Origin of the sequence: Arthrobacter nitrophenolicus, assembly GCF_045833485.1 — a bacterium.
Lineage (GTDB): Bacteria > Actinomycetota > Actinomycetes > Actinomycetales > Micrococcaceae > Arthrobacter > Arthrobacter nitrophenolicus.
This window is the reverse complement of sequence record NZ_CP174504.1, coordinates 1,870,746-2,774,318: the sequence shown is the minus strand read 5'-3', so window position 1 is coordinate 2,774,318 and position 903,573 is coordinate 1,870,746. Positions and strand designations below refer to the sequence as shown.

Genomic DNA, 903,573 nt, shown 5'->3' with positions numbered 1-903,573 from the left:
CCCTGGCGGCGGCACAGTTGGCGTAGTAAGCGGCAGCAGGAGCGGGCGCCGGAACAACGGGGGCCGGAGCAACCGGGGCAGGTGCAGGTGCGGGTGCAGCCGGAGCCGGAGCAACGGGTGCGGGAGCCGGGGCCGCGGGAGCTGGTGCCGCAGCCGCCGGTGCAGGCTCCGCCGGAACCGGTGCCGGTGAAGGGGCTGGAGGCTGGGCGTTGGTCGGCGCCAGCTGTCCGCTGCAGTCGGCCAGGATCCGGGCCATGGCGTCGTGCTCCGCCTGGGTGACCCACAGCCCGTAGGTGGCCTTCACGGAAATCTGCCGGGCGACGTACTCGCACCGGAAGCCCTTGTTCGGCGGCAGCCAGGTGGCGGCGTCGCCGTCGCCCTTTTTCTGGTTGGTGGGGCCGTCCGTCGCCTGCAGGTTCAGCGGGTCATTGGCGAACGCAGTCCGCTGTTCCGTGGTCAGTTGCTGGGCGCCCTTCTGCCACGCATCGCTGAGTGCCACCACATGGTCGATCTGGACGGCACTGCTGGTGGCCTGCCCGCGCAGGAAACTGATGCTCCTGCCCGTATACGGGTCATCGAGCATGCCCGACTTCACCTTGCACGGGACGCTGTTCAAGTAGCTGACGGCCGTGAGGTCACGCTTGAGCATGTCGTTGCGGGTGTCGCAGCCGTTGCGGTCCACGTCCGCCCACGCCTGGCCGAACAGCGCCCGGTCGTACCCCGTCTTCGGCGCCCTGCCCTTGATGGGAAGGGTGGCCAGCAGGTCGATCGCCCGGGTGGCGAACGCGGGCTGCTCCTTCGGAGCGGTGACAGGCACGCCGTGCGCCACCAGGTACGGCGTCTCCGGATCCAGCGGTGCGCCCGTCTCCTGGGCAGTGGGAACGGACGACGGCGCCGCGCTGGCTGTGGCGGTTGGCCTCGCCGTGGCTGCGGCGGCCGACGCGGTGCTTCCCGAGGCGGCAGCTTCCAGGTCCGCGGTGGAAACACGCGGCATGGTTGCGCCGCCGGCGAGGAGGAGGGCAAAGGACGTGGCGAGTGCGACGGCGCCGGCCTTCCGTGTGGCAGGCAGCCACGCCCAGGAACGGCGTCCGGTCAGGAGGACGTACAGGCCTGTGAGCCCGGCCGAGATGGCCAGGAACACCAGCGCACCGCCAAGTCCACTGCTCAGCGCCCCCAACAGCATAAAAAGAGCGGTAATGACTCCAACAATGATCGTGGAGGCGAGCGGTTTGCGCGGCGGTCTGGGCGCAGGTTGATAAGGACCCCTTAGGGTCTGGTATTCGGACATCATTTCCCCATTTATCTGAGCCCGAAAAGGCCCCGCAATTGCCGGGCTTGCTGCTAAACGCGACAAATGATTCGCCGTTGAGCCTATTGGCCCGGCCCTGAGTAATTCCCGTATTCCGGCTTTCCTCGCTGAAGATTGAGCAGCCCTTGAGCTGATCTTGATCCTGCTTGTCGCACTTGGGTTTTTGGGCTTAACAATTGGGGTATCCGCTCGGCCGGGTAATGCTTGTCTTCGCCTTTGGTGCGCCCTACCGTGAAGGGAAAAGCGGCCGAAGTGCAGGTGCGGGCATGCGGACTCATGGGGCGTGGTCACGCTGCCTCCTCCTGTGCTTGCTGGGTTTTGGTCTTGCCGCCGCCCCCTCCCCTCCTGCCTCGGCTCCCGCCGCGGAGTCCCCCACCTGGGAACAGACCCGCGAAACCCTCGATGCCTTCCTCCGGGAACAGATCGAGGCCCTCGGAATCCCCGGTGCCGCCGTCGCCGTCGTAAAGGACGGGAAGCAGGTGCACTCGGCCGCATTCGGCCGCGCCGATGACTCCGGACGGCCCATGACAGTCTGGACGCCGGTCCTGCTCGCGTCCACCAGCAAGTCCCTGACCGCGATCGCGGTGATGCAGCAGGTGGAGGCCGGCCGGCTGCGGCTGGATGAGCCGGTACAGACCTACCTGCCCTGGTTCACGGTTGATGACAGCCGGTCTGCGTCCATCACGGTGCGGCACCTGCTGCACCAGGCCAGCGGCATGGCGTCCAGGGACACCGCCTTCGAAGCCTACCTCGACCAAGGCCCGGAGGCCTTGGAGGAAAGCGTCCGGGCCCTGGCCGATGCCCCCTTGGCCAGGAATCCGGGCGAGACCTTCCACTACGCCAACGCCAACTACAACATCCTGGGCCTGCTGGTGCAGACGGTCTCCGGCCAGCCGTTCGGGCAGTACCTGGAGGACCACGTCTTCGGGCCGCTGGACATGGCGAACAGCCACCCGACCCGCGCCGCCGCCCGCGCCGGAAACGCCGCAGCCGGCTACTCACGCTGGTTCGGCTCCTCCTGGCGCCAGACGGACGTGCCCGCTCCCTCGTCCGGGATGCCCTCCTCCACGCTGTACTCATCCGCGGAGGACCTGGGCCATGAGCTGATCGCACTGCTCGACGGCGGCCGTTACGGTACCGCGCAGGTCCTCCGGCCCGGAAGCGTGGAGACGATGTTCGAGCCGCGCGTGCAGGTCGAAGGGTCCAAAGAGTACGCGATGGGCTGGTACACCCGTCCGCTGGTGGAGACGGCCGGCCCTGGCTCGGCCGTACCCGAGACGGCGCTGCCCCGGCTCCTTGAGCACCAGGGCGAGTGGGGCAACAGCCACACCTATCTGGGCATGGTCCCGTCCTCGGGCCTGGGGGTCGCGCTGGTTATCAATGCCAACGACGCCGCCGCACCGTCACGGCTGAAGGCGATCGACACCAATGTCCTGCGGATCCTCCACGGCCAGGAGCCGGTGCCGGCCGTCATCCACGAGGACTGGCTCCAGCGGTACAGCTGGGCGGTGGCCCTTGCCTTGCTGCTCGCGGAGCTGCTGACCCTGTGGCTGGGCGCGCGGTACCTGCTGCGGCAGCGACCTGCGCGCTTCCCCGTCGCCTACGTGGTGGCCGCCCTCGCCCTCGACGCCTTCGTCCTTTGGCTGTGCCTGGACTACGCCCCTGCCAGGTTCGATACGCACCTGCTGGTAGTCATCCGGCAGTTTCCCGACGTCGGACTCTTCCTGGTGCCGGCGCTCGCCCTGGCCATCGCCTGGCCCGTCCCGCGGACACTGCTGCTGCTCAAGCTATCGCGGCCAGTGGCAGCAGTCGGTGGGCCAGCCAAACGCTACCCCTCGCAGGCCACGCCGTCGGAATCGCCATCGAGTCCGGAACGGTAGCCGGGGGAACCGGCGTACAGCGGTGCTGCTCCGGCAGCCACCACGTCCGCGCAGCTGGCGTAGTAGATGGCAGCGGGGCCGGTCCCGGCGGACGTGGGTGCCAGCTGGCCGGGGCAGCCGGCAAGGATACCGGCGATCGTGTCGTGTTCAGCCTGTGTCACCCACAAGCTGTACCGCGCCTTCACCGACACCTGCCGCGCGACATATTCGCACCGGAAGTCCTTGCTGGGCGGCAGCCAGGTGGCGGCGTCGCCGTCGCCCTTCTGCTGGTTGGTGGCGCCGTCCGTTGCCTGCAGGTTCAGCGGGTCATTGGCGAAGGCTGTCCGCTGTTCCGTGGTGAGCTGCTGGGCACCTTTCTGCCAGGCGTCGCTGAGCGCGACCACGTGGTCGATCTGGACGGCGCTGCTGGTGGTTGTCCCCCGCACGAAGCTGATGAGGGTTGCGGTGTAGGGGTCGGCCAGCAGTCCTGATTGCACCTTGCACGGCACGCTGTTCACATAAGTGATGTCCGTCAGGTCCCGGTTGAGGATGTCGTTCCGGGTGTCGCAGCCGTTCTGGTCAACATCCGCCCAGGTGGCCCCGAACAGGGAGCGCTCGTACCCCGTCTTCGGCGCCCTGCCTTTGACGGGCAGGGTAGCGAGGAGGTCCGCAGCGTCAACGCCCTCCGCCGGCTGCGCGGCGGTGGCGTCCTGGGTGTCGACGGCAACGGCCGGCACCCCTGGGGTGAGGAAAGCAAGGACAAGGGCAAGCACGACGGCGGCCCAGCCGCGTTGCGCTGTCGACGGCAGCGTGGCGGCGGGCGAGGTGGTGTGGCTGGACATGGATTCCCCAGGTTGTGTGCGCGATGATGGTCGGCGGAGTTCGCTTGACTGCTCACGCGAGCGACGAGCCTACGTGCCTGCATTGGCTGCAAGGGCCCATTTCCGCTGACCTCAGCCAAATCTTCCCGACTCCTGCGCCAATCCTGCGCTGCGGGCGGGTTTCAAAACCTACTCGCCGGTGGGTTGGTGGTGTTAAATGTGGGAGGCCCCAACCTGGTGGTTGGGGCCTCGACCGTGATGTGTTGTCCGGCGGTGTCCTACTCTCCCACACCCTCCCGGGTGCAGTACCATCGGCGCTGTGGGTCTTAGCTTCCGGGTTCGGAATGGGACCGGGCGTTTCCCCCACGCTATGACCGCCGTAACCCTTCGACCCGCACCCTGTTATGGGGGTGGGGAAATCTATTGTGGTTACAACGTGCTCCGGTTAGGGAGCTGTGGTGTTGTATTCAGTTATGTTCCTGCAACGGTGAACCCTTGTTGGGTTGTTGGTTGGGAACCACATAGTGGACGCAAGCAGTTGTGTTTTGTTTGTGGTGTAAGTTGTTGGCCTATTAGTACCGGTCAGCTTCACGAGTCGTTAGTCCTCGCTTCCACATCCGGCCTATCAACCCAGTGGTCTGGCTGGGGGCCTCTCACACACGAGGTGTATGGAAATCTCATCTTGAAGCGAGCTTCCCGCTTAGATGCTTTCAGCGGTTATCCCATCCGAACGTAGCTAATCAGCGGTGCACTTGGCAGTACAACTGACACACCAGAGGTTCGTCCGTCCCGGTCCTCTCGTACTAAGGACAGCCCTTCTCAAATTTCCTGCGCGCGCAGCGGATAGGGACCGAACTGTCTCACGACGTTCTAAACCCAGCTCGCGTACCGCTTTAATGGGCGAACAGCCCAACCCTTGGGACCTACTCCAGCCCCAGGATGCGACGAGCCGACATCGAGGTGCCAAACCATGCCGTCGATATGGACTCTTGGGCAAGATCAGCCTGTTATCCCCGAGGTACCTTTTATCCGTTGAGCGACGGCCATTCCACAATGTACCGCCGGATCACTAGTCCCGACTTTCGTCCCTGCTCGAGATGTCTCTCTCACAGTCAAGCTCCCTTGTGCACTTACACTCGACACCTGATTGCCAACCAGGCTGAGGGAACCTTTGGGCGCCTCCGTTACTTTTTAGGAGGCAACCGCCCCAGTTAAACTACCCATCAGGCACTGTCCCTGACCCGGATTACGGGCCGAAGTTAGATGTCCAAAGTGACCAGAGTGGTATTTCAACGATGACTCCACCCGAACTGGCGTCCGGGCTTCAACGTCTCCCACCTATCCTACACAAGCCACTCCGAACACCAATACCAAACTATAGTAAAGGTCTCGGGGTCTTTCCGTCCTGCTGCGCGTAACGAGCATCTTTACTCGTACTGCAATTTCGCCGAGTTTATGGTTGAGACAGCGGGGAAGTCGTTACTCCATTCGTGCAGGTCGGAACTTACCCGACAAGGAATTTCGCTACCTTAGGATGGTTATAGTTACCACCGCCGTTTACTGGGGCTTAAATTCTCAGCTTCGCCTTGCGGCTAACCGGTCCTCTTAACCTTCCAGCACCGGGCAGGAGTCAGTCCGTATACATCGTCTTGCGACTTCGCACGGACCTGTGTTTTTAGTAAACAGTCGCTTCCCCCTGGTCTCTGCGGCCCCGATCCCCTCCCGGACGCATGGTCCGTTCAAGGTTGGGGCCCCCCTTCTCCCGAAGTTACGGGGGCATTTTGCCGAGTTCCTTAACCATAATTCTCTCGATCGCCTTAGTATTCTCTACCTGATCACCTGTGTCGGTTTGGGGTACGGGCGGCTAAAACCTCGCGTCGATGCTTTTCTCGGCAGCATAGGATCACCAAATCCCCCCAAACGGGGGTCCCATCAGATCTCAGGCATTATGAGTGGCGGATTTGCCTACCACTCGCCCTACATCCTTAGACCGGGACAACCATCGCCCGGCTCGGCTACCTTCCTGCGTCACACCTGTTAATACGCTTGCCTCCCAGGATCAGGTCCTGCGCTCCACCAAAACCCTTCACCCACAAGGGGTGTCGGGCAGGTCTCGGGCAGTTAGTATCCCCTGTTCAACATGGGCGGTTTTTCGCCGGTACGGGAATATCAACCCGTTGTCCATCGACTACGCCTGTCGGCCTCGCCTTAGGTCCCGACTTACCCAGGGCAGATTAGCTTGACCCTGGAACCCTTGATCATCCGGCGGACGGGTTTCTCACCCGTCTTTCGCTACTCATGCCTGCATTCTCACTCGTGTAGGCTCCACCGCTGGTTTCCACCGCGACTTCACTGCCCACACGACGCTCCCCTACCCATCCACACTCCTGAACCACAAAGGCTTAGAACACGTGTGAATGCCACAACTTCGGCGGTGTACTTGAGCCCCGCTACATTGTCGGCGCGGAATCACTTGACCAGTGAGCTATTACGCACTCTTTTAAGGATGGCTGCTTCTAAGCCAACCTCCTGGTTGTCTGAGCAACTCCACATCCTTTCCCACTTAGCACACGCTTAGGGGCCTTAGTTGGTGGTCTGGGCTGTTTCCCTCTCGACTATGAAGCTTATCCCCCACAGTCTCACTGCTGCGCTCTCACTTACCGGCATTCGGAGTTTGGCTGACGTCAGTAACCTTGTAGGGCCCATTAGCCATCCAGTAGCTCTACCTCCAGCAAGAAACACGCAACGCTGCACCTAAATGCATTTCGGGGAGAACCAGCTATCACGAAGTTTGATTGGCCTTTCACCCCTACCCACAGCTCATCCCCTCCATTTTCAACTGAAGTGGGTTCGGTCCTCCACGACGTCTTACCGTCGCTTCAACCTGGCCATGGGTAGATCACTTCGCTTCGGGTCTAGATCACGCCACTCACACGCCCTATTCAGACTCGCTTTCGCTACGGCTGCCCCACACGGGTTAACCTCGCGACGTAACACTAACTCGCAGGCTCATTCTTCAAAAGGCACGCCGTCACAGTTACTATGCGATTACTCGCGACTGCTCCGACGGATTGTAAGCACACGGTTTCAGGTACTGTTTCACTCCCCTCCCGGGGTACTTTTCACCTTTCCCTCACGGTACTGGTCCGCTATCGGTCATTAGGGAGTATTTAGGCTTATCAGGTGGTCCTGACAGATTCGCACGGGATTTCTCGGGCCCCGTACTACTTGGGATACTCTCACAGGCGGCACAAACGCATTACGGTTACGGGACTAACACCCTCTCTGGCCGGCCTTTCAAAACCGTTCACCTATGCGCGCACATCACACCCCACCAGCCCGGCAGAACTGGTATGGAAAGTCCCACAACCCCGACCATGCAACGCCCGCCGGCTATCACACATGGAACGGTTTAGCCTGATCCGCGTTCGCTCGCCACTACTAACGGAATCACTATTGTTTTCTCTTCCTGCGGGTACTGAGATGTTTCACTTCCCCGCGTTCCCTCCACGCACCCTATGTGTTCAGGTACGGGTCACCAAGTCACTCGCGCGCTTGGCGGGGTTTCCCCATTCGGACACCCTGGGATCACAGTCCGGTTATCGACTCCCCCAGGCTTATCGCAGATTCCTACGTCCTTCTTCGGCTCCTAATGCCAAGGCATCCACCGTGTGCTCTTAAAAACTTGACCACAAAAGATCAACAACAAAAACACTCGAGAGAACCACAGAAACCAACCACACCAAAAGTGCGGCCAGATCCAGGTTCCAATTCTTGGAAATTGCTTATCCATGAAAAACCCTAGGGCTCCTCATGGAAGATGCTCGCGTCCACTATGTAGTTCTCAAACAACAACCCCACACCACACACCCCACACACCAGCCCCCACAAAAAAGGGGCCAACAGCGCGCGGAACGTCATGGCAGGGAAACCAGAAACAAACAAACCCAGGGAACCAAAGCCCCCCGGCCCTGTTGCCTCAGGACCCAACAGTGTGCCAAACACGAAACCACCCAACCCCCGGCCCCGCCGTTCCAGGAGCACCGCTTATTCCCAAGGAAAAAACGATGTCCGTACTAGACAAGAACCAGAACCAGGCAACCGCTATTTGTTGATATTCCACCCATGAGCACCCGCCGCAGAACTTGCGTCTGCGCAACGGGCGTACTCCTGACAACACCACACCCCGCCATACAGCAGAGAATGATAGTTGTGAGGCGCTCCTTAGAAAGGAGGTGATCCAGCCGCACCTTCCGGTACGGCTACCTTGTTACGACTTAGTCCCAATCGCCAGTCCCACCTTCGACGGCTCCCTCCCACAAGGGGTTAGGCCACCGGCTTCGGGTGTTACCAACTTTCGTGACTTGACGGGCGGTGTGTACAAGGCCCGGGAACGTATTCACCGCAGCGTTGCTGATCTGCGATTACTAGCGACTCCGACTTCATGGGGTCGAGTTGCAGACCCCAATCCGAACTGAGACCGGCTTTTTGGGATTAGCTCCACCTCACAGTATCGCAACCCTTTGTACCGGCCATTGTAGCATGCGTGAAGCCCAAGACATAAGGGGCATGATGATTTGACGTCGTCCCCACCTTCCTCCGAGTTGACCCCGGCAGTCTCCTATGAGTCCCCACCATCACGTGCTGGCAACATAGAACGAGGGTTGCGCTCGTTGCGGGACTTAACCCAACATCTCACGACACGAGCTGACGACAACCATGCACCACCTGTAAACCAGCCCCAAAGGGGAAACCACATTTCTGCGGCGGTCCGGTCCATGTCAAGCCTTGGTAAGGTTCTTCGCGTTGCATCGAATTAATCCGCATGCTCCGCCGCTTGTGCGGGCCCCCGTCAATTCCTTTGAGTTTTAGCCTTGCGGCCGTACTCCCCAGGCGGGGCACTTAATGCGTTAGCTACGGCGCGGAAAACGTGGAATGTCCCCCACACCTAGTGCCCAACGTTTACGGCATGGACTACCAGGGTATCTAATCCTGTTCGCTCCCCATGCTTTCGCTCCTCAGCGTCAGTTAATGCCCAGAGACCTGCCTTCGCCATCGGTGTTCCTCCTGATATCTGCGCATTTCACCGCTACACCAGGAATTCCAGTCTCCCCTACATCACTCTAGTCTGCCCGTACCCACCGCAGATCCGGAGTTGAGCCCCGGACTTTCACGGCAGACGCGACAAACCGCCTACGAGCTCTTTACGCCCAATAATTCCGGATAACGCTTGCGCCCTACGTATTACCGCGGCTGCTGGCACGTAGTTAGCCGGCGCTTCTTCTGCAGGTACCGTCACTTTCGCTTCTTCCCTACTGAAAGAGGTTTACAACCCGAAGGCCGTCATCCCTCACGCGGCGTCGCTGCATCAGGCTTGCGCCCATTGTGCAATATTCCCCACTGCTGCCTCCCGTAGGAGTCTGGGCCGTGTCTCAGTCCCAGTGTGGCCGGTCACCCTCTCAGGCCGGCTACCCGTCGTCGCCTTGGTAAGCCATTACCTCACCAACAAGCTGATAGGCCGCGAGTCCATCCAAAACCACAAAAGCTTTCCACCAACCACCATGCGATGGAAGGTCATATCCGGTATTAGACCCAGTTTCCCAGGCTTATCCCAGAGTCAAGGGCAGGTTACTCACGTGTTACTCACCCGTTCGCCACTAATCACCGGTGCAAGCACCGGATCATCGTTCGACTTGCATGTGTTAAGCACGCCGCCAGCGTTCATCCTGAGCCAGGATCAAACTCTCCGTTGAAGTAAAACAAAAACAGACACAACCAAAACCAGTGGAAATAACACCAGCAAAGGCTGCACAAAATTTGAAACCAGCTGTAAAACCAAACCAATGCCACAGGGGCGGCACGATCCGGCAATTCAACCAATCACATTACATAATCGGTATCAACAAACTTGGCACACTATTGAGTTCTCAAACAACAGACACACCCGGCACCACCACCAGCATCACAGCCAGCGGATCGCTCCGGAGCAACTTTTCAAAGTTACCGGCTTTCAAAGAACTTTGCAAATCAGCGTTTCCGCGATCCGCGTCCCTCTCAAACCGCCCCAACCAGTTTCCGGCGCCCTGACGAGCCACCAGTATTGGTCTTAGTTTTAGGGGGTTTGGCCGCCCGCGGTAACCAGCTCTTCGCTGTCTCCCCCGCGGCGACTCAGAAAACAATACACGCCCCCGAACCCCACCGCAACCCGACCCCACCACCCCACCAAAACCCCGCAAACACGCGCCAAAACCACCCACCACAACCCCCAAACCACCACCCGCCGTCGCAATAACTTCCTGTGGGCTGCAACACAGTGGACGGCGAGGAGCCCACCCGATTGAATCGGGCACGGATAGTCGGGCGGAAGCCGATGCCGGTGAACAGGATTGAAGGGAAAGGGGTAACCGTGATCGGAATTCTCAACCGGCTGGTAGGACTCATTGAGGACCACCTGACCGAGGAACTGGACCTCGCCGGCCTGTCGGGCAGCCTCGGCACCAGCGAGTACCACCTGCGCCGGATGTTCTCGTCACTGGCGGGCATGCCTCTGTCAGAGTATGTCCGGCGGCGCCGGATGGCAGTCGCCGCCGCCGAGGTCCTGGGCGACGGCGACCTGCTGGGCATCGCCGTCCGCTATGGCTACGGCTCAACGGAGGCATTCAGCCGGGCCTTCCGGGCGGTACATGGTGCCGGCCCTGGCGAGGTCCGCCGGAACGGCGGCCCCCTTCGCACACAACCGCAGCTCAGGTTCCGCCTGACCGTAGAAGGGAACAACCCCATGGACACCCGCATCACAGACCGGCCCGCGTTCCGGCTCGTGGGCCACTCGGCCCGCGTTCCGCTCATCCACCATGGCGTCAATCCGCGGATCCAGGAGCACATCGCTTCACTGCCAGCATCCGAGCACCTCCGCCTCAAGGCACTGAGCGACACCGAGCCGGCAGGGCTGCTCCAGGTGAGCGCGGACGTGGACCCCGACTACACGGAGGGCAGCGAATTGACCTACCTCCACGGCGTCGCCGTGGGCACTGCGACTCCTGCACCGGAGGACCTTGATGCAATCGAGGTTTCAGCGGGCACCTGGGCGGTGTTCCGCATTGCGGGCCCCTACCCGGCGGCCCTGCAGTCCGCGTGGGCGGCGACCGCCGCCGACTGGTTCCCCTCCAACCCGTGGCAGCTGAGGCCCGGACCCTCCATCGTGGCTGTCCTGGAGCGCGCCGCCGACTTCAGCACCGCAACCTGCGAGCTGTGGATGCCGGTGCAACGCGCCTGACCAAAACCGAGTGGACTGGCGCGTTCCACGGCGGCGGGCCGGGGGCGGTTCAGGCTGCCCAGCCCACTTTCCGGAGCCAGTCCGTGAGAAGCGGCAGGACAACCGAGCTCTGCATCGCCCCGAGGTGGTCCAGGCCCGGCAGGACCCGGACGTCCCAGCCGGCCTGGACGAGCTCGTGCTCATGGGTGGCCAGCGGGTCACCGATCCGCACCTGCACCCCGCCCCACTGCGGCGAGTAGTCAATCCGGTCTTCCGCTCCGGCGAAGGCCAGCCGCGGCAGGCCGCGCGGGACCGGGGCCGCGGCGTCGTCGAAATCCTGCAGGGCCTCGTAGAGGGTGAGGAACTGGCGGGTCTGGTCCGCGTTGGTTTGGATGGAGGCCGAGTCCCAGTCGCCGGGTTCAACCTCCGCGGCGGGCACCGGCGGCTCCCCGGCTGTCCGCGCCGCGGCGTCCCGTACCGCTGCCTGGTGGGCGGCACGGGTCACGGCCAGCATGCTTTTGTACGGCCCGTCGAGGGGCGGAAACCCTCCCATGGCAAGAGCGCCGAGCCGGTCGGTCCGGAGGGCGAGCTGGAGGCCGCACAGTCCCAACCAGGAGTAGCCGTAGTAGGCGAAGGTGGTTGATACGGCGGCGTCGGCGATGGCAAGAAGGTCGGCGGTCACGTTCCCAGGGGTCAGCGTGTCCGGGGCCGGGAAGGCCATCCGGTGCGCCTCGTAGTCCACGGCGATCACCCGGTTCGCCGCGGAAAGCCCCTGGACCAGGTTCGGCCCCAAGTCCGGGTCCGCGCCCCACTGCCGGATGGTTTCGGCTTCCTCCGCCGAGTGTCCAGCCAGGGGCACCGGCAGCAGGAGGTCCGGCCCGGTCCCCTGGATGGTGACGGGAATGGTGCTGCCGTCATGCAGGACAGCAGCGGCGGTTGGTGCCATGGCTACTCCCTTGGTTGAGGACCGGCGGCACGTTCCCCTACTCCCCCATGCCGGGATGCACCGGAACGAAGTCCACCTTGTTGCCCGGGTTCTTGCGCCCGGCCTTCGTCCGGTCGAATCCCCGCGCGTCGAGGCCGTTCTTCGCCCTGAATTCCGCGAGTGCGGCGTCATAGGCCTTGTTGAGTGCCTGCCCCGAGAATTCCCCGGTGCTGCCGTCGGCGAAGTCAATCCGGATGCGGACGCTGGCCGGGTAGTGCCGGGTCATCCGGACGAAGCCGTCCGCGTCCTGCTGAAGAGTGATCAACGGATCCTGCTTTCGTCGGTGAATCGGCTTCAAGTCTCGCAGGGTTCTTCCCGCCCGGGAGCGCGCCCCGCCTAGGGTCCCGCGACGTCCTGGACCACCTCGTTGCGGCGCAGGAACCAGGGCTTGAACGGCGGATCAAAGCGGGCGAACCGGGGAGGGCCCACCGGAGCCAGCCCGGCCAGGGCGATCGCTGCCAGCAGCCCCTCCGTATGGCGTTCAAACGCACGGCGTGAGCCGCTGCCGGAGAAGCGCGCCGCCGCAGCAAGGGACCCGGGCACTGCCCGCACTATCACTTTGGGGTCCGTGGGGGCGGGAGCCGTTTCCGCCTGCGTACCCGCAGGGAGCACGAAGGCCACAACGTATTCCGCGGGTGCGTTGGGCTCCCCGACGAAGGGGCCGCTTTGCAGCACGGGGGCGGTCATCGCGAGCTTCTGCGGCGCCCCGCCCTCCTGGATCACCGGAGCGGTCATGGCCAGCTTCTGGCCGGCCCTGTTGTTCCCGCTGATGTAGTTGAAGAGGCGGCGGAACGCGACGTTGCCCGCGCGGTCGAAGGCTGCCCTGACCCTCACCTCGGCCACGGCATAATCGGGATAGCGGCGCAACTCGAAATGCGGGTAGCGCCGGACAAGTTCGTAGGGCTGCTGCTCGGTCATGGTCCTCCAGAGCCTACGCCCGCGCGGCAGAAGCAGGCAGACCCGCAGGTGACGGACGTCAACTCCAGAATGCTTGCCTTGCGCAACCAACCAGGAGCATAATCGTTAGCAGAACTAATTAGCACTGCTAACGATCACCGCCAGGAGGCGCACCCGACCAGATGACCGCCAGCCAAACGAAAAACCGCGCCCAGCACACCTCCCCCGACACCCTCGCCATCGACCTCCGCACCGCCGTGATGCGCACTTCGCGCCGGCTCCGCGTTGAGGCAACCGGCGAGGTGATCACCCCCGGCCAGTACACCGTCCTGGCCCTCCTCAATGGCGACGGCCCCAGCACCCTCCGCGCCCTCGCGGACAGCGAACACGTGCAGGCACCGTCCATGACCCGCATCGTCAACGCCCTCGCCGACCAGGGATTCGTCACCAGGACACCGCATCCCGACGACGGCCGCCAGGTCCGCGTGGACATCACCGACGCCGGCCGGGCAGTCCTCGCGGAGGCGCGGGAACAGCGCACCGCCTGGCTGGCGCAGCGCGTGGCCGGACTCAGCGAAGAGGACCGCGGGATCCTCAGCCGCGCCGCCCTCATCATGCAGGAGATGAGCGGCCGATGAGCGCCGTGTTCCGTGCCCTCGAAAACCGCAACTACCGGATCTGGGCCGGCGGCGCGCTGGTGTCCAACATCGGCACCTGGATGCAGCGGATCGCCCAGGACTGGCTGGTCCTGACCGTCCTCACCAACCATGACGGCGCCGCCGTCGGCATCACCACGGGCCTGCAGTTCCTGCCGGTGCTGCTGCTCGGCCCGTACGGCGGCGTCCTGGCCGACCGCTACCGCAAGCGCAGGATCCTGCTCTGGACCCAGCTGGCCATGGGCCTCACCGGCCTGGCCATCGGGCTCCTGGTGGTCACCGGCACCGCGGAACTCTGGCACGCCTACCTGGCCGCCCTGTGCCTGGGCATCGCCAGCGCCATCGATGCCCCCGCCCGGCAATCCTTCGTGTCCGAACTCGTAGGCCAGGACAACATCTCCAACGCCGTGGCCCTGAACTCCGCCTCGTTCAACACCGCCCGGCTCACCGGCCCGGCCATCGCCGGCGTCCTCATCGCCTGGGTGGGCACCGGACCGGTCTTCCTGCTCAACGCGGCCAGCTACGCCGCCGTCATCATTTCGCTGTTCCTGATCAACACCTCCGCGCTGGTCCCGTCCGTCCGGGCCGAGCGCGGCAAGCACCAGGTGGCCGAAGGGGTCAACTACGTCCGGCGCCGCCCGGACCTGATGCTGATCATGGTTCTGGTGGGCATCCTGGGCGCGTTCGGCATGAACTTCCCCATCACCAACGCGCTGATGGCCACCACCGAGTTCGGAGTGGGGCCGGGAGAATTCGGCCTCCTCGGCTCCATCATGGCGGTGGGCACGCTGGCCGGCGCACTGCTCGCCGCGCGCCGGTCCGGCCCCCGGCTGCGGTTCCTGCTGGGCGGGGCGCTGGGCCTTGGTGCCTTCACGCTCCTGGGCAGCGTGTCGCCGTCGTTCTGGCTCTACTCCGCCGTGCTCATCCCCGTGGGCCTGGCGTCCATCACATTCCTGAACAGCTGCAACACCAGCATCCAGCTCTCCGTGGAGCCGCAGTTCCGCGGCCGCGTGCTGGCGCTCTACCTGGCCATCCTGCAGGGCGGCACCGCCGTCGGCGCGCCGCTGATGGGCTGGATCGGCAGCGAATTCGGCGCCCGCTGGTCCGTGGCCGCAGGCGGCATTGTGGTCCTGCTGACCGGGCTGGCCGCGGTGGTGGTGGTCAGCCGCAGGAGCCGGCTGACCTTCCGCGGCGCCCTCCGGGTCGCATTCAGCGGCAGGCGCGAGCCCGCCGTCTAGCACCGGCCGGTCACAAAAGCGGCCCTCCCCCGCATAACCGGCGCTGCCAAGCAACGGTTGTGCGGGGCAGGGCCGCTTATGCATCTGCCCGCACACATTTCAACGCACGACGGCGACGCCGGACTTCCGCGGCCCGGCACCTGGGTGGGAGGTGCTGCGGGCCCGAGGCGCCGGCGTCGTACGTCTCTTATGCGGCGGGATGCCTACATGGACGAGATGTTGAGGATGTTGCCCTCGCTGTCGAGGAACCAGGCGCCCTTGCCCACGTCTTCCATGGTGGCGACGCCGTTTTCAGTCTTGAGCCCGGGCTGGTCGTACTCCTCGAAGACCACGCCGCGGCTGCGCAGTTCCTCCACCTCGCGGTCGAAGTCCTGCGTTACCCAGCCCATTTGGGTGTTCTTTGCGGTGCCGGCATTGTCCGTCTGGTAAAGGAGGAACGTGGTGTTCCCGGACTTGTAGATCAGGTTCTCCGGGCCCATCTCCTGGACCGGTTCAAGGCCCAGCTTGTCGCGGTAGAACTCCCGGGCCCGGCTGATGTCCTTCGCGGGCAGTACAGCCATTGCGTCCAGATCCTTGAGCATGGCGAATCTCCTTGCTGCGCTTTTGATGGCGATGCTCTCCCCCTGTGCCGGCCGTGCCGTTTCCGGAACAGGCCGCGTGCCCGCCCTTTGCGCCGACTGCCGGGGCGGCCACCTGGGATCCGAACCGCTGCGCCAGCCATCATCAGCGCGGGAGTCCCCGAAGCTTACGTAGCCATTATGGAACCGATTCGGCGGCGGGGATAGGGCAAAATGTGGCCATCGGTGTTTCGGCTCAGGGGGTCTTGGCGTGGATAAATCGGTGCCGCTCGAACGCATGGTTTTCTTCAGCGACGCGGTGTTCGCCATCGCCCTCACGCTCCTGGCCCTGGACCTGAAACTGCCCCTGGGCATCCCTTCCGAGCGCCTGACCGCCGAGCTGGCGGGCGCCGTTCCGGAGCTGCTGGCGTTCGCCCTTTCGTTCCTGATCATCGCGCGGGTATGGATGTCCCACCACAACGATTTCTTCCGCATCCGGGACTTCAACCCGCAGCTGGCGTGGCTGAACATGCCGCTGCTTTTCTTCATCGTGATGCTCCCCGCGCCCACCGCCGTCCTGAGCGATTACGGCGGGAACCCCAGTCCGTGGCCCAGCGTGCTGTATGCGGCCACCATTTCCGGCGTCTACCTGACGCTTGCCGGCATGTGGACCTACGCGTGGCGCAAGGGCCTGACCGATGACACGGTGAACGAGACCGAGCACCGGCGCGTGTTCCTGGCCAGGCTCACTGCCCCCGCGGTGTTCCTGCTCAGCATTCCGGCCGCGTTCGTGCTGGGCAGTAACACCCCGTTCCTGTGGTTCCTGATCATCCCCGTTGCCCTCCTGGCCCGGCGGCTCACGGCACGCCACTCACCGGCCGCCACCCAGTAACGGCGCAGTAACGCCTTCCGCGGCATAATGCCGCAGTGAACGAGGGCCTGCGCCGCGCGGCCGCCCCAGCATGGGCGGCGGTCCTCGCGCTGCTTCTGTCCGGGTGCTTCGCCGGCAGCAATGACGACGGCGGTGGCCCGGCGTCCGGAGGCTCCACAAGTTCCGCAGGCTCACCGGCATCCGCGAGCGCAACCGCCGCTCCCGCCCCGGACCTGCCACCCCCGCAGCCGCCCGGTCCCCCGGCGCCGGGCCAGGCGCCCGCCGCTCCGGCGCCGAACCCGCCACCCCCGCAGCCGCCCGGTCCACCCGCGCCCAACCAGCCGCCCGCACCGGAGGCCGTGGTCCTCGACTGGCTTCCCATCGGCCCGGTGGGACGCGGCGACCCCGTCTGGTACGTAGACCTGAAAGGCCTGAACTGCACCAGCCAGGGAGATCCCGCCACAGCCACCACCATGCTGGAACTGGCGCCGACGCTGTGCCTGGGTCTCAACGGCGACCAGGCCGCCTGGGAGAGCGGCGCGGCGGCCCTCGCCACGATCCCCGCACCAACCCTGGCCACATCCGACTGCTGGTCCGTGGCTGCCTTTGAAGTGCTGCAGGACATCGCCGGGTTCCGGCGGCAAAACCCGGCCGTCCCCTTCACCCTGGCCCCGAGGCCGGGCACGGCCTGCCCGCCGGACCTCAAATTCCTCGAGGACGATGCGCGGAACTCCCCGCCCGCCCCCATGTGCGCGGGCGCCCCGGTGGTCCTGGTGGGAACCCTTGAAGGCCTGCCGGCAGGTTCGGTCCGGTCCGTCAGCGTGGGAACGGCCATCGCAGCCGTGGGATTCAGGAACAGCCCGGACGATTTCAACTATCCGCCCGGCGACCTCTACTTCCTGGCCCCGCCCATCGAAGCGGCGGGCCCCGTCACGGTCAGCATCGCCGTGGCCGACGCCGACTATACGGTGCAGGGGACCGTCACCCTTGACTACGCGGACCCGCAGACGTGCCTGCCGCCGTCGGGCACGGCATCATGACCGAGGACAAGGGCGACGAGCGGTCCTCCTGGTCGCGCGCCTTTGGCGTGATCTCCGCCGTCGGCCCGCCGCTGACGGTGGCAACGGCGCTGCTCTTCTACTTCGGCTGGGCCCGGGCGGAGGCGCAGGCCGCGTACATGGGCTTGAACGTGAGCCTGTTCGGGTACTCGGTGCAGGACTACCTCCTGATCAGCATCAACCCGCTCTTTGTGCCGCTGGTGTCCATCCTGGTCCTGGCCGTGGTGTGGCTGGCACTCGACCGCTGGCTGCGCCGGCACATCGCCGAGGACAGCGGCAGGGCGGTGATTGTCCGGGCGGCCGGGATCGCGGCCCTGCTGAGCGGGCTCCTGGTGGGCATCAGCCTGCTGGTGGCCATCATGGAGCGTGCCAGGGCTGCGCTTTACACGCCGTATCTGATGGCTTTGGGCGTGCTGGTTGCCACCTGGTGCGTCCATCTCCGCCGCCTGGGCCGGGAGGATACACGTCCGGCCCTCACCACCGAGCAGCACGCGGTGGAAACCACTCTGGTCCTGAGCATCGTGACGCTGCTGCTCTTCTGGGGCACGGCCGACTTCGCCCAAGCACTGGGCCGGCGGCTGGCGGTGGACTACGAACAGGGCGTGCAGTTCATGCCCCGCGCCGAGGTGTACTCACCCACGCCGTTGGGCATCGGTTCGGCCGCGGTCTCGGAGGTGAACGTTGGCACCGCGGACGCGGCCCTCTACCGGTATGACGGCCTGCGCCTGCTGGTGCTCAGCGGCGGGCGCTTCTTCTTCCTCCATGACGGCTGGACGCCGCAGAATGGAACGGTGATCGTCCTTCCGGACGACAACTCCGTCCGCATCGAATTCAGGAGATGATCCTGGCCATGGACTACGCCAAGGACCCGCGCGTTGACCAGTACATTGACGCCCTCCCCGAGTGGCAGCAGGAGGTCTGCCGAAAGGTCCGCGACCTGGTGCATGCCGCGGATCCCGAGGTGGAGGAGACCATCAAGCGCACCGTGCAGCCCTACTTCGTGCTGAACGGCAATATCTGTGCGCTCCTTGCCGCGAAGGACCACGTCAACGTGTTCCTGTACGACGGCGGCCTGGCCCCGGACCCGCAGCACATCATCACCGGCGGGCACGGCAACCAGACGGGGCGGACCATCGCTTTCCACCAGGGCGATCCTGTCAACGAGGAAGCCCTGCTGGACATCTTCCGGGCCGTGATCGCGGACAACCGGGCAGGCGGCTGGCGGAAGATCAAGGGCGGCGCGTAGCGTCAGATCAGCGCCCCGAAGGCGTGGTCCAAAGCGATCCGCACCGTTCCGTGCAGGGCCGCACGGTCTGCCAGCGTCGAGGCCGCCAGGCGGGGATGCTGGGCGTCGAACTGGTCCAAGGCCTGATCGAGCAGGGGTAGGAGGACGTCGCCTGCTCCTGCCGGACCGCCGGAGAGAACGACCATCTGGGGGTCCAGCAGGGTGGCGACGACTGCGACCACCCGCGCAGTCCGCTCGGTCACGACGTCCACCACATCCCGCGCCGCCGCATCGCCGTTCCGGGCGGCAGTGAGCACCATTTCGGCTGTGACGTCGGCCGGGACACCGGCACAGAGACGCACGAGGTCGCTCCCGCCCGGCGCTGCGGGACGCTCGCCATCCACGACCTCGGCGGCAGCAACTGCTCCCAGCTCACGGCACATGCCGCCGATGGCGTCAGTGTTTCCCACGCCTTCCACAAGCTGCAGGAACCGCATTTCACCGGCGGCGCCGCACCCACGGATCAGGTTCCCGCCCAGGAAGATGCCGGCGCCCAGCCGTTCGCCGGACAGGAGCACAACGACGTCGTCGATGCCCTGTGCCACCCCCAGCCAGCGCTCGGCGACGACGGCAAGGTTGGCGTCGTTGTCCACCAGCAAGGGCCAGTCGAAATCAGGCCGGAGTGCCAATCGCAGATCCAGGGCCGCCAGCCCGGGCAGGTAGGACTCCAGGGCCACGGCATGCCCGTCCGTACGGACCGGAGCGGGAACCGCCATGCCGGCCGCCAGGACGCGGTCGGGCTCCACGCCGGACTCATCAAGGATGCTGTGTATCCGCTGCCGGACGGTCAAAAGCCGCTCGGGGGCGGCGACATGCTCATCGCGCCAGCTTTCCAGGTGCTCGGCAATCACCGTTCCGGCAAGGTCGGATAAGCAGATGTGCAGCTTGGTTGCGCCAAGGTCGATTCCCACGACGTACCCGGCGGAGGCCTTCAGACCGAAGCGCCGCGACGGTCGTCCGGCCCGCGTGGAGCCGGTTCCTTCCACTTCTTCCAGCCAGCCGAGGGCGAGCAGCTCGTCGCAGACGGCCAGAACCGTCGGCCGGGAAAGACCGGTTGCCTCCATCAGGCCGGAGGCATCCAGCAGGGGCCCGGCAATCACGGCGTCAAGCACAGCGGACGCGGAAATCTTCCGCAGCACGGGAACCGTGGCTTCCGTCTTTTTTGTCCCGCTTCCCATGCCCCACCCCTTGACCGATGCACCGCCGGTACCAATACTAGTCATGGAATTATTAAAGGCCCTTATAAATTTAGTTCCGGCGAATGCACACCCCAGCCACATCACCAGGAGAGCAATGAAGCGTCACCTCAAAACAAGCTGCGCCGCCGCAGCCCTCGCGGTAGCGGCGTCGGCCGTCGCCCTCGCCCCCGCCACTGCGGACGTGGAGCAGCCACCAGGGGCACCGGGAGCCTCCGCCACGTGGACGAAGGGCGATAAGGAAGGCGTCGGCACGTCCGTCAGCACAGCCTCAAAGGTCTGGTACACTCTGACCGAGGGGACCCTCAGCGAGGTCTACTACCCCCGCGCCGATACCCCGAACACCCGCGAGCTCCAGTTCGCCATCAGCGACGGTTCGCACCGGCAGCTGGAAAATGAAGGCACCACCCGCCGCGTGGAACTGGCCGACCCGCAGGCACTGACCTACCGGCAGATCACTGAGGACAGCGCGGGCCGCTGGCGGCTCACCAAGACCTACGTGACGGACCCGGAGCGCTCGTCCGTCATGCTCGGCGTCACCTTCGAAGTGCTCGACGGCGGCGAGTACCAGCTCTTCACCCTGTTCGACCCGTCGCTGGCCGGCACGTCCGGCGGGGATACCGGCAGCACCACAGGCGGCGCCCTGGTGGCCGAGGACCTGTCCATCCCTGACACCCCCGTGGCCTCGGCCCTGGTGTCCAGTGCCGGCTTCAGCGCCACCAGCACCGGATACGTCGGGACGAGCGACGGCGGCACGGACCTGGCCGCCGACGGCAGGCTTGATGCCACCTACCCCGCCGCGGGCACCGGAAACATCGCCCAGACCGGCCAGATCCAGCTGACCGGCGCGAAAACGGAGTTCTCCCTGGCCCTCGGCTTCGGCGCCACAACCGACGAAGCGCTGCATACCGCCAACGCCACGGTCAAGCGCGGCTACGCCAAGGTGTCCAAGGACTACACCAAGGAGTGGAAGCAGTACCTGGGTTCCCTGGACAAGCCCGCCAAGACACTGGAGGGTGACCTGCGGACGCAGTACGACGTCTCCCTGATGACCGTCAAGTCCCACGAGGACAAGACCTTCCCCGGCGCGTTCATCGCCTCGCTGACCACGCCGTGGGGCCAGGCCGCGAGTGCCGAACAGCACCGCGAGGGTTACCACGCCGTGTGGGCGCGGGACATGTACCAGTCCGTGACAGCCCTGCTCGCCGCCGGCGACGAGGACGCGGCCCGGCGCGGTGTCGAGTGGCTGTTCAAGTACCAGCAGCTGCCCGATGGGCATTTCCCGCAGACATCCAAGGTGGACGGCACCGTGGGCCAGAACGGCATCCAGCTGGACGAGACGGCGTTCCCCATCCTGCTGGCCAACCAGATCGGCCGCACCGACGCCGACTTCTACGCCAACGAACTCAAGCCCGCCGCAGACTACCTCGTTGCCGCCGGGCCCAAGACCCCGCAGGAACGCTGGGAGGAGACCGGCGGGTACTCCACATCCACTCTGGCCTCCCAGATCGCCGCCCTCGCCGCGGCCGGCGACATCGCCGAGAAGAACGGCGACGCCGGTTCCGCCGCCATCTACCGGGCAACCGCCGACGAATGGCAGCGCAGCACCGAAAAGTGGATGTTCACCACCAACGGCCCGGTGGGTGACGGCAACTACTACCTCCGCATCAGCGCCAGCGGCAACCCGAACGACGGCGCCGTCCGCGACTGGGGCAACGGTGCGGGGGTCCATCCCGAGAACGCCGTCCTGGACGCCGGATTCCTGGAGTTCGTCCGGCTCGGCGTGAAGCCGCCGGCCGACCCGCACGTGGCAGACTCGCTCGCCGAAACCGACGCCTCCATCTCGCAGGACACCCCCGGCGGCCGCATGTGGCACCGCTACACCTATGACGGCTATGGCGAAAAGGCCGACGGTTCACCCTGGGACGGCACCGGCATCGGCCGGCTGTGGCCCCTACTGACGGGTGAACGCGGCGAGTATGCCCTGGCGAACGGTGAGGATGCGCTGCCCTACCTGGCCACCATGCACTCGGCGGCCAACGACGGCTTCATGATCCCCGAACAGGTCTGGGACCAGGACGAGCCCACCTCCTACGGCCACGAACTGGGCCGCAGCACCGGCTCGGCCTCCCCGCTGTCCTGGGCTATGGCCCAGTACGTCCGGCTCGCCGCCGGCGTGAAGCACGGCGCCCCGGTGGAAACGCCGCAGAACGTCGCCAGCCGCTACGCCAACGGCGCCATCGCCGAACCGGCCCTGGAGATCGCGTCCCCGGCGCAGCTGAGCACCTCGGATTCGGACAGCACCACGGTCTCCGGCACCACCTCCGCAGCCAAGGTGTACATCTCCGTCAACGGCCAGGTGGTGGAAGCCCCGCTGACCCCGGCCGCCGGAGGCAGCTCCACCTTCTCCGTGGACGTCGCCCTGCCCGGCACCAAGAACAACGTGACGGTAGCCGCGGTGGGCGCCGACGGAGGCACCGCCGTCGAGGAACGGACCGTGCTGCACTACGGCACCCGCATCGGAGGGCTGCAGGACCCGGCCGGCGATGACAACGGCCCGGGCACCTACACGTACCCGACCAACCCGGTCTACGTGCCCGGCGCGTTCGACCTCACCGCCGTCGACGTATACGACGCCGGCGACAAGTACGCGTTCGTCAGCACCATCGCAGGCAACGTCACCAACCCGTGGGGCGGCCAGGGGATCTCGCACCAGCGGATCAACGTCTACCTCAGCAACGGCGATGCAACGGCCACCCCGGCGCTGCCCGGCACCAACGTCAACGTCGAGCACGCCTGGGACTCCGTCGTCGTCACCGATGGGCGGTTCGACGGCGCCGGCGTCTACGGCCCAGACGGGACCCGCACCTCGGCTGTCAGCCTGCTGGCGGTGCCGGAAGCGAAGCAGATCGTCACCATGGTGCCCAAGGAGGCGCTGGGAACCCTCGATCCGGCGTCGGCGAAGTTCGCGGTGGCCATGTTCGGCAACGCCGAATCCGGCGAAGGCATCGGCAACGTCCGGCCTGTCTACGACGGCGCCTACTGGGCAGCCGGGAACCCGTCTTGGATCAAGGAGTGGCGTTTCGGCGGCGGCGCCGGCGTCTTCGACGGCGGCATCGCCTCCCGGGACACGGACACCAGCGATCCCAATGCACTGGACGTAATCGTCCGTGAGGGCCAAAGCCAGGCCAACGTGCTGGACTGGCTGGCGGGCTCACCTGTGGTGGTCCCGATGGTGGGGCTCACACCCTAGGCATGATCCCCAAGGCGGGGCCGGAAATATCCGGCCCCGCCTTTTCTTGCCATGCCCGCATAAATACCGGAAGGAAAAACCAGACACAGAAATTCGACGGAGAAATCCGACCAGTTGTAACCGGAATGATTTAGAACAGGGGAAAAGCAATGAAGCATTACCTCCGTCTTGTGGCGGCAGCCTTCGCGCTGCTGCTCCTGCTGCCGGCAGCGGGCCAGGAGCCTGCCGCCGCGACAGAACAGACCGGCTTTACCGCCACCGGCGCCGACCTGCGGACCTGGTGGCACAGCAACGACGAATACAACACCACCTCGCCCACCTCGAACGGTGCAGTCCGCCGGTCGTCTTCCTATGAGGTGCAGGTGGCCACAGCCGCCGCACCCACCACCCGCTACGACTCCTTCACGTACATGAGCATCCCCCGCAGCGGGAAGGGCAAGATCAATTACACGGAACCGGACGGGGCCGAGTTCTCCTCGTCCGCCCGCCTTTCCATGAGCTGGTCAAGTTTCGAATACGCAACCGATGTCTGGGTGGACGTAAAGCTCCTCACCGGCCAGGCCATCACCTCCACGGAGCAGGTAACCATCCGCCCCAGCAAGTACGCCTTCGAAAAGCAGCTTGTGGACAGCAGCACGGTGCGCGTGAAGGTGCCCTACGCGGCGTCGGGATACCGCTTCTCGGTCGAGTTTGCCCCGCAAAACTTCACCGCCTACAACGATATGTCCGGCACCAGCGGGGTCCTGACGGAAGACCCCGGCGGGGACAACCGCGCCATCCACACCGAACCGCGGAATTCGATGATGATCTTCGCCGAGCCGGTCCTGACCGGCGCCGAGGCGGAGCGGGTGATTCCCACCGCCGCCTCGGGCACCGTCAAGTACCCGGAGGAAGGCCTGGTCAACAACCTGGAGCAGGTCACCGAAGACATCATCTACTTCCGCCCCGGAACCTACTACATGGGCTCGGGATACCGGGCCGAACTTCCGGCCAACGTCAAGTGGATCTACCTCGCGCCGGGAGCCTACGTCAAGGGTGCCTTCTACTTCGGCAACTCCACTCAAGGCGTCTACAAGGTCACGGGGCGCGGCGTGCTCTCCGGCGAGCAGTACGTCTACGAGGCGGACACCGCCAACGGCTTCAACCACAGCAGCGGCGTAAACTGCCACAACACCTGCGTCAAAATGCTGCAGTTCTCGTCCTCGTCCAGCATGCAGCAGTACCTGGACGTCGAAGGCATCACCATCAGCGAGCCGCCCTACCACTCCTTCGTGATCTACGGGCCACCGAACGCCTACGACATGGAAATGCGGGTGGACAACTACAAGCAGGTGGGCAGCTGGTACTGGCAGACGGACGGCCTGGAGCTCTACGAGGGCAGCCGGATGAACAACACCTTCTTCCATGCCAATGACGACGTCCTGAAGCTGTACCACAGCAACGTGACGGTGGATAACACGGTGATCTGGAAGAACGAGAACGGCCCTGTGATCCAGTGGGGCTGGGAGCCGCACACCATCGAGAATGTGGTGGTCACGGACACGGACGTGATCCACAACCGGATGTACTGGAAGGACGCCAAGTACAACACCTGCATCATCAATTCGTCCTCGTACTGGGGAAACATGGGCGCCACCAACACGGCGGACACCGCCAAGACGGTCAAGAATTTCCGGTTGGAGAACATCAACGTCGAGGGCACCACCAACTGCGCCGTCAGGATCTATGCGTTGGCCAATACCGAGAACATCCACATCAAGAACCTGAAGATCGACGGCTGGAACGGACTGGACTACACCTCCCAGGCCAGCCACCTCAAGCGGTACTCGGACACATCCAGCGCCAAGGTGGCGCTGGGCAACGAGACCGTGGACAGCCGCGGCATCAAGCTGGAGAACTACAGCGTGGGCGGCACCGTCATCGACAAAACCACGTCCAACTGGAGCGATACGCAGCCCGGCAGGATCGCCTTCGACGGCGAGAACTGGGACAACTGGAATGCCTGGTAGATAAGGGGATCAGCTGCCCGCGGCCGCCACCGCGGGCAACTTGCCGTGCACGAACGCCTGGATGGCCAGGACGGCTGCGCCCCGGCACCAGTCCACGTTGTCCTTGGTGCCCAGCACGATGGGCGGGGTGCTGGCGCGCGGATCGCGGTCCAGGGCAAGGCCCTCGCGCACGGCGTCCTCGGCCACCGAGGCGAGCCGTACGCCCTCCCCCGCAATGATGATCCGTTCGGGAAGCGTCAGGTTACAGATGGCGGCGAGGAGCCTGCCCAGGCCCCGCCCGCCGTCGTCCGCCACGCGCCTGGCCGCCGGGTCTCCTGCCTCGGCAAGATCCAGGGCTTCCTCGTACCCCACCGTCCGGCCCAGCGCCGCGGACACGTGCCGGGCAATCGAATCGGAGTTCAGCACGCTCGTGGCGCAGCCGCGGTGCCCGGCGTAGCAGACGGGTCCGGCGGGGTCGAGCGGCCAGTGCCCCACGAGCCCGATGCCGTAGTCCTTCCCGGTGACGATTGCGCCGTTGGCCACCAGCCCGAAGCCGGTTCCCACGCCAAGGGTGACAACGGCGAAACGGTCGTCCTCGCGGCCCTCACCAAACCAGTGTTCGTACTCGGTGAAGGCCACCAGGTCGTTGTCCACCAGCGTGGGAATCCCGGTGGCCGCGCCCACCAGCTTCGCCAGGGGCAACTCGGTCCAGCCAAGGAATTTTGCGTCCACCACGTACTGCCGGTCACGGATCAGGCCGCCGATGCCGAGGCCGATGCCGTCTATCTGCAGGCCCTCGCCCAGGTCTGCCGCCAGGCCGGCAATCTGCCCGACGACGACCTCGGGGCTCCGGTCCGTGATGGCAAGGGTACGGTGGTTCTGGATTTCCCCCCGCAGGTTGGTGCGGGCCGCGATGATCTCGTTCTCGCGCAGCTTCATGCCCACGAAGTGCTTCGCGTCGATGTCGACGTCCAGGAGCCGGGTGGGCCTGCCGACCCGGCCGTCGTTGTGTTCGCCCACCTCGCGCAGCAATCCGCCCTCCAGCAGCGGCGCGCTCAGCCGGCTCAGCGACCCGGGTGAGAGCTTTAGCCGGCGGGCCACGGCCGCCCGGGAAATGGGTCCCCGGCGCAACACCTCAATGGCTACCGGAAGGGACGCGTCTGTGGGCGGCACCGACCACGCTGATGGACTTTTCACTCCTCCATCTTGGCATGCCATTTTAGTTTTGTTACACAACTAATACTGCTCAATATTTGTTACTCGGGCCCTCTTGACGGCCCTAATAGTTTTGGAACAGAATAAATGCCAGCCCGGAGGCGGGAACTGAAACGTGGACCAATGGAGGTCAGTCAGCATGAACAAGCAGTGGAAGGCGGCGTCGGCGATTCTCGCGGCGGCGGCCATCGCGACAATGGGAATCTCGGGGTGCTCGGCACCCGCAAACGAGCCCGACGGAAAGACCCTCAAGGTCTGGTGGTGGGAGAACGACGACAGTGCCCTGGCCACCGGCTGGAACCGGGCCATCGAGATCTTCGAGGAAAAGCACCCGGACGTCACCGTGGAGTTTGAACTCAAGACCTATGAGCAGATGCAGCAGTCCGGCCAGCTCCTGCTCGACTCCAACGACGCACCGGACGTCCTGGAATACCTGAAGGGCAATGCCACCGCAGGCGTCGTCTCCCAGGCCGGGCTCCTGACCGACCTCACCGACGTCGCCAAGGAACGCAACTGGGACCTGGACAGCACCGCCCAGGACGTGGGCCTGTATCAGGACGGCGTGATGGGCTCCGGCCAGCGGTACGGCATCACCAACTACGGCGAGTACGTGTCGGTCTGGTACAACAAGGACCTCTTCGCCCAGCAGAACATCCAGGTCCCCTCCTCCGTGCAGGAACTGGAGCAGGCGATGGACAAGTTCGCCGGGGTGGGCATCACTCCCCTGGCTTTGGGTTCCCAGGACTACCCCGGCACGCACCTGCTCTATGAACTGGCGCTGGCCAACATGGACAAGGACTCCTGGTCCGCCTACCAGCAGTTCGAGGGCGACGTGGACTGGACCGCGTGGGAGAAGGCCGCGCAGACCGTGCAGGACTGGACCGCCCGTGGCTACATCAGCAAGGACTCCACCGGCATCGCCGCCCAGGACGCCGGAAACGCGTTCGTGGCCGGCCAGTACCCAATCTTCGTCTCCGGCACTTGGTGGGCCGGCAGCTTCGCGGACGAGATCAAGGACTTCGAGTTCGACCAGTTCCTGTTCCCGGGCACCGACCTGCACCCCGGCTCCGGCGGCAATCTCTGGGTTGTTCCCGAGAAGGCCAAGAACAAGGAACTGGCCTACGACTTCATGGAAATCACCATGAGCCCGGAGATCCAGAACCTGCTGGGCAACGAGGGCGCGGTCCCCGTGGCCGCCGAAGCGGACGCCATCACCAGCCCGATCGGCAAGCTCACCACGCCGCGATTCAACGAACTTTTGAATGACGACGACGGCGGCCTGGGCTGGTACCCCGACTGGCCGGTCGCGGGCCTCAACGACGTCCTGGTCGCCCAGACCAGCGACCTGGTCCAGGGCAACGTGACCCCGCAGAAGGCCGTGGAGAACATCAAGGCGGCTTACGAGCAGGGCAAGCCCAGCAAGTAGCCCGGCACCCGCAAGCACGACCGCACCAGCACGTGGCGGCGCACCCAGGTGCGCCGCCACCGCAAAGGAAACATCATGACAGCACTTCCCCCGGCCCCGGCCGCCCGAACCCGGCAAGCGCCGCGACAGCTGCCCCTCCGCGTCCCCCGGCGCAGATCCGCGCAGGAGAACCCGCGCGGCTACTGGATTTACCTCCTGCCCGGGGCCATCGGCTTCATCGCCATCGTGGCCATCCCCTTCGGCATGAACCTGTACTACAGCCTCACCAACTGGCGCGGCGTGGGCACCCCGAAGTTCGTGGGCCTGGACAACTATGCGCGCCTGGTGGCCGACCCGGCGTTCTGGGCGTCCTTCCTGCACAGCACCGCCTTCATCGTGGCGATGGCGGTGGTGCCGACGGCGCTGGGCGTCTTCGTCGCGGCTGTCCTGTTCGACTACATCGCCCCGAAGTTCGGCGCCAGGACGGCGAGCATCCTTCGGGCCACGTTCTACCTGCCCCAGATCCTGCCCATCGCGGTGGCCGGTGTCCTCTGGAAGTGGCTGTACCAGCCGCAGTACGGCATCCTCAATACAGTCCTGGACGGGGTGGGCCTGGGCTGGCTGAAGCAGAACTGGCTCGGCGACGCGGACACCAGCATGCTCGCGGTGATGAATGTCCTGATCTGGCTGCAGATCGGCTACACCGTGGTGGTGTTCATGGCCGGGCTCTCCCGTGTTGACCCTGCCCTCTACGAGGCAGCCGAGATCGACGGCGCCGGCTGGTTCCAGCGCTTTTGGAGCATCACCATCCCGCAGCTGCGCCCGGAAATCGCCGTGGTGCTGATCACCACCTCCGTGGCAGCACTGAAGGTCTTCGCCCCCATCTACGTCCTCACCAGAGGCGGGCCCGGGACCAGCACCATCGTTCCGGCCTATTTCTCGTACTCAAACTTCTTCACCACCACCCAGGTGGGCTACGGCGCCGCCGTCGCCTCCCTCCTGGCGCTGCTGGTCACCATCATCGCGATCGTGCTGCTGCGCTACCAGACCCGCAACGCCGAGGGATTCGACAAGTGACCACCACAGCCCCCGCCCCAGACACGGCACCCGCCGCCTCAACCCCGCAACAAAAACCGGCTCACAGCACCCGGAGCGCCAGGAACCGGCGCGGCGTCAACGGCTGGATCATCCTGGCCCTGCTCGCCGTTGCCGCCCTCCTGATGGTCTTCCCCTTCTGGCTGGCCCTCGTCAACGCGTTCAAACCCTCAGGCGAATACATCGACGGCGGCCCGATCGGGATCCCCACGCAGTTGGACTTCACGGCGATCATCGACTTCTGGGCGGGCGTCAACTTCAACCAGAAGCTGCTGAACAGCGTCATCCTCTCCGGCAGCGTGGCCCTGATCGCCGCAACCCTGAGCCTGCTGAGCGCCTTCGCCATCGGCATCGGCAGGATCCGCGGCAGGGTGTGGATCCTGGCCGTGTTCATGCTCGCGTTCACCATCCCGCAGGAGGCGCTGGTCTACCCGCTCTTCGTACTCTCCCGGGAACTTAACCTCTACGACTCCCTGCTCGGCGTCACCATCATCCTGGCCGTCCTCCAGAGCGCCTTCGGCACCTACATGCTCGCCTCAGTGCTGGGCTCCTTCCCGCTGGAGGTCCTCGAAGCGGCACGCCTGGACGGTGCCACCCGGTTCCAGATCCTGCGGCTCATCGTCCTGCCTCTCACCCGCTCCACCCTGGCCGTGCTGGTGACGTTCTTCTTCATCTGGACCTGGAACGACTTCTTCCTTCCCCTGGTCCTGCTGCCCTCGGCCGCCAACCAGACTGTCTCGGTATCCCTGGGCGCGCTCAGCGGCCAGTACACCTCCGACCCCACGGCCCTGGCGGCCGCGTCCATGGCCGGCATCCTGCCCGCACTGATCTTCTTCCTTCTCTTCCAGCGCACCCTCATGCGCGGCGTCAACATCGGAGCCATCAAGTGACCCTCCAGCCCGCACTGCGGCATCCCAGCCTCCGTCCGAACGACGAGTGGTGGAAGGCCGCCGTCGTCTACCAGGTCTATCCGCGCAGCTTCGCCGATTCCAACGGCGACGGCATCGGCGACCTCCGCGGCGTCATCGGCCGCCTGGATCACCTTGAGGAACTGGGCGTCGACGTTGTCTGGCTGTCCCCTGTGTACGCCTCGCCGCAGGACGACAACGGCTACGACATCAGCGACTACTACGCCGTGGACCCGGCATTCGGCACCATGGAGGACCTGGACGAACTGATCGCCGGCCTGCACGCCCGCGGCATGAAGCTGGTGATGGACCTTGTGGTCAACCACACCTCCGACGAGCACGCCTGGTTCCAGGATTCCCGTTCCAGCAGGATAAGCGCCAAGCGCGACTGGTACATCTGGCGCGACCCCCGCGACGGTGCGGTGCCGGGTCCCGGGGCGGAGCCCAACAACTGGGGCTCGTTCTTCTCCGGCCCCGCGTGGGATCTGGACGAAACCACCGGGCAGTACTTCCTGCACCTGTTCTCCCGCAAGCAGCCGGACCTGAACTGGGACAACCCGGACGTCCGCAACGCAGTGTACCGGATGATGAACTGGTGGCTGGACCGCGGCGTGGACGGGTTCCGGATGGATGTCATCAGCTTCATCTCCAAACACCCCGGCCTGCCGGACGGGCCGGTGGGCGACGGCCAGGCCTGGGGCGACGGGATCCCGTTCTACGGCTCCGGCCCCCGGGTCCACGAGTACCTGCAGGAAATGCACCGGGAGGTATTCGCCGGCCGGGACGCGGACCTGATGACCGTGGGCGAGATGGTGGACGCCACCCCCGAACTGGCAAGGCTGTACACGGACCCGAACCGGAAGGAACTGGATATGGTGTTCCAGTTCGAGCATGTGGGCCTGGACCACGGTCCGGGCGGAAAGTTCACCCGCAAGCAGCTGGACCTGGTGGCGCTCAAGCAATCGCTGGCGAAGTGGCAGGATGCCCTGGCGGACGTGGGCTGGAACAGCCTCTACTGGAACAACCATGACCAGCCGCGGGCCGTCTCGCGCTTCGGCAACGACTCCGCGTACTGGTACGAGTCCGCCACCGCCCTGGCCACGGTCCTGCACCTGATGCGCGGCACGCCCTACATCTACCAGGGTGAAGAGCTGGGCATGACCAATATGCAGTTTTCCGGCATCGGCGACTTCCGCGACCTTGAAAGCCTGAACTACTACCGCGAGGCCATTGCCCGCAGCGGCGGCAGCCGGGCAAGCGACATCCTGGCCGGCCTCGCCGCGGGCGGCCGGGACAATGCCCGGACCCCGGTTCAGTGGGACAACAGCAGGAACGCCGGCTTCACCACGGGCGAGCCCTGGATCCCCGTGAACCCCAACCACGCCTGGCTCAACGCCGCCGCCCAGCGCACCGATCCGGACTCCGTCTTCGCCTGGTACCAGAGCCTGGTCCGCCTGCGCCATGAGGAACCCGCCGTCATCGACGGGCTGTTCACGTTGCTCTACCTGCAGGACCCGCAACTCTTCGCCTACACCCGCACCGGCCCGGACGCCACCCTGCTAGTCCTGGCCAACTGCTCCAGTGAACCGCTGGCCCTGGACTTCACCCTTGCCAGGGATATCGCCACGGCATGGGCACAGGCAGAGGTTCTCCTTCACAACCGGCCCGGCCACGACTGGAACAGGCAGGAACTGCTGCCCTGGGAGGCCGTTGTGCTCCGCCGCCTTTCCTAAAGGCACCACCTTCTACCGGTCCCATCCAACGAGAGGAACCATCATGCCCGGAACAGGGCTCGGACGACTGGCATACTGCATTGCTGCGGCAGCCGCCGTCGTCATCACCAGCACGTCCACCGCGATGCCGGCTCAGGCACGCACCAATCCGGCCTCGCAGGCACCAGCAGCGCCATCCGCCGAGCGGCCAATCGAGACAGCGGACAACGGCAACCTGCACACCTGGTGGCATGACAACGGGGTCTTCAACACCGAAGGTCCCACCGGGGACAACGAGGTGCGCCAGTCTTCCATCTACGACGTCCAGGTAGCCTCGGCCAACCAACCGGAGAAGGCCTACGACGCGTTCACCTACATGAGCATCCCCCGCAGCGGAAAGGACAAGGTCGGCTATACCAAGGAAGACGGCGCCGAGTTCTCCTCCCAGGCCGGCCTGTCCATGAGCTGGTCCAGCTTCGAATATGCCAAGGACGTCTGGGTGGACGTCAATCTCAAGACCGGCCAGACCATCACGTCGGCCGACCAGGTCCAGATCCGGCCCAGCAGCTACAACTTCGAAAAGCAGCTCGTGGACGCGGACACCGTAAAGATCAAGGTGCCATACTCCGACGCCGGATACCGGTTCTCGGTGGAGTTCGAGCCGCAGCTGTACACGGCGTACAACGACATGAGCGGCGACAGCGGCAAGCTCACCACCGAAGCCGAGGGCAACCGCGCCATCCACACCGAGCCCCGCAACTCGATGATGATCTTCGCCGAGCCCAAGCTCCGGGGCGAGCAGAAGGAGCGGCTGATTCCCACGGAGGAGTCAGGCAGCATCCACTACCCGGCTGAAGGTGAGGTAACCAACCTCAACACCGTTACCGACGACATCATTTACTTCAAGCCCGGCACCTACAGCATGGGCTCGGACTACCATGCCGTCCTGCCGCCCAACGTCAAGTGGGTGTATCTGGCCCCAGGCGCCTATGTGAAGGGAGCCTTCCGGTTCTTGCACGACAACCAAAGCCAGTACAAAGTCACCGGCTATGGCGTCCTCTCCGGCGAGCAATACGTGTACGAGGCGGACACGAACAACAATTACAACCATCTCAGCGGGGCGTCCAACTGCCACTCATCGTGCGTGAAGATGCTGCAGTTCGCGTCAGCCGACGCCGAGCAGAAGCTGGACCTGCAGGGCGTCACCATCAATGAACCGCCCTACCACTCCTTTGTGGTCTACGGGAACGAGCAGACCTTCCACATGAACGTGGAGAACTACAAGCAGGTGGGCAGCTGGTACTGGCAAACGGACGGCATCGAGCTGTACAAGGGCAGCAGCATGAAGAACACGTTCTTCAACTCCAACGACGACGTACTGAAGATGTACCACAGCGACGTCACCATCGATAACACCGTGATCTGGAAAAACGAGAACGGACCCGTGGTCCAGTGGGGCTGGACGCCGCGGAACATCGACAACGTGAACGTCACCAACACCTCAGTCATCCACAACCGGATGTACTGGAAGGACGTCAAGTACAACACCTGCATCTTCAATTCCTCCTCTCACTGGGAGGACATGGGATCCACCACCAAGGCGGACCCCACCACCACGGTCAAGAACATGTCGTTCGAAAACTTCACGGTTGAGGGCATGGCCAACTGCGCCATCCGCGTCTACGCCCTGTCCAACACCGAGAACATCAACATCAAGAATCTCAAGATCGATAGCTGGAACGGACTCGACTGGACCTCCCAGGTCAGCCACCTCAAGCGCTACACCAACCCCGCCGGTGAAAAGGTCACCATCGGCAACGAGGTTCCTGCCGGCAACGGCCTTGCCCTGGAGAACTACTCGATAGGCGGCGAAGTAATCGAGAAATCTGCAGGCAACTGGGCCGACTACCAGCTGGGCCGGCTCGGCTTCGACGGCGAGAACTGGGACAGCTGGAACGCCTCTAAGTCCACGCCCTAACGGTCTGGTTCCAACAGCGTCTCGGGGGCGGTTAGCCGAACAAACGGCTGACCGCCCCCCCTTTGATCTCCGCTCAAGCCTCCCTACGGAAAGGACCACCATGACCTTCAAGCCCGGCACGGCCGGCCATCTCATTGGCATCGACGTAGGCGGAACCGGCATCAAAGGCGGCATTGTCAACGTCGCCTCCGGCACCCTTACTGGACCTTCAATCCGGATGGAGACACCCAGGCCCGCGACCCCCTCCGCTGTGGCCGCCGTGGTGTCCATCCTTGTTGCCGCACTCGAGGACATGCCTGGCTGTCCCCGCAGCAGCCAGCCGGTGGGAATCACCTTCCCCGGTATCATCCAGAACGGCATCGCCCGCTCGGCGGCCAACGTGGACAGCTCATGGATAGGAGTCGACGCGGCTGCAGTCTTTTCCGCCGTACTCCAGCGGGACGTCGTGGTGTTAAACGATGCCGATGCCGCAGGGCTTGCCGAAGCCACGTGCGGTGCGGGCCGGGGAATCCCGGGAACAGTGCTGGTCATCACCCTTGGGACGGGGATCGGCTCCGCCCTGGTGTTCGACGGCAAACTGGTGCCGAACGCGGAATTGGGCCACCTCGCCATTGACGGCTTCGCGGCGGAAATTGCTGCCTCGGCCGTGGCCCGCGAGCGCGACGGCATCACATGGGCGGAGTACAGCGTCAGGCTGCAGCGCTACTTCTCCCACCTGGAGTTCATCTTCTCCCCTGAACTGTTCGTGGTGGGCGGCGGGATATCGGCATGCGCAGACCAGTACCTCCCGTTGCTAAACCTGCGGAGTCCGATCGTGGCCGCCCGCTTGCAGAATGAGGCAGGAATTATTGGCGCCGCACTTGCAGCCGGGGAACCCGCACCGGCTCCGCTACTGCCGGCATCCCTGCTGCCTACGTAGCGTCAGCCGCGGTTCAGGTACCGCAGCAGGACCACCCCGTTGCCGAAACGGCGGCTTTCCACCAGGTCCAGGTCCGCGGTGAAGTCGGGCGACTGGAACACCCGCCGGCCCTGGCCCACCACCACCGGATTGACGTAGATCCGGAACTCGTCCACCAGGCCGTGGCGCATGAACGTTCCGGCAAGGTCGGCGCCGCTCATAATGAGGTCGCCGCCGGCTTCCGCCTTCAATGCCCGGATTTCCTCGGGAACGACGCCGGCAAACACCTTCGCGTTCGGGCCCGCCGTGGCGAGGGTGCGGGAGAACACGAACTTGGGCAGGCGGCGCCAGATGCCCGCGAACTCGTCCATGGCCGGGGTGCTGTCCGGATCCTGGTCCGCCGTCGGCCAGAATTCCTCCATCAGCTGGTACGTGACCCTGCCCTCGATGATCCCACCCATCGCACCAATCTCGTCATTGAAGTGCCGGTGCAGTTCCTCGTCCACCCGGTGCCAGCTGATGTCCCGGTCCGGGCCTTCGAAGAACCCGTCCACGGACACGGCGTTGGACAGGATGATCTTTCCCATGGGTCCCTACTTCCTGATTTCCGCCTGCCGCAGCCGGACGACGTCCTCCACCACGTCGTCCGGAAGGGGATGCTCTGCGGTGAAGCGGATGGTTCCCTTGGACAGCGAAAAGCCCGCCAGCTTGCCGGCCACTGCTTCCACCACCTCGGGCGAGAACGGAAATACCGAGAGGTGTTTCGCGGCGGCCACCACTCCCAGCAGGGGCTTTCCGTCCAGTTTGAGGGCGGGCATGCCGTAGCTCATGCCTTCGGTGGCCTCCGGCACCAGCTGCCGGGCAATGTCAATGACGTGCTGCAGGCACTCGCGGTCCGCTTCCGGCAGCTCCGCCATTGCATCGTCGATGACGCCCACGGCCCTAGCTCTTCTTCTTTGCGGCGACGGCGGCGGCCAGCGATGCCAGCCCGCGTTCGAAGTCGGACCCCACCATCTTGTCCATGTTGACGAAGAGGGCGAATAGCTTGGCCGGGAGTCCCTTGTTCTCCCCGGTCATCACCCAGCGGACCTCAGTGCCGCCCGGCGCTGGCGTGAACGTGAAGGTGGTGGGGTTCAGCGCCTTGAAGGGTTTGGTGAATTCCAGCCTGACGTTGATGCGGTTGGACGGCACCGACTCGACGATCTGCATGCTCCCGCTGCCGGCCTTGCGGTTGCCGCTCCACTCGTAGCCGGCGCCCACGCCCGAGTCCGGGCCGAAGTAGCGCCTGCTCATGCCGGGGTCCACGGTCTCCCAGGGGGACCAGGCGGTCCATTCATGGAAGTTGTTGACCAGCGGGAAGATTTCTTCGGGGGCTGCGGGTATGACGGCGCTGCGCCGGACTTCATATGAGGACATGGCCCCAGCTTAGGAGCCGGGGCCATGCCTGGATAGATCAGCGGAGAACTACGTTGACGGGTTCCTTGCCGTCCAGCAGCAGCCCGATCTGTTTCCTGATCAGCCGGACCATCCGGGGGAACATTGCCGAGCTGGCGCCGCCCACGTGCGGTGTGATCAGCACGCCGGGCGTGGTCCACAACGGGTGGCCGGCCGGCAACGGTTCGGGGTCCGTGACGTCCAGCGCCGCCCGCAGCCGCCCGGACGAGGTTTCCGCCAGCAGCGCGTCTGTATCGGCCACCGGGCCACGGGCCACGTTCACCAGCAGCGCGCCGTCCGGCATGGCCGCCAGGAACTTCGCGTCCACCAGCTGCGCGGTCTGCTCGCTCAACGGGACGCTGACCACCACGATCTCGTGCAGCGGCAGCTGCTCGTACAGCGAGTCGATGCCGTACACCGTTCCGCGGCCGTCCTCCCGGGCACGGCTTCCCATCCGGGTGACCTCGGCCTCGAACGGCAGCAGCCGGGCCTCGATGGCCTTGCCCACTCCCCCGTAGCCCACCAGCAGCACGCGCCGGTCCGCCAGGCTGGCGCGCTGGGTGTTGTCCCAGGTGCCGGACGCCTGGTTCCGCACGAAGTCCGGGATCCCGCGCTGGCTGGCGATCATCATGCCCACGGCGAGCTCCGCCGTCGACGTCTCATGGACGCCTGCCGCGTTGGCGAAAACGCAGCCGGCGGGCAGGACGTCCGCGACGCCGTCGTACCCGATGGACTGGCTTTGCACCAGCCCGACGTCCACGCCCTCCAGCGCGGCCAGCGCCGCCGGCTTGCCCATATAGCCGGGGACCAGCAGGTCCAGCCGGCCCTCCGGGGCAGGACCGGCCAGGTCCCAGAGGACAAAGTCGACGCCGTCCGTCGGCTCGAGAGCGTCCAGCAGCTTCTGGTCGGGCAGGCACACCCGGAGCCGCGCGGTCACGCGGCAACCATCAGCTTCACGCCTGCAGCGGTCAGCGCCGTTTCGATTTCCCGCGGCGGCGGCGCATCGGTCACCAGCACGTCCACCGCATCGAAACCCGCCAGCCGGGCCAGCGCGTACCGGAGCATCTTCTGGTGGGTAGCCACCACCACCACCTGTTCTGCCGAATTCATAAGGGCGATCTTAGTGGCGCGCTCCACGTCCCGTTCGATGTAGAACGCCTCGTCATGGATGCCGCTGACGCCGATGAACGCCGTCTTGGCACGCAGCCCGGCGGCGGCCGTGACCGTCATGGGGCCGTTGAACGCCTGGCTGTCCAGCAGCAGCTCCCCGCCAAGGCAGATGGTCCGGGCGGAGGTGAGCTGCAGGCAGCGCTGGATGGCAGGTGCCGAGTGGGTGATGATGGTGCCGGTGAAGGACGCGGGCAGCTCGTGGGCAATCTGGTACGTGGTGGTGCCGGCGTCCAGGATGATGGCGTCACGCTCACCGATCATGGACAGGCACGCCCGGGCCACCCGCAGCTTGGCGTCGGCATCCTCCCGGACCCGGGCGGCGAAGTCCGCGTTCTGCCCGTGCCCCTGCACGGCGCTGACACCACCGTGGACCACCCGGACCAGCCCCAGCTTGGACAGCACCCGGGTGTCCCGGCGCACCGTCATGTCCGAGACGGCGAACCTCTCTGCCAGGTCAGTGGTGGAAATGAACCCCCGCCGGCCGAGCTCGTCCAAGATGCTGCGCTGACGGGACGTCAGCGGCGCCTCTTCGCGTGCGATGCTCATGGCCCCTTCTTTCCTGCCTAGATCCCGGACACCTGCCCGGCCCGGTGTTGCACTTCCAACACCAAACCTACTTAATGACCTACCCCGGCACCGGCATTCGTAAGCTCAACGGGGCGGCCTTCCACGATGGAGCGCTCGGCCGCCAGGCCCATCCGGACCGACTGCAGGCCGTCGGCAACCGTGACTTCCACCGGGCCTTCGCCCAGGATGGCCTTCCGGAACCCCAGGTGCTCGTAGTAGGTGGAGCCGTGGTGTGCGCCGGCGGCCAGGACGGCCTCGTCCACCGGAACCTCGTGCTTTTCCGGGCCCAGCGGCGAGCGCGGGCTGAATTCCACGGTGGCTTCGGCTTCGTCACCGGGGATCCAGTGGCTCCCGGCCACCGGGATCAGGGTCTCGATCTTTGCAGCGTCACCCACGATGGAGATGCGCTCCTGGAACTTGGACCCTTCGGCGAACATGGACAGTTCCAGCATGGCCCGCTTGCCGCCCTTGAAATCGACGATCACGTAGGCGTTGTCCACCATGTCCGAGACCCGGCCGTCGTACACCTCGTCCATGTGGTTCACGTCGTGCCCGCCGCTGGCGTAGACGCGGGTGGGTTCGTCCTGCAGGATCAGGCGCATCAGGTCGAAGAAGTGGCAGCACTTTTCCACCAGGGTGCCGCCGGTCCGCTCGGCGAAGCGGTTCCAGGCGTCCACCTTGTGCAGGAACGGGAAGCGGTGCTCCACGATGGACAGCATGTAGATGTTGCCGAGCTTGCCGTTGTGCGCGGCCTGGATGACCTCCTGCACCGGCGGCATGTAGCGGTATTCCATCGCCACCCACACAGGTGCGGTGTAGTCGGCAGCCAGCTGTTCGAGTTCGTCCGCCTGGGCGGCGCTGGTGCACACGGGCTTTTCCACCAGGACGGGCAGGTTGGTCCCGCTGGCGAAGATGTCCTTGAGGATGCCCAGGTGGGTGTCATTGGGGCTGGCGATCACCAGCGCATCCACGAGGCCCGAGGCAAGCAGGTCCTGGTGGGAGGCGAAGGTCTGCACCTCATAGCCGATCTCCTTCGCGGTCTCTTCCAGGGAGGACGGCGTGGGGTCGGAGACTGCGGTGATCCGGCTTCCCGGGATCAGTGCGAGGTTCCGGACATGTTCGCGGGCCATGTGGCCGGCCCCGATGAGGCCATAACGGATGGTCCGGACCGTTTCCGCAGAAGGCAATGACATGAGCTGCTCCGTTTCTCTACGTTGAGTGGGCGGGACCGCGGCGTTGCATCCCAAACAGAACTATACAGAAAGTGTTGTTATTCCAACATAGCGTGTGTATATTTCTTCAGTACCAGCCGGAACTACAACGAGGTGGAACGTGCCCCAACCGTCAACTGGAACCCTGCTCTTCGTAGGCTGCGCCACCCTGGACTCCATCGCCCTGGTGCAGGACTACCCCGCGGCGGACAGCCGTACGGTCGCATCCGACTTCGCGACGGCGGGCGGCGGCCCGGCGGCAACGGCCGCCGTTGCGGCGGCGCGGGCCGGAGCCCGGACCGCCTTCGCGGGGGTCCTGGGCACCGACGAGGAAGGCGACCGGATCGTGGCCGGCCTCGAGGCCGAGGGCGTGGACACCTCCGCCGTCATCCGCGACGCCGGCGTCAAGACCGGCGCCAGCGTGATCGTGGTCAGCCGGGCCACCGAGAGCCGCGCCATCGTCACCCGGCCTGTCCCGCCCGTCAGTTTCCCCGCCGGCAGCCGCTTCGCCGAACTGCTGGCGTCCGCAGCCTGGGTCCACGTGGACCACCTGGGCTGGAACGCCGTGGCCGGCGCTGGCGCGGACGGCCTGAAGATCAGCGTGGACGCCGGAAACCCCATCCCGTCCTTCAGCCCGCGGGGCGTGGCACTGTACGTCCCCACCATCGAAAGGCTCCGCGCCGAGTACGGCGAGGACCTCTCCCCCGGGGACCTCCTGGGGAAGGCTGTGGACGACGGCGCCTCCGCCGTCGTCGCCACCGCCGGCTCCGAGGGCGCCTGGGTCCTGGAACGCGGCGGCGAGTCGGTCCACGTTCCCGCCACACCGGCCACCATCGTGTCAACCCTGGGCGCCGGCGACGTGTACCACGGCGCCCTCCTCGCCGCCGTCGCGGCGGGCCTGCCCCTGGTGGACGCCGCCGCTTTCGCCGGGCGTACCGCCGCCGCATCCTGCGCGGGGCTGGACGGCCGTTCCATGATCCCCCGCCAGACCATCAGTCCTGTCCCTGCCTGACCATCGTTCCCACCACAACGCCTAGCTGAAAGAAGCAGCCCATGAGCCCCACAGACCTTTCCCCGCTGCAACGCCCGTCCGGCGCGTTCGCCATGCTCGCCGTGGACCAGCGCGAAGCCATGCGCAACATGTTCGCCGAGCACACGGACCAGCCCGTCACGGACGAGGACCTGCGGAACTTCAAGCTCGAAGCCGCCCGAATCCTCACCCCCTACGCCTCCGGCATCCTGATCGACCGGCAGTTCGCCCTGGACCAGGCCATCGAGGCCGGCGTGGTGGACCCCAACTGCGGCCTCATCGCCTCCGCCGACCACTTCGAATCCGCACACGACGAACTCGTGGGTGAGGTGACCATCGACCGGCTGGTGGATCCGCAGAAGTACGCGGCCCTGGGCGTGAAGGCGCTGAAGCTGCTGGTGCTGTACCGTCCGGACGAGCCCGCCGAAGGCCGGGTGGAGATGGTGCGCGAGTTTGTGGAGCGGTGCAAGTCCGCCGGGCTGATCAGCATCATCGAACCGGTCTCCCGCAAGCCCCTGGCCGGCGGTGACTTCGACTGGAACGCCGGCATCCTGGCCGCCGCCAAGGAACTGGGCAGCCTGGGCGCCGACCTGTACAAGGCCGAGGTCCCCTACAAGGGCCAGGCCTCCGAAGCCGAGGTCCGCGCCGCCTGCGCCGAGCTCACCAAAGCCATCGACGGCCCCTGGGTGGTCCTGTCCTCCGGGGTCCCCGAGGACGTGTTCCCGGACGCCGTGCGGTGGGCCTGCCTGGAAGGCGCCAGCGGCTTCCTCTCCGGACGCGCTGTCTGGGCGTCCTGCATCGGCGCCCCCGACGTCGTCGAGTCCCTGTCCACCGACGCCGTCCGCCGGCTGCAGCGCCTCTGCGCGGTGGTTGACGACGTCGTCTCCAGCCAGCGGACGAATGCATGAGCCCAGCCTTCAACCTCCCGGGGATTCCCGTCACCGCCCGGTGACCCCCCATCCAGCCAGCAAATAAGGCACAGCAACACTCAACGAGGAGATTATTGTGAGTCAGATTTCACGCAGGCAGGCCATGGCCGTCCTTGGAGCCCTGGGATTCGGCGCCACCGCGGCAGCGTGCGCCGGACCCGGCGGCTCCACCACCCCCGGCGGTGCCACCGGCCCGGCTGCCCCGGCCACCGGCGACATCACGGGCAAAGTGTCCTTCGCCCACTGGCGCGGCGAGGACAAGGCAGTGTTCGACGAACTGATCAAGCGGTTCGCGGCGATGCACGACGGCGTGGAGGTGGCCCAGGACATTTCCACCTCCAACGACTACAACGCCCAGGCGCTGCAGAAGCTGCGCGGCGGCTCTATCGGCGACGCGTTCGCCACCTTCCGCGGCGCACAGTTCAAGAACTTCACCGAAGCCGGCATCTACACCGACCTCAAGGGCAGCAAGGCCGTCTCCAACTACGAGGACAGCCTGCTCTCCGCAGGCAAGTCGGGCGATAACGTGCTCGGCCTGCCCTACCAGGTGGTGTTCCCGATGCCCATGGCCAACGTGGACCTGTTCGACAAGGCCGGCGCCGACCTCGCCCCCAAGGACTGGGACTCCTTCCTGGCCATGTGCGAGAAGCTGGCGTCCTCCGGCGTCGTACCCATCTCCTGGCCGGGCGGCGACGTGGGCAACGGCGGGCAGCTGTTCAACTGCATGGTCGCCAACAACGCGCCTGTGGACGACGCCTGCGCCCAGATCGAACAGGGCAAGCTCAAAGCCACCGACGACTGGTTCATCAAGATGCTCAACCAGTACAAGGACCTGGTTCCGTTCCTGCAGCCCAACGCCACCGGCACCGCCGTGGAGCCGGCGCAGAACCTGTTCTCGCAGGGCAAGGCCGCCATGCTGGCCACCGGTTCCTACCACATCGCCGCGGTCCGCGGCCTGGGCGCCCAGTTCCCCATCGAGCTGGTGTTCCCCAACACCTCGGACGGCAACGCCAAGTACGAAGGCGTCTACAACGCCACCTTCATCCTGGGCGTCAACTCCGCGAGCAAGAACCAGGCCGCCGCGGCGGCGTGGATCGACTTCCTGTCGGAGCCGGAGAACGCCGCCTACTACGCCAACGAGACGGCGCAGCACGTGTCCGTGAAGGACGTGGAGTACACCAACCCGGACCTCAAGCGCCTGAGCCCGTGGCTGGAGAAGAAGACCGCCCTGGCCGCCCGGTTCCAGTTCCTGAACCTGGATGTCCGCAACGCGGTGGAGGCCAGCGCCACGGCCGTCATCTCCGGCACCAGCCCGGAGCAGGCAGCCGAAGCCGCCCAGAAGATTGTTGACGAGCGGCTATGAGCACCCCCACCGGAACGGCGGCCAAGCGGAAGACGCCGCACCGCCATACCGGCGCCGACGAGGCCAAGGTGCGCCGCCGCTCCCCCACCCGGGTGAATCCGGCGCTGTACCTCTTCCCGCTGCCCGCCGTCGCCGTCATTGCCTTCTTCCTGGTGATGCCCACGCTGCAGGCCTTCCAGTACGCCATCACGGACTGGAACGGCTTCTCCGCGGCCTTCAACTACGTGGGGCTGGACAACTTCGTCCGGGCGTTCACCAGCGACTCGCTGTTCATCAACGCAATGACCAACAACCTGAAGTTCATGTTGCTAGTGGTCATCGCGCAGACGGCGTTCTCGCTGATCCTCGCCCTGCTCCTGACGAAGAACTCCCGCGGCAGCATCCTGCTCCGCGCCCTGTTCTTCTTCCCCACCATCCTGTCCTCCGTGTCCGTGGCCTTCATCTGGAAGTTCATCTACGACCCCAACTTCGGCCTGGCCAACTCGGTCCTGGGCTCAGTGGGCCTGGAGGCCCTGCAGGGCTCCTACCTGGGCAACAACGCCCAGGCCCTGTACTGGGTGGCCGTCACCCAGGTGTGGTTCCACGCCGGGCAGATGATGGTGGTGTACATCGCCGGCCTGCAGTCCATCCCGCGTGAACTCTACGAGGCCGCCGAAATGGACGGCGCCGGCCGGTGGCAGCAGTTCAAGTCCATCACCTGGCCGTTCGTGGCCCCGGCAACGGCCATCGTGGTGGCCTACACCACGGTCCAGTCGTTCAAGGCCTTCGACCTGATCCTGGGCATCGCGGGCAACCCGCCCAAACAGTCCCTGGACATCCTCTCCACGCGTATCTACAGCACCTTTGCCAACTCGGAGTTCGGCTACGCCGCGGCCCAGTCGATCATCTTCATGGCGATGATCGCCCTGGTCACCTGGCTCCAGCGCCGGCTGCTCCGGCTGACCCCGAAGGGGGAATGACAGCATGCTCGCCTCAATCAGCCGCCGTGCCATCCTGGGCATCTACGCCATCATCATCATCGTTCCACTGACGGTGGTCGGCTTCGGCAGCTTCAAGTCCACCCAGGAACTGTTCGCCGGACCCTTCAGCCTGCCGCAGTCCCTGTCCCCCGCCAACTACGCAGAGGTCATCGGCGGCCAGGACCTCGGCACGTCGTTCTGGAACAGCGTCATCGTCACCGCCATCTCCGTGCCGCTCACCCTGTTCCTGGCCAGCCTGGCCGGCTACGCGGTGTCCCGCCTGAAGGGGTTCGTGTCCTGGGCCATCTTCGGATTCCTGGTCCTCGGCATGGCCATCCCGGCGCAGGCCAACATGGTGCCCCTCTATGTGCTGTTCGGCCGGCTGGGCCTGCTGGACAACCTGGCGGGCCTGGTCCTGGCCAACGTGGTGTCCACCCTGCCCATCGCCGTCTTCATCCTGGGCGGGTTCATGAGGACCCTGCCCAAGGAGCTCTATGAAGCATCCTCGATTGACGGGAGCGGGCCCTGGAAGACCTACGCCTCCATCGCCCTGCCGCTGTCCGCACCGTCCATCGCCGCCGCCGCGATCTTCCTGTTCGTCATCCACTGGAACGAGCTGCTCTACCCTCTGCTGTTTATCCAGTCCCCGGGCAACCGCACCCTGCCGCTGGCACTGCTGAGCTTCCAGGGCGAGTTCCAGACCGACTACCCGCTGCTCTTCGCCGGCGTCATCCTGGCCTCCCTGCCCGTGGTGGTGGCGTACGTCTTCCTGCAGCGGTACTTCGTTGCAGGTATCACCGCCGGCGCCAGCAAGGGCTGAGCACCCCGGCCCCCTGCCCGCCCAACGAAAGGCACCATCCGTGAATTTGAAATCAGCCGGCCACCTGGTGAACGGCACCTGGCACTCCGCCGGCAGCACCAAGGACGTGACGGACCCCGGCAACGGCAGCACCGTGGGCGAGGTGGCCTGGGGCACCGGCGAGGACGCAACCCGGGCCGCGGACGCCGCGGCGCAGGCATTCGGGTCCTGGTCCCGCACCACGGCCCGGACCCGGGCCGACCTGCTGCGCAACGCCGCAGACCTGCTGGCCGAACGCCGCGACGAACTCGCGCACACCCTGGCGCTGGAGGCAGGCAAACGGCTCCCCGAAGCCCAGGGCGAAGTGGACTTCTCCGTGGAATACTTCCGCTGGTTCGCCGAGGAAGTCCGCCGCGCCACGGGCACCATCAGCCCGCCCGAATTGCAGGGCCGCCGCCACCTCAGCAGCCGCAAGCCCATCGGCGTGGCCCTCAGCCTCACGCCGTGGAACTTCCCGGTGTCCATCCAGGCCCGCAAGCTCGCCGCCATGCTCGCCGCCGGCTGCACCGTGGTGGGCCGGGTGTCCGAGAAGGCGCCGCTTGCCGCCACCGGCCTGTTCGAGGTCCTGCACGACGCCGGGTTCCCGGCCGGCGTGGTCAACCTGGTCCACGGTCCCTCCCGCCAGATCACCGCCACCCTGCTGTCCCACCCCGCCGTGCGGGCCGTCAGCTTCACCGGTTCCACCGGCGTGGGCCGGCAAATCATGGCCTCCGCCGCCGAACGCGTGGTCCGGCCGCTGCTGGAACTGGGCGGCAATGCCCCGTTCATCGTCTTCGAGGACGCGGACCTGGACGCCGCCGTCGAGGGTGCAGTGCTGGGCCGGCTCCGCAACACCGGCCAGTCCTGCGTCGCGGCCAACCGCTTCCTGGTCCAGGACAGCATCGCCGACGAGTTCGCCGCAAAGCTGGGTGCGCGCTTTGATGCCATGAGCATCGGGCACGGCGTTCCCGACGGCGGCGCACCGGTCCCGGACCTGGGCCCCGTCATCGACGCGGACCGGGTGTCCGCCGTGCAGGCGCTGGTGGACGACGCCCTGAACCGCGGCGCGCGCCGCGTCACGCAGCGGACCGACGTGCCCGGCACGGGGTCCTTCCTGGCGCCCACGCTGCTGGCGGATGTTCCCGACGACGCCCCGCTGGTTGGCGAGGAAGTGTTCGGCCCGGCTGCCGGCGTCGTCACCTTCGCCACGGAGGACGAGGCAATCCGGAAGGCCAACGCCACCGAAATGGGCCTCGCCGCCTACGTGTGGAGCGGCAGCCCGAAGCGCGGCTGGGAAATCCCGGAACGGCTCGAGGCCGGCATCGTGGGCGTCAACGACCCCCTGCCGTCCGTGGCGTTCGCGCCCATGGGCGGCGCCAAGCAGTCCGGCCTGGGCCGGGAAGGATCAAGCCTGGGCCTGGAGGAATTCGAGGAGGTCCAGTACGTGGCCTGGAGGCCGTAAGGTGCTGACGACCGGGCTGGTGCTGGGCGCCGTGGTGGTGGGGGCCGGGATGCAGCGGATCACCGGCATGGGCTTTGCCCTGGTGGCCGCCCCGTTCCTGGTCCTGCTGCTGGGCCCGGTGGAAGGGGTGGTGCTGGTCAACGTGTGCGGGGCCGTGACGGCCGGCGCCATCATCTTCCGTGTGGTCCGGGACGTCGACTGGCACCGGTACCTGTGGCTGGCGGCCTCGGCCCTGCTCGGCATCATCCCGGCGGCGTTCCTGATCCGGCTCATCCCGGCAGCGGTCCTGGAGATCTCCATCGGGGTGATCCTCGCCGTCGGGCTGACCGTCCTGCTGGTCCTCAAGTCCGCCACCCTTCCGCCGCGGCGGCGCTACCTGCTCACCGCCGGCGGCCTGAGCGGCTTCATGAACACGGCCGCCGGCGTGGGCGGCCCGGCGGTCAGCATGTACTCCATCGCCACCCGGTGGCAGCACAAGTCCTTCGCTGCCACCATGCAGCCCTACTTCTTCACCATCGGCGCGCTGTCCCTGATCTCCAAGGCGGTCACCGCCCCGGCCACCTTCCCCGTCCTGCCCTGGGGCATGTGGGTGGCCGTCGCCGCCGCCTGCCTGGCCGGGCTGGTCCTGGGCGACGTGGCCGCAAAGTTCGTCCCCGCCCGCGCAGCGCAGATCCTGCTGATCATCCTGGCCTACCTGGGCGCGGCCGCCACCATCATCCGCGGCGTGCTCGACGCCATCGGGTAGCCCCTCCCACCGACACAACCACTTCGCACCTGCACCAGAGAGAGGAAACAACATGACGTGGCTGAACAGCGCCGCTCACGCACGATGGCTCGAGGCCGAGACGGACCGGCTGATCAATTTCGCTGCGGCATCCAAGGTGCCCACGGGATTCGGCTGGCTCGACAACTACGGCAAGGTGTTCGCCGACAAGCCGACCCATCTCTGGATTACCGCTCGGATGGTCCACAGTTTTTCCGTCGCCGCCCTGCTGGGACGGCCCGGTGCCGGGACCCTCGTGGACCACGGCATCGCGGCGCTCAACGGCGTCTTCCATGATGACGAGTTCGGCGGCTGGTATGCCGAGGTCAACGACAACGGACCGGTGAACGACACCAAGTCCGGCTACCAGCACTCCTTCGTGCTCCTCGCCGCCGCCAGCGCCGTTGCCGCAGGGCGCCCCGGCGCGCAGGAACTGCTGGATAAGGCGCTGCATATCGCCGACACGAAGTTCTGGGACCACGAGGCCAACATGTGCTTCGACTCCTGGAACCGGGACTTCACCGAAACCGAGGCGTACCGCGGCGGGAACGCGAGCATGCATTCGGTGGAGGCGTACCTGATCGTCGCCGACGTGACCGGGGAGAACCGCTGGCTGGAACGGGCCCTGCACATCGCCGAGGTGCTCATCCACCAGTTCGCACGCAACAACAACTACCGGGTGTTCGAGCACTTCGACCCGGAGTGGAACCCGATGCCGGAGTACAACACCGATGACCGGGCCAGCCAGTTCCGTGCGTACGGCGGCACCCCCGGCCACTGGGTTGAGTGGGCGCGGCTGCTCCTCCACCTCCGTGCCGGGCTCGAAGCCCGCGGACTGGCGGTCCCGGACTGGCTGCTGGAAGACGCCCGCGGCCTGTTCGACGCCGCCATCCGTGACGCCTGGCAGCCGGACGGGAACCCCGGCTTCGTCTACACGGTGGACTGGGAAGGCAAGCCGGTGGTCACCACCCGCATCCGCTGGGTGCCCGCCGAGGCAATCGGCGGAGCGGCAGCCCTCTACATCGCCACGGGTGAACAGCAGTATGCGGACTGGTACGAGCTGATCTGGGACCACGCCCGCGACTGGTTCATCGACTACGAGCACGGATCCTGGAAGCAGGAACTGGACGAGAAGGGCAACGTCACCTCCACCGTCTGGTCCGGAAAGGCGGACATCTACCACCTCTGGCACTGCCTGGTGGTCCCGCGCCTTCCGCTGGCGCCCGGGCTCGCCCCGGCCGTGGCGGCAGGCCTGCTGGACGCCCGGATCAGTGCACCGGGGGCGGGCAGGTAACGGGCTGGCAGGCACAGCCGGGACATAGCCGGAAAGGCGCGTGAAGGGGCCGTTGTCATGTACGTGACAACGGCCCCGATCCTGTAAATTTAAGGGAGGAATTTGTCCGGCCGATAACGCCGCGTTCCGCCCCCTCCCCCTTGAATGGATCCCTTTCGCATGCCTTCCGCGATGCCCGCGCCCGCCCCTGCCCGATTCCCCTATGCCGCGATGGCGGTCCTGGCCACCATCGCCTTCACCGCCATCACCACAGAGCTGCTGCCGTCCGGCCTGCTGCCGCAGATCAGCAGCGGGTTGAACGTGTCCGAGCCCGTGGCCGGCTACCTTGCCGCCGCGTACGCCGCCGTCATAGTGGTCACGGTAGTTCCGGCCGCGCGGCTGCTGGCGGGGATCCCCCGGCATGCCCTGCTGGTGGGCCTGGTGGTCACGTTCGCGGCCAGCAACGCCTGGGTGGGCCTTGCCCCGGACTTTACGACGGCGATGATCGCCAGGATGGTGGGCGGCCTGGCGCACGGCCTGCTCTGGACCACCATGGCGCCGTTCGTCACCCGGGTGGTTCCGGCGGACAAGGTGGGCAAGGCCCTGGCCATCGTCTTCAGCGGCAACAGCCTGGGGCTGGCCATCGGTGCGCCGCTGGGCACCGCGCTGGGCGGGTTCCTCGGCTGGCGGGCCGCGTTCCTGGTGCTGGCTGGGTTCGGCCTGGTCCTGGCGGTCCTGGCCTTCTTCCTCCTGCCGCGGGTCCGGCGGATCTCCGACGCTGCCCGCCCCTCCATGCGCCGTGCCGTCGCCCAGCCCGGGGTGAAGGCGGTGGCCACCGCCTGGCCGCTGCTGGTCCTGGCGCACTTTGCGCTGTTCACCTACATCGCCCCGTTCGTCCGCGAAGCCGGCCTGCCGGACTACGCCATCAGCCTTTCCCTGACCGTCCTGGGCGCCTCGGGCCTGCTGGGAATCTGGGTGGCGGGCCTCACCGTGGACTCGCATCCGCGGCGTTCGCTGATCATCACGACGGCGGCTATCGCCGCGTCGATGTTCCTGTTGCCGCTGGCTTCGGGGAACCTTCCGCTGGCCCTGGCGCTGATGACGGTCTGGGGTGCGGGGCTGGGGGCCATCGGCATTTACAACCAGGCGGCCATCCTACGCGCCGGCGGCGAGTACCAGGAGGCGGCGAACGGCCTCACCGTGCTCACCATCCAGCTGGGCATCACAGTCGGCGCCCTGTATGGCTCCGGCGCGTTGGTTGCCGGCGGTCCGCTGCTGGTTCCGATTGCGGCAGCGCTACCGGTGGTGGCCGCGCTGGCCATCACCCTTGGGGGTAAGCGGCATGCCTACCCGCCGGGCCCCCGGGAACAGGTGTGGCTGGAGCCCCGGCCGGTGGCGGAGCACGTACGCACACCGCTGCGTGACTAACTCCGCTATGACTAGGGAAATGACAAATCAGTCAAGAAATTCATGCTGACCCGTAACCTCTGTGACCCGGATTTCGATTCATACAGTAGCGGGGGGAAAACCGCAGTTGATCGCAATCCATGAAAATTTCGACAACGGAGGGTCTCATGTCTTTCTTCACGTATTCCGGCAACAAGCTGGCCGCCACCGTGCTAGCCGCGGGTGTGCTGGTGGTCGGCGGGACGGGGGTGGCGGCCATCGCCGACTCGCTCCCGGACGCCCCCTCGGTGACGGCTGAGTCGCCGTCGCCCACACCCACTGCCACTGAAACGGAGTCCCCGGAGCCCAGCCCCACGGCAACCGAAACCGAATCTCCGGAACCGAGCCCCACGGCAACGGAAACCGAATCCCCTGAACCAACCCCAACCGAAACAGAGACGGCCTCGCCAAGCCCGTCGCCCACTGAAACGGAGGAGCCGGACCCGGAACCCACCTCTGATGGCGGCGGACCTGACGCCACCGGCCCGGCTGCGTACGGACTGTGCAACGCATTCAGCAACGGCGGCCTGAACGAGACCTCCACCGCCTTCGCGGCACTGGCGGAGGCTGCGGGTGGCGAAAGCGGCATTGAGTCCTACTGCGCCACCGTAGCTGCTCCCGAGGACGACGCGGATGAGACCGTCGACGCTCCGGAGGAACAGGAACCGGCCGAACAGCAGGTCCAGGAGCAGCAGGTCCAGGACCAGCGCCAGGGCGCCGGGCAGGGCCAGGACGCGAACAACGGATCCAAGTCCGATAACGCCAGCGGCAACTCCGGTGGCCAGGGCGGCCGCGGCCAGCGGTAGCCTGTCAGCAGGGACGGTGCCGCTCCGGGATTTGCTCCCGGGGCGGCACCACCGGCAGGTGCCCGCCCGGGCAGCCGCCGCAGGGGGATGGATGCACAAGCTCAAGGATGAGGCAGCGACGCCCGGTCACGCCGACGAGGGCACCTTTTGTGCTGTCTACCAGGAGTTTTCGCCCGCGGTCCTGAGCTATCTCCGCTCGCGCGACGTTGAGGACCCGGAAGCAATGACCCAGGAGGTCTTCCTGGCTGTCTATGCCAGGCTTGGCGACCTGCACGGCGGGACCAAGGGACTCAAGTCCCTGGTGTTTTCCATCGCCCACGCCCGCTACGTGGATGAGCACCGGCGCCGGGTGAAAGCGCCCTGGACCACCGGGTACGACCCCGAATCCGACCCCCGCTGCAGCACCTCGGCGGAGGACCAGCTGCTGGCGGCGGAAGGCTCAGACACCGTGAAGGCGATGCTCGGAACGCTGGAGCACGACCAGCAGGAAGTCATTGCGCTCCGCGTGGTGGCGGACCTCTCCGTGGAAACCACGGCGGAAATCATGGGGAAGACGCCGGGAGCAATTAAGCAGCTGCAGCGGCGGGCACTGTGCCGGCTGAGGAAACTTCCTCCCACCTTGAGAGAAGGCACGCCATGACCAGCCAGGACCACCGCCACCAGCGCGGGCTCGACGACGAGCACAGCGTGGACGCGCTGCTGGCCGAAACCGGATTCCAGGACGACGCGGAACTGCGGGACGTGTTGCTGCAGATCCGTGGTCTCCGGACACTCGACGTTCCGCCGCCGTCGGCCGGACTTGCTGCGCTTATGGATCAGGACGCATCACCGGGGGACGTGGTCCGGCCGCTTGCTACCGCTGCCCGGAAACGGAACCGGGCTGTCTTCACGTCGCTGGCGGTAGCCGCTTCGCTCGGTATCGCCGGCGGTGCAGCGGCGGGAAATGAGACCCTGCGGCACGGCGCGGAGGGAACCATCAGCAGCATCGTGGGGTGGCTCCTGGCCCCGGCCCCCGCGGAGCCGCCACCCGCAGTGCCCCCGGAGGCACCCGGCACAGGCGCCGCCGTCGTACCCGCTCCTGTTCCGACGCCTCCGCCGGGAAGCTTTCCTGCCGGTCTTGTCCCCGACGACGGACCCGTCCAGTCGGGCGAACTGCCCGCCGCGGGACCGGAAGCCGTGCCCGCCCATCCCGTTCCGGCCGGACCGCCGGAGTTCCGTTCGGAGCCACCCGCCGCCCTTCCCGATCCTGCAGGCAACCGGCCGGAGATTCCCAACCAGCACCCTGAACCCGGAAACCCGGGGTCAGCCGCCAAACACGAAAGGCAGCCGCCGGCCGCCACGGAGCCTCCGGGCCAGAACGGCGGGGCCACGGCGGACACGCAGGATCCTGGCAAGCCGCGCCCTGACGTCCAGCCGCCCCTTCCACTACGCAACCCGGACCCGGCGCGGTAGCGCTGACGCCGGTCATCCGCCGCGCCCGGTGCTCGTGCGTTCCTGACACACGCTATTGACCGCCCTTGTAGCCCGCCAGATACTTGGAGTGCCGTTGCCAATCGTGCCTGTTGAAGGCGTGCTCTCCACATCCAACCCAGCCGGATCAACGAGGACCCGGCACCCTATCTGGCGAGGTCAGACCATGGAACAAGGCCATTCAGAAGACCGGATCAACGCGGCGCTGTCGGAGTTGCGCGGCCAGCTCAGCGGCAGCCTGCTCCAACCGGGCGATGCAGGATACGGGGACGCGCGCCGGGTCTGGAACGGCATGCATGACCTGCATCCCCGGGCCATCGCACTGGCAGGTTCTGTGGCGGACATCGACCCCGTCCTGGCAGCAGCCCGCACCACAGGACTGGTCCTGGCGGTGCGGGGAGGCGGACACAATGTGGCCGGCCACGGGAGCGTGGAAGGCGGCCTGGTCCTGGATCTGGGCAGGCTGCGCGAGGTTGCGGTGGATCCGGTCACCCGCCTGGTCACCGTGGAGCCGGGTGCAACCCTGGCGGACGTGGACAGGGCGACCGTGGAGCACGGCCTGGCGGTCCCCATCGGCGTCATCAGCGCCACGGGCATCGCCGGGCTGACGCTCGGCGGCGGCGTCGGCTGGCTCACCCGAAGCGATGGGCTGGCGCTCGACAACCTGAACTCCGTGCACATCGTCACCGCCGCGGGCGACCACCTGCGCGCCAGCGAGCATGAGAACGCGGACCTGTTCTGGGGAGTGCGGGGCGGCGGCGGCAATTTCGGCGTGGTTTCGGCGTTCACGTTCCGGGCACGGCCGCTCCCCCAGCCTGTCCTGGGCGGGAACCTCTTCTACGCTCCGGAGCACTGGAAGGACGCGCTGGCGGGTTTCGAGACCTGGAGCCGGGACCTGCCGGACGAGATGAACCCGATTGTCAGCTTCATCGCTTTTCCTGCGGAATTCGGACTGGGCAACGCCGTGTGGATGGTCATCGGGTGCGCCTGGGCGGGGGCCGACCAGGAGCCCGGCCTGGACCTGATCGGCAGGCTGCGGAAGCTCGCGCCGCCGGACCAGGAGGAGGTGGGCCCGGTTTCCTGGCTCGAGTGGCAAAGCGCCATGGACAGCCTCTTCCCTCCGGGTGCGCGGGGCTATTGGAAGAACGTCTCCTTCTCCCGGCTGGACGGGGAGGTCATCGACGTGGTGGCAGGCATTGCCTCCGAAGTGCAGTGGGAGGGCACCGGAATCGACATCCACCTCCTGGGCGGGGCCTTCAGCCGGGTCCCGGAGGAGTCCACCGCCTACCCCAACAGGTCCTCAAGGTTCCTGATGAACGTCTACGGTTTCTGGTCCGACGCGGACGACGACGAGCGCCTCACCGAGTTTGCGCGGCAGGCACACGCACGGATGCAGCCCTTCGCCGAACAGGGTGAATACCTGAACTTCCTCGGCGGCGAGACCCGCCAGGACCCGCACGCCGCACGCCTGACCTACGGGGCGGACAAGTACGAGAACCTTATTGACCTCAAGCAGCGGTACGACCCCGGCAACCTCTTCAGCCGGAACCACAACATCCAGCCGCGCCAGCCGCCCGCTGCCCCCTAGCATCCGTTGGGCAGCGCGGAGAAGGTAAGCGCACCGGGCAGAGCTCACCACGCCCGGCTCGCTGATGTACACCTAGGGCCCACGACGGCGGCCCTCCCCTTTGCAGGGACGGCCGCCGTCGCGGAGGTAATCATCTGTCCCAGGCTATCCCCGGGGGATGCGGACGATGACCGGTCCGAGTCGGTCCGCGGTCAGCGTCACCTTCAGTACCTGGCCGTCGAAATCCACGGATCCGCCGGGCCCTGCCAGTGAGGCCTTCGCCAGGGCGAACCGGTCCGGCCCCAGTTCGAGTGCAGCCTCAGCTCCCTCGCCTTGTGAGTCAACAAAAGCCACAACCTCCGTCCCCCGGTCCACCCAGCGGATCCAGGGATCACTCTGGCTTTCTGCCGGAGCGTCCTCGAGCGGCCGTCCGCCCACCAGGTACTGTTTGGCGTTTGCCATCCAGCGTCCAAGGTCGGTGAGCGCCTGGCGCTGGATCTCGGGGATGGTGCCGTCGGCCCGTGGGCCCACGTTCAGGAGGAAGTGACCACCGCGGGAGACGACATCCGTCAGGTGGCGTGCCAGCTGCTTTCCCGTGAGTGACTGCTCCGGGCCTTCCACCTGGTTGTAGCCGAACGAGAAGCCGATGCCACGGCAGTTTTCCCACTGGGATTCGGACTCCGACTGGGAGGAATGCTCATACTCACTTGTTGCGTAGTCCTTGTGCGTGGCGCCCCAGCGGTCGTTGACCACGCCCTCCGGGTTGGTGGAGTAGAAGTGCTGGAAAAGCGTGCCAAGCCCATGCCCGCCAAAGTGCTTGCCGGCGTCGGGCCATTCGATGTCGTTCCACAGGACATGGGGACGGTATTTGTCCACCAGGTCCACGACGTGGTTGTATGCGTACTCGGCATAGCCGGCGTCTTTGGGCCTGGCGGTGTCATGGACGCTTTCGCTGGTGATGTGCGGGGGGAAGGGCCGCACGTGCCAGTCCAGCCCGCCCGAGTAGTACAGGCCCAGCTTCAGGCCCTTGGCCTCGACAGCACTTGCGATCTCGCCGATCAGGTCCTTCCGGGGACCGCGCCGGACGGTGTTCCGCTCCCCCGTTCCGGGAGCATCCCAGAGGGCGATGCCGTCGTGGTGCTTGGTGGTGGGCACCACGTAGTCCGCGCCCGCAAACTTGAACAGCTCCACCCAGTCCGCGGGATCGAACTGTTCCGCTTTCCACTGGTCCAGGAAGTCGTCGTAGTCCCCGCCGCCGTAGGTCTCCTTGTGGTACTGCTGGGCAGGACTGCCGTCAATGCGGATGGTGTTGTAGTACCACTCCGCGTAAGGATTATGAGTGAACCATTTCCTGTCATCGTCGATGGTGCCCAAGGCTCCGATGGGTTCCGCCCAAGCCGGGACTGAATAGGCACCCCAGTGGATGAAGATGCCGAACGGAGAGTTCTGGAACCACTCCGGCGTGGGGCGGGACAGCTGCTGCCATTCTTCAGGGCTGGCCGATTCATTGGTCATTCTGAACTCCATTCTTGAGGTGGAAAAGTCGTGGAAACGGGAAGCAGGGTTAGTGGACGGGGCGGGTCAGCGTCCGCCGAAACCGCCCATACTGACGCCTTTGACAAGCTGACGCTGCAGGAGGATGACCACCAGCAGGCTGGGAAGCACTGCCAATGTTGCTGCGGCCATAAGGGGTCCCCAGTCGGTCCCCCTCTCACCCGAAAACATGGACAGGCCCAGCGGGATGGTCGCCTGCGAGACGTCGTTGATCACAATCAACGGCCAGAGGAAGCTGCTCCAGTAGTCGATGAAGCTGAAGACTGCCACCACTGCAAGTGGCGCGCGAACGAGCGGCAGGATGACGCTCCACAGGATGCGGATCGAGCCTGCCCCGTCAATCCGGGCTGCTTCCTCAAATTCCTCCGGCAGGGAAAGCAGGAACTGGCGGATCAGGAATGCCCCGAAGGCCCCAAACGCGAAGGGGACAATGAGGGCCGTCGGCGAATTCACCAGCTCCAGCTTGTTCATCATGATGTACAAGGGGATAACCAGGACTTCCTGGGGCAGCACCAGTGTTCCCAGGAAAACCAGGAACAGCTTGTCCCGGTGCTTGAACTGCATCCTTGCGAAAGCGTATGCGGACAGCAGGGACACCACCGTGGTCAGCGCTGCGCCGGCAATAGCCACCAGGAAGCTGTTGATGATGACCCGGCCAAAGGGGATGGCCGTCCAGGCGGTGACATAGTTGGACCATTCCACCCTTGAGGCCAGGAAGCTTGCCCCGGTGGAGAAAATTTCCGAGGTGGGCTTGAGGGACGTGGCAAGCATCCAAAGGAACGGGAAGAAGAAGACCAGCCCCACGAGGATAGCGCCGGCACGGCTGATGTAGTGCCCCGGGTGCTTCTTTTTCCGCATACCTGGGCTGTGCCAGCGATGGGTGGTGGGCTTGTCCGTGGCCGGCTTGGCCAGCGTTTCAGTTGTCATAGTTGACCAGCCTCTTCTGCTGGGAGAACTGCAGGGCGGTGATGAGCATGACGATCACGAACAGCGCCCAGGCGAGCGCCGAGGCGTATCCGAGTTTGTCGAAGGAAAAACCGTTGCGGTACAGGTAGAGCACGATCGTGTTGGTGGATTCGCCCGGTCCACCGAGTGTGAGCAGGTAGGGCTGGGTGAACACCTTGAACGACCCGATGATCGTCATCACCGTGCAGAAAAAGAGCGACGGCGAGAGCATGGGAAGCACCACCCGGAAGAACCGCTGCCACGCACCTGCGCCGTCGATGCGTGCCGCTTCCAGCAGGTTGGGCGAGATGCCGTTCAGCCCGGCGCCCAGGACGATGATGTTGTACCCGATGCCCTGCCATACGGACATGGCGATCAGGGATCCCATGGCCAGTTGGCTGTCACTCAGCCAGGACGGGCCGTCGATGCCGAAGTTGGCGAGGAAGCTGTTCACCACGCCGTCATCGGTCAGCATCAGGCGCCACACCAGTGCGTTGGCCACCATGGGGGTCACCACCGGGATGAAGAACAGGACCCGGAAGAAGGGTCCCCAGCTGCCGAGGTGGTGCAGCCAGGTGGAGACGGCCAGCGCCAGGACGAGGTTGAGTACGGTGTAGCTGACGGCAAAGAACAAGGTGTTGCCCAGGACTGTCCAGAACACCGGGTCCCCGGTGAGCATGCGGGCGTAATTGTCCAGCCCCACGAATTCAGGCGCGCCGAACAGCGGCCAGTCGAACAGGCTGATCACCAGGGAGGCGACGAGCGGCAGCACGATAAAGACCAGGAAACCGAGCATCCCGGGGGCGAGGTAGGCTGCGGCCAGCCGTCCATGCCCGGGAGTACCGGCCGGCTTCCTTCCGTTTTTGACAGCAAGCGTCGGTAGAGCAGTCATCATTGACCTTTTCCGTGAAGGGGGCAGACTCCCGGAGGGAGCCCGCCCCCGGGGAAATTTACTTGGCGGAGTTCATGATCGTGGCGAGAAGTTCCTCTGCGGTCTTGCTGCCGCGGAAGCCCTCCCCGGAGTATTGCGTGAAGGTTGTTTCCACCTGGTTCCAGTTGGGCGTGGTGACCAGCGGGCGGCCGCTCTCCAGCAGGGCTTCCACCACCGCCACATCAGCTTCCGGCTTGTTGCCGGCCCAGTCCTTGACCGCCGATTCCACGGACGGCACTGTTCCGCGGGCTGCACCCACGGCGCCGACCACCTCAGGCGTGGTGATCTTCATGATGTTCTGGAAGGCTGCTTCCTTGTCCTTGCAGGATGCGGCAATGGCGAACGCGGAGCCCTGGATCATGCCGATGCTTTTACCCGACTCGGAAGGGACCACGGCGATCCCTACCTTGCCCTGGGTCTTGGTCGTGAGCATGTCATACATCCAGGGTCCATCAATGATCATGGCCGCCTTGCCACTCATGAACTGCTGCTCCGGGACGTCAGTGCCGTCGGATGCCTGCGGAGCGTTGGCTACCTTCTCCTTGGCGGCAAGGTCGAAGGCGAATTGCTGGTCCTTCACCAGGCCTTCATTGGTCAGGTCCAGCTGCCCGTCCTTGACAGGCTCGTTGCCGTTCGCGAACGCAATTGGCAGTCCCGGCCCGGAGCCGAAGCCGGGCGGAACGGCGAGACCCGCCACACCGTCCTTGGTCAGCGCCTTCAGGTCTGCGACGAACTGGCTGGTGGTGTAATTCAGTGTCGGTTCCTTGACGCCCGCCGCGGCCAGGAGGTCCTTGTTGTAATAAAGGACCACGGGCTCCGCGTCGTAGGGGATGCCCCGGAGGGTCCCCTCTACCGTCAGGCCGTCAATCATCGCCTTGTTGTACATGGAAACGTCAATGTTGTTGCTCTTGACCAGGTCGTCCAGAGGAACGGTCAGGTCCTTGAGTTCCTGGGCCCGGGCTGCCTGCGTGGTGATAATGCATGGGGCGCCGGAACTCGACAGCCGGGTCTTGACCTTCGTCCAGTAGTCGTTGAAGCTCGGCCCCTCGAGGGTCAGATTGAAGTCGGGATCCTTCTCCTTGGCGGCGTCGATAAACGCCTGCCACTGCGCCCGGTCGTTTTCGTTGGTGATCCAGGTGTACATCGAGGAGGCTTCCTTGCTCTCCCCCGATGACCCTGCACTTGAAGAACCACAGGCAGTGAGCGCGGTGGCAGCAACCGCGGCCGCCGCTGCTGCACCGAGAAGACGGCCGGTAACGCGTTTGTTCAACACGGTGAATGTCCTTTCGTAGCTGGGGACAAAGGCTGCCCGGCGACGTCCTCGTTGCCTGGCTGATGTGATCCCCGCAACCTTTGTATAACCAACAGAATGACCCGCACCCGCAACGGAAGTCAAGGAATCATCTGATCTTTCTTTGCATCAAAACCAATTGCCGCGTCGAATAGTCGCAGTTTGATCCGCATTTGGTAAACAAGGTCAGACGAATAGCAGGTTATCGAACAGCCTCACTGTCAGCCAAAGCCCCCAGCGGATCCGCCTCGCGCCCTTCAAGCCCGGACTCCGGAATGGCGGTCACGTAGTCCTCGACGGCGTACAGGTGGTTTGCCATCCGCGTCCTGGCCCGGTCCACGTCGTGCCGGCGCAGCGCCTCCAGAATGCCAAGGTGCTCACGGTGCGTGGCGAGCAACCCCTCATTGTCATGGATGGAACGCCACATGCGTCCCCGGATGGTGTTGGTGGACACGGTTTCGATCAGCGCGGAGAGCACATGGTTGGCCGACGCCTCCGCAACCAGCCGGTGGAACTCCACGTCGCATTGCATGGCAGCGGCATGGTCGATCCGTGCGGCGTGGATTGCGGCGTGGGCCCGCTCCAGGATGCGTTCAGCTGCATCGAGCTGCTCCTCGCCGATCCGGATGGCAGCCGCCGCCGCGGCCTCGGTCTCCAGCGCCCGCCGGACGGTGTGCACCTGGTTGGCCCGCTCGCCATCCTGCAGTCCCACCCAGAACTCCATCGCCGAAAGCAGTGCAGCGGGCTCAAGCCGGGTCACGAAGGTGCCTGCCCCCTGCCGGGTTTCCAGGATGCCCATGGTGGACAGTGCACGGACACCTTCCCGAAGCGAGCCGCGGGAGACCTGCAGTTCGGCAGCCAGGTCTTTCTCGATGGGCAGCCTGTCTCCGGGCCGGAGCCGGCGGGAGGACAACATCCGCTTGACGCCGGAGATCACAACGTCTGTCTGCGACATCGAACCGTTGGATGTACCACTGGTCATGGCAGCCGCCTTTCTGGGTGCACTTTCAGGGGGCTTCGCCCCATTTCTTCTTTCATCAGATGTATTGCTTGGAAAAAGGATGATGGTCCTATATTCTCATCAAATACTTCCAAATACATCAGATGATGCTCGCAACGTTGCTGGACCATCTTCTTCATAGCCTGAACCTGGAGGGCTCACCTTGCCACACATCACCGGATATGACGTGTTCGACGTGCGTTTTCCGACTTCGCTGACTGCCGACGGCTCGGACGCCATGAACCACGACGCCGACTACTCTGCAGCCTATATAGTCCTCACCACGGATGATCCTGCCGTTTACGGCTGTGGTTTCACCTTCACCATCGGACGAGGCAACGAAGTCTGCGCTGCGGCCATGGAGCTTCGGGCCCGCCCCCTCCTGGGACGGGATATCGACGCAGTCTGTGGAAGCCTTGGAGGGACCTACCGCAGCCTGAAACAGGATTCGCAGCTCCGCTGGCTCGGTCCGGACAAAGGCGTGGAACACCTTGCCCTGGGCGCCGTAATGAACGCGGTATGGGACCTGGCGGCACGGCGGGCAGGAAAACCGCTGTGGCGACTCCTGGCGGATATGCCGGCCGAGGACATCGTCGACGCCGCAGACCTTACGTACCTCTCGGATGCGCTGACCCGGGAGGAGGCCTTGGAGATCCTGGCCCGGCTGGCTCCCACCCGGGGTGAACGCATCCAGCAGCTGACCGAAAGCGGCTACCCGTGCTACACAACGTCTGCAGGCTGGCTCGGCTACTCTGACGAAAAGCTCCGGCGGCTTTGCCAGGAGGCCGTGGACCAGGGGTACCGGCACATCAAGCTCAAAGTTGGCGCATCACTGGAGGACGACATCCGCCGCCTCGGAATCGCGCGCGAGGTAATTGGACCGCAGGGCAACCTCATGATCGACGCCAACCAGGTATGGGACGTCCCACAGGCCATCGACTGGGTCAAGCAGCTGGCGGAATTCAATCCGCTCTGGATCGAGGAGCCCACCAGCCCAGACGATGTCCTTGGCCACGCGGAAATCCGCAGGGCCGTCCAGCCGATCGGGGTGGCCACCGGGGAGCACGGCATGAACCGCGTGCTCTTCAAGCAACTTTTCCAGGCCGGGGCAGTGGACTACTGCCAGCTGGACGCCTGCCGGCTGGCCAGTGTGAACGAAGTGCTTGCCGTCCAGCTGATGGCAGCCAAGTTCGGTATCCCGGTCTGCCCGCACGCCGGCGGCGTGGGCCTGTGCGAACTTGTCCAGCACCTCTCGATCTTTGACTTCATCGCCATCTCCGGCGACCTCACAGGCCGGGTCACTGAATTCGTGGACCATCTCCACGAACATTTTGTTGATCCGTGCATCGTCCGGGACGGTGCCTACGTCATGCCGGCAAACCCCGGCTATTCGGCGGAGCTCAAGGCACAGACACTGCAGGACTATGCCTTTCCCTGGGGCGACTATTGGGCCGGAACGGACGCAGGACGTGCGGAACAGGAATGGCGGACCGGCAGCGCTGGCCGCGGCATTGCGTTCGCGGGTGCACGGGCTAAGGCTGAGGCATGATCAACTACACCCTGACCCACCCGGGCCTGCTGGCTGCACTCGCCGAATCCGGCCACGGTTCGCAGATCCTTATTGCTGATGCCAACTACCCCCACAACACAGGTGCGCCAGCGTCGGCACGACGGATAGCCTTGAACCTGCGGCCGGGCCTGCTGACAATCGACCAGATCCTTGACGTCCTGATCGACGCCGTCCCCATCGAGGCGGCAGCCGTGATGACGCCGCCCGACGGGAGCTGGACGGAGGCGGTCAAGGGTTACGGTCAGTCCCTGGGCGGCGCTGTCCCCGTCACCTCGTACCAGCGTTTCGATTTTTATGATGCGGCGCGTTCACCGAATGTGGCTGTCGTCATCGCCAGCGGCGATACCCGGCACTATGCCAACCTGCTGCTGACAATCGGTGTCCGGCCCGAAGCCACGGCATAGTGGAGGCCCCTGCATGAAGGTCATAGATTCGCACGTCCACGTTTGGGACCCGGCAGTACTCGCCTACGACTGGCTGGCCAACAACCCTGCCCTGAACCGGCCCTTTCTTCCGCAGGACCTTCCGCACACTCCAGCCAACACCCTGGCGGCCGTATTTGTGCAGGCAGACTGCCGGGACGACCAGGCGCTGAAAGAAGTGGACTGGGTATCCGGCCTGGGCAGCAGCTGGCCCACTCTGGCCGCAATCGTGGCCTTTGCCCCGGTCAGCAGCGGGGACAGCGTGGCCGAGGACCTTGACCACCTGCTGCAGCGCCCTTTGGTCCGCGGAGTGCGGCAGCTCCTGCAGGACCGGGACGAATCCTTCGTGCTGCATCCGGACATGCTTGCCGGCGCGCGGCGGGTGGCCGAAGCGGGCCTTGCCTTCGACGCCTGCATCCGCACCGGCCAGCTTGCCGCTCTGACCGCGTTCGCCGACCGTGCGCCCGCGCTTCAGATCGTGCTGGACCATATGGGAAAGCCACCCATCGCCAGCGGCGCCTTCACGGAGTGGAGCAGCGGGATGCGTGAACTTGCCCGCCGGCCCAACGTCGTCGTCAAGATTTCCGGAGCCGGCGCAGAATCCGACCGGACCCGGCCAACCGGGCCACAGGCACTGCCGTACATCAGGGAAACGCTGCACCTTTTCGGTGCCGACCGCTGCATGCTTGGGAGTGACTGGCCCGTCTCACTGACAGGAGCGGCCGCCTACCAGGAGTGGATCACCACGGCAGAAACAGCGCTGGCCGGTGCGTCCGAAAGCGAGCGCGAAAGTGTCTCCTCCGGGACCGCGGCCAGGGTGTACCGGTTGGCGGAGGGAACAGAACAGGCCATTACGGAAGCCAGGAAACAGGAGAAGGACTGAGAATGCAGGCAGAAACCCGCACCATCCCCGGTACCGGCATTTCCCTGCCGGTGCTCGGCTTCGGGGCAGCGCCCATTGGCAACCTGTACCGGCAGGTGCCGGAACAGGAGGCGGCCGACGCCGTTGCCGCCGCCTGGGAAGGCGGCATCCGCTACTTCGACACCGCACCGCACTACGGGCTCGGCCTTTCGGAGCGCCGCCTTGGGGCGGTCCTGGCCGGCCAGGACCGCGGCACCTACGTGCTCAGCACCAAAATTGGACGCTTACTGCGGCCAAATCCGTTCCCGCACGGCAAGGACACCGAGGGCTTCGACGTCCCTGACGATCTCATCCGGGTCCGCGACTATTCCCGCGACGGTGTGCTGCGCTCCATCGAGGAAAGCCTCAAGCGGCTGCGAACCGACCGCATAGACATCGTCTACATCCACGACCCTGACGATTACTGGACCGAGGCGGTGGAAGGTGCGGCGCCTGCCCTATCAGCCCTGCGGGATGAGGGCGTGATCCGTGCCTGGGGTGCAGGCATGAACCAGGCCGGCATGCTCCACCGCTTCGTCACCGAAACAGACATAGACATGGTGATGCTCGCCGGCCGGTACACACTGCTTGAGCAGGGCGCGGCAGCGGACCTGCTCCCGGCCTGCCTTGAACGCCAGGTGGGCGTGGTGAATGTTGGCGTCTTCAATTCAGGCCTGCTTTCCAAGGAGCGGCCCGCCAGCGATGCCACCTACAACTACGCCCCCGCCCCGCCGGAACTCCTGGACAGGGCGAACCTGCTGGCGGACATCTGTGAATCGCACGGGACCACGCTGCCGGCCGCAGCCCTTCAGTTCCCCTACCGCCATCCCGCCGTAACGGGTGTGGTCCTGGGCATGCGGACGCCGGACCAGGTGAAGCAAAACCTGGACCTGGCGGCACAGTCCGTCCCTGAGTCCCTCTGGGACGAACTCCGGGACCGCGGCCTGATCACCTGACCGGGACACCCGGCTGACCTCGGCAGTAGCCGAACAAGCACCAAGGAAAGAAGGACCAATGCAATTTGCGCGCATAGGTGAGCCGGGCAAGGAAGTCCCCGCCCTGCTGCACCAGAACAAGTACTATTCGCTGGAACCGGTGGCGAAGGATATCGACACCGACTTCTGGGAATCGGACGGACCGGGGCGTGCCGCCGCTGCCCTCGCCGCGGGGGAGCTGGATGAGCTCAGCGTTGACGGCGCCAGGATCGGGGCACCCATCGCCCGGCCCTCGTCCGTCATCTGCGTAGGCATGAACTATGCAGCGCACGCCGCCGAATCAGGGTCCGCACCCCCGACGGTGCCCATCATTTTCCACAAAGCACCCAACACCGTGGCGGGGCCCTACGATGCCGTGGCCATCCCCCGCGGCTCCACCAAGACCGACTGGGAAGTCGAGCTGGGCGTCGTCATCGGCCGCCGGGCCTCCTACCTGGAGTCGCCACGGCAGGCACGGGACCACGTTGCAGGCTACGTCACCGTCAACGACCTCTCCGAACGCACCTTCCAGCTCGAGGTATCGGGCGGCCAGTGGTCCAAAGGCAAGAGCTGCGCCGGCTTCTGCCCCACCGGCCCCGTCCTGGTGACCCCCGACGAAGTCGATCCCTCCGACCTAACGCTGCGCAGCTGGGTGAACGGCGAAATCCGCCAGGACTCCTCCACCCGGGACCTCATTTTCGGCGTGGAGCAGATCATCTACGACCTCAGCCAGTTCCTGGTCCTTGAACCCGGCGACCTCATCTGCACAGGCACCCCCGAAGGCGTTGCCCTGTCCGGCAGGTTCCCCTACCTCAAACCGGGGGACGTCGTCGAAATCGAAGTCGCCGGGCTCGGACGCCAGCGGCAGGAATTCTTCCAGGGCTAGCCGCCAGGGACACGAAAGGAACAAACAATGGAGTTTGCGGGACTTAAGGCGATCGTCACCGGAGGGGCGTCGGGCATTGGCGCCGCCACCGCCGCGCTGCTCAAGGAGCGCGGCGCCGCTGTAGCGGTACTGGACCTGCAACCGGAGCAGGCGGGCCACGGCCTTATCGCCATTCACTGCGATGTTTCCGACGACGGCTCTGTCCGCCGCGCCGTCAAGGAGGCGGCGGACAGGATGGGCGGCATCGACATTGTGGCCAACAACGCCGGTGTGGGTGCCCAGGGCACCATTGAATCGAACGACGACGACGAATGGCATCGGGTCTTCGACATCAACGTGATGGGGATGGTCCGCGTTTCACGGGCCGCCCTCCCGTACCTGCGCGAGTCCAGCCATGCTGCCATCGTCAACACCTGTTCGGTGGCCGCGACGGCCGGACTCCCCCAGCGTGCCCTCTACAGTGCCACCAAGGGGGCGGTGCTTTCGCTTACATTGAGCATGGCAGCGGACCACCTGCCCGAAGGCATCAGGGTCAATTGCGTGAACCCGGGCACCGCGGACACACCGTGGATCGGCCGGCTCCTGTCCACAGCCCCGGACCCGGCAGCGGAGCGTGCGGCGCTGGAGGCGCGGCAACCCCATGGCCGGCTGGTCACGCCGGAGGAGATTGCGGCCGCGATCGTCTATCTGGCCAGTCCCCTGGCGGGTTCCACCACCGGCGTCGATCTCGCAGTGGACGGCGGCATGCAGGCATTGCGCTTGCGGCCCCGTCCCGCCGCATCGTAGGCACACCAGCAGTAGCACTTATGGCCCCGCTGAATCCACGAGGCAGCCCACCTGCAGGGAACGGTTCCAGATCTAGGTCCGCCGCGTGCCGTCCCACCTGCGCTGGCGCAGCTTCCGGCTGGCCACCAGGGAGCCGCCCATGAACAGCACGCCCAGGACCACCGCGGCCACGCCCACGTAGAACCAGCCGCCCCGGGTGAAGACCATCAGCGCAACACCGGTGATGCCCAAGCCCTTGGCGGCGATATCCAGGTACAGCTGAACCTTCGGGGAGTCCATACGTCCACGATAATCCCGGCGGGCTAGTCCCTGAGGCTTCTGTCCAGGAACGCCAGGGTCCGGGTCCACGCGTCCTTCGCGGCATGGGCGTTGTACCTGGCGGGGGTGCTGTCATTGAAGAAAGCGTGACCGGTCCGGGGATAGACGACCGCTTCGAAATCCACGCCCGCGGCGGACATTTTCTTCTTGAGCTCCGGCAGTTTGTCCACCAGCGCCCGGTCCTGTTCGCCGTAGAAAGCGAGGACGGGACAAGTGATCCGGCGCAGCTCTTCCCCGGTGAAGTCGGCGCTGCCGTAAAACGGCACCGCCGCACGCAGCCGGGGCTCGCGGGTGGCCAGCGCAAAACTGTAGCCGCCACCGAAGCAGAACCCCGTGACTGCCACCCGGCCGGCCAGGCCCGGTATTCCTTCCAGGTGGTTGAAGCACACCTGCAACGCCTCGAGGGTCCGTTCGGCAAATTCCGGCGAGTCCAGCGGGGACGTCAGCTTCCGGAGCCTCGGCTGGACCTTGCTGCGCTGTTCGGGGTCAGGATCTGCGAGGGCCCGCAGCACCTCCCCGGCCACCTCGGGCGTCATGCCGATGTCCGTCATGACATCGGGCACCAACACCAGGTAGCCCTCGGCGGCGTACCGGTCCGCGACGTCCTTGATGTGGTCCACCAGGCCCCAGATTTCGTGGATCAGCAGCAGGCCGGCCTTGGGCTGGCCTGGGGGTTCGCTGATGTAGGCATGCACCGACGTTGCTGCGTTTCCCAGAGTCATCATGTTTCCCATGGGGCCAGCATGGCACGCTGTCCCAGCGCTTCCTAGGGGTTCCTACGCTTCCCGCTGCCGCCACAGCAGGCTGACGCCGAACGTCACCACGCACAGGACCAGCATGGCCAGCACCATCCGCCCCCAGCTTTTCTGGTCCACACCGCCGGCCGCGAAGACGCCGATCATCACGGTGGCGGTGATGGCACCGACGTACCGGCAGGTCTGGTAGATTCCTGCGGCCACCCCGCGCTCCTGCGGCCGGACGGACACGAACATGCCCTGGTTGGAGGCGATCCCCACTGTTCCGTAAGGCACGCCCATCAGGGCGGTCATCACCACCACCAGCGGGATCGCCAAGGTGCCCGTCAGCAGCCACATCAGGCCTGCCACAGCGGTTAGCAGGACGACGCCGGCCAGGAGCACGCGCCGTACCCCGAACCTTCCCATCGCCTTGACCGCCCACGGCGTGGCAGCCACGGACATCGCGGCGAGCGGCAGCATCAGCAGGCCTACGACGCCGGGATCATAGCCGCCGGCTTCCTGCAGCAGCTGCGGCAGGCCGAAGAAGACGAAGTAGTAGACGCTGCTGAACACCGCGAAGGCCAGGTACACCAGCATCAGCGGCCGGTTCCGGCCGAGCAGACGGAGGTCCAGGAACGGCCGGTTGAAGCGGAGCTCGCGCCAGGCGAAGAGGGCGCCGATCGCTGTTCCGGCGCCCAGCATCCACCAGCGGTACCCTGGCAGCACATTGAGCGCGGCCATCATCACCAGCATCAGCGCGGCCACGAACGCCAGGATCCCGGGAATGTCGGAGTCCCGCAGCAGCTCCACCACGCTCCCCCGCTCCCGGGCCTCGTCCGGCGGCGCCGCCCGCCGCACGATGAGCAGCGCGGCCAGCGCGAGCGGAACGTTGACCAGGAACAATGCTTCCCACCCCACCAGGCTGACCAGCAGTCCGCCGACAACGGGCCCGACGGCGGCCGCGGACGTGTTTGCCATCTGCAGCCGTCCCAGCGGGCGGGCCGGCTCCATCCCGGCGCGGTGCGCGATGGCACCCACCATCACCACCGCGCTTGGGTAGGCGGTGGCCGTGCCGAGCGCCATCACCGCCCGGGCAACGCAGAGGAGGGCGAAGTTCGGGGCGAACGGCGCCAGCGCACAGGTGACGGCCACCAGGGCCATGCCCAGCATGAACATCCGGCGCGGCCCGAACCGGTCCGCCAGCCTCCCCATCACCGGCTGGCCCGCCGCGGAGGCCAGGTAGAAGGAGGTGACCACCCAGGTGACGGCGGCGACGTCGAGCCCGAAATCGGCGCGGAGCACCACCAGGGCCACGGCGATCATGGAGGAGTTGAGGGGGTTCAGTGCCGTGCCCAGGCTGAGGCCGGCGACGGCCAGGGCAGTCCGGGGGTTGTTGCTCACGGTAACAGTCTGGTGCAAGGTGCGCCCGGGACGCGACTTTCGCGGTCCGGAGGGTCACCCGGCCGCTGGGCTGTTACTTCCCGGCCGGGGTCAGCGGGAACAGGGCGTCCTCAACCGTGCCGGTCAGCTCCCGGATGAGCTCCGCCTGTTCCGGTTCCTCGAAGCCCTCGGGGTTTTCGGTGTAGATCACCAGCGCGAAGGTGGAGCCGCGGTAGGTCAGGAGCGCGGCGTCGTGGAGGTCCCCGTCCATCTCCCCGTATTTGTGCTGCACCTCGATGCCGGCGCGGGACCCGGCGGGGATGAGGTCATCGTTGTTGGTGTCCTGCATGTAGCCCAGGAGCTCGGCCGTGTTGGCTTCGTTGAGCAGGTCCCCCGCATGCAGTTTCTTGAGGACCAATGCCATGTCTGCGGCGGTCAGCAGGTTCTGTTCCGGATCGTAGGTGACGCCGATCGAGGCCGCATAATCAATCAGCCGGGGATAGCCCACGGCGTCCATCAGCAGCAGCCACGAATCATTGTTGCTCTGGTTCACCATGGCTTCCATCTGGAAGGCGGCGTCGTAGTCCCCCATCGGGTCATCGAGGCCGGCTTCCCCGGTTTCGACCAGGTGGTAGAAGGCTGCCGCGGTGATCAGCTTGGCGGTGCTGGCGGCCGTGAACACGTCTGTGTCACCGAACGTCAGAGCGGCGTCGCCCGAGACGTCCGCCAGCGCGACGCCGATACGGTAGTCGCCGGCTTCGTCGAGGATGGACTCAACCTTGTCCTGCAGCGAGTCGGGCGCGGCAGCCACCGGCTCGGCCGGGACCGGGGCGGCGGCCGTGGGGGCTGCGGTGCCGCCGAACGGCTCGGACCGGACCACGGCCAGGGCGATGGTGGCCACGATGACCAGCGCGACGGCGCACAGCAGGAGCGCCACCTTCTTCCTGCCATGGCGGACGGGACGAACTTCCTGCTCTACCCGAGGCTCTACTGGGTGCACCGGCATAGGGGCTCCTGTCACAACTCAACAATCTGGGCATCACGTCCCAGCACGCGATGTGATGCCGATTAGATCACCAGTTGTTGGGAGCCGGCTGATAGCCCGCCGGAGTGTTGCCCGGGTCGATTCCGACACGGCAATTCACTTTCGACCCGCAGGTTCCCTGTCGCGGCCCAAATTTCAGGGGCGCCAGGGAATCTGCGCGTCGAAAAGCAGAGTCTGCGTCAAAGAGGATGTGCGCGTCGAAACCCAGGATGCGCGTCGCAGGCCTGCAGCTACGCCCTGGTCCGGGCTGCGAGCGCCGTGTCCAGGAACTCCAGGTGCGCCGGCCTCACCGCAGCCACGCTGCCGGCGTATTCGGGGTGCTTGGCAAGGAACTTCTTGATGAACGGGCACACGGGGACAATGCCCGTTCCGGCGGCCACGGTCTCGTCCAGGGCCACCGTGGCCAGCCGGCCGGCCAGTCCCTGTCCGCCGTATTCCTCGTTGACCACCGTGTGGTAGAAAATCCGTTGCGGCGACCCGCCGCCGTCGTACGCCTTGTACGCGGCCTTCCCGATCACGTTGCCGGCGTCGAGGATTTCGAAACGCTCGCGTTCGGCGTTGTGGCGGATGGTGATGTCACTCAAGGGGATCTCCTTCGATGCGGTGTGGCCTCTGCACAGCCTAACGCCGGAGTTGCCCCCGCTATTTCAAGGCGCGGCTCCGCAGCCCTGCTGGCGCACCAGCCCGTGGGGAACGGCCGGGTGGGCGCGCACCACGTAGCTTCCCTCGCCGACCTCCGTGACCATGATGCCGGTGCCGTACCGGTTGGCGGCTTCCTCCACCATCCGGACCGCATCGGCCAGCGCCGCGGACGCCTCCTGCGGCTCCCGTACCCGGACTTCCACCATGCCCGTGCACCGCGTTTCCTTTGCTGGCTCCGCGGCGGGCATGGATCCCGCCCGGGCCGGCCTAGCCACGGGCGGCCCCCATGCCGGGCACGACGGCGGCTTCCGCGGCGGGTGCCGCATCGCCGTCGCGCTTCTCCCCGGCCTGCTGGCCCGTCCGCGGAGTCCCTTCCCCCGCCAGCCGGCACGCGGACAGGCCGGCGGCGGCGGCCCACGCCTGCGGAGACCCGGCGTGGTGGTACTGCACCGGAACCGGAAAGTCCTGCCTGGAGAAGCCGCCAAACAGCTCCGGCAGTGTGTTGCCGAAGTAGGCTGCGGCGTCGCGGAGGCCGCGCGCCACGGTGGCGGCCTGGTCGCGCAGACCGTAGGACGCCATGCCCTCGGCGGCCAGCATGGTGTCATGCGGCCAGACGGAGCCGTTGTGGTAGGACAGCGGGTGGTAATTGTGCTGCCCTTCGGCAAGGGTCCGGATGCCCCAGCCGGTAAAGAAGTCGGGCCGCAGGAGCCGAAGCGCCACTGCGCGGGCGTCCTCCGGATACAGGATCCCGGCCCACAGCAGGTGCCCGGCGTTGGACGCCAGCGCATCCACCTGCCGGCCTTCGCCGTCCACCGCCAGTGCCGGGAAGTCATGCTCCGGCATCCAGAAGTCCACCCGAAAACGGACCTTCAGCTTGTCCGCGAGGCTCCGGAGCTGCCCTGCCCAGGCGGGGTCGCCCCAGACCTCGGCCGCGAGGCGGGAGCATTCCCGCAGGCCGCGCCAGGCGTACCCCTGCACCTCGGCCAGGGCGATGGCACCCACAGGTTCGCGGCCGTCCGCCCCGGCCACGGCGTCGTGCGAGTCCTTCCAGCCCTGGTGCAGGAGCCCGCCGGGATCAGGGGCGTAGCGGAGGAACCCGGTGTCCCGCAGGCCGCCGTCACCCAGCATCCACTCCACCGCCGCGCGCGCCGGCTGTTCCATGTCCCGGAGAAGCTGCGGATCGTCCACCCGGCCCAGCGCCATCAGGAACAGCGGGGTGGAATCCACCGTCCCGTAGTAGCGGCCATACGGTACGGCGCCCAGCTGCGCCAGCTCGCTGACCCGCAGCTCGTGCACCATTTTGCCGGGCTGCTCCACCCTGGCGGGGTCATGGACGGTCCCCTGCGTGGCGGCCAGGGCGCGGAGGACGTCCGGAAGCAGGTCAGGGCGGTCCTGCCGCGCCAGCAGCGAGGCCAGGACCGAGTCCCGGCCAAAGAACGTGAGGAACCAGGGCAGGCCGGCGGCCGGGATGGTCAGGTCCGGCCGCAGCGGGCAGGGCATCAGCAGCGAATCCAGGTCCCGGAGGCTTTGGCGCCTGAGCGCACTGTCCTCCTTGGGCTGCGCGGACTTCCCCTGCGGGACGTGCTTTCCGGACGAACCGGGGCGTGGCACGCGGGGCTCCGGCGCTGCCGGCTTCGGCCGCAGCGGCGCGGTGGTCAGGGCAGTGATGGTCAGCGCCTGTTCCCCTCCGGCTTCCAGGGGAAGGTCCCAGGTCAGGGTTGCACCCACGAAACGCCCGGCCACCGGCTCACGGCGGACCGACGGTGCAATGCTGGCCGTGACCCTGATACCTGCCTCAAAGGTGCGGCCCGCGAGGGTGTGCGTGTAGTCGAAGGTCAGGGAACCGTCGTCGATCACGGTGAGGCTGCTGGCAGCCGCGGAAAGGTCGAAGGTCCTGCCGTCCGTGCGGACCGTGAACTGGTCCGCGAAGTCGGTGCCGGCGCCCAGGACCAGGTGTGCGGTGACGGGCTCCCGACCGAGGTTGCGGATGGCCAGGGTCTCGGTGAGGCCGCCCGCGTCCAGCTCCTGGGTCCGGACGACGAAGAGGTCATGCGTCTGGTTCCGCCGGCCCTCGGGGCTCATGGCGATGCGCCGGCGGCCCGGTTCCGAGACGCTGCCGACCTCCCAGAAGGCAGACCGGTCGATCTCCAGGATCCAGCGTGAGAGCAGCCGGGTGTCCGCCACGTAGAGGCCCTCGGTGCCGAGGGCGGCGGCCTGCGCGCGCCCGATGCTGCCATCAGGGGCGCCGCGCATCATGGCGCCGTGCGCCACCAGGACGGAGACGGCGGACGGAGGTGCGGTGGCGGTCACAGGGCGCTCCTTTGATAGGTGGTTTCCAGTGCCAGCGCCGCGGTCCAGCTGAAGCTCCGGGTGCCGTGCGCCGCACCCGTCCAGGGGTCGACGTATTCGGGAAAGTCGTGCTCCGCCGCGAGCTTGCCGATGTTGCCGCGCAGGAAGTCCGCCTGGCCGGTCCGTCCCAGCCGGTCCAGGGCCTCGGCCACCAGCCAGGTCATGTTGAACCATGCCGGTCCGCGCCAGTACAGCGCCGGATTGTGGTCCTCCGCGGTGGCGTCGTAGCTGGGCACCATCAGGGCGCCGCCGCCCAGGAAGCGCGGTCCGTCCAGGGTGGCAATTAGTTCGTCGGCATGGGCCTGGCCGGAAAGCAGCAGCGGCATCAGCCCGTTGACGGTGGCCTTCCGCACCACGGCTCCGGTGATGGCGTCCCGCGCGGAGTAGCAGCCGAGCTCCGGAACATACAGCTGCTCCAGCGCCTCCGCCGTCCGCTGCGCGCGCTCGCGGTGGACTCCGGCGGGCAGCCCCAGTTCCGCGGCAATATCCGCGAGCGCCAGCTCTGACACCGCCAGGAGGGTGTTGAAGAGCGGGTCCTCCATCAGGAAGGGGTAGTCCCGGTCCTCGTCGTCGCAGCTGTGGTCCCGGTAGCGTTCAGCCATCCAGAAGTATTTGCCGTACTCCTTCTGGCTGGGGCGCTCTCCGGCGTCGGCGTGCTGCAGGTCCGGCCGGTTCAGTGGTGTGCGGCAGTCATCGGGGATTCGTGCCATCACGTCGTCCCACAGTGGGGAGTTGTCCGTGCCCGACTCCCACGGGTGGACGATGCAGGCCAGCCCGGATCCGCGGCGGTCCCGGCGGCCGGTGAGGTAGCCGTGCCAGCGCACCAGCTTGGGGTAGCTCCGTTCGAGGAAGGACCGGCGGCGTGATTCGGCGGGGTCCGCCTGGTGGATTTTCCAGACCGCCCAGGCGTGGTTGGGCGGCTGGACCAGGCCCGCCGTCTCGGCGTGCCGGGGTGCGCCGGGGATGCTGGTGGACTGCCAGAAGGACGCGCCCGGCGCGTAATCCTGGTCCCGGTGCGGATCGAAGACGATCTGGGGCAGGCGGCCGTCGTCCCACTGCCCGGCGAACAACGCGTCCATTTCCTGCCCTGCGCGGCGGGGCGAGACGCGCCGCAGCCCTACGGCGATGAAGGAGGAGTCCCAGCTCCACTGGTGCGGATACAGTCCCGGCGCCGGAACCGTGTGGGTGGTGCGCCAGTTGGCTTCCAGGACTGCGGTGCCGAGGGCGGCAATCCGGCGGGGGTCCGCGCCGCGCCCGTCCGGGGCAGCCATCCGGGCATCCCGGGTGTGGCCGCCGCTCACAGGTACCGCCCCAGCAGCGAGGGAACGCGGGGAAGGACTTCGGCCGCGGGACCGGACAGCCTGGACTCCAGCGCCACCGTCCCCTGGTAGCCGATGGATTTCAGCGTGGCCCCAAACAGTGCCCAGTCGATGTGGCCCGCCCCGGGTTCCAGCCGGTTGGAGTCGCTGGCCTGGACATGGCCGATATAGTCCGCCGCTTCCTGCAGCGCCTCCGCCGGATCACTTTCCTCGATGTTCATGTGGTAGGTGTCCGGTGCCAGCTTCACCGCGTCCTGGCCGGCGAACTTCAGGAGCCGGACGCCGTCAGCGAGCCGGTTGACCATGTGGTCCTCGTAGCGGTTGAGGGGTTCCAGGTAGAGCTCCACGCCTTCCGACGCCGCGTGCCCGCCCAGGTGTGCCAGGGCCTCGACCAGCACGGCGGTGTCCTGCTCCTCGGTCCTGGGCGGCACGAACGGGGGCAGCCGCCTGGAGAACATGCCGTACGAGGCCGGGGTCATGACGCCGCGGCCGCCGATCTCGGCCATGACGCTGAGCTGGGATTTCAGCTGCACGACAGCGTCCTTCCGGAGTTCGTCGTCGAACGCGCCGATGAAGTGGGACATCTCCACGCAGGCCGTGGGCATCACGACACCCGCAGCCCGGGCGCGGCGCAGCTCCGGGAGCCTCGCCTCGAACTCGAGGTTGCCGGCTGAGCGGAGCTCGATTCCGCCGAAACCCCATTCCAGCGCGTGGTCGAACTTCTCCTCAAGGCTGGCGCCTGGAAGGTGTTGTTCCTGGACGGTGATGACGGTCATGAGAACTCCAATACAACCTGGAGCGCGGACTGGGGGTCCGTGTCCAGTAGTTCGTAGGCTTTGGCGGCGTCCGCCAGGGGAAAGGTATGGGTGACGAGGGAGGGTGCGTCCACCAGCCCCTTGGCCAGGTGGTCCACCACCGTCTGCTGCAGCCGCGGAACGGTCCAGCGGGAACGGAGCCGGTTGGGCACGGAACCGATCTGCGAGGCCAGCAGTTGGACACGGTTGTGGTGGAACTCCTCGCCGAAGCGGACGCCTGTGGCCTCGCCCTGGTAGAATCCGGCCGCGATGACGGTGCCGTCCGCGCCCACGGTGCGGGTTGCCTCGTGCAGCGCGCGGTAATTGCCGCTCAGCTCGATGGCCACGTCCACGCCGGCTCCGCTGGTGATCCGCCTGATGTCCCCGGCGAGCTCCGGTGACGGGCTGAGGGCATGGCCGGCACCCCACTGCAGCGCGTGCGCGCGCCGGTTCTCGATGCCGTCGACGGCGATCACGGCCGCCCCGTTCAGGACGGCAAAGCGGGTGGCCAGCAGCCCGATGACGCCCTGGCCGAAAATCGCCACCGTGGAACCCGGGCCAAGGTCCGCGGCGAGCACGGCGCTCAGGGCGATGGCACCCACGCGGACGAACGCGCCGGCCAGGGGGTCCATCCCATCCGGCAGGACGTGGCCGCGCAGGGTCTCCGCGGCGAGGATGCCCTCATCCCGGTGCCCCCAGATCCCCCAGACGATATCGCCCGGCTTCACGGGCGGGTCCGATTCGGCGGCATCCGACACCGGCGCTGCCGGTGGCGCAACTTCCACCACCTCGCCTACTTCGGAATACCCCCAGCCATCCAGCGGATAGTTCAGCGCTTCCCGGCCCGGCTGGAAGAGGCGCGACGCCGGATCCCACACGGAGGTGAGGTACGGATTGGTGCCGCGGTAGGCAGTGAGCTCGGTCCCGGCCGAGATGCCGGAGTAGATGGTGCTTACCCTCGCCTGGCCGGGTTCGAGGGGGACGGACGGCTGGTCAACAACAGCCACGCTGCGGGGCGCGGCGATGCGGAGAAAGCGGGACACTTTCAGTTTTGTCCTTCGGTTCGTGGAGGCTGTCATCCTGTGACCTATCTGACATTAGCATAAGCACTAGCCCACTTGTGCCTAGTTGTTATACAAAAACTGCAGTATGTTTATCCCGTGCTTTCGGTCCCGCAGCACAGCCGGCCGTGCACCTGGCGGCCGAGGTTGCGGCGGACCGTCAGCTGTTACCAAACGCCGGACAGCAGGGTTTGGAGGGAGACAGGTGGACAACGGCGGCAAGCCAACGCCGGTACTGGAGATCGGCGGCACGCATGTAACGGCGGCCCTGGTGAGCAGCCCTGGCAATAGGGAACAGCAGTGGGCCGTGGTCCCGGACAGCGTGGTGCGGCGCGGCCTTGACGCGAACGCTTCCGCGGACACCCTCCTGGATGGCCTGGCGGCCGCGGCACGGGACATCGGCGCTCGCCATGACGGCTGCTGGGGTGTCGCGCTGCCCGGCCCCTTCGACTATGCGAACGGGGTGGCCCTGTATGAGCATGTGGGCAAGTTCGACCAACTCCGCGGCGTGGATATCAGGGCCGGGCTGCGGTCACGGCTGCAGGACGCGATGAGGAGCGCCTGGTTCCTTAACGACGCCGACGCGTTCGGCATCGGCGAGGTGGCCCTGGGTGCTGCCGGGGACAGCCGCCGGGCCGTGTGCCTCACGCTGGGAACAGGTGTGGGTTCGGCGTTCCTTGCCGACGGTGTTCCGGTGAAGGCCGGGCCGGACGTGCCGCCGGACGGCAGCTGTTACCTGCTGCAGTACCGGGGCCGCCCGCTTGAGGAGACCGTCTCCCGCCGGGCGATCCGCCGCGCCTACGCTGCGGAGATGCCCGACGCCGGCGCCCCGGACGTGCGAGCCATAGCGGAGGCGTGCCGGGCCGGCGACGCCGTGGCCGTGGCAGTCCTTGGGCGCGCCTTTGCTGCCCTTGGCGAGGCCGTGGGCCCGTTTCTGTTGCGGTTCGGTGCGGAGGTCCTCATCGTAGGAGGCTCCATGGCCGGCTCCTGGGACATCGTGGAACCGGCGGTCCGTCAGGGGCTGGTGGCGGTACATCCGCAACTGGCTGCGCTGCCGCTCCGGAAGGCTGCGCGGTCCGAGGAAGCCGGGCTGGTGGGGGCCGCCTGGTGGGCGTGGACCCGGGAGTTCGGCCGGAGGCAGGCAGCTCGGAGGGAAGTCCGGGCCGAACCTTAGGCACAGCCCTCAGGCGGGCCGGCCGACAACCCTGGCGGGCAGGTCCGTTTCGGTGCCGCGGACGTAGGCCTTCACCGTGGCCAGCTTCTGGCCTGTCCCGGCACCGTGGGGGCGGATGGTGTAGGCACCCACGGCGGCGGGAATGATGAAGGTTTCGGCGTAGTTCACCACGAACGGCTCGAAGCGGCCATCCGGGCTCTCCACCACGGCTTCGGGGCCTTCCACCAGGTTGAGGACATTGACGGTGCCGCGGGTGTGGTGTTCCACGGTGCCGGTGAACCAGTGCCGCCGCACCTCGATGAACTCGAGTTCGTGCAGGCCTGTCCGCTCCTCGGTCCAGCCCGGGCCCGAGCCCAGCTCCTCCACCTGGTCCAGCAGTTGCTCCTTCACCCATACCGTGTCGCGGTCCCACTGGATATTCCGGCTGGCGTGGTCCACGTGGATGGGCCGGGGCCTGCCGTCCAGTCCCACCCGGTCCCAGTCCCACATTTTGAAGGTAAAGATGTAGGGCGTCGCCGAGATCTCCAGCACCATCGAGTTGGCGCCGGACGCATGCACCGTGCCGGCCGGGATGGAGAAGTGGTCGTGCTTGCGCGCCGGAAAGGCGTTGACGTAATCCTCCGCCGGGAAGTGCGTGCCGCCGTCGGACGCTTCCTTCAGCGCCCTGACCATGGCCGCCGGGTCCGTCCCGGATTTGAGCCCCAGGTACACCACCGCGTCAGGGCCGGCGTCCAGGAGGTAGTAGCTCTCGTCCTGCGTGTAATGCATGCCGAACCGGTCCTGGATGTAGTCCGTGAGCGGATGGACCTGCAGCGAGAGGTTGCCGCCGCCCATGGTGTCCAGGAAGTCGAAGCGGATGGGGAATTCAGCGCCGAACCGGGCGAAGGTCTGCGGTCCCAGCAGCGCAGCGGGCTGGGTGAACACCACGTTCAGGGATGGCAGTTCCACCACCTGTCCGCCCACGTCCAGCAGGATGCTGTTCTCCTCCGGAACGCAGTCGAAGCACCAGGCGTAGTTGTCCGCCTCCGCGTCCAGTCCGATGACCTTCTTCATCCACTGCCCGCCCCACACGCCGGGATCGAAGAACGGCACCACGCGGAACGGTGCCGCGGCGGCCGCGGCCATCCCGCGGTGGAACGTCTCCCCCGTGATCAGCGTGGCCCCGGCGATGCTGCGGTTGGTGTCCAGGACGTAGTCGACGGCGGGGAACATCTGCCGCTTGTGCCGGTCCGCCACCCGCCATTCCACGAAAAAGCTGCGCTTGTACTTGCGCAGGTTGTCCTCGTTGGTGTTGTGGCAGCGCCAGTTCGGGGCCCCGGCTCGCTGGCGCTGCTGAAGTTCCCAGCGCGCCATGTCCGCGAGGACCAGCGTGCGCTCGGGCAGCGGCACCAGGGCGGCTCCCCAGCCCACCAGGACCACGGGAACGTCCGACGCCGACACCCGGGTTGCCAGGCCGGCAAGCCTTCCGGCGTCGTAGAAGTCGGCAAGGGTGTGATGGCTCAGGACGCCAAAGACGCGGTCGTCCGTGAGGTTGGCGGCGATCAGGGCGTCGATGTCCGCGATGGGCAGGGCGGCAAGGTCCTCGACATCCAGGATCCGGTGGCCGGGCAGCGCTTCCGCAATAGAGGCTTTCAGTTCATCCAGCCGGACGCCCGGGTAGGTGTCCACCACCACCGGCTTATCCGCACGGGCCGCTTCCTGCCAGGCTGCGTGTCCGGTCCAGGCCTGATGGTGCCCTGGAACGGTGACGGTGGGAAATTTGTCGTAGCTGCTGGCGGGAAAGGGGCTCATGGACTTCCGATCGGGAAAGCGGTCTTGATAACGTTGCCGGCACGTCGGCGGCCCACCCGGGGCTGCGTAGCTGGCGGAGGGCAGGAGCCGGGATGCGGCGGATGGTTTCGTACGGTCACTCGTGGATTGACGGGGATGGCGCGTCCGCGCCGTCGTTGCGCCTGGCCGCCCGGGCAGCAGCAGGGCTGGGACTGGAGCTGGACAACCGGGGCGTCGGCGGCAGCAGCAGCACCGGAACAGCCGCGCTGGTCCGGGACGCCGCTCCCCCGCCGGCCGCCCTCTACCTGCTCATGACGGGACTGAACGATCTTCGCCTGGGCGGCGAGTCGCCGTCGTCCCTTGAAAACTATGCCGGCGCGCTGCGGACCATCCTGGCCGCCTTCCGGCGGGCGGCCCCGGGGGCGCTGGTGGTTGCCGTGGCGCAGCCTCCGCTGCTGGACTTCAGCCTCCACGCTCCCCACAACCGGGGCTCGAACGGCCTGGTGAATGTGTACAACGACCAACTGCGGCGGGTGGCGGAAAGGTTCCCCGGCGTGGTGGTTGCGGAGGCCGACGGCTGGGACGCGGGCACCATGCTGGCGGAGGACACCGTGCACGCCAACGACGCGGGCCACGAATGCCTGGCCCGCGCCGTTGTGGCGGCCGCTACTGCTGCATGGCAATGACGAGGCCCGCCCACGTCTGGGGCACGGCACCCAGGCCGCGTCCGTTGTCCGGGTTCCAGTACTCGGCCCAGCCGCTGGCAACAGCGCCGGCTTCCGTAAGCTTCGCCAGCGACGCCGCTTCATCGTCCATGCCCTGGCGCCGGAAGGCCTGCTGGAACAGGTAGTTCAGCGGCGGCCACGCCGGGCCGCGCCAGTAGGTGTCCGGGTCGTACGCGGGGTGGGACCTGGCCACATTTGCGGGACCGTAGGGTGCCCCGAACCGGGCGGGGTCTGCCAGCTGCGCGAGGGCGGCCCTGGCTTTGGCACGGTCTGCGGTGACCAGGGCTCCCATCACGCCGTCGCTGATGGGGATGCTGACGGACGGGCCGCCGCCCACCACCGCAAGGTCTGACCAAAGCTGTTCGCTGTCATCCCACAGCTGTTCGTCCATGGCCTCCGCGAGCGCCGCCGCCCGTGCTTCGAGTTCCGGGTCGCCGGTGATGGCGGCGAGCTCGCGGAGGTTGAAGGCGGTGTAGGCGTTGAAGGCCGCCGGGCAGGCGACGAAGCTCGTGGACCAGCACGCGGCGCCGTCCGCCGAGAAGGACACCTCCGCCATGCGTTCCTTGTTCCAGGCTGTCCGTGCGGACCGGCTGTAGCCGTCACTGGTCCTGCCCGGGGCGCCCCAGTCATCCCAGCGCGGGGAATGGTCGTTTCCGGCTTCCCACGGATGGACAACATAGATGAGGCCCTCGGGTGTGCGCCGGTTCTCCCACAGCCAGTCCAGCCCCGCCCGCGCCCTGGCAAGGGTGGCGGCTGACAGCTGGATGCCGGCGTCGGACATCACCCTTGCGGCGTGCCCGAACATGGGCGGCTGGGTCAGCGAGGACGTCCCGGGAAGGGGACCCAGCCAGGTGTCCGGCCCCGCTCCGCCGTAGCGCATGTGCGGCACCATCCCGCCGGCAAGCTGGCCGGCAAGGACGGCGTCCAGTTCCTGGGCGGCCGCCCTGCCGTCACCCAGCTTCGCCCAGAGGACTGCATGGAAGCAGGAGTCCCACAGCCACAGGTGCGGATAGGTTCCGGGGTTGGGCACCGAGTAGCCGTGCTCCGCGCGCCAGTGCGCCGCCAGGAGACCACGGACGGTCTCCCGGAGGCCGCTGGTACCTGCCCCTGTTGCGGACGCCATCAGCCTTTCTCCGCGCCTGCGGTGAGGCCCTCGGTGAGGAGCCGCTCCGCGGCGAAGAAGATGATGATGATGGGCAGGGTCAGGATCACCGAGCCCGCCATCAGCACGGTGGTGGGCACCTCGATGCTTCCTGCCAGCTGGGACAGGCCCAGCGAGACCGTCCAGCTGGGCCGGGTGTTGACCAGGAACAGCAGCGCGAAGAGGAACTCGTTCCACGCGATCATGAACACGAACAGGCCGTTGGAGATGATGGCGGGCATGGCCAGCGGCAGGCTGATCCGGCGCAGGACGCCGAGCCTGCTGGCGCCGTCCAGGGCGGCGGCTTCCTCCAGGCTGGTGGGGATGGTGTCGAAGTAGTTCCGCAGCATGTAGATGGTCACCGGGATCACCTGCGCCACGTAGACAATCAGCAGCGCCACCAGCTGGCCGCGCAGGCCCAGGCGGGTGAAGAAGGTGAACAGGGGGATGGCCAGCAGGATGCTGGGGAACAGGTACACGGCCAGGAACAGGGCGCTGACCTGGCGGCGGCCGAAGAAGTTCAGCCGGCTGATGGCGTAGGAGCCCGGGATGGCCACCAGCAGCGAAATCAGCACCGTGCCCAGCGCCACCAGGGCACTGTTGCCCATGAACCTCAGGAAGCCCTGGCCGCCGTCCTCCTGCGGCGTCATGATGCTCACGTAGGAGCCCCAGTCCAGTTCGGCGAGCGGAATGACCAGTGAGCCCGGGTCCCGCAGGAGCGAGTCCAGGGGCCGGATGGACAGGATGAACATGTAGTAGAACGGGAAAAGCGTCACCAGCACCAGGCCGACGATCACCACCCAGCGCAGCACGCCGAAGATCCTGGTTTCGATCACGTCCCGCGTCCAGCGGGACCCTTCAGGGGGCCGGGGCGAAGAGGCCGGGCGCCGTGTTTCGACGGGAACCGCCATCAGGAGACCTCCTCTTTCTTCGCGAAGAACTTGATGTAGACGCCCACGAACAGGCCCAGGATGAGGGCCAGGACCAGTGCCTGGGCGGATGCCGCGCCAATGTCGCCGCGGGCGGTGAGGTAGTTGAACACGGTAACGGCCACCACTTCGGTGCCGCCGCCACCGCCGGTGAGCAGGTAGATGTCATCGAAGCTGTTGAACGTCCAGATGAAGCGCAGGACGGACAGCATGGCCATGGTGGGCAGCAGCTGCGGCAGGATGATGTGGAAGAACCGCTGGATGGGCGTGGCGCCGTCCACCCGGGCCGCCTCCTCCAGGCTGTCCGGCACTGCGTTGAGCCGGGCGGTGAGGAACAGGAAGGCGAACGGGAAGGACCGCCACCACTCGAACACGATGACCGTGATCAGGGCTGTGGGGATCTGGAACTCCAGGCCCAGGAGGGAGACGTCCCTGACCCGCTCGCTGAGGAACGGAATGGCTTCCTCCCAGCCGAACAGCCGCTTCCCCCAGTAGTTGACCAGCCCGAATTGGGGATCGAGCATGGTGGTCCAGGTGAAGGTGACGGCCACGATCGGGGCGACGTACGGGATGAGCATGGAGGCCCGGATCAGCGTCCTGCCCTTGAACGGCTTGCGCAGGGCGAGGGCGGCTATCAGGCCCAGGATGATGGCCCCGGCCGTGCCCAGGATGGAGTACGCCAGGGTGGTTGCCAGCGACTGGAAGAAGCTGCTGGAGAAGACGTTGTCGAAGTTGGCCACGGTGTACGGGCCGAAGATCCCTGCCGTGCGGATGTTGAGGATCCGCACGCGCTGGAACGCCAGCACCAGGGTCCAGAGGATGGGCAACACCACCATGACCAGGACCAGCACCAGCGTTGGGGACAGCAGGGTGAGGCCGGCGCGCTGCTCCTCGCGGGCCATCGGGGAAAGCTTGCGGCGCCCCCGCAGGCCGGCGGCTGATGCCGCCGGTCCTGCCGGAGCGTCCTTTTGGGTGGAACTCACTGCAGCGAATCCTTGATGGACTTGAGGGAATCGGCCGCCTGCTTGGCTGCGGTCTCGGGATCAACGCCGCCGGAGGTGACGTCGCTGACGGCCTTGGCGATGGGCAGCTCACCCAGGGCAGCGCCCACCAGGTCGCCCTGGCCCTGCGTGATGCCCCAGCGCTTCAGCTCATCGGGACCCTGCTCCAGCACGGAGAGGACGTCCTCGGAGTAGAAGTTGCCCAGCGGTTCCTTCTTGTCCACGCCGGCGGGCATCGTCTTCCACTTGTCCGCGTATTCGGTGGGGTTGTCGGCGGTGCCGGCACGGACCGGAAGGCGTCCTTCCGGAGCGATGGAGAGCCAGTCAACGTAGCCCTCGGTCATGAAGTACTCCACGAATTTCCGGGCGGAGTCGCTGGCCGAGTCCTTGGTGACCGTCCACGAGACCACTTCGCCGAACTGGGCGGGCTGGTCGCCGTCGGGGCCCTGGATGCCGGTCACGACGCCGGTGTTCTTGGCCAGGAAGGCGGGGTCCGCGGCGCATTCGGGGCAGGTGGGGGCGGCGTCGTTGCGGAGGCCGGCCATTTCATCCAGCAGGAAAGTGGACCAGATGGCCATCGCTGCCTGCCCGGCGAAGTAGGAGGCTCGGACGGTGTCCACGTCCTGGGCGCCCGGCACCGAGTAGTCCTTCAGCATGTCGCGGTAGAAGGTGAGGGCTCCCACGCATTCGGGGCTGTCGAAGGTGATGTCGCCCTGGTCGTTGACCATTTCGCAGCCGTTGCCCTGCGCGATGTGCTCGAAGGTCTGCTGCGTGAAGGCCTCGCCCGGCTTGTTGGCCGCGGCGATGCCCGCCAGCTCAGGCGTATCCAGCTTTTGTGCTGCCGCCTTGATGTCGTCGTAGGTCTTGGGCGCCGTGAGGCCGGCCTTCTCGAACAGGTCCTTGCGGTAGTACAGGAGCTGCTGCCACGAGGAGTCCGGCACTGACAGCTGCTCGTCGCCGTCGCGCGTCAGCTCAAGGGCACGCTCGGAGAAGGTGCCTTCGCCGAGGCTCTCCACGATCGCCTTGTTCGTGTCGCTGTCCACCAGGTCATTGGCGGCAAGCGTGCGGACCTGCGCCAGCGAGATGGAGCCGATGACGTCGGGAAGGTCGCCTGCTGCTGCCGACGAGGTGAGGACCTGGTTGAACTGGTCCTCGGGGACGCCCACCAGGTCAACCTGCACGCCGGTGGCCGCGGTGAATTTCTCGATAATGGCCTCGGTCTTGGCCACGCGGTCGGGCAGGGTGTCGGCGGTCCAGACGGTGATGGGTTCCCCGCCGGTTCCCCCTGTGGGCCCGGTGTCCGAACCCTCGTCCTGCGTACAGCCCGCCAGCATTGCCACGGCCAGCGCTGCTGTGGCAACGGCGGCCACCGTGGATCTGCCTCTGGTTCTCATCACTTCGATGCTCCTGTCCTAGGCGGCGCTTTTGATGCCGCGTCCTCGCGCATTCGGCGCCTGTTCCTGCCGGGACCGCCGACTTTGGCTGTCCGGCACAGCGGGTGCTGCTTACCCGCCGCGGGCTGTGAGCACAGTCACAGGCACCGAACTTGTGCCTAAAGGCTATCCAGATGTTGTCTAGCTGTCTAGCATTAGCTGCAGACTCATTCGACATGTTGATGCACGAGTTGTGCCCTATTGGCTGCCCGGCCAATAGGATTGCGAAAGTGCCTTTTCGACCGTAGGAGCAGCAAATGTACGTGGGACCCGGGGATGTCCTTCACTTGGTCAGGTCCGGAAAAGCAGTCACCCGCGGCGACATCCAGGAAGAGACCGGCATGTCCCGGATGACGGTGGCACAGCGCGTAGACGCCCTCCTGAAGGCCGAGCTGATCCGCGAGGCCGGTGCTGCCAGGCCTTCCGGCGGACGGCGGCCCACCCACCTTGCCTTCAACCTGCAGCATTCCTTCACCATTTCGGCAACGGTGGAAACAACGTCCAGCCGGGTGGCACTGACGGACCTCGACGGCACCGTCATCGCCGACGAACACGTGGACACCGCCGTCGACGACGGGCCGGAAAAGGTCCTGCGCGCCATCATGGACGCGGCGCAGCGGCTGCTGAAACAGACCAGGACCCCCGTGTCCAAGGTTTCCGGCGTGGGCCTGTCCATTCCCGGTCCCGTGGATCCGCATACCCTGCGTCCCAGCCAGCCGCCCATTATGCCTGGCTGGGACGCCTACCCCGTCGTGGAACTCATCCAGGACACCTTCGACGTTCCGGTACTGGTGGAGAACGACGCCGACGCCATGGCCGTCGGCGAGTACACCGCCGGTTTCAAGGGCACGCCGTCGCTCTGCCTGGTGAAGGCGTCCACCGGCATCGGCACCGGGCTGGTGATCAACGGCGAGATCTACCAGGGCGTCGACGGCGGCGCGGGCGACATCGGGCATGTCCGCCACCCTGCATTCTCGGCATTGCAGTGCCAGTGCGGCTCCTTCGGCTGCCTGGCGGCCGGCGCCAGCGGCGGCGCGATTGCCCGGCAGCTCACGGAGCTGGGGATCCCGGCGTCGTCGGGCAAGGACGTGCGCCAGCAACTCCTCGCCGGAAACCTCGACACGATGCGGCTGACCCATGAGGCCGGCCAGCGGCTGGGCGAGGTGATGGCCACCGTGGTGTGCCTGCTCAACCCGGCCGTGCTGCTGATCGCCGGGGACCTTGCCTCGTCGTCGCTGATCGGCGGCATCCGCGAGACGCTGTACCCCATGTCCCTCCCCCGGGCCACCCGGCACCTGGACGTCCGGCTGGCGGCCCTGGGCGAGGATGCAGGCATCCGGGGCATGTCCTCGCTCCTGGTCAACCAGGTGTTTTCGCCTGCAGCGGTGAACGCCCGGCTCTCCTGACCATCGCTGGTGACTTCCGTCCGCAAGCCTTGTAGTGTCGGCAGCGGACGGCAAAACCCGGCGATTTCGATGGCAAGGAGCGGACCATGGCAGTCAACGACGACGAAGCACAGGTACTGGACCAGTGGAGCAACCGGCTGGCGCAGGCCCTGCAGATCCTGGACCTGAAAGTGGACCACGAGCTGCTCCTGGACCTGGCCCGCAAGTCCGCGGGCAACGTCATCCACGCGGCAGCGCCGGTCACCACGTTCCTGGTGGGCTACGCCGCCGGGCTGGACGCGGGGACGGGCAGCGCCGGAACGCGGGAGGCGTCGTCGGCTGCCGTGGAGAAGGCCGCCGGGGTCGCTTTCCAGCTGTGTGAGGACGGGCCCGACGGCGGTCCGGCCAGCCGGGGCTGGGCGGACACCGGGCAGTAACCAGCCGGTGGTTGAGCCTGTCGAAATCAGGGTTTCGACAGGCTCAACCACCGGATACGGGCTCAACCCACCGGTTAGCCCCAGGCGGTGGGCTCCTCCTCCAGCACGGGCACAGGTTCGAGCCGGACAATAACTGCCTTCGACGCCGGCGTCTGGCTTCCCTCCGCCACGCTTTCCAGCGGCACCAGCACGTTCGCCTCCGGGTAGTACGCCGCCGCGCAGCCGCGGGCCGAGGGATAGGACACCACGCGGTAGTTCCGCAGCACCCGGTCCACCCCGTCGGAGTACACGCCGTGGATGTCCACGTGCTGCCCGTCAGACAGCCCCAGTTCCGCCAGGTCTGCGGGGTTCACGAACACCACCTCGCGGCCTTTCTTGATTCCGCGGTACCGGTCGTTGTGGCCGTAGATGGTGGTATTGAACTGGTCGTGCGAGCGCATGGTCTGCAGGATCAGGGTCCCCGCAGGGCGTTCCACATGCTCCAGTTCATTGACCGTGAGGATTGCCTTGCCGGTGGGCGTGTTGAACGTCCTCGAGTCGCGGGGGCCGTTGGGCAGGATGAACCCGCCGTCCTGCCGGACCTTCCGGTTGTAGTCCTCGCAGCCGTTCACCACGTGGGAGATGTGGTCCCGGATCAGGTCATAGTTCTTTTCAAAGCCGGCCCAGTCCGCGGAGGTCCGCCCGCCCACGGTGGCGGCGGCGAGCCGGCAGACGATGGCCACCTCGGAGAGCAGGCCCGGGGCCACCGGCTCCACGGTTCCGTGCGAGGCGTGCACGGCGCAGACGGTGTCCTCCACGGAGACAAACTGCGGCCCGGACTCCTGCCGGTCGATCTCCGTCCGGCCCAGGGTGGGCAGGATGAGCGCCTCGGCGCCGGTGACCGCGTGCGAGTGGTTGAGCTTGGTGGAGATCTGGACGGACAGCTCCGTGTTCTCCATCGCCTCCTCCGCGGCGTGCGTGTCCGAGATGGCGCCCACGAAATTGCCGCCGAGCGCGATGAATACCTTGATGCCGCCGTCGCGCATGGCCCGCACGGTCTGGACGGCGTCCAGGCCGTGCTCACGGGGCGGTTCAAAAGCGAACTCCTGCCCCAGGGCGTCCAGGAAGGCGGGGGGCATCTGTTCCCAGATCCCCATGGTCCTGTCGCCCTGGACGTTGCTGTGCCCGCGGATGGGTGAAGCGCCGGCGCCCGGCTTGCCCATGTTGCCGCGGAGCAGGAGCAGGTTGATCATCTCCTTGATGGTGGCCACGCCCTTTTTCTGCTGCGTGATGCCCATCGCCCAGGTGATGATCACCCGGTCCGCTGCGACGTAGCGGGCCGCCAGTTCCTCGATCTCCTCCAGGCGGAGCCCGGTGGCTTCCAGCACGGTGGCGTCGTCCAGCCGGGCAAGGTGGGCCCGCAGCTCCGCCAGCCCGTCACAGTGCTCCTCGAGGAATTTGTGGTCCAGCACGGTCCCGGGATGGGCGTCTTCGGCTTCGAGGACGCGCTTGGAGATGGCCTGCAGCAGCGCCATGTCCCCACCGATCCGCACCTGCAGGAACTGGTCGGCCAGGTCCGTGCCGCGCCCGATGATGCCCTTCACCTTCTGCGGGTTCTTGTACCGCATCAGCCCGGCCTCCGGCAGCGGGTTGACGGCCACGATCTTGCAGCCGGCTTCTTTGGCTTCCTCCAGGGCGGTGAGCATCCGCGGATGGTTGGTGCCCGGGTTTTGTCCCATGACGATGATGAGGTCAGCTTTGGCGAAGTCGTCGTAGGACACCGTTGCCTTGCCCACGCCGATGGTCTGGCCCATGGCCCAGCCGGAGGACTCGTGGCACATGTTGGAGCAGTCCGGCAGGTTGTTGGTGCCGTAGGCGCGGATGAACAGCTGGTAGAGGAAGGCGGCCTCGTTGGAGGTCCGGCCGCTGGTGTAGAACGCGGCCTGGTTGGGGTCAGGGAGCGACGCCAGCTTATTGGCGATGATGCCGAATGCCTGGTCCCAGCTGACCGGACGGTAGTGGTCCTCCCCCGCCGGTTTGTACACCGGTTCGGTGAGGCGGCCCTGCATGCCCAGCCAGTATTCCGAGCGGTCCCGCAGCTCGCTGACAGGATGTCCGGCCCAGAACTCCGAGCCGATGACCACTGGCGTTGCCTCCCAGGTCACCGCCTTGGCCCCGTTTTCGCAGAACTCGAACGTCTTGCGGTGGCCCGGGTCCGGCCAGGCGCAGCTCATGCAGTCGAAGCCGTCCTTCTGGTTCAGCGCCAGCAGGGTCTTCCGCGACCGCTCCACCCCCATGTGCTCCAGCGCCGGCTTCATGGAGTAGTAGACGCCGGGCACTCCGGCAGCCCAGGATTTTGGATGGCCGGTCACTTCCAGTTCGGACTCGTCGGCTTCTTCGACCTTCGGGTTCTTGCGCGTCACGCTGCACACTCCTCGGCTGATTCCTGGTCCCCATTACCCACGGCATCCGCCGGCGGACCAGCTTCTTCCACAGTTGTTCAGCGGGTCATGGAAGTCAAGGGATGCACGACGGCGGCTCCTGCCTGGCGTAGGCTGGTTCCCGCGGCTGAAGCAAGCGGCTGCGGGACCCACTGCGCGGAGCTGCCTTCTACATGTCCGACGATCTTGCCCTCGCCGCCCTGGCGGCATCTTCCTTTTCCCTGCCCTCATTGCGGGACGGCCAGCTGGCCGGCATGAGCGCCCTGGTGGCCGACCGCGACGTCCTGGCCGTGATGCCCACCGGGTACGGCAAATCCGCCATCTACCAGGTGGCCGCCCAGCACCTGCACAAGACGACCGGACGCCCCGCCGTCGTGGTGTCACCCCTCATAGCCCTGCAGGAGGACCAGCAGGATGCCTTGGCCGGGGACCTTGGCCCAGGGGCCGCCGTCGTCATTAATTCGTCGCACAGCGATTCCGAGGTGGAGGCCGCCTGGCAGGCTGTCGAGTCCGGGAAAGCCACCTTCGTGTTCCTGGCCCCCGAACAGCTGGCCAAGAAGGAGACGGTGGACCGCCTGGCCGCCCTGGACATCTCCCTGTTCGTGGTGGACGAGGCACACTGCGTTTCCTCCTGGGGCCACGACTTCCGCCCCGACTACCTTGGCCTGGGCAGCGTCCGGGAACGGCTGGGCAACCCGCCCGTGGCGGCGCTCACCGCCACCGCGGCACCGCCCGTGCGGGACGAGATCGTGGCCCGGCTGGACATGCGGAACCCGCTGGTGCTGGTGCACGGTTTTGACCGGCCCAACATTTCCCTGGATGTGGTCCGCCACCATGAGGACAAGGGCAAGCGCAAGGCCGTGCTTGAGCAGGTCGCGGAGTTCGCGCGGGACGGGCACGGGCTGCTCTATGCCGCCACCCGGCAGGACACGGAGAAGTACGCCGCCAAGCTTGCCGGGCTGGGGCTGCGCAGCGAGGCGTACCACGCGGGCAGGTCGGCCGCGGACCGGGAGAGGATCCACGAGCTGTTCCTCCATGACGGGCTGGATGTCGTGGTGGCCACCACCGCCTTCGGGATGGGCATCGACAAACCCAACGTCTGCTTTGTGGTCCATGCGGACATTCCGGAGTCGCTGGATGCCTACTATCAGGAGATCGGCCGGGCAGGGCGGGACGGGAAGCCTGCCGCGGCGGTGCTGCACTACCGGTCCGAGGACCTGGGCCTGCGGAAGTTCTTCACCACCAGTTCACCGGACCCGGAACGCCTCCTGGCGGTGCTGAAGGTCCTCAAGGCCGCGCACGCGGCCACGCCGAAGTCATCCCTGGCCGAGCTGACCGGTTTCCCCGCCCGCCGGGTCACCGGGCTGCTCAACCAGCTTGAGGAGGCGGGCGCCGTCGCCATCGGCAGACGGGGCGTCCGGCTCGCCTCCAAGGCCAAGCTGCCCGCCCTGGTGGAGGACGCCGTCGAACTTGCCGAGGCGCGGCAGCGGGTGGAGCAGTCCCGTCTCAGCATGATGCGGGCCTACGCGGAGACGGACGGCTGCCGGCGGCAGTTCCTGCTGGGCTACTTCGGTGAGGACCTGCCCGACCCGTGCGGCAACTGCGATGGCTGCGCCGCGGCGTCCGGCCGGCAGGGGGCGAAGAAGCTCGCGGACGATCCGTTCCCGCTGCAGTCCACGGTGGTGCACAAGGAATGGGGTCCCGGCCTGGTCATGCGGCACGAGGATGACGTCATTACCGTCCTGTTCGAACAGGAGGGATACAAGACCTTGTCGCGTTCGGCCGTCGTGAAGCATGAACTGCTCAAGCCCGCGTAGGCTTGAAGGACACTGACGACGAAAGGCCTGCCGCGTGGAAGTACCCTCCATAGTCTGGATCTTGACCATCGCAGGAATCGTTGGCCTGCTGGCCTTCGACTTCTTCTTCCATGTCCGGAAGGCCCACACGCCGTCCCTTAAGGAAGCCGCCGTCTGGTCCGCCATCTATGTGGGCATCGCGGTGCTCTTCGGGCTTGGGGTGCTCATCCTGGGCGGCACCACCATGGGCGCGGAGTATTTCGCGGGGTACATCACGGAGAAGGCGCTGTCCGTGGACAACCTTTTCGTCTTCCTCATCATTATGGCGAGCTTCCGGGTGCCGCGCGCTGATCAGCAGAAGGTACTGCTGTTCGGCATTGTCTTCTCCCTGATCGCCCGCACGGGGTTCATCCTCCTGGGCGCCGCGCTGATCAACAGCTTCGCGTGGGTGTTCTACATCTTCGGCCTGATTTTGCTGATCACCGCCGGCAACCTGCTCAAGCCGGGCAGCCACGACGACGACGAGTCCGAAGGCCTGGTGGTCCGGCTCGCCAAGAAGTACCTCCCGGCGTCGGCCCACTACGACGGCGACAAGCTCTTCACCATGGAGAACGGCAAACGGGTCCTCACCCCTATGCTGCTGGTGATGGTGGCGATCGGCGGCACGGACATCCTGTTCGCCCTGGATTCCATTCCGGCAATCTTCGGCCTGACCCAGAACGTGTTCATCGTGTTCACCGCCACGGCCTTCTCCCTGATGGGCCTGCGGCAGCTGTTCTTCCTGATCGACGGGCTGCTGGACCGGCTGATCTTCCTCTCCTACGGCCTTGCCGCCATCCTGGGCTTCATCGGCGTCAAGCTCATCCTGCACGCGCTCCACGAGAACACGCTGCCGTTTATCAACGACGGCGAGCACGTGAACGTCGTGGAGGTGAGCACCGGCGTTTCGCTGTCCGTCATCCTGGGGGTCCTGGTGGTCACGGTGGTGGCCTCCATCTTCAGCCCCAAGGGCAAGGCCAAGAACGCCGTCTCCGGAGCCAAGCGGCATGCCGTGGAGTATCTGGACCTCAACTACGAGACGGACATGGTGGAGCGGGACAAGATCTTCGCCCGGATGTGCCGCGAGGAGGACCAGATCCGCAAGCTTCCGGAGAAGTACAAGCGGCTGATCCGCAACGAGACCGAGTTCCTGGAACTGCTCCGGAGCGCCCACGACGAACACGACAAGGCCCAGGTCCGCGCGGACGCCAAGGGCTGACCCGCCCGGCACAGCAGGGGCAGCGGACGACGGCGGGAGGTCCCGCCGTCGTCCGCTGCCCTTTGAGCGGGTCTACTGCGGCTCGCATGCCTTCAGCGATCCGGCGTGCTGGCGGGCTCCGTCCGCGACGAAGTGCCCGAAGGTGTCATAGTCAAAGGCCTCGGCCACACCCTTGTAGTAGTTCACGTCCAGCGTGCCCGCCGTCGCCTCGGTGGAGACGATGATGCCTACGCAACTTGCGCGATTATTTGCTGCCTGGGCCGGGGCGGCCCCGGCGGTGAAAGCGAAGAGCCCTGCTGCGCAGAGCAGGGTGAAACGGCGGACGTGGGTGTTCTTGGCTTGACCTCTTCACAACGATGGGGATCCCCATCAAAGGCTGGCATTGTCTGCGGCCGCCGCCGGCAGTCCGGCGGAACAACCAGACGGACCTTCGTTGCCCCCAGTGCGCGGACCAGACGCGGCGTCCCGTGACGGGAACGCCTTCGGCTACCACTGCGGGCGTGCTGACCAATGCGCGCCCGTGAGAAGAGTACTGCTGCTGCCGGCCGGCGTCCACGGGTTTTTGCCCGCCCCGGGGGCCGGGACGGGCGTATCCAGCTGCGGTTGAGCTACCGCCCGAGCCGGGCCGCCTCGCTGGCCAGTACCCTGATCCTGGCCCAGTCCTTGGCGGCGACGGCGGCTGCCGGAGTCAGCCAGCTGCCGCCCACGCAGGCAACATTCGGCAGCTTCAGGTAGTCAGGCGCGGTGGCCAGGCTGATGCCGCCCGTGGGGCAGAACCGGACGTGCGGGATGGGTGCCCCGATGGCTGACAGGTAGCCGGGGCCGCCGGCAGGACCGGCCGGGAAGAACTTCATGGTGTCCAGGCCCTGTTCCAGGACCGCCATCACTTCGCCCACCGTGGCCACGCCCGGCAGCACCGGGACGTCCAGGGCGAGCATCGAGCTGAGCAGGGCGGGGGTGACGCCGGGGCTGACCAGGAACCGGGCGCCCGCCGCCACGGCGGCATCGGCCTGCGCCGGCGTGAGGATGGTGCCGGCTCCCACCAGGATCTCCGGGACTTCAGTGGCGATGAGCTTCAGCGATGTCAAGGCTGATTCGGTCCGCAGCGTCAGCTCGATGATCTTCACGCCGCCGTCGGCCAGCGCCCGGGCCAGGGGGACGGCGTCCTGGGGTTCGTCGATGGTGACCACCGGAATCACCGGTGAGACGTTCAGGACGGCGGAGGCATCAGCCATGGTTGATCTCGTTTCCCAGGCCTTCCGGCCCGTTGTTTTCCAGAATGCGGTACCAGTGCAGCAGCAGTCCGGTGAAGCCCTCGTGCTGTGCCAGGTCTTGGTCGAAGGCGGGCCGGAAGCCCAGCAGTGCCGGCACCACGTCCTCCGGCATCCGGGTGGCTGGCAGGACGGCATGCAGTCCGGCGGCAAGCGGATCGTTGAGATCCGCCGCCGGGGTGATTGCCACATGCCGCATCCAGGCCGCAATGGCCAAGGCGGCCCAGCGAGGTTCCCGCCCGGCGTCGAAAGTTCCCCGGATGGTGGGGATCAGGCGCAGCCCGATTTTCTGCGACCCGTCGCTGCCCACTTTCGCTGTGGTGTGCCCGAGTGCGGGGTTGGCGAAGCGGCGGAGCACCTCGGCACAGTACTGCCCGCCGTCCAGCCCGGCAGGCAAGGCAATGGTGGGGAGCGCTTCCTCAAGCATCATCCGGCGGCACGCGGTGCGGAAGGCGGGGTCGGCGACGGCGTCGCTGATGGTTTCCTTCCCCGCTGCGAGGCCGAGGTAGGCCAGCATTGAGTGGCTGGCGTTGAGCAGCCGCAGTTTGGCGGCTTCCCAGGCGGGCACATCGGCGCTTAAGAAGGCGCCGGCGTCCTCCCAGCGCGGGCGGCCGGCGGCAAAGTTGTCCTCGATGACCCACTCTTTGAAGGGCTCGGCCACCACGGCCGCTTCATCCCGCAGTCCCAGTTCGTGTTCGACGGCGGTCAGGTCGCCTTCCGTACTGGCCGGCACCATCCGGTCGACCATGGTGCTGGGGAAGGTCACGTTGTCCTGGAGCCAGGCCAGCAGCGGCCCGCTTTCCGCTGTGGGAAGGGAAGCAGCGAAGCCGCGGACCAGTGTCCCCGTCAGTTCGCCGTTGCCCGGCAGATTGTCGCAGGACAATACAGTGACCGGACCTGCCCCGTTCAGGGCGCGTTGCTGCAGTCCGCGGGTGATCTGGCCGATGGCGGTCCGTGGCGGTTGACCGGCGAGATCAGCCTGGATCTCGGGGTCGTCGAGGTCCAGGGTGTGGGTCCGGGGATCGAAGCGGTAGCCCTTTTCCGTGATGGTGAGCGTGACCACCTTGGTGGCTGCAGCGGCGATCCGTTCCACCACCAGTTCCGGGGTGTCCCGGCCGGAGATGGCTTCGACGATACTGGAAACGACGCGCGCCGGGGCTGCGCCGTCGCCGCGTTCGGCCACGGTGAAGAGCCCGTCCTGCGGGGCTAGCTGCCTGGCCACGGTGTCCGAGCGCTGGGTGACGCCGATGATGCCCCATTCGTAGTCGCCGGCAGCGAGCATGGCGTCTTCGGTGAACACCGCCGTATGGGCGCGGGCGAATGCGCCCAGGCCCAGGTGCACGATGCCCGGCTGCAGCTTTCCGCGTTCCAGTGCCGCCTGCCGGCCGTGTCCGGCCAGGGTTTCAAGGCTTAGGCGTGCGATGGCAGTTCTCCCTTCACGGAGTCATGTGCGGCCGCGGAGACCCCCGCGGCGGCATGCGCCCGCGTCTGGTCAAAGGAGGGGATGAATCCTGTTCCGCCCTTGCCGCCCACCACCAGTGACGATGCCGCGGCACCGTAGCGGGCCGCCGTCGGGAAACTGTCCCCCAGCACCAGCCGGGCGGTCAGCGTTCCCACGAAGGAGTCTCCCGCGCCTGTTTGGTCCACCACGGCCGGGGCAGGGATCGCAGGGACCCAGGTGCAGCCGTCGGCCGACTCGAGCTGGACGCCCTCGGCCCCGCACGTGACGGCAACGAGTTCCGTGCCCTGCGCCAGCAGCTTGCCGGCTGCTTCCCGGGGCGACGAAGCCCCCAGGAGTGTGCTTGTTTCGCCGGGGAAGCTGGGCGTGACCAGGAAGGCCCGGGGCGCGAGTTCGGCGAGTACCGCCGTCGCGTCTTCCGCGGTGGTGAGGCGGGGACGGAAGTTGGGGTCGAAGACAAAACGCGTGGCCAGGCCCGCGGCCTTGACGACGGCGGCGCGTGACGTGGCCGAAACCGCGCAGGCGATGCCGCCCGCGACGACGGCGCCCGCCGACTCGAACACGCGGGGGTCGACGTCGTCCGGGGCCAGGGTGGAGCCGACGCTGCCGCTGCGGGCATAGGAGAACTCACGCTGGCCGTCGGGGTCGCAGTGCACCAGGTAGACGCCCTGCTGCCCAGACCGGAACTTCAGCAGGTCCGTGGAGATGCCAAGTTCCGCGATCCTGGCGGCGATCGCCTTGCCCAGGTCGTCGTCGGTCAGGACCGCGAGAAGCCCCACCCGTGCGCCGGCGGCCGCTGCGGCCGCCGCCACGTTGAGGGCGTCGCCGGAGATACCCAACTGCGCAGGAACCCCGTGGCCGAAGGCCTGGTCGGTGGCGACTTCCACGAGGATCTCCCCCATGGCCACCACATCAAAGTCATCCCGGGTTGCTGCTGCGTTCACCAGTCGTGCACCGATCCGTCGAGCCGGCGGTTGACCGGCAGGTATTTGGGGTCGAAGGGGAAGCGCGCGGCGGCTTCCTCGTCGAACTCTACGCCGATGCCGGGAGCATCACCCGGATGCATGTAGCCGTCGTTAAAGGCATAGGAGGTCTTGAAAACCTCGTTCGCCGGCTCCCGGTGGCCCATGTATTCCTGGATGCCGAAGTTGGGGATGCTCATGTCCACGTGCAGCGCCGCGGCGAACGATGCCGGCGAGAGGTCACCGGCTCCATGCGAGCCGGAGCGCACGCCGTAGAGGTCCGCGAGCGAGAAGATCCGCCGCAGGTGGGTGATGCCGCCGGCGTGGGACACCGAGGTGCGGATGTAGTCGATCAGGCGTTCGGTGATGAGCTGCTGGCAGTCCCAGATCGAGTTGAACACCTCGCCCACCGCGATGGGAGTGGTGGTGTGCTGGCGGATCAGCCGGAACGCCGACTGGTCCTCCGCGGGGGTCGGGTCCTCGATCCAGAACGGGCGGTACTGCTCCAGGGAGGCGCCTAGCCGGCCGGCCTCGATGGGGGTGAGCCGGTGATGGACGTCGTGCAGGACGTGGATGCCGTAGCCGAACTGCTCCCGGACGTGCGCCATCATCTTCGGCGCGAAGTCAAGGTACGCGGTGGTTTCCCAGGTGTCTTCCTGCGGAACGTTGCTGCTGGCGGGTTCGTAGAGCTTTCCGTCCACCGGGGCGATGCCGTAGGTCTTGTCCAGGCCGGGGACGGCGGCCTGGGCCCGGATGGCCTTGTAGCCGAGGTCCAGGTGGTGCTGGAAATCCTCGCTGAGGTCCTCCAGGGTGGTGCCGCTGGCGTGGCCGTAGACCATCACGCCTTCCCGGGCGGCGCCGCCGAGGAGTTCGTACACCGGCATGCCGGCGGCCTTGCCCTTGATGTCCCACAGGGCGACGTCGATCGCGGCGATCGCGGTCATGGTCACCGGTCCGCGGCGCCAGTAGGCCCCCTTGTAGAAGTACTGCCAGGCGTCCTCGATGCGGCGTGCGTCGCGGCCGATCAGCAGCGGGCACAGGTGGTCGGCAAGGTAGGAGGCCACTGCCAGCTCCCGGCCGTTGAGGGTGGCGTCGCCGATGCCGGTAATGCCGTCCTCGGTCTCAATTACGAGGGTGACATAGTTCCGTCCGGGCGACGAAACCACTACCCGTGCGTCGGTGATCTTCACTGGTTGGTCCTTCAAGTGTTTTTTGGAGAGAGGCAGTCAGGTCGCAGTAAGTGCCGTTATGAGCCGCCATAACGGCCCTTACTGCTACTCAGTTGGGTTAGCGGTCGGACGTGACGCTCTGGCCCGCGTGTGCCTGGGGAAGCGCCCAGTCCGCGTATTCGCGACCGCCCAGTCGGCGGGGTGCGGTTTCCGGAAGCAAGCTGAGGCAGACCACGCTGACCAGGATGAGGGCCGAGACATAGATGGCCACGCCGCCAATTGAGCCTCCCGAGGCTGCCAGCAGGGCAGTTGCCACCACGGTAAAGGGTCCGCTGGCGATCATGGCGCCAAACTGCCACACCACGGAGACGCCGGTGTATCGGCCCTGGACCGGGAACAGCTCAGGGTAGTAGGAGGCCTGCGGGGCGTAGGTTCCTGCGTGGCCGAGTGCCAGACCTGCGATCAGGATCGCCACGATGGGGAGTGGGTCGCCGCTGGCGATGGCGCTAAAGGCAGGCCAGATGAGGACGAGGTTCAGCACTGCGGCGCCGAGGAAGATCTTTTTCCGGCCGAAACGGTCGGTGAGGTGTCCCCAGATGGGGATCATGATCAGTTCGGCCACGATGGCGATAATGATCGCCTGCAGGACGAAGGCAGAATCATTGCCCAGATGCTTGGAGTAGGCCACCAGGAACACGGTGTAGAAGGGGAACACTGCAGCCTCAACGAACTTCGACCCCATACCCAGGAGGACCTCACGCCGGCTGTTCTTGAAGACCACCTTCATGGGGGCTTGCTGGGCTGCGGCGTTCTCCTTCACGGCCTTGAAGGTTTCCGATTCATCCACCCGAAGCCGGATGTACAGGCCTACGGCCACCACCAAAATGCTCAGGAGGAACGGGATGCGCCATCCCCAGGCGAGGAACTGGTCCTCAGAGAGCTGGGTGGTCAGGAAAGCGAACAGTGCGGAAGGCACAAGGTACGCAGCAGGTGACCCCAACTGGACCAAACTGGCGTAAAAACCCCTGCGGTTGGGCGGGGCCGCTTCGGCTGTGAGCAGGACAGCGCCGCCTTGTTCACCGCCAACGCCAAAGCCTTGGATCAGCCTGACGAAGACGAGGATGACAGCAGCCCAAAGGCCGATAGTTTCGTAGGTGGGAAGCAGCCCGATGGCGAACGTACCGAGGCCCGTGAGCAGGAGCGTATAAACGAGCGCCTTCTTCCGCCCGATCCGGTCCCCCACCATGCCCCAGACAATGCCACCCAAGGGCCGGGCAAAGAAGCCGACAGCGTAGGTGGAGAAGGCGGCGAGGGTGCCCAGCAGGGGATCGATCTCGGGGAAAAAGATCTTGTTAAACACCAGCGCGGAGGCTGTGCCATAGATGAAAAAGTCGTAGTACTCCGCCATCGTGCCTATGAAGGATGCAGCAGCGGTGCGCCGCACCTTCTTGATGTCGTGCTGCGCCGGCGCGCCGGCAACCGCACTGGTTCCTGGCCTTGAAACGTCCATTATTTTGCAGTCCTTCTTCCTTGGAGGCTGGGGATCCGGCAGGCCCGTCATTTCGGTCGCTCTGCTGGAGGAAAAGAGGTTTTGTTTAGGATGCCCGACACCTCTAGGTGCCGTTTGCTGACTACCATACAAGCACTACCATTCTAGTTTGTCAACGGTAGCTAGACTGGTTCCATGGCAACCGGCAAGAGCGATAAAGGGCAGATTCCACGGCTGTCCGTTCGCGACCAGACACTCGAGGCGCTGCGGCGCCGAATCATTTCACTGGAGCTTCCTCCCGGCGAACCCCTGTCCGAAAATGAGCTGGCCCAGGAGATGGGCGTCAGCCGTACACCCGTCCGCGAAAGCCTGATCCTCCTGCGCGAGGAAGGCCTGGTGCAGGTTTTTCCGCAAATTGGTTCCTTTGTGTCCCTCGTGGACCTTTCCAGGGTTGCGGAGGCCCAGTTCGTCCGCGAAGCCATCGAATGTGCTTCCCTGCACGACTTTGCAGCCGACGCCGCGGGAATTTCCGGCCTCCGCGACATCCTGGCCAGCCAGCGCGATGCCGAAGCCAAGGGGGACATCGAGGAGTTCTTCCGGCTGGACGAGGATTTCCACCGCGAACTGCTGCGCCTGGCCGGCCATGAATCGGCCTGGACGGCGGTCAACTCGGCAAAAGCGCACCTCGACAGGGCACGACGGCTCAGCCTGATCGACACGCGTCCGGTGTCCACCCTCATCGAGCAGCACACCGCGGTGGTGGATGCCTTGGAAGCCAGGAATGTTGCCGAGGCGGACAGTTCGCTGCGGCTGCACCTGCGCGGCGTGTTCGAGGACGTTAAACGGATCCAGGCCTCCTCCCCCGACCTCTTTTCCGACGGCACCGCCCGCCGCCCCGTCCGCAGGAACGTCGCCCGGCTCTCCTAGGGCTGTATTGTCGGCCCCTCTTGCTACGTTTGAAGCAGGTGTAAACCAGGGCCCCAGGAACCGTCCTCCGGCCCGGCTGTCAATGGGGAGGCCCCATGTTTCTGCTCGAAGCTGCCAGCGCCGGCACGGCGCCGGACCTGGTGTTTTCCGCCAGCGATCTGGTGGCCGCAAGCGAGTGTGAGTACCGCGCGCTCCGCATCCTGGACGAAAAGCTGGGCCGCGTCCCGAAAGCCGACTTCCCCGCCGATGAGATGCGCGTCCGGGCCGGTGAACTGGGCGACCGGCACGAGCGGGCGGTCCTGGCCAGCCTGATCCGGAAATACGGCGAGTGGGACGCCAGCCGGGGTGCCGGGGTGTACTCACTGGACCGCGGGGATAACCTGCGCGGCGAACTGCAGGCCAAGCATGCGGAGACCGAGCTGGCGCTCCGGTCCGGAGCCGACGTCGTTTTCCAGGCCACGTTCTTCGACGGCGAGTTCCTCGGCTACGCCGACTTCCTGGTGAACGAGGCCGCAGGAACCGGGAACCCCGGGCGCTACGAAGTCTGGGATACGAAGCTCGCCCGGCACGCCAAGGTGGGCGCCCTGCTGCAGCTCGCCGCATACGGTGACCAGCTCATCGGCATGGGACTGGATCCCTCCCCCGTCGTCACGCTGGTGCTGGGAACCAGGGTGGGCGAGGACTGGCTTCGCAGCAGCCATTCCCTCCCGGACCTGCTTCCCGTTTTCCGCGAACGGCGCCGGCGCTTCCGCCAGCTGACGGCCGCCCACCGGGCTGCCGCGGTCCCCGTGGAGTGGCAGCAGCCCGGCGTTGTGCACTGCGGCCGGTGCGACTACTGTGCCGAGCAGGTTCAGGTTCACCGTGACCTGCTGATGGTTGCCGGGATGTCAGTGGTGCGGCGCCGGAAGCTGCACGCCGAAGGCATCACCACCATCGACCAGCTCGCCGCCATACCGCCCGAACAAGCCCCTGATTCCGTGGGAAGGCTGCGGCGGCAGGCCCGCATGCAGCTGGGACTGGACCAGGTTGCCGGGTCACGGACCTTCACCAAGGACGGGCACCCGCACACCGTGTCCTACACGGTCCTGCCGGACCACACCATCACGTCGCTCCCCGCCCCCAGCCCGGGCGACATCTTCTTCGATTTTGAGGGTGACCCCCTCTGGCAGGACCCCGCCACCGGCGTGTGGGGCATCGAATACCTCTTCGGCGTCATCGAGGCCCCCGAGCCCGGTGCCGCCGGGACCCCCGTCTTCCGCCCATTCTGGGCCCATTCCCGGTCCGGGGAACGCCGTGCCTTCCTCGATTTCCTTGCCTACGTGGAGGAACGCCGGGCCCGCTACCCGGACATGCACGTCTACCACTACGCCCCCTACGAAAAGACGGCGCTCCGGAACCTCTCCCTGGCCCACCAGGCCGGCGAAGAGACGGTGGACGACTGGCTCCGGCACGGCCTCCTGGTGGACCTGTACGCCACGGTCCGGCATTCGCTGCGGATCTCCGAGGCGTCATACTCCATCAAGAAGCTCGAACCGCTGTACATGGGTGACAACCTGCGCTCCGGCGACGTCAAGGATGCCGGCGCCTCCGTCGTCGCCTACGCCGCCTACTGCGCGGCCCGGGACGCTGGCCACCAGGAGGAGGCGGACAGGATCCTTGCCTCCATTTCCGACTACAACCAGTACGACTGCCTGTCCACCCTCCGGCTCCGGGACTGGCTGCTGGAAATCGGGGCACGGGCGGGGGACGCGGCCGGGGAAGCCGGGGCCCGGGCCACGGAAGACCGGCCGGGAACCGAACCCGCGCAGCCGCTGGCCGGGCGGGAACGCCGCGACGCCGTGGACGAGGCACCCGAGGAGGCCGCACTCCGCGAGTACCTGGCAGGCCTGCCGGACAACCGGCCCTGGACCGACGACGAGCGGGCCCTGGCCATGGTGGCAGCGGCCACCGGCTACCACCGCCGGGAGCGCAAGCAATTCTGGTGGCAGCATTTCGACCGGGTGGAGGCGCCACTCGAAAACTGGTCCGAGCAGCGGAACGTGTTCGTGGTGCAGTCCGCCGAGGTGTCATCAGACTGGGCCTTGGCCAAGCCCCGGGAGCGGATGCGCACCCGGGTTCTGCGGCTGCGCGGCACCATGACGGAAGGCTCGGATTTCCGTCCGGATTCCACCTGGTGCCGGCTCTACGATGCTCCACCGCCGGACGGCATGGCGGCACCGGATGCCGCCCCCGAAGCCAGGGCCTACACGTTCGGCACCATGATCAACGAGCTCTCCCCGGCGCCGGACAACCCGGAACATACCCTGATCACCATCGCGGAGCGGGAATCGAAGAAGGTGGCAGCCTACCCGCACCTCCCCGTGGCACTCACCGAGGACCAGCCCCTGGCCACTGCCAGCATCGAGGCAGCCATCGCCGACATCGCCCGGTCCGTGGGATCGTCCCTCCCGTCCCTGCCCGCCCAGCCGGGACTGGACATCCTGCGGAAGCAGCCGCCCCGGTTCCGCTCGCTGCCCGGCCCCGCTGAAGTCCGGCACGGCCCGTACGGTTCTGCCGATTACGCCGCCGCCATCACAGCATCGCTCCGGGACCTGGACCGGTCCTACCTTGCCGTCCAGGGACCTCCGGGTACGGGTAAGACCTTCGTCGGCGCCCACGTGATCGGCCGGCTTGTAGCCGAAGGCTGGAAGGTGGGCGTGGTGGCGCAGTCCCACAACGTGGTGGAAAACCTGCTGTGCCGGGCCGTCGAGGTTGGCGGCGTTGACGCGGCGGTGGTCGGCAAGAAGCTGGCTGCACCGCATGACGTTCCGTGGACATTAACGTCCGACGGCGACGTATCACGCCTGCTGGCAGCGTCCGGCGGGTGCCTGGTGGGCGGGACAGCGTGGACCATGACCGGAAAGGAAGTTCCCGCCGGCTCCCTGGATCTGCTGGTGATTGACGAAGCGGGACAGTTCTCGCTGGCCAACACCCTTGCGGTGTCCCGTGCCGCCCGCCGGCTGCTCCTGCTCGGCGACCCCCAGCAGTTGCCGCAGGTGACCCAGGGCGCACATCCGGAGCCTGTGGACGAGTCCGCTTTGGGCTGGCTCGCCGCCGGCCACGCAACCCTGCCCGGATGGTTGGGCTACTTCCTGGCGGACAGCTGGCGGATGCACCCCGAACTGTGCCGGGCGGTGTCACAGCTCAGTTACGAGGGGAAACTGCAGTCGGCCCCTGCGGCGTCGCTGCGTGAGCTCGAAGGGCTTCCGCCCGGCGTCGAAACTGTGATCGTGGACCACACCGGCAACACCACCAGCTCCAGGGAGGAGGCAGCCGAAGTGGTCCGGCAGGCACAGCGCCACCTGGGCCTGAAATGGACGGCGGGTCCGGAGAGTGAAGCGCGGCCGCTGGACCAGCAGGACCTCCTGGTGGTTGCTGCCTACAACGCACAGGTCCACCTGATCCGGAAATATCTGGAAGAGGCCGGCCTGCCCGAGGTCCGTGTCGGAACGGTGGACAAATTCCAGGGCCAGGAGGCGCCGGTGGTCCTTGTTTCGATGGCATGCAGTGCCGTGGCGGAGGCTCCCCGCGGGGCAGAGTTCCTGCTGAACCGGAACCGGATCAACGTAGCCGTATCCCGCGGCCAGTGGCGGGCGGTCGTCATCCGCTCCCCCGAGCTCACCAGCTACATGCCGCACCGGCCCGCTGCACTGGAGGAACTTGGCGCCTTCATTGGGCTCAGCCCGCGCGCGGAGTAGCGGCGGGAGGGCCTGGAGGCAGCCGCCGGTCAGCGTGCCCGGAAGTTGTTGAAGCCTCCCTCGGCCGCGGTGAGGGATTCCTCCACGCGTTCCACCCTGCCCGGGGTCCGGTCTGATTTCAGCCAGTCGAGGAGCGCAGCGACCTGCGGCTCAGGCCCCTCCGCAACCACGGCAACCGAGCCGTCGCTGACGTTTCGCACCTCGCCGGTCAGGCCCAGTTCCTCGGCCTTGCCCATCGTCCAGAAACGAAAGCCAACCCCCTGCACCACGCCGAACACGCGTGCGCTGAGCCGGACCGTTCCGGTCGGGGAACCACCCGGCGCTGAACCCGCCGGTGAACCGTCGTGGCCGGCCATGGAGAGCCTCCTCAGGAGCGTCGCCCTACCCCAACCGGGTAGCAGTAGGTGTCGTTATGGGCGGCCAAAACGACAGCTACTGCGACCCAGTTGGGCGGAGCGGACCGCTTAGTTGATGGTGATGTCGCGGGTGGCGTGGTTGTAGCGGATGGTGACCGTGCCACCGGGGTGGTGCAGTTCGTGGTTGGGACCATCGAACGTGCCAAATGCGCCGTAGTTCTCGTCCCACGAACGGTTCAGGGCGATCTTGAAGGTGTAGAAGCCGGCCGGCAGCTCGGCGCTCTTCTTCCAGAGCTGGTCCAGGAAATCGAACTCCATCTGTGCTTCGTCGTACTGGGGAGCCCAGTTCTCCGGTGCGCCCAGGATGGTGTTGAAGTCACCGGCAACGGCCACGGCTTCGGGCTGCGGGTGGGTCTCAACGTCCGGTCCCTCGAACCCCTCCGACGCAACGGAACCGGCGGCAACAGGCTGCTTGGCCGCCGTCTTGCCCTTGACTGCCTTCACTACCGGCTCAACGGCTTCTTCAAGTGCCTTCGCCGCCTTGCCCACGGCAGCGGCGGCCTTCTTGGCCGGGGTCTTCCTGGCGGTGGTCTTCTTGGCCGGCGCTTCCTTGGCCACGGGCTCAACGGGAGCCGCGGTCACCTTCCGGACGAATCCTTCGGGAGCGGTGGGAACCGGGGTGTCGGCAGGAACCGGCGTGCCGGCGTCGAGCGCGGTGGCGAATGAAACCGCATCGGGGTACGCCACGGTGGCACGCATGCCGTCCTCGGTGATGGTCCAGCCGGAGCGGCCCTTCACCAGCCAGCCGGCCTTGACCAGTTTGGCGGTGGCGGTGGTGAGCGTCTTGTGGCCGCGGGGAATTCCGCCGCTGAGCAGTTCGGCTTCGTGCTCGTTGAACGGCACGCGCGCGGTCGCCTCGGCGAGGACCTGGCCCGCGTTCAGTGCATCGCCTGACCACACGCCTTCGGTCAGGACATCCAGGACGGTCTTGAGACGAAGGTAAGTGTTTTCTGCGGTGGACTTGGCCATGATTCCCCTTTTATGAAAGCGATCGGTCATAGGCATCTTGCCAACTGCCCGTAAAATCGCGCGACTTTAATTGGTTAACTCTGCGTGTCGTGACCGACTATGAAGCGGATCCCGCATCAAAGTGAGGCGAAGGTCTCGGGTAAGGGCTGTTGCATAACCCTCATAGCGCCGGCATGGGTGCCGCCCTGCAATCCCCGGACACGCCTGCGGCACCCAGTTTAGCGGCACCGCCCTGCAGTTGTTGCCTGGGACACAGCAGCGTCAGGGCGCGACTTCCCCGCTGTTCAGTTCCTCCAGCAGTTCGGCCTTGCGCTCCTCGGAGGCAAAGGACGAGTGGATGGAGTTCGCGGCCAGGCGGGCCTTGTCAAAATCGGACAGATCGAAGACCGCCTTGAGCTGGGCAAAGTTGTCGTCCACGTAGCCGCCGAAGTACGCCGGGTCATCCGAATTGACCGAGACATTCAGCCCCGCGGCGAGCATCGCCGGAAGCGGGTGGTCGGCGAGCGTGTCCACGGCACGAAGCCGGACGTTGGACAGCGGGCAGACCGTGAGCGGGGTCCGCGCGGCAACGAGCCGTTCCACCAGGTCGGGATCGTCCATGCAGCGGATGCCGTGGTCAATGCGTTCCACACCCAGGACATCAAGGGCTTCGATGATGTACGACGCCGGCCCTTCCTCCCCTGCGTGTGCGGTCAGCCGCAGGCCTGCTTCGCGGGCCTTGGCGTAGAGCCGTTCGAACTTGGCGGGAGGATTGCCGACCTCGGCGGAGTCCAGGCCGATCGCCCCGATGGGCGCCTCCATGGCGAGCAGTCCGTCCAGGACCTCCAGGGCCGAGTCCTCGGGGAGGTCGCGCAGGAAGGCTGCGATCAGCATGGTGGAGATGCCGAAGTCCTCCTGGGAAGTGGCCAGCACCGATGCCACGCCGTTGACGCAGGTTTCGAGGGAAATGCCGCGGGAGAGGTGCGCCTGCGGATCCATCATGATCTCGGCGTGGCGGACGCCGGCGGCTGCTGCGCGCTCAAGGTAGGCGTGGGTCATGGCCGCAAAGTCCTCTTCGGTCTGCAGCACGGCCATGTTGGCGTAGTACAGGTCCAGGAAGGACTGCAGGTCGGTGAATTCGTACTTTTGCCGCAGCTCGTCCAGCCCGGAGTACGGCAACGTGATGCCGTTGCGTTCGGCCAGGGCGAAGATCAGCTCCGGCTGCAGGGTTCCCTCGATGTGCAGGTGCAGTTCGGCTACCGGGAGGACCCGGGCCGGGGCGCCGCCTTCTGATTCGTCGGCTTCGGTTCCGGGCGCGGCGGTGGCGCCGGCAATGTTTTCCATCCGGTCAGGATAGTGCCCCGGCAGATTTCCCGCCCACCGGCGGAACACCGGAGCTTTCGACACTCCCGGCCAGATCTCGATTTGATAACCCCACGGCCATGTCCTAGCGTGAAATGCATACCCGTCCAGCGGGTGCATGAATGCCCGGTGCTGCCTCCACCAGAACTGCCCAGCGGCAGCCACCGAAGTTGACCTCTATTCGTCAGGGGCGGGCAGTGGCGCGACGATCTCCGGGGACGGAACCAGCGCCGGTGGCCTTCAGGAGCATCACCACATGAAAAACACCACTTTCCGTACTGTCGCGCGCCGTGGAGCCACCGTGGCGGCCATTTCCGCCGCCGGCCTGGCACTTTCGGCCACGGCAGCCAATGCGACCACCAGCACCTCCACCTGGGATGCGTTGGCGCAGTGTGAAAGCGGCGGCAACTGGGCCACCGACACCGGGAACGGCTACTCGGGCGGCCTGCAGTTCAGCGCCAGCACCTGGTCAGCGTACGGCGGCACCGGCTCGCCGGCGGACGCCAGCCGCGAGCAGCAGATCGCCGTGGCGGAGCAGGTCCAGGCCTCGCAGGGCTGGGGCGCATGGCCGTCCTGTTCTGCCCAACTCGGCCTGAGCGGCGGCGCCACCGGGACCTCAGCTGTCCAGCAGGCGCCAGTCCAGCAGGCACCGGTCCAGCAGGTGCCGGTCCAGGCTGCCCCCGTCCAGGCGGCGGCAACGGTTCCCGCCGCCAAGCACGCCACCGCAGTGGCCCTCAGCGGAGAGACCTACACGCTGGAAGCCGGGGACACCTTGAGTATCGTGGCGGACAAGCTGGGCATCCAGGGCGGCTGGCAGCAGCTCGCGGACGCCAACCTGGACACCATCTCGGACCCGAACCTCGTCTTTGAAGGCCAGGTCCTCCAGCTTCCCGCATAGAAGCTGCCCGGCAGCCCGTGGCTGCCCAGCCCTCCGGGGCTCCCCAAGCAGGTCGGCGATAGACAAATTCCGTTGACCAAAAAGACGACGCCGGCACGCCCCCACGAGGGGAGTGCCGGCGTCGTTCCTTTAATCCGGTGAGCAGGGCTTAGCCGGCAGGCAACTCGCGGACGATCCGGACCTTCCAGGCGGAGTCATCGCTCGTGTCCAGCAGGGCAACGGTGCCGTGGGCCAGGTTCAGCGCCACCCGCTTGACGGCGAGCAGCTCCAGGTACAGGTGCTCGTTCATGCGGCTGGGGGTATCGATCATGTACTTCACGGCGTCCCGGACCTTGCGGTAGTTGGCGCTGCGTTCCCGGTGCATGTGCAGTTCCAGGGCAGACTTCTGCTTGATGCGGGGTTCGTGCCGGTTGAGCAGGGTGACCGCGGTATGGACCCCCACCACCAGGGCAAGTGAAACCACGTAGATCCACCAGCCGCTGGAGAGCAGGAACAGCGGCAGGTTGCCGATGGCCACGATGGCTATCACCACGCGGAGCGCTGCGATGCGGCGCATGGTCTTGGCGACGGCGGCGATGCCGTCGCGGAAGCGGTGCTGCTCCTTGCGGGCGGCGTGGGGATCGATGGTGAACTCATCGAGGACAAGGATGCCCTTTGCTTCCGGAGCCAGCATCTGCCCGAAACGGGGCATGCTGGGGTGGGCGTGTCCGGTGGTCTTTTCAGGTGTTAGTGTCATGAGGGAGCTTCCAAAACGCGGGGGTGGTTGCGGAGATCTTAGTGGTTTTAACCTCCCCCCGTATGCATGGGTCCACTATTTGGACACCCGGAAGGCTGCCCCTGTGGCCCGCGGCACTGCAATTGGAACATCCGCCGGGTGCCGTCAGACTGAATAAATGCAAACCTTCCTCCCGTACCCTGACTTCCGGCAGAGCGCCGCAGCACTGGACACCGCCCGGCTCGGCAAACAACGGGTCGAGGCGCTCCAGACGCTCCGCGCCCTGGTCATTCCCGGATACGGCTGGCAGACCCACCCTGCCATCCGCATGTGGATGGGCTACGTGCCGGCGCTGACCATGTACGGGCTGGCAATGGTGGATGAATGGACCCGCCGCGGCCACCCGGACAACACCCGCGCGAACATCACCGAGTTCGCACCGCAGGCTGCACATCCGGACTACGCCGGCAAGATTCCGATGCCCCCGTGGCTGGGCGATCCTGACGTCCACCTCAGCCACCGCTCCAAGCTGGTCCACAAGGAACCCAAGTTCTACAGCCCGGTCTTCGCCGACGCGGTGCCGGACATGGATTACGTGTGGCCGGAACCCCGGCATGAGTTCTTGCCCCGGGAACCCGAGGGCGAGATTCTGTGGATCCTCCGCGATCCCCACGACGACGTCGATCCCCAGTCGCTGGACACGGTGGCGCTTCCGCCCGTGAGCGGCAGCATCGCCGCGGCAGCCGGCGCGGACGACTACTCCCCCGTCTACCTTGAGGAGTCTTCGCGCCGCCCGTCCAGGCAGCCGCGGAAGGCCCCGGCCAAGCCGCAGGCGAAGAAGCCCACGCGGAAACGGCTGGCGCAGGAGGAGGCCTTCTCCACCCTTCCGGGCAAGACGCCGGTGGCTGTCCCGTTCGAACACGGACAGAAGTTTGCGGTGGGCCAAGTGGTGGGGCGGCCCATCACGCTCGAGGACGGCCGGTTCGGCCGGCACTTCGAGGTCACGGAGATTATTGACCGCTCCGCGTTCGCGTACCCGGCCCTCCTCCAGGATCCGCGCGTTTTCTTCGCCGTGGAGGCTCCCTAGCCATGACCATCCTGCTGGCCGGCTGCGGCGACCTTGGTACGGAAGCGGGCCTTCGATTCGCAGCGCTGGGGCACCGGGTGGTGGGCTGGCGCCGCTCCCCCGGGAAACTGCCTGCCGCCATCGAAGGCGTGGCGGCTGACCTGGGCGCTCCGGACCTTCCCGCCGTCCCCAAGGACACCACCGCCGTCGTGATTGCCGTTGCCGCCGATGCTCCCACGGAGGACGCCTACCGCGCGGCCTACCTGGGTGGCGTCACGAACGTGCTGGACGCCCTGGAGCGCGACGGCGTGCGGCCGGCGCGGGTGCTTTTTGTCTCCTCCACGGCGGTCTACGGCGATGCCGGCGGGGGCTGGGTGGATGAGGACACGGTCCCGGCCCCCGGTGGGTTCTCCGGGCGTGTGCTGGTTGAAGCCGAAGATGCGCTGCGGGCGCGGCTGGCGGGAACCGGAACGGCGGCTGTGTCCCTTCGGCTCGGCGGCATCTACGGCCCGGGCAGGACGCGGCTGATCGACCAGGTGCGCAGCGGTTCAGCCGTAATCCCGGAAGATGTCCGCTACACCAACCGGATCCACCGCGACGACGCTGCCGCAGCCATTGTCCACCTGGTGTCCATGCCGGCCGACCCTGCGCCGGTCTACATCGGCGTGGACGACGATCCCGCCGACCTGGGCAGTGTGCTGCGGTTCCTGGCTGCCGCCATGGACCTGCCGCATCCGCCCGTGGGTGATGCCGGACCGGCGCGCGGCGGCAACAAGCGCTGCAGCAACGGCCTGCTGCGGGGCACCGGCTTCACGTACGCGTTCCCGTCCTTCCGCGAGGGCTACCGGGACATCCTGGCCGGCAACGGCGTCCGTCATCCGTAAATGACGGCGGCTCCCCCGCCCCGGGGTTAGCCGGCGGCCGCGCTAGGATCCCGCGGTCGGGTGCCAGTACCGCAGGCCGCCGCTGGTTTCTCCGGCAGGCGTGACGTCAACCATGGCATACGGGAACGCCCGGCGGTCCGACTCGTCAGGTCCGCGGCCGCGGACGTCCGAACACCACGTACCGGTGTTGATGTACCGGGTGGAGCAGTCCTCCAGCGGGGACTCCAGCGCCCTGTGGGTGTGGGCTGAAATGTACCAGGCGACCCCGGAGCGCGAAGCCTCGAGGGTACGGGCGAACCGGCCGGCAGCGGCAGGGGCCTGCTCGCTGGCGATGCTGCGTCCGGCGGCCGCAAGGACCATGCGGGTAGCGGTGCGCGGGACAGCCGACACCGTCCGGAACCTTGACAGGCGCGCCAGTTCCCGAACGAGGTCCTCGTCGAGGGCAAGGCGCCGGGACTCAGACTGCAGCAGTACGTCGTAGGCGTCCGACCGGACGCGCCGTTCTGCCCGCTCGGACGCCAGGCAGGCACGGGCAACGGCGCCGGCACGGCTCAGGCGTGACCCCGATGGTTGGGCGTGCCAGGCCGCAAGCGGAGGCAAATCCAGCCCGTCGGTGCCGTTGACCGCCGTGCGGAGCAATTCCGGGATGCGGTGCAGGGCATGGTGCTGGTGGCCGTGCTCCGCGACGAGCACGCCAGGAACATGCAGGAACCACGGGTGGACACGGACCCGCCCGGGCTCCACGGGTGACAGCAGTTCCGCCAGGCTGGCCGCCACGGAGGGCCGGGCCAGCTCCACGTCATGGTTGCCGCAGACGAAATGCAGCTGCACGCCGAGGGCCGCGCACTCCTGCAGCGTCCGGAACGTGTCCACGTGCTGGTCCAGGATGGACTTGAGCCGGGCCAGGCTCTCGTCCTCGCTGAACCCGGTCAGTTCGAACGTGTCACCGACGAAGACCACGTGCCGCTCCCGCCCCCGGGCCGCCAGCACCTCGCGCCGGAGGAACCCGGGCAACTCCCTGCCGGGGTGGCGGGGATCGTCGTCGGAGTCATCCAGGTGAAGGTCGCTGAGGAGCCACCACCGCGCCGCGCGGCTCACGTGATCAGCTCCCATACGCGCGGAACGAAAAGAAGCAGGAAGACCGTCCAGACGGCGGCGACCGCGATCCGGCTGACGGTCCGGTTCGCGTGCCGCGGGCCTGCGGATTGCTCCGGATCCTGTCCGGTATGGCGCACCTCAAGCGTTATCAGGGTGGTGAGCAGGGCGGCCGCAGCAAGCACTCCGGGGAAATCGATCATGCCGGGGCCTCCTTGCGTTCCCGGGCCAAGCAGGCGAGGACAGTGATGGCACCCATCGCGACCACGCACCCCTGCCACGACCACACGGTGAGGTAGAACATCGCCGTGGAGACGGCTGTCAGCGCGGCGATGCCAAGCGCCACGACCAGCAGCGCTGCAAGCGCGGCGTCGGTCACCGGCGTCAGCCGAACCAGTGCCTGCCCCGGGAGCAGGACGAGGACGGTAAGAGCCACCAGCGCCTGGAGCGGTCCGGGCAGCCCCACGAGGGTCACCACTGACAGTGCGACGGCAGCGAGGCCAAGCGCCAGGGTGGGCCGGCTGATTCCGCCGTTCATGGTGTCATCCGGTAGACGCGTGCCTCCGCATTGCTGAATGCGAGCCTCACGCCGTTCTGGGCATCCAGCCACTCCTCCAGCTCGGCGAAGCCCTCCGTGGTGCTCTCGCCCTGGAGCACGATACTGGCCTCCGACGAGCGCAGGAACATCAGGAAGCCGCCTTGGGCATTATGCCGCACAAAGTTGTAGACGATCGGCCCGCACGTCGCCGCCGACAAGTCGGGAGAGCACAGGTCGTCGATGGTCCGGTACTGGTGCTCCAGATATGTCTGGTCCCGCCAAGGTGTTGGGTGCGCAGCCGAAATGATCGCCGAGCCTGGCGGGGCCAGGCTCTGCACGGCGGTGACGGCCGCCATTTCACTGTCACTGAAGAGGTCATACTCTGCATTGCCGAACCGGCCCGTCACATTGAGCACGGCCAGGACCACGAAGGTGAGCACCAAGGCCGCCGCCCTGCGGATGGAGAGGCGAAGGCTGCCGTCGGGCGGCAGCAGGGCTGAGCAGGCCAGCAGGGCAATGAAGGGCAAGGCGAACAACGAGACGCGGATCAGCATTTCCCCGCCATAGGACTGCACGGGAAAGAGCATCAACGGCGCAGCCGCGAGGATGGCCACCCGGATGTCCAGCCGCCTTCTGCGCCATTCGCGCACCGCCCCGGCCGCAGCAAGCAGCCACAACACGACCGTGAGACCCACCCGGAGCTGCACCACCAGCAGGTGTCCGGGGGTACCGCCCACACGTTCGACGACGTTCGTCGCCACCGCGCCCTGGAAGCCTGCGTCCTCTATCGGAGGGTGGCCAGCGAGGTAGGCACTCGCGGGATAGACGAACCACAGCACCAGCACCACCGCGGTGATCAGGGGCAACTGGCTGGGCCAGACACGGCCGCTCAGGGTGAGGGTGGTGATGGCGAACAGCACCATGAATGGAGTCAACTGGTGGCTCGCGAAGATCACGACAACGAGCAAGAGGACCATCGCGAGGGCAGCCACCCGGTGTCCCGGCCGGGAATCAGCGGGCCGCCGCTCCTGCCACCAGGCCGCCAGGTCGGCGCGCCTGAAACCGCGGAACCTGGGCGGCAGCGCGGCCAACGGGCCGACGAGCAGCGCGACGATCACAAGGTACAGGAAAACACCGAAGGCCTGCGGAGACAGGTAGTCCTGGTCCTGCCAGTTGCCGAGGCAAAAGATCCAGAGCACCAGCCAGCGACGCCTCGGGTCATTCGTGAGGTAGCGCATGACTACGCCGACGGCGGCAAGCCACAGAAAGACGTTGAGCACCGGGGCCCACAGGGCAACGCTTACCGGATCAAGGCCGGTCGCCGCCAGCACCGTGGCCAGAAGTGCGAAGAAGCCCGGCCAGTTGAAGTACGCGTCGATGCCCGGATCAACCCGCTGCATATCGGACAGCGCGTCGGCGATGCCAAGGTGGCGGAATGCCACCTCTCCCCGCGGTACGTCGGTCACGAACAGTGCTGTCCCGAAGAGGACGAGGACGAGCACCACCACCAGCCAGAGCATGACCACGCGGTGCGCCGGACCCACGGCGTCCCCCCGAAGCGCCACGACGAAGGCAACGTTCAGCAGCACGACACCCACCCAGAACGGCCAGGGCAGCATCGCCACGAGCCCCAAGTCGCTGGTGACGGGCAAGGTCACCGCTGAGGCGGCCCCCACGGCGAGGGCCAGCGACACGAGGCCTGCCAGTGCGCACCAGATGTCTCGGGGCTTCCAGCGTTGCTTGGTCTCTTCGGGCAGCTCGAGCGTGCTGATCATCGCACCTCTCTCGTCACGCCCCGCAGGATCGCGAGGAGCCGAAGGCCCACGGCTGCGGCCCCAACGGTCAGTACCACGAGCCAGGCGAGGGCCATCGCGGTCGAGCCTTTTTCAGCGGCCCACAGCGCGGCGGTGCAGAGCGCGACAGCCAGCGTCACCCCCACCGCTATTCCCTCCATGTACCGGCCACGTGCCCGGCAGACAGCGTTGTAGGCCTGCAGCACTGCATACGCGACCACGCCGGCCGCCAAGAGCCGGAGGGCGTCGGCTGATGCGTCCGCGTATTGCTCCCCCAGCAGGTGGAGCAGCGGGCGTGCGAAGAGGACAAGGACGACGGCGGCCAGTCCGCCCACGGCGAGCGACCACCGCAGAGTGGCCCAGGTGGTCGCCACCAGGCGGTCAGGTTCCCGCACGCCCTCCGAAAACTGGACGATGCCCATCAGCATCGGAGCGGTGTAGGCGGCCCACGCCATCATCCATGCGGGATACCAGTAAGCGGCGGCCTCCGGTGCCACCATGTGGGCGAGCAGGAGCGGCAGCAGCAGTCCAGGTGCGCGCTCGCTAAGGGTAAGAAGCTGGTTCGGAATGCCCAGCATCAGCACTGAGCGGCCATGTACAAGACGCAGCGTTGGCCGGGGCTTGTAGCCGATAAGCCTCCTCAGCTGTACCGCCCCGATGACCGCTGTCACGGCGGTCCCGAGGGTCCAGCAGGCCATCAGCATGTCCACCGGGGCGGGATGCGCCTGCCAGGCCACGAGGGCAATGGCCGCGAGCGAGACCAACCCGCCCACGGTGTACCGCAGGGTGGCGCTGGCGCCCCGCCCCAGCGCCACGAGGGCCTGGTCCATGACCGTGCCCATTGTCCCCGTGATGGCAGCCAGGAGGAACATGAGCCAGAAGAGAACAGAGACCGAGGCAGTCTCCGGCGCCACGGTCGCCTCCAGCACGAGGTAGCCAAGGGCCAGCACGGTGCTGGCCACCGCCACGATGCCGAACGCCGCATCCAGCACCCGGGCAGGCGGTTCACCCCGCCCCACCGAGACGATCACGGCAGACCCGGCGCCCAGGATCGCCAACTGCGCGCAGATCAGCACCGCGGACACGGCTGCCGTGGTGAGCCCGACCTCACGCTCGGCGGCCGCGTGCGCGGCCACGATCCAGAACGCGAAGCCCGAGCCGGTCTGGGCGGCCTTGGCCAGGATGAGGCCGAGCGAGCTGCGCAGCGCGGAGTGCCGGACCAGGGTCGAGATGTCCGTTGCAGCAGCCCCCCGCTCGCCCCTCACGATGCGAAACCCTTTACCAATCCCGCGTAGTTGTACCAGCAGAAGGCGGCGTAGTACCGCAGCCAGCGCGGCTGGCCGGCGGCGAGGCTGAGGGCGCTGCCGCGGACCGCCGCGGCAGCGGGCAGCAGGGCCAGCCTGGCACCGCGCCAGCCGTGCTTGCGGATCATCTTTCCCAGCCCCGTTCCGTCCATGAGGAACTGGTCCAGCGCGAAGTCGAAGTCGTCGGCGGCAAAACGGTGCTCGACGAAGACTTTGCGTGACACACCCGTCCGCAGCCCCGACTGCCGCATCCGCCAGCGCAGTTCGATGTCCTCGCCGGACTTGAAGGAGTCGTCGAAGCCCACGCCCATCATCAGTTCCCGGTCGACGATTGTCGCCACAAGGCCGAACCAGTTGCGGCTGCGGCCAGTGCGGTGGTGGTGGGCCAGCGCCTGCCCCCAGTAGCCCGGTCCGGCGACGCTTTCCAGTCCTGCCTGGAGGGCGTCGTACCTGTCCTCCACCAGTTCATCGAGCAGGTCGGCCACGCCGTTTGGTCCAAAGACGACGTCCGCGTCGACGAGCAGGACCCAGGGCGTGTTGCTGCTTCGGACACCAAGCGTGCGGGCCCAAGGCAGGCCCCGCCCCTCGTCGCTCACCACCCGGGCTCCTGCCGCCCGGGCGATCTCGACGGTGCGGTCGGTGGAGAGTCCGTCCACCACGATGATTTCGGCGACCCCTGACTGGCGCAGGGCCTCCAGGCAGCGCGGGAGCAGGTGTTCTGCGTTGCGCGCCGGAACAACAGCGGTGACGTCGGCAGTGCTGTGACCCACGGCCCCCACCCCTTATGCCTGCTCGTCGAGGACCGCCGGCAGCAGCTCCTCAAGATGGCGGACAATGTCATCGGATGCCTGGTCGGCCGACCACGCGGCAGGCACCTGCAGCAGGTGGCAGGGACGTCCGTCGAGCGCCTTGCTCAGCACGAGCCCCTTGGCCGCGAAGTGCTCGCGCCAGGGAACGACGGACGTGGCGGCCAGGCCGGTCACCACCCGCTGCGAGAAGCTTGCCATTTCGATGTGGAAGTTGCCCATCATCCGGTCAACCATCCAGTCGGTGCTCTTCTCCAGAATCTGTGTATGGCTGCCTTCGTACCGCTCGATGTAGATGGAGGCCGCGAGTGGTGCCGAGGTGGTCACTTGCCGTCCGGGAAACGCTGCTCCGGCGTCAACCATGCGGTGCTCGGGGGACCATTTGCGGGAGAAGTCCGCGAGCCGCGGATAGCGGATGACGTAAGGGTGCACCAGCGTGGTCAGGCGGCCAACGCTCTGCGAGAGCGACGACGGGACGAGGGGTTTCCGGACACCTTCAAACAGGTGCGGGTAGATGTTCCGGTGGTGCGGCTTGATGAACATCGGCTTGGCGTAGCCGAGCAGGGTGGCGTCCTCGGCGAGGAAGGCCCAGTCGTCCCCCATGAACGACCATCCTTCGCGCCGCATCAGCTTCGCGGCGGTGCTCGTCTTGCCGGTGCCTCCGGCGGCAGGAAGCGCGATCGCGTGGCCCCGGTAAGCCATCGTTGCAGCATGGATCATCGCGGCTCCGCGCTCAACCATGGCGGCATCGAGGACGGGCACTACGGACGTGAGCAGTTCGCCTGCGCCGTGGATGCGCCACTGCTCCGCGTCCCGGACCACCTGGACCCGGTCGGCATTGAAGCGCACGGCGTTCTCGGTGTACGCGAGCTCGTGCTCAAGGTGGCCCGCATCCGGCATCGGCTCCGGCCGGTCATCCACCACGATGTGGGCTGGCCGTTCGGAGTCGGTGGCGAAACACGCCAACATGGTCTTGAGCTGGTGGGCTGCCGGCGCCTGTGCATCAACGCTGATGTTGATGCGGCCGTGGATGTCAAAGTTGAGTGCTTTGGTCTGTCTAGTGCGCATGTTCGTCCCCTGTCTAGATGATGTGTTGGTCGGATGGTGTTGCTGGACTGGACGGTGTCGGCCCCCGAGCCTTGCCGACGCCGTTCACTGCACGTCCCGCCATGGACTCACTCCGGCCAGGACCGGCTGGTTCAGGGGGCGACCAGGCACACGGCCAAGCTGGCGTCCGCGGAGGTAGCCTGCCGATGTATAGGCCACTACCGCAACGAAAGCAGCCGCGCGGCCCAGTCCCGAGGGATCTCCGCGGGTCCAGTCGTAAATCCCTGCAAAGAACGCCCGGGGAAGGATGCTGCGGACGTACCTGCGTTCCGGGCCGAGGGCCCGCTTATGCCCCACGACCTGGCTGACCTGGGCCTTCGAGATCCCCTCCGACCAGGACCGTGAAAGCATGTAGCGGATGGTTCCCCGGCTTGCCGGAACATGGTGGCGCACCAGCGCCGCCGGTTCGTAGACGATCCGGCTCCCGGGGGAGCCCATGGTCGACCGGATGCAGATCTCCGTCTCCTCGCACCCCAAAGGCGTCGAGCCCCGCCGGCCGAGGGAGTGGTTGAAACCGCCCACCGTTCTGATCACATTAAGCCGGAAGGACATGTTGGCACCGATGACGTTTCGAACTTCGGATGCCACCCGTGGCAGGCCCCGGTGGCTGCAGCCGACAATCCAGTCGAGCTCTTCGCCAAAGAAACCAGGCCGCCCCGCTTCCCAGAGAGGTTCCACCCGGCCGCCCACGCCCAGCACCTCGGGATCGTCATAAAGGGCCATCAGGCGTTCAAGCCAGTCCGGCGCCGCCACGGCGTCGTCATCGAGGAAGGCGACGACGTCCGAGTCCGCCAGGCCCACACCGGTGTTGCGGGCCCCGGAGAGCCCACGCGGGCCGGTGTTCCTCGCTACGGTGATATCGTCGGCCGTCTTTGCCAGCCGCTCGTAAAGTTCCTCGTTGTGGTCGATGACCACTATGACTTCCTTCGGTGCAAGGGTTTGCCCCCGGAGCGACTCGATGACATCCAGCAGCCAGTCCCAGCGCTCTGCGGTGTAAGCGCAGATGATCACTGAGACGGTTGGGGAAGGTAGGTACTCCATGTCAGGCCACGCTCACAACAGGAAGAACGCTCTGCGGATCCGTGGGTGTCCGCGGGAAACTCACACTGGCGTAGGCGTACTTCACGCGGCGCAGGGCCTCCGGCCGTGCACCGGCGGTGGGTGAATCCCACAGGAGACATTCGTGCGCCATCGTCCCCAGGACCCGCCAGCCGTCCCGGAAGGTCTGGAGGTTGGACACTCCGGAGATGCGGTCCAGTTCGAAGCTGGGGACCTCGGCGATTCGAAGGCCCGCCCTGGCGGCCCGGACGATCAGCTCCGTCTCGATTTCGAACCCGTCGGACTCGAGCTGCAGGACATCCAGGCACTCCCGCCGGAAGGCGATGTAGCCGTAGCAAAGGTCGGAATAGTTGCTGTGCAAAACCGCGTTGGCCAGCCCGGTCAGCGCCCGGTTTCCGGTGCGCCGCAGCCATGTCAGGTCCTCCGACCCCCCACCGGTGACATAGCGGGAACCCTTGACGAAGTCATAGTCGTGCTGCAGTGGAGAAACGAACCAGCCGATTTCCTGCGGATCCATGCTTCCGTCGGCGTCCAGCATGACGATGATGTCACCGGTCGCGGCAGCGAATCCGGACCTGAGCGCCACACCTTTGCCCTTGCGCTTTTCGTCCACCACCTTGATGTCCTGGCGCACTGCCCGCGCCACTTCGACGGTGTTGTCAGTGGACCGGCCGTCGACGATTACCACCTCATCGACGTACAGAGGCATACGCCGAAGGACCCAGGGAATGTTCTGGGCCTCGTTCAAGGTCGGGATGACCACGCTGATCGACGCCCGCACCGGCGCTGCTGCGAGCTTAGAGAGCGAAATGGGGGGCTGAGTGGAGATAGACATATGCCTCACCTCTTCTTGGCGTGTGGAAAACTCTGGCCAATGGGGAAGCACTGCTGAGTCAGCGCTTGTTGGGCCTTGGCAGTTCCTTGGCCCGGGGTAGGTCGAGCATAGAGTCGGCCAACCCGAGTATTCACCAGTAATGAGTACTCGCCTTTTTAGTCGCGTCCTACTGGAGGGAAATGCCTCTTCCAGAAGCTAGGAGGGCGGGGGCAAGGCTGTTTGATCCATGCGGTACGTTGGGTAACCCGTCCCATGAGCACGTTAGGTAGGGTGGGTACCCCGCCGCTGAGGCGAGGGTGGGCCATGTGAAGGGATCTTGCTGTGGACGAACACTCGAACGCCGGATCCCTCTGGCCCAGCCCGCCAGAACTGCCACTGCCCACCATTATGGACCAGCGCTGGACAGACGCAATCTTCCTCCACTGGCGTATCCCGGAGCCAGAGGCTGCCCGCTTCATGCCGGCGGGAACCCGGCCGGACGTGTTCGACGGGTCGTCATGGGTGGGCCTCATTGGATTCCGCATGCGGAAAGCGGGCATCGGACGGGGCCCGGCGATTCCGTACCTGGGCACTTTCAACGAGGTCAACGTCCGCCTCTACTCCCGGGAAGCGGACGGCACGCGCGGCGTAGTGTTCCTCAGCCTGGACGCAGACCGGTTGCCGGTGGTCCTGGCGGCAAGGGCGGCGGAAATCCCCTACGTCTGGTCGCGGATACACCACCACCGCTGGAGTGCGCCAGGGACCACGGGCAACGGCGCCCAAGGCTACACCGTCCGCCGCTTCAGGCAGGGCGCGCGGAGCAGGTTCAGTGTGGTGCCGCACTTCAATGCGGCAGTGGACGATCCCTTATCGGTCCATCTCACGGCGCGTTTCGGCATGCACGGCACTTTCAGGGGCCGGACCATCTACATTCCGAACTCCCACGAACCGTGGCCGCTGTACGCGGCGGAACTGCATGATCTGGACGACGGCATCGTGGAAGCTGCCGGGATCAGAGTGAGCGGCCCGCCGGAGTCAGTCCTCTATTCTTCGGGGGTGCGCAGCCGGTTCGGGCGGCCGCGAGTCGTTACGGGGAAGCGGCAGTAACGGCATGCGTACCCTGGGCCGGCGGTAACCTCGGGCCCGAGGCAATTTTCGGGCCCTTGGCAGGTCAGGCATCGCGCCAGCCCTGCCCCTCACTGAAGGTCGCCACCAGCGTGCCAACGCCCGGCTGCAGTGAGTTGGAGGGATCGAAGTACAAGGATGCCTCGGCGGCCCGGCTGTGCGAGATCAGCTGTTCCGCTTCCAGCTTGGCCTCCGGCACAGTGGCACCGATGATGCCGGTGCGGGCGGGGAGCTCGGTGGTGTGTACCACCTCGGCACCGGTCTGGGTCAGCGGAACGGTGGTACCCGAGTTGATCTCATCATGGGGAAACTCAAACTCGGCATCATCGGACGCGGCGGGGATGGTGTACTCCAGGAAATAGGTCATGATCCACCATTGCAGAAAAGCCTGCGCTGCCGAAAGTCCGCCGCGCGCGCCCCAAGCACAACGTATTCCCACGTCAACAAGGCCCTCCTATACTTGCCGCATGTTGATGTCGCTGTGGTTCGGCGTCATAGCATCCAGTGCACTGGTTCTGGGTGCCTTTATCGGTGTCCGGTTTGAGCTGCCCAAGCGGCTCCTGGCTATGCTGCTCGCGTTCGCCGCCGGGGCGCTGATCACTGCACTGGCCTTCGAACTGTTCGAAGATGCCTATGAACATGGCGGGATCATCCGCGCGGCCATCGGTCTTATAGGTGGCGCGGTGGTGTTCACGGTCCTCAGCGCACTTCTGGACCGCTGGGCGCAGCCCGGAAAGCCGGAGCAGGCGACACCTGCGGACGAGTTCCAAGGCAGCGCCAAGCTCGATACGGATGCTGCCGCGTCCGATAAACGTGCCACTTCTGCCTCAACACGAGGAGCGGCAGGGCTGGCATTGCTGGCCGCGGTCACCCTGGATGGGGTGCCGGAGAACGTCGCCCTGGGGATCGCGCTTGGTGAAGGCACCGGCGGGCTGGCCCTGCTCGCCGCTATCTTTGTCTCCAACTTCCCCGAAGCCCTGGTTGGTTCAGCCTCCATGCGGAGCCAAGGACGCTCAACGGGCAGCATCCTGGCTCTCTGGTTGGGGTGCGCGGCCCTGCTGGTCATCGCCGTTGTTGTCGGCGCAGGGCCGCTGTCCGGGACGGATCCTCAGGCCATCTCGATACCGCTGGCGTTCGCCGCCGGCGCCGTCATCGCATCCCTGGCAGATACCCTCATGCCGGAGGCCTACGAACACGGCGGCCCGGCGGTGGCCCTCAGCACGGCAGCCGGGTTCGTCCTGGCCTTCACCCTGTCCTTGGCCTAGGCCCTACCGGACTATTTCCCCAGTCCCGCCCTGCGGAGCGCTTCTGCCATGGCCGTGTTCGCCGGTTCCGGCCTGAGCGACGATCCACGGCCGCCGCCGGAGGTGTTCCGGCCACCGGTCTTTTGCGGGTCCTGCCGCCTGCGGGCGGCGTCCTGCCGCGCCCCGCGCTCGGCAGGCTGCGGCCGTCCGCCTGACCTCTCCGCAGCGGGCTTGCCCGCGCCGGCACCCCGGGAGCCCTTCGCACCTCCGGCGGGTCCGTCGTCGAGCCTCAACGTCAGGGAGATCCGCTTCCGCTCCGGATCCGCCTCCAGAACCTTCACCCGGACCACCTGGCCGGACTTCACTACCTCGCGGGGATCAGACACGAACCGGTTGGCCAGGGCGGACACGTGGACCAGGCCGTCCTGGTGGACGCCAATATCCACGAAGGCCCCGAACGCCGCCACGTTGGTCACGGTGCCCTCCAGCACCATCCCCGGCTTCAGGTCGGAAATTCTTTCAATGCCCTCGGAGAAGGTGGCGGCAGCAAAGGCAGGGCGCGGGTCCCGGCCGGGCTTGTCCAGTTCGGCCAGGATGTCCGTGACGGTGGGCAGGCCGAAGGTGTCATCCACAAAGTCCCTGGCATCCAGCGAGGAAGCGGACGCAGATCCGGCGGCCACCAGAATCTTCCGCGCCACCGCGTAGGACTCCGGGTGGACGCTGGACGCGTCCAGCGGCTCCGCTCCCCCGGTGATCCGCAGGAAGCCCGCGCACTGTTCGAAGGCTTTGGCTCCCAGCCTGGGGACCTTCTTCAGGTCGGTGCGCCGGGCGAACGGGCCATGCTCGTTCCGGTACGCCACGATGTTTTCGCTCAGCAGGGGCCCGACGCCGGCCACCCGGCTGAGGAGCGCGGGCGAAGCGGTGTTGACGTCCACTCCCACGGCGTTCACGCAGTCCTCCACCACGGCGTCCAGGCTGCGGTCCAGCTTCGACGCCGTCACGTCGTGCTGGTACTGCCCCACGCCGATGGATTTGGGGTCGATCTTCACCAGTTCCGCGAGCGGATCCTGGACCCGGCGCGCGATGGACACCGCGCCGCGCAGCGAAACGTCCATGCCCGGCAGCTCGGCGGCTGCGAGCGCGGATGCCGAGTACACGGATGCGCCGGCTTCGGACACCACCAGCTTCTGCGGCTTCCGGTCCACGTCCGGCAGGAGCTTGATCAGCTCGGCAGCGAGCTTGTCCGTTTCCCGGGATGCGGTGCCGTTGCCGATGGCCACGAGTTCGACGGCGTGCTGGCGCGCCAGCTTCACCAGGGTGGCCAGGGCTTCGTCCCACTTTTTCGCGGGGGCGTGCGGGTACACGGTGTCGGTGGCCACCACTTTGCCGGTGCCATCCACCACTGCGACTTTCACGCCTGTGCGCAGGCCCGGGTCCAGGCCGAGCGTGGCACGGTTGCCGGCGGGGGCTGCCAGGAGCACGTCGCGCAGGTTGGCGGCGAAAACGCGGACAGCTTCGTCCTCCGCTTCGGCAAACATCCTGCCGCGGAGGTCCGCGGTGAGACGGGCCAGCACGCGGGACCGCCACGCCACCTGGGCGGTCTGCATCAGCCACGCGTCGGCGGGCCGGCCGCGGTCGGCGACCCCGAGGCACCTGGCCACCGCAGACTCGTACCGGGAACGGGCGGCGGCGAGGGCGTCGTCGTCCGCGGGATCCGCCTCGGCGAGGTCGAGCTCGAGGATGCCGTCCTTCTCGCCGCGCAGCAGCGCAAGGACCCGGTGCGACGGCATCCCGGCGGGGGCCTGCGCGAACTCGAAATAGTCCGCGAACTTCTGGCCGTCCGCTTCCTTGCCCTTCTTCACGCGGGACACCATGCGGCCCTGCGTCCAGAGCCGCTCGCGCAGGGTTGCGGCCAGGTCGGGATCCTGCGCCGCGCGCTCCACCAGGATGGCGCGGGCACCCGCGAGCGCGGCGGCGGCGTCGCCGATCGCGTGCTCGGTGTTGAGGTATTTCGCCGCCTCCTGCTCGGGCTGGAGGTCGGGCCGCTTGAGGAGGGCCTCGGCCAGCGGTTCCAGGCCCGCTTCCCGGGCGATCTGTGCCTTGGTGCGCCGCTTGGACTTGAACGGCAGGTAGATGTCCTCCAGCCGGGACTTGGTGTCCGCGGCGAGGATCGCTGTCTTCAGTTCCGGGGTCAGCTGGCCCTGCGCCTCCACCGCTTCCAGGACGGCGCGACGGCGGTCGGCGAGCTCGCGGAGGTAGCGCAGGCGCTCCTCAAGGTCGCGGAGCTGGGTGTCGTCCAGGGTGCCGGTGGCCTCCTTGCGGTACCGGGCGATGAACGGGACGGTGGATCCGCCGTCGAGCAGTTCCACCGCGGCCTTGACCTGCCAAGCCTTGACGCCCAGCTCGGTGGCGATTTGAGCGTAAATAGCATCGTCGCCCGTGGGCGCTGCAGAGGGAACGGAAGAGGGTGCTTGCGGCAGTTGAGTCACCAGAACATCTTGCCTTACCCGCCTGCGCCGCTCCACTGCTGCCGGCGCAGCGCCCCGGAGCTGGGGTGGTTTGGGCCCGGCGCGGGTATTCCGATCAGGCCCGCAAAGTGCTGTAGTGGAGGTGCCGTCACTGGGACAAAGCTCGAGGAAGAGGCCGCCATGCGGGAACTGCTGATTGTGTTTCAGGAGGGGTTCGAGGAAGCCAATATCACCGTGACGGTGAATGGTAAACAGGCGCGGCGTGACCTTGGCGTGTCCACCAATCCGATCCTTGGCATAGCGTCCGAGGTCTCCGTGGAGCTGCCGGCGAAGGGCGCCCAGGTGGGCGTGGAGGTGACCAACCGCGGGCTCAAGGCGATCACGAAGGTGACCGGCAAGCCGAAAAGCGTGCTCGTATCGATCGAGGACGGCAAGCTGGTGATGAAGGAAGGAACCGGCCGGGAAGCCGTTTTGTAGGCCTGTTCAGCCGGTGCGGCAACTGCCGGTGGCGGGGGTCTGGTAAAAGTAAATTCGATGGAGTAGCATCTGATCACCGCCGGCTTCCAGAGGGGTCCGGCGGGCCACATCAAAAACGTAAGTCGGAAGTCGTCGGATGGCTTCCGGCTCCGCTGCCGGGACAGCACACCGCGCAGCAACGACGGCGGCACCCACTGCAGGTGCCGCCGTCGCCATGTGTCCGGGCTGACTAGCCCTGGTAGGCGGGGTAGTCGATGTACCCCTTAGCGCCATCTGCATAGAACGTGGACGGATCCGGCTCGTTGAGGGGAAGGGCTTCCTTCCAGCGCCGGGCAAGGTCAGGGTTGGCAATCGCGGGCCGGCCCACCACCACAGCGTCCGCGTGGCCGTCGGCAACGAGGTTCACTGCCTCGTCCCGGGTGGTGACCACGCCGAAGCCCGTGTTGACCAGGAAGGTGCCGCCGAACCGGGCGCGGAGGTCCTGCACGAGTTCACCGGTGGGTTCGTGGTGCAGGATGCTCAGGTAGGCGAGGTTGAGCGGGGCGACGCTGTCCACCAGGACTTCGTAGGTGGCGCGCACATCGGCCGGGTCGGTCTCGGCGATACCCTGCACGTTATGCTCCGGGGAGATCCGGATGCCCACGCGGTTGGCGCCCAGCGCTGCCACCACGGCGTTGACCGTCTCGATGACGAAGCGGGCCCGGTTTTCCGGCGAGCCGCCGTAGCTGTCATTGCGGACGTTCGAGTTGGGGGCCAGGAATTCATGGAGCAGGTAGCCGTTGGCGGAGTGCAGCTCCACGCCGTCGAAACCGGCTTCGATGGCGTTCACCGAGGCGTCGACGATCTCCTGGATCAGCAGGGGCAGTTCGTCGGTGGTGAGGGCGTGCGGGACGGGGTACGGCTGCTTTCCGGAAGGTGTCCGGACTTCACCCTCGATGGCGACGGCGCTCGGCGCGACCAGGGGGACGCCCCCGGTGATGTCCGGGTGCGAAACCCGCCCGCCGTGCATGATCTGCGCGAACATCCGGCCGCCCTCGGCGTGCACGGCGTCGGTGACCTTCTTCCAGCCGGCGATCTGTTCCTGGGTGAAGATACCGGGCTGGCCCGGGTAGGAGCGGCCCGCGGGGCTGGGGTAGGTGCCTTCGCTGACGATGAGGCCCAGGGAGGCGCGCTGGCGGTAGTGTTCGGCGACGAGCGGACCGGGGACGCCTTCCTCGCCGGAGCGGAGCCGGGTCAGGGGCGCCATGACCAGGCGGTTGGGAAGTTCAAGCTCGCCGAGGGTGAGAGGGGAAAACAGCATGCGCAGTTCCTTTCGAAGGCTAAAGACGTACTGCCCATGCCAACTGGGGCGCGCGTGCAACTATTCCGGATGCGACCGGAATCACAACCTGTTGGATGCTGCGGAACGGGCTAACGGGATGCAGCCGCGCCGGGGCAGCCCTGGCCCTGCGGGTTGGCGTTGCAGTCGTCGGCGTAGTTGCGCGTCAGCGAACGCCAGACGCTGACGGTCTGGGGCGGTGCACTGAACTGGCCCTGGCCGGGGATGGGCAGCGGCGGGCCGGCGTTGACGGAGTACGTTCCCTGGAAGGACGTGGTCAGGACAACCTGGAAGTCGCCGGTCTGTCCATAAGCGTGGCTGGTCCGGGTCTTTTCACCCCAGCGGTCCTGCGGCAGCGGGCCTCCCATGGAGGGCTGGGGACCGAACACCGTGCCGTCGCCGTAGTTCCAGGTGTACTGGACCGGGGTGGCGACCACATGGACGGCCTGGCCGAACATCGTGATGTCGAACTGCTGCTCTACCGCCTCGGCGTAGAAGTTGGTTTCAGCGCCGCGGAGCGTGTGCGGGCTTGGTTGCGCTGTGACGGTTCCCGCGTTGATGGGCAGGTTCTGGAATTCCCGCTGGATGTCTGCGGCTATGCGCGGCAGCAGGTCCTCCGGCGCTGCGTCGTAGAGGCAGGTGGGCCCGGAGTGGTGCGCCCAGACGGCACCCGGCACTCCCCTCGGCCGGGACAACCACATGACCGGGATCCCGTCTTCACCGTCGGCGCCGTCCTTGCACTCCAACTGCCGGCCCAAGCAAGGGGTATCGAAGTCTCCCCCGCCAAGATGGCACTGTAGTTCGTATTTGTACTCGTTGGGATCGGTGTTCACGGCGCCGGGTTCAGCGCGTACTAACTTGCCGGTTTCGTTATCTTTCACCCATTGATCAGCGCCGACGTACAGGCCCCTATCTTCGTATCCGACTGAAATATCGGCGTGCGCAACTATTGGGGCGAGCACACTTATCAGCGCTGTTAGACAGACAACTTCCAGTCCCCTGGCTTTCATCTCGGACTATCTAATTAGACCGAGGTCTGTCATTGTCCAGCCTTGAGGCGCAAAGGTGGCCGCTGCACGGCTTCCCGTGTTTGTGGCTGCAGTGGGAGCTTGGTGCAGACTGCCATCCGGATTTCTGATTTCGATGGCTTGTTGAATGACTTGAACTACGGCATACGGCTCTGCGTCAGGTTCAATAGTCGCGGTAATTGCGGGCGTATCAATCCCGCCTCCTGATATCCAACGACCCTCGCCCCAGGCTTCCTCCACCCCGTCCTTCAAACCTGTACAAAAAACACAATTCGGCCCGCTGATGATTGCCAAGCTTTCCGTATCGCCCGTTTCGTAGGCATAATCCAAAACCTCATACCAGTATCGAACGAAAGCTTCGAGGCCTTCCTTCGTCTCGGTCTTAGCCACCTCGGGCATGACGGGAACCGGGACGTTTTGGGCTGGGCCGGAGGCGTCGGCGGGCTTGTAAGCGGCGGTGGGTGACGGGGTAGGCGTTGGCGAGGCGCTGGTGGTGGCCAGGCTGGTCGACGCAGGAGTGGTGGTCCCGCCCTGTCCGGGCGACTCCCCGGAATTGCATCCGGCGAGTCCAAGGGAAAGAGCAACTGCCAGGCCGAGCGCTCCAGCCCGGAAACCACGCGACATAACAACGTTGTGTAAAGCCATGGGCCGCTATTCCCCCAGTAGTTATAAGACGGCGTGCTCCGGACAGTGCCTTAAGGGTAGCCCACGTCACAATTAGTCGACCAAACTTATCCACAGGCAAAGCCCATAAGGAAAGCCGGTGCAGGCAGGCACCGGCTTTCCTTATCGGCGAACGGCCGTCAGCGCACTAGACCGTCACCGCTGGGCAGGCAGGACCAGCTTCCCGGTCTTGTCCGTGGACAGGGCGAGCGACGAGACGTACTGCGGGCCGCCGTCGGGCGCGTCCTGGGCGGACCGGACCATGTCCGGACGCTCGAACTCGATCCCCGTCACGTGGCAAAGGAGCTTGGCGTCGCTGGGGTTCCCGTCGGCGTCGAACATGGGCAGGTCGATGCCGTCGTCCGTGCGCCGGAGGTAGTAGCGGCCGCGGGTCAGCACGGCCAGCAGCGGCGGAAGAACCAGCGCCAGGCCCACCGCGAAGATCGGCGAGTACGGCTGGATGGCCGCCCCAAACGCGCCGAAGAACACAGCGATGGAAATTCCGGCGGACAGGAGCATGGACACGAAGCCCACCGGGTTCACGGCGTAGAGCATCCCCCGGCGGAACTCGGGCACCTTCGGGGAGATCTTCAGAAGGTACTTGTTGATGGCGATATCGGACGCCACCGTCACAACCCAGGCCATGGCGCAGTTGGCGTAGAAGCCCAGGATGGTGTTGAGGAAGTCGAACATGTTGGCTTCCATCAGGACCAGCGCGATGGCAAGGTTCACCGCCACGAACACCATCCGCCCGGGGTAGGTCTTGGTGATGCGGGTGAAGCTGTTGGTCCAGGCCAGCGACCCGGAGTAGGCGTTGGTCACGTTGATCTTGATCTGCGAAATGACCACCAGCACCACCGCGAGCGCCATGGCCAGCCAGGCCGGCATCATCTCCCGGTAGACGCCCAGGAACTGGTGGACAGGTTCGTTGGCCGTCGCGGAGGCGGCAGGATCGAGGGTGGCGATCAGGTAGATGGCAATGAACAGGCCAACGATCTGCTTGATGGCACCGAAGATCACCCAGCCGGGCCCGGCCAGGATCACCGCCCGCCACCAGGCGCCACGGTTGGCGTCGGTCCGTGGCGGCATGAAGCGGAGGTAGTCGATCTGCTCGGCGATTTGCGCCATGAGGGACAGGCAGACGCCGGCAGCCAACATCACCGAGGCAAGGTTGGGCCCGCCGTCGCCCGATTCACCGGTGTAGGCGAAGAAGGTGTCGATGCTCTCCGGGTGGGACACCAGGAGATACCCCACGGGCACCACCATCAGGAGCAGCCACAGCGGAGTGGTCCACACCTGCAGCTTGGCCAGCGTGTTCATCCCGTAGATCACCAGCGGAATGATGATCACCGTGGACGCGAAATATCCCAGCCACTGCGGGATCCCCAGGCCAACCTCGAGTCCCTGCGCCATGATGGAGCCTTCAAGCGCGAAGAAGATGAAGGTGAACGTGGCAAAAATGACGTTGGTGACCACTGATCCGTAGTAGCCGAAGCCGGAGCCGCGCGTGATCAGGTCGAGGTCGATGTTGTAGCGCGCCGCGTAGTGCGCCAGCGGGAATCCGGTGGCAAAGATGATCACCGCGGCCACCAGGATGCCAAGGATCGCGTTGACAGTGCCGTAGGCGATTCCGATGTTCGCCCCGATCGAGAAGTCGGCGAGGTAGGCGATCCCGCCCAGGGCGCTGGTGGCCACCACGCCCGCGCTCCACTTCCGGTAGGACCGCGGAGCAAACCTCAGCGTGTAGTCCTCCAGGCTTTCCTTCGTGGCGTTGAGTGCCGCGGTGTTGCCACCCGCGGTGTTTGGCGGGGCGCTTCCGACGACGGCGGCGGCAGGCGGTGCCGGCGCCTCCAGAAGCTGCGGTGTCCGTTGGTCGTTGCTCATCTGTCAGGGTCGCTTTCGTCCGGGGAGGGGGTCCGGTGCGACGCTATCCAGCCGGAAAGACAGTCCAGTCACGGACCTGTTTCCGCTGTGTTAAGTCTTGACCAAAGCTGTCAACAAAACCGGCGGCCAGCCGTTGTGGCCATCCCACAAAAACACGCGGGCAGTGCAGAACTAGCGTCGGCAGGGAAGCTATCCAAGCCAGCCGGAGGACCACCTATGACGACTCAACCGCAACTCCTGAAGCATCCAATCCTTGAGACCGCCCGCGAGCAGGTCCTGGAACAGGGGCGCGGCCTGTCCGAAGCCCAGCTGGTGGAAGTCCTGCGCCTGCCGGACGAAGCCCTTCCCGCTGCCCTTGACCTCGCCCACCAGGTGCGCCTGAAGCACTGCGGCGAGGACGTGGAAGTGGAGGGCATCATCTCCATCAAGACCGGCGGCTGCCCCGAGGACTGCCACTTCTGCAGCCAGTCAGGCCTCTTCGACTCCCCCGTCCGCGGCGTCTGGCTGGACATCCCGGAACTGGTCAAGGCCGCCAAGGAGACGGCCGCCACCGGCGCCACCGAATTCTGCATCGTCGCCGCCGTCCGCGGACCGGACATCAAACTCATGAACCAGATCAAGTTCGCCATCGACCGGATCAACGAGGAAGTGGAGATCAACATCGCCTGTTCCCTGGGCATGCTGACCCGCCGGCAGGTTGACCAACTCGCCAGCTGGGGCGTCCACCGCTACAACCACAACCTCGAAACGGCGCGCAGCTACTTCCCCCACGTGGTCACCACCCACACCTACGAGGAGCGGCTGGAAACCTGCGCCATGGTCAAGGACGCCGGCATGGAACTGTGCTGCGGGGCCCTCATCGGCATGGGCGAAACACTCGAGCAGCGTGCTGAACTCGCGGCGCAGCTGGCCGCCCTGGACCCGCACGAGGTCCCGCTGAACTTCCTCAACCCCCGGCCGGGCACCCCGCTGGAGAACCAGCAGGTCATGGACGGCAAGGACGCCCTCCGCGCCATCGCCGCCTTCCGCCTCGCCATGCCCCGCACCGTCCTGCGCTACGCCGGCGGCCGGGAGCTCACCCTCGGCGACCTCGGCACCCGCGACGGGCTGCTGGGCGGAATCAACGCCGTCATCGTCGGCAACTACCTCACCACCCTGGGCCGGCCCGCCACCGCCGACCGCAACCTCCTGGTGGACCTCAACATGCCCATCAAGGAACTCCAGAAGACGCTATGAACCGGGCTTCGACGGGCTCAACCACCGGCGTTACACCAACCTTCCGCACCTTCTGCGGGCACTGCGGCGTATCCACCGAGAAGGAAGCGTACGACGGCGGCAGCACCCCGCCGTCGTACCCTCACCCGGCGTGCGCGGCGAGGCTGGAGCTGGAGCCCCCGCGCTTTTGCGTCCAGTGCGGGCGGCGGCTCAAGGTCCAGGTTTCCCCTTTGGGCTGGTGGGCCCGCTGCTCGCGCCACGGCCAAACGTCCGCTCCCGCTGAAAGCGGCTGAGGCAAAACCGGCAACCCTCTGGCGCGTTTCTACAATGAGTAGAAGAATGGCTTCATGATGTTTGAACACGCAGACGGCCAACCCGTACTCGAACTCACCGACGAGCAGTCATGGCACCTTCTGGAGAACACCAAGCACGGCAGGCTGGTGGTCTCGGTTGCGGGCGAGCCGGATATCTTCCCGGTCAACTACGTCACGGCGGAGCGGAAGATCTACCTCCGGACGGCGCCGGGCAACAAGCTGGCACAGCTGACCATCAATTCCACGGTGCTCTTCGAGGCGGACGGCATCGTCTCGGACGAGGCCTGGTCAGTGGTGCTGCGCGGAACCGCCCGCGTGCTGAACAAATCGGCAGAGCTGGAGGCCGTGGAGGCGCTGGGCCTGAAGACCTGGGTGCCCACGCTCAAGGACTTCTACGTGGAGATCGAGCCGAAGTCGGTCAGCGGCCGCCACTTCGTGTTCGGCGAACAGCCCGAGCGGGAGATCTGACCGCTCCTAGACTTGGAGTATGGCGGACAAGCTGACTCCGGAGCGGCGCAGCTGGAACATGTCCCGGATCCGGGGCAAGAACACCAAGCCCGAACTCCTGGTGCGCAGGCTGCTCCATGCCAAGGGTTACCGCTACCGCCTGCACGGCAGGTCCGGTACGTCGCGGCTGCCCGGCAACCCGGACCTGGTGTTCGCAGGCCGCCGCAAAGTCATCTTCGTGAACGGCTGTTTCTGGCATTTCCACGATTGCCGGGTTGGGCAGCACGCCCCAAAGGCCAACGCGGAATTCTGGGCGGCGAAGCGCTCCAGGACGAGGGAGCGCGACGCCGGCCAGCGCCGCCAGCTTGAGGACGCCGGGTGGGAGGTCCTCACCGTCTGGGAGTGCGAGCTCAAGGACGGCTCAGCGCTGGAGGACCATCTGGTGCGCTTCCTGGAAAGCGGCACTGATCGGCCGGCCTCTTGACGGTATTCAGCTGCGCCGCGCCAGCAAGGCGTTTCGAAGTGCGGACGCGGACGAGTCACTGCTGTTGATGCGCCAGTCGGCCTCCTTCTGCAGGTGGAACCATACGAAGCCCACCACGTCAGGCTGGGCTGCCAGGTAGGACACCAGTTCGGTGTTCCAGGCGGCCTTGGAACCGCCCAGCTCGGTGGAAGCCGTCTCCGCGATGAGGATGGGCTTGCCTGGAGCCAGCGTCCGGAGCTGGGCGATGCCGGGGCCGAACAGGTCCTGCGGCATGATCCAGCTGCTCCACGTCTGGGACGTGCCCCAGTTGTAGCCGTCCAGGGCAACCACGTCCACATAGCCAGCGCCCGGGTAAAGGCCGGCAAGGTCTGTGGATCCCCAGTAGGGAACGTTCGGCGACCACACCCATTGCACGTTGCCTGCTCCGGCAGCCGCCACAAGATCGTGCACGTGCTGCCAGGCCGGAATGTAGTCGCCGGACTGGTTTCCGTTGACCCCTTCGGACCAGGGGTACCAATTCCCGTTCATCTCGTGGGCAAAGCGCATCATCACGGGCTTGCCCCAGGCAGCGAGGGCCTGGCCCCACTCGGTGATCCGGGCATCGAAATCCCCGGCCGCAATCCGGTCCAGCGAGTACGCTGGCTGGTTGACGCCGCCGCCCCAGGCCCACGGCTCCCAGGTCACAAGCGGCTCCGCCCCCCGTGCGTGCACCGCGTCCAGCTCTGCCAGGGGCGGGGCCTGCCGGAAGTCCTTGTAGATCAGGACCAGCGAGGGACTCTCCCCGGCGAGATTGGCCACCTCATCCAACTCCGCCGCTGCCATGGCTCCCCCGGCAGTGCCAACGCCGAAACGCAGCGGGTCAGTGCTGACGGCGGGTGGCTGGGGCGCGGGTACAGGCGCTGCCTGCACGACGAAAACGGTGGAGGCCTTGATGGAAGAGGTCTTGGCCGTGATGGTGGTGCTCCCGGCGGCGCCAGCGGGAATGGTGATGCCGGCGCTGAAGGCACCGGTCGCCGTGGTGCGGAACTGGAACGTGGCAGAACCGACGATCACCGTTCCCGTGGTGGAGGCCTTGAACCCCGTACCGGAAACCGTGACGGCGGATCCCGCCGGACCGGTCCCCGGGTTGACTGCCACCTGTGCGGCAGGAGCGCCGGCTGCGGCCGGCTGCACGCCGGACAGAGCGAGCCCGGTCCCAAGGAAGACAGCGACAACTAACGTCCTGAGCATTCGAAACAAGGCACCCATCCCCAGCTGACGGGCGGCCGGAGCCGCGATGTTTTCGTGCAGGAAGCACTGGCTCAAGTATTGGGCGCAGGTCCCGCCCTCCCATCAAGAAACCCACAATTCTCCCCGGAAAGCCCGCCGCAAAATGGCCGCAGACCTAACCTGAAAGGGCACAGCACCACCAACCCGCGACGTTTCCGTCAATGGTTCTTCCCAGCTGAAAGGAGCGTCGTGAGCGCCTCAGATGATGCCCCCCGGCCGTTGGTGGACCAGTCCGTACTCGACCGGCTCCTGGAGGAACTGGAGGAGGACGAGGGGTACTGCAGGGTCTTCGTGGACAACTTCATCGAGTGCCTGCCGGAGCGCATCGACCGCCTTCGGCTGGCCCTGACCACCGGGGACCTGGACGGCTCGGTGGATGCAGTCCTCAGCCTGAAGACGTCAAGCCAAATGGTGGGAGCCGAGCGGCTCGCCGGCCTTGCCTTGGACCTCGAGGGCGCAATCCGCACCGACGCACGCACGTCCGATGCCGCCGTCGTCCTTCCCCGGCTGGCCGCCACGTTCCTCCGCCCCATCAACCTGTGCAGCGAACTGACGACGCACCGGCTGCAGGCTCAGTGCTCGCTTGGAGCCAGCCGGTAGCCCACGCCGCGGACGGTTTGCAGCCAGCGCGGCTGCTGGGGGGAATCGCCAAGCTTCTTGCGGAGGTTGCCCATGTGGACTTCCACTGAGCGTTCGTCGGCCTCGCTGATGTAGCTGCCGACGTCGTAATCCTCGTCCCGCAGCCTGCGCACCAGGTCCGCCTTGGTGCGGACCGTCCGGCCGGCCTCGAGCAGGGCATGGAGCAGTTCGAACTCGGTGCGGGTGAGGTTCATTTCCTTGCCGTCCACCACGACGGTGCGGGAAGCGTAGCTGAGTTCCAGGCCGTTGTGGCTGTAGTTCCCGCGTTCGGAGTGCCCGTTGCCCTCCGCAGCCTCCACCGTGGACGCCTCGGTATCCGCACCTGACCGGGGCCGGCGCATCATGGCGGCGATACGGGCACGCAGCTCGCGCGGACGGAACGGCTTGGTGAGGTAGTCGTCCGCGCCGGACTCCAGCCCGATCAGGGTGTCCAGTTCTTCGGTGCGGGCCGTGAGCATCACGATATAGGCGTCGGAAAACTCGCGGATCTGCCGCGATACCTCAAAGCCGTCGATGTCCGGCAGGCCGAGGTCCAGGGTGATGACGTCCGGGTTCAGGGTCTTCGCGATGAGGACGCCCTCCGCGCCGCTGCTTGCCACTGTCACTTCGAAACCGGCCTGGGTCAGGACCGTGCGGACCAGTTCCCGGATATCATGGTCATCCTCGATGACCAGCCCAACGCGTGCATCACTCATAGTGCCCCCTCAGCAGCCAACGTCAGAAGTATAGCTGCCTGCGGATATCCTGCTGCTATGGCCCTTTACACCCTCGCGCGAAAGTCGCCACGCAATGACTGATCCCGTCGCCTGGTCCTCGGGACGGCTGCGATTCTTCCGGCGTCCCTTCCACGAGTACCGGCTGCGGGACCGCGTAGCACTGAGCCAGATGCCGCTCTTCGTGACAACGTGCCTGACGGCTTTCCTGGTGTGGGTGTTCTTTCCCCAGGGCATGGGCAACCCCTTTTTCGTCGCGTTCCTGGTCTCCCAGCTCGTGCTGATGGCTTCCTGCTACCTCGTTCCGTGGGAGCGGCTGCCGTACACGAGTTTCCTGGCCATTCCCGTGCTTGATTTCGTCTCCATCGGTCTGGGGCGGGAAGGCGGCCTGGAGAGCCTGACCAGCATCGGCCTGCTCGCAGTGCTCCCGGTGATCTGGCTGTGCGCCTCCGGCTACTACCCCAGGCTGGCCCTGTGGCTGGCGTTCCTCGCCCCGCTGGCCATCCTGTGGGCGCCCCTGCTCATCAAGGGGACCTTCACCGCGCAGGACTTTGCGCGGACCCTGCTCCTTCCCGTCATCACGCTCGGAATCGGTGTGTCCGTGAGCGTGCTGACGCTGAGCATGATGCGGCAGCAGCGTGAGCTGGAGGAAAAAGACGCCCAGCTCCAGGCCAACCTCCGCACCAGCCAGCGGCAGGAATCGCTCCTCAATACAGTCCTGGACACCGCGCATCTGGGCGTCCTCGCCGTGGATGCCGACGGCCATGACGTCCTCATGAACCGGAAACAGCGTGCCAACCACGTCCTGGCCAGTCCCAAGGACAACCCGGACCCGAACGAATCCCAGCTCCTGGTGTTCGGACCAGACCGCAAAACCCTGGTTCCCGTGGAAGACCGCCCGGTCCGCCGCGCCGTGCTGGGCGAAACCTTCACGGACTACCTCGTGTGGCTGGGTGACGGCATGGAGCAGCGCGCCTTCGTAACGACGGCGCGTGCCATGAAGGATCCGGACGGCAAGTTTGCCGGCTCGGTGATCGCCTTCAGCGACGTGACGGACCTGGTGAACGCCCTGTCCGCGAAAGACGACTTTGTCTCCAGCGTCTCCCATGAGTTCCGCACCCCGCTGACCTCCATCCTGGGCTACGTGGAGATCCTGCTGGCCGACGACCAGGCGGAGTCAGACCGGGAGATGCTGGAGATCATCCGGCGGAACTCCGAGCGTCTCCTGACCCTGGTGTCCGACCTGCTGGCGAGCCGCAACGGCCAGCTGATTGTCACTCCGCACACAGTGGATGTTGCCGAGCTGGTCCGTGCCAGCGTGTCCTCCGCGCTGCCCAAGGCCGCAGTGGCCGGAGTGGTCCTGGCGGCCGAGACGCCGGACAAGCTGGAAGCCCATGTGGACGGCGCCCGCATCTCCCAGGTCCTGGACAACCTGGTGTCCAACGCCATCAAGTACTCCCCCGACGGCGGGAACGTCCTGGTCAGCCTGGCACAGGAGGACGGCCACCTGGCCTGCAGCGTCTCGGACACCGGCATGGGGATGACCGCGGAGGACACGTCCGAAGTGTTCGCCAAGTTCTTCCGCACCAGCAACGTGCGCCGCACCGCCATTCCCGGCGTCGGCCTGGGCCTGCCCATCAGCAAGGCAATCGTCGAAGCGCACGGCGGGACGATCGAGGTGGACAGCCAGCTGGGCAAGGGCACCACCTTCACGTTCCGGGTCCCGGTCTAGATTTCGACAGGCTCAATCACCGTTGGTTGAGCTTGTCGAAACCCGTGGTGGTTTCGACAGGCTCAACCGCCGAATGCTGCCGGACCACTTCTCCCCAGGACTGCCGGGCCAGCTCCCGGACGGAGGCCAGGATGTCCGACGGTGGCAGGGAAAGGTCCAGCGGAAACTCCACGATGTCGATGTCCGTGTTGAGGATCCGGCGGAGCTTCATCTCCCCCGCACCCGCGTAGACCAGCCAGGCGGTGGGCACGGCCAGGGCGGTGCAGTGTGCAAGCATCTGGTAGTGGTCGGCCGTCAGCGAGGCGCCGGCATCCGAAGCCGCCTTGTACTTGGCGTTGTAGACCACCACCGGCCGTCCGCCCAGCAGGTGCACGGCGTCCGGACGGACCTGCAGCCTGTCCGTGTCCCGCACGGCCTCGCTCAGCAGCGCGTTGTACCGCAGCCGCAGCTCCCCCGGGTATTCCGCCATGGCCGCCCGCAGGGCTGCGCCGACGAAGTCCTCGAACACCCGGGCCATGTCCACCACGAACGAGGCCGTCTGCTGCCCGCCCTCGCCCGCTTCTGCCGATGCGTTGCGCAGGATCACTTCGGCGAGCCGGAGCACCGCGTGGTAGCGCAGGTTCATCCGGGTGGGTTTCCACGGCGGCAGCGGGGCGCCGGCGGCAAGCCGTGTGACGTCGTCGAGCTTTCCCTTCAGCTGGCGGAGCCGGCTCAGCACCTCCGGGCGGACCCCCGGAACCTGCCCCATCCGCTCAAGTGCGGCGCGCAGGATCCGGTTCTCGGCGATGTCCTCGGTGAACTCGTCATAGGAAACTTCAAGGGGCACCAGCATGCCCGGCCGCCGCGAGATCTGGTCCGAAATCCGGATCCGGCCCTTGACGGTCCGCAGCGACTCGTCCACTGTCAGGTAGCCCTGCAGCACGCCGCGGCCCAGGGCTCGCTCCGCCAGCTGTGCGAGCGACTCGGCCAACGCGCTCCACAGCCCGCCCTCCTCGGCGGCGGCAACGGTGTCAGGCCGGAAACCCTGGTCAGCCGCGTAGCTGAGCAGGAACAGGAGCCGGCTGAGCCCCAGCCGGTCCTTGGGCCGCACATCCAGCTGGACCGTGGGCGTGCGGACCGAGCCCACCTTGCCCACCGGTTCGATCCGGTACAGGCCCATGCCCATGGGAGAGGCCTTCGCCAGGCCGCTCGAATTCACGAACGAGGCGCTGGCAGGGTCCAGACGTTCCACGATGCCCCGGGACAGTTCGTCCAGGACCAGATGCCGCCGTGATGCTGCGCGGCTACCCTGCTGCAAGGCGTCCCAGCAGCTGGTCCAGCCCGAAGCGCTCTTCCAGCTGCGCCCGGGTGAGCTGGCCGTGGTAGTGCTCCTCCAGCAGCGGCATCAGCTCGTACTTCCAGATCCGGCGCAGCCCGGCGGGAGTCTGGGCCGCCGGCTTCATGAAGTAGGACGGGCCGATCATCAGGTCACGGTCCCACTCGTCGATGGCACTGTTCAGGGCATCCAGCAGCAGCGCCGGGGTGGTATCCAGCTGCCGGGCCTGCAGGAACCGGAGCAGCGAGCCCTTGACCGGTTCGGTCTGCGGGTGCAGTTCGATGAAGGAGAACCGACGGCGGATGGCTGCGTCCATCATCGCGATGGAACGGTCCGCGGTGTTCATGGTGCCGATGATGTAGAGGTTGTCCGGCAGCGTGAACGGCTCGTTGGGGCTGTACTGCAGGTAGATGCGGTCGTCCCGGTACTCCAGCAGGAAGTACAGCTCGCCGAACACCTTGGCCAGGTTGGCCCGGTTCATCTCATCGATGATCAGGAAGTAGGGCTTCTTTTCGTTGCCGGGCTTGGCGGCCTCCTCCGCGAGGCGCCGCAGCGGTCCGGCCACCAGCTTGAAGGACACCTGGCCGTCGTCTGTCTTGTCCGGCCGGTAGCCCTCGAAGAAGTCCTCGTAGGCGTAGGACGGGTGGAACTGCACCAGTTTGACCCGTTCGTCGGTGGTGTCGTCGGCCAGCTCCGCGGCGAGGTGCTTGGCCAGGTACGTTTTTCCGGTGCCGGGCGGGCCGTAGAGGACCAGCTGCCGGTTCTCCTCCAGCAGGTCCGCGATCTCCTGCAGGGGTTCCAGCCCCATGTGCAGCGAGTCGGCGAATTCGGGGGTCAGCCGGCGGAAGCCTTCCTGGACCGGAGGTACGACGGCGGCGCCTTCCGTGTCGCTGTCCGGTTCCGTTTCGGCTTCCGGCGGCAGGAGGGCCTGCAGGGCCGGCATCACGCGGGTCACGTCGACCACGATGCCCGCGGTGGCCAGCTGGCGCTGGACGTGGCGGGGCAGGCTCGCCGTAGCGTGCCCCTCGTCAAACCAGCGGACCTTGCGGCGCAGCCGCCGGTTGTCGTCGTTGTAGTCGGGTTCGCCCAGCACGCCGCCCAGCCGCACGGCGCCGGCGTGCTGGTACAGGACCAGGTCGCCCGGTTTCATGACGGTCAGGAAGGCGAAGACGGCCGTCTTGGTGTCCTCGCGTTCCACATAGCCAAGGTGTTTGTAATCCTCGTCCACCGCGTGCTGCACCACTCCGGCGGTGACGCCGGGGTCCAGCAGCCGGAGGTGTTCGACGTCGAGCGTCACCTTCTCCTCGCCCTGCCAGGCGGTGAGCAGTTCGGTGTTGTCGCCGTGGGTCCGCAGCAGCCAGGCCCGGTGCCCGGGGTCGCCCACCTTGCGCCATTGGCTGACCAGCTGCCGGGCGTACCAGTCGATGCGCTGTCCTGCCTGCTCGTCGAGGTGCAGGCGGATGCGGTGGATATCGGCGGTGATGTCCTCTTCGCTGTCGCCCTTTGCCCCGCCCACCAGCGAAGCGAAAGCATCCCGGATTTCCTGCCGCTCGACGTCGGCCACCACGGGCTCGAAGTAGCTGGGCCAGGCCAGGAATTCGATGCTGCGGCGGATGGCGGGCTGGTCGTCCGGGGTGCCGGCCGCCAGGGCATGGAACTTCAGCGGGTCCAGCAGCGCCGCGGTGATGCTGGTGGGCGGCTGCTGGTCCACGTGCTGCACGAAACGGCACAGCCATTTCAGGTGGTCCCAGATGGTCCAGTTGAACTCCGCTGTCCGGTCCCTGATGACGCCGTGGTCCGTCATGCCCTGGTAGAGCTCTTCGGGCAGCTCAAGGGGAGGCTCCAGCCATGACGCAGCCTCTGCCACGCGGGCGCGCTTGACCTTCAGCGACTTCACCTCGTGGGCCAGCGGCAGGGACTGCAGGAAGAGCAGTTCGACTGCCAGCTGCTTGGCTTCCCGGGACGCGCCGTCGAGGTTTTGCCGGAGGTTGGTCATCATGGGCGCCTTGGGGTCCGGCGCGCCGCGCTCCAGCCTCTCCGCCAGCTCCGCCGCCGCCTCCGAGGTCCAGGTCAGGGTCCGCCCGTCCAGCGCCGACGGCTTGCCCTGCAGCCCGGGGCCGAGGACGAACCAGGCCGCGTCCTCGATTTCCCGGGAGATGCCGGGGGCGCGGGTCATGGCAGCAGTGGAGGCGGGGGTCATGGATCCAAATTTACAGGGTGAAGCTGGACGGCCGCTCCACGCCTACGCAATACTGCTGGCCGGAACCACCGGCACCCCGCCTCCTGCCGCTTGGCTACTTGGCCCCGGGCAGCCGCTTGCGGCCAAAGATGAAGTAGCCCATGGGCCCGATGAAATTGATGAAGGACGCGGCCCGCCATGCGGCTTTCGGTCCGTTGATCTGGGCGGCGGGCCGCCGAGAGATGTCCCGCTGCGCTGCCACCAGCAGCGACATCTGGGCGATGCCCACAATGATGGTGCCCGCCTTTGCCGACGGGGACATCTCCTTCCAGGTCTTCTTCTTCCTGGCGGGGCTGGTCTTGTTCTTGGCCATCTGGGTTTCCTTTCGCTCGGGTGGTTCCAGTCCAGTCTGCCCGCTGGAGTGTTGTCCAGAGGCTTAGTGCCTGTAGGGGGCCATTCTGTCCTTTTGCTCGGGCGTCAGCCGCTGCACCCTGCCGGTGGCCTCATCCACAAACGCCAGGTGGCTGCTGGCCTTCACGCAGTCCTCCCCCGTGACGGGGTCCTGGATGAGGTAGTGGATGTCGAAGCTGGCACCCTTGACGGAGCCGATCCACACCTGCACCACTGCGGGGACGTTCCGGTACTCGAGGGTCCGCACGTAGCGGATCTTGTGGTCCACCACCAGGGCCATGGTGCCGTCCGGGACGGCGTTGAACAGCGAAACCTTGGGCTCGATGCCCGGCAGCCCCGCACCCTTCGGCGGGCCGAAGGCACCGATCCTGGCTTCCTCCAGCATCCGGACGATCTGCACGTTGTTGATGTGCCCGTAGGCATCCATGTCGCCCCAGCGCATCGGTACCAGGACCTCGATCCGCTCATTACCGTTCCTGCTGTTGTCCTGCCCCACGTGGCCTTCCTGCGCGCTCAGCTGTGTACCGCCGTCGAATCGTCTTCCGGCACCTCGCCGGCGTCCGCCCCAGCGAACTGGGACATGTACAGCCGGTGGTAGGCGCCTTCGGCGGCAAGGAGCACCTTGTGGTTCCCCTGCTCCACGATCTTGCCGTCTTCCATCACCAGGATGGTATCGGCATCCCGGATGGTGGAAAGCCGGTGCGCGATGACGAAGCTGGTCCGGTCCGAACGGAGGGCCGCCATGGCCTTCTGCACCAGGAGCTCGGTACGGGTGTCCACGGAGCTCGTGGCTTCATCGAGGATGAGCAGGGAGGGGTTGGCCACGAACGCCCTGGCAATGGTGATCAGCTGCTTCTCGCCGGCGCTGACGTTGTTGCCTTCCTCGTCGATGACGGTGTTGTAGCCCTCGGGCAGGGCACGCACAAAGCGGTCCACGAACGTGGCCCTGGCAGCGGCCATGATCTCTTCCTCCGTGGCGTCCAGGTTGCCGTAGCGGATGTTGTCGTAGATGGACCCGCCGAACAGCCACGCGTCCTGCAGCACCATGCCCACCTTGGAGCGCAGCTCGGAACGGCTGAGGTGGGTGATGTCCACTCCGTCCAGGGTGATGGAGCCGGAGTTCAGCTCATAGAACCGCATCACCAGGTTGACCAGGGTGGTCTTTCCGGCACCGGTTGGCCCCACGATGGCCACCGTGTTTCCGGGCTCCGCGGTGAAGGACAGGTTCTCGATGAGCTTCCGGTCCTCGGTGTAGCTGAACGTGACGTTCCGGAATTCCACGTGCCCGTCGGTCTTGGCGGGCAGGTGTTCGGTGGGGGTCTCCGGGTCCTGCTCGTCCGCGTCCAGGAATTCGAATGCTCGTTCCGCGGAGGCCACGCCGGACTGGAGCATGTTGGCCATCCCGGCCATCTGGCCCAGCGGCTGGGTGAACTCTCGGGAGTACTGGATGAACGCGGTGGCGTCGCCCAGCGACATCGACCCGGAGGCAACCCGCAGGCCACCCACCACCGCGATGCCCACGTAGCTGAGGTAGGAAACGAACTGCATCACCGGGAAGATGATGCCGGACACGAACTGGGCGCCGAAGCTGGCCTTGTACAGGGCCTCGTTGCGTTCCTCGAACCGCTCCAGCATGTCCGCGTCCCGGCCGAAGACCCGCACCAGGTCGTGCCCGGAGAACGACTCCTCGATCTGGCCGTTGAGCGTGCCGGTGTTCTTCCACTGCGCAGCGAACAGCTTCTGGCTGCGCACCCCGATCATGCCGGCGGCAACGCCGGAGAGGGGCAGTGCGATGAGCGCGATCAGGGCCAGCTGCCAGGACACGATGAACATCATGATCACGATGCCCAGCACGGTGAGGACGGAATTGATCAGCTGGGCGAAGGCCTGCTGGAGCGCCTGCTGGATGTTGTCGATGTCGTTGGTTACCCGGGACAGGACGTCGCCGCGCTGGCGGGTGTCGAAATAGTTCAGCGGCAGGCGGTTGAGCTTCTTTTCGGTGTCGTCGCGAAGCCGGCGGATCACCTTCATGACGATGCGGTTCAGCACGTAGCCCTGCAGCCAAAGGAAGATGTTCGCCACGAAGTACATCAGCAGGACGACGGCGATGAGCATGGTCAGCTTGTCGAAGTCGATGCCGGCACCGGGCACCAGTTCCATCCGGGCGACCATGTCCGCGAAATTGTCCTGGCCCTGCTGGCGCAGCCCGTCCACGAACTGTTCCTTGCTGACGCCGGCGGGAAGCTGCTTGCCCACCACGCCGGCGAAGATGACGTCCATCGCCTGGCCCAGGATCTTGGGGGCGATGACGTTGAGCACGACGGCGACGATCACCATGCCCACCACCACGTAGATGCCCAGCGCCTCGGGTTTCAGCAACCCCATCAGCCGCTTTGCTGACGGCCAGAAGTGCTCTGCCTTCTTGGCGGGCATCCCGCCGAACATGTCGCCGTCGGCCTCGGAGGGCTTGTACTCCTCCTCCACGAAGTCGTCGTCCTGCAGCACCCCCGCACCGGGGGCGGATGCAGCCGGTCCTGGCGTTTCTTTGATGGACGTGGAGTCCTTCTTGCGGGGGCTCATGCCATTTCCTCCACGCTCAGCTGCGATTCAACAATTTCCTGGTAGGTGGGTGATGTTTCCAGCAGTTCCTCATGGGTTCCACGGTCCACGATCCGGCCATTGTCCAGCACCAGGATCTGGTCTGCCTCGGTGATGGTGGACACCCGCTGGGCCACGATGATGACCGTGGCGTCCGCGGTGGTCTGCTTCAAGGCGGCGCGCAGGCGGGCGTCGGTGGCGACGTCGAGGGCGGAGAACGAGTCGTCAAACAGGTATACCCGCGGCTTGGTGACCAGTGCCCGGGCGATGCAGAGCCGCTGCCGCTGGCCGCCGGAAACGTTGGTTCCGCCCTGGGCGATCCTGGCGTCCAGGCCGTTCTTCTTGTCCCGGACGAACGATTCGCCCTGGGCTACCCGCAGCGCGTCCCAGAGTTCCCGGTCCGTGGCCTCTGACTTCCCGAACCGCAGGTTGTGCTCGATGGTGCCGGAGAAGAGGTAGGGCCGCTGCGGCACCAGGGCCACCCGCTTGGTGATTTCCGCCCGGTCCAGCCTGCTGACCGGGACACCGTCCAGGAGCACCTCGCCCTCGACGGGGTCGTAGAGGCGGGGCAGGAGCGAGAGCAGAGAGGTTTTGCCCGCACCCGTGGATCCGATGATGGCCACGGTCTGGCCGGGCCTCGCGGTGAAGCTGATGTTGCTCAGGACCGGCGACTCGGCGCCCGGGTAGGCGAAAGTGACGTTGCGGTATTCCACCACCCCGGCCAGCGCGGCCGGAGCCTTTGGCTGTTCGGGATCATGGATGGAAGGTTCGACGGCGAGGACCTCGCCGATGCGGTCGGCGCAGACCGAGGCGCGCGGGATCATCATGGCCATGAAGGTGCCCATCATGACGGCTACCAGGATCTGCAGCAGGTACTGCAGGAAGGCAGTCAGCGCACCCACCTGCATGTCGCCGGAGTCCACCCGCTGGCCCCCGAACCACAGCACCGCGGCGGTGGACAGGTGCAGGATCATGCTGATGGCAGGAAACATCAGCACGAACAGGGCGCCGATCTTCAGCGACACATCGGTGAGCTCCCGGTTGGCCTCGCCGAACCTCTCCGTCTCGTACGGTTCCCGGACAAAGGCCCGCACCACCCGGATGCCGATGATCTGCTCGCGGAGGACCGCGTTGATGCGGTCGATTTTCTTCTGCATCGAACGGAACAGCGGCATCAGCCGGACCACCAGGTACCCCACCACCACAGTGAGGAGCGGCACCGAAACCCACACCAGCCAGGACAGGTTGAGGTCCTCGCGCAGGGCCATGATGATGCCGCCAATGCACATGATGGGCGTGGCCACCATGAAGTTCAGGGCCATCAGCATCAGCATCTGCACCTGCTGGACGTCATTGGTGCCGCGGGTGATCAGCGTGGGTGCGCCGAAGGCGTTAACGTCCTTGGCCGAGAAGCTGGTGACCTTTCGGAACACGGCGCGGCGCAGGTCCCGGCCCAGGGCCATGGCTGTCTTGGAGCCGAAGTACACGCCGGCGATGGCGGTCCCCACCTGGACGAACGCCACCAGCAGCATCACCATGCCGGTGCGCCAGATGAAGTCCGTGTCCCCGCGGGACACCCCTTCGTCAATGATCTGCGCGTTGAGGCTGGGAAGATAGAGCGCGGCAATGGTGGAGGCAAGCTGGAAGGCGATGACCGCCACCAGGTAGGGCGTGTACGGCCTGGAAAACCTCCGTATGAGGGTGAGGAGCATGCCCGCGGATCCTTAGGGATAAAGTTCGGTAAGAAGAGGGGTTAAGTAGTAGCAGCCGGGGCTGACATCCTTAGCCTTCTCACTCTACGAAACTCCTCCCCGGCGGGGAACAAACCGTACAGAAGATCATCCGCGGGGAGTACCGCGGCAGGTTACCTGGCCGCTGGGGCAAGTTCCGGCGTCGTACTTTCCGCCTCCACTGCAGGCTGGATGTCCACGGTGCGGCGCAGCGGCTTTTCCTTGATGAAGAGGACTGCTACCAGTGCCACCGCGGCAACCGCGGCGGAAATCAGGAACACCTCTGCCGTGGCATCACCGTACGCGGCACGCATGATCTCGCGGACCGGTTCGGGCATGTGTGCCAGGTCCAGGCTGCTGCCGGCGCTGCCGCCCTGGACGGGGATTCCGGCGGCGGCCATTCCCCGGGTGGCCAGTTCGCTGACCCTGTTGGCGAGGACGGCACCCAGGACCGAGACGCCGATGGCGCCGCCCACCGAGCGGAAGAAGGCCACCGAGGCGCTGGCGCTTCCGATGTCGGAGGCTCGGACGGTGTTCTGCACAGCCAGGACGAGGTTCTGCATCAGCATCCCCAGGCCGAGGCCCAGGACTGCGGTGAAGACGCCTGCGTGCCACAGTTCGGTGGTGTGGTCCATGGTGCCGGACAGCCCCAGCCCGCCGATCAGCAGGACGGAACCGGCAATCAGGTAGCCCTTCCACTTTCCCGTCCGGGTGATCAGGAGCCCCGAGGCCACGGAGCCGGCAAGGTTGCCGGCAATCATGGGCAGGGTGAGCAGGCCTGCCTCGGTGGGCGTGGCGCCGCGGGCCACCTGGAAGTACTGGCCCAGGAAGGTGGAGGATCCGAACATGGCCACGCCCACTGCCACGGAGGCCAGGATGGCCAGCGCCGTTGTGCGTTCGGAGATGATCTTCAGCGGAATGATGGGCTGTTCCACCTTGGACTCCACCAGCACCAGCAGCGCCAGGAGGAGGACGCCGCCTCCCACCATCAGGGCGGACTGCCAGGAGATCCAGTCGTAGTAGTCGGGGTTGCCCGCGAAGGACACCCAGATCAGGAGCAGGCTCACGCCCGTGGTCAGCAGGATCGATCCCAGCCAGTCGATCTTCGCCGGGCGCCGGACGTGCTGGATCTTGAGGGTGACCTGCAGCAGGATGAGGGCGACGACGGCGAGCGGCACGCACACGAAGAATGTCCAGCGCCAGCCCAGCGGGCTGTCCACGATGAAGCCGCCCAGGAGAGGACCGCCCGCGGTTCCCACGGCCATGACGGCTCCCATGTAGCCGGAGTACTTGCCCCTGTTCCGGGGCGGAATCATGGTGCCGATAATGGCCTGGGCCAGGGCCGTGAGGCCGCCCATGGCAATACCCTGGATCACCCGGGCACCCAGCAGCAGCGGGATGGTTTCGGAGAGTCCGGCCATGACCGACCCTGCGACGAAGATGACGATGCTGAGCTGGACCAGGACCTTCTTGTTGAACAGGTCGGCGAGCTTGCCCCAGATGGGTGTGGTGGCGGCGTTGGCCAGCAGGGCGGCGGTGATCACCCAGGCGAAGTCGGTCTGGGTGCCGTGCAGGTCGGACATGATGGTGGGCAGCGCGTTGGCCACGATGGTGCTGCTGAGGATGGCGGTGAAGAAGGCTGCCAGGAGCCCGGTGAGGGCCTCCATGATCTGGCGGTGTGACATCTCCGGCGCTGCCACAGGTGGCGTGGCGGCGGTGTGGGCGGGGGCTGCGGCTTGGCTAACCATGTTTCTGCTCCTCTGGAGTTGATGGGATGCCGGCCGCCGTTGCCCGGGCTGATTTCTTGAGTGATTCGGTGAGCTTGTGCAGGGTTTTCGCCGTGTTGCCGGCGTCCGCCTCGCTCCAGTCACGCAGGTAGTCCTGCAGGATTGCGGTCCGCTGCTCCTCGATCTGCCGCAGCTTGTCCTTTCCGGCCGGTGTGAGGGCCACCAGCTGGGCGCGGCCGTCCTCCGGATCCTGCCGCCGGACCACCAGGCCCTGCTCCTCGAGGTCGGCGATGTGGCGGCTGAGCACGGGGGCACTGACGCCCAGCCGTTCCGCGAGCTTCGTGGCCCGGGACTCCCCCTCCCCCACGAAGCGCAGGACGCCCTGGAGGGCCACTCCCGTGTCCTGGCCGCGGACACCGGCCGCGGCGATGCAGCGGACGGCGCGTTGCAGGTCGAAGATCTGGTAGACGAGGTCTGCTGCCGTGTCCGGTGCTACTGCCATGACCCAGGCACTCCTTACTTGTTTGCCTGAAGCAACTATATACGAAATTGATTGCTTTAGGAAACTATCTGCTTCTGAGACAAGAAAAACCCCGGCTCCGTGATGGAGCCGGGGTCTGGTGCCGGTTCTGTTTCTGGTCAGCCGTCCAGGTGGGTGGGCGCGAACATCTTGAGGAGGGTTTCAACCACGACGACGTTCGGCCCGTCGGCGGCAAAGCCCGCCCTGAGCGCGTCCCCCACATCCTCGGGGGCCACCCTGATTGCTGGTACGCCGAAGGCTTCGGCGAGCTTGACGAAGTCGGGGCGGGCCAGCTCAGTGGCGGTGGCCTTGCCAAAGGCGCCCACCATGTATTCGCGCAGGATGCCGTAGCCGCCGTCGTCCACTATCAGCCAGGTGACCGGCACGTTGTGCTGCCGGGCCGTGGCGAGCTCGGAGATGGAGTACATCGAGGACCCGTCGCCGGACACGGCCAGGACCCGCCCCGGCTTGCCGAGCGTTTCCAGTCCCACCGCCGCGCCGATTGCCGCGGGAAAACCGTAGCCCAGGCCGCCGGCACCCTGCGCGGAATGGAACTGCCCTTCCCGCGCATCCCAGCAGGACCAGGCCCAGTACGCCGCGATGGTCATGTCCCAGAACGTCTGCATGTCCGCCGGCACCGCCTCGCGGATATCGGCCATGAATTTCAGCTCTTTGCCCAGGTCCTGCGACTCCAGCCGGGCTTTGACCTTAGCCAGTGATTCCTTGACCAGCTCCTCAGGCGGCACCCCGTGCCAGCCCGGTTCCACTGCCCTCTCCGGACTCAGCGCTTCGTCCAGGGCGGCGAGCGCCTGGCCGGCGTCGGCACGGATGCCCAGGCCGGGGCGGTTGGACTCCAGCACGCGGGGTTCGGCGTCGATCTGGATGATCCTGCCGCGCGGTTCGAAGGTGAAGTAGTTGGACGTGACCTCGCCCAGCGACGAGCCGATGACCACCAGCACGTCCGCATCCTCAAGCAGGTCCGTCATGTGGCGGTCCTCGATCCAGGACTGCAGGGACAGCTCGTGGTTCCACGGGAATGCGCCGTTCCCGCCGGGGGTGCAGATCACCGGCGCGCGCAGTTTCTCCGCGATGGACAGCAGCGATTTTTCGGCACGTCCACGGCGGGTTCCGCCGCCTGCGATGATCGCCGGACGTTCGGCCGCTTCCAGCCACTTCACCGCCTCGCGGACCAGCTCCACCCGGGGAGGGTTGTCCGCGGCTTCAGCCAGGGCGTCTTCCACCGGCGGGACCATGATCGGGTCCAGCAGCACGTTCTGCGGGATCTCGATCCAGACCGGCCCCTGCGGCGAGGAGATCGCCTCGGTCCAGGCGTCCTGGATGGCGGACGGGATGCCGGAAGCATGCTGGATCAGCCGCTGGCTCTTGGTGACGTTCGCCGCCGAGGCCTTCTGGTCATCGAGCTGGTGCAGCATGCCCTTGCGGCGGGCACCCAGCCCTTCGAGCGGGATCTGGCTCGCCACCACCACCATCGGGACGCCCGTTGCATAGGCCTCCTGCAGGCCGGCCAGCGAGGTCAGCGCACCGGGCCCGGTGGAGAGGAACAGGACCCCCACCTCACCGGTCGCACGGGAATACCCGTCCGCCGCGAAGGCGCTGTTGTTCTCCACCCGGGAGGAGACGAACTGCAGGTTGCCCCGGCCCATGGCGTCGAAGAGGCCAAGCGCATGCTGGCCGGGAATGCCGAAGACGGTCTTCGCGCCCAGCGCCTCCAGCGTCTCGACGACGAGGTCCCCTCCGTTGCGGGCACCGGTTCCCTTGGTGGGGGCTGTTGTTCCCGGGTCGAAATCGATCATGGCCCTACTCCTTGCCGGCGGCCGCGAAGCCCGCCGGCCGGCGGATGTCCTGTCCCAGCGCCTGGGCAGCATAGCCGGTGGCCGCGCCGAACCGGTCGCCGGGCACCGCCTTGTCTGCCATCAGGGTCACCAGTTCGTAGGCGACGTGGCTGGCGGCGACGCCGGTGATCTCCGCGTGGTCGTAGGCGGGGGCCACCTCCACAACATCGGCGCCCACCAGGTTCATGCCGCGGAAGCCGCGGATGATCTCCAGCAGTTCCCGGCTGGTGATGCCGCCGGCCTCGGGGGTGCCCGTGCCCGGCGCGTGCGCGGGATCAAGGACGTCAATGTCCACTGAGATGTACAGGGGGCGGCTGCCGATCCTGTCCCGCACCTTGGCCACGGTCTCCAGGACACCCTGGTAGTAGACGTCCGCGGAGGTGACGATGCCGAAACCGAAGCGGTGGTCGTCGTCGAGGTCCTTCTTGCCGTAAAGCGGGCCGCGGGTGCCGATGTGGCTGATGGCCTCGGTGTCCAGGATGCCCTCCTCGACGGCGCGGCGGAACGGCGTGCCGTGGGTGTACTCGGCGCCGAAGTAGGTGTCCCAGGTGTCCAGGTGGGCGTCGAAGTGCAGCATGGCAATGGGTTCGCCGGCCCGCTCAGCCGCGGCGCGGAGCAGGGGCAGCGCGATGGTGTGGTCACCGCCGAGGGTTACCAGCTTGCTGCCGGTCGCCGTGAGGTCCAGCGCATTCTGCTGGACGGTCTCGATGGCCTCGTTGATGTTGAAGGGGTTGACCGCCATGTCGCCGGCGTCTGCCACCTGGACATTTTCGAAGGGGCTGACGTCCCAGGCCGGGTTGTACGGACGGAGCAGGCGGCTTGCCTCGCGGATATGGTTGGCGCCGAAGCGCGCGCCCGGCCGGTAGGAGACGCCGGAGTCGAAGGGGACGCCCACCACCGTCACGTCGGCTTTGGCTACCTGGTCCAGCCGGGGAAGGCGTGCATAGGTGGCGGCGCCGGCGTAACGGGGAATGCGGGATGAGTCGATGGGTCCAAGGTTGCCGTTGGCTTCGATGCGCAGCTCTTCCATGGGAGGCCTCTCCTTCAAGGAGTCGTGTAACTGATGTGACTGCCATCATACACCTCGGTTTTCCTATGCGCATCAAGTGTTTACCGAAGCGGCCTTTGACGCGACGCACTCCAGGACGGCACGCGCAACAAAGGGGGGCAACGTCACGCGCGGCATGCTTTTGGTAGCCACAGACAGGCCGAAGCGCGTGATTTCAGGAATCCGCAGGGAGGCTTGCGGCAAAAGGCTGCCTCACGTGACGCGGCGGGCCCGCGTGGCTACGGGAAGGAACGCGCGGAAGGGGCTAGCGGCTCGCCGCCGGAACCAGCACCCAGAGCACCTCAACCGGCTTGTCGGTGGGGTTGATCCAGGTGTGCGGTTCACGGCCCGGGAAAGTCACCGTATCTCCGGCCTCAAGGTCATACTGTTCGTTCGTGAGGATCAGCCGGATGCTGCCTTTGATCACGTGAAGCACATCCACGTCGCAGTCCACGGCGTAAAGCTCCGACTCGCCGCGGCCGTGCGGCTCAATGCAGGCCTGGATGATCTGCAGGCGCCGTTCCGAGCGGGCGGTCAGCAGGCGCTCCACGATGCCCTGGCCGCCCAAGGAAATCCGCGGGCCGTCATTGCGCTTGGTCAAATGGGTTTCCGGTGCGGCGAAAAGGTCCCCGATGGAGATGGACAGCACCTGGCACAGGGTGACCAGGGAGGCAACGGACGGGGACGTAAGGTCACGCTCAACGCGGCTGAGGAACCCCTTGGTCAGCCCCGTCGCGTCGGCAACCTGCTCGATGGTTAGCCGCTGGGACTGCCGGGCGGCCCGGATCCTGGACCCGATGGCAACGGGAACGTTGCTCGGCTCAACTGGCAGTGCCTTCATGTACGAACCTTTCATTGCCGGCAGCCCCGGCCCACTCTGGAGCAATACTAATGGCCGGTCTCCACTGTGACGCCTCCAAGGCGCGCCAGCCGTCGGCCCAAGGCTCCGCCCTTGACTGTTACTGCCGTCACAGCCTAACCTTTGGAAAACATTCGTTGCCTCTCAGGCAATTACGGGAACCCCCTCCCGCCAATTTTCAGCAGCGGCTCCGGCCGTCCCCTTCCGGATACAGCCACGGCTGCCGAACAGCTCCAAGGAACCCAACATGGACGTAAGTGTCATCAACATCGCCATCGTGGTGGTGTACCTGCTCGCAATGCTGGCCTTCGGCTGGTGGGGCAAGTCCCGCACCAAGAACAACAGCGACTTCCTGGTGGCAGGCCGCCGCCTCGGACCGTTCCTCTACACAGGCACCATGGCCGCCGTCGTCCTGGGCGGAGCCTCAACGGTGGGCGGTGTGGGGCTGGGCTACAAGTTCGGCATCTCCGGCATGTGGCTGGTGGTCGCCATCGGCGCGGGCGTTCTGCTCCTGAGCCTCCTGTTCGCCGGAACCATCCAGAAGCTGAAGATCTACACGGTCTCCCAGATGCTCACGCTGCGGTACGGCAGCCGGGCGACGGAAGCCTCCGGCATCGTCATGCTCGCCTACACGCTGATGCTGTGCGCCACCTCCACCGGTGCCTACGCCACCATTTTCGTGGTGCTGTTCGGCCTGGACCGGGCACTCGCCATTGCCATCGGCGGCGCCATCGTCCTGGTCTACTCCACGGTGGGCGGCATGTGGTCCATCACGCTGGCTGACCAGGTGCAGTTCGTCATCAAGACCGTGGGCATCTTCTTCCTGATGCTGCCCTTCACGATGAATGCCGCCGGAGGCCTTGACGGGATCCGCAGCCGCGTGGACGAGAGCTTCTTCCAGATCGACGGCATCGGCCTGCAGACGATCATCACCTACTTCGTGGTCTACACCCTGGGCCTGCTCATCGGCCAGGACATCTGGCAGCGCGTCTTCACCGCCAAGACCCCCGGCGTGGCGCGCTGGGGCGGAGCAACCGCCGGCATCTACTGCATCCTCTATGGCGTTGCCGGCGCCCTCATCGGCATGGCCGCCAGCGTTGCCCTGTCCAACATCGAGATCGCTGCCAAGGACGACGTCTACGCGGAAGTGGCCCAGAACCTGCTGCCCGTCGGCATCGGCGGCCTGGTCCTGGCCGCCGCGGTTGCCGCCATGATGTCCACCGCCTCCGGTGCACTGATCGCCGCCGCCACCGTGGCCCGGGCCGACGTCCTGCCGTTCGTGGCCAGCTGGTTCGGCAAGGACATCAACACCGAGGACACGGACAACCCGGAACACGACGTCAAGGCCAACCGCATCTGGGTCCTTACGCTGGGCATCATCGCGATTGTCATTGCCATCATCACCAAGGACGTTGTGGCAGCCCTGACCATCGCCTACGACATCCTGGTGGGCGGCCTTCTCGTGGCGATCCTCGGCGGCCTGGTCTGGAAGCGCGGCACCGGCATCGCCGCAGCCGCCTCCATGGCAGCCGGCTCTGTGGTGACGCTGGGCACCATGATCATCCTGGAAATCAATGCCAAGGCACCGCTGGACGGCATCTACGCCAACGAGCCCATCTACTACGGCCTGATCGCCTCCGCCGTTGTCTACATCGCTGTCTCGCTCGCCACCCCGCCCACCGACCCGCAGGTGATGCGCAACTGGCAGCGCCGGGTCTCCGGGCAGGAGTCGGAGGAAGCCCCGGCCGAGGCTGTCACCGCCCCCTGACCCATTAGCCACGCACGACGGCGGCGCCTCCTTTCGCAATCCAGCGAAGGGAGGCGCCGCCGTCGTCAGTCGTTATTCGGTTTCGCGGACCTCGTCAGGGTCGTCCAACGGAACGGGCCGATCCTCGGCGTCGATGATGACCGGAGGCGCCTGGACCACCGGCTCCTCCTCGTCCAGGAATTCGTCCTCTGCATCCCAGTCGTCCTCATCTACCGGTGCATCCTCGGCGTAGTCGTAGGCGGGGTCCGCTTCGACGGCGTCCAGGTGCGGCATGTCCGGGTGCTGTCCGGTGGTGCTCATAATCCAACCTCCGTTTGTTCGCCTGACGTGCTCTTTTCGTGAGGGCGCTGGCTGCGCCACACCTTCATCACAACACCGCGCGGCAGGCGGGTCAATAGTCCTGCGGAGCCCTTCGCGGGCCTGCGGAACCGGTTCGGATTGAGGCGGACCGAAACCTTCCAGCGAGGTTTACCGGCCAAAAAACCCCGGATATTCGCAGTAAGCTGGGCTCTGCAATGGGGCCGCACCATGCCCTGTCCAGCCCAGGAGTTTCCGTGTCACAGCACGCCCAGCCGAACCCACCCCGCCCCTCCCCCGTACCCTCCGCTGCCGCCATGCCGGCCTCCGGGTCGGGCCCGGCACGGCAGCAGGGTGCCCAGAGGGAACCCTCGGCTGCGGACATCAAACGGTGGCGCCAGTACCTTGCTGACGAACGCGCCGAAGCGGCCGTCTACCGCGACCTGGCGCAGAACCGGGAGGGCGAGGAACGCGAGATCCTCCTGGCACTGGCCGAGGCCGAGGGCCGGCATGAGGCCCACTGGCTGGCACTGCTGGGCGACCAGGCGGGCAAGGCCACGCAGGCCTCGTTCCGCAGCCGGTTCGTCGGCTTCCTGGCCCGGCATTTCGGCTCGGTGTTCGTGCTGGCACTTGCCCAGCGGGCCGAGGGCCGATCCCCGTACGCAAAGGATCCCAACGCCACCGATGCCATGGCCGCCGACGAGCAGATCCACGAGGAAGTGGTCCGCGGCCTGGCGACGCGCGGGCGCAACCGCCTCGCCGGAAGTTTCCGCGCCGCCGTTTTCGGCGCCAATGACGGACTGGTCAGCAACCTCTCCCTGGTGATGGGTATGGCCGCCTCCGGGGTTGCCAGCAGCGTGGTGCTGCTCAGCGGCATCGCAGGCCTGCTCGCGGGAGCCATGTCCATGGGCGCCGGGGAATTCATCTCGGTCCGTTCCCAGCGCGAGCTGCTGGCTGCCACCCGGCCCACCCAGGTCACCCTGGCCGCCGCCCCCAAACTGGATATCGAGCACAACGAACTCCTCCTGGTCTACCTGGCCCGGGGTATGTCCCATGAAGCGGCCGAGCACCGCGTCCAGGAACGCATGGGGCTGTTGTCCTGCGACTGCGATCCGAGCCTGTCGCTGCAGCCGGAACTGCCCGAGGACGAGGACCAGCACGAGGCCGTCGGCACCGCGTGGGGCGCCGCGCTGTCCAGCTTCTGCTTCTTCGCCTCCGGCGCGATCGTCCCCATCCTGCCGTTCATCTTCGGCCTGACCGGGGTGGCGGCCCTGGTGGTGGCCGGCGTCCTGGTGGGCCTCGCCCTGCTGGGCACCGGCGGCATCGTGGGCCTGCTCTCCGGCACGTCCCCCCTGACCCGGGGACTGCGCCAGCTCGGCATCGGGCTGGGAGCAGCCGCCATCACCTACCTGCTGGGGCTTGTCTTCGGCACCGTGGTGGGTTGATGGCAGGCATCGCGGCCTGGGCGCGGACCCTATGACAGAGTCCCGTCCGCCGCGCCACGCCGGCGACGCACCCCGCACGGGGCTGGGATACCGGTCCGTGCTGGCCGGGGCACTCCTGCTGGCGGCAGTGTTCGGCGGCGCGCTGGCGCTGGACGATCCCCGGGTCAAGCATCTCCTGGACGTCCGGATCGGCCCCGGCAATCAGCAAGCCAAGCCGAGGGAAGGCGGCAACCCGTCCGGCGACGCCGGTGCGCCACAACCTGCCGAAGCCCGCGTTGGCACTCCTCCCCCGGGCCATGAGGAAGCAGATTCCCCGCTGGGTACCCCCGTCCCGCCCGCCGTCGGCAGCGACTCCTACCGTTTCCTGGCCGTCAACGGAGACGGCAGCCCCGTGGGGTATTCACCCTGCCGTCCGCTCCACTACGTGGTCAATGCGGATCTTGCCCCGGCCGGCTCGGAGCAGCTTGTCCCTGACGCCATCGCCACCATCTCGGCAGCAACCGGGATTTCATTCATCTATGACGGCACCACGGGAGAGCAGCCCTCGCCGCAGCGGCCGCCCTACCAGCCTGACGCCTACGGCGAGCGCTGGGCGCCGCTGCTCATCGCCTGGACCACGCCCGAGGTGGCCCCGCAGCTCGCGGGAAAGGTGATCGGCACCGGCGGCAGCACCCATTTCAGCTACGACGGCGGACCCAAGACGTTCGTCACCGGCGGGCTGGACCTGGATGCGCCGCAGATGGCCAACGAACTGCTGAATCCGGACGGCCACCTCTACGCAACCGCCGTGATCCTGCACGAGCTGAGCCATGTCATGGGCCTTGACCATGTGGAGGATCCCCGGCAGCTGATGTACCCGGAAATCGGCACACCGGAGGGGCTGTCCGCCGGTGACCTCAACGGCCTTTACGAGTTAGGCAAGGCGCAGTGCCGGAAGGACCTCTGAGCAGCGGGACTTGGCGCGGCTAGCCCCGCAGGAGCGCCACGGCGTCGTCCACCGTGTCCACCAGGAATATCCGCTCCTCCATCGCCCGGCCTGCCGCCATGGTCCGCAACAGGGGCCACGCCGGATACTCGTGTTCCCAATGGCGCCTGCCCACCAGGACCATCGGCGTGACCTTTTCCCTGGCCCCGTAGTAGTTCTCGCATGCGTCCTGGAAAATCTCCTGGATGGTGCCTGCCGCTCCGGGCAGGAAGACGATGCCGCCCTGGCACAGTTCCAGCAGGATTGCTTCGCGGATGGCGTTGGCAAAGTACTTGGCAATGGCGGTGGCGAAATAGTTGGGCGGCTCATGGCCGTAGAACCAGGTGGGGATTCCCAGTGACGGCGTTCCGCCCGGATAGCGTTCGACGACGGCCGCCGCCGCGCGTGCCCACGCCGAGACCGAGGGACGGAAACCGGGAACGGCGGCGAGCATGTCCAGCGCAGCCGGGAGCGCGCCGTCGTCCGCCTGGCTGAGGTAGGCGCCAAGGTTGGCCGCCTCCATGGCGCCCGGTCCCCCGCCGGTGGCAACGGAGAATCCGTTCTGTGCCAACAGCCTGCCGAGCCTTGCCGCCGCCGCGTAGTCCTCGCTGCCACGCTGTGCCGCGTGCCCGCCCATGACGCCCACCATGCGGCGCCCTGACCAGGGAGGGGATGCTGCCAGTTCTTCCAGCGCGTCGCCAATGGCATGGTCGTGCAAGGCAGAGGCAAGCGTCGCGTCCACCCGGTGCCGCAGCCCGGGCTGGATGCTCCACTGGTAGATCCGGGCATCGGGCAGGTCCTCGTAGCGCGCTTCCGCGAGGCCCGCATAGAGCTCCCCGGGCGTGTACAGCGTGGAACGGTACGGATTGAAAGGCACCCCCGCAAGACGGGGAAAGATCAGCGCCCCGCGCCGCCGCAGGCCGTCCTCCACGCCGTCGTCAAATGTGCAGCCCATAAACAGGGCGCCCGCCACATCCAGCCCGTCCAGGACAGCGGACCTGCCCCGCAGGTCCAGGGACTGCGCATGCCAGCCCTGCAGGTGCACCGCGCCGGCGGACACCAGCCGGTCAAAGCTTTCGAGGTCCTCCACCTCCAGGCTGTGGGGATTGGGTCCAAGGTTCCCGGACAGATTCATGCGCACCGCCACCTTCCACTGCTTATCCCCACAGCGTAGGCCACCCACAAAGCAGCGCCCGAGACCGCTGCCCCGGCCGCTGCCACCCTTGACCCTGCTATCGCGCCTGCTACGATCAGGGAAGAAAGTATGTCCTATCAAGAGAACATATGGCGGCAAAGCGGCCGAAACACCTTACGGGGCAGGCTGGAACCGCACTGTAGAACAGGAACGAAACGTGGCGAACAAGCTGGGTCTCAATATCGACCGATCCTCCCCCGTACCCCTCTACCACCAGGTGGTGCAGGGCATCGAGGCCGCGATCTACAGCGGTGTCCTTGAGCCGGGAAGCCGGCTGGACAATGAGATCGACCTCGCGGCCCAGCTGAACCTGTCCCGCCCCACCATGCGCAAAGCCATGGATGAGCTTGTCCGCTCCGGCCTGCTGGTCCGCAAGCGCGGAGTGGGAACCCAGGTGGTATCCAGCCAGGTGCGCCGTCCACTGGAGCTGTCCAGCCTGTATGACGACCTCACCAACAACGGCAAGAAACCCACCACAGACGTCCTGAGTTTTTCCCACATCGAGGCGGACGACGCCATCCTCGCAACACTCCAGCTTCCGGAAGGATCGAAGGTCTACCACTTCACCCGGCTGCGGAAGGTTGGCGGCAAACCCCTGGCCCTGATGGAGAACTGGGTCCGTGATGACATCGCGGAGATGGACCAGGCCATGCTCTCCTCCGAAGGCCTTTACTCCATCCTCCGCCGCGGCGGCGTCAACTTCCGGCTAGCCACGCAGCGGATCGGGGCCATGACCGCCAACGAATACCAGGCCTCCATGCTCGAAACCGTGGAAGGATCGGCCCTCGTGACCATGGAGCGCACAGCGGTTGACGACACCGGACGCCGGGTGGAAACGGGCCAGCACGTGTACCGCGCCGATTCCTACAGCTTTGAAATGACACTCGTACAGCGCTAACCCGCAAGGAGCACACTCCATGACCAACTGGGTCTACCCCCTTGGCACCGCCGCCGACGGCAAGTGGGACGTCTCGATCGGCACCTCCGATTCCTCCCTCACCGTGGACGGCTGGGCACACACGGGACTGAAGGTCGCCACCCTCGCCGCAGGGTCCGACGTCGTCCTTCCCGCCGCGGATGAGGAACGCATCGTAGTGCCGCTTCAGGGATCCTTCACCGTAACGGTCGACGGAACCGGCTATGAACTTGGCGGCCGCGCCTCCGTCTTTTCCGGCCCCAGCGACGTCCTGTACTCGGGAACCGGCAGGGCAGTGTCCATCAGTTCCGCCGCCGGCGGGCGTGTGGCCGTTGCCACCGCGCCCGCCAGGAACTCCTACCCCACCCGCCTGGTGACGGCCGCCGAGACTCCCGTAGAGCTGCGCGGTGCAGGAAATTGCTCCCGCCAGGTCCACAACTTCGGCACGCCCGCCGCGCTGGAGGCGGACCGTTTCATCGTGTGCGAGGTCCTCACCCCTGCCGGCAACTGGTCCTCCTACCCGCCGCACAAGCATGACGAGGAGAAAGAGGGCGAGACGCGCCTCGAGGAGATCTACTACTTCGAGACCCAGGTGGCTGCCGGAGCTGCAGCACCGGAGGACGCCGATGCCATCGGCTACCAGCGCGTCTACGCCTCGGATGAACGGCCCATCGACGTTTCGGCAGAAGTCCGCACCGGCGACGTGGTCCTGGTCCCCTACGGCTGGCACGGCCCCGCGATGGCTGCACCCGGCTACGACCTGTACTACCTCAACGTCATGGCGGGGCCTGGCCCGGTGCGCGAGTGGCTGATCAGCGACGACCCGCACCACGGCTGGGTCCGCCAAAGCTGGGACAACCAGGACATCGACCCGCGCCTGCCGTTCGGCGGCTGACACACCTGCCGCCGCCGGGATAGGCCGGGCGCTGACATCCCTCTGGCCAAAAACTCAGACCGGGGAGGGCTCCGCTTCCTTCACGGGTACGGGTGCGGGGACCTCGGCACGAGCCTGGGTCTGCTTCGCGGCTGCCGCCGCGCAGGCCATGACTGCCAGGCCCAGGCCCAGTAGGGTGATGCCGGCACCCGCCCAGATCGGTGACGTGTAGCCCAGTCCTGCCGTGATGGTGACGCCGCCGAGCCATGCGCCCAGGGCGTTGCCCACGTTGAAGGCACCGATGTTGGCGCCGGAGGCCAGGGTGGGAGCGTTGCTGGCGTACTTCATCACGCGCATCTGCAGGCCGGGCACCGTGGCGAATCCGAAGCCGCCCATCAGCAGCAGTGAGGCGATGGTCAGCGCCTGGCTGCCCGCCGTCAGCGCGAAGACCACCAGGACCACGAAGAGGGCTGCGAGCACCACCAGCAGGGTGCGGTCCACATTACGGTCTGCAGCTTTGCCGCCAAGGGTGTTGCCGGCGAACAGCCCGACGCCGAAGAGGATCAGAAGCCAGGGAACGGCAGTGGCGGCGAAGCCGGATACTTCCGTGAGCGTATAGGCGATGTAGGTGAAGGCACCGAACATGCCGCCGAAGCCGAGGATGGTCACGATGATGGAGAGCCAGACCTGGCGGGAGCGGAAAGCCGCCAGCTCGCGGCGCAGCCCGCCCGCCTCGGCCTCGGCTCCGGCAGCCTTCGGCACCAGGAACAGGATTCCGGCCAGTGCCGCCAGTCCTATGACGGCGATGGCCCAGAACGTGGCGCGCCACCCAGCAGCCTGTCCCAGCAGGGTTCCGAAGGGCACACCCAGGACATTGGCGGCGTCAGGCCGGTGAACATGAGGGCGATGGCGCCTGCCTTCTTGCTGGGAACCACCATATCGGCCGCCACCACGGCTCCGATGCCGAAGAAGGCTCCGTGCGCGAGTGCCGCGATGACCCGGCCAAGCATCATGGGCCAGTAGTCGGCGGCAGTGGCGGACAGCAGGTTGCCGGCAATGAACAGGACCAGCAGGGCGGCGAGCACGGGCTTGCGGTCGAGGCGCGTCACAGCGGCGGTCAGCCCGAGGGCTCCCACAACCACAGCCAGCGCATAGCCGGAAATAAACCAGCCGGCGGAAGCTTCGCTGACGCCGAAATCTGCTGCCACCTCGGGCAGCAGGCCCATGATGACGAATTCGGTGAGACCGATCCCAAAGCCGCCGAGGGCTAGGGCTAGAAGGCCGAGAGGCATGCGGACGCTCCTTTGAGCTGTACGTGTCGGGGGAACGCGCCTAGAATAGTTGCAGGCGCGGGATTTATTGTTGCACATGCAAATATCCCGCGCAAGCAACTATTTCCGTATCCGCTGGCGGCCGCCTCCCGGCTCCCAGCCAAAAGGAGTAAACACCATGGGCATCAAGGACGACGCCGTCGAGGTCCGCGCGCAAGGATGGCGGACCCTGGCGGCACTTCACGGCCTGATTGAAGGCGAACTTGAGCGTGCCCTCCAGGCCGGATCGAAGCTCTCAGTCGTGGAGTACACGGTCCTGGACGCACTGAGCCGCCAGGACGGCTGGCACATGCGGATGCAGCAGTTGGCCCGCGCCACAGCCCTGAGCCCCAGTGCCACCACCCGCCTGGTCAACCGGCTCGAGGACCGGGGGCTCCTCACCCGGATCCTGTGCGACGATGACCGGCGTGGCATATACACCGAGCTGACGGCAAACGGCAGCAGCCTCCTGGCGGAGGCCCGTCCCGTGCATGACGCAACGCTGGAACAGGCACTTAACGAAGCGCAGGACATCCCCGAACTGGCACCCCTCGTGGACGCCCTCCCCAAACTGCACGCAGTGAGCTGACCGGCTTTCCCTGCGTATCAGGGCATCCGGCTCGGCACCGCGCTTGCCACCCTTACCGGCAAGCCGCTCGCCAGCGACTCCTGGGCGGCGTCGGCAACCCGCGATGCTGCCACGGCGTCCTCGGGGGTGCAGGGGTTTTTCCTGCGCCCCAAAATCAGCTCCACGAATGCCTGCATTTCCGATCTGTACGCCTGGTCGAAGCGCTCCGCGAACGTTCTGTGTGGCTTCCCCGCCGGAAAGGCGACACCGGGTTCGGCGGAAACCATCGCCGACCTGTCGTCCAGCCCCACCACCAGCGATGCGGCCGAGCCCTGGATCTCCAGCCGGACATCGTGGCCCGCCCCGTTGTAGCGGCTGGCGGAGACGGTCCCTACCGTGCCGTCGTCGAACGTCACCAAAGCCAGCGCGGTGTCCACATCTCCCACGGACCCGATGGCCGCGTCACCGTTGTTCGAACCCTTGGCGTACACCTCCACGATCTCGCGGCCGGTCAGCCAGCGGAGGATATCGAAGTCGTGGACCGAACAGTCACGGAACAAACCCCCGGACGTGGCCAGGAACTCGACAGGCGGCGGCGCCACGTCGCAGGTGACGGCCCGGAGCGAATGGATCCAGCCCAGCTCCCCGGCCCGGAAGGCGCGCCTGGCCTCAAGATAGCCGGCATCAAAGCGCCGCTGGTGGCCGACCTGGACCACTCCGTTGTTGCTGCGGATGTAGTCCAGCACGGGCAGGGCGTCCTCCACGTTCATGGCGACCGGCTTCTCGCAAAAGACGGGAATCCCCGCATCCACCCCGGCGCGGATCAGCTCGGGGTGGGTCCCGGTCCCGGTCGCGATCACGAGCCCCTGGACCCCCGAGGCGAGCAGCGCCTCCACGGACGGCAGGAACTCGGCATCAAGTTCGGCCGCCACGTTGCGCGCGTGCTCCTCCGCGACGTCCGTCAGCCGGAGCCGGACGTCGATTCCGTGGAGGAGTCCATTGAGCGCTGCGATGTTGTTGGTATGCATCACCCCGATCCGGCCCACACCGACCAGGCCAAGCACTACGCTTCTCATGGCTTTTCCTCTGCGTAGACGCTGAAGGCGGCCCGGAAGGCGTCAAGGGCCGCGGTGCTGTCATCCTTCGCCCAGGCTTCCATGCCAACGGTTCCCTCATAGCCGGCGTCTGCGAGCGCCCGGGCCACTGCCCCGTAATTGATCTCCCCGGTGCCGGGTTCACAGCGGCCGGGCACGTCCGCCACCTGGATCTCACCGATGTACGGCAGGGCGGACCGCACCAGTTCGATCAGGTTTCCCTCCCCCAACTGGGCGTGGTACAGGTCCAGCATCATCCTGGCATGCGGATGGGCGGCCGCTTCCACCAGCGCCAGCGTGTCCTTGGCCCGCGCCAGGGGGATCCCGGGGTGGTCCAGGATCGTATTGAGGTTTTCCAGGCAAAAGGTTACGCCGTGCCTTTCGCCCAACCTCCCGAGCCGTTCCAGGGTCCGCGCACCCGTGGCCCACATGCGGCCGGTGGAACGGTACACGGGGCGGGCGGCCCGGCCGTCCACCAGTTCGCCGGGGTGCACCACCATGCGGCTGACCCCGAGTTCCAGGGCAGTGGGAATCAACGCTTCGGCGGTGCGGACCACGTCGTCGGCAGTGTCCGGGTCCACCAGGCTGCCGGCCGAGTAGCCCGTCATGGAGGAAAAGACGGCACCGGTGGCCTTCAGTGCCTGGAGGTCCTTGCCACGCGAATCCCAGATCTCGACGTCGAATCCGGCCTCGTGGATCCTCTTGACCCGCTCAACAAACGGAAGGTCGGTGAAGACCATTTCCGCGCAGACCGCGAGGCGCATCAGACGGCTGCCTTCTCAGCGACGGGAACCGGGGCACCGCTCTTGACGGACTCGATGCAGGCGAGCGCCATGGCCAGCGCCCGGCGGGCGTCGGCAGCCCCCGGGGTGAGGGTGACACCCGACGACGGTACGGGCCCGCCGTCGCGCTTTGCCCGCACTGCCGCGGCGAAATCGGCGAGTTCGTCCGTGTATGCCTGGCGGAAGAGCTCGATGTTGAGCCGCGGGGTATCTGCGGAAAGCCCGTCCGCGGTGTAGCGGCGTGCTGCTGTTTCCGTGGAACGTCCGGCCTGCACCATGCCTTTCGAGCCGAAGACCTCGCCGCGGATGTCATACCCGTAAAGTGCGCTGAAGTTGGCCTCGGCCACTGCGATGGCGCCGTTGCTGTACCGGATGGTCACCACGGCGGTGTCCAGGAAACCTTGGTCACGCAGGGACGGCTCCACGAGCGCATCGGCCACAGCGTAGACTTCCACGGGCTCGGCACCCTCATTGAGCCAGTTGAGGGTGTCAAAGTCGTGGATGAGGGTCTCCAGGAAGATGGTCCAGGCGGGCACCCTTGCTGCATTGGGGATGCTTCCGTTGCCGGGATCCCGTGTCAGCGAGCGCAGGAGCTGCGGTGTCCCGGCAACACCGTCCGCCAGGTCTTTCTTGGCGGCCCGGAAATCGTCCGCGTACCGGCGGTTGAAACCGATCTGGAAGTGCACGCCCGCTTCCTCTACCGCGGTGAGTGCGGCGTCGAGCTCCTCCAGTCCCTGCCCGCCCGGCTTTTCGCAGAAGACGTGTTTCCCCGCAGCAGCTGCCTGCGCAATCAACGGGGCATGGAAGCGTGCAGGGCTGGCAATGACGACGGCGTCGATGTCCGGGTCGGCCAGGAGGTCGTCTGCGCTGGCCGTGACCTTTGAGGTGCCAAGTTCCCCGGCCAGTGCACGGGCGGATTCGACGTTGGGGTCTGCGATGGCGGCCAGAATGGTGCCCGGGACACGGCGGGCGATGCTTTCCGCATGGAAGGCGCCCATCCAGCCGGAGCCGATGAGCCCGATCCGGACCGGGGCCGCGCCTTGTGGTGGATCCTGGATGATGTAAGCCATTGGCTCGTCCTTTCAAGTAGTCAGAACAGGTGGAAGTTCAGTCGGGTGAGCGTCCCGGGAATCCAGAACGGAGGACACCCGCAGGCGGCCGGGCCCGTCCGGATTCTCCGGCGGGCCCGGCGCAGGTGTCCTGCTACACGTGCCGCGGGCTGTCTTCCTTCAGCGACTCGGAGGTGTGGGCAACCTCGGCCTGGACCTCCTTGACCACGTCGCCGTGTCCGCCCAGCTGTTCAAGCTCGTGGGCGAGTTCGGCGAGTTCGGCGCCACCGGCCATCTGGGCGGTGAGCTCGTCCAGGGTGATGTCCTTCTTGTCGTAGTAGCCGATCGACTTTCCGCGCTTGAGCAGCAGGAAGCGGTCCCCGACAGGGAAGGCATGGTGGGGGTTGTGGGTAATGAAGATGACTCCAAGGCCGCGGTCCCGCGCCTGGAGGATGTAGCGCAGGACCACGCCTGACTGCTTCACGCCGAGGGCCGCCGTCGGCTCGTCCAGGATCAGGACCTTGGCGCCGAAGTACACCGCCCGGGCAATGGCGACGCACTGCCGCTCACCGCCGGAGAGCTGGCCAATGGGCTGCTCGACGTCGCGCAGGTCGATGCCCATGTCGGCGAGTTCCTTCTTGGTGACGTCCTTCATCGTCTGGACGTCCAGCTTCTTGAAGGGCCCGAAGCCGGTGGTCAGCTCCGAGCCCAGGAAGAAGTTGCGCCAGATGGGCATCAGGGGAACCACGGCTAGGTCCTGGTAGACGGTTGCGATGCCGACATCCAGGGCGTCCCGCGGCGAACTGAACTTGCGCTCCTCCCCCATGACCTTCAGGACGCCTTCGTCGTGCTGGTGCAGCCCGGCGATGATCTTGATCAGGGTGGATTTGCCGGCACCGTTGTCGCCAAGGACGCAGGTGACCCGGCCGTTGTCCACGGCCATCGTGACGTCGGTGAGGGCGACGATGCTGCCGTAGTGCTTGCCCACGCTCTCCAGGGAAAGCAGGTGGACGGGGGTGTGGGTCAGCGGGTCCTTCTCATCCTTGAGGAGCTGCTGCTGGTCGATTTGATTGGCACTCATGGTTATCAGCCCTTACTTGCGTCTGCGCGCCGCTTGACGATCAGGTTCACGATGGTGGCCAGGAGCAGCATCAGGCCCAGGAAGAACTTGAACCAGTCGGGGTTCCACTGGGCGTAGACGATACCTTTGTTGGCCATGCCGAAGATGAAGGCGCCGATCGCGCCACCCACTGCCGAGCCGTAGCCGCCCGTGAGGAGGCAGCCGCCGATGACTGCGGCGATGATGTAAAGGAACTCGTTGCCCACGCCTTCTCCGGACTGCACGGCGTCGAAGGCGAACAGGTTGTGCATGCCAAGGACCCAGCCGCAGAAACCGACGGCCATGAAGAGGCCGATCTTGGTTGCCTTGACCGGCACGCCCACGGCACGTGCGGCGTTCGCGTCGCCGCCTACGGCGAATATCCAGTTGCCCACCTTGGTCCGCAGCAGCACCCAGGATGCCACGGCGACAAGCGCGATCCAGATGAAGACAGTGTTGTTGACGTCCACGCCGCCGATTTTGACCGAGGAGGCGAAGACCGCCCGGGCTGCCTGGTAGCCGTCCATGTCGGAAATCGACGGGGAGGACACGCCCCCGCCGATCATGCGGGTCAGTCCGAGGTTGAGGCCCGTCAGCATCAGGAATGTGGCGAGGGTGACGATAAAGCTCGGCAATTTGGTCTTCATCAGGATCCAGCCGTTGATGAAGCCGATGCCCAGGGACACGACGAGCGCCAGGACCACGCCCACCCACACGTTCATGCTGAAGTACCAGCTGAACATGGAGGCGGTGAGGGCGGAGCTGATGACGGCGACGCCGGTGGAGAGATCGAACTCCCCGCCGATCATCAGCAGTGACACCCCAACTGCCATGATGCCGATGGTGGAGCTGCCGTACAGGACGGTGGCAAAGGCGTTCGGCTGGATGAACGTCTGTGAGACGGAGGCGAAAAAGACGAAGAGGACGATGGCGCCGACGAGGGCGCCCACTTCGGGACGTGCCAGGAGCTTCTGGAAAGGGTTGCGCTTGATGAGTCGCTCGTCGCGCAGCGCCGGGGGCTTTGTCACGCTCTGGGTGATGGTCATGATGGTTCTCCTACCTAGGGCCGGGTCCGTGGCCCGGGGCCGCGGACCCGGCGGGAGGGGTGTCCCTAGCGGACACCCTCCTTGGCGAATTCGAGGACGGCGGGAGCGGTTTCCTGATCAACGATCGAGGGACCGGTCAACACAGGCTGGCCGCCGCCGACCTGGAAGCCGCCGCGCTTGGCCTGCCAGAGCGCATCAATGGCGCCGTAGCCCTGCAGCCACGGCTGCTGGTCCACCGTGAAAGCGATCTCGCCGTCAACAATTTTTTGGGCGAGTTCGGCATTCATGTCGAAGGAGGCGACTTTTGCTTTGCTCCCGGCGCTGGTCACGGCTTTCAGGATGGTGAGTGTGTAGGGTGCGCCGAGACCGATAATGGCGTCAGCGTCGGCGGTTGCCTGGAGTTTGGCGGTGACCGTTGAGGAAACCTGGGCCATGTCGGTGCCGGGCACGTAGAGGATTTCTGTTCCGGCCACTTTTTCCTTGACACCGGCGCATCGGGCTTCGAGGCCCACATGCCCCTGTTCCTGGATGACGCAGATGGGGTGGTCGAGCCCCAGTTCGCTGAGCTTGGATCCGACGGCGGCACCGGCGAGTTTCTCGTTGGAGCCGAAGTGGGTGAAGGCGCCAAGCTGGGCGGAGACAGATTCGCCGGCATTCAGGCTGACAACCGGGATGCCAGCGTCGGTCGCCTTTTGCAGGGCGTCCTTGAGGGCGTCCGGCTTTGCCAGTGTTACTGCGATGCCGTCGACCTTCTGGTCGATTGCCTGCTGGATCAGCTGTGCCTGGCGTCCGCCTTCAGGGTCCGAGGTGTACAGCAACTCCACATTGTCCTTCGCGGAGGCTTCCTCCGCGCCCTTCCGGACGATGTCCCAGAAGGTGTCCCCCGGAGCGGCGTGGGTGATCAGGGCGATCTTCATGCGTTCAGTGGTGGCAACCTGGCCGCCGCCCGTGGTGCCGGCTTGCTCAGTCCTGCCGCCGGTGCTGGAGCAGGCGCTCAAAGCCATCATGGGTGCAACCGCTGCCACCAGGGCCGCTTTCCGCCAGGAAAACTTCTTCACGATAAATCTCCTTTGATTCAGGCCCTCACGCACGCTTCCTTACGTGCATTCTTTTGCCTTCCCCTCGATCATGGTGACCCGGTTCACAAAAGTCAAGACTTTGTCCTGTCATTAGCATGTTCTTACGTAGGAAAAGCCTTGTGTCTTAAACACGCAATGCCCCGCTGAGAGAGTTCTCAACGGGGCATTGCGGGGCGTGGTGGGACAGGAGTCTGTCCGCTACACGCGTCCACCTGCGGGGACTTCCGCTGGGGCACCTGCCAGGTTCTTGAAGTAGTGTTCCAGGTCCTCAAGGCTCTTGTCCTTGGTCTCCGGAACGTACTTCGCCGCAAAGGCAATGGCCCCCACGCCCAGGACTGCGAACACGAAGAAGGTGTTGGACAGCCCTATCGCGGCGAGGAGCTGGGGGAAACCGAAGCCCACCAGGAAGTTCACGATCCACAGGACAAAGGCGGACGCTCCCATGCCCAATCCGCGGATCTTTAGCGGGAAGATCTCAGACAACATAAGCCAGGTCACCGGAGAGATGGCGCCCTGCTGGAAGGCAAGGAACGTCACTGTCAGCGACAGGATGACGAAGCCGCGGGCAGCGCCCTCTGGCAGGATCAGTGAGAAAAGGCCAATCAACAGCAGGGCCGACGTCGTTCCCACCTGCCCGGTGATGAGCATCCGCCTGCGCCCCACCCTGCCCAGCAGCCAGATGCCCACGAAGGTGGCGAGGACAGAGATCACGCCGTTGGCGATGTTGGCCGTCAGCGCCGCCTCCCGGCCGAACCCGGACTCGGCCAGGATCTGGGTGCCGTAGTACATGATGGAGTTCACGCCGGTGATTTGCTGGATGACCGCCAGGCCCAGGCCCACGAAGAAAATCCTGCGAAGCCACGGGATGCCCAGGTCCTTCCACGTGCCCATCTTGGACTTGTAGTCCTCCACGGCCATCGCCTTGACCTCTTCGAACTCCGCGCGCGCGTCCTCCTGCGAGCGGATGCGCTGCAGCACGCTGAGGGTCTCGCCGAAGCTGCCCATCGAGGCCAGCCACCGCGGGCTCTCCGGCATGAAGTTCATGCCGATCCACAAGGCAATGGCCGGCAGGGTGGCGATGACGAGCATCCAGCGCCAGATGCCGCCGGACTCTCCGAAGGTGTTGCCCAGGTAGGCGTTGAAGATGAAGGCGAGCAGCTGGCCGGTGACGATCATCAGCTCGTTCTGGGTGACGATCCGTCCGCGGCGTGCGCTGGGGGAAACCTCCGCGAGGTACACGGGGACGGTCACCGAGGCACCGCCGACGGCGAGGCCCAGCACGAACCGGGCGGCGATCATCACCTCGGTGCTGGGTGAGAACGTGCAGGCAAGGGTGCCCACCAGGAAGATGATGGCCAGGACCATGATCATCTTGCGCCGGCCATTCCGGTCAGCGAGACGGCCGCCGAACAATGCGCCGAAGGCTGCACCGAACAGCAGCGACGACGTCACCAGGCCCTCGGTCAGCGGCGTCAGGCCCAGGTCCTCCTGCATATACGGCAGGGCTCCGTTGATGACGCCGGTGTCATAGCCGAACAGCAGGCCGCCGAACGTGGAAATGATGGTGACGGTCCGGAGCGCCTTTTTGTGGTTGCCGGGCTGCTTCCCTGCTTTTGGCGCCGCGGATAAGGGGTGCGCCTCACTCATGCAGTGACCTTCTGGACGTACTGCTTCATGGTCTCCAGCTGGTAGCGGGACACCTCTTCGGCGTTCTCGTCCTCGGCGAAAACGCTGGAGACCATAACGGTGTCGTCCCGGTCCAGGAAACCGATCTCGTTCAAACCGCCGAAGAACTCATCCCAGTTGACGTCGCCGTCGCCGATCTTCAGGTGCTGGTGTACCCGGACCGGGTTGCCCGGCGGGTTGGTGATGTAGCGAAGGCCGTGGGAGGCATGGTGGTCCATGGTGTCCGCCACGTGGACCAGGCGCAGTTTGTCCCCTGCGGCGCGCATGATATCCAGCGGCGAGTTCCGCATATGGAAGCTGTGCGAGGCGACGTACACCATGCCCACGTTCTTGGAGTTCACACCACGGATCACGCGGATGGCGGCCAGGCCTTCCTCCACGAAGTCGTCAGGGTGCGGGTCGATGAGCAGGTCGATGCCTTCCCGCTCGATGATGGGCAGCAGTTCCTCCATGGAGCGGTAGAAGGCGCGTTCTGATTCCTCGGCCTTTTCCGGGCGGCCGCTGAACTCGGTGTTCATGGTGCTGACGCCAAGGTCAACCGTGATCTGGATGGCGCGCTTCCAGTAACGGACCGCCGCCTCGCGGGCGCCCTCGTCCGGGCCGGACCAGCGGAGCACCGGGAGTACGGAAGCGATTTCAATCCCCGCGTTCCTGCAGGCCTTGTTCAACTGGCCCACCAGTTCATCGTCCGCTTTGGGGTGGTTGTAGAAGGGGATGAAGTCCGCATGCGGCGTCATCTGCATGTATTTGTAGCCGAGATCCGCTACCACCTTGGGAAACTCGAGCAGGCTGTGCGAGTGGTGGAAGGGTGTGGGGTCAAGGGCTATTTTCACGTAAAACACTCCATCGTGGAACAGTAAGACTGAAGGAGTTTTTGTCCGGATACGGCGGGCTGCAACGCCCTGAAGTCGCTTTATCTGGACAAAAACTCCCAGCGGCGGCTACTTGTACAGGTCCGGCTTGGCAGCCAGCTTCACGGCCACCTTTTCGCCGTTCTTCTGCGCTTCAACGCCGGCTTCGCAGCAGGCGGCGGTGGCGTAGCCATCCCAGGCCGAGGGTCCGCCGATTTCACCGTTCAGTGCCGCGTCCACCCAGGACTGGATTTCGACGTCGTATGCGGCACCGAAGCGTTCTTCGAAGCCGGGGGTGACGTTGCCGCCCCAGTGGCCGGCGCTGCGCGTGTAAGGACCCTGGTCCCCGCCGATGCTGACAATGCCGTCCTCGAAGGACGCCTGGGTGGCCACCTCGTAGCCGAACTTGGCGTTGACGAAGATTTCGACGTCGGCCAGGACACCTGATTCGGTTTCAAGCAGGACGTGCTGGGGATCGTGCTGGCCGGAGGGGGCGTTCCTGCTGGCCTTGCCAAGGCGGACCTGGACGCTGGTGATTTCCTCGCCGGTGAAGAAGCGGATGGCGTCGAACTCGTGCACCACGGAGTCGTTGATCAGCATTTCGTTGGTGAAGCCCTCTGGCGTGGAGGGGTTGCGGTGCTGGTGGTGCAGCATGAGCAGCTCACCGAGTTCGTGGTCACGGATGATCTTGCCCAGCGAGGCGTATTCGGCGTCGAAGCGGCGCATAAAGCCGACCTGGATGCGCTTGCGGCCGAGCTCAACCTCGGCCTGGACAATCTTCCAGGCCGATTCGGCGTCCGGGGTCAGGGGCTTTTCGCAAAGGATGGGGATGTCCTTGGCGATGGCCTTGAGCAGGATGTCCTCGTGCAGGAATCCGGGGGTTGCGATCAGGACGGCGTTGACGTCGCCGTTGTTGAGCGCTTCCTCGGCGTCGGCCAGGGCGACGGCGCCCGGGATGCCTTCGACGGCGGCCTGCGCACGCGCCAGGTCGACGTCGACGACGGCGGCAACTTCGGCGCCGTGGATGCGCTTGTTGAGGCGCTGGATGTGGTCGGCGCCCATGCGTCCGGCACCGATGACGGCTACGCGGAGGGTTTCAGTCATTGTTCTGTCCTTCGATGTCTGTGGTGGGTGAGGTCAGTTGACCGCAGTACGGGATCCGCAGGAGAGCAGGTAGTTCCGGGTCCGCTTGGCGATGGGCATGGGCACATCGAACGCGACGGGGTACATGTCCTGCTCCACGATGCCGAAGATGGGCCGGTTCAGCGCCTCCACCGCTTCAATGACGGCGCGCAGGTCCGGCAGCCCGTTCGGGGGTTCGGTCATGACGCCGGCCAGGTTCGCTGCCGCCCAGGTCATGTTCTCCTCGTTGACCTTCTTGAGGATCTCCGGGTTGATCTGCTTCAGGTGCAGGTAGCCGATCCGGTCCGGGTAGTTCTTTATCAGGTCCAGGCTGGACGCTCCGCAGTATTCGGCGTGTCCGGTGTCGAGGCAGAGGTTCAGGTACTGCGGATCGGTGGCGCCCAGCAGCGTCTCGATGTCGGCCTGGGCGCCGACGTGGGAGTCGGCGTGGGAGTGGAACTGCTGATTCAGGCCGAAGTCTTCCAGCAGGGTCTTGCCAAGGCGGTTGTGGCCTGCGAACAGGTCGCTCCAGGCCTTGTCGCTCAGTGTGCCGCTTTCCACTGCTTCGCCGGTGACGTCGTCCCGCCACATCGCCGGAATGACCACCATATGTTCACCGCCCATGGCCGCGGTGAGTTCGGCGACCTTGCGGGCTGGTTCCCAGGCGGTTTCCCACTGGTCCAGGCCGCGGTGGAAGGCGGTGAAGACTGTACCTGCCGTGACCTTGAGGTCGCGCTGCTTCAGCTCTTCGGCCAGGCGGGTGGGGTCTGTCGGGAGGTAGCCGTAGGGGCCGAGCTCGATCCACTTGTAGCCGGATTCGGCCACCTCGTCGAGGAACCGCTCCCACGGCGTCTGCTTGGGATCGTCCGGGAACCAGACACCCCAGGAGTCCGGAGCGGTACCGATTATCAGCTTGTTCTCAGTCATTGTCAGTTCCTTAGGAGGGTTTCGACAGGCTCAACCACCGGAAGCCGTTAGTTGGAGGGGAAGTTGTAGGAGGCGCCGGAGGCGTGGTGGGTTTCGGGCCAGCGGGAGGTGATGACCTTGCCGCGGGTGTAGAAGGAGACGCCTTCGGGGCCGTAGATGTGCTTGTCGCCGAAGAGGGAGGCTTTCCAGCCGCCGAAGGAGTGGTAGGCCACCGGGACGGGCAGGGGCACATTGATGCCGATCATTCCCACGGTCACGGAGCGCTGGAATTTCCGGGCTGCGGCGCCGGAGGAGGTGAAGATGGCGGTGCCGTTGCCGTAGGGGTTGGCGTTGATCAGTGCGATGCCGTCCTCGAGGGTGTCGACGCGGACGACGACCAGGACGGGGCCGAAGATTTCCTCGGTGTATGCGGTCATTTCGGTTTTGACGTGGTCGAGGACGGTGGGGCCCACCCAGAAGCCATCTTCGTGGCCGGGGACCACGAGGTCGCGGCCGTCCACGACCATGGCCGCGCCGGCGGCTTCGGCTTCGGTGACGATCCGGACGATGCGCTCCTTGGAGGCGGGGGTGATGACCGGGCCCATTTCGGCGTCGGGGGCGGTGCCGTTGTTGACCTTCACGGCCAGGGCGCGTTCTTCGACCTTCTTGACGATCAGGTCCGCTGCGTCCCCGACGGCGACGGCGACGGAGATGGCCATGCAGCGTTCGCCGGCGGAGCCGAAGGCGGCGGCGGCGAGGTGGTCGGCGGCGTTGTCCAGGTCGGCGTCGGGCAGGACGATGGCGTGGTTCTTCGCCCCGCCCAGGGCCTGGACGCGCTTGCCGTGCTTGGTGGCGGTCTCGTGGACGTACTGGGCGATGGGGGTGGAGCCGACGAAGGAGATGCCGTCCACGTCCGGGTGGGTCAGGAGCCCGTCGACGGTTTCCTTGTCGCCGTGCAGGACCTGGAACACGCCGTCGGGCAGGCCGGCTTCCTTCCAGAGCCTGGCGAGCAGCAGCGACGGGGAGGGGTCGCGTTCGGAGGGTTTGAGGATGAAGGCGTTGCCGGTGGCGATGGCCATCGGGGCCATCCACAAGGGCACCATGACGGGGAAGTTGAACGGCGTGATGCCCGCGACGACGCCGAGCGGCTCGCGGAAGTTGAAGACGTCGATGCCGGTGGAGACCTGGTCCGAGTAGTCGCCCTTGAGCAGGGTGGGGATGCCGCAGGCGTACTCGATGACTTCCAGGCCACGGCCGATCTCGCCCTTGGCGTCGGAGAGGACCTTGCCGTGCTCTGCGGTGATCAGCGCGGCGAGGTCGTCGACGTGGGCGGCGACGAGTTCGCGGAACTTGAACAGCACGGCGGTGCGCTTGGCCAGGGAGATATCACCCCAGATGTCGGCGGCCTTGCGGGCAGCAGCGACCGTAGTTTCGAGGTCGGCACGGTTGGCCAGCCGCAGCTCTGCGCTGACCTGGCCGGTGGCCGGGTTGTACACGTTCGTAGTGCGGTCGCCCTCGCCGGCGGTTTCGGCGCCGTTGATGAAGTGGTTGATGACAGTGGTTTCGGTGGTGGTGGCAGTCATGGGGCTCTTCCTTGAGTGATGGAAAGGAGGTCAGCCGAGCAGTTTGCGCTGGCGGGCTTTGTGGTCGGTGTAGGTCTGGAAGGCCTGTTTCGTGGAGTCCAGTTCGGAGACCTGGGAGACGGGAACATCCCACCAGGACTCGGAGGACGGGGCGTCCAGCAGCGGGTCGGATTCGACGTGGATCAGGATGGGCCCGGTGCCCTCGGGTGCGGCCTTGGCATCGCGGATCGCCTGTTCGAGTTCGGCGATGACCTTCTCCCCCGGCTCCACGCGGATGACCTTCACACCCAGGGACTCGGCGTTCAGGGCCAGGTCCACCGGCAGGGTGTCGCCTTCGTCGAAGCTGTGCTGTTCCTGGTTCAGCGCGCGGTACTGGGTGCCGAACCGCTGCGATCCCAGGGATTCGGAGAGGGATCCGATGGAGGCGTAGCCGTGGTTCTGGATCAGGACCACGATCAGCTTGATCCGTTCGGCGACGGCGGTGACCAGTTCGGTGTGCATCATCAGATAGGAGCCGTCCCCCACCATAACGACGACGTCGCGCTGGGTTCCGCCGTTGGCGGCTTCAGCCAGCGCCGCGCGCTTGACGCCCAGGCCGCCGGGGATTTCGTAGCCCATGCAGGAGTATGCGTATTCCACGTGGTAGCCGAACGGGTCACGGACCCGCCACATCTTGTGCAGGTCGCCAGGCAGTGACCCCGCTGCACAGATCACCACATCCTTCGCGTCCATGGCGCGGGAAGTGGCGCCGATGATCTCGTTCTGCGCCGGCAGCGGGGTGTGGCGGGTGTCGAACACCTCGTCCACGGTGGTGTTCCACCGCTGCTTCTCCGCCGCGACCTTCTGCTCCAGGTCGGCGCCGACCCGGTAGCCGCCCAGGGCTGCGTTGAGCTTGGCCAGGGCCTTGCGGGCGTCGGCGACGATCGGCAGCGTGGTGCCGTGCTTGTACGCGTCGATCGCGGCGACGTTGATGTTGATGAACTTCACGTCCGGGTTCTGGAACGCGGTCCGGGACGCGGTGGTGAAGTCCTCGTAGCGGGTGCCGATGCCGATGACCAGGTCCGCTTCGGCGGCGATGGCGTTCGCCGCCGTCGTGCCGGTGGAGCCGATCGCGCCGAGGGACTGGGCGTGGTCCCAGGGCAGGACGCCGACGCCTGCCTGGGTGTTGCCTACCGGGATCCCGGTCAGCTCCACGAACCTGGCAAGCTCATCCGCGGCGTAGGCGTACAGGACGCCGCCGCCCGCGATGACCAGGGGCCGCTTCGCAGCCCTGATGGCTGCTGCGGCGCGGGCAATATCCTGATCGTCGGCGTCGGGCCGGCGGATCCGCCATTCCCGCTCGGCCAGGAACTCATCGGGCACATCGAACGCCTCGGCCTGGACGTCCTGCGGCAGCGAGATGGTCACGGCGCCGGTTTCGGCCGGGTCGGTCAGGACGCGCAGGCCGTGGTGGAACGCGGAAAACAGCTGCTCCGGCCGGTTGACCCGGTCGAAGAACTTCGACAGCGGACGGAACGCGTCGTTGACGGTGATGTCGTACGCGTAGGGCTGCTCCAGTTGCTGCAGCACAGGGTCAGCGGCGCGGGTGGCGAACGTGTCGGAGGGCAGCAGCAGCACCGGCAGCCGGTTGGTGGTGGCCAGCGCAGCACCGGTCAGCAGGTTGGACGAACCCGGGCCGATCGAGGTGCTGATCGCGAAGGTCTGCCGGCGGCGCGTGTGCCGGGCGTACCCGACGGCCTGGTGGACCTGGGCTTGTTCGTTCCGGCCCTGGTAGTACGGCATGATCGTCGGGTCAAGCTGCTGGTACTGCTTCAGCGCCTGGCCCACACCGGCCACGTTGCCGTGCCCGAAGATGCCGAACGTTCCCGGGATCAGCCGCTCCCGGTAGTCAACGCCGTTGACCGTGTCCACGGTGTACTGCTTGGAGAGGTATTCGACGACGGCCTGGGCCACCGTTATTCTGCGGGTTCCTGTTTTTGTTCCCATGGCTAGTTCTCCGGGATTTCTGTGGTGTGGTGCAGCAACGAGGCAGCCGTGGCGACGGCGCCGGCGACGTCCCCGTCCTGGGGGTAAAGCAGGGTGCGTCCGACGGTCAGGCCCTGGACACCCGGCAGCGCCAGGGCAGCCTGCCAGCTGGAGAAGACCTCGTCCTGGGTTCCTTCCGGGTCGCCGCCCAGCAGCACGGTGGGCATGGTGGTGGCGGCCATGACGCGTTCCATGTCAGCGACCACCGGCAGCTTCATCCACGTGTAGGCGCTGGTGGAACCGAGGCCTTCGGCGATGGCGATCGACTTGATGACCGCGTTGGTGGACAGGTCATTGCGGACGCGGCCGTTTTCCCGGACCGACAGGAAGGGTTCCACCATGGCGATCAGCTTACGCTCGGCCAAGGAGTCGATGGCCTTGGCGGTAGCCTCCAGCGTCACCACGGTGTCCGGATCTCCCAGGCAGATACGGGTCAGCATCTTTCCGCCGTCAGCACCAAGCGCTTCCAGGGCGGCCGCTGTGTGGCCGGTGAAGCGGTCATCGAACTCGTTGACCAGGCCGGCGAGGCCACCCCGGTTCATCGAGCCGAACACCAGTTTTCCGTCCAGGGCGCCCAGCAGGAGCAGGTCGTCCATGATGTCCGGGGACGCCAGGACACCGTTCACGGCGGGGTTGGCCAGCGCAATCTGCAGGCGGTCCAGCAACTGGCGGCGGTCCGCCATCGCTACCGGATCATTTCCTACCGCGAGGGCACCGCGGGCCGGATGGTCAGCGGCGACGATGAAGTTCTGCCGGCCGGACTTCAGCCCGGGGTGGCGGCGGCGGGACGTGGCAGCCCGGGCGATGGCTTCCGGATCCTCAAGGCGGATGGTGCTCAGGTGCTCATAACGGCGCGGGTCATCATCCACGGCATTGTTCGAGGCGATCGGGGTGAGGGTCACAGGGAAGCTCCTTCAGGAATGGCAACACCGGGAACCGTGCCCGGGACAGCGCGGCCGCGTTCGGCCAGCAGCGAGGTGACCTCGTCCGGCGTCGGCATGGCATCAGCGCAGGACAGCCGGGATGCGACGATGGCACCCGAGGCGTTGGCGTAGTCCAGGACCTGGGCCAGCGGCCAGCCGGACAGGAGACCGTGGCAGAACGCGCCGCCGAAGGAGTCACCGGCGCCCAGCCCGTTGACGGTTTCTACCGGAACCGGGGCGGACACCACCCGTTCGCTGCGTGTCTTTGCCATCACGCCCTCGGCTCCGAGTTTGACGACAGCGATCTCGACGCCGGCGGCCAACAAGCGGTCCGCCTGCTCGTCCGGAGTGCCCTCACCAACGGCAACCGCGCATTCCTTATCGTTGCCGATGGCCACCGTGACGTGCGGCAGGACGTTGGCGACCTCGGCGCGGGCCTCTTCCTCTGACGCCCAGAACATCGGCCGGTAGTCCAGGTCCAGGACGGTGAACTGGCCTTCAGCCAGGCCGGTCCGCGGGCGCGCCTCGTGCGCGGCAATATGCGCGCTGCGGCTGGGTTCCTGGCAGAGGCCCGTCACTGTGGACCAGAAAATTCCGGCTTCGCGGATGGCGTCCAGGTCCAACTCCTCGGCCTTGATCTGCAGGTCCGGAGCTGTTGGGAAACGGCCATAAAAGTACAGCGGGAACTCGTCCGTAGCGGGTTTGATTGCGCAGAACGTGACCGCCGTCTGGAGTGCCTGCACCGGGGAGACAAACGAATCGTCCACGCCGAACTTTGCAAGTTCACGGTGCAGGTACGTGCCGAAGGGATCATCACCCGTGCGGGTGATGACTCCGGTGCGGCGGCCGTGCCGGGCAGCGGCGACAGCCACGTTCGCCGGTGAACCGCCAAGGTATTTCCCGAAGGACGTGACGTCCTCCAGGTCCACCCCGATATCGTTCGGGTAGATATCAACGCTGATGCGCCCGATCGTGAGAAGCTCGTGGGTCACGGTAATCGCGGACCTTTCTGGTGTGGAACTCTTGTCCTCGACAGGACACGAACTCCGGGGCTGGGATGCCGTGGTGGAGACCACATGGCAATACTTTGCCCCAAAACCAATGTCCTGTCAAAAGTTTGTACTGACATACTTACAACAAGCGTTATTTGGTTCTTCCGGCGGGGCCGCATTTCTTCGGAACCGCCAGCTCGCCCGTGACGTATTGCGCCCGCCCGAAGCCGAACGACCAGTCGCCGGCAGTATTTTCGACATACCCGATAAAGACGTCCTCGCCGGAAACGCCCACGCCGGCCAGCTTTTCTGCCACCGCCGCGAAGAGCCGCTGCTTGGCCTCCTGGGAGCGGCCGCCTTGGGTGAAGATCTGGATCATGACCACTCCCCTGGTGCGCTCGAACCCGAGGCCGGCATCCTGGGCGAAGATCTGCCCCTGCGGATGCTCGGTCAGGATGTGAAAGTAGTCCCGCTCCGGAATTCCATACTCTGCCAGGATGGCGTCGTGGATTCCGCGACTGAGCGTCTGCAGTTCCGCGGCGGTGCGCCCTTCATTGACGTCAATGCGGACAAGAGGCACGTTGATCTCCTTCATTTATTTGTCCTGACATACTAACAAAGCTGTGGAAGATGGAACAAGGATCCCCCAGAAATCGACGGGTTGGGTATTGAATCCACGAACCGCCAGGCGTAGTCTTAAACAACCAATAGGTTGATAAAGCAGTTAGTTGATTAGAAAGCCGCTATGGACTCCGACAACATGGCATTGGACTCGGCCTTTATGGCCCTGGCCGATCCTGTCCGGCGGAGCATCATTGCCCGGCTCAGCCGGGGCCCGGCCACCGTGAATGAACTGGCGGAACCATTCGAAATTTCCAAACAGGCAGTTTCGAAGCACATCCAGGTCCTCGAGCAGGCGCAGCTTGTCACCCGCACCAGGGACGCCCAGCGCAGGCCCGTCCACCTGAATCCCGCACGGCTGGAGGCGCTCACCGCCTGGATCGACCAGTACAGGCTGGTCCGCGAGGGGCAGTTCCGCAGCCTGGATGCCGTGCTTCAATCCAGCGCCGGGCATGACGGCGCCAAGGCAAAGGACAAGAAATGACCAACGCACTGAAGCTCTCCGTCCCCGAAGGCGTCCCCTTCATCGACTACGAGCGCGAGTTCGATTTCCCCGTCGCGGACGTGTTCCGGGCCCACAAGGAGCCGGACCTGATTGTGCAGTGGCTCGGCCCGCGGGGCTACAAGATGGACATCGACCACTACGACTTCCGGACCGGAGGCAGCTACAGCTACCTGCACACGGGACCGGAAGGTGTCCCCTACGAGTTCAAGGGCATCTTCCATACGGTGCGCGAGAACGAATTCGCCATCCAGACCTTCGAGTTCGGCGGCTACCCAGACGTCGTGAGCCTGGAATTCATGACGTTCGAGGACCTGGGCAACGGCCGGACGCGGCTGCGCGGACACTCGGTCTACCCCAGCCAGGAAGCCCGGGACGGGATGGCCCAGTCCGGCATGGAGGGCGGCCTGAGCGAGGGCTACGAGCGGCTCGACGAACTGCTGAGCAGCGCCAAGGTTTAGCAAGCAGAAGTACGACGACGTCCGGCGCCTTCCGTGGAGAAGGGCGGGTTCTAGCGGTCGTTGCAACACCCAGAATTTTTGGGAGTTGCAACGACCGTGTCGTCTTTAAGGGAGAAGCCCGCTGGGCGGCGGAGATATTCGCAGGAGCAGAAGGATCAGTTCTTTGCGGCCCTCGATCGGGTTCAAAATGTCAGTGCCGCCGCGAGGGAACTCGGTTTCAATGTGATGACCTGTCACCAATGGATCCGCAAGGCTGGTTTGCCCCGGGGCAAAGTACGGAAGCAGTCGGTGCACCGGAAGTACACGGCTAGGCAGAAAGAGCAGTTCTTCGCCGTGTTCGACCGTCTTAAGAGCACCACGGAGGCTGCAAAGGAACTCGGGCTGAATCCCAATACGTGCGCCGCGTGGGTGCGGAAAGCCGGGCTGAAGGGTCAGGGAAAGCCGGGGACAGGTCCACACCCTGGAAGGGACGAGTTCTCCCGGCTGCGCAACGCCGGCGTGAGCCGACGGAAAGCTGCCGCGGCAGTTGGTATTCATTTACGGACCGCTGAGGAGTGGGACCAGGGAATCCGGAAGTCCGGCGGACGACGCATTTATCCGGATGGCCGGGTGGTCGACTACAAACGTGGTGTGATCACTATGACCTCTGCCGCCGGCACAACAGAAACGGTCCAGGTCCCGGTGGCCGCGCTGGAGAAACCTATCCACCCGCGGTACCTCAACGTCAAGGAACGGGAACTTATCCGGGACCTGCAGGCCGCCGGATCCTCGGTGCGGGCGATCGCCCACGCCCTCGGCAGATCGCCCTCAACAGTCAGCCGCGAGTTGGCCCGAAACACCGATCCGCGGATGGGCTACCTTCCCCACGGTGCACATCGGAAGGCAACTGCCCGGCGGGCCCGGCCCAAGACAGCCAAACTCGCGGGCGAGTCGGACCTGCGTAAGTACGTGAAGGACAAGCTGCTCCTACGCTGGTCTCCGGAACAGATCAGCCACACGCTGGTCGAAGAGTTCCCCGACAACCCGGAGATGCGCGTGAGCCCAGAGACGATTTACCAGGCCCTCTACCTCCAAGCCAGAGGCGGACTTAAACGTGAGGTGCAAGCAGCTCTGCGGACCGGCCGGACCCGGCGAAAACCCCATGCCACCGCTGATCAGCGCACTCCCAGGTTCACCGACCCCATGATCATGATTTCCGAACGTCCGCCCGAGATCGAGGACCGCGCCATACCGGGGCATTGGGAGGGGGACCTCATCACTGGCGCCCACAACCAGTCCGCGATCGCGACCCTGGTCGAGCGCACCACCCGTTACCTAATGCTCGTCCACCTGCCAAAGGACCACTCTGCCTCAACCGTCCGTGACGGCCTCATCAAAACCATGGCCACCCTTCCGGCGCACCTTCGGGGATCCCTGACCTGGGACCAGGGATCGGAAATGGCTGCCCACAAATCCTTCACTCTCGCCACCGACATGCAGGTCTACTTCTGCGACCCCGCAAGCCCGTGGCAACGCGGCTCGAACGAGAACACCAACGGCCTGCTGCGCCAGTACTTCCCCAAAGGCACCGATCTGTCTGTCTTCGGACCCGAGGACCTCGAACACGTCGCCCAGGAACTCAACGGCCGCCCACGCAAAACGCTCGGCTGGAAAACTCCAGCCGAGCGTTTACGTGATTTACTACTAACCACCTAACCAGCAGGTGTTGCAACGACCCCTTGAAACCGCCAAGGCGCCGGACGTCGTCGTACTTAAAACAAACGCGGGGTCACTTCCGGCCCATCCCAAGGAGAATATTGGGCCGGGAGTGACCCCGCGTCGATATCTGGATCTATTAGAGGGCTGCGTAAACCTCGCGCAGCAGCTTGGCGGTCTCGGACGGCGTCTTGCCGACCTTCACGCCTGCGGCCTCCAGGGCTTCCTTCTTGGCCTGGGCGGTACCGGCGGAACCGGAGACGATGGCACCGGCGTGGCCCATGGTCTTGCCTTCCGGCGCGGTGAAGCCTGCCACGTAGCCGACAACCGGCTTGGTGACGTTGGCCTTGATGAAGTCGGCGGCACGCTCTTCGGCGTCGCCACCGATCTCGCCGATCATGACGATTGCCTTGGTCTCGGGGTCAGCCTCGAATGCGGCCAGCGCATCGATGTGCGTGGTGCCGATGATGGGGTCGCCCCCGATGCCGATGGCGGTGGAGAAGCCGAGGTCGCGCAGTTCGTACATCATCTGGTAGGTCAGGGTGCCGGACTTGGAAACCAGTCCGATGGGGCCCTTGCCCGTGATGTTGGCGGGGGTGATGCCCACCAGCGCCTCGCCCGGGGTGATGATGCCGGGGCAGTTCGGTCCGATGATGCGGGTGACCTGGTTGCCGTCGGCGTCCACCTTGGACTGGGCCAGGGCCCAGAATTCGGCGGAGTCCTGGACCGGCACGCCTTCGGTGATGACCACTACCAGGCCGATGCCTGCTTCGATAGCTTCAACAACAGCGTTCTTGGTGAATGCCGGCGGAACGAAGACGATGGAGACGTCGGCGCCGGTTTCCGCCATGGCTTCCTTGACGGTGCCGTAGACGTTGATTTCCTGGTCGCCGTGCAGGACCGTGGTGCCGGCCTTGCGGGCGTTGACGCCGCCAACAATGTTGGTTCCGGCCTTCAGCATCAGGGCGGTGTGCTTGGTGCCTTCGCCGCCGGTGATGCCCTGGACGATGACCTTGGAGTCCTTGTTCAGATAGATAGACATGGTGCGTCCCTTTACTTAGCTGCGTTGGCGAGCTCGGCGGCCTTGTCGGCGCCCTCGTCCATGGTGGCGGCCAGGGTAACCAGCGGGTGGTTGGCCTCGTTCAGGATGCGGCGGCCTTCCTCGACGTTGTTGCCGTCAAGGCGGACTACCAGCGGCTTGTTCGCGGTGTGGCCCAGCTCGGCCAGTGCACCGACAATGCCCTTGGCGACGGCGTCGCAGGCGGTGATGCCGCCGAAGACGTTAACGAACACGGACTTGACCTGCTCGTCACCGAGGATGACGTCCAGGCCGGCAGCCATGACCTCGGCGGAGGCTCCACCGCCGATGTCCAGGAAGTTTGCGGGCTTGACGTTGCCGTGGTTTTCACCGGCGTAGGCAACGACGTCAAGGGTGGACATTACAAGGCCGGCGCCGTTGCCGATGATGCCGACTTCGCCGTCGAGCTTGACGTAGTTGAGGTCCTGCGCCTTTGCCTTGGCCTCAAGGGGATCGGCAGCGTCTTTGTCCTCAAGCAGCGCGTGCTTGGCGTGGCGGAACTCCGCGTTTTCGTCGAGGGAGACCTTGCCGTCAAGGGCGATGATCTCGCCGGCGCCGGTGCGGACGAGCGGGTTGACCTCCACCAGGGTTGCGTCTTCCTTCTTGAAGACGTCCCAGAGCTTGAGGATGACGTCGGCCACCTTGCCGCGCAGTTCCTCAGCGAAGCCTGCCGTGGCGACGATCTCGTCCGCCTTGGCCTGGTCGATGCCGACGGCGGGGTCGATGGCGACCTTGGCCAGCGCCTCCGGGCGTTCGACGGCGAGCTGCTCGATTTCCATGCCGCCTTCAACCGAGCACATGGCCAGGTAGTTGCGGTTGGCCCGGTCCAGCAGGACGGAGAAGTAGAACTCTTCGGCGATGTCCGCACCCTGGGCAATCATCACCTTTTTGACGGTGTGGCCCTTGATGTCCATGCCCAGGATGTTGGTGGCGTGCTCAAGTGCCTCGTCAGCGGACTTTGCGACCTTCACGCCGCCGGCCTTGCCGCGGCCGCCGATCTTGACCTGTGCCTTGACGACGGTGACGCCGCCAATCTTTTCGGCAGCTGCCTTTGCTTCTTCTGGGGTGTACGCCACGATGCCGGCCAGCACGGGTACACCGTGCGCCTCGAACATATCGCGCGCCTGGTATTCAAACAGGTCCACGGTTTAGTGTCCTTCTACGTCGAAGTAGTTTCTATACAGCCGGACACCATCGATAGACGATGACCGGGCTGCGGATTGCACGCACCGGCGGCCTGTCTGGAAACGAGCCACGCGGCGTAATGCTCCTCTGGGAACTCTAGTCCTTTATGGGGACCGGCCCGTCCCAGACTACCGCTTATGTGAGTAAGGACACTATTCTATGAGGCGTAGAAAAACCGCGGATTTACGGGGTTTTTGAGCCCTCGGAAGGCGCCGGGGAGGCCTCTTCACCGGGTCCGGGAATCAGTTCGTAACGCTCGGTTGACACGAAGAATCCGACGCCGGCAGAGACGTTTCCGCATGCCACGCCGCCGTTGTAGGCCGAACACCGCAGCCCGTTGCGTTCCAGGTTCTGCCCCTCGGCCAGGACCGGCAGCTGGGCCAGCGGACCTGTGCGGCTACCGTTGGGCCCGTAGGTTGCCTCCATTTGTGTGACGCCGGACCGGCACTCCCCGTACCAGGCCTTGTCCGGAGTGAGCAGCGCGACCCCGCCCAGGTAGCCCAGCCCGGTTCCGGCACAGTCGTCCCTGACGTCGTCCGCGTCGGGCTTGGGGTAGGTTGCCAGTTCGCAGTGCGCAACCGGGACGATGGCAAGCCTGTTGTTTGCTGAATCGCTGTAGCCGTTTGTTTCGTACGGGAGGTTGATGTGCTCCCCGCGGGCGGACGTGAGGGAGCAGGCCACAGTGCGGTCTTCGGTGATGAACGAGAGGGTGTCCTCACCGTTCGAGAAATCCTGGGGGCTGGCCAGGGCGGCCTGTTCCAGCTGGTCCATCGGCGCGGGCGGGGGCGGCGGCACGTAGCCGGGATCCTCAGTGGTGACAGTGCACCCGGTGGCAGTGGCCAGGAAAAGGGCGGCGAGCATCCCCCAAACAGTCCGTCGCATGCGCTCCATTATGCCCGCCAGTGGCGCTGCCCGAAGTCATCTTCCCCAGCCCGCGCCCTACTGGGGCACTTCGACACGGACACGCCGCAGTCCGGGCCCGTTTTGCGAATTTCGCCGCCCAAAGTGGCCCACGACGGCGGGGCCACCTTAAGTCGGAAGGTCTTTTCTGGCGCGCCTAAGCACCGAGCTTGCATCAGGTTTTGGCAGGGCTCTTAGGCGTCCAGTTTGGTCAGCGGCGCGTAGCGAAGCAGGAGGCGCTTCTCGCCGCCGTCGAATTTCACCTTGGCCACGGTCTTGTCCCCGGCCCCCTCCAGGGCCAGGACGGTCCCGTTGCCGAAGCTTGTGTGGTTGACTTTGTCCCCCACGCTGACGGCGATGATTTCCTTTTGCGGCTGCACCCGGTTCCGGGCGATGACTGCGGGGACGTCGGCGTTGAACCCGGCCGAGGGGTCGGCATTGGCTCCGCGGGAGGTGCCCGCACCCCAGAACGATCCGCTGTACTTGCCCGAGCCGATAGACCCGCCGCCGCTCCAGGCCGCTTGCCTGCTGGTGCCTTCCCGCTTCCACTCCAGAAGCTCGGCGGGGATTTCCTCGAGGAACTGGCTGGCGGGGTTGTACTGGCTCTGTCCCCACATACTCCGGACCTCGGACCGGGTGACGTAGAGCCGTTTCCTGGCGCGGGTGAGCCCCACGTAGGCCAGCCGGCGTTCTTCGGCCAGTTCCTTGGGGTCCGTGGCGGAGCGCTGGTGCGGGAACAGCCCGTGCTCCATGCCGGTCAGGAACACCACGGGGAATTCGAGGCCCTTGGCAGTGTGGAGAGTCATCAGGGTGACGACGCCCAGCCGCTTGGCTTCGGCCACCGCGGAGTCGATGTCGGCGCCCGGGGCGTCCGGGATCTGGTCCGCGTCGGCCACCAGGGACACCTGCTCCAGGAACGCCTCCAGCGTCCCTTCCGGGTTGTCACGCTCATATTCACGGACGACGGCGACGAGTTCGGCCAGGTTCTCCACCCGGGACTCGTCCTGGGGATCGGTGCTTGCCCGCAGTGCCGCCAGGTAGCCGGTCTGCTCCAGGACCGCTTCAAGTGCGGCGGCCGCGCCGGACCCGGAAGCCACCTCGGCGAGGTCGTCCAGCAGCTTCACGAAGCCAAGGACGGCGTTGACGGAGCGGGTGGCCATGGCCGGGGCCTGTTCGGCACGGCGGGCTGCGGCCATGAACGAAATCCGCTCACGCTGGGCAAGGGCGGCGACGGCGCCTTCGGCGCGGTCGCCGATCCCCCGCTTGGGTTCGTTGAGGACCCTGCGGAGGTTGACGTCGTCGTCGGGGTTGACCAGGACCCGGAGGTACGCGAGGGCGTCCTTGATTTCCTTCCGCTCGTAGAAGCGCGTGCCGCCCACTACCTTGTAGGGCAGGCCCACCCGGACCAGGACGTCCTCGATGGACCGGGACTGTGCATTGGTCCGGTAGAAGATGGCGACGTCGCCCGGGCGCAGGTTGTCCTCGTCCTGGAGCCGGTCGATCTCCTTGGCGATGAACTGGGCTTCGTCGTGCTCGTTCTCGCCCACATACCCGATGATTTTGTGGCCTTCCCCTTCCGCGGTCCACAGCCGCTTCTCGGGGCGGTTGGGGTTGCGGGAGATGACCGAGTTGGCCGCACTGAGGATGTTCTGCGTGGAGCGGTAGTTCTGCTCCAGTTTGATGGTGCGGGCCTCGGGATAGTCCTTCTCGAATTCGACGATGTTGCGGATGTCCGCACCACGGAAGGCGTAGATGGATTGGTCCGAGTCGCCCACCACGGTGAGCTCCGACGCCCCGGGCCCCTCCCCCACGATCTCGCGCACCAGCGCGTACTGAGCATGGTTGGTGTCCTGGTACTCGTCCACCAGGACGTGCCGGAACCGGCGGCGGTAGGACTCGGCGAGCGCCGGGAACGCGCGGAACATGAAGACGGTCTCGGCGATGAGGTCGTCAAAGTCCATGGCGTTGGCCTGGCGGAGCCGCTGCGTGTAGCCCTTGTAGACCTCGGCAACGGCCTGCTCGAAGGGATCGTTGTAGTTCGCGGCCGAGGCGTAGGAATCGGCGTCGATGAGCTCGTTCTTCAGCGCCGAGATCTTGTGCTGGATGGCTTTGGGGGCGAACTTCTTGGGGTCCAGGTCCAGGGCCTTGGACACCTGGGTGACCAGCCGCAGGGAATCCGCTGAATCGTAGATGGAGAAGTTTGATTTCAGGCCCACATTGGCAGCCTCCTGGCGCAGGATCCGCACACAGGACGAGTGGAAGGTCGAAATCCACATGATCTTGGCGCGGCCACCCACCAGCGCCTCGACGCGCTCCCGCATTTCCGCGGCGGCCTTGTTGGTGAAGGTGATGGCCAGGATTTCGCCATGGTGGGCACGGCCCGTGGCAATCAGGTAGGCAATCCGGTTGCTGAGGACGCGGGTCTTGCCGGAACCCGCACCGGCCACGATCAGCAGCGCGGAACCGGCGTGCTTGACCGCTTCCTCCTGCTGCGGATTGAGCCCTTCCAGGAGCTTGGCGGCATCGAGCCGGGGCCTGCCATGGTGCTGCCGGTCCGGCCCGGCACCCGGGTGCCCGCCGCCTGCTTCATGGATTCCGGCAGGGTCCCCGGCGGGAACGCTGCCACCTGGACCGGCCGCCGTGGCGAGGCCGTCCGGGTGCGCCTTGGTGCGGGCAGCAGCTGCGGGAGCGGCCTTGAACGGTCCGTCAGAGTACGGGTCAAACAACATATCCATGGTGCCTACAAGTCTAGGCGGTGGGACCGACACCCACTTCCGGCCTGTGGATTACGCCACGGAATCTGCCGGCATTGCCCCGTCTCCCCGGCTTAGGCCACCGAGGCCGACTCGAGGGCCGCACGCAACTCCCGCACCGCCGTCGTGCCTCCTGCCATGAACCATTCCAGGCCGTTGACCCGGACGGTGTCCACGGCGCCACCGGCGGCGCGGACGATGGCCTTGCCCGGCAGCCAGTCCCATTCCGGGCAGCTGTGCTGGAACCAGCAGCCCAGCTGCCCGTCCGCCACCCTGCCCAGGTCGCAGGAGCCCGAACCCAGCATGCGCAGGGTTGCCGCGGAGGTTGCGGCGGCGTGCCACGGCATGGCGCACATCGGGTCCATCAGCCAGCGGGGATGGATGTAGGTGGCGGCGCCCAGTTCGGCGACGGCAGTTCCGTTGCGTTGGCCGCGGTTGTCGTGGAAGACCGTGAGCGGTTCCCCGTTGAGGGTGGCCGGGTGCGAGCGCCCGCCCAGCCAGAGCTTGTCCTCCTCCGGCTGGTAGATGGCCCCGAGCAGCACGTCGGTTTCGTCCTTCAGGGCAATGGCGGAGCACCAGTACGTGGAGCCGTGCAGGAAGTTGTAGGTGCCGTCCACGGGGTCGATGACCCAGGTCCGCCCGCTGCTGCCCTGCACGGATGCGCCCTCTTCACCCAGGATTCCGTCCTCCGGCCGGCAGCGCTGCAGCTGCTCCAGCACGTAGGCCTCGGCGGCGTGGTCCGCGGCCGTCACAACGTCGGAAATGGATGTCTTCTGCTGGGACTGCAGCCCGGCCATCCGCATCAGGAGTGCCAGCTGCCCGGCCTCCCGCACCAGGGCTGCCGCCAGCTGGTGGTCGTCCAACGAAGGGTCAAGTTCAACAGCGCTGTGCCGGCCAATGGTCATGGCTTCAGTGTATGGGGCGGAATAATGGTGCCATGGCCAAGACCCCTGCCCAGCGGATCAAGAAGCACGGCGCCAAGGCGGCGGTGCCGCAGCACCACCTGCCGCCGGTGATCAACCCGACCACCAGCCGGACACCGGAAAAAGCCCAGAGCAACAGCAACCTGATCCTGATCGCCGGCGTCGTGGCCAGCCTGTTCCTGTTCTGGTACCTGCACCTGCTGACCCTGGACCAGCTCCGGCAGCTGACCGGCGGGCTGGCAATGCCGGACTCGCTCATCGGCGGCTTTGACCCTGCCTACATCGGCCAGCTTCAGGCGGTGATGGACGCTGACGCGCTCGGCCAGCTCAACTACGTTCACAAGACCGCCGGCACGCTGTTCCCGCTGATCTTCGGCTTCACGTGGCTGCTGCTGATCGGCACCAACGTCGCCCGCAAGGCGTTCCGCTGGGCGCTGTGGGCGCTGCCGCTGCTGTTCGTGGTGGTCCGGCTCTGGGGCAACGTTGCCATTGACGGCGTCCTGGCTGCCGAAGCGCCCGACGCCGGCCAGGTTGCCTTGGCGTCCGGCCTCACCATTGCCGGGTGGGTGCTTTTGGTCCTGAGCCTGGTGGCAGGCGGCGCGGCCGTGCTGCTGAAGGCGCGGAGCAAGAAGGCTGCTAGCTGACGGCTGCTGCCGCCCGGGCCTGCTTCCGGTGCCGGTGCACCCGCTGCGCAATCACCAGGCCCGCCGTCGCCATGCCCACGGTGACGGGGTAGCCCATGATGCGCTCGAGTGTTCCGGGCTCGGGAATGTCCATCCTGGTCAGGCCGCCGGTCACCAGCGCGGCCAGGGACACGCCGCCGCAGGCCAGGATGAACCAGGCCATGGCCGACTTCCGCAGCCAGAGGATGCCAAGCACCAGCAATGCCGCGGCACCGGCCAGGAAGTACATGATGGCACCGGTGAAGTGCCAGCCGGAGCCGGCGTCCTCGGGAACCAGACCCACAATGACGGTGCCCGCCCCGGCTGTTCCGGTCAGGATCCGCACCCAGACCGCTGCGAGCCACGGCTTGCTGCGGCCAGGCTGTACCCGCGCCCCCGCCCGCGCCGCCACGCACAGCAGGCCCGAGCTCAGCAGGATGGCACCCAGCAGCATTCCCAGGCCCTGGACCACGAACGACGCGTTCATGAGCCAATTCAGCGGGGAGCAGACCTCCCGCCCGTCGAAGATGCCACAGTTCAGGGCACCCAGGTCGCTGATGTAGCCGGTCCGCAGGTCATAGGGACGGGGGCCGGCCCATGCCGCGATCACCGCAGCTTCGGCGGCGAAATACTGCAGCACGCTCAACACCGACCACGCACCGATGTACTGCCGGGTGGACGCGGTATCCGGAATGAACGCCGCCGCGGGCGCCGTGGACGGTGCTGGAGTCATGCCTTGAGCGTAGTACGGCCTGGCACCTTGTATGCTGGTATGCGTGTCCGTTCGGACGGCCCTGCCGGTCCTGTCGGATGCAAGCCCTCGTAGCTCAGTGGATAGAGCACGGCTCTCCTAAAGCCGGTGTCGTTGGTTCGATTCCAATCGAGGGCACTTGAACGTTCCTCCCCCGGAGTTCGAACTCCGCGCCTACCTGCTGGGGCCCGCTGCGGGTACTGCCCAGAAAGCAGGCCTGTGGACGGTCGAACGCGACATGCTGGACCGGGCCAACGGCACCCGCGGAACCTTCACCGGCGTCGTACGCTTCGTCCCCGACGACGACGGCGGCCTGGCCTTCCGCGAAGAAGGCACCATGCGCTGGCCCTCCTTCACCGGCCCCGCCTTCCGGGAATACCTGCTGCGGCCCGCCGGGCGGCCCGACGCCCTGGACGTGTTCTTTCCCGACGGGCGGCCCTTCCACCGGATGAGCTTCACCCCGCAAGCCAACCTGGACAACCACTGGTGCGATCCCGACACCTACCGCGTGGCCTACACCTTTAATGGCCCTGACCGCTTCAGCTACAGCTGGGACGTGACCGGACCGCGCAAGGACCTGCTGCTGACATCGCACCTGGTCCGGGGCGGGGCCGCATGAAAGCCCGCATCGTGGTGTCCGCCGTCTGCGTCTTCGACCCCTCCGGCCGGCTCCTGACCGTCCGCAAGCGCGGCACGGAAATGTTCATGCATCCCGGCGGCAAACCGGAGGCCGGCGAATCAGCTGTCCAGGCGGCAGCCCGTGAGCTCGCCGAGGAAGTGGGCATCGTCATCGATCCGCAGGACCTGGAGCTGATGGGCGTCTGGATCGCGGACGCCGCGAACGAGGCCGCGACGGATATCGAGGCCACCGTGTTCCGGGCACCCGGCACCTGGCAGGCGCACCCGTCCGCCGAAATCGCCGAGATCCGCTGGCTGGACCTGGCTGCCCTCGACAACGGCGCCACGCTGCCGGCGAACCTGGCCCCGCTGCTGACGGACCATATCCTTCCGGAACTGGCGGCGGCGCGGGACGCAGGCGCGTAGCCGGCGCATAGTCCGCGCCGCCGGCGGAACCCCTACAGCTCGGGGACTGCCTCCTGCGCCACGGCTGTCGCCTCGGCAAACTGGGTGCGGTACAGCTCCGCGTAGCGGCCGTCGGCGGCGAGCAGCTCGGTGTGGGTGCCCCGCTCCACGATCCGCCCGTCCTCCACCACCAGGATGGCGTCGGCGGCGCGGATGGTGGACAGCCGGTGGGCAATCACGACGGCGGTGCGCCCCTCGAGTGCGGCACCCAGGGCTGCCTGCACGGCTGCCTCGTTGGTGGAGTCCAGCGCCGCGGTGGCTTCGTCCAGGATGACCACCCGGGGCTGGGCGATCAGCAGCCGGGCAATGGTGAGGCGCTGGCGCTCACCGCCCGAGAGCCGGTAGCCGCGCTCCCCCACCACGGTCTCCAGCCCATCCGGCAGGGACCGGATCATCGTCTCCAGCCGTGCCTGCCGGATGACGTCCCACATGTCCTTCTCGGTGGCGTCGGGCCGGGCCAGGCGCAGGTTGGAGGCGATGGTCTCGTGGAAGAGGTGGCCGTCCTGGGTGACCATGCCCAGCGTGTCCCGGAGGGAGTCGAAGGTGGCGTCCCGCAGGTCCAGGCCGGAACCCGGCAAGCTGCCGCCCAGCCGGACGGCGCCGGAATCGACGTCGTACAGCCGGGCCAGCAGCTGGGCGATGGTGGATTTGCCGGCGCCGGAGGACCCGACCAGCGCCACCGTCTGCCCGGGTTCCACCCGGAAGCTGATACCGTGCAGCACTTCCTCGCCGCCGCGGGTGTCCAGGGTGGACACTTCCTCCAGTGAGGCCAGTGACACCTTGTCCGCGGACGGGTAGGCGAAGCGGACGTCGTCGAATTCCACGGACACGGGACCCGGCGGTACCGGAACGGCGCCGGGCTTCTGCTGGATCAGCGGTTTGAGGTCCAGGATCTCGAACACGCGCTCAAAACTGACAAGGGCGCTCATGATCTCCACCCGCGCGTTGGAAAGCGCCGTCAGCGGAGCGTACAGCCGGGTGAGCAGCAGAGCCAGGACCACCACGTCGCCCGCGGCCAGCTGGCCGGTGATGGCATACCAGCCGCCCAGGCCGTAGACAAGTGCCAGGGCAAGGGCGGAAACCAGCGTCAGTGCCGTCACGAAGGTGAACTGCAGCATGGCCGTCCGGATGCCGATGTCACGGACCCGGCCGGCGCGGACGGCGAACTCCCGGGATTCGTCGGCCGGCCGGCCGAACAGCTTGACCAGGGTGGCGCCCGGGGCGGAGAAGCGTTCGGTCATCTGCGTGCCCATGGCCGCGTTGTGTTCGGCCGCCTCGCGGCGCAGGTCCGCCAGCTTCGATCCCATCCGCCGGGCGGGGACCAGGAACACCGGCAGCAGGACCATGGCCAGGACCGTCACCTGCCACGAGGTGCCCAGCATGACCGCCAGGGTCAGGACCAGGGCCACCACGTTGCTGACCACACCGGACAGGGTCCCCGCGAATGCGGACTGGGCGCCGATGACGTCATTGTTCAGGCGGCTGACCAGGGCGCCCGTGCGGGTGCGGGTGAAGAAGGCGATGGGCATTTTCTGGACATGGTCAAAGACGCGGGTGCGCAGGTCGAGGATCACGCCTTCGCCGATGGTGGAGGACAGCCAGCGGTTGACCAGGCCCAGGCCCGCCTCGGCCACAGCGACGACGGCGATCAGCAGGGCCAGCCGGATGACCTCGCCCTCGCTGGCGCGTGCCACGATGGCGTCCACCACCTGGCCGGCCAGGACCGGGGTTGCCACGGCAAGGAAGGCCATCGCAACGGACATGGCCACGAAGGCCAGCAGTTTGCCGCGGTGCGGCCGGGCAAAGGCCAGGACCCGCTTGAGGGTTTCCTTGGAGAACGGTTTGGATCCGCTCTTGGCCCTGACGAGGTTGTAAAGGGAACCCCGGGCCACCTGTTCCATGCTCATCGATACTGCTCCGCGGTCAAAGTAGTTCCCTAACTGTCGGTCCTCATGCTGCTTGAGATGTGCTGCTTGGTGACCGTGCCGTTGTCCAGTTCCCAACGTACATCCAGCCGGACGTTCTCGAGCAGCCTGCGGTCGTGGGTCACCAGCAGCAGGGCACCCTCGTAGCTGTCCAGTGCCTCTTCGAGCTGCTCGATGGCCGGCAGGTCGAGGTGGTTCGTGGGTTCATCCAGGACCAGCAGGTTCACGCCGCGCGCCTGGAGCAAGGCCAGCGCGGCCCGGGTGCGTTCCCCTGGCGAGAGGGAATCAACGGGCCGCCCGGTGTGGTCGGCCTTTAGGCCGAACTTGGCCAGCAGGGTGCGGACCTCCGCCGGGGTCATGTCGCCAAGGACTTCCCCGACGGCGTCAGCTAAGGCCAGGTGCCCCTGCAGCAGCCCGCGTGCCTGGTCAATTTCGCCGATGGCAACGGAGGCGCCCATGGACGCGCTGCCGGCGTCGGGCTCAACGGCGCCGAGGAGGAGGCGGAGCAGCGTGGACTTGCCTGCACCGTTGGGACCGGTGATGCCGATCCGCTCCCCCGCGTTGAGCTGCAGGTTGACCGGTCCCAGGGTAAACCCGCCCTGGCGGACCTCGGCGTCGCGGAGGGTGGCTACCACGGAACTGGACCGCGGGGCCTGGCCGATGGAGAACTGCAGCTGCCATTCCTTCCGCGGTTCTTCCACCGCATCCAGCCGCGCGATCCGGGATTCCATCTGCCGGACCTTCTGCGCCTGCTTTTCCGAGGACTCGGTGCTGGCCGCGCGGCGGATCTTGTCGTTGTCCGGGCTTTTCCGCATGGCGTTGCGGACACCCTGGGAGCTCCACTCCCGCTGGGTCCGGGCACGGGACACCAGGTCGGCCTTCGTGGCGGCGAACTCCTCGTACTTCTCCCTGGCGTGGCGGCGAGCGACTGCACGTTCCTCCAGGTAGGCGTCATACCCGCCGTCGTACACCGAGACGGCGTTCTGTGCCTGGTCCAGCTCCACCACGGTGGTGACGCACCGGGCCAGGAACTCGCGGTCGTGGCTGACCAGGACCACGCCGCCGCGCAGCCCCTTTACGAAGTCCTCCAGCCTGGCGAGCCCGGCCAGGTCCAGATCGTTGGTGGGCTCGTCCAGGAGCACCACGTCGAACCGGCTCAGCAGCAGGGCAGCCAGCGCCACCCGGGCGGCCTGGCCGCCGGAGAGGCCGGTCATGGGGGCGTCGGCGCCCGCTTCCAGGCCGAGATCGGCGAGGACGGCCGGGATGCGGTCGTCGAGGTCGGCGGCGCCGGAGGCCATCCACCGGTCGAAGGCCCTGGCGTAGGCATCGTCGGCGCCCGGTGCGCCGCCGCCCAGTGCCTCCGCAGTGGATTCCATGTCGGCGGTAGCTTGGGCGCAGCCCGTGCGGCGGGCAATGTAGGCTGCCACGTTCTCCCCCGGCACCCGCTCGTGCTCCTGGGGAAGCCAGCCCACAAACGCGTCGGCCGGAGCCATGCTGACAGTCCCGGCCTGCGGCTGGTCCGCACCGGCGAGGATCCGCAGCAGGGTTGTCTTGCCAGCGCCGTTGGCGCCAACCACGCCCACAACATCGCCGGGAGCGACGGTCAGGGAAAGTCCTGCAAAGAGCTGGCGGTGGTCATGTCCGCCCGCGATGTCCTTGGCAACAAGGGTTGCAGTCATTGGTCCATCCTTTCACCGGTCCAGCCCGGTTTCCTGCCGGAGCAGGGCCGGCGCCGCCGTACGGATCCCGGGGATCCCGGCGCAGGGCATGAAAGAACCCGCTGGTCCGGACTTGGGGGGTGTACGGACCAACGGGCTCGACCATCAAGCATAGTCGAAACAGCACCGGCGGTAAAATCGGCGAGGTTTGGCGGCACGCTAAAATTGATTCACCGTCCGTTCTGCAGAGAGCACCCCATGATCCTTCCCGCCAAGGCGTTCCAGCGCTGGCTGCAAGGCATCGCCCCCGATGCCAGCACAGCAGACGTCTGCAGGGTCTCCGGGATAAAGAGGACAACGCTCGCCCAGCAGCTGGTCAGGGGCAAGGTCTCCGTTACCACCGTGGTCAGCATCGCCCGGGCCTACAGCGTCAATCCGGTCGCCGCACTGGCGTATTTCGATGACTACCGCGAACTGGCCGGCCCGCTCCCGCCGCCTACCCGCTGCGAGCTGATCAGCCAGATTTCGACCCCGGACCTGCTGCAGGCAGCGCTTGCGCGCCCCGCCATGGACCCCGCGGGGAGGCCACGACCACAGCCGCCCGCCCTCAGCCCCGCCCCGCATGCAACCTCCGTGAAGAACTGGGTGGACGCCATTGACGACGGCGAGGTGCGGCACCGCGTCTCGGCTGCCACCGGGGTGGCGCCCCAGAACTACTCCGCCCAGCTGACTGCCAACCGGCTCTCCCCGGAACTTGCCCTCGCAACCTCGCGGGCAGCCGGGGTGGGGCCCACAGGGGGCCTGGTGGCCACCGGGCTGATCACGGAGGAAGAGGCAGGCTGGCCGCCGGGTGCGCGCCAGGCGGCCCTGGACAGCATGTCCGACGGCGACCTCACCACCCTTGCCGGGGACCGGCTCCAGGCGCTGGGGAAAGTACTGCGGCGCCAAGAGCAGGACCAAGCACAGACAGAAAAGATCTGGGAGAACCTGGGATGATTGAAATCCTTCAATGGGCCACGCTGGCCGTCTGCGGCCTGACCGCCATAGCGCGGGTACCCAGCCTGCTGCGGGGTGAGAACCGGTCGCCCTTCTATATCTTCGCCCTGATGACCCTCGCCATCCTGCTGAGCATCGAGGCGCCCTACGTGGTGATCGACCAGGCGCTAGGCGGGATCAATCTGGCAAACCTCCTCCTGCGGTTCGTCATCTTCGCCACCATCTTCTTCCTGGGCATCCGCGTCACCAAGGGGTTCGGTGCCGAGGGCGCCTACCGGCTCATCACCGGAAGGGCGGGGATGATCGTACTGCTGGCCATCTCCGTGGCGATGGTGGCCGTGTTCTTCCTCATGGACACCGCAGGATCGTCGGCAGGGCTCGTGGGACCGGCCCGGCGGGACGCCCGCAACGCCGTCCTGGTGGAGTACTACGGGGCAGCCGGCCGGGCCTACCCGTCCTATATTTCGCTGGTGCTCCTGCCTGCCATGGTCCGTGCAGTGCGGAGCCGCCTGCCCGTCCTCGTGCGGATAGCGGCCGGGCTCCTGGCGCTGGGCGGAGTCGCCATCGCCCTCTCACTGCTGTTCCCGTTCATTCCCCGGTCCTGGGACGCCGTGGAGTTCGTGGTGAACTACACGGCGGTGCTGTGCTTTGTGATCGGGCTTGCGCTGATCTGGGCCGCAAGGGTGCAAAACGGCAAGAGCATGGGCAGGCAAAGGACATCTACCGAAAAGTAACCAAGCGGCTTTCACAAAATCATTAGAATGTGAAACAATCATGAATGTGTGAAGGTGGGACCGAGGGGCGTTTACGAACGGGGATAAATTCTTGAACGCTCCCTGTCCCGGGGGCCTTTGCACACATTGGGGGGATGAGTGGTGGCGGCCGTTGGGGACCGCCCCCACTCAGCCTATTTAAGGCCCATTTCGCTTGAGTTTTTGGCCAGATATGGCGACTTCAGGGGCCTTGAAGTCGCCATATCAGCCCAGAAATTCTGTGGAACTTATGCGCGGGTGAACCTCAGCGTGACCAGCTGGAACGGGCGCAGCTGCAGGGTGGCACCACCGGCCCCGGCCTCTACCCCTGGTGACTGGACGTCCCGCTCCAGCAGATCGACGGCGCGGACAGCCGCTGACGCAAAGTTGGCAGTGACCCTCCCGGTGGAGCGCTCCCCCAGTGACTCGTAGAGCCTGGCGATCACATCGCCCGACCCGTCCTCAGCCAGCTTGACCGCTTCAATCACCAAGGCTGGGTTGGTTACCGAGAACAGCGGTTCAACGGGCGCGGCCCCGCGGACCATCCGGGGTGCGAGGTTGGTGCGGTAGCCCTCCTGGACAGCCTCGGCAATGCCGGCGCCGGGACGAATGGTGACGGTCAGGTCATGAAGCCCGCGGTCGGCCTCCGGGTCCGGGAACTTGGGAGCGCGCAGCAGGGACAGGCGCACGGTGGTGGTGGTGCCGCCGTCGGACTCCCTGACGTTCCTGGCCACGTCATGGCCATAGGTGGACGCGTTGGAGACCGCCACCCCGTAGCCGGGTTCGGCAACGTGGATCCAGCGGTGCGCGCAGATCTCGAACTTCGCCGCCTCCCAGGACGTGTTGATGTGGGTGGGCCGGAAGACGTGCCCGAACTGCGTCTCGGCAGCCGAGCGGTCGGCCCGGATGTCCAGGGCGAACCCTAGCTTCAGAAGCTTCTCCCGTTCCTGCCAGTCCACCGAGGTGGTGATCGACAGCGACGGACTCTCGGGCGCCAGCGTGATCCGCTGCGTGATCGAAGAGGCTCCGGCCAGCCGTTCCACCACCACGACGGCGGCCCCGCCTTCGCCTTCCAGCCGGACAGATTCCGCACCGGTCAGCGCAGTGACGTTGCGCCGGTAGAACTCGTCGATGTCCCAGGCATCCCATTCATTGGGCGTGTCGCGGTGCAGTTCCAGCAGGTTGCCGTACTGGTCAGGGGCGATGGCCTCCCGGCCGCTGGCGTAATCACGCAGGGATGTCAGGAGGCCGTTCGCGTCCAGCACCGCGCGGATGACGCCGTTGTCCAGAACGTATCCGCCTGCTTCGGCCGTTGCGCTGACGGCTTCGGAAGAAAAGGCCGGTTCTCCCGCCGCCAGGGCGGGCACGCCATCCCTGGCATGCGGCGCGGCATTGAGGAGGAACTCCCGCTCCCCCGAGCCGAGCACCGCAGCAGCGGCCTGGCCGATCAGCGCTTCCAGTCCGGCCTCGATCGCCTGGTAGTTGCGCTCGGCATCCTGGTGGACCCAGGCGATGGAACTGCCGGGCAGAATGTCGTGGAACTGCTGCAGCAGCACCAGCCGCCAGAGGCGCTTCAGCTCAGCGGCCGGGTAGGCGTAGGCGCCGTCGGTCCGGACCGCTGCCGTGGCGCACCACAGTTCGGCTTCCCGCAACAGGTGCTCACTGCGCCGGTTGCCCTTCTTGGTACGGGCCTGGCTGGTGTACGTTCCGCGGTGCAGCTCAAGGTACATCTCCCCCACCCAGACGGGCAGCGAGGTGTAGTCCTGTTCGGCCTGCCGGAAGAAACTCTCCGCGGACCCGATCCGGACCTTCGGCGATCCCTCCAGGTCGGCGGTGCGGGCCGCAGCGGCGAGCATTTCCCGGGTAGGTCCGCCGCCGCCGTCGCCGAAGCCGAAGGGAACCAGTGACACTGTTCCCCGCCCGTGGTCCCGGTAGTTCCGTTCGGCGTGGGCCAACTCCCGGCCGCTGAGTTCGGAGTTGTAGGTGTCCACCGGGGGGAAGTGCGTGAAGAGGCGGGTACCGTCAATGCCCTCCCAGTTGAAGGTGTGGTGCGGCATCCGGTTGGTCTGGTTCCAGGAGATCTTCTGGGTCAGGAACCAGCGGCTGCCTGCGGACTTCACGATCTGCGGAAGTGCTGCGGAGTATCCGAACGAATCCGGCAGCCACGCTTCACGGCATTCGATGCCGAACTCCGACAAGAAGAAGCTCTTGCCCTCCACGAACTGGCGGGCCATGGCCTCGCCGCCGGGCATGTTGGTATCCGATTCCACCCACATGCCCCCTACGGGCACGAACTGGCCGGAACATACCTTTTCCCGGATCCTGCTGAAGAGCTCAGGGTAGAACTCCTTGATCCATGCCAGCTGCTGCGCGGATGAGCAGGAGAAGACGAAGTCCGGGTTGTCGTCCATCAGTGACACAACGTTGGAAAACGTCCGCGCGCATTTGCGCATGGTTTCCCTGACCGGCCACAGCCAGGCGGAATCGATATGGGCATGGCCGGTGGCAACCAGCTGGTGGGCGGATGCATAGGCAGGCCTGGCCAGGACGCCGGCAAGGGCTTCGCGGCCGGCAGCTGCCGTTCCGGCAACGTCGTCCGGGTCCATGACGTCCATCATGCGTTCAAGGGCGCGGAGGATTTCGTGCCGGCGGGGAAGCTCCAGCGGCAGTTGCTCCATTAGTCCTGCCAGGGTCCAGACGTCCTGCTGGAGCTCCCATACGGTCTGGTTCAGTTCAGCGATCGCAATGGTCCCCAGCCTGTACTGCGGCGCCGTTCCGGCAGTGGACTTGTCCCCGTAGGGGGTTGCGGCAAAGGTCCAGCCCTGGGCAACGTCGGGATTTGCCGCAGCTTCCACATAGAAGTCCACCGCCATGCCGCCGCCCAGCAGTTTCAACGGGATGTACTGGTTCCGCGGCGAGACGGCCTTGATGATGGTTCCGTCCGGCCGCCAGGCGATGCCCTCGCACTGGAATCCCGGCGTCTCGATGGTGAATCCCAGGTCCACCAGCACTTCCACCGTGGTGTCCGGTTCTGTGCCCCAGGATTCGGGGACCTCACCCTGGAGTCGAAGCCACTTGGTGCCCCACGGTTTGCCCCAGGCGGCGCCATGCTCCTGCGGGTGGAATTCCTGCCGCATGGCCTCCAGTGCAGGGACCGGTTCGTCCGGCACATCGCAGCTGCTCAAGGCAAGGGGGAGGATCCGGCCGTAGACGGAAGGGGTGATGCGCTCACGCACAAACCTGTGGAGGCGGACTTCCGTTATCCGGCGGTCATCATGCAATGTGTGCCCTCTTTTAGAGTGTGGAAGTGGACCATGGTGTCCATTCGATGGACAAATCTACCCGCTAGTAGCCTCTTATCCAACCCCTCCAGGATCATCCGTGGGCATCTGCAACCGCCTCAGGACGCCGGAACCTCAGCCACCGGCCTGAGCACCCGTGCGTCGCCGGCGTACACGTTGAGGCTGGTTCCCCTGCTGAAGCCCGCCAGCGTCAAGCCGCTCGCCTCCGCGAGTTCCACCGCCAGGCTGGACGGCGCGCTGACCGCGGAGAGCACGGGAATTCCGGCCAGGGCGGCTTTCTGCACCAGTTCAAAGGATGCCCGCCCGGAGACCTGCAGCACCGTGCCGCGCAGTGGAAGGAGGCCTTCGCGCAGGGCCCAGCCCACCACCTTATCCACGGCATTGTGCCGCCCCACGTCCTCACGGAGGCAGAGAAGCTGGGCGCCGCCGTCGTCATTGATCCTGAACAGCCCGGCCGCGTGCACTCCCCCGGTCTCCTCAAAGACGCGCTGGGATTCCCGCAACAGCGCCGGCAGCGACGCAAGCACGTGCGCGTCCATCGTGACGGGATCGTCCTGGGGGCTGTAGTGCGAGGATTTCCGGACCGAGTCTATGGAGTCCGTACCGCAGATGCCGCAGGAACTGGAGGTATAGACGTTGCGTCCCGTGTCCGGAAGGGGGACGTCGGGCCGCAGCTGGGCTTCCACCACGTTGAAGGTCTGCATGCCGTTTTCGTCCTCGCCGGCGCAGAACCGCAGGGACACCAGCTGGTCGGCGCTCCAGATGACGCCCTCGGACACCAGGAATCCAGCCACCAGGTCAAAGTCGTCGCCCGGAGTACGCATGGTGACGGAGAAGGACATCCGTCCCAGCCGGATCTCCAGCGGTTCCTCCACCGCCAGGACGTCCTCCCGGTGCCGGACCGGAAACTCGAGGGCCTTTGGCGAGCCGTCCAGCAAATACTTGTGCACCTTGCGGCGCTGGGTTACGCGTCCCATGCTTCCTGCCTGTTCATAGCTCCATCATGGCAACCGCAGTGCCCCCGCTCAACCGAAGCGGGCGGCTGCCCGGAACGCTCGGGGACTCCTGCGGGGCGGGGACATCCTGCCTACCCAAGCAGGGCACTCCAGTCCACCGGACCCGCAGGCGGCTTGGCTGCAGCCCGGCCGCTTTTCGGCTTCGCTTTGGCGGGGGTTGCCTCAGGCGCGGGAATGGGCGGGCCCCAGGGCAGCGCAAAGGCCGGCACGGGTTCGCCCAGCTGCACGCCGTGCGGCGGCACCACCATTACCCCGTCAGCCGAGGCCAGCCCACGCATCATCCCCGGCCCCGTGTGCTGGGCAGGCGACGCCATGCCGTACAGGAGGCGGAACGGCATCAGCCGCGTGCGGCCGGGATCCGGTTCGATTACTGTGCCGGAGGGTACCTGCTGCACGGCCGGCATGGTCCCGTGACCCAGTGCAGCGAGCAGCGGAGCACCTACCGTGCACAGCGCCATCATCGCGGCCAGCGGATTGCCCGGCAGCCCCAGCACGAACCGGCCGTCCGGCAGCTCGGCCAGCACGGCGGGGTGGCCTGGCCGCATGGCCACGCCGTCGACCAGGAGCCGCCCGCCCAGCTCGGCCACCGCCCTGCGCAGGTGGTCGGTGCCGGAAGGTCCGGTCCCGCCGGTCGTAATCACGACGTCGGCAGGCAGGTCCGGCACGCCCGGCACCTCCGGAACCACGTCCTCCAGGGCCGCGAGCCATTCGGGATAGGAGTCACCGATTTTTTGCTGGCCGCCGGGGATGCCGCCCAGCATCGTGACCACTGCGGGAAGCTGCGGACCGAACGTGTCCCGCACCTGGCCCGGAACGGGAAGCCCCTGCGCCACCACTTCGGAGCCTGTCAGCAGGAGCCGCACCAGCGGTTTGCCCTGGACACGCAGCTCGTCGTATCCGCCGAGGGCCGCAAGGGCCAGATGGGCCGGGTTCAACTCCACGCCGGCAGCCACCAGGAGGTCGCCTTCCAAGGCTTCCTCGCCTGCCTTCCGGATGTGCTGGCCTGTTCGGGGCTCACCCGGGCGGGCACTGCCGCCCGTTGTCAGGATGGGCAGCCCGTCATCGTCCTCGGCGAGTACGGCATTCTCGCTGCGGAGGACGGCCTTCCCTCCGGGTGGTATGAGGCCGCCGGTCACGATGGGGCTGGCCTGGTGCGGCGCCAGCCTGGTCCCGGGCTCGGCGGGAATCCAGGGCCCTGTCCCGTTGACGACCCACCCGTCCATCGCGGAGGAGGCATAGTGCGGCATGTCCTGCAGTGCCACAATGTCCTGGTCCAGCCTGCGTCCCAGGGCCAGCCCGAGTGCTACAGGCCCGGCAGGGATCGGCGTGGCGGCATCAAAGGCTGCCTGCCGGGCTTCTTCCCAGGTGTGGGCCAGATGGTGGTGCGCTTCCTGCCCTTCGGATTCGCCAGCTCCTGAGGGGGCGTCCTCGGTCATTCGCCGGGGGTCCCGGCGGCTTCAGCATCGTAGTCGGCGGCCAGGGAGCGGGCCACGGCAAGGGCCGAGTCCATGGAGGCGGCGTCTGTTGCATGGCCTGCCCCGGAGGCGAGGCCGGCGGCGTAGCCTGCAATGAAGGTGGTCAGCGGCGCGGCCGGGCGCACTACAGAATGGGCGGCCACTCCGGCAAGCGAGAGAATGGCATTGACATCCACCTGGACGTCTTCGAGTTCATAGGCCTGGAGCAGTGACCTGCACCATTCCTCCAGCGTCTCTTCCTGGCTTTTCATGAACTGCCTCCCAAGTTAACTGCGGCTGCGCCGGCCCTGGTCATCGTCCTGGTGGCCGGCGGCAATCCCTAGCGCGGCGGCATCGTCCCATGTGTCCACATCGGCTGTGGCCGCGGCGGGTACGGTGACAAGCTGCACGTCCAGACTAGCAAGGAGCGAGCGGACGGAGCCGTTGATTAAGGCTCCCCGGGCAGCGAGATCCTCCACGGCGTTTTTTAGCCCAGCCGTGCGATAAAAACCGGCGAGCGGCTGGGCCCTGCCATGGGGCGTGCCGTCGTCGGTTGCGGCCATGACCACGTCCGGCTTGCCGGGGCCATCAGCCGGTTCCGCTGACAGTGCGGAGGAGAGCCGGACCACGGCGTCGGCCACCAGTGGCATGTCGCAGGCAAGCACCAACGTGTACTCGGCTTCTCCCCCGCCCCGGGACAGTACCTCCAGCCCCGCAGCGATGGCGGCGGCGGGACCGGAAAATTCGGGCTGCTCCCGGCAGGATAGGACGGTTTCCGGCAGGCGCCCCGGATCCGGTCCGACCACCACAGTCCGGCGGGCACCGGACGCCGCATCGAGGGAACGTTCCAGCAAGGTGGCGCCACGGAAAAGCAGGTGCTGTTTGGGTACTCCGCCCAGCCGGGAGGACCGGCCTCCGGCGAGGATCAGGGCATCAAAATGCGGCAGCGGATCTTGCACGGTTCCAGCCTAGCCAGCGCAGGCAGGGACGCATAAACAGGAAAGGACCCGTCAGGCAGCGCGCTCCGGCAGCAGGAACGGGTCCCACGCGGGGGTGGGCTTCTCCAGTTCCTTGATCTGCCAGATGGTGCCGCGCGGAGGTTCCGGAACGAACCGGAGCTTCCAGCCCATTTCCGCGGGAGTGTGGTCACCCTTGGCATTGTTGCAGCGGAGGCAGGCTGCCACGAGGTTCTCCCAGGAGTCGGCTCCGCCGCGTGATTTTGGGTGGACGTGGTCGATCGTGTGCGCAGCCTTGCCGCAGTACGCGCACTTGTGCCCGTCGCGTCTCAGCACACCCCGGCGGCTGACGGCGGTGGCCTGGTTGTAGCGCGGGCGGATGTAGCGGTTGAGGAGGATTACCGAGGGGCGGCCCAGTATTTCCTGTGGACCCACCACGGGGTCGTCCCCTTCGGCCACCACGCTCGCTTTGCCCGTGAGCACAAGCACCAGCGCCCGGCGGAAAGTCACAACCGCCAGCGGTTCATATCCAGCATTCAGAACGAGAGTGCGCATGCACGTACCTCTTCACGGCCGCACCCGTCAGGGGCACGAGGGCCGGCTGCCCTCGGCATGTCCGGGCTATGGATCGACATCACAAGAGTAAACACAGAAGCGCATTATCAGGTAATCGCCGTCCCGGAAGAATTGTCCCGGACCCGCCAGCAGGCCACCGCCAACGGCGCAAGCACGCGCCTGCCCGAGGCGGCTGCCGCTGCAGTTTAAAAGGGGAAGGACCCCTGTCTTGCGGGCAGGGGTCCTTGCTCCATCGCCGGCCGTCGGGGGCTTCGGCCGGAAACGGAGGGTTCTAGTCGACGCGGATGAACACCGGGCCGGAGCCAACGTTGGCGCTGAAGACAACAGTCTGGTTGCCGTTGTAGCCGCCGTGGACTGCCTGGCCGTTGCCTGCGTAAACAGCGATGTGTGCCATGCCGGCGCCGCCGTCAGCGTAGTAGATCAGGTCGCCGGGCTGGGCCTCGGCCGCGCTCACGGTGCGACCCAGGGACAGGTAACCTGCGGGCCAGTCGTGGAAGTTGATGCCGACCGCGGCCAGGGAGTTGGTAACCAGCATCGTGCAGTCCTGCATGACACCAAGCTGGGCGTACGCGGCGGACAGGATGGCTGCGCCCTTGCCGCTGGCGGAAGCCGGTGCGGCGGGGGCCGACGCAGCGGAAACGGTGGCGGTGACCTTGGGAGCGGCAGCCGGCTGGGCAGCGGGGGCAGGGGCCGGCGCGGCTTCCTCCACCTCAACCTCGGGTTCTTCCACAACCACGGGAGCAGGCGTGGTGGTCACGGCCGGCTTCTCGTAGGTGATGGCGATGGTGGAAGCCGCGGAAATGGGCGCTTCGATAGCGGATTCAACTTCCAGGGCGGACGCCGGGGCCGAGTCGCGCTGGAAGTTGGCGTCGGCAGCGTTGGCCGCGATGCCGCTGGTCAGGACGAGACCGGAAGCCGCGGCGATCACGGCGGCCTGGCGTCCTACGCCGCCGGCGTTGTCGCCCACAGCCTTGGCAATGATGGCGATCGAGCTGGTTTTAGTGACCTCGGCGCGGTGCCGTGCGGTAGCACGAGTAGTCATCAGTTCTCTCTTTCGATTTCCTCGGGCCTGTGGGCAACCGAGAGTTTGGACGCGCCGGCATCTTGGGGGTACGTCGGCGCGCCCCGAACGGGGATGGTGATCTAGCGAAAAATTGCGGGCAAAGAAATAGTTCCCGGGGCCGAAGCCCCAAGAACTATTAGCCTGCGAGGGTGTAGAAGGAGGAGGAGCCGGTGGCGGCTACGGAGTGCAGAAGCGTCCCCTGGGAAGGGTTGAGGGCGCTGATCATCATGCCGTTGCCGACGTAGATGCCGACGTGCGCGCCGCCGTTCTGCATCACCAGGTCACCCGGCTGGGGGGTGGAGGTGGGGGTCATGGCGGTCCATGCGTTCACGCGGGGGATGCTGATGCCGGCCTGGGCGTAAACCCACTGGGTGAAGCCCGAGCAGTCCCAACCGGAGGTGGGGCTGGTGCCTCCCCAGACGTAGGGGCTGCCGATGCCGGTGTAGGCGATGGCGGCGAGGCCGGAAGTTGCCGCAGAAGCGGTGGCAGCAACAGCCTTTTCCGCCACGGTCGATGCGGTGGAAGCGGCGGCCTCGTCCTCGTCGTCAGAGGTGGACTGCGGGGTCACCCGTTCGACAACGGGAGCGGCGACGGTGGTGACCACCGGCCGCTCGAAGGACACGGTGGCGGTGGGTGCTGCGGTGACTGCAAGGGCGGTCTGCGCGGAACCGGACTCGGTGGAAGCGGAGATGCCGGCGGTGGTGTCCGCGGCGGTGGCCGGCAGTCCCATGCCAAGGACAAGGCCGGACGCGGCTGCAACTACAGCAGCCTGGCGACCCACTGTCCCGGCGTTGGCACTAACGGCCTTGGACACTGCGTCCAAAGGGTTGGTACGAACCGGTTGCGCACGGTGGCGCGCAGAATTCTGGCGTGAAGACACGAAGGTAGCCTCTCCCAATGCCTGCGAGGTGAGCTGTCGGATTCGGATGGGAGTCACCCGGCCGCGCCGCTTCAAGGAAGCTTTGCGACTTAACCCCAAGGCCTTCCGTGAAGAAGGCCAAAATTGGTTCCCCCGCCCCTGCCAGACGATGAAATGCGAACGGACCTTGAGCGGTGGCAGAGTTAGGCAATCCGCACAAGAGCGTCAACTTCGGAAAAGTTGACGCGAGTTAGACGGTACAGGAGTTTCGAGCGAATGTCACATTCAGGTCACGACTGGTCACGCTAATTCGAGAGTCAGCCATCATTTGACTAGAGCCAGCCTGTCGGATCCACGACTTCGCCGTTGACCTGCACTTCGAAGTGCAGGTGGCAGCCGGTGGAGGCTCCGGTGGTGCCGCTCAGTGCCACAACGTCGCCGCGCGAGACCGTCTGGCCTTCGGACACATTGAACGACGAGAGGTGGTTGTAAGTGGTCTCCAGGCCGTTACCGTGGTCGATCACCACACGGTTGCCGCCACCGAACTGGTGCCAGCCGACGAACGTTACGGTGCCGGTGGCGGCCGCGAGGACAGAGGTGCCGCACTGGGCAACATAGTCCTGACCGCGGTGGAAGTCGCCGGATCCGCCGGTGATGGGGCTGACGCGGTAACCGAAGGGGGAGGCTGTGCTCATCGACGCCAGCGGGGCGCCCAGGCTTCCTGCGGAAGCGGCCCGGGAAACGGCGCCGGCGGACTGTGCGCTCAGGAGCTGCTTGAGCTTGCCGTCCGGGTCTGCCTGGGTCACGACGGCCGAGCGGCTGAAGTCGATCTGGGCCCCGGCCTCGGCAGAAATCGCGGGCTGCGGGGTGACGGCCGAGGCTGCAACTGGAGCTATGCCCGCCTCATCGGTGGCCATGACCGGGCTGGTGGCCGGGACAGTGACGGTGAGCACCAGGCCGGTGGCAGCCAGGGCCACGCCGGCCTTCTGGCCAATACCGCTCGCCGAGGCAAACTCGGTGATCTGCCGGAACGGACCCCGACGGCGGCGCGCATCACGGTGGAGATCGCGGGGGCGCTCCGTGTGGATGACTTCGACGACACGCGGCGCCGAAGCGGGGCCTGCCGCGCGGCGGCGCCCCCTGGAGGTCTGCATGGACAAGAAGGATTCCTCTCTGGAAAGCCTGCGAAGTTAGCTGTCGGATTCGGGTCAGAGAGTTCAAAGACCCGGTCCGCCGTAAGCAAGCTTCGGCACAGAGATATCCCGCTGAGGGATTCCTTCACTGGAAGAGGCTTGCTGCTGACGGACTTCACCCCAAGGCAGTCCCCCGCTGCCGCTTGTGGTTCCCCCGCCTCTGCCAGTTATTGACTCGTGCTCCCGATCCGCTGGCAGAGCTCGGCTCCGGATCAGGTAACGCTTTTGTATCAACGCTCGGTTCAACTATAGGGGCTTAAGGCCCTTGGTAACAATTCCGTTATCTTGGCGTTACCGACGTCACGCTGCGGCGGAAAGACTTCCTAGCGGACGTGAACGAACACGTGCGCGGCAACTTCAGGCGGAAGTTCCAGGGCGCCTTCAATGCCCGGCACCCGGACCGAGATGTAGTCCCCCACGCGCTCCAGGGTTACCGCGGCGCCCGGGCGGATGCCGCCCTCATCAAGCTGGGACAGCAGTTCCGGCTCTACCTGGATGGGCTCCGCCAGCCGGCTGACCGTGACCTCCGACGCAGGCCCGTAGGACTTCATGGCTTCCAGGAGGCTGGTCACCGTATCGGTGGAGGCAAGGGAGGGCTGGCCACCAAGCGCGGCAAGGCCCGGAATCGGGTTGCCGTATGGCGATTCGGTGGGATGGTCCAGCATCTCGTAGATGCGCCGCTCCACCCGTTCGCTCATCACATGCTCCCAGCGGCAGGCTTCGTCATGCACATAGGCCCAGTCCAGCCCGATCACGTCGGCCAGGAGCCGCTCCGCCAGGCGGTGCTTCCGCATGACCTCGGTGGCGCGCTTGCGGCCGATTTCGGTGAGCTCCAGGTGGCGGTCGCCGGAGACCACCACCAGCCCGTCACGCTCCATCCTGCCGATGGTCTGGGACACCGTGGGACCCGAGTGGCGCAGGCGTTCCGCGATACGGGCCCGCAGGGCGACGATGTTCTCTTCTTCCAGCTCCAGAATGGTCCGAAGGTACATCTCCGTAGTGTCGATCAGATCCGTCATCCAGCTCAGCTCCTCGAGCGCAGTACCTTGCGTTGTCCCACCGTATCGCTGTTCACCGCGACGTAGTCCGTTGGCTAGCTTAGCCTATTTTGACTTAGTCCGAATAGTTGGAAGCCGCCCGCGAGGCCGTCTCAGTGGCTGGACTATGACGGTTCCGGTTCCCGCCCAAACAGCTGTTCAGGCAGAATGGGAAAGGCCTTCGATGCAGTCATCGCCGACTGCGCGCCAGCGACCATCCACCCGTCCGGACCTCAGCCGCGTCCACGCCGAAATTGGAGCCCCCGTGAGCGAACCAAGCATCACTATTCCTGCCGACCTCCTTCCCAAGGACGGGCGGTTCGGCGCCGGACCTTCCAAAGTCCGCCAGGAGCAGATTGATGCGCTGTCCGCCGCATCGAAGAACATCCTGGGCACCTCCCACCGGCAGGCACCGGTCAAGAACCTTGTCGGTTCAGTCCGCGAGGGCCTCAGCCAGTTCTTCCGCGCCCCGGAAGGATACGAGGTTGTCCTGGGCGTGGGCGGTTCCACTGCGTTCTGGGATGTTGCCAGCTTCGGCCTGGTGGAGAAGAAGGCACAGCACCTGTCCTTCGGTGAGTTCGGTTCCAAGTTTGCGGCCGCCACCAACAAGGCGCCGTTCCTGGACGCCTCCTCCATCATCAAGTCCGAGCCCGGCACCCGGCCCGCGGCGCAGGCAGAAGCCGGCGTTGACGTGTATGCCTGGCCGCAGAACGAGACCTCCACGGGCGTAGCCGCTCCGGTCAAGCGGGTGGCAGGTGCGGATGAGGGTTCCCTGGTGCTGGTGGATGCCACCTCCGCGGCCGGCGGCCTGGACGTCGATGTGGCGGAGAGCGACGTCTACTACTTTGCCCCGCAGAAGAACTTTGCCTCCGACGGCGGCCTGTGGCTTGGGCTGTTCTCCCCCGCTGCCCTGGAGCGCGCCGCGCGGATCAAGGCAAGCGGCCGCTGGATTCCCGACTTCCTGGACCTGCAGACGGCCATTGACAACTCGCGCCTCAACCAGACGTACAACACCCCGTCCCTGTCCACCCTGGTGACCCTGGACGCCCAGGTGCAGTGGCTGAACTCAAACGGCGGGCTGGACTTCGCTGCCGCCCGGACGGCCGACTCGGCAGGACGCATCTACAGCTGGGCCGACGCCGCCGAGTTCGCCACGCCCTTCGTGGCCAACCCGGATGAGCGCTCCAACGTCATTGCCACCATCGACTTCGATGAATCCGTGGATGCCGCCGTTGTAGCCAAGGTCCTGCGCGCCAACGGCATCGTGGACACTGAGCCGTACCGGAAGCTTGGCCGCAACCAGCTCCGGATTGCGACGTTCGTTGCCATCGAGCCGGATGACGTCTCCGCACTGCTGGCCAGCATCGACTACGTGGTGGGCGAACTCCGCAAGTAGCCTTTCCTTAAGTAGGACGGCGCCGCCCGGGTTTCGCCCGGACGGCGCCGTCTGTGTTTCCCGTCAAGGGGACGTCCAGCAGTTACTCCCTGCCGGCGTCGTTCGCCGAAGGCTGCGGGGCAGGTTCATCCGTGTAATCGGCATCGGAGGCGTCGGATCCGGTGAACCCGGCATCAGCGTCAGGTTCCGCAACCGCTGCGCCGGACGCCGGTTCGCTGTCAGCTTCGGTGGCTTCCGGCTCCTGCTGCTGCTCGTCCTCCGGCCGGACACGCTCAGCCCACGGCACCCACTCCGGAGCGAGGATCGAGTCCTCGGACGGCAGCAGGCCCAGCTCGCTGACGGTGACCACCTTGGAACGGGAGTTGCGCGTCACCACCGCGTACCACTGCCAGCCCACGTAGCCCGCCAGCTTGGACTCGAACAGGTGCGTGACCAGGCGGTCGCCTTCGCTCTTGGCTGCGAGGTGCCGTCCGATGTCCGCGGCGGCGGTGATGCCTTCCAGCGCGGTGCGGGCCGTCTCCACGGCACCGGCGAGGAAGGCGTCCGGCTTGCCGGTCCGCCATACTGGCACGCCGGCCCGGCGCTTGGGCGCGTTCCTGGCCACCGCCGGGGCTGTTCCCGCGGCAGGAGCGGTCGCGGCGCCTGCAGTGTCCTGCACCTGCGTCTGCGGCTGTTCAGCTTCCGGACTCATCGGCTGCTAAACGTCCAGCTCGTCGGCAACCTTACGCAGGGCAGCCGCGATGGCCTTGCCCTTGTTGCCTTCCGGGTATTTTCCTTTGGACAGCGTGCCGGACAGGTTGTCCAGCACGCTCACCAGGTCCTGGACCAGCGGCGCGAGGTCCCGGGCGGAGGGCCGCTTGGCCTTGGCGATGGACGGCGTCTTGTCCAGCACCCGCAGGCCCAGGGCCTGGGCGCCCTTGCGGCCGTCGGCCACTCCGAACTCCACGCGGGTGCCGGCCTTGAGCTCCGTCACGCCCTCAGGCAGCGACGATTTGGGCAGGAAAACCTCCTGGCCGTCCTCGCCTGCGAGGAACCCGAAGCCCTTGTCCTTGTCATACCACTTGACCTTGCCGGTAGGCACGTAATCAACCTTCTTCTTCTACTGTCATGAGACACAGCCAGCCGCCACCGCATCCGCATTGTTGTGCGGGTTCAAGGTATGGCCGCTCTAACCGTGTTGGTCTGTATCCTTCAAGGTTATCCTGCCCGGTGCCCTATTCACGCTTTCAACAGGGGCCGGGTAACAGCGTTCACGCCGGGCGCCCGGGGCGCTGTAGCGTTACGTCCATGACACCCTCGCGCTACCGGCGGCCCATCATGATCGCGGCCGCAGTCATTGCAGTGCTTTCCCTGGCGGCAGTGGGAGCAGTGATGGCCCTCGCTTTTGCCGGCTCGGTGGCGCCGTCATGGGTGACCTACGCGGCGCTGTACGGCCTGCCGGTGGCGTTCCTCCTCATGCTCTTCCTCGTCCTCGACAGTGTTGCCGGGCGGCGCCGGGCAGGAAAGCCGGACCAGCGGTAACGTTGGGACTGATGTCCCTCATACGCGCGCTCGGCAAGGATCTTGAGTCACGCAGCGACGACTCGTTGCGTGCGCTGTTCGCCGCGCGGCCGGACCTGCTCTCCCCCGCTGTTCCCGATTTCTCCGCCCTCGCTGCCCGGGCAAGTTCCCGGGTCAGCGTCCAGCGGGCCCTTGAACGGCTCAACCGGCCACAGATGCAGGTGCTGGAAACCCTTCACCTGTGCACCAACACGGATACCGAGCACAGTGCTTCTGCCGCTGGGCTGCGCAAGATGATCTCGGGTGCCACCGTGGCCACCGTCGAGCAGATCCTGGCCGGGCTGCAGGAAATGGCACTGGTGCACCGGGCGGCACCTCCGCACGGGACGCCCGCCTCCGCCTCGCGGCAGCACTATTACCTGCCGGTCGGGTGCCTCAAGGACGTTGTGGGGCTTTACCCGGCGGGCCTGGGCCGGAGCTACACGGAACTGGTGCGCCTCCAGCCGGCGTTCGCCCAGCGCGCCGTCCAACTGGTTTCCGAGCTGCACCACAGCGGCGCCGCCATCCAGGACGCCACCACCCCCATGGAGGCAGCCCTCGCACTGCAGCACTGGACGTCCTCTCCCGAGGCGCTGAAAGGCATCCTCGCCGGTGCGCCGGAACGGACGACGGCGTTGCTCGGCAGGTTCCGGAACTGGGCCATGGGTGCCGTCCCCCAGGCGCAACGCAAGGCGTCCGTCACGACGGAAGGCTCCGACGTCGGGCCGATTGACTGGCTCCTGGCCCGCGGCCTGCTGGTGCCGCTCGATGCGGCACACGTGGAGCTGCCGCACAGCGTGGGACTGTCCCTGCGTGGTGGCGTGATCATCGATGACTTCGCCCTTTCACCGCCTGTCCCGGAACTGGGCTGGACCACTGCCGTGCTGCGGAGGAACGCGGCGATGAGCGCCATCTCCGAGACGCTGAGGCTGGTGGGTGAACTCCTGCATGCAGTACGGGAGCAGCCCCTGGTGACGCTGCGCAGCGGCGGGGTGGGGGTCCGGGAAACCCGCCGGCTTGCCGAGCTGCTCCGTGTTGAGCAGGCCCGGGTTGGGCTGCTGCTGGAACTGTGCGGGCTGGCGGGCCTGATCCGGCTGGACGTGGACTCGTCGTCCTGGGTCCAGCCGCCGGAGCTCGAGTGGCTTGGCTTGCCGCGGCAGGAACAATGGCTGTGGCTGGTGAACGCCTGGCTGGCCAGCGAAAGGGTCCCCTCCATGGTGGGCCAGCCTGTCAACGGCGCGCAGGGACTGCCCGCTGGACACCGCACCGCTGCCGGCAGCACCATTGTGCCGCTGTCCGCCGAGCCGCAGCGCCCCGACGCCCCGGTAATCCGCAAGCGCATCCTGGAGATCCTGCACGAACTCACCACTGAAGCCGTGGCGCAGGACGGCGCGGCTCCCGTGCTGGACGCCGCCGCCGTCCTCCAGCGCGCTGAGTGGGCCCAGCCCCGGATGGCGCGGCGGTTCAGTTCGCTGATCCGCGGGGTTCTGGCGGAGGCCGAACTGCTCGGGCTGGTGGGGTCCGGGGCGCTGACGCAATTGGGCAGCGCCTTCGCGGAGGACCACCCGGACGCGGCACTGGCGATCCTGGGTGAACACCTTCCTGCTGCCTTGAACCACGTGCTCCTGCAGGCGGACCTCACGGCCGTCGCTCCCGGCTACCTTGCCCCTGAACTGACCGAAAAGCTCCTGGTCATGGCCGACGCCGAAGGCCAGGGGCCGGCCACCATCTACAGGTTCACGGACAGCTCCGTCCGCCGCGCGCTTGATTCCGGCTATGACGCCCCGGGGCTGCTGGAGTTCCTGCGGGAGCACTCCGCCACCGCGGTGCCCCAGCCGCTGCAATATCTGGTGGAGGACACCGCCTCCCGGCACGGCCGCGTGCGGGTGGGGCAGGCGGCCAGCTTTATCCAGAGCGAGGACGAGGCGGCCCTGCTCGAGCTCCTGTCCGGGCCCAAGGCGGCCGGGCTGGGGCTGGTCAGGATTGCGCCCACGGTCCTCATCTCCACGGCACCACCGCGGCAGGCGGCCCAGGTCCTGCGAAGCCTGGGACTGTCGCCTGCCGTGGAAGGGACTGAGGACCCTGCCATCAGGCTCCGGCGGAACCCCGTTCCGCAGGAAAGCCTCCGTCCCGTCTACACGCCGCCCCGCTCGGCTCCGGCGGACGAGGACGTGGCTGCCCAGCTGGCGGTACTGCGCCAGGCGGGCGCCGCCGTCGTACGCCAGCCCGGCGGTGACCATGCCGGCGAAGCGGCCACGCAGCTGGGGCTGGAGGTACTGCAGCGGGCCATCAGACTGAAGCAGCGGATCAGCATGAACGTGGTGGACAGCCTGGGGAATGCCAACCTTGAAGTTGTTGTTCCCCTCTCCGTAAGCGGCGGACGCGTCCGGGTGTTTGACCCTGCAAAGGAGACGGAGCGCGTCCTGTCCATCCACCGGATCATCGATGTTGAGGCCGCAGAGGAACTGCGCCAGTGAAGGACTCCCCCGCGTGAACGACGGACCCCTGATCGTCCAAAGCGACAAAACCATCCTGCTTGAGGTGGACCACGAGCTGGCCACCGAGGCGCGGCATGCCATCGCCCCGTTCGCAGAGCTGGAACGGGCGCCCGAGCACATGCACAGCTACCGGCTCACGCCGCTGGGCCTGTGGAACGCCCGGGCCGCGGGACTCGACGCGGAGAAGGTGCTGGACACGCTGCTGAAGTACTCCCGGTTCCCCGTGCCACATTCGCTGCTGATCGATATCGAGGAGACGATGTCGCGGTACGGCCGGCTCCGCCTGGAAAAGGATCCCCAGCACGGCCTGGTGATGCGGACGGACGACTACCCGGTCCTCGAGGAAGTGATCCGGGCAAAGAAAATCCAGCCCCTGCTGGGGCCCCGGATCGACGGCGAAACGGTGGTTGTGCACGCGTCCCAGCGGGGGCAGCTGAAGCAGCTCCTGCTTAAGATCGGCTGGCCGGCGGAGGACCTGGCGGGATATGTGGACGGGACCCCGCACCTGATCGCGCTGAACGAGGACGGCTGGCAGCTGCGGCCATACCAGCGGCTGGCCAGCGAAAACTTCTGGGCCGGCGGCAGCGGCGTGGTGGTGCTGCCCTGCGGTGCGGGCAAGACCCTGGTGGGGGCGGCAGCCATGGCCACCGGTTCCACCACCACCCTGATCCTGGTGACGAACACCGTTGCCGCCCGGCAGTGGAAGGACGAGCTGCTGAAGCGCACATCCCTGACCGCCGACGAGATCGGCGAGTACTCCGGTGCGGTCAAGGAAGTCCGGCCGGTCACCATCGCCACCTACCAGGTCCTCACCACCCGGCGGGGCGGCCTGTATCCGCACCTGGAACTGGTGGACGGCCACGACTGGGGCCTGATCATCTACGACGAGGTGCACCTGCTGCCGGCCCCGATCTTCCGGATGACGGCCGACCTGCAGGCAAGGCGCCGCCTTGGGCTGACCGCCACGCTGGTCCGGGAGGACGGCCGGGAAGGCGAGGTGTTCAGCCTGATCGGGCCCAAGCGCTACGACGCCCCGTGGAAGGACATTGAGTCCCAGGGGTACATCGCCCCCGCGGACTGCGTGGAGGTCCGCGTGGACCTGTCCAAGGATGAGCGGGTGGCCTACGCCATGGCCGACGACGCCGACAAGTACCGGCTGTGCTCCACCTCCGAATCCAAGACCCAGGTGGTGGAGGAACTCGTGGCCAGACATGCCGGGGAGCAACTGCTCGTGATCGGGCAGTACATCGACCAGCTGGATGACCTCGGCGGGCGCCTGGGGGCTCCCGTCATCAAGGGCGACACCTCCGTGAAGGTACGCCAGCGGCTTTTTGACGAATTCCGCGCCGGCGACATCCAGACGCTGGTGGTGTCCAAGGTCGCCAACTTCTCCATCGACCTGCCCGAGGCCTCCGTGGCCATCCAGGTGTCCGGCTCCTTCGGGTCCCGGCAGGAGGAGGCACAGCGGCTGGGAAGGCTGCTGCGGCCGAAGAAGGACGGCCGGGCAGCACGCTTCTATTCGCTGGTGGCGCGGGACACCCTGGACCAGGATTTTGCAGCGAAGCGCCAGCGGTTCCTGGCAGAACAGGGCTACGCGTACCGGATCATGGATGCCAAGGACGTCGGCCAGCCGGGCTAGCTACCGGTGACCATGGTGGGCATCAGTCGAAGTGAACCCAGTATTTAGGTGTCCCAAAACATCCTTCTGCGGTGACCCACATTTCCAGCGGGACGTCGTTGTCACGGTATGGTCCCGGGCGTACACTCAAAGCGCTGGGTTACATATCGGTAACAGGTCCTGAGCTCAGATCAGGACCAGGGCTTGGCTTCCGCTGCCTGGTCCGCCTCACAGAACGTTGCACTCATGCACGCACTGCCCAGCTTTATCCACGGCGCACCTCCAGCAATGACGGCTGGCTCCGTGCTGCCCAGCCGACTTCGATCCGCCGCGAAGAAGCGACGACCGGAGTAGTCCGGCCGTCACCCCTTCCAGGGGCGACGGCCGATCCAATATTGGGGAGAGTTGCTGGGGGATCAACGGGCGGACCACCGGGTCACGCCTGGTTTTCATCGGCCACTTAGATAGTGAGCGTCACCCATGAAAAACATCACGCGCGCCCGCTGGGGCGCTGGACTCGCCTGTCTAGGGTTTGTCCTTGCTGGAATGACCGGGGCACAGGCTGTGCTTCCGGACAGCACCTTCGAAGGCAATGACGGAAACCTTGTTGTAAATACCGCAGGGAATATTGACTGGGCCAACGTACCCGGCCGCAGCACAGGTGTAGACCGGGACCCCGGGCGGACTGATAATTCGTTCGGCCAGGGCACCAAAGAGGATGATCCAGCCACTACGGTAGTCACCGGTTCCATTCCTCCGAACAAGAACGACCTCACCCGCTTCTACGAGGCGTCTGAGCAAGCAGCGAACGGGGATATCTTCCTCTACCTGGCTTGGGAGCGACTGGTCAACATCGGCAACGCCAACCTGGACTTCGAGATCAGCAAGAATCCCACAGCGGGCTTTACTTCGGCGTCCACGGGAGACGTAGACCTCAACCGTACCGCGGGCGATCTATTGGTCACCTATGATTTCGCTGGCAGCGGCACACCGACGATTGGACTCAATACCTGGCTCACGGCGGGTAACGGCGATTCTGCGGACGACTGCTTTGCCGCCAATACTCTGCCTTGTTGGGGCGAAAACAAAAACCTGACAAACCCACCGGCCGGCGTACCTCCAGTTGCTGAAGCTGCCGTAAACACAGTCTCAGTCACTGAACCAATCGCGGGCGGTACTCTCGGCATCGGCTTGTTTGGTGAAGCCGCCATCAACCTGACCGACGCCGGCGTGTTCGAGGAAGGCGAATGTGAGGCATTCGGCAGCGCATTTGTTAAGAGCCGGTCCTCCTCGTCGTTCCCCGCGGAGCTGAAGGACTTCATTGCGCCAGTTCCGGTCAACATCAGCAACTGCGGAAGCATCACCATCAATAAGGTGACTCAAGACGAGCCCGTGCCCGGAACGAAGTCCTTCGACTACACAACGACCAACCTGACGCCTGCCAGCTTCTCCTTGGTCAACGGTGGCTCCCAGGCTTACAACGGACTTGCTGCAGGAACGTACTCCGTCACGGAGGGTGCCCAGACTGCACCGTGGAGCTTTGTGTCCCTAGTTTGCAGCACGGCCACCGGCGTGACTATCACAGGACAGCAGGTATCGATCGTGCTCGGCCCTGGCCAGAACGTCACTTGCACCTACACCAATAAGTTCACCAAAGGCCAGCCATCCATCACCACCGCCCAAGACTTGATCCCGAACGACAACCTGACACTATCCGGAGGAATCGGCACACCAACGGGAACCGTAACGTTCAACCTCTACTCCCCGAGTGATGCGACCTGCGCGGGTACCCCGGCGTACACGCAAACGGTCAATGTCTCCAACGGGACCGCAGCCACCACGAACACCACGTTCCATGCCACCGCAGAGGGAACCTGGCGCTGGGCATCCAGCTACAGCGGCGATGCCTTCAACGACCCGGCAACGTCTGCTTGTGGTGTTGAGCAGTTCACCATCGACAACAGCGTCCCCTAACCCGCGACCCTAGTGGCGGGGTTTCCGGCGGATGTCGGGGACCCCGCCCTCTCGTGCAGGCCACCTCCATTCCGCCCATCCAGGGTGGAAACTGGAGGCATGCACCCACGCAAAACCCCTGAGGTTCCCCTTCCCGGCCAGGAATCGGTCTGGGACTATCCACGGCCGCCCAGGGTTGAACCCAGCAACGAACGGGTCCGGATCGTCCTGGGCGGGGAGCTGGTCCTGGACACCACGGACTCTCTCCGGGTTCTTGAAACCAGCCACCCGCCTGTCTACTACTTCCGCCGGCAAGACTTCCGGCCGGGGTCCCTCATCCCTGCCGACGGCAGCAGTTTCTGCGAGTTCAAGGGGCCTGCCAGCTACCTGACCGTCGTCGGCGGCGGAATTGCTGCGGAACGAGCAGCCTGGTTCTATCCGGAGCCCATGGCCGGCTACGAGGAGCTGGCGGACCGGGTGGCTGTGTATCCGGGGAAGATGGACTACTGCGAGGTGGACGGCGAGCGCGTGCGCCCGCAGGCGGGCGGCTTTTACGGCGGGTGGATCACGCACCGCGTGGCGGGCCCGTTCAAGGGCGGCCCGGGCACCATGGGCTGGTAGCCACTTTCCAGTCAACGTCCAGACAACTCCCAGAGACTGGGAGCATGATGGGAGCATGAACAAGACCGGCCCCGAAGCCAAGCTCCTCGTTGTCGACGATGAACCCAACATCCGTGAGCTGCTCTCCACTTCGCTGCGTTTCGCCGGGTTCGAGGTTGTCTCCGCCGCCAACGGCCGGGACGCGCTGGCCGCCGCGGATACGCACGCGCCCGACCTGGCCGTGCTGGACGTCATGCTGCCGGACATGGACGGGTTCACGGTGACCCGGAAGCTCCGCGCCTCCGGGAAGCACTTCCCTGTCCTCTTCCTCACGGCCAAGGACGACACCGAGGACAAGGTCACGGGACTAACGGTGGGTGGCGACGACTACGTCACCAAACCCTTCAGCCTGGACGAGGTGGTGGCCCGGATCCGCGCCGTGCTGCGCCGCACGCAGCCGCTGCTGGACGACGACGCCGTCATCCGGGTAGGAGACCTTGAGCTCGACGACGACGCCCACGAGGTGCGCCGCGGCGGCACCGTTATTGAACTCTCCCCCACCGAGTTCAAGCTGCTCCGCTACCTCATGCTCAACCCCAACCGCGTGCTGTCCAAGTCACAGATCCTCGATCACGTCTGGGAGTACGACTTCAACGGCGATGCGTCGATCGTTGAGTCCTACATCTCCTACCTCCGCCGGAAGGTGGACATCGATCCCGAGGCGCCGGCCCTGATCCAGACAAAACGCGGCGTGGGCTACGTGCTCCGGACGGCAGAAAAGCGCTGACCTTGCTGGATCGGTGGAAGTCCTCCTCCCTGAGGACGCAGCTGGTGGCCATGATCATGGCCCTGCTGATTGTGGCCTTGACGGTGACCGGGGCCGGCACCCTCGCGCTGCTGCACAGCTACCTGCAGGGCCAGGTGGATGAGAAGCTGAACGCGGCCGTCGGCGTGGCCCGGAACCAGGGCTCGTTCAGCCAGCTGCAGGCACCCAATCCGGTGCCCACGGATTACTCCCTGCTCCTGTTCGCCCCCGGCGAGGACCCCATACCGTTCGGCGGCGACCCCAATATCCACCCCGACATCAAGTCCATGTCAGTGGTGGCGGCACAGGCACGGGGCGTGGTGCCGTACCAGGTCCGCGGAACGGACGGCGAAAACTGGCGGGTCGTCGCCGTTCCGGTCCAGACCAACCAGGGCGCCGGCGTCGTGGTCATTGGCCTGCCGCTGCAGAGCGTGGACGACGTCCTCAAACATGCCAGCCTGGTGGTCACGGGCGTTGGCCTGCTTACCCTGCTCCTGGCTTCCCTGATAGCCTCCTGGACCGTGTCCCGGGCATTCCGGCCCCTGGCCAGGGTGGAAAAGACGGCGGCAGCGATTGCCGCCGGCGACCTGTCCCGGCGCGTGGAGGTGGAGAATCCAGCCACGGAACTCGGCAGGCTCAGCAGTTCGCTGAATGCCATGCTTGCGCACATTGAAACAGCGTTCGCGGCCCGCACAGCCTCGGAAGCGAGGATGCGGCGGTTCGCCGCCGATGCTTCCCACGAGCTGCGGACGCCGTTGGTGACCATCCGCGGTTTTTCGGAGCTGTACCGGCATGGTGCCCTGGCCACCGACGAGGACGTGGCCACCGCCATGGGCCGGATCGAAAGCGAAGCCAAGCGGATGGGATCCATGGTGGAGGACCTGCTGCTGCTGGCCCGGCTGGATGAACAGCGTCCGCTGCAGCAAAAGCCGGTGGACCTGCAGCTGATTGCGCACGACGCCGTAGTGGACACCCAGGCCAGCGACCGCTCGCGCGTCATTTCATTGACCGGGCTCGACGGCGGCCCCGCCTCCCCCGCGCCAGCGCTCGGTGACGAAGCCAAGCTTCGCCAGGTGGTGGGCAATCTGGTGGGCAACGCCCTCCGCTACACCCCCGAGGGCAGCCCCATCGAACTCGCCGTGGGCGTCCGGCGCGCGAACGGTGAATCCCTGTCCGTCATCGAGGTCCGTGACCACGGGCCCGGGATATCGGACGAGGACGCCTCCAAGGTGTTCGAACGGTTCTACCGGGCGGACACTTCCCGGACCCGTGAAACAGGCGGCAGCGGCCTGGGCCTGGCCATCGTTGCCGCGATCGTGGGCTCCCACGGCGGTTCAGTCCGGGTGGCCCAGACCGACGGCGGCGGTGCCACCCTGGTGGTCAGCCTGCCCTGCCGTGAGGACCACCCGGAGCAGGCCGATGCCCAAGGCAGCGACGGCGAGGTTATCCACATATAGCGTTCGCCCTTGGCGCGGGGCGCACGGGCGTCCCTAGGCTCGTTGCAGTACCCGGAAAGGCCGGGCGGGGAAGCTTCTGCTGCCCACCATCGCGAAAGGCACTGCCATGAGCATCATCTCCGTCGATACCGACCTGCTGCAGCTGAAGTCCGCCAACGTGCAGGCAACCGTGGACAGGATCAGCGCTGACGTCCAGGCCATGAAGCACGGACTGGATGAACTCCAGGGGTCCTGGCGCGGCTCTGCCGCCACCAACTTCCAGGCCCTGATCGCCGAGTGGACAATGACCCAGGGCCGGGTCGAGGCCGCCCTGGCATCCATCAACGCCGCCCTGGCATCCGCTGCCGCCACCTACGCCCAGGCCGAACAGGGCAACACCCAGCGTTTCAGCTAGCCAGCCAGGCGGGCGGTTGTGCCTCCGCGGCGTGCGTTTTAGGCTTCCGGTGTCCCCTGGTGGAACCGGAGGCGCCAGCGGTCTCCGTCCAGGACCCACAGCGAACTCCGAAGGACGGTTCCGGAGCGGGTAAAGCTCCGGTAGGTCAGCAGGACGGCGCCGGTCCCGATCCGGTCAGCGCCCAGGATCTCAATATCGGTCCGCTCCCCGGGATCCTCCTCAAGCGCCATCATCATGGCATCGCGCGTCCACACCCGCCCCGAGCTGCCGATCTCCATAAAATCAGGGTGCAACAGGACGGCCGTGCGGCCGATGTCACCGCGCACCAGCGGGCCCAGCAGCTCACGCTCCAGCTCCTCGACGAGGGCTTCGGGCAGCGAGGCCTGACGTTTGGCTTCAGCGACGTCGAAAGCGTCGCTTTCGAGCTGGCTGAACAGGTCAGGTTCGTCCACGCTTCCCGGAGGAAGGGACCCCGGTGTCCGGCCGGATCCGGCGGCACCGGGAGTGGTGGCAACCGGCTGCGTCCCCGCACCCTGCCGCGCTTCCGGAGCTGCCTCTGCGGGCCGGGATTCCGGTGCTGGCCGGGATCCCGCAGCGGCAGCTCCGGAAGAGGGGTGGTGTCCGCCGGGGAAACCCGGACCTGAGCGCGCGGCAACGCCTTGCTGATAGGCCGTGGCCGCAGCACGGGCGCGTTCATCAGCCGCCTCATTCAGCTCGTGCCCGGCGTGCCCCTTGACCCATTCGAACGTGTACTTTCGGCCGGAAAGCTCCCGGTCCAGCTCCTTCAGGAGCTCGACGTTCAGGACGGGCTTGCCGTCGGCCTTGCGCCAGCCTTTGCGCTTCCATCCCGGCATCCACTTGGTAATCGAGTTGATGACGTATTGGCTGTCGCAGAGGATCCGCAGGTCCTCCCCCGGAAGATGGGCTGTGGCGCGCAGAAGGTCCAGCACCGCCATCAGTTCACCCTGGTTGTTGGTCCCGTGGGGCCAGCCACCAGCGCGCCAGCAGTCGTCATTCACGTACCAGGCCCAGCCGGCCGGGCCGGGATTTCCCAAGGCCGAACCGTCAGCCGCTGCAGTAATCGTCACCGGTCCATCCTGCCAGACCGGCGCGACAATGGCGGCACGTGCCAGCTTCCCCTGCGCAGCGCGGAGCCAAGACAAGTGGGAAAACGTTTACCGAAAGTTCTTGACGGGCGGGAGCCATTCGGGAAACAATCGCAGTACTACTCGAGAAAACGCTTTCTTATTCCTGGGCATGGGTGCTTCAGAGGAGGAAGGCGGCATTCAGGAAGGCACATCAATGACGATTCGGACTGTGAGCCGGCGGAAATTCCAGCTCGGCGCAGCGGCCCTGGCCCTCTCCATCCTTGCTACCGGCTGCGGTGCGCCCGGCGGCTCAGGCGGCAACGAGCAGGTCACCCTGCGCTTCGCCTGGTGGGGCAACGAATACCTCAATGCCCAGACCGAAAAGGTCATCACCGCTTTTGAGGCGAAGCATCCCAACATCAACATCGAATCAGAACCGGGCGAATGGTCCAGCTACTGGGACAAGCTCGCCACCAAGACTGCCGCGAATGATGCTCCCGACGTCATCCAGATGGACCAGAAGTACATCGCCGAGTACGGCGGGCGGGGTGCCCTCCTGGACCTGGGAAAGCAGGACGGGATCGACACCTCAAAGCTGGACAAGGAAGCCCTGGCGTCAGGCCAGTACGACGGTGCGCAGTACGGCCTGAGCACCGGCCAGAATGCCTATGTCATCATGGCCAACACCAAGGTCTTCGAGGCGGCGGGCGTACCCCTCCCGGACGACACCACCTGGACCTGGGACGACTTCATGGAGACGGCTTCGAAGATCAGCGCGGCTGGTGACGGGAAGAACTACGGGGCCGCGTACGGCAGCAACGAGGCGGACCTGATCATCTGGCTGCGCCAACATGGCGAGAACCTCTACTCCGCCGACGGCAAACTGGACTTCGACACGGCAACAGCTGCGTCCTTCTGGGAGCGGCTGGAGGAGCAGCGCGATTCCAAGGCCAGCCCGCCGGCAACCGTGGCCACCGAGGATTCGGGCGCCGGCCTGGAGGAAAGCCTGTTCGGCACCAACAGGGTCGGCATGGCCTGGTGGTGGACCAACCAGCTCGGTTCGCTGGAGTCCACCACGGGCAGCAGCATCAAGATGCTCCGCGCTCCCAGCATTGACGGATCCGCCGCGGACAACGGGATGTACTACAAGCCCACCATGTTCTGGTCCGCCTCGTCCCGCTCCAAGCACCCCGACGAGGCCGCCACCTTCATCAACTACCTGACCAACAGTCCCGAGGCAGGCGCCATCCTGATGACGGACCGTGGCGTGCCCACCAACCCGGAGATTGTCGAAAGCATCACGCCTGACCTGAAGCCCGCAGACACAACCGTGGTGTCCTTCCTCAAGGACATTGCTCCGGACATGAAGGACGCACCGCCGGTCCCGCCGGTGGGTGCCGGCAGCGTGCAGAACGTCATCAAGCGGTACACGGACGAAGTTCTCTACGACCGGCTCACTCCCCAGGCTGCCGCCGAAGCCTTCAAGAAGGAAGTGGAAGGGATGCTCTCGAGCGCACGGAAGTAACCTCCCCCTGGCATCACCCGACAACAAAAATGCGGCCCCTCGAAAGAGGGGCCGCATTTCTTGTAGCTGCGGGACTGGCCCGGCAGGAAGGCTAGAAGCCGCCCATGCCGCCCATGTCGTCGCCGCCGCCGACAGGAGCGGGGTTCTTCTCCGGCTTGTCGGCCACGACTGCCTCAGTGGTGAGGAACAGGCCGGCGATGGAGGCCGCGTTCTGCAGGGCAGAGCGGGTCACCTTGACGGGGTCGTTCACGCCGGCAGCCAGCAGGTCGACGTACTCGCCGGTGGCGGCGTTCAGGCCGTGGCCTGCGGGCAGGCCACGGACCTTGTCCACCACAACGCCGGGCTCCATGCCTGCGTTGAAGGCAATCTGCTTCAGCGGGGCGTCGATGGCAACACGGACGATGTTGGCGCCGGTTGCTTCGTCGCCGGAGAGCTGCAGGTTGGCGAATGCCTTTGCGCCGGCCTGGATGAGGGCCACGCCGCCACCGGCGACGATGCCTTCTTCAACGGCAGCCTTTGCGTTGCGCACGGCGTCCTCGATGCGGTGCTTGCGCTCCTTCAGCTCAACTTCGGTTGCGGCGCCGGCCTTGATGACTGCAACACCGCCGGCCAGCTTGGCCAGGCGCTCCTGCAGCTTCTCGCGGTCGTAGTCGGAGTCGGAGTTTTCGATCTCGGCACGGATCTGGGACACGCGGCCAGCGATCTGGTCGGCGTCGCCGGCACCTTCAACGATGGTGGTCTCGTCCTTGGTGACAACAACCTTGCGTGCCTTGCCCAGCAGTTCCAGGCCGGCGTTCTCCAGCTTGAGGCCAACCTCTTCGGAGATGACCTGGCCGCCGGTGAGGACGGCGATGTCGGCCAGCTGCGCCTTGCGGCGGTCGCCGAAGCCCGGAGCCTTGACGGCAACGGACTTGAAGGTGCCGCGGATCTTGTTGACGATCAGGGTGGCCAGGGCCTCGCCCTCGATGTCCTCGGCGATGATCAGCAGCGGCTTGTTGGACTGCATGACCTTTTCCAGGACAGCAACCAGTTCCTTGACGTTGGAGATCTTGGAGTTGACGATCAGGATGTACGGGTCCTCGAGGACCGTTTCCTGGCGCTCTGCGTCGGTGACGAAGTAAGCGGAGATGTAACCCTTGTCGAAGCGCATGCCTTCGGTGAGTTCGAGCTCCAGGCCGAAGGTGTTGGATTCCTCGACCGTGATGACGCCTTCCTTGCCAACCTTGTCCAGGGCTTCGGCAATCAGGGCACCGATTTCGTCGTCACCGGCGGAGATCGAGGCGGTGGCGGCGATCTCTTCCTTGGTTTCGATTTCCTTGGCGGAGTTCAGCAGCTCGGCGGTGACAGCGTCAACGGCCTTTTCGATGCCGCGCTTCAGGGACAGCGGGTCGGCGCCGGCGGCAACGTTGCGCAGGCCTTCCTTGACCAGGGCCTGGGCCAGCACGGTAGCGGTGGTGGTGCCGTCGCCTGCGACGTCATCCGTCTTCTTGGCAACTTCCTTGACCAGCTCAGCGCCGATCTTCTCGTAGGGATCATCCAGCTCGATCTCCTTGGCGATGGAAACACCATCGTTGGTGATCGTGGGGGCGCCCCACTTCTTTTCGAGGACGACGTTGCGTCCACGCGGGCCGAGGGTGACCTTAACGGCGTCGGCGAGGGTGTTCAGGCCCCGCTCAAGGCCGCGGCGTGCCTCTTCATCAAATGCAATGATCTTGGCCATAACGGCAGTGGTCCTTTCGGGACGGTCGTTAAGAATGAACCTTCGCTGCAGTGCCCGCGACGGACGGTCCTTTGCCGGCGGCCTCTGTATGCCTCCGGGTGCGGACCTCACTCCAGTCAGGTGTTTCTTCGCTCTTTGCCCGGTGCCGCGCGCCGCCGGCTTGAAGCAGGCTTTGCGTTAGCAGTCGGTACGTCAGAGTGCTAAGTCAATAATTAGCACTCCCTACGTGAGAGTGCAAGCGAAAGGCGCCGGAAGCGGCGGGGCGGCGGGGTCTATTCGCTGACGGCGATCAGCTCGTCAGTTCCCAGGGCGGCCCGCTGTCTCGCTGCCGCTGGGGGCCGGCAGGTTGTCCGCACCATAGGTGAAGACCGAGAAGTTCGCCGTGGTGATGTCTCCGTTGGCGTCGAACGCGACGGGGCCGGATTCGCCGTCGTAATTGATCCCCGCGCCCGTCGCCAGCCCGGTGACGCAGTCCTTGTAGGTGGAGCAGGCGGGGGCCTCGGCGGACCCGCCGGCGCTGCCGCCGGACACACTGAGAAGGTTGGCGGCGATGGAACGGCCGGCGTCGTCCTGGGCCCTGGCCGCGGCCAGGGCCGCGAGGGTGACGGCGTCGTAGGTCTCTGCGGCGAAGGAAACATCCTTCAATTGGCCGTCGACGGCGAGCAGCCGTTCCTGGAATCCGGCGGAGGGAAGCTGGCCGGGGACCACTGCACGGGCGCCTTCCAGTGCTTTGGCGCCCAGCTTGGACCCGTAGCGGGCGAAGGCTCCGTCGCTGAGGATGATGCGGGGCCCGTCGATCCCGGCATTGTCCAGTTCCGCGAGTGCACCCTGGGCTCCTTCGCGGGCCACCAGGATGACGGCATCGGCGTCGGCTTCCCCTGCCGCGCCGGCGGCCTTGCCCGCCTCCCCCGACGGGAACTCCTCGCATGCCGCCACCTCCAATCCGGCCTGGGCCGCCGCCTCGGAAATGGCATCGGCAACGTCCTTGCCGTAGGCCCCTTCCTGGTACACGACGGAAACGGAGGCCGCACCGGCATTCTTCGCAAGCTTCACCAGGACGGGTGCCTGGGCGACGTCCGCGGCGGCAGTGCGGAAGTAGTAGCCGCCGGAGTCCGTCCCGGTAAGTCCTGCTGCGGTGTTGGCCGGCGAGATCAGCGGCGTCCTGGCACGGGAGAGAACATCAATGACGGCGGGCGCGTGGCTCGAATCGGTGGGTCCAATGACAACGTCTGCCTTGCCCGCCACCAATGCATGTGCCTGTGCCGCAGCATCCTGGCCCGCCTCGACCGGCAGCAGTTCCACCGGCCTGCCCTTGTGCCCGCCGGTCGCGTTGATCTCCTTGACCGCGAGCTTCGCCGCGGCAAGCTGGGAGTCATTGAGGAAACTGCTGTCACCGGTGCTGTCCAGGACCAGGCCAACCCGCAGGATGCCATCGCCGGACGCCTCGACTGATTCCACCCGGGCGTTGCCGGTGACACCGGAACAAGCGGTGGCAGCCAGGAGGGCGCACGCGGAGAGGGCGAGCGCCGGACGGACATGGACGGCGGAAAGGGGAAAAAGCTTCACTCGGCGGGCCGGACGCTTTCGGCCTGCGGGCCCTTCTCGCCTTCGCCGACTTCAAGCTCAACGCGCTGCCCCTCATCCAGCGCGCGGTAGCCCTCACCCTGGATGGCGGACCAGTGGACAAAGATGTCGTCTCCGGATCCGTCAACGGTGATGAAGCCGTAGCCCTTTTCCGCGTTGAACCATTTCACGGTTCCCTGTGCCATGCTGACCAACTCTTTCCGTAGAGACCGGGGACCCAGGAGCCCGAATTGCGCTTGCCTGCCCCGGACCGGACCCTGGACTTCACTTTAGCCAATGCCGGGTTTGCCCTGCAGGTGTCCCGGAGTGGGGCCGGGAATAGTTATTCACGCGTAACCGGCCGAACGGCAATGCTTAGCGGTATCCGGGACCCAGCACCACAACCAGGGGAACCTGGAAGTCGGTGCTGCTGACCAGCGTGCTGACGCCCAGCAGCCGCGCAAGGGCCTGGGCGTTGGCCAGCTGTTCAGGTCCTGCGTAGAAGATCGTGGAACCCTGCTGCGGCGCTCCGGCCCAGTTGCCAACCTGCCCCAGGGTCCAGCCGTCCGCCTGGACGGTTCCGCCCACCCGGCCGGCCAGGCCTGCCGTTCCGGTGGCGTTGAAGACGGCGACGGGCTGGGTCCGGTCAAGGACCACCTGCGCCTGCGCCGCCGTGGTGACCTCCGGTACTGCCTCGGGGCTGGGCGACGGCCCGGTTGACGCCGATGGCACGGCGTCCGTGGTGGGCTCCGGCGTGCTCTCGGGAGTAGCGGAAGGCGTTGTGCCCGTTTCCGCCAGCGGGGCCGCTTCCTGGCTGGAGGATACCTGCGCGCCAGTGCCGTTAAAGCCAAGTTTGGGAAGGATCAGGAACGACACCAGCCCGATGGCCAGCGCCGCCACCCCTACTGCCAGGATGGGCCAGAGGCGTACCCGCGAGGGTGCGGAAGCAGTGCGGTGCACACCTTGCCGCTGCGGGTTTTCCGGGACCTTGTCGAATTCGTCGCGGGCGTATCTGGTCATGGCTGACTTCCTTGGGAAATTGCTGCTGGGGGCGCGGGGGTCCTAGGCGTCGGAGCCCAGGCGCCGGGCAGTCCGGGCCCGGTGGCGGGACGTACGTAGTCTACGCAGTCTCTTGACCAGCATGGGATCGTGGGCGAGTGCATCCTCGCGGTCGATCAGGGCGTTCAGCAGCTGGTAATAGTGGGTGGCAGAGAGGTCGAAGTGCTCCCGGATGGCCTGTTCCTTGGCCCCTGCGTACTTCCACCACTGGCGCTCAAGCGCCAGCATCTGCTGCTCGCGTTCGCTGAGCGGTGACTCGCGCAGCCTGAAGTCCGCCAGCAGGGTGTTCCGTGGTTCCTGCTCCGGCAATTCCTCGGGCAGATGTTCCCGGGCCGGTTCCGCCACGGCACACTCCTTCGAGGTCTAGGGGAAAATGTCCTACCCCCATGCTACGGACGAATAACAGCCTTGTCATTTGCGCCGGAGTCCTGTCCGTGGCCCGGCGACTCAACTCCCCTGCAAGAATGGGACGGTGCTTGAATCAGACGCCTTGTTCGAACTGGACCAGGACCCTGCCGGAACGGACGGGTTCGCAGAACTCGCGCGGCGTCCGCTTGCGGACCTCGTGGCTCCGGACTGGGCCGGGGCGCTGGCAGGAGTGGAATCCGAGCTTCGTGCCGTCCTCGGTTTCCTGGCGGATGAGGTGGCGGCGGGGCACCAGGTGCTGCCGTCGCCGTCGAACGTCCTGCGCGCGTTCCGCCAGCCCCTTGCCGGCGTGAAGGTCCTGGTGGTGGGCCAGGATCCCTACCCCACGCCGGGTCACGCCGTCGGCCTTTCATTCTCCGTTGACAAGCGCACCCGGCCCATCCCCCGCAGCCTCGCGAACATCTACCGTGAACTGGAGGCGGACCTCGGCATCCCGGCCCGGGTCCATGGCGACCTGTCCGCCTGGGCGGAGCAGGGCGTGCTGCTGCTGAACCGGGTGATGACGGTACGCGCCGGTGCCGCGGGCTCGCACCGGGGCAAGGGCTGGGAGAAAATCACGACGGCGGCCGTCGCCGCAGTTGCCGCCCGGCAGTCCCCGGACGGCGCACCGATGCCGCTGGTGGCGCTGTTGTGGGGCAAGGAGGCCGAGTCCGTCCGGCCGCTGCTGGGCGATACGCCGGTGGTGTCCAGCGCCCATCCGAGCCCGTTGTCCGCGTCGCGCGGTTTCTTCGGTTCCCGGCCCTTCAGCCAGGTGAACCGGCTCCTGCGGGAGCAGGGTGCAGGGGACGTAACCTGGGAGCTTCCACCGGTTCCTTAAGGTTAGGCTTGCCTTATGAGCACTGTTCCCGCCGCCACCACCGCCACCAAAAAGAGCCGTCCCCAGATCAGCCTTGAAGTGCTCCGCCGGGAACAGCTCTCGCTGCACATGGTGCGCATCGTGGCCGGCGGGCCGGGCTTTGCCGACTTCGTCAACAACGGCTTCGCGGACCGGTACGTGAAGATTGTCTTTCCGCAGCCCGGCGTCGAATACCCCGCTCCCCTTGACCTGTGGAGCATCCGGGACACCATGCCGCGCGAGCAGTGGCCCTACACCCGCACGTACACTCTGCGCTGGGTTGATCCCGCTGCCCGGGAACTGGCCATAGATTTCGTGGTGCACGGCGATGAGGGGCTGGCCGGCCCTTGGGCGGCCAAGGCCGAGCCCGGCGATCCGCTGACCTTCACCGGTCCGGGTGGCGCCTACAACCCAAACCCGGAGGCTGACTGGTACCTGTTTGCCGGCGACGAGGCAGCACTGCCTGCCATCGCGGCAAGCCTGGAGGCGCTGCCTCCGGAGGCGACAGGCCTGGCCTTCCTCGAGGTGGATTCCGACGCCGACGTGCAGCCGCTCTCCGCACCCGCCGGCGTGAAGATCACCTGGCTGTTCCGTCACGGCGTACCTGCCGGGTCCAGCGACCAGCTGGTCAGCGCTGTGGCCGGCGCCGAGTGGCCGGCCGGGACGGTGGACGTTTTTGCACACGGCGAGCGGGGCTATATGAAGGCTCTCCGGGAGATCTTCTTCGCCCAGCGCGGCCTGGAACGCAGGCAGGTGTCGCTGTCCGGCTACTGGGCGCAGGGACGCGTGGAGGACGTGTTCCAGGCCGAAAAGAAGCTCCCGGTCGGCCAGATCTGACCCGCGGCCCCGCAGCCCGGAACCGCCCGCGTGCCGGACTACCGGCGGCGGGCGCGGCGCCGCTCGTTGCTCGCCAGGCTCCGGGTCAGGGGCCGCGCAAGGGTGTCGCCCAGGACAATTCCCCCGGCCGTTCCCAGCACAATGGCGCCCGCGCTCAGCATGCCGCCGGCGCCCAGCAGGATCTCGGCCTCCTCGATGGTGAGCACGTACATGGAACGGAAAATGGTGAGGCCCGGAAGCAGGATCAGCGCCGCGGGGACTGCCACCACCAGCTGCGGCGCCCCCAGGCGGAGGGCGACCACGCGCGCCAGCAGGCCGATCACCACTGCGGCGAGGGCGGGCGAGAAGCGGTCACCGATGCCGAGCAGCCCGCCGCCCAGCAGGACGAAGTAGCCGGCGACGCCCACAGCCGCGGTGGGCAGCAGGAGCTGCCAAGTGGTTTGTTCCGTGATGCCGATGGCCATCACAGCCACCGCCACAAGGATCACCAGGACCCACAGGTCATAGGCCGGCGGGAACGTCTGGGTGACGTCGATGCGCTGCATCCCCGTCAGTTCACCCACGACAAACGCGACGGCGATGCCCGCAACGATGGCGCCGAAGGTCAGCAGCGTTGACAGGAACCGCCCGGCAGCCGTGACGGGGAACCCGTTGATGGCGTCCTGCACGGACGAGACCAGGCGCCCGGTCGGAAGCAGCAGGAGGATGCCGCCCACCACCACGATCGCCGGCGAGGTGGTCAGGCCGAACTGCCAGAGCAGGAGGGCCAGCTGGGTCACCACGAAGGAGCAGCTGGCGGTAATGAAGAAGTCAGGCACGCGCCACCGTCCCAGCTGGCGCGCCAGCAGGCTGATGGCGATATTGGCAACGAACGCGATGGCCGAGGACACCGGGCCGCCGCCCAGCACGCCCACGAACGCCGCCGCGAAAATGCCGAAGGCCACTGTGACCATCCAGCGGGGAAAGGGCTTGGGGCTGGTGATTGCCTCGTTCAGCCTGCGGATGGCCTCGTCGCGGCCCACTCCCCCGGCCACAATGTCAGTCACCAGCTGGTGCACTTTGGCCAGGCCCGCATAGTTGTTGGTCCAGGACCGCACCACGCGCAGCAGCGCAATGGGCGTCTGGTCCTTGGGGGCGTAGTTGATGCCCACGGACTGGTTGGTGATGTCCACCTCGATGTTCTTCAGCCCCAGTGCCGCGGTGACCGCGATGATGCTGGTTTCCACCTCCAGCGCGCCGGCGCCGTAGCGGAACATGGTCTCGGCCAGGTGCAGGGCGAAGTCGAGCGTCTTGCGCGCCGAGGTGTCCACGCCACCCACCTGGATGGTGGGGTTTGCGTAGGGACTGCCGGCCAGACGGTCCACGATGCTGAGCGGCGCCGTCGGCGGGTTTTCGCCCTGGACCAGCCGGCGCAGCATTTTCTTGGCCGCAGCGTTCTGCCTCATCTGGGCAGCCGTCAGCGGCTGCGTCTTTGGCAGCCCGTCGGTGTGCGGCCGGACCCCGGGATATCCGGCGCCGGAACGTCCGGCTCCGGCGCGTTCCGGTCCTGTGGTGGCCGGTTCAGGCTTTGCGGGCTCAGGTTTTGCCCGCTGCGGGCGGTCTGCCGCGGGGCGCTCGGGCCGGTCGGTCATGGGTTCCCTCCTCCCGGGGCGGTGTGGATACGGTGCGGAGTGCCGGTCAGGATGTGCGTTTGCCGGGCAGCCTGCCCAGCACGGTGCGGGCCGCCGCGACGGCCGCCCGCGCAAGCCGGTTGGCATGGAACACGGCTGGCCGGACGGGCATCGCGAAGCCACCCACCAGCTGGACCACTTCGCCGCCGAAGCCCTTCTTGAACTCGTAGCCGCCGTGGCCCTCCTGGTCCTGGCCGGAGATGCCGAACGTTCCGTAGAAGTTGTAGCGCGGGTAGCCCTTTTCCAGGGCGTGCAGCATCATGCCCCAGTACAGTGACGTGGCGCCGTTGAAGTAGATGTAGTCCTGGACGGTGCCACCGATCACGCAGACCACCTCGTCGCCGTAGCAGACGAAGTGGATGGCGGCCACCGTGGCAACGCCCACGGAGTCCGGGAACCGCTCGATGTCCTTGAGGCTGCGCTCGTAGCTGTCCACCAGGTCCTGGACCACCTTGAGCCGGTTGGCTTTCTTCTTGCTGCCGGTCTCTTCCACTTCGCGCCGGAGGTCGGCGGCAGTGGCGGACTCAGTGGCCAGGCGGTCGGTGATGGACTTGCGGTAGGCCGGGATGTCGATCTTGGCCATCATGAGCTTGGTGAACTCGGGGGACGTGGTGCGGAGCAGGTGCTCGTAGTAGGCCCGCTCGCGGTATACGAAGCCCTTTTCGTCCCCGGCCCGGCTCAGGGCGGCGTAGAACTCGTCCAGCGTTTCCAGCGTGGCCTGCTCGAGGAACACACCGTTCTTCTCTGCCTTCCGGATTGCCTTCCGGGTGCGGTAGCTGGTGCTCATGATCAGCTCTTCCGCGTCCCGGATGCCTTCGAGGCTCTTGATGAACATCCAGTTCACGTTCACGAAGTCCATGTCCAGGCCCTGGTGCCGGAACCCCAGCTCCTCCAGCTGCGCCACGAGGGGACGGTTGTCCAGCACTTCGGGGTGTTCTGCACCGTCCTCGTCCCGGGCAATGTAGTGGACGTTCGGGAAGATGCGCAGCTCGGCGGCCTTGCGTTCGGCGGCTCGCTTCCGCAGGAGTTCGACGACGGCGCGCACCAGTTCCGTGTCCGCGTAGTCCACCAGCGGCCCCTTCGCGCATTCGCAGACCGTGTAGCCAAGGCGCGTCGTGGTGTAGTTCAGCTTGCCGGCTGCCACGAGTTCGCCGCCACTGCGCACGCCGAAGAGTTCCACCTCCTGGCCGCGGGCACGCTGGAACCGGGCAAAGTCGACGGACTGCAGGAAGCTGTTCTGCGGATGCTTCAGGGCGAAGGCCTCGAACTCGGCATCGCTGAGGACCGCGAACTCAAGGCCGGTGGCGGTGGGGACTGGATTCAAGGGGTTACCTTCTTCGGTGTTCTCGCGGCGTGGCAGTGCGCCGCGGTGCGGGAGGGGCTTGGGGCGGCGCAGTGCCGGTGCCGGCGCCGCGGGACAGGTGGGGGTCAGTAGAACTGCTGGCCGGTCCGCGCCGTTTCAATCCGGCGGAACACCCTTTCTGCGCCCTTGACCCAGAGACGGTGCCGCAGTGGCGAGAGCACGTAGTCGTGGCAGCCCACGAAGTCCGTAACCGTTTTGGTGAAGCTGGTTTTGAACATGCCCATGCCGTAAAGGTTGTGGCTCTTGTCCTTGATCCTCGAGGCCGGTGGCGTGCCGCAGAAGTCGTACTCGATGCAGCCGAGTTCCTGCATGCGCCGGATTGCTGCCCACTGCACCAGGTGCGAGTCGCCGTATTGTTTGCGGTTCTGGATGGAGCCGCCGTCCTTGTAGGTCGCTTTGGCGCCGTAATTGATCACGAAGGCGCCCACACTGGGCTTGCCGTCCTCGTAGGCAAAGAAGAAGTTCCCCTGGCCCCGGTTGCAGAATTCGTCCCAGAAGGCGGCGTAGTACTCATAGCTGCGCAGCGGCATCGAGCCCTTGGCCTTGACCGTGTCCGCCATGAGGTCGTACAGGGCGCGGTACGTTTCGGGCCCCTGTTCCATGCGCACAACTTCGCAGCCTTCCCGTTCGGCCCGCCGGATCGCATTGCGGGCGCGGGAGGAGATGTTTTTGAAGACTGTTTCTTCGGATCCGGAGATGTCCAGCAGGGCGGTGGAGTCGTTGGACTGGATGTTCGGCGCCTTGACCAGTCCGGCGGTGGCCAGCTGCGCCCGGGCATCAGTGGAGTCGATAATGTCCGGTTCGATCTTGATGGTGAAGACGTTGAGTTTGCGCCCGCGGGCAAGCGCGGCGCAGGCTTGCAGCGCAGCCTTCAGATCTTCCGCCGCGGCAAGGTCCGGGCCTTTGATCAGGTACCACAGCCGGCCGAGCACGGGGAACTTCTTTTCCAGTACCAGGTTGTAGCTTGCTGTTTCCGGGTTTTCCAGCACCAGGAAGCGGACCTTCCAGCCGCTGCCGTTTTTCACCGTGGCGTAAGCGGCCGACTGCAGCATGTTGCCGCCGTTCGGGTTGGCCGTGACGTGCTTGTCCCAGTTTTCAATTTCCTCGGCGGTGGCAAAACGTGCGGTGAATTCTCGCAAGGGGGCCGTGTCCAATCGGGTTGATGCGCGGTTTCGGTACTCGTGGATGTGTGCGGACATGCAGCCTCAAGTCTAAAGCCTGCGGATGGACCGGCCTTCCGCCTTGACTCCGGCACCGGGGCTCGCAAGGGTGGAAGGATGCAGCAAGACCGGGAACAGTTGAAGCCGCCGCCGGAAGAAAACGCGGTGCCGTATCGCGGCGGGGTCCAGGCGGCCGTGCTGGCCGGCTTGCTGGCAGCGTCCTTCCTGGTCGCGGCGCTGGGCGGGCTGGCCACCATCAACAACGTGGAGGGGTGGTACTCCACGGCGGATAAAGCACCCTGGTCGCCGCCGAACTTCGTGTTCGGACCGGTGTGGACCGTGCTGTACACGGCCATGGCCGTTGCGGCATGGCTTGTGTGGCGGAAGAGGACAGCGAAGACCAGGCCCGCGCTGACCGCCTACGCCATCCAGCTCGTACTCAACCTCGTCTGGACGCCGGTGTTCTTCGGCCTGTATCCCACGCTGGGCACCGCTGCCTTGTGGCTGGCGCTGGCCATCATCCTGGCGCTGATTGCCGCGGTCACCATTACTGTCCTGCAGTTCGGCCCGATCAGCAGGACTGCCGGCCTGCTCCTGCTGCCCTACGTGGCGTGGCTGGTGTTCGCCGCCTCCTTGAACTGGTGGGCCGCCGTCCACAACTAGCTGCGGGCGGCCGGCGGGATCGAGACGTCCCAGGTCAGCATTCGACGACGTTGACGGCGAGGCCGCCCATGGCGGTTTCTTTGTATTTGTCGCTCATGTCCTTGCCGGTTTCGCGCATGGTGATGATGACTTCGTCGAGGGAGACGCGGTGGGTGCCGTCGCCCCAGAGCGCCATTTTCGCGGCGTTGATCGCTTTCGCGGCAGCGATCGCGTTCCGTTCGATGCAGGGCACCTGGACCAGCCCGCCGATCGGGTCACAGGTCAGGCCCAGGTTGTGTTCCATCGCGATCTCCGCGGCGTTTTCCACCTGCGCCGGGGACCCGCCCATCACCTCTGCCAGGCCCGCCGCGGCCATCGACGACGCCGAGCCGACCTCGCCCTGGCAGCCGACCTCCGCCCCGGAAATCGAGGCCTGTTCCTTGTACAGCACCCCCACCGCGCCCGCGGCCAGCAGGAACCTGACCACCACACCGTCCCGGTCCTGCCGGGTGGCTTTGTCCATGCCCGGCGCGAAATGCAGGGCGTAGAACAGCACCGCCGGGATGATCCCGGCCGCCCCGTTCGTCGGCGCCGTGACCACCCTGCCGCCGGTCGCGTTCTCCTCGTTCACCGCCAGCGCCACCAGGTTCACCCACTCCTGCCAGTACCTGGGATCGAACGGGCCCGCGTCCCACGCAGCATCCCGGTCCTGGCTGTCGCCGCCGGGGTTTGCGCTTTCCTTCTTGAGCCGTTCGTACCAGTCCGGGGCGCGGCGGCGGACCTTCAACCCGCCCGGCAACACCCCTTCACGCTTGAGCGAGGTGGCCACGCAGTTCTCCATCACGGACCAGATCTGCAGCAGCCCGGCCCGGATCTCCTCCCCGGTCCGGGAGGCTTTCTCGTTGACCAGCATCACGTCGGCGATGCCCAGCCCGGTGTCCCGGCAGTGCGCCAACAGTTCCGCAGCGGTCCGGAACGGCAACGGCAGTTCCTGCTTGGAGGCCTCAAGTTCCTGCTGCGCGGCGTCCTCTTCGCCTTCCCGGACGATGAACCCGCCACCGACCGAGAAGAACGTCGCCGCATGCAGCACCTCCCCGGCCGCGTCGGTGACCGTGAACGTCATCCCGTTCGTGTGCCGCGGCAGCACCGTCAACGGCCGCAGCACCATGTCCTTCACCCCGTACGGCAACGGCACACCCTGCCGCCGGCGCCGGCGAGGTTCAACACCCCGGTTTCCGCGATCGAGGCCAGCCGTTCCTCCACCTCACCGGGCAGGATCAGTTCCGGATGGTAGCCCTCCAACCCCAGCAGGATCGCGGTCATCGTCCCGTGCCCGTGCCCGGTCGCCGCCAACGACCCGTACAAATCAACCCGCAACCCCGCCACGGACCCCAGCCCGCCCGAAGCCTTCAACTCCTCCGCGAACACCGCAGCAGCCCGCATCGGCCCCACAGTATGGGACGACGACGGACCGATCCCGATCGAAAAGAGATCAAAAACGCCAACAGCCATGTGCGTGGTTCCTAACTAAACAAGTGGTCGGGATGGAGCGGGCACGTCACCAGGCGACGTGCGCACCAGGGCCGGCGGAGCCGGACTTTTCGAAAGCCTGCGTCAAAGCGAGGAACGAGCAGCAGGCGTGAAAATGTCCGGTCCGCCGGTCCCGAAGGTGACCGCCGACGCGGAGGATGCCGGTCCCACCGGGCCAAAGGCAACCACGGAGCGCATGGCAGTGCCGGTCTGGCCGCCCCGGAGCCAGCCGAGGGGTTTCGACAAGCTCAACCACCGGCTTTCGGTGCTACTTGGCTCGGCGGTAGAACGGGAGTTCGACTACTTCGAACGGCTCTGCCTTACCGCGGAGGTCGATGTGCAGTGCCGTACCGGGGGCGGTGTGTTCGACGTCGACGTACGCCATGGCCACCGGGTAGCCGAGGGTGGGTGAGGGCTGCCCGGAGGTGACCTCGCCGACGGGAACGCCGTCCTTAAGGACCGGGTAGTGGGCACGGCCGGCACGGCGGCCGAGTCCCTTTAGTCCGACGAGGCGGCGGCCGGAGGTCGTTCCGGCACCGGCTTCCTTCTTGGCGGCCAGCGCGGCCTTGCCCACGAAGTCACCCTCCTTGGACAGCGCGACGACGGGTCCCAGGCCGGCGGCGAACGGGTCGCCCTGCAGGGAGAGTTCGTTGCCGTAGAGGGGCATGCCGGCTTCAAGGCGCAGTGAGTCGCGGGATGCCAGGCCGGCCGGGGTGAGCTCCCCTTCATCGGCGATGGCGATGAGGGCCTGCCACAAGGCGGGTGCGGCATCGTTGGGCACGAAAATCTCGAACCCGTCCTCCCCGGTGTAGCCGGTGCGGGCCACCAGGAGTTCCTGCCCTGCACCGCCCACCAGGAGCGGGACCTCCACTGCGGCGTAGTACTTCAGGTCCGTGACCTCGTTGTGGCTGGCGGCGGGGACCAGGCGGAGCAGCAGTTCCTCGGCTTTGGGCCCTTGCACTGCGATCAGCGAGGTTTCCGCTGATGCGTCCCGCACCTGGACGTCGAAGGATGCCGCCCGGTCGGCCAGCGCCTCGGCAACCACGGTGGCGTTGCCGGCGTTGGGGACCACCAGGAAGACGTCGGTCCCGTCCGCGGCAGCGGGCCGCCGGTATGTGATGAGGTCGTCGATGATGCCGCCGTCCTCGTTGCAGATCAGCGAGTACTTGGCTTTGCCTACCGGCATGGCCGAAATCTTGCCCACCAGCGCGTAGTCCAGGAAGGCTGCGGCTTGGGGGCCGGTGACCCAGACTTCGCCCATGTGGGAGAGGTCGAACAGCCCCGCGCTCTTGCGGACGGCGTGGTGTTCGGCCAGTTCGGAGTTGTATTTGAGGGGCATCTGCCAGCCGCCGAAGTCGGTGAAGGACGCGCCGGCCTTCTTGTGCTGCTCGTAGAGAGCTGTGTAGTTCTCGGTCATGGGGATCCTTTCGGGCCGGAGGTTGAGCCTGTCGAAACCCGGGTTTCGACAGGCTCAACCACCGAAATCAGTTTTCGAACTCGGAGAGCGGCGGGCAGGAGCAGATGAGGTTGCGGTCGCCTGCGGCGCCGTCGATCCGGCCGACGGGCGGGAAGTATTTGTCCTGCCGGAGGTGGTGGACCGGGAACGCGGCCTGCTCGCGCGGGTAGGCGCGGTCCCAGTCGGAGGACACGACGGCGGCTGCCGTGTGCGGTGCCCGGCGCAGCGGGGAATCGGCAACGGCGAAGTCGCCGGCGGCGACCTGGTCGATTTCCTTGCGGATGGTGATCATCGCCTCGATGAACCGGTCGATTTCGGCCAGGTCCTCGGACTCGGTGGGTTCCACCATCAGCGTCCCGGCCACGGGGAAGGACAGGGTGGGGGCGTGGAAGCCGAAATCGATCAGCCGCTTGGCCACATCCTCCGCGGTGACCCCGGTCTTCGCGGTGAGCTCGCGCAGGTCCAGGATGCACTCGTGCGCCACGAGCCCGCCCTCGCCGGTGTAGAGCACGGGGAAGTACTCGTTCAGCCGGGACGCCACATAGTTCGCCGCCAGCAGCGCCGACTTGGTGGCCTCGGTCAGGCCCTGACCGCCCATCAGCTTCACATACGCCCACGAAATGGGCAGCACGCCCGCGGAACCGAACTTCGACGCCGAGATGGGGACATCGTTCCCTTCGGTCCAGGTGGCCGCGTTGCCGGGCATAAAGGGTGCGAGGTGTGCCTTCGCTGCGACGGGTCCGACGCCGGGCCCGCCGCCGCCGTGCGGGATGCAGAAGGTCTTGTGCAGGTTCAGGTGCGAGACGTCCCCGCCGAACTTGCCCGGCTGCGCCAGGCCCACCAGGGCGTTCAGGTTCGCGCCGTCGATGTACACCTGCCCGCCGGCGGCGTGCACGGCATCGCAGACCTCACGGACGTCCCCGTCGTACACCCCGTGCGTGGACGGGTAGGTGATCATGATCGCCGACAGGGCGTCCTTGTGCGCCTCGATCTTCGCGTACAGGTCAGCGTGGTCGATCGTGCCGTCGGCTGCGGTGGCCACCACGACGACCTTCATCCCGGCCAGCACCGCCGAGGCGGCGTTGGTGCCGTGCGCGGAAGCAGGGATCAGGCACACGTTGCGCTGGCCCTCACCGCGGGAGCGGTGGTAGCCGCGGATCGCCAGCAGGCCCGCGAGCTCGCCCTGCGACCCCGCGTTGGGCTGGATGGACACCTGGTCATACCCGGTGATCTCGGCCAAATCAGCCTCCAGGCCCGTGATCAGCTCACGCCAGCCCTCGGTCTGCGAATCCGGGGCGAACGGATGGATCGAGGCGAACTCCGGCCACGAAATGGCCTCCATCTCGGCCGTAGCGTTCAGCTTCATCGTGCACGAGCCCAACGGAATCATGGTCCGGTCAAGCGCCAGGTCCCGGTCCGACAGCTTCCGGATATACCGCAGCAGCTGCGTCTCGGAGCGGTGCGTATTGAACACCGGATGCTGCAGGAAGGAGGAGGTGCGTTCGACGGCGGAGTCGAGTGCAAAGGCTCCGGTGGAGCCCACTGCCTCGCCGCCGAAAACCGACGCGACGGCGGCGACGGTCGCCGTCGTCGTGGTTTCGTCCACGGAAATACCCACGGTATCGGCGTCGATGAAACGCAGATTGATGCCCTTGGCCTCCGCGGCAGCGACAACCTCCGCTCCCCTGCCGGGGACGCGGACCGTGACGGTGTCGAAGAAGGAACCGTGCAGGACCTCCGCGCCGGAAGCCTTCAGGGAAGCTGCCAGCGTGCGGGCGTGGCGGTGCGCGGTCTGCGCGATCGCTTTCAGTCCCTCGGGACCGTGGTAAACGGCGTACATCGAAGCGACGATGGCCAGCAGCGCCTGGGCGGTGCAGATGTTGGACGTGGCCTTCTCGCGGCGGATGTGCTGTTCGCGGGTCTGCAGGGCCAGACGGTAGGCGGGGACACCGGCGTCGTCCTTGGAGACCCCCACCAGGCGGCCGGGCATCGAACGCTCCAGGCCCTTCTGGACTGCCATGTACGCGGCGTGCGGGCCGCCATAGAACAGCGGGACGCCGAAGCGCTGGGCGGAGCCGACGGCGATATCCGCACCCTGCTCGCCGGGAGGGGTGATCAGGGTCAGCGCCAGCAGGTCGGCGGCAACCGTGACAAGTGCGCCGCGCTCCTTGGCCTGCGCGATCACTGCCGAGTGGTCGAACACCCGGCCCGAGGCACCAGGCTGCTGCAGGACCACACCGTTGATGGCACCGTCCGGCAGGCCTGCAGACAGGTCGGCGATTTCCACCTCGAAGCCCAGGGCTTCCGCGCGGCCCTTCACAATGGCGATGGTCTGGGGCAGGCAGTCGGCATCCAGGACAGTCTTGCCGTCCCGGGCATCCTTGTTCTTATTGGCCCGGCGCATCATGAGGACGGCCTCGGCCACGGCGGTGGCTTCATCCAGCAGGGACGCGTTGGCGATGGGCAGTCCAACAAGGTCCTGGACCATGGTCTGGAAATTCAGGAGCGCCTCAAGCCGGCCCTGCGAAATCTCGGGCTGGTACGGGGTGTAGGCGGTGTACCAGGCCGGGGATTCCAGGATGTTGCGGCGGATCACCGGCGGCGTCACGGTGTCGTAGTAGCCCTGCCCGATCATCTGGACGGCAGTCCTGTTCTTGGCCGCAAGCTTGCGCAGCTCGGCGAGCGCCTCCACCTCGCTCAGTGCCGGGGACAGTTTCAGCGGCGTATCCTGCCGGATGTCCTTGGGCACGGCCCGGTCAACGAGGGCATCCACGGTGTCGTAACCGACGGCCTTGAGCATGGCGCTGACATCGGCCTGGCGGCGGGCACCAATGTGCCGGTCAACGAAAGTGGCGGTGGCAGGGGCCGGGGAAACGGTCACGGGGAACTCCATGAGTCAGGCGGCGCAGGGTACGCCGCAGCGATTCGGGTTCCTCCCCGCTCTGTATTGGACCTGAGAGTTTCCGCGTTGCCAGCTTGCGCATGGCCCCGCTTGCACCGTCGGTGAACACAACAGCCCCGGGTTTCCCGCACTGCGGGTCACCCAGGCGGACTGCCTGCTGCTTTCCAGAGGCGCCTCGCCGCGGCGGTACATGGGCCTGTGAGATTCCTGGGGAGGGTTTGCTCCTACGGCGCCTGCTGTACTATCCGGCAGAACTCTCCCGCCGCAGATCAAGGGCTATTCATTTGGGTTGCTGTGCGGGGGCCGGTGACAGCTCCCACAGCCCCCAATTGTCCTACGCCACCGCGGCTGGGGCAAATGGCCGGCTACCGCCGCAGGCGTTCCAAGGCTGCCAGCAATTCGTCCACATCCGCGGCCGCACCGCCCGGCGGTACCGGCCCCACAGACAGCATGGCGTTGAAGTAGAGCCCATCCCCCATGTACAGCACTGCTTTGGCCAGGGCCGGGCCGACGTCGGCCGCGATCTCGTCGAGCCAGCGCTGCTGGATCGCTGCAAACCGGCGGCGCGTTTCCTCGTGCGCCACCTCCGCCAGGCGGGTTGCCGCGACGATCGCGCGGTCCAGCGGGGTGTCGGCCCAGACGGATGTGCGGATGAAGTAGGCCGCAGCCCCCTCCCCGGCGGCTGCCATCGCATCGGCGTCGGCTCCCGCCAGCCCGTCCAGCCGGTCCAGCAGCACCTGGATCAGGGCTTCCTTGTTCGGGAAGTGGTACAGCAGTCCGCCTTTGGACACTCCGGCCTTCGCCGCGACGGCGTCCAGGGTTGCCGCGCGCTCCCCCACCTCAATCAGGAGGGCTTCAAAGGCGTCAAGGACCGCTTCACGGGCTACGGGCTTTCGGGGCATGCGTCTAATCATGCCCGTTGGAGCGGTGGCCCCTCCAACCGGACCGGATTCGTAACTATACCGTCTGGACGGTATAGTTATCGCATGACAACTTCCGCAGCAACCACCAGGACCCCAACGGCACCCGCCGGCGGCCCGGCCGTCCGGGCGCCCTGGCGCGACTGGCTGGCCCTGGGCTTACTGATGTTCCCGGTCCTCTTGGTTGCCGTGGACAACACGGCACTCACCTTTGCCCTGCCCGCCATCGCCCGCGCCCTGGAACCCACCGGCGTCCAGCTCCTCTGGATCGTGGACGCTTACCCGCTGGTGCTCGCCGGCCTGCTGGTGTCCATGGGCAGCCTCGGTGACCGCATCGGCCGGCGGAAGCTGCTGATTATCGGCAGCATCGGCTTTGCCGCCCTGTCCGCGGCCACGGCTTTCGCCCCAAGCCCCGCCTGGCTGATCGCCGGCCGGGCATCCCTGGGATTCTTTGGCGCGATGCTGATGCCATCCACGCTCTCCCTGATCCGCAACATCTTTCCGCAGCCCAGCCGCCGCAGGCTGGCGGTAGCCATTTGGGCCGCCGGTTTCTCCGGCGGCGCGGCCCTGGGACCGATCTTCGGCGGCTGGCTGGTGGAGCAGTTCTGGTGGGGCGCAGTGTTCCTGGTGGCCGTGCCGCTCATGCTGCCCCTCCTGGCCTTCGGCCCTTCCTTCATTCCGGAGTCAAAGGATCCCGCCCCGGGCCGCGTGGACGTGCCCAGTATCCTGCTGTCCCTGCTGGTGATGGTTCCCCTGGTCTACGGCATCAAGGAACTGGCCACGGAAGGCGCCGGCCCGGCGGCCATCGCGGGCATCGCCTTCGGCCTGGCCATGGGCGCAGTCTTCGTGCGCCGGCAGCTGCGGCTGGCCAATCCACTCCTGGATATGCCCCTGTTCCGGAACAGGGTGTTCAGCATGGCCATTACGGCCAACGTCCTGGCCCTCTTTTCCTTCAACGGATTCATCCTCTTCCTGGCCCAGCACCTGCAGCTGCTTGAGGGCATGTCCCCTTCGGCAGCGGGCATCGCGATGATCCCGGCCCTCGTGGCCACGGTGGTGGCCGGGCTGGCCGTAGTTCCGCTCGTGCGGCGCGTTCGGCCGGGGTTCGTGGTGGCCGCCGGGCTGGCCTTCAGCGCCGCGGGCTACAGCATGGTCAGCTTCGGAAACCACGACGGCGGCCCTTCACTGCTGCTGGCAGCCCTGCTGGTGCTTGCCCTGGGAGTAGGCACGGCCGAGACCATTTCCAATGACCTCATTTTGGGGGCCGCGCCGCCGGAGAAGTCCGGTGCCGCCGCTGCCATCTCGGAGACCGGCTACGAAGTGGGCGCACTCCTGGGCACCGCGGTACTGGGCTCGATCCTGACGGCTTCCTACCAGCACAATCTCCGGCTGCCGGACGCCCTGGCGGAGTCGGCATCCGCGGGCGCCATCCACAACGCCGGCGAAACCCTCGCCGGTGCCATGGATGTGGCCGCCGCCCTGCCTGCACCCCTGGCGGACGCGGTGCGACAGGCCGCGGCGGCCGCCTTCGACTCCGGTGTCCACGTCACCGCGGCAATCGGGCTGGTACTGATGGCCGCGGCGGCGGTCCTCGCCGCCGTCGTACTTCGCAAAGTCCCAACAGCCGCCTAAGGCGGAAGGCCTGGAGGGTACAAAAAAGCGCCCGGCGCCGGAGATGAACCTCCAGCGCCGGGCGCTTGCTGTGGGCCGGCGCTCCGCGCCGACGGACTACTTGGAATCCGGAGCGGTCACGCTGGCCGTGGGCTTCATGGTTTCGGCGTTCACCATCCAGGCGAACTGCTCCAGCTTGAGGATGAACTCGTGCAGCAGGTCGGCCGTAGTGGGATCCTCCTCGTCCACCTCATCATGGACCTTGCGCATGGTGCCCACGGCAGCTTCCAAGGCGGCGACGATCCGTTCGATCGCATCCTTGGTGCTGATCAGGCCGTCGGGGAACTGCGCCAGGCTGGTGGAGGCCGAAACCGTCGAACTGCGGCCGTCCGGAAGGGCGTGAAGGGCTCGCATGCGCTCGGCCGTATCGTCGGCGAACTGGCGCGCGGCGTCGACAATCTCGTCAAGCTGGAGGTGGAGGTCACGGAAGTTGGTGCCCACAATGTTCCAGTGCGCCTGCTTGCCCTGGATGTGCAGCTCGATCAAGTCGGCGAGCACAGCCTGCAGGTTATTGGTCAGTGTCGGTGAAGCTTTCATGGGTCCTCCTCGATTGGTCCAGTAGTTGCGACGGTACCAGTCCCGCCGGAGGCTGGAGCAGGGCCGAAGGAAGATTTCTCAGTGAGCTTACTAATTTGCCGCCAGCGGTCATAAACGAATGTGATTCATATTTCCCCTTGCGCTTCCACGCCGGTGCCCCCATACTAAATGAACGTCATTCATATAGTGACCGCGGTCATAAAGTCTTCCAGAAAGTGGTGCCATGACAGAGACACTCCGCACCAGCACGTCCCCGGCCGGCTCCGGCAAACACACTCCCGGCAGCGGCGGAATCACCGCCAAAGGACTGAAAGGCGGCCAGCTGGGGCTCCTCGCCGTCGTCGTCCTCGGCATTTCCACCATTGCCCCCGCCTACACCCTCACCAGCGCACTGGGACCCACCGTCAATGAAGTCGGACTCCAGCTGCCTGTCATCTTCCTGATCGGGTTCATCCCCATGATCCTGGTCTCGCTCGCCTACCGGGAACTCAACGCCGACTCCCCTGACAGCGGCACCACCTTCACGTGGGTTACCAAGGCCTTTGGCCCGTGGGTCGGCTGGATGGGCGGCTGGGGCCTGCTCGCCGCCAGCATCATCGTCCTGTCCAACCTCGCGGGCGTGGCCGTCGATTTCTTCTACCTCTTCCTCTCCCAGCTCACAGGCTCCGCCGAACTGGCCGACCTTGCCGACAACAAGGCAATCAACGTCCTGACCTGCTTCGTGTTCGTGGCCCTGGCCGTCTGGGTCAGCTACCGCGGCCTGCACGCCACCAAGCTGGTGCAGTACGGCCTTGTGGGGTTCCAGCTGCTGGTCCTTGGCCTATTCGTGGCCATGGCATTCGCCAACTGGTCCGCCTCAGAAACGGCCATCCCCTTCAGCTGGGACTGGTTCGACATCACCAAGGTCGAAACCTTCAGCCAGATAGCCGCCGGGATCTCGCTGTCCATCTTCGTGTACTGGGGATGGGACGTCTGCCTGACCCTCAACGAGGAAACGGCCAACGGCAAGAAAACAGCCGGTGTGGCCGGTACCCTGACCGCCATCATCGTCCTGGCCATCTACCTCCTGGTCAGCATCGCCACCATGATGTTCGCCGGCCTCGGAGATACGGGCAACGGGCTGAACAATGAAGACAACCACGAGAACATTTTCACGGCCCTCGCCTCGCCCATCATGGGCCCGTTCGCCATCCTGATGTCCCTTGCCGTGCTGTCCAGCTCAGCCGCCTCCCTGCAGTCCACCTTTATGTCCCCGGCGCGCGGCCTGTTGGCCATGGGCCACTACGGGGCCCTGCCGGAGCGGTTCGGCAAGGTCAGCAGGAAGTTCGCGACGCCGGGCTTCGCCACCGTTATCGCGGGCGTTGTTTCTGCCGGGTTCTATGCCGTCATGCACGTGGTCAGCGAGAACGTCCTGAACGACACCATCGTGTCACTGGGCCTGATGATCTGCTTCTACTACGGCCTGACTGCCCTGGCCTGCGCCTGGTACTTCCGGCACAGCGTCTTCAGCAGCGCACGCAACTTCATCCTGCGGCTGCTGTGCCCCGTTCTTGGCGGGGTGGGCCTGTACGTGGTGTTCCTCCAGACCGCCGTGGACAGCCTCGCACCCGAGTTCGGCAGCGGTTCGGAGGTCTTCGGCGTCGGCCTGGTCTTCGTGCTGGGCGTCGGGATCCTGGCCATGGGCGCGGTATTCATGCTAGTGATGTCCAAGGTGCGGCCCGGCTTCTTCCGGGGCGAAACCCTGAAACGGGACACCCCCGCCCTGGTGGTCCCCGAGTAGGAATCCGCATCCAGCACTAAAGAAGGTGCCGTACCCCCGGATCCGGGAGTACGGCACCTTTTTGCCTTGCGACGGCGGACGTGTCACCAGAAGTGCGCCACATCAACCACCAGGCGGGAACCGGAACCCGGGCCATCCAGGGTGAACACCCGGAACGGAAGGCGGGCACGGACGCCGAGTCCGAGGTTGGTGTACCCCTCGTAGCTGCCGGCCCAAGCCACCTGGCGGAAGGTCTGGTAATTGGCAACGTTGGTGAGTTCAGCCTGATTGGCGGGGTTGTACGTGGGCTGCCCGGTTTCCGGATCATAGGCGGGGGCATTGACCGTGACCTGCAGCCGGGCGCCGCCCCGGACGGGGACCGTGAAGCCGGAACCGTCCTGGACCACGTTCGCGACGTAACGCACGTTGTAGCCCGTTTCCGGGCCGTTGAGGTCCACCACCAAGCGGTCGAAGCAGTAGTGCTGCCCGGTCCGGACGTTGGTGACGGATGCTTTGCCGAACGAGTCTTCAGCTTTGGCCAGTGACCCCCACACCAGCCCGCAATACGAGGTGGTTGCCGAGGCGGGCCCCGGAACCAGGATTCCCAGCCCGACGGCCATGAGGATAGCCGTGAGCCAAATGGAGAGTTTTTTCATTGTGGAGCCACCCAGGGAAGGAGCGATTGGATAGCTCAAGACTAGGAGCCCCGGGCGCGCGAAACGAGGCCTGTGGCCGCTTCGGCGCGCAACCGTTAGCCTCCGGCGGCCAGCATTAAGAGGCCATAAAAGCGGCACCCATTCCTGGCCTTTCTTGACCCTTCCGGTGCCGTTTCTGCATCAGGCCGTTACCGGCGGTAACGGCGGTCAGCCTTCACATTCAATGCAGTACTTCAGGCCGTTCTTCTCAAGCGCCACCTGGGACCGGTGGCGGACCAGGAAGCACGATGAACAGGTGAACTCGTCCTGCTGCTCGGGAACGACGATGACGGTCAGTTCCTCATTCGAAAGGTCGGCGCCGGGCAGGTCGATACCTTCGGCGGTGTCGTTCTCATCGAGGTCTATGACCGCGGTCTGCGCATTGCCGCCCCGTGACGCCTGGAGGGCCTCGAGCGAGTCAGCCGGAGACTCTTCTTCCTGCTTGCGTGGAGCATCGTAATCGGTAGCCATAGCCTTCACTTTCGTTGCTGCGCAGCGCCATTTCCGGCACCTCAGTGAAGCAGTTTAGGGCATGATCCCGTCACCAGCGCAATAGTGTGTTCATTCGGACGCCGGCGCAGCATCCGCCACGGATTCGCCGTGCGCGGCGCGGGCCTGGCCTGCTCCAACAGCCACGCCGCTGAGCGCGGGGAGCCAGCCCCAGCGGGTGGCATCGGCCATGGCGCCGGCGGCCTCGTCCGGCGACTCGTAGGTGAAAGTGCCGGTCAGCCAGGTGCGAAGCCGCAGGAGAAGGTCAGCTGTCATGCCTGCAACCTATGCGGCGATTGTTGTGGGCACGTTTCCCGCCGGTCTCGCAGCCGTTAATCCGTGGCGGTTTACCGGGCGTGGTCCTACGCTGAAAGCGCGCCGGCCCCATCAGCCGGAGTACAGCGTTGAAGGAGGCATCATGGCAGCGAAGCTCAACCGCACGGCACTTGCCCAGGCCCGCCAGCTGATCAAGGAAGGAAAGGTGGAGCGGGACATCCGGGATGACTGGAGCGAGCACGCCCCGTCCACGGACCAGGAAAATTCGTTCATCGACAAGCACGGCTTCAAGGACTTCGCAGCGTGGCACCTGGGCCGCGACGACGAAAAGTCGGAGGGTACCAAGGGGAGCGTCAGCTTTCCCTACGGGGACTTCAGCAAGGTGCACCGGTGCGCGGTCATCTCGCTGGAGGGAAGGGCCGCCCAGTACGGCCACGACGACATCCGCGATGCGGCGCGGAAGCTGCTGGAACTGATGGACGGGGACTGAGGCTGCGGCGGTTCCGGGCTGGCCAGAGAGCGGTGTGCGGCTAGGTGGCTGCGGTGAGGTCCGACGCCGTATCCGCCTGCGAGCGCTGCCGGCGGCTGAGCAGGATGAACGGCGCGGCCAGCAGCTGCACGGCGCCGCTGACTGCCAGTGATGCCGGGTAGCCGTAAAGGTCTGCGCTCCGGCCGAGCAGGGGCTGCACCACCACGCCGCCGCTGGAACCCATCAGGGAATCGAAGCTGAGGACAGTGGCGCGCTGCTTGGACGCAATCATGTCGTTCAGGTACGCCTGGCGCACCGGCGTGCCTGCCGCGCCCACCACTGCCCACAGTGCCAGCAGGACCAGGGCCAGCCAGAAAGTAGTGGTGAACAGCAGCACCACCAGGATCACTGAGCTGACCACGTTGCTCACGATCAGCACGGTGGTGCGCCTGCGCACCCGTTGCCGCACGCGGGGCGCCATCCAGCCGCCCACGATGTCCGCCCCCGCCACGATGGCAGCCGCCAGCCCTGCAACGGCGTAGGCCCGGGGGTCACCGAACAGCTGGAGCAGGTAGGGCTGCAGGGCATAGAACACATAGAAGCCCACGCCTTCGGTGAATGGGGCTGCCAGCATGATGTACCGCACCGGCGGGTGCTTGAAGCCGCCGTCGATCGAAGCCTTGAGGACGGACCGGGTGGCCCGCAGGGGGTGCGCCGACCGCTCCGGCGTGAAGCCGACGTCGCGCATCAGCAGGAACGCCACGGCAAACATGGCCACCAGGACGCCCACGCGGATCAGGAACGGCACACCGAGGTCGGTGGCCTGGGCGATCACGCCGCCTGCCACGGAACCGCCCAGCATTGCCACCCCGGACACCATCTGTCCGCGCCCGAGCACCGCTTCCAGGCCGCCGTCGTAGCCGGAATAATGCAGGGCATCCACCAGCCAGGCTTCCACCGCGCCGGAAAAGAAGGTGAAGCCCAGGCCCAGCAGCACGGAGACAACAGCCCACCACAAGAACGGCGCTGACCACTGCCAGAGCAGGTAGTACAGGAATGTGGACGAGGCAAGGGTGATGGTGCCGAGCAGGAATGACACCCGCCGGCCCCAGCTGTCCGCCACAACGCCGGTAGGCACTTCGAAGAGCACCATGCCGGCCGTGAAGAAGGCGTTGGCGGCAAAGGCTTCGAGGTTGCTGAGCCCGGCGTCGAGCAGGAACAGGGTGTTGATCCCCCAGATGAAGGACGTCGCAAGGGTGTTGCCGAGTGTCAGGGTCAGGTAGACCCGCTGGATCTTCCGTGCGGCCGCGTTCATCGGGAGGAAAGGCTTAGGAGGGGCTGAAACTGGCGGGAACGGGATCGTGCCGCAGGTAGCGGCGGGTGAACCGGCCGGTTCCGGCGGTCAGCGCCCTGAGTTCGACGGCGTAGCGCAGCAGTTCCTGGTCCGGCACCTCCGCGCTGATTTCGGTCAGCCCGTCCCCGGTGGAGGTGGTGCCGGTGAGCCTTCCCCGCCGGCCGGACAGATCGCTCATGACGGAACCGACGTGCTCGTCCGAAACGGTGATGCCCACGGATGACACTGGCTCCAGGAGCTGGATTTTTCCGGCTGCAGCCGCCTCCCTCAGCGCCAGCGCGCCGGCGGCCTGGAATGCGGCGTCGGAGGAGTCAACGCTGTGCGCCTTGCCACCCACCAGCGTTACCCGCACATCCACCACCGGGAATCCTGCCGATACTCCCTTCTCCATCTGTGCCCGGACACCCTTCTCCACGGACGGGATGAAGGTCCCGGGGATCACCCCGCCAACTGTCTTGTCCAGGAACTCAAACCCTCCGCCGCGGTCGAGCGGTTCCACCTCGATATCGCAGACGGCATACTGCCCGTGGCCGCCTGACTGCTTCACGTGGCGGCCGTGCCCGGCGGAGGGTGCCGCGAATGTTTCCCGAAGCGGGGTCACCACGTCCACCGTGTGCAGCTTCACGCCCTGCTCGCGCAGCCGGTCCAGCACCACCTCGGCGTGTGCCTCGCCCATCACCCACAGGACCAGCTGGTGGGTTTCGGCATTCCGTTCCACCCGAAGGGTGGGGTCGCCGGCCGCGATCTTGCCCAGGCTCCGCGCCAGCGCGTCCTCGTCGCTCCGGGAATCCGGTTCCACCGCCACCGGAAGCAGCGGCTCCGGCATCTCCCAGGTGGCGAGGATCAGGGGCTTGTCCCGGGAGGAGATGGTGTCCCCTGTTTCGGCGCTTCCCAGTTTGGCCAGTGCGCACATGTCCCCCGCAACGCAGTACGGCACGGGCCGCAGGGTTGCACCGAGAGGCGAGTAGATGTGGGTGACGCGCTCGTCGGTGTCGTGGTCCTGGTGGCCGCGGTCCGCAAGCCCGTGCCCGCCAACATGCACTGGTGAGTCTTCACGCAGCGTCCCGGAAAAGACCCGGACAAGGCAGATCCGCCCCAGGAACGGGTCGATGGATGTCCGGACCACCTCGGCGGCCAGCGGTCCGGCGGGGTCGCAGGCCAGCGACCCCTCCGGTTGTCCCGCCAGGTCGGTCACCCCCGGCAGGCCGCGCTCCGTTGGCGGCGGAAAAGCGCGGACCAGCACTTCCAGCAGTTCGGCCGTTCCCAGGCCGGTCAGCGCCGACGCCGGAAGGACCGGAAAGAAGGAGCCCCGGGCCACAGCGGTTTCCAGGTCATCGATCAACACTCCGGTGTCGATGTCCTCGCCGCCCAAATAGCGGTCCATCAAGGACTCATCCTCGCTCTCGGCGATGATTCCCTCGATCAGCTCGCCCCTGGCCGCCTCCACGCCTGCCAGTTCGCCGTCGTCCGCCTCGCGGTTGCCGGGAGTCTCCCCTGCCGAATAATCGGTGACGGTACGGGACAAGAGCCCTAAGAGCCCGGTAACGTCGCCGCCCGTCCGGACCGGGACGTAGAGCGGAAGGACGCCCTCGCCGAACGCCTTTTGGCACTCGGCGAGGGCGCCGTCGTGATCAGCCCGCGGATGGTCCGTCCGGGTAATCACGACGGCGCGTGGCAGCCTCGCCTGCTCGCACTCCGCCCACAGGGCAGTGGTGGTGGCGTCGATCCCGTCGACGGCCGAGACGACGAAGAGTGCGGCATCCGCGGCCCGCAGCCCGGCGCGCATCTCGCCGATGAAGTCCGGGTAGCCGGGAGTGTCCAGCAGGTTGACCTTGATGCCGTCCACGAGCAGGGGCACCAGCGAGAGCGTGACGGAGCGCTGCTGGTGGACGGCGGCAGGATCGGAGTCACTTACGGTTGTGCCGTCGGCGATGGATCCTTTCCGCGTGATCATGCCGTTGGCGGCAAGCAGGGCTTCAATGAGCATAGTTTTGCCGGCACCGGAATGGCCGACCAGCGCAATGTTGCGGATCCTGGCCGGATCCTCGGCCGCAATTCCCGCGGAGCCGTCCAAGCGGCGTGTTTCCGGGCCGGTCCTGCCGCCGGATGTCCTCGCTGTGTCCTTCGTGCCTTTCACCGACATGGGATCCTCCTGGCGTCTTTGCCCTGCAACCCGTCCTAGCGTGTCCTCTGATTCGACACCCTGGGACGCGTTACGGCAAGAGCGCCGGCGGCCCGGAACCCGCAATGTGCCCTGTTACGGCATGAATGCGTACAGAGGCTACTCCCTGGCCTTGCGGGTGGCTGCGTCATTGGCCTTCTGCAGCGCCTTGACCAGTTCGCCCTTGTCCATCTTTGAGCGGCCTTTGACATCCAGCTTCCTGGCGAGCCGGAGCAGGTGCTCCTTGGAGGCATTGGCATCCACTCCGCCGGCGGTGGGCTTGGAGGATTTGACGCCCTCCTCGGCCCGTTTGTCAGAAGGGCCCTTCTTGCCCTTGGGTTCCCAGTGGTCCCCCACCTTCTCGTAGCTGTGCTTCAGGGACGCGTAGGCGGCGCGGGCGGCGCGGCTCTCATCGTTGCTGTAGGACTCCAACGCCGAATCGTAGGTCTTGGCGAACGTGTCCTGGGCTTTTTGCTCCGAGCGCTGCAGCGTGGACGGAAGCTCGTCCTTGCGTGCGTGCTGGTTTTTTCCGGTCTTGGGCATGGCACCCATCCTCCTTTTATCAGCAGGCTGATCATTTGAAGATGACACCAGCTTAAGCCCGGCCGAGGAGCATGCCCCCAACTTTTCCCGGAACCCTTGCCAGCCAGATACTAAGCATGCTTATGGTATGGGGGCACTGGTTGTCCATCGGGTCCATGGGCGGACGGCCACAGCGCTCCGGGAGTTACTGCGGCCGTGGAACCAAGGGCCGTTGAACCGATGAACTGCAGCATTCAGTATCAGAGCAACAGTGAGGAAACGGCCCCATGTACCTGCACACCCAACTCCTGATCAATGAAATCGCCGCCGATGAGCCGGACCCCGCCGCAGCGAACGCCCTCCAGGAGGGCCTTGGCGGGCAATTCGGCGAAATGCGCACCATGATGCAGTACCTGTTCCAGAGCATGAATTTCCGCGGCGACGCGGCGGCAAAGCCCTACAAGGACCTCCTCCAGGGCGTTGGAACGGAGGAGATCAGCCACGTCGAGCTGATTGGAACCACGATTTCCCAGTTGCTGGACGGTTCCCCGAGATACCAGGGCAAGAAGACCGACCCCGTGGACGAGCCGGGCGCAAAGGGAGCCACCCCGCTGAAGATCGCCCTCGACACAGGCAACATCCACCACTACCTCGTGGGGGCCCAGGGTGCGCTGCCGGTCGACTCCGTCGGCAACCCCTGGAGCGGTTCCTACGTGTACAACAGCGGAAACCTGGTCCTGGACCTGCTGTACAACCTGATGCTTGAATCCACCGGCCGGCTGCAGAAGTGCCGGATCTACGAAATGACGGACAACAAGACCGCCCGGTCCACCATCGCCTACCTCATCGTCCGGGACCAGGCCCATGAAAACGCCTTCGCCAAGGCCCTCGAAAGCCTCGGCGTGAACTGGGGCAAGGTCCTGCCCATCCCCAAGACCAAGGCTGAACAATTCCCGGAGGTGAAGAAGCTGCTGGACCAGGGCCTCCAGAGCATCCAGTACACGTTCAGTGCGGACAACCTCAGCGAGGCCGGCAAGCTCTTCCGGGGCGCGTCCCCGTCCAATGACGGAACGGAACTGCGGACCGATGTCATGCCGGAGGGCGCCCCGATGACCATTTCGCCTGAACGCCGGGAGGAGTTCTCCCCGGGGCTGGACCCTGAACTCCTGGCACTGATCCAGGCGACGGCCGAGGTGGAACTTCAGGAGGCTGACAACCCCCGGGTGTCCGGGAGCTAGGAGTTGGCCCCTCGGCGGGTTCTCGTGGAGCCCCCTGTCGGATTCGAACCGACGACCCCCGCTTTACAAGAGCGGTGCTCTGGCCAACTGAGCTAAGGAGGCATGCCCTGGCGGGCGGGCGCCGTGACGGCGCTAGATAAGGTTAGCCCAACTCCCGCCGGTGGTAAAAACGCCGGCGGCCGGGGCAGGCCGCACCGAAGCGGACAACAAGGGGCCCGTTCCCGGAACAGTTTGATGTTCCGGGAACGGGCCCCTTCTGTAACAGTCCGACGGCGTGCAACAGTCCGACGGCGTGCAACAGTCCGGCGGTGCTACGCCTTCGCGTCGATCGCAGCCTGGATGTCGGCGTTGAGGTCGGTGGTGCCGTCCCACTGCTTGCCGTCAATGAAGATGGTGGGCGTGCCGGTGATGCCCGTGTTGGACGCCAGCTGGGTGGAGTACTTCACGTAGGGACGGAAGGTCTTGTCATCAACGCAGCTGTTGATGTCCGCACCAATGTCACTGGCCAGTGACTTGAGCTTGTCGTCCGAGAGGCCCTCACCGCCTTCGGCAGGCTGGTTGGTGAACAGGACGTCGACGTATTCGGCATACTTGTCGGGCGCCTGGTCAGCCACGCACGCGGCGGCGTTCGCTGCGCGGGAAGAGTAATTGGTGCTGGACTGGCGGTCCAGGAAGCCCAGCGGCCGGTATTCAAGGGAGATCTTGCCCTCGTTGCGGAGCCCGGTGAGCGAGTCGTTGTAGGTGTCCTCGAAGCGCTTGCAGACGGGGCAGATGAAGTCGATGTAGGCAACGATCTTCACCGGCTGGCCTTCTTCGGCCTCGGCACCAGGGGCCACCACCGGGTTGGGGGCGTCCTGCTTGGCCGGAACGTTGGCAATGTCCACCGTGGCCGCATCCGTGGACTTCACCTCGGTGTTGGCCAGCAGCGTCACACCGCCGTTGACGTTGCCGTTTGCCGGCACCGGGCCCTGGTCTGCGATGGGCGTGTTCTGCCGGATGCTGGTGGTAACCACCAGGGCCACGACCGCCAGGATGGCCACCACCGCCGCCACGATGCCCCAGCCGATCAGCAGCTTGTTGCGCTTGTCCTTCTTGAGCTGCGCCTCCCGGATCAGGCGCGCTTTCTCGCGCGCCTCCGCGGTTCGCTCAGCCTTGGACTTGCGTACTTCGTTTGCAGGGCTCATGTGTTCCTTGGGTCGATCGACGTAGGGGGTCCACTTCGTGGCACACCCCCATTTTAGGGGAGAAACCTGAGAGCTTGCCCCTTCAAGTATTCCTACGGCTTGACCAACGGACGAATAGCACCGATGATTCCGTCCCGTTAGGGTGGGGAAAGAGGCACAAGCAACCCCAGGGGGCCGCAATGCAAACACCCGTCCAGGAAAAACCCGCCGCTAAAGCTGAGGCCGGCGCCGCCGGCAGGAGCCATGGCAGGGTGACGAAATACGACTTCATGGTGGTCTCCAACAGGCTGCCCGTTGACCGCTGCGCCGCCGGCGAAAGCGGGGATGACGGTTCAGGCTGGCGCCGCTCGCCGGGCGGCCTGGTGACCGCGCTGGCCCCGATGATGACAAAGACCGACGGCGCATGGGTGGGCTGGCACGGTGCACCCGATGAAACGGTAGAGCCCTTCAGCCACGGCGGCATGGACCTGGTGCCCGTCCAGCTCAGCACCGACGATGTGGAGCTGTATTACGAGGGCTTCTCCAACGCCACCCTCTGGCCGCTCTACCACGACGTCATCGCCCCGCCGGAATTCCACCGCACCTGGTGGGACACCTACCGGAAGGTCAACCAGAGGTTCGCCGACGCCGTCGCCCGCCATGCGGACCACGGCGCCACCGTGTGGGTGCAGGACTACCAGTTGCAACTGGTCCCCCGGATGCTGCGCCGGGCCCGGCCGGACCTGCGGATCGGGTTCTTCAACCACATCCCCTTCCCGCCACCGGAGATTTTCGCGCAGTTGCCCTGGCGGCACGCGATCATTGACGGCCTCCTCGGCGCCGACCTGGTTGGCTTCCAGCGGGTCAGCGACGCGGGGAACTTCATGCGCTCGGCACGGCGCTTCCTGGGGGCCAGCGTCAAGCAGCAGCAGGTGCATGTCAAAGGCCAGGACGGCGAGATCACCCACATCGCCCGGGCACAGGCGTTTCCCATCTCCATCGACGTCCAGCAGATCAGCGAACTTGCGGCCAAGCCTGAAATCATCGAGCGGGCACGGCAGATCCGCCAGGACCTGGGAAATCCCAAGACCATCCTGCTCGGCGTGGACCGGCTGGACTACACCAAGGGCATCCGGCACCGGCTCAAGGCATTCGAGGAACTCCTGGCCGACGGCAAGCTCAAGGTGGGCGACGCGACCCTGATCCAGGTGGCTTCCCCCAGCCGTGAACGCGTGGAACAGTACCGCCTGCTGCGCGAAGAGGTGGAGGGCACGGTGGGGCACATCAACGGCACCTACGACACCATCGAAAACACCGCCGTCCGCTACCTGCACCACAGCTACCCGGTGGAGGAAATGGTGGCCCTGTACCTGGCCGCCGATGTCATGCTGGTCACCGCCCTGCGGGACGGCATGAACCTCGTGGCAAAGGAATACGTGACCGCCCGGACCAATAACGACGGCGCCCTGGTCCTCAGCGAATTTGCGGGTGCTGCCGACCAGCTCAAGCAGGCCCTACTGATGAACCCGCACGATATCGACGGCCTCAAGAGCACCATCATGCGTGCCGTGGAGTTGCCGCCCCGCGACGCCGCCAGGAGGATGCGCGCCATGCGGAAGCAGATTCTTGAACACGACGTGGACGCCTGGTCCGCCGATTTCCTCCGGGCCCTGAACGAAAAGGTGGTCCGGGATGACTCCTGACGGCAGCACCGGAACTTTCCTGGCGCTCTCCCCGGAGCTCCGGCAGGCCGTCCGGCGCGTGGCCGGCACCGATCATCTGCTGGTGGCCATGGACTTCGACGGGACCATGGCGCCCATCGTGGCACACGCCGACGACGCACGCCCCCTTCCCCGTGCGGCCGCAGCGTTCGCGGGGCTGGCCGCGCTGCCGCGGACGACGACGGCCCTCATCTCAGGCCGCGCCCTCGCCAGCCTGCGCGCCGTCGCTTCGCCGCCGGTGGAGTCACTGCTCATTGGCAGCCACGGGGCGGAAGCCTGGCTGGGGCCCGGCTCCACCGGGCTCACGCTTGATGTTCAGCAAAAGGAACTGCTGGCCGAGGTCCGCGCCATCCTTGCTGAAATTGTGGCCAACGCCCCCGGAACCATGCTCGAGGACAAGCCGGCAGGGGTGGTGCTGCACACGCGCCAGGCAGCGGACGACGTTGCCGCCGACGCCGTGGCTGCCGCGCGCTCACTGCTGCAGGACCGCAAGGGCGTGTTCCTGAAGGACGGCAAGCGGGTCCTGGAGACCTCCGTCGTCAACGCTTCAAAAGGCGAAGGCGTCACATTCCTGCGGCAGGTCACAGGAGCCACGGCAGTCCTGTTCGCGGGCGACGACACCACTGACGAGGACGCGCTGGCACGGCTGGAGCCCGGCGATGTGGGCGTGAAAGTGGGCCTGGACTTCACCCAGGCCCAGTACCGCGTGGAGGCGCCGGTACATGTGGCGGAGCTGCTTGAGGCGCTGCTCCAGGAGCGGAGCCTTGCCGTGGCGGAAGAGGATCCGCAAGAGGCGCAGGGGTAAAAGGTGTCCAGGACGACATGTGACGTCCGTAACATTTGCAACAATAAACAAGGCGTCTGACATACTCTTGCTTGTGATGTGGCGCACAGACACCGTGCGGCGTCACTCGGTGCGTTGCGGCCAGTCCGCAGTTCACCTTGCAACACAAAACTGAACAAACATGAACCATTCACAACGGATCGTCCGGCACGTACCTGCCGGTGAAGGGATTGATAACTGTGGCTACAGTTACTTTTGATAACGCTACGCGTCTGTACCCGGGCACAGAAAAGCCCGCCGTCGATAAGCTCAACATCGACATCGCCGATGGCGAATTCCTGGTCCTCGTGGGACCCTCCGGTTGCGGTAAGTCCACCTCCCTGCGCATGCTCGCGGGCCTCGAGGACGTCAACGCCGGCCGCATCCTGATCGGTGACCGCGACGTCACCGATGTTCCGCCGAAGGACCGCGACATCGCGATGGTGTTCCAGAACTACGCGCTGTACCCGCACATGACTGTGGCCGACAACATGGGCTTCGCCCTCAAGATCGCCGGCGTCTCCAAGGAAGAGCGCGCTGAGCGCGTTCGCGAAGCAGCCAAGCTCCTCGACCTCGAGCAGTACCTGGACCGCAAGCCGAAGGCACTCTCCGGCGGTCAGCGCCAGCGTGTTGCCATGGGCCGCGCCATCGTGCGTAACCCGCAGGTCTTCCTCATGGACGAACCGCTCTCCAACCTGGACGCCAAGCTGCGCGTCCAGACCCGTACGCAGATCGCGTCCCTGACCCGGCGCCTCGGCGTCACCACGGTCTACGTGACCCACGACCAGGTCGAGGCCATGACCATGGGTGACCGCGTGGCTGTGCTCAAGGACGGCCTGCTGCAGCAGGTTGACACCCCGCGCAACCTCTACGACCGTCCCAAGAACGTCTTCGTTGCCGGCTTCATCGGCTCCCCCGCCATGAACCTGCTGGAACTGCCCGTCGTCGACGGCGGCGTCCAGTTCGGCGGCACCGTCTACCCCGTGCCGCGCGACGTTCTCGAAGAGGCTCACGGCTCCACCGTGACGCTTGGCAGCCGTCCCGAAGACCTGGAAACCGCGCCGCACGGCGAGGGCCTGAAGGTTGAGGTGGACGTCGTCGAAGAGCTCGGCGCCGACGCCTACGTCTACGGCCACACCACGCTGGACGGCAAGGACCACGACATCGTGGCACGCGTCGACGGCCGCCGTCCCCCGATGAAGGGCGAGGCCATCTACGTTCGCCCGCAGTCGGGCCACGTGCACCTGTTCGACACCAAGACCGGCCTGCGCCTCGGCGACTAAATCGCGTCCTAACCGACGGCGGCCCACACCCTTTTAGGAAACGGTGTGGGCCGCCGTCGGCCTTTAACTGCACCTGCCGGCGATTTAGGCGCCCACCGCCAAGTACGGAAGAATTGAACCATGACCGAGGAATACAGCGCCCAGTGGCACGACGAACCCACCGACTACGCGCAGATCGGAAAACTGCCGCGGTTCGTGGCGGCCAGTGCCGATGACGGGAAAGCCGCCTCGGTCTCGTCGCTCAACATCACCGCCGCTGCCGCGGACCCCGAGTTGCTGGACCTGCCGTGGCACATCGCTTTGGAGGACTGGCCGGCTGAATACCTGGCGGCGCTGCCCCGCGGTATCTCCCGGCATATCGTCCGCTTCGCGCACCTCGGCGGCTCCGTCATCGCCATCAAGGAAACCTCCGAGCACGTGGCACGGCACGAATACCACATGCTCCGCAAGCTCGCCCGGCTGGACGTGCCCTGCGTTGAGCCGGTGGCGGTCATTACAGGCCGTGCAACCCCGGACGGCCGGCCGCTCAACCCGGTCCTGGTCACCCGGCACCTCAAGTTCTCCATGCCGTACCGCGCGCTGTTCTCCCAGATGCTCCGCAAGGACACCCTGACGCGCCTCATCGACGCGCAGGCGCTGCTCCTGGTGCGGCTGCACCTGATCGGGTTCTACTGGGGCGACGTGTCCCTCTCCAACACCCTGTTCCGCCGCGACGCCGGCGCCTTTGCCGCCTACCTGGTGGACGCGGAAACCGGTGAGCTGTACCCGGACCTCTCCACCGGCCAGCGCGAATACGATCTTGAAATCGCGCGCGTCAACATCGCCGGCGAACTCATGGACCTCCTGGACGGCGGCCTGATCGAGGAAAAGGTGGACCCCGTGGCCACCAGCGAACTCATCATGGACAGCTACCGCCGCCTCTGGGCGGAGCTGACCGAGAAGGAGTCCTTCGAACTCGGCGAGCGCTGGCGTGTGGGTGCCCGCATCCGCCGGCTCAACGAACTCGGCTTCGACGTCGAGGAATACGCCATCAAGACCACGCAGAACGGGTCCACCATCCAGCTGCAGCCGAAGGTGGTGGACGCCGGGCACCACCAGCGGCGCCTGCTCCGCCTCACCGGCCTGGACGCACAGGAAAACCAGGCGCGCCGCCTCCTGAATGACATGGACTCCTTCCGGGCCGACAACAACCCGGACATGGATGAGGAATACAGTGCCCACCTGTGGGTCAGCCAGGTTTTCGAGCCGATCGTCCGTTCCATTCCGCGCGACATGTCCGGCAAGCTGGAGCAGGCGGAGGTGGTCCACGAAGTCCTGGAGCACCGCTGGTACATGTCCGAGAAGCAGGAACGCCACATTCCCCTGGCCGAGGCGGTCCAGTCCTACATCGACTCCATCCTCCGCCACCGCCGGGATGAAGCAGCTATCATGCTGAATCCGGACACCGGGCTGCTGAAGATCCTTGAGGTGGAGACCGAGGAGTCCCGGTATGGCGACGAGGAGTCCATCGACGAATACCCGGACGCGGACGACTAAGGCAGGATCGCTTTGCCCGGGTTCAGGATGCCCTCAGGGTCGAACAGGTCCTTGATCCTGCGCTGAAGCTGCCGCAGCGGCTCCGGCTGCTCCTGCCCCAGCCACCGCAGCTTGTACTGGCCCACGCCGTGTTCGCCCGTAATGGTGCCGCCCATGTCCAATGCTGCCGTAATGGACTCGTCCAGGGCCCGCTGGAGCCGCTCCATTGCCCCGGCATCCACGCCCTGGCCGTCCCGCTCAATCCAGAAGGTGGGGTGCAGGTTGCCGTCCCCGGCATGGGCCACCACCTTGAGGTTCACGTTGTGGCGTGCGGCCATGTTCTCCAGCTCGCCGACATAATCCACCAGGCGCGAACGCGGCACGGCCACGTCCTCGCCTACCCGGTACTCATCGTCAACCTCGGCGCCCCTGCTGTGCCGCCGGAGCTCCACCAGCCGTTCAGCCTCGGCGTTGGCTTCCGCAGTCACCACTGCACCGCCTGACCGAAGGACTCTGCGCACCACCTCCGCCTCGGCTTCGGCGCCGAACCCGTCCGTCTGGACCAGGAGGAGGGAGCCGCCCCGGGCGGTGAGGTTCGACCCGTGGATGTCGTCCAGCTGGGCCAGCGTGCCGCCGTCGAGCAGTTCCATGATGGCGGGCTGGACCCGCGCCTTGCCGACCGCCAGGACCCCTGCGGCGGCCACCCGGAAGTCGGGGTAGAAGGCTGCCACCGTATGCACCTCGTGGGGCAGGTACTTTAGGCGCACGGTGATGCCGACGACAATGCCAAGCGTCCCTTCCGAGCCGACAAACAGGCCCGTCAGGTCATAGCCCGCCACGCCCTTGAAGGTCTGGTGGCCGGTATGGAGAAGGGAACCGTCGGCAAGCACCACATCGAGGGCCAGCACCGAATCCCTGGTGACCCCGTACTTTGCGCAGCGCAGCCCGCCGGCGTTCGTGGCCACATTGCCGCCGATCGTGGACGTGCGGAAGCTCGCAGGATCCGGTGCGTACATGAGGCCATGTACGGCGGCGGCCTCATTGAGTACTGCGTTGACCACTCCGGGTTCCACGACGGCCGTTTCGTCATCCGGGTTCAGCGCAAGGATGTGGTCCATCCGCTCCAGCGACATGACAATGCAGTTGCGCGTGGCGTGGGCGCCTCCGGATACGCCGGTCCCAGCTCCCCGGGCCACCACCGCCACGCCCCTGGCCGCACAGCTGCGCACCACGGCCTGGACGTCTGCAACGGACTGCGGGAATACGACGGCGAGTGGCAGGTGGAAGTCGATGACGGGCGCCTGGTCCACGGCGTACCGGCGAAGCGCGGCTTCCCTGACGTCAACCTGTCCGGGGGCGAGCATGCCCTCGAGTTCATCAACCACGCTGCCCACAAAAGCCTCCATCCGGCGTCGGATCCGTCTCCTCAGTCTAGGGGCAGCAGCGCACGCACTTCGTAACCTTCCCCCCGCACTTGCAAGCGCTTCCACTTGTGACCTGCAGAAACAAGATTATGGGAGCTGGTTCCATACGTAACCACATGGAAGCGTTTTCATTTTTTGCGTTCACCTGTCTAAGCTGTCAATCATGTCTATCGAAACTGTGACCCCCGGCACTTCACTCGATGCGGGCCCGCTGACGCTGATCCACGCTCCGGACGCCGTGCCGGGCTGGTGGCGCTCTGCCGTGATCTACCAGGTGTACCCGCGATCGTTCCGGGACTTCAACGGCGATGGCATAGGCGACCTTGCCGGCATCACTGAGGAGCTCCCGCACCTGGCGGACCTCGGCGTGGACGCGGTCTGGCTCTCGCCCTTCTACCGCTCTCCGCAGCGCGATGCCGGCTACGACGTCAGCGACTACTGCGACGTGGATCCGATTTTCGGCACCCTCGGCGACTTTGACGTCATGATGGCCGAGTCCCACCGGCTGGGACTGCGGGTCATCGTGGACCTGGTTCCCAACCATTGCTCCGACCAGCACGCCGCTTTCCAGGCTGCCCTGGCGGCGCCCGCCGGCAGCCCGGAGCGCGAGATGTTCATTTTCCGCGACGGCACCGGCCCCGGCGGCCACGAGCCGCCCAACAATTGGCAGTCCCACTTCGGCGGGCCGGCCTGGACCCGTGTTGCCGGACCCGACGGCCAGCCGGACCAGTGGTACCTTCACCTCTTCGATTCGTCCCAGCCGGACTTCAACTGGGACAACCCCGCGGTGCACGCCGAGTTCGAACGCGTCCTCAGGTTCTGGCTGGACCGTGGCGTCTCCGGTTTCCGCGTTGACGTTGCCCACGCGCTCGTCAAGGCTCCCGGGCTGCCGGCCTGGGGCGGACGTGCGGATGGCGGGAGCAGCGACGGGTTCCCAGGCCACGAGGCACCCATGTTCGGCCAGCCCGCTGTCCATGACATCTACCGCTACTGGCGGCGGATCCTGGACGAGTACGGACCGGACCGGATCCTGTGCGCCGAGGCCAGCGTGGACCTGCACCGGTTGGCCCACTGGGTCCGCCCGGACGAAATGCACCAGGCATTCAACTTTCCGTACCTCCACGCAGGCCTGGACCTATACCGGCTGCGCTCGGTGGTCACGGATTCTCTGACGGTCCTGGACGGGGTGGGCGCACCCAGCACGTGGGTGCTGTCCAACCACGACGTCGTCCGGCACGCCACCCGCTTTGGCTATAACGGGCTTGGCCCGCGTGACGGCGACGGCATTGGCCCGGCGGACCCCCAGCCGGACCATGACCTCGGCAGGCGCCGTGCAGCCGCCGCTTCGCTGTTCATGCTGGGCCTGCCCGGCGCCGCCTACCTGTACCAGGGGGAGGAGCTTGGGCTGCCCGACGGCGTCGACATCCCCGAGCACCAACGGCAGGACCCCACGTTCGCGCGGACCGGCGGGGAACGCCTGGGCCGTGACGGATGCCGCGTTCCACTCCCCTGGCGTGCCGCGGACAAGCATCTCGGCTTTGGTGCCGGAGACACCCCCTGGCTGCCGTTTCCGCCGTCGTTCCCGGCCTTGGCGCGGGACGTCCAGGCCGCTTCGCCGTCGTCGCACCTCTCGCTGTACCGGAACATCCTTCGGATCCGCCGCGACCTGAACCTGGGCCGGGGCTCACTCGCTTGGGCGGAGAACTGGTGCACCGGCTCCTCATTGGGGTACGTGAACGGCACTACGCTGGTGCTTATGAACCTCAACCACGAGCCCCTGGAAATGCCCGCCGGGCAGGTCATCGTCCGCAGCCTTCCCTCGGAGTCCGGCACGCGCCTCGCCTCTGGCGAGACTGCCTGGATCCAGCTTGGATCCGGCGCCGCAGCAGACTGAGCATGGCGGGCATCAAGGAGGTAGCAGCCAAGGCGGGCCTGTCCGTTGCCACCGTGTCCCGGGCGTTGAGCGGGAAGACCAACGTGTCGGCGCGGGCCCGCCGGCTCGCCCAGGAGGCTGCGCAGGAGCTGGGCTTTGTCCCCTCTTACCACGCTTCCAGCCTCGCTTCGGGGCGCAACCACAACATCGGGCTAGTCGTGCCACACGTGCACCGGTGGTACTTCTCCTCGGTATTGGAAGGCGTCTCGGAGACACTGCTGGACGCCGGTTACGACCTGACGCTGTACAACGTGGGCGAGCAGCCTGAACGGCGCAGCAGCGTGCTCAACGACTTCCTCCTGCGGAAGCGACTGGACGCTGTAATTGCGGTTGCACTGGTGCTCAGCGAAGAGGAGATCCGGCAACTGCTGGCCGTTCACCGGCCGATTGTGGGCATCGGTGGTGCGCTGCCGGGTGCTTCCACCATCCGCATCGACGATGAGCGGCTGGCACGGGAGGCGACGGACCACCTTATCCGGCTTGGCCACACCCGGATAGCGCACATGACAGGCGACGCCGCACTCGACCGCGACTTCAAGCTGCCGGGAATCCGCCGCAGCGGCTTTGAAAAGGCGATGGCAGCTGCCGGCCTGCCGCTGCGCCAGGAGTGGCTGGTACCGGCCGATTTCACCATCCAGGGAGCCTACGCGGGTGCGCGCCGCCTGCTGGGGACGGCAGCGGAGCGGCCCACGGCCGTTTTCGCTGCTTCCGATGAAATGGCTGTTGGCATCATCCTCGCAGCTCGCGACTTTGGCCTGCAGGTTCCGCACGATCTTTCCGTGCTGGGCATGGACGGGCACGAGCTTGGTGAGACGTTCGGGCTGACCACCATCAGCCAGGACCCGCGGGGGCAGGGCCGGCTGGCCGCACGTACCGCTCTTGGCTTGCTGGGCGACGGCAGGGGGAAGTCCGACGGCGGTGCTGCCCACAGTGCCACCGACCACGAATACCCGACGGACTTCATCATCCGGACGAGTACAGCTGTCCCGCCTGTGCAGGCCTCTACCGGTACGGCGTAGCTGCGCCGCCATCAGCTGCCGGCTTTAGCTGCAGTTCCATCACCAGTTCCCGGGCTGCCGGATCCAAAGGGTAGGGCTCCCGCCTTCCCGTGTCCCTGAAGCCATGGCGCAGGTAGAAGCGCTGGGCACGCATGTTGTCCTCATGCACTCCAAGCTCCAGCAGGTCCGCCTGCAGTTCATCCCTGGCTGCGGCAATGCACCCGCGCAGCATTGAGTCAGCCAGTCCGGTGCCTCTCTGCCGGCCTGCCACGAAGACGCTGAGCAGTATCGCCTGGCGGGGCCGTTGCGGGTCCTGGGGTTTTCTTAGTGCCACCCACATCAGCGCCTCAAAGCGGCCACGGCCCGGAGCGTCGCAAGCAACGAAAGCAATGTTTCCCGGGCTGACCATCGACGCCGTGCGTGCCTGCCACTGCCCGTCGGTCTGGCGTGACGCCGATTCGAGCGGCTCAACATATGCCGTAGGTGTGTCTGCGAGCATTTCCAGGCGAATATCCCGGTAGAGCGCCCAGTCCCCTTGTTCCAGTCGACGGATTTTGGTCATTCAGCGCCCATGAAGCGTGCATACCTCGTCAGGATTTCCGGCCAGGCGCCGGCGTATTCGGCACGTACTGCAGCAGGGTCCTCAGCGCCTTCCCACCCGTCGTGGAATACGCGTACCTCCGTTCCCTGTTCCACCGTTCTAAAGACAACAAGGAGCTCGGTGGACCACAGGGCAGTGGTGCCTGGGTGCCAGGTGGCATGGAAGGAAAATGGCGGCTGCCAGTCATCAAGTGTTCCCCAGATGCTTGTCCGGCCGTCGTCAGCCGTCTCGAGGATGAGGTTCTCTTCAAACTCAACGTACGAGTCAGCCCCATATACACCATGGGCTTCAAGCGGCCACCACAAGTGTGTATGGTCCGTGAAGCCGGCAAAGGCGTGGGCTATGGTCCCCGGTACCACGACGGTGTTCACGACGGGCTCGAGCAGATCCGATGCGGGCTGGGTGTCGGCGTCCCAGGAATCCTGGCCATGGCTGAAGAGGCTGTTCATGGTGATCAACTCTACCGGGGTGGCCCTGGGCGTCGGTGCCGGGGGGTGTGTGGTGGTTAAAGTCGTAGGGCCCTGACATTCGCTGTCAGGGCCCTACTAATGTTATGTCCGGCGGTGTCCTACTCTCCCACACCCTCCCGGGTGCAGTACCATCGGCGCTGTGGGTCTTAGCTTCCGGGTTCGGAATGGGACCGGGCGTTTCCCCCACGCTATGACCGCCGTAACCCTTCGACCCGCACCCTGTTATGGGGTGGGGAAATCTTTTGTGGTTACAACAGGCTCCGGTTAGGGAGCTGTGGTGTTGTATTCAATTATGTTCCTTCAACCGTTTCCCGTTGTGTTGGGTTGTTGGTTGGGAACCACATAGTGGACGCAAGCAGTTGTGTTTTGTTTGTGGTGTAAGTTGTTGGCCTATTAGTACCGGTCAGCTTCACGAGTCGTTAGTCCTCGCTTCCACATCCGGCCTATCAACCCAGTGGTCTGGCTGGGGGCCTCTCACACACAAGGTGTATGGAAATCTCATCTTGAAGCGAGCTTCCCGCTTAGATGCTTTCAGCGGTTATCCCATCCGAACGTAGCTAATCAGCGGTGCACTTGGCAGTACAACTGACACACCAGAGGTTCGTCCGTCCCGGTCCTCTCGTACTAAGGACAGCCCTTCTCAAATTTCCTGCGCGCGCAGCGGATAGGGACCGAACTGTCTCACGACGTTCTAAACCCAGCTCGCGTACCGCTTTAATGGGCGAACAGCCCAACCCTTGGGACCTACTCCAGCCCCAGGATGCGACGAGCCGACATCGAGGTGCCAAACCATGCCGTCGATATGGACTCTTGGGCAAGATCAGCCTGTTATCCCCGAGGTACCTTTTATCCGTTGAGCGACGGCCATTCCACAATGTACCGCCGGATCACTAGTCCCGACTTTCGTCCCTGCTCGAGATGTCTCTCTCACAGTCAAGCTCCCTTGTGCACTTACACTCGACACCTGATTGCCAACCAGGCTGAGGGAACCTTTGGGCGCCTCCGTTACTTTTTAGGAGGCAACCGCCCCAGTTAAACTACCCATCAGGCACTGTCCCTGACCCGGATTACGGGCCGAAGTTAGATGTCCAAAGTGACCAGAGTGGTATTTCAACGATGACTCCACCCGAACTGGCGTCCGGGCTTCAACGTCTCCCACCTATCCTACACAAGCCACTCCGAACACCAATACCAAACTATAGTAAAGGTCTCGGGGTCTTTCCGTCCTGCTGCGCGTAACGAGCATCTTTACTCGTACTGCAATTTCGCCGAGTTTATGGTTGAGACAGCGGGGAAGTCGTTACTCCATTCGTGCAGGTCGGAACTTACCCGACAAGGAATTTCGCTACCTTAGGATGGTTATAGTTACCACCGCCGTTTACTGGGGCTTAAATTCTCAGCTTCGCCTTGCGGCTAACCGGTCCTCTTAACCTTCCAGCACCGGGCAGGAGTCAGTCCGTATACATCGTCTTGCGACTTCGCACGGACCTGTGTTTTTAGTAAACAGTCGCTTCCCCCTGGTCTCTGCGGCCCCGATCCCCTCCCGGACGCATGGTCCGTTCAAGGTTGGGGCCCCCCTTCTCCCGAAGTTACGGGGGCATTTTGCCGAGTTCCTTAACCATAATTCTCTCGATCGCCTTAGTATTCTCTACCTGATCACCTGTGTCGGTTTGGGGTACGGGCGGCTAAAACCTCGCGTCGATGCTTTTCTCGGCAGCATAGGATCACCAAATCCCCCCAAACGGGGGTCCCATCAGATCTCAGGCATTATGAGTGGCGGATTTGCCTACCACTCGCCCTACATCCTTAGACCGGGACAACCATCGCCCGGCTCGGCTACCTTCCTGCGTCACACCTGTTAATACGCTTGCCTCCCAGGATCAGGTCCTGCGCTCCACCAAAACCCTTCACCCACAAGGGGTGTCGGGCAGGTCTCGGGCAGTTAGTATCCCCTGTTCAACATGGGCGGTTTTTCGCCGGTACGGGAATATCAACCCGTTGTCCATCGACTACGCCTGTCGGCCTCGCCTTAGGTCCCGACTTACCCAGGGCAGATTAGCTTGACCCTGGAACCCTTGATCATCCGGCGGACGGGTTTCTCACCCGTCTTTCGCTACTCATGCCTGCATTCTCACTCGTGTAGGCTCCACCGCTGGTTTCCACCGCGACTTCACTGCCCACACGACGCTCCCCTACCCATCCACACTCCTGAACCACAAAGGCTTAGAACACGTGTGAATGCCACAACTTCGGCGGTGTACTTGAGCCCCGCTACATTGTCGGCGCGGAATCACTTGACCAGTGAGCTATTACGCACTCTTTTAAGGATGGCTGCTTCTAAGCCAACCTCCTGGTTGTCTGAGCAACTCCACATCCTTTCCCACTTAGCACACGCTTAGGGGCCTTAGTTGGTGGTCTGGGCTGTTTCCCTCTCGACTATGAAGCTTATCCCCCACAGTCTCACTGCTGCGCTCTCACTTACCGGCATTCGGAGTTTGGCTGACGTCAGTAACCTTGTAGGGCCCATTAGCCATCCAGTAGCTCTACCTCCAGCAAGAAACACGCAACGCTGCACCTAAATGCATTTCGGGGAGAACCAGCTATCACGAAGTTTGATTGGCCTTTCACCCCTACCCACAGCTCATCCCCTCCATTTTCAACTGAAGTGGGTTCGGTCCTCCACGACGTCTTACCGTCGCTTCAACCTGGCCATGGGTAGATCACTTCGCTTCGGGTCTAGATCACGCCACTCACACGCCCTATTCAGACTCGCTTTCGCTACGGCTGCCCCACACGGGTTAACCTCGCGACGTAACACTAACTCGCAGGCTCATTCTTCAAAAGGCACGCCGTCACAGTTACTATGCGATTACTCGCGACTGCTCCGACGGATTGTAAGCACACGGTTTCAGGTACTGTTTCACTCCCCTCCCGGGGTACTTTTCACCTTTCCCTCACGGTACTGGTCCGCTATCGGTCATTAGGGAGTATTTAGGCTTATCAGGTGGTCCTGACAGATTCGCACGGGATTTCTCGGGCCCCGTACTACTTGGGATACTCTCACAGGCGGCACAAACGCATTACGGTTACGGGACTAACACCCTCTCTGGCCGGCCTTTCAAAACCGTTCACCTATGCGCGCACATCACACCCCACCAGCCCGGCAGAACTGGTATGGAAAGTCCCACAACCCCGACCATGCAACGCCCGCCGGCTATCACACATGGAACGGTTTAGCCTGATCCGCGTTCGCTCGCCACTACTAACGGAATCACTATTGTTTTCTCTTCCTGCGGGTACTGAGATGTTTCACTTCCCCGCGTTCCCTCCACGCACCCTATGTGTTCAGGTACGGGTCACCAAGTCACTCGCGCGCTTGGCGGGGTTTCCCCATTCGGACACCCTGGGATCACAGTCCGGTTATCGACTCCCCCAGGCTTATCGCAGATTCCTACGTCCTTCTTCGGCTCCTAATGCCAAGGCATCCACCGTGTGCTCTTAAAAACTTGACCACAAAAGATCAACAACAAAAACACTCGAGAGAACCACAGAAACCGCCCACACCCCATCAACCCCCGAAAGAGTCTCAAACAATGCGGCCAGATCCAGGTTCCAATTCTTGGAAATTGCTTATCCACGAAAAACCCCAAAGGGCTCCTCATGGAAGATGCTCGCGTCCACTATGTAGTTCTCAAACAACAACCCCACACCACACACCCCACACACCAACCCCCCACAAAAAAGGAGGCCAACAGCGCATGAAACGACGTGGCAGGGAAACCAGAAACAAACAAACCCCGGGGAACCAAAACCCCCCGGCCCTGTTGCCTCAGGACCCAACAGTGTGCCAAACACGAAACCACCCAACCCCCGGCCCCGCCGTTCCAGGACACACACCCCAAGGGGGATGCATCCGTACTAGACAAGAACCAGAACCAGGCAGCCGCTATTTGTTGATATTCCACCCATGAGCACCCGCCGCAGAACTAGCGTCTGCGCAACGGGCGTACTCCTGACAACACCACACCCCGCCATACAGCAGAGAATGATAATTGTGAGGCGCTCCTTAGAAAGGAGGTGATCCAGCCGCACCTTCCGGTACGGCTACCTTGTTACGACTTAGTCCCAATCGCCAGTCCCACCTTCGACGGCTCCCTCCCACAAGGGGTTAGGCCACCGGCTTCGGGTGTTACCAACTTTCGTGACTTGACGGGCGGTGTGTACAAGGCCCGGGAACGTATTCACCGCAGCGTTGCTGATCTGCGATTACTAGCGACTCCGACTTCATGGGGTCGAGTTGCAGACCCCAATCCGAACTGAGACCGGCTTTTTGGGATTAGCTCCACCTCACAGTATCGCAACCCTTTGTACCGGCCATTGTAGCATGCGTGAAGCCCAAGACATAAGGGGCATGATGATTTGACGTCGTCCCCACCTTCCTCCGAGTTGACCCCGGCAGTCTCCTATGAGTCCCCACCATCACGTGCTGGCAACATAGAACGAGGGTTGCGCTCGTTGCGGGACTTAACCCAACATCTCACGACACGAGCTGACGACAACCATGCACCACCTGTAAACCAGCCCCAAAGGGGAAACCACATTTCTGCGGCGGTCCGGTCCATGTCAAGCCTTGGTAAGGTTCTTCGCGTTGCATCGAATTAATCCGCATGCTCCGCCGCTTGTGCGGGCCCCCGTCAATTCCTTTGAGTTTTAGCCTTGCGGCCGTACTCCCCAGGCGGGGCACTTAATGCGTTAGCTACGGCGCGGAAAACGTGGAATGTCCCCCACACCTAGTGCCCAACGTTTACGGCATGGACTACCAGGGTATCTAATCCTGTTCGCTCCCCATGCTTTCGCTCCTCAGCGTCAGTTAATGCCCAGAGACCTGCCTTCGCCATCGGTGTTCCTCCTGATATCTGCGCATTTCACCGCTACACCAGGAATTCCAGTCTCCCCTACATCACTCTAGTCTGCCCGTACCCACCGCAGATCCGGAGTTGAGCCCCGGACTTTCACGGCAGACGCGACAAACCGCCTACGAGCTCTTTACGCCCAATAATTCCGGATAACGCTTGCGCCCTACGTATTACCGCGGCTGCTGGCACGTAGTTAGCCGGCGCTTCTTCTGCAGGTACCGTCACTTTCGCTTCTTCCCTACTGAAAGAGGTTTACAACCCGAAGGCCGTCATCCCTCACGCGGCGTCGCTGCATCAGGCTTGCGCCCATTGTGCAATATTCCCCACTGCTGCCTCCCGTAGGAGTCTGGGCCGTGTCTCAGTCCCAGTGTGGCCGGTCACCCTCTCAGGCCGGCTACCCGTCGTCGCCTTGGTAAGCCATTACCTCACCAACAAGCTGATAGGCCGCGAGTCCATCCAAAACCACAAAAGCTTTCCACCAACCACCATGCGATGGAAGGTCATATCCGGTATTAGACCCAGTTTCCCAGGCTTATCCCAGAGTCAAGGGCAGGTTACTCACGTGTTACTCACCCGTTCGCCACTAATCCACCCACAAGTGGGCTTCATCGTTCGACTTGCATGTGTTAAGCACGCCGCCAGCGTTCATCCTGAGCCAGGATCAAACTCTCCGTTGAAGTAAAACAAAAACAGACACAACCAAAACCAGTGGAAATAACACCAGCGAAGGCTGCACAAAATTTGAAACCAGCTGTAAAACCAAACCAATGCCACAGGGGCGGCACGATCCGGCAATTCAACCAATCACATTACATAATCGGTATCAACAAACTTGGCACACTATTGAGTTCTCAAACAACAGACACACCCGGCACCACCCAAACCAACATTCAGGATCGCTCCGGAGCAACTTTTCAAACTTACCGGCTGGCTTCACTCTTGTCAAACCGGCGGCCGCGACCTTCATCAGCGTGAAGCTTTTTGGTCGGGTTTTCCGGCTGACTCTGTGGACCAGCGCGGAAATAAACTCTACCACCACTCGGCCGGGATGGCCAACTCCCCCGGGAGCCGGTTCCCACCACGGACGCGTTGCGGCATGGAAAAGCCCGGAATCACAAGGATCCCGGGCCGTTCCATGCGGGTCACACCGGCAGGCTAGGCGGTGCCGGTGGCCCCACTTCCCGTTACCTTCGGTGCAGCCGCACCTGGCTTGAAGTAGGCGGCGCCGAGCGGAGGCAGGGTGACCGTCAGCGTGGCGGGCTGGCCGTCCTGGCCTTCGTCAACGGCCTTAAGTCCTTCCTTGTTCAGGACACCGGACCCGCCATAGGTCTCGTGGTCCGTGTTGAGGACTTCCGTCCACGGCCCCGCCGTCGGTACGCCCAGCGTGTAGCCGACATGCGGACCGCCGGAGAAGTTGATGGCGCACACCAGCGGGTTGCCGTCCTTGTCCCAGCGGATGAAGGACAAGACATTGTGGTCTGCGTCGCCGCCGTTGATCCACTGGAACCCGCCGGGCTCGTTGTCCCGGGTGTAGAGCGCTGGTGTGGTCTTGTACAGCTCGTTCAAGTCCTTGGTCAGAAGCTGCAGGCCCTTGTGCGCGGGGATGTCGGCAAGCCACCAGTCGAGCCCGTGCTGCTCGGACCATTCCGCTTCCTGGCCGAATTCGGTGCCCATGAAGATCAGCTGCTTGCCGGGGTGCGCCCACTGGTAGCCCAGGAAAGCGCGCAGGTTGGCGAGCTGCTGCCAGCGGTCGCCCGGCATCTTGCGCAGCATGGATCCCTTGCCGTGCACAACCTCATCGTGGCTGATGGGCAGCAGGAAGTTCTCCGTGAACGCGTACACCATGGAGAACGTGACGGTGCCGTGGTGCCATTTGCGGTTGATGGGATCTTCGGAGGCGTACTTGAGGGAGTCGTGCATCCAGCCCATGTTCCATTTGAGTCCGAAGCCCAGCCCGCCGTGGCTGGTGGGGGCGGTTACCCCCGGGAAGGCTGTTGATTCCTCTGCGATCATCACAGCACCCGGGTGCGTCTTGTAGACGGTGGCGTTGACTTCCTGCAGGAAGGAGATGGCCTCCAGGTTTTCCCGTCCGCCGAAGCGGTTGGGCTGCCACTGGCCGTCCTGACGGGAGTAGTCCAGGTAGAGCATGGAGGCAACCGCATCCACGCGCAGGCCGTCGATGTGGAACTCGTCGAGCCAGTAGAGGGCGTTGGCCACAAGGAAGTTGCGTACCTCGGTGCGGCCAAAGTCGAAGATCAGGGTGCCCCAGTCCGGGTGCTCGCCAAGGTTGGGGTCTGCGTGTTCGTAGAGCGGCTCGCCGTCGAACTGGGCAAGGGCCCAGGCATCCTTCGGGAAGTGGGCAGGGACCCAGTCCAGCAGCACACCGATGCCGGCCTGGTGGAGGGTGTCCACCAGGTACCGGAATTCATCCGGGTGCCCAAAGCGGGACGTCGGTGCGAAGTAGGAGGTGACCTGGTAGCCCCAGGAGCCGCCGAACGGGTGCTCCGCCACCGGCATGAACTCCACGTGGGTGAACCCCAGCCACTTGACGTAGTCCACCAGTTCCTTGGCGAGCTCGCGGTAGCCCAGTCCCAGCCGCCAGGAGCCGAGATGTACTTCGTAGACGCTCATCGGGGAATTGTGCGGGTCCCGCTGGGCCCGGGCTTCCATCCACTCGTCGTCCTTGAAGGCGTAGGAGGATTCCACCACCCTCGAAGCCGTCAGCGGCGGCACCTCGGTACCGAACGCAAGGGGATCGGCCTTCTCCACCCAGTGACCGGCCTTGGTCCGGATTTCGAACTTGTAGCACGCGCCTGCCGGGACGCCGGGGATGAAGAGTTCCCACACCCCGGAGGAGCCAAGGGAGCGGAGGGAGTGTTCGCGTCCGTCCCAGGCATTGAAATCACCCTTGACCCGGACAGCCTGCGCGTTGGGAGCCCAGACGGCGAAGGAAACGCCGTCCACGTCACCCAGCGGGGACTTGTAGTGCTGGGCGTGGGCGCCCAGCACCTCCCAGAGCTTTTCGTGCCGGCCCTCGCCGATCAGGTGCAGGTCCACCTCGCCGACGGTGGGCAGGTACCGGTACGGTTCGTCCACCGTCACCGGCTCAGCCCCGGGGTAGGTGACCGACAGCCGGTAATCGGGCACATGTCCGTGCTGCAGCGGTTCCAGGACGGCAACCCAAACGCCGTGCGACTCGTGCTGCATGGGAGTTTCGCCTGCGGAGGTGATGACGCTGACGGCTTCGGCGAGGTGCTTCACCGTGCGGATAGTGACGTGCCCGTAGTCGTCCAGGTGCGCGCCCAGGACCGAGTGCGGGGCGTGGTGTTCGCCGTTTGCGATCCTGCCCAAGGTGCCGTCGTCCACCTGCAGCGGTGCGCCCGGGCGGTCAGTTCGTGCTGAGCCTGTCATTTCGTTACCTTCCGATGCTGCCCCGGCATGGTCGCCGGCGCTGTTACCGCTAAGGAGCCGCCTGGAGGCGTTCACCGGGATCGCCAGCCAGTCGGGCCTGTTACGCATTTCATAAACTACTTCGTACAGTGCCTTGTCCAGCCACAATGCCACAAAGAGGGGCGCGTTCCGGTCCACGGTTCCCGGCGTGACACTGGCGTAGCCTTCCAGGAAAGCGTCTGCGCAGTCGTCCACCCACGTGGCGGGCACCTGGGCGCCTTCCTGTTCGCGCTGGGCAGCACCGGCCGCGTAGTCGAAGGACCGGAGCATTCCGACGACGTCGCGCAGCGGAACATCGGGGACATTCCGTTCGGCGATGGGCCGGAGGGGCTCGCCTTCAAAATCGAGGATGGCCCAGCGGGCAGGGCCGTCCTGCGCCGGGACCTGCAGGATCTGGCCCAGGTGGAGGTCGCCGTGGATCCGCTGCAGCGGCCCGGTGGGCACGCCGTCGAGGCCTTGCAGCAGCGCTTCCAGTTCTTTGTCATAGGGCCCGACGGCGGGACCGGCTTCCGCCCATGCCTGCCGGACGCGCTGGGCTACTCCCGGTCCGATCACCTTGCCCGGTTCGCTTTCGGCGGACTGTCCCAGCGCTTCGGCAAGGCGCCGGTGCACTGTTGCGGTGGCAGCGCCGAGGGCCCGCGCTTCTGCCGTGAAATCGGCTCCGGAACGGGCGGCATCCACGGCGAGGCGCCATGCATCCCTGCCGCCGGCCAGGAATTCGTGTGCCACGGCCAGCTCGCCCTGGACCTGGCGGTTCCCCTTCCCGTTGGACGCGGTCCTGCCCGAGGCCAGCCACTCGCCCCGCACCCAGCCGAGGGTGGCGGGCACCTCGGACGTACCGGCCGAGGTCAGGGCCGACCCCACTTCAACTTCGGGGTTCGCGCCCTCGGACAAGACGCGGAAGAACTTCACGATCGCGGCCGATTCGCCGTCGTCCACAATGACTGAACTGTTGGACTGCTCGCCGGACAGGACCTTCACCACACCCCGCGCGGTGGGCAGCCGGTAGCTCCCGGAGACCTTGAAGCCCGCTGCCGTGCCGCTGGCAGCCTTCTCCTCATTCCGGATCAGCTCCAGCCAGCTGCCCACGAAGTCGGGATCATGGACGGCGTCGTAGACCCAGGGCCGGGACGGATCCGTCCCGGCGGCTTCGCCGACGAGCGCGCGTTCCATTCCTGCCGCGGGTGCCGGCCGGAAGCTCAGCGGAACCTGGACCACGGCAGTCCGCCTGGCGCCGTCGGGCCCCTGCGTGCTGACATTCAGCAGGAACACGGACAGGGCTGCGTGCCTGGCCGGGTCTTCAAGCCCCAGGCTCCCGGCCTGGGACATTTCGAAGTCCGGCGACTTGATGGGAAACCAGCGTTGCTTCGGGAGCCATTCCTGGAGCAGCGCGGTCAGGGCGGGCGTGAGAATAGGCTGGTTCATGTCACTCCTCTATCGACAGGATGGGCATGGCCTGGGTGTAGGGCGACGACGGGTTGGATGCCGCCGACCGGACGCGCAGCCAGAAGAAATCGTGGCTGCCCAGGGTCAGCGTCAGCGTGCCGTCGTCATTGATTCCGGGGAACACCTGTCCCCCGAAGACATCCCGCAGTCCGCGGCCGGCGTACTCCGGTACCCGCAGCCGGGCTGCCACGGGGTGCTGCGAAAGATTGAAGGCGCACAGGATGGTTTCGCCGTCCATACCCGCGGGGTTGCCGTAGGGCAGTTCACGCAGGTAGGCAAGGACGGCGTCGTGGTCGGCCTCCAGGTGTTTGTAGCCGCCCAGTCCGAACGCGGGATGGTTCTTGCGGACGCTCAGGATCTGCCGGGTCCACCGGAGCAGGGAGCCGGAGTGGGCGGCCTCGGCCTCCACGTTCGCCATGCTGTAGTTGTACACCAGCGACTGGATGGGAGGCAGGTACAGCTTGCCCGGGTCCGCATGCGAGAAACCGGCGTTCCGGTCGGGGTTCCACTGCATGGGGGTGCGCACGGCGTCCCGGTCCTCGAGCCAGATGTTGTCGCCCATGCCGATTTCGTCGCCGTAGTACAGGAACGGGCTGCCGGGCAGGGACAGGAGCAGCGCGTTGATCAGTTCGATCTCGGCACGCGAGTTGTCCAGCAGCGGCGCCAGCCGGCGCCGGATGCCGATGTTGGCCCGCATCCGCGGATCGGGGGCATACCAGCCGAGCATGGCGGCCCGTTCGTCCGCGGTGACCATTTCGAGGGTCAACTCGTCATGGTTGCGCAGGAAGGTGCCCCACTGCGCGCCCTCCGGAATGTCCGGGGTGTCCTTCATGGTCTCGATGATGGGCGCTGCCTTCTGGTCCCGGAGCGCGTAGTAGAGCCGGGGCATGATCGGGAAGTGGAAGGCCATGTGGCACTCCGGTTCCGCTTCCGTGCCGAAGTACTCCACCACCTCGTTGGGCGGCTGGTTGGCCTCGGCGATGATCACCCGGCCGGGATAGCTTTCGTCCACCATGGCCCGCAGTTTGCGGAGGAACTCGTGGGTGGCCGGCAGGTTTTCGCAGTTAGTCCCTTCCTCCTCGTACAGGTAGGGGATGGCGTCAGCCCGGAAACCGTCAATGCCCTGGTCCAGCCAGAACCGCACCACGTCGAAGAGCGCGTCGATCACCTTGGGGTTTTCGAAGTTCAGGTCGGGCTGGTGGCTGAAGAACCGGTGCCAGAAGAACTGCCGCCTGATGGGGTCGAACGTCCAGTTCGACTCCTCGGTGTCCACGAAGATGATCCGGGCGTCCTGGTACTTCTCGTCCGTGTCGCTCCACACGTAGAAGTCACCATAGGGCCCGTCGGGGTCCTTGCGGGACTCCTGGAACCAGGGGTGCTGGTCCGAGGTGTGGTTCAGCGGCAGGTCGATGATCACGCGCACGCCCCGGGCATGCGCCTCGGCCACCAGGCGCTTGAAGTCGCTGATGGTGCCGAACTCGTCCAGCACGGAGTTGTAGTCGGAGATGTCGTAGCCGCCGTCCCGCAGCGGCGACTGGAAGAAGGGCGGCAGCCAGAGGCAGTCCACGCCAAGCCACTGCAGGTAGTCCAACCGGTCGATCAGGCCGGAGAAGTCTCCGGACCCGTCGCCGTTGGCATCCGCGAAAGCCCGGACCAGTACTTCGTAGAACACGGCCTTCCGGTACCACAGCGGATCATGCTGGAGGCCCGGGGCGTTGAGTTCGAATGTGCTCTTGGGGGTGAAGTGCTGGCCCGAACTTTGCGGAGTAAAACTCACTGATGCATTCTCCTCACGCTGAGGATGTGTGCGGGCTCAACGTGCGGGTCCAGGCGTACGTAGTTGTACTCGCCCCACTCCCAGCTTTCGCCGGAGATGAGGTCGTCCACGTAGAACCCGCCGTTGGCGGTCAGGTCCTGCGGGTCCAGTTCAAGTGCGGCGAGGTCCAGGGTCACGGTGCATTCCTTGGTAACGTGCGGGTCCACGTTGACCACCACGATGAGGGTGTCCTTGGAACCGTCAGGCAAGGTCTTGTGCTTGGAGTACACCACCGTGGAAGCGTCCGTGCTCTGGTGGACCGTAAGGTTCTGCAGGTCCTGGAGCGCAGGATGGTCCCGGCGCAGGTGGTTCAGCCGGGTGATGAACGGTGCCAGGGTGCGTCCGGATTCGGCTGCCGCATTCCAGTCTCGCGCCTTGTATTCGAACTTCTCGTTGTCGATGTACTCCTCGGCACCCGGCCGGGCAACGTGCTCATACAGCTCGTAGCCGGCGTAGACCCCCCACAGCGGGCTGGCCGTTGCGGCCAGCACTGCCCTGATCCGGAATGCCGGCGGGCCACCGAACTGGAGGTAGGGGGTGAGGATGTCCGGGGTGTTGACGAAGAAGTTGGGCCGGAAGAACGCCGGCGATTCGTGGCTCACCTCCTGGAAGTAGTCCTCGATCTCCTTCTTGGTGTTGCGCCAGGTGAAGTAGGTGTAGGACTGCTGGAAGCCGGCCCGGCCCAGGGCGTGCATCATCGCGGGCCGGGTGAACGCCTCGGCGAGGAACACCACTCCCGGCACTGCTTTATTGACTTCGGCAATGAGCCACTCCCAGAACCAAACAGGTTTGGTGTGCGGGTTATCTACCCGGAAAATCTTTACGCCGTGGCTGACCCAGAGCAGGACAATCCGCAGAATTTCATTGGAAAGACCCTCAGGATCATTATCGAAATTCAGCGGATAAATGTCCTGGTACTTCTTGGGCGGATTTTCGGCGTAGGCAATACTGCCGTCAACGCGGGTGGTGAACCATTCCGGGTGCGACGTCACCCAGGGGTGGTCCGGGGCGGCCTGCAGGGCAAGGTCCAGGGCAACTTCCAGGCCCAGCTCATTGGCCATGGCCACGAAAGCGTCAAAGTCCTCGAAGGTGCCGAGGTCGGGGTGGATGGCGTCGTGCCCGCCTTCCTCGGAACCAATGGCCCAAGGCGAACCGGGGTCATGCGGGCCGGCAACCAGGGTGTTGTTGGGCCCCTTGCGGTGCTTCACGCCGATGGGATGGATGGGCGGCATGTACAGGACGTCGAAGCCCATGGCCGCAACGGCGTCCAGCCGCCTGGCTGCAGTGCGGAAGTTTCCGGAGGTCCAGATGCCTGTGGAGTGGTCCTTGACCGCGCCTTCAGAACGGGGGAAGAACTCGTACCAGGCACCGCGGCCGGCACGGTCACGCTCAACGTTGAGCGGGAACTTCTCCGAAACGGTCACCAGCTCACGGATGGGCTGGCGGGCGACAATGTCAGCCACTCCTTGACTGAACCCGGCGGCGAGGCGGTCCTCCGGGCTCAGCGACTGGTCCGCCAGCCTCTCGGCCACCCAGCGCAAAGTGGCCCTGTCCGCCTCGTTCCGCGAGTCGTCGTCGGACGCTTCGGACAGCAGCGCAGCGCCTTCGGCGAGCATCAGTTCAACATCGATCCCGGCAGCGATCTTGACCTCGGCGTTGTGGTGCCAGGTGCCATAGCGGTCATGCCAGGCTTCAATCACAAAGGACCAGTGCCCGGTTTCCGACGGCGTGAGGATGCCCTCCCAGCGGTCGGTTCCCATGCCGCGTTCCCCGCGCGGCGGCGCGAGCCGGACGCGCTGGCGCTCAGCGCCCGACGGGTCCAGCAGGACTGCGCTTACGCCGAGCTGGTCGTGGCCTTCCCTGAAACAGGTGGCACCCACAACGATGCCTTCGCCCGGCAGGGCCTTGGCCGGGAACTTTCCACCCTCGACGACGGGCTGCACGGCCGTGATCGGAAAACGTCCGAACCGCAGTCCCTCCGTGATGGATCCCCTTGGCATTTTCTCTGTTACGGCACTGGTTCCTGAGTTAGTCGTCACAGGCTCGACGTTAGCGAGAAAAGTCCGAGATTGCTAAGGCTGCTCACTATTTTCGTCGTGCCGTACGTCATTTCCTCCACGCCCTTGTCATTTACCCAAAAGAAACCCAAAGCTGGTTCCAGCCGCCCATGTTGTCCGTTAGTGTGACGCAGGTGAAGGCAATCCGCAGGTTTACGGTCCGTACAGTCCTCCCCGAACCCATCCGTCCGCTGGCACGGCTCGCGAGCAATTTGCGCTGGTCCTGGCACCGCCCCACCCGGGAACTCTTTGCCGGGTTGAACCCGCGCATCTGGGAGGAAAGCGAGCAGGACCCGGTTGGCTTCCTGGGCATGGTCAGCCGGGAAGAATTCCAGCAGCTGGCCGCAGACCGGTCGGTGGTGGAGCGGGTGCGGGCAGCGGAGGAAGACCTTGACCGGTACCTTGAGGAACCGCGCTGGTACCAGGGCCTGGGACCGGAAGCACCGGCGTCCATCGCCTACTTCTCCCCCGAGTTCGGCATCACCGAAGTGCTGCCCCAGTACTCCGGCGGCCTGGGGATCCTGGCAGGCGACCACCTGAAGGCCGCATCGGACCTCGGCGTGCCGCTGGTCGGCGTGGGCCTGCTCTACCAGGCTGGCTACTTCAAGCAGTCACTATCCCGGGACGCCTGGCAGCAGGAGACCTACCCCGTCCTGGATCCGGACGGCCTGCCCCTCACCCTGCTTCGCGAGCCCGCCCCCGACGGCAACGGCAAGCCCCTGCAGATCACCCTGCCGCTGCCCAACGGCCGCCGGCTGCTGGCACACATCTGGCGGGCCGACGTCGGACGCGTCCCCCTGCTGCTCCTTGACTCCAATGTGCCCGGCAACGATGACGCGGCGCGCAGCATCACGGACCGGCTGTACGGCGGCGGCGGTGACCACAGGCTGCAGCAGGAACTGCTGCTGGGCATGGGCGGGGTCAAGGCGCTGCGCGCCTTCCAGCAGCTCACCGGCTGCCCGGCACCGGAAGTGTTCCACACCAACGAGGGCCACGCAGGCTTCCTGGGCATCGAACGCATCCAGGAGCTCATGTCCGGGGACCAGGCGCTCACCTTCGACGAGGCCCTGGCGGCCGGCCGCGCCTCCACCGTGTTCACCACCCACACGCCTGTTCCGGCCGGCATCGACAGGTTCGAGATCTCGCAGATCAGCCACTTCTTCCAGGCCGGCCTGGCGCCCGCCGTGCCGGTGGACCGGATCCTGGAACTGGGCCGCGAGAACTACGCCGACGGCAACCCGGCTGTGTTCAACATGGCGGTGATGGGCCTCCGCCTGGCACAGCGCGCCAACGGTGTGGCCAAGCTGCACGGCGAAGTATCGCGGGGCATGTTCTCCGCGCTGTGGCCCGGCTTCGACCCCTCCGAGGTACCGATCACCTCGGTCACCAACGGCGTGCACGTGCCCACCTGGGTGGACAGCCGGATCGCCAAGCTGGCCCGCGACCAGTTCGGCAGCGAGGCCGAGGCCAACGGCCGCTGGGACCTGGCCTACAACGTCAGCGACGCCGATGTGTGGGCGCTGCGCCGGGAGATGCGTTCGGCGCTGGTGGACGACGTCCGCAAACGGCTGCGTGCCGCCTGGAAGAAGCGCGGCGCCGCCGACGCCGAGCTGGGCTGGACGGACAACGTCCTGGACCCGGACGTGCTGACCATCGGCTTCGCCCGCCGCGTCCCCACCTACAAGCGGCTGACGCTCATGCTGCGTGAACCGGAACGGCTGAAGGCACTGCTCCTGCACAAGGAACATCCCATCCAGCTGGTCATCGCCGGCAAGTCCCACCCTGCCGACGACGCCGGTAAGAAGATGATCCAGGACCTGGTCCGGTTCACCGACGACCCCGAGGTCCGGCACCGGATCGCGTTCCTGCCCAACTACGACATCGCCATGGCGCGGACCCTGTTCCCGGGCTGCGACGTGTGGCTGAACAACCCGCTGCGTCCGCTGGAAGCCTGCGGGACATCCGGCATGAAGGCGGCGCTGAACGGTTCGCTGAACCTGTCCGTCCTGGACGGCTGGTGGGACGAGATGTACGACGGCGAGAACGGCTGGGCGATTCCCACCGCCAATAACGGCGCATCACCGGAAGAACGCGACGACATCGAGGCCGCAGCCCTGTACGAGCTGCTCGAAACCCAGGTGGCCCCGAGGTTCTACGGCAGCACCGTCTCGGAAGCTGCGGGCGCGGCCGGGCCGTCGACGTCGGCGGCCGAGAAGGTGCCCACGCACTGGGTGTCCATGATCAAGCACACCTTGTCGCACCTGGGCCCGGCCGTCTCCGCCGAGCGCATGCTGCGCGACTATGTGAACATCCTCTACCGCCCCGCCGCAGAGGCCGGACGCAGGGCCATCGCCAACTCGTACTCGCAGGCACGTTCGCTCGCATCGTGGTCGGCCAAGGTGCGTTCCAACTGGTCCCAGGTCCACGTGGAGCACGTGGACTCGGTGGGCGTCTCCGAGGATCCGCAGATCGGCGACACCCTGCAGGTCAACGCCTATGTTGCCCTGAACAGCCTCACCCCCGATGACGTGTGCGTGGAAGTGGCCTATGGCCGGGCCGAGGAAAGCGACACCCTGGCGGACATCACCCTGATGGAGCTGCAGGTGAAGGAGGACCTGGGCAACGGCCGCCACCTTTTCAGCGGCTCGCTGGTGATCGACCGCTCGGGCTCCTTCGGCTACACGGTCAGGGTCCTGCCACGGCATGAAGCCCTGGCATCCAAGGCGGAGCTGGGCCTGATCGTCAACGCCTGACCCGTTCGCCAACCGGCCCGAACCGACGCAGGAGGACCCATGACCGAACAAACCGTGGCCGACGTGATCGTGGACCGGCTCAGCACCTGGGGCGTGAGCCGGGTTTTCGGGTACAGCGGTGACGGAATCAACGGGTTCATGGGGGCGCTGCGCCGGTCCGGCGGGCGCGTGGAGTTTGTCCAGGCCCGGCATGAGGAAACGGCAGCGTTCATGGCCGTGGGCCACGCGAAGTATACGGGCGGCGTGGGGGTGGTGACGTCAACGCAGGGTCCGGGCGCTGTCCACCTCCTCAACGGACTGTACGACGCCAAGCTCGACGGCGTGCCGGTCGTTGCGATTGTGGGGCAGCAGAGCCGTACTGTGCTGGGTTCGGCCTACATGCAGGAGATTGACCTGGGCGCACTGTTCAAGGACGTCGCCTCCCAGTTCGTCCAGCTGGTCAGCGCCCCGGAGCAGGTGCCCATGGTCCTGGACCGGGCGTTCCGCACGGCGAAGGCCACGTCCTCACCCTGCGTCGTCATCGTCCCGCATGACATCCAGTCCGCGCCGGCACCGCAGCTTGGGCAGCAGCATGGCATCGTGGTCACCAGCCCCTCGTGGAGTTCCGCCGCCAAAACGCCGCGGGATGAGGACCTGGACGCCGCGGCCGCCCTTCTGAACTCCTCGGAACGGGTGGCCCTGCTCGTCGGCCAGGGTGCCCGGCATGCCTTCGACGAGGTGGTGGCGGTGGCGGAGAAACTGGGTGCCGGCATCGCCACCAGCCTGCTGGGCAAGCCGTACGTGGATGAGACCCTTCCATTCGCCGTCGGGACCATGGGCCACCTGGGCACCACTGCCAGCGCCCACCTGCTGGGCAACTGCGATGCCCTGCTGATTGTGGGCTCCAATGATCCGTGGACCGAGTTCTATCCGCCGCCCGGGGCAGCGCGCGCCGTGCAGATCGATATCGATGAGAAGAAGATCGGCAACCGCTACCCGGTGGAGGTGGGCCTGGCCGGTGACGCCGCATCCGCCCTCACCGCCCTGGGCCGGAGGCTCGAGCACCGCCCGCGCGGGCAGTGGCGTTCGGACGTGGAACATGAGGTCAGCCGCTGGCGCATCCTCGCCGCGGACCGTGCCGCCGTGCCTGCCCTTCCCGTCAATCCGGAACGCGTGGTCCGCGAGCTTAACGGCAGGCTCCCGGCGAACGCGCAGGTGAGCGTCGACGTCGGAAGCTGCGTGTACTGGTACGCCCGCCAGCTGGTGCTGCCGCCCGGGGTCCCGGCGCACCTTTCCGGAACCCTTGCCAGCATGGGGTGCTCCATCCCCTACGGGATTGCCGCGAAACTGGCCCACCCCGACCGGCCGCTGGTGGCCCTGGCCGGGGACGGTGCCATGCAGATGGCGGGCGTCGCCGAGCTGGCCACGGTGGCCCACCGGTGGCAGGACTGGGAGGACCCGCGGTTCGTGGTGTGCGTCTTCAACAACCGGGAGCTGACGGAGGTCACCTGGGAACAACGCGAGTCGGAAGGCGAGCCGCGGTTCGCTGCCAGCCAGGAGCTCCCGGATTTCCCGTTCGCCGGATACGCCGAGCTGCTGGGCCTTGGAGGCATCCGGGTGGAGGACCCGGAGCTCCTTGGAGACGCCTGGGAGCAGGCCTTTGCCGCGGACCGGCCCGTGGTGATCGAGGTGCTGACGGACCCGGAAATTCCGCTGCTGCCCCCGTTCCCAGCCGGCAGGGAAAAGGCGGAGAGCATGCGCAAGGGGCTGGCTGCGGAGGACGACGGCGGCCGGGCCTCCGAACTGCTCGACACCTACCTGTCGCAGGAGGAGCCTGCCGGCGGCTGACTGCTGCTAGAGCAGGACGGCGGTGACGGCCAGGTCCTTGCCGGCGTAGCTTTCCGCGTCCTGGAGGATCTCACAGATGATCCCAAAGGACCTGTCGCTCCGGAACGGCGCGGCCACCTGCCAGAGGACCGTGACCGGGGCATTGCCGTTGTCCGTGATGGAGTCCGCGAAGTCGTGCAGGGAATCGTTCAGGGCATCGAGGTTGACGCCGTAGTGTTCCGGGAAACTGAGGACTTCACCGAACGTTTCCAGGACGGCACGCTTGCTGTCAGCCGGCGGGACAACCAGGCTTCGGCGTCCGGCATCGGCCACCTGTTCCTGCAGTTCCTCCAGGGTCCAGGTATCGCCGGAGTAGATCTTCATGGCTTGCTTAGCTGCCTTCCGCTATGAATGTGAACGACTCGTAATGGTCTTCGGTGTAGTACTTGTCTCCGCCGCTGCCGGCCACGATCCGCCGGGCACCCCGGTCTGGTTCCCCGGGTGTGGGCACCGTGTACTCGCGGTAGTATCCGCGGTCCCGGCGGGGCAGGAGGCGTTCGAAGTTGCCGAAGGGCTGGTCATCCTGGCTGTACTGGTACGGGCCGCCTGCGCGGATGAGTGCCAGGACCCTGCGTCCCTCAGGCGGCAGCTCCGATTCCCGGATGGATGCCAGCCCCGACGGGTTTTCGGCCGGGGCCGGCGCCACCGGGCCGGACGGTGATCCGGGACCGGGTGCCGTCACGCGGGAAGTGGCCTCCGCCGTCGTGGTGGCTCCCGCCGTCGTGGTTTGCGACGGTTGATCCAGCAGTCCGGGGCCGCCGAACATGACCAGGGCGAGCACTGCCAGGGCGCCCAGCAGCAGGGGCAGGAGGGTACGGTTGCGCATTCCTGGATCCCGGCTACGTGCGGTAAATGCTGATGGAGTTGGCCTCGGCCACGTCCGTCCCCCCGGCAGCCACCACACCGCCCTGCCGCTGCTCGTGCAGCGGCGAGGTGGTCAGGCGGAGCTCGAACCTGCGCGGGGCGGCCTGTTCGGCGGCAACCTCCGGGAGCGTGATCTGCACGTCCGAGGTTCCGCCGTTCACCACGATCAGCCCTGCGAACTCCCCGTCGTCGGTGCCGAGCAGGAGCTGGACCACCCGGTGGTGCGGATCATTCCACCGCTCGGTGGACATGGGCCGGCCGTCCTGGTCGAACCAGTAAAGGTAGGACTGCTCGTCGCGGACGGGGAAGTCGTGCGGCTGGGCGGCGAGGAACTCCTTGCGCAGCCGGATGTAGCGCTTGGTGCTGCGGAGCATTTCGTGGGATTCCGGCGTGCGGGTCCAGTCCACCCAGGTGATGGCGTTGTCCTGGCAATAGGCGTTGTTGTTGCCCAGCTGGGTCCGCGCCAGTTCGTCGCCGGCAGTGATCATGGGCACGCCGAGCGAAATGAGCAGCGAGGCCATCAGGTTGCGCCGGGACTGTGCCCGCTTGGCGAGGATCTCGCCGTTCTCGGTGGGGCCCTCCACGCCGTGGTTGTAGCTGCGGTTGTCCCCGTGGCCGTCCCGGTTCTGCTCACCGTTGTCCTCGTTGTGCTTCCGGTCGAAGGAAACGAGGTCGTTCAGGGTGAAACCGTCGTGGGCGGTGATGTAGTTCACCGATGCCAGGCGGGACCGTCCGGAGGCCTGGAAGAGGGCCGCGGAGCCTGACAGCGAGTCGGCGAGCCTGGCGACTGATCCGCCGTGGCCGCCGTTTTCGAGGGCTGCCCGGTCCGCAAGCCAGAAGGAGCGCAGGGAATCCCGGAAGTGGTCGTTCCAGTCCACCCAGCCCACCGGGAACCGTCCGGTCTGCCAGCCCCCGTAGCCCACGTCCCACGGTTCGGCGATCAGCTTTACGTCCGACAGGACGGGGTCCGCCGCGACGGCCAGCAGGAACGGATGCCGTGGGTCGAATTCGTTGGCAGCGTTGCGGCAAAGAGTGACCGCGAGGTCGAAACGGAAGCCGTCAATGTGGAACTCGTCCACCCAGTACCGGAGCGAGTCCACCACCAGCTGGACCACCCGGGGCTCGCCGAAGTTCAGGCTGTTCCCGCAGCCGGTAGTATCCACGTACCTGCCGTGCCCGTCCGTGCGGTAGTACTTGTCCTCCCCCAGGCCCCGGAAGCTGACCGTCTGGCCGTCGGGTCCGCCCTCGGCCGTGTGGTTGTACACGACGTCCAGGATGACCTCGAGGCCGGCGGCGTGGAGCGCCTTGACCATTTCCTTGAATTCGTCCTGGACAGCCTTCGGCCCGGCTTCCTGGGCCGCCTTTGTGGCATACGCCGGGTGCGGGGCAAAGAAGGCCGCAGTGTTGTAGCCCCAGTAGTTGGTCAGGCCCAGGTCCTGCAGGTGCGGTTCGTCGAGGTGGAAATGCACCGGGAGCAGCTGCACCGAAGTGATTCCCAGGCTGGTGAGGTGCTCCACCACGGCGGGGTGTGCCATGCCGGCGTAGGTGCCGCGCAGCTCCCGGGGAACATCCGGGTGGAGCATGGTCTGCCCGCGGACATGGGCTTCGTAAATGATGGTGTCGCGCCACTTCAGGCGCAGCCGTTCGTCGCCGTCCCAGCTGAAGTCGCCGGCCATCCGGACGCTGGTGAGCACCCCGTCCCGCTGGTCCACCGCACGGCCGTACGGATCGAGCAGCAGGGGCTGGCCGCCGTCGTCCTCAACCTCCCTGGTGGGCATGGCAAGCGGCAGCGACTGCTCATGGGAGGCGGGACGGAACCCGTACCGCGCGCCATAGGGCAGGTCCTCCACGATGCCGTGGTGGACGCCGTCGGTAACGTTGGGGAGCGCCTGGACACGCCAGTCCCCGCCGGGTGCGATGTAGACGATTTCCAGGCTGGGAACTCCCGGGGCGTAGCAGGCGACGTTGGCCCGGCCCCCGGCGCGGTGCCGCGTGCCGCCGGAATCTCCACGCGGAACGCTGACACCGAGGGGAACTGCCGTGGAGGAGTCCATGGTGGAAGCGGTGTCGAAAAGCGGCATGACCATCACCTAAATAGTAGCCGCCACGGGCATTTGACCTGCCCCGACGCCGGACATGGCGCCGGGGAGGGAAGGGCCCGCAGAACGCGGGCTCCGTCCCTTCACATTTCTAACTTTGTTGAGCGTTTCCTACTTTGTTGCCCGCTGGCGCGAGACCTCGTACAGCGAGATCCCAACTGCCATGGAGGCATTCAGCGATTCCATCGCCGAATCGATGGGGATGGACACGATCTGGTCGCAGTTCTCCCGGACCAGCCGGCTGAGTCCCTTCCCTTCCGAGCCCACCACGATGCACACCGGTTCCTTTGCGAGCGTCAGGTCCGGCAGCGAAACGTCGCCGTCGCCGTCCAGGCCCAGGACGAAGATGCCCATGTTCTTGAACTGCTTGAGGGCGTTGTTGAGGTTGGAGGCGCGCGCCACGGGCACGCGGACTGCGGCGCCGGCGCTGGTCTTCCAGGCGGAGGCGGTGACTCCGACCGAGCGGCGTTCGGGAACGATGACGCCGTGGCCGCTGAATGCTGACACGGAGCGGATGATGGCGCCGAGGTTGCGGGGATCGGTGATGCCATCAAGGGCCACAAAGAGCGGGGCGTTGGCGACGTGCCCCTTCTTCCACTTGTCCACCGTTTCTTCGGCCAGCTCATAGGCGTCCGCATAGTCGTACGGCGGGATCTGCAGGACCAGCCCCTGGTGGACCGCGTCATCCGTCATCCGGTCCAGCTCGGGCTTGCCCGTTTCCAGGAGCGGGATGCCGCGCTCGGCCGCGAGCTTCAGGGACTCCTTGACGCGGTCATCCATTTCGATCCGGATGGCGACGTGCAGCGCCTTGGCGGGGATGCCGGCGCGGAGCGCCTCCACCACCGAGTTGCGGCCGGTGACGACTTCCTCGGTGGCGCGTCCCTTGGGTCCGGACTTCGCCGCGCCCGCGCTGCGGGCACCGGTGCCGCGCTTCGCGGCGGACCGCTCGGCAAGCTGCTTGGCCTTGTGGGCCTTGTGGTACGGCCTGTCCTCCGCCTTGGGCGTTGGCCCCTTGCCTTCCAGGGCCTTTCGGCCATGGCCACCGGTTCCGATGGTTGGGCCCTTCTTCGCTTTAACCGATCGGCGACCATTGTTGGCCATGATGTTCCACCCTTGATTGTGTTGACTGAGTCTGCATACCAGTCTACTGACCGAAGAAAAATCGCCGGACCGCGACGGGAATCCTTCGGGTCAGTCGCGCTTCAGGCTCCAGGTGGCGCCGTCCGGGCCGTCCTCGACCACCACGCCGGCCTCGTTGAGCATGTCGCGGATGGAGTCCGAGGCAGCCCAGTCCTTGTTGGCCCGTGCCGCGGCCCGGGCAGCGAGCTGCGCCTCCACCAGGACGCCGAGCGCATCCGATTCCCGGCTGTTCCGGGCGTCGGTACCGGCAACGGCGTCGAGCCCCAGCACGCCCGTCATGACGGTGACGGCGCGCATCGCCTCCCGGGCGGCGTCGTCGTCGCCCTCCGCCAGGGCTGTATTGCCCGTCCGGACGGCCTCGTGCAGGGCAGCCAGCGCGCGCGGCACGTTCAGGTCGTCGTCCATGGCCTCGGAAAATGCTTCCAGGCTTCCGGGCGTGCGGCCGCCGTCCGCATCAGGCCCGGCATCCTGGCCCAGGCGTGCCGCGGCCTTGCCCAGGAACCCGTCAATACGTTCGACGGCGGCCGCCGCCTCCTGCAGCGACGTGGGACGGTAGTCAAGGACGGAGCGGTAGTGGGCCTGGCCGAGGTAGTAGCGCACCACCCGCGGCGGGGCGAGTTCCAGCATTTCGGCGGGGCTGATGGTGTTGCCGATGGACTTGGACATCTTCTCGCCCTCATAGGTCACCATGCCGTTGTGCATCCAGAAGCTGGCGAAGGGATGCCCTGCCGCCTGCGACTGAGCCATCTCGTTCTCGTGGTGCGGGAAGCGCAGGTCCAGCCCGCCGCCGTGGAAGTCAAACTCCGTGCCAAGGTACTTGGTGACCATCGCGGAGCACTCCAGGTGCCACCCGGGACGGCCCGCGCCCCACGGCGACGCCCAGGACGCCGTGGCGGGTTCGCCCTCCTTGGAGCCTTTCCACAGGGCGAAGTCGCGGGGGTCCTTCTTGCCGCGCGGGTCGGCGTCCGGGGCAGCCTGCATGTCGTCGATGTTCTGCCGGGTCAGGGCGCCGTACTTGCTCCACGAGCGCACGTCGAAGTACACGTCACCCGAGTCATCCAGTGCCGGGTAGGCGTGGCCCCGGTCGATCAGCTGCTGGATCAGGGCGTGCATCTCCGGGATGTGGCCGGTGGCCCGCGGCTCGTAGGTGGGCCGGGAAACGCCGAGGGTGTCGTAGGCCCGCAGGAACTCCTGCTCGTAGCGGTACGCCAGCGCCCACCACTCTTCCTGTGCCACGTCCCCGGGCTCCGGCACGAAGTCCGGGGCGAAAGACGCCTCCGACTTCGCCAGGATTTTGTCGTCAATGTCCGTCACGTTCCGGACCACCGTTACCCGGAACCCCCGGAACGCCAGCCAGCGCGTGAGCTGGTCGAAGGCGATCGCGGACCGGATGTGGCCCACGTGGGGCATGCCCTGCACCGTTGCCCCGCAGTAGTACAGGCTGGCCTTTCCTTCGACCAGGGGGACGAAGTTCCGGACTTCAGCGGAGGCAGTGTCATAGAAGCGCAGGGTCACCGCTCCAGACTAGCCGATGGCGCCGGCAGGCCGCGGGTAGACCAGGGCGGTTGCCACGGCGGTGATGCCCTCACCGCGTCCGGTGAATCCGAGCCTGTCGCTGGTGGTGGCGGTGACGCTGATGGGGGCGTCCGCGGCGTCACTGAGGACCTGCTGCGATTCTTCCCGGCGGGGCCCGAATTTGGGCCGGTTGGCCACGAACTGGACTGCCACGTTTCCTATTTCGAAGCCGGCGGCCCGGACGATCCGCGCGGCTTCGGCCAGGAGTGTCACTCCCGAGGCGCCGGCGAATTCCGGCCGGTCAGTGCCGAAGTGGGTGCCGAGGTCCCCGATGCCGGCCGCCGAGAACAGCGCATCCGCCGCCGCGTGCGCAACGGGATCCCCGTCGGAGTGTCCGGCCAGGCCACGTTCACCCGGCCACAACAGTCCGCCGAGCCACAGGGGGCGCGGGGAATCCTCTGCGGCATAGGCGTGGACGTCCAGGCCGATGCCGGTCCGGGGAATGATCATTTGCGGGTCTTTCATTCCTAGCCTTCCACCCAGCGGGCACCCAGCGGGCCTTCGAGCAGCCCTTCGGCCAGGATCAGGTCCAGCGGCGTGGTGATTTTCAGCGACTGGGTGGAACCGCGGACCACGTGGACCGGGGTGCCGGTCATTTCCACCAGCATGGCGTCATCGGTGACGGCTGCCGACTGTTGCGGGTCGAGTGACCGGGCGGCCTCGTGGGCACGCTGGAGCGTGGGCAAGCGGAACCCTTGGGGCGTCTGGACCGCGCGCAGGTCCTCACGGGGCGCCGTTCCGGTCACGACCTCCGGCGCAGGCGAACCGCCGCCCGCGGTGGCTTTCACTGTCTTGACGGTGTCCACGACGGCGATGGCGGGGATGACCGCCTCGGCACCGGCAGCGAGGGCGTCGGCGATGCGGTGGAAGACGGAGTCCGGCGTCAGGGCGCGGGCAGCATCGTGGACCATGACGGCGTCCGTCCCGTCCATCAGTGCGTCCAGTCCGGCCCGGACGGAGTCTGCGCGGGTGGCTCCGCCGTCAACGATCGTCAGGAGCGGACCGCCGTCGGCAAGCTCTTCGCGGAAGTCTTCGCACAGCCGGCGCAGCCCGTCATTGCCGGCGGGCAGCGCAATGCATACCTGGCTGCTGATTCCGGACGCGACGATGCCGCGCAGGGCATGCATCAGGATGGGTTCTCCACCCAGCGGCACTGCAGCCTTGGGCATGCCATAACCAAGGCGCTGCCCCGAACCTGCGGCCACCAGGATCACCGCGGTGACCAGGCGGTTAGGTGTTTCGCTCATGCGGACTAGCCTACGTCGCCGCGGGCCGCAGTGCCCGGCGCGGTCCCTGCCGTGTGTTGGCTGTGAAGGTGCGGAGAAAAAAAGAAGCCCCGGCGCACTTTCGTGCCGCCGGGGCTTAATTCTTAGGAAGCCAAAACCTCGTCGAGAACGCTTGCCGCCTTCTCTTCGTCGGTCTTTTCGGCCAGCGCCAGTTCTGAGATCAGAATCTGCCGGGCCTTGGCCAGCATTCGCTTCTCGCCTGCGGAAAGGCCCCGGTCGTGATCACGGCGCCACAGGTCGCGCACGACCTCTGCTACCTTGATGACGTCACCGGAAGCAAGCTTCTCCAGATTTGCCTTGTACCTGCGTGACCAGTTGGTGGGCTCTTCGGTGAACTCGGCACGGAGCACATCAAACACGTGCTCCAGGCCATCCTTGCCCACTACGTCCCGGACCCCAACAAGGTCAACGTTTTCTGCTGGAACTTCAATGGTCAGATCACCCTGAGCCACCTTGAGCTTGAGATACATTTTCTCTTCGCCCTTGATGGTGCGCATCTTGATTTCTTCAATCTTCGCAGCACCGTGGTGAGGGTAAACTACTGTCTCGCCGACCTCAAATACCATGTGGACATTTCCCCTTTCCCGCAGACCAGTTTATCACGATTCAGGCATATGCCCGGCCGCGGAGAGGCCCTGGAACCGCGAAAATACGCGGAAATTGGCCCAAATCAACCCCCTTGGACCCCTTGACGGATGCGGATAATAGTGCATCGCCGGTGCGCTGCCAAGGGCGATGTGACGCCGCCGAATCCTCGTTTCGGCGGCTTTCCGGATAGGCTATGCCTAAATCTGTTTCAAGACTCTCGAGGAGTACGTGACGTGCGTTTCACTGCGACGAACCGGGCCCAGCGCGGCAAACTGGCACTGACGGCTGCCGCCCTTGGCATCGGGCTGCTGACGTCGGGCTGCGGGTACATCAATTCCCAGCAGACAAACGAGCAGTACCAGGCGTCGGACGGCATTGTCACCGACCTCGGCCCCCTCAAGCTGAGCAACTTCTTGATCGTTTCCAACGGCGAGGACGAGCCGGGCCGGGTCATCGGTGCCGTGTACAACTCTTCGTCCCAGGACGTGAAGCTCACGGTCAACGGCGCCGAGGGCTCACAGACCGAGATTCCGGTCAAGGCGAACTCCTACGTCCTGCTGAACAACGAAACCGATGAAGCGGTCCTGAGCACCACCGGCGGCATCCCGGGCTCGCTGGTGGATATCAAGATCACCGAAAGCGGCACCAACGTCAGCAACACCGTCAAGGTTCCGGTCCTGGACACCACCTTGCCGGAGTACAAGGAATACCTGCCGGCCGGAAGCACCCCGTCGCCTTCCCCCACGCCGTCACCCACGGCCTCCGAGCTTGGCGGCGGCACCGGCCACTAGGCCGCACAGCAAGCCACATGCAAAAGGGAGGGGCCTGCCGGCCCCTCCCTTTTGTATGTCCTGTGATACGGTCATGGACCCGCGGCGCCCCTACGGCTCGAACTTGTAGCCGAGCCCGCGCACAGTCACCAGGTACCGCGGTGCGGAAGGATCGGGTTCGATCTTGCCGCGCAGCCGCTTCACGTGGACGTCCAGGGTCTTGGTGTCGCCCACATAATCCGAGCCCCACACCCGGTCTATAAGCTGGCCGCGGGTCAGCACCCGGCCGGAGTTGCGCAGGAGCATCTCAAGCAGCTCGAATTCCTTCAACGGAAGCAGGACCTGCTCGCCGTCCACGCTCACCACGTGACGCTCGATGTCCATCCGGACCGGGCCGGCCTGCACCGTGGAGGAGATCAGTTCTTCGGGCTCGCCCTGGCGGCGCAGCACCGCCCGGACCCGGGCCACCAGCTCGCGGGACGAATAGGGCTTGGTGACATAGTCGTCAGCCCCCAGTTCCAGCCCCACCACTTTGTCGATTTCCGAGTCCTTGGCCGTCAGCATGATCACCGGGACGCTGGATCGCTGCCGGAGCTGGCGGCAGACCTCCGTCCCGGACAGGCCCGGGAGCTGCAGGTCCAGGAGCACCAGGTCGGCGCCATTGCGGTCGAATTCGGTGATGGCGTCCAGGCCGTTGTCCACCACCTCCACTTCGAAACCCTCTTTGCCCAGCAAATAGGACAAGGGATCGCTGAACGACTCCTCGTCCTCCACAATCAAGATCCTGCTCAAGCGCTAGCTCCTCGTTCTTTTGCGCCGGCGGCGCGGGGTACCTGGGTAAGTGTTGGCTGGTCGGTCCGCTGTCCTGGCTGCTCCTGCCCAGGGGCGGCCGCGGGCGGAACGTCGTCACCGCCGTCGTGCCCTTCCATCTCGGGCAGGCGGAGGGTGAAGGTGGATCCCTGGCCGGGCTGGGACCAGACGGTCACCTCGCCGCCATGGTTGGAGGCGACATGCTTGACGATGCTCAGGCCCAGGCCGGTACCGCCGGTGTGGCGGGACCGCGCCGCGTCCACACGGTAGAAGCGTTCGAAGACGCGTTCCTGTTCTTCCGGAGTGAGGCCCTCGCCCTGGTCCGTGACGGAGATGGAGACGAGCCCGTCCCGGGACCGGACACCAATGCCCACCCGGGTGTTGGCCGGCGAGTACCGGATGGCGTTGTCGATGAGGTTGCGCAGGGCGGTGACCAGCAGGTCCTGGTCGCCGAACACCTTGCCCTCGGTCCGGCCGCCCACCACGATCCTGATGTTCTTGCTTTCCGCGGGCAGCTGGGACCGGTCCACCGCCTCCGCGATCACTGTGTTGACGTCCACGGGGCCGCCCTGCTGGATGACGCTGGCTCCCTGCAGGCGCGACAGTTCGATGATGTCCTGCACCAGCGCGGCAAGCCGGCCGGATTCCTTGTGCATCCGCTTGGCGAAGCGTCGGACTGCCTGCTCGTCGTCGGCGGAGGATTCAAGGGCCTCGGCGAGCAGCGAGATGGCGCCCACCGGCGTCTTGAGTTCATGGGAGACGTTGGCGACGAAGTCGTTGCGGATCTCCTCCGTGCGGGTGATCTCGGTGCGGTCGTCTGCGAGCAGGAGAATGTATTCCTCGCCGAGCATGGCTGCCCGCACCTGCACGATGATGGTTCCCTGTCCCAGCGGCCCGCGGGGCAGTTCCAGCTGCTTCTCCAGGATGACGCCGTCGCGCCGGACACCGGCCGTCATGTCCAGCAGCTCCTTGTGGACCACGGTATGTCCGCGCACCAGGCCGTAGGCGTAGGCTGCGGGGCTGGCACGGACCACGCCGTCCACCGTGTCAACCACCACGAAGGCCCGCCCGATGATGGCAAGTACTTCCGCGGCCCCGGCAGGCAGTGCCAGCTCCTCTGCGTCGATGTCCAGCAGCTGGCGCTGCTTCTCGCTGACCCGGAAGGCGAGCACGCCAAAGGTGCCGAGCGCCAGGCCGACGAGGCCTGCAACCAGACCGATGAGCATAGGATCCACAGGTCCACCTTATGCGCTTGCCGGGGCCCATCCGGCGCGTCCGGACCCCCTGCGACCACGGTTCAACTAACGTTCACCTTCAAGGGCCCAACCGTTTACCGGATACTGGCAGAGTAACCAGTTGGAGTGCCGAACGGCCACACGATTCCTGCTGCCCGGAAGCGGGCCCGGCAGGGGTTTCAAGGAAAGGACGCCTACGTGCGTAAGGTTTTTCAGGAAGAACTCACCGCGGTCGGTGACCAGCTGGTGGAGATCTCCCGCCTGGTCAGCGAAGCGATGGACAAAGCCACCACCTCCTTCGAAGTGGCGGATGTGGACCTCGCCCAGGATGTCATTGCCGCCGACGCGCGCATTGACTTCCTGCAGAACAGCCTGGATGAGCGGGCCATCGACATCCTGGCGCTGCAGGGCCCGGTGGCCAGCGACCTGCGGATGATCGTGGGCTCCCTGCGCATGAGTGCATCGCTGGAGCGGATGGGCGATCTCGCCCGCCACGTCGCGCAGCTGGCCCGCCTCCGGTTCCCGTCCACGGTGATTCCGGCGTCCATGACGGAGACGTTCAAGCAGATGGCCGAGCTGGACAAGGAAATCGCTGCCAAGCTCACCGTCCTGCTGGAGACCCGCGACCTCGAAGTGGCCCGGGACATCCTGAAGGCCAACACGGTCATCAACGACCTGCACCTGAGCGTCTTCAAGGCGATCGCCGCGCCGGAGTGGAAAGAGTCGCCCGCCACCACCGTGGACGTGGCCCTTGCCAGCCGCTACTTCGAGCGGTTCGCGGACCACGGCGTTTCGGTCGCCCAGAAGGTTACCTATCTGGTGACCGGCGCATGGCAGCCGAACGGCATCGAGCACAGCTGACCGCCACGTCCTTAAGAGCGACGGCGGGCTGGCCACCAAGGGTGACCAGCCCGCCGTCGTTGTTTGCTGCCCTATTTCTTGCCCTGGTTGGCGACCGCCAGGATGGCTTCCTCGGCAGCTTCGGGATCGAGGTAGGTGCCGCCCCGCTTGATGGGCTGGAAGTTCTCGTCCAGGTCGTACACGAGCGGGATGCCGGTGGGGATGTTCAGGCCGGCGATGGCTTCGTCGCTGATGCCGTCGAGGTGCTTGACCAGTGCGCGGAGCGAGTTGCCGTGCGCGGTGACCAGGACGGTCTTGCCGGCCTTCAGGTCTTCTTTGATGTCCGATTCCCAGTACGGGAGCAGGCGGACCAGCACGTCCTTCAGGCACTCGGTGCGGGGAAGCGCGTCACCGAGGTCCGCGTAGCGCGGGTCGTGGGCCTGGGAGAATTCGGAGTTGTCGTCCAGGGGCGGCGGCGGGGTGTCGTAGGACCGGCGCCATTCCATGAACTGCTCCTCGCCGTACTCGGCCAGGGTCTGGGCCTTGTCCTTGCCCTGCAGGGCGCCATAGTGGCGCTCGTTCAGGCGCCAGTCGCGCTTCACCGGGATCCAGCCGCGGTCAGCCTTGTCCAGGGCGATGTTGGCCGTGTTGATGGCCCTCTTCAGCAGGGAGGTGTAGAGCACATCCGGGAGCACGTTGTTCTCCACCAGGAGCTCACCGCCCCGTGCTGCTTCCTCGCGGCCCTGGTCGTTCAGGTCAACGTCCACCCAGCCGGTGAACAGGTTCTTGGCGTTCCATTCGCTGTGGCCGTGGCGCAGCAGAATCAGCTTGTAAGTCATGATTTTCATCCTAGCCGAGCGCCGTTGCCGCCCGCCCAGCGTTACAACCCGACGGCGGAGGAGCCTCCGCTGCCGTGGCAACGGTAAGGTGGGTCGGTGGTTCAAAAGGCTGAACGGGTGGCCGCCCCGCAGATCACCGGCAGGAACACCGCGGGCCGGCAGGGCCGGCCGGTGGGCAACGTTACCCGCGGCACCACCAATCCGAACCGCATGCGCCGCCTCGACCGCTGGCTGACCGGACCCCAGGCCTGGCGCCTGCGGTCCGCGGCTGACCCGCTGGTGGTGGACCTGGGCTACGGGGCCACGCCGGCCACCGCCGTCGAACTGTATGAACGGCTGGCCGCCGTCCGGCCGGACGTCCAGGTCCGCGGCATCGAGATCGAACCCTCACGCGTCCAGGCCGCCCTGCCCCTTCAGCGGCCGGGCCTGAGCTTCCACGTGGGAGGCTTCGAACTTCCCATCCCCGGCCGCCCCGTCCTGGTGCGGGCCTTCAATGTGCTGCGGCAGTACGAGGAGGCGGACGTGGCGGGCATCTGGCGGCTGGTCCAGGACCGCCTCCCGGACAACGGCCTGTTCATTGACGGGACCTGCGATGAGATCGGGCGGCGGGTGACGTGGGTGGCGCTGGACGCCGAACGGCCCCTGTCACTGAGCATTTCAGTCCGCTTCGGCAGCTTCGACCTGCCCTCGGACGTGGCCGAACGCCTGCCGAAGGCGCTCATCCACCGCAACGTTCCCGGCGAGCGGGTGCACGGGCTGCTGCAGGCGATGGACCGCTCCTGGCTGGAAGCCGCTCCCCTGGCGTCGTTCGGCAACCGGCAGCGCTGGCAGGGCATGTGCCGGTCGTTGCGCGACGCCGGCTGGCCGGTGCAGGACGGACCGGCCCGGTGGCGTCTTGGCGAAGTGACGGTGGACTGGGAAGCGGTGGCTCCGCGGCCTTAGCCGGATGGGCCCACGCCGGCAGGGGTCCCTGGGCGAGCTTGCGAGCCCGGGGGCCGGCGGTGGGCCCACGCCGGCAGGGGTCCCTGGGCGAGCTTGCGAGCCTGGGGGCCGGCGGGGATTACCAGGGACCGTAGGGGCCCATGTTGCGGCTGCCGCCACGGCCTGCGTCCTTGACCGCCGGCCGTACGTCAGCAAGGTACACAGAGGCGGCCACCACAGCGGCAAGCCCGAAGAGGCCGAGGGTGCCGAAGATACCGCCGCCGCTGCCGAACAGTGAAATGACGCCAACAAAGGCCGCGCCGCCGGTCAGTGCCAGCCAAAAGGTCTTGGTCCGCTTGCCGGTTGCCTCGAAGGCGTTGGCGCGGTGCCGCGCGCAGTCCACCACGGCCCAGAGCTCAAGGCCCAGTGCCACCAGGGCAAGGATAAAGAACACTGCCGTTTCAACAGGCCGAATAATCAGTTCACCGTCCACAACCCAAGCCTAGCCTCCCAACGTGTCCAGCGCCTGCTCCAGGTCGGCCCAAAGGTCTTCGACGTTCTCGATGCCCACGCTCAGTCGGACCAGGTTCTCCGGGACGCTCGTCGGCTCGGCAGCATGCCGGCGGCGGCGTTCGATCAGGGATTCGACGCCGCCGAGGGACGTGGCCGGCAGCCACAGCTCCAGGGCCTGGACAAGCTTGTCCGCTGCCCCGGCGCCGTCCAGTCCCCCGGCAGGGGCCACCTGGATGCAGACGATGGATCCGAATCCCTTCATCTGGGCTTTCGCCCGCTCATGCCCCGGGTCAGCGGGCAGCCCCGGGAACCGGATGGACTCGACCCGGGGGTGGTTGCTGAGCCGCTCCGCGAGGATCATTGCGGACTGCTGTGACCGTTCCACCCGGAGCGCGAGCGTCCGCAGGCCCCGCAGGGCCAGCCACGCTTCGAAGGGGCCGGCAATGCCGCCATGGATGGTCCTGTTGTGCAGCAGGGCCGAGCGGATGTCAGGGTTTGACGTCACCAGGGCGCCAAGGACGACGTCGGAATGGCCCGCCAGGTACTTGGTCACCGAATGCAGGACGACGTCGGAGCCGAGGGCCAGCGGTTGCTGCACCAGCGGCGTGGAGAAAGTATTGTCGGTGACCACGATGGCACCTGCCGCGTGCGCCGCCTCCGTGAGTGCCGCGACGTCGGCGATGCCGAGCATCGGGTTGGTGGGGCTCTCCAGCCACAGCATCGCCGCGGGGCGCGCTCCGGGACCGCCCGGTGCCAGCGCAGCCTTGACAGCGGCGGTATCGGCGATGTCCACGGCGCGGAGTTCGACAAAGCCCTTCTGGGCCAGCTCCGAGGCCATCACCAGGGTCCCCGAATAGCTGTGGGTGGGCATGACCAGCGCTCCGCCGGCGGGAATGAGCGACAGGGCGGAGCTGACGGCGGCGAGGCCCGAGGAGTACAGCAGCCCGGGCAGTTCGGCTCCTTCGAGCCGGGCGAGTGCCTCTTCGAAGGGATCCCACGTGGGGTTGGAGTAGCGCCCGTAGCCGCGGTCGCCGGTATCGAGCGAACCCGTGCCGAAGTAGGTGGATGAAAGGACCAGGGGCGGGTTCACGGGCATGTCCCGTTCCCGCGGGGGACGTCCGGCCGCAACCACCACCGTCTCTGCTGACAGGTCGGCCGCGTGCTGTTCGGAAAGACTCATGGTCAAAAGCGTACTGGCCCGGCAGCCATGTTCCCGGAAGGGCATGGCAGGGCCGGCAGGCCTGTCCACATGCGCGGTTCCGCAATCGTTGATTGGCCCTGGCGGTCGGTAGTCTTGAGGTGTGAGCACACAAGGGTCCGGACTTTTCATCGCGTTTGAAGGCGGCGACGGTGCCGGCAAATCAACGCAGGCGGCCCGGCTCGCGGAAGCGCTTGAATCCCGGGGGCTGACGGTACTCCGGACCCGGGAGCCGGGCGGAACCGCCATCGGTGAAAAGTTGCGTTCCCTGGTCCTGGACCATGGCCACGGGCACATTGATGCCCACACCGAAGCGCTGATTTTCGCCGCCTCGCGGGCGGCGCATGCCACCCAGGTGATCCGGCCGGCACTGGAACGTGGCGAGATCGTCCTGACGGACCGCTATATCGATTCCTCCGTCGCCTACCAGGGCGCAGGGCGCAATCTCGGCACGGACGCCGTCCGGTCCTTGAACGAGTGGGCCACGTCCGGGCTGCAACCGCACCTCACCATCCTGCTGGACGTTGACCCGGCAGTGGGGCGGCAGCGCCGCACCGCCGGTGACGCCGCTGAAGACCGGCTCGAGTCCGAGGCGGACGAATTCCACGGCCGCATCCGCGAGGCATTCCTCGGACTTGCCCGCAGCCGCCCGGACGCCTACCTGGTGCTGCCCGCCCGGCTCCCGGTCGGGGATCTGGCGGCACAAATCCTGGAGCGGGTGGACGCCCTGCTGGCAGTCAGCCCAGTCGCCCCGGCAGGTGCGGTTTCCTCCCTTGGCGCCCGTGGCGGCGGTAACCCATGACCGTGTGGGACGACCTCCAGGGCCAGCCCGCCGTCGTCGAACAACTGCGCCAGGCGTCCAGCGGTGACAGCCTGACCCATGCCTGGCTGTTCACCGGCCCTCCGGGATCTGGACGCTCGAATGCGGCCAAGGCGTTTGCCGCTGCGCTCAACTGCGACCAGGAGGACGTGAACCTGCGCGGCTGCGGCACCTGCCAGGCCTGCCACACCATCCTGGGCGAAACGCATTCGGATGTAACCTTCGTCCGGACCGAGAAGGTCACCATCACCATCGACGAGGCGCGTGAACTGGTGGCCACCGCCGGGAACCGGCCGTCGTCCGGGCGGTGGCGGATCATCGTGGTGGAGGACGCGGACCGGATGGCGGAGCGGACCACCAATGTGCTCCTCAAGGCGATTGAGGAGCCCACGCCGCGCACCGTATGGATGCTCTGCGCACCCTCCCCCGCGGACGTGCTGGTCACCATCCGTTCCCGCTGCCGGAGCGTGGCGCTGCGGTTGCCGCCCGCCTCGGATGTTGCCGCCCTCCTGGTTAAGCGCGACGGCGTCGATCCTGCCCTTGCCGAGCGCGCGGCCCGCGCCGCGCAAAGCCATGTCGGCATTGCCCGCCGCCTGGCCAGGGATGAGGCGGCCCGGGAACGCCGCCTCGAAACCGTCCGGTTCCCGCTCGGACTGCGGGGCGTCACGGCGGCCGTGATGATGGCGGACAAGCTCGTGAAAATCGCCACCGCGGAAGCCGCCAGCTCCAATGAGGAGCGCGACGCCGCGGAGAAGGCCGCGCTGCTAGCCACGCTGGGCGCACCGGAGTCCGGAACCCTTCCCCCGGCCATGCGAAGCCAGGTGAAACAGCTTGAGGACGACCAGAAACGCCGGGCGAAACGGTCCATCACCGACTCCCTGGACCGGACCCTCACCGATCTGCTGTCGTTCTACCGCGACGTGCTGATTATCCAGCTCGGGAATGCTGTGGAGCTGGTAAACGTTGAGCTGAGGAGCGAATTGGAGGAGTTCGCCAGCCGCTCAACGCCGGAAACCACCCTGGCGCGGATGGACGCAATCAACAAAGCCCGTGAACGCATCACCACCACCAACGTTGCCCCGCTGTTGACCATTGAATCCATGGCAGCCAGCCTGATCTAGCCCTCCAAGGAGACCCGATGACTGCCCGCCCCCTGCCCGCACGCCCCCGGTCCCTGGCGACCGGGCTCCGTGCCGCCGGCGCCCTGGTTCTTGCCATGGTGCTGGCTTCGTGCAGCCTGCTCAACGGCGGAGACCGCACCCAGGAGACGGCAACCGCCAAGGCCGATCCTTCCATCGTGGCCTCCGCCCCTTCCGGGCTGGAGCGCTTCTACTCGCAGGAAGTGGTGTGGGAGCCCTGCGAGAACGAGTTCCAGTGCGCCAAGGTCACCGTTCCCATGAACTATGGGGATCCCGACGGCGAGACCATCCAGATAGCCGCCCTGAAGGCTGCCAGCACCGGCAAGAAGACCGGCAGCCTGCTGGTCAACCCTGGAGGGCCCGGGGCCTCCGGCTACGACTTCGTCAAGGACGCAGCCACAACCCACTTCTCGCAGCCGGTCCGGGACGCGTATGACCTGGTGGGCTTCGATCCCCGCGGCGTGAAGCGCTCCGCGCCCGTCACCTGCCTGACCGATGCCGAGCGGGATGCCGCACGGGCCAAGATCTACGACCTGGAAACGGATGAGGGACTGGCAGCTGCCCGGGCCGACAACAAGGCGATCGCGGACCAGTGCGCCGAGAAGACCGGCGAAGTCCTGGCACATATCGACACCCAGAGCGCAGCGAAGGACCTGGACATCCTCCGCGCCGTGGTCAATGACACCAAGCTGAACTACCTGGGCTACTCCTACGGCACATTCCTGGGTTCCACTTACGCCTCCCTTTTCCCGGACAACGTGGGGCGCATGGTCCTGGACGGTGCCCTGGATCCCTCCATCAGCAACGAGGAGCTGACCAGCGGACAGGCCCGCGCCTTCGAAAAGGCCATCCGGGCCTACGTTGCCAGCTGCCAGCAGCAGGACGGCTGCCCGCTGAGCGGTGACGTGGACTCCGGCGTGGAGCAGATCCGCGATCTCATCGCCGCAGTCAAGGAGACGCCGCGGACCGCTAAGGACGGCCGCGTTGTTAACGCCACGATGTTCGTGAGCGGCCTGATCACCCCGCTCTACAATGACCAGAGCTGGCCGGCCCTCACCCAGGCACTTGAAGCGGCGATGACAGGCGATGTGAGCCTGATGCTGCGCCTCGCGGACCTCGGCGCCGACCGGTCGTCCAACGGCTCGTACACATCCAACTCGACGTTCGCCTTCAACGCGATCAACTGCCTTGACTACCCCATGGAGTCCGACCCGGCAGCCATGCGCGCCGAACAGCAGCGCCTGATGCAGGAGTCACCCACGCTTGGTTACTTCTTCGCCTACGGCGGGACCAGCTGCCAGGACTGGCCGCACAAGAACGTCCGGACGCCCGCCCCGGTTGAGTACACCGGCGAATCGCCCATTGTGGTGATCGGCACCACCGGCGACCCCGCCACCCCCGTTGAATGGGCGTCGTCGCTGCGGAAGCAGCTGGGAAATGCCACGCTCATGACCTGGGAGGGTGAGGGGCACACTGCCTATGGCCGGGCCAACAGCTGCCTGGAGGATCCTGTCGACAGGTACCTGGTGAGCGGAGAGGTACCCGCCGACAACACCGTGTGCTGAACACCTCAGCTGCGGCCCCCGCGCCATTTTGACCCGGGCGCGGGGACTCTATTACAGTTGACTCTTGCATGAGGGACCCGGTTCCGCCGGAAGCTTCATGTATGCTTCCTTAGCTCAGTCGGTAGAGCGTTTCACTCGTAATGAAAAGGTCATCAGTTCGATTCTGATAGGAAGCTCGGGATAAACCCCGGACAGCCCCTAAATGCAGGGGTTTCCGGGGTTTTTCGCTGGTTAAGCAGCAGATACTGCCTGGAATCCATGGACGACTTCCAGGCCTCAGGCGATGACCTCTGCCCATAAATACGTGAGCGGCTTGTACACATTGCTAAGCATGCTTATTATGGTTTCAGTCGAATGGGGATTTGGCTGTGAGGGGAGTCGGAAAGGGTGCGCCTTGCGAACGGGCGCACCCTTTCCGCGTCTCTGGGCACCGCCTGAAGATTTCATCTTCTGCAAAATTCCGGCGCTGACGGTGCGGAGTTTCACCCGGGCCTCCCGGTGCTGCAGTCCTAGACTTTGGCCATGCACCCCTTAGCGGCGATCGGCCTGGTGTTCCTCACCGGACTTGCCTGGACGGTGACCGTCCTGACTCTGTTGATCGCGTTGGCCAGGGCCCGCCGACAGACGGATGAAGGCCAGAGCCGGGAGAGCCAAAGCTCGGATGAAGGAGCACTCTCAGACATAGCAGATGCCGCCTGAAGCACGTCAGGCCTTGGTCCAGATAGGGTGCCGGTCAAATCGCACGATGGTATCCGTCACGGCCAGCCCAGGCCAGCCCTACTCCCCCAGGGCTCTCCTCATCACCACGCGCGGCCATGCAGACAGGCCGTCCGCAGCTTCCACCAGAACCAACCGCCGGATCCCCGCCGCCCACAACCGCTCCGGCACAACGGTGAAGCCCAGCCGTTCGTAATAGGGCCGGTTCCAGGGGACGTCCCGGAACGTTGTCAGGGTCAGTGCCTCGAACCCTTGCGGCGCGGCCCATGAGGCAACCTCATCAATGAGGGCACTGCCAATGCCGTGGCGCGCGTACACCGGGTGCACCGTGACCTGTGCGATGTGGGCATTGCCGTCAACCTGGTCCACCAGAATGTAGGCGACAGGCCGTTGCTCCGCAGCTGTACTGACCCAGCACGTCCCGGCGGCTACATACCGGCTGAGCTCCTGCACACTGGGCGGGTCGTCATCTGCGATGGCGTGCATCCCGAGGGTACGGAAGGCCTCACCGGCGGCGGTCTCGATGTTCCGCAGCCGCTCAACGTCCTCCAGCCGGGCTTTTCTGATCACGCCCCCAGTCAAGCACGCCACATCCGCCAGCGGGGTTGTGCAAGGCCGCCCCGGCGCGTGGCAGCCGGCACGTATTGCCCCGCGCTGAATCAGGTACTGGATACTCGGGCGCCGGCCGGGTGCGCGGACCTAAAGTGGTGAGCGGAGCCGGCGACGAGGGTGTACGTCTGAGACCGCGTATGCCTCCCCCAGCCGCCGTCGGCTCCTCCACCGCTTCCCCTCCCGACTGAGGGTTGTACCTCCCGTTTGTGTCCGGACTGCCGGGGCCGCCGCCTATGATGGCGGACATGGATGAGCAGGCCCTGGCGGACATCGCGAACGAGCTCTACGCCGTGCCGCTCGAGGAATTCGTGGCGGCACGCACGGCCGCGGCAAAAGAGGCTGCCGGGGCCGACAAGGAGCTGGCTGCAGCCGTCAAAGGATTGCCCAAACCTTCCGTCGCTGCCTGGGCGGTCAACATGCTTGCCCAGCACGAGCCGGACGTCCTGGCGGAACTGGCCGACCTCGGGTCCCGGATGCGGGACGCACAGGCGTCACTCGACGCACAGTCCCTCCGGGAACTGGGACGCGAACGCCGCACCATGCTCGCCTCCGCCGTCGACACTGCCCGGTCCGTCGTCCAGCAGCAGGGCCGGGTGATCAGCGACACCATTGCCGCCGACGTGGAGGAAACGCTCCGTGCCCTGACCGCGGACGAAGGTGCAGCGGAGGCCGTCCGCAGCGGGCGGCTCCTGAAGACACTCTCGGCGGACGGGGTGAGCGCCGCGGAGCTGGAGGGCACGGTGGCCGTACCCGATGCCCTGCCTGCGCCATCGGCTTCCCCGCCTCGCCGGCCTGCACTGGCGTCCGTACCGGCCAGGAAGGAACGTCCGACGCCGGAGCGCACCTCCCGGCCAAAGGCCACCAAACCCCGGCTTGAGGCGGTCCGGCAAACTCCCCGGCCCGCCTCGCCGCCTGCGCTGGAAAAGGCAAAGGCCGCCCTCGCCGAAGCGCAGGCGGAAGAAGCAAGGACGAACGGCCTGGCGGAGGAACTGCAGGAGCAGGTGGAGGAAACCCGCTCCGAAATTGACGCCCTGGTGCAAGAGGCTGCCGAACTCCGCGAAAGGTTAAAGGCTGCGGAGGAGCAACTGGACCGTGCCCGCAAGCAGCTTGCGGCCACCGCGGCGGAAGCGAAACAAGCCCTGCGGGAGGCGGACAAGGCAGGCCGGACCGTGATGCTCGCCCGGGAACGTGTCCTCCGGCTCAGCAGCTAGCAGGTTTTGCGGCGGGACTGTCGTGCACCGGCGGCGTCCAAATCCCTGGGGACCTATGCCCCTGCCACTGCGTGCCGTCAGCTGCGAGTGTGTAAGGGTGCCCGCTTGGACACAGCACTCTTGGAGGGACCATGAAAATAAAGGCACCGCTGGTCGCCCTGCAGTTGCTTGTGGGATGTTTCGCTGTCGCGGGAGGCTGGTTCATGCTGGCCGGCGCCATGGAGCTGCAGCAGGACTGGCTGCAGCACACCCCCTTCACTAACTGGACAGTGCCCGGCATCGCACTGCTCCTTCTGCCCGGGGCAGGAGAGCTGCTCGCCGCCACCGCTGTACTGGTCCGGTGGCGCTACGCCCGCGCGGTGGCGATTTTCTCCGGGCTCGGATTGGTGGCGTGGATCCTCGTGCAGCTGGTTTGGATGCAGGTCTTCCACCCTGTGATGCACCCGCTCGTGGGGGCCATCGGAATCATCATTTCGGTCCTGGCCTTCATGCTTCCCCGGGAAGCCGGCGTCGGCAGCCGGAGGTACACGCCAGGGCGCGTGCATCCAGAACCTGGCTCGTAGCCTGCCGGCTGGCACCGCCCTGCGGGCAGGTGCACCCCCCTGGCAGAATCACGTACCGATTACTCGGGTGCCGGGCGCGCCCGGACCGTACCGTAGTGAGCGGAGCCGGCGACGAGGGCGTCCGTCTGAGACCGCGGACGCCTCCCCCAGCCGCCGCCGGCTCCTCCAATCCACAACACGCGGGGCTGTTTCCAGGAATTGTCGGACCCCGGTTGCAGACTGGATTCATGGAAAACCACACCGTTCAGGAATTTCACGTCACGTATTTCGACGCTGACTGCGGCCGGTCGCGGGCCGAAATCTTCGACACCTACGCCGAGGCCCAGCGCTTCGCCAACAAGTACTGCAGCGGTGAAGACGGCTGGGCTGTCATTGACGAGGTCACCGTCGAGCACGTCCGCCTCGCCGCCTGATCCGGTACCCGCCTTAAAGCAGGAACCCGCACTGCCCTCAATGCAGGGCAGCGCGGGTCCGGTACCGCCGTCAGCCGGTCAGGGTACGGCTTAGGCGAAATCAGCGTTAGGCGAAGTCGGACACTGCCGGGTCCGGCCCGATCCGGCCTTCGCCGCTGGCAGTGCGGTCCAGGGCGTTGATGGCCTCGACATCCTCCGCGTCCAGGGAAACCTCGAGTGCCGCGAAGTTCTCGCGGATCCGGGATTCCGTGACGGACTTGGGAATCACCACGTTGCCGATGGCAAGGTGCCAGGCAATGACCACCTGCGCGGGGGTGGCCTGGTGCTTCGCGGCGATGGCCGTCACGGTTGCATCCTCGAGCAGCTCGCCGCCCTGGCCCAGTGGAGACCAGGCCTGGGTCAGGATTCCGTTGGACGCACCAAACTCGCGCAGCTCACGCTGGCTGAAGTAGGGGTGCAGTTCGATCTGGTGGATGGCAGGAACCACGCCGGTCTCGTCAATCAGCCGCTGCAGGCCTTCCACCGTGAAGTTGGATACGCCGATGGATTTGACGCGGCCACGCTTCTGGAGCTCGATCAGCGCCTTCCAGGTGTCCACGTACTTGTCCTGCTTGGGCTGCATCCAGTGGATCAGGTACAGGTCAAGCGTCTCCAGGCCCAGCCGGTCCATCGACTCTTCGAAGGCTGCCAGCGTGGATTCGTAGCCTTGGTCCGAGTTCCACAATTTAGTGGTGATGAAGATCTGTTCGGGGGAAAGTCCGGAGCTGGCGATCGCGCGGCCCACGCCTGCCTCGTTGCCGTAGATCTTTGCCGTGTCGATGTGGCGGAAGCCCGCCTCAAAGGCCTGGCGGACTACCTTCTCCGCCACGCCGTCCTCAACCTGCCACACGCCGTAGCCAAGCTGGGGAATCGTGTTTCCGTCATTGAAAGTCAGGGTAGGTGAAAGAGTCATTCCTTCATCCTGCCAAACCCCTGCTGGCCAACTGCCCGTTTTGGGCCGGAGTAAGCCAGGCGCTTAACCAGGAATATCCCAGCCCCTGCAGCTAGGAGGCTGCCTCGTGAAGGTGTTGCTCGGCGTCGGCCACCTGCTGGAAGACGGCCTCGGCACGGCGCCGCACTGACGCGGCCCCCACGGGCACAGGCCCGACGGCGAGCCGCAGCATCGCGGCCGCCTCGGCAGTGGTGGCAAGCGAGTTTCCAGCCTTGGACAGGGCACGGTGCACGCCGGACAGGGCGACGGGGATGTCCAGCCCCTCGCTGGGTGAGCGCCGCTGCGCTTCCACGCAGACGGCCCGCACCCGTTCCAGGAGGGCCGCGAGCTCGTTGGCGATCTCCACGAGCTCCCCGTACAGCTGGTCGTCCTCCACGCCTTCCAGCACTTGGTGGAAGCGGTCCAGTCCCCGATGGAAGCGGTCGTGCGCGCGGCGCCACAACCCCTTCCCCAGTTCCGCATCGTCCTTGCGCCCCTGCCTGGCGGCGCTGAGAAAGCCCAAGCGCAACCTACAGGTACTGTCCGGGACCGTGGTCCGGGTCGTCGCGCTTGCCATGCTGGGCGGGGGCTCCGGGCCGCTGCCCGGCTGGGGCCCGCTGCGGCTCGCCGTTTTCGCCGATCACGACGCCGGGCGCGATCATCGTGCCCGGCGGAAGCTGGCGCAGCTGCATCTGGGCCGCAGCATGCTCGCGCGCAGCATGCTGCGCCGCGATGGCGGTCTGGATGCCGTGGAACAGCCCTTCGAGCCAGCCCACCAGCTGGGCCTGCGCGATCCGGAGCTCGGCGTCGGAGGGGGTCGCCTCCTCCGAAAAGGGAAGGCTGATCCGGTCCAGTTCCTCCACGAGTTCAGGAGCCAGGCCGTCCTCGAGTTCCTTGATGGAACGCTCATGGATCTCGGCGAGCCGGCCGCGTGCGGCGTCATCGAGCGGGGCGGACTTCACCTCTTCGAGAAGCTGCCGGATCATGGTGCCGATCCGCATCACCTTGGCCGGCTCGTCCACCAGGTCCTGCAGGTTGCTGCCCTTTTTGGTGCCATTCGGTTGGACCGGCTGAGCCGCTACCGGCACCTGGCTGTCATCAACGGGTGTGCCTTCTACCGGGAGGTCCTCAGCTGCCTGAGTGTCGTTCGGATCGCTCATGCGTTCATACTCTCACGAGCGATCCGCCCGGGGTCCACTCGATGAACCCACCTGACACGCTTGTACGCTGCAGGCTCAATCAGCAGCACCTGCCCTGCGGGTTTGCGTCCTGCCGGTCGGTCCGGTCGCGCCAGAACTCCCGCTCGGTAAGCGGCGGTTCCTGGTGCCCGGAGGCGCGGTGGTGTTCCAGGTATTTCGTGTACGCATCGGCGCCCAGGAGGCCGCCCAGGTACCGGGCGAACCCCTGGAATCCGGTGGACAGCGCCGTAAGTCCCGCGCTCATCAGTGGTGCCCTGCCCGTTCGAAGCGGAGTTCGGCCGGGACCTTCTCCCACTCGGCCAGCAGCTGGCGTTCCGCGGGTGTGGGGATGAGCCCGGCGGGGGCGAAGACCCGCGATGGCCGGGCGGGGTCCTCGGTGTCCGTGACGGGTGTGCCGGCCGCGTGGCTGCGGAATGCCCTGATGGTGGCCAGCACCGCGGTGGCAATCACGATGATGCTCAGGACCACGAAGATCACCGACAGCCAGCCCTGGATGGCGGTGTTGCGGACCACGGCCTCCATGGCCGCCGCGGTCTTGGCCGTCCCAAATTCGGTCTTGCCTTCGGCAAGGGCCTTGCTGAACGCGGCGTTGTTGGCGAAGTAGCCCACCGCCGGCGTCGGCGAGAAGATCTTCTGGTAGCTCGCGGTGATGGTGACAACCGCGGCGAACGCCAGCGGCAGGGCAACGATCCACAACCACTTGAACGTGCCGCGTTTGGCGGCGATGGCCAGGCACACGGACAGGGCAATGGCCGCCAGCAATTGGTTGGCGATGCCGAACAGCGGGAACAGCGTGTTGATGCCGCCCAGCGGGTCCGTGACGCCCATCAGCAGTACCGCGCCCCAGGCGCCGACCATGATGGCGGTGCAGAGCCAGGCGCCGGGCCGCCAGGCGTGTTCCTTGAACTTGGGGATGAAGTTGCCGATGGAGTCCTGGAGCATGAACCGGGCAACCCGGGTGCCGGCGTCCACGGCCGTGAGGATGAACAGGGCCTCGAACATGATGGCGAAGTGGTACCAGAACGCCATCATGGCTGTCCCGCCGATGAACTGCTGCATGATGTGCGCCAGGCCCAGTGCCAGCGTTGGTGCGCCGCCGGTGCGGGAGACGATGCTTTCCTCACCCACGTTGGCGGCTGTCTGGGACAGCAGCTCCGGGCTGATGTTCACGCCGGTCAGGCCGAGACTGTTCACCCATGTGGCCGCGGTTTCCACCGTCCCGCCGGTCAGCGCCGCCGGGGAGTTCATGGCGAAGTACAGGCCGCGGTCGATGGAGATGGCGGCGACCAGGGCCATGATGGCCACGAAGGACTCCATCAGCATGCCGCCGTACCCGATGAAGCGGGTCTGCCGCTCCTTCTCCACCAGCTTCGGGGTGGTGCCGGAGGAGATCAGGGCATGGAAGCCGGACAGCGCACCGCAGGCGATGGTGACGAACAGGAACGGGAAGAGCGCCCCCGGGAAGACGGGACCGTTGTCCCGGCTGGCGAACTCGCTGAAGGCCGGCACGGTGATTTCCGGCCGGACCGCGATGATGGCCACCGCCAGCATCACGATCACGCCGATCTTCATGAAGGTCGACAGGTAGTCGCGGGGTGCCAGGAGCAGCCACACGGGCAGGATCGCGGCGATGAAACCGTAGATGATGATGCCCCAGGCGATGGTCACCCGGTCCAGGGTGAAGATCTCCGCTCCCCAGGAGGTTTCGGCCACGATGCCGCCGCCGATGATGGCGGCCATCAGCAGCACGAAGCCGATGATGGAGACTTCCATGATCTTTCCCGGCCGCAGGTAGCGGAGGTAAACGCCCATGAACAGGGCGATCGGAATGGTCATGCCCACGGAGAAGACGCCCCACGGGCTTTCACCCAGGGCGTTGACGACGACGAGCGCCAGGATGGCGACGATGATCACCATGATCAGGAGCGTGGCGATCAGGGCGGCAGTGCCGCCGACCACGCCGAGCTCCTCGCGGGCCATCTGGCCAAGGGAACGTCCGCCGCGGCGCATCGAGAAGAACATGACCAGGTAGTCCTGGACCGCGCCGGCCAGCACGACGCCAATGATGATCCAGATGGTGCCGGGCAGGTAGCCCATCTGGGCCGCCAGTACGGGACCCACCAGCGGGCCGGCGCCGGCGATTGCTGCGAAGTGGTGGCCGAACAGGACGTTGCGGTCCGTCCGGACGTAGTCCTTGCCGTCCGCCTTGTACTCGGCGGGCGTGGCCCTGCGGTCATCCGGCCTGGTGATGTAGCGTTCGATCACCTTCGAGTAGAAGCGGTAGGCGATCAGGTACGTGCATACCGAAGCGAACACGAACCAGATGGCGTTGACCGTCTCCCCGCGGATGATGGCGAGCATGAACCAGGCCACGCCGCCCAGCAGGGCAACCGCGGCCCACAGCGCAATCTTGCGCGGCGTCCACTTCCGTTCTTCCGCCTCGCGGACGTTCTCGTCCACGGCGGCGGGGGGAAGGGCGGCATCGGTGGTGACCGCACCTTCCTTCCGCGCTGAACCGTTCCGGTCGTCAGGCGTTCCGGCCATGTCTCCTCCTTGAGATGGGTGCGAGCCTCCCCTTACTAAGGCACCTTACCAATGCCGGTCGGCGATGGGGATGGGTTGCACGTGCGCGGGCAGGACGGTGCGGTGAGCGGCAGCCCCGGGGCGCCGAACGTGCGGCTGCCGCCGCCCGACTGGCTGCTACGCCCCCAGCGCCCGCCGTGACGCCGGCAGGGCAGCCCGGGTGAACACCCATGCCAGCGCCGATCCCATTGTGGGAACAGCGAGCATCAGTGCCAGCAGCTGCAGCCAGGGGACCTCCACCGCTGTCCGCATTTCCGTCGAGGCTGCGATCAGGACGGCAGGCACGGCTCCGGCGATGGTTCCGAGCGCGGCGCCGAGGCCGGAGGTGAACAGTGCCTGCGCCGCCGCAAGCGCCTTGCGGAGACGGGGCGAGGCTCCGACGCCGGCCAGTGTCATGTGGTCATTCCGTGCGTCAGCCAGTGCCAGGCCGGTGGTGACGCCGGCGGCACTCAGTGTGATGAGCGCGCTGGCCGCAACGATCAGCCAGAACATCCACTGGTTGTCCCGGGAGATCCCCGGTTCCACCCAGAATCCGGCACCGGGCTGTTGATAGACCCCCGCCACTGCCGCCGCGGCTGCATCAGCCTCGGCCGCTGTCGGACGCCGGTCCAGCTGGACCAGGAGTTCAGCCGGTTCCGCACGCAGGTCCAGCCGTTCCGCGGTCCGCGGCGATATGAAGCCGTAGTAGGGCACTGCTTCCAGTGGTTCGACCGCAACCGCGGGCAGGACGGTGCTGGTGACCGTTTCGTGGACCATGGAACCGTCCGACGGCGACCGCAGCTGCGTGCGGACGTCTTGTCCCAGCAGCGTGGTTTTTCCGTCCCGGACGAACACCGGGTTGGTCACCACCATGCCGCCGGCGTCCAGTACCTCGAGGGCTTCAGCGTCGGCATCGGTGCCCAGCAACAACCGGATCTCCTCTTCGCCTCCCACCACGATTCCGCGCGGCGAAACGGATTCACGGATCATCGAACCCCGGCAGCGCCAGTCCTTCGGGTCCACCACCCTTCGCTGCGGCGTCTTCGGACACCGGTGCTCCTCCGGCACCGCGAGGGAATACATCAAGCAGTTCGAATCCTCCGTCCGGGCGGGAACCGACATATCCACACCCGGGCCAAAGTCGCAGTCAATGGATGCCGGCGAAGTGATGGTCGCCGTCCAGGCAACGGCGTCCACCGCCTGCCCCACGCGGGAGGAAAGTTCAGCCGGGTTCACCGCCACCGACGGTTGGCGGCCGCCGCCGGCGAGGAAGGGGGCGTCCACCTCCAGGGGCAGGCGGACCTGGTTTTCCAGCGCGCTCCACCAGTGGTTCTCCCGCATGGCCGCCTGCTGGCTGGCGGCCAGGACCAGGCCGGCGCTTGCCAGCGTGGCGGCAGCAAGCACCGCAGCTACCGCTGGTACGGTCCGGCCCCGGTTCCGGGCGGAGTCGCGGGCAGCCATCCTCAGGGGCAGGGAAAGCCAGTGTGTCCGCGAGGTGAGCACGCCCACCAGCCAGCCGGTCAGCAGCACGAGTCCCGCAACAGCCAGCACCGCCCCGGTAATCAGCAGGCCCGCCACCAGGGGCAGCTGCTCCGCCTGGCGGTCAGGGTCCTTCGCCGACTGCCCCAGCAGCCAGCCGGCGGCCAGCAGCCCGGCCGCCGAAGCCAAAAGCACGGTGCCCACGATGCTGGCCCGCCGTCCGCTTCCGGCAGGAGCGCGGCCGGACTTGAGGGCGCCCAGCAGTGCCTGGCGGGCAACCAAGTTGGCCGGGGCCAATGCTGAAAGGATGCACGCGCAAAGCCCCATCACCATGGCAACCGACGTCAGCAACGGGTCCGGGTGCACTCCTGCCAGCCGGGCCGACCCTGCGGCCCGCACCCAGAGCACGGCCGCAGCCGCGCCAGCGAAGCCCAGGGCAGCTCCTGCCACAACGGCAATGGAACCCAGCCACAGGCCTCCCGCCGTGACCACCGAACGTACAGTGGGAGCTTCCGCGCCGGAGGCAGCCAGGAGCGCCAGCTCCCGCACCTGCCTTTTGGCGCCCACGGCGAAGGCCGCACCGGCGAGCAGGCCCACTTCCAGCAGGGCCAGGGCTCCCAGGAGGCCGAAGGTGCCGTAGAGGGTCCAGGTCTCGGCGGACGTATCCCAGGTCTGGGCCCCCGGGACCACCCGCTGCTCCATTGGCGGCGGGTCCATCACAACGCTGCGTGAAAGCACCCCGACGCCCCGGCTGTTGGCTTCCCGGACCTGCTCCCAGCCGATCGGTTCCGGCCCCACCAGGTAGTAGGACAGCGAGTGGGGACGTTCAGCTGCCAGGGCCGTCGCAGGCACCTGCCCAGGCTGAAGGTAGACGACGCTGTTGTTGTCGGAGGCGCTCGAGTCACGGAGGATACCCACCGGCACGAACGTTCCTGCCGACGTCGTAAATTCCCCGCCGAAGTCCAGGCCGAAGCGTTCCAGCATGCCCCGCGACACGAGGACTTCCCTGCCCGATTCGGGAGCCCTGCCATCCAGCAGCGTGAACTTGCCGGCGAAGGCGGGGTGCAGCGCGTCCACCTGCACCCCGTTCAGCGAAACCAGCGCTTCCCCGACGCGCGTGGTGAGCTGTAGCTGGCGCAGCGGTAGCACCTCGTAGCCGTCCGGAAGCACTTCTTCAGGCGGCGTCGCAACGAATGCGGGATCCACGTTTCCCGGACTGGAAGCCGTCACGGCATCGTTCAGCGGGTCCTGGAGCGACTTCCCGTTCACCACCGGCAGGGCGACGAACCGTGCCTGGGCGTTGCCCAGCTCGTACCGGACAATTTCCTCCGGTGTCCGCAGCGAGCTCTGGTACAGGGTGGCCGCTCCGGTCATCCCCGCCACTGGCAGCATGATCAGCAGGACGATCAGGAACGACCGGCGCCGGTGGCGGCGGATGTCCCGGCGGGCCATCCGCAGGGCAACACGGAAGCTGCTCCGGCGCCCGCCCGGGGCCGGAGTAAGGTCAAGGGGCATCAGAGGCCGGCCTGCGCCAGGAGCATGGTGGGATCATGCATGGCGGTGGCCTGGTCCACGATCCGCCCGTCGCGGAGGAACACCACCCGGTCCGCCCAGGCGGCGTGCCGGGCCTCGTGGGTGACCAGCATGACGGCCGCGCCCGCGTCCGCCCGCGAGCGCAGCACCTCCATGACGCCCTGGCCAGTGGTCGAGTCAAGGGCGCCGGTTGGCTCGTCAGCGAGGATCAGGCGCCGTTGCCCCACCACCGCGCGTGCAATGGCCACCCGCTGCTGCTGCCCGCCGGACATCTGGTCCATAAACCGGTCTGCCAGCTCAGGGATCCCCACCTGGCGGAGGGCGTCAGCCGCCTGCCGGCGGGCCTTCTTCGTCGCGGTGCCGTCCAGCTCCAGCGGCAGGGCGACATTTTCCGCCGCGGTAAGGGTGGGGACGAGGTTGAAGTCCTGGAAGACGTACCCCACGGCCCGCCGCCGCAGCCGGGCCAGTTCGTTCAGCCCCAGCCCGGCAAGGGGGGTTGATTCCACAAAGACGCCGCCCGACGTCGGCCGGTCCAGTCCGCCGGCCAGCGCAAGCAGGGATGACTTTCCGGACCCCGACGGCCCCATGACGGCAACGAACTCGCCCGCGCCGATGGTGAGGTCAACGTCACGGAGTGCGGCAACCGCCGTCGCGCCCTCCCCGAAGGTCCTGCTGACCTTGGCAAGCTCCAGGACCTGCTGCGGCCCCCGGACGCTCACCGGCGGCTGTCCGCATTGAGCGAGGCGGCGTCTTCCGTGACCCCGTTGGACGTCTTGCGCGCGGCAGTGGCGGCGGCCAGCTGCACCATCCTTGCTTCGCAGAGGTCCAGCCAGCGGACCTCCGCTTCCGTCTGGAAGATGAGGGAATCGAGGACCAGGAGCCAGGCGGTGTCGCCACTGCGCTGGTTGGACGCCGTGTCCCGGCGGGCCTTGGTGTAATCCTGCAGGGCACGGATGGAAGCCACCCGCTGCGCCTGGATGATGGCCTGGACGTCCACTCCCGGCAGCGTTACGGCAAGCGCCAGCTTGATGGCCAGTTCGTTACGCGGCGGGTTGGTGCGCTCCACGGGGGCGGCGAACCAGCTCCGCACCTCCGCCGCGCCCTCAGCGGTGATGCTGTACACCACGTGGCCCTCGCCGTCGTCGCCGTCTTTCGCCACCAGGCCGTCCCGCTCCAACCGGTCCAGGGTGGTGTAGACCTGCCCGATATTGAGGGGCCAGGTGGACCCGGTACGGTTCTCGAACTCGACCCTGAGCTGGTAGCCGTAGCGCGGCCGGTCCTGCAGCAGGGCGAGGAGGCTGTGACGGATGGACATGCTGCTCCTTCGCTGGTGGCAGCGGCGTGCACGGACCCCCAAGACCCGTGCATACCGCGTATACCGGAAGCCTAGCTGCAGTCCCGGGATTAGACAATACTGAGTATCTACCGGCTACATGAGCAGCAGGACTTTGCCTACATGGTCGCCGCTGTCGAAGTACCGGTGGGCAGCCTGGACCTGGTCCAGCGGGAACGTCTTAGCCACCAGCGGCCTGATCCTGCCGTCGCTGATGAGCGGCCACACCGCGTCCCGAACCGCATTCATGATGGCGCCCTTTTCCTCCACGGGGCGGGGCCGGAGGGCCGTGGCCACCACGGCGGCGCGCTTCTTGAGCAGCTGGCCCAGGTCGAGCTCGCCCTTGGTGCCGCCCTGGAGCCCGATGACCACCAATCGCCCGTAGTCCGCCAGCGCGTCCACGTTCTGCGGCAGGTACTTGGCCCCAACGACGTCGAGGATGACATCCGCGCCTTTTCCGCCATTTTGCCGGCGCAGGCTTTCGGGGAAATCCTCCTCCGCGTAGTTGATGGCGATATCCGCGCCCAGGAAGGCCTTCGCGGTGCTGACCTTTTCGTCCGTGCCGGCCGTCGTGGCCACCCGGGCACCGAGGGCCTTTGCCAGCTGGATGGCCATGGTGCCGATCCCGCCCGTGGCACCGTGGATGAGTACCGTCTCACCCGGCTGCAGCTGGGCCGTCATGACCAAGTTGGAGTAGACCGTGGCCGAAACCTCCGGCAGCGAGGCCGCCGTCACCAGGTCCACCCCTTCGGGCACCCGCAGGACCTGCTCGGCCCGCACTGCCACCTGCTGGGCGTAGCCGCCTCCCGCGAGCAGCGCCACCACCTTGTCGCCCACGGAGAAAGCCTTGGTGACCCCCGGCCCGAACCCGGCGATCCTGCCGGACACTTCAAGCCCGGGAATCTCGGACGCGCCCGGGGGCGGCGGGTAGAAACCCCGCCGCTGCTGCACGTCGGCACGGTTCAGGCCCGCGGCAACGACGTCGATGAGCACCTCGCCGGGGCCGGGCACGGGGGCATCGGCCTCGCGGACCTCCAGGACCTCCGGGCCGCCCGGCTCCGAAATATAGACGGCTTTCATGGACCACTTCCGTTTCTGACTCAATACTGGCTGCAACCAGTGTGCACCGGACACCTTCCGGGCTCTGTTTTGTTGCAGGCAAGCGCCTATGAAACACTACTAGCTGAGGAAGGTTGTCCGAGCGGCCGAAGGAGCTGGTCTTGAAAACCAGTGTGCGGTAACCCCGTACCAAGAGTTCGAATCTCTTACCTTCCGCAAAGAGGGCCCCTGCCCGCCAGTCCGCTGGCCGGCAGGGGCCTTTCGTTTTGCCCAGCAGCTCCGCACGCCGGGTTTCGCCTGCGGCTTCCCGGCATCTGGTGGAGCGCATGTAAATTCTTTGGACAAATCCGCAGCCGCGCCCTTCCAGCAAAGCTACCGGCCGGTATTCTTTGGTGATGGCCGGCACATGTGGGGGTACGGGCCGGCCATAAACCACCAGCAGCATCACCGGAACCAGGCTACGGGGGCTCCAGGCCGGTGGGCGGTCCGTTCCGCTGGGGGACGTCCCGCCGAATGCACGCTCTAGCCACTTTGCGTTCATTCAGCGCTGCTGTGATGTGCCGGAACACCCACTTGACCAGGAGCAGGGTCCGGGCCACTTGTCCGTTGGTACAACCCGGACACTTCCCATCGGGTCCCCTACCGGGGACATCCTTATGAAAGTAAGAGCGGATGCATCAGACACCTTGGAAACTGGCGCTGGGAACAGCCTTGTCAGCGGGGCTCATCGCAGCTCCCCTGGCAGCCTTTCCCGCCGTTGCAGATGATCCGGCCGCGGAGGTCTCAGCCGCGGCCGGGAGTTCACCCGTTGTGATCAACGAGGCCTACCTCAGCGGCGGCAGCAGCGGCGCTGCGTATAAGAACAAGTTCGTGGAGCTCTACAACACATCGGACGCCCCGGTCCCGCTGGACGGCTGGTCTTTGCAGTACCGCTCTGCCACCGGAACCGCTGCGCCTTCGGGCGTGGCGGCCTTGTCCGGGTCCATCCCGGCCAAGGGGCACTACCTGGTTCAGGGCGGCAGCAACGGCTCCAACGGCGCCGACCTTCCCGCCCCGGACCTGGTGGCAGGCGTCCTCAACCCGAGCGGCAGCGCCGGTACGGTGGTGCTCGCAAAGCAGCCCACCGCCGTCGCGCTGTCCACCGGGTCCCAGGTGGAGCCCGGCGGGGTGGCCGATCTCCTTGGTTACGGCACGTCCAACACCTTTGAAACGCTGGCTGCCACCGCCCCCTCGGGCAACACCGACGTCAAGAGCCTGAACAGGACAGCCGGAGCGGACAGCAACAGCAACGCCGCGGACTTCACCCTCAGCGCCACGATCACGCCCACCTCCTCTGGCGGCGCATCCCAGGACCCGGATCCCGCACCTGACCCGGAGCCCACGCCAAACCCTGCCCTGGCCACCATTGCCGAAATCCAGGGCACGGGTACCGAGAGCCCGTTGGCGGGCGCCACGGTGACCACCACGGGCAAGGTCACCGCTGTGTTCCCCACCGGCGGCCTGAACGGCTACTACATCCAGACGGCCGGCACCGGCGGGGACCTCACGGCCACCAACCACGCCGCATCGGACGGGATCTTCGTCTATTCCCCTGCCACCGCGGGTTCCGTGCAGCCGGGCGACTTCGTGCGCCTGACAGGCACCGTGGCCGAGTACTACGGGATGACCCAGCTCAACGTCGGCGCAGCCGCCGGGCTCACCAAGCTGGTCGAGGCCGCCCCGGAGGTCAAGCCCACCGCTTTCACCTTGCCCGCCAACGAGGCCTTCCGCGAGTCGCTCGAAGGAATGCTCCTGGCACCCCAGGGACCGCTCACTGTCACGGACAACTACAGCCTGAACCAGTACGGCGAGATCGGCCTGGCCGGCGGCACCACTCCCCTGGTCCAGCCCACCGCGGTGGCTCCGTACGGCACGGCCGAACATGCCGCCGTCGTCCAGGAAAACGCCGCACGGGGCATCAAGCTCGACGACGGCGCAACCACCAACTTCCTCGGCAGCAGCGCCACCAAGGCCCTCCCCCTGCCGTACCTCACAGGCACGGATCCGGTCCGGGTGGGCTCGCCGGCGGCGTTCACCACGAATGTGGTCCTGGGCTACGCCAACAACGCCTGGAAATTCCAGCCGCTCACCCACCTGACGCCCGCGAATGCGGCCACGGTCCAGCCGGCCACGTTCGGCGCCACGCGCACGGAGGCGCCCCGGCCGGTGGGCGGCAACCTGAAGATTGCCTCGTTTAATGTCCTCAACTACTTCCCCACCACGGGTGACCAGCTCACCGGCTGCACCTACTACACGGACCGGGACGGGAACCCCGTCACCGTCCGGGGCGGCTGCAACGCCCGCGGCGCAGCCAATGCGGCGAACTTCCAGCGGCAGCAGGACAAGCTCGTGTCCGCCATCACCAAGGCCGGCGCCGACGTGGTCACCCTGATGGAGATCGAGAACTCCGCGCAGTTCGGCAAGAACCGCGACGACGCCCTGGCCCGGCTGGTGGACGCGCTGAACGTCGCCACACCCGGAGTCTGGGACTACGTCCGTTCGCCGGCCAACGCCCCGCCGCTGAGTGACGAGGACATGATCCGCACCGCCTTCATCTTCAAGAAGGCCGCGGCCGAGCCGGTGGGCGAGTCCATCATCCACAATGACACCGTTGCCTTCGCCTCTGCCCGCAAGCCGCTGGCGCAGATGTTCAAGCCCGCCGGCGGTGCCGCCGGCACCGAGTTCATCGCCATCGCCAACCATTTCAAGTCCAAGGGTTCGGCAGCAACACCGGAGGACACGGACCAGGGCCAGGGCGCCTCCAACCTGGCGCGCACTGCCCAGGCCAGGTCGCTGCTGGATTTTGCCACGTCGCTGCAGGCCAGCAAGGGCACACACAAGGTGTTCCTGATCGGTGATTTCAACGCCTACGCCAAGGAAGACCCGCTCAACGTCCTCACGTCCGCCGGCTACGTCAACCAGGACGAGAAGGCCCGGAACGCCGACGGCTCGGCCAAGCATTCCTACCTCTTCGGCGGGATGGTGGGCTCCCTGGACCACATCCTGGCTTCCCCCGCCGCCGATGCTGTGGTGTCCGGCGCCGACATCTGGAACATCAACTCGGTGGAGTCCGTGGCCCTGGAATACAGCCGCCACAACTACAACATCACCAACTACTACGCCCCGGACCAGTTCCGTGCCAGCGACCACGACCCCGTGGTGGTGGGCCTGGACCTTGGCTCCGTTCCTGCCACCGTTGACCTGAACTTCCTGGGCATCAACGACTTCCATGGCAGGATCGACGCCAACACCGTCCAGTTCGCCGGAACCATCGAGAAGCTCCGTGCCGCTGCCGCCCCCGGCGCCACGGCATTCCTCTCCGCCGGCGACAACATCGGCGCGTCGCTGTTCGCGTCCGCTGTGGCCAAGGACCAGCCCACCATCGACGTGCTGAACGCCCTGGAGCTGCAGGCATCGGCCGTGGGCAACCACGAGTTCGACGGCGGCTGGGCGGACCTGCGCGACCGGGTCATCGCCGGCGGTGCCAACGCGAAGTTCCCCTACCTTGGCGCGAACGTCTACCGCAAGGGAACCACGGAGCCGGCGCTGCCCGAGTTCACCGTGCTGGACATGAACGGCATCAAGGTGGCGGTCATCGGCACGGTCACCCAGGAGGTCCCCTCCCTGGTGACCCCGGCCGGCATCGCCGACCTTGAGTTCGGGGACCCCGTCGATGCCATCAACCGGGCAGCCGCAAGGATCACCGCAGGGAACCTGGCCGACGTCATCATCGTGGAAAACCACGACGGCGCCGGCTCGGGCGTGGTGGAAGGCTCAACCCTGGCGGAGGAAGTGGCAGCGGGCGGTCCCTTCGCCAGGCTGGTCACCGAAACATCCGCCGACGTGGACGCCATCTTCACCGGCCACACGCACAAGGAATACGCCTGGGACGCTCCTGTTCCGGGCACCGACGGCAAGACCCGTCCCATTGTGCAGACCGGCAACTACGGCGAGAACGTGGGCCTCATCCAGCTGACGGTGGACACCGCCACCAAAGAGGTCACGGCGTCCAAGGGCAGCAACGTCAAGCGCACCACCGATCCCGCCGCCGGCCTGATCGCCGCCTACCCGCGGGTCGCCGCCGTCGACGCCATCGTCCAGAAGGCACTCGCCGGGGCCGCCGTCGTCGGAAACCAGCCGGTCGGTGCCGTTACGGCCGATATCACCACGGCATTCACCACCGACGCCACCGGTGCACCCAAGCGCGACGACCGTTCCAGCGAGTCCACCCTCGGCAACCTCGTGGCCGACTCGCTGCTTGCTTCGCTGCAGCCGGCCGAACTGGGCGGCGCGGAAATCGGCGTGGTCAACGCCGGCGGACTGCGGAACGAGCTCTACTACGCCCCGGACGGCACCATCACGTATGCCGAGGCGAACGCGGTGCTGCCGTTCGTGAACAACCTGTGGACCACGTCGCTCACGGGTGCCCAGTTCAAGACGCTCTTGGAGCAGCAGTGGCAGACCAACCCGGACGGCACGGTTCCCAGCCGGGCGTACATCCAGCTGGGCCTGTCAAAGAACGTGAACTACACCTACGACGCCGCCCGCGCTGCCGGTGACCGCATCACCTCGGTCCGGGTCAACGGTGAACTGCTGGATCCGGCGAAATCCTACCGGGTGGGCACGTTCAGCTTCCTGGCCACCGGCGGGGACAACTTCCGGGTCTTCACCGAGGGCGCCAACACCCGGGACTCCGGGCTGGTGGACCGGGACGCGTGGATCAGCTACCTGCAGGAGAGCAGCCCGGTTGCGCCGGACTTCGCACGCCGCTCCGCAGCCGTCACCAACAGCACTCCCGCAGAGGTCAAGCCGGGCGAAGCCGTCACGTTGACCGTCTCCAAGCTGGACCTGACGTCGCTGGGCAGCCCGGTCAACACCGCCCTGGCGGCCGTTTTCACCGATGCCGCCGGTGTGGTGACGGAGCTGGGCGCCGTACCGGTCGCGTCCGGGTCCGCCAGCGTAAACCTGGCCGTCCCGGCAGGTGCGGCGGCCGGCACCGGATCCCTGGTGCTGACCGCCGCCGAGTCCGGCACAGTGGTGACGGTTGGCGTGCAGGTGGCCGCTGAGGGTCCTGTCCCGCCGGTGTGCACCGCCCCGGCCAAGCCCGCCCAGTGGTACGACATCCTGGGCTGGATCCGGTACGGCATCGCCTGGCTGCAGTACCAGCAGTGCCTGCGCGGCTGATACCTGGGTGAACACGAAAGCGCCCCACGTTGGTCCCGGACTTCCGGCACCGAACGTGGGGCGCTTTTCGCTGGGAATTTAGTGGAGGACCACAGTTTCCGAGTAGGTGGAGGAATCGCCCTTGATGGCGGTGCTGCTGCGGCCGTCCACCCCCACCGGGACATCCCCCGCAATGGTCACCCGGTTCAGCTTCCGCGGCTGGCCGTCGTAGTTATCCGGGGCATAGTGCTGGGTGATCCGGTTGTCGAAAAGCACAAGCTGGTCCGGTTCCCAGTCCACCCGGACCACATTTTCAGGCCGGGTGACGTAGGCCTGCAGCAGGCGCAGGATGTCCCTGGACTCGGTGTTGGACAGCCCCACGATCCGCAGGCGCTGCGCGAAGCCGCCGATGAAGAGCCCGCGCTCCCCGGTCAGCGGGTGGACGCGGACCACGGGATGGGCGGTTTCGAAGTGGATCCTGGTGAACTCCTTGCGCCGCTCCTCCGCGTTGGCGTGCTCCAGGTTCTTCGGGACGGAGTAGTCGTAATCGTTGGTGTGGATGGCCCAGAGGGTGTCGGCGAAGTTCCGCAGCTCGTCGGGCAGGTCGCGGTAGGCCCCGGCCGAGGAGGCGATGAGCGTTTCACCGCCGTATGCCGGCAGCGTGATGCTGCGCAGCGTTGATGCCTGGGGCGGGTTGACCACGAACGTGACGTCCGTGTGCCAGTTGTTGGCGCTGCCGTTTTCGCTGTCCACCGGCAGGACGGCGGGTTTGCCATCCACCGATGCAACGGTGGGGTGCGCCTTGGTAAGCGGGCCGAAGTAGCCGGCGAACCGGACCTGGTCCTCGTCGCTGCGGACGTTCGCCTCGCGGAAGACCAGGGCCTTGTGGACGTTGAGGGCCTCGCGGATCTGGGCGATGGTATCCGGGCTAAGCTCCGCGCCCAGGTCCAGGCCGCGGATTTCAGCTCCAATGCGGGAGCCGAGCTTGGTGAATTCGAGCTTCGTTTCGGTGATGGTGGTCATGGGTGGTGTCCTTTCGGGGTTCTTGCCGGGTTGTGGAATTGCGGGTCAGTTGCCGGCGCCGACGGCGGTGCGCCAGCGGGAGAAGTGGCGTTCCAGTGCCACCAGCAGGATGTTGACGAGGAGGCCCAGCACGGAGACGGTGAGGATGCCTGCGTACATGTCCGGAATGAGGAAGCTCATCTGGGAATTGACGATCAGGTAGCCGAGCCCGGCCTTGGCACCCACCATTTCCGCGGCGATCAGCACCAGGATCGAGGAGGTGCCGGCCATCCGGATCCCGGTGAAGATGGTGGGCACCGCCGATGGAAGGATGACTTTCTGGAAGAGCCGGAAGCTGTTCAGTCCCAGGGACCTGGCCGCCCGGACCAGCAGCGGGTCCACCGTGCGGACGCCGGCGATGGTATTGAGCAGCACCGGGAAGAAGGCGGCGTAGGCCACGATGGTGATCTTGGATTCCTCCCCGATGCCCAGCAGGAGCGTGAAGACCGGCAGCAGGGCGAGGGTTGCAGTGTTGCGGAAGAGTTCCAGGAGCGGGTTCAGGAACGAGTTCAGCCACCCGTACCAGGCGATCAGGAGGCCCAGGGCAACGGCGATGACCACCGCGATCCCGAACCCGGAAACGGACCGGGTGAGGCTGGCTTGCAGGTGGTTCTGCAGCTGCCCGGTTTCCACCAGCCTGGCGCCCGCCGCGAGGACTTCGTGCAGCGGCGGGAGGAACACCCGGGTGGATGGGCCGGCAAAGTACTGCGGACCAAACTCCCACAGCGCCAGGAACAGCAGGACTGCCAGCGACTTCCAGGCCGCGCGCGCGGCGGCGTTCGCTGCGGCACCCAGCCTTCCTGCCGGCGTCGGGCGTTCCCTCCGGGCGGGACCCGGGTGTGCCGCCGGTGGTCCGGCGGGATGCGGTGCGGGTTCGACGGCGGCGCTCCCCTGCGGGGGCCGGCTCAGGACGGTGCTCATCAGGCGGCGTTCCTTTCGTGGGGGTGTTCATCCGGGGCTGTGCCGTCCGGGAGGATCTTGCGGTGGCCCGAGTCCCGGGCCACCCGGACTTCGTCATGCAGCAGGGACCAGACCTGGTGGCGGTGCTCCACGAACGCGGGATGGGAGCGGATGTCCGCCTCGCCGCCGCGGTCCGGAATGTTGATGTCCACGATCTCCTTGAGCCTGCCGGGCCTGGCGCTCAGCACCGCCACCCGCTGGCCGAGGTACACCGCCTCGTCAATCCCGTGGGTGATGAAGACGATGGTTTTTCCCGTCGCCTGCCAGATCCGCAGGAGTTCGTCCTGGAGCTGCTCGCGGGTCTGGGCGTCCAGCGCCGCGAACGGCTCGTCCATCAGGAGGACATCCGGCTCATAGGCGAGGCTCCTGGCGATGGCCACGCGCTGCTTCATACCGCCGGACAGTTCATGCGGATACCGGTCCTCGAACCCGGCCAGGCCCACCAGGTCCAGGTACTTGCTGGCGGTCGCCGCCCGGTCCTTCCGCGACAGCCCGCGGTTTTCAAGGCCGATCGAGACGTTCGCTGACGCTGTCCGCCAGGGAAAGAGGGCGTACTGCTGGAACACGACGGCCCGGTCCTGGCCCGGCCCGCTGACTTCCTTCCCGTCCACCAGGACCTTTCCGGACGTGGGGCGGGACAGGCCGGCCAGCAGGTCCAGGAGGGTGGTCTTGCCGGAACCGCTGGGCCCCACCAGGGTGAGGAATTCACCGGCTGCCACGTCAAGGCTGAGGGCATCCAGGGCGGTCAGGACGGCGGCCTCCGGCTGGCTGCGGCTATTCCTTCCCTGCCGGACGGGAAATTCCTTGGTGACGTGCTGAAGGCTGATTTTGGCGGTCATCGGTTATCCCTTGGACTCTGCGGCCGGAGTGGTTGTGTCCAGCTGGTTGAATTCGTTGGTGTAGAGCTTTGCCGTGTCCAGATCGCCGTTGATGATGCCGGCGGACTTCAGGTAGTCGGACCAGCGGGTGAAGTCGTTATCCGAGATGCGCCCGCCGGGTGAGGCCACGCCCACGCTCTTCCAGTACTTGAGCGCCTCGGTGCTTTCGTTCCGCCCGCGCTTTGCGATGATTTCCTCGAACTTGGCAATCACCTCTTCACGGGGTGTGGTGCGTTCCCACTCGATGGCCTTGGCCACGCCGGTCACCAGGGTGCGGCTGGTTTCCGGGTTCTTCGCCAGGAAGTCCTTGCGCAGGACGTACTGGCCGGCGTCGAACGGTCCCCCGATGACCCCGACGTCGGTAAACAGGGCCCGGATGCCGCCCTCGGCGAGCGCGCGGTCCTGGAGCACGCCGCCCAGGGTGCCCACGTCCACCTGCTTCTTGCGCAGGGCCACCTCGGTCTCGTTGGGCGGCACCACCACCAGCTGGACCTGCTTGATTTCTTCGGGCGTCAGCCCGCTGTTCTTCAGGTGCGTGGTGATGACTGCCTCATGGTGGGCGCCCAGGGTGTTCACCGCGATCTTCTTGCCGATCAGGTCCCGGGCACTGGTGATGGGGCTGCCCTCCTCCACGTAGTAGCCGGTGAACGTGTCCTTGTCCTCGCCGTAGTAGTTGATGACGGCCTGGACGGGGGCGCCCGCTTCGATCAGTTTGATGACCGCTCCGGTGAAGGCGCCGCCGATGTCCGTCTGGTCCGTGGCAACGGACTGGATGCTCTGCGGACCGCTGGTGGTGTTGCTGACCCACTCCAGCTTGACGTCGCCGAGGTACCCCAGGTCCTCGGCCACCTCCAGCAGGGAGACAGTGTTGGGTGAGCCCTGGTACCTGACGGTTTTCACTTCGGTGCCGCCGCCTCCCGCCGATTCGGCGGTGGCGCTGCCGCCGCACCCGGACAGCACCAGCGCGAGTGCCGCAGCGGCGGCCACTGCGGCTGCCTTGCCTGCGGCGGTGATTCTTCTTGCGGGCAGGAGTCGGTTTCTCATCGGAGGGTCTTTCTGCAATCAGTTGGGTCCGGGCCGGCTGGCTCGTGGCAACCACTAGAACAGAGCGGAATCCGAAGCAGAAGGGGCATCTTCACGGCGGGAAACGGCGAGAAACGGCAGGAAATTTCAGGTTTTCCGGAGTCATGCAGGGTCTGCCGGCGTCGCCGGGCGACCGATACCGACGCCCGACGTCACGTTCCTGCCCGACATCACGGTGTAGCCGTCACCGTTGGTCACCGGGAGCAGTATGGCGAAGTGTTCGGCTGGTTCCGGGAGCCGATTTCTGCGCCCAAACCTCCCGTTTCCAGGTTCCTTCGGGCTACGCCGTCAAGTCATGTCCCGGCCGGGAGCCCCTGGGCACGAAAACAAGCGGCAAATATTTCTCCCTGGACCGGGGCCTTGTTACGGGGCACATCCACCACGCCCACCGTTTGCGCTACTGGATTTCGACGCGCGGATTGCTGGACGCGGACCAAATATCGCGGCGTCAGGGAATATGCGCGTCGATAAGGAGTTTCCGCACCGGAAACTAACCAGCGAGGATGGCGGCCGCTATTTCGTCGGCGTCGCGGAGGGTCCGCTGGCCGCTCCGGTACGCCGGGTATCCGGGGTGGACGGCCTCGGCAGCAATGGCCGTCCCCCACTGGTTGGAGGAGAGCTGGAGGCCCAGGACGTACATGCCCTCGGTGACGGCGCCGTTTGCCGCCACGGGCCGGTACGGGTGGGGCACCACGTCCAGGCCGGTGGACTGGACGGGCGCACCCTCGGCGGTCATCATCAGGCGTGGCCGGACCGCGCCGTCCGCAAGCAACTGCCCGAGGAGCGGTGAATCGTTGGCCGAGACCCGGTTGCCTGGTGCCAGGGCTTCGACCATGGTGCGCGCGGCAGCGGGCGGACCTTCCACCCACGGCGAGGACGCGGTGAACAGCCGGGTCCGGCGGTCAACTCCGAACTTCGGGTCCGGGCCCACAAAGCTGACCACCCCCGCCCGGGCCAGTGCGGCCAACTGCTCCGAGCGCAGGGCCGGCGGCCCACTGGCCAGGCCCTCCACGAAGGACTCGAACCAGCCACGCAGTCCGGCCACCCAGGACGCGTCGGTGATGCCGCCGTCGGCCACTGCGGTCTTGAGGACAGCGCGCCCGTGGTGCAGGGCGCCGATGGCCATCTTGACGGGGTCGTCCTCGCCCAGGGCTGAACGGCGGGCATCGTCCAGCAGGTACTCCACCACTGCGGCGTCGAGTTCCGTCCGGGAACCAAACGTCCTGCCTGCCAGTGGTGCCGCGAGCGCGGGAAGGTCCAGCCGGTGCCGCGGTCCCACATGGACAGCCAGCACGCTCTCCACGCTGTCCTCCCAGTTGGCCGCCGAATGGGCGTGCGGGTGCAGCGCCTCCTCGAGGGCGGCGAGGAAGGCAGCCCTGTCCGGGACGGCGGCGGGCTGCGCGCGGACCAGCGTGGAGTAGTAGGCCCACAGGGTGTCGCGGTGCAGCAGCGGCCACAGGTCGTGGTCGAACCCGGGCCGGATGCCGGCCCTGCGGAACCGCTCCAGCGCCGCCTCGGTGAGGTAGCGGAGGGTGACCGACGCCGGGTAGTAGCCGTCCAGCGCCGCCTTGGCCCGGTAGGGGGTTCCGCGCCGGGAGGCCGCGATGATCAGCGGCTCCTGGCCGGACGGTTCATACTCCAGCCGTCCGCCGCCGGTGACGAACTTTCCGCCGCGGCCCTCGGTGAGCTGCACCATGGTGTCGAAAAAGTTCAGCCCCATGCCGCGGACCAGGACGGATTCACCGGCAGGGATCCGGGACCAGTCCACATCGGCAGGTGCCGCCGGGGGAAAGTACTGCAGCCCCAAGTGCTCCGCCGCGGCCTGCAGCTCGCGCTGTTCGGGGTTGAGCCTGGACGGGATGTGGCCCAGCGCCAGCACCACCGATCCGGTGCGGAGCGTCTCCCCGGTGGCCAGGCCGACGTCGAACGTTCCGTCCCCTGCGGGGCGCACCGACACGGCGGACGTTTCGTGGAACTGGACGGTGACGCCGTCGGGCGCCTTGTCCAGCAGGTCTTCCAGGGTGGAGCGCAGGTACCTGCCGTACAGGGCGCGGCTGGGAAAGTCGTTGGATTCCAGCACCGCGAGTTCCGCGCGCTCGTCCGCAGTCAGGGACGGCAGCGGGTCGCGCTGCTGCCGCTCCCGCCACTTGTCGAAGGAGGTGCCCGCCAGCGGCGCCGGAAGCGACGGGTCCTCCGGGATGAGTGTGGGGTAGAAGGACTGCGTGTTCATCAGGAACAGCCGCGACTGCTGCGGCTGCCAGACGTGCCCCGGCCCGGCCAGGTAGGGATCGACGACGTCGATGTGGACCTTGAGAGCCCCGGCTGAGCCGGCGCGGTGGGCGGCGGAGCGCGCGAGCAGGCGTTCCAGCACGCTGGTGCCGCGGGGGCCGGCACCAATGATGGCGGCCCGGATGCTCTGCGTATTTTCCACGGCATCCAGACTATCCGCTGCCAGCTGAACGCCTTGCCCGCGGGCACCGATGTTGTTTGGATGGGCGGATGACCACCACTGCAGCTGATTCCGCGTCCGTTCCGGGTTCCGAGGCAAGTCCCGGGGGCGCGCCTGCGGGCAGCGCACCCGAGCCCACCGACGAAAACGTGTGGCTCGAGGATATCTACGGCGAAGAGCAGCTTGCCTGGGTCAAGGAGCAGAACTCCCGCACGGAGGATCTGCTGGAGGATGCGGACTATGCGGCGCTTGAGGGCAGCATCCTGGAGGTCCTGGACTCCACGGACCGCATCGCCATGGTGGGCAAGCGCGGCGACTGGTACTACAACTTCTGGAAGGACCAGCAGAACCCCAAGGGCCTGTGGCGCCGCACCACGTGGGAGAGCTACTGCACCGACTCCCCCGAGTGGGACGTCCTGCTGGATGTGGACGCGCTGTCCGCCACCGAGGGTGAGGAGTGGGTGTTCCACGGCGCCACGTTCCTCCGGCCGGCACCCGGCGACCCCTACCGCCTGGCCCTCCTGGCGCTCTCCCCCGACGGCGGCGACGCCAACCGCTACCGCGAATTCGACGTCGAAACCCGGTCCTTCGTGGACCCCGCCGCGGGCGGCCTCGACCTGCCCACCGCGAAGGGCAACGTGTCATGGCTGGATGCGGACACTCTGCTCGTTTCCTCCACCGCTGAAGGGCTGCCCAGGACGGCGTCCTCCTACGCCCGGACGGCGGTCACCCTCACCCGCGGCACCAGCCTCGCGTCCGCTCCCCGGCTCTTCGAGGTCCCCGAAAACCACATGATGGCAGTGGTGGCCCACGACTCCACGCCCGGCTTCGAACGCACCTTCGCCGTGGACTACATCGACTTCTTCAACCGCACCAACCTGGTGCTCCGCGGCGGGGAGTGGGTGGCGATCGACGTCCCCACCGACGTCAACGTCAGCGCGCACCGCGAATGGCTGCTGTTCCGCCCGCAGCAGGACTGGGTCCTGGACGGCACCACGTACCCGGCCGGCTCGCTGCTCGCCGCCGGGTTCGAGGACTACCTGGCCGGCGGCCGCAGCCTGTCCGTCCTGTTCACCCCGGATGCCCGCACTTCCCTGCAGTCCTGGAGCTGGACGCGCAACTTCCTGCTGCTGAACCTCCTTCGGGACGTCTCGTCCGAAATCCGGGTCCTCGACCCGTCCCGCCCCGTGGCAGGCGCAGACAGCGCTGAAGGCGCCTGGGCGTCCACGCCCCTGGACGCCTGCCCGCCCCTGCACGACGTCAACGCCTACGCCGTGGACGACGAGGACGAAACCGCGGCCGACGGCGGTGCGGGCGACGACTTCTGGCTCGTCGCCACCGGATTCACCACCCCCAGCACCCTGATGCGCGGAACCCTGGAACGCAACCACGACGACGGCGCGCAGCCAGGCGTGGCGAGCCGGCACGCCGTGGTGAAGACGTCGCCGTCGTTCTTTGCGGACAGCGAATACGAGGTGCAGCAGCATTTCGCCGTGTCCGAGGATGGAACACGCGTCCCCTATTTCCAGGTGTCCGCCCGGAACCTGCCGCTGGACGGCCAGAACCCCACCCAGCTGTCCGGATATGGCGGGTTCGAGATCTCCCGGACGCCTGCGTACAGCGGCACCGTGGGCAGGGCGTGGCTGGAGCGCAGGACCGCGGGCCCCGCCGGCGGCAGCGACGGACATTCGCGCGGCGGGGTCTACGTGGTGGCCAACATCCGCGGCGGCGGCGAATACGGTCCGTCCTGGCACCGGGCCGCACTCAAGGAAAACCGGCACAAGGCGTTCCAGGACTTCGCGGCCGTGGCCCGGGACCTCATCAGCCGCGGCGTCACGTCCCGCGAGCGGCTCGGGTGCGTGGGCGGCTCCAACGGCGGGCTGCTGGTGGGGAACATGCTCACGCGGTACCCGGACCTGTTCGGGGCCGTCTCCTGCGGCGTGCCCCTGCTGGACATGCGGCGCTACACCAGGCTGTCCGCCGGCCACTCCTGGATCGCGGAGTACGGCGACCCGGATGTGCCGGAGCAGTGGGAATACATCAGGACCTTCTCCCCCTACCACCTGCTCCGGGACGGCGTGGAGTACCCCGAAACGTTCATCTGGACCGCCACCTCCGATGATCGGGTGGGACCGGTCCAGGCCCGGAAGATGGCAGCCCGCATGCTGGCCATGGGCATCCCGAACGTCTGGTTCCACGAAGCCCTGGAGGGCGGCCACGCCGGTGCGTCCGACAACCGGCAGGCCGCCGCGCTGCAGGCCCGAAGCCAGCATTTCCTGTGGAAGGCACTGGCGGGCGGATTGTCGTGACGCCAGGGTTGTCGGTGCGGCGGGCAGTCGCGGCTGACGTGGAGGCACTGGCTGAGGTGCATATCCGCTGCTGGCGGGAAACGTACCGCGGCATGCTCTCCGACGCCTTCCTGTCCGGCGTCGACCCTGCCAGCCGGGTGGACTTGTGGCGGATGCTGCTGGACCGTCCCGAGCCTGCCGAGGCATGGGTGGCCTGCGACGGCGGGACAGTGGTTGGGTTCGCGGGCGTGCGGCGGGATCCTGCCCCCGGCGCCCCGGAAGGGCATCCGCCGCCGGTCTTCGGAGACTTCCAGCTGTGGGGACTCTACCTGCTGGCCTCGCACCAGGGGCTGGGCCTGGGGCGGCGGCTGCTGGAAGCGGCGCTTGGGAATGAAGCGGCGAGCCTGTGGGTAGCGGCCGACAACAGCCGTGCCATCGGTTTCTACCGCCGGTTCGGCTTTGAACCTGACGGCGCCGAGGACGTCCTGGCCGAATGGGAGAGCCTCCGCGAGATCCGGATGGTGCGCCCCGCACAGCGCGCCGCCTGAGTTCCCTGGTGCGCCGTGCCTGCTGCGCTGTACAAGGCTCACGCCGGCGTTTTGCACTGGGTGCCCGGATCTGCGTATCCTTGGTGGGCTAGGAATAGCAATTGGAGACGTGCCAGAGCGGCCGAATGGACTTCACTGCTAATGAAGGGTCGGGGTTAAACTCGACCGGGGGTTCAAATCCCCCCGTCTCCGCGTTTGGCCCCGGTCTGAGGACCGGGGCCTTTTGCGTTCCCGGGACTTTTCCGGGCTTGTTCGCAGATCGGAGCCTTTTGGGTACGGATCCGCGAACAAACTTCTGAAGGAGTGGGGTCCGGACGGCCAGCGACCGCGCCTGTGGGTACCGTCCGGGGACCGGACACCGCACTGCGGCGGGCCCCTCCCGATGGCACCATAAACGGATGGCAGCAAGTACTCAGGTGGACGGAAGCGGCAGCACCGGGCAGGTGTGGAACCCGCACCTGGCGCTCCTGGTGGCGGCAACGTTCTTTATGGAATTCCTGGACGGCACGGTCCTGACCACCGCCATCCCCAACATTTCCGCCGATTTCGGTGTTCCGGCGGCCGACGTGAACATCACGATGACGGCCTACCTCCTGACAGTGGCCGTGGGCATCCCGATCAGCGGCTGGCTGGCCGAGCGCTTCGGAGCCCGCCGGGTGTTCTGCCTCGCCATCGCCGTCTTCACGGCCGCCTCGCTCGCCTGCGCGCTGAGCCAGGACCTGACCACCCTGACTGTGAGCCGCATCGTCCAGGGCGCCGGCGGTGCCATGATGGTGCCGGTCGGAACCCTGGTGGTGCTGCGCGGAACCCCCAAATCCGAACTGTTGCGCGCCACCGCCTTCCTGGTGTGGCCCGGGCTCCTGGCCCCTGTCCTCGCTCCCCTGGTGGGCGGCGCACTCACCACCTACCTGTCCTGGCACTGGATCTTCCTGATCAACCTTCCGCTCGGCGTGGCCGCCCTGATCGCGGCGCTGCGGCTGGTACCCGGCACAGCCGGAGACCCGGGCCGGCGCCTGGACTGGCCCGGGCTGTTCCTCACCACCCTGGGCGTCGGCGCACTGGTGACCGGCCTCGAACTGGCCAGCGCCCACCCCGACACCCCCTGGGCGGCGGTCAGCGCAGCCGCCGGAGCGCTCTGCCTCGCGGCCGCCGTGCTGTGGATGCGCAAGGCCAGGAACCCGCTGTTCGACCTGGACGTCTTCCGTACCCGAACGTTCCGCGCCATGGCCACCGGCGGTTTCGTCTACCGCCTGACCATCAGCTCGGTACCGTTCCTGCTGCCCCTGATGTTCCAGACAGGATTCGGCTGGTCCCCCATCCACGCCGGCATCATGGTGGCCGCGGTCTTCATCGGCAACATCGGCATCAAGCCGGCCACCACCCCGCTGATCCGCCGCTTCGGCTTCAAGGCAATGCTGGTCTTCGCGTCCCTTGCGTCCGCGGCGACCTTCACCGCCTGCGCCTTCCTCACGCCCGAAACACCGCAGGCGCTGACGTTCGCCCTGCTGGTCTGCAGCGGAGCGTTCCGGTCGATCGGCTTCTCGGCCTACGCCTCGGTCCAGTACGCAGACATCATGCCGGCCCAGCTGACATCGGCGAACACCGTCTCCGCCACCCTTGTGCAGCTCGCCACCGGAGCGGGCATCGCCGTGGCGGCACTGCTGATCCGGATCTTCGACGGCTATCCCGCAGGTTTCCAGGACGCCGCGGGACCATTCCGCGGCGCGTTCCTGGCCATGGCCGCCCTGATGCTCGCCAGCACCATCGACAGCCTCCTGCTGCCCCGGCACGCCGGCGCGGAAGTCAGCCGGCCTGGGCAAGCACCAGTGGAAGAACCGCGCCGGCCCCGGCCTGCCGAAGAGCGCGGCACGCGACCGTAAGCGTCCACCTGCTGTCCGCGAGGTCATCGACGAGCATCACGCTCTGCCCGTGGACTGCTGCCAGCGCCGCCTCAAGCTCGGGCCCGGTTGCCAGGCGGTCCCACACCCCGGCCAGCCGGTAGGCGCTGTTGCCGCCCCGGCTGCCGGTAGGGCCGCCGTGGGCCAGCTGCAGCTCGCCGAGGTAGGGAATCCGGCCGATCTCCGAGATTCCCCTGGCGAGGGAGCCCACCAGCTGCGGCTTGCTCCGTGACGGGATGCTCACGATGGCGGCCGGCCTGCCGGCACCGCTCCAGCCCGGGGTGCGGGCATCGCCGGCGCCCCATTCCCGCAGGACCTGCACGCAGGCCTGCAGCATCCCGGGATCCACGGGCCGGTCCTGGGCACCGGCAGCGAACAGCTCCCGCAGCGCACCGCCCCATCCAAGGTCCGTCAGGCGCGCCAGGACGCGTCCCTCTGCCAGTCCTTCGCCAGGCTTCAACTTTCCCTTCACCGGAACACCCAGGCGGTCCATGCCGCTGGGCCACTGCAGGCGCGCTTCAAGGACACCGCCCGCCCTGCTCAGGGTCTGGCCTGCGGCAGCGGTGGCATCCTCCGCTACCTCTGCCGGGAACCAGCGTCCGGCGCAGTTGTCGCACCGGCCGCAGGGGTGCGCCGTTTCGTCGTCCAGGACGGAGGTGATGTACTCCATCCGGCAGCCCGCGGTGTCCTGGTAGATCACCATGGAGTCCTGCTCGTCCACCCGGGCCTCGGCGATCCGCTGGTACCGCTCCGCGTCGTAGACCCAGGGCTGCCCCGTGGACCGCCAGCCTCCCCCTACCCGCTCGACGGCGCCGTCCACGGACAGGACTTTCAGCAGCAGCTCCAGCGGGGTGCGGCGCAGGTCCACCCGCGCTTCGAGGGCCACCGTGGACAGCGCAGTCCCGGCCTCCGCGAGCGCGGTGAGGACAGCGGCCGCCTTTTCCTCGGAGGGCATGGAGGCGGTGGCAAAGTACTGCCAGATTTCCCGGTCCTCGGAGCCTGGAAGCAGGAGGACATCGGCGTTCGCGGCGCCACGGCCGGCACGTCCCACCTGCTGGTAGTACGCAACCGGCGAGGAGGGCGCGCCCAGGTGGACCACGAAGCCCAGGTCCGGTTTGTCGAAGCCCATGCCCAGCGCGGATGTGGCCACCAGGGCTTTGACCTGGTTGTCCTTGAGCAGTTGCTCGGCGCGTTCCCGGTCCGCGGGATCGGTGCGGCCCGTATAGGCCAGGACCTCGTGCCCCGCCTCCTTCAGGAGCCGGGCGGTGTCCTCGGCGGCGGAGACCGTCAGCGTGTAGATGATGCCGCTGCCGGGAAGATCGGACAGGTGGGTCAGGAGCCAGCCCAGGCGCTGTTTCGAGTCCGGCAGGGACAGGACGCCGAGCCGGAGCGAGTCCCGGCCCAGCGCACCGCGGATGGTCAGGACGCCGGCCCCGAGCTGTTCCTCGATATCGTGCACCACGCGGGAGTTTGCGGTGGCGGTGGTGGCCAGCACGGGGACCGACTCGGGCAGCCGGGTGATCAGGTCCGCAATCCTGCGGTAGTCCGGGCGGAAATCATGCCCCCAGTCGGAGATGCAGTGTGCTTCGTCAATGACCAGCAGGCCGGTGCGCCGGATCAGTTCCGGCAGCTGGTTCTCGCGGAAGGACGGGTTGGTGAGGCGCTCCGGGGAGACGAGCAGGACGTCAACCTGGTCCGCGGCCAGCTGCTCGCGGACCGCGTCCCACTCCAGCTGGTTGGCTGAATTGATGGCGACGGCGCGGACGCCTGCCCTTGCCGCGGCGGCCACCTGGTCCCGCATCAGGGCAAGCAGCGGCGAGACGATGAGCGTGGGTCCTGCACCCCGGCGCCGGAGAAGCAGGGACGCCACGAAGTACACCGCGGACTTTCCCCAGCCGGTGCGCTGGACCACCAGGGCCCGCCGCCCGCCGTCGACCAGCGCCTCAATGGCTTCGAACTGCCCCTCGTGAAAACCGGCTTCGGGGTGGCCCACCAGTTCCCGGAGGACCTCCAGCGCCTGCTGGTGGGTGGCGGAGGCAGGGCCGGACCCGTCGGTTGCTGTGGCAGGTGTCGGGGGCGTGTCTATCAGTGCGGCGGCATGCTGGTTATCGACCATTGATTCAGTATCCCAGCCACCTCCGACAGCCGGCACATGCGGGGACTGTATGTGGAAAGCGGGCCAACACCAGCCCCGTCACATTGGGCTGCCGCCGCCCCTCCTCCACAGGCACCTTCCGCGCCATCGTAAGATAAAGCCCGTGACTAGCGAACAGACAACGACTTTTGATCTCTCGGCATCCTTCAAGGCCTACGACGTCCGTGGCATTGTGGGCGAGTCCATCACCGCCGAAATCGTCGAAGCCGTGGGGGCCGCGTTCGTGGACGTCCTGCAGCTCGAAGGCCAGACCATCCTGGTGGGCGGGGATATGCGCCCCTCCTCCCCCGAATTCAGCAAGGCCTTCGCAGACGGTGCAGCAACCCGCGGCGCCAACGTCGAGCTGCTGGACCTGATTTCCACCGATGAGCTGTACTTCGCGTGCGGTTTCCTTGACCGTGCCGGCGCCACCTTCACCGCCAGCCACAACCCCGCCGGCTACAACGGCATCAAGATGTCCAAGGCCGGCGCCGTTCCCATCTCCTCCGAAACCGGCCTCAAGGACATCCAGACCCTCGCCGAGCAGCACCTCAACACCGGTTCCATCCCCGCCGCCGGCACCCGTGGCCAGATCAGTGTCCGCGACGTGCTCAAGGACTACGCCGAGTACCTCCGCAAGCTGGTGGACCTGTCCGGTTCCCGCCCCCTCAAGGTCGTTGTCGACGCCGGTAACGGCATGGCCGGCCTCACCACGCCTGCGGTCCTGGGCGACACCCTGCTTCCCAAGCTGCCGTTCGACATCATTCCGCTGTACTTCGAGCTGGATGGTTCCTTCCCCAACCACCCCGCCAACCCGCTGGAGCCGGAGAACCTCCGCGACCTGCAGGCCGCAGTGGTCGAGCACGGCGCGGACATCGGCCTGGCCTTCGACGGCGACGCCGACCGGTGCTTCGTGGTGGACGAGAAGGGCGAGCCGGTGTCGCCGTCGGCCATTACCGGCATGGTGGCCCGGCGGGAGATCGCCCGCGCGAAGGCGCAGGGCGAGGCCACACCAACGATCATCCACAACCTCCTCTGCTCCCGCGCCGTGGCCGAACTTGTGGAGCAGGACGGCGGCCGTGCCGTCCGCACGCGCGTGGGCCACTCCTTTATCAAGGCCGTCATGGCAGAGGAAGGCGCAGTGTTCGGCGGCGAGCACTCTGCCCACTTCTACTTCCGGGATTTCTGGAACGCGGACACCGGCATGCTGGCCGCCATGCACGTCCTGGCTGCCCTGGGCGAGCAGGACGGCCCGCTGTCCGAGCTTGCCCGCGAGTACGAGCCCTACGTCAGTTCGGGCGAGATCAACTCGGAAGTCGAAGACAAGCCCGCCGCCGTTGAACGCGTACGCGCCGCCTTCGCCGGCGAGGACCTCACCATCGACAACCTGGACGGCAGCACGTTCACCGCCAACGACGGCAGCTACTGGTTCAACCTGCGCCCCTCCAACACCGAACCGTTCCTCCGGCTCAACGCAGAGGCCACGGACCGCGGCACCATGGAACGCATCCGCGACCGCGTCCTGTCGATCGTCCGGGCCTAGGGCGCGATGGCTGACGGGACGCTGCCGGGAGCTGAAGGACAGGGCGCGTGGCGCGATTCTGTGCCGGACAGCACTGCAACCGACCTGGAGAATCTCCTGGGGACGGGCGTCAGCGCCGCCCAGGAGCAGCTGCAGCGCAACGGCGGCTTCCTGCCCTTCGCCCTCACGGTCCAGAACGACGGCGAGGTGCGGCTTGTTGCCGTCTCCCCCGCCGATGCGGCGGATGATCCGGATGCGGACTTCGACGCCGATGCGATGATCAGCGACCTGCACACCCTGCTGCGGCAGAACCGGGATGACTTCCGCGCGGCCGCCATCGTATGCGACATCATGCTGGTGGAGGAAGACTCGGACGCCATCCATGTGGCCGCCGAACACCGCGACGGTTCAGTCTTCGCCGCGGTTCTGCCCTACGCGGCCAACACAGCCACCCGGACGTGGGAATTCGGTGAACTGGGTGCCGATACCAACGAACCTGCAATCTGGGTGGACTAGACCGCGCCGGCCATGAAGATCAACGCTTTCGCCGACGTCAGCCTGCGTGCACTGATGGTGCTCGCCGCCGTTCCCGGTGGCGAGCTCCTGACCACGCAGAACATCGCGGATTCGGTGGGGACGCCCTACAACCACGTCAGCAAGGCAATGGCAAAGCTGCGGAGCCTTGGGCTGATCGAAGTGGTGCGGGGCCGGACCGGCGGTTCACGGCTGAGCCATGCCGGCCGCACGGCAACGGTCGGCCAGATCCTGCGCGAGCTCGATACCCGCACGGACCCTGCCGAGTGCATGGCGACAACAGGCAACTGCCCGCTCATCAATGAGTGCAAGCTGCGGGCAGCCCTGGCGAGGGCCCGGGAGGCGTTCTACCGGGAGCTGGATTCCGTGGTGATCGCGGACCTGCCCGGGTCGCGGCAGATGGCCCCGGTTTTCGAGATGATCGGCCTCCGGCCCGGACTGTAAACGGGTTACCGGACAGCATTCCTGGCGTGCGCCCGCAACATCTGCGCACAATTTGATTTCATCTTCTACGAGCTGTAGAACTTGAGGTATGAAAACATGCATTTGAAATGCATGTATTCGCATCTGGCCGGACGAAGGCCCCGGCCGCTATCTCAGGAGTCCGCATGCTCTCGGAAAAGTCCCGCCCCGTCATCGAAGCCACCCTGCCGCTGGTCGGGTCACGGATCGGCGCGATCACGCCCAAGTTCTACTCCCGCCTTTTCGCCGCCCACCCCGAACTGCTGGACGGGCTGTTCAGCCGCTCCAACCAGCGTTCGGGCAACCAGCAGCAGGCCCTGGCGGGCAGCATCGCGGCGTTCGCCACCCACCTGGTGAACAACCCGGGCACGCTTCCGGAGGCGGTCCTGTCCCGGATCGCCCACAAGCACGCTTCCCTGGGCATCACGGAGCCGCAGTACCAGGTGGTCTACGAGCACCTGTTCGCTGCCATCGCCGAGGACCTCGCCGGGGTCATCACGCCCGAGATCGCCGAAGCCTGGACCGAGGTCTACTGGCTGATGGCGGACGCCCTGATCAAGCTCGAGAAGGGGCTGTACGCCAGCCAGGCGAACGACCGGATGTGGATGCCTTGGCGCGTGGCTGCGAAGACCCCGGCCGGCACCGGTGCCATGACCTTCACCCTGGAGCCTGCGGACGACACCCCGGTCACGCCGGCTCTTCCCGGCCAGTACATCAGCGTCAAGGTGGTCCTCCCGGAAGGGCTCCGCCAGGTCCGCCAGTACTCCCTGTCGGCAGACGCCGGGACCAGCCGCACCTTCACCACCAAGCTTGACGACGGCGGGGAAGTTTCCCCGGTCCTGCACCGTGACGTGCAGGTGGGCGACATCCTGGAAATCTCCAACCCGTATGGCGAGATTACGCTCAAGGAGGGTGACGGTCCGGTTGTCCTCGCATCTGCCGGCATCGGCTGCACCCCCACTGCCTCCATCCTGCGTTCGCTGGCCGAGGCCGGAACCGACCGGCAGGTCCTGGTGCTGCATGCGGAAAGCACCCTGGACAGCTGGGCGCTGCGCGGCCAGATGACGGACGACGTCGAGCGCCTGGACAGTGCCGAACTGCAGCTGTGGCTGGAACAGCCCGAGGCGGGTGCCCGCGAGGGCTTTATGTCGCTGCGGGAGGTGGATCTCCCTGCCAATGCCTCGCTGTACCTGTGCGGTCCGCTGCCCTTCATGCAGAAGATCCGCAACGAGGCCATCGACGCCGGCGTCCCGGCCACCAGCATCCACTACGAAGTCTTCGGCCCGGACATCTGGCTGGCCAGCTAGGCCTGTTCATCGATTGCTCCGCAGCGGCCCTTGTGAAGGGTGAAAGGGGCGCCTGCGGAGCAATCGATACAGTAACGACGGCGGCCCCGCACCTTTACATTCAAAGGTGCGGGGCCGCCGTCGTTGGTACAACCGAATGCTAGTGCTTCGACATCCGCTCCTTGAGCGACTCGAGTTCAGCGCGCAGCGCCTCAGGGAGCGAATCACCGAACTTTGCGTACCATTCCTCGATGGAGGCCAGTTCGGCATCCCATTCCTCGCGGTCGACGCGGACTGCGTCCTCCACGTGGGCGTGGGTCAGGTCCAGGCCGGTGAGGTCCAGCGAGTCCCCGGTCGGGACGAACCCGATGGGGGTCTCGATGGCGTCAGCTTTGCCTTCGATGCGTTCAATGGCCCACTTCAGGACGCGGGCGTTGTCGCCGAAACCGGGCCAGGCGAAGCCGCCGTCGGCTGTGCGGCGGAACCAGTTGACCAGGAAGATGTGCGGCAGCCGCGCAGGGTTGGCTTTACCGGACACGCTGATCCAGTGCTTCAGGTAGTCACCTGCGTCGTATCCGATGAAGGGAAGCATGGCCATGGGGTCGCGGCGCAGCACGCCGACCTGCCCGGCAGCGGCGGCAGTTGTCTCTGACGAGAGCGTGGAGCCCATAAAGATGCCGTTGGTCCAGCTGCGCGCCTGGGTGACCAGGGGAACAGTGGTCTTGCGGCGGCCGCCGAAGAGGATGGCGGAGAGCTCCACACCCTCCGGGCTGTAGTACTCCTCGGCCAGCATGTCGATCTGCGAGATCGGGGTGCAGAACCGGGAGTTCGGGTGTGCGGCCGGCTTGTCGGAGTCAGGCGTCCAGGAGTTGCCCTGCCAGTCGGTCAGGTGCGCAGGCACCTCGTCGGTCATGCCCTCCCACCAGACACCGCCGTCGTCGGTCAATGCCACGTTGGTGAAGATGCTGTGGCCCTTGGCGATGGCACGCATGGCGTTCGGGTTGGTGCCCCAGCCGGTGCCGGGGGCCACGCCAAACAGGCCGGCCTCAGGGTTGGTGGCGCGCAGCTCACCCTCCTTGCCGATCCGCATCCAGGTGATGTCATCGCCGAGGGTCTCCACCTCCCAGCCTTCAATGGTGGGATCGAGCAGGGCAAGGTTGGTCTTGCCGCAGGCTGACGGGAAGGCCGCGGAGACGTAGTAGTTCTTCTTCTCCGGCGAGGTCAGCTTGAGGATGAGCATGTGCTCGGCCAGCCAGCCCTCGTCGCGCGCCATGACTGAGGCGATGCGCAGGGCGTAGCACTTCTTGCCCAGCAGCGCGTTTCCGCCGTAACCGGAGCCGAAGGACCAGATGGAGCGCTCCTCCGGGAAGTGGACAATCCACTTGTCGGGGTTGCAGGGCCAGGGCACATCTTCCTGGCCTGGCTCCAGCGGAGCGCCCAGGGAGTGCAGGGCCGGCACAAAGAATGCGTTCGTTGCCGTGATCTTGTCCAGTACGGCAGTACCGATGTTGGCCATGATGCGCATGGAGGCAACAACGTAGGCGCTGTCCGTGATCTCCACGCCAAACTTCGGGTCCTCGGCATCCAGGTGGCCCATCACGAACGGGATGACGTACATGGTGCGTCCGCGCATGGAACCGGCAAACAGGCCGCGCAGCTTTTCCTTCATCTCGGCCGGGGCCATCCAGTTGTTGGTGAAGCCGGCGTCGCGCTTGTTCTCGGAGCAGATAAAGGTCTGCTCCTCCACGCGGGCCACGTCAGCCGGGTCCGAGAAAGCGGCGAAGGAGTTGGGGAACAGCTCCTGGTTCAGCCGGGTCAGGGTTCCGGCTGCAACAAGCTCATCGGTGAGACGGGTGTTTTCCTCTTCGGATCCGTCAACCCAGTAGATGCGGTCCGGCTGCGTAAGCTCAGCAACCTCTTCGACCCATGCCAGCAGACCGGCATGTGTGGTGGGTGCTTTCTCAAGCAGCGGCTTCTGCGCCAGATCGCCCATTTCGGTTCCCTTCCTCGGGTTCATCGGTGTGGACTAAATGCTATGGTCCGGACCACCGGCGGTTTCGAGCGGGATGTCGGGCAAATGACCCTGGAAAAACCGGATTCCGCGAGAATTCAAGGAAAAGCAGCGCGAAAATCGAGGATTAAGTGACTAAGGTCACCTATACCGGTCTAGTCGTGCAGATTACACCGCTTTCGATTTGGCACGGCGGCCAACCTCGCGTAAAGTAATTCGAGGTTCAGGGAGAGCGGTTCTTCTCCAGGGACACGAGATGCGCCCATAGCTCAGCTGGATAGAGCGTCTGTCTACGGAACAGAAGGTCAGGGGTTCGAATCCCTTTGGGCGCACAGATGAGGTCCGCACCGGTTCGCCGGTGCGGACCTTTTGCGTTAACCAGCGCCTTACATTATCCAGCGCCCCGTCCGGCGAGCATCCATCCGGCCGGTACCCCACCTGCCGGCGCCCCGTCCTGTCACCGCCCGGGCGTAGGCTTTCCCCATGATGCCGGACGCTGTTGAGCGCGAATTTGACGTAGTGGTGATCGGCGCAGGCGCCGTAGGGGAAAACGTGGCGGACCGGGTGGTCCAGGGAGGATTGACGGCAGTCCTGGTGGAGGCAGAACTGGTAGGCGGCGAGTGCTCCTACTGGGCCTGCATGCCGTCCAAGGCACTGCTCCGGCCGGGCACTGCACTGCATGGCGCACAGACAACGCCGGGCGCAAAAGAGGCCGTCACGCGCACGCTGGACGCTGCAGCCGTGCTGAAGCGCCGGGATTACATGACCGCCAACTGGCAGGACGACGGCCAGGTGTCATGGGTCAAGGAGGCGGGCATCGAACTGGTCCGCGGCCACGCATGGCTGACGGCGGCCAAGTCCGTGGAGGTGGCCGGACTGGACGGAACCTCGCACCGGCTCCGGGCGCGGCAGGCGGTAGTCCTGGCAACCGGCTCCATGCCCAACACTCCCCCCATCGAGGGACTGCAGGACCTCCAGGTGTGGGGCACCCGCGAAGCGACGTCGGCGAAAGAGGTCCCGGAGCGGCTGGCTGTCCTTGGCGGCGGCGTGGCGGGCACCGAACTTGCCCAGGCATTCGCCCGCCTGGGATCCGATGTAACACTCGTGGCGCGCAGCGGCCTGCTGCGGAACTTTCCGGAGGAGGCCGCACGGCTTGTGGCCGCGGGGCTGCGCGCGGACGGCGTCGAACTCCGCCTCAACACGGCTACCGAGCGCATCAGCGAAAACGACGACGGCACGTTCGGCCTGGCGCTGTCCGACGGGTCCACCGTAACGGCCAACAAGGTCCTGGTCTCCACCGGACGGCACCCCGCACTGGAGGGGCTCGGCCTGGAAAGCCTTGGCTTCGAGCCGGACAAGGACGGCCACCTCGTCCTGGCTACCGACGCCACCGGCCTGGTAGTGGGAACGCCGGGAGACGAGCCGTGGCTGTATGCGGTGGGTGACGCCGCCGGCAACAACCTCTACACGCACCAGGGAAAGTACGAGGCCCGCGCCACGGGCGACGCCATCGCCGCCCGTGCAAAAGGGGAACTGAAAGGCGCGCCGGCCGAATGGAGCCGTTACGCCCAGACCGCCAACCGGCATGCAGTGCCGGGCGTGGTCTTTACCGACCCTGAACTGGCCTCCGTGGGGCGCACCCTGGAGAAGGCGAGGGAGGAAGGATATAACGCCTCCTCGGTGGAGCTTCCCATCCAGGTGGCCGGGTCCTCACTCCATTCCGAAAACTACGAGGGCTGGGCGCAACTGGTGGTGGACGAGGACCGCAAGGTCCTCCTCGGGGCCACGTTCGCCGGACCGGACGTAGCCGAACTGCTGCACGCCGCAACCATCGCCGTCGTGGGCGAAGTTCCGTTGGACCGCCTGTGGCATGCCGTGCCGTCCTATCCGACCATCAGCGAGGTGTGGTTGCGTCTCTTGGAGAAGTACGGCCTGTGACAAGATTTTTGAACTGACCGGTCAGTTTTGTTAAGCTGGAAGCAGCCGCATTCACCGTGAAAGGCGATTCTTGCTTTCAGCGCACCAGCTCCACGTCAAAGGCCGCCGCGATTCCCTGCTTCCACCCACTTCGCTCAGCGTCAGCCGGGGCGAACTGCTTCTCGCCGCCGGCAGGCGCCAGGACCACAGGACAGCCCTTGCCCTGGTCCTGAGCGGCAGGATGAAGCCCAGCAGCGGGATGCTCAGCTGGGACAGCCACCAGCGCATCCGCCAGCTTCGGCTTGCCAGCGCGTTGGTGGACTCCCCCGGCGTCAACGAACCCGAGCAGCACCTGAGCGTCCGCGACCTCGTGACGGAGGATCTGGCCCTGGTCCCGCGCCGTTACCGGGGAGCGCTGCTGAGCGGGCCCTGGCTCAAGGTCAACGGCTTTGAGGATATTGCCGGCCTCTGGACCGAGCAGCTGGAGCCGCGCCGCCGGCTTAGGCTCCTCGCCTCCCTGGCCCTTGCCAACCCCCGCACGGACCTGCTGGTAGTGGACTCACCGGATAGGCACAGCGTGGATGAAGGAGACTGGCTGCCGCAGCTCCGGCAATTGGCGTCCGACGCCGGGCGGCCGCTCGCCGTCGTAGCCACGGTCAGTGCCCTCCCGCAGTCATGGACCGGTCCAGCCGTGGAAATCGGCAACGCCGAGGCGGCCCGCGAATCCGGGGGCCACGCACTGCCACGGGAAGCGGCGGATCTTGGGGACGATGCAGGGTCCCGGGAGGAAGCAGGGCCCCGGGAGGAAGCAGGGGCGCAAGGCGACGCGGACCGCCGCCCGGACCACCAGCACACCCACTTCGAAACAGAGGTTGCCAAGTGACCGTACTGCGGCTGGCCCGCTCCGAACTCAAGCGCATGACGGGCGGCCTGCTGCCCAAGCTGACCATCCTGGCGCTGACGATGGTTCCCCTGCTGTACGGCGCCGTTTATCTCTATGCCAACTGGGACCCGTACGGGAACCTGGACCACCTGGATGCGGCGCTGGTTGTGGAGGACACCGGCGCCACCGCCAGCGACGGCACCCGGCTTGCCGCCGGGACCAAAGTGGCAGACAGCCTGGTGGAGGGCAACGTCTTCCACTGGGTTCCGGTGGCAAGCACCGAGGAAGCCGACCAGGGGGTCAGCGACGGTGAGTATGCGTTCGCCCTGAAGATCCCGAAAGACTTTTCCGCCAACCTCGTATCGCCGGGCAGCTTCGATTCGGCCAGCCAGGCGATGCTGAACGTCACCACGAACGACGCGAACAACTATCTCCTGAGCACCATCGTGGACAAGCTGACCACGTCCGTGCACAGCACCGTAGCCACGGAGGTGGGCGAGGAAACGGCCAACCAGCTGTTGACCGGCTTCGGTACCATCCATACGCGGATGGTGCAGGCCGCTGATGGCGCCGGCCGGCTGGCCGACGGCGTGGTGCAGCTTCGGGACGGTGCCACCGGGCTCCAGGAGGGAACGTCCAGCCTCAGCGCCGGCGCTGACGACCTTTACGCAGGCCAACTGAAGCTGCGGGACGGCGCCAACCAGCTGACCGACGGCGCCGGACAACTCAGCAGCGGCCTGTCCGTCCTCAAGGACAAGACCGCGTCCCTGCCCACCGACACACAGACCCTCGCCACGGGGGCTGCGCAGGTGGCAGCCGGCAACGCCCAGCTGAACGCGAAGTTCCAGGATGTGGCCGTCCAGCTGGAAACGGCGGACCAGGGACTCCGTACCCGTGTGATTGAATCGAACACCCGGCTGGTCAGCGCCGGCGTCCTGACCCAGGAACAGGCCGACAGTGTCCTGGCCGACTTCGACGCGACGGCGGCCTCCAGCCCGGTGGCGGCGGCGAAGGCCAAGGTCCAGACGGACGCCGCCCAGGTCCAGCAACTGGCTGACGGTGCCGAGTCCGTCAGCGTCGGTGCAGCTCAGCTCGCCGCCGGAACGCCGGCACTCAAGGACGCCGTCCAGCAGGCGTCCAGCGGCGCGGAGCAGCTGCACACCGGTGCCGCCACGCTGGCAACTGGAGGACAGGCAGCGCTGGACGGCACTGCAGGCCTTGCGGAAGGCGCACGGAAGCTGGATGCCGGCGCGGCGCAGCTTGCCTCGGGGGCTGCCACCGCTGCCGATGGCTCACGTTCGCTGGCGGACGAGCTGGGCAAGGGTGCGGGACAGGTGCCCAACCCGGATGACGCGCAGAAGAGCAACCTGTCGCGGGTGATGGCTGATCCTGTTGCAGTCAGCAACGTGTCACAGGCGAAGGCCGATTCCTACGGGGCGGGGCTTGCGCCGTTCTTCCTCACCCTGGCGCTGTGGATCGGCATCTTCATGCTGGTGCAGGTCATGCGGCCCATAACGCAGCGGGCCCTGGCTTCCAACGCGCCGTCCTGGAAAATCGCCGTCGGCGGCTGGCTGCCGTTCCTGGCGGTGTCCGCGGTCCAGGCCACCCTGCTCACCCTCGTGGTGAACCTCGCACTGGGGCTGAACCCGGTGCACCCGGTCCTCATGTGGCTCTTCATGCTGGCGGCGGCCACGGCATTCAGCGCCCTTATCCAGGGCATCGTGGCGCTGCTGGGTTCGCCGGGCAAACTGGTGGTGCTGATCCTGCTGGTGCTGCAACTGGTGTCCTCCGGGGGCACGTTCCCATGGCAGACCACTCCGGAGCCCCTCCACGTGGTGCACCAGGTCCTGCCGATGGGATACGTGGTCACCGGCATGCGGCACCTGATCTACGGTGCCGACCTGTCCATGATCGTCCCCACCGTCCTCGGGCTCCTGGGCTACACCCTGCTGGGCGCCGTCCTGTCCACGCTGGCCGTGCGCAGGAACAAGTACTGGACGTTGAAAGCCCTCAAACCGGAGATTGCAGCATGACCTCCGGCCCGCCGGCGGCAGCAAAGGGGCAGCGGCCAGGACGGACCACTGCTACCCGGCAGAAGCTCTTCGACGCGTCCATGGAGCTTATCGGCCAGCGCGGGGCCGCCAACGTCACCGTGGACGAGATCGCCCACGCCGCGGGAGTGTCAAAAGGCACCGTCTACTACAACTTCGGCAGCAAGTCCGAACTCATCGCGCAGCTGCTGCGGCACGGCGTGGACATCCTGAAGTCCCGGCTGCTCGAGGCCCGGACAGAGCCGGCCAAGGATCCGCTGCCGGCCATGGAAGCCATGATCGGCCAGGCCATGGACTTCATGGCCGAGTACCCGTCCTTCGCCCGGCTCTGGGTCAGCGAGAACTGGCGGACGCCCAGCGAATGGCAGGGCACCTTCGCAGTGCTCCGCGGCGAGCTGCTGGCTGTCATTGCCCAGGCCGTGGACGATGTGGCGAAGGCCTACCCGGTGGACGAGTCCGTGTCCCGGGGAAGCCTGGAGACGGCAATCTTCGGTGCCTGCTTTGTGGTGGGACTCGACCGGCAGACCTACAACCCGGAGCGCAGCCGTGACCAAAGCGTTGCGGCAATCATGGCCATCATGCGCGGCTACGTCCTGAAGCTGCCCGCTCCTCGGGAATGATGGTGCACATGCGCCACATGGGGAACAGCGGAAAGTTTGCGGTTGTCGCCGGCATCGTTGCCGCGTTGCTGCTCGTGCTCACGGGGATGACCCTCGCCGAGCCGGTATTCGTCGCGTTCCTTGGCGTGCTTGCCCTGGCGTATCTGTCCGCCATCGGCGAGGTCCTGGTGCGTGGCCGGCGGTTGGTGTTGCTCTGCGTCGGGGCCGGCACCAGCCTCACCGTCGGCTTTGCCCTGGCATTCCTGAGCACCTGGGAACTGGCCTTTGACGGCCAGTCCTCGTTCCTGGGCACGCCCCTGCCCACGGATGATCCGGACAACTATTTCGTCGGTGCGGCGGTGTCCTATGTGGCAACGTTCCTGGTCCTGTTCATCGGTGCCGCCTGGCCTGCGGGCAGGCGGATTGCGCCGGCCCGGCGGCCCCCGGCGAAGCGGCGGCCGGCACCTTCCCGGCCGGCGGCCCAAGGAGCCGCATCCAGAGGCGCCGGACCGAAAGCGGGTGCAGCAAAAGGCAGCGCAGCACGGGTCAGCGCAGCAAAGGGCAGCGCTGCAAAAAGCGGGACAGCACGAAGCGGGGCGGTTCAGCGCGTTTCCGGGCCGGGGACCACGTCGCGCGTACCCCCGGCAGCCAAGCGGCCGTCGTCGCCCGTTGCTCCCGCCCGCAGGCCTGCGGCCAAGCCCGGCCCCGGTTCCACCCCGCGGCGCTGACGCCGCCTGCCCAGGGTCAGCACCGCCGTCGCCACTCCGCCCAGGAGCAGGAGGCCGCCGGCGAGCTCGGTGGGCGTCGGCACCTCCCCCAGCACAAGCCAGGCGGCCGTCATCCCCACCACGGGGACCAGCAGCGTAAACGGGACAACGGCCGACGACGGGTGGCTGGCCAGGAGCCGGTTCCAGATGCCGTAGCCCACCAGTGATGCAAAAACGGCGGTGTAGAGCGCGGTGAGGACGGTGGGCGCCTGAAGGTTGGCGAGCGTGGCGAGGACCGCGTCCGGGCCGTCCACCAGCAGCGAGAGGGCGGTGAGGGGTACCGGAACCACGGCCCCGGACCAGACCACCAGGCCCAGCCCCGAGGCTGCTTTCGCTTTCCGGGCGATGACGTTTCCCGTCGCCCAGGACAGGGCAGCGGCGAGCACAATCAGGAACGGCAGCAGGGGCGCAACGGCACTCCGGCCCACGGCGACGACGGCGAGGCCTGCCACGCCCAGGACGACGCCGGCCAGCTGCCTCCGGTTCGGCCGCTCACCGAGGAACGCGGCGGCGAGGAGGACGGTCAGCAGCACCTGTGCCTGCAGGACGAGTGACGCAAGGCCGGCCGGCATGCCCAGCGCCATGGACAGGTAGAGCAGGCCGAACTGGCCCGCACTCATAAAGAGCCCGACGCCGAGGACCGCCGTCCAGCCTACGTCCGGCTTCCTGATGAAGAAGATCCAGGGCAGGACCACCAGGACGAACCGCATGGCCACGAACAGGAGCGGGGGCACATCACCGCCGCCCGGGTGCAGGCCGATGTCGATCGCCACGAAGTTCAGGCCCCACAGCACGGCAACCAGCACGGCAAGCAGGGAGTCCCGGAGATTCACGCTCCCTACTCTGCCAGAACCGCTATGCCAGAACCGCTCTGCCGGAACCCTGGCTAGTGGGCGCGGGGCACCTTGAACCTGGTGATCCTGGCGTCCTGCCCGTCCAGCTCCGCCCAGGGCTTTTCCGTCTCCAGCACGGTCAGGGCGCTGGTGGGGAAACGGGTGGCAGCGTCCATGTACGCGTCATGGTCGGAATCGCGGGAAGCCAGGTGCATCGCAAGGTCCTGCACGCCCGGCAGGTGGGAGATCAGCATGAGCGTTGTCACGGTGTCCGGCACGTGGTTTATGACTGAGAGCATGCGGAGGGCGGAAGCGGCATACAGGCCGTCCTCGAGCTTCGGCGTGGGTGCCTTGTCCCCCAGCTCAGAGCACACCCAGGTGCAGGTCTGGCGCGTGCGCAGTGCGCTGGAGCAGAGGATGAAGTCAGGGATGATGTTGTGCTTGAGCAGCCAGCGCCCGGCCAGCGGCGCTTCCCGGTGCCCGCGCTCCTCCAGCGGCCGCTCATGGTCGGGCACACCGCCGGGCCAGTCAGCCTTGGCGTGACGCATGATCACAAGGCGGCGAAGATGGTGCTCACTCATGCCCCAAGCCTAGCCAAACCCCCAGCCGCGGAGGCACATGCCGGCTGACCCCGTATGCCAAAGGCGGCATATCCCGAAAGCGCCGTTGTTGCGTGAGGTACGAGCGCAGGCGCAGAGGGATCGTGCCGCCGTTGGCGGACGTTGAAAGATCAGATCGAGTATTCCGGAGCGGCCCAGACCACGACCTCCGGGTGCTCGTAGAACCGGTAGCCCTGGCCGCGGACGGTGCGGACCGTGTTGGCGAGCCGGCCCAGCTTGGAGCGGAGGCGGCGGATGTGGACGTCGATGGTGCGCTCGTTGGGCACTTCCTCGGCGTTCCGCCACAGGCCTTCGAGCAGTTCGTCGCGGCCCACGGTGCGGGTGCCATTCTCCACCAGGTAGTTCAGGAGTTCGAACTCCTTGAACGTCAGGTTGAGCGATTCGCCGTCGAGGTGGACTTCGCGCCGGGCAAGGTCGATCAGGACACCGGACGGGCGCGGCTCCTGCGGCTGCTGCGGACGGGGCGTCTCGGTGCGCTGGCGGGAGTTTACGGTGGGGTCGCCAAAGGTGGACCGGACGACGTCGAGCGCGGAACCGGGGGTGCCGGCGGGGGCTACGGCAACCGCCGCGTAGCTTTCGGCGCCGGTTACCAGGGACTGGGCGTAGGCGCGGATTTCCTGCGCAAGCTTGGCGATGGAGGTGCCGGCCGCCGCGGCCGTTTCCTCGTCGATGCCCATGTACAGGACGAACCCGCGGGCAACATTGTCGTTGGCCACCGGGCGGACGGCATTGGGTCCTGCCACCACCGGCGTGGGTGCCGTGACAGGAGCAGACTCAGCCGCGGGAACGGCGCGGAGCTGCCCGTAGGAGTTGGGGTTGTAGCCCTGCGGCGCGTAGCCCTGGGCAGGAAAGCTGCTTCCGGAAGACGGCGAGACTGACGGGCGGGGGCCAAAGCCGGGGCGGAGGCCGGAGGGCTGGCCCGCCTTGGCGGCGTTACGGACAGAGATGTGGACGTATCCGGATGCAACTGACATGGATTGCTTACCTCAATGTGAATGGCCGCCATCGCGGCTCGAATGCTGGGTTTCCCCGCAATGCGAACTGGGGAGGGGCGCCCGACGCTGGGCTTGGGGGCGAATGCCTAAGAACTTCGAGGGGTGGAGAAGGTCAGGCGTGCATTCGACAACAGCGCATGTCGGCAGCAGCTGATGTGCTGGGCCAATATTCTGCGGCTGCAGGTGCTGTTGAGTTCTTGTTCACATTGGAAGTGTGCAGCGTAACAATGGCAACTTGCAAGTAACAATGGACCAGATCGTCCGCATTGTGAGACGAAATGCTCTATTGTGGCGCAGATCACGATTCTGGCGGACGCCAAAGAATAACATTCGTTATCCGATTCTGCGACCCGCACAGCGCTGCCCACAGAATTTCCTTCGCCCATCGGGGCTTCCTGGCCATTTTTATTCAACTGAGTGCGAAATGCCAAAATTGCCCCTTACTCCCCGGGCACGTGTCCAGCGGCGCGCGGAGCAAGGGAAGAAAATTTTCCCGACGGACCCACCTGAATCGGCCGGGAGACGCCTGGAATCACCTCAAATGCCTCAAGTTGGTTCAGCGTTACTGCTCCATGCCGCCCGTTCCGGGGCCGTCGCGGTATCCAGCTGGCTAGGCTGGGATTCACAGCCCGGTCACAGGAATCCCTTAGCCGGGCCATACCGAAGGATCGGAGAGTTGTTCCATGGCCACACCGCACTCCACCACGAACAACCTGCCCAAGCTCTCACACCCGGACGGCTCCCCTATCCGCGCCCTGGTGGTGGACGACGAGCCCAGCCTCTCTGAACTGATGAGCATGGGACTGCGCATGGCGGGCTGGTCCGTTGCTGTTGCCGCTGACGGCCCCGAGGCAGTGAAGCTCGCCAAGGACTTCCGCCCGGACGTCCTGGTGCTGGATGTCATGCTCCCCGGATTCGACGGCGTGGAGCTGCTGGGCAGGATCCGTGCATTCGCACCCGAGGTCCCGGCGCTCTTCCTCACCGCGAAGGACGCCATCCAGGACCGCATCGTAGGACTGGCAGCGGGCGGCGACGATTACGTCACCAAGCCTTTCAGCATGGAAGAGGTCCTGCTCCGGCTCCACCGGCTGGTGCAGCGTTCCGGCGTGGCCGCCATGGACACCTCCGAACTGGTGGTGGGCGACCTGGTGCTCAACGTGGACACCCGGGAGGTGACACGGGCGGGCCAAGACGTCCAGCTCACCGCCACCCAGTTTGAACTCCTCCGCTATTTGATGGAGAACCCCAAGCGCGTCATCAGCAAAGCGCAGATCCTGGACCGGGTCTGGGACTACGACTTCGGCGGCCAGGCCAACATCGTGGAGCTCTACATCTCGTACCTCCGCAAGAAGATCGACGCCGCCCACCCGCCGATGATCCACACCGTGCGCGGTGCTGGCTACGTCATCAAGCCGGCGGAGTAGGAAGCCATGGCCACCCCTCAAGCTCCGGCAGCCCACCCCCGGAGCTGGTTCAAGCCCGCCACCTGGCACCTGCGCACCCGCCTTATCGCGTTGGCCATGGCGCTGCTGATCGCCATCTGCGGAGCCGTGGGCGTGGCCAGTTATGCCTCCATGGATGCCTTCCTTACCCGCCAGCTGGACGACCAGCTCAACCAGGCCGCGGACCGGGCCAACGATCCCGGCCGCCCTCCCATGGGCGGCTTCAACGGCAGGGATCCGCTGGATGCACGCGGGCAGAGCGTGGGGACCGTCAACGCAAGAATCGTCAGTGGCCAGGTGAACAGCGGCGGCTTTCTTGCCTCCGACACCACGCGGGCCCCACTGTCCACAGAGGATAAGGAGATCCTGCTGGAACTGCCCGCCGATGGCCGCCCCGTGGACCGGACATTGTCCAATGGCGGATACCGCCTGGTTGCCGTGCAGACCAACTTTGGCGATGTCCTGGTGACCGGCCTGCCGCTCGCCGGCAAGGAAAGCACCCTTGCCTCCCTGGTCTGGACCTTCGTGTTCGTGTCCCTGGCGGGGCTGCTGATGATCGGGCTGGTGGGAACCGTCCTGATCCGGCGCACCATGAAGCCCCTGGAGCAGCTGTCCGAGGTTGCCACGCGGGTGTCGCAACTGCCCCTCGATGCCGGCGAGGTGGCGCTGGCAGTCCGCGTGCCGCCGTCAAACTCCAACCCCGGAACAGAAGTGGGCAGCGTGGGGCACGCGCTGAACCTCATGCTGGACAACGTGGCGAATGCGCTGCAGGCCCGGCAGAAGAGCGAGACCAAGGTGCGGCAGTTCGTTGCCGACGCCTCGCACGAGCTGCGGACGCCGCTGACGGCGATCCGCGGGTACACCGAGCTGATGCGGATGACCGAGGACTTCACACCGGACGGGCAGAAGTCGCTGGCCAGGGTGCAGAGCCAGTCCGAGCGGATGACGGCACTGGTGGAAGACCTGCTGCTGCTGGCAAGGCTGGACGAGGGGCAGCCCCTGAAGCTCAGCGAGGTGGATCTCACGCAACTCGTGGTGGAGAGCGTGAGTGACGAAAAGGTCATGGCCCCTGCCCACACCTGGCGGCTGGAACTGCCCGACGAACCGGTCCTGGTCAACGGGGACGCCGCTCAGTTGCGGCAGGTCCTGATGAACCTGCTGTCGAATGCACGCAAGCACACGCCGGCGGGAACCACGGTGGTCACCGGCGTCGGCACCACATCCGAGGGCGCTGCGGTGGTGACCGTAACGGACGACGGCGGCGGCATCCCCGAGGAGTTCGTGGACCACGTGTTTTCCCGGTTCGCCCGCGCAGACGCAGCGCGGAAGGGTGCGGGTGACCAGGCGGGGGCCTCGGCCGCTGAGGGAACCAGCGGACTCGGCTTGTCCATCGTGCAATCCATCATCGAGGCGCATGGCGGCAAGGTCACGGTGACGTCACAGCCCGGGAGGACAGAGTTCGCCCTCCAACTGCCCCTGATGCGCTAGATTGCACAACTCGACGCGCCGATGCCGTGATGTCCGTTACCTAAATGTGACTTATGCGCCCATCTCCTGTACCGTCGATTAGGTACGGTTCCCGTTCGGGCCGTATATCCGGATGACGCCAAGCTCTGCCACTTCCCGGATTCCGCTTGATCGAAGGCAGAGGCGGGGGACCCACCGTCCCGGGCACTGATTGCCCTTGGGGTTAAGCCAGCACGTGATTTTTCCGTGCGGCCGGATGCCCTCATCCGAACCCGACAGCTAACTCCGCAGGTGTGAGAGGCGATTCATCATGTTTACATTCCCGGCTAAACCGCGCCCAAAAAAGGGCTCAGGCAGCGATTCCCAGCGTCCGGAAGGCAAGAAGTTCACCCTCGGCAAGCGCGCCGCGGTCCTCGCAACGTCCGGTGCGCTGCTGGTAGGTATCGGCGCCGCCGGCCAGGCGACGAATGCTTTGATTCCGGCCGCAACCACCACCAGCACCTCGGCGGCGTCCTCCGATGCGCAGATGAGCATCGAAAAGAGCGAGATCCGGTCCAACCCTGCCGAGTCCCCCGCCCCCGCCGAAATCAACGTTGTTCCGCAGGCCGCCGAGCCCGCCCCGGCACCCGCACCGGAGCCCGCCCCCGCCGCAGAACCGGCTCCGGCACCCGAGCCCGCTCCTGCACCGGAGCCTGCTCCGGTCGTCGCGGTCAATGACCCGGCAGGCGCCCAGGCCTACGCGGCCGGCCAGCTCGGTTCCTACGGCTGGGCCCAGGACCAGATGCAGTGCCTGGTGACGCTGTGGACCAAGGAATCCGACTGGACCACCACGGCAACCAACCCCAGCAGCGGTGCCTACGGCATCGTCCAGTCCCTGCCCGCCGAGAAGATGGCAAGCGCCGGTGCGGACTACCTCACCAACTACCGCACGCAGATCAACTGGGGCCTGAACTACATCAAGGAGCGCTACCAGTCCCCCTGTGGCGCGCTGAACTTCCACTACGCCAACAACTGGTACTAAACCGCAGCTGAGGTACAGAACGGTGGTTGAGCCTGTCGAAACCCGGGCGGGTTTCGACAGGCTCAACCACCGTTTGTGTTAAGAATCCCGTCCGGGGATGTACTGCACCGCCCACCTGTTGCCGTCCGGATCGGCGAAGTAGACGAAGTGGCCCCAGTCCTGAACGTCCACGTCGCTGACGTCCACGCCGTTCTCCTTGAGGTGGCGGTGCGCGGCATCGATGTCGTTGACCACCAGCTGGAGGTTGGAGCCGGTCCCCGGAGGGGCGTCCGTGAGTCCTTCCCCGATGCAGATGGAGCAGGCCGAGCCCGGCGGCGTCAGCTGGACGAAGCGGATGGACTCAGTGGGCCGCTGGTCGAAATCGGCGTTGAAGCCCACCTTGTTGACGTAAAAATCCTTGGCGCGGTCCACGTCGGACACAGGGACAAACACGAGTTCAAGTTTCCAGTCCATGGGCACAGGCTACGGCTGCGCTCCTTGTCTTGGAAGGCTTGAACCTCAGCCGGCGATGCCGTACAGGCGGTCGCCCGCGTCCCCGAGGCCGGGAACAATGTAGGACTTGTCGTTCAGCTTTTCGTCAATGGAGGCCAGGACGATGGTGACATTGGCGTCCGAAAGCTCCTCTTCCAGCTTGGCGAGGCCCTCGGGTGCGGCCAGCAGGCAGATGCACGTGACGTCCGAGGCGCCGCGCTTGAACAGGAACTTGATGGCCTCGCGCAGGGTTCCGCCGGTGGCGAGCATCGGGTCCAGGACGAAGATCTGGCGGCCGGTGAGGTCCTCGGGAAGCCGCTCGGCGTAGGTGATGATGTCCAGGGTTTCCTCATCCCGGGCCATGCCAAGGAAGCCTACTTCGGCGGTGGGGACCAGCTTGGTCATGCCCTCGAGCATGCCCAGGCCTGCGCGCAGGATGGGAACCACCAGCGGGGTGGGCTTGGTGAATGCGGTTCCCACGGTGGTGCTGACGGGCGTTTCAATGGTGACGGGTTCGGTGCGGACTTCGCGGGTTGCCTCATAAGCGAGGAGGGTCACCAGCTCTTCGGTCAGCTGCCGGAACACCGGGGACGGGGTGTTTTTGTCCCTCAGGACGGTGAGCTTATGGGCGACGAGCGGGTGGTCCACAACGAGAGTTCGCATGGGTCAAAACTATCACCCGGCGTTGTCCTTCCCGTGCCCGCCGGGGCCGTCGTGATGCATGGCCTCGACCACCACATCCCGCACCACCGGATGCTCGAAATCGGGTGCCGGTCCCACATGCTCCCGCCGCCTGATCAGGTGGAACAGCCGGTGGGCCAGTATCACCATCAGCACCCACGCGAGGCCCAGCAGCCAGCCGGCCATCACGTCAGTGAGCCAGTGGTGCCCCAGGAATACCCGGCTCAACCCCATCGCGATGATGAAAATCACGCCCGTTGTGATGGCGGTGATGCGCACCCAGAGCTGGAAGAAATGCAGGCACAGGATGTAGAGCAGCACGCCGATCACCACGGTGGTGTTCAGGGTATGGCCGCTGGGGAAGGACGGCGTTGTTTCATACGGTGGCACGGCCTCCGTATGGTCCGGACGGGTCCGGCCCACCAGGCGCTTGCCGATGGTGGTGGCAGTGGTGGAGACCGCGGCCGCACCGCCAACCAGGATCAGGGGCCGCCAGGACCGGCTCAGGAACGTGAGCCAGGCGGTCAGGATGCTCGCGAGGATGGGCATCCCGACCCCGCCACCGATGTTGGTGAAGGCGGTGACGAAGGCGTCCGTTTCCGGATTCCGCAGTGACTGCGAATACTCGAGGGCGGGAATGTCGAGGCTTGCCAGGCCTTCCTCATCCACCACGTCCGAGTACACCTCGGCGCCCAGCAGTGCCATGGAGAGCACCAGGGCTCCACCGATGATCAGGGTCAGCCACAGGGCGGCGTAGGGTTTGAACCATTTGTCCACACGGTCACGGACGGTGCTCATTGTGCCTCCCGGCGCTGGTCGTCACGGGCTCAGGGTATCCTTCGAAACTATCATTGAGCCATGGTCTCCGCTGGAAAACACGACACGTGGATGGGTCTTGCCCTTGCGGAAGCCCGCCGCGCCCTTGCGACAGAGGACGTGCCGATCGGCGCCGTGGTGCTCGGGCCCGACGGCGCCGTGCTGGGTTCCGGGCGCAACCAGCGGGAGGAGCTTGGGGATCCGACGGCGCACGCCGAGGTGGTAGCAATCCGCCAGGCAGCGGAGCGGCTGCGCGAGCTCGCCGCCCGCAGCGGCGGGCAGGCAGACGGCTGGCGGCTGTCCGACTGCACGCTTGTGGTCACCCTTGAACCGTGCGCCATGTGCGCCGGCGCAATCGTCCTCGCCCGGATTCCCCGGGTTGTCTTCGGTGCCTGGGATGAGAAAGCCGGCGCCGCGGGATCGGTGTTCGATGTCCTGCGCGAGCGCCGCCTCAACCACTGGGTAGAGGTCTACCCCGGGGTGCGGGAAGCCGAATGCGCGGAACTGCTCCGCGATTTCTTCGCCGGGCACCGGAGCCGCTTGTAGCAGGATGTTGTCGCGGTCCTAGCCGGTTGCCCTCCCTGGCTCCACCGCGTCGAGGACGGTTCGTGCCGTCTGGTCCCACCCGGGCAGCAGGTCCCGGGCAGCCAGTGCCGCCGCCCGCCATTCGTCCTTCGCGGCCTGGTCCTGAAGCCAGCGGCGCAGGACGCCGGCGAGCCTCGCGGGGTTCTCCCGGTCTCCAGGCACAAGCGGTACGGCCGCGCCGGGAAGCCGGGCGCCGCCGTCGTCGTTCATCAACCCTGCCAGCCCCAGCGCTTCCTCGGCGCCTGTCCCCTGCCGCACCACCACCGGGATTCCCCGTGCCAGCGACTCCGTGACCACCATGCCGAAGGCCTCCACCCGGGACACCAGCAGGCTCAGGTCCGCGGCGTCCCACGCCCTTTCCAGGGCGTCGCCCAGGAGTTCGCCGGTGATCCGGAGCCGGTCGTCCAGCCCGGAAGCAGCGACGGCGGCCCGCACCTCCGCCGCGTACGCCGGGTCCGCCTGGTCAGATCCCACCATGGCGGCGCTCCATTCAAGATCCTTGAGCAAGGCGAGTGCTTCAACTGTCAGCAGCTGGTCCTTGTTGGGCAGGTGGGCCGCCACGACAATCAGGCGGGGCGGCCGGGACCCGGACGCCACCGGTGCTGGATCGACGCCGGGGAGGGCTACGCGGATGCCAGCGAGCCCATGGCGCTCCCGCAGGATGGCCGCCGTGCTGGTGCTGGTGGAGATTATTCCGGAAGCTGCCCGCATGGACCGCGCCTCCCGCTTCAGCGGACCGGGATCCTCCGTCACATCGACTGTCATATGCGCCAGCACCCAGGCATGCTGCCCGGCCTTGGCCGCGTACTCCAATTCGTCCGGGACGCCGACGGCGACGAGTCCGTCCACGATGTCCACGGCAGGCTCCTGCTCCGCTTCCGGACCCCAGGCGCCGATAAGGCCACCGAACCGGCGCCGGTCCTTGGCTGAGGGTTCCGGCCACGCGCCGTCGACGGGCACCACCTCGACGTCGGCCCCGAGCTGCGTCATCCCGCGGACCAGCTTGGCGTTATAGGCATTGCCGCCGGAGTGGTGGTGGATATTGCCGGGAACCAGCAGGCGGATGCGGCGCATGGGTCTAGGCGGACAGGTCCAGCGAGTAGGTGGCCCAGGCGTCCGGATTTTCGCGCAGGGTGACGTCGATCCCTTGCAGGTGCCGGCCGTCGTCGTGGTTTTCAATCTTTCCCGCGACCTCCTGGGCGATGTACTGCGCCAGCGCCTCGGTGGTGCTGAGCCTGCCCGCAAAGTCCGGGTGCTCGTCCAGGTTGCGGTAGTTGAGCCCTGCCAGCACCTCCTCGATGACGGTTCCGGCGGCGCCGATGTCCAGGACAATTTCGTCGTCGTTCAACGTGTGCCGGCGGAACGAAACCTCAGCGACGAAGGTGGCCCCGTGCAGGGCCTGGGCCGGGCCAAAAGCCTCGCGGGGCAGGCTGTGGGCGATCATGAAGTGGCGGCGTACGGTCAGGCTGAACATGCGTTACCTCTGGTCTGTGGGATGGCTGGGGGCTGACTGCTGCGGTTCTGCGTTGTGTTGCGGGTATTCAATGACGTGGCACAGGGCCTCGATGGTGCCGTGGGCGAGGCCCTGCACCACCTCGGGCAGGTCCTGGAATGGCGACGACCCGGTGAGGAACGCATCGAACACCGGATCTTTCAGGAGGGACACCGCAAGCTCCAGGCGCTCCGCGTTGGTGCGGCGGTGGCGGCGGGCGCGGGCCACGACGCCCACCTGGCTGGCCCTGATGGACAGGCGCCTCGCGTGGAAGTCTTCGCCGAGCGGCAGGGTGACTTCGCGGTTGGCGTACCAGGACATCTCGATGACGTCCCCCTCATCGCCGGCCAGCTGCAGGCTTCTCTCCAGGCCTTCCTGCGAGGCTGAACAGTGGAAGACGATGTCACAGTCGGCCAGCGCGTCATCCGGGTGGGCGAAGTCGACGCCCAGCGCGTCCGCCAGGTTCTTCCGGCCTGGGTCCAGGTCCACCAGCTGGAGACGGGACAGGGGGAAAGTGCGCAGGAGGGTCGCCACCATGCCGCCCACCAGCCCTGCGCCGACCACCGCCACCCGGTCCCCCAGGCGCGGTCCGGCCTCCCACAGTGCGTTGACAGCAGTCTCCACGGTTCCAGTAAGGACTGCGCGTTGCGAAGGAACGTCGTCCGGGATCCGGGTCAGCTCGTTCACCGGGACCACGTAGCGGTCCTGGTGCGGGTTCAGGCAGAAGACCCGCTGGCCCTTCCATTCCTCCGGGCCCTCCTCCACCACGCCCACCGACAGGTAGCCGTACTTCACCGGACCCGGGAACTGCCCCTCCTGGTGGGGTGCCCGCATCTCCTGGGCCACCCTGGGCGGGACAGCGCCGCTGTGGACCACCATCTCCGTGCCTTTGCTGATACCGGAATAGAGGGCACACACCAGGGCTTCGCCGGGGCCGGGAGCCCGGAGCTCCTCCGGCAGGAGCTCCCCGTGTTCCCGGGCCGTGGTCCAGTAGGCGGTGGCGTGGACGGGGTTATTCGCATTAGTCATCTTGCTGATGAATCTAGCCGGACAGGAGCGGGCGGGGAAAGTCCGACGGCGGTTGGCGTCACCGTGCGCCGGTTGGCGGCGGTGTGCAGCCGTCCAGGCATGAGGTAATACGGCGGGCGGGGCACGCCACATGTGTTGTCAGCCTGACAGATATGCGACAACGGCATCCTCAAGGAGGCTTCGTTTCATCGGGAGGACTGCCGGTGGCAAAATTCCGGGCGGCAGGATTCCCTCGGGCAGACACGGTGGTTCCCGGTCGGGTTGCTCGGCGGGATATGTGCGGCCGGTGGGTGATTTCCAGCCGGGTGGTTCGTTTTTTGTTGCTTGGGTGGGTGTCCAGCCGCTGTTGTGTTTCAGGCGGTGATGCTTCGGGCAGAGTTGTGCCAGGTTGCTGATCCCGGTGGTTCCGCCGTGTTGCCACGCTTGGAGGTGGTCGGCTTCGTTGTCGAGGGCGTTGTTGTTGCAGCCGGGGAAGGTGCATTTGCCGTCCCGAAGGGTGAGGGCTTGTCGCATGGCTTTGGTGAGCCGGTAGCTGGTGCGGCCGATTTCCAGCGGGGCGCCGTCGCGTGGGTCGATGAGGACCCGGGTGAAGGAGTCGGCTCCGTCGGCGAGGAGTTTGCGGGCCATGGATGCGGGGATGGGGCCGTAGCCGTCGAGGATGGCCGGTTCGTCGGCTTGGCCTAACAGGGCGAACACGGGGACTGTAACGATGACGTCCGCCCGCGGGGTCGGAATCTTCCCGACCTCCGGGTCGCTGAGAAACGCGCAGGTTGGGGAATCCCCAAGGCTGCTGTCTCCATGGTCGCCGGCGCTGCTCGCCTCCAGGGACGCTGCCAGGGCGTCGGGGATGCCAAGGTCCGCAGCGGGCTCGTCAGAACCATCGAGCGCGGCAAGCCCGATGAAGTCTTTCGGGAACTGTCCCTGGCTGCCTTCCGTGTCCCCGCCGCCGGCCGGGGTGGCTATGCTCGGCCCGGTGCCGGTGCCGGCGTCTGTGGTGGTGGTGATGGCGTGGGCGGGGGCGAGGAGGCGGCGGGCAACTTCGTCGGCCTTGATTTGGGTGAGGGTGCGGGTTTCGTTGGGTCCTTGGAGGCCGCGGGCGATGGCCGTGGTTCTGTTCCAGGCCGCCAACGCGCTGTCGGCCGGGAGGTAGGCGGAGATCCAGGCCATGCCGTCCCGGTCAGGGGTGAATTCGACCCTCCGGTCCGCAACACCCTTGGCGTGCCGTTTCTCGATCGACTCCGGATGCTGCCGCTCCCGCCAGGCCCTGACCTTGGCCCGCAGCCGCGACGGCACAAGGTTCGCGGCGGGGCATCCGCGCGCAGGATTCGGAGCGTCCGGGTCCAAGAAATGGTCCGCGAGGGCTACGGCTGCGGGATGGTCCAGGGCCTCTGTTTCATCAGCGATGATCCTGGCGCCCTGCCACGACAACGCCCCTGAAAACAGGTTCCCGTAGACCGAGGGGAGGGAGCAGACCCGCCGGGACTGGGACAGGAACGCCCCTGCTGCCCCGGAGCTGATGGTCAGGACCCCGGCGATTTCTTCCACTGCCGATATTTCCGCGTACGTGCGGTCGTGAGTGGAGGCGTCGGGTGGTGTCATGGCCTGCTGCAGGTCGAAGGCCTCGGCCGAGTCCCGGGCTTTCAGTGCGGCGTTCTGGGCTTCCAGTGTCGACTCCACCTCCAGTCGCGCCAACCGAAGCCGATACAACCGCCCCATGACATCCACCACGGATTCGTCGGCATTCCCGTCTGCGGCCGTAGCCTCCAGTTCCTCCTCTTCGAGGAACAGCGCCTCGAGGGCAGCCATGGAGGACCGAATGCCCTCCATCGCTGACGCCGTGCGCGTGCCGGTTCCCATAAAGACATCCTCTAATGGGGGTATGACATTTTGGCAGGCAGCTCTGCACGGCTGCTCACCCCCGCCAGCTGCCCCAAAGGTCGCGGGGGTGAGCAGCCCTACCACCGGGGATCATCTCCCGTTTTGGGGATGTGCGCCCCGCTCCGGTACCCTATTGAGGTTGGTGACGTGTCCGAGCGGCCGAAGGTGCAACACTCGAAATGTTGTTTGGTGTAAAAGCCAACGTGGGTTCAAATCCCACCGTCACCGCCAGATGAGAAGGTCCCGGTTCCTTTGAGACAAAGGAACCGGGACCTTCTGCTTTCCTGGGTTCCAGTCCTGGGATGTCGCGGGTTCTGCATACTGGGCAGAAGGCTTCGAAAAGGATTGCGGGCTGCTTCTGCCAGCGGGATCATGGAACTGCACACCCTCCCGCCAGGCGCAGATTCGAAGTGGTTCACATGCCGGAACGCCATATCACCGTGCAGCGTCGAATGCCCGTTCCCGCCGATTCAGTGTGGGAGTTCTACTCCGATTTCCCGCATCTCGCCGAGCACTGGCACGGCCTCAGGGCAACCTGTGCCATTGGCGACCAGTCCAGCGGAGTGGGTGCCCGCCGGCGCGTCGAGCTCAAGCCCATGGGCACCATGGATGAAACCGTCACTGTCTGGGATAAAGGCCGCAGGATGGACACAGAGAATCATCCGAACGCGCTGGTTCCGTTCAAAAGTGCCAAGTCTTCACTCTCACTTGTAGCCGTGGACGACGGGACCTTGGCGACCTTCGATTACCGCTACGTCCCCCGCGGCGGCCCCATCGGCCGATTCACCGGGCCACTGATCGACAGGATGCTGAAAGCCACCTTCACCGACATGCTGGCCGCCAGCGAGAAGGCCGCCCGTGACGCCTCCGGCCGCGCCTGACGAACGTCCCCTGTGACACAACGCAAGAACGCCGGACACAGGGATTCATCCCCGCGCCCGGCGTCCCGGCCGCCAGCGCGATATCTAGAGCCGGGTGTCGAAGGACCCGCAGAACACGTTGTCGTTGAACGTCCCCTGGAACGCAGACTTGCCCTGGATCTTTTCGATGGCTGCCCGGATGGCCTCCCGTGAACCGGCGTGCGCGTGGATCGCCGTACGGACCATGGGCACGTCGATCAAATGGTTTGGCTGGTTCAGCGACACGAACACCGTGGGGACCTCCGTGGCATACCACGGGATCTCGGCCGCCATCGGTGAGGACCACTTGATCCGGATGGCCGCCTCCTGCGCGAAGCCTTTGACATTGGCAAACACGAAAGCGGCGTCGTACTTTTCCGGGTAGTCCCCCGTGGCTTCCTCTGCCAGGACGGTCATGAAGTTCACGTCCGCCTCCCCCGCAGCTTCACGCTGCTCGGCGGTCCGGAAGACATGGACTTCGAAACCGGCCGCCTCGAGTTCCTCCTTGACGGTGTCCAGGTAGGCCAGCGGATCGGCCCGGGTGAAGTCAGCACCGCCGGAGATGCCGTACAGCCGGATCCGCGGATGGGTTTCGGCGGTGATGGGCAGGTTTCCCGCAGTGTCCTTGACCAGGGTGACCGTCTTGTCCGCGACGTCGGCCGCAATGGCCCGGTGCGCCTCGGAACCAATGACGGACAGCGCCTCAACAGGCGGCACCAGCTCGTCCAAAGGCTTCCGGTGCAGCCCCAGCGAAGCCTTCAGCCCAAGGATCCGCCGCAGGGCATCGTGCAGCCGTTCCTCGCTGATAACGCCGGACTTGTACCCGTCCATCATGTAGCCAAAGTCCTCCGCAGGGTTGCGGAAGAACAGGAACATGTCGCAGCCCGCGGCAATGGTGGCAGGCACCAGGTCCTTGCGCTTCATCGCCTGCGTCAGGCCTACCATCAGCGACGCGTCGGTAAGGACCAACCCGTTGAAACCCAGCTCGCCGCGGAGCAGGTCCTGCAGCAGCTCGGGTGCGAGCGTGGCGGGCAGGATTTCGGAATCCGGCAGCCCCGGCCGGAAGTGCCGGGACAGCTCCGGCGCCCCGATGTGCCCCACCATGATGGACTGCACCCCGTGTGCGATCATCTCGCGGTACACGTGGCCGTAGGTCCGGTTCCACTCCTCATAACTGAACGTGTTGTAGGACGTCACCACATGCTGGTCACGCTCATCAACACCGTCGCCGGGAAAGTGCTTCATGGCGCAGACGGTGGGCGACTCGCTGATGCCGTCGAAGTACTCTTTTGCCCGCTCCACCACGATCTCCGGCGTATTGCCGAAGGATCGCGTGGAGATGACCGTATTCCGCCAGTTGTAGTGGATGTCCACGATGGGCGAGAACGCCCAGTTGCAGCCCAAAGCCGCGGTTTCGACGCCGGCCACCTGGCCCATCTGCCGGGCAATACCCTTGTCCGGGTGCGACCCCGCCTGCAGGTGCGTGGACACGAACGTGCCGTCGTCGCAGCTTCCGGCCCCGCCCATCTCCGGGTTGGAAGCCACCAGCAGCGGAATGCGCGACCTCGACTGGGCGTACCGGATGTGTTCCTGCACGGCCGCGGACGGACCCGGCCGGTAGCGCATGCCGCCCACGTGGTAGGTGTCCAGCACGCCATCGAGGTACTCCGGCGCGTAGCTGTTGTTGTGGTTGATGAAAAGCTGCCCGATCTTCTCCTCAAGCGTCATGGCACCGATGGTGCCTTCCACCCAGGCGATGGCGTCGTCGTCGAGATTGAACGGCGGAGCAGCCAGGTGGACGCCGGGCTGCCGCGGCTTGGTGCCTGCCCGATCAGGGGCAGGGCGTACGACGGCGGCGAGGTTTGTCAGTGCCGCGGCCACAACGTCCGCGACGGGGGCGGCGATGTCGACGACGAATCCGGCTTCGTCGGCTTCGAGCGGTTCCAGCGTGGCGAGCTGGGAGTCCAGGAGTGCGGGCGGCATGAAGTGCCCCGTCCGCCCTTCGGTGCGGGCTTTCAGGACTTCCTTGATTCCGTGCAGGTGCAGGAAGACGGTGTCCGGGGCCTGTTCCCGGATGGCGTCGCGGTAGCTGCGGCGCAGCGCCGAGCAGGCGAGCACCAGCCCGCCGTCACCGGCTTGGGCCAGAGCGGCGCCGACGGTGGCGAGCCAGGGCCAGCGGTCGTCGTCGGTCAGCGGGGTGCCGGCCGCCATTTTGGCGACGTTTTCCACCGGGTGGAGCGAGTCGCCGTCGAGGAAGGGGACGCCGAGTTCGCGGGCGACAAGGTCGCCGATGGTCGTCTTGCCGCAGCCGGACACGCCCATCACCACCACACGGAGCTTGCCGGTTGTTGCAGGGTCGATCGTACTCACCAGTCATGCACCGTTCCGTCGACCAGGCGGTTGTAGGGCAGGTAGGCCTGCTGGTACGGGAACGCAGCCGCGGCTTCCTCGTTGAATTCGACGCCGATGCCGGGGTTGTCGCCGGGGTGCAGGTAGCCGTCCTTGAAGGTCATGGACTGGTGGAAGACCTCGTTGGTCTTGTCGGAGTGCTGCATGTATTCCTGGATGCCGTAGTTGTGGATGGCCAGGCCCACGTGCAGCTGCGCGGCGAACCCGACCGGGGAAATATCGGTGGGGCCGTGGCAGCCGGACTTGATCTGGTACTGCGCGGCGAAGTCCATGACCTTCTTCAACGGGGAGATCCCGCCGAAGTGGGTGGACGCGGCCCGGACGTAGTCGATCAGCTGTTCCTTGATCAGGGTCTGGTAGTCCCACACGGTGTTGAAGATCTCGCCGATGGCCAGCGGGGTGGTGGTGTGCTGGCGGACCAGGCGCAGGCCCTCCTGGTTCTCGGCCGGGGTGCAGTCCTCGAGCCAGAACAGGTCGTAGGGTTCCAGTGCCTTGCCGAGCTTTGCGGCCTGGATCGGGGTCATCCGGTGGTGCCCGTCGTGCAGCAGCGGGATCTCGGGGCCAAACTCGTTCCGGACCGCTTCAAACACGGTGGGCAGGTGCCGCAGGTAGGCGCGGGTGTCCCAGTCCTCCTCCACCGGGAACGCGCCCCGGCCGGCCGGTTCATAGTCGTACCGCTCCCCCGAGGCCTGCGCCTGGGCGGCGACACCGTAGACGGCCTTGATGCCCGGCACGGCGGTCTGGATCCGGATCGACTTGTAGCCCAGTTCCAGGTGCTCCCGCACCGAATCGAACAGCGACGGGATATCCGCGCCCGAGGCATGCCCATAGGCGCGCAGCCCGGTGCGCGACGCACCGCCCAGCAGCTGGTAGACGGGCATCCCGGCCAGTTTGCCCTTGATGTCCCACAATGCCATGTCCACCGCCGCGATGGCCGCCATGGTCACCGGGCCGCGGCGCCAGTACGAGGACCGGTACAGGAACTGCCACGTGTCCTCGATCCGGTGCGGGTCCTTGCCGATCAGCAGCTGCGCAACATGCTCCTTCAGGTACGCGGCGACGGCGAGCTCCCGACCGTTCAGGGTGGCGTCACCAATACCGGTCACACCATCCTCGGTGGTGATCCGCAGGGTAACGAAGTTACGGGACGGACTGGTCACGAAGACATCGGCGGCAACGATTTTCATGGAAATCAACTGTTCCTTCCGGAAGTGAAAGCGGGGGTCTAGGGACGTGTGGGAACGGCAGCAGCCGCCTTGTTGGCTGTAAGGGATCCGCAGAGCCCCTGCACCAGATCAACTATCGCGGCATCATTGCCGATGCTGGCGCTGACCAGGCGGAGCAGGGCCCGGACCCTTTCGCCGCCCTCCAGCGTGTTGGCCGCCTGGATTTCGGAAGCCAGCGGATCCTGGAAGTCCTGGGAGGTGGCGACATAATCGATCCAGGCGGCAAGCATGAGGGCGCTCCCGGCGCCGGTGCAGCCGGCAGCCCGTTCGGCCATCAGGACGGGCACGGCGCGCATCCGCAGCTTGGTGGTGGCATCTGCCGCGATCTGGGCCAGCCGATGGGCGATACGGGCGTTGCCGAACCGCTCCAGCAGGGCCTGCCGGTACTGCGGGATGGCCAGGCCATCAGCGTTCAAATGGTTTGCCGCCTCGTCCCAGAAATCCTCCACGGCTTTGCGGCACACCGGGTCGGCCAAGGCCTGGGCAACTGTGCTGTGACCGCGGAGCTGCCCGGCGTACGCCAGGAGCGAGTGCGAACCGTTAAGGAGCCACAGTTTGCGGTTTTCATAGGGCTCTATATCGTCAACGACGACGGCGCCAGCCTCCTCCCAGCGCGGGCGTCCGGCAGGAAAATCGCCGCTGAGGACCCAGTTCCGGAAGGGTTCGGCCACCACCGGCGAGCTGTCGCTGTAGCCGCATTGCTCTGCCACTTCTTCAATATCCTCAGCCGTGGTTCGTGGGGTGATCCTGTCCACGGAGGTGCTGACGAAGCTGACGTTCGTCCCGATCCACTCCCCGAGGCCCGTGCCCAAGGCGGCCGCCAGGCCCAGGACGGCGCGGCGGGCAACGTCGCCATTGGCCGATAGGTTGTCGCAGCTGACGACGGCGAGTGGTCCCCCGCCGCTGTCCCTCCGGCCCGCAAGGGCCAGCACCAATCGTCCCAACGGCGACCCAGGCACCCCTGTCCCCCCGGCTGCGATTGCCGACAGCGCACGGAGATCATCCGCGGCAGCCGGCGAGTCGGCGTCGAACGTCCCATCCGCTGCCAGCCCGTAGGCCGCCTCGGTGATGGTCAACATGACGACTGCCGTCTCACTGGCCGCAATCAGCTCGCAAAGCCTGTCCACATTGGCGCCGTCCACGGCTTCGACGATGCTGCCGATGACTTCGAAGCTGTCACCACCTGCTGACCGTTCAACCAGGGTATAGAGGCAGTCCTGCGTGGAAAGCGCCGTCGCCGCATCAGGGCGGCGACCGGTGAACGCTGCGATCCCCCACTCCGCCGCGTCCGATGCATGCTGGGTATACCAGGCCTGGTGCGAGCGGTGGAACGCACCCAACCCAAGGTGCACGATCCGCACCGGCGCCTTAGGCAGCGGCTTTAGGCTGCGATTCAATACAGGCGGCGCGGCACTCACAGCTTGAACACCCGCCGGGGAGAAGCATCCACGATGTCCATGATCAGTTCCTGGGCCCGTTCTTCGCTGATCCGGTGCTCGGCCACCAGGCGTGCCAGGAATGATGCCTCGATCCGCCGGGACGTATCATGCCGGGCAGGAATGGAGCAGAACGCCCGGGTGTCGTCGATGAAGCCCGAGGAGCGCGAGAAACCCGCCGTCTCCGTTACCGCCGACCGGAAGCGCAGCATTGCGTCGGGCGCATCCAGGAACCACCATGGTGCCCCCAGGAACACCGCCGGGTAGAACCCGGCCAGCGGCGCCAACTCCCGGGAGAACACCGTCTCGTCCAGGGTGAACAGCACCAGGTGGAAGTCCTTGGCCGTCCCGAAGTCCTGCAGCAGCGGCCGGATGGCCTCCGTGTAATTGACCGCAACCGGAATGTCATGCCCGGTATCGGCCCCGAAGGCCTCAAACGTGGGCCTGTGGTGGTTGCGGAACGAGCCTGGATGGATGGTCATCACCAGGCCGTCCTCTACCGACATCCTGGCCATCTGGTACAGCATGTGCGCCTCGAAGGCATCCCGTTCCCGGGGCCCTGCCTTGCCGGAGCGGCCGAGCTCGAAAAGCCGCTCCGCCTCGCCGTCGTCCAGCTTCAGCGTGGCAGGCGTGAACACGCCATGGTCAGCGGACACCGCCCCGCGCTCCACGAAGTGCCACCGCCGCGCCTCCAGCGCCTTGATATACCCGGCGTAACCGGTGGCGCCCTCCCCCGCGGCGCTGATGAGACGCTCCACGTTGTCCTGCCACGCCGGGTGCGCCATGTTCAGGTACTGGTCCGGCCGGAAGGTGGGCAGCACCCGGCCCGCAAAGGCAGGGTCCGCCTGCAGGGCTGCATGGCTGTCCAGGGAGTCCAGCGGGTCATCCGTGGTAGCCAGCACCTCGATGTTGAACTCCTTGAACAGCTCACGCGGGCGGAAACCGGGCTCGGAAAGCTTGGCCTGCAGGGCGTCGTATAGACGGTCCGCGTTGTCCGCGGTCGGCTCCTCCTGCAACCCGAACACGTGGGCGAACTCCTGCCGGATCCAGTACCCTGACGCGGTCCCCTCAAAGGCTGGCCAGGCTTCGCAGAAGTGCCGCCAAACCTGCCGGGAGCCGGCCGGTTGGCTGCCGAGGCCCAACTGGTCCATCGGCACCCCGCCGGCATGGATCAGCCGGGTGACGTAGTGATCCGGAGTGACCAAGAGGGCGGCGGGGTCCGGGAATGGGCTGTTCTGTTCGATGACGGCCGCGTCCACGTGACCGTGGGGGGAGATGATCGGCAGCCCCTCCACCTCTTTGTACAGTGACCGAGCGATGTCCCGGACACCGGGATCGGCCGGCAGCAGCCGATCCGGATGGTCCGCTATGAATTGGCCCATGGTTCAGCGCCTCCCTGCCGGGACGGAAAGCCCTGCCAGTTCCGCTACGGAACGGAGGTAGTCAAGGTTGTCCGCCGTCCGCTCGGCCAACGGCCGTTCGGTGGAAAAGTCCTCTACGGTCACCCACCCGTCATAGCCATGGGCGGCGAGCGCCTTGAAGTACTGCAACACGCTGCCTTGGCCCGAACGCAGGGGAGCCCACTCGTTCCGGTAGACAGCTGCGCCGGACTCGTCGGTTTCACCGCTGTTGACCCATACCGCGTTCTTCACGTGCACGTGGGCCAGATAGTCGCCCAGGAGCTCGAAGGCCGGGAGGTAGTCCTCCTGGCCTTCGATGAGCAGGTTGCCCAGGTCGTGGATGACTCCCACGTGCCGCGGATCCAGGCCGTCCAGCAGCCGGAGTGCTGACGACGCCGAGGCGGTGATGGTCCGGTGGTGCAGTTCCACGAGAGCCTTGACGCCATGGTGCGCTGCCCGTTGGGCGATCCATTCGAAATCGCGGCGGGCTCCATCAAAGAGCTCGGGGTAGGGCGTGCCACTGGCCGGTTCGCCGCCCCATGCCGCGGTTCCCAGCGCAGGTGTGGTCACCCGGACTCTTTCGGCGCCCAGCGTGGCGGTAGCGGCCAGCATACGGTCTACGTCCGCGTGGTTGTCACAGCGTGCGTACCCCCCTATGCCGGAGAATTCCAGCCCGGCACCGGAGGTGAGTGCGGCGATCCTTTCCAGCTGGTCTTCCATTCCGGTAAGCGGGACGGTGGCTTTGTTGCCGGCCCAGAAGCCTGGCTCTGCGGCGTCTGCCTGGTCCGTGATGCGCCACTCAATGCCGTCCCAGCCCTGGTCGGCCAGGTGCTGCACTGCTTCTTCGGGGGTCCATTGCGGGGTGGATGCGGTAAACACGGAAAACTTCATGGCTTTAGGCGCTTTCTGCCGCGGAGCTGCCGGTGCGGACTTCAAGGTCGTTGTACTTGCCGGCCAGGACGTCGTCGAAGAGGACGGGCTGGCCGAGGGTTGCTGAAACGTAGACTGAGCGCACCGCCGCGAGGGCATTGACGGCGTCACTAACGGTGACGCCGGCCTGCCTTCCGTCGGCAATGGCGGACAGGATATCGCGGTACTGCCGGACATGCCCGGCGGGGTAGACGGTGGGGTCCGCCGCTTTGTAGTCTTCCTCCGGATATCTGGCCCGTTCCTGTTCCGCCTGGTTGCCACCACCTTGGAGGCCCATGTCCGCCGATTCGCCGCCGGCGTCTTTGCTGTGGAAGTACTCCAGCCGGTCGTTGTCCACCACGGCGGATCCTTCGGATCCCATCAGCTGGACGCGGACTGTCAGGCCCGGGTAGGCCGCCGTGGTGGCGTGCAGGACTGCCAGTCCGCCGTTTTCAAAGGTGACGGTGGCCACCGCTGTGTCTTCCACCTCGATCCGTTCGTGGGCAAGCCGGGCGGTGTGTGCGTGGATCTCCACGGGGCGTCCCATGAACCACAGGAGCAGGTCCACGGTGTGGACGCCCTGGTTCATCAGCGCACCTCCGCCGTCCATGGACCACGTGCCGCGCCAGTCGCCGGAATCGTAATAGCCCTGGCTGCGCCACCAGGCAACGGAGGCGATGGCGGACGTGAGCCGGCCGAAGCGTCCTTTGGTGACGGCGTCGGCGACCGCGACGCTTGACTGGTCGAACCGGTGCTGGCTGATGACTGAAGCGACAATCCCTTTAGCCGCGGCCTCCTTGGCCGCGGCTTCTATTTCCTGGGCCCGGGTAAGGTCAACGTCAAGGGGCTTTTCGATCACCACGTGCTTGCCGGCAGCCAGGACCTCCAGGCCCTGCTGGATGTGGAGGCCGCTGGGGGTTGCCAGGGCCACGAGGTCGATGTCTTCGGCGGCGAATGCCTCCGCCAGCGTGGGGTATTGTGGCGGCCGCTCGCCGCCGTTCTTTTCAATGAAGTCTGCGAGGGATTCTGCTGCCGCCGGGATGGCGTCAACGAGGGCGGCAATGCGCACCTCCGGGAACTCCCTGAGGGCTACGGCGTGGGTCCGCCCGATGACTCCGCATCCGGTGATGGCTACGTTCAGGGTGCTCATGCCGTCTGGACTCCTGCTTCTGCGGTGACTTTTGCAAACGCGCGTGCTGCGATACCGAAGGCTGTGGGACCCGAGAATCCGCCGAGCCCGTGGGCGCCGGCAAGATGCGGCTCCAGGGAGGCGAAGCCCTCGTACCCGTCGTCTTTGAGTGCCTCTACGGTGCGGAGCACATCCCCGTCCCCTTCCCCGGCCGGAACCACATGCCCGTTCTCGAACAAAGCATCCTTGACCTGCAGGTACTCAAGGTGCGGGCGCAGTTTCGCATACCCCTCGTCGAAGGGCTTGACCCCCACCTGGACGAAGTTCGCGGCATCCCAGGCCACCTTCAGGGCCGGCGAATTGACGGTTTGGATGATGTCAAGGACCCTGTCGGGGACGTCGCCGAAGATGTCCTTTTCGTTCTCGTGCAGTAGTACGACGCCGGCTTCCTCCGCTACATCGGCCAGTGCCCGCATCCGCTCCATCACGGCGTCTCGGATGCTTTCCACCTGCACCGAACCGCCGTAGTAGAAGGAGAAGATGCGGATGTATTTGGCGCCCAGGACCGTGGCGGCATTCACTGCCCGCCGCAGCCGCTCCACTTCGTGCTGCACCGGGAGGGTGACGTCCACCTTGCCGATGGGGGAAGCGATAGCCGAGACCTTCATGCCTTTCTCCGCCAGCAGCGTCGCAAGGGACTGGAGCTGTTTATCGCTCAGGTCCACGATGTTGGTGCCCCACGCGCTGCGGACTTCGATGTGGTTGGCGCCGAGGGCCTGCAACACCGCAATCTGGACTGCGGGGTCGTCGTCGATTTCGTCTCCGAAGCCTGACAGCTGCCAGGTGACCTGAGTGCTGGAAACCATGGTTATTTAACTCCTCCGGCGGTCAGCCCGCCTACTAGGTAGCGCTGGAAAATCAGGTAAAGAATGACCACTGGCGCGGCACACACCAGGGCTGCGGCCATCATCTGGCCGTAGGACGGGATGGCACCGCCCTCCTGCGACGCCCCGAAAATTTGGAGTGCCACGGCAGCTGTCTGGCTCTCCGGCCGGGTCATGACCGATGCGAACAGCACGTCGTTCCATCCGAGCAGGAAAGCGAAGATGCCGGAAACAACGATGCCGGGCCAGCTGAGGGGCAGGATGATCCGGAAAAGAACTCCCAGGTTGGATGCGCCGTCGATCCGTGCGGCTTCTTCCAGTTCCTTGGGAAGCCCGCGGAGGTAGGTGACCATCACCCAGGTGGAGAACGGCATCGCGAAGGTCAGGTAGGTGACAAAAAGACCCCACTGCGTTCCGATGACCTGGATGCCAAGATAGGTTGCGGCCGAGGAAAACAGCACGAAGACCGGCAGCACCATGAGCGTTCCGGGGACGGACTGCAGCGCCAACAGGCCCCGGAGGATGGTCAGCCTGCCACGGAAGCTGTAACGGACCAGGACAAACGCGGTGGAGACGGACAAGGCGGCAGAGACTACCGCCGTGGCCCCCGCTACCAGCACGCTGTTGGTGAGGCCGGTGGCGAGGCCCACGCTGGTCCAGATTTTGGCGTAGTTCTCAAAAGTGACCGATGAAGGCCAGAACTCCCCGTTGGCCACGCCGATATCGGAGTTCACTGACGCAAGGAAGATGTACAGCACAGGAATCAGGACCACTGCGCCCAGGAATACCAGGATGATGATCAGCAGGGGCGCCGGCAGGAGTCGCAGCACTTCGTGCTGTCGTTTCGAACCCGGTCGGGGGATGTCGTGGTGTACTGCCGAATGCCGGCTGGCGGTCGAGGTGCTCACTTCTTGGCTCCTGGTGATTCGGCGTCGTCGAGCTTAACGGCGCGGAGGTAAATGAACAGCGGAATGGCAATGAGGACCAGGGAGATGAAAGCCATGGCCGCGCTCAGGCCGAAGCGGAAGCTCTGGAAACTCGTGACGTAGGTAAGGATGGGGAGAACCTCCACATCAGCGGGCGCCGGTACACCGAAGAGCACGAAGGGAAGCGTGAAGTTGTTGATGTGGTGCAGCATTCCGATCAGGAACGCCAGCGCCAGCGGGCCCTTTAGGTAGGGAAACACGACATACCGGAGCTTGTTCCACCAGAGCGCCCCGTCAAGGGCTGAGGCCTCGTGCACTTCGTGGTCCACGGCCTGCAGCCCGGAGAGCGCCAGCAGGTAGATGAATGGCCAGGACGCCCAGATCTGGACGAGTACCAGGGTCCAGAACGATTGGGGACCGTTCAGCCACAGTCCCGCGTCGATTCCGAAAGTGCCCAACGCCCTGTCGATAATTCCCTCGGGCTGGAACATCGTCCGCCAGACTGTTGCCACAACGAAGGAGGGCAGGACGTACGGAATCAGGAAAACCGAGCGGATGACTGCACGGCCCTTGAACGCGTTCTGGGTTGCAACTGCAGCGGCTATGCCCAGCGGCAGTGTCACGACCATTGCTATCAGCGAGTAGCTCACGCTGAGCCAGACTGCGTTCAGCAGCGGCGAAGCAGTCACGGCTTCGACAAAGTTCTCCACGCCGATGAACGGGGAACTGATCCACTTCCGCAGGGTGTACTGGTCCAGGTCGAGGGCGGACATGTAGATGCCCAGGACGAGCGGTACCACGATGATGATGATCATCAGGAACCCGCCCGGGATAAGCATCCACAGCGGCCGGTCCCGTTCGCTCAGGCCTTTGCGGCGCGGGCTGCTCTGGTTGCCCGGCTCCTGGCCGGGGACATCAGCGGCAGTCTCTGCCGCCCGGCTTGCGGCGGACTCCGCCGCAAGCCGGATTTCGTTGGAGGCGTCGGTTGACATCAGAACTTATCCCTTGGAGGCCCGGTCCAGGGATGCCTGGCCCTTCTCCTGGGCCTCCTTGATCCTTGCTTCGAGGGCGGAGCTGTCCACCTTGCCGGCGGCAAGGTCGGGAATCGACTGGACAGTAACGTTGAGGAGGCCGAGCTGCATGTCACCCCATGCGCCGGTGAAAGGCGTTGCCTGTGACTTCTCGGCTGCCTCGGCGAGAGGCTTGAGCTTAGGGTCGCTAAGGCTGGCAAGAGCCTCGGCGTTGGCCGGGAGGTCACCGAAGATCTTCTGGTAGTTCAGTTGCTCTTCCTTGGAGGTGACCAGCTTGATGTAGGCGAAGGCGAGATCCTTCTGCTTGGAGTAGTCAGCCACCACCAGGTTGTCGCCGGAGAGGATACTCGCGGCGTCATCCTCGGACTTGGACTCCGTCTCCCCCGGGGCGACGGTGGGCATCAGGGCATACTCGTACTTTCCGGCGACTTCCGATTTCTCGAGAGTCGGGATCGAGCTGGACGTGGTCATCATCAGGTAACCGGCCTTTCCGCTGGCAAAAGCGGCCACAGCGTTGCTGTTGCTCCACCCGACTGATGCGGGGTCCACAACCTTGTCCTCCGTCAGCCAGCCGAAGTACGTCTCGTAGGCCTTCTTGACGGCGGGATCATCCATTTTGAATGTGTCGCCGTCCACCAGCGGGTTTCCGGCCTGCACCGACATGGCCCAGATGAACTTCCAGGGGTCGAAGTTGTCCTTGTATCCGGTGGCGATCCCGTAGGTGCCGTCCTTGGTCATCTTCTTTGCCTGCTCGGCGAGTTCGTCCCAGCTGGTGGCGGGCTTTTCGATGCCGGCCGCAGCCAGCAGGTCCTTGTTGTAGGCCATCACGAAGGGGCGGCTCACGAAGGGGATGCCTACCTGGTTCTCCTCATCAGGGCCTGAAATGCCGAGGGTGGCCTGATTGAAACGGTCCTTGCCACCCACCTTGTCCCAGTCTTCATCTGACAGCTTGACGAACGCATTTGTGGCATAAGCGGTAGGTGTGAACGTCGTCCCGAGGCCGTACACGTCCGGGCCCTGGCCGGACACCACTGATGTCTGGATGCGGGTGAGTTCATCATTCGCCGAGGCGAAGGTCTCAAACTTCACTTCAGCCCCGGTCTCAGCCTTGAACTTCTCGGCGATCTCGCTCTGCCACTGTTTCTGCTGTTCCGGGTACTGGGGAAGGACCCCGACCAGGACATTCAGGGTCTTGCCGGTGCCGTCCACCTTCCCGTCCGCGTTCGTTGAAGTGCCGGATGATTCTGAACCAGCGGCGCAGCCAGTCAGTGCCAAGGCTGCCGCCGTAACGATTGCTGCGACCCCTGTAGACGATCTAAACCTCATTGTTCTCTCCTCTGGGACGCCCACACGGCCACAAGGACAAGTGGCGCACGTCACTGCAGGCGATTCATCGACCAGCTTAGGAGCGCAGCAATGTTGCGGCAAGCGATTGCCATAAGTTGCCAAAACTGATGAAATATTTCTGTTGGCGTTTTCCGCAGTGGTAACGGGATCCGACGCGTCAGCGCGAAAGGAACGCCCCATGATCACTCCTGCTACTGGCCCGGCACATGAAGAAGCCCGCAAAGGTCCCGCGCCTGCGGACCGGATGCCAACAATCAAAGACGTTGCAGAACTCGCGGGGGTGGCAACGTCCACCGTGTCACGGGCCCTCTCCAAGCCTGACCGGGTGAACCAGCACACCCGGCAACGCATCCAGGAAGCTGCCGCCCAGTTGAACTATGTTCCCAGTTCACAAGCAAAGGGCCTCAGTTCGGGCCGGACGGGCACGGTTGCGGTCCTGGTGCCGGATATCACCAATCCCTTCTACTTCGACATCATCAGAGGAACACAGCACCAGCTCAAAGCCGCCGGCCTTACCCAACTGCTGGTGGATACAGAAGAGTCCAGTGAGATGGAATTGGATGCACTCCACAAGATGCGGCGCTCGGCCGACGGCTTCGTCCTTGCAGCCTCACGCCTCACCGATGCGCAACTTGCGGAGGTGGCCGGGTCCCAGCCCTTGGTGACCATCAACCGGGCATCCGCTGATGCACCGTCAGTAGTAATCGACACCCCGTCCGCCATCATCCAGGCCTTGGACCACTTGGCTTCACTGGGCCATAACAGAGTTTGCTACGTGGGAGGTCCGCCCACATCGTGGTCGAACGAAATGCGCTGGAAAGTCTTTGAGGAGGACTCCAGGAGGCGCGGCATGGAGACCCACCGCATTGGTCCTTTCATCCCCAAGACAACGTCAGGGGCGGCAGCAGCAGATGCAGCGCTGAGAACAGGGGCAACAGCGTGCGTTGTCTTCAATGACCTGCTGGCTATTGGAATGTTGCAGCGACTCCAGGCGCGGGGCATTCGCGTACCGGAAGACATGAGCATTGTCGGATCAGACGACATTTTCGGGGCGGACTTCTGCAACCCCCCTCTAACAACAATTTCAAGTCCCATCGAGCAGGCTGGACGCGTTGCAGTGGCCATGTTGCTGTCCCAGCTCAATCCGGTGCCCGGCGGAGCAAACCGGAAGCTTGCTGTTATGCCCACTCATCTCACAATCCGCCAATCCACCGGGCCTGCACCTGATTGAGCCCGTGAGGTTCCGGCCCGAACACAGGAAGGGCGGGCGACGGCGGGAAGCACCCGCCGTTGTCCGCCCTTCCTCAGCGCAGAGGTCCCTTAGGCCCCGGTGGGGACTCCCGCGCCCGTTTCAGCCGGGACGCCGGGCTGGTTGCGGCCGTACAGCCAGTCGTTGTACTGGAAGCTGTTATCGCCACGGCTCTTGAAGAGCATGTTCCGCAGCACTCGGGCGCGGTAAAAAATACCCCAGGATTGTTGAACAATCTTAGATTCTCGTGCATCCTAGAGAGACCACTTCAACGAGACGAGAATCACTATGGCCTTCATTGACCTCAACAGCGACGTCGGGGAATCCTTCGGCAACTGGACCATGGGCGATGACGCAGCAATCTTCCGCTCGGTGTCCAGCGCCAACGTCGCCTGTGGCTTCCATGCCGGAGACCCGTCCACAATCGCCCGTACCTGCCGCGACGCCGTTGCGGCCGGCGTCGTCATCGGCGCGCACGTGGGCTACCGCGACCTCGCCGGCTTCGGCCGGCGCTTCCTGGACTGCTCCGCCACGGAACTCGCGGATGACGTCCTCTACCAGATGGGTGCCCTCAGCGCGCTGGCCACGGCCGCGGGCGGCCGCATCCAGTACGTCAAGCCGCACGGTGCCCTCTACAACACCATCGTCACGCACGAAACGCATGCCCAGGCCGTCGTGGACGCGGTCAAGGCCTTCGGCGGCGACCTGCCGCTGCTCCTGCTCCCCGGCTCCGTAGCCCTGGCCCGCGCCGAGGCCGCCGGCCTCCGGGGCGTGGCCGAAGCCTTCGCGGACCGCGCCTACAACCCTGACGGAACCCTGGTCTCCCGGCGCGAAGCCGGGGCTGTCCTCCACGACGAGGACGCCGTGGCCGCCAATATGGTCCGGCTGGCCACCGAGGGAACCATCATTGCCCGCGACGGGTCCGCCATCAAGGCGGAAGCGGAGAGCATCTGCCTGCACGGCGACACCGCCGGCGCCGTTTCCATGGCCGCGGCGGTGCGTCGTGAACTGGAAGCCGCCGGCGTGGAAATCCGGAGCTTCGTGTGAGCTCCCCCCGCATCCGCTGGGCCGGGCCCCGCGCCCTCCTTCTCGAACTCGACTCCCTGGAAACGGTCCTGGCCGTCCACGCCCGGCTGCAGGAGACGCCCTTGCCGGGGCAGGTGGATGTTCTGGCCGCCGCACGGACCGTCCTTGCGGTCTTCGATTCCCGCGCCTCGGCGCAGGCGGCCCGTGCCGCCGTCGCCACGCTGGACAGGGACGCGGCCGCGGTGAACGCCGGCAGCGCCGAACCGGTCCGGATCGAGGTGGTGTACGACGGCGACGACCTCGCCGAAGTGGGCCGGCTGACCGGGCTGGGTGCCGACGGCGTAATCGCCGCGCACACCGGGCAGCTGTGGACGGCCGCGTTCGGCGGGTTCGCCCCCGGCTTCGCCTACCTGGTAGGCGAGCATGACGCACTGAATGTTCCACGGCGCAGCTCACCGCGCACCGCCGTTCCCGCAGGTTCCGTGGCCCTGGCCGGCAATTTCTCCGCCGTGTACCCGCGGCGCTCCCCCGGCGGCTGGCAGCTGATCGGACGCACCGCTGCGCGGATGTGGGACCTGGACCGCGAACAGCCTGCCTTGCTCCGGCCCGGCAGCACCGTCCGGTATGTCGCAGTGCGGGAAGTCGTGGAAGTCGTGACGGTCGCGGAACCCGCCGGACAGCGTGAATCCGCCGGACAGGGTGGACCCGCCGCACAGCCGGACACCCCTGCCGGGGTCCAGGCTGCCGGGGTTCCCGCCCTGGAGATCATCACCCCCGGCCCGCAGTCCCTCATCCAGGACCTTGGCCGTCCCGGCTTCGGAGACCTGGGCGTCTCCCCCGCGGGCGCTGCCGACGCCGCCGGTGCCCGCCAGGCGAACCGCCTGGTGGGAAACCCACCGGGTGATGCCGTACTTGAAACCGTCCTGGGCGGACTGTCCGTCCGCGCCCGCGGCGAACTGACCGCCGCGCTCACCGGCGCTCCCGCGGACGCGGAGATCCGGTCAGGCAGCGCCAGCCGCCCGGCCCCGCTGTACGCCCCCTTCCCGCTGCACGACGGCGAGAGCCTCCACCTTGGCACGCCGGAGGCCGGCCTGCGCACTTACCTTGCCGTCCGGGGCGGCATCGACGTTCCCCCGGTGCTGGGCAGCCGGTCCACGGACCTGATGTCCGGGATTGGACCGTCTCCGCTGGACGCCGGAACGGTGCTGCCCGTAGGCGCGGCAGACCGCGGCCGTGTGGTGGGCCAGCCGGAACCGCCAACCCTGCATCCGGCCCTCAGCCAGGGCGGGACCGACGGCGCCCCGGTGGTGCTTCGGGTGACCCCCGGTCCCCGCGACGACTGGTTCACACCGCAATCCCTCGCCGCGTTGACCGGGCAGGACTGGGCGGTCACTGCCGAGTCCAACCGGATCGGCGTGCGGCTGGATACTTCAGCCGGCGGGACACCGCTGGAACGCTCGCGGACTGAGGAACTGCCCAGCGAAGGAGTGGTTGCCGGCTCACTGCAGGTGCCGCCGTCGGGCCTTCCCGTCCTCTTCCTCGCCGACCACCCAGTGACCGGCGGTTACCCCGTGATCGCCGTCGTCGTTCCCGAAGACCTGCCGGTGGCGGCGCAGCTCCCGCCCGGAACCACCGTCCGGTTCCAGGCCGTGGACCCAGGGACCATGGAGCCGCTCCGGCCCGGCGCCCTGCAGCAGCCGGAACCCACCGCCCCCACGCCTGCCACGAACAGCCTGTGAAAGAAGCAGCCATGAAAAAAGTCCTGATCGCCAACCGTGGCGAAATCGCCGTCCGGATCGTCCGCGCCTGCGCCGATGCAGGCCTGGCGTCCGTCGCCGTCTACTCGGATCCCGATGCCGACGCCCTGCACGTGCGCCTCAGCGACGAGGCCTACGCCTTGGAGGGGTCCGCCAGCGCGGAAACCTACCTGAACATCGGGAAGCTCCTGGCCGTGGCAGCCCGCGCCGGTGCCGACGCCGTGCATCCCGGCTACGGCTTCCTGTCCGAGAACGCCGACTTTGCGCAGGCGGTGCTCGACGCCGGACTCACGTGGGTGGGCCCGTCACCGGAAGCCATCCGCAGCCTGGGCAACAAGGTCACCGCCCGGGAAATCGCCGTCCGCGCCGGCGCCCCGCTGGTCCCCGGGTCGGACGGACCCGCCGCAAACGCCGACGAGGTGCGGGCGTTCGCCGCGCAGTACGGCGTTCCAGTGGCCATCAAGGCGGCCTTCGGCGGCGGCGGCCGCGGGCTGAAGATCGCCTACCGGATGGAGGACATCGACGACGCCTTCGACTCCGCGGTGCGTGAGGCAACCGTAGCCTTCGGCCGTGGCGAATGCTTCGTAGAACGCTTCCTGGACCGGCCCCGCCACGTCGAGGCCCAGGTCATCGCCGATACGCACGGAAACGTGGTGGTGGTGGGCACCCGTGACTGCTCCCTCCAGCGCCGCAACCAGAAGCTCGTGGAGGAAGCACCGGCGCCGTTCCTCACGCCGGAGCAGCGCAGCCGCATCCACGAGTCCGCCCGCGCCATCTGCCGGGAAGCCGGTTACACCGGGGCGGGCACCGTGGAGTACCTGGTGGCACCCGACGGCGTCATCTCCTTCCTCGAAGTCAACACCCGGCTGCAGGTGGAGCACCCGGTCACCGAGGAAACCTCCGGCATCGACCTGGTGCGCGAACAGTTCCGGATCGCCGCAGGCCTGCCGCTCTCCATCACCGAGGACCCCCAGCCCACCGGCCACGCCATCGAGTTCCGGCTGAACGCCGAAGACGCCGGCCGCGGCTTCCTGCCCTCCCCCGGCCCCGTGGACGTCTTTGAGGCACCCACCGGCCCCGGCATCCGCGTGGACTCCGGGGTCCGTTCCGGCTCCGTCATCCCGGCCGAATACGACTCCCTGATGGCCAAGCTGATCGTCCGCGGCGAGGACCGCGCGCAGGCGCTGCGCCGCGCGCGTGCCGCGCTGGACGAACTGCGGATCGAAGGCGTGCCCACGGTGGTCCCGTTCCACCGGGCCGTGGTGCGAGACCCGGACTTCACGGCGACGGACCGACTGGGCGTCTACACCACGTGGATTGAGTCCGAGTTCTCCGGCCGGCTCGCGGCCTCGCTAAAGAGCGGAATTGCCGGGCCCGTGGCGCGGCGCGAAACCCTCACCGTGGAAATCGACGGGAAGGCCGTCCAGCTGGGACTCCCGGCACAGGTTTATGCGGCCCTGATGAACGGCGGTGGCGGTGTTTCGGCCGGTGCAGGTTCTGCCGGTGCCGGCACCCACAGCGGAGACGCCGCCGACGACGGCCGGGTCACCGCGCCGATGGGCGGCAACCTGGTCAAATGGCTGGCCGAGGACGGCGCCGAGGTGGCCGCCGACCAGCCCCTCGCCGTCGTGGAAGCGATGAAGATGGAAACCGTGGTGGCCGCGTCCGGTGCCGGCACCTTCCGCCGCGGTGCGCAGGAGCCGGGGGCCGTCGTCGTGCGCGGCGAAGTGCTGGGCACGGTCGGCTAACATCGGATGTTGACTTGGAGATTGGGGGCGCGGACATGGATACCGGGACACACGGCGCAGCAGAACACGCACACACGACGGCATGGATCGCTTCCGTGCTGCGGAACCGCATCGCGGCCGGCGAACTGACCCCCGGGTCAAAGCTGTCCGAACAATCACTGTCCGCCTCGCTGGGCGTTTCCCGCAATACCCTGCGGCAGGCGTTCACCATCCTTGCCGGCGAGTCGATCGTCACGCACATCCCCAACCGGGGCGTCTTCGTGGCGTCGCCGGGCGAGGAGGAGGTGCGCGAGATCTACCGCATCCGCCGGACCATCGAACCTGCCGCCGTGCTCTGGGGTGAGCTCACTCCGCAAACGCTGGACGAGATGGAAGCCATTGTCCAGCGCGCCCAGGCTGCCCGGAACGCCGGCTCCGTCACGGACATGGCGGATGCCAACCAGGCCCTGCACCGCGCGGTGGTGGGCCTGACAGGCAGCGCCACGCTGCAGGAGCTGATGGACCGAGTGCTCGCCGAAATGCGGCTGGTCTTCCATGCCATGGCCTCCGCCCCCGACTTCCACAGCCACTACGTGGAGCGCAACGTGGAGCTTGTGAAACGGCTCCGCGCAGGTGAGCGGGAGGAGGCGGCGGCCGGGCTGCGCGCCTACCTCGATGCCGCCGAAGCCGAGCTGCTGGGCCACCTGGCCAGCACGGGACACTGATCGCCACAGGGCACTGACCGGCACGGGGCACTGACCGGCAACTGTTAAGCGGAGAGGGCCTGCACCAACCGGTGCAGGCCCTCTCCGCTTCAAAGGCGCCAGGTTCAGGGAACCAGGTAGTCGCTGTCCCGCGCGTCGGTGATGAGCATGTGGCCGGGCGCGTGGCCGATGGCCAGCGGGGGCCGGGACTGCATCACGGCGGCCTGCGGCGTGACGCCACACGCCCAGAACACCGGAATATGGCCATCCGGAATGGTCACGGCGTCGCCGAAATCCGGCCGGGCAAGATCGCCGATGCCCAGTTCGTGCGGATTGCCCACGTGGACTGGCGCGCCATGCACGGCCGGGTAGCGCGAGGTGATGCGGACCGCGTCGGCCACCTGCGAGGCCGGGACGGGACGCATCGAGACCACCATGGGACCGGCCATCGTGCCGGCGGGGGCGCACTGGCGGTTGGTGCGGTACATCGGCACATTCACGCCCTGCTCGATGTGGGCTATGCCGATGCCGCCGTCCTGCAGGGCGGCCTCGAACGTGAAGGAACAGCCGATCAGGAACGTCACCAGGTCATCACGCCAGTGGCTGGTGATGTCCGTGGGCTCGTCCACTTTCTCTCCGTCGCGGTACACCGTGTACTTCGGCACATCGGTTCGAATGTCACCGCCGGCCAGCAGCGGACCGCTGGTTTCGCCCGGTTCGAGGATGCCCAGGATGGGGCACGGCTTGGGATTGCGCTGGGCGAACAGCAGGAAATCGAAGGCGTGCTCCCGGGGGATGGCAAGCACATTCGCCTGCGCGTACCCCCGGGACCAGCCGGACGTCGGTTCCACCAGCCCGCCGCGGAACGCTTCGCGCGCCGCGGCGGGGGTGATGCTGGAGCGGTCCATCATGCCCACAGCTTTGCCAGGCCCATGACCGAATTCCAGCCGAGGAACACGGTGAGGATCCAGGCTGCGGCACCAACCAGCAGCAGCCACTTCGGGTAGGCGTAGCCGTGCATCAGGTCGCGGCGGCGCCATGCCACCCAGAGCAGGACCGCAAAGCCCACCGGCAGGATCAGGCCGTTGAAGGCGCCGGCAAAAATCAGCAGCTGCTGGGGCGCCTGGCCGAGGAAGATGTACACGATGGCGCAGCCGGCGATGAACGCAACGGTGATGAGGTTCCGCTTGCGCTCGGGAGTGCGGGAGGAGGTGATGAAGGAGACAGAGGTGAAGGCTGCGCCGATGACCGAGGTGATGGCAGCGGCCCAAAGAACCACGCCAAACATCCGCATGCCGATTTCACCGGCGGCCGCGCCGAAGGCCTCGGCCGCCATGTTGTTGCTGCTGAGGACCGTCCCGCCGGCAACGACGCCGAGGATGGCCAGGAAGAGCAGCACGCGCATCAGACCGGTCACCAGGATACCCAGGACGGAGCTGCGGGTGATCTCCTTGACGTGCCGGATGCCGGTGGCGCCGGAGTCGAGCATGCGGTGGGCACCGGCGTAGGTGATGTAGCCGCCCACGGTGCCGCCCACCAGGGTGGTGATGATGAGGAAGTCCACGGTTTCGGGGAGGAACGTGTTCTTCAGGGCCTCTCCCAGCGGCGGGGCGGCAACGATGGCCACGTAGATCATCAGCAGGATCATGACGGCACCCAGCAGCACCACGATCCGGTCCAGCGCCATGCCGGCCTTCTTGCTGATGAAGATCAGGATGGCGACGGCGGCCGAGACCGCACCGCCGATCTTGGGGTCCACACCCATCATGGCGTTGGCGCCGAGGCCGGTACCGGCGATGTTGCCGATGTTGAAGACAACGCCGCCAAGGAACACCAGGCCGGAGAGGAACCAGCCGACGCCGGGAAGGACCTTGTTGCCAAGCTCCTGCGCCCGGAGCCCGGTGACGCCGATGACCCGCCAGACGTTCATTTGGACTGCGATGTCGATCAGGATCGAGGCCAGGATCGCGAAGGCGAATGCGGCCCCGATCTGGGCTGTGAACACCGTGGTCTGGGTGATGAAGCCCGGTCCAATGGCGCTGGTAGCCATGAGGAACATGGCGCCAAGGAGCGCGGTGCGCCGGGCGGAAGTGCTCAGGTTCAGTTTGATGCCGGGTTCTGCCATGGTTTCCATCCATTGCCTAAGGTGACTGGAGTCACAATTATCGTCCCCAGTGACGATACAGGTTGTTGAACAATCTTGGCAAGGTATTGTTGAACAACTTTTTCGAAACAGCACGCCGAGACGGGGACTTTCGGCGCTGCCCCTTCCATGGGCCGGAATCCAAAAAGGGGACTGCAGGCTTGGTTCACATTCCATAATTGGGGCCCGCTGCGCTGGATACGATGAGGTGACCGGACAGAGCCGTCCGGCGGAATCAACGCAAAAGGAAACCCATGGCCGCGGTTACGGTGGACGACATCCTCTCGGATCTCCCCCTGGGTTCCGCCAGCCTCATCCTCCGGCCCGCCCCTGAACGGTCGGCCATCGAGCGGCTCCTCATCCTGGACGCCGATGACGGGACGGCGGATGCAACAGGGGCATTTGTCCTGCTGATCGGCGTGCGCGGCCGTTCTGCCCTGCCTGCCCTGCGCCGGCTCCTGCAGAGTCCCCCGCCGGTTGTGGCGATCAAGGGCAACCGGAAAGACGTTGCCGAGGCGGAGGAACTCCTGCACACTGCCGGGGCAGGGCTGCTCCTGGTGGACCCCGGAGCCGACTGGGACCGCCTGCTGTCCATTGCGAAGGACAGGATCCAGCCGCGCAGCTACCAGAGCGAGGTGCTGACCCTCCTCGAGGAGGACCTGTTTGCCATCGCCCAGACCACGGCCCGGCTGACCTCCAGCCACGTGGTCATCGAGGACGCCGCCAACAAGGTCCTCGCCTACTCCACGGTCACCAACGACATCGACGAACTGCGGAAAGCCTCCATCCTGGCCCGGCGCGGTCCGCGGAAATACGAACTGCTGCTCAAGGACCTGGGCGCCTACCGTGAACTCCACCGCACCCGGCTGCCGGTGCGCGTCCCGGCCAGGCCGCAGGACGGGCTGCGTGAACGGGTGGCCATCACCCTGTTCGCCGGCGACCGGATCATGGGCTACATCTGGCTCCAGGAAACCGGCGAAGGCTTTGGCCCGGACGTCGACAACATCCTGACAGGATCCGCCGCGCGGGTTTCCGCCGAGCTGATCCGCTACCGCAACCAGCAGTCCGTGCACATGCGGGAGGACCGCATCGTGCGGCTCCTGTCCGGTCCGGCTGAAGCCGCGGCCAGCGCCCACAGCGAGAAGATCCCGGCGGACCGGCCGGCCGCCCTGGTCCTGCTCGGCATGTCCGCCGCGGACTCCCAGGCCGACGACGCGGCACTCAAGCACGGCGAACTGGCCAACCTCGCATCCATCCACGCCGCCGCGTACAAGGCCTCCGCCGTCGTCGGGCAGTTCAATGGCGATACCGCCATCATCATCCCCGGGCTGCAGTCCACCGCCTCCGAGCCGGGGCTGTGCACCCTGGCCGAGGCCATTGTCCGGGATGCGCGCAAGCACCTCGGCCTTACCCCCTTTGCCGCCGTCGGTCCCGTGGTCCCGGATCTGTTGTCCATCCATACGGCCACCCGCGTCACCGAAGCCCTGCTGGCCTGCGTGGGGAGTGCGGACGCGGGTGCCGTTGCCACGGTGGACGACTTCGAGGAGGAGATCCTCTTCCGCGAGGCGGTCCGCAATTTCACGTCGTCCCCCTTCCGTCACCGCAGCCTGGCGGCGCTGCTCCAGCAGGATGCCGAGCTCGCCGGGACCCTGCGTGCGTATTTCGACGCGTCTTTCGACGTCGCCGAGTGCGCCAAGCGCATGAACCTCCACAAGAACACCGTCTACTACCGGGTCAGCAAGGCCGCGCGGGTCACCCGCCTGGACTTCGGCAACCCCCGCGATTCCCTTGTCGCCCTGCTCCACATCCAGGAGTGGGCGGCCAACCACCACGATCTGCCAGGCAGGAAATGACCGCAACACTCCAGGCACCACCTTTGGGTGGCCTCCTCGACGACATCGTCGGCAAGCACCGTCCCCGCCGGGAAGCGGGATCCGTCCCCGGAAACATTCCGTTCCTCGCGGAGATCCCGTTCGACAGGTTCGGGATCGCGGTGGCCACCACCTCCGGGGAAGTCTTCAGCTCCGGGGACGCACACGTCCCGTTTTCCATCCAGAGCATTTCCAAGGTCTTCACGCTGGCCATGGCACTGCAGGGCGGCAAGGCCGGTGCGCTCTGGCAGCGGGTGCTGCGCGAACCGTCCGGAACGTCCTTCAATTCGCTGGTGCAGCTGGAGGTGGAACACGGCATTCCACGCAACCCGTTCATCAACGCCGGCGCCCTGGTGGTCACGGACCACCTGATGGAGGAAGCGCCCGACGCCGCCACGCAGCTTCTGCGGTTCGTCACCGAACAGGCGGGGCGCGGGGCCGAGGACACCTTGCCCGGGCCCTTCATCGACGAGGCCGCGGCCGCCAGCGAGCTGGCCCGCAGCAGCCGCAACCTGGCACTGGCCCATTTCCTGAAGGACTTCGGTAATCTCCGGCGGCCCGCCGAAGCGGTGGTGCAAAGCTATGTCCGCCAGTGTTCGATCATGATGTCGTGCGTTGAACTCGCCACGGCCGGGCTTTTCCTGGCCCGGGACGGCCAGGGCGCCCGGGGACCGGTCCTGTCCCCCAGCGAAGCCAAGCGGATCGGTTCCATCATGCTGACCTGCGGGATGTACGACGCCGCCGGCGAGTTCGCCTACCGCGTGGGCCTTCCGGGCAAAAGCGGGGTGGGAGGCGGAATCCTGGTGATCGTTCCAGGCAAATGCACCATCTGCGTCTGGAGCCCGCGCCTGGACGCCAAAGGCAACTCGCTGGCCGGCACTGCCGCCCTCGCCGAACTGTCCGACCTCACCGGCTGGTCCGTCTTCTAGGCCCGCTCCCACCTTAATCCCCCCACCCAGACAGATCTTTCCCGGATCGAAAGGATCGACCATGCCCAAAAACCCCAATGACGAGGTTGGCATTTCCCAGGCCGACGGCGGGCACGCCCATGCATCGGAGCAGGCCCTGCACGCGGAGGATAAGGGTTACCACAAGAATTTGAAGCCGCGGCAGATCCAGATGATCGCGATCGGCGGTGCGATCGGGACCGGCCTGTTCCTGGGCGCCGGCGGCCGGCTCAACGCGGCCGGCCCGTCCCTGGTCATCGCCTACGCCGTGTGCGGGTTCTTCGCGTTCCTGATCCTGCGCGCCCTGGGCGAACTGGTCCTGCACCGGCCCTCTTCTGGCTCCTTCGTCTCCTACGCCCGCGAATTCTTCGGCGAGAAAGCGGCCTTCGTCTCGGGCTGGTTCTACTGGATCAACTGGGCCACCACCACCATCGTGGACATCACCGCCGCGGCCCTCTACATGAACTTCTTCGGCAACTACATCCCCTGGATGGCAGCCGTCCCGCAATGGGCCTGGGCTTTGATCGCCCTCGTCGTCGTCCTCGCCCTGAACCTCGTCTCCGTCAAAGTCTTCGGCGAAATGGAATTCTGGTTCGCCCTGATCAAAGTCGCAGCCCTGGTCATCTTCCTCATCGTCGGCACCTACTTCGTCATCTTCGGCACCCCCGTCGACGGCCAGCAGGTCGGCATCAGCCTCATCACCGACAACGGCGGCATCTTCCCCAACGGCCTGCTGCCCATGATCATCCTCATGCAAGGCGTCCTGTTCGCCTACGCCTCCATCGAACTCGTCGGCACCGCCGCCGGCGAAACCGAAAACCCCGAAAAAATCATGCCCAAGGCCATCAACTCCGTCGTCTTCCGCATCGCCGTGTTCTACGTCGGCTCCGTCATCCTCCTGGCCCTGCTCCTCCCGTACACCTCCTACGAAAAAGGCGTCAGCCCCTTCGTCACCTTCTTCGGCTCCATCGGCATCCAAGGCGTGGACGTCATCATGAACCTCGTCGTCCTCACCGCCGCCCTGTCCTCCCTCAACGCCGGCCTCTACTCCACCGGCCGGATCCTGCGCTCCATGTCCGTCAACGGCTCCGCCCCCCAATTCGCCTCCCGCATGAACAAAGCAGGCGTCCCCTACGGCGGCATCGCCATCACCGCCGCCGTCTCCCTCCTCGGCGTCCCCCTGAACTACCTCGTCCCCGCCCAAGCCTTCGAAATCGTCCTCAACGTCGCCTCCGTCGGCATCATCATGACCTGGGCCACCATCGTCCTGTGCCAAATCCAGCTCAAACGCTGGGCAGACAAAGGCTGGCTGCAACGCCCCTCCTTCCGCATGTTCGGCGCCCCCTACACCGGCTACCTCTCCCTGCTCTTCCTCGCCGGCGTCCTGGCCATGGTCTTCATCGAATCCCCCCTCACCATGCTCGTCACCGCCATCGCATCCATCCTCATGGTCATCGGCTGGTACGCCTGCCGCACCCGCATCCACGAAATCGCCGCAACCCGCGACGGCCACACCGGAGTATCTCCCGTCATCGCCAACCGGACCCCCATCCGGTAGCCCACGCCACACGGGCCGCAGCCGCAAATCCACCGCCAGAACACCTAGCTGAAGAAAGAACATGACACCAGAGCCGCAATCCACCCTGGCCACCTCTCCCACTACGCCCGCCGCAGAAGCGCCTGCCGCCGTCGTCAACGCCCGGACGGAGGAGCAACCGCGCCCGGACGCGCCCGCCCCGGCCCTGAAATCCGCCGGGCACGTGATTGTTGATTCCCTCGTCGCCCACGGCGTGGAACGCACATATGTGGTTCCCGGCGAGAGCTTCCTGGACGTGCTGGACGGGCTGCACAGTTCCGGGATCCAGACCGTCGTCTGCCGGCACGAGGGCGGCGCCGCGTACATGGCCGAGGCGGACGGCAAGATGCACCAGCGCCCGGGTGTTGCCATGGTGACCCGCGGCCCCGGCGCGGCCAACGCCCACGTGGGGCTGCACACGGCGTGGCAGGACTCCACTCCCATGCTGCTCTTCGTGGGCCTGATCCCGTTCGCCCACCGGGACCGGGAGGCGTTCCAGGAGTTCGACATCAAGGCGTGGTTCGATACCGGCGCCAAGCGGGTCATGACCCTGGACCATCCGGAGCGGGCATCCGAAATCGTGGCGGAGGCGATGTTCGCCGCCATGAGCGGACGGCCCGGGCCGGTGGTGGTGGGCTTGCCGGAGGACATCATCCGGCAAGAGATCAGCCCGGTGCTGCACCCGGCCATCCCGGTTGCTGCCGGCGGCATGGCCAGGACGGACGCGGAGGCCCTCGAGGAGGCCCTGGCGGAATCGAGCAAGCCGCTCTTCGTGACGGGCGGCAATGACTGGACCCAGGAGGCGGCAGACCAGCTCACCGCCTGGCTGGAGGAGCACCGGATCCCGGCGGCGGCGGAATGGCGGACGCAGGGAACAGTGCCGTTCGATTCCCCCTCGTACGTGGGGCCCATCGGGTACGGCCGGCCGCGCCCCACGTACGACCTGCTTGAGGAAACCGACCTGCTGGTGTTCGTTGGAACCGTGCCGGGCGACGTGATCACGGACGGCTTTGTCTGCCGGCAGGACTGGAACAAGAAGAACTTCCTGGTGACTGCAGATCCGTCACTGCGCGGCCGTTCCGGCCCGGTGTCCCGCCAAGTTTTGGCCAAGCCGGAAGCCTTTGTGCGCGATCTTCGGAACATCCACCTGCCAGTGAAGGATGAGTGGAAGGCCTGGACAGGCAGGATGCGGGCGGAGCAGGAACGGTTCGCGGCGCTTCCTCCGGCTGCTCCGGCAGCCGGCCAGGCCCGGATGGACACCCTGATGGCGAACCTCGTCCCCAGGCTGCCGGCCGATGCCATGGTGACCTTCGGAGCGGGCGAGCATACCAACTGGGCGCACCGCTACTTCCCCACCCGCCGGTACGTGTCCATGATCAGCGCCCGCAACGGCTCCATGGGCTACTCCGTGCCGTCAGCCATCGCGGCTTCCCTGGCTGATCCGCGACGGCGGGTCGTCACCATCGCGGGCGACGGCGAGTTCCTCATGAACGGGCAGGAACTAGCCACCGCAGCGCAGTACGGTGCAACACCGCTGGTGATCGTGATGGACAACCAGGAATACGGCACCATCCGTACGCACCAGGAACGGCACTACCCCGCCCGAATTTCCGGCACCCAGCTGCAGAACCCCGACTTTGGGCTGATGGCCAGGGCATTCGGGGGTTTTGGCATCACGGTTACGGAGGACAGGGATATTCCGGCGGCGCTGGACGCTGCGCTGGAGGCCATCGACCAGGACAACGCCTTCGCCCTGATCCACCTGGTGGTGGAGCAGCGGGTCAAGGCGTACTGAGGAAACTAGTGCCGGGCAGGCTGGACGGCGGCGGGAAGATCCCGCCGCCGTCCGCAACGCTCGGGGGGTCGCTACAGCTTGTCGGTACGGTCCTCGCCCTTGTGGCCTGCGCCCCGGAGGTTTTCCTGGACCTTGCCGAACAGGTCCTTGATGGTGGATTCGGCGTTGGTGATGACGTCCACCGGCACGTAGACGTCATGGGTGAGCGGCAGGTCGTATTCGTCCTTCAGGTGCGTGCCGTTTCCGACTCCCTGCAGGGAAAGGTAGACCATCGCTTCCGTCCGGGCGACGCCGGCGAGTTTCCCAAAGACGACTGTGAATTCGTTGGGCTGGAAGCTGATGGTCTGGCCGATGTGGTTGCGGCCAAGCTCACCAGCGGGAACAACCTTCTCCGACTGGCTTCCGGTGTAGTCCATGAACATCTCCTTGGATCGTCTGGCACTTACGAACGCAGTCTAACGCCGCGCGCAGCTGCGCCCCCAGTGCCCGGCTTAGGCCCCGGGCCGGAAGACGGAACCGTGGCCAGGGCCAGCGCTTGTGCTGGAGGGCTGCACAAGCGGCCGGCGGCCGGCGTGGTCAGTCCTCCATTGAAGCCACCGGGTCCGCGCCTGTTTGATAGCAGGAACGGCTGGACAGCCGCCCAACCACCTAAGGAAAATCCCGTGACTTCAATGGCGAACCGCGTCAAGAGCCCCACCCGCTGGGACGAAGTGGAAATTGGCGACACCGTGGAACTCCGGCGCAACGGCGCCCGCATCCATGCAGGGCTGGTGGATGCCCGCACCGCAGACGGCGACGTGGTGTGGGTGATCGCCCCCGCCGGCGGCCGGCGGCTGTTCCACATTTGCGACGGCTACGACCTGGTGGAGTCACCGGCACCGCAGTAGGGCGCGCAATAAAGAGACCGGAACGGCAGCCCAGCTTTGCACGTCCCAGGTTTTGCAAGACTAGGGACGGACCCGCCAACGGCAACCAGCCAGGAGACAGCCATGACCCCGCCGGACTTCACCGCTTTCCGCAGCACCCCCATCACCGAACTTCTCGGCATCGACGCGCCCGTGGTCCTTGGACCCTTCGGCGGCGTCTCCTCCGTGCAGCTCACGGCAGCAGTGAGCGACGGCGGCGGCCTGGGTTCCTACGGCCTGTACGGCTACGACGGCGGTGCCATCCGCAGGACAGCGGCGGACCTTCGCGAGGCAACGGACAGGCCGTTCGCCCTCAACCTGTGGATCCCCACGGGCGATGAGGCCGAGGCGGTGGACCAGGCCGATTTTGACCGTTTCACAGGTCTGCTGAAGCCGTACTTCGAGGAACTCGGGATCCCGCTGCCGGAGATGCCCTCGCGGTACCTGCCTGACTACGGCGAACAGGTGGAGGCCACGCTGGAAGCGTCTCCCGCCGTCGTCAGCTTTGTGTTCGGTGTCCCCGCACCCCAGGTAGTGGAGGACGCCCACCGGCGCGGTATCAAGGTGCTCGGCACCGCCACTACCGTGGAGGAGGCCGTGGCGCTGGAGGCCGGCGGCGTGGACGCCGTGGTGGCCAGCGGCATGGAGTCCGGCGGGCACCGCGTGTCCTTCCTGCGGCCGGCAGACGAATCGCTCGTTGGGACCTTCGCCCTGGTCCCGCAGGTCGCCGACGCCGTGCGCATCCCGGTGATAGCTGCCGGCGGAATTGCCGACCGGCGCGGGGTTGCTGCTGCGTTCGCCCTTGGCGCGGAAGCCGTGCAGGTGGGGACAGCGTTCCTGGCCACCCGCGAGTCGGCGGCGGTCCCGGCCTACCGTTCGCTGCTTTTCAGCCCGTCGGCCGGCCGGACGGTCCTCACCCGGGCGCTCAGCGGCAGGCTGGCCCGCGGCATCCCCAACCGCGTCACCACCGACCTGGCCGATGCCCGGCCCATCGCGCCGTTCCCCATCCAGAACTGGCTGACAGGGCGTTTCCGGCCGGAGGCCGCCGCCCGCGGGAACACCGGACTCATGTCCCTTTGGGCCGGCCAGGCCGCTCCCCTGATCCGGCACGACACCGCCGCGGATGTCCTCGCTGAACTGCTGGCAGGCGTCGGATAGCAGGACGGGCGGGAGGCAGCGGCACCTGCCGGCGCGCCAATCACCGATAGAATCTGGACCGGCGGAACCATGCCCGGGATACCGCCGGCAACCGCTACGGGGAGAGGAGGAGCCGTGCCGTCACACAAGCCGCGCGCGCCCTTCCACTTCCTCCGCTCCTCGGCCCTCGCCGCTGCAATCCTTGCCCTGGCGGCGGGAGCCCACGTGGCGGGCGGCGGCCACCTCCCGGCTCCCGGCATCCTGCTGGCCGTCCTGGCCTTGACCGGGCTCGCAAGTACGGCCGCCACCCGGCTGCGGCTCACCTTTCCCGCTGTGGGGGCGCTCCTTGGCGCCGGACAGCTGGTTCTGCATGAAGCGTTCACTGCATTCAGCGCCCCGGCCCTCGCGCTGGGTCCGGCCAGCCTGCATTCCGGCCACCAGCACGGCGGAGGCACTCCGGTGCTGCCCGAACTGGTCACCGTCGCCGGACACGCACCCGCCGGCGATCCCGGTTCGGCACCGCTGATGCTGGCCGCGCACGCTCTGGCCACCCTGGGCTGCGCGCTCTTGCTGGCCAAGGGCGAGGATGCGCTGTGGGCCCTGGCCGCCTGGCTTCGTCCGCTCGCGGGGCTCCCCCGTGCAGAAGCGCCCGACGCCGTTCCCCCGGTTTTCGCAGTCTTCCCGCCCGCCGCCGCACCCCGCCGTCCCTGGCGGAACCTGCGGCAGGACAGCCGACGCGGCCCGCCTTCCGCCGTCGCGCTCTGTTCCTAACCCCACGCCGCATCCACTGCCGGCGGGGCATTTCAAACTCCTGCACGCCCTGGGCGGGCGTGCGCCAGAAAGGCAACCCCATGACCACGTCCATTCTTCGCCGTACCCTGACCACCGCCGCCGCCACCGGCGGCGCGGCAGCCCTGATGCTCGCAGCGGCGGGCGGCGCCGCGGCACATGTCGGCGTCACGCCCGACAAAACCGACGCCAACTCCTACGCCCTCCTGACCTTCGGGATTCCCCACGGCTGTGACGAATCAGGCACCACCAAGGTGGCCATCACACTGCCCGCCGAGCTCAACGACGCCCAGCCCACGGTCAACCCCAACTGGACGGTTGAAAAGGTGACTGAGACGCTCCCCGAGCCCAAGAAACTCGCGGACGGATCGTCCATCACCAAGCGGACCAGCCAGATCGTCTACACCGCCAAGGAACCCCTGCCGCACGACCTCCGCGACGCCCTGGTCCTGTCCGTGAAGCTCCCTGACGCGGCCGGCAGCACGCTGCACTTCCCCACGCTCCAGACCTGCGAGACGGGCCAGACCGACTGGTCCCAGATCGCGAAGGACGGCGAGGATCCGCATTCCCTGGAGGCACCGGCCCCGTCCATCACCGTGACGGCGGCTGAGGGTCGCGGCCACGGGACGGAAGCCGCAGCGCACTCAACGCAGGAGGGCGCCGGAGAAACCGGGCAGGCCGCAGCCGTCTCGGACAGCGGAGCCGAAGAACGCAGCTGGGCAGGCCTCGCTGCCGGCATAGGCGGTCTGGTCCTGGGCGGCGCAGCCCTGCTGCGGAGCGGCGCGCGGCGCAAGGCCACGGACAGCGCAGCCACCAGGTAGCCAAGGTTTGATGCCCGGATCATCACGATCCGGGCATCAAAACAGCCGCCAGGCCTGCGGCATCGTTGACGCCGGCAGGCGCTGCCGCGAAGGTTGTGGCATGAGGTCTCAGAAAATCTTCCAGGGGATAGCCATGTCGACGGCGGCCGGAGCGGCTGCCCTGCTGCTCACCGCCTGCGGTCCAAGCCAGCCGCAGACCCAGGCGACCACGACGGCGCCGGGTACCGGCACGCCCAGCCCGAGCGCGACGTCTGCGCCGCCGTCGTCCGCTCCACCGTCTTCCACCACGCCGGCCACGTCCGCTCCTGCGGCCCCCGGCCTGTGCAAGGCCGCAGGGCTGACCGCGGCCACCGACGCATCCGGCGGTGGCGCTGCAGGCAGCGTTTACATGAACCTCAACCTCACCAACAGCGGCACGGAGCCCTGCCTGCTCAAAGGCTTCGCCGGGGTCTCGCTGGCGGCAGACAACGCCGGTGCCCCCATCGGAGCGCCCGCCTCCCGTGATGAATCCACGCCCGTCACGGACGTCCTCCTGGCACCCGGCCAGACCGGCACGGCCGTCCTGCGCTATACCCAGGCCGGAAACTACATGGACTGCGCCATGGTGGACGCAGCCGGCTACCGCATCTACCCGCCGGAGGACACTGCCTCGCTGTTCCTGCCGCAGCCCACCAAGGCATGCAGCAACGCCGGCATCACTCTGCTCACCATCGGGGCGTTCCAGCCCGCGTAGGCTCCGGGTCCGTGGGGCCCTTCCTACAGACGACTGCAGGCGGTCCGGCTAGTGCCGGGCCGCCTGCAGTTTCTTATCTGTGCCGCGAACCTGTGGCTGCGCGGCTGGTGTTTCAGTACCTGTTAGTGGGCCGTGGTAGCGCGGCCGGCGCGGGCAGTTCCGCGGGAGAGAGCAAGGCCAAGGCCAAGCATGCCAACGCCCAGGACGAAGTGCAGCCAGTTGTCCGCCATGTTGACGGGGACGAAGTTGGCCGGGGTGTCCAGGCCGATCAGCAGGCCGTAAAGCCACAGCACCAGGTAGATGGCACCGCCAATCACCAGGAAGTTCCGGGACTGCGCTGCGGTGCGGGCCATGGCGACACCGGCCACGCCAAACAGCAGGTGGACGATGTTGTGCAGCACGGATACCTGGAAGATGCCCAGCAGCAGGGCTCCGGATTCATGTCCGGCGAAGCCCATGGTTTCGTAGTTGGTGGTGATGCCAGGAATGAAGCCCAGCACACCCACCAGGAGGAAGACTGCTCCCACGGCGAGGGCTGCTGTTTGAATGTTGGTCCGGCCTACGGTACGACCGTCGGAACTCATGCTTGTCATGATTACTCCTGCTGTTTGTCGTTTTCGTTTTCCATGGCTGCCGGGCTCCGCCTGACCATAGACTACCCCGACAAAGTAAGTATACTTAGCAACTGCGGAACTGATAGGTCAGGTCTATAACGGACCCATTACAACTGGCCCCACCGGGCCACTTAGACCGGAGGCAGGGTGAGTTGGCATGACGTCGATTTGGTTGGACCGCAGCGCGGCCTTCACTTCCGATCCGTTTGAGCCCGACACCACATACGACACTGTGGTGGCCGGCGCGGGGCTGACCGGCCTGGTCACCGCGCTGCTGCTCGCCCGCTCAGGCCAAAAGGTCCTGGTTCTTGAGGCGCGGTATCCGGGCGCCGTCACCACCGGCAACACCACGGCCAAGGTGACCCTGCTGCAGGGCACCTTCCTGTCCCAGCTCGCCCGCCAGTACTCCCCAAAGCAGGTCCAGGCCTACGTTGACGGCAACCGCGAAGGCCAGTCCTGGCTGCTGCGCTACCTCGACGACCACGGCGTCGCGTACCAGCGCCGCGACGCCTACACCTACGCGGCAACGGCCCAAGGCACGGAAAAGCTGCGCGAGGAGGTGAGCGCCGGAACCACCGCGGGGCTCGCCATGGAATACGTGCGCGACGCCGGCCTGCCGTTCGCGGTGCACGGCGCCGTCCGCCTCCCCGACCAGGCGCAGATCCATCCCATGGAGGCGGTGGACACACTGGTGGCGGACATCCGCGGCCGGGGCGGCACGGTAGTGGGCGGCGTGCGGCTGCGGGACGTCGCCGGGGACCTTCCGTCAGTTGTGCGGACCAGCCGGGGCAGCGTGCGCGCGGAGCGGGTGGTGCTTGCCACCGGCATCCCGGTCCTGGACCGCGGCCTGTACTTCGCCAAGCTGAAGCCCAGCCGGTCCTACGCCGCGGCCCTTGAGCTGCAGGAGGGGCAGGAACCGCCGGCCGGGATGTACATCTCGGTGGAACAGCCCACGCACTCGCTGCGCGATTACGAGCACGACGGCCGCAGGCTCCTGCTGGTGGGCGGCCATGGCCACCATGTGGGCCGGGCGGAGTCCGAGAAGGCGCATCTGCAAGGGCTGCTCGACTGGACGCGCCAGCACTATCCGGGGGCGAGGACCACGCACGCCTGGTCCGCGCAGGACTATATGGCCACCAACCTGATGCCGTTCTTCGGCAAGCTTCCCCGCGGCCGGGGGCATGTCTACTTCGGCACCGGTTACAACAAGTGGGGCATGACCAACGCCGTCGCCGCGGCACTGGCGATCTCCGCCGACATCCTGGGCGGCAATGTGCCCTGGGCGGACACCATCCACCACCGGGTCACCTCCCCCGCCGGAGCCTTCTCCGCCGTCGCCCTTAATACGGGTGTGGCAGCCAGGCTTGCCTCCGGATGGGGGCAGCTGGCGGCGGAAGGCCTGAAAACGGAAGGCACCAGGGCACTGAAACGGGGCAAGGATGTTCCTGCGGCCGCGCCCGTTGTTCCCGCCGAAGGCGAGGGCAGGGTGTACCGCGAAGGGACCCGCCCCGTGGCCGTCTCCACCGTTGACGGGACCACCTGCAAGCTGTCGGCCGTCTGCACCCACCTGGGCGGCATCGTGCACTGGAACGACAATGAGAGGACCTGGGACTGCCCCCTGCACGGCTCCCGCTTCAGCAGTGACGGCACGCTGCTGGAAGGTCCGGCCACCAGGGACCTGCCGCAGGACCGGAAGGCTTGAGCCCGGGTTCCGGGGACGCCGGCGGTCCTGTCGGTGGCCTGGGGCATGATGGAGGCATGACCCAGGAAAAGCCCTCCCCGGGCGGCAGGCGTCCGGCGGATGCTGCGCCCATGGCCCAGTTCAGCAGGCCGACCCGCGACTGGTTCCTGGGCGCTTTTTCCGAACCCACCCCTGCCCAGGCCGGGGCCTGGAACGCCATCTCCTCCGGTTCGCACGCACTGGTGGTGGCGCCCACCGGTTCCGGCAAGACGCTCGCCGCTTTCCTGTGGGCCCTGGACAGGCTGCTGGGCTCCGCCGCGGCGGCCCCGGAGCTGCCGGGCTTCGAGGATGCGGCTGCGTCCACACGCCCGGCGAAGGGCAGGAAGCCGCGGGCCCCGAAGCGCAAGACCCGCGTCCTCTACATCTCGCCGCTGAAAGCCCTGGGTGTCGACGTCGAGCGCAACCTGCGTTCCCCGCTGATCGGCATCACCCAGACCGCCAAGCGCCTGGACCTTCCGGCGCCCCTGATCACGGTGGGCGTCAGGTCCGGGGACACCACCGCGGCGGACCGCCGTGCGCTGCTGAGCAACCCGCCGGACATCCTTATCACCACCCCGGAATCGCTGTTCCTGATGCTTACCTCCAGGGCCCGCGAGACGCTCACCGAGGTGGACACCATCATCATTGACGAGGTCCATGCCGTGGCCGGAACCAAACGCGGCGCGCACCTTGCCGTATCGCTCGAACGGCTCGATGCCCTGCTGCCCAAGCCGGCCCAGCGGATCGGGCTCTCGGCCACGGTTGAGCCTCGGGAACTGGTGGCCCAGTTCCTGGCGGGTTCGGCGCCGGTGGAAATCGTTGCCCCGCCCGCGAAGAAGAACTGGGACCTCACGGTGTCCGTGCCGGTAGACGACATGTCCGATCTGCAGGGCGCCGCCGGGGCTTTCGATTCAGGCCCGGCTTCCGGGCTCCAGCCGCAGGCTTCCATCTGGCCGCACGTGGAGGAGAAGATTGTTGACCTGGTGCTGGCCAACCAATCAACCATCGTGTTCGCCAACTCCCGCCGCCTGTCCGAGCGGCTGACGGCCCGCCTCAACGAGATCTACGCCGAACGGCAACTGGTGGCGGCCGGCGGCGGGTGGGACGACCCCGTGGCGGAAGGGCTGGAAGCTGCCGGCTCCGGGGCGGCGGTCCCGCCGTCGGGCGTTCCGGCGTCGGGCGTTCCCGCGTCCACTGCGACGCCCGCGCACATGATGGCGCAGGCGGGCAGCTCGGCGGGCGCGGATCCCGTGCTCGCGCGGGCGCACCACGGTTCGGTTTCCAAGGACCAGCGGGCACTCATCGAGGACGACCTGAAGTCCGGCCGGCTGCGCTGCGTGGTGGCCACCTCGTCCCTGGAACTCGGCATCGACATGGGAGCCGTGGACCTGGTGGTGCAGGTGGAGTCGCCGCCGTCGGTGGCCAGCGGCCTGCAGCGCGTGGGGCGGGCCGGACACCAGGTGGGCGAAGTGTCCCAGGGCGTCCTGTTCCCCAAGCACCGGGCAGATCTCGTCCACACAGCCATTACCGTGGAACGGATGCTGGGTGGAAAGATCGAGCGCCTCGGCATCCCTGCCAACCCCCTGGACATCCTGGCCCAACAGACGGTAGCGGCCGCCGCGCTGGGCAGCATCGACGTCGAGGAGTGGTTCGCCACCGTCCGGCGCTCCGCCCCCTTCGCTTCGCTCCCCCGCTCGGCGTTCGAGGCCACCCTCGACCTGCTGGCCGGGCGCTACCCGTCGGATGAATTCGCCGAGCTCAGGCCCCGGATTGTCAGGGACCGCAACGCCGGGACCATCGAGGGCAGGCCCGGCGCCCAGCGCCTGGCCGTGACCTCCGGCGGAACCATCCCGGACCGCGGCCTGTTCGGCGTGTACATCATCGGCACCGAGGTGGAAGGCTCCGCCTCCCCCGCCGGTGACGGCAAACCCGCTCCGGCGCCCAAGGGCGGCCGGCGCGTGGGCGAGCTGGACGAGGAAATGGTGTACGAGTCCCGGGTGGGAGACGTCTTCGCGCTGGGCGCCACCAGCTGGAAGATCGAGGACATCACCCACGACCGTGTGCTGGTATCGCCGGCTTTCGGCCAGCCGGGCAAGCTGCCGTTCTGGAAGGGTGATTCGCTGGGCCGGCCGGTGGACCTGGGCCGTGCGCTGGGCGCGTTCGTCCGCGAGTTGTCAGCGTCCGACGCCGGACCCGCCGCCGAGCGCTGCAAGGCGAGCGGGCTGGACGAATTCGCCGCCAACAACCTGATCCAGTACCTGACGGAGCAGAAGCAGGCCACCGAGGTGGTGCCGAGCGACACCACACTGGTGGTGGAGCGGTTCCACGACGAGCTGGGTGACTGGCGGGTCATCCTGCACAGCCCGTTCGGCATGCCCGTGCACGCACCCTGGGCCCTCGCCGTGGGGCAGCGGCTCCACCAGCGGTACGGGCTGGACGGCTCCGCCATGGCGGCCGACGACGGCATTGTGCTGCGCGTGCCCATGATGGAGGACGAGCCACCGGGCGCCGAGCTGTTCCTCTTCGACCCCGAAGAGCTGGAACAGATCGTCACGGCCGAGGTGGGCGGCAGCGCACTGTTCGCGTCGCGGTTCCGGGAATGCGCTGCGCGGGCGCTCCTGCTCCCCCGCCAGACGCCCGGCAAACGGCAGCCGCTGTGGCAGCAAAGGCAGCGTTCGGCGCAGCTGCTGGACGTTGCCCGGAAATACCCCACGTTCCCCATCGTGCTGGAAACGGTGCGCGAGTGCCTGCAGGACGTCTACGACCTCCCGGCCCTGAAGGACATCGCCGCCTCCGTGGAACGGCGCGAACTGCGGATCGTGCAGACCACCACCTCCCAGCCGTCGCCGTTCGCCAAGTCCCTGCTGTTCGGTTATGTGGCCCAGTTCCTGTATGAGGGCGATTCACCCCTCGCGGAACGTCGGGCCGCGGCCCTGGCACTGGACTCCACGCTCCTCAATGAGCTGCTGGGCCGCGTGGAACTGCGGGAACTGCTGGATGCAAGGGTCATTGAAGCCACGGAGCGGGAGCTTCAGCGGCTGGCCCCGGACCGGAGGGCACGGGGGCTCGAGGGCGTGGCGGACCTGCTGCGGCTGCTCGGGCCGCTGACGCCGGACGAAGTGGCGGACAGGCTTCAGGGCGAGGACAACGCACCCGGGGACATTGCCGCCGGCGCGGCTGCCGCGGATAGTGACGCTGAACCGACGGACGCCGAGCTCGCAGCCGCACTGGACGGCCGCAGGGCTGCGCCTGAAGCAGCCCACGGGAGCACTGAATCCGCGGCAGCCCACCTGGCAGCGCTGCAGCGCGCCAACCGGGCCATCAAGGTGAACATCGGCGGGGTGGAGCGGTTCGCCGCCGTCGAGGACGCCGCCCGGCTGCGCGACGCCCTCGGGGTGCCGCTGCCCATGGGCGTTCCCCTGGCCTTCATCGAGCCGGTAGCCGATCCGCTCGGGGATCTCGTCTCCCGCTATGCCCGGACGCACGGCCCGTTCACGGCGGGTGAAGCGGCAGCGCGGCTGGGACTCGGCGTGGCGGTGGTAGGCACTGCCCTCAAGCGGCTCGCGGCAGACGGCCGGGTGGTGGAGGGCGAGTTCCGGCCGAACGCGGCCCCGCCGGGGAGTGCAGTCCTGCCGGACGGCGCAGCCCCATCGGGCAGTGCCGTCATGCCGGCAGGAATCGATGGTGCCGGCGCCGATGGTGCCGGCGCCGAAGAATTCGACGGCGGACCGTTTGGGCCAGGCGACGAGGTCGCCGGCGATGATCTTGCGGGCGCTGACGAGGTTGCGGGCGATGACGACCTTGATGTTGCGGGCGAAGACGAGGAAGAGGAGCTGGCTCCGGCCGAGGCAGCGCACCTGCCGGCGGCCGGGCAGGCAGCACCGGAAGTCCCGCATGCCGCCGTCAGCGAATGGTGCGACGCCGAGGTGCTGCGCAAGCTCCGCCGCCGCTCACTGGCGGCGCTGCGCGCTGAAGTGGAACCGGTGGACGCCGCCGCCTATGGCCGGTTCCTTCCTTCCTGGCAGCACGTCCGCGTTCCGGGCGGCGGCCGCGGCCAGCCTTCGCTCCGCGGCCTGGACGGCATCATTACCGCCATTGACCAGCTTTCCGGGGTGCCTGTCCCCGCGTCAGCGTGGGAGCCGCTCATCCTGGCCAGCCGGGTGTCCAACTACCAGCCGGCCATGCTGGACGAGCTCATGGCCACCGGGGAGGTCCTGTGGTCCGGGGCCGGAGCCCTGCCGGGAAATGACGGCTGGATCAGCCTGCACCTTGCGGACTCGGCAGAGCTCACCCTGAACCCCGCTCCGGAGTACCAGCCGGGTGACGCCGGGCAACGCCTGCTGGACCACCTCCGGGCCAACGGCGGCGGCTATTTCTTCCGCCAGCTGACGGACATCGCGGGCGGCATGGACTCGGTGCTGAGTGACCAGGAGGTGGTGACTGCCCTCTGGGAGCTGGCGTGGGCCGGCCGGATCACCGGGGACACTTTCGCCCCCGTCCGCGCGCTGATCGCCGGCGGCCATACGGCTCACCGGCAGGTGGCACGCGCACCACGGGCCAGGGCGCCACGGCTCAGCAGGCTGGGGCGTTCACACGGCACCGGGCTGATGGGGTCGCCGGGCCTTGCCGGCGGGCGCTACGGCGGCTCGGGTGCCGCGGCAACCCCGCCCCTGGCAGCCGGGCGCTGGTCCGCGCTGCCGGAACCGGAACTCGATCCCACCATCCACGCCCGCGCCACCGCCGAGCTCCTGCTGGACCGCTATGGCGTTGTCACCAGGGGGTCGGTCATGGCCGAGCAGATCCTGGGCGGCTTCGGCCTGATGTACAAGGTGCTGGCACGGCTGGAGGAAGCGGGGCGCTGTCGGCGGGGCTACTTCATCGAGCATCTGGGGGCGGCCCAGTTCGCCGTGCCGGCCACTGTGGACCGCCTGCGCTCCTACGCCGAGGACACCCAGCTCGCCAAACCGGATCCGGTCGCCCTGGCACTCGCCGCCACGGACCCCGCCAACCCCTACGGCGCGGCCCTTCCCTGGCCCGCCCTGCAGGACGACGCCGGAACAGGCCACCGCCCGGGCCGGAAGGCAGGGGCGCTGGTGGTCCTGGTGGACGGAGCGCTGGTCCTCTACGTGGAACGGGGCGGCAAGACGCTGCTCGCCTTCAGCGACGACGAGGCCGTCCTGGCCGCCGCCGGCGCCGCCCTGGTGGGCGTCGCGACCCGTGGCGCCGTGGACAAACTGGTCATGGAAAAGGTCAACGGGCACGGCATCCTGGACACCCCGGTGGCGGCCGCGCTCAGTTCCGCCGGAGCATACTCCACCCCGAAGGGGCTGAGGATCCGTGCCTGAGGGTGATTCCGTCTGGCGGGCCGCCAACCAGCTGCACAAGGCCCTGGCCGGGCAGACCCTGCTGGCGTCCGACTTCCGCGTCCCCCGGTTCGCCACCCTGAACCTTGCCGGGTGGACGGTGGCCGAGGTGGTGCCCCGCGGCAAGCACCTCCTGATGCGCGTGGCGGGGCCCGGCGGCAAGCGGCTCACCATCCATTCGCACCTGAAGATGGAGGGCACCTGGCAGATCTATCCTCCGGGCGGCAGGTGGCGGAAACCCGGCTACACGGCCCGGTGTGTCCTGCGCACGGCGGCCGCGGACGCCGTCGGCTTTTCCCTGGGCATCGTGGAAGTGGTGGCCACTGACAACGAGGACTCCATTGTGGGGTTCCTCGGCCCGGACCTCCTGGGTCCGGACTGGGACCTGGACGAGGCCGAGCGCCGGATCCGCTCGTCGCCCGATGTCCCGGTGGGGGTGGCGCTGCTGGACCAGCGGAACCTGGCCGGCATTGGCAACATCTACCGCTGCGAGGCCTGCTTCCTCTCGGGCGTCCACCCCGCCACTCCCGTAGCAGACGTGGCGGATGTACGGACCATGATGACAGACGCCAAGCAGCTGCTGGAGGTAAACCTCGGACCCGGCCGCCGCGTCACCATCCTCAACGCCCGCGGCATGCCCGTGGGGCGGATGGCCGGCCGGCCGGGCTACTGGGTGTACCGCCGCGAGCACCAGGCGTGCCTGAAATGCGGGACCCCAGTCCGGCGCGGACTGCTGGGCAAGCCAAACGGGGACGAGGAACGCGATATCTACTTCTGCCCGAGGTGCCAGCCGGAACCGGCGTAATCATTCGTCAGGGAACGGTGGCAGGAGCAGCACCGGCGGTCTCCGGCAGCGCGGCCGGAACCATGAACCGCGGCAGCAGCAGCTGCACCAGGGGTCCGATGGCCAGCGCGTAGACAACAGTTCCCACGCCCACCGAACCGCCCAGCACCCAACCGATGGCCAGGACTGTCACCTCGATCAGTGTGCGGGACAGGCGGACGGACCAGCCGGTGCGCCGGGCCAGGCCGGTCATCAGCCCGTCCCGGGCCCCGGGGCCAAAGCGGGCACCGATGTAGCAGGCGGAGGCGATGCCGTTGAGCAGGACTGCGCCGGCGAGCATCGCCACCTGGCCGAAGAGCTGGGACACGGCAGGAATCAGGGCCAGTCCAATGTCGGCGAAAACGCCCACCAGGATGGCGTTGCACAGGGTTCCGAAGCCGGGCCACTGCCTCAGGGGGATCCACAGCAGGAGCACCAGGAAGCTCACGATGATGACCACCAGGCCGATGCTCATCCCGGTCCGGTTCGCCAGGCCCTGGTGGAAGACGTCCCACGGGTCCAGGCCAAGCCCGGCCCGGATGAACATGGCGAGGGAAATGCCGTACATGGCGAGGCCGGTGAAGAGCTGGATCAATCTGCGGGTCATCATGGGAACAACCCTCCCACTCAACTGGCTTTTGATTACATAGCCAGTTTGAAACACTGGCTACATGGCCCCTTCCCTGAACGCTGCAGCACTCTCCCGTCTCTTGGGCCCCTGGAACCGCGGGGCCGGCCCGGCATACCGGGAACTGGCAGATGTGGTCCGGTTGCTCATCCTGGACGGCAGGGTGCCCCTGGAAACCGCTCTGCCCAGCGAGCGCGCCCTTTCCGCGGCACTGGGCGTCAGCCGGACCACCGTCACGGCCGCATACACGAGCCTCCGGGAACAGGGGTTCCTCAGCAGCGGGCAGGGCAGCCGCGGCAGGACCCGGATCCCCGACCTGAACCCGTTCGGGCCAGCGATTTTCGGCCCTGCCAAGGCCAAGGAAGCCGGTGGCACAGGGCAGGGCTGGACAGGGGCCGGGGCCATGTCCGCTCCGGGCCTGGCAGCGCCCGAAGGGATCCTGGACCTGGCGTACTCGGCCCTTCCGGCCAGCGGCGAACTCGTACACCGTGCCTTCGCCGCCGCGCTCACCGAACTTCCGGCCCTGCTGCCGGGCTTCGGCTACGACGCCATCGGCCTGCTTCCGCTCCGCCAGGCGATCGCTGACAGGTACACGGCCGCCGGCGTGCCCACGCATGCGGGGCAGGTGATGGTCACGTCGGGCGCCCAGCACGCACTGACCATTGTGCTCCGCACCCTGGCGGACCGGCAGGACCGGGTCCTGGTGGAACACCCCAGCTACCCCAACGCCCTGGACGCGATCCGGGCCGCCCGGTGCCGGCCTGTTCCCGTCGCCTTTGCCCACGGCGGCTGGGACCTGCCGGCGCTGGAAACCGCCCTCGCCCAGCAGCGCCCCAAGCTCGCGTACATGGTGCCGGACTTCCACAACCCCACCGGCATGGCCATGCCCGATGCCCAGCGCCGGCGGCTGGTCCGTGCAGCCGCTGCCGCCGGAACGGTCCTGGTGGCGGATGAGACGCTGCGCGAATTGAACCTCGACGGCGTCGCCACCACCCCGCTGGCCGGTTTCAGCCCCCACGTGGTCACCATCGGTTCACTCAGCAAATCGCACTGGGGCGGCCTGCGGACCGGCTGGATCCGGGCTTCCGAAGCCATGATCGGGCGGCTGGCCGCTGCCCGCACCACCGTTGACCTGGGCGGGCCGGTCATGGAGCAGCTCGCGGCCGCGCACCTGGTCCGGGCCCTTGACGAACCGCTCCCCGCGCGGCTGGCGACGCTGCGGACCAACAGGGCGGCGCTGCTTGAACTGCTGCGCGGGCATCTGCCTGACTGGCAGACCCCCGTGCCCGCCGGCGGGCTGTCCGTATGGTGCCGGTTGCCGGCACCATCCAGCACCGCGTTGACAGTACTGGCGCCCGAGTTCGGTATCCGACTGGCGGCCGGGCCGCGGTTCGGGATCGGCGGAGCGTTCGAACGGTTCCTTCGGGTGCCCTTCACCCTGCCGCCCGAGCAGCTGGAAACCTCGGTGCTGGCACTGCGGGCCGCCCAGGACAAGCTCAATGCCGCTCCCCAGCTCCGGCGCACCCTCACCACTGCCCCCGCGGTGGCGATTGCCTGAGCGCCACACAACCAGTCAGCGTCAACTGCCGTTGTGGGCGCCCATAGCGACAGTTGGTGCCATCCGGGGAGGCACGCAGCGGTTAGGCTCCTGCTGCCGCCCGGTCAGACGCCTTGCCATTCCGCATGGCAGCCCGGCCCATCCGCTGCTTTGCGGTATTGGTTCCGGGCCCGATGGGAACATGGCTGGTGGCTTTGGCCAGCCCGAACAGCGGCATGCCGCTGTAGACCGCCTCGATCCCGCCGGCGGGCACCTGGTAGGTTTCGTGCCAGACGCCCACGTCGCCGCGTCCAGCCATCTCCTTCATAAAACGCCGCCAGGGTTCCAGGTGCGGGGCCTCCCGGTCAGCCGCGAACTTCCGTAGATGCTCCGGGCTCTCCCAGTAGCTGAGCAGTACCGTGGTCCGCCCCAGCCACTGCTCAAAACCAAGCATCCCGGACCCCGGGTCCGACGCCAGGTGCCGGAGCATCGGCGGCATCGCCGAGGCGACCTTTGCCACGGCCCGGATCTTCCACCAGCGGTTGGCCCGCATGCCGATCAGGAACACGGTGACGGAATCACGGGCGGGGTCGGCGGTATACCGGCCCGGGAAGACTTCCTGTGCCATGGGGGCTCCTTCGTGGGGAAACGCAGGGCATTTCACGCCCGGCCACGTTTCATAACACTGTTATGTAACAACGTTATGAGACAATCGGTTCCATGGCAAGGCCCGTGATGCATGACGATTCCCTCAAACAGCAACTGCTGGAAGTGACTGCCGGCCTCGTGGACCGTGAGGGCCCGGCGCGCGTAACCCTCCGCGACGTGGCAGCCGCCGCGGGCACTTCCACCACCGCGGTGTACGCGCTGTTCGGCGGAAAGTCCCAGCTGCTGACCGCTGTCATGGACTACGGATTCCGGTCCTTCCGCGAGTCCCAGGAGCAGGCGGCCCACGGAGGCCTCCAGGGGCTTGGCATCGCCTACCGGACCTGGGCACTGGAACATCCTGCGCTGTACCGGCTGATGTTCGGCGGAGCCATGGCGGCCTACGCCGACTGCAAGCCCAGTCCGGAAGCCGCGGCCGGGGCGATGGACCCGCTGATCGGGGCAGTCTCCGCAGCGCAGGCCGCGGGCACGCTGCGTCCGGCACCCGCGGAGCTGGTGGCCGTGGCCATCTGGGCACAGGTCCACGGGCTGATGAGCCTGGAACTGGACCAGATGGGCCCGCCGGACGCTCCCTGGGAGGACGTCTACCGCCTGGCCCTCGACGCCATTGGCCGCGGCTGGGCCGCCTGAGCAGCCCACTTTTCGACCCGGAAATCCGCCCGCGCTGCGCACATTACCTGATGCAGGCCAAATATTGGCGCGTCAGGTAATGTGCGCGTCGAACACGGTTTAGCGCGTCGGCCAGCGAGGACAACTCAGGCGTACACGCGCTCCAGGAAGCCGCTCCATGCCTTGGCGGTGGTCTCCGGGTCCCCCGCTCCGCTGAAGTCGTGGACGGTCATCCCCACGGGGGCGCCCCAGACGTTGCGGCCGAAGAACCGGTACATCGCGTCGGCGGTGCGGAGGCCCAGGAAGTGCTCGTTCGCGAAGTCCACTTCGCCCGTGAGCCGCCCCACGCCGTCGAGCTCCACATCCACGGCGGAACCCTGCCGTGCGGACTCAACACCCAGCGCCTTCCGGAGCCGCTCGAACCCGTCCGGGACCTGGGACGCGGCCGGCCCCTGGATATCGGTGAAAACCACCGGCTTGCCGTCGAAGTGCCGCAGGTACTGGCCCAGCGTATGCAGGTAGAACTCCGTGTGGCGGCTGGCGCCGTCGTACTGCTCGTCCCAGTTGTCCGCGAAGATGCCGCTGTGGACATAGTGCAGCCGGGCGCGCCCGCCGTCGAGCGGTTCCAGGACATGCTCCAGCTGGTTGAACCAGCCGTCGGGGCCGTCCATCCGGGACACGAGATGGGTGGGGTATTCGTTCACCGTCTTGACGTCCGGCCACTGGTCCGTGGGAAACATCCATGCCGGGGTTCCCGTGGTGACGGCCTCCCACACCCGCTCCGGTGTGCCGGGCAGTTCGGTGTCGTAGACGATCTCGAAGTTGCGGTTGTCAGTCATTGTCCTGCTCCTTGCCTGAGGGGGTCTGGTTGGTTGTCTTGAGTGCCGGGTGCAGGGCCACCACCAGCCGGTGCCGCCGGCCGCGGGAGGAGGCGCCGCCGTCGTGGTACTTGTCCACCAGCTGCGTGACCGCCACGCCGAGCTCCTCGGCAAAGGCGGCACGGTCAGCCGCGCTGCGGAAGGTGATCTCGCCGTCGATGGCGAACGTTGCCAGCTTTTGGCGGGCGGCCGCGGCCCCGGCGATGAGCTTTCCCACTTCCTGGACCATCCGCCCGGCGAGGGCGAGCAGCCAGAAGGCCGAGAACCGGTCCGCGAAGCGGCGGGGGTCCGGGGAAACGGAGGCGAGCGCCGAGGGTGAAATGAGGTAGGACGCGGCCGTGGCCTGGAGGACGCGCTCGGTCACGTTGCCCTTGCGCCGCTCCTCCACCAGCTCCACGAGTCCGTGCCGCTCGAGGGCCTTGAGGTGGTAGTTGACCTTCTGCCGGGGCAGCCCCACCTTCACGGCCAGCTGCGTGGCGGATCCGGGCGTACCCAGCTCCCGGAGGATCCGGGTCCGGATGGGATCGAGTGACGCCTCGGCCGCCGCGGGGTCCTCAATCACTTCGATGTCCAACATGGTTCCATCCTGCAACCGACAAATTTTATTGTCAAGAATTTTTTTGTCGTCGGAAGCGCCAGGGGGCCTGGCCCCGCAAAGTAGAATGGACCGGTGATGCAATCCCCCCTCCCCGTGCGCGACGGCGTCAACGCCACCCGCCTGCGTCTCCCCGAGGAGGGTCCCTGGGAGACCGCAATGGACTACATGATGCACCGGTGGGGCCACATCGACCCGCAGGGCATCGAGAACCGGTTCGACGCCGGCGAGATTGTCGGCGAGGGAGGTGTTCCGCTGCACCGCGGCACCCCCTTGCAGGACCACACCTTCATCTGGTACTACCGCACGCTCCCGCCGGAGACCCGGATTCCCGTGGACATCGGCATCCTGTACCAGGACGAGCACCTGCTGGTGGTGGACAAGCCCCACTTCCTGCCCACCACCCCCGGCGGCACCTACATCCAGGAGTCGGCCCTGGTGCGGCTGCGCAACCAGCTTGGCCTGCCGGACCTCATTCCCATGCACCGGCTGGACCGGATGACCGCCGGGGTGCTGCTGTTCTCCACCAATCCGCAGACCCGCGGCAGGTACCAGGTGCTCTTCGAGAAGCGGCAGGTCCAGAAGGAATACGAGTGCGTGTCCGCCGCCGAGCCTGCTCCCGGGCATCCCGCCGTCGACTTTCCAGTGGTGGTCCGCAACCGCATGACCAAGTCCCGCAGCTACCTCCTCGCGGAGGTTATTGAGGGCGAACCCAACGCCGAGACGCGGATTGAGCGGTTGGAAACGTTCGACGGCGGCCCTGCGGCGGGTGCTCCGGGCACCACGGGCGGCGGCCGGCTCGCCAGGTACCGGCTGGAACCGCACACCGGCAAGACGCACCAGCTGCGGGTGCACATGGCGTCCCTGGGACTGGGAATCGTCAACGACGCCTTCTACCCGGACCTGCTGGACAAGGCCCCGGACGACTACGCCAGGCCCCTCCAGCTCCTGGCCCGTGTCATCCAATTCGTGGACCCCGTCTCCGGGAAGCCCGTGGAGTACCGCAGCGGGCTGGAACTCAGCGAGGCCGTCCGGGCACGCTCCTGACTGCTGGCACGCCACTTGCTGCCCCGGGCGGGAACGGCAGTCCGGGAGCTGGCGTCCGCGTCCCATGAGGGGTAGACCAGTCCGTGAAGGAGCGTGGCGATCATGGACAGAATGACCGAGATTCCGGGCGACCGCACGGCCGCCAAATTCGCGTATGCCGCCGCCGGCCTCGGCGTGATGGGCGTCGCCAGCCTTGGGGCGATGTACGCCGTGGAGGTGCCCAAGGGCGGCCCCTTCGTCTTCGGAACCATCAACGACGCCGTGGGCGGAGTCTTCAGCCTGGCGGTGATCCCCGTCATCCTCCAGATCCACCGCAGGATACCGCCCGGCCGCGCCGCGGACGCGGGCAAGTGGCTGGTGCCGGCAGCCTGCGCCGCCGGCTCCGCGAGCTCATTCCTCCTCATCGCCAGGAAACTGGAGTACAAGCCCTCCACAGCAATATCGCTGGCGGCGATGACGGTGCAGGGCGGCTGGCTCCTGCTCGCGAACCGTGCCCTGCTTTCGTCGAAAGGCTACCCCGAGGACCTCGCCAGGCTGGGAACCGCCATCGGGGCCGGCCTCTTGGGGGCACTGCCCGTGGCAGGCCTTGCCTTCGCGGAGCAGCTTCCGGCCTGGCTCCGCCGCGGGGTTGGCGGTGCCGGTGTGACTGTGGTGGCTGTTGCCTGGACCGCCTGGCCGTACTGGTACTTCCTGGCGGGCAGGCATTTGAGCCACGTCCCGGCCGGAAAGCGGACGCGGCGGTTCCGTCCCCTGCGGCCCACGGGCTGAGTTGAGGCCCCACCGGCCGGGTCCTATAAGCTGCGCCCTCGTCGGCACCTCCCGTTCGCTGCACCCTCTTCGGAAGCTCCCCTTCGGCAGCGGCCCGGAGTGCGGTACGTTGTGGCCATGGACTTCGGCAGCGCTGACAGCTGGGGGGCTGCGATCTATTTCTGGATCATCCCCGTAGTCCTTGGCGATGCAATCTTTCCGCCGGTCCCCTCCGAAATGGTGGTCATCACCGGCGGCGCGCTGTCCGCCGACGGCCGGGCCAACGTGTTCCTGGTTGGCGGGCTCTCCGCTCTGGCCTCCTGGATCGGCGACATGGTGGTGTTCCAGCTTTTCCGGCGCAGGCTCAGCCATGTCCTTGACCGCTGGCGGTGGGGCCGGCGCGTGCATAAGGGCATCCACGACGCCCTGGCCAAGGCGGGGCGGTCGTCGACCTACGGCACCATCATCGGCGCCAGGTTCATTCCCGGCGGGCGCCTGGCCACCTCGGCGGCAGCCGGGATCGCTGACGTTTCGGTCCGGGGCTTCAGCCTCTGCGCGGGACTCGGCGCCCTGCTGTGGGCGTGCTGGCTGGTGGGCCTGGGGTACTTCACGGGGTCCGCAACCAGGCTGCCGTTCTGGGCGAGCTCGCTGATCGGCGTGGTGCTGGGCCTGGTGATCGGCGCCGTCGTCGGAATAATCGTGACCCGCCGCCGCGGCAACCGGTCCCCCGTGGAGGAACCCGGACCGCTGGCCTGACGCTGGTGCCCGCCGGCAGAGCCTAGACCGGCAGCCACTTCCCGCGGTTGCGGCGAAGCACGCTGAGCGCGCCGGTGAGGGCGACGCGTTCGACGGCGTCGCGCATCATCGCTGCCGATTCCCGCGCCTGCTGGTTCTCGCCCCTGTCCTCGGTGGCCTCCACGAGGAACCGCAGGTTCAGCTGCGGCACCCCGCCGGAGATCTGCAGCTGGTGGGACTCGACATGGTGGCGCGTGCCCAGCGCCTCAACCGCGGCTTCCATGACCGATTCCGGCGGGTTGCCGGGCCGGAGCCCGGTGATCTTGAGGCGGGTCTGGAACGAAGGCATGCCCTCCAGCCTATCCAACCTGTTGCTCTATCACTTATGGTCCCTATTCCTGCTGTTTAGGGACCATAAATGATAGAGCAACTGGGTTTAGCCGGTGTTGCGCAGGCCGGCGGCCACCCCGTTGACCGTGATGAGCATGGCGCGCTGGAGCCGTTCGTCGATCTCCGCCCCGCTGATGCTTCCGCTCTCGGCCCGGACGCGGCGCAGCAGCTCCACCTGCAGGTAGCTGATGGGGTCCAGGTACTGGTCGCGGACCTCGAGGGAACGCTTGAGCGTGGGCTGGGCATCCAGCAGGACGTGCTCGCCGGTCAGGTGCTGGACCTCGGCCACCGTCAGCTCGTACTCCTCCCGGATGGTGCGGAAGATGTGGTGCAGCTCCTTGGGAACCAGGGTGTCCACGTAGTAGCCGGCGATGTCCAGGTCCGTCTTGGCGAGGGTCATCTCCACGTTGGACAGCACGGAGCGGAAGAAGTGCCAGTGCTCCATCATCTCCGCGAGCTGCGCCGCGTTGCCGGCTTCCCGGGCGGCCTTCAGGCCTGAACCGACGCCGAACCAGCCCGGAACGATCTGGCGGGACTGGGTCCAGCCGAAGACCCACGGGATGGCACGCAGGCCACCCAGGCCGGCACCGGAGTCGGGGCGCTTGGACGGGCGGGAGCCGATGTTCAGGGAACCGAGCTGCTCCACCGGGGTGGAGGCCATGAAGTAGGCAGGCAGGTCCGGGTGGTCAATGAGGCTCCGGTACCGGTCGAACGCGGCGTCGGAGATGGTCTCCATGACATGCGCGTACCGTTCCCGCTGGTCCTCGGACGTGCGCGGGTCCCGGTGCAGGGCCGAGCCCTGCAGCACCGCGGCCAGGGAGAGCTCCAGGTTTTCCCGGGCAAGCTCGGGCAGGGAGTACTTGTCCGAGATGACCTCGCCCTGCTCGGTGAACTTGATCTCACCCTCCAGGACGCCGTTGGGCTGGGCCAGGATGGCATCATAGGTGGGCCCGCCACCGCGGCCCACGGAGCCGCCGCGGCCGTGGAACAGGCGCACCCGGACACCGTGCTTGGCAGCAACGTCGCGGAGCTTGCGCTGGGTCTTGTGGATCTCCCACTGGCTGGTCAGCACGCCCGATTCCTTATTGGAGTCCGAGTAGCCCAGCATCACTTCCTGGATGTCGCCGCGCAGCCGCACCAGTTCGCGGTAGGAAGGGTCCGAGAGCAGCTGGTCGATGATTTCTGCCGAGGCGCGCAGCTCCTCCACGGTCTCGAGCAGCGGCGCAAACCCGATCTTTGCGTAGGGCTTGTCGCCGAAAAGGTTGACCAGGCCGGCTTCGCGGGCGATGACAGCGGCGGCCAGGACATCGTCCGCGCCGCGGGTCATGGAGATGATGTAGGTCTCGATGACGTCCGGGCCGTACATGCGCAGGGCACGCCGGATCTCACGGAAGACGTCGTACGTGCCGTCCGCAGCGCCGTCGAGCTTGATGGGGTGGCCGGACAGCGGCCGGCGGGAGGCGAGCTCGGAGCCCAGCACCTCGAAGCGTTCCTTGCGGCTGAGCTCGGCGTAGCGGAGCCCGGGCCCGCCGATCCGGTCCATCAGCTGGCCGACGGCGTCGTGGTGGTGGTCGGCGTGCTCGCGGATGTCCAGGGTGGCCAGGTGCAGGCCGAAGGAGGCGATGGCACGGCGGACCCGGGCCAGCGCGCCGTCCGCGGCCAGGGAGGCCGAGTGGTTGCGGAGCGAGAGTTCCACCAGCTCAAGGTCGGCCAGCAGTTCACCGGTGCCGCTGTAGTCGCGGCCGTGCTCGTGGTTGGAGTTGGCGGCCACCCGCTTGCCGGTGTTGATGAGCTTGGCCTTGATGCAGGTCAGCTTCAGCCGGTACGGCTCCTGCGCGTTCAGCTCCAGGACCCGTTTGTCCAGGCCGGGCAGCTTCTTCAGGTCCGCGTCGATGGACTCCAGCAGTTCCCGGTCCGCCCCGGCAAGGGCCGTCGAGTTGGACAGGATGGAGATCAGCTCGTCGATCATGCCGATGCTGATGCGGATGGCGTGCTGGTTCTGGATCTGCAGGATCTCCCGGGTGACGGCCGCGGTGACGTTGGGATTGCCGTCGCGGTCACCGCCGATCCAGGAACCGAAGCGGATGGGCGCGTCCTTGGACGCGAGGGTGACGCCGTGGTCCCCCAGCAGCTCGGACAGTTCGGTGAGCATCTCCGGCATGGCGTCGGTGAGGATGCCGCCCAGGTAGTAGATGGCGTTGCGGGCTTCGTCCACGGGGGTGGGCCGCACCTGGCGCAGCTCGTCGGTCTGCCACATCTGGTCGATGATTTCGGCCAGCTGGCGGTCCTGGCGGCGGCGCGCGGTGGTGCCTTCGGCGGTGGGCTGGGCCAGGACGTCGGAGAGCTTGCGGATCTTGTCCAGCACGGAGCGGCGGGACGCTTCGGTGGGGTGGGCGGTGAAGATGGGCCGGACGTCCAGGCCGTTGACCACTTCCTGCAGCACGGCGGGCCCGGCCTGGCTGGCGATCTCGGCAACGGTCTTGGCCAGCCAGCCGTCCTTCTCCGCGCGGGTCCGGAGGCCGCGGACGCGGTGGACCTGCTCGGCGGCATTGGCGAGGTGGAAGTAGAACGCGAAGGCGCGGACCAGGTCGGTGGCCTGCTCGATGGGCAGGGAGCCGAGGAGCTCGCGGACCTGGGCAACGACGTCGTGCGCGCTCCAGGGCCCGGTGGCGTCGGCACCGCCGCGGGCGGCCTCCTTGGACTCCTTGGTGAGGAGCCGGACCTGCTCCACGAGGTCCAGGAGTTCGGGCCCGTGCTGGCGGACCAGGGATTCACCCAGCAGCGTTGACACACGCCGGACGTCCGCCCTCAGTTCGGCGGCAAGGTCGGTTTCGGGATTTGTTGCAGTGTGAGCCATGGAAGCAATCTCTCGAGGGTTTCGGACTTGGCTCGTACACTGCGCTGGATACTGTGAGCCACGTTACTAGCTAAAGATGGTACCCGCAGGGTGCGCCCACCGGGGAATCCGTCTCAGATAATGTCATCCGCCGGGTAACCTACGTGGCGTTTGACGCGCTCCAGTTCGGCGCGCAGATCCGCCAATTCCGAGCCGGCAGCAGCGGCCTGCGCATTACGACGGCGGGACACCGCCGCGTTGACGGCGAGCACGGCCCCGCCCACCGGGACCAGGAGGGCCAGCGCCCAGCCGGCCGCGGCGAAATACTCCAGCGCCACGGGAAGCGCGGCCCGGAAGTCCACGAAGTCGTTCACGCCGTCCGCCATTGCGTTCAGCGTCCCGTCCAGCGGGCCCAGCAACTCCCCCACCAGCGGGGTACCGGAGAGCTCCGGCGGCTGCAGCCGGGCTTCCTGGTCGCCGCCCCAGCGGCCGTCACCCAGGTGGTTCAGCACGTAGATGCCAGCGCCCGTGCTGGCGGCCAGGAACGCGACGACGGCTGCGAGCGCGGCCAGGTCCGGCCGGCGCGGCCGCCACAGCAGCACCGCCACACCGCACGCCAGCGCGGCGATCCAGGTCAGCGCTTTCAGCCACTCACTGTTGATTCCGGCAAGAATGTCCACGCAGCCTATTCAACCCCGCGGACCACCTTGATGTTGAAGTCCGCCGTGCCCAGGACGCCATAAAGCCGCAGCCACAGCGGGAGCCACATTTCCGCTCCCCGGGCGCTGGTGATGTCGCCGAGGTCGATGATGTCCCGGTGTCCCAAGGATTCGAGCAGCTCCCGGACAGTGTCCTTGGCCGCGGCGTCATCGCCGGACAGGAAGACCGAGTGGTCGCCGCCGGCGAGCCTGCCCGGGTCCACCATCAGGGCGGCGTTCATGGTGTTGAGTGTCTTCACCACGCGCGCGCCGGGGAAGGCCTGCTGGATCCGTTCGGCCAGGCTGTCCGTGTTGACCGGGTTCAGGACCGGCGGCATCCCCTGCGAGAAGTCGAGCGGATTGGACACGTCCACCAGGACCTTGCCGGCCAGCCGCGCGGCTCCGGCAGCACCCAGCGCCGGGAGGGAGCCTGCCCCGCTGGTGGCATTCACCACCAGTTCGGCGGACCCTGCAGCGCCGGCATAATCGGCCAGGCCAACCTCCGGATGCCCGGCCTGCCATTCGCTGAAAGGGGGCCTGCCCATCCGGTCCGGCCCGGTGCGGGAGGCCGTTTCGCCCGGATCCCGCGTCCCCACCGTCACCTCATGCCCCCGTTCAGCCAGCGCGCCCGCCAGTGCGCGTCCCACCGTTCCGGTGCCAAAAACGGCAATCCGCATGTCATCTCCCTACTGTTTTGCGGGCCGATCCGGGCGGCCCGGCACTTGCCCGGTAAGTGCTGGTTCCGAGGGTACTCCGCCCGCCGCCCGCGGCAAGCAAGGATGGTCCCCCGGCCCCGGAATGAACGGGAGCCTGCCGCAGTTGTAGCCGGGGCAGGACAACCGGAAGGAACCATGGACATCCCCACCGCCTCCATCGAGCGCTGGCAGCGCTTCCGTGCCAACCGCAACAAGGCCCTGGCGGCCCGCCACGGCTGGCTGACGCTCACGTCCTTCCAGTGGCTGGAGGAGGCGCCGTCCGCCGTCGAACTGGCCCCCGGCCTGTGGTCAACAAACGGTACAACGGCGTCACTCACCGCGGTGCCCGCGGACGGGCTGACGCTCGTGGAGACCGGGGAGCCGGTGGACGGCACCGTCACTGCCGCGCTCGCCGACGAGGAATCGCTCATGTGGGTCCAGTTCGGCGGACCGGACGGCGACCAGGTGGTGGTGGAGCTGGCCATGCGGGCCGGCCGGTACGCGATCCGGACCAGGGACTCGGGTTCCCCGGTGCTCACCGGATTCGACGGCGTGCCCACCTACGACTACAACCCGGACTGGGAGGTGACGGGCCGGTTCGAGCCCTACCCCGGGCCGGTGGATGTGCCCATCGGCACCGCCAACCCGCTGGTGGACGGGATCCACCGGAGTGTGGGTGAGGTGGTGTTCCGGCTTCCCGGGAGCCCCCACGAGTTCCGGCTGCAGGCCGAGGAGGAAAAGCTCGGCGCGCTGACCGTCACGTTCCACGACGAGACCAACGGGGACACCACCGACGACTGGCGCAAGCTCTCCACGCCCCGGCCGCGGCCGGACGGCTCCGTGGTGCTCGACTTCAACCGGGCCATCAACTACCCCAGTGCTTTCACCCCCTACGGCACCTGCCCCATGCCGGTGAAGAACAACAGCCTGGACATCCGCGTGGAGGCAGGCGAGAAGCTGCCCTATCCCCCGGGATCCTAGGCGATGGCGGATACCCCGGTGACAGCGCGGCCGGCGATCAGGGTGTTGATCTCGAATGAGCCCTCATACGTGTAGATGGCCTCAGCGTCGGAGAAGATCTTCGCCATCCGGTAGTCCGTGACGATGCCGTTGCCGCCCAGGATGGACCGGCCCAGCGCCACGGTTTCGCGCATCCGGGCGCTGAGGTAGGACTTCGCCAGGGCAACCTGCGGCATGTCCGCGGCACCTTGGTCCTGCAGCCGGGCGAGCCCCGCCATCATCCCCATGCTGGCCACGGTATTGCCCAGCATGGTGACCAGCTGCTGCTGGATGAGCTGGAACTGCGCCAGCGGGCGGCCGAACTGGTGGCGTTCGACGGCGTACTGCCGGGCGACGTCGAACGCGGCCAGCTGCTGCCCTACGGTCTGCCACGCCACCATGATCCGGGAGCTGCGGAGGAGCTCCTTGGTGTCGTCGAAGCTGCTGATGGCGGCTAACCGGTCCGCCTCGGCCACCCGGACGTCCTTGAACACGATGTCCGCGTTCTGCACTGTCCGCAGGGCAATCTTGTTCTCGATCCTGGTGCGGCTGATTCCGGGCAGGGTGGCGTCCACGATGAAGCCGCGGATGGCCCCGTCCGCTTCGTCCCGCGCCCACACGAGCATGTAGTCGCAGAACGTCCCGTTGCCGATCCAGCGTTTGGCGCCGTTCAGCACCCAGGTGTCCCCGCCGCCGTCGGGTTTGCCGGTTGCCGACGATATCCGCCGGGCCCGGGTCTCCATCCCGCCCGCGACGTCCGAGCCGTGGTCCGGTTCGGTGAGGGCGAAGGCCCCGGTGATCCGCAGGTTTGATGCGTCGGCGAGCAGGCGCTGCTGCTGCTGCGGGCTGCCGAACGCATAGAGGGACTCGACGAAGAGGTCGTGGTGGACCAGGAAGAACGTGGCGATGGACGTGTCCACGCGGGTGATCTCGGCGATGACCAGCCCGGCGAAGAGGTTGCTGTAGCCGCGCTGGGCCGGGGTGCTCAGTTCAAGGGCGGCCAGTTTCGGCAGGATGTGGGCGGGGAATTCCGCCCTGTTCCACCAGTCCACCGCGTAGGGAGCGACTTCGGCGGCCAGGAACGCCCGCAATTCAGCCAGCTTGTTCCGTTCCGGCCGGCTGAGCAGGGATTCGACGTCGAAGAAGTCGGCTCCGGGGAGCTCCACCTTGCGTCCTGCGGGGGCGGTCATTTTGGCCCCATCCGGATGGCGCCGTCCAGGCGGATGGTCTCGCCGTTGAGCATGGCGTTGTCCACGATGTGCGCCACCAGCCGGGCGTATTCCTGCGGCCGGCCAAGCCGGGAAGGATGCGGAACCTGCGCCCCCAGCGAGTCCTGCGCCTCCTGCGGCAGGCCGGCCATCATCGGGGTTTCGAAGATTCCGGGTGCGATGGTGACCACCCGCACCAGCGAGCGCGCCAGTTCCCGGGCGATGGGCAGGGTCATCGCGGCCACCGCGCCCTTGGAGGCAGCGTAGGCAGGCTGGCCGATCTGGCCCTCGAATGCGGCCACCGAGGCGGTGTTGATGATGACGCCGCGCTCGGGACCGCCCAGTTCGGTGACGGCGGGCTCGGTGGCCACCATGGCGGCGGCGGCCAGGCGCAGGACGTTGAAGGTGCCCAGCAGGTTGACCTGGACAACGCGGTTGAACGCGTCCAGCGGCAGGATTCCATCGCGCCCCAACACCTTGCCGGGCGTGGCGATTCCTGCGCAGTTCACCACGATCCGCAGCGGCCCGAGCCCGACGGCGGCGTCGACGGCGGCCTGCACCTCAGCCTCGTTGGTCACGTCCGCGGGGGCAAAGACGGCGGACTTCCGGGTGCCGCCCGTACCGCCGGAGACTGGTCCGGCCTGGCTCGAGTCCGCCGTGGCAGCAGTCCCGTTCAGTTCATCCGCAAGGGCGGCCCCGGAGGAGGACGGAAGGTCAAGGATCACGACGGAGGCGCCGGCGTCGAACAGGGTGCGGACGGTGGCGGCACCAAGGCCGGACGCACCTCCGGTGACGAGCGCGACGCTGCCTGCAATGTCCATCCATCCTCCTTGATGTGGCCCGTCAACCGCGGGTGCAGCCGCAGCGTATCAGTTAGTGAATGTTAACTGAAGAGCGGGCGGTGCGCACCACGTGCCGCTTCCGCCCGGTCCATGTACGCCCCGCTAGGGTGGAAGCCATGACCTCCCGCCCCGCCGCCGGTTCCGTCTGGCACGGCCGTGCCTCCCACGCCGCCCGGTCCGTCACCGCGCTCTTCGGCCGAAAGCTGCTGTTCCTGCCGGGCACGCACCTGGCTGCGGTGGCGTGGAATCCCGGGGAGCCGGTCCAGTCCGGTCCGGCCTGGCTGCATGCGCTGCGGCGGCTGGCCTCCGGTTCTGCCCTGGCCCACCCGTGGCATTACTGGTGGCAGGCCCATTACGTGGACTGCCTGGTGGACACCGGCCGGCGGGAACTGGGCAGCGGGGCCACACCGGCGGCGCGGTTCAACGGTCCGGGCAACCCCAGTGCCGGGCAGCTCGCGTCCAGGCTGGTGACCGGAATCCGGCTGCGCAACGCGTTCACCTTCGTCAACAACTACTACGACGATATGGCCTGGCTGGCCCTGGCCACGCTCCGCCTGGATGCCCTGGCCGAGGAGACACGGAAGCCGGGCCGCCGCCGCAATGCCAGGGTCCGCAAAACCCTCGTGCTGCAGTTCGATGCCGCCAGCACCGATGACCTGGGCGGCGGGGTGTTCTGGAGCAAGAAACGGGACTTCAAGAACACGCCCGCCACGGCTCCGGTGGCGCTTTTTTACGCCCGCACCGGGCAGCGGGCCAAGGCGCAGTCACTGCTGGACTGGCTGGACCGCACCCTCTTCGACCTGGAGCAGCGCCTGTACCTGGACGGGGCCCGGCTTGATGCCGCCGGGACCGTGACGGTGGACCGGGCTGTCTACACCTACAACCAGGGGCCCGTGCTGGGCGCCCTCCTGGAACTGGGTGGCGAGGCCAACCTTGCCCGGGCGGCGGAACTGGTGGACGCCGTGGACCGGCACCTGACCGTGCCGGCACCGGGTGCAGGCGACGCCGCACCCCGCACGGTGCTCCGCTGCGACGGGACGGGCGACGGCGGCCTGTTCACCGGGATCCTCTGCCGCTACCTGGCCCTAGCCGCCACCGACGGCCGGCTTCCGGAGCCAGCCCGGGCAACAGCGGCACGGCTGGTAACGGATACCGCGCAGGCGTTCTGGGACGGACGGCGCACGCTGGACGCCGGAACACCTGCCGGCAGCCACCCGGGCCGGAGCGTCTTCTCCCTCCACGCCGCACAGCCGGCGGACCAGACGTATCCGCAGGGTGCCGTCGTCGAGCTTTCCACCCAGCTGCAGGCCTGGATGACGCTGGAGGCGGCCGCGGCCATCACAGGATCCTAGCGGATCCCCGCCAGCGGCGTCACGGTACCGTTCTTCAGTGATACCTGCCCGCTCCCGGCTGCCAGCCGCGCTTCCTTCGCGCCGCCGGGCGGGAACACCAGCGAGGTCAGGGTCTGCCGGCCGCCGTCCACGAAGACTTCCACGGAGGACCGGTCAACGTAGACCGTGAGGCGGACAGTGTCGCCGGTGGAAGGACCCTCAACCGCCTGGACGTCCCGGTACACGGGATCCACCGCGCCCTTCGGTGCGGCGCCGCTGTCTTTGACGGTTTCGGACACGGCGTCGTCCCGGACCACGAAGGCCTTGCCGCCGGCAAAGTCGTAGCCCACGGTGGCGTAGGTCCTGCCTCCGCTTTGCAGGAGCATCCGTGCCTCACCCGTGTTGGCGTCGGGCCGCTCAAACTCAAGCTCGGCCTTGTAGGCGCCGCTCTCCGGGACAGCCAGCACGGATTCCTCCCCCAGCGGCCCGGCCGGCACCTGCGCCGTGTCGCCCTCCAGCGACTGCAGCGCGGGGGTGGGCGTGGACACCAGGGCCGGGCGCCCGCCGTCGGACTCCAGCCGGAGGTCCCGCACCACGGAGGCCGCCCCGAACCAGTTGTCCGTGGGCAGGTTACGGGCGTAGGCCCAGTTGTTCATCCAGCCGATGGCATGCCGTGAGGACTTGCGCTGCCCGTCCGTCAGGCGTGGATCGTCCCAGGTGACGGCCGCGTAGAAGTCCGATCCGCCGTCGAGCCACTGGTGCCCGCCGTCCGGAGTGAAGCCCTTTCCGTCAAAGCTGCCGGTCCAGTACGCCAGGCCGGTGGTGCGGCCCTCGTCCGCGCCGTTGGCGCTGGCAGCCAGCACCCAGGTGCGTTTGGCGGGGTCGCCGTCCACGTCCATCTGGAAGAAGTCCGGGCATTCAAGGATGCCGAGGCCGTCCCGCTCAAAAGCTGAAACGTAGGTCCAGTCCTTGAGGTCCTTGGACGTGTAGAAGCCGATCTTGTGGCCCTCGGCGAGCAGCATCAGCCACTGGTTGTTGGCCTCATCCCGCACGATCCGCGGGTCCCGCCAGTGCTCGGCGCCGGGGTTCTCCATGACCGGGTTCTGCTCGTAGTTCTGGAAGCTGTAGCCGTTGTCCGTGGAGTAGAACAGCGACTGGCGCTGGACGCCGTCGTGCTGCTGGGTGAGGACCGCGATCACGGCCCCTTTGCCGAAGCCGGCGGTGCCCTCCGTGTCCACCACGGCGGACCCGGTTTCTATGTCGCCAAGGCCGTTGCGGAACTTCTCGATGGCCACGCCCTCGTTGTTCCAATGCACCAGGTCGGTGCTGGTGGCATGGAACCACTCGGTGCCGTTCCCCTCGGGGTAGTCCACGTTGTAGAGGTAGTAGTAGTGCCAAAGCCCGTCCAGGAAGAAGGGCCGCTGGGGGTCGTTCATCCAGCGCTGGTCCGGGGTCAGGTGGTAGGCGGGACGGAAACCGGGGTCCTCCGCCGGCGCCGCCAGGGCCGCAGCGTCCTGTTTCGGCCAGGACTTGCCGGCGCCCAGGTCCGTGAGCAGGGCATCGCGGGCTTCCGGGCTGATGCATTCCGGAAGCCTGACTGCATCAGCGCCCTCTTCCACAGCATCAGGGGCGGTGCTGCTCCGAAGGAAGACTTTGCCCTCCACCCGGACACCCGCCAGCCACCCCGTGCTGCACTCGATGGCGCGGACGTCCTCCGCGCCGTCTGCAGCAATGTCAGCCCCGCGTTCAGCCAGGGTCGAATCATTGCCGCTGAGCCACAGCGAGGCGTAACCGCCGGTGCGGTCCATGGCCGCGGCCTGCGCGGCTGATACATTTTCCAGCACGGCCCCGGCGGTGGCGGCAGGGCCGGACCGGGCGCTACCGGCGAGCACCAGTGAAACTGCCAGGACGAGGACAGCCGCGGCGGCTACCGCCCACACGAGGAGGCGGCGGCCGGCGGCGAAGCGTTTGAGGGCGGGAAGTACAGGTCCGAGGGTATGTCGGGGCATTGAATTCAATCCGTCGCTGAACGCGCAAGTGCCGTCCCCCGGCTCGGGGAACGGCACCAGTGCAAGTGAGCCATCAATGTTACCGGTTCGTTATCAGGAACCTCAATTATGTTGCGCCGGACACTCCCGCGGCCAAGGTGTCCTTACGGCCGCTCAACCGGGCGCTTCTTCTGCGGGTACAGGGCTTCGCCGCGTGCCAGCATGTCCACGAAGCCCTCGATCCGACGCTGTCTGGTGGCGGGCTGCTTGGCCGTAATGGTCCGGTAAATCAGGGCGAACCGGTTGGTTTTGGTCAGGACGTCAAACATGGCCTGGGCCGCAGGAACGGCAGCGATGGCGGCCGCCAGATCCTCGGGAACTTCCGCCGTCGCCTGCCCGCCGTAGGCTGCCTCCCAGCGGCCGTCGGCCTTCGCGGCGTCGACGGCGGCCCGGCCCGCATCGGTCATCTTTCCGGCGGCTTCCAGGCGGGCAACATGGGCCACGTTCCGGGCCGACCACGCACTGCGGGGACCGCGCGGCGTCATGCGGACGAAAGTGCTCCCGTCGTCCCGGCGCCGGGCCTGTCCGTCGATCCAGCCGAAACAGAGCGCCTCGTCCAGGGCCGCCGGATAATCCAGGCCGGTGACCTGCCCGCCCTTTTTATGCAGGACCAGCCACACACCCCGGGCCGTGCCGTGGTTGGCCTCCAGCCACCTGCGCCAGGCAGCAGCATCGGGCACCAGCAGTTCCTCGAGTTCGACGGCCATGCGCCTATTCTGCCCCTGCAACCCGGGTGCACAAGCGCTATCCCCCTCCGGCCCGCCCCGTGGCATCATGGCCTAAAGCTCCAGTTGCCGAGATGAAGGACAAACCGATGCTCCGCGTCCGTCCCCTGCATTACACGTCCAACATCGGGTCCTGGGAGCGGCTGCTGACCGCCTTGGGCCTGGTCCTCGCCGAGGGCGACGGCGGCTTCCGCGTCTACGACGCCGGGGCCGGCAGACTGGCCCTGCACGAGGTACCGGCAGGGGCTGCGGAGGACGGGACAACGGCACTGGCAGTCGAGGTGGGCGACCTGGCCGAGTTCGGCCGCCGCACCAACCTCGCAGCCCAGGACGAGGGCACAACGCCCGCGGAGCTGGTCACCGAATCCCACGGCGAAGCCTGCCGGATTACAGGACCTGACGGATTCACCTTTCTTGCGGACAAAGCCGCCACCGTCGATGGTGACACCGGCGCGGACCCGGCGCTCGCCGTCGTCGGGGTCTGGTTCACGGAGGACGCCGACGCCGCCGCCCGCACCCTGCGGCACATTGGCGCCCGGCCGCGTCCGGTGCCGGACAACGACGAAACCGCGGACTTCACCGCCAAGAACGGCGGCGTCCTCCTGGTGCGCCCGGCGTCCGGTCCTCCGCGCTCCGGCCTGGGCTTCGAGTACGACGGCGGCCTGGCACCGCTCCGGGACCGGCTCACCGCCGCAGGACTCGAGGCAACCCTGACCGAAGAGGCTTTCGGAAGCACCCTCCACGTGGCCAACCCGGACGCGGCCGGGCCCGCCGCGCCCTCCGTGCCCGCCACGGTCTGGATCTCGCAGCACCGTCCCATGGGGTAGAAATAGACCATGAACGTGCGCACACCTGACCCGAATCCCGGCTGGCTTTCCGAAGAGGACCTCTTTGAGGCGCGCGGGCGGCTGCCCATGGTGTACGTGGAGGCCGTACCGGTCAGGCTGGATCCGCTTGGCTACGTGAACGAAGTGGGCACCCTGCTGCAGGCCGACGAGGACGGGACCATGGTCCGCTCCCTGGTGTCCGGCCGCGTCATCTACCGCGAAACCATCCGCGCCGCCCTCCTCCGGCACATGGAAAAGGACCTGGGACCGCTGGCGTTCCCGCAGCTGCCCATCAGCCCGGTCCCCTTCACGGTGGCCGAATACTTCCCGGCCCCGTCCCAGACCGGCTTCACCGATGACCGGCAACACGCCGTTTCCCTGGCCTACGTCATCCCCGTTACCGGCGAATGCGAACCGCGCCAGGACGCCCTGGAACTGACCTGGATGACCCCGGCGGAAGTCCTCAGTCCGGGAGTCCAGATGGAGTTCTCCGGCGGCCGCGGCGGGCTGATCCGCCAAGCCCTGGCATTCGCCGGCGTCGGCTCCTGACAACCCCGCCGGAACCTGGGGGTCCCCGGAATAAGCTGCCCGTCTTTGTAGACTGGACGGCGGACCGCAAGAGAACTTAAGGACTCCCATGACCGAAACACCAGCCGCCCGGAACCATAGTGAGCTGCAGGCTGGATCCCTGACCACCGGCAGCCTCATCCTCCTGCCGGACGGTGAACGGACGGCGGAAATCCAGGCGGTTGAGCTGGAACGGGACGATTTCGGGTCTCCCGCGCTGGTGCTCGCCAGCCTGGCCGGCGGCGGCACGCTGCGGATCGCCGTGGGCGCCACCGTCACCACCATCGAGCCAGATTCCGCAGCAGCGTCCGACGCCGTCACGCACCTTTCGCTGGCTTCCGTGCCGGCGGAGGACGCGTCGGTTGAAACCGCGCCGGCTGAAGCAGCCGGGCAGGGGCACGGGCAGGAACAGCCCGGCGGCGAGGCGGCATCGGCCGCTGCGGCGCCCGCCGTCGTCGTACCTCCCCTGCCGCCGGTTCCGCCTGCCGCCAACGTTCCCAGCGAGGAGGAACTCGCATTGATCCCGGCCCCGGACGGCACACCGGAGTCCGTGGTGGAAGCTGCCGCGCAGGCGCATCCGGACGCCACCGGTGTCCAGCTGCTGACCGACCGGCTGTCCAAAGGCGTCAATTTCAAGTCCGGCAGCTGCCTGAAGGACCTCAGCGACCTGGCGCACGAACTGTTTGTCACGCTCAAGGATGCCGAGGGCGCCCTGGCGGTTGCCGACCTCCTCACCGTCCTCCCCTACGACGGAAACCCCGGGCGCTGGGCATCGGTGGAGGCCTCCCTGGCCCTGGCCAGCTATATCTGCCGGCAGGACGGCCAGAACGAACGGGCTGCGGTCTACGAAAAGCTGATCCGGACGCCCGAAAGCCATGAGACCGACCCGTTCAAGGCACGGATGGCCGCCAAGGTCCGGCAGCGCTCGCTCAACGAGCCCAACCTGTACGACAAGGAAATCTTCCGCTCCATCGACAACTCGAACCACGACGCCGAGCGGGAATGGCGGCTGCTGCGGCTCGAATCCCTGCTGTTCCTGCGGGCGCACGGCGGGTCCGAGACCATCGGGATGGGCGAGCTGGAGCGACGGATCAGCAACGAGCTTGAGGCCGTCCGCTCCTGAGCAAATTACCCCTACCCGGGGCGGGGCCGGAGTTGTACATTCGGGGCTATGACGAACAATCTCAGCGTAGTGATTAACGCCGACGCACCGCAGGTCTGGACCATGCTGCGCGAACCGTCCAAGGTGGCCCAATGGCACGGCTGGCAGGCCGAGGACCTGGATGCCGAGATCAAGGAGATCTACTTTTCCGGCGACGTCGAGGAAGCCCCGGACCACACCAGCCTGACCGTGCACGGCGGCGACACCTTCGAACTGCACCCCGTTCCGGGCGGCACGCGGGTCAGCGTGACGCGCGGGGCGCTGGACCACGATTCGGAATGGGCGGCCTGGGACGAGGACATCACCCAGGGCTGGCTGACGTTCCTCCAGCAGCTCCGCTTCGCCCTGGAACGCCACCCGCACGGCAAGCGTCACACCCTCTTCCTGCACCTGACCGAGGGCCAGGGGTCGGCAATCGAAAAGCTCGGCCTGGCGGACCTGCCGGCGCCCGGCGAGCCCTATCAGCTGCGCCTGGGCACCGGTGAGGAAATCAGCGGCAAGGTCTGGTACCGGACCAGCCACCAGGTGGGGCTCACGGTCCACGACTACGCCGAACACGGCGAGGGGCTCCTGGTGGTGGCCGACCATCCCGCCATTAAGGACGTGCGCGAGGAGGGGGACGGGTCGCTGGTCATAGCCTCCACCTACGACCTTGGGGCTGCGAAGCTTGACTCCATCCGTTCGTCCTGGGACTCCTGGCGGGCCGAGAACTACTCCACGTCCGAGCCGGTGAGCTGACCGGGGCTGCCTGGTTTTCTGGCCCCGTACCGATTGCTGGCACTGTAACGATTGCTGGCACACTGGTACGGTGCCAGCCAAACCCGCTTCCGTTCCGTCTCCTGCCTCCGCGGAGCCTGCTGTTCCCGCGCAGTCCCAGTTTTCCTTCACGGTGGGCACCCGGCTGGCTGAATCCTGCCCGCCCACTGCTGCGCAGGTAGCTGAGAACGGCGGCGAATTCCTGGGCCGCACCGGCACCATCACCACCCCCCACGGTGAGATCCAGACGCCGGCCTTCATCGCCGTCGGAACCAAAGCCACAGTCAAGGCGGTGCTGCCCGAAGCGGTAGCGGACCTCGGGGCGCAGGCTGTGCTTGCCAACGCCTACCACCTCTACCTGCAACCCGGCGCCGACATCCTGGATGAGGCCGGAGGGCTGGGCGCCTTCATGAACTGGTCCGGCCCCACCTTCACGGACTCTGGCGGGTTCCAGGTGATGAGCCTCGGCTCGGGGTTCAAGAAGGTCATCGACATGAAGACCGTTGCCGCCGCGGGCGCGCCCGGCCCCGACGACGCGGTGGCGCCCGGCAAGGAGCGGCTGGCCCATATTGACGACGACGGCGTCTGGTTCAAGTCGCACCTGAACGGGGACCGGCACCGGTTCTCCCCTGAAATCTCCATGCAGGTCCAGCACCAGATCGGCGCGGACATCATGTTCGCGTTCGACGAGCTGACCACGCTGCAAAACTCCCGCGGCTACCAGGAGGAGTCCCTGGAACGGACCCGGCTGTGGGCACTGCGCTGCCTCGACGAGCACTTCCGGCTCACCACCGAACGGGTAGGGAAGCCGTACCAAGCCCTGTTCGGCGTCATCCAGGGCGCCCAGTACGAGGACCTCCGCCGCAAGGCCTGCCGGGACCTGGGCGCCATGCCGTTTGACGGGTACGGGATCGGCGGCGCCCTGGAGAAGGAGAACCTGGGCACCATCGTCCGGTGGTGCAACGAGGAACTGCCGGAGGACAAGCCGCGCCACCTGCTGGGCATTTCCGAGCCGGACGACATCTTCACCGCCATCGAGAACGGTGCCGACACCTTCGACTGCGTCTCCCCCACCCGGGTGGCCCGGAACTCCGCTTTCTACACGCCGCACGGGCGGTTCAACCTGTCCGGAGCGAAGTACAGGCGCGACTTCGGGCCGCTGCAGGAGGGCTGCGACTGCTATGCGTGCACCAACTACTCCCGGGCGTACATCCACCACCTCTTCAAGGCAAAGGAGATGCTCTCCGCCACGCTGATCTCCATCCACAATGAACGGTTCGTGGTGAAGATGGTGGACGACGCCCGGCTGGCGATCGAGGCCGGCACGTTCTTCGATTTCAAGGCCGAAACCCTGGCCCGCTACTACTCCTGACGCTCCCGAACGAGCTGCCCTCCCGCTTTCCCCGTATCGACATCGCCGGTATGCTGCCATCCCGCTGGAGCGCCCGTCCGGCGGGCTGGTCGCGTTCCGGCGATCTCGCCGAATCAGGCGGCCAGCGCGCCTGCCCCGTAGCTCGGTTCGCGCTTCTTGATCCAGCCGATCACCAGCGACGTGACCGGGACCAGGATGAACTCCACCAGGGTCTTGTACACGAAGCCCGCCACCACGTAGTTCACGAACATCCCGAAGTCGGTGATCCCGATGACGGACGCTGCGATGCTGCAGAAGATCAGGGTGTCCACGAACTCGCCCGCCACCGAGGAGCCCATGATCCGGGCCCACAGGGACTTCTCCCCCGTACGGGCCTTCATCCGCACCAGGATCCAGGAGTTGATGGTCTGGCCGGCAAGAAACGCCAGCAGCGAGGCCAGCACGATCTGCGGCACCGGGCCCAGGGCACCCTCAAGGGCGGCCTGCTTGGAGGCGCCGAACTCGTCGTCGAATCCGGGAAGGGCGATGATCACCCAGTAGCAGAGCGAGGCGAACACGGAGAGCGCAAATGTGGTGAGGATGGCTTTCCGTGCCACCCGGAAGCCGTAGACCTCGCTGATGACATCGCCCAGGATGTACGCCAGCGGGAAGAGGAAGAAGCCGCCGTCGGTGATGACCGGCCCCAGGACCACCCCTTTGGAGGCGCCGATGTTGGACAGGATCAGCACCACCGCCATGATGGCCAGCATGACGCCGAAGTACGGTGACCCGATGGAGGCAAAGCGTGGGGCGCCCGAAGCGGCGGAGGTTTCGGGCAGGGCATTCTGGCCGGAGGCAGATGACATGGGGAAGTCCGTTTCATAGTGGTTCGCTCGGGTCCGGAACTGCAGGGGACACCGGCTGTATTAGCACTGTCGCCCCATTCTCCCACCCCGGCACGCCCCAGCGGGCATGCCTTGTTGCCCTGAACACCCCCGGTCAGCCTCTGCTGTACTGCCACACAAGGAAAATGCCCGACGCCGGATGGCAGGATGGGTGCATGACTTCCGTTTCCGCTGATGCAATGCCGCACGTCACCAGCCCGGCCGTGGTGCTCACCATCGCCGGCTCCGAAGCAACCGGCGGTGCCGGGGCCCAGGCCGACCTGAAGACCTTCCAGGAGCTGGGCGTCTTCGGCATCGCCAACGTGACCTGCATCGCCTCGTTCAACCCGAACGACAGCTGGAACCACCGCTTCGTGCCGGTGGAACAGCAGGTGATCGCCGACCAGCTGGAGGCAACCACCGCAGCCTACGGACCGGCCTCGGGCGCGCCGTCCGTCCTGGACACTGTGAAGGTCGGGATGCTCGGCAGCCCGGCCACCATCGCCACTGTTGCCGGTGCCCTGCAGGACAACAACTTCGGGAATGTGGTCCTGGACCCGGTCCTGATCTGCAAGGGCCAGGAGCCAGGCCACGCCCTGGACACGGACCAGGCCCTGAAGGCCCAGATCCTGCCGCTGGCCACGTTCGTGACGCCGAACCACTTCGAGGCGGAGTCGCTGTCCGGGCTGGAGATCACCGACGTCGAATCCCTCAAGGCAGCCGCCGTCCGCATCCACGAGCTCAGCGGCGCGGCAGTCCTGGCTAAGGGCGGGGTGCGGCTGGACGGCCCTGACGCCGTCGACGTCTTCTACGACGGCAACACGCTGGAGGTCCTGAGCGCGCCGAAGGTGGGCGATGTGGCCGTGTCCGGTGCCGGCTGCTCGCTTGCCGCCGCCGTCACCGCAGAACTGGCCAAGGGCTCTTCCCCGCTGGAAGCCGCCCGCGCCGCGAAGGAATTCGTGACCGCCGGAATCCGGAACCGCGTGGCGTCCGGGGCGCCGTTTGACGCCCTCTGGCAGGGCGGCCCGCGCTAACCACCGCACACCGGGCCCGGGGCACGCCCGGTCACGAACGCGGGTCCGCCACCTTGCCCATAAAGAGCGGCAGCCCCGTCCCGCTGTGGACGATCTGGTAGTGGAACGGCCGGTCGAAGGCGATCGAGATGGCGGGCTCGGGCGGCGCACTGACCGCACGTCCGTTCAGCTGCGTGACGGCCGCCGCCACGGTCCCCTTCTCCGCCACCGTGATGTTTGCGGCCTGGGCGGCCTGCGTCAGCTTCAGCCCCGGCTGGATCGCGTCGAAGTCCGTTTCCGTGGTGAGCGTGCGGGACAGGCCCATGGCTTCCATGACCTTCCGAAGGTCGAAGCTGCTCTCATGGTCCCAGCGGGGCAGCGTGATGCGGACGGGTTGGACCGATGCGGACTCCAGCGCCGCGCCGATCCGGGCCAGCTGATCCGCGGACAGTGTGGCGGGGGCGCCGGGCGCCGGCAGTACCAGGCGCATCACGGCTCCTTCCGCATAGGGAAGGTCCACCGCCCGCCACCCCTCCCCCCCGGCGTACTTCGCTCCCCCTGCCTGGCTCATGGTCGGGACACTCGCCACATCGCCGCTTCCGGTGGTGAATGGCCGGTCCGTGGTGTCGGCAGGGTCGAAGGGGGTGTTCCAGGCGGCGGCGAAATAGAGCGCGTTGAGGAGGCTGAAGGTGTTCCTGGTATCGAACTTGGCCGGGGCTTTCGTGATGCGCCCGCCCGTGTTCCGGTCCACCCACGCGTCGATGGCGGGTTCCGCGGCGGCCCGGTCACGGAAATCCACCAGGTGGACGCCTGCGCCGTAGTGCCGTGCCAGGCCGGCCAGGTAGCCCTCGCCCACCGGGGTGTTCCTGTCCAGGAAGAGTCCGTTGGCCAGGTGGATGACGGGCTTCCGTGGCGGGTTGTCCTCGTCGACGGCGCCGGGGTCGCCGTCGTACTTTTCGACGGCAGCGAGCATTGCGTTCGCCGCCTCATCGCGGGTGGTTCCGGGAAGGGCGAGGACGCGGTCAAGTTCCGCGGCCGCCCCGCCGCCCGCTCCGGACCGCAGCATCAGCAGCGCTGTCAGCAGGCTTCCGGGTGATGCGACGACGTTGCCGGCGGCGCCGTCCCCGCCGGCGGCGCCGTCCCCGCCGTCGGCGAGGAGGGCCGCACCCAGCGTGTAGGCGGAGGTGCGCAGGACATCGATTTCAGCCCGATAGGCGTCCGCATCCAGCGAGACCCGCTCCACTCCCGGCGCCGTCACCAGCTCCGGGGGCGCGGCCGCGCAGGCGGGAAGCACTGCCACAAGGCCGAGCATAGCCAGCACCGCACGCCGTGGAACGTTCATCTCTTCCCCTGTGATTCCCCGGCAGGCAGGGCCGCCGCCGTACCGCCATCCAAGGACCGGATGGTTCCAGTGAAGCAGCGGGCCGGCCGCCGGGCGATGCCGGAAGGGTTACGGTTTGCGGTCGTTTCGGTCACACCGCCGACGGCGGCACGCGGCGCCGGCGTCGAACCCCACCGGCGCCGCCGCCCTGCCTGGCGCTTGGCACCTTGCCTAGCGGTTGGCACCTGGCCTAGCTGTAGTTCCCACGGACGTTGTGAACAGCGTGGCGTGATGTAAAGGGCGAGGGCCTCCGGTATCGATTTGGGTTACCACACTCATCTCGATGCCAGGAGGCCCTCGTGTCCTACGTTACCCATGCCAACGCCGACCTCACACCCAAAGCCAGGGGAAAGCTCGCCTGTTTGGTCATCGAGCAGGGATGGACGCTCCGCCGGGCAGCTGACCGGTTCCAGTGCTCGCCAGCGACGGCCAAGAAATGGGTGGACCGGTACCGGGCCCGGGGTGAGGACGGAATGGTTGACGTATCGTCCCGACCACGGCGCAGTCCCCGCCGGACTCCCGCACGCACGGAGCGGCGGATTCTGGCGCTGCGTTTCAATCGGCGATGGGGTCCCCATCGGATCGCGGCCCACCTTCACCTGGCCCGCTCAACCGTCGGCAAGGTCCTGGTCAGGTACCGGATGCCGCGGCTAGCCTGCCTTGACCAGGGAACCGGCCTGCCCGTCCGAAAGCTCGCACCGCAGCGCTATGAACACGACAAACCCGGGGACCTCGTCCACGTCGACATCAAGAAGCTCGGCCGCATACCGACCGGAGGCGGGCACCGCACCCTTGGACGGGCCAGAGGTAAGCGCAACCGCCACGCCGGCGTCGGGTACGCCTACCTGCACCATGCGGTTGATGATCACTCACGACTTGCCTATTCAGAGATCCTCGACAACGAGAAAAAGGAAACCGCTGCCGCGTTCTGGCTCCGCTCCGCAGCGTTCTTCGCGGCCCACGGCATCACCATCAAAGCCGTCCTCACCGACAACGGAGCCTGCTACCGCTCCAAAGCCTTCGCAGCCGCCCTGGGCCCACAGGTCAAGCACCGGCGAACCCGCCCTTACCGGCCGCAGACCAACGGCAAGGTAGAACGCTTCAACCGGACCCTTGCCACCGAATGGGCCTACGCCAGACCCTACATATCAGAAGCCGAACGCGCCGCTTCCTACCCCGACTGGCTACACGCTTACAATCACCACAGAACCCATACCGGCATCGGAGGCAAAACCCCCATCAGCCGCGTTCACAACCTCCATGGGAATTACACCTAGCGGTTGGCACCTGCCGGGGTGCCGGCGTCGTCCGTCCTGGAGGCAGCCCAGGCGTCGCCCTGTTCCCTGTCCAGGTGCGTGGCCTTCTTGTTCTTGAGCGCGAAGATGTAGACGACCAGCGAAATGGCGATGGCGGCGGTGACGTAGGTGAAGAAAAGCTCCACCTGGCCCGCCTTCTGCAACGCCGCGCCAATCAGCGGGACGGTGCCGCCAAAGAGCGAGTTGGCGATCGCGTAGCCCAGGCCCACGCCCAACGCACGGATGGAGGCCGGGAACAGTTCTGCCTTCACCAGGGCGTTGATGGAGGTGTAGCCGCCCACGATCAGCAGTCCGCCCATCATCAGCAGGAACGCCGTGAAGGGGTCCTTGGTGCCGGAGAGCGTGGAGAGCAGCGGCCAGGTGAACAGGACGCCGGTGACGCCGAACCAGACGAGCAGCGGCTTGCGTCCGATCTTGTCCGAGATCAGGCCGTAGACGGGCTGCAGCAGCATGAAGATGAACAGTGCCCAGAAGTTGATCACCGAGGTGTCGGTCTTGGCGATGCCGGACGTATCGTTCATGAACTTCAGGATGAAGTTGGTGTAGGTGTAGAACGCCACGGTGCCGCCCAGGGTGACGCCGATGCAGACCAGCAGCGGCCGCCAGTGGCTGGTGAACAGCAGCTTCAGGGTTCCCGGCTGGGCTTCGCCCGCAGCCTGGACGTGGGCCGCGCGGATCTGGTCCGCGGAGACGGTTTCCTCCATGGACCGGCGGAGCCAGAGAACCACCAGGGCCGCCACGCCGCCGAGCGCGAACGGGATGCGCCATGCCCACTCGTTGAGCGCGTCGCCGCCCAAGGTGTTTTGCAGGATCACCAGGACCAGCAGGGCCAGCATCTGGCCGCCCACCAGGGTCACGTACTGGAAGCTGGAGAAGAAGCCGCGGCGGCGCGATGTGGCGGCCTCGGACATGTAGGTGGCGCTGGTGCCGTACTCGCCGCCCACCGAGAAGCCCTGCAGCAGGCGGACCAGCACCAGCAGCACCATGGCCCAGATGCCGATCACGTCCTGGGTGGGCAGCACGGCGATGGCGAACGAGCCCGCGGACATCAGTGTCACGCTGAGGGTCAGGGCTGCCTTGCGGCCGTTGCGGTCGGCGTACCGGCCGAAGAACCAGGCACCGATGGGCCGCATGAGGAACGACGTCGAGAAGACAGCCATTGCCTCCAGCCCGGCCTGCAGATCGTCCTTGGAGTTGAAGAAATGGGCCTGGAAGTAGGCTGCGAAGACGGTGTAGACGTAGAGGTCGTACCACTCCACCAGGTTGCCGGCGGAGCCTTTGAGGATGTTTCCAACGGCCCGGCGGGTCTGGGCTGCGTCGGTGAGGGGTGCCCCGGGGTGGGCCGCACTGTCCGGCGGCGCTGCTTGTTCGGTGCTCATCAGTGAACCTTCCTTGCGTGAACAGTCATCCGAAAGCGCGGAGGACCCCCACCAAACTATGGGTGACCCACGGCACAACCAACGCGGCGGGCGCTTTCCTAACACTTCCTTAGGATTCAGGCCCGCCGGGGAAAAAATGTCCGCCAGGAGGTAGTCTCCAAAGGCGGGGGACGGCTCAACCCCGGCAAAGGACAAGGAAGATGGCAATGGACGTGCTGATCGTCGAGGACGACGACGCCATGGCCGGCGCCCTCACGGCCGGTGTGGCGACGGCGGGCCTGAAGGCGACCAGGGTGTCCCGTGGCGCGGACGCCCTGCTGGCCCACCGTGACTACCACGTGATCCTCCTGGACCTGGGCCTTCCGGACATGGACGGGCTGGAGGTACTGCGGAAGCTCCGCCAGGTCACCGACTGCCCCATCCTGATCCTGACGGCGCGCGACGACGAACGCAGCGTGGTGCTGGGACTTCGCTCCGGCGCCGACGACTACCTGGTCAAGCCGGTCAAACTCGTGGAACTGCTGGCACGGATCGAAGCCGTGACCCGGCGCATGCGGCGCGGCAGCGGAAGCACCCCGCACACCATCGTCCTGGATGACCTGGAGATCGACCTGGACCGGCGGACCGCGGCCAAGGACGGGTCCCTGCTGCCGCTGACGGCCACCGAATTCGGCCTGCTGGCCCTCCTCGCCCGGAATGCGGGATCGGTGGTCACCCGCGAACAGATCCTGGATGCCCTGTGGGGCGACGCGTTCCTGGCTTCCTCGCGGTCACTCGATGTCCACCTCACCGGGCTCCGCGCCAAGCTGCAGAAGCCCGGGTTCATCATCAACGTCCGCGGCGTCGGCTACCGGGTGGAAGCGGAGGGCCGGTGAGGCTGCGGGTTCTCGGCGTCCTCAGCGTGCTGTGCCTGCTGGTGGTCTTCCTGGTTTCCGGCACCATCCTGGGATCCGCCGCCCGTGAACTCACGCAGGAAGTCCAGATCACCAGGGCCGCCTCCCTGAACCGGCTGGCCCAGGTGGCTTTCGATGCTGCCGCCGACGGCGACACGGTGCGGCTGCAGCGCGAGATGGACACCTACTCCGGCCTTTACGGGGAGGGGGTTGTAGTGCGGCTGCAGCAGGGAATCCTGGCGTCAGGCGGCCTGGAGGGCGACCGGCCCGATGTGCGGGACGCGCTGTCCCGGGCCGGACTCAACGTCACCGACACGGCCCTTGCCCCACTGCAGCCCTTCGGGTCCGGCTCTGAATTGATCTTCCGGCCGTTCGGCAGCGCCAGCCAGGTCCTGGGCGGGGTGGTCCTGGACGTCCACCTGGATACGGCGCGCCAGAAGCTTCGCGAGCGCTGGCTCCTGGTGGGGGCTGCCGCCGTCGCGCTGGCTGCGGTCCTCCTGCTGGCCGCCGCCCGGGTCACCTCCTGGGTGCTGCGGCCTGTCCTCCGGTTGAACTCGGCCGTGACCGAGCTGGCACGGACGGGACGTGCGGGCCGCCTGCCGGAGGATGGTCCGCCCGAACTGCGGGAACTGAGCCGGTCCTTCGGCGCCATGGCGCGCACGATGGGCGCCAGCATCGAGTCGCAACGCCAGCTGATTGCGGACACTTCGCATCAGTTGCGGAATCCCATCGGGGCGCTGCGGCTGCGGCTGGATGTGCTGCAGCTCGAGCTCCAGACCACCCGCGAGCGCGAAGCGGCGGAGAATGTGATGGCGGAGCTGGAGCGGGTGGAGGACATCCTCGACGGGGTGCTGAAGCTGGCGGCCGCGGAACACCGGGCTTCCGAGGATTCGGCGCGGCCCTTCAGCGGTGGTTCCCGGCCCGCCGCGCAGCCGGCCGACCCCTTCCCGGTCCTGCAGGGGGAAGTCGAGCGTGCCGCTCCTGCCGCAGGGCGTGCCGGTTGCCGGCTGCTCCTGGCCGAGGCGCCCGTGCCGCCGGCGGAGGTCGCCTGCCACCCCGCGGAACTGGGCCAGATGGTGGGGGAACTCCTTGCCAACGCCATCAAGTACGCCCCCGGGGCCACTGTTACCGCAGCTGTCCGCCGGCATCAGGGCAGGGTCCTGGTCGAAATTTCCGACGACGGGCCGGGCCTGTCGGAGCAGGAACGAACCAATGCCGCGACGAGGTTCTGGCGCGCGCCACGCCATACCCCGGTGCCCGGGACGGGATTGGGGATGACCATTGTGGGCGAACTCGCCGCAGCCAACGGCGGCCGGCTGGTGCTGGCTGAGGCTGCGCCCCACGGCCTGTCCGCCCGGCTGGAATTCCCTGCTGCTCCTTCGGTTGCTGACCGACCGGCTTCCGGCGCGGAAAGAGGGCTGGCCGATGGGTGACAGATGTCCGGCGCTGGTTCCTACCCGGCGGGCGCTTTTTAGGACCGTCCTGGCAGCGGCGGCGGCCGCCGGACTGCCGGCAGCCCTGACCGCCTGCACCGGGCAGCGTCCCGGGCTGCTGACCGTAGCGGGCGGCGAGCCGGGCGGGTTCTACCTTGAGTTCTCCACCCTCCTGGCGGCGTCCCTGGAGCGCCATGGGGTGGCGGACAGGGCCGAAGCGGTGGCCACCGGTGGCAGCCTGGACAACCTGGCCGAGCTCCGTGGCGGCAGGGCCACGTTCGCGGTCGCTCTTGCCGATGCGGCAGCCGCAGCCCCGGAACCCGGCACGGAGGCGGTACCGCTGGCGGCCCTGGGCAAGGTCTACGAGAACTACGTCCACTGCGTGGTGCGCCGGGACAGCGGAATCGTGGATCTGTCCCAGTTGGCCGGCCGGACCGTGGCTGTCGGCCAGCCGGGATCCGGAACGTCCCTGACCACCCCGCGGATCCTTGCGGCAGCAGGCCTGAATGCCCGGACCGCGGGTGGCGCAACCGCTGACGGGACGGTCGCCGTCGTAAGCCTTGGCCTGAACGACGGCCTGGCCGCCCTGAAGGCGGGCACAGTGGATGCGTTGTTCTGGTCGGGCGGTGTGCCCACCGCCGCCGTTGCCGCCGCCCAGCAGGAGGTGCCGCTGGCACTGCTGGACCTGTCGGCGCTGCTGCCGGAGCTGCGCACGCGGCACGGAGCGCAGTATGACCGCGTCCTCATTCCAGAGGGCAGCTATCCCGGCGTGCCCGCGGTCTGGACGGTCGGCGCCGCGAACCTGCTGCTGTGCCGGGCGGACCTGGACGCCGGCACGGTGGAACGGACCGTCCAGCTGCTGGTGCACCACGCCGGTGAACTGATTCCGCAATCCAGCATGGGCGTCCAGTTCCTCAGCCCGGAAACCCTGATCAACACGGCCGGCATCCCGCTCCATCCGGCCGCGGCCGACGCCTACCGGAAGCTCCACGGCTGAACCGGCACGCCCTCTCACATCCTGCAGCGATAGTGGGAACCCTCTCTCACCTTTCACGGGATGAGCCGAACCCTCATGCACACGCTGAGAGAGCGTTGCGGGGAAGCCGCAAAACGTGAGAGAGCGTCCCTCAAATCCCCGAATGCGCCTGCAGGAAGCTGTACACCTCTGTCTCGTCCACGCCGGGGAAAGCTCCGGGAGGCATGGCGGCCAGGAGGTGCGAATGGGCGCGGGCCGAGGGCCAGGCGTTCCCGGCCCACTCGGCGGTCAGGGCCTCCGGCGGACGCTTGCAGCAGGTGGGGTCGGGGCAGTTGGAGGTGGCGCGGGCCGTGGTTTCGCGCCCGCGGAACCACTTCACGTGCTGGTAGGGCACCCCGATGCTCAGCGAGAACTCCCCGGAGGCTGAGCGCTCGGTGCGCGCCGTGCACCAGTAGGTGCCGGATGGAGTGTCGGTGTACTGGCTGTAGGCGCTGAACTTGTCCGGCACGTCGAACACGGCGCGCGAGGTCCAGGCCTTGCAGGACGGCTGACCCTCGATGGCGCCGGTGTGGTCCTGCGGAAAGTTCACGCCGTCGTTCTCGTAGGCCTTGTAGATGATGCCGCTCTGGTGCGTCTTCTGGAAATGCGTGGTGATGCCCAAGTGTTTTGTGGCGAGGTTGGTGAAGCGGTGGGCAGCTGTCTCATAAGAGACGGCGAAGGCGTCACGGATGTCCTCCACGGCGATTTCCTTGGCGGCCTTGGCTTTTTGCAAAAATTCCACCGTTGCCTGCTCGGGCAGGAGCAGGGCGGCGGCGAAATAGTTGGTCGCCACCCGCTGGGCCAGGAAATCCCCGTAGTTGCGGGGCGTTTCATGGCCGAGAACGTAATGTCCCAGGGCCTGGAGCAGCACCGAGCGCGGATCGTGATCCTGCCGCTGGCTCTGCGTCAGGTAAATTTTGCGGTTCTTCAAATCGGTCACGGAGCGCGTGGAATGGGGCAGGTCGCTGACGTGGTGCAGGGTAAAACCAAGGTGCGCGGCGATGTCGGCAATGACGTGCTGGCTGAGCGGACCGGTGGTGTAGCCCACCTCCTTGAGGACCTTCTGCGCTTCAGCTTCATACTCCGGAAAGTAGTTTCCGCGCTCCCGCATCATCGCCCGCAGTTCCCCGTTCGCGCGGCGCGCTTCCTCCGGGGTTGCCACCTGCTCGTTCATCTTGCGCTCGAGCTCCTGCAGCAGGCCCACCTGGGCTTCCAGGACATCCAGCGGCAGCCGTGAACTGATGCGGATTTTGGGCAGGTCCAGGGATTCGTACAGGGGACCGCGCTGGTACCGTTCCAGCTCGATTTCCAGCGCAGCGCGGCGGCTCGGGGGCTCCGCCCCGAGCAGCTGGTCGATGCTCACGCCAAGGGCGCCGGCAAGGTGCTGGAGCAAGCTGAGTTTGGGTTCGCGCTTGCCGTTCTCTATCAGGCTCAGCTGGCTGGGCGCGGTCCCGACGGCGGCGCTCAGGTCATCGAGCGTCAGCCCGGCCTGCTTGCGCAGATGGCGGACGCGGCGGCCCAGCGAGATGACGTCAAGGTCCGTCGTTGCGGCGGAGGATGGCTGGGAAACGTCCCTGTTCCAGCTTGAAGGCGACATTTCTGCAGAATACGCGAAGAACTGCATTTCTTTCCACCCCTTTTCTCTAGAAAGGGGGTTGAAAGTGCTGAAAAGTAGTTCACACGGAAAGAACACCGCACCGGAAAGCCGGTGGGAACCTCAACGACGCGGTTCCCACCCACCACTTCCGGAGCTCAATCAAGGAGATCAACGATGACTGCAGCATTTGAGCCCACCCAGCAGACGCCCGAAGAGCAGGCCGCCGCACTGGAGCTCGAGTGGGCCGCCAACCCGCGCTGGGAAGGTGTGACCCGTGACTACTCAGGTTCCGACGTCGTCCGCCTCCGCGGCCGCGTCTCCGAAGAACACACCCTGGCCCGCCGCGGCGCCGAGAAGCTGTGGAAGCAGCTCACCGAAGAGCACAAGACCGGCGGCTACACCAACGCCCTGGGCGCCCTGACCGGCAACCAGGCAGTGCAGCAGGTCAAGGCCGGCCTGCGGGCCATCTACCTTTCCGGCTGGCAGGTCGCCGCGGACGCCAACAACTCGGGCCACACCTACCCGGACCAGTCCCTCTACCCGGCCAACTCGGTCCCCACCGTGGTCCGCCGGATCAACAACGCCCTGCTGCGCGCCGACCAGATCGAATTCGCCGAAGGCGTCCAGAGCGTCCAGGACTGGCTGGTCCCGATCGTCGCCGACGCCGAGGCCGGGTTCGGCGGCCCGCTGAACGCCTACGAACTCATGAAATCCATGATCCAGGCCGGCGCCTCCGGCGTGCACTGGGAGGACCAGCTCGCCTCGGAAAAGAAGTGCGGCCACCTCGGCGGCAAGGTCCTGATCCCCACCCAGCAGCACGTGCGGACCCTGAACGCCGCCCGCCTGGCCGCTGACGTCGCCGGCACCCCCACCGTCGTCATCGCCCGCACCGACGCCGAAGCAGCAACCCTCATCACCTCCGACGTCGACGAACGCGACCGCGAGTTCATCACCGGTGAGCGCACCGCCGAGGGCTTCTACAAGGTCCGCAACGGCATCGAACCCTGCATCGCCCGCGCCAAGGCCTACGCCCCCTACTCGGACCTGATCTGGATGGAGACCGGCACCCCGGACCTGGAACTGGCCCGCAAGTTCGCCGAAGCCGTCAAGGCCGAGTTCCCGGACCAGATGCTCTCCTACAACTGCTCGCCCTCGTTCAACTGGCGCAAGCACCTGGACGACGCCACCATCGCCAAGTTCCAGCGCGAACTCGGCGCCATGGGCTTCACGTTCCAGTTCATCACCCTGGCCGGCTTCCACGCCCTGAACTACTCGATGTTCGACCTCGCCCACGGCTACGCCCGGACCGGCATGAGCGCCTACGTCGAACTCCAGGAAAAGGAATTCGCCTCCGAAAACCGCGGCTACACCGCAACCAAGCACCAGCGCGAAGTCGGCACCGGCTACTTCGACACCATCTCCACCGCGCTCAACCCGAACGCGTCCACCCTCGCCCTCGTGGGATCCACCGAAGAGGGCCAGTTCCACTAACAACTTCCGCCCAAGGTGAGCCGTTCGCTTCGCTCACCGATGAGGCACGACGGCGGTACGCATCTGAGGTGACCGTCGCCGGGTCGGGAGGGGGAATCCGGAAGCGTGCGTAAAGGGGCCCTGTCCCCGGCGTCGACCGAGCTCTGCGAGGTCTTACGACGGGGATGGGGATAGCACGCGGAGGATTTCCCTTCCCGGCCCCAACCAGGCAAGTCCCGCCGTCGAACTTCCCTTTCGTCTTTAAGGAGACTGAAATGAACAGCTTCACTGACAGCTTCACGATCAACGGAATCACACTCACTGCGCAGCCGATTTGCCGGCAGAACGAGGTGCTCACCCCGGACGCACTCGAGTTCATCGGCAAGCTGCACCGGGCCACTGCTGAGCGGCGCAAGGAACTGCTGCAGGCACGGCGGGCCCGGCGGGCGGAGATCGCCGCCGGCGCCGATCCCCGCTTCCTGCGGGAGACAGAGCACATCCGCAACGACCCGTCCTGGCGGGTCGCTCCCCCGGCCCCGGGCCTGGAGGACCGCCGGGTGGAAATCACCGGTCCGGTGGACAAGAAGATGACCATCAACGCCCTGAACTCCGGCGCCAAAGTCTGGCTCGCGGACATGGAGGACTCCTCCACCCCCACCTGGCGCAACGTCATCAAGGGCCAGCTGAACCTCACCGACGCCCTGGAACGCCGGATCGACTTCACCACGGAAGAAGGCAAGGAATACAAGCTCCGCCCCGCCGGGGACCTGCCCACCATCGTGGTCCGCCCCCGAGGCTGGCACCTGCCCGAAAAGCACATGCTCATCGACGGCGAACCCGTCGCCGGCGGCATCGTTGACTTCGGCCTGTTCTTCTTCCACAACGCCCGCCGCCTGCTGGCCCAGGGCAAGGGCCCGTACTTCTACCTGCCCAAAATCGAAAACCACCTCGAAGCCCGGCTCTGGAACGACATCTTCATCCTCGCCCAGGACCTGCTCGGCATCAACCAGGGCACCATCCGCGCCACCGTGCTGATCGAGACCATCACCGCAGCGTTCGAAATGGAAGAAATCCTCTACGAACTGCGCGACCACGCCGCAGGCCTGAACGCCGGCCGCTGGGACTACATCTTCTCCATCATCAAGAACTTCCGCACCCGCGGCCCCCGCTTCGTCCTCCCGGACCGCGGCCAGGTGACCATGACCGCCCCCTTCATGCGCGCCTACACCGAACAGCTCGTCCGGGCCTGCCACAAGCGCGGCGCCATGGCCATCGGCGGCATGGCCGCAGCCGTGCCCAACCGCAAGGATCCGGAAGCGAACGCCAACGCCTTCGACAAGGTCCGCGCGGACAAGACGCGCGAAGCCAACGACGGCTTCGACGGCTCCTGGGTGGCCCACCCCGACCTTGTGCCCGTCGCCCGAGAGGTGTTCGACAGCATCCTCGGCGAGAAGCCCAACCAGCTCGGCAAGCTCCGCGAGGACGTCACCCCGGACGACCGCGCCCTGATCAACATCGCCTCACTCCACGGCACCATCACCGAACAGGGCATCCGGAACAACATCGAAGTCGGGATCCGCTACATCGAATCCTGGCTCCGCGGCAACGGCGCAGTGGCCATCCACAACCTCATGGAAGACGCCGCCACCGCCGAAATCTCCCGTTCCCAGCTCTGGCAGTGGATCTACGCCCGGGCCATCACCGACCATGGCGAGATCATCACCCACCACTGGGTCGAAGAGCTCCTGGACGAGGAGTTCGCCCGGCTGGAGCGCTTCGACGGCGACCGCTTCGAAGACGCCCGCGACATCTTCGAGGAAGTCACCCTCGCCCAGGACTTCCCGTCCTTCCTCACCCTGCCCGCCTATGCGCGGTACCTGACCGAGGCCCGCGAGAAAGCCACGGTCGAGGAACTCGCCGCCGCCTGACAAGTTTCCGTCCGCCGGGCCGGCACGCTCTATCGCAACAGGCACCTCCGAAATCCGGAGGGCCGGACCCGGCGGCGGGACATGCCTTGGCACGTCAGCGTCCCTTGGGCACCTTCCGCACTGAGAGGGTAGTACCGGCGAAGAACGTCAGCACGGAGGCCAGGATGACCAGCAGCGCGGGCGTCCAGGAACCCGAGGCATCGTGGACGAAGCCCACCAGGGGCGGTGCCACGGCGCCGAGGGCATAGCCCAGGCCCTGGACCGTGGCGGACATCTTGCCCGCCGAAGCCTGGTCGCGTGCCAGCCGGATGATGGCGATGAAGATGACGGTGATGCCGCCGCCCTGGGCGACGCCTCCTAAGACGGACCAGAGCCACCAGAGCTGCGGCGCCAGCAGCAGCCCCACCGGAACGGTCAGCCACAGCGCACCCACGGTGACCGCAACCGCCGTCGGGCCCCAGTACTTGGCGGCAAACGGGACACCCAGCCCGCCCACGATGGCGAGAATCTGGAAGATGGAGGAAGCTGCGCCGGCCTCGGCCACGGACATGCCAAGCTCGTCGTGCAGGTAGCTGGGCAGCCATGCGGTGACGCCGTAGTAGGAGAAGGCCTGGCCGCCGAACCCGGCCGTCAGTCCGGCAGTTATCCAGCCCAGGCCGGTAACGGGCGGCCGCTTGGTGTCCGCGCCGTCCCCGCCGGAAACCAGGAAGGCGTTGCGGGGCCCCACCGCCAGGGTCCAGACGACGATCGCCGCCACGGCCAGGACGGCCACCGAGCCCAGGGCGAACCGCCACCCGGCCAGGTCCGCGAGCGGCGCCGTCACCACGGACGTCAGGAACGAGCCGATGTTCAGCGCCGCGGTGTAGATCCCCATCGCCGTTCCCTGCCGGGCGGGAGCAAAGTCCCGCCGGATGATGAGGGGCGCCGCAATGTTGCCCACGGTGATGGCGGCGCCGATCAGCACCGTTCCAGCCACCACCAGCGCCGGGCCGCCGGACGAGCGGACCAGGACGCCTGCCAGGACCCCGAGGATGGTCAGGGTCACCGCGAATTCGGCGCCGAACTTCCTCGCCGCGAGGGAAGCCAGCGGCGCGGCCAGCGAAAAGCAGAGGACGGGGATGCTGGTCAGGAGCCCCAGCATGACCGGTGAAAATGAAAGCTCCGCCTGCATCAGCCCGACTACCGGGGCGACCGCCACGAACGGGCCCCGCAGATTCAGGGCCAGCAGGCCGATACAGGCGAGCAGGATCCAGCTGGCGGGGAGGCGGGCGAGGGACCGGCCGCTCATGCGGCGGCGTGCTGGTTAACCGGGGGTTTCATCACTCCCATTGCTATCACGCCCCACCCGCGCGCCGTTTCCGCCGTTCCGGAGGGCGCCCTGCCATACGATGAACATCACGCCAGGAACTCCGGGATTAAGGACACCTCCATGCAGCACCGCCTTGCCATTCTTGACGACTACCAGGACGTGGCGCACGGCTTCGCGGACTGGGCAGCGCTCGAAGCCGAGGGAGTCAAGGTCACCACGTTCCGGGAACCCTTTGCGTCGCGGGACGCCCTGGTCTCGGCGCTGGCCGACGTCAGCATCGTGATCGCCATGCGTGAGCGGACGGCCTTCCCGCGCGAGGTGTTCGAGAAGCTCCCGGCACTGCAGCTCCTGGTGACCACGGGGATGGCCAACGCGTCCATTGACGTTGCCGCCGCCACGGACCACGGGGTAACGGTCTGCGGCACGCCCGGCTCGCCCACGGCCGCCCCCGAACTGACCTGGGCCCTGCTGCTCGCCGCCGCGCGGCACCTGCCGGCGGAGGAGAACTCGCTGCGCGCCGGAACCTGGCAGTCAACGGTGGGATTTGAGCTGGCCGGCAAGACCTTGGGCATTGTGGGCCTGGGGAAGATCGGGCGCCGGGTGGCCGGGTACGGGCGGGCGTTCGGAATGGACATCGTGGCGTGGAGCCAGAACCTCACTGCCGGGGCGGCGGAAGAGGCCGGGGCGCGGCTGGTGTCCAAGGAAGAGCTGTTCCGGGCCTCCGACGTGGTGACGCTCCACCTGCGGTTGTCCCCGCGCTCCGAGAACACGGTGGGGGAGGCGGAACTGCGGCTGCTGGGCCCGGAGGGGATCCTGGTGAACACCGCCCGGGGTCCGCTGGTGAACCAGGATGCATTGATCCGGGCGCTCAGCCAGGGGTGGATCCGCGGCGCCGCGCTGGATGTGTTCGACGAGGAACCGCTGCCCGCCGGGCATCCGCTCCTGGCCGCCCCCAATACCGTCCTCTCGCCGCACCTTGGCTACGTGACGCAGGAGAGCTACCGGGAGTTTTACGGCGGGGCGTTCGAGGACGTGACGGCGTGGCTGGCCGGTTCCCCCATCCGCACCATCAGCGGCTGACGCCGAAGTACCGCGGACGACGGCGGCCGGGCGGCTTCCCGGAAAGGGAACCGGCCCGGCCGCCGTCGTCTAGAGCGCCTTAGCGCAACTCGATCTCCAGTGCCTGGAAGTCGTCGGCCGCGTGCCGGCCCACCAGGATCCGGAACGTTCCGGGCTCAAACTGCCAGCCGCCGTCGTAATGCGCGAAGGAGCGGGCGGGGATCCGCACCTCGACGCTGTCGGTGCCGCCGGGGGCCAGGTGGGCTCCGGCGTATCCTGCCAGCCAGCGGACGGGCCGCTCGACGGCGGACTCCGCACGCTCCAGGTACACCTGGACCACTTCGCGGCCGGAGCGGCTGCCGGTGTTGCGGACGGGAACGTGGACCACCACGTCGTTGCCGGCGGTGACGGACTGCGGGGCATGCGGGGCGGACAGCTCGAACGTGGTGTAGCCCAGGCCGTAGCCGAACGGCAGGGCCGGAGCCGCGCCGCCTTCAGCCTGCTGCTTCAGCCAGGCCCGGTAGCCCACGTGGATGCCCTCGGAGTACACCACCTTGCCGTCCACGGGCGCGGTATTGAGCACCGGAACGTCCCCGAGCGCGGCCGGCCAGGTGGTGGGCAGGCGTCCGCCCGGCTCCTCCTGACCCAGCAGGATGTCCGCGATGGCCCGGCCGAACTCCTGGCCGCCGAACCAGCCGAGCAGGACCGCTCCCACCTTGTCGAGCCAGGGCATCAGCACGGGCGAACCGGAGTTCACCACCACGACGGTGCGGGGGTTGACGGCGGCCACGGCCTCCACCAGCTGGTCCTGGTAGCCGGGCAGGTCCAGGTCCTTGCGGTCGAAGCCTTCGGACTCGATGGCGGCGCTGGTGCCTACCACCACCACGGCCACGTCCGCAGCCTTCGCGGCTTCCACCGCTGCCTCGATCTCGGCCTGCGGGTCCTCAACCACGGTTTCCTCGCCCAGCAGGATGGCGGTGAAGGGGATGACCTGCTGCTTGGGCAGCTCGTAGACGGCCTCGATCCGGACCCGCTCGCCTGCTGCGGTTTCGACGGCGTGGACCGTCTTGGGCGGGTCGAAGAGGGCGGCGCCGAGGACGTCGGTGTCGTCCTCGATCTCGCCGTTGAACACTTCGTCTCCCTTGAGCGAGAGCCGGATCCGTCCCACGGTGCCGACGCCGAGGTGGTGGATGCCCGCCGTCGGGGCCGTCCAGTCCGCTTCCATTCGGATGGCCGCAGACCCTTCCGGGATCCCGACGCCGAACCAGATCAGGTGCGATGCCAGCCGGTCCTCACCCGAAATGTCCGCGCCGTCCGCGTCCAGGAAGGTCACCCGCATGCCGGGGACATTGGAGACCGGGTTGTGCAGCGAGGTGCGCGGGAAGGCCTGCAGGCCCTCGGCCACCTTGGCGCCGCGGGTGTAACTGACGCTGACGCCGGACGGCAGCGCGTCTCGGAGTCCGTCCAGCGGCGAGACGGTGTACTTGGGCATGACGGTGGCGCTGCCGCCACCCTGGGTCCGGGCCTCCTCGGCGTTGTGGCCGCTGACCGCGATGCTCGTCAATGCCGACGGGTCGAGGGGCAGCAGGCCGTCCTTGTTGCGGACCAGCACGGCGCCGCGGACTGCCACTTCACGTGCGACGGCGGCGGCATTGAGTTGTTCCGGAAGCTCGGTCACCGCCGGGGCGACGGAGTCCAGCGAACCGACGCGGGCGGCCAGGCGGAGGATGCGGATGACCTTTTCGAGGATGGCGGCCCGGCTGACCCGGCCGTCCTCAACGGCTGCCAGCAGCTTGGGGCCCCAGTGGCCTACGGGCCCGGGCATCTCCAGGTCCTGGTGGGCGTTGGCCGACTCCACCGAGCGGACACCGGTCCAGTCTGAAACAACCACGCCGTCGAAGCCCCATTCGGTGGACAGGGGGGTCTTGAGCAGCTCGTTTTCGCTGGCCGTGGTGCCGTTGATGGAGTTGTAGGAGCTCATCACCAGCCAGGCACGCGCCTCGGTGATGGCGTCCTCGAAGGCGGCCAGGTACAGCTCGCGGAGGGGGCGCTCATCCACCACGGAGTCGGACGTGAAACGCTCGGTTTCGGACTCGTTGGCGAGGTAGTGCTTGGGGGTCGCACCGACGCCCATCGACTGGACGCCGGCCACGTAGCCCGCCGCCAGCGTGGCGGTGAGGCGCGGGTCCTCGCTCATGCATTCGAAGTGCCGGCCGCCCAGCGGGGAGCGGTGCAGGTTGATGGTGGGGCCGAGGACCGCATGGACGCCCTTGCGGCGGGCCTCCTGGCCGAGGACCTGGCCGTAGCGGTGCGCCGTTTCCACGCTCCAGGTTGCGGACAGGGCGGACGACGACGGCAGCGAGACCGAGTCATGGCGTTCATCGAAGTCCTCGCCGCGGACGCCCGACGGACCATCCGAGAGGACAACCCGGGAGAGCCCGATCGAGGGCAGCGCGTGGGTGGCCCACACGTCCGCGCCCGTGAGGAGCTGGATCTGCTGTTCCAGGGAAAGGCCTTCGGCCAGCTCCCGGATACGGGCTTCTGCGTCCGGGGACCCGGCAGCGGGTGCCGTCACGGCCGGGGAAAGGGTGGGATTCATCTACTTGACTCCTTTGATGCGGGTAACGAGGACGGCGCCGATGATGCCGACGACGGCCCCGCCGATGAAGAGGGCGGGGTAGCCGCCGAGGGTGATAACCGGGAATGCCAGTGCGGGGACAAGCGACTGGGGCAGCGCTTGGGCAATGTTGAAGACACCGAACGTCTTGGCGTTTTCGGTCTGGCTGCCGGGCAGCAGGTCGGTGATGAGGGCGACGTCAACAGCGCCGAAGCAGCCCAGGCCCAGGCCGGCGATGGCCTGTCCCACCAGGACCTGGTCCGTGGTGGTGCTGGTGGCGATGACCACCAGGCCGGCCATCATGATGATGGCGGAGGCGATGACCATGCCCTTGCGCTTGCCGATCTTGTCGCTGATCCAGCCGCCGGCGAGGCTGGTGACGACCGTTCCCAGGGAGCTGACGAGGGTGGCCTGGAAGACCAGCGACGCCACTTCGGTTTCGGCCACGCGGAGATGGTCGGCGAAGAAGTACGGCAGGTAGAGCAGCCCGGCGCAGTAGCCAACGTAGACCAGGAACTTGGTGAACCAGGCCCAGCCCAGGCCGGGATAGGTGCGCGGGTTGAAGTAGAAGGATCCCGCGATCTCCTTGAGATTCAGCGGTGCCGGCTTTTCGGTGAGGACACGGTCCTTGAAGGTAAAGGCGAAGGCAAGGGCAATGACTGTTCCCACAGCTCCCGGGACCACCGCCATCTGGAAGGCGTTGTCGAAGAGCTGGGCGAAGTAGGCAGCTGCAACCAGGCCGATGGGCAGGGTCATCCCAATGAGGCCGGACAGGCGACCGCGCTCGGCCGGCGCCGCCTGGTCCGGAAGGGTGGCCACCAGCGCGGCCAGCGCAGCGTTGAAGCTCAGCTGGGCGAGGACCCAGGCCACCAGCACGCCGGCGACGTCGGTGGCGGACCCGAGCAGGACCAGCGACCCCATGCCCACGATGGAGCCGCCGACAATCCACGGCTTGCGCATACCAAAGCGGGAGGTGGTGCGGTCGCTCAAGCGTCCGAAGAAGGGGTTGGCCAGCAGCGCGATCAGGGCGCCGACGCCGGCAACGAGGCTGAGGGCCCCGGCCCGGGTTTCCGGCGTGGTGATTTCCGAAACCTTGATGGCCAGCACCACCAGGGCCGGCGCCAGGACGGCCATCCACAGGCCTGCGCTGGCGATGGGCATGCCGATGACATAGGCGCGGGGTGTTGTGACGGGGCTTCCCGGAGCGGGAACGGATGAAGTTGTGGTGCTGGACGGGGTTGCGGGCACTGTCAGCCCTGCGGAATCCCCGGTGTTGGTCGTGACGGCCACGGTGCCTCCTGACAGAAAGTGACCCTCCGTTGGGTCCTGCAGAAAATGGTACCTACAAAAACCGAGTCTGACTAGGCTTTCGCGCCGAAGCGTGAAATACACTGTCTTGGTGCCTTCATCAAAGCCGCGCGGACAGTACGCCAAGGGAGCCGAACGCCGCGAGCAGATCATCCAGACAGCAACCGACGTTTTTGCAACAGAAGGCTTCGAAGGCACGGCCCTGAAGCGCGTGGCTGAACTGGTGGGCGTGAAGGAAGCCACGCTCTTCCACTACTTCCGTGGCAAGCAGGAGCTCCTGACCGCTGTCCTGGCCGAGCGCGACCGGCGGAGCATGGCGGCCATGGATACAGACGCCGGGCTGCCGCTGATAGTGCGCTCCGCAGAGCGCAACCGGGCGGAACCGGGCTTGACCACGCTGTACGCGGTTGCCTCAGCCACCGCGAACGATCCCGGACATGACTCCCACGGCTACTTCAAGGACCGCTTCGCGGAAGTGGTGGACGTCCTGACAGTGGACATTGAGCGGCGCCAGGCCGCCGGCCAGGCCCGCACGGACCTGCCGGCAAAGGACCTTGCCCGGCTGGTCGTTGCCATCTCGGACGGCCTGCAGCTGCAGTGGCTCTACGACAAGGAAGTGGACGTGGCAGACGGTCTGTCACAGTTCATCGACGTGCTGATGGCGCCCTAGCAGCGCTCACCCTGCCGCGGCTGTTCCCGCCAGAGTTGCCTCGATGACCGCCGGCGAGAGAACGTACTGCGTGACCATCCGGCTGGCACCCAATATTGCCGCCTGGTCCCCGGCAATGGAGACGGCGATCCGCAAATGCGAAGTGGCCAGTGGCTGCGACCGCCGGTACACCACTTCCCGGATGCCGGCCACCAGGTGTTCGCCGGATACACCGATGCTGCCGCCCACCACAATGACGGACGGATTGAGGAGGTTCACCACGGTGGCCAGCACCTCGCCGATATCCCGGCCTGCCTGGCGCAGGGCCTGGATGGCCTGAAGGTTTCCGTCCGAGGCGAGCCGAAGGACATCAGAGCCCTTTGCCGCGTCCAGCCCCTGTTCCCGCAAAGCGCGGGCGATGGCGGGACCTGACGCCAGGGCTTCGAGGCAGCCGTAATTCCCGCACGCGCACTGCACGTCCGCGCCCCTCGCCAGCTGGACATGCCCCAGGTCTCCGGCTGTGCCGTTGGCGCCGCGCTGCAGTTCGCCGCTGCTGATGATGCCGGAACCGATGCCGGTGGCCACCTTCACGAAAAAGAAGTTGCCGTGCTCCGGCCAATGGGCGGTCCGCTCCCCCAGGGCCATGATGTTCACATCGTTGTCCACCAGCACGGGGACGCGGAGGGACTGCTGCACGTAGCCAACCACGTCGAAGCCGTCCCAGCCCGGCATGATGGGAGGCTTCACCGGCTTTCCGGTGTCGTGCTCCACCGGGCCGGGCAGGCCGATGCCCACGCCGGCCAGGTCGCCGGCCTTCCGCCCCGCCGCTGCGAGCAGTTTCCTGCCCTGTGCCACCACCTGGTCCAGGACAGTTTCCGGGCCGTCCGACACCTCCCGGGCCAGCCGTTGTTCGGCCAGGATCTTCCCGCCCAGGTCGGTGACGGCCACGATCACGTGGCTTGCCCCGACGTCGACGGCCAGGACCACCCGCGACGAGGGGTTGAAGGCAAAGCGCGACGGCGGCCTGCCGCCACTGGAGGTGGCCTCACCGGCGGGCCCCACCAGGCCGGACAGCATCAGCGCTTCGATCCGGGAGGCCACGGTGGAACGCGCGAGGCCGGTGCTTCCGGCCAGCTCGGCCCTGGTGCGCGCCTTCCCGTCCCGCAAAAGCTGGAAAAGGTCTCCGGCCCGCCCCTGGGACGCCGGGTACTCGAGGAGGGAAGCTCCTTCTCCGTGGCTTTTGGTCATCAACCATAGATAACACGGGGACTTCCTCCTGTCACTTCACCAACTTTTGCTTGACGTTCGTCAAAAGTCCTTCTAGCTTTGCACTAGACCGTCAGGCCGCTTTTTCATGCCGATGCCCGCCACCGAAGCCAGGAGCACCATGTCCTACGCACTTCAGCTGTACACCGTCCGCGACGCAATCTCGAAGGACTTGCCGGGCACCATCAGGAGGGTCGCCGGGATCGGTTTCACCCAGGTGGAGCCGTACAACTTCGTTGCAACGGCCAAGGAACTGGGCGCCGCCCTGAGGGAAAACGGGCTCACCGCGCCTTCCGGCCACGCCCCGTTGCTCAGCCAGGACCAGGACGGGATTTTCGCAGCGGCCAGGGAACTGGGCATCCGGACGGTCATCGAACCCTTCATTCCGGCGGAGCGCTGGCAGGATGCCGAGGCCATCAAGGCCACAGCCGCCGCGCTCAACGCCGCCGCCCGGAAAGGCGCGGAATACGGTGTCCGGGTGGGTTACCACAACCACGCCTGGGAGCTGGAGTCCATCATCGACGGCAGGACCGCACTGGAATACTTCACGGAACTGCTCGATCCGGAACTGGTCCTGGAGGTGGATACCTACTGGGTGGCGGTCGGCGGGCAGGATCCGGTGGACATCCTTGCCAGGCTGGGCGACCGGGTGAAGTTCATCCACATCAAGGACGGCCCCCTCACTGCTGACACCAAGGCCCAGCAGCCCGCCGGGCAGGGGAAGGTCCCGGTCATGGACGTGATCGCCGCGGCACAGTCCCTGGAGGTGGGCGTGGTGGAGTTCGACGACTACGCCGGCGACATCTTCGAAGGCATCACCGAAAGCCTGTCCTTCCTGACCGCTTCCGGCGAAGGGATCAAGGCATGAGCCGCCCCGCAGCCTCTTCCCGCCGGGGTCCGGTGGGGGTCGGCGTCATCGGCGCCGGCAACATCAGCAAGCAGTACCTGGACAACCTCACGGTTTTCCCCGACCTGAAAGTCCACGTCATCGCGGACCTGTTCGAGGAGGCCGCGGAAGCCCGGGCCGCCGAATACGGGATCCCCGGGTGGGGCGGCGTGGAGAAGGCGCTGAACCACCCCGACGTCGAAATCATCGTCAACCTCACCATCCCGGCGGCCCACGTCGAGGTGGCCACCGCGGCCGTGAACGCGGGCAAGCACGTCTGGACCGAAAAACCCATCAGCCTGGACCGGGACTCCGGGCTGGGCCTGCTCAAGGCCGCCGACGCTGCCGGGATCCGGCTCGGCTGCGCACCGGACACGTTCCTGGGCGCCGGCCTGCAGACCGCCCTCCGGCTCATCCAGCGCGGCGACATCGGCACCCCGCTGACCGCGATGACCACGTTCCAGACCCCGGGCCCGGAATCATGGCACCCCAACCCGGCCTTCCTCTTCCAGTCCGGGGCAGGCCCGCTGTTCGACATGGGCCCGTACTACCTCACCACGCTGGTCCAGGCCTTCGGCTCCATCCGCAAGGTTGCCGCCGTCGGCTCCAAGGCCAAGGAGGTCCGCGTCATCGGCTCCGGCCCCAAAGCCGGCGAGGAGTTCACCGTGGAAGTGCCTACCCACGTCTCGGCCATGGCCCAGTTCGAGTCCGGCGCCTCCTCGCACAGCGTCTTCTCCTTCGAATCCCCCCGGGTCCGGATGGGCTTCGTTGAAATCACCGGCACCGAGGCCACCATCTCCCTGCCGGACCCCAACAACTTCGACGGCGACATCAGGCTCTGGCGCGCCGGTGACGAGGACTGGACCACCATCCCGGCCACCGGCCCGGCCAACGGCCGCGGCATGGGGGTCCTGGACATGGCCCGCTCCCTCCGCGCCGGCGTCCCCCACCGCGCCACCGGCCAGCTGGCCTACCACGTGCTGGACAGCATGGTCTCCATCTCCGAATCCATCGAATCCGGGACCTTCGTCGACGTCGACAGCTCCGCCCCGGCCTCCGCTCCCCTGCCCGAAGACTGGGCACCGGAAACCTCTACCCTTGGCGGCACCGCATGAGCCAGGCACCAGGAACCCTGAAGCCGGGCGCCAAGGGTCCGCTGGGCGTCGCCGCCATCGGTTATGCGTTCATGGGGAAGGCCCATTCGAACGCATGGCGGAACGTTGCCAGCTTCTTCGACGTCCCGGCGATCGAGCAGAAGGTCCTGGTAGGCCGGGATGCAGGGCAGGTTGCCGACGCCGCAGCGAAGTACGGCTGGGCAGAATCCGCCACGGACTGGCGCGAGGTGATTGCCCGGGACGACATCCACATCGTTGACATCTGCGCCCCGGGCTGGATGCACGCCGAGATCGCCATCGCCGCGCTCGAGGCGGGCAAGCACGTCCTGGTGGAAAAGCCCCTGGCCAACACCCTCGCCGAGGCCGAGGCCATGACCGGCGCCGCGGCGGCCGCCCGCACCCGGGGTGTCCAGTCGATGGTCGGCTTCAACTACCGCCGCGTGCCCGCCCTGGCCCTGGCCAGGGAACTCATCGCCGAAGGCCGGGTGGGAACGGTCCGGCACGTCCGCGCGGCGTACCTGCAGGACTGGCTTGCGGACGACCAGGCACCCATGACCTGGCGGCTCCGCAAAGAGACCGCAGGGTCCGGGGCCCTCGGGGACATCGCCTCCCACGCGGTGGACCAGGTCCTGTTCCTGCTCGGCGGCCAGGTCACCGAGGTCACCGGCCGGCTTCAGACCTTCGTGAACCGCCGCCCCGGTCCGGACGGCCCCGAGGACGTGACAGTCGACGACGCCGCCTGGGCCACACTGACCCTCGCCTCCGGAGCCATCGCCTCGGTCGAGGCGTCCCGGGTGGCCACGGGACAGAAGAACAGCCTGAGACTCGAGATCTACGGGGACAAGGGCAGCATCCACTTCGACCTGGAAAACCTGAACGAACTTGGCTTCCTGGACGCCACCGCCCCGGCCCGCGAACAGGGTCTCCGGCGGATCCTGGTCACCGAACCGGACCATCCCTACCTGGACGCGTGGTGGCCGCAGGGCCACATCATCGGCTGGGAACACACTTTCACCCACCAGATCCGCGATTTCCTCACCGCGATCCAGGCTGGAAACCAGCCCTCGCCGTCGTTCGAGGAGGGACTGAACGTCCAGTACATCCTCAACGCCGTGGAGGAATCCGCCGCCGCCAAGAGTGCCCTCGTCCCTGTTGCCGACAGAACCTCCAAAGGAGCCTGACATGCCCCGCCCGTTCACCCTGTTCACCGGCCAGTGGGCCGACCTGCCCTTCGAGGAAGTCGCAAAACTCGCCTCCGGCTGGGGCTACGACGGCCTCGAGATCGCCGTCTCCGGCGACCACCTGGACGCCTGGCGCTGGGACGAACCCGGCTACGTCGACTCCAAGCTCGAGGTCCTGGACAAATACAACCTCAAGGTCTGGGCCATCTCCAACCACCTCACCGGCCAGGCCGTCTGCGATGACCCCATCGACTTCCGGCACCAGGGCATCGTCCGCTCCAAAGTCTGGGGCGACGGCGACCCCGAAGGCGTCCGCACCCGCGCCGCCGAGGAAATGAAACACACCGCCCGGCTCGCCAAAGCCCTCGGCGTGGACACCGTCGTCGGCTTCACCGGCTCCGCCATCTGGCAGTACGTGGCCATGTTCCCGCCCGTCCCGCAAAAAGTCATCGACGCCGGCTACCAGGACTTCGCCGACCGCTGGAACCCCATCCTGGACGTCTTCGACGAATGCGGCGTCCGCTTCGCCCACGAAGTCCACCCCTCCGAAATCGCCTACGACTACTGGACCACCGTCCGCACCCTCGAAGCGATCAACCACCGCGAAGCATTCGGCCTGAACTGGGACCCCTCCCACATGATGTGGCAGGGCATCGACCCCGTCTCCTTCATCTGGGACTTCAAAGACCGGATCTACCACGTGGATTGCAAGGACACCAAGGTCCGCCAGACCGGCCGGAACACCGTCATGGGCTCCCACCTGGCTTGGGGCGACCCCCGGCGCGGCTGGGACTTCGTCTCCGCCGGCCGCGGCGACGTCCCCTGGGAAGCATCCTTCCGCGCCCTCGCCGCAATCGGCTACAACGGCCCCATCAGCGTCGAATGGGAAGACGCCGGAATGGACCGCCTCCACGGCGCCCCCGAAGCCCTCGCCAACCTCAAAAAATACGACTTCCCCGCCTCCACCGCATCCTTCGACGCCGCCTTCAGCAGCAAGGACTAGGCCGTGCCGAACCACAGCGGCGGCACCTCCGACGGCCGGCTCCGCTGGGGAATCCTCGGCACCGGCTTCATCGCCGACCTGCAGGTACGGGACCTCGTGGACAACGGGTTCGCGGTCCAGGCGGTGGGCTCCCGTTCCCTGGAAACGAGCCAGGCATTCGCGTCACGGTTCGGCATTCCCACAGCCCACGGCAGCTACGAGGACCTGGCGGCCGACCCGGATGTCGACGTCGTGTACGTTGCCACTCCCCACGTGTTCCACCACGAAAACGCCCTGCTGGCGCTGAACGCGGGAAAGCATGTGCTGGTGGAGAAGGCCTTCACCATCAACGCCCGGCAGGCGCAGGAGATCGTGGACCTTGCCGCCGGGAAGGGCCTGGTTGCGCTGGAGGCGATGTGGACCCGTTTCCTGCCGCATATGGCACGGCTGCGCGAGATCGTGGCCGGCGGGGTCCTTGGCGAGGTCCGCAAGGTGGTGGCAAGCCACAACCAGGACCTTCCCAAAGACCCCGCGCACCGGCTCAATGATCCTGCACTGGGCGGCGGCGCCCTCCTGGACCTGGGCGTCTATCCGGTGTCGTTTTCCTTCGACGTCTTCGGTGCCCCGCACCGGATACTTGCGAGCGCTGCGATGACCGCAACCGGGGTGGACCGGCAGACGGCGGCCATCTTTGAGTATGCGGACGGGCAGCAGGCCCTCGTGGACTGCGCGCTGGATACTGCGGGGAACAACCGGGCAGCCATCATCGGCACCGGCGGCTGGGTGGAGATCGAATCCGTTTGGTACACCCCCACCCCGTTCACCCGGTATGACGTATCGGGAAACATCCTGGAGCAGTTCAACGAGCCCGTGCAGGGCCGGGGCATGCAGTACCAGGCCGCGGAACTCGAACGGCTGGTCCGCGAAGGGCTGACCGCGGGCACCATGCTGCCGCCCGGCGAGAGCGTGGCCATCATGGCCGCCCTGGACGAGGTCCGGCGCCAGATCGGGCTCACCTACGACGCCGACAGGCAGCCTTAGGATGGAGGGCACCCTTAGGATGGAGGGCACCATGAGCCACACCATCCGCAAGGCAACACCGGACGACGCCGGGGCGCTGGCCGCGCTGGCGGCCGTCACCTTCCCGCTGGCCTGCCCGCCGTCGTCGTCACCCGAAGACATCTCCGCCCACCTGGCCAACACGCTCACCGAGCGGCATTTCAGCGGCTACCTCGCCGACCCGGACGTCACCATCCTGGTGCTGGACTCCGGCCACCGGCTCAACGGGTACAGCCTGCTGGTCAACCGCCCGGCTGCTGACCCGGACGTGGCCTCCGCGCTCACCCTGCTGCCGTCCGTAGAGGTCAGCAAGTGCTACGTGCACCCCGAGCACCACGGCCTGGGTGCGGCGGCCGAGCTGATGCACGCCAGCCTCCAGGCAGCCGCCGACGCCGGCGGCGCCGGGGCGTGGCTTGGCGTCAACAGCCAGAACGCCCGGGCCATCCGCTTCTATGAGAAGTCAGGGTTCCGCAAGGTGGGCACCAAGTCCTTCCAGCTGGGCAGGACCGTGGAACACGACTTCGTGCTGGAGCGCGAAGTCCCGTAGTTCCTCAGTAGCCTTCGGGCGGGTAAGCCAAGGGCGGGCGCGGAACCGGCAGCAGCTTCACGCCCGGCGGCAGCCCGTCGATGCTGCCCTCAGCCCCGCGGGCCTTGATGGTGATCCGGGACGTGTCCAGCAGCACGTTCTCGGCCCGGAACTCGCCTACGGATTCCGGCAGGATCGGTGACAAGTGCACCACACCACGGGTGTAGACGGGATCGAAGCGGAGCAGCACGCGGGCCAGCTGGACCGGCGCGGCCGCCGCCCAGGCCTGCGGCGAGCAGGCAGTGGGATAGGGCACCGGCCCGGGGAACTCGCCCCGGTCGAAGCCGCAGAAGAGCTCGGGCAGCCGGCCGTCGAAATGCTCGGCGGCGTCGAAGATCCCCTTGGCCACCCGCTTGGCTTCGTCCACAAAGCCGTAGCGCATCAGGCCGGTGGCCGCCAGGGCGGTGTCGTGGGGCCAGACGGAGCCGTTGTGGTAGCTAACGGGGTTGTAGGCCCCCATGTCGGAGGCCAGCGTCCGGATCCCCCAGCCGGTGAACATTTGCGGTGACATCAGGTGTTCGGCAACGGACGCCGCCTTGTCCTCGTCCACGATCCCGGTCCAGAGGCAGTGGCCCATGTTGGAGGTGCAGGCATCCACCTGGCGCTTGTCCTTGTCCAGCGCGACGGCGAAGTACCCCTTGTCAGGCAGCCAGAACTTCTCGTTGAAGGCAGATTTCAGTTCGGCTGCACGGTCCGCCCAGTGGTTCTCCAGCGCCACGTCGCCGTCCCAGCGGGCCAGCAGTGACCTGCCGATGTAGGCGGCGTAGACGTAGGCCTGTACTTCGCACAGGGCGATGGGGGCTTCGGCCATGGTGCCGTCGGCAAAGTTGATTCCGTCCCAGGAGTCCTTCCAGCCCTGGTTGACCAGGCCGTGGGCGTTGGGCCGGCAGTACTCCACAAACCCGTCGCCGTCCCGGTCGCCGTACTGTTCAATCCAGTCCAGTGCCCGGTCCGCGTGCGGCAGCAGCGGCCGGATCACGTCGCGGGAAAGCCCCCAGCGGCTCAGTTCGCCCAAAAGGGCAACGAAGAGCGGCGTGGCATCAGCCGTTCCGTAGTAGGCGGTACCGCCCAGGGACAGTCCGGCGGTGACGCCCAGCCTGACCTCGTGCGGGATGCGGCCGGGTTCCTCCTCGGAGTCCGGGTCAACCTTCTTCCCCTGGATCCCCGCCAGGGTCTGGAGCGTACCTGCGGCCAGGTGGGGGTTGACCAGCAGGCTCATGTAGGACGAGAGCAGGGAGTCCCGGCCGAACAAGGCCATGAACCACGGGGCGCCGGCGGCAACTGCCGCGCGTTCCGGATGGTGGGCGTCGAAGATGCGCAGCGCACCCAGGTCCCGCTGGCTCCGGTTCAGCAGTTCCTGCAGCTTGACGTCCTCGATGCTGAGCCGCGGTACGCCTTCTTCCCAGTCCAGGTGCCGGCGGACGCCCTCACGGTGGTGGGGCAACTGCCCGTCACGGAACGGTTTCTCGGGCGGCTGCCCGTTCACCAGCGGCACGACGATGATGCTGACGGCCCACTTGCCCCGGGCCGGGACGGTGGCACGGAAACGGAGCCCGTCCGTGCTGACGGCCGCGCCTTTGGCACTGACCACCGTTCCGCGCTGCTGGCCGTGCCGGCTGGCTTCGATGACGAGCCTGCCGTCCACCACCTCACGGGTCGCGTCGTCAACACCGCTGGTCCGGGCGCCCTTCACGTCGAAGAGGTCGGCCTGGTCCGCATCCACGAGGAGCTCGATATCGCATTCCACCGGTTCGGCGGCAAAGTTCTCCAGCGTGATGTCGTCCTGGAGTCCCGGCCCGATATGGCGGACCTGCCGGACCACCAAGGGGCTGTCAAACCGTCCCCCAGGCCAGGTTGCCCTGCCCACGAACGTTGCCTCGAAAGGATGCGGCCGCTGAGCCACCAGGGGTTCCCGCAGGGCGCCGTTGATGCGCAGGACCCAGCCGGAAATAATGCGGGTGTCCTGGAAGAACACGCCGTTCGCGCTGCCGTCGGGACTGATGTCACCGCTTCCGGACGAGATGCAGAACGACGAGCCTTCAAGGATGGTCACGGAACCGGAGTCGGAGACGGATGCCTCGTTGTCTTCGTTCCAGGCGGTCATGGACGGACTCCCTATCTCCAGCGGCGGGTGCTGCCGGGACCGGTTGCCCGCCCGCCCTTAACGATTCTGGTGCAGGCCCGCCGCATCCGGAACCCCCGACGGCGATCTGCCGCCAAGGAGTTCACCGAAGAGCCGCAAATGCTGCGCCACCATCCGGCCGGCACTGAACCGCTGTTCCACCGAGGCCCTGCAGCGGCCCCTGTCCAGCCCTGCGGCAGCCTCGACGAACCCGGCCAAAGTTTCCGTGCTGCCCAGGAAACCGGTCCTGCCGTGTTCCACAATCTCGGGCGCCGATCCTATCGAAGTGCCGATGACGGGGGTTCCGGTGGCCAGGGCCTCGATCATCACCAGGCCAAACGGCTCCGACCACTGGATCGGGTTGAGGAAGGCCACGGCTTCGCCCATCAGCCGGTACTTGGTTGCGTCGTCCACTTCCCCCACGAACTCTTCGTTGGGTCCCAGGAGCGGTTCGATTTCCTGGCGGAAGTAGCGGATTTCGTCAGGCTCATGCATCTTGAGGGCAATCCGCAGGGGCAGCCCTGCCTGCCGGGCGATCATGATGGCTTCCAGCAGGCCCTTGTCCGGGCATGCCCTGCCCACAAAGCACAGGTAGCCGCCGCTGCCGCTTCCGACCGGAACGGCGGAGACGTCCATGCCGTGGTGGATGACCTGGGTGACCGGGACGTCCGGGGCATGGGAAGACTGGTCACGCGAGATGGCGATGATGGCGGTGTCCCTGGCCATGGCGCGGTAAAGGTCGACAGCCAGGGCATTGAGCGGGCCGTGGATGGTGGTCACCACGGGAATGTCCTTGGCCCGGCGGGCGTAGAGCGGCCCCGCCAGCGTGTGGTCGTGGATGATGTCCACGCCGCCCAGCCCCTCGTAGGCCCGGATCACATGGCTGAGTTCTGACATGGTGGAACCGAGCGCGTCGCGGAGCGCCGGCCTCATTCCCGGGACCAGCGGGACGGGGCAGGTGCTTTCCGCGGGTGCCGCCAGCAGCACCTCATGCCCGGCTGCCGTGAAGCCCCGGGCAAGGCTGTCCACAACCCTTTCAATTCCGCCGTAGGTGACCGGTGGAATGGGAATCCACGGTCCTGCAATAAGTCCAATCCGCATTCCTGGCCTCCAGGTGATGTGGCCGGGCTCCCCAGCTAACCAGACACGTGACACCGCAGGGGGCATTGCAATCCATCCGGCGGTGTTTGGAAGAACAATGGCCTCTGCTTGACCTATATCAGACTATTGCCCAGGATCGGCCCGGCCACAAGACCCAGTGTGGGGTATCTAACACGCACCTTCCGGAATGGCTGCTCCAGCCGGGCGGTTGTTCACACCATGAAGATTGAGATCTGGTCAGATGTGGCCTGCCCGTGGTGTTTCATTGGCAAGCGCCGTTTCGAGGCCGCGCTGGCCGAGTTCCCCCATCGCGACGCGGTGGAGGTCACGTGGCGGAGCTACCAGCTGGACCCCACCCTTCCGGAGCACTATGACGGCACGGAGCTGGAGTACTTGAGCACGCGCAAGGGGATGCCGCTGCAGCAGGTTTCGCAGATGTTCGACCATGTCGCGCAGCAGGCCAGCGGCGAGGGCCTGGACTACCACTTCGACAAGGTGGTGGTGGCGAACAGTTTCATGGCGCACCGCCTGATCCACCTCGCCGCCGCCCACGGCCGGCAGGACGCCGCCAAGGAGCGCCTGCTCAGCGACCATTTCGAGCACGGCAAGGACATCGGCAGCCGGGAGTACCTGGCCTCGCTGGGCAAGGACCTGGGCATTCCCTCCGGCGAGCTCGAGGAACTGTTCACCACGGACAAATACGCCGACGATGTCCGCTCCGATGTTGAAGAGGCGCGGTCCCTGGGCATCAGCGGCGTCCCGTTCTTCGTCATCGACCGGAAGTTCGGACTTTCCGGGGCCCAGCCCGCAGCGACTTTCACTGCTGCGCTGGACCAGGCCTGGCAGGATGCCAATCCGCTGGTACTGGTGAACTCGGGCGAGGGCGACGCCTGCGGCCCCGACGGCTGCACGGTCTGAATTCGGGCACGTCCCGCAACTGGTTTACTGACACACAGCGGTAAAGTGTCTGTATGCCAAGGATTTCAGCGGCCAGCAACGCCGAGCAGCGGGCGGACACCCAGCGGCGCATCCTCACGGCCTTCGGTGAACTCCTCTTCTCGCACGGCCTTCCCGGCCTGACCATGACGGACGTGGCCCGGCACGCCGGTGTGGGTCGGACCGCCGTCTACAACTACTACGCGGACATCGAGGAACTGCTGATCTCGTACGCCCTGGACGAGACGGAGAAGTTCCTCACGGAGCTGCGCGAGGCCCTGGACCGGCTGGACAACCCGGTGGAGCGGCTCGCGCTCTACGTGCGCGCCCAGGTGGTGGACCTCAGCCGCCGCCACCTGCCTCCGGGACCCGCCATGGGCGCCGTGCTGTCGCCGTCGTCCTTTGCAAAACTTGCCGACCATGTGGGCGAGCTGAGCGTGCTGCTGCAGGGCATCCTGCGCGACGGAATGGACCAGGGCTACCTCCCGGTGGCGGACATCGGGCAGCAGGCGCAGCTGATCCTGGGGACGCTCTCCTCCAGTGCCGCCAGGGGCAGCGACGAGCCGGCTGAGCTGGAAGCGCGCGTGGCCAGGACTGTGCGGTTCATCCAGCTGGGCGCCGGGGCAAGGTTCGACGACGAGGGCCACCCCGTGCGGATCGCCCAGCTTCCCGCCGTGGCGGGCTAACTTTCAGGAGCGGCGCTTCAGGACGCCGGCACTTCAGGACACCGGCGCCGCGGACGGCATGACCGGCCACCTGTCGTCATCCGCAACACGGCGGCTTTCCCGCGGACAGCTGAGCGTGCCGGGTGTCTGGTCCACGAGGTCGGGCGGTGCCAGGGCCCGGTAATCCTGGGAAAGGATCACATCCACGCTGCCGTCTGTCCTGCCGTCCTGGAAGTAGTCCGAACCCGGCAGGTTCCGCTGCACGCTGAAGGCGGCCGATTGTCCGGCTGCACCCGAGATCACGGCCGCCACGCCCCGGTAGCCTGCATCGATGTTGCCCACGTCCGCCACCACGAACTTGCGCGCCAGGAACTCGTCCGCCACGGACCGGGCAAGGCCCGGCCTGCTGGTGGAGTTGTAGACATTGAGGTTGATCTGCTCAGGCGGCGTGTAGTCAAACGTGGCCGCGGGGCAGGTGGAGACTTTTTCCTCGGCCGGTTCGGCTGTTGGAATGGAGAACCGGCCGTTGATGATCGCCAGGGCCGTGATGATGCCCGCGGCGATCACGCCGATGAGGAGCACCAGCACAATGCCGTGGAGCACCCTGCGGCGCACCCTGGCGGTATCGTCGGCGTCCAGGGCCGCCGCGTCGAATGTGGCCCGCAGTTCCGGACCGCTCACCACGTGATGGCCGTGCAGGATGCTGGCATCCTGCACCTGCCTCTTCCTAGCCATCGAGCACCAGGACCCGGGCGTGGATCGCGGTGCGCTGGTGCAGTGCCGTCCGGACGGCCCGGTGCAGGCCGTCCTCCAGGTACAGGGTCCCCTGGTACTGAACCACATGCGGAAAGAGGTCGCCGAAGAAGGTGGAGTCCTCTGCCAGCAGGGCCTCCAGGTCAAGGGTGCGCTTGGTGGTCACCAGCTCGTCCAGCCGCACCGGCCGCGGCGGCAGCGACGCCCACTCCTTGGGCGTGCTGTAACCATGGTCGGGGTAAGGGCGGCCCTCGCCCACAGCTTTGAATATCACCCTGCAACCCTAGGCATCCCGCCAACCGGAGCGAAAGTGCCCGGCCGCGCCCCCGGCAGGTTGTGGCCAAACAGTGACCATGTCACAACCGGTGATCTTCGGTCGCCCGTTCAGGAACTGCCGGGCGCTGCTGAAAGAATAGGCCCCATGACAGCATCCGAGTCCCCTGCCATGCCCGTGCCCGGCGTCCGCACGCCGTCCACCCCGCCGCTGGCGCTCCTGCTGGACGTTGACGGTCCGGTGGCGAGCCCGGTCACGCGGGACGTCAAACCGGAGATCATCAGCGACCTGGTGGCCCTTGCCACCGCCGGGATCCCCGTCGTCTTCAACACGGGCCGCTCGGACGCCTTCATCCGGGAACAGGTCATGGCGCCGATGATCGAGGCCGGAATCCCCGGCGGCACCATCATCCACGCCGTCTGCGAAAAGGGCGCGGTCTGGTTCAGCTACACCTCCGCCGGCCCCGGCCCCATCCATGTGGACCGTGAGCTCGCCGTACCTGCGGCCTACGGGGACGACGTCCGCCGGCTGGTCGCCGAGGACTACGCCGCGCACATGTTCTTCGACGAGACCAAGCGGGCCATGGTGTCCGTGGAGCAGCACATCGAGGTCCCCAGCGCCGAGTACCTCGCGGAGCAGAAGCTGTTCGACGCCGATGCCATGGACCTGATGGCACGGCACGGGCTGGGCGTGGTCCGGCTGGACCACCATGCACCGAATTCCGACGACGAGGTGGACTACCGCGTGGACCCCACCATCATCTCCACCGACATCGAGTCCGTCCGCCTCGGCAAGGACCTCGGTGCCAGCCGGGCCGTGGAACTGCTGGCAGCGCAGGGCATCACCCCCGAGGCCTGGCGAACGGTGGGCGATTCCCGCACGGACTACGCCATGGCGGACTGGCTGCACCACAACGACCATGCCGTGAAGCACGTGGATGTCCGTCCCGCGGACGGTGTTCCGGCGAAACCGTACGAAGTCCTCACAGCGGCAGACCTGGGGCTCGAAGCCACGGTCATCCACGACGACGCCGGCGGCGCTTTCCTGCGCAGTTGGCGGGAGGCGCTGGGCGTCTAGGGCCGTGGCCGCCGGCCGGCCGAAACATGCCGTTTCCCGGGCGGGGCTATCATGCAGGTAGGAACGCATACTTCACCAGCACGGAGATAACCATTACAGAAGCACCGGTTCAGGACGAAATCTACTTCGGTGGCCAGGCGTCCGTAGAGGAACAATTCCACGAGGAGGCGACCTCCGCTGCTGCGGAACGGCGCCTGAAGCACCGCCCCGACGTCATCAGGCACAAGGGCCGCTATGCCCTGCTCAACTACAACAGGACCCACTACCAGGCAATGGTGGAGGACCTGCTGTTTCTGCGGAACGTCCTCGCGGAGTCCGGCCTGGCCTACCTGCTGGTCCGCGGCAACAATGACCGCCCGGTCATCGCCCTGGACTGGAAGGACAGGAAGAAGCTGCGCGCTGCCCTGGTTGAGGCCTGCCGGGACGAGCCCTTCTACTCCATGACGGTGGATGCCAAGAAGAAGACCGCCGTCCTTGTAGCCGACGGCGAGCTTTCCACCAGCCGCCAGGCACGCATCTTCCGGTTGTACCGGCCGCGGGTGGAACCCGGGGGCGGCTTCGAGTTCGGCGCTTCGGCCGGCGTGCAGATCGAGCTCTGGTCCTTCGAGGGCGAGGAGATCATCCTGCCCATCGAGAACTCCCTGACGCGCCGGACCCTGCTGCGGCAGGACGCGGTCCGCGGGACGGTGGAGCGCTACGGCCACACCTGGCCCACCATCGAGAACATGTTCGCGGACCACGCCAGCGACATCAGCTTCGACATCGATTTGGTGTTCTCCTGGGTGGACGGCAGTTCCCCGGAGTACATTGCTGCCCGCCGCGCCCAGCAAAAAGGCCATGTCCTCGGCGAGGGCGACGACCACGAGGCACGCTTCCGGCAGATCAACGAACTGAAGTACGCGCTGCGGTCCGTCTACATGTTTGCGCCCTGGATCCGCCGCATCTTCATCGCCACGGACTCCCCTGCCCCTGCATGGCTGGCGGACCACCCCTCCGTGACGATCGTCCGGAGCGAAGAGTTCTTCAGCGACCCGACAGTGTTGCCCACGCACAACTCGCAGGCTGTGGAATGCCAGCTGCACCACATCGAGGGGCTCTCGGAGCACTTCCTCTACTCCAATGACGACATGTTCTTTGGCCGGCCCGTCAGCCCGGATTTGTTCTTCACCCCCGGCGGGATCACCAAGTTCATTGAGGCGGAAACCCGGATCGGCCTGGGCGAGAACGCGGCAGAGCGCAGCGGCTTCGAGAACGCCGCCCGGGTAAACCGCAAGCTGTTGTGGAACCGGTTCGGCCGGATCACCACGCGGCACCTCGAGCACTGCGCCGCACCGCTCCGCCGGAGCGTCGTGGCCACCATGGAGCACGAGTTCCCCGAGGAGTTCCGGAAGACTGCGGCCAGCCGGTTCCGCGCCGCGGACAACATCTCCGTCACGAACTCGTTCTACCACTACTACGCGCTGCTGACCGGCCGCGCGGTCACCCAGACGGCCGCGAAGGTCCGCTACGTGGATACCACCATGCGCGCCGGCCTGAACTACCTTCCCAAGCTGCTGGCCAAGCGGAACATGGACTTCTTCTGCCTCAACGACGGCAGCTTCCCCGAGGTGGACGCTGACGAGCGGGCCGAAGTAGTGACCGACTTCCTGGAGAAGTACTTCCCCGTCAAGGCGCCCTGGGAGAAGTAGCACGCGCACTCCCTGCACGGCACAAACAGATGGCCGGCCCCGACGTCAACGGGACCGGCCATCTGTTTGCTTCTTCTACCTGCCCGAGTTTTACCTGCTGGAGGACGCGCCCAGCCGGGCTCCGCTGCGTTGCTTGGTGGTCTCGGGAATCCGGACCCCTGCGGCCTCCAGCCGCCGCGCGGTCTCTTCGGGGGTCACGTACTCGCCCACCGTCGTCGAACTGCCCAGCGGAACCACCGAATGGACGATGGTGTGCTCGTAGACGTGCACCAGGTTGAAGGCCTGCCCGCCGTCCTGCCCGCGGGTGCCACCCACCGGGACATTGAGGTCCTGGGTGTAGCAGCTCGCCGAAGCCACGGAGACAGGGATGCCGGCGAAGGTGCCGGTGGTGGAGTAATGCAGGTGGCCGGCCAGGATGGTCCGGACGTCCGAGTTGCGCACCACCGCGGCCAGCGAGGCCTGGTCCCGCAGTTCCACCAGCACCGACAGGTCCAGGACCGACGGGACAGGTGGATGGTGCAGTGCCAGGATGGTGCCGTCGGGAGCCGGGGTCTCCAGTTCGCGGGCCAGCCATTCCAGCTGCGACTGGCTCAGCTCGCCGTGGTGAAACCCGGGAACCGAGGTGTCCAGGGTGATGACGCGCAGTCCGTTGATGAAGTAGCTCTGGTCCACGGGCGCGTCATTCCCTGGCTGGTCCAGCAGGCCCTTCCGGAAGTTCGCCCGGTTGTCGTGGTTGCCCATGGCCCAGATAACCTGCGAGCCCATCTCGTCGCACGCGGGCTCCACGATGGCCCGCAGCTTCCGGTACGCCTCGGGATGGCCTTTGTCTGCGAGATCGCCGGTGAAGATGACAGCCTCAGGGCGCGCCCCGGATGCTTTGACCTCGTCAAAGAGCTGGATGAGGCGGGCTTCGCTGTCAACAACGCCGTACAGGGGGTCCGGACCCCCCAACAGGTGGGGATCACTCAAGTGGAGTAGGAAGTGGCGTGGCCGGGGATGTTCGGCCTCGATGTGCTCCATTGCTACCTCTGTGGTCGGTGGGAAGCCGCTCTTCCCTGGTACCCTTCAGTAATATTTATCCAATCAGACATTTGGCAAACTTTGGGCAAATCGCCGTAGCCGATGTGGAAAAAGATAAAAGAACTGCGCTTCTGCGCATTTTATTCGCCCCAGGGCCGGTCAATCGCCAAGGGCCTTCTCGATGGCGTCGATAATTTCAGCCGAGTCCGGCTCCGTAGTGGGGGCAAAGCGGTCCACCACCTCGCCGTCGCGGTTCACCAGGAACTTCTCGAAGTTCCACTTCACCAGCCCGGGCAGCAGCCCGGACTTGAACTTGGTGAGCTCCGCGTACAGCGGGTGCTGCCTCTTGCCGCGCACCCTGGCCTTCTCCGTCAGGGGAAAGGTCACGCCAAAGTTCCGCTGGCAAAATTCGGCGATCTCGGTGTCGCTGCCCGGCTCCTGGCCGGCAAACTGGTTGCACGGGACGCCGAGGATCTCGAAGCCGCGGTCGCGGAACTTCCCATAAAGGGCTTCCAGCCCGGCGTACTGGGGAGTGAAACCGCAGTTGGAGGCGACGTTGACCACCAACACCACCTTCCCCTTGAACCGTCCGAACTCCGTCTCGGTTCCGTCATTCAGGGTCAGCGGGATGGGGTACAGGGACACCGGGGATGTGGTCCGCACAAAGTTGTTCACACCTGTAATTCGGAGCAGGTCAGCCCCTGTACGGGTTGGCCTGCCGACTTTTCCGCGGACCTGCCCTCTTCTAGGGGACTGGTGCCGCGGTTTGTTCCGGCGTCGCTGGTTCCAGCGTTACGGGCTCGGTGGGTGCCGGTTCGACGGGGGCCGGCGCGGGTTCGGTGGGCACCGGCTCAGTCGGCACTGGCTCAACCGGAGCCGGCACAGGCTCGGTCGGTGCCGGCTCAACCGGAGCTGGCACAGGCTCAGTGGGCACAGGTTCGGTGGGCACCGGCTCAACCGGAGCCGGCACAGGCTCGGTCGGTGCAGGCTCAACCGGAGCCGGCACAGGCTCCGTCGGCACTGGCTCCGTCGGCACTGGCTCGGTCGGTGCTGCCTCGATCGGCGAGGCAGACGGCTCCGGGGGCACCGGCGTCGGCTCAGTGGGGGCCGGCGTCGGCTCGGTGGGAGACGCTGACGGCTCGGTCGGCGAGGCAGACGGCTCAGTGGGCGCCGGCGTCGGCTCGGTGGGAGACGCTGACGGCTCGGTCGGCGAGGCAGACGGCTCAGTGGGCGCCGGGGTCGGCTCGGTGGGGGCCGGCGTCGGCTCAGTAGGTGACGGCGCAGGCTCGGTGGGCGAAGTTGAAGGGGTTTCCGCCTCGGAGTGCGTCGGCAGCTCCGGCTCGGCTGGCTGCACCGTCGGCTCCGTGTCCTTGATTCCAGGCAGGGTCCAGTCAAGCCAATCAGCCGGTGAACCAGAGCCCGGGACATAGGACAAGGACTCTTCGAGGCCACCACCAGCGAGCGCCGTGAGGCCCACGAACTGCCACTTCAAGGGGCTTACATGCCAGCCGTTCAAGATGGTTTCGAAGTGCAGATGGCAGCCGGTTGACCAGCCTGTGCTGCCCACCCGCCCAACGACTTGGCCTGCCTGCACGCTATCGCCCCTGCGGACCGCCAGCGATTCGAGGTGGTTGTACGTGGTCACCAGGCCGTTGCCGTGGTCGATCTCCACCCGGTTGCCACCGCCCCAAGGATGCCAGCCCGCGGCCCGGACCACACCGGAGTCTGCAGCGTAAACTCCGGTTCCGCAGGGGGCAGCATAGTCCTGTCCCAGATGGAAGTCGCCGGCCGTTCCGGTCAGTGGGCTAATTCGGAACCCGAAGGGTGAGCTGGGATTCAAGACTTCCAAGGGTGCCATAAGATATCCGGCAGCGGGCCTTCCAACCCCTTTGTAACCAACTTCCACTGGCAAAGGCCGCTCGGGACCTGAACCGGTGACCACCGGCCGCGGGAACGACACCACGGCTTGCGGGTTGGCGGGTATGGAATGCGGGAGGGAGTCCAGGTCCGGGCCTTCCGCTCCCCGGAGCACCACTCCCGCTGGCTCGGCGGCCTGGCCTCCAGGACCGGGAGGGACAGCTTTCCCTGCCGGATCCGCAGGGCTTTCCGCAGGCGTCCCGGAGACCGCCGGCAACAGCTGCGCCTCGCGGCCATCCGACAGGTTCAAGGTGGAGAATGACACGGCCAAAGCACCGGCAGCCGTCAGGACGCGGACAGTGGGCCGGCGTGTACCCGGGGGTTTTGTGCCCGCACCGGATCCCCGATTCTTGCCCATGGATTGACTCCCGGAGATGTCCCACCCGCACGCTGTCTTGACGGTAGACCCATGGGACCATACGGCTGATGCCCTGTGAACCCCTGAATCACGAAATAGGGGGTTTTCGCCGATATCTTCGGAGTCTCATCCAGGTCGGCGCGCGGCGGCCCGCAGTGGGCAACAATGGGATATGCGGAATTTCCTCCGGAAATGGCAGGACGAACTCAAGAAGACGTTCACGGGAAAGTCGGACGCGCCGCCGGACTGGGCACTGCGGCTGTCGGAGGGAGACGACCCCGGCTACCACCTGCCGGGTTCTGCAGTGTGGGCGGTGCACGGTTCCATGTCCCCCATCGTGGCTGGAATACGCACATTGCTGATGCAATCCCTGCACCCCGGCGCGCTGGCCGGGGTCCACGAGCACTCGAACTTCCGGGAAGATCCGCTGGGCCGGCTGGCGCACACCATCCGCTGGATCTTCACAGTGACGTACGGTTCCAGGGCCGCTGCCGAGGAGGCCTCACGCATGGTCCGCCGTCTGCATGAACCTGTGCAGGGCAGCTACAGCGACAACCAGGGAACCTTGCGCAGCTACAGTGCCAACGATCCCGAGTTGGCCGCATGGATCCATATCGCATTCACCGACGCCTTCCTGACTGCCCACAAAATCTGGGGCGGCAGCATCCCCGGCGGACCCGACGCCTATGTCAGGGAGTGGGCGCAGGCCGGCAGGTTGATGGGCGTGGACAATCCGCCGCTGACCGAAGCGGAGATGCGGCAGCAGCTGGACCGCTGGTACACGGGCAACGAGCTGCGCGTCGACGCCCGGGTGGCTGAGACTGTGGACTTCATCCGCAACGCGCCGCTGCATCCGATGCTCCGGCCCGGCTACCGCATCCTGTTTGCTGGCGCGGTGTACAGCCTGGAGCCACGGTACCGGGCGATGCTCGGGCTCGAGGTACCCCGGCTGGGCCCGTTTCCGCTTCCGGTGAGGCTTGCCACCAAGGCCGTGCTCGGCGTCGTCCGCCTTGCCTTGGGCCCGCGCGGTCCCAGCGAAATGGCCGCACGTGCACGGCTGCGGCGCCTGGGGTATCCCGAAGCCGATCTCTAACAACGTGGTCAGGCCCGGCAAAATGTATTAAATGCAAGAACCCGATCCCGCAGCTGCGGGACCGGGTTCTCGACCGGCGGAGAATGGGGGATTTGAACCCCCGAGGGCGTTAACCCAACACGCGTTCCAGGCGTGCGCCATAGGCCGCTAGGCGAATTCTCCAACTGCTTCTGAATCAAAAGCAGGTACTAGACTACCTGACGTTTCGCGCATCACCCAAATTGGGGTTCGTAAGGCTTCGGCGCCCGGCACGCACCAGGGACTGCCCGCACCGTTCCCCGCAATCCCGCCTTAACCGGAAATGGACGCCCCCAACGCGCCCATTCCACTGGTACGCCGTTGAGCTGCCGGGTCCGGCCCCGTTCTGCCAGGCCACACAGCTCACAATCTGGAGATTGCCCCAATCGGTGTACATACCCATGATCGTGGGTGCCGGAGGGATAAGCAATGGAAATGCGGGCAATCAGCGGAACTTCGGCGCACAGTGGAATCATGACCGAGCTGCATGCCCTCGTGATCTACTCACCCCGAACCCACACGGAACAGGTCCTGGCTGCCATCGGCGACGCCGGTGCAGGAAGGATCGGGAACTACTCCCACTGTTCCTTCACGACTCCCGGAACCGGCCGGTTCACGCCGGAAGCAGGCGCCCGCCCTTTCCTCGGCTCAACGGGGACGCCGGAAGAGGTGGCGGAGGACCGGATTGAGTGCGTGGTCGAGGAGCCGCTCCTGCCACGGGTCGTGGCCGCTTTGCGCGCCGCGCATCCCTACGAAGAGCCGGCTTTCATGAGCTGGCGCGTGGAGGGCTGGCGGCCGGGGCCCGATTCGAACCGTACCGGATGATCGGGTAAAGTATCTGACGGCCCCTCATGTGGCGTCATCCTGTTGAACTCCCCCAGGACCGGAAGGTAGCAAGGGTAGGCGGGCTCTGGCGGGTGCATGGGGGGTCTTTACTATTCCCCCACAGGGCGGCAGGATGTCGGCCCGGATTGGTAGGGTTTTCTCTGTGACAGTTACTACCGCCCTCTACCGCAGATACCGTCCCGACTCGTTCGCCGACGTCATCGGTCAGGAGCATGTCACCGAGCCGCTCATGACGGCTTTGCGGAAAAACCGCGTCAACCACGCCTACCTTTTTTCCGGCCCCAGGGGCTGCGGCAAGACCACCTCCGCCCGCATCCTTGCCCGTTGCCTCAACTGCGCGCAGGGCCCCACGGACACCCCTTGCGGCCAATGCCCCAGCTGCATCGAACTGGCCCGCGGCGGCTCCGGCTCGCTGGATGTCATCGAGATCGACGCCGCCAGCCACGGCGGTGTTGACGATGCCCGTGACCTCCGCGAGCGGGCCACCTTCGCCCCCGTCCGGGACCGCTACAAGATCTTCATCATTGACGAGGCCCACATGGTCACGTCCGCGGGGTTCAACGCGCTGCTGAAAATCGTTGAAGAACCGCCGGAACACATCAAGTTCATCTTTGCCACCACCGAGCCGGACAAGGTCATCGGGACCATCCGCTCCCGGACGCACCACTATCCCTTCCGCCTGGTACCGCCCGAACCCCTGATGGCGTACCTGGAACTCCTGTGCAACCAGGAGAACGTCCCCGTCGCCCCCGGCGTCCTGTCGCTGGTGATCCGCGCCGGAGGCGGGTCGGTCCGTGACTCGCTGTCCGTTCTTGACCAGCTGATGGCTGGGGCCGGACCCAACGGGCTGGATTATGAACTCGCGGTCGCGTTGCTTGGCTACACCCACGCATCACTCCTGGATGACGTGGTGGAGGCGGTAGCCGCCTCCGATGCCGCCACCGTTTTCCGCGCGGTGGACCGGGTCATCCAGACCGGCCACGATCCCCGCCGCTTTGTTGAGGACCTGCTGGAGCGCTTCCGCGACCTGATCATCGTCAAGGCCATGCCGGAGAGCGCCCACACCATCCTGCGCGGGATGCCCGCGGACCAGATTGCCAGGCTGCAGAACCAGGCGCACAACCTTGGGTCGGCCGAGCTGTCGCGGGCCGCGGACGTCACCAACACGGCACTCACGGAGATGACCGGGGCCACGTCCCCGCGGCTGCACCTTGAGCTGCTCTGCGCCCGAATCCTGCTGCCCACGTCCGACCAGAACGAGCGCGGCCTGGCGGCCCGGATAGACCGGGTGGAGCGCCGCTTCAGCTATGCCGGGAACGACGTCGATGCTCCCGCCGCCGCAGCCGCGCCGGTGACCACCGCCGCACCTGCTGCCCCTGCCCCTGCCCCTGCCCCTGCCCCTGAGGAGAGCGTGACACCCGCGCCGCGGCGCGAGCAGCCCCAGCCGGTCGCCGCGGTCCAGCCGGCTGGACCGGAGTCCACTGCAGTTGAACCTCGTCCCGCCGTCCCATCACCCACCGGCCAGGGATCCCCGGAATCAGGTGGCAGGTCTCCCCTGACCCCTCCACGCGTGAGCACCAACGACTGGCCGGTTGAAGGACCGGGCCAGCAATCGACTGGACGGCAGGTAGTGGAACGGCCAACGTCCCAGAGCCCACTGCCTGAACGCGCTGCACCCGAGCCCCCGGCTGCTGCTCGCCCGGGCGCGGAACAGCGCGCACCGGAAAGCCCTGCCCCGGAGCGGGTTCCGGCAGCCGCCATCGTGGCTCCAGCAGCGGATACTGCTCCCCAACAAGCTCCGCCTGCTGCTCCCCCGGCCATGGGCGACGTGGAGGTTCTTCGCCGCGCCTGGCCCGACGTGCTGCAGACGTTATCCAGGATCAAGCGCAGCACCTGGGCACTTGTGGAGCCCAACGCCCAGGTCAGCGCTTTTGACGGCGCCGTCCTGACCCTCTCGTTCACCACCTCCGGTCTCGCCGGCGCCTTCGGGCGGGCCGACCATTCGGACAACCTGCGCCAGGCCATCCACAAAACGGTGGGGATCGACTGCCAGATCAACGCAGTTGCCGGTGGCGCCAGCCAGGCGAGCTCTGAACCAAACCCAAAAGCACCAGCCCGTCCGGCGGCGGCCCCCACTTCAGCTGATGTGGCGTGGGGCCTGGCCCCTGCGCCCGCACCGGCAGCCCCTGCCCCGGCGTCGGCATCGCCTGGCCCTTCCGCGCCTGCACCGGCAGCGCTTGCCCCGGCGTCGGCATCGACCAGCCCTTCCGCGCCTGCACCCGCTTCTGCTCCGGCGTCCGCCGAACAGGGAGCGCCCTCAGCCGCGTCCACCCGGACACCGGCTCCCGCGCCTTCCACGCCGGTAACGGGCGCCGGCAATACGGCACCGACCCCCGCACCCGCACCGGGCAGCCCGGCGCACCAGGCTGGAGGACGCCAAACGGCGGCGCCGTCCCGGGAGACCCCTGCCCGCGCCGCAGGCGGCCGGAATTCCTACCCGCCCCTGGAGGGCGACTACTCCTACTCGGATGACGACTGGGGCCCGCCCCGGGATGAGGACGCTCCCCCGCTGGATGAAGAACCTCCGGCAGACTGGGAGCCTTCGGCTGCGCGTACGGTCAGCCGCACCTCTGCAGTTACGCCGGAACCGGCATATGCACCGGCACCGGCCGCGGCCCCTGCCGCCGCTGCACAGGCAGCCGCACGAAAGCCGGCAGCGGATACCGCCGTCCAGGACCCCTGGGCCCGGGCAGTCGAGCAGGCACCGGGTGTATGGGTGGTCGGAAACGAAAGCAACGTAGGACGTTTCCCCGCCTCAACCGCTGCGGACACCCCATCGCCCGCACCCGCTCCCCGCTACGAACCGGCCACGGCCCAGGTTCCCCCGTCCATACCGGTCTCCTCGGCGGGTGCAGCCACGGAGCCCGACTGGGGCCTGGCCACGGTTCCTGGCCACCCGGATGCCGGCCAGGAACCGTCTATCCAGCAGGGGCGCGAATTTGCCGCGCCGTCTGCAGCGGATCCGGAAGGCGTCCGCGCCCCGGAGTACGCAATGGCGGCTGCTGCGCCCGGTGCCGGCCCGGCCACGCTTGCCCCGGTGCGACAGGCTCCCGCGGCTGCTCCCGCCGCCGTTCCTTCCAAGGCCGGCGCAGCCTCTCCCGCCGCCGCCCCGTCACCGGGAACCGGTACCCGGCAAAGCCTCTACCAGCGGCTGTCCAACAGCCCGGAGGCTGAGGCCGGCCGCGCCAAGGCCCCGGCACGCGCGGCCGTGGCGGCGTCCACCTACGTGCAGGACATTCCGAGCGCCGACGATGAGACCATCGAGGAATCCGGAGTGTTCGGCCGTGCAGCGGTGGAGCGTATTCTGGGCGGAAAGCTGATCGAGGAGCGGTCCGCGGACGGAAGCCCCCTCCCGCCCCGGTACTGACCCGCCATCCGGCGTGAACCGGATGGAACCGCTGTTGCATGACCCGCTGTCCATTCCAAGCTAAAGAGGAAACTGTGTACGAAGGTGCTGTCCAGGAGCTGATCGATGAGCTTGGACGCCTTCCAGGCGTGGGGCCAAAGTCCGCACAGCGGCTGGCGTTCCACATCCTTGAAGCGGATCCCCAGGACATGAAGCGGCTGGTGGAGGCGATCACCACCGTCAAGGACAGGGTCAAGTTCTGCACCGTGTGCGGCAACGTCACCGAGCAGGAACTCTGCAATATCTGTCGCGACCCCCGTCGGGATCCCGCCGTCATTTGCGTGGTGGAGGAGTCCAAGGACGTGCTGGCGGTGGAGCGCACCCGTTCGTTCCGCGGCCGCTACCACGTGCTGGGCGGTGCCATCAACCCGATCGCCGGCATCGGACCCGAGCAACTCCGGATCCGTGAACTGCTGACCCGGCTGAACGACGGCGCCATCCAGGAAGTCATCATCGCCACCGACCCCAACCTCGAGGGAGAGGCGACCGCCACCTACTTGGCGCGCATGCTCAAGACCATCGGCATCACGGTCACCCGTCTGGCGTCCGGCCTCCCCGTGGGCGGGGATCTTGAGTATGCGGATGAAGTCACCTTGGGACGAGCCTTCGAAGGCCGCCGCAACGCGCTGACCTGATCCGCACCGGCTGGATCAGGCGCTAGGCCCCCCGAGAAGGGTTCCGACGGCGGGTTGCAGCCGCGGCGGCAGTGGCCAAAAGGGCGGCAGCAACGCCTGTCTGCAGGAGAAGGCCCAGCGCCGGCAACGGCAACCGCGGGGAATCCTGGCTCCGCGCTTCACCATTGATACAGGGAACCGCGGTACCGTCCGCCGCTTGCTGCAGGGCCGCTGAAAGCCATCCGAGAAGATCGGCGCCGGCGCCCGACCCGCCGGCCAGCGCAACGAACACCACGGTGGGGCTGGCAGTAGCCAGCCACGTGACCCGTTCCGTCCGGTACAGCTCAACGGTCCCAAGGGTAATACTGCTGCAGTCATAGGCCACGGGGGTTCCGTCAGCCGCCCGCACCACGTTGAGGGCCACTGTCACCGGCTCCTCCGACCGCACGGCCGGGACCAGGAAGGACGCGGCCGCGACCGTCCCCGCAACCATGAACACAGCCAGCGACCATCCCAAGAGCCGGCGCAGGAACCGGTGGCGCACCAGCGCGGCAACCGCCACTCCCATGCCAGCGAAGATGGCACCTTCCACCGCCGCCAGGCCGGCCGAGGTGGCCGCCAGGGCCCCGGGCAGACCGGCGGCAGCCGCCTGCATCAGCAGCGTCAGCAGGATCAGCAGGGCGAACACCAGGTTCCGGAGGGCGGCGGAGAGCACTGCCGCAGGGAGCCTGCCGCCATGTTCGGGGCCGGCCGCCCCTCCTTGGGCGGACATGCCCCAATGCACCGCCGTCAGGGCAGCCGTAGCGGGAAGCAACGACGACGCCAGCACGTAGGTGAGTATCGGGACCGGCATCCATTCGGCTGAGTCCCCGCCGGGTCCGGGCAGGAGGACCAGTCCCGCGACGGCCACCCAGGTGGCGCACAACGACCCCACTGCGATAGCCCAGAAACGCAGGGTCCCCAAGCTGGCGGCCCAGTCGGCTGCACCCGCACGTACCTCTGCCCGGAGGCCGGGCCCCCGGCGCCGGGCTCCGCCGTCGTCATCATCTGCGGGCTGGAACCACTCGGCAGACCTCGGCCCTATCGGCTCGAAGTAGGGCTCCGGTATGGATTTGGCGCCGTACTGCTGGTCATCGGCCACGGGAGCCACCTTTCCAAGGACAGCCCCAGCCCCGGCTGTGGCCGGGAGGTAACCGGCCACCTGAATAGCAACTGCCTCAATGGTGGTCCAGCGACGGAGGGCTGTCCAGATCCCCGCCCCGCCGCGCCTGCCGGCGGTTCCTAGGCGATCCGCGTGCCGCGGGCCAGCCGGTGGGCGGGTGTCCGGAGCGCACGCTGCCCAAGCAACATCAGGAGCCCGGACAACGCAAGCTGCAGCCCCAGTCCAAGCGGCCACAGAGGTGTTTTTTGGTTCAGGTACGTGGGCTGGACAACCCCGTTGGCGCACGGGTAGGTCCCCTCAGGTCCGGCGAGTGCGTAGCGGGCGCCCTGGCTGATGCCCTCGATGGCACCCGAGGTGGGGAAGCCCTGCTGCATGACGCGGTCCGGGTAGGGAATCGCATCCGCCACCACCACGTAGGGGTTCATTGCCAGGAGCCAGGCCACCCGTTCGGTCCGGGTGGCAGGCTGTTCCCGCAGCGGGCCAACGCAGGTGTACTCCGGCTGGACCGGCCCGTTGGCCAGCGGCTCGTAAGCCCTGTACTGCGCATTATTGGCCATGACCGTCCCCTGGGCGAGCCCGGTGCCCAGGCCGAAGGCGATCAGCGTTCCCACCGCCAGCCCGGCCACCGCAAGGTAGGTCACCACGATGGAAAACAGCGGCCGGCCGGCGAGGGCCGAAATGCCAACACCCAGGGCGCAGACAACACCCACCTCCACGGCCAGCATCAGCAGGGACACCAGCACGTGGCCCGGCGTCAGCCCGCCGAGCGCCACCCCGATCACCAGGAACGGTGTGCTGGCGACAAGGAACGCCAGGGCCGCCAGCCATGCGGCAAAGAACTTTCCCCACAGGATCTGGCCGGGTTCCAGCAGCGTTACCTGGAGTATGGCAAGCGTTCCGCCGGCCCGGTCCCCGTTCACGGCATTGGCTGACAAGGCCGGGGCCACCAGCAAGGCAAAGAGCAGGACGAACGCCAGCACCACTTCGAAAATCATTGACCCCGGGCCGGCGGATCCCGGTGGCATGTAGCTGCCATAGGCCCGCTGGGCCGCTTGCTGGGCATTCCAGCTGGCCCAAGTCAGCCACGTGACCAGTGCCGTCAGGACGAACCAGATGGCAAGCATGATGTACCAGCCGCGCGAACGCAGGCGCTGTTTGAGTTCGAGGGCCACCACATGGCCGATGCCGGCCAGGTAGGCCCCGGCGTTTCCCGATCGGGAAGGGTCCTGCCGCTTCTGTGCCACCGTGCTCACTGCCGCTCCCCCTCAAGGTTCATGTACGTCTCTTCCAGGGCGCCGGAGGCCGGGGCGAAAGACGTGACGCCGACGCCGGCAAGCACCAGGTCGCGCAGCAGCCGTTCCGCATCGGCGTCGTTCAGGAGCAGCAGGCTCACGCCCGGCCGGCGCCCGTCCTCCTGGCGGAACACCAGCCGCAGTTCGGTGAGCCTGGCGGCGAGCACAGCCATGTCCGACGCCGAGATCGAGTACCGCCGGCCGGTCGCCGCGGCTTCCTCGACGGTCTGCTGCCGCACGGTCCGCCCCCTGTTGACGAAGACGGCACCGTCCGCAATCTCGTCAAGCTCGCTGAGGACGTGGGAAGAAACCACCACGGCCTTGCCCTCCGCGGCAAGCTGCCTCAGCATGGTTCGCAGCTCCACGCGGGACCCCGGGTCCAGGCCTGAAGCAGGCTCATCGAGGAGCAGCACAGAGGGATCGTGGATCAGTGCCCGCGCCAGGCTGAGCCGCTGCTGCTGGCCCCGGGACAGGACCCGGGCAGGCTGGTCGGCGAGGTCGGACAACCGGACGCGTTCCAGCATGTCCGCCACCCGCTGCCCTATCCCGGGAGCGGGAAGCCGGTAGAAACGCGCCATCTGGGTGAGGATTTCACGAGCGGTCAGTGACTCCCAGACTCCCAGCGTGTCCGGCATCCAGCCAAGCCGGCTGCGGACTTCCGCCCGGTGCCGGGCAGGATCCAGCCCGTCCACGCTGATGGTGCCGCCGTCCGGTGCCAGCAGCGATGCCAGCATCAGCAGCAGCGTGGTCTTGCCCGCACCATTGGGGCCGATCAGGGCCGTCACTTTGCCGGCCGGGGCGTCGAAGTCCATATGCTCGACGGCGCGCACCACCCCAAAGCTCCTGCTCACCGCCCGGGCTGTGATCCCGCCGGCGTTGGCCGGGGCGTCCGGCTGTTCTGATGTTTCCGGCGCTATTGCCATGTTTTGCGCACCTGTCCCCCACAGTCCTGAGCACGTTGACTCCTTGAGCGTACGCCTCGGGTCCCTCCGCAGCGGTCCTCCTGCGGGCTGAAATTCGGTCACAATTCAACGCCTCGCAGCAGGCGGCGATAAACTGTCCCGGGAAAGTCGCGCCGTTCCGGCGTCAGGCTGCCGCCTCAAGAACCGATCCAACGAAGGTACGCGCATGAGTACGCCCACTACCGAAGTGCACAACGCAACACAGCAGCAAGGGCTGTCCGCCGGCAGTGCGGTGACCAAACAGCTCATCGTGCAGAAGTTCGGTGGCTCCTCCGTGGCTGACGCCGACGGCATTAAACGCGTTGCCAAGCGCGTGGTTGACGCACAGGAAGCCGGCAATGAAGTGGTGGTTGTGGTGTCTGCCATGGGTGACACCACCGATGAGCTCCTGGACCTCGCCGCGCAGGTGACCGATTCCGCTCCCGCCCGTGAAATGGACATGCTGCTGTCCGCCGGAGAGCGCATTTCCATGGCATTGCTGGCCATGGCGATCAACAAGCTCGGTGCCTCCGCCCAGTCCTTCACGGGTTCCCAGGCCGGCATGATCACCGATGGCATCCACGGCAAGGCCCGGATCATCGACGTCGATCCGCACCGCATCCGGACAGCCCTCGACAAAGGCAACATCGCCATCGTGGCGGGCTTCCAGGGCATGAGCCGCGCCACCAACGAGATCACCACGCTCGGACGCGGCGGCTCCGACACCACCGCCGTGGCACTGGCTGCGGCACTTGAGGCCGACGTCTGCGAGATCTACACCGACGTGGACGGCGTGTACACCGCAGACCCCCGGGTGGTGCCCTCGGCCCAGAAGATCGACACCATTTCCAGCGAGGAGATGCTCGAACTTGCCGCGTCCGGCGCCAAGATCCTGCACCTGCGCTGCGTGGAGTACGCCCGCCGGTTCGGCGTCCCGCTGCACGTCCGCTCCTCATTCAGCCAGCATGAAGGCACCTGGGTCATCCCCAGCGCCGAAGACAAGATCACCACTCAAGAGGGAGTTGCCTTGGAGCAGCCAATCATCTCCGGCGTTGCGCACGACCGTTCCGAAGCCAAGGTCACCGTTGTTGGCGTCCCGGACATCCCCGGCAAGGCCGCCGCCATTTTCCAGGTCATCGCCGACGCGCACTCGAACATCGACATGATCGTGCAGAACGTGTCCACGCATGGCACGGGCCGGACGGACATCTCGTTCACTCTGCCCATCGTGGAAGGGGCGGACGCCCTGGCGGCACTGCACTCGGCGCAGGACCAGATCGGCTTCGAGAGCATCGAATACAACGAGCAGATCGGCAAGCTCTCCCTCATCGGTGCGGGCATGCGCTCCCACCCCGGCGTTTCCGCCACCTTCTTCAAGGCGCTGTCCGACGCCGGCATCAACATCAACATGATCTCCACCTCGGAAATCCGCATCTCCGTGGTCACCCATGCCGACCTGCTGGACGAGGCCGTGCGCGTGATCCACAAGGCCTTCGACCTGGATGCGGACAACGAAGCCACCGTCTACGGCGGAACCGGCCGCTAAACCGGGACCTCCGCAGAAAAGCGCCGCAGCAAAGCCGGGCCGGCCTCCGTTCATTCGGAGGCCGGCCCGGCTTTTCGCTTGTCCCGCGGGCAGACAGGTCTTACATCATGGCCTCTCCCGCTCAAGGTCTTCGCGGCGGACAGCGTAGTGATGGCCGGACGAATCGGATTCCACTACAAAGTGCGAGAGGTCTTCCTCGGAAGCCTGTTCAAATGCATCGTGCTTGTGCACCACCGGCGCATCAGGGTCCAGCCGGGTGGCAGGTCCAAAGAAGAAGCGGAGCCTGTCTGTCGCGCCCATGAATCCGCTGACAATGCGTGCCATTGTTTCCCACCCCCTTCCCGCTGATCGGGGCAAAGAGCTGCTGCCTCCTGCGGGAGCCAGTGCCCCCATTTTACGCCCGAAGCCGGGAAAAGGAGCGGGCCGAAGGGCAGTCCGTGGAGCCAGAGGCAAGGGCGCTACGCGGGTTGGAACATGTCAGCGCAGGGACTTATCTTCCGGGTTCCTGGGCACCACATAGGTGCTGCCGTCCGGCCGCGTGATGGTTTCCCACTGCTGGCTTTCAGCCTGGCGCTGCGCCAGCAGCTTCCGGTTTTCCTCCGTCATGTCGTGGACCAGGGAGGAGCGGTTCGCGGGACCGAAGATGGCCCTCAGCTTGCCGGTGGCGCGCATGAAGCGCTGCGACGCGTTGTCCTTGTTGTCCGGCTTGCCCTTGGCCACGCCCGGCTCCTCCTCTGCCCTGGTCTTCCGTCAGCAAGTGTACGCTAATAGTTAGCGTACTAATAATTGGAGGACTTATGAACGCCGCAGCTCCGGCAGATACCAGCCAGGATGACGACCTGCTCCTGGAACACCAGCTCTGTTTCGCACTGACGGTTGCAGCCCGCAGCGTCGTTGGGGCGTACAAGCCAGTCCTGGAGAAGCTGAACCTGACCCACCCCCAGTACCTGGTGATGCTGAGCCTGTGGGAAACCAGTCCCAGGACGGTCCGGAACATCAGCGATGCCCTGGCCCAGGAGCCTGCCACCATTTCGCCGCTGCTCCGCCGGCTTGAGGCCGCCGGATACATCACCCGCCGCCGGGCGGACGGCAATGAGCGGGCACTCGCCGTCGAACTTACGCCTGCAGGGGCGGCGCTGAGGCAACAGGCTTTGGAAGTTCCCGGGACCATGATGGAACGGCTTGGCCTGACCCGAAGCCAGGTCATGGAACTGCATGCCTCCATGATGGGGCTCATTGCTGCCACCTCCGGCGGGACGCCGTAGCCGACGGGCCGGCCCGTACCGTACGGACGGAACCACCGGGAAGGCGCGATAGTGGAGCTAGAATCGAAGGGTGACTAGGGCGGTGCGCAGGACACGGCTGCAGATGGCAGGGCTGGCAATTGCTGCGCTGCTGATGTCCTCCTGCTCCCCCACGCCGGACGGCGGCAGCCCGGCCACGCCGTCGGTTGAGCCTACGTCCCAGTCCCCGACCACCAGCGCGGCGGTCGGGCCGTCCCCGGACACTGAAACTTCCGTTCCCGCGCCGTCGCCTGGAACTTCCCGCCCGGCTGGCGGGCCAGGCGAGGGCAATGCGGAGTTGGCCATCACCGTGACTCCAGCTGAAGGCGAACCCGCCGTAAACTACACCCTGGTGTGCCAGGCAGGCGTCCCTGCCGCCGAGAGCAGCCACCCGACCGCCGAGGCTGCCTGCACCGCCTTGAAGGAGAACGCCGCGCTGCTGAGCCCCGAACCCCGCGCGACGGACCAGGCGTGCACCGAGCAGTACGGCGGACCGCAGACAGCCATTGTTACCGGGGTGGTGGACGGCGTGCCCGTGGAGGCCGAATTTTTCCGCACCAACGGCTGCGAAATCAGCGCCTGGGACGCTGCGAAGGATGTCCTGGGTGCTGCCGGTGGAGCAGCTTAGGCTGCTGGCGGCCGACGAATGGCGGGCACTTGAGGAAGCCCACCAGCAGCGTGTCAGCCGCTACGCCGACCCCTACCTGGCACGACGTTCCGCCGGCCAAAAGCACCCCGTTGAGGACTTCCTCTTCACGTACTACACCCAGAAACCCGGACAGTTGCGGCGCTGGCATCCCGGCGCCGGGATGGTCCTGACGGGGGCGGACGCGGCCGCCCGCAGCGGCTGGAAACATTACCGGACGCTCGACGACGGCGAACTCGCCTCCCTTGGGCTGCCGCCGGACAGCACCGCGGTGACCGTCGATGTGGCCGCCTTCCTTGACGACCGGCGGGACGCAGTGGATTTTGCCGGCATCATTTTGCGCGGCACCGCGGCACGGCCGGCGCAGTTTGGCTGCTTCGGCCTGCACGAATGGGCCATGGTCTACCACCAGGACAGGTTCGACCTGCGCCACGAGTACCTCCGGCTCCGCCTCGGTCCGGAGGGCACGGACAAGGTGGTGGAGGACAACCGGATCCGCTGCACGCATTTCGACGCCTTCCGCTTTTACACTCCCGATGCCGTGCCCCTGAACGAGGTCGCGCCGAGCCGCGAGACCCAGCGGCTCATGGAACAGCCTGGCTGCCTGCACGCCAACATGGACCTGTACAAGTGGGCCTACAAGCTGCTCCCGCTGCTTCCCAGTGAACTGGTGATGGACTGCTTTGAACTGTCCTGGCGGATCCGGGCCATGGACATGCAGGCATCCCCGTATGACCTTGCGGCATGGGGTTATCCCGCGATCCCCATCGAGACGCCGCACGGCAAGGCCGCCTATGTGGAGCACCAGCGCTCCTTCGCCGCCGAGGCAGCTGTGCTGCGGGACAGGTTGGCCTTGGAACTGGCCGCGGCCTCGGCTCAGGTCCCACAATGATTGACCTGACCATCAGGCTCAAGGAGGACCCTGCCGGCGTCGAGTACGTGTTCCGACTGAGGGCCCGGGACGGGGTTTTGTCCGGTGACTCCACCCTGCCCGACCCGACGGCGGCCCTTGCCGCAGTGGAGCAGTTCGGTGAGCAGGTGTTCTTTCCGCAGCCGGGACCGCCACGGCTGTGTACCCAGCAGTACGGCGGACCACAGGTCGCCGTGGTCACCGGAAGCTTCCATGGCCGCCAGGTGGAATCGGTGTTCACCCGGACGGACGGCTGCGAAATTTCCCGGTGGAATGCCATGGCACCCCTCCTGGGCGGGGGTCCCTTGGGCGGCGGCCGCGCCACCTGATCTCCCTGCAGGACGAAATGGCCCTGGCGGTTGGTAACCGCCAGGGCCATACGTCTTCTCAGGCTATGTCCGTCAGGCCGCGGGAACGGCCTGGGCCAGGGATATGGAGGGACCTGCGGCCGGTGCCGCAGCGCCCGGCGCGCCCACCTGGACATTCACCCACGTACGGATCCCGTTTTCCCCCAAGCTCAGGCGCGCCACGTGCGCGCCCGCGGTCAACCCGGTCCAGGACAGCGTGGCGGACGTGGCAGTGCCGTTCCGCGCCACGATCGGGTTGGGCTCCACCGTCAGGTTGCCGGCGTCGCCGGTGAAGGCCGCCGACTGCACGGAGGCGCTGGCGGGCCCGTTGTCCGGCGTGGAGTAAAGGTTTGCCACGATGTAGTACGTTCCTGCCCGCGGGGACTCAAGGTCCAGGAACTCGCTGGCGGCGGCCGTGGCCACCTGGGTGGCCGTCAGTCCTCCGGAACCGTTCGGTGCGTACACCACCATGTCCCAGTCGACGTCCTCGGACTGGGCCTGGATTCCCATCCGGGCAAAGGAGGCCCCCTCAGGAACAGCCACCTGCAACAGCGCATTGTGCTCGTTGTTGACGGGTTCAAACCCGCCGGGTGTCTTGGTGATGGCGGTCTGGCTCAGCGGGGCAAGCCCCTCCACACCCACCGTGATGGGATTGTCCGAACCCGAGACCAGCTCCATGGTTCCGCTGCCGTTTCCGGCCGTGGAACTGAAGGAGAACGACGGTGCAATCTGCGCATCGACAGGGCGGACCGCGAGGGGGGAACTGACGGTGCGCGGCCCCTTCCAGGTGAGGGTTCCGGTGCTGAACTTGCCCGTGGGCGCGCCGGCGTTACTGATAGTGAGCGTCACTTCGCGGGTCTGGCCTGCCTTGGTGAAGTTCAAGGCCTTCGGCTCCACCTGTACATTGAAGCCCGGCATGCTGACCTCGGACCGGTACGTTCCCGGCACCAGTGCCGTCAGCTGGCGTTTCACCTGGACTTCCCCCACCAGGCTTCCCAGCGCGATGGACGGCAGGTTCAGGTCGCGGGCAGCTATGCTTCCGGCCTGCGGCGCGCCGGTGTCCACCCCCTGCCCGTTGAGGAAGCCCAGCCAGTCCCTGACGCCGGAGTTGTAGACGAGTCCCGGGTCCAGGACGCGGGTGGAGTCGATGTGGCCTGCGCCGCCCTGGAAGGGGTCGGTGTTCGCGGAGCCGTCCGGATTGACCAGCGGGTAGGCGGTGGTCATCATCGCGGATTTGACCATGGCAGGGCTCCAAGTGGGCTGCTTGCTGAGCACCAGGGCGCCGAAGCCGGCAATATGCGGGGCAGCCATGGAGGTGCCGGACATGAAGCCGAACTGGTCGCCGTCGTTGCCGATGGTGGAAACGCCGGCCAGGACGTTAACCCCGGGGGCTGCGACGTCCGGCTTGAGCAGGTCCCCGCCGGACGCAAGGGAAGGCCCGCGGGAGGAGAACCCGGCAATCTGCGGCGCCGGGGCCAGTGGCTGGCCGGTGAGGTCACCCTTCACCAGGCTGACCGTCAGGGAAGGGTTTGCCTCCAGCTTGGACTTCAGCTCCAGGCTCCTGGGGGCGTTGACATGCACGGTGGGGAGCACGTGGTTGTCCGCATCCTCGGAGCTGCTGGTCAGGTTGACCAGGATCATGCCGACTCCGCCCTTGTCCTGGACTTCCTGGCTCTTGGCTGTCCGGTCCACAACACCCCGGTCGCAAACCACCACCTTCCCGGCCACCTTCGCCGCATCAAGCGACCCGGGAGCGCAGAGGTTGGCGTTCGTTGCTCCGGCCGCGGCTGCTGCCGCCGCAATGATCACTGGCTTGTCCGCCACTTCTGTCTTCATGATGGACGCGCCGCGGTAGAGCGAGCCGTCAGAGACCTTGACCGTGCCCACCAGGTCGCTGGGGAACGTGGAGGCGGCGACGGTGGTGAGCCAGGGTGAGGCATGGTTGACCGTGGAGGATGCAGGCCCGGAGTTGCCGGCCGAGGCCGAGACGAAGACACCGGCGGCAGCAGCGTTCAGGAATGCAAGCGCCACCGGATCGACGGTGCTGTTGTTGTTTCCTGAGATGGAGTAGTTCAGGACGTCCACCCCATCCTTGATCGCCGCTTCCACTGCCTCCACTGACGCGGATGAATAGCAGCCGCCCGTATCCGGGTTGTTGTCCTCCCAGCACACCTTGTAGACGGAAACTTTCGCTGCGGGCGCCACGCCGGAACTCCTGCCGAAGTCAGCACCGTCGATGACCTGCAGGACGCCGGCATTTCCCGCTGCCGTGGTGGCCGTGTGTGTTCCATGGCTGCCGACGTCCACCGGTGAGATAAGCTCTTCGCGCGCACGGTCCTGCGGAGCGACATATTGCAGGAACGAATCCGCAAAGTACCTCGCGCCGATCACCTTCGAGTTGCATTGCGATCCGTCGAAGGTTGCTCCGGATTTCTGGCCCTTCTGGCATTCGCCTTCGAAGGTGGTGCCGTCTGCTTTAAGCATCGCGATCTTGCCGTCGGCGGTGCGGTAGGGGACGCCCACCTGGGCGGGGCCCTGCAGCGGCTGCACCGGCTCGCCCTGCAGGAAAGGGTTGTCCGGCGCATAACCGGAATCGATGACTCCCACCACCACGCCCTTGCCCGCATTGGCTTCACCGCCGAACTGCTTGGCCCACACGCCGTCCGGGCCGGTGAGCTTGAGGAAATCCGTGGTGGTGTAGTCAGGAGCGTTCTCCACATCCGGCGCCACAGCCAGGACCCGGCTGTCCTTGGCGAGTGCCGTGGCTTGCGCAGCGGTGAGCCGGGCGCTGAAGCCGTTCAGGGCTGCCGTGTACTGCTTTGCGGGAGTGACACCCTGGCTCGCCGCCACATCACGCTGTTGTTGGCGCAGGTACGCGTCATAAGCCTTGTAGTTTGGACTACCGGCATCCAGCTTCCTGCCCGTCTCGGGCCGGGTGGCGCCCAGGCCGGCAGTTTCCCCCTCATAGGCTGCTGCTGCGGCACCGGCCAGAACCACGATGTAGGGGCCGTCCTTGAACTGCGTGGTTCCGGGGCTGGTGGCAGTCCCGTTGTCCAGGCCGGCCGGCGCCGCGGTGGCAGGAGGTATGGCCAGCGACGCCAGGAGAAGCGGCAACCCGGCAGCCAGGGCCGCCGCCTTCCGGAGCCCCCCGCCCCGCATGGGGCTTCTTCCAGTTGATCTCACGTGCAACCCTTTCACGATGTACCGGCCCAGCCATGGGTGCGGGCCAGAAACGACTGGCATGGCACATCGATTTACAGATCTTGTAATGGATGAGACCAGCCGGTTCAAACAGTACAGAGTGAGAGCCCAATATGACATAGGCCACAGAGGGAAATTTTGCGGTTGTCACAAAGCCGTCCCGGCGTACGCCGGGGCATAAAAAAGGGCATCCCGAAGGACGCCCAATACACCGCGGCAGGAAGGGACCGGCTACTGCCGCGGCGTCCTGACCACCTCGCTGATCCACTGCCGGGTCTTCTCGTCAACGGGCCCGGCCACGCGGTTTTCCCTGGCAAGGCGGTCCGCTTTCAGTTTCTGCAGGACCATCCGGCCAAGTCCGGCGAACACGGCCGCGGCGACTACCGGCAACAGGACGGACTTCGAATTCTCTGCCATCCAGCAATCCTAGTGAAGCCGGTTCGGCAACTCCAGAACCTCCCGCGGACAGCCCGGCGATACCTGGTTGAGGGCCGCTTCCGGGCTCCGAAACCACCGAATACAGGCAGGCCCGTTCCGGCCGGTAGAATGATAGAGCAAGCTCGCGGAGCGCCCGTCCTCAACGTTGTCCAAGGCAGGACCACCATGCCCCTCAACACCCCGGCACGGCGTGAGACGGCACCACTCCGCTGCGCCATTACCCAAGCTCACGCACAGGAGTTACCGGATGCCCCGGATCGTTGTTGACGTCATGCCCAAGCCCGAGATTCTGGACCCGCAGGGGAAGGCGATCGTTGGCGCTCTCCCCCGGCTGGGCTTCACCAGCTTCAGCTCTGTCCGCCAGGGCAAGCGTTTTGAACTGACGGTCGACGGAGAGGTGACCGAGGCCATCCTGGCCCAGGCACGCGACGCTGCCGAGACCCTCCTTTCCAACCCCGTGATCGAGGACGTCGTCAACGTCGAGGTCGTCGAGGCCTGAGATGACTGAACTCCCCCTGATCGGCGAGGCTGTGGCCGTCGCCGCCAACCCGCGGCTCGCGGGCGCGAAGATCGGCGTTGTCACCTTCCCCGGAACCCTTGATGACCGTGACGCCGCCCGTGCCGTGCGCCTCGCCGGCGGCACCGCCGTCGAACTCTGGCACGGCGATACCGAACTTGGTGACGTGGACGCCGTCGTCATCCCCGGTGGCTTCTCCTACGGCGACTACCTGCGCGCCGGCGCCATCGCCCGATTCGCCCCGCTGATGTCCCGGATCATCGACGCTGCCAACAGCGACGCACGGCTTCCCGTCCTCGGAATCTGCAACGGCTTCCAGATCCTCACCGAATCGCACCTGCTGCCCGGCTCGATGATCAAGAACGACCACCTGAAATTCCTGTGCCGGGACCAGGTCCTGCGCGTGGAGAACAACACCACCGCCTGGACCCTGGACTACCAGGCGGGCCAGGAAATCACCATCCCGCTGAAGAACCAGGACGGCCAGTACATCGCGGACGAGAAAACCCTCGACGCGCTGGAGGCGGAGGGCCGCGTGGTGTTCCGCTACGTGGGCTTCAACCCCAACGGTTCCCGCCGCGACATCGCCGGCATCTCCAACGCCGCCGGCAACGTGGTGGGCCTCATGCCGCACCCGGAGCACGCCACCGAACAGGGCTTCGGTCCGGAGTCCCTGGACGGCATCGGCGGTTCCGACACCGACGGACTGGGCTTCTTCACCTCCGTACTGACCAAGATTGTGGGAGGCGACAAGTGAGCATCGACACCACCAAGAAGTTCAACATCGACACGGTCGAGAACGCCGCCAAGACCCCGGACACCGAACTGCCCTGGGCTGAGCTTGGCCTCAAGCGGAACGAATTCGACGAAATCGTCAAGGTCCTGGGCCGCCGCCCCACCGGCGCGGAACTGGCCATGTACTCCGTCATGTGGAGCGAGCACTGCTCCTACAAGTCCTCCAAGAACCACCTGCGCCAGTTCGGCCAGAAGGTCACCGAGGAAATGAAGAAGGACATGCTGGTGGGCATCGGCGAGAACGCCGGCGTCACCAACCTTGGGGACGGCTGGGCCGTGACCTTCAAGATCGAATCGCACAACTCGCCGTCGTTCGTTGAGCCCTACCAGGGTGCCGCGACCGGCATCGGCGGCATCGTCCGCGACATCATCTCCATGGGCGCCCGCCCCGTTGCCGTGATGGACCCGCTGCGCTTCGGCGCCATCGACCACCCGGACACCGCACGCGTGATGCACGGTGCCGTTGCCGGCATCGGCGGGTACGGCAACTCCCTGGGCCTGCCGAACATCGGCGGCGAGATGGTGTTCGACTCCGTCTACCAGGGCAACCCGCTGGTCAACGCCCTCGCGGTGGGCGTCATGCGCCACGAGGACATCCGCCTCGCCAACGCCTCCGGCAAGGGCAACAAGGTGGTCCTGTTCGGTGCACGCACCGGCGGTGACGGCATCGGCGGCGCTTCAGTGCTGGCCTCCGAGTCCTTCGACGACACCAAGCCGTCCAAGCGTCCCGCCGTCCAGGTGGGCGACCCCTTCGCCGAGAAGGTCCTGATCGAGTGCTGCCTTGAACTGTTCAAGGGCTCCCTCGTGGAGGGCATCCAGGACCTCGGCGCCGCAGGCATCTCCTGCGCGACGTCGGAGCTTGCCTCCAACGGCGACGGCGGCATGCAGGTTGAGCTGACCTCCGTCCTGCTGCGCGACCCCACCCTGACCCCGGGCGAGATCCTGATGTCCGAGTCGCAGGAACGCATGATGGCCGTGGTGACCCCGGAGAACGTGGAAGCGTTCGAGGCCGTCATGGACAAGTGGGCCGTGGAGTACTCCTGGCTGGGCGAAGTGACCGACACCGGCCGCCTCATCATCACCTGGGAAGGCGAGGTGATCGTCGACGTCGACCCCCGCACCGTGGCACACGACGGACCGGTCTACGACCGCCCGTACGCCCGCCCCGAATGGCAGGACCGCGTGCAGGCTGACACCTTCACCGGTTCCGTGCAGGACGCCGGCCGCCCGTCTTCCCCGGTTTCCCTGGCTGCCGCCGTGACCGAACTCGTGGCATCGCCGAACATGTGCTCCAAATCCTGGATCACCAACCAGTACGACCGGTACGTGGGCGGCAACACCGCCATGGCGTTCCCGGACGACGCCGGCGTGGTGCGCGTGGACGAGGAAACGGGCCTGGGCGTTGCCCTGGCCACCGACGCCAACGGCCGCTACACCTACCTGGACCCGTACCACGGCGCACAACTGGCGCTGGCCGAGGCCTACCGCAACGTCGCCACTTCCGGCGCCGTGCCCATGGCCGTCAGTGACTGCCTGAACTTCGGCTCCCCCGAGGACCCGGACGTCATGTGGCAGCTGGCCGAGGCCATCCGCGGCCTGTCGGACGCCTGCATGGTGCTGGGCATCCCGGTCACCGGCGGCAACGTCTCGCTGTACAACCAGACGGGCACCACGCCCATCCATCCCTCCCCGGTGGTGGCAGTGCTGGGCAAGCTCGACGACGTCGCCCGCCGCACGCCGTCGGGCTGGCGCGAGGATGGCCAGGCGATCTACCTGCTCGGCACCACAGCTGCAGAGCTGGACGGTTCCGAATGGGCCAACATGCGCGGGCACCTGGGCGGGCAGCCGCCGAAGGTGGACCTCGACGCCGAGCGTGCCCTGGGCGAGATCCTGATCAACGCGTCCCGTGACGGCATGATCGACTCGGCACACGACCTCTCCGAGGGCGGCCTCGCGGCCGCCCTGGTGGAGTCCTCGCTGCGCTACGGCGTGGGTGCCCGGATCGCACTGCAGGACGTCCTGGACCGGGACGGCGTGGACCTGTTCACGGCGCTGTTCTCCGAGTCCCAGGGCCGCGCGATCGTTGGCGTTCCCCGTTCGGAGGAAGTCCGCTTCACCGACATGTGCAAGGCCCGCGGCTTTGCCCACACCCGCATCGGCGTGGTGGACGCAGCCAGCGGAACCCTGGACATCAACGGCGTGGACAGCCTGTCCCTGGACGCCCTCCGCGAAGCCCACGAAGGGACCCTGCCGAAGTACTTCGGCTAGCATCACACCATCGATTGCTCCGTAACCGCCCTTTTGGTCCCTCAGAACGGCAGTTACGGAGCATTCGATGCTTAACGGCCCGGGCGCCAGCCTGCCTGAACCAAGGCAGTGCGGACTTTGGCTACGGCCTGTTTCCCGTCGTCCATCATGTGCCGCTTCGAGATCCTTACTTCAGTCCAGCCAAGGGCGGAGTACCGCTCGGATCGCGTGATGTCCCGGACCACTTGAAGTTCCTCCCCATGGTGCTCCCCTTCGTATTCGATGCCGACGCGGTACCTCCGATAGGAAAGATCGGGCGCGTGGTGCCCGACGCCTTCCGTATCCAGGATGGGAACGTTGAGTTCGGGTTCAGGAAGGCCTGCCCAGACAATCGCCAACCGGAGCAATGTTTCCTGGGGCGAATCGGAACCTACCCGCACGAGCCTGAGGGCCTCCTTCGCCTTGCGGAGACCACGTTTACCCCTGTGCCTGTCGATCATCCGCTGAAGATCAGCAATTGTGCACAGCGGCTGATCTCTCCCCTCGTATTCCGGCCGGGGGACACGAACACAGCTGTCCCCCGCCACCACAAGCGCATCCAAGCTCAGTACTTCAGCGAGATCCAGCCATGTCCGTTCAGGAGTGGTGACGGGTATCCCTTGATGGACCGTGACTTCGTCCTCATACAACTTCATCCGGTGCACGATCACGTGCGGCCGCTTGAGATCTGCTGCACCCTCGGGTCGGATGATGTGAAACATCCCGGCTGGCTCCTTTCGCTGGTTATGTGGCAGCAAGAGGAGCTCCGCCGCAGTCTGGTGGGAGGCAGCACACCGCTCGTTGACCTCGATGAACGGCCGCACCCTGACGCTCAGGGGAAGTTCATCCGTCGGACCGTCTTCCCTGATGCCCTTGCCAAGGCGTGTCAGGGAACGGTGCCGCAGGCGTTTGGCGGAAACTCCCGCCTGTGCCGCCTCGGCCGCGGTGAAGGGACGCCCCTTGAGGGCTGCAGGAAGCGGGCGCGCTGTCTTCATTGCTCTATAAGAGCAGAACCTGGCCCGGCTCCCTCCCAGTTATCCACATCCCTCATCGGTTGCTCCGTAACGGCCCTTTTTGGCCTTCAAAACGGCGGTTGTGGAGCAATCGATGTGTTCAGTCCTCGCTGTGGATCTCCCGCTGCCGGGCGCTGAGCAGTTCGATTTCCGGGCGCCCGGCAACGAAGCGGTCGACGGCGTCGAGCACTTCCACGAGGTGCGCCCGGTCCGCGGCCACCAGGCCAACGCCCACCCTTGAGCGCCGATACTGGTCGTGGTCGCCCACTTCTGCCACCGAGACATCGAAGCGGCGCTTGAGTTCGGCGAGCAGGGGCCTGACGACGGACCGCTTCCCCTTCAGGCTGTGGACGTCGCCCAGGAGGATGTCGAACTCAATCCAGCCGATCCACACGGGCCCGGACCTTCCTACTCGATGGTGAGCTCGCCCATCCGGTCCCAGCCATCGCCGTCGAGCTGGCGGCTGATGATCCTGGGGGTCTCGGCGAGCGCCTGGGGCATGTCAGCCATGGCCTGCTTGAAATGGACGCTGTTGACGTGGTCGCCTGCGGCATCGTCCTTGAAGGCTTCCACCAGGACGAACTCGTTCGGGTCGTCCACGCTGCGGGACCAGTCAAACCAGAGGTTCCCCGGTTCCTCCCTGGTGGCCTTGGTGAAGCCATCCACCAGGCCCAGCCAGCGCTCCGACCATTCCGGCTTCACCTTGAATTTGACGACGATAAAGATCACGGGGGCGTTCCTTCCGCGGCGAGTGTTCGTGCCCCTTCAATGTACCGGGAAGTCACGTAGCGCTGCGCGGCCCTGGTCACCAGTCCGCCCGCGGCGTAGAACCAGTTTCCCGGCTTGCTGAAGGCCCGGATCCGAAGGAGCACCTCGCCGGCCTCGTTGATCTCCACCTCAAAGGACTCCTCGCCGCGGGCCGGGTGCCCCGGCAGCGTCCCGTAGCCGAAACCGGCCGACTGCGGCACGCCGTCCGGGGCGGGCTGATGGACCCAGACCACCTCGCACGGCGCATTGAGGCGGAAAGGTCCCGCACCGAACCCGCTTACTACCCGGGCCCCGGGCACAGCTGTGGGCGAATCAGCCCTGACCCGCAGCCCTGCCCGCCTGTGCAGCTCCCACGCCAGGATGCCTTGCGCCAGCCGCCGGTAGGCGTCCATGCCGGTGCCCAGCCGGACTTCTTCCAGGACGCCGGTGAATCCCGCAGGAGCCGCACCCCGTTCCGTGCTCCCCACGCCCGGATAGTTCAGGATGCCCTTCACCAGGGGCTTCCCGGTCACGGCTGTGCCCCGCCGGCGGCCGACAGCCGCGACCACCCGAGCTGTTCCTGCTGCTTGCGGTTGAGGCCAGCCACCACCAGGTCGTAGGAGTCTTCCACCATGTCCCGGACCATGTCATCGGGCAGCGCCCCGTCCAGGCGCACGCCGTTCCAGTGCATCTTGTTCATATGCCAAGCCCCGGTGATCTCCGGGTGGGCAGCACGCAGTTGAACGGCCAGGGACGGCTCGCATTTGAGGTTCACGTAAAAATCCCGGCGATCCATCGAGGACAACGCGAAAAGCTTGCCCCCGGACGCAGTTCCACCGCCGCTAAGGGCCCGGACCTTGAATACTGCCGTTTCCGGCCCAAACGGGTAATCCTCATAGGCGCCCGGGAAGGACAGGCAGATTATCCGTAGTGCGTCGGGGTCCATGAAGCCAGCCTATAAAGCAGGCCGCAGCGGTGCTAGTCTGCGAGGATGTCAGACGATCAGGGCAGCATTCCTGTTCTGGACCTAAGCACCGCACGGCAGCCCTACGGGTCTTTCAGTCCGGAATTCATCGAGCAACTGCGGCACGCCACCCACAACGTCGGTTTCTTCCAGATCACGGGATACGGCGGGGCGCCCGGACAGGCGGAGCATCTCCTGGACGTGATCAGGCGCTTCTTCGACCTGCCCCTGGAGGAACGGCTCAAGCTGGACAACCGGCTGTCGCCCCACTTCCGCGGATACACGCGCATGGGCACCGAGGTGACCCAGGGAAGGGCGGACGCGCGCGAGCAGATTGACTACTCCCCCGAACGCGAGCCGGTCAGCGACTATCCGCCGGACGAGCCATACTGGCTGCTCCAGGGCCCCAACCTGTGGCCTGACGAATCCTTTCCTGAGCTCAAGCCGGCTGCGATGGAGTGGGCCGGGCTGATGTCTTCGGTAGGCATGGAGCTCCTCCGTGCGATTGCCGTTTCACTCCGGCTGCCTGAGGACTACTTTGACGAGCCGTTCCGTGATGCGCCCGCATGGATGGGCAAACTGGTCCACTACGTCGGCGGTGTAGTGGAGGAGGCCGGGGACCAGGGGGTAGGTTCGCACGCGGACTACGGCTTCGTCACCCTCCTGCTGCAGGACGAGGTGGGCGGGCTGGAAGTACAGCCGCCCGGTACTACGGGATGGATACCGGTGGAACCGATCCCCGGCGCACTGGTGGTGAACCTCGGCGAAATGCTGGAAGTGGCCACTGAAGGGTATCTTGCGGCCACCATCCACAGGGTACAGGCGCCCCCGCCCGGCGTGGACCGCTATTCGGTGCCGTTCTTCTGGTCGCCCCGGCTGGACGCCGTCATCGGCCCTGTCCCCCTGCCGCCGGAGCTCAAGGCGGCTGCGCGCGGCATCACCGATGATCCCGCCAACCCCCTGCTCGCGTCCTTTGGGATGAACATGCTCAAGGGCCGGATGCGCGCCCATCCGGATGTCACCGAGCGGCACTATCCGGAGCTGATGAAGCGGTAAGCCGGTGCCGCACCCCTCGGCCGGCGTCAGAGATTGAACTGCCAGGCCACCTGGGCGGGACAGACGTCCATCACCACGTCCAGGCCCGCCGCCTTGGCCCGCGCCGCCGCCGCTTCGTCGATCACGCCAAGCTGAAGCCACACCGCTTTCGCCCCCACGGCGATCGCCTCGTCCACCACCGCACCCACCTTCTGCGAGTTCACGAAGCAATCCACGACGTCGATGGGATGCTTCCCGGGGGGAATATCACTGAGCCTGCGGTATCCCTGTTCGCCGTGCACCGGATCGCCGGGCAGGTTCACGGGAATGATGTCCATCCCCAGCCTGTCCCTGATGAACAGGGACGTGTCGTAGGCGGCGCGCCATTCGTTGGTTGTGAGGCCGACGATGGCCCACCGGCCCTTGGTCCGCATCAAGCGTTCGATGACAGCTGGATCGTTAGTGTGGCCCATGGCCTTAGCCTACCTGCGTGTCCGCAGATGGCCACGGCTGCACGCCAGCGTTCGGCTGCACATCATCGGTTGAACTTCTGCAGCCAGCTGTCACCGGGCGCCGGCGTGCCGGCCGCTGCGGGGGCGCCGTTCACGGACTGGAGTACTTCCGCCAGCGGCTTCAACGCCTCCTCGGTGAGGCTGCCTTCTCCCACCAGCTTCTCCCCGCCGGGCAAGCTGTCTCCGCCGGGCTGTCCAGCGCCGGGGAGGTCCGTACCCGGGCCATCCGATGTGACACGTTCCTGGGCTGGCGCCTGGGGATTATTCTGGCGGCCAGCGCCTGTCACGCCACCGTTTCCCTGCCGGGTTTGCTGATCAGGAGCGGGTGTCCCCGGTACTTTGCGGGGAGCAGGTTGCTGCGCGGCAGGCTGCCCGCCAGGAGCCTCGGCAGGGACGGTTGCACCATCAGTAACGGGGTCCGCTGCCACTGCACCGGGATCAATGCCTGACGTGTCCGGCAGCCGGATTTCCTGGTCCCCCGGGGCTGCAATGTTCCAGGACGGCCGCCAGTCTTCAAGCAGTTCCTGCACGGAGGAGCTGCCTGCCTGCACAGGAGCCTGGGAACTGGCTGCGACTCCGCTTATCCCTGTTGCCATTCCCGCCACCAGGGCAAGCCCCAGCGCCGTAGGCCTGTGGATGCGACGACGGCGGCGGGCGAGTTCATCGGCCGGAGCAACGGACGGGGTGACTTTTCCCGCGCCGGCCATCAGCCTGGCAAGTTCCGCCGACGGCGCGGGCGCAGGCAGGGATGCCAAGGATCCCAGTGAGAACAGGGCGGTGCGGAGTTCCGTATCTTCGGGATGGCCGGCGTCGGCGAGCATGTCCTCGACCAGTGCGGGCAGGCGGGTGGCGTGGGGGGTCATGGTTTGAGGTACTCCTTCACTGCCGCAAGGTCCCTTAACTTGAGGAGCGCCCGCCGCTGCAGTTGCTTGACCGCGCCGGCGCTCTTGCCCATTGCTTCCGCTGCCTGCTCCACGGTGAGCCCGGCTACAAGGCGCAGTGAGAGGACCTCCCGCTGGTCATCGGGGAGGTCATCAAGCAGCCGGAGGACTTCCTGCGGCGAAATGCGGTCCAGCGCTTCGGATTCAGCCGACGCATCCTCCCGGCGGTCGAGCTCCGGCTCGAACGTCACCTGGGCAGGAGTGCGGCTCTGGCGGCGGCGATCGTCCACCATCCGGGCGTGGGCCACCGAGAAAATGAAAGTGCGAAGTCCTGCCGCACCACCATGCACCGAGTCCAGCCGGGGCAGGACGGAGAGAAACACTTCCTGCATTGCCGCCTCCGGATCTTCGACTCCACGGGCCGTGAGGTAGCCCAGGACCTGTGACGCGTAAGTCCGGTACACGAGGCTGTAAACGGCGGGCTGCCGGGACTGGTCCCGGAGCGCCTCGTCAGTCAGTGCATCGGTCACGGACGTAGTGCTTTCAGTCAAAGAGGGGAACGCTCGGTTCAAGGCCTGACCGTGGGACGGAATGCCTTTTCCCCGGCTAACTTTACCCCTCAGTAACCGCTGCGCCGGGACCGCCACGGACGGTACCGGCTCCGGTGTGAAAGCAGCTGCCCCTGCCGCCGGATGAATGGAAGAGCCGGCCTGGAACGTGATGGGGGACAAGTTCCAGGCCGGCGCTACATAAAGGTAATCGCCGGAGCCGGTGGAAGGGTTACGCGGTTCCGGAAAAAGTTTAAGAATCTTTTGGTGGGGCGGTTACGGTGCCACGGCGCGGGTCCAGCGCGGGGCGGCCGCCAGCCCGCGCGGTCCCTTGGCAAGGCTGAAAATGTGTAGCCTCGTCGCGGGCCGCGGCCCGCAGTCGCCCTGCGAAGCGGCCGGCGCAGGCTCGTGGACGGGAAGAGGCGCCGGCGGAGCAGCTGCCCCGGCCGGGCAAAGATCGGTCACCAGTCCGGTGCCGGCGCATTCGCGGACGGCGTCGATCCCTGCCTTCACGGCAGGCTTGTCCTTGAACGCCTGGGAGACGGCCATGACCGTGCCGTCAGGCCCCAGCAACCGGAACCTGTACAGCGAGTCCGCGTCGACAAACACTTCGAAGTTCCCGGCCATAGCGACATCCTTCCAGAGGGAAATCATGCTGGCGACGCCCTCGCGCCGGCCGGCACGTACGCATCGCTGCGATCTTTCCGCGGGTTGTGTGAACTGCAGGTGATCGGTACACCAAGTATTAAAAAAGTTTGCGGCCCCCGCCCGCGCCCTCACAAGACCAGCCCCGTTAACCCTGTGTAAATTGCCTGCCACCTTAAAAGCGGCGGCGGCAGACCCCTGGAAATGGTGGTCCGCCGCCGCCGTATCAGGACTGGCTGGCCTGGAGGGTCAGTCGTTGATGAGGTCGTTCACCACGATGGTCTGGTCCCGGTCCGGTCCCACGCCGATGGCGGAGAAACGCGTGCCGGAGAGCTTCTCCAGGGCGAGGACGTAGTTGCGCGCATTGTCCGGCAGGTCCGCCAGGGTGCGGGCACCGGTGATGTCCTCGGTCCAGCCGTCGAAGTACTCGAAGATCGGCTTGGCGTGATGGAACTCGGTCTGCGTCATCGGCATCTCGTCATGGCGGACGCCGTCGACGTCGTAGGCCACGCACACAGGGATCTGCTCGATGCCGGTGAGGACGTCCAGCTTGGTAACGAAGTAGTCCGTGAAACCGTTGACCCGGGAAGCATGCCGGGCCAGGACGGCGTCGTACCAGCCGCAGCGGCGCGGGCGGCCGGTGTTGACGCCGAACTCACCGCCGGTCTTCTGCAGGTACAAGCCCATGTCATCGAAGAGTTCCGTGGGGAACGGGCCGGCACCGACGCGCGTGGTGTAGGCCTTGATGATGCCGATGGACCGGGAGATGCGGGTGGGGCCGATGCCCGAGCCCACCGAGGCGCCGCCTGCGGTCGGGTTGGACGAGGTGACGAAGGGGTAGGTGCCGTGGTCGACGTCCAGGAACGTGGCCTGGCCGCCTTCCATAAGGACCACCTTGCCTTCGTCAAGGGCGGTATTCAGGACCAGGGTGCTGTCGATGACCAGCGGCCGGAGACGCTCGGCGAAGGACAGGAAGTACTCCACGATCTCGTCCACCACCACGCTGCGGCGGTTGTAGATCTTGACCAGGACCTCGTTCTTCTGGTGCAGCGAGCCTTCCACCTTCTGGCGGAGGATGGATTCGTCGAAGACGTCCTGTACGCGGATGCCAAGGCGGGCCACCTTGTCCATATAGGCGGGGCCGATGCCGCGGCCGGTGGTGCCGATGGCACGCTTCCCGAGGAAACGTTCGGTCACCTTGTCCAGCACCTGGTGGTACGGGGCAACGAGGTGTGCGTTGGCGGAGACGCGGAGCTTGGAGGTGTCGGCGCCGCGCGCCTGCAGGCCGTCAATCTCCTGGAACAGTGCCTCGAGGTTCACTACGCAGCCATTGCCGATAATGGGAACCGCGTTGGGGCTGAGAATACCTGCCGGGAGCAGCTTGAGTTCGTACTTTTCACCGCCTACGACGACGGTGTGCCCGGCGTTGTTGCCGCCGTTCGGCTTGACGACGTAATCGACGCGGCCGCCCAGCAGGTCGGTGGCTTTGCCTTTACCTTCGTCGCCCCACTGGGCTCCTACGATCACAATTGCTGGCATGGGATCCTCCCCCATTCGTTCGGGCTCCCCAGCAGCCCGCCACATCGTGGCGGCCCTGGTGCAGCGCCGTTCATGAGAATGCCCCGAGTGGACCGGCGTCCGTTGTCCCGCGGGCGGGACTGCGGCGCGATGGCCCCGGGGCCCTTACCACCCAAGTTTAGCCGATGGTGCCCTTTGTCCCCCGTTTGGCCGCGGCCCTCCTTTACGCAAGGCAAAGGAGGGCCGCAACCGGTGGGCCTGTGCCCTACTCGTCGTCAGCTTCCCCGCCCGGCCGGGACGTCTGCTCGGCGAGGCTGTCCCAGAAGGAGGTGTCGGCGTCGGCGATTGAACCGTCAGCGATGGCCGCCGCGGTGGACGTCAGAGTGGTGACCGTCTGCTTGATCAGGTAGCCGTTGCTGCGCAGCCCCAGGGCGTAGCCGTCCAGGTAGTGGTCCGACATGCCGCGCATCTCGAACAGCAGGGTGGAGATCCCGTATTCCACTGCGATGCCGTTGCGGCTGATGGTTTCGGCGCTGCCGCCCTGGTACTTGCCCAGGTGGCCCCAGCCTGTGGAGTCCACATTGTCGAACACCACGGCACCCAGCTGCTTGGACCTTTCGACGACGGCGGGGTCCGCGTTGGGGGTGGTGGGGTACAGGATGGAGCCGGACACCAGCTCGCCGTCACGCTCGCTGCGGGTGCCCTGGTGGTGCAGGTCGATCATGTAGTCGATGTCGTACTTGCGCATCACATTGTTGTGGAGCGCCTGCGTTTCGGGCTGGACCTTGGCAACATGGTCGCGGTTCAGGTCCACGCCCTCGGCGTTGTAGCGGGTCAGGTTGCGGTCACCCTTCGCCACGTAATCGTCCAGCGGGAAGTTCACGTCGCCCATGGCCCCGTCTGCATTCAGCATGGGAACGATCAGGATGTTCACGCCGGCCAGGATGTCCCCTGACTTGCCCGTCCCCAGGTGCTTAACGAATTCCAGCGCGCCCTCAGTGGTGAGCTGTTCATTGCCGTGCTGTTGGGTGAGGTAGAGGATGGTGGGATTGTCCGGGTCCGAGATGTACTTGACCAGGTGGATGTCCCGTCCTTTGACGGTCTGCCCGATGACTTCCAGTTCCATCGCCTGCTGCTTGGCGTCCTGGTCCTTCAGGAAGGAAACCATCTGGTCATAGGTGGCCAGCTTCGAGGTTGTGACCTGGCCGTTGCCGTCATAGTTCGGTCCCTCGCCGACGGCCTGCGCCAGCGGGGCCGGTCCTGCGACGACGGCGAGTGCCAGGGCTCCGGACACAGCAAGGGTCCTCAAGGATTTCTTCACAGCGCGTTACCTCTTTCGAGTGCATTAGGTGCGTCCAGCCGCCATGTCCCCCATTGCGGACTGTGACAACAGCCAACCAACGTAAGCGGTTTCTGTCAATCAATTCGACAAACCCTGATACCTGCGCGCTGGGGTACTTGACCGGCGTTTCGTTTCGCGCGGCTTGGTAGACTGGGCAAGGCCGGCCAGGAACCGGCCCACCCCCAATTGCCGCCGCTGATGCGCCGCGCCCCCGTGCGCCCGTTTCAGCTGCGGATGCACCGCCAATCCCCGCAGGAGACCCAGCAGTACATGACAGCACTGGCCCCCGAATCATTCCATGAGCAGCTCCTGAGCCGCCGCTACGAGCCCAACGTCGCCGCCGTCAACGAACTCTGCGATTCCCTGCAGGAGACCAGGCCCGGCACCGTGGTTCCCTACGTCGACCCCATGCACGACGTCGAAGAATGCCGCATCATCAGCCTGTTCTCGAACATCGGCGAAGCAGATCCCTCAGGTTTCATCACCGCCGGCGACCAGGACGCCGCCACCCGCATGCTCGGGATCCAGTGGAAGCTGGGCCTCCGCCCGGAGTTCGTCATGCCCTGGAATGTCCACCCCTGGCACGTCCCCGGCGAGGCCAACGGGAAGTTCACCCCGGACCAGATCCAGTCCGGGCTCAAGCCGCTGCTCAAATTCCTGGCCCTGGTCCCGCGGGCGTCCGTCATCGTGGCCCATGGCACCGAAGCCAACCGCCTGGCAAACCTGCTGCTGAAGACCGAGGTGCCCCTTCTCTGGCGCCGGGGGCTCAAGACCTACAAGGTGCGCTCCCTCAGCGGCCGCGCGTTCGCCGGTTCCCCGGCCCGCCAGGCGGAATACCTGGAGGACATGCGCGTTGCCTACGCCGACGCAATGGCGCGGACCGGCCTGCAGAAGGCATAACCAAAGAACGGGCCCACGCCCGCAGGGTTCCCTGGCCGAGCTTGCGAGGCGAGGGTGCGGGTGGGGAACGACGGCGGGCGGTCACCTTCGTGGAGAAGGTGGCCGCCCGCCGTCGTTCTTTCAGCGAATGCTTGTACTACTGGCCTTCGATGGCTGCCTTGGCCGCGGGATCCGAGTCCTTGAGGAACTTCTCGATGCGCTCGGGTTCCTCCGGCTCGCCGATGGCTGCCGAGGCCCGGCCCAGCGAGTAGAGGGCGCGCAGGAAGCCGCGGTTGGGCTCGTGCTCCCAGGGAATGGGGCCGGCGCCGCGCCAGCCGTTGCGGCGCAGCGCATCCAGCCCGCGGTGGTAGCCCACCCGGGCGTAGGCGTAGGAGTCGATGGTTCGCCCCTCTGCCCACGCCTCTTCAGCCAGGATGGCCCACAGGAGCGAGGACGTGGGGTTCTTCGCCACCAGGTCCACCGCTTCCTGGCCGAGGGCGAGGTGCTGGTACACCTCGGTCTCGGCGGGCAGGAGCGTGGGCTCCGGACCCATGAGGTTTTTGCGGAACTCGTCCGACATCTAGAAGGTCTTTCCGGCCGAGCCGAGCTGCTTGGTGGCTTCGACCACGCGGGCTGCCAGGCCGGCTTCGGCGGAGGCACCCCAGACGCGGGGGTCGTAGGTCTTCTTGTTGCCCACTTCGCCGTCCACCTTCAGGACGCCGTCGTAGTTCTTGAACATGTGGTCGGCCACCGGGCGGGTGTAGGCGTACTGGGTGTCGGTGTCGATGTTCATCTTGATGGTGCCGTAGGAGACAGCGTCAGCGATCTCCTGGTCCGAGGAGCCGGAACCGCCGTGGAACACCAGGTCGAACGGGTTTTCCTTGCCGATCTTCGCGCCCACCTGGGCCTGGATGTCCTTGAGGATCTCCGGGCGGAGCTTGACGCCACCGGGCTTGTACACGCCATGGACGTTGCCGAAGGTCAGCGCGGTGATGTAGCGGCCGTGCTCGCCGGCACCCAGGGCCTCAACGGTGGCCAGGGCGTCCTCAACGGTGGTGTAGAGCTTTTCGTTGATCTCGTTCTCAACGCCGTCCTCTTCACCGCCCACAGTGCCGATTTCAACCTCGAGGATCATCTTGGCGGCGGCGGTGCGCTCCAGCAGTTCGCGGGCGATGCGGAGGTTTTCCTGCAGCGTCTCGGCGGAGCCGTCCCACATGTGGGAGTTGAACAGCGGGTTGCGGCCGGCCTTGACCTCAGCCTCGGAGGCGGCCAGCAGCGGCAGGACGAAGCCGTCCAGCTTGTCCTTGGGGCAGTGGTCGGTGTGCAGCGCAATGTTCACGCCGTAGTTCTTGGCCACCTCGCGGGCGAAGGCTGCAAAGCCCAGGGAACCGGCAACCATGTCCTTGGTGGAGGCGCCGGACCAGTAGGCCGCACCGCCGGTGGAAACCTGGACGATGCCGTCGGACTCAGCCTCGGCGAAACCGCGCAGGGCGGCGTTCAGGGTCTGCGAGGAGGTGACGTTCACGGCCGGGTAAGCGAAGCCGCCTGCCTTCGCGCGGTCGATCATTTCGGAGTAGATCTCTGGGGTTGCAATGGGCATGCTGACTCCTATGCTGAGTTTCGTCTGAGGGCTGGTAACCCGTAGACCGCTTTACGGCTAGCTCCATCCTAGCGATATCCGCCACACCGCCGCCGATTCGGGTCAGCCGTCGGTAACACTCCCGCAAGCAGAAGCGCGCGCCCTACACGTGCTGGTTGAAGACGTGCCGCCGGACCCAGGCGTGCATGGCGATGGCTGCCGCTGAGGCGGCGTTGATGGACCGGGTGGAGCCGAACTGTTCAATGGATAGCGTGGCCTCCGCCGCCGCGTGGACTTCGGGTGTAAGGCCCGGGCCTTCCTGGCCGAAAACCAGCACACAGTCCCTGGGCAGGTCGTAGGTTTCCAGCGGCACCGAGTCCGGGAAAATGTCGACGCCGATGATCGCCAGCCCCTCGCCCTGCGCCCACGCCACGAAGTCCTCAACGGTGGGATGGTGGCGGACGTGCTGGTAGCGGTCGGTCACCATGGCACCGCGCCGGTTCCACCGCCGTCGTCCGATGATGTGCACCTCTTTGGCGAGGAACGCGTTGGCGGTCCGCACCACCGTGCCGATGTTGAGGTCGTGCTGCCAGTTCTCGATGGCCACGTGGAAGTTGTGCCGGCGCGAATCCAGTTCCGCCACGATCGCCTCGTGCTTCCAGTAGCGGTACTTGTCCAGCACGTTGCGGCGGTCGCCGTCGGCCAGCAGGTCCGGGTCCCAGTGGTCGCCTTCCGGCAGTTCGCCTTCCCAGGGCCCGACGCCGACCTCCGCCTTGGGCGCCGCGGCCTCCTCGGGGTGTGCGTTGGGGTCGTCGGGAAGGCCGGGCGTTTGGTTCACCCCTCAACACTAGACTGGTCCACTGGAGCAAACATCACCGGTGGAGGTAAGCGTGGCAGAAGCAGACCAGGTAGCAGGAAATCCCGCGGTATACCGCAGCGGCCAGGAAATCGAGTGCTGGCTGACGGACATGGACGGGGTCCTGGTCCATGAGAACCAGCCGATCCCGGGAGCAGCCGAACTGATCCAGCGCTGGGTGGACACCTCCAGGCGCTTCCTGGTGCTGACCAATAACTCCATCTTCACCCCGCGCGACCTGGCCGCCCGGCTGCGGGCCTCAGGCCTGGAGGTTCCGGAGGAGAACATCTGGACCTCGGCGCTGGCCACCGCCCAGTTCTTGAAGGACCAGGTGTCCGCGGGCGGCTCGGAATCAGGAAACCGCGCCTACACCATCGGCGAAGCCGGGCTGACGACGGCGCTGCACGAGGCTGGTTTCATCCTTACCGACCAGAACCCGGACTTCGTGGTGCTCGGCGAAACACGTACCTACTCCTTTGAGGCAATCACCACCGCGATCCGCCTGATCCTGGCCGGTGCCCGCTTCATCGCGACCAACCCGGATGCCACGGGCCCGTCGAAAGACGGCCCCATGCCGGCCACCGGCGCCATCGCTGCCCTGATCACCAAGGCCACGGGGCGGGAGCCGTACATCGTGGGCAAGCCGAACCCCATGATGTTCCGTTCCGCCATGAACCAGATCGACGCGCACTCGGAAACTACCGCCATGATCGGTGACCGGATGGACACGGACATCATTGCCGGCATGGAGGCGGGGCTGCACACCGTCCTGGTTCTCAGCGGCATTACGCACAAGGACGATATTGCCGCCTACCCGTTCCGGCCCAACCAGGTCCTGAACTCCGTGGCGGACCTGAAGAACCAGATCTAGAACACACTCACCCTGGAGCCGCCCCGGGGCAGCGGGAAGAACCCGTTCAGCAGTTCCTCCAGGAGGGGGTTGTACACGTTCGGGTTCCAGCCGGGGCTAGCGTGGGCGGGGGCGGCTCCGGTGGTCTGCAGGCCCGTCGAAACCATGTTGTCCTTGAACGCCACCGCCCACGCCTCGGCGGCCGTCTGGTAGCGCACGGTGCGGTCCCTCGGGTTGCCGATGTAGGCCATCCTGGCGTTGCCGATCCGCCCGGCGAACCGGGATCCATCGAAGTAGTAGATGTAGGCGGATTCGGTTTGGATCAGCACACTGGACGGGGCGATCGGGGACAGTTGTTCCAGGGTCTGGTCCAGGATCTGCCGCCAGCTGCGCTCGTCCTTGTGGATCACCCGTTCGCCCAGCTCGTAACCGCCGCGCAGGGTGGACGGGAACCGGAAGCCGCGCTCGTAGAGGAACACCACGCCGTCGAACCAGCTTTGGTCAAGGACGTCATGCTTGCTGTACGGGCTGGAGTCCAGGACGATGAACTTCACTTCCACGCCGTGAAGCTCCAAAAGCCGGGCGGCCACCTGGGTTGCCACCATCCCGCCGAAACTGTGCCCGTAGAAGAAGAGCTTGGTGAGCTTCCGGGCGCGGACGTACTCGATCACGGCGATCACCACCTCGTCGATGTCCAGCCCCTGGTTGGAGTACCCGACGGCGGCCAGCCGGGCCCGCTTGTTCAGGGACCCGCGCAGCGAGTTCAGGATCCACTGCGCCTCTTCCCAGCTGGTTTTGTAGCCGGGGAAGAGGAACCAGCTGGCGTCCGGGTAGTAGGCGTCCGCGAAGTTGTCCGGCACGGGCAGGATCTTGTTGGTCCGGCGCTGCGACTGGACCTCCCGCGTGAGGAGCATGTCCGCCGCCAGCAATCCCGAGGCCCCGGCGCCGGTGAGGAACGTGCGCCGGGAAAAGCGTTTCAGGGCAGCGGCTTCCGCCAGCAGGCGGGCCGCGGAAGACCCGCGCCGGTCCTGCGGACTTACCTCCCCCTCATACGGCACGCCTCTACCGTAGGCACAACCGAAGACACCCCCGCAAGGAGCGGGGTGTAACCATTCAGTGACGCCGGGTCAGCTGGCGGTCTGGCCCTCTGCCGCGGTGGACGGCGCCTCGGGATCCTGACGGCGCCGGAGGATTTCCCGGCCAATGTCGTTGTAGCGGCCCAGGAGGTCCGAGCCGGCAAGTGCCCTGGGGTTGTCCAGCAGGGCGAACAGGGTGTCGCTGGCCGCCAGGAGCTCTTCACCCGAGTATTCCTGCAGCGGCCGGGAGAACAGATCCTCGAGCCGGGCTGCGGGGACGCCCAGGAATTCCCGGCTGACGTCCGGAAGGAGGGCGTCGTCGTCGGAAGCTGGAACAGTCCGGCCGGCCGGGCTGCCGGGAGATGTCCAACTGCCGGTGGAAGTGGAGATCTGGAGAGAGACGCCGGCGCCGTCAATCCCGGCCAGCGCGGTGATGTCCATGGCGTTGAGGTCGCTCCGCAGTCCCGCCAGCGCGGCGGACTCCACCAGCGCAGCTTGGGAAAGGTCAACGCGGATATGGGAGCGGATGCCCATGCGGCGGACCCGGCGGATGATGTGAACCAAGTCGGGGCGCGACTCGTGGTTCAGGCTCCCCCGGACGTCGATCCGGACGGTATCGGCGGGGACGTCGAGGTTAACGAGGGCGTTCAGTGCGCGGTCCATAGGTACTCCAAAAAAGGGTGTCTATGGCCGACGGCTCAACCTCGGTAAGCGTAACTCCCAGTTCCAGCCGGGCACAACCCGCCAGTAACAACGCCGGGCATCAGGCAGATTGGTCGGACTGCCTTTGGCTGGGTTCCTGGTAGTGGGTCCTGGTGCCGCTGCCGCCCACTGAATCAACCAGGGACCGCGCGATGTCCCGCAGTTTCGTGTTGCTGTTGCTGGAAGCTTCGGTGAGGATCTGCACGGCGGCCTGCTGGCTGCACCGGTTCTGCGCCATCACGATGCCCACGGCGATATCGATAATAGTGCGGGACTCCAGTGTGGCACGCAGGTTGGCCGCCCTGTCCGTGTGCAGCGAGAACCGCACTGCCAGCCGCAGCGCCTGGGAGATCTCCCGGGTGTAGCCGCGGGCTTTCGCGGCAGCCTTTTCATCGAACTTGTGCGGAACGTCCGAGTACAGGTTGAGTGCCGCTTTGGCTTCGCCCTGCAGGTTGAAGGGCAGCGAGAGCACGGACCGGAGGCCATGCGAAGCCACCGCGTTGGCGTAGTCGGGCCCCCAGCGGTTCTCCTTGAGGAGGTCCGGCACGTGGACCTCGCGTTCTTCCTCGGCCGCAGTGAGACAGGGCCCCTGGGACAGGGAGTACTGGATCTCATCCACTTCCCGCGCCGAGTCGCTGCTCCAGCCGATGGTGGCTGCCTTGCGGTCCCGGAGAAGGGTGATGCCACACAGCGCATCATCCCCGTCACCTGCCACCTGGTGCGCGGAGAACCGTGCCAGCTCGTTGAGGAAATCCTCGAAGTCTGCACTTTCCAGGATGAGGTTCTGGATCTGCTCGTTGGTGTTCAAGGGCTGTTCAGAGGGGAGCATGCTGCACGTTCTCCGTAGGGGGAGTTAAGGGGTTAACGCAAATGATAGGCCAGCCTCAGCCGGTCATCCAACAGAATGCAGCCCCAGTCCCCGGGAGGCTGCTCCAGCAGGCCGCCGCCCCGGGCCTGCGGGGCGGCGGCGGATGGCTAGGAAAGACCCAGCTCGTCCTTGCTGAACGCAAACAGGTAGGGAACACCGGTTTCGGCTTCAATCTTTTCCTTGGCCCCGGTGTCGCGGTCCACGATCACTGCCACCGCTACAACATTGCCGCCGGCGTTGCGGACGCCCTCGACGGCGGTCAGGGCGGATCCGCCGGTGGTGGAGGTGTCTTCCAGGACCAGGACCTTGCGTCCTTCCACGGACGGGCCTTCCACCTGGCGGCCCATGCCGTAGGATTTCTGCGCCTTGCGGACCACGAAGGCGTCCACGGCACGGCCGGCGTCGGCAGCTGCATGCATGACGGCCGTACCCACGGGGTCGGCGCCCATGGTGAGGCCGCCGGCGCATTCGAAGTCGATCCCGGCGTCGTCGGCAAGCGCGAGCATGACCTGGCCCACCAGTTTGGAGGCCTCGTGGTGCAGGGTGATCCGGCGGAGGTCGATGTAGTAGTCAGCCTCCGCTCCGCTGGAGAGGATCACCTTGCCGCGGACCACGGCAAGTTCCTTGATCAGTTCGAGCAGGCGGGCACGGGCGGCTGCAGCGTCCACTGCAGTTTCACTGGGGGAAGTCATGGGTTCCAGTTTAGTCGGGACAGGCCGGTGGACATGCTTGAGCAGTGTCGGCGCCGCTGGCTAGGCTGGGGCACATGCGCGAACTCCAGGCCTCCATCATCAAGGAAATGGGCGTACAGCCCCGGATCGATCCTGCCGGGGAGGTGTGCAAGCGCGTCACATTCCTCAAGGACTACCTCAAGGCAACACAGACCAGGGGCTTTGTCCTGGGCATTTCCGGCGGCCTGGATTCGTCCCTGGCCGGAAAGCTCGCCCAGCTGGCTGTCGACGAACTGGAGGCCGAGGGCGTGGAAGCCAACTTCGTGGCGGTGCGCCTTCCCTACGGCGTCCAGCACGATGAGGCGGATGCCCAGGCCGCCCTTGACTTCATCCGGCCCAAGACGGAGTGGACATTCAACATTTCCGCTGCCGTTGACGGCTTCGAGGACGAGTTCGAAAAGACTGTGGGTAACGGGATCTCGGATTTCCACAAGGGAAACACCAAGGCCCGGACGCGCATGATCGCCCAGTACGCGCTGGCAGGCGAGCACAACTACCTGGTGATCGGCACCGACCACGGCGCGGAGTCCGTCACCGGATTCTTCACCAAATACGGCGACGGCGGCGCGGACATCCTTCCGCTCTTCGGCTTGAACAAGCGGCAGAACCGCGCCCTGCTGGCGGAGCTTGGCGCTCCGGCGCGGATCTGGGAAAAGGTGCCCACAGCCGATCTCCTGGACGACCAGCCGGGCCGCACCGATGAAGACGAACTGGGCCTGACCTACGACCAGATCGACGACTACCTGGAAGGCCGGGACGTTCCCGCGGACGTCGCGGAACGCATCGAACAGAAGTACCTGCGCACCCGGCACAAGCGGACCGTCCCTGTCACGATTTTTGATACCTGGTGGAAAGGCGAGGGCCCCGAAGAGGCACGCACCGGGCTCTAACCCGCGGCGTTTCCGCCCAACTGCTGGGTGATCCGGTGGGCCTCTGCCATCAGCAGCCCGCCCAGCTCCTCTTGGCGGTCCGGCCGGAACCGGGGCTCGATACCGGTCAGGGACAGCGCCCAGGCGGGCCGGCCGGACCTGTCGAACACGGCCGCGCCCATCCCCCAGCTGCCTTCCAGCACCAAACCGGGGTTCACTGCATAACCCTGCATCCGGGTGGTGCCGAGGTTTTCCCGCACCAGCTCCCGCGTGTGGTTCGCGGCGAAGGCACCCGCATGCTTTTCCCAGTCCGCCAGCAGCTCCTCCTGCTCGGCCTCCGGCAGGAACGCCATGATCGCCGTGCCCGCGGAGGCCACACCCAGGGGGAACCGGACACCCTCGTGGAGGACGAAGGACCGGACCGGAAAGCTGCCCTCCTCCCGCAGCAGGCAGACAGTCTCCGAGCCGCGGCGGATCGAGAAGAATGCGCTCTCGCCGGTGGCCTCGGCAAGCCGGCGGAGGCTGGGGCGCGCAATGTCCTCCAGCGGGAACCGGGCGGACGCGACCGATCCCATCAGAAGGATTTCCGGCCCCAGCACCCAGTTTCCGGATGCCGGGTCGTGGTCCAGCAGTCCCTCGCTTGCCAGGGAGGCGAGCAGCCTGTGAACCGTGGGCCGGGTCAGTCCCGACTCGCGGACCATGCCGGCCAGCGGCATGCCGTCCGCACTGCGCGCCACCAGGCGTAACAAACCGGCGATCCTGCTGACCACCTGCGCCCCCTGCATCGGAACTGCACCCATCCCCACTCCTTTTGTCCACATTATGGATATGTATCAGCTTACCGTCCACAGTGTAGATACACAGTTTCTCCCCACAATTTCGGGCCTTGACACCCCCAGCCCACCTCCCTAGCCTCGAAGTCACAACCACGCGTCCACAAAGTGGATACCCTGACTCTCAACGAGGAGACACCATGAGCAAAGTCCAGCCCTCGGCCGCGGCCGCCCTGGAGGGGGCGCTTAGTGACGGGATGACCCTCGCCGTCGGCGGTTTCGGCCTCAGCGGTATCCCTGCGGATCTGATCGAGGCCGTGCGGGATTCGGGGGTGCAGGATCTGACGGTGGTCTCGAACAACATGGGCGTGGACGGCAAGGGCCTGGGCATCCTGATCGAGGCGGGCCAGGTCCGCAAAGTCATCGCCTCCTACGTAGGCGAAAACAAGCTGTTCGCCGAGCAGTACCTCGCCGGAAACCTCGAGGTGGAGTTCACCCCGCAGGGCACCCTGGCCGAGCGGCTGCGCGCCGGCGGCGCCGGCATCCCCGCCTTCTACACCAGGACCGGCGTGGGCACCCTGGTTGCCGAGGGCAAGCCGCACGAGGTGTTCGACGGCGAAACGTACGTCCGGGAGCGCGGCATCGTAGCCGACGTCGCACTGGTCCACGCCCACACCGCGGACACGGACGGCAACCTCATCTACCGTTACACCGCGCGCAACTTCAATCCCGTGGTGGCCACCGCCGGGAAGCTGACCATCGCCGAGGCCGAGGTCATCCTCCCGCCCGGCACCCTGGACCCGAACCACATCGTCACCCCCGGCGTGTTCGTCCAGCGCCTGGTGCAGGCCGCCGCCCGGGTCAAGGACATCGAACAGCGCACCGTCCGGCCCCGCACCGAGCCCGCCGCCGAAGCGCTGGCCCTCTGAACCCCCACCACTTTCGAAGGAGAAACCCCATGGCCTGGACCAGGGATGAAATGGCCGCCATCGCGGCCGAGGAACTGAATGACGGCGACTACGTCAACCTGGGCATCGGCATCCCCACACTGGTGGCCAACAACCTGCCCGAGGGCGTGCGCGTGGTCCTGCAGAGCGAGAACGGCCTGCTCGGCATGGGCCCGTTCCCCTACGAGGGCGAAGAGGACGCGGACCTGATCAACGCCGGCAAGCAGACCGTCACCGTCCTGCCCGGCAGCAGCATCTTCGACTCCGCCACCTCGTTCGGCATGATCCGCGGCGGCCACGTCAAGGTCGCCATCCTCGGCGCCATGCAGGTCTCCGGCAACGGCGACCTCGCCAACTGGACCATCCCGGGCAAGATGGTCAAAGGCATGGGCGGCGCCATGGACCTCGTGGCTGGCACACCCCGGGTGGTGGTCCTCACCGAGCACAACGCCAAGGACGGCACCGCCAAGATCGTCCGCGAATGCACACTGCCGCTCACCGGGCTGGGCTGCGTGGACCGGATCATCAGCGACCTCGCCGTCTTCGACCTCGTGAAAAAGGACGGCGGCGGGCGGCGGCTCACGCTCACCCGCCTCGCGCCCGGCGTCACCCTGGGCGAAATCCACGACAAGACCGACGCAGAATTCGACATCGCCCTCGAGCGCGAAGGAGCCATCGCATGAGCCTCAAAGAACAGTTCGGCAAGGACATCCTGATCACCGGATGGGGGCACAGCAAGTTCGGCAAGCTCACCGACGAGACCCTGGAGTCCCTGATCGTGCAGGTGGCCACCGACGCCATCAACACCGCGGGAATCGAGCCCGGACAGGTGGACGAGGTCTACGTGGGCCAGTTCAACTCCGGGATGATGCCGCTGGCCTTCCCGTCGTCGCTGGCGCTGCAGGTCTCTCCCGACCTCGCCAACGTACCCGCCACCCGGGTGGAAAATGCCTGCGCCTCCGGATCCGCCGCGTTCCAGCAGGGCACCAAATCCCTGCTCGCCGGCACAGCGAGGACCGTCCTGGTGATCGGTGCCGAGAAGATGACCCACGCCGGGGCCGACGTGGTGGGCGCCGGACTGCTGGGCGCCGACTACGATATGGCCGGCAAGTCCTCCACCACCGGCTTCACCGGCCTCTTCGCCGACGTCGCCAAGCACTACGCAAAACGCTACGACGCCGACGGGAAGCTCGGCGACGTCCTGGGCACCATCGCGGCGAAAAACCACCGCAACGGCGTGGACAACCCCTACGCCCAACTCCGCAAGGACCTCGGCGAGGAGTTCTGCCGCACCGTCTCGGACAAGAACCCCATGGTCGCCGACCCGCTGCGCCGCACGGACTGCTCGCCCGTGTCCGACGGCGCCGCCGCCGTCGTCCTGTCCACCTCACCAACAGGCGGCACGGCGTCGCCCGTGCGGCTGGCCGGGTTTGGCCAAGCCAACGACTTCTTCCCCGCCTCCCGCCGGGACCCCGTGGCCTTCGAAGCCACCCGTGTGTCCTGGCAGCGCGCCCTGGCGATGGCCGGCGTCGGAATCGCAGACCTGGACCTCGCGGAAGTGCACGACTGCTTCACCATCGCCGAACTGCTCATGTACGAAGCCATGGGCCTCACCGAGCCCGGGCAGGGCGCCCTGGCCCTCGAGGAAGGCTGGGTGTTCAAGGACGGGAAGCTGCCGGTCAACGTCTCCGGCGGCCTCAAATCAAAGGGCCATCCCGTGGGCGCCACCGGCGTCTCGCAGCACGTCCTCGCCGCCATGCAACTCACCGGCACCGCCGGCGACATGCAACTGGCAAACCCCCGCCGCGCCGCCGTCCAGAACATGGGCGGCGTGGGCATCGCCAACTACGTCAGCATCCTCGAGGCTGTCTGAGTCCAGAGCTTGGAGCCGCCGTCGTGGGGCACTTTGAAGCCCCGGCCAGCCGTTAAGGCCATGGCCGACGGCGTGTCCGCGCCATTGTGCCCCACAACGGTAGTGCGCAGGGGCCGCGGCTAGCCCCGGGAGCGGATGAGGGCCGCGATTTCCGCGAACCCCAGCCGATCGGCGTTCTGGAGGGCGGTCCGGCCCTCCGGATCGCGGATGTCCGGATCCGCACCGGCGTCCAGGAGCAGGCGCACCACTTCCAGCTGGCGCGGGCCGCCGTTGTTGAGCAGGATGGCTTCCTGCATGGCCGTCCAGCCAAGGTTGTTGACGTGGTTTACCGGCACACCGGCCGCGATCAGGATCTGCACCGTCTCCACGTGCCCGTGCTCGCTTGCGGGAATCAGTGCCGTCCCGCCGTAGCGGTTGATGCTGGAAACATCCGCACCCGCCGCCAGCGTCAGCCGGAGGACCTCGTTCAAGCCTTCGGCACCGGCATAGAGGAACGCGGAGTCCTGGATGGCGTCCTTGGCGTTGACGTTCCCGCCGCGCCCGATCAGCGCGGCCACGAGTGGGGCGTTGTTGGCTTTGGCGGCTGCGATCAGTTCCTGGTCCAGCTGCGCCTGTTCCGCGGCGGACAGGGCCGGCGCGGCTAGCGGGGCGGGCGCCGCCGTCGGGGGCTGTTCCGGACTGGGCAGTTCGGGAGTGGGCTGTTCCGGACTGGGCTGGGGGACGGAGGATGCCGGGGCTGGCGCAGATTCAGCCTGCGGGGCGGGTGGACCGGCCTGGCACGCGCTGAGCAAAAGCCCGACGGCGGCAAGCACCAGGGCCGCCCGGAATCGCTTCATACGCGGAGCCTACTTGGCAGTGCCGGCGACGGCATCAGCCCCTGCCGTGGCGCAGGCCTCGTCCAGTGCGCCGTCGGGAGCACCGCCGACGCCGATGCCCGCCACTGAGACGCCGTTGACCTTCAGCGGGACACCACCCGCCAGGAACAGGGTGCCGGGGAGGTCGGCGATGGATGGGCCGGTGCCGTTGATGCGCTTGGCCAGTTCACTGGTGGGAGCGCCGAAGGCGGCAGCCGTATAGGCCTTCTGCCTGGCCGCTTCGATGGTGTGTTCGGCAGCGTTGTCACCGCGGAGCAGCGCCTGGACGGTACCGAACCGGTCCACCAGCGCAACCGTGACGAAGGGCAGCTTGTCCGCCTGGCACTTCGCCAGGGCAGCGCTGACGGCTGTGGCCGAGGCCCCCACGCTGATGCGGTTCTGCTGGACCACGGTTTCGGGCACGGCCTGGACGTCGACGGCGGGGACGGCTGCCGGTGCCGGGCTGGTCCCGGCGTTGGCTGCCGCCGTCGCTCCGGCGGTCAGGGCGAGGGCGCCGGCTGCGGCGGCGGCAAAGGCTTTGTGCGACTTCTTCACGGTGTCTCCTTGGAGGGTCATGGTGGGTACGCCCCAATCCTTCCGGGGGCGGCCGCCGCCGGCATCGGGCCTTCGTCTGCTGAACCCTCCACCGGAAGGCCAGCCGTATCAGCCAAATGGCTGAGAGACCAGCAACGGCGGGGGCAATAGCATGGAAGGGAGCGTTTCCCACCAGCCAGAACGGGACATCCCATGCCTACCCGAGCCGCCGGCACCGCCCCGGCCACCGCTGCCGCCCCGGGAACCCGGCCCCGGACCAGCGCACCGCGCACCGGCCTGGGCAGCATCGGCACCGCAGTACACCTGGGATTCGCGGTGCTCCTGGTGGCCTCGCTGGTCCGCTACGTCATGCGGCACAGCCCCGCCGACAACCTGCTGATCCTGGGCCTGGCTGCCGCGGCGAGCCTGCTCTATGCCGCCGTGGCCGTGCTCGCGGCGCGGGGCAGGCCGGGCATCCCGTGGATGTTCACCCTGGTGGTTGTCTGGGCGGTCCTGGTGGTCGCGGCGCCGAGTTTTGCCTGGTGCTCGTTCGCGCTCTTCTTCCTTTGCCGCAGCGCATTGGCCGGAACCGCCGCCTACCTGGCGGCAGGCACCACAGCGGCCGCCACCGCGGCAGGGCTGTTCCGGATGAGTGACGGCACGGACCTCGCCATGCTCCTGGGCCCGCTGGCGGTGGGACTGATGCTGACGCTGATCTACGACCGCATCCAGCACGACGCCGAGGAGCAGCGCCGCCTGCACGCGGAGGTCTCGCGGGCGCAGGGCGAGTTGGCCGCCAGCGAGCGCCGCGCCGGCACCATCGCCGAACGCGAACGCGTGTCCCGGGAAATCCATGACACCGTCACCCAGGGACTGGCCAGCAGCCTGCTCCTGCTCGAGGCCGCCGGACGTGCCTGGCCAGGCGCTGCCGCCCGGGACGAACTCCGGCAGGCAACCGGGCTCCTGCGCACCAACCTGTCCGAAACCCGCAGCCTCGTCCACGAGCTGGCCTCCCCCGGGCTGGACGGATCTCCCCTGCCCGAAGCCCTCCTCGTCGCCGCGAGGCAGTACGTGCCCCAGGCCCGGCTCCTCGTTACCGGCGAGCCGCGGGGCGTGTCCGGGGAGGTCCGCCATGCCCTGCTCCGCGTCGTGCAGAGTGCCGCCTCCAACATCAACCTCCACGCGTCAGCAACGGCCGCCACCGTGACCCTGGGATTCCTTCCGGAGGCCGTCACGCTGGACATTTACGACGAGGGCGCCGGCTTTGATCCGGCGGCGGCAGCACCGCCGTCGGACGCCGGAGGGTACGGGCTGAGGGCCATGCGCCAGCGGGTGGAACAGCTGGGCGGCACCTTCTCCGTGGAAAGCTCACCCGGGGAAGGGACCATCGTGGCCGCCCAGCTGCCCGCGGCTCCTGCCGGCGGCGAAGACCCTGGAGGCCAGGGATGAGCGCCATTACCGTCCTGCTGGTGGACGACCACCTGGTGGTGCGCAGCGGCCTCCGCGCCCTGCTGGGGACGCAGCCGGACATAACCGTGGTGGCGGAGGCAGCCTCCGGCGAGGAAGCCCTGGTGCAGGTGCGCGAGCACTCCCCCGCCGTGGTGGTGATGGACCTGGCCATGGGTGCGGGCATGGACGGCATCGAGGCCATCCGCCGGATCCGCGGGCTCAACCAGCGGCAGGCCATCCTGGTGTTCACCACCTACGATTCCGATGCGGACATTGTGCGCGCCGTGGATGCCGGCGCCATGGGCTATCTCCTGAAGGATGCGGCGCCGGAGGAAATCTTCGCTGCCATCCGTGGCGCCGTGCAGGGCAAAAGCGTCATGAGCCCGCCCGTGGCGTCCCGGTTGTTCCAGCAGCTGCGCAACCCGGACGAGATCCTCACGCCGCGGGAGGCCGAGCTGCTCAGCCTGCTCACTGAGGGGCTCAGCAACAGGGAACTTGGCCAGCGCCTCTTCATCTCCGAAGCCACTGTCAAAACCCACCTCGCGCACATCTACGCCAAGCTCGGAGTGGAGACCAGGGCGGCTGCGATAGCCACCGCAATCCGCCGTGAAGGCATGCGCTGAGCACGCCATGCCGGGCCAACCCTTGCACGCAGGCCATTGTCCCCGTACGTTGGGGAACAGCGGGGGACGTTCTCCGCACACTTCGGGCTGACACCCCGGGGAGAGAATCAGAGTCACATGAAGGAATGCAGCCATGGCAACAGGCACAGTTAAATGGTTCAACGCCGAAAAGGGTTTTGGCTTCATTGCCCCCGATGACGGGTCCGCTGACGTTTTCGCCCACTACTCGGCAATCGCCACCAGCGGCTACCGCTCCCTGGACGAGAACCAGAAGGTCGAATTCGATGTGACCCAGGGCCCCAAGGGCCCGCAGGCAGAGAACATCCGCCCCCTCTAAGGCTTGGGCCTCCGGCGCCTGCACCGGAGAACCCGTCCAGCGGCCCCGCCAGCGACAGCTGGCGGGGCCGCTGTTTTGCGTTGCTTCCCGGCCTTGACCATCCGGGAACCCCTTTTTGGGATAATTGGAGCATGGCCGCAGAAGCGCAGGACAAGGATCCTTGGGAAGAATTCGATGCCCTGGGACCCGCCGCGCCGGACCGCGTTCCCGGTTACCCTGGTGGTGAACCACACGGCTTCGGGTTCCGCACCGGAGTTCGCAGCGCCCGGGTTGCCGTGGGCTTCGCAACGTACACGCTGGCATTGGGCACAGTCCTGGCACTGACCGGCTGCGTTGTTTTTATTGCCGGGGAGCAGTGGCTGCTGGTGGGCCTGATGCTCCTGATTGAAGCCATCTTCATCCTGGCCTTCCGCCGTCTCGTGGCCCAGGCACGCAACCGGTCACCCCGGAACCGCCCCACCCCCTGAACCTGCTCCGCCCCTGAACCGGTTCCGCCCCTTGACCTTGACGCTGCGTCAACCCCTACGCTCAGTCCATGGAAGAAACCACGGCTGGGGCAGCGAGGGACTGGTCCATCCAGGACGTCGCCCGGATGGCGGGCACCACCAGCCGCACCCTCCGGCACTACGACGACATCGGATTGCTCAAGCCCAGCCGGGTGGGCAGCAACGGCTACCGGCACTACGACGCCACCGCCCTCCTGCAGCTCCAGCGGATCCTGCTGCTTCGCGGACTGGGCCTGGGGCTGCCGGCCATCGCGGAGGTCTTCCAGCAGCAGACGGACGCGGTGAAGGCGTTGACCCGCCACCTGGACTGGCTGCGGCAGGAACAGGACAGGCTGTCCCGCCAGATCGCATCCGTCCGGCAAACACTCGAAACGGTTAAAGAAGGAGGAGAGCTCATGGCAGAAAAAATGTTCGACGGATTCGACCACACGCAGTACAAAGACGAGGTCGAGGAGCGGTGGGGCAAGGACGCCTACGCGAAGGGTGACTCGTGGTGGCGGGGCATGGACGAAGCGGAGAAAAGGGAGTGGAAGTCGCGCTCCGAACAGCTGGGGAAGGACTGGCTGGCCGCAGCCGGATCAGATATTTCTCCCGCCAGTCCCGAAGCCCAGGAACTGGCCCGGCGCCACGTTGAATGGCTGAAGTCCATCCCCGGCACCCCGGCCACGGAAAGCGGCGGAGACATCAAGGGATACGTCACCGGGCTCGCGGACATGTACGTCGCCGACCCCCGGTTCGCTGCCAACTACGGCGGAGAGGCCGGCGCGGGCTTCGTGCGGGACGCGCTGCACGCCTACGCGAACAGGAACCTTTAGGGCTTGCATTCCATCCGGGCCCGGGGCCCGGATGGACGTCAGTAAGCCTGCCGGCCCCGCAGCCTGCCGGCGGCCATCACGGCGCCGGCCACTGCCGCCGCGGTGAAGAACCTGCGCCTGGCCGTCCCACGCCGGCCATGCCAGCCGCCGCTCACGGAGCCTTTCCTGATCGATTCCGAAGAACGGTGCAGGTTGCCCGGGGTGACGGCGGCGGACTTGCGGCGGGGAAGCTGCTTCTTGTCCACCTGGCGGGCGACTGACCCTTCCACCAGTTTCGGCGTGACCCTGTGCTGCAGAACCAGCAGGCGGGCGACCGGACCGCCCGCCACGATTTCGCGGCGCGGGTGCTCGATGACCTTGATGATTGCCCTCGCGACGCGTTCCGGGGTGTAGACCGGGGGCAGGGCACGTGCCCGCCGGCCGGTGTAGTTGGCAGCGTGCTGGTAGAACGGGGTGTCGATGGTGGCCGGCAGGACTGTGCACACGTCCACCCCGGACAGTCCTTCCAGTGCCAGTTCCGACCGCAGGCTGACACTGAGGGACCGGACCGCGGCCTTGGTGATGGAATACGCTGCGGAGTAGGGCAACGGGGTCTCCCCCACTACTGACGCGACATTGACCAGGACCCCTGAACCCTGGGCAGTTTGGCGGGCCAGGGCAGCACGCGCACCGTTCACGTAGCCGGAAATGTTCACGTCAAGGACCCGCTGGAAGTCAGCAGGCGGAACGTCCAGGAGCCGGCCGAAGGCGCCCACTGCCGCGTTGTTGACCCATACGTCAAGGCGTCCGAACTCCGCCACGGCACGCGCGGCCAGGTTCTCCACCGCAGCCGGGTCCGTCACGTCGGTGGCTACGGCAACTGCTTTCGCCCCGCGCTTCCTGCATTCCCGGGCCACTGCCTCAAGGGCTTTGGTTCCACGCGATGCCAGGACCAGGCTGGCGCCCCTGGATGCGCAGCGAAGCGCGGTGGCCCGGCCAATCCCGCTCGAGGCACCGGTGATCACAATGACGGAGTTCTTGACGCGCATCGGGCTTCCCTTCCCGCATCCCCAGGGGGGCAGACCAACAGTAAGTAGGCTTACCTCTTCGATGCTATCGAGGGGCGGGGCGCGGGACAACGCCTGCCGGCGGCGTCCCCGTCCGAACGGGATTCAGGTGAAGGCGGAAATCCCGGTGACGGCCCGCCCCACGAGCAGTGAATTGATTTCGTAACTGCCTTCGTAGGTATAAAGGATCTCGGCATCACCGAACAGCTTGGCCATGCCGTAGTCACCGCTGATGCCGTTGCCGCCCAGCAGCGAGCGGCCCATCGCAACCGTTGCCCGGGCCAGCCGCGTGGTAGTGGCTTTAGCCATGGCCGCCTGCGCCATTTCCAGCCGGCCTTCCTCCTGGAGCCGCGCCAGTTGCACCATCAGCGCCAGGGATGCGGAGGCGTTGCCCAGGATATCGGCGAGTTGCTGCTGGACCAGCTGGAATCCCGCGAGTGGACGGCCGAACTGGTGCCGCCCCAGGACATAGTCCCGGGCGACGTCGAATGCGGCGAACTGGATGCCGGCCGCCTGCCAGCCCACCCACGCCCGGGAATCCCGCAGGAGCCCCTGGACCGATGCAAAGCGGGCCGCCCCGGGGAGCAGGTTGCCGGCCGGGATCCGGACATCCTCCAGCGTGATGTCCGCATTCTGCATGATGCGCAGTCCGATTTTGTTGGCGATCCTGGTGGCCGTGAAGCCGGGACGGCCGGTCTCCACGATGAAGCCTTTGATCTCCTGGTCCGCCTGGTCCCGCGCCCAGACGAGGGCAAAGTCGGCGATGGTCCCGGCGCCGATCCAGCGCTTTGCCCCGTTGAGGACCCACTCACCGCCCTCCAGCCTGGCGGATGTCTCCAGCCCCCGGGAAATGTCCGAACCGTGGCCGGGCTCCGTCAGCGCGAAGGCCCCCAGTTCGGTGAAGCCCGTAAGCCCGGGCAGCCAGCGGCTCTTCTGCTCCTCGGAGCCCAGCTGGCTGATCATGCCCACAATCAGCTCATTGTGGATGCCGGCGACCGCGGAAAGGGAGACGTCTGCGCGGGCCAGTTCCGCGTACATCAGCCCTTTGAACAGGGCGGAGCTGCCATCCAGCTGCAGGGCCCCCAGGCCGTGGCCGGCCATGTCCTGCAGCAGGCCGAACGGAAACTCCTCGCGGTTCCAGTAGCCGAGGGATGCCGGCCGCACCGATGCCTGCAGGAATTCCCGCGTCCGCGCATAGCGTTGTCGTTCTGCGGCCGGAAGGAGCTCCACCACATGGATCAGGTCCGCGTCCGGAAAGGGCGGCCGGCCGTTATGCTCCTGAGGCTGCACGGAATTCCTCCCTCGCCAAACCGTTGGATGTCCTAGTATATTCACAGGATTTTCCGGAAAGGGGCTGGTTTGGGTACGCATTTGCCCCGCGATCCCATTGCCGAAGCCCGGCGCAACTGGGAGGAACACGGGTGGGAAGATGTTGCCGCGCCCATGGCAGCCATCACGGCCGTCATGCGGACGCAGCAGATCCTCCTTGCCAGGATTGAAGCCACCCTCAAGCCGTTCGGCCTCACGTTTGCCCGCTACGAACTCCTGGCACTGTTGAGTTTTTCGCGGAAGGGCTCGCTGCCCATGAAGAAGGCGAGCGCCCTGCTCCAGGTCCATCCGACGTCGGTCACCAACGCCGTGGACCGGCTGGAACGCGCCGGACTGGTGGCGCGGTCCCCCCATCCCACGGACGGCCGCACCACGCTGATCGCCCTCACCGGCGAGGGACGCAGCCTGGCCAGGCATTCCACGGCGGCGCTGAACAGCGAGGTGTTCAGCGATCCCGGCTTCAGCCCCGGGGACGTGGACCTCCTGATCCGGATCCTGGGCGACTTCCGCAGGAATGCCGGGGACTTCGCGGACTGAACGCGGGGAGGCAGCCGGTCAGCGGTTGGCTTTGGCCCGCTTCGCCCTCCGGACCACCAGCAGGACCACCGTGACGGCCAGTGCCACGTACACCGCGTAGTTGAGGAACCGGGAGTACTGCTCGATGAGCCGGTACTGGGTGCCCAGGGCATACCCCAACCCAATCAGGGCGCCGTTCCACAACCCGCTCCCCGCGAGGGTGTAGAGGCTGAAGGTCCCCAGCGGCATGGCGGAGGCCCCGGCTGGCAGCGAAATGAGGCTGCGGACGCCGGGAAGGAGCCGGCCGAAGAAGATGGAAGACCGGCCATGGCGGCGGAACCATTCGGCGGCGTGCTCAAAATCCTCCCGGTCCACCAGGGGCAGTTTGGACAGCCCGCGGATGGAGCGTTCCAGCCCCAGCTTGGCACCCAGCCAGTAGAGGAACAGTGCCCCGGCGTAGGCGCCCAGCAGGCTGGTGGCAAAGACGAGGAGCAGGTTGAGGGCCCCCTGTTTGGCAAGGTAGCCCGCCAGCGGCAGGATCACCTCACTCGGAATGGGCGGAAGTATTGTTTCGGCGAGGGTGAAGGCTCCCACACCCCACTCCCCCAGCCTGTCAATTGCCTGCGCAGCAACACCAACAAGGCCACCAAGTCCGTCCGCCGCGCCCGCCGCCGGTACCTGCATCTGATTCTCCCCCATTTCCGCTGCAAACTTCCTGCGGTCCTGTCTACCCTACGGGGCTGGGGGAAACCTGACAGCCCGGCAAGCCCCTATCTTTTGGCGGCGGGCTTTGCCCGCACGTGCATCCGTTCGCCCTGCGTGCCGAACAGGCTGAGGAATTCCACGGCCCCGCCGTCGGCCCTGCCGAACCAGTGGGGGATGCGGGTGTCGAACTCCGCCGCCTCGCCGGGCCCCAGGACCAGGTCCTGGCTGCCCAGCACCATGCGCAGTTTCCCGTTCAGGACATACAGCCACTCGTAGCCCTCGTGTACCTGCGGACTGGGTTCTTCCAGCCGGCCGGCGGGCAGGATGTGCTTGTAGGCCTGGATGCCGCCCGGTTTCCGGGTCAGCGGAATGATGGTCATCCCCCGGGCCTCGATAGGGCGGAGGTGCACGCGCGGATCGCCCGTTTCCGGCGCCCCCACCAGTTCGTCCAGCGGCACCTGGTGCGCTTTGGCCAGGGGCAGGAGCAGTTCGAGGTTGGGCCGCCGCTGGCCGGATTCGAGCCGTGACAGGGTACTGACCGAGATTCCGGTGGCCTCCGCCAGAGCGGTGAGCGTGACGTCGCGGCTGACCCGGAGGGCCTTCAGCCGCGGGCCCACGGCCGCCAGGACGTCGTCAAGGTTTTCATCCATTCAGCCATTTTGCCATAACGGCAAAGTTGTTTGCGGAAACCGACGCCTTCGCCAGACCATGGACCCATGACTGAAAATGCCCCATCCAGCTCCCGTGATCCCTTCTACGACGTCGTCATCGTCGGCGGCGGTGCCGCCGGCCTCAGTGCAGCCCAGATGCTGGGTCGAAGCCGCCGGTCCGTGGTGGTGGTGGACAGCGGTGATCCGCGGAACGCACCGGCACAAGGTGTCCACGGCTTCCTCTCCCGTGACGGAATCAGCCCCGCAGCCCTGCTGGCCGCCGGACGGGCGGAGGTGGCGAGCTACGGCGGAGTGATCCTCCGCGGAGAGGCAACTGCCGCCACCGGCGACGTGCGGCAGGGCTTTGGGGTAACGCTCGACGACGGCAGTCGGCTCCGCGGCCGGCGGCTCCTCATTGCCACCGGCCTGGTGGACGAACTGCCGGACATTCCCGGCTTGCGGGAGCGGTGGGGCAAGGACGTACTGCACTGCCCGTTCTGCCACGGCTGGGAGGTGCAGGACCAGGCGATCGGCATCCTGGGCAACGGGCCGTGGTCGGTTCACCAGGGACTGCTGTTCCGGCAATGGAGCAGCAACATCACCCTGTTCCTCAATGACCGCACCATTCCCTCGGAACCGGAGCTCGAACAACTGGCAGCGCGGGGCGTCAAGGTCGTCGCCGGCGCCGTGGAAACCCTTCGGGTGGAAGGCGACGCCCTGCGCGGAGTGGCACTGGCCGGGGGTCCCGAGGTTGCCCTGGACGCCCTGGTGGTGGGTGCGCGGACCTCCGCCCGCCTCCATGCCTTTACCGGCCTTGGCCTGTCCCCGTCACCGCACCCCATGGGCATCGGTGACTACCTTGAAACGGATGCCGACGGCGCCACGGCGGTTCCCGGCGTCTGGGCCGCGGGCAACGTCACGGACATGAAGGCGCAGGTGCTGGCCTCTGCCGCATCAGCAGCGTGGACCGCCGTCGTCATCAACAACCACCTGATGGCGGAGGAAATGGAACGCGATCTCGCGGCCTACCGGGAGTCGCAGGCCCTTACCGGTGCTTGAAAGCCGGCTGGCGCTTCTCCGTGAATGCCGCCATGCCTTCCTTCTGGTCCTCCGTGGCAAAGAGGGAGTGGAAGAGCCGGCGCTCGAACAGGACGCCCTGTGCGAGCCCGGTTTCGAAGGCGGCGTTCACGGCCTCCTTGGCTGCCATGGCCACCGGCTTCGACTTTGACGCGATGACCTCGGCTGCTTTGAGGGCTTCCCCCACGACGTCCTCGGCGGGGACAACCCGGGACACCAGGCCGCTGCGTTCGGCCTCTTCGGCCCCGATGAACCTGCCCGTCAGGATCAGGTCCATGGCTTTGGCCTTGCCCACTGCGCGGGTCAGTCGCTGGGATCCGCCCATGCCGGGCAGCACCCCCAGGTTGATCTCGGGCTGGCCGAACTTGGCGTTGTCGCCGGCGATGATGAGGTCGCACATCATGGCCAGCTCACAGCCGCCGCCCAGGGCGAAACCGGAGACCGCGGCGATGGTGGGGATCCGCAGGCGGGTGAGGTCCTCCCACCCGCGGAACCAGTCGGCCGCGTACATGTCCATGTAGCCCTGCGCCGCCATCTCCTTGATGTCGGCGCCGGCGGCGAAGGCTTTGCCGGATCCGGTGATCACCACGGCGCCCACCCCGGGGTCCGAGTCCATCGCGGTGACCGCGGAGACCAGTTCCTCCATGGTGGCCTTGTTCAGCGCGTTCAGCGCCTGCGGCCGGTTGAGGGTGACCAGCCCCACCCGCCCCTGCTGCTCCACCAGGATGTTGTGGTACTCCGTCATTCAGGACTCCCGTCGTCGTGTGCTGTTGGCGCATTACCCGTTGCTGTACCCGCCGTTGTTGCGCCCGGCCCGGCGGCATCCGGTGGCGGAGCCGTTCCGTACGCCGCCGGAGCCCCTGTGGCGGACTTTTCCCGGATGTCTGTGATGATCGCTGAGAAGTCGCGGCCGGCACCGCCTTCCGCGGCAAACGTATCGTAGATTTCCGCTGCAAGCTGCCCCATCCGCCCTGTCACGCCGGTGCTGCGCAGGGCGTTGACGGCAAGGTTGAGGTCCTTGGCCATCAGCGCACCGGCGAATCCGGGCTGGTAGTCGCGGTTGGCCGGGCTGGTGGGGACGGGGCCGGGGACGGGACAGTTGGTGGTCAAGGCCCAGCATTGGCCGGAGGCCGCCGATGCAACGTCGAACAGTGCCTGGTGGCTGAGGCCCAGCTTCTCCCCCAGGACGAAGGCCTCGCTGACTGCGATCATGGATACGCCAAGGATGAGGTTGTTGCAGACCTTCGCTGCCTGGCCGGCGCCGTGGGCACCGCAGTGCACCACCCGCTTTCCCATCACCTCCAGCAGGGGCCGGACGGCCTCGAAGTCATCGTCCCCGGCGCCCACCATGAAGGTAAGGGTTCCCGCCTCGGCACCCACCACGCCGCCGGAAACGGGGGCGTCCACGGAGCGGTGTCCTGCCTCGATTGCCAGCCGGGCCGCCTCGCGTGCCTCGTCAACGTTGATGGTGGAGCAGTCCAGGAACATGGTGCCCGGCGCGGCTGCCGCCAGCAGGCCGGGCCCGCCGCCGGTCCCGCGGTAGGCATCGAGCACCTGCTGGCCGCTTTGGAACATGGTCAACACCACGTCGGCACCGGCGAGTGCGTCGGCGGCGCCGGCTGCCACCGGAATCTGCCTGGACCGGGCTGCCTCGAGCGCGGCAGGCACGACGTCGTAGCCGGCCACGGTGTGCCCTGCCGTTACCAGGTTCGCGGCCATCGGAACGCCCATGTGTCCCAGGCCCAGGAACGCCACGGTGTACTTGTCAGGCATGGTCCGTCTCCTTTAACTGCCGGTCTGCCGCTGTAACCCTGTCCAACGCTGTACCGCTGTCCAACGCTGTACCGCTGTCCATCGCTGAACCCCTGTCCAACGCCTTACCAAGATCCAGTTCCCCGCCGTCCAGCGGCTGGAAGTAGCGGGCAACATGCTGCGGGCGCACCTCGCCGAGGGTGGGCGGCTGCCAGCGCGGCGTACGGTCCTTGTCCACCACCTGGGCGCGGATGCCCTCCCGGAAGTCAGCGCCGGCGAGGAAGCGCAGGCCCACGCGGTATTCCTCGGCGAGGGCCTCATCCAGGCTCAATCCGCGGGCACGGCGGAGCGATTCCAGCGTCACCTTGACCGACGTCGGCGATTTTGCCTCAATCGCCTCCGCGGCTTGCTGCGCCTCCGCAGCGCCGCTGCCCTGCCAGGAGCGGAGCCTGCGGACGATATCCCCGGCGTCCGGTTCCGCGTAGCAGGCGTCAATCCACTCCCGCTGGGCCGCCAGGGCGGAGGGCGGGGCCTCCCCGGCACAGCGTCCGACGGCGGCTTCCGGGCTTTCGCTTTCGAGCGCCGCCACCAAGCCGGGCAACCGGGCGGACGGTACGTAATGGTCCGCGAGGCCCAGGTACAAGGCGTCCGGTCCGTCCAGGTGCGCTCCCGTCAGCGCCGCATGGGTTCCCGTCTCCCCCGGTGCACGGGCGAGCAGGAAGGTCCCGCCGACGTCGGGGGCAAAGCCAATGGTGGTTTCCGGCATCCCGGTCCTGGTCCGCTCGGTGACCACGCGGACGGAACCATGGGCGGAAATGCCCACCCCACCGCCGAGGACCAGGCCGTCCATGAGGGCCACGTACGGTTTGGGGTAGCGCGCTATCAGGGAGTTCATCCGGTACTCAGACTGCCAGAAGTCAGCAGTCCGGTGGCCGCCGTGCGGGATGTCCTCGTAGATGGCCACGATGTCCCCGCCCGCACAGAGGCCCCGCTCTCCGGCGCCCTGGACCAGGACGGTGGCCACGCCGTCGTCGTCCGCCCACGCGGTGAGCTGCTCCAGCATCATGCCCACCATGCCCGCGGTCAATGCGTTAACCGCCCGAGGCCTGTTCAGGGTAATCACCGCCAGCGCGCCCCGCCGTTCGAACAGCACCTCCGGCCCGTCCGTTGCACGTTCTGCCATCAGCTTCCTTCCGGCATGACGAAGCTGGATCCCTGCCTGATTCCGGAGGGCCAGCGCGTGGTGACGGTCTTGGTCTTGGTGTAGAACCGGAAGGCGTCCGCGCCGTGCTGGTTCAGGTCGCCGAAGCCGGACGCCTTCCAGCCGCCGAACGTGTAATAGGCCAAGGGCACCGGGATGGGGACATTGATGCCCACCATGCCGACGTCCACGCGGGTGGCGAAATCCCGGGCCGCGTCGCCGTCGCGGGTAAAGATGGCAACGCCGTTGCCGTACGGGTTGTCCGTGCAGAGCCGCAGTGCTTCCTCGTAGCCGGACGCCCGGACCACGCTGAGGACCGGCCCGAAAATCTCGTCGCGGTACACCGCCATGTCCGGGGTGACGTTGTCGAAGAGGGTGGGACCCACCCAGAAACCGTCCTCATAGCCTTCCACCGTGAACCCGCGGCCGTCGGCCAGGAGGGTGGCGCCGTCGTCCACGCCTGACCTGATGTAGCCCTCGATGCGTTCCTTGGCAGCGGCTGACACCACGGGCCCGAAGTCCGAATCCGGCGCCATGCTGGAGCCGACCCGGAGGTCCTTGATCCGTTCCTGGAGTTTTTCCACCAGCCGGTCCGCGGTTTCCCTGCCTACCGGCACTGCCACGGAAATGGCCATGCACCGTTCGCCGGCGGAGCCGTAACCCGAACCGATCAGGGCGTCCGCAGCCTGGTCCAGGTCCGCGTCCGGCATGACCACCATGTGGTTCTTGGCGCCACCGAAGCACTGCGCCCGCTTCCCGTGCGCGGCCGCCGTCGCATAGATGTACTGGGCTATCGGGGTGGAACCAACAAAGCCGACCGCCTTGATCCGCGGGTCCTCGAGGATGGCGTCCACGGCTTCCTTGTCCCCGTTGACCACGCTGAACACGCCGTCCGGCACGCCCGCCTCGCTGTAGAGTTCCGCGAGCCGGAGCGGTACCGAGGGGTCCCGCTCGGAAGGTTTGAGGATGAAGGCGTTGCCCGCGGCCAGGGCGGGGCCGGACTTCCACAGGGGGATCATGGCCGGGAAGTTGAACGGCGTGATGCCGGCCACGACGCCGAGCGGCTGGCGGAGTGAATGGATGTCGATGCCGGCCCCGGCGTCAGTGGAGAATTCGCCCTTGACCAGGTGGGGAGCCCCGGCGGCGAACTCCACCACTTCCAGGCCGCGCTGGATGTCCCCCTTGGAGTCGGCAACGGTCTTGCCGTGCTCGGAGGACAGCAACCGCGCCAACTCGTCCATCTGCGAGTTCACCAGGTCGACGAACTTCAGGAGGATCCGTGCCCGCCGCTGGGGGTTCATGGCCGCCCAGGCTGGCTGTGCATGGGCGGCGGCTGCTATAGCCTCCTGTACCTCGTCGCGGCCGGCCAGCGGAACCCGGGCCTGGACGCGGCCCGTACAGGGGTCGAAGACGTCCCCGAACCGTCCGGACCTCCCCTCGGCATGCCGGCCTCCGACGTAATGGGACAGCTCGCGCACCATGGCTGATGCTCCTTCGCAGTGTTCCGGTTTGTGGCCCAGGTCATTTCTGGTTGCGAATATACTCGGACTTCCAACTAAGTTCCATCAGCCGGGCATCCGCTCCGCCGGCACTCCTGCAGGCCCCGTCCTGCTTTACCTGCTGCAGTGCTGCCACGGTAAGTTAGGAACTGTGAAGATAGCTACCTGGAATGTAAATTCGCTCCGTGCCCGCGCAGACCGCGTCGAAGCCTGGCTTCAGCGCAGCGACTGCGACGTCCTGGCCATCCAGGAGACCAAGTGCAAGGACGATAACTTCCCGTGGGAACTGTTTGAGCGGATGGGCTACGAGGTGGCCCACTTTGGTGTGAACCAGTGGAACGGCGTGGCCATCGCGTCCCGGGTAGGCCTGGAGGACGTCGAACGGACCTTCCTCGACCAGCCTTCCTTCGGCAAGGCCGGCAAGGATCCCGTACAGGAGGCCCGTGCCATGGCAGCCACGTGCGCCGGCATCCGGATCTGGAGCCTGTACGTTCCCAACGGCCGGTCGCTGGACGACGAGCACATGCCCTACAAGCTCAAATGGCTGGAAAGCCTCAAGACGCACGCGCAGAGGCTGGTGGCCGAGGACCCGAAGGCCCAGGTGGCGTTGATGGGCGACTGGAACATCGCACCCTTCGACGAGGACGTCTGGGACATCGACCTGTTCGTGAACAACCGGTACACCCACGTCAGCCCGCCCGAGCGTGCCGCTTTCCACGCCTTCGAATCAGCGGGCTTCACCGATGTGGTGCGCCCCTTCACTCCCGGCCCCGGCGTCTACACCTACTGGGACTACACCCAGCTGCGCTTCCCCAAACGCGAGGGCATGCGCATCGACTTTGTCCTCGCCTCCCCCGCACTGGCCAGCCGGGTTACCGGCGCCTCCATTGACCGCGAGGAACGCAAGGGCAAGGGCGCCTCGGACCACGCCCCCGTACTGGTGGAACTGGCGGATTGATGACAGCCACCTGGACCCAGACAAGGAGACCGCGATGACGGGAAACCTCTACCGGGGCCAGGCAGGCCTGCCTTTTTCCTCCACGCTGCGGGTCTACGAGCCGCTGGACGCGTTCCCGGAAGAGCAGCGCGCCGCCATCCAGGCGGCGGGTGCACGCACAGCCTCGCGTGCCGCCGTCGAAAACGCCGAACTGCTCGCCTCGCTGGGGCGCATCACGCGTTCAGGCGGTGACCCGTTTCCCACCGGACGCACCGACCTGGTGCGGGTCACCACCGCCCCGGCGTCCCAGGGCGGAGCCGCCGACGACGGCGCTGACGCCGAGCCGGTGCTGCTGTACTGCCCCAGCCAGCTGGTCCTCCGTGCCGGCCTGGCAGCCAACGCGCTGATGGAGGGGATCCACGGCCCGCTCGCGGAACTGCTGATCCCCGAGGAACAGCGGGACAAGCACCAGGAACGGATCGACCAGGTCAAGGCCCGGGACGGCTCCATCAGGGTGCATACCCGGGCGTCAACCTGGGGGATCCCGTTCAGCTGGTTTTCGCTTTTCATGGAGTCTGACCACAAGGACGTGGTGGAGGCGGCCGGCCGCATCCTCACCGTCCGGGTCTGGGCTTCGATCACCGATGCCCTGGAACGGGCCCGCTACGCGGTTGCCAACCTGGCCCTGGCGGCCCCGGACCTGGACATGCTGGACGACCTCGCCCAGCTCACCGAGTGGCTCGAGCAGTTCCATGTGGAATCGATGGTGGAGCTGGACTACGGTGCCGTGGCGGACAAGGTGTATCCGGACGAATCCCCGATGGACATCCGGCTGGGCATCGAATGCCTCGCGGAGGGCGACATGACCGGGGCTGCGGCGGCCTACCGGCGCCTGGCCTCGCGCTGGATCCCCATCCGGCAGCTGGCGCGCGCGTCCTGACGCCGCCCGCCCCTGCCGGGGTGGGCATGCCGCAGGTGCCGCAGTCCTACGACTGGGGCGGCGCCGTCGTCCTCCTGACAATCAGTTCATGGGGCGCTACGGCGGACTTCACGGCACCAACCTGCCCGTCCAGTTCGTCAAGGAGCATCTTGGTGGCCAGCTCGGCCTGTTCGTCGGGCCGCTGCCCCACGGTGGTCAGGCCCATGGCGTCGGCAAAATCGTGGTTGTCGATCCCCACGACCGACAGTTCCTCCGGTACGCGGACGCCGATGCGCTGGGCCTCGAAGATAACGCCCATGGCCATCTCGTCGGAGGCGCAGAAGATGGCGGTGGGTTTGGCACCTGGCCGTGCCCACAACCGGCGGAAGGCCTCCTGCCCGCTGCGGACCGTGAAGTCGCCCCATTCGTCCCACTCGGGACGGGTGGGCAGGCCGGCGGCCGTCATGACGTCCTTGAAGGCGAGGATCCGGACCCTGGGAACGTCGAAGTTCAGGTCCGTCTCGTCGTCACCGTGGAGCAGTGCGATATCGCGATGGCCCAGGTCGATCAGGTGCCGCACGGCAGTGGAAGCGGCGGCGTAGTCGTCAATGCCGATGTAGGCGCATTCCTCGACGTGTCCGCCCACCACCACCAGCGGGATGTCGATCTTCTGAAGGTGGTCCAGCTCCTCATGCGTCAGTGCCATACAGAGGACCAGCAGGGCGTCAATCTGCTTGTAGACCATGGTCTTGCTGAAGAGCCGCTCCCGGTTGCTGCCGTGGCCGCCGAGGTTGAACAGGGAAAGGTTGTACTGCCGGGCATGGAGTTCCCGGTCAGCCCCTTCAATGGCCTTGGAAAAGAACCAGCGGCTGACGAATGGGGCCAGCACGCCGATGGTCTTGGTGCGGCCGGTAGCGAGCCCGGACGCAGAGGACGAGGCGACATAGCCCAGGTTCCCGGCTACTTCAAGGATACGTTCGCGGGTGGCCGGCGATACGCGGGGCAGGCCACGGACGGCCCGGGAAACTGTGGCGGTGGAGACACCGGCGGCTGCCGCAACGTCCTCGATGCTGACTCCCGAGTGGCCGCCCCTTTGGGATCTTTCTGTTGTGCGTGCCACCGTGTCCCCTCAATAACTCCATGCAGCATGAAGCTGCCGCTCGCCCTGCGCTGGCCCTCCGAGCCTTCGTATCTTCGCACTCCCCGGCCACGCAGCGTTAAACCGTGACGGTCATGGCCTTCCCCCGGCTACCTGCGTTCGGGGAGCTTCCGGCGCAAACGGATCATGCCGTAGAGCGCCAGGAGTGTGGCCAGCAGCCCCAGGGCCCAGCCGAGCGCAGGCTGCGCAGTCACTTCCATCCAGACCGTGACCACCAGCAGGACCAGGGCCCAAAAGCCAAGGAATCCGATGATGATGTCAAAGTCCTCGCCGGACCGGACGCGCCTGCGGTCGCTTCCCGCCCCCGTGGAGCGGGAGCGGGAAGCATCGCGGGTCACTTGACTGCACCCGCAGTCAGGCCGGCCACGATCTTGCGCTGGAACACAAGCACCAGGATCACCAGCGGAATGGTGACGATGGTGCCCGCGGCCATGATCGCGGTGTACGGAATCTGGTTGGGCTGCGCGCCGGCAAAGCTGGCGATGGCAACCGTCACCGGTTTCGTGGCCTCATTGGAGAGCTGGCTGGCGATCAGGAACTCATTCCAGGAGGAGATGAAAGCAAGGATGGCGGTGGTGAAGATGGCCGGTGCGGCCAGCGGCATGATCACCTTCCGGAACGCCTGCCCCTGGGTGCAGCCATCGACGCGCGCTGATTCTTCAAGCTCCCACGGCATCTCGCGGAAGAAGGAGGTCAGCGTGTAGACCGTCAGCGGCAGGACGAAGGAGATGTTCGGGATGATCAGCGCCTGGTAGGTGCCCATCCAGCCGATGTTGGTGAACAGCTGGAACAGCGGGGTGATAAGGGCAACGCCCGGGAACATGGACGCGCCCAGGATGAAGCCCAGCACCAGGTACTTGAACCGGAAGTTCAGGCGTGCAAGGGCGTACGCCGCGAACACGCCGATGATCAGCGAAACCACGGTGACGGTCACACCGATGATGATGCTGTTCAGCAGTGCTTGGCCGAACTTGTTGCCGAACGAGGTGTCGAACGCCGTGATGAAGTTGTCAAGCGTCACGTGCGTGGGCCAGGGCGTGGTGTCGTAGGTGAACCCGACTTCACGGAAGGCCGTTACGACCATCCAGTACGCCGGCGCAAGGCACCAGATCAGGATGACGGCAGCGCTGATGTAGGTCCGGACGCTCGCCCATTTTTCCCGGTTCTGCGAAGCCTTGCGGCCCTTGTCCTGCTGCGCCCGTAAATTGGCGGAAGCGGCTGTGGTTGTCATTTCTTCCCCTTACCGGTGGCTCCGCTTTGTTCCACAACATTCGCGCCAAGGAAGCGGACAAAGATGAACGCCACCAGGAAGATGATCAGGAACGTGATGGTGGAGAGCGCGGCCGCAGAGTTGAAGCCTTGCCTGATCTGGTTGATCACCAGGATGGACAGCGTGGTGGTGTTGTTCGCACCACCGGTCAGGATGTACGGAAGGTCGAACATCCTGAGGGCATCCAGGGTGCGGAACAGGATGGCAACCATCAGCGCCGGCTTCACCAGCGGCAAAGTGATCAGGCGGAAGCGCTGCCAAGCACTGGCACCGTCAACCTTTGATGCCTCGTAGACCTCTGCGGGGATCATTTGCAGGCCGGCAAGGATCAGGAGCGCCATGAACGGCGTGGTCTTCCAGGTATCGGCAATAATCACTGCCCACTTGGCCGGCCATTCGCTGCCGGTCCAGAGGATGGAGGCGTTGAACAGCTTGTTGATGATGCCGTTGAAGTCGAACATGAACAGCCACAGCTGGGCGGTGACGGCGGTGGGGATGGCCCACGGCACCAGCACGGCCGCACGGACCAGGCTGCGGCCCTTGAAGGTGCGTGCCATGATCATGGCCATCCAGAAACCGAGGACGGTTTCGAAGGCTACGGTGATCACCGTGAAGAGGAAGGTGGTGCCCGTGGCGGTCCAGAACTGGCCGCCCAGGGTGCCCGGCGGGCAGGCGACGGTGCCGCCGCCCGGTGCTGCACACTGCTGTCCAAGCCAGTTCACGTAGTTCTGGATACCGGCCGGCCCGCCTGCGGTGAAGAGGCCGGTGGCAGGGTCCAGTCCCGCGTCCTTCTGGAAGGACATCACGATGGCGCTGATGATCGGGTAAACGATCACGATGCCCAGGGCGATGATGGTGGGTGCCAGCAGCCAGGAGGCCCATTTGCCCTGGCTGAGGATGGCGTTGTCTTCGCCTACGCCCTTGGGACCGTGGTGTACATCGGGCGCGCCCGACGCCGGCTTCTTGACCGGCGTCGGGCCCAATTCGGTTGCCATGATTTACTGCGATCCTGCGCCAGCGGACTCGATGGACTTCTGCATGTCGGACAGTGCGTCCTTGGCGGGCTTTTCACCCTTCAGGGCCGCGTAGGCATTCTCCTGGATTGCCTGGGTGACTGCAGGGTAGAACGGGGTGACCGGACGGGGCACAGCGTTCTCGATGGAGGTCTTCAGGACCGGCAGGTACGGAAGCTTGGCGACCAGTTCCTGGTCCTCGTACAGGGAGCCGAAGACCGGAGCCAGGGAACCCTGGGTTGCAAAGAACTTCTGCTGCTCTTCCTCGATCAGGAACTTCACGAAGTCCAGGGCCGTGGCCTTGTGGTCCGAGTAGACGCTGATGGCGGCGCTGTGGCCACCCAGGGACGAAGCGCCCGGGCCGTCCTTGCCGGGGAGGGCAGTCATTCCCAGCTTGTCCTTAACCTGGGAGGAGCCTTCGGTGGTGGCCAGGTTGTAGACGTAAGGCCAGTTGCGGAGGAACAGCAGCTTGCCTTCCTGGAAAGCGCGGCGGCTTTCCTCTTCCTGGTAGGTGATGGCCTCAGCAGGGATGTTCCCGTTCTTGAAGGCTTCGATCAGGTTGTTAAGGCCTTCCTCGGCCTCGGGGGTGTTCAGGTTCGGCTTGCCCTCGTCGTTAAGGACGGAACCGCCGGCTGAGTTGATGGCTTCGGAAGCATTGACCGTCAGGCCTTCATACTGCTTGAACTGGCCGGAGTAGCAGCCCATGTTGTTGGCCTCGGCGATGGAGCACATCTCCATCATTTCGTCCCAGGTCTTGGGCGGCTCGGGAACCAGGTCCTTGCGGTAGTAGAGGATGCCGCCGTCGGAGGAAACCGGGGCTGCATACAGGGTCCCCTTGTAGGAACCAGCCTCAACCGTGGGCTCAAGCATGCCCGTGGTTTCGATCGCCATTTTGTCCTTGAGCGGCTGCAGCCAGCCCTTTGCGGCGAATTCGGCGGTCCAGACGACGTCCACGCTTGCGACGTCATAGTCAGCATTCTTGGCCTGGAAGTTCTGCACCAGGTCATCGTGCTGCTGGTCAGCCTGGTCAGTCTGCTCCTTGAACGTGACTTTCTCGTCCGGGTGCGCAGCGTTCCACTTCTCGATCAGCGGACGGACCACGTTGCTGTTGTCTTTGCCCTGCACGTAGGTAATGGGACCCCGGCTGTCAAGGTTTGCCTCGGCGTCGCCGCCGCCACCGCCCGTGGTTCCGCCGCCACCGCCCGCACATGCGGACAGGGACAGGGCCAGGACGCCGGCAGTGGCGACCGGAAGAAGGAATCTAGGGGTTTTCATTAGCTTGAAGCTCCTCGCTGAGTGACAAGTAAGTCGACAGTGCGCTTGCTAGGTGAGGTTGATGTGGTGACTGTCACACTAGTAAGGTTGCTGCGTGCAATGCAAGCGTTTACATCAAAAAGTTATCTGAGGGGAACCAAATGTCCAACCAGGCCGTTCGCGCTTCCGGCCAGCCCCGGCCGGAGTGGTGGGCAGACGCCGTCGTCTACCAGATCTACCCGCGTTCCTTCGCTGACGGAAACGGGGACGGCATGGGTGACCTGCGCGGTGTGACAGAACGCCTGCCCTATCTCGAGAAGCTGGGAGTGGACGCCGTCTGGCTCTCCCCCTTCTATAAGTCGCCGCAGGCCGACGGCGGGTACGACGTTGCGGACTACCGTCAGGTGGACCCGCTCTTCGGGTCCCTCGACGACTTCGATGCAATGTTGCAGGATGCTCACAGCCGGGGCCTGAAGGTCATCGTGGACCTGGTTCCCAACCACACCTCCGATGAGCATGCCTGGTTTCAGGCTGCTCTCAGGGCTGCGCCCGGCTCCCCCGAACGGGACCGTTACATCTTCCGTCCCGGGAAGGACAGTATGCCGGGGTCCGGGGACGGCAACCGGGCACCCAACAACTGGAAGTCTATTTTCGGCGGCCCGGCGTGGAGCCGCGTTGCGGGACCGGACGGTTCGCCCGGTGAATGGTACCTCCACCTGTTCGACACCAGGCAGCCCGACCTCAACTGGGAGAATCCCGAGGTCCACGAGGAGATGCGTTCCGTCCTCCGGTTCTGGCTGGACCGCGGCGTGGACGGTTTCAGGGTGGACGTTGCCCACGGCATGGTCAAGGAAAAGGGCCTTCCCGACTGGGACGGAGCGGCGTCCATGGTGGAAGGAACGCACAGCCTGGCGCTGCCGCCCGGTGACGCGCCGGGCGCACATACCGACGCCGAGGAACCGCACCGTGCCGTCTCCCCGGTCTACCCGCCGTCGCCCTTCTTCGACCAGGAGGGCGTGCACGACATCTACCGGAACTGGCACCGGGTGCTGGCGGAGTACGGCAGCGACCGGATGATGGTGGCCGAAGCCTGGGTGGAACCGGCGGAACGGCTGGCCCGCTACGTGCGGCCGGACGAGATGCAGCAGGCTTTCAACTTCGATTTCCTGCTCGCGGGCTGGGATGCGGAGCGGATGGCGGCCGCCATCGACGCTTCCCTGGCAGCGGCCTCCTCAGTGGGGGCACCGTGCACCTGGGTGCTGAGCAACCATGACACCGTGCGGCATCCCACCCGGTTCGGGCTTTCCGACCCCACGACATTTCCCAAGGGGCTGGCCGCGGATGATGAGCAGCCGGACTCCGCCCTGGGACTGGCCCGGGCCCGTGCCGCCACGCTGGTGTCCCTGGCGCTGCCGGGTTCCGCGTACTTGTACCAGGGCGAGGAACTGGGCCTTCCGGAACACACCACTCTTCCGGCAGAAGCGCGGCAGGATCCCACCTTCTTCCGCACGAAAGGTGCCGAGATTGGCCGGGACGGCTGCCGGGTGCCGCTGCCCTGGGCCGCCGACCTGCCCGGTTACGGCTTCTCGTCCCGGCACAGCCAGGCACAGCCATGGCTGCCGCAGCCGGAGAGTTTCGGACCCCTTGCTGCAGACCAGCAGGAAGGAGAGGAGGGCTCCACCCTGGAGCTCTACAAAGCTGCCCTGGCCTTCCGCTCGGGGCGCAGGCTGGGCCTGGGCAGCCTGGAATGGGACGACCTCCATGCACCGGACGCCGGGGTGCTGGCGTTCCGCAACGGGGATGTCCTGGTCCTGGCGAACATGGGATTCGCGTCGGCTCCCATTCCCGCGGGATACAGGGTGGCTCTGGCCAGTGGACCTGTTCCCGCTGAAGAGCTGGCTGCGGTGCAGGAGGTACCGGTCGACTGTGCTGTCTACCTGGAGCGGGTATAGGGCGGTCAGCGGACGCGCTCGGCACGGCCGAAGCGTGTCCGTGCCCCCGCACCAATGTGGATCAGGACCGGCGTTTCCTTGCCGACTACCGCTTCGAGCGCAGCGAGCAGGCCGGCGATCTCTGCTGCCAGCAGGTGCGGCGCCACGCCCTGGCGCGGCAGCAGCCGGACTTTCAGCGCGGGTGACCCCTTGACGTCATAGGTGGCTACCGTGGAACCGGCGAGGTCCGGCCGTCCCGCCAGTGCATGCTTGAGGGCCTGTTCCGCGACTCCCCCGCCGATGCGGACGTCACCGGGAACATCGCCCGGATCGTATTCGGCGGCCAACAGGTTGGACCGGCCCTTGCCCTGCTGGGCAATCCAGGCCACCATAAGCCCGATCAGCAGCAGAAGGACCAGGGCCACCACAATCCACAGCCAGCTTTCGGTGCGTCCCGGGAACCTGGTGGCGTTGAAGGCCTGGTTGATTCCGTCCCAGATCCCCGGGGACCAGGACTGCCACCAGGCACCCACGGGCGGGACGGTCGCCAGAAGCACCAGCAGGATGCCGGCGGCAAGGAGCATCAGCCCCAAAACGGTGAGGAGGATCCGGTTGAGGAGGCTTGGTGTGCTGTTCATGCCCCGATCACTCCCGTTGGCGTTACATTGACCCGGGCTTCGGGTGACGGTTCCAGTTCCATTTGGTCCAGCTCATCCTGGACGGCGGCGAGGACTGTCCCCCCGTCCACCGGCACTCCGGACGTGGGCCTGACGTTCACCAGCACCTGGCGCTGGGAAACAACCACCATTACCTGCTCCGGGGTCACGTTCGCCGCCAGGCGGGCCCGGCGGGCAAGCGATGAGGCGATGACTTCATCGTCAACCACGACGGCGGGGCCACCGGATGCGTGCCCGGCGCCAGCGAGGAGGTGGCGTGCCCGCCGTCCCGGAAGTATCCCGTTGAGCACGAAGATCAGGCCGGCCATCGCCAGGACCGCGCCGACAGCGCCCAGCAGCAGCGGCGGGATCCCGGCGGGGAGCTCCACGATGCGTTGCGCGGCAACCTGGGGCTCGATCAGCCAGGCAGGCTGGCCGATGGCATGAACCGCTGCTTCCAGGAGTCCGTAGGCCGCCAGCACCATGACCAGGACGGCAGCGACGATGGCCACCGCGGCACGCGAGGAGTGCGTTTCCCGGTACGCCACCCGGCGCATGTCCGGCCCCTGGCCTGCGGCACGGCGGTCCCCCTCGCGCCGCGACCGCCTGGCTCCGGCGTCCACCCTGCTGCTCACCGGACCCGGCCCCCTTCACTGATCCTTGCACCGCTGATGCGGATATCCACCCTGCTCAACCGGGCACCGCTGAGCTCCGTGACGGTTTCCAGGATACGGGTTTTAGCCTCGACAGTCCGGTCCCAGATGGAACCGCCGAACCTCTCCACCCGCGTAGGATCCTGGACAACGCTTCTTAGAGGCGGGATGCTGATGGGCGTGACGAGGGACAAAGCCAGCAGGCCGTCGTCGTCCGTCCAGTCTGCCCGCACGTCCTGGGCGTCGACGTCGAGCGCCGCAGCAGCCGCTGCCTTGGCAAGGCTTGTCAGCGCCTGCGTGCTGATGCGGTTATGGCCGCTGAGCGCCTGTCCCCGCAGCGCCGGGGCGGGCGTGCTCATGATGATGAGCGCCGGCCGATGATGGCGTCCAGGACACCGCGGAGGTCCAGCTTCCCTTCGGCGGCGCGGCCCAGGAGTGCCCCAATGGCCATGAAGAGCAGGGCTACCAGGAACCCCCACAGCCCGAACTGGAGGGACATGAAGGCTACGAAGGCGCCCATGGCGGCGCCTGCCAGTGTCAGGTTCACAGCAGTGCCTCCCTTTCAGGGCTTCCGGCGGCGGCCGGTTTAACGGGCGGCGGCACATAGACATCGGTGACTTCGACGTTCACCTCGATGACCTGGAGCCCCACCAGTTCCTCCACCGCCCGGTAGACGGCGGCGCGCACCTGGTTGGCAAGGGAATGCAAGGGCGTGCCGTAGCTCGCCACGAGGCTGATATCCACTGCCACCTGGGTTTCGCCCACTTCGGCGCGGACCCCGGCCGCATGGTCGGAGCTGCCGACGGCGTCGCGGATGGCCCCCAGGGCACGGGACGGTACCGATCCCAGGGAGTAGACGCCGGGCACGGCGCGGGCGGCGATCCCGGCCACCTTGGCAACAGCGGTCTCGGAAATTACGGTCCGTCCCAGTCCGGGCGCCGGGACAGGTACCGGCGCGGCACCGCTGCGGATGCCCGGCTCGGGTTGTGGGTTCTGGTATTCCATCAGGCACTCCCCCTTCTGTTGATCCAACCCTATCCCTAGCTGTATTGTCCCGGCAGGTTGGTGACACGGGGATTGATTTGAAGCAATAAGAGGACCTCCGGGTGTTGTGTGGTGCTTGTCGAGAGCGAACACAAACCAGGAGGTCCTCGTGTCCCACCGTAACGCGTTTTTGGCTCATTCGGGGCGTCGGCAGCTGGCCCGTTGCATCGTGGTTGATGGGTGGCCGTTGCGCCGGGCTGCTGAGCGGTTCAACGTTTCCGTTCCGACGGCCGCGCGCTGGTCCCGCCGCTACCGGGAGTTGGGAGAGGCTGGGCTGCAGGACCGGCGGAGCCGGCCGTTGACCTGCCCGCACCGGACCCGGGTGCGCACCGAGAGGCGTGTGCTCGGACTGCGGGTGAACCGGCGGTGGGGCCCTGCCCGGATCGCCTATCACCTGCACCTGAACGTCTCCACGGTTCACCGCATCCTGGCCCGCTATCTCTGCCCTCCGCTGCGGTTCACCGACCCGGCAACAGGGATCAGAGTCCGTGGCCGGGACCGCGCCCGCAGGTACGAATACGCGTGGCCGGGCGAGATGATCCACGTGGACGTCAAGAAACTCGGCCGGATCCCGAACGGTGGCGGCCACCGCATCCATGGGCGGGTGCAGGGCGAAGCGAATGCCCGGGCCCGGAACCTCGCTGAAGGCCGGACCAGGGGCCGGGGCCAGGTCCGCGGCTACACATTCTTGCACCACGCGGTGGACGACCATTCCCGGTTCGTTTATTCCGAGATCCTGCCGGACGAGACCAAGGAGACGGCCTCGGCATTCATGCGCAACGCCATCGCCGCGTTCGCCGCCCAGGGCGTCAGGATCCAGCGGGTCCTGACCGACAACGGCTCCTGCTACCGCTCCCGTGCCTTCGCCGCTGTCCTGGCCGAGGCCGGGATCAGGCACAAACGCACCAGACCATACCGGCCACAGACCAACGGGAAGGTTGAGCGGTTCAACCGCATCCTGCAGGAGGAATGGGCCTACGCCAGGGCCTACGGCTCAGAAGCCGAACGGCAAGCCTGCTACCCGGACTTCATCCAGTACTACAATCGCCGCAGGCCCCACACCGCACTCAAAGGCGCCTCACCAGTCAGCCGTGTCACCAACCAACCGGGTTAGTACACCTAGCCTGCGGTGCTGCGCTGTTAACTGAGGGGCAGTAGTTAAAGGCCCAGGCGGGGATGCCCCCAAGAGCATCCCCGCCTGGGCGGTGCCGCTGCAGCAGCGGCGGTGCGGCTATGCCGCGGTCTACTTGTACAGTCCTTCGCCGCCGACCTTGACGTTGGTGGGCAGGTAGCCGAAGGGGCCAAGGCCGTTCTGGCCGAAGCTGCGGTCAACTTGGGTGATGCCGTTCTTGAAGTTGATCTTCACGGTCGGGGACAGGGAGCCGCCGCGGACGCCGTTGACGTTGTCGATGAATGACTGCACCAGTCCGTTGGGCTGCACGTAGTGCGAGTAGGCCTGGAACTGCCGGCCGTTCTGCTGGCCGGAGATGGTGCCGCTCGGGTTGTTGGCGGGCAGGTTGAGGTCGGTGGGCGAGCCAAGTGCCAGGCCGGAGTTGTTGACCGGCTGGTAGTCGGAGCGCACGCCGTCGCCCACGAAGCCGTAGACGCCGTCGGGGCCGCGCATGCCTGCTGCGTACGTGAACTGGTGGCTGATCGTGTACAGGTAGTACTTGTTCTTGCCGTCCTCGTTCTGGATGAAGATCTGGGGACGTTCAGTCTGGTCGTTCACGCAGTTCGCGGAGAGGATCGGAGGCAGGAAGGACCACTTGGTGAGGTCCTTGTTGTCCGCCACCGCGAGGCCCACGTTGCCGGTCTGGTAGTAGGCGCCGCTGCTGTTCACCTCGTCGAGGGACTCTGCGTTGGCATCGCCCTCACGGTAGCCGAGGTCTTCCTCGGTGCACTGGTACTCGCCGCGGTTGCCGCCCGTGTTGCCTTCGAAGACCATGAAGGTCTTGCCGGGGTGCGCCGGGTCGGCAAAGGTGAACGGGTCACGGAACGCGAAGCCGGGGTTCTGTTCCTTGGTCTGGTACATCTTGCCGTCCGGCTCAAGCAGCTTGGTGTGCTCGAAGCCGTCGAACCAGACGCGTTCCTCGTTGGCGTGGATGTTGCCGAGGGCCTTGGCGATGGCCGCGTCCGGGGCGATGCCGCCGCCGCCGGCGTTCCGCTCGGCCACATCGTGGAAGGTGGTGGCCGTGTAGAACACGTTCACGTGGTTGCCCTGCATCAGGCGGGTGGAGCCGGACCATTCGGTGTTCCCGATGGAGGAACCGTCCACGAAAAGGTGCCCGCCGTAGTTCCACTTGTCCTTGGCCGGGTCCGCGTTGGTCTTGCGGAAGAAGAAGCCGATGCGGGCGTTCCAGTGGCGCTGGTCGAAGTTGTAGCCCGCGTGGCGGTCAGCGACGAGCGAGAAGATGACGTCGTAGCCCTTGTAGCTGATCTGGTTGGCGTGCTCGTCCGTCAGGGACCAGGTGTCCCAGACCCAGACGTCCTCGTTCATGGTGGGGAAATCCTCGGGGATTTCCGGCATGGTGACGTCCGGGCTCATGGAGTTCTGCCCGGGAGCCACCGTGGTGTCGCTCTGCGCCATGATCTGGCTGGCATCGGCGCGGGTCCACTTGGAGGTGAAGTCCGACGCCGGGTCGAAAGCTTCCTGGGTGTGTTCCGTGGGGAGGGGGAAGCCGGGGGTGGGGGCCGGCATCTGCTCTGCGGCCGGCGGATCGGCAGGCTCGTTGGCCTGTGCCGACGGCACGGCAAGGAAGGTCGAGGCAGCCACGGCTGTTGCCAGTGCTGCGGCGGCGGACCGCCACCGCAGCATCCGGGGTGCTTGGGGGTGCTTGTGCATGTTTGCTCTTCTCGCGGAGTTGAAACTGTTCGTGGAAGACGGGCGGATGCCCTGGTTCCCCGCACTCCGGCGAGCCTCGACACCTTGGCAGGCGTCATCGAGGACGCCGTCGTGTCGAGGGGCGGGACCTGGGTGGGGTCCCACATGCGGCCCGTGGTGATACCGGGGATATCCGGGCCGGTCTCCACGCTAGGCAGGCCTTTCACGGCATTTCAAACCGTGTTTCGCGGCCTCGAAAACCGAGTTCCACCCGATTGTGCAAGCGCTTACACATCCCAATGCGCGCGCGTGCCATATCGGTTTTGCAGCGTCAAATGTTACAGATGTCAGACAAATTATTTCTTGCGGAGCAGCCCGCTGTTGGGTTGCCCACATCTGCGCGGCGGCCAAAATGAGGCGGGAATTACACCGCCAGGGCCACGCAAAATTAATGGCGACGCGCATCTTCCTCCCCGCACCCCGGATTTGGGCCGCGCAAAACTCCTTGCGGGTCGGGAATGGGCGGGCGCGTCGGGAATGGGCGGGCGCCGCGGAAGTGCTTGTGTGCGTCGAAAATGACTCCGCCCGTCGCTCCGGCAGCGGCCAGCCGAAGAAGTGAGGAGGGGCTGCTCTGGGTGCGGGTCCGGCGGGTGCGGCGGCAGATGCCAGGCCTGGGTGCCAAGCTGCATGCTGACGGCCAGGATGGGAAAAGCTGGTTAAGCAGAAAAGCACCAGTTCCGAAGAACTGATGCTTCCCAGTGGTGGCTCCGACCGGCGTCGATCCGGTGACCTTTCGATTTTCAGTCGAACGCTCTACCAACTGAGCTACAGAGCCTAGGTGACTAGTCACCATGAGAGCCGGAATTGCTTCCAACAATCAGAGCGACCCTGACGGGACTTGAACCCGCGACCTCCGCCGTGACAGGGCGGCGCGCTAACCAACTGCGCTACAGGGCCTTGCGTTTCTTGCTTTCGCAGTATCTCTACCGCTTTTTTCAAGGCTTCCAGCCTACCAGACTTTTTTAGTCTGTTTGACCAGTTCCTTGCGTACCCCCAACGGGATTCGAACCCGTGCCGCCGCCGTGAAAGGGCGGTGTCCTAGGCCGCTAGACGATGGGGGCCAGAACCCGTTCGGAGCAAAATAAAAGGCGTAAAGCGAGGCTTTCCGTCTTTGTCCTTTGCGTTCTCCGAACTGGACTCTAAAACTATAGGGCCTAGTTCCTGATAATCCAAAATCGGCCAAAAACCCCGTGCCTGAACAGGGAGAACAGGTGAAGATGGACTGATGGATGCCGTTGCAGCGCTCAATGAGATTGCCTTCTGGCTGGAGCGCGGACGCGCTGCCACCTTCAAGGTCCAGGCCTTCCGGAAGGCCGCCGCGGCCATCAGCCCGCTGCCGGCCGAAGAAGTGGCTGAGCGGACCAGGACCGGCAGGCTGAAATCCATGAAGGGCATCGGAGACCGGACCTACCAGGTCATCCAGCAGGCCGTGGCGGGCGGCGTCCCCGACTATCTGGCCGACCTGCGGGAAAAGGGCGCCCAGCCGCTGGCCACCGGCGGCAGCGAACTTCGGAGCGCCCTCCGCGGCGACCTGCACAGCCACAGCGACTGGTCCGACGGCGGCTCCCCCATCGAGCTGATGGTGGCGGCCGCCTGGGTACTGGGCCGGGAGTACCTGGCGCTGACGGACCACTCGCCCAACCTCACCATCGCCAACGGGCTGTCAGCGGAGCGCCTCACCAGGCAACTGGATGTGGTGGCGGCGATCAACGCCGACGGGCAGGCCGGGTCCAAAGGGCAGCCGGAAGGCAAAGTGCGGCTGCTGACGGGAATCGAAGTGGACATCCTGGAATCCGGCGAGCTGGACCAGGACCCGGAGCTGCTGGACCGCCTGGACATCGTGGTGTCCAGCGTCCACTCAAAGCTGCGCGCCGACCGGAAAACCATGACCCGGCGGATGCTCGGCGGCATCCAGGCCCGGCATACGAACGTGCTTGGCCACTGCACCGGCCGGCTGGTGGAGGGCTCGCGCGGTACCCGCCCGCCGTCGGAATTCGATGCCAGGGAGGTCTTTGCCGCCTGCGCCGAAAACAACGTGGCAGTGGAAATCAACTCCCGGCCCGAGCGGCAGGACCCGCCTGATCCGCTGATCCAACTTGCGCTGGAGGCCGGGTGCCTGTTCTCGATCGACAGTGACGCGCACGCTCCCGGCCAGCTCGACTTCCTTCAGTACGGCGCCGAGCGTGCTGCCCGGAACGACGTCCCGCAGGACCGCATCATCACCACGTGGCCGGTGGAACGGTTGCTGGAGTGGGCCGCGGCGAAGTAACCGTTGCCACTGCGGCCGCGGCAGCCGCCCACGGCGCAGCTATTCGACGGCGTCAGCGAGTTTCTGCCGGAAGTCCGCCTTCGTGGAGAGGACCAGCTTTTCGCCGTTGAGGAAGAAGGTTGGAGTGCCGCTGACACCCAGCGCCTTTCCGTCTGCGATATCCGCCAGGACCCGCTCCTCCGTTTGCTGGTCGGCGACGGCGGCGTCATACAGGGCCAGGTCCAGCCCCAGCTCCTCCGCATAGCTGCGGAACAGCGGCGCCTGGGACTGCTGGCTGCCGGCCCACTGGGACTGGGTCTCGAAAAGCCTGTTGGCCATCTGCTGGTACTGGCCCTGTTGCCCGGCGGCCTCGGCAGCGAGTGCGGCCTGGCCCGAGTTCGGGTGCATCGACAGCGGGAAGTGCCGGTGCACGAACGTGATCCGGTCCCCGAACTCCGCCTTGAGCTCCTCCACCACAGGGTGGATGGAACCGCAGGACGGGCACTCGAAGTCGAGGAACTCCACCAGCTGGGCTTTCTCCACCGCCGGGGTGGTGAGCCGGTGGCTGTCCGCCCGGACAAGCTGCTCAGCCCCCGCTGCGGGGGGCGCCGCCTGCTGCTGCCTCCCTGCCACCGAGAGCGCGAACCACACCGCCCCGCCAATCACGATGACCGCCAGCACGATCCAAATGATGATCCTGGCAAGACGTGCGTTATCGCGGGGTGGAGCAGGGTTTGAGACCATAATCCGCATCCTAGCGGAGGCCGGGAGCGCCGCCGGCTCAAGGGTCGTGCAACTTTGGCAGGAAGTTGCCCAGACGTGGCCGATTTCCGCCAGCCCCGGCCCGTCCCGTCCGGATACATTGGCTGCATGCCCTTCACCGCCCCCGCCCGCAAACCCAATTCCGAGTCTCCTCCGGCAGCGTCCCGGGCCAGGGCCCTGGGCGTCGCGGCGATGGCCGTCACCGTGGTGTTCTGGGCCTCGGCATTCGTGGGAATCCGGGCCATCGGGCCGCACTTCTCCCCCGGATCCCTGACGCTCGGCAGGCTGGCGGTTGCCGCCGTCGTGCTGTCTTTCGTGGTGCTGCCGCAACTGCTGAAGAACCGCAATCTGCCGCGGGGGCGCGAATGGTGGCCCATCCTGGCCTACGGGGTCATGTGGTTCGGCGGCTACAACGTGGCGCTGAACGCCGCCGAGCATGTCCTTGATGCGGGCACCAGCGCCCTGCTCATCAACGTCAGCCCCATCCTGGTGGCCATCATGGCCGGCCTCTTCCTCAAGGAGGGCTTTCCGCGGTGGCTGCTGATCGGCAGCACCGTGGCCTTTGTTGGGGTGGCGCTTATCGCGCTGGGGTCCGGACCGGCTGCCGGGACGGCGCCCGGCCCGGGGAAAAGCGCGACGGCGGACCTGGCGGGAGTTGCGCTGTGCCTCCTTGCCGCCGTGCTCGCCGCGGTGAGCGTGATCATCCAGAAGCCTGTCCTGCGGAAATTCCCCGCGGCGCAGGCCACCTGGTTCGGCATCATGGTGGGATCGGTGTGCTGCCTGCCCTTTGCCGGGCAACTGGCCTCCGAGCTGCAGGCCGCACCGCCCGAAGCCACGGCCGGGCTGGTGTACCTGGGTGTCTTCCCCACTGCCATCGCCTTCACAACCTGGGCTTACGCACTCTCGCTCGTGGACGCCGGCAAGCTGGCAGCCACCACCTACCTGGTTCCCGGAGTTACCGTGCTCATTTCCTGGCTCCTGCTCGGCGAGGTTCCCACGGCCTGGGGCCTGGCGGGCGGCGTCATCTGCCTGCTGGGCGTAGGGCTGACCCGCCGCCGGAGCCGCCAAGGGATAGGGGCTCCGGCGGCTGTTCGGCGCTAAAGTCGAAGTATGCCTCCCAGCCTTCCACCCGGCCTTCCGATCATTCCCGACGGTCCGCATGAGCCGCTGGGCTTCCGGATGTCCGCGGATGAATTCGAGGCCGCGGTGTCCGACGCGCTGGACAGCATCCCGGACAAGCTGGCCCGTGCCATGGACAACGTGGCCGTCTTCATCGACGACGATTACGTGCCCGGGCCGGGGGAAGATCCGGACACCGTGCTGCTGGGAATCTACGAAGGCGTCCCGCTGACCGAACGCGACTCCTGGTGGGACGCAGGGTCCCTGCCGGACCGGATCACCATCTTCCGGGAACCCATCCTGGAAATCTGCTCGTCCCGGGAGGACGTGATCCATGAGGTGGCGGTAACCGTCGTCCATGAGATCGCGCACCACTTCGGCATTTCCGATGACCGGCTGCACGAGCTGGGCTGGGGCTAGCCTTGTAGGCATGGGACACGACCACAGCCACACCCACGGCATCACCGCTACCGGCCAGCACCGCAAGCGGCTCGTGGCCGTGCTGGTGATCACGCTTGCCGTTGTCCTGGTCCAGGTGGTGGGGGCCGTCCTGTCCGGGTCGCTCTCCCTGCTGGCTGACGCCGGGCACATGCTCTCCGACGCAGCCGGGGTGACAATCGCCCTCCTCGCCGCCTGGATTGCCGGCAGGCCCGCCAGCGACCAGCGCACCTACGGGTACCAGCGCGCAGAGGTGCTGGCAGCGCTGGCCAACGCCCTCATCCTGATCGTGATCTCCGTGGTGATCTTCACCGAGGCCATCCGCCGGATCGGCTCCGCCCCGGAAGTGGCCACGGACATCATGCTCTTCGCCGCCATCCTTGGCGCGGTGGCGAACGTTGTGTCCCTCCTGATCCTGCATGGCGCCCACCATGAAAGCCTCAACGTGCGCGGCGCCTACCTGGAGGTCCTCGGCGACCTCCTGGGCTCGTTCGCCGTTATTGCCGCCGCCGTTGTGATCATGCTGACCGGTTTCAACGCCGCGGACACCATCGCCTCGGTGGTGATCGCCATCCTGATCCTGCCGCGGGCCTGGAGCCTGCTGCGCGACGTGGTGGATGTCCTGCTGGAAGCCAGCCCCAAGGGTGTGGAAGTCCAGATGATCCGTGAGCACATCCTGTCCGTGGCAGGCGTCACCGACGTGCACGACATCCATATCTGGACCATCACCTCCGGTGTGCCCGTGTTCTCTGCCCATGTGGTGGTGGAGGACGGGGTGCTGAATGCGCGCGGTGCCGACCAGCTGCTGGACAAGCTCATCACCTGCCTGGGCTCGCACTTCGACACCGACCACTGCACCTTCCAGCTGGAGCCGGCCAGCCACTCGGAGCATGAGGCGCACCAGCACGCATAAGCGTGGCCGGCCCTGCCCCGGCATCAGCTCAGGATGTCCCTGGTGACGAACCGTCCGTACGCCAGCGCCCCGAACACTGCAATGTAGCCGCCCTGCAGCAGGGCGTTGCTGGTGAATGAGTCCCACAGCAGGGGCTGGCGCAGCATGTCGCCGAACCCGAACCAGTAATGGCTGAACAGCCACGGGTGCAGCCATTCCAGCTGCGGCAGCTGGTCCAGGACCTGGGACACCACCGACACCACCACGGTGGCAGCCATGGCACCCACCGGAACCACCGTGAGGGTGGACAGGAAGAGCCCGACGGCGGAAAGGCCCGCCAGCGAAACGGCCAGGTACGCGGCAATCAGGAGGATGCGGACCGCGGCTTCAGGCGGCTGGATGACGTCCCCCGACAGCAGCGTCACGGGCCCCACCGGAAACAGGGCCGCGCCAATTGCGGCACCGGCAAGGCCGACGGTGAGCGGCGCGACAATGCAGAACGCGAGCGCCCCTGCGTATTTGACCAGCAGCAGCCGGACCCGCCCGGCGGGCGCCACGAGCAGGTACCGGAGGGTGCCCAGGTTTGCCTCGCCGGCGATGGTGTCCCCCGCCACCACCCCCACCGTGAGCGGCAGGAACAGCGGCACCGAGACCAGCATGGCGGTGAAGGCAACAAAGAGGCCGTTCTGGCTGATCCGGTCCAGGAAGGCCGGGCCCCGGCCGGGCGGGACGGCGGACGAAACCCGCACCGCGATGGCGATCAGCACGGGAATGGCTGCCAGTGCAAGCAGCAGCGCCCAGGTGCGGCGGCGGCCGAACAGGACCCGCAGTTCCGAGAGCATCAACGAGGACGCGGATTCCCGCGCCTCCCGGACCGCCGGCGCGGCTGTTCCGGGGACTTCCGCCGGCACGCTACTGGGCAACGTCGAACCCCTCTCCGGTCAAGGCAACAAAGCGGTCTTCCAGGCTTTCGCGTTCGACGGCGAATCCCCGGACCCGCACGCCGCCCGCCACCAGCTGCCCCACAACATCCTCGGGCAGACGGCCGTCGGCAGCGGCGGACAGGCTGGCGAGGAGGATCTCGCCGTCGGGCTGGGATCCGCCGGCGTCCGCCGCCAGGCCCAAGCCGGCAAGCACAGACCTGGCCTGACCGGCGTCGGGTGTCAGGAGCCGGATCCGTGCGCTGCCGGCACGGCGCAGTTCGGCGAGCGGTCCCTGCGCCACGAGGCGGCCGGCGCTCATGATGGCCGCGTGCGTGCACATCTGCTCCACCTCGGCGAGCAGGTGGCTGGAGACAAAGACCGTGGCCCCGTCATGGGCAAGGGAACGGACCAGGTTGCGCACCTCCCGCGTGCCCTGGGGGTCGAGTCCGTTGGTGGGCTCATCCAGCACCAGCAGGTCCCGGCGGGCGAGCAGTGCGTTGGCGATGCCCAGCCGCTGCTTCATCCCCAGCGAGTAGGCGTGCACCTTCTTGCCGGCGGCATGTGAGAGCCCCACCCGTTCCAGGGCACGGTCCACCCGGCCCTTCCGGGTGGCGGGCACGGTGCTGCGGCCGGCGGCATCCAGCCGGGAAAGGTTCGCTGCACCGGACAGAAAGGGGTAGAAGGCGGGCCCTTCCACCAGCGCGCCCACCCGCGGCAGCACGTCCCGGAACCTGCCCGGCATTTCCATCCCCAGCAGGCTCACCGTTCCTGCTGACGCCGCCGCGAGGCCCAGCAGCATACGGATGGTTGTGGTTTTACCGGATCCGTTGGGGCCAAGGAACCCGAAGACGGAACCGGGCGGCACGGCGAGGTCCACGCCGTCCACGGCAACCTGCCGGCCAAAGTGCTTGGTCAGGCCCCGCGTCTCGATGGCAAGGTTGTACTTCCCGGACCCGCTTCCGCCCTGCGGGATCACGGAGCCGCCGACGCAGCGGCCTGCAGCCTGTCCGGCTGCACCATGCCGGCGAAGATGCGGCCATCATCGGTGATGAGGACGTTCAGGAGCGTGGTGGACAGCAGCCGCCCGCCGGGGACAGCGACGGCGGCCTGGGACAGGAGCGGATCCCGCAGCAGCGAGTCAGCGAGGGTTCCGCCCGCGGCAGCGGCCGGGATCCCCACCACCGTCTCCCAGCCCGTTCCGGTCACGGAGGGGCGGGCCGGATGCTGCCTGAGGGCTGCCAGGTCTTCCGGGGTGATGATCATGCCGGGCGCACGGAAGTTGAGGGGCCACCGGTCCGGGTCACGGAACTGCAGTTCCTTCACGGGGCTGCCGGGCGGCGGGGCGAAGGTGAAGAGGGAGTCGTCCGGCGCGTCCAGGGAAAGGCTGGTGAAGCCGGCACGGAACGACGGCGAGGAGGCACCGCGGGCGGTCACCTGGACGGACAGGGGCATCCCGGTTTCCCCGTCCACGGCAATGGCCACCTTGCCCACGAGCGTGGCATCGGTGCGGGGCTCAAGCACCAGGTTGTAGGCGGTGCGCCCTGCAACGTCCACATCCTCACCAATTGACACGGCGGTGCTTGGCTCCACCTTGGCCAGGAGGTGTCCGGCGATGTCCGCGGGCGTGTGCGTGTGCATGGCGCCCGGCTTGTCCGGTTCGGCCGGCGGCACGTTCGGGTCCTGCGGCCCGGCGGTCGGCGGCACGTACAGCGGCAGGTCGCTGGCAAAGGCCGGAAGGGTCAGATGCGCCGTGGAGTTGTCCTTGGAGGAATAGAACCAGACGTCATTGCCCCGGCGGACAATGTCACGTTCGGCCAGCCGGTCCACCACCTGTACCCGGACTTTGGCCTTGCCGTCCATGTAAACCCGTGCGGTGTGCCCGCCGGAGAGCAGCTCGAACAGGGAGGCTGCGCCGCCTGCCGAGGCGGGCCCGGACGCAGGCCCGGCAGGGGGAAGTTCAGGCAGTCCCAGATCCGACGATTGCTCAACGGTGCCGGAGAACGTGGAGACCTTGTGCTGCCCCAGCAGGGCCAGCACTTCCGCCGGCGACTTTTCGGGCAGGGGGTCGCCCGCCCGGGCCGGGATGGATCCCGCGAGCACCCCGGCCGCGATCACTGCAGGTACTGTCATGGCAGGCAGCCACCGCAGCCAGGCACGCCTGGCGCCCGGCGCGTTCCGCCGTTGGAGCCAACTGCCGGAGCCGGTGGTGCCGGAGCCCGCTGCTTCTGAGCCCATAGCTCAAGGTTACGCCTGCGCAGGCACGTAGACACGGGCCGGAAGCCCCCTCCCGGAAGGGGTTTTGGTACCCCGGGGACTGGTCAGGCAGGCGTCACGGTTCCCGCGCCGCCGTCGACCGTAATCCTCTGCCCGGTGGTGATCCTGCCCGTGGCATCGGGAACTCCCACGACGGCCGGAATGCCATACTCCCGGGCCACCACCGCGCCGTGCGAGTTGGGGCCGCCCATCTCCATCACCAGTCCGCCCGCCGTGAGGAACAGCGGGGTCCAGCCGGGGTCTGTGGACGGGGCCACCAGGATTTCGCCGGGCTCCAGGTGCGCGCCCACGGGATCCAGGATGACCCGGGCAGCCGCTGTCACGGATCCTGTGGAGGCGGGGCTCCCGGTCAGTGCACCGTCCGACGCTGTTGCGGCCGCCGGTTGCAGCGCCTCGACCTCGGTGCCGTCCGACAGCAGCACCCGGGGGATGCGCCGCCGCCCGACTTCCCACTCGTACGCTGCCCGCCGCTCCGCCACCAGCTCCCGCAGGTCCGGGACCGCGCCGCCAGGATGATCCGGAAGGGCCTGGTGCGCTTCGTGGAAGTCGAGGAAGAAAATGTCGTCAGGCTGTTCAAGGATTCCGGTTTCGGCAAGCTCCTTGCCGACGTGCAGCAGCTGCCTGCGGACCTCCGCGAGGCCCAGGACCAGCTGGTACTTCGGCAGCTCACGCAGCCCGGCAAAGAGCCGTGCCCTTCGCAGGGCAGCCCGGACCACGACGGCGTGCAGGGGGCTTCGTGCCCCTGCACGGGCGACCAGCCTTGCCACCTGCGCGTCGGCGTCCTCTGCCGCCTTGCTGAACTGCACGTCGGGCGCCAGGTCCGGGACCTCCAGCCGAAGATAGTTGGCCAGGACACCGATGATGTGGGCGGGGTCGTCGGACCAGCGCGGCATCCCGACGTCGATCTCCGCCACTGCCCGGTGGCCGTACCGGTCGAGGAACCGGGTGAGGCCGGCCTCAAGCCTGGCGGGGACGCGCCCGGCCTGGAACTCCCTGGCCAGGCGGGACGGGTCCTGCGTTGTGAGGGCGGTGTACGATTCGGCGTCGTCCCAGATGGCAACGGCGAGCCGCCACAGTTCCAGGTCCATCTCGGTGGTCACGTTGTTGGGCAGGCCGCGAAGCACCGGCTCGAGTTCGTCCCACCGGGCCCCGCCCAGCACCTTCCCTGCAACGGCGAGCATGGCGAACCCCAGGGCGGGCAGCGGCAGGATGGCGGGCACGATGGTGAACAGGCGGGTCCGCAGGAGCATTTCGGCGTGCTCAAGGCGCGCGGCGGGTCCTGCAGCGGGCGGCGCTTCCAGGGCAGCCTCGAAGTCGCGGGTGAAGCGGTCCAGGCGGCGGAGTGCAGCAGCCGGCCTGAACATCCCCCGCAGGAGCGACTCCGGGGCCCTTGCCCGGACGGCGGCGGGGACAACATGGCGGAGCAGCGCCAGCGGCGTCCTGCGCGTCACGGAGAACGCGGGCTCGTCGAAGAGCTGCCTGAGCAGGGTCGCCGAGCGGGCCTCCATGATGTCGAACACGCGGGGAAGGATCCACCGGCCCACGGTGCTCCGCAGCGGAGTGGTGAGGTCGAAGTACAGCCGCTGGCCGGCCTCCGCATAGGGGGACGGCCCCTTGCGGGGATCGGGAACGTGGAACCGTGCCGCCTGCGCCACCGAGGAGGCAATGAGCCGGAATACCGCCCGGCCCATGGGTGTGATTGGCCGGGTCAGGCCCTGCGCGAGGCTGAAGCAGAGGTAGACCCTGGTACCGGTGCCGCCCTGCGCGCCGGTCCGTTGCGGGACCGGGTAGAGGGTGGTGATGGGCCTGGACTGGGTCAGCCACAGGGTTCCGGAGCCGTCGATGGCCCATTCGATGTCCTGCGGCGCCCCGAAGTATTGCTCTGCCTGGCGGCCCAGCCGTGCCAGGGCGGTGGCCTGGGCGTCATCGAGGCACTCGCCCGCTGCGGCGTCCGGCGCCTCAATGGTCCGGGTCCCGCCTCCCGGGACTGCCCGGACCGCCACCTTCTTGTCCCCCGGTTTCCGTTCCAGGACCCTCCCCGTCAGGGCATCAACCACATAATGGTCCGGGTTGACTGCACCGGACACCACTGCCTCGCCCAGGCCGGGGCTGGCATCGATGACGGCGTGGCCCCTGCGGCCGGTGAGCGGGTTGGCGGTGAACATGACCCCGGCGGTCTCGGCCTCCACCATCCGCTGGACCACCACGGCCAGGGCGACGCCGGCAGGATCGATGCCCAGGCCCGCGCGGTAGATGGTGGCGCGGTCCGTCCAGAGCGACGCCCAGCACTTACGCACCGCTTCCAGCACGGGGGCCACACCCACCACGTTGAGGTACGTGTCCTGCTGCCCGGCGAAGCTTGCGAACGGCAGGTCTTCCGCGGTGGCCGATGACCGCACCGCCACCGGCACGTCGTGACCCAGTCCGCGGTAGGCCTGTTCGACGGCGGCGGCAATGTCAGCGGGGATCGGCGCAGCAAGGATGGCACTGCGGGCCCCCGCGGCAAGATCCGCCAGGGCCGAAGGATCCACAGGGCCGGGCGCCGGCTCCAGGGCGGCCTGGACATAGGCGAGACCGGGAAGCAGAGAAGCAGGCGCGCCGGTGGCCCGGCGGTACGCCTCAGTGGTGAGGCAGAAGCCGTCCGGCACGGGCAGGCCCGCGGACATCAGTTCGCCCAGGTTGGCTGCCTTGCCTCCGGCCAGGTCCAGCATGGCGGTGTCCAGGGAGGACAGGTCCCGGACCAGTCCGGGAGTGTCCACCGCGGGGCTTCCGCCGGGCTCGGCGTGCGGCTGCATGTCCTGGCGTCCCTCGTGGCGGGGCTACGGGATCAGGCAGCGTCACCGAGGATGGGCCCGAACCTGGCCCGGTCCGCCAGCCGGGGGTCTTCCCGGTCCGGGACCACCATGACGGGACCCTTGGCGTGGTGCAGCACGCCGTCGGACGTGGAACCCAGCAGCATTCCAGTGAAGCCGCCCCGGCCGCGGGTTCCCACCACCACCAGCTCCACGTGGCGGCTTTCCTCCACCAGCACGTCCACGGGTGATCCGTCCCGCAACTGCGATTCGGCGGGAAGGGCCGGGTAATGGCTCCGCAGCCAGGCCATGCCGGCGTCCAGGGTCACCTGGATGTCGGCGAAAAGGGCCTTGCGGTCCATCGGTGCCGGAACCCAGGCCAGCGAGCCGCTGTATTGGGGGACGGCGCACACCACACGCAGCGTGGCGCCCAGCCGTTCAGCCTGGTCTGCTGCTTCCAGCACGGCTACCCGGGCCTGTTCCGATCCGTCCACGCCCACCACCACCACATTTTCTACGCGCTGGTGCCCGGCCTTCGCCTGTTCTGCCTTGATGCGCCGGTCCTCGGTGGTTTCGCCGAGCCGGTCGGAGCAGATGAGCGGCACGGTCACCGTGGGGCATTTGGCGTGGGCGGGCAGGGCGCTGCTGACCGAGCCCAGGAGCCGGCCCACGAAGCCGCCGCGGCCGCGGGTGCCGAATACCAGGAGTTCGGCGGTTTCGGACATGTCCAGCAGCACTCCCGAGGCGTCACCGTTCTCCACGGACGAGGTCACCTCGATGTCGTACTGGGAGACCTTCTGCAGGGCCTGCCGGACCACGGCCTCGGCGCCCTCACGGATGACGGAGTCGTCCACTGTGGCGTAGCCGCCGTCAAGGCCGGAGGCAGCGAAGATGGGCACGGAGTATGCGGTCACGATGTGCAGGGGACGACGGCGGCGCTGGGCTTCACGGGCCGCCCACACCAGGGCGCACTGGCCATGGTCCGAGCCGTCCACGCCAACCACGATCCCCTCAGGCGCGGCGGAAGTGCCGCCGCCGTCCCGGGCCGGGTCCGGATGCAACTCGTGTGCGCCCATGGGGCCGCCTCCTTGCGCTACTGCCGCTGATGTTGCGGCTATTCTGCCAGAAGCGGGGAGCGTTTCCCGCACCCGGCGGGCCGTCGCGGGCGCCGGCGGAACAACCCGCCTCCGCTTCTCACTATTCTCCGTCCGGGATGCCTTAGCAAGCCTGATCAGCGCGGAAATCCACATGTTATCCACAGCCTTTCCACACCCCTCCGGAAAGCGCGTTCACCCGCAGAAGAATGTTTGCGTTTTGGGCTATCCCTGGCCGGAAATGTTCTGTAGTCTTCAGGACATTGTTGGTCCGGGAAGCCCGCAGGCACTGCCTGCCAGGGCTGCCCTCCAATGTGCTGCGGCCGGACTTTGGGGGGCACGGAACGCGCGCCGGCGAGGATGCCGGCACCAGCCGAAACTTCGAAGGAGGGAAACTGTAGTGTCAAGCATGCCTGGGAGTGCCGGGACCGAACAGACCACCACCGTGATCATTGGCACGGGGCTTTCCGGCCTTGCCGTAGCGGCCGAGCTGCGCCGGCGCGGGGTGGACTCCATCGTGGTGGACGGCCTCGACGTCCTGGGCGCCGCCCAGCCCGCAACGGCGTCACTGCAGCGCTGCGACGCGGCGGACCCCGCCACCCTCAGGGAGCGCAACGAGATCCTGCGGCACCTGCGCAACTATGCCGCCAGCCACCAGGTGGACATTCGGAACACTACCCGCGCGGTGCAACTGACCAAGGTGGATGCCGCACCCGCCCCGCAGTGGGAAGTCCACACGGCCACGGGTGTCCTCCTGGCAGACCACATTGTTCTGACCCGCTGCGCACAGAGCCAGCTCCGGCGGATGATCAACGAGTTCGGCATCGCCGTGGGGCGGAACCTGGCTGCGGCCATGCGGGCCATCGGCATCTATTTGGTGGGCGTCGGTGAGCTGATTACGCCCTCCCCCAAGGAAGTCCTGCGCCAGGCCAAGACCGTGGGGCTGGCCATTTCGGCCAAAGTCCACCCGGCTCCCCTGGCCCCGCCGTCAACCGGCAGCCTCGCGATGCTGCCCTGCTAGCGTGTGCGCCGGCGCTGCTGCCCGAAGCCTCCCGTTGGGGACGGGCTATCCCGCGTCCGGCTCTTCGCCGGCGGACAGCCGGCGCTTTGCGATGACAGCCAGCGCTACCAGCAGGCCCATCGCCACCGCAGCGAAGATCACGATGCTCCACTGGAAGGGCTCGCCGGAGTCCGCGGGCACGGACGGCTCAGCCGTGGCTCCCGGCTCCGCGGTGCCCATTCCCGGAACGGTGGCGGCCGCCGTCGGGCCCGTGGCCGGAGCCGTTCCCGCTGCGGCAGCGGCGGCGGCGGTGAAGCCGAAGGTGCCCTCGATGGGGTGTGAATCCGAACTGACCACGCGCCACGACACGGTGTACGCGCCTGCGGGTGCTCCCGGCCGGAGCTTTTGGGATGCCACGTTGTCAACGATCTGGACCTGCCCGTCGGCCCACTCCGTGCCCGAAGCGTCCTTCACGGAGACGGACGCGCCAATTCCCAGGGGCTTGTTGCTGAACGTCACCGACACCTGTTCCGGCGGGACGGGGACAGACGCGCCCTGCGCCGGGCTGCTGGATTCGGCGGCGTCGTGGGCGGCGGCCGGACCGGCCAGGCCCAGCATTGCGGCAGCAAGGACGAGGAATCCGAGCAGGAAGTTCAGCGGACGGCGGCGGATGGGGCGCATGCGGTACTGCTCCTTGTGTTGGCTTCCTTACAGACTAGGCGAATTTGCCGGGGCTTCCGCCGCCGCCGCCATAGGATGCAGGTATCCCCACATACTCCCCCGGAGGACTAATGCTTAAGCAAGGCTCTGCCCTGGACCGGTATTTCAAGATCACCGAGCGCGGCTCCAACCTCTCCCGCGAAATCCGCGGCGGCTTCGCCACCTTCTTCGCCATGAGCTACATCGTGGTGCTGAACCCGCTGATCCTCTCAGGCCCCGATTCCACCGGCACCACGCTCGGGTTCACCGCGGTTGCAGCGGTGACGGCGTTCGTTGCTGGCATCCTGACCATCCTGATGGGCGCCTGGGCAAAGCATCCCTTCGCGCTTGCCACCGGCCTGGGCGTCAACGCCTTCGTTGCCGTCACCGTGGCCACCAACCCCGGGCTGACGTGGCCGGACATGATGGGACTGGTGGTCCTGTCCGGCGTGACCATGCTGATCCTGGTCCTCACGGGATTCCGGACCGCCGTCTTCAAGGCCGTGCCGGACGGACTCAAGACCGCGATCGTGGTGGGGATCGGGCTGTTCATCGCCCTGATCGGGCTCGTGAATGCAGGCTTTGTCCGGCGCATCCCGGACGTGGCCGGCACCACGGTCCCGGTGGGCCTCGGCTTTGACGGCAAGCTCCTGGGCTGGCCGACGGCGGTGTTCGTCTTCGGCCTGGTCCTCACCATCGCGCTGGTGGTCCGCAAGGTCAAAGGCGCCATCCTGATCGGCATCATCACTTCCACGGTCATCTCCGTCATCCTGGAACTGACGCTGCGCATCGGCCCCAGCGTGGTCCCGGGCAAGGAGTACAACCCGCAGGGCTGGTCGCTGGTGGCCCCCACGTTTTCGGAGTGGGCCGCACCGGACCTTTCCCTGATCGGCAAGGCAAACCCATTCGGCGCATTCGACCGCCTCGGATTCGTGGCGGCCACGCTACTGGCGTTCGTCATCCTGCTCAGCATCTTCTTCGATGCGATGGGCACCATGGTGGGACTGGCCAATGAAGCAGGCACGGTGGACGAGCACGGCAACATTCCGAACGTGGACCGCGTGCTCCAGGTGGACGCGCTGGGTGCCATTGTTGGCGGCGGCGCGTCCGTGTCCTCCAACCAGATCTACGTCGAGGCGGGCGCCGGCATCGGCGAGGGCGCCCGGACCGGTATCGCCTCGATCGTCACGGGCCTGCTGTTCCTCGTTGCCATGTTCTTCACCCCGCTCATCAACCTGGTCCCGTTCGAGGCCGTGGCACCGGCGCTGGTGGTGGTGGGCTTCATGATGGTGTCCCAGGTGGGCAAGATCGACTGGCAGGACTGGGGCATCGCCATCCCCGCTTTCCTGACCTTCACCCTGATGCCCTTCACCTACTCCATCGCCAACGGCCTGGGTGCCGGCTTCATCGCCTACGTGCTCATCCGCACCGTCCAGGGCCGGGTCAAGGACATCCACCCGCTGATGTGGGCCGTGGCCGGCGCGTTCCTGCTGTTCTTCGCCGTCGGCCCCATTGAGGCGGCCCTGGGAATGTAGCCCTACACGGGCGTGTTCGGGGCCAGGCCCTCGTCCCCGGACACCGCCCGGGCTTTCTTTTCCCGCAGCCGGTCCAGCCGGTTCATGAGCGGCGAGGTGGTGGCGCCGTGGATGACAATGGACATGGCGACAACCAGCCCCACGAAGCCCCAGAGCCACTCCGCCTGGTCCGGGAACTCGCCCTTGCCCAGCGCGTAGGAGAGGTAATAGAGGGAGCCGATCCCGCGGATGCCGAAGAAGGACAGGGCAATCCTTTCCCGCGGACCGGTCTTCCCGCCCAGCAGTCCCAGCCAACCTGCCAGCGGGCGGACCAGCAGCAGGAACACCAGCGCCACCAGCACCTCTGCCAGCCCCATTCCGGCCAGCAGGCCCCGGGCGATGGCACCACCGAGCAGGACCAGGATGACCACCGTCAGGAGCCGTTCCAGCTGTTCCACGTAGGAGTGCAGCACGCGGTGGTAGCCGTGCGTGTGCTCTGCGGCCCTGATGGTGACGGCGCAGACGAACACAGCGATGAACCCGTAGCCCTCCACCATCTCGGTCAGCCCGTAGGCCAGGAAGGTCGCGGCCAAGGCGACAAACCCTTCTGAGTGGTTGGAGAGCCGCAGGCTTTCCTTCCGCGCCGAAAAGAAGAGCCGTGCCAGCAGCTTTCCGGTGAGGAAACCCAGGAGCAGGCCGATGGCAAGCCGCCACAGCACGTCCACCCCGAACCACTCCGGGAACCAGCCGGCCGGGTCCGGGCCGGCGATGCTGATGGCGATGGCCAGGTACACGAAGGGGAAGGCCAGGCCGTCGTTGAGTCCGGCTTCGGAGGTGAGGCCGAACCGGACCTCGTCCTCCTGGTTGGCATCGTCGTCGTTATCCGCGGGTTCACCCACCTGGACCTCCGAGGCAAGGACAGGATCCGTGGGTGCAAGGCTCGAGGCCACCAGCAGGGCGGCACCCAGGCCCAGTCCCAGGAATCCCATTCCGAGCACTGTCAGGAGCACGATGCACAGCGGCATGGCGACTCCCAGCAGCCGCCAGGTGGTGGACCAGCCGCTCCGGCTAACCGGCCGGTCCAGCGCCAGGCCGGCACCCATCAGCGAGACGATCACGCAGATCTCGGAAAGGTGCAGGGCAAAGTCGCCGTGGGCGAGGGGGTCCGGGTTGGGCAGGGTGGGAATCAGGGCAAAGGCTGCCATCCCCGCCCCAAGGAAGACCATGGGCATCGAAAACGGCATGTTCCGCAGCAGTTTGGGCAACACCGCGGCGATAAACACCGCCAGTCCTGCCGCGGCAAACAGGATATTGGGGGCTTCAAACACGTGCTGTTCTCCGGCCTGTTCGTTGCGCCGGTCCGGCGCAAGCAGCGTGGTGCGGTCCCGGGAGGGATTGCTCCACCATAGCCTCTGCCGGCTCCCGGTGCAGCCGGGCGTTTTTGTCCACATAAAGAGACCTCCAGCCGGGCGAAGTCGCCGTATGTGGACAAAAACTACACGGGGTTCTTGCATTCCAGACACCTCCGCGGCGGCGCTGCTGGTTTTCGCGGCCGGCATGCGGTGAGCTGGAGGCATGGCCTCCATGACCCCTTCCGTCGATGTCCCGCCCGCGCCCTGGACGGGAAGGTTCGACGGCGATGCGCCGGAGCACCGCCGCTGGTGGCAGGCGGTGGTGCCTTCCACCGGCGCCGCAACGTCCGGTTCCGCCGCCAAGCCTGCCGCGCTGATTGGTTTTGCCAGCGATGAAGGAGTGCGCCGCAACAAGGGCCGGACCGGCGCCGCCGCGGCACCGGCCGCAATCCGCAAAGCCCTGGGCCCCCTGGCCTTCCACCTGGACCGTTCCGTGACGGACGCAGGCGACGTGGCCGTTTCCGAGGGGGCGCTCGAAGACGCCCAGGCGCGGCTCGGGAGCGTGGTCTCGGAACTGCTCGACGCCGGGCACCTCACGGCGGTACTCGGCGGCGGCCACGAGACCGCTTATGCCAGCTATCTGGGAGTGAGCGGATCGCAGGCACTCCAGCAGGGTGCACGCCTGGGTGTGCTGAACCTGGACGCGCACTTCGACCTCCGGGACGAGCCGGTTCCCAGCTCCGGGACCCCGTTCCTCCAGATGGCCCGCGCCGAAGCTGCCGCGGGGCGCCGGTTCCGGTACGCCGTCGCCGGCGTCTCGGAGGCCAACAACACCCGGGCCCTGTTCGACACCGCCGGGCACCTCGGCGTGCAGTACCTGCTGGACGAGGACTGCGAAACGGACCGGGTCCGGGAGTTTGTGGCGTCCTTCCTGGCCGACATAGACGTCCTCTACCTGACCATCGACCTGGACGTGCTTCCCGCCGCCGTTGCGCCCGGCGTCAGCGCCCCCGCCGCGTTCGGCGTGCCCCTGCCGGTCGTCAGCGCCGTGTGCCGGCAGGTGGCCGCCAGCGGCAAACTCCTGCACCTGGACATCGCCGAGCTGAACCCTGCCTTCGACGTGGACGGGCGGACGGCAAGGGTTGCCGCACGGCTTCTGGACACCCTGCTGCGCTGACGCTGCACGCTCCGCCAGCGCCGGAATCGCCAAAGTGATAAGCATGCTGTCTATTATGGAGGTGGATCTTCAGCTGGAAGGAGTTGCGCATGCGGCGTTGCAAAGTACTTTTCCTGCTGCTGGCCGCGCTGCTGGCCCTGGCCGGCTGCGGCACCAGCTATCCGGCAGACCCGGAAGGGACGCTGGACCGGGTACGCGGCGGAACGCTCCGCGTGGGCGCCAGCCCCAACCGCGACTGGGTCCGGCTTCCGTCCGGCAGCGGCGGCGCGGCCAGGGTCGAGGGCAAGGAGGCCGAGCTGGTCCAGCAGTTCGCTGAGCGGCTGGGGGCGGACATCGAGTGGGTCACGGGCACCGAACAGGTCCTGGCCGATGAGCTCAAGCACGGCGGGCTGGATCTGGTGATCGGCGGCCTGGACGACAAGACACCGTGGTCCACCCATGCCGGACTGACCCGGCCATACACGGAGTCCCGCGACAGCCGCGGCTCCCTGCACAGGCACGTCATGCTGGTCCCGCTGGGCGAGAACGCCTTCCTCCTTGAGCTGGACCGGTTCCTGTTGGAAAGCGGGCAGGCATGATCCGGACCAACAGCACCCAAACCGTCCGGTTCGGCCATACCGAGCTGCCGCCCGAACAGCAGGAAGCCCTGCGCAAAGCGCGCAAGTATGAGTGGATCACCATCGCCTTCCTGGCAGCCTCCACCGCGCTGGTCTACGCGGTGCTCGGCAACTCCCAGGCCATGAAGGCCGCCTGGGTGGAGGATCTCCTGTCCTTCCTGCCGCCGCTGTCCTTCCTGCTCGCGGCCAGGGTCATCCGCAAGCGGCCCAGCGAGGACCATCCCTACGGCTACCACCGCGCGGTGGGCATCGCCCACGTGGTCGCAGCGGTGGCCCTCACCGTCATGGGCGCCTACCTGATCGTGGATTCGGCCATCGGCCTGCTCAGCGCCGAGCATCCCACCATCGGCGGCTTTAATTTCTTCGGCCAGACCATCTGGCTGGGCTGGCTGATGATCACGGCCATGGTGCTCACGGCCGGGCCGCCCATCTGGCTGGGCCGCGTGAAGATGAAGCTCGCGGAGAAGCTGCACGACAAGGTGCTGTACGCCGACGCGGACATGAACAAGGCCGACTGGATGACGGCCGCGGCCGCCGCGGTGGGCGTGGCCGGGATCGGGCTGGGCTGGTGGTGGGCAGACTACGCCGCGGCCATCCTCATTTCCGGCAGCATCCTTCATGACGGCATTCGGAACACCCGCGGAGCGGTCTCGGCGCTGATGGACAAAAGGGCCATGACGTACGACGACGACGCCCCGCACCCGTTGGCCCGACGGCTGGACGCCTACCTCCGCGGACTGCCCTGGACGCGGGAGGCCCGGTCCCGCATCCGGGACGAGGGGCACGTGTTCCACGTGGAATCGTTCGTGGTGCCCGCCGCCGGCAGCATGCCCAGCCTGGAGCAGCTGGAGCAGGCCCGCGAGGCCTGCATAGCGATGGACTGGAAGGTGCAGGACATGGTGATCGTCCCGGTGGCTGAACTGCCTTCCGAGTTCCTGCCCGGCCCGACGACGGGCGGTGAGCGCTAGGGGTTTTCAGCCCGCCGGAGCCCTCAGGCCTTCAGCAGGTACCTGCGCTCCGGCCGGCCCACCCCGTACTTCAGCCGCACCTCGAGCAGGCCCTCATCGTTCAGATACTCCAGGTAGCGGCGGGCGCTGACCCGGGACGTGCCCAGCTGTTCGGCAACCTCGGCAGCCGACAGGTCGCCGTCGGCCTCCTTCAGCGCGTCCTCCACCAGCTTCAGGGTCTCCACGCTGCAGCCCTTGGGCAGCGGCCGTTCGCTCCTGTCCAGCCCGAACACCCGGTTGACGTCCGACTGCTCGGCGATGTCCTTGGCCGAGTCGAGGGCCTGGTACGCGCTCCGGTAGTGCTCCAGCCGTTCCTGCAGGTCCTTCTGGGAGAAGGGCTTAATGAGGTAGTGCACGATGCCGCCGCGCAGCGCCTTCCGCACCGTTTCCACTTCGCGGGCGGCACTGATCACCAGCACGTCAAGCTCCGGGGCCACCTCACGCAGCCGGTGCATGAGGTCCAGGCCGTTGATGTCCGGAAGGTGGATGTCCAGCAGCACCAGGTCCGGCTGCAGGCGTTCGGTTTCGACGACGGCCTGGGCGCCGGTATGCGCCGCTCCCACCACCGTGAAGCCGGGGGTCCGCTGGATGAAACCGGCGTGGACCTTGGCCACCATGAAGTCGTCATCGACGATCAGGACCTTAATCATGATGTACACCTCGCGTAAAGCGGGCGGTGAAAACCGCCCCGTTGTCATTGTCCACCGTCAGGTCGCCGCCGGACCGGCGGCAGACCACGCGGGACAGGGCCAGGCCGAACCCGCGGCCGCCTTCCCGGACGGAGGCCTTGGTGGTGAAGCCCTGCCGGAAGATGTCCTCCACTGCTTCCGGCGGAACGCCGGGCCCATTGTCCCGCACGGTCAGGGTGACCTGGTCCCCGCCGTCCTTCACCAGCACCCGGACTGTCGCCTGCCCAACCCCGGAGACGGCGTCGAACGCGTTGTCCACGAGGTTTCCCGCCACCGTGGCGAGGTCGCGCGAGAGCTCATCGCTGACGGGAGCCAGGGCGGAGGCGGGGTCCAGCTGGAGCGTGACATTGCGTTCCGCGGCCAGGCTGGACTTGGCAATCAGCAGCGCGGCCAGGGCCGGGTCCTGGATCCTGGCGGTGACTTCGTCGTTGAGCCGGGTCCTGTCCACGGTGGCGCCGTTGACGAACTGCACCACGGAATCGTAGTCGCCGATCTGGATCAGCCCGGAGATGACGTGCAGCTGGTTGGCGAACTCGTGCGCCTGGGCGCGCAGCGTGTCGGTGGCGGTCCGGGTGGCGCCGAGCTCCCGTTCCAGCGAGGACAGCTCGGTCCGGTCACGCAGCGTGGTGACGGATCCAATCTCGCGGCCGCGGGAACGGATGGGCACCCGGTTCAGCACCACCAGGCGCTCCCCCACCAGCACCAGCTGGTCCGGGTCCGGCTGGTCCCGGGTGAGCACCACTTTCAGCGCCGGATCCACCGGGAGCGAATTCAGCCTCTTTCCGACGCAGTCCTCCGGCAGGCCCAGCAGCTCCCGCGCGCTGTCATTGGCCACGGTGATGCGTTCGTTCGGGTCAAGGGCAACCACGCCTTCCTTGAGCCCGTGCAGCATGGCCTCGCGGTTTTCCACCAGCCCGGTGATCTCGCTCGGCTCCATGCCCAGGGTCTGCCGCTTGACGCGCCGGGACAGCAGGAAGGATCCCGCAACGCCCAGGACGCTGGCCACGCCCACATAGGTGACCAGGTTGGGAATGGCGTCACCCAGCCGCTCCAACGTGGTGGGGTAGTCCCTGCTGATGGAGGCGATCCCGATCATTTTCCCGGTGTCGTCCAGCACCGGGACGTGGGCGGAAAGGACGGCGCTGCCGCTGCCGGCCACCACGCCGGTCCAGGCCCGGCCCTCCAGGACCCGGCTGGCCCCCAGTTCCAGGGGCTGTCCGAGCAGGCCGGGGTCCGAGGACGCCACCACCGTCCGGTCCATCTTCGCCAGTGCGACGTGCGAGGAGCCGGAAACAGTGCGGACGGATTCTGCCACGGCGGGCAGGGCAGCTCCGGCCCTGGGTTCGGCGGTGGGCAGGAGCTCGCGGACGGCCGGATTGCTGCCGAGCGCCTCTGCGGCGGAGAGGGCGCGGCGGCCCTCGACCCGCTCAAATGTGGCGGCGGACTGGGCCAGGGAAATGGCCACCACGGCCACCAGGACTGCCAGGACAATCAGCAACTGCAAAAGGAGGTACTGCCCCGCGAGGGACATCCCTCTTCGTCGAGTCACTGTGGTTGCTTCCCTTTGATTCCCATGCCGGCCTGGTCCCTGCCGTAATTACCGGGAACTATACCGGGCCGACCACCTCAGACGCTTTCTCACCTCCCGCCGCCTAAACCCCGTCGCCCTCCCGGCGTCTGGCTACACCACCGGCAGCGCTGCCTGCCTGACACGTGAACTTAATGAACTCAACTTTCTCTGCGTACACAAGAGTGACCGGCATCACGGCGGCACCTAGCATCGAATCACCAGTCAGTCTTGCTGATCGTTTTTCAGAGAAGAGGAACACCATGCGCCAGATCCGCGCATTGCGAATCGCCGCCGTCGCTGCCGGCATCGCCCTGATGGCCACCGGCTGCGGTGCCACGGGCAAGAGCTCCAACGGTTCGGAAACCTCCGGCGCCGCCGCCGGCCCCATCACCGGCCTCCAGATCATGGTCCCCAACACCCCGGGCGGCGGGTACGACACCACTGCCCGTGCAGCCGCGAAGGTCCTCGAGGACGAGAAGATCACCAGCAACACCGAAGTCTTCAACCTCGCCGGTGCCGGCGGCACCGTGGGCCTGGCCCGCGTGGTCAACGAAAAGGGCAACGGCGATCTTGCCATGCTCATGGGCCTTGGCGTGGTTGGTGCCAGCTACACCAACAAGTCCGAGTCGAAGCTGACGGAGACCACCCCGCTGGCCCGCCTGATCGAAGAGCCCGGCGCCATCATGGTCAGCAAGGACTCCCCGTACAAGACCATCGACGACCTCGTGGCAGCCTGGAAGGCGGACCCCGCTTCCATCTCCGTGGGCGGCGGCTCCTCCCCCGGCGGCCCGGACCACCTGCTTCCCATGCAGCTGGCCGGCGCGGTGGGCATTGACGCCACCAAGGTCAACTTTGTCTCCTACGACGGCGGCGGCGACCTGCTGCCCGCGATCCTCGGCAACAAGCTGGGCTTCGCTGCCTCCGGCGCCGGCGAGTTCCTCCAGCAGATCCAGTCCGGCGAAGTCCGGGTGCTGGCCACCAGCGGCGAAGAGCGGCTCGAAGGCGTGGATGCACCCACGCTGAAGGAATCCAACATCGACCTGGTGTTCACCAACTGGCGCGGCGTCGTGGCCCCTCCCGGCATCAGCGACGAGGACAAGGCATCCCTGATCGCCGCCCTCGAGAAGATGCACGAGAGCGAAGGCTGGAAGGAAGCCCTGAAGACGCACAGCTGGACCGATGCGTTCATCACCGGCGATGAGTTCGAGACCTTCCTTACCGAGCAGGACAAGCGGGTGGCGGACGTCCTGACGAAACTGGGCCTGGCGTGAGCTCCTTGCCAACCGGCCTGAAAGGCCGCGCCGAGCTGGGGGTCGCCCTCCTGCTCGGCGCGGCCGGCGTCCTGGTCTTCCTTGACGCCAGCCGCCTGTCCGTCCCCTATTCCCAGTCGGATCCGGTAGGGCCCAAGACCGTCCCGTTCATCGTGGCCGGGCTGCTGGTAGTGTGCGCCATCCTGCTGGCGGTCAACGTCATGCGCGGCGGCAAGGGTGAAGCCGAAGGCGGCGAGGACATTGAACTTGGCCACCCCGCCGACTGGAAAACCGTCCTGCCCTTGGCCGGCGCGTTCGTCCTCAACATCCTGCTCATCGACTGGGCCGGCTGGGTCATCTCCGGGACTGTCCTGTTCTGGGGCAGCGTCCTGGCACTGGGCAGCCGCCACTACATCCGGGACGGGCTCCTCTCCGTGGCCCTCTCGCTGCTGACCTTCTACGGCTTCTACCTCGGCCTCGGCATCGCGCTCCCGGCCGGACTCCTGGAAGGAATCCTCTGATGGACGTCTGGTCCTCACTGATGGACGGTTTTGCCACCGCCCTGACCCCCATGAACTTCCTGTACGCCGTCATCGGCGTGCTGCTGGGCACCGCCGTCGGCGTCCTTCCGGGCCTGGGCCCGGCCATGACCGTGGCGCTGCTGCTTCCGGTCACTTACGCCCTGGAACCCACCAGCGCCTTCATCATGTTTGCCGGCATCTACTACGGCGGCATGTACGGCGGCTCCACAACCTCGATCCTCTTGAACACCCCGGGCGAATCGTCGTCGGTGGTGACGGCCATCGAAGGCAACAAGATGGCCAAGGCGGGCCGCGCGGCGCAGGCACTTGCGACGGCGGCCATCGGCTCGTTCGTTGCCGGCACCATCGGCACCGCGCTCCTCGCCGTCTTCGCACCCATCGTGGTGGAGTTCGCCGTCAGCCTGGGTGCCCCCAGCTACTTCGCCATCATGGTGCTCGCCCTGCTGGCTGTGACGGCCGTCCTGGGCTCGTCCCGCCTGCGCGGCTTCGCCTCACTGGGCCTCGGCCTGGCCATCGGCCTGGTGGGCATCGATTCCGTGACCGGCCAGCGCCGCCTGACCTTCGGCCAGCCGCTGCTGGCGGACGGCCTGGACATCGTGGTGGTGGCCGTGGCCATCTTCGCCGTCGGTGAAGCCCTCTGGGTGGCCGCCCACCTGCGCCGCAATCCCCTGCATGTCATTCCCGTGGGGCGGCCCTGGATGGGCCGGAAGGACTGGGGGCGCTCCTGGAAGCCTTGGCTTCGTGGAACCGCCTTCGGCTTCCCGTTCGGCGCCTTGCCCGCCGGTGGTGCCGAGATCCCCACGTTCCTGTCCTACGTCACCGAAAAGCGCCTCTCCAAGCACCCCGAGGAATTCGGCAAGGGCGCCATCGAGGGTGTGGCCGGACCTGAGGCGGCGAACAATGCGGCTGCCGCCGGTACCCTGACTCCGCTGCTGGCCCTGGGCCTGCCCACCAACGCAACCGCCGCCGTCATGCTGGCCGCCTTCACCACTTACGGCATCCAGCCCGGGCCGCAGCTCTTCTCCAGCCAGGGACCCCTGGTGTGGGCGCTGATCGCCAGCCTGTTCATCGGCAACCTGCTCCTCCTGCTGATCAACCTGCCGCTGGCACCGCTGTGGGCCAAGCTGCTGCAGCTGCCCCGTCCGTACCTCTACGCCGGCATCCTGTTCTTTGCCACGCTGGGCGCCTACTCGGTGAACCTGCAGGCGTTCGACCTGGTGGTCCTGCTGGTCCTGGGTGCGCTGGGCTTCATGATGCGCCGCTTTGGCCTTCCGGTCCTGCCGCTGATCCTTGGCGTCATCCTCGGCCCGCGCATCGAGGGGCAGCTCCGCAAGACCCTGCAGCTCAGTGCCGGCGACCCGGCCGGGCTCTTCAGCGAGCCGATTGCCATCGTCGTCTACATCATCGTGGCGCTCATCCTGGTGTGGCCGTTTGTCTTGAAGCTGATCCGCCGCAACCGGCCGCAGGCTGCCGGCGCCCCGTCGGCCCCGGCCGCCCCGTCAGGCAGTTCCGCCCCGTCAGGCAGTTCAGCGCCGGCAGAACTCCCCGGCCGCCAGGAGCCTGCAGCCCGCACCGAAACCACTGTCCATGCACCCGGTTCAGGCCACGAGGACCGCACTGTCCGCTCAGACAAGAAGGAGACACCATGACCATCGTGGTGGGATACGTCCCGACCCCCGAAGGCGAAGCAGCCCTCACCCAGGCCATCACCGAGGCCCGGAAGAGCAACACCAGACTGTTGGTCATCAATTCGTCCCGTGGGGACGCGCTGGTGGACAACCGCTATGCCCAGGAGCCGGACATCCAGAGCATCGAGGACCGCCTGGCAACCCAGGGCATCGACCACGAGATCAAGCAGCCGGTCCGTGGGCACGATGCCGCAGCCGAGGTCCTGGATGCCGCGGAGGAGCACAACGCCGAGCTGATCGTGATCGGCCTGCGCCGCCGGACCCCGGTGGGCAAGCTGATCATGGGCAGCGTCTCCCAGCGGATCCTGCTGGAAGCGGACTGCCCGGTCCTTGCCGTGAAGGCAGGCTAGGAGCGGACCAGCTCCTGGCGCTGGCGGCCCAGCCCCTGCACCTCTACCTCCACCACGTCACCAGGCTGGAGGTAGGGGTAGCGGCCGCTCAGCGCCACCCCCTCCGGGGTTCCGGTGAGGATCACGTCACCGGGCTCCAGGCGCATGTACTGGCTGCAGTGGTGGACCAGCGTGGGTGCGTCGAAAATCAGCTGCGCCGTGTCCGAGTCCTGGCGTGGCTCCCCGTTGACCCAGCTCTGAAGCGGCAGGTTCCCGCCGTCGATATCCTCTGCCGGCACAAGCCACGGGCCCAGGGGTGTGGACCCCGGCAATGACTTGCCCTTGGTCCATTGCCCCGCCGCGCCGGGAAGCTGGTACGCCCGCTCGGAAAGGTCATTCGCCGTGACGTAGCCGGCGATGCATGCCGCCGCCTCTGCGGTGCTTTCCAGGTAGCTGGCTTCCCGTCCGATGACGATGCCCAGCTCCACTTCCCAGTCGAACTTGCTGGACAGCGGCGGAACTGCGGCCCGGTCGAAGGGCCCGGTGACAGTATTGCTGGGCTTGAGGAACATGACCGGTACCTCCGGCGGGGTGGCGCCCGACTCCGCCGCATGGGCCGCGTAGTTCATGCCGATACCCACCACCGCTCCCGGCCGGGCCACCGGGGACCCCACGCGCAGGTTCGGCGCGTCTTCAACGGCCGGCAATGTCCCGGCTTCCAGCGCGGCACGGACCTTCGCAACGCCGCCGGACGCCAGGAAGGCGCCGTCCACATCGCGGGTCAGCGGGAGAAGGCTGAAGTACTGGCCGGAGCCATTGTCCGCCGTCACCAGGACCACCGGCTGCTCGTGCCCGCTCTCGCCCAGGCGCATTAGCTTCATGGTGGGTCTCCTTTATTCCGTGGTCCCGGTTTGCTGGATTTCATAGTGGCCGATGCGGCCAGGCTCCCGCCAAACGTACCGATTGTGACTGGCCTTCAGGCCGCCAAAACAGCAGTCATCTGACATCTTTGGATGAGGCGGGTAAACTGGACCAGCCCTCCGGCACGAAAACACAGAAAGTTCAGCACATGACGACAGCAACTTTGGAACGCCACCCGGCTACCACGGAGCCCGCTGAAGCAGCGCCCGCCCGGTCCATCGACCTGGAATTCTCCAGTGCCCTCGAGGTGCACGCCGGGCTGGAAGAGGCTGTTGCCGAGCTGATCGAGGTGGCAAGCAAGGACGCCTCCTGCGGCATCCTGGTGACCAGGCTCCACCCGGGCCGCTACACCGTGGCCCTGGATGAATCAGTGCCGTTCGGCGAAACCTATGAGGCCATCGCCGCCTAGGAACGGCCCTTCCGGCACAAGCCGCTTAAGCACAAATCCCCGCACCGCCCAAGGCGGTACGGGGATTTTGCTGTTTCTCCAGGGGCTGCTAGCCGCGGCGGACCTGCACGCCGTCGGACTTCAGGAAGAGCTGTTTTTCCGCCGGGCCCGCCGGCACAAGCCACAGGACGTTTCCGCTCTGCGACACCTCTTCCACCTCCCCGGCCGCTACAACATGCGCATGCTTGATGATCTCGACGCGGTCACCGACGGAAAGGCTCTTCCAGTCGGATACCACGGCGGAATGGGCATTGCGCCTCGATAGGACTGCCCCACGTGCTTTCATGTGAACTTCTACCCCTTTGTATACGTTCTGCGCCACAGCCTCGTTGATGTGACTTTCACTACACCTTCAGTTCTACTACACTCTGTACGCCCCTGACGTCCGTGTCGGCCAAAATTCCATCAGGTGGACACAGAGGCAGCAGAAGCCGAAGATCCTTCGCTGTCAGGCGAGGGGGCCGACTGCGGATTCGGCCGCCCGGCGCACCTCCCCCGACGCCACCAGCCGGTCAGCCGTTTCCAGTTCCGGAGACAGGAAGCGGTCCGTTCCGGGCCCGTCCACCACCTCGCGGAGGGTAGCCACCACGGCGGCACCCGCCGGCCCCGGCGTCAGGACGCCCCCGGACAGCTGTGTGCGGATGTCCAGGGCCCGGGCCGAGGTGACCAGCTCAATGGCCAGGACGCGGCGCAGGTTGTCCACGGCCTTCCGCAGCTTGCGGGCAGCATGCCAGCCCATGGACACGTGGTCCTCCTGCATGGCGGAGCTCGGGATGGAGTCCACCGACGCCGGGACTGCCAGCCGCTTGTTGTCCGAGACCAGCCCCGCCTGGGTGTACTGCGCGATCATCAGGCCGGAGTCGACGCCGGGGTCTGCCGCCAGGAAGGCCGGCAGGCCGTGCGAGCGCGCGGGATCGAGCATCCGGTCCGTCCGGCGCTCGGCGATGGAGCTCAGGTCAGCCACCGCGATGGCCAGGTAGTCCAGGACGTAGGCCACCGGGGCGCCGTGGAAGTTGCCGTTGGAGCTGACCCGGCCGTCGGGCAGCACCACGGGGTTGTCGATGGCGGCCGCCAGCTCACGGGTGGCCACGAGTTCGGCATGGTCCACGGTGTCCCTGACGGCACCGGCGACCTGCGGCGCGCAGCGGAGCGAGTAGGCGTCCTGGACGCGCGAATCGCCCACCCGGTGGGAGGCCACGATCGGCGAACTGGAAAGCACGCGCAGCATGTTGTCCGCGCTGGCCGCCTGTCCCGGATGGGGACGCAGGGCGGCGTGCAGCTCCGGGAGGAACACCTGGTCGGTGCCGAGCAGTGCCTCGACGCTGAGCGCGGCGGTGATGTCCGCCGTCGTCAGCAGCTGGCGGAGATCGGCGATGGCCATCAGGAGCATGCCCAGCATGCCCTCGGTGCCGTTGACGAGGGCAAGGCCCTCCTTCTCGGCGAGGATGACGGGTTCGATGCCGTGCCCTGCAAGCAGTTCGGCGACAGGCCGCTGTCCCTGCCCGCCGTAACGGACGCCGTCGGGCCCTTCCGCTTCACCCTCGCCCATCAGCACCAGGGCGCAGTGCGAGAGCGGGGCGAGGTCGCCGGAGCAGCCGAGCGACCCGAACTCGCGGACCACCGGGGTGATGCCGGCGTTGAGCACGTCCACCATGGTCTGGAGGACCACGGGACGGACGCCGGTGCGGCCTGATGCCAGGGTCTTGGCCCGCAGGAACATGATGCCGCGCACCACTTCGCGTTCCACCGCCGGCCCCATCCCGGCGGCGTGGCTGCGGATCAGGCTCTTTTGGAGCTGGGTTCGCAGCTCGTTGGGGATGTGCCGGTTGGCGAGGGCGCCGAAGCCGGTGGAGATGCCGTAGGCGGGGGTGTCGCTCGCGGCCAGGCTGTCGATGTGGGCGCGGACTTTGGCGACGGCGTCGAGGGCCTCAGGCGCAACGGCAACCTTGGCGTTGTGGCGCGCGACGGCGAGCACATCCTCGGGCGTGACGCCGCTGGAGCCGAGGGTGACGGTCAGCGGTTCATGGGTTGTAAGGGTCATTGTGGTTCCTACTTCTGTGGTCGAGCCTGTGGCGTTGGTTGAGCTTGTCGAAACCTTGATTTCGACAAGCTCAATCACCGGTTCTCGTTCATGGGGATGCGGACGCCGCGTTCCTTGGCGACGTCGAGGGCGCGGTCGTAGCCGGCGTCGGCGTGCCGGATGACGCCCATGCCGGGGTCGTTGGTCAGGAGGCGTTCCAGCTTTTCGGCGGCGAGGTCGGTGCCGTCTGCGACGGAGACCTGGCCGGCGTGGATGGAGCGGCCGATGCCGACGCCGCCGCCGTGGTGCAGGGACACCCAGGTGGCACCGGAGGCGGTGTTCAGCAGCGCGTTCAGCAGGGGCCAGTCGGCGATCGCGTCGGAGCCGTCTGCCATGGCCTCGGTCTCGCGGTACGGGGACGCGACGGAGCCGGAATCGAGGTGGTCGCGGCCGATCACGATGGGGGCCTTGACCTTGCCTTCCTTGACGAGCCGGTTGAACAGCAGCCCGGCCTTGGCGCGTTCGCCGTAGCCAAGCCAGCAGATGCGGGCGGGCAGGCCTTCGAACTCCACGCGTTCCTGAGCGGCGTCGATCCAGCGGTGCAGGTGCTGGTTCTCCGGGAACAGTTCCTTGATGGCTTCATCGGTGACCCGGATGTCCTCGGGATCACCGGACAGCGCCACCCAGCGGAACGGGCCCAGGCCCTCGCAGAACAGCGGCCGGATGTATGCCGGGACGAAGCCGGGGAACTCGAAAGCGCGCTCGTAGCCGCCCTTGCGGGCCTCGTCGCGGATCGAGTTGCCGTAGTCGAAGACCTCGGCGCCGGCGTCCTGGAACTCCACCATGGCCTGGACGTGCCGGGCCATCGAGGCCTGGGCCTTCTTGGTGAAGCCTTCCGGATCCGCCTCGGCCTCGCGGTGCCATTCGGCCACGGAAATGCCCTCGGGCAGGTAGCTTAGCGGATCGTGGGCGGAGGTCTGGTCAGTGACGATGTCCACGGTGAGTTCGCCGGCCTTGTGGCGGCGGAGGATCTCGGGGAAGACCTCGGCGGCGTTGCCCACGTAACCCACAGACCAGCCGCGGCGCTCTTCCTTGGCCTTGAGCACCTTGGCGATGGCGGCGTCGAGGTCGGTTTCCACTTCGTCCAGGTAGCGCTTGCCGGCGCGGCGGCGCAGGCGGGTCTCGTCGACGTCGACAATCAGGCAGGCGCCCTCGTTCAGCGTGACAGCCAGTGGCTGGGCGCCGCCCATGCCGCCGCAGCCGCCGGTGAGGGTCAGGGTGCCGGCGAGGGTGCCGTTCTCGTCCCCGGTGAGCTTGCGGGCGATCGCGGCGAAGGTCTCGAAGGTGCCCTGCAGGATTCCCTGCGTGCCGATGTAGATCCAGGACCCGGCGGTCATCTGGCCGTACATCATCAGGCCCTCGGCTTCGAGCCGGCGGAACTCCGGCCACGTGGCCCAGTCCCCCACCAGGTTGGAGTTGGCCAGCAGCACCCGGGGCGCCCATTCGTTGGTGCGGAACACACCCACCGGCTTGCCGGACTGGACCAGCAGGGTCTCGTCCTTTTCCATGGTTTCCAGGGTCCGGGTGATGGCGTCGAACGCGGCCCAGGACCGGACAGCACGGCCGGTGCCGCCGTAGACCACCAGGTCATCCGGGCGCTCGGCGACCTCGGGGTCCAGGTTGTTCATCAGCATGCGCAACGGCGCTTCGGTCTGCCAGGACTTGGCGGTGAGCCCGGTGCCGCGGGCAGCTTTGACCGGGCGGGCACCGGTGGTGAAATCGGCGGGTGCCATGATGGCTCCTTTTCATGTGTGTCTGTGGTGGGAAAGAACTTCTGTAACAACTAAAGCCCTTTGGGAAGGGGGTTCACAGGGGTTTTGCGAGGGTGCTGTCCGGCATTCCAGACACCCACGGCCGGCCAGGTTGCTCTATCACTTAAGGCTCCCATTCCGGGGTTTTAGCAGCCGTAAGTGATGGAGCAACGAGGGTTATTTGCCGGGGCGTCCGTGAATCCGGACCGATAGTTCGTCGGCGACCTTCTGGACCCGGGCGGCCAGCGCGGGCCACTCGTCCGCCGCCAGCTTGTCCTCGAGGAAGGTGACGGCGACGGCGGCCGTGGGCCAGCCCAGGTGGTCGGTGACGGCGGCGGCGATGGACCCGAACCCTGGCGTCACCTCGCCGTGCTCGGTGGCATAGCCGCGCTGCCGGACCTGGTCCAGGTGGGAGGACAGCGCGGAATACTTCATGATGGGCGTCTCGGTCTCATGACGGGCCGTGAACGCAGCCGCGTTCGGGTACAGCGCGCGGACCTGGGACTTGGGCAGTGCGGCGAGGATGGCGCGCCCGCTGGCGGTGAGGTGGCTCGGAAGCCGGACGCCGACGTCGGTCACCAGGGACGGGCGGTTCTTGGCCCGCTCCTCCACGATGTACAGCACGTCGCGGCCGTGCAGCACGGCCAGGTGCGCACTCTCGCCGATGGCGTCCACCAGCGACGCCAGCAGCGGGCGGCCCAGCCGGGACAGTGGCTCCTGCCGGGAGTACGCGGAACTGAGCTCGAAGGCGCTGATCCCCAGGCCGTAGCGCTGCTCCTCATGCAGGTGGAGCACAAAGCCGTTGGCCTCCATGACCCCCAGCAGGTGGTAGACGCTGGAGCGCGGCAGTCCGAGTGTTGCCGCGATCTGGGACGCTGCCATCGGCCCCCGCCGGGACGCGAGCAGCTTCAAAATGCGCAGCGTGTTTTCGGCCGCGGGAACTTTCGATGCCACCTTTGCTTCGCGCCCGGGGGCCGGCTGGGTTTCCGTCACTGCCACTGGTACTCCTCCCTCCGGGAAACCGGAACTGTCCGGTATCCCATACACAAGGATGCGCCCTTAGGGGAAGAACAGACCGCCGCTAGCAAGAACCGTTGTCTGGCATTCCAGACATCGCCAGTGACTGCAGCAACGGACGACGCCGGGCCCACCTTGTGGACGAAACGTCGCCCTTGGCCGCGGTCCAGCCTGCCCGGGAAGGCTGATCCGGTTAGGCCCGACCGGTGCCGCCCGCCCCGTCCCGGGACTAAAATCAGGCATGGTTCCCCTCTCCAACCTGCTGGCGTTTTCGCTCGCCTCGGTGGTGCTCATTGCCGTCCCGGGGCCGAGCGTGCTCTTCGTGATCGGCCGTTCCCTGGCCCTGGGCTGGAAGGGCGGTGTCCTCACCGTCCTGGGAAATGCGGCGGGGCAACTGCTCCAGGTGGCTGCCGTGGCCCTGGGGGTGGGCGTCGTGGTGGCGCAGTCCGTGGTTCTCTTCAGCATCGTGAAGTTTGCCGGTGCCGCCTACCTCGTCTATCTGGGCGTGCAGGCAATCCGGCATCACCGCGGGCCGGCCGCGCCGAACCGGAACCCTGCCCCGTCCGCGCCCTGGCGGCTGGTGGGGCAGGGAGCCGTTGTGGGTGCCACCAACCCCAAGTCGGTCGTTTTCTTCGTTGCCGTCCTGCCCCAGTTCGTGGACTATGCGTCCGGCGCCATCCCCCTGCAACTGGGCCTGCTGGGCGCTGTGTTCCTGCTGATCGCCCTGGTCTCGGACAGCCTCTGGGCCATTGCCGCCGGCACGGCCCGGCAGTGGTTCGCCCGGTCTCCGCGCAGGGTGGACGCTGTGGAGGCCACGGGCGGAGCACTGATGATCGGACTGGGCGGCACCCTCGCCCTCACGGGCAGCAAGTCCTGACCCCCTCCCGGCGCTCGCTCACTTAATGCACGGTATGTCGGATCCCTCTCTCACCGGGTGACAGAGGGATCCCCCAAAACCTGCAGGATGTGCGGGAGCGCCGGGAGTGCGGCGCGTTCGTCAGACGGCGGCGGCCGCCGACCGCACCGCCTCGGCGAGGGACGTCGTCGGCCGTCCAATCAGCTTCCGCAGGTCGCCCGTGCTGACCAGCAGGTCGCCGCGGGCGATGCCCAGGTCCGAGTCGGCAAGGATTTCCGCGAAGGCAGCCGGAACGCCGGCGCCCGCCAGCAGGCCCGCGTAATCCTCGGCGGGCAGGTTGTTGTAACTGATCTCCTTGCCGGTAGCGGCGGTGATCTCCGCGGCCAGGTCCGCCATGGTGAAAGCTTCGTCACCGCCCAGCTCGTACACCTTGCCCGCCTGCCCGTCGGCAACCAGGACGGCCGCGGCCGCGTGCGCATAGTCAGCCCTGGAGGCACCGCTGACCCTGCCCGAGCCCGCGGCACCGGCGAGCCCACCCTGCGCGAGGGTTCCCGGCAGCTGCTCCGTGTAGTTTTCCAGGTACCAGCCGTTGCGCAGCAGGACGAAGGGGACACCGGACCCGCGGAGGATGGCTTCCGTCTCCTTGTGCTCGGCGGCCAGCAGCATGCCGGTGGTATCGGCATTGGCGATGCTGGTGTACGCCAGGAGCTCCACGCCTTCGGCCTTGGCCGCCTCAATAACAGTGCGATGCTGGTCCACCCGCTGGCCCACCTCACTGCCGGAGACCAGCAGCACCCGGCGGGCACCCCGCAAGGCCGCAGCCACGGATGCCGCGTCCGCATAGTCCAAGCGCCGGACCTGCACGCCCTGCTCCGCGAAGTCCGCCAGCTTGTCGACGGAGCGCCCGGCTGCCACGATGTCCTGGGCGGGAACGTTGCGCTCCAGCAGTGCCTCGATGACGTGGCGGCCGAGTTGTCCGGTGGCTCCGGTTACGACGATGCTCACAATGGGTCCTTTCGTTTGGTTTTAGCCTGTCGAAGGGCACAACCATGGTCCGCCGGGTTTACTTCCCAATAGAGAGTACGCACTTGAAGGTAAGGTACTGACCTCACGGTAAGCTGGGTCCATGGAAGCCACCACGCATCCGTCCCCGCTGCCCCGGAGCTTTGCCGACGGCGTCTTCCCGGCCGGGTGCCCCAGCCGGATCCTGCTGGACCACATCACCAGCAAATGGGGCGTACTGATCCTGCTGTCCCTGTCCGAAGGGGAGCAGCGGTGGAGCGAATTGCGGCGGCGGGCCGAGGGCATCAGCGAAAAAATGCTGGCCCAGACGCTCAAGACCCTGGAACGGGACGGCCTGGTCAGCAGGCACGCCCAGCCGGTCATTCCGCCACGCGTCGACTACAGCCTCACCGGGAAGGGGTACGAACTCAGCGGACTGCTGGTGCCCCTGGTTGCCTGGGCCTTCGACAACGCTGACGACATCATCAACGGCCAGAGCAGTCGCGGAGCAGTGCCGGGCAAGTAGCGGCCCAAGCAAAGACGAGTACCTGTTACTGGTGTGACTGGTGTGAATAGCGCATAGCCTTGGGGTAAGGTGCCCAGCCGGAATGGGAGGGCCGCCCTCTGCTGGGAGCGTTCCGGTTGACCTGCACCGCCAGTGAGCGGCCCCTGCCGCTTTCGAGGAGTTGGTTCGCATGGTCAAAGCCCAAGTCCAGGACCCTTACAGCATGGGCCGGCCCGTCAGCCTGGCCGAAGCCGCAAAGCACACCTGGACCCGGGTCCGGAGGTCCTTCGCCCCACGTTCCCCTTTCAAGATCGGCGACGCCGTAGTGGGTGACGATCCCTTCAAGGGCCGGCATGAGGGGGTGGTGGTGTTCCTGCAGGGAACCGCCGCCGGTGTGGACACAGCACAGGGCGTGTTCTTCTACGACCACCGGCAGCTCAAACGCCTTGACTAACCCCCAAAGGACAAGAACTCGAGGGGGGCTACTTCGCTGACCAGCCGCCGTCCATGGTGTAGCTGGCACCGGTGACCATTCCCGCAGGGGCCGACGCCAGCCACGCCACCAGGGATGCTACCTCCTCCGGCTCCACCAGGCGCTTGATGGCGGACTCGGTAAGCATCACCCTGGCCAGGACTTCGGACTCGGGGATGCCGTGCACCTTGGCCTGGTCCGCGATCTGCGACTCCACCAGCGGCGTGCGCACATAGCCGGGGTTGATGCAGTTGGAAGTCACCCCGTGCTCCCCGCCCTCCAGCGCCGTCACCTTGCTGAGCCCCTCAAGCCCGTGCTTGGCGGCGACGTAGGCGCTCTTGAACGGCGAAGCCCGAATACCGTGAACCGAGGAAAGGTTGATGATCCGGCCAAAATTGTTGGCGTACATGTGCGGCAGTGCCGCCCGGATCAACAGGAACGGCGCCTCCAGCATCAGGGTGAGGAGCCGCCGGAAATCGGCGGGATCGAACTCCTCGATGGGGCTGATGCGCTGGATCCCGGCGTTATTCACCAGGATGTCGCAGTCCAGGCTCAGGGTGGCGAGCCGGTCCACATCCAGCAGGTCCACAGCCCAGGAGGTGCCGCCCACCTCGTCGGCGAGCGCGGCGGCGCCGGCGGAGTCGACGTCGGCCACCACCACCTTGGCCCCGCGCGCCGCGAGCTCCCGCACGCACGCCGCTCCGATTCCACTGGCACCTCCGGTAACCAGCGCCTTCCGGCCGTTCAAATCACCGCCGGACCCGGCTGCCTGGTTTGCGGGGCGTTGCTCTGCGCTCACTGTTTCTCCTTGGTGTCTTCACTGACACGTGCTGGTCTCCAGCACTGACGGCTACCCTGAGTATTGCTGCACACAGATGCGGCTTCAATAACCAAACCGGCACCCGCCATGTGCAGAATTGCAGATATGAACGCCAATCCGGATGACCTCCTGGTCCTGCTCGCAGTGTCCCGCTCGGCAAAATTTACGACGGCGGCCCAGGCCTTGGGGCTGAACCACACCACCGTCTCGCGCAGGATCGCCGCGCTGGAGAAAGCGCTGGGCGGCCGGGTCCTTGCCCGCGCCGCGGGCGGTTGGGAACTGACCGAGCTGGGCCAGCAGGCGGTGCTTGTGGCCGAGCAGGTGGAGGCCGTCCTGGGCACGCTGGGACCGGCGGGCAAGGCACCGGACCCGATAACCGGCGTCGTGCGCATGACGGCGACCGACGGGTTCAGCGCCTACATCGCGGCTCCTGCAGTGGCCCGGCTCCGCCGTGACCACCCGGGCCTCAGCGTGGAGGTGGTGACCATGACCCGGCGGGCTCTGCAGCAGCGCTCGGGGCTTGACATCGAGGTGGTGGTGGGAGAGCCGCAGGTGCACCGTGCCGAGGCCGTGCGGCTGGGCGAATACATGCTGGGCATGTACGCCTCACGGGCCTACCTTGCCGAGCATGGGATGCCCGGCAGCGTGGCCGAGCTCAACGAGCATCCGCTGGTGTATTTCGTGGACTCGATGCTGCAGGTGGACGACCTGGACGCGCCGCGCCGGCTGGTCCCCGCCATGCGCGACGGACTGACGTCCACCAACGTCTTCGTCCACGTCGAGGCCACGCGGGCGGGCGCAGGTGTGGGATTCCTGCCCTGCTTCATGGGCGACCTCCACGATGACCTGGTCCGGTTGTTCCCGGATGAGATCGCCGAACTGCTCCCCTACTGGATGGTCCTGCGTGCGGAGTCACTGCGACGGCCGGCGGTCGCGGCCGTGGTGCAGGCGCTGCGGGACCAGGTGGCCGCCCACCGGGAGGCGCTCCTGGGCCGGGCTTCCTCCTCATCGACTGCTCCATAACTGCCGTTATGAGCCCTGATAACGGCAGTTACTCAGCAATCGATGGGTGACTGGTTTGACCGGGCCCATCCACCGGTGCGGGAGGGTCGTGGCGGACCGGGGCGCCGGCAGCGAAGGCCCGGACCTGGGCGTCGTCCCAGAGGTGTGCCGGGACCGCGCCGCCCAGGAGCCGGCGGGCAAGCTGCGGATCGTCCCCAAAGGGAACGTCGCTGCCGGCCATCACCATGTTCCCGTAGCGCCTGCCCTTCAGCATGGCGGGGTCGGCGATGATGACGGTGTGCGCGAAGGCGGCCGCGATGGTGGCGGCGTCTTCACGCGCGTTCTTGAGGTCCGGCCCGTCGCCCGAGTTCACGACGTACACCCCGCCGGGGGCGAGGACCCGGCGGACGTGCTGGTTGAACTCGGCCGTTGTCAGCGGGCGCGGGGTCAGGGCACCGGCAAAGACGTCCCGGATGATGAAGTCCCGGGTGTCCGGGGTCAGGGTCTCCGTCACCTGGCGGGCCTCCCCCACCCGCAGGCGCAGCAGCGGGGCCTTGGGGAGGTCGAACCAGCCGCGGACATATTCGGCCAGCTTCCCGTCGAGCTCCACCACCACCTGCCGCGCGTCGGGGTAGGCGGCGGCAAAGTAGCGGGCCAGCGAGCAGGCGCCGCCGCCCAAATGCAGCCCGCGCAGCCGGGAGGTTGTGCCGGTGCCCGCTGCGGAGCCTCCGGAAGCAATGCCCGACGGCGGCCAGCGCGACTCGATCAGCGCCGCCATCCAGCGCATGTACTCGAAGTCGAGGAACAGCGGGTCGGCGAGGTCGATGTGCGAGCTCATGACGCCGTTGATCTTCAGGAGCCAGCCGGTGGAGTTGTCCTGGTCCGCGATCAGCTCGCAGTCGCCGGTATCGATGTAGTAGACGCCTTCCACGGGACCGCCAGGCTTTGTCCCCTTGGTTTGTTCGGCCGTGACAGCCGCCGTCCGGCCGGCCCGGCCCCCTGACTTTCCGCGTTTCGCCATTACCCGTGCCGCGCCTCAGTCATGCTTCAACCCTAGTTGAATCCATGGCCCGCCTCCGGTCCTTCGCGGACAGAGGCGGGCCTGCGGAAACAGCTAGATGGCCGAAGCGGCACCCTCGCCGTCCCTGATCCGGTTGACCACGGCGGTGGTGGAGCGTTCCGCCACGTAGTCCAGGATGGCCACCCGGCCGCCGTATTCCTCCACGGCCGGGGTCTCCGCCAGCATCTCCGGGGTGTAGTCCCCGCCCTTGGCGTAGACCTCCGGGCGGAGCTGCCGGATGAGCGGCCCGGCGGTGGGGGTGTCGAAGACGGTCACGTAGTCCACGCAGCTGAGGGCGGCCACCACGGCGGCCCGGTCGCCCACGGCGTTGATGGGCCGGCCGGCGCCCTTGAGCCGGCGGACCGAGTCGTCGCTGTTGAGGGCCACCACCAGGATGTCGCCCAGCTGCTTGGCCTGGTTGAGGTAGCGGGTGTGCCCGCTGTGCAGCACATCGAAGCAGCCGTTGGTCAGCACGATCCGCTGCCCCTGCGCCCGGTGCACGTCGAGCTGCCGTTCCAGTTCGTCGGCACCCAGCGCGGTGTCCGCGAAGGCCCGGAGGTAGCGGCCCAGCTGTTCTGTGCTGCACACCGACGTGCCCGGCTGGTGCACCACCACATCCGCTGCGGACTGCGCCAGGTCCAGGCTCGCGGTCAGGGGCAGCCCGGCCGAGCGGCCCAGCGTGAGGGCCGCAACGAACGTGTCGCCGGCCCCGGAGGCCTGCTTCTCGGCCGCCGGCCGTGCCCACGTGCGGTGCCGGACGCCGTCGGACGTCAGCAGAACCGTGCCGTCGCGGTCCAGGGTGACCACCACCGCCCGGGCGCCGGTGGCCGCGAGCAGGGCTTCGGCGTGCGCACCCACGGCGTCCACGCGTTCCTGTCCGTCGGGCAGCCGCCGGTCCAGCAGCCGCGCCGTTTCCTGCGCGTTCGGGGTGACCAGGTCAGGGTGCAGCGGAGCCCAGGGGCGGGGATCGTGCGAATCGACCACCACCAGGGGCCGCCGCGCCACGCCCTCCCGGGACCCCAGCGCCGCCACCAGTCCGTCATGCACCGGCCCGGCGAGGACGCCGTTGCCGTAGTCGCAGACCAGGACGGCATCCTGGCGTTCGACGGCGGCGCGCACCGAGGCGGCCAGCGCGGCCAGCGCGTCGGCCGGCACAGTCCTGGCTGAGTCGTCCAGGCGCAGCATCACCTGCCCGCCGCTGCTGATCCTGGTCTTGGTGGTGGTCACCATGTCCGGGTGGGTCTGCAGGTGCCGGACGTCGATGCCGGCAGCCACCAGCTGGTTCCGCAGGTCCACGCCGGCGTCGTCGGTGCCGATGATCCCGGCCACGGAAACCCGCGCGCCCAGGGCGGCCAGGTTCATGGCGGTGTTGGCTGCACCGCCGGGGACGGACTCCCGGACCTGGATGTCCACCACCGGGGCGGGGGCCTCGCGGCAGAGCCGCTCGATGGTGCCGCTCCACCAGCCGTCCAGCATGAGGTCGCCAATCACCAGGATGCGTGGTTCTTCCGCCGCCAGCCGCCCGGGCAGCCACTCCGACAGCGCCCGCTGGCTGGAGAGGTCCACGGCTTCGGGAGACGTGCTCATGGCTGGTCCTTCCGGGGGGTCGTCGCGGGCGGGGCAGCAATGTGCACCACCTTCACCTGGCTGAACTCGTCCAGCAGCTCCGGGCCGTAACCGAACCCGTGCCCGCTGTCGCCGCGCGGCTGTGCCGCGCCGCCCGGGGCGCCGCCGAACACCTCATTGACCTTGACGGTTCCCACCGGCAGGGCCGCGACCGCCTGCTGGATGTGCGCGATATTGCCGCTCAGGACTGTGGCGGCCAGGCCATACCTGCCGCTGCATGCCAGGCGCAGGCCGTCGTCGAACGTGTCCACCACCTGCACCGGGGCAACCGGGCCGAAGGTCTCCTCTGTCATGACCTGCATCCCGTCCGTGCAGTCCAGCAGCACGGTGGCCGGATACAAGGACCCCGGCCCGTCCGGAAGGGTGCCGCCCTCAACCGCCCGGGCACCCTGTTCCAGGGCGTCCGCAACCTGGGCGTGCACCTCGTCGCGCATGCGCAGGTCCACCAGCGGCGCCACGCTGCCGTTGCTGTTGCGCTGCGCGGCCTCTGCCTGCAGGGCGGCGCAGAACTCCTCCGCGATGGCCTTGTGGACGTAGATCCGCTCCACCGCTGTGCAGATCTGGCCGCTGTTGCTGAAGGCACCGATGGCGGCCTGGCTGGCGGCCCAGGCGGGATCCACATCGCTGTCCACGAGCAGCGGATCGTTGCCGCCGTTCTCCCTGATCACGTGGGCTCCGGTCAGCGCCCCGGCCCGGGCGATCCGGGCACCAGAGGCGCTGGACCCCACGTGGGCCAGCACATCCACGTCGGCCTGGGACAGCAGGGCGCCCACCTCCGCCCCGCCGTTGACCGTAAGGAACACCCCTGGCGGAAAGGCCGGCGCCAGGACCTCGCCGAGCGCCTCGCCCAGGCGCGGGCACCGCTCGCTGGGCTTGTGGATGACGGTGTTTCCGGTGACCAGGGCTGCGCCGATCAGGCCGCAGGCCACCGCCACCGGATCGTTCCAGGGCGTCAGGAGGACTGCCACGCCCCGGGGTTCGGCCACCGTGTAGTCGGAGGCGAGCCGGTTTCCGCGGAGGCTGTGGCCACGGTGCACCGGGCCGAGCTCGGCGTACTGCTCCAGGGTGGACACCCCGGCGGCAATGCCGGCGAGCGCTTCCTCCACCGGCCGGCCGGTTTCGCTGGCGTTGAGGCCGGCCAGCTCCTGCGCTGCGGCATCGAGTGCACGGGCAGCGGAGCGCAGCGCGGCACCCCGCTCTCCCGGGGCCGTGGCCGCCCATTCGGCGGTGGCACTGCGGGCCACTTCCACGGCATGGTCCACTGCACCCGGCCCGGCTTCGGGCACCGTCCACAGGATGTCACCCGTGCGTGGATCCCGGATGGTGATGCCGGAACCGCTGGCGGTGTCCTGGCTGATGGTTTCGGTGGCTGTTGTAGGCATGGGGTTCCTCCCGTCGGTTCATGCAGGGCCGGTCTGGGGCTTAGGGCCAGGAGCCCTCCTCCTCGTGGCAGACCAGCATCTCGCGGACTTCGCAGCCCTTCGGCTGGGACAACGCGAACAGGATGGCCTTGGCCACGTTCGCCGGATCGTTGAGCCTCGAATCGTCCTGGGGCTTGTACTGTTCGGTGCGGTCATCGAAGAAGCGGGTCTTCATCCCGCCCGGGATCATGGTGGTGACGCCGATTTCCCCGCCAGTCTCGGCGGCGAGCGCGTGGCTGAAGCCCACCACGCCGAACTTGGAGGCGCAGTAGGCTGTGGCGTCAGCCACCGCGCGCTTGCCCAGCGTGGAAGCGACCGTGACAACCCGGCCGTGGGTGGCCTTGAGGTACGGCAGGGCGGCCCGGACCACGGACACGGTGCCCATCAGGTTCACGCCGATGACCTTTTCCCACTCCGTGGCATCCACGTCGGCCAGCTTGCCGCAGCGGTCGATCCCGGCGGCGGTGACCACCGCGTCCAGCCCGCCCACCGTCTCGGCGGCTTCGCGCACCGCGACTTCCACCGCCAGGCGGTCGGCGACGTCCACTTCGAAGGCCTTCACGCCGGAGACGTTGCTGATGTCGCGGTCCAGCACCACCGGGGTGCCGCCCGCGTTGAGGACGGCCTCGACGACGGCGGCGCCCAGTCCGGAGGCCCCTCCGGTAATGAGGACGCGGCCGGGTGCATGCGATTCTGCGGTCATGGTGTTCCTTTCACATGGGTAAATACGTTGTCGTGTAGCGCGGGGAGGGCCGGTCAGCCCACCTTGGCGAGCGCGTTGGCGAGTCCGGTGGTGGACCGCGCCGGGTGGTAGGGAACCGTGAGGCAGCGGCCGCCCCAGCTTTCCACCAGGTCCGATTCCGGGAGCCGGGCGCCCTTGTAGTCGCCGCCCTTGACCCAGATGTCCGGGCGCAGCCGCTCCAGGGCGGCCTCGGGGGTGTCTTCGTCGAAGACCAGCACCGCGTCCACGCACTCCATGGCGAGCAGCAGCTCGGCCCTGTCGAGCTGGCCGATAATGGGACGTTCCGGGCCCTTGAGCCGCCGCACCGAGTCATCCGAGTTCAGGCAGACGATCAGGCAGTCCCCCAGCTCGCGGGCCGCGGTGAGGGAACGGACGTGGCCTGCATGGAGCAGGTCGAAGCAGCCGCCGGTGGCCACCACGGTTCCGCCGTTCTGCCGGACCGTCCTGGCCAGCAGCAGCGGCTCGGTGGGGCGGCGCTTCGCCCTGAGGGACCGCGGGTCGGATGCTGCGCCGTCCGTTTCAGCGTCCTGCCCGGCAGGACCAGTGGTGCGGTCGGGAAGCGCCGCCACCCCGCCGGCAGCGAGGAAATCGGCGGCGTCGTGAACCGCCAGGCCGGCGGCCTCCTCCAGGCTCCGCCCGGCCAGCAGGTGCACGGCCAGGCCCGCTGCGAGCCGGTCCCCGGCGCCGCAGGGATCCCCCGCTTCCACCCGGGGAGCAGGCACGGTGAGCGGCTCCTGGCCATCGCGGCGCAGCAGGACGGCGCCTTGCTCTCCCCGGGTGACCAGCACCGCGTTGCTCTGCCAGTGGTCCAGCAGGATGCGGCCCGCCTCTGCGGCATGGTCCCCGGACCCGTCCTTTCCGCCGGCTGCCCCCTTGTCCGCTGCTGGCTGCGGGTCCTTGGGTGCCAAGGCCTGGGCGGCCCTGACCGCTTCGGACAGGTTGGGCGTGGCCACTGCCACGCCGGGCACCGGGTCCGGACCGGACGGATGCGGATCCCAGATGACGGGCACCTTCCGGGCCAGCCTGGTGAGGAGTTCGCGGAGCCGCGGGTTGGCGGCCACTCCCCTGCCGTAGTCCGCGACGATGATCACCCCCGCCTGCTCCACGGCGCTGAGCATGGCGGGGTTGACGTCGGGTACCGGCGTCTTTTCGCACCCCTGGTCGAAGCGCACCAGGGGGTGCGAGCCTGCCCGCACCCGGGTCTTCACCGGCGAAGGGTAGCCGCTGGGGCCTGCCACGAGCCGCACTCCGGCGAGGTGCTCCCTTAGCTGCCGCCCGGCGTCGTCGTCGCCAATAACCGTCACCAGGGTGACCGGCCAGCCGTCCTCGGCCAGCATCCGGGCCACCAGCCCGGCGCCCCCGGCACGACGGCGGACGCCCGAGACATCCACCACGGGAACCGGAGCATCGGGGCTGAGGCGGGTGGCCTCACCCGAAAGGTCAACGTCCAGCATGACGTCGCCCACCACCACGATCCTCATGGCCGGCCACCTCCCACCGTGGGACTGCGGCGGGCCACCTCGAGGTCGAAGGCCCGGCACACGGCGTGCAGCGCGATCAGGTGCCCTTCCTGGGCATTGGCGTTGAGGGCGTCGACCATCACGGCCTCGTCGCAGGCATCGGCCAGCGGGTTGGGGCCTGTTCCGGTCAGCGCCCACGTGGTCACGTTGAGCCGCGCTGCCGCCTCCGCGGCGCGCAGCAGGTTGGAACTCTTGCCGCTGGTGGACAGCAGCATCAGCACATCGCCGGAACGGGCATGCGCCCGGACCTGGCGGGCGAACACCTCGTCGTAGCCGTAGTCATTGGCGATGGCCGTGACGGCGGAGGATTCCGCGTGCAGGGAGATGGCGGAGAACGGGACGCGTTCGCCGTCGAACCTGCCCACCAGTTCGGCGGTGAGGTGCTGTGCCTCGGCGGCGGACCCGCCGTTGCCGGCGGCGAGGAGCCGCTGGCCGCGCAGCAGCCGCTGGGCGAGCTCAACTCCCCAGGCGGCGAGGCGGCCGGACTGGCTGCGGAGCGATTCCAGCGCCGGAACCACGTTGTCCAGGTGGCTGCGCACGGCATCGGCACTGTCCGGGTCGACAAAAGCCGCCCCAGGCAGCACGGCGGGCAGCGCCGGCGCGGTGGCCAGCACCCGCAGGTCGGCTTCCCTCAGGGACCATTCAGCAGTCACAGCGCTGCTCCTTCCATGGGTATGGCGCCGGCCGGGGTCTCCGCCACGGCGAGCTGGTAGGCCTTCTCCGTTTCGGCGGCCACCCGCTCCCACGAGTACCTGGTGCGGGCACGCACCTGGCCGGCGTTGCCGAGTTCGGTGCGCAGGTCCGGGTTTCCGAGCAGCAGCGCGAGCGCCGAGGCGATCGCTTCCGGGTCCCGCGGCGGCACGTGCAGGCCGGTGGCGTGGTCCACCACGGTGTCCCGCAGGCCGCCCACGGCAGCCGCCACCACGGGGACGCCGCAGGCCATCGCCTCCAGCGGGACGATGCCGAACGGCTCGTACCAGGGCGCACAGACCACGGCGTCGGCGCTGCGGAAGATCCCGGGCATTTCGGCGCGGGACACCTGCCCCTGCAGCGAGACCTGGTCCGCGACGCCCAGCTCGGCAGCGAGGGCCAGCAGCCGGCGCACCTCCGGGTCCGCGTGCAGGACGCCGGAATCCCCGCCGCCGCCCACAATGAGGAGCTCGACGTCGTCGAACCCCGCGGCACGCAGGTGCGGCAGGGCGCGGATCACCAGGTCGACGCCCTTGCGCGGCACCAGCCGGCCCACCGAGAGGACCCGGTGGCGCCGCTTCCGGGCGGCAGCGGGTCCCTCAGCCGAGAAGAAGCCCAGGTCCACGCCGCAGGGGGCGATGGAGATCTTGCCCGTGGTGATGCCCATGGCCTTGAGCTCAAAAACCTCATCCGAGCAGGTGGCAATGATCCTGTCCGCGGAGCGCCCCACGCCGGGCTCCAGCCAGCGGCGTTCGGTGGGACTGGTGTCCTCTGCGCCCTGGTGCCGGCGTTTCACCGTGCCGAGGGCGTGGAAGGTCTGGATCACCGGGACGCGGTATCCCGCGTCGGGCCGGCGCGCAGCGTCAAGCGCGGCAAGACCGGACATCCAGAAGTGGCCGTGCACCACGTCCGGCGGCCGCTGTCCCCAGTCCCTGGCCACACCGTCCGCGAGCTCCCCCATGTAGGGAAGCAGCTCATCCTTGGGCACGTGCCGGGCGGGGCCGGCATCGACGTGCACAACCTCAAGCCGGCGACCCACCCGGACCCTGGCGGGAAGCTCCGTTGCATCCCTGCGGGTGTAGACGGTGACGTGGTGGCCCCGCTTGGCGAGCGCTTCGGACAGCGCGGCAACATGGACGTTCTGTCCGCCCGCGTCCACTCCGCCCAGGGCCGCCAGCGGACTGGCGTGCTCGGAAATCATGGCGATTTTCATGGGGTCTTCCTCTCTGGCGCCGGGACAAGGATCCGCTCGTCCGGGTGCTCGTTGACGGAGTGACGGGGCCGGCTCCGCAGGTCCGCCAGCAGCTCATCCCAGCGGTCCTGGAACGTGCCCAGGTTGTAGCGTTCCAGCGCCGCCTCACGGGCGGCTGCGCCCCGCCGTCGTGCTTCATCCGGATTGGCGACCAGCCTCTGCGCACAGCGGAGCAGCTCGTCGATGTCGGCGGAGACGGCGCCGGCCTCCGGCGGCACCGCCCGCGGCGCTTCGGTGGTGGCCAGCGCCACCACCGGCATGCCCAGGTGCATGGCTTCCAGGAGGGACAGGCCCAGGGACGTCCAGCGCATGGGGTGCACGTAGACCCGGCAGCGGGCCAGTTCCCGGTGCAGTTCCTGCGTCTTCAGGTCGCCCCGGGCCGCCAGCCGGGACGCATCGATGCCGGTGGCGGCGGCGAGCCCGTCCGTCTTCATGCCGAAGACCTGAAGGGGCGCCACCGAGGCAAAGGCCGGCAGCAGATCGGTTCCGGTCACCCGGCCGCGGCGCACCGGCTCATTAACCACAACGCCCAGCTCGGCCAGCTCCCCCGTGTACAGGTGCCCGGGGTCCGGGATCCCGTGCTCAATGACGGTGGCGGGAGCCGAGCCGTTGTCCCAGGCCAGTCGGTTGAAATGGGTCACGTGGACCACCGGGATGCTGTCCTGGTCCGCGAGCGGATGGCGGGTGTTCGGAAAATTGCCCTTGGGGGTGTTGTGCTCCACGTACACCGCCGGCAGGTCGCGGCCCGGGGTCCGCCCCAGCAGCCGGGACACCTCCGCAATCTCTTCCGGGCGCTGAAGCACGACGGCGTCAACGGCGTCGGCGTCGAGCGTTGCCAGGTCCACCTCCCGCACTGAAGGCGGCCAGTCCCTGCCGGCACGGCCAAGTCCCCAGGCACCACCTTCCAGCAGGACAGGAAGCAGGTACTCATGACGTCCGCGCACAAACGCGTCCGTCCAGGAACCGTGGACATGCCATAGCAGGATTCTCATCTGTTACGGGCCTTTCTACGGGTGCTGACATGGGTGCTGAAGGAGCTCACTCCGCCGATCAGCCGTTCGACGGCGGCAACCACCTCCTCGGGCGAGACGGAGTCGAGGCAGGGATGGCCCGGGACCGGGCAGACGCGGGCGCGGGTCATCCGGCAGGCCGCGTTCTGGTCGCCCAGCAGTTCCAGCGGCACCCCGTACGGCGCCCAGCGGATGGCGGGCACCACGGGCGAAAACAGGCACGCCACCGGAGTGCCCACGGCGGCTGCGAGGTGGGCGGGGCCGGTGTTCCCGGTGACTACCGCGTCGGCCCCCGCCATGACACCCGCCAGGGTTGAGAGGTCGGTCCGTCCGCCGAGGTCCAGCGCGGAAGGGCCGGCCACGGTGGCGGTCAGTGAGGCCTCGTTGGGGCCGCCCGTCACCACCACCCGGCGTCCCGCGCCCTGAAGCAGTTCGACGGCCGCGGCGTGGTGCAGCGGCGGCCACGCCCTGGCCGGGACGGCAGCCCCCGGATGGACCACCACGTAGGGTTCGGTGCCCACCAGGTCCCGTACATCGGGGACGGACGCGAGGTGGAGCTTGCCGTCGTCCCCGGCCGGCAGCCGGAACCCGGCGGCCTCCGCGATGCCCAGCGCCCGCTCGGCCTCGGGCTGGTCCTCCGGGAAATCCTCACCGGGCTTGAGCCTGACATCCAGCAGCGACCCGGCGTAATCGGTGGACGCCCCGGTGATCCGCTCCACGCCGGCCAGCCTCAGCAGCAGGGCCAGCGGCAGCGGGGACTGGTGGAAGGACGTGAGGATGACCGCTTCGGTGATCCGTGAGTTGCGGACGAAATCGATGAGCCGGTCCGCGTGGGGGCCGGTCATCTTCGGGGCGGGGTTCATGATCCACGGGCTGTCCCAGCTGTACACCTCCGCGGCGCCGGGCAGCAGCGCAGCCGCGGCCTCCCCCTGCCGGCCGCACAGCATCACCACGTGGTTGGCGCCGCTGCCGTCCGGAACCCTGCCGTGGGCCACGGCCCGGACCGCGGGCCCGGCCAGGAGGACATCGCCCATGCTGTCCAGGCGTGCAACCAGCACGCGGCCCATCAGGGCGTCCCCTGCAGCAGGCCGACGGCGGCCGCCAGGTCAGGGGCGACCAGCCGCGCCGCTGCCACCTCCTCAGCCCGGGTCACCGGGGTGGGAACCAGCACGCCTGTTGCTCCGGCAGCCTCCGCCGCACGGACATCCGCCCCGATGTCGCCGATGAGTGCTGCCTCGGATTCGGCGATGCCCAGCTTCCGGCAGGCGCTGTGGACCATTCCGGGCTGCGGCTTCCGGCAGGCGCAGCCGTCCTGCTCCGAGTGCGGGCACACTTCCCACACATCGAAAGGCCCCAGCAGTTCTTCCACCCTGGCATTCACGCCCGCCACATCGGCTTCAGTGATCAGGCCCCGGGCGATGCCGGACTGGTTGCTGATGACGCCGGTGGCGATGCCCTCGGCCCGGAGGCCGTCCAGCACGGCTTTGGCACCCGGCACCGGCCGGACCAGTGCCGGGTCCCCGTTATAGGGCACATCGACCACCAGGGTTCCGTCCCGGTCGAACAGGACAGCGCGGAACTTGGACGTTTCGGGGCTTTCCATAAGCACCCTGTTCCCTCCTCCTGCTGCTCCTAAACAGGGCCGCAGGCTTTTCCCGGCTTTCGGACCGGAAAGATCCGAGCCGCTGAACAGGCAAGATACGAAATTCGCGGGTTTGCTGCTGCTCCTTCAGCCCCGCCGCGGAGACACTTTCCATGGCAGGCGTACGGTCATTAGGGGACTAAACGGTCCTTGGCTTGGCACCCAACCGGCGGGTGTGGGAGGCCGGGCCGGAAGCCCTGCCACCGCGGACGGCACGCAATGATCCTGCGTTGCCGCCGTCCTGGGCAGTGCCGGGACGGGAGCTGTTTTCAAGCCGCCGCTGGAGTTCCACCAGGACGCGGGCCAGCCGGCGCGAAACCTGCATCTGGGACATGCCGAGCCGCTTCCCCAACTGCACCTGGGTTTCCTCGCAGAAGTAGCGGCGGTACAGAAGCTCCCGGTCCGCGGCGTCCAGGTCCTGCATCGCCTCACGCAGGCAGGCAAGGTCCTCCAGCCGCTCCAGCGGCGTTTCCGGGCAGGCCAGCACGTCGCCGATGGGCGGCGCGTCCGAGTTGGGGTTGACGGCGTCAAGGGAATCCGGGTGCATGCTGCTGGATGCCGAGATGGCTTCTTGGACTTCCGCCGGGTCCGTCCCCAGCTCTCCGGCCAGTTCCTCCACGCTGGGGTTCCTTCCCAGCGCCTGGGTCAGTTCCGGCTCGGCGCGGAAAAGCCTGGTCCGGAGGTCCTGGATATGCCTCGGCGGCCGGACCACCCAGGTCCGGTCCCGCAGGTACCTCTTCAGCTCACCGGTGATGGTGGGGGCGGCGTAGGCGGGGAAACTTTCGCCCTTGGACTGGTCAAACCCGCGGGCTGCCTTCACCAGGCCAAGGTAGGCCACCTGGTTCAGGTCCGCCCGTTCGCGTCCGCGGGCCTCGAACCGGCCGGCAAGGGCTTCCGCGAGATCCAGGTAGCTGAGGACCAGGTCGTTTTCAAACGTTTCCCGCAGTTGTCCGGAAGCGGTGGTTGAGGGGTTTCGATGCGGGAGTTCTGGTTGTTCCCGGCGGACTGGCGTAGCATCCACGGCAAGCGCGGCGAAGTATTCGGGCATTGTCGATGGTTCCCTCGGTCTGGTTCCGAAAGCCTGCGGCAAGACTTAGAAGTAGGAAATCATAAGGTTGCTTATAAAACAATCCTTCCCCCTATAGGCTCAACACGTAAGCGGAATCAGCACACCCCCCGCCGGAGGAGCCTTTTCATGCGCATCGCCATCACCGGAGCCAGTGGAAACGCAGGAACAGCGCTGCTACGGAACCTGCAGGGCCACCTGTCCAAAAAACCGGGAAGCCTGGAGGTGGTTGGCATGAGCAGGCGGCTTCCGGACACCACCAGGGAACCGTATTCGGGCGTGGACTGGCACACCCTGGACGTCGGCCTGGAGCGGGACAAGCCACTGCTGGAGGCAGCGCTCCGCGGAGTGGACGCCGTGGTCCACCTCGCCTGGCAGATCCAGCCCAACCGGGACCTCGAGCAGCTCTACCGCACCAACGTCACGGGCACCAGAAATGTTCTGGCGGCAGCCAAGGCGGCAGCGGCCAAGCAGGTTGTCTGCGCCTCCTCAGTTGGCGCCTACAGCAAAGCCCCCAAGGACAGGCGCACGGACGAATCGTGGCCGGCAGAGGGCATGCCGGGCTCGCATTACAGCCGGCACAAGGCCGAACAGGAAAAACTGCTGGATGAGTTCGCGGCGGCCGAGCCGGGGATCTCCGTGGCCAGGCTCCGGCCGGGGCTGATCTTCCAGCGCGACGCGGGCAGCGAAATCGGCAGGTATTTCCTGGGACCTGTATACCCGCGGCTCCTGCCGGCCCGGCCCCGGATTCCGCTGCTGCCCGCACCTGACGATCTCATCTTCCAGGCGGTCCACGCCGACGATGTGGCGGAGGCCTACTGGCGGGTCATCGACCAGCGGGCCAGCGGGGCGTTCAACATCGCGGCCGAACCCGTCCTCACGCCCCGGGAACTGGCCCGCATCCTGGGCGCCCGCAGGATCCTTCCGATTCCCATGGGACTGCTTCACAGGCTGGTGGGGCTGGCCTGGTGGCTGCGCCTCGTGCCCACCGATTCAGGCTGGGTGGAAATGGCAGCCGGGGCACCGGTGATGGATACCAGCCGGGCCCGCCGCATCCTGGGATGGGAAGCGCGAACCTCATCTGTCGACGCCGTCAAGGAAGTCCTCGAAGGCATGGGACAGGGGAAGGGCATTAGCCCCTCCCCTGTCCTCAAGCCGCGTAAACCCTGACCGGGAGCCCTATCGGGGGCCAGCCGGAGGTCATTGGCGGGCTAGATACCGGTCCGCGGGTTCTCGCCGTCCCGGCGTGCCGCATCCTCCCGGGCAGCATCCCGGCGTGCCGCTTCCTCACGGGCAGCATCCATCCGGTCCCGGTCCACATGCGTACCCTCCTGGCGCTCAGCGCGTGCGTCGCCGGCCGCGGCACCGACGGGGCCGGCGGCACCACGGGCATCATCCCGGACGGCGTCCCGGCGGACCCCGTCGCTGCGGACGGCGTCATCCCGGACGGCGTCATCCCGGACGGCGTCATCACGAACAGTGTCGTCACGGACACCGTCACCACGGGTATCCCGGTCCCGCGCAGCTCCGTCCCGTCCGACGTCGGGATCCACCTCGTCCGCCCTGCGGGTATGGTCCGCAACATCGGCGCGGAGCGACTGTGCTTCCCGGGCTGTCGCGTCGGCTTCCTGCTTGAGCCGTGCGGCATTTACCTGCGCCTGCTCTGCGTCAGCACGGGCACGCGCAGCCTTGGCCTCGCGCTCCCGGGCATCAAGTTCCACATTTTCTGCCTCGCGGCGGATTTCGGCTGCCTGTTCCCGGTGGGCTTCATCGCGTTTTTGCTGCATTGCCTTCCGGCGCCTTCCGGTTGCCAGCAGCAACACAATAAGGACGAGCACAACAATGGCCACTACCACCCAAACCCATGGAGCTGTTTCCAAACTACCCACCACTTTCCACTTCGATGTCCGGGCAGGCCTGCGCCATTCCGGCTGACGTTTCTGGAACCGTTATAACTCGCTTAGCAAGGGTACTTACTTTCCATTAGTAATCATGCTTATTATTTTACGGCCAGTATTGCTGGTTCTTGATCAACAGCCGGCCTTCTTGGAAAGAGAGAGCGAAGATGACAGAGAACCAATGGCCCGAGGATCCCGCCTACACGGCTCCCCCGGCCTCAACGGGTGTACCGGGCGAGCGGACCGCCACTACCTTTCCAGCCGCCGCCACTCCGCCGGCCGGGGTGACGCAGACCGGGGTGACGCAAACCGGTGACACCGCCGGGGCGTCCCGCAAGGACGCGGCAAAGGAAGAAGCAGCGGACGTAGCCCGCACGGCAAAAGATTCGGCCCAAAGCGTGGCGCAGACGGCCAAGAGCGAGGCTGCCAACGTTGCTGCGGAGGCGAAGTACAGCGCGCAGGACCTGCTGCACCAGGCGAAGACGGGCCTGACCAGCCAGGCCGGCACGCAGCAGCAGAAGGCAGCCGAGGGCATGCGCTCTATCTCCGGCCAGCTGCGGAGCATGGCGGACGCCCCGGACCAGCAGGGCATGGCCAGCGACCTCATCCGGCAGGCCGCCGAGCGCACCTCCTCCATGGCCACGTGGCTGGAAAACAGGGAGCCGGGTGACCTTCTGACAGAGGTCCAGCGGTTCGCCCGGAACCGTCCCGGGACCTTTCTGCTGCTGGCAGCCGGGGCCGGCGTCCTGGCCGGCCGCCTCACCCGCGGCCTCACCGCAGGCGCCCCGGAATCGTCGTCCGGAACACGCCGCAGTGCCGGCCTTGCCGGGCAGTACTCCGGCACCCCGTACGGCGACCAGTACAGCGAATCGTACGCACCTGCCGGCGGTACCGTTCCGCCACCTCCGGTCCAGCTCCCCGGCCCCGCCACCACCACGGCGGGGTACGACGGCGGCGCTCCCGGCGGCGGTTACGCCGAACCCGTGCGTCCCGCCAGCGCCCTGGATAGCCCGCAACTGGTGGAAGAACCATGGTCGGGCAACCGGATTGCTGACGATCCCCTCCGCGACCGCGACCTTGCGGACGACCCCATGCCGGGAGACCCGCTCACCCGTGACCGCAGGGCGGATGGCCACACTGGCGGCTTGTGATGAGTAGCCAGATTCCTGAGATGCCGCCGAGTGAGGCGCATCAGAAGGCCGATAACGCCTCCCTTGGCGAGCTCCTGGGTGATGTGACCCGGGACCTGTCCACCCTGATGCGCCAGGAAGTGGAACTGGCCAAGGCCGAACTCAAACAATCCGCCACCCGCGCCGGGAAAGGCTCCGGCATGCTCGCCGGCGCCGGCGTGGCCGGACACTTCGTCCTGGTCTTCCTGTCCCTTGCCCTCATGTTCGCCCTCGGCGCCCTGATGCCGCTTGGCTGGGCCGCCGTGATCGTCGCCGTCCTCTGGGCCATCATCGCCGCGGTCCTGGCCAGCATCGGCCGCAAGGAACTCAAGCAGATCAAAGGCCTGCCCCAGACCGGCGAAACACTCTCCGAAATCCCCCCAACCCTAAAACCAGGTGAGGTCAACCGATGAGCGAGAACCCCGACGCAATCCGCCAAGACATCGAAGCCACCCGCGCCCGGCTGGGCACCAACGTGGACGCCGTCGCGGACAAAGTCACCCCGTCCAACATCGTCCACCGCCAAACCGACAAAGTCCGGGACGCCGTGACCGGGGTCAAGGAGAAAATCATGGGAACAGCAGACCACGCCACCACCCGCGTCCAGAACACCATGCACACCGGAACCGGACACACCAGCGACGCCCTGCACCACACCGGCGACACCCTCCACGACGCCAAGGACAACGTCGCCGCCCGGCTCTCCGACGCCGGCACCGCCGTGTCCCACGCACCGGACCAGGTCAAAGCCAAAACCCAGGGCAACCCCCTCGCCGCAGGCCTGATCGCCTTCGGCGCCGGGATGCTAGTCTCCTCCCTGATCCCGCCAAGCCAGAAAGAACGCGAAGCCGCGGACCAGCTCAAAACCGCAGCCCAGCCCCTGGCCAACCAGGTCACCGAGGCCGCAAAAGACATGGCCCAGGACCTCAAGGAACCCGCCCGCGAAGCGATGGAAAACGTCAAAGCCACCGCCACCGACGCAGCCCAAAACGTCAAAACAGAAGGCCAACACGCCGCCACCGACGTCAAGGACCGCGCCACCGACGCCAAAACCAACGTCCAAAACACCTGAGCCCGGGCCCCGCGGCAACGCAAGGCAACTGCACCAGAAGACAGGCCGGTTCCGCACCCCGCGGAACCGGCCTGTCCGTTTCAGCCCCTGATCGAGAGGACACATCATGGCCACTCACGACGCATCCGAGACCAGCACAGCCAAGGCAGGACAGGCGCCGGATCCGAACGACTCCAGGAAACCGGACAACCTCCGGGACGTGGACAAGCCCTCCTGGAAATACGTCCTCAAGAAGACACTGCGCGAGTTCAACAAGGACCAATGCACCGATCTCGCCGCAGCGCTGACGTACTACGCCGTCCTGTCGCTGTTCCCGGCCATCCTGGCCCTCGTGTCACTGGTCGGGATCTTCGGCGATCCGGAAAAGACCACCACTGCCTTGCTGGACATCGTCCGCGGTTTCGCCCCCGCGGAGACAGTCAATACGGTCAGCGGCGTGGTGGAAGACCTGGCCAACGCGCCGGCGGCAGGGCTGACCCTGGTCATCGGTCTTGCCACCGCCCTGTGGTCGGCATCGGGCTATGTTGGCGCGTTTGGGCGGGCCATGAACCGGGTGTACGAGGTGGATGAAGGCCGGCCGTTCGTGAAGCTGCGCGGCACCATGCTGGTGGTCACCCTCCTGGCAATTGTCATCATCGCGATCCTCGCCGGCATGCTGGTCCTGAGCGGTCCGGTAGCAGAGGCAGTGGGCGGCCTGATCGGGCTGAGCGGCGTCTTCCTCGCCGTCTGGAATATAGCTAAATGGCCGGTCATGGTGGCCCTCATCATCGTCATCATCGCCGTGCTCTACTACGCCACTCCCAACGTCAAGCAGCCCAAGTTCAAGTGGATGAGCATGGGCTCGGGCATTGCCCTGTTCGTCTTCCTGATTGCGTCCCTTGGCTTCGGGTTTTACGTGGGCAACTTCGGCAACTACAACAAGACGTACGGCGCCCTGGGTGGCGTGATCGTTATGCTCCTGTGGCTCTGGATCCTGAACTTGTCCCTGCTGTTTGGCGCCGAGTTCGATGCCGAACTCGAACGCGGCCGCCAGCTTGAGGCCGGCATCGAGGCGGAAGAAACCATCCAGCTGCCGCCAAGGGACACCAAGAAGAGCGAAAAGCTCCAGGCGCAGGAGGAAGAAGACATCCGGGTTGGCCGCGAACTGCGTGAGAAGTACAGCGCGCAACATGGCGACGGCACGGAAAACCAGGATGAGGATGACAACGACCGGCAACAGGAAACGGAGCCGCACCGAGACCGGGTAAAGGACAAGGTGCGGGACCGCGCCAGCCACCGGGAGTCCCCCGGCGGCGGGGAACACGGCAACCGGTAGTCACAACCGGCTGCTTCCAACGGAGGGGTACAGCGTCCGCTGCAGGGCGCTGTACCCCTCTTTGTGCTTGACGGCCGTTCCTCGTGCGGCGCGCTCAGGGCGTGCGCCGCAGGTACTAGGCAGGACCTCCAAGATGGGGGAAAATTATAGGTAGGTCCAGTTGAAGATCCCGGGTTTGGCAAGGGCCCGGGGCAAGGCGGGGCCGGCGGTGAGATGGCCTCCTCTGAGACCGAGGCCAGTCCCCCCAGTCGCCGTCGGCCCCCTCGATCCGCGCACTTGGCAGCGCCTCAATTCGGTGGCCTAACTGGACAAAGTGATCCGTACTGCAATACTTTCTTGATTACTCTGCTGGCCCCGGTCCCCGGTGCCGGCAGGGCCGCTGAAGCAGATACGGCGGCATCACGGTCGACCCTAATGAGCGGACATGCCTGCTAACCACTTTGAAGAATTTCTTGCCGAAGCAGTTGTTCCGGACAGGGAGCCCGGCCTGGGCCTTGGACGCGACGAACTTTACGGCCTCTACACCAGCTGGTGCCTCATCCATAAAGCACAGCTTCAGTCACCGGATGCACTCTGGGACGCCCTCGCGGAACACGGAATCAACCCGGACAGCAACAACCTGTCCATGACCGGGCCGGCGGCCGCCGACTACATCGTGGCCAGCGCACCGCCGCTGGTCTGATCCTTCCGGTTTCCACGTATGTGCAGGTCAAGGGCGGGACAGCCCCTGTTGGAGCGTCCCGAGTCTGGCTAGCATGGGATTATGGCCGGCGGGCATCATGGTCCGCCGGCCACCAGCCGAAGGGAGCAATGCCATGGGTTTGGATGACAAGATCGACAACGCCGCCGAGAAGATGGGCGGCAAAGCCAAGGAGGCCGCCGGCCGGGCCACGGACGACGAAAACCTCCGGGCCGAGGGCGAAATGGACCAGACAAAGGCCGACCTGAAACAGGCGGGCGAGAAGGTCAAGGACGCCTTCAAGAAGGACTAGGTCCACGCGCAAGGGTGCTGCCGCATGGTGCGGCAGCACCCTTTCGCTTGCCCGGGGTCCAGTGCGCGTGCTTCACAACGCCGCAACCCCCACCGCTCCCCCGCAGTCCCCGGCAAGGGTCCGCAGGTAGGCTGCGAAGCCGCGGGGAGCCCTCGCCGCTGTCCGCCCCGAGGTCACCACCCGGTTGCTGTCCGTGGCATGGATGGCTGCCCCGGCCGCCCGGAGCCGGGCCACGAGGGTCCGGTCTTCGTCGTACTCGTGACGCGGAAAACCTCCGGCTGCCCGATAGGCGGAGGCCCGGACGCCCAGGTTGGCCCCGTACACGTGCGGATGGTTTTCCACGAACGGGTGCCGCAGGTGCCAGCGCCTCAGCAGTTCCGGATCCATTCCGTCCGCATCGGGTTCCACGGCGCCCAGGACAACATCCGCGCCGGCAGCCGCGAGTTGGAGCTGGCGCACCAGCCAGTCCGCTGGGACGCGCGTGTCGGCGTCGGTATTTGCTATCCAGGTTCCGGAGGCCGCCCTGGCGTCCGGCACGGCCTGGGCCCAGAGTGCCTGGATTCCGGCCCGCCGGCTCCGCCCGACACTGCGGTAGGCAACCTCCATGGTGCCGAACCGGCCGTCGCCGGCCGTGAACTTCCGGGCGAGGAAGGACGAGTTGTCCGTGCAGGAGTCCAGGACCAGCATGGCGCGGACGATGATGCCGGGTTGCTCGGCCTGCAGGACGTCGACGGCGGCACGGACACTGGCGATTGAGCCCTCCAGGTGCCACTCCTCGTTGTGTGCGGGGACAACCACCATGACGGAGCCGACGTCGGGATGGTCCGGGCAGGCGAAGGAAAGGGAAGCAGCGCATTCGCAGCCCACGGTGGTCATCGCCGCTCCCCCGGCCGGATACTGGCGGGCGCCACCAGCGTTTCCAGGACGAAATCGCGTTCGCGGTGGAGCCCGGCGGGCTTCCATCCGGGCCTCTTCCTTGCCAAGGCGTGGACCGTGTCGCCGTCGAGCTCCCAGCCGTCCACCGGGTGCCGCCAGTGGCAGAGGAGCAGTGTCCCGCCAGGCTCGAGGGATGCTTCAATCCTGTCCCACAGCACGGAAAGCTCATCGGCGGCGAGGTAATAGCCCACCTCGGACACCACCACCAGGTCGAACTTTCCTTCGGGCCAGGCCTGGGGCACCACCAGCTGGCGGAGCCCGACATGAGGCAGTCCGGCCAGCCGCCTGGCTGCCAGCTGCAGGGCCGTCCCGCTCGCGTCCACAGCCAGGAGGTTGCGGCAGCGGCCTGCGAGTTCCGCGGTCAGGGTTCCGATCGAGCATCCCACTTCCAGCCCCGACCCGTACGTCTCCGCAGGCAGTGCGGCCAGCGTCAGGGCACGTTTCCGCCGCTCATACCAGCTGGACGTGTAGTTCCACGGGTCTTCGGACCGCCCGTGGACGTCATCGAAAACCCGTTCGGCGTCGGTGCTTCGGCGGGAGCCTGCCGGGGTCTCCCGTGGCGGCGTCCAGGCGAACATTTCGTAGCCACGGGTGAAGTGGCCCAGGAATCCCTCGCCCAGCAGGGCCTCGTCCCCCGCTGCAGGCGACAGCGGACGGACCTGGGATGAGTGCGCCTGCAGGGCCTGGTTCTTGGCCGCCCGGGCCGTCGCGTCCAGCGGGAACCGCAGCCAGTCCTGCCAGTCCGCGTGGTCCGGAGTGGCCCACAGCCAGTACCAGATGGGGTACTCGAGCAGGCCGTGGCCGTCCTGGCGGGCAACCTCAGCGGAGACAGCGCCCAGGGCGTCGTGGTCGGCGTGGCCGTCGGCACGGTAGGGAGCAACCAGGACCAGCGAGCCAGGGTTTCCCCGAAGCCTGCGGCCGGCGTCGCGGATGGCCGCGGCGATGGTGTCCGCGTGCATGCCCAATCCCTTGTCCGGCAGCCCCAGGAAGTGCCAGCGGTCCTGGAGGCCCAAGGCAGCCATGGCTTCGGAAAACTCCCTGATCCGGACAGCGGCAAGCTCCTCCGGCGTATGGGTCGGGGAGTCAGGGTGCGAACCTTCGCCGGCTGTGCACAGCAGGACTTCCACTGCTGCGCCCGTGGCCTGCAGGGAGGCGAGCAGGCCGCCGGCGCCAAGGGTTTCATCATCGGGATGGGCAGCGAGGACCACGAAGCGCAGGGCTGCGCGTTCGTCCGGCCCGAGGGGCAGTTCGGGCGCCACCGGCAGGCCGCTAGCCTCCCAGGCGGCTTCTTCCGTTCCCTGGTCGGTGTGGGAGAAGGTCACCACGCGCAGTCGCCCTTGAGCGTGAGCGCACCCAGGTGCGCGTCGTCGCGGCCGCCATGGTGCTGCCGGACGTAGAGGGCAAGGTCCGCCGTGCGCTTGGCGTACTGCTCATCGAAGGCCAGCGGGGCCGGTCCCCGGTTGGAACCGACGAGGTGCAGGACCCGCTCCACCGCTGCCGCAACGGTGCCGCGTACCCGCAAGGCCTCGCTCCAGGCGCTCCGGCCTTCCTCCGTGCCGAGGCTTCCCTCGTCGATCGCGTGGGCGGTCCGGGCAAGGTACTGGAGGGCCGAGGCCAGGATCCGGTCCACCTCGCCCAGGGAGGCGAGCGCCAGCTGGTCCGGTTCGCGTCCCGCATCTGCCCCGGCCAGCAGGGCGCGGCGGTAGTCCCGGGCCACCCCAACCGCTCCGCCGAGCCAGCACGCGGCAACGCCCATGCCGCCCCAGGCGAAGCCGGGCCGGCTGAAGTACCAGCCGGCGGTGCCGACCGCTGCCGCGGGGACCTGGTCGAAGTGGACTGTGCCACTGGGGATCTCCCGGAGCCCGCGGGCAATCCACCCCGGCTCGTCACAGGCCACTCCGCTGTGTTTGAGGTCCACGGCGAAAGCTGCCCTGCCGCCGTCGCCGGTGTGTGCCGTGACGACGGCGTGCTGCAGCAGACCCGCCAGGGAACACCACGGCTTGGAGCCGGTGAGGAGGACGCCGGGGCCGGAGCCTTCTGCCCGGAGGAGCATCCCTGGCCCTTCAGCCGCAAAGACGCCCCAAGTGCGGTCCAGCCCGTACGGCGCCCCGGCCTGGTGGAGGATGGCCAGGGCATCAAGGTGGGGCTCGAAGACCCGGCCTGCCGCCACGTCCACAGCGGTGACGGATGCCAGCAGTTCCCACAGCAGGGCAGTGTTCCCTTCGCCCGGCCGAGGCCAGCTGCGGCCCGCGTCAGCAGCAAGGCGGAGCAGCGCGGGCACGTCGCCCACGCTGCGCTGCACGGCCTGGAGCAGCGGCGTCCATCCTGCAAGATCTTCCGGCGGGGACGCCAGGCGGACCGGACGGAGCGGGCCTCCGGTTCCGTCCGGTCCGCCGGCTTCGCTGTGGAGCTGATCCGCTTTTTTGTGGACCGCCTGCCCGACTGCCACCTATTTGGCGGCCGGCTCGGTGACGGAGGCGGTGGGGGACATGGTTTCCGCGTTGACCATCCAGGCCAGCTGTTCCAGTCGCTCGATGGCTGCGTGGAGCAGGTCAGCGCTGGTGGGGTCTTCGTCGTCGACGTCGTCGTGGACGTCGCGCATCGTCTGCACCGTGCGCTCCAGCCTCGCGGTGATCAGCTTGACGGTGTCCTTAGTGGACGTGAGGCCCTCGGGGAACTCGTCCAGCCTGTTGTCGGCCGAGACCGTGCTGCTGCGCCCGTCAGGCAGGGCGTGCAGGGCCCGCATCCGTTCGGCGGTCTGGTCCGCGAAAAGCCGGGCCGCAGCGATGATCTCGTCGAGCTGCAGGTGAAGGTCGCGGAAGTTCGTGCCCACGAGGTTCCAGTGGGCCTGTTTTCCCTGCAGGTGCAGCTCAATCAGGTCGGTGAGGACCATCTGCAGGTTGCTGGCAAGGGTGGGTGACGCTTTCATCAAGTACCTCCGATGCGGCCTGGCCGGCTGCCCTTCAGCCGGACCTCATTCTAAGCATACTTAGTAATGGGCCAGCCACTGCCGCTGCCAGGATGTCGCTGCCGGGCTGCTGCCCATGCCTGTCGGGACAATACAGCTAGCTGATCCTCGCGAGCGCGAAGCCGTCCCATCCCTTGGAACCGACCGTCTGGATGACGGTGGCATCAAGCCTGGGGTGCTCCCCCAGCAGCTTGAGGGCGTCCACAATGCCCGGGGCGTTGACCGGGTCCAGGTCAGGATCCAGGATGGCACCCTCCCAGACGGTATTGTCCAGGACCACGGTGGCGCCGGGCCGGCCCAGCCGCACCGCCCAGTCCAGGTACCGGCTGTTGTTCTCCTTGTCCGCGTCGATGAAGATGAAGTCGAACGGCTCGCGGCCCTCCTCTGCGAGTGCTGCCAGGGTTTCCAGCGCGGGCCCCAGCCGGATCTCCACCTTCTCGCCCAGACCGGCAAAATCGATGTTGGCCCAGGCTACTTCCGCGTGCTTGGGAAGGAATTCGCAGGTGACCACCGTGCCGTCCTCGGGAAGCCCCCGGCCGATCCAGATGGTGCTGAAACCGGCAAGCGTCCCGATTTCGAGGACGCGGCGGGCACCGGACAGCTGAACCAGGAGCTTGAGGAGCTTACCGGCATTTGGCGCCACCTCGATGGCTGGCATCCCCGCCTCCGCGGCGGAACTGATGGCCTGCTCCAGGGCCGGGTCCGGATGGACCACCACGCGTGTCAGGAACTCTTCAGCTGCCGTCCACTCCGGCCGGGGTTTGTGCTCGAACATTGCCACAGTTTGGCACGGGCGGACTTGCTGGTCCAGAGAATCAGCCGGACTGCGGGGCACCGCAACGGAAGTGTCAGGAACCGTCCGCCAGGGCGCCCTCCAGGCGCTCCACCTTGGCGGTGAGCTCTCCTGTGTATCCGGGCCGGATGTCTGCCTTGATCACCAGGGATACCCGGCTGCCGTAACGCCCTACCGCTTCGGTGGCGCGCTTGACGACGTCGAAGACCTCATCCCATTCGCCTTCGATGGTGGTGAACATCGAGTCCGTCTGGTTGGGAAGTCCCGACTCGCGGACGATCTTCACGGCGGCGGCAACGGCATCGTGGACGGAGGCGTCACCCGGGCGGGAACCTTCAGCGGGGGTGCCGGACGGGGCAACAGAAAACGCAAGCAACATGGTGCCAGTTTGCCACGCCGCCAGCCCGCGAAACGGGCAGCGCGGGCAGCGCCGCCGTCACATAAGCTCCTACCCTTCAGTAACGGTGAAGGTGCGCAGCCGCGTTGCTAACCTTTTGGGCATGAGCCTCGCAGTCGCCCGCAAGCCCCTCCGCGCCGACGCAGCGCGGAACGTGGACAAGATCATCACGGCGGCGCGCCAGTGCTTCCGGGAATTCGGCCCGGACGTACCCCTGCAGACCATCGCAATGACCGCAGGCGTAGGCCCAGCCACCCTCTTCCGGAACTTTGCGGACAAGGAGGAGCTCGTCCTCGCGGCCTTGAACCGCCAGCTCCGGCTCACCGTCGATCCCGTGATCGAAGGCGCGCTGGCCGATATTGACGCCGCCGCCGGCCTGTTCCGGGTGATGGAGTCCCTCATGGATGCCTCCAGCGCCGACGCCAACCTGTTGGGCGCCGTGGCGGGCAGGCGGGAACTGCTGACGGGCATCACCGGGTCCCTCATGGAATCCATCAGCGTCCTGCTGGTGCGCGGGCAGGGGCAGGGAAGCCTTCGGCCCGACATCTCCATGACGGACATGTTCCGGCTGCTCGCCATGCTGATCGGCGTGGTGGACACCATGGAACCAGGATCCGACGCGTGGCGTCGGCCGCTGGCCCTGGTGGAGGACGCTATCCGCACCACCCGGCCCGCGCGGCCCCTGCCGCCGCACGTCCCGGTGCCGGCCGCAACCACCCCGGCCGCGCCGCCCCTGGCCGCGCTGGAGGACCCTGAGCTGGGGTAGGTTTTTGGATTTGCCCTGACCTGGCGGCCGCCGGTCCCCTCGCCGGGGGACCCATTGTGGCCTCCAGCCTTGTGCAATACACTTCAAGAGGGTTACGCAGCCAGCCTCTGGACATTCGAGATGGAGCGATCTCAATGATGCAGTTCCTGCATTTCCGGCGCCCACTGGCAGCGGCGCGATGAACAGTTCAAAGCTTTCGCACTACCTCAATAATCCGCGCGATCCGGAAGAAGTCCTGCCCACATTAACCGCGAATGAACTCGCGGACCTGCTGGACGCGCTCTACCAGAACCTTGACACGCCGGAACCCGAATTCGGCGCCCAGGCCTGGTACGACATGGCCGTCGAAGAAAGCTGCCGCAGGGCCGCACTGCGTGACGGCGCCGCCCACGGAGTGGCGTAGCACCGGGACTTTCCGCACCTATTCCCGCCCGCCGCCCGGCCCCCGATGACCACGGTGTTCGTTGGGGACATGGCCCTTCGCTTCCAGGAGATGCTGCTGCAGTTTCTCCTCGGCGTCCCTGCGCCGCCGCGCGGTGTCCCGCATTTCCCGGGTGGACTCGGCGCCCCGGGGCTCACGGTAGCCGGGCCAGCGCCTGCCTGACCGCTCCCCCGCGGGTTGGGATTCTGCGTTCATCTCGGTTCCTCCTTTGGCCGCCAAGGGGGCGTTGCAGCCGCTCTCCGGACTTTGGCTGTCCGGGCTGCGGGTCATCCGCTGGCCGCGTCCCCCCTCTTGCGGATTTCCCGCCGCACCAGGGCCTGCAGCGCTGGAACCGGCGACGACGGATCGGCCGTCAGGCCGGCGCGCAGCCTCTCGGCCAGCAGCTCAAGATCCTCCGGCGGGACGTCGGACAGGGCAGCAAATCGTGTGTAGAAGCGTTTGGCAGGAAGCCCCGCCCGCCGCCGGGCATCTTTTCGGGGTCGGCCGGCTCTTTCTCCGGCAGCGTGCAGCTGATTGTCCATGGTCGCCGTTCACAGGGAATTCAGTGGCCAACTGCATAGCCGCTCCCATAGTACAGCCGGGGACAGCCATTGGAAGTGACCTACGTCACCCGGCGCGGCCCCGGCGGTGGGCGGTCAATTCCAGCCCAACAGCCTCAGCAGCGCCGCCGTTCCCGCTCCGGCGAGCACCACCACCAGGAACGGGGCGCGCAGCGCCAGGGCCACCGCTGCCGCAGCCAGCGCCCCGAGCCGTGCGTCGGCGGCCAGCGACTGGCCCGATGCCACGGCATTGACCATGGTGAGGGAGGCGAGCAGCCCGATGGTCATGGTTCCTGCGATGCGCGACATCCGCGGATTCTCCAGGAAGCGGGCCGGCACCAGGTAGCCCACCAGTTTCCAGGCATAGGCCAGTGCGCAGGCCACCAGCAGCCAGAACCAGAGGCTCATGCGCCTGCTCCCGGAACAGTCCCGTGATGGCCGCCGTCGTGCCTGCCGCCGTGGCCCCCGTCATGCCGGTGGTGCTCCCGGTAAGGATCCACGTCGGGTTCCAGGCCCTCGTCGCTGCGTCCGTGACTGAACCAGCCAATGACTGCCGCCACGACGGCGGCCACCAGGATGGGCACGCCCGCCGGCACGAAGGGAACGGCAATAACCGTTGCAACAGCGCACACCACGGCAATGGCCACGGGCTCGCGGCCTTTGAGCCGGGGCCAGAGCAAGGCCAGGAAGGCGGCCACCGCGGCGCCGTCCAGGCCCCATTGCCTGGGGTCCCCGAGGCCTGCGCCGGCCAGGGCGCCGACGGCGGTAAACAGGTTCCACAGCACGTAGATTCCGATGCCGGCTGCCCAGAATCCGCGGCGCTGCTCTGCGGGATCAGCCTGCCCGGTGCTGGTGGCCGTTGATTCGTCGATGGTCAGCTGAGCACCGACGTATTTCCGCCAGCCGGTGGGCCGAAGCAGCGCGTTCAGCTGCATCCCGTAGATGCCGTTTCGCATGCCCAGCAGCGTTGCCGCGCTCATGGCCGCGATGCCGGAACCGCCGCCTCCCACCACGCCGATGAACGCGAACTGGGAGCCGCCGCTGAAGAGCAGGAGGCTGAGGGCCATGGTCTGCCAGAAGTTGAGCCCGGACGTGACCGACAGTGCCCCGAAGGACAGCCCGTACAGCCCGGTGGCGATGCTGATGGAGATACCTACCCGGACGGCCGGTGATCCCAGGAGAAGCATGGTCCAACTCAACCACAGCGAGGGTGGACGCTTGAAACCGGGCCGGCAGCTGCCGGGGTCAGGCCCAGGCCAGGGCGGAGCTGCCGTAGGGCGGGGGCGGATTGCGGTAATCGAGGGGCTGCCCGTCCAGCAGCAACGGCGGCGGGACGTACCGGAGCTCCCCGAAGGAGCTGTCCATGGTCCGGCAGTCCGGCGGCGCCAGTCCTGCTGCCGCGTCGTCGGTTCCGGGCAGGGAGAACAGCTCCGCGGCGGTCCTCGCCAGTGACAGCCGCGCGGTCCCGCCCAGGCCGGTACGACGGCGGCGGGCAAGGAGCGTGACAGCTGCGGCTGCCGCTCCGTACCCGGTGGCGTGGTCCAGCGCCTGGACGGGCAGGGCACCCGGGTGCCAGCCGTCGTCGTCGGTCCGGCCGTACAGGTCTGCTATGCCCGCAGCCGCCTGCACAATGCTGTCGAAGCCGCGCAGGCCGCTCCACGGCCCTGTTGCACCCCAGCTGTTCAGCGTGACCACGGCCAGCCCCGGGCGGGCCTCCAGCAGGTCCCCGGCCCCCAGTCCGAACCGGTCCAGCGCCCCCTGCCGGTAGCCGGTGACCACAACGTCGGCGGCCGCAAGGAGGTCGCGCAGCCGCTCCTGGTTTTCCGGGAGGGCCAGGTCCGCCTCGGCGCTGCGTTTGTCGAAGCAGGTGTCCACGAACTGGTCGGACAGTTCCGGCAGCCGGGGCGGGTCGATCCGCAGGACGTCCGCGCCGAGCGCAGCCAGGAGGCGCGTGGCCACCGGGCCGGCGATGACCCTGGTCAGGTCCAGGACACGGACGCCGGCAAGGGGCCGGGTGGTTTTCCCGTTAACGGCTGGAGGACCTGCCGGCACCGGCTCCGGCGTCAGTATCCCGGCCAGGCCCATGGGGGTGGTTTCGCCGTCGGAGGACGTCAGGGAAATCCATGGGCCGGAACCGGCAGCCTCACCCATCGGGGAGGCCAGCCACTCGCTGCGGGTCCGGACGGCAGCAGCGATTCCGCCCGCTGACTGGATTGCTGCCTCCGCCTCAAGGGTCGCCATGGTCCGGAGCGCGGCATCCACCTGGGCCGGGGAGCGCGCGCCGAGGGCCTGCAGCAGGCGCTGCTCGTGGTGCGGGTAGTTGGCGTGGAGCCGGATCCAGCCGTCCCGAGTGCGCCGGAAGCCGGACAGCGGGGCAAACCCCTGCAGCTTCCGCCCGGCGATCCGCAGGTGCCCGGACGAATTGAAGGCGGCGGCGGTCAGCGCCGGCGTGGTGGAAAACCTTCCGCGCCCGCCGGTGTACCCGTCAAGGGCCGCGGCGGCGGCGGAAACGGCGCCCACGGCGAGGCCCTCCACGTCCAAGGGTCCGGCCCACCAGCGGCGGGGCCCGGCGTCGTCCGCCCGCTTGCCCACGGCCGGCCTACCGTCCCTGCGGCGAGGCCAGCTGGAGCTGGCCCAGGACCCGGGCGGGCACATTGGTGGTGAGTTCGTGGATCCCGAGTTCCTGGCAGAGGGCCACATCCTCCGGGGAGTCCACCGTCCAGACGCGGAACCGCCGGCCGGAAGCCAGCCAGCGCTTAATGGTTGCCGGATGCCCGCGGACATAATCGATGCCCGGCCCCGCCAACCCTGCCACGCGGCTGTCCAGGATCCGCTCGCCTTCCAGCTGCGTGGCTTTCATCAGGTTGGCGATGGCCCCGCCGGTGATGGGGCCCAGGCCGAGCCCGCCGCGGATTTCGTGGATGTTGATGTCATCCACCAGCTGGCAGATGTATTGGGCGGGGACGGACCGGAGCAGGTGCCGGACGGAGTCCGGGCTGAAGCTCATGAAGGTCACCGCCACGTTGTCCACGGTGGAGCCGGCAGGGTCCCAGCCTTCCCGGCGCAGCAGCTCCAGGACCCTGTCCTCCAGCTTCAGCTGGTACGGGCTTGGATGCTTCAGTTCGATGGCGAGCCTGACCGGCCGCCCGGCTCCCCGGAGGATGTCCAACAGTTCGGGCAGGGTGAGGAACTGCGCCGACCGGGCCCCGTACGCCTCCGGGATCCGCACGCCCTTCCACGACGAGAAATCGAGGTGCCGCAGTTCACGCAGTGTCCGCTCGGCCACCGGCCCCGTGCCGTCCGAGGTGCGGTCCAGGTTGGCGTCATGCAGCAGGACCACATGCTGGTCGCGGGTGAGGTGGACATCGCACTCAACGCCGTCGGCACCGTCCGCCAGTGCCTGCAGGTAGGCGGCCCGGGTATGTTCGGCGAAAGCGGCGCTCGCGCCGCGGTGCGCAAAAACCAGCGGCCGCTGCGGCAGTGGCTCCTCAATCGTCATGCAGAGACGGTAGCCGACCCGGACCGAACTGCGGGGCTAGGCTTGGCACATGCAGGTGAACTCTGAGCCAACTACCCAGGAAGCACTCACCGGGCCCCCGCCTCAGGCGAAAGGACGCCCCAGGGCGCGTGCCGCCGTCGTCCATCACCTCAGCCCGGGCGATGCCGAAAAGGCGGCAGCGCTGCGGAAAATGAAGCTGGTGGCCCTGGGCCTGCTGGTCGCCATGGCCGTGGTTTTTGTCATCGCCTTTGCGCTGCAGGACGAGTACCCCTGGCTGCAGTACGTGCGGGCGGCCGCGGAGGGCGGCATGGTGGGCGCCCTGGCGGACTGGTTCGCCGTGACGGCGCTGTTCAAGTACCCGATGGGCATCAAGATCCCGCACACCGCAATCATTCCGCGGCGGAAGGACCAGATCGGCGCTTCGCTGGGCGAATTCGTGGAGACCAACTTCCTGTCCGAACAGGTGGTCCAGGAGAAGCTGGCCAGCGTCAACATCGCCCGCCGGGCCGGCGAATGGCTCGCCACGCCTGCCGGTGCCAACCGGGTGGCCAAGGAAGGCGCGGCGCTCATCCGCGGCGCGTTCAAGGTCCTGAACGACGACGACGTCCAGGCGGTCATCGAGGGCATGGTGCGCAAGCACCTGCTGGCTCCGCCGTGGGGACCTCCGGTGGGCAGGATGGCTGAGCGGATCTTCCACGACGGACACCACCACAAGCTCGTTGACCTGCTCGTGGACCGGGCAGCGGACTGGGTGGACGACAACCACGAAACCGTGACCCGGCTTGTTTCGGACCGCTCCCCCACCTGGGTGCCGCAGTTCGTGGACGGCCTGGTGGGCGACAAGGTGTACGTCGAAATCCTGAAGTTCGTCCGGGCCGTGCAGGCGGACCCGAACCACCAGGTGCGCCAGCAGATCGACAAGTACCTGAACGACCTCGCCCAGGACCTGCAGCACGATCCGGCCATGATCGCGCGCGCCGAGGAGATCAAGGCCCAGGTCCTGGGGGACCCCGAGGTCCGCGAACTCGCCTCCCGGACGTGGGGAACGGTGAAGAACGCCCTGCTGGGTGCCGTGGAGGATCCGGACAGCGACCTGACCATCAAGTTCAAGGCAGCGGTCCGGGACTTCGGTTCCCGGCTGGTCAATGATCCCGAACTCGCGGGCAAGGTCAACGCCTGGATCGGCGACGCCGCCGGATACCTGGTGCGGACCTACCGCTCGGATATCGCCGGGGTCATCACCGACACCGTGGCGCGCTGGGACGCCGAGGAAACGTCGCAGAAAATCGAGCTCCAGGTGGGCAAGGACCTGCAGTTCATCCGGATCAACGGCACGGTGGTGGGGTCACTGGCCGGGCTGGCGATCTTCACGGCGGCGCATCTCGTCTTCGGCTGAGCGCCGCTGCCGGCGGAGGCCTGCCGCCTAGTGCCGCTTAGGCGAACGACTCCAGTTCAACGCCGGCAGCAACCAGGCCTGCCCGCACTCCCGCGGCCATCTCCACGGCGCCCGGGGTATCGCCGTGGATGCACAGCGAATCGGGCCGGACCTGCACCACTGTGCCGTCCACGGCCACCACTTCGCCCTTGGTGGCCATCCGGACCGCCCGCTCCACCACAGCATCGACGTCGTGCAGGACGGCGCCTTCCTGCGAGCGCGGGACCAACGTTCCGTCTGCCTGGTAGGCGCGGTCAGCGAAGGCTTCGACGAACACCGGGTGCCCGGCCTCCCGCGCCTGCTTCAGCAGTTCCGAACCCGGCAGCCCCAGGATGGGCAGCCCGGGATCGTAGGCGCTGACGGCTGCCACCACGGCCTCCGCCTGCCCGGCGTCGTGCACCAGCCGGTTGTAGAGCGCCCCGTGGGGCTTCACGTAGTCCACGGAGGCACCCACGGCGTGCGCAACACCGTCGAGCGCCCCCAGCTGGTACAGCACATCGCCGAACAGCTCATCGAAGCTGGCATCCAGCGAACGCCTGCCGAAGCCTGCCAGGTCCCGGTACCCCACGTGCGCACCGACAGTGACGTCGAGCTCGTAGGCTGCCCGGCAGCTGTCCAGCATGGTGATGGGGTCGCCGGCGTGGAACCCGCAGGCTACGTTGGCGCTGGTCACCAGCTGGAACATCGCAGCGTCGTCCCCCATCTTCCAGGAGCCGAATGATTCGCCGAGGTCAGCGTTGAGATCCAAAGGTGTTGCCTTCCAGCGTCTGCTTGTCAGGAGCTGCGGCTGCCGTCAGCTCCCCGGGGATGGTGTCCGGCATCGGGCCGAACGCTTCCTTGGCGTTCGACACCACGGCGCGGCCCATCATGAGGTTACCCGCTCCGCCGACCACCGCCCCGATCCCGAAGGGCAGGGCCCGGCCGAACAGCGCCGTGCCCTGGCGTTTAAGCAGGTTCTTGAGGAAGGCCTTCTGGATCCGGTTCCGGATGCTGCTGAAGCCCGGCATCGGCAACGATTTGGACAGCACGCTGCCCCAGGCCCTGGTGGGGTTCATTTCACGGCCTGCCACCTGGCCGCTCAGTGTGCTGAGGAGTGCGGTCCCCTCCTCACCCAGCATGATGGCCATAACCATGGTGCTGGCCTTCTCCGGGTTGGTCAGCCGGATGCCGTGGAGTTCGGCCAGCGAGGTGGCATACAGGGCTGTGGCTTCCAGGAATCCGACAGTGGCTGCAGCGGAAAGCCCCAGCGACGCCACCGTCCCCACACCGGGCACCGCGGCGGTGGCACCCACCACCGCCCCGCCGCCGGTGACGGCGCGCAGGTAGTCGCGCTCCAGGATGTCGGCCAGCTGGGCGGCGGTGGCACGCGGATGCCTCTTCTGCAGCCGCCGGACATAGGCCACCACGAACGGACGCTGGATTTCCACCGCCTTCAGCAGCATGTTGTGGACACCGGGCTTGGGATTGCCCTCGGCGTCGAACACCGCGTTGTGGGCGGTTTCCTGTGCGATTCGTACTGCGGGATTGCTGCGCCTGGCCATGGTCACCTCATTCAAATCGACCTGCAGCGGGAAGGCTGCCGTGCTCCTCCATCCTAAGTGGATCAACACTAAGCATGCTTAACTTCTGCGCCGTGGCCCGCCGCCCGAACCGCCTTTGCAACGGTGCTGCCGCGCCCCGATTTGCCAGCGGCCAGCAACAGCGTGTACCTTGTGAGCCGAATCACCCACATTTGAATACTGCCTTTCGAGCTGTGACGGGAGAGCCCTCCCGGACCACCACCGGACAGGCGCCGTAGGAGCAAATCCTCCCCAGGAATCTCTCAGGCCCATGTACCGTCACGGCGAGGCGACTCTGGAAAGCAGTCCGGTTTCCTGCCGGACTCACCGACGGTGCAAGAGTGCCCTGCCAAGAGCAGGTGTCCTCGGAATCTCTCAGGTCCAATACAGAGCGGGGAGGAACCCATCCATGCCGTGCCATTCGTGGCCGGCCAGACCTGGAGTTCCTCATGACGATTCAATCCAACCCATCGGCCTTTGCCGACCGCCATATCGGCGCGCGCCGCCAGGCCGACGTCGACACCATGCTCAAGGCCATCGGCTACGACAGCGTGGACGGGCTCGTGGACGTTGCCGTTCCGGGAGCCATCCGCCAGGAGCACGCGCTCCGGCTTGGCGGGGCCCTCAGCGAGGTGGAGGTCCTTGCCGAACTGCGCAGGCTCGCCGCCAGGAACAAGACTGCTGTCCAGATGATCGGGCAGGGCTACTACGACACCGTGACACCCCCGGTGATCCGCCGCAACATCCTGGAATCCCCGGCCTGGTACACCGCCTACACCCCGTACCAGCCCGAGATTTCGCAGGGCCGGCTTGAGGCCCTCCTGAACTTCCAGACCATGGTCCAGGACTTGACCGCCCTTCCGGTCGCAAACGCGTCGCTGCTGGACGAGGCCACCGCGGTTGCCGAGGCCGTCCTGCTGATGCGCAGGGCCAACAAAAACAAGGACGCCAAGGACGGCAAGACGGTGCTGGACGCCGACTGCCTGCCACAGACCATCGCCATCGTGCAGGGCCGGGCCGAGGCCCTGGGCTTCGACGTGGAGGTCGCCGATCTTTCCAAGGGCCTTCCCGACGGCGCCATCAACGGCATCGTCCTCCAGCAGCCCGGCGTGTCCGGCCGGGTCTGGGACCAGTCCGCGGCCATCTCGGCGGCCAAGGAGCGCGGCGCACTTGTCACGGTTGCCGCCGACCTGCTGGCCCTGACCCTGATCACCCCTCCCGGTGAGCAGGGTGCGGATATCGCCGTCGGCTCCACCCAGCGTTTCGGCGTCCCGCTGTTCTTTGGCGGCCCGCACGCCGCGTACATGGCGATCCGGACCGGCATGGAACGCACGCTTCCCGGCCGCATCGTCGGTGTCTCCAAGGACGACGCCGGCGCCCCCGCCCACCGTCTGGCCCTGCAGACCCGCGAACAGCACATCCGCCGCGAGAAGGCCACGTCCAACATCTGCACCGCCCAGGCGCTGCTGGCCATCGTGTCGTCCTTCTACGCCGTCTACCACGGCCCGGACGGGCTGAAGGCCATCGCCGAGCGGGTCAACCACAACGCCCGGATCCTCGCCACAGCGCTGGCGGCCGTGGGCCGGGAACTCGTCACCGATTCGTTCTTTGACACCCTCACCGTCCGCGTGCCGGGCAAGGCCCGCAAGGTCCTGACCGCCGCAGAGGCCCGGGGCATCAACCTCCGCTTCATCGACGAGGACACCGTGGGTGTCTCCATCGATGAGACGACGACGGCGGCAACGCTGTCCGCCGTTGCCGTCGCCTTCGGCGCCGGTCCCGTCGGGGACGCGCAGGGCTTCGAGCTGCCCGCAGCCGTGCTCCGCACTTCGGACTTCCTGCAGCATCCGGTGTTCAACACGCACCGGTCGGAGACCCAGCTGCTGCGGTATATCCGGAAGCTGTCCGACCGGGACCTGGCGTTGGACCGCACCATGATCCCGCTGGGTTCCTGCACGATGAAGCTGAACGCTACGGCCGAGATGGAAGCCATTTCGTGGCCGGAGTTCGCCTCGATCCATCCGTTCGCCCCGGATTCGCAGACCGAGGGCTGGCGTGAGCTGATCACGGGCCTGGAGGCTGATTTGGCCGAGATCACCGGGTATGACCAGGTGTCCATCCAGCCCAACGCGGGGTCGCAGGGCGAGCTCGCGGGCCTGCTGGCGATCCGCGGCTACCACCGCTCCCGTGGTGAGGGTCAGCGCAACGTGTGCCTGATCCCTGCCTCCGCGCACGGCACCAACGCCGCGTCGGCGGTGCTGGCCGGGATGAAGGTCGTCGTGGTGGCCACGGCGGCCGACGGCACGATCGACCATGCTGACCTGTACGCGAAGATCGAGGCGCATAAGGATGCCCTGTCGGCGATCATGATCACCTACCCGTCCACGCACGGGGTGTACGACGGGGATGTCCGTGAGGTCTGCGATGCCGTGCACGCCGCGGGCGGGCAGGTGTACATCGACGGCGCGAACCTGAACGCCCTGGTGGGCCTGGCGCAGCCGGGCAAGTTCGGCGGGGACGTCTCGCACCTGAACCTGCACAAGACATTCTGCATCCCGCACGGCGGCGGCGGACCCGGCGTCGGACCCGTCGCAGCGAAGGCGCACCTGGCGCCGTTTATGCCCGGTGATGCCAATAAGGCCGCTCATGAGGAAGGCCACGGCCTTGCCATCTCGGCGTCACGCTTTGGCTCTGCCGGTGTCCTCCCCATTTCGTGGGCGTATGTGAAGCTGATGGGCGGGCAGGGCCTGACCGAGGCCACCAAGTCGGCGCTGCTGGCGGCGAACTATGTGGCGTCCCGGCTGAACGAGTACTTCCCCGTGCTCTACACCGGCGAGGGCGGGCTCGTGGCGCACGAGTGCATCCTGGACCTGCGCGAGCTCACCGCGAAGACCGGGGTCACCGCGGAGGATGTGGCCAAGCGGCTCATCGACTTCGGCTTCCACGCCCCCACCCTGTCCTTCCCCGTGGCCGGGACGCTGATGGTGGAACCCACCGAGTCCGAGGACCTGGCCGAGATCGACCGGTTCATCGAGGCGATGATCACCATCCGCAAGGAAATCGACCAGGTGGCCGCCGGTGACTTCGCCGTGGCCGATTCCCCGCTGCGCCGGGCACCGCACACGGCAGCCGCCGTCGTGTCCTCCGACTGGGACCGTGCCTACCCGCGTGAGCAGGCCGCGTTCCCGGTCCACCACCTCCGGCAGGACAAGTACTTCCCGCCCGTCGGCCGGATCGACGGCGCCGCAGGCGACCGCAACCTCATCTGCTCCTGCCCGCCGCTCTCCGAGTTCGAAAACTGATTTCGGTGGTTGAGCCTGTCGAAACCCGGGTTTCGACAAGCTCAACCTCCGGCCCGAAAGGATCCCCATGACCGAGAACTACACCGCTCTCTACGAGCAGCACAAGAAAGCCGGCGCGTCCTTCACCGACTTCGGCGGCTGGCAGATGCCCCTCAAATACAACTCCGAGCTGGCCGAACACCACGCGGTCCGCAAGAGCGCGGGGCTGTTCGACCTCTCCCACATGGGCGAAGTCTGGGTCACCGGCCCCCAAGCCGCAGCATTCCTGGACTACGCCCTTGCGGGGAAGCTGTCCGCCGTGGCCGTGGGCAAGGCCAAGTACTCGCTGATCTGCGACGCCGACGGCGGCATCATCGATGACCTGATCTCCTACCGCCGAGCAGATGACCGCTACCTGGTGGTCCCCAACGCTGGCAACGCCACCGTGGTTGCCGCGGCACTGCGTGACCGGGCCGCGGGCTTCGACGTGGTCGTGGAGGACGCTTCAGCGGAAACCTCGCTGATTGCCGTGCAGGGCCCGGCAGCCCAGGCCATCCTGCTGGAACTCGTCCCGGCCGACCAGCACGCCCTGGTCACTGAGCTGAAGTACTACGCTGCCGTGGAGGCCGGCGTCGCGGTCAACGGCTCTGTCCAGGACCTGCTGATTGCCCGCACCGGCTACACCGGCGAGGACGGCTTCGAAATCTACATTCCCAACGTGGACGCACCCGCGCTCTGGGAGGCACTGCTCGCTGCCGGCGAAGAACACGGGCTGATCCCCGCAGGCCTTGCCGCCCGCGACTCACTCCGCCTCGAAGCCGGGATGCCCCTCTACGGCAACGAACTCTCGCGCCACGTCAACGCCTACGCTGCGGGACTCGGTCCGGTGGTTTCCCTTGCCAAGGAAAGCGACTTCGTGGGCAAGGAGGCGCTGGCTGCCATCAAGGCCGCAGGCGTCGGCTCCACCGTGGGCCAAAAGCTCGTGGGCCTCAAAGGCACCGGACGCCGTGCAGCCCGCGCGCACTACCCGGTCCTGCAGGACGGCACCCTGGTAGGCGAGGTGACCTCCGGCCAGCCGAGCCCCACCCTCGGCTACCCGGTGGCCATGGCCTATGTCGCCGTCGAACACTCCGCCCCCGGAACCGTCCTGGACATCGACCTCCGCGGCAAGCCCGAGCGCTTCGAAGTCGTCGAACTCCCCTTCTACAAGCGCAACAAGTAACCAGGCCTGGATCTCGACAGGCTCGATCACCGTCCCGGTGGTTGAGCCCGTCGAAACCCCTACACCAACAGAAAGACCGAAAATAATGAGCAAAGTTGTTGCTGAACTGAAGTACTCCGCCGAGCACGAATGGGTGGCTGCTGACGGATCCGGGCCTGCCGGAATCGGCATCTCCGCCGTCGCCGCCGATGCCCTGGGCGACATCGTCTACGTGGACCTGCCCGAGGTCGGCTCCACCGTGACCGCCGGCGAAACCTGCGGCGAGGTGGAATCCACCAAGTCCGTATCCGACCTGTACGCCCCGGTGACCGGTGAGGTCACCGAAATCAATGACGGCGTGGTCTCCGACCCAGCGCTGATCAACACCGACCCCTACGGCGCAGGCTGGCTCTTCAAGGTCGCCGTCACCGAGGAAGGCCCGCTTATGTCCGCCGAAGAGTACGCGGCAGCAAACGGCGGCGAGCTGTGAGCGCCCCGGCAGAAGTGGGCGCGTTCGAACAGGTGGCCTCCCCCAGCCTGAATGCGGACCTGTCCGCCCTGGACCCGGAGATCGCGGCCAAGATCGACGACGAACTGGGCCGCCAGCGCGACGGCCTGGAGATGATCGCCTCGGAGAACCACACCGCCGTCGCCGTCATGCAGGCACAGGGCTCCGTGCTCACCAACAAGTACGCCGAGGGCTACCCGGGCAAGCGTTACTACGGCGGCTGCGAGCACGTGGACGTCATCGAGCAGCTCGCCATCGACCGGATCAAGGCCCTGTTCGGCGCGGACTTCGCCAATGTGCAGCCGCACTCCGGCGCGCAGGCGAACGCCTCGGTGATGCACGCGCTGATCAAGCCCGGCGACACCATCATGGGCCTGAACCTGGCCCACGGCGGCCACCTGACGCACGGGATGAAGATCAACTTCTCCGGCAAGCTCTACAACGTGGTGCCGTACGGCGTCCGCGAGGACACCCACACCGTGGACATGGCCGAAGTGGAGCGCCTGGCCCAGGAAACCAAGCCGGCGCTGATCGTGGCCGGCTGGTCCGCGTACGCCCGGCAGCTGGACTTCGCCGAGTTCCGCCGCATCGCCGATTCCGTGGGCGCCTACCTCATGGTGGACATGGCCCACTTTGCCGGGCTGGTCGCCGCCGGGCTGCACCCCTCCCCCGTGCCGCACGCACACGTCACCACGTCCACCACGCACAAGACCCTCGCCGGTCCGCGCGGCGGGATCATCCTCAGCAACGACGCCGACATCGCCAAGAAGATCAACTCGGCTGTGTTCCCGGGCCAGCAGGGCGGGCCGCTGGAGCACGTCATCGCCGGCAAGGCCGTGGCGTTCAAGATCGCCGCGTCCTCCGAGTTCAAGGAGCGCCAGGAGCGCGTCCTCGCCGGCGCCCGGATCCTCGCCGAGCGCCTGGTCCAGCCCGACGTTGCCGCCAAGGGCATCACCGTGGTTTCCGGCGGCACCGACGTGCACCTGGTCCTCGTGGACCTGCGGAACTGCGAACTCGACGGCCAGCAGGCCGAAGACCGGCTCGCCGCGATCGACATCACCGTCAACCGCAACGCCGTCCCCTTCGACCCCCGCCCGCCGATGGTCACCTCCGGCCTGCGCATCGGCACCCCCGCACTGGCCACCCGCGGCTTCGGCGGGGACGCCTTCCGCGAGGTCGCGGACATCATCGCCGCGGCTTTGACGGCCGACGCCGACGCGGACCTTTCGGGGCTGCGTCACCGCGTCGAGGTCCTGGCGTCGGCGCATCCGCTCTACCCGGACGTGGCACCACTGTCCTGAACCCGGTTTCGACGGGCTCAACCACCGGTGGTTGAGCCCGTCGAAACCCCTTTCACATCTCCAGTAAGGAATCCCCTCATGGCAGTCGGCGTATTCGACCTTTTCTCTATTGGCATTGGTCCCTCAAGTTCTCACACTGTGGGGCCGATGCGGGCTGCTGCGGTGTTCGCGGAGGAGCTGAAGGCTTCGGGCGGGCTGGGGTCCGTGGCGGGGTTGCGGGTTGATTTGTATGGGTCGCTGGCGGCGACGGGGCACGGGCACGGGACGATGACGGCCATCCTGCTGGGGTTGGAGGGGTTCCATCCGGAGTTGATCCTGCCCGGTGAGGTGGAGGAGCGGCTGGCCTCGATTGCGGAGACCGGGGTGTTGAACCTCGCCGGGGCCGGCGGGCAGGGTGTGCCGTTGCCGTACGGGGTGAAGGACATGGTCCTGCGGCCGTTGACGGTGCTGCCGCGGCACACGAACGGGATGACGTTTACGGTCACGGACGCGGCCGGGGAGGTGCTGCATGCGGCGACGTTCTTCTCGGTCGGTGGCGGGTTCATCGTCCGGGAAGGCGAAGAGGACGCCGCGCAGCAGGAACTTGAGGCCTCCAAGCAGGAACTGCCGTTGCCGTTCCGGACCGCTGCGGAACTGTTGGCGCACTGCCGGGACACCGGGCTGGGCATCGCCGATGTGATGCTGGTCAACGAGAAAGCCTCCCGGACCGGGGAGGAGATCCGGGCCGGGCTGTTGCAGATCTGGTCCGTGATGGAGAACTGCGTGGCCACGTCGCTGAAGCGGTCCGGGGTGTTGCCGGGCGGGTTGAACGTGCGCCGCCGCGCCCCGGACTGGTACGAACGGCTCAAGAAGGAAAGCGCAAACCCCGGCGGCGACAGCCAGGACCGGGATGCTGCGTGGGACGCGGGCCCGTTCGATCCCAGGTACTGGCAGGAGTGGGTGAACCTGGTGGCGCTGGCGGTGAACGAGGAGAACGCGACCGGCGGCAGGGTGGTCACGGCGCCGACGAACGGGGCGGCCGGGATTATCCCGGCGGTGCTGTTCTACGCGCTGCATTTCGCGCCGGGCATGGACAAAGCCACCCGGCAGGACCGGGACGGTGTGGTGGTCAGGTTTTTGCTGGCCGCGGGCGCGGTGGGGGTGCTGTACAAGGAACAGGCCTCGATTTCCGGGGCGGAGGTCGGCTGCCAGGGCGAGGTCGGGTCGGCGTCGTCGATGGCCGCGGCGGGCCTGGCCGAGGTGATGGGCGGGTCCCCGGCGCAGGTGGAAAACGCCGCGGAGATCGCGATGGAACACAACCTGGGCCTGACCTGTGACCCGATCGGCGGGCTGGTCCAGGTGCCCTGCATCGAACGGAACGCGATCGCTGCCGCGAAAGCGATCAACGCCGCGAAAATGGCGCTCTGGGGCGACGGCACCCACCGCGTCTCCCTCGACGAAGTCATCATCACCATGCGCGAAACCGGCAAGGACATGAGCGACAAATACAAAGAAACCGCCATGGGCGGCCTCGCCGTCAACGTCGTCGAATGCTGAACCCCAACAAAGGAAACAACACCATGACACTGGCACCCGAAGGCCGGAAGATGCTGCGGATCGAGCAGCGCAACGCGGTCGTCCCGGTGGAGCGCAAGCCCGAGTGGATCAAGGCCAAGGTCCAGATGGGCCCGGAGTTCGTCGGACTGAAGAACCTCGTCAAAAAAGAAGGCCTGCACACGGTCTGCGAGGAAGCCGGCTGCCCCAACATCTTCGAATGCTGGGAAGACAAGGAAGCCACCTTCCTCATCGGCGGCTCCGAATGCACCCGCCGCTGCGACTTCTGCCAGATCGACACCGGCAAACCCTCACCCCTGGACCGCTTCGAACCCACCAAGGTGGCCCGCTCCGTCCAATCCATGCAACTCCGCTACGCCACCGTCACCGGCGTCGCCCGCGACGACCTCGAAGACGAAGGCGTCTGGCTCTACGCCGAAACCGTCCGCAAAATCCACGAACTGAACCCCGGCACCGGCGTCGAACTGCTCATCCCCGACTTCTCCGGCAACCCCGGGCACATCACCGCGATCTGCGACTCCAAACCCGAAGTCTTCGCCCACAACGTCGAAACCGTGCCCAGGATCTTCAAGCGCATCCGCCCCGCGTTCCGCTACGAACGCTCCCTGGACGTCATCACCCAAGGCCGGAACCAGGGCATGGTCACCAAATCCAACCTCATCCTGGGCATGGGCGAAACCCGCGAAGAAATCAGCGAAGCCCTCCGCGACCTCCACCAGGCCGGCTGCGACCTGATCACCATCACCCAGTACCTGCGCCCCTCCGAACGGCACCTGCCCGTGGACCGCTGGGTCAAGCCCCAGGAATTCCTGGACCTCCAGCACGAAGCCGAAGAAATCGGCTTCCTCGGCGTCATGTCCGGCCCCCTGGTCCGCTCCTCCTACCGCGCCGGCAGGCTCTGGGCCACCGCCATGCGCAAAAAAGGCCGCGACATCCCCGCCGAACTCGCCCACATCGCCGACGGCATCCAGGACTCCGGCACCACCCGCCAGGAAGCCGCCAGCCTCCTCGCGGGATAAGCGCCTGCCTGGTGCAGGTTGGGGGCACCAGGCCGGCAAGGGCGGGCTTAAACTGGGGCTTATGCCCGCCCCGAAAGCCCTGCGCCCCTTTGCCCACCGTGAGTACCGGGTACTGATCGCGGCGCTGGCCATCTCGATCTTCGGGTCCGGGATGTGGGCCGTGGCCATGGTCTACCAGGTGATCCAGCTCGGCGGCGGGCCCCTCGAGCTCTCCCTGGTGGCGGCCGCCGGAAGCGTCGGGTTGGTGGCCTTCGTTCTGGCCGGCGGCATCGCAGCCGACCGGATCCCGCAGCGCCAGCTGATCATCGCCGTCGAGGGCGCCAACCTGGCAGTCATCGCCGCCATCAGCGGACTGGCGATGACGGGCTGGCTGCAGCTGTGGCATGTCGCTGCAGGCGCGTTCGTCCTCGGCGTCGGTGCCGCCTTCTTCTTCCCGGCCTATTCGGCCATCCTGCCGCGCATCCTGCCTGCCGAGGACCTGCTGGCTGCCAACGGCATGGAAGGCACCATGCGCCCGGTCCTCCAGCAGGCGGCGGGCCCCGCCGTCGCTGGCATCCTGGTGGCCGCGCTCTCGCCGTCGCACGCGGTGACGGGCGTGGCCATGTGCCACCTGCTGGCCTTCATCGTGCTGAACTTCCTGGCCCGCCATACCCTGGCGGGGCACCCCGGCGGGCATCCCGATGGGGCGCAACGGAAACAGTCCTTCTTCCATGACCTGCGCGAGGGCGTCGGCTACACGCTGCGGACGCCGTGGCTGCTGTGGACCCTGATCTGGGCATGCATCTCGGTGCTCTTCCTGATCGGCCCCATCGAGGTGCTGCTTCCGTTCGTGGTGCGCGACCAGCTGGGCGGCGATTCCAGCATGTTCGGCTTCCTGCTGGCCATCATGGGTGTCGGCGCGGCGCTGGGTTCCCTCGTCACCGCCTCGCTCCGGCTGCCCAGGCGCTACCTCACGGTGATGATGGTGTCCTGGGGAACCGGCAGCATGCCGCTGGCCGCCGTCGGGCTCATGGACAACTTCTGGGTCATCGCGGCAGCCCTGTTCGTGTGGGGCGTGACCGGCAGCGTGGGCATGGTCATCTGGGGAACGCTGCTCCAGCGGCGGGTTCCGCCGCACCTGCTGGGCCGGGTCTCCAGCCTCGATTTCTTCGTCTCGCTGGCGCTGATGCCGGTGTCCATGGCCCTGGCCGGCCCGGCCGCGGAGGTGCTGCCCATCTGGCTGATCTTCCTGGTGGCCGGCGGCGTCTGCCCCGTCATGGCGGTCATCGCTTTTGCCGTCGCCAGGATGCAGGCCGACGAACTCACCCACCCCCTGGACCGGGAACCGGAAGTGGAACGCTCGACGGCGGCAGGAGACTAAGGCGGCCGTCCGGCCGCCGCCTCCTCCCGCCGTCGGACGTCAGCTCTTGCCCCGCACTACCGGGATGCTTGCCGTGGGAAGGCCGCTCGGGAAGACGGTGGGCTCCGGCTCGGTGACCGGATCCAGGGCTACCCGGACGGGATCGTCGCCGACGGTTTGCACCTGCCCGCGGACGTCCACCTCCAGCGGTTCGCCTTCCTGGACGCTGAGCGTGATGGAGCCGGCCGTGAGCTGGACCAGCAGCAGGCGGCCACGGATCTTGAGGTGGAAGGTCAGCGCGTTCCATTCGGCCGGCAGCCGCGGATCGAAGTACGGCGCGGGACCCTGGTCCCGCAGGCCGGCAAAGCCGCACACGAGCGAGCTCCACACCCCACCGGTGGAGGCGATGTGGACGCCGTCGATCGTGTTCCCGTGGGTGTCGTCCAGGTCGATGAACACGGCGTTCGTGAAGTGCTCCAGGGCCTCCTTGGAGTAGCCCACCTCGGCCGCCATGATCCCCTGCACGCAGGCGGACAGGGTGGAATCGCCGGTGGTGATGGGATCGTAGAAGTCGAAGGCGCGCTGCTTTTCCTCGGCCGTGAAGTCCTGCCACTGGAGGAACATGGCCAGGACCGTGTCCGCCTGCTTGAGGACCTGGTGGCGGTAGATCACCAGCGGGTGGAAGTGCAGCAGCAGCGGGTACTTGGACCGCGGCGTGGTCCAGTCCCAGGCCTCAAGGGTCATGAAGTCGTTGTCCTGGGAGTGCACCTGCATCCGGTCATCGAACGGCAGCTGCATCAGGTCGGCGGCGGCCTCCCAGAGCTGGCGTTCCTCCTGGGTGATGCCGGCGTGCTCCAGGGCGGCAGCGGCCCGCAGATTGAAACGGGCCATGACGTTGGTGTACAGGTTGTCGTTGACCACTGCCGTGTACTCGTCCGGGCCGGTGACGCCGTGGATGTGGAAGAGCCCGTCCTTGCCGAAGAAGCCCAGTGAGATCCACATGCGGGCGGTCTCGATCAGCAACTCGGCGCCCATCCCGTCGCGGAACGCGGTGTCGCCCGTGGCCCACAGGTAACGGTTGGTGGCGAAGGCGATAGCGGCCGCGATGTGGAACTGGGCGGTGCCCGCGGCGTAGTAGGCGCTGGCTTCCAGCCCGTTGATGGTGCGCCATGGGAACAGCGCCCCGTCCACGCTGAGTTCCTTGGCCCGGATCTTCGCCTCAGGCAGCATGCCGTGCCGGAATTCCAGGACCTGCCGGGCGCCCTCGGGGTTGGTGTACGTCATGTACGGCAGGAGGTACACCTCTTGGTCCCAGAAGTAGTGGCCCTCGTAACCGGAACCGGTCACGCCCTTGGCCGGGATGCCGGCCACGCCTGCCCGCGCGGTTGCCTGGGCCAGCTGGAACAGGTTCCAGCGGATGGCCTGCTGCAGCTGCGGGGTGCCGCCGTCCACCACGATGTCCGAGGTGGCCCAGTAGCGGCGGTAGTGGTCTTCGCTTTCGGCAAAGATGTCCTGGACCGGCCGCAGCCCCGCTTCAGCCGCGTCGGCAGCATCTGCGGCGGGGTCCTGGACCGCGGCGCCCGCGGCGTAGCTGACGCTCTTCTCCAGGGTGAACGGCTGGTCCGGGCTCACCGCCAGGACATACCTGACGGTGCTGTCATCCTGGTCCACCACGGTCTCGAACGGCTGGTAGCCGGTGGAGGTCCAGTGGTCCACGGCGATGCCCACGCGTTGCTTGGATTCCGCGGCTTCCCAGGCGAGCCGGAGCGATCCGTCGCCGCCGTCGAGCCGCAGCGGCAGCAGCACGCGCCCCGCGTGGCGGCCCGCGCGGCGCGGATCATGGACGGAGTGGTCCTCGACCGGCTGGTCCTGCCGGTTGATGACGGAGGAGGTCACGTCCAGTGACACATCCTGGTCCGTGGCGACGGAGAGGGAGATGCCCAGGCTGCCGCGGGACGCGAAGCCCACTGCCCGGCGTTCGGTGGTGGTCACGGTGGCGCCGGAGCGGCACTGCCATGTGATCCGGCACTCGTACACGCCGGTGGCGAAGTCGAGGGTCCGCCGGTAGTCGACCACCTCGGATTCGGCGAGGCTGAGGGCCTCTCCGTCAACAACTACCGTGAAGTTGTTGGCATCCGGGATGTACAGGATGCGCTGGCCCGTCCGGGCGAAGCCGAAGGCGTTTTCGGCGTGCTTGATGTCCCAGATTTCGTGCAGCCCGTTGATGAAGCTGCCCGGCAGCTCGGCGTCCGCGGCGGCCCAGTGCGCGCCGCGGATTCCCAGGTGCCCGTTGCCGAGCGCAAAAAGCGTCTCCAGGGTACCGGCGTCGCCCGGCTCGTGGCGGGCTTCGACGAGCTGCCAGGGGTTATTCGGGAACCGCTCGCGGTCCGCGGTGATGAGTGCCATGGTGTTGGGGTCCTTTTGGCGTTACTGAGCTGCCGGCTGTGCCGGCAGATGTTATTCGAAGGGGGTGCGGCGCCTGGATGGCTGCTGCGGGGGAACAGCTGCCGTCCTGCCGCCAGTGGCTAGGGAACCAGTTCCTGCAGGTCCTGGACCACCAGCGTTGCCCCGGCGTCGAGGAGGGTCTGCCGGCCGGCGCCGCGGTCCACACCGATGACCGAGTGGAACGCTCCTGCCTGGCCCGCCTGGACCCCGGATACGGCGTCCTCCACCACGACGCATTCCTCGGTGGGGAGGCCCAGCAGCCGGGCAGCGTATTCGTAGGTGGCGGGGCTGGGTTTGCCAGGCAGGCCCTCCTTGGCAGCCAGCACGCCGTCCACCACCACGGCGAAGTGGTGGCTAAGCCCGGCGGCTTCCAGGACCGCCGGCGCGTTGCGGGAGGAAGAGACGACGGCGACCTTCAGCCCGCGTTCCAGCGCGGCCTGGAGGAAGCGCACCGAGCCCTCGAACGGTTCGACGCCGCCGCTGACGATGTCGTTGAAGATGCGGTTCTTCCGGTTGCCCAGGCCCTGGACGGTGGAGTTTGCAGGATCATCGTCCAGGGGACCTTCGGGAAGCACGATGCCCCGCGAGGCCAGGAAGTCGCGGACGCCGTCGAAGCGCGGCTTGCCGTCGATGTGGTCGAAGTAGTCGCTTTCGCGGTAGCCCGCCACCTCCGGCTGTGAGGCGAGGTAGCCTTCAAACAGTTCCTGCCAGGCCTGTTCGTGCACGGTGGCCGTGGGGGTCAGCACGCCGTCCAGGTCGAACAGGATGGCAGAAGCGCCGGTCCAGGCGGCAGTCTCTGTTGCAGGCAATGCAGTCATGGGCGGTTTGTCCTTTCAGACGGCAGGCAGCCGTGAAGACGGAGTGTGGGGGAGGTGGCTTCGGCGCCCGGATGACCAGCACAGGCGGCTGCCGGCGAAAATTGCTGCGGCGCGCAGGTCCCTGCTGGTCCAGATACGTCTTCCATCATGTGCCCGTTGCCAGTGAAGGACAACTTGGCGGAACGGAAACTTTCAGCCTCATGCTGCCGTGGGGTGCCCGCCCGGGCCGGGACGGCACCGGCGCATCGCCCCGGCTTGCTGCCTGCATGTCCTTCGCCTCCTTGTCCGCCCAGTTCAAGGCCACACTAAGGGCCGTAGACGAGTGTAAGCGCTTACAAATTTGGCTGGCAACTGTTTTTTTGCAACTGCTGGCGCCAGCCTGGATGTGACGGAATTCGCAGGGCTGAACGCCGGGTTTCCGCGCTCAGCGGAGGATGTAGTGGCGGAGGAAGGCGCTGACATCCACCATCTCGGCCTTTGACATCGCATGCCCCATTCCGGGATACGTCCGGCTGGTCAGGAGGGTGTTCTTCTCAAGCCAGTCAGCGGTATAGGCGGTGGCGTCGTCGTTGATCACCAGGTCCGCCTTGTCGCGGCCCCAGAAGAAGGGCGGCTTTGGGTCGAAGGAGTCTGTCAGGGCGAGCAGTTCATTGTTCAGGACGAAGCCGGACAGTCCCACCACCGACGCATAGGCCTGCGGGTGCAGCCGCAGCAGCGTACTCGCCATGGCCATGCCCTGCGAGTACCCCATCAGGCTGACGCTCGTGTGCTGGCCCCTGACGGCATTGACCCACCCGTGAACGGCATTGGTGGCGGAGATGACATCGGCGAAGTCGTTGACCAGGAAATAGTCCAGCAGGAACCAGCCGTAATGGTCGCCAATCGGCATGGGCGCGCGAAGGGCGGCGCAGGTGAATTCGGGGGGAAGGTAGTCGAAGAGCCGGACCATGCGGGACTCGTCCGTGCCGTAGCCGTGCATCATCACCAGCAAAGGCGTGCCTGCCCGCTGGTCCTCGGGCTTGGACCACACAACCGTTTCCATCGCACCAGCCTAGCCAGCCGTTACACAGATGAGACGCGCAGCGGCCCCCAAACCGTTGATCAGGGTCCCGCCGGGCTGTAGCGTTCGAATTAACTGACAGCATGCTTAGCATCTGTCGCGGGCTAAGCCAACGCCCATCCTCGACCAGAAGGAGCAAGACATGAGAATCGGATCCTCCATTTTCCTTATCGCCCTCGGCGCCATCCTGGCCTGGGCGGTAGCCCCCGGCCTCATCCCCTTCGTGGACCAGGTGCTCATCGGCTACATCCTGATGGCCGTGGGCGTTATCGGGCTGATTGCCTCCCTCATCCTCGCCCCCCCGGGCCGCAGCCGGCGCGTCAGTGAGACCCGCTCGGTGGTGGATCCGAACACCGGCGAGCGCATCACCCGCAACGAAAGCCGGGACGGCGGGCTTTAGCCCAGCGGAAGCGCAAACAGCAGGAAATGTCCGGGCACCGAGTGCCCTTCACTCCCGGAAAGCCGGGCCGGACCGTCATGGTCCGGCCCGGCTTTCCCCTTGGAGCGTTGACCGGGAGGGCGGCAACTCTCGAGTGGAAGGGCGGCATTTTGTTTCATGTTGGTTTCCATTGACAAACCAACAGAAGCAAAGATAAAGTCAAGTAACCCAACATCATGTGATGCCAGTCACCCCAGGCTTCGGAAGCCCAGGGCAGCGGCACCGAAAATCCCAGCACCAGCAACCTACGCAACGGAGGGTATGTGTTCGCCGAGGAGCGCCAGCAAAAGATTGCCGAGCTTGTTGCCGGCAGCGGCCGGGTCAGCGTGACCCACCTGGCCGAGCGCTTCCGCATCACTACCGAAACCGTCCGCCGGGACCTGGCCACCCTTGAGACCGCAGGCACAGTACGCCGCGTCCATGGCGGCGCCGTGGCGGCAGACCGATTCAGCACCACCGAGGAAAGCATCACCGAGCGCGCCATCCAGCGGCCCGACCAGAAAATCAGGATCGCAGAGGCCGCCCTGGCCCTCATCCCCCGCAATAAGGCCGCCAGCGTCCTGCTCGACGGCGGCACCACCACCGAAGTCCTGGCGGACATGCTTTCCCGCCGCCCCGCTGCCGAGCCAACCGATTCAGCAGAACCCCGGCCCGAACTCGTGGCCATCACCCACGCCGTCCCCATCGCGGCCAAACTCTCCAACGTCCCCGGCATAGCGCTGCAGATCCTGGGCGGCCGGGTGCGCGGCATCACCCAGGTGGCCGTGGGCCAGGCCACCGTCGACGCCGCGGCAAGAATCCGCCCGGACATCGCCTTCGTGGGCACCAACGGCATCCACGCGGATTTTGGCCTCAGCACTCCCGATCCTGAAGAAGCCGCCGTCAAGGCAGCCTTCGTCCATTCGGCACGCCGCATTGTGGTGCTGGCCGATTCCTCAAAGCTGGACACGGAAACCCTGGTCCAGTTCGCCTCCCTGAAAGACCTGGACACCTTGATTACAGACAGCGAACCCGGACCTGAACTGGCAGCCGCACTGGAAGAAGCCGGCGTAGACGTGGTGATCGCATGATCGTCACCTTCACCGCCAACCCCAGCCTGGACCGCACCGTGGCCCTGCCCGGCCCGCTGGAACGCGGCGAAGTGCAGCGCGCCGTCTCCGTCAGCCAGGAGTCGGGGGGCAAGGGCGTCAACGTTTCCCGCGCCCTGGTGGCCTCCGGCCTCGAATCCATGGCTGTGCTCCCGGGTGCGGACAGCGATCCCGTCCTTGCCGGCCTCCGTGAGAGCGCCGTGCCGTTCGCCTCGCTGCCCATCGACGAGCCGCTGCGCACCAACGTTGCCCTGACCGAGCCCGGCGGCGTGACCACCAAGATCAACGAGCCCGGCCCCATCCTGGATGCAAACCAGCAGGAGGCCCTGCTCAAGCTGCTCCTGGAGACGTCCCGCGGTGCCAGCTGGGTGGTCCTGGCCGGTTCCCTGCCGCCGGGCTTCCCGGCTGATTTTTACGCGACGGCGGCCCAACGCCTGCGTTCATCCGCCGACGGCGCGTCTCCGGAACGGACGCCGCTGATCGCCGTCGACTCGTCCGGCCAGCCACTCGCCGCAGCCCTCACCGGCGGCGCGGCCGGCATGCCGGACCTCCTCAAGCCCAACGCCGAAGAATTGGCAGAGCTGGCCACCGCGGCCGGCTTTGCCCCGGCCACCGCTGACGAACTGGAAGCGGACCCGGCGGCCGCAGCGGCAGCCGCTGCCGCCGTCGTTCGAGCGGGTGTGGGTGCTGTGCTGGCAACTCTCGGTTCCAAGGGAGCTGTCCTGGTAACGGCCGACGGCGCGTGGCTGGCCACGCATCCGCCGGTCTCCGCGGTCAGTACGGTGGGCGCGGGTGATTCCGCGCTGGCCGGCTATCTGCTCGCCCACGGCCAGGGTGCGTCCCCGGCCGATTGCCTTCGTCAGGCTGTGGCCCACGGTGCCGCTGCCGCCTCCCTGCCCGGTTCAACGGTTCCGGCAGTCCACCAAACAACCCCGGATGCCGTAACCATCACGGCCCTTCGAAAGGATTGACAGTGACTCAGCTCATCACCACTGAACTGGTCGAGCTCGACCAGAACCTGGGCAACGCGCCCGAGTCGGTGATCCGGCACCTGGCAGGCAAGGTAGCTGCCGCCGGACGCGCAACCGAGGTTGAAGGCCTCTTCGCCGACGCCTTCGCCCGCGAACAGAAGACCGCGACCGGTATCCCCGGCGGCATTGCCATCCCGCACTGCCGCTCGGCCGCGGTCACCGAACCCACCCTGGCCATGGCCCGCCTCAACCCGAAGGTGGACTTCGGCGCCAAGGACGGCCCGGCGGACCTGATCTTCTTCATCGCCGCCCCGGACGGCGCGGACCAGGAGCACCTGAAGCTGCTCTCCAAGCTGGCCCGGTCCCTCATCAAGAAGGACTTCACGGCAGCCCTCCGCAACGCCACCAGCCAGCAGGAGATCGTGGAGCTGGTGGACGGCGCCCTGGCTGACAAGCCGGCAGCCCAGGCCGCCGCTGCCCCCGTCGGCGCCGCGACGGCCGGAGCGGCTGCAGCCGGTGCCGGCGCCGCGGGTGCCGCTGCTGCCGGGTCCACTGCCACAGGTGCCGCCTCGCCGGCCGCTGCCTCCGGACCCAAGCGCCTGGTTGCCGTCACCGCCTGCCCCACCGGCATCGCCCACACCTACATGGCCGCCGATTCCCTGGTGGCCGCCGCGCAGGAAGCCGGCGTGGACCTGCAGGTGGAGACCCAGGGTTCCTCCGGCGCCAAGCCGCTGGACCCGGCCGTAATTGCTGCCGCCGACGCCGTGATCTTCGCGGTGGACGTTGACGTGCGCGGCAAGGAGCGCTTCGCCGGCAAGCCCGTCATCAACGCCCCGGTCAAGCGCGGCATCGACGAGCCGGCCAAGATGGTCCAGGAAGCACTCGCAGCGGCCACCGATCCGCACGCCCGCCGCGTTCCGCACTTCGGCGCCGAAGAGCAGGCCGAGCGTGCCGAGGCCGAAAAGGGTGAGCACATCGGCCAGAAGCTGAAGAGGGCCCTGCTCACCGGCGTCAGCTACATGATCCCGTTCGTTGCCGGCGGCGGCCTCCTGATCGCCCTTGGCTTCCTGCTGGGCGGCTACGACATCACCGATGTTGCGGACAAGGTGGTCCTGGAGAACAGCTTCGGCAACCTCCCCGAGGGCGGGCTCGCCGCCTACCTGGGCGCCGTGTTCTTCAAGATCGGCGCCCTGTCCATGAACTTCCTGGTGCCCGCATTGGCCGGCTACATCGCCTACGCCATCGCCGACCGGCCCGGCATTGCCCCCGGCTTCGTCGCAGGCGCAGTGGCAGGCTTCATGGGCGCCGGCTTCCTGGGCGGCATCGTCGGCGGCCTGCTGGCCGGCTACATCGCGCACCTGATCGGCACCTGGCAGGTGGCCCGCTGGCTGCGCGGCCTGATGCCCGTGGTCATCATCCCGCTGCTCGCCTCCATCGTGGCTTCCGGCCTGATGTTCCTGGTGCTCGGCGGCCCCATCGCCGGACTCACCACCGCCCTCAATGGCTGGCTGTCCGGCATGACCGGCGCGTCCGCCGTCGTCCTCGGAATCATCCTGGGCCTCATGATGTGCTTCGACCTCGGCGGCCCCGTGAACAAGGTGGCGTACGCCTTCGCCGTCGCCGGCCTGAGCGCCGGCAGCGCAGACAACCAGGCGCCGTGGCAGATCATGGCCACCGTCATGGCTGCAGGCATGGTTCCGCCGCTGGCAATGGCCCTGGCCACCGTTCTGGACAAGAAGCTTTTCTCCCTGGCCGAGCGTGAAAACGGCAAGGCCGCCTGGCTGCTGGGTGCCTCCTTCATCTCCGAAGGCGCCATCCCGTTCGCCGCTGCCGACCCGCTGCGCGTCATTCCCGCCAGCATGCTGGGCGGCGCCCTCACCGGCGCGCTGACCATGGCCTTCAACGTCACCTCGCAGGCCCCGCACGGCGGCATCTTCGTGTTCTTCGCGATCGGCAACGTCCTGATGTTCGTGGTCTCGATCATCGCCGGAGCCATCGTCAGTGCACTGGCCGTCATCGCGCTGAAGCGCTGGGCAGCCCCCAAGTCCACTGCTACGGTGGAAACCGTTCCAGCAACGGTCTGATCCGGTCCACCCACTACTACCCCGGCACAGCAACACAGCAAGCCGCAAGACAAAGGAGCAACAATGCCAGAACGCACCGCAACCGTCGCCAGCCGCGTGGGCCTGCACGCCCGCCCTGCCGCGATTTTCGCCGAGGCTGCCGGAGAGTTCGACCTTGACATCACCATCGCCAAGGAAGGCGAGCCCGCCGACGAGGCCATGGACGCGGCCAGCATCCTGTCGCTCATGAGCCTGGGCGCCTCCCACGGCGACAAGGTGGTCCTCCGCGCCGAGGGCGACGGCGCCGACGTTGCACTGGAGCGCCTGGTCCAGATCCTGGAAACGGACCACGACGCCGAGTAGCAGACACGCTGCTTTCAAGCACTGAACCGGCGGCCGCCGTCGGGCCTTCCCTTTGGGAAAGTCCGACGGCGGCCGTTTGGTTTAACGCGCCTGCCCGCCTGGCGGGGACGGCGGTCAGCCGCGCTCGGCGATCGCCTTCACGTCGCCTACCAGCTTGTCCCACATGCCCTTTGAGTGTGCGGCTGCCTCTTCCGTGGCGTTGTTGTCCTGGGCAAGCGTGAGCCGGGTCCCCTGGTCCAGCGCCTCGAGGGTCCAGGTAAGGGTGTGGTAGTTCTCCGGGATGTCCGCGTCGCCGCTGAGCGGGCTGTAGTGGGTGTGGACCAGCCGCTGCCCGGGTTCCACTTCCAGGATGAAGCCTTTGTCCTCGTAGTCCCTGCCCTCCCACCGGCCGCGCCACACGATGGGCCCGCCCACGGTCCAGTCGGTGACCACGTCGGCGCCGAACATGAACTCCTTGATGGCGGCAGGTTCGGTGATGACGTCCCAGACCCGACTGGCAGGAGCGTCGATGGTGACGGTCGAGGTGGCTACATGGCCGCCCGCCATCACTGCGCCTTCTTCGCCGTGAACAGGAGGTACTCCCATTCCATCTGGAAGGGGGTGTCGCCGTGGGCGTCGCCGAAGGAGTCGGCCAGTTCCGTGAGCGCGGCATCCAGTGCCTTGACCTTGTCCGGGTCCTCTCCGATGAACTTGTAGACCGAGATGGTGGGGCCGTAGTGGGACTTGAAGTAGCGGACGAAGTCGGCCGGCTGGTGGAAGCTGCGCACTGCGAGGGTCTGCTTGCGGGCCTTGGCATCGGTGATGCTGCCGCCCAGCAGCTCCCTGATGTAGTCCTCGGTGCCCCAGAGGGGCGCGGGCTGCGCGCCGGGCGGGGGCGGCGGCGCGAAGGGTTTCATGGTGGCGAACATCCGGCCGATGAATCCTTCCGGCGTCCAGCCCAGCAGTCCGATGGTCCCGCCGGGTTTGCAGACACGGACCAGCTGGTCGGCGGCTTTCTGGTGGTTGGGCGCGAACATGACGCCCAGGCATGACATCACCACATCGAACTCGGCGTCCCCGAACGGCAGCGCCTCGGCGTCGGCCTCCTGCCAGTCCAGGCTCACTCCCCTGTTCGCCGCCTCCCGGCGGCCAGCCTCGAACAGCTCGGGGGTGAGGTCACTGGCCACGACTTTGGCGCCCATCATCGCCGCCGGAATGGCGGCATTGCCGGAGCCTGCCGCCACGTCCAGTACGCGGTGGCGGGACGTGATTCCGCAGGCTTCCACCAGGATGGCGCCAAGTTCCAGTAATAGCTCATCCGCCAGGGCCGGGTAATCCCCGGACGCCCACATGGCCCGCTGCTTCTGCTTGAGAGCCCGGTCCGCCTCCGCCGCTTCCGTTTGGTCGTTCATGTCCGCGCCCCTCTGCCGTTCCGTTCGGGATGACTGGCAGCACGCTGTGTGCACAGCGGAGGCTGCGATTCAGCCATTGTGGACGTGCGGGCACTGGCTGTAAAGGGACCTGCGGGATTATGCGGGTTTGCGGGCTTTGCTGGCGGCGGGCTTCGACGCCGTGGTCTTTTCTGCCGACGTCTTGGTGCCCGTGCTCTTGGTCCCCGCGGCCTTGGCCGCCGTCGTCTTCGAGGCTGCAGCCTTGGTGCCGGACGTTTTCGTGGCGGCCGGTTTGGACGCCGTGGACTTCGAGGCGGTGGACTTCGAGGCGGTGGTCTTCGCCGTCGTGGATCTTGCAGTGCCGGACTTGGTGGTTGCGGATTCCGCAGACTTCGCGGCGGAAGACGCGCGCGATCCCGAATCCCTGCGGGCAGGCTTGGCCGGCACCTCTTCTTCCTCTTCCCCGTCCGAGTCCCCGGCAGCGGCAGCTGCCCCGCCCCCGCGCTTCTTGTCCAGGCTCCGCTTCAGCGCCTCCATCAGGTCGATGACTTCGCCCTTGCCGCCTTCGCCCGCTTCCACGCCGAAGGTTGCTTCCGTATCCAGCGACTCCCCCTGCTCAAGCTTGGCCTCGATGAGCGTGCGCAACTGGACCTGGTAATCGTCAGTAAAGGATTCGGGATCGAAGTCCGCCGCCATGGACTCGACCAGCGCGGCGGACATCTCCCGTTCCTGGGGGGAGATCTTGATGGACGTGTCCAGGGCGGGGAAGTTGGCTTCGCGCACCTCGTCCGGCCACAACAGCGACTGCAGGACCAGGACGTCGTCCTTGATGCGCAGCGCGCCCAGCCGCGTCTTCTCCCGCAGCGCGAACTGCACGATGGCCACCCGGTCCGTGTCCTCCAGCGCCCGGCGCAGCAGCACGTACGCCTTGGGCGACTTGGAATCCGGCTCCAGGTAGTAGCTCTTCTCGAACATCATGGGTTCCAGCTGCTCGGACGGGACGAACTGCACCACCTCGATCTCGTGGCTGTTCTCCGCAGGAATGGACTTGAGCTCATCCTTGGTGAGGATCACCGTCCGGCCGTCTTCCTCGTACGCTTTCTCGATGTCCGAGTAGTCGATGACCTCGCTGCACACCTCGCACCGGCGCTGGTAGCGGATCCTTCCGCCGTCGGCATTGTGAACCTGGTGCAGACTGATGTCATGATCCTCAGTGGCGCTATAGACCTTGACGGGCACGTTGACCAGCCCGAATGCAATGGCACCCTTCCAGATGGCTCTCATTCCTACAGTCAACATCAGTCCGGGCCGGAGGTGAAGACCCATGCCCGCGGGTAAGGAGCGTGTCCGGGTGGCGGGCCGCGAACTCACGCTCACCAACCTGGACAAAATCATCTATCCGCAGACCGGAACCACCAAGGCGGACGTCCTGGCCTACTACGCCGCCGTGGCCCATGTCCTGATTCCCGCCGCCGCCAACCGGCCGGCAACCCGGAAACGCTGGGTCAACGGGGTGGGCACCGCGGAGCATCCCGGCGAAGTGTTCTTCCAGAAGAACCTCGAGGATTCGGCCCCAGGCTGGCTGCCGCGGGCCGCCGTCACGCACAAGGACCGGACCATCTACTACCCGCTGGTCAACGACGCAGCCACATTGACGTGGTTCGGCCAGATCAACTCGCTGGAAATCCACGTGCCGCAGTGGTGCGTGGATTCGCACGGCAACCAGCTGAACCCGGACCGCCTGGTCCTGGACCTGGACCCGGGTGAGGGCGCGGGCCTGCCCGAATGCCGCGAGGTGGCCCTGCTGGCCCGGTCCATCCTGGAGGACGTGGGGCTGGACCCTGTGCCCGTCACCAGCGGCAGCAAGGGCATCCACTTATATGCGCCGCTGGACGGGACCCAGAGCTCGGACCAGATCTCCGCCTTCGCCCGGGAACTCGCCCGCGCCCTGGAGGCCGACCATCCGGACCTCGCCGTCAGCGACATGAAGAAGACGCTCCGGAAGGGCAAGGTGCTGGTGGACTGGAGCCAGAACAACGCCGCCAAGACCACCATCGTGCCGTACTCGTTGCGGGGCCGGCCCACGCCCATGGTGGCCGCGCCACGGACGTGGCGGGAGATCAGCTCCAGCCGGCTGAAGCACCTGGACTACCACGAGGTCCTGCGCCGGGTGCAGGACGGCAAGGACCCGTTCGCCGCCGTCGTCAGCGCGTCCGGGCAGCCGGCCAACTCCCCCTCGGGCGCCGGTGCCCACGGAGGATCGAAGCACGGCGGGTCCAAGCACAGCAGGCCGACGCAGGGCGGGTCAGCGGCGGGCTCCGACGGGCACGACGCGAATCCCCGCCTGGCCAAGTACCGGTCCATGCGTGATCCGAAGGCCACGCCGGAGCCCTTCAGCGGCGCGGCGGGAAGCGGCGACGCCTTTGTCATCCAGGAGCACCACGCCAGCAGGCTGCACTACGACCTCCGCCTGGAGCACGACGGCGTCCTGGTGTCCTGGGCCATCCCCAAGGGCGTCCCCGAATCCGGGGGCAAGAACCACCTGGCCGTGCAGACCGAGGACCACCCGATGGACTACCTCACGTTCCACGGCACCATCCCCAAGGGGGAATACGGTGCCGGTGAGATGACCATCTGGGATACCGGCACCTATGAGCTGCATAAGTGGATCAACGGCCGCGAGGTCATCGTCACCCTCCACGGTTCGGAGGGAGGCGGGCTGGGCAGTCCAAAGAAGTTCGCGCTGATCCACACCGGCCGCGGCCAGGGCAAGGATGCCGAGGGGCAGTGGCTTATCCACCTCATGGACAAGGAGCAGGCAGGCGGACGACGGCGGTACGCGGCCCCCGCGGACGCCATCACCGAGGCAAGCGCCGCCCCCTCCCCCACAGATTTCAGCCCCATGATGGCCACTGCCGGCGACGAGGCAGACCTGCAGGGCAGCAACTGGCAGTTCGAGCTCAAGTGGGACGGAGTGCGGGCCATCCTCGTGGCCGACGCACAGCGCGTCCGCATCTTCAGCCGCAACGGCAACGACGTCACCCGCACCTACCCCGAGCTCACGGACCGTTCCTGCTGGCCGGAGCAGCCCTTCGTGGCCGACGGCGAGATCGTCGCCGTCGGCGGGGACGGCAGGCCCGACTTCGGGCTGCTCCAGGGACGCATGAAACTCAACCGGCCTGCCGACGTCGCAAAAGCCCGCACTGCCATCCCGGTCCGGCTCGTCCTCTTCGACCTGTTGTCCGACGGCGGAACGGACCTCCGCCGGCTGCCGCTCAGCAAACGGCGCGAGCGGCTGGAGGGGTTTTACCGCCCGTCCGGCTGCCCCGTGGATCTCTCGCTCGTGCTGGACGACCGGATTGACCACATCCTGGAGAGCGCGCGCGAGCTGGGGCTCGAGGGTGTCATGGCCAAGCGGACGGACAGCCGATACGTGAGCGGGCAGCGGACCCGCACCTGGATCAAGCTCAAGATCGAACAGACCCAGGAAGTGGTGGTGGGCGGCTGGCGCCCGGGCAAGGGCGGCCGCCAGGACACGGTGGGATCGCTCCTGGTGGGCATCCCCGACGGCGACAAGCTGCAGTACGTGGGCCGGGTGGGCAGCGGGTTCAGCACCCGCGAGCTCGCCGAACTCCGGCAGACGGTGGAGCGGCTGGCCAGGAAGACGTCGCCCTTCCACGAGGTCCCCCGCCCCGATGCCGCGGACGCGCACTGGGTGGCGCCGCAACTGGTGGGTGAGGTGACGTACAGCGAGTGGACCGGCCCCGGACGGCTGCGGCATCCACGGTGGCGCGGCTGGCGGCTGGACAAGGATCCGTCCGAGGTAGTCCGCGAGGCGTGAGGCGAACCGGCAACGCGAAGAATCATCCGCGACACGAAAATTTGTCCCCGGCACGAAAATTGCCTGGCGCCCCCAAATAATGGGATCGCCAGGCAATTTCCGTGTCGATAGCTGCTGCGGCCGGCCCTAGGACGAGTGCGGCATCTGCGGCCTGCTGGTGCGGTGCACGGCCGTCACCGCTGCCTCGTGGCCCATCCGTCCCTGTCCGGAGCCGCGCTCCTTCGGGTGCCGGCGCTTCCCGTTGCCGTCCGGCCACGAGGCCTGCTTGGGCATTGCGGTCCTGCCGGCCATCGCCGGTCCGGGCAGGTCCGGGGCGTTCATGGCCGCCGCCAGGTGGTCTGCCAACTCGGGTTTGATGTGGGTTTCACGGTTGTCAGCCATGTGATCTTCCTTTCCGCAGTGAACTGATGTGTTGCCCGGCGGCCCGGCGGCCCCCGGGGAACCGCTGGACGTGCCAGCGGAGTTGCGCAGCCGGCCTGCTGCCGGGACATCCCCGGCTCACGGTGCGCAGGCCTGAAAGGAACGGCGGGGTGCAGCCGGACTCTGTCCGGGCACACGGGTCCGCCTGCTTAAGAAGAAGGTTTTTCCATTGCTCCACCATAGGCACCCGGCAGCCGCCTGTGAACCCCTTTGCACCCGGTTTTGGAAAGCACGACGGCGGCGTCCGGGCCGGGCCGGAATCGCAGCCTTTAGGGCGGGCAGGAGAGCGTGGCCCCGGTCACACTCACAGTGGGGACGTCCGTCAAAAGCGGCTGGAAAGGCCCCTGCGCGGAAAAAGATTTGGTAACGATGGCCACATGGGCGCATATTCCCTGTAATGGCGCGGGAAAAGCCGGGAAACGGCACCGCAAACAGCGCGCTCAAACGGGCCCAAAAGGGTCGATCCTACGGCATTCGGGGGCCGCGCGCCATGGAAATCCCGTAAAATTGAAGGCCTGCCCAGAGCGGGGCAGCTACAAGTCGCAAGCAAATGACCTCCACAGGAGTTGCCCAAATGCCCACAGACCGAAGCATGACCGACTCTTCAGCAGGCGCCAGGAACGCCAGCGGAACAGACCTGACAGCCCACAAAGCTGCGAAAAAACCACGCCGGCTGCCGCGCCGCCGGCTCAAGGAATCCGACGTCAACGTGGTGAACCAGCCGATGCTCAAGAAAGCACTCGGCGGAACCATCGTGGGCAACACCATGGAATGGTACGACGTAGGCGTCTTCGGCTACCTCATCACCACCATGGGGCCTGTCTTCCTGCCGGAGTCCGACCCCACCACGCAGACCCTGTTCCTGCTCGGAACCTTCGCTGCCACCTTCATCGCCCGTCCCCTGGGCGGCGTGATCTTCGGCTGGATGGGCGACAAGATGGGCCGGCAGAAGATCCTTGCCGCCACCCTTATGCTGATGGCCGCGAGCACGTTCGCCATCGGCCTGCTGCCCGGCTACGCGCAGATCGGGCTGTGGGCTGCCGGCCTGCTGGTCCTGCTCAAGATTGTCCAGGGCTTCTCCACCGGCGGCGAATACGCCGGTGCCACCACCTTCGTCAGCGAGTACGCCCCGGACAAGCGCCGCGGCTTCTTCGCCAGCTTCCTGGACATGGGCAGCTACCTGGGCTTCGCCCTCGGCGCCGCACTGGTCTCTGCCCTGCAGCTGGGGCTGGGACAGGCCGCCATGGAGGAATGGGGCTGGCGTATCCCGTTCCTGGTTGCCGGTCCGCTGGGCCTGATCGCTATCTACTTCCGGAGCAAGATCGAGGAGTCGCCGCAGTTCCAGGCCACCCTGGACGCCCAGGAGGACATCGCCAAGAACGCTGCCGCCTCCGATGACGCTGCTGCCAAGGGTCCGGTGGGAATCGTCAAGGCCTACTGGCGCTCCATCATCGTCGCAATGATCCTGGTGGCCGCCGCCAACACGGCAGGCTACGCCCTGACCTCCTACATGCCTACCTACCTCACCGAGTCCAAGGGCTATGACGAGGTGCACGGCACCCTGCTGACCATTCCGGTACTGGTGGTCATGAGCCTCTGCATCCCGCTGACGGGCAAGCTGTCCGACCGGATCGGCCGCCGGCCGGTGCTGTGGATCGGCGCGCTGAGCACGGTCATCCTGGCCACTCCGGCCTTTATGCTTATCGGCATCGGTGAAGTCTGGTCCACCCTGGCCGGCCTGGCCCTGATCGCCTTCCCGGTGACGTTCTACGTGGCCAACCTTGCCTCGGCGCTGCCGGCGCAGTTCCCCACGTCCAGCCGCTATGGCGCCATGGGCATCGCCTACAACTTCTCGGTGGCCATCTTCGGCGGCACCACCCCGTTCATCGTGGCGGCCCTGATCAGCGCCACCGGCAACGACATGATGCCTGCCTACTACCTGATGGGCACCTCCCTGGTGGGCGCCGTGGCCATCTACTTCCTGAAGGAATCAGCCCAGCGTCCGCTCCCGGGCTCCATGCCCAGCGTGGACACCCAGGACGAGGCCAAGGAACTGGTGGCAACCCAGGACGAGAACCCGCTGATCGACCTGGACGAGCTGCCGTTCGAAACCCAGGACATCCAGGACTCCGTTGCCGCCGGCAAGGACTCCCCGGACAACTCCACGGAGAAGAAGGTTCCTGCCGGGGTCTAGCCCCTCTTGTAGCCCGCGCTCACAAGGCCCGTCCTGCATGCCTCCTTGGGGGAGGCATGCAGGGCGGGCCTTCGCCGTGTCCGGGGACTGCGGCACGCGGATGTCCTTGTATGACCGCCCGCCGCCCGCGGACATGACTCCCGGGCAAGGGCCCGGGATAATTTCCGGGGGGACCGGGAGAAAACCAGGCAGCGGAAAAGACAGGGACGGTAGGACATGAAGCGCGTAGCGGAGCAGGTGCGCGCCCTCCACCGGCTGGAACCCGCCAGCAATGACCACCTGGCGGCGCTGCGGGTGGCCGCGGGGGTGGCGATCCCCTCGCTGCTCCTCCTGGCTGCCGGCCGGACGGACCTGATCATGTACGCGGTGTTCGGCGCACTGACCGGTATGTATGGACGGGCCGAACCGCACCAGCTGCGGCTCATCCACCAGGCCCAGGCTGCACTCGTGCTCCTGGGCGGCGTCACCGTGGGCGTTGTCCTGTCCGTCAACCACCTGCACTCCTGGTGGCTCGTGGCGGTGGAGGCCGTGCTCGCAGGACTGGGATCTGCCTATTCGGACCGGGTCCGGCTCCGGCCCAACGGCCCGTTCTTTGGCATCCTCGCCCTGGGCGCCTGCGCATCCGTTCCCATGGCGGTTCCCTGGTACGCCGCGCTGCTGATCGCGGCCGGCTCCGCCGCGTTCTCCATGGTTATCGGCTTCGGCGGCTGGTTCCGCCGCCGCACCTGGCAGCCGGGCGCCACAAGGAACCGGCAGGCCGGGCCAGGCCGCCGGGAGATGCTTACCCACGCGGCGAGGTATGTGCTGGCCGTGGGAGCGGCCGGAACACTCGGCGTCCTCAGCGGCAGCGGCCACCCGCACTGGGCGATGGCTGCGGCCGCCGTTCCCCTGGCGGGTGCAGACCTCCCCAGCAGTGTCCGCCGCGGCATCCACCGGATTGTGGGGACGTTCGTCGGGCTGGCGGTCACCGCCGTCGTCATTCTCCCGGAGCCGTGGACACTCACCGGGCTGTTCCCCGGGCAGCAGGCCATCCTGCTGGCAGTGCTGGTAATCCTGTTCCAGTTCACCACCGAGCTGTTCATGGCCCGCCACTACGGCTTCGCCATGGTGTCCTTCACGCCCGTCATCCTGCTGATGACCCAGCTCGCGTCACCCATCGACCCCGCGCTTCTGATCCTGGAACGCGGCGTGGAGACCCTGGTGGGGGCGCTGGTGGGAATCCTGGTGGTCATTGCGGTGCGCCGGTCCGGCACCCGGAGCCCCGCCGCCCTGCTGGGCCTGGGGACCCACGTCCGGCTTCCGCCCCTATTTCGGCTTCCGCGCGGGTCCCGCCACTAGCTTCGCCGGCGCCACCCGCGCCACCGCAGCCACCAGCTTGTACCTCTTGGACGGGATGGACACCGGCCGGCCGCGTTCGTTGTCCGCCAGGCCCTCGCGCACCACGCGGTCCGCGTGCAGCCACGCCCAGGAGGGGGCCACCGACTTGTCCATGCCCATCCGGTCGTGGAATTCGGTGTGGGTGAAGCCGGGGCAGACGGCGGTGACCTTGATGCCCTGCTTGCGGTACGCCAGGTTGGCCCAGCGGCTGAAGCTCACCAGCCAGGCTTTCGCCGCGGAGTAGGTGCCGCGCGGCAGGAACGCGGCGATGCTGGCCACGTTGATGATCCTGCCGCTGCGGCGTTCCAGCATGCCTTTGAGTGCGGCGTGCGTCAGCACCATGGCGGTTTCGCCGTGCAGTTTCAGGTGCTTCTTCTCCTCCGAGATGCGGTTGTCCTCGAAGTTGTGCAGCAGCCCGATTCCGGCGTTGTTGACCAGGAAGCCCACCGGCCGCTCCGGATCGGCGAGGCGTGCGACGACGGCGGCCACTCCGGCGTCGTCCGTCAGGTCGGCGGGGAGCACCTCAGCGGTGATCCCGTAGCGCCGTTCCAGGCCCGCCGCGGCTTCCTCGAGGCGGGCCCGGTTCCGCGCCACCAGGACCAGGTTGGTGCCCTGGGCGGCGAGCTGGCGTGCAAACTCGGCGCCCAGGCCCGCGCTGGCCCCGGTGATCAGTGCTGTGTTTCCGGAGGTTCTAGCCGTCATGCTGCAAGCCTAGCCACCTGCCGGGGCATCCTCAGGCGAAGCGGGCCAGCGGGTTCGCCAGGCGTCCGGCCATCTGCAGTCCTCCGGACGGGTCCGTGAGATCCAGCATCTGCTGGTTATTCCGGAGCTGGAGCCGGTTCAGGCAGGACAGCTCGAAGTCCGCCGCGAAGAGGTCGTGCCGGGCGAACTGGTCCGCAAGCTCCGGATGCTGCTCCTGGTACTCCTTGACGGCCGCGGCAGCGGTCCGCCAGAACTCCTCCTGGTCCAGGGTTCCCGCATCCTCCAGCAGCGCCGCCATGAACCGGAAGATGCAGTCGAAGATGTCCGTGAAGATGGCCAGGACTTTTTCGCCGTCCGGGATGGCGGCCTTGATCCGGGACACCTCGTCCGGAAGGTCCAGCCGGTCCCCCATCACCACGATTTCCTCGGCAATGTCCTTCATGACGGCCCGCACCGGCACCCCGTCCTGGAGGACCAGGATGACGTTCTCGCCGTGCGGCATGAAGGCCAGCTCGTACTTGTACAGGCAGTGCACCAGCGGCACCAGGTACGCCTCGAAGTAGCGGCGCAGCCAGTCCGCGGGGGCCAGCCCGGAGCGGTCAATCAGTGCGGACACCATCGGCAGGCCCTGCGCATCAACGTGCAGCAGTGAGGCCATGGTGGCCAGCTGCTGGCCGTCCCGGAGCAGTGGCAGCGGGCTTTCCCGCCACAGGGCTGACAGCATTTTCCGGTAGGGCGACCCGCTGGCCGAGCCGGCCTCGTAGTAGCCGTTGTGGTAGCCGAGGGCGGCGATCTCGCCGATCATGGTGAAGCCCCGCTGCTGCAGGGCGCCGTCCGCCTCGATCAGGTTCCGCAGCCAGTCGTTGATGGCGGGTGTGGCCTTCATGTACTGCGGCGACAACCCGCGCATGAAGCCCATATTCAGCACGGACATGGCCGTCTTGACGTAGTTCCGCGCCGGGGCGCTGGTGTTGAAGAACGTCCGGATGGACTGCTGCGCCTGGTACTGGTCCGTCCCCGTCCCAAGGTAGACGATGCGCTGGCCTGCTATTTCAGCCGCGAACGTCACGGTGAGCTTGTTCTCCCACTGCCACGGGTGGACAGGCATAAAGAAGTACTGCTCCGGGTCGAGGCCCTGCAGCTGCAGTTCGCTGGTGAAGTCCACTGCCAGCGGGCCGAGCTCGGCGTCCAGGTGCGCCCGGTAATCCAGCCCGGCGCTTGAGGTGAAGACCGCGTGGCTGCGGTGCACGGCGATCCATTCCAGCTGCACCGCCGCGCCGGTTTCCGGGGCGAAGGCGTGGTAGTCGCTGATGCCAAAACCCAGCCGGCCGTTGTTGGCCACGAAGCAGGGGTGGCCCTCGGTCATGCTCCGCTCGATGGCCTGGAAGTCGGCGGCAACGTCTGCCCCGCCGGTGATTCCGGCCGCGAGTTCCGCGGCGGACGGCTGGCCGGCCCACTGCTTGTACGCATGGCTGGCCAGGGTGCTGCTGATTTCCTCCAGGTAGACGGGGAGCATCTGGATGTTGATCCCCAGGTGCCCGTGGAACGCCGTGATGAAGCCCAGCACGTCCAGCGGCGCTTCGGTGCCGTCCTGGAAGTAGCGGATGGAAGCGGCATCGATGGACCAGTGCTCCAGCTCCAGGACGCGGGCTGCGAACCGGTACTCGTGGGTTCCGTCGCCGCTGCGCAGGCGGTAGCTGCCGGGCTCGCCGTCCACCGGTTCGGGCGTGAGGATCCGCTCGTGCGAGAACTCGGCGAGCGCCTTGCGCAGGAGGTGCCGGTTGGCCCTGCTCCAGCGCTCCGCATCCAGGTGCGGAGCGGCGTTCATGGTGCCGGCGCCGGGGGTGTGGCGGCGGGCGGGTGCGAAGGTGTTGGCCTGGACAGTCACAGTGATGCTCCCTGCGGAACGGGGGTGGAAAGAGTGTCTAGTGCCGCCCTGGCGGCAAGGTAGTCGGTGCGGGTGCAGAAGCTGAGCAGGGCTTCCTTGTCCGGCAGGGTGACCAGCCCGGCGGCCTGGAACCCGAGCCGTTCGTTGAGGGCGTGGATCCTGGTGTTCCGGGCATCCGGTTCCACCACCACCCGCTCCACCTCCGGCCGGTCAAACAAGCGGCCGAGGACGGCGTCCATCACCGCGGTGGTGTAGCCGGATTCGGGGTTTCCCGACGGCGGCGCAACCAGCAGGTGCATTCCGACGTCGCCGGGCTGGACGGCGTACCGGCCGGCCAGCGGCGAGGACTCCGGCAGGTACTCCTCCATCAGGAAGGCGGGGACGCCGCCGTCGAGCCCCAGCAGGGCGTGGTGGTGGCCGCTCGACTGGATTTTGGCGTACTCCTCCGCCACGTCAGCCACGCTGGCGGACAGCATCCCCCAGAACGAGGCGTACGGCCGGGTCACCCAGCTGTGCAGGAGCGGCGCGTCGGCCTGCGCGTCCAGGCAGCGGAACGTGAACCTCATGCGGGCACCTCCGCTTCAACGCCCGAAACCGTACCCGGCACGGCAGCACCGGCCGGGGAACCACCGGCCGGCACTGCGGCGGCCGGCGAACCGAACTGCTGGAACGCGATGCTCCGCTCCACGGGATAGACCTCGCGGCCGGTGATTTCCCGCAGGATGCAGGAGTTGCGGTAGGCGCCCATGCCCAGGTCCGGGGTCACGAAGCCGTGGGTGTGCAGCTCCGCGTTCTGAACGAAAATCTCACCGGGAACCACACCGGTGCTGTAGTTCCGGTCCACGTCGAACCTGCCGGCGCTGTCCCGGGCTATCCGGTCCTGCACCCCGGCCAGGAACGCCGGCTCCCGGTAGCCGTAGCCGGTGGCGAACACCACCGCTTCACTGTCCAGGGTGTAGGAGGCGCCCTGTTCGCCGTGGTGGAACTGCAGGGTGTGCGTGCCGGCGGCCGGGTCCCACTGCGCGCCGGTCAGGGTGGAGTGGGTCAGCAGCTGGCTGTTGACCATGCCGGAAAGGCTCTTGGCGTAGAGCAGGTCGTAGATCGCATCGATCAGGTCCGAGTTGATCCCCTTGTAGAGGTTCTTCTGCGTCTTGTTGAGGTGGTCCCGGCGCTCCTGCGGCAGTCCGTGGAAGTAGTCCACGTACTCGGGCGAGGTCATCTCCAGGGTCAGCTTGGTGTACTCGAGCGGGAAGAACCTGCCGGAGCGGGTCACCCAGTTCAGCTGGTAGCCATGGACGTCGGCTTCCTGCAGGAGCTCGTGGTAGATCTCGGCGGCGCTCTGGCCGCTGCCCAGGATGGTGATGCTGCGCCGCTGCTGCAGCTCGGCTTTCCGGGCCAGGTAGTCGGCATTGTGGAAGGCCACTCCCCCGCTCCTGTCCGCAGCACCGGCAACGATGTCGGCGCCTGCTTCCGGCACATACGGGGACGTTCCGGTTCCCAGCACCAGCCGCCGGGCGAACAGCACCTCCGTCCCGTCCGGACCCGACACCGTCAGGCGGTACACGCCGCCGTCGTACGCCGTATCCAGCACAGCCGTGCCAAAACGGACGGAGGCCAGCTGGCCCGCCACCCACTGGCAGTACTGGTTGTACTCGGCACGCAGGGGGTAGAAGTTTTCCCGGATGTAGAAGCGGTACAGCCGGCCCGTCTGCTTCAGGAAGTTCAGGAAGGAGTACGGCGAGGTGGGGTCCGCCAGGGTGACCAGGTCTGCCATGAAGGGCACCTGAAGATGGGCGGGTTCCAGCATCATCCCGGGATGCCAGTCAAAGGACTCGCGCTGTTCCAGGAAGATGCCCTCCACCCCCTCCACCGGCTCGGTGAGTGCGGCGAGGCCCAGGTTGAAGGGCCCGACGCCGATGGCGGCGAAGTCGTAGATCCTGCGGTTGTCATGGGTGCTCATGCGGATACCTCGCTCTGCAGCAGTCCGGCGCCGGTGGTGCGGAGGAGTCCGATGATTTCGGCGATGTCCTCGAGCGTTGCCTCGGCGTTGAGGAGGGTGAATTTCAGGTAGTGCCGGCCGCCCACCTTGGTGCCGGCAACCACGGCCTGGCCGGACGCGAAGACGGCCGCCCGGATGGCGGGGTTGATGGCGTCGGCGGTGTCCTCGGACAGCCGTTCACCGGTGTCCAGGACGGGCCGGTAGCGGAACACCAGGGTGCTGAGCTGCGGTGCGGCGGCGAGCTCGAAGTCGTCGTCGGCCTCGAGGAGGGAGCCCACGCGGGCGGCAAGGTCGATCGCCTCGTCGAACAGGGCCCCCACGGCGTCCGCACCCATGATCCGCAGGGTGAGCCACAGCTTGAGCGCGTCGAACCGGCGCGTGGTCTGGATGCTCTTGTCCACCTGGTTGGGGATGTCGGCCAGGGCGGCGCTTTCCGGGTTCAGGTAATCGGCGTAGTAGGTGATGTGGCGGAGCATGGCGGACTCGCGGACCAGGAGCGCGCTGGAGCTGACCGGCTGGAAGAAGGTCTTGTGGAAGTCCACGGTGACCGAATCCGCCAGGCGGGTGCCGTCCAGCAGGTGCCGGTAGCGTCCGGAGACCATCAGTCCGCCGCCGTACGCGGCATCGATATGAAACCATGCGCCGTAAGCCTTGGCGAGGGCGGCGAGGTCTGCGAGCGGGTCCACCGCGCCGAAGTCCGTGGTCCCTGCGGTGGCCACCACCGCCATGGCGGTCAGGCCGGCACCCTGGGCTTCCGCCATGGCCTCGGCGAGGGCCGCGGGGTCCATCCTGTGGTCGGGGGTGCAGGGGATGCTGATGACGGCGTCGAAGCCGAGGCCCAGCATGGAGGCTGACTTCTGGATGCTGAAGTGGCTGTCCGCCGAGGTGAAGATCCGCAGGGTGTCCAGCAGGGCCGGGAGGCGGAGGCCGCTGCGGGCCGGATCCTGCCGGAGCCCGGCAACCGCGTGGTTCCGCGCGATCAGCAGCGCCTGGAGGTTGGACTGGCTGCCTCCGGAGGTGAAGATGCCGTCCGAGTTGTCGCCCAGGTTCAGGCGCTCCGCCGTCCAGTCGATGAGGCGGCGCTCGATCATGGTGGCGCCCGCGCTCTGGTCCCACGTGTCCAGCGAGGAGTTCACCGCGGACAGGATGGCCTCGCCCACCAGGGCGGGGATCACCACGGGGCAGTTGAGGTGGGCGGCGTACTTGGCATCGTGGAAATAGATGGCGTCCCGGAGGTAGACGGCCTCGAGTTCCTGGAGCGCGGCCGCGGTGTCCGGGAGCGGTGCATCCAGGTCCACGGCGCCCACGCGCGCCTTCATTTCCGAAGGCCCGACGCCGGTGAACGGCCTGGTGGTGCGCTCCAGTTTGGTGGCCACCGCGTTGACGCCCTGCAGCACCTGCGCCACATAGCGGGGCGAGTTCCGTGCGTTGAACAGGTGGTTGGTTGCCCCCAGCGCGAGTTCCACCCGGGAGCCGAAGTCCTGCCCCGGCGGCTCGGGTTTTGTGTCCACACCGCTGCTGCGGTGGTCATCCACGGGTAACTCGTCAAGGCGGGGCATCAGCGACACTCGTCTTCCTTCGGTCAGGAGCTGGGGGAATTACAGAGGTAAGCCTTACTTAGGTGACCCTTTTAATCAAACTTTTGTGCTCTATTTCTCTTCAGCCCCGGAATTTCAAGGGTTCCGCCGCTCCTTCGTGCGTCATTGACTGGCACGCAGAGGGGGATCTAGCGCAAAATGCCCCTTCCGACGGCCGGAGGCGGGCAGGGCGCGGCCTGGCGGGCTTGCAGCTAGGGTGGACTCACGGCAGCACTGACCGCTGCGTCGAGATTTGGGGGAAGCAATGGAGCAGGCACCGTCGCAAGCCATCGGCTTTCGGGAAGTGGACCGGGACGGGAATCCTATGCCTGAGGACAACGAACAGGCAGCCCGCAACACCGAAGGCGGCAGCACGCCCGCCATCAACCCGTTCATCGCCGCCCTATGGCTCCTCACCGTCATACTCATTGGCGGCGGGGCGTGGATTTTCGCCAACGCGGACACCTTCGCGGGCCCGGGCAGCGGCGGCATGCCGGCGCAGTTCCTGGTGTTTACCTTTGCACCCTATGCGGTCTTCGCGGGGATTGCAGCGCTCATCAGCCTGCTGCTATGGCACGCGCTGCAGTGGCAGCGCAAGCGGGCGTAGGCAGCAGCTTCCGAGCGGGGCAAGGGCAGGAAACCGGCCTCCCCGGCATGTGTCGCGGGCCACAGCGGATTTGCCCGTTCATTAGTAAGCATGCTTAGGTAATGGGGTAAATGAACCTCCGCAAGCAGTTCGCGGCGGGGCTGCCAACGCCGGCAGCCTCGTGAAGAAGCCCAAGGATGAACATCATGGCCACCGCTACCGAAGACCAGTTGACGGCGTTTGGGGAACGCACGCTGGGAGACCTTTCTCCCGTGGAACCCCTCCAGCCCCTGGATATGGAATTGATGGTCACCCTGAATTCGCGCATGCATTGCCGCATGCCCATGGAGCGCATTGACCCCGATGAGCTTCCCGTCCGCCAGCCCGTCTACGTTGACGGAACGGGCGTTGTACCCATCGGCATGTCAACTGTTCCCGGGAACGTAGTGACGTACCGCTGCGCCTGCGGCTTCACCATCGATGACCCCGGCGTCGGCGCAGGCGCAAGCGCGCAGGCCCTCGCCAGCTGACCTGCGTCCAGGCGCACAGATCTACTGGTCCGGCTGCTACCCCTCCGGCCAGTCGACGAACTGCTCGTACCCCTCGTGCTTGCGCAGGTAGCCGGAGATGAACGGGCAGTGCGGAATGATCCGCTTGCCCGTGGCCACCACGTCGTCCAGGGCGAAGTGGGCCAGCACCCTGCCCAGGCCCCGGCCTTCGAAGTCCTGGCTGGTTTCGGTATGGGTGAAGTCAATATGCCCGGGCAGGTCCCGGAAAAACGACTGCACGGCCAGCTTGCCCCCTACCAGTAGCTCGTAGCGGTGCTGCGCATCGTTGCGCCGCAGGGTGACATCGGGGGCGAACCTATCCTCGGTGGACATCGTGTTCTCGGTCATGGTTCGACACTGGCACTACTTCACCCCGCTGGCAATGCCACAGCAGCAGCATTAGGGCAGCGGCGAAGCAGGCTGCGCCCGCACCCAGCAGTCCCAGCGTCAGGCCGCTGAAGGCCGCGGCCGCCACCGGAAGGAAGACCACGACGACGGCGGCGACCACCCTGGCGGGCCGGCAGCGGGTGCCGGGAACCGTCGTCGGACGTTCCTCCAGCCGGCCAAAGGCCGCCACGGCGGCCAGCAGCAGGAGGACCAGCGCCAGCAGGACCAGGGGCCGCGCCCACCACCACTCCGCCGTGCCGGAGGCGGGCTTGGGGAACGGGGTGAGGAGCAGCAGCCCCGACATCCCCACCAGCAGCGGCAGGTGCCACAGATACACCGTCAGGGAGCGGCTTCCTGCCACCGTCATGAGCCTGCTGACCCACCCCACGGAGCACACCGGGACCAGCACTGGCCGCGCCAGCTCCAGGAGGGCCGCCTGCGTGATGCCCAGCAGGAGCAGGCAGAGGTTGGGCGGGTTGAGGTTGACCAGCATATTGCCCGGGTAGAGTCCCAAACCCGTAACTGCGCCGAGGACCAGATTGGCACCCAGGGCAACGGCCAGCAGCCCGGAACGCGACACCCTGGACCAGTGCCCGCCAGCCAGCAGGAAGCCCACCTGCTGGACGGCGCACCACAGGAACACCAGGTTGGCGTGCGCCAGCCCGGGAAGCGCCCCGCGGAGGCAGTCAACGGTTACCACCAGCGCGGTCAACGCCATGAACGTGAGCCAGGGGGCGCGGGTGTGCAGGGCGGCGAGGAGCGGAATATTCAGCTGGGCGGCAAGGTATGCGGCCAGGAACCACAGGGGCATGCCCGCGCCGGCCGCCATCAGCTGGACCACCTGCGGATGCACACCCAGCAGCGCTGCCGCGCCCAGTGCCACGAACATTACCGCCAGCAGCGCGGTGGCGGGGCGGACCAGGCGCAGGAGCCTTGCCCGGACAAATTGGGATGCAGTTCCGCCGCCCTCGCTGAGCCGCCGCCAGGACTGCAGGCCGGTAATGCCGCCGGTCACGAAAAACAGCGGCATGACCATGAAGATCCAGATGACCGGAACAAACCAGTCCTGCTCAGCGAGGGTGTTTTGCGTTGTCACCGTGCCGTCGGGGTGCAGGACGGGGCTCACCATCATGCAGTGGCCCATTACCACCAGGGCCAGGCAGACGAAGCGCACAAGGTCGATGGCGGCGTCGCGGCCCTCAGCCGGAGCCGGGCGAGGCTTCCCGCTGCTCACAGCACCATTGTGCGCCTGTTGCGTGTGGTGTTAAAGGGTCACGAGTTTTTGTCCAGATACGGTGGCTTCCGCGCCTCCCAACCCGCCAGATCTGGACAAAAACTCCTGACTGAGCGGGCAGGAGCGGCTCTACTGCGCCAATGCGAGCAGGCCGAGGACGACGGCGAACAGCGGCAGGGTCCCTTGGGTGGCAGCGGCCCGGAGGTACTTCCGGCCGGTGGAAACCAGGACCAGCGCGGCCAGCAGCATGGAACCGCAGCTCGCGAAAATCAGGGTCCAGCCCGCCACGGACTGCGCCGAGCCCTCGGACCCCAGCGCCACGCAGGCTATGCCGATCAAGGCCCCGGCAGCCAGGAACAGGTTGTAGAAACCCTGGTTGAAGGCAAGCGGCCTGGTGGTCTCGGCGTCGGCCTGCGAAGCCACGCCGAAACGCCGCCAGGTGGCCGGTCGCGTCCAGGTCAGCGACTCCATGGTGAATATGAAGACGTGGAGCGCCGCCGCCAGGAAGGCAAAAAGGAGGGAGGCCAGGATCATTGCTTGATCCTAGCCTCCCCCGATTCCGGCTACCGGCCAGCCCCACGGCTACCGCGTGAGCGTGGCCAGCGTTCCGGCGGCGAAGTCCTTGGCGGTCCTGGTCCAGTGGCCCAGGAGCGCCTGCAGGTTTTCGCCGTCGGCGCGGTGGCCGGGCAGCTGTTTCTGCAGGGTGGCCAGGACGCCGGTGCGGAGCTCGGTGTTGAAGTTGACCTTGCCCACGTTCATGGCGGCCGCCTTCACCAGCTCCTCCGCCGGGATGCCGGACGCTCCGTGCAGCACCAGCGGGATGTGCGTCCTGACGGCGATGTCCTGCAGGACGTCCCAGCGCAGCTGCGGATCGCCCTTGTACTTGCCGTGGACATTGCCGACCGCCACGGCCAGCAGCTGGGCACCGGTCCGGGCGACGAAGTCCTCCACCTGGGCGGAATCGGTGAGGCCGGCCACGGAGGCGCCGGACTTGTCGGCGCCGAAGGCACGGTCCTCGTCGCCGGCGAGGTCGCCGAGTTCCGCTTCCAAGACGACGTCGGGACCAAGCAACGCGCGGGCGGAAACCACAAGCGCGATGTTGTCCTCGTAGGGAAGCGAGGAACCATCAGCGAGGACGGAATCCGCCCCCGCCGCGACGGCGTCGGCCATCACGTTCAAGTCCATGGCATGGTCAAGCTGCACTGCAACGGGCACGGACGCGGCGTCCGCCAGCCCGCGCAGTGCTGAGATGAGGCGCAGGCCGTTGGGGGTGGCGGCGGTCTTGGGCGCCACCAGCAGGATGGCGCCCAAGCCGGATTCCTCCGCGGCGCCCACCACTGCCAAGGCGGTGGTGAAGTCGTAGCAGGTGAACGCGGGGACGGCCGAGCCCTGCTGCAGGGCGGAGGTGACCAGGTGGTCCAGACGGGTGCGCATCAGACGCCCAGGCCTCCCACCAGGATCCAGGCGACGAAGGTCAGCGCGAAGCCTGCCAGGCCCAGGATGGTGGTCAGGACGGTCCAGGTGCGGAGCCCGTCAGCAACCGAGAGCCCCAGGTACCGGGTCACGATCCAGAAGCCGGAGTCGTTGACGTGGCTGAGGCCGAAGGCGCCGAAGCCGATGGCGATGAGGATCAGCGCGGTCTGGATGGGCGAGAAGCCGCCGTCGGCCACGGAGGCGGCCAGCAGGCCTGCCGTGGTGATGATGGCAACCGTGGCGGAGCCCTGGGAAGCGCGGAGGATTGCCGCAAGGATGAAGGCCATCACGATGACCGGCAGGCCCGCGGTCTGCAGCCCCTCGGCGAGTGCCTTGCCGATGCCGGAGACGGTGAGGACCTTGCCGAAGACACCGCCGGCGCCGGTCACCAGGATGACGATGGCCGTGGGGGCCAGCGCCGAATCCATCACTTCGCCGGTGTGCTGGGAAGACCAGCCGCGGCGGATGCCCAGGAAGTAGTAGGCAAGGCCCAGGGCAGTCAGCAGTGCGATCAGCGGGGCGCCGATGAATGCAGCCAGCTGGGCGGGGAAGGAGTCCTTGGGCAGGATGACGGCGCCGACGGTGCCCACCATGATCATGAGGATCGGCAGGACGATCAGGGTGATGATCATGGCCGGGCTGGGGGCAGTCCGGACCTCGGTCTTGACGGCAACCTTGGACGTGCCCTGGGCGGCTTCCTGTTCAATCTGCGAGTTTCCGGTGCCGAAGAGGCGGAACTGCTCGGCGGTGGCGGGCAGCATGGAGAACTCGCGGCGGTTGAGCTTGCGGGCAACGAAGTAGCCCAGGACACCCACCGGAATGCACAGCACCAGGCCGAGGATGGTGGTCCAGCCAATGTCGGCGCCGAGGATGCCGGCGCCGCCCACCACGCCCGGGTGCGGCGGAACAACAACGTGGATGGCCAGCATGATGGCACCAACGGGCAGGCCGATCTTGACCGGGTTGACGCCTGCCGCCTTGGCGAAGCCGTAAATGATGGGGATCAGGATGATGAATCCGACGTCGAAGAAGACGGGGATCGCCAGCAGGAACGCGGCCGCGGTCAGGGCTGCGATAACCCTGCGGGGTCCGAGCAGCTGGGTAAATTTCCCGGCCAGCGACTGCGCACCGCCGGAAATTTCGATCATCTTGCCCAGCATGGCGCCGAGGCCCACCAGGATGGCCACGGAACCGAGCGTTCCGCCCATGCCTTCGGTCACGGTCTTGATGACATCCGGCAGCGGAATTCCCGCGACCAGCGCCACGGAAACGCTGACCACCAGCAGGGCCAGGAATGCCGGAATCTTGAATTTAATGACGGCCACCAGGAGCAGGGCGACCCCTGCTGCTGCTATGGCCAGAAGAGCCAGTGCGCTCATCGTGCGTCTCCTTTGACATCGCCAGTTAAGCCTAGCGAGCTTGGCAGGTGCGGCGACGGCGGAGGGGGGACCGCCGTCGTCGTACCTCTTGGGGGAAGAGTTTTTGGTCAGATATGGCGACTTGGACGGACGTTAGGCCGCTTTATCTGCCCAAAAACTCGATGGGGGTGGAACGGGTTACTTGGTCCGCTTGGTGGGGGCGACCACCTTGATGACGGCGGAGTCATCGGCGGCGGCGAGTCCCTGGGCCTGGCCCAGGAGGTAGAGCTGCTCGGCGGCCGCGGCAACCGGGGCCGCGAGCCCGGCCGCGCGGGTGGCTTTGCCCACGATGCCCATGTCCTTGACGAAGATGTCCAGGCGGGACAGCACCTCGGCACCTTCCTCGTTGTAGGCCTCGAGGATCCGGGGGCCGCGGTTGGACAGCATGAAGGACCCGGCCGCGCCGGCTTCGAGGGCGGCGAGGGTCTTGGCCTGGTCCAGGCCAAGCGCGTCGGCGAGGGCCATGGCCTCCGCTGCGGCCGCGATGTGGACGCCGCAGAGAAGCTGGTTGACGGTCTTGAGGGCCTGGCCGTCGCCGGGCTTGTCGCCCACCACGGTCAGGGTGGAGGCGAGCAGTTCCAGCGCGGGTGCTGCCTTTTCGCGAGCCTCCGGGGAGGCCCCGACGACGATCAGCAGGTCGCCTTCGCCGGCGCGCTTGGGCCCGCCGGACAGCGGGGCGTCCACCAGTTCCACGCCGTATTCGGCAAGCTTCTCCACCGTGGCGGGGATGGCATCGGTGCCCACCGTACTGCCGAGGATGACGACGGCGCCCGCCTCCAGCACGGAGGCCACGCCGTTCTCGCCGAAGAGGACGTCGTTGAGCTGGTCGCCGTTGCGGACGGCCAGCAGGACAGCGTCGGCACCCTTGGCGGCTTCGCGGGCGCTGCCGAAGGTGGCGATGCCGGCTTCTTCAGCGAGCTTCAGCCGCGGTTCGGCGATGTCGAAACCGTGGACGGTCAGCTGGGAGGCGAGCCGGGTGGCCATGGGCAGGCCCATGGCGCCGAGGCCCAGGACGGTGACGGTGTAATTGCTGGTCATGGTGTTCTCCGTTGAAGGTTGACGGCGGTTCGGTGATTGGGCTTGTCGAAATCCGGTTTCGACGGGCTCAACCACCGGAAGGACTAGAAGGTGTTGCTGAGCTTGCGGGTGACGTCGGCGAGGGACTGGTCGTCGCCCACGTTGCCGGCGAAGACGATGTACGGGATGCCCTTGGCGGGGCCGTCCACCGGTTCCCAGAGGCTGACGATGCCTGGGAGCATGGGGCCGCGGACGATGGCGTGGCGGATTTCCAGGCCGTGCGCGGCGACGTCTGAGGAGGTGATGCCGCCCTTGGCGATGACGAACCGCGGCGGGAAGGTTTTCAGGGTGCGGTTGACTACGGCGACGACGGCGGCGGAGACGGTGCGCGCGATCCGCAGGCTTTCGGCGGGGTCGTCTGTCTTGATCAGCAGGCGGCTGGTGTGGACGATGACGTCGCCGCCGCGGAGGGCTTCGACCACCGTGTCCACGGTCAGGTCCAGGTGGGAAGCGGCTTCCGCCTCGCCGGCCAGGAGCTTTTCGACGTCGATCTCGACGATGCGCGCGGCGCTGTGCTGTTCGGTCAGGGCCTTGAGCTGCCTGGTGGTAACGCCCACGTGCGAACCGACCACGATGAGGCCGCCGGCCTCGGACGGGGTGTTGCCGGCGTAGGCTTCGGCGCCGGTCAGCTCGGTACGGATTTCCTGTCCGATCCGGGCGCGGCCGAACGGAGGGCCTACCCGGTAGAGGAGCTTCTTGCCCCGGCGTTCCGCTTCCTCAAGGCCCAGGGCCAGGGCGCGGAGGTCGTTTTCGCTCACAATGTCGGCCACGATCGGGGTGGAATCGGCGGCTCCTTCGATGGCGTCGGCGATGGCCTTTGCGGAAATCGCAGGGTCCTGTGCCGCGGCGCCGGCCCGGATGGTGTTGAGGTCCAGGACGATGACGGAGTCCGCTGCAAAGCGGCCCTGCGACTTTTCCGCCACGTAGTCCGCCATGACGGAGGTGCCAAAACCGAAGGTGGCGTCCCTGGCGAACTCCGTCTCGGAGACAGGCGTCAGCGTTCCTGCGGATTCACCGGTGCCGCGCATGTAGTGCACCCCGCCGATGGTGACCCGGCCGGCGTCGGGAAATGCCGGGACCAGGACCACACCGTCGGTGCCCTCGCCGCTTACCTTGGCAACGGTGGTGGCGATGACGTCGGGTTCCAGGGGGTAGTGGCCGCGGAGGGTCGAATCGCTGCGGCTGACAAACCCCAGCCGGAGCGTGTCCGGAGAGCCGGCAGCGGCGAGCGCGTTGCGGACCACTTCCTCGTTGCGGGCGGCTGCTTCGGCGGGGTCCAGGCTGCGGGTGTTGGTCAGGACGTAGACGGCCGGCTTGGACTGGCCAAAAGCCCAGGTGAAGTCCTCCACGTCCCAGCGGGTGAGCACGGGGAGATCGGCCACGGACTGCGTCCCGGTGGGGTCGTCGTCGAGCACCACCAGCACGCGGGGAACCTCGGCGTTGGACGCGGCCAGCGTGTCTGCCACGAGGCTGGCGGGGATCTGTACTTCCGCTGGGTAGGCGGCCAGAACATCTGCTTCAAGCGTCACAGTGCACTCCGTTGTGTAGTAATCCGGGCGGCGGATCGTCAATTTTCGAATCTGTAAGATGTCTGACATCTTGCATTTGAATGCTAGTGTGGCATACGACATAGAGACGCGCAAGTAGACTTGTCAGACATATCCGCCGGGCAGAGGCCACGGCAAGGATCGGGGGCAGGAATGGCAAGGAAATCGCTGGTCGGCGTCGTGGCCGACGAGCTGCTGGACCGCATCATCGAGGGCGAATTTCCGCCCGGGGCCACCGTCCCCGGCGAACACGAGCTTAGCGCCCGCCACGAAGTCAGCCGGATGACCGTGCGCGAGGCCATGAAGACCCTCCAGGCCCAGCACATCCTCAGTGTGGAACGCGGCCGCGGAACGTTCGTTAACCCGTTGAGCCGCTGGACGTCCCTGGAAGCCGTCCTTCGGGCAGCATCGGAAGGCAAGAACGAGGCCGAAGCCTCCGTCCAGCTCATCGAACTCCGCCGCATGCTGGAAACCGGAGCATGCGAGCTGGCGGCCGGCCGCATCTCGGAGCCGGACACCGAGGCGCTGTTTGCCTACATCTCGGCCATGAAGGCAGCCCATGAAGTCAACGACGTCGCAGCGTTTGTCGAGGCCGACCTCGCCTTCCATGACGTCATACTGCGCGCGTCCGGCAACGTTTTCGTGTCCGTGCTGTTCGAACCGCTGCACCGGGTCCTGGAGAAGCGCCGGGCGGAAACATCGGCGGTGCCGGAAATCCAGGTGCACGCCATCGGACACCACCAGAACATCGCGGATGCGCTGCAGGCACGTGACGCCACAAAGGCGCGCCAGGCCATGGATGCGCATATGCAGCAGACGCTGGACGACTTGAAAACCCTGGTGTTGGGCAGCAAGTAACCCCCAGGCAGAAGGTCAGGAGGCCGGCGGGGCCGTGGTCCCGCGGACCACCAGCTCAGTGGCCACTTCCAGGGCGGTGGGCGCCATGGCACCCGGCTGGTCCTGCTGTTCCGTGAGCATGCCCACGGCCATGGATGCCAGTTGCGCCAGCGGCTGCCGGACCGTGGTGAGCGGCGGCGACATCAGCGCCGCCTGTGCGATGTCATCAAAACCCACAATGCTGAGGTCCCCCGGCACATGGAGGGAACGCTGCCCCGCCGCGTTCATCACCCCGATGGCCTGCAGGTCGCTCCCCGTGAAGATCGCCGTGGGCGGCTCGGGGAGGTCCAGTAGGTCGGCACCGAGCCGCATGCCGGACTCGATACTGAAGTCGCCGTCGCGCACCAGCTCCGGCAGGACGGGCAGGCCCGCCTCGTGCAGTGCCGCCGCGTAGGCAGCGTAGCGGGCACGCCCGTGGCCCGGACTGTGCTTGCGGCCGGTGATGATGCCGATCCGCTGGTGCCCCAGGGAGAGCAGATGCCCGACGGCGGTCAGTGCGCCGGAGAACGACGCCGGACTGACGCTGGGGATGGGCAGGTCCCCCGCGCTTTCGGGGTCGATGGCCACCGCCGGGATCTTGAGCGTCCGCACCATGCCGACCAGCCGCGACCCCTTGCGGGGAGCCAGCAGCAGCACACCGTCCAGGCGGTTCACCGACGGCTCACGCAGTTTCCGCCAGCGGTCAGGGGTGGAGTGGTCAGCCCGGGCGTAGGACACGGTGTAACCCAGCCGGTCCGCGGCGGCCTCGACGCCGGCCATGGTTTCCAGGATCCACGGGGAGTCAAAGTTGTTGACCACCAGCTGGAGCATGCCGGGCTGGGAGGCAGGGGTGCTGCGCTTGGAATAGTCCAGTTCTTCCAGCGCCTGCTGTACCTTGGCCCGGGTGGCTTCCGAAACGTGGGTGCGGCCGTTGAGCACCTTGGACACGGTGGGCACCGAAACCCCGGCGGCCGCCGCGACGTCGGCAATTTTGGGTCGCGGGGTGGCTGTCAACGGAGCAATCCTTGGGGTCATGTGGTTGCGGCGGCGAGTTGCGGAGCAGTCGCGCGCCTGACGGGCGCGGTCTCCACCCGCACGGGTCCCACGATAACACTGCCGCTTTCCCGGGAACCCAGCGGCGACGCCGTAAAAATGCCAAGTTCGGCGCCGATCCATCGGCCTTCCACAACGTCGAAGTTCCAGCCCTGGACCTCCCAGGGCTCGCCCGGGCCCGACCGCCAGGCAAAGGTTGACCGCGGCGTACCGTCCGTCCGGATCTGGAGTTCGATCCTGGCGCCCGGCAGCAGGACCCGCCGTCCCATCGCCTGTTCAGCGGGCTCCTCTCCCCCGGTGCCGCCGCCCAGGACGTAGCCGTCGGCTGTGCGCACAATGCCCAGCCAGGCGTACCTCTGTCCCAGCACCACCACGCCGGCGCGCGTTCCGGGCGGAACGTCCCGCAGTTCAAGGGATGTGGTGAACGTCGAGGGCGTGCCGGGCAGGATCTGGGCCAGCACATTGGGCAGCTCCCGCAGGTTCACGGGATCATTGGCCTGCGGCCGCAGCTCCAGCTGCCCGCCACCGCCCTGGTAGCACCAGGCGTCACGCGGGTTGGCCTGCCAGTGCCACTGCGGCCCCAACCAGGGTGACGTGAAGTCGTCGCTCGCGGGCGGTGCCACATCCCGGGGCGAGGTACCCGCGGGGTAGGGGTGGCTGGTCACCGGGGTGCCCGGGCCGCCGTCGGACGCCGGTGTACCCATCCAGGGCCAGCCGTCCTCGTCCCAGCCCATCGGCTGGAGGTGGACCACCCGCCCGTACGGCCCGCGGTCCTGGAAATGCAGGAACCAGTCCTCGCCCCGGGGCGAGGTCACCCATGCACCCTGGTGGGGCCCGTTGACCGCGGTGCTGCCCTGCTCCAGCACGCGCCGGCCCTCGTAGGGACCAAAGGGCGACCTGGACCGGAACACGGACTGCCAGCCGGTGGCCACACCGCCGGCCGGGGCGAAAATCCAGTACCAGCCGTCCCGCTTGTAAAACTTCGGCCCCTCCAGCGTTGTGTAGCCGGGAAGCTCGTCACCGTCGATGACGTGGGTTCCGTTGTCCAGCAGCCGGCTTGCGTCCGGGCTCATCCGGTGGACCGTGAGCCGGTTCTTGATGCCGATCCGGCTCTTCGCCCAGCCGTGGACGAGGTATGCCTGGCCGTCGTCGTCCCACAGCGGGCAGGGATCGATCAGCCCACGTCCGGGATACAGCAGGTGCGGGGCGGTCCAGGGGCCTTCCGCCTTTTCGGCGCTCAGGACGAAGATGCCGTGGTCCGGATCCGGATAGAAGATCCAGAAGCGGCCATCGTGGTACCGCAGTGCAGGAGCCCACACGCCGCTGCCGTGCCGGACCAGGGAGTAGTGGCTGCCTTGGGGCAGGTGCGGCAGTGCATGCCCGGCGTGTTCCCAGTCCACCAGGTTCCGGGACTTCAGGATGGGGAGTCCCGGCACGCGGTTGAAGCTGGAGGCGATGAGGTAGTAGACGCCGCGGACCTGGACGGCGTCAGGATCCGGCCAGTCGGCGTTGAGGACGGGGTTGGTGTACACGGGGACTGCGTTGCGGGATGTCATGGCGTCCTGTCGGGGCGGGAGGTCTGGAGGTCGGGGTGCTGCTCGAGGAGTTCAAGGGCTTGGGACGGGGCGGAAAGGTGGCCGTCGTGGATGACGGCGTGGAGTGCCTGCACCAGGGGATTTGCAGCGTTGACGACGGCCTTTTCGGACCAGGCAACGGCCGGGCCGGCACCAAGATAGCCGTCCGTCCTTACGAACCAGGGGCGGTTGTTTTCCTGGGCCAGGACAACGCTGGCCGGGGATCCGCCTGAGGTTGTGCTGATGGCGAGCCAGGGTGACTGGCTTCCGTGGGCTGCCGCCACGCCGTCCCCCGATGCCGAGAAGACTCTTGGCCCGGCGCAGTCCTCGGGAAAGCGCCAGAAGATCCCGCCGTAACCTGCGCCCACACGCCCCTTGACGGCCGACGACGAAACCTCCAGCTGCGCGACGCCGCCTGCGGGAAGCAGCGCCGAGCGGATGGACAGGCTCCACGTGCCCGGGGCCGGGTGCCGAAAGCAGCGGATGCTTCGGTGCTCAGTGGCCAGCTCCATGCCCTGCCCGGAAAACCAGGTGACGGAACCGTCTGCGCCGCCGGCTGTCCGGCTCCAGCCGGACGGTTCCTGCCACCCGTGGTTGGAGAGCATGGCCGGGCCATGGGTGGACGTGTACGTGGAGCCGCCCCAGAAGTTGGTGCCGTTGACGTCCGAGAAGGCGATGGACAACCCGGCGTGGTGCGGATGGTCCTCCGGCCCCGCCGCGGTCAGCGTGGTGCCCGCCAGCGAGCGGACCGGATGGAGATACGGCCGCGGTGAGTTCGACGGCGGAAGGCCGCGTCCGCTGCGGTGGCCCACCAGGGCGTCGAAATCAGGTGCGCCACGCGACATGGGGCCTCCTCCCGGGTGATGGTTTTGCGGAATGCAGATCAGCCTAGGCACTCCGGAAAAAAACGGCAATACCTAAAGAAAATTTCTGTTTTTTCTGTATGCGAGTTTCTAAAAAGGTGTTGACAGTCACACTCGCACCTTGCTAGAAATCGTTTACTCACTTGTTTCTTCTGCTTGCTGCTTTTCGCCTCTATAAGAAAAGCCAATCGCATGCACTTCTTCCGGAAACAGAAAGTTTCCGGGCCAACTCCACATCACGCTCCGTCCGCGGACAGCAAAAGAGAGGCGTCATTCAATGAAGAAGACAACAACCGCCGGGATGCCCCGCAGGATGTTCCTGGGCGCAGCCGTAACGGCAGCCGGGCTGGCCCTGAGTGGCTGCGGCGGAGGTGCGGCCCCCGCGGCCGGCGGCAACGTGGAACTCAACTTCGTTTACTGGGGTGACGCCAACCGGGCCAAGATGACCGACGCGGCCATCAAGGTCTTCGAAGAGAAGAACCCGGGCATCACCGTCAAGAGTGAATACCAGGACAGCGGCCCTTACGCCGATAAGCTCGCCACCCGCTTCGCCGGGGGCAATCCACCTGACGTACTCAACATGGCCAACCGAAGCCTGCTGGAATACGCCCAGCGCGGCACCCTGGCAGACCTTCGATCCATGCCGGAACTCGACCTGGCGAACATCCCGGACACCATCCAGAGCCGGGGTGAGGTGGACGGCAAGCTCTTCGGCCTTGCCACCGGCGTGACCACCATCGGCATGGTGGTGAACAAGACCATCACGGACCAGGCCGGCGTCACCATCCCGGACGACAAGACGTGGAGCTGGGAGGACTACGCTAAGTTCGCCACCGAGGTCACGCAGAAGACCGGCGGCAAGGTCTACGGGGCAGGCTACGACGTCGCCACGGAAACAGGCCCCATCCTGTTCGCCAGGCAACGCGGCGAGGACTTCTACACCAAGGACAACAAGCTCGGGGTCAGCGAGGAAACCATCCGGGACTGGTTCCAGTACAGCGTGGACCTGCGGGAAGCCGGCGGCTATCCGCCGGCAGGCTTCTTCGAGCAGATTGGCGGCTCCGCCGCGCAGTCCTACCTGGCCAAGGGAACCGTCGCCTCCCAGATCATCCCGATTAACAACTACAAGGCCTACAACGAGGCTGCCGGCGGCAACGTGGTGCTGCTCCGGATGCCCGGTGAAACTACCCTGGAGCGCCGTGGCTACTCTGCGGACCCCAGCATGCTCTGGTCCATCGCAGCCAAGTCGAAGCACCCCAAGGAGGCTGCAAAACTCCTGAACTTCCTGGTGAACGATGCAGACGGAGCCGCCGAAACGCTCACCCAGCGCGGCGTCCCCATCAATCCGGAGATTGCTGAGGCCATCAAGCCGAAACTCAGCAAGGACGACACCGCCTTCGTGGACATGGTGGCCGCCATCCAGGAAGACGAACTGGCCCCGGCATACGTCTACCCCAAGGGTGCCAGCGTTGTGGCGGACACCCTCAAGCAGCTCGCCACCGAGGTCGAATTCGGCCGGATCACCCCCGCGGATGCCGCCAAAACCTTCCTTGAGAAGAGCAATGCAGCAATCAACAAGTAGGTCCGTCCGCTTGCCGGCACCCCCACACCAGATAGGAGCCTGACGGATGTCAGTGCTGACCAAGCAAGCCCCCGGTGCGGCCGCAGCCCTCGGCGCGGGCGCACCGGGACGCCCGTCCCGCGGAACGCCGCGGCGGAAGAACCAGCGCTCCGGCTACCTGTTCCTGTTGCCGTGGTTTCTGGGCATGCTGTTCACGATCATCCCGTTTTTCGCGTCCCTGTACCTCGCGTTCACGGACTACAACCTTTTCATGGAGCCCAATTTCGTGGGCCTGGCCAACTTCCAGGCGATGGCCGGGGACCCGCGGCTGTGGCAGTCCCTGAAGGTCACCTTCATCTACACCTTCGTCTCCGTGCCCATTTCGCTGGCCGTTGCCCTGGCAATTGCCCTGGTCCTCAACCGCGGCCTGCAGGGGCTTGCCATCTACCGCTCCGTCTACTACCTGCCGTCCCTGCTGGGCGGCAGCGTGGCCATCGTGATGCTGTGGCGGTACATCTTTGGCAATGACGGCATCGTCAACGGATTCCTGAGCCTCTTCGGTATCCAGGGGCCGGCCTGGGTCACGGACCCGGACTTCTCCCTGAGCACCCTTATTGTGCTGAACGTCTGGACCTTTGGCTCGCCCATGGTGATCTTCCTGGCAGGCCTGCGGCAGGTCCCCACCATGTACTACGAGGCCGCCTCGATTGACGGTGCGTCCCGCTGGCGGCAGTTCCGCAGCATCACCATTCCGCTGATCAGCCCCATCATCTTCTTCAACCTCATCATGCAGCTCATCGGCTCGTTCCAGACGTTCACGCAGGGCTACGTGATGAGCGGCGGCACGGGCGGGCCAGCAGACTCCACGCTCTTCTACAACCTGTACCTCTACCAAAAGGGCTTCACCGAATTCGAGATGGGGTATGCCTCGGCGATGGCCTGGCTACTGCTGATGATCATTGCGATCTTCACCGCCGTCAACTTCATCGCATCCAAGTTCTGGGTCTTCTACGACAACTAAGGCAATCCCATGGCACTCATCGAATTACCGACAAAGCGCAAGCAAGACAAGCGGGCCAGGCAGGCGGATCCGGAAGACGCCCTGGCAGGAACGCCGGGCACCCGGTTCTCCCGGCACCTGATCCTCTGCCTGGTGGGCCTGGTGATGCTGTATCCGCTGCTGTGGCTGATCTCCAGTTCCCTCAAGCCCAGCAACGACATCTTCCGGCAGCTGGGACTATGGCCGGAGAACTGGGATTTCGGCAACTATGCCCAGGGCTGGACGGCCCTGGACCAGCCCTTCCACGTCTACCTTTTCAACTCGATGATCGTGGTGGTCTTCTCGATCGTGGGCAACATCTTCTCCTGCGCCCTGGCGGCCTACGCCTTCGCGCGGATGGAGTTCACGGGCAGGAAGCTGTTCTTCGCGCTGATGCTGGGCACCCTGATGCTGCCGGGCCACGTCCTGCTGGTACCTCAGTACATCATCTTCTCCCAGCTCGGCTGGCTGGATACCTACCTGCCGCTGATCATGCCGAACTTCATGGCCACCAACGCGTTCTTCATCTTCCTGATGGTCCAGTTCATGAAGGCGCTGCCAAAGGAACTGGACGATGCCGCGCAGATTGACGGATGCGGCCCTTTCCGCACGTTCCTCCGGGTCATCCTGCCGCTGTGTGTCCCCGCCATGGCCACCACCGCCATCTTCACCTTCATCTCCACCTGGAACGAGTTCTTCGGCCCCCTGCTCTACATCCAGAACCAGGACCTGTACACCGTTCCCTTGGCGCTGCGGGCCTTCATGGACTCGGAAGGCCAGAGCATGTGGGGGCCCATGTTCGCCATGTCCGTGGTCTCCATAGCCCCGATCATCGGCTTCTTCATCGCCGGGCAGAAGTACCTCATCAACGGCATCGCCACCACCGGCCTTAAATAGGCCGCCCCGTTTTCCGCGCGCATCACCTGACACCCCGAGTGAAACCGCCCTGGCCGGAGGCTGCCCGGGCACAAAACAAAGGAGTTTTGCATGAGTCTGCGACGTCTCTTAGGCGCGGCAACCGCCGTCGTCATCCTTGGCGGTTTTGCCCCCGCCCCGGCAACCGCCGCCCCTGCCCTTCCGGCCGGCGGCACCCGGGTGCCCGCCGCGCCGTCCGCCCAGGACCCCGCTACGCTTGATCCCGCAGCCCTGTGGAAGGGGACTCCGGACGGCTTCGCCTCGTTGCCCGGCCACGGGCTTCCCGGAACCACCGGCGGACAGGCGGGAAAGATTGTCACCGCCACCACCATCGCCCAGCTGCAGGAGTTTGCTTCCGCCCCCGAGCCGCTGGTCATCTTCATCGACGGTTCCCTGCACGCCGCCCAGTACGTCAAGATCCCCGTCGCGGCGAACAAAAGCTTCATCGGGGCCGGCGCCGGCGCCGAGGTGGTGAACGCCGGGTTCAAGCTCATCAACGTTTCCAACGTTATCTTCCGGAACTTCACCGTCCGTGATTCGTACATTCCCGGCGACTGGGACGGCAAGCGCCCGGACAATGACCGGGACGGCATCCAGCTGGACACCAGCCACCACGTCTGGGTGGACCACATGAAGTTCGAACGGATGGGCGACGGACTGATCGACACGCGCAAGGACTCGGACTTCCTGACGTACTCCTGGAACGTCTTCGCGGACAACAACAAGGCCCTGGGCGTGGGCTGGTCCGCCAACGCCGTCACCCGCATGACCATCCACCACAACTGGATCCGGAACACCACACAGCGGAACTTCAGCCTGGACAACACCGCCGCCGCCCACGTCTACAACAACTACCTGCAGGACATCGGCCAGTACGGCATGATGGGCCGGAATGCGGCCAAGGTGGTCCTGGAAGGCAACTACTTCACAGCCGTGCAGGACCCGATTGTGGCCAAAGACCCGGGCACCGAGGTGGTCAACCGGGACAACATCTTCAACTCCACCCGCGGCCGCAAGGACAACGTGGGCTCCGCCTTCGATCCCGCCGCCTTCTACCCGTACCAGGAAGACGACGCCGCCCGCATCCCGGACCTCGTCAGTGCCGGCGCCGGACCGCGGACAAACAACGCAGCCCAGACGACGGCGGAAATCACCGTCGCCCTGGACGGCACCGGCGACTTCGGCAGCCTGCAGGCCGCCATCGGCTCCATCCCCGCCGGCAACACCCAGCCGCGCACCATCACCGTCAAACCCGGCACCTACCGCGAGGTGGTGAACGTCTGGGCAGACCGCCCCAACCTCACCATCCAGGGCGCAACAGCCAACCCGGCCGACGTCGTCATCACCTACGACACCCCCTCGAACGGTGCGAAATTCTTCGGCGGGACCTGGGGCGCGGTCGGTTCCGCCACCATGACCATCTCCGCCACGGACACCACCGTGCGGAACCTGACAGTGGAGAACGCGTACGACGAGGCAGCCAACGGCAACAGCCAGGCGCTGGCTGTCCGCAGCGTCGCCGACCGCGTGGTGTTCGACGGCACCCGGTTCCTCGGCAACCAGGACACCTACCTCGCCGATACTGCCGGGCGGGACGCCACCGCGCGGACGTACCTGAAGAACTGCTACATCGAAGGCGACGTGGACTTCCTCTACGGCCGGGGAACGGCAGTTTTCGATCGCTGCACCATCCACTCCGTGGACCGCGGCAGCGACACGAACAACGGCTACATCGTTGCCCCCAGCACCAAGAACTCCAATCCTTACGGATTCCTGATCACCAACAGCACCCTCACCTCCGATGCCGCTCCGGGCACCGTGAGCCTGGGCAGGCCCTGGTTCGCCAGCAGCGACCCCGACGCACACCCGATGGCCGTCATCCGCGACTCCGTGCTGGGCAACCACATCGCCGTCCAGGGCTGGGCCGACATGGGTGGCCACGTGTGGACCGAAGGCCGGTTTGCCGAGTACAGGAACACCGGGCCCGGCGCCTTTATCAACGAGTTCCACCCGCAGCTTTCGGACGCAGACGCGGCCAGGTTCACCAAGGAAGCCTTCCTGGGTGGCTGGACCCCGGCGGGATTGCGCTGAGATGGCCGGCACGCACAACTCCAAGGGGGTCCAAGAGTGATTACCGCACCCGTGTCCATCGCGATCGCCGCCGCAGTCGCCCTCACCGTGCCCGTACCCGCGCCGGCGCCGGCACCTCAAGGCATGGAAGCCACTTCCACATCCGATCCCGGGCGGCAGACCCTGGCACCGCGTGATGGCTGGGCGTCCTTTGACGGCGGCACCACCGGCGGTGCCAATGCAGCACCCGACGACGTGCACGAGGTTTCGACGAGGGATGAGCTCGCCGCAGCCGTGGCGGGCAACAAGCCCAAGATCGTCTACGTCAAGGCGGACATCAACGCGAATACCGCCTCTGACGGCACTCCCATCACCTGCCAGGACTACGCCGCCAACGGTTATTCCCTGGATGCCTACCTCGCGGCATTCGACCCTTCCCACTGGAACGGGAAGGCATCCGGACCCCTCGAAGATGCCCGCAAGGCATCGAGCGCCAACCAGCAGAAACAGATCCGGATGGACGTCGGTGCCAATACAACCATCATCGGCTTGGGCAACGTCCAGCTCACGGGTTTTACCGTGAACATCGACCAGGTGGACAACGTGATCGTCCGCAATCTCCGGATCTCCGACGCCTATGACTGCTTCCCCGGTTGGAACGGGGAGACCTGGAAGACCGAGTGGGACAACCTCGTGGTGTCGGGATCCACACACGTGTGGCTGGACCACTTAACCCTGGATGACGGCGCGACGGCTGACGCCGAACAGCCGAGATATTTCGGCGAGCCCTTCCTGCGGCACGACGGCCTGCTGGACGTCGTCCGGCAGGCGGACCTGGTGACCGTTTCGTGGAGCAGGATGGTGGGGCATGACAAATCGCTGCTGTGGGGCAACGGGGACGGTGCCACCGGGGACCGGGGAAAGCTCCGGGTCACGCTGCACCACAACGAACTGGTTGATCTCGAGCAGCGTGCGCCCCGGGTCCGGTTTGGCCAGGCGCACGTCTATAACAACGTGTACCGGGTGACCAGTCCTGGCCGCTACCAGTACTCGTGGGGCGTGGGGGTGGAGTCGAGTATCATCGCGCGCAACAATACCTTTGAGCTGGCTGAGGGCATTTCTCCTGACCGGATCCTCCGGGACTTCGGCGGCACCGGCATCGACGAAGAGGGCACGTGGGTCAATGGACGGCACATCAGCGTCCTCGACGCCTACAACTCGGCCAATCCGGGCCAAATGCTGGCACCGGAAGTTTCGGGATCGCCAGGGCCGCACCTGCCGATTGAACCTGCCCCGGCGGCACGGGAACGGGTTGAGCGTGATGCAGGTTCCGGCCTGCGGTCCTGAACCGGCCTGGGCGGGCGGATGCGGATAAGGGCTGGTCAGCCCATCGTTGTCCTACTAGTCTTCAAGGACGGCCCGCAACCGGGAGCAACGATGATCACGAGGAGCGAAGTTGTCCAACCACACGTACAGCATTTCTGAAATTGTCGGCACGTCGGATCAGGGTGTGGACGACGCCGTCCGGAACGGGATCGCCAAGGCTTCCCAGACGCTGCGGAACCTTGACTGGTTCGAGGTGAAGGAGATCCGCGGACACCTGGAGGAAGGCAAGATCGCCGACTGGCAGGTCACCATGAAGATCGGCTTCCGCCTCGAGGAACACTAAAACCCTCGCGACTGGCCAGCAGCCGGTGCCCGGAAACCAATGGTTTAGGCACCAGCTGCGGGCCAGTCCGCGTTTAAGGTTGGCCCTAGTTGGCCGAGGCGAAACCTGACGGACGCCGCCGCCACACTGTAGGGACGCCGTCGAACGCGGGAAACACATGTCCTTCAAAAAAGGACAGCACGGTGTGGGGATCGTGGTCGGGGCTCCACAGTCCGGACACCGGGCAGTGCGAGCCGGTGGCGGTGGACGAGGCGTTGCCGGCGTTACCTGCCTGGCGTTCCTTCAGCAGGGCGATGCGTTTCATCTTTGAGACCATCCTTGGTGGGCGAAGAGTATGTTCCTCCAGCCTAGGAACAGCGCCCCACCCCACCAATGGGCGGCTGGCCAGAATCGCCGCCTTCCTCTGGACAAATGTACAGCCGGCCCGGCGCCGCTACGCTTTCCCGGTCTCCTGGGGTGCTGCGACGACGTCAATCCCCTCCCGCTGCTGCCCCGCCCCGGGCGCACCAAGGCTGCCCAGCAGCGCAAGCGCGTCCGACGACGGCGAGCCGGGCCGGGCGGAATAGATCCGCAGCGTCTGGTCGGGGTCGTCCGGAAGAGCCAGGTTTTCAAAGTTCAGTTCCAGGTCCCCTACTGTCGGGTGGTGCAGCCGCACGGTCCCCGCTGCCCTCGTCGCCACCCGGTGTCCGGCCCACCATTGCCGGAAGTGTTCGCTGTGGACCGCGAGCTCGCCCACCAACTGGCTGGCCTGGGGATCGTTGGGGTGCCGCCCTACGTCCAGCCGGAGCGCTCCGGCTGCCTCCGCCGCCACCGTTTTCCAGTCCCGGAACAGGTCCCGGGCCCCCGAATCGAGGATGAGCCAGCGGGTGAGGTTGCGTTCGGCGGCCGGAAGGGCGGGGAAATCAGTAAAGAGCAGGAACGCCATCCGGTTCCCGGCCAGGACATCGCTGCGCCGGCCCAGGACCATGGCGGGCACGTCCCCCACGGCGTCGAGGAGGTTCCGGAGCGCCGGCCGGACGCCCTGCACCGTGGACCCGGACGGCCGGGGTGTTCCGGCGCAGTTCTCCAACAAATCCAGCATGTGGGCGTGCTCGCTGCTGTCCAGCCGCAGCGCCCGCGACACGGCGTCGAGCACTGTCCGTGAGGGGTGGATGTTGCGGCCCTGCTCCAGCCGGACGTAGTAGTCAGTGCTGACTCCGGCCAAACGCGCCACTTCCTCGCGCCGGAGCCCGGGAACCCTGCGCGCCCCGGGGGTAGTGCCTGCTCCGGCTACTTCCGGACTGAGCCGTGACCGCATGGCTTTGAGGAATTTTCCGAATTCGGCGCTTTGACCCATGGTGACCATTGTGCCCGGCCTTCCCCGCCAACTTCTACAACGAAGGTAGGACTGGCAGTCCTAGGAAAAAGAGGATCATCCTTAGCTGCTGACTTGGCGGCAAAAAATGCATAGGCTCGGAACAGAGCCAGCGGAAACCGCTTTCTCCGTGTCAAGCACACGGCACCCCATTCCAGCATTAGCACCAGCACCTGCAAGGAGCACCAATGTCAGAGCTGACACTGAACAACGGCGTCACCATCCCCCAGCTTGGCTTCGGCGTATTCCAGGTCCCGCCGGAAGACACGCAGCGGACCGTCGAGGATGCGCTGGCGGCAGGCTACCGCCATATCGACACTGCCGCCGCCTACCAGAATGAGGAAGGCGTCGGTGCCGCCATTGCGGCCACCGGCATTGCCCGCGAGGACATCTTCATCACCACCAAGCTGCGCAACGGCGAACAGGGGCGCGCACAGGAGGCTTTCCAGAACAGCCGCAAGGCACTTGGCCTGGACTACGTCGACCTCTACCTCATCCACTGGCCGGTTCCGTCGCAGGGCCTCTACGTCCAGGCCTGGAAGGAGATGGAGCGGCTCTACGAGAACAAGGAAATCCGGGCCATCGGCGTCTCCAACTTCCTCTCCGACCACCTGGACACGCTGCTCGAGTCCGCCGAAATCGTCCCGGCCGTCAACCAGATCGAACTCCACCCGAGCTACCAGCAGGCAGAGCTTGCCGGGAAGTGCCGGAGCCTGGGGATCGAGGTGGAGGCGTACAGTCCGCTGGGACAGGGCGCGGACCTCAACGGAAACGCCGTCACGTCCATCGCCACCGCCCACAACGCCACCACCGCGCAGGTGGTGCTCGCCTGGCACCTGGCGACCGGCAACATCGTCATCCCCAAGTCCGTGGACCCCGGACGTATCCGGGAAAATTTTGCCGCGTCGTCCCTGACGCTTTCCGACGACGAACTCGCGGCCATCAGTGCCCTCGAGTCGGGCGCCCGCCTGGGTTCCGATCCCGCCGTCGCATCCTTCACCCAGCTCTAGCCGCATCCCGGCCGGCCCAACCGCCGCGCTACCCGGGCACAATCGCTGAAAGGACTTTCCATGGAATACACCCACTTGGGCCGGTCCGGCCTCAAGGTCTCCCGCCTCTGCCTTGGCACCATGAACTTCGGACCGCAAACAGAGGAATCCGATGCCCACAGCATCATGGACTCCGCCCATGAGAACGGCATCAACTTCTTCGACACCGCCAACGTCTACGGCGGCGCGGGGCACCGCGGCTGGACCGAGGAAATCATCGGGCGCTGGTTCGCCAAGGGCGGCGAGCGCCGCGAACACACGGTCCTGGCCACTAAGCTCTACGGCACCATGACGGACCGGCCCAATGAGTCCAGGCTGTCCGCCCTCAATATCCGCCGTGCCCTGGACGCGAGCCTCAAGCGGCTGCAGACGGACTACATCGACGTCTACCAGTTCCACCACATCGACCGGGATACCCCGTGGGACGAAATCTGGCAGGCCATTGAGGTTGCCGTCCAGCAGGGCAAGATCCTCTACTCCGGCAGCAGCAACTTCGCCGGCTGGCATATCGCCCAGGCGCAGGAGGCCGCGCGGCGGCGGAACTACACCGGCCTGGTCAGCGAGCAGTCCATTTACAACCTGTTCATGCGGCAGGTGGAGCTGGAGGTCATCCCCGCCGCCCAGGAGTACGGGCTGGGGCTCATTCCGTGGTCACCCCTCCAGGGCGGACTCCTGGGCGGGGTGCTGAAGAAGGAGCGCGACGGCGTCCGGCGCACCGAAGGCCGTGCGGCGGAGACCCTCAAGAAGCACGAAGGCCAGATCCGCCAGTACGAGGACTTTGCCGACGAGCTGGGCCATGAGCCGGGCGACATCGCCCTGGCATGGCTCCTGCACCAGCCGGCAGTGACGGCCCCGATCGTGGGCCCGCGGACCCAGGAACAGCTGGACGCCGCCATCCGGGCACTAAACGTCACACTGGACGCCGATGCACTGAAGCAACTGGATGCCATCTTCCCGGGCCACAGGACAGCCCCGGAGGATTACGCGTGGTGATCCCGCACCCTGAAGCCGGACCGGTGGCGCCGCGGAACATCCTCTTCATCGGCGGCACCGGGGTAATCAGCACGGCGGCAGCGGAACGCGCCGTCGGGCTGGGACACCGGCTCACCATCCTCAACCGGGGCCGGTCCACCAGGCCGGTCCCGGAAGGGGTGGAGACCCTGCAAGCGGACGTCCGGGACCAGGAGTCCGTCCGGGAGGTGCTGGGCAGGCGGGAGTTCGACGCCGTTGCCGATTTCATCACCTACACGCCGGACCAGGCGCAGGCCAGCATGGAGTTGTTCCGGGGCAGGACCGGGCAGTACGTCTTCATCAGCTCCGCGTCCGCCTACCAGAAGCCACCTGCCCGGCTGCCGATCCTTGAGTCCACGCCGCTGAAGAACCCGTTCTGGAAGTACTCCCGGGACAAGATTGCCTGCGAGGAACTGCTGTTCCGCGCCTACCGGGATGACGATTTTCCATTGACGGTGGTCCGCCCCTCACACACCTACGACCGCACCAAGATTGCCATGGTGGGCGGCTGGACCGACATCCACCGGATGCGCGCAGGCCTGCCCGTCATGGTGCACGGGGACGGCACCTCGCTCTGGACCCTGACCCACAGCCGGGACTTCGCCAAGGCCTTCGTCGGCTTGCTCGGCCTGCCCCAGGCGGTGGGCGAGAGCTACACCATCACGTCTGACGAGTACCTGCCCTGGAACCAGGTCTACCGGCTCTTTGCCAGGGCCGCGGGCGTGGCGGAACCGGAACTTGTCCACGTGGCATCGGAGACCATCGCCGCACAGAACCCCGAGATCGGCGCCAATCTGTTGGGCGACCGCTCCCACTCGGTCATCTTCGACAACAGCAAGATCAAAGCCCTCGTGCCGGACTACGCGGCCACCATCCCCTTCGCCGACGGTGCCCGGGAGATCGTTCAGTGGCATGACTCCCACCCTGAGCTGCAGGTGGTGGACCAGGGCTACATGGAGCTCACGGACAAGCTCACTGCGTGGGCCCGCGGCAGCATGTGAACCTCCGCGCAAAGCGGAGCTGAGCCTGCCTTCGTTAGCCACTGTCCGCGAAATCGCCGGAATGCTTCGGGAACGCCGATCAGGATCGGCGTTCCCGAAGCATTCCAGCGTGCCCGGCGAGCACCCAATTCTACAACGTTCTAAATAGCGCGCTTCTGGCGCGATTTCAAGGCTTGTTTTACCCCCACCCCCTACCCTAGGTTACTGGGGAAGCGTTTTCCCGATACAAAATTGAAAGGATTCACCGATGAATCCCACCAAGACAAGCCTGCGCCTGCTGTCGGTCGGCACCCTGGGCGTTGCCCTGACATTCGGCTGCCTTGCAGCCCCGGCCTCCGCCGTCGGGCCCTCCCCTGAGCCGGGCAACCCGGCGGTCCAGCTGGATCACCTGGACCGGGGGCTGGTGGCCGCCGGCACGTCCGAGGGCGTCTTCCTCAGCTGGCGGCTGCTGGGCCACGAAGCCACCGGTTCGTCCGCCACAGGCCTGACCGGCACCGACTTCAACGTGTACCGGGACGGCCAGAAGCTGGCAACGGTCACGGACAGCACCAACTACCTGGACACCTCCGGAACCGCCGCCTCGAAGTACCAGGTGCGCGCCGTCGTCGAAGGCGTTGAACTGGACGAAAGCGCCACCGCCACCTCCTGGGGCGGGAACTTCAAGGACATTCCGCTACGGAAGCCGGCGGACGGCGTCACCCCGGCCGGCCAGGCCTACACCTACTCCGCCAACGATGCCTCGGTGGCCGACGTGGACGGCGATGGCCAGTACGAGTTCATCGTGAAGTGGGACCCCAACAACTCCAAGGACGTCTCGCAGGTGGGCTACACCGGCAACACCTACGTGGACACCTACAAGGCGGACGGCACGCTCCTGCACCGGATCGACCTGGGCGTCAACGTCCGTTCGGGCGCGCACTACACGCAGCTGCTCGTTAACGACTTCGACGGTGACGGCCGCGCCGAGATGATGATGAAGACGGCGCCGGGGACAAAGAGCACCAACTACAACGCGGACGGCAGTGTCGCATCCCAGCAGTTCATCACGCTGCTTCAGTCCGACATCGAAGCAGGCTACGCCAGCACCGACGACTACCGGATGAGCGCCGCGGACTACTACCAGCACGTCGTGGAGATGTTCCAGGGCTGGAGCCAGCACCCCGAGGTAAAGGCCGGCAACTGGCCCGCCACCCTCGAGGAAGCCTTCGGCATCGCGCCGGAGTACCAGTACCCGCTGTCCACATCCGACGCCAAAGCGCTGGCCGACTACTTCATGGACGTTTACGCCCCCTCCCGCAGCGCACGGAACAACCTTCGGGCCTTCGAGGGCTTCATCGTCTCCGGCCCGGAATACCTCACCGTTTTCGAGGGCGCCACGGGCAAGGAACTGAAGACGGTGGCCTACGAGCCGGGCCGGCACGACGACGGCCTGATGTGGGGCGACTACGCCATGGCACGCATCGAGCCGGGAAACCGCGTGGACCGGTTCCTGGCCGGCGTCGCCTATCTGGACGGGCAAAAGCCCGCAGCGGTCTTCGCCCGCGGCTACTACACCCGCACCACCCTGGCCACCTACACCTGGGACGGTACCAACCTCTCCCCGGCCTGGAACATCGACTCGGGCTGGGCACCCATGACCAACCCGTTCAACGATTCCCCGCACGGCCGTGACGGCACCGATCCGGAATACGGCAAGCTCACCACGCAGGGTTTCCATTCGCTGAGCGCCTCGGACGTGGACGGCGACGGCAGGCAGGAGATCGTCTACGGCGCCGCAACCATCGACGACGACGGCTCCGTCCTGTACAGCTCCTTCGACACCATGCCGGAGGGCAGCGCCACACCGGGTGAAGAGGCGCGGCTGGGCCACGGCGACGCCATGCACGTGACGGACATCGACCCCAACCGGCCCGGCAAGGAAATCTTCACGGTGCACGAGGGCGGCACGTGGGCACCCTACGGCTATGCCATGCGCGACGCCGGCACGGGCGAGGTGCTGTTCGGCGCCTACTCGGGCAAGGACACCGGCCGCGGCATGATCGGCGACGTTGACCCCGCCGTACCCGGCATCGAGAACTGGGCCATCGGCATGCAGTCCGCCGACGGCACCAAGCTTTCCACATCCCAGCCCGGCACCAACATGAGCATCAAGTGGGCAGCGGACATGACCACGCAGATCGTCAACGGCTCCGGCGACCAGACCCCCACCATCGACGACTGGAAGCGCGGACGGCTGCTGACCGCGGAGGGAACCCGCACCAACAACGGCACCAAGGGAACACCCAGCCTGGTGGCGGACGTCGTGGGTGACTGGCGCGAGGAGATGCTCGTCCGGACCGCGGACAGCACCGCCCTGCGGATGTACCTGAGCACCGAGGTGACCAACCACAAGCTCTACACGCTGATGCACGATCCCCAGTACCGCGCGGAGGTTGCCCGGCAGAACACCACCTACAACCAGCCCTCCTACACCGACTTCTACTTTGCCTCGGACATGGAGTTCGGCGATGTGCCGCTCCGCGCAGCCTGGCTCCCCGGCAGCGTGAAGGCGTTGCAGCACGCGCTGGAGGACCTGACGGAATCAGGGGATGTCACGGGCCCGGTGGCCAGCCAACTCACGGAAAACGTGCGGCAGGCAGCAAAGGCCGTTGAAGACGGCGACCCGGAGAAGGCTGCCAGGACGCTGGAGCGGTTCGTGGACTTCCTGGCCCAGCAGAACGGACCGGACACGGTTTCGGACACCGCCCGGACGGTCCTGGACTACAACGCCGGAAACATTCTCCGGGCTTTTGGGAGCTAGGACGGCACCCTACGGGAGAGACTGTTCTCATGACACTTGCACCGCTGATCAAACTCAATGACGGCTACTCCATCCCGCAGGTAGGTCTTGGCACCTGGCCGCTGGACGACGACCAGGCCGCTGCCGCCGTCGTCCAGGCCGTGGAAGCCGGGTACCGGCACATCGATACGGCCGTGAAGTACGGCAACGAGCAAGGGGTGGGGAACGGCGTCCGCGCCTGCGGCGTGGACAGGAGCGAGCTCTTCATCACCACCAAGCTCGACGGCCAGTTCCAGGGCAACGACAGGGCGGTGGAAGGGCTCGAGGGTTCGCTGCGGCGGCTGGGGCTGGATTACGTGGACCTCCTGCTGATCCACTGGCCGCTGCCGGCCCGGGATGAGTACATCTCCACATGGAAGACGTTCGAGCGACTCCAGGCGGAAGGAAAGGTGCGCTCCATTGGAGTGTCCAACTTCAAGCCCGCCCACTTGGAGCGGTTGATGGCAGAAACCGACGTGGTTCCTGCCGTCAACCAGATCCAGCTGACGCCGGCGGTGACCCGGACCGTGGAGCGGGAGTTCCACCAGAAGCACGGAATCGTCACCGAATCCTACAGCCCCCTGGGCGGGTCCGGGGCCGGTCTGCTGGACGCGCCCATCCTCACCCAACTGGCCGAAAAGCACGGCAAAACGCCCGGCCAGCTGGTACTGCGGTGGCACGTTCAACACGGACTGGTAACGATTCCCAAGACCGCTAATCCGGACCGGATGAAGGAGAATCTGGACATCTTCGATTTCACCCTGGATCCGCAGGATCTAGCGGAATTGGCGATCCTGGACGAGGGTCCCGGGGCCGGCAACGATTCGGACGTCACGGGGCACTAAAACGCCCTGAAATGCACTTTTTCCAACTTACGGGGTTGGCAAACAGATAGTAAGCATGATTACTATTGAGTCAGAAGGATGAAGTGCTTCCGGAATCCGGAGGCCTCCTTTACTTAGGAAGAGGAACGAAAAAATGGGATTTATTGCATTTCTGATTCTCGGACTTATTGCTGGTGCGATCGCTAAGGCGATCCTTCCGGGCCGTCAGGGTGGCGGCTGGCTCATCACCCTGGTTCTGGGCGTCGTAGGAGCACTCCTCGGCGGCTGGATCGGCGGCATGGTCTTCGGCACCGGACTGCAGGAGTTCTTCTCGCTGCAGACGTGGCTGCTGGCCATCGGCGGCGCTCTCATCGTGCTGCTGGTCTACGGCATGGTCACCAAGCGCAGCGCTCGCGGCTAACCTAGCCCGCAAGCCAGGAAACCGGCCCGGGGACAAAATCCCCCGGGCCGGTTTTCATATTCCCGGCCATACGCCGTCCGGCTGGCCGGATTTGAAAACCTTCTCACGGAGCAGGAGTTCATCGTGAAAAACAAGCTTCTTTTGGGTATCGGAATTGCCACCGGCTACGTCCTTGGATCCCGGTCCGGGCGCGCTGCGTACGACAAGCTCAAGGCACGCGCCGCAGGAATTTGGGACAGCAAGCCCGTCCAGGACAAAGTGCATGTCGCCACGGATGCCATCAAGGAAAAGGCCCCCGAAGTGGCCGACCAGCTGACCGAGGCGGCACGCCGGGCGGGGACCGTGCTTGGCTCCGCAATGCATCGTGAAGGCGCGTCCGGGTCTTCGGGTGACGGCAAACCCGCAACGTCCGACGCCGGCACTTCCACGGCTGCCACCGCAAGCGGCACAGGTACTGGCACCATAGGCAACGGCGCCCCAGGCAGTTACGGAACCGCGGCGACTGGAACATCCGGCACCACGGGAGGCGCAGCGGGAACGTCCGGAACCCTGAGCGATGCGGGTGACCTCGGCGAGGACCACATCCCCGCGCACAGCACCCACCCGGAAACTACGAACCTGGGAACCACATCCGATGAGGGTGGTTCGAAGGCCTGAGGCACTCTCTGCGTCAGATCATGACACGGGAAGCACCCTTGACAATGGGGCATTGACTTCCGTGTGCTAAAACTGAATCGCCATGCTGGCCGTCGCGATCCTTGGGGGACGCGGCGGCCGGCATTTTTGCTGGTCGGTGCTGGCAGGCCTTGGCGGTCAGGTGTTCAGGGCTCAGGTCACCAGGTCCGCGGCGCCAAAGGAAACGCTGAACTGCACGCACCACAGGTCCACTGACTTGTACCGCGCAAGATCAACGTCCGCGGGAATGTCGTAGACCTGGTTGCCTTGGTTTCCCTTGATCAGGCCCAGGTCGTAGTACTCGGCGGAACCCGCGGTAAACCAGCCGGCTGTGCCCTCAACTACTTTGGCAGCGCTCAACCAGACGTGGACATCCGGACCGTTCGACGTGTCCAGGTTCTCCAGGGTCAGCAGCCTTTTGCCGTCGGGCTGTTCAACGATCCGGACAGTGCCTGTGGTGGCGTGTTCGTGGCTGATCAGCGTGCCCACGGCCAATTGCCGGGGCCCGGGAGGCGTCGCCGGAGGAGCCTGGGGTTCGATGGCATCCCCGCCCGGAAGGCCTGAAGGAGAAGGCTGCGGCGGCGTGGTCTGGCTGGCTACAAACGGTAGTTGCTCGTCCACCCGCACATCTATGAAAAGCAGCCACGGCTTGAATACGACAAGCCCCACGACCAGGGCTGCGGCTGCCAGAACCGCCAGGATGACCTTCGATCGCCGGCCCAACCGGCCGCGGTTTCTGCCCATGGCTCCATCGTCCGCGTAATAGCCACCCGGCGCAACGACGCCCCGGACCGTCCCGCCCTAATCTCGTGGCTTCCCTTCCCCATTCCGGAACAGCATGCGACCCCCGTTCAGCGGGTTTTCCACATAGCCCTCTCGAACCGGCTGTTTTGTCGGTGGTCTTTGGGAGAGTTGTCCCATGGAGGCCATTGGGGAGCAGCTTGCAGAGTTCGGCAGTACTGCCGGCACTCTTCCGCTGGTTGCGCCGCAGCACCGCCGCCCGTTTATTGCGCACGACGCCGGCAGGCGGCCCGGGCGGCTGAGTCACCTTCCGGCGCACCAGGCTACCGCCGGTCCGGTTGCCCGCCCGGCCGAGGACCCGCTGGGGCTGGCCGCGATCGGTGCACTGCTCACCACGGCGGCAGCCGCTGCACCGGAAGCCCTGGCAGCCGCGGACTATGCCGAAGCAGCTCATTACGCGGCCCACATTGAGGAACTTTCCCGGCGTCTGGAGTCTTTGCAGGTTCAGTCCGCCGGAGCCGTGGACCGCACCCGCACCCAAGCCATCGCCGCCGCCGCGGCCGCCCGAACCAGCCGGACCCGCACCAGCGCCGCAACAACGGACCGGCCGGGGCGGGGCTGGATGACCGGCTGGGACGCCAACGGCGTCGAGACACTGAACGAAACCGACGTTGACTGGCCCGCCTCCAGCACTCTTCAACCCGCAGCCGCGCCCGCAGCAGGTCAACAGGATCCGCCGGTGACATCCCCGGCCGACGACGGCTGCCGGAACACTGCCGAGTTCCTCAGGCTCCGGCTCCGGATCCCCATCCGCGAAGCCCGCCGCCGCCTTGCCCTCGCCCACCAGGTCCTGCCAGCCAGCAGCCTCACCGGACAACCCGTCCCACCGTTGCGCACCCACCTCGCCGCCGCGCTTGCTCCCACAGGCGGTGAAGCCGCAGCACCGGCAGTGTCCTCTCACGCCGCGACCATCATCACCGCAACCCTCGACCGGCTCCAACATCAAGCCACGCCGGAAATCCTCGAGCACATCGAAAACCACCTCACCACCGCCGCCAGGACCACCGACCCCGACTTCCTCGCCCGTCTGGCCCGCCGATGGGCTGACACCATCGACGCCGACGGTGCCGAACCCTCCGAAGAAGCGCTCCGCCACACCCAGGGAGCCTTCATCCGAAAACCCCGCCACGGCCTGCACCACGTCGAAATCTTCGCCACCACCGACCAGTACGAATACCTCGCCACCGTCATGAACACCGCCACCAACCCCCGCACCACCACCCCCAACACCAGCACCAGCCAGACAACGGAAAACCTCACGAGCAGCAGCCAGGCTCAGGTCCCGGCAGACAACCCGGATGCCACCGTGGACCCGCACCGGGACCTGGACATCAGCCTGGAACGGCGCTCCCGCCCCCAGCAACAGCTGGACGGGCTTGTCTCCGCCGTCAAAGCAGGGCTGACCACAAACCAGCTGCCCACCACAGGCGGCAACCGTCCCCAGATCATCGCAACCATCAACTACCAGGACCTCTTCCCCACCACCACCGCCGCCGCTACCGGCACCGGTGCAGCCGATGCGGACAGAAACAGTGCAGGCAGTACCACTGCGGGTAGGGCTAGTACTGGTGGAGCTAGTTTGGCTGGGCCCCATACGGACGGGTCAGGAACACGCGCGCGCCCAGGCCAGGACCGTACGCCCGACCGGCACGGAACCGGAAACTTCGCCTTTACAGGACCAGCGGCCGCCACCACGCTGCGCAAAATAGCCTGCGACGCCGACATCATCCCCGCAGTACTGGGCACTCACGGCGAAATCCTGCACCTGGGACGCAAAACCCGGCTGTTCACCCCCGCCCAACGCCTCGCCCTCACGGCCCGCGACCAAGGATGCGCCTTCCCGGACTGCACCATCCCCGCTCCGTGGTGCGAAGCCCACCACATCACCTACTGGTCACACGGCGGCGAAACCACCACCGACAACGGCGTCCTGCTCTGCAGTTTCCACCACCACCTGATCCACAAAGAACAGTGGGCCATCGCCATCCAGCACGGCACCCCAAGCTTCATTCCACCGCCCCACGTCGACCCCAACCAAAGCCCCCGGCAAAACAACTACTTCAAACCCCCACCACTCCCCCACCTGCGGGAGTGAACCGTACCGTCCCTTCAGCTTGGTGCCCTACCCTGTTTGGCCCACTTCTCGCCCTCCCCCGCGTGGCATACCTCGCGGGCGGCTCCCCTGTCAGTGCCAGCTCGGCATGATGCCAGATCTTGGCGGTGCTAGCTTCCTTTGGTCCCGACCACTAAGGTGCCGTCCAGTTCTTCCGATCGAACGGTCCTCACAGCAAGGCCAGCCGATGCAACGATTGATGCTGTTCCCGCTGCCTGCTGCTCACTGGTTTCAATGAGAAGATGCCCGTCAGCACTCAACCATCCGGGGGCGGAAGCAGCCACAAGGCGGTGGATGTCGAGCCCGTCGGGCCCGCCGTCGAGGGAAAGGCGGGGTTCGTGAAGCCGCGCCTCAGGAGGCATGGTCCTGATCGCGTCGCTGGGCACATACGGAGCGTTGACTGCAAGCACCTGCACGCGGCCCCGGATCGAAACGGGAAGGGCAGCAAACAGGTCCCCCTCGTACACGCGGCCGCCCATCTTTTCGACGTTCCGCCGGGCGCAGGCCGCAGCAGCGGGATCTAGGTCGGAGGCGTGGAGTTCCAGATCTGGGTGCACAGCCAGCAGGGTGGCACCCACGGCCCCGGACCCGCAGCAGAGATCGACTACAACGCTGGACAGAGCGTGGGCGGACGGAGCGTGGCCGACCGGAACAGGGCTGGACGGAACGGTGCTGACGGGAACGGGGTCGGTCGGGGCAAGCAGTTCCAAAGCCGTTTGGACGAGCAGCTCGGTCCGCCGACGGGGCACAAAGACACCTTGCCCTACTTCGATCCGCTGACCGAAGAATTCGGCCCAGCCCAGGACATATTCAAGCGGAATGCCTGCGCGGCGCCGCTGCACCCCGCGGGCCAGTTCCGCGGGGCCGGAACATTCGGCCATCAGGAGCGCGGCCTCCTCCTCAGCGAAAACACAGCCGGCTCCCCGCAGGGCGGAGACAATTCCAGCAAAAGTCAGGGAAGCGGGAGGTAATGCAACAGGAGCAGTAGACCATTCAGCAGGTGGCATGGGAACGCCTTTCGGTGAGCCGGTGGGCACCCTGCATGCGCCAGTCAGGCCAGACGGCCCGGACAGCAGCACCAGGATGAACCCGAAACAGGTAACGCGTTGATCGGATTCACCTCCTGGTGCCGTGACTGGAAATTCCATGCTAGCTGAGGCCGGGTCGCCATGGAGCGAAGCCAAATCCTTGACAGGATGGAGGCATGACCTCCGCCACTAGCGACACCATCATCTGGACCGGAACCTACACATCGGACGGAGGCGGCCGCGCCGAGGGCATCGGTGCCCTCCGCGCGCATCAGGACGGCAGCCTGGAGTGGCTGGGCACGGCCGTGCAGGCGCAGTCGCCGTCGTTCATTGCCGTACATCCGTCCCTGCCGGTCGTTTATGCGGTGGCTGAGCAACGCCAGATGGTCCAGGCGTACCGCAGGACCGGCGAGTTCGGCCTGGAACCGCTCGGTCCGCCGCAGCCCGCCGGTGAGGCCACCTGCCATGTGGCCGTTGACCCGAGGGGCCGCTTTGTTACCGCTGCCTGCTGGGGTGACGGCCAGGTCCTCCTGTACGAACTGGATGCCGACGGCGGCATGACAGGGCGGTTCGCAGCGCCACCTTCGGCGGACCCGCACGCAAGCCTGTCACCGGGCCGGCCGCGGCCAAGCCGCGCGCATGCCAGCCTGATGCTTCAGGACGGCCGCATCATGACCACCGATCTTGGGCATGACACCCTCCGTGTCTGGAACTACGTCCCGGGTACGGGGCTTGTTGCCGACCACGAGGTGGCGCTGGCGTTCGGCAGCGGTCCCCGCCATCTGGTGCAGCATGCCAGCGGCAACGTCTTCGTCGTCTCTGAATACTCCGTTGAGGTCTTTATCATCCGGCCGGAGGCCGGGACCTTTGAGCTGGTGTTCCGTGGACCGGCCACCTCCGGCGGCAGCCAGTCCGGGGACTCTGCGGCCGAGATCTCCCTTAGTAAGGACGGCCGCTACGCCTATGTGGGCGTCCGCGGCACCAATATCGTCAGCACCCTGGAGGTGGCCGGTGGCGGGACGGAGCTCCTGCCGGTGCACGACATGCCGAGCGGCGGTGACTGGCCGCGGCACCACCTGGTAAGGGGAAACTGGCTTCACGTGGCCCATGAACGGTCGGACAATGTCGCCACGTTCGCGCTGGATCCTGCCACCGGGCTGCCGGGCCCACTCCTCCACGACGTCCGGACCCCCTCACCCACAGCCCTCATCCCGGCTGGCTGACGCCCCGGGCACTCGGGCTGACGGCTGCGGGCATTCGGGCTGGCGCCGTCCCGGAACCACGGACTGTCGCCCCCGGGTACGCACGCTGACGCCGCCCGGGCACTCGACGGGTGCTTTCGGCAATGGCTCCAGCGACCCCGCACGGACATTACCCAAACGCTGGAGTTATTCAGTGCAAGCGCTTACAGTTGTGACGTGGTTCACAGGGCTTGCCGCCTGGTGAACCCGCACCCAGCAGAACGCCCTGCCTCCGGCAAGCCTGAACAGCAGCGCCGCTACACCAGGAAGGTCTCACCCTTTGATATCCCGCACCCCTAATAGCGCCTTGTCGCGCGCCAGAACCACCAGCCAGAATCGCAGACGAACCGGAACAGGAACAGGAACAACCCCGTCCTCCATCCGGTCGGCGGGCATCCGCTCCGCGGCGGGAGTGGTTGCAGCAGCAGTTGCCGTGTCCGCAGCAGTCCTACCCGCAGCCGCCGCCCCCGGCACCACAGAGGGTCCAAAGCATCCGGGAGCGTCATCAGCCCTCCACTCACTCCGGGCCCCGGTCACGGACGAGAACTTCTATTTCGTCATGGCCGACCGCTTCAGCAACGGCAGCACGGCCAATGACCAGGGCGGGCTTGGCCCGGATCCCATGGTCTCGGGCTTCGATCCAGCCAGGAAGGGGTTCTACAACGGCGGCGACCTGGCTGGGCTCCTCAACAAGATCGACTACATCCAGGGGCTTGGCACCACGTCCATCTGGCTTACTCCCAGCTTCAAGAACAAGGCCGTCCAGCCTGAAGACAAATCAGCTGGCTACCACGGCTACTGGATCACCGACTTCACCCAGATCGATCCGCACCTGGGCACCAACGACGAACTCAAGGCGCTCATCGACGCTGCCCACGCCCGGGGCATGAAGGTCTACTTCGACATAATCACCAACCACACGGCAGACGTCATCGGCTATGAGGAAGGTGCACGCAAAGGCTACGTCTCCAAGGATGCAGTTCCGTACAAGACGGCGGATGGCCAGGAATTCGATGACCGCGACTATGCCGGTACAGGCAGTTTCCCGGAACTGGACGCCACCACCTCCTTTCCCTACAAGCCCGTCCTGGACGAGAGCGAAAAGGACCTGAAGGTTCCGGCCTGGCTGAACGACCCCACCCTCTACCACAACCGCGGTGACACCACCTTCGCGGGCGAGGACGCCTACTACGGCGACTTCTTCGGCCTTGATGACCTCTTCACGGAGCACCCAACGGTGGTGGAAGGCATGAAGGACATCTACAAGACCTGGATCGGCGACTTCGGCGTGGACGGCTTCCGGATCGACACCATGAAGCACGTCAACAACGAGTTCTGGCAGGAATTCGGCCCGGACGTCCTCGCCTACGCGAAGGAACAGGGCAAGGAAGAATTCTTCATGTTCGGCGAGGTCTTCGACGCTACCAAGAGCTTCACCTCGCAGTTCACCACGCGGAACCAGATGCAGGCGGTACTGGACTTCCCGTTCCAGGACGCCGCCCGCAACTTTGCCTCGAAGAGCCAGGACACCCGCAACCTGGCAACGTTCTTCGCCGGCGATGACTGGTACACGGATGCGGACTCCAACGTCTACCAGCTGCCCACCTTCCTCGGTAATCACGATATGGGCCGCATCGGCAGCTTCATTGCGGCAGACAACCCGGGCTCGGACGACGCCGAGCAGGTGGCCCGCGACCGGCTTGCCCACGAGCTGATGTACTTCTCCCGCGGCAACCCGGTGATCTACTACGGCGACGAGCAGGGCTTCACCGGCCCCGGCGGAGACCAGGACGCGCGGCAGACCCTGTTCGCAAGCAAGGTGCCTGAGTACCTGGACGATGACCTGCTGGGGACTGACGCCACCCACGCCCAGGACAACTTCAACACCGGCCACCCGCTGTATGCCAAGATCAGCGAACTGGCGGCGCTGACCAAGGAACACCCCGCCCTGCGGGACGGCGCGCACCAGCACCGCTACGCGTCCGAGGGCGCGGGCATCTACGCCTTCTCCCGGACGGACGCTGAGGACCAGCGCGAATACGTTGTGGCGTTGAACAACAGTGAGCAGGCGCAGACGGCCGAGGTTCCCACCTATATCGCCAAGCGGAACTACACCCGCATCTATGGCGATGCGGCAGCAGAAACCAAGACGTCGGAGGACGGAAAGCTGACGGTCACCGTCCCGCCGCTGTCCGCCGTGGTTTACGAATCTTCGGGCCGGATCCCGCATTCGAAGGCCGCGCCCGGCGTCGTGCTCCAGGAGCCTGCAGCGGCACCCGGTGACAATGGACGCCTTAATGTGACGGCCGACGTCGACGGTTCCTCATTCTATGAGGTCACCTTCGAAGCGAAGACAGCGGGCGGCAACTGGGAACCGATCGGCACTGACGACACCGCTCCCTACCAGGTCTTCCACGACGTCGCGGGCTTCGACGCCGGCACCGCGGTGGAGTACCGCGCAACCGTCCTGGACAATGGCGGCCACACGGCCACCAGCCAAACGCGTTCGGCCAACGTCCCGGCGCCCGTCCTCACGCTGCAGAAACCCGAAGAGGGCAGCAGCGTCAAGGGCATGGTGGAACTCAGCGCCACGGCCGATCCCGAGAAGGCCAGCCACAGTGTGTCGTTTGAGCGCAGCGTGGCGGGCGGCGAGTGGACGGCCGTCGGATCTGATGCTTCTTCGCCCGTGTACTCCGCTACGGACGACGTCTCCAGCCTGGCGGACGGCACCGAGGTTAAGTACCGTGCTTCGATGAGCGGCCCCGGCTTTACTGTTGCCAGCGGGGTGCGCACGGTCACCGTGGGCGATGCTCCGCAGCCTGACTCGGTGACCGTTGCCGGATCGCTGAACCAGGCGATGGGCTGCGCTGAAGCATGGCAGCCGGCCTGCACCCAGGCCATGATGGCCCTGGACCCGGCCGACAACATCTGGCGCCTGACGGTGGACCTGCCGGCAGGCAAATACGAGTACAAGGCAGCACTGAATGGCGGCTGGGATGAAAACTACGGGGACGGCGGCCAGTTCAACGGGCCTAACCTCGTGCTGGACCACCCCGGCGGACCCGTCACGTTCCGCTACGACAACGGCACGCACGTCCTCAGCGCGGTCTACGCCTCCCAGCAGCCGGGGGCAGTTGCCGCCGCTGGCAGCATGAACAGCGAGCTTGGCTGCACCGCCGACTGGGAGCCCGCCTGTGACCAGGCCCAGCTGGTGCTGGACCCGGCAGACCTGGTGTGGAAGCTGAGCGTTCCGGACCTGCCCGCCGGGAGCTACGAGTTCAAGGCGGCGCTGAACCGCTCCTGGGACGTCAGCTACGGGGCGGGCGGCGCCTCGCCAGGTGCCAACATCGCCTTTGAGCACGACGGCGGCCCGGTCACCTTCCGCTACGACCACTTCAACCACGTGATCACGGCGGGTTAGCCACAATCACCATGTGGAAGGCTCCCCGCCCTGTTCCCGATATCGGGACGGGGCGGGGAGCCTTCCTTCGTTCCCGGTCAGCCCTTGACGGGGTGGCCCAGGATGCCGATGAACCGGCGGACGGCGTCTTCGGCCGATGGCGGCGGCCCGAAGACCTCCGCCTGCCGCCTGGTGTCGGCAACATAGCGCCCGGACTGGAACCAGGCGATCATGGCCGCGAGGTCCTTCACCATTGGATTGAAGCGGCCCACTACCAATCCCGCCGCCTTCAGGACCGGCATGGGGATGGAGCGGACCTTGATGGGTTTGCCGGTCAGGCGGGCGGCAATTTCGGCGACGTCCTGCATGCCGAGCGGACGGTCCCAGCCGATATCGATCCGCTGCCCGTCAACGCCGGGAGCGTCCACGGCTTCTGCCAGGTAACCGGCAAGGTCCGGGGTCAGCACGAACGTGGTGGGGACGCGGGGCGAGCCCATCCACATGAGCTTGCCCTTGGCGATGGGGTCCCCGCCGAACCGGGTGACCTGGTCCAGGAAGGCGCCGGGCCGCAGCGCGACGAACGGAACACCAAGCTGCTCGAGCCTGTCCTCCATGAGCTTTTTGTGCCAGAAGTGCGGGACGTCCGGGGTCTGGTCGCAGGTGAGGATGCTGGTGAGGACGAACCGGCGGACGCCCCCGCGGTGCGCGGCCTCGGCCAGGTTGGAATTGCCCCTCGTATCGATATCGGGCGTATCCCCCTTGCTGTGCCTGGTGTAGCCGGCGGCCGAGGTAACCACAGCATCCACACCGGACATCGCGCGGTCGAGCGAGTCGGGGTCCATCATGTCTCCGCGGGCTATGTCTGCGCCGGCGGCCTCCAGCCGGGACGCATCCGAACCTGGCCGGACCAGGGCGCGCACCTGTTTCCCACGTTTCAGCAGCTCGGTGACCACCTGGCTCCCCAGGAACCCGGTGCCGCCAACCAGCAGGATGGGCCCACGCCCGTCCGGCTCCTTGGCCGGGCTTGCGGCGTCGGGGAACGGGTGGGGATTCATGGCGCCCTCCTCAGGGTTGATCAGCCGTGCAGAGCCTCCTCCACCGCAGCGAGCAGGCTGTTGAACCGCGCGTTAGCGGGGAGGTCATCAAGGACAACGGGACTGCCGTCCGGGCCGCCCAACGGGACCTGCCAGTTCGGGTACAGCGCCTCGGTGGTTCCGGGCTGGTTCTGCACGCGCCGCTCCCCCACTGCGTCCACCAAGGCCACGCCCAGCAGGACCGACGGCGTCTGCGTGAGCAGCAGGTGCAGGGCCTCGATGGTGCGCTCCTCGGAGCCGGATGGTCCGGGACCACCGGAGCCGCCGGTCCCGTCCTCCGGAAGGTAGCCCCGCTCCCGCAGCATGGCGAGCATCTTTTCCAAGGACGCGTTGTGCTCGGCCCGCTCTTCGGCTTCGGAGCGTTCCAGCAGGCCCAGCCTGCTCCGCAGCGCCACATGGTCGCCGGCCAGGTAGCCGGCGGTGGGCGGAAGGTCGTGGGTGTTCACGCTGGCAAGCGCCTGCGTACGGTACTTTTCGGGCGCAAGCGGGGAATCGCCGTCGTACTCAAACCAAAGGATGGACGTGCCCATGATGCCGCGCGCGGCCAGGTAGTCCCGCACCCACGGTTCGAAGGTGCCGAGGTCCTCGCCGATCACCACGGCCCCGGCGCGGTGCGCCTCAAGGGCCAGGATGCCGATCAGTGCCTCGTGGTCGTAGCGGACGTAGGCGCCGTCGCCGGGGGCGTTGCCCACCGGAATCCACCAGAGCCGGAACAGTCCGAGAATGTGGTCCACCCGGATGCCGCCGGCGTGCCGCAGCACGGTGGCGAGCATATTGCGGAAGGGCTGGTAGCCGGCCTCCGCCAGCCGAACGGGGTGCCACGGCGGCTGGCCCCAGTCCTGGCCCTGCTGGTTGTACATGTCCGGCGGCGCACCCACGCTGGTGGCCGGCGCCAGCACGTTCCGGAGGGTCCAGGCGTCGGCACTGCTGTGGTCCACGCCGACTGCAAGGTCGTGGACCACACCCAGCCGCATGCCCGACCTCAGCGCGGCCTGCTGGGCATTCTCGAGCTGCTCGTCGCAAATCCACTGCAGCCAGCGGTGGAAGCCGATCCGGTCGCCAAGCTTTTCCCGGAGCGCTTCCGCTTCAGGGGTGCCCAAGGCGGTGGCGGGGTCGGTCCACAGCGGAGCATCCGGGGCGAGGTCCTCGCGGATGGCGGACCACAGGGCGAAATCGTCGAGTCCGCTGCCGGAAATCCGGCAGAACTCGTCGAACGCTGCCTGCCGGGCAGGCGAACGGCGGGTGTGGTACAGAAGTTCCAGTGCCTGCAGCTTTGCGGCGTAGACGGAATTCCGGTCCAGCCGCCCGCCGTCCTTGTTGAGTCCGGCCACTTCCTCGTGCAGTTTTTCCAGCTGGGCACGTTTGCGCGGCTTCAGGTAGGCCAGTTCGGGAATGGCCTCAATCCGGATATAGAGCGGGTTGAAGAACCGCCGGGTGGACGGCGAATAGGGCGAAGGCTGGACCGGCGGAACGGGCTCCGCCGCATGCAGCGGATTGACCAGCACATAGTCGGCGCCGCGGGCACCGCTCAGCGCGGCAAGGTCGGCCAGGTCCGAGAAGTCGCCGATGCCCCATGACCGCTTGGACCGGACGGAATACAGCTGCGTTGCCAGGCCCCAGCCCCGGCGCTTCTCCAGTTCCTTTGCCGTCTCAAGCCGGGCAGGAGCCACCACCAGCGTGGCGGACGCGGTGGTGCCTTCCGACTCGGCCACAAGCGTGTGCCAGCCCAGCGGCAGGTCCTGCGGGAGGGCGAAGGTTGCCCGGCCCACCGACACACCGTCCACGTCCACGGGCTGCACCCAGACGTCCTGCTGTTCCGCTTCCCGCGTCCCGGCCCCGCCTTCCAGCGTGATGGCCAGGCTGGCAGCGGCTCCTTCCCGCACATGCACGGGGACCTGCGCCGGCTCGCCCTGCTGGATTACGACGGCGGGTGGCAGCATCCGCCGCCACGGCGCCAGTGCCGCTTCCGCCAGCGCTTCCTGGATGTGCTGGTTGGTGTGCGCCTGGACGCCCAAGGCAGCCAAAACCTTGATGAGTGTTTCCTCGGCCACCGAGTGCGGCAGCCCATCCCAGCCCTGGAACGAAGTTCCCACGCCGTGCGCATCCGCCAACTGCTGGAGCAGGTGGGGGTCCACGCGTGCCCCTGTGACGGGCCCGCCGGCAGCACTTCCCGGGGCAGATTCCCCCGCAGCCGGAACGAAGCCCGGTGGATCGGCCGGCATCGCTGGCCGTGGTGCGTGCTGCTGGTCTGAAGCCGTCATGCGTGTCCGCCTCGTCTGGTGTGAAGGGATCGAACTTACAGTGCTGCCTGTTGTACCGGGCGCTCGCACCCCCGTGCACAACCGTTGGTTCAGATTATTGCAGGGCGGGGCAGAGGCGAAATGCGGCTGCCGTCACATGGGTGGGCGCCCGCCTCACGGCTCGAAGTGCGTGTTGACCGCTCCGTCGCTCACCCGGGCAAGGACTTCCGCCGCCAGGTCCCGCAGTTTCTGGTTGCGGTGGCTTGAGGCCTTGGTCAGCAGCGCGATGGCTTCGTCCTGGGAGCACCGGTTTTGTGCCATGATCACGCCGCAGGCGAGATCGATGGTGGTGCGGTTCTGCATCGCGGCCGAGAGGTCTTCGGCGAGGTTCTGGGCATCCGCGATGCGCAGGGCAAGCCGCAGCGCGCGGCCGGCCAGGTCGGCAAACCCTTCGGCCCGGCTGATCACAGCCTCGGAAAAGACGCCGGGCTGGTTGGCAAAGAAGTTCAATGCGGCGCTCTGGTTCTGGTCCAGGGCAAGGGGGACGCCCAGCACGCTGCGGCAGCCGTTCTCCGCCAGGACCTTCCGGTACTCCGGCCAGCGGGTATCGGTCTCCACGTCGGGCAGGACAACGAAACTCATGCTCTCCAGGGCAGTGAGGCACGGCCCCTGCCCCAGGTCCTGTTCCAGCGCGTCCAGTTCCCTTGCCCGCTCGCTGCTGCCCGCCACCGTGGTGCTGCGTTTACGCCGCCGGAGGGTCACCCCGCATTCAATGTGCGTGCCGGCAGACTCGCTCAGGGTCGCGGCCGCCACTGTGGACAGCTCCGTGAGGAAATCGCTCACATTGGTGCTGCCAATAATCAGGTCGTGCAGCTTTACGAACTGCTCGTCTTTACTGGGGGTGGCCATCCCTCAATATAAGCGAGATCGCGGGCTGCGCGCGCGCCACAAAACGTCATCCGGGCCCCCTCCGTTACTTCGTGCGTCGAAAAGCGAAGGACTAAGGCAGGAATCTTCAGGCAACCGGCGGATCTGGGTAGCCTCATGACGGGTCAAGGGCAAGCAAGCCAACGGGAGGAGACCGGGGATGAGCCTCAACGAACTGCGGGTGTTCGGGCGGTCGGGAACCCCCGTCAGCGCACTCACGCTGGGCACCATGAACTTCGGCGAAGGGACCGGCGGACCGTCCGGGGCGCCCACCGGCGCCGAGGAAAGCATCCGGATCATCCACGCCGCACTGGACGCAGGCATCACGGCGATCGACACCGCCGATGTCTACTCGCAGGGCCAGTCCGAGCAGGTGGTGGGCCGGGCACTGCGCGGACGCCGCGATGATGTTTTCCTTGCCACCAAGTTCCATGGGCAGATGAGCGCCAACCCCGCGCACTGCGGCAACTCCCGCCGCTGGATCACCCAGGCAGTGGAAGGCAGCCTCCGCCGGCTGCAGACGGACCGCATCGACCTCTACCAGGCGCACCGGCCCGACTACAACACCGACGTCCTGGAAACCATCACCACCCTCAACGACCTGATCCGGCAGGGCAAGATCCTCTACTACGGCACGTCCGTCTTCACGCCGGCGCAGCTGGTGGAGGCGCAGTGGCTGGCCACCACCAACCATCTGATCCCGCCGCTCGGCAACCAGGTGCCGTACTCGATGCTGGTCCGCGGCAACGAGCGGGACGTGCTGCCCATCGCGCAGCAGTACGGGCTGGGTGTCCTTGCCTATGGACCGCTGGCCGGCGGCTGGCTGTCCGGAAGCTTCGTGCTGGAGTCCGGCCGGCCGGCCACCCGGGTGCATTCCCTGCCCGGGCGGTACGACATCTCCGGCCCCTCCAGTGAGCGGAAGCTGCTGGCGGCTGACGCCCTGGCCCGGCTGGCAGACAAGCTGGAGCTCCCGCTGGTTGATCTCGCCGTCGGCTTTGCCCTGGCCCATCCGGCCATCAGCAGCGTGATCATTGGCCCGCGCAGCGAGGAGCACCTGTACGCCTACCTCCGCGCCGCCGGGATCCGGCTGGGTGAGGACGTGCTGGACGCCATCGATGACATCGTCCCGCCGGGCACCAATTTCGTGGAGCGGGACGCGGGCGCCATTGTCCCGGCCATTGAGTTCGCGGAATTACGACGGCGGTAGCCGGCCTCGTGCCCCTGGCTACCTCTGCCGCCCGGTGCGGCGGAGGGCGAACCGGTAGCCTGCCCAGAATGCCAGCAGGAGCATTCCGGCGAGGATCAGCGCGTAGCCGAGCCTTGCCGTGCCGTCCATGAAAACCAGGCTGTTCGACGAAAAGGTGTCGTTCGCCAGCGGCGCGTAGGCAAACCAGCCCACGTCCTGCCGCGGGACCCGCACCACCAATATGCCGATGACGGCACTGGCCACCGCGATCAGCGGCACCAGGAATCCCCGCCAAATCCGTCCGCCGGACCGGCCACTGCTGCTGTCCCCCAAAGTCATGCCTTTACCCTAGCGGCATGCCGCAAGGCGGGTCTTGACTAAGTGAGACAAGGCTCCTACGGTCAGTACCGATACCCGCTTTCATGGAATTCAGGGGCATGCCATGCCAATGTCCGAAGAGGAGCGGAGGCTGCTTCACGAGCTGGAACTGCGGCTGATCGCCGACGATCCCCACCTGGCCATGGAACTGCTCTCCGGCTATCCCGCCCGCCGCCTCCCGGCGAGGCTCTTCGCCGGCTTAGCCGCGTGCCTGCCCGGACTTGTCGTGCTCCTGGTGGGAATCGGCAGCCAGGCGGCCGCCGCCGTCGTCCTCGGCCTTTTGCTGCTGGGCGCCGGGGCCTTTGTCTTCCTGGACCGGCCCTTCCCAGGCAGGAGCCGGCGGCGAGAACAGCCCACCGGCTAGGGCCGGATGCTGCTGGCGCCCCGATCCCCGGGGAGTGCCCGGCGTCAGGATGAACAGGCTCGCCAGGACGACGGCGGCGCCAAGCCAGCCGAGCGCCGGAAGGCGCTCCCCCACCACCAGGACGGCCAGGACGGCGGCCACCACCGTCTCCAGCAGGGAGATGCTGGTTGCGGTGCTGGCGCGGATCCGGGCAAGCCCCCAGCCGAACAGGACGTAGCCGGCAAACATCGGAACCAGCGCCATGTAGGCGCCCACCGAAAAGTTGGTCCACGACTGCAGAAGCGGGGCGCCGGTCACGGCGAGTACCGGCATCAGCAGCACCCCGCCCAGCCCGAACACCGCTCCCATCGCCGCCCGTGAGGGGATCCCGCCACTGATCAGCCGGTGCGCGGCCCACGAATACAGGGCATACGTGCCACCGGCTACCAGGCCCAGGAGGATGCCGGCGGCGGACGCTCCAGAATCTCCGCCTTCCAGGCCCGGCCCCGCGCCTGCAGGACTGTGCCCGGCAAAGGACAACAGGGCAGCACCGCCCACTCCCAGCAGCGCACCGGCAACCCACCGCCGGGTCAGCGGCTTGCGGTCCGCGAACCGCTCCACCAGAGCTGCGGCCACAGGGGCCGAGCCAATGGAGACGACGGTTCCGATGGCTACGCCTGCCAGATGCATGGAGCTGTAAAAGGCAAGGGGATAGACGGCCACCGCTGCTGCGGCCAGGAGCACCAGCCGCCACCTTTCCGCCAGTCCGCCCCGGTGGTCGGTGATGGATCGGGCGGCATACAGCGCCTGCAGTAGCCCGCCGATCCCCATGGCGACAGCACCGATGGCGAGCGGACTGACGGACGGCGCGAAGGTGGCGGCCGTCCCGGTGGTTCCCCACAGGACGGACGCGGCCGCCACGAACAGGGCTCCCCAGAGCGGTGCATCGGCCGCCGCGGTTCTTGCCGTCACAGCTCCGCCAGCATCCGGGCAGCAATGAGCCTCGCATCCCTGAGCCGGGCATCCCCGCCTTCCAGCCCTGCCCGCGCCATGGCCCCCTCCAGGAGGAATGACAGGTGGCGTGCCAACTCTGCGGCGCGGGCCTTCTGGCCGGGCAGAAGCTCGAGTGCATGCGCTGCCAGCAGTTCCTCCACCTGTTCCTTGTGCCGCCGCACCGCTTCCCGGCCTGCGTCCCCCGCCGGGAGTTCGGCGGCGGCGTTCAGGAGCCCGCAGCCCCGGAATCCGTGTTCATAGGCGGCATTGGCATGGTCCAGGTAGGCATCGAAGACAGCCAGGACCCGGCCCCCGGCGTTCCCCGCGGTTTCCAGACGGCTGCGGTACAGCTCAAGCCATTCCGCGTGCCGGGCTTCCAGATATGCAGCCACCAGGTCGGCCTTGGAAGCGAAGTTGTTGTACAGGCTTTTCTTTGCCACTCCCGCTTCCGAAGTGATGGTGTCGATGCCGGTGCCGGCCACCCCGTTCGCATAGAACAGGCGTGCGGCTGCGTCCAGCAGCAGCTGGCGCGCTGGACGCCGGGGCGGGACTGAAACGTCCGGTGCAGGCATGGGCACTCCTCGAAACAGTGGTAGGTAGACCAGTCTACCTACCACTGCCATTCACGGCGAGCGCGGCTCTTGCCCGCTATGGTCACGCCCGGAGTTCCGTGCTGGGATTAACGTAAGGACGCGTCAGGAGGCGGTAGCCGTGGCAGCTATGGATGGCCGGATTGCACTGGTCACGGGAGCAACGGGAGGCCTGGCCAAGGCAGTTGCCGCGGGCCTCGCCAGGGAAGGCGCCGCCGTCGTCGTCATTGGCCGGAACTACGCCCGCGCCCAGGAGGCGGTGCAGGATATCCGTGCGCGCGTCCCGGCGACCACGCTGGAGCCCCTCGCCTGTGACGTGTCCCTGCAATCGTCAATCCAGGCGGCTGCGGACCAGGTCCGCGCCCGCTACGGGCAGCTCGATGTGCTGGTGAACGCGGCCGGCGTCTTCCGGAAGGAACGGCATGTGACGGCGGAGGGGCTGGAGCTGACGTTCGCCACCAACGTCATGTCCTACTTCCTGTTCAGCAACCTGCTGCTGGATGCCCTGAAGAAAGCCGCAGCGTCCGCGGGATCGGCGCGAATTGTGAACGTGGCCTCCAGGTACGGCAACACGCGCCTGGCCTTCGACGACCTGCAGACCGCCAAAGGCAAATACAGCTACCTGCGCTCCACGCCGCCCACCATGCTGGCCCGCGTGCTGCTCACCCAGGAGCTCGCGGAGCGCCTGCGCGGCACCGGCGTCGTGGCCAATGCGGTCCACCCCGGGCTGGTCAGGAATACCGGGCTGCTGAAGGACGTGGGCGGGCCGTTCCGGTGGATCACCAACAGGTTCGGGAAGACGGCGGAGCAGGCCGCGGACACGCCCCTGTGGCTGGCTACCGCCGCGGAGACAGCCGCCGTTACCGGCAAGCTGTGGGCACAGCGGAAGGAACTGCCCACCCCGGGAATGGGGTCGGACGTGGAGGCCCGGCACCGGCTCTGGGCCGAGTGCTCGCGGCTGGCCGGATGGGACGGCGTGCACAAGTAGCCGGAGCACCGGTGTTGAAGCTATATTGGCCCTCCGGAACTGGCGGGAATAACTTCCGGCCGCTTTGGGTTTTCGCTCTGTCCAGAACAATCTGGGCAAACCACAGCCGTACAGGAGAACGCATCAATGGCAGTTGACTACGACGCTCCGCGGGTGACTCCGGAAGAAGAACCGAACGTCGCCCTGGAGGAGCTGAAGACCGAGAAGCCGGGACGTCGGGAGGCCACCCCTGACGTTGACGAGACTGACCTCGCGGACAGCTTTGAGCTGCCCGGCGCCGACCTGTCGAACGAGGAACTGCTGATCCAGGTGGTCCCTGTGCAGCAGGACGAATTCACCTGCATGTCCTGCTTCCTGGTCCACCACCGCAGCCAGCTGGCGCGGGAAAAGGACGGCAAGAAGTACTGCAAGGAGTGCGAGGGGTAAAGGGGGCGGAGGCCGGCCAGGTTTGGGTTTCAACGCCCACAAGGCCTGGCAGCCGCCGGCAGGAAAGGGGCTGGCCGGGACCTTAATGCAGGTCCCAACCAGCCCGTAAGTTTTGAACGCTATTGCCCCAGCGGTCAGCCCACTGCGGTGAGCTCGGCCGCCGTCGTTCCTGTCAGCCGGAGCCAGGTGTCCACCACGGTGTCCGGGTTCAGGGAGACGGAGCTGATGCCTTCCTGGACCAGCCACTCGGCGAAGTCGGCGTGGTCGCTGGGGCCCTGGCCGCAGATGCCCACGTACTTGCCGCGGGCGTTGCAGGCGCTGATGGCCATGCTGAGGAGCTTCTTGACCGCGGGATCCCGCTCGTCGAAGCCGCCGGACACGATCCCGGAGTCACGGTCCAGGCCCAGGGTCAGCTGGGTCATGTCGTTGGATCCGATGGAGAACCCGTCGAAGTAGTCAAGGAACTCGTCGGCGAGCAGGGCGTTGGACGGAAGCTCGCACATCATGATCACTTCCAGGCCGTTCTCGCCGCGCTTCAGCCCGTTTTCGGCCAGCAGCTCAATGACGCCGCGGGCCTCGTCCAGGGTCCGCACAAACGGGATCATCAGCTTGACGTTCGTCAGCCCCATCTCGTTGCGGACATAGGCCAGGGCCTCGCACTCCAGATCGAAGCAGTCCCGGAAGGACGGGTCCAGGTACCGTGAGGCGCCGCGGAAGCCGATCATCGGGTTCTCTTCGTGCGGCTCGTAGGCCGGGCCGCCGATGAGGTTGGCGTACTCGTTGGACTTGAAGTCGGACATCCGCACGATGACCGGCTCCGGGGCGAAGGCCGCGGCGATGATGGACACGCCCTCGGCCAGGCGCTTGATGTAGTAGTCGCGCGGGCTGCCGTAGGCGGCGATCCGCTCGTTGATTTCGGCCTTGATGTCCGCCGGCTGGTCGTCCAGGTTGAGCAGCGCCTTGGGGTGGACGCCGATCTGGCGGTTGATGATGAACTCCAGCCGGGCCAGGCCCACGCCCTGGTTGGGCAGCTGCGCGAACGTGAACGCCTGCTCCGGGGTGCCCACGTTCATCATGACCTTGACCGGGGCGTCCGGCAGCTGGGCGATCTCCGTTTCCTCGGCAGTGAAATCCAGGATCCCCTCGTAGATCACACCGGTTTCGCCGTCGGCGCAGGAAACAGTGACAGCGGGGACGTCGGCGAGGATTTCCGTGGCGTTGCCGGTGCCGACCACGGCGGGGATGCCCAGTTCACGGGCGATGATGGCTGCGTGGCACGTGCGTCCGCCACGGTTGGTCACGATCGCGGCGGCCCGCTTCATGATCGGTTCCCAGTCGGGATCGGTCATGTCGGCCACCAGCACATCGCCGGTCTTGAAGGCGGCCATCTGCTCAATGCCGGTGAGGATGCGGACGTTGCCGGCACCGATCCGCTGCCCGATGGCGCGCCCCTCGGCCAGCACGCGGCTGGTGCCGTTGAGCCGGAAGCGGCTCAGGCTGCCGGTGGAGCGGCGGGACTGCACGGTCTCCGGCCGGGCCTGCAGGATGTACAGGCCGCCGTCCACGCCGTCCTTGCCCCACTCGATGTCCATGGGCCGGCCGTAGTGCTTTTCGATGGCGACGGCGTAGCGCGCGAGCTGCTCCACGTCGTCGTCGTTGAGGCTGAACTTGTTCCGCAGGGATGCCTCAACGGGCACGAAGTCGACGGTGCGGCCCACCTCGCGGCTGGAGGTGTAGGTCATCTGGAGGGCCTTTTCGCCCAACCCCCGTTTGAGGATGGCGGGCCGGCCGGCTTCCAGCGCGGGCTTGAAGACGTAGAACTCGTCCGGGTTGACGGCGCCCTGGACCACAGCCTCGCCGAGGCCGTAGGAGGACGTGACGAAAACCGCGTCGCGGAAGCCGGACTCCGTGTCCATGGTGAACATGACGCCGGAGGCCCCGACGTCGGAACGCACCATGCGCTGGATGCCGGCGGAGAGTGCCACGTCGGCGTGCTCGAACTTGTGGTGGACGCGGTAGGCGATGGCCCGGTCGTTGTAGAGCGAGGCGAACACGTCCTTGATCGCCACCAGGATGTTCTCGATACCGCGGACGTTCAGGAAGGTTTCCTGCTGCCCGGCGAAGGACGCGTCCGGAAGGTCTTCTGCGGTGGCGCTGGAACGGACGGCCCAGGACAGGTCATCGGACCCGCCGTGCTTGTCCACCAGCTGCTGGTAGAAGTCCCGGACCTGCGCTTCGAAGCCTGGGAGGAAGGGGGTCTGGCGGATCAGGTCCCGGATGTCGTGGCCGGCCGCGGCCAGGGCGGTGACGTCGTCGGTGTCCAGCCCGACCAGCCGGTCGGCGATCGTCTGGTCCAGGCCCGGGTCCGCAAGGAAGGTGCGGTAGGCATCCGCGGTGGTGGCGAACCCGTCCGGGACCTGTACCCCGGCTGAGCTCAGGTTCTGGACCAGTTCCCCGAGGGAGGCGTTCTTTCCGCCCACCCGTTCGAGGTCCTTCAGTCCGAGCTCTGAGAACCAGAGGATGTCTTGTGTCATGTCGCTGCTCCTTCGCAGTTAATGGCAGTGGTGTACCCGTCGCCGTGTGGCTTTTGCTGCCTTATGGGCGCAAATCCTGTCCACCGTGACAGGTATTGGTGGCTCTTTCCATATGATTTGCACCACAGGGCCGGCGGCTCGGCTTTCCCTAGTGCTTGAGGTTCATCCGCTGCAGGATGGTTGCCGCCATCTCCTCCACCGATACGGTGGCCGAATTCAGGAACGGAATCCTGTGCGCCATGTAGAGTTGCTCGGCGCTGCGCAGTTCGTAGCCGCACTGCCGCAGGGAAGCGTAGGGCGAGCCGCTGCGGCGCTCGGTGCGGATCTGGCTCAGGCGCAACGGGTTGGAGGAGAGGCCGAAACACTTCGACACAAACGGCCGCAGCGGCTTGGGCAGGCCTTCCCGCTCGAAGTCCTCGTCCACCAGTGGAAAGTTCGCGGCGAAGATGCCGTGCTGCAGCGCCAGGTACATGGTGGTGGGGGTCTTGCCGCAGCGGGAAGGGGCAACCAGGATCACCTGGGCCTTTTCGAGGGCACGCAGGCTCTGCCCGTCGTCGTGCTCCATGGCGTATTCGACGGCGGCCATCCGGGACTGGTAGCGCGCAGCGTTGCCCAGGCCGTGCGCGCGCCCCGGTTCCCCGCTCGCCCGGGTGCCCAGGGCAGCCTCCAGTTGCGGGACGTGGGTGCCGATCAGGTCCACCACGGCGGCCTTGCACGTCTCCAGGATGGAGCGGATCTCGCTGCTGACCGCCGTCGAGAAGACGAGCGGCCGCAGGCCCGCGTCGGCAACGGCGTCAATGGTGGTCACCACGGCCCTCGCCTGCTCGGCCGTGGTGATGAACGGGACGGTGATGCGGTCGAAGTTGTTGCCGGGGAACTGCGTCAGCAGGGTGTTTCCGAGCGTTTCCGCAGTGATGCCCGTGCTGTCCGAAAGAAAGTACACGGGGCGTGGAGCGTCATTGGTCATGGACAGATTCTCCATCACCACGGCACGGGCCCCGCGCTCCGGCCCTCAGCGTGACGGCTCTGCCCCGCTTCTGTGCGGGCACCAGCACCGGACAATGGCGCCGGCGTCTCTCCCGCACACCCCGTGATCTCAGGCCGTGCCCGGGTAAAGCTGTTACCGTGCTAGCCCTGGCCCCCGGCGGCACCCGGCGCCGGCACCGCGACAGTTGAATGCTGCGGCTTCGCGGCCCGGTGCGGGTTCCCTGCTTCCTTTGCACAGTGCAGGCAGCAGTAGATGCCGGGCTCGCTCTCAACCGGATGCCCCAGGATCCGGCAACCGCAGTGTTCACACGCGGGCGCCATCATATGGATGGCACATTCGAAGCTGTCGAACGTCCCGGTCTGGCTGGCCATGGTCACGGTGAACATGCGGCCCTCGTGGTTGCCGCAGACATCGCAGGTGTCCATGATCATTCCCTCCTTGATCCCGTTGCTCCAGACACTCAGCGTCGCTGCTCCGTTAGCTGCCGGCTAGAGGCAAAAGTCCCAGCAGTTTCCCTAACCGCCCGGCGGAAGAAAAATTTCTTTCCACCCGGGCCATCCATCACCCGTCCCGCTACGAAGTCCTCTCAGGAAGATCATCACGAATGCGGGAGGGACGATGGATGAGGTGGACCAGCAGGCCCTGACCGGCGCTGTGATCAAAAGGCACAACCTGGACCTGGGCGAACTGTGGCTGGACTACGTGGCACTGGGCGGCGACGCCTCGGAACAGCAGATCCGGGACTACACTGCAGGCGCGGCGGGGCTCTCGGAGAAGGAACGGGACGCACTGTCCCAGGCTGTCAACGAACACTGCGCCGCCGCCGGTCTTGGCGTGCGGGCACCGTTCAGCGACTCGCCACTGGAACAGTTGGATTCCAAGCCGCAGGATCCCTATTCGTCGAAGTAGGTGAAGGTCTCTGCGCCTCCGGTCACGGTGGAGATCACTCCGGAGGCGATCTCCCGCAGCTTGATGTTCCGGGTGTTGGACGCCTCCCGCAGTACCTTGAACGCGGCCGCCTGGCCGCACCGGTTCTGCGCCATGATGGCTCCGGTCGCCAGGTCGATGACGGTCCGTGTCTGCATCGCGGCGCTCAGGCCGTCCTTGGTGTCCTGGAGCTTGGCCATCCGCAGGGCAAGCCTCAGTCCCTTCGATGCCTGCGCAACAAAGGCCTCCGCAGATGCCGTGCTGCCGGGCTCCGCGGGCTGCGGGGAGTAGAGGCTGAGGAGTCCCTGGTCGCCGTCGAGAAGCAGCGGAAGGCTGACCACAGAGAGCACGCCCTGCCTGCGGCCGGCGAGGACGTACTCCGGCCAGCGGCCTTCCCGGCGCAGGTCCGGAACCACCACTGTTTGGGAAAGCCGCGCCGCAGTGGCACCCGGGCTGTCGGCGTATGCGCCTTCCAGCTGGTTCATCAGCCTGGCAACGGAACTGCTGGCTGCCCTTGCCACCGGCTTCTTGGGGCGGGCCAGCGTGATGTTGCAGGCAAGTTCGCGGCCCGGCCCGCCAAGCCTCTGCGCCGTATATCCCGCCAGGTCGTCGAGCATCTGGGGTACCGGCTGGTTACCCAGCATCAGGTCCTGCAGGCGTACCGCAACATCGGCGAAGGAGGTGCCGTCACAAACGTCGCTGTTCATTGCAAGGCTCCCTTCCGGACACAGTTAGGCCACAGCATCATGGCCGCCCACTGCCAGACGGTACGTTCCACCCTACCCGGGCGGACGCCGTAACGTGTCAATCATGAAACTTGCCACCGGCCGCTGCGGCACGGCAGCCGGCACCACCCTTGCCGTTGATGGCGCGGCAATCCACCGCTTCCTGGGGATTCGCTATGCGGAGGCGCCGGAGCGGTTTCGGCCCCCTGTTCCGGCCGCTCCGTGGGCAGGAGTGCTGGACTGCACCGGACCGGGACCGGCTGCACCGCAGAACCCCGAGTCCCCGGCTCCACCGGGCTCCCGGCCGCGCAGTTGGAGCGAAGACGGCTGCCTCAACCTCAACATCTGGACTCCGGGCACGGGAGGGCCTGGCCGTCCTGTGCTGGTGTGGATCCACGGCGGCGCCTACCTCAGCGGTGCCAACAGTGACGCGATGTACGACGGCGGCGCCCTGGCAGCAGCCACCGGCACCGTAGTGGTGGCCATCAACTACCGGCTGGGAGCCCTCGGTTTCCTGAACCTGGCAGAACTCCTGGGGCCGGGCTACGAGGACTCTTCCAACGTTGCGCTTCTGGACCAGCTGGAGGCGCTGCGGTGGGTGCGGGACAACATCGCAGGGTTCGGCGGGGATCCGGGGAACGTTACGGTCTTCGGGGAGTCGGCAGGGGCGGCGGCCATCGGCACCCTGCTGGGCATGCCCGCGTCGGAAGGCCTCTTCCGCCGCGCCATCCTGCAGAGCGGCACCGCCGAACGGTTCCGAACCCCGGAAGTTTCAGCCCGCATCGCACGGGAGTTCCTCACCCTGTGCGGCCTTGACGCCGGGTCAGCCCGGGACATCCTCACGCTCCCGATCGCGAGGCTGCTCGAGGCACAGGAAGAACTGGGACGGCGCACGGCCCGGGAGACCTTTGCGGTTCCGTTGCCGTTCCAGCCGACGGCGGGGATCCCGTCATTGCCCCGGCCGCCGCTGGAGGCGGTGCGGCAGGGGCTGAATGGAGACGTGGACCTGCTGCTCGGAACCAACCTCAACGAGGGGTCCTTCAGCGTGGAGATGCGCCCGGCCGATCCCGCTGACCCCGGCTATCCCGAGCGGGCAGCGGCGGTGCTTGCGGCAGCCGGCATCGCCCCTGGGCGGACCGCCGGTTACGCGGAGGCCCTGTCGCGGGTCCTGTCGGCGGAGCCCGGCGGGAAGGTACTGCTGGAAGCCGCCGTGGCTGACTCTGTGTACCGCCAGCCCAGCAACAACCTGCTCGATGCCCGGGAGGACTCGGCGCGGCAGGGATCGACCGGGCGGAATTTCGCCTACCTCTTCACGTGGCGCAGCCCTGCCATGGGCGGGAAACTCGGGGCGTGCCACGCGCTGGAAATCCCGTTCGTCTTCCGGCACCTGGACTCGCCGGAGGCCGCCTTCCTCACCCGGGGGCAGGCACCCCAGGAACTGAGCGACGCCATGAGCGGCGCCTGGGCTGCCTTCGCCCGCACCGGCTCACCCGGCCTGCCTGGGCTGGACTGGCCGGAGTACGGGCCGGAGCGCAACACCATGGTCCTCGACGCCGCGCCCCGGGTGGAGCAGGATCCCCGCCGGGAGATCCGGGAGTTCTTCGCCGCGAACCAGGTCAGCCGGCAGCCTGGGCGTTGAGGGTATCCCGGATCCCGTTCAGTGCCGGGTCGCGGAGCTGCATGAAGGCGGGCTTGAGCAGCGGCTGGATGATTTTGGCCGGGCCCTTGATGCTGAACTCGGCCGTGTACTTGACCACCGAGCCGGAGCCGGACGGGCTCACGTCCACGGAGTCGAACGCCGTGACGCTCTTGTTCTCGCCGCGGAGCTTGATGTGGTTGTCCGTCAACTCGATGACCTCGTACTCCAGGGTCTGCCGCTTCCCGCGGAACTCGGACTCCGCATGGTAGCGGTGGCCCACCGCCACCGGTCCCGGGGTCAGCTTGTCCATCACCGGAGTGTTGGGGTCCCACTTGCTGGTGTTTTCGAACTCCTTCATGAAGGCAAAGGCCTTCTCGGCGGACAGTTTGGTTTCCACGCTTCCGGTGACTGTGATCATCACCCCAGTCTAGGAAGGCACCCGCGGCAAGCACACCCCCAATATGTGCCCGCTACGGACCCGGCAGGGGCACGGGCAGGCGGACGGCGGCCATTTTGTAGCACAGCTTCCCGCCCAGTTCGCGCGGACTGATCCACACCTCGTAGCCCTCGGCGGCCGCAAACAGGGCCCTCCCCGCCATGGCGTCCGCGGCCAGCCATAAGGCCGAGGAATCAGGCATGACGTCCTCCACCATCCCCGCCCGGACCAGCGTGAAGTCCTTCCGGATCTCCACGGGAATCCCCACCAGGCGGCTCCAGTCGTGGCAGCGCATCCACTTCATGCTGTACTTCCCGTCCCGCGTGCCCGGCTAGCAGGCCTCGAAGTCGGTCAGGACCTTGACCTTGCCCGCGGATGCCGAGGCCGGGTCGAACGTGTAGCCGATCCACTCTTTCGCGAGCCGGCGTGCCAGTTCGATGCCGACCACCCGCTGGCCCATGGTGAGGACCTGGCAGTCGTTGGACAGGACGGAGCGTTCCACGGAGAACGAGTCGTGCGCTGCCGTTGCCCGGATGCCCTCCACCTTGTTCGCAGCGATGGCCACGCCGATTCCGGTTCCGCAGAAGAGGATGGCCCGGTCGGCGGCGCCGTCGCGGATCATTTCGCCGGCGGTGATGCCCACGTACGGGTAGGGCCTGGTGAAGGCGTCCGGGGCGTCGGACAGGTTGACCCCGATATCGATGACTTCGCTGATCCGCGGGTCCTCCCGGAGGTCTGCCAGGACGCGGTCCTTGTAGTCCACCCCTGCCTCGTCGGCACCGACAATGACGCGCAGTCCCATGCTGTGTCCTTCCTTGTTCATGCTTTTGCTCCAACGGTTTCCTGTGCTGCCGGAACGGCAGTGAAGTGCGGACCCATCACGCCGAAGACCATGGCCAGCGATGTTGCTCCGGGGTCCGCGGTGCCCAGGCTCTTTTCCGCGAGCGGCCGGGCGCGTCCCTTCAGCGGCAGCAGGTCCGCCGTTGCCGCGGCAGCCGCGGCGGCGACGCGGGCAGCTTCCTGCCAGGCGGCAGCGGGTTCCATGCCTTCGCCGACGAGGCGGGCAAGGCTGCCGGCAAACGGAAGCAGCGCGTCCACCATGGTCTTGTCGCCCACCTCGGCCTTGCCCAGCTGGACAATCCGGTCAGCGAACGCGGTGACACCGGCGGCGAGGTCCGTGGCCGAAGGAACAGCCGAATTCCCCACTGTTTCGCCGAAGGCACGCAGTCCGGCGCCCCACAGGACACCCGAGGTTCCGCCGGCCTTGTCAGCCCAGGCGTCCCCGGCGGCAGCCAGGACGTCGCCGGCACCGGCGCCCTGGCCGAGCGCGGCGGAGGCGGCTGCCGCAGCGGCATCCACCCCGCGCACCATGCCCCGCCCGTGGTCGCCGTCGCCGGCGATGGCGTCCATGCGGCCCAGCCGCTCCTCAGCCTCGTGCAGCGAAGCACGCGCGGCGTCGATGGCCGCGGCGCACAGGAAGGCGTAACTGCGGGAGGCGTCCGTGGCGGTGAACGCCGCCGAGGCCTTTCCGGCGTCGGCCGCTTCCGCCGCGGTGTCTGCGCCGGAAACCCGGGCCGCGTTGCCGCGGCGGTAGGCCGGGGTCTCGGCCGGCGCAACCCACAGCGGTTCCAGTTCGTCGTCCAGCCAGGTGACGGTGAGCGAAACGCCCGCCATGTCCAGGCTGGTCACCAGCTCCCCCACCTCGGGCATCACCAGCGTGTACCCGGCCGAGCGCAGCAGTGGCGCCACCGTGCCCCACAGGACAAAAAGCTCCTCGTGCTTGGTGGAGCCCAGCCCGTTGAGGATGACGGCGATCCGCTCCCCCGCCCCCGCCGGAGTTTCGGCGAGGACCCGCGACACCAGTTCCTGGCCCAGCTCCCTGGCGGACGGCAGGTCCGTGTCATGCAGGCCGGGCTCCCCGTGGATGCCCAGGCCAAGGCCCATCTGCCCCTCCGGCAGGGTGAACAGCGGCGTTTCGGCGCCCGGGAAGGTGCAGCCTGCAAAGGCGCTGCCCATGGTCCGGGTCCGGTCATTCGCCTTGCGGCCCAGCCGGACCACCTCCGCAAGGCGGTCACCGCGCTCGGCGGCGGCACCCATCACCTTGAAGACGGGAAAGTCCCCGGCGATGCCGCGGCGCTTGCCGGCTTCCGACGGCGGGGCGCTGGCGATGTCGTCCGTGACCAGCACGTTTTCCACGGCGATGCCCTCGGCGGCCAGCCGGTCGCTGGCCATGCCGAAGTTCATCACGTCGCCGGCGTAGTTGCCGTAGGTGAAGACGACGCCGGCTCCGGACTCGGCCGCCTTGGCCACCGAGTAGGCCTGCTGGGCGGAGGGTGAGGTGAAGATGTTGCCCACCACGGCGCCGTCAGCGAAGCCGGGTCCGATCAGTCCGACGAAAGCCGGGTAGTGCCCGGAGCCGCCGCCGGCCAGCACCGCAACCTTGGGCTGCGTGGGCCGGTACCGGCGGACGGCGCCGCCGGGGACCTGGCGCACCAGGCCGGCGTGCACGTCGCAGAAACCTGCGAGGGCTTCCTCGGCGAAGTCGGAGGGGTCGTTGAAAATCTTTGTCATGGTGGGCTCTCTGGCGTCCGGATGTTTCGCTGGCAGGGCTGTTAGTGCATGTGGCTTCCGCCGTTGATGTCGAGGGTGGTGCCGGTGAGGTAGGCGGAGTCCTCGGAGGAGAGGAAGGTGATGGCTGCGGCGACCTCTTCGGTGGTGGCGTTGCGGCCCAGCGGAATGCCGGCGTTGATGGCGGCTTCCTGTTCCTCGGTGCTGCCCACGCGGATGTTGGTGTCCACCGCGCCCGGGGTGATGGCGTTGACGGTGACACCGGTGGTGCCCAGCTCGCGGGCCAGGGCCTTGGTGAAGCCAAGAATGGCGGCCTTCGCGGCGGAGTAGGGAACCTTGCCGAAGACGCCGCCGCCGCGCTGGGCGGAGACGGAGGACATGTTGACGATGCGGCCCCAGCCGTTGTCGATCATGCCCGGCAGGAAGGCCTTGGTGACCAGGTAGGTGCCGGTGGCGTTGACGTCCATGACCTTGTGCCACAGCTCGAGGGTGGTCTCCAGGAACGGCACGGGCGAGGTGATGCCGGCGATGTTCGCCAGTGCCCCGACGGGCGGCAGGTTTCCTGCGGCGACTTCGGCTGCGACGGCGGCCTGGGCAGCCGTGACGGATGCTTCGCTGGCGACGTCAATCTCGTGTCCGAAGGCGGGGACGTTGAATTCGTTGCCGATTTCGGCGGCGACCTTGGCGGACTTCTCGCCGTCGAGGTCCAGGATTACCACTGCCCAGCCTTCGTTGGCGTAGCGGCGTGCGGTGGTGAGGCCGATGCCCCGGTCCGAGGTGGCCCCGGTGAGGACTGCGGTGCGCTGGATGGTGCTCATGGTGGTACTCCTTGTGGCTGGTGGTGGGTTGTGCCTTAGAGAAGGTCGGTGATGAAGCTGGCAGCTTTCGCTGCCGCGGCGGGACGCTCGTCGTGCGTGACGTCCCGCGTCTCGAGTTCGAGGGAGTAGTGGCCGGTGTACCCGTCCGCGGCGAGCCGCTTCAGGCCGCCGGCGAAATCGGCTACGCCGTTGCCGATGCTGAGGTTGATGTTTCCCGGCACGGCGTCGCGCAGGTGGACGTGGCTGATGCGGCCGCGGTGCCGGTCCAGGTAGGCCTGGATGTCTTCGCCGGCGGCCGTGACGTGGCTGAAGTCCATCACGATTCCGACGCTGGATCCCGCCAGCCGGTCGGCCAGCTGTCCCGCGCGGTCCAGGTTCCAGCAGAACCGGAGGAAGTGCAGCGACTCGGTCCAGAGTTCGACGCCGAACTCCGACGCCCGCCGTTCCGCACCCGTGAGCTCGGCAGCAATGCGGTCGAGGTCCGCTTCGACGCTGCGCACCGGGTTGTGGTCCAGCGCGCCGCACGGCAGGACGAGGGCCTTGGCGCCGGTGTTTGCCGCCAGGGTGAGCAGGGCGTCAAGGTGGCCCTGCCGTGCTGCCCGCCCGTCGCCGTCGAGCACGGCGTTCAGGTCCCCGATGTCTCCGTTCACCGAACGCACCCGGAGGCCGGATGCCCGGACGGTTTCCGAGACGGCGGCAACGGCGGCTGCGTCCAGCTGGTACGGGACGTGGTCGCAGACACCGGGCAGGGCGCCCAGGTCGATTTCCTCGAACCCCAGTCCGGCCATGGTGCACAGCGCAGTGGCGAGCTCCTGGTGCCGAAAGCTGATGGATGAGCACCCGAGTCTGGAATGGAACATCGTTGATCCCTTGGTTCGTGCAGTAGTGATGCCGACCACAGTATGCGGATTCACTGTCAACAGTCAACCCCTGAAGTCGACTGTTGACATTGAGCATGACGACGGTCACACTGGGTCTATCATTTGTTAACCGTCGACAGCGGCGACTCCCCCTTCAGCCGCTCTCCGAAAGGGAACCACCATGAGCAAAGATGCTCTGAACATGCGCGGTCCGGTTCACGGAACCAAGGACGCCAAGCGCGTTGCCATTGGCTCCGGTGTGGGCGCAGTCATCGAAACCTATGACTTCATTGGTTTCGGCACCGCCGCCGCGCTGTACTTCGGCACTGCCTTCTTCCCCACCGGCGATCCGGTCACGGGCACGCTGGCCGCCTTCGCCACGCTGGGCGTCGGCTTCGCGGCCCGCCCACTGGGCGGCATCATCGGCGGCCACCTCGGCGACAAGGTGGGCCGCAAGCCCGTGCTGGTCACGTCGCTGATCCTGATGGGTGTGGCCACCTTCCTGATCGGCCTGCTGCCCACCTACAGCCAGGTCGGGCTGCTGGCCCCCGCCCTGCTGGTGTTCGTCCGGATCGTGCAGGGCCTGGCGTTCGGTGCCGAATGGGGCGGCGCCATCCTAATGAGCTACGAGCATGCACCGTGGAAGGCCAAGGGCAAGTACACCGGCATCGTCCAGGCCGGCTTCCCGGTAGGCCTGCTGCTGGCCAACCTGGTCTTCCTGGTCAGCGTGAACCTTGGCGGCGAGCTCGCCTGGCGCGTTCCGTTCCTGGCCAGCATCGTGCTGGTGGTGGTCGGCCTGATCATCCGCTCCAAGGTTCCCGAGTCCCCGGTCTTCGACGAGGTCAAGGACAGCGGCGACATCGTCAAGTCGCCCATCGTCGAGGTCATCAAGACCGACTGGCGCAACATCGTCCGCGGCATCGGCCTGCGCGTCGCCGAGACTGCAGGCTACGCCGTGTCCATCACCTACATGATTTCCTACCTGCACACCGAGCAGCTGGCGGACAAGACCCAGACCCTCGTCGCCCTCTGCATCGCATCCTTCATCGGCATCTTCGCCACCGCAGCCTGGGCCCGCCTGACGGACAGGATTGGCCGCCGTCCCGTCTACATCTGGTCCTGCGCGTTCGCCGTCCTGTTCGCGGTCCCGATGTTCCTGATGGTCAATACCGGCCTGTTCTTCTTCGTCATCGCCACCATCGCCATCTCCTACGCCGTCTGCCAGAACTCCCTCGCCGGCGCCCAGGGTGCCTGGTTCCCCGAGCTCTTCCAGGCCAAGACCCGCGCTTCCGGTGCCAGCCTGGCGTACCAGATCTCCGCCATGGTCTCCGGCTTCACCCCGTTCGTCACCACCCTGCTCTTCGTCAGCTTCGGCTGGATGGGCCCGGCACTGCTCTTCGGCCTCTACGCCGCTGTAGGCCTGTGGGCCGCCGTCGCCACGCGGGAAACCTGGGGCAAGCGGGAGCGGCAGCTGGCGGATGAAGCCACCAAAAGCACGCCCAACACCGTAAGCGTCTAATGACCGTCACGCACGAAACATCAACGGAGTCAGCAATGCCAGTAGAGACCGTCCAGGACCGGGCTGCGGAAAGCCAGGTGACGCAGGAGCGCATCGAAAAGATCAGCGCAGCCGCGTACCGGATCCGGCACCACGCCCTGAACATGGGTGAGGTGCAGGGCCAGGGCTACGTGGGCCAGGCTCTCGGCGCCGCGGACATGCTCGCCACGGCGTACGGGGACCAGCTCCGCTTCCGCGCCGCAGACCCGCACTGGGAGGGCCGGGACCGGTTCCTGCTCTCCACCGGGCACTACGCCATCGGCCATTACGCCGCCCTCGCCGAGGCCGGGATCGTCCCGGTGGAGGAACTCGAAACCTACGGCTCGGACGATTCGCGGCTGCCGATGTCCGGCATGTCCACCTACACCCCGGGCATGGAAATCTCCGGCGGTTCCCTGGGCCACGGGCTGACCATCGCCGTCGGCATGGCCCTGGGACTGCGCTACCAGGGCTCCGGCTCGCGGGTGTTCAACTTCCTCTCCGACGGCGAACTGGACGAGGGCTCCACGTGGGAGGCGGCGATGGGCGCGCACCACCACCAGCTGGGCAACCTCACCGCCATGGTGGACATTAACGCCCTGCAGGCCGACGGCAAGACTGACACGGTGCTCCGCACAGAACCGGTCACCGAAAAGTGGGAATCGTTTGGCTGGTACACCCAGAGGGTGGACGGCAACGACGTCGCCGCGCTGCTGGCCGCCTTCGACAACGCAGCCGCCCAGGCCGCCGCCGTCGGACGTCCTTCGGTGATCCTCTGCGACACCAAGGTGGGCCGCGGCGTGCCGCTGCTCGAGAACCGCGAGAAGGCGCACTTCATGCGCATCGAAGAGAACGAATGGCAGATCTGCCGCGAGCAGCTCACCGCCGGATATGAAGGAAAGGCTGCCTGATGAGCACCACCACGGAGGCACCCAACACCACAGCAGCCGCTTCAGCACCTGCCAAGCCGAAGCTGAAGACGTCGGCGATGATCGCGTCCTTCGCCGATCCCGGCCAGAAGACCGCGCCTGCCCCGTTCGGCCACGCCCTGGTGAAGGCCGCGCAGGAAAACGACAAGATCGTTGGCCTCACCGCGGACCTGGGCAAGTACACGGACATGCACATCTTCGCCAAGGCCTTCCCGGAGCGGTTCTTCCAGATGGGCATGGCCGAGCAGCTGCTCTTCGGTGCAGCGGCCGGCCTGGCCGAAACCGGGCTGGTGCCGTTCGCGTCCACCTACTCCGTGTTCGCCGCCCGCCGCGCCTACGACTTCCTCTGCCTGGACGCGGCGGAACCGAACCTGAACGTCAACATCGTGGGCGGCCTGCCCGGCCTGACCACCGGATACGGTCCCAGCCACCAGGCCACCGAGGACATGGCGATCTTCCGCGGCATGCCCAACCTGACCATCGTGGACCCCTGCGACTCGGTGGACATCGAGCAGGCCGTGCCGCAGCTCGCAGCCTCGGAGGGGCCCACCTACCTGCGGCTGCTGCGCGGCAACGTGCCCACCGTCCTGGACGAATACGGCTACACGTTCGAACTCGGCAAGGCCAAGGTGCTGCGCGGCGGCAACGACGTTGTCTTCATCTCCTCCGGGCTGATGACCATGCGCGCCCTCCAGGCGGCCAAGGTGCTGGCGGCACACAACGTGGACGTCGCCGTCGTGCACACCCCCACCATCAAGCCGTTCGACGCCGAAACCGTCCTCAAGGAGGTCAACACGGACCGGCTCGCCGTCACCCTGGAGAACCACTCCGTGGTGGGCGGCCTGTTCGAAACGGTCGCCTCCGCCGTCGTCACCGCAGGCCTTGGCAAGCGCGTGGTGCCGGTCGCGCTGCCGGACCAGTTCCTCGACGCCGGCGCGCTGCCCACCCTGCACGACCGCTACGGCCTGGCCACCGACCGCATCGTGGCGAAGGTGCTCGCCGAACTCGGCTGAATCATTGCCCTGGCAAAAGCACGGTTCCGGTCCAGGCCGGAGCCGTGCTTTCTGCCGTACTATCAGACCACCGACTGTAAACAGTCAACGTACAACATTGAGGACAGAGACCATGGCCGGACTGACCGCCCCGCTGCTGGGACTGCAAAAGAAGAGCCTGCGCGAGCAGGCACTCTCGGCCTTGAGGACCGCCATCACCAGCGGCGAACTGGAACCAGGGCGCCACCTGGTGGAAACCGAGCTGTCCGAGATGCTTCAGATCAGCCGCGGCACGCTCCGCGAAGCCCTCCGCCAGCTGGAGCAGGAAGGCCTGGTATCCGCAGGTCCCCGCGGCCGGCTCTCCGTCCGCCACCTGGACGAAAAGGAAATCCGCGACATCTACGCGGTCCGCGCCGCCCTGGAGTCCCTCGCCGCCCGGACCCTGTGTGAACTGCCTGACCGGCAGCAGGTCACGGACTCCCTGCACCAGGCCATCGACGCGATGGGCGCGGCCGCCAGCGGAACCCTGGAGGAGCGGATCGAGTCCGACCTCGAATTCCACCGCACCCTCTGCCGGCTCACCGGCAACGAGACGCTGCTGCACTCCTGGGAGTCCCTGGAAGGCTCCATCCGGATGTCCATCATGTTCGCCGGGCTGGAAAAGGGCGTCAGCAACATGAGCGTGGACCGGCACCGGGACATCGTCACCGCCATCGACACCGGGGACGCCGCGCTGGCCAGAAAAACCATCCTCGAGCACATGGACACGGCGGCCGCAAACCTCGTCTCCTAGCTCCCGCGGGCCTGGTGTGCCGGCGTCTTTTTTGGCGCCGGCTGCTCCCTCCGCGCGAATACTCCCGGCCCTCTGGGGTACGTTGGCAGGAGCAGGGTGACCTGGAATGATGCCCAGGGACCACGGGAACAACCTGTAGGAGGAATCTATGCGGGAAGTCAGTGCCAGCGACGGTTTTCTTGAAGCGGACACCGTTGCCGGCGAGGATGAACAGGCAGTTCCGGCCGAGGCCGAACCGGCAGCAGAGCCGGAAATCACCTACGACGAACAGTTCTACCCTGCCCGGCCCAAGGCGCTCCGGCCGATTGCCCGCCGGCGGCAGTACCTCGCCACCCGGCCGTCCTTCGAGTTCGACGGCCGCAACACCGCTTACGTGGAGTGGCTGCGGAACCAGGCAATGCTCGGCGACGCGAATACCCTTGCGCGGCAGCTCTCCGGGCAGGCCAGCATGTGGCAGAACTCGTATGCGCACCCGAACCCGCGTGCCGCCGTCGAGCGCGCGCCGGTGTGGTTCACCGCGTATCCGCTGTCCTTTATCACGCGGCCCGGCGAATCCTTCCTCAGCGCCCTCGGCGACAAGAACATGTGGGACGCCTTCAGCGAGATCGGTATCCGCGCCATCCACACCGGCCCGGTCAAGCTGGCCGGCGGCATCAGCGGCTGGACCCAGACGCCCAGCGTTGACGGCCACTTCGACCGGATCAGCATGGCCATCGACCCCGTCTTCGGGACGGAGGAGGAATTCCGCCGGATGTGCGAGGTGGCCGCGGACCACGGCGGCACCATCATCGACGACATCGTGCCGGGCCACACCGGCAAGGGCGCGGACTTCCGCCTCGCCGAAATGAACTTCCGGGACTACCCGGGGATCTACCACATGGTGGACATCCCCGAAGAGGACTGGCACCTGCTGCCGGATGTCCCCGACGGCCAGGACTCGGTCAACCTCAGCCCGGAATCCGAACAGGCGCTGCAGAAGGCCGGATACATCATCGGCCGGCTGCAGCGGGTGATTTTCTACGAGCCCGGCGTCAAGGAAACCAACTGGAGCGCCACCCGCCCGGTGGTGGACACGACGGGCAAGACCCGCCGCTGGGTCTACCTGCACTACTTCAAGGCCGGCCAGCCGTCCATCAACTGGCTGGACCCCACCTTCGCCGGGATGCGCCTGGTGGTGGGCGATGCCCTGCACTCGCTGCTCGACCTGGGCACCGGGGCGCTGCGGCTGGATGCCAACGGATTCCTGGGCGTGGAAAAGAGTGCCGAGGAACAGCCCGGCTGGTCCGAGGGACACCCGCTGTCCGAGGCTGCCAACCAGCTCATCGGTTCCATGATCCGCAAGGTGGGCGGGTTCTCCTTCCAGGAGCTCAACCTGACCATCGACGACATCAAGGCAACGTCCGAAGCCGGCCCTGACCTGTCCTACGACTTCATCACCCGGCCCGCCTACCACTACGCGCTGGTCACGGCAGACACCGAGCTGCTGCGGCTGACGATGCGGCTGTCCATGGAAATCGGCGTGGACCAGGCGTCACTGGTCCACGCGCTGCAGAACCATGACGAACTCACCTATGAGCTGATGCACTTCGCCTCGGGACACCGGGACGAGATGTTCGAGCTTGCCGGCGAGGAGCTCACGGGCGCCGAGCTGGCCGAGAAGGTCCAGCAGACCATGCGCGAGCGCCTGACCGGGGAGAACGGCCCCTACAACGCGGTGTTCACCACCAACGGCATTGCCTGCACCACGGTGAGCTTCATCATGGCGGCGCTGGGAATCCGGGATCCGGAGTCCATCACGCCGGAGCAGGAAGCGAAGGTCCGGGACGCCCATATCCTGCTGGCGATGTACAACGCCCTGCAGCCCGGCGTCTTTGCCCTGTCCGGCTGGGACCTTGCCGGGATCACCGCCCTTGACCGGGAGAGCGTTGCCGAGCTGACGGCGCAGGGCGACACCCGCTGGATCAACCGCGGCGCCCACGACATCATGGGCACCAGCCCGGATGCGAAGTCGTCATCCTCGGGCATGCCGCGGGCACGCAGCCTGTACGGTGGGCTGCCGGAGCAGCTGCAGGACTCCAACTCGTTTGCCCGGCGGCTCCAGCGGGTCCTGGCTGTCCGGGAGGAGCACGGCATCGCCACCGGCACCCTTGTCGACGTCCCCGACGTGTCCCACCGCGGGCTGCTGGTCCAGGTGACCAGGCTGGGAAGCGGCGCGCTTGAGGTCACGGTGCTGAACTTCTCCGACCAGGACGTGGCCGGCAGCATCCAGTCAAGCCACCTGGTGCCGGGCTCCACGGTGCAGGACCTGTTCAGCGGCGAGTCCATCGGCCAGGTGGATGACCTGGGCAGCTTCTTCCTGGAGTTGCCGGCCTTCCAGGGGACGGCACTGCTGCTGACGGAAGCAGAGCCGGCCCCAGCGGACGACTGATACCGGCGCCGGCGTGCTTACGGCTAGCGCGGGAATCTGTTTGGGTTCCGGACCGTTAACTGACTGTACGGTAAGTTACCGCACGGTACTGAGGGATTTCATGAACGCGAAGTTTGAATCAGTTGAGGACGACGCCGGCAAGGTCACCCGCTACGTCCGGCGTGCCAATGGTGGCGGCCTGGTGGCTCCGGGCGCCACGGTTGCCGACAGCACCCGCATCGGATCCATGACGTACGTCGAGAACGGTGCGCGGATCGGACACGGGTGCCGGATCGGGCACGGCAGCTGGATTGACCGTGATGCCACCATCGGCGACCGGACAGTGATCGGCGACGGCGTGCGCATCGGACGCGGCACGGTCATCGGAAACCGCGTGCACATTGGCAGCCACTCCCGGATCGGATCCAGCGTGCTCATCGAGCATGGTGTCCACCTGGAAGCTGACGCCATGGTGGCGGACGGCGAGCAGGTGCTCGTTGACGCCCGCACGCCGGCCGCAGCCCGTGCCAGGCACCGGCAACACCGCAGGAGCAAAGGCAGTGTCGCCGCCTGAGCTTAGCGGGCGCCGACAGGCTCGGACGGCGCAGGTTCCTGGGTCAGCATCATGGTGGAGGTGTCGATCCGGTCATCGGAGTCCTGGCCCGCCACCAGCTTTTCCGCCTCGGCCCGGCTGGTGACCACAGGCACCGATCCCAGGAGGGGGCGTGCCGCGGTCTCACGCATCTTCACCAGGGCCACCAGCGCCACCGCGGAAAAGAACATGACATAGAACGCCGGGGCGTACAGGTTGCCCGTTGTTTCGACCAGGATCTGGCTGACCAGGGGCGTAGTACCGCCGAAGATGGAAATGGAGAGGTTGTGGGTGACGCCCACAGAACCGAACCTCGACGCGGTGGGAAACAGCTCGGACATGACGGCGGCGGTCAGCGCCAGGAAAAAGGCGCACGGCAGCGCGACCATGAACATTGCCAGGTAAATCGACCACAGCGTCCCTAGCTGCATCAGGGCGAACGCCGGAACCAGCAGGACCAGGTTGCCGATAGTCGCCACGGCATAAATGGGCCGCCGGCCGATGCGGTCAGAAAGGCGTGCCACGAGTGGAATCATGGCGGCCAGGAGGACCAGCACCACCACAGCGGCAATGGCCGTATGCACAGCGTCCGATCCAACCTGCGTTTCCAGGTAGGTAGGCATGTAGCTCGTAAGCATGTAGCCGGAGCTGCCGTCGGCGGCAATGAGGGCACAGCCGATAACGATTTGCGGCCAGTAGTGCTTAATGATGTTTGGCAGGTTATGCCGGACAAAAATGGGGTCGACCTCCTGGGTACCGGCTTTCACGTGGGCCACTTCGAAGCTCGGCGATTCCGGCAGGCGGCGGCGGAGGACGATCGCCACGATGCCCAGGGGCAGGGCGATCAGGAACGGGATCCGCCAGCCCCCGTCCAGCATGGCGGAACTGCCCCACATGGAAGTGGTGACGGCCGTGGTGACGGCCACCATGCTGGCGCCTGCGGCGAACCCCAGCATGGATCCCGAATTCAGAAGCGAGGTCATGAAACCCCGGTTCTTGTCGGGCGAGAACTCGGAGATGTACGTGGCGGCACCGGAATACTCTCCGCCGGTGGAGAACCCTTGAAGCATCTTCAGAAAGTAGAGGGGAATGATGACCCACAGTCCCACCTCGCCTGCGGTGGGCAACAGCCCAATTCCGGTGGTGGCGGCGGCCATGATGGCCATCGTGGCGAAGAGCACCTTGCGGCGGCCGATCCTGTCGCCCAGCGGGCCAAGGATCATTCCGCCGAGGGGACGCACGATGAACGAGACTGCGAAACCCAGCAGCGTGACAAGCAGCCCCATCCGCTCGTCCATGCCCTCCGTGAAGACAGAAGTCATGGTCACCGCGAGATAGCCGTAGACCCCGATGTCGTACCACTCGATGAAGTTTCCGACGCCTGCGCCCGCCTGGGCCTTCCGCAGTTCGCCCTTATCAACCACGATGCAGTCATCCACCCTCAATCTTCGGGCAGTTTTTGGGCGCACTGAGCGCTGTTCTTTCGACGGTTCGAGCATCTTCGTCCTGTCTATGTACCGGATGACGGATCGGCAGGAGTACCGGCGGTGACACCGGAATCCCCCAGGGGAGGCTGGTAAGTATTGTGCCAGAAAGGCAAAGGCAGCCCGGCCGCCCCGGCACCCCGGTTGTGACCTGAGCCTCCATTTTCCGCGTGGTTAGTCCGCCTCAGGACTGTTGCAATAGAAGCAACTCCTCGCGTAATAATCATCGATCTCGCATCACGCCCGGGTGCTTTCCCGGATTACCAGCTCGGCGGGGTAGATCACCGGTTCCAGTTGCTGGTCCGGGTTTTCGATCGCGCGGATCAGGAGCTGCCCTGCCGTCACGGCCATATCCACCATCGGCTGGGTCACCGTGGTGAGGCCCAAGCCGTTGGCGGCGAGCAGGGAATGGTTGTCGAACCCCACGACGGCGACATCCTCCGGAACCCTCCGGCCCATTCCCCGCACCGTTTCAATGACACCCAGCGCCATCAGGTCCGAGGCGGCGAAAACTCCGTCAAGTTCCGGTGCGTCCGCCAAAAGGTTGCGTGCCGCTTCGGCGCCACCCCCCGTCGTGAAGTCCCCGTGGATGACCGGACCGGGCTGCAGTCCCGCTTCCCGGATGCCCTGCATCCATCCGTCCAGGCGGTCGACTGCCGCGGTCATGTCGGCGGGTCCTGCCACGGTACCTAGCCGGGTGCGGCCGATGGCTGCCAGATGCCGGGCGGCGAGCCGGCCGCCCTCGCGGTTGTCCAGGTCCACGTAAGGGACACCGAAGCCCGCGGCCCACGGCCTGCCGATGAAGACTGTGGGCAGGCCGGTGGTGCCGAGGGTCTCCGCCCAGCCGTCCGCCTCGTGGAACGAAACCACGATCGCGCCGTCGACGTGCCCGCCGCGCAGGTACCGCATGGTCCGGGCGGAATCGTCCCCCGCCCGGGACATCAGCAGCACCAGCTGCATGTCAGTGTCCCTGAGGGCCTCGTTGACGCCGGTGATGACGGCGGCGAAGAAGGGGTCCATCATCACCCTTGCATCGGGTTCGGGGATGACCAGCGCAATGGATCCGGTGCGCCTGGTGACCAGGCTCCGGGCCGCACGGTTTGGTGTGTAACCAAGGGCAACGATTGCGGCGTCGACGGCGGCCTGGGCCTCCGGGCTGACCTTCAGTCCGCCATTAATCGCCCTGGACGCGGTGGAGCGGGACACTCCGGCCGCCGTGGCGAGGTCCTCGAGCGTGGGGCTGGGCCGCCCTGCCTGCAGGAGGGCGGAGCGGCGGGACTTTTCGTTCATTACACCGACAATACGACACCCTGCCCTGCCGGCGACACGGCGTTGCTGCCGGCCGGAATGGCGTTGGAAGCCGCCACCTCGGAGTACCACAAGGCGCTGGCCTTCGGGATGCGTTCCTGGGTGGCATATTCCACGCGGACCAGGCCAAAGCGCTGGTGGTAGCCGAAGGACCACTCGAAGTTGTCCAGCAGGGACCAGGCCAGGTATCCACGGACGTCCACGCCGTCCGCGATGGCGCCATGGACAGCATCGAGGTGGGCTGCGAAGAACCCCAGCCGGTCCTGGTCGTCCACGAAGCCCGCTCCGTCCGGGACGTCATCGTAGGCTGCACCGTTCTCGGTGATGTAGACGGGGATTCCGGCGGGGCCCGTGTACTCTGCCTGCAGCCGGTTGAGCAGGCGCCGCAGCCCCTCCGGCTGGACTTCCCAGCCCATTCCCGTCACCGGAAGGCCACGGGGCACCGACCGCGCGCCGTCGGCAGCCACGAACGGGGAGGACACCGGGCGGGCTGCCTGTCCCGGAACCGACGTCGTTTCCGGCGCCGCCTGTTCCCGGGGGTCTGCCCGGTCCTTCGTGAGGGATTCCCCGTGGTAGTAGTTGACGCCGAGCAGGTCCAGGGGCGTGGAAATGATGTCCAGGTCCCCTTCCTGAATCAGGTCAGCCATTCCCAGGTGGGCAACGTCCGCCAGGAGGTCGGCCGGGTACTCCCCCCGGAACAGCGGGTCGAGAAAGATCCGGTTGAACTGGCCGTCGATCCGCCGCGCTGCGTCCCGGTCACCGTTGCTGGCCGGGTCGCGTGGATCGGCGACGGTCAGGTTCAGGGTGATGCCCAGCGATGCCTCGGCGTCCCGCCGGCGAAGTTCCCCGGCTGCCAGGCCGTGGCCGAGCAGGAGGTGGTGTGCAGCAGCAAGGGCGGACCGGGGTTCCTGCCGGCCCGGCGCGTGGATTCCCGCCGCGTAGCCGAGAAACGCGGAGCACCACGGCTCGTTGAGGGTGGTCCAGATGCGGACCCTGTCCCCCAGCACGCTGTTCATGAGGGCCGCATAGTCGGCGAAGCGGTATGCCGTGTCCCGGCTGGCCCAGCCGCCCTGGTCTTCCAGTGCCTGGGGCAGGTCCCAGTGGTAGAGGGTCAGCCATGGTGTGATTCCGGCAGCCAGCAGCTCATCCACCAGGCGGGAGTAGAACGCGATCCCGTCCGGGTTGGGCGTGACGCCGTCAGGCATGCAGCGGGCCCAGGACGTGGAGAACCGGTAGGCCTTCATACGCAGCTGGCCCATGAGCGCCACGTCCTGCTTGTAGCGCACGTAGTGGTCGCAGGCCACGTCACCGTTGTGGCCGTCCGCCACGGCCCCGGGCAGCCGCGCGAACGCATCCCAGATGGAGTCCTGCCGGCCATCGGTGTGTGCTGCGCCTTCGATCTGGTAGGCGGCTGTTGCCGCGCCCCAGAGAAAACCCTCCGGAAACGTACGTTGGGTGGGACTCATCCTTTGACTGCTCCTTGCATGATTCCAGATACGAGTTGCCGGCCTGCCGCGATGAACAGAAGCAGGAGCGGGATGGTGGCCAGGACGGCGCCGGCCAGGACCACGGAGTAGTCCACGAAGTGGGCCGCCTGCAGCAACTGCAGGGCCACCGGGAGGGTGGGGTTTGACGGGTCAAGGACGATGAACGGCCAGAAGAAGTTCGTCCAGGTGGCCACGAAGGTGAACAGCGCGAGCATGGCGGCAGCCGGACGGGCCGCCGGAAATCCGATGTGCCAGAACGCCTGGATCATGGACGCCCCGTCCATCCGCACGGCCTCGATGAGTTCATCCGGAAGGGCGTCACGCAGGTATTGGGTCATCCAGAACACGCCGAAGGCCGTAACAATGCCCGGGACGATGACGGCCCAAAGCGAGCCGGTCCACCCGAGCTTGGACATCACGATGAACAGCGGGACCACGCCGAGCTGGGTAGGAACAGCCATGGTTGCGATGACAAACACCAGCAGCCCCTTGCTGCCGCGGAAGCGGAGCTTGGCAAAGGCGAATCCTGCAAGGGTGGAAAACACGACGACGGATGCCGCGGTCACGCACGAGACGATGAGGCTGTTGCCCATCGCCTTCCAGAACGGAATGCTGTCAAAGACTTTCGCTGCGTTCGCCAGGAAGTTCCCGCCGGGCAGCAGCGGGATGCCGCGGCTCAGCACGGTGTTGTCATGGCTGCCCACCAGGAAGGACCAATAGAGCGGAAAGAGGGACGCCAGGAGGACGGCACCCAGGAATCCGTAGGTAAGGAAGCCGGGCCCGCGGGCACTTCCGTGGGCGGACCTGCCACCCCTGGCACCCGGTCCCCGCCGCGCTGCCACCCGGGCGGCCCCCTTCCCGGCGGTCTGCTCGATCATGGGAATGGAGCTCACTTGCGGCCTCCCTGGCTTGCGATGCGCTTGGTGATGAGGAAGTTGAGCAGGGCGATCAGGACGATGATCAGGAAGAGCAGCCACGCCACGGCAGAAGCCCTGCCGAAGTTGCGCTGGCCCCAGCCGAGTTCCCATATGTACATGGTCAGCGTCTGCCACTGCCTGTCCGCGCCGCCCAGGCCGGACTGGTCAAAGACCCGCGGCTCGTCGAAAATCTGCAGGCCGCCGATGGTGGAGGTGATCACCACGAAGATCACCGTGGGCCGCAGCATGGGAACAGTGACGGAGAAGAACTGCCGCAGCCGGCCGGCGCCGTCGATCGTTGCCGCCTCGAATACATCCCGCGGGATGGCCTGCATCGCTGCGAGGAAGATCAGCGCGTTGTAGCCGGTCCAGCGGAAGTTGACCATGGAGGCGATGGCCAGGTGGCTGGCCACCGAGTCGGAATGCCACCGGACCGGGTCCAGCCCTGCCGCCTTCAACATCTCGTTGATCAGCCCGAACTGGTCCGCGAAGAGGTTGTTGAAGATCAGGCCCACCGCCACCGGCGCAACGACGAACGGGACCAGGACACCCATCCGCCAAAACGTCCTTGCCCTCAGGTTCGCATCCAGCACCGCCGCGATCACCAGGGCGATGACAACCTGGGGAACGGAGGACAGGATGAAGATACTGAAGGTGTTGCCCACCGCATTCCAGAAGTAGGGCTGGGCCACAACGAAGGCGTAGTTTTCCAGGCCCGTGAACTTGCCCTGCCCGCCAATGAGGTTCCAGTTGTGCAGGGAAACCCATGCCGTGTACACCAGCGGGAAGAGCCCCGTGAGCGCAAACAGGATAAAGAACGGTGAGATGTAGAGGTAGGGGGACACTTTCACGTCCCACTTGGAGGCCTGCTGCGAGAAAGCCAGGCGCCGGACACCCTTCGCGTCCGCCGGAGGCAGGGGCGGACGCCCGGCGCTCCGGGGCTTGACCCGGTCGGTGACAGCCATGCCTAGAGGGACTTCACGGCGGCGACGAACTTCTCCCAGGAGGAAGCGGCGTCGTCCGACTTGTCAACGTCCACACGCGTAAGGGCCTGCTGCATGGCGTCATTGATGGCGAAGTACTTGGTTCCCTTGAAAGGCGTGACCTCAACAGCCTTGGCACGTTCGGCGAAGATCTGGCCCGTGGGCGCGCCGTTGAAGAACGCATTCGTCTGGCCGAGCAGCTCGCTGCTTTCCAGCGCCTCCTTCTGGCTGGGGAAGGTGCCCTTGGCGGTGAAGGCCTTGATCTGCTGCTCGGGGGCTGTCAGCCAGCCTGCCAGCTTCTTGGCCTCCGCCTGGTGCTCGCCCTGGGTGGGAACCGTCAGGTAGGAGCCGCCCCAGTTTCCGCCGCCGCCGGGGAAGACGTTGGCCACGTCCCAGCCGGTGACCCCGGCTGCGTTGCCCTCAATGACACCGAGCATCCAGCCCGGGCAGAGGGTTGTGGCGAAGGCACCCGTCTGGAAGCCGGAAGCCCAGTCATCGCTCCACTGGCTGAGGTGGGCGGACAACCCGTCCTCGGTAGAGGCTTTCAGGACCTGGTTATAAGTGTCCTTGACCTTCTGGTTCTCCGTGGCGATGACGGTGCCGTCTTCCTCCTCGTAGACCTTTTCCAGCTGGTTGCTCATGCCCTGGTAGATTGCCCCTGCGGAGTCGAACCAGGCGGAATCCGGGCTGGCGGCCTTGAAGGCCTTACCGGCTTCGAAGTAGCTGTCCCAGGTGGTGCCCAGCATTTTGGCCACTTCCCCGCGTTCGGAGGGCATGCCGGCCTTCTTGAGCAGTTCGGCGTTGTAGCAGACGGCCTCGGGGCCGGAGTCGGTGCCGTAGCCAAGAAGCTTGCCATCGTCGGTGGTGGCGGCCTCGGCCTTCCAGTCCAGCCAGCGGCCTTCCACTGCAGGGTCGCTCAAGTCCGCAAAACGGTCCGGGTACTGCAGGAGTTCGGGGAGCCAGTCAACCTCCACGGCCTCGATATCGGACAACCCCGAGCCGGCGGCCAGGCGGGTGGTGAGGTTGTCCCGTGCTTCGTTGGTGGTTGCCGCCTTCTTGTGCTCAATGGTCACGTTCGGGTTCAGCGCCTCGTATTCCTCAAAGAGCGCCTCGTAGCCGAACTCATTGAACGTTCCGACCGTGAGCGTCACGGGCTCGGATCCGGTGGCGCCGTTCACGCCGGCCTTCTCTGCGGATGAGGATCCGCAGCCCGTCAGGGACAGGGCCAGGCAGGCGGCGGCAGCCGAGAGCACGGAGAACTTACTGGGGTTTTTCACAGGGGAAGACTCCTTCGTCAAAAGATGCCCCGTCGGTCCGCATGGACGGCCGGAGGCGGGAGGGGGAGCAGCCGGGCTGGACAGGGTGGCAGTCCATGGTGGGAGCGCTCTCACCACATGGTGTCCCACCTCACAGCGACTTGTCAAGGAAGAGTAGGAGCGCTCCCACCCTACCCTTGCCGGTGCTTCGTCACGGTGTTACGCTTCCCCGACGAGAGCGCTCCCACGGCCCATCATTTTCGCCGCCGTCCAGCCGTCTCACTGCATCCCACCGACGAACAGGACCAGCAATGCCGCTAGCCCACCCTCCCCATCCGCCACGCGCCGACCGCCCGGACCACCCCCACGTGCGGCGTACGAAGGGCCGCCGGGCCGCCGGCACGATGGTCCTCCTTGCAGGGCTGATTGGCAGCGGCGGAGGCCTGGCCGCCGCTGCGCCGGTCGCGCCGCAAGCACCGGCCGCAACCCAGGCATCGGCACCCCAGGCCCCCGCACTGGCTGCTTTTCCCGCTGCTCCTCCGGCTGTTCCGGAGGGCACGGAGCCGGACTTCGGCCCCAACGTCCGGATCTTCGACCCCAGCATGCCCGTGGCGGAAATCCAGGCAACTGTTGATGCCATCGCCGCACAGCAGGCGGACGACGAAATGGGCTCAAAACGCTACTCACTGCTGTTCAAGCCGGGAACCTACGGCACCGCGGCGGAGCCGCTCATCATCCAGGTGGGTTATTCCACGGAGGTTGCGGGCCTGGGGGCTTCTCCCACGGACGTCACCATCAATGGGCACGTGGACGTGTACAACCGCTGCCTCACCGCGGAGAACTGCATCGCACTGAACAACTTCTGGCGGTCCCTGTCCAACCTCACCATCAACGTCATGGGCCTCGAGGGCTGCCGCAGCTCGGCCAACTTCTGGGCGGCCTCGCAGGCGTCGCCCATGCGGCGGGTCAACATCACCGGCGGCAACCTCTCCCTCATGGACTACTGCACCGCCGGACCGCAGTACGCCAGCGGCGGCTTCATTTCCGATTCGAAGACGGGCGACGTCATCAACGGGTCGCAGCAGCAGTACTTCGTGCGCGACAGCAGCATCGGCAACTGGTCCAACGGGGTCTGGAACCAGGTCTTCTCCGGAGTGGACGGGGCGCCGGCGCAGTCTTTCCCAAACCCGCCGTACACCACCTTGGCCAGCACTCCCATCAGCCGTGAGAAGCCCTACCTCACGGTGGACGGCGACGGCCGGTACAGTGTGTTCGTTCCGTCCGTCCGCACGGACTCGTCAGGAACCACCTGGGAAAACGGCCCGACGGCGGGCCGCAGCCTCCCACTGTCCGAGTTCTACGTGGCCACCCCCTCGGACTCGGCCAAGACCATCAACGCCCAGCTGGCACGCGGCAAGAATCTCCTGCTCACCCCGGGGGTCTACGGCATTGCTGAGAGCATCGAAGTCAAACGGGAGAACACCGTCGTCCTCGGGATGGGAATCGCCACCCTTACGGCGCTCAACGGAGCCGTCCCGCTGACTGTCGCGGATGTTCCCGGCGTGGACATCGCCGCAGTCACGATAGATGCCGGCGAGGTCAATTCACCCGCCTTGCTGCGGATCGGCAAGGACCGCGACGGTGAGGGCAGCGGCGCCGCCAACTCTTCCGTGCGCAGCGATCCGGCCAACCCCACCACGCTCCACGACGTGTTCTTCCGCATCGGCGGTCCCCACGTGGGCAAGGCGTCAAACAGCCTCGAGGTCAACAGCGACAACGTCCTCCTGGACCACATCTGGGCCTGGCGTGCAGACCACGGCAACGGCGTGGGATGGACCACCAACACCGGTAAAAACGGCGTGATCATCAATGGCGACAACGTCACTGCCACAGGCCTGTTCGTGGAGCACTACCAGGAGTACAACGTCATCTGGAACGGCGAAAACGGCAAGACCATCTTCTTCCAGAATGAACTTCCCTATGACGCCCCCAACCAGGCCGCCTGGCAGCACGATGGGGTCCTGGGCTGGGCCGGCTACAAGATCGCAGACACCGTCAAAGCCCACGAACTGTGGGGCGGCGGTAGCTATGTCTACAACAACGTGGACCCCACCATCCACGCGACCCGCGGCTTCGAGGTGCCGGTGACGCCGGGCGTGAAGCTGCACAGCCTGCTGACGGTCAACCTGGGAGCCGGCACGCTGGACCACGTCATCAATGACACCGGCGCACCGGTTTCCACGGACGCCGTCGGGGTTCCCAGCTACGTCCCGGAATTCGGCGGCTAGGCAGCTTCTGAGCCGGAATTCTGAAGGTGCGGTGCAGGCCATCCGGCAGGCACCGCACCTTGCAGTTCCGGGATCACCGAGAATTATTACCCTTTCCGAATGCCCTGCTCCCGGAGCGCCGACGCACCCCACACCGCCAGCAGCAGCGCCACCAGCAGGAGGCCGGCGTCGCCCAGGTCAATAGAGCCGAGCCACACGGTCACCGGATCCTCCAGCGCGAACGCGGCATGGACAAAGCCGCCGAGCGTGACCACGGCAATGAACAGCGCGGACACGGCCGAAATCCCGGTCACCAGCGCATTGAAGCCCAGCTTCCGCTGGGGGTCGTCCAGTGCCGAGCGGTACATCCGCATCATGGCCATGCCGTTGAGGGAATCGCAGAGCGTCATGGCGGCAGCGAACGCCAGCGGCAGGGCAAGCAGGGTGAACGCCGGCACCCCGGCCAGCGATGCCGCCGTCGTCATCATCAGCAGCCCGATGGTGGTGGCGGTGTCGAAGCCGAGCCCGAAGAGGAAGCCGATCACGTAGATGTTCCGCGGCCGGCGCACCTGGGACAGCGGCCTGGCAAGGAGCCGGGCCACCAGTCCCTGGGGCTCCAGGTCGCGCGGATCGACGGCGGCGCCCCTGCGTGCCCGTCGGTAGGCTTTCGCGGTCCGGGCGAACGCGGAGCCGTTGAACAGGCCCATCGCCAGCAGGAACAGGCCGGACACGCCGCTGCCCACCAGCCCGAGGACCAGGTTCCCGGTGGACCCCTCCGCCATGAATTCACCCACCACGGCCGCGCCCGCGATGACCAGCACCCCGGCCAGCGCCACCACCGAGCTGTGCCCCAGGCTGAAGGCGAAGCCGACGCTGACCGGGTCCTGCCGCTGCGCAACGAACTTCCGCGTCGAGTTGTCGATGGCGGCCAGGTGGTCCCAGTCGTAGCTGTGCTTTACGCCGGCCAGGTAGGCGGTCAAGACCAGGCCCCAGGTGAGTGCCTCCGTCCCTGCCGCGCCGGCGTTTCCGGAGAGCAGGAGAACGACGGCGGCGGCGTGCAGGGCGGCCACGGCACCGAAAGTGAACAGTATCCGGGTCCGCAGCGGCAGCGTCTCCCGCTCCCGATACAGCGCGGTGATGGTTGTCAGGGCGGTCATCAGTGCTTCCTCAGGTTGAGCGGTCCCTGCCCCTGCCAGCGTTCCCGCAGGAGGTTGGTGCAGCCGGCAAGCAGGAAGTTCAGTTCCCCGGTGCTGTTGGACAGCGCACGCAGGACCAGGCCGGTGGTTCCGGCGGCGGGGCGGGTGAGGGAGACACCGGCCAGGGCGTGGTGTCCGGCTGTGAGCGCGTGCAGTTCGTCGGCGAGCGCCTGGTCCACGCGGGCGTCCACCACCACCAGCGATCCCAGATGGCTGTAGCCCTCCATGAACCCCAGGCCTGTCACATCGCCCGCGGGCGGACGGATCAGCAGGTTGTCCAGCACCAGCAGGTCGGTTCCTTCGTCCGTTTCGACCCGGATCTCGTTTCTCAGCCGGATCTCTTGGTACCGGAAGCCCGCTCCATCCGGCGACCAGCCCGGCGTCACCACTTCGGCCATCACCAGGGACGACGACGGCCGGACGGTCACGGAGGTGCGTTGCCGGTAGCTGGCCTCGCGGTAGGCGATGAGCTGGTCCGGCATCAGCTCCAGCCGCGCCCCCTCCCCCAGCCGCAGGTCCATCCGCTGCTCGGCAAACGACCCCGGAGTCCGGTAGACCTTCGTGGCGGACTGGGTAGTCAACAGCAGGTCAGCCCCATCCCCAACTTCCACATCAACGAGGTACAGGTCCGCCCCCAAATACGCCCCGCCAGGATTGACCATGACATAACAAACCTGCCCGGAGCCATCCAGGTAGTGCGGCCGAAGAACTCTCAGGGCGCCCTGATGATACTGGTGCACGGCAACCGAGCGCTGGCCACGCACGGCGACCCGAAGCTCCAACCGGCCCATCGCGGGCCGATCAGCGGACGCGGGTGATAGGGGCCGCGGCGTGGCGGGCACCGCGAAGCGGGCACGGCCCCTATCACCCGCGGGCGCAGGCCCAGGTGCGATGAACGCCTTAGGCGCGGGGGCCGCCGTCGTGCTCACTGGGCCAGGTCGAGCATCAGGACGTCGTGCCGGATCCAGTCAATGACCTTTTCAAGCCCTTCGTCGGTCTTGAGGTTGGTGAAGCAAAACGGCTTTGCCCCGCGGAATTCTTTGGAGTCCCGTTCCATGACTGCGAGGTCCGCGCCGACGTGGGGGGCGAGGTCGGTTTTGTTGATGATGAAGAGGTCGGACTTGATCATGCCCTGGCCGGCTTTGCGGGGGATTTTCTCGCCCTGGGCCACGTCGATGATGTAGATGGAGAAGTCCACGAGTTCGGGGCTGAAGGTGGCGGAGAGGTTGTCGCCGCCGGATTCCACGAAGATCACCTGCAGGTCGGGGTGCCGGGCCTTGAGTTCCTCGATGGCTGCGGTGTTCATCGAGGTGTCCTCGCGGATGGCGGTGTGCGGGCAGCCGCCGGTTTCGACGCCGATGATCCGGTCGACGGGCAGGATGCCGTTGGCGGCAAGGATTTTGGCGTCCTCGATGGTGTAGATGTCGTTGGTGATGGCGGCCATGGAGATGTCACCGCTCATGTGCCGGGTGAGCCGTTCCACGAGCTGCGTTTTACCGGCGCCCACGGGCCCGCCGATGCCGATCTTGATGGGTTCAGTCATGCTGTCCTCCTTGTGAATCCATGGGCACGGTCAGCTCATGAACATCCGGGCACGCTGGCGTTCGTGCCGCATTTGTGAAATTTCCAGTCCGGGGATGACGGCCCCGAAGTCGTCCGGCGTCAGGTGGGCGACCCGCTCGACGGCGGCAGCGACGTCGTCGTGCGCCTTCCGCAGCACGCGCTGCCCGGCGTTCTGGCCGAGCGGGATGGCGCGGACGGCGTTCTGCGTCAGCGAGGTGGCGGTAGCGAAAAGGTAGGCTGCGAGCGCCTCCTGCAGCGGCACTCCCAGCGAACGTGCGACGACGGCGAACGCGAGCGGCTGGTGTCCGGCGGCCCTGCCGGTGGTCACCAGGTCCCGGTACAGTTCCAGCTCCGCCGACGGAAAGACTTCCGCCCCGATCTCAAGCAGCCGGAGCCCCATTTTGGTGCTGGCCTCCCGGACCTGCCGCGGCAACAAAGACGCCGACAACGCAGCATCGAGCCCAACAACATCACCACCCTCATACAAGAACCGGATGGCAAGCCCATCCGAATACGTCAGCTGCTGCGAAACAAAAGCCGACAACCACACCCCAAAACCAGCCTCATCAAAAACGAGCCCCCGCTCGAGATAAGTCTCAAACCCAAAAGAGTGAGCAAAAGCCCCAGTAGGAAGCGCAGAATCAACCAATTGCTGCAGAGCAAGCTGGTAACTCATTGCAGGCACCTCGACGACTGGTGACCTTTCGAATCGGCGGAGGCGGGAGATAGGGGCCGCGGCGTGGCGGGCCGCGCGGGGGGCCCACTGGCGCGAGGGCCCCGACCCGAGCTTGCGAGGGTTGGGAGCGCCTGGGGACGGGCACGGCCCCTATCTCCCGCCGAAGCCCCCAAGGCGCACCCGATCGCTGGAGCCGAAGGCGAAGTACTAGTGCGAGTGCTCAGCATGGCGGAAAGGTACGGGCATGACGCGTTCCTGCCGGGAGTAGGGCACTCCGGTGTGTTTGAGGTAGTCCTCGACGGTGTGGTCGTAGGCGCACACCATGACCTCGGCTTCATATTCAGACGATGCGTCGAAGAACTGTGCCTGCAGGTGCCGGTTGCCGAGGGAGTGGGCAGCGACCCCCATCTCGTGGATGGACCGGGGGGCGATGACCAGAACGTCGGTGGGCAGGACGGACACCACGATCATGTTGGAGTCTTCGACATGCAGGATGTCGCCGTCGCGGAGGTCGCCGGAGCCGGCGGGAAGGCGGATGCCGATTTCCTTGCCGTGGTCCGTCGTCGCGCGCTGGATGCGCTTGACCAGCTGGGCGCTGGGCAGCACCACCTTCTCGCGGTGCAGGCTGGCGTAGGCTGCGAGGTCCGTTTCGGGCAGCTCGTGCAGGTTGCCGAGGACTTTGTCGATTATCACGTGGTTCTCCGGGGCGCGAAGGGGAAGGGCTAGAAGAGGAAGTAGCGCTGGGCCATGGGCAGAACGTCGGCGGGCTCGCAGGTGATGTCCTCGCCGTCGACCGTTACCAGGTAGGTCTCCGGGTCCACCTGGATGTCGGGCGTCGCGTCGTTGTATTTCAGGTCCGCCTTGGTGAGGGTGCGGATCCCGGAGACGGGCCGGATGACCTTCTCCAGCCCCAGCTCCGCCGGCACTCCGGCGTCAATGGCCGCCTGCGGGAGGAACGTGATGGAGCACTGCTGCACCGCCTTCCCGTGGGCCCCGAACATGGGCCGCATGGTCCGCGGCTGCGGTGTGGGGATGGACGCGTTGGCGTCGCCCATCAGGGCATACGCGATCTGCCCGCCCTTGATCACCAACTCCGGCTTAACGCCAAAGAAGGCAGGATCCCACAGGACCAGGTCCGCGAACTTGCCTACCTCCACGGAGCCGACGGAGTCCGCGATGCCCTGGGCGATGGCCGGGTTGATCGTGTACTTGGCCACGTAGCGCTTGAGCCGGAAGTTGTCGCTGCCGGCGGAGCCGTGCGCGCCGCCGTCGTCATCTGCCAGCACACCGCGCTGCTTCTTCATCTTGTCCGCCACCTGCCAGGTGCGGGTGATCACCTCACCCACGCGTCCCATGGCTTGGGAGTCGGAGGAGGTGATGGAGAAGATGCCCAGGTCCTGCAGGACGTCCTCGGCGGCGATGGTCTCGGCCCGGATGCGGGAATCGGCGAAGGCAACGTCCTCGGGGATATCCGGGTTGAGGTGGTGGCAGACCATCAGCATGTCCAGGTGCTCTTCGATGGTGTTGCGCGTGTACGGCAGCGTGGGGTTGGTGGACGCGGGCAGGACGTTGGGCATGCCCGCGATCTTGATGATGTCCGGGGCGTGGCCGCCGCCGGCACCTTCGGTGTGGAAGGTGTGGATAACACGGCCGCCGATGGCCCGGATGGTGTCCTCCACAAAGCCGCACTCGTTGAGGGTGTCCGTGTGGATGGCCACCTGGACGTCGTACTCGTCCGCCACCTTCAGGGAGGTGTCGATGGAGGAGTGCGTGGCGCCCCAGTCCTCGTGGACCTTCAGCCCGATGGCGCCAGCGCGGATCTGTTCGGCGAGCGGTTCGACGGCGGATGCGTGGCCTTTGCCGAAGAGGCCGATGTTCATGGGGAAGCCCTCGGCCGCCTGCAGCATCCGCTGGATGTGCCATTTGCCCGGGGTGACGGTGGTGGCCTTGGTTCCTTCGGCCGGGCCGGTGCCGCCGCCGATCATGGTGGTCACGCCGCTGGTGAGTGCGGCGGCCACCTGGTCCGGGGAGATGAAGTGGATGTGGGTGTCCACTCCCCCTGCGGTGAGGATCTTGCGTTCACCGGCGATGATCTCGGTGCTGGCGCCGATCACGATATCCACGCCGTCCGTCATCTGGGGGTTGCCGGCCTTGCCGATCCTGAAGATGTGGCCGTCCTTGAGCGCAACGTCCGCTTTGTAGATGCCCGTGTAGTCCAGGATCACGGCGTTGGTGATGACGGTGTCCGGAACGTCGTCATCCCGGACCGCCTGGCCGTTCTGGCCCATGCCGTCCCGGATCACCTTGCCGCCGCCGAACACCACCTCCTCGCCGTAGACGGTGAGGTCTTTCTCGATCTCGAGGAACAGCTCCGTGTCCGCCAGGCGGACGGCGTCACCCGTCGTCGGGCCGTAAAGGTCGGCGTACTGCCGTCGTGGCATCTCGAAGCTCACTGCTGGTCCCCTTCCGCTGCGGCACCCGGCCGGGCCGGGCTGCCAAGGTGCGTGCCGCCGTCGAGCTTCCCATTGACCGCGTTGCTGAGCCCGTGGACCTCGCGGGTGCCGGCGAGTTCGATCAGCCGGACGGTGCGCGAGTCGCCGGGTTCGAACCGGGCCGCGGTTCCGGCCGGGATGTCCAGCCTGCGGCCGTAGGCTGCCTGCCGGTCAAAGGCCAAGGCAGGGTTTGCCTCGGCGAAGTGGAAGTGCGAGCCCACCTGGACCGGCCGGTCGCCGGTATTCACCACATCGACGTCGATGGCATGACGCCCCGCGTTGGCCGTCACCGGCTCGGGCTGCAGGATGTATTCTCCGGGAATCATGGGGCGCCCCTAACGGATCGGGTCGTGGACGGTGACGAGCTTGGTGCCGTCCGGGAATGTCGCCTCGACCTGGACGTCATGGATCATCTCGGGAACGCCTTCCATCACGTCTTCGCGGGTGAGCAGGGTGGTTCCGTAGCTCATGAGTTCGGCCACGCTGCGCCCGTCCCGGGCGCCCTCGATCAGCTCATAGCTGATGATGGCCACCGCCTCCGGGTAGTTCAGCTTGAGCCCCCGGGCCTGCCGCCGCCGGGCGAGGTCGGCCGCCACCACGATCAGAAGCTTTTCCTGCTCACGGGGCATCAGATGCATAGGGTTCCCTTCAACGGCCTTCAGGACGGCGTGGGACCCAGAGTAGGCGGCGAACGTTTCCGCCACGTTTCAGCCATGTCATGGCTGGCATTCGATTAGTCCGACATATGCCCTTTCAGGCATGCCACGAAGTCGTCGACCACCGGGGAAGGGCGCAAGGGCCGCGCTACGTGGAGTTCCGTCTGGGGCCGCCCAGCCAGCCGGCGCGTGGTCACACCCGGCATCTGGAACCGCTCCACGGATTCAGGCAGCACGGACATGCCCAGCCCGGCGGCCACCAGGCCAAGGACCGTTTCCTGGTGGATGGCCTGCTGCACGACGGCGGGGGGCACCGCGAGCGGTTCGAACAGCCGCAGGACCCTGGACACGAAGCCCGGCATCAGGCGGTACGGGAAAAGGATCATGGGCTCGCCCTGAAGGTCCTCCGGCCGGATCTCCTCCTGCCCGGAGAGGGGGTGGTTTTCCGGGATGACCGCCACCAGGTCCTCGGTGCCGAGCAGTTCGAGGTGGAGGCCGGGCACGTCCCCCGGGTCGCGGACCAGGCCGACGTCGAGATCGCCGTCAAGCAGCTGTTCGATCTGTTCGCCGCTGGTGAGCGGGTGCAGCACCAGGTCCACCCGTGACCGGTGCCGGCGGAAGGCGCGCAGTGCCTCGGGGACGGTGGTGTAGCTCGCGGAGCTGACGAAGCCCACCTTGACCTTGCCGCTCTTTCCGGCGGCGACGTCGGCAACGTCGCCCGCCGCGGCATCCAACTCCGCCACGGCCGCGCGGGCCCTGTCCCTGAACGCCTCGCCAGCGGCTGTCAGGGTGACGCGGCGGGTGGTGCGGTCGAACAGCTGCACGCCAAGCTCACGTTCCAGGCCCTTGACGGCGACGGTCAGGGGCGGCTGGGTGATGTGCAGGCGCTCGGCCGCCCTGCCGAAGTGCAGCTCGTCAGCGACGACGAGGAAGTACCGCAGCTGCCGGAACTCCATGAGGATTCTTTCGATAGACGCTAATAATTACTTGTCAAATGATATTGGACGCAGCGTCTTTCCGGATGGGTTACTGGACGCAGAGCACGAACCACCGTCACTGCATCAAGGAGCCATCCAATGGACTCGATCGAGTACGCCGTCGTCGGGGCGGGGCTGTCCGGAGCAGCCACCGCCTGGCACCTTGCCGCCCGCGGCCACGGCGTTGCCCTGCTGGAACGCACCACCCCCGCCAACGACGCCGGAAGTTCCCACGGCTCCGCCCGGATCTTCCGCTACGCCTACCCCGAGGAGTTCTACACCGGCCTGGTCCAGGAGGCCAAGGCCGGCTGGGACGAACTGGCACGCCTCAGCGGCAAGCAGCTCATCACCCCCACCGGAGCCGTCGACTACGGCGCCATCCGCCAGCCCGAACGCCTCGCCGCAGTACTGGCCAGCCGCGGCATCGACCACGAACTCCTCACCCCCGCCGAAGCAGGCCGCCGCTGGCCCCAGATCGCCTTCGACACCCCCGTGCTGTGGCACCCGGACGCCGGCGTGATCGACGCCCACGAATCCGTCGCCGCCATGGTGGACCAGGCAGTCACTAATGGCGCGGCACTCCACACCAACTGGGCCGTCGCCTCCATCACCGGCGCAGCGGGCGCCTACCTCCTGACCTCCGAGGACGGCCGGACCCTGCGCGCCGCCAACGTCATCGTCGCCGCCGGCGGCTGGCTGCCCAAGCTGCTCGGATCACTCGCGCTGCCGTCATCCTTCCAGGCCGGCATGCCGCCCATCGAAGTCCGCCAGGAACAGGCCTACCACTTCCCCTACGTGGACGGCACAGACACCTCAACGTGGCCCACCTTCATCCACAAACGCGAGGGCTGGCAGGCCTACGGCCTGCCCGGCGGCCGCGACGCCGGCTTCCGCGGCCAGAAGGTCGCCGAATACAACGGCGGCAAAATCCTGCCCTCCGCCGCCGACCAGGACGGCAGGATCAGCCCGGACAACCGCCGGCGGGTCATCGACTACGTCGCACAATACCTCCCCGGCCTGGCGCCCGAACCGTACGCCGAAACCACCTGCCTGTTCACCAACACCCCCACCGAAGACTTCATCCTGGACCGGGCGGACGGCATCACCATCCTCTCCCCCTGCTCCGGCCACGGCGCCAAGTTCGCCCCGCTGATCGGGCAACTTGCGGCAGACCTCGCCACCGGCGCAGGACAAGTCCCGGACCAGTTCCGGCTCGCGGCCCAGGCCCACGGCACGGCAGTGGCGGCCCACTGATGGCGCGCACGATCGAAACCACTCCGCTGGCCACCGTTCCGGCGGCAACCGTGACCGGCCTGATGGCTGAAATTTCCGCCGTCGGTACGGATGCCCTCCGCGGCGGCTACACCCGCCCGGTGTACTCCACCGCAGAGCTGGACCTGCGCAGCTGGTTCACCGAGCAGGCCCAAAAGCGCGGCCTGTCCGTGGAAACCGACCGCAACGGCGCCATCTGGGCCTGGTGGGACATCCCCGGCGGGGACCGCAGCAACAGCCTGGTCACCGGCAGCCACCTTGACTCCGTCCCCGGCGGCGGACCCTTCGACGGCCCGCTCGGCATCGCCTCCGCCCTGGTCGCCGTGGACATCCTCAAAGCCCGGATCGCCACCCCGCCGCGCCCGCTCGCCGTCGTCGTGTTCCCCGAGGAGGAAGGCTCCCGCTTCGGCGTCGCCTGCCTCGGCTCCCGGCTTCTGACCGGCGCCATCGACCCGGACAAAGCCCGGAACCTGCGGGACCCTGACGGCTCAACCTTCGCCGACGTCGCACGCGCCAATGGACTGGACCCGCGCCACGTCGGCAAAGACGAACAACTCCTGGGCCGGATCGGCGCCTTCGTGGAACTGCACGTCGAACAGGGCCGGGGACTGATCGACCTGGACCAGCCCGTGGCAATCGCCTCGTCCATCCTCGGACACGGACGTTGGCGCCTGAGCGTCCACGGCCAGGGCAACCACGCCGGCACCACCCTCATGGCCGACCGGTACGACCCCATGGTTTCGGCCTCCCGCATGGTCGTCGCCGTCCGCGACATTGCCCGGAAACAGCCCCACGCCCGCGCCACGGTCGGCAGGCTCCAGCCCGTCCCCGGCGGAACCAACGTCATCGCCTCCCGCGTGGACTTCTGGCTGGACGTCCGCCACCCCAACGACGCCGTCACCGCCGCCCTCGTGGAAAGCATCCACCTGCAGGCCCGGGTCATCGCCGCCGAGGAAGGCTGCCGCGTGGAACTCCGCGAGGAGTCGCTGAGCCCCACCGTCCATTTCGATCCAGGACTGCAGAAGGACCTCCAGCTCGCCCTGCCGGACGCACCCGTCCTGGACACCGGGGCAGGACATGACGCCGGCGTCCTCGCAGCCCACGTCCCCACCGCCATGGTTTTCGTCCGCAACCCCAGCGGCGTATCCCACTCGCCCGAAGAACACGTGCTGGACGAGGACGCCGAAACAGGCGCCCAAACCCTCGCCGACGCACTCCACGGGCTGATGGCCTGACCACCCTGTTAAGGCGCGACGGCGGCACGCGCGGACGTGCCGCCGTCGCGCCTTACCTCGTGCGCCCCTCTGCCGACGCTTCCTGCAGCCTGGCCACGATCTCGTCAGTGGACTGGACGGGCTGGCGGTAGGTGGTGGAGAGGATGCGCAACATGTCCTCGGCGTCCTTGGTGTCCTCGGAGGCCATGGCGTCCTTGGCGTAGGTGACGCGGATGTTGTGGGCGAAGGCGTCCGCGCCGGTCTGGGCGATGCAGTTGTGGGTGGAGACGCCCGCCAGCACCACTTCGTTGGCACCCCAGTTCCGCAGCCGGGACAGCAGGTTGGTGCCCACAAAGGCGCTGTCGCGGGTCTTGTTGAGCTGGGGCAGGCCGTCCTTTGCCAGGCCCGGAACGGCCTCGGCCTGCTTGCTGCCGCGGAAGATGAAGCCCTGGTCGTCGTCGAGCATGTTCAGCGTCCAGGTGGACTTGTCGCGCTCATGCTCCGTGCCCACCAGCAACGCCTTGTGGCCGGTAGACGTGAAAGCCTCCAACAACCGGTTGCAGGAGGCAACCAGCCGGTCCTGCCGGGCGGCCAGTTCCGGTGCTTCGAAGTATGCGTTCTGCATGTCGATGACCAGGAGGGCAATCATGGGACACCTTTCCGTCTGTTGAACCGGTGCCAAAACCGTACCCGCGGGCGGCGCTGATGAAACTTGTAGTTAGGGAGCAGACTCCCGGATCTTCAGCTCGAAGCCGGCCTCAATGTGAACGCCCTGCCCGGCGGTTTCCCGGCCGGCGAGGCGGTCCAGCAGCAGGGTGATGGACCGCTCGGCGATCTCATCCATACCCGGCGAAACGGTGGTCAGGGACGGCGAGGCGAACCGCGCCTCATCGATGTCGTCAAAGCCCGCCACGGCCACATCCTGCGGTACCCGAAGCCCGCGGATCAGCAGTTCGTGCAGGGCCCCCAGCGCCAGCACGTCGTTCAGGCCGAAGACGGCATCGAACTGCACCCCGCTGTCCAGCAGGCCGGCCACAGCACCGGCCCCGCCGTCCCGGCGCCACACACCGGAGGCTATCAGGGCGGGATCGAAGGCGACCCCTGCCTGTTCCAGTGCCCGCCGGTACCCGTTGAGCCGCAGCCCGGCACTGCCGGCCGACTCTTCCGGGCTGGCCCCGAGCACCGCAATGCGACGGCGGCCGCTGTCCAGCAGATGCTTGGTGAGTGCCGCGGCGGCTTCCTCGTTCTTCATGGTGACCAGGTCAAAGCGCGGGTCCATGATGTGCTCGCCGAGCATGACCAGGGGTTTCTTGCCCGCGCGTTCGGCGATGGCGTCGGCGTCGATGGCCAGCGGGGTGAACAGCAGTCCGTCGGTGAGCTGGCGGAACGGGCCGCGGAGGGCGTTCAGTTCCGCCTCGGACTGCGCGTCGGACTGCTCCACCAGGACACGGTAGCCGCGCCGGGACGCAGCCTTCATCAGCTTTGCCGCCAGTTCGGCATAGTAGGGAGCGGCAAGGTCGGACAGGACCAGCCCCAGCATGGAAGTCTTGCCGGACCGCAGGCTCCGGGCCGTCAGGTTGGCTTCGTAGCCCAGCTCGGCGATGGCGTCCTGCACCCGCTGCTTGGTGGCAGGACGGATGAACTCATAGTCGTTCAGGACGTTGGAGACCGTCTTCAGCGACACCCCCGCCGCCCTTGCAACGTCGTTCATGGTGACCGCCATCATGGCTCCTTCGTGTGGTTCTGCCGGGTTCTGCGATACATCGTTGCAGAAAACAGCGCGGGTACGGCAACCCGCCGCCACGAAGGAGGGAAGGTCAGCCCTTCGCCTTCTTCGCGGCAGCCTTGGCGGCCTGCTTGCTGGCGCGCACCTTGACCAGGGACTCCGGATCCACAATGTCCGCGACGGACAGGAAGGCACCCTCCTCGCCGTAGTGGCCTGCCGCTTCCTGCCAGCCGGGCGCCTGGAGGCCGCGCTGCTTGCCGAGCAGGGCAAGGAAAATCCTGGCTTTCTGGTCGCCAAAGCCGGGCAGCGCCTTCAGCCTGCGCAGCACCTCCGCGCCGTCCGGATTGCCCTGCGTCCAGATCGCGGCGGCGTCACCGCCCCAGTCGTTCTGCACCGCCTCGGCCAGCGCCTGGACGCGTGCGGCCATGGAGCCCGGAAACCGGTGGACCGCCGGCCGCTCCTTGAACATCTCAACAAAGGCCTGCGGATCGTGCGCCGCGATGGCCTCCGGCTTCAGGGAGCCGATCCGGGTCCTGATCTTCTCCGGCCCGGCGAACGCGGATTCCATGGTCACCTGCTGGTCCAGCAGCATTCCGGTCAAGAGCGCAAAGTCATCCTCGCTCAACAACTTATCGGCGGCGGGATCACCCGTGATGTGCAGTTCCATGCCGTCCATCCTCCCAGAGGTTGCCGCAGACGCCAGCGGGGCGCGGAATTGTTGCCTTCCGCGCCCCGCTGGGGGCATCCGCCTGCTGCTACTTGCCGACGGCGAGCCGGATCATCGACCAGGACACGGCAGGAAGCTCCGCGGTGAGGCGGCCGCCGTCGGCCTTTGCCGTGACGTTCTCCGCGGGCAGGACGGAGGTGGAATCGTCCGCCGTTGCCTGCCAGTAGGGGTCCTTGTTGGCGTAGGTGAGGGCCTCCACAACCTGGACGTTGCCGAGCGCGGACACCGCGGCGTCCAGCCGCAGCGCGTCCGTCGCCGAGCGGTTGACGGCGAACACCACCGCCTCCCCCTTTTCGGCGTCGTAGGTTGCGACGGCGGACACGGCGGCAACGTCCGTCGTCTTGCCCCCGCTGACCAGGGGGGATTCGACGGCGAGCTGCAGCACGGTGCCGGACGCGTGGCGGGAGGTCAGGGCGAACGGGTGGAAGGTGGTCTGCTTCCAGGCACGCCCGCCCGGTTCGGTCATGATGGGGGCGATGACGTTCACCAGCTGCGCCAGGCTTGCCGAGTGCACCCGGTCCGTGTTGCGGAGCAACGTGATCAACAGATCCCCGACCACCACGGCGTCCGCCACCGTGTAGATGTCCTCCAGCAGCACGGGGGCCACCGGCCAGTCCTTGCCGCTGGGTGCCTTGGACTCGCCGCGGCTCATGTGCCAGACGTTCCACTCGTCGAAGGAGATGTTGATCTGCTTGCCGGACTTCCTGACCGACTTCACGTGGTCGATGTGGGCAACGATGTCGCGGATGAACGCGTCCATCTTGTGTCCGGCGGCAAGGTGTTCCTGCAGGTCGCCGAAGTCCTCGAAGTACTGGTGGGCCGAGACCAGGTCCACGAGGTCGTAGGTCTCGCTGAGCACCACGCGCTCCCACTCGCCGAACGTGGGCATGGTGGGCCCGGAGCTGCCGCAGGCCACCAGTTCAAGGTCCGGATCCAGCATGCGCATTCCCCGGGCGGTGTCCGCCGCGAGCCGGCCGTACTCGTGGGCGCTCTTGTGGCCGATCTGCCACGGGCCGTCCATCTCGTTGCCCAGGCACCACATCTTGATGCCGTAGCCCTTTTCGGCGCCGTTGGCCCGGCGCTGGTCCGAGAAGGCCGTCCCGCCGTCGATGTTGCAATACTCCAGCAGGTCCAGCGCCTCCTGGGTTCCGCGGGTGCCGAGGTTGACGGCCATCATGGTCTCCACGCCTGCCTTGGCGGACCATTTGGCGAACTCGTCCACGCCCACCAGGTTGGGGTCGCTGGAGTGCCAGGCGAGGTCCAGCCGCACCGGCCGCTGCTCCACCGGGCCCACGCCGTCCTCCCAGCGGTAGCCGGACACGAAGTTGCCGCCCGGGTACCGCACCGTGGATACCCCCAGTTCGCGGGTGAGTTCCAGGACGTCCCCGCGGAAGCCGTCCCGGTCCGCCGTCGGGTGCTCCGGCTCAAAGATGCCGGTGTACACGCAGCGGCCAAGATGCTCCACGAAGGCGCCGAAAGTGCGCCGCCGGACCGGCCCCACCACGAAGGCGGGATCCATGGTGATCTTCGCCGCGGCTGATTCTGCTGTGGTCACGAAAGATTCCTCACTCCAGTTTTTACAACGTTATAGAAATACATTCTTTGGCACTCCCGCAGCAGCAGTCAAGCGGTTGGGAGAAAGTCCTTCAGAAGCTGTTCCGGTGGGATCCGGCAAGCCTCAAGCCACCCACCTGCGGTGATGGGATCCGGCGGCACGGGCGAAGCCAAAGCAGGTACTACCTAATCTCAAAAACGAGTACCTCCTACGCGTTCATCCCCCACAGCAGCGGAACTAGGTTTCTTACCAGAGAAGAAGTGACGTGGCTCGAGGTACGTGGCTCACGAGGGGGTGTGAGACTGGCAATGCATGCACGACATATAACCTCAGGCTTCCCGGTCCAACGGACGCGGGTATTGAGCGGGGCCGGCGACGAGGAGGCCTTTGAGACCAAGGCCTCTCCCCCAGCCGTCGCCGGCCCTCTTGTGCCGCCTCGAAATCCGGGCTCGCGCCCGGCAGCCGTCATCGCCGGGGTGTCCACGCCTGATCCCGGCGGCCAGGACCTGCTGCTGGACCTGGTGACCGGCACCGGCACGTTGGGGGAATCCCTCACCCGCCTGGTGACAGCTTCGGCCCAGGCCGTTGTCCGGACTGCAGGCCTCCGCATCGAATGCGGGGTCATAGTCCACCAGCCCAAGAAGCCGCCCGCCATCACAGGCACTTCGGAGGAGGTTGTCCGGCTGCTCGACTGGGAGCACCGGGAAGCGGAGGGACCCGTGCGCGAGGTGCTCGCCGGCGGCCAGCCCGTGGCAGTCCTCCAGCGCAACGGCGACTTCCGCTGGCCGCGTTACTGCGACCAGCTGCAGCAGGCCGGTCTCGGCAGCGTCCTGGGCGTGCGGCTGCCGCTCAGCAGTGAGGCACCTGCGCAGGGGGCGAAGGACGGCGGCGCTGCAATCGGCGCCCTCGCAGGGGGTCCGGACGGGAGCGCCGGCGCCCGGCCCCGGGAAGACAGGCCCGCCGCTTTGGCATTCTTCGCCCAGGATGCGAAGGCCTTCCCGCTGCAGGTCATCGCGGAAGCCCGCTCGTTCGCGGGGCTGGCGGCCAAGAGCCTGCAGATGGCCATCGACCTGCATACCGCCCGCTCCATGGCCACGGACCTGCGTTCCGCCCTGGACAGCCGCACCTCCATCAACGTTGCCTGCGGCGTCATCATGGCGCAGAACAGATGCTCGTACCACGAAGCCTTTTCCATCCTCGCCAAGGCCTCCAGCCACCGGAACGTCAAGGTGCGCAGGATCGCGGAGGACATCCTGGAGCGGCTGCCGGAGGGCGCCCCGCGCGCCCACTTCGGTCACTGACCGCACACCTCGGCCAGCCCCCACCGCACAGGAGTTTTTGTCCAGATATGGCGGCTTCAGGGGAGGCAAAGTCAAGTGGTGGGAGCAACGTGGGGTGGTTAGGCCGCGTGCAGCAGCTGGTTTAGCCGGTTGGCTGGGGTGTCGAGGTTCAGGGTTGGCCGGGGGCGGCGGTTGAGCTTGGCTGCGATGCGGTCAAGGTCGTCGGGGGTGTGGGCGGAGAGGTCGGAGCCTTTCTCGAACCAGAACCGCAGGAGCCGGTTGGTGTTCTCGTTTGTGCCTCGCTGCCAGGGCGAGTGGGGGTCGCAGAAGTAGAGCGTGGTCTCGAGGGCGGTCTGGATCTTGGCGTAGTCGGCGAGCTCGGTGCCGCGGTCCCAGGTGATCGAGCGGCGCAGGTGCTCCGGGAGCTTTCCCATCTCCTGGATCATCGCCGCGGCGACCGTCTCGGCGGTGTGGTCCCCGGGCAGGTGGAGCAGGATCGTGAACCGGGTGGAGCGTTCGACCAGGGTGCCGATCGCGGTCCCGTTGCATCCGATGATCAGGTCTCCTTCCCAGTGTCCCGGGACGGCCCGGTCCTGGGCTTCGGCGGGGCGTTCGCTGATCTTGAAAGCCTCCTTGTAGGGGCTGTTCTTGAGCCGGTCGCTGGTGTGGGGAACGCGTTGTTTGCGTTTGAGGCTGAGATTTTCGGCCAGGTCTGCCCGCAGTTTCCCGCGGGTCTGGACGTACAGGGCCTGGTAAATCGTCTCGTGGCTCACCTGCATAGTCTGGTCATCGGCAAAGTAAAACGCCAGCATCGAAGAGATCAGCTTCGGGCTCCACCCGTCATCCATCCACACTCCGATCAGCCGGCACAGATCCTCGTCTTCGATGAGCTTGAAGGGCTTGGGCCGGCGCCGCGCCTGATGGGCTCTGGTATGCGCGACTTGAGCGTTGTACCTGCCCTCGGCATCACAGTTGCGGTTGACCTCACGCCAGATTACGGACTTGTCCCGCCCGATCACCTCACCGATCTTCGCGTAGCTCATCCCGGCCTGCCGGCCCATCTGGATCATCCCCCGCTCCGCCTCGGTTAGTGCCCGCCCGCAGGGAAGCTCCGCGGACGGGCCAGGATCTGCCAGGCCACCATGGGCCGAAATGCTCAGCGTCATCTGACCAGACTCGGCCCACCACTTCTTCGCCGTGCCGCGCGAGGCCCCGACACGCCGGGCAGCAGCACTGACCGACAAACCGGCACACACCAGATCGAGAAAATCATCACGGACATGGACAGGAAACAACTTCGGCATCAAACGCTCCATCAATCAAAGCGTTGCAACCACCATATGAATCCGCCGGACTCCAGCCCGCCATATCTGGACAAAAACTCTGTGAGTTCGCTAGATGCCGCCAGCAAGTTTGTAGTAGGCGGCGTTCCAGTTCAGGTCCTTCTTGAACTGGCGGATGGTGGTGTCTTCGTCAATGGTGAGCAGTTCGGTTTTGGCGATTTCCGCGAAGTCCTCGAACACGTCCATGCCCACCTGGGTGGACAGCACGGTGTGGTGCGCGGCGCCGGCGGTGAGCCAGGCGGCGGCGGAGGTGGCGAAGTCCGGCTTCGGCTGCCACAGGGCGCGCGCCACCGGCAGGTTGGGCAGCGGCTGGTCCAGGGGAACGACGTCGACGGCGTTGGCCACCAGGCGGAAGCGGTCCCTCATGTCGGACAGCGCGACGACGACGCCCGGGGAGGCATCGGCGTCGAACACCAGGCGGACCGGGTCCTCCTTGCCGCCGATGCCCAGCGGGTGGATCTCCAGCCGCGGCTTGCCGGCAGTCAGGGACGGGCAGACCTCCAGCATGTGGGCGCCCAGGATCTTCTCCGAGCCCGGCTCCAGGTGGTAGGTGTAATCCTCCATCAGGGATGCGCCGCCGGGCAGGTCCCCGCCCATCACCTTCGCGGCGCGGACTAGGATGGCGGTCTTCCAGTCGCCCTCGGCACCGAAGCCGTAGCCCGCGGCCATGAGCCGCTGGACGGCCAGGCCGGGAAGCTGGCGGAGCGCACCAAGGTCCTCGAAGGAGGTGGTGAACGCCGCCGAACCGTTGGCCTCCAGGAAGCTTCGGAGGCCCAGTTCGATCCGGGCGCCGTACCGCAGCGACTCGTGCCGGGCCGCGCCTGCGCGGAGCTCCGGAACCACGTCGTAGAGGTCCTGGTACTCGGCCACCAGGGCGTCGACGTCGGACACCGCGGCCGCGTGCACCGCGTCGGCGAGCTCGTTGACGGACCATGTGTTCACCGCGACGCCGAAACGCAGCTCGGCCTCGGTCTTGTCGCCTTCGGTGACGGCCACGTTGCGCATGTTGTCGCCGAAGCGGGTCAGCTTCAGCGTGCGGACGGCGGCCCAGCCGGCCGCGGCGCGCTGCCAGGAGCCCACCTGCCGGGCAACCTCCGGGTTGGAGACGTGCCCGACGACGGTCTTCCGGGCAATGCCGAGCCGGGACTGGATGTACCCGAACTCGCGGTCGCCGTGGGCGGCCTGGTTGAGGTTCATGAAGTCGAAGTCGATGTCCGCCCAAGGCAGGTCGCGGTTGGCCTGCGTGTGCAGGTGCAGGAGCGGCTTGCGGAGGAGGTCCAGGCCCTGGATCCACATCTTCGCCGGGCTGAACGTGTGCATCCAGGCCGTGACGCCGATGACGGAATCGTCCGAGTTCGCCTCCAGCGCGGTGCGGCGGATGGCGTCCGAATCGGTCAGGACCGGCTTCCAGACCAGCCGGACCGGGACGGCGGAGCTGGCGTTGAGCTGGTTGGCGATCTCCTGCGACTGGGCCGCCACCTGCTTCAGGACGTCCTCGCCGTAGAGGTGCTGGCTGCCGGTGAGGAACCAGACCTCATAGCCGTCAAGGGAAGTGGATGCTGCGGTGCTCATGGGTTCTCCTGGGGAATCTAAGTCTGAAAAGGGTGCTACTGGCCGTAGACGTTCTGGTACCGGGCGTAGAGCGAATCGATGTGGCCCTGGTCGATGGGCTTCGGCTCGCCCAGCTGCCGGGAGATGTGCACCGTGCGGGCCACTTCCTCGCACATCACCGCCGCCTTCACCGCGGAGCGGGCGTCCTTGCCGATGGTGAACGGTCCGTGGTTCTGCATCAGCACCGCCGGCGAGTTGGAGTTCTTGAGCGTCTCCACGATGCCGTGGCCGATCGAGTCGTCACCGATCAACGCGAACGGGCCCACTGGAATCGATCCGCCGAACTCGTCGCTCATCATGGTGAGCACGCAGGGGATGGCCTCGCCGCGGGCCGCCCACGCGGTGGCGTAGGTGGAATGGGTGTGCACCACGCCGCCGACTTCGGGCATGTGCCGGTACACATACGCGTGCGCTGCCGTGTCCGACGACGGCGACAGCACCGGGTTGCCCCACTCGCCGTCGTCGTTTCCCGCCACGGGCACCCCGTCGAGGTCGGTGACCACCATCTGCCCGGGGGTCAGGTCCGTATAGGAGACGCCGGACGGCTTGATGACCATGAGGTCCTTGCCGGGCACGCGGGCGGAGACGTTGCCGGCCGTCCACACCACCAGTTCATAGCGGGTCAGCTCGGCGTGCAGGGCGCACACTTCCTCGCGGATGCGGGCGATCGTCTCGAGGATCGCGCCGCTCATGCCTGCACCTCCACGGCGGCCTGGCCGGAAGCCAGGAGCGAGCCGGAAGCCCTTCGCTGGATGGCCTTGAGCCGGTGCATCACGTCGTTGCTGCCCCGGCCGAAATAGTCGTGCAGCGCCTTGTACTCCTGGAACAGTTCCTCGTAGGCGGCGACATTTTCCGGAATGGGCGTGTACACCTCACCGGGTTCGGCACCCATGGCGGCGGCGGCCTCCCGGATGTCCGCATACTTCCCGGCGGCCACGGCGGCGTGGATGGCGGAGCCCAGCGCGGGTCCCTGGGCGGAACCGATAGTGGAGAGCTGCAGCCCGGTGGCGTCGGCGTAGATCTGCATCAGGAGACGGTTCTTGAGCAGCCCGCCGGCCACGATGAATTCCTTGACGGGGACGCCGGCCCCGCGGAAGGCGTCAACGATGGTGCGGGTGCCGAACGCCGTGGCCTCGAGCAGCGCCCGGTACGTGTCCTCTGGCCTGGTGGCGAGGGTCTGGCCCACCACGATGCCGGAGAGTTCGTGGTCCACCAGCACGGAACGGTTGCCGGAGTGCCAGTCGAGCGCGATCAGCCCGTGTTCGCCGATGGCCTGCGAGGAAGCCAGTTCAGTGAGGTACTCGTGGATCCCCATTCCCGCGGCATCCGCAGCCTGGTGGTACTCGGGCGGCACACCGTACCTGGTGAACCAGCCGAAGATGTCGCCGACGCCGGACTGGCCGGCCTCGTAGCCCCACAGCCCGTCCACGATGCCGCCGTCCACCACGCCGCACATGCCCGGTACTTCGCGGAGCTCGGTGCCGTTCATGACGTGGCAGGTGGAGGTGCCCATGATGGCCACCAGCTGGCCCGGGTCCACTGCCCGCGCGGCGGGAGCGGTGACGTGCGCGTCCACGTTGCCTACCGCCACGGCGATGCCCTCGGGCAGGCCGGTCCAGGCCGCTGCTTCGGCGGTGAGATACCCGGCGGCGTCGCCTAGGCGGCCGATGGTGTGCTCCAGTTTGCTGCTGACGAAGTCCTTGAACTGCGGGTTCAGCGCGGCCAGGAAGTCCTCGGACGGGTACCGCCCGTCCTGGTAGATGCCCTTGTAGCCGGCGGTGCAGGCGTTCCGGACGTAGGTGCCGCAGAGCTGCCAGACGATCCAGTCGGCCGCTTCCACCCAGTGGTCCATCGCGGCGTACGCCTCCGGGTCCTCCTCCAGCAGTTGCAGGCCCTTGGCGAATTCCCATTCCGAGGAGATCAGTCCGCCGTAGCGGGGCAGCCAGTCCTCGCCGCGCTCGGCCGCGAGCCGGTTGATCCTGTCCGCCTGCGGCTGCGCAGCGTGGTGGCGCCAGAGCTTCACGTAGGCGTGCGGGCGGTTCGCAAACCCGGGCACCTCGTTCAGCGGCGTACCGTCGGCCTTGACCGGCACCATGGTGCAGGCGGTGAAGTCCGTGGCGATCCCGACGACGGCGGCGGGGTCGATCCCCGCGTCAGCGATCGCGGCGGGAACGGCGTTCCGCAGGACGTCCCGGTAGTCGTTGGGCACTTGCAGGGCCCATTCGCCGGGAAGCCGCGCGGCGCCGTCGCCTGCTGTGTCCGCGGGCAGCGCGCCGGTGACCACGGCGTGCGGGTAGTCGTACACCCCGCTGCCCAGTTCCTTGCCGTCCCGGACCCGCACCACAACGGCGCGGCCGGACAGCGTTCCGTAATCCACGCCGATAACAAAGACGTCCGAGCCGTCAACTGCGTTCATTGAAAATCCTCCAGATAGCTGCCGCAGCACTGCGGCCTGCTGTTAATTGTGAGCGCTAACAAGATTGAAGTCAACAGCAAACATTCCAGAACTTGCACACCGGAGCGGGACAGCACAGGGACGCGGCGCTTAGATGGGTAAGGACAGAAGTGACAGAATTTTCCACCAGCCGGGAGACCGCATGGCCAACGCCGAACCACCGCTGCGCGCGGGCAGCCGCTCCCTGGCATGGCTGGCCGGCCCCCTCGCAACGGGCCTGGGCTGGATGGCACATGTGCTGGGGGGAGGCCGTTCCCCGGCCCTCCTTATCGTCGTGGCGCTGGCAGCGTTGCTCGGGATGGCGGCGGCCATGGCGGGGCCGCGGCGGCTTCCGCCATGGGCAGTCCTCGTGGGGGCAGGGCTGGCACAGCAACTCCTGCATCTCGCCTTCAGCGCGCTTTCCTCCGCCAGCGGTTTCGCCCTGCCGGGCCACGGCCACGGGAACGCCACATCCCCTGGTGCGGCAGCGGAGCCGGGCCAGGCCGCGGAGGACCTGCACCTGCTGCTGTACCTGCACGCCGCGGCCGCACTGCTGACCGCGCTTGCCGTGACCCAGTGGGAGAAACTCACCAAATGGCGCAGGCGGGAAGCGCCGGCAGGAGAGGAAACGGACGTCAGGAAGTGAGCGTGCCTCTGACGATGCTGACGCTTGAGTGCGCGGGATTTCCGTCCACCGGCTCGTCCGAGACATCCACAATGGGGTACTCGGAGAGTTCGAGTCCCGCCGGCACCTGGAACGTCCCGGTGTCCGCGTTCATCACGCCCAGGCTGACCAGCCGGGAAAGGTCGGGCGCGATCAGCCACACCTCCTGGTAGCCCTGCGCCTCGTCCTTGCTGAGCTGGACCTCCAGGGTGCGGGCGCCGTCCTGCGCTTCCACCACCCGGGCGGAGCCCGTTGCCGAGAACGATGCCAGCGGGGTCAGCTGGGCCTCCGCCAGCGGCAGTGGCTGGGCCGGCCGGTTGAGCGCCCAGATCCCGCCGAGGGCCACCACCACTGCAGCGGCCGCTGCCACCAGCCAGGTTCCGCTCCGCTGCCACCATGCACGGCCCTTCCTGGCGGCCCGGGCCTGGGATAAGTCTGTTGGCGGGGCAATGGCCGGCGTCGGCGCAGTGGCCGACGGCGGAGCAATGTTCGACGGCGGAGCAATGTTCGACGGCGGAGCAATGGCCGACGGCGGCAGGTGGCCCTGCTGCCCGGCGGCGGCCAGCGGATCCTCCCGCACTGAGGCGGAAAGTCCCAGTTTGCGGTGGATGCCGTCCCACACCTGGGGTCCGGGAACGGAGAGCCGGCTGGTGTCCGGCGTCGTTTTCACTGCATCCACGGTGCGGCGCAGCGCGGCAAACTCGGAGGCGCAGGCGGGGCACTCCTCCAGGTGCTTCCGGCTGACGGCGTCGTCCCAGTCGTCATACAGGGCAAGGAGGCTCAACTCTTCCGGATCAAGGTGCGGCATGGTCTACCTCCAATCTTTTCCTCAAGTGCGTCAGGCTGCGGCGGATGTGGCTCTTGACGGTACCAAGCGGAAGGCCAAGTTTCCGCGAGATCTGTTCATGCGTCAGGTCGTCGTAGAAGGCGAGCTTCATGATGGAGCCCTGGGGTTCGCCCAGCCGTTCCAGCTCCCCGTCGAGCAGCAGGCGGTCCGCCAGGACCTCTGCCGCCTCGGTTCCGGTGCCCGGCTCGTCCGCCATCCCGGCGCCGGCTGCCGCCACCGCCTTGCGGACTTCCTTTGCGGAGACGGACCTGGCATCGGCAATGGCGTTCCGGGTGATGCCCACGATCCAGGCCGGCAGCCGGGCCGTGTGCGGGTTGAACGAAGTCCGCGACCGCCACACCCTGATGAAGACTTCCTGGGTGACGTCGTCCGCCGCCGCACGATCACCCAGCGAGCGCAGGGCCAGGGTATGGACCAGCGGGGCGAACTCGCGGTAGGCCGTGGCCAGCGCCTGCTCATCACCGGCCAGGAAGGACGCGGTCAACCCGTCTTCCCACCGGTCGGTGGCCTGCCCAGGAAGTGCCACGGAGGACTCCTTCCCGGCTGCGGTGGCGAGAATCACGGCTGCATCACCGCTCATTCAAGGACCGCGGTGACAATCACATTGTCGCTGTAGTCCATCCGCTCGTCCAGCCATGTTCCCCCGCAGGTGACCACTTTGAGCTCGTGGGGCCCGGACCTGCGGAAGAGGGCTTCGCCGTCGAATTTGTCCTTGGCCATCAGTTCCACCCGGACCACCCGGTAGGTCAGCGCCGCGGCACCCTCCCGGCCGACCTGGATGGCAGTCCCGGCCGGCACGGACTTGAGCTGCGAAAACGGTGCCCGGTCAGACGTGGTGTCGATGTGCCCCGCAATCACGGCGGTTCCCTCAGCTGCTCCCGGCGCCGGGCCGAACCGGTACCAGGCAGCCTTGTCGAAGGCGTCCGGGATTTCCATGGCACCCTCGGCTGACACCCCGCCCGGAATAACGGGCATGTTGATGGCGGTGCCGGCAACGGTGAGTGACGTCGGGGCCGGCTGCGCCGGGGCGGCCGGCCCCAGGGTGGCGGCACGGACCGGGACGTCCATCGCTGGAGCCTGCGCCGAGGGGGAAGCCGGAGCAACAGTGGGGGCGGGTGGGGAGGTAACGGGCGGGGCTGTGGCCGGTCCGGCTGCCTGGCTGGCAGTGGCCGCCGGATCCGGAGCGGAAGCTGCCGGCGCACAGGCCGGGAGAAGCAAGGCCGCCGCGAGGAAGGCAGCCCCGGCAAAACCGGAAGAACGACGGCGGGACTCCCCTGCCGTCGTCGGAGTGCTGTTCATCGGTCCGCCTTCCCCGCGGCCGCCGAGGACCGCTGTGGTGTGGATCAGGCGCCGGCCGCCCGGCTGGAACCGGGCGGCCTGCTTCCTGCTGCAGTTGTTGTGTATCTGGTTGTTGTGCTGCTCCTGGTTACCGCTGTGCGCGGGCTGCCCCGATGGCGCGGGCGGCGCCCAGGCCGGCGAGCATGAGGGCCAGGACTGCTGCGCCGAAGCCGAGGGCGAGAGCGGCAGGTTCTGCCGGTGCCGCTGAGGCATTGGCGGAGCCGTCAAGTGCACCCGGGACCGAACCCGGCGAGGAGTGCAGGCCTTCGATGGTCTGGACGGCCAGCTGCAGGTTGTTGTTGGCCAGGCTGCCCCATGCGTAGACGATGGTGTGCGTACCTTCTGCGACCGTGACGTCCGCAGGTCCGATGACCGGGGTTGTGGTGCCGGCGGCGGCGACGGCTGCCGGGATGGTGCCGGGGTCAAGGGTCAGGGTCTGCTCGTTCGGGTTGGCCAGGTTGGAGATGACGGCGGTGCCGCCAGCCAGGACGTCCACGGCGGGAGCTGCCGCTGCGTGCCGGACGGTCAGCTTGCCCTTGCCTGCTGCAATCTGCGAAACGTCATTGGTGTAGAGGTTGGCGGTGGGGTTGCCTCCGGCGTCGAGGTTGGCCACGGCGGTGTAGTTTCCGTTGGCGGCCAGGGTGACGCTGACGGGCCCGATCACTGCCGCGCTGGCGTCGGCGGCATCCGAGGCAGTGATGGCAAGCTCGTAGGCGCCGGCCGGGAGTGCCAGGGGGCCGGCCAGGGTGCCGGGGGTGAAATCGTCCAGGGTCCGTTCGCCGTTGACCCAGACGTCAACGGTGAGTCCGGGAACGCCGTGCAGCACGGAGAGCTGGGCGTCCCCTTCGGCTGCCTGGGCGGGGCCGGCGAGAGCGATTGCTGCCGCAATTGCCGCTGCACCGGCACCTGCTGTGAAGATCCTGTTGCGCATGTCCTTCTCCTTCATCGGCCCGCCGTGCGGGCGTTTTTTGCTTACACCCCTAACTACTGGTGCAGGCCCGGAGTTGGATGCAGATTCATGGAAAATTCTTCGGCAAATTATTTTGACCCTGGCGTGCCGGCCCTAGTTCGTCGCGGCCGGCGGGGCAGTGCTGGCCCGCAGCACCAGTTCCGGGGTGACGATGGTGGAGCTGACGGGCGCCCCCGCCTCGATTTCCTTCAGCATGATGTCCATGCAGCGGCGGCCCAGCTCCTCGAAGTCCTGCCGCACGGTAGTGAGGGGCGGGGTGAAGTACCCCGACTCCGGCTGGTCGTCGAAACCCACCACGGAGACGTCGTCGGGCACGCGCACGCCTTCCTCGGCGAAGGCCCGCAGCAGGCCCAGGGCCATCTGGTCGTTGCCTACGAAGATTGCCGTGGCGCTGCGCTGTTCCGCCAGCTTCCGGCCGATCCGGTAGCCGCTGCCGGCGCTCCAGTCGCCTTCCACCAGGAGCCCCTCCGGCAGGTTGGCGGTGCGGAGCGCGTCGCGCCAGCCCTCGGCACGCTCGGCGCCGTCCGTCCAGTCCGGGGGGCCGGACACGTGGCCGATCTGCCGGTGCCCCTGCCCGATGAGGTGTTCGACGGCGAGCCGGGCGCCCCGCCGCTGGTCCACCATGGTGCCGCTGACGTTGCTGTTGCCGAGGGATCCGACGGCCACCACGGGCACGGAAAGTGTCATCTCATCGAGGGCCTTCAGCGTGTCCGAGTGCGGGACCAGCACCGCGATCCCGTCCACGGCCTGGTCCATGAAGTGGCTGATGGCGTCCGCGATGGCCTCCCGGCTGACCTCCCGCAGGGCAGCGATGCTGACAAAGTAGCCGGCGTCGCGGGCAGCATGCTCCACGCCGAGGAGGGTGTTGGCCGGGCCGTACTGGGACAGCTCACTGGCCAGGACCCCGATGGTCTGCGAGCGCCGGGTCACCAGACTCCGGGCCGCGGTGTTCCGCCGGTACCCCAGTTCCGCGATGGCCGCCTCCACCTTTTCGCGGGTGGCCTTGCTGACGTTGGGGTGGTTGTTGACCACGCGGGAGACTGTCTGGTGGGAGACCCCGGCGACGTCCGCCACGTCTTCAAGACGCGGCATCCTGCCCTTGCTGCTTTTTGCCATGTGCCTATTGTCCCTGCCCCGGACAAAACAGCAGGCCGGAGGCGAACTGCCTCCGGCCTGCTGTGCGGGTGGGCCCTGTGGGGCTCGAACCCACGACCCACGGATTAAAAGTCCGATGCTCTACCAACTGAGCTAAAGGCCCCTGCCGGCCGGTCCAACATCGAAATGTTGCACCTGTCCGGCCCCAATCCATTTCTGGACGTTAAATACTCTAGCGCATGGTTGCGGCGGCTTCGCACGCCCGCCGGGCCGCGCCGTCGGGCTTTTTCCGAAGGGGACGGGGGCGCTCGTATCCGGCACGGCACAGGAGTAGCGTGGGGGCATGAGTGAGCAAGCAGGACCCAGTAAGTACGGTGGCGCGCCCCGGCACCACAAGCCCAAACCCTTCGCTCCCATCGACTTTGAGCCTTTCGCCGGCGGCGCTGATCCCGCCCGGGTCTCCGAGGCCGCCCACCTTGCCGCCCAGGCGCTGGTCCGCCATGGCCGTGACAGCGATGACCCCGTGGTTACCCAGCGGCTGGTCAAGCTCGCCGATGAACAGGGCCTGGAGGCCATCGCCGAGATGTGGGCCGAAAGCCCGGCCCGTTCGCTTCCGGGTGCGCTGTGGCGGCTCTACGCGCTGCGGGCGGCCACGGTCCAGGACCCCGAGCGGATTTCCGTGTACTTCCGGGCGGGCAGGGACACGGCCCAGGTCTCCAACGTGGTCGCCGGCGCGGCCGAGCCTCCCGGCGCCGAAGAGATGACAGCCATGGCCGACGCCATCCTTTCCGGCGCGTTCGACGGCGAGTTCGACGTCGCGCTGGAACGGTCCGCGGCCTTCTGCCGCGTGGTGGCACTCGGCCAGGCGACCATCGCCGACGGTGCCGAACACGCCAACGAGGCGCACGCGAGCAAGCTGACCCGCAATTCGCACCAGCTGGTCAAGACTGCGGAGGACCTGGAGCATGCCGCCAACGCGTGGCGGCTGGGCGAGCTGGACTGAACCTGCCGTTGCACCTCTCCCCCAACCTTCCGGCCCGCCAGCCGGCCATTCGTGCCGCACTGCCTACCAGGCCGCCGCTGTCAAGATTGACTTGGGAGCGGCATCGTAGAAAACTGAAACTGGTGTCGAACCGCGAAACCCCCGGGCTTCAAAACTCAGCCGCCTAGAGCGGCCTACCGCCGAGAGGCGTATCCGGTTCGGCACCATTTTTCTGCCCTTTTCGCGTTTTCTTCCTGTTTTCCCATTTCAAGGGTGCAGTTACGGCCCGGTAGAGTTAGCGTCAGTTGCCTGCCGGGGTCAAGTCACACGGCGGCAATCCCCGCCCTGTACTTTCCCCGGAAACGGAACCACGTGAAGCTGCGCCTTTTTCCCCAGGAGCCCGCCGGACTGAACCTTCTCTCGCAGATGGCGCAGCAGATTGTGCTGGCCGGGGGCACGCTGGCCGAGATCCTCGGTGTCCCCGCGAACGAGCATTCCAGGCTGGTCGAGGACATGCACAACCACGAGGCCAAGTGCTCCGAGTTGCAGTTCGCGCTCCTCACCCACATGCGTACCAGCTTCGTGAACCCCCTCCCGCGCGAGGACATGTACGCACTCTCCCGCTACCTCAATGAAGCGATGGAAAAGATGGACGCCGCCGCGGAGCTGGTGGCGCTGTACAAACTGGACCGGCTGCCCCGGCGCGCTGCGGACCAGCTGGAGATCATCAGCAGGCAGGCCGAGCTGACCGTGGACGCCATGCGCCGGCTGGACAACCTGGACGATCTCGAGGACTACTGGATCGAGATCCTCCGCCTGGCCAAGCGGGCCGAAAGGACCCACCGCCTGTGGGTGGCGGACATGATCACGGACATGAAATGGGCGCAGTACTCCCGTAACCGGGACGTCGCCAACCAGCTGGTGGAGGTCACCAAGGATATGCGGCGGATCGCCACGCAGGTGGGCAGCATCATCGTCAAGGAATCCTGAGGTGGTGGCGGCCATCTTCGGCGCGGTGGTCCTGCTGACCGCCGTGTTTGCCTTCCTCAACGGCTTCCGGGATGTCTCGAACGCCGTCGCACTTGCTACGCGCACACGGGCACTAACCCCCAGTGTGGCGGTGCTGCTGGCAGCCTTCTTCAACTTCATTGGCGCCCTGCTAAGCGCAACCCTTGCTGTTGCGGTCAGCCAGCGCTGGATCACGCTGCCGCCGGGAACGGACGGCCTGAGCATCCTGGTTGCGGGGCTGGCCAGCGCTTCCGCCTGGGGGCTGCTGATGTGGTGGCGCGGCATTCCCGCGTCCTCCACCCATGCCCTGGTGGGCGGCCTTGCGGGCGCCGGGCTGGCCAGCCTCGCCGTGGGCGGGACAGGCGTGGGCGGCGTGGACCAGTCGCTGCTGTTCCAGGTGGTCCTCCCCCTGGTCCTGTCCCCGCTGGTGGCCTACAGCGGGGCGTTCCTGTTGGTGTTTCCGGCCACGTGGGCGGCGCGGTACACCCAGCCGAATGTGGTGAACCAGCGGTTCCGCCGCAGCCAGGCCATTGCCGCCGGCGCCGTGGCCTTCGGCCACGGGCTGCAGGACGGACAGCGGGTCAGCGCGGTGCTGCTGCTTGCCCTGCTGGCCGCCGGCTATACCGACGGCGGGACCATCCCTTTGTGGGTTGCACTGGTGTCTGCGGTGATGATTACGGCCGGCACCCTGGGCGGCGGGTGGCGGATCTCGCACACCATCGGCTACAAGGTCACACGCATTGATCCGCTGCGCGGCTCAACAGCGCAGATCTGGAGTTCGGTCATGCTGTTCGTGGGCGCCATCGCCCTGCATTGGCCGCTGTCCACCACCCACACCGTCACTTCGGCGGTCCTGGGCGCGGGCGAGAACCAGCACTTTTCGGTGACCAACCGGAAGCTGGTCATCCGGATCCTGGGGCTCTGGGCCCTGACGCCCGCCGCCACGGCCGCCGCGGCCTTCGTGCTGGCGCTGGCCATGTCGCCGCTGGCCGGCTGAGGGGCTTCCCCGCGGCAGCCCAGCCCTGTACAGCCCGGCGGGGGTGACGTAAATTCAACAGTACGTCTACTGGCTCTGCCGGGGACAGCCGCCCGCCGCCGCGTGCAGGCCCCGCGGGCGTTCGCCGCTGCAGCCTATCGGCGGCCTGGATGCACATCGCGGAAAAGAGCAGGCATCATGCCCATTCCGGATTCGCGCCGCCCTGCGCCCCAGCCGCGGCAACTCCAATGCGAGACCTGCGGAACCGAACACCAGCTCACCATCCATGCCATCACGGCAATAGGGGCGGCGGGCGGTGACCTTGTCACGGTCTCCTACACCTGCAACGACTGCAGCCTGTTCCAGGAACACCTTGCCTATGCGTCAGACGTCGCGGCCGCCCTGCACCAGGTGCGCTGGATGGCGCAGGTGATCATGTTCGGAGATGACTACATCCACTGCGGTTTCCCCATGGAGGAGGCCGAGTTCGAGATTGAGCGGCTGTGCTACCGGAGCAGCAACAGCCGAACCGGCCTCAGCGCCGTATGCCTGCCCACCCGGGTCCTGCGCTGCCGCTGCGGCTTCCAGCTGGAAGTTCCGGAATAGCCCCGGGACGTCCGCTGCACGCGCTATAGGGCTGCCGGAAAGGCGGGCGGCAGTTCTTCGAGGGCCTCCGCCAGTTCCTCGGCAGTCAGGTTGGCAGCCTTGCACAGCTGGTCCTGCCCGACGCCGGCGCCCGCAGCCTCCCGCACGGCCTGCATCAGTGCCCCCTGCGCGGCATCCAGCTCCCACTGCATGCTCTCAAGGTAGGAGCTGGTGCGCCAAACAGCTGCCAGCAGATCACTGTCCCCCGAGTCCGCAGCTTCCACCGCCACCTGCTCGGAAGCCGTATCCGGCAGCACGGACAGGCCACGGGCGAAGGGGTCCACCGGCTGGGAGGCTAAGGAAGGGCCGTGGCCGGAGCCGTGAAGCTGGTGGCTCCTGGGGTTGCTGGCAATCTGCGTCATGGCAAAACTCCTAAGCGTGCTTATTACTAGCCCTGAAAGTATCTAGTTCAGCGTACTAAATACTTCCGTTGCTGGCTAGCGCATTCTGGGATGCCAGCCTGGCAGCGCTGGCCCGCAGGCCAGCGAGGTCCGCGGGTTATCCGAAGCGGCCGGAGACGTAGTCCTCGGTGGCCTTCTGGGTGGGGTTGCTGAAGATGGTGTGGGTATCCCCCACCTCAATCAGTTTGCCGGGCTTGCCGGTGCCGGCGATGTTGAAGAACGCAGTCCTGTCCGAGACGCGGGCGGCCTGCTGCATGTTGTGCGTCACGATCACCACGGTGTACTGGTCCTTGAGCTCGTTGATGAGGTCCTCAATGGCCAGGGTGGAGATCGGGTCCAGGGCGGAGCACGGCTCGTCCATGAGGATCACCTGCGGCTCCACGGCGATGGCGCGGGCAATGCAGAGGCGCTGCTGCTGGCCACCGGACAGGCCTGAGCCGGGCTTCTCGAGGCGGTCCTTGACCTCGTTCCAGAGGTTGGCGCCCTTCAGGGAGCGTTCCACAAGGACGTCAGCCTCACCCTTGGAGATCTTCTTGTTGTTCAGCTTCACCCCGGCCAGCACGTTGTCGCGGATGGACATGGTGGGGAACGGGTTGGGGCGCTGGAACACCATGCCGATCTGTGAACGCACCGTGACCGGGTCGACGCCGGGGCCATACAGGTTGTCGCCGTCGAGCAGGACCTCACCCTCCACGCGGGCGCCGGGAAGGACCTCATGCATGCGGTTCAGGGTCCGCAGGAAGGTGGACTTGCCGCAGCCGGACGGGCCGATGAAAGCGGTGACGGACTTGGCCTCGATGTTGATGGTGACGTCCTCCACGGCGAGGAAATCGCCGTAGTACACGTTCAGGTCCTTGACGTCGATGCGCTTAGACATGGTGTTCCTTCACTTGCTGGGTATGTAATGAGTCTAGGTTTCCGCCCGCCGGGGCGGTAGGGACAGTCCCTGAAGCGTGCGTCAGCGGCCGGTCTTGGGCGCGAAGACGCGGGCGATGAGCCGTGCCGCCAGGTTGAGGATCATCACCAGGATGATCAGCACCAGGGCCGCGCCCCACGCGCGCTGGGAGGACGGATCCGGGTTGGCCGGCGACGTGGGGTTCAGGATCTGGGTGTAGATGAACGTGGGCAGCGAAGCCATCCAGCCGCCGAAAACGTTCGAGTTGATGCTGGTGGCGAAGCCCGCGGTGACCAGGATCGGGGCGGTCTCGCCGATGACCCGGGCGATGGCCAGGGTGACGCCGGAGGCAATGCCGGAGATCGCCGTCGGGATGACCACCTTGAGGATGGTGCGCCACTTGCGGACGCCCAGGGCGTAGGCCGCTTCGCGCAGCTCGTTAGGGACGATCTTCAGCATTTCCTCGCTGGAGCGGACCACCACGGGGATCATCAGCACCGACAGGGCGACGGCCGCCACTGCGCCGGTCTTGGTGCCCGGGCCCACGACGGCGAAGAAGAAGGCCGCGGCGAACAGGCCGGCCACGATGGACGGGATGCCGGTCATGACGTCGACGAAGAAGGTGATGGCCCTGGCAAGGCGGCCGTCATTGCCGTATTCCACCAGGTAGATGGCGGTGAGCAGGCCGACCGGAACGGAGATGAGGGTTGCCAGCAGGGTGATCTGCACGGTGCCCAGCAGTGCGTGGTAGATGCCGCCCACCACCGGGGCACCCTCCTCCACCGCCTTGTTGTCGTAGACGCCGGTGACGCCGTTCATCGAGGTGCTGAGGAAGCCGGGGGTCAGCAGTCCGGGAACGCCGTTGACCAGGACGGTCCAGATCACCGAGACCAGCGGAAGCAGCGCCACCAGGAAGGACCCGACCACCAGGCAGGTGGCCAGCTTGTCCTTGGCTTTGCGGGATCCTTCCACTGCGGCACTCCAGGACACCAGCCCGATAGCGAACAGGAGCGCCGAAACGATGCCCCAGCCGAAGGCATTGAAACCCAGCAGGGCCAGGATGGCCGCGCCGACGATGAGCGCGGCGGCCAAGACCACGTAGGGGGCGTACTTGGGCAGCTGGCCCTTGGTGAGTGCGGAGCGCTTGCTGCGAACCGGGGTAAGCGTGGAGGTCATTTAGTTGGCTCCCGAGAATTCTTTGTGCCGGCTGATGATCCAGCGGGCGATCATGTTCACGGCCAGGGTGATGATGAACAGCACCAGGCCGGCGGCGATCAGGGTGCTGACCTTGAGGCCGCTTGCCTCGGGGAAGTTCAGGGCGATCTCCGCGGCGATGGTCTGGTTGCCGGACTGGATGAGGCTGGCTGTCAGGGCGCCGGAGGACAGGACCAGGGCCACTGCCATGGTCTCGCCGAGTGCACGTCCCAGGCCGAGCATGACGGCGCTGATGATGCCCGGACGGGCGAAGGGGAACACGGACATCTTGATCATTTCCCAGCGGGTGGCCCCGAGCGCCAGCGCGGCTTCCTCGTGCAGTTTGGGGGTCTGCAGGAAGATTTCGCGGGACAGCGAGGTGATGATGGGCAGCACCATGACCGAAAGGACAATGCCTGCGGTGAGGATGGTCTTGCCCGTGGCGGAGGCCGGTCCCTGGAAGATGGGCAGCCAGCCCATGTTCGCCGCAAGCCAGTTGTAGGCCGGTGAGATTTCCTTGGCCAGGAACGCCGCACCCCAGGCGCCGTAGATCACGGACGGGATGGCGGCGAGCAGGTCCACCACATAGCCCAGGCCGGAAGCGAGGCGGCGGGGCGCGAAGTGCGAGATGAACAGGGCGACGCCAATGGCGATCGGGGTGGCGATGACCAGGGCGATGGCAGCCGCGATGATGGTGCCGATGACGATTGGCCAGATGTAGGCGAAGAACCCTTCGCCGCCCTGGATTTCCGCGGCCGGGGCGGTCAGCGCCGGAATGGCCTGGACCACCAGGAACAGCGCCACGCCGAACAGGACGGCAAGGATGAAGCAGCCGGCGGCCAGCGCGGCGGTGGAAAAGACTTTGTCACCGGCACGGCCGGCGCCCTGGGTGCTGGTCAGGGAGGTGGCGGTCATTCGACGGCCCTTCGATCGTTAACTGACACTGAATAATGGTGCGTCCAAACCGAAGTTCCCCGCACTGCCTTTCGGCAGGCGGGGAACCCGGTTTTTGGCGCGTTGATTAGGACTTGACCTTGATGGACTCGATTGCCGTGGCAGCCTTCTCGGCCAGGGCGGACGACAGCGGTGCCGACTTGGCGGAATCCGCGGCCGTCTGCTGCCCCTCCTCGGAGACTACGTAGCTCTCGAAGGCCTTGACCAGGTCAACGGTTTCCTGGCTGTCGTAGGCGCTGCAGACCACGTGGTAGGAGACCAGGACGATGGGGTATGCCCCGGAAGCGGTGGTCTTGCGGTCCAGCTTGATCGCGATGTCGTTGGCGGAACGGCCTTCAACCGGCGAGCCGGCCTCGACGGCCTTGGCAGCCGCTTCAGCCGAGATCTTGACGAATTCCTCGCCCACCTTGATGGATGCAGTGCCCAGCTTGCCGCCCACAGCCGAGTCGTCAGCGTAAGTTACGGCACCCGGGGTGTCGGTGACGGTCTTGACCACGCCGGAAGTGCCCTTGGCGTTCTCGCCCTGGAGGCTGGCGGGCCAGACGCCGGAGGACTTGTCCGTCCAGACCTCGGGGGCGGCGGAGGCCAGGTAGTCGGTGAAGTTGGTGGTGGTGCCCGAATCGTCAGAACGGTTCACCGGGGTGACCTTCAGGTCCGGAAGGTCAACGCCTTCGTTGAGGGCGGCGATCGCGGGGTCATTCCAGTTGGCGATCTCGCCGCGGAAGATCTTGGCCACGGTGGCGGCATCGAGCTTCAACTCTTCGATGCCCGGCAGGTTGAAGGCCACGGCGATCGGGGAGATGTACACCGGGATGTTGATGGCACCGTCAGGGCCGCAAACAGCCTTGGAGCTTTCAAGCTCCTCGTCCTTAAGGTAGGCGTCGGAGCCGGCGAACTGGGCCGAGCCGTCGATGATGGCCTTGCGGCCGGCGCCGGAGCCGTCCGGGGAGTACTGCACGGTGGCGCCGGAGTTTGCGGCGGCGAAGCCTGCCTTCCAGGCGTCCATGGCTGCGCCGGTAGAGGAGGCGCCGATGCCGGTCAGCGTGCCGGTGACCTTGGTGCCCGAGGTCTGGCCACCTGCGGGAGCGGTGCCCGTGGCGTTATCTGAACCGCAGGAGGTGAGCGCGAGTGCGCCGGCTGCGATAACAGCGATAGCCGCGTGGCGGCCGATGCGGAGTGCCTTCACTTAGATGTACCCCTTCCAGGGTTATTCAGTGCGGGACAGGGACGGAGAACCCTGCAGCGCGATGCGTACGTTGTGTACCTTCATCGAAGTTAAGGGCCGCAGGTAACGGGATGCCCTGCCCAAGGTGAACGGAACATTAACGACGACGGGATTTTCGCTGACAACTGCCGGGTTCCCATTGCGCAGATCACATCCGCAGTCGTAGGGGGCCGGGTGCAAATAAAAGGCTGCGGGCAGCAAATAGACTGGACGGCATGGCCCCCGCACCAGGACTCTCAGCAGGCAGGCGGTTCCTGCGCGGCAGGGTCCGCACCGGGCTGATCCGCAGCCGCAATTCGCTGGTTCCGGCCATCCAGATGACAGTGTGCGCGGTAGGTGCCTATGCCTTTGCCGAGTACGTGCTGGGGCATTCGGGCCCGCTGTTCGCCGCCACCTCCTCGCTGATTGCCCTGGGCTTCTCGCGAGAGCCGCGGCTGCGGCGGGTGCTGGAGGTGGGCCTGGGCTGCACCATCGGCATCGCGGTGGGTGACCTGCTCCTGCACTGGCTGGGCGGCGGGATCTGGCAGGCCGCCGTCGTCCTTTTGTTCTCCATCCTGCTGGCCCGCTTCCTGGACAGCGGCAATATTTTCACCACGCAGCTGGCGCTGCAGTCGCTGCTGGTGGTGCTGCTGCCGGCACCGTCCGGCGGGCCGTTCACCCGGAGCATCGACGCCGTCATCGGGGGCCTGTTCGCCCTGCTGGTCACCATCGTGGCGCCCAAGGACCCGCGCCGGGAACCGCGCAAGGACGTCCGGAAGCTGCTGCATGAGCTTGCGGAGGTGCTGCGTGAATGCGCCGAGGCGCTGGTGGACAGTGATTCCACCCGGGCGTGGCACGCGCTGGTCCGGGGCCGGAACTGCCAGCCGCTGGTGGACGGCATGCGGCATTCCCTGCGGGCCTCGGGCGAGGTGGCGAGGCTGGCCCCCGCGTACCGCCGGCACCGGGATGAACTTGACCAGTTGCAGCAGTCACTGGACTTCATTGACCTCGCCCTCCGCAACAGCAGGGTGTTTGCGCGGCGGCTCACAAGCGCCATCAACCACGCGGCACTGTCGGACGAGGCGACCGAAAACATCGCGGAGGTGCTCCAGGAGACCGCTGCCGCGATTGACGAGCTGTCGCTGGGGCTGGCGGAAACGCACGACGGCGTCCGCCGCGCCCACCTGCGCACGGCCCGCCGGGAGCTCAGCGAAATTGCGCTGCGGCTGCATCCGAAACTCCTGGAAGTCCAGCGCCTGGAGGGCGAGACAGTGGTGATGCTGTACCGGCCGCTGATGGTGGACCTGCTGGAGGCCACCGGCATGGACGCCCGCGAGGCCAGGGACATCCTGCCTGCACTTTAGCGCCCGTGACCTGGCCCGCCCCTCCGGGTTCAGCCACTCGCGCCCGGAGCTGGCGGGTAATGTCGGTGGCCGCCTTTAGGGTTGAACGCATGGCAACAAAGACTTCCCGGGCGTCCAAGGCGCCCGGCTACAAATGCGCTGAGTGCGGCTGGACCACCGTTAAGTGGGTGGGACGCTGCGGCGAGTGCCAGGCGTGGGGCACCGTTGAGGAGACCGGCACCGCCGTGGCTCGTACGACGGCGGCAACAACAGTTGTCGAACCCGCGCGGCCCATTGCCGAGGTTGATGCCACCACGGCTGCCTTCATGCCCACCGGGATGGATGAGCTGGACCGGGTACTCGGCGGCGGCCTGGTACCCGGCGCCGTCATCCTGCTGGCCGGCGAACCCGGCGTGGGCAAGTCGACCCTGCTGCTCGATGTCGCGGCCAAGTTCGCCCGGACAGCCCAGGACGTCCTCTATGTCACCGGCGAAGAATCCGCTGCGCAGGTGAAACTCCGTGCGGAGCGGATCGACGCCGTCGCGGAATCCCTGTACCTCTCCGCGGAAACGGACCTCGGCCAGGCACTGGGCCAGGTGGAGAAGATCGAACCGCGGCTCCTGATCGTGGACTCGGTGCAGACCCTCAGCAGCGCGGACGTGGACGGCAGTGCCGGCGGCGTGTCCCAGGTCCGGGAAGTGGCGGCATCGATTATTGCCGCCGCAAAGCGCCGCAACATGACCACGCTGCTGGTGGGCCATGTGACCAAGGACGGTTCCATCGCCGGGCCCCGGCTGCTGGAGCACCTGGTGGATGTCGTGTGCCAGTTCGAAGGCGAACGGCACTCCCGGCTGCGGCTGCTCCGCGCGGTCAAGAACCGGTACGGGCCCACTGATGACGTCGGCTGCTTCGACCTGAACGAGAACGGCATTGAAGGCCTTGCCGATCCCAGCGGGCTCTTCGTCAGCCGCACCAAGGACCCGGTCTCCGGCACCTGCATCACCGTCACCATGGAGGGCCGCCGTCCGCTGCTCGCGGAGGTGCAGTCGCTGCTCGCCGAAAGCCCCAACTCGCAGCCGCGCCGGGCCACCAGCGGGCTGGACAGCTCCCGCGTATCCATGCTGCTGGCCGTGCTGCAGCAGCGCGCCGGAACCCTGCTGCACAAGGACGACTCCTACGTCGCCACCGTGGGCGGGGTGAAGCTCAGCGAGCCCGCCACGGACCTCGCCGTTGCCTTGGCCGTCGCGTCAGCAAAAGCACGCAAACCGCTGCCGGTCCGCCTGATTGCGTTTGGCGAGGTGGGGCTCGCGGGCGAGGTCCGGCCCGTGCCCGGCATCAACCAGCGCATCCAGGAGGCGCACCGGCTGGGGTTCACCCACGCGGTGGTCCCGGCCAGCCATACAGGTCCGGGTCCCGTGCCGGCAGGGTTCTCGGTGCGCGAAGTGTCCCACCTGACGGAGGCACTCAGTCTCCTGATCGGTTAGGTCTCCCCTTCGTCCAAGCCCGCTTCTCCACTGCTTCTGCCTTGCGCGAAGCAGCGGCGGCCTGCGCGCTGTCCAGGACACAAAGCAATTCCTTGTTCACCGCACGCCGGTTCGCGGGTAGCCTGAGGAAAAGCGCCTTCATGCAGACGGGGGTTTCTGTCTTTGCGCTGGGGGGCGGAAATGAAACAAGCCGGGGAAGCCACTGTCAACGCGGCCGGGCAAGGCACTGCCGCCGCGCCGCCGGACCTGCCTGTTACAGGCCAGCTCGACGGGTTGTTCGGCGGGCTTGGCGTCCGCAGCCGAATGGTGCTGAGCCATCTGCCGCTTACCGTGACCGTGGTCTTGGTGGTGCTGGCCGCCGCGGTCTTCAGTCCCTCGGCCCTGGATGACAGGCAGTTCCAGCTGGCTTTGCTTGCGCATGCTGTGCTCTTTGCCGCCTGCCTGGTGCTGCCGTGGAACAGGCTGCGTACCGAAGCTTTTGCGGTGATAGCCGTTCTGGACTGCCTGGCGATCGGGTTCAGCCGTGAGGCGGGCGGCCCACCCTTCAACGTCATGAGCCTGCTGCTTGTGTTCCCGGTGGTCTGGCTGGCAGCGCAGCCGCGCCGGTACATGGTTGTCCTGGCGATCCTTGGCACTGTGCTCAGCACGGTGGTGCCTTCCGTCGTCGCCGGTTCGCCCCCCACGTCAGCGTCCATGATCCGCACCATCTTTCTGCCTCTCATCCTGTCCGCCGTCGCAGTGACCGCCCACCTGGTCGCCGGAACGATCCGCCGGCAGCGCCAACGGCTGGTGGACAAAGAGCATGCACTGGAAGTGACACTCGCCGAAAGCGTCCGGAAGCAGCGGCTGCTGGACGCGGTGCTGGGGGCCGTCGGCATCGGCGTCTGGGTGGTGGACCGGAACGGTGGCACCGTCCTGACCAACAAGGCGCTGCAGGCGGACCCGGCGCTGGCCGCCCTTCCCGGAAATGCCGGCAACGGCCTCCTCCTGCCGGACCGCGCAACTTCCGTGCCCGCCGACGCGACGCCCGTTGCCCGCGCCGCCGCCGGCGTCGAGTTCCGGGACGAGCTGTACTGGGCGGGCGGCCCGAAGGAACAGCACGCCTACTCCGTCAGCGCCCACGGCATACCCGCCCGCGACGGGAAGGACGGCGGCGCAGTTGTCACGTTCGTTGATGTGACCACATTGATCCGCGCCCTGGCCGCCAAGGACGACTTTGTCTCAACTGTCTCCCACGAGCTGCGGACACCGCTGACGTCGATCCTGGGCTACCTCGAGCTGGTGCTGGAAGAGCCCGGCCACGAGGACATCCGGGAGGAACTCCTGGTGGTCCACCGGAATGCCGGGCACCTGCTGGCCCTGGTCAACGACCTCATAGCCGTCGCATCGGAACGGGTGGACCTGTCACTGGAAGAGGCAGACCTTGCGCAACTGGTAACCGAAGTGGTTGGAGCGGAGGTTCCCAAGGCGTCCCTGAACGGACTCCGGCTCGACCTCGATGTTGAACAGCCGCTGCCGGCCCGCGTCGACCCGGAAAGGATACGTCAGGTTGTCCAGAACCTGCTCTCCAATGCGGTCAAGTACTCGCCGGGCGGAGGCCACATCACCGTTTGCGCGCGCAAGAGCGGCGGCAAGCTCACTTGTTCCGTTACCGATACCGGCCTTGGGATGGATGCCGACGAGCAGGAGCAGGCCTTCACCAAGTTCTTCCGCTCGGCCCGGTCGCGGGCAACGGCCATCCCCGGGGCAGGCCTGGGACTGCCGGTGAGCAAGACCATCGTGGAAGGTCACGGCGGCGCCATCACCCTTGCCAGCGAACCCGGGAAAGGCACCACCGTAACGTTCACCCTCCCGGCGGCATCCTGACCCGAGGGCAGGATGAAGGGGATCATGGTTTCATGGCATGGCTGCACAGCCTTCGCTTCGACCCGATCCCTCCCCTGGTGGCGGGCAGGAATCCGGCCGTGCGGTATTGGGCAATCCGGGATCTTACCCACGGCTCCGTAGGGACGCCTGCAGAAGTCCTTTGGGACCTTCCGGTCCCGAGAGGGATCGTGCGGCGCCAGGCAACTGACGGGTCATGGACTTATCCGGGGAAGCGCCCCCGGGCCGGAACGGACTACAACCTCCTGGAGACCTACCGGCAGCTCGGGTTCCTCGTGGAGATGTTCGGGCTTACAAGGGAACATCCTGCCCTCGCCGCGGCCGCCGAATTCGTGTTCTCGCACCAGTCAGCCCAGGGTGACCTGCGGGGGATCTACGGCAACCAGTATTCTCCGAACTACACCGCAGGCTTCCTGGAGTTACTCGTCAAAGCCGGGTACCCGGAGGACCCACGCGTGGAACTCGCATTCAATTGGCTCGAGGCCATGCGGCAGGACGACGGCGGCTGGGCCCTCCCACTCCGTACACGTGGAAGGAACCTCGACGCCCTTGGAGAATCGCAGACCATTTCCGCCGACCCCACGCAGCCGTTCTCACACCTCATTACAGGAGTGGTGCTCAGGGCGTACGCAGCCCATCCCCGGCACCGAACCGGCCCCACAGCCAGGATGGCCGCTGTACTTCTGGCAGGCCGGCTCTTCGAACCGGACGCCTACCCGGATAAGGGGCGGGTCGCCGACTGGACCGAATTCAGCTTCCCCTTCTGGATGACGGACCTCGTCTCTGCCCTCGACACCATCACCATCATCCTGCCCGGCTTCACGTCGGAGAAGACAGACCATGCCCGGGACTGGCTCTCCGGACACCAGGAACCGACCGGTCTCTTCACAGGTCATCTGTTCCGGGACAGGTACCACGACCTTCAGCTCTGGTTCAGCCTCGCTGCCTGCCGGGTCTTGTCGCGGATGGCAGGATGACGTGCGCCCGGCCTCTCAATATACGGGCCGGGACAGAGTGGAACTATTGGTGCCGGGGCAGCTGGTCCGGGTCGTCGCGGTGCGAATTGAAGAGCCAGCTGGACACGTCGCTGCGCAGCGCCAGCAGCGGACCGCCCGTGGCGCTGACGTTGCCGGTCGGGACGTAGTATCCCCGTCCTGAGCCGGGGCCGCCCGCAGCGCGGTCCAAAGCATCCTGGAGATGCCGCGGCAAGTGGCCCTGGGGGCCCAGGCCACGGAGTTCATCAAGTTCTTCCGGCGTCAGCCGACCCAACACTTCAGCAATATTGGCCATGACGGGTCCCCTTCGAGCAGAGTGCTTGAAGGAATAACCTAAAGCAGCACCGTGAACTGCGGGTTAACACCGGACGGCGGATCCGGAACTTTTTTCGCCGCACCACTGGAGGAGATATGCCGGTACGAAGCGCAGGAATCCTGCTGTACAGAAGGGGGCAGGGCGGGACCGAGGGACTGGAGGTCTGGATCGCCCACATGGGCGGACCGTTCTGGGCCCGCAAGGACACGCACGCCTGGTCAATCCCCAAGGGCGAATACACGGATGATGAGGACCCGCTGGTGGCCGCGCTGCGTGAATTTGCGGAGGAGATGGGTACCGCGGCGCCGGACGCTGACTACCGCCATCTTGGTGATTTCAAGCAGCCCTCCGGCAAAATCATCACCGTGTTTACGGCCGAGCAGGACTTCCAGCCCGGGCAGATCACCAGCAACACCTTTCCGCTGGAATGGCCCAAGGGCTCCGGCCGGATCCAGGACTACCCCGAGGTCGACGACGCCCGCTGGTTCCCCGAGCACGAGGCCCGCCTGAAGCTGGTCAAGGGGCAGATCCCGGCGCTCGACGCACTTGCTGACCATGTCCGCCGTCGGACGTAAAAAAGCCGGTGGCCCCTGCTGGGACCACCGGCTTTTCCGGCACTTCCGCGCGGTTAGGCAGCGGCAAACTCCGGCCGCCTGGCCACCTTGGTGACTGAAACGTCGTCGCCGGAGTACACCATGGTGCGGCCGGCACCGTCGCTGCGGATCACCCAGAAGACGCTGCGGTTGGCGGCGATCATGTCGATGGTTCCGGCGAACACCGCCCCGCTGGAGGTCCGCACCTCCACGTAGTCGTCCCTGGCGAGCTTTGACCAGTCGGGTACCGGCGCGTGGGGAAGTGCCGCTGCCCGCCGGACCGGATTGTGCCTGTACATGCTGCCTCGGTCCTTCCGCTGCTAGAAGTTGCCGCCGTCGGCCTTGACCGCGAGCACCGGCCGGTCCGCCTGCATCAGGATGCGCTGGGCGTGGCTGCCCAGGATGAACTTGCCCACCTGGGTGCGGTGGCGCAGCCCGATGACGATCAGGGACGCGTTGGCCTCCCGGGCCACGTCCAGGAACTCGTCGGCGAGGTCGTGCTGGTACGGCGGCTGGATCACGCGCGCCTCCACGCCCGCATCTGCCGCGCGCCGGGCCGCCTGCTCCAGCAGGACGTCCGGGGCTACCGACTTGTCCACCAGCGCGCCCTCCCGGGCGGAATTGACGATCAGGAGGTCCTCGCTCCGCAGCCGCGCTTCGGCGATGCCTGCCGCGAGGGCCGCTTCTCCGGCAGGGGTGGGAACGAATCCAACGACGATGCTCATACCTTTTCCTTTATGTCCGGCCTGGCGGCTGTTGGGGTGGAGACGGTCCTGCGCTTGGCGATGGCGCTGCGGATGAACGGCAGCACGGCCACCAGGACGAAGACCACCAGCAGGGTGGCCGAGATGGGGCGGCCGAAGAATCCGAACGGGTCGCCGCCGAACGTCAGCAGGGAACGGCGCATGGAGCTTTCGAGGAGTTCGCCGAGGACGAAGGCGAGCACCAGCGGGCCGGGTTCGTAGCCGAACTTCTTCATCAGGTAACCCACAACGCCGAAGACCACCACTAGGGTGACATCGAACATGCTGTTGTTGATGGTGTAGGCACCGAGCAGGGTGATCAGCGCCGTGATGGGCGCCAGGATGGCAGCCCGGACGCGGAGGATCCGGACGAAGATGCCCACCAGCGGCAGGCTCATGATCAGCAGCAGGATGTTGCCGATGTACATCGAGTTCACCACGCCCCAGAACAGCTCCGGGTCTTCCTCAACGAGTCCCGGCCCGGGCGTGACGCCCTGGATCAGCAGCGCACCGAACATCAGCGCCATGGTTGCGTTGGCCGGGATGCCGAGGGTCAGCAGCGGGATGAAGGAGGAGGTGGCGGCGGCGTTGTTGGCCGTTTCCGGCCCGGCAACGCCTTCCGGCGCGCCCTTGCCGAAGCGTTCCGGCTGCTTGGCCCGTTTCTTTTCCATGGCATAGGACGCCATGGAGGCAATGGTGGCGCCGCCACCAGGGAGGATGCCCAGGAAGAAGCCGAGGACGGAGCCGCGGCCAACAGCGCCGGAGGCCTGCTTGAGGTCGCCGCGGGAGGGCCAGACGTTGGCGACTTTCGACGGCGCCTTGGCTGCACGGTGCCGTTCCTCCAGGTTGTAGAGGATCTCGCCCAGGCCGAAGATGCCCATGGCGATGGGGACGAAGTCGATGCCGTCCGCCAGCTGCAGGCTGCCGAACGTGAAGCGGCTTTCGCCGGTGAAGATGTCCCGGCCCACCGTGGCAAGCAGGAGTCCCAGTGCGGCGGCGATGAGGGCTTTGGCCTTGGCGCCGCTGCTGATGGTTGCCACCAGGAGGATGCCCAGCAGGGCGAGGGCGGTGTACTCCGGAGGCCCGAAGTCCAGGGCGAAGCCGGCCACGAGCGGGGCAAGGAAAGTGAGGCCGATGATGGCGGCCGTGCCGCCGACGAACGAGCCGATGGCGGCCAGCCCCAGGGCGGTACCGGCTTTGCCCTGCTTCGCCAGCTGGTAGCCGTCGAAGACCGTGACCACGGAGGATGCCTCGCCGGGGAGGCGGAGGAGCACGGAGGTGATGGTGCCGCCGTACTGGGCGCCGTAGAAGATGCCGGCCAGCATGATGATGGCGGTGACCGGTTCCACGCCGTAGGTCAGCGGGAGCAGGATGGCGATGGTTGCCGCCGGGCCGAGCCCGGGCAGCACGCCGATGAGCATGCCGATGACGACGCCCACCAGGCAGTAGAGCAGGTTGGTCGGCTCCAGGACAACCGCAAACCCGTTAATGACGGGGTTCAAAAAGTCCACGGCGTTCTCCTAGAAGAGGTGGGGAATGGAAGTGCGGAGCGCCAGGACGAAGATGCCGTAGAAGGCAACGACGACGAGCGCGCTGACCAGGAGCGTGGAGCGCCAGGTTTCGCCGCCCAGGAAGCGCATCCAGATGATGCAGAGCACCAGCGCGGGCAGTTCGAATCCGATCAGGGGCATGAGGGCCACCATGGCCGCGAGCGTCACCAGGCCGGTGAGGGGCGCCGTCGACATCCTGGTGAACTTTTCAGCGTCACGGTTGTGCCGGCCGATGACCAGCTGGAAGAGGCCGAGGGCCACCATGGCGCAGCTGATGAGGAAGGGCCAGAGCCCGGGCTGCGGCTTGTCCGGCGTTCCCAGCCCCATCGCGATGGAAAGGACGACGGCGGCAATCCCCACCCCGACCACCACCAGCGAGGACGCCGTGTTGGCCAGGGCCCCTGCCGCAGGTGGCTTCTCCGCTTCCCACTGGGCCGCGAGCTGTTCCGGGGTCAGGTCCTCCAGGGCTTCGCCGCTCCCGGTGCGGGGGGTGTCCCCGCCGGGGGAGGCAGCGGTCCTCCCTCCCCCGGCGGGTACTGCGGGTGTTCCATTCACAGGAATCACTTATTTCCGCTCAGGCTGATGTCGTACTTCTCCACCAGCTCCTTGTACTTGGCTGCGTAGCCCTTCCATTCCTCAACAACTTCCTCGCCGGAGAGTTCCTTGGGGGTCAGCATGTTCTTCTCGTTGAACTCCTTGTAGGCGTCCGACTTGAAGGTTTCCTGGAAGGCCTCGAGGAGCTTGTCCTTGACCTCCTGCGGCGTCCCCTTGGGGGCTGCCACGGCGCGGTACTGTGCAACGGGGACGTCGTAACCGGCTTCCTTCGCAGACGGGGTATCCGGCAGGAAGCTGTTGCGGTCCTCGGAGAAGACCAGGAGCGGGGACACCTTGCCGGCTTCAATTTGCGGCATGGCCTCGCCGAGCTGGATCGTGGCGAGCTCCACCTGGTTGCCCATGACCGCGGTCAGGGCGGGCTTGCCGCTGTCGAACGGGATGTCGGTGCCGGTGACGTTGGCCTGCTTGAAGAGCACGGTCTGGGCCAGCTGGCTGCCGGTGCCCACTCCGGTGGTGCCAAAGGTGACGTTGCGGCCGGCGTCGGTGACGTCCTTGAAGCTCTTGAAGCCGGACTCGGGGCTGGCCACCAGGACGTAGTCATCCTGGGAAAGGCCGGCGATGATGTCCAGGTCGTCGATGTTGACAGCTTCATCCGGCGTCACGGCCAGCGGGGTGATGGTGATGAGGGAGGCGGTCAACAGGACCAGTTCCTGCCCGTCGGCCGGCTTGCCGGCCACTTCCTTGGTGGCCAGGGCACCGTTGGCTCCGGGCTTGTTGACTACGGGCATCGGCTGGCCGAGGGTCTTGGAAGCGCCTTCGGCGAGGGCACGGGCAATGAGGTCGGTGCTGCCGCCAGCCGCCTGGCCGACCGTGAGGTTGATGGGCCCGGACGGGTACTCTGCGGAATTGCTGGCGCCGCCGGCAACATTGCCGCACGCAGTCAGCGCCAGCAGCGTGATGGCGGACGCCGCACCCAGGACGGTGCGGCGGGAGGGGAAGTGCTTCATTGGGACTCCTTGATACTGCTCCGGACTGGCCCGGATGGCTTGTGAACCGAATCACTTCGGGCTCGCTAGGTCGAGTTTAGGGAGGAGTATGATGCCTGTCTAAGCCCAGATAAGCATCGAGTAATACCCGAAAGGCATCATGTTTACGTTTGACCAGTTGGCCGGATTCATCGCGGTGGCAGAGGAACTCCACTTCGGCAGGGCTGCGGAGCGGCTGAACATGACCCAGCCTCCACTGAGCCGGCAGATCCAGAAACTTGAGAAGGCCATCGGGACGGAACTGCTGGAACGCGACAACCGGAAGGTCCAGCTGACCCCGGCAGGCGGCGCTTTCCTGGAGGAGGCGAAACGGCTGATGGCATTGGCGGCCCGGGCCCCTGTCACTGCCAGGCGGATCGCCACCGGCCGCTCGGGTGTCCTCCGGATCGGCTTCACGGCAGCCAGCGGCTTCAGCATCCTCGGGCCGCTGCTCGAGGAGGTTGCGGAAATCATCCCGGACGTGGACGTCGACCTCCAGGAACTCGTGACCGGCGAACAGATCGAGGGGCTCCTCACCGGCCGGCTGGACCTCGGCCTGGCACGGCCGCCCTTCGACCGGGACACCTTCGACTCCCACCTGCTGTACCGGGAAGCGATGATGCTGGCAGTCCCGGAGGGGCACCGGCTTGCCCGGCTGACCCGGCCGGTGGAGGACGCGGACTTCAAGGATGAACCGCTCATCATGCACTCACCCACCAAGGCCACGTACTTCTACGACCTGGTGGTGAAGCTGCTCCCCATCCAGCACGCCAATGTGGTGCATACGGTCAGCCAGGTCCTCACCATGGTTTCGCTGGTGGCCGCCCGCCGCGGAGTCGCGTTCGTTCCGCACTCGGCCACGCTCCTGGGGCTCAAAGGCGTCGAGTTCCTCCCCATCGCAGGGATGGATACGGAACAACCCGTTGAGCTGCACGCGATCTGGAACCGCAAGTTGGAGAACCCGGCCCTGCGGCGCCTCCTGCAGGACCTGGAATTCCGCGCGGAGTAGAAGCAGGACCCAGACGGTACGATGCCGTTACGGCATCAATAGATACATAAATACACTTAGACAGGCATGATGTCCGCTGCCTAACCTGAACGGGAACCCAACACCAGCCGCCGCACACGGCGATCACATGGAGGACACACCGTGGCAAAATACACCCCGCAGGAACTGGCAAACACGCTGAAGGACGGCCTGCTGTCGTTCCCGGTGACATCCTTTGACGCCCGGCTGCAGTTCGATGAGGAGAACTACCGCAAGCACCTTGCGTGGCAGGCAAGCTTCCCGGTGGCCGGCCTCTTCGCAGCAGGCGGCACAGGCGAAGGGTTCTCCCTGACCCCGGCTGAATCCGCGCGCGTGGTTGCTGCCGCCGTCGACGAGGTGGGTGGCCAGGTTCCGGTGCTGGCCTCCGCGGGCGGATCCACGGCGCAGGCCATCGAGAACGCCCAGGCCGCCGAGGCCGCCGGCGCCGAAGGCATCCTGCTGCTCCCCCCGTACCTGACCGAAGCGGACCAGGGCGGACTCATCGACCATGTCAGCGCCGTCTGCAGCTCCACCTCCCTCGGCGTCATCATCTACAACCGCGCCAACGCCATCTACAAGGACACCACCGTGGCCACCCTGGCTGACCGCCACGAAAACCTGATCGGCTTCAAGGACGGCGTGGGCGACCTCGAACACGACGCCCGCGTCTACGCCAAGCTCGGCGACCGGCTGTTCTACCTCGGCGGCCTGCCCACCGCGGAAACCTTCGCCCTGCCGCTGCTGCAGCTGGGCATGAGCACCTATTCCAGCGCCATGTACAACTTCGTCCCGCAGTTTGCCCTGGACTTCTACCAGGATGTCCGCAACAACGACCGCGCGGCCGTCAACCAGAAGCTGAACGACTTCGTGATCCCCTACCTGGATATCCGGGACCGCGTGAAGGGCTACGCCGTCTCCATCGTCAAGGGCGGCCTGGACGCCATCGGCCGCTCCGCCGGACCGGTCCGTCCCCCGCTGCAGAACATGGCCGAAAAGGACCTGGCGGACCTCAAAGCCCTCATCGCCAAAGTTTCCTGACCGTCCCCCAGACACCCGCTACACAGGAGGAACCCACGTGACCCTCACCGGACACTCCCTGATCGCCGGACAGAACGTCGTCGGCGACGGCAAGACAACCTTCGGCTTCAACCCCGCCACCAACGAGGCGCTGGAGCCCGCATACACGCTGTTGACCGAAGAGCAGCTCAAGGCCGCCACCACCGCGGCGAAGGAGGCCTTCCCGTCCTTCAGCACCCTTGACCCGGAAACCCACGCCGCCTTCCTGGACGCCATCGCGGACAACATCGAAGCCATCGGCGACGAACTGATCATCCGGGCAGGCCAGGAAACAGGGCTGCCCGCGGCCCGGCTGCAGGGCGAACGCGCCCGCACCACCGGCCAGCTGCGCCTCTTCGCGAACGTCGTCCGGCAGGGCGACTTCCGCGGCGTCCGCATCGACCCCGCCATCCCGGACCGCACTCCCCTGCCCCGCGCGGACATCCGCCAGCGCCAGATCCCGCTCGGGCCCGTGGCCGTGTTCGGCGCCAGCAACTTCCCGCTGGCATTCTCCACCGCCGGCGGTGACACCGCCTCCGCGCTGGCCGCCGGCTGCCCCGTGGTCTTCAAAGCCCACAACGCCCACCCCGGCACCAGCGAACTCGTCGGCCAGGCAGTCACCAAGGCCGTCAAGGACGCGGGCCTGCACCCCGGCGTGTTCTCCCTGATCTACGGCCCCGGCGCCAGCATCGGCCAGGCCCTCGTTTCCGACCCCGCCATCAAGGCCGTCGGCTTCACCGGCTCCCGCGCCGCCGGCACCGCGCTCATGAAGACCGCCGCCGCCCGGCCCGAGCCCATTCCGGTCTACGCCGAAATGTCCTCCCTGAACCCGGTCTTCGTGTTCGACGGCGCCCTGAAGGGTGACGTCGACGCCCTCGCCGCCGCCTACGTCACCGCCGTCACCGGCAGCTCCGGCCAGCTCTGCACCTCCCCCGGCCTGCTCTTCGCCCCCGAAGGCGAGGCAGGCGACAAACTCGCTGCCGCCGTCGCCCGCGCCGTGGCAGCCTGCGCCGGGCAGACCATGCTCACCGAGGGCATCGCCGGGTCCTGGACCGCCGGAACCGAAGCGCTCGGCAAGGCCGACGGCGTCGAACTCCTCGGCCAGGGCAGGCCCGGCGACACCCGGAACGCCCCCGCACCCACCATCTTCGGCACCGGCGTGGACCAGTTCGTCAGCAACCACGTCCTGCACGAGGAAATCTTCGGCGCCGCCTCCCTGGTCATCCGGTACAAGGACGTCCAGGACCTGCTCAAGGCCGCCGGCCGGATCGAAGGCCAGCTCACCGCATCCCTGCACCTCACCGAGGCGGACTACCCGACGGCGGCGCCCCTGATCCCTGTCCTCGAACAGAAGGTGGGCCGCATCATCGTCAACGGCTGGCCCACCGGCGTCGAAGTGGGACACGCCATGGTCCACGGCGGCCCGTTCCCTGCCACCTCCGACACCCGCACCACTTCCGTGGGCACCCTCGCGATCAACCGGTTCCTCCGCCCGGTCGCCTACCAGAACATTCCCCAGGAACTGCTCCCCGAGGCCCTCCAGGACACCAACCCGTGGCACCTCAACCGCCGCATCAACGGCGACGTGGTTCCCGCCGCAGAGAAAGCAGAGGTCAGCGCATGAGCGGCCAGCCCACCATCACCGGCGTCGAGGTAGTACCGGTTGCCGGCTACGACAGCATGCTGATGAACCTCAGCGGTGCGCACGGCCCCTTCTTCACGCGCAACGTTGTGATCATCACCGATTCGGACGGGCGCACCGGCCTCGGCGAGGTTCCCGGCGGCGAGAAGATCCGCACCACCATCGAGGAGGCCGGGGCCCTGATCAGCGGGAAGCCGGTGGCACGCTACCGCTCGCTCCTGCGCGAGGTGGCGGCTGAGTTCGCGGACCGCGATGCCGGCGGGCGCGGCCTGCAGACCTTCGACCTGCGCACCACGGTCCACGCCGTCACCGCCGTCGAATCAGCCCTGCTGGACCTGCACGGCCAGTTCCTCGGCGTCCCGGTGGCGGAACTGCTCGGCGACGGCCAGCAGCGCACGTCCGTGCCGATGCTCGGCTACCTGTTCTTCGTGGGGGACCACGCCCGCACGGACCTGCCCTACCTGGTGGAGGACGCGCCCGCCGACCGGTGGGAGAAGCTCCGCCGCCAGGAGGCCATGACTCCGGAAGCCGTCGTCGCCCTGGCCGAGGCCGCGCAGGAGCGTTACGGCTTCAGCGACTTCAAGCTCAAGGGCGGCGTGCTGTCCGGCGACGAGGAAGTGGATGTGGTCACCGCCCTCGCCAAACGCTTCCCTGACGCGCGGGTGACACTGGACCCGAACGGCGGCTGGCTCCTCGAGGACGCCATCCGCCTCGGCAAGCGGATGCAGGGCGTCGTGGCCTATGCCGAGGACCCCTGCGGCGCCGAAGGCCGGTTCTCCGGCCGTGAGGTGATGGCGGAATTCCGCCGGGCCACGGGCCTGAAGACGGCCACCAACATGATCGCCACGGACTGGCGGGAAATGTCCCATGCCATCCGCAGCAACGCCGTGGACATCCCGCTGGCGGACCCGCACTTCTGGACCATGCACGGCTCGGTCCGGGTGGCCCAGCTCTGCAACGAGTTCGGCCTTACCTGGGGCTCGCACTCCAACAACCACTTCGACATCTCGCTGGCCATGTTCACGCACACCGGCGCTGCGGCTCCGGGCGGGATCACGGCCCTGGACACCCACTGGATCTGGCAGGACGGCCAGGGCCTCACCAGGGAGCCGCTGCAGATCAAGGGCGGCGCCATCGAGGTGCCCGATGCCCCGGGCCTGGGCATTGAACTGGACCGGGACGCCCTGGACAAGGCGCACCAGCTGTACCTCGAGCACGGCCTGGACGCCCGGGATGACAGCATCGGCATGCAGTACTACATCGAAGGCTGGTCCTTCGACCCGAAGCGGCCCTGCCTCGTTCGATAGAAACCTCCGCCGGCAGCTGTCCGGTAAAGTAGTGGGGTCCGCTGTGACGGGCCCCACTGCTTTCCTGCGCCCGCGGCCGGCCTGCGTTACCAAACCCCCAAAGGAAACATTCAATGATGTCTGTGGACAATGCTGTCTCGGACGTGGCCTCGGCCACGAAAAAGTTCTTCAAGCGGGTGCTGCCCATCATGCTGGTCATGCTGGTCTGCAACCAGCTGAACCGCTCAAACATCGGCTACGCCCAGGACCACCTCCAGGCTGACGTGGGGATCGGGGCAGCTGCCTACGGCTTCGGCGCCGGACTGTTCTTCATCGCCTACGCCATCTTCGAGCTCCCCAGCAACGTCATGATGGAAAAGTACGGTGCCAAGGTGTGGCTCACCAGGATCATGATCAGCTGGGGCACTGTTTCCTTCCTGATGGCCTTCGTGCAGAACGAAGCCATGTTCTACGTCCTGCGCTTCCTGCTGGGCGCCGCCGAGGCCGGTTTCTTCCCCGCCGTCATCTTCTACTTCGCCCGCTGGGTCCCGGCCGGGCAGCGCGGCAAGGCCACGGCCATCTTCATCGCCGGGTCCTCCATCGCCGCGGCGATTTCGGGCCCCATCGCGGGGATGCTCCTCAGCCTCCACGGCGCCCTGGGCCTGCGCGGCTGGCAGTGGCTGTTCGGCTTTGAAGGCGCACTGTCCGTTGTGGTGGGCTGCGCAGTGTTCTTTGTCCTGGATGCCACAATCAGGGACGCCAAGTGGCTGTCCCCGGCCGAGAAGGACGCACTGTCAGCGGCAATCGCCGACGAGGACGCCCGGCACGCCAAGGCCGGCGCCGGCACGGCGAACCGCTGGAAGATGCTCCTGAACCCGCAGATCCTGCTGCTGTGCGGCATCTACTTCTCGGTGCAGCTGTCCATCTATGCCAACACCTTCTGGCTGCCCAGCATCATCAAGCAGATCCCCGGCACCACGGACCTCACCGTCGGATTCCTGTCCTCCATCCCGTGGGTCTGCGCCGTGTTCGCCATGTACTTTGCCGCCAAGCTGCAGGACAAGGCAAAGTCCAAGCGCCCACTGCTGGTGGTTGCGCTCCTGGTGGCCGCCGTCGGCACCTTCGCGGCCGCCGTCGCATCGCCGGTCATGGCCCTGGTGTTCCTGGCCATCGCGGCCATGGGCTTCAAGAGCGCTTCTCCGCTGTTCTGGACCATTCCGCAGTCCGGGCTGCACCCGCTGGTCCTGGCCCCGGCGATCGCCATCATCAACTCGCTGGGCAACCTGGGCGGCTTCGTTGCACCTTTCGGCTTCGGCATCATCAAGGAACAGACGGGCAGCGTCATCCCCGGCCTGTTCGCCCTGGCCGCCGCATCCACCATCGCTGCCGGCCTGGTCTACTTCCTGAAGGAACGCCGGACCGACGGCGGCGAGGTTGCCCAGGAGGAGCGTGTCCTGGAGGCTCCGGTTCCCAGCCGGGCCTGACGCGCGGCTCTCCACGCCCGCCCGCTACATCCAGATCGCCGGAACGGTGCCGGGTACCTGAAACGTCTCTGTGTCAGGTTCCGGCGATTCGGGCGTTTTGGCTACGAGCCCGTGATGACCAGGGCGACGCTGTGCCCGCCGAAGCCGAAGGCGTTCACCAGGCCGGCCGGGGAATAACCCGGCCGGAGGGTGTGGACGTCTTCGGTGACGACGTTAAGGTCCACTTCCGGGTCCAGTTCTTCGACGTTGAGGGTCCCCGGCAGCTGGCCGGTGCGCAGCGCCTCGAGGACCACGACGGCGGCCAGCGCACCTGCGCCGCCCAGCAGGTGGCCGGTGTGCCCCTTGGTGGAGGTCACCGGCACGTCCGCGCCAAAGATCGCGTTGATGGCCTGGCCTTCCAGCCGGTCCCCCACGGGGGTGGACGTGGCGTGGGCATGCACGAAGCCGATGTCCGCGGGCTGCATACCGGCCGACTCCAGGGCCTTCTGCATCACACGCCGCTGCATGGCCGGGTCCGCCGCCACAATGTCGTTGGCGTCGGAAGTGACTGCTCCGCCGGCCACCGCACCCAGCACCGCCGCGCCGCGGGCACGCGCGTGCTCCTCGCTCTCCAGCACCACCACGCCGGCGCCCTCGGCCAGCACGAAACCGTCCCGGCCGCCGTCGAACGGGCGGGAGGCGCGCTGCGGCTCATCGGAGCGGGTGGACAAGGCGCGGATCTGGGAGAAACCGGTAATCACGAGGTCGTTGACGGAGGCGTCCACGCCGCCGGCAATCACGACGTCGGCCGCGCCGGAGCGGATCATCTCCGCCGCCTGCACAATCGCCTCGGCCCCGGAGGCGCAGGCGCTGACCGGCGTGCGGGCGCCGCCGCGGGCGCCAAGGTCGATGGACACCCAGGCCGCCGGGCCGTTCACCATGAGCCGGGTCAGGGTGTGGGGCGACACCTTGCGGGGCCCCGACTCCGCCAGCGTGCGGTCCTGTTCAAGGGTGGAGCCGAGGCCGCCGTAGGCGGAGCCGATCACCACGGCAAACCGTTCGGGGTCCACCTCGGGCGTACCCGCCTGGGCCCACGCTTCGCGCGCGGCGATGAGCGCCAGCTGGCCGCAACGGTCCATCCGCTTGATTTCGCGGGTGCTGAGATGGCCGGAAAGGTCGGCAGGGGCCTGGCCGGCGATCTTCACCGGAAGCTGCTCCGCCCAGTCGGCGTCCAGGGCGGCAATGCCCGATTTTCCGGCCACAAGGGCGGCCCAGGTGTCGGCAACCGACGAGCCGAGCGGGTTGACGGTACCGGCGCCGGTCACCACGGCGCGGACAGGTGATGGGTTCGGGGTCATGGTGCCTTACTTCGCGGGGTTGTGCGTGCCGATGGGCACCAGGGTGAGGTCAGAGTGGTTCTTTTCGATCCGCCGCAGCGCCCAGACGTCGTTGAACAGGGCGAGGTATTCGCCGTCGGACCGCAGCAGCACCTCGGCGCCGGGCACGTTGGCAAGCGCGGGCATGGCCTCCGCCGTCGAAATCCTCGCCAACGAGTAGGGCAGGCGTTCCAGGCGCATGGGGGCACTGAAGTCGTGCGCCATGCGGTCCTCCACCACCTCGAACTGCATGGGGCCGACGGCGGCAAGCACCGGCGCCTGGTCCCCGCGGACGTCGGAACGGAGCACCTGGATGACGCCCTCGTGCTCCAACTGCTCGATGCCGCGGCGGAACTGCTTGAACTTGGAGGGGTCCTTGGACCGCGCCACCTGGAAGTGTTCCGGTGCGAACAGCGGGATGGCGGGGTACTCCACCGGCTCCTCGAGGAACAGGCTGTCGCCGACGCGCAGGGACGAGGCGTTAACCAGTCCCACCACGTCGCCCGGGTACGCCTCGTCAATAACTTCGCGTTCCCGGCCGAACACCTGCTGCGCGTACTTCGTGGCAAAGGACTTGCCGGTGCGGGTCTGGGTAACCACCATGCCGCGCTCGAACACGCCGGAGCAGACACGGATGAAGGCGACGTGGTCACGGTGGGCCTTGTTCATGCCGGCCTGCACCTTGAACACGAAACCGGAGAACGGCGATTCGACGGGCCGCGGGCTGCCGTCCACGTCCGGCCGCGGTGCCGCCGGCGGGGCGAAGTCCACCAGCGCGTCCAGCAGCTCCTTGACGCCGAAGTTGAGCGCGGCGGAGCTGAACAGGATGGGGGTTGCCTTGCCGGCGTGGAAGGCGTCGACGTCGAATTCCAGGTTCGATTCGATCACCAGGCCGGCCTCGTCCACGGCGTCGGACCAGTTGCTGCCCTGGCTTTCCGCGGCTTCCTCCGGGGTGAAGTATTCGGTGATGGCGATCTGCGCGCCGGCATTGTTGCGCTGGAAGCGGGCGAAGCGGTCGTTGCGGAGGTCCCAGACGCCGCGGAAGTCGCCGGAGATGCCGACGGCCCAGGTCAGGGGCATGGGCTGCAGGCCGGTGCGTTCGGTGATCTCGTCCATCAGGGCCAGCGCATCCAGGCCGGGCCTGTCCCACTTGTTGATGACGGTGATGATGGGCAGGTTGCGCTGCTTGCAGACCTCGAACAGCTTCATGGTCTGGGTTTCCAGGCCCTTGGCGGCGTCCACCAGCATCACGGCGCAGTCGACGGCGGCGAGCACCCGGTAGGTGTCTTCGGAGAAGTCGGCGTGGCCGGGGGTGTCCAGCAGGTTGATGACCGTATCCCGGTAGGAGAACTGCAGGGCTGCGGAACTGATGGAGATGCCGCGGTCCTTTTCCATCTGCATCCAGTCGGAGACCGTTTCCTTGCGGTTCGCCTTGCCGCTGGAGGCGCCGGCGGTGCCGATGACCTTGGCGTGCAGCGCGAGCGCTTCCGTGAGAGTGGACTTGCCGGCGTCGGGGTGCGAGATGACAGCAAAGGTCCTGCGGCGGCCCGCCTCTTTGTGAATCGCGGAGATCCGGGCGGGGGTCAGGACATCTTGGGACACGGTGCTACTTTCGCTGCGGTTGGGATTGCCCAGGCGCTGGCGGCGCCTTTCAAAGCACTGCACTCCAGGCGCTGCGCTTCACGGAACGGCGGGCCGCGGGGCCGGTGGACGGGCCGGCGGACAGCCAAGGTACAAGTTTATCGCAGTGCCGCAAACCGGTTCCGTGCCCGCTTAACGCCCGTGAAACCATTCGTTCAAAACCGGGAAACGGCGGGCGGTTAGCGTGGCCCCATGACGACGCAGGGCAAGCTGTTTTTCGATCCCCTTACCACCGGCCCGGACTCCGCACGGGACCAGGACCGCAATGCAGGCCGGGGCGCGGCCGACGGCCGCGGCAGGCAGACGGTAGCGGAGCTGAAGGCGCTGCGGGCTGCATCGCTGACCGCCGTCAGCAAGGATCTGCAGCGCATGCTCCGGGAGCGCGCACGCTAGCCAAGTGCCTGACGAAGCTGCGGTAGCGGCATGATGTGTCCATGCGCAGCATCGAACTGGTTTTGGACGCCTCCTCCGATTCCCTCATCAGGGCCGACTGGACAAGGCTCGCCGCTGCGGGCGTTCCCAGCCAGGCGGGCCATACGTCACCCAGCAACAGCCCGCACATCACCCTTGCCGCCGGCCCGGACCTGACGGTGCAGTACCTGACGGTGCAGGACCCGACGGTGCCGGACAACGCCGATGACCTTTGGCAGGGGCTGCCGCTGGCCCTCGAGTTCTCCGGTATCCAGGTTTTCACTTCCGGGGCGGGCAAGTATGTCCTTGCCCGCTCGGTTGTGGTCACGGCTGCGCTCCTTGACCTGCACCGGGCCCTCCACGAACGGGTGGCCGGTGCGCTCCCGTTGACCATGCCTGATGCCTGGACACCGCATGTCACCCTCGCCCGCCGGGTTCCCGGGCATCTCCTGGGGACGGCACTGGACCTGCTTGAGTTGCGCGGGGAGGGCCAGTGCACGGCCGCCCGGCACTGGGACAGCACCACCAGGACCATCACCTCCCTGGGACCCTTCGGCCAGGAACTTCCCCGGGTCCCGGGCTAGCCAGAGAGCAAAGTGGCCGGTTCCGGGCTGCAGCACGGACCGGTTTGGCGGTACTTCCGGGAACCCCCTAATGGGGCACTTTGGGGCTTGCCCGTGCGGAAGTTGGAGTTCTTGCCCCTATCATTGAGCTTGCGGGAAAATGAGCACTTTTCATCCTGCCGGCGACGTGCGGAAAGCCGGCATCCTGCGGGCGGCGGTCCGCACCTTTGAAGGGAATACCTATGGCGCGGAGCCCCGAAGAATCACTCAGGGCGACTCTGGGCAGAGTGGCACCTGGGACTCCCCTTCGTGACGGACTGGAGCGCATCCTCCGCGGCCGGACCGGGGCGCTGATCGTCCTGGGGTCGGACCGCACGGTGGACTCCATCTGCTCCGGCGGCTTCGACATCGGCATCGAGTTCTCCCCCACCCGGCTGCGTGAGCTCGCCAAGATGGACGGTGCCATCATCTGCGACCGGGACGCCGGGAACATCCTCCGCGCGGCCGTCCAGCTGGTGCCCGATTCCAGCATCGAGACCCAGGAGTCCGGTACCCGGCACCGCACCGCCGAGCGTGTTGCCATCCAGACCGGTGTTCCGGTCATCTCCGTCAGCCAGTCCATGCAGATCATCGCGCTGTACGTGAACGGCCTGCGGCATGTGCTCGAGGGCTCGGAGAAGGTCCTGGCCCGCGCCAACCAGGCCCTGGCAACCCTCGAGCGCTACCGGTCCCGCCTTGACCAGGTGACCAGTTCGCTGTCCGCACTGGAGATCGAGGCGATGGTGACCGTCCGGGACGTGGCGGTTACCCTGCAGCGGCAGGAAATGGTCCGCCGGATCTCCGAGGAAATCTCGCAGTACGTCCTGGAACTCGGCGAAGACGGCCGGCTCCTGTCCCTCCAGCTCGATGAACTGACAGTGGGCCGTGGACCGGGCAGCGACGTCATCATCCGCGACTACGCCAGCCCGGACGCCTCGCCGGAGGACATCGAAAAGGCCGTCAGCGCGCTGGTCAATCTCGGCCCCACCGAGCTGATCGACCTGGGAAAGATTTCGGGCATAGTGGGGTTCGCCGGCGGCGAGGCAAACCTCGACGCCGTGGTCCAGCCCCGCGGCTACCGGCTGCTGTCCGGCCTGAAGGCGGTCCCCAAGGCTGTTGCCGACCGCCTGGTGGACCACTTCGGCGGTCTGCAGTTCCTGATGGCCGCCACCATTGACGACCTCATGACCGTAGACGGCATCGGCGACCAGCGCGCACGCACGGTCCGTGAGGGCCTGAGCCGGATGGCTGAAGCCAGCCTGCTGGACCGGTTCCTTTAAAGGCACCCCCGGCACGTCTAAAGGCACACCGGGCACGTCAGTTCAGCTGGAAGACGGCCTTCGGGCTTGCCTTCGACCCCAGCTTGGCCGTGAAGATGTAGTACGCCCCGCCGGCGCCCGGTTTGGCGTCCACCACCTGGCACCCCTCAACGCTCCGGTTCCGTGGCCAAGGGAAGTTCGCGGTTTCGCTGGCGCCCGGAGCGATCACCTTCACCAGGTCCTCGCTGGCTGCCTGGCAATCCCTGGAAGAGAAGACCCGGTCCGGGCCGCTGGTCACCAGGAACTCCATTTGCGAGGTGCCGATATTCACCTGGCAGGGCACCTCTCCCCCGTTCGTCACCTTGAGGGTCAGCAGCGGGTTTTCCTCGGGCCCGTAGGCAGCCTTGTCCGTGGACGCGGAGACCGTCACGAGGTTCTGGTTGCAGCTTGGCGTTGCAGAGGCGGTGGGCGTGGGGGCGGCTGAGGCTGACGCAGATTCTGTTGTCCGGGCGGAGGGAACGGCGGAAGCGGAGCTGCTTGCCGGATCAGTGGACGAGGCCTGCTCCGAGCCCCCGGTGAAGGCTCCGGCCAGGGCAAACCCGCCCACCACCATGGCCAGGACCATCAGCAGCGCACCGCCAACCACCAGCCGCCGCCGGCGGTACACGGCTGGGCTGGGCTTCCGGACGCTGCTGGAGCCGGAGGCCGATGCCTTGCCGCGTGCTGATGGAGTGCCCTGCTTGCCCATCCTTCTAGGCTAGGGAACCGCCCGGGTTCTGCCTTGCCACCACGCCGCCGGGCAGCCATCGGTCTGGTCACATCCGGTTTCCGGCCTTCGAAACGCATCCATTACAGTGTTGGCATCGACACCAAGACTCCCGCTCCAGCACCCCCCGCCGCCGTGCCGGGCGCCGCGGACGGGCTCCAGCAGCTCCACGACAGCATCACCGGCTGGTTCGCCGAGACCGCCCGCGACCTTCCCTGGCGGGACCCGTCGTGCTCCCCCTGGGGAGTCCTGGTCAGTGAAATCATGCTGCAGCAGACTCCCGTGGTCCGGGTTCTGCCCGTCTGGCACGAGTGGCTTGAACGCTGGCCCACTCCCGCCGGCCTGGCGGGCGAACCGGCCGGTGAAGCCGTACGCGCGTGGGGCAGGCTCGGCTATCCCCGCCGCGCGCTGCGGCTGCACGCTGCTGCCGCAGCGATAGTCAGCGAGCATGCCGGCAAGGTCCCCGACACCTACCCGGAACTGCTCGCCCTCCCCGGCGTGGGAAGCTACACGGCGGCCGCCGTCGCGGCTTTCGCCTACGGCCGCCGCGAAACCGTGGTGGACACCAACATCCGCCGGGTCCAGGCCCGCCTGGTGACCGGGTCCGCCCTGCCTGCACCCGCACTGACCGCCGCCGAGATGCGCCTGGCGGCGTCGCTCCTGCCCGACGACGACGCCACCTCGGTCCGCTGGAACGCGGCAGTCATGGAACTGGGCGCCCTGGTCTGCACTGCCCGGGTGCCCAAGTGTCCCGCGTGCCCGGTGAAGGACTCCTGCGCCTGGCTCGCGGCCGGTGAGCCGCCGCCGTCGTACGTTCCCAAGGGCCAGGCCTGGCACGGTACCGACCGCCAGGTGCGGGGAGCCGTGGTGGCGGTGCTGCGCCTGGCCGAGGCCCCTGTGCCGGCCGAGATGTTCCATCATGCCCCGGCCGACCTGGGCTTCGCGCCGGGGGGTATCGGCGTGCCGCTGGCCGCGCTGCACCGGCTGAACCCGCCCCCGGAACAGCTGGAGCGGTCGCTGGCGGGGCTGCTGGCGGACGGGCTGGCAGAACTGCACGACGGCGGCTACCGCCTGCCTGCCTGACGCCCGCCGGCACGGTGCGGCCGGCAGCGGTGCATCCGAATCATGCCCGGGATGGCATACTTTCTGGTGACCGGAACCGGGGGATGCATGCGAATCATCTTGTACGTTGTGTGGGCGCTCTTCGTCGCCGCAGCTGCCTTTGCCATGGTTCACGCTGCGCGGAAGACCCGGCGGCAGGAGCAGCTGATGGCAGCCTGGCCCAAGGCCCAGGCAACTGTTACCGGCAGCGTTCCCGGCTGGACCAGCGGCGGGGGCGGCTCAAGCCGCAGCCGGCGGTTCTTCCCCACCTACCAGTTCAGCGATTCCGCCGGGACGCTGTACACCGGCAAATCGGAAATCTCCCGGGCGGCAGAGCCGGTACCCGGATCCCTGATCGAGGTGGCCTACAACCCGGACAATCCGAACGAATCACTGCAGGTCTCCCCGGTGCCCCGGACCACGCTCGGCTGCCTGGTCCCGTTCTTCGCCGTCTTTGCCCTTGCGCTGTTCTGGTTCATCAGCATCTTCCCGCTCGACTGACGGCGCCTTCGGTCTCCTTTCGGGTGTCAGCAGCGTCCGGGCCATAACAATGGCGGTACCACTTGCCGCCTTCAGGCCCACCCGGCCCCGGCACCGTCCTACGCTGAAGTATGCGCAGGCAGGGACTGCTTTTGGCTTTGATGACGACGGCGGGGCTCGCCTCCGGCTGCGGGCCGGGCGCAGTTGCCTGCCCGGCCATAGCCCAGGCCACGGTGGTCTCCGTTACGGTCGCAGCGGACTACGTCCCCCACGTCGGATCCCTCCATGTGAAGGCCTGCCAGGACGGCACCTGCAAGGAAGCCGACGTCGAACTCCAGGCCGGCAGCACCTCGATCGACCAGGGCTGCACCCCGGAAGGCGCCTGTTCCGCCACAGCCTCGCCGGACGGGACCAAGGTGGGCATGCTCATGCTGGACACGCTCACGGAGTCATTGATGACGGTGACGTCCTCCGGACATGCGGCTGACGGGTCACCGCTGCCCGTGCACACCCTGGACTTCCGGCCGAAGGCCAACTATCCGTTCGGGGCGCAGTGCGGAAAGTTCATTTCCGCCTCCGTGACCCTGGACGGGACGGGCCTTCACGAACGGAGCTGAGGGCAAAGCGGCCGGGGTGCTGTCAGAACAACGCCGGCTGGCTGAAGGGCTCGTCCGCCCTGCCCGGATCCGAAGATTCGACGCGCCATTCGAAACCCAGGTCCGCGAGCAGATCCTCCACAGACGTCTGCCCGTCAAGCACTTCAATTGCCGGGTGGCTGCCTTCGGGATCCTGCCGTTCCATGCCATCGAGCTTATTCGCAGGAGGCGGTGAAGCCTTTCGGAACACACCGCACGGCAGCGATTTGGCAGGCGCTACGGCTCGCCGAAGCCCGCCTGCACAAGCCCGCCCACGTAGTTCACGGCACGTTCGGCATCCACTCCCCGGGCTTCCACGTGCAGGACGGATCCCTTGCCTGCTGCCAGCGTCATGAGCGCCGTCATGGATGCGCCGTCCACTCCGTTGACCGTTACTTCGGCATCCAGGGCGGACAGTCCGCCGGCGATCTTTGCAGCAGGCCGGGCATGCATGCCTGCCTGGTTGATGAGCTCGAAGTCGCCGGTGAAGTCCGGGCCCTGCCCCGTGACGGACCCTTCCGAGACCTCCCGCTGGGGCGGCGGCCCGCTATTCCGGGAGGGTCCGCGGACAGCTTCCGCTGCACGCTTTACCGCCTGCACGTCCGCCCCGCCCTGCGCGGCCACGGACGCGGCCACCAGTCCCTCCACCAGCGGGGCGTCGGCCAGCAGCACGCCTGCCGGATCATCGGCGAACTCCAGGGCGGATTCCGCTGTCATCACCGCCGATCCCAGGTCCGTGAGAATCACCGTACCGTCACCGCCGGCCGCATGGTCCAGGGCAGCAAGGACTTTTTCCAGGCTGGTGCCGATCCTGCCGTCGGCGGTGCCTCCGGCTGTCAAAACCAGGACGTCGGGTGCCATCTGCGCGGCCAGCTCCGCGGCGCCGTCGGCGATCTTTTCACTATGGGACACCACCACAATGCTGACCGTCACGCAGCAGCCCCCACCGCAGCACGCAGGATCAGCGCGCTGGATGCCGCGCCGGGGTCCCGGTGGCCCGCGCTCCGCTCGCCCAGGTAACTGGCACGGCCCTTGCGCGCCACCAGCGGATCTGTGGCCACCGCCCCGGCCTCGGCCGCCTCGGCGGCGGCAACCAGCACGGTCAGGACCTCCGGGCCGCCGGTGTCCGCGGCGGCTTTCGCGGCGTCGGCGGCGGGCGCCCACGCATCCACCATGGTCTTGTCCCCCGGCTCAGCCTTCCCGCGGGCAACAATCCCGTCCCGTGCGGCACTGACCGCCGCGGCCCAGCCTGCGGGGTCGATTTCAGCGGCGTCGCCCATGGTTCCGGCGGCCCGCAGGAAAGCGGTGCCGTAGAGCGGGCCCGCGGCCCCGCCCACCTTGGACATCAGGGTCATCGCCGCGAGTTTCAGCGCCGCACCCGGAGTGGCCGGCGGGGCTTCCGCCAGCTTGTCCAGGACGGCCTGGAAGCCCCGGTCCATGTTTTCGCCATGATCGGAATCGCCGATGGCCCGGTCCAGTTCGATCAGCTCCACCCGGTGTTCGGCCATCGCCTGCGCGCAGAGGGTCAGCCATTTCACTGCCCAGTTGACGTCCAGCACCACGGCTAAGCACCCCACCGCAGGGCTGCGGTGTGGACTGGCGCATCCCACAGTTCCGTCAGTTCGTCGTCCAGCCGGAGGACGGAGATGGAGCAGCCCTGCATCTCCAGCGCCGTGATGTAGTTGCCCACCAGCGAGCGCTCCACCACGGCGCCCCTGTCCGCGAGGACCTGCGCCGCACGGCGGTAGACGATGTACAGCTCACTCAGCGGCGTGCCGCCCATTCCGTTGACGAAGAGCAGCACCCTGTCGCCCCTGCTGATGCCGAGGTCGGAGAGGACGGGTTCCAGCAGCCTGTCCGTGATGGCATCCGCGCTTTCCAGCGGAATGCGGTGCCGGCCGGGCTCGCCATGGATTCCGATGCCGATCTCCACCTCGTCCTCCGCCAGGTCGAAGCTGGGCGTACCGGCGTGCGGGACGGTGCAGGCCGAGAGGGCAACACCCATGCTGCGGACATTGGCGTTGACGCGCGAGGCAGTGGATGCCACCGTATCCAGGTCATCGCCCCGTTCGGCGGCAGCGCCGGCGATTTTCTCCACCAGCACGGTGCCGCCCACGCCGCGTCTTCCTGCGGTGTAGAGAGAGTCCTCCACGGCAACGTCGTCGTTGACCAGGACCGTGCGGATGCTGATGCCTTCCGCCTCCGCAAGTTCCGCCGCCGTCTCGAAGTTCAGGACGTCACCGGTGTAGTTCTTCACAATGTGCACGACGCCGGCGCCCGAGTCCACTGCGAGGGTGGCAGGCAGGATCTGGTCCGGGGTGGGCGAGGTGAACACTGCCCCGGGTACGGCGGCATCGAGCATCCCTTTTCCCACAAACCCGGCATGCAGGGGCTCGTGCCCGCTTCCGCCGCCGGACACGAGGGCCACTTTTCCGCTGACCGGAGCGTCCAGGCGCCTGATGAACGTGGGATCCGTGCTCACCGTGACAAGGTCTGCGTGGGCCAGGCCAAAGCCCTGGACGGATTCGTCAACCACAGACTTGGGGTCGTTGATGAGTTTCTTCACGGCGGCTCCCGGCTGTGCTGCTGAAGGATGTCTTTTCGACCCTACTACCGGGGCACGCCTGAACGATAGGTTTCCGCTGGTGGGAGGCGAGTGCGGCAAAGGGACAGCCCCCAATGACTGTCCCTTTCCCGGGTCCCCATACCGGCCCAGCCAGTTTATCCATCAAATCGAATTAAGCCAACGCGCGTGTGTTAAGCGTGAGACAGCCAGGACAGTGCCACTGGCGGCGGGTACCCGGTGCGCAACGGAAGGCGCAAGGCGGCATGCCTCCTAAAGGAAGCGGATCATGCGGGTGTTTCCGAGAGTGTTCGGCTTGACCCGCGCGAGGTCCAGGAACTCCGCAACACCCTCGTCGTGGGAGCGCAGGAGCTCGGAGTAGACCTCCGGATCCACCGCCGACTGGTCCGCCATGACTTCGAACCCGTGCCGCTTGAAGAAGTCCACCTCAAAGGTGAGGCAGAAGACCCGGGCCACGCCAAGGGAACGTGCTTCATCAAGCAGGCTCTCCACCAGCACGTGGCCCACGCCCCGGCCGCGCCAGTCCTCGGAAGCGGCCAGCGTGCGTACTTCAGCCAGGTCCTCCCACATGACATGCAAGGCCCCGCAGCCGATGACCTCCCCGTTGCTGGACTCTGCGATCCTGAACTCCTGAAGGCTTTCGTAGTAGGCCACCGTTTCCTTTGCCATCAGGATCCGCTGGTCCGCCAGCGGCGCTACCAGCTTCTTGATGGCGGACACATCACTTGTACGGGCCGGGCGGATGTGGAAGGAGTCGCTCACACGCCAATCCTAGTTGGCCTGCACTCAGGGGCTCGTCCACCGGCCCGGGAGCGCTACGGCGCCGGAGCCATTGCCTCTTGCTGCCGGCGCCGGGAAACCTCTGATGGCCGCCACCGTATTTAGCCACGGAACATGCGCGAAGTGGCTAAAGACCCAGCTCAGGCGGCAGTGCGACGTCCTCGCCGAGGACGTTTTTGGCCAGGAATGATTCAACCACCTGGTACCAGACTTTGGCGTGCTGCGGCTGGAGGACCCAGTGGTTCTCGTCGGGGAAGTACAGGAACCGGTGGGCGGTCTGGCCGTCGGCATCGGCGGCCAGCTGGGATTTGGAGAGCAGTTCGTACCAAAGCCGCAGCCCTTCCCCGATGGGCACCCGGTAGTCCTTGTCCCCGTGGATGACCAGCATGGGCGTGCTGATCTTTTCCACGTGCAGGTGCGGGGAGTTCTCCAGCGCCATCTCTTCCGTCATTTCCTTCAGCCAGTACTGGGACGCGTCCGTGGTGGGGCCGAACTGGTCCAGGGCCCACAGGCTGGCATGGGTGACGACGGCGTCGAACCGGTCCGTTTGGCCGGCCACCCAGTTGGCCATGTAGCCGCCGAAGGAGCCGCCCATGGCAGCCGTCCGCGAGGCATCGATGTCCGGCCGCTCCACGGCGGCGTCCGTCACGGCCATCAGGTCTGTAAAGGGGGCTTTCCCCCAGGCGCCCCATCCCCGCTGGATGTAGGCCTGGCCGTAGCCGGTGGACAGTGCGGGATCCGGCAGCAGCACCGCATAGCCGAGGGCGGTGAGGAGCCAGGGGTTCCAGCGCCACGTCCACGCGTTCCACGATGCAAGCGGCCCGCCGTGGATCCAGAGGAGCAGTGGCGCCGGGCTGCCGGCGGACGCTTCCCCGGGCAGGGCGAGGTAGGCCGGGACCCGTGACCCGTCCCGGGCCGTGGCTGCGATGCGCTGCAGGCTTCCCGGACACACGGGCCGTTCCGCGGGCGCCGGCAGCCGTGTGGTTTCCCCTGTCGCCAGGTCGATGCGTACCGCTTCGGGCGGGAAGGCATAGGAGCTGCGCAGCGCGTAGGCGGCGCGCCCGTCCGGCGAAACCACGACGTCGGTGTACGCCGCCGCGTCCTGCGTCACCCGGGAGACACTCACTTCAGCGGCAGACGCCGGAACGCTGATCCGGAAAAGGGGCGACGCGCCGTCGTCGTCCGCCGTGGCCAGGATGGCTGACCCGTCCGGCAGCCAGGCGGCCGGCTTGGCCCAGCGGTCCCAGTCGGGCGCAAGGGGCTGCAGGCGCGCCGTCCCGTCGGCGGGGTTGGTGACGTCCAGCAGGTGAAGCTTGACCTCCGGCGCCTGGCGCGGCGTGGAGTCGCTCTCGCTGACCACCACCAGCGTCCTGCCGTCCGGGCTGACGGGGCCGGGAAAGTAGCTCATGCCTTCATGGTCCAGCAGCACCGTCATGCTGCCGGACGCCACGTCCACGGCCACCAGGACGGAACGGCTGTCCGTGCGGGCAAGTGGCTTGGTCAGGCTCGTGTAGATCGTCCTGCCGTCCGGGCTGGCGACCGTCTCCGCCTCCCGCAGCCGGGGCCCCGCGCCGGGCGTCAGGTTCCGCAGCACCAGGGGCGCGGCCGCATCCACCGTTGTCGGCTTGCCCGGTCCCTTGTCCTCTCCCGGTTCGACGGCAAAGATCCGCGGCTGCCCGGGTCCAAGGTCGGCGTCCCAGTACCTCACCGGATATTCACTGTGCAGGATGGCCGAGACCTTGTTGTCCTTGCGGGCCTTGCGGCGCCGGGCGTCGTCTTCCTCGTCGGTGGAGCCAGCCAGGACCTCGGCGGTCACGAAGGCAGCGTCCGCGCCCCTGGCCGTCAGTACCCTGGCGACGCCGCCCGGCCGGTTGAGGACCACCCGGGCTTCCCCGCCGTCGGCAGGAAGCAGCCAGAGGGCATTGACCGGATCCTCGTCCGGGCTGTCAGGGTCGGGCCGGGCTGAGGTGAAGTAGACGTCTCCGTTGGCGGCGAAGGCGGCACCCGCCTCGCCCTTGGCGCTGCGGGTGATGCGCCGGGCGTGCCGCTGGCCGGCCGGGTCCAGCTCCCACAGGGCGGTGGCGAACTCAGTCCCTTTGCCGTTCAGGGTGCTGACGGTTGTGACAAGGCGGGATCCGTCCGGGCTGAGGGTGAGCCCGCTGACCCGTGGGATGGACAGGTAGTGGTCGAGGTCGTGGAAAGGGGTCTGTGGTTGATCGCCCGGGATCGCCGGGTTCAAAATAGCCATGCCTCCGATTCAACACGCTTTGTGTCCCGCATCACAGCACCCGCGGCCTTTTCGGCATGCCGTGCAGGGGAACGCAAAAGCCCCGCCGTTTCCTTGCGGAGCGGCGGGGCTTTTGTGGAGCTGTACCTTTTGTGGGGTTCGGGTCAGACGCTCGGAGCGATCTCCGGGATGCGCGGCTTGGCGTTGCCGGCGAACGTGAACTTCGCGTCGTCGCCTTCGCCTTCCACGTCCACCACCACGATGTCGCCGGGGTGGATGTCGCCAAAGAGGATCTTCTCGGAGAGCTGGTCCTCGATCTCGCGCTGGATGGTGCGGCGCAGCGGCCGGGCACCCATTGCGGGGTCGTAGCCGCGGGTTGCCAGGAGCACCTTGGCGGCCTTGGTGAGCTCGATGCCCATGTCCTTGTCCTTGAGGCGCTTCTCCAGGCGGGTGACGAACAGGTCGACGATCTCGATGATCTCGTCCTGGGTGAGCTGCGGGAACACCACAACGTCATCCACGCGGTTCAGGAACTCGGGGCGGAAGTGCTGCTTGAGTTCCTCGGTCACACGGGCACGCATGCGGTTGTAGCCGGTCTGGGTGTCGGTGCCGGACTGGAAGCCGGTGGCAACGCTCTTGGAGATGTCCCGGGTGCCCAGGTTGGTGGTCATGATGATCACGGTGTTCTTGAAGTCCACCACCCGGCCCTGGGAGTCGGTCAGGCGGCCGTCTTCCAGGATCTGCAGCAGCGAGTTGAAGAGGTCCGCGTGGGCCTTCTCGACTTCATCGAACAGCACCACGGAGAACGGACGGCGGCGGACCTTCTCGGTCAGCTGCCCGCCCTCTTCGTAGCCGACGTAGCCCGGAGGGGCACCGAACAGCCGCGAGACCGTGTGCTTCTCCGAGTACTCGGACATGTCCAGCGTGATGAGGGCGTCCTCTTCACCGAACAGGAACTCCGCGAGTGCCTTGGCCAGCTCGGTCTTGCCGACGCCGGTAGGGCCGGCGAAGATGAACGAGCCGCCGGGGCGCTTGGGGTCCTTGAGCCCTGCACGGGTGCGGCGGATGGCCTGGGACAGTGCCTTGATGGCCTCGTCCTGGCCAACGACGCGCTTGTGCAGTTCCTCTTCCATCTTCAGCAGGCGCGAGGATTCTTCCTCGGTCAGCTTGAAGACGGGGATGCCGGTGGAGTTGGCCAGCACCTCAGCGATGAGGTCCTCGTCCACCTCGGAGATGTCGTCCATGCCGCCGGACTTCCAGTGGCGTTCCTTCTCGGCACGCTCGGCGATCATCTTCTGCTCTTTGTCGCGGAGCGAAGCTGCGCCTTCGAAGTCCTGCGCGTCGATGGCGGATTCCTTCTCCATCTTCAGCTTGGCGATGCGCTCGTCCATGGCCTTGAGCTCCGGCGGAGCGGTCATGCGGCGGATGCGCAGCCGTGCGCCTGCCTCGTCGATCAGGTCGATCGCCTTGTCCGGCAGGAAGCGGTCCGAAATGTAGCGCTCGGCGAGGCTGGCGGCAGAGGCCAGGGCGCCGTCGGTGATGGTGACGCGGTGGTGTGCCTCGTAGCGGTCACGCAGGCCCTTGAGGATCTCGATGGCGTGCGCCACGGAGGGTTCCTTGACCTGGATCGGCTGGAAGCGGCGCTCCAGCGCGGCGTCCTTCTCGATGTGCTTGCGGTACTCGTCCAGCGTGGTGGCACCGATGGTCTGCAGCTCGCCGCGGGCCAGCATAGGCTTCAGGATGGACGCGGCATCAATGGCGCCTTCGGCGGCGCCGGCACCAACGAGCGTGTGGATCTCGTCGATGAAGAGGATGATGTCGCCACGGGTGCGGATCTCCTTGAGGACCTTCTTCAGGCGCTCTTCGAAGTCACCGCGGTAGCGGGAGCCTGCCACCAGGGAGCCGAGGTCCAGGGTGTACAGCTGCTTGTCCTTGATGGTCTCCGGGACGTCGCCGCGCACAATGGCCTGGGCAAGGCCTTCGACGACGGCGGTCTTGCCGACGCCGGGTTCGCCGATGAGGACCGGGTTGTTCTTGGTGCGGCGGGAGAGGACCTGCATGACGCGTTCCATCTCCTGCTCGCGCCCGATGACCGGATCCAGCTTGTTCTCGCGGGCAGCCTGGGTCAGGTTGCGGCCGAACTGGTCCAGCACGACGGAGCCGGCCGGCGCGCCCTCGGGCTGGCCTGAGCCGACGCCCGCACCGGTGGTTTCCTTGCCCTGGTAGCCGGAGAGCAGCTGGATGACCTGCTGGCGCACGCGGTTGAGGTCGGCGCCGAGCTTGACCAGCACCTGGGCGGCAACGCCCTCACCCTCGCGGATGAGGCCGAGCAGGATGTGCTCCGTGCCGATGTAGTTGTGGCCCAGCTGGAGTGCCTCGCGCAGCGAGAGCTCCAGTACCTTCTTGGCACGGGGGGTGAAGGGGATGTGCCCGGACGGCGCCTGCTGGCCCTGTCCGATGATCTCCTGCACCTGCTCGCGAACGCCGTCGAGCGAAATGCTCAAGGACTCAAGAGCTTTGGCGGCAACGCCCTCACCCTCATGGATCAGACCCAAGAGGATGTGTTCGGTACCGATGTAATTGTGGTTCAGCATGCGTGCCTCTTCTTGGGCAAGCACAACTACGCGACGGGCACGGTCCGTAAATCGCTCAAACATTTCGCCACACTCCTAGCTACGACGTACTTTGATGCTACGTGGCGGGCCCGGACTTGTGGAGCATGTTCGCCACAGGGGAAACCCGCACCGTTCGGGAATATCCCGCAGGCATACCTCCCGGCCCGGACGGGCGGCCGGGGACAAGGCGGAGTGCTGCCCTCCCCTGCTGATAACGAAGCAAATGGCGAAGCTGGCGCCGGGCTTATAAAAAAGTGCCGCAGGCATCCCTCTGCAGGCCGCGCCTAAATTCCCCCGAGGGCGGTGCCGATCCCGCACATTTTGTGCGGGAAACCGAAAAAACCCCGCTTCCCGGCGACGGGAAGCGGGGTTTTAACCAGGTCCTGGCTGCTGCTAGGAATTTGCCTTTTGGTAGGCTTCCTGGATTTCCGCCTGAATTCGGCCGCGGCTGTTTACGGTGTACCCGTTATCCCGGGCCCACTGCCTAATCTGGGCTGAATCATTGCTGCGGCCTGCGGCCGGAGCCTTGGGCGTGCGGGCGGCGGCGCGGCCTCCCGACGCCTTCCGTGCAGCGGCTATGAAGCGCTCCAGCGAAGACCGGAGTTCAGCGGCATTGGCCGCTGAAAGGTCAATCTCGTAGTTCGTCCCATCAAGGCCGAACTTCACATTCTCGTCTGCGGATCCCCCATCCAGATCATCAACGAGGATGATGTTTACTTTCTGTGCCATTTAACGTCTTCCTCTTGGAAAGGGTGGTTTTTTCAGAAAAGCAGGATGTTTCCCTAAAAAGTATGACTCTCTTTATGGCAACGCGTCAAAGCGCCTAATGGTTCCTTGGGGATAACCGCAGAACATTAGGGGATTTTTATTTGGCTTCGGGGCCCGGCTGGCCGGACGGCGGTTCGTCGGCCTGCCTGCGTTCGGCGGACTGTGCCGCCCGCGCGTCGGCCTCGGCCTGGGCGCGGGCTTCTGCCTGCCGTTCCGATTTGTCGGCATTGAAAATCGCCTTCATGGCAAACCAGAAAAGGAGGCCCACCACTATGGAGGGAAGCAGGACTGCTACATATTCCATGCCTAGTGCCCTTCGGGCTTCAGCAGCGGGAAGAGGATGGTCTCCCGGATTCCGGCGCCGGTGAACAGCATCACCAGGCGGTCGATGCCCAGCCCGATGCCGCCCATGGGCGGTGCGCCGTATTCCAGTGCCCGCAGGAAGTCCTCGTCCAGCTGCATGGCCTCGTCGTCGCCGGCCGCGGCGTGGCGGGACTGCTCCGTGAGCCGTTCGCGCTGGATGACGGGGTCGATCAGTTCGGAGAAGGCCGTGCCGCGCTCCATGCCGCCGATGATCAGGTCCCAGGCTTCGATGAGCCGGCCGTCCTTGCGGTGCGGGCGTGCCAGCGGCTGGGCGGAGGGCGGGTAGTCGTAGACAAACGTGGGGTTCAGCAGGGTGGGTTCCACGATTTCGCCGAAGAGCTCCACGGCCAGCTTTTCGGCGTCCCACTTGGGGTCCACCTTGACCTCGTGCTTTTCCGCCACTTCGCGAAGCACCTCAAGCGGGGTGTCCGGAGTGATTTCCTGCCCGACGGCGTCGGACAGCCCCGGGTACACGGCGAGCCAGGCCCATTCGCCGTCGAGGTTGATCTCGCCGGCCTCGGTCTGGATGGTGCGGCCGGCGCCCACGGCGTCAGCGGCGTCCAGGATGATCTCCTTGATGCGCTCCGCCATGACGAACTGGTCAGCCCACGCCTCGTAGCACTCAAGGGTGGTGAACTCGGGGCTGTGGGTGGAGTCCACGCCCTCGTTCCGGAACACGCGGCCCATGTCGTAGACCCGGTCGATTCCGCCCACCACGGCCCGCTTCAGGTACAGCTCCGTGGCGATGCGCAGGGTCATCTTCTGGTCGAACGCGTTCATGTGCGTCTCGAACGGGCGGGCCAGGGCCCCGCCGTGGACCAGGTTCAGGATGGGGGTTTCAACCTCCACGTAGCGGTGGCGGAAGAGCGTCTCGCGGATGGAGCGGGTAATGGCGGCACGGGTGTAGACCATTTCGCGGGCCTCGTCGCGGACCATCAGGTCCACGTAGCGCTGCCGGACGCGGGTTTCCTCGTTCAGTTCGGCGTGCAGCACCGGCAGCGGGCGCAGCGCCTTCGAGGCCATGGACCAGGAGTCGGCCATGATGGAGAGCTCACCGCGGCGTGAGGAGATGACCTCGCCCTTGATGAAGACGTGGTCACCGAGGTCAACCAGTGCCTTCCAGTCGGCGAGCGCTTCTTCACCGATGTTGGCCAGGCTGAGCATGGCCTGGAGGCGGGTTCCCTTGCCGTCGGTGCCGCCCTCCTGCAGGGTCGCGAAGCAAAGCTTGCCGGTGTTGCGGATGAACACCACGCGGCCGGTGACGCCAACGATGTCGCCGGTGGTGTCGTCCGCCTCGAGGTGGGCGTACTTTTCCCGGATTTCGGCGAGCGAGTGCGTCCGCTCCACACCCACCGGGTAGGCCTCCGTGCCGCGCTCGATCAGTTTGGCGCGCTTCTCCATGCGGATCCGCATCTGCTCGCTGGCATCGAGGGGCTCGGGGGCGTTCTTGGGGGCGGGGGTGTTTTGGGAAGTCACAGTCATCAAGTTTACCGGGACTTCGCGTGCCCGCTCCCGCCTAGGATGGGGTGGGTGAAAGAACGGTTCCTTCCAACACACGACGGCGGCCGCCTGGCCTTGTACAGCTACGGCACCGTGGATGCCCCGGGGGAACGCCGGGTGCTGCTGATCGGCGGGGCGTTCCTGACTGCCCTGATCTACCGGCCGTTCTCCATCGCCCTTGCCAAGGGCCTGGGCGAGGGCTGGGCCGTGGACGTGTACGACCGCCGGGGACGCGGCCGCTCAACAGAACAGCCGGCCGACTACTGCATGGGCACCGAGATCGCGGACGTCCGCACGGTCATGGACGCCACCGGCGCCAGGAACATCCTGGGCCACAGCCTCGGCGGTTCCGTGGCATTGAACGCCGTCCAGGAGTTCACCGGGACCTCGTATGTTCCGGACAAGCTCGCCGTGTACGACGCAGCCGTGAACATCGACGGCAGCATCGACACTGAGTGGCTGGACGGGTTTGAGGATGCGGTCAACAACGGCAGGGTGGGGCACGCCCTGGCGCACATGAAGAGAGCAACGTCCCCGGGGTCGGCCCTGGCCCGCATCCCCGAACCCGTCCTTGCCGGGCTGATGGCGCTGCTCTCACGGACCAAGGTCAACAGGATGTTCCGTGAAGTGATGCCCAGCGGCGTCGGCGAACTGCGGGCCGCGTACAAGGAGGCCGACCATGCCAGGGACTTCAGCGTGCTGCCTGCCAATACCCATTTCATGGCCGGCGGCAAGAGTCCCGGCTACTACAAGGTCACGGCGGAGCGGCTGCACGCGGCCGTACCCGGCAGCACGTTCGAGCTCTCCCCCAAGGGCTTCCACGGCTCGATCCCGGCAGCGGTCAACGAACTCGTGACGGACATCTCGGAGTATTTCAAAGGCTGACCGGAAACCGGAGTTTTTGTCCACAGATGGTGGGCTGAAGCGCCCTGAAGTCGCCATATGTGGACAAAAACTCGATGGGGGTGGGGATCAGGTGCGTTCGCCCCGGGTAAATCCGGCCAGGGCGGCGTCGCCGAGATCCTGCCAGAGGCTCCTTTCCTTCCGCCCGCCGCTGCGGTCCGCCAGCCAGTCACCCCAGGCGGTGATGTCCTCCCCGCCGGCGGCGGCCACGGCGTCGCAGGCGAAGCCGACGGCGGATGTGCCGTCCGCCAGCTGCATGGACCCCAGCAGCATGGGCTCGGGCAGGGACGCCAGGAACGAACCCAGCGCGGCAGGCGGCAGCAGCCAGCGCTCCCCCACCAACTCCGCGCCGTCGTCGGACCTGTACACCCCCGGCTTGGGCGGCACCGTGTCCAGCGACACCATGCGGTAGCGGGCGGCCGTCCGGACGGGCCCGTCCCAGGCGGCGCCGAGTTCCTCCAGCTGGTGCGCCAGCGGCTGCCCCTTGCGGTGCGCGCCCACCACCACCAGCGGCACAGCTGCCGCACCTGCCGCCACCGGCCAGGGAGCGGACGACGCCGGCACCCCGGCAGGCTGCCCGGCCGACGGCGACGCTCCCGCGGCGAAGAGGGCGGGCACCCCAGGGGTAACCTCCAGCAGGCGGGCAATATCCGCGGCCACCGCATCGTCGAAGGTCCGGGCCACCACTGTCAGGCCGAACTGCGCGCCGTCCACTTCCCCGGCCGGAACGGCCACGGCGCACAGGTCGAAGAGGTTGCAGAAGTTCGTGTAGGTGCCCATGCGGGAGTTCACGCCCACTGGATCGGCAGCGACGTCGGCCAGCGTCGGGTGGAACGGGGCGGTGGGGACCAGCAGGGCGTCAAAGCCGTGCAGCCGCTCCATGGCCGTGTGCTTCAGCTCCTCCACCCTTGCAGTGTCCGCGACATAGCGGTGTGCGGGCACTTTCCCGGCAGCCCGGATGATGCCCGCCACGGTGGGATCGAGGCCCGCGCCGCCGTCGCACTCCGCCAGGAAGTCCCCGACGGCGGCGTAGCGCTCGGCCACCAGCGCGCCGTCGTACAGCAGCCGGGCAGCGTCGAGGAAGGCGTCGAACTCAATGGGTTCGGCGTCCACGCCCAGGTCCTGGAGCAGCTGGATGTTCCGGTGGAACTCCGCGGCCCATGCCGCCGGCAGGGCCGGCAGGCTTGCCGGGTAGGCGACCCGCGGCCTCGCCGGTGCCGCCAGCCGGACATCCGAAGGCCAGTCGCGGGCGTTGCCTGCCATGACACCCATGGCCAGTTCCGCGGTGGCAAGGTGCCGGGCGAAGATGGTGACGGCATCCCAGGACCGGCAGGCAGGAACCACCCCGGCGGTGGATACGACGTGCAGGGTGGGCTTGATCCCCACGATCCCCTGCAGTCCGGCCGGCACCCGGCCCGAACCGGCCGTGTCCGTCCCGATGGCGATGTCAGCCAGGCCCAGTGCCACCGCCACGGCGGAGCCGGAGCTGGACCCGCCGGAGATGAAGTCGGGGCGGCGGGAGTCGCGGACGGCACCATAGGGGCTGCGCGTGCCCACCAGCCCGGTGGCGAACTGGTCCAGGTTGGTGGCACCCAGCACAAGGGCACCGGCAGCACGCATCCGGGCCACCGCCCCAGCATCCTTGTCGGGGGTGTACGCGAAGCCGGGGCATGCCGCCGTCGTCGGAATCCCTGCCACGTCCACATTGTTCTTGACTGCCAGCAGGAGCCCCGCCAGCGGCAGGTGCGCACCGCCGGCAACTGCCGTATCGATGGCGGCTGCTTCGGCAAGGAGCTCCTCACCGCCGCGCAGCGTGATCCAGATTTCGGGCCGGTCGATTGTTTCGATGGCAGCCAGGGCTGCACGGACCCGGGCCGTGGCGGCGCCTGCGGCTGGGGTGCTCATACTGCTGCCTCTTCCAGTTCCGGGGATTCCATGCCAACGGGCTCGAGGTCCGAGCCGCCGAGGACAACCACTGCCTCGCCCGCCACCACCTGCGAACCCGCGGCCGGCAGGACGCGGAGCACCACGCCGTCGGACGGGGCTTCCAGCACTGTTTCCATCTTCATGGCCTCAAGGGACACCAGTGGCTGGCCTTTCACCACGAGATCGCCTTCCGCCACGTCCACCTTCCAGACGCTGGCGGCGAAGGGTGCCGAGACGAGGGACCCTCCCTCCGGAACCACTACCTCGTCCGCAGCGGGGGCCACGACGGCGGCGAGCGCCTCCGCACGGTCAAACTCGCCGGCGTCGGCCCACGCCTGGCGCTCCACGGCGAAGGCCGCCCCCTGCTTCTCGCGGAATGCCGTGATGGACTCCCGGTTCTCCTCAAGGAACAGTTCGTGGTCGGCCAGGGAGAACGTGCCGTCCTCGATCTCGACGCCGCGGCCCCTTCCGGCGGCCATGTCCGCCCGCAGGTCCAGCAGTTCCTCCGGGCTGACCGGGTACCAGGAGATCCGGTCGAAGAAGCGGAGCAGCCACGGTGAGCCTGGCTCGAACGGTGCGGAGTCCGCGTAGCGGGACCACACCTGGGTGGTGCGGCCAACGAACTGGTAGCCGCCGGGGCCTTCCATGCCGTAGATGCACATGTACGCGCCGCCGATGCCCACCGCATTCTCCGGCGTCCAGGTACGGGCCGGGTTGTACTTCGTGGTGACCAGCCGGTGCCGCGGGTCAAGCGGTGTGGCCACCGGGGCGCCGAGGTAGACGTCGCCCAGTCCCAGGACCAGGTACTCCGCGTTGAAGACGGTGTCGAAGACGTCGTTGACGGAGTCCAGGCCGTTGATGCGGCGGATGAACTCGATATTCCAGGGGCACCAGGGGGCGTCGTCCCGGACACCTGCCATGTAACGTTCAATGGCTTCCCGGGTGGCGGGGTCGTCCCAGGACAGTGGCAGCCGGACGGTGCGGCTGGGGACAACCAGTTCGGAGCTTGCGGGCAGCGCCGCTTCAATTTCCCGGACCATGCCCAGCAGCTTCCTGGTGGGCAGGACCGAGGGGTCCACCTTGATCTGCAGGGAACGGATTCCCGGCGTCAGGTCCACGATTCCGGGCACCCTGAGCTGTTCGATGTGCTGGTGCAGGGCATGGACCCTGGCGCGGAGGCCCAGGTCAAGCACCATGTCTCCGTACTCCACCAGCAGGTTGTCGTCGCCGGAGCGGCGGTACGTGACTGCAGGGCGGCCGGAACCTTCCGGCACCCGGCCCAGTACGCCGTCGTCGCCGTCCCTTTCCGCCGGCAGGCCGGCCTGCCACCCGGCGCTGCCCGGAAGCATCAGCTGCCGGCCGGGTCCCAGATCCTTGGCCGACGGCGCCTGGCTGGCTTTGACGGGAACGAACCGGACCTTGTCGCCGGGCCGGAGCTGGCCGAGCTTCCACCGGTCGGCCGTGACGACCGTAACCGGGCAGACGAAGCCGCCCAGGCTGGGGCCGTCCGGGCCGAGCAGGATGGGGGTGTCGCCGGTGAAGTCCAGGGCGCCGACGGAGTAGGCGGTGTCGTGGATGTTGGACGGGTGCAGGCCTGCCTCGCCGCCGTCGGTCCGGGCCCAGCGCGGCTTGGGACCGGTGAGGCGGACACCGGTCCGTGCGGAGTTGAAGTGCACCTCGTACTCGGCGGCATACAGCTCATCGATGTCTTCGCGCTGGAAGAATTCAGGGGCACCGTGCGGGCCCTCTGTCACTGCCAGTGCCCACACAGATGTCAGGGCGGGACGGCTGTCCAGCGGCACCGCCCCCGCAACTGTGCCGGTGGGGGACTGGACGGCGCGGAGCACGTCGCCGGCGCGCAGGACCCGTCCGGCGTGCCCGCCGAACTGTCCCAGGGTGAAGGTGGAGGCGCTGCCGAGGTACTCGGGAATGTCCAGGCCGCCCTGGAACAGGATGTAGCCGCGGAGCCCGTGCCCTGCCGCGGTGCCAACGTCGAGCGTTCCTCCCGCCGGAACCGTGACCGGCGTCCACGCGGGCACCTCCGTCCCGTCAACCGTCAGCGTGACGTCGGCGCCGGTGACGCAGACGGTGGTGGCGGAGGTGAAGGTCAGGCTGGGTCCGGTCATGGTGAATTCCAGGCCCGGGGCGCCCTCGGGATTGCCCAGGGCCGTGTTGCCCAGCCGGAACGAAAGATCGTCCATCGGCCCGCTCGGCGGAACCCCGATCTGCCAGAGCCCGGTGCGGCCCGGCCAGTCCTGCACGCTTGTCTGCAGGCCCGGACGGTTGACGGTGATGCGCGGTTCGGGGTCCCCCACGCTGTCCAGGGTGCTGGTGGAGTGCCCGACGCTGCGGACGACGTCGAGGCCCGTTACGGCGCGCAGCATCCCCAGGTTGGTCTCGATCCCGTCGATCCGGGTGCCTGCGAGCGCGGCGGCCAGCCGGTCGAAGGCCTCGCCCCGGGTTGCCCCGGAGGTGATGACCTTGCCCAGGAGCGGATCGTAGTTGGTGGACACCTCGGTGCCGGTCTCCACCCAGGCGTCCACTCGGACACCATCCGTGGCTGGAAATTCTGCGTTCGTGACAGTCCCGGCACTGGGCTGGAAATTGCGCGCGGGATCTTCAGCGTAGACGCGGGCCTCGACGGCGCTGCCGGAAACGGGCAGGCCGTCCGGAAGACCGGCAAGGACGCTCTTCGCTTCCCCGCCGCCCTGCGCCAGCCGGAGCATCCATTCCACCAGGTCCACCCCGGTGACGGACTCCGTGACGGGGTGCTCCACCTGGAGGCGGGCATTGACCTCCAGGAAGGACGCCTCCTGGCGGGCGGAGTCGTAGACGAACTCCACGGTGCCGGCGGAGCGGTAGTTAAGGGAGGCGCAGAGGGCGCGGGAGGTGCGGTGCAGTTCTTGCCGCAGGCTGCCCGGCAGGTCCGGGGCCGGTGCCTCCTCGAGCACTTTCTGGTGGCGGCGCTGCAGCGAGCAGTCCCGGTCGCCCAGGCTCACCACCCGCCCCTCGCCGTCGCCGAAGACCTGGACCTCGATGTGCCGGGCGTTCTCGACATACCGTTCGGCAAAAACGCCGGCCGTGCCGAAGCTGGCGCCGGCCAGGCGGGCCACGCGCGGGAAACTCTCCACCAGTTCGGCCTCGGTGCGGCAGACGGTCATACCGATCCCGCCGCCACCGCCGGTGGCCTTCAGCATCAGCGGGAACCCGATCGCCTGGCTGGCCGCGACGGCGGCGTCCACGTCCTCAAGCAGCCCGGAACCGGCGATCATCGGTACCCCGGCCGCACGGGCGGCGTCGCGCGCTGTGTGCTTGGTGCCGAAGATGCGCAGCTGTTCGGCGGTGGGACCGACGAAGGCCAGCCCCGCCGCTTCCACGGCCTCGGCGAAGGCGGCGTCCTCGGACAGGAAGCCGTACCCTGGGTGGATGGCGCCGGCGCCCGTGGACGCGGCGGCGGCCAGCAGGGCATCAACCTTCAGGTAGGACTCCTTCGCGGGTGCCGGGCCCAGGAGCACTGCCTCGTCAGCCAGGCGGACGTGGCGGGCGCCGCGGTCCGCTTCGGAGAAGACGGCCACCGTGCGCAGCCCGAGCTTCCGGGAGGAGTCGATGATGCGGCAGGCGATTTCACCGCGGTTTGCGATCAGCAGGGTGTCGAAAGTGCTCAGGTTTGTGGTGCTCACAGCGCTGCCTCCGGCCGGGTGACGATCATGCGGACTGGGGTGGGGTTGAAGCCGTTGCAGGGGTTGTTGACCTGCGGGCAGTTGGAGACGAGGACCAGGGTGTCCGCCTCGGCGCGCAGGGCCACCCGTTTGCCGGGGGCAGAGAGGCCGTCAACGATGCCCAGCGCACCGTCCGGGTCCACGGGGACGTTCATGAACCAGTTGATGTTGGACACCAGGTCCCGCTTGCCCAGGCCCCAGCGGGAGCCTTCGATCAGGAAGTTCTCCACGCAGGCGTGCTGTTCGCGGGTGTGCTGGCCGTAGCGGAGGGTGTTGGACTCCTGGGAGCAGGCGCCGCCGATGGTGTCATGCACGCCCACCTCGTCCGCCACCACGGTCATCAGCGGGGCGCCGGTGTCCGCCCGGAGCACGGACCCGGTGGTGAGGACGATCGACTGCTGTGCGGCGATGGTGGCAGCCGCGGAATAGCGGACGGAGGTATCGGCGGCCGAGTAGAGGAGGCAGTCCACGGCCTGGTTTCCTTCCAGGTCCACGATGGTCAGCACGTCGCCGGCTGCCACGACGGCGGACCAGGGGCCGCGGGCTTCCACGTATTCGTCCAGGATCACCTGGCCTGCCGCCAGGGCGGTTTCGCCCGCTGCCGGGACGGACTTGGTGTCCGCAGGGGATTTGGTGAAGGTGGCGGTGTTCATCGGGCGTTCCTCGCGGTCAGGTCGTGTTCGGTATAGCGGAGCGCCTGCAGGTGCTCGGGGGCCAGTGGTCCGGCCAGGCGGCCGGTTTCGAGTGCGGCCAGGTCCTCCGGTGCATGCCAGGCGGTGATGTCCACGGCCGTTCCGGTGAATTCCGGGCGCGGGTCCAGCGGGTGGGCGGTGTTGGCCAGCACCAGCACGGCGTCCATCTGGAGCAGGAGTTCGACGACGGCTCCCGGGCCGGCGCTTCCGGTGAAGGTGATGGTGCCGGCCGGGTCGACGTTGATGCCTTTGAAGAAGGACAGCGACGGCGCCACGTCCCTGGGACCCAGCCCGCATTTCAGTGCACCGAGGGTGAGCAGTTCGCGGGCGGCCGGGGAGGTGCTGTGCGCCGTTCCGGCGCCGTACTTCGCCGTGTTCCCGGCCAGGATGGTGGCACCGGTGAGGGAGTCGTGGCGGTTGGACGTATCGGCGACGATGGTGGCCATCAGCCGGCCTGCGTCCGACAGCAAGGGGTGGCCCGCGCCGGGGTAGGCCTGCCACGGGATCTTGACGGTGTCCGCCACGTTGAGCCGCTCGTGCAGGGCACCGGCGCGGTACAGCAGGGTGTGCACGCAGGCGTCACCGGCGGTGTCGGCGAGCCGGATCCTCGTGCCGCGGGCGAGGGTCATGGTGGTGTACCGGCCGAAGGCGAGGGACTCGGCCCAGGTGGGGCGGACGCCGTCGGGCAGTCCGTCCGTCAGGCGGGCGGGGGCGGAAGTGCCCGGCACGAAGCGCATGGTCTCCGCGGTCCTGCCGTGCTGCTCCCTGGCGTGGGCGCGGGCACCGGCGGTGGTGGCCGTACCTGTGGCTGGTGTTTCGATCGTCTGGGTCATGTCAGTCCTGTGTTGTTTCGAAGGCGAAGAATTGGTCCGGTGCGGGTCAGGCGCTGGCAGCCAGGTTCCGGCGGCGGACCCAGAGGCCCACCAGCAGGACTGCCGTCACCATCAGGGGCGCCGAGTAGAGGAGGATGCCGTTCTCGCCGCTGGGGTCGTAGACCTCGGGCCGTGGCCAGGCGAGGTTGACCACCATCACGGCTCCGTAGAGCACGGCGAGGATGTTGACCGGCAGCCCCCAGCGGCCCAGGGAGAAGAGGCCTTCCGGCATCGTCTGGCCCACGCGGTTCCAGTCGCCGCGGATGCGGTTGGCCAGTTGCGGCACGGTGACCAGGAGGTAGGCGAGGTAGACCATGACGATGCAGACGCTGCACAGGGTGGTGAACAGGGCGGCGTTGCCCACGTTGATGGCCAGCACGCCCACTGCCAGGGCGCCGATCACGATCGAGGGCCACATGGGGGTCCCGCGGGTCGGGTGGACGGAGGACAGCAGCGCGGGGGCGGGGAGCTTGCCGTCCCGGGCCATGGAGAACACCAGCCGGGAGCCGGCGGTCTGGATGGCGAGGGTGCAGACGAAGATGGCGATGGCGACGTCCACCAGCAGCACCTTGCCCCAGAAGGTGCCCAGCACGGCGGTGAGGACGTAGGGCAGGCCTTCGGTGGCGAGGCGGCCGTCGTCGAGGCTGGGTGCGGCCATCAGGGCGGTGATGATCATGAGTGCGCCGCCGATGCCGGAGATGAGGAGGGCGGAGAGGATGGTGCGGGGTGCGGTGCGGCGGGGGTCCTTGGTCTCTTCGGACAGCTCACCTGCGGAGTTGAAGCCCACCATGACGTAGGCGGCCATCAGCCCCGAGACCAGGAAGGCGCCTACCGCCCCCAGCTCGGAGGTCTGCAGGACGGTAGTGTCCGCCACCACGTCCGGACCCCGCTGCGCGGCCGTGATCAGCGCAAGGATCACGGCAATGACGCCCACGATCTCGCAGGTAACGCCCACCGAGTTCACGTGCGCCATGAGCTTCACGCCCAGCGAGTTGATGACGGTGGTGGCCACCAGGAGCACGGCCCCGAGGATCACCGCGTTGGCGGCGCCGGTGACGGTGTTCAGCGCCGGGTCCCCACCCACCACCTGGAATCCGTCCCACAGCTGGGGCAGCACCACCTGCAGGGCGATGGCGGCTGCCGCGGCGGTGACCACCTGCGCGATGGCCATGAACCAGCCGGCGAACCAGCCCACGCCCTCTCCCCCCACGCGCCGGGCCCACTGGTACACGGCGCCGGACAGCGGGTAGCGGGCGGCGAGTTCGGCGAAGTTCAGGGCAACCAGGAGCTGCCCGACCAGCACCACCGGCCAGGTCCAGAAGAACGCCGGTCCGGCGAAGGAGTAGCCGAACGCGAACAGCTGGAAGATGGTGGTGAGGATGGAGACGAACGAAAAGCCGGCGGCGAAGGAAGCGTAGCGGCCGAGTTTCCGGTGGAGGGTGGGCTGGTAGCCAAGGGACGTCAGGTCCGCATCGTCCTGGTGGACGGTGGGGAGAACAGTTGATGTCATCAGAATCTCCGGGGCTGGAACGGCGGGGGGAATAAAGCCTCCCGGCAGCGCAGCACTCGGCCGATGGCTGCTGATTACCGGTCAATTGATAGTTTTCCAGCGCCATGTCCCCAAACAGTTTCACTTCTGTAAAAGGCGGATAGACATCTTGTTTCCGTTGTATTTCCGGCCCCTCACCATCCTGTCCGGGCCAAACCGGCCCCGACGGTAATGCAAGAATGATGCGGTGACTTCAGCCGGCCCGGGACGCCCCCGCCACCAACAGCCCTCCCGTCCGGGAGCCACAGCCAGGGATGAAATCCTGGACGCCGCAGCCGAGCTCTTCACCACGCAGGGCTACGCCAGCACCTCCACCCGGTCCATTGCGGACGCCGTGGGCATCCGGCAGTCATCGCTGTACCACCACTTCAAAACCAAGGACGACATCCTCGAGGACCTCCTGGACGGCACCGTGTCCGGCGGGCTGGCGTTCGCCCGGGCTGTCGCTGCCGGCGCGGAAGGCGAGGCGGCCCCTGGAAGCCGGCTTCACGCCGTCGCACTCTATGACGGCACCCAGCTTTGCAGCGCCCGCTGGAACCTGGGGATCCTGTACCACCTGCCCGAGGTCCGGAATGAGCGCTTTGCCCGGTTCCTTGCCGACCGGCAGGAGCTGCGCGGACTGTACCGGCGGCTGGGCGGCTCCGCTGCCGGCGAAACCGGCATGCAGGAAGCCGGCGGCGGGGATGTCACCTTCCGGCTGGTTGAGTCGCTGATCAGCCTCCGCGCGGACGGCCTGGTTACGGGTGATTCCCCGCTGCAGGCCGCGGATGCGGGCCTTATCCTCTGCGGACGGGGCCCGGAACTGCGGGCCATCCGGGCCGAAAGCGCAGCCCTCATCGCCCGGTTCTCCTGATTTCCGCCCGGTGTCCGTGATGCTGACGCCCAGCTTGCTCGGCTAGGCTCGGACCATGACGCGCGAGAACATCAGGACCCCCGACGGCGGCACTCTGGAGCTCTTCTCCACCGGCGCCGAACTGGCTTCCGCCGGTTCGGGCGTGGTGGTCATCCCGCCCTCCATGGTGACCGCAGCCGACTACACCAAGTTCGCCCAGAAGCTCAGCGCAGCCCTGGGCCGCCCGGTGCACACGTTCAACCGCCGCGGCCGGGGATCGTCGTCGCCGCAGCCGGAGGACTACACGCTGGATGTGGACATCCGCGACCTGGACACCGTCATGAAACACACGTCCAGCACGGATGTCTTTGGCCACAGCTTCGGCGGCGCCGTGGCCCTGCACGCGGCGCGGACCTTGCCGGTGGAGCGGCTCGCCGTGTACGACCCCGCCGTCTCCGTCAACCACTCCGTCAAGGCGGAGTGGATCGCCGAATACGAGGCCGCGGCTGCCGCCGGTGATGACGACCGGGCCCTCGCCGTGATCCAGCGCGGGCTCGAAGAAGGCGGACCGTTCTCGTCCCGGATGCCGCTGTCCATGCTGACCCTCGCCAACAAGCTGACCGCCGGCACGTCCGAAGGCAAGCAGCAGCGCGAACTGATGCGCACCGGCGTCCGGGAAATCAAGGCGATCATCGCGGCGGACATGCCGGCCGAGCCGTTCCTCGCGCTTCCGCTGGAAACCCTGATCGTGGTGGGCGAGAAGAGCCCGGCCTACTTCGGGGTGGCGTGCGGCCAGATCCACGACGTCCTCTCCGGGTCCAGCTACACCATCCTTCCCGGCTTCGGGCATGACGGCGCCATCAAGGCCCCGGACGTCCTCATCAAGGAACTGGCCGAGTTCTACGCCGGCTGATCGGCGGTTGGGCCAGCGGAGTTCTACGCCGGCCCATCGGCGGTTGAGCCTGTCGAAACCCGCCTGTCGAAACCTCCTGTGATTTCGACAGGCTCAACCGCCGCGTCAGTGCCCGGCGCCGTGGCCTGCCGTGGCGCCTTCCGTCTTGCGCATCATCGCCGAAAGCACGACGGCGGCAAAGGCTATGACGGTTGCCGTCAGGAAGGCGGCGCTCATCCCGGCGACGAGGCCCGACGTCGCGGACACCACCGCGAAGATGGACACCAGCAGGGCGGTTCCGGCGGCGCCGGCCACCTGCTGGGTGGTGCTCATGATCGCCGACCCGTGGGAGTACAGGTGCGGCGGGAGCGGGTTCAGGCCGGTGGTGAACGCGGGAGTGAACAGCAGCGCCAGCCCGAAACTCAGCCCCACGTGCAGGGTGACGATCCACCAGACTGCCGTGCCGGCGTCGAGCATTGAAAACTGCCAGAGGGTAACGACCATCAGAACAGAACCGGTGACCGTGAGCGGCAGTGGGCCCACCTTGTCGAAGAGGCGGCCGATAACCGGGCCCAGCAGGCCCATCGCCAGGCCGCCCGGCAGTAGCGCCAGGCCCGTTTCCAGGGATCCCAGGCCACGGACTTCCTGCAGGTAGAGCGGCAGCAGGATGACGCCGCCGAACAGCGCCATCATGGCCACCACCATCAGCAGCACCGAGACGGTAAACATCCGGAAGTTGAACGCCCGGAGGTCCAGCAGCGGCGCCTCGGCCTTCTGCAGCCGGAGCTGCCGCAGGACGAAAACTGCCAGGCTGGCAACACCGATCACGAGGGCCGTGATGGCGCCCGCACCCGGGCCGGCCTGACCTCCGTGGCCGCCGCCGATCTGGCTCAGGCCGTAGACCAGTCCGCCGAACGCGGGAACCGTCAGGAGGACGGAGAGGAAGTCCAGCTTGGTCCGCTCGGCTTCACCAACGTTGGTGAGGTATTTGGCGCCGATTGCCAGGGCGGCCAGGGCCACCGGCAGGACGAACACGAACATAAAGCGCCAGGTGAAGTGCTCCAGGATCAGGCCTGAAACAGTGGGCCCCATGGCGGGCGCCACCGAGATGGCGATGCTGACGTTGCCCATCACGGCGCCGCGCTTGGCCATCGGCACCAGCGTGAGGATGGTGGTCATCAGCAGCGGCAGCATGATCGCCGTGCCGCCGGCCTGGATGATGCGGGCGAGCAGCAGGATCTCGAATCCGGGAGCCACGGCCGCCAGGGCGGTGCCGCCGGCGAACAGTCCCATGGCCAGCATGAAGACCTTGCGGGTGGACAGGCTCTGGAGGATGAAGCCGGTGGTGGGGATGACCACTGCCATGGTCAGCATGAACCCGGTGGAGAGCCACTGGACGGTGGGGGCGTCCACCTGCAGGTCCACCATGAGCCGCTGGAGTGCGACGTTCATGATGGTCTCGTTGAGGATGACCACGAACGTGGCCACCAGCAGCGTGCTGATGATGGTCACGGACTCCCGGGACATCTTCTCCGGCGCGGCGGGCTGTGTTCCTTCTGCTTGGACGGATTGGCCGCTGGCGTTCGGCGAGACTTCGGTAGACATGAGTGTTCCCTCAGGGAGTGATGAGTGTGGTGCGCGAACATGGCCGCTGCAGATGCCAACACTCTACCGGCTGGAGTAATTCCTCCGCACCGGATCTTTTTTCAAACCCTGAGGGAACAGAAGGTGTCAGGCCGTCTGGCCTGCGTGCTGGCCTTCGGAGATTTCCTCCACCAGCTTGCTGTTGAATGCCGGAAGGTCGTCAGGGTTGCGGCTTGTCACCAGGCCCTGGTCAACCACCACTTCCTGGTCCGTCCAGTTTGCCCCGGCGTTCTTCAGGTCTGTTTCCAGCGTGTGGTAGGACGTGACGTTCCGCCCGCGCACCACGCCGGCGTCGATGAGCATCCACGGCCCGTGGCAGATCGAGGCGACCGGCTTGTGCTGCTCAAAGAAGCTGCGGGTGAAGCTCTGCGCATCCTTGTCCACGCGGAGGTGGTCCGCATTGACAACGCCGCCCGGCAGGACCAGTGCGTCGAAGTCTGATGCGTTGGCCTCGGCAACAGTGAGGTCGACGTCAAAGGTGTCGCCCTTTTCCGTGCCCTTGAAGCCCTGCAGCTTGCCGCTCTTGAGGGCCACGAGCGTGGGCAGTCCGCCGGCGTCCTTCACGGCCTGCCAGGGGCTGGTAAGTTCAACCTGCTCCACGCCGTCCGTCAGCAGGAATGCAACCTTCTTGCCTGCGATGTTGTGTTCTGACATTGTTCCTCCTCATCTGAGGCGGCCCGGGCCCGCTTTTGGCGCGCCAGGTTCCGCAGCGAGAGTTGATTGCCTGACAGTTACCAGCCTAGGAAGCGCGAAAGTAATAAGCAAGCTGACTATCCCCTCGGCTGGGATTGGGGAATGACGACGGCGGCGGGCTGGCGTGGCTTGGCCTCGATCCTGTGCCGGGCGCCGAAAGAATGTCGTACCCTCCCACGATGATTTAGGTATGGGAAACAGCGCAGTAGTAGCGGCACCGATGGAGGGCGTTTTTGCCACCACAGCTGCCATCAACGCGCTGTTCCTTGAAGAAGCAGCCTTGAAGACCGTGCATGCCAATGGAGATGCGGACGGATCCGGGGTTGATGTTCTCGGCCGACTGTATGAGCTTCGGTTGGACCGGTTGGGCTTGGAATCCAAGCTTGAGGCACAGACCACCGCGCTCAAGGCCAGGGACGCTGCCCAGTGCCTTGACCTGCAGCAGGCCATGACCCCGCCCGACGCCTCCACCCAGGACCGTACGTATGCGGAAATATCAACAGTGGAAGAAATCGCTGGGGTCCTGACCATCAGCTCCGGAGCAGCAGGGGCGTTCATCACCCAGGCCCGTCGGGTCTGCGCCCTCCCATCCGTGTACGAGGCCCTGTTTACCGGGTCCTTGTCGTGGCAGCAGACCAGGATCATCGCCGATGAAACCGAGGCCCTGGACCATCCCGCCGCCGTAGCCTTGGCGGACCACTTCCTGGACCCCGACGCACCGAACCCGGCCCGCGGCTGCCCCGCCGCGAACCTTGTACCGTCCCGGCTGCGGGCCAAGGTCCGAGCCTGGCGCGAACGCCACCACCCCGACTCCATCGAAAAACGCCACACCAAATCCGCAGCCGACCGGCGGGTCGAATTCACCCCCGACCGCGACGGCATGGCCTGGTTCGCGATCTATATGCGGGCAGACTGCGCGTTGGCGGCCTGGAACAAAACTACAGCCATCGCCCGCGGCCTCCAGGGCCCCAACGAAACCCGCACTCTTTCCCAAATCAGGGCCGACGAAGTCGCCCGACGCCTCCTCGCCCCCGCCCAAGCCACAACAACCACCACAGACGCCAGCACCGGCACCGGCTCCGGCTCCGGCTCCGGGCTGAGCATGGCCTCCCCGGCCGGCGGCGGGGACACGACAGGCGCCGGTGGCGGGGACACGGAAGGCGACGAGGTTCAACATGTTGCGGAGGAACAGTTCCCGGATGAATTCCTCGGGCTCGCCACACTCGTCGGATCAGACGAACCAGCAGCGGACCTCGGCATCCCCGACAACACTCACCTCGGAACCAACAGTCACATCGACGCAACCAGTAACCCTGCCACCCAGGACAACAGCGCCGGCCAAGCAGGAACCAGCACCAACACCAGCGGCCAGGCAGGAACCAGCATCACCACCACGTCCCCTGACGCCAGCCCCGAAACCGGGAACGTCCCCACACCCCGCACCGACGTCCTCGTCACCGTCCCCGTGTTCGCCCTGCTCGGCATGACTGACGAACCGGCCACCCTCGACGGCTACGGCCCGATCCCCGCGTCGATGGCCCGCAAACTCCTCGCCGACGGAGCAGAGTCCTTCACCCGCGTCCTCATCGACCCGCGCGACGGCGCCCCACTGGAAATCGGCCGCACCAGCTACCGGCTCACCAAAGCAATGCGGCAAGCCCTGGCCCTCAGGGACGGCAAATGTACCTTCCCCGGTTGCAACAACAACGCCCTCGACAACGAAGCCGACCACCTCCGAGCGTGGCAACACGGCGGAACCACCGGAATCAGCAACCTGGCACAACTCTGCCCAAAGCACCACCGGCTTAAACACAACAGCGGCTGGACACCCACCCAAGCAACAAAAAACGAACCACCAAGCTGGACCTCACCCACCGGCCGCACCTACCCCGCCGAACAACCCGACCGGGAACCAACCACCTGGCCAGACAACGTCCTGCTCAAGGAGATGAATACTGTGCCGCATCTGCTGGATCCCCCATGTGAAGAGCCATCCTGGGAAGAACCAGAAGACGACAACCTCATCGACGCCGACGACATCGCACCCTACGACCCCGTCTGGGACGACTTCTACAACATGCCCATCGAACTCCCACCGGATCCAGAAAAGGACCTAACCCTCAGGGGCAGGACCCTTAGCGATTGGGCTTCAGGCGTCCCATCCTTGCTTCACACCTGAACGCGCCCGAAGAACCCAGCTACGGCTGAAGCCACGCAAACCTGCGGTACGACGGTTAGCGAATCAGGAACCGGGCCGGTGGTGCTCAATCAGCCAGCCCGCCATCTGCTGCGCGCGCTTGTTGGCTTTCATGTCACCCTCGGTAGCGGAAATGATGGACCCCTTCATGAGGATGTGCCAGGACCGGGAAAACTCCTCCGGACGGACTAGCCCGGCTTCCTCCGCCAGCACCTGCACATGGCCCCGGATCTTCGCCAGGTAGTCGATGCTGGCCTGGCCCAGCGGGTGGGCCGGACCCATCTCCAGCAGGACGTTGATGAAGGAGCAGGCCTCGAAGTCTTCCCGGAGGAACCAGTCCCCAAAAACGTCGAAGATGGCCAGCAGCTGCTCTTCGGGAGTGCTGCCGCGGCGGCGGGCCTCGGAAACAATGGCCTTGACGGTCCACTCTTTGTCACGCTGCTCAAGGAAGGCCAGGACCAGGGAATCCTTGGACGGGAAGTGCCGGTAGAACGTCGCCTTGGCCACGCCCGACTTCTCGATCAGCTCGTTGACCCCCACATCGCGGACACCCCGCCTGGAGAAGAGGTCATAGGCGACCGTCAGGATTTTCTCCACGGAGCCGGCAGGACTGATCGCCGCATCTGCCGCCGGAGGGGCGGCAGGCGGTGTGAATTCTGCCTCGGGATTCATCGCAATTCCAGTCTATCGTGGGGAAGACAGACCGGTCTTTCCCGCTGTAATGTTTTTCCTACGCGCAGTGCTACGGACACCGTGGAGGCCAGCCACACCGGCCACTTCGGATTGGTGCAAGGAGGCCCCTATGTCAGCAGAGCGGTTGTTCCAAAGCGTGCCTTCGGATCCCGACCCCTGGATGGCCGGCGATACCCCTGCCGAGATCAGGCAGTTCGCCATCGAATCCCTCCGATGGCAGGCACAGGAAATCATCGATGAACTGCTCTGCAGCAAGGACCCCGGAGAAGAGCTCTCCCGCGCGAGGCTACGACGGTGCGTGGCCCGGAACCCCGGCCGCCCCGAGCGGGCACTCCTCGAACAGCTCATGACCAACCGCGAGCACCCCGGACTGTAGCCAACGGAAAGGCCCCTGCGCCGGGTCGCGGATCCAGGGATGCCGGTCACGAATTCAGGGGCGCGTTGTCGATCAGGCGTACCGGCCCCACCTTTGCGGCGATGAGTGCCAGCGCCTCACCACGGAACGGGGTCTCGCGGCAGTTCTCGGCAAGCGGCTCCAGGGTGGCGGGATCCACAACATCGACGTAGTCCAGCTCCACGAGCGGTTGGGACTTCACCAGGTCTACGGCCGATTCCAGGTCCAGCGGCTCCCGCGCGGCGGCCCGCGCCTCCAGCAGCCGCAGCGCCCGGGACAGCACCAGCGCCGCCTCCCGCTCATCGTCCGAGAGGAACCGGTTACGGCTGGACAGCGCGAGGCCTTCCGCCGACCGGACGGTGGGAACCCCCACAATCTCCACCGGGAAGTTCAGGTCAGCCACCATGCGCCGCACCAGCGCCAGCTGCTGGGCGTCCTTCTGCCCGAAGTATGCGCGGTAGGCCGGGAGCCGGGTCCCGGCGGCATCGGCTATCTCCGGACCGGAACCGGGGAGCCCCGCGGCAGGGATGCCGTAATGCAGCAGCTTCGCCACCACGGTGAGGGCGCCGTCGAAGTGCCCGGGGCGGGACGCGCCCTCCCACTTCTCCCCCAGCCGTCCGGACGTAATCCGCACCAGCGGTTCCCCGCCGGGGTAGACCTCTTCCACCGAAGGCGCGAAAGCCAGGTCCACCCCTTCGGCGTCCAGCAGCGCAAGATCAGCGTCCAGCGTGCGCGGATAGCGGTCCAGGTCCACTGCATCGCCGAACTGCAGGGGGTTGACGAAAATGCTGGCCACCACCACGTCGTTCTGCGCGACGGCGGCACGCGCCAAGGCGGCGTGGCCCTCGTGAAGCGCGCCCATGGTGGGCACCAGGGCCTGGGACACGCCCCGCTTGGCGGCCAGGAGCCGGGCACTCTCAGCGTGCAGTTCCGCCACAGTGGTCACGAGCTTGATGGGCATCGTCAGTCCTCCCTCTGTTCCAGGGCGTGTCGCAGCCCGTCCAGCTGATCGGGTTTCAACAGTCCACGCCCTTCGGCCCGCCGCGCCGTGGCCCGTGCCATCGCCAGGTAGGCCTCCAGCACGTCGCCCTGCCCGCCGCCGTCGTACTCGCGCAAAGCTTCCGCGTGCGCGCGCACGGTTCCGACGTCGCCACGCGCCACAGGTCCGGTCAGGGCAGATTCGCCCGAGGCCAGTGCGTTTTCCAGGGTGGCGCGCAGCAGCGGGCCAAGCATGCGCTCAGGCTGCTCCACGCCCACCTCGCCCAGCAGCTGGGAGGCCTGCGCCACCAGGGTCACCAGGTGGTTCGAACCGTGCGCCAGCGCTGCGTGATAAAGCGTGCGGTCTGCCTCGGCGATGACCACCGGTTCCGCCCCCATCTCCACCACCAGTGCCTGGGCAATGGGAAGCATGGCCGCGTCCGCGGTGACTCCGAAGGTGCAGTCAAGCAGCCGGGTAAGGTCAAGGCTCATCCCGGTGAAGGTCATGGCCGGATGCAGTGCCAGCGGAACCGCACCCGCGGCACGCACGGGATGCAGGACGCCCACCCCGAACCGGCCCGACGTGTGTGCCACCAGCTGGCCCGGCTGCCATGCACCCAGGGTGGCCAGCCCGTCTACGAGATCCGGCAAGGCATCGTCCGGCACTGCGAGCAGCACCAGTTCCGCGCGCTCCACGATTTCCTGCACCTGCAGGACCGGAACGCCGGGAAGCAGCGATTCAGCCCGCTCACGGCTTGCGTCAGACACCGCAGACACCCCGACGACGGCGTGTTCCGCCGCGCGCAAGGCGGCGCCAAGGACCGCCCCCACTTTCCCTGCACCAATAATTCCTACGCCGAGGCGTCCGGGCTTAGCCATGCTGGCGGCCTTCCTGTTGACGGTGGGCAGGGCTTTCCGAGGGCTGGACCACCGGCCCCGGTTCAGCTGCGGCCGGTGCTGGTTCAACTGCACCCGGCGCCGGTTCAACAGCACCCGGCTGCGGTTCAATCCCTGCCGGTGCCACCTGCCGGAGCCATTGTTCTGTGGTTTGCCGCTTCCTGGCGAGCCTGGCCCTGGCTGACTGGGCGTCGAACAGCGCGAGTGCCTCGTGGCTGTCCGCCTGGGCCAGCCGGGGAGTGACCGGGCCCGCCGTGGTGTGCAGGACCAGGTCGGCAACACCGAACCGGCGCGCCAGAGGTCCCTGGTGCAGCGCCATGGACTGGGTTCGCTGGTGCGGCACCACCACAAGTTCCCGCCACCACCGGCCGGAGCGGATGAGCAGGGCAGTGCCGGTGGCCGTGAAACCGTTCCGGCGCCAGCCCAGCGGGGCAAGAAGCCGTGCGCGCCGCGGCGTGGTGACGAAGCCGCCCTCGGAATCCAGTCCGGTGAGGCCGGCACCAAAAACAGCAGCCGGCTGGTCCGTGCCGGGATCCGGCAGCACCAGCGCGAGCATGTCCATGACGTCCTCAAGCTTCCCCACGGGCAGGAGCGTGGTGCGCGATGTCCCCTCCCCCGCGTTCTCCGCCAGGCCGTAGCCGGCAACGTTGACCTGCATCCGGTACCAGCCGAACGGCCGCCACAGCGGCGGCTGGGTGATCTTCAGGGCTTGGATCCGGCCGGGCGGGAGCGTCTGCGCCTGCGTGTCCAGCAGTCCGTACCGCAGCCGGATGCCGTCCGGAGAGATGGCGGCCGTGAAGTTGTAGCCCTTGTTGAACAGGTTCCAGTAGCTGGCCGCGAGGCCCAGTGCCGCCGGGATCAGGTACAGGTAGAACCCCTGGTTGTCCGTGACGGCGGACAGGACCACGGACACCACGGCGCCCAACGCCACGAAAAAGCTTTGCTCACTGAGCAGCAGCGAACCGACAAGGCGCGACGGCGGCACCGCAAGCACCGGGAGTTCCGGAGCCTCGGGCGCGGCCTCCCCCGCCCCTTCCGGGCCGAGGTCCACACCTGCGGCCCGGGCGAGGATGGTGGCGCGGAGCTGCCGGGCCTCGTCGATCTTCAGGTAGGCCAGGCGCACGGCTGACTCCCCGGCGTCGGCCACCTCGAACCTCAGTTCGGCCAGGCCGAAGATCCGGGCGAGCAGCGGCTGCACGATGTCGATGGCCTGCACCCGGTCCAGCCTCGCCTGCCGCTGCTGGCGGAAAAGGAAGCCGGTGTTGACCCTGACGTAGCCGCCGGATACCTGGTACTTGGTGAAGTACCAGGTGAGGACGAAACCCAGCACGGTGAGCAGCAGCACGGTCCCGCCGCCGGCCAGCAGGAACGGCGCCCGGCCTGCCAGCTCTTCCTCGAACACGGGCCGGCCCTGGAGCGACCGCTCAAAAATGTCGCGGCCGAAGAAGAAACCGATGGCCACCAGCGCCAGCCAGCCCCGGACGAACGGCGAGGCGGGGTGCACGCGCAGCCACTCGCCGTCGGGCGCCAACTGGCCTGCAGCGGGCGGCGGGGAGGCGGCCGGCAGGGGCGCGTTTGCAGGCCCGTCCGGGCCGGGGATCCGCCCGTCAGCGGTCACAGCCCTGCCAGCCTGGCTTCGCCCCGGGCTGCCAGCTGTTCACGGAGCCGGGCGCCTTCGGCTGCGGGCAGGCCCGGGATCCTGGCGTTGGTTCCGGGCGACGCGGTATGCAGCTTGAGCGTGCACAGGCCAAGCCCGCGTTCCACCGGCCCCACCCCGATGTCCACGTACTGCATCCGGCCGTACGGAACGGCCATGGTGCGCTGGAAGAAGATTCCGGTGCGGATCAGGAGGTCGTCACCCCGTTCTGCATAGCCAATGGCGCGGACCTGGCGCGGGATCAGCACCAGCCGCCAGACAGCAACCACGAGCATCCCGGCCGGAACGGAGACGGCCAGCCAAAGCGGCGGCCAGATCCACCAGCCCAAGAGCACGAACACCAGGGGCAGGGACAGCAGCAGCACGGCAACCACGTTGCCCAGGGCCCACTCCACCAAGCGGACCGTGACGTACTTGGGCGAGACCCGCTGCCAGACGATGCCCGGCGGATCAATCGCCTCGGTATGCATATTCGCCTTCCCCCGTGGCTTCCCCGCGGACCGCGCGGCCGGGCTTGCCGTCCACGCCCTTGGTGTCGCCGTCCTCCGGCGGGATCCGGCAGAAGCGCTCCACCAGCAGGCCCACCACGATCATCACCAGTCCGCCGCCGGCCATGGCCAGGGCCAGCCAGGTGATGCCCTGGTCGCTGCGGAGGCTCCAGATACGCAGCTGGTCCAGGAAAATGCCCACGTGCCAGCCCAGGAGTACGGTGCCTGCGTAGGCGCATGCCTGGGCGAGGACCAGGGTGCGGGCGGCCAGGAGCGGATCCAGCACGGTCTTCTTTTTGGTGCTGTCCTTGAGGCTGTTGCGCCACCGAAGGACCCGGATCCCCAGGATGAGGGTGATGGCCACGATCACGCCCATGGTGGCGAGGGCGGTGGCAGGCAGGACCGGAGTGGCCATGCTGTACCGGCTGGTGACCACCGTGGCGGACCAGCCGGCAACGGCCAGGATGACGCCGATGAGCAGGAGGCGCAGCGGGCTGATGGGCTTCATCGTTCCTCCACCGCCCCGGCCGTTGGTATGCCGTCGAAATCCCCGAAGCCGTCGAACGGCGCCAGGTCTTCGAAGTCGTCAGCCCGGGCAGCCAATGCGCTGATGCGTTCACCCTCCAGCGTTGCGGCGGGTTCAATCAGGGACCAGGGGTACAGGACGAAAGCCCGGCTGGCTGCGCGGGGATGCGGCAGCGTGAGCACGGGGTCATCGCTGCGGAGGTCGCCATAGGTGATGATGTCGACGTCGAGCGTCCGCGGCCCCCAGCGCACCTCCCGTACCCGGTGGTGCTTGTTCTCCACCGCATGGCAGTGTGCCAGCAGCTCGAGCGGGGAAAGGCTGGTTTCCACCGTGATGACCATGTTCAGGAAGTCGGGCTGGCCGGGCGGGCCGCCCACCGCTTTGGTCTGGACGATCGGGGACACGTCCAGGAGCCGCACCTCCGGCGGGTCAACGAGGTCCCCCACCGCTTCGGACAATGTGTCGTTCCGCTCCCCCAGGTTGCTGCCAAGGGCCAGCACCACCTTGGCATAGCCGGCATTCACGCCGTATCCCCCTCCACGGGCCTCTCCGCGTGCACGGGCCGTTCCCGCCGGGCCGGCGGTTCCCGGTGCACGGGCTTCTCGCGGTGGACAGAGACTGCCACGTCGCCGAAGGGCACCTCGATGGGTGCCTGCGGCTTGTGCACGGTGATGTCCACCGCCCGGAGCGGGAATTCCGCCAGCAGGCTGTCGGCAATCCTGACAGCCAGGGCTTCGATCAGATTCAGCGGTTCACCCGAGACCCATTCGGTAATACGCTGCGCAACCTCGCCGTAGTGCGCTGTGTCGGCGACGTCGTCGGATTCCGCCGCCTTGGCGAAGTCCAGGTACAGGACTGCGTCCACGACAAAAGGCTGGCCGTCGCGGCGTTCGAAATCAAAAACGCCGTGATGGCCGACGGCGGTCACACCGGTCAGCGTAATCCTGTCCATGGGTCCCCCGGCCCTTACGTCGTTGTGGAGGCGGCCGCGAGGCGGGCGGCGACCTTGACGGCGTCCAGGCTGGCGCCGACGTCGTGCACGCGGACCGCCCAGGCGCCGCGGTAGGCGCAGATGGCGGTGATCGCGGCGGTGGCGGAGTCGCGCTCCTCAGGAGAGGCAGACTTGCCGGCCACGGTCAGCAGGGTTCCCAGGAACCGCTTGCGGGAAGCACCTACCAGGACCTTGTGGCCCAGGCTGTCCAGCTGGTCCAGGTTCTGCAGGAGCTCCCAGTTCTGCGCGTCGTTCTTCGCGAAGCCGAGGCCTGGATCGATGATGATCTGCTCCTGGCTGACGCCCGCGGCGTAGAGCTTGTCCCGCACGCCGGCGAGTTCGGCCACCACTTCCCCGGCCACATCCGTGTATTCCGCTAGGGAATTCATGGTCCGGGCGTCGCCGCGGCGGTGGGTGAGGATGTACGGGACCTTGGAAGCGGCCACGAGTTCGGCCATCTCAGGTTCGATGCTGAGGCCGGAGATGTCGTTGATGATCGCCGCGCCGGCGGCCACTGCGGCAGCAGCGGTGGAGGCGTGGGTGGTGTCGATGCTGACCAGCGCCCCCGCCTTGACCAGGGCCTCGATGACGGGAATGACGCGGCGCTGTTCTTCTTCCGGGCTGACGTCCTCAGCGCCCGGGCGGGTGGATTCGCCCCCGACGTCGATGATGTCCGCTCCGGCGTAAAACATACGCAGGCCGGCGGCGATGGCGCTGTCCGCGGTGGCATGCTTGCCGCCGTCGCTGAAGGAATCGGGCGTGACATTCAGGATTCCCATGACCAGGGTGCGGTCGGTGGGAAGGTCTTCGAAGCGCGCTGCCGGGCGCGGTTTGCGCAGGATGGGCAGCGGCGAGGTTGCGGGCCCGGTTCCCGGGGCTGCAGCTAGTGAGTCCATGGTCTGTTTGGTTACCTTCCGAGGATGAGGCTCATGGCTTCGGCACGGGTGGCCGGGTCATGAAGCTGCCCGCGGACCGCGCTGGTGACGGTCTTCGCTCCGGGCTTGCGGATACCGCGCATTGACATGCACATGTGCTCGCATTCGACAACAACGATGGCGCCACGCGGGTTGAGGTGGCGGACCAGTGCTTCGACAATCTCAGTGGTGAGCCGCTCCTGTACCTGGGGGCGGCGGGCGTAGATATCCACCAGCCGGGCCAGCTTGCTCAGCCCGGTGATTTTTCCGTCATGCGAGGGGATGTAACCAACGTGGGCCATTCCGTGGAACGGCACCAGGTGGTGCTCGCAGGTGGAGTAGAAGGGGATGTCCTTGACCAGGACCAGTTCCTCGTGGTCCAGGTCGAAGGTGGTGGACAGGACGTCCGCCGGGTCATGGTGCAGCCCGGCGAACACTTCCGCGTAGGCCTTGGCCACCCGTTTCGGGGTGTCGACCAGGCCGCCGCGGTCGGGGTCCTCGCCGATGGCCAGCAGGATTTCGCGGACGGCCGCCTCGATCCTTGGCCGGTCCACTTTCTGGTGCTTGGAATGGGAGGAACCATCCTCCGCCAGGGTGTCGGCGGAAGCGGGAACGTCGTCGTCGTCGAAGGAAGTCACGAAGAAAGCTTAGCCGCGAAGGGCGTCAGGCCCCGAGTCCGTGACCCCGCCCTTGAAAGGTGCATCCTCCGGGACGCCCTGCGGATGCGGGGGCTGGGCATCCAGCGGCTCGTCCAGGCGGGCCTGCTTGGCTTCCTCCTGCGCCTCGCGTTCGGCCCGTTCCCGCGGCGTTTCCACGGGTCCGGCCATCTGCACCGGCCGGGTCTCCTTGGACAGCCACACCTCGCGGAAGTCGCGCTTGCGGACGTCACGGAAGATGTCGGCAATCTCGGCCTGGTTCAGCGTTTCGCGTTCCAGCAGCTCGAGGGCCAGGCGGTCCAGGACGTCGCGGTTCTCGGTGAGGATGGCGTAGGCCTCGTCGTGGGCCTGGTCGATCAGGCGGCGCACTTCCTCGTCCACCACGTACGCGATCTGGTCCGAGTAGTTGCGCTCGTGCCCGGCGTCGCGGCCCAGGAACGGCTCGCCGCCCCCCTGTCCGAGGCGGACGGCGCCCACGCGCTCGCTCATGCCGTATTCGGTGACCATCTTGCGGGCGGTGCCGGTGGCCTTCTCGATGTCGTTCGATGCGCCGGTGGACGGGTCGTGGAAGACGATCTCCTCGGCCACGCGGCCACCCATGGCGTAGGCCATCTGGTCCAGGAGTTCGTTGCGGGTTACGGAGTACTTGTCGTTCTCCGGGACCACCATGGTGTAGCCGAGGGCGCGGCCGCGGGGCAGGATGGTGATCTTGGTGACCGGTGCGGAGTTGCGCAGCGCGGCCGCCACCAGGGCGTGGCCGCCTTCGTGGTACGCCGTGATCTTGCGCTCGTGTTCCTTCATGACCCGGCTGCGCTTCTGCGGGCCGGCCATGACGCGGTCGATGGCCTCGTCCAGCGCACGGTCATCAATCAGGTTGGCGTTGGAGCGGGCCGTGAGCAGCGCGGCCTCGTTGAGCACGTTGGCAAGGTCCGCGCCCGTGTAGCCGGGGGTCTTCTTGGCGACTGCCTTGAGGTCGACGCCGGGGGCCATCGGCTTGCCCTTGGCGTGTACCTGCAGGATCTGGTCGCGGCCGATCAGGTCCGGGGCATCCACGCCGATCTGGCGGTCGAAGCGGCCCGGACGGAGCAGCGCCGGGTCCAGCACGTCGGGACGGTTGGTGGCGGCGATCAGGATCACGTTGGTCTTGACGTCGAAGCCGTCCATCTCAACCAGCAGCTGGTTCAGGGTCTGTTCGCGTTCGTCGTTGCCGCCGCCGATGCCGGCACCGCGGTGGCGGCCGACGGCGTCGATCTCGTCGACGAAGATGATGGCCGGGGAGTTGGCCTTGGCCTGCTCGAAGAGGTCGCGGACGCGGGAGGCACCCACACCGACGAACATTTCCACGAAGTCGGAACCGGAGATGGAGAAGAAGGGGACGCCGGCTTCACCGGCGACGGCGCGGGCCAGGAGGGTCTTACCGGTACCCGGAGGGCCGTAGAGCAGCACGCCCTTGGGGATCTTGGCGCCGACGGCCTGGAATTTGGCGGGTTCCTGCAGGAATTCCTTGATTTCCTGCAGTTCCTCGACGGCCTCGTCGGAGCCAGCGACGTCCGCGAAGGTCACCTGCGGCATGTCCTTGCTGACCATCTTGGCCTTGGACTTGCCGAACTGCATGATCTTGGAGCCGCCGCCCTGCATGCGGGTCATGAGGAACCAGAAGAGTGCGCCAAGGAGGATGACGGGGATCAGGAGGGAAAGCAGGCCGGAGAACCAGTTGCTCTCGATGGGCTGGTCCGTGTAACCCTGGGCCGGACGGGCATCGGTGACAGCTTTAACCACGTCTTCCGCGCGGGCATCCACGAAGAAGAACTGGACGCTCTTGCCCTTGTCCTGGCCGTCAAGGTTCAGGTTGTCCCGCAGCGTCAGGTCAACCCGGTTCTCGCCGTCGAAGATCTTTGCCTGCTCCACCTGGTCGCCGGCGAGCAGTTCAAGGCCCTTGTCAGTGTCGATCCGTGCGGCACCGCCGGGAGCCAGCGTCGCAAAAGCCACCAGGAGCAGACCGACCACGACGACGATCCAGATGCCCGGGCCCTTGAAAAAGTTCTTAGCTTTCATCTGTTCGGGGGCTGGCCCCGTCCCTTCTGGTAGTGCTGCACGGCGAGTAGTTTGCGCGCGTGATGGTGCTGCGTCAGCTTCTAGCTATACACCGTCCGGAGTAGATCACGCATGGTGAAAAGCAAAAGTTCCCTGTGGGCGTACGGGCGCCGGGGCCGGCCCGGGGACTGCTGGGTACACACGCGGCACCTACACGTGCTGGTCCAGGTAGACGGGGTTGCCGTCCGGGTCTGCCAGTATCGCGCTTGCGGGGCCCGCTGTTGCCTCGTCCGCCTCGGCGTCAAACCTGACGCCCTGGGCCTTCAGCTGCCGCTGGAGTTCACGGACATCCGTGAACGAGCCGAGCGCTTCGGCGTCCTGGTTCCAGCCGGGGTTGAAGATCAGCACGTTTTTCTCGAGCATCCCCTGGAACAGCCCGATGTTCGCGTGGCCGTTCTTCATGATCACCCAGTTCTGGGCCGGATCCCCGGCGTACTGCGTGAAGCCCAGTTTCCCGTAGAACTCCATGGACGCCGCAAGGTCCTCCACGGCGAGGCCTACCGAAAAAGCGCCGAGGTCCATGGCTTACTCGTAAACGTGCGGGGCCAGCGTGCCAACGAAGTCCAGGTTGCGGTACTTCTCGGCGTAGTCCAGGCCGTAGCCCACCACGAACTCGTTGGGGATGTCGAAGCCCACGTACTTGACGTCGATTTCCACCTTGGCTGCGGTGGGCTTGCGGAACGCGGTGCAGATTTCCACGGACGCGGTGCCGCGCGATTCCAGGTTGGTCTTCAGCCAGGACAGGGTCAGGCCGGAGTCGATGATGTCCTCGACGATCAGCACGTCTTTGCCCATCAGGTCCGTATCCAGGTCCTTGAGGATGCGCACCACGCCGGAGGACTGCGTGCCGGAGCCGTAGGAGGAGACAGCCATCCAGTCCATCGAGATGTGGCTGTGCAGCGCCCGGGCCAGGTCGGCCATGACCATGACAGCGCCCTTGAGCACGCCCACGATCAGGATTTCGCGTCCCTCGTAGTCCTTGTCGATCTGGGCTGCGAGTTCGGTGATCCGCTGCTGGATCTGTTCCTTGGTGTAGAGAACGTGCTTGAGGTCTGCCTGGACGTCGTTTGAATCCACCAATGGCTCCTGTGTAGATGCGGGGTGCGACTATTTTGTGGGCGGCTTTTGATGCCGGAACACTAGCTTCCCACAGCGCGGCCCTCCGCGGGGAACGGATCCGGGCTGATCCGGCCCGGCAGCTTCCGGGGCGCTTTCCAGTTCAGCCAGCGACAACCGGTACACGCCTACCCCGCCGGGAAGCTGGACGGGACCTGCGGAGCCCTGCCGCCGCAGCAGCGCCTCCGCCGCCAGAAGCCGCTGGTAGCTGGGCTGCTGCCCGCCGACGTCGGCCGCTGCCTTGGCGATCACGCGGAACCGGATGGCGGGGGCCAGGGCGCGCAACGCCTCCTCGGGGAGGGCGACGTCGGCACCGGTCCGCTCGGCCAGGGCGGCGTAGGTGCTTTCGGCCACATCCTCAAGGTAGTCGGCGTCGAGCTGCAGGATGGCTGCCGTCCGGGCCAGGGATTCGGCAACGCCCGGACCCAGCTTCTCCTCAAGGTGCGGGAGGACCTCCACCCGGGTGCGGGACCTGGCGAAGGACGGGTCAGCGTTGGTGGGATCGTGCCAGGGCTCCAGTTCCTCCACGGCGCAGATCTCCTCGGTGTCCGCGCGCCGGAGGCCCAGGAACGGCCGCAGCAGGATGCTGTTTCCCTGGCCCCGGCGGGCAGGCCGCATGCCGGCGAGGGAACGGGTTCCCGAGCCGCGGGCAAGCCCCAGCAATACCTGTTCGGCCTGGTCATCGAGCGTATGCCCGAGCAGGATTGCGTCCGCGCCCTGGCTGGCGGCCGCCGCTTCCAGGGCCTCGTGCCGCGCTTCCCGGGCCGCAGCCTCCGGGCCCATGCCGGCGCCTGCCACGGTCACGGCGCGGACCTCCACCGGTGACAGTCCCAGGTCGGTCAGCGCCGCTGCGGTACGTGCGGCCACGTGTCCGGAACCTTCCTGGAGCTGGTGGTCAACCACCACCGCACCCACCGTCACGGGGTGGCCGTCAACGTGCCCGCGGCGGGCGAAATAGGCTGCGACGGCGGCGAGCGCCAGTGAATCCGGCCCGCCGCTGCAGGCCACCAGGACGTGGCGGGGATACCCGGCCTGTGCCAGGGCGTCGCCCAACATCTTGCGCGCGGTGCCGACGACGGGCGCCAGCCTGCCGGGCCGCCGTCGTCCTGTGCTGATGGTCCTGCCTGTGCTGATGGTCCTGCCGGGGACGCTTGCGGCAGCGGCAGCCGCAGGAACAACTTCAGCCTCGGGCAATTACAGTCCCATCCGCTCAAGCCACAGCTTGGCGTCGTGGATCTCAGGCTCGGTGGGCAGGTGGTCCACCGACTCCCAGACCCGGTTGAACCCTTCCATCCCGGCAACATCCACCACGGCCCGGACAAACCGGGCGCCGTCCGAGTACTGGCGCATCTTGGCATCGAGTCCCAGGAGGCTGCGGATGAACTTCTCGATCACGCCGCGGTCCTTGCCGCGGTCGTTGAAGCGCTGCCGGATGGTCTTCACGGACGGCACAATGCTGGCGTCGACGGCGTCCATCACCACGTTCGCGTGCCCCTCCAGCAGGCTCATCACGGCCGTGAGGTGCGAGATGGCGGCCTTTTCCTCCGGGTCCTGCAGCAGGTCCAGGATGGCGCCCCGGCCGGGGGTGGTGCCGGTGGCCGTGCGGTCCTTCAGCGAGCGGGCGGCCGCCGTGGCCCGCTCCATCAGCGAGTCGACGTTGCCCAGCAGGTGCCCGCTGAGTTCGTCGATCTGCTGCAGCATGTGGTGCCGCAGCCAGGGGGCAGCGGCGAACTGAACGCGGTGGGTCTGCTCGTGCAGGCACACCCAAAGACGGAAGTCCTCCGGCGTGACGTTAAGCTCGCGCTCCACGGACACGATGTTGGGCGCAACCAGCAGGAGCCTGCCGCCCGACGGCGCGTTGGACCCTTCGGCCATCGCTGCGAAGGGATCGTACTGGCCGAGCACCTTGCTCGACAGGAAGGCAAGGACGGCGCCCAACTGGCTTCCGGTGATGGCGCCGCTGACGCTGGCTGCCGCAGGACTCAAGGTTCCGCGGCGGCTTTCAAGCATCTTCTCCATGGCGGGCTTCAGCATCACGGCGAAGCTCTGGGTGTTGGCCTTCGCCCAGGATGCCCTGTCCACCACGAGAACTGTGGAGTCCCGCAAGTCCCGCGCGGCTTCGAGCCCGGTGATTTCGTGGACATGGGATACGGAGGCGTCGGCGAGCCGGCGCAGGCTGTCCACGGCTTCCGCGATTTCCGCCTGGTCCAGGACCGGCCCGGCAGGAGCCAGCCGCGCCGCGGTTGAGGCGGCCAGGTCCCAGTTGATCAGGGACTGGGCAGAAACTGGCTGGGCTGAACCTGGCTGGGCAGTGTTCGGCTGCGCACTGGTGGACTGCCCGTTCGTGGACAGGGCTTCCGACCCGTCCGATGAGGGCAAGGTCGATGCGGACTCGCGTGCAGTGGACTCCATAGGTCCCATCAGAACACAGCAGGCCGTGGATCGTCCTTAAGTTCGCTGACCGGCGAACCGCACGGGGCTTTCCTGCCGGCGGGGAATCACACAGTCCGCTTCACACAGTCCGCTTCACACAGTCCGCGCACAGGATCCCGAAAGCCCTCGCCTAAGAGGGCCCGGCAATGTTGTTGCTATCAAGCTCGGTGGCCCGGTCCCCACGAACGGCCCTGGCCCGCATAACCGGCGCTCGCCCGCGCCGGTTATGCGGTCCGCGGCCGCTTATATCCGCTGAGCCCATGTCCCCAGGAGGTAACCATGATTCCCTACCGCCCCATTGCTCCCCTGACCGCCGGTCCGCGCAAGGGCTGGACATCGGTGGTTGCCGCCGTCGTCATGGCCGCCTTGCTGGGTACCGCTGCCCCTGCCGCCGTGGCAGCGGAGGCGGCACCGCCGTCGGGCGTGGTGTCCGCCAGCGTGGCGCCGCAGCTTGCGGCAACGGAACCGGTCCGCCGCGAGGCCTAGCGGCAGAGTCCTAGCGGCAGCCGCAGGCGGCGAGGGCCGTGGCCGCCCTGTCCAGCGCCACCTTGTTGCCGGCAGCACCGGGCGTGAGTCCGTTGCCGATGAAGGAGAACACCAGGAGGCGGCCATCCGCATCCACCACATAGCCGCTCAGCGCCAGCACGGTGTTCAGCGTGCCGGTTTTGGCCCGCACCAGCCCCGCGCCGCCCGCGGTGGTGCCTTCCCCGTACCGGGTGTCCAGGGTGCCGGTCAGGCCGGCCACGGGGAACCCGTCCAGCGCTTCCCGAAGCCTGGCGTCGGTGCCGGCCGTCATGGCACGGACCACCTCGGCGAACTGGCGGGCGGAGACCTGGTTGCCCATCGCAAGCCCGCACACATCAACGAGTTTCATGGAGTCGGCCGGGATGCCGGCCTCTGCCACCTGGGCCCGGACAGCCGCCGTGGCGCCGTCGTTGCTGCCGGGCTGGCCGGTAGCAAGGGCAGCCAGCCGGCCCAGTGCCTCGGCCAGGTAGTTGTCCGATTCCCGCAGCATCAGGTCGACCTGCTGGGCCACCGTGGCCGATTCCACTTCCGCCAGGACAGCAGGGTCCGCGCCAGACCCGCCGTCCACCCCGCCTTGGGCCGCCCCCGGTGAACGTTCGACGCCGGCCGCCACAGTAAGTCCCGCGGCCGCACCCGCTTCCCGCAACCGGGCGGCGAACTCTTGGGCGGCGGTGATGGCCGAGTCCTGCGGGCGCGGTCCGGTGGTGACGGCAGGATCGAAACGTGCCGAGTTCAGTGCCAGCGGATAGAGCGGCGCCACCTCGCCGGCGGCAACATCGCCCTCCTGCCAGGCGGGGTTGAGGGCAGGCCCGGTAAAGAGGGAATCGTCCACCAGGACTTTGACTTCGCCGGTTGTTCCACGTGCCTGCAGCCCCTCCACGGTCCGGGCCGCCAGGGTGGCAAGGCCGGCGTGGCCCAGCACCTGCTCCGCGTCGGATTCCCCGGGGCCCAGCAGGACGTCCCCGCCGCCGATCAGTACCACTTGGCCCGCGGCCGGTCCTGCCGTCACGGTGGTGCTGAATCGATGCTCCGGGCCCAGGGTGCGCAGCGCGGCCATCGCCGTCAGCAGCTTCATGTTCGACGCCGGCACCCGGCCTTCCGAGGCACCCCTGTCGAAGAGGACCTGGCCCGTGAGCGCATCCTGGACGATGCCCGTGAACCCGCCGCCGCCGTCGGCCTTTAACAGGGGGTCCACCTGGGCGGTGAGCGATTCCCGGGACGGAACCGCGGCGGATGCGTCCAAAGACACAAGGCCTTGGTGCGGGGAAAGAGTGGCGGGGGCCTGCTGCCACTCAGGAGCGGCAGGCGGCGGGGCGGGCGGCTCCGGGCCAAGGAATCCGGGGGCCACGAGCAGTACCGCGGGGATGGCCAGCACCACCAGGAGAGCGATGAGCACGGCCTGCGGCCAGGTGCGGCGCGCACGCTCCCCGCCGCTCATGACACCCCGGCGGATGCGGTCAGGCCACGGATCCGTGCCGGTTGTTTTGGTCATGCTGGTGCTGGTCCTCAAGTCCTGAAATTTCCCCACAAGTTCCTGATTCCAGGGCCTCTCGCTATATCCTCAATTGTAGTCGGCGGCACGGACACTCCTTTTTGTGGGCCCGTCAAGTGTGCCGCGCACCCCCTGCAATTGCCGAGGAGCATTCCATGAAGCACGACGTGACCATCGAGATCCCCAAGGGATCGCGCGTCAAGTACGAAGTTGACCACGAGACCGGCCGCGTCCGCCTGGACCGCGTCCTCTTCACCGCCATGCAGTACCCCACCCACTACGGGTACTTCGAAAACACCCTCGGCGAGGACGGCGATCCCCTGGACGCCCTGGTGCTGCTGCAGGACTTCGACCTGCACCCCGGCGTCATCGTTGAGTCCCGCCCCATCGGCGTCTTCAACATGACCGACGACGGCGGCGGAGACGCCAAGATCCTGTGCGTTCCGGTGGATGCCCGCTTTGACCACATTCAGGAAGTCAGCGACGTCAACGAGTTCCTGATCAAGGAAATCGAGCACTTCTTCACCCGCTACAAGGACCTGGAGCCGGGCAAGTGGGTCAAGGCCGAGGGCTGGGGCGACCGCGCCGCCGCCGAGGCAGAGCTGGAAGCGTCCATCAAGCGCTACGTGCCCACCGCACACTAGTCCCCACCGCCCCCTAGCCTCGCTTCGCTCGGCCAGGGAACCCTGACGGCGTGGGCCCAGTCATAGGACCGACGGCGGGTGCCTGGTTCGCAAGAGCCGGGCACCCGCCGTCGGCCTTAACGTGGATTTTTTGTCCACGTATGGCGGCTTCCCAAGCCCGCAAGTCGCCATACGTGGACAAAAAGTCAAAGGCAGGATGTGGAATCGTGGACCTGTGATTTCCGAGGCTATCTTCAGTCCCCCCTGCGGTCCCGTGCTCGGCTGGCGCGACGGGGACGTCCTCCGCGCCACCGGTATCCCCTACGCCACCGCCGCCAGGTTCCAGCCGCCCGTCCCGGTTCCGGACTGGACGGAGCCCTTCTCCGCCACCTCGCTGGCGCCGGCGTGCCCGCAGGGCCCGGTTCCCTTCCTCGACGACGTCCTGGGCACCCGGTACGGCGAACTTCCCGGCAGCGAGGACTGCCAGAACCTGTCCATCACCATGCCCGGGGATATCGCCGCCGCTGAACGCCTGCCCGTCATGGTGTGGATCCACGGCGGCTCCTACACCACGGGCTCGGGCGACCTCGCGATCTTCGATCCTGCCGTGCTGGTGGCCGAGAACCGGGTGGTGGTGGTTTCCGTGACCTACCGGCTGGGGCTGTTCGGATTCCTGGCCACGCACAACGGCCGGCCCGGAAACCTTGGTTTGCTGGACCAGCTGGAAGCGTTCAGGTGGGTGCGGCGGAACATCGCTGCCTTCGGCGGCGACCCCGGCCGGGTGACCGCGTTCGGCCAGTCCGCCGGTGGTGATGCCATCGCCCACCTCATGGCGACGCCGGAAGCGCCGTCGCTCTTTCAACGGGCCATCATCCAGAGCGCACCGCTGGGCATTGCCCGGGGCCGCGCGAAGATGAACCACGCCATGGGCATCGCGGCCGATGCGGTCACCGAGGACACTCCGGCCATGGAGGTGGTGGAGCGGGAAGCGCATGTTGCCCAGGTGGCCCGCAGGTTCGGGATGCTGGCGGCGATGCCCTTCGGTACCCAGTACGGTCACGCGCCGCTGCCCGAAGAAGAGGACATCGAGGCAGCCTGGAACCGTTCCGCCCCGGGCATTGACGTGCTGATTGGGCATACCTCGGAAGAAGCGCGGCTGTTCCTGCCACGGAACCGGCTGTTGATGCGGGTGCAGGGCGTTCCCGTGGTGGGAGCCGCGGCGGTGCGCGCTGTGGACCGGGTGGTCACCGAAACCGTGTACGGCAGGGCGGCCCGGAGGTTTGCCCGCCGCCACGCACGCGCAGGCGGCCGTGCACACCGCTACATCCTGCACTGGCACGCGCCGGACAACATTTTTGGCGCTGCCCACACCATCGACCTTCCGCTGCTTTTCGGCACGCGCAGCACGTGGGAGGGCGTCGGCCTGATCGCCGGTGCCGGCTGGGACGAGGTGGACGAGGTGGGCAGGCAGGTGCGGGCGCTTTGGGCAGGCTTCGCCCGCGGTGATGTGCTGGGTGACGCGGGCGGAATCCCGGGGGCCCTCACCTACCACGCCGCCTGAATCCCGGAGTTCAGGCCGCGCCGGCTATGTTACTGATGGCCTCCACCAGGATGTCCTGGCGCTGGAAGTAGGCGTTGTGCCCGGCATCCTCGACCACCAGGAGCCGGGCGCCGGGCACTGTTGCGGCAACGTGCTCGGCTCCGCGCCGGATCCGCGGCCTTTCCTCATCCCCGATCAGCACCAGCAACGGGCTGGCTACTGATTCCAGGCCCTGCTGGAACCACTCGACGTCGGCCGGGTCGGCGCTGAGGAATTCCCCCTGGCTTTCCTCAAGGCTGCGGGGATGCCTGGCGGCCTCGATGGCGGTGGCAGTGGAACGGACCCGGATGTAGCGGGCATAGTCGCGCGGGTTGTCGGCGACCCACTGCTCCGTGAAAGAGTTTCCGACGCCCAGCCAGATCCGCTCGTCGTCGTCCAGTGAGCTGAACACCTCGAATTTTTCCGGCTGGCCGGCCTGTCCGGGAGGCGGCACCACCAGCGGCCAGCCCATCCCGCACACCACCAGCGCAGCAGCACCGTCGGGGTGGCGGATGGCCCAGCGGAGTGCCGTCATGCCGCCCATTGACTGGCCCACGATGACCGGCCGCTCAAGGCCGAGGGCGGTGATGAAGGCGTCCAGCTCGGCAACCCTGTCCACCAGCGGCCCCTGCCGTGGGGAGTTGGAGGACCAGCCATGGTCGTAGGTGTCATAGGCCAGGACCCGGAAGTCCTGTTCCAGTTCGCTGATGATCGGCTCCCAGCATGCTGCCCCCGAGGCATGGCCGTGGAGCAGCACCACAGGGCGGCCGCGGCCGGAGTCCGTGTAGTGGATGTCGTTGCCGAGTACGTCAAGCCATGGCACGGGGATGGGTCCTTTCACGCAGGGTCGGCCGGGCAGCCCACCACGCACCAGAGTTGCAGAACCCGGGCAGGGAGTCACGTGGTGTCCGGCGCCGGCCGGACCAACCGAAGGTAGAGTCTGGTCACGTGAAGACGCTCGGCGTGGACCTGGCTGCGGCCACGAAGAAGACCGCGGTGGCTGTCATCGAGTGGAGCGGCGGTGCAGCGAAACTGGTGCACCTTGAACTCGATGTGGACGACCAGGGGATCGTGGACCTGTTCGGCACCTGCGACATGGCCGGCGTCGACTGTCCCGTGGGCTGGCCGGACGCGCTGGTCCCGTTCCTCACCGGGCACGCAGCGTTCGACGCCGGACCGGTCCTGGCGCACGACGGCATAGCCGGGCGGCGCCTCCTGGCCTACCGGGACACCGACCGGTTCGTCACCGCACGCACGGGCCTCATCCCGCTGAGCGTCTCCGCGGACCGGCTGGCCCATCCGGCCATGCGCTGCGCCGTGATCCAGGCAAAAGTCGCGGCGCTCCATGGACCGCATGCAAGGGACGGCTCCGGCCGGCTGGCGGAGGTCTATCCGGCGGCTTCGCTGAAGATCTGGGGGCTCAACGGGCGCGGCTACAAGGGACGCGGAATTCCCGAGGCGGAACGGCTCGGGGTGCTGCTGGACGCCCTGCGAAGCCAGGCGCCCTGGCTGGACCTGGCCGGGTACGGGGACAAACTGGCCGGATCGGACGACCTGTTCGACGCCGTCGTCGCTTCGCTCACCGCCCGCGCCGTGGCCCGCCGTCGCACGCTCCTGCCCGGCGAAACCCAGGCCGCCGCCGCGCTGACGGAGGGGTGGATCCACCTGCCGGCCTGCTCGTTGGAAGAGTTGGCGGACTAAAGCCGGTCAACCCCCAGCTTCCAGTCCCGGATCTCCTCCAGGTCTTCACCGTGCTCCCTGGTGTGGTCCCTCGCCCGCATGCGCCGGTCCTGCAGGTCCTGCCGCAGGAGCGAGTGCTTCTCGGCCAGCCCCGGAACGCGGTCAATCGCATCGATCGCCAACTGGAAACGGTCGATGCCGTTCAGCATGGCCATATCGAAGGGCGTTGTGGTGGTTCCCTCCTCCTTGTACCCGCGCACGTGCATGCCTTCCTGGTTGGTGCGGCGGTAGGTGAGCCGGTGGATCAGCGCCGGGTAGCCGTGGTAGGCGAAGATGATCGGCTTGTCCGTGGTGAAGATCCCGTCAAAATCCCGTGACGGGAGCCCGTGCGGGTGCTCACTCTCGTCCTGCAGCCGCATCAGGTCCACCACATTGACCACCCGGACCTTCAGCCCGGGAACGCCATCGCGGAGCAGTTCCGCCGCGGCCACGGTTTCCACGGTGGGGACGTCGCCCGCGCAGGCGAGGACCACGTCCGGCTCCTCACCGGGGACTTCGGACCCGGCGAACCCCCAGATTCCCAGCCCGCGCCGGCAATGGTGGGCGGCATCGGCCGGTCCCAGCCAGGTGGGGGACGGCTGCTTGCCGCTGACCACGATGTTCACGTAGTCCGTGGACGCCAGGCAGCCCTCCATGACGGACAGCAGGGTGTTCGCGTCCGGCGGCAGGTACACCCGGATCACCTCGGCTTTTTTGTTCACCGCATGGTCGATGAACCCCGGGTCCTGGTGCGAGAAGCCGTTGTGGTCCTGCTGCCAGACGTGCGAGGACAGCAGGTAGTTCAGTGACGCCACCGGCTGGCGCCACGGCAGCTTGCGGTGGACCTTGAGCCATTTGGCGTGCTGGTTGAACATGGAGTCGACTATGTGGATGAACGCCTCGTAGCAGCTGAACACCCCATGGCGTCCGGTCAGCAGGTAACCCTCGAGCCAGCCCTGGCACAGGTGCTCACTCAGGACCTCCATGACCCGGCCGGACCGGGCGAGGTGCTCGTCGACGTCGTCGATCCGGTACTGCCACACCTTGTCCGTGACCTCGTAGACGTTCTGCAGCCGGTTCGACGCCGTTTCGTCCGGGCCGAAGAGCCGGAAGTTTTCCATGTTCAGGGAGATGACGTCCCGCATCCATGAACCCAGCGTGATCATGGGACTCACCCGCTCCGTGCCGGGGGCCGGAACTTCCACTGCGTGGTCCCGGTACTGGGGCAGTTTCAGTGCGCGCCGGAGCAGGCCGCCGTTTGCGTGGGGCGTGGCGCTCATCCGGAAGTTCCCGGTTGGCGCCCCCTCGGCGACGTCGGGCCGGAGCCGGCCGTCGCCGTCGAACAGTTCCCCGGGGCGGTAGGACTTCAGCCACTCCTCAAGCTGCCGCAGGTGGTCCCCGTTGGTCCGCACCTCCGAGAGCGGGACCTGGTGGCTGCGCCACGTGCCCTCCACCTGCTTCCCGTCAACGCTGCGCGGCCCGGTCCAGCCCTTCGGCGAACGCAGCACGATCATGGGCCAGCGGGGTGCGGCCTGGTCCGTGGCATTCCGGGTTTCCGAGTTTTCGGCGGGGGCCCGGCAGGCGTCCTGGATGGCACGGATCTCCGCCATGCAACGGTCCAGCGCTTCGGCGAAGTCACGGTGCGCTTTTTCAAAGGCGTCGGGATCGTCCACCGTGACGAAATAGGGCTCGTGGCCGTAGCCGCGCAGCAACTGTTCCAGCTGCTGCTCCGGCATCCGTGCAAGGACGGTGGGGTTGGCGATCTTGTAGCCGTTGAGGTGCAGGATGGGCAGCACGGCACCGTCGGCTGCCGGGTCCAGGAAGTTGTGGGAGTGCCAGCTGGCGGCCAGCGGCCCGGTTTCAGCCTCGCCGTCGCCAATGACCACGGCGGTGACCAGTTGCGGGTTGTCGAACACCGAGCCGTAGGCGTGGGCAAGCGAGTAGCCAAGTTCACCGCCCTCGCTGATGGAGCCGGGGCTCTCCGGCGCGGCATGGCTGGGGATGCCGCCCGGGTAGGAGAACTGGCGGAAGAGCTCCGCCATGCCCTCGGCGTCGTTGCCCACGTGGGCGTAGATCTCCGAGTAAGTGCCTTCCAGCCAGGCATTGGCGACGACGGCGGGACCACCATGGCCGGGTCCGGCCACAAAAAGCATCTCGGTGGAGTCGCGGCGGATCACGCGGTTCAGGTGGGCGTAGACGAAATTAAGTCCGGGGGTGGTCCCCCAGTGTCCCAGCAGCCTGGACTTGGTGTGCTCCGCCGTGAGCGGTTCACGCAGCAGCGGGTTGGAGCGGAGGTAGATCTGGCCAACGGAAAGGTAGTTGGCGGCCCGCCACCAGCGGTCCACCAGTTCGAGTTCTTCATGCCCTGCGTCGTGCTGCACTGGATCGTCCTGCACTGCGTCGTCCTGCCCCATGCTGCCGGTCATAGCCATCCTCACGTCGCGTCCGCCGCCTTCCGGCAGCCGTCACTCCATCGCAACAGATGGGCCGGGCCGAGGCAACTGCCGGCGGCAGGATCGGGTCCGTCTTACGGCTTGACCAGCCGTAACACACGAGTTCCGGGATTCCTACCACCGGGTAGTGTGTAGCCAGAATGTTCACGCTGACTATCAATCAAACGGACAGCCGGCGCGATGGGGACCGGGTTCCGCAGCTTCTCAAGGACCTGCGGCATATTCCGGCGCGCCTGGACTTTGACCGCTCCGTGGAGGACGAGGTTCAGGGCATCGTCGACTGCCCGCACCAGGCGGTGGATGCGGCGCTGATCGCCCTGCGCAGCGGCTTATGGTATGTGGGGATCGGGGTGGGACCGGTGAACGAGCCGCTGCCCAACCAGATCAAGGATGCTTCCGGACACGGCCTGGTCTACGCGCGGCGGGCAGTGGACCGGCTGCGCAGCAGCAAGGACCGCGTTCCTGTGGCGGTGGAGGGTCCGCTGGCTGACGTGGCGCACGACGCCGAGGCGGTGCTCCGGCTGCTCGGCCACATTGTGCGCGACAGGTCCGGCGCCGAGTGGCGGGTGCTCGACCTGCTGACGCCCGGCGTCCGTGGGCAGCAGAAGGCCGTGGCGCAGGAGCTGGGCATCACCACCCAGGCCGTCAGCAAGGCGGTGGCGCGGGCGCAGTGGAACGAGGAGCACGCAGCACGGCCGGCGGCGGCCCGGCTGCTGGGACTGATCCTCGAGGTGCGCTGACCGGCAAAGCCGCCGGCCGCCGTCGGGACTGTATTTAGCTTGAGGTGGCCGCCAGCACAGGCTCCCCGTTGAAGTATTCAAGCTGCCACCCGTCGATGGTGTGGTGGTGCGCCAGGTTGAGGACGGCATTGTTGACGCTCGTCAGGGTCTGCCCGGTGGCGCGGCTCAGGGTGACGCGGAGCAGCGTGCCGTGCGTGACCACCAGGAGGCGCTGGCCGCGGAACTCGTCGGCGAGGGCTTCCAGCGCGGCGAGGCCGCGGGTTGCTGCCTCGTCCTCGCTCTCGGCGCCCTTGAAGCCGCCCGGGACGCGCAGGGCCTCCAGCTCGGGCCCTGCCTGCATGCCCTCGGCCGGGCCGAAGCTGCGTTCGGTCAGTTCCGGTACGCGCCGGGCCACTGCCAGGCCCAGGCCTTCGGCGATCAGGTCTGCTGTTTCGGCCGCACGGCTCAGCGGCGAGGAGACGATGGCGTCCCACTGGTACGGGGCGAGGACGGCGACGGCGTCACGCGCCTGGCCGCGGCCGACGTCGTTCAGGGGAATGTCAGTGGCTCCCTGCAGCCGGCGCTCGGCGTTCCAGTCAGTCTGGCCGTGGCGGACGAGGGCGAACGTCGTAAGGGTCATGGTTCCTATTCTGCCTTGGCTGGCGGCGGGGTCAGGACCAGGCAGCCCTCACCGTCCGCCCGCAGCCGGTTCACCGGGCCATCCGGACGTATCCCTAAAGGAGGCTGCGCAGCACGTGGGCGGCGCCGTCGTCGAACACTGAGTGGGTGACTTCGTCAGCCACGGCCAGCACTTCCTCCGGAGCCTGGCCCATGGCCACGCCCCGGCCTGCCCAGGCAAGCATCTCGATGTCATTCCGGCCATCGCCGATGGCAACGGTGAGGTCCGGATCGATGCCCAGCTGGAGGCGGAGGTTCTCCAGGGCGCTGGCCTTGGTGACCCCTGCTGCGGCAATGTCCAGCCACGCGGTCCAGCCCACGGAGTAGGTGACGCCGGCGAGTCCTATGTGGCGGATGGCCTCGTTGAACTCCTCCGGGGTGTTTTCGGTGCTGAACACCACCACGCGCACTGCCGTGGCTTCGAGCATGGTGTGGAAATCCACACCAACGGCTTCCACGCCGAAGCTGGCGTCCTGGAACCGCTCGGTGGAGAGGAAGTTGCCGTCAGCGTCCTCCAGGGCGTACTTGGCGGACGGCAGCCGTTCCCGGAGGGCGCGGAGTGCGGGGGCGGGATCGAAGGTTGCCTTGTGGATGACCTCGTAGCCGTCCTCCAGTTCGGGGTGAAGGCGCAGGGTCACGCCGCCGTTGCAGCACACGGCGTAGCCGCGCTCGATCCCGATCTTCTCGATGATGGGCAGGGTGGCATTCAGGGACCGGCCGGTGGCAATCATGACTTCATGTCCCACGCCCACTACGGCCTGCGCAGCTTCCCGGACACCCGGCGACATGTGGCCGTCATGGTTCACGAGCGTGCCGTCCACGTCCAGGGCGATCATGAGCTTCCGGCCATTCTGGCCCTCGGTGTTGTTCTGGTTTTCTCGCCGGTCATCGTTGCCGGCGACTGTGTTTTCAGTCAGCGTTGTCATTCATCTAGTAGAGCAGAAGGCCATGACACCGGGTAGGACGCGCGCCACAGGTTGGCTGAACACCGGGTTAATACTCACAGGTTGTCCCCCGTGTGAGTGTTTACCTTGGCAGCTCCACCGCCTCAACCCCTGGCTTGTTCGCCGTTCCGTGCCTTGATGGTTAGGAGTCGCGAACAAGCCCGGGAACGGCGCCGGGCCTCAGCGTTTCTGTCGTGGACGGAGGCCGGCAGCCAGGAGCTTGCGCTTAAGGCGGTCCGGGCTTTGGACATCACTCCAAGCCCACCGCACGAAGGTATACCCCAAGGCGCGGATCCGGTCTTCCCGGAGTTTCTCCCGGTAAACAGCTTCGTCTGCCGAGATCCCGCTCCGCATTGCCGGGTCAACATACTTCGCCTTGCCATCGAACTCGCCTACGACTCTTTGCCGCGGCCACCAGAAGTCACTCCTGCCGATGAAGCCGTTCCGGTCGTTAAATACCTGCTGGAGGACCGGCTGCTCGAATCCAAGGAACTCAAATGCAGCCCGGCTGTAGGATTCGCCCACCGATTCCGGCAGCGGGCTTGCCAGCGATGCCACGAACTCTGCCCGTTGCCGGGCCGCTTCATTAGGCTGCGCCGAGATGGCGGCTGCCATTTCAGGCACGGACATCAAACCTGACCCCGGCGCAATCGTCCATTGGCCACTTAGCCTGCGCGCGGCTCCGTCCGCCACAACCAACGCCTCGCTGAGCGCTGCGGAAGCCATAATGTCGGCCGTCACCTGGGCCAGTCCCACACAGAGGAATTCACCGTGGCGCACCGGCTCCATACCCGACCTGAGGCAGTAGCGGAGCGGATATGAGCGAATCTTCCGCGCCTCCAAGGCCGTGCTGTCCTCGCCCAGCACCTGAAGTGACGACTTCCTGGCACCGCTGCGTCCCGGCTGTGTGGTGGCAAGCTCAACGAAAGCCGGAGTGCCGAGAGTGGGCAGCCCGCTGGCCAGGGCAGCTGTTTGTCCGGTCAGTACTGCACCGTTGATTGACCTGGTGATTGCCACCGTCGACCAGGCGAAGCGGTGCGACGGTTGGGCCGCTACCCAGTCATTGGTGGGCACATAGAAACCGCGCCGGATCCGTACCAGTTTCCCGGCCCGGAATTCCCGGTGGATGCGGTCGGTGCCGGATCCTGTGCGCAGAACAGCGGCAGAGTCGATCAGTCCAGGCGGAACGTCCATCCCTCCAGAATGATGGCCGGACAGCCGGCGGTCAGGGGGACGGCCCTGCTATGTGGATAGCCGGGGAAAACGAAGGGCACCGGCAAACCATAGAGTTGCGCATCGGTCCCAGGCTTGTTCGCACATCCGGCCCTTGAGGGCACTGATCCGCGGACAAGCCTGGGAGCGACCAAACAAACCCGGGCTACAGAACCGGAAGCACCTCGAGGCCACCCAGGTACTTCTGCAGCGCCTTGGGGACGTTCACGGAGCCGTCAGCGTTCTGGTGGTGCTCCAGCAGCGCCACGATCCAGCGGGTGGTGGCCAGGGTGCCGTTGAGCGTGGCAACAGCCCGGGTGCCCTTGGCAACACCATCCGCATTAACAGCCCGCTCACGGATGTTGAGGCGGCGGGCCTGGAACGTGGTGCAGTTTGAGGTGGAGGTCAGCTCGCGGTAGGCGCCCTGCGTGGGGACCCACGCCTCGCAGTCGAACTTGCGGGCGGCGGAGGTGCCAAGGTCGCCGGCGGCGGTGTCGATGACGCGGTACGGCAGCTCGCACTTGGCCAGCATTTCCTCTTCCCACGCCAGCAGCCGCTGGTGCTCGGCGGCAGCTTCCTCAACCGTGGTGTAGATGAACATCTCCACTTTATTGAACTGGTGCACGCGGATGATGCCCCGGGTGTCCTTGCCGTGCGATCCCGCCTCGCGCCGGTAGCAGGAGCTCTGCCCGGCGTAGCGGATGGGGCCCGCCGAGAGATCCAGGATCTCGTCGGCGTGGTAGCCGGCCAGGGAAACCTCGGAGGTGCCCACCAGGTAAAGGTCGTCTTCGGCGAGACGGTAGATCTCGGCGTCGTGCTTCACATCGAAGCCGGTGCCCTGCATGGTTTCGGGACGCACCAGGGTGGGGGTGATCATCGGGACGAAGCCGTTCTCGATGGCCTGGTCCATGGCCATCTGCAGCAGGGCCATCTCCAGCCGGGCGCCCACGCCGCGGAGGAAGTAGAAGCGTGCGCCGGACACCTTGGCGCCGCGTTCCATGTCGATCGCGCCGATCAGCTCGCCGATCTCCAGGTGGTCGCGCGGCTCAAAGTCGGGAAATTCGCGCGGCGTACCGACGGTCTTGACCACAACGTAGTCGTCCTCGCCGCCCTCGGGAACGCCGTCCTCGATGAGGTTGGGGATGGTGCGCAGGAGTTCCTCCTGCTTGGTCTGCGCGGCATCGGCTTCGGCGGACGCCGCCTTGACCGAGTTGGCCAGTTCCTTGACCTCTGCCAGCAGGGCCTGCTTCTCCTCGCCCTTGGCCTGCGCCACCTTCTTGCCGAAGGCGTTCTGCTCGGCCCGCAGGTTTTCGAAGCGGATCAACGCTGCCCGGCGGGCGGAATCCGCGGCAATGATCGCGTCCACCACTGATTCGTCCGCGCCGCGGGCGCGCTGGCTGGCCCGGAACTTGTCCGGGTTTTCGCTGAGGTCTTTTACGTCGATCACCATCCAAGGGTATCCAAAAGAATGCACGACGTCGGGCGGTTACGGAGCGTGCCGGAACGGGCCGCCTTCCGCCGGGCTACTGTTGAACCACCATGAGCGACTGGATTCTCTACCTACTGATCGGGGTGGCGCTTGCCTTCGCCATCTCCAGCTGGTGGGGCGTGCGCAAGCTCAAGGCCCTCCACGTGCGCAGCGCAGTGGGCGGGGACGCCCATGAATCCGGGCTCACCCGGCAGCGGGTGGCGGTGATCCTGAACCCCATTAAGGCGCGGGCCGACGACGCCACCTACGCCATCCGGCGTGCCTGCCAGACTGCAGGCTGGGAAGAGCCGGCGTTTTTCGAGACCACCGCGGATGATCCCGGCTACTCCCAGACGCGGGCCGCCCTGGCAACCAAGCCCGACGTCGTCCTGGTGGGCGGCGGTGACGGCACGGTCCGGGTGGTGGCCGAGTCCCTGGCGCACACCGGCGTGGCCATGGGCATCGTTCCGCTGGGAACGGGAAACCTGCTGGCACGCAACCTGGAGCTGGACGTCAACGATCTGCAGGGCAACGTCCAGATTTCGTTGTTTGGCCGGCAGCGCTTCATCGACACGGCGCGGATGGGAATCACCAATTCCCGCACCGGGCACTCCTCCGAGCACGTCTTCCTGGTCATCGCTGGAATCGGCATGGACGCCGAGGTGCTTGCCGACACGAATGACGGACTGAAGAAGGCCGTGGGCTGGCTGGCCTACACCGAGGCCGGGATGCGGCACCTTCCCGGCCGGCGGAAGAAGGTTTCCATCTCGCTGGACGGCGGCCCCGAACAGGTCCGGAACATCCGCAGCGTGCTCTTTGCCAACTGCGGCCTGGTCCCGGGCGGCATCGATTTCATCCCGCAGGCGATGATCGACGACGGCATGCTGGACGTGGTGGTCATGAGCCCGCGCAGTGCCCTCGGCTGGCTGCTGATGTACATGAAGATCATGTTCAAGCACAGCGGAAAGCTGCCGATCATGACGGTCTACCGCTCCGGCAGGATCGTGATCGATTGCCCCGAGCCCATGCCCACCCAGCTCGACGGCGACACGTCAGGTGAGGCCACGCGGCTCACCGTGCAGGTGGATCCACGGTCGCTGCTGGTCAGGGTCAAAGGCCGGATGTAAGGACGACGCCGGCGGGTCCGGCGGGTGCCTTGGGGACGGATACGTTTTGTGTTGGGTAGTCCGGAGTGGGGAAACGGCTGGCGGGGTCCTAGTCGCTTGAGTCCTTGGCGGCCTCGGCGGCGGCCTTTGCTGCGGCGCGGGCTTCGGACTGCTCGCGGATCATGGCCTGTTCCTCTTCGAAGCGCAGGCGGTCAGCACGGTCTGCATCGTCACCGTCCCAGTCCTGGTTATCGGCGGTGGGCCGGGGATTGACAATCATTCCCTGGCCATCGTTCTCGGTGCTGCTGCTGGTCATGACCCGCTCCCTTCGTTAGGGGCCATCCGTATGGATCAAGTAAGCATACGCACTGTCCACAGCCCCGGGAAGTACCCGGAACGCCAATTGCCTACGCTGTGGGCGAAGCGGCGGAAGCGTTTTCCGCCGCTTCTGATGCCGGATCAAGGAGGGACGCCACCCATGCCTGCGCCGCAGCAAACGCGGCGTCGGAGGTGTGGGCTTCCTCTGCGGTTTCCTGTCCGTCGGCCCGCGGGTAGGAGCCGAGGAACCGGGTATTGGGGCTGATCCGGTGCAGGCCGGCGAGGGCATCGGCAACCCGGGCGTCGCCTACGTGGCCGTCGGCGTCGATACTGAAGAAGTAGTGCCCCAGGTACTGCCCCGTGGGGCGGGACTCGATCCGGCTCAGGTTCACGCCGCGGCTGGCGAACTGGTCCAGGATCTCCATCAGGGCACCCGGGCGGTCTTCCGGAAGGGGAACCACCACAGTGGTCTTGTCAGCACCTGTCCGCTCGGGGAGCAGGCCGGGCCGGCTGACAAGGACGAAGCGGGTCACGGCCCCGGGGTTGTCCCCGATGTTCTCGGCCAGCACGGAGAGCCCCGGCTGTTCCCGGGCCACGAGCGGCGCGCAGATCGCGGCGTCGTAGTGGCAGTCCTCGGCCAGCAGGCCCATTGCTGCGGCAGCCGTCGAGGATCCGGGCACGTATTCCGCAGCCGGAAGGTGCCTGTCCATCCACAGCCGGCACTGCGCCCAGGCATGGCCGTGGGTGGAGACCCGCCGCACGTCTTCCAGCCGGACACCGGGCCGGGCCACCAGGACGAAGCTGATGGGCACCAGGACCTCCCTGATGATCCGCAGTTCGGTGCCGCCGGCGATGGCGTCCAGGGTGGCGGTGACGCCGCCCTCCACCGAGTTCTCGATGGGAACCATCGCGGCGCCGGCGGATCCTTCGCGAACCAGGTCCAGCGCGGCGTTGACGTTCGACGCCGGGAGCCGGGTGGCCGCCGCGGCGTCCGGAACCTGCATCAGGGCGGCCTCGGTGAAGGTTCCCTCGGGACCGAGGAAGGCGTAGGTGGCCGGTATGGCGGGCATCAGAGGACGATCGGCTTCAGCCCGTTGTCCGAGACCAGGGGTTTTCCGAGCTCCAGCCACTGGTCCATGCCGCCGGCCACGTTGATGGCGGTGTAGCCCTGGCCGGTGAGCCACTGCGCCACCCGGAACGAGCGTCCGCCGGTGCGGCAGATGATGTAGAGGTCCTCGTCCGGGTCGAGCTCGTCGAGCCGGGCGGGGATCTGGTCCATGGGAATGTGCACTGCCCCCTCGGCGTGCCCCGCCACCCATTCATAGTCCTCCCGGACATCCAGCACCACGGCGCCGTCGGGGATGTCGTGGACGGGAACGGTATCGAAATCACTCATGGCAAGTCCTGTCGTGGCGGATCGGAGTCAGCTTAAAGCCTAGTGCTTTGGCCGGCGCCGGGCCCTGCGGAGCGGGCAAGTTACTCTTCTAGGGAATCCAAAGGAGGACGCGTGCCCGCAGACAAGCCCGGCATCCCGGCCGGCTCCACAACCGCCCGGACCGGCGCCGCCAGCCAGCGCACCGAACCGAAGCACGGTGGCTGAGCTCCACGAACTGTCCGCCGTCGAATTGCGCGGCAGCCTGCGGGATGGAGACGTTTCGGCAGCGCACGTTACCGCCCATTTCCTGGCGCGGATAGAGCAGCGCAACCCGATGCTTGGCGCCTTCATCACCGTCACGGCGGACCAAGCTATGGCGGAGGCGCGTGCAGCGGATGCCCGGCGTTCCGGCACGGCCCGGGAGGAACTGCCCGTCCTGCATGGCATGCCGCTGGCCTTCAAGGACCTCACGGACGTTGCGGGCGTCGTCACCACCCACGGAAGCGCCGCCCTGGAGCACAAGCCCGCACCGGCGGACGCGCCCCTGGTGGCGCTGATGAAGGAAGCCGGCGTGATTTGCCTGGGCAAGACGCAGGTTCCCGAGTTCGGCCTGACGGCCTACAGCGAAAACCGGATCGCGCCGCCGTCGCGCAATCCCCACGCTCCCAGCAGGAGCTCCGGCGGGTCCTCGGGCGGCAGCGCTGCCGCCGTGGCGGCAGGCCTGCTCCCCTTCGCTCCCGGGACCGACGGCGGCGGTTCCGTCCGCATCCCCGCGGCGGCCTGCGGGCTGGTGGGACTGAAGCCGGGCAGGGGCCTGGTGCCCGCCGGGGAGAGCCAGGGGGATCCTGCCCGGCTGGTGGTGCCGGGGCCACTCGCCAGAAGCGCCGCGGACGCAGCGCTGTTGCTGGATGCCATGGTGCCCGGCGGCGGGTACCTGCGGGCGATCGGGCAGGAGCCGCCCCGGCTGCGGATCGGCGTCACCCTGGACAGCCCCTGGTCCGGCACGTACCCGTTCACGCCGGAGCGGGAAGCGCTGGACGCCCTTGAGGCCGGGGAAAGGCTCCTGGCGCACGCCGGGCATGCGGTTGCCGACGCCGCCGTCCGCTATGACAACCGCTACCCGGAGGCTTTCACCACCGCCTGGACCGCGGGAGTGGGCGCTGCCCGGATCAGCCCGCAGCGTGAAGCCCTGCTTGCCCCGCTGACGCGCACCTTCCGCCGCCGGGCCCAGCAGCGCAGCCCGGCCAAGCTTGCCGAAGCACTCGCATTCCTGCGGAAGTTCCAGCAGGACACAGTGGCCCAGTATGCGCAGTGGGACCTGATGCTGATGCCGGCGTTAGCCCAGACGCCGCGTCCGGTGGGCTGGTTCACCGGGACCGCACACGGCGGTGACCGCTGGCCTGCCGCGCAGTGGCCGGGGGATGCCGACGGCGACTACCGGCGGCAGTGCGAATTCGCCCCATGGTCTTCAATGGTCAATGTGTGCGGACTGCCGGCCATCACCATTCCGGTGCATTGGACGGGCACGGCCCCCGGACAGGGCCTTCCGATGGGGATCCAGCTGGTGGGCCAGCCAGGTTCGGAGCTGCTGCTCCTGCAGGTGGCGCGCCAGCTGGGCTTCTAGCCGGCCTGATGTTGACCTGCACCTAACGCAGCTTTAACCCTCCTGTAACCCGGCAGGTACAGACTCTTAAGGGCGTCACCCATTGCATCCTCCACCTGGCCAATGCTCGACGAGGAGTTGCCCGCATGAACGCTGAAATCCCCGCCCCTGCCACCGGCAAAACCCGCTCCTTCGGGGATTCCCGGCCGGACCTGAGCAATGCCACGGTCCGGGAAGACCTCGCCATGACCGGCCGCTGCGCCCTGGTGCACCTTCCGACCGGCAGGACCTGCCTCCTCCCGCTCCGCCACCAGGGACCGTGCGAGTTCCACGGACCGCAGGAGGCCGAGTCGGTGGCCGGCGCTTCCTCCTGACAGCCCTCACGCGGATCCCGAATGTAGCCGCAGAGTGTCGACTCCCCCGCGGATCAGGAGGACGATTAAAGGGCAGTCACTATGAGGAGGTCTGTGATGTGCTACGGATACAACAAGGACTTCGGGTGGGAACGCAAGAAGGAAGCCGACCGCCGGCCTGAAGCCGAGCAGGACACTCCGGCGGAGACCCCGGAGCCGCGGATCAAGGCGCAGGACTACACGTTCTGGGCTTTCCCGAACTGGCGCAGGACGCCAACTCCCCGCACCCCCTCCGCTGAACGGAGCAGGGAACGGGTGTAACGCGCCGCTGACCACAGAAGGGCCTCCACTGGAGGCCCTTCTGCCGTGCAAGGCGCTTCCGGGCCGGCCCGTACCCGAGAGAATTGCCGGAGACAGGAGAATTGACGCATGCAGGGACAGTTCGTGCACGTGGCCGCCCTTCGAATGGACGCCGACGCCGATCCAGCAGCGCCGGGGGCAGCAATCACAGAAGCTTTGTGCGGCAGCTGGGAGCACCCTCCGCCCTGCCCGCTCGCTGCCCACCACACGGCAACCGAGCTGGTCGCCGGCACGCTGAGGCTGCGGACCATCTTCGCGGCGGAGGATGCCCAGGAAGGCGAGGTCCGCCGTCGGATCGGGGCGGCCCTCGGCCGCGGATCCATGGCCGGCCCGGACGGAAAATCCTCCCGGTGGACCCTGTTGGAAGCTGCACCGGGCGAACTCACGGCGGCGGAACGCGAGCATGTGGAGCGCATCGCCGGCACGTAGCAGTGTTGTGCCGGCCGAAACCCTCCGGCTAAGGTGGCATGGTAAGCATGCTTATGATCGCGGAAGGGGACGGTAATGAGTGCTGGACAGTACACACCGGGGACCGGGGGCCAGCCAGAGCCGGGGCCCGACAAGAACTACCAGGCTGAACGCGCCGGCGGAACCGCAGCTCCGAACCAGGGGCGGGCAGGTGCGCCCACCGGCCCCGCGCCTACAAGTCCCGTGACGTCCGGCCCTGCAGCCTCCCAGCCCGCGGCGGTCGAACCGCGGGTGACGCGCGCCGGCGTCGTCTGGGCTGCCGTGGTGGCAGCGCTGGTCCTGCTGATCCTGCTCATCGTCTTCATCCTGCAGAACCAGGACCTGGTGCTGGTCCGGTTCCTTGGCTTCGAAGGTGCCGTCCCGCTGGGCATGGCCCTGTTCATCGCCAGCGTTACCGGCGGGGTCCTGGTGGCGGTGGCCGGTGGCGCCCGCATTCTTCAGCTCCGCGCCAACGCCCGCCGCGCGCGGACCGGCCAGCGCAGGTAGGCCAGCGCACCAACCTACGTTGCTCTATCACTTGTGGTCCCTAAGCCCCGGGTTTAGGGACCACAAGTGATAGAGCAATCTGGATTTTAGTAGGTATATGATCCGCTGGTGCCGGCGTAGGCAAGCCCGATGATGAGCAGCAGCCAGAACGCCCCGTAGCCCAGCAGGCACAGGTAGCCCAGCACCAGTCCCGTGATGGACATACCCTTGCCGGACGGCTCGCGCTTGAGCGCCATATGCCCGGTCACAATCGCCGCAATCTGCGGGAGCAGCAGCCACCCCATGATGACGGAGGCGATGCCGCACACCATGCTGGCGATGCTCAGCGTCTTGGGCTCGGCAGGCGCACCGTAGTAGGAAGGCTGCCCATAGGGGCCTGCCGGCTGGGAGTATGGCGCGGTTCCCGGCGCGTACTGGCCGCCGCCGTACTGGCTTCCACCGTATTGTCCGCCGTACTGGTTGCCCTGGGCGTAGGGTCCCTGGCCATAGGCCGGCTGGGACGGCGCGTCCGATCCGTACGGCGCGGACGGCGCGTCCGATCCGTACGGCGGCACGAAGCGGGGCGGCTCGTACCCGGACGGGGTTTCAGCGCCCGACGGCGGTACCCCGGGCTCGGAGGCGGGTTTGCGCGAGGAGTCGGGCCACTGGGAATCAGGGCGCTGGGAAGGCTGGTCAGTCATGGTTTTCCCCCTGGAATTTTGGTTCCAGCCTATCGCCTGCCCCGCTTCCCGGACCCGTCAATGCAGGACGAGTTTCACCGCCAGGGCGAGCATGACGATACCGATCACCAGGTCCACCACGCGCCAGGTCCGGGGGCTGCCCAGGACGCCTGCGAGCGCGCGCGCACCGTAGCCCAGCGCCGAGAACCACAGGACACTGCCCGCTACCGCCCCGCCGGCATACACCCACCGCAGGTCCGGGCCCTGCTGGTTGGCGAGGCTGCCCACCAGCACCACGGTGTCGAGGTACACGTGCGGGTTCAGGAAAGTCAGCGCCACCGTTGTGGCCACCACGGATCCCTTTGACCGGGGCGGTTCATCGTGGAGGCCGGAGGGCTTCAGCGCAGCGGCAAACGACCTGATGGCGAACCACACCAGGTAGACGGCGCCGCCCCAGCGCAGCACCTCCAGCGCCTCGGGGAAGCGGGTGACCAGGGCGCCGATCCCGGCGGTGCCGCCGAGGATGAGGGCGGCGTCGCCCACCATGCACACGGCCACGACGGCGCCGATGTGTTCCCGGCGGATCCCCTGCCGCAGGACGAAGGCGTTCTGCGCGCCGATCGCCACGATCAGAGCCAAGCCCGTCAGCATTCCGATGATTCCTGTCATCCACATGCCTCCGACGGTACGGAGGTAAGAAGATGAAGACAAACGATTGATTCTTAGGGATCATTAGAATTACTTCATGAACTTCGAACACCTCCGCGCCCTCACCGCTGTCATCGATGAAGGCACCTTCGAGGCTGCTGCAGACCTCCTGCGGCTCACGCCGTCGGCTGTCAGCCAGCGCATCAAGGCACTGGAAGCTTCGACAGGCCAGGTCCTGGTGCGCCGCCGTGTGCCCTGCACCGCCACCGACGCCGGGGTGGTGCTGCTTCGGATGGCGCGCCAGGTGCAGGTCCTGGAAGCGGAAGCTTCGGCAGCCCTCGGCAACGGCGTCGCGTCGCGCGCCCAGCTGCCGGTCGCCGTCAACGCTGATTCGCTGGCCACCTGGTTCGTTCCGGTCCTGCACGAAGCCGCAGGCTGGCAGGACACCACGCTCGACCTGCACGTCGAAGACCAGGGCTACAGCAGCCAGCTCCTGCGCCAGGGCGACGTCATGGGCGCCGTGACCTCCGATCCCGTCCCCGTCAACGGCTGCCGGGTGGAACTGCTGGGCCATATGCGGTACATCCCGGTGGCCGCCGCCGGCCTGCACCGGCAGTTCGGAGGTGCCGGCGGTGCGGACTGGGCGGACATGCCGGTGCTGAAGTTCAATGCCAAGGACAACCTCCAGCGCCAGCTGCTGGCGGCCAAGGGCGTGGAACAGTCGCCTCCGACGCACACCGTCCCCTCGTCCGAGGGCTTCCTGGCAGCCATCAAAGCCGGGCTGGGCTGGGGCATGGTTCCGGAACTGCAGCTTGGTAATGAGCTGTCCGAGGGGTCACTGGTGCTGCTGCAAGAGGACGTCCACGAGGACGTGCCCCTCTACTGGCAGTCCTGGACCCTCGACTCGGCGCGGCTGCACCGGATCACCCGGACCATCCGGGACGCCGGCCGTCACCGGCTGCTGCCCGCCGCGGCGGAGCGCAGGACGGGCAAGGGGCCTAGCGGGTCCAGTACGGCAGGACGTACACGGCGAAGATAACGAAAGCAGCGAGGAGTGCCAGCCTGCCGGCACTTGTTCCGCCGTGCGGATGTGCCTTGATGCTCCTGCCGGGCCGGGCGGTTCCCGGTTGGCTGCCGCCGGGGAGTCCACGCCCGGCCGGATGCCGCGCGATGCTGCCGCTGCGGGTCCGGTTGCCGCCCGCATTGGCCCCCTCCGCGCGCGGGCCTTCCGTACGCTGGCTTTCCGTGCGCTGGCTTTCCGTATGCGCGCCTCCGGGTGGCAACCCTCCCGCCGGGCGGACCACGGTTCCAGGCCGCACATTCCGGAAGGCAGTGATGCCGGGCTCCTGTTCGTGCGTGAGCTGCTGGCCGAGGTGCTCGTACAGCCCCACCACCGCCTTCTGGTCCAGCACGGCCGGCAACGACTCGATGGCCCCCACGACGCGCTGCGCCCCGGCGACGGCGACGTCGGAGTTGGTGACGCCGAACAGGTCCGGCTGGGCGGCCATGCAGATGAGCGGCCGGACCAGCCTGCGGTACGGCGGAGAAAGGATGGACGCGACGGCGGCACACTGCGCCAGCGCACCCTCCACCGCCTGGGTACGTGCGTAGCGGCCCTGCCAGAGCACCCCGGATGCCACCCGCACCTCACCGGTCCAGTTCTTGGCATCCACCACCACAACGCCGCCGGGGCCGACCAGCACGTGGTCCAGGTTGGCCTTCGGGCGCCCCGGCCAGTGCACGTCGTGCAGGACGTACCAGCCGCGGGGAACCAGCTCACTCAGCTTGTCCGCCACCACCCGTTCGCCCGCGGCCCCCGCGTCCCACGCCTTCGTGGCACGCTCGGCCTGGTCGAGCTGGCGCTTGAGCCTGGCAACCCGCTCAGCAGCCAGCCGGGACTGCTCGGCCGCTCCGTCTCCTGCCCCCATGGTTGGTCCCTGCTTCCCTGCCGTCGCGACGGCGGCGGCAGGCCGCCGTCGTCCTTGCCTGCGGATGTTCTTCCGGATTTTCCGAAAGTAACAGGGCGTGCAGGGGCCGGTATATAAGTACTTTTCGCCCGTGTACTCAGGTTGGCTACTTGGTTCACGGCCCTGCTGTTGATGACGTGCCGCCGTCACAGGGGCCGGAATGTGGGCGGTTCGTTTTGACTGCCGCGAGGTTCTGGCATGCTGGTGCCATGGCTAGCCGCGCGGGCACACTTGCCCAACCCCAGGACCTTGTTGACATCACTGCGCTCCTCGACGCGTACTACGACATCACGCCGGACCTCGCTGATCCGGGGCAGCGCGTTGTGTTCGGCACCTCCGGGCACCGCGGATCCAGCCTCAAGGCGTCGTTCAACGAAAAGCACATCGTTGCCATCACGCAGGCCATCGTGGAGTACCGGGCAGCGCAGGGCGTCACCGGTCCCCTGTTCCTGGCCAAGGACACGCACGCGCTGAGCGAACCGGCGCAGAACAGCGCGCTGGAGGTACTGGCTGCCAACGGTGTCCAGGTCCTCGTCGACGCCCGGCACGGTTACACCCCCACGCCGGCCCTGAGCCACGCGATCCTCACTTACAACCGGAAGGCCGCACCCGGGGCACCGCAGGCTGACGGCATCGTGGTGACCCCCAGCCACAACCCGCCCGCGGACGGCGGCTTCAAGTACAACCCTCCGCACGGCGGCCCCGCCGACTCCGACGCCACCGGCTGGATTGCCAACCGCGCCAACGAACTGCTCGAAAACGACCTCCGCGGGGTGAAGCGGATCCCGGTCGCCGAGGCCCTGGCCGCCGACACCACCGGCAAGTTCGACTTCCTCAGCAGCTATGTCGACGACCTGCCGTCCGTGCTCAACCTTGACGCAATCCGCGAGGCCGGCGTCAGGATCGGCGCCGACCCCATGGGCGGGGCGTCCGTTGACTACTGGGGCGAGATCGGCGAGCGGCACCAGCTGAACCTGACCGTCGTGAACCCCACCGTGGACCCGCAGTGGGCGTTCATGACCTTGGACTGGGACGAGAAGATCCGGATGGACTGCTCGTCGCCGTCGGCCATGGCATCCCTCATCCAGCGGATGTCCGACGCTTCCTCCTCCGGCCAGCCGGCCTTCGACGTGGCCACGGGCAACGACGCCGACGCCGACCGGCACGGCATCGTCACCCCCGACGGCGGGCTGATGAATCCCAACCACTACCTCGCCGTCGCCATCGACTACCTGTACCGGAACCGCAGCGGCTGGAACCCTGCCTCGGTGGTGGGCAAGACCCTGGTGTCCTCCTCCATCATCGACCGCGTGGCACAAAGCCTGGGCCGGAAGCTTGTTGAGGTCCCGGTGGGCTTCAAGTGGTTCGTGCCCGGCCTGCTGTCCGGCGAGGGCGCCTTCGGCGGCGAGGAATCGGCCGGCGCCTCGTTCAACAAGAAGGACGGCAGCGTCTGGACCACCGACAAGGACGGCATCCTGCTGGCCCTGCTCGCGTCCGAGATCACCGCCGTCACGGGCAAGTCCCCGTCCCAGCTGTACAAGGGCCTGACGGACCGGTTCGGTTCGCCGGTCTACGCCCGGATCGACGCCGCCGCCACGCGCGAGCAGAAGGCCAAGCTGGGCAAGCTGTCCGCTGCGGACGTCACCGCGACGTCCCTGGCGGGCGAGGAGATCACGGCGAAGCTCACCGAGGCGCCGGGCAACGGCGCTTCCATCGGCGGGCTCAAGGTGGTCACGGAGAACGCCTGGTTTGCTGCGCGCCCGTCCGGCACCGAGGACGTGTACAAGATTTACGCCGAGTCCTTCAAGGGCGAGGAGCACCTCAAGCAGGTGCAGGCCGAGGCCAAGGCGCTGGTGGACGGCGTCATCGCCTAGGCGGTTTCCTTCCCCGGATCCAGGGTCCACAGGCGGAGGACGCGCCGGATGGTGTGGTCACCATCCGGCGCCATGTCCACCAGGGCGATCCGGTCCAGCACGACGGCGTCGCCCGGGTTCAGCCGCTTCAGGCCAGGGCCGGTGCCGTGGTGCGAAACGTGCGGGCGGTAGCCGGAAAGGGTGTGGCGCGGCGTAAGGATCCTGCCCTCCACGGCGGCGACTGCCTGGACCAGGGCCTCATGCAGGGCCTGGAGCGCCGGATGCGGCTCCACCAGGCTGACGGCCACGGAACCGTTCCGCCCGAAGGCCGCGTCCTCCGCTACCGCCAGGCGGGCGCCAAGCGCGGCCCGCGCAGGAGCGTCGGCAAGGGCGGCGACGCGATCCGCCGCGTCGGCACTGTCCGGACTGCCGGCGTCGAACCTCACCAGGGTGATGTGCAGCGGCCAGTCCGTGCGCGGGAAGACGGCATCCCCGGCCACCGGTTCGACGAATGCCACGAAAATGAGGTTGCGCGGTGGCTTCCGGAGCTGTGCAGGCATGGCCCCAGTCTCCCACCGCCCCCCCCCTTAAACACCGATGCTCTATCACTTATGGCTCCCATTTCGGGCGGATAAGGACCATAAATGATAGAGCATCCGAAGTATTAGACGGTGCGGACGACGTCCTGGTAGGCGAACTTGGGCTTGGCTTCGCCCCAGGCGTCCTCACCGGGCTGGCCGATGTTGACCACCAGGAAGCTCTTCTGGTCTCCGGCGGGGAAGAAGGCCTCGTCGATCGCGCCGAAGTCGGCGCCGGTCATGGGGCCTGCCGCGAAGCCGAGGGAGCGGACGGCCAGGATGAAGTAGCCGGCCTGCAGGTGCGCGTTGTTGTTGCCGGTGGCCGCGGCCAGTTCCGGGTTGGCGTCGTACATCGCCTTGGGGGCGTTGTAGCCCGGGAGGAAGTTGTCCCACTGGCCGGCCCAGTCGGTGTCGTAGCTGAGAATGGCCACCAGCGGGGCGGAGGCGGTCTTGGCGCGGTTGCCGGGCATGAGCGCGTCCACGAGCTTGGCGCGGGCTTCGTCGGAACGGACGTAGGTGATGCGCAAGGGCTGGGAGTTGAAGGCGGTGGGGCCGAACTTGGTGAGTTCGTAGATGGCCTGGGCCTGTTCCTCGGTGACTTCACCGGTGAAGGTGTTGGCGGTGCGGGCCTCGGCGAAAATGGCGTCGACGGCGGCCGAATCGATAACCGCTTCTTCGTGGGCAATGGTCATTTGCATACCTTTCGCTGCGCCTCCCCGCCTGCCGGGTCGGCCTCTTCGCTGTCCATACTTGCAACTTCAACCTCTGCCCTGCTCTTCCCGAAAATCACGTGACCTTAGCCACAGCGGCCGGGACAAACGGCTTGGCGGTATTCTGGTGGCATTCATCTTCGCCATCGGCGGCACCCCTGAAAGGCCCCCTCCCATGAGCATGCTCGGAATCAAGTGGAAGCTGCACGGCACCGGCAAATCCATCAAGCCAGGCCACGTGGTGGCCCCCGATGAACGGCTGGCCTGGCCGCTCACCATCGGCGTGGGCATGCAGCACGTGGTGGCCATGTTCGGCGCCACCTTCCTGGTGCCCATCATCACCGGCATGCCGCCGGCCACCACACTCTTCTTCTCCGGCATCGGCACCCTGCTGTTCCTGGTCATCACCAAGGGCCGGGTGCCCAGCTACCTGGGCTCGAGCTTTGCGTTCATCGCCCCCATCATGGCGTCCCAGCAGCAGTTCGGCGTGCCCGGCGCACTGGGCGGCGTGGTCTTGGCCGGCGCCCTCCTGGCCCTGGTGGGTGCCATCGTGCAGAAGTTCGGCGCGGAGTGGATCAACCGGCTCATGCCGCCCATCGTCACCGGCGCCATCGTGGCGCTGATCGGCCTCAACCTGGCCCCCGCCGCGAAGCAGAACTTCGCCGCCGCGCCCGTCACCGCCGTCGTCACCCTTGCCACCATCATCCTGGTCAGCGTCCTGTTCCGCGGGATTTTGGGCCGGCTCAGCATCCTGGTGGGCGTGGTGGTGGGCTACCTCGTGGCCATGCTCCGCGGCGAAGTCAGCTACGACAAGATGAACGCGGCGGCATGGGTCGGGCTCCCCCAGTTCCAGACCCCCGAGTTCCACATCGGCGTCCTGGGCCTGTTCGTGCCGGTGGTCCTGGTGCTGGTGGCGGAGAACATCGGCCACGTGAAGTCCGTGGCCGCGATGACCGGGCAGAACCTCGACGGCGTCTCCGGGCGCGCGTTGATGGCCGACGGCGCCGCCACCGTCCTCGCCGGGATCGGCGGCGGTTCGGGAACCACCACCTATGCCGAAAACATCGGCGTCATGGGTGTACTCGACGGCGGCCTACTGGGTGGCCGGCATCTTCGCCATCCTGCTGAGCTTCTCACCCAAGTTCGGTGAGCTGATCGCCACCGTTCCGCCGGGCGTGCTGGGCGGCGCGGCCACCATGCTTTACGGCATGATCGGCATCCTTGGCGTGAAGATCTGGGTACAGAACAAGGTGAACTTCTCCAACCCGGTGAACCTGACCACCGCAGCCGTGGCGCTGATCATCGGCATCGCCGACTACACGCTGACCGTCGGCGAACTCACCTTCACCGGCATCGCGCTCGGTTCGGCGGCCGCGCTGGTGATCTACCACGGCATGAAGGCCATCGCGAAGGCCCGTGGAACCGTGGCGGAACCGGAGTCCGAGCAGGCGGGACTGCCGCCGGCTGCCAAGGCCGCCGCCAACGCTGCCGCGAAGCGGGCTCCCAGGAAGCGCTAGGAGCTAGGCCACTTCGTCAGGGCGGTTGAGGCCATGGACGGGCCCGGGCTTGGGCCGCTTCGCTGCCAGGGACTCGTCGGACCCGTGCGGCAGGATGCGGTGCAGCATCCAGGGGAAGAAGTACTGCCGGGCCCACACCAGATCTTCGGCCCGCGCCTGCGTCCAGCCATGGGCCGGTACCGGCCGGGGCTCAAGCGGCTCGAGGGTATGCGGCACTCCCAGCGCGTTGAGGGTGCCCACGGCAACGGCGTGATGGCCCAGCGGGGACAGGTGCAGCCGGTCCGGATCCCACATCCGGACGTCCTGGAGCCCGGGCAGGCACCACAGGTCAACCATGATGGCATGGTGGCGCAGCGCGATCTTGTGCAGGTGCTCGTTGTAGATCGCCACCCTGCCCCGGATCTGGCTGAAGACGGGGATACCACCCCAGTCCGGCCCTGCGTACAGCAGGACTGTGGCTCCCGTGGCGGTTAGCCTTTCCATGGCCTGGTCCATGTGCCTGGCGAGCTTGTCCGGATCGCCGCGCCGGAAGATGATGTCGTTCCCGCCGCCGGACATGGCAATCAAATCCGGCTTCAGCGCCAGGGCCGGGGCAAGCTGACCATCCACGATCTGGCGCAGCAGCATTCCCCGGACCGCGAGGTTGGCGTAGGCGAAGCCCGGCTGGCCGGCGCTGAGTTCCTCCGCCACCCGGTCGGCCCAGCCCCGGAGCCCGCCGAGGCTGCGCGGCTCGGGATCGCCCACACCCTCCGTGTAGGAGTCGCCCAGTGCCACGAACCGGCGCCAGGGGTGCGTGCCTCCGGTTTCCGTGACCGCCCGCAGATCCTGCTTTTCCGTCGTCATGCCGTCCTCCTTCGCACGGTTGAACGCGGGCGCTGCTTCTTTGCGGCGCCCGCCGCCGGTGGCGTCTCTGACTCTTGCTCCAGCTCCGCCGGCGCCAGCAGGCGGAAGTCCTCGACGCCGTCGGGCGGTTCCTGCCGGAGCCCGGAAACCTCCGGGCCGGGCCGGTCCATGGCGGCGCCGGGCACCACGACGTTCAGGGCCGCATCCCGCAGGTCCAGTTCGTGGTGCAGTGCCTGTGTCTGCAGGAACCGCAGGGCGCCTTCGCGGCTGAGGCCGTACTCATTCATGAGGCTGCGCACCGCCAGGTCAACGAGCACCAGCGAGCTCTGCACGACGGCGATTCCCGCCGTCGTCTCCGCCCGCTCGGCCACATGCACCACCACGCGCAGGGCGCGCGCCACCTGGTGCACGTAGCTCCGGATGCGGACCAGGTCGTCGCTGGTGAAAGCGTGGGGTACCGCAGCGTAAAGGTTGATGGCCGCGCTGGTGCCGCCCTCGGACACGATGGGCGCGGAGAGCAGTGACTGCACACCGTGGCCGGCGGCCGCGCTTGAATAGCCGGGCCAGCGCCGGTCCCGGCTGAGGTCGGACAGGAGGACGAATTCACCGGTGCGCACGGCTTCCATGACCGGCCCGTCCGCAAAGGAGCACTGTTCCCGGTCCGCCTCACGGGCCTGCTCGGTGCTGGCGGCGAGCGTGTGCGCCTTGCCAAGGCGGAAAAGAGTGGCAGCCCAGGCGATACCGCGGCGTTCACCCTTGATGTCTGTCATGAAGTCGCGGGTGACTTCCCAGAGGTATGTCTCGACGTCCTTGCTGTCGAGAACAGGCTCCGGCGGCATTGGAAGAGGTCCCCAGCCAACCTGCCCAGTGGGTTCAGCGGCCATTCTCCATGCCTCGCTTGAAGCGCTGCGGCCTACTGCAAAACCTAGTTCTAAGGATACGTCCCGCAGCCACGTTGCAGGGATTCCGGGAAAACTTTGGGGCTTTCCGCAGCGGTGACTGCCCGGCTCAAAGCCAGACCTGGTACCCGGTCGACTTGTCGAAGAGCCTGCGGGTGGTGATGCCTTCGCCGGCTATCCACAGGACTGAACCGTCCTCCGCAGCCTGGTCCACCACCCCGCTGGCCACATACTCACCCCCCAGCCACACCTCCACGGTATGGCCGGCCAGGCGCGACCAATCCTTGCGCAGCCCGCGGTTGGTGCCGGGCGCCGCGTCGTCTTGCTGCGGGCTGCTCACGGCCGCCGGCAGGTCGGCCAGTACGCACAGGTTCACGGTTTCCTCCATCGCTGGGCCGCAGTCGAGCCGCCTGTTAGGACTTGAACTGATATCTCGTTGATATATCAGAATGGAAACCAAGTATGTTCCAAGTCACAGCGGGAGTCAATCGCGGTTCGCCGACAGCAGCCGTAATGGAGAACCCGCCACGCGGCAAAGCGCGGCTTTAGGCGGCGAACAGGGCTTCGCGCACCGCCCGCTCAAAGCCGCTGACGTGCACCCGCGCGAGCTCCGCAGCCTTGTCCTCATCCCCGCCAATGACGGCATTCAGCAGGTTCACGTGTTCGTGCACATGCAGGGACAGGTCGGGAAGGCGGTCGATCACCATGCACCAGATCCGGGTGGCAAGGTTGTCGTAGCGGATCAGGATGTCCTCGAGGTGTGGGTTGGCAGCGGCGGCGTAAATACCCTGGTGCACGCGGGCGTCCAGGCGGAGTGTCTCCGTGACGGAGGCGGCCGCGACGTCGAACGCCTCAACATCCTTGAGGATTGCCCGCAGCTGCTGCCTGACCGCCTCGGTGGCAACCCTTGCGGCGCGGGCAGCCGCGAGGGGCTCCAGCTGCGCGCGGATCTCGGAGATGAAGGACAGGTCCGTGACATCCACGCGGGTGGCGAAGGTGCCCCGCCGCGGGTACGTGATGACCAGCCGGTCCAGTTCCAGCCGCTTCAGTGCCTCACGCACGGGAGTGCGTCCCACGCCCAGTGACTTCGCCAGCGCCTCGTCGTTCAGCAGCTCGCCGGGCTTGATGTCCAGCACCAGGAGCCGGTCCCGGATGCTTTCGTATGCGACGTCGGCCAGGGACTTCCTGCTGCCCTCTTCCGCGGCCGCCAAAGTTTCCAGTGCCATGCCAGGACCCCTTCCCCTCGCCTAAAAGTAACTATTGACCTGCGTCACAGTCGAGTATACGCTGGGGTCCAATCTAATATATCAGTTCGCTACTTTTGAATATATCTAAAGGAGGAGGGGCCATGACCCTCATGCAGACAGAGGCAACCGCAGCGGCCCTGGCAGCGCCGGCAACGGAGCAGGCGCAGAAGTTCGTGCTCACGCTCTCGTGCGCCGAGCAGGCCGGGATCGTGCAGGCCGTGACCACCTTCCTGTTTGAGCGCGGCTTCAACATTGACGAGCACCAGCAGTTCGATGACAGCCTGCGCCAGACCCTGCACCTGCGCACCGCGTTCTCCGGGTCCCCGGACCTGACCCCGGAAACCCTCGCGGCCGAATTCGCGCCGGTCGCGGACCGGTTCGGCATGAAGTTCAGCTTCCACGACCAGACACAGCAGCGGGTCCTGGTGATGGTCTCGAAGTTCGGGCACTGCCTGAACGACCTGATCTTCCGCTGGCGCGGCGGGACCCTGGGCGGGGAACTCGTGGCAGTGGTCTCCAACCACGAAACCCACCGGGCGATGGCAGAAGCGGCCGGGCTGCCCTTCATCTACCTCCCGGTCACCCCGGAGACCAAGGCCGACGCCGAGGCGAAACTCCTGGACCTCGTGGACGAGTACCAGGCGGACCTGGTGGTCCTGGCCCGCTACATGCAGGTCCTCTCCGACGACCTCTGCCGGGCCCTGGAGGGCCGGGCGATCAACATCCACCACTCCTTCCTGCCCGGCTTCAAGGGCGCCCGCCCCTACCACCAGGCCTACGACCGGGGCGTCAAACTCGTCGGCGCGACCGCGCACTACGTCACCGCCGACCTGGACGAAGGCCCGATCATCGAACAGGAAGTCATCCGCGTGGACCACACCTACGGCCCCGCCCAGCTCTCCACCGTCGGCCAGGACGCCGAAGCCCTCGCCCTCTCCCGCGCCGTCCGCTGGCACTGCCAGCACCGCGTCCTGCTCGACGACACCAGCACCGTCGTCTTCCGCTAACCCCCACCCGCACCCGGGGCACACAGTCTTTTTTTGAGAATTTGCAGGAGAACCCTTTTATGGAATCGTCGCCACGTATTGTCATCATCGGAGCCGGGATCGTGGGCACCAACCTCGCCGATGAACTCGTCACCCGGGGCTGGAACAACATCACGGTCCTGGACCAGGGCCCGCTGAACATGCCGGGCGGGTCCACCTCGCACGCCCCCGGCCTGGTGTTCCAGACCAACCCGTCCAAGTCCATGGCCCTGTTCGCCAAATACACGGTCGAGAAACTCCTCTCCCTCACCGAAGACGGCGTCTCCTGCTTCAACCAGGTCGGCGGCCTCGAGGTCGCGACCACCGAAACCCGCCTCGCTGATTTGAAGCGCAAGCTCGGCTACGCCCAATCGTGGGGCATCGAGGGCAGGATCCTCTCCCGCGACGAGTGCAAGGAGCTCTACCCGCTCCTGAACGAAGAAGACATCCTCGGCGGCCTGCACGTGCCCAGTGACGGGCTCGCGTCCGCCGCGCGGGCGGTGCAGCTGCTGATCAAACGCACCGAAGCCGCCGGCGTGAAGTACATCGGCAACACCGAAGTGACCGGCATCGAACAGGAAAACCGCCGCGTCACCGGCGTCCGGACCCCCGACGGCGTCATCGACGCGGACATCGTGGTCTCCTGCGCCGGGTTCTGGGGCGCCAAGGTCGGCGAACTGATCGGCATGAAAGTACCCCTGCTGCCGCTGGCACACCAGTACGTCAAAACCACCCCCGTCCCCGCCCAGCACGGCAAAAACGAGCTCCCGAACGGGGCCCGGCTGCCGATCCTGCGGCACCAGGACCAGGACCTCTACTACCGCGAACACGGCGACCGGTACGGCATCGGCTCCTACGCCCACAAACCCATGCCCGTGGACCTCGACGAACTCGGCACCTACAACCCGGACGAGATCAGCGAACACAACATGCCCTCCCGGCTGGACTTCACCCTCGAAGACTTCCTGCCCGCCTGGGAAGCAACCAAACAGCTCCTGCCCGCCCTGCACGAAAGTGAGATCGAGGACGGCTTCAACGGCATCTTCTCCTTCACCCCCGACGGCGGCTCCCTCGTGGGCGAATCCAAGGAACTCGACGGCTTCTACGTCGCCGAAGCCGTCTGGGTCACCCACTCCGCAGGCATCGCCCGCGCCGTCGCCGAACTCCTTGTGGAGGGCAAATCCTCCATCGACCTCGGCGACTGCGACATCCACCGCTTCGAAGACGTCCAGCTCACCGACGCATACGTCTCTGAGACCTCGCAGCAGAACTTCGTCGAAATCTACGACGTCCTGCACCCGCTCCAGCCCAAACTTTCCCCCCGCAACCTGCGCGTCTCCCCCTTCCACGCCCGGCACAAACAACTCGGCGGGGTCTTCCTCGAAGGCGGCGGCTGGGAACGGCCCTACTGGTTCGAAGCCAACGCAGACCTCCTCAAAGACATGCCCGCAGAGTGGCAGCCGCCGGCCCGGGATGCCTGGTCCGGGATGTTCAGCTCCCCCATCGCCGCGGCCGAAGCGTGGAAAACCCGCACCGCCGTCGCCATGTATGACATGACCCCGCTCAAACGCCTCGAAGTCTCCGGTCCCGGAGCCCAGAAGCTGCTGCAGGAACTGACCACCGCGGACATGACCAAAAAGCCCGGCGCCGTGACCTACACCCTGCTGCTGGACCACGCCGGCGGGATCCGCAGCGACATCACCGTCGCCCGCCTCACCGAAGACACCTTCCAGCTCGGCGCGAACGGCAACATCGACACCGCCTACTTCGACCGCGCCGCCCGCCACCAAACCCAAAACGGCGGCCCGGCCGATTGGGTCCAGGTCCGCGACACCACCGGCGGGACCTGCTGCATCGGTCTCTGGGGCCCCCTCGCCCGCGACGTCGTCGCCACGGTCAGCAACGACGACTTCACCAACGACGGCCTCAAATACTTCCGCTCCAAGCAAGTAGTCATCGGCGGCGTGCCCGTCACCGCGATGCGCCTGTCCTACGTCGGTGAACTCGGCTGGGAACTCTACACCAGCGCCGACAACGGCCAACGCCTCTGGGACGCGCTCTTCAAAGCAGGCCAACCCCACGGGATCATCGCCGCCGGCCGCGCAGCGTTCAGCTCCCTCCGCCTCGAAAAGGGCTACCGCTCCTGGGGCACCGACATGACCACCGAACACGACCCCTTCGAGGCCGGCCTCGGCTTCGCCGTCAAAATGACCAAGGACAACTTCGTCGGAAAAGCAGCCCTCGAAGGCCGCACCGAAGAGAACTCCGCCCGCCGCCTGCGCTGCCTCACCATCGACGACGGCCGCTCCATCGTCCTCGGCAAAGAACCCGTGTTCTACAAAAACCAGCCCCTCGGCTACGTCACCAGCGCCGCGTACGGCTACACCATCCAAAAACCCATCGCCTACGCCTACCTCCCATCCACCGTCAACATCGGCGACGCCGTAGAAATCGAATACTTCGGCCGCCGCATCCCCGCCACCATCACCCAAGACCCCCTCTACGACCCCACCATGACCAGGCTCCGGGGCTAAGCCATGACCGGAACGGAAACGGCCGGGGCCGCAACCATCGGCTCGGAGACCATCAGCAGCTACCTCACGCGGCTGGCTTCACGCCAGCCCACGCCGGGCGGCGGCGCGGCAGCCGCGCTGCACGCCGCCCAGGGCGCTGCGCTTGTGGCCATGGTGGCGCGTTACTCCACCGGCGCGAAGTATGAGCAGCACGCGGCCCTGGTGCAGCGCGTCACGGAAGCCGCCGAAGGCCTGGTGCTCGAGGCACTGGGCCTGGCGGATGCGGATGAAGCTGCCTTCCAGGGCGTCATTGATGCCTACAAGCTCCCCTCGGAAACACCGGAGCTCAAGGCGGCCCGTGCCGCCACCATCCAGGAAGCCCTTGTCCAGGCAGCCAGGACACCAGCCAGCCTGATCGGTGTTGCGGGGTCCGTGGTGGAGCTTGCAACCGAGCTGTTCGACGTGGCCAATCCCAACGTGATCAGCGATGTTGCCGCAGCCGCGGATGCCGCCCGTGCGGCGGCAACCACCGCGCGGGTCAACATTGACATCAACGTGGTGGCCGTCAAGGACCCCGGCGCGCGTGCGCAGCTCGCCCAGGAAACGGACGGCCTCGAGGACAAAGTGGTGCTCGCCGCCGACTCCCTCGCAGCCCGCGTACGTGAAAGGATCCTCCATTGACTACTGCCACCCTGTCCGGCAAGGAGCTTGCCGGGATCATCGGGCAACGGGTCCAGCAGGAGATCCGGTCCCTGGAGCACGACGGCGTCCGTCCCGTCCTGGCCGTGGTCATGGCCACCGACGACGAGTCGACCAAGTGGTACGTCCGCTCAATTGAGCGGGCAGCCGAACGTGCAGGAATTGGTTGCCGGATCATCGACCTCGGGCACGACGCCACCGAACAGGTCCTGGCCAGTGTCCTGCGGGACCTGAGTGCCGAACCGTCGGTGAACGGCATCATCCTGCAGACACCGCTGCCGGAGGGCGTGCGCACAGATTCCCTGGTGGGACTGATCGCACCCGAAAAGGACATCGACGGCGCGAACCCGCTCAGTCTGGGGCGCCTGGCGGTGGGCCAGCCGGCCTTCGCACCCGCCACCGCGCGGTCCGTCGTCGAAATCCTGGACCACTACGCCATTCCGGTGGCAGGCCGGAACGTGGTGATCGTAGGCCGTTCGGCCGTGGTGGGAAAGCCGCTCTCCCTCCTCCTGCTGGCACGTGACGCCGCCATCACGGTCTGCCACTCCAGGTCCGGGCCGCTTGGGAAGTACACCAAGGAGGCGGACGTGGTGGTGGTCGCCGCGGGGAGGACAGGCCTGCTGACCGGCAGCCACGTCTCCCCCGGGACCGTAGTGGTCGACGTCGGCACGAACGTCCTTCCCGACGGCTCCCTCGTGGGTGACGTGGATGAGGCAAGCGTCAGCGGCGTCGCTGCCGCCCTCACCCCCGTCCCGGGCGGGGTGGGTTCGGTCACCACGGCGCTGCTGCTCCTCCATACCGTGGAGGCGGCGCGGTTGCAGTCGCCGGCCCTTGTCCTTGAAGCCGCGGGCTAGGCCAGCCGCGGAAGGAACGACGGGCAGATCAACCCAATCAAGACGGGCCTGATGGTCCCGTTATCCGTAACTGGTGCTTCGGTGGGCCTAAAACCTGGGGAGGTATTCCTCATCGAAGCACCGTTTACGGATAACGGGGCCATTGCCGTACCCCGGCCGGCTCCGGCATCCATCCGAAAGGGAAGGAGCACCGATGCTCATCACCGAAACTATGGCCGGCCCGCGGGCCGGCCACGCACACCCCTGCCATGCGGCCCCCTCCTGGGCCGAGGCCCGGAGGCTGGCGTACGAGTGCGCCGGCCCGCTTCCGCCCGTTTGGGTTCCGCTGGCGGACGCTGATGGACGGGTCCTTAACCGGGACGTCGCGGCGCTGCAGGATTTACCGCATTACGCGTCCTCCGCCATGGATGGCTGGGCCGTCAACGGCGCAGGCCCCTGGCTGCTTCCGGACCCGCAGCAGCCGCCAGCGCATCCGGACCTGGCTGCCTACGGCCGCCTGGCACCCAACCATGCACGGGTCATCGCCACCGGCGGGCTGGTCCCTGCGGGCGCCGAGGCCATCCTGCGCAAGGAGAGCGGTGAGGTGGTCCCCGGGCACTCCGGGAGCCTGCTCCTCACCGTCGGTCCCGGCGCCCGGGCGGATGAACCGCGCCGCGGACAACACATCCGTCCTGCCGGCGAGGAGGCGCTGGCCGGCGATGTGCTGCTGCCCGCCGGCACCGTGCTTAACCCGGCACGCATCGCCCTGGCCGCTGTGGCGGGGCACGATGAAGTCCAGGTGCGGGCCCGGCCGTCGGTCGCCGTCGTACTTACCGGTTCCGAAGTGGTGACGCAGGGAGTCCCCGCGGCCGGCGAGGTCAGGGATACCTTCGGCCCGCAGCTTGGCACAGTTCTTTCGCAGCTGGGCGGCATTGCCGGCAGTCCGGTGAGGATCGGCGATTCCTTCAGCGAGTGGCTGTCCGCCCTTGATACCGCCACAGCGCCCGGCGGCGGCAAGGCCGACGTCGTCATCACCACGGGCGGGACTGGACGGTCCGGTACAGACCATTTCCGTGCCGCCATTGGCTCACTGGGTGGACGCATCCTGCTCGACGGCATCGCCATGCGCCCCGGCCACCCTGCCGTCCTGGCCGAACTTCCGGACGGGCGGTTTGTGGCCGGGCTGCCGGGCAACCCCCTGGCCGCCATGATGGCGCTCCTGACCGTCGGGGCCCCGCTGATCGCCGCCCTGGGCGGCCGCCCCCTGCCCGCCGCGACGGACGTGCTGTCCGGCAGCGACATGCCACCGGACCCGGGCCGCACCCGCCTTGTCCCCTGCAGGTTACTGTCGGGGCTGGCGTTTCCTGTCCAGCACACAGGCCCGGGCATGATGCGCGGGCTTGCCTGGGCGGAGGGAGTCATGGTGGTGCCGCCGGACGGCGTGGACTCGGGGCAGCCCGTCCCGGTGCTTCCGCTCCCCTGGAGCCCCGGAGTGGACATGGTTCCCGGCACGAACCCGCAAGGACGGAGCATCCCATGACCCGCATGACCCAGCGCCGCAAAATCCACCGCTTCCACCTGGACGGGTCAGGCAGCGAGTACCCGGTGCGGCACAAGGAAGATGTCCTGGCCGCCGAGGAACCGCTCGAGATCCGCCTTAACGGCCGCTCGTTCGCCGTCACCATGCGCACCCCAGGGGACGATTTCGACCTCGTAGCCGGCTTCCTCGTCTCCGAAGGCGTCATCCGGCGCCATGCGGACCTGGTCTCGCTGCGGTTCTGCGCCGGCGGGAACGGGGAAACCCAGACCTTCAACGTGGTGGACGCCCAGCTGGCGCCGGACGTGCCGATGCCCGACACGATGCGGCACGTGTACACCTCAAGCTCGTGCGGCATCTGCGGGACGGAATCGATCGACGCGGTCCGCAAGGCTATCCACTTCCACATGGCAGAGGACGGCCTCCGGGTCCCGGTTGACATCCTGGCGGGCCTGCCGGACCGGCTGCGGGCAGCGCAGGCCGTGTTTGACAAGACGGGCGGCGTCCACGCAGCCGGCCTGTTCAGGGTTGATGGGCCGGAAGCGGAGCTGCTGTGCCTCCGCGAGGATGTTGGCCGGCACAACGCCGTAGACAAGGTGGTGGGCTGGGCCCTTAGGGAGGGGCAGCTGCCGCTCAGTGGCACCGTATTGCAGGTTTCCGGCCGCGCATCCTTCGAGCTCGTCCAGAAGGCCGCCCTGGCGGGAATTCCGGTCCTGTCTGCAGTCAGCGCACCCTCCAGCCTGGCCGCCGACCTGGCCGCCGAAACGGGCGTGACCCTGGTGGGCTTCAGCCGGGGGAGCAGCTTTAACGTCTATGCAGGACGCGAACGGGTGGGACGGCCAGCGACGGCGGTCCGGCAGGAAAGTTTTGCCTAGCGCAGCGCCGCTGTGCCGCGGTCCTTAGCCGCTCCTAGCGCAACCTGAACCACAATAAGCAACAGCGTGACCTACGCAACGACGAGTGTTAAAGATTTGTGTCATGGGCCGAAATCCCTTGACTTTCAATGTGGCCTGGTTCACTCTGTTGCTTAGCGCGAGTTCTGTTGATTCTTGCGGAACACCTCCCCCGACGGGCTTCCAGCCCTAGTGCGACCACGTTTCTCAACCGAAGAGGTGCATCAATGCACAAGGCATGCCCCCCAAAGCCTTTTCCGAACGGAAATCTCCGGCTTGATACCCCACGCCTAATCGCAAGCCCATGACTCGCCGAGCAAAGGACCCGCTCATGGCCATCAACAGTGAACTAAAGTCCCCACAACCCAAGAAACCGTCAGGCAGCGATCCGTTGCCTGATCCAACCCTTCCGGACTCCGCCACGGCGTCCCCCATCGATCCCGCCGAGACCGAGGCCGAAACTACCGTCCTGCCCGAGAACGAGGAGTACGAGCAGATCCTCGAGGAGCTGCGACAGACCAAGACCGAACAGGCCGTCTCCGAACGCCGCAACCGCAAGCTCATCCTGGACAAGACCACGTTCGGGATCACCGGCGTCATCGCCATCGCCTTCGTGATCTGGGGCTTCACCGGCAAGGACAGCCTCTCCACCACATCAAAAGACGCCCTTAACTGGGTGATGGAATACACCGGCTGGCTCTTCATGGTCCTGGCCTCCCTGTTCGTTGTCTTCGTCCTCTGGCTGGCCCTTGGGAAGTTCGGGAACATCCCGCTCGGCAAAGACGGCGAGAAGCCGGAATTCCGGACGGTTTCGTGGGTGGCCATGATGTTCGCAGCCGGCATGGGCATTGGCCTCATGTTCTACGGTGTGGCAGAGCCGCTCTACCACTTCATCTCTCCCCCGCCGGGCACAGTTGACGGCCGTACCCCGGACGCGATCCAGACGGCGATGGCCACGTCCATCTTCCACTGGACCCTGCACCCTTGGGCCATGTACGCGGTCGTTGGCATTGCCATGGCCTACGGCACCTACCGGCTGGGCCGTAAGCAGCTGATTTCGGCCGCTTTCACGTCCATCTTCGGCATCCGGACGGTCGAAGGCCCGGTTGGCAAGTTCATCAACATCCTGGCCATCTTCGCCACGCTCTTCGGCACCGCGGCCTCGCTGGGCCTCGGGGCACTGCAGATCGGCAGCGGCCTGACGTCGAATGGCTGGATGGGCGAGATCGGGACCCCCGTCCTGGTGGCCATCGTGGCCATCCTGACGGCCTGTTTCGTCGCCTCGGCCGTATCCGGCATCAGCCGCGGCATCCAGTGGCTGTCCAACATCAACATGGTCCTGGCCGTCATCCTGGCCATGATCGTCTTCGTGGCCGGACCCACCCTGTTCATCCTCAACCTCATCCCGGCGGCCGTGGGAGACTACGCCCGCGACCTTGCGGAGATGTCCTCCCGGACAGAGGCTGTCGGCGACGAAGCGCTGCGGACCTGGCTGTCCGGCTGGACCATCTTCTACTGGGCCTGGTGGATTTCCTGGACGCCCTTCGTAGGCATGTTCATTGCCCGCATCAGCCGCGGCCGGACCATCCGCCAGTTCGTTACCGGCGTCCTGCTGGTTCCGAGCATTGTGAGCGTCATCTGGTTCGGCATCTTCGGCGGCACCGCCTTCAACATCCAGCAGGAAGCGGACAAGGCCAACCAGCCGGGCCTGATGACCGTCACCGACGGGGTGGCGAGCATCGATTTTGACGGTGCCCTCTTCAACCTGGTGAAGAACCTTTCCATGCCGGGATGGCTCACGGCGGCCGTTATCGTCCTGGCCATGGTGCTGGTTGCCATCTTCTTCATCACGGGTGCCGACTCTGCATCGCTGATCATGTCGTCGCTGAGCTCCAACGGTTCCTCCGAACCCAAGCGCGGCCTGGTCATCTTCTGGGGAACGCTGACCGGAGCAGTGGCAGCAGTCATGCTGCTGGCGGGCGGCGATGAGCCCTCCGAGGCTTTGTCCGGCCTGCAACGGATCACCATTGTGGCGGCACTGCCGTTCGTCATCGTCATGCTGCTGCTCTGCTTCGCCCTGGCCAAGGACCTGCGGCGGGATCCGCTCTCGCTGCGCAAACGGCTGGCCACCTCCGTGGTGGAGCGGGCCATCAAGACGGGCGTGGAACAGCACCGCGGCGTCCAGTTCGACCTGGTCACCCGGCACGACTGCGGCGATTCATGCCCCGACCCCGAAGACTGCCCGGGCGGCAGCTCCGTGGTGGACAACGACAAGAAATAGCCGATCGATTCCGGCCCCGGTGGACACCCACCGGGGCCGGAATGCGTTAAGCCCCTATCGGTTTCGGGAACAGGTGGCACCTCTAAGCCGATTCCCGGTTCAGCATTACGTCGTAGGCCTCCACGCGCCGGTCCGTCACCGTGGTGGGCGACTCCAGGTGGACTGCCCCCGACGGCAAAATACCGGCGCCGCCGAACCGCTCCATAACCTGCCACTGGGCCAGGACGTCCTCGCCCGCGTGGTCAGCCGGAAGGTCCGCCCAGAAGGTGAACCCGCCGGCGTCGTTCAGTGCTTCCCGCCGGTAGAGCACGCAGCCGCCCAGCCACGCCACCCGGTATGGCACCCACTGGCCGGGCTGCAGGGACAGCTCGGCACTCAGGTGGCTGAGATTGGCCGCACTGTGGAGCGGCCAGCGGTCGAAGCCGGGGGCGCCGGGGCGGATTCGCTCCGCACTCACCTGCCCCTCCCAGGCTTCAAAATTGGCTGTCTGCTCAGGTCGCCTGTCATTCAGGTAGGACAGCCCCTGGGGCGCCATTCCCACAAAACCGCACGCGAGCTCGTCCAGCGCCCCGCTCAGCCGCGCCAGGGCACCCGGCTCCAGCCAGACGTCGTCGTCAAGGAAAAGGCACTGGTCCGCCGTGGATTGCTCCAGCAGGAACTGGCGGTGTTCGGCCAGTCCGCGCCGCGGCAGGTGCCGGAGCAGCGTAACCGGCCTCCCCTGCGCCTCCAGGACCCGCACCATGGCCGCAGCGGCGGGATGCTCCCACCCCGGGTCCCCGGTGGACTGGTCGCTGATGACGACGGCGAACGCGGGGTCGGTTTGGCCGGCGAGTCCGGCGAGGGTGACAGCGAGTTCAGCCGGGCGGTTGCAGGTTGGCACCAGTACGTCGACGGCTACCTCGCCGGGCATGCCTGCCGGGCGTGCCCACTGTTCGGACGATCTCCTGCTCACAGTTCCTCCTGGTGCCGGCGGGCAGGGCCGGCAACTGGTGAATGGGTTTCGAATGTCCTTTACCCAGACCGCGGGCATGTATGCCGGCGGCAAGGCAAAGGCCCCTGTCCCGCATCTCGAATCGAGGATACGGAACAGGGGCCCCGTGGCTGTGCAGCCTGCCTTCATGCAGGCGCCGCGCTCACATTGGCTCAGCCGGCGTCGAAGCTCTCGCCGCCGTCATCCTTGGGCGACTTTTCCTGCGGAAGGTCGTTGCCGCTGCCGTCCGGGATGCCCGCCGCTTCCTGGCCGGACTCGGAGGAGACCGGCGCGGAGCCCTGCGAGTCATCGTTGGATTCGTCGATCTCGGCGGCGCTGGAGGGAAGGTCCATGTCGTGTGGGACCGGCTCCGTGCCGGCGCCGGCCTGTGGCTCGTTGGTGTCGGCGCTGCCTGCTGCCTGGCTGCGGGCGGAGCCGCCGGCGCCCTGGCCTCCGCCCATCTCCTGCTCGGCGGTGGGGGTTCCGTAGCCGCCGGGATCCGACTCGGGTTGCGCGTGCTGGTTTTCCTGCGTCATGGTTCCTCCTGTTGGGTTTGCGGTTTGAAAGGGGCTCGCGGCCTGGGTCCCGGCGTGTGCTTAGAGTCCCTTGCCGCCGGTCACCGGCAGTACTGCCCCCGAGATGTAGGACCCGTCCTCGGAGGCCAGCAGCACGTAGGCGGCCGCCAGCTCGGCGGGCTGGCCCGCGCGTTCCAGGGGCGTGTCCTGGCCGAACTTGGGAAGCTTGTCCGGCCATTCGGTGGCGGGAATCAAAGGTGTCCAGATGGGGCCGGGGGCCACGGCGTTGACGCGGATGCCCTTGGGACCCAGTTCCTGCGCAAGGGCCTTGGTGAACGCCACCTGCGCCGCCTTGGTCATGGCGTAGTCGATCAGGCCGGGCGAGGGGTTGAACGCCTGGATCGATGCGGTGGTGATGATGGAGGCGCCGGCTTTGAGGTGCGGCACGGCCGCCCTGGCACTCCACAGCAGCGAGTAGAGGTTGGTCTTGAAGACCCTGTCGAATTCCTCCGTGGGCAGGGTCTCAAGGCTCTCGCGGTTCTTCTGGTAGGCCGCGTTCAGCACCACCACATCCAGGCGGCCGAACTCAGCCGCCGCTTCCTCGACGATCCGAGTGCTGAACTCTTCCTGCCGCCCGTCACCGGCGAACAGGAGGGCGCGGCGGCCCGCCTTCCGGATCCAGTCGGCGGTGTCCTGGGCATCGTCCTCCTCCTCGGGCAGGTAGGAAATGGCGACGTCGGCCCCCTCGCGGGCGAACGCGATGGCCGCGGCTTTGCCGATCCCGGAATCACCACCGGTGATGAGTGCGGCCTTTCCCTCCAGCTTTCCATGCCCCTCGTAGCTGAGTTCGCCGTGGTCCGGCTTGGGGTCCATGGGCGCCGTGAGGCCGGGCTGCTTCTGCTCCTGCTCCGGAAAGGGGCCCGAGTGGTAGCCGCCCCGGGGGTCCTTTGGCTGGTCTGTCTGCTTGTCGCTGCCGCTCATAGTCCGCCTCCCTGTGTCGGTGCCGCTGTACCGGTTTCGAAGGGCCCTGCCGGAGCACCGGCCCTTCGAAGCTATCCCGGCCGGAGGAACAAGTCCACCGATTGGTCCGAATAATCAGTAAACTTATCAAATGATGGTCGTGACGCAATGCCTGCCTTGCTTCTGGGTACCTGGGGAGTAGAAAGGGACCAAGGACTGGCTGTCGCAGGAAGGAGAAGCAATGTCAGAGGTGGAGGATTACACCGGCAGAACGGGGCGGAACGAGACCCGCGAGGAACAACTGGACCGTAACTGGGCCGAGCTCCTGCAGGAACTCCGCGTGCTGCAGACCGGCGTCCAGATCCTGGCAGGTTTCCTGCTCACACTCCCCTTCCAGGAGCGGTTTGAGGACCTGGACGACTTCCAGGTCAACCTGTACCTGGCCAATGTGGTGGTCGCAGCCCTGACCACGTCATTCATCCTCCTCCCGGTCAGCGTCCACCGGCGCCTCTTCCGGAAGCGGCTCAAGGAAACCCTCGTCTCAAGCGCGGACACGATCACCAAGATCGCCCTGGGCGGAGTTGGCCTCCTGAGCGCCGGGACCGCCGCGCTGGTCTTCGACGTGACCCTGGACCGGTCCGCCGGCCTCACCGCGGGAGGTGCACTGCTGGGCGTACTGCTGGTCCTGCTGGTCTATGTTCCCCTGCACCTGAACAGGCGTGCAGCGGCGAACGGCAAACCATCCACCGAACGGGACAGCGATGGCTAAATGGGCCAAAGAGCACGGACTGCTGCTGGTGAACCTGGCACTGTTCCTGATCTTCTTTGGCGGGATGATCCTCTCCGGCGCGGCAACCTACAGCGAGGAACAGCAGGCCCACGGCGAGGCAGGGGTTTCGGTCCTGCAGTTTCTGGGCACCGGCGAGTTTGTGGAGGCCACCTTCGAAAACTGGGAATCTGAGTTCCTGCAGATGGCCCTCTACGTGGTGCTGACGGTCTTCCTGTTCCAGAAGGGATCCTCGGAGTCCAAGCCGATGGGCAAGGAAGCCCCGCAGGACGAAGATCCCAGGGAGGCAGCCATCAAGAAGGCAACGCCGTGGCCGGTTAAGCGCGGAGGCATGGTGCTCAAGTTCTATGAGCACTCACTGTCCATCCTGATGTTCGCGCTTTTCCTGGCATCCTTCACGGCCCATGCCCTGGGCGGGACCGAGGCCTACAACGAGGAACAGCAAAGCCATGGCGAGCCCACCGTCACGTTCCTGCAGTACATCGGGACCAGCCGCTTCTGGTTCGAGTCTTTCCAGAACTGGCAGAGCGAGTTCCTGGCCATCGCCGTGCTGGTGGGTGCGTCCGTGTACCTCCGCGAGAAGGGCTCCCCCGAGTCCAAGCCTGTCGCCGAACCGCACTACGAAACCGGCTCCTGAGCCGGATCGACATCGAGAGGAATCCATGCGAACCGTTGCGAAAACCATCCTCCTGGCCCTGCTGCTCATGGTTGTCCCCGGGCTTGCGGCAGGCGCAGCCTCTGCAGCCCCGGCTGCGCCAGCGAGTTCCGCGGCAGCCACCGTGGATGCCGCGGTATCCTCCGGAGGGCTGCTGGTGCCTGCCGGCAACACCCCTACGCCGTCCCCCGGGGACACCGCCTCCAGCGGCCCGGCCAATCCCGGGACCGGTGAGTCCGCGGAGAATGAAGGCACCCGCCTGAACTGGGCTCCGTTGGTCATTGGCGCCATCGCCGTGGTGGTCCTGATCCTGATTTTGCTCTGGCGCCGCCGCCGCAACACCACCATCGTCGGCTGACAGGCGCTGGACCGGTCGACGCCGGCCTGCTGGCAGGGGCCGCGATGTTGCAGCCTACGCCTGGAAAAGGCGGCGGGGGAACCTAGGCCCCTTCGAGCACCTGGCTTGTTGCCCAGGCAAGGTACTTTCCCGCGTTGGCAACGGCGTCTGCCGGGCTGGAGGCCACGTCCAGCAGCTGCGCCGCGGCCACCACGCCGTGTTCGGCAAGGTCCTCGAGGGTCACCAGGATCCGGCCCGCCACGACGATCACCGGGATGCCCTTCTCCCGCGCCGCATCTGCGAGCGCGATGGGGGCCTTGCCCGTGAGGGACTGCGAATCCATGGACCCTTCGCCGGTGATGACCAGGTCAGCGCCGGACAGCTGGTCGGCCAGTCCGGTGAGTCCCGCCACCAGCGCGAAGCCGCCCTCCAGGGCGGCACCGGTGAAGGCAAGGAACGACGCCGGGAACCCGCCCGCGGCGCCGGCGCCGGGAACGTTGACGTCCCGGCCGGTCGCCTCCCGCAGCACCGAGGCCCAGTTGCGGAGCCCGGCGTCGAGCAGTTCGATGCCGTCCTGGTCCGCGCCTTTCTGCGGCGAGAAGACGTGGGCGGCCCCTTGCGGGCCGTAAAGGGGGTTGCGGACGTCCACGGCGATGCGGAAGGTGGTGGCTGCAAGGCGCGGGTCCAGTCCGCTGGTATCCAGCGAGACGACGTCGGCGAGCGATCCGCCGCCCAGTGGCACCACGTTGCCGGCGGAGTCCAGGGGCTTCAGCCCGAGTGCCCGGAGCGCGCCGCTGCCGCCGTCGGTCATCGCTGAGCCGCCCAGCCCGAGCACGATCTCGGTGGCGCTGGCATCCAGGGCGGCGGCGATGAGCTGGCCGCACCCGTAGCTGTGCGCGCGGAGCGCATTGTCCGGAGTGGGCTCCATGTCCGCCAGGCCGGAGGCCTGCGCGGTTTCGATGACGGCGGTAACCGCGCCGTCGCCGGACTTCCGGATGGCCCAGGCGGCGCCGACCGGGGCGAGGACGGGGCCCACCACGGCGTTGAGTCTTTCCTCGTATCCGGCAGCAACTGCCGCCTCCAGGGTGCCCTCACCACCGTCGGCAATCGGGAACTGGTTGGCCACGGCGTCGGGGTAGACCCGCAGGGCCCCTTCCGCGATGGCCGCTGCGGCTTCAGCAGCCGTCAGGGAGCCCTTGAACTTATCCGGAGCAATAAGGATGCGCATGCGCTCCATCATGCCAGCAAGCCGACGGAAAGCGCTTGCCCCGACGTAATACGGAGGGAAGCAGCCTACCCCTCGCGCCACTCGTGGCTGGTGATGTGGGAACCGGCCTGCGGCCCCATCTGGAGCATGCCGCCGTCCACGGCCCAGGCCGCGCCGGTGACGTAGCTGGAAGCAGGGGAGGCCAGGAACGCGATGACGGCCGCGACCTCCCGCGCATCGCCGGGCCGGCCGAGGGGCACGCCCGGGCGGTCCTTCGTGGTGGGGTCCTCGTCCTCCTGCCCGGTCATGGGTGTGGCAATCTCGCCGGGCGCCACTGTGTTGGCGGTGATTCCGTGCTGGGCCAGTTCCAGGGCAAGGGTCTTCATGAGTCCGCCAAGCCCGTGCTTGGATGCGTCATAGGCGGAGGAGCCCACGCGGGGCTGGAATTCGTGCACGCTGGAGACGGCAATCAGCCGGCCGCCCCTGCCGGCCCGGACCATGCGGCGGGCGGCGGCCTGGAGGCACACGAAGGCACCGTTGAGGTTGGTGTCCAGGGTTTGCATCCAGCGGTCCAGGTCCATGTCCAGGAACTTGGTGCTTTCGCCGGTACCGGCGTTGTTGACGAAGACGTCCACGCCGCCCAGCTCGTCCGCGAGTTCGTCGATCACGGTACCCGCGGACCGGAGTTCGGTGGTGTCCAGCTGGCGGACGACAGCCTTGCGGCCCGCGGCCCGGATCTCTTCAGCCGTCCGCTCCGCCCCGGCCTTGTCCGAGTGCCAGGTGACGCCTACATCCATGCCAGCCCTGGCAAGAGCGACGGCGGTGGCCTTGCCGATCCCGGAGTCCGAGCCGGTGACGATGGCGGTGGCGGGCGCGAAGTTGCTGGTGTCCTGCATCGTGGCAAGCCTTTCGGTAGGTCAGGTGCTGGAAGGTGGTGCGGGGTCAGGCGGGGCGGGTCAGGCGGGTCGGCGCAGTTCCGGCTCGGGAGGGAAGCGCCGGGCGGCTGCGACGTCCGGTTCGTCCTTGACGGCCATGAGCGGAACGGCGAAGGTGACCACAGGCCGGTCGGTGTCGTCCGCGGACCTTACTGTCAGGCTCCGGGTGCCCGGCGGCACGGAGGGGGTGAAGACCTGCAGGTTCCGCGAGCCCAGGATTGCCGAGTTTTTGAGCCTGTATTGGGTTCCAAAATGGTCCTGCAGGATGATGTTCGGCTGCGGTCCCCCTTCGGATGCCATCTGGATATTTACCACCAGCCCGGTGTCCCAGATCTCGACGGACAGGACGGTGAATTCGGTGGAGTCCGTGACGTGGCTTCCGTAAGTGGGTGGCAGCAGCATGCCCCGGAGGGAGCCTGACGGTATGAGTTCTCGCATTGTTGGTTCCTGGTGGTCTTGCGTCCGCCGTCGCCGAAGTGGCGCCGGATGTGCTCCGGTGCTGCTGAAACGATGGGGGCGCCGGTGCGGCTTAGGCATCTTCGCGGTTGGGGTTTTCCAACCAAAAGAAGGTGGATTGTTGCCCGTCGCTACGCTGTTTCTGATGGATGTAATTGAGGCGCCGGGAGTCGAAGGTCTCGAACCATTCGTCCCGGCTGATGTGGCGGAGCTTATCGCTGTCGCCGCCGAAGTCGATCCGCAGCACTCGCAGGCGGTTCCTCCGCCATGGTGGCCTTCCTTTCCCCAGAGGCTGGAACTAATAAGTCTACTTATTATGTAGCCTCCGGATCCGGCCATGTGTCAAGGGGATTGGCTGGTTTCAGCGGCTTCCCACAACGGTGGAAGGACCGGTTTCGGCGGCTAACCCCGCGGCCGCAGTACCGCGTAGTACCCGGGCACCCGGCTTCGCCCGTCCACGCCGGTTGCGGGGTTGGTCTCGATGGCCACTTCGCCGTCCTCCAGCAGCTCCCAGGCTTCGGCGGGCAGTACCTGCTGCCTTTCCACGGGGCCGAAGTGGCCCGGCATTGGCAGGCCCCTGATGGCGCGTTCGAGCGGAGCGGGAATGCCCTGCATGGTGGCGCCCAGATGGGTCACGTAGTCCACGGGGTTGCCCTGGAAGTTGGTTTCAGCCAGGAACACGGTGCCCCGCTTCCCGGCGAGAAGGCGGAGGTTTTCCACCAAGGCCGCCTGGTCAGCCGGCTCGAGGACATGGAGAACGCCGCGGATGAAGACATTGGCGCCGCCGTCGAAGCCCTTTTCCGCCCCTGGCGCGGTCATGTCGCGCACTTCGAAGCGGACGTTGCCGGTCTCCCCGGACTCCGCCGCTGCCCGCCTGACCGCGTGCTCGGAGACGTCCATGCCGACGGCCTCGGGAAAAATTCCAGCCAGCGCGCGGGTGAAGCTGCCGTGTCCGCAGCCCACGTCCACCACCGGGAGTTCCGGGTCCAGGTAGCGGAGGAGGACATCCTTGTAGCCAAGGAACTCGTCGTCCGTCCCGGCATCCCACAGCACCTCGCCGCCCACGCCCGTTGCCCTGATTCCCGCCCAGTACCGGTCCCACGCCAGCGGCCGGTCCTTGGGTGCAGAGCGGGAGAGCCGGACAAGCCTGGGAATCAGCAGGTACTTCCGCAGGGCAGACAGTAGCGACTTGGCGGGTGAAGACTTCGCTGGGGAGTACACCGGTCAAATATATGTCGCGGAGCACACACAGCCCGCCATTGCCGGGCATTGAGGCCGGATCTTACGACGGCGGCGCGTCCCTTCCGCCGCCCATGCCCGGAGTGAGCGGGCTTCAGGCCGAGGGGCCGCCGTCCAGGGTGAGCCATGCCATGGCTTCCTGCCTGGAGGTGAAGAACCGGGTGGGGCAGGGCAGCTTGCTCACTCCCAGGACGAAGTTGGCCATGACCTTGTCCACGGGCGAGGAACCCAGCAGCGCGATGCGGGAGGCCTGGCACGGCCGGCCGAACACCGCACGCGCTCCCCGGCTCACCCGTTCCGTCGTCGCCATGTCCACCAGCATGGGACGCCGGTCCTCACCGCACAGGTCGTTGACCCTGTCCATGGCGTTCTCGGCGTCGGCCTCGCTGATCGAAGCGCCCCGCGGCCACCGCAGCTGGAGGATCCCGCCCTCATCCAGGCTCAGATCTCCTTTGGTGGATCCTTCCGGTTGCTCTGTCACTTTGTCCCTCCGCACGATTTTTCTGGAGCCACACGTCCCGCATCCCCCTACAATGTACTCAACTGGGAGGGAAGGGGTCATTGTGGCGGCTGATTCGCCGTGTGACTTGCGCGTGCCACGCGCCGCCGTGGTGGCGGACCCCGACGCCGCGCGGCTCGCGCGGAACGCCTCCGCCCTTGAAGAGGCGGGCTTTTGCGTGACGTCCGCGACCGACGCAGCCGGACTGGCAGCACTCCTGCAGGACGGCAAGCCGGCGGTCATCATTGCGGACGCGTCGCTGCTTCCTGCCATTGGAACCGAAGCGCCGGTCCTGCTGATGGTGGACCTGGACAATCCCGCCGAAACCTCCGCCCGCCCCTCCGGCATCCATGACTGCATCACCAAGCCGCCGGCCCCACGGGAGCTCGTCCACCGGGCTTCCGCCCTGATCGACCTGGTGGCAAGGCGGAACGCCTCACGGCAGCGGGCCGAGGCACTGCGCGAACAGCTCCGGCTGGTTTCCGCTGCGGTCCGCGCCACCAACGATCCACAGGAGATCGCCAACCATGTGGTGGCAGGCTTCGGCCGGACCTTCAAGGCCGACCATGTCCTGCTGGCCACTTTCGAGGACGAGCGGGTTCCGCGCATCACCGCCACCTGGGACGCCCCGGGACTGCAGCCGCTGCCCCCCGGCGTCCTGCCGGACGGGAAAGAGGCGCACCGGACGGCGGACCTGCTCTGGGCCGGTGCGGAAACCATGTCCACGGACGCACCCGAAACGGACGACCCCCCTGCCGAGGGCGCGCGGACCGGCGAAGGCGGGGGAACGGCGTCGGGCCTTTCCAGCACGTTCTCCACCCTCGCAGTGCCCATTGGGGAGGGAAATTCCTCGCTTGGAATCATCTGGATTGCCATGCGTGACCGGCGGCGCCAGTGGTCCCGTGCGGAGCTTGGCCTGATCCAGCACGTGGCGGGCAACGCCGCGTACGGGCTGATCCAGAGCCACCTGATCAGCAGCCAGCAGCAGGTGGTCAAGCAGCTGCAGCAGCTGGACAAGGCCAAGACGGACTTCCTGGCCACCGTGAACCATGAGCTGCGCACACCGCTGACCTCGATCATGGCGTACCTGGACATGATCCAGGAAAGCACCGAGCAGCCGGTCTCGCCCGAGGTCCACCAGATGCTGGACATCGTGGTGCGGAACACGGAGCGGCTGCGGTCGCTGATCGAGGACATGCTGAGCGTTTCGCGCAACGGCCTGGATGACAGCCTGATGCATTTCACCCCCGTGCGCCTGGGACAGACCCTGGACCTGGTGGCGGCGGCGCTCCGGCCGCTGGCCAAGCTGCAGAACGTGACCATCGAGGTGGACCCGGTGCCGGAGGATCCGGAGATCCTGGCCGACGAGGTGCAGCTGCAGCAGGTCTTCACCAACCTGGTATCCAACGCCATCAAGTTCACCCCCAGCGGTGGACGGATCGAGGTGGGCAGCGAGTCGCACGCCGCCGAGGACGGCACCCGCTGGGCAACGGTCAGCGTGGCCGACACCGGCATCGGCATTTCCAGCGACGAGATCGACCACGTGTTCACCCGGTTCTACCGAGCCTCCAACGCCATGTCCGGGGCGATCCCGGGGACGGGCCTGGGACTGGCCATCACCAAGGACATCGTGGTGCGGCATGGGGGGAAGATAGACGTGGCGTCCACGTTGGGCGCCGGCACCACCGTCACCGTCAGCCTCCCCCTGGATGCCGACCGGTCCCGGGCCAACTGAGCGGGGGAAGAAGGAAAGCTGATGTTCGCGGACAATGATCCCCGGCTCTCCCAGCTGCTGGAAGGCATTGTCCGGCTGGCATCGGGAGACCTCAGCTCCCGGATAGAGGTGTCCCCGGCGCGGGACGAGCTGGACGCCATCATCACCGGTACCAACCTGCTGGCGGAGGACCTGCAGATCATCTACGAAGAGCTCGAGCAGCGGGTCCAGGTGCGGACCCAACTCCTGCACGAGGCTCACCTTGAGATGCAGAAAATGGCCATGCAGGACCCGCTCACGGGCCTGGCGAACCGCTCCGCCCTGATCGACGCCCTGAAGACGGCACTGGACGCCGGGGCCGCTCCCGAAGAGGGGCCGGTGCTCCTGCTCATGGACCTGGACGCCTTCAAATCCATCAACGACAGCATGGGCCACACCGCGGGCGACCAGGTCCTCATCACCGTGGGGCAACGGCTCCGGGGCGCGGTGCGGGCGGACGACGTCGTGGCCCGGCTGGGCGGGGACGAATTCGCCATCGTCATGCCGTCCGCCACCCCGGACCAGGCCACTGTCGTAGGCCACCGGATCCTCGCAGCCCTCAAGCAGCCCATCGAACTCCCCGGCCGGAGCGTGCGCTGCGGGGCCAGCATCGGGCTGAGTGCGGGCGCCGAAGGCCAGACCCCCGAGGACATGCTGATGGAGGCCGACGTCGCCATGTATGCCTCCAAGGCGGAGGGGCAGAACCGGCTGCACCGCTTCGAGCCGGCGCTGCTGCTGATGCGCAGGCTCCGCAGCCAGCTGGTGGAAGACCTGCGCGCCGCCATCAAGAGCGACGGCTTGACGCTCTACTACCAGCCTGTGGTGGAGCTCGCCACAGGGAGGGTGGAGGGCGTGGAGGCGCTGGTGCGCTGGAACCACCCCACCCGCGGGTTCATCATGCCGGACGAGTTCATACCGCTGGCCGAGGAAGCCGGGTTGATTTCCGAGCTTGGCCTGTGGGTGCTCCGGGCGGCCGTGCACCAGCTCCGGTCGTGGATCGCCGCCTCCCTGGTGGACAACAGGTTCTCCGTCCGCATCAACATTTCCGCCACGGACCTGCAGAGCCTGCAGTTCATCGAGGATGTCCGGAATGTGCTGAAGGAAACCGGGGTACGGCCCGAGCAGGTGGTCCTGGAACTGACGGAAGTGGCCATCGTCAAGGGCAACGAACTGGACCGCTACTCGCTGGCCGGGCTGCGCGGCCTGGGGGTGGGAATCGAAATCGACGACTTTGGCACCGGCTACTCCTCCATCAGCTATCTGCGCCGGCTCCCGGTGGACCGGGTGAAGGTTGACCGTTCGCTGATCACCGGCCTGGGCACGGATCCGAGCCAGCCCGCGCTGGTGGCGGCCGTCCTGCAGCTGGTCCGTGCATGCGGGCTGGAGGCTGTGTGGGAGGGCGTTGAAACCGCCGAGCAGGCCGGGATCCTGCGGGGGCTCGGCTGCCTGAGCGCGCAGGGCTACTACTTCAGCAGGCCGGTGCCGCCCGACCAGATCCCGCTGCTGCTGGCCGACCAGCCCGAAGGCGCCAACCCCTGACCCGCCAAGTTACCGCAAGGTACCCAAATTACTGCTAAAACTCCCGCAAACCCCTGCGTTTTTTGGTGCTGCCGATATACGATCATCGTGCGGTGTCTGGTTTTCCTGGCCGCTAGAGCTGGGGATTCACAGAAGCACCGGAATTAAAAGGCGTTCATAAATTGAAAATTAATTGGGCCACTGGGTCATTACTTCGTCAACTGGGGGCGTAGCTAATGTCGGTTCGTGTACAGGCATGGGGAATTATTGCCGCGGTACTGGCGGAAACAGATCCGTCCGGCGCGGCCGTCCGGCAGCGCCTTAGCAACAGCCTCGACGAGAATCCGGGGGTGCCCGAACGGGCCCTGCTGGAATACCTTCTTGAAACGCGGCGCAGCGATGCCAACACTGTTGAAACGCTGGAGACCGCACGGGAAATGCGCCTCACTCCCGCCGCCCTCCCGCCCAAACTCGCCGAGCAGATTGATGCCATCCGCAGCATGTCCCGGATCAGCGCGCTGCTTGAGAACCAGATGCTGATGACGGCTTTCCAGCCGATCTACGGGCTGGGCGACAAAAACGTGGTGGGCGTGGAGGCATTGTCCCGCTTCGTCAGTGACGACGGCGCGGCGGCCGAGCTGTGGTTCGCCGAAGCTGCCGCCGTGGGCCTGGGCGCCAACCTGGAATTCTCGGCCCTCGGATCCGCGGCAGCGGCTGCCAGGGACCTTCCGCCGCACCTGTTCGTGTCGCTGAACATCTCCCCCACGTCCTGCCTGGACCCGCGGCTGCCGGAACTGTTCGAACATATTGACCTTCCCATCAACCGGATTGTCCTCGAACTCACGGAAACCATTCCGGATGAGGAATACGCGCAGTTCATCGCCGCGATCAATCCGCTGCGCGACCAGGGCCTGCGGATCGCCGTGGACGACACCCACTCCGGGGCCGGCGCCCTGAGCCGCATGGTGCACCTGCGCCCCGATTTCCTCAAGGTGGGACGTGACGTGATCGGGGACGTGGACAACGACGGCCTGCAGCGCGCCCTGACCGCCTGTCTGGTGGATTTCAGCCAGCAGATCGGCACAACCCTCGTGGCGGAGGGCATCGAAACGGTTGGGGAATTGAAAGTCCTGACCGAACTGGGCATCGATGCGGGGCAGGGCTACCTGCTGGGACGCCCGTCCGTCCGGCCAAAGGACTGGGTTTCCTGGAACACCCGGCTGGACGCGGACGGCCTGAACCGGCAGCTCGTGGGGCCGGACCAGGCCACGCTCAATCCCCAGGGAAACGACGCACCTTGAGCTGAATCTTCGGACAGTGGACCGGCAGGCATGGGCGGTTTCAAGGGGTCGTTGCAACACCTGCTGGTTAGGTGGTTAGTAGTAAATCACGTAAACGCTCGGCTGGAGTTTTCCAGCCGAGCGTTTTGCGTGGGCGGCCGTTGAGTTCCTGGGCGACGTGTTCGAGGTCCTCGGGTCCGAAGACAGACAGATCGGTGCCTTTGGGGAAGTACTGGCGCAGCAGGCCGTTGGTGTTCTCGTTCGAGCCGCGTTGCCACGGGCTTGCGGGGTCGCAGAAGTAGACCTGCATGTCGGTGGCGAGAGTGAAGGATTTGTGGGCAGCCATTTCCGATCCCTGGTCCCAGGTCAGGGATCCCCGAAGGTGCGCCGGAAGGGTGGCCATGGTTTTGATGAGGCCGTCACGGACGGTTGAGGCAGAGTGGTCCTTTGGCAGGTGGACGAGCATTAGGTAACGGGTGGTGCGCTCGACCAGGGTCGCGATCGCGGACTGGTTGTGGGCGCCAGTGATGAGGTCCCCCTCCCAATGCCCCGGTATGGCGCGGTCCTCGATCTCGGGCGGACGTTCGGAAATCATGATCATGGGGTCGGTGAACCTGGGAGTGCGCTGATCAGCGGTGGCATGGGGTTTTCGCCGGGTCCGGCCGGTCCGCAGAGCTGCTTGCACCTCACGTTTAAGTCCGCCTCTGGCTTGGAGGTAGAGGGCCTGGTAAATCGTCTCTGGGCTCACGCGCATCTCCGGGTTGTCGGGGAACTCTTCGACCAGCGTGTGGCTGATCTGTTCCGGAGACCAGCGTAGGAGCAGCTTGTCCTTCACGTACTTACGCAGGTCCGACTCGCCCGCGAGTTTGGCTGTCTTGGGCCGGGCCCGCCGGGCAGTTGCCTTCCGATGTGCACCGTGGGGAAGGTAGCCCATCCGCGGATCGGTGTTTCGGGCCAACTCGCGGCTGACTGTTGAGGGCGATCTGCCGAGGGCGTGGGCGATCGCCCGCACCGAGGATCCGGCGGCCTGCAGGTCCCGGATAAGTTCCCGTTCCTTGACGTTGAGGTACCGCGGGTGGATAGGTTTCTCCAGCGCGGCCACCGGGACCTGGACCGTTTCTGTTGTGCCGGCGGCAGAGGTCATAGTGATCACACCACGTTTGTAGTCGACCACCCGGCCATCCGGATAAATGCGTCGTCCGCCGGACTTCCGGATTCCCTGGTCCCACTCCTCAGCGGTCCGTAAATGAATACCAACTGCCGCGGCAGCTTTCCGTCGGCTCACGCCGGCGTTGCGCAGCCGGGAGAACTCGTCCCTTCCAGGGTGTGGACCTGTCCCCGGCTTTCCCTGACCCTTCAGCCCGGCTTTCCGCACCCACGCGGCGCACGTATTGGGATTCAGCCCGAGTTCCTTTGCAGCCTCCGTGGTGCTCTTAAGACGGTCGAACACGGCGAAGAACTGCTCTTTCTGCCTAGCCGTGTACTTCCGGTGCACCGACTGCTTCCGTACTTTGCCCCGGGGCAAACCAGCCTTGCGGATCCATTGGTGACAGGTCATCACATTGAAACCGAGTTCCCTCGCGGCGGCACTGACATTTTGAACCCGATCGAGGGCCGCAAAGAACTGATCCTTCTGCTCCTGCGAATATCTCCGCCGCCCAGCGGGCTTCTCCCTTAAAGACGACACGGTCGTTGCAACTCCCAAAAATTCTGGGTGTTGCAACGACCGCTAGAACCCGCCATGCGTGCCACCGGTCCACTGTTGTGTTGTGCGCGTATTGTGCTGTGCGCGCCCTATTCGTCGTGGCCCTGGTCGCCACTCATCTGGTCCTCCGCCGGAGGCGTCTCACCCGGCGGCACTCCCCCGCCCGGTTCCAGGCCGGTGACGTTGCCTTCGGCAGGGTCCGGGTTCGCCGAGCCTGCCGAATCCTTGCCCGGGGCTGCCTGGGCGTCAGTGTGGCCCCTGCCCGGCTGGTCAGGATTGGCGGGATCATCTTCCGGATGGTAGCTGCTCATGGTGCGTGTCCTTCCTTCCCGGCCGCGGTTCTTCACCCCAGCTCTGGACTAATTGTAAGCATGCTGATAATTCTGGAGGGGTAGGGCCGGGCGGCCGCTGGGGCGCCCGCACGCACGATGTCAGGAGGAACAGAGATGGGAATCGGCGACAGCATCGGCAAGGCAGCGGAGAACGCCATGGAGGACCTGGCGGGTACATCGAAGCCCACGGAGAAGATGAACGTTCCCGACCCCACGGACCCCAATGACGACGTGGAGGTCCACTCCTCCATCAGCGAGGGGTCCAATGCAATGGAGGCGGAGAAGGAGAAGGCGCCGGGCTTGAAGACCGGGCCGGCTCCCGGGCCGGTCTCCGAGAGCCCCTTTGGCGGGGACACTGACGAAACGAACAATGACAGGGCGGAAGCAGGCCGTGGAACGGGCGACGACGGGCTGACAGGCAGTGCCGCCGCCGCGGGTGGGGCGGCTGCGGCAGGAAACGGGGGCCCCGGCGGCGTTGCGGGCGGGCTGCCGGACAGCAACCCGGACGAGCTGCGCGCCGACCCGACGGAGGGCGACCAGGACCCGTCCACCAGCACAGGCCGGGGCTAGCACCAGGTAAAACAGCGGATCAGGCGGGCGGCCCGGGCGGCCACCCGCCTCTTTCGACGAGGATCTCCTTGAGCAGGTCGCCTCGGTCGGTGATAAGGCCGTCCACGCCGAGGTCCAGCAGGCGGCGCATCTCGGCGGGATCGTTGATGGTCCAGACGTGCACCGCCAGGCCCAGGCCGTGCGCCCGGCGGACGAACCCGGGGGTGACAACTTCGATGCCACCGCGGCGGGCCGGAACCTGCAGTGCGTGGACGCCGGACAGGACGCGGCGCATCAGCCAGCGGAAGGCAGGTCCGGGCAGCAGCGGGCCCAGGCACGTGAAAAGAGCGATCGATGTAACCCCCGCCGAGGCCGCAACCGGGCGGCTGAGCAGCTTCAGCACCGCCCGCCGCCGCCGGTCCGAGAAGCTGGTGACCAGCACCCGGTCATGCACCCGGTGGCGCTCAATGGCGGCCGCCGTGCTGTTGACGGAGCTCCAGTCCTTGACGTCCAGGTTGAGCCGGATGCCGGGCAGTTCCGGAACCAGTTCGTCGAAGGTCGGGACGGGCTCACGGCCGCCGATGTTCACCCGGGCAACCTCCGCCGCCGTCAGCTCCGAAACCTTGCCCCTGCCGTCCGTCACCCGTTCCAGCGTGTCATCGTGGAAAAGGAGCAGCACGCCGTCGGACGTGGTGTGGACATCCGTCTCCAGGTAGCGGTAGCCGAGGTCCACGGCGGCCCGGAAGGCGGCCTTCGAGTTCTCCAGCCCCTCAAGGGAGAAGCCGCGGTGGGCCATCGCGATGGGCAGCTGGTTGCCGGCGGCATCCGGATTGGCGAAGAACGGCAGGGTCACAGTGCGAGCGTACCCGAGCTGGCCGGACCCTTGGCGCCGCCCCGGGTCAGTCTTCGAACGGCAGGATCTCGACCCCGTCGCCGCAGTGCAGCAGCGTCCGGCCGCGGCCGCCGTCAAGATTGATCCACACCACGGTGTTGTCCGGCGTGACGGCGTCCACCACGCCGCCGGCTTCGAACCCGGGGGTCAGCAGGACCCGGACGCGGTCGCCCTGCCGCAGCTTCTTCCAGTGCGGCGCAGGCGTTGCCCTGCGCAGTGGTGCATCGGCGGTATCGCGCTTGGTATTCCGTGCCATCCTTACCCCTTCGGCCTGCCGGAGAGGAGTCTGCTCTCCGGGCTTCACGCTACGGAGCAAAGGTGAACGCGAGGTGAGCGCCAGCTGTGAATACGGCGGCGGCCGCGGAAATCAGGAACGCGGGGCGCCCAGGGAAGCGAGGCGCGCCTCCAGGACCTGGGCCACGCCGTCGTCGTCGAAGTGCGGCGCACGCTGGCCCGCCGCGCGGATGGCCTCCGGGTGGCCGCTGGCCATGGCGTAGCCGTGCCCGGCCCAGCGGAGCATCTCGATGTCGTTGGGCATGTCGCCGAAGGCCACCACGTCGGAGGCGTCAATGCCCAGCGCCCGAGCGTATTCGGCAAGGGTGACGGCCTTGTTCACGCCCGGCAGGGACAGTTCCAGCATGGCCACGCCCGGCGAGGAGTGCGTGGCGGCGGCGAGATGTTCGACGGCGGGACGCACCTCGGCGAGGAAGTCGTCCGGAGTGCCGTCCCGGACAATGGCGAGGAACTTCACCACGCTGTCACCGCCAACCAGGGTTTCCCGCAGCGGCGCCGGCGTGAACTGCGACAGCAGTTCGCTCGACTCGTTTTCGATGAACCCGGGCTCAAGGTGGAACCCGGTCAGCGTTTCCGCGGCAAACAGGGCAGCCGGGCGGAGGTCCTTAATGATCCGGCGGATTTCCAGCACCGCGGCGATGCCGAGCGTGCGGGCGGAGACCAGCTTATCCGCTTCGAGGTCCCAGACCACAGCCCCGTTGGAGCAGATGACCGTCCCGGTATGGCCCAGCTGGTCCTGGAGCGGATGCAGCCAGCGGGGCGGCCGGCCGGTGACGAAAACGAGTTCGACGCCGGCGTCCCGGCAGGCGTGGAAGGCGCGGACGGTGCGGTCGCTGATCTTTCCGTCGTGCCCGAGGATCGTTCCGTCAATATCGCTTGCCACCAACCGCATCCAACAAGTCTACGTGGCGGCGGCCAAGGGGATGATTCCCGCAGCCGGGAGGTCCGCTTGTCAGCCTGCAGCGCTACACTGAACTAATCGAACATATTTTCGAATAAGGGTGTGTTGTGGGCGTTATTATTGGTCCCCGCGTGATAGATGCGGGTGCCTCGTACCTGTCGGTCCTGATCTCCCCTGTCGCGGTTGCGGCCGGCTTCCCGTCGCCGGCGCAGGACTACTTCGATGGCCGGATCGACCTGAACGCGCACCTGATCAAGGACATCACCAGCACATTCGTGGTGCGCGTAACCGGCGATTCGATGGAGGGCGCCGGCATCAGCGACGGCGACGAACTGATCGTGAACCGGGCCCTTGAGCCCAAGGACGGCTCGGTGGTGGTCGCCGTGCTGGATGGAGAACTGACGGTCAAGCGGCTGCGCATCACGCCCACGGGGGTAGTGCTGCAGGCGGAGAACCCGAAGTACCCTGACATCCGGGTCCCCGCCTTGTCCGAGCTGACGGTGTGGGGCGTGGCCACCAGGTGCCTGCACCATGTGTGACCTGCAGACCGCGGAAGGAGGGCCATGCCCAAGCCGGTCCTGATGCGGCAGATGCCGCAGATCGCCCACGTGGATGTGAACTGCTTTTACGCCTCGGCCGAGCGCGCCTTCGATCCGTCGCTCGAGGGGCGGCCGCTGATCGTCCTGTCCAACAATGACGGCTGCGCGGTGACCCGTTCCCCCGAGGCGAAGGCGCTGGGCATCCGGACCGGGGACCCCTGGTTCAAACTCGCGCCCCGGGCAAAGGAGTGGGGCCTGGTGGCCAGGTCCAGCAACTACGAGTTGTACGGCGATATCAGCGCCCGGGTCATGGAGCTGCTCGGCAGGCATTCGGCGTGGCTGGAGGTCTACAGCATCGACGAGGCCTTCCTGGGCGTGAAGGGCCGGCCCGAAGAGCTGCTGGCGCTCGGCCGGACCATGAAGGCCGAGGTCCGGCGGAACGTGGGCGTCCCGGTCTGCGTGGGGATAGCGCCCACCAAGACGCTGGCCAAGCTGTGCAACAAGTGGGCGAAGAACAACGCCTCCTTCGGTGGGGTGTGCCACTGGGAGGCCGTACCCGCACCAGTTAAGGAGTCCCTGCTGGAACGGCTTCCCGTGGACGAGGTGTGGGGCATTGCGGGCCGGCTGACCAGGCGCCTGAATGCCCTCGGCATCTTCACGGTGCTGGACCTGGTCCGGGCCGATCCTGTGGTCATCCGCGACAAGTTCTCGGTGGTGGTGATGCGCACGGTCCTGGAGCTGCGGGGCATTCCCTGCATACCCATGGAGGAGGAACGCCTGGGCCGGGACCAGCTCATCTTCTCCCGCTCCTTCTCCACGCCGGTGACCACTGTCGACGGCATGCGCCAGGTGCTCAGCATCTATGGCCAGCAGGCGAGCGCGAGGCTCGCAAAACACGGCCTGCAGGCCAAAGTCCTGACGGCGTTCGCCGCCACGTCCCCGTTCAGGCAGCACGAGCAGGCCTACCCTTCGGTGTGCCTGTCCCTTCCCATGCCCACGGCTGATCCGCTCCTGCTGACCAAGGCCACGCATGCCCTGCTGCCCCACATCCGCAACGGGCTCAAATACGCCAAGGCCGGCCTCATGCTCACCGACCTGCGCCCCACCGGCAACCAGTCTCCCCTGGAACCCTTCGAGAACCGGCATGAAGAGCGCGGCATCGGCCCGCTCCTGGAGGATGTGAGCCGCCGCTTTGGGCGCGGCTCCATCGGGCTTGGCCACGGTGGCATCAACGGCGGCGTGGACTGGTCCATGAAGCGCGGCATGCAGTCCCCCCGGTACACCACGCACTGGGACGAGCTCCCGCTGGTGAAGGCGGCCTAAGGCTTTTCAGGCCGCGGGCTCCGGCAGGGCGGACGGTCCGTCGAACATGGCACCGGTGCTGGCCTGCGGCACCACCACGTGGACGGCGTTCCGCTGGATGGTGAAGTCGGCGGGCGTGACGGCCGCGATCTCGCCGTCGAGGTTCACGGGCATCGGCGGTTCGGTGACCAGCCGGACGCACCGGCTGGTCAGGTGGTACACCCGGTCGTGCTCCACGAAGCTCCCATCCCGGAGCAGCCGGGCGATCTTTACATGTTCCCGGAGCGGCGCCGCCAGGATGGCGTAGATGTCGAGGATGTGGTCGTCGATCCCGGCGGTGGGCGAAACCGTGTTGCCGCCGCCGTAGTGCCTGCCGTTGCCGACCGCCACCTGGAGCAGGCCCTCAAGCTGCAATGGCTCGTGGTCCCCGTCCGGGAACTCAAGCCGCGCGCGGAACGGCTTGTGCCGGGCATACGAACGCAGGGTGGCAATGCCGTACGCCAGCGGCCCCAGGCGCCGCTTCAGGCCGGGGCTGAGCGCCTCGGTCACCTGGACGGACAGGCCGGCGGAGGCGACGTTGAGGAAGGGCTGCCCGTTGGCGCGCCCCAGGTCGATGTCCACCACTTTCCCGCCCGCGATGGCGGCGCATGCCTTCGCCAGGTTGTCCGGGATTTCCAGGGTGCGGGCGAGGTCGTTGGCGGTGCCGAGCGGAAGGACGCCGAGCACCACCCCGGTGCCGGCGATCCGGCCGGCGGCATAGGAAACCGTCCCGTCGCCGCCACCCACAACCAGCAGGTCATGCCCGTCCGCAAGCACCCGGTCCAGCGTCCCGGCCAGCTCGGCCCCCGAATGCACGTGATGCACTGCGGAGACCGGCACACCTGCCTTGTGCAGCGCCTCCACCGCCAGTTCGCGCGCGGCCACCCCGCGGCGTGATCCGGAGTTGATGACTACGGCAGCAGAGCGGGCCTCTCGGGCAACCTTCATGTGGGACATGTTAGGTCCATCTGTCCGGGAAATGCCTGTGGGCGCCCCCTCCATGGTGGAGGGGACGCCCATCAATACCTTCGCTATGGGTTGACCAGTGCTATGGGTTGGACAGCGCTATGGGTTGGACAGCGGCGCTGAGACCAGCTGCGGTTCCGCCGGAGCATCCGGATCGCGGACCTCGGCGGCGGACTGGGCGGCGGCGGACTCGGCGGCCGCGGGCTGGGCGGCCGCGGGCCTGGCTGCGGCTGCATGCTCGGCCAGGACACCTGTCTGGTGCCGGATCTTCAGCCGGTACAGCAGGGTCCCGCCTATCGCGACGGCACCCACGAAGATCACGCCGCCCCACTGCAGGTACCACTCAAACGGCGGCACGGAGTTGTAGATCTCGGGCCGGGGCCAGATCAGGTTCAGCGTCATGGCACCACCCCACAGGACCGCGAGGATGTTCACGGGGACACCCCACTTGCCAAGGCTGAACCCGGCCTTTCCGTGGCTTGCGTCGGACAGCGGCCATTTCTTCAGGAAGCGCCGCCGGAGCAGCGGGACCGTGACCAGCAGGTAGGAGAGGTAGATCAGGACGATGCTGATGCTGGACAGGATGGTGAAAATGGCGGGCTGGGAGACGTTGACGATCAGCGGCATGATGGCGATGAGTCCGATGACGATGGCCGCCACTGTGGGCGTCTTCCGCTCCGGGTGTACTTTGCTGAGCTGGCGGCTGAAGGGAAGGTTGTTGTCCCGGGCCATGGCGAACATCATGCGGATGGCGGCGGCGTGGACGGCGAGGGTGCAGACGAACACGGCGACGACGATGCACACCAGGAAGGCCTTGCCGAACGGGCCTCCCAGCACGGAGAGCACGATGTACTGCAGGCCGCCGTCGGCAGAGCCCAGCTTGGGGTCGTTCAGGTCCGGGGCGGCCAGGAGCCCGCCGAGGAGAATGAGGCCGCCGAGGATGAAGGATGCCGTGATTGCCCGCAGGATGGCCTTGGGGGCGGTCTTTTTGGGATCCTTCGTCTCCTCGCCGAGGGAACTGGCGGTGTCAAAGCCGTACATCACATACCCCGATGCCATGGCGCCGATGAGGAACACCCCGAAGAAGCCAAGGTCGTGGTCCATGCCGTAGCCTTCGGTACTGAAAAGGGCTTCCGGTCCCCGCACCACATGCCAGCCCAGGGCCAGGATGAGGAGCACGGCGGCGGCGAGTTCCACGAAGACGCCGATGCTGTTGATTTTGGTCATCAGCTTCACACCGAAGGCGTTGATGAGCGTCGAGATTGAGATCATGATGCTGGCGAGCAGCACGCCGTTGAGGGCGAAATCGTAGGTGCCGGTGCCGTCTCCAATGATCTGGAAACCGGACCAGATCTGGGGCAGGGTCAGCTGCAGCGCCAAGGCCACGGCCCCGAGCGCCACGATCGAGGAAATGAGCAGCAGCCAGCCGGCCAGCCAGGCGAAGGTCCCCGACGAGAGCTGCTTGGCCCAGTTGTAGACCGATCCGGCCACCGGATAGCGGCCTGCCAGCTCGGCGAAGCAGAGGGCCACCATGAGCTGGCCGGCGAAGACGATGGGCCAGGACCATGCGTAGGCCGGCCCGGCCATGGAGAAGCCAAAGTAGAACAGTTGAAAAACGCCGGTGAGGATGGAGATGTAGCTGACGCCGGCCGCGAAGCTGGCAAACTTGCCAATGCTGCGGTCCAGGGTCTGGGCATAGCCGAACTCGTCCATGCCACTTGAATCAGTACTCTTGCTGGGTTCCAACATCCGAACTCCTAGATGAGAAAAGCACGATGGTGATGCCCCGCGGCCGCCATTGGACGCGGGTGATATCGGTGGCCGGGCGCCACGCCTGCAGCGCCCGGCCGTTTCCCCCAAATGCTGTTGTTAGCCGGCGGCCCCCACCCCGGCGCCGGCAGATGGGCCAAACCAGCCGCTGGATGCGGGGTGGATGTTCTGCCAGATATGTTTTGCCTCGCGGTATTCATTGAGTCCCGCGCTGCCGAGCTCCCGGCCGATGCCGGACTTCCCGAAGCCGCCCCACTCCGCCTGCGGGACATACGGGTGATAGTCGTTGATCCATACTGTTCCGTGCCGGAGGCCGCCCGCAACACGTTGCGCCCTGGATGCGTCCGAGGTCCAGACAGCGCCGGCCAGCCCGTACTCCGTGTCATTGGCGATGGCCACGGCCTCGTCCTCGGTCCGGAACGTCTCGACGGTCAGCACCGGCCCGAATGACTCCTCCCGCAGCACGCTCATGCCGGAGCGGCAGTTGCCGAGCACCGTGGGCGGGTAGAAGAAGCCGTCCGCGAGCGGTCCCTCGTCGGGGATGTAGCCGCCGCACAGCAGCTCGGCCCCCTCCGCGATGCCGGCCTGGACATAGGCGTGGACCTGGTCCCGGTGCTTGGCGGAGATGAGCGGGCCCGTCTCGGCGTCGGGGTCGAACGGCCCGCCCATCCGGATCTTTTGCGCCCGTTCCACCACCTCAGCCACGAACCGCTCCGCGATGGACTCTTCGACGACGAGCCGCGCCCCTGCCGAGCAGACCTGGCCGGAGTGCAGGAACACGGCGGTCAGGGCGTTGTCGACGGCGGCGTCCCAGTCCGCGTCCGCGAAGACGACGTTGGGGTTCTTTCCGCCGAGCTCGAAGGCGACGCGCTTCACCGTCTCCGCGGCGGCGGCCATGATGGTCTGGCCGGTGGCCAGGCTGCCGGTCAGGGAGACGAGGTCGACGCGCGGGTCGGAGCTGAGCGGGCCGCCCACCTTCGACCCGCTTCCGGTCACCAGGTTTGCGACGCCGGCGGGAACCCCGGCTTCCGCGAGGGTCTCCATGAGCAGGATGGCGGTGGACGGCGTGAGCTCGCTTGGCTTGAGCACGAAGGAGTTTCCCGCGACGAGCGCCGGGGCCACCTTCCAGGCGGCCTGCAGGAGCGGGTAGTTCCACGGGGCGATGAGGGCACAGACGCCCAGCGGCTCGTACACCACGCGGCTGATGGCGTTCGGGCGGCCGGTGTCGATCACCCGGCCGGCGTCGAGGCCGGCAATCTTTCCGTAGTACCGGAAGCAGGCCGCGATATCGTCGATGTCGTATTCGGCTTCGACGAGGCGCTTGCCGGTGTCGAGCGCCTCGGCCCGGGCGTAGGCGGCCTTGTCCCGCTCCAGCAGGTCGGCCACGCGGAGCATGACCGCCCCGCGTTCAAGGTCGGTGAGCCGGCGCCAGGGGCCGCCGTCGAACGCGGCACGTGCACTGGCGATGGCCCGCTCCGCATCTTCCGGCGTCGACTTGGCGACAACTGCCACCTCGCTGCCGTCCGCGGGACAGCGCACGACTGTTGTGCCGCCGTCGGACGCCTGCTGCCAGGCGCCGTCAAGGTACAGGCCCTTGATGGTGTCCTGCGCTTGGCCGGCCTGCTTTGCCTGCTCAACGGTGGCGGTCATGGTCGCTCCTTTTCCTGTGCATCAATCATGCCTAGGCCCTGCCTGCCGGGGCAGCGGCGGCGTTCCGCTCCAGCGGGCTGATGCCGTGCCGGTAGAACTCCGCGTGCTGCGGCGCCAGGGGTGCCTTGCCGGCGATCAGGTCCGCCGCCTTTTCGGCGAGCATCATGACTGGGGCGTAGATGTTGCCGTTGGTGACATAGGGCATGGCCGAAGCGTCGACCACGCGGAGGCCGCGGGTGCCGTGCACGGTCATGTCCAGGGGGTTCACCACGGCCATCGGATCGGAGTCCGGGCCCATCTTGGCGGTGCAGGACGGGTGCAGCGCCGTCTCGGCGTCGCGGGCAACCCAGTCCAGGATCTCGGCGTCGGTCTGCACCGCACGGCCGGGCGAGAGTTCACCGCCGTTGAAGGGGCTCATGGCGGACTGGCCCAGGATGTCGCGGGCCACGTGGATCGCCTCGACCCATTCACGGCGGTCCTGGTCGGTGGACAGGTAGTTGAACACCATGGACGGGTGCACGGTGGGGTCGGTGGACTTGATCTTGAGGGTGCCGCGGGCGTCCGAGTACATGGGCCCGATGTGCACCTGGTAGCCGTGCTTGGCGTCCGCCTTCTGGCCGTCGTAACGGACGGCCACCGGAAGGAAGTGGAACATCAGGTTCGGGTACGCCACGTCCTCGTTGGACCGCACGAAGCCGCCGCCCTCGAAGTGGTTGGTGGCGGCCGGGCCCTTGCGGCCGAACATCCACTGCATGCCGATCCACGGCATGCGCCAGACGTCCAGGGCCGGCTGCATGGACACCGGCTGGGTGCAGGCGTGCTGGATGTAGACCTCCAGGTGGTCCTGCAGGTTCTGGCCGACGCCGGGCAGGTTGACCACGGAGTTGATGCCCAGGGAGTTCAGGTGGGCGGCGTCGCCGACGCCGGAGAGCTGGAGCAGCTGCGGGGTGTTGATGGCGCCGCCGGCCAGGATCACCTCGCCCGCGTTCACCTGGTGGGTCTTGCCGTTGCGGCGGTAGGTGACGCCGGTGGCCACGTTGCCCGTGAAGTTGATCTTGGTGGCCAGTGCCCGGGTCAGGACCGTCAGGTTGTTCCGGCCGAAGTTGGGCCGCAGGTAGGCGCGCGACGCCGAGAGCCGCTGGCCTTTGTGCACGTTGCGGTCAAAGGCCGCGAAGCCTTCCTGGCGGTAGCCGTTGACGTCGTCCGTCAGCGGGTAGCCGGCTTCCTGCGCGGCTTTGAAGAACGCCTGGAAGAGCGGGTTCGTGGCTGGACCGCGTTCCAGGACCAGCGGACCGTCATGCCCGCGGAGTTCATCGTCCGGGTCGGCGGCGAGCGCGTTTTCCATCCGGTTGAAGTACGGCAGGCAGTGCGCGAAGTCCCAGGTCTCCATGCCGGGGTCGGCACCCCAGCGTTCGTAGTCGAGGGGGTTGCCGCGCTGGAAGATCATGCCGTTGATCGAGCTTGAGCCGCCCAGGACCTTGCCGCGGGCATGTGCTACGCGGCGGCCGCCCATGTAGGGCTCGGGGTCCGACTCGTAGCGCCAGTCATATAGCGGGTTGCCGCTGGGGAAGGTGAGCGCGGCGGGCATCTGGATGAAGAGGTCCCAGGGGTAGTCGCTCCGCCCGGCCTCAAGGACCAGGACGCTGGCCCGGCCGCCGTCGCTCAGCCGGTTGGCGAGCACGGAACCCGCGCTTCCGCCGCCGACGATGACGTAGTCGTAACTGGTTTTTGTCATGCTGCTAAATCTCCTTCTGCCTGGGGCAGGCCTCCCGCATGTCGGGGTGGCCGTCCAGGGAATGGGTCAGTGGTCAGGCTGTGGCGGAGGAGCTTCGCCGGTGAAGCCCTCCAGGAAAGAAGGGCTCCCGTTGTGTGGTGCAGGTCATATCCAAGGACAATAATCCAGTTTGAACGAGTGTTCAATAGGCCTGCTGGACAAACGTTCAAAATTTACAAGGGCGTAACGCGGGCAACGTGGAGAGCCCTGAATTTCCGCGTTTTTTGGGCGCAGCCTCTGGGCAGGTTGTACCGTTCCCGGCTCAAATATGACGCGGGCGAAGGGCGATCCGGGCGCGCGGAAGGGCGGCGGAGTCTGTATTGGCCGCCGGGTTATTGGGCCAGGCCGTTAGGCGGCGAAGGCGATTTCTTCGGTGCGGGCGATGCTCCGCTGGATGGAAGCTTCATCCACGCCCAGGAGGGCTGTCAGCCACATGCCGTTCTGCACGACGACGATGTCCGCCGCCCGCTCCCTGCACACGTCGGCGGGCAGCTCGGGCCGGGCATTCGCCAGCAGGGCAGCGAGCCCCTTGAGATAGCGGTCAAAGGCTGCCGCGTTGATGTGCGCGAAGTCCTCATGGGCTTGGGCAAGCGCCCAGAGGTGAAGGCGCAGGGATAGGTGCTGGGTGGTGAGGAACTCCGGGTCGGCGACCCGCCGGAGGGCTTTCCGGAGCTGTTCGTCCGGCGGTGACGCGGGGTCGGGTGCCACCAGCCTCAGGTCGCGTTCGTCGATCCGGTGCAGTGCGGCGCGGATCAGGCTCGTCTTGTCCTCGAAGTAGTAGTTCACGAGCCCCAGCGCCACCCCTGCTTCACGGGCCACGGCACGCATGCTCACACCCGAGATGCCGTGGCGCGACAGGAGGTCCAGCGCCGCCTCGAGGATGCGGGCCTGCCGGTCGACCTGTTCGCCGGAGTTCACGGTGCTTGTGTCCACCCGGCCAGAATATGGGGAAACACCAGGCGGTGCATCCCGAGCACCGGGCGCGGGCTCTCCTAGTGGGCCTGGCCGGCACCGATTTCGACGACCAGCACTCCGGCGGAAATGAGCAGGATCCCGACGGCCATGGTTGGCGTCAGCGGTTCCTTGAACAGGACGCGGCTGGCCACCGCTGTCAGCGCCACGCCGCAGGCCACCCAGATGCCGTATCCAACGCCAAGGGGCATTCCATGGTCAAGCGCCAGGCTCAGGAACCCAAAAGCGGCCACATAGCCGGACACGATGGGAACCAGCCACGCCTTCTTTTTCAGGCCCTCCGAGGCGCGCAGGGACATGGTTGCCGCAACTTCCGTAAGAATTGCCAGGCCGAGGAAGAACCAGGTCATGCCTGTTCCTCCGTACGGCTTTCACGGTGGGCTTTCTGCGATCCGGCTTCCACGGTGATGACTCCCGCCAGGATCAGCGCGATGCCACAGCCCATCAGCCAGGTCAGGGGCTCGTCGAAGATCGCGGCCGACAACAGTGCAGTGGCGGTGACACCACCGGCGCCCCAGGCGCCGTAGGCAACGCTGATGCTCATTCCCAGGCGCAGGCAGACGGTCAGCAGGAAGAAGGCGGCGGCATAGCCGGCGACCACCAGGACGTACCAGCCCGGCGTTTCCAGGGCTGCCTTCAGGGCCAGGGTGGCACTGACTTCCGCGACGACGGCTCCGCCGAGGTAGAGCCACCGCTTCACTCCGCTCCCCCTTCGCCGATCAGGCCGAGGATGTGGGCCACGATTGCCGCCGCGTCAGCCTTGCCGGGGGCACCCACGCCGCTGGCCTGGGCCGCCCACAGTCCGTCCGCCGCCAGCCGGGCAGTCAGAAGCCTCGCCCGACGTGCAGGTGGCGTCCCCTCCGGGATCAGGAGCCAGCGGTCGAGGTGCCGGGACCAGGCTTCCTGCAGCTCGGCCCGGCATGAGGAGTGGAACCACAAGGCCCACTCCGCACGCATGTTCTGCCCGTCAGCCGCTGCCTGGACATAGGACCGGTACCGTTCCTCCACCGTTCCGTCGCTGCCGCCCAGAAGCGCCGCCATCCTGCGCTCCAGCTGGCAGGCGGCGTACTCGACCAGGGCGACCATCAACGCATCCCGGCTTGGAAAGTGGTACATCAGCCCGGGCTTGGTGACCCCCGCCTCCGAAGCCACTGCATCCAGGGTGATGGCGGCACCTTGGTTGCGCGCCGCCACGCGCAGGCCCGCTTCAAGGATTTGGGGCCGCTGACTCTCTCTCACCCTCAAACTTTACCATCCGGACGGTAAAGTTTCAGGGCCATTCCCGCCCGCTGCAGACCCTCCCAAAAAGACGAAGCACGACGGTTCTTGACGCTCCACTACGCCGTATTGAGCGTCCGCGTCGTCGCGTGAACGCCTGCTACAGGAACGATTGTGGGGCTGCTGGGCGCTCCGTACTCTCAACGCATCAGACCCAGCAAAGGAATTCCAATGTCAGAGCCAACAGAGAAGAGCCCGCAGGACGCGGGAAACTCCACCCGCATCGTCGCCGGCCAGGCAGCACCCAAGCGCCCCCTCGGCCTCAAGGTCGGCATCGCGGCAGCAGTCCTCGCCCTCGTTGGCGGTGGCGCCGCCGTCGCCTCCGCCGTCAACAGCACCAACTCCGCGACTGCTCCGGCCGCCGAAGCCGCTCCCGCCGGAAACCCCGCGGCCGAACTCAAGCTCGGCTACTTCGGCAACGTCACCCACGCTCCCGCACTGGTGGGCGTGAGCCAGGGCCACATCGCCGGGGAGCTCGGGGACACCAAACTCAGTACCCAGGTGTTCAACGCAGGCCCCGCCGCTATCGAGGCGCTGAACGCCGGCGCCATCGACGCCACCTACATCGGCCCCAACCCGGCCATCAACTCCTACGTCAAGAGCCAGGGCGAGTCGGTCCACATCATCGCCGGCGCTGCTGCCGGCGGCGCCCAGCTGGTGGTCAAGCCGGAGATCAGCTCCGCGGCGGACCTCAGGGGCAAGACCCTCGCCTCGCCGCAGCTCGGCGGCACGCAGGACGTGGCCCTCCGGGCCTGGCTCTCCGCCCAGGGCTACAAGACCAACGTGGACGGCAGCGGCGACGTGGCCATCAACCCGACCGAAAACGCCCAGACGCTCAAGCTGTTCCAGGACGGAAAGCTCGACGGCGCGTGGCTGCCCGAGCCGTGGGCGTCACGCCTCGTGCTGACCGCCGGAGCGAAGGTGCTCGTCGACGAAAAGGACCTCTGGGACGGCTCCCTCTCCGGCAAGCCCGGCGAGTTCCCCACCACCATCCTCATCGTGAACCAGAAGTTTGCGGCCGAGCACCCGGACACCGTGAAGGCCCTCCTCAAGGGCCACGCGAAGTCGGTGGATTGGCTGAACGGCGCGTCCGACGGCGAAAAGGCCAGGGTCATCAACGCCGCCCTCAAGGAGGCCGCCGGCGCGGAGCTGAAGGCGGACGTGATCGACCGCTCGCTGAAGAACATCGTGTTCACCGTGGACCCGCTGGCCGGAACCTACCAGAAGCTCCTGGCCGACGGCGTCACTGCAGGGACCACCAAGCAGGCCGACATCAACGGCATGTTCGACCTCGCCGCGCTCAATGAGGTGACGGACGGGAAGACTTCCGCCGCGGGCCTCGGCAAGGAGTAGCGAAGGCAGCTGCGCTCACCTGGTCCCTGCCGCAAGCGAGGCGCGGAGTTTCCCGGCCAGGTGCACCAGGAGCCCGGCCACGAGGAACGCGACGAGTACCTCCGCCGTCGTGATGAGAACGGCCGGCCAGCCACCGTCGAGCGTCGGGTCGAGGAAGTCGTAGACGTACCAGCCATCCATGCCGCCGCGGACCCAGGAGAAGATGAGGAAGGCAACTGGGTAGCCCAACCACGCAAGGGGACGCCACCACGTGCCGCGGGCAGTCCTGGTCACCAGCAGCCAGTCGAGTGCAACGAACAATGGCGCCAGCCGGTGGTGTGCCAACTGCGGCCAGTAGAGGTTCCAGCTCCACCAGGGTTCGTCGGCAGGAGCGATCAGGACGATGTAGATGATGCCGGTCATCACCAGATAGAGGACGAGGGCGCCGAACAGGTGGTCCCACCACTGCGGCAGCCGGGCCCTTGGCCGCCAGGCTGAAGCCAGGAGCACCAGTGCGAGCACGAGGTTCCCCTGCACCGTGAATTCCGAGTAGAGCTGGGCGATGTCCACATCGCTGCCCGGCAACGTCGCATCGTAGGTCTTCTGGATAACGGCCGCCAGCACGAAGATGCCCACCGCGGCACGCAGCACCCGGACCCACAGACGGTCCGGATGCAAGGCGTGGTTGACGGAAGCGCGGCGATCGACGGCGGAGGGGAGCATGAGTTCACCGGTCATTCGCCCAGTGTGGCGGCCCGGACCGGGTAGCACTAGAGCCGTTGTACCCCGCGTCAGCCCGCGGAGACCCCGTTCATCTCGGCCCGCGTGGGCGGATTGGCTCCGGGGCGGGAAACGGTGACGGCGGCTGCCCGGGCAGCGTGCTCAAGGAGTTCGGCGAGGCTTTCGGCGGGCAGTTCGCGGAGGTCCTTGCGGTTCTGGGCACCGTCCAGGCCGCGGTCCACGATGCCGGACAGCAGCGCGGCCATGAAGGAATCCCCTGCGCCCACGGTGTCCGCCACGTCCACTTTCGGGGCCGGGCATTCCGCTTCGCCGGCGGCGGTGATGCCCCAGGGCCCGGCCGCGCCGCGGGTGACCACCACCATGGCCGGCCTTTCGGTCCTGCCGAGAGTCATCCAGCGCCGGGCCGATTCCAGCACATCCTCACCGGGGTACAGCCAGGCCAGGTCCTCGTCGGAGGCCTTGACCACGTCCGCGAGGGACACGAACTTTTCGGTGTGGCGGCGGGCGTAATCGACGTCCGTGATGATGCTCGGCCGGCAGTTGGGGTCGAAGCTGATGGTGGCGGACGGGTGCGCGTATTCGACGGCGGCGAGGACGTCGGTTGCGCCCGGCGCCAGCATCGTGGCAATGGACCCGGTGTGCAGCAGGGTGGTGCCCTGCAGCATGAAGCCCAGCCGGTCGGCGATGCCGGGAAGCTCCCAGGCGAGGTCGAACGTGTAGGTGGCGGCGCCGTCGTCGTCAATCAGGGCGGTGGCCACGCTGGTGGGCAGGTCATCCGGGCCCAGCGGGAGCATGACGGAGCTGGCGCGGAGGTGCGCGGCCACGGAGTCACCGTAGGCGTCCCGTCCGTAGCGGCCGATGAACTGCACCGGGTGGTCAAGGCGGGCCAGGCCCACCGCGACGTTGAGCGGGCTGCCGCCCACGTGGGCCTCGATTCCCGAGGCGCGCTGGACAACGTCAACAAGGCCTTCGCCAATAACAGTGAGCATGGTCATACTCTGCCAGAGATGGGCCGCTGCCAGCAGTTCGTGTCAGCGCAACAGCTCCAGCAGGAGTTCCCGGCACGTCCGGTAGGCCTCCGCGCCGGGGTCGATCAGCTCGAAGTGGTCGCCGGGGACGGTCACCAGCCGCGGGGGCACCGGCCCCGAGCGGCCCGCGTCAACGTACCCTGCGGACATTGCCGGCGGGACGTCGTCGTCATCCTCCGCATGGACGGCGAAGACGGGGACGTCCAGCGGCAGCGCAGCCATCGGATCCGCGTACCGGTACCGGCCGGGAAAGTCCGACGGCGGTCCGCCCAGCAGGTTGGCCACCGCACCGTCGCTGAGGCGTAGCCTTTCCGCCCCTGCCAGGTCCAGGACGCCGGACTGGCTCACCACGCCGGCGAGCCGGACGCCGGCGTTGTTTGCCCGGACCTTCCCCTCCTCCTCCGTCAGGCCCAGGGAGCCCAGCCTGTCCCGTCCCGCCGCCCAGACCGCGAGGTGCCCGCCCGCCGAATGGCCCAGCGCCACCACCTTTCCGAGGTCCAGAGAGTGCGGCCCTGCCAATTCACCCAGTGTGTCGATTCCGGCGAGGATGTCCTGGAAGGTGCCGGGCCAGCCGCCACCGTTGCCCGCCCGCCGGTATTCCAGGTTCCAGGCGGCCACGCCGTGCTCCGCCAAATCCAGCGCCAGCGGTTCGCCCAGCTCAGCGCCGTACTTGGCGCGCCAGTAGCCGCCGTGGATGACCACCACCACGCCCCGCGGCCCGGACTCGGCTGGCCGTGGCGGCAGAAACAGCTCGCCCCACTGGCTGGGGTCCTGGCCGTAAGAGTAGCGGCGGCGCTCAATCATGAGCCGAGACTACAGCGAGTGACGCCGTCGTCCTTTCCGTTTGGCGGGCGACCTTTGTGGGCACGTTCCTGTCATGGATTCCTCTGAAGCAGTCACCACCCACGATTCGACGGTCGACGACTGGACCCGCGCCCTGGCCGAGTCCACCGGCTCGCCCGGGGGCGGCGCCGGCACGGGAGTCATGCTGGCCATCGCCGCGTCCCTGACCTCCATGGTCGCCGGCTACTCCGAGAAGGAGGACGACGGCGGCAGGGTCGCCTCAATCAAAGAACGCGCGCAGCAGCTCCGCCGGGAAGCGCTCAAACTTGCTGATGACGATTCGACGGCGTCCCGGGCCTTCGGCGCAGCGTTCCGGCTGGAGCCGGGACCGGAACGCGACGGGGCCATCCGCAACGCATCCGTGGAGGCCGCCAAGGCCTCAGCCGTCCTCGGCGAGCGCGCCATCGACGCGATCGACGACCTCGCCTGGCTGGCGGACAAGGGGAACCCCGCGCTCGTGGCCGACGCCGTCGTCGCGTTCGGGGCCCTCCGGGCGGCGGTGGCCGGAGCCCGGACGAACGTCAGCTTCGACTTGGGGTCGCTGCGGTCCGCCGGCACCTCGCTGGAGGATGTCCGGGAGCAGCACCCGGACCTGTGGGATAACGTAGAACGCCTCACCGCCGCCCTGGACCGGATCGACGGCCTGGCCGCCCGGATTGATGACCGCGCCGCCCCCACCGATAGCATCTGAGGGCACGGTTCCCCTGCTTGGGCTGCCCGGCGGGAGATAGCGCCGGGCTTGGCGGACCGGGATAGGGGACACGAATTTTGGACGGAGTCTTAAAGGGCTTCTTTGTTGTGGGCGCCGTCATGCTGGTCGGCTACATCCTGGGCCGGACCAACGCGCTGGGCCCGCACGGCACTAAGGTGCTGTCCACCCTGACGTTCCTGGTGGGGCTGCCCAGCCTGATGTTTTCCATGATCGCCACCCGGCACATCTCGGACGTCCTCAGCGAAACCGGCCTGATCTCGGTGGCCACAGCCGCGGCCATGATGGTCCTGTTCGCCATCATCGGAGCGATCGCCAGGTGGGGCGTCCGCCGGACCACCATCGGCGCACTGGCCACCGGCATCGTCAACTCCACCAACCTCGGCGTTCCGCTCTCCCTCTATGTGCTGGGCAGTGCCACGTACGTCACGCCCATCATGCTGTTCCAGCTGGCCATCGTCACTCCCATCGCGCTGACCATCTTGGACCTCAGCAATCCCGGCGGTGAGAAGCCCTCCGCCGGGCGGATCGTCGCCACGCCCTTCCGCAACCCCGTGACCGTGGCGGCCATCCTCGGGATCGTCGTCAGCGCCGCCGGCATCCCCGTTCCGGAACTGGTGCTGGATCCCCTCTCGCTGATTGCCCAGGTGACCGTGCCGCTGATGCTGATCATCTTCGGCATGTCACTGCACGGGCTCTCACCCCGGGGCAGCAGCGGCGACGGCGCCCCGACGCTGCTGGCCGTCTTCCTCAAGTCCGTCGCCCAGCCCGTCCTTGCCTGGGCGCTGGCGGTGTTCGTGTTCCGCCTGGACACCTTCAGCACCTTCGTGGTCACGGCCTGCGCCATCCTGCCCACCGGGCAGAACGTGGTCCTGTACGCGGTCCGCTACCGGGCGGGTGAAGGCCTGGCACAGTCGACGGCGGTGCTCACCTCGGCGCTTGCCGTTCCCCTGCTGCTTGGGGCGGCGTGGGTGCTGAACTAGTCAGGCATCCTCGAGCCAGTCCGGGCCGCGTCGCATTCCCGCTTGGTGTCCTACCCCAGCCGTAAGCTGGGAGCATGCCGAGTAACTGGGAAAGCCTTGACGCGCCGCTGCGTGAGTCCGTGCAGCACAACGTGGAGATCTACGAGCGCGTCCGCCCCGCCCTGAAGCTCGTCACCAAGGATGTCCTGCTCATCATGCGGGACATGCTGAAGGACACCGAGGTCACCCCGCTCTTCGTCACGGGCCGGACCAAAACCGTGGAATCGTTCAAGGAAAAGATCTCCCGGACTGAGGAGCCGCTGGAACCGGGCGGTCCCCGCGTGCTGAAGTTCCCGGACCCGTTCCGGACCCTCAATGACATGGTGGGAATCCGGGTCATCACCAGGCTGCCGGCCGAGAATGCCACCGTGGCCAACCTGATCAAACGCCAGCGCCAGCTGTTTGACTGCCGCGGCGACCGCGAGAAGGACATCGGGTCCATCGAGTCCGGCACCTACGGCTACTCCAGCCGGCACCTGATCCTGCGGACCATCCAGAACGAGGCCGTCAAGGAATACCAGCAGGTCTTCAACCCGGACGCCCAGCCCAACGGCAGCTACTTCTTCGAGTGCCAGATCCGCACCATCTTCGCCCATGCCTGGAGCGAGATCGAGCATGACATCCGCTTCAAGGCCGAGGACCCGCGCGCCTGGACACCGCACTTCGACCGCCAGTTCACCGCCACCGCCGCCATGCTGGAAACGGTGGAGACGGCCTTCGCGGACCTGCACGAACGCTATGAGGAGGTCCGCAGCTTCTGGGACATGGACGGCGAGGGTGCCGCGCCGCTCACGCCCAACCGCATCCGCGACGTCTGGCGGACCCTCCTCCCGCACGTTGACCGGAAAGTCGACGACGACTGGGGCTGGGCAGCCGAACTCCTCGCCGCGCACGGCCTCAACCAGACCATGCAGCTGGCCGGACTGCTCAGCGCCAACCGGATCACCGAGGTCCGCAAGGCACTGGACCACCGCTACTCCCCCGGGCCGGACCGCCTCCTGGACGACCTCCTGTTGTGGCAGTACGGCAAAAAGCACATCGAACTCACCGCAGAAGCGCCCGACGTCGTCCCGCACCCCCGGCGCGACAGCCTCATGCGGCGGCTCAAACAGATCGAACGGTACCGGCTCACAAAGAAGTAGCAGTCATCGGGTGCCTCCCCTTTAAATCAGCACGCTGCAACCCTTGACCACGGGTAAGCCATCCTTTTAGTTTAGAGGGTGACCTAAATCAGCAGCGCGCAGGCTTCGAACGGGGACTCTTTGCGTCTCCCAATATTTGCGAAGAAGCAAAACCGGATGGAGAAGCAATGAAGCAGCCACAAGCCCTGGTGGTCCGTGGCGGTTGGGACGGCCACCAGCCCTATGAGGCCACGGAACTGTTCATCCCCTACCTCAAAGACAACGGCTATGACGTGCGCGTGGAGCAATCGCCCAAGATCTACGCCGACGCCGGATACATGGCAGGCGTGGACCTGGTCATGCAGTGCATGACCATGAGTACCATCGAGAAGGACGAGTTCGCCGGACTGCGCGCCGCTATAGAGAACGGGACCGGCCTGGCCGGCTGGCACGGCGGGATCGCCGATTCCTACCGGAACACCTCCGACTACCTGCAGCTGATCGGCGGCCAGTTCGCCTGCCACCCGGGCAAGCACCCTGATGCGTGCGTCGGTGAACAGTCCGACAACTATGTGCCCTACACCGTCAACATGCTGCCGGCAGCAGCGGAGCACCCGATCACCAAGGGGATCAAGGACTTCGATCTGCTCACCGAGCAGTACTGGGTGCTCGCCGACGATTACATCGACGTCCTCGCCACCACCACGCAGACAGTCCGGGAATGGGATCCCTGGAACCGTGAAGTCACGTCCCCCGCCATCTGGACCCGCCAATGGGGCAAAGGGCGGATCTTCGTCGCCACCCCGGGCCACCGGGTGGAAATCCTCCAGGACACCAACGTCCGCACCATCATCGAAAGGGGCCTGCTGTGGGCAAGCCGTTCAAACTGGGAATCATTGGCTGCGGAGCCATCATTGGGCAGTACCTCGCGAGTTTCCGCCGGCTTCCGGACCTCGAACTCGTGGCGGTGGCCGACCTGGACCTGAAGCGCGCGCAGGCAGTGGCGGAACAGTACGACGGCGTCCGTGCCGTCACCGTTGAGGAACTCCTCGCCGCGGACGACGTCGAACTGGTTGTAAACCTCACCATCCCGGCCGCGCACGCCGAGGTGGCGTTGAAGGTGATCGCCGCAGGAAAAGGCGTGTACGGCGAGAAACCCCTCGCAGCCACAACAGCCGAGGCACGCCAGGTGCTGGGCGCGGCGCGCGAGGCGGGTGTCGCCGTCGGCTGTGCCCCCGACACCGTCCTTGGCACGGGCATCCAGACGGCACGCAAGGCAATCGACGACGGCCTCATCGGGGCGCCGATCTCCGCGACCGCCACCATGGCCACGCCTGGCCATGAGCGCTGGCACCCGAATCCGGACTTCTACTACCAGCCCGGCGGCGGCCCGCTCCTGGACATGGGCCCCTACTACGTGACCGCACTGGTAACCCTGCTGGGCCCGGTCGTCTCGGTGATGGGAGCCGCAAGCCACACCCGCAGCGAGCGCACCATCGGTTCCGGGCCGCGCCAGGGTAAGAAGATCCCCGTCAGCATCGACTCCCACGTGACCGGTGTCCTGACCCATGCCTCCGGTGCGCTCTCCACCCTGGTCATGAGCTTCGACGCCGTGAAGTCCAAGTCGCCGAACATCGAGATCCACGGCGAGCTCGGATCGCTGGTGGTTCCGGACCCCAACCACTTCGACGGCGACGTCCAGCTGTTCTCCCTTGGCGCCAGCGGCTGGGAGACCCTTCCGGTGTCGGCCGGATACCTTGATTCCGGACGGGGCTTCGGCATCGCGGACCTGGCCGCCACCCCGCCGGGCCGTGAGCCGCGGGCGGGCGGCACCCTGGCCTACCACGTCCTGGAGGTCATGGAATCCGTCCTCGAATCAGCCCGCACCGGTTCTTCCGTGCGCATCGAGAGCACCGTGGAGCGGCCGGAGAGCGTCGAACTGGCTACCTTGGCACAACAGGCGGACGCGCTGCAGGCCCGGTGACCGCGTCCCGGAAACGGATAGCGTCAGCAGAAGATCACCCCGAAGACACCTTGCGGACACCTGCACCCGGGAGAATCGGACCAGGAAACTCCCATGCGAGAGGCGGGGAAAAGGTCATGGCCAACGATGACTATATCGACGTCGATTTCTGTCGCGGACTCGCGTCAGGCGATGCCATCGAAGCGTATTACAGGAACACCCTGGTTCACCGTGGTCCGGTGGTGGACACTGCGCCGGACCACGGGCTGGTCTGGATCCTCGACACCCTCACCGGCGACGCGCGGCTCCTCGACCTGGCCGAACTCGAGATTGTCCGCATCCCACCGCGTTACCGTGAAGTCCGGGTGGCGGCACCCCGCCCCTAGGACGGGAAGGACCGGCGCGCCAGCCTAAACGGCCAGCCGCTGCCCCTCGGCCATGGCAGGTGCGGAACACGCTACCGGTGCAGGCGCCATCGTGGGGCGGGGAGCCACCACGGGAATGGCGCCCGTCAGCACCTCAACCACTGCCATCTGGCCGGTGGTGTCCGGCACTCCGGGGTACTGCACCTGGGGCGCTTCGGCGGGAGCGGCAGCGGGGCCGTCCGTTGCCCGCATGCGGACCAGCGCCACCGCGGAGATCAGGAACCAGGCCACGTTGGTGAACACCGAGGGCCAGGCACCGTGCAAGGTGCCGTTGATGATGAAGGCAACGGCACCGAACAGGTTTGCCATCTGGAAGCCTTTTCCGGCCTTCATCCAGCCCATGGACACGGCTAGGTATGCACTGAGAATCGCAGCCGCGCCTGCCCAGCCGGCAATTTCCCACAGCAGCTCCATGGCGTCCTTTCAAGGTGTCCCGGGCAGTATCCGGGCAGGGGTTTCGATAGTGATGAAGGTTTGTTTTTGACCGGATGCTGCGTTTACTCGAGCCCTGTTCGGGCGAGGACTACCAGCTGGCGGGACAATCATATCCTGCAGGCCCGCGCTGTTCTGACCGCCGCGCAGTGATGCTGCACACCTCTGGACAACTCCCCTGCCCCGTAGCACGATCTGAGGTGTGACCTCCACTCCCTCGGACCCGTACCTCCGCGAACTCACCCAGCTTCGCCGCGCCAAGGACCGGATGGACCGGGAGTACGCCCAGCCGCTGGATGTCGAATCGCTCGCCAGGGACGTCCATATGTCCGCCGGCCACTTCAGCCGCCGGTTCAAGCTCGCCTACGGTGAATCGCCCTACAGCTACCTCATGACCCGGCGGATCGAACGCGCCATGGCGCTGCTCCGCAAAGGCGGCCTCAGCGTCACCGAGGCGTGCTTCGCCGTCGGCTGTTCCTCACTGGGCACCTTCAGCACCCGCTTCAGCGAGCTGGTGGGCATGTCTCCCAGCGCCTACAAACAGGAGGCGGAACGCTCGGCGGCGGGCATCCCCGCCTGCGTGGAAAAGCAGGTCAGCAGACCGGTCAGGAATCGAGAAGCGCCGCTTCCGGAGCCGCAACTAGCATGGCTGCCATGAACATCACCATCTCCTCCAGCTTCCTTCCGCACACCGATCCCGACGCCTCCCTGGCGTTCTACCGCGACGCCCTGGGCTTCGAAATCCGCAACGACGTTGGCCGCGGCACCATGCGCTGGATCACCGTCGGCCCGGCAGGCCAGCCGGACGTCTCCATCGTCCTCTACCCGCCCGCCGCGGACCCCGGCATCACCGACAACGAGCGCCGCACCATCGCCGAAATGATGGCCAAGGGCACCTACGCCACCGTGGTCCTGTCCTCCCCCGACGTGGACGCCGCCTTCGCCAAGGTGGAGGCGAGCGGGGCCGATGTCGTCCAGGAACCGATCGACCAGCCCTACGGGATCCGGGACTGCGCCTTCCGCGACCCCGCCGGCAACACCGTCCGCATCAACCAGCAGCCCTAAGCTTGAACCCAGCGACGCCAAGGAGGGCTCCGAACCGGCCTCCCTCCGCCCGAACGGCCGAACAGATGGAGACCTCATGAGCACGGACACGAGCACCGGCACCCCCACGGCCGGAATGCACGTCGCTGACACCCACGACACCATCCGCGTCCAGGGCGCGCGGGAAAACAACCTCAAGGACGTCAGCCTGGAGCTGCCCAAGCGCCGGCTGACCGTCTTCACCGGGGTCTCCGGGTCGGGCAAGAGCTCGCTGGTGTTCGCCACCATCGCCGCGGAGTCGCAGCGGCTGATCAACGAAACGTACAGCGCCTTCGTGCAGGGGTTCATGCCCAGCCTGGCCCGTCCCGACGTGGACCGGCTGGAGGGACTGACGACGGCGATCATCGTGGACCAGGAGCGCATGGGCGCCAACCCGCGCTCCACGGTAGGCACCGCCACGGACGCCAACGCCATGCTGCGCATCCTGTTCAGCAGGCTGGGCAAGCCCTACGTCGGCCCGCCCACCGCCTTCTCCTTCAACGTCCCCACCCGCAAGGCCAGCGGCGTAATGAGCACGGAGAAGGGCGGCCGGGTGGAGAAAAGCGTCGTCCAGCAGGTGACGTACCTGGGCGGAATGTGCCCGCACTGCGAAGGCATGGGCAACATCAGCGACATCGACCGGACCGCCCTCTACGACGACTCCAAGTCCCTGAACGAAGGTGCCCTGACCGTGCCGGGCTACTCGATGGACGGCTGGTACGGGCGGCTGTTCGAGGGCATGGGCCTGCCGATGGACAAGCCCATCGCCTCCTTCACCAAGAGGCAGCTGGACACGATGCTGTACGCCGAGCCCACCAAGATCAAGGTGGAAGGCGTCAACCTCACGTTCGAGGGGATCATCCCCAAGATCCAGAAATCCATGCTGTCCAAGGACGTGGAGGCCATGCAGCCGCACGTCCGCCGTTTCGTGGAGCGGGCCGTCACGTTCGACACCTGCCCGGACTGCAAGGGCACCCGCCTGACGCCTGAGGCGCTGTCCTCGAAGATCAAGGGCAAGAACATCGCAGACCTCTGCAGCATGCAGATCAGCGACCTCGCCGAATGGATCCGAGGGCTGGACGAGCCCTCGGTCCGGCCGCTGCTCGGCGGGCTCCGGGACCTGCTGGACTCCTTCGCCGAGATCGGCCTGGGCTACCTGTCCCTGGAACGGCCCGCCGGCACCCTCTCCGGCGGCGAGGCGCAGCGCACCAAGATGATCCGGCACCTTGGCTCCTCCCTGACCGACGTCACCTACGTCTTTGACGAGCCCACCATCGGCCTGCACCCGCACGACATCGAGCGGATGAACAACCTCCTGGTGCAGCTGCGCGACAAAGGCAACACCGTCCTGGTGGTGGAGCACAAACCCGAGACCATCGCCATTGCCGATCACGTCGTCGACCTCGGCCCGTTGGCCGGCTCCGGCGGCGGCGAGATTGTCTACGAGGGCGACGTCGACGGGCTGCGCTCCAGCGACACCATCACCGGGCGGCACATCGGCTACCGGGCCCGGCTCAAGGACACCTTCAGGACTGCGGCCGGGGCGCTGGAAGTGCGCGGCGCGTCCACCAACAACCTGCGCAACGTGGACGTGGACGTGCCGCTGGGCGTCCTGTGCGTGGTCACGGGTGTGGCCGGCTCGGGCAAAAGCTCGCTCATCCACGGCTCGCTGGCTGACCGCGAAGGCGTCATTACCATCGACCAGGGCGCCATCAAGGGCTCGCGGCGCAGCAACCCCGCCACCTACACCGGGCTCCTCGAACCCGTCCGCAAGGCCTTCGCCAAGGCCAACGGCGTCAAGCCGGCGCTCTTCAGCTCCAACTCGGAGGGCGCCTGCCCCACCTGCAACGGCGCCGGCGTGATCTTCACCGAACTCGGCGTCATGGCCACGGTGGAATCCACCTGCGAGGACTGCGAAGGCCGCCGGTTCCAGGCCGCCGTGCTGGAGTACACGCTGGACGGCCGCAACATCGCCGAAGTGCTGGCGATGTCCGTCGAGGAGGCACTGGCCTACTTCAGCGAAGGCGACGCCAAGACCCCGGCCGCACACAAAATCCTGGAGCGGCTGGCGGACGTCGGCCTGGGCTACATCACGCTTGGCCAGCCCCTCACCGCCCTGTCCGGCGGCGAGCGCCAGCGGCTGAAGCTGGCCACGCAGATGGCGGAGAAGGGCGACGTCTACATCCTGGACGAGCCCACCACGGGCCTGCACCTGGCCGACGTCGAGAACCTGCTGGGCCTGCTGGACCGGCTGGTGGAGTCGGGCAAGTCGGTGATCGTCATCGAGCACCACCAGGCCGTGATGGCGCACGCGGACTGGATCATCGACATCGGGCCCGGAGCAGGGCACGACGGCGGCAGGATCGTTTTCGAGGGCACGCCGGCCGGCCTTGTGGCCAAGCGGGCCACGCTCACCGGGCAGCACCTGGCGGCGTATGTCGGTGGTTGAGCCTGCCCGTCCGGTGGTTGAGCCTGTCGATCCGGTGGTTGAGCCTGCCCGTCCGGTGGTTGAGCCTGTCGAAACCTACCGGTACGACGTCGAGATCCTGCACCTGCTGGTGTCCCCCGGGCATGCCTATTTTGGCCGTGCCCGGGACGGCGCCGCGGACGTGCCCACGGTGGACGCGGAACAGGCCGAGGTGGTGGCGGGCAAGGGCATCGTGGGAGACCGTTTCTTCGGCAAGGCGGCCCACATGGATGCCGCGGTGACGTTGTTCGCCGTCGAATCCCTGGAGGCCATTGCCGCCGAGCTGGGGGCCGGGCCCTTCGATCCGCTGCTGACCCGGCGGAACGTAGTGCTCCGCGGCGCGCAGCTGGCGCCCCTGCTGGGGCAGGACTTCGTGCTGGAATCGGGCGGCTCGGCGGTAACGCTGCACGCCGGGCGGCACGCCCAGCCGTGCGCCTGGATGAACGAGGTGCTCGCCCCGGGCGCCCACGCCGCGATGCGCGGACGCGGGGGCATCCGCTGCCGTGCTGTCTCCGGCGGCTTCCTGCACCGCGGCCCGGCAGTCCTGGTCAGCCCGGTACCGCTGGATCCGGCGCAGGCCGGCGTGCCCAGCGTGCTGCGCCCGTCGCGGCTGCCGTAACTAATCCAGCTGCACACCCCGGAGCAGCACCAGCGTTCCGCCCACCACCACCGCCGAGGCAAGGAAGACGCCGGCCGTGCCAAGGCCTGCCGCGACGACGCCGATGGCGCTGGGCAGCACCACCTGGCCCACCCGGTTCCCCGCCAGCCGCAGGGCAAGGGCACGCCCGCGCTGCCCGGCCGGAGCCTGCGCTGAAAGCCAGGACATGGTGAGGGGCTGGCCGATGCCCAGTCCCAGTCCGAGCACTGCCATGACCACAAAGAGCAGCCATGCCGGCATGGGGATCGCGGCGGCAGCCAGCGCGGCGGTGGACAGGGCAAGGCTCACCACCAGCAGCCTCATCCGGCCGATCGTCCGGGCAATCCTGCCCAGCAGGATCCGGGAGACCATGGAGAACACGGCCCGGACCGTCAGCAGGGCGCCGACGGTTGCGGCAGTGAGCCCGCGGTCGGCGCCGAGCGCGGGAAGGTAGACCATGGTGAGGTCCACCACGGCAAGAACCGTGGCGCTGGTGGCCAGCGCCCTGGCGACACCCGGTGCCTTCAGCAGCCCAAGGGCGCTGCCTTTGGCGCCCTCTCCGGCAATCGCCTTTTTCCTGCCTCCCCCGAACTTCGCCGAAATGAGGAAGGTGGCCAGGAACAGCACCAGGCTCATGCAGACCGAAAGGAAGAAGATGGCCTGGGTATCGGGGCGCACGGAAGCTCCGCCCACGAGGGAAATCGCCAGCGGTCCCAGGGCCTGCCCCAGGGAGGCCGCGAAAGTCAGGTAGCCAAAGGCGGAGTCCAGCCGGGTTGCGGCGGCGTTGTTGGCAACCACCGCCTGCTGCCCCACCACACAGGCCAGTTGTCCCGCGCCCAGCAGCGCCGTTCCGGCCACCAGCGCAACGATTGACGAACCCCACAGCAGCAGGAAGGCGGAACACAGCAGCACGACGGCGGATCCGGCCGCCATCAGCCGGCGTTCACCCAGGCGGTCCACCAGGCTGCCCGTGGGGACGGCGAGCAGCAGGGGAAAGACGGCATAGCTGGCGGCGAGCAGCCCCAGGGCGAAGCCGGGAACATCGAGTTCGAGTGCACGGTAGGTGGCGGCCGGCCGGACCAGGAAGGTGACGGCCTGGATCAGCGTGGAATGGACCAGCAGGGCTGTGGCGGAGCGGCGTCCGAGTTCCCCGATCACTGGTTGTCCGCGGCGTTGGCGGTCACGGCGCGCACTGCCGCGTCGCGTGCACCCATCACGTGGTCGAAGGCGACCTTGGCGGCCTTCTCCGGGTTGCCGGCCGCCACGGCACCGACCAGGGTCCGGTGCTGGTCCAGGGCCTGGTCCCGCCGCTCCTGGGTGCTGTTGGTGAAGTGGCGGTACCGTTCCATCTGGCTGGAAATCTGCTCATGGAAGCGGCGTGCCCAGGAGTTCCCGGCAATGGCGGCGATTTTGGCATGCAGGGCCATTCCCTGCTGCATCGCATCATCGGCAAACTCCACCATGGCGGCATTTCGAGCAAGGATGCCGCGCAGCGCTTCGATGTCCGCCTCCGTCGCCTTGAGGCAGGCGTTCCGCGCCATGAGGGATTCCATGGCAGCCCGGACCTCATAGAGTTCGGAAATCGCGGCCTCATCCAGCGCCGGCACCACCACACCGCCGGTTGGCTGCTGCTCCAGCAGGCTCTCGGAAATGAGCCGCCGCACCGCTTCACGCAGGGGCGTGCGGCTCACCTGGAGCGCCGACGCCATCGCCGGTTCGTAGATGCGCTCCCCCGGTTTCAGCTCCAGGGTCAGGATCCGGCGCTTCAGTTCGGCGTAGACAACGTGGGCTCCGGTGTTCCGGGCCGGTGATTCTGGCATGGTATACCTCCCCGGAAATCATACATGTATACATCTATACAGATTCTCGGATCGGGCAGTTGCCAATTTGTGCCAAAGCAGTTAACTTAGTCTTTCCGGAGGGGAGTATCCCCCACTCCGTCCATCGTCAGTACGTAGGCCCCAGCGCCTTCCGGTGGACAGGCCAGCACTGGCCGGGAGAGACCTCCAGTTGGTTACTACTGACTGGAAGCAGGTGCTCCATGAATGTTCCCCTGTGGATGTGGTTCGCTGTCGTCGGATTCATCCTCCTCATGCTCGTCGTCGACCTCGTCGCCCACCGCCATGCGCATGTCATTTCCGTCCGCGAGGCTGCGGCCTGGTCCGCCGTCTGGGTGGTCTTCGGCGTGGCGTTCGGCGGCGTCGTCTGGCTGATGTACGGCGCTGAGTTCGGGCAGCAGTACTTCGCGGGCTACCTCATCGAAAAGTCGCTGGCGGTAGACAACGTGTTTGTCTGGGCGATCATCTTTACGTTCTTCGCGGTGCCGCGCGAGTACCAGCACCGGGTCCTGTTCTTCGGCGTCCTGGGGGCGCTGTTATTCCGCGGCGTGTTCATCGCAGCCGGGTCGGCGATCATCGCCAGCGCCGGGTGGGTCCTTTACCTGTTCGCCGCCTTCCTGCTGTTCACCGGGTACCGGATGCTCAAACAGCGCAACGAGCACATCGACCCGGAGAAGTCGCGGGCGCTGAAGCTGTTCCGCCGGCATGTGCCGATGACGGATGCCTTTCACGGCCAGCGGTTCCTGATCAGGAGGAACGGCGTCCTGCTCGCCACTCCCCTGCTGGCCGTCCTTGTCCTGGTGGAGGTCACGGACATCATCTTCGCCGTCGACTCCATCCCCGCCATCTTCGCGGTCACGGACGAGGTCTTCCTGGTGTTCACGGCCAACGCCTTCGCCATCCTGGGCCTGCGCGCCATGTACTTCCTGCTGGCGGACCTTATCCACCGGTTCGTGTACCTGAAGGCGGGCCTGGCCCTGGTGCTGGTCTGGGTGGGCATCAAGATGGCGCTCAAGATCGACGTCTACTACATTCCGACGCCGGTCTCCCTCGCTGTCATCGCCACCATCCTGGGCGTCTCCATCGCCGCGAGCCTGATTGCCACCCGCGGCCAGGCCCGGCATGAGCCGCCGGCGCCGGCAGTACCGCCTTTCCGCAATGCGACGCCCGAGGAACTCGAGGCGCTGCAGCCGTTGTGGGGAGGCCGGCATGAGGCACGGGGCAAGGAGGACGTCCCGCCCGCAGAGGAGTCCGTGCGGTAGCCGGCGCCAGGTAGGCAGAAGACGCAGCGGGGACAGCAGGCGCGGCACAGGGGCTTGCTGTCCCCGCTGTTTTCCGCATAATCTACATCGTTGTAGAAGGAATATGGCTGGCAGTTCAGGCAAAGAGGAGTGGCGTGGCGAATGCAAGGGGGGCCTCGTTCCCGCTGGACCGGATCCGGCTCCTGGACAGCCCGTTCCGGCAGGCGCAGGACACCTCTGTCCGCTACATCCTGTCGCTCGACGCCGACCGGCTGTTCGCGCCCTATCTTCACGAGGCCGGGCTGGAGCCCGCCGCCGTAGCCTACGGCAACTGGGAGTCGGATGGCCTGGGCGGCCACATCGGCGGGCACTACCTGTCCGGCTGCGCCAAGCTGTATGCAGCCACCGGCAACCCGGAACTCCTGGCGAAGGGGCGGGCCGCCGTCGTGATCCTCGGAACCTGCCAGGCCGCGCACGGTGACGGCTACGTGGGCGGGGTGCCCCGCGGCAGGGAACTCGGCCAGGAACTGGCCCGCGGCGAGGTGGACGCAGACCTGTTCACGCTCAATGGCCGGTGGGTTCCGCTATACAACCTGCACAAGACGCTGGCGGGGCTGCTGGACGCCCACAAGTTCGCCGGGTCCGGGGAAGCGCTGGACATTGCCGTCGGGCTGGCGGGCTGGTGGCTGCGGGTCTCGGCGCGCCTTGCGGATGACGCGTTCGAGGAGGTTCTCCACGCCGAATTCGGCGGTATGAACGAGGCCTTCGCTCTTCTGTGGGAGCTGACGGGCCGGGAGGAGTACCTCCGAGAGGCCCGGCGCTTGTCGCACCGCGCACTGCTGGATCCGCTGGCTGCCGGACAGGACCTGCTGGATGGCCTGCACGCGAACACCCAGATTCCCAAGGTGGTAGGTTACGCGAGGCTGGCCGGCCCGACGCATGACGCGGATTTGGCACACGCGTGCGATATCTTCTGGGAGTCAGTAGTGTCCCGGCGGTCGGTGTCCATCGGCGGGAACAGCGTGCGCGAGTACTTCCACCCGACGTCGGATTTCTCCCCGATGGTCCAGGACCCGCAGGGACCGGAGACCTGCAACACGTACAACATGCTGAAGCTGGCCAAACTGCGCTTTGAGGCCCACGGTGACGCGGCCGCCGTCGACTTCTATGAACGGGCCACGTACAACCACATCCTGTCCTCGCAGCACCCCGGGACGGGCGGGCTGGTGTACTTCACGCCGATGCGGCCGGGGCACTACCGGGTGTACTCGCGGGCGCAGGAGTCCATGTGGTGCTGTGTGGGGTCCGGCCTGGAGAACCACGCCCGCTACGGGGAGCTGATCTACAGCCGCGCCGGGAATGACCTCCTGGTCAACCTGTACATCCCGTCAACCCTCGACTGGCAGGAGTACGGCCTGCGCGTGCGGCTGGAAACCGGGTTTCCGTTCTCCGACCACGTGGCCCTGGTTGTTACCGCGGAAGCGCCGGTGGAGGCCACCATCCGGCTGCGCCGGCCCTTCTGGGCTGCGGAGATGGAGGTCGACGCCGGCACAGGGCCGGGCGCGGAGGCGGACGACGGCGGCGGGTACGTGAGCATCAGCCGCACCTGGCAGGGTACGTCCACCGTGAACATCCGGCTGCAGGCCGATTTCGCTGCAGAGGCCCTGCCGGACGGGTCCTCCTGGGTCTCGTTCCGGTACGGGCCCGTGGTGCTGGCCGCCCGGGCAGGACATGAGGGCGTTGAAGGCTTTGAGGCGCCGGACGAGCGGATGGGGCACGTCGCCTCCGGACCCATGCTGCCGCTCAGCCAGACTCCCGTGGTGCCGGATTGCGGCGCCATCAGGCTGGTGGACCGGGAGGCGTTGCGTGCCGAAATGGACGTGGTGGACGCATCCGGGCGCGCGGGCACTGTTTTGCTGGAGCCGTTCGCCGGCATCCATGACGAGCGCTACACCGTCTACTGGCCAACGGGCGATCCCGGCCAGCGGTCCGCCGAACTGCGGCTCCTGGACCAGGCCGCCGCGGCACGCATGGCGGTGGTGGACGAGGTCATGGCGGGGGAACAACAGCCCGAATCCGATCACGGCTTCGCCGGGAAGGCCACGCGCGCCGGCGGCGGGGACGGGCTGCACTGGCGCAGTGCCACCGGGTGGTTCTCCTACGTCCTGTCGGATCCGGGGCAGGAGGCGGAAAGCCTGCGCGTCCGGTTCCGGGCTGACGAAGGGCGCGGCCATCAGCTGCGGCTGAACGGCGCAGTGCTGGACCGGCCGGCCCTGGAGCGCCGGGACGGCGACATTGTGGTGCTCGACTACCAGGTTCCGGCGGCCTACCCCGGCCACGAAGCAGACGGGCGGCTGGTCTTCAGCGTCCATGCCCTGCCCGGCCACACGTCCGGCGACCTGCTCTCCGTTGCGTTGCTCCGGCGGGGAGCCTGACCCTGGATCCACCCAGCCGGCGCTGCCCGCTTTGGTGCGTCCCGCCGTCGTAATCCTGTCCCGGATGCGGCGGCACCGCCGTCGAACGCTGAGGGATGGCCGTGCCGCAGATCCGTTCCCCCGGAAATCTGCGGCACGGCAGCTGTTGCCTGCTACCCGATGGGGGCAGGCGGCTGGTTCCCGCTGAGCACGGCGAGCGCGTTGTCCGCGGCGAGCATCGCCATCGCGGTGCGTGTCTCGACGGTGGCGGAGCCCAGGTGGGGCAGCAGGACCACGTTGTCAAGGTCCAGCAGCCCGGGATGCACAGTCGGCTCCTGCTCGTAGACGTCCAGGCCGGCTCCCGCGATGATGCCATCGCGCAGTGCGGCGGCGAGTGCCGCTTCGTCGACGATGGGTCCGCGGGCGGTGTTGACCAGGTACGCCGAGTCCTTCATCGCTGCCAGCTGCTCCGCGCCGATGAGGTGGTGCGTGGCGGGGCCGTAGGGGCAGTGCAGGGACACGACGTCGGAGACGGCGAGCAGTTCGTCGAGGTCCACCCGCCGGGCTCCCAGTTCAGAGGCGACGGCGGGATCGATTTCGCTGCGGGACTGGTAGACGATCTCCATGCCGAAGGCCTTGGCGCGGCGTGCGGTGGCCTGGCCGATGCCGCCCATGCCGACCACGCCGAGGGTCTTGCCCTTGAGGCTGCTGCCCAGGAGGAAGAACATGCCCCATTTCCAGGCCTCGCCGGAGCGGATGAGCCGCTCCCCCTCGCCGAGCCGGCGGGTGGCCATGAGGATGAGGCTGAGCGCGATGTCGGCCGTGGCGTCGATGAGCACGCCCGGGGTGTTGGTGGCCACGACGCCCCGCTCTGTGCAGGCCGGGACGTTGATGTTGTCGTAGCCGACGGCGACGTTGGCCACGACTTTGAGCTGCGGGCCGGCGGCGTCGAGCAGTTCGGCGTCGATGCGTTCGGTGAGCAGGCTGACGACGGCGTCCGCGCCGGCTACCCGGCGCAGCAGTTCCTCACGGCTGATGGATTCCGGGCCTGCCCAGGCGTCGACTTCATGCTCGGCGCGGAGCTTCTCGAGTGCTGCTTCGGGGATGCGTCCCGTGACGACGACGCGGCTCATGCGGTTTCGATCCACTCACGCAGGCGGCCGAGGCCTTCACGGATGTCCGGAACGTCGATGCCCGAGTAGGCCAGGCGGATGTACTGCCGGTCTTCGCCGGGCTGGCGGCGGCCGAAGTGCTCACGCGTGCAGAAGGAGACGCCGGTCTTGTACAAGGCTTCGGTGGCGAAATCGCCCACCGCGGTGTAGCCCAGGCGCTCCATGGCCTCGGTGACGTCCGGAAACAGGTAGAACGTGGACTGCGGGACGGCGACGTGCATGCCGGGGATCCCGTTCAGGAGCTCGCAGGCCGCGTCCCGCCGTGTCTTGAGGACGTCCAGCATCTGCTGTACCGGCTCCTGGGGGCCGCGGAGTGCTTCGATGCCGGCCCACTGCACGTAGTGCGTGGTGCAGGATTCGTCATTGGTGTTGAGCGTGCTGAGCACCTTGGCGATCTCGACCGGGGCGACGGCGCAACCGAGGCGCGAGCCCGTCATCGCGAACTTCTTGCTGAACGTGTAGAGGATGACGGTGCGTTCTGCCATGCCGGGCAGGGACGCGATCGAGTTCGAGACGCCCTCGTAGCGGGTCTCGAAGTACGCCTCGTCGGAGAGCACCCAAAGATCGTGCTCGATCGCGATCTGCGCGATGGCCTCGCGTTCCGCGGCAGTGGATTCCGCGGAGATGGGGTTCTGCAGGTCGTTGTAGATGATGGCGACCGTGTTGGGGGTGATCGATGCGCGGATCTGGTCCAGGTCGATTGCGAAGCCCGTGGAGGTGGGCACGTAGCGGTAGGCAACGGACGTGCCGCCGAGGTATTCGATCTGGGATTCGTAGATGGGGAAGCCGGGGTTCGGGTAGAGCACTTCCTGGCCGGGGTTCATGACCGCCTGGAGGAACTTGGTGATGACGGGCTTGCCGCCGGTCATGACCACCACGTTGTCCGGCGAGAACTGGATGCCGCGGCGCGAGCCGATGTCCTCGGCAAGGGCCTCCCGCAGCTGCGGGATGCCGGGGCCCGGGCAGTAGCCCGTGTAGCCGTCCGCGATGGCCTTGTTCATCGCCTCGACGATGTGCGGGGCCGTCGGGGTGTTGATGTCGCCGAGGTGGAACGGGTAGACCCGGTTCCCCTGCGCCTTCCAGGACGCGGCGGCCTGCGCGACGCTGAAGGCCGTCTCGGTGCCCAGCCGGTCGAGCCGGTGTGCGAGTTGCTGCATGCTGTTCCACTCCTCATCGAGTTGACAATCGGTACTGCCGATCCGCTGGCTAATATATCAGATTGCACGCTTTGATATATAGGCTTTCTCGAAGATTAATGGAGACGCAGAGAGGGGAACGCCGGCCGACGGAACGACGGCGGCACTCCCCTCCCTTCGTTGGCCTTCCTGGAGTACCTAGGCGGACGTCACCGGGAACCGTTCCCAGACGCGGTGGGCCGCCAAGAGCCCGGTCAATTCTGTGACCAAGGCTTCAGCGTTCTCCCCGGCAGCTATTCCTGGGGCATCCCCAGGTATGCCTGCCGCCGTCAGGACACCCTTGCTGGCGTCCAAGGAGCCAATGGCCTTGGCATGACGAAATGCTTCAGTCAGCAGCAGGACAGCCCGTGGATCCAGTGCACTCCCGGGGGCGCCGGCCTTGGCGTCCAGTCCTGGTTCGGCGTCGGGCGCCGGAGCGGCAGAAGCCGCAACGATGACGGCGTCGAACTCCGTGGAGCGGGCGGTGAGGTACGTCCGCTGCACGGGGACCCCGCCGTCGTCCTCTGACCCAAGGAAGCCGCCCTGCGGGGCGATGACCAGGGGGACGATCCCCTCGGCGTCCAGCGCCTTTCGTGCTGCGTTCACGGCAGCAAGGTCGCTGTTCCCATCGGCGAGGATCCCGACCACGCGGCCGGCAACGGGCCAGGTTTTGCCCACCTGCGACAAAGCGGGGCTGGGGTCGGACTCCGGGACCTGCTCCGTTGCCTGCGGGGCGGGGAGGCCCAGGCCCTTGGCTACCGCTGCGCACAGTCCGGCGTCCACGTTGGCCAGGGCCGCAAGCTGCCGTTCGCGGATGGACTTCTCGTAGCACTTGCCCAGCTCGAAGGTGTAGGCCTGGATCACGTGGTCCTGCTCCACCGGGCTCAGGCTGCGGTAGAAGAGACCCACCTGGCTGTAGTGGTCATCGAAGGATGCCGGGTTCCTGCGCTCCTTGATGGAGGCAGCCACTTCCTCCGGCACGTCGATGAATGCGCCAAGGTCCTGTCCGGCGAGGAACGGGCAGCCGCCGTCGAGCGAGTTGGGATGGTAGGGAGCCGCTCCGCCATGGACCGCCTGCTGGTGCATGCCGTCCCGCAGCATGTCATTCACCGGGGCGTGCGGACGGTTGATGGGAATCTGGCCGAAGTTGGGCCCGCCCAGCCGGGAGATCTGGGTGTCGAGGTAGGAGAAGAGGCGCACCTGGAGCAGGGGGTCGTTGGTGACATCGATCCCGGGGACGAGGTGGCCCGGATGGAAGGCCACCTGTTCGGTTTCGGCGAAGTAGTTGGTGGGATTGGCGTTCAGGGTCATGACGCCAATGGGCTGGACAGGAGCCAGTTCTTCGGGAACGAACTTGGTGGGGTCCAGCAGGTCGATGCCTTCGAACATCTGGTCCTCGGTGTCCGGGAACGTCTGGACGCCAAGCTCCCACTCAGGGTAGGCCCCTGCTTCGATGGCGTCGGCGAGGTCCCGCCGGTGGAAGTCCGGATCCATACCGTTGATGATCTGCGCTTCTTCCCAAACCAAGGAGTGAACGCCCTGCTTCGGCTTCCAGTGGAACTTCACCAGGGTGGTGCGGCCCTCGGCATTGATGAACCGGAACGTGTGGACGCCGAAGCCCTCCATGGTCCGGTAGGAACGCGGGATTCCCCTGTCGGACATGTTCCACATCGTGTGCGCCTGGGCCTCGGTGTGCAGGGAGACGAAATCCCAGAACGTGTCATGGGCACTCTGCGCCTGGGGAATTTCCCGGTCCGGGTGCGGCTTCGCGGCGTGAACGATGTCCGGAAACTTAATCCCGTCCTGGACGAAGAAGACGGGGATGTTGTTGCCCACCAGGTCGTAGGTGCCCTCGTCCGTGTAGAACTTGGTGGAAAAGCCCCGGGTGTCCCGGACCGTGTCAGCAGAGCCACGGGAACCCAGCACGGTGGAAAAGCGGACGAAAACCGGAGTCTCCACATCCTTGGCCAGGAAGCCCGCGCGGGTGATGTTTGCAGCAGTGCCGTAGGAACGGAAGACGCCGTGGGCCCCGGCGCCACGGGCGTGCACCACCCGCTCGGGAATGCGTTCGTGGTCAAAGTGCGTGATCTTCTCCCGCAGGTGGTGGTCCTGCAACAGGATCGGACCGCGCGAACCGGCCTTCAGGGAGTGGTCGGTGTCGCGAACGCGCAACCCCTGGGCGGTAGTCAGGTACTGGCCGGACTGGGCCCGCGCCGTGGCCGGCGCCCCCGTCGGGCTTCCAGTGGCTGAAACCGCTTCAGGTCCTCGCTGGTCCGGCTTTGGCGGCAGCGGCTCCCGCGGGGTTGTCGGTTCCTCCAGGCTGGCGGGCTCGCTGGTGGGGACGCCGGGGATGTGGATGTTGCTCTCTTCTGGCACGAATTCTTCTCCTCAGGATGGGCAATCTGGCAGTCCGCTGTCGAAACCAAGATACTAAGCGTGCTTAGTACCCTAGGCAACGATGCTTTCTGCCACAAATCCCCCAACCCTGCAGCGGCCGTCAGTGCTGGCCCGGATACCCGCATAGGTGTGCCCCTGGAGTTACTCCCTTGTCGATCGGGCCCCGGGCCGTGCCCAAATCGGGAAGGAACAAGTACTGGGTACTCGTGCGCTTCAACCCGTGGCGGCTTGTACTGGTATCTGTACTGGAGCGCCGCCCAATGCCACTGCGAACCCACCCGGATCCCATGGCAAGACACCCTGAAGGAGAACGGTCAGGATGACCCCACGCGAAGCACAAGTCCCCGAGGTCAGGGCCGGCGAGCTGGCGCAGTATGAGACATCAGGGCGGTTGCGGCCGCGTCCTTGGCCTGTTGGCCCGAGTGAGAGCTACGGGAAAGTGGACTTTGAGGACGGCGAGGGAAAGACCGTCCTCACTGCCTACATACAGCGCCGGCCCGAAGAAGGCTACGTCCTGCACATCGAGCAACTGGTCGCGCCGCTCCGGGTGGATGGCACACTCCTTCGCCTCAGCCCGGCACCTCACACCGACAGGACTGCCGCAGATTTCCGCCGGATCACCGCTGCCCGCACGGCTGCCGCGAAGGCCGAGGCCGAACTGAAAGCCGCCGTCCGGGCTGCCCGCGCAAACGGAGACTCCTGGGAGGCAATCGGCGCCGCCCTCGGCACGTCCGCCCGGACTGCGCAGGAGCGGTTCGGCCTCTAACCTTCCGGTTCTTCCACGACCGTCTTTCCGTTGCTGAGAGCTGGGCGGGGGCTAGCTCGATGTTATTCAGGATGGTCAAGGGTGCTGCATTGAAGGGGTCCCGCAATTGGCTGACCCATACTTCCGCCCCAAATTCAACGTCTGTCACACAAGTCACACGTTCATCTATGATTTGGCTACCGGCCACTCATACGTCGGCCAACACCGGTCCTGCGACGGCAGGGTGGGGCAAGGCATAGCCAAAACCCCTAACACCATGGAGGGCACTGCCATGAGAACCACCCTGCGGAGGACCGCTGCCGCCCTAGCAACGTTAGCCATGCTTGTTACACTTGCCGTCGTGGGCGGCGGGACCGTGAGCGCGGCGGGTCCGGTTACTGTCCTGGCCGCCGCCGACACGTACGTGCAGGCGGACCGGCCAACGGAGAACTTCGGGTCCAGCGTCCGTTGGTCGACGGAAGGCCGGACGAACATCTGGCGTCATGGCCTGCTGCGCTTCAACGTCACGGTCCCGGCTGGCGAAAAGATCACGTCGGCCAAGCTGAGGGCCTACTCGGAAGCGTCCACAACCGCGAGTGAGTACGTGGACGTTTACACCACGGCGGGCGGCTGGACTGAAACCGGCGTGACGTGGAACAACGCACCTGCACGGGGAACTTGGCTCGGGAAGACCGGCGGCTTTGCCGCAGGCGCTTGGGTGGAGTGGGACGTGACCAAGGGTGTGACGGCCGGCGAGAACAATCTGAAGCTCGAAACGAACGGGCAAAAGTGGGTGGGCTTCAAATCTGACGAGTCCGCGGATCCGGCTCGGCGCCCGCGCCTGGTAGTCACTACGGAAGCTGTCACCACAACGCCAACGCAGCCGCCGGGTGACGGCACCACCGCCGCCGCTACTTTCAACTGGGGTACCCCAGTGGCCGGGGACGAATTCAACTACACCGGGGCACCTGACCCGGCCAAGTGGACCGTCTACAACAGCGCCGGCCACGCGGGCAACGGCATCCGCTCACCTCAGCAGGCCACCGTTGACGGCTCCAAACTCGTGATCAACGGCACGCCTAACGGCACCACCGCCGGCATGGGCGCCAAGTTCGACAAACGCAAGTATGGGCGGTGGGAAGTCCGGGCAGCAGGATCCGGTGACAACGAATATCACATGGTGTCCATCCTTTGGCCGGACAGTGAGAACTGGCCGTGCGACGGCGAAATTGACTACGCCGAAACTGATGGCGCTTGGAACGTCATCAAGTTCTTCCACCACTACTCCTGCGAGAACAAACAAACATCGGCGCAGAAGGCCCTCGATGTGTCCCAGTTCCACAACTACGCGGTCGAGTGGACCGACAAGGGCATCGTTGGTTACGTGGACGGCGTGAAGTGGTTCGAGGACAGGGACCCGGCACATCAACCTCCCGGCCCCATGCACCAAACGCTGCAGCTGGACTGGTTCCCGGACAGCACGGCTGACGGGGCCGGGGAAATGCGGGTGGACTGGGTACGCGTCTACAACGTGGCCGCGCCGTCACCAACACCCACACCCACACCCACACCCATCACGCCGCCGGCCAGCGGAGATACGTTCGACTTCGCCGCTACGGGTGATATGAACCCGTCCGGGGTGACGGACCCCAATTCGGCTTCCGGGAAGAACGCGGCCAGCATCCGGGGCGCGCTGGACAGTGGAGCGCTGGACAACTTCATCGGCGTAGGTGATTTCCAGTACAGCGTCGGTACCTGTGGCTCGGGCAATGATTCCTACGCGAACTATGAACGCAACTGGGGGCCAATCAAGTCCAAGACCTACTGGACGCCTGGGCCGAACCATGACGTGGAGCCGGGCCGGAACGACGACCTGGACCGCTACATGGACGGGCAGTGTGTGAGCACGTCCAAGTCAGCTACCAGCACCACACTGGGCAGGTTCCAGGACGCGCTGGAATGGTATGCAATTGATAAGGGCAACTGGCACATCCTGTTTGCTCCCACGGCGGTATGGCGTTACAACTCCACGCGTGCAAGCCAAATGACCGCAGAGTTCGACGCGGACCTCGGGCGGGCCAAAGCCGCGGGCAAGCACCTGGCGGTTGTCTACCATGACCCGTACTTCACGTCCAACACGTCCAGCCACAGCCGCTTCACTCAGGGCAAGCCATGGATTGACGTGTTCGACAAGCACCGGGTGCGGGTGCTGCTGTCCGGTTCGCAGCACAACTATGAGCGGACCTGCCCGGTGAACAAGAGTGACGTTTGCACCACTGACGGGATGCAGCAGTTCCAGGTGTCCACGGGCGGCATCAGCCTGCGTGCGTTCACGAGCTCGCCAAGCTACATGCAGAAACGGTTCAGCGACACGTGGGGGCATCTGCGGATGAGCTTGAAGGCTGACGGTTCCTACTCATGGGAGTTCAAGCCTGTTCACGGCGCCATGCAAACCGACAGCGGATCACGCCCCGCACCATAAGCAAGAGAAGGGGTGGGCCCCCAATCATGGGGCCCACCATCTGCCGGAAAGGGAAGCACCACCATGGGCATCAGGAAAGCTGCAACAGCAGCAGTAACAGCAGTAGTCGCAGCAGGCACCATCGCATCAGCAGTCGGCGGCGCGGACAAAGCCCCGGCACAGAACACCGAACCACCCACGAACGAAGACCCATCAGCCAACGGCACAGTCGCACCATCCCTGTGCTACGCCACCCAAGAGGACGGCACAGGGTTCTGCGTGGACAGGTCAGTGTGCAGCGGTGGATGCCTGCACGTGGACGGGACCAACGCAGTGCAGAACCGCAAGTGGTACGAGCTGAACAGCTGACGCCACGCGACACCACATTCAGATAGTGCTGACTTTTGGTGGCCCGACGTCAAGCTGGCGCTTTTCGTTCTGATCCAGTGTGCTCACCCGCACGTACCCAATCCGCAGACCAGACATTGGCGCAGCCAACCTTCGTTTCTGTCAGATTGACTTCGAGATCCACCCAAAAGAAAGCCAAGGCTTCCGGTGCTATTCAGTCAGGTTGAGGTTTAGGCCCACCCGAGAAGAAAGTCAAGACCTTCCCAGTCTGTTCGTCAGAGTGGGGTGTGCTCTAAGCGGAGGATATTCCGCGGGTCTGCCCATGTTTTCGGACTAACGAGTTCAGGCGGTAACGGTATGGGCTCGACCAAACGAGGCCCCAACAGTGATTCAAATGGCAGGAAAGGTCGCAGTCGAATACGCTTCGACTTACCCTTACCAGAAGCTGCTGGCTTCGCTTGGTGGAGGCCACCCGTTCTTTGCCTCTTCGGCGCCTCGGCTCAGGTAGATAGGCAGGAACGATGAATCCGGGCTCCCCATTGCCCCAGCAATGCCACAACAACTATCAGGGCTCCGGAAACGATCAAAGCAGGGCCGGCTCCGGCGCCGGCAAGCAGCGCGCCAAGAGCCGCCCCAAGAAGAAGCACAACAATCGCAGCACTTCTCCGGTTCAGCAATCCCTTGTGCCCCCTTACGAGGAAAAGCTCACCCGACAACGCGGTTAATGTGGAGGTCACGACCACGGTTGTCATTTCCCGGACCGCGAGCTTTCGGGCTACACATGCCTGAATTCCCATTGCAGCTGCCGCCAATGAAGAGATGATCACTCGGATGTCGGTGGTGAGGTTATTGTCGACCAGGGAGGCTAGGGCCCCGAGGGAGCAAAGAAGGAGCCCTGCGACAAGCAGCAGCACCGTGATTGGCAGGCGCCATTCCGCAGATCGTTTTCTCAGTACCAGCCCGGTCACCGCGGCGCCGATTGAGAAACACACCATCGCTGTCAGAGGACCTAGCACTGGAAGGCCATCTGCTCCCGCCATGGCCATGCCCAGTATCACCACGTTCCCCGTCATGTTTCCGATAAAGACGTGGTCAAGGGCGAGATAACCGACTGCATCGACGATCCCAGTCCCAAAAGTCAGGACCATTAGGAGCCCAAGCAACTGCACATTCCAGCGCTTCTCGGCCAGGACCTGTGCTTCGTCTGCTTGATTACCAAGTCGGGCACTGGGTGCGGCAGATGGGGTATGTAGGGATGTGGTCATTTTTGAATCTCCTGAATGATTCTGAAGGGCTGCAGCCGGGCGGGAGGTGTGACCGTCGCCAATTGTCCAAATGACTCTGGACAATTACGCCGTTATAACGCTTTCGCTGGGATCTTCGTGGGAGTTATCCTCCCGCCGTCGTGAGCCGTTCGGCTTGCCGC

At 66.9% G+C, this 903,573-nt stretch carries 821 protein-coding genes, 12 tRNA genes, 6 rRNA genes, 1 other RNA gene, 5 pseudogenes and 5 riboswitches (1 of these 850 cut by a window edge); of the genes and pseudogenes, 356 read left to right on the top strand and 489 right to left on the bottom strand.

All coding sequences use genetic code 11. The annotated features are described in order from the left end of the window. On the bottom strand, nt 1-1,183 hold the 5' portion of the coding sequence (locus ACJJV6_RS12955) for a DUF1524 domain-containing protein (RefSeq protein ID WP_407709085.1). It extends 86 nt beyond the left edge of the window; only the first 1,183 of its 1,269 coding nucleotides appear in the window; it begins with the start codon at nt 1,181-1,183; its stop codon lies off the left edge, out of view. 392 nt (nt 1,184-1,575) lie between these two features. Here ACJJV6_RS12955 and ACJJV6_RS12950 point away from each other — a divergent pair, with 392 nt between their 5' ends. After that, nucleotides 1,576-3,189, top strand: a complete 1,614-nt coding sequence (locus ACJJV6_RS12950) for a serine hydrolase domain-containing protein (protein WP_407709084.1) — start codon at nt 1,576-1,578, stop codon at nt 3,187-3,189. On the opposite strand, the gene ACJJV6_RS12945 is transcribed toward ACJJV6_RS12950, so the two are convergent. The 4 genes from ACJJV6_RS12945 to ACJJV6_RS12930 all read right to left on the bottom strand — a co-directional run bounded on the left by ACJJV6_RS12945 (nt 3,138) and on the right by ACJJV6_RS12930 (nt 9,742). Continuing rightward, complete coding sequence (locus ACJJV6_RS12945) at nt 3,138-4,010, bottom strand: DUF1524 domain-containing protein (RefSeq protein WP_407709083.1); 873 nt, start codon at nt 4,008-4,010, stop codon at nt 3,138-3,140. The two genes, ACJJV6_RS12950 and ACJJV6_RS12945, sit on opposite strands and share 52 nt — an antisense overlap. Before the next feature lie 244 nt (nt 4,011-4,254). Further along, a 5S ribosomal RNA gene (gene rrf, locus ACJJV6_RS12940) occupies nt 4,255-4,371 on the bottom strand. 169 nt (nt 4,372-4,540) lie between these two features. Next, a 23S ribosomal RNA gene (locus ACJJV6_RS12935) occupies nt 4,541-7,680 on the bottom strand. Between the two features lie 537 nt (nt 7,681-8,217). Continuing rightward, nucleotides 8,218-9,742: ribosomal RNA gene (locus ACJJV6_RS12930) — 16S ribosomal RNA — on the bottom strand. The 16S, 23S and 5S rRNA genes sit together here, the layout of an rRNA operon. Before the next feature lie 653 nt (nt 9,743-10,395). Here ACJJV6_RS12930 and ACJJV6_RS12925 point away from each other — a divergent pair. Beyond that, complete coding sequence (locus tag ACJJV6_RS12925) at nt 10,396-11,262, top strand: AraC family transcriptional regulator (RefSeq protein WP_035753743.1); 867 nt, start codon at nt 10,396-10,398, stop codon at nt 11,260-11,262. Nucleotides 11,263-11,311: 49 nt separating this feature from the next. Here the strand turns inward: ACJJV6_RS12925 and ACJJV6_RS12920 are convergent, their stop codons facing one another. The 3 genes from ACJJV6_RS12920 to ACJJV6_RS12910 all read right to left on the bottom strand — a co-directional run bounded on the left by ACJJV6_RS12920 (nt 11,312) and on the right by ACJJV6_RS12910 (nt 13,144). Then, complete coding sequence (locus ACJJV6_RS12920; protein ID WP_407709082.1) at nt 11,312-12,187, bottom strand: alpha/beta hydrolase; 876 nt, start codon at nt 12,185-12,187, stop codon at nt 11,312-11,314. Between the two features lie 37 nt (nt 12,188-12,224). After that, nucleotides 12,225-12,491 (bottom strand): hypothetical protein, encoded by a 267-nt coding sequence (locus ACJJV6_RS12915; RefSeq protein ID WP_407709081.1) that lies wholly within the window; start codon nt 12,489-12,491, stop codon nt 12,225-12,227. 71 nt (nt 12,492-12,562) lie between these two features. Next, nucleotides 12,563-13,144 carry an SOUL family heme-binding protein gene (locus ACJJV6_RS12910; RefSeq protein WP_407709080.1) on the bottom strand — a complete coding sequence of 194 codons (582 nt, stop codon included), beginning with the start codon at nt 13,142-13,144 and terminating at the stop codon, nt 12,563-12,565. 161 nt (nt 13,145-13,305) lie between these two features. On the opposite strand from ACJJV6_RS12910, the gene ACJJV6_RS12905 reads away from it, so the two are divergent. Both ACJJV6_RS12905 and ACJJV6_RS12900 read left to right on the top strand, forming a co-directional pair. Continuing rightward, nucleotides 13,306-13,761, top strand: a complete 456-nt coding sequence (locus ACJJV6_RS12905) for a MarR family winged helix-turn-helix transcriptional regulator (protein WP_407709079.1) — start codon at nt 13,306-13,308, stop codon at nt 13,759-13,761. Beyond that, nucleotides 13,758-15,017 (top strand): MFS transporter, encoded by a 1,260-nt coding sequence (locus tag ACJJV6_RS12900; protein WP_407709078.1) that lies wholly within the window; start codon nt 13,758-13,760, stop codon nt 15,015-15,017. Before ACJJV6_RS12905 ends, ACJJV6_RS12900 begins: the two co-directional genes overlap by 4 nt. 203 nt (nt 15,018-15,220) lie before the next feature. Here ACJJV6_RS12900 and ACJJV6_RS12895 read toward each other — a convergent pair whose 3' ends face one another. After that, a complete protein-coding gene (locus tag ACJJV6_RS12895) occupies nt 15,221-15,598 on the bottom strand; it encodes a VOC family protein (RefSeq protein WP_407709077.1) in 378 nt (125 codons plus the stop codon). A gap of 247 nt (nt 15,599-15,845) precedes the next feature. Between ACJJV6_RS12895 and ACJJV6_RS12890 the strand changes: the two genes are divergently transcribed. Genes ACJJV6_RS12890 through ACJJV6_RS12875 form a run of 4 tightly spaced genes read left to right on the top strand, consistent with a single transcriptional unit; the run spans nt 15,846 to nt 18,749 of the window. Further along, a complete protein-coding gene (locus ACJJV6_RS12890) occupies nt 15,846-16,466 on the top strand; it encodes a TMEM175 family protein (RefSeq protein ID WP_407709076.1) in 621 nt (206 codons plus the stop codon). Nucleotides 16,467-16,501: 35 nt separating this feature from the next. Next, the gene (locus ACJJV6_RS12885; protein WP_407709075.1) at nt 16,502-17,485 is read left to right on the top strand and encodes a hypothetical protein; all 984 of its coding nucleotides are present in this window, start codon (nt 16,502-16,504) and stop codon (nt 17,483-17,485) included. Then, nucleotides 17,455-18,345, top strand: coding sequence for a hypothetical protein (locus tag ACJJV6_RS12880; RefSeq protein WP_407709074.1), 891 nt, complete (start codon nt 17,455-17,457; stop codon nt 18,343-18,345). The genes ACJJV6_RS12885 and ACJJV6_RS12880 overlap by 31 nt, the downstream gene beginning before the upstream one ends. Further along, nucleotides 18,342-18,749: a DUF1801 domain-containing protein gene (locus ACJJV6_RS12875; RefSeq protein WP_407709073.1), complete on the top strand. Its 408-nt coding sequence runs from the start codon at nt 18,342-18,344 to the stop codon at nt 18,747-18,749. Before ACJJV6_RS12880 ends, ACJJV6_RS12875 begins: the two co-directional genes overlap by 4 nt. A 2-nt stretch (nt 18,750-18,751) precedes the next feature. On the opposite strand, the gene ACJJV6_RS12870 is transcribed toward ACJJV6_RS12875, so the two are convergent. Continuing rightward, entirely contained in the window at nt 18,752-20,011 is a 1,260-nt protein-coding gene (locus tag ACJJV6_RS12870; RefSeq protein WP_407709072.1) for an ROK family transcriptional regulator, read from the bottom strand. 70 nt (nt 20,012-20,081) lie between these two features. Here ACJJV6_RS12870 and ACJJV6_RS12865 point away from each other — a divergent pair, with 70 nt between their 5' ends. Both ACJJV6_RS12865 and ACJJV6_RS12860 read left to right on the top strand, forming a co-directional pair. Beyond that, entirely contained in the window at nt 20,082-23,237 is a 3,156-nt protein-coding gene (locus tag ACJJV6_RS12865; RefSeq protein ID WP_407709071.1) for a glucan 1,4-alpha-glucosidase, read from the top strand. A gap of 149 nt (nt 23,238-23,386) precedes the next feature. Then, entirely contained in the window at nt 23,387-25,246 is a 1,860-nt protein-coding gene (locus ACJJV6_RS12860; RefSeq protein ID WP_407709070.1) for a family 49 glycosyl hydrolase, read from the top strand. Nucleotides 25,247-25,255: 9 nt separating this feature from the next. On the opposite strand, the gene ACJJV6_RS12855 is transcribed toward ACJJV6_RS12860, so the two are convergent. Then, nucleotides 25,256-26,422 carry an ROK family protein gene (locus ACJJV6_RS12855; protein WP_407709069.1) on the bottom strand — a complete coding sequence of 389 codons (1,167 nt, stop codon included), beginning with the start codon at nt 26,420-26,422 and terminating at the stop codon, nt 25,256-25,258. 157 nt (nt 26,423-26,579) lie between these two features. Here ACJJV6_RS12855 and ACJJV6_RS12850 point away from each other — a divergent pair, with 157 nt between their 5' ends. From ACJJV6_RS12850 to ppgK, 6 genes are all read left to right on the top strand, one after another. Continuing rightward, nucleotides 26,580-27,866 carry an ABC transporter substrate-binding protein gene (locus ACJJV6_RS12850; protein ID WP_407709068.1) on the top strand — a complete coding sequence of 429 codons (1,287 nt, stop codon included), beginning with the start codon at nt 26,580-26,582 and terminating at the stop codon, nt 27,864-27,866. A 75-nt stretch (nt 27,867-27,941) separates the two neighbouring features. Further along, nucleotides 27,942-28,922, top strand: coding sequence for a carbohydrate ABC transporter permease (locus ACJJV6_RS12845; protein ID WP_407709067.1), 981 nt, complete (start codon nt 27,942-27,944; stop codon nt 28,920-28,922). Next, the gene (locus ACJJV6_RS12840) at nt 28,919-29,830 is read left to right on the top strand and encodes a carbohydrate ABC transporter permease (RefSeq protein WP_407709066.1); all 912 of its coding nucleotides are present in this window, start codon (nt 28,919-28,921) and stop codon (nt 29,828-29,830) included. Before ACJJV6_RS12845 ends, ACJJV6_RS12840 begins: the two co-directional genes overlap by 4 nt. After that, nucleotides 29,827-31,581, top strand: coding sequence for an alpha-glucosidase (locus ACJJV6_RS12835; RefSeq protein ID WP_407709065.1), 1,755 nt, complete (start codon nt 29,827-29,829; stop codon nt 31,579-31,581). The genes ACJJV6_RS12840 and ACJJV6_RS12835 overlap by 4 nt, the downstream gene beginning before the upstream one ends. 43 nt (nt 31,582-31,624) lie before the next feature. Next, nucleotides 31,625-33,538, top strand: a complete 1,914-nt coding sequence (locus ACJJV6_RS12830) for a family 49 glycosyl hydrolase (RefSeq protein ID WP_407709064.1) — start codon at nt 31,625-31,627, stop codon at nt 33,536-33,538. 100 nt (nt 33,539-33,638) lie between these two features. Beyond that, nucleotides 33,639-34,457, top strand: coding sequence for a polyphosphate--glucose phosphotransferase (ppgK, locus tag ACJJV6_RS12825; protein WP_407709063.1), 819 nt, complete (start codon nt 33,639-33,641; stop codon nt 34,455-34,457). A 2-nt stretch (nt 34,458-34,459) separates the two neighbouring features. Here ppgK and ACJJV6_RS12820 read toward each other — a convergent pair whose 3' ends face one another. The 6 genes from ACJJV6_RS12820 to ACJJV6_RS12795 all read right to left on the bottom strand — a co-directional run bounded on the left by ACJJV6_RS12820 (nt 34,460) and on the right by ACJJV6_RS12795 (nt 38,800). Then, entirely contained in the window at nt 34,460-35,023 is a 564-nt protein-coding gene (locus tag ACJJV6_RS12820) for a dihydrofolate reductase family protein (RefSeq protein WP_407709062.1), read from the bottom strand. A gap of 6 nt (nt 35,024-35,029) precedes the next feature. After that, nucleotides 35,030-35,374: an iron chaperone gene (locus tag ACJJV6_RS12815; RefSeq protein WP_407709061.1), complete on the bottom strand. Its 345-nt coding sequence runs from the start codon at nt 35,372-35,374 to the stop codon at nt 35,030-35,032. A gap of 4 nt (nt 35,375-35,378) precedes the next feature. Further along, the gene (locus tag ACJJV6_RS12810) at nt 35,379-35,852 is read right to left on the bottom strand and encodes an SRPBCC family protein (protein WP_407709060.1); all 474 of its coding nucleotides are present in this window, start codon (nt 35,850-35,852) and stop codon (nt 35,379-35,381) included. Between the two features lie 37 nt (nt 35,853-35,889). Next, the gene (locus ACJJV6_RS12805) at nt 35,890-36,807 is read right to left on the bottom strand and encodes a 2-hydroxyacid dehydrogenase (protein ID WP_407709059.1); all 918 of its coding nucleotides are present in this window, start codon (nt 36,805-36,807) and stop codon (nt 35,890-35,892) included. Continuing rightward, nucleotides 36,804-37,586, bottom strand: coding sequence for a DeoR/GlpR family DNA-binding transcription regulator (locus ACJJV6_RS12800; RefSeq protein WP_407709058.1), 783 nt, complete (start codon nt 37,584-37,586; stop codon nt 36,804-36,806). The genes ACJJV6_RS12805 and ACJJV6_RS12800 overlap by 4 nt, the downstream gene beginning before the upstream one ends. 71 nt (nt 37,587-37,657) lie before the next feature. Beyond that, nucleotides 37,658-38,800: a Gfo/Idh/MocA family protein gene (locus ACJJV6_RS12795; RefSeq protein ID WP_407709057.1), complete on the bottom strand. Its 1,143-nt coding sequence runs from the start codon at nt 38,798-38,800 to the stop codon at nt 37,658-37,660. A 139-nt stretch (nt 38,801-38,939) separates the two neighbouring features. Between ACJJV6_RS12795 and ACJJV6_RS12790 the strand changes: the two genes are divergently transcribed. From ACJJV6_RS12790 to ACJJV6_RS12730, 13 genes are all read left to right on the top strand, one after another. Next, the gene (locus ACJJV6_RS12790) at nt 38,940-39,830 is read left to right on the top strand and encodes a carbohydrate kinase family protein (protein ID WP_407709056.1); all 891 of its coding nucleotides are present in this window, start codon (nt 38,940-38,942) and stop codon (nt 39,828-39,830) included. Between the two features lie 41 nt (nt 39,831-39,871). Further along, nucleotides 39,872-40,756, top strand: a complete 885-nt coding sequence (locus ACJJV6_RS12785; RefSeq protein ID WP_407709055.1) for an aldolase — start codon at nt 39,872-39,874, stop codon at nt 40,754-40,756. 97 nt (nt 40,757-40,853) lie between these two features. After that, nucleotides 40,854-42,140, top strand: coding sequence for an ABC transporter substrate-binding protein (locus ACJJV6_RS12780; RefSeq protein WP_407709054.1), 1,287 nt, complete (start codon nt 40,854-40,856; stop codon nt 42,138-42,140). Continuing rightward, entirely contained in the window at nt 42,137-43,099 is a 963-nt protein-coding gene (locus ACJJV6_RS12775; protein WP_133351703.1) for a carbohydrate ABC transporter permease, read from the top strand. The genes ACJJV6_RS12780 and ACJJV6_RS12775 overlap by 4 nt, the downstream gene beginning before the upstream one ends. Before the next feature lie 4 nt (nt 43,100-43,103). Continuing rightward, nucleotides 43,104-43,919, top strand: coding sequence for a carbohydrate ABC transporter permease (locus tag ACJJV6_RS12770; RefSeq protein ID WP_354176350.1), 816 nt, complete (start codon nt 43,104-43,106; stop codon nt 43,917-43,919). Nucleotides 43,920-43,959: 40 nt separating this feature from the next. Beyond that, nucleotides 43,960-45,399: an NAD-dependent succinate-semialdehyde dehydrogenase gene (locus ACJJV6_RS12765; RefSeq protein WP_407709053.1), complete on the top strand. Its 1,440-nt coding sequence runs from the start codon at nt 43,960-43,962 to the stop codon at nt 45,397-45,399. 1 nt (nt 45,400) lies between these two features. Further along, entirely contained in the window at nt 45,401-46,144 is a 744-nt protein-coding gene (locus ACJJV6_RS12760) for a sulfite exporter TauE/SafE family protein (protein WP_009358902.1), read from the top strand. A 52-nt stretch (nt 46,145-46,196) separates the two neighbouring features. Continuing rightward, nucleotides 46,197-47,456 (top strand): AGE family epimerase/isomerase, encoded by a 1,260-nt coding sequence (locus tag ACJJV6_RS12755; protein WP_407709052.1) that lies wholly within the window; start codon nt 46,197-46,199, stop codon nt 47,454-47,456. Nucleotides 47,457-47,615: 159 nt separating this feature from the next. Then, nucleotides 47,616-48,863 carry an MFS transporter gene (locus tag ACJJV6_RS12750; protein WP_407709051.1) on the top strand — a complete coding sequence of 416 codons (1,248 nt, stop codon included), beginning with the start codon at nt 47,616-47,618 and terminating at the stop codon, nt 48,861-48,863. A gap of 146 nt (nt 48,864-49,009) precedes the next feature. Then, complete coding sequence (locus ACJJV6_RS12745; RefSeq protein WP_407709050.1) at nt 49,010-49,687, top strand: protein tyrosine phosphatase; 678 nt, start codon at nt 49,010-49,012, stop codon at nt 49,685-49,687. 91 nt (nt 49,688-49,778) lie between these two features. Beyond that, nucleotides 49,779-50,327 carry an RNA polymerase sigma factor gene (locus tag ACJJV6_RS12740; protein ID WP_133351690.1) on the top strand — a complete coding sequence of 183 codons (549 nt, stop codon included), beginning with the start codon at nt 49,779-49,781 and terminating at the stop codon, nt 50,325-50,327. Next, the gene (locus ACJJV6_RS12735; protein ID WP_407709049.1) at nt 50,324-51,139 is read left to right on the top strand and encodes a hypothetical protein; all 816 of its coding nucleotides are present in this window, start codon (nt 50,324-50,326) and stop codon (nt 51,137-51,139) included. The genes ACJJV6_RS12740 and ACJJV6_RS12735 overlap by 4 nt, the downstream gene beginning before the upstream one ends. A 184-nt stretch (nt 51,140-51,323) precedes the next feature. Then, nucleotides 51,324-52,745 (top strand): FAD-binding oxidoreductase, encoded by a 1,422-nt coding sequence (locus ACJJV6_RS12730; RefSeq protein ID WP_407709048.1) that lies wholly within the window; start codon nt 51,324-51,326, stop codon nt 52,743-52,745. A 144-nt stretch (nt 52,746-52,889) separates the two neighbouring features. Here the strand turns inward: ACJJV6_RS12730 and ACJJV6_RS12725 are convergent, their stop codons facing one another. The 5 genes from ACJJV6_RS12725 to ACJJV6_RS12705 all read right to left on the bottom strand — a co-directional run bounded on the left by ACJJV6_RS12725 (nt 52,890) and on the right by ACJJV6_RS12705 (nt 58,427). Beyond that, nucleotides 52,890-54,239, bottom strand: coding sequence for an alpha-L-fucosidase (locus ACJJV6_RS12725; protein WP_009358896.1), 1,350 nt, complete (start codon nt 54,237-54,239; stop codon nt 52,890-52,892). Nucleotides 54,240-54,305: 66 nt separating this feature from the next. Beyond that, entirely contained in the window at nt 54,306-55,205 is a 900-nt protein-coding gene (locus ACJJV6_RS12720) for a carbohydrate ABC transporter permease (protein WP_407709047.1), read from the bottom strand. Further along, nucleotides 55,195-56,118 carry a carbohydrate ABC transporter permease gene (locus tag ACJJV6_RS12715; RefSeq protein ID WP_009358895.1) on the bottom strand — a complete coding sequence of 308 codons (924 nt, stop codon included), beginning with the start codon at nt 56,116-56,118 and terminating at the stop codon, nt 55,195-55,197. Before ACJJV6_RS12715 ends, ACJJV6_RS12720 begins: the two co-directional genes overlap by 11 nt. A gap of 55 nt (nt 56,119-56,173) precedes the next feature. Next, on the bottom strand, nt 56,174-57,427 hold the full coding sequence (locus tag ACJJV6_RS12710) for an ABC transporter substrate-binding protein (RefSeq protein WP_407709046.1): 1,254 nt from the start codon (nt 57,425-57,427) through the stop codon (nt 56,174-56,176). Between the two features lie 220 nt (nt 57,428-57,647). Continuing rightward, a complete protein-coding gene (locus ACJJV6_RS12705) occupies nt 57,648-58,427 on the bottom strand; it encodes a FadR/GntR family transcriptional regulator (protein ID WP_407709045.1) in 780 nt (259 codons plus the stop codon). Nucleotides 58,428-58,608: 181 nt separating this feature from the next. Between ACJJV6_RS12705 and ACJJV6_RS12700 the strand changes: the two genes are divergently transcribed. From ACJJV6_RS12700 to ACJJV6_RS12675, 6 genes are read left to right on the top strand one after another with little or no spacing between them, the layout of a single operon-like run. Next, nucleotides 58,609-59,994 carry an L-fuconate dehydratase gene (locus ACJJV6_RS12700; protein WP_009358892.1) on the top strand — a complete coding sequence of 462 codons (1,386 nt, stop codon included), beginning with the start codon at nt 58,609-58,611 and terminating at the stop codon, nt 59,992-59,994. Then, nucleotides 59,991-60,419, top strand: a complete 429-nt coding sequence (locus tag ACJJV6_RS12695; protein ID WP_407709044.1) for an RbsD/FucU family protein — start codon at nt 59,991-59,993, stop codon at nt 60,417-60,419. The genes ACJJV6_RS12700 and ACJJV6_RS12695 overlap by 4 nt, the downstream gene beginning before the upstream one ends. Nucleotides 60,420-60,432: 13 nt before the next feature. After that, the gene (locus ACJJV6_RS12690) at nt 60,433-61,320 is read left to right on the top strand and encodes an amidohydrolase (protein WP_009358890.1); all 888 of its coding nucleotides are present in this window, start codon (nt 60,433-60,435) and stop codon (nt 61,318-61,320) included. Nucleotides 61,321-61,322: 2 nt separating this feature from the next. Continuing rightward, nucleotides 61,323-62,294 carry an aldo/keto reductase gene (locus tag ACJJV6_RS12685; protein WP_354176362.1) on the top strand — a complete coding sequence of 324 codons (972 nt, stop codon included), beginning with the start codon at nt 61,323-61,325 and terminating at the stop codon, nt 62,292-62,294. 58 nt (nt 62,295-62,352) lie between these two features. After that, a complete protein-coding gene (locus tag ACJJV6_RS12680; protein WP_009358888.1) occupies nt 62,353-63,198 on the top strand; it encodes a fumarylacetoacetate hydrolase family protein in 846 nt (281 codons plus the stop codon). A 27-nt stretch (nt 63,199-63,225) separates the two neighbouring features. Further along, the gene (locus ACJJV6_RS12675) at nt 63,226-63,984 is read left to right on the top strand and encodes an SDR family NAD(P)-dependent oxidoreductase (RefSeq protein WP_009358887.1); all 759 of its coding nucleotides are present in this window, start codon (nt 63,226-63,228) and stop codon (nt 63,982-63,984) included. Nucleotides 63,985-64,056: 72 nt separating this feature from the next. Here ACJJV6_RS12675 and ACJJV6_RS12670 read toward each other — a convergent pair whose 3' ends face one another. The 10 genes from ACJJV6_RS12670 to ACJJV6_RS12625 all read right to left on the bottom strand — a co-directional run bounded on the left by ACJJV6_RS12670 (nt 64,057) and on the right by ACJJV6_RS12625 (nt 73,611). Then, nucleotides 64,057-64,263, bottom strand: coding sequence for a hypothetical protein (locus ACJJV6_RS12670; RefSeq protein ID WP_407709043.1), 207 nt, complete (start codon nt 64,261-64,263; stop codon nt 64,057-64,059). Nucleotides 64,264-64,286: 23 nt separating this feature from the next. After that, nucleotides 64,287-65,036, bottom strand: coding sequence for a dienelactone hydrolase family protein (locus ACJJV6_RS12665; RefSeq protein ID WP_009358885.1), 750 nt, complete (start codon nt 65,034-65,036; stop codon nt 64,287-64,289). 42 nt (nt 65,037-65,078) lie between these two features. Beyond that, nucleotides 65,079-66,440: an MFS transporter gene (locus ACJJV6_RS12660; protein WP_407709042.1), complete on the bottom strand. Its 1,362-nt coding sequence runs from the start codon at nt 66,438-66,440 to the stop codon at nt 65,079-65,081. 73 nt (nt 66,441-66,513) lie between these two features. After that, the gene (locus tag ACJJV6_RS12655) at nt 66,514-67,425 is read right to left on the bottom strand and encodes a serine hydrolase (protein WP_407709041.1); all 912 of its coding nucleotides are present in this window, start codon (nt 67,423-67,425) and stop codon (nt 66,514-66,516) included. 269 nt (nt 67,426-67,694) lie between these two features. Continuing rightward, nucleotides 67,695-68,048, bottom strand: a complete 354-nt coding sequence (locus tag ACJJV6_RS12650; RefSeq protein ID WP_407709040.1) for a GNAT family N-acetyltransferase — start codon at nt 68,046-68,048, stop codon at nt 67,695-67,697. Nucleotides 68,049-68,111: 63 nt separating this feature from the next. Further along, nucleotides 68,112-68,381 (bottom strand): hypothetical protein, encoded by a 270-nt coding sequence (locus ACJJV6_RS12645; RefSeq protein ID WP_407709039.1) that lies wholly within the window; start codon nt 68,379-68,381, stop codon nt 68,112-68,114. Continuing rightward, nucleotides 68,374-70,416 carry a glycogen debranching N-terminal domain-containing protein gene (locus tag ACJJV6_RS12640; RefSeq protein ID WP_407709038.1) on the bottom strand — a complete coding sequence of 681 codons (2,043 nt, stop codon included), beginning with the start codon at nt 70,414-70,416 and terminating at the stop codon, nt 68,374-68,376. Before ACJJV6_RS12640 ends, ACJJV6_RS12645 begins: the two co-directional genes overlap by 8 nt. Beyond that, entirely contained in the window at nt 70,413-71,756 is a 1,344-nt protein-coding gene (locus ACJJV6_RS12635; RefSeq protein ID WP_407709037.1) for an MGH1-like glycoside hydrolase domain-containing protein, read from the bottom strand. The genes ACJJV6_RS12640 and ACJJV6_RS12635 overlap by 4 nt, the downstream gene beginning before the upstream one ends. Further along, nucleotides 71,753-72,550, bottom strand: a complete 798-nt coding sequence (locus ACJJV6_RS12630; RefSeq protein WP_009356968.1) for a sugar phosphate isomerase/epimerase — start codon at nt 72,548-72,550, stop codon at nt 71,753-71,755. Before ACJJV6_RS12630 ends, ACJJV6_RS12635 begins: the two co-directional genes overlap by 4 nt. Beyond that, entirely contained in the window at nt 72,547-73,611 is a 1,065-nt protein-coding gene (locus ACJJV6_RS12625; RefSeq protein WP_407709036.1) for a zinc-dependent alcohol dehydrogenase, read from the bottom strand. Before ACJJV6_RS12625 ends, ACJJV6_RS12630 begins: the two co-directional genes overlap by 4 nt. Before the next feature lie 223 nt (nt 73,612-73,834). Here ACJJV6_RS12625 and ACJJV6_RS12620 point away from each other — a divergent pair, with 223 nt between their 5' ends. After that, complete coding sequence (locus ACJJV6_RS12620; protein ID WP_354176370.1) at nt 73,835-74,803, top strand: ROK family protein; 969 nt, start codon at nt 73,835-73,837, stop codon at nt 74,801-74,803. 9 nt (nt 74,804-74,812) lie between these two features. Here ACJJV6_RS12620 and ACJJV6_RS12615 read toward each other — a convergent pair whose 3' ends face one another. Beyond that, nucleotides 74,813-76,594 carry a class I mannose-6-phosphate isomerase gene (locus ACJJV6_RS12615; protein WP_407709035.1) on the bottom strand — a complete coding sequence of 594 codons (1,782 nt, stop codon included), beginning with the start codon at nt 76,592-76,594 and terminating at the stop codon, nt 74,813-74,815. A gap of 92 nt (nt 76,595-76,686) precedes the next feature. Here ACJJV6_RS12615 and ACJJV6_RS12610 point away from each other — a divergent pair, with 92 nt between their 5' ends. After that, nucleotides 76,687-77,259, top strand: a complete 573-nt coding sequence (locus tag ACJJV6_RS12610) for an SGNH/GDSL hydrolase family protein (protein WP_009356964.1) — start codon at nt 76,687-76,689, stop codon at nt 77,257-77,259. Here the strand turns inward: ACJJV6_RS12610 and ACJJV6_RS12605 are convergent. The 4 genes from ACJJV6_RS12605 to ACJJV6_RS12590 all read right to left on the bottom strand — a co-directional run bounded on the left by ACJJV6_RS12605 (nt 77,240) and on the right by ACJJV6_RS12590 (nt 81,763). Further along, nucleotides 77,240-78,421, bottom strand: a complete 1,182-nt coding sequence (locus ACJJV6_RS12605) for an MGH1-like glycoside hydrolase domain-containing protein (protein WP_009356963.1) — start codon at nt 78,419-78,421, stop codon at nt 77,240-77,242. The genes ACJJV6_RS12610 and ACJJV6_RS12605 overlap by 20 nt on opposite strands. Continuing rightward, nucleotides 78,421-79,275, bottom strand: coding sequence for a carbohydrate ABC transporter permease (locus ACJJV6_RS12600; RefSeq protein WP_035752072.1), 855 nt, complete (start codon nt 79,273-79,275; stop codon nt 78,421-78,423). The genes ACJJV6_RS12605 and ACJJV6_RS12600 overlap by 1 nt, the downstream gene beginning before the upstream one ends. A gap of 74 nt (nt 79,276-79,349) precedes the next feature. Then, complete coding sequence (locus ACJJV6_RS12595; protein WP_009356961.1) at nt 79,350-80,351, bottom strand: carbohydrate ABC transporter permease; 1,002 nt, start codon at nt 80,349-80,351, stop codon at nt 79,350-79,352. Next, nucleotides 80,348-81,763, bottom strand: coding sequence for an extracellular solute-binding protein (locus ACJJV6_RS12590; RefSeq protein WP_354176423.1), 1,416 nt, complete (start codon nt 81,761-81,763; stop codon nt 80,348-80,350). The genes ACJJV6_RS12595 and ACJJV6_RS12590 overlap by 4 nt, the downstream gene beginning before the upstream one ends. A gap of 296 nt (nt 81,764-82,059) precedes the next feature. On the opposite strand from ACJJV6_RS12590, the gene ACJJV6_RS12585 reads away from it, so the two are divergent. Both ACJJV6_RS12585 and ACJJV6_RS12580 read left to right on the top strand, forming a co-directional pair. Then, complete coding sequence (locus tag ACJJV6_RS12585) at nt 82,060-83,208, top strand: ROK family protein (RefSeq protein WP_009356960.1); 1,149 nt, start codon at nt 82,060-82,062, stop codon at nt 83,206-83,208. 86 nt (nt 83,209-83,294) lie between these two features. Beyond that, the gene (locus tag ACJJV6_RS12580) at nt 83,295-83,624 is read left to right on the top strand and encodes a DUF6457 domain-containing protein (protein WP_009356959.1); all 330 of its coding nucleotides are present in this window, start codon (nt 83,295-83,297) and stop codon (nt 83,622-83,624) included. 74 nt (nt 83,625-83,698) lie between these two features. Here ACJJV6_RS12580 and ACJJV6_RS12575 read toward each other — a convergent pair whose 3' ends face one another. Further along, the gene (locus ACJJV6_RS12575) at nt 83,699-86,026 is read right to left on the bottom strand and encodes an FdhF/YdeP family oxidoreductase (RefSeq protein ID WP_407709034.1); all 2,328 of its coding nucleotides are present in this window, start codon (nt 86,024-86,026) and stop codon (nt 83,699-83,701) included. A gap of 191 nt (nt 86,027-86,217) precedes the next feature. Between ACJJV6_RS12575 and ACJJV6_RS12570 the strand changes: the two genes are divergently transcribed. Both ACJJV6_RS12570 and ACJJV6_RS12565 read left to right on the top strand, forming a co-directional pair. After that, nucleotides 86,218-87,861, top strand: a complete 1,644-nt coding sequence (locus ACJJV6_RS12570) for a RecQ family ATP-dependent DNA helicase (protein WP_407709033.1) — start codon at nt 86,218-86,220, stop codon at nt 87,859-87,861. A gap of 34 nt (nt 87,862-87,895) precedes the next feature. Further along, complete coding sequence (locus tag ACJJV6_RS12565; RefSeq protein WP_354176377.1) at nt 87,896-89,098, top strand: TerC family protein; 1,203 nt, start codon at nt 87,896-87,898, stop codon at nt 89,096-89,098. A 608-nt stretch (nt 89,099-89,706) separates the two neighbouring features. Here the strand turns inward: ACJJV6_RS12565 and eda are convergent. The 5 genes from eda to ACJJV6_RS12540 form a co-directional block, all read right to left on the bottom strand. Continuing rightward, the gene (gene eda / locus ACJJV6_RS12560; protein ID WP_009356956.1) at nt 89,707-90,333 is read right to left on the bottom strand and encodes a bifunctional 4-hydroxy-2-oxoglutarate aldolase/2-dehydro-3-deoxy-phosphogluconate aldolase; all 627 of its coding nucleotides are present in this window, start codon (nt 90,331-90,333) and stop codon (nt 89,707-89,709) included. Further along, on the bottom strand, nt 90,326-91,711 hold the full coding sequence (locus ACJJV6_RS12555; RefSeq protein WP_407709032.1) for a mannitol dehydrogenase family protein: 1,386 nt from the start codon (nt 91,709-91,711) through the stop codon (nt 90,326-90,328). The genes eda and ACJJV6_RS12555 overlap by 8 nt, the downstream gene beginning before the upstream one ends. A 68-nt stretch (nt 91,712-91,779) precedes the next feature. Next, nucleotides 91,780-92,730 carry a sugar kinase gene (locus ACJJV6_RS12550; RefSeq protein ID WP_407710500.1) on the bottom strand — a complete coding sequence of 317 codons (951 nt, stop codon included), beginning with the start codon at nt 92,728-92,730 and terminating at the stop codon, nt 91,780-91,782. Nucleotides 92,731-92,768: 38 nt separating this feature from the next. Continuing rightward, nucleotides 92,769-93,980 (bottom strand): D-mannonate dehydratase ManD, encoded by a 1,212-nt coding sequence (manD, locus tag ACJJV6_RS12545; protein ID WP_407709031.1) that lies wholly within the window; start codon nt 93,978-93,980, stop codon nt 92,769-92,771. Nucleotides 93,981-94,077: 97 nt separating this feature from the next. Next, complete coding sequence (locus ACJJV6_RS12540) at nt 94,078-95,469, bottom strand: MFS transporter (protein ID WP_407709030.1); 1,392 nt, start codon at nt 95,467-95,469, stop codon at nt 94,078-94,080. Between the two features lie 174 nt (nt 95,470-95,643). On the opposite strand from ACJJV6_RS12540, the gene ACJJV6_RS12535 reads away from it, so the two are divergent. Together ACJJV6_RS12535 and ACJJV6_RS12530 are read left to right on the top strand one after the other, a co-directional pair. Continuing rightward, nucleotides 95,644-96,375: a GntR family transcriptional regulator gene (locus ACJJV6_RS12535; protein WP_133351639.1), complete on the top strand. Its 732-nt coding sequence runs from the start codon at nt 95,644-95,646 to the stop codon at nt 96,373-96,375. Nucleotides 96,376-96,470: 95 nt separating this feature from the next. Continuing rightward, nucleotides 96,471-100,112, top strand: a complete 3,642-nt coding sequence (locus ACJJV6_RS12530) for a TM0106 family RecB-like putative nuclease (protein ID WP_407709029.1) — start codon at nt 96,471-96,473, stop codon at nt 100,110-100,112. Nucleotides 100,113-100,141: 29 nt separating this feature from the next. Here ACJJV6_RS12530 and ACJJV6_RS12525 read toward each other — a convergent pair whose 3' ends face one another. The 3 genes from ACJJV6_RS12525 to ACJJV6_RS12515 form a co-directional block, all read right to left on the bottom strand. Continuing rightward, on the bottom strand, nt 100,142-100,468 hold the full coding sequence (locus ACJJV6_RS12525) for an acylphosphatase (RefSeq protein ID WP_407709028.1): 327 nt from the start codon (nt 100,466-100,468) through the stop codon (nt 100,142-100,144). A gap of 108 nt (nt 100,469-100,576) precedes the next feature. Further along, a complete protein-coding gene (locus ACJJV6_RS12520; RefSeq protein ID WP_009356949.1) occupies nt 100,577-101,497 on the bottom strand; it encodes a hypothetical protein in 921 nt (306 codons plus the stop codon). A 261-nt stretch (nt 101,498-101,758) separates the two neighbouring features. Next, entirely contained in the window at nt 101,759-102,820 is a 1,062-nt protein-coding gene (locus tag ACJJV6_RS12515) for an adenosine deaminase (RefSeq protein ID WP_133351631.1), read from the bottom strand. Nucleotides 102,821-103,094: 274 nt separating this feature from the next. Here ACJJV6_RS12515 and ACJJV6_RS12510 point away from each other — a divergent pair, with 274 nt between their 5' ends. After that, nucleotides 103,095-103,736: a transglycosylase family protein gene (locus ACJJV6_RS12510; protein ID WP_407709027.1), complete on the top strand. Its 642-nt coding sequence runs from the start codon at nt 103,095-103,097 to the stop codon at nt 103,734-103,736. Nucleotides 103,737-103,884: 148 nt separating this feature from the next. Here ACJJV6_RS12510 and ACJJV6_RS12505 read toward each other — a convergent pair whose 3' ends face one another. After that, nucleotides 103,885-104,472, bottom strand: coding sequence for a hypothetical protein (locus ACJJV6_RS12505; RefSeq protein ID WP_407709026.1), 588 nt, complete (start codon nt 104,470-104,472; stop codon nt 103,885-103,887). Between the two features lie 157 nt (nt 104,473-104,629). On the opposite strand from ACJJV6_RS12505, the gene ACJJV6_RS12500 reads away from it, so the two are divergent. Together ACJJV6_RS12500 and ACJJV6_RS12495 are read left to right on the top strand one after the other, a co-directional pair. Next, entirely contained in the window at nt 104,630-105,538 is a 909-nt protein-coding gene (locus tag ACJJV6_RS12500; protein WP_133351627.1) for an MSMEG_6728 family protein, read from the top strand. A gap of 2 nt (nt 105,539-105,540) precedes the next feature. Continuing rightward, a complete protein-coding gene (locus ACJJV6_RS12495; RefSeq protein ID WP_407709025.1) occupies nt 105,541-106,401 on the top strand; it encodes an NAD-dependent epimerase/dehydratase family protein in 861 nt (286 codons plus the stop codon). Between the two features lie 42 nt (nt 106,402-106,443). Here the strand turns inward: ACJJV6_RS12495 and ACJJV6_RS12490 are convergent, their stop codons facing one another. From ACJJV6_RS12490 to ACJJV6_RS12450, 9 genes are all read right to left on the bottom strand, one after another. Continuing rightward, nucleotides 106,444-107,499, bottom strand: coding sequence for a hypothetical protein (locus ACJJV6_RS12490; RefSeq protein ID WP_407709024.1), 1,056 nt, complete (start codon nt 107,497-107,499; stop codon nt 106,444-106,446). Next, nucleotides 107,496-107,699 (bottom strand): hypothetical protein, encoded by a 204-nt coding sequence (locus tag ACJJV6_RS12485; RefSeq protein ID WP_407709023.1) that lies wholly within the window; start codon nt 107,697-107,699, stop codon nt 107,496-107,498. The genes ACJJV6_RS12490 and ACJJV6_RS12485 overlap by 4 nt, the downstream gene beginning before the upstream one ends. Beyond that, entirely contained in the window at nt 107,696-108,034 is a 339-nt protein-coding gene (locus ACJJV6_RS12480; protein WP_407709022.1) for a hypothetical protein, read from the bottom strand. The genes ACJJV6_RS12485 and ACJJV6_RS12480 overlap by 4 nt, the downstream gene beginning before the upstream one ends. After that, a complete protein-coding gene (locus tag ACJJV6_RS12475; protein WP_407709021.1) occupies nt 108,031-109,809 on the bottom strand; it encodes a glycosyltransferase in 1,779 nt (592 codons plus the stop codon). Before ACJJV6_RS12475 ends, ACJJV6_RS12480 begins: the two co-directional genes overlap by 4 nt. After that, nucleotides 109,806-111,092, bottom strand: coding sequence for a lipopolysaccharide biosynthesis protein (locus ACJJV6_RS12470; RefSeq protein WP_407709020.1), 1,287 nt, complete (start codon nt 111,090-111,092; stop codon nt 109,806-109,808). The genes ACJJV6_RS12475 and ACJJV6_RS12470 overlap by 4 nt, the downstream gene beginning before the upstream one ends. Further along, nucleotides 111,089-111,901, bottom strand: a complete 813-nt coding sequence (locus tag ACJJV6_RS12465) for a glycosyltransferase family 2 protein (RefSeq protein ID WP_407709019.1) — start codon at nt 111,899-111,901, stop codon at nt 111,089-111,091. The genes ACJJV6_RS12470 and ACJJV6_RS12465 overlap by 4 nt, the downstream gene beginning before the upstream one ends. Nucleotides 111,902-111,913: 12 nt before the next feature. Beyond that, a complete protein-coding gene (locus ACJJV6_RS12460; protein ID WP_407709018.1) occupies nt 111,914-113,005 on the bottom strand; it encodes a hypothetical protein in 1,092 nt (363 codons plus the stop codon). Nucleotides 113,006-113,089: 84 nt separating this feature from the next. Then, nucleotides 113,090-114,085, bottom strand: a complete 996-nt coding sequence (locus ACJJV6_RS12455; protein ID WP_407709017.1) for a glycosyltransferase family 2 protein — start codon at nt 114,083-114,085, stop codon at nt 113,090-113,092. A gap of 1 nt (nt 114,086) precedes the next feature. Beyond that, nucleotides 114,087-114,938 (bottom strand): glycosyltransferase family 2 protein, encoded by an 852-nt coding sequence (locus tag ACJJV6_RS12450; protein WP_407709016.1) that lies wholly within the window; start codon nt 114,936-114,938, stop codon nt 114,087-114,089. A gap of 387 nt (nt 114,939-115,325) precedes the next feature. Here ACJJV6_RS12450 and ACJJV6_RS12445 point away from each other — a divergent pair, with 387 nt between their 5' ends. Continuing rightward, nucleotides 115,326-116,024, top strand: coding sequence for a YqjF family protein (locus ACJJV6_RS12445; RefSeq protein WP_407710499.1), 699 nt, complete (start codon nt 115,326-115,328; stop codon nt 116,022-116,024). A 64-nt stretch (nt 116,025-116,088) separates the two neighbouring features. Here ACJJV6_RS12445 and ACJJV6_RS12440 read toward each other — a convergent pair whose 3' ends face one another. Then, nucleotides 116,089-116,409, bottom strand: a complete 321-nt coding sequence (locus tag ACJJV6_RS12440; protein WP_133351606.1) for a hypothetical protein — start codon at nt 116,407-116,409, stop codon at nt 116,089-116,091. A gap of 100 nt (nt 116,410-116,509) precedes the next feature. On the opposite strand from ACJJV6_RS12440, the gene ACJJV6_RS12435 reads away from it, so the two are divergent. Next, nucleotides 116,510-117,307, top strand: a complete 798-nt coding sequence (locus ACJJV6_RS12435; RefSeq protein ID WP_009356932.1) for a ZIP family metal transporter — start codon at nt 116,510-116,512, stop codon at nt 117,305-117,307. An 11-nt stretch (nt 117,308-117,318) separates the two neighbouring features. Here ACJJV6_RS12435 and ACJJV6_RS12430 read toward each other — a convergent pair whose 3' ends face one another. After that, nucleotides 117,319-119,775, bottom strand: coding sequence for a Tex family protein (locus ACJJV6_RS12430; RefSeq protein ID WP_407709015.1), 2,457 nt, complete (start codon nt 119,773-119,775; stop codon nt 117,319-117,321). A 159-nt stretch (nt 119,776-119,934) separates the two neighbouring features. Between ACJJV6_RS12430 and ACJJV6_RS12425 the strand changes: the two genes are divergently transcribed. Continuing rightward, nucleotides 119,935-120,231 (top strand): hypothetical protein, encoded by a 297-nt coding sequence (locus ACJJV6_RS12425; RefSeq protein ID WP_354176387.1) that lies wholly within the window; start codon nt 119,935-119,937, stop codon nt 120,229-120,231. Between the two features lie 229 nt (nt 120,232-120,460). Here ACJJV6_RS12425 and ACJJV6_RS12420 read toward each other — a convergent pair whose 3' ends face one another. The 4 genes from ACJJV6_RS12420 to ACJJV6_RS12405 form a co-directional block, all read right to left on the bottom strand. Continuing rightward, the gene (locus ACJJV6_RS12420) at nt 120,461-121,531 is read right to left on the bottom strand and encodes an alkene reductase (protein ID WP_407709014.1); all 1,071 of its coding nucleotides are present in this window, start codon (nt 121,529-121,531) and stop codon (nt 120,461-120,463) included. A 110-nt stretch (nt 121,532-121,641) separates the two neighbouring features. After that, complete coding sequence (locus ACJJV6_RS12415) at nt 121,642-122,382, bottom strand: hypothetical protein (protein WP_407709013.1); 741 nt, start codon at nt 122,380-122,382, stop codon at nt 121,642-121,644. Between the two features lie 183 nt (nt 122,383-122,565). Further along, nucleotides 122,566-123,201: a DUF6318 family protein gene (locus ACJJV6_RS12410; protein ID WP_407710498.1), complete on the bottom strand. Its 636-nt coding sequence runs from the start codon at nt 123,199-123,201 to the stop codon at nt 122,566-122,568. 195 nt (nt 123,202-123,396) lie between these two features. After that, nucleotides 123,397-125,124 (bottom strand): purine-cytosine permease family protein, encoded by a 1,728-nt coding sequence (locus ACJJV6_RS12405; protein WP_407709012.1) that lies wholly within the window; start codon nt 125,122-125,124, stop codon nt 123,397-123,399. A gap of 216 nt (nt 125,125-125,340) precedes the next feature. On the opposite strand from ACJJV6_RS12405, the gene bioB reads away from it, so the two are divergent. The 3 genes from bioB (at nt 125,341) to ACJJV6_RS12390 (ending at nt 127,584) form a co-directional block, all read left to right on the top strand. Then, nucleotides 125,341-126,360 (top strand): biotin synthase BioB, encoded by a 1,020-nt coding sequence (bioB, locus tag ACJJV6_RS12400; protein WP_407709011.1) that lies wholly within the window; start codon nt 125,341-125,343, stop codon nt 126,358-126,360. A gap of 326 nt (nt 126,361-126,686) precedes the next feature. Next, the gene (locus ACJJV6_RS12395; RefSeq protein ID WP_009356926.1) at nt 126,687-127,121 is read left to right on the top strand and encodes a pyridoxamine 5'-phosphate oxidase family protein; all 435 of its coding nucleotides are present in this window, start codon (nt 126,687-126,689) and stop codon (nt 127,119-127,121) included. Nucleotides 127,122-127,140: 19 nt separating this feature from the next. After that, a complete protein-coding gene (locus ACJJV6_RS12390) occupies nt 127,141-127,584 on the top strand; it encodes a very short patch repair endonuclease (RefSeq protein WP_009356925.1) in 444 nt (147 codons plus the stop codon). 6 nt (nt 127,585-127,590) lie between these two features. Here the strand turns inward: ACJJV6_RS12390 and ACJJV6_RS12385 are convergent, their stop codons facing one another. Next, nucleotides 127,591-128,814, bottom strand: coding sequence for a glycosyl hydrolase (locus tag ACJJV6_RS12385; RefSeq protein WP_407709010.1), 1,224 nt, complete (start codon nt 128,812-128,814; stop codon nt 127,591-127,593). Nucleotides 128,815-129,042: 228 nt separating this feature from the next. Here ACJJV6_RS12385 and ACJJV6_RS12380 point away from each other — a divergent pair, with 228 nt between their 5' ends. Then, on the top strand, nt 129,043-129,453 hold the full coding sequence (locus ACJJV6_RS12380; RefSeq protein ID WP_009356923.1) for an Hpt domain-containing protein: 411 nt from the start codon (nt 129,043-129,045) through the stop codon (nt 129,451-129,453). On the opposite strand, the gene ACJJV6_RS12375 is transcribed toward ACJJV6_RS12380, so the two are convergent. Continuing rightward, the gene (locus ACJJV6_RS12375; RefSeq protein WP_009356922.1) at nt 129,426-130,187 is read right to left on the bottom strand and encodes a response regulator transcription factor; all 762 of its coding nucleotides are present in this window, start codon (nt 130,185-130,187) and stop codon (nt 129,426-129,428) included. The genes ACJJV6_RS12380 and ACJJV6_RS12375 overlap by 28 nt on opposite strands. A gap of 94 nt (nt 130,188-130,281) precedes the next feature. Between ACJJV6_RS12375 and ACJJV6_RS12370 the strand changes: the two genes are divergently transcribed. After that, a complete protein-coding gene (locus ACJJV6_RS12370) occupies nt 130,282-131,937 on the top strand; it encodes a sensor histidine kinase (RefSeq protein WP_407709009.1) in 1,656 nt (551 codons plus the stop codon). A gap of 16 nt (nt 131,938-131,953) precedes the next feature. Here the strand turns inward: ACJJV6_RS12370 and ACJJV6_RS12365 are convergent, their stop codons facing one another. From ACJJV6_RS12365 to ACJJV6_RS12315, 11 genes are all read right to left on the bottom strand, one after another. After that, on the bottom strand, nt 131,954-133,234 hold the full coding sequence (locus ACJJV6_RS12365; RefSeq protein WP_009356920.1) for a 5-methylcytosine restriction system specificity protein McrC: 1,281 nt from the start codon (nt 133,232-133,234) through the stop codon (nt 131,954-131,956). Further along, nucleotides 133,221-135,452 (bottom strand): AAA family ATPase, encoded by a 2,232-nt coding sequence (locus ACJJV6_RS12360; RefSeq protein WP_354176396.1) that lies wholly within the window; start codon nt 135,450-135,452, stop codon nt 133,221-133,223. The genes ACJJV6_RS12365 and ACJJV6_RS12360 overlap by 14 nt, the downstream gene beginning before the upstream one ends. A gap of 94 nt (nt 135,453-135,546) precedes the next feature. Further along, the gene (locus tag ACJJV6_RS12355; protein WP_009356919.1) at nt 135,547-135,804 is read right to left on the bottom strand and encodes a PLDc N-terminal domain-containing protein; all 258 of its coding nucleotides are present in this window, start codon (nt 135,802-135,804) and stop codon (nt 135,547-135,549) included. A gap of 63 nt (nt 135,805-135,867) precedes the next feature. Next, entirely contained in the window at nt 135,868-136,284 is a 417-nt protein-coding gene (locus ACJJV6_RS12350; protein ID WP_035752058.1) for a thioesterase family protein, read from the bottom strand. 71 nt (nt 136,285-136,355) lie between these two features. Next, nucleotides 136,356-138,422 (bottom strand): ABC transporter ATP-binding protein, encoded by a 2,067-nt coding sequence (locus ACJJV6_RS12345; protein WP_354176399.1) that lies wholly within the window; start codon nt 138,420-138,422, stop codon nt 136,356-136,358. Then, complete coding sequence (locus ACJJV6_RS12340) at nt 138,419-140,152, bottom strand: ABC transporter ATP-binding protein (protein ID WP_354176400.1); 1,734 nt, start codon at nt 140,150-140,152, stop codon at nt 138,419-138,421. The genes ACJJV6_RS12345 and ACJJV6_RS12340 overlap by 4 nt, the downstream gene beginning before the upstream one ends. A 152-nt stretch (nt 140,153-140,304) precedes the next feature. Then, nucleotides 140,305-141,918, bottom strand: a complete 1,614-nt coding sequence (locus tag ACJJV6_RS12335; protein WP_009356917.1) for an MFS transporter — start codon at nt 141,916-141,918, stop codon at nt 140,305-140,307. Further along, nucleotides 141,911-142,399, bottom strand: coding sequence for a MarR family winged helix-turn-helix transcriptional regulator (locus tag ACJJV6_RS12330; RefSeq protein WP_009356916.1), 489 nt, complete (start codon nt 142,397-142,399; stop codon nt 141,911-141,913). Before ACJJV6_RS12330 ends, ACJJV6_RS12335 begins: the two co-directional genes overlap by 8 nt. A gap of 137 nt (nt 142,400-142,536) precedes the next feature. Continuing rightward, nucleotides 142,537-144,231: a thiamine pyrophosphate-binding protein gene (locus ACJJV6_RS12325; RefSeq protein ID WP_009356915.1), complete on the bottom strand. Its 1,695-nt coding sequence runs from the start codon at nt 144,229-144,231 to the stop codon at nt 142,537-142,539. Between the two features lie 4 nt (nt 144,232-144,235). Continuing rightward, a complete protein-coding gene (gene speB / locus ACJJV6_RS12320; protein ID WP_009356914.1) occupies nt 144,236-145,300 on the bottom strand; it encodes an agmatinase in 1,065 nt (354 codons plus the stop codon). 283 nt (nt 145,301-145,583) lie between these two features. Continuing rightward, on the bottom strand, nt 145,584-146,159 hold the full coding sequence (locus ACJJV6_RS12315) for a cupin domain-containing protein (protein WP_354176402.1): 576 nt from the start codon (nt 146,157-146,159) through the stop codon (nt 145,584-145,586). A gap of 265 nt (nt 146,160-146,424) precedes the next feature. Here ACJJV6_RS12315 and ACJJV6_RS12310 point away from each other — a divergent pair, with 265 nt between their 5' ends. Continuing rightward, nucleotides 146,425-147,945: a sodium:solute symporter gene (locus tag ACJJV6_RS12310; protein ID WP_354176403.1), complete on the top strand. Its 1,521-nt coding sequence runs from the start codon at nt 146,425-146,427 to the stop codon at nt 147,943-147,945. Nucleotides 147,946-148,017: 72 nt separating this feature from the next. Here the strand turns inward: ACJJV6_RS12310 and ACJJV6_RS12305 are convergent, their stop codons facing one another. After that, nucleotides 148,018-148,245, bottom strand: coding sequence for a hypothetical protein (locus tag ACJJV6_RS12305; protein WP_009356912.1), 228 nt, complete (start codon nt 148,243-148,245; stop codon nt 148,018-148,020). Between the two features lie 254 nt (nt 148,246-148,499). On the opposite strand from ACJJV6_RS12305, the gene ACJJV6_RS12300 reads away from it, so the two are divergent. Together ACJJV6_RS12300 and ACJJV6_RS12295 are read left to right on the top strand one after the other, a co-directional pair. Further along, nucleotides 148,500-149,687, top strand: coding sequence for a VIT1/CCC1 transporter family protein (locus tag ACJJV6_RS12300; RefSeq protein ID WP_009356911.1), 1,188 nt, complete (start codon nt 148,500-148,502; stop codon nt 149,685-149,687). 31 nt (nt 149,688-149,718) lie between these two features. Beyond that, nucleotides 149,719-150,633 (top strand): matrixin family metalloprotease, encoded by a 915-nt coding sequence (locus tag ACJJV6_RS12295; RefSeq protein ID WP_009356910.1) that lies wholly within the window; start codon nt 149,719-149,721, stop codon nt 150,631-150,633. Nucleotides 150,634-150,652: 19 nt separating this feature from the next. Here the strand turns inward: ACJJV6_RS12295 and ACJJV6_RS12290 are convergent, their stop codons facing one another. Continuing rightward, nucleotides 150,653-151,786, bottom strand: coding sequence for an LOG family protein (locus ACJJV6_RS12290; protein ID WP_009356909.1), 1,134 nt, complete (start codon nt 151,784-151,786; stop codon nt 150,653-150,655). Nucleotides 151,787-152,003: 217 nt separating this feature from the next. Between ACJJV6_RS12290 and ACJJV6_RS12285 the strand changes: the two genes are divergently transcribed. Continuing rightward, a complete protein-coding gene (locus tag ACJJV6_RS12285; RefSeq protein ID WP_354176406.1) occupies nt 152,004-152,744 on the top strand; it encodes a GntR family transcriptional regulator in 741 nt (246 codons plus the stop codon). A 19-nt stretch (nt 152,745-152,763) separates the two neighbouring features. Next, nucleotides 152,764-153,657, top strand: coding sequence for a 5-deoxy-glucuronate isomerase (gene iolB / locus ACJJV6_RS12280; protein WP_009356908.1), 894 nt, complete (start codon nt 152,764-152,766; stop codon nt 153,655-153,657). A 54-nt stretch (nt 153,658-153,711) separates the two neighbouring features. On the opposite strand, the pseudogene ACJJV6_RS12275 reads toward iolB, so the two are convergent. Beyond that, nucleotides 153,712-154,928, bottom strand: a pseudogene (locus tag ACJJV6_RS12275) (MFS transporter). Nucleotides 154,929-155,085: 157 nt separating this feature from the next. Between ACJJV6_RS12275 and ACJJV6_RS12270 the strand changes: the two are divergent. Further along, nucleotides 155,086-155,535, top strand: coding sequence for a MarR family winged helix-turn-helix transcriptional regulator (locus ACJJV6_RS12270; RefSeq protein ID WP_009356907.1), 450 nt, complete (start codon nt 155,086-155,088; stop codon nt 155,533-155,535). Between the two features lie 17 nt (nt 155,536-155,552). On the opposite strand, the gene ACJJV6_RS12265 is transcribed toward ACJJV6_RS12270, so the two are convergent. The 15 genes from ACJJV6_RS12265 to ACJJV6_RS12195 form a co-directional block, all read right to left on the bottom strand. Continuing rightward, a complete protein-coding gene (locus tag ACJJV6_RS12265; RefSeq protein WP_354176409.1) occupies nt 155,553-156,590 on the bottom strand; it encodes a Gfo/Idh/MocA family oxidoreductase in 1,038 nt (345 codons plus the stop codon). After that, a complete protein-coding gene (locus ACJJV6_RS12260; RefSeq protein WP_354176410.1) occupies nt 156,587-157,372 on the bottom strand; it encodes a TIM barrel protein in 786 nt (261 codons plus the stop codon). The genes ACJJV6_RS12265 and ACJJV6_RS12260 overlap by 4 nt, the downstream gene beginning before the upstream one ends. Beyond that, the gene (locus tag ACJJV6_RS12255) at nt 157,372-158,460 is read right to left on the bottom strand and encodes a Gfo/Idh/MocA family oxidoreductase (protein ID WP_354176412.1); all 1,089 of its coding nucleotides are present in this window, start codon (nt 158,458-158,460) and stop codon (nt 157,372-157,374) included. The genes ACJJV6_RS12260 and ACJJV6_RS12255 overlap by 1 nt, the downstream gene beginning before the upstream one ends. A 133-nt stretch (nt 158,461-158,593) precedes the next feature. Continuing rightward, entirely contained in the window at nt 158,594-159,520 is a 927-nt protein-coding gene (locus ACJJV6_RS12250; RefSeq protein WP_009356903.1) for an ATP-binding cassette domain-containing protein, read from the bottom strand. A 5-nt stretch (nt 159,521-159,525) separates the two neighbouring features. Then, the gene (locus ACJJV6_RS12245) at nt 159,526-160,584 is read right to left on the bottom strand and encodes an ABC transporter permease (RefSeq protein ID WP_009356902.1); all 1,059 of its coding nucleotides are present in this window, start codon (nt 160,582-160,584) and stop codon (nt 159,526-159,528) included. A 65-nt stretch (nt 160,585-160,649) separates the two neighbouring features. Continuing rightward, nucleotides 160,650-161,642, bottom strand: a complete 993-nt coding sequence (locus ACJJV6_RS12240; protein WP_133352048.1) for a substrate-binding domain-containing protein — start codon at nt 161,640-161,642, stop codon at nt 160,650-160,652. Nucleotides 161,643-161,861: 219 nt separating this feature from the next. Continuing rightward, complete coding sequence (locus tag ACJJV6_RS12235) at nt 161,862-163,310, bottom strand: sugar porter family MFS transporter (RefSeq protein ID WP_009356901.1); 1,449 nt, start codon at nt 163,308-163,310, stop codon at nt 161,862-161,864. Next, entirely contained in the window at nt 163,307-164,182 is an 876-nt protein-coding gene (locus ACJJV6_RS12230) for a sugar phosphate isomerase/epimerase (protein WP_354176414.1), read from the bottom strand. The genes ACJJV6_RS12235 and ACJJV6_RS12230 overlap by 4 nt, the downstream gene beginning before the upstream one ends. A gap of 108 nt (nt 164,183-164,290) precedes the next feature. Then, nucleotides 164,291-165,304, bottom strand: coding sequence for a Gfo/Idh/MocA family protein (locus ACJJV6_RS12225; RefSeq protein WP_009356900.1), 1,014 nt, complete (start codon nt 165,302-165,304; stop codon nt 164,291-164,293). Nucleotides 165,305-165,337: 33 nt separating this feature from the next. After that, entirely contained in the window at nt 165,338-166,249 is a 912-nt protein-coding gene (locus tag ACJJV6_RS12220) for a sugar phosphate isomerase/epimerase (protein WP_354176416.1), read from the bottom strand. A gap of 47 nt (nt 166,250-166,296) precedes the next feature. Continuing rightward, nucleotides 166,297-167,811, bottom strand: coding sequence for a CoA-acylating methylmalonate-semialdehyde dehydrogenase (locus tag ACJJV6_RS12215; protein WP_354176418.1), 1,515 nt, complete (start codon nt 167,809-167,811; stop codon nt 166,297-166,299). Between the two features lie 30 nt (nt 167,812-167,841). Continuing rightward, on the bottom strand, nt 167,842-169,797 hold the full coding sequence (gene iolD / locus ACJJV6_RS12210) for a 3D-(3,5/4)-trihydroxycyclohexane-1,2-dione acylhydrolase (decyclizing) (RefSeq protein WP_200859130.1): 1,956 nt from the start codon (nt 169,795-169,797) through the stop codon (nt 167,842-167,844). Nucleotides 169,798-169,799: 2 nt separating this feature from the next. Continuing rightward, nucleotides 169,800-170,738 carry a deoxyribose-phosphate aldolase gene (locus ACJJV6_RS12205; RefSeq protein ID WP_354176420.1) on the bottom strand — a complete coding sequence of 313 codons (939 nt, stop codon included), beginning with the start codon at nt 170,736-170,738 and terminating at the stop codon, nt 169,800-169,802. Continuing rightward, the gene (iolC, locus tag ACJJV6_RS12200; protein WP_009356898.1) at nt 170,735-171,751 is read right to left on the bottom strand and encodes a 5-dehydro-2-deoxygluconokinase; all 1,017 of its coding nucleotides are present in this window, start codon (nt 171,749-171,751) and stop codon (nt 170,735-170,737) included. Before iolC ends, ACJJV6_RS12205 begins: the two co-directional genes overlap by 4 nt. A 151-nt stretch (nt 171,752-171,902) precedes the next feature. Continuing rightward, nucleotides 171,903-172,331, bottom strand: coding sequence for a tautomerase family protein (locus ACJJV6_RS12195; protein WP_035752050.1), 429 nt, complete (start codon nt 172,329-172,331; stop codon nt 171,903-171,905). A 165-nt stretch (nt 172,332-172,496) separates the two neighbouring features. Between ACJJV6_RS12195 and ACJJV6_RS12190 the strand changes: the two genes are divergently transcribed. The 3 genes from ACJJV6_RS12190 (at nt 172,497) to ACJJV6_RS12180 (ending at nt 175,030) form a co-directional block, all read left to right on the top strand. Then, nucleotides 172,497-172,856, top strand: a complete 360-nt coding sequence (locus tag ACJJV6_RS12190) for a helix-turn-helix transcriptional regulator (protein ID WP_009356896.1) — start codon at nt 172,497-172,499, stop codon at nt 172,854-172,856. Further along, nucleotides 172,853-173,335: an SRPBCC family protein gene (locus tag ACJJV6_RS12185; protein ID WP_009356895.1), complete on the top strand. Its 483-nt coding sequence runs from the start codon at nt 172,853-172,855 to the stop codon at nt 173,333-173,335. The genes ACJJV6_RS12190 and ACJJV6_RS12185 overlap by 4 nt, the downstream gene beginning before the upstream one ends. A 639-nt stretch (nt 173,336-173,974) precedes the next feature. Next, nucleotides 173,975-175,030, top strand: a complete 1,056-nt coding sequence (locus ACJJV6_RS12180; protein ID WP_152419652.1) for an IS30 family transposase — start codon at nt 173,975-173,977, stop codon at nt 175,028-175,030. Between the two features lie 139 nt (nt 175,031-175,169). Here the strand turns inward: ACJJV6_RS12180 and sucD are convergent, their stop codons facing one another. From sucD to ACJJV6_RS12155, 5 genes are all read right to left on the bottom strand, one after another. After that, nucleotides 175,170-176,072, bottom strand: a complete 903-nt coding sequence (sucD, locus tag ACJJV6_RS12175) for a succinate--CoA ligase subunit alpha (RefSeq protein ID WP_133352068.1) — start codon at nt 176,070-176,072, stop codon at nt 175,170-175,172. Nucleotides 176,073-176,083: 11 nt separating this feature from the next. After that, complete coding sequence (gene sucC, locus ACJJV6_RS12170) at nt 176,084-177,253, bottom strand: ADP-forming succinate--CoA ligase subunit beta (RefSeq protein WP_009358168.1); 1,170 nt, start codon at nt 177,251-177,253, stop codon at nt 176,084-176,086. A gap of 223 nt (nt 177,254-177,476) precedes the next feature. Further along, nucleotides 177,477-178,184 carry a hypothetical protein gene (locus ACJJV6_RS12165; protein ID WP_235046899.1) on the bottom strand — a complete coding sequence of 236 codons (708 nt, stop codon included), beginning with the start codon at nt 178,182-178,184 and terminating at the stop codon, nt 177,477-177,479. 203 nt (nt 178,185-178,387) lie between these two features. Next, nucleotides 178,388-180,928, bottom strand: coding sequence for a DNA helicase PcrA (pcrA, locus tag ACJJV6_RS12160; RefSeq protein WP_407709008.1), 2,541 nt, complete (start codon nt 180,926-180,928; stop codon nt 178,388-178,390). A gap of 92 nt (nt 180,929-181,020) precedes the next feature. Continuing rightward, the gene (locus ACJJV6_RS12155) at nt 181,021-181,851 is read right to left on the bottom strand and encodes an inositol monophosphatase family protein (protein ID WP_354177294.1); all 831 of its coding nucleotides are present in this window, start codon (nt 181,849-181,851) and stop codon (nt 181,021-181,023) included. 32 nt (nt 181,852-181,883) lie between these two features. On the opposite strand from ACJJV6_RS12155, the gene ACJJV6_RS12150 reads away from it, so the two are divergent. Then, complete coding sequence (locus ACJJV6_RS12150) at nt 181,884-182,513, top strand: hypothetical protein (protein ID WP_354177292.1); 630 nt, start codon at nt 181,884-181,886, stop codon at nt 182,511-182,513. Here ACJJV6_RS12150 and ACJJV6_RS12145 read toward each other — a convergent pair. Further along, nucleotides 182,506-183,264 carry a DUF998 domain-containing protein gene (locus tag ACJJV6_RS12145; RefSeq protein ID WP_354177291.1) on the bottom strand — a complete coding sequence of 253 codons (759 nt, stop codon included), beginning with the start codon at nt 183,262-183,264 and terminating at the stop codon, nt 182,506-182,508. The genes ACJJV6_RS12150 and ACJJV6_RS12145 overlap by 8 nt on opposite strands. 83 nt (nt 183,265-183,347) lie before the next feature. On the opposite strand from ACJJV6_RS12145, the gene ACJJV6_RS12140 reads away from it, so the two are divergent. The 3 genes from ACJJV6_RS12140 (at nt 183,348) to ACJJV6_RS12130 (ending at nt 184,326) form a co-directional block, all read left to right on the top strand. Next, nucleotides 183,348-183,420: transfer RNA gene (locus ACJJV6_RS12140), tRNA-Arg, on the top strand. A 1-nt stretch (nt 183,421) separates the two neighbouring features. After that, nucleotides 183,422-183,901 carry a DUF6314 family protein gene (locus ACJJV6_RS12135; RefSeq protein WP_009358164.1) on the top strand — a complete coding sequence of 160 codons (480 nt, stop codon included), beginning with the start codon at nt 183,422-183,424 and terminating at the stop codon, nt 183,899-183,901. After that, nucleotides 183,898-184,326: an NUDIX domain-containing protein gene (locus ACJJV6_RS12130; RefSeq protein WP_009358163.1), complete on the top strand. Its 429-nt coding sequence runs from the start codon at nt 183,898-183,900 to the stop codon at nt 184,324-184,326. The genes ACJJV6_RS12135 and ACJJV6_RS12130 overlap by 4 nt, the downstream gene beginning before the upstream one ends. Nucleotides 184,327-184,358: 32 nt before the next feature. Here ACJJV6_RS12130 and ACJJV6_RS12125 read toward each other — a convergent pair whose 3' ends face one another. Continuing rightward, entirely contained in the window at nt 184,359-186,272 is a 1,914-nt protein-coding gene (locus tag ACJJV6_RS12125; protein ID WP_133352080.1) for an ABC transporter ATP-binding protein, read from the bottom strand. Between the two features lie 29 nt (nt 186,273-186,301). Then, the gene (gene abc-f / locus ACJJV6_RS12120) at nt 186,302-187,969 is read right to left on the bottom strand and encodes a ribosomal protection-like ABC-F family protein (RefSeq protein ID WP_354177289.1); all 1,668 of its coding nucleotides are present in this window, start codon (nt 187,967-187,969) and stop codon (nt 186,302-186,304) included. Nucleotides 187,970-188,206: 237 nt separating this feature from the next. On the opposite strand from abc-f, the gene ACJJV6_RS12115 reads away from it, so the two are divergent. Continuing rightward, nucleotides 188,207-188,944 carry a hypothetical protein gene (locus tag ACJJV6_RS12115; protein ID WP_009358162.1) on the top strand — a complete coding sequence of 246 codons (738 nt, stop codon included), beginning with the start codon at nt 188,207-188,209 and terminating at the stop codon, nt 188,942-188,944. Next, nucleotides 188,941-189,678, top strand: coding sequence for a hypothetical protein (locus tag ACJJV6_RS12110; RefSeq protein WP_009358161.1), 738 nt, complete (start codon nt 188,941-188,943; stop codon nt 189,676-189,678). Before ACJJV6_RS12115 ends, ACJJV6_RS12110 begins: the two co-directional genes overlap by 4 nt. Nucleotides 189,679-189,944: 266 nt before the next feature. Here the strand turns inward: ACJJV6_RS12110 and ACJJV6_RS12105 are convergent, their stop codons facing one another. From ACJJV6_RS12105 to ACJJV6_RS12060, 10 genes are all read right to left on the bottom strand, one after another. Continuing rightward, complete coding sequence (locus ACJJV6_RS12105) at nt 189,945-192,977, bottom strand: alpha-mannosidase (RefSeq protein ID WP_407709007.1); 3,033 nt, start codon at nt 192,975-192,977, stop codon at nt 189,945-189,947. A gap of 119 nt (nt 192,978-193,096) precedes the next feature. Next, nucleotides 193,097-193,975, bottom strand: a complete 879-nt coding sequence (fdhD, locus tag ACJJV6_RS12100; RefSeq protein ID WP_009358160.1) for a formate dehydrogenase accessory sulfurtransferase FdhD — start codon at nt 193,973-193,975, stop codon at nt 193,097-193,099. 110 nt (nt 193,976-194,085) lie between these two features. After that, complete coding sequence (locus ACJJV6_RS12095; protein WP_354177286.1) at nt 194,086-195,450, bottom strand: molybdopterin molybdotransferase MoeA; 1,365 nt, start codon at nt 195,448-195,450, stop codon at nt 194,086-194,088. Then, nucleotides 195,447-195,740, bottom strand: a complete 294-nt coding sequence (locus ACJJV6_RS12090; protein WP_354177284.1) for a DUF6457 domain-containing protein — start codon at nt 195,738-195,740, stop codon at nt 195,447-195,449. Before ACJJV6_RS12090 ends, ACJJV6_RS12095 begins: the two co-directional genes overlap by 4 nt. A gap of 15 nt (nt 195,741-195,755) precedes the next feature. Next, nucleotides 195,756-196,427 carry a molybdenum cofactor guanylyltransferase gene (locus tag ACJJV6_RS12085; RefSeq protein WP_354177282.1) on the bottom strand — a complete coding sequence of 224 codons (672 nt, stop codon included), beginning with the start codon at nt 196,425-196,427 and terminating at the stop codon, nt 195,756-195,758. 51 nt (nt 196,428-196,478) lie between these two features. Further along, nucleotides 196,479-196,979, bottom strand: coding sequence for an HNH endonuclease (locus ACJJV6_RS12080; RefSeq protein ID WP_133352094.1), 501 nt, complete (start codon nt 196,977-196,979; stop codon nt 196,479-196,481). A gap of 292 nt (nt 196,980-197,271) precedes the next feature. Then, nucleotides 197,272-198,042, bottom strand: a complete 771-nt coding sequence (locus ACJJV6_RS12075; RefSeq protein WP_009358157.1) for an NlpC/P60 family protein — start codon at nt 198,040-198,042, stop codon at nt 197,272-197,274. A gap of 157 nt (nt 198,043-198,199) precedes the next feature. Further along, nucleotides 198,200-198,877 (bottom strand): C40 family peptidase, encoded by a 678-nt coding sequence (locus ACJJV6_RS12070; protein ID WP_009358156.1) that lies wholly within the window; start codon nt 198,875-198,877, stop codon nt 198,200-198,202. Nucleotides 198,878-198,947: 70 nt separating this feature from the next. Further along, nucleotides 198,948-199,142: riboswitch (cyclic di-AMP (ydaO/yuaA leader) on the bottom strand. A 112-nt stretch (nt 199,143-199,254) separates the two neighbouring features. Beyond that, nucleotides 199,255-200,076, bottom strand: a complete 822-nt coding sequence (locus tag ACJJV6_RS12065; protein WP_009358155.1) for a M23 family metallopeptidase — start codon at nt 200,074-200,076, stop codon at nt 199,255-199,257. A 10-nt stretch (nt 200,077-200,086) separates the two neighbouring features. Continuing rightward, a riboswitch (cyclic di-AMP (ydaO/yuaA leader) is annotated at nt 200,087-200,332 on the bottom strand. A gap of 106 nt (nt 200,333-200,438) precedes the next feature. Beyond that, complete coding sequence (locus ACJJV6_RS12060) at nt 200,439-201,134, bottom strand: metal-dependent transcriptional regulator (RefSeq protein WP_133352100.1); 696 nt, start codon at nt 201,132-201,134, stop codon at nt 200,439-200,441. 283 nt (nt 201,135-201,417) lie between these two features. Between ACJJV6_RS12060 and serC the strand changes: the two genes are divergently transcribed. Further along, a complete protein-coding gene (gene serC / locus ACJJV6_RS12055; protein WP_009358153.1) occupies nt 201,418-202,548 on the top strand; it encodes a phosphoserine transaminase in 1,131 nt (376 codons plus the stop codon). A gap of 82 nt (nt 202,549-202,630) precedes the next feature. Here the strand turns inward: serC and ACJJV6_RS12050 are convergent, their stop codons facing one another. After that, nucleotides 202,631-203,239, bottom strand: coding sequence for a DUF3027 domain-containing protein (locus ACJJV6_RS12050; RefSeq protein ID WP_009358152.1), 609 nt, complete (start codon nt 203,237-203,239; stop codon nt 202,631-202,633). 6 nt (nt 203,240-203,245) lie between these two features. After that, nucleotides 203,246-203,629, bottom strand: a complete 384-nt coding sequence (locus ACJJV6_RS12045; RefSeq protein WP_009358151.1) for a cold-shock protein — start codon at nt 203,627-203,629, stop codon at nt 203,246-203,248. Nucleotides 203,630-203,835: 206 nt separating this feature from the next. On the opposite strand from ACJJV6_RS12045, the gene ACJJV6_RS12040 reads away from it, so the two are divergent. The 8 genes from ACJJV6_RS12040 to ACJJV6_RS12005 all read left to right on the top strand — a co-directional run bounded on the left by ACJJV6_RS12040 (nt 203,836) and on the right by ACJJV6_RS12005 (nt 213,412). Continuing rightward, a complete protein-coding gene (locus tag ACJJV6_RS12040; RefSeq protein ID WP_009358150.1) occupies nt 203,836-204,069 on the top strand; it encodes a hypothetical protein in 234 nt (77 codons plus the stop codon). Between the two features lie 11 nt (nt 204,070-204,080). Next, entirely contained in the window at nt 204,081-206,564 is a 2,484-nt protein-coding gene (locus ACJJV6_RS12035; protein ID WP_407709006.1) for a helicase-associated domain-containing protein, read from the top strand. 13 nt (nt 206,565-206,577) lie between these two features. After that, entirely contained in the window at nt 206,578-208,224 is a 1,647-nt protein-coding gene (locus tag ACJJV6_RS12030) for a DNA repair helicase XPB (protein WP_009358148.1), read from the top strand. 459 nt (nt 208,225-208,683) lie between these two features. Continuing rightward, nucleotides 208,684-210,177, top strand: a complete 1,494-nt coding sequence (locus tag ACJJV6_RS12025) for a hypothetical protein (protein WP_152419570.1) — start codon at nt 208,684-208,686, stop codon at nt 210,175-210,177. 99 nt (nt 210,178-210,276) lie between these two features. Then, on the top strand, nt 210,277-210,777 hold the full coding sequence (locus ACJJV6_RS12020) for a DUF427 domain-containing protein (protein ID WP_009358146.1): 501 nt from the start codon (nt 210,277-210,279) through the stop codon (nt 210,775-210,777). A gap of 55 nt (nt 210,778-210,832) precedes the next feature. Further along, nucleotides 210,833-211,543: a response regulator transcription factor gene (locus ACJJV6_RS12015; protein WP_009358145.1), complete on the top strand. Its 711-nt coding sequence runs from the start codon at nt 210,833-210,835 to the stop codon at nt 211,541-211,543. A gap of 2 nt (nt 211,544-211,545) precedes the next feature. Further along, nucleotides 211,546-213,018, top strand: a complete 1,473-nt coding sequence (locus ACJJV6_RS12010) for a cell wall metabolism sensor histidine kinase WalK (protein ID WP_009358144.1) — start codon at nt 211,546-211,548, stop codon at nt 213,016-213,018. A 106-nt stretch (nt 213,019-213,124) separates the two neighbouring features. Further along, entirely contained in the window at nt 213,125-213,412 is a 288-nt protein-coding gene (locus tag ACJJV6_RS12005; RefSeq protein ID WP_009358143.1) for a WXG100 family type VII secretion target, read from the top strand. 38 nt (nt 213,413-213,450) lie between these two features. Here ACJJV6_RS12005 and ACJJV6_RS12000 read toward each other — a convergent pair whose 3' ends face one another. Then, complete coding sequence (locus ACJJV6_RS12000) at nt 213,451-214,500, bottom strand: RNase H family protein (protein ID WP_407709005.1); 1,050 nt, start codon at nt 214,498-214,500, stop codon at nt 213,451-213,453. 214 nt (nt 214,501-214,714) lie between these two features. Between ACJJV6_RS12000 and ACJJV6_RS11995 the strand changes: the two genes are divergently transcribed. Next, complete coding sequence (locus ACJJV6_RS11995; RefSeq protein WP_009358141.1) at nt 214,715-216,025, top strand: ABC transporter substrate-binding protein; 1,311 nt, start codon at nt 214,715-214,717, stop codon at nt 216,023-216,025. A gap of 91 nt (nt 216,026-216,116) precedes the next feature. On the opposite strand, the gene groL is transcribed toward ACJJV6_RS11995, so the two are convergent. The 5 genes from groL to ACJJV6_RS11970 form a co-directional block, all read right to left on the bottom strand. Then, nucleotides 216,117-217,745, bottom strand: coding sequence for a chaperonin GroEL (groL, locus tag ACJJV6_RS11990; RefSeq protein ID WP_009358140.1), 1,629 nt, complete (start codon nt 217,743-217,745; stop codon nt 216,117-216,119). A 297-nt stretch (nt 217,746-218,042) separates the two neighbouring features. Further along, nucleotides 218,043-219,311, bottom strand: coding sequence for an ABC transporter substrate-binding protein (locus ACJJV6_RS11985; protein WP_009358139.1), 1,269 nt, complete (start codon nt 219,309-219,311; stop codon nt 218,043-218,045). Continuing rightward, the gene (locus ACJJV6_RS11980; protein ID WP_009358138.1) at nt 219,308-219,514 is read right to left on the bottom strand and encodes a cold-shock protein; all 207 of its coding nucleotides are present in this window, start codon (nt 219,512-219,514) and stop codon (nt 219,308-219,310) included. The genes ACJJV6_RS11985 and ACJJV6_RS11980 overlap by 4 nt, the downstream gene beginning before the upstream one ends. A 169-nt stretch (nt 219,515-219,683) precedes the next feature. Continuing rightward, a complete protein-coding gene (locus ACJJV6_RS11975; RefSeq protein ID WP_009358137.1) occupies nt 219,684-220,328 on the bottom strand; it encodes a LytR C-terminal domain-containing protein in 645 nt (214 codons plus the stop codon). Nucleotides 220,329-220,370: 42 nt separating this feature from the next. After that, entirely contained in the window at nt 220,371-220,712 is a 342-nt protein-coding gene (locus ACJJV6_RS11970) for a DUF3263 domain-containing protein (protein ID WP_354177271.1), read from the bottom strand. A 127-nt stretch (nt 220,713-220,839) separates the two neighbouring features. Here ACJJV6_RS11970 and ACJJV6_RS11965 point away from each other — a divergent pair, with 127 nt between their 5' ends. Together ACJJV6_RS11965 and ACJJV6_RS11960 are read left to right on the top strand one after the other, a co-directional pair. Further along, a complete protein-coding gene (locus tag ACJJV6_RS11965) occupies nt 220,840-221,610 on the top strand; it encodes a uracil-DNA glycosylase (RefSeq protein ID WP_354177269.1) in 771 nt (256 codons plus the stop codon). Between the two features lie 15 nt (nt 221,611-221,625). Further along, nucleotides 221,626-222,465, top strand: a complete 840-nt coding sequence (locus ACJJV6_RS11960) for a siderophore-interacting protein (RefSeq protein WP_009358135.1) — start codon at nt 221,626-221,628, stop codon at nt 222,463-222,465. Between the two features lie 38 nt (nt 222,466-222,503). Here the strand turns inward: ACJJV6_RS11960 and ACJJV6_RS11955 are convergent, their stop codons facing one another. The 3 genes from ACJJV6_RS11955 to ACJJV6_RS11945 all read right to left on the bottom strand — a co-directional run bounded on the left by ACJJV6_RS11955 (nt 222,504) and on the right by ACJJV6_RS11945 (nt 226,697). After that, entirely contained in the window at nt 222,504-223,910 is a 1,407-nt protein-coding gene (locus ACJJV6_RS11955) for a threonine/serine exporter ThrE family protein (RefSeq protein ID WP_035752866.1), read from the bottom strand. A 232-nt stretch (nt 223,911-224,142) separates the two neighbouring features. After that, nucleotides 224,143-225,459: a peptidoglycan bridge formation glycyltransferase FemA/FemB family protein gene (locus tag ACJJV6_RS11950; protein WP_009358133.1), complete on the bottom strand. Its 1,317-nt coding sequence runs from the start codon at nt 225,457-225,459 to the stop codon at nt 224,143-224,145. A 104-nt stretch (nt 225,460-225,563) separates the two neighbouring features. After that, complete coding sequence (locus ACJJV6_RS11945) at nt 225,564-226,697, bottom strand: peptidoglycan bridge formation glycyltransferase FemA/FemB family protein (RefSeq protein WP_083875056.1); 1,134 nt, start codon at nt 226,695-226,697, stop codon at nt 225,564-225,566. A gap of 78 nt (nt 226,698-226,775) precedes the next feature. Between ACJJV6_RS11945 and ACJJV6_RS11940 the strand changes: the two genes are divergently transcribed. Then, a complete protein-coding gene (locus ACJJV6_RS11940) occupies nt 226,776-227,321 on the top strand; it encodes a TspO/MBR family protein (protein ID WP_009358131.1) in 546 nt (181 codons plus the stop codon). A 34-nt stretch (nt 227,322-227,355) separates the two neighbouring features. On the opposite strand, the pseudogene ACJJV6_RS11935 reads toward ACJJV6_RS11940, so the two are convergent. From ACJJV6_RS11935 to ACJJV6_RS11915, 5 genes and pseudogenes are all read right to left on the bottom strand, one after another. Further along, a pseudogene (locus tag ACJJV6_RS11935) lies at nt 227,356-228,812 on the bottom strand (L-serine ammonia-lyase). A gap of 102 nt (nt 228,813-228,914) precedes the next feature. Then, nucleotides 228,915-229,082, bottom strand: a complete 168-nt coding sequence (locus ACJJV6_RS11930; RefSeq protein WP_235047128.1) for a hypothetical protein — start codon at nt 229,080-229,082, stop codon at nt 228,915-228,917. Nucleotides 229,083-229,098: 16 nt separating this feature from the next. After that, a complete protein-coding gene (gene gcvT / locus ACJJV6_RS11925) occupies nt 229,099-230,247 on the bottom strand; it encodes a glycine cleavage system aminomethyltransferase GcvT (RefSeq protein WP_354177263.1) in 1,149 nt (382 codons plus the stop codon). A 67-nt stretch (nt 230,248-230,314) separates the two neighbouring features. Beyond that, nucleotides 230,315-233,179, bottom strand: a complete 2,865-nt coding sequence (gcvP, locus tag ACJJV6_RS11920) for an aminomethyl-transferring glycine dehydrogenase (protein ID WP_407709004.1) — start codon at nt 233,177-233,179, stop codon at nt 230,315-230,317. A gap of 183 nt (nt 233,180-233,362) precedes the next feature. Next, nucleotides 233,363-233,460: riboswitch (glycine riboswitch) on the bottom strand. Nucleotides 233,461-233,553: 93 nt separating this feature from the next. Beyond that, the gene (locus ACJJV6_RS11915) at nt 233,554-234,090 is read right to left on the bottom strand and encodes a TetR/AcrR family transcriptional regulator (RefSeq protein ID WP_009359166.1); all 537 of its coding nucleotides are present in this window, start codon (nt 234,088-234,090) and stop codon (nt 233,554-233,556) included. Nucleotides 234,091-234,174: 84 nt separating this feature from the next. On the opposite strand from ACJJV6_RS11915, the gene ACJJV6_RS11910 reads away from it, so the two are divergent. After that, nucleotides 234,175-235,740, top strand: a complete 1,566-nt coding sequence (locus ACJJV6_RS11910) for an MFS transporter (protein WP_009359165.1) — start codon at nt 234,175-234,177, stop codon at nt 235,738-235,740. Between the two features lie 96 nt (nt 235,741-235,836). On the opposite strand, the gene ACJJV6_RS11905 is transcribed toward ACJJV6_RS11910, so the two are convergent. Beyond that, nucleotides 235,837-236,316: a Dps family protein gene (locus tag ACJJV6_RS11905; protein ID WP_133352414.1), complete on the bottom strand. Its 480-nt coding sequence runs from the start codon at nt 236,314-236,316 to the stop codon at nt 235,837-235,839. Nucleotides 236,317-236,539: 223 nt separating this feature from the next. Between ACJJV6_RS11905 and ACJJV6_RS11900 the strand changes: the two genes are divergently transcribed. After that, complete coding sequence (locus tag ACJJV6_RS11900) at nt 236,540-238,096, top strand: APC family permease (RefSeq protein WP_354177356.1); 1,557 nt, start codon at nt 236,540-236,542, stop codon at nt 238,094-238,096. A gap of 83 nt (nt 238,097-238,179) precedes the next feature. Here the strand turns inward: ACJJV6_RS11900 and ACJJV6_RS11895 are convergent, their stop codons facing one another. From ACJJV6_RS11895 to ACJJV6_RS11885, 3 genes are all read right to left on the bottom strand, one after another. Continuing rightward, nucleotides 238,180-238,731, bottom strand: coding sequence for a hypothetical protein (locus ACJJV6_RS11895; RefSeq protein ID WP_035753640.1), 552 nt, complete (start codon nt 238,729-238,731; stop codon nt 238,180-238,182). 207 nt (nt 238,732-238,938) lie between these two features. Then, on the bottom strand, nt 238,939-239,241 hold the full coding sequence (locus ACJJV6_RS11890; RefSeq protein WP_009359161.1) for a DUF4193 domain-containing protein: 303 nt from the start codon (nt 239,239-239,241) through the stop codon (nt 238,939-238,941). A gap of 90 nt (nt 239,242-239,331) precedes the next feature. Continuing rightward, a complete protein-coding gene (locus tag ACJJV6_RS11885; RefSeq protein WP_009359160.1) occupies nt 239,332-239,535 on the bottom strand; it encodes a hypothetical protein in 204 nt (67 codons plus the stop codon). A gap of 142 nt (nt 239,536-239,677) precedes the next feature. Here ACJJV6_RS11885 and ACJJV6_RS11880 point away from each other — a divergent pair, with 142 nt between their 5' ends. Then, nucleotides 239,678-240,025, top strand: a complete 348-nt coding sequence (locus ACJJV6_RS11880; protein WP_354177357.1) for a hypothetical protein — start codon at nt 239,678-239,680, stop codon at nt 240,023-240,025. A gap of 40 nt (nt 240,026-240,065) precedes the next feature. Here the strand turns inward: ACJJV6_RS11880 and ACJJV6_RS11875 are convergent, their stop codons facing one another. The 3 genes from ACJJV6_RS11875 to ACJJV6_RS11865 all read right to left on the bottom strand — a co-directional run bounded on the left by ACJJV6_RS11875 (nt 240,066) and on the right by ACJJV6_RS11865 (nt 244,062). Beyond that, nucleotides 240,066-241,319: an MFS transporter gene (locus ACJJV6_RS11875; RefSeq protein ID WP_009359157.1), complete on the bottom strand. Its 1,254-nt coding sequence runs from the start codon at nt 241,317-241,319 to the stop codon at nt 240,066-240,068. Nucleotides 241,320-241,332: 13 nt separating this feature from the next. Next, nucleotides 241,333-243,501, bottom strand: a complete 2,169-nt coding sequence (locus ACJJV6_RS11870) for an elongation factor G-like protein EF-G2 (RefSeq protein WP_407709003.1) — start codon at nt 243,499-243,501, stop codon at nt 241,333-241,335. A gap of 138 nt (nt 243,502-243,639) precedes the next feature. Next, nucleotides 243,640-244,062 (bottom strand): ChaB family protein, encoded by a 423-nt coding sequence (locus ACJJV6_RS11865; RefSeq protein ID WP_009359155.1) that lies wholly within the window; start codon nt 244,060-244,062, stop codon nt 243,640-243,642. 266 nt (nt 244,063-244,328) lie between these two features. On the opposite strand from ACJJV6_RS11865, the gene ACJJV6_RS11860 reads away from it, so the two are divergent. Next, nucleotides 244,329-245,279 (top strand): manganese catalase family protein, encoded by a 951-nt coding sequence (locus ACJJV6_RS11860; protein ID WP_009359154.1) that lies wholly within the window; start codon nt 244,329-244,331, stop codon nt 245,277-245,279. A gap of 25 nt (nt 245,280-245,304) precedes the next feature. Here the strand turns inward: ACJJV6_RS11860 and ACJJV6_RS11855 are convergent. After that, nucleotides 245,305-245,381, bottom strand: a tRNA-Thr gene (locus ACJJV6_RS11855). A 209-nt stretch (nt 245,382-245,590) separates the two neighbouring features. Then, a complete protein-coding gene (locus ACJJV6_RS11850) occupies nt 245,591-246,463 on the bottom strand; it encodes a thioredoxin domain-containing protein (RefSeq protein ID WP_009359153.1) in 873 nt (290 codons plus the stop codon). Between the two features lie 179 nt (nt 246,464-246,642). Here ACJJV6_RS11850 and ACJJV6_RS11845 point away from each other — a divergent pair, with 179 nt between their 5' ends. The 4 genes from ACJJV6_RS11845 (at nt 246,643) to ACJJV6_RS11830 (ending at nt 251,805) form a co-directional block, all read left to right on the top strand. Continuing rightward, nucleotides 246,643-248,145 carry a trehalose-6-phosphate synthase gene (locus ACJJV6_RS11845; RefSeq protein WP_354177359.1) on the top strand — a complete coding sequence of 501 codons (1,503 nt, stop codon included), beginning with the start codon at nt 246,643-246,645 and terminating at the stop codon, nt 248,143-248,145. Next, complete coding sequence (otsB, locus tag ACJJV6_RS11840; protein WP_009359151.1) at nt 248,135-248,968, top strand: trehalose-phosphatase; 834 nt, start codon at nt 248,135-248,137, stop codon at nt 248,966-248,968. The genes ACJJV6_RS11845 and otsB overlap by 11 nt, the downstream gene beginning before the upstream one ends. Nucleotides 248,969-249,186: 218 nt before the next feature. Continuing rightward, complete coding sequence (locus tag ACJJV6_RS11835; protein ID WP_009359150.1) at nt 249,187-250,269, top strand: ABC transporter ATP-binding protein; 1,083 nt, start codon at nt 249,187-249,189, stop codon at nt 250,267-250,269. Nucleotides 250,270-250,389: 120 nt separating this feature from the next. Further along, nucleotides 250,390-251,805: a DUF4032 domain-containing protein gene (locus ACJJV6_RS11830; protein WP_009359149.1), complete on the top strand. Its 1,416-nt coding sequence runs from the start codon at nt 250,390-250,392 to the stop codon at nt 251,803-251,805. Here ACJJV6_RS11830 and ACJJV6_RS11825 read toward each other — a convergent pair. Next, nucleotides 251,802-253,190 (bottom strand): FAD-binding oxidoreductase, encoded by a 1,389-nt coding sequence (locus tag ACJJV6_RS11825; RefSeq protein ID WP_009359148.1) that lies wholly within the window; start codon nt 253,188-253,190, stop codon nt 251,802-251,804. The two genes, ACJJV6_RS11830 and ACJJV6_RS11825, sit on opposite strands and share 4 nt — an antisense overlap. A gap of 181 nt (nt 253,191-253,371) precedes the next feature. Between ACJJV6_RS11825 and ACJJV6_RS11820 the strand changes: the two genes are divergently transcribed. Both ACJJV6_RS11820 and ACJJV6_RS11815 read left to right on the top strand, forming a co-directional pair. Then, nucleotides 253,372-255,102 carry a glycoside hydrolase family 13 protein gene (locus ACJJV6_RS11820; protein ID WP_354177363.1) on the top strand — a complete coding sequence of 577 codons (1,731 nt, stop codon included), beginning with the start codon at nt 253,372-253,374 and terminating at the stop codon, nt 255,100-255,102. A 2-nt stretch (nt 255,103-255,104) separates the two neighbouring features. Continuing rightward, nucleotides 255,105-256,160 (top strand): LacI family DNA-binding transcriptional regulator, encoded by a 1,056-nt coding sequence (locus ACJJV6_RS11815; RefSeq protein WP_009359145.1) that lies wholly within the window; start codon nt 255,105-255,107, stop codon nt 256,158-256,160. On the opposite strand, the gene ACJJV6_RS11810 is transcribed toward ACJJV6_RS11815, so the two are convergent. The 8 genes from ACJJV6_RS11810 to ACJJV6_RS11775 form a co-directional block, all read right to left on the bottom strand. After that, nucleotides 256,144-256,701, bottom strand: a complete 558-nt coding sequence (locus ACJJV6_RS11810; RefSeq protein ID WP_009359144.1) for a GNAT family N-acetyltransferase — start codon at nt 256,699-256,701, stop codon at nt 256,144-256,146. The two genes, ACJJV6_RS11815 and ACJJV6_RS11810, sit on opposite strands and share 17 nt — an antisense overlap. Continuing rightward, on the bottom strand, nt 256,698-257,189 hold the full coding sequence (locus ACJJV6_RS11805; protein ID WP_035753643.1) for a hypothetical protein: 492 nt from the start codon (nt 257,187-257,189) through the stop codon (nt 256,698-256,700). Before ACJJV6_RS11805 ends, ACJJV6_RS11810 begins: the two co-directional genes overlap by 4 nt. 106 nt (nt 257,190-257,295) lie before the next feature. Further along, nucleotides 257,296-257,412: ribosomal RNA gene (gene rrf, locus ACJJV6_RS11800) — 5S ribosomal RNA — on the bottom strand. A gap of 170 nt (nt 257,413-257,582) precedes the next feature. Then, a 23S ribosomal RNA gene (locus tag ACJJV6_RS11795) occupies nt 257,583-260,722 on the bottom strand. Between the two features lie 558 nt (nt 260,723-261,280). Beyond that, nucleotides 261,281-262,803 (bottom strand): 16S ribosomal RNA (locus tag ACJJV6_RS11790). A 478-nt stretch (nt 262,804-263,281) separates the two neighbouring features. After that, nucleotides 263,282-267,001 carry a 1,4-alpha-glucan branching enzyme gene (locus ACJJV6_RS11785; RefSeq protein WP_407709002.1) on the bottom strand — a complete coding sequence of 1,240 codons (3,720 nt, stop codon included), beginning with the start codon at nt 266,999-267,001 and terminating at the stop codon, nt 263,282-263,284. A 1-nt stretch (nt 267,002) separates the two neighbouring features. Further along, the gene (treS, locus tag ACJJV6_RS11780; protein WP_407709001.1) at nt 267,003-268,799 is read right to left on the bottom strand and encodes a maltose alpha-D-glucosyltransferase; all 1,797 of its coding nucleotides are present in this window, start codon (nt 268,797-268,799) and stop codon (nt 267,003-267,005) included. After that, nucleotides 268,796-270,838 (bottom strand): alpha-1,4-glucan--maltose-1-phosphate maltosyltransferase, encoded by a 2,043-nt coding sequence (locus ACJJV6_RS11775; RefSeq protein ID WP_407709000.1) that lies wholly within the window; start codon nt 270,836-270,838, stop codon nt 268,796-268,798. The genes treS (ACJJV6_RS11780) and ACJJV6_RS11775 overlap by 4 nt, the downstream gene beginning before the upstream one ends. A gap of 191 nt (nt 270,839-271,029) precedes the next feature. Here ACJJV6_RS11775 and glgP point away from each other — a divergent pair, with 191 nt between their 5' ends. Both glgP and ACJJV6_RS11765 read left to right on the top strand, forming a co-directional pair. Beyond that, nucleotides 271,030-273,648 carry an alpha-glucan family phosphorylase gene (glgP, locus tag ACJJV6_RS11770; protein ID WP_407708999.1) on the top strand — a complete coding sequence of 873 codons (2,619 nt, stop codon included), beginning with the start codon at nt 271,030-271,032 and terminating at the stop codon, nt 273,646-273,648. A gap of 39 nt (nt 273,649-273,687) precedes the next feature. Next, a complete protein-coding gene (locus tag ACJJV6_RS11765) occupies nt 273,688-275,475 on the top strand; it encodes a thiamine pyrophosphate-requiring protein (RefSeq protein ID WP_407708998.1) in 1,788 nt (595 codons plus the stop codon). Between the two features lie 6 nt (nt 275,476-275,481). Here ACJJV6_RS11765 and ACJJV6_RS11760 read toward each other — a convergent pair whose 3' ends face one another. The 8 genes from ACJJV6_RS11760 to ACJJV6_RS11725 all read right to left on the bottom strand — a co-directional run bounded on the left by ACJJV6_RS11760 (nt 275,482) and on the right by ACJJV6_RS11725 (nt 283,044). Then, complete coding sequence (locus ACJJV6_RS11760) at nt 275,482-275,838, bottom strand: barstar family protein (RefSeq protein WP_009357281.1); 357 nt, start codon at nt 275,836-275,838, stop codon at nt 275,482-275,484. A 7-nt stretch (nt 275,839-275,845) separates the two neighbouring features. Further along, nucleotides 275,846-276,340 carry a ribonuclease domain-containing protein gene (locus ACJJV6_RS11755; protein WP_133348718.1) on the bottom strand — a complete coding sequence of 165 codons (495 nt, stop codon included), beginning with the start codon at nt 276,338-276,340 and terminating at the stop codon, nt 275,846-275,848. Nucleotides 276,341-276,353: 13 nt separating this feature from the next. Beyond that, nucleotides 276,354-278,465 (bottom strand): glycogen debranching protein GlgX, encoded by a 2,112-nt coding sequence (glgX, locus tag ACJJV6_RS11750; RefSeq protein WP_407708997.1) that lies wholly within the window; start codon nt 278,463-278,465, stop codon nt 276,354-276,356. Nucleotides 278,466-278,588: 123 nt separating this feature from the next. After that, on the bottom strand, nt 278,589-279,578 hold the full coding sequence (rlmB, locus tag ACJJV6_RS11745) for a 23S rRNA (guanosine(2251)-2'-O)-methyltransferase RlmB (RefSeq protein WP_407708996.1): 990 nt from the start codon (nt 279,576-279,578) through the stop codon (nt 278,589-278,591). Nucleotides 279,579-279,668: 90 nt separating this feature from the next. Further along, a complete protein-coding gene (gene cysS, locus ACJJV6_RS11740; protein WP_407708995.1) occupies nt 279,669-281,132 on the bottom strand; it encodes a cysteine--tRNA ligase in 1,464 nt (487 codons plus the stop codon). A gap of 9 nt (nt 281,133-281,141) precedes the next feature. After that, the gene (gene ispF, locus ACJJV6_RS11735; protein ID WP_009357286.1) at nt 281,142-281,642 is read right to left on the bottom strand and encodes a 2-C-methyl-D-erythritol 2,4-cyclodiphosphate synthase; all 501 of its coding nucleotides are present in this window, start codon (nt 281,640-281,642) and stop codon (nt 281,142-281,144) included. A 17-nt stretch (nt 281,643-281,659) separates the two neighbouring features. Continuing rightward, on the bottom strand, nt 281,660-282,439 hold the full coding sequence (gene ispD / locus ACJJV6_RS11730) for a 2-C-methyl-D-erythritol 4-phosphate cytidylyltransferase (protein ID WP_009357287.1): 780 nt from the start codon (nt 282,437-282,439) through the stop codon (nt 281,660-281,662). A gap of 122 nt (nt 282,440-282,561) precedes the next feature. Further along, nucleotides 282,562-283,044: a CarD family transcriptional regulator gene (locus ACJJV6_RS11725; RefSeq protein WP_009357288.1), complete on the bottom strand. Its 483-nt coding sequence runs from the start codon at nt 283,042-283,044 to the stop codon at nt 282,562-282,564. Between the two features lie 255 nt (nt 283,045-283,299). On the opposite strand from ACJJV6_RS11725, the gene ACJJV6_RS11720 reads away from it, so the two are divergent. Next, the gene (locus tag ACJJV6_RS11720; protein WP_009357289.1) at nt 283,300-283,857 is read left to right on the top strand and encodes a hypothetical protein; all 558 of its coding nucleotides are present in this window, start codon (nt 283,300-283,302) and stop codon (nt 283,855-283,857) included. A 90-nt stretch (nt 283,858-283,947) separates the two neighbouring features. Here the strand turns inward: ACJJV6_RS11720 and ACJJV6_RS11715 are convergent, their stop codons facing one another. Both ACJJV6_RS11715 and ACJJV6_RS11710 read right to left on the bottom strand, forming a co-directional pair. Next, nucleotides 283,948-284,628, bottom strand: coding sequence for a response regulator transcription factor (locus ACJJV6_RS11715; RefSeq protein WP_079598280.1), 681 nt, complete (start codon nt 284,626-284,628; stop codon nt 283,948-283,950). Beyond that, the gene (locus ACJJV6_RS11710; protein ID WP_009357291.1) at nt 284,625-285,872 is read right to left on the bottom strand and encodes a cell wall metabolism sensor histidine kinase WalK; all 1,248 of its coding nucleotides are present in this window, start codon (nt 285,870-285,872) and stop codon (nt 284,625-284,627) included. Before ACJJV6_RS11710 ends, ACJJV6_RS11715 begins: the two co-directional genes overlap by 4 nt. A gap of 207 nt (nt 285,873-286,079) precedes the next feature. Here ACJJV6_RS11710 and phoU point away from each other — a divergent pair, with 207 nt between their 5' ends. Continuing rightward, nucleotides 286,080-286,742, top strand: a complete 663-nt coding sequence (gene phoU, locus ACJJV6_RS11705) for a phosphate signaling complex protein PhoU (protein WP_009357292.1) — start codon at nt 286,080-286,082, stop codon at nt 286,740-286,742. A 71-nt stretch (nt 286,743-286,813) separates the two neighbouring features. Here the strand turns inward: phoU and ACJJV6_RS11700 are convergent, their stop codons facing one another. Next, a complete protein-coding gene (locus tag ACJJV6_RS11700; RefSeq protein ID WP_009357293.1) occupies nt 286,814-287,560 on the bottom strand; it encodes a phosphoglyceromutase in 747 nt (248 codons plus the stop codon). Between the two features lie 96 nt (nt 287,561-287,656). On the opposite strand from ACJJV6_RS11700, the gene ACJJV6_RS11695 reads away from it, so the two are divergent. Further along, nucleotides 287,657-288,502, top strand: a complete 846-nt coding sequence (locus ACJJV6_RS11695; RefSeq protein ID WP_035752271.1) for a hypothetical protein — start codon at nt 287,657-287,659, stop codon at nt 288,500-288,502. A gap of 118 nt (nt 288,503-288,620) precedes the next feature. On the opposite strand, the gene ACJJV6_RS11690 is transcribed toward ACJJV6_RS11695, so the two are convergent. Both ACJJV6_RS11690 and ACJJV6_RS11685 read right to left on the bottom strand, forming a co-directional pair. After that, nucleotides 288,621-288,974 (bottom strand): DUF2516 family protein, encoded by a 354-nt coding sequence (locus ACJJV6_RS11690; RefSeq protein WP_009357295.1) that lies wholly within the window; start codon nt 288,972-288,974, stop codon nt 288,621-288,623. A 9-nt stretch (nt 288,975-288,983) separates the two neighbouring features. Beyond that, nucleotides 288,984-290,174 (bottom strand): aminotransferase class I/II-fold pyridoxal phosphate-dependent enzyme, encoded by a 1,191-nt coding sequence (locus ACJJV6_RS11685; protein ID WP_354176497.1) that lies wholly within the window; start codon nt 290,172-290,174, stop codon nt 288,984-288,986. 121 nt (nt 290,175-290,295) lie between these two features. On the opposite strand from ACJJV6_RS11685, the gene tmk reads away from it, so the two are divergent. The 5 genes from tmk (at nt 290,296) to ACJJV6_RS11660 (ending at nt 294,415) form a co-directional block, all read left to right on the top strand. Continuing rightward, on the top strand, nt 290,296-290,994 hold the full coding sequence (gene tmk, locus ACJJV6_RS11680; protein ID WP_009357296.1) for a dTMP kinase: 699 nt from the start codon (nt 290,296-290,298) through the stop codon (nt 290,992-290,994). Continuing rightward, nucleotides 290,991-292,133 carry a DNA polymerase III subunit delta' gene (locus ACJJV6_RS11675; RefSeq protein WP_009357297.1) on the top strand — a complete coding sequence of 381 codons (1,143 nt, stop codon included), beginning with the start codon at nt 290,991-290,993 and terminating at the stop codon, nt 292,131-292,133. Before tmk ends, ACJJV6_RS11675 begins: the two co-directional genes overlap by 4 nt. Before the next feature lie 17 nt (nt 292,134-292,150). After that, on the top strand, nt 292,151-293,716 hold the full coding sequence (locus ACJJV6_RS11670; RefSeq protein ID WP_354176494.1) for an alpha/beta hydrolase: 1,566 nt from the start codon (nt 292,151-292,153) through the stop codon (nt 293,714-293,716). A gap of 103 nt (nt 293,717-293,819) precedes the next feature. Next, nucleotides 293,820-293,892: transfer RNA gene (locus tag ACJJV6_RS11665), tRNA-Thr, on the top strand. Between the two features lie 346 nt (nt 293,893-294,238). After that, complete coding sequence (locus tag ACJJV6_RS11660; protein ID WP_354176492.1) at nt 294,239-294,415, top strand: hypothetical protein; 177 nt, start codon at nt 294,239-294,241, stop codon at nt 294,413-294,415. A 78-nt stretch (nt 294,416-294,493) separates the two neighbouring features. On the opposite strand, the gene ACJJV6_RS11655 is transcribed toward ACJJV6_RS11660, so the two are convergent. Further along, nucleotides 294,494-295,003: a GNAT family N-acetyltransferase gene (locus ACJJV6_RS11655; protein ID WP_407708994.1), complete on the bottom strand. Its 510-nt coding sequence runs from the start codon at nt 295,001-295,003 to the stop codon at nt 294,494-294,496. A gap of 287 nt (nt 295,004-295,290) precedes the next feature. Here ACJJV6_RS11655 and ACJJV6_RS11650 point away from each other — a divergent pair, with 287 nt between their 5' ends. The 3 genes from ACJJV6_RS11650 to ACJJV6_RS11640 all read left to right on the top strand — a co-directional run bounded on the left by ACJJV6_RS11650 (nt 295,291) and on the right by ACJJV6_RS11640 (nt 297,232). Beyond that, complete coding sequence (locus tag ACJJV6_RS11650) at nt 295,291-296,256, top strand: hypothetical protein (protein WP_354176490.1); 966 nt, start codon at nt 295,291-295,293, stop codon at nt 296,254-296,256. Between the two features lie 131 nt (nt 296,257-296,387). Then, on the top strand, nt 296,388-296,819 hold the full coding sequence (locus tag ACJJV6_RS11645) for a hypothetical protein (RefSeq protein ID WP_009357300.1): 432 nt from the start codon (nt 296,388-296,390) through the stop codon (nt 296,817-296,819). A 227-nt stretch (nt 296,820-297,046) separates the two neighbouring features. After that, nucleotides 297,047-297,232: a hypothetical protein gene (locus ACJJV6_RS11640; RefSeq protein ID WP_035752274.1), complete on the top strand. Its 186-nt coding sequence runs from the start codon at nt 297,047-297,049 to the stop codon at nt 297,230-297,232. A gap of 106 nt (nt 297,233-297,338) precedes the next feature. Here the strand turns inward: ACJJV6_RS11640 and ACJJV6_RS11635 are convergent, their stop codons facing one another. The 9 genes from ACJJV6_RS11635 to ACJJV6_RS11595 all read right to left on the bottom strand — a co-directional run bounded on the left by ACJJV6_RS11635 (nt 297,339) and on the right by ACJJV6_RS11595 (nt 307,388). Further along, nucleotides 297,339-298,184, bottom strand: a complete 846-nt coding sequence (locus ACJJV6_RS11635) for an aldo/keto reductase (RefSeq protein WP_009357302.1) — start codon at nt 298,182-298,184, stop codon at nt 297,339-297,341. Between the two features lie 91 nt (nt 298,185-298,275). After that, nucleotides 298,276-298,725 (bottom strand): hypothetical protein, encoded by a 450-nt coding sequence (locus ACJJV6_RS11630; RefSeq protein ID WP_009357303.1) that lies wholly within the window; start codon nt 298,723-298,725, stop codon nt 298,276-298,278. A 7-nt stretch (nt 298,726-298,732) separates the two neighbouring features. Continuing rightward, on the bottom strand, nt 298,733-299,362 hold the full coding sequence (locus ACJJV6_RS11625) for a bacterial proteasome activator family protein (protein WP_009357304.1): 630 nt from the start codon (nt 299,360-299,362) through the stop codon (nt 298,733-298,735). A 79-nt stretch (nt 299,363-299,441) separates the two neighbouring features. Continuing rightward, a complete protein-coding gene (locus ACJJV6_RS11620; protein WP_009357305.1) occupies nt 299,442-299,645 on the bottom strand; it encodes a YbdD/YjiX family protein in 204 nt (67 codons plus the stop codon). Then, the gene (locus ACJJV6_RS11615) at nt 299,645-301,945 is read right to left on the bottom strand and encodes a carbon starvation CstA family protein (protein ID WP_354176487.1); all 2,301 of its coding nucleotides are present in this window, start codon (nt 301,943-301,945) and stop codon (nt 299,645-299,647) included. Before ACJJV6_RS11615 ends, ACJJV6_RS11620 begins: the two co-directional genes overlap by 1 nt. A 156-nt stretch (nt 301,946-302,101) precedes the next feature. Further along, the gene (locus ACJJV6_RS11610; protein WP_407708993.1) at nt 302,102-304,957 is read right to left on the bottom strand and encodes a hypothetical protein; all 2,856 of its coding nucleotides are present in this window, start codon (nt 304,955-304,957) and stop codon (nt 302,102-302,104) included. Continuing rightward, nucleotides 304,957-305,694, bottom strand: coding sequence for an ABC transporter ATP-binding protein (locus ACJJV6_RS11605; protein WP_009357306.1), 738 nt, complete (start codon nt 305,692-305,694; stop codon nt 304,957-304,959). The genes ACJJV6_RS11610 and ACJJV6_RS11605 overlap by 1 nt, the downstream gene beginning before the upstream one ends. After that, entirely contained in the window at nt 305,691-306,290 is a 600-nt protein-coding gene (locus tag ACJJV6_RS11600) for a PadR family transcriptional regulator (protein WP_407708992.1), read from the bottom strand. The genes ACJJV6_RS11605 and ACJJV6_RS11600 overlap by 4 nt, the downstream gene beginning before the upstream one ends. Before the next feature lie 114 nt (nt 306,291-306,404). Further along, a complete protein-coding gene (locus ACJJV6_RS11595) occupies nt 306,405-307,388 on the bottom strand; it encodes an NAD(P)H-quinone oxidoreductase (RefSeq protein WP_407708991.1) in 984 nt (327 codons plus the stop codon). Nucleotides 307,389-307,495: 107 nt separating this feature from the next. On the opposite strand from ACJJV6_RS11595, the gene ACJJV6_RS11590 reads away from it, so the two are divergent. Together ACJJV6_RS11590 and ACJJV6_RS11585 are read left to right on the top strand one after the other, a co-directional pair. Then, nucleotides 307,496-307,583, top strand: a tRNA-Ser gene (locus ACJJV6_RS11590). Nucleotides 307,584-308,039: 456 nt separating this feature from the next. Next, nucleotides 308,040-312,590, top strand: coding sequence for an ExeM/NucH family extracellular endonuclease (locus ACJJV6_RS11585; RefSeq protein ID WP_407708990.1), 4,551 nt, complete (start codon nt 308,040-308,042; stop codon nt 312,588-312,590). A 78-nt stretch (nt 312,591-312,668) separates the two neighbouring features. Here the strand turns inward: ACJJV6_RS11585 and ACJJV6_RS11580 are convergent, their stop codons facing one another. The 5 genes from ACJJV6_RS11580 to ACJJV6_RS11560 form a co-directional block, all read right to left on the bottom strand. After that, nucleotides 312,669-313,592, bottom strand: coding sequence for a TauD/TfdA family dioxygenase (locus ACJJV6_RS11580; RefSeq protein WP_009357309.1), 924 nt, complete (start codon nt 313,590-313,592; stop codon nt 312,669-312,671). A 45-nt stretch (nt 313,593-313,637) separates the two neighbouring features. Further along, entirely contained in the window at nt 313,638-314,552 is a 915-nt protein-coding gene (locus tag ACJJV6_RS11575) for an ABC transporter permease (RefSeq protein WP_009357310.1), read from the bottom strand. After that, the gene (locus tag ACJJV6_RS11570) at nt 314,552-315,430 is read right to left on the bottom strand and encodes an ABC transporter ATP-binding protein (RefSeq protein WP_009357311.1); all 879 of its coding nucleotides are present in this window, start codon (nt 315,428-315,430) and stop codon (nt 314,552-314,554) included. Before ACJJV6_RS11570 ends, ACJJV6_RS11575 begins: the two co-directional genes overlap by 1 nt. Nucleotides 315,431-315,433: 3 nt before the next feature. Further along, nucleotides 315,434-316,513, bottom strand: coding sequence for an ABC transporter substrate-binding protein (locus ACJJV6_RS11565; RefSeq protein WP_052014059.1), 1,080 nt, complete (start codon nt 316,511-316,513; stop codon nt 315,434-315,436). A 529-nt stretch (nt 316,514-317,042) separates the two neighbouring features. Then, a complete protein-coding gene (locus tag ACJJV6_RS11560) occupies nt 317,043-318,983 on the bottom strand; it encodes an FAD/NAD(P)-binding protein (protein ID WP_407708989.1) in 1,941 nt (646 codons plus the stop codon). 68 nt (nt 318,984-319,051) lie between these two features. Between ACJJV6_RS11560 and ACJJV6_RS11555 the strand changes: the two genes are divergently transcribed. The 4 genes from ACJJV6_RS11555 to ACJJV6_RS11540 all read left to right on the top strand — a co-directional run bounded on the left by ACJJV6_RS11555 (nt 319,052) and on the right by ACJJV6_RS11540 (nt 323,717). Then, nucleotides 319,052-321,310: a prolyl oligopeptidase family serine peptidase gene (locus tag ACJJV6_RS11555; protein WP_407708988.1), complete on the top strand. Its 2,259-nt coding sequence runs from the start codon at nt 319,052-319,054 to the stop codon at nt 321,308-321,310. Beyond that, on the top strand, nt 321,307-321,837 hold the full coding sequence (locus tag ACJJV6_RS11550; RefSeq protein ID WP_407708987.1) for an N-acetyltransferase family protein: 531 nt from the start codon (nt 321,307-321,309) through the stop codon (nt 321,835-321,837). The genes ACJJV6_RS11555 and ACJJV6_RS11550 overlap by 4 nt, the downstream gene beginning before the upstream one ends. A 103-nt stretch (nt 321,838-321,940) precedes the next feature. Beyond that, a tRNA-Ser gene (locus ACJJV6_RS11545) sits at nt 321,941-322,029 on the top strand. A 206-nt stretch (nt 322,030-322,235) separates the two neighbouring features. Next, nucleotides 322,236-323,717, top strand: a complete 1,482-nt coding sequence (locus ACJJV6_RS11540; protein WP_052014060.1) for an MFS transporter — start codon at nt 322,236-322,238, stop codon at nt 323,715-323,717. Here ACJJV6_RS11540 and ACJJV6_RS11535 read toward each other — a convergent pair. Continuing rightward, complete coding sequence (locus tag ACJJV6_RS11535) at nt 323,641-325,851, bottom strand: RecQ family ATP-dependent DNA helicase (RefSeq protein WP_009357317.1); 2,211 nt, start codon at nt 325,849-325,851, stop codon at nt 323,641-323,643. The two genes, ACJJV6_RS11540 and ACJJV6_RS11535, sit on opposite strands and share 77 nt — an antisense overlap. A 142-nt stretch (nt 325,852-325,993) precedes the next feature. On the opposite strand from ACJJV6_RS11535, the gene ACJJV6_RS11530 reads away from it, so the two are divergent. From ACJJV6_RS11530 to ACJJV6_RS11515, 4 genes are all read left to right on the top strand, one after another. Beyond that, the gene (locus ACJJV6_RS11530) at nt 325,994-327,412 is read left to right on the top strand and encodes a phosphomannomutase/phosphoglucomutase (RefSeq protein WP_009357318.1); all 1,419 of its coding nucleotides are present in this window, start codon (nt 325,994-325,996) and stop codon (nt 327,410-327,412) included. Nucleotides 327,413-327,418: 6 nt separating this feature from the next. Continuing rightward, nucleotides 327,419-327,907 carry a hypothetical protein gene (locus tag ACJJV6_RS11525; RefSeq protein ID WP_035752278.1) on the top strand — a complete coding sequence of 163 codons (489 nt, stop codon included), beginning with the start codon at nt 327,419-327,421 and terminating at the stop codon, nt 327,905-327,907. A gap of 12 nt (nt 327,908-327,919) precedes the next feature. Continuing rightward, the gene (locus ACJJV6_RS11520) at nt 327,920-328,369 is read left to right on the top strand and encodes an Rrf2 family transcriptional regulator (RefSeq protein ID WP_354176475.1); all 450 of its coding nucleotides are present in this window, start codon (nt 327,920-327,922) and stop codon (nt 328,367-328,369) included. A 164-nt stretch (nt 328,370-328,533) separates the two neighbouring features. Then, nucleotides 328,534-329,694, top strand: coding sequence for a globin domain-containing protein (locus ACJJV6_RS11515; RefSeq protein WP_354176473.1), 1,161 nt, complete (start codon nt 328,534-328,536; stop codon nt 329,692-329,694). 139 nt (nt 329,695-329,833) lie between these two features. Here ACJJV6_RS11515 and ACJJV6_RS11510 read toward each other — a convergent pair whose 3' ends face one another. Then, nucleotides 329,834-331,666, bottom strand: a complete 1,833-nt coding sequence (locus ACJJV6_RS11510) for a phosphoenolpyruvate carboxykinase (GTP) (RefSeq protein WP_009357321.1) — start codon at nt 331,664-331,666, stop codon at nt 329,834-329,836. A 276-nt stretch (nt 331,667-331,942) separates the two neighbouring features. Between ACJJV6_RS11510 and ACJJV6_RS11505 the strand changes: the two genes are divergently transcribed. The 5 genes from ACJJV6_RS11505 to ACJJV6_RS11485 all read left to right on the top strand — a co-directional run bounded on the left by ACJJV6_RS11505 (nt 331,943) and on the right by ACJJV6_RS11485 (nt 337,155). Further along, nucleotides 331,943-332,016: transfer RNA gene (locus ACJJV6_RS11505), tRNA-Arg, on the top strand. A 151-nt stretch (nt 332,017-332,167) separates the two neighbouring features. Beyond that, nucleotides 332,168-333,622: an NAD(P)/FAD-dependent oxidoreductase gene (locus tag ACJJV6_RS11500; RefSeq protein WP_009357322.1), complete on the top strand. Its 1,455-nt coding sequence runs from the start codon at nt 332,168-332,170 to the stop codon at nt 333,620-333,622. A 70-nt stretch (nt 333,623-333,692) separates the two neighbouring features. Beyond that, nucleotides 333,693-334,484 carry an ABC transporter ATP-binding protein gene (locus tag ACJJV6_RS11495; protein ID WP_354176471.1) on the top strand — a complete coding sequence of 264 codons (792 nt, stop codon included), beginning with the start codon at nt 333,693-333,695 and terminating at the stop codon, nt 334,482-334,484. Further along, complete coding sequence (locus tag ACJJV6_RS11490) at nt 334,481-336,517, top strand: YhgE/Pip domain-containing protein (protein WP_354176469.1); 2,037 nt, start codon at nt 334,481-334,483, stop codon at nt 336,515-336,517. Before ACJJV6_RS11495 ends, ACJJV6_RS11490 begins: the two co-directional genes overlap by 4 nt. Next, entirely contained in the window at nt 336,514-337,155 is a 642-nt protein-coding gene (locus tag ACJJV6_RS11485) for a TetR/AcrR family transcriptional regulator (protein WP_009357324.1), read from the top strand. Before ACJJV6_RS11490 ends, ACJJV6_RS11485 begins: the two co-directional genes overlap by 4 nt. Before the next feature lie 580 nt (nt 337,156-337,735). Here ACJJV6_RS11485 and ACJJV6_RS11480 read toward each other — a convergent pair. The 3 genes from ACJJV6_RS11480 to ACJJV6_RS11470 all read right to left on the bottom strand — a co-directional run bounded on the left by ACJJV6_RS11480 (nt 337,736) and on the right by ACJJV6_RS11470 (nt 340,328). Then, a complete protein-coding gene (locus ACJJV6_RS11480) occupies nt 337,736-338,734 on the bottom strand; it encodes an EamA family transporter (protein WP_407708986.1) in 999 nt (332 codons plus the stop codon). A 53-nt stretch (nt 338,735-338,787) separates the two neighbouring features. Beyond that, nucleotides 338,788-339,315 (bottom strand): histidine phosphatase family protein, encoded by a 528-nt coding sequence (locus ACJJV6_RS11475; RefSeq protein WP_133348655.1) that lies wholly within the window; start codon nt 339,313-339,315, stop codon nt 338,788-338,790. 149 nt (nt 339,316-339,464) lie between these two features. Then, nucleotides 339,465-340,328, bottom strand: coding sequence for a winged helix-turn-helix domain-containing protein (locus ACJJV6_RS11470; RefSeq protein WP_009357329.1), 864 nt, complete (start codon nt 340,326-340,328; stop codon nt 339,465-339,467). A 704-nt stretch (nt 340,329-341,032) separates the two neighbouring features. Between ACJJV6_RS11470 and ACJJV6_RS11465 the strand changes: the two genes are divergently transcribed. From ACJJV6_RS11465 to ACJJV6_RS11455, 3 genes are all read left to right on the top strand, one after another. Continuing rightward, nucleotides 341,033-341,773, top strand: coding sequence for a response regulator transcription factor (locus ACJJV6_RS11465; RefSeq protein ID WP_009357330.1), 741 nt, complete (start codon nt 341,033-341,035; stop codon nt 341,771-341,773). A gap of 6 nt (nt 341,774-341,779) precedes the next feature. Next, complete coding sequence (locus tag ACJJV6_RS11460; protein ID WP_407708985.1) at nt 341,780-343,279, top strand: sensor histidine kinase; 1,500 nt, start codon at nt 341,780-341,782, stop codon at nt 343,277-343,279. 123 nt (nt 343,280-343,402) lie between these two features. After that, nucleotides 343,403-343,563, top strand: a riboswitch (cyclic di-AMP (ydaO/yuaA leader). Nucleotides 343,564-343,568: 5 nt separating this feature from the next. Then, on the top strand, nt 343,569-344,279 hold the full coding sequence (locus ACJJV6_RS11455; protein WP_407708984.1) for a hypothetical protein: 711 nt from the start codon (nt 343,569-343,571) through the stop codon (nt 344,277-344,279). Between the two features lie 78 nt (nt 344,280-344,357). Here the strand turns inward: ACJJV6_RS11455 and ACJJV6_RS11450 are convergent, their stop codons facing one another. The 3 genes from ACJJV6_RS11450 to ACJJV6_RS11440 are packed head-to-tail and all read right to left on the bottom strand — an operon-like array spanning nt 344,358 to nt 346,229. Continuing rightward, on the bottom strand, nt 344,358-344,732 hold the full coding sequence (locus ACJJV6_RS11450; protein ID WP_407708983.1) for a glyoxalase superfamily protein: 375 nt from the start codon (nt 344,730-344,732) through the stop codon (nt 344,358-344,360). A 45-nt stretch (nt 344,733-344,777) separates the two neighbouring features. After that, nucleotides 344,778-345,413, bottom strand: coding sequence for a uracil phosphoribosyltransferase (gene upp / locus ACJJV6_RS11445; RefSeq protein WP_407708982.1), 636 nt, complete (start codon nt 345,411-345,413; stop codon nt 344,778-344,780). 12 nt (nt 345,414-345,425) lie between these two features. Further along, entirely contained in the window at nt 345,426-346,229 is an 804-nt protein-coding gene (locus ACJJV6_RS11440; RefSeq protein ID WP_354176464.1) for a phosphatase PAP2 family protein, read from the bottom strand. 60 nt (nt 346,230-346,289) lie between these two features. On the opposite strand from ACJJV6_RS11440, the gene tadA reads away from it, so the two are divergent. After that, on the top strand, nt 346,290-346,793 hold the full coding sequence (gene tadA / locus ACJJV6_RS11435) for a tRNA adenosine(34) deaminase TadA (RefSeq protein ID WP_407708981.1): 504 nt from the start codon (nt 346,290-346,292) through the stop codon (nt 346,791-346,793). Nucleotides 346,794-346,811: 18 nt separating this feature from the next. Here tadA and ACJJV6_RS11430 read toward each other — a convergent pair whose 3' ends face one another. The 4 genes from ACJJV6_RS11430 to ACJJV6_RS11415 all read right to left on the bottom strand — a co-directional run bounded on the left by ACJJV6_RS11430 (nt 346,812) and on the right by ACJJV6_RS11415 (nt 351,210). Further along, entirely contained in the window at nt 346,812-347,906 is a 1,095-nt protein-coding gene (locus ACJJV6_RS11430; RefSeq protein WP_407708980.1) for a glycosyltransferase family 4 protein, read from the bottom strand. A 4-nt stretch (nt 347,907-347,910) separates the two neighbouring features. Further along, complete coding sequence (locus tag ACJJV6_RS11425) at nt 347,911-348,306, bottom strand: 6-carboxytetrahydropterin synthase (RefSeq protein ID WP_009357337.1); 396 nt, start codon at nt 348,304-348,306, stop codon at nt 347,911-347,913. A gap of 3 nt (nt 348,307-348,309) precedes the next feature. Then, nucleotides 348,310-349,353 (bottom strand): zinc-dependent alcohol dehydrogenase, encoded by a 1,044-nt coding sequence (locus ACJJV6_RS11420; RefSeq protein ID WP_407708979.1) that lies wholly within the window; start codon nt 349,351-349,353, stop codon nt 348,310-348,312. Nucleotides 349,354-349,491: 138 nt separating this feature from the next. Then, nucleotides 349,492-351,210, bottom strand: coding sequence for a DUF222 domain-containing protein (locus tag ACJJV6_RS11415; protein ID WP_407708978.1), 1,719 nt, complete (start codon nt 351,208-351,210; stop codon nt 349,492-349,494). A gap of 162 nt (nt 351,211-351,372) precedes the next feature. On the opposite strand from ACJJV6_RS11415, the gene ACJJV6_RS11410 reads away from it, so the two are divergent. Together ACJJV6_RS11410 and ACJJV6_RS11405 are read left to right on the top strand one after the other, a co-directional pair. Beyond that, nucleotides 351,373-351,462, top strand: a tRNA-Ser gene (locus ACJJV6_RS11410). Between the two features lie 188 nt (nt 351,463-351,650). After that, complete coding sequence (locus tag ACJJV6_RS11405) at nt 351,651-352,112, top strand: SRPBCC family protein (protein ID WP_407708977.1); 462 nt, start codon at nt 351,651-351,653, stop codon at nt 352,110-352,112. Nucleotides 352,113-352,196: 84 nt separating this feature from the next. Here ACJJV6_RS11405 and ACJJV6_RS11400 read toward each other — a convergent pair whose 3' ends face one another. The 10 genes from ACJJV6_RS11400 to ACJJV6_RS11355 are packed head-to-tail and all read right to left on the bottom strand — an operon-like array spanning nt 352,197 to nt 364,806. Continuing rightward, the gene (locus ACJJV6_RS11400) at nt 352,197-354,452 is read right to left on the bottom strand and encodes a gluconokinase, GntK/IdnK-type (RefSeq protein WP_407710497.1); all 2,256 of its coding nucleotides are present in this window, start codon (nt 354,450-354,452) and stop codon (nt 352,197-352,199) included. Nucleotides 354,453-354,496: 44 nt separating this feature from the next. Continuing rightward, a complete protein-coding gene (gene manD, locus ACJJV6_RS11395) occupies nt 354,497-355,726 on the bottom strand; it encodes a D-mannonate dehydratase ManD (protein WP_407708976.1) in 1,230 nt (409 codons plus the stop codon). A 38-nt stretch (nt 355,727-355,764) separates the two neighbouring features. After that, nucleotides 355,765-357,183, bottom strand: coding sequence for a mannitol dehydrogenase family protein (locus ACJJV6_RS11390; RefSeq protein WP_407708975.1), 1,419 nt, complete (start codon nt 357,181-357,183; stop codon nt 355,765-355,767). Beyond that, complete coding sequence (gene uxaC, locus ACJJV6_RS11385; RefSeq protein ID WP_407708974.1) at nt 357,180-358,583, bottom strand: glucuronate isomerase; 1,404 nt, start codon at nt 358,581-358,583, stop codon at nt 357,180-357,182. The genes ACJJV6_RS11390 and uxaC overlap by 4 nt, the downstream gene beginning before the upstream one ends. A 3-nt stretch (nt 358,584-358,586) precedes the next feature. After that, nucleotides 358,587-359,492 (bottom strand): sugar phosphate isomerase/epimerase, encoded by a 906-nt coding sequence (locus ACJJV6_RS11380; RefSeq protein WP_009359082.1) that lies wholly within the window; start codon nt 359,490-359,492, stop codon nt 358,587-358,589. A gap of 4 nt (nt 359,493-359,496) precedes the next feature. Next, complete coding sequence (locus ACJJV6_RS11375; RefSeq protein ID WP_407708973.1) at nt 359,497-360,660, bottom strand: Gfo/Idh/MocA family protein; 1,164 nt, start codon at nt 360,658-360,660, stop codon at nt 359,497-359,499. After that, on the bottom strand, nt 360,657-361,505 hold the full coding sequence (locus ACJJV6_RS11370) for a sugar phosphate isomerase/epimerase family protein (protein ID WP_407708972.1): 849 nt from the start codon (nt 361,503-361,505) through the stop codon (nt 360,657-360,659). The genes ACJJV6_RS11375 and ACJJV6_RS11370 overlap by 4 nt, the downstream gene beginning before the upstream one ends. Before the next feature lie 2 nt (nt 361,506-361,507). Beyond that, a complete protein-coding gene (locus ACJJV6_RS11365) occupies nt 361,508-362,431 on the bottom strand; it encodes a carbohydrate ABC transporter permease (protein WP_133348622.1) in 924 nt (307 codons plus the stop codon). Next, a complete protein-coding gene (locus tag ACJJV6_RS11360) occupies nt 362,428-363,441 on the bottom strand; it encodes a carbohydrate ABC transporter permease (RefSeq protein ID WP_009359079.1) in 1,014 nt (337 codons plus the stop codon). Before ACJJV6_RS11360 ends, ACJJV6_RS11365 begins: the two co-directional genes overlap by 4 nt. Nucleotides 363,442-363,447: 6 nt before the next feature. Continuing rightward, nucleotides 363,448-364,806: an ABC transporter substrate-binding protein gene (locus ACJJV6_RS11355; RefSeq protein WP_407708971.1), complete on the bottom strand. Its 1,359-nt coding sequence runs from the start codon at nt 364,804-364,806 to the stop codon at nt 363,448-363,450. Between the two features lie 199 nt (nt 364,807-365,005). Between ACJJV6_RS11355 and ACJJV6_RS11350 the strand changes: the two genes are divergently transcribed. Further along, nucleotides 365,006-366,058: a LacI family DNA-binding transcriptional regulator gene (locus ACJJV6_RS11350; RefSeq protein WP_407710496.1), complete on the top strand. Its 1,053-nt coding sequence runs from the start codon at nt 365,006-365,008 to the stop codon at nt 366,056-366,058. Between the two features lie 89 nt (nt 366,059-366,147). Here the strand turns inward: ACJJV6_RS11350 and ACJJV6_RS11345 are convergent, their stop codons facing one another. After that, nucleotides 366,148-366,273, bottom strand: a complete 126-nt coding sequence (locus ACJJV6_RS11345; protein WP_407708970.1) for a hypothetical protein — start codon at nt 366,271-366,273, stop codon at nt 366,148-366,150. Nucleotides 366,274-366,364: 91 nt separating this feature from the next. Here ACJJV6_RS11345 and ACJJV6_RS11340 point away from each other — a divergent pair, with 91 nt between their 5' ends. Genes ACJJV6_RS11340 through ACJJV6_RS11325 form a run of 4 tightly spaced genes read left to right on the top strand, consistent with a single transcriptional unit; the run spans nt 366,365 to nt 371,311 of the window. Continuing rightward, nucleotides 366,365-367,123: a LamB/YcsF family protein gene (locus tag ACJJV6_RS11340; protein ID WP_407708969.1), complete on the top strand. Its 759-nt coding sequence runs from the start codon at nt 366,365-366,367 to the stop codon at nt 367,121-367,123. Then, on the top strand, nt 367,120-368,841 hold the full coding sequence (locus tag ACJJV6_RS11335; RefSeq protein ID WP_407708968.1) for a 5-oxoprolinase/urea amidolyase family protein: 1,722 nt from the start codon (nt 367,120-367,122) through the stop codon (nt 368,839-368,841). The genes ACJJV6_RS11340 and ACJJV6_RS11335 overlap by 4 nt, the downstream gene beginning before the upstream one ends. An 11-nt stretch (nt 368,842-368,852) precedes the next feature. Beyond that, a complete protein-coding gene (locus ACJJV6_RS11330; RefSeq protein ID WP_009359075.1) occupies nt 368,853-370,607 on the top strand; it encodes a biotin carboxylase N-terminal domain-containing protein in 1,755 nt (584 codons plus the stop codon). Nucleotides 370,608-370,642: 35 nt separating this feature from the next. Beyond that, the gene (locus tag ACJJV6_RS11325) at nt 370,643-371,311 is read left to right on the top strand and encodes a GntR family transcriptional regulator (protein WP_407708967.1); all 669 of its coding nucleotides are present in this window, start codon (nt 370,643-370,645) and stop codon (nt 371,309-371,311) included. A 104-nt stretch (nt 371,312-371,415) separates the two neighbouring features. Here ACJJV6_RS11325 and ACJJV6_RS11320 read toward each other — a convergent pair whose 3' ends face one another. Further along, nucleotides 371,416-372,198: a putative hydro-lyase gene (locus tag ACJJV6_RS11320; protein WP_407710495.1), complete on the bottom strand. Its 783-nt coding sequence runs from the start codon at nt 372,196-372,198 to the stop codon at nt 371,416-371,418. After that, nucleotides 372,198-373,415, bottom strand: coding sequence for an NRAMP family divalent metal transporter (locus ACJJV6_RS11315; RefSeq protein WP_009359072.1), 1,218 nt, complete (start codon nt 373,413-373,415; stop codon nt 372,198-372,200). The genes ACJJV6_RS11320 and ACJJV6_RS11315 overlap by 1 nt, the downstream gene beginning before the upstream one ends. A gap of 272 nt (nt 373,416-373,687) precedes the next feature. Between ACJJV6_RS11315 and ACJJV6_RS11310 the strand changes: the two genes are divergently transcribed. The 4 genes from ACJJV6_RS11310 (at nt 373,688) to ACJJV6_RS11295 (ending at nt 379,622) form a co-directional block, all read left to right on the top strand. Beyond that, nucleotides 373,688-375,286, top strand: coding sequence for a PucR family transcriptional regulator (locus tag ACJJV6_RS11310; protein ID WP_407708966.1), 1,599 nt, complete (start codon nt 373,688-373,690; stop codon nt 375,284-375,286). Next, complete coding sequence (locus ACJJV6_RS11305) at nt 375,283-376,233, top strand: glutaminase (protein ID WP_407708965.1); 951 nt, start codon at nt 375,283-375,285, stop codon at nt 376,231-376,233. Before ACJJV6_RS11310 ends, ACJJV6_RS11305 begins: the two co-directional genes overlap by 4 nt. Before the next feature lie 61 nt (nt 376,234-376,294). After that, on the top strand, nt 376,295-377,809 hold the full coding sequence (locus ACJJV6_RS11300; RefSeq protein WP_407708964.1) for an amino acid permease: 1,515 nt from the start codon (nt 376,295-376,297) through the stop codon (nt 377,807-377,809). Between the two features lie 61 nt (nt 377,810-377,870). Further along, on the top strand, nt 377,871-379,622 hold the full coding sequence (locus ACJJV6_RS11295) for a thiamine pyrophosphate-dependent enzyme (protein ID WP_407708963.1): 1,752 nt from the start codon (nt 377,871-377,873) through the stop codon (nt 379,620-379,622). Nucleotides 379,623-379,693: 71 nt separating this feature from the next. Here the strand turns inward: ACJJV6_RS11295 and ACJJV6_RS11290 are convergent, their stop codons facing one another. Further along, a complete protein-coding gene (locus ACJJV6_RS11290; protein WP_009358690.1) occupies nt 379,694-380,038 on the bottom strand; it encodes a hypothetical protein in 345 nt (114 codons plus the stop codon). Between the two features lie 255 nt (nt 380,039-380,293). On the opposite strand from ACJJV6_RS11290, the gene ACJJV6_RS11285 reads away from it, so the two are divergent. From ACJJV6_RS11285 to ACJJV6_RS11265, 5 genes are all read left to right on the top strand, one after another. Beyond that, nucleotides 380,294-380,509: a hypothetical protein gene (locus ACJJV6_RS11285; protein ID WP_009358689.1), complete on the top strand. Its 216-nt coding sequence runs from the start codon at nt 380,294-380,296 to the stop codon at nt 380,507-380,509. 102 nt (nt 380,510-380,611) lie between these two features. Continuing rightward, on the top strand, nt 380,612-381,685 hold the full coding sequence (locus tag ACJJV6_RS11280) for an NAD(P)H-dependent flavin oxidoreductase (RefSeq protein WP_407708962.1): 1,074 nt from the start codon (nt 380,612-380,614) through the stop codon (nt 381,683-381,685). Nucleotides 381,686-381,799: 114 nt separating this feature from the next. Beyond that, a complete protein-coding gene (locus ACJJV6_RS11275) occupies nt 381,800-382,435 on the top strand; it encodes a hypothetical protein (protein ID WP_407708961.1) in 636 nt (211 codons plus the stop codon). Nucleotides 382,436-382,515: 80 nt separating this feature from the next. Beyond that, nucleotides 382,516-383,274 (top strand): YcnI family protein, encoded by a 759-nt coding sequence (locus ACJJV6_RS11270; RefSeq protein WP_407708960.1) that lies wholly within the window; start codon nt 382,516-382,518, stop codon nt 383,272-383,274. A gap of 100 nt (nt 383,275-383,374) precedes the next feature. After that, entirely contained in the window at nt 383,375-384,007 is a 633-nt protein-coding gene (locus tag ACJJV6_RS11265; protein WP_035753257.1) for a DUF4232 domain-containing protein, read from the top strand. Between the two features lie 122 nt (nt 384,008-384,129). Here ACJJV6_RS11265 and ACJJV6_RS11260 read toward each other — a convergent pair whose 3' ends face one another. Beyond that, nucleotides 384,130-384,591, bottom strand: coding sequence for a DUF4383 domain-containing protein (locus ACJJV6_RS11260; protein ID WP_407710494.1), 462 nt, complete (start codon nt 384,589-384,591; stop codon nt 384,130-384,132). Nucleotides 384,592-384,778: 187 nt separating this feature from the next. On the opposite strand from ACJJV6_RS11260, the gene ACJJV6_RS11255 reads away from it, so the two are divergent. From ACJJV6_RS11255 to ACJJV6_RS11245, 3 genes are read left to right on the top strand one after another with little or no spacing between them, the layout of a single operon-like run. Continuing rightward, on the top strand, nt 384,779-386,323 hold the full coding sequence (locus ACJJV6_RS11255) for an FAD-dependent oxidoreductase (protein WP_407708959.1): 1,545 nt from the start codon (nt 384,779-384,781) through the stop codon (nt 386,321-386,323). Nucleotides 386,324-386,379: 56 nt separating this feature from the next. Beyond that, on the top strand, nt 386,380-391,686 hold the full coding sequence (locus ACJJV6_RS11250; RefSeq protein WP_407708958.1) for a DEAD/DEAH box helicase: 5,307 nt from the start codon (nt 386,380-386,382) through the stop codon (nt 391,684-391,686). After that, nucleotides 391,679-392,509: an Fpg/Nei family DNA glycosylase gene (locus ACJJV6_RS11245; RefSeq protein ID WP_407708957.1), complete on the top strand. Its 831-nt coding sequence runs from the start codon at nt 391,679-391,681 to the stop codon at nt 392,507-392,509. Before ACJJV6_RS11250 ends, ACJJV6_RS11245 begins: the two co-directional genes overlap by 8 nt. Nucleotides 392,510-392,516: 7 nt before the next feature. Here the strand turns inward: ACJJV6_RS11245 and ACJJV6_RS11240 are convergent, their stop codons facing one another. Continuing rightward, entirely contained in the window at nt 392,517-393,137 is a 621-nt protein-coding gene (locus ACJJV6_RS11240) for a YczE/YyaS/YitT family protein (RefSeq protein ID WP_407708956.1), read from the bottom strand. Between the two features lie 61 nt (nt 393,138-393,198). On the opposite strand from ACJJV6_RS11240, the gene ACJJV6_RS11235 reads away from it, so the two are divergent. Further along, nucleotides 393,199-394,713, top strand: a complete 1,515-nt coding sequence (locus ACJJV6_RS11235) for a PLP-dependent aminotransferase family protein (protein WP_354176441.1) — start codon at nt 393,199-393,201, stop codon at nt 394,711-394,713. An 82-nt stretch (nt 394,714-394,795) separates the two neighbouring features. On the opposite strand, the gene ACJJV6_RS11230 is transcribed toward ACJJV6_RS11235, so the two are convergent. Then, entirely contained in the window at nt 394,796-395,320 is a 525-nt protein-coding gene (locus tag ACJJV6_RS11230) for a DUF4188 domain-containing protein (protein WP_009358680.1), read from the bottom strand. Nucleotides 395,321-395,412: 92 nt separating this feature from the next. Here ACJJV6_RS11230 and ACJJV6_RS11225 point away from each other — a divergent pair, with 92 nt between their 5' ends. Beyond that, nucleotides 395,413-395,988: a TetR-like C-terminal domain-containing protein gene (locus tag ACJJV6_RS11225; protein ID WP_354176439.1), complete on the top strand. Its 576-nt coding sequence runs from the start codon at nt 395,413-395,415 to the stop codon at nt 395,986-395,988. Between the two features lie 125 nt (nt 395,989-396,113). Here the strand turns inward: ACJJV6_RS11225 and ACJJV6_RS11220 are convergent, their stop codons facing one another. Both ACJJV6_RS11220 and ACJJV6_RS11215 read right to left on the bottom strand, forming a co-directional pair. Next, nucleotides 396,114-396,806, bottom strand: a complete 693-nt coding sequence (locus tag ACJJV6_RS11220; RefSeq protein WP_009358677.1) for a hypothetical protein — start codon at nt 396,804-396,806, stop codon at nt 396,114-396,116. Beyond that, on the bottom strand, nt 396,799-397,422 hold the full coding sequence (locus tag ACJJV6_RS11215; protein ID WP_009358676.1) for a helix-turn-helix domain-containing protein: 624 nt from the start codon (nt 397,420-397,422) through the stop codon (nt 396,799-396,801). Before ACJJV6_RS11215 ends, ACJJV6_RS11220 begins: the two co-directional genes overlap by 8 nt. Nucleotides 397,423-397,518: 96 nt before the next feature. Here ACJJV6_RS11215 and ACJJV6_RS11210 point away from each other — a divergent pair, with 96 nt between their 5' ends. The 3 genes from ACJJV6_RS11210 to ACJJV6_RS11200 all read left to right on the top strand — a co-directional run bounded on the left by ACJJV6_RS11210 (nt 397,519) and on the right by ACJJV6_RS11200 (nt 399,990). Continuing rightward, nucleotides 397,519-398,487, top strand: a complete 969-nt coding sequence (locus ACJJV6_RS11210; protein ID WP_354176505.1) for an RluA family pseudouridine synthase — start codon at nt 397,519-397,521, stop codon at nt 398,485-398,487. Between the two features lie 102 nt (nt 398,488-398,589). Further along, the gene (locus ACJJV6_RS11205; RefSeq protein ID WP_052014143.1) at nt 398,590-399,255 is read left to right on the top strand and encodes a hypothetical protein; all 666 of its coding nucleotides are present in this window, start codon (nt 398,590-398,592) and stop codon (nt 399,253-399,255) included. A 117-nt stretch (nt 399,256-399,372) separates the two neighbouring features. Then, nucleotides 399,373-399,990: a DedA family protein gene (locus ACJJV6_RS11200; RefSeq protein WP_035753248.1), complete on the top strand. Its 618-nt coding sequence runs from the start codon at nt 399,373-399,375 to the stop codon at nt 399,988-399,990. A gap of 22 nt (nt 399,991-400,012) precedes the next feature. On the opposite strand, the gene ACJJV6_RS11195 is transcribed toward ACJJV6_RS11200, so the two are convergent. From ACJJV6_RS11195 to ACJJV6_RS11180, 4 genes are all read right to left on the bottom strand, one after another. Next, the gene (locus tag ACJJV6_RS11195) at nt 400,013-400,318 is read right to left on the bottom strand and encodes a hypothetical protein (RefSeq protein ID WP_009358672.1); all 306 of its coding nucleotides are present in this window, start codon (nt 400,316-400,318) and stop codon (nt 400,013-400,015) included. A gap of 87 nt (nt 400,319-400,405) precedes the next feature. Further along, nucleotides 400,406-403,216, bottom strand: coding sequence for a phosphoenolpyruvate carboxylase (gene ppc / locus ACJJV6_RS11190; protein ID WP_407708955.1), 2,811 nt, complete (start codon nt 403,214-403,216; stop codon nt 400,406-400,408). A gap of 113 nt (nt 403,217-403,329) precedes the next feature. Beyond that, the gene (locus tag ACJJV6_RS11185) at nt 403,330-403,875 is read right to left on the bottom strand and encodes a hypothetical protein (RefSeq protein WP_407708954.1); all 546 of its coding nucleotides are present in this window, start codon (nt 403,873-403,875) and stop codon (nt 403,330-403,332) included. Nucleotides 403,876-403,880: 5 nt separating this feature from the next. Then, complete coding sequence (locus ACJJV6_RS11180; protein WP_407708953.1) at nt 403,881-404,570, bottom strand: NADPH-dependent F420 reductase; 690 nt, start codon at nt 404,568-404,570, stop codon at nt 403,881-403,883. A 174-nt stretch (nt 404,571-404,744) separates the two neighbouring features. On the opposite strand from ACJJV6_RS11180, the gene ACJJV6_RS11175 reads away from it, so the two are divergent. Beyond that, nucleotides 404,745-405,569: a DUF1684 domain-containing protein gene (locus ACJJV6_RS11175; protein ID WP_407708952.1), complete on the top strand. Its 825-nt coding sequence runs from the start codon at nt 404,745-404,747 to the stop codon at nt 405,567-405,569. Here ACJJV6_RS11175 and ACJJV6_RS11170 read toward each other — a convergent pair. Continuing rightward, nucleotides 405,566-406,777 (bottom strand): acyl-CoA dehydrogenase family protein, encoded by a 1,212-nt coding sequence (locus ACJJV6_RS11170; protein ID WP_407708951.1) that lies wholly within the window; start codon nt 406,775-406,777, stop codon nt 405,566-405,568. The two genes, ACJJV6_RS11175 and ACJJV6_RS11170, sit on opposite strands and share 4 nt — an antisense overlap. Beyond that, complete coding sequence (locus ACJJV6_RS11165; RefSeq protein ID WP_009358667.1) at nt 406,774-407,616, bottom strand: SDR family NAD(P)-dependent oxidoreductase; 843 nt, start codon at nt 407,614-407,616, stop codon at nt 406,774-406,776. The genes ACJJV6_RS11170 and ACJJV6_RS11165 overlap by 4 nt, the downstream gene beginning before the upstream one ends. A gap of 137 nt (nt 407,617-407,753) precedes the next feature. Here ACJJV6_RS11165 and ACJJV6_RS11160 point away from each other — a divergent pair, with 137 nt between their 5' ends. Further along, a complete protein-coding gene (locus ACJJV6_RS11160; RefSeq protein ID WP_407708950.1) occupies nt 407,754-408,989 on the top strand; it encodes a glycoside hydrolase family 76 protein in 1,236 nt (411 codons plus the stop codon). Here ACJJV6_RS11160 and ACJJV6_RS11155 read toward each other — a convergent pair. Both ACJJV6_RS11155 and ACJJV6_RS11150 read right to left on the bottom strand, forming a co-directional pair. Beyond that, the gene (locus tag ACJJV6_RS11155; protein ID WP_407708949.1) at nt 408,986-410,977 is read right to left on the bottom strand and encodes a glycoside hydrolase family 32 protein; all 1,992 of its coding nucleotides are present in this window, start codon (nt 410,975-410,977) and stop codon (nt 408,986-408,988) included. The two genes, ACJJV6_RS11160 and ACJJV6_RS11155, sit on opposite strands and share 4 nt — an antisense overlap. Nucleotides 410,978-411,120: 143 nt before the next feature. Beyond that, nucleotides 411,121-411,723: a YdeI/OmpD-associated family protein gene (locus tag ACJJV6_RS11150; RefSeq protein ID WP_407708948.1), complete on the bottom strand. Its 603-nt coding sequence runs from the start codon at nt 411,721-411,723 to the stop codon at nt 411,121-411,123. Between the two features lie 107 nt (nt 411,724-411,830). Between ACJJV6_RS11150 and ACJJV6_RS11145 the strand changes: the two genes are divergently transcribed. From ACJJV6_RS11145 to tgt, 5 genes are all read left to right on the top strand, one after another. Then, nucleotides 411,831-412,568, top strand: a complete 738-nt coding sequence (locus tag ACJJV6_RS11145; RefSeq protein ID WP_407710493.1) for a VOC family protein — start codon at nt 411,831-411,833, stop codon at nt 412,566-412,568. A gap of 9 nt (nt 412,569-412,577) precedes the next feature. After that, nucleotides 412,578-413,117 carry an NUDIX hydrolase family protein gene (locus ACJJV6_RS11140; RefSeq protein ID WP_009358663.1) on the top strand — a complete coding sequence of 180 codons (540 nt, stop codon included), beginning with the start codon at nt 412,578-412,580 and terminating at the stop codon, nt 413,115-413,117. A gap of 88 nt (nt 413,118-413,205) precedes the next feature. Then, nucleotides 413,206-414,258, top strand: a complete 1,053-nt coding sequence (locus ACJJV6_RS11135; protein ID WP_407708947.1) for a DUF6707 family protein — start codon at nt 413,206-413,208, stop codon at nt 414,256-414,258. Between the two features lie 48 nt (nt 414,259-414,306). Continuing rightward, on the top strand, nt 414,307-415,035 hold the full coding sequence (locus ACJJV6_RS11130) for an SRPBCC domain-containing protein (RefSeq protein WP_035753232.1): 729 nt from the start codon (nt 414,307-414,309) through the stop codon (nt 415,033-415,035). A 70-nt stretch (nt 415,036-415,105) separates the two neighbouring features. Beyond that, the gene (gene tgt, locus ACJJV6_RS11125; protein WP_407708946.1) at nt 415,106-416,425 is read left to right on the top strand and encodes a tRNA guanosine(34) transglycosylase Tgt; all 1,320 of its coding nucleotides are present in this window, start codon (nt 415,106-415,108) and stop codon (nt 416,423-416,425) included. Between the two features lie 113 nt (nt 416,426-416,538). On the opposite strand, the gene ACJJV6_RS11120 is transcribed toward tgt, so the two are convergent. Continuing rightward, entirely contained in the window at nt 416,539-417,270 is a 732-nt protein-coding gene (locus ACJJV6_RS11120) for a queuosine precursor transporter (protein ID WP_407708945.1), read from the bottom strand. A 194-nt stretch (nt 417,271-417,464) separates the two neighbouring features. Between ACJJV6_RS11120 and ACJJV6_RS11115 the strand changes: the two genes are divergently transcribed. Beyond that, nucleotides 417,465-418,322, top strand: a complete 858-nt coding sequence (locus ACJJV6_RS11115) for a hydroxymethylpyrimidine/phosphomethylpyrimidine kinase (RefSeq protein WP_407708944.1) — start codon at nt 417,465-417,467, stop codon at nt 418,320-418,322. A gap of 31 nt (nt 418,323-418,353) precedes the next feature. On the opposite strand, the gene ACJJV6_RS11110 is transcribed toward ACJJV6_RS11115, so the two are convergent. Continuing rightward, on the bottom strand, nt 418,354-419,643 hold the full coding sequence (locus tag ACJJV6_RS11110) for a serpin family protein (protein ID WP_407708943.1): 1,290 nt from the start codon (nt 419,641-419,643) through the stop codon (nt 418,354-418,356). Nucleotides 419,644-419,981: 338 nt separating this feature from the next. On the opposite strand from ACJJV6_RS11110, the gene ACJJV6_RS11105 reads away from it, so the two are divergent. Next, a complete protein-coding gene (locus tag ACJJV6_RS11105; RefSeq protein ID WP_407708942.1) occupies nt 419,982-420,959 on the top strand; it encodes an IS481 family transposase in 978 nt (325 codons plus the stop codon). Here the strand turns inward: ACJJV6_RS11105 and ACJJV6_RS11100 are convergent. Beyond that, nucleotides 420,956-422,377 (bottom strand): MFS transporter, encoded by a 1,422-nt coding sequence (locus tag ACJJV6_RS11100; RefSeq protein ID WP_407708941.1) that lies wholly within the window; start codon nt 422,375-422,377, stop codon nt 420,956-420,958. The two genes, ACJJV6_RS11105 and ACJJV6_RS11100, sit on opposite strands and share 4 nt — an antisense overlap. 206 nt (nt 422,378-422,583) lie before the next feature. Between ACJJV6_RS11100 and ACJJV6_RS11095 the strand changes: the two genes are divergently transcribed. The 3 genes from ACJJV6_RS11095 to ACJJV6_RS11085 are packed head-to-tail and all read left to right on the top strand — an operon-like array spanning nt 422,584 to nt 425,700. Then, nucleotides 422,584-423,252, top strand: coding sequence for a response regulator transcription factor (locus tag ACJJV6_RS11095; protein WP_407710492.1), 669 nt, complete (start codon nt 422,584-422,586; stop codon nt 423,250-423,252). Further along, nucleotides 423,249-424,703, top strand: a complete 1,455-nt coding sequence (locus ACJJV6_RS11090) for a sensor histidine kinase (protein WP_407708940.1) — start codon at nt 423,249-423,251, stop codon at nt 424,701-424,703. Before ACJJV6_RS11095 ends, ACJJV6_RS11090 begins: the two co-directional genes overlap by 4 nt. Further along, complete coding sequence (locus ACJJV6_RS11085; protein WP_407708939.1) at nt 424,696-425,700, top strand: TAXI family TRAP transporter solute-binding subunit; 1,005 nt, start codon at nt 424,696-424,698, stop codon at nt 425,698-425,700. Before ACJJV6_RS11090 ends, ACJJV6_RS11085 begins: the two co-directional genes overlap by 8 nt. A 130-nt stretch (nt 425,701-425,830) precedes the next feature. Here the strand turns inward: ACJJV6_RS11085 and ACJJV6_RS11080 are convergent, their stop codons facing one another. Continuing rightward, nucleotides 425,831-427,342, bottom strand: a complete 1,512-nt coding sequence (locus ACJJV6_RS11080) for a helix-turn-helix domain-containing protein (protein WP_407708938.1) — start codon at nt 427,340-427,342, stop codon at nt 425,831-425,833. A 147-nt stretch (nt 427,343-427,489) separates the two neighbouring features. Here ACJJV6_RS11080 and aceA point away from each other — a divergent pair, with 147 nt between their 5' ends. Both aceA and aceB read left to right on the top strand, forming a co-directional pair. Then, nucleotides 427,490-428,806, top strand: coding sequence for an isocitrate lyase (gene aceA, locus ACJJV6_RS11075; RefSeq protein ID WP_407708937.1), 1,317 nt, complete (start codon nt 427,490-427,492; stop codon nt 428,804-428,806). A 254-nt stretch (nt 428,807-429,060) separates the two neighbouring features. Then, nucleotides 429,061-430,713, top strand: coding sequence for a malate synthase A (gene aceB, locus ACJJV6_RS11070; protein WP_407708936.1), 1,653 nt, complete (start codon nt 429,061-429,063; stop codon nt 430,711-430,713). A 94-nt stretch (nt 430,714-430,807) separates the two neighbouring features. Here the strand turns inward: aceB and ACJJV6_RS11065 are convergent, their stop codons facing one another. Next, the gene (locus ACJJV6_RS11065; protein WP_407708935.1) at nt 430,808-432,001 is read right to left on the bottom strand and encodes a CynX/NimT family MFS transporter; all 1,194 of its coding nucleotides are present in this window, start codon (nt 431,999-432,001) and stop codon (nt 430,808-430,810) included. 141 nt (nt 432,002-432,142) lie between these two features. Here ACJJV6_RS11065 and ACJJV6_RS11060 point away from each other — a divergent pair, with 141 nt between their 5' ends. Beyond that, nucleotides 432,143-433,102, top strand: coding sequence for a D-2-hydroxyacid dehydrogenase family protein (locus ACJJV6_RS11060; protein ID WP_009358477.1), 960 nt, complete (start codon nt 432,143-432,145; stop codon nt 433,100-433,102). Between the two features lie 79 nt (nt 433,103-433,181). Here ACJJV6_RS11060 and ACJJV6_RS11055 read toward each other — a convergent pair whose 3' ends face one another. Further along, the gene (locus ACJJV6_RS11055) at nt 433,182-435,680 is read right to left on the bottom strand and encodes a beta-glucosidase (RefSeq protein ID WP_407708934.1); all 2,499 of its coding nucleotides are present in this window, start codon (nt 435,678-435,680) and stop codon (nt 433,182-433,184) included. Next, nucleotides 435,681-436,988, bottom strand: coding sequence for an MFS transporter (locus tag ACJJV6_RS11050; protein ID WP_407708933.1), 1,308 nt, complete (start codon nt 436,986-436,988; stop codon nt 435,681-435,683). A gap of 109 nt (nt 436,989-437,097) precedes the next feature. On the opposite strand from ACJJV6_RS11050, the gene ACJJV6_RS11045 reads away from it, so the two are divergent. Continuing rightward, the gene (locus tag ACJJV6_RS11045; protein WP_407708932.1) at nt 437,098-437,676 is read left to right on the top strand and encodes a TetR/AcrR family transcriptional regulator; all 579 of its coding nucleotides are present in this window, start codon (nt 437,098-437,100) and stop codon (nt 437,674-437,676) included. Between the two features lie 6 nt (nt 437,677-437,682). On the opposite strand, the gene ACJJV6_RS11040 is transcribed toward ACJJV6_RS11045, so the two are convergent. Further along, complete coding sequence (locus tag ACJJV6_RS11040; protein ID WP_407708931.1) at nt 437,683-438,903, bottom strand: ROK family transcriptional regulator; 1,221 nt, start codon at nt 438,901-438,903, stop codon at nt 437,683-437,685. Between the two features lie 139 nt (nt 438,904-439,042). On the opposite strand from ACJJV6_RS11040, the gene ACJJV6_RS11035 reads away from it, so the two are divergent. Genes ACJJV6_RS11035 through ACJJV6_RS11010 form a run of 6 tightly spaced genes read left to right on the top strand, consistent with a single transcriptional unit; the run spans nt 439,043 to nt 444,691 of the window. Further along, nucleotides 439,043-439,789, top strand: a complete 747-nt coding sequence (locus ACJJV6_RS11035) for a sugar phosphate isomerase/epimerase family protein (RefSeq protein WP_407708930.1) — start codon at nt 439,043-439,045, stop codon at nt 439,787-439,789. Then, on the top strand, nt 439,786-440,922 hold the full coding sequence (locus tag ACJJV6_RS11030) for a Gfo/Idh/MocA family protein (protein WP_407708929.1): 1,137 nt from the start codon (nt 439,786-439,788) through the stop codon (nt 440,920-440,922). Before ACJJV6_RS11035 ends, ACJJV6_RS11030 begins: the two co-directional genes overlap by 4 nt. Then, complete coding sequence (locus tag ACJJV6_RS11025; RefSeq protein ID WP_407708928.1) at nt 440,919-442,103, top strand: Gfo/Idh/MocA family protein; 1,185 nt, start codon at nt 440,919-440,921, stop codon at nt 442,101-442,103. The genes ACJJV6_RS11030 and ACJJV6_RS11025 overlap by 4 nt, the downstream gene beginning before the upstream one ends. Before the next feature lies 1 nt (nt 442,104). Continuing rightward, on the top strand, nt 442,105-443,106 hold the full coding sequence (locus ACJJV6_RS11020) for a sugar phosphate isomerase/epimerase family protein (RefSeq protein WP_407708927.1): 1,002 nt from the start codon (nt 442,105-442,107) through the stop codon (nt 443,104-443,106). A gap of 3 nt (nt 443,107-443,109) precedes the next feature. Continuing rightward, a complete protein-coding gene (locus tag ACJJV6_RS11015; protein ID WP_407708926.1) occupies nt 443,110-444,126 on the top strand; it encodes a Gfo/Idh/MocA family protein in 1,017 nt (338 codons plus the stop codon). A 31-nt stretch (nt 444,127-444,157) separates the two neighbouring features. Beyond that, nucleotides 444,158-444,691: a GNAT family N-acetyltransferase gene (locus ACJJV6_RS11010; RefSeq protein WP_407708925.1), complete on the top strand. Its 534-nt coding sequence runs from the start codon at nt 444,158-444,160 to the stop codon at nt 444,689-444,691. 4 nt (nt 444,692-444,695) lie between these two features. On the opposite strand, the gene ACJJV6_RS11005 is transcribed toward ACJJV6_RS11010, so the two are convergent. Both ACJJV6_RS11005 and ACJJV6_RS11000 read right to left on the bottom strand, forming a co-directional pair. Further along, entirely contained in the window at nt 444,696-446,834 is a 2,139-nt protein-coding gene (locus ACJJV6_RS11005) for a glycogen debranching N-terminal domain-containing protein (protein WP_354177247.1), read from the bottom strand. Between the two features lie 57 nt (nt 446,835-446,891). Next, complete coding sequence (locus ACJJV6_RS11000; RefSeq protein ID WP_354177245.1) at nt 446,892-447,953, bottom strand: glycosyltransferase family 4 protein; 1,062 nt, start codon at nt 447,951-447,953, stop codon at nt 446,892-446,894. A gap of 219 nt (nt 447,954-448,172) precedes the next feature. Between ACJJV6_RS11000 and ACJJV6_RS10995 the strand changes: the two genes are divergently transcribed. Beyond that, nucleotides 448,173-448,871, top strand: coding sequence for a DsbA family oxidoreductase (locus ACJJV6_RS10995; protein ID WP_407708924.1), 699 nt, complete (start codon nt 448,173-448,175; stop codon nt 448,869-448,871). Nucleotides 448,872-448,924: 53 nt separating this feature from the next. After that, on the top strand, nt 448,925-449,575 hold the full coding sequence (locus tag ACJJV6_RS10990) for a TetR/AcrR family transcriptional regulator (RefSeq protein WP_009358466.1): 651 nt from the start codon (nt 448,925-448,927) through the stop codon (nt 449,573-449,575). A 33-nt stretch (nt 449,576-449,608) separates the two neighbouring features. Here ACJJV6_RS10990 and ACJJV6_RS10985 read toward each other — a convergent pair whose 3' ends face one another. Then, entirely contained in the window at nt 449,609-450,289 is a 681-nt protein-coding gene (locus ACJJV6_RS10985) for a LytR C-terminal domain-containing protein (protein ID WP_407708923.1), read from the bottom strand. Further along, nucleotides 450,282-450,581: a type II toxin-antitoxin system VapB family antitoxin gene (locus tag ACJJV6_RS10980; protein ID WP_009358464.1), complete on the bottom strand. Its 300-nt coding sequence runs from the start codon at nt 450,579-450,581 to the stop codon at nt 450,282-450,284. The genes ACJJV6_RS10985 and ACJJV6_RS10980 overlap by 8 nt, the downstream gene beginning before the upstream one ends. Before the next feature lie 147 nt (nt 450,582-450,728). Between ACJJV6_RS10980 and ACJJV6_RS10975 the strand changes: the two genes are divergently transcribed. Beyond that, nucleotides 450,729-451,658 carry a hypothetical protein gene (locus ACJJV6_RS10975; RefSeq protein WP_407708922.1) on the top strand — a complete coding sequence of 310 codons (930 nt, stop codon included), beginning with the start codon at nt 450,729-450,731 and terminating at the stop codon, nt 451,656-451,658. Nucleotides 451,659-451,684: 26 nt separating this feature from the next. Continuing rightward, nucleotides 451,685-453,346, top strand: coding sequence for a stealth family protein (locus ACJJV6_RS10970; protein ID WP_009358462.1), 1,662 nt, complete (start codon nt 451,685-451,687; stop codon nt 453,344-453,346). A gap of 90 nt (nt 453,347-453,436) precedes the next feature. Here the strand turns inward: ACJJV6_RS10970 and ACJJV6_RS10965 are convergent, their stop codons facing one another. Together ACJJV6_RS10965 and ACJJV6_RS10960 are read right to left on the bottom strand one after the other, a co-directional pair. Then, entirely contained in the window at nt 453,437-454,366 is a 930-nt protein-coding gene (locus tag ACJJV6_RS10965) for a phosphodiesterase (protein WP_009358461.1), read from the bottom strand. 159 nt (nt 454,367-454,525) lie between these two features. Beyond that, nucleotides 454,526-455,041: a glutathione peroxidase gene (locus ACJJV6_RS10960; RefSeq protein WP_354177242.1), complete on the bottom strand. Its 516-nt coding sequence runs from the start codon at nt 455,039-455,041 to the stop codon at nt 454,526-454,528. 251 nt (nt 455,042-455,292) lie between these two features. Here ACJJV6_RS10960 and ACJJV6_RS10955 point away from each other — a divergent pair, with 251 nt between their 5' ends. Next, nucleotides 455,293-455,796, top strand: coding sequence for a hypothetical protein (locus ACJJV6_RS10955; protein ID WP_407710529.1), 504 nt, complete (start codon nt 455,293-455,295; stop codon nt 455,794-455,796). A gap of 74 nt (nt 455,797-455,870) precedes the next feature. Here ACJJV6_RS10955 and ACJJV6_RS10950 read toward each other — a convergent pair. Beyond that, a pseudogene (locus ACJJV6_RS10950) lies at nt 455,871-456,224 on the bottom strand (M23 family metallopeptidase); the annotation flags it as partial. A gap of 589 nt (nt 456,225-456,813) precedes the next feature. Here ACJJV6_RS10950 and ACJJV6_RS10945 point away from each other — a divergent pair. After that, the gene (locus tag ACJJV6_RS10945; protein WP_407708921.1) at nt 456,814-457,734 is read left to right on the top strand and encodes an oxygenase MpaB family protein; all 921 of its coding nucleotides are present in this window, start codon (nt 456,814-456,816) and stop codon (nt 457,732-457,734) included. 77 nt (nt 457,735-457,811) lie between these two features. Here the strand turns inward: ACJJV6_RS10945 and ACJJV6_RS10940 are convergent. Beyond that, nucleotides 457,812-457,896 (bottom strand) — tRNA-Ser (locus tag ACJJV6_RS10940). A gap of 330 nt (nt 457,897-458,226) precedes the next feature. Here ACJJV6_RS10940 and ACJJV6_RS10935 point away from each other — a divergent pair. The 4 genes from ACJJV6_RS10935 to recR all read left to right on the top strand — a co-directional run bounded on the left by ACJJV6_RS10935 (nt 458,227) and on the right by recR (nt 462,699). Further along, a complete protein-coding gene (locus ACJJV6_RS10935) occupies nt 458,227-458,577 on the top strand; it encodes a hypothetical protein (protein ID WP_133348494.1) in 351 nt (116 codons plus the stop codon). Between the two features lie 15 nt (nt 458,578-458,592). Further along, nucleotides 458,593-458,689, top strand: an RNA gene (gene ffs, locus ACJJV6_RS10930) — signal recognition particle sRNA small type. A 21-nt stretch (nt 458,690-458,710) separates the two neighbouring features. After that, nucleotides 458,711-462,025, top strand: a complete 3,315-nt coding sequence (locus ACJJV6_RS10925) for a DNA polymerase III subunit gamma and tau (RefSeq protein ID WP_407708920.1) — start codon at nt 458,711-458,713, stop codon at nt 462,023-462,025. Nucleotides 462,026-462,099: 74 nt separating this feature from the next. Continuing rightward, nucleotides 462,100-462,699, top strand: a complete 600-nt coding sequence (gene recR, locus ACJJV6_RS10920) for a recombination mediator RecR (RefSeq protein ID WP_407708919.1) — start codon at nt 462,100-462,102, stop codon at nt 462,697-462,699. Nucleotides 462,700-462,721: 22 nt separating this feature from the next. On the opposite strand, the gene ACJJV6_RS10915 is transcribed toward recR, so the two are convergent. From ACJJV6_RS10915 to ACJJV6_RS10905, 3 genes are all read right to left on the bottom strand, one after another. After that, the gene (locus ACJJV6_RS10915; RefSeq protein ID WP_407708918.1) at nt 462,722-463,819 is read right to left on the bottom strand and encodes a hypothetical protein; all 1,098 of its coding nucleotides are present in this window, start codon (nt 463,817-463,819) and stop codon (nt 462,722-462,724) included. Nucleotides 463,820-463,959: 140 nt separating this feature from the next. After that, nucleotides 463,960-465,093 carry an ABC transporter permease gene (locus ACJJV6_RS10910; protein WP_407708917.1) on the bottom strand — a complete coding sequence of 378 codons (1,134 nt, stop codon included), beginning with the start codon at nt 465,091-465,093 and terminating at the stop codon, nt 463,960-463,962. After that, nucleotides 465,090-466,055 (bottom strand): ABC transporter ATP-binding protein, encoded by a 966-nt coding sequence (locus ACJJV6_RS10905; RefSeq protein ID WP_407708916.1) that lies wholly within the window; start codon nt 466,053-466,055, stop codon nt 465,090-465,092. Before ACJJV6_RS10905 ends, ACJJV6_RS10910 begins: the two co-directional genes overlap by 4 nt. Nucleotides 466,056-466,260: 205 nt before the next feature. Between ACJJV6_RS10905 and ACJJV6_RS10900 the strand changes: the two genes are divergently transcribed. Continuing rightward, the gene (locus ACJJV6_RS10900) at nt 466,261-467,619 is read left to right on the top strand and encodes an aspartate kinase (protein WP_407708915.1); all 1,359 of its coding nucleotides are present in this window, start codon (nt 466,261-466,263) and stop codon (nt 467,617-467,619) included. 105 nt (nt 467,620-467,724) lie between these two features. Here ACJJV6_RS10900 and ACJJV6_RS10895 read toward each other — a convergent pair whose 3' ends face one another. After that, on the bottom strand, nt 467,725-467,943 hold the full coding sequence (locus ACJJV6_RS10895; RefSeq protein WP_009359066.1) for a hypothetical protein: 219 nt from the start codon (nt 467,941-467,943) through the stop codon (nt 467,725-467,727). Nucleotides 467,944-468,096: 153 nt separating this feature from the next. Beyond that, complete coding sequence (locus ACJJV6_RS10890; protein ID WP_035753574.1) at nt 468,097-468,291, bottom strand: hypothetical protein; 195 nt, start codon at nt 468,289-468,291, stop codon at nt 468,097-468,099. Nucleotides 468,292-468,416: 125 nt separating this feature from the next. On the opposite strand from ACJJV6_RS10890, the gene ACJJV6_RS10885 reads away from it, so the two are divergent. The 4 genes from ACJJV6_RS10885 (at nt 468,417) to ACJJV6_RS10870 (ending at nt 470,787) form a co-directional block, all read left to right on the top strand. Then, on the top strand, nt 468,417-468,884 hold the full coding sequence (locus ACJJV6_RS10885) for a MarR family winged helix-turn-helix transcriptional regulator (RefSeq protein WP_407708914.1): 468 nt from the start codon (nt 468,417-468,419) through the stop codon (nt 468,882-468,884). A 103-nt stretch (nt 468,885-468,987) separates the two neighbouring features. Beyond that, the gene (locus ACJJV6_RS10880; protein WP_407710491.1) at nt 468,988-469,530 is read left to right on the top strand and encodes an SSI family serine proteinase inhibitor; all 543 of its coding nucleotides are present in this window, start codon (nt 468,988-468,990) and stop codon (nt 469,528-469,530) included. Beyond that, a complete protein-coding gene (locus tag ACJJV6_RS10875; protein WP_133348482.1) occupies nt 469,499-470,440 on the top strand; it encodes a 3-methyladenine DNA glycosylase in 942 nt (313 codons plus the stop codon). The genes ACJJV6_RS10880 and ACJJV6_RS10875 overlap by 32 nt, the downstream gene beginning before the upstream one ends. Further along, nucleotides 470,437-470,787, top strand: a complete 351-nt coding sequence (locus tag ACJJV6_RS10870; RefSeq protein ID WP_133348480.1) for a serine protease inhibitor — start codon at nt 470,437-470,439, stop codon at nt 470,785-470,787. Before ACJJV6_RS10875 ends, ACJJV6_RS10870 begins: the two co-directional genes overlap by 4 nt. A gap of 72 nt (nt 470,788-470,859) precedes the next feature. Here the strand turns inward: ACJJV6_RS10870 and ACJJV6_RS10865 are convergent, their stop codons facing one another. Continuing rightward, the gene (locus ACJJV6_RS10865; RefSeq protein ID WP_407708913.1) at nt 470,860-473,964 is read right to left on the bottom strand and encodes a S8 family serine peptidase; all 3,105 of its coding nucleotides are present in this window, start codon (nt 473,962-473,964) and stop codon (nt 470,860-470,862) included. 273 nt (nt 473,965-474,237) lie between these two features. After that, a complete protein-coding gene (locus ACJJV6_RS10860) occupies nt 474,238-474,423 on the bottom strand; it encodes a hypothetical protein (protein WP_009359060.1) in 186 nt (61 codons plus the stop codon). Between the two features lie 268 nt (nt 474,424-474,691). Here ACJJV6_RS10860 and purS point away from each other — a divergent pair, with 268 nt between their 5' ends. From purS to purL, 3 genes are read left to right on the top strand one after another with little or no spacing between them, the layout of a single operon-like run. Then, a complete protein-coding gene (purS, locus tag ACJJV6_RS10855; RefSeq protein ID WP_009359059.1) occupies nt 474,692-474,943 on the top strand; it encodes a phosphoribosylformylglycinamidine synthase subunit PurS in 252 nt (83 codons plus the stop codon). A 1-nt stretch (nt 474,944) separates the two neighbouring features. Then, the gene (gene purQ, locus ACJJV6_RS10850) at nt 474,945-475,718 is read left to right on the top strand and encodes a phosphoribosylformylglycinamidine synthase subunit PurQ (protein WP_009359058.1); all 774 of its coding nucleotides are present in this window, start codon (nt 474,945-474,947) and stop codon (nt 475,716-475,718) included. Continuing rightward, a complete protein-coding gene (gene purL, locus ACJJV6_RS10845) occupies nt 475,715-478,024 on the top strand; it encodes a phosphoribosylformylglycinamidine synthase subunit PurL (RefSeq protein ID WP_407708912.1) in 2,310 nt (769 codons plus the stop codon). Before purQ ends, purL begins: the two co-directional genes overlap by 4 nt. Nucleotides 478,025-478,095: 71 nt before the next feature. Here purL and ACJJV6_RS10840 read toward each other — a convergent pair whose 3' ends face one another. The 5 genes from ACJJV6_RS10840 to ACJJV6_RS10820 all read right to left on the bottom strand — a co-directional run bounded on the left by ACJJV6_RS10840 (nt 478,096) and on the right by ACJJV6_RS10820 (nt 480,748). Further along, nucleotides 478,096-479,037 carry a hypothetical protein gene (locus tag ACJJV6_RS10840; protein WP_407708911.1) on the bottom strand — a complete coding sequence of 314 codons (942 nt, stop codon included), beginning with the start codon at nt 479,035-479,037 and terminating at the stop codon, nt 478,096-478,098. Between the two features lie 118 nt (nt 479,038-479,155). Beyond that, nucleotides 479,156-479,449, bottom strand: coding sequence for a DUF503 domain-containing protein (locus ACJJV6_RS10835; protein ID WP_009359054.1), 294 nt, complete (start codon nt 479,447-479,449; stop codon nt 479,156-479,158). Between the two features lie 14 nt (nt 479,450-479,463). Then, on the bottom strand, nt 479,464-479,784 hold the full coding sequence (locus tag ACJJV6_RS10830; RefSeq protein ID WP_009359053.1) for a putative quinol monooxygenase: 321 nt from the start codon (nt 479,782-479,784) through the stop codon (nt 479,464-479,466). Next, a complete protein-coding gene (locus tag ACJJV6_RS10825) occupies nt 479,781-480,335 on the bottom strand; it encodes a DUF1990 family protein (protein WP_407708910.1) in 555 nt (184 codons plus the stop codon). Before ACJJV6_RS10825 ends, ACJJV6_RS10830 begins: the two co-directional genes overlap by 4 nt. Beyond that, complete coding sequence (locus tag ACJJV6_RS10820) at nt 480,332-480,748, bottom strand: MmcQ/YjbR family DNA-binding protein (RefSeq protein ID WP_407708909.1); 417 nt, start codon at nt 480,746-480,748, stop codon at nt 480,332-480,334. The genes ACJJV6_RS10825 and ACJJV6_RS10820 overlap by 4 nt, the downstream gene beginning before the upstream one ends. A gap of 45 nt (nt 480,749-480,793) precedes the next feature. Here ACJJV6_RS10820 and ACJJV6_RS10815 point away from each other — a divergent pair, with 45 nt between their 5' ends. Beyond that, a complete protein-coding gene (locus tag ACJJV6_RS10815) occupies nt 480,794-481,822 on the top strand; it encodes an isopenicillin N synthase family dioxygenase (RefSeq protein WP_407708908.1) in 1,029 nt (342 codons plus the stop codon). Between the two features lie 26 nt (nt 481,823-481,848). Here ACJJV6_RS10815 and ACJJV6_RS10810 read toward each other — a convergent pair whose 3' ends face one another. From ACJJV6_RS10810 to ACJJV6_RS10785, 6 genes are all read right to left on the bottom strand, one after another. Beyond that, nucleotides 481,849-482,274: a CoA-binding protein gene (locus tag ACJJV6_RS10810; RefSeq protein ID WP_407708907.1), complete on the bottom strand. Its 426-nt coding sequence runs from the start codon at nt 482,272-482,274 to the stop codon at nt 481,849-481,851. 62 nt (nt 482,275-482,336) lie between these two features. After that, nucleotides 482,337-483,176 carry a hypothetical protein gene (locus ACJJV6_RS10805; protein ID WP_407708906.1) on the bottom strand — a complete coding sequence of 280 codons (840 nt, stop codon included), beginning with the start codon at nt 483,174-483,176 and terminating at the stop codon, nt 482,337-482,339. Beyond that, a complete protein-coding gene (locus ACJJV6_RS10800; RefSeq protein ID WP_009359048.1) occupies nt 483,173-483,724 on the bottom strand; it encodes an RNA polymerase sigma factor in 552 nt (183 codons plus the stop codon). The genes ACJJV6_RS10805 and ACJJV6_RS10800 overlap by 4 nt, the downstream gene beginning before the upstream one ends. A gap of 294 nt (nt 483,725-484,018) precedes the next feature. Further along, nucleotides 484,019-484,369, bottom strand: coding sequence for a DUF1508 domain-containing protein (locus ACJJV6_RS10795; protein ID WP_009359047.1), 351 nt, complete (start codon nt 484,367-484,369; stop codon nt 484,019-484,021). 267 nt (nt 484,370-484,636) lie between these two features. Beyond that, the gene (locus tag ACJJV6_RS10790; RefSeq protein WP_009359046.1) at nt 484,637-485,926 is read right to left on the bottom strand and encodes an adenylosuccinate synthase; all 1,290 of its coding nucleotides are present in this window, start codon (nt 485,924-485,926) and stop codon (nt 484,637-484,639) included. 244 nt (nt 485,927-486,170) lie between these two features. Continuing rightward, nucleotides 486,171-487,226, bottom strand: a complete 1,056-nt coding sequence (locus ACJJV6_RS10785; protein ID WP_407708905.1) for a M14 family zinc carboxypeptidase — start codon at nt 487,224-487,226, stop codon at nt 486,171-486,173. A 291-nt stretch (nt 487,227-487,517) separates the two neighbouring features. Between ACJJV6_RS10785 and ACJJV6_RS10780 the strand changes: the two genes are divergently transcribed. Next, complete coding sequence (locus ACJJV6_RS10780; RefSeq protein WP_035753559.1) at nt 487,518-488,147, top strand: uracil-DNA glycosylase; 630 nt, start codon at nt 487,518-487,520, stop codon at nt 488,145-488,147. A 136-nt stretch (nt 488,148-488,283) separates the two neighbouring features. Here the strand turns inward: ACJJV6_RS10780 and ACJJV6_RS10775 are convergent, their stop codons facing one another. The 3 genes from ACJJV6_RS10775 to ACJJV6_RS10765 form a co-directional block, all read right to left on the bottom strand. Continuing rightward, entirely contained in the window at nt 488,284-488,706 is a 423-nt protein-coding gene (locus ACJJV6_RS10775; RefSeq protein WP_009357194.1) for a DUF3151 domain-containing protein, read from the bottom strand. After that, nucleotides 488,707-489,726 (bottom strand): class II fructose-bisphosphate aldolase, encoded by a 1,020-nt coding sequence (gene fbaA / locus ACJJV6_RS10770; protein ID WP_009357195.1) that lies wholly within the window; start codon nt 489,724-489,726, stop codon nt 488,707-488,709. A 142-nt stretch (nt 489,727-489,868) separates the two neighbouring features. Further along, nucleotides 489,869-490,543, bottom strand: a complete 675-nt coding sequence (locus ACJJV6_RS10765) for a TrmH family RNA methyltransferase (RefSeq protein WP_407708904.1) — start codon at nt 490,541-490,543, stop codon at nt 489,869-489,871. 52 nt (nt 490,544-490,595) lie between these two features. Here ACJJV6_RS10765 and ACJJV6_RS10760 point away from each other — a divergent pair, with 52 nt between their 5' ends. Then, nucleotides 490,596-491,432 carry an HAD-IIA family hydrolase gene (locus ACJJV6_RS10760; protein WP_200859140.1) on the top strand — a complete coding sequence of 279 codons (837 nt, stop codon included), beginning with the start codon at nt 490,596-490,598 and terminating at the stop codon, nt 491,430-491,432. On the opposite strand, the gene ACJJV6_RS10755 is transcribed toward ACJJV6_RS10760, so the two are convergent. The 4 genes from ACJJV6_RS10755 to pyrE form a co-directional block, all read right to left on the bottom strand. Next, complete coding sequence (locus tag ACJJV6_RS10755; RefSeq protein WP_407708903.1) at nt 491,429-492,469, bottom strand: alpha/beta fold hydrolase; 1,041 nt, start codon at nt 492,467-492,469, stop codon at nt 491,429-491,431. The genes ACJJV6_RS10760 and ACJJV6_RS10755 overlap by 4 nt on opposite strands. Before the next feature lie 69 nt (nt 492,470-492,538). Further along, a complete protein-coding gene (locus ACJJV6_RS10750; RefSeq protein ID WP_407708902.1) occupies nt 492,539-493,150 on the bottom strand; it encodes a hypothetical protein in 612 nt (203 codons plus the stop codon). Nucleotides 493,151-493,250: 100 nt separating this feature from the next. Next, on the bottom strand, nt 493,251-494,018 hold the full coding sequence (locus ACJJV6_RS10745) for a GAF and ANTAR domain-containing protein (RefSeq protein ID WP_407708901.1): 768 nt from the start codon (nt 494,016-494,018) through the stop codon (nt 493,251-493,253). 146 nt (nt 494,019-494,164) lie between these two features. Further along, nucleotides 494,165-494,749, bottom strand: a complete 585-nt coding sequence (pyrE, locus tag ACJJV6_RS10740) for an orotate phosphoribosyltransferase (RefSeq protein ID WP_009357201.1) — start codon at nt 494,747-494,749, stop codon at nt 494,165-494,167. Nucleotides 494,750-494,823: 74 nt separating this feature from the next. On the opposite strand from pyrE, the gene nadE reads away from it, so the two are divergent. After that, a complete protein-coding gene (gene nadE, locus ACJJV6_RS10735; RefSeq protein WP_407708900.1) occupies nt 494,824-495,678 on the top strand; it encodes an ammonia-dependent NAD(+) synthetase in 855 nt (284 codons plus the stop codon). Here the strand turns inward: nadE and ACJJV6_RS10730 are convergent. Then, the gene (locus ACJJV6_RS10730; protein ID WP_407708899.1) at nt 495,675-496,457 is read right to left on the bottom strand and encodes an IclR family transcriptional regulator; all 783 of its coding nucleotides are present in this window, start codon (nt 496,455-496,457) and stop codon (nt 495,675-495,677) included. The two genes, nadE and ACJJV6_RS10730, sit on opposite strands and share 4 nt — an antisense overlap. Before the next feature lie 173 nt (nt 496,458-496,630). Between ACJJV6_RS10730 and ACJJV6_RS10725 the strand changes: the two genes are divergently transcribed. From ACJJV6_RS10725 to ACJJV6_RS10715, 3 genes are read left to right on the top strand one after another with little or no spacing between them, the layout of a single operon-like run. Then, nucleotides 496,631-497,359, top strand: a complete 729-nt coding sequence (locus tag ACJJV6_RS10725) for a CoA transferase subunit A (protein WP_354177040.1) — start codon at nt 496,631-496,633, stop codon at nt 497,357-497,359. Nucleotides 497,360-497,388: 29 nt separating this feature from the next. Next, entirely contained in the window at nt 497,389-498,060 is a 672-nt protein-coding gene (locus ACJJV6_RS10720) for a CoA transferase subunit B (protein ID WP_407708898.1), read from the top strand. Then, nucleotides 498,057-499,250: an acetyl-CoA acetyltransferase gene (locus tag ACJJV6_RS10715; RefSeq protein ID WP_407708897.1), complete on the top strand. Its 1,194-nt coding sequence runs from the start codon at nt 498,057-498,059 to the stop codon at nt 499,248-499,250. The genes ACJJV6_RS10720 and ACJJV6_RS10715 overlap by 4 nt, the downstream gene beginning before the upstream one ends. 119 nt (nt 499,251-499,369) lie before the next feature. Here ACJJV6_RS10715 and ACJJV6_RS10710 read toward each other — a convergent pair whose 3' ends face one another. Further along, nucleotides 499,370-500,086: an ankyrin repeat domain-containing protein gene (locus tag ACJJV6_RS10710; RefSeq protein WP_407708896.1), complete on the bottom strand. Its 717-nt coding sequence runs from the start codon at nt 500,084-500,086 to the stop codon at nt 499,370-499,372. A 9-nt stretch (nt 500,087-500,095) separates the two neighbouring features. Continuing rightward, the gene (locus tag ACJJV6_RS10705; RefSeq protein WP_407708895.1) at nt 500,096-500,659 is read right to left on the bottom strand and encodes a GlcG/HbpS family heme-binding protein; all 564 of its coding nucleotides are present in this window, start codon (nt 500,657-500,659) and stop codon (nt 500,096-500,098) included. Between the two features lie 192 nt (nt 500,660-500,851). On the opposite strand from ACJJV6_RS10705, the gene ACJJV6_RS10700 reads away from it, so the two are divergent. The 5 genes from ACJJV6_RS10700 (at nt 500,852) to ACJJV6_RS10680 (ending at nt 504,368) form a co-directional block, all read left to right on the top strand. Then, the gene (locus ACJJV6_RS10700; protein ID WP_407708894.1) at nt 500,852-502,087 is read left to right on the top strand and encodes a sensor histidine kinase; all 1,236 of its coding nucleotides are present in this window, start codon (nt 500,852-500,854) and stop codon (nt 502,085-502,087) included. Then, nucleotides 502,084-502,710, top strand: coding sequence for a response regulator transcription factor (locus ACJJV6_RS10695; RefSeq protein ID WP_009357210.1), 627 nt, complete (start codon nt 502,084-502,086; stop codon nt 502,708-502,710). The genes ACJJV6_RS10700 and ACJJV6_RS10695 overlap by 4 nt, the downstream gene beginning before the upstream one ends. A 133-nt stretch (nt 502,711-502,843) precedes the next feature. Beyond that, complete coding sequence (locus ACJJV6_RS10690) at nt 502,844-503,047, top strand: cold-shock protein (protein ID WP_009357211.1); 204 nt, start codon at nt 502,844-502,846, stop codon at nt 503,045-503,047. A 131-nt stretch (nt 503,048-503,178) separates the two neighbouring features. After that, nucleotides 503,179-503,514, top strand: coding sequence for a hypothetical protein (locus ACJJV6_RS10685; protein WP_009357212.1), 336 nt, complete (start codon nt 503,179-503,181; stop codon nt 503,512-503,514). 68 nt (nt 503,515-503,582) lie between these two features. After that, complete coding sequence (locus ACJJV6_RS10680) at nt 503,583-504,368, top strand: MerR family transcriptional regulator (RefSeq protein ID WP_407708893.1); 786 nt, start codon at nt 503,583-503,585, stop codon at nt 504,366-504,368. Nucleotides 504,369-504,406: 38 nt separating this feature from the next. On the opposite strand, the gene ACJJV6_RS10675 is transcribed toward ACJJV6_RS10680, so the two are convergent. Both ACJJV6_RS10675 and ACJJV6_RS10670 read right to left on the bottom strand, forming a co-directional pair. Further along, nucleotides 504,407-505,396, bottom strand: coding sequence for an SDR family oxidoreductase (locus ACJJV6_RS10675; protein ID WP_407708892.1), 990 nt, complete (start codon nt 505,394-505,396; stop codon nt 504,407-504,409). Between the two features lie 123 nt (nt 505,397-505,519). Then, the gene (locus ACJJV6_RS10670; RefSeq protein WP_407708891.1) at nt 505,520-506,704 is read right to left on the bottom strand and encodes an acyl-CoA dehydrogenase family protein; all 1,185 of its coding nucleotides are present in this window, start codon (nt 506,702-506,704) and stop codon (nt 505,520-505,522) included. A gap of 69 nt (nt 506,705-506,773) precedes the next feature. On the opposite strand from ACJJV6_RS10670, the gene ACJJV6_RS10665 reads away from it, so the two are divergent. Next, nucleotides 506,774-507,280 carry a MarR family winged helix-turn-helix transcriptional regulator gene (locus tag ACJJV6_RS10665; RefSeq protein WP_407708890.1) on the top strand — a complete coding sequence of 169 codons (507 nt, stop codon included), beginning with the start codon at nt 506,774-506,776 and terminating at the stop codon, nt 507,278-507,280. Nucleotides 507,281-507,298: 18 nt separating this feature from the next. Here ACJJV6_RS10665 and ACJJV6_RS10660 read toward each other — a convergent pair whose 3' ends face one another. Further along, nucleotides 507,299-507,943: a DedA family protein gene (locus ACJJV6_RS10660; RefSeq protein ID WP_407708889.1), complete on the bottom strand. Its 645-nt coding sequence runs from the start codon at nt 507,941-507,943 to the stop codon at nt 507,299-507,301. Nucleotides 507,944-508,029: 86 nt separating this feature from the next. Continuing rightward, nucleotides 508,030-508,614: a helix-turn-helix domain-containing protein gene (locus ACJJV6_RS10655; protein WP_407708888.1), complete on the bottom strand. Its 585-nt coding sequence runs from the start codon at nt 508,612-508,614 to the stop codon at nt 508,030-508,032. A gap of 66 nt (nt 508,615-508,680) precedes the next feature. Between ACJJV6_RS10655 and ACJJV6_RS10650 the strand changes: the two genes are divergently transcribed. Continuing rightward, nucleotides 508,681-509,673 carry an NAD(P)/FAD-dependent oxidoreductase gene (locus tag ACJJV6_RS10650; protein WP_407708887.1) on the top strand — a complete coding sequence of 331 codons (993 nt, stop codon included), beginning with the start codon at nt 508,681-508,683 and terminating at the stop codon, nt 509,671-509,673. On the opposite strand, the gene ACJJV6_RS10645 is transcribed toward ACJJV6_RS10650, so the two are convergent. Genes ACJJV6_RS10645 through ACJJV6_RS10630 form a run of 4 tightly spaced genes read right to left on the bottom strand, consistent with a single transcriptional unit; the run spans nt 509,660 to nt 514,125 of the window. Next, a complete protein-coding gene (locus ACJJV6_RS10645) occupies nt 509,660-510,436 on the bottom strand; it encodes an enoyl-CoA hydratase (protein ID WP_009357218.1) in 777 nt (258 codons plus the stop codon). The two genes, ACJJV6_RS10650 and ACJJV6_RS10645, sit on opposite strands and share 14 nt — an antisense overlap. After that, on the bottom strand, nt 510,433-511,464 hold the full coding sequence (gene mmsB, locus ACJJV6_RS10640) for a 3-hydroxyisobutyrate dehydrogenase (protein WP_407708886.1): 1,032 nt from the start codon (nt 511,462-511,464) through the stop codon (nt 510,433-510,435). The genes ACJJV6_RS10645 and mmsB overlap by 4 nt, the downstream gene beginning before the upstream one ends. Continuing rightward, nucleotides 511,457-512,626: an enoyl-CoA hydratase/isomerase family protein gene (locus ACJJV6_RS10635; RefSeq protein ID WP_407708885.1), complete on the bottom strand. Its 1,170-nt coding sequence runs from the start codon at nt 512,624-512,626 to the stop codon at nt 511,457-511,459. Before ACJJV6_RS10635 ends, mmsB begins: the two co-directional genes overlap by 8 nt. Beyond that, the gene (locus ACJJV6_RS10630) at nt 512,626-514,125 is read right to left on the bottom strand and encodes a CoA-acylating methylmalonate-semialdehyde dehydrogenase (protein WP_407708884.1); all 1,500 of its coding nucleotides are present in this window, start codon (nt 514,123-514,125) and stop codon (nt 512,626-512,628) included. The genes ACJJV6_RS10635 and ACJJV6_RS10630 overlap by 1 nt, the downstream gene beginning before the upstream one ends. 169 nt (nt 514,126-514,294) lie before the next feature. On the opposite strand from ACJJV6_RS10630, the gene ACJJV6_RS10625 reads away from it, so the two are divergent. Both ACJJV6_RS10625 and ACJJV6_RS10620 read left to right on the top strand, forming a co-directional pair. Next, complete coding sequence (locus ACJJV6_RS10625) at nt 514,295-515,101, top strand: exodeoxyribonuclease III (RefSeq protein WP_407708883.1); 807 nt, start codon at nt 514,295-514,297, stop codon at nt 515,099-515,101. Between the two features lie 34 nt (nt 515,102-515,135). Continuing rightward, nucleotides 515,136-516,020 (top strand): hypothetical protein, encoded by an 885-nt coding sequence (locus tag ACJJV6_RS10620; protein ID WP_133348399.1) that lies wholly within the window; start codon nt 515,136-515,138, stop codon nt 516,018-516,020. Nucleotides 516,021-516,066: 46 nt separating this feature from the next. On the opposite strand, the gene ACJJV6_RS10615 is transcribed toward ACJJV6_RS10620, so the two are convergent. From ACJJV6_RS10615 to ACJJV6_RS10595, 5 genes are all read right to left on the bottom strand, one after another. Further along, nucleotides 516,067-517,119 (bottom strand): LacI family DNA-binding transcriptional regulator, encoded by a 1,053-nt coding sequence (locus ACJJV6_RS10615; protein ID WP_009357222.1) that lies wholly within the window; start codon nt 517,117-517,119, stop codon nt 516,067-516,069. A 128-nt stretch (nt 517,120-517,247) separates the two neighbouring features. Further along, on the bottom strand, nt 517,248-517,496 hold the full coding sequence (locus ACJJV6_RS10610; protein ID WP_009357223.1) for a hypothetical protein: 249 nt from the start codon (nt 517,494-517,496) through the stop codon (nt 517,248-517,250). Continuing rightward, a complete protein-coding gene (locus ACJJV6_RS10605; RefSeq protein WP_354177055.1) occupies nt 517,493-518,389 on the bottom strand; it encodes a carbohydrate ABC transporter permease in 897 nt (298 codons plus the stop codon). The genes ACJJV6_RS10610 and ACJJV6_RS10605 overlap by 4 nt, the downstream gene beginning before the upstream one ends. Beyond that, on the bottom strand, nt 518,386-519,423 hold the full coding sequence (locus ACJJV6_RS10600; protein WP_009357224.1) for a carbohydrate ABC transporter permease: 1,038 nt from the start codon (nt 519,421-519,423) through the stop codon (nt 518,386-518,388). Before ACJJV6_RS10600 ends, ACJJV6_RS10605 begins: the two co-directional genes overlap by 4 nt. Nucleotides 519,424-519,426: 3 nt before the next feature. Further along, the gene (locus ACJJV6_RS10595) at nt 519,427-520,716 is read right to left on the bottom strand and encodes an ABC transporter substrate-binding protein (RefSeq protein ID WP_009357225.1); all 1,290 of its coding nucleotides are present in this window, start codon (nt 520,714-520,716) and stop codon (nt 519,427-519,429) included. Nucleotides 520,717-520,856: 140 nt separating this feature from the next. Between ACJJV6_RS10595 and ACJJV6_RS10590 the strand changes: the two genes are divergently transcribed. Then, entirely contained in the window at nt 520,857-522,647 is a 1,791-nt protein-coding gene (locus ACJJV6_RS10590; protein WP_407708882.1) for a glycoside hydrolase family 13 protein, read from the top strand. A 5-nt stretch (nt 522,648-522,652) separates the two neighbouring features. On the opposite strand, the gene ACJJV6_RS10585 is transcribed toward ACJJV6_RS10590, so the two are convergent. Genes ACJJV6_RS10585 through ACJJV6_RS10565 form a run of 5 tightly spaced genes read right to left on the bottom strand, consistent with a single transcriptional unit; the run spans nt 522,653 to nt 524,940 of the window. Further along, on the bottom strand, nt 522,653-523,264 hold the full coding sequence (locus ACJJV6_RS10585) for a hypothetical protein (protein ID WP_354177060.1): 612 nt from the start codon (nt 523,262-523,264) through the stop codon (nt 522,653-522,655). Next, the gene (locus ACJJV6_RS10580; RefSeq protein ID WP_407708881.1) at nt 523,261-523,917 is read right to left on the bottom strand and encodes a hypothetical protein; all 657 of its coding nucleotides are present in this window, start codon (nt 523,915-523,917) and stop codon (nt 523,261-523,263) included. The genes ACJJV6_RS10585 and ACJJV6_RS10580 overlap by 4 nt, the downstream gene beginning before the upstream one ends. Beyond that, a complete protein-coding gene (locus ACJJV6_RS10575) occupies nt 523,914-524,294 on the bottom strand; it encodes a hypothetical protein (RefSeq protein ID WP_407708880.1) in 381 nt (126 codons plus the stop codon). The genes ACJJV6_RS10580 and ACJJV6_RS10575 overlap by 4 nt, the downstream gene beginning before the upstream one ends. Next, on the bottom strand, nt 524,291-524,482 hold the full coding sequence (locus ACJJV6_RS10570) for a DUF2273 domain-containing protein (RefSeq protein ID WP_009357231.1): 192 nt from the start codon (nt 524,480-524,482) through the stop codon (nt 524,291-524,293). Before ACJJV6_RS10570 ends, ACJJV6_RS10575 begins: the two co-directional genes overlap by 4 nt. Continuing rightward, nucleotides 524,479-524,940 carry an Asp23/Gls24 family envelope stress response protein gene (locus ACJJV6_RS10565; RefSeq protein WP_407708879.1) on the bottom strand — a complete coding sequence of 154 codons (462 nt, stop codon included), beginning with the start codon at nt 524,938-524,940 and terminating at the stop codon, nt 524,479-524,481. The genes ACJJV6_RS10570 and ACJJV6_RS10565 overlap by 4 nt, the downstream gene beginning before the upstream one ends. 148 nt (nt 524,941-525,088) lie before the next feature. On the opposite strand from ACJJV6_RS10565, the gene ACJJV6_RS10560 reads away from it, so the two are divergent. Beyond that, nucleotides 525,089-526,093 carry an IS481 family transposase gene (locus ACJJV6_RS10560; RefSeq protein WP_407708878.1) on the top strand — a complete coding sequence of 335 codons (1,005 nt, stop codon included), beginning with the start codon at nt 525,089-525,091 and terminating at the stop codon, nt 526,091-526,093. Nucleotides 526,094-526,222: 129 nt separating this feature from the next. Here the strand turns inward: ACJJV6_RS10560 and ACJJV6_RS10555 are convergent, their stop codons facing one another. From ACJJV6_RS10555 to ACJJV6_RS10540, 4 genes are all read right to left on the bottom strand, one after another. Further along, nucleotides 526,223-527,821: a glycoside hydrolase family 68 protein gene (locus ACJJV6_RS10555; protein WP_133348381.1), complete on the bottom strand. Its 1,599-nt coding sequence runs from the start codon at nt 527,819-527,821 to the stop codon at nt 526,223-526,225. 738 nt (nt 527,822-528,559) lie between these two features. Continuing rightward, nucleotides 528,560-528,635: transfer RNA gene (locus ACJJV6_RS10550), tRNA-Phe, on the bottom strand. A gap of 48 nt (nt 528,636-528,683) precedes the next feature. Then, nucleotides 528,684-528,757 (bottom strand) — tRNA-Asp (locus ACJJV6_RS10545). A gap of 91 nt (nt 528,758-528,848) precedes the next feature. Beyond that, a tRNA-Glu gene (locus tag ACJJV6_RS10540) sits at nt 528,849-528,921 on the bottom strand. Between the two features lie 164 nt (nt 528,922-529,085). On the opposite strand from ACJJV6_RS10540, the gene ACJJV6_RS10535 reads away from it, so the two are divergent. After that, on the top strand, nt 529,086-530,129 hold the full coding sequence (locus tag ACJJV6_RS10535; protein ID WP_407708877.1) for a PHP domain-containing protein: 1,044 nt from the start codon (nt 529,086-529,088) through the stop codon (nt 530,127-530,129). Between the two features lie 39 nt (nt 530,130-530,168). On the opposite strand, the gene ACJJV6_RS10530 is transcribed toward ACJJV6_RS10535, so the two are convergent. Continuing rightward, complete coding sequence (locus tag ACJJV6_RS10530) at nt 530,169-530,852, bottom strand: DsbA family protein (RefSeq protein WP_407708876.1); 684 nt, start codon at nt 530,850-530,852, stop codon at nt 530,169-530,171. Nucleotides 530,853-530,978: 126 nt separating this feature from the next. Between ACJJV6_RS10530 and ACJJV6_RS10525 the strand changes: the two genes are divergently transcribed. The 3 genes from ACJJV6_RS10525 to ACJJV6_RS10515 are packed head-to-tail and all read left to right on the top strand — an operon-like array spanning nt 530,979 to nt 533,340. Further along, entirely contained in the window at nt 530,979-531,971 is a 993-nt protein-coding gene (locus tag ACJJV6_RS10525) for a DMT family transporter (RefSeq protein ID WP_407708875.1), read from the top strand. A 9-nt stretch (nt 531,972-531,980) separates the two neighbouring features. Beyond that, complete coding sequence (locus ACJJV6_RS10520; RefSeq protein ID WP_009357237.1) at nt 531,981-532,409, top strand: metallopeptidase family protein; 429 nt, start codon at nt 531,981-531,983, stop codon at nt 532,407-532,409. A 10-nt stretch (nt 532,410-532,419) separates the two neighbouring features. Then, a complete protein-coding gene (locus tag ACJJV6_RS10515; protein WP_407708874.1) occupies nt 532,420-533,340 on the top strand; it encodes a cation diffusion facilitator family transporter in 921 nt (306 codons plus the stop codon). 23 nt (nt 533,341-533,363) lie between these two features. On the opposite strand, the gene ACJJV6_RS10510 is transcribed toward ACJJV6_RS10515, so the two are convergent. The 5 genes from ACJJV6_RS10510 to ACJJV6_RS10490 all read right to left on the bottom strand — a co-directional run bounded on the left by ACJJV6_RS10510 (nt 533,364) and on the right by ACJJV6_RS10490 (nt 540,384). Then, nucleotides 533,364-534,161 (bottom strand): ABC transporter permease, encoded by a 798-nt coding sequence (locus tag ACJJV6_RS10510; RefSeq protein ID WP_009357238.1) that lies wholly within the window; start codon nt 534,159-534,161, stop codon nt 533,364-533,366. 70 nt (nt 534,162-534,231) lie between these two features. Next, nucleotides 534,232-535,218, bottom strand: a complete 987-nt coding sequence (locus ACJJV6_RS10505) for an ABC transporter ATP-binding protein (RefSeq protein ID WP_407708873.1) — start codon at nt 535,216-535,218, stop codon at nt 534,232-534,234. Next, entirely contained in the window at nt 535,215-536,477 is a 1,263-nt protein-coding gene (locus tag ACJJV6_RS10500) for a LolA family protein (RefSeq protein ID WP_407708872.1), read from the bottom strand. Before ACJJV6_RS10500 ends, ACJJV6_RS10505 begins: the two co-directional genes overlap by 4 nt. Before the next feature lie 83 nt (nt 536,478-536,560). Then, nucleotides 536,561-539,311 (bottom strand): PEP/pyruvate-binding domain-containing protein, encoded by a 2,751-nt coding sequence (locus tag ACJJV6_RS10495; RefSeq protein ID WP_407708871.1) that lies wholly within the window; start codon nt 539,309-539,311, stop codon nt 536,561-536,563. A 32-nt stretch (nt 539,312-539,343) separates the two neighbouring features. Continuing rightward, nucleotides 539,344-540,384 (bottom strand): universal stress protein, encoded by a 1,041-nt coding sequence (locus tag ACJJV6_RS10490; RefSeq protein WP_009357240.1) that lies wholly within the window; start codon nt 540,382-540,384, stop codon nt 539,344-539,346. A 427-nt stretch (nt 540,385-540,811) separates the two neighbouring features. Between ACJJV6_RS10490 and ACJJV6_RS10485 the strand changes: the two genes are divergently transcribed. Next, complete coding sequence (locus tag ACJJV6_RS10485) at nt 540,812-541,423, top strand: NAD(P)-binding protein (RefSeq protein WP_407710490.1); 612 nt, start codon at nt 540,812-540,814, stop codon at nt 541,421-541,423. Between the two features lie 45 nt (nt 541,424-541,468). Here the strand turns inward: ACJJV6_RS10485 and ACJJV6_RS10480 are convergent, their stop codons facing one another. Beyond that, nucleotides 541,469-542,083, bottom strand: a complete 615-nt coding sequence (locus tag ACJJV6_RS10480; protein ID WP_407708870.1) for a copper resistance protein CopC — start codon at nt 542,081-542,083, stop codon at nt 541,469-541,471. Between the two features lie 110 nt (nt 542,084-542,193). Between ACJJV6_RS10480 and ACJJV6_RS10475 the strand changes: the two genes are divergently transcribed. Beyond that, on the top strand, nt 542,194-543,636 hold the full coding sequence (locus ACJJV6_RS10475) for an NCS2 family permease (RefSeq protein ID WP_009357243.1): 1,443 nt from the start codon (nt 542,194-542,196) through the stop codon (nt 543,634-543,636). Between the two features lie 2 nt (nt 543,637-543,638). Here the strand turns inward: ACJJV6_RS10475 and ACJJV6_RS10470 are convergent, their stop codons facing one another. After that, the gene (locus ACJJV6_RS10470; RefSeq protein ID WP_354177101.1) at nt 543,639-544,943 is read right to left on the bottom strand and encodes a cation:proton antiporter; all 1,305 of its coding nucleotides are present in this window, start codon (nt 544,941-544,943) and stop codon (nt 543,639-543,641) included. Between the two features lie 247 nt (nt 544,944-545,190). On the opposite strand from ACJJV6_RS10470, the gene hutG reads away from it, so the two are divergent. The 3 genes from hutG (at nt 545,191) to ACJJV6_RS10455 (ending at nt 547,729) form a co-directional block, all read left to right on the top strand. Continuing rightward, a complete protein-coding gene (gene hutG, locus ACJJV6_RS10465) occupies nt 545,191-546,144 on the top strand; it encodes a formimidoylglutamase (RefSeq protein ID WP_009357244.1) in 954 nt (317 codons plus the stop codon). Nucleotides 546,145-546,233: 89 nt separating this feature from the next. Beyond that, complete coding sequence (locus ACJJV6_RS10460) at nt 546,234-546,722, top strand: transporter substrate-binding domain-containing protein (protein WP_009357245.1); 489 nt, start codon at nt 546,234-546,236, stop codon at nt 546,720-546,722. Then, nucleotides 546,719-547,729 (top strand): cation diffusion facilitator family transporter, encoded by a 1,011-nt coding sequence (locus ACJJV6_RS10455; protein WP_009357246.1) that lies wholly within the window; start codon nt 546,719-546,721, stop codon nt 547,727-547,729. The genes ACJJV6_RS10460 and ACJJV6_RS10455 overlap by 4 nt, the downstream gene beginning before the upstream one ends. A 23-nt stretch (nt 547,730-547,752) precedes the next feature. Here ACJJV6_RS10455 and ACJJV6_RS10450 read toward each other — a convergent pair whose 3' ends face one another. Next, nucleotides 547,753-548,418 carry a response regulator gene (locus tag ACJJV6_RS10450; RefSeq protein ID WP_009357247.1) on the bottom strand — a complete coding sequence of 222 codons (666 nt, stop codon included), beginning with the start codon at nt 548,416-548,418 and terminating at the stop codon, nt 547,753-547,755. Then, complete coding sequence (locus tag ACJJV6_RS10445) at nt 548,411-549,988, bottom strand: sensor histidine kinase (RefSeq protein ID WP_009357248.1); 1,578 nt, start codon at nt 549,986-549,988, stop codon at nt 548,411-548,413. Before ACJJV6_RS10445 ends, ACJJV6_RS10450 begins: the two co-directional genes overlap by 8 nt. A gap of 299 nt (nt 549,989-550,287) precedes the next feature. Here ACJJV6_RS10445 and ACJJV6_RS10440 point away from each other — a divergent pair, with 299 nt between their 5' ends. From ACJJV6_RS10440 to ACJJV6_RS10425, 4 genes are read left to right on the top strand one after another with little or no spacing between them, the layout of a single operon-like run. Next, complete coding sequence (locus ACJJV6_RS10440; RefSeq protein WP_009357249.1) at nt 550,288-551,298, top strand: tripartite tricarboxylate transporter substrate binding protein; 1,011 nt, start codon at nt 550,288-550,290, stop codon at nt 551,296-551,298. Beyond that, nucleotides 551,295-551,798, top strand: a complete 504-nt coding sequence (locus tag ACJJV6_RS10435) for a tripartite tricarboxylate transporter TctB family protein (protein ID WP_009357250.1) — start codon at nt 551,295-551,297, stop codon at nt 551,796-551,798. The genes ACJJV6_RS10440 and ACJJV6_RS10435 overlap by 4 nt, the downstream gene beginning before the upstream one ends. After that, nucleotides 551,798-553,468 carry a tripartite tricarboxylate transporter permease gene (locus ACJJV6_RS10430; protein WP_009357251.1) on the top strand — a complete coding sequence of 557 codons (1,671 nt, stop codon included), beginning with the start codon at nt 551,798-551,800 and terminating at the stop codon, nt 553,466-553,468. The genes ACJJV6_RS10435 and ACJJV6_RS10430 overlap by 1 nt, the downstream gene beginning before the upstream one ends. Beyond that, nucleotides 553,465-553,857 (top strand): universal stress protein, encoded by a 393-nt coding sequence (locus ACJJV6_RS10425; RefSeq protein ID WP_009357252.1) that lies wholly within the window; start codon nt 553,465-553,467, stop codon nt 553,855-553,857. The genes ACJJV6_RS10430 and ACJJV6_RS10425 overlap by 4 nt, the downstream gene beginning before the upstream one ends. Here the strand turns inward: ACJJV6_RS10425 and ACJJV6_RS10420 are convergent. Then, nucleotides 553,854-554,717 carry a fumarylacetoacetate hydrolase family protein gene (locus tag ACJJV6_RS10420; protein ID WP_407708869.1) on the bottom strand — a complete coding sequence of 288 codons (864 nt, stop codon included), beginning with the start codon at nt 554,715-554,717 and terminating at the stop codon, nt 553,854-553,856. The genes ACJJV6_RS10425 and ACJJV6_RS10420 overlap by 4 nt on opposite strands. 188 nt (nt 554,718-554,905) lie before the next feature. On the opposite strand from ACJJV6_RS10420, the gene ACJJV6_RS10415 reads away from it, so the two are divergent. Continuing rightward, nucleotides 554,906-555,166 carry a hypothetical protein gene (locus ACJJV6_RS10415; RefSeq protein ID WP_354177076.1) on the top strand — a complete coding sequence of 87 codons (261 nt, stop codon included), beginning with the start codon at nt 554,906-554,908 and terminating at the stop codon, nt 555,164-555,166. A gap of 88 nt (nt 555,167-555,254) precedes the next feature. Here ACJJV6_RS10415 and ACJJV6_RS10410 read toward each other — a convergent pair whose 3' ends face one another. From ACJJV6_RS10410 to ACJJV6_RS10395, 4 genes are all read right to left on the bottom strand, one after another. After that, nucleotides 555,255-555,491, bottom strand: a complete 237-nt coding sequence (locus ACJJV6_RS10410) for a hypothetical protein (protein WP_035752228.1) — start codon at nt 555,489-555,491, stop codon at nt 555,255-555,257. Between the two features lie 162 nt (nt 555,492-555,653). Beyond that, a complete protein-coding gene (gene hutH / locus ACJJV6_RS10405; protein WP_407708868.1) occupies nt 555,654-557,246 on the bottom strand; it encodes a histidine ammonia-lyase in 1,593 nt (530 codons plus the stop codon). A 74-nt stretch (nt 557,247-557,320) separates the two neighbouring features. Continuing rightward, on the bottom strand, nt 557,321-559,018 hold the full coding sequence (gene hutU, locus ACJJV6_RS10400) for a urocanate hydratase (RefSeq protein WP_407708867.1): 1,698 nt from the start codon (nt 559,016-559,018) through the stop codon (nt 557,321-557,323). 195 nt (nt 559,019-559,213) lie between these two features. Beyond that, complete coding sequence (locus ACJJV6_RS10395; protein ID WP_407710489.1) at nt 559,214-560,029, bottom strand: IclR family transcriptional regulator; 816 nt, start codon at nt 560,027-560,029, stop codon at nt 559,214-559,216. Between the two features lie 265 nt (nt 560,030-560,294). On the opposite strand from ACJJV6_RS10395, the gene ACJJV6_RS10390 reads away from it, so the two are divergent. Further along, nucleotides 560,295-560,930 (top strand): LysE family translocator, encoded by a 636-nt coding sequence (locus tag ACJJV6_RS10390; protein WP_407708866.1) that lies wholly within the window; start codon nt 560,295-560,297, stop codon nt 560,928-560,930. A gap of 120 nt (nt 560,931-561,050) precedes the next feature. Here ACJJV6_RS10390 and ACJJV6_RS10385 read toward each other — a convergent pair whose 3' ends face one another. Continuing rightward, a complete protein-coding gene (locus ACJJV6_RS10385; RefSeq protein ID WP_407708865.1) occupies nt 561,051-561,914 on the bottom strand; it encodes an SDR family oxidoreductase in 864 nt (287 codons plus the stop codon). 121 nt (nt 561,915-562,035) lie between these two features. Here ACJJV6_RS10385 and ACJJV6_RS10380 point away from each other — a divergent pair, with 121 nt between their 5' ends. Together ACJJV6_RS10380 and ACJJV6_RS10375 are read left to right on the top strand one after the other, a co-directional pair. Then, nucleotides 562,036-562,437 carry a helix-turn-helix domain-containing protein gene (locus tag ACJJV6_RS10380; RefSeq protein ID WP_009357261.1) on the top strand — a complete coding sequence of 134 codons (402 nt, stop codon included), beginning with the start codon at nt 562,036-562,038 and terminating at the stop codon, nt 562,435-562,437. Nucleotides 562,438-562,606: 169 nt separating this feature from the next. Further along, complete coding sequence (locus ACJJV6_RS10375) at nt 562,607-562,870, top strand: hypothetical protein (protein ID WP_407708864.1); 264 nt, start codon at nt 562,607-562,609, stop codon at nt 562,868-562,870. Between the two features lie 28 nt (nt 562,871-562,898). Here the strand turns inward: ACJJV6_RS10375 and ACJJV6_RS10370 are convergent, their stop codons facing one another. Continuing rightward, nucleotides 562,899-563,687 (bottom strand): 3-hydroxybutyrate dehydrogenase, encoded by a 789-nt coding sequence (locus ACJJV6_RS10370; RefSeq protein ID WP_009357263.1) that lies wholly within the window; start codon nt 563,685-563,687, stop codon nt 562,899-562,901. Nucleotides 563,688-563,813: 126 nt separating this feature from the next. On the opposite strand from ACJJV6_RS10370, the gene ACJJV6_RS10365 reads away from it, so the two are divergent. Next, entirely contained in the window at nt 563,814-564,731 is a 918-nt protein-coding gene (locus ACJJV6_RS10365) for a LysR family transcriptional regulator (protein WP_407708863.1), read from the top strand. Nucleotides 564,732-564,759: 28 nt separating this feature from the next. Here the strand turns inward: ACJJV6_RS10365 and ACJJV6_RS10360 are convergent, their stop codons facing one another. The 11 genes from ACJJV6_RS10360 to ACJJV6_RS10310 all read right to left on the bottom strand — a co-directional run bounded on the left by ACJJV6_RS10360 (nt 564,760) and on the right by ACJJV6_RS10310 (nt 576,721). Continuing rightward, nucleotides 564,760-565,731, bottom strand: a complete 972-nt coding sequence (locus ACJJV6_RS10360) for a spermidine synthase (protein ID WP_407708862.1) — start codon at nt 565,729-565,731, stop codon at nt 564,760-564,762. A gap of 93 nt (nt 565,732-565,824) precedes the next feature. Beyond that, nucleotides 565,825-567,357, bottom strand: coding sequence for a D-glycero-beta-D-manno-heptose 1-phosphate adenylyltransferase (gene rfaE2, locus ACJJV6_RS10355; RefSeq protein ID WP_133348330.1), 1,533 nt, complete (start codon nt 567,355-567,357; stop codon nt 565,825-565,827). Continuing rightward, entirely contained in the window at nt 567,354-568,778 is a 1,425-nt protein-coding gene (locus ACJJV6_RS10350) for an aldehyde dehydrogenase family protein (protein ID WP_407708861.1), read from the bottom strand. The genes rfaE2 and ACJJV6_RS10350 overlap by 4 nt, the downstream gene beginning before the upstream one ends. Nucleotides 568,779-568,818: 40 nt before the next feature. Continuing rightward, nucleotides 568,819-569,520, bottom strand: coding sequence for an SDR family oxidoreductase (locus tag ACJJV6_RS10345; RefSeq protein ID WP_407708860.1), 702 nt, complete (start codon nt 569,518-569,520; stop codon nt 568,819-568,821). 53 nt (nt 569,521-569,573) lie between these two features. Next, nucleotides 569,574-571,040 carry a PfkB family carbohydrate kinase gene (locus tag ACJJV6_RS10340; protein WP_407708859.1) on the bottom strand — a complete coding sequence of 489 codons (1,467 nt, stop codon included), beginning with the start codon at nt 571,038-571,040 and terminating at the stop codon, nt 569,574-569,576. Next, the gene (locus ACJJV6_RS10335; protein ID WP_407708858.1) at nt 571,037-571,732 is read right to left on the bottom strand and encodes an SIS domain-containing protein; all 696 of its coding nucleotides are present in this window, start codon (nt 571,730-571,732) and stop codon (nt 571,037-571,039) included. The genes ACJJV6_RS10340 and ACJJV6_RS10335 overlap by 4 nt, the downstream gene beginning before the upstream one ends. Continuing rightward, on the bottom strand, nt 571,729-572,982 hold the full coding sequence (locus ACJJV6_RS10330) for a glycosyltransferase (protein ID WP_407708857.1): 1,254 nt from the start codon (nt 572,980-572,982) through the stop codon (nt 571,729-571,731). Before ACJJV6_RS10330 ends, ACJJV6_RS10335 begins: the two co-directional genes overlap by 4 nt. Beyond that, entirely contained in the window at nt 572,979-574,013 is a 1,035-nt protein-coding gene (locus tag ACJJV6_RS10325) for a glycosyltransferase (protein WP_407708856.1), read from the bottom strand. The genes ACJJV6_RS10330 and ACJJV6_RS10325 overlap by 4 nt, the downstream gene beginning before the upstream one ends. Beyond that, a complete protein-coding gene (locus tag ACJJV6_RS10320) occupies nt 574,010-575,098 on the bottom strand; it encodes a glycosyltransferase family 9 protein (protein WP_133348732.1) in 1,089 nt (362 codons plus the stop codon). Before ACJJV6_RS10320 ends, ACJJV6_RS10325 begins: the two co-directional genes overlap by 4 nt. Further along, a complete protein-coding gene (locus tag ACJJV6_RS10315) occupies nt 575,098-575,634 on the bottom strand; it encodes an HAD-IIIA family hydrolase (protein ID WP_354177092.1) in 537 nt (178 codons plus the stop codon). The genes ACJJV6_RS10320 and ACJJV6_RS10315 overlap by 1 nt, the downstream gene beginning before the upstream one ends. Nucleotides 575,635-575,812: 178 nt before the next feature. Next, the gene (locus ACJJV6_RS10310) at nt 575,813-576,721 is read right to left on the bottom strand and encodes a sigma-70 family RNA polymerase sigma factor (protein ID WP_407708855.1); all 909 of its coding nucleotides are present in this window, start codon (nt 576,719-576,721) and stop codon (nt 575,813-575,815) included. A gap of 147 nt (nt 576,722-576,868) precedes the next feature. On the opposite strand from ACJJV6_RS10310, the gene ACJJV6_RS10305 reads away from it, so the two are divergent. Continuing rightward, on the top strand, nt 576,869-577,909 hold the full coding sequence (locus tag ACJJV6_RS10305) for an NAD-dependent epimerase/dehydratase family protein (protein ID WP_407708854.1): 1,041 nt from the start codon (nt 576,869-576,871) through the stop codon (nt 577,907-577,909). A gap of 41 nt (nt 577,910-577,950) precedes the next feature. Here ACJJV6_RS10305 and ACJJV6_RS10300 read toward each other — a convergent pair whose 3' ends face one another. Then, entirely contained in the window at nt 577,951-578,526 is a 576-nt protein-coding gene (locus ACJJV6_RS10300) for a hypothetical protein (protein ID WP_407708853.1), read from the bottom strand. Nucleotides 578,527-578,804: 278 nt separating this feature from the next. Here ACJJV6_RS10300 and ACJJV6_RS10295 point away from each other — a divergent pair, with 278 nt between their 5' ends. From ACJJV6_RS10295 to ACJJV6_RS10270, 6 genes are all read left to right on the top strand, one after another. Beyond that, complete coding sequence (locus ACJJV6_RS10295; protein ID WP_407708852.1) at nt 578,805-579,788, top strand: hypothetical protein; 984 nt, start codon at nt 578,805-578,807, stop codon at nt 579,786-579,788. After that, entirely contained in the window at nt 579,788-580,219 is a 432-nt protein-coding gene (locus ACJJV6_RS10290) for a phage holin family protein (RefSeq protein ID WP_407708851.1), read from the top strand. Before ACJJV6_RS10295 ends, ACJJV6_RS10290 begins: the two co-directional genes overlap by 1 nt. Further along, nucleotides 580,216-580,878, top strand: coding sequence for a DUF3618 domain-containing protein (locus ACJJV6_RS10285; protein WP_407708850.1), 663 nt, complete (start codon nt 580,216-580,218; stop codon nt 580,876-580,878). Before ACJJV6_RS10290 ends, ACJJV6_RS10285 begins: the two co-directional genes overlap by 4 nt. Before the next feature lie 106 nt (nt 580,879-580,984). Next, nucleotides 580,985-582,193, top strand: a complete 1,209-nt coding sequence (locus ACJJV6_RS10280; RefSeq protein WP_009359628.1) for a YihY/virulence factor BrkB family protein — start codon at nt 580,985-580,987, stop codon at nt 582,191-582,193. A gap of 424 nt (nt 582,194-582,617) precedes the next feature. Further along, nucleotides 582,618-582,875 carry a hypothetical protein gene (locus ACJJV6_RS10275; RefSeq protein WP_009359627.1) on the top strand — a complete coding sequence of 86 codons (258 nt, stop codon included), beginning with the start codon at nt 582,618-582,620 and terminating at the stop codon, nt 582,873-582,875. Between the two features lie 133 nt (nt 582,876-583,008). Beyond that, nucleotides 583,009-583,185 (top strand): CsbD family protein, encoded by a 177-nt coding sequence (locus tag ACJJV6_RS10270; RefSeq protein WP_009359626.1) that lies wholly within the window; start codon nt 583,009-583,011, stop codon nt 583,183-583,185. Nucleotides 583,186-583,257: 72 nt separating this feature from the next. On the opposite strand, the gene ACJJV6_RS10265 is transcribed toward ACJJV6_RS10270, so the two are convergent. The 6 genes from ACJJV6_RS10265 to ACJJV6_RS10240 form a co-directional block, all read right to left on the bottom strand. Next, nucleotides 583,258-584,061 carry a glycosyltransferase gene (locus tag ACJJV6_RS10265; RefSeq protein WP_354177395.1) on the bottom strand — a complete coding sequence of 268 codons (804 nt, stop codon included), beginning with the start codon at nt 584,059-584,061 and terminating at the stop codon, nt 583,258-583,260. Then, the gene (locus ACJJV6_RS10260) at nt 584,058-585,446 is read right to left on the bottom strand and encodes a bifunctional PIG-L family deacetylase/class I SAM-dependent methyltransferase (RefSeq protein WP_009359624.1); all 1,389 of its coding nucleotides are present in this window, start codon (nt 585,444-585,446) and stop codon (nt 584,058-584,060) included. The genes ACJJV6_RS10265 and ACJJV6_RS10260 overlap by 4 nt, the downstream gene beginning before the upstream one ends. Then, nucleotides 585,440-586,435, bottom strand: coding sequence for a hypothetical protein (locus ACJJV6_RS10255; protein WP_235047114.1), 996 nt, complete (start codon nt 586,433-586,435; stop codon nt 585,440-585,442). Before ACJJV6_RS10255 ends, ACJJV6_RS10260 begins: the two co-directional genes overlap by 7 nt. 135 nt (nt 586,436-586,570) lie before the next feature. Continuing rightward, nucleotides 586,571-587,050, bottom strand: a complete 480-nt coding sequence (locus ACJJV6_RS10250) for a Dps family protein (protein WP_009359622.1) — start codon at nt 587,048-587,050, stop codon at nt 586,571-586,573. Between the two features lie 136 nt (nt 587,051-587,186). Continuing rightward, nucleotides 587,187-587,864: an O-methyltransferase gene (locus ACJJV6_RS10245; protein ID WP_035753964.1), complete on the bottom strand. Its 678-nt coding sequence runs from the start codon at nt 587,862-587,864 to the stop codon at nt 587,187-587,189. Nucleotides 587,865-587,937: 73 nt separating this feature from the next. Continuing rightward, complete coding sequence (locus tag ACJJV6_RS10240) at nt 587,938-588,261, bottom strand: thiamine-binding protein (RefSeq protein WP_009359620.1); 324 nt, start codon at nt 588,259-588,261, stop codon at nt 587,938-587,940. A 121-nt stretch (nt 588,262-588,382) separates the two neighbouring features. Here ACJJV6_RS10240 and ACJJV6_RS10235 point away from each other — a divergent pair, with 121 nt between their 5' ends. Both ACJJV6_RS10235 and ACJJV6_RS10230 read left to right on the top strand, forming a co-directional pair. After that, entirely contained in the window at nt 588,383-589,045 is a 663-nt protein-coding gene (locus ACJJV6_RS10235) for a TetR/AcrR family transcriptional regulator (protein ID WP_133348290.1), read from the top strand. Between the two features lie 178 nt (nt 589,046-589,223). Then, nucleotides 589,224-589,448: a hypothetical protein gene (locus ACJJV6_RS10230; protein WP_009359658.1), complete on the top strand. Its 225-nt coding sequence runs from the start codon at nt 589,224-589,226 to the stop codon at nt 589,446-589,448. 18 nt (nt 589,449-589,466) lie between these two features. On the opposite strand, the gene ACJJV6_RS10225 is transcribed toward ACJJV6_RS10230, so the two are convergent. From ACJJV6_RS10225 to ACJJV6_RS10200, 6 genes are all read right to left on the bottom strand, one after another. Next, entirely contained in the window at nt 589,467-589,682 is a 216-nt protein-coding gene (locus ACJJV6_RS10225) for a hypothetical protein (RefSeq protein ID WP_009359657.1), read from the bottom strand. A 71-nt stretch (nt 589,683-589,753) separates the two neighbouring features. Continuing rightward, a complete protein-coding gene (locus tag ACJJV6_RS10220) occupies nt 589,754-590,008 on the bottom strand; it encodes a hypothetical protein (protein WP_009359656.1) in 255 nt (84 codons plus the stop codon). Nucleotides 590,009-590,122: 114 nt separating this feature from the next. Further along, the gene (locus ACJJV6_RS10215; protein ID WP_009359655.1) at nt 590,123-590,434 is read right to left on the bottom strand and encodes an AzlD domain-containing protein; all 312 of its coding nucleotides are present in this window, start codon (nt 590,432-590,434) and stop codon (nt 590,123-590,125) included. Beyond that, the gene (locus ACJJV6_RS10210) at nt 590,431-591,213 is read right to left on the bottom strand and encodes an AzlC family ABC transporter permease (RefSeq protein WP_354177391.1); all 783 of its coding nucleotides are present in this window, start codon (nt 591,211-591,213) and stop codon (nt 590,431-590,433) included. The genes ACJJV6_RS10215 and ACJJV6_RS10210 overlap by 4 nt, the downstream gene beginning before the upstream one ends. A gap of 58 nt (nt 591,214-591,271) precedes the next feature. Next, the gene (locus ACJJV6_RS10205) at nt 591,272-592,618 is read right to left on the bottom strand and encodes a CoA transferase (protein ID WP_354177390.1); all 1,347 of its coding nucleotides are present in this window, start codon (nt 592,616-592,618) and stop codon (nt 591,272-591,274) included. Nucleotides 592,619-592,625: 7 nt separating this feature from the next. Next, on the bottom strand, nt 592,626-593,525 hold the full coding sequence (locus tag ACJJV6_RS10200) for a glycerophosphodiester phosphodiesterase family protein (protein WP_009359650.1): 900 nt from the start codon (nt 593,523-593,525) through the stop codon (nt 592,626-592,628). 49 nt (nt 593,526-593,574) lie between these two features. On the opposite strand from ACJJV6_RS10200, the gene ACJJV6_RS10195 reads away from it, so the two are divergent. Beyond that, nucleotides 593,575-594,921, top strand: a complete 1,347-nt coding sequence (locus tag ACJJV6_RS10195; protein ID WP_035753987.1) for a DUF445 domain-containing protein — start codon at nt 593,575-593,577, stop codon at nt 594,919-594,921. A gap of 37 nt (nt 594,922-594,958) precedes the next feature. Here ACJJV6_RS10195 and ACJJV6_RS10190 read toward each other — a convergent pair whose 3' ends face one another. After that, a complete protein-coding gene (locus ACJJV6_RS10190) occupies nt 594,959-595,708 on the bottom strand; it encodes a LamB/YcsF family protein (RefSeq protein WP_009359648.1) in 750 nt (249 codons plus the stop codon). Next, nucleotides 595,692-596,501, bottom strand: a complete 810-nt coding sequence (locus ACJJV6_RS10185) for a hypothetical protein (protein WP_009359647.1) — start codon at nt 596,499-596,501, stop codon at nt 595,692-595,694. Before ACJJV6_RS10185 ends, ACJJV6_RS10190 begins: the two co-directional genes overlap by 17 nt. A gap of 206 nt (nt 596,502-596,707) precedes the next feature. Next, a riboswitch (glycine riboswitch) is annotated at nt 596,708-596,808 on the top strand. 160 nt (nt 596,809-596,968) lie between these two features. Between ACJJV6_RS10185 and gcvP (ACJJV6_RS10180) the strand changes: the two genes are divergently transcribed. The 7 genes from gcvP (ACJJV6_RS10180) (at nt 596,969) to ACJJV6_RS10150 (ending at nt 606,743) form a co-directional block, all read left to right on the top strand. After that, nucleotides 596,969-599,821, top strand: a complete 2,853-nt coding sequence (gene gcvP / locus ACJJV6_RS10180) for an aminomethyl-transferring glycine dehydrogenase (RefSeq protein ID WP_407708849.1) — start codon at nt 596,969-596,971, stop codon at nt 599,819-599,821. Nucleotides 599,822-599,888: 67 nt separating this feature from the next. Continuing rightward, complete coding sequence (gene gcvT / locus ACJJV6_RS10175; protein ID WP_354176598.1) at nt 599,889-601,022, top strand: glycine cleavage system aminomethyltransferase GcvT; 1,134 nt, start codon at nt 599,889-599,891, stop codon at nt 601,020-601,022. Nucleotides 601,023-601,107: 85 nt separating this feature from the next. Beyond that, nucleotides 601,108-601,491, top strand: a complete 384-nt coding sequence (gcvH, locus tag ACJJV6_RS10170) for a glycine cleavage system protein GcvH (protein WP_009359669.1) — start codon at nt 601,108-601,110, stop codon at nt 601,489-601,491. Continuing rightward, the gene (gene glyA, locus ACJJV6_RS10165) at nt 601,488-602,810 is read left to right on the top strand and encodes a serine hydroxymethyltransferase (protein WP_009359670.1); all 1,323 of its coding nucleotides are present in this window, start codon (nt 601,488-601,490) and stop codon (nt 602,808-602,810) included. The genes gcvH and glyA overlap by 4 nt, the downstream gene beginning before the upstream one ends. Nucleotides 602,811-602,888: 78 nt before the next feature. Beyond that, entirely contained in the window at nt 602,889-604,346 is a 1,458-nt protein-coding gene (locus ACJJV6_RS10160) for an L-serine ammonia-lyase (protein WP_354176600.1), read from the top strand. A 23-nt stretch (nt 604,347-604,369) separates the two neighbouring features. After that, complete coding sequence (gene lipA / locus ACJJV6_RS10155) at nt 604,370-605,383, top strand: lipoyl synthase (RefSeq protein WP_407708848.1); 1,014 nt, start codon at nt 604,370-604,372, stop codon at nt 605,381-605,383. 61 nt (nt 605,384-605,444) lie between these two features. Next, the gene (locus ACJJV6_RS10150) at nt 605,445-606,743 is read left to right on the top strand and encodes an MFS transporter (RefSeq protein ID WP_407708847.1); all 1,299 of its coding nucleotides are present in this window, start codon (nt 605,445-605,447) and stop codon (nt 606,741-606,743) included. 39 nt (nt 606,744-606,782) lie between these two features. Here the strand turns inward: ACJJV6_RS10150 and ACJJV6_RS10145 are convergent, their stop codons facing one another. The 3 genes from ACJJV6_RS10145 to ACJJV6_RS10135 all read right to left on the bottom strand — a co-directional run bounded on the left by ACJJV6_RS10145 (nt 606,783) and on the right by ACJJV6_RS10135 (nt 611,027). Next, on the bottom strand, nt 606,783-609,128 hold the full coding sequence (locus ACJJV6_RS10145; protein ID WP_407708846.1) for a glycoside hydrolase family 65 protein: 2,346 nt from the start codon (nt 609,126-609,128) through the stop codon (nt 606,783-606,785). Nucleotides 609,129-609,247: 119 nt separating this feature from the next. Beyond that, a complete protein-coding gene (locus tag ACJJV6_RS10140; protein WP_009359607.1) occupies nt 609,248-609,985 on the bottom strand; it encodes an HAD family phosphatase in 738 nt (245 codons plus the stop codon). 424 nt (nt 609,986-610,409) lie between these two features. After that, nucleotides 610,410-611,027, bottom strand: coding sequence for an alpha/beta hydrolase (locus ACJJV6_RS10135; protein ID WP_009359609.1), 618 nt, complete (start codon nt 611,025-611,027; stop codon nt 610,410-610,412). Between the two features lie 160 nt (nt 611,028-611,187). Between ACJJV6_RS10135 and ACJJV6_RS10130 the strand changes: the two genes are divergently transcribed. The 5 genes from ACJJV6_RS10130 to ACJJV6_RS10110 all read left to right on the top strand — a co-directional run bounded on the left by ACJJV6_RS10130 (nt 611,188) and on the right by ACJJV6_RS10110 (nt 615,969). After that, the gene (locus ACJJV6_RS10130) at nt 611,188-611,445 is read left to right on the top strand and encodes a DUF6458 family protein (RefSeq protein WP_009359610.1); all 258 of its coding nucleotides are present in this window, start codon (nt 611,188-611,190) and stop codon (nt 611,443-611,445) included. 302 nt (nt 611,446-611,747) lie between these two features. Continuing rightward, the gene (locus tag ACJJV6_RS10125; protein WP_133349337.1) at nt 611,748-612,554 is read left to right on the top strand and encodes a DeoR/GlpR family DNA-binding transcription regulator; all 807 of its coding nucleotides are present in this window, start codon (nt 611,748-611,750) and stop codon (nt 612,552-612,554) included. Further along, nucleotides 612,551-613,543, top strand: coding sequence for a 1-phosphofructokinase family hexose kinase (locus ACJJV6_RS10120; protein ID WP_009359612.1), 993 nt, complete (start codon nt 612,551-612,553; stop codon nt 613,541-613,543). Before ACJJV6_RS10125 ends, ACJJV6_RS10120 begins: the two co-directional genes overlap by 4 nt. A 2-nt stretch (nt 613,544-613,545) precedes the next feature. Further along, a complete protein-coding gene (locus ACJJV6_RS10115; RefSeq protein ID WP_354176606.1) occupies nt 613,546-615,627 on the top strand; it encodes a fructose-specific PTS transporter subunit EIIC in 2,082 nt (693 codons plus the stop codon). Nucleotides 615,628-615,690: 63 nt separating this feature from the next. Further along, nucleotides 615,691-615,969 carry an HPr family phosphocarrier protein gene (locus ACJJV6_RS10110; RefSeq protein WP_009359677.1) on the top strand — a complete coding sequence of 93 codons (279 nt, stop codon included), beginning with the start codon at nt 615,691-615,693 and terminating at the stop codon, nt 615,967-615,969. Between the two features lie 114 nt (nt 615,970-616,083). On the opposite strand, the gene ACJJV6_RS10105 is transcribed toward ACJJV6_RS10110, so the two are convergent. The 3 genes from ACJJV6_RS10105 to ACJJV6_RS10095 form a co-directional block, all read right to left on the bottom strand. Beyond that, nucleotides 616,084-616,515: an SRPBCC domain-containing protein gene (locus tag ACJJV6_RS10105; RefSeq protein ID WP_354176607.1), complete on the bottom strand. Its 432-nt coding sequence runs from the start codon at nt 616,513-616,515 to the stop codon at nt 616,084-616,086. Then, entirely contained in the window at nt 616,515-617,360 is an 846-nt protein-coding gene (locus ACJJV6_RS10100) for a class I SAM-dependent methyltransferase (protein WP_354176609.1), read from the bottom strand. Before ACJJV6_RS10100 ends, ACJJV6_RS10105 begins: the two co-directional genes overlap by 1 nt. A 117-nt stretch (nt 617,361-617,477) precedes the next feature. Next, complete coding sequence (locus ACJJV6_RS10095) at nt 617,478-618,623, bottom strand: Ku protein (RefSeq protein ID WP_009357732.1); 1,146 nt, start codon at nt 618,621-618,623, stop codon at nt 617,478-617,480. Between the two features lie 40 nt (nt 618,624-618,663). On the opposite strand from ACJJV6_RS10095, the gene ACJJV6_RS10090 reads away from it, so the two are divergent. Next, nucleotides 618,664-621,180, top strand: a complete 2,517-nt coding sequence (locus tag ACJJV6_RS10090; RefSeq protein WP_354176610.1) for an ATP-dependent DNA ligase — start codon at nt 618,664-618,666, stop codon at nt 621,178-621,180. A gap of 126 nt (nt 621,181-621,306) precedes the next feature. Here the strand turns inward: ACJJV6_RS10090 and ACJJV6_RS10085 are convergent, their stop codons facing one another. Beyond that, the gene (locus ACJJV6_RS10085) at nt 621,307-621,561 is read right to left on the bottom strand and encodes a hypothetical protein (protein ID WP_009357733.1); all 255 of its coding nucleotides are present in this window, start codon (nt 621,559-621,561) and stop codon (nt 621,307-621,309) included. A 613-nt stretch (nt 621,562-622,174) separates the two neighbouring features. On the opposite strand from ACJJV6_RS10085, the gene ACJJV6_RS10080 reads away from it, so the two are divergent. Then, nucleotides 622,175-623,794, top strand: coding sequence for an MFS transporter (locus ACJJV6_RS10080; protein ID WP_009357734.1), 1,620 nt, complete (start codon nt 622,175-622,177; stop codon nt 623,792-623,794). A gap of 216 nt (nt 623,795-624,010) precedes the next feature. Then, a complete protein-coding gene (locus ACJJV6_RS10075) occupies nt 624,011-625,132 on the top strand; it encodes an FUSC family protein (protein ID WP_009357735.1) in 1,122 nt (373 codons plus the stop codon). On the opposite strand, the gene ACJJV6_RS10070 is transcribed toward ACJJV6_RS10075, so the two are convergent. The 5 genes from ACJJV6_RS10070 to ACJJV6_RS10050 are packed head-to-tail and all read right to left on the bottom strand — an operon-like array spanning nt 625,100 to nt 631,319. Continuing rightward, the gene (locus ACJJV6_RS10070) at nt 625,100-625,873 is read right to left on the bottom strand and encodes an SDR family oxidoreductase (RefSeq protein WP_009357736.1); all 774 of its coding nucleotides are present in this window, start codon (nt 625,871-625,873) and stop codon (nt 625,100-625,102) included. The two genes, ACJJV6_RS10075 and ACJJV6_RS10070, sit on opposite strands and share 33 nt — an antisense overlap. A gap of 31 nt (nt 625,874-625,904) precedes the next feature. Then, complete coding sequence (locus tag ACJJV6_RS10065; RefSeq protein ID WP_052014082.1) at nt 625,905-627,701, bottom strand: IucA/IucC family siderophore biosynthesis protein; 1,797 nt, start codon at nt 627,699-627,701, stop codon at nt 625,905-625,907. Nucleotides 627,702-627,757: 56 nt separating this feature from the next. Beyond that, complete coding sequence (locus ACJJV6_RS10060; RefSeq protein ID WP_009357738.1) at nt 627,758-628,327, bottom strand: GNAT family N-acetyltransferase; 570 nt, start codon at nt 628,325-628,327, stop codon at nt 627,758-627,760. Then, a complete protein-coding gene (locus ACJJV6_RS10055) occupies nt 628,324-629,721 on the bottom strand; it encodes a lysine N(6)-hydroxylase/L-ornithine N(5)-oxygenase family protein (RefSeq protein ID WP_354176612.1) in 1,398 nt (465 codons plus the stop codon). Before ACJJV6_RS10055 ends, ACJJV6_RS10060 begins: the two co-directional genes overlap by 4 nt. Further along, nucleotides 629,718-631,319, bottom strand: a complete 1,602-nt coding sequence (locus ACJJV6_RS10050) for an aspartate aminotransferase family protein (protein ID WP_354176663.1) — start codon at nt 631,317-631,319, stop codon at nt 629,718-629,720. The genes ACJJV6_RS10055 and ACJJV6_RS10050 overlap by 4 nt, the downstream gene beginning before the upstream one ends. A gap of 343 nt (nt 631,320-631,662) precedes the next feature. Here ACJJV6_RS10050 and ACJJV6_RS10045 point away from each other — a divergent pair, with 343 nt between their 5' ends. Then, entirely contained in the window at nt 631,663-631,944 is a 282-nt protein-coding gene (locus ACJJV6_RS10045) for a hypothetical protein (RefSeq protein ID WP_152419554.1), read from the top strand. Between the two features lie 185 nt (nt 631,945-632,129). Next, entirely contained in the window at nt 632,130-632,453 is a 324-nt protein-coding gene (locus ACJJV6_RS10040) for a hypothetical protein (protein ID WP_354176614.1), read from the top strand. A gap of 36 nt (nt 632,454-632,489) precedes the next feature. Here the strand turns inward: ACJJV6_RS10040 and ACJJV6_RS10035 are convergent, their stop codons facing one another. The 7 genes from ACJJV6_RS10035 to ACJJV6_RS10005 form a co-directional block, all read right to left on the bottom strand. After that, nucleotides 632,490-632,819: a GNAT family N-acetyltransferase gene (locus ACJJV6_RS10035; protein ID WP_035752594.1), complete on the bottom strand. Its 330-nt coding sequence runs from the start codon at nt 632,817-632,819 to the stop codon at nt 632,490-632,492. Next, nucleotides 632,788-634,092, bottom strand: coding sequence for an acyltransferase (locus tag ACJJV6_RS10030; protein WP_009357742.1), 1,305 nt, complete (start codon nt 634,090-634,092; stop codon nt 632,788-632,790). Before ACJJV6_RS10030 ends, ACJJV6_RS10035 begins: the two co-directional genes overlap by 32 nt. 129 nt (nt 634,093-634,221) lie before the next feature. Next, nucleotides 634,222-634,626, bottom strand: coding sequence for a DUF1304 domain-containing protein (locus ACJJV6_RS10025; protein WP_009357743.1), 405 nt, complete (start codon nt 634,624-634,626; stop codon nt 634,222-634,224). A 48-nt stretch (nt 634,627-634,674) separates the two neighbouring features. Next, nucleotides 634,675-635,526, bottom strand: coding sequence for a class II fructose-bisphosphate aldolase (locus ACJJV6_RS10020; protein ID WP_009357744.1), 852 nt, complete (start codon nt 635,524-635,526; stop codon nt 634,675-634,677). Next, the gene (locus ACJJV6_RS10015) at nt 635,526-636,944 is read right to left on the bottom strand and encodes a GntP family transporter (RefSeq protein WP_009357745.1); all 1,419 of its coding nucleotides are present in this window, start codon (nt 636,942-636,944) and stop codon (nt 635,526-635,528) included. The genes ACJJV6_RS10020 and ACJJV6_RS10015 overlap by 1 nt, the downstream gene beginning before the upstream one ends. A 177-nt stretch (nt 636,945-637,121) precedes the next feature. After that, nucleotides 637,122-638,021, bottom strand: a complete 900-nt coding sequence (locus ACJJV6_RS10010; RefSeq protein ID WP_009357746.1) for an NAD(P)-dependent oxidoreductase — start codon at nt 638,019-638,021, stop codon at nt 637,122-637,124. Between the two features lie 83 nt (nt 638,022-638,104). Then, the gene (locus ACJJV6_RS10005; RefSeq protein ID WP_009357747.1) at nt 638,105-639,589 is read right to left on the bottom strand and encodes a four-carbon acid sugar kinase family protein; all 1,485 of its coding nucleotides are present in this window, start codon (nt 639,587-639,589) and stop codon (nt 638,105-638,107) included. Nucleotides 639,590-639,760: 171 nt separating this feature from the next. On the opposite strand from ACJJV6_RS10005, the gene ACJJV6_RS10000 reads away from it, so the two are divergent. Next, nucleotides 639,761-640,465, top strand: coding sequence for a FadR/GntR family transcriptional regulator (locus ACJJV6_RS10000; RefSeq protein WP_009357748.1), 705 nt, complete (start codon nt 639,761-639,763; stop codon nt 640,463-640,465). A 15-nt stretch (nt 640,466-640,480) separates the two neighbouring features. Here ACJJV6_RS10000 and ACJJV6_RS09995 read toward each other — a convergent pair whose 3' ends face one another. From ACJJV6_RS09995 to ACJJV6_RS09985, 3 genes are read right to left on the bottom strand one after another with little or no spacing between them, the layout of a single operon-like run. After that, complete coding sequence (locus ACJJV6_RS09995) at nt 640,481-641,497, bottom strand: LacI family DNA-binding transcriptional regulator (protein WP_354176618.1); 1,017 nt, start codon at nt 641,495-641,497, stop codon at nt 640,481-640,483. Between the two features lie 17 nt (nt 641,498-641,514). Continuing rightward, complete coding sequence (locus ACJJV6_RS09990) at nt 641,515-643,092, bottom strand: glycoside hydrolase 43 family protein (RefSeq protein ID WP_009357750.1); 1,578 nt, start codon at nt 643,090-643,092, stop codon at nt 641,515-641,517. Continuing rightward, on the bottom strand, nt 643,089-643,955 hold the full coding sequence (locus ACJJV6_RS09985) for a PmoA family protein (protein WP_407708845.1): 867 nt from the start codon (nt 643,953-643,955) through the stop codon (nt 643,089-643,091). The genes ACJJV6_RS09990 and ACJJV6_RS09985 overlap by 4 nt, the downstream gene beginning before the upstream one ends. A 295-nt stretch (nt 643,956-644,250) precedes the next feature. On the opposite strand from ACJJV6_RS09985, the gene ACJJV6_RS09980 reads away from it, so the two are divergent. The 6 genes from ACJJV6_RS09980 to ACJJV6_RS09955 all read left to right on the top strand — a co-directional run bounded on the left by ACJJV6_RS09980 (nt 644,251) and on the right by ACJJV6_RS09955 (nt 651,227). Beyond that, nucleotides 644,251-645,555 carry an ABC transporter substrate-binding protein gene (locus ACJJV6_RS09980; RefSeq protein WP_009357752.1) on the top strand — a complete coding sequence of 435 codons (1,305 nt, stop codon included), beginning with the start codon at nt 644,251-644,253 and terminating at the stop codon, nt 645,553-645,555. A gap of 46 nt (nt 645,556-645,601) precedes the next feature. Next, the gene (locus ACJJV6_RS09975; RefSeq protein WP_009357753.1) at nt 645,602-646,555 is read left to right on the top strand and encodes a carbohydrate ABC transporter permease; all 954 of its coding nucleotides are present in this window, start codon (nt 645,602-645,604) and stop codon (nt 646,553-646,555) included. A gap of 9 nt (nt 646,556-646,564) precedes the next feature. After that, nucleotides 646,565-647,470, top strand: a complete 906-nt coding sequence (locus ACJJV6_RS09970) for a carbohydrate ABC transporter permease (protein WP_009357754.1) — start codon at nt 646,565-646,567, stop codon at nt 647,468-647,470. Between the two features lie 90 nt (nt 647,471-647,560). After that, nucleotides 647,561-649,579, top strand: coding sequence for a pectinesterase family protein (locus tag ACJJV6_RS09965; protein ID WP_354176622.1), 2,019 nt, complete (start codon nt 647,561-647,563; stop codon nt 649,577-649,579). Nucleotides 649,580-649,615: 36 nt separating this feature from the next. Then, nucleotides 649,616-650,905: a pectate lyase gene (locus tag ACJJV6_RS09960; protein ID WP_354176624.1), complete on the top strand. Its 1,290-nt coding sequence runs from the start codon at nt 649,616-649,618 to the stop codon at nt 650,903-650,905. A 109-nt stretch (nt 650,906-651,014) separates the two neighbouring features. Beyond that, on the top strand, nt 651,015-651,227 hold the full coding sequence (locus ACJJV6_RS09955; RefSeq protein WP_009357757.1) for a dodecin: 213 nt from the start codon (nt 651,015-651,017) through the stop codon (nt 651,225-651,227). A gap of 85 nt (nt 651,228-651,312) precedes the next feature. Here the strand turns inward: ACJJV6_RS09955 and ACJJV6_RS09950 are convergent, their stop codons facing one another. Both ACJJV6_RS09950 and ACJJV6_RS09945 read right to left on the bottom strand, forming a co-directional pair. After that, on the bottom strand, nt 651,313-651,531 hold the full coding sequence (locus ACJJV6_RS09950; protein ID WP_009357758.1) for a hypothetical protein: 219 nt from the start codon (nt 651,529-651,531) through the stop codon (nt 651,313-651,315). A 129-nt stretch (nt 651,532-651,660) separates the two neighbouring features. Beyond that, nucleotides 651,661-652,563 (bottom strand): helix-turn-helix domain-containing protein, encoded by a 903-nt coding sequence (locus tag ACJJV6_RS09945; protein WP_035752597.1) that lies wholly within the window; start codon nt 652,561-652,563, stop codon nt 651,661-651,663. A 206-nt stretch (nt 652,564-652,769) separates the two neighbouring features. Between ACJJV6_RS09945 and ACJJV6_RS09940 the strand changes: the two genes are divergently transcribed. The 7 genes from ACJJV6_RS09940 (at nt 652,770) to ACJJV6_RS09910 (ending at nt 660,362) form a co-directional block, all read left to right on the top strand. Next, nucleotides 652,770-653,591, top strand: coding sequence for an aldo/keto reductase (locus ACJJV6_RS09940; RefSeq protein ID WP_407708844.1), 822 nt, complete (start codon nt 652,770-652,772; stop codon nt 653,589-653,591). Between the two features lie 60 nt (nt 653,592-653,651). Then, nucleotides 653,652-654,623, top strand: a complete 972-nt coding sequence (locus tag ACJJV6_RS09935; RefSeq protein ID WP_009357760.1) for an aldo/keto reductase — start codon at nt 653,652-653,654, stop codon at nt 654,621-654,623. Beyond that, the gene (locus ACJJV6_RS09930; RefSeq protein ID WP_009357761.1) at nt 654,620-655,642 is read left to right on the top strand and encodes an SDR family oxidoreductase; all 1,023 of its coding nucleotides are present in this window, start codon (nt 654,620-654,622) and stop codon (nt 655,640-655,642) included. The genes ACJJV6_RS09935 and ACJJV6_RS09930 overlap by 4 nt, the downstream gene beginning before the upstream one ends. A 247-nt stretch (nt 655,643-655,889) precedes the next feature. Beyond that, complete coding sequence (locus ACJJV6_RS09925) at nt 655,890-658,442, top strand: rhamnogalacturonan lyase (protein WP_009357762.1); 2,553 nt, start codon at nt 655,890-655,892, stop codon at nt 658,440-658,442. A 29-nt stretch (nt 658,443-658,471) separates the two neighbouring features. Further along, on the top strand, nt 658,472-659,305 hold the full coding sequence (locus ACJJV6_RS09920; protein WP_009357763.1) for an aldo/keto reductase: 834 nt from the start codon (nt 658,472-658,474) through the stop codon (nt 659,303-659,305). Between the two features lie 133 nt (nt 659,306-659,438). After that, nucleotides 659,439-659,705: a GlsB/YeaQ/YmgE family stress response membrane protein gene (locus tag ACJJV6_RS09915; RefSeq protein ID WP_009357764.1), complete on the top strand. Its 267-nt coding sequence runs from the start codon at nt 659,439-659,441 to the stop codon at nt 659,703-659,705. Nucleotides 659,706-659,828: 123 nt separating this feature from the next. Further along, nucleotides 659,829-660,362: a hypothetical protein gene (locus ACJJV6_RS09910; protein WP_009357765.1), complete on the top strand. Its 534-nt coding sequence runs from the start codon at nt 659,829-659,831 to the stop codon at nt 660,360-660,362. A 171-nt stretch (nt 660,363-660,533) separates the two neighbouring features. Here the strand turns inward: ACJJV6_RS09910 and ACJJV6_RS09905 are convergent, their stop codons facing one another. Then, nucleotides 660,534-661,124 (bottom strand): DM13 domain-containing protein, encoded by a 591-nt coding sequence (locus ACJJV6_RS09905; RefSeq protein WP_009357766.1) that lies wholly within the window; start codon nt 661,122-661,124, stop codon nt 660,534-660,536. Between the two features lie 175 nt (nt 661,125-661,299). Here ACJJV6_RS09905 and ACJJV6_RS09900 point away from each other — a divergent pair, with 175 nt between their 5' ends. Continuing rightward, complete coding sequence (locus ACJJV6_RS09900; RefSeq protein WP_009357767.1) at nt 661,300-663,276, top strand: HNH endonuclease signature motif containing protein; 1,977 nt, start codon at nt 661,300-661,302, stop codon at nt 663,274-663,276. 128 nt (nt 663,277-663,404) lie between these two features. Here ACJJV6_RS09900 and ACJJV6_RS09895 read toward each other — a convergent pair whose 3' ends face one another. Then, complete coding sequence (locus ACJJV6_RS09895; RefSeq protein ID WP_009357768.1) at nt 663,405-664,175, bottom strand: methyltransferase; 771 nt, start codon at nt 664,173-664,175, stop codon at nt 663,405-663,407. Between the two features lie 323 nt (nt 664,176-664,498). Between ACJJV6_RS09895 and ACJJV6_RS09890 the strand changes: the two genes are divergently transcribed. After that, a complete protein-coding gene (locus ACJJV6_RS09890; RefSeq protein ID WP_009357769.1) occupies nt 664,499-665,545 on the top strand; it encodes a beta-propeller fold lactonase family protein in 1,047 nt (348 codons plus the stop codon). Nucleotides 665,546-665,996: 451 nt separating this feature from the next. Beyond that, the gene (locus tag ACJJV6_RS09885) at nt 665,997-668,984 is read left to right on the top strand and encodes an alpha-amylase family glycosyl hydrolase (RefSeq protein ID WP_354176631.1); all 2,988 of its coding nucleotides are present in this window, start codon (nt 665,997-665,999) and stop codon (nt 668,982-668,984) included. 77 nt (nt 668,985-669,061) lie between these two features. On the opposite strand, the gene ACJJV6_RS09880 is transcribed toward ACJJV6_RS09885, so the two are convergent. The 3 genes from ACJJV6_RS09880 to ACJJV6_RS09870 all read right to left on the bottom strand — a co-directional run bounded on the left by ACJJV6_RS09880 (nt 669,062) and on the right by ACJJV6_RS09870 (nt 673,206). Then, nucleotides 669,062-670,018, bottom strand: coding sequence for an SDR family oxidoreductase (locus ACJJV6_RS09880; RefSeq protein ID WP_009357770.1), 957 nt, complete (start codon nt 670,016-670,018; stop codon nt 669,062-669,064). 20 nt (nt 670,019-670,038) lie between these two features. Continuing rightward, on the bottom strand, nt 670,039-672,318 hold the full coding sequence (gene malQ / locus ACJJV6_RS09875) for a 4-alpha-glucanotransferase (protein ID WP_354176633.1): 2,280 nt from the start codon (nt 672,316-672,318) through the stop codon (nt 670,039-670,041). 153 nt (nt 672,319-672,471) lie between these two features. Then, the gene (locus tag ACJJV6_RS09870) at nt 672,472-673,206 is read right to left on the bottom strand and encodes a GAF and ANTAR domain-containing protein (RefSeq protein WP_009357771.1); all 735 of its coding nucleotides are present in this window, start codon (nt 673,204-673,206) and stop codon (nt 672,472-672,474) included. A 178-nt stretch (nt 673,207-673,384) separates the two neighbouring features. Between ACJJV6_RS09870 and ACJJV6_RS09865 the strand changes: the two genes are divergently transcribed. Further along, nucleotides 673,385-674,431: an aldo/keto reductase gene (locus ACJJV6_RS09865; protein WP_009357772.1), complete on the top strand. Its 1,047-nt coding sequence runs from the start codon at nt 673,385-673,387 to the stop codon at nt 674,429-674,431. Between the two features lie 18 nt (nt 674,432-674,449). Here the strand turns inward: ACJJV6_RS09865 and ACJJV6_RS09860 are convergent, their stop codons facing one another. Further along, complete coding sequence (locus ACJJV6_RS09860; protein ID WP_152419555.1) at nt 674,450-674,749, bottom strand: hypothetical protein; 300 nt, start codon at nt 674,747-674,749, stop codon at nt 674,450-674,452. A gap of 103 nt (nt 674,750-674,852) precedes the next feature. Between ACJJV6_RS09860 and ACJJV6_RS09855 the strand changes: the two are divergent. Continuing rightward, nucleotides 674,853-675,032: pseudogene (locus ACJJV6_RS09855) on the top strand (DUF3040 domain-containing protein); the annotation flags it as partial. On the opposite strand, the gene ACJJV6_RS09850 reads toward ACJJV6_RS09855, so the two are convergent. Together ACJJV6_RS09850 and ACJJV6_RS09845 are read right to left on the bottom strand one after the other, a co-directional pair. After that, entirely contained in the window at nt 674,988-676,103 is a 1,116-nt protein-coding gene (locus ACJJV6_RS09850) for a DMT family transporter (protein WP_407710444.1), read from the bottom strand. The pseudogene ACJJV6_RS09855 and the gene ACJJV6_RS09850 overlap by 45 nt on opposite strands. After that, the gene (locus tag ACJJV6_RS09845) at nt 676,100-676,696 is read right to left on the bottom strand and encodes a TetR/AcrR family transcriptional regulator (protein ID WP_407710443.1); all 597 of its coding nucleotides are present in this window, start codon (nt 676,694-676,696) and stop codon (nt 676,100-676,102) included. The genes ACJJV6_RS09850 and ACJJV6_RS09845 overlap by 4 nt, the downstream gene beginning before the upstream one ends. Before the next feature lie 148 nt (nt 676,697-676,844). On the opposite strand from ACJJV6_RS09845, the gene ACJJV6_RS09840 reads away from it, so the two are divergent. Further along, on the top strand, nt 676,845-677,702 hold the full coding sequence (locus tag ACJJV6_RS09840; protein ID WP_407710488.1) for an SDR family NAD(P)-dependent oxidoreductase: 858 nt from the start codon (nt 676,845-676,847) through the stop codon (nt 677,700-677,702). Nucleotides 677,703-677,828: 126 nt separating this feature from the next. Further along, the gene (locus ACJJV6_RS09835; RefSeq protein WP_009357777.1) at nt 677,829-678,128 is read left to right on the top strand and encodes a DUF4193 domain-containing protein; all 300 of its coding nucleotides are present in this window, start codon (nt 677,829-677,831) and stop codon (nt 678,126-678,128) included. Between the two features lie 134 nt (nt 678,129-678,262). Here ACJJV6_RS09835 and ppsA read toward each other — a convergent pair whose 3' ends face one another. The 3 genes from ppsA to ACJJV6_RS09820 all read right to left on the bottom strand — a co-directional run bounded on the left by ppsA (nt 678,263) and on the right by ACJJV6_RS09820 (nt 682,075). Next, nucleotides 678,263-680,662, bottom strand: a complete 2,400-nt coding sequence (ppsA, locus tag ACJJV6_RS09830; protein WP_407710442.1) for a phosphoenolpyruvate synthase — start codon at nt 680,660-680,662, stop codon at nt 678,263-678,265. 148 nt (nt 680,663-680,810) lie between these two features. Beyond that, nucleotides 680,811-681,629, bottom strand: a complete 819-nt coding sequence (locus ACJJV6_RS09825) for a pyruvate, water dikinase regulatory protein (RefSeq protein WP_009357779.1) — start codon at nt 681,627-681,629, stop codon at nt 680,811-680,813. 161 nt (nt 681,630-681,790) lie between these two features. Beyond that, nucleotides 681,791-682,075, bottom strand: coding sequence for a hypothetical protein (locus ACJJV6_RS09820; RefSeq protein WP_354176637.1), 285 nt, complete (start codon nt 682,073-682,075; stop codon nt 681,791-681,793). A gap of 193 nt (nt 682,076-682,268) precedes the next feature. Here ACJJV6_RS09820 and ACJJV6_RS09815 point away from each other — a divergent pair, with 193 nt between their 5' ends. Further along, on the top strand, nt 682,269-682,559 hold the full coding sequence (locus ACJJV6_RS09815; protein ID WP_009357781.1) for a hypothetical protein: 291 nt from the start codon (nt 682,269-682,271) through the stop codon (nt 682,557-682,559). On the opposite strand, the gene ACJJV6_RS09810 is transcribed toward ACJJV6_RS09815, so the two are convergent. After that, the gene (locus ACJJV6_RS09810; protein WP_407710441.1) at nt 682,544-683,284 is read right to left on the bottom strand and encodes an ANTAR domain-containing protein; all 741 of its coding nucleotides are present in this window, start codon (nt 683,282-683,284) and stop codon (nt 682,544-682,546) included. The genes ACJJV6_RS09815 and ACJJV6_RS09810 overlap by 16 nt on opposite strands. A 103-nt stretch (nt 683,285-683,387) precedes the next feature. On the opposite strand from ACJJV6_RS09810, the gene ACJJV6_RS09805 reads away from it, so the two are divergent. Next, nucleotides 683,388-684,941: a carboxylesterase/lipase family protein gene (locus ACJJV6_RS09805; protein ID WP_407710440.1), complete on the top strand. Its 1,554-nt coding sequence runs from the start codon at nt 683,388-683,390 to the stop codon at nt 684,939-684,941. Here ACJJV6_RS09805 and ACJJV6_RS09800 read toward each other — a convergent pair. The 6 genes from ACJJV6_RS09800 to ACJJV6_RS09775 are packed head-to-tail and all read right to left on the bottom strand — an operon-like array spanning nt 684,919 to nt 689,623. Then, nucleotides 684,919-685,359 (bottom strand): SRPBCC family protein, encoded by a 441-nt coding sequence (locus ACJJV6_RS09800; RefSeq protein ID WP_133349431.1) that lies wholly within the window; start codon nt 685,357-685,359, stop codon nt 684,919-684,921. The two genes, ACJJV6_RS09805 and ACJJV6_RS09800, sit on opposite strands and share 23 nt — an antisense overlap. Before the next feature lie 52 nt (nt 685,360-685,411). Then, the gene (locus ACJJV6_RS09795) at nt 685,412-685,681 is read right to left on the bottom strand and encodes a hypothetical protein (RefSeq protein WP_407710439.1); all 270 of its coding nucleotides are present in this window, start codon (nt 685,679-685,681) and stop codon (nt 685,412-685,414) included. A gap of 27 nt (nt 685,682-685,708) precedes the next feature. Next, nucleotides 685,709-686,200 carry an RpiB/LacA/LacB family sugar-phosphate isomerase gene (locus tag ACJJV6_RS09790; protein WP_407710438.1) on the bottom strand — a complete coding sequence of 164 codons (492 nt, stop codon included), beginning with the start codon at nt 686,198-686,200 and terminating at the stop codon, nt 685,709-685,711. Then, the gene (locus ACJJV6_RS09785; protein WP_407710437.1) at nt 686,197-687,948 is read right to left on the bottom strand and encodes a dihydroxyacetone kinase family protein; all 1,752 of its coding nucleotides are present in this window, start codon (nt 687,946-687,948) and stop codon (nt 686,197-686,199) included. The genes ACJJV6_RS09790 and ACJJV6_RS09785 overlap by 4 nt, the downstream gene beginning before the upstream one ends. A gap of 41 nt (nt 687,949-687,989) precedes the next feature. Continuing rightward, nucleotides 687,990-688,763, bottom strand: a complete 774-nt coding sequence (locus tag ACJJV6_RS09780; protein WP_009358771.1) for an SDR family NAD(P)-dependent oxidoreductase — start codon at nt 688,761-688,763, stop codon at nt 687,990-687,992. Between the two features lie 35 nt (nt 688,764-688,798). Further along, nucleotides 688,799-689,623, bottom strand: coding sequence for a sugar phosphate isomerase/epimerase (locus ACJJV6_RS09775; RefSeq protein ID WP_009358772.1), 825 nt, complete (start codon nt 689,621-689,623; stop codon nt 688,799-688,801). Between the two features lie 181 nt (nt 689,624-689,804). Between ACJJV6_RS09775 and ACJJV6_RS09770 the strand changes: the two genes are divergently transcribed. From ACJJV6_RS09770 to ACJJV6_RS09745, 6 genes are all read left to right on the top strand, one after another. Beyond that, on the top strand, nt 689,805-691,142 hold the full coding sequence (locus tag ACJJV6_RS09770) for an MFS transporter (RefSeq protein ID WP_407710436.1): 1,338 nt from the start codon (nt 689,805-689,807) through the stop codon (nt 691,140-691,142). 35 nt (nt 691,143-691,177) lie between these two features. Beyond that, nucleotides 691,178-692,071, top strand: coding sequence for a transketolase (locus ACJJV6_RS09765; RefSeq protein WP_407710435.1), 894 nt, complete (start codon nt 691,178-691,180; stop codon nt 692,069-692,071). Beyond that, complete coding sequence (locus tag ACJJV6_RS09760) at nt 692,071-693,102, top strand: transketolase family protein (protein WP_407710434.1); 1,032 nt, start codon at nt 692,071-692,073, stop codon at nt 693,100-693,102. The genes ACJJV6_RS09765 and ACJJV6_RS09760 overlap by 1 nt, the downstream gene beginning before the upstream one ends. Nucleotides 693,103-693,214: 112 nt before the next feature. Then, on the top strand, nt 693,215-693,874 hold the full coding sequence (locus ACJJV6_RS09755) for a GntR family transcriptional regulator (RefSeq protein ID WP_407710433.1): 660 nt from the start codon (nt 693,215-693,217) through the stop codon (nt 693,872-693,874). Between the two features lie 148 nt (nt 693,875-694,022). Then, a complete protein-coding gene (treS, locus tag ACJJV6_RS09750) occupies nt 694,023-696,302 on the top strand; it encodes a maltose alpha-D-glucosyltransferase (protein ID WP_407710432.1) in 2,280 nt (759 codons plus the stop codon). Between the two features lie 100 nt (nt 696,303-696,402). Then, nucleotides 696,403-696,855, top strand: a complete 453-nt coding sequence (locus ACJJV6_RS09745; RefSeq protein ID WP_407710431.1) for a DapH/DapD/GlmU-related protein — start codon at nt 696,403-696,405, stop codon at nt 696,853-696,855. A gap of 2 nt (nt 696,856-696,857) precedes the next feature. Here ACJJV6_RS09745 and ACJJV6_RS09740 read toward each other — a convergent pair whose 3' ends face one another. From ACJJV6_RS09740 to ACJJV6_RS09715, 6 genes are all read right to left on the bottom strand, one after another. Then, nucleotides 696,858-698,312 carry an MFS transporter gene (locus ACJJV6_RS09740; protein ID WP_407710430.1) on the bottom strand — a complete coding sequence of 485 codons (1,455 nt, stop codon included), beginning with the start codon at nt 698,310-698,312 and terminating at the stop codon, nt 696,858-696,860. Nucleotides 698,313-698,594: 282 nt separating this feature from the next. Continuing rightward, the gene (locus ACJJV6_RS09735; RefSeq protein WP_407710429.1) at nt 698,595-699,647 is read right to left on the bottom strand and encodes a LacI family DNA-binding transcriptional regulator; all 1,053 of its coding nucleotides are present in this window, start codon (nt 699,645-699,647) and stop codon (nt 698,595-698,597) included. Continuing rightward, nucleotides 699,647-701,131 (bottom strand): glycoside hydrolase family 1 protein, encoded by a 1,485-nt coding sequence (locus ACJJV6_RS09730; protein WP_407710428.1) that lies wholly within the window; start codon nt 701,129-701,131, stop codon nt 699,647-699,649. Before ACJJV6_RS09730 ends, ACJJV6_RS09735 begins: the two co-directional genes overlap by 1 nt. Then, complete coding sequence (locus tag ACJJV6_RS09725) at nt 701,128-702,045, bottom strand: carbohydrate ABC transporter permease (RefSeq protein ID WP_407710427.1); 918 nt, start codon at nt 702,043-702,045, stop codon at nt 701,128-701,130. Before ACJJV6_RS09725 ends, ACJJV6_RS09730 begins: the two co-directional genes overlap by 4 nt. Next, nucleotides 702,042-703,034, bottom strand: a complete 993-nt coding sequence (locus ACJJV6_RS09720; protein WP_407710426.1) for a carbohydrate ABC transporter permease — start codon at nt 703,032-703,034, stop codon at nt 702,042-702,044. Before ACJJV6_RS09720 ends, ACJJV6_RS09725 begins: the two co-directional genes overlap by 4 nt. Nucleotides 703,035-703,036: 2 nt before the next feature. Further along, nucleotides 703,037-704,329 (bottom strand): ABC transporter substrate-binding protein, encoded by a 1,293-nt coding sequence (locus tag ACJJV6_RS09715; RefSeq protein WP_009358781.1) that lies wholly within the window; start codon nt 704,327-704,329, stop codon nt 703,037-703,039. Between the two features lie 290 nt (nt 704,330-704,619). Here ACJJV6_RS09715 and ACJJV6_RS09710 point away from each other — a divergent pair, with 290 nt between their 5' ends. Beyond that, nucleotides 704,620-706,596, top strand: coding sequence for an adenylyl cyclase (locus ACJJV6_RS09710; RefSeq protein ID WP_407710425.1), 1,977 nt, complete (start codon nt 704,620-704,622; stop codon nt 706,594-706,596). Between the two features lie 86 nt (nt 706,597-706,682). On the opposite strand, the gene ACJJV6_RS09705 is transcribed toward ACJJV6_RS09710, so the two are convergent. The 9 genes from ACJJV6_RS09705 to ACJJV6_RS09665 all read right to left on the bottom strand — a co-directional run bounded on the left by ACJJV6_RS09705 (nt 706,683) and on the right by ACJJV6_RS09665 (nt 714,114). Next, the gene (locus tag ACJJV6_RS09705; RefSeq protein WP_407710424.1) at nt 706,683-707,732 is read right to left on the bottom strand and encodes a HoxN/HupN/NixA family nickel/cobalt transporter; all 1,050 of its coding nucleotides are present in this window, start codon (nt 707,730-707,732) and stop codon (nt 706,683-706,685) included. Next, complete coding sequence (locus ACJJV6_RS09700; RefSeq protein WP_407710423.1) at nt 707,732-708,562, bottom strand: urease accessory protein UreD; 831 nt, start codon at nt 708,560-708,562, stop codon at nt 707,732-707,734. The genes ACJJV6_RS09705 and ACJJV6_RS09700 overlap by 1 nt, the downstream gene beginning before the upstream one ends. 134 nt (nt 708,563-708,696) lie before the next feature. Further along, a complete protein-coding gene (ureG, locus tag ACJJV6_RS09695) occupies nt 708,697-709,314 on the bottom strand; it encodes an urease accessory protein UreG (RefSeq protein ID WP_407710422.1) in 618 nt (205 codons plus the stop codon). A 30-nt stretch (nt 709,315-709,344) separates the two neighbouring features. Next, nucleotides 709,345-710,010: an urease accessory protein UreF gene (locus ACJJV6_RS09690; protein ID WP_035753346.1), complete on the bottom strand. Its 666-nt coding sequence runs from the start codon at nt 710,008-710,010 to the stop codon at nt 709,345-709,347. A 207-nt stretch (nt 710,011-710,217) separates the two neighbouring features. After that, nucleotides 710,218-710,703, bottom strand: a complete 486-nt coding sequence (gene ureE, locus ACJJV6_RS09685) for an urease accessory protein UreE (RefSeq protein WP_407710421.1) — start codon at nt 710,701-710,703, stop codon at nt 710,218-710,220. 29 nt (nt 710,704-710,732) lie between these two features. Further along, entirely contained in the window at nt 710,733-712,463 is a 1,731-nt protein-coding gene (ureC, locus tag ACJJV6_RS09680) for an urease subunit alpha (RefSeq protein ID WP_407710420.1), read from the bottom strand. Then, nucleotides 712,460-712,828, bottom strand: a complete 369-nt coding sequence (locus tag ACJJV6_RS09675) for an urease subunit beta (protein WP_407710419.1) — start codon at nt 712,826-712,828, stop codon at nt 712,460-712,462. The genes ureC and ACJJV6_RS09675 overlap by 4 nt, the downstream gene beginning before the upstream one ends. Before the next feature lie 9 nt (nt 712,829-712,837). Continuing rightward, nucleotides 712,838-713,140 carry an urease subunit gamma gene (locus ACJJV6_RS09670; protein WP_009358789.1) on the bottom strand — a complete coding sequence of 101 codons (303 nt, stop codon included), beginning with the start codon at nt 713,138-713,140 and terminating at the stop codon, nt 712,838-712,840. A 95-nt stretch (nt 713,141-713,235) separates the two neighbouring features. After that, nucleotides 713,236-714,114, bottom strand: a complete 879-nt coding sequence (locus ACJJV6_RS09665) for a LysR family transcriptional regulator (RefSeq protein ID WP_407710418.1) — start codon at nt 714,112-714,114, stop codon at nt 713,236-713,238. Between the two features lie 120 nt (nt 714,115-714,234). On the opposite strand from ACJJV6_RS09665, the gene ACJJV6_RS09660 reads away from it, so the two are divergent. Together ACJJV6_RS09660 and ACJJV6_RS09655 are read left to right on the top strand one after the other, a co-directional pair. Further along, on the top strand, nt 714,235-715,389 hold the full coding sequence (locus ACJJV6_RS09660) for an FAD-dependent oxidoreductase (protein ID WP_407710417.1): 1,155 nt from the start codon (nt 714,235-714,237) through the stop codon (nt 715,387-715,389). Beyond that, the gene (locus ACJJV6_RS09655) at nt 715,389-716,642 is read left to right on the top strand and encodes an allantoate amidohydrolase (protein WP_407710416.1); all 1,254 of its coding nucleotides are present in this window, start codon (nt 715,389-715,391) and stop codon (nt 716,640-716,642) included. The genes ACJJV6_RS09660 and ACJJV6_RS09655 overlap by 1 nt, the downstream gene beginning before the upstream one ends. Before the next feature lie 52 nt (nt 716,643-716,694). Here the strand turns inward: ACJJV6_RS09655 and ACJJV6_RS09650 are convergent, their stop codons facing one another. The 4 genes from ACJJV6_RS09650 to ACJJV6_RS09635 form a co-directional block, all read right to left on the bottom strand. Continuing rightward, the gene (locus ACJJV6_RS09650) at nt 716,695-717,270 is read right to left on the bottom strand and encodes a cysteine hydrolase family protein (protein ID WP_009358792.1); all 576 of its coding nucleotides are present in this window, start codon (nt 717,268-717,270) and stop codon (nt 716,695-716,697) included. A 69-nt stretch (nt 717,271-717,339) separates the two neighbouring features. Then, nucleotides 717,340-718,344 (bottom strand): LacI family DNA-binding transcriptional regulator, encoded by a 1,005-nt coding sequence (locus ACJJV6_RS09645; protein ID WP_407710415.1) that lies wholly within the window; start codon nt 718,342-718,344, stop codon nt 717,340-717,342. Nucleotides 718,345-718,438: 94 nt separating this feature from the next. After that, nucleotides 718,439-719,023, bottom strand: a complete 585-nt coding sequence (locus ACJJV6_RS09640) for an HhH-GPD-type base excision DNA repair protein (RefSeq protein ID WP_035753348.1) — start codon at nt 719,021-719,023, stop codon at nt 718,439-718,441. A gap of 79 nt (nt 719,024-719,102) precedes the next feature. Further along, nucleotides 719,103-720,593: an alpha-N-arabinofuranosidase gene (locus tag ACJJV6_RS09635; RefSeq protein ID WP_407710487.1), complete on the bottom strand. Its 1,491-nt coding sequence runs from the start codon at nt 720,591-720,593 to the stop codon at nt 719,103-719,105. Nucleotides 720,594-720,988: 395 nt separating this feature from the next. Between ACJJV6_RS09635 and ACJJV6_RS09630 the strand changes: the two genes are divergently transcribed. After that, a complete protein-coding gene (locus tag ACJJV6_RS09630) occupies nt 720,989-721,930 on the top strand; it encodes an ANTAR domain-containing protein (protein WP_354176661.1) in 942 nt (313 codons plus the stop codon). Nucleotides 721,931-722,028: 98 nt separating this feature from the next. On the opposite strand, the gene ACJJV6_RS09625 is transcribed toward ACJJV6_RS09630, so the two are convergent. The 4 genes from ACJJV6_RS09625 to araB all read right to left on the bottom strand — a co-directional run bounded on the left by ACJJV6_RS09625 (nt 722,029) and on the right by araB (nt 727,279). Next, nucleotides 722,029-723,213 (bottom strand): IS30 family transposase, encoded by a 1,185-nt coding sequence (locus ACJJV6_RS09625; protein WP_035754039.1) that lies wholly within the window; start codon nt 723,211-723,213, stop codon nt 722,029-722,031. Nucleotides 723,214-723,303: 90 nt separating this feature from the next. Then, complete coding sequence (gene araA, locus ACJJV6_RS09620) at nt 723,304-724,824, bottom strand: L-arabinose isomerase (protein ID WP_407710414.1); 1,521 nt, start codon at nt 724,822-724,824, stop codon at nt 723,304-723,306. Nucleotides 724,825-724,859: 35 nt separating this feature from the next. Further along, nucleotides 724,860-725,555 (bottom strand): L-ribulose-5-phosphate 4-epimerase, encoded by a 696-nt coding sequence (locus ACJJV6_RS09615; RefSeq protein ID WP_009357843.1) that lies wholly within the window; start codon nt 725,553-725,555, stop codon nt 724,860-724,862. After that, complete coding sequence (gene araB / locus ACJJV6_RS09610) at nt 725,552-727,279, bottom strand: ribulokinase (RefSeq protein ID WP_407710413.1); 1,728 nt, start codon at nt 727,277-727,279, stop codon at nt 725,552-725,554. Before araB ends, ACJJV6_RS09615 begins: the two co-directional genes overlap by 4 nt. Before the next feature lie 181 nt (nt 727,280-727,460). Between araB and ACJJV6_RS09605 the strand changes: the two genes are divergently transcribed. Beyond that, a complete protein-coding gene (locus tag ACJJV6_RS09605; RefSeq protein WP_009357842.1) occupies nt 727,461-727,943 on the top strand; it encodes a hypothetical protein in 483 nt (160 codons plus the stop codon). Here ACJJV6_RS09605 and ACJJV6_RS09600 read toward each other — a convergent pair. From ACJJV6_RS09600 to ACJJV6_RS09575, 6 genes are all read right to left on the bottom strand, one after another. Further along, nucleotides 727,933-728,769 carry an anti-sigma factor domain-containing protein gene (locus ACJJV6_RS09600; protein ID WP_407710412.1) on the bottom strand — a complete coding sequence of 279 codons (837 nt, stop codon included), beginning with the start codon at nt 728,767-728,769 and terminating at the stop codon, nt 727,933-727,935. The genes ACJJV6_RS09605 and ACJJV6_RS09600 overlap by 11 nt on opposite strands. Next, nucleotides 728,756-729,334 carry an RNA polymerase sigma factor gene (locus ACJJV6_RS09595; protein WP_133349504.1) on the bottom strand — a complete coding sequence of 193 codons (579 nt, stop codon included), beginning with the start codon at nt 729,332-729,334 and terminating at the stop codon, nt 728,756-728,758. Before ACJJV6_RS09595 ends, ACJJV6_RS09600 begins: the two co-directional genes overlap by 14 nt. Before the next feature lie 50 nt (nt 729,335-729,384). Then, entirely contained in the window at nt 729,385-730,107 is a 723-nt protein-coding gene (locus ACJJV6_RS09590) for a class F sortase (RefSeq protein WP_407710411.1), read from the bottom strand. Between the two features lie 127 nt (nt 730,108-730,234). Further along, nucleotides 730,235-731,077, bottom strand: coding sequence for a DUF4397 domain-containing protein (locus ACJJV6_RS09585; protein WP_407710410.1), 843 nt, complete (start codon nt 731,075-731,077; stop codon nt 730,235-730,237). 132 nt (nt 731,078-731,209) lie between these two features. Then, a complete protein-coding gene (locus ACJJV6_RS09580) occupies nt 731,210-732,232 on the bottom strand; it encodes a LacI family DNA-binding transcriptional regulator (RefSeq protein WP_407710409.1) in 1,023 nt (340 codons plus the stop codon). Nucleotides 732,233-732,301: 69 nt separating this feature from the next. Further along, nucleotides 732,302-732,374, bottom strand: a tRNA-Lys gene (locus ACJJV6_RS09575). A gap of 180 nt (nt 732,375-732,554) precedes the next feature. On the opposite strand from ACJJV6_RS09575, the gene ACJJV6_RS09570 reads away from it, so the two are divergent. From ACJJV6_RS09570 to ACJJV6_RS09555, 4 genes are all read left to right on the top strand, one after another. Beyond that, on the top strand, nt 732,555-733,214 hold the full coding sequence (locus ACJJV6_RS09570; protein WP_009357835.1) for a hypothetical protein: 660 nt from the start codon (nt 732,555-732,557) through the stop codon (nt 733,212-733,214). A 351-nt stretch (nt 733,215-733,565) separates the two neighbouring features. Then, nucleotides 733,566-734,183: a DUF47 domain-containing protein gene (locus ACJJV6_RS09565; protein WP_133349510.1), complete on the top strand. Its 618-nt coding sequence runs from the start codon at nt 733,566-733,568 to the stop codon at nt 734,181-734,183. 1 nt (nt 734,184) lies between these two features. After that, nucleotides 734,185-735,198 carry an anion permease gene (locus ACJJV6_RS09560; RefSeq protein ID WP_407710408.1) on the top strand — a complete coding sequence of 338 codons (1,014 nt, stop codon included), beginning with the start codon at nt 734,185-734,187 and terminating at the stop codon, nt 735,196-735,198. Nucleotides 735,199-735,375: 177 nt separating this feature from the next. Further along, nucleotides 735,376-735,783, top strand: a complete 408-nt coding sequence (locus ACJJV6_RS09555; RefSeq protein ID WP_407710407.1) for a hypothetical protein — start codon at nt 735,376-735,378, stop codon at nt 735,781-735,783. Between the two features lie 23 nt (nt 735,784-735,806). Here ACJJV6_RS09555 and ACJJV6_RS09550 read toward each other — a convergent pair whose 3' ends face one another. The 5 genes from ACJJV6_RS09550 to pstS form a co-directional block, all read right to left on the bottom strand. Further along, complete coding sequence (locus ACJJV6_RS09550; RefSeq protein ID WP_407710406.1) at nt 735,807-736,184, bottom strand: hypothetical protein; 378 nt, start codon at nt 736,182-736,184, stop codon at nt 735,807-735,809. A 136-nt stretch (nt 736,185-736,320) separates the two neighbouring features. Then, nucleotides 736,321-737,100: a phosphate ABC transporter ATP-binding protein PstB gene (gene pstB, locus ACJJV6_RS09545; RefSeq protein ID WP_009357830.1), complete on the bottom strand. Its 780-nt coding sequence runs from the start codon at nt 737,098-737,100 to the stop codon at nt 736,321-736,323. An 81-nt stretch (nt 737,101-737,181) separates the two neighbouring features. After that, entirely contained in the window at nt 737,182-738,294 is a 1,113-nt protein-coding gene (gene pstA / locus ACJJV6_RS09540) for a phosphate ABC transporter permease PstA (RefSeq protein ID WP_407710405.1), read from the bottom strand. Then, the gene (pstC, locus tag ACJJV6_RS09535) at nt 738,295-739,227 is read right to left on the bottom strand and encodes a phosphate ABC transporter permease subunit PstC (RefSeq protein WP_009357828.1); all 933 of its coding nucleotides are present in this window, start codon (nt 739,225-739,227) and stop codon (nt 738,295-738,297) included. Between the two features lie 106 nt (nt 739,228-739,333). Next, nucleotides 739,334-740,452 (bottom strand): phosphate ABC transporter substrate-binding protein PstS, encoded by a 1,119-nt coding sequence (gene pstS, locus ACJJV6_RS09530; RefSeq protein WP_407710404.1) that lies wholly within the window; start codon nt 740,450-740,452, stop codon nt 739,334-739,336. A 254-nt stretch (nt 740,453-740,706) separates the two neighbouring features. Between pstS and ACJJV6_RS09525 the strand changes: the two genes are divergently transcribed. The 4 genes from ACJJV6_RS09525 to ACJJV6_RS09510 all read left to right on the top strand — a co-directional run bounded on the left by ACJJV6_RS09525 (nt 740,707) and on the right by ACJJV6_RS09510 (nt 746,158). Further along, nucleotides 740,707-741,834 carry an FUSC family protein gene (locus ACJJV6_RS09525; protein WP_407710403.1) on the top strand — a complete coding sequence of 376 codons (1,128 nt, stop codon included), beginning with the start codon at nt 740,707-740,709 and terminating at the stop codon, nt 741,832-741,834. Between the two features lie 89 nt (nt 741,835-741,923). Further along, complete coding sequence (gene radA, locus ACJJV6_RS09520) at nt 741,924-743,297, top strand: DNA repair protein RadA (RefSeq protein ID WP_009357825.1); 1,374 nt, start codon at nt 741,924-741,926, stop codon at nt 743,295-743,297. A gap of 180 nt (nt 743,298-743,477) precedes the next feature. Next, on the top strand, nt 743,478-745,163 hold the full coding sequence (locus ACJJV6_RS09515) for an ATP-binding protein (RefSeq protein WP_407710402.1): 1,686 nt from the start codon (nt 743,478-743,480) through the stop codon (nt 745,161-745,163). A 32-nt stretch (nt 745,164-745,195) separates the two neighbouring features. Next, nucleotides 745,196-746,158: an adenosine deaminase gene (locus ACJJV6_RS09510; protein WP_407710401.1), complete on the top strand. Its 963-nt coding sequence runs from the start codon at nt 745,196-745,198 to the stop codon at nt 746,156-746,158. 43 nt (nt 746,159-746,201) lie between these two features. Here ACJJV6_RS09510 and ACJJV6_RS09505 read toward each other — a convergent pair whose 3' ends face one another. Continuing rightward, on the bottom strand, nt 746,202-746,471 hold the full coding sequence (locus ACJJV6_RS09505; RefSeq protein ID WP_009357822.1) for a hypothetical protein: 270 nt from the start codon (nt 746,469-746,471) through the stop codon (nt 746,202-746,204). A 116-nt stretch (nt 746,472-746,587) separates the two neighbouring features. On the opposite strand from ACJJV6_RS09505, the gene ACJJV6_RS09500 reads away from it, so the two are divergent. After that, nucleotides 746,588-747,067: an NUDIX domain-containing protein gene (locus ACJJV6_RS09500; RefSeq protein WP_009357821.1), complete on the top strand. Its 480-nt coding sequence runs from the start codon at nt 746,588-746,590 to the stop codon at nt 747,065-747,067. A 53-nt stretch (nt 747,068-747,120) separates the two neighbouring features. On the opposite strand, the gene ACJJV6_RS09495 is transcribed toward ACJJV6_RS09500, so the two are convergent. From ACJJV6_RS09495 to ACJJV6_RS09475, 5 genes are read right to left on the bottom strand one after another with little or no spacing between them, the layout of a single operon-like run. After that, nucleotides 747,121-747,384 (bottom strand): hypothetical protein, encoded by a 264-nt coding sequence (locus tag ACJJV6_RS09495; protein ID WP_407710400.1) that lies wholly within the window; start codon nt 747,382-747,384, stop codon nt 747,121-747,123. A 21-nt stretch (nt 747,385-747,405) separates the two neighbouring features. After that, entirely contained in the window at nt 747,406-747,810 is a 405-nt protein-coding gene (locus ACJJV6_RS09490) for a universal stress protein (RefSeq protein WP_009357819.1), read from the bottom strand. Continuing rightward, the gene (locus tag ACJJV6_RS09485) at nt 747,807-749,339 is read right to left on the bottom strand and encodes a tripartite tricarboxylate transporter permease (protein ID WP_009357818.1); all 1,533 of its coding nucleotides are present in this window, start codon (nt 749,337-749,339) and stop codon (nt 747,807-747,809) included. Before ACJJV6_RS09485 ends, ACJJV6_RS09490 begins: the two co-directional genes overlap by 4 nt. Nucleotides 749,340-749,348: 9 nt before the next feature. Further along, entirely contained in the window at nt 749,349-749,933 is a 585-nt protein-coding gene (locus tag ACJJV6_RS09480; RefSeq protein WP_354176839.1) for a tripartite tricarboxylate transporter TctB family protein, read from the bottom strand. A gap of 5 nt (nt 749,934-749,938) precedes the next feature. Next, nucleotides 749,939-750,940, bottom strand: a complete 1,002-nt coding sequence (locus tag ACJJV6_RS09475; RefSeq protein WP_009357816.1) for a tripartite tricarboxylate transporter substrate binding protein — start codon at nt 750,938-750,940, stop codon at nt 749,939-749,941. Between the two features lie 139 nt (nt 750,941-751,079). On the opposite strand from ACJJV6_RS09475, the gene ACJJV6_RS09470 reads away from it, so the two are divergent. The 5 genes from ACJJV6_RS09470 to ACJJV6_RS09450 all read left to right on the top strand — a co-directional run bounded on the left by ACJJV6_RS09470 (nt 751,080) and on the right by ACJJV6_RS09450 (nt 757,453). After that, nucleotides 751,080-751,967 carry a LysR family transcriptional regulator gene (locus tag ACJJV6_RS09470; protein WP_009357815.1) on the top strand — a complete coding sequence of 296 codons (888 nt, stop codon included), beginning with the start codon at nt 751,080-751,082 and terminating at the stop codon, nt 751,965-751,967. A gap of 141 nt (nt 751,968-752,108) precedes the next feature. After that, complete coding sequence (kdgD, locus tag ACJJV6_RS09465; RefSeq protein WP_133349537.1) at nt 752,109-753,023, top strand: 5-dehydro-4-deoxyglucarate dehydratase; 915 nt, start codon at nt 752,109-752,111, stop codon at nt 753,021-753,023. Between the two features lie 37 nt (nt 753,024-753,060). After that, nucleotides 753,061-754,665 (top strand): aldehyde dehydrogenase (NADP(+)), encoded by a 1,605-nt coding sequence (locus tag ACJJV6_RS09460; RefSeq protein ID WP_354176837.1) that lies wholly within the window; start codon nt 753,061-753,063, stop codon nt 754,663-754,665. Then, nucleotides 754,662-755,990 (top strand): enolase C-terminal domain-like protein, encoded by a 1,329-nt coding sequence (locus ACJJV6_RS09455; protein WP_009357814.1) that lies wholly within the window; start codon nt 754,662-754,664, stop codon nt 755,988-755,990. Before ACJJV6_RS09460 ends, ACJJV6_RS09455 begins: the two co-directional genes overlap by 4 nt. Nucleotides 755,991-756,103: 113 nt before the next feature. Continuing rightward, nucleotides 756,104-757,453, top strand: a complete 1,350-nt coding sequence (locus ACJJV6_RS09450; protein ID WP_009357813.1) for an MFS transporter — start codon at nt 756,104-756,106, stop codon at nt 757,451-757,453. Nucleotides 757,454-757,554: 101 nt separating this feature from the next. Here the strand turns inward: ACJJV6_RS09450 and ACJJV6_RS09445 are convergent, their stop codons facing one another. Both ACJJV6_RS09445 and ACJJV6_RS09440 read right to left on the bottom strand, forming a co-directional pair. Further along, the gene (locus tag ACJJV6_RS09445; protein WP_009357812.1) at nt 757,555-758,790 is read right to left on the bottom strand and encodes a beta-ketoacyl synthase; all 1,236 of its coding nucleotides are present in this window, start codon (nt 758,788-758,790) and stop codon (nt 757,555-757,557) included. A gap of 6 nt (nt 758,791-758,796) precedes the next feature. Next, nucleotides 758,797-760,410, bottom strand: coding sequence for a peptide chain release factor 3 (locus ACJJV6_RS09440; protein WP_009357811.1), 1,614 nt, complete (start codon nt 760,408-760,410; stop codon nt 758,797-758,799). Between the two features lie 231 nt (nt 760,411-760,641). Here ACJJV6_RS09440 and ACJJV6_RS09435 point away from each other — a divergent pair, with 231 nt between their 5' ends. From ACJJV6_RS09435 to disA, 3 genes are all read left to right on the top strand, one after another. Continuing rightward, nucleotides 760,642-760,842: a hypothetical protein gene (locus ACJJV6_RS09435; RefSeq protein WP_009357810.1), complete on the top strand. Its 201-nt coding sequence runs from the start codon at nt 760,642-760,644 to the stop codon at nt 760,840-760,842. Nucleotides 760,843-760,883: 41 nt separating this feature from the next. Next, on the top strand, nt 760,884-761,444 hold the full coding sequence (locus ACJJV6_RS09430) for a 2'-5' RNA ligase family protein (RefSeq protein WP_009357809.1): 561 nt from the start codon (nt 760,884-760,886) through the stop codon (nt 761,442-761,444). Nucleotides 761,445-761,665: 221 nt separating this feature from the next. After that, a complete protein-coding gene (gene disA, locus ACJJV6_RS09425) occupies nt 761,666-762,742 on the top strand; it encodes a DNA integrity scanning diadenylate cyclase DisA (RefSeq protein ID WP_009357808.1) in 1,077 nt (358 codons plus the stop codon). A gap of 37 nt (nt 762,743-762,779) precedes the next feature. Here the strand turns inward: disA and ACJJV6_RS09420 are convergent, their stop codons facing one another. After that, entirely contained in the window at nt 762,780-763,469 is a 690-nt protein-coding gene (locus tag ACJJV6_RS09420) for a hypothetical protein (RefSeq protein WP_407710399.1), read from the bottom strand. Nucleotides 763,470-763,622: 153 nt separating this feature from the next. Between ACJJV6_RS09420 and ACJJV6_RS09415 the strand changes: the two genes are divergently transcribed. The 3 genes from ACJJV6_RS09415 (at nt 763,623) to ACJJV6_RS09405 (ending at nt 765,685) form a co-directional block, all read left to right on the top strand. Further along, entirely contained in the window at nt 763,623-764,570 is a 948-nt protein-coding gene (locus tag ACJJV6_RS09415; RefSeq protein WP_407710486.1) for an A/G-specific adenine glycosylase, read from the top strand. Nucleotides 764,571-764,657: 87 nt separating this feature from the next. Further along, nucleotides 764,658-765,089, top strand: coding sequence for a DUF3592 domain-containing protein (locus ACJJV6_RS09410; RefSeq protein ID WP_407710398.1), 432 nt, complete (start codon nt 764,658-764,660; stop codon nt 765,087-765,089). A 110-nt stretch (nt 765,090-765,199) separates the two neighbouring features. After that, nucleotides 765,200-765,685 carry a hypothetical protein gene (locus ACJJV6_RS09405; RefSeq protein ID WP_407710397.1) on the top strand — a complete coding sequence of 162 codons (486 nt, stop codon included), beginning with the start codon at nt 765,200-765,202 and terminating at the stop codon, nt 765,683-765,685. Nucleotides 765,686-765,707: 22 nt separating this feature from the next. Here ACJJV6_RS09405 and ACJJV6_RS09400 read toward each other — a convergent pair whose 3' ends face one another. From ACJJV6_RS09400 to lysS, 10 genes are all read right to left on the bottom strand, one after another. Beyond that, on the bottom strand, nt 765,708-765,869 hold the full coding sequence (locus ACJJV6_RS09400) for a hypothetical protein (protein ID WP_407710396.1): 162 nt from the start codon (nt 765,867-765,869) through the stop codon (nt 765,708-765,710). 71 nt (nt 765,870-765,940) lie between these two features. Then, nucleotides 765,941-766,636: a dihydroxyacetone kinase phosphoryl donor subunit DhaM gene (gene dhaM, locus ACJJV6_RS09395; RefSeq protein ID WP_407710395.1), complete on the bottom strand. Its 696-nt coding sequence runs from the start codon at nt 766,634-766,636 to the stop codon at nt 765,941-765,943. Beyond that, nucleotides 766,633-767,265: a dihydroxyacetone kinase subunit DhaL gene (dhaL, locus tag ACJJV6_RS09390; RefSeq protein WP_133349559.1), complete on the bottom strand. Its 633-nt coding sequence runs from the start codon at nt 767,263-767,265 to the stop codon at nt 766,633-766,635. Before dhaL ends, dhaM begins: the two co-directional genes overlap by 4 nt. A gap of 2 nt (nt 767,266-767,267) precedes the next feature. Continuing rightward, a complete protein-coding gene (gene dhaK / locus ACJJV6_RS09385; protein WP_009357800.1) occupies nt 767,268-768,269 on the bottom strand; it encodes a dihydroxyacetone kinase subunit DhaK in 1,002 nt (333 codons plus the stop codon). Nucleotides 768,270-768,539: 270 nt separating this feature from the next. Then, on the bottom strand, nt 768,540-769,049 hold the full coding sequence (locus ACJJV6_RS09380; RefSeq protein WP_407710394.1) for an amino-acid N-acetyltransferase: 510 nt from the start codon (nt 769,047-769,049) through the stop codon (nt 768,540-768,542). A 145-nt stretch (nt 769,050-769,194) separates the two neighbouring features. Continuing rightward, complete coding sequence (locus ACJJV6_RS09375; RefSeq protein ID WP_407710393.1) at nt 769,195-771,315, bottom strand: prolyl oligopeptidase family serine peptidase; 2,121 nt, start codon at nt 771,313-771,315, stop codon at nt 769,195-769,197. 143 nt (nt 771,316-771,458) lie between these two features. Then, complete coding sequence (locus tag ACJJV6_RS09370) at nt 771,459-773,951, bottom strand: ATP-dependent Clp protease ATP-binding subunit (RefSeq protein WP_035752617.1); 2,493 nt, start codon at nt 773,949-773,951, stop codon at nt 771,459-771,461. A gap of 351 nt (nt 773,952-774,302) precedes the next feature. Continuing rightward, on the bottom strand, nt 774,303-774,638 hold the full coding sequence (locus ACJJV6_RS09365) for an Lsr2 family protein (RefSeq protein WP_009357797.1): 336 nt from the start codon (nt 774,636-774,638) through the stop codon (nt 774,303-774,305). A 136-nt stretch (nt 774,639-774,774) separates the two neighbouring features. Continuing rightward, on the bottom strand, nt 774,775-774,981 hold the full coding sequence (locus tag ACJJV6_RS09360; RefSeq protein WP_009357796.1) for a hypothetical protein: 207 nt from the start codon (nt 774,979-774,981) through the stop codon (nt 774,775-774,777). Between the two features lie 2 nt (nt 774,982-774,983). Next, nucleotides 774,984-776,522 (bottom strand): lysine--tRNA ligase, encoded by a 1,539-nt coding sequence (gene lysS / locus ACJJV6_RS09355; RefSeq protein WP_407710392.1) that lies wholly within the window; start codon nt 776,520-776,522, stop codon nt 774,984-774,986. 48 nt (nt 776,523-776,570) lie between these two features. Here lysS and ACJJV6_RS09350 point away from each other — a divergent pair, with 48 nt between their 5' ends. Beyond that, complete coding sequence (locus ACJJV6_RS09350; protein ID WP_407710391.1) at nt 776,571-777,425, top strand: alpha/beta fold hydrolase; 855 nt, start codon at nt 776,571-776,573, stop codon at nt 777,423-777,425. Between the two features lie 87 nt (nt 777,426-777,512). On the opposite strand, the gene atzF is transcribed toward ACJJV6_RS09350, so the two are convergent. From atzF to ACJJV6_RS09325, 5 genes are read right to left on the bottom strand one after another with little or no spacing between them, the layout of a single operon-like run. Continuing rightward, entirely contained in the window at nt 777,513-779,348 is a 1,836-nt protein-coding gene (atzF, locus tag ACJJV6_RS09345; RefSeq protein ID WP_407710390.1) for an allophanate hydrolase, read from the bottom strand. Beyond that, nucleotides 779,345-783,034, bottom strand: coding sequence for an urea carboxylase (uca, locus tag ACJJV6_RS09340; RefSeq protein WP_407710485.1), 3,690 nt, complete (start codon nt 783,032-783,034; stop codon nt 779,345-779,347). The genes atzF and uca overlap by 4 nt, the downstream gene beginning before the upstream one ends. Nucleotides 783,035-783,045: 11 nt before the next feature. Next, nucleotides 783,046-783,741 (bottom strand): urea amidolyase associated protein UAAP2, encoded by a 696-nt coding sequence (locus ACJJV6_RS09335; RefSeq protein WP_407710389.1) that lies wholly within the window; start codon nt 783,739-783,741, stop codon nt 783,046-783,048. After that, nucleotides 783,738-784,613, bottom strand: coding sequence for an urea amidolyase associated protein UAAP1 (locus tag ACJJV6_RS09330; RefSeq protein WP_407710388.1), 876 nt, complete (start codon nt 784,611-784,613; stop codon nt 783,738-783,740). Before ACJJV6_RS09330 ends, ACJJV6_RS09335 begins: the two co-directional genes overlap by 4 nt. A 46-nt stretch (nt 784,614-784,659) precedes the next feature. Then, nucleotides 784,660-786,162 carry an amino acid permease gene (locus ACJJV6_RS09325; protein ID WP_407710387.1) on the bottom strand — a complete coding sequence of 501 codons (1,503 nt, stop codon included), beginning with the start codon at nt 786,160-786,162 and terminating at the stop codon, nt 784,660-784,662. A gap of 226 nt (nt 786,163-786,388) precedes the next feature. Between ACJJV6_RS09325 and ACJJV6_RS09320 the strand changes: the two genes are divergently transcribed. After that, nucleotides 786,389-787,054, top strand: a complete 666-nt coding sequence (locus ACJJV6_RS09320; protein WP_407710386.1) for a TetR/AcrR family transcriptional regulator — start codon at nt 786,389-786,391, stop codon at nt 787,052-787,054. A gap of 55 nt (nt 787,055-787,109) precedes the next feature. Continuing rightward, nucleotides 787,110-787,946, top strand: coding sequence for an alpha/beta fold hydrolase (locus tag ACJJV6_RS09315; protein WP_133349585.1), 837 nt, complete (start codon nt 787,110-787,112; stop codon nt 787,944-787,946). 105 nt (nt 787,947-788,051) lie between these two features. On the opposite strand, the gene ACJJV6_RS09310 is transcribed toward ACJJV6_RS09315, so the two are convergent. After that, entirely contained in the window at nt 788,052-789,530 is a 1,479-nt protein-coding gene (locus ACJJV6_RS09310; protein ID WP_407710385.1) for a DHA2 family efflux MFS transporter permease subunit, read from the bottom strand. A gap of 126 nt (nt 789,531-789,656) precedes the next feature. Next, complete coding sequence (locus ACJJV6_RS09305) at nt 789,657-790,223, bottom strand: type 1 glutamine amidotransferase domain-containing protein (protein WP_009357788.1); 567 nt, start codon at nt 790,221-790,223, stop codon at nt 789,657-789,659. Nucleotides 790,224-790,452: 229 nt separating this feature from the next. Here ACJJV6_RS09305 and ACJJV6_RS09300 point away from each other — a divergent pair, with 229 nt between their 5' ends. Then, a complete protein-coding gene (locus ACJJV6_RS09300; RefSeq protein WP_407710384.1) occupies nt 790,453-792,441 on the top strand; it encodes a DUF222 domain-containing protein in 1,989 nt (662 codons plus the stop codon). 63 nt (nt 792,442-792,504) lie between these two features. On the opposite strand, the gene ACJJV6_RS09295 is transcribed toward ACJJV6_RS09300, so the two are convergent. Then, entirely contained in the window at nt 792,505-793,131 is a 627-nt protein-coding gene (locus ACJJV6_RS09295) for a TetR/AcrR family transcriptional regulator (RefSeq protein WP_009358376.1), read from the bottom strand. 130 nt (nt 793,132-793,261) lie between these two features. Between ACJJV6_RS09295 and ACJJV6_RS09290 the strand changes: the two genes are divergently transcribed. Continuing rightward, nucleotides 793,262-793,528 carry a hypothetical protein gene (locus tag ACJJV6_RS09290; RefSeq protein ID WP_407710383.1) on the top strand — a complete coding sequence of 89 codons (267 nt, stop codon included), beginning with the start codon at nt 793,262-793,264 and terminating at the stop codon, nt 793,526-793,528. Nucleotides 793,529-793,574: 46 nt separating this feature from the next. Here the strand turns inward: ACJJV6_RS09290 and ACJJV6_RS09285 are convergent, their stop codons facing one another. From ACJJV6_RS09285 to ACJJV6_RS09220, 14 genes are all read right to left on the bottom strand, one after another. After that, nucleotides 793,575-794,507, bottom strand: coding sequence for a 4-phosphopantoate--beta-alanine ligase (locus ACJJV6_RS09285; RefSeq protein ID WP_407710382.1), 933 nt, complete (start codon nt 794,505-794,507; stop codon nt 793,575-793,577). 2 nt (nt 794,508-794,509) lie between these two features. Next, nucleotides 794,510-795,403, bottom strand: coding sequence for a Rossmann-like and DUF2520 domain-containing protein (locus tag ACJJV6_RS09280; RefSeq protein ID WP_407710381.1), 894 nt, complete (start codon nt 795,401-795,403; stop codon nt 794,510-794,512). After that, complete coding sequence (locus tag ACJJV6_RS09275) at nt 795,396-797,039, bottom strand: PH domain-containing protein (protein ID WP_407710380.1); 1,644 nt, start codon at nt 797,037-797,039, stop codon at nt 795,396-795,398. The genes ACJJV6_RS09280 and ACJJV6_RS09275 overlap by 8 nt, the downstream gene beginning before the upstream one ends. After that, nucleotides 797,036-797,548 (bottom strand): PH domain-containing protein, encoded by a 513-nt coding sequence (locus tag ACJJV6_RS09270; protein WP_407710379.1) that lies wholly within the window; start codon nt 797,546-797,548, stop codon nt 797,036-797,038. Before ACJJV6_RS09270 ends, ACJJV6_RS09275 begins: the two co-directional genes overlap by 4 nt. Beyond that, nucleotides 797,529-798,074 (bottom strand): DUF3180 domain-containing protein, encoded by a 546-nt coding sequence (locus ACJJV6_RS09265; RefSeq protein ID WP_133349597.1) that lies wholly within the window; start codon nt 798,072-798,074, stop codon nt 797,529-797,531. Before ACJJV6_RS09265 ends, ACJJV6_RS09270 begins: the two co-directional genes overlap by 20 nt. Next, nucleotides 798,071-798,616 (bottom strand): 2-amino-4-hydroxy-6-hydroxymethyldihydropteridine diphosphokinase, encoded by a 546-nt coding sequence (gene folK / locus ACJJV6_RS09260; protein ID WP_407710378.1) that lies wholly within the window; start codon nt 798,614-798,616, stop codon nt 798,071-798,073. The genes ACJJV6_RS09265 and folK overlap by 4 nt, the downstream gene beginning before the upstream one ends. Beyond that, nucleotides 798,613-799,044, bottom strand: a complete 432-nt coding sequence (gene folB, locus ACJJV6_RS09255) for a dihydroneopterin aldolase (RefSeq protein WP_407710377.1) — start codon at nt 799,042-799,044, stop codon at nt 798,613-798,615. The genes folK and folB overlap by 4 nt, the downstream gene beginning before the upstream one ends. A 14-nt stretch (nt 799,045-799,058) precedes the next feature. Further along, on the bottom strand, nt 799,059-799,979 hold the full coding sequence (folP, locus tag ACJJV6_RS09250; protein ID WP_009358385.1) for a dihydropteroate synthase: 921 nt from the start codon (nt 799,977-799,979) through the stop codon (nt 799,059-799,061). Nucleotides 799,980-799,990: 11 nt separating this feature from the next. Continuing rightward, the gene (gene folE, locus ACJJV6_RS09245) at nt 799,991-800,635 is read right to left on the bottom strand and encodes a GTP cyclohydrolase I FolE (RefSeq protein WP_133349606.1); all 645 of its coding nucleotides are present in this window, start codon (nt 800,633-800,635) and stop codon (nt 799,991-799,993) included. Nucleotides 800,636-800,644: 9 nt separating this feature from the next. Further along, entirely contained in the window at nt 800,645-802,708 is a 2,064-nt protein-coding gene (ftsH, locus tag ACJJV6_RS09240) for an ATP-dependent zinc metalloprotease FtsH (protein WP_009358387.1), read from the bottom strand. 189 nt (nt 802,709-802,897) lie between these two features. Then, on the bottom strand, nt 802,898-803,269 hold the full coding sequence (locus ACJJV6_RS09235) for a VOC family protein (protein WP_407710376.1): 372 nt from the start codon (nt 803,267-803,269) through the stop codon (nt 802,898-802,900). 3 nt (nt 803,270-803,272) lie between these two features. Further along, on the bottom strand, nt 803,273-803,824 hold the full coding sequence (gene hpt / locus ACJJV6_RS09230) for a hypoxanthine phosphoribosyltransferase (protein ID WP_009358389.1): 552 nt from the start codon (nt 803,822-803,824) through the stop codon (nt 803,273-803,275). Between the two features lie 30 nt (nt 803,825-803,854). Beyond that, nucleotides 803,855-804,919: a tRNA lysidine(34) synthetase TilS gene (tilS, locus tag ACJJV6_RS09225; RefSeq protein WP_407710484.1), complete on the bottom strand. Its 1,065-nt coding sequence runs from the start codon at nt 804,917-804,919 to the stop codon at nt 803,855-803,857. Nucleotides 804,920-805,057: 138 nt separating this feature from the next. Continuing rightward, complete coding sequence (locus tag ACJJV6_RS09220) at nt 805,058-806,275, bottom strand: zinc-dependent metalloprotease (RefSeq protein ID WP_407710375.1); 1,218 nt, start codon at nt 806,273-806,275, stop codon at nt 805,058-805,060. A 300-nt stretch (nt 806,276-806,575) separates the two neighbouring features. Between ACJJV6_RS09220 and ACJJV6_RS09215 the strand changes: the two genes are divergently transcribed. Further along, nucleotides 806,576-806,782, top strand: coding sequence for a hypothetical protein (locus ACJJV6_RS09215; RefSeq protein ID WP_407710374.1), 207 nt, complete (start codon nt 806,576-806,578; stop codon nt 806,780-806,782). A gap of 10 nt (nt 806,783-806,792) precedes the next feature. Here ACJJV6_RS09215 and dacB read toward each other — a convergent pair whose 3' ends face one another. Further along, a complete protein-coding gene (gene dacB, locus ACJJV6_RS09210) occupies nt 806,793-808,313 on the bottom strand; it encodes a D-alanyl-D-alanine carboxypeptidase/D-alanyl-D-alanine-endopeptidase (RefSeq protein ID WP_407710373.1) in 1,521 nt (506 codons plus the stop codon). 155 nt (nt 808,314-808,468) lie between these two features. Between dacB and ACJJV6_RS09205 the strand changes: the two genes are divergently transcribed. Further along, nucleotides 808,469-808,957: an inorganic diphosphatase gene (locus ACJJV6_RS09205; RefSeq protein ID WP_009358393.1), complete on the top strand. Its 489-nt coding sequence runs from the start codon at nt 808,469-808,471 to the stop codon at nt 808,955-808,957. Between the two features lie 214 nt (nt 808,958-809,171). After that, nucleotides 809,172-810,497: a carboxylesterase family protein gene (locus tag ACJJV6_RS09200; protein WP_407710372.1), complete on the top strand. Its 1,326-nt coding sequence runs from the start codon at nt 809,172-809,174 to the stop codon at nt 810,495-810,497. A gap of 10 nt (nt 810,498-810,507) precedes the next feature. On the opposite strand, the gene ACJJV6_RS09195 is transcribed toward ACJJV6_RS09200, so the two are convergent. After that, the gene (locus tag ACJJV6_RS09195; protein WP_407710371.1) at nt 810,508-811,338 is read right to left on the bottom strand and encodes an alpha/beta fold hydrolase; all 831 of its coding nucleotides are present in this window, start codon (nt 811,336-811,338) and stop codon (nt 810,508-810,510) included. A 125-nt stretch (nt 811,339-811,463) separates the two neighbouring features. Here ACJJV6_RS09195 and ACJJV6_RS09190 point away from each other — a divergent pair, with 125 nt between their 5' ends. Continuing rightward, nucleotides 811,464-812,216, top strand: coding sequence for a DUF429 domain-containing protein (locus ACJJV6_RS09190; RefSeq protein WP_407710370.1), 753 nt, complete (start codon nt 811,464-811,466; stop codon nt 812,214-812,216). Here the strand turns inward: ACJJV6_RS09190 and ACJJV6_RS09185 are convergent. Further along, nucleotides 812,213-814,660, bottom strand: a complete 2,448-nt coding sequence (locus ACJJV6_RS09185; protein WP_407710369.1) for a phosphoketolase — start codon at nt 814,658-814,660, stop codon at nt 812,213-812,215. The genes ACJJV6_RS09190 and ACJJV6_RS09185 overlap by 4 nt on opposite strands. Nucleotides 814,661-814,827: 167 nt before the next feature. Between ACJJV6_RS09185 and ACJJV6_RS09180 the strand changes: the two genes are divergently transcribed. Then, entirely contained in the window at nt 814,828-815,427 is a 600-nt protein-coding gene (locus tag ACJJV6_RS09180) for a hypothetical protein (protein ID WP_009358397.1), read from the top strand. A gap of 34 nt (nt 815,428-815,461) precedes the next feature. Here the strand turns inward: ACJJV6_RS09180 and ACJJV6_RS09175 are convergent, their stop codons facing one another. The 4 genes from ACJJV6_RS09175 to serS all read right to left on the bottom strand — a co-directional run bounded on the left by ACJJV6_RS09175 (nt 815,462) and on the right by serS (nt 819,687). After that, nucleotides 815,462-816,046 (bottom strand): histidine phosphatase family protein, encoded by a 585-nt coding sequence (locus ACJJV6_RS09175; protein ID WP_133349627.1) that lies wholly within the window; start codon nt 816,044-816,046, stop codon nt 815,462-815,464. A 94-nt stretch (nt 816,047-816,140) separates the two neighbouring features. Further along, nucleotides 816,141-817,010: an HAD family hydrolase gene (locus ACJJV6_RS09170; protein ID WP_407710368.1), complete on the bottom strand. Its 870-nt coding sequence runs from the start codon at nt 817,008-817,010 to the stop codon at nt 816,141-816,143. 198 nt (nt 817,011-817,208) lie between these two features. Continuing rightward, nucleotides 817,209-818,222: a hypothetical protein gene (locus tag ACJJV6_RS09165; protein ID WP_407710367.1), complete on the bottom strand. Its 1,014-nt coding sequence runs from the start codon at nt 818,220-818,222 to the stop codon at nt 817,209-817,211. A 184-nt stretch (nt 818,223-818,406) separates the two neighbouring features. Beyond that, on the bottom strand, nt 818,407-819,687 hold the full coding sequence (serS, locus tag ACJJV6_RS09160) for a serine--tRNA ligase (RefSeq protein ID WP_133349787.1): 1,281 nt from the start codon (nt 819,685-819,687) through the stop codon (nt 818,407-818,409). Between the two features lie 92 nt (nt 819,688-819,779). Here serS and ACJJV6_RS09155 point away from each other — a divergent pair, with 92 nt between their 5' ends. Continuing rightward, nucleotides 819,780-820,835, top strand: coding sequence for a diacylglycerol kinase family protein (locus tag ACJJV6_RS09155; RefSeq protein WP_354176808.1), 1,056 nt, complete (start codon nt 819,780-819,782; stop codon nt 820,833-820,835). Nucleotides 820,836-820,923: 88 nt separating this feature from the next. On the opposite strand, the gene ACJJV6_RS09150 is transcribed toward ACJJV6_RS09155, so the two are convergent. The 3 genes from ACJJV6_RS09150 to ACJJV6_RS09140 all read right to left on the bottom strand — a co-directional run bounded on the left by ACJJV6_RS09150 (nt 820,924) and on the right by ACJJV6_RS09140 (nt 822,528). Beyond that, nucleotides 820,924-821,130 carry a hypothetical protein gene (locus ACJJV6_RS09150; protein WP_009358403.1) on the bottom strand — a complete coding sequence of 69 codons (207 nt, stop codon included), beginning with the start codon at nt 821,128-821,130 and terminating at the stop codon, nt 820,924-820,926. A 91-nt stretch (nt 821,131-821,221) separates the two neighbouring features. Continuing rightward, on the bottom strand, nt 821,222-822,202 hold the full coding sequence (gene pheA, locus ACJJV6_RS09145; RefSeq protein WP_407710366.1) for a prephenate dehydratase: 981 nt from the start codon (nt 822,200-822,202) through the stop codon (nt 821,222-821,224). Beyond that, a complete protein-coding gene (locus tag ACJJV6_RS09140; RefSeq protein WP_407710365.1) occupies nt 822,202-822,528 on the bottom strand; it encodes a rhodanese-like domain-containing protein in 327 nt (108 codons plus the stop codon). The genes pheA and ACJJV6_RS09140 overlap by 1 nt, the downstream gene beginning before the upstream one ends. 196 nt (nt 822,529-822,724) lie before the next feature. Here ACJJV6_RS09140 and ACJJV6_RS09135 point away from each other — a divergent pair, with 196 nt between their 5' ends. From ACJJV6_RS09135 to ACJJV6_RS09115, 5 genes are all read left to right on the top strand, one after another. Continuing rightward, the gene (locus tag ACJJV6_RS09135) at nt 822,725-824,131 is read left to right on the top strand and encodes an amidase (protein WP_407710364.1); all 1,407 of its coding nucleotides are present in this window, start codon (nt 822,725-822,727) and stop codon (nt 824,129-824,131) included. 125 nt (nt 824,132-824,256) lie between these two features. Then, a complete protein-coding gene (locus tag ACJJV6_RS09130; RefSeq protein ID WP_407710363.1) occupies nt 824,257-824,484 on the top strand; it encodes a hypothetical protein in 228 nt (75 codons plus the stop codon). Between the two features lie 96 nt (nt 824,485-824,580). Further along, nucleotides 824,581-824,784 carry a hypothetical protein gene (locus ACJJV6_RS09125; protein ID WP_407710362.1) on the top strand — a complete coding sequence of 68 codons (204 nt, stop codon included), beginning with the start codon at nt 824,581-824,583 and terminating at the stop codon, nt 824,782-824,784. A gap of 108 nt (nt 824,785-824,892) precedes the next feature. Continuing rightward, nucleotides 824,893-825,252 carry a hypothetical protein gene (locus tag ACJJV6_RS09120; RefSeq protein ID WP_407710361.1) on the top strand — a complete coding sequence of 120 codons (360 nt, stop codon included), beginning with the start codon at nt 824,893-824,895 and terminating at the stop codon, nt 825,250-825,252. A gap of 75 nt (nt 825,253-825,327) precedes the next feature. Then, nucleotides 825,328-825,777 carry a lipopolysaccharide assembly LapA domain-containing protein gene (locus ACJJV6_RS09115; protein ID WP_407710360.1) on the top strand — a complete coding sequence of 150 codons (450 nt, stop codon included), beginning with the start codon at nt 825,328-825,330 and terminating at the stop codon, nt 825,775-825,777. An 86-nt stretch (nt 825,778-825,863) separates the two neighbouring features. Here ACJJV6_RS09115 and ACJJV6_RS09110 read toward each other — a convergent pair whose 3' ends face one another. Together ACJJV6_RS09110 and ACJJV6_RS09105 are read right to left on the bottom strand one after the other, a co-directional pair. Next, nucleotides 825,864-826,457, bottom strand: a complete 594-nt coding sequence (locus ACJJV6_RS09110) for a DUF4190 domain-containing protein (RefSeq protein ID WP_407710359.1) — start codon at nt 826,455-826,457, stop codon at nt 825,864-825,866. 57 nt (nt 826,458-826,514) lie between these two features. Beyond that, nucleotides 826,515-827,087 (bottom strand): LysE/ArgO family amino acid transporter, encoded by a 573-nt coding sequence (locus ACJJV6_RS09105; protein WP_009358412.1) that lies wholly within the window; start codon nt 827,085-827,087, stop codon nt 826,515-826,517. Nucleotides 827,088-827,181: 94 nt separating this feature from the next. Between ACJJV6_RS09105 and ACJJV6_RS09100 the strand changes: the two genes are divergently transcribed. After that, entirely contained in the window at nt 827,182-828,123 is a 942-nt protein-coding gene (locus ACJJV6_RS09100) for a LysR family transcriptional regulator ArgP (protein WP_009358413.1), read from the top strand. On the opposite strand, the gene ACJJV6_RS09095 is transcribed toward ACJJV6_RS09100, so the two are convergent. After that, nucleotides 828,083-829,012: a nuclease-related domain-containing protein gene (locus ACJJV6_RS09095; protein ID WP_354176803.1), complete on the bottom strand. Its 930-nt coding sequence runs from the start codon at nt 829,010-829,012 to the stop codon at nt 828,083-828,085. The two genes, ACJJV6_RS09100 and ACJJV6_RS09095, sit on opposite strands and share 41 nt — an antisense overlap. Before the next feature lie 248 nt (nt 829,013-829,260). Between ACJJV6_RS09095 and pgm the strand changes: the two genes are divergently transcribed. Then, nucleotides 829,261-830,925: a phosphoglucomutase (alpha-D-glucose-1,6-bisphosphate-dependent) gene (pgm, locus tag ACJJV6_RS09090; RefSeq protein ID WP_354176802.1), complete on the top strand. Its 1,665-nt coding sequence runs from the start codon at nt 829,261-829,263 to the stop codon at nt 830,923-830,925. On the opposite strand, the gene ACJJV6_RS09085 is transcribed toward pgm, so the two are convergent. Continuing rightward, complete coding sequence (locus tag ACJJV6_RS09085) at nt 830,922-831,464, bottom strand: 2'-5' RNA ligase family protein (RefSeq protein WP_009358415.1); 543 nt, start codon at nt 831,462-831,464, stop codon at nt 830,922-830,924. The two genes, pgm and ACJJV6_RS09085, sit on opposite strands and share 4 nt — an antisense overlap. Before the next feature lie 104 nt (nt 831,465-831,568). Then, nucleotides 831,569-832,174 carry a malonic semialdehyde reductase gene (locus ACJJV6_RS09080; RefSeq protein WP_009358416.1) on the bottom strand — a complete coding sequence of 202 codons (606 nt, stop codon included), beginning with the start codon at nt 832,172-832,174 and terminating at the stop codon, nt 831,569-831,571. Between the two features lie 193 nt (nt 832,175-832,367). On the opposite strand from ACJJV6_RS09080, the pseudogene ACJJV6_RS09075 reads away from it, so the two are divergent. After that, a pseudogene (locus ACJJV6_RS09075) lies at nt 832,368-833,709 on the top strand (uracil-xanthine permease family protein). 3 nt (nt 833,710-833,712) lie between these two features. Here ACJJV6_RS09075 and ACJJV6_RS09070 read toward each other — a convergent pair. From ACJJV6_RS09070 to ACJJV6_RS09055, 4 genes are all read right to left on the bottom strand, one after another. Continuing rightward, nucleotides 833,713-834,552, bottom strand: coding sequence for an SGNH/GDSL hydrolase family protein (locus tag ACJJV6_RS09070; protein WP_009358418.1), 840 nt, complete (start codon nt 834,550-834,552; stop codon nt 833,713-833,715). Then, a complete protein-coding gene (locus tag ACJJV6_RS09065; RefSeq protein ID WP_407710358.1) occupies nt 834,549-835,391 on the bottom strand; it encodes a GAF domain-containing protein in 843 nt (280 codons plus the stop codon). The genes ACJJV6_RS09070 and ACJJV6_RS09065 overlap by 4 nt, the downstream gene beginning before the upstream one ends. A gap of 169 nt (nt 835,392-835,560) precedes the next feature. Next, nucleotides 835,561-835,827, bottom strand: coding sequence for a hypothetical protein (locus ACJJV6_RS09060; protein ID WP_235046914.1), 267 nt, complete (start codon nt 835,825-835,827; stop codon nt 835,561-835,563). Between the two features lie 169 nt (nt 835,828-835,996). After that, complete coding sequence (locus ACJJV6_RS09055; RefSeq protein WP_407710357.1) at nt 835,997-836,677, bottom strand: GntR family transcriptional regulator; 681 nt, start codon at nt 836,675-836,677, stop codon at nt 835,997-835,999. 122 nt (nt 836,678-836,799) lie between these two features. Here ACJJV6_RS09055 and purU point away from each other — a divergent pair, with 122 nt between their 5' ends. The 7 genes from purU (at nt 836,800) to ACJJV6_RS09020 (ending at nt 846,479) form a co-directional block, all read left to right on the top strand. Beyond that, nucleotides 836,800-837,705 (top strand): formyltetrahydrofolate deformylase, encoded by a 906-nt coding sequence (gene purU / locus ACJJV6_RS09050; protein WP_407709458.1) that lies wholly within the window; start codon nt 836,800-836,802, stop codon nt 837,703-837,705. A 59-nt stretch (nt 837,706-837,764) separates the two neighbouring features. Next, nucleotides 837,765-840,257 (top strand): FAD-dependent oxidoreductase, encoded by a 2,493-nt coding sequence (locus ACJJV6_RS09045; protein ID WP_407710356.1) that lies wholly within the window; start codon nt 837,765-837,767, stop codon nt 840,255-840,257. Nucleotides 840,258-840,260: 3 nt separating this feature from the next. After that, complete coding sequence (locus tag ACJJV6_RS09040) at nt 840,261-840,917, top strand: cyclodeaminase/cyclohydrolase family protein (RefSeq protein ID WP_407710355.1); 657 nt, start codon at nt 840,261-840,263, stop codon at nt 840,915-840,917. Beyond that, a complete protein-coding gene (locus tag ACJJV6_RS09035; RefSeq protein WP_009357613.1) occupies nt 840,914-841,789 on the top strand; it encodes a bifunctional 5,10-methylenetetrahydrofolate dehydrogenase/5,10-methenyltetrahydrofolate cyclohydrolase in 876 nt (291 codons plus the stop codon). The genes ACJJV6_RS09040 and ACJJV6_RS09035 overlap by 4 nt, the downstream gene beginning before the upstream one ends. Nucleotides 841,790-841,982: 193 nt before the next feature. Beyond that, nucleotides 841,983-843,308, top strand: coding sequence for a molybdopterin molybdotransferase MoeA (locus ACJJV6_RS09030; protein WP_407710354.1), 1,326 nt, complete (start codon nt 841,983-841,985; stop codon nt 843,306-843,308). Beyond that, nucleotides 843,305-844,180, top strand: coding sequence for a formate dehydrogenase accessory sulfurtransferase FdhD (fdhD, locus tag ACJJV6_RS09025; RefSeq protein WP_009357611.1), 876 nt, complete (start codon nt 843,305-843,307; stop codon nt 844,178-844,180). The genes ACJJV6_RS09030 and fdhD (ACJJV6_RS09025) overlap by 4 nt, the downstream gene beginning before the upstream one ends. Before the next feature lie 349 nt (nt 844,181-844,529). Then, nucleotides 844,530-846,479: a BCCT family transporter gene (locus ACJJV6_RS09020; protein WP_354177182.1), complete on the top strand. Its 1,950-nt coding sequence runs from the start codon at nt 844,530-844,532 to the stop codon at nt 846,477-846,479. Nucleotides 846,480-846,561: 82 nt separating this feature from the next. On the opposite strand, the gene ACJJV6_RS09015 is transcribed toward ACJJV6_RS09020, so the two are convergent. The 3 genes from ACJJV6_RS09015 to ACJJV6_RS09005 form a co-directional block, all read right to left on the bottom strand. Next, the gene (locus tag ACJJV6_RS09015) at nt 846,562-847,431 is read right to left on the bottom strand and encodes a glycosyltransferase family 2 protein (RefSeq protein WP_407710353.1); all 870 of its coding nucleotides are present in this window, start codon (nt 847,429-847,431) and stop codon (nt 846,562-846,564) included. A gap of 191 nt (nt 847,432-847,622) precedes the next feature. Continuing rightward, a complete protein-coding gene (locus ACJJV6_RS09010) occupies nt 847,623-847,985 on the bottom strand; it encodes a hypothetical protein (RefSeq protein WP_407710352.1) in 363 nt (120 codons plus the stop codon). A gap of 60 nt (nt 847,986-848,045) precedes the next feature. Then, nucleotides 848,046-848,945 carry an SDR family oxidoreductase gene (locus tag ACJJV6_RS09005; RefSeq protein ID WP_407710351.1) on the bottom strand — a complete coding sequence of 300 codons (900 nt, stop codon included), beginning with the start codon at nt 848,943-848,945 and terminating at the stop codon, nt 848,046-848,048. A gap of 220 nt (nt 848,946-849,165) precedes the next feature. On the opposite strand from ACJJV6_RS09005, the gene ACJJV6_RS09000 reads away from it, so the two are divergent. Genes ACJJV6_RS09000 through ACJJV6_RS08990 form a run of 3 tightly spaced genes read left to right on the top strand, consistent with a single transcriptional unit; the run spans nt 849,166 to nt 850,724 of the window. Beyond that, entirely contained in the window at nt 849,166-849,693 is a 528-nt protein-coding gene (locus ACJJV6_RS09000; RefSeq protein ID WP_009357608.1) for a DUF6328 family protein, read from the top strand. Continuing rightward, entirely contained in the window at nt 849,686-850,348 is a 663-nt protein-coding gene (locus ACJJV6_RS08995) for a DUF6766 family protein (protein WP_009357607.1), read from the top strand. The genes ACJJV6_RS09000 and ACJJV6_RS08995 overlap by 8 nt, the downstream gene beginning before the upstream one ends. Nucleotides 850,349-850,373: 25 nt before the next feature. Beyond that, nucleotides 850,374-850,724: a LuxR family transcriptional regulator gene (locus ACJJV6_RS08990; RefSeq protein ID WP_407710350.1), complete on the top strand. Its 351-nt coding sequence runs from the start codon at nt 850,374-850,376 to the stop codon at nt 850,722-850,724. 82 nt (nt 850,725-850,806) lie between these two features. On the opposite strand, the gene ACJJV6_RS08985 is transcribed toward ACJJV6_RS08990, so the two are convergent. The 6 genes from ACJJV6_RS08985 to ACJJV6_RS08960 form a co-directional block, all read right to left on the bottom strand. Next, the gene (locus tag ACJJV6_RS08985) at nt 850,807-851,931 is read right to left on the bottom strand and encodes a glycerate kinase (protein WP_407710349.1); all 1,125 of its coding nucleotides are present in this window, start codon (nt 851,929-851,931) and stop codon (nt 850,807-850,809) included. A 65-nt stretch (nt 851,932-851,996) separates the two neighbouring features. Beyond that, nucleotides 851,997-852,806: an SDR family oxidoreductase gene (locus ACJJV6_RS08980; protein ID WP_407710348.1), complete on the bottom strand. Its 810-nt coding sequence runs from the start codon at nt 852,804-852,806 to the stop codon at nt 851,997-851,999. Nucleotides 852,807-852,866: 60 nt separating this feature from the next. Then, nucleotides 852,867-853,283, bottom strand: coding sequence for a hypothetical protein (locus tag ACJJV6_RS08975; protein WP_035752484.1), 417 nt, complete (start codon nt 853,281-853,283; stop codon nt 852,867-852,869). A gap of 91 nt (nt 853,284-853,374) precedes the next feature. Then, nucleotides 853,375-853,548, bottom strand: coding sequence for a hypothetical protein (locus ACJJV6_RS08970; protein ID WP_009357604.1), 174 nt, complete (start codon nt 853,546-853,548; stop codon nt 853,375-853,377). 155 nt (nt 853,549-853,703) lie between these two features. Next, the gene (locus ACJJV6_RS08965) at nt 853,704-854,522 is read right to left on the bottom strand and encodes a class I SAM-dependent methyltransferase (RefSeq protein ID WP_407710347.1); all 819 of its coding nucleotides are present in this window, start codon (nt 854,520-854,522) and stop codon (nt 853,704-853,706) included. Nucleotides 854,523-854,634: 112 nt separating this feature from the next. Further along, a complete protein-coding gene (locus tag ACJJV6_RS08960; RefSeq protein ID WP_009357602.1) occupies nt 854,635-855,021 on the bottom strand; it encodes an STAS/SEC14 domain-containing protein in 387 nt (128 codons plus the stop codon). 52 nt (nt 855,022-855,073) lie between these two features. Here ACJJV6_RS08960 and ACJJV6_RS08955 point away from each other — a divergent pair, with 52 nt between their 5' ends. The 3 genes from ACJJV6_RS08955 to ACJJV6_RS08945 all read left to right on the top strand — a co-directional run bounded on the left by ACJJV6_RS08955 (nt 855,074) and on the right by ACJJV6_RS08945 (nt 859,611). Continuing rightward, complete coding sequence (locus ACJJV6_RS08955; RefSeq protein WP_083875031.1) at nt 855,074-856,774, top strand: ATP-binding protein; 1,701 nt, start codon at nt 855,074-855,076, stop codon at nt 856,772-856,774. A 21-nt stretch (nt 856,775-856,795) separates the two neighbouring features. Further along, nucleotides 856,796-858,331 (top strand): bifunctional diguanylate cyclase/phosphodiesterase, encoded by a 1,536-nt coding sequence (locus ACJJV6_RS08950; protein WP_009357600.1) that lies wholly within the window; start codon nt 856,796-856,798, stop codon nt 858,329-858,331. 215 nt (nt 858,332-858,546) lie between these two features. Then, nucleotides 858,547-859,611 carry an EAL domain-containing protein gene (locus ACJJV6_RS08945; protein ID WP_235046832.1) on the top strand — a complete coding sequence of 355 codons (1,065 nt, stop codon included), beginning with the start codon at nt 858,547-858,549 and terminating at the stop codon, nt 859,609-859,611. A gap of 67 nt (nt 859,612-859,678) precedes the next feature. On the opposite strand, the gene ACJJV6_RS08940 is transcribed toward ACJJV6_RS08945, so the two are convergent. Continuing rightward, nucleotides 859,679-860,734 (bottom strand): IS30 family transposase, encoded by a 1,056-nt coding sequence (locus ACJJV6_RS08940; RefSeq protein ID WP_152419652.1) that lies wholly within the window; start codon nt 860,732-860,734, stop codon nt 859,679-859,681. Nucleotides 860,735-861,384: 650 nt separating this feature from the next. Further along, nucleotides 861,385-861,606: a DUF6480 family protein gene (locus tag ACJJV6_RS08935; RefSeq protein WP_407710346.1), complete on the bottom strand. Its 222-nt coding sequence runs from the start codon at nt 861,604-861,606 to the stop codon at nt 861,385-861,387. 135 nt (nt 861,607-861,741) lie between these two features. Here ACJJV6_RS08935 and ACJJV6_RS08930 point away from each other — a divergent pair, with 135 nt between their 5' ends. Further along, nucleotides 861,742-862,197 carry a hypothetical protein gene (locus ACJJV6_RS08930; protein WP_354177173.1) on the top strand — a complete coding sequence of 152 codons (456 nt, stop codon included), beginning with the start codon at nt 861,742-861,744 and terminating at the stop codon, nt 862,195-862,197. Between the two features lie 19 nt (nt 862,198-862,216). Here the strand turns inward: ACJJV6_RS08930 and ACJJV6_RS08925 are convergent, their stop codons facing one another. The 3 genes from ACJJV6_RS08925 to ACJJV6_RS08915 form a co-directional block, all read right to left on the bottom strand. Continuing rightward, nucleotides 862,217-863,029: a glycerophosphodiester phosphodiesterase gene (locus ACJJV6_RS08925; protein ID WP_407710345.1), complete on the bottom strand. Its 813-nt coding sequence runs from the start codon at nt 863,027-863,029 to the stop codon at nt 862,217-862,219. 46 nt (nt 863,030-863,075) lie between these two features. Further along, nucleotides 863,076-863,324, bottom strand: a complete 249-nt coding sequence (locus tag ACJJV6_RS08920) for a hypothetical protein (protein WP_009357596.1) — start codon at nt 863,322-863,324, stop codon at nt 863,076-863,078. A 111-nt stretch (nt 863,325-863,435) separates the two neighbouring features. Then, nucleotides 863,436-864,254 carry an HAD family hydrolase gene (locus ACJJV6_RS08915; RefSeq protein WP_407710344.1) on the bottom strand — a complete coding sequence of 273 codons (819 nt, stop codon included), beginning with the start codon at nt 864,252-864,254 and terminating at the stop codon, nt 863,436-863,438. Nucleotides 864,255-864,370: 116 nt separating this feature from the next. Between ACJJV6_RS08915 and ACJJV6_RS08910 the strand changes: the two genes are divergently transcribed. Both ACJJV6_RS08910 and ACJJV6_RS08905 read left to right on the top strand, forming a co-directional pair. After that, nucleotides 864,371-864,802 carry a LexA family transcriptional regulator gene (locus tag ACJJV6_RS08910; RefSeq protein WP_009357594.1) on the top strand — a complete coding sequence of 144 codons (432 nt, stop codon included), beginning with the start codon at nt 864,371-864,373 and terminating at the stop codon, nt 864,800-864,802. A 24-nt stretch (nt 864,803-864,826) separates the two neighbouring features. Beyond that, entirely contained in the window at nt 864,827-866,125 is a 1,299-nt protein-coding gene (locus tag ACJJV6_RS08905; RefSeq protein WP_407710343.1) for a Y-family DNA polymerase, read from the top strand. 6 nt (nt 866,126-866,131) lie between these two features. Here the strand turns inward: ACJJV6_RS08905 and ACJJV6_RS08900 are convergent, their stop codons facing one another. The 8 genes from ACJJV6_RS08900 to ACJJV6_RS08865 form a co-directional block, all read right to left on the bottom strand. Continuing rightward, nucleotides 866,132-867,091: a lipid kinase gene (locus tag ACJJV6_RS08900; RefSeq protein WP_407710342.1), complete on the bottom strand. Its 960-nt coding sequence runs from the start codon at nt 867,089-867,091 to the stop codon at nt 866,132-866,134. Between the two features lie 117 nt (nt 867,092-867,208). Beyond that, the gene (locus ACJJV6_RS08895; protein ID WP_407710341.1) at nt 867,209-868,858 is read right to left on the bottom strand and encodes an APC family permease; all 1,650 of its coding nucleotides are present in this window, start codon (nt 868,856-868,858) and stop codon (nt 867,209-867,211) included. 120 nt (nt 868,859-868,978) lie between these two features. Next, entirely contained in the window at nt 868,979-870,529 is a 1,551-nt protein-coding gene (locus tag ACJJV6_RS08890; protein WP_407710340.1) for an aldehyde dehydrogenase family protein, read from the bottom strand. 31 nt (nt 870,530-870,560) lie between these two features. Beyond that, a complete protein-coding gene (gene betA, locus ACJJV6_RS08885; RefSeq protein WP_354177168.1) occupies nt 870,561-872,264 on the bottom strand; it encodes a choline dehydrogenase in 1,704 nt (567 codons plus the stop codon). A 387-nt stretch (nt 872,265-872,651) separates the two neighbouring features. Continuing rightward, entirely contained in the window at nt 872,652-873,236 is a 585-nt protein-coding gene (locus ACJJV6_RS08880; RefSeq protein ID WP_133349701.1) for a TetR/AcrR family transcriptional regulator, read from the bottom strand. A gap of 59 nt (nt 873,237-873,295) precedes the next feature. Continuing rightward, the gene (locus ACJJV6_RS08875; RefSeq protein ID WP_009357588.1) at nt 873,296-873,625 is read right to left on the bottom strand and encodes a multidrug efflux SMR transporter; all 330 of its coding nucleotides are present in this window, start codon (nt 873,623-873,625) and stop codon (nt 873,296-873,298) included. Continuing rightward, nucleotides 873,622-873,975, bottom strand: a complete 354-nt coding sequence (locus tag ACJJV6_RS08870) for an SMR family transporter (RefSeq protein WP_354177165.1) — start codon at nt 873,973-873,975, stop codon at nt 873,622-873,624. Before ACJJV6_RS08870 ends, ACJJV6_RS08875 begins: the two co-directional genes overlap by 4 nt. Continuing rightward, on the bottom strand, nt 873,972-874,514 hold the full coding sequence (locus ACJJV6_RS08865) for a TetR/AcrR family transcriptional regulator (protein WP_407710339.1): 543 nt from the start codon (nt 874,512-874,514) through the stop codon (nt 873,972-873,974). Before ACJJV6_RS08865 ends, ACJJV6_RS08870 begins: the two co-directional genes overlap by 4 nt. A gap of 210 nt (nt 874,515-874,724) precedes the next feature. Here ACJJV6_RS08865 and ACJJV6_RS08860 point away from each other — a divergent pair, with 210 nt between their 5' ends. Next, a complete protein-coding gene (locus ACJJV6_RS08860; protein ID WP_407710338.1) occupies nt 874,725-875,906 on the top strand; it encodes an ABC transporter substrate-binding protein in 1,182 nt (393 codons plus the stop codon). Nucleotides 875,907-875,921: 15 nt separating this feature from the next. Here the strand turns inward: ACJJV6_RS08860 and ACJJV6_RS08855 are convergent, their stop codons facing one another. From ACJJV6_RS08855 to ACJJV6_RS08845, 3 genes are read right to left on the bottom strand one after another with little or no spacing between them, the layout of a single operon-like run. Further along, nucleotides 875,922-876,623 carry a Pr6Pr family membrane protein gene (locus tag ACJJV6_RS08855; RefSeq protein WP_407710337.1) on the bottom strand — a complete coding sequence of 234 codons (702 nt, stop codon included), beginning with the start codon at nt 876,621-876,623 and terminating at the stop codon, nt 875,922-875,924. 53 nt (nt 876,624-876,676) lie between these two features. Continuing rightward, complete coding sequence (locus tag ACJJV6_RS08850; RefSeq protein WP_407710336.1) at nt 876,677-877,615, bottom strand: carbohydrate kinase family protein; 939 nt, start codon at nt 877,613-877,615, stop codon at nt 876,677-876,679. A 42-nt stretch (nt 877,616-877,657) separates the two neighbouring features. Beyond that, a complete protein-coding gene (locus ACJJV6_RS08845) occupies nt 877,658-878,458 on the bottom strand; it encodes an alpha/beta hydrolase family protein (RefSeq protein ID WP_407710335.1) in 801 nt (266 codons plus the stop codon). A gap of 73 nt (nt 878,459-878,531) precedes the next feature. Here ACJJV6_RS08845 and ACJJV6_RS08840 point away from each other — a divergent pair, with 73 nt between their 5' ends. The 6 genes from ACJJV6_RS08840 to ACJJV6_RS08815 all read left to right on the top strand — a co-directional run bounded on the left by ACJJV6_RS08840 (nt 878,532) and on the right by ACJJV6_RS08815 (nt 883,698). Further along, nucleotides 878,532-879,188 carry a cyclodeaminase/cyclohydrolase family protein gene (locus ACJJV6_RS08840; RefSeq protein ID WP_407710334.1) on the top strand — a complete coding sequence of 219 codons (657 nt, stop codon included), beginning with the start codon at nt 878,532-878,534 and terminating at the stop codon, nt 879,186-879,188. Between the two features lie 77 nt (nt 879,189-879,265). Beyond that, nucleotides 879,266-880,189: an AEC family transporter gene (locus ACJJV6_RS08835; protein WP_407710333.1), complete on the top strand. Its 924-nt coding sequence runs from the start codon at nt 879,266-879,268 to the stop codon at nt 880,187-880,189. A gap of 74 nt (nt 880,190-880,263) precedes the next feature. Further along, complete coding sequence (locus ACJJV6_RS08830) at nt 880,264-881,370, top strand: GTP pyrophosphokinase family protein (protein ID WP_009357567.1); 1,107 nt, start codon at nt 880,264-880,266, stop codon at nt 881,368-881,370. Between the two features lie 167 nt (nt 881,371-881,537). Continuing rightward, nucleotides 881,538-882,335 (top strand): ThuA domain-containing protein, encoded by a 798-nt coding sequence (locus ACJJV6_RS08825; RefSeq protein WP_407710332.1) that lies wholly within the window; start codon nt 881,538-881,540, stop codon nt 882,333-882,335. Then, nucleotides 882,218-883,333, top strand: coding sequence for a Gfo/Idh/MocA family protein (locus ACJJV6_RS08820; protein ID WP_407710331.1), 1,116 nt, complete (start codon nt 882,218-882,220; stop codon nt 883,331-883,333). The genes ACJJV6_RS08825 and ACJJV6_RS08820 overlap by 118 nt, the downstream gene beginning before the upstream one ends. Nucleotides 883,334-883,449: 116 nt before the next feature. Continuing rightward, on the top strand, nt 883,450-883,698 hold the full coding sequence (locus tag ACJJV6_RS08815) for a hypothetical protein (RefSeq protein WP_407710330.1): 249 nt from the start codon (nt 883,450-883,452) through the stop codon (nt 883,696-883,698). 24 nt (nt 883,699-883,722) lie between these two features. On the opposite strand, the gene ACJJV6_RS08810 is transcribed toward ACJJV6_RS08815, so the two are convergent. Continuing rightward, on the bottom strand, nt 883,723-884,151 hold the full coding sequence (locus tag ACJJV6_RS08810; protein WP_407710329.1) for a hypothetical protein: 429 nt from the start codon (nt 884,149-884,151) through the stop codon (nt 883,723-883,725). A gap of 220 nt (nt 884,152-884,371) precedes the next feature. Between ACJJV6_RS08810 and ACJJV6_RS08805 the strand changes: the two genes are divergently transcribed. From ACJJV6_RS08805 to ACJJV6_RS08790, 4 genes are all read left to right on the top strand, one after another. Next, a complete protein-coding gene (locus ACJJV6_RS08805; protein WP_407710328.1) occupies nt 884,372-884,827 on the top strand; it encodes a helix-turn-helix transcriptional regulator in 456 nt (151 codons plus the stop codon). Further along, a complete protein-coding gene (locus tag ACJJV6_RS08800; protein WP_407710327.1) occupies nt 884,815-885,234 on the top strand; it encodes a VOC family protein in 420 nt (139 codons plus the stop codon). Before ACJJV6_RS08805 ends, ACJJV6_RS08800 begins: the two co-directional genes overlap by 13 nt. Before the next feature lie 76 nt (nt 885,235-885,310). Further along, on the top strand, nt 885,311-887,701 hold the full coding sequence (locus tag ACJJV6_RS08795) for an ATP-binding cassette domain-containing protein (protein ID WP_407710326.1): 2,391 nt from the start codon (nt 885,311-885,313) through the stop codon (nt 887,699-887,701). Nucleotides 887,702-887,756: 55 nt separating this feature from the next. Then, nucleotides 887,757-888,338 (top strand): MOSC domain-containing protein, encoded by a 582-nt coding sequence (locus ACJJV6_RS08790; RefSeq protein ID WP_407710483.1) that lies wholly within the window; start codon nt 887,757-887,759, stop codon nt 888,336-888,338. Here the strand turns inward: ACJJV6_RS08790 and ACJJV6_RS08785 are convergent, their stop codons facing one another. Together ACJJV6_RS08785 and ACJJV6_RS08780 are read right to left on the bottom strand one after the other, a co-directional pair. Then, nucleotides 888,339-889,514 (bottom strand): MFS transporter, encoded by a 1,176-nt coding sequence (locus ACJJV6_RS08785; protein WP_407710325.1) that lies wholly within the window; start codon nt 889,512-889,514, stop codon nt 888,339-888,341. It abuts the gene before it with no gap. Then, nucleotides 889,511-890,176, bottom strand: a complete 666-nt coding sequence (locus tag ACJJV6_RS08780; protein ID WP_407710324.1) for a GntR family transcriptional regulator — start codon at nt 890,174-890,176, stop codon at nt 889,511-889,513. The genes ACJJV6_RS08785 and ACJJV6_RS08780 overlap by 4 nt, the downstream gene beginning before the upstream one ends. 221 nt (nt 890,177-890,397) lie before the next feature. Between ACJJV6_RS08780 and ACJJV6_RS08775 the strand changes: the two genes are divergently transcribed. Together ACJJV6_RS08775 and ACJJV6_RS08770 are read left to right on the top strand one after the other, a co-directional pair. Then, complete coding sequence (locus ACJJV6_RS08775; RefSeq protein ID WP_407710323.1) at nt 890,398-891,456, top strand: TerC family protein; 1,059 nt, start codon at nt 890,398-890,400, stop codon at nt 891,454-891,456. Nucleotides 891,457-891,590: 134 nt separating this feature from the next. After that, nucleotides 891,591-893,870: a beta-L-arabinofuranosidase domain-containing protein gene (locus ACJJV6_RS08770; protein ID WP_407710322.1), complete on the top strand. Its 2,280-nt coding sequence runs from the start codon at nt 891,591-891,593 to the stop codon at nt 893,868-893,870. 152 nt (nt 893,871-894,022) lie between these two features. On the opposite strand, the gene ACJJV6_RS08765 is transcribed toward ACJJV6_RS08770, so the two are convergent. The 3 genes from ACJJV6_RS08765 to ACJJV6_RS08755 form a co-directional block, all read right to left on the bottom strand. Further along, complete coding sequence (locus ACJJV6_RS08765; protein WP_407710321.1) at nt 894,023-894,982, bottom strand: 2-hydroxyacid dehydrogenase; 960 nt, start codon at nt 894,980-894,982, stop codon at nt 894,023-894,025. After that, nucleotides 894,979-896,178, bottom strand: a complete 1,200-nt coding sequence (locus ACJJV6_RS08760; protein WP_407710320.1) for a pyridoxal phosphate-dependent aminotransferase — start codon at nt 896,176-896,178, stop codon at nt 894,979-894,981. Before ACJJV6_RS08760 ends, ACJJV6_RS08765 begins: the two co-directional genes overlap by 4 nt. A gap of 177 nt (nt 896,179-896,355) precedes the next feature. Beyond that, the gene (locus ACJJV6_RS08755; protein ID WP_407710319.1) at nt 896,356-898,572 is read right to left on the bottom strand and encodes a catalase; all 2,217 of its coding nucleotides are present in this window, start codon (nt 898,570-898,572) and stop codon (nt 896,356-896,358) included. Between the two features lie 340 nt (nt 898,573-898,912). On the opposite strand from ACJJV6_RS08755, the gene ACJJV6_RS08750 reads away from it, so the two are divergent. The 3 genes from ACJJV6_RS08750 to ACJJV6_RS08740 all read left to right on the top strand — a co-directional run bounded on the left by ACJJV6_RS08750 (nt 898,913) and on the right by ACJJV6_RS08740 (nt 902,168). Then, the gene (locus ACJJV6_RS08750; RefSeq protein ID WP_052014072.1) at nt 898,913-899,359 is read left to right on the top strand and encodes a hypothetical protein; all 447 of its coding nucleotides are present in this window, start codon (nt 898,913-898,915) and stop codon (nt 899,357-899,359) included. Between the two features lie 319 nt (nt 899,360-899,678). Then, on the top strand, nt 899,679-901,820 hold the full coding sequence (locus ACJJV6_RS08745; protein WP_407710318.1) for a DNRLRE domain-containing protein: 2,142 nt from the start codon (nt 899,679-899,681) through the stop codon (nt 901,818-901,820). A 63-nt stretch (nt 901,821-901,883) separates the two neighbouring features. After that, the gene (locus ACJJV6_RS08740) at nt 901,884-902,168 is read left to right on the top strand and encodes a hypothetical protein (RefSeq protein ID WP_407710317.1); all 285 of its coding nucleotides are present in this window, start codon (nt 901,884-901,886) and stop codon (nt 902,166-902,168) included. Between the two features lie 479 nt (nt 902,169-902,647). Here the strand turns inward: ACJJV6_RS08740 and ACJJV6_RS08735 are convergent, their stop codons facing one another. Then, nucleotides 902,648-903,412, bottom strand: a complete 765-nt coding sequence (locus tag ACJJV6_RS08735; RefSeq protein ID WP_407710316.1) for a YoaK family protein — start codon at nt 903,410-903,412, stop codon at nt 902,648-902,650. Between the last annotated feature and the right edge of the window lie 161 nt (nt 903,413-903,573).

Bases quoted from the DNA above. Each gene is read 5' to 3' on its own strand.
- ACJJV6_RS10300 (WP_407708853.1), bottom strand. From the start codon at position 578,526: ATGCAGCAAAAACGCGATGAAGCCCACCGGGAACAGGCAGCCGAAATC.
- ACJJV6_RS09120 (WP_407710361.1), top strand. From the start codon at position 824,893: ATGCAGGGACAGTTCGTGCACGTGGCCGCCCTTCGAATGGACGCCGAC.
- atzF (WP_407710390.1), bottom strand. From the start codon at position 779,348: ATGAGCACCCCAGCCGCAGGCGCCGCCACGGCCCGGGTCCGTGCAGCC.
- purU (WP_407709458.1), top strand. From the start codon at position 836,800: ATGACCCTCATGCAGACAGAGGCAACCGCAGCGGCCCTGGCAGCGCCG.
- ACJJV6_RS09085 (WP_009358415.1), bottom strand. From the start codon at position 831,464: ATGCCTGCACAGCTCCGGAAGCCACCGCGCAACCTCATTTTCGTGGCA.
- ACJJV6_RS11475 (WP_133348655.1), bottom strand. From the start codon at position 339,315: ATGAGTGAGCACCATCTTCGCCGCCTTGTGATCATGCGTCACGCCAAG.
- ACJJV6_RS12745 (WP_407709050.1), top strand. From the start codon at position 49,010: ATGTCTTTCTTCACGTATTCCGGCAACAAGCTGGCCGCCACCGTGCTA.
- ACJJV6_RS11430 (WP_407708980.1), bottom strand. From the start codon at position 347,906: ATGCGCCGCATCCGCCTGCTGGTTCCCGGCAATATCCACCACCACTCC.
- ACJJV6_RS11760 (WP_009357281.1), bottom strand. From the start codon at position 275,838: ATGAAGATCTACTCCGGCGATACCTGGACCCTGGAGGAACTGCAGGAA.
- ACJJV6_RS11860 (WP_009359154.1), top strand. From the start codon at position 244,329: ATGTACCTGCACACCCAACTCCTGATCAATGAAATCGCCGCCGATGAG.
- ACJJV6_RS12035 (WP_407709006.1), top strand. From the start codon at position 204,081: ATGTCCCTCATACGCGCGCTCGGCAAGGATCTTGAGTCACGCAGCGAC.
- ACJJV6_RS10810 (WP_407708907.1), bottom strand. From the start codon at position 482,274: ATGGGCCACACTAACGATCCAGCTGTCATCGAACGCTTGATGCGGACC.
- ACJJV6_RS11585 (WP_407708990.1), top strand. From the start codon at position 308,040: ATGCATCAGACACCTTGGAAACTGGCGCTGGGAACAGCCTTGTCAGCG.
- ACJJV6_RS09525 (WP_407710403.1), top strand. From the start codon at position 740,707: ATGGCCCCCGCACCAGGACTCTCAGCAGGCAGGCGGTTCCTGCGCGGC.
- ACJJV6_RS11000 (WP_354177245.1), bottom strand. From the start codon at position 447,953: ATGCGGATTGGACTTATTGCAGGACCGTGGATTCCCATTCCACCGGTC.
- ACJJV6_RS11220 (WP_009358677.1), bottom strand. From the start codon at position 396,806: ATGACTGACAACCGCAACTTCGAGATCGTCTACGACACCGAACTGCCC.
- ACJJV6_RS09445 (WP_009357812.1), bottom strand. From the start codon at position 758,790: ATGACCCCGAACCCATCACCTGTCCGCGCCGTGGTGACCGGCGCCGGT.
- ACJJV6_RS12540 (WP_407709030.1), bottom strand. From the start codon at position 95,469: ATGGACGTTTCAAGGCCAGGAACCAGTGCGGTTGCCGGCGCGCCGGCG.
- ACJJV6_RS08740 (WP_407710317.1), top strand. From the start codon at position 901,884: ATGGGCATCAGGAAAGCTGCAACAGCAGCAGTAACAGCAGTAGTCGCA.
- ACJJV6_RS12005 (WP_009358143.1), top strand. From the start codon at position 213,125: ATGAGCATCATCTCCGTCGATACCGACCTGCTGCAGCTGAAGTCCGCC.
- ACJJV6_RS08815 (WP_407710330.1), top strand. From the start codon at position 883,450: ATGGCCAACGATGACTATATCGACGTCGATTTCTGTCGCGGACTCGCG.
- ACJJV6_RS10270 (WP_009359626.1), top strand. From the start codon at position 583,009: ATGGGTTTGGATGACAAGATCGACAACGCCGCCGAGAAGATGGGCGGC.
- pstC (WP_009357828.1), bottom strand. From the start codon at position 739,227: ATGACCGCCACCTCCCTGACCAGCACCCAGGGCGCCGGCCGTGCCGGT.
- purQ (WP_009359058.1), top strand. From the start codon at position 474,945: ATGACTGAACTCCCCCTGATCGGCGAGGCTGTGGCCGTCGCCGCCAAC.
- ACJJV6_RS10415 (WP_354177076.1), top strand. From the start codon at position 554,906: ATGACGACAGCAACTTTGGAACGCCACCCGGCTACCACGGAGCCCGCT.
- ACJJV6_RS10710 (WP_407708896.1), bottom strand. From the start codon at position 500,086: ATGAAGCGATTCCGGGCGGCCCTGGTGCTTGCCGCCGTCGGGCTTTTG.
- ACJJV6_RS11525 (WP_035752278.1), top strand. From the start codon at position 327,419: ATGGCTGACGGGACGCTGCCGGGAGCTGAAGGACAGGGCGCGTGGCGC.
- ACJJV6_RS09295 (WP_009358376.1), bottom strand. From the start codon at position 793,131: ATGAATCCCGAGGCAGAATTCACACCGCCTGCCGCCCCTCCGGCGGCA.
- lysS (WP_407710392.1), bottom strand. From the start codon at position 776,522: ATGACTGTGACTTCCCAAAACACCCCCGCCCCCAAGAACGCCCCCGAG.
- ACJJV6_RS09770 (WP_407710436.1), top strand. From the start codon at position 689,805: ATGAGCAAAGATGCTCTGAACATGCGCGGTCCGGTTCACGGAACCAAG.
- ACJJV6_RS11890 (WP_009359161.1), bottom strand. From the start codon at position 239,241: ATGGCTACCGATTACGATGCTCCACGCAAGCAGGAAGAAGAGTCTCCG.
- ACJJV6_RS10515 (WP_407708874.1), top strand. From the start codon at position 532,420: ATGGGACACGACCACAGCCACACCCACGGCATCACCGCTACCGGCCAG.
- ACJJV6_RS11305 (WP_407708965.1), top strand. From the start codon at position 375,283: ATGACCGCAACACTCCAGGCACCACCTTTGGGTGGCCTCCTCGACGAC.
- ACJJV6_RS09030 (WP_407710354.1), top strand. From the start codon at position 841,983: ATGCTCATCACCGAAACTATGGCCGGCCCGCGGGCCGGCCACGCACAC.
- ACJJV6_RS09820 (WP_354176637.1), bottom strand. From the start codon at position 682,075: ATGGACACCTGCGATGTCTGCGGCAACCACGAGGGCCGCATGTTCACC.
- gcvH (WP_009359669.1), top strand. From the start codon at position 601,108: ATGAGCAAAGTTGTTGCTGAACTGAAGTACTCCGCCGAGCACGAATGG.
- ACJJV6_RS11995 (WP_009358141.1), top strand. From the start codon at position 214,715: ATGACGATTCGGACTGTGAGCCGGCGGAAATTCCAGCTCGGCGCAGCG.
- ACJJV6_RS11535 (WP_009357317.1), bottom strand. From the start codon at position 325,851: ATGGTCGATAACCAGCATGCCGCCGCACTGATAGACACGCCCCCGACA.
- ACJJV6_RS10815 (WP_407708908.1), top strand. From the start codon at position 480,794: ATGTCAGACGATCAGGGCAGCATTCCTGTTCTGGACCTAAGCACCGCA.
- ACJJV6_RS12235 (WP_009356901.1), bottom strand. From the start codon at position 163,310: ATGAGTGAGGCGCACCCCTTATCCGCGGCGCCAAAAGCAGGGAAGCAG.
- ACJJV6_RS10460 (WP_009357245.1), top strand. From the start codon at position 546,234: ATGCGGCGTTGCAAAGTACTTTTCCTGCTGCTGGCCGCGCTGCTGGCC.
- ACJJV6_RS11240 (WP_407708956.1), bottom strand. From the start codon at position 393,137: ATGATGACCCGCAGATTGATCCAGCTCTTCACCGGCCTCGCCATGTAC.
- ACJJV6_RS10340 (WP_407708859.1), bottom strand. From the start codon at position 571,040: ATGAGGATCGTGGTGGTGGGCGACGTCATGCTGGACGTTGACCTTTCG.
- ACJJV6_RS10495 (WP_407708871.1), bottom strand. From the start codon at position 539,311: ATGCAGCCGCACGCCGAGCCCGGCGGAAGCCCCGCGGTGGACACTCCC.
- pcrA (WP_407709008.1), bottom strand. From the start codon at position 180,928: ATGGATATGTTGTTTGACCCGTACTCTGACGGACCGTTCAAGGCCGCT.
- ACJJV6_RS10325 (WP_407708856.1), bottom strand. From the start codon at position 574,013: ATGAGAATCCTGCTATGGCATGTCCACGGTTCCTGGACGGACGCGTTT.
- ACJJV6_RS09840 (WP_407710488.1), top strand. From the start codon at position 676,845: ATGGATGGCCGGATTGCACTGGTCACGGGAGCAACGGGAGGCCTGGCC.
- ACJJV6_RS11065 (WP_407708935.1), bottom strand. From the start codon at position 432,001: ATGAGCGGCCGGTCCCTCGCCCGCCTCCCCGCCAGCTGGATCCTGCTC.
- ACJJV6_RS09570 (WP_009357835.1), top strand. From the start codon at position 732,555: ATGAGTGAGCAAGCAGGACCCAGTAAGTACGGTGGCGCGCCCCGGCAC.
- ACJJV6_RS12520 (WP_009356949.1), bottom strand. From the start codon at position 101,497: ATGGCCAAGTCCACCGCAGAAAACACTTACCTTCGTCTCAAGACCGTC.
- ACJJV6_RS09055 (WP_407710357.1), bottom strand. From the start codon at position 836,677: ATGGCACTGGAAACTTTGGCGGCCGCGGAAGAGGGCAGCAGGAAGTCC.
- ACJJV6_RS10840 (WP_407708911.1), bottom strand. From the start codon at position 479,037: ATGAAGACAGCGCGCCCGCTTCCTGCAGCCCTCAAGGGGCGTCCCTTC.
- ACJJV6_RS10225 (WP_009359657.1), bottom strand. From the start codon at position 589,682: ATGAACGCAGAATCCCAACCCGCGGGGGAGCGGTCAGGCAGGCGCTGG.
- ACJJV6_RS09555 (WP_407710407.1), top strand. From the start codon at position 735,376: ATGCCCATTCCGGATTCGCGCCGCCCTGCGCCCCAGCCGCGGCAACTC.
- ACJJV6_RS12435 (WP_009356932.1), top strand. From the start codon at position 116,510: ATGTTGATGTCGCTGTGGTTCGGCGTCATAGCATCCAGTGCACTGGTT.
- ACJJV6_RS09495 (WP_407710400.1), bottom strand. From the start codon at position 747,384: ATGTACAGGCACAATCCGGTCCGGCGGGCAGCGGCACTTCCCCACGCG.
- ACJJV6_RS11570 (WP_009357311.1), bottom strand. From the start codon at position 315,430: ATGACCGCCAAAATCAGCCTTCAGCACGTCACCAAGGAATTTCCCGTC.
- ACJJV6_RS11095 (WP_407710492.1), top strand. From the start codon at position 422,584: ATGGACGTGCTGATCGTCGAGGACGACGACGCCATGGCCGGCGCCCTC.
- ACJJV6_RS11115 (WP_407708944.1), top strand. From the start codon at position 417,465: ATGACTTCCGTTTCCGCTGATGCAATGCCGCACGTCACCAGCCCGGCC.
- ACJJV6_RS11285 (WP_009358689.1), top strand. From the start codon at position 380,294: ATGGCGAACCGCGTCAAGAGCCCCACCCGCTGGGACGAAGTGGAAATT.
- ACJJV6_RS10320 (WP_133348732.1), bottom strand. From the start codon at position 575,098: ATGGGCCGCGTGCTGGTTGCACGCCTGGACAGCATGGGCGATGTCCTC.
- ACJJV6_RS12590 (WP_354176423.1), bottom strand. From the start codon at position 81,763: ATGAGAACCAGAGGCAGATCCACGGTGGCCGCCGTTGCCACAGCAGCG.
- ACJJV6_RS10055 (WP_354176612.1), bottom strand. From the start codon at position 629,721: ATGAGCACCCATGACAACCGCAGGATCTACGACTTCGCCGCCATCGGC.
- ACJJV6_RS10070 (WP_009357736.1), bottom strand. From the start codon at position 625,873: ATGACGGCTAGAACCTCCGGAAACACAGCACTGATCACCGGGGCCAGC.
- fdhD (WP_009358160.1), bottom strand. From the start codon at position 193,975: ATGGGACGCGTAACCCAGCGCCGCAAGGTGCACAAGTATTTGCTGGAC.
- ACJJV6_RS09065 (WP_407710358.1), bottom strand. From the start codon at position 835,391: ATGCCGCCGGAGCCTGTTCTCGACAGCAAGGACGTCGAGACATACCTC.
- ACJJV6_RS12675 (WP_009358887.1), top strand. From the start codon at position 63,226: ATGGAGTTTGCGGGACTTAAGGCGATCGTCACCGGAGGGGCGTCGGGC.
- ACJJV6_RS09705 (WP_407710424.1), bottom strand. From the start codon at position 707,732: ATGACCGCCCTGACAACCATCACCGCGCTGTATCGGGAGCGGGAGACG.
- ACJJV6_RS10860 (WP_009359060.1), bottom strand. From the start codon at position 474,423: ATGGCAGAGAATTCGAAGTCCGTCCTGTTGCCGGTAGTCGCCGCGGCC.
- ACJJV6_RS12845 (WP_407709067.1), top strand. From the start codon at position 27,942: ATGACAGCACTTCCCCCGGCCCCGGCCGCCCGAACCCGGCAAGCGCCG.
- ACJJV6_RS09760 (WP_407710434.1), top strand. From the start codon at position 692,071: ATGAGCACCACCACGGAGGCACCCAACACCACAGCAGCCGCTTCAGCA.
- ACJJV6_RS09305 (WP_009357788.1), bottom strand. From the start codon at position 790,223: ATGTCAGAACACAACATCGCAGGCAAGAAGGTTGCATTCCTGCTGACG.
- ACJJV6_RS11510 (WP_009357321.1), bottom strand. From the start codon at position 331,666: ATGGGCGATCTGGCGCAGAAGCCGCTGCTTGAGAAAGCACCCACCACA.
- ACJJV6_RS11900 (WP_354177356.1), top strand. From the start codon at position 236,540: ATGACAGAGACACTCCGCACCAGCACGTCCCCGGCCGGCTCCGGCAAA.
- ACJJV6_RS10880 (WP_407710491.1), top strand. From the start codon at position 468,988: ATGGCAGGGCTGGCAATTGCTGCGCTGCTGATGTCCTCCTGCTCCCCC.
- ACJJV6_RS12060 (WP_133352100.1), bottom strand. From the start codon at position 201,134: ATGACGGATCTGATCGACACTACGGAGATGTACCTTCGGACCATTCTG.
- ACJJV6_RS09730 (WP_407710428.1), bottom strand. From the start codon at position 701,131: ATGAGTCCCACCCAACGTACGTTTCCGGAGGGTTTTCTCTGGGGCGCG.
- ACJJV6_RS10975 (WP_407708922.1), top strand. From the start codon at position 450,729: ATGACAGCATCCGAGTCCCCTGCCATGCCCGTGCCCGGCGTCCGCACG.
- ACJJV6_RS11450 (WP_407708983.1), bottom strand. From the start codon at position 344,732: ATGGACTGGAAACTTGAACTCGTGTTTGTCCCTGTGTCCGACGTGGAC.
- ACJJV6_RS09470 (WP_009357815.1), top strand. From the start codon at position 751,080: ATGTTTACGTTTGACCAGTTGGCCGGATTCATCGCGGTGGCAGAGGAA.
- ACJJV6_RS11400 (WP_407710497.1), bottom strand. From the start codon at position 354,452: ATGGGCGTGTCCGGCTGCGGCAAGACGACCATCGGCGACCTTGTCGCC.
- ACJJV6_RS11765 (WP_407708998.1), top strand. From the start codon at position 273,688: ATGACCGAACAAACCGTGGCCGACGTGATCGTGGACCGGCTCAGCACC.
- ACJJV6_RS10160 (WP_354176600.1), top strand. From the start codon at position 602,889: ATGGCAGTCGGCGTATTCGACCTTTTCTCTATTGGCATTGGTCCCTCA.
- ACJJV6_RS08810 (WP_407710329.1), bottom strand. From the start codon at position 884,151: ATGGAGCTGCTGTGGGAAATTGCCGGCTGGGCAGGCGCGGCTGCGATT.
- ACJJV6_RS09670 (WP_009358789.1), bottom strand. From the start codon at position 713,140: ATGCATCTGATGCCCCGTGAGCAGGAAAAGCTTCTGATCGTGGTGGCG.
- ACJJV6_RS09625 (WP_035754039.1), bottom strand. From the start codon at position 723,213: ATGCCGAAGTTGTTTCCTGTCCATGTCCGTGATGATTTTCTCGATCTG.
- ACJJV6_RS11670 (WP_354176494.1), top strand. From the start codon at position 292,151: ATGACTGCCCGCCCCCTGCCCGCACGCCCCCGGTCCCTGGCGACCGGG.
- ACJJV6_RS12895 (WP_407709077.1), bottom strand. From the start codon at position 15,598: ATGCTCAAGGATCTGGACGCAATGGCTGTACTGCCCGCGAAGGACATC.
- ACJJV6_RS09990 (WP_009357750.1), bottom strand. From the start codon at position 643,092: ATGACATCCCGCAACGCAGTCCCCGTGTACACCAACCCCGTCCTCAAC.
- ACJJV6_RS08840 (WP_407710334.1), top strand. From the start codon at position 878,532: ATGGATTCCTCTGAAGCAGTCACCACCCACGATTCGACGGTCGACGAC.
- ACJJV6_RS10730 (WP_407708899.1), bottom strand. From the start codon at position 496,457: ATGGGTGCAGTTCCGATGCAGGGGGCGCAGGTGGTCAGCAGGATCGCC.
- ACJJV6_RS10525 (WP_407708875.1), top strand. From the start codon at position 530,979: ATGCCCTTCACCGCCCCCGCCCGCAAACCCAATTCCGAGTCTCCTCCG.
- ACJJV6_RS10120 (WP_009359612.1), top strand. From the start codon at position 612,551: ATGATCGTCACCTTCACCGCCAACCCCAGCCTGGACCGCACCGTGGCC.
- ACJJV6_RS11845 (WP_354177359.1), top strand. From the start codon at position 246,643: ATGCAAACACCCGTCCAGGAAAAACCCGCCGCTAAAGCTGAGGCCGGC.
- ACJJV6_RS12505 (WP_407709026.1), bottom strand. From the start codon at position 104,472: ATGACACTAACACCTGAAAAGACCACCGGACACGCCCACCCCAGCATG.
- ACJJV6_RS09450 (WP_009357813.1), top strand. From the start codon at position 756,104: ATGATGTCTGTGGACAATGCTGTCTCGGACGTGGCCTCGGCCACGAAA.
- ACJJV6_RS12515 (WP_133351631.1), bottom strand. From the start codon at position 102,820: ATGGAAAACATTGCCGGCGCCACCGCCGCGCCCGGAACCGAAGCCGAC.
- ispF (WP_009357286.1), bottom strand. From the start codon at position 281,642: ATGATCATTCCCCGGACCGGCATCGGCCTGGACGTCCACGCCTATGCC.
- araB (WP_407710413.1), bottom strand. From the start codon at position 727,279: ATGAACGCAGTTGACGGCTCGGACGTCTTTGTTATCGGCGTGGATTAC.
- ACJJV6_RS08750 (WP_052014072.1), top strand. From the start codon at position 898,913: ATGACCCCACGCGAAGCACAAGTCCCCGAGGTCAGGGCCGGCGAGCTG.
- ACJJV6_RS10885 (WP_407708914.1), top strand. From the start codon at position 468,417: ATGAACGCCGCAGCTCCGGCAGATACCAGCCAGGATGACGACCTGCTC.
- ACJJV6_RS11830 (WP_009359149.1), top strand. From the start codon at position 250,390: ATGACCGAGGAATACAGCGCCCAGTGGCACGACGAACCCACCGACTAC.
- ACJJV6_RS10440 (WP_009357249.1), top strand. From the start codon at position 550,288: ATGCGCCAGATCCGCGCATTGCGAATCGCCGCCGTCGCTGCCGGCATC.
- ACJJV6_RS11030 (WP_407708929.1), top strand. From the start codon at position 439,786: ATGAGCCGCCCCGCAGCCTCTTCCCGCCGGGGTCCGGTGGGGGTCGGC.
- ACJJV6_RS10140 (WP_009359607.1), bottom strand. From the start codon at position 609,985: ATGACTGCATTGCCTGCAACAGAGACTGCCGCCTGGACCGGCGCTTCT.
- ACJJV6_RS12685 (WP_354176362.1), top strand. From the start codon at position 61,323: ATGCAGGCAGAAACCCGCACCATCCCCGGTACCGGCATTTCCCTGCCG.
- ACJJV6_RS10700 (WP_407708894.1), top strand. From the start codon at position 500,852: ATGCCTACCCGAGCCGCCGGCACCGCCCCGGCCACCGCTGCCGCCCCG.
- ACJJV6_RS12530 (WP_407709029.1), top strand. From the start codon at position 96,471: ATGTTTCTGCTCGAAGCTGCCAGCGCCGGCACGGCGCCGGACCTGGTG.
- ACJJV6_RS10455 (WP_009357246.1), top strand. From the start codon at position 546,719: ATGATCCGGACCAACAGCACCCAAACCGTCCGGTTCGGCCATACCGAG.
- ACJJV6_RS10535 (WP_407708877.1), top strand. From the start codon at position 529,086: ATGGATGCCGTTGCAGCGCTCAATGAGATTGCCTTCTGGCTGGAGCGC.
- ACJJV6_RS11615 (WP_354176487.1), bottom strand. From the start codon at position 301,945: ATGGCCGGAACGCCTGACGACCGGAACGGTTCAGCGCGGAAGGAAGGT.
- ACJJV6_RS11230 (WP_009358680.1), bottom strand. From the start codon at position 395,320: ATGGCACAGGAAGTCTTCCCGGGCCGGTATACCGCCGACCCCGCCCGT.
- ACJJV6_RS09775 (WP_009358772.1), bottom strand. From the start codon at position 689,623: ATGTTCCATTCCAGACTCGGGTGCTCATCCATCAGCTTTCGGCACCAG.
- ACJJV6_RS10100 (WP_354176609.1), bottom strand. From the start codon at position 617,360: ATGAACGACCAAACGGAAGCGGCGGAGGCGGACCGGGCTCTCAAGCAG.
- ACJJV6_RS11660 (WP_354176492.1), top strand. From the start codon at position 294,239: ATGCACCCCTTAGCGGCGATCGGCCTGGTGTTCCTCACCGGACTTGCC.
- ACJJV6_RS10650 (WP_407708887.1), top strand. From the start codon at position 508,681: ATGACTGAAAATGCCCCATCCAGCTCCCGTGATCCCTTCTACGACGTC.
- ACJJV6_RS10310 (WP_407708855.1), bottom strand. From the start codon at position 576,721: ATGCCCGAATACTTCGCCGCGCTTGCCGTGGATGCTACGCCAGTCCGC.
- ACJJV6_RS12665 (WP_009358885.1), bottom strand. From the start codon at position 65,036: ATGGGAAACATGATGACTCTGGGAAACGCAGCAACGTCGGTGCATGCC.
- ACJJV6_RS09980 (WP_009357752.1), top strand. From the start codon at position 644,251: ATGAAGAAGACAACAACCGCCGGGATGCCCCGCAGGATGTTCCTGGGC.
- ACJJV6_RS11160 (WP_407708950.1), top strand. From the start codon at position 407,754: ATGACCTCCCGCCCCGCCGCCGGTTCCGTCTGGCACGGCCGTGCCTCC.
- ACJJV6_RS08875 (WP_009357588.1), bottom strand. From the start codon at position 873,625: ATGACCTGGTTCTTCCTCGGCCTGGCAATTCTTACGGAAGTTGCGGCA.
- sucD (WP_133352068.1), bottom strand. From the start codon at position 176,072: ATGTCTATCTATCTGAACAAGGACTCCAAGGTCATCGTCCAGGGCATC.
- eda (WP_009356956.1), bottom strand. From the start codon at position 90,333: ATGGCTGATGCCTCCGCCGTCCTGAACGTCTCACCGGTGATTCCGGTG.
- ACJJV6_RS12065 (WP_009358155.1), bottom strand. From the start codon at position 200,076: ATGCAGACCTCCAGGGGGCGCCGCCGCGCGGCAGGCCCCGCTTCGGCG.
- ACJJV6_RS08800 (WP_407710327.1), top strand. From the start codon at position 884,815: ATGGCTGCCATGAACATCACCATCTCCTCCAGCTTCCTTCCGCACACC.
- ACJJV6_RS09970 (WP_009357754.1), top strand. From the start codon at position 646,565: ATGGCACTCATCGAATTACCGACAAAGCGCAAGCAAGACAAGCGGGCC.
- ACJJV6_RS12405 (WP_407709012.1), bottom strand. From the start codon at position 125,124: ATGAGCAACGACCAACGGACACCGCAGCTTCTGGAGGCGCCGGCACCG.
- aceA (WP_407708937.1), top strand. From the start codon at position 427,490: ATGACTGCAGCATTTGAGCCCACCCAGCAGACGCCCGAAGAGCAGGCC.
- ACJJV6_RS09070 (WP_009358418.1), bottom strand. From the start codon at position 834,552: ATGACGACGGAAAAGCAGGATCTGCGGGCGGTCACGGAAACCGGAGGC.
- ACJJV6_RS11810 (WP_009359144.1), bottom strand. From the start codon at position 256,701: ATGACCAAAATCCGTCGACTGGAACAAGGGGACTGGGCGCTCTACCGG.
- ACJJV6_RS10895 (WP_009359066.1), bottom strand. From the start codon at position 467,943: ATGGCACGCATTGTCAGCGGATTCATGGGCGCGACAGACAGGCTCCGC.
- ispD (WP_009357287.1), bottom strand. From the start codon at position 282,439: ATGAGCGAAACACCTAACCGCCTGGTCACCGCGGTGATCCTGGTGGCC.
- ACJJV6_RS11255 (WP_407708959.1), top strand. From the start codon at position 384,779: ATGACGTCGATTTGGTTGGACCGCAGCGCGGCCTTCACTTCCGATCCG.
- ACJJV6_RS11425 (WP_009357337.1), bottom strand. From the start codon at position 348,306: ATGTTCAGCCTGACCGTACGCCGCCACTTCATGATCGCCCACAGCCTG.
- ACJJV6_RS10935 (WP_133348494.1), top strand. From the start codon at position 458,227: ATGACCGAGCTGCATGCCCTCGTGATCTACTCACCCCGAACCCACACG.
- ACJJV6_RS12535 (WP_133351639.1), top strand. From the start codon at position 95,644: ATGGCAACCGGCAAGAGCGATAAAGGGCAGATTCCACGGCTGTCCGTT.
- ACJJV6_RS12265 (WP_354176409.1), bottom strand. From the start codon at position 156,590: ATGAGAAGCGTAGTGCTTGGCCTGGTCGGTGTGGGCCGGATCGGGGTG.
- ACJJV6_RS12305 (WP_009356912.1), bottom strand. From the start codon at position 148,245: ATGAGCACCACCGGACAGCACCCGGACATGCCGCACCTGGACGCCGTC.
- ACJJV6_RS11300 (WP_407708964.1), top strand. From the start codon at position 376,295: ATGCCCAAAAACCCCAATGACGAGGTTGGCATTTCCCAGGCCGACGGC.
- ACJJV6_RS10555 (WP_133348381.1), bottom strand. From the start codon at position 527,821: ATGCACAAGCACCCCCAAGCACCCCGGATGCTGCGGTGGCGGTCCGCC.
- ACJJV6_RS12770 (WP_354176350.1), top strand. From the start codon at position 43,104: ATGCTCGCCTCAATCAGCCGCCGTGCCATCCTGGGCATCTACGCCATC.
- ACJJV6_RS10575 (WP_407708880.1), bottom strand. From the start codon at position 524,294: ATGAGCACGCCCGCCCCGGCGCTGCGGGGACAGGCGCTCAGCGGCCAT.
- ACJJV6_RS10135 (WP_009359609.1), bottom strand. From the start codon at position 611,027: ATGGAAACGGTTGTGTGGTCCAAGCCCGAGGACCAGCGGGCAGGCACG.
- ACJJV6_RS12270 (WP_009356907.1), top strand. From the start codon at position 155,086: ATGGGCATCAAGGACGACGCCGTCGAGGTCCGCGCGCAAGGATGGCGG.
- ACJJV6_RS09975 (WP_009357753.1), top strand. From the start codon at position 645,602: ATGTCAGTGCTGACCAAGCAAGCCCCCGGTGCGGCCGCAGCCCTCGGC.
- ACJJV6_RS10065 (WP_052014082.1), bottom strand. From the start codon at position 627,701: ATGAACGCCGCTCCGCACCTGGATGCGGAGCGCTGGAGCAGGGCCAAC.
- ACJJV6_RS09675 (WP_407710419.1), bottom strand. From the start codon at position 712,828: ATGATTCCCGGAGAATACATCCTGCAGCCCGAGCCGGTGACGGCCAAC.
- ACJJV6_RS11375 (WP_407708973.1), bottom strand. From the start codon at position 360,660: ATGAGCACCCTGAACGTAGCCATCACCGGATGCGGAGTCATCGGGCGG.
- ACJJV6_RS11010 (WP_407708925.1), top strand. From the start codon at position 444,158: ATGAGCCACACCATCCGCAAGGCAACACCGGACGACGCCGGGGCGCTG.
- ACJJV6_RS12145 (WP_354177291.1), bottom strand. From the start codon at position 183,264: ATGACTCCAGCACCGTCCACGGCGCCCGCGGCGGCGTTCATTCCGGAT.
- ACJJV6_RS09150 (WP_009358403.1), bottom strand. From the start codon at position 821,130: ATGACCAGCAGCAGCACCGAGAACGATGGCCAGGGAATGATTGTCAAT.
- ACJJV6_RS09315 (WP_133349585.1), top strand. From the start codon at position 787,110: ATGACGCGCGAGAACATCAGGACCCCCGACGGCGGCACTCTGGAGCTC.
- ACJJV6_RS12445 (WP_407710499.1), top strand. From the start codon at position 115,326: ATGGACCAGCGCTGGACAGACGCAATCTTCCTCCACTGGCGTATCCCG.
- uxaC (WP_407708974.1), bottom strand. From the start codon at position 358,583: ATGGGCCAATTCATAGCGGACCATCCGGATCGGCTGCTGCCGGCCGAT.
- ACJJV6_RS12655 (WP_407709041.1), bottom strand. From the start codon at position 67,425: ATGCCGGTGCACCCAGTAGAGCCTCGGGTAGAGCAGGAAGTTCGTCCC.
- ACJJV6_RS09580 (WP_407710409.1), bottom strand. From the start codon at position 732,232: ATGGCAAAAAGCAGCAAGGGCAGGATGCCGCGTCTTGAAGACGTGGCG.
- ACJJV6_RS10905 (WP_407708916.1), bottom strand. From the start codon at position 466,055: ATGGCAATAGCGCCGGAAACATCAGAACAGCCGGACGCCCCGGCCAAC.
- ACJJV6_RS12215 (WP_354176418.1), bottom strand. From the start codon at position 167,811: ATGACTGCCACCACCACCGAAACCACTGTCATCAACCACTTCATCAAC.
- ACJJV6_RS10565 (WP_407708879.1), bottom strand. From the start codon at position 524,940: ATGGAATACCAGAACCCACAACCCGAGCCGGGCATCCGCAGCGGTGCC.
- ureG (WP_407710422.1), bottom strand. From the start codon at position 709,314: ATGACTGAACCCATCAAGATCGGCATCGGCGGGCCCGTGGGCGCCGGT.
- ACJJV6_RS11515 (WP_354176473.1), top strand. From the start codon at position 328,534: ATGCTCTCGGAAAAGTCCCGCCCCGTCATCGAAGCCACCCTGCCGCTG.
- ACJJV6_RS12295 (WP_009356910.1), top strand. From the start codon at position 149,719: ATGACAGAGTCCCGTCCGCCGCGCCACGCCGGCGACGCACCCCGCACG.
- ACJJV6_RS12190 (WP_009356896.1), top strand. From the start codon at position 172,497: ATGGACTCCGACAACATGGCATTGGACTCGGCCTTTATGGCCCTGGCC.
- ACJJV6_RS08855 (WP_407710337.1), bottom strand. From the start codon at position 876,623: ATGACCGGTGAACTCATGCTCCCCTCCGCCGTCGATCGCCGCGCTTCC.
- ACJJV6_RS12375 (WP_009356922.1), bottom strand. From the start codon at position 130,187: ATGAGTGATGCACGCGTTGGGCTGGTCATCGAGGATGACCATGATATC.
- ACJJV6_RS11035 (WP_407708930.1), top strand. From the start codon at position 439,043: ATGTCCTACGCACTTCAGCTGTACACCGTCCGCGACGCAATCTCGAAG.
- ppc (WP_407708955.1), bottom strand. From the start codon at position 403,216: ATGGCTCACACTGCAACAAATCCCGAAACCGACCTTGCCGCCGAACTG.
- ACJJV6_RS09515 (WP_407710402.1), top strand. From the start codon at position 743,478: ATGAAACAAGCCGGGGAAGCCACTGTCAACGCGGCCGGGCAAGGCACT.
- ACJJV6_RS08845 (WP_407710335.1), bottom strand. From the start codon at position 878,458: ATGATTGAGCGCCGCCGCTACTCTTACGGCCAGGACCCCAGCCAGTGG.
- ACJJV6_RS11460 (WP_407708985.1), top strand. From the start codon at position 341,780: ATGGCCACCCCTCAAGCTCCGGCAGCCCACCCCCGGAGCTGGTTCAAG.
- ACJJV6_RS11440 (WP_354176464.1), bottom strand. From the start codon at position 346,229: ATGAGCACCGTCCGTGACCGTGTGGACAAATGGTTCAAACCCTACGCC.
- ACJJV6_RS10145 (WP_407708846.1), bottom strand. From the start codon at position 609,128: ATGGCACTCATCACCGCGGACCGCGAGCGGTTCCCGAATAACCCCTGG.
- ACJJV6_RS10365 (WP_407708863.1), top strand. From the start codon at position 563,814: ATGAACGCCAATCCGGATGACCTCCTGGTCCTGCTCGCAGTGTCCCGC.
- ACJJV6_RS11225 (WP_354176439.1), top strand. From the start codon at position 395,413: ATGGCAAGGCCCGTGATGCATGACGATTCCCTCAAACAGCAACTGCTG.
- ACJJV6_RS09000 (WP_009357608.1), top strand. From the start codon at position 849,166: ATGTCAGAGGTGGAGGATTACACCGGCAGAACGGGGCGGAACGAGACC.
- nadE (WP_407708900.1), top strand. From the start codon at position 494,824: ATGCGCGAACTCCAGGCCTCCATCATCAAGGAAATGGGCGTACAGCCC.
- ACJJV6_RS12920 (WP_407709082.1), bottom strand. From the start codon at position 12,187: ATGGCACCAACCGCCGCTGCTGTCCTGCATGACGGCAGCACCATTCCC.
- ACJJV6_RS09180 (WP_009358397.1), top strand. From the start codon at position 814,828: ATGTTCACGCTGACTATCAATCAAACGGACAGCCGGCGCGATGGGGAC.
- ppgK (WP_407709063.1), top strand. From the start codon at position 33,639: ATGACCTTCAAGCCCGGCACGGCCGGCCATCTCATTGGCATCGACGTA.
- ACJJV6_RS12355 (WP_009356919.1), bottom strand. From the start codon at position 135,804: ATGGCCAAGAACAAGACCAGCCCCGCCAGGAAGAAGAAGACCTGGAAG.
- ACJJV6_RS09110 (WP_407710359.1), bottom strand. From the start codon at position 826,457: ATGACTGACCAGCCTTCCCAGCGCCCTGATTCCCAGTGGCCCGACTCC.
- ACJJV6_RS11905 (WP_133352414.1), bottom strand. From the start codon at position 236,316: ATGAAAGCTTCACCGACACTGACCAATAACCTGCAGGCTGTGCTCGCC.
- ACJJV6_RS11625 (WP_009357304.1), bottom strand. From the start codon at position 299,362: ATGAGCGATCCGAACGACACTCAGGCAGCTGAGGACCTCCCGGTAGAA.
- ACJJV6_RS08935 (WP_407710346.1), bottom strand. From the start codon at position 861,606: ATGAGCAGCTACCATCCGGAAGATGATCCCGCCAATCCTGACCAGCCG.
- ACJJV6_RS11165 (WP_009358667.1), bottom strand. From the start codon at position 407,616: ATGGACATTGCAGGCAGCGTCGCGCTCGTCACCGGAGGTGCGTCCGGC.
- ACJJV6_RS12550 (WP_407710500.1), bottom strand. From the start codon at position 92,730: ATGGGGGAGATCCTCGTGGAAGTCGCCACCGACCAGGCCTTCGGCCAC.
- ACJJV6_RS09400 (WP_407710396.1), bottom strand. From the start codon at position 765,869: ATGGAACGGCAGGATCCCGAAGGCAGCCACCCGGCAATTGAAGTGCTT.
- ACJJV6_RS10685 (WP_009357212.1), top strand. From the start codon at position 503,179: ATGGCCGCAGAAGCGCAGGACAAGGATCCTTGGGAAGAATTCGATGCC.
- ACJJV6_RS12865 (WP_407709071.1), top strand. From the start codon at position 20,082: ATGAAGCGTCACCTCAAAACAAGCTGCGCCGCCGCAGCCCTCGCGGTA.
- ACJJV6_RS12695 (WP_407709044.1), top strand. From the start codon at position 59,991: ATGATCAACTACACCCTGACCCACCCGGGCCTGCTGGCTGCACTCGCC.
- ACJJV6_RS10200 (WP_009359650.1), bottom strand. From the start codon at position 593,525: ATGACGATTGAGGAGCCACTGCCGCAGCGGCCGCTGGTTTTTGCGCAC.
- ACJJV6_RS09020 (WP_354177182.1), top strand. From the start codon at position 844,530: ATGGCCATCAACAGTGAACTAAAGTCCCCACAACCCAAGAAACCGTCA.
- ACJJV6_RS09455 (WP_009357814.1), top strand. From the start codon at position 754,662: ATGAGCGGCCAGCCCACCATCACCGGCGTCGAGGTAGTACCGGTTGCC.
- pyrE (WP_009357201.1), bottom strand. From the start codon at position 494,749: ATGACTTCCCCCAGTGAAACTGCAGTGGACGCTGCAGCCGCCCGTGCC.
- lipA (WP_407708848.1), top strand. From the start codon at position 604,370: ATGACACTGGCACCCGAAGGCCGGAAGATGCTGCGGATCGAGCAGCGC.
- ACJJV6_RS10015 (WP_009357745.1), bottom strand. From the start codon at position 636,944: ATGAGCGCACTGGCTCTTCTGGCCATAGCAGCAGCAGGGGTCGCCCTG.
- ACJJV6_RS08905 (WP_407710343.1), top strand. From the start codon at position 864,827: ATGCCCAAGCCGGTCCTGATGCGGCAGATGCCGCAGATCGCCCACGTG.
- treS (WP_407710432.1), top strand. From the start codon at position 694,023: ATGCGGGAAGTCAGTGCCAGCGACGGTTTTCTTGAAGCGGACACCGTT.
- ACJJV6_RS12610 (WP_009356964.1), top strand. From the start codon at position 76,687: ATGCGGCGGATGGTTTCGTACGGTCACTCGTGGATTGACGGGGATGGC.
- ACJJV6_RS10680 (WP_407708893.1), top strand. From the start codon at position 503,583: ATGGAAGAAACCACGGCTGGGGCAGCGAGGGACTGGTCCATCCAGGAC.
- ACJJV6_RS12395 (WP_009356926.1), top strand. From the start codon at position 126,687: ATGATGTTTGAACACGCAGACGGCCAACCCGTACTCGAACTCACCGAC.
- ACJJV6_RS11080 (WP_407708938.1), bottom strand. From the start codon at position 427,342: ATGCAGTTCTTCGCGTATTCTGCAGAAATGTCGCCTTCAAGCTGGAAC.
- ACJJV6_RS08890 (WP_407710340.1), bottom strand. From the start codon at position 870,529: ATGACCGCCACCGTTGAGCAGGCAAAGCAGGCCGGCCAAGCGCAGGAC.
- ACJJV6_RS11645 (WP_009357300.1), top strand. From the start codon at position 296,388: ATGAAAATAAAGGCACCGCTGGTCGCCCTGCAGTTGCTTGTGGGATGT.
- ACJJV6_RS09895 (WP_009357768.1), bottom strand. From the start codon at position 664,175: ATGGCCGAATGTTCCGGCCCCGCGGAACTGGCCCGCGGGGTGCAGCGG.
- ACJJV6_RS12605 (WP_009356963.1), bottom strand. From the start codon at position 78,421: ATGGCGTCCGCAACAGGGGCAGGTACCAGCGGCCTCCGGGAGACCGTC.
- ACJJV6_RS11610 (WP_407708993.1), bottom strand. From the start codon at position 304,957: ATGCCCCTTGACCTTACTCCGGCCCCGGGCGGGCGCCGGAGCAGCTTC.
- ACJJV6_RS11370 (WP_407708972.1), bottom strand. From the start codon at position 361,505: ATGGTTTCCAGCACTCAGGTCACCTGGCAGCTGTCAGGCTTCGGAGAC.
- ACJJV6_RS09940 (WP_407708844.1), top strand. From the start codon at position 652,770: ATGTCAGAGCTGACACTGAACAACGGCGTCACCATCCCCCAGCTTGGC.
- ACJJV6_RS12750 (WP_407709051.1), top strand. From the start codon at position 47,616: ATGCCTTCCGCGATGCCCGCGCCCGCCCCTGCCCGATTCCCCTATGCC.
- ACJJV6_RS10375 (WP_407708864.1), top strand. From the start codon at position 562,607: ATGGTCAAAGCCCAAGTCCAGGACCCTTACAGCATGGGCCGGCCCGTC.
- ACJJV6_RS12015 (WP_009358145.1), top strand. From the start codon at position 210,833: ATGAACAAGACCGGCCCCGAAGCCAAGCTCCTCGTTGTCGACGATGAA.
- ACJJV6_RS08850 (WP_407710336.1), bottom strand. From the start codon at position 877,615: ATGCTCACTGTTATTGGCGAAGGCCTTGTTGACGTTGTCCAGCGCGCC.
- ACJJV6_RS10585 (WP_354177060.1), bottom strand. From the start codon at position 523,264: ATGAACAGCACACCAAGCCTCCTCAACCGGATCCTCCTCACCGTTTTG.
- ACJJV6_RS11420 (WP_407708979.1), bottom strand. From the start codon at position 349,353: ATGACTAATGCGAATAACCCCGTCCACGCCACCGCCTACTGGACCACG.
- ACJJV6_RS09105 (WP_009358412.1), bottom strand. From the start codon at position 827,087: ATGCTGACGGGCTTGGCTCTGATCGTGGCGATCGGCGCGCAGAACGCC.
- ACJJV6_RS09585 (WP_407710410.1), bottom strand. From the start codon at position 731,077: ATGCGCAACAGGATCTTCACAGCAGGTGCCGGTGCAGCGGCAATTGCG.
- ACJJV6_RS11155 (WP_407708949.1), bottom strand. From the start codon at position 410,977: ATGCCCCGACATACCCTCGGACCTGTACTTCCCGCCCTCAAACGCTTC.
- ACJJV6_RS11650 (WP_354176490.1), top strand. From the start codon at position 295,291: ATGGATGAGCAGGCCCTGGCGGACATCGCGAACGAGCTCTACGCCGTG.
- ACJJV6_RS12225 (WP_009356900.1), bottom strand. From the start codon at position 165,304: ATGACTGAAACCCTCCGCGTAGCCGTCATCGGTGCCGGACGCATGGGC.
- ACJJV6_RS10035 (WP_035752594.1), bottom strand. From the start codon at position 632,819: ATGACCGAGAACACGATGTCCACCGAGGATAGGTTCGCCCCCGATGTC.
- ACJJV6_RS10805 (WP_407708906.1), bottom strand. From the start codon at position 483,176: ATGACCCCCCACGCCACCCGCCTGCCCGCACTGGTCGAGGACATGCTC.
- ACJJV6_RS12670 (WP_407709043.1), bottom strand. From the start codon at position 64,263: ATGGACTCCCCGAAGGTTCAGCTGTACCTGGATATCGCCGCCAAGGGC.
- ACJJV6_RS11895 (WP_035753640.1), bottom strand. From the start codon at position 238,731: ATGAAAAAACTCTCCATTTGGCTCACGGCTATCCTCATGGCCGTCGGG.
- ACJJV6_RS10150 (WP_407708847.1), top strand. From the start codon at position 605,445: ATGCCCGCCCCGAAAGCCCTGCGCCCCTTTGCCCACCGTGAGTACCGG.
- ACJJV6_RS10690 (WP_009357211.1), top strand. From the start codon at position 502,844: ATGGCAACAGGCACAGTTAAATGGTTCAACGCCGAAAAGGGTTTTGGC.
- ACJJV6_RS10430 (WP_009357251.1), top strand. From the start codon at position 551,798: ATGGACGTCTGGTCCTCACTGATGGACGGTTTTGCCACCGCCCTGACC.
- ACJJV6_RS12250 (WP_009356903.1), bottom strand. From the start codon at position 159,520: ATGAGTGCCAATCAAATCGACCAGCAGCAGCTCCTCAAGGATGAGAAG.
- ACJJV6_RS10775 (WP_009357194.1), bottom strand. From the start codon at position 488,706: ATGTCGGACGAGTTCCGCAAAAACCTCATGGGTCCGGAGCCCACGCTC.
- ACJJV6_RS10695 (WP_009357210.1), top strand. From the start codon at position 502,084: ATGAGCGCCATTACCGTCCTGCTGGTGGACGACCACCTGGTGGTGCGC.
- ACJJV6_RS11135 (WP_407708947.1), top strand. From the start codon at position 413,206: ATGACCGAAACACCAGCCGCCCGGAACCATAGTGAGCTGCAGGCTGGA.
- ACJJV6_RS09925 (WP_009357762.1), top strand. From the start codon at position 655,890: ATGAATCCCACCAAGACAAGCCTGCGCCTGCTGTCGGTCGGCACCCTG.
- ACJJV6_RS11330 (WP_009359075.1), top strand. From the start codon at position 368,853: ATGAAAAAAGTCCTGATCGCCAACCGTGGCGAAATCGCCGTCCGGATC.
- ACJJV6_RS12245 (WP_009356902.1), bottom strand. From the start codon at position 160,584: ATGACCATCACCCAGAGCGTGACAAAGCCCCCGGCGCTGCGCGACGAG.
- ACJJV6_RS11470 (WP_009357329.1), bottom strand. From the start codon at position 340,328: ATGTCAGTTGCATCCGGATACGTCCACATCTCTGTCCGTAACGCCGCC.
- ACJJV6_RS11785 (WP_407709002.1), bottom strand. From the start codon at position 267,001: ATGAACCAGCCTATTCTCACGCCCGCCCTGACCGCGCTGCTCCAGGAA.
- ACJJV6_RS10350 (WP_407708861.1), bottom strand. From the start codon at position 568,778: ATGCCTACAACAGCCACCGAAACCATCAGCCAGGACACCGCCAGCGGT.
- ACJJV6_RS10925 (WP_407708920.1), top strand. From the start codon at position 458,711: ATGTCGGCCCGGATTGGTAGGGTTTTCTCTGTGACAGTTACTACCGCC.
- ACJJV6_RS09985 (WP_407708845.1), bottom strand. From the start codon at position 643,955: ATGTCGCGTGGCGCACCTGATTTCGACGCCCTGGTGGGCCACCGCAGC.
- ACJJV6_RS11910 (WP_009359165.1), top strand. From the start codon at position 234,175: ATGACAACTTCCGCAGCAACCACCAGGACCCCAACGGCACCCGCCGGC.
- ACJJV6_RS10250 (WP_009359622.1), bottom strand. From the start codon at position 587,050: ATGAAAGCGTCACCCACCCTTGCCAGCAACCTGCAGATGGTCCTCACC.
- ACJJV6_RS09300 (WP_407710384.1), top strand. From the start codon at position 790,453: ATGGGAAACAGCGCAGTAGTAGCGGCACCGATGGAGGGCGTTTTTGCC.
- ACJJV6_RS11350 (WP_407710496.1), top strand. From the start codon at position 365,006: ATGATCACTCCTGCTACTGGCCCGGCACATGAAGAAGCCCGCAAAGGT.
- ACJJV6_RS08990 (WP_407710350.1), top strand. From the start codon at position 850,374: ATGCGAACCGTTGCGAAAACCATCCTCCTGGCCCTGCTGCTCATGGTT.
- ACJJV6_RS10530 (WP_407708876.1), bottom strand. From the start codon at position 530,852: ATGGTCTCAAACCCTGCTCCACCCCGCGATAACGCACGTCTTGCCAGG.
- ACJJV6_RS10745 (WP_407708901.1), bottom strand. From the start codon at position 494,018: ATGCTCCCCTCTGAACAGCCCTTGAACACCAACGAGCAGATCCAGAAC.
- ACJJV6_RS10305 (WP_407708854.1), top strand. From the start codon at position 576,869: ATGCGCATCGCCATCACCGGAGCCAGTGGAAACGCAGGAACAGCGCTG.
- ACJJV6_RS12870 (WP_407709072.1), bottom strand. From the start codon at position 20,011: ATGACTAGTATTGGTACCGGCGGTGCATCGGTCAAGGGGTGGGGCATG.
- ACJJV6_RS11175 (WP_407708952.1), top strand. From the start codon at position 404,745: ATGGACATCCCCACCGCCTCCATCGAGCGCTGGCAGCGCTTCCGTGCC.
- ACJJV6_RS12255 (WP_354176412.1), bottom strand. From the start codon at position 158,460: ATGGCTTACATCATCCAGGATCCACCACAAGGCGCGGCCCCGGTCCGG.
- ACJJV6_RS08985 (WP_407710349.1), bottom strand. From the start codon at position 851,931: ATGCGCATCCTTATTGCTCCGGATAAGTTCAAGGGCTCCCTGACGGCT.
- ACJJV6_RS12580 (WP_009356959.1), top strand. From the start codon at position 83,295: ATGGCAGTCAACGACGACGAAGCACAGGTACTGGACCAGTGGAGCAAC.
- ACJJV6_RS09215 (WP_407710374.1), top strand. From the start codon at position 806,576: ATGATTCCCTACCGCCCCATTGCTCCCCTGACCGCCGGTCCGCGCAAG.
- bioB (WP_407709011.1), top strand. From the start codon at position 125,341: ATGACGACTCAACCGCAACTCCTGAAGCATCCAATCCTTGAGACCGCC.
- gcvP (WP_407708849.1), top strand. From the start codon at position 596,969: ATGACGATTCAATCCAACCCATCGGCCTTTGCCGACCGCCATATCGGC.
- ACJJV6_RS12310 (WP_354176403.1), top strand. From the start codon at position 146,425: ATGGACGTAAGTGTCATCAACATCGCCATCGTGGTGGTGTACCTGCTC.
- ACJJV6_RS09900 (WP_009357767.1), top strand. From the start codon at position 661,300: ATGGAGGCCATTGGGGAGCAGCTTGCAGAGTTCGGCAGTACTGCCGGC.
- ACJJV6_RS10410 (WP_035752228.1), bottom strand. From the start codon at position 555,491: ATGAAAGCACGTGGGGCAGTCCTATCGAGGCGCAATGCCCATTCCGCC.
- ACJJV6_RS11280 (WP_407708962.1), top strand. From the start codon at position 380,612: ATGACCCCGCCGGACTTCACCGCTTTCCGCAGCACCCCCATCACCGAA.
- ACJJV6_RS09945 (WP_035752597.1), bottom strand. From the start codon at position 652,563: ATGGGTCAAAGCGCCGAATTCGGAAAATTCCTCAAAGCCATGCGGTCA.
- ACJJV6_RS09870 (WP_009357771.1), bottom strand. From the start codon at position 673,206: ATGGCCACCCCCAGTAAAGACGAGCAGTTCGTAAAGCTGCACGACCTG.
- ACJJV6_RS12460 (WP_407709018.1), bottom strand. From the start codon at position 113,005: ATGCGCACTAGACAGACCAAAGCACTCAACTTTGACATCCACGGCCGC.
- ACJJV6_RS12720 (WP_407709047.1), bottom strand. From the start codon at position 55,205: ATGACAACTGAAACGCTGGCCAAGCCGGCCACGGACAAGCCCACCACC.
- ACJJV6_RS12860 (WP_407709070.1), top strand. From the start codon at position 23,387: ATGAAGCATTACCTCCGTCTTGTGGCGGCAGCCTTCGCGCTGCTGCTC.
- ACJJV6_RS11025 (WP_407708928.1), top strand. From the start codon at position 440,919: ATGAGCCAGGCACCAGGAACCCTGAAGCCGGGCGCCAAGGGTCCGCTG.
- ACJJV6_RS10865 (WP_407708913.1), bottom strand. From the start codon at position 473,964: ATGCGGGGCGGGGGGCTCCGGAAGGCGGCGGCCCTGGCTGCCGGGTTG.
- dacB (WP_407710373.1), bottom strand. From the start codon at position 808,313: ATGACCAAAACAACCGGCACGGATCCGTGGCCTGACCGCATCCGCCGG.
- ACJJV6_RS12450 (WP_407709016.1), bottom strand. From the start codon at position 114,938: ATGTCTATCTCCACTCAGCCCCCCATTTCGCTCTCTAAGCTCGCAGCA.
- malQ (WP_354176633.1), bottom strand. From the start codon at position 672,318: ATGACGGCTTCAGACCAGCAGCACGCACCACGGCCAGCGATGCCGGCC.
- ACJJV6_RS10040 (WP_354176614.1), top strand. From the start codon at position 632,130: ATGGCCACCGCTACCGAAGACCAGTTGACGGCGTTTGGGGAACGCACG.
- ACJJV6_RS09265 (WP_133349597.1), bottom strand. From the start codon at position 798,074: ATGAAGCCCATCAGCCCGCTGCGCCTCCTGCTCATCGGCGTCATCCTG.
- ACJJV6_RS08825 (WP_407710332.1), top strand. From the start codon at position 881,538: ATGAAGCAGCCACAAGCCCTGGTGGTCCGTGGCGGTTGGGACGGCCAC.
- disA (WP_009357808.1), top strand. From the start codon at position 761,666: ATGGCGCGGAGCCCCGAAGAATCACTCAGGGCGACTCTGGGCAGAGTG.
- ACJJV6_RS11880 (WP_354177357.1), top strand. From the start codon at position 239,678: ATGGCAGCGAAGCTCAACCGCACGGCACTTGCCCAGGCCCGCCAGCTG.
- ACJJV6_RS09370 (WP_035752617.1), bottom strand. From the start codon at position 773,951: ATGTTTGAGCGATTTACGGACCGTGCCCGTCGCGTAGTTGTGCTTGCC.
- ACJJV6_RS12630 (WP_009356968.1), bottom strand. From the start codon at position 72,550: ATGACCGTCATCACCGTCCAGGAACAACACCTTCCAGGCGCCAGCCTT.
- ACJJV6_RS11355 (WP_407708971.1), bottom strand. From the start codon at position 364,806: ATGAGGTTTAGATCGTCTACAGGGGTCGCAGCAATCGTTACGGCGGCA.
- ACJJV6_RS12480 (WP_407709022.1), bottom strand. From the start codon at position 108,034: ATGAACGGCGGAATCAGCCGGCCCACCCTGGCGCTTGGCCTCGCTGCC.
- ACJJV6_RS12725 (WP_009358896.1), bottom strand. From the start codon at position 54,239: ATGACCAATGAATCGGCCAGCCCTGAAGAATGGCAGCAGCTGTCCCGC.
- ACJJV6_RS10595 (WP_009357225.1), bottom strand. From the start codon at position 520,716: ATGAAAACCCCTAGATTCCTTCTTCCGGTCGCCACTGCCGGCGTCCTG.
- ACJJV6_RS12165 (WP_235046899.1), bottom strand. From the start codon at position 178,184: ATGGAGCGCATGCGACGGACTGTTTGGGGGATGCTCGCCGCCCTTTTC.
- ACJJV6_RS11865 (WP_009359155.1), bottom strand. From the start codon at position 244,062: ATGCCCAAGACCGGAAAAAACCAGCACGCACGCAAGGACGAGCTTCCG.
- ACJJV6_RS12020 (WP_009358146.1), top strand. From the start codon at position 210,277: ATGCACCCACGCAAAACCCCTGAGGTTCCCCTTCCCGGCCAGGAATCG.
- ACJJV6_RS12130 (WP_009358163.1), top strand. From the start codon at position 183,898: ATGAAAGCCCGCATCGTGGTGTCCGCCGTCTGCGTCTTCGACCCCTCC.
- ACJJV6_RS09475 (WP_009357816.1), bottom strand. From the start codon at position 750,940: ATGAAGCACTTCCCCTCCCGCCGCACCGTCCTGGGTGCGGCGTCCGCC.
- ACJJV6_RS09490 (WP_009357819.1), bottom strand. From the start codon at position 747,810: ATGAGCATCGTCGTTGGATTCGTTCCCACCCCTGCCGGAGAAGCGGCC.
- ACJJV6_RS08915 (WP_407710344.1), bottom strand. From the start codon at position 864,254: ATGCGGTTGGTGGCAAGCGATATTGACGGAACGATCCTCGGGCACGAC.
- ACJJV6_RS12900 (WP_407709078.1), top strand. From the start codon at position 13,758: ATGAGCGCCGTGTTCCGTGCCCTCGAAAACCGCAACTACCGGATCTGG.
- ACJJV6_RS10795 (WP_009359047.1), bottom strand. From the start codon at position 484,369: ATGGCCGGGAACTTCGAAGTGTTTGTCGACGCGGACTCGCTGTACAGG.
- ACJJV6_RS08830 (WP_009357567.1), top strand. From the start codon at position 880,264: ATGCCGAGTAACTGGGAAAGCCTTGACGCGCCGCTGCGTGAGTCCGTG.
- ACJJV6_RS09170 (WP_407710368.1), bottom strand. From the start codon at position 817,010: ATGACAACGCTGACTGAAAACACAGTCGCCGGCAACGATGACCGGCGA.
- ACJJV6_RS11815 (WP_009359145.1), top strand. From the start codon at position 255,105: ATGGCGGGCATCAAGGAGGTAGCAGCCAAGGCGGGCCTGTCCGTTGCC.
- hutH (WP_407708868.1), bottom strand. From the start codon at position 557,246: ATGACCCTTACAACCCATGAACCGCTGACCGTCACCCTCGGCTCCAGC.
- ACJJV6_RS12180 (WP_152419652.1), top strand. From the start codon at position 173,975: ATGACCTCTGCCGCCGGCACAACAGAAACGGTCCAGGTCCCGGTGGCC.
- ACJJV6_RS08745 (WP_407710318.1), top strand. From the start codon at position 899,679: ATGCTTGTTACACTTGCCGTCGTGGGCGGCGGGACCGTGAGCGCGGCG.
- ACJJV6_RS10630 (WP_407708884.1), bottom strand. From the start codon at position 514,125: ATGGTGCGCGAGCTGTCCCATTACGTCGGAGGCCGGCATGCCGAGGGG.
- rfaE2 (WP_133348330.1), bottom strand. From the start codon at position 567,357: ATGAGCACGTCTCCCGAAGCCGTGGACCTCTCCAGCCAGCGGGCGCTG.
- ACJJV6_RS10425 (WP_009357252.1), top strand. From the start codon at position 553,465: ATGACCATCGTGGTGGGATACGTCCCGACCCCCGAAGGCGAAGCAGCC.
- ACJJV6_RS09920 (WP_009357763.1), top strand. From the start codon at position 658,472: ATGACACTTGCACCGCTGATCAAACTCAATGACGGCTACTCCATCCCG.
- ACJJV6_RS10215 (WP_009359655.1), bottom strand. From the start codon at position 590,434: ATGAGCCTCTGGTTCTGGCTGCTGGTGGCCTGCGCACTGGCCTATGCC.
- ACJJV6_RS09130 (WP_407710363.1), top strand. From the start codon at position 824,257: ATGAACGCTGAAATCCCCGCCCCTGCCACCGGCAAAACCCGCTCCTTC.
- ACJJV6_RS09755 (WP_407710433.1), top strand. From the start codon at position 693,215: ATGGCCGGACTGACCGCCCCGCTGCTGGGACTGCAAAAGAAGAGCCTG.
- ACJJV6_RS11360 (WP_009359079.1), bottom strand. From the start codon at position 363,441: ATGTCAACCGACGCCTCCAACGAAATCCGGCTTGCGGCGGAGTCCGCC.
- gcvT (WP_354177263.1), bottom strand. From the start codon at position 230,247: ATGACCGAGAACTACACAGCTCTCTACGAGCAGCACAAGAAGGCCGGC.
- tadA (WP_407708981.1), top strand. From the start codon at position 346,290: ATGGTCTCCGCTGGAAAACACGACACGTGGATGGGTCTTGCCCTTGCG.
- purS (WP_009359059.1), top strand. From the start codon at position 474,692: ATGCCCCGGATCGTTGTTGACGTCATGCCCAAGCCCGAGATTCTGGAC.
- ACJJV6_RS09790 (WP_407710438.1), bottom strand. From the start codon at position 686,200: ATGAACAAGGAAGGACACAGCATGGGACTGCGCGTCATTGTCGGTGCC.
- ACJJV6_RS11415 (WP_407708978.1), bottom strand. From the start codon at position 351,210: ATGGGAACCGGCACGCGCACGGCGTCAGCGATGGAGGGCATTCGGTCC.
- ACJJV6_RS10390 (WP_407708866.1), top strand. From the start codon at position 560,295: ATGGTTCCCCTCTCCAACCTGCTGGCGTTTTCGCTCGCCTCGGTGGTG.
- ACJJV6_RS12315 (WP_354176402.1), bottom strand. From the start codon at position 146,159: ATGAAGGCACTGCCAGTTGAGCCGAGCAACGTTCCCGTTGCCATCGGG.
- ACJJV6_RS10420 (WP_407708869.1), bottom strand. From the start codon at position 554,717: ATGAAGCTAATGCGCCTGGGCGAGAGCGGGCACGAGCAGCCGGTGGTC.
- ACJJV6_RS09405 (WP_407710397.1), top strand. From the start codon at position 765,200: ATGCGCAGGCAGGGACTGCTTTTGGCTTTGATGACGACGGCGGGGCTC.
- ACJJV6_RS10085 (WP_009357733.1), bottom strand. From the start codon at position 621,561: ATGGCTGACAACCGTGAAACCCACATCAAACCCGAGTTGGCAGACCAC.
- folB (WP_407710377.1), bottom strand. From the start codon at position 799,044: ATGGACAGGATTACGCTGACCGGTGTGACCGCCGTCGGCCATCACGGC.
- ACJJV6_RS12715 (WP_009358895.1), bottom strand. From the start codon at position 56,118: ATGATGACTGCTCTACCGACGCTTGCTGTCAAAAACGGAAGGAAGCCG.
- pgm (WP_354176802.1), top strand. From the start codon at position 829,261: ATGGCTAGCCGCGCGGGCACACTTGCCCAACCCCAGGACCTTGTTGAC.
- ACJJV6_RS11040 (WP_407708931.1), bottom strand. From the start codon at position 438,903: ATGACCAAAAGCCACGGAGAAGGAGCTTCCCTCCTCGAGTACCCGGCG.
- ACJJV6_RS10965 (WP_009358461.1), bottom strand. From the start codon at position 454,366: ATGGAGCACATCGAGGCCGAACATCCCCGGCCACGCCACTTCCTACTC.
- ACJJV6_RS12585 (WP_009356960.1), top strand. From the start codon at position 82,060: ATGTACGTGGGACCCGGGGATGTCCTTCACTTGGTCAGGTCCGGAAAA.
- ACJJV6_RS09965 (WP_354176622.1), top strand. From the start codon at position 647,561: ATGAGTCTGCGACGTCTCTTAGGCGCGGCAACCGCCGTCGTCATCCTT.
- ACJJV6_RS10380 (WP_009357261.1), top strand. From the start codon at position 562,036: ATGGAAGCCACCACGCATCCGTCCCCGCTGCCCCGGAGCTTTGCCGAC.
- ACJJV6_RS12910 (WP_407709080.1), bottom strand. From the start codon at position 13,144: ATGACCGAGCAGCAGCCCTACGAACTTGTCCGGCGCTACCCGCATTTC.
- ACJJV6_RS12095 (WP_354177286.1), bottom strand. From the start codon at position 195,450: ATGACCGAGGACGCCCCCTCAGGAGCTGGCGAATCCGAAGGGCAGGAA.
- ACJJV6_RS11980 (WP_009358138.1), bottom strand. From the start codon at position 219,514: ATGGCACAGGGAACCGTGAAATGGTTCAACGCGGAAAAGGGCTACGGC.
- ACJJV6_RS11575 (WP_009357310.1), bottom strand. From the start codon at position 314,552: ATGAGCACCGTCCTGAGCCGGCCCCCGCAGGGGAGCGCCGCCGTCGAA.
- ACJJV6_RS09640 (WP_035753348.1), bottom strand. From the start codon at position 719,023: ATGGACGGCATGGAACTGCACATCACGGGTGATCCCGCCGCCGATAAG.
- ACJJV6_RS11260 (WP_407710494.1), bottom strand. From the start codon at position 384,591: ATGAGTTCCGACGGTCGTACCGTAGGCCGGACCAACATTCAAACAGCA.
- ACJJV6_RS11005 (WP_354177247.1), bottom strand. From the start codon at position 446,834: ATGACCGCCTGGAACGAAGACAACGAGGCATCCGTCTCCGACTCCGGT.
- ACJJV6_RS10605 (WP_354177055.1), bottom strand. From the start codon at position 518,389: ATGACAACCACAGCCGCTTCCGCCAATTTACGGGCGCAGCAGGACAAG.
- ACJJV6_RS11215 (WP_009358676.1), bottom strand. From the start codon at position 397,422: ATGTTGGACATCGAAGTGATTGAGGACCCCGCGGCGGCCGAGGCGTCA.
- ACJJV6_RS11340 (WP_407708969.1), top strand. From the start codon at position 366,365: ATGGCCTTCATTGACCTCAACAGCGACGTCGGGGAATCCTTCGGCAAC.
- ACJJV6_RS10715 (WP_407708897.1), top strand. From the start codon at position 498,057: ATGAGCCTCAAAGAACAGTTCGGCAAGGACATCCTGATCACCGGATGG.
- ACJJV6_RS11940 (WP_009358131.1), top strand. From the start codon at position 226,776: ATGCAGCAAGACCGGGAACAGTTGAAGCCGCCGCCGGAAGAAAACGCG.
- ACJJV6_RS09040 (WP_407710355.1), top strand. From the start codon at position 840,261: ATGACCGGAACGGAAACGGCCGGGGCCGCAACCATCGGCTCGGAGACC.
- ACJJV6_RS09690 (WP_035753346.1), bottom strand. From the start codon at position 710,010: ATGAGTTACCAGCTTGCTCTGCAGCAATTGGTTGATTCTGCGCTTCCT.
- ACJJV6_RS12110 (WP_009358161.1), top strand. From the start codon at position 188,941: ATGATTGAAATCCTTCAATGGGCCACGCTGGCCGTCTGCGGCCTGACC.
- ACJJV6_RS11945 (WP_083875056.1), bottom strand. From the start codon at position 226,697: ATGTCCGCACACATCCACGAGTACCGAAACCGCGCATCAACCCGATTG.
- ACJJV6_RS09270 (WP_407710379.1), bottom strand. From the start codon at position 797,548: ATGCATACCGAGGCGATTGATCCGCCGGGCATCGTCTGGCAGCGGGTC.
- ACJJV6_RS09795 (WP_407710439.1), bottom strand. From the start codon at position 685,681: ATGAAGTGGATGCGCTGCCACGACTGGAGCCGCCTGGTGGGGATTCCC.
- ACJJV6_RS09005 (WP_407710351.1), bottom strand. From the start codon at position 848,945: ATGAGCGGCAGCGACAAGCAGACAGACCAGCCAAAGGACCCCCGGGGC.
- ACJJV6_RS12875 (WP_407709073.1), top strand. From the start codon at position 18,342: ATGATCCTGGCCATGGACTACGCCAAGGACCCGCGCGTTGACCAGTAC.
- ACJJV6_RS11145 (WP_407710493.1), top strand. From the start codon at position 411,831: ATGCTCCGCGTCCGTCCCCTGCATTACACGTCCAACATCGGGTCCTGG.
- groL (WP_009358140.1), bottom strand. From the start codon at position 217,745: ATGGCCAAGATCATTGCATTTGATGAAGAGGCACGCCGCGGCCTTGAG.
- ACJJV6_RS12385 (WP_407709010.1), bottom strand. From the start codon at position 128,814: ATGCTCAGGACGTTAGTTGTCGCTGTCTTCCTTGGGACCGGGCTCGCT.
- ACJJV6_RS10010 (WP_009357746.1), bottom strand. From the start codon at position 638,021: ATGACCAGCAATTACACCGTCACCGTCCTGGGCCTCGGCGCCATGGGC.
- tilS (WP_407710484.1), bottom strand. From the start codon at position 804,919: ATGTTGGGCGACGCCCTGGCACAGGCCGGGTATCCCCGCCACGTCCTG.
- hutU (WP_407708867.1), bottom strand. From the start codon at position 559,018: ATGGCACCCGCCGATTTCACCACCGGTGCCCGCCCGGTCAAAGCTGCC.
- ftsH (WP_009358387.1), bottom strand. From the start codon at position 802,708: ATGAAAGCTAAGAACTTTTTCAAGGGCCCGGGCATCTGGATCGTCGTC.
- ACJJV6_RS09605 (WP_009357842.1), top strand. From the start codon at position 727,461: ATGGCCAACGCCGAACCACCGCTGCGCGCGGGCAGCCGCTCCCTGGCA.
- ACJJV6_RS11170 (WP_407708951.1), bottom strand. From the start codon at position 406,777: ATGACCGCCCCCGCAGGACGCAAGGTGGAGCTCCCCGGAGCCGACTTC.
- ACJJV6_RS12690 (WP_009358890.1), top strand. From the start codon at position 60,433: ATGAAGGTCATAGATTCGCACGTCCACGTTTGGGACCCGGCAGTACTC.
- ACJJV6_RS10095 (WP_009357732.1), bottom strand. From the start codon at position 618,623: ATGAGAGCCATCTGGAAGGGTGCCATTGCATTCGGGCTGGTCAACGTG.
- ACJJV6_RS11235 (WP_354176441.1), top strand. From the start codon at position 393,199: ATGGCCCCTTCCCTGAACGCTGCAGCACTCTCCCGTCTCTTGGGCCCC.
- ACJJV6_RS12615 (WP_407709035.1), bottom strand. From the start codon at position 76,594: ATGAGCCCCTTTCCCGCCAGCAGCTACGACAAATTTCCCACCGTCACC.
- ACJJV6_RS11290 (WP_009358690.1), bottom strand. From the start codon at position 380,038: ATGGACTACACCGGAAGCCAGTCGGAGAAGGTTGTTCCCGCTGGTGAG.
- ACJJV6_RS12730 (WP_407709048.1), top strand. From the start codon at position 51,324: ATGGAACAAGGCCATTCAGAAGACCGGATCAACGCGGCGCTGTCGGAG.
- ACJJV6_RS09185 (WP_407710369.1), bottom strand. From the start codon at position 814,660: ATGACCGGCAGCATGGGGCAGGACGACGCAGTGCAGGACGATCCAGTG.
- pstB (WP_009357830.1), bottom strand. From the start codon at position 737,100: ATGTCTAAGCGCATCGACGTCAAGGACCTGAACGTGTACTACGGCGAT.
- ACJJV6_RS08955 (WP_083875031.1), top strand. From the start codon at position 855,074: ATGTACTCAACTGGGAGGGAAGGGGTCATTGTGGCGGCTGATTCGCCG.
- ACJJV6_RS11210 (WP_354176505.1), top strand. From the start codon at position 397,519: ATGCAATCCCCCCTCCCCGTGCGCGACGGCGTCAACGCCACCCGCCTG.
- ACJJV6_RS11885 (WP_009359160.1), bottom strand. From the start codon at position 239,535: ATGACAGCTGACCTTCTCCTGCGGCTTCGCACCTGGCTGACCGGCACT.
- mmsB (WP_407708886.1), bottom strand. From the start codon at position 511,464: ATGCCTGACAAGTACACCGTGGCGTTCCTGGGCCTGGGACACATGGGC.
- ACJJV6_RS11555 (WP_407708988.1), top strand. From the start codon at position 319,052: ATGACCACCACTGCAGCTGATTCCGCGTCCGTTCCGGGTTCCGAGGCA.
- ACJJV6_RS11620 (WP_009357305.1), bottom strand. From the start codon at position 299,645: ATGAGCGCGGGACTTACGGCGCTGTCCACCGGATTCCAGGGGTTCGCC.
- ACJJV6_RS10290 (WP_407708851.1), top strand. From the start codon at position 579,788: ATGAGTAGCCAGATTCCTGAGATGCCGCCGAGTGAGGCGCATCAGAAG.
- ACJJV6_RS09600 (WP_407710412.1), bottom strand. From the start codon at position 728,769: ATGCCGCACCTTGATCCGGAAGAGTTGAGCCTCCTTGCCCTGTATGAC.
- ACJJV6_RS11315 (WP_009359072.1), bottom strand. From the start codon at position 373,415: ATGGCAGAACCCGGCATCAAACTGAACCTGAGCACTTCCGCCCGGCGC.
- ACJJV6_RS12335 (WP_009356917.1), bottom strand. From the start codon at position 141,918: ATGGTTAGCCAAGCCGCAGCCCCCGCCCACACCGCCGCCACGCCACCT.
- ACJJV6_RS10875 (WP_133348482.1), top strand. From the start codon at position 469,499: ATGTCCTGGGTGCTGCCGGTGGAGCAGCTTAGGCTGCTGGCGGCCGAC.
- ACJJV6_RS10660 (WP_407708889.1), bottom strand. From the start codon at position 507,943: ATGCAGGTACCGGCGGCGGGCGCGGCGGACGGACTTGGTGGCCTTGTT.
- ACJJV6_RS09745 (WP_407710431.1), top strand. From the start codon at position 696,403: ATGAACGCGAAGTTTGAATCAGTTGAGGACGACGCCGGCAAGGTCACC.
- ACJJV6_RS09635 (WP_407710487.1), bottom strand. From the start codon at position 720,593: ATGGATCCCGCCTTCGTGGTGGGGCCGGTCCGGCGGCGCACTTTCGGC.
- ACJJV6_RS10985 (WP_407708923.1), bottom strand. From the start codon at position 450,289: ATGGCTAGGAAGAGGCAGGTGCAGGATGCCAGCATCCTGCACGGCCAT.
- ACJJV6_RS10900 (WP_407708915.1), top strand. From the start codon at position 466,261: ATGAGTACGCCCACTACCGAAGTGCACAACGCAACACAGCAGCAAGGG.
- ACJJV6_RS09205 (WP_009358393.1), top strand. From the start codon at position 808,469: ATGAAGCACGACGTGACCATCGAGATCCCCAAGGGATCGCGCGTCAAG.
- ACJJV6_RS11100 (WP_407708941.1), bottom strand. From the start codon at position 422,377: ATGAGCACCGAACAAGCAGCGCCGCCGGACAGTGCGGCCCACCCCGGG.
- ACJJV6_RS08920 (WP_009357596.1), bottom strand. From the start codon at position 863,324: ATGGCACGGAATACCAAGCGCGATACCGCCGATGCACCACTGCGCAGG.
- ACJJV6_RS09735 (WP_407710429.1), bottom strand. From the start codon at position 699,647: ATGAACGAAAAGTCCCGCCGCTCCGCCCTCCTGCAGGCAGGGCGGCCC.
- ACJJV6_RS11060 (WP_009358477.1), top strand. From the start codon at position 432,143: ATGCAGCACCGCCTTGCCATTCTTGACGACTACCAGGACGTGGCGCAC.
- ACJJV6_RS11955 (WP_035752866.1), bottom strand. From the start codon at position 223,910: ATGAGGCAGAACGCTGCGGCCAAGAAAATGCTGCGCCGGCTGGTCCAG.
- ACJJV6_RS11540 (WP_052014060.1), top strand. From the start codon at position 322,236: ATGGCAGCAAGTACTCAGGTGGACGGAAGCGGCAGCACCGGGCAGGTG.
- ACJJV6_RS12830 (WP_407709064.1), top strand. From the start codon at position 31,625: ATGCCCGGAACAGGGCTCGGACGACTGGCATACTGCATTGCTGCGGCA.
- ACJJV6_RS09235 (WP_407710376.1), bottom strand. From the start codon at position 803,269: ATGGACCTCGGCGCTTTTTCGGTAGGCCTCGCCGTGGAGGACCTTGCG.
- ACJJV6_RS11320 (WP_407710495.1), bottom strand. From the start codon at position 372,198: ATGGACCGCTCCAGCATCACCCCCGCCGCGGCGCGCGAAGCGTTCCGC.
- ACJJV6_RS12350 (WP_035752058.1), bottom strand. From the start codon at position 136,284: ATGCGCTGGGGCGACATGGATGCCTACGGGCACATCAACAACGTGCAG.
- ACJJV6_RS09430 (WP_009357809.1), top strand. From the start codon at position 760,884: ATGCGCAGCATCGAACTGGTTTTGGACGCCTCCTCCGATTCCCTCATC.
- ACJJV6_RS11805 (WP_035753643.1), bottom strand. From the start codon at position 257,189: ATGAACAGCCTCTTCAGCCATGGCCAGGATTCCTGGGACGCCGACACC.
- iolB (WP_009356908.1), top strand. From the start codon at position 152,764: ATGACCAACTGGGTCTACCCCCTTGGCACCGCCGCCGACGGCAAGTGG.
- ACJJV6_RS11485 (WP_009357324.1), top strand. From the start codon at position 336,514: ATGACCTCCGGCCCGCCGGCGGCAGCAAAGGGGCAGCGGCCAGGACGG.
- ACJJV6_RS09360 (WP_009357796.1), bottom strand. From the start codon at position 774,981: ATGGAATATGTAGCAGTCCTGCTTCCCTCCATAGTGGTGGGCCTCCTT.
- ACJJV6_RS11755 (WP_133348718.1), bottom strand. From the start codon at position 276,340: ATGCGCAACCGTACCCTCCTGCCCCTGCTGCTGGGCGCCCTGGCAGTG.
- ACJJV6_RS08900 (WP_407710342.1), bottom strand. From the start codon at position 867,091: ATGAAGGTTGCCCGAGAGGCCCGCTCTGCTGCCGTAGTCATCAACTCC.
- ACJJV6_RS12820 (WP_407709062.1), bottom strand. From the start codon at position 35,023: ATGGGAAAGATCATCCTGTCCAACGCCGTGTCCGTGGACGGGTTCTTC.
- betA (WP_354177168.1), bottom strand. From the start codon at position 872,264: ATGACAAAAACCAGTTACGACTACGTCATCGTCGGCGGCGGAAGCGCG.
- ACJJV6_RS10240 (WP_009359620.1), bottom strand. From the start codon at position 588,261: ATGTTGCTTGCGTTTTCTGTTGCCCCGTCCGGCACCCCCGCTGAAGGT.
- otsB (WP_009359151.1), top strand. From the start codon at position 248,135: ATGACTCCTGACGGCAGCACCGGAACTTTCCTGGCGCTCTCCCCGGAG.
- ACJJV6_RS12025 (WP_152419570.1), top strand. From the start codon at position 208,684: ATGAAAAACATCACGCGCGCCCGCTGGGGCGCTGGACTCGCCTGTCTA.
- ACJJV6_RS12390 (WP_009356925.1), top strand. From the start codon at position 127,141: ATGGCGGACAAGCTGACTCCGGAGCGGCGCAGCTGGAACATGTCCCGG.
- ACJJV6_RS11020 (WP_407708927.1), top strand. From the start codon at position 442,105: ATGCCCCGCCCGTTCACCCTGTTCACCGGCCAGTGGGCCGACCTGCCC.
- ACJJV6_RS09155 (WP_354176808.1), top strand. From the start codon at position 819,780: ATGAGCGACTGGATTCTCTACCTACTGATCGGGGTGGCGCTTGCCTTC.
- ACJJV6_RS10090 (WP_354176610.1), top strand. From the start codon at position 618,664: ATGCCCGCGGGTAAGGAGCGTGTCCGGGTGGCGGGCCGCGAACTCACG.
- ACJJV6_RS09165 (WP_407710367.1), bottom strand. From the start codon at position 818,222: ATGGACGTTCCGCCTGGACTGATCGACTCTGCCGCTGTTCTGCGCACA.
- ACJJV6_RS12800 (WP_407709058.1), bottom strand. From the start codon at position 37,586: ATGAGCATCGCACGCGAAGAGGCGCCGCTGACGTCCCGTCAGCGCAGC.
- ACJJV6_RS11500 (WP_009357322.1), top strand. From the start codon at position 332,168: ATGATGCCGGACGCTGTTGAGCGCGAATTTGACGTAGTGGTGATCGGC.
- ACJJV6_RS12050 (WP_009358152.1), bottom strand. From the start codon at position 203,239: ATGAGTCCGGAAGCTGAACAGCCGCAGACGCAGGTGCAGGACACTGCA.
- ACJJV6_RS10230 (WP_009359658.1), top strand. From the start codon at position 589,224: ATGAACAGTTCAAAGCTTTCGCACTACCTCAATAATCCGCGCGATCCG.
- ACJJV6_RS09835 (WP_009357777.1), top strand. From the start codon at position 677,829: ATGGCAGTTGACTACGACGCTCCGCGGGTGACTCCGGAAGAAGAACCG.
- ACJJV6_RS10490 (WP_009357240.1), bottom strand. From the start codon at position 540,384: ATGGGCGCACACGAGTTGCATCCGGACCCGGCCCGGGACGGCGGCGGC.
- ACJJV6_RS12775 (WP_133351703.1), top strand. From the start codon at position 42,137: ATGAGCACCCCCACCGGAACGGCGGCCAAGCGGAAGACGCCGCACCGC.
- ACJJV6_RS11140 (WP_009358663.1), top strand. From the start codon at position 412,578: ATGAACGTGCGCACACCTGACCCGAATCCCGGCTGGCTTTCCGAAGAG.
- ACJJV6_RS12075 (WP_009358157.1), bottom strand. From the start codon at position 198,042: ATGACTACTCGTGCTACCGCACGGCACCGCGCCGAGGTCACTAAAACC.
- ACJJV6_RS09935 (WP_009357760.1), top strand. From the start codon at position 653,652: ATGGAATACACCCACTTGGGCCGGTCCGGCCTCAAGGTCTCCCGCCTC.
- ACJJV6_RS09815 (WP_009357781.1), top strand. From the start codon at position 682,269: ATGGATGAGGTGGACCAGCAGGCCCTGACCGGCGCTGTGATCAAAAGG.
- gcvP (WP_407709004.1), bottom strand. From the start codon at position 233,179: ATGGAGTTCCCCGTGACCGTTTCCCCGGCCCCTGCCACCGCCACTTTC.
- ACJJV6_RS08795 (WP_407710326.1), top strand. From the start codon at position 885,311: ATGAGCACGGACACGAGCACCGGCACCCCCACGGCCGGAATGCACGTC.
- ACJJV6_RS09655 (WP_407710416.1), top strand. From the start codon at position 715,389: ATGGCGCGCACGATCGAAACCACTCCGCTGGCCACCGTTCCGGCGGCA.
- ACJJV6_RS10970 (WP_009358462.1), top strand. From the start codon at position 451,685: ATGCCGTTTCCCGGGCGGGGCTATCATGCAGGTAGGAACGCATACTTC.
- ACJJV6_RS09810 (WP_407710441.1), bottom strand. From the start codon at position 683,284: ATGAACAGCGACGTTTGTGACGGCACCTCCTTCGCCGATGTTGCGGTA.
- ACJJV6_RS09710 (WP_407710425.1), top strand. From the start codon at position 704,620: ATGCCGCTAGCCCACCCTCCCCATCCGCCACGCGCCGACCGCCCGGAC.
- manD (WP_407708976.1), bottom strand. From the start codon at position 355,726: ATGAAAATCGTTGCCGCCGATGTCTTCGTGACCAGTCCGTCCCGTAAC.
- ACJJV6_RS10245 (WP_035753964.1), bottom strand. From the start codon at position 587,864: ATGTTCGAGCACAAACCCCGGCCGGAGTGGACGGCAGCTGAAGAGTTC.
- ACJJV6_RS11180 (WP_407708953.1), bottom strand. From the start codon at position 404,570: ATGCGGATTGCCGTTTTTGGCACCGGAACGGTGGGACGCGCACTGGCG.
- ACJJV6_RS11085 (WP_407708939.1), top strand. From the start codon at position 424,696: ATGGGTGACAGATGTCCGGCGCTGGTTCCTACCCGGCGGGCGCTTTTT.
- ACJJV6_RS09950 (WP_009357758.1), bottom strand. From the start codon at position 651,531: ATGAAACGCATCGCCCTGCTGAAGGAACGCCAGGCAGGTAACGCCGGC.
- ACJJV6_RS11875 (WP_009359157.1), bottom strand. From the start codon at position 241,319: ATGAACGCGGCCGCACGGAAGATCCAGCGGGTCTACCTGACCCTGACA.
- ACJJV6_RS09280 (WP_407710381.1), bottom strand. From the start codon at position 795,403: ATGGCTAAGCCCGGACGCCTCGGCGTAGGAATTATTGGTGCAGGGAAA.
- ACJJV6_RS10870 (WP_133348480.1), top strand. From the start codon at position 470,437: ATGATTGACCTGACCATCAGGCTCAAGGAGGACCCTGCCGGCGTCGAG.
- ACJJV6_RS09125 (WP_407710362.1), top strand. From the start codon at position 824,581: ATGTGCTACGGATACAACAAGGACTTCGGGTGGGAACGCAAGAAGGAA.
- ACJJV6_RS10945 (WP_407708921.1), top strand. From the start codon at position 456,814: ATGCGGAATTTCCTCCGGAAATGGCAGGACGAACTCAAGAAGACGTTC.
- ACJJV6_RS12950 (WP_407709084.1), top strand. From the start codon at position 1,576: ATGCGGACTCATGGGGCGTGGTCACGCTGCCTCCTCCTGTGCTTGCTG.
- iolD (WP_200859130.1), bottom strand. From the start codon at position 169,797: ATGGGAACAAAAACAGGAACCCGCAGAATAACGGTGGCCCAGGCCGTC.
- ACJJV6_RS09860 (WP_152419555.1), bottom strand. From the start codon at position 674,749: ATGACTTTGGGGGACAGCAGCAGTGGCCGGTCCGGCGGACGGATTTGG.
- ACJJV6_RS10360 (WP_407708862.1), bottom strand. From the start codon at position 565,731: ATGGCGAAACGCGGAAAGTCAGGGGGCCGGGCCGGCCGGACGGCGGCT.
- ACJJV6_RS12345 (WP_354176399.1), bottom strand. From the start codon at position 138,422: ATGAGCCCCCGCAAGAAGGACTCCACGTCCATCAAAGAAACGCCAGGA.
- ACJJV6_RS12150 (WP_354177292.1), top strand. From the start codon at position 181,884: ATGGCCAAGACCCCTGCCCAGCGGATCAAGAAGCACGGCGCCAAGGCG.
- ACJJV6_RS12705 (WP_407709045.1), bottom strand. From the start codon at position 58,427: ATGACCAGTGGTACATCCAACGGTTCGATGTCGCAGACAGACGTTGTG.
- ACJJV6_RS11975 (WP_009358137.1), bottom strand. From the start codon at position 220,328: ATGACCAGATACGCCCGCGACGAATTCGACAAGGTCCCGGAAAACCCG.
- ACJJV6_RS11685 (WP_354176497.1), bottom strand. From the start codon at position 290,174: ATGAGTCTTTCCGAACAGCACGCGGCCGACCTGTCAGCAGAGACGGTG.
- ACJJV6_RS11205 (WP_052014143.1), top strand. From the start codon at position 398,590: ATGGACAGAATGACCGAGATTCCGGGCGACCGCACGGCCGCCAAATTC.
- ACJJV6_RS08780 (WP_407710324.1), bottom strand. From the start codon at position 890,176: ATGCCAGAATCACCGGCCCGGAACACCGGAGCCCACGTTGTCTACGCC.
- ACJJV6_RS09140 (WP_407710365.1), bottom strand. From the start codon at position 822,528: ATGAGTGATTTCGATACCGTTCCCGTCCACGACATCCCCGACGGCGCC.
- pheA (WP_407710366.1), bottom strand. From the start codon at position 822,202: ATGCCCGCCATACCGGCCACCTACGCCTTCCTCGGTCCCGAGGGAACC.
- ACJJV6_RS11595 (WP_407708991.1), bottom strand. From the start codon at position 307,388: ATGAAAGCCGTCTATATTTCGGAGCCGGGCGGCCCGGAGGTCCTGGAG.
- ACJJV6_RS10130 (WP_009359610.1), top strand. From the start codon at position 611,188: ATGAGAATCGGATCCTCCATTTTCCTTATCGCCCTCGGCGCCATCCTG.
- aceB (WP_407708936.1), top strand. From the start codon at position 429,061: ATGAACAGCTTCACTGACAGCTTCACGATCAACGGAATCACACTCACT.
- ACJJV6_RS11635 (WP_009357302.1), bottom strand. From the start codon at position 298,184: ATGACTCTTTCACCTACCCTGACTTTCAATGACGGAAACACGATTCCC.
- ACJJV6_RS09505 (WP_009357822.1), bottom strand. From the start codon at position 746,471: ATGGCCAATATTGCTGAAGTGTTGGGTCGGCTGACGCCGGAAGAACTT.
- ACJJV6_RS12755 (WP_407709052.1), top strand. From the start codon at position 46,197: ATGACGTGGCTGAACAGCGCCGCTCACGCACGATGGCTCGAGGCCGAG.
- ACJJV6_RS09330 (WP_407710388.1), bottom strand. From the start codon at position 784,613: ATGACCCAGACGATCGAAACACCAGCCACAGGTACGGCCACCACCGCC.
- ACJJV6_RS12495 (WP_407709025.1), top strand. From the start codon at position 105,541: ATGACCATCCTGCTGGCCGGCTGCGGCGACCTTGGTACGGAAGCGGGC.
- ACJJV6_RS12370 (WP_407709009.1), top strand. From the start codon at position 130,282: ATGACTGATCCCGTCGCCTGGTCCTCGGGACGGCTGCGATTCTTCCGG.
- ACJJV6_RS11405 (WP_407708977.1), top strand. From the start codon at position 351,651: ATGCCGGAACGCCATATCACCGTGCAGCGTCGAATGCCCGTTCCCGCC.
- glgX (WP_407708997.1), bottom strand. From the start codon at position 278,465: ATGGTCATGCCGCTTTTCGACACCGCTTCCACCATGGACTCCTCCACG.
- ACJJV6_RS11820 (WP_354177363.1), top strand. From the start codon at position 253,372: ATGTCTATCGAAACTGTGACCCCCGGCACTTCACTCGATGCGGGCCCG.
- ACJJV6_RS09365 (WP_009357797.1), bottom strand. From the start codon at position 774,638: ATGGCACAGAAAGTAAACATCATCCTCGTTGATGATCTGGATGGGGGA.
- ACJJV6_RS11380 (WP_009359082.1), bottom strand. From the start codon at position 359,492: ATGAAGTTTTCCGTGTTTACCGCATCCACCCCGCAATGGACCCCCGAA.
- ACJJV6_RS10790 (WP_009359046.1), bottom strand. From the start codon at position 485,926: ATGCCAGCAATTGTGATCGTAGGAGCCCAGTGGGGCGACGAAGGTAAA.
- ACJJV6_RS12680 (WP_009358888.1), top strand. From the start codon at position 62,353: ATGCAATTTGCGCGCATAGGTGAGCCGGGCAAGGAAGTCCCCGCCCTG.
- ACJJV6_RS09650 (WP_009358792.1), bottom strand. From the start codon at position 717,270: ATGATTGCCCTCCTGGTCATCGACATGCAGAACGCATACTTCGAAGCA.
- ACJJV6_RS08735 (WP_407710316.1), bottom strand. From the start codon at position 903,412: ATGACCACATCCCTACATACCCCATCTGCCGCACCCAGTGCCCGACTT.
- ACJJV6_RS09285 (WP_407710382.1), bottom strand. From the start codon at position 794,507: ATGCCCATCAAGCTCGTGACCACTGTGGCGGAACTGCACGCTGAGAGT.
- ACJJV6_RS12420 (WP_407709014.1), bottom strand. From the start codon at position 121,531: ATGCTGTTTTCCCCTCTCACCCTCGGCGAGCTTGAACTTCCCAACCGC.
- ACJJV6_RS09335 (WP_407710389.1), bottom strand. From the start codon at position 783,741: ATGAACACCGCCACCTTCACCAAATCCCCTGCGGACACCAAGTCCGTC.
- ACJJV6_RS12325 (WP_009356915.1), bottom strand. From the start codon at position 144,231: ATGATCGATTTCGACCCGGGAACAACAGCCCCCACCAAGGGAACCGGT.
- ACJJV6_RS12510 (WP_407709027.1), top strand. From the start codon at position 103,095: ATGAAAAACACCACTTTCCGTACTGTCGCGCGCCGTGGAGCCACCGTG.
- ACJJV6_RS10620 (WP_133348399.1), top strand. From the start codon at position 515,136: ATGACGGGAAACCTCTACCGGGGCCAGGCAGGCCTGCCTTTTTCCTCC.
- ACJJV6_RS10720 (WP_407708898.1), top strand. From the start codon at position 497,389: ATGGCCTGGACCAGGGATGAAATGGCCGCCATCGCGGCCGAGGAACTG.
- ACJJV6_RS10185 (WP_009359647.1), bottom strand. From the start codon at position 596,501: ATGGCCAGGCGCAGCAATCCCGCAGTACGAATCGCACAGGAAACCGCC.
- ACJJV6_RS10990 (WP_009358466.1), top strand. From the start codon at position 448,925: ATGCCAAGGATTTCAGCGGCCAGCAACGCCGAGCAGCGGGCGGACACC.
- ACJJV6_RS10475 (WP_009357243.1), top strand. From the start codon at position 542,194: ATGCTTAAGCAAGGCTCTGCCCTGGACCGGTATTTCAAGATCACCGAG.
- ACJJV6_RS09825 (WP_009357779.1), bottom strand. From the start codon at position 681,629: ATGACCAATGACGCTCCACGCCCCGTGTACTTTCTTTCGGACAGCACG.
- ACJJV6_RS10285 (WP_407708850.1), top strand. From the start codon at position 580,216: ATGAGCGAGAACCCCGACGCAATCCGCCAAGACATCGAAGCCACCCGC.
- ppsA (WP_407710442.1), bottom strand. From the start codon at position 680,662: ATGACACAAGACATCCTCTGGTTCTCAGAGCTCGGACTGAAGGACCTC.
- ACJJV6_RS10330 (WP_407708857.1), bottom strand. From the start codon at position 572,982: ATGAAAATCGCCATGATTTCCGAGCACGCCAGTCCGCTGGCGGCCCTG.
- ACJJV6_RS09660 (WP_407710417.1), top strand. From the start codon at position 714,235: ATGGACTCGATCGAGTACGCCGTCGTCGGGGCGGGGCTGTCCGGAGCA.
- ACJJV6_RS10675 (WP_407708892.1), bottom strand. From the start codon at position 505,396: ATGCGCGTCAAGAACTCCGTCATTGTGATCACCGGTGCCTCGAGCGGG.
- ACJJV6_RS11055 (WP_407708934.1), bottom strand. From the start codon at position 435,680: ATGAATCCCACCCTTTCCCCGGCCGTGACGGCACCCGCTGCCGGGTCC.
- ACJJV6_RS10345 (WP_407708860.1), bottom strand. From the start codon at position 569,520: ATGACCGCAGAATCGCATGCACCCGGCCGCGTCCTCATTACCGGAGGG.
- ACJJV6_RS11265 (WP_035753257.1), top strand. From the start codon at position 383,375: ATGAGGTCTCAGAAAATCTTCCAGGGGATAGCCATGTCGACGGCGGCC.
- ACJJV6_RS12905 (WP_407709079.1), top strand. From the start codon at position 13,306: ATGACCGCCAGCCAAACGAAAAACCGCGCCCAGCACACCTCCCCCGAC.
- gcvT (WP_354176598.1), top strand. From the start codon at position 599,889: ATGACCGAGAACTACACCGCTCTCTACGAGCAGCACAAGAAAGCCGGC.
- ACJJV6_RS10280 (WP_009359628.1), top strand. From the start codon at position 580,985: ATGGCCACTCACGACGCATCCGAGACCAGCACAGCCAAGGCAGGACAG.
- ACJJV6_RS09550 (WP_407710406.1), bottom strand. From the start codon at position 736,184: ATGACGCAGATTGCCAGCAACCCCAGGAGCCACCAGCTTCACGGCTCC.
- ACJJV6_RS10485 (WP_407710490.1), top strand. From the start codon at position 540,812: ATGCCTGGGAGTGCCGGGACCGAACAGACCACCACCGTGATCATTGGC.
- ACJJV6_RS09590 (WP_407710411.1), bottom strand. From the start codon at position 730,107: ATGAACAGCACTCCGACGACGGCAGGGGAGTCCCGCCGTCGTTCTTCC.
- pstA (WP_407710405.1), bottom strand. From the start codon at position 738,294: ATGACCTCCACGCTTACCCCGGTTCGCAGCAAGCGCTCCGCACTCACC.
- ACJJV6_RS10060 (WP_009357738.1), bottom strand. From the start codon at position 628,327: ATGAGGTTCACGTTCCGCTGCCTGGACGCGCAGGCCGACGCGCCGCTC.
- ACJJV6_RS12125 (WP_133352080.1), bottom strand. From the start codon at position 186,272: ATGAGCATGGAACAGGTGGCCCGGGGTTCCCTTTACAACCTCGTCAGG.
- ACJJV6_RS09785 (WP_407710437.1), bottom strand. From the start codon at position 687,948: ATGACAAAGATTTTCAACGACCCCTCCGACTTCGCCGAGGAAGCCCTC.
- ACJJV6_RS10235 (WP_133348290.1), top strand. From the start codon at position 588,383: ATGAGCCTCGCAGTCGCCCGCAAGCCCCTCCGCGCCGACGCAGCGCGG.
- ACJJV6_RS10210 (WP_354177391.1), bottom strand. From the start codon at position 591,213: ATGCTTCTCCTGGGATCACCGGCCGTCCGGGTAGGTATCTCCATCAGC.
- ACJJV6_RS12290 (WP_009356909.1), bottom strand. From the start codon at position 151,786: ATGAATCTGTCCGGGAACCTTGGACCCAATCCCCACAGCCTGGAGGTG.
- ACJJV6_RS10500 (WP_407708872.1), bottom strand. From the start codon at position 536,477: ATGGGCTCAGAAGCAGCGGGCTCCGGCACCACCGGCTCCGGCAGTTGG.
- ACJJV6_RS10265 (WP_354177395.1), bottom strand. From the start codon at position 584,061: ATGACCACCGTGGGCTGCGAATGCGCTGCTTCCCTTTCCTTCGCCTGC.
- ACJJV6_RS11195 (WP_009358672.1), bottom strand. From the start codon at position 400,318: ATGCCTTCGTTCCAGACCCGCCTCAAGATCACCGGGCTCCGGCCCGGC.
- radA (WP_009357825.1), top strand. From the start codon at position 741,924: ATGGCAACAAAGACTTCCCGGGCGTCCAAGGCGCCCGGCTACAAATGC.
- ACJJV6_RS09410 (WP_407710398.1), top strand. From the start codon at position 764,658: ATGCGAATCATCTTGTACGTTGTGTGGGCGCTCTTCGTCGCCGCAGCT.
- ACJJV6_RS12810 (WP_407709060.1), bottom strand. From the start codon at position 35,852: ATGTCCTCATATGAAGTCCGGCGCAGCGCCGTCATACCCGCAGCCCCC.
- ACJJV6_RS11520 (WP_354176475.1), top strand. From the start codon at position 327,920: ATGAAGATCAACGCTTTCGCCGACGTCAGCCTGCGTGCACTGATGGTG.
- ACJJV6_RS11110 (WP_407708943.1), bottom strand. From the start codon at position 419,643: ATGAACGTTCCACGGCGTGCGGTGCTGGCTATGCTCGGCCTTGTGGCA.
- ACJJV6_RS12795 (WP_407709057.1), bottom strand. From the start codon at position 38,800: ATGTCATTGCCTTCTGCGGAAACGGTCCGGACCATCCGTTATGGCCTC.
- ACJJV6_RS11310 (WP_407708966.1), top strand. From the start codon at position 373,688: ATGGCCGCGGTTACGGTGGACGACATCCTCTCGGATCTCCCCCTGGGT.
- ACJJV6_RS11565 (WP_052014059.1), bottom strand. From the start codon at position 316,513: ATGAGAAACCGACTCCTGCCCGCAAGAAGAATCACCGCCGCAGGCAAG.
- ACJJV6_RS09915 (WP_009357764.1), top strand. From the start codon at position 659,439: ATGGGATTTATTGCATTTCTGATTCTCGGACTTATTGCTGGTGCGATC.
- ACJJV6_RS11200 (WP_035753248.1), top strand. From the start codon at position 399,373: ATGGACTTCGGCAGCGCTGACAGCTGGGGGGCTGCGATCTATTTCTGG.
- ACJJV6_RS12425 (WP_354176387.1), top strand. From the start codon at position 119,935: ATGCGGGAACTGCTGATTGTGTTTCAGGAGGGGTTCGAGGAAGCCAAT.
- ACJJV6_RS10635 (WP_407708885.1), bottom strand. From the start codon at position 512,626: ATGGCAGAACGTGCAACGGACGGGCCGGAGGTGCTGTTCGAACGGCGG.
- ACJJV6_RS09765 (WP_407710435.1), top strand. From the start codon at position 691,178: ATGCCAGTAGAGACCGTCCAGGACCGGGCTGCGGAAAGCCAGGTGACG.
- ACJJV6_RS11325 (WP_407708967.1), top strand. From the start codon at position 370,643: ATGGATACCGGGACACACGGCGCAGCAGAACACGCACACACGACGGCA.
- ACJJV6_RS10295 (WP_407708852.1), top strand. From the start codon at position 578,805: ATGACAGAGAACCAATGGCCCGAGGATCCCGCCTACACGGCTCCCCCG.
- ACJJV6_RS12735 (WP_407709049.1), top strand. From the start codon at position 50,324: ATGACCAGCCAGGACCACCGCCACCAGCGCGGGCTCGACGACGAGCAC.
- ACJJV6_RS09615 (WP_009357843.1), bottom strand. From the start codon at position 725,555: ATGAGCGGCGCGATCCTCGAGACGATCGCCCGCATCCGCGAGGAAGTG.
- ACJJV6_RS08950 (WP_009357600.1), top strand. From the start codon at position 856,796: ATGTTCGCGGACAATGATCCCCGGCTCTCCCAGCTGCTGGAAGGCATT.
- fdhD (WP_009357611.1), top strand. From the start codon at position 843,305: ATGACCCGCATGACCCAGCGCCGCAAAATCCACCGCTTCCACCTGGAC.
- ACJJV6_RS11580 (WP_009357309.1), bottom strand. From the start codon at position 313,592: ATGACCACCATCACCGAAACGAAGCTCGAATTCACCAAGCTCGGCTCC.
- ACJJV6_RS08775 (WP_407710323.1), top strand. From the start codon at position 890,398: ATGAATGTTCCCCTGTGGATGTGGTTCGCTGTCGTCGGATTCATCCTC.
- ACJJV6_RS10510 (WP_009357238.1), bottom strand. From the start codon at position 534,161: ATGCTCTCGGAACTGCGGGTCCTGTTCGGCCGCCGCCGCACCTGGGCG.
- ACJJV6_RS12220 (WP_354176416.1), bottom strand. From the start codon at position 166,249: ATGACTGAGAACAAGCTGATAATCGGTACCGCTCCGGACTCCTGGGGT.
- ACJJV6_RS12410 (WP_407710498.1), bottom strand. From the start codon at position 123,201: ATGTCGCGTGGTTTCCGGGCTGGAGCGCTCGGCCTGGCAGTTGCTCTT.
- ACJJV6_RS12330 (WP_009356916.1), bottom strand. From the start codon at position 142,399: ATGGCAGTAGCACCGGACACGGCAGCAGACCTCGTCTACCAGATCTTC.
- speB (WP_009356914.1), bottom strand. From the start codon at position 145,300: ATGGAAGAGCTGCGCATCGAAGCCAACGGCAACCTTGGACCCATCGAC.
- ACJJV6_RS11850 (WP_009359153.1), bottom strand. From the start codon at position 246,463: ATGAGCCCTGCAAACGAAGTACGCAAGTCCAAGGCTGAGCGAACCGCG.
- ACJJV6_RS09080 (WP_009358416.1), bottom strand. From the start codon at position 832,174: ATGACCATTGCCCACGAAGAAGCGGTTATCGATTCGGCCGCCGTCGAC.
- hutG (WP_009357244.1), top strand. From the start codon at position 545,191: ATGGCCTCCATGACCCCTTCCGTCGATGTCCCGCCCGCGCCCTGGACG.
- ACJJV6_RS11295 (WP_407708963.1), top strand. From the start codon at position 377,871: ATGACACCAGAGCCGCAATCCACCCTGGCCACCTCTCCCACTACGCCC.
- ACJJV6_RS12455 (WP_407709017.1), bottom strand. From the start codon at position 114,085: ATGGAGTACCTACCTTCCCCAACCGTCTCAGTGATCATCTGCGCTTAC.
- ACJJV6_RS09720 (WP_407710426.1), bottom strand. From the start codon at position 703,034: ATGGCTGTCACCGACCGGGTCAAGCCCCGGAGCGCCGGGCGTCCGCCC.
- ACJJV6_RS10750 (WP_407708902.1), bottom strand. From the start codon at position 493,150: ATGGACCGCGCACTGAACGCCCTCGTTAACCTCGACGTCCCCGCCGAT.
- ACJJV6_RS09325 (WP_407710387.1), bottom strand. From the start codon at position 786,162: ATGACATCAACTGTTCTCCCCACCGTCCACCAGGACGATGCGGACCTG.
- ACJJV6_RS08940 (WP_152419652.1), bottom strand. From the start codon at position 860,734: ATGACCTCTGCCGCCGGCACAACAGAAACGGTCCAGGTCCCGGTGGCC.
- ACJJV6_RS10445 (WP_009357248.1), bottom strand. From the start codon at position 549,988: ATGTCCCTCGCGGGGCAGTACCTCCTTTTGCAGTTGCTGATTGTCCTG.
- ACJJV6_RS09800 (WP_133349431.1), bottom strand. From the start codon at position 685,359: ATGATCACAGTCACCGGAAGCGTGGAAACCAAACTGTCCGCCGAGAAG.
- ACJJV6_RS08860 (WP_407710338.1), top strand. From the start codon at position 874,725: ATGTCAGAGCCAACAGAGAAGAGCCCGCAGGACGCGGGAAACTCCACC.
- ACJJV6_RS11120 (WP_407708945.1), bottom strand. From the start codon at position 417,270: ATGTCATCTGCCTCCGGCCAGAATGCCCTGCCCGAAACCTCCGCCGCT.
- ACJJV6_RS09100 (WP_009358413.1), top strand. From the start codon at position 827,182: ATGAACTTCGAACACCTCCGCGCCCTCACCGCTGTCATCGATGAAGGC.
- ACJJV6_RS12485 (WP_407709023.1), bottom strand. From the start codon at position 107,699: ATGATCGATTTCCCCGGAGTGCTTGCTGCGGCCGCCCTGCTCACCACC.
- ACJJV6_RS11775 (WP_407709000.1), bottom strand. From the start codon at position 270,838: ATGCCAAGGGGATCCATCACGGAGGGACTGCGGTTCGGACGTTTTCCG.
- ACJJV6_RS10995 (WP_407708924.1), top strand. From the start codon at position 448,173: ATGAAGATTGAGATCTGGTCAGATGTGGCCTGCCCGTGGTGTTTCATT.
- ACJJV6_RS10820 (WP_407708909.1), bottom strand. From the start codon at position 480,748: ATGGACCCCGACGCACTACGGATAATCTGCCTGTCCTTCCCGGGCGCC.
- ACJJV6_RS09905 (WP_009357766.1), bottom strand. From the start codon at position 661,124: ATGGGCAGAAACCGCGGCCGGTTGGGCCGGCGATCGAAGGTCATCCTG.
- ACJJV6_RS09880 (WP_009357770.1), bottom strand. From the start codon at position 670,018: ATGAATCCCCACCCGTTCCCCGACGCCGCAAGCCCGGCCAAGGAGCCG.
- folP (WP_009358385.1), bottom strand. From the start codon at position 799,979: ATGGACTCACTAGCTGCAGCCCCGGGAACCGGGCCCGCAACCTCGCCG.
- ACJJV6_RS12360 (WP_354176396.1), bottom strand. From the start codon at position 135,452: ATGACCCCCGCCTCCACTGCTGCCATGACCCGCGCCCCCGGCATCTCC.
- ACJJV6_RS12185 (WP_009356895.1), top strand. From the start codon at position 172,853: ATGACCAACGCACTGAAGCTCTCCGTCCCCGAAGGCGTCCCCTTCATC.
- ACJJV6_RS08995 (WP_009357607.1), top strand. From the start codon at position 849,686: ATGGCTAAATGGGCCAAAGAGCACGGACTGCTGCTGGTGAACCTGGCA.
- ACJJV6_RS12040 (WP_009358150.1), top strand. From the start codon at position 203,836: ATGACACCCTCGCGCTACCGGCGGCCCATCATGATCGCGGCCGCAGTC.
- ACJJV6_RS08895 (WP_407710341.1), bottom strand. From the start codon at position 868,858: ATGTTGGAACCCAGCAAGAGTACTGATTCAAGTGGCATGGACGAGTTC.
- ACJJV6_RS12500 (WP_133351627.1), top strand. From the start codon at position 104,630: ATGCAAACCTTCCTCCCGTACCCTGACTTCCGGCAGAGCGCCGCAGCA.
- ACJJV6_RS10315 (WP_354177092.1), bottom strand. From the start codon at position 575,634: ATGGAAAGCCCCGAAACGTCCAAGTTCCGCGCTGTCCTGTTCGACCGG.
- ACJJV6_RS10520 (WP_009357237.1), top strand. From the start codon at position 531,981: ATGCCTCCCAGCCTTCCACCCGGCCTTCCGATCATTCCCGACGGTCCG.
- ACJJV6_RS11270 (WP_407708960.1), top strand. From the start codon at position 382,516: ATGACCACGTCCATTCTTCGCCGTACCCTGACCACCGCCGCCGCCACC.
- ACJJV6_RS09435 (WP_009357810.1), top strand. From the start codon at position 760,642: ATGACGACGCAGGGCAAGCTGTTTTTCGATCCCCTTACCACCGGCCCG.
- ACJJV6_RS11455 (WP_407708984.1), top strand. From the start codon at position 343,569: ATGTTTACATTCCCGGCTAAACCGCGCCCAAAAAAGGGCTCAGGCAGC.
- ACJJV6_RS10590 (WP_407708882.1), top strand. From the start codon at position 520,857: ATGTCCAACCAGGCCGTTCGCGCTTCCGGCCAGCCCCGGCCGGAGTGG.
- ACJJV6_RS10780 (WP_035753559.1), top strand. From the start codon at position 487,518: ATGACAGCACTGGCCCCCGAATCATTCCATGAGCAGCTCCTGAGCCGC.
- ACJJV6_RS09845 (WP_407710443.1), bottom strand. From the start codon at position 676,696: ATGCCTGCACCGGACGTTTCAGTCCCGCCCCGGCGTCCAGCGCGCCAG.
- ACJJV6_RS09645 (WP_407710415.1), bottom strand. From the start codon at position 718,344: ATGGCGGTCACCATGAACGACGTTGCAAGGGCGGCGGGGGTGTCGCTG.
- ACJJV6_RS10645 (WP_009357218.1), bottom strand. From the start codon at position 510,436: ATGACGGAGTACCACAACATCCTGGTGGAGCAGCAGGGGCGGGTGGGG.
- araA (WP_407710414.1), bottom strand. From the start codon at position 724,824: ATGAGCACCGCAGCATCCACTTCCCTTGACGGCTATGAGGTCTGGTTC.
- ACJJV6_RS10480 (WP_407708870.1), bottom strand. From the start codon at position 542,083: ATGCGCCCCATCCGCCGCCGTCCGCTGAACTTCCTGCTCGGATTCCTC.
- ACJJV6_RS11150 (WP_407708948.1), bottom strand. From the start codon at position 411,723: ATGGCCGTCGAACTCGAGGAACTGCTGGTGCCCGATGCTGCTGCCTGG.
- ACJJV6_RS09805 (WP_407710440.1), top strand. From the start codon at position 683,388: ATGAAACTTGCCACCGGCCGCTGCGGCACGGCAGCCGGCACCACCCTT.
- rlmB (WP_407708996.1), bottom strand. From the start codon at position 279,578: ATGGCCAACAATGGTCGCCGATCGGTTAAAGCGAAGAAGGGCCCAACC.
- ACJJV6_RS10000 (WP_009357748.1), top strand. From the start codon at position 639,761: ATGGCAAGGAAATCGCTGGTCGGCGTCGTGGCCGACGAGCTGCTGGAC.
- ACJJV6_RS09095 (WP_354176803.1), bottom strand. From the start codon at position 829,012: ATGGGGGCAGGAGACGGAGCGGCCGAGCAGTCCCGGCTGGCTGCTGAG.
- ACJJV6_RS10890 (WP_035753574.1), bottom strand. From the start codon at position 468,291: ATGCGCGCCACCGGCAAGCTGAGGGCCATCTTCGGTCCCGCGAACCGC.
- ACJJV6_RS12090 (WP_354177284.1), bottom strand. From the start codon at position 195,740: ATGAAAAGCCAGGAAGAGACGCTGGAGGAATGGTGCAGGTCACTGCTC.
- ACJJV6_RS09045 (WP_407710356.1), top strand. From the start codon at position 837,765: ATGGAATCGTCGCCACGTATTGTCATCATCGGAGCCGGGATCGTGGGC.
- ACJJV6_RS11130 (WP_035753232.1), top strand. From the start codon at position 414,307: ATGACGAACAATCTCAGCGTAGTGATTAACGCCGACGCACCGCAGGTC.
- ACJJV6_RS12440 (WP_133351606.1), bottom strand. From the start codon at position 116,409: ATGACCTATTTCCTGGAGTACACCATCCCCGCCGCGTCCGATGATGCC.
- ACJJV6_RS10110 (WP_009359677.1), top strand. From the start codon at position 615,691: ATGCCAGAACGCACCGCAACCGTCGCCAGCCGCGTGGGCCTGCACGCC.
- ACJJV6_RS10600 (WP_009357224.1), bottom strand. From the start codon at position 519,423: ATGGCAACCGAATTGGGCCCGACGCCGGTCAAGAAGCCGGCGTCGGGC.
- upp (WP_407708982.1), bottom strand. From the start codon at position 345,413: ATGCGAACTCTCGTTGTGGACCACCCGCTCGTCGCCCATAAGCTCACC.
- ACJJV6_RS09220 (WP_407710375.1), bottom strand. From the start codon at position 806,275: ATGGAGTCCACTGCACGCGAGTCCGCATCGACCTTGCCCTCATCGGAC.
- fbaA (WP_009357195.1), bottom strand. From the start codon at position 489,726: ATGCCCATTGCAACCCCAGAGATCTACTCCGAAATGATCGACCGCGCG.
- ACJJV6_RS12570 (WP_407709033.1), top strand. From the start codon at position 86,218: ATGTCCGACGATCTTGCCCTCGCCGCCCTGGCGGCATCTTCCTTTTCC.
- ACJJV6_RS12155 (WP_354177294.1), bottom strand. From the start codon at position 181,851: ATGACCATTGGCCGGCACAGCGCTGTTGAACTTGACCCTTCGTTGGAC.
- ACJJV6_RS09175 (WP_133349627.1), bottom strand. From the start codon at position 816,046: ATGACCCTTACGACGTTCGCCCTCGTCCGCCACGGCCAGACTGACTGG.
- ACJJV6_RS10045 (WP_152419554.1), top strand. From the start codon at position 631,663: ATGCCTGAGGACAACGAACAGGCAGCCCGCAACACCGAAGGCGGCAGC.
- ACJJV6_RS10275 (WP_009359627.1), top strand. From the start codon at position 582,618: ATGCCTGCTAACCACTTTGAAGAATTTCTTGCCGAAGCAGTTGTTCCG.
- ACJJV6_RS10655 (WP_407708888.1), bottom strand. From the start codon at position 508,614: ATGGATGAAAACCTTGACGACGTCCTGGCGGCCGTGGGCCCGCGGCTG.
- abc-f (WP_354177289.1), bottom strand. From the start codon at position 187,969: ATGACTGCAACCCTTGTTGCCAAGGACATCGCGGGCGGACATGACCAC.
- ACJJV6_RS09865 (WP_009357772.1), top strand. From the start codon at position 673,385: ATGAGCCTCAACGAACTGCGGGTGTTCGGGCGGTCGGGAACCCCCGTC.
- ACJJV6_RS08945 (WP_235046832.1), top strand. From the start codon at position 858,547: ATGTCGGTTCGTGTACAGGCATGGGGAATTATTGCCGCGGTACTGGCG.
- ACJJV6_RS08760 (WP_407710320.1), bottom strand. From the start codon at position 896,178: ATGCAGCAACTCGCACACCGGCTCGACCGGCTGGGCACCGAGACGGCC.
- ACJJV6_RS10080 (WP_009357734.1), top strand. From the start codon at position 622,175: ATGCCCACAGACCGAAGCATGACCGACTCTTCAGCAGGCGCCAGGAAC.
- ACJJV6_RS10220 (WP_009359656.1), bottom strand. From the start codon at position 590,008: ATGGACAATCAGCTGCACGCTGCCGGAGAAAGAGCCGGCCGACCCCGA.
- ACJJV6_RS12945 (WP_407709083.1), bottom strand. From the start codon at position 4,010: ATGTCCAGCCACACCACCTCGCCCGCCGCCACGCTGCCGTCGACAGCG.
- ACJJV6_RS11915 (WP_009359166.1), bottom strand. From the start codon at position 234,090: ATGCCCCGAAAGCCCGTAGCCCGTGAAGCGGTCCTTGACGCCTTTGAA.
- ACJJV6_RS09375 (WP_407710393.1), bottom strand. From the start codon at position 771,315: ATGGCTATTTTGAACCCGGCGATCCCGGGCGATCAACCACAGACCCCT.
- ACJJV6_RS09500 (WP_009357821.1), top strand. From the start codon at position 746,588: ATGCCGGTACGAAGCGCAGGAATCCTGCTGTACAGAAGGGGGCAGGGC.
- ACJJV6_RS10050 (WP_354176663.1), bottom strand. From the start codon at position 631,319: ATGCCCCGCCTTGACGAGTTACCCGTGGATGACCACCGCAGCAGCGGT.
- ACJJV6_RS11465 (WP_009357330.1), top strand. From the start codon at position 341,033: ATGGCCACACCGCACTCCACCACGAACAACCTGCCCAAGCTCTCACAC.
- ACJJV6_RS10025 (WP_009357743.1), bottom strand. From the start codon at position 634,626: ATGATCCTGGCCTCCCTCCTTTTTGCCTTCCTGGCGGCGGCGCTCCAC.
- ACJJV6_RS11825 (WP_009359148.1), bottom strand. From the start codon at position 253,190: ATGGAGGCTTTTGTGGGCAGCGTGGTTGATGAACTCGAGGGCATGCTC.
- ACJJV6_RS08765 (WP_407710321.1), bottom strand. From the start codon at position 894,982: ATGAGCCGCGTCGTCGTCACGGGACGCATCCCCGAAGCAGCACTCGAG.
- ACJJV6_RS09890 (WP_009357769.1), top strand. From the start codon at position 664,499: ATGACCTCCGCCACTAGCGACACCATCATCTGGACCGGAACCTACACA.
- ACJJV6_RS10195 (WP_035753987.1), top strand. From the start codon at position 593,575: ATGCAGGTGAACTCTGAGCCAACTACCCAGGAAGCACTCACCGGGCCC.
- ACJJV6_RS09420 (WP_407710399.1), bottom strand. From the start codon at position 763,469: ATGGGCAAGCAGGGCACTCCATCAGCACGCGGCAAGGCATCGGCCTCC.
- ACJJV6_RS08930 (WP_354177173.1), top strand. From the start codon at position 861,742: ATGGGAATCGGCGACAGCATCGGCAAGGCAGCGGAGAACGCCATGGAG.
- ACJJV6_RS11700 (WP_009357293.1), bottom strand. From the start codon at position 287,560: ATGACTTACAAGCTGATTCTGCTGCGCCACGGCCACAGCGAATGGAAC.
- ACJJV6_RS11960 (WP_009358135.1), top strand. From the start codon at position 221,626: ATGAGCACTGTTCCCGCCGCCACCACCGCCACCAAAAAGAGCCGTCCC.
- ACJJV6_RS09010 (WP_407710352.1), bottom strand. From the start codon at position 847,985: ATGACGCAGGAAAACCAGCACGCGCAACCCGAGTCGGATCCCGGCGGC.
- ACJJV6_RS10075 (WP_009357735.1), top strand. From the start codon at position 624,011: ATGAAGCGCGTAGCGGAGCAGGTGCGCGCCCTCCACCGGCTGGAACCC.
- ACJJV6_RS11640 (WP_035752274.1), top strand. From the start codon at position 297,047: ATGGAAAACCACACCGTTCAGGAATTTCACGTCACGTATTTCGACGCT.
- ACJJV6_RS09290 (WP_407710383.1), top strand. From the start codon at position 793,262: ATGTCAGCAGAGCGGTTGTTCCAAAGCGTGCCTTCGGATCCCGACCCC.
- ACJJV6_RS09115 (WP_407710360.1), top strand. From the start codon at position 825,328: ATGAGTGCTGGACAGTACACACCGGGGACCGGGGGCCAGCCAGAGCCG.
- ACJJV6_RS12260 (WP_354176410.1), bottom strand. From the start codon at position 157,372: ATGCGCCTCGCGGTCTGCGCGGAAATGGTCTTCACCGACCTTCCGTTT.
- ACJJV6_RS11250 (WP_407708958.1), top strand. From the start codon at position 386,380: ATGACCCAGGAAAAGCCCTCCCCGGGCGGCAGGCGTCCGGCGGATGCT.
- ACJJV6_RS08980 (WP_407710348.1), bottom strand. From the start codon at position 852,806: ATGCAGGACACCAGCAACTTCGCGCCCGCCACCGCCATCGTCACCGGC.
- ACJJV6_RS12740 (WP_133351690.1), top strand. From the start codon at position 49,779: ATGCACAAGCTCAAGGATGAGGCAGCGACGCCCGGTCACGCCGACGAG.
- ACJJV6_RS10725 (WP_354177040.1), top strand. From the start codon at position 496,631: ATGAGCAAAGTCCAGCCCTCGGCCGCGGCCGCCCTGGAGGGGGCGCTT.
- ACJJV6_RS12115 (WP_009358162.1), top strand. From the start codon at position 188,207: ATGATCCTTCCCGCCAAGGCGTTCCAGCGCTGGCTGCAAGGCATCGCC.
- ACJJV6_RS12785 (WP_407709055.1), top strand. From the start codon at position 39,872: ATGAGCCCCACAGACCTTTCCCCGCTGCAACGCCCGTCCGGCGCGTTC.
- ACJJV6_RS11675 (WP_009357297.1), top strand. From the start codon at position 290,991: ATGACCGTGTGGGACGACCTCCAGGGCCAGCCCGCCGTCGTCGAACAA.
- ACJJV6_RS12475 (WP_407709021.1), bottom strand. From the start codon at position 109,809: ATGATCAGCACGCTCGAGCTGCCCGAAGAGACCAAGCAACGCTGGAAG.
- ACJJV6_RS11870 (WP_407709003.1), bottom strand. From the start codon at position 243,501: ATGTCGGTGAAAGGCACGAAGGACACAGCGAGGACATCCGGCGGCAGG.
- ACJJV6_RS09780 (WP_009358771.1), bottom strand. From the start codon at position 688,763: ATGAGCACCATCCAGCGCACCGCAGTCCTCACCGGGGCCACCTCGGAC.
- ACJJV6_RS09510 (WP_407710401.1), top strand. From the start codon at position 745,196: ATGGCATGGCTGCACAGCCTTCGCTTCGACCCGATCCCTCCCCTGGTG.
- ACJJV6_RS10450 (WP_009357247.1), bottom strand. From the start codon at position 548,418: ATGATTAAGGTCCTGATCGTCGATGACGACTTCATGGTGGCCAAGGTC.
- ACJJV6_RS12850 (WP_407709068.1), top strand. From the start codon at position 26,580: ATGAACAAGCAGTGGAAGGCGGCGTCGGCGATTCTCGCGGCGGCGGCC.
- ACJJV6_RS10105 (WP_354176607.1), bottom strand. From the start codon at position 616,515: ATGGCGGGCGGCCATGTAGCCACCTCGACCGTCACCATCGACGCTCCT.
- ACJJV6_RS11710 (WP_009357291.1), bottom strand. From the start codon at position 285,872: ATGCTCATCGGTCTGGTTGCAGGCCTCGTCGGCCTGGCGCTCGGCACC.
- ACJJV6_RS09310 (WP_407710385.1), bottom strand. From the start codon at position 789,530: ATGTCTACCGAAGTCTCGCCGAACGCCAGCGGCCAATCCGTCCAAGCA.
- ACJJV6_RS09700 (WP_407710423.1), bottom strand. From the start codon at position 708,562: ATGGGCCGGTTGGAGCTTCGGGTCGCCGTGCGTGGCCAGCGCTCGGTT.
- ACJJV6_RS11600 (WP_407708992.1), bottom strand. From the start codon at position 306,290: ATGTCCATCCGTCACAGCCTCCTCGCCCTGCTGCAGGACCGGCCGCGC.
- ACJJV6_RS08975 (WP_035752484.1), bottom strand. From the start codon at position 853,283: ATGCGAGAACTCATACCGTCAGGCTCCCTCCGGGGCATGCTGCTGCCA.
- ACJJV6_RS09665 (WP_407710418.1), bottom strand. From the start codon at position 714,114: ATGGAGTTCCGGCAGCTGCGGTACTTCCTCGTCGTCGCTGACGAGCTG.
- ACJJV6_RS12340 (WP_354176400.1), bottom strand. From the start codon at position 140,152: ATGCTCCTCACCCTCATACGGAGGTTTTCCAGGCCGTACACGCCCTAC.
- ACJJV6_RS10020 (WP_009357744.1), bottom strand. From the start codon at position 635,526: ATGCGCACCCGTCTGGACCACCTGGTCACCTCCGCCCTGCAGCAGGGC.
- ACJJV6_RS12080 (WP_133352094.1), bottom strand. From the start codon at position 196,979: ATGCGCACTCTCGTTCTGAATGCTGGATATGAACCGCTGGCGGTTGTG.
- ACJJV6_RS11725 (WP_009357288.1), bottom strand. From the start codon at position 283,044: ATGGTATTTGAGGTCGGCGAGACAGTAGTTTACCCTCACCACGGTGCT.
- ACJJV6_RS12525 (WP_407709028.1), bottom strand. From the start codon at position 100,468: ATGGCCGGCCACGACGGTTCACCGGCGGGTTCAGCGCCGGGTGGTTCC.